The organism is Streptomyces sp. 1114.5 (assembly GCF_003635085.1).
GTDB lineage: Bacteria > Actinomycetota > Actinomycetes > Streptomycetales > Streptomycetaceae > Kitasatospora.
The window spans coordinates 1315704-2230733 of the sequence record NZ_RBXE01000001.1 but is presented as its reverse complement, the minus strand read 5'-3'; the positions used below and the strand labels follow the sequence as shown (position 1 = coordinate 2230733).

Sequence of the window (915030 nt, the reverse complement as noted above, 5' to 3'; positions counted from 1 at the left end):
GTCGATGTGCGCCAGGTACGCCGTCCGCTCGGCGGCGGTCAGGCCCTCGTACGGCTTGTCGTGATCCACGTCGTCCATCCGCCCATTCCAGCGGGGGCGGGGGCGGCCGGCCATCGGTCATTGGGCCTAGGACCCGTCCGGCGACCCGTGTTCGCGTGAAACGCCACCGCCCCGGAGCGGGAAGTCGGACGGGCCGACTTCCCACTCCGGGGCGATACGTGTGCCAGGGGCAGCCGTGATTACTCGACCACGCCGGACTTGGCGATGGTGATCTTGGCCGAGGTGCGGCCGCTCTGCGAGCCGAGCGACTCGATCTTCTTCACCAGGTCCATGCCCTCGACGACCTCGCCGAAGACGACGTGCTTGCCGTCCAGCCAGTCGGTGACGATGGTGGTGATGAAGAACTGCGAGCCGTTGGTGTTGCGGCCGGCGTTGGCCATCGAGAGCAGGCCCGGGCGGTCGTGCTTGAGCTTGAAGTTCTCGTCCGCGAACTTCTCGCCGTAGATGCTCTTGCCGCCGGTGCCGTTGTGGTTGGTGAAGTCACCGCCCTGCAGCATGAAGGCCGGGATGACGCGGTGGAAACCGGAGCCCTCGTAGCCGAAGCCGTTCTGGCCGGTGGCCAGCTCGCGGAAGTTCTGGGCCGTCTTCGGGACGACCTCGTCGAACAGCTTGAAGACGATGCGGCCGGCCGGCTCGTCGTTGATGGTGATGTCGAAGAAAACGTTGGAACTCATGCAGGGATCATGGCACGAGCGGTCGGCTCCCGCGCGGCACCCCCGGCCGGGCGGCGGCACGGGGCGCCGTGTTATCCGGCGTGCTGCGCGCCCAGCGCGGGGTAGTCGGTGTACCCCTCGGCGCCGCCGGTGTACATCAGCCCGTCGCGGACCTGGTTGAGCGGAGCGCCGGTGCGCAGGCGCTCGACCAGGTCGGGATTGGCGAGGAAGCCGCGGCCGAAGGAGATCAGGTCCGCGCCCGCCGCCAGCAGCCGCTCTGCCGCGGCCCGGCCGCCGTCCGCGGGCAGCGGCCCGCCCCAGCCCAGCACCGGGTTGGCGATCACGGCGCCCGGCCAGGATGTGCGGAGCTCCTGGAAGACGGCGTCCTCCGGGTCGGCGAAGACCACGTGCAGGTAGGCGAGGCCGTCCCCGGCGAGCTCGCCGACCAGAGCGCGGTAGATCTCCGCGGTGTCCCCCTCCGCCATGCCCTGCCCGGTGAAGCCGGGCGAGACCCGCAGGCCGACCCGCGCCGGGCCGATCTCCGCCGCCACCGCCCGGACCACCTCGACCACGAAGCGGATCCGGTTCGCCACCGGGCCGCCGTACCCGTCGGTGCGCAGATTGGTGTTCCGGGCGAGGAACTGGTGCAGCAGGTAGCCGTTGGCGCCGTGCACCTCGACCCCGGCGAAACCCGCCTCGACGGCGTTGCGGGCGGCCGCCGCGAAGTCGGCCACGGTCTGCCGGATCTCCTCCGCGGTGAGCTCCCTCGGGACGACGGCCTCCCGGGGCCCGCCCGGGGTGTGGACCGGCTCCGGGAAGGCGACCGGCGAGGGCGCGACCGGCTGCAGGCCGCTGTTCTCCGGGTGGCCGATCCGGCCACCGTGCTGCAGCTGCAGGAACATCCGGCCGCCGGCCGCGGCGACCGCCCCGGTCACGGTGCGCCAGCCGGCCACGTGCTCGGGAGCGTGGACGGCCGGGATGTCGGCGTACGTCCGGCCGACCCGGTTCGGGGTGGCGGCCTCGGCGATGATCAGCCCGGCCCCGGCGCGCTGCGCGTAGTACTCGGCCATGATCGGCCGCGGAACACCGTCGGCGCCGGCCCGGGTGCGGGTCATCGGAGCCATCACCAGGCGGTTGGGAAGGTGGAGCGGGCCGAGTTCGGCGGGCTGGAAGAGGCCGGCGGTCTTGGTGTTCGTCGTCATGCCGGAACCGTAGAAGCTAACATCGATGTCAGGTTCAAGGCCCTTGGGGGCAAAGGCCAAGGCCCTTCGAGGCTCGGATCGGACGGCTCGGATCGGATGACGGGGTGGACGGCATGCGGATCGGCGAACTGGCCCGGCGGACGGGCGTGAGCGAGCGCTCGCTGCGCTACTACGAGCAGCAGGGGCTGCTGGTCGCCCGCCGCACCGCGGGCGGCCACCGGGAGTACCCGGAGATGGCCGTCGACCGGGTCGTGCACATCCAGGAGCTGTTCGCGGCCGGGCTGCACAGCCGCACCATCTACAAGATCCTCCCCTGCATGCGGGACTCCGACGGCGGCCCGAACGAGACCGCGACCCCGCTGCTGGTCGAGGAGCTCACCGCGGAGCGCGAGCGGATCGACCGGATGATCGGCGACCTGCTGCGCTCGCGCGCCGTCCTGGACGAGGTGATCGTGAACGCCTCCGGACAACTGCCGGCGGCGGCACGGCCGTCGTCCAGGGCCGCCTGAGCCCAGGCGGGCCGGGCTCAGGCGGGGCTCAGGCGGCCAGACTCAGGCGGGACCTGGCTCAGGCGGGACCTGGCTCAGGCGGGACCTGGCTCAGCCGGCCGGCTTGCGGGCGAACAGGTAGGCCTGCGGGGTCTTCTCCTCGGCGCCCGGCTCGCGGACGGTACGGGAGGTGACCGGCAGGCCCGCCTCGCGGGCCAACTCCTCGACGTGCTCCGGCCGCAGGCGGCGGAAGTCCAGCGAGACCGGGCGGCCGAAGGGCTGGTCCAGGCGCAGCGGTTCGTCGCCGACCTGGAAGGCGACCAGCAGGTGGCCGCCGGGGGCCAGCACCCGGGCGAACTCGGCGAACACCTCCGGCAGGCGCTCCGCCGGGGTGTGGATGATCGAGTACCAGGCCACCGCACCGGTCAACTCGCCGTCCCGGAAGGGGAGGTCGAAGAGCGAGCCGACACTGAACGGCACCTCCGGGTGGTCCTCCCGGGCCAGCTCGACCATCCGCGGCGAGAGGTCGATCCCGCACACGTCCAGGCCGAGCCGGTGCAGGTGGCCCGTCACCCGGCCCGGGCCGCAGCCGAGTTCGGCCGTCCTGGCGTCCGGACGCTCGGCGCGGACCAGGTCGGCGAAGAGCGCCAGCATCGCCCGGTCCGTCGGCATGCTGTCCATCGCGTCCCGGAAGCGGTCGGTGTACTCGGTGGCGATGGCGTCGTAGAACGCCCTGGTCGTGGTGAGGAAGTCCGGCTCGGTCATGCTCCGGCACCCTACCCGCGGCCCGGGCGCGGCCTACAGGTCCAGCTCCGCGACCGCCTGGTCGCCGCTCAGCTCGCCGGTCGGGCGGAAGCCGAGGCGGGCGTAGAAGCCCGCCGCGCCGTCCGGGCCGGGCACGTAGCTGACCGTGGCGCGGGTGCCGCCGCGGCGGCGGATCTCCGCGCACACCTGCTCCACCGCGAAACGGCCGTAGCCCCCGCGCTGGGCGTCGGCGTCGATCAGCAGGCGCCACAGGCCGGAGCGGGGACGGTCGCCGGGCTGCTCCGGGTTGAAGCGGATGTCGAAGAAGGCCATCACGAAGCCCACCGGCCGTCCGCCGTCCAGGATCAGCCGGGGCCAGGCGGTCTCCCCGTGGGCGTACGCCTCGGCCAGCGACTTCACCACCGGCGCGACCAGGCCCTCCTGCCCGGGGCGCACCCGCAGGGCGAGGGCGGCGTCGATGTTCTCGGGGGTGATGACGGCCAGGCCGAGCGTGGCGGAGGCGGTAGCCGCGGAGGGTGCGGAAGGCGCGGAGGGCACGGTTGACATGGCGGGCAGCCTAGGGAACCGGGCTGCCCGCCGTCGCGCGAATTGTTCGGGAGCGCACCCTGTGTGCCCGGGACGGGCCGCCCGTCACTCCCCGGCCGGGAAGTCGGTGCCGCGGCCGACCTCCGCCCAGGCCTCGGCCTCCTGTCGTGCGGCGTCCAGCTGCCCGAGGACGGCGTCCACGGCGTCGTTGCCGAGGGCGAGCCGCAGCGGGGTCCGCTCGGCGGCCAGGGCTGCCAGGATCGCCGCGGCGGCCTTCGCCGGGTCGCCGGGCTGCTTGCCGTCGGAGTCCGGCAGGCCGGTGCGGACCGGGCCGACCACCGGCTCGTACGCGGCGATCGGGGTGGTGTGGGCGAGCGCTCCGCCGCCCGCGAAGCCGGTCCGGAACGCGCCGGGCTCGACGACCAGCACCTTGATCCCGAACCCGGCGACCTCCTGGGCCAGCGCCTCGGACAGCCCCTCCAGCGCGAACTTGGTGGCCGAGTAGGCGCCCACGCCGGGGAACGAGAAGCGGCCGCCCATGCTGCTCATCTGCACCACCGCGCCCGAACCCTGGGCCCGCATGTGCGGCAGCACCGCGCGGGTGAGCGCGGCCGGGCCGAAGAAGTGCAGGTCCATCAGGTCCCGCAGCTCGCGGTCGGTGTACTCCTCGACGGCGCCGATCAGGCCGCGCCCGGCGTTGTTCACCAGGACGTCGATCCGGCCGAGCCGGGACAGGGCCTCCTCGACGGCGGCGGAGATCTGGTCGTGGTCGGTGACGTCCAGCCGGACCGGGACGACCCGGCCGGGGTGGGCGGCCGCCAGCTCGGCCAGGGTCTCGGGCCGGCGGGCGGCGGCGACCACGGTGTCGCCGGCGGCGATCGCGGCCTCGGCGATGGCCTGGCCGAAGCCGGAGTTGGCGCCGGTGATCAGCCAGACCTTGCCGGTGGTTCCCTCGTTCGCGGTCATCCGCGTTCCTCCGTACTCAGTTGCACCACAGCGAAGTTGACGATCATTTATGCGGCACCACGCGGTCTCCGACCGGGCGGGGCCGGGAAACGCACGGAGCCCCCGGCCGAGGAGGAATCGGCCGGGGGCTCCGGGGAGTCGGAGGCAGGGCGGGTTACGGCAGGTTGCGGGCCATGACGATGCGCTGGACCTGGTTGGTGCCCTCGTAGATCTGCGTGATCTTCGCGTCCCGCATCATCCGCTCCACCGGGTAGTCCCGCGTGTACCCGTAACCACCCAGCAGCTGCACCGCGTCCGTGGTGACCTCCATCGCCACGTCCGACGCGAAACACTTCGCCGCCGCACCGAAGAACGTCAGATCCGCATCCCCGCGCTGCGACTTCGCCGCCGCCACGTACGTCATCTGACGCGCCGCCTCCAGCTTCATCGCCATGTCCGCCAGCATGAACTGGACGCCCTGGAACTCGGCGATCGCCTTCCCGAACTGCCTGCGCTCCTTCACATAACCCTTGGCGTAGTCCAGCGCCCCCTGCGCGATCCCCACCGCCTGCGCGGCGATGGTCACCCGGGTGTGGTCCAGCGTCCGCATCGCCGTCGCGAAACCCGTACCCTCCGCACCGATCATCCGGTCCGCCGGAATCCGCACGTTGTCGAAGTACACCTCACGCGTCGGCGACCCCTTGATCCCCAGCTTCTTCTCCGGCGCACCGAACGACACCCCCTCGTCGCCCTTCTCCACCACGAACGCCGAGATCCCCTTCGACCGCGCCGACGGATCCGTCACCGCCATCACCGTGTAGAACTCCGACACCCCGGCATTGGTGATCCAGCGCTTCACCCCGTTCAGCACCCAGAAGTCACCGTCCCGCACCGCCCGGGTCTTCATCCCCGCCGCATCCGAACCCGCCTCCGGCTCCGACAGGCAGTACGAGAACATCCCCTCACCCCGGGCCAGCGCCCCCAGGTACTTCGCCTTCAGCTCCTCCGAGCCCGACAACTGCACCGGCAGCGACCCCAGCTTGTTCACCGCCGGGATCAACGAGGACGAACCGCACACCCGCGCGACCTCCTCGATCACGATCACCGTCGCCAGCGCATCCGCCCCCGCACCGCCGTACTCCTCCGGCACGTGCACCGCATGCAGGTCATTGCCCCGCAACGCGTCCAACGCCTCCTGCGGGAACCGACCCTGCTCGTCCACCTCCGCCGCGAACGGAGCGATCTTCGCCTCGGCCAGCGAACGCACCGCCTCACGAAGCATCTCGTGCTCCTCGGAGATGCGGAAGAGATCGAAGTCAGCCGCGCTGCCCGCCATGATGCCTGCCTCGTCGTCCAGTGATCGAAGTCCCGTTACCGAAAACCCGGGGTTAACTACCGTTCAGTAGAGATCCTAGGGCTCCGACCTGCGGCTGCCTAGCGTCCCGGGCGTGCGGGCGATCTCTGCCCGCCCGGACGGGGCGGATAGCATCAGGGGCGTCCGCACCGGCCCGGTCGCACCCCAGGCCGGCCGGATCCGCAATCCAGACCGGTCGAGTCCGCCTCCAGGGAGAACCCGTGACCCTCCGCATCTCCGTGATCGGCACCGGCTACCTCGGCGCCACGCATGCCGCCGCGATGGCCGAGTTCGGCTTCGAGGTGCTGGGTCTGGACATCGACCCCGACAAGATCGCCCTGCTCACCGCCGGTCGCGTCCCGATGTACGAGCCGGGGCTGTCCGAGCTGCTGCTCAAGCACGTGGCCGGGCACGAGGGTTCGACCGGGCGACTGCGCTTCACCACCTCCGCCCAGGAGGCCGCCGAATTCGGCGACGTGCACTTCATCTGCGTCAACACCCCGCAGCGCAAGGGCGAGTTCGCCGCCGACATGTCGTACGTCGACACCGCGATCGACGAGCTCGCGCCGCACCTGACCCGGCCCGCCCTGGTGGTCGGCAAGTCGACCGTCCCGGTGGGCTCGGCGAGCCGCCTGGCCGAGCGGCTTACCGCGCTGGCGCCGGTCGGCGAGGGCGCCGAACTCGCCTGGAACCCCGAGTTCCTGCGCGAGGGCTTCGCCGTCCAGGACACCCTGCGGCCGGACCGGATCGTGATCGGCACCCAGAGCGAGCGGGCCGAGCGGCTGCTGCGCGAGGTGTACGCCGAGCCGATCTCCGCCGGGGTGCCGTTCGTGGTCACCGACTTCGCGACCGCCGAGCTGGTCAAGGCGGCCGCCAACTCCTTCCTGGCCACCAAGATCTCCTTCATCAACGCGATGGCCGAGGTCTGCGAGGCAGCCGGCGCGGACGTCACCCAGCTCAGCAAGGCGCTCTCCTACGACGAGCGGATCGGCGGCAAGTTCCTCAACTCCGGCCTCGGCTTCGGCGGCGGCTGCCTGCCCAAGGACATCCGCGCGTTCATGGCCCGGGCCGGCGAGCTCGGCGCCGACCAGGCGCTGACCTTCCTGCGCGAGGTCGACTCGATCAACATGCGCCGCCGCTCCCGGATGGTCGAGCTGGCCCGCGAGCAGTGCGGCGGCGGCTTCCTGGGCCGCCGGGTCGCCGTGCTCGGCGCCGCCTTCAAGCCCAACTCGGACGACATCCGGGACTCCCCCGCCCTCAACGTCGCCGCCCAGATCCAGCTCCAGGGCGCCCAGGTCACCGTCTACGACCCGAAGGCCGTGGACAACGCCCGCAAGATGTTCCCCTCGCTCACCTACGCCGACTCCGCCCTGGAGGCCGCCGAGGGCGCCCACGTCGTCCTGCACCTCACCGAGTGGGCCGAGTTCCGCGAGCTGGACCCGGCCGAGCTCGGCGCCGTGGTCGCCGAGCGCCGCCTCCTCGACGGCCGCAACGTCCTCGACGCCGACGCCTGGCGCGCCGCCGGCTGGACCTACCGCGCCCTCGGCCGACCGAGCTGACCCCTCCCGCTCCGCGCGCCCGCCCCCGACCCCCGGAGGCGGGCGCTTCCGTTTGCCCCGCCCCAAGGAATTTGAACACGTTCAGTCCTCGTGCGAGGATCTGGGCGCCGGCAGTGAAGCCGGTACCGGAGACCGGGGGGTTCTTCATGCACACCGAACGCGCTGACGGGGTCGACAGGACCGACAGGCGGGCCAAGCGGGCCGGATGGGCCACCAGGCTGTCGCTGACACTGCTGGGCGTCGTCCTGATCGCGCCGCTCGCCTGCTTCGGCTTCCTCGCGCTCCTCCTGACCCAGGGCGGCAAGCCCCACGCGGCCACCTGCTCGGAGGCGATGGGGTTCGCGGGCGGCTCGATGCCCGCCGAGGCCACCGAGACCGTCTGCACGGACGACGGCGGCTGGCTGGACCGCGGCTACACCGTGGAGTTCCGGATGCCCCGGGCCGAGCTGGCCACCCGACTGGCCGCCGCCTTCCCGCGGGTCCGACTCGGCACCGACAACGCCACCGGCCTGAGCTTCGCCAACGCCCAGGAGACGGATGCCGCGCGCCCGGGCGGGCAGGCCATGTTCCTCTACCTGGACGCCACCTTCGACGCCGGCGGCACCGCCCGGGTCAGGCTCCGCGCCTTCGACGCCTGAGCCCGGACCGGAATCCCACACCCCCGGGCGTCGTTGGCACCGGCATGACGAGCTACGGCGACGAAGCGACGGTCCGCGAGATCCTCACCGGCACCGGGGACACCTGGGCCGTGGTCGGCCTGTCCACCAACACCTCCCGGGCGGCGTACGGGGTCGCCCGGGTGCTGCAGAAGTACGGCAAGCGGATCGTGCCGGTGCATCCGAAGGCCGAGACGGTCCTCGGCGAGCCCGGGTACCGGACGCTCGCCGAAGTGCCGTTCCCCGTCGACGTGGTGGACGTGTTCGTGAACAGCGCGCTGGCCGGGGAGGTGGCCGACCAGGCGGTGGCCGTCGGGGCGAAGGCGGTCTGGTTCCAGCTGGGGGTGGTGGACGAGGCCGCGTACGCGCGGACCCGTGAGGCCGGGCTGACCATGGTGATGGACAGGTGCCCGGCCATCGAGATCCCGCGGCTGGGCTGAGTCAGTCCGCCTGGCCGTCCAGCTGCGCGATGGTGGCGATGGACGGCCGGCGGCTCGCCCGCAGGCCGGTGGCGACCGACTCGGCGTCGCGCAGGACGCGGACGGCGTTGTGCCAGGTGAGCTTGGCCAGGTCGGCCTCCGACCAGTGCCGGCCCAGGAGTTCGGCGATCAGGTTGGGGTAGCCGGCCACCGAGTCGAGGCCGTCGGGCAGGAAGGCGGTGCCGTCGAAGTCGCCGCCGATGCCGATGTGGTCGATGCCGGCGACCTCGCGCATGTGGTCGAGGTGGTCGGCGACGGTGGCCGGGGTGGCGATCGGGCGCGGGTGCCCGGCCTCGAAGGCGTGCTGGATCTGCATGGCCGCCGGGGTGGTGTCCAGCGGGTGGAAGCCGTGGGCTCGCATGTTCTCGTCAGCAGCCAGGGTCCACTCGATGGCCGCGGGCAGGATGAACTTCGGCACGAAGGTGGCCATCGCCACGCCGCCGTTGGCGGGCAGCTGGGCGAGCACGTCGTCCGGGATGTTGCGCGGGTGGTCGCAGACCGCGCGCGAGGAGGAGTGCGAGAAGACCACGGGCGCCTCGGTGACCCGCAGGGCGTCCCGCATGGTGTCGGCGGAGACGTGCGAGAGGTCGACCAGCATGCCGAGCCGGTTCATCTCCCGGACGACCTCCTCGCCGAACCGGGTGAGCCCGCCGGCCACCGGCTTGTCGGTGGCGGAGTCGGCCCACGGCACGTTGTCGTTGTGGGTGAGCGTCAGGTAGCGCACGCCCAGCTCGTACAGGGCGCGCAGGGTGGCCAGCGAGCAGTCGATGGAGTGGCCGCCCTCGGCGCCCATCAGGGAGGCGATCCGGCCCTCGGCGCGGGCGGCCTCCATGTCGGCGGCGGTGCGGGCCAGGCGCAGCCGGTCGGGGTAGCGCCCGACCAGGGCGTGGACGAAGTCGATCTGCTCCAGCGTGGCGCTCACCGCGTGGTCGCCGGCCAGCGAGGCGGGGACGAAGACGGACCAGAACTGCGCGCCGACCCCGCCCTCCGCGAGGCGGGCGAGGTCGGTGTGCAGGTGGCCGCTCTGGTCGGCGGCGAGGTCGAGCGCGCCGAGGTCGTACCCGGCCTGCTCGCGCATCGCCCACGGGAGGTCGTTGTGGCCGTCCACCACGGGGGCGGTGCGCAGCAGGGCGCGGGCGGCGGCCAGCGGGGTGGCGGAGTCCGTCTGAGAGGTCATACGGGCTGTTCTACCCCACCCCGTCGGCGGGTCTTACTTGCCGAAGCCGAAGGAGCTGGAGCCGGCCACCTTGGCCCGGAGCTTCTTGCCCTTCTCGGTGGCCTGGGTGTTCAGCTCGGCCTGGAAGTCGGCCATCCGCTCGGTGAGTTCGGGATCGAAGGCGGCGAGCATCCGGACCGCGAGCAGGCCCGCGTTGCGGGCGCCGGCCACCGAGACGGTCGCGACCGGCACGCCGGCCGGCATCTGGACGATCGACAGCAGGCTGTCCATGCCGTCCAGGTAGCGCAGCGGCACCGGGACGCCGATGACCGGCAGCGGGGTGACGGAGGCGAGCATGCCCGGCAGGTGGGCGGCGCCGCCGGCGCCGGCGATGATCGCCTTCAGGCCGCGCTTGTGGGCGTTCTCGCCGTACGCGACCATCTCGCGGGGCATCCGGTGGGCGGAGACGACGTCCACCTCGTACGGGATCTCGAACTCGTCGAGGGCCTGGGCGGCGGCCTCCATGACCGGCCAGTCGGAGTCCGAACCCATCACGATGCCGACGACGGGGCTCGTAGCGGTGGAGGTCATTCGGTGATCGTTCCTCGCAGGTAGGCGGCCGCGTGGCGGGCGCGCTCGCGGACGTCTTCGAGGTCGTCCCCGAAGACGTTGACGTGGCCGACCTTGCGGCCGGGCTTCACGTCCTTCCCGTACATGTGGATCCGCAGCCCGGGGTCGCGGGCCATGCAGTGCAGGAAGGCGTGGTACATGTCCGGGTAGTCGCCGCCGAGGACGTTGACCATGACGGTCCACTTGGCGCGCGGCCGGGGGTCGCCGAGCGGGAGGTCGAGGACGGCCCGCAGGTGGTTCTCGAACTGCGAGGTGACCGCGCCGTCCTGGGTCCAGTGGCCGGAGTTGTGCGGGCGCATGGCCAGTTCGTTGACCAGGATGCGGCCGTCCCGGGTCTGGAACAGTTCGACGGCGAGGTGGCCGGTGATGCCGAGTTCGCCGGCGATGCGCAGGGCGAGCTGCTGGGCCTCGTCGGACAGGGCCGGGTCGAGGTCCGGCGCGGGGGCGGTGACCTCGGCGCAGACGCCGTTCTCCTGGACGCTCTCCACCACCGGGTAGGCGACGGCCTGTCCGCTGGGCGAGCGGACCACGTTGGCGGCCAGCTCGCGGACGAAGTCGACCTTCTCCTCGGCGAGGACGGGGACGCCGGCCAGGAAGGGGGCCTGCGCCTCCTGCTCGTTGTCCACGACCCAGACGCCCTTGCCGTCGTAGCCGCCGCGGACGGTCTTGAGGACGACGGGGTAGCCCTCGCCCTCGTCGGCGAAGGCGGTGACGTCGGCCGGGTCGGCGACGATCCGGTGCCGGGGGCAGGGGACGTCGATGGAGTCCAGCTTGGCCCGCATCACGCCCTTGTCCTGGGCGTTGACCAGCGCGTCCGGGCCGGGGCGGACGGCGATGCCGTCGGCCTCCAGGGCGCGCAGGTGCTCGGTGGGGACGTGCTCGTGGTCGAAGGTGATCACGTCGCAGTCGGCGGCGAAGCGGCGCAGGGTGTCGAGGTCGCGGTAGTCACCGAGGACGACGTCGGAGACCACCTGTGCGGCGGAGTCCTGGGGCGTGTCGGCGAGGAGTTTGAACCTGACCCCGAGCGGGATGCCCGCCTGGTGTGCCATGCGGGCCAGCTGCCCGCCACCGATCATGCCGACCACTGGAAAATTCACATTGCCCGGGGAAGTCACCAGGCCAGGATATCCGGGCCGGTGGGGGGTGTTTCCGCCGCAGGTCGGCGCTGTGGAGCGGACGCGCGTAGACCTCGCGTGGACGTCGCGTGGACCCCCCGTGGACCTCGCACGGCCATCAACCCAGGAGTCAAGCGGCTCAGCCGTTCGGTGGAAGCGGGTAGCCTGGACGGCTAGGTCCTGGTCTACGCGGTCTGATCATGTGCGTGCACGCAGGGCTCAAGGGGCGGCCGCGCCGCCGCGTTCAGCCCTTTCGTCCCGCACGCACATGGAGGCAGTCCGGTATGGCGACGACCACAGCTTCGAAACCCTCACTCGCGCAGAAGCTGCGGGGGCTCCAGGGCGAAGTCGTGAAGTTCGGCATCGTCGGCCTGAGCGGCGTGGTGGTCAACTTCGCCGTCTTCTGGGTCTGCATCAACGGCCTGGGCCTGGCCTCGGTGCGCTCGAACATCGCGGCGACGGTGATCGCGATCGCCACCAACTACCTCGGCTACCGCTACTGGCTGTACCGGGACCGCGACGCCGCCTCGCGCAAGCGGGAGATCACGCTCTTCCTCGTCTACAGCGGCATCGGCATGCTGATCGAGACCGGCGTGCTCGGCTTCTCGGTGTACGTGCTGCGCCTGGACTCGCACTACGAGCAGCTGGGCGCCAAGGTGATCGGCCTGGCGGTGGCCACCGTCTTCCGCTTCGTCTCGTACCGCACCTGGGTGTTCAAGGCCGCGCCGGACCCGGTCGAACTGCCCACCCAGCAGGCGACGGGCACCGCCGGCGACCAGGGGCTGACCGCCCAGGCCGAACTGCTGCTGGCCACCGAGCCGGTCCGCTACGCCAAGGCCGACTAGGGCCTGTCCGCTGCGCTTGCCGCCTCCGGTGCCACCGGAGGACAGTGGTTACCGAGGGCGAGCACGGCGCGCGGACGACCATGGCCGAGGGGGGTCCAGGAGGCTCGCCATGACGTTCGTCCAGATCATCGACTGCAAGACCGACAAGCTCGACGACCTCAACAGGCTGATGGACACCTGGGTCGAGGCGACCCGGGGCAAGCGGACGGCCTCCCACGCGGTGGTCGGCACCGACCGTTCCGACACCAAGCACGTGGTGGAGATCGTGGAGTTCCCCTCCTACGAGGAGGCGATGAAGAACTCCGACCTGCCCGAGACCGACCGGATCTTCCGCGAGATGGTGGCGCTCTGCGACGCGCCGCCGACCTTCACCGACCTCGACGTGGTCCGCGACGCCCAGTTCAACAAGGCCACCGCCAGTCGCGTCCTGGACGAGCTGTCCCGCGGGAACCTCGACGTCATCGACGAGTGCATGACCGCGGACTACCGCGACCACGACTACGGCAGCGAGGGCGACGCGACCGGCATCCAGGCGTTCCGGGAGCGCTGCGGCGGCTACGTAGGCGCCTTCGATTTCACCTTCTCCGTCGAGAGCCAGATCGCCGAGGGCGACGAGGTGGCCACCCGGTGGACCTGGCACGCCACCCAGAAGGCCGACTTCATGGGCGTACCGAACACCGGCAAGTCCGTGGTCGGCCGCGGCACGACGACCTTCCGCTTCGAGGACGGGAAGATCTGTGAGGGCTGGTGGCAGTGGGACGTCATGAGCCTGATGCGTCAGCTCGGCGTGCTGCCGAGCTGACCGGCGCCTGACACCCGACCGCTCTCAGTCCTCGTGGCTGCGCCCGAGACCGCGCCCCTCAGTCCTCGTGGCTCCGCCCCAGGAACAGCGCGAACACCGCCGGCTTCAGCGAGAGCAGTTCGAGCCGCCCGCCGTCCGCCTCCGCGAGGTCGCGGGCGACGGCGAGCCCGATGCCGGTGGAGTTGCGGCCGCTGACGGCGCGCTCGAAGACCCGGTTGCCGAGGTCCGCCGGCACGCCGGCGCCCTGGTCCTGCACCTCGACCACGACCGAGGTGCCGGACGGCCGGACCCGCAGGGTGATCGTCCCGGCGCCGTGCATCAGGGAGTTCTCGATCAGGGTGGCCAGCACCTGGGCGACCGTGCCCGGCGTCCCGACCGCGGTGATCCCGTGCAGGCCCTCCAGGGACAGCACCCGGCCCTGCTCGCGCAGCGTCGGGCCCCACTCCTCGACCTGCTGCTTGATCACCTCGTCCAGGTCGAAGGCGACGGCCGTGGGGCTGCGCGGGTCGCGCTGGGTGGTGAGCAGCCGCTGGACGACGTCGGTGAGCCGTTCGACCTGCTGGAGGGCGATGGCCGCCTCCTCCTTGACGGTCTCCGGGTCCTCGGCGACGGCGGTGATCTCTTCCAGCCGCATGGAGAGCGCGGTCAGCGGGGTGCGCAGCTGGTGCGAGGCGTCGGCGGCGAGCCTGCGCTCGGCGGTGAGCATCCGGGCGATCCGTTCGGCGCTGGTGTCCAGCACCTCGGCGACCCGGTCGAGTTCGGGCACCCCGTAGCGGCGGTCGCGCGGGCGCGGGTCGCCGGAGCCGAGCCGCTCGGCGGTCTCGGCGAGGTCGGTGAGCGGCCGGGCGAGCCGCTTGGCCTGCCAGACGGCGAGCGCCACGGCGGCCTGGACGGCCAGCAGGGCGACGACGCCGAGCAGCAGCAGGTTGTTGGCGATCTCGTGGTCGACGTCCTCGCGGGACTGCTCGACGGTGACGGTCTCGCCGCTGTTGCCGCGTTCGACGGCCTTCAGCAGGTGGTTGCCGGCCGGGCGCTCGCCGACCGAGACCACCTGCTGGCCGGGGACCTGCACCTCGACGTAGCTGCCCTCGGTGACCTGGCTCTCGAAGGCCCGCCCCTCGGTGACCGACTCGCCCGCGGCGATCCGGCTCTCGACCAGGGCGAGCACCCGGACGGCGGCCGCGTCCACCCGGTCCTGGGCCGAGTTGACGATGGTCCGCTTCTCGACCAGGGCGAGCGGCACGCAGAACACCACGACCACCACCAGGACGACGCCCAGCAGCGAGTTGATCATCCGGCGTTTCACGCTGCCGCTCCCCGTGGTGTTCCGCTGCTGTGGGCCGAGGGCCCGATCTCCGTAAGGTCCGGTCCCCGTGAGGGGCTGAGGGGCTAGTTCTTCTCGAACCGGAACCCGACGCCGCGCACGGTGGCGATGTAGCGCGGGTTGGCCGCGTCGTCGCCGAGCTTCTTGCGGAGCCAGGAGATGTGCATGTCCAGGGTCTTGGTGGAGGTCCACCAGGTGGTGTCCCAGACCTGCCGCATGATCTCCTCGCGGGTGACCACCCGGCCGGCGTCGCGGACCAGGACGCGCAGCAGCTCGAACTCCTTGGCGGAGAGGGTGAGCTCCTCGTCGCCGAGCCAGGCGCGGTGCGACTCGATGTCGATCTTCACGCCGTGCGCGCCGGTGGTGAGCTGGTCGACGTTGCCGCGCCGGAGCAGGGCCCGGACGCGGGCGAGCAGTTCGGCCAGGCGGAAGGGCTTGGTGACGTAGTCGTCGGCGCCGGCGTCCAGGCCGACCACGGTGTCCACCTCGTCCGCGCGGGCGGTGAGCACCAGGACGGGGCAGCTCTTGCCGTCGGCGCGCAGGCGGCGGCAGACCTCCAGGCCGTCCATCTCGGGCAGGCCGAGGTCGAGGACGACGAGGTCGACCTCCTCGGTGAGGCCGGCGGCCAGTGCGGTCGGACCGTCCTCGCGGACGAGCACCTCATAGCCCTCGCGTCGCAGGGCCCGGGCGAGGGGTTCGGAGATCGCCGGATCATCCTCGGCAAGCAGCACACAGGTCATGTGGTGATGGTAGTCCGCCGGGGTATACCCGTACGCCCTGTGAGGTAGTTCACAGAGCGTGATCGTTATACAAGCATCTCATCGTGCCCAACAGGGCGTTGGCGACCGCCCGTTCGGCGAAGAATCCCCGCTTGGATCTTGAAACCGAAGGGAGACCAAGCCATCTACCATCGATAGCAGGGGAAGATCTGTCGCGAGCTTTACCATTCCCATACCTGATTCGCGGCTTTTGTCAGCCGATAAAGCCAAATACCGCCACGTAGAGTGGTTTCGTCCACGTCTGCCGCCACCCCCCTAGGCGGACGTCTTCAGGCAAGGAACCACTACACATGGCGTCTACGACCCGGGCCGCCGACATCGCGTCGGCTTCCCCCAGCGGCAAGACCTTCCTCGGCCACCCCCGAGGACTCGCCACGCTGTTCATGACCGAGATGTGGGAGCGCTTCTCCTACTACGGCATGCGCGCCCTGCTCATCTACTACCTGGTCTCCGGCGGTGCCGACGCGGCAGCCGGCAGCCAGGGCGGTGGCCTCGCCATGAAGGCGACGATGGCCACGGCCATCTACTCCGTCTACGTGTCCATGGTCTACCTCATGGCCTACCCCGGTGGCTGGTTCGGCGACCGGGTCTGGGGCGCCCGCAAGACCGTCACCGTCGCCGGTTTCGTGATCATGGCGGGCCACCTCGCGCTGGCCGTCCCGGGCCAGGCGGCGTTCTTCGTCGGCCTGCTCCTGGTCGCGGTCGGCTCCGGGCTGCTGAAGGCCAACATCTCCACGATGGTCGGCCACCTGTACAACGGCCCCGAGGACCCGCGCCGCGACGGTGGTTTCACCGTCTTCTACATGAGCATCAACCTCGGCGCCTTCGCCGCCCCGTTCATCATCGGAACGGTCGGCAAGGAGTACAACTGGCACCTGGGCTTCGCCCTGGCCGCGGTCGGCATGGGCCTCGGCCTGACCCAGTTCCTGCTGGGCACCCGCCACCTCAGCCCCAAGAGCAGCAAGGTCCCCAACCCGCTGCTGCCGGCGGAGCGCAAGAGCCTGCTGGTGAAGGTCGGCGCGGTGCTCGTCGTCGCCGCCGCCTTCTACCTGATCGTCGTCGCGGCGGGCATGTACACCCTGAACTGGGCGCTCGTCCCGCTGACCATCGCCGGTCTGCTGATCCCGGTCGCCGTGCTGGTCCGCATCAAGCGTGACAAGGACCTGAACGCGGGCGAGCAGTCCAAGATGACCGCCTACATCTGGTTCTTCGTCGCGGCCGCCGCGTTCTGGATGATCTACGACCAGGGCGGGTCCACCCTGTCCCTGTTCGCGGACAAGAGCACCGCCGACTCCGTTCTCGGCTTCGGCTTCTCGTCCACCTGGTACCAGTCGCTGAACCCGCTGTTCGTGATGGCGCTCGCGCCGGTCTTCGCCTGGCTGTGGCTGTGGCTGGCCCGCCGCAACAAGGAGCCCAACACCATCACGAAGTTCTCGATGGGCCTGCTCCTGATCGGCGCCTCGTTCTTCGTCTTCATCGTCCCGATGAACATGGCGGGCGACGGCACCAAGGTCTCCCCGATGTGGCTGGTCTCGATCTACATGATCCAGACCATCGGCGAGCTGTGCCTCTCCCCGGTCGGCCTCTCGGTCACCACCAAGATGGCACCGCAGAAGTACGCCTCCCAGATGATGGGCGTCTGGTTCCTCGCCGTCACCGCCGGTGACTGCGCCACCAGCCTCCTCTCGCTGGCCGGCGTCAACCTCGACGGCACCGGCATCATCGCGGCCCAGGCCGCACTCGCAGCCCTCGCGGGCTTCGCGGTCTACAGCTACCGCAAGCGCGTCCAGTCGCTCATGGGCGGCGTGCACTGACGCACTGACGACCGGCTCACGACTCCGGGGCCGCCGTGGATTCCTGAGATCCACGGCGGCCCCGGTCGTTTTGTGCCTGCCGTGCCCGGCGTGACGACCGACTCCCTGCCGCGACCCCCCATGACTCCCGACTCCGCTGAGCATCGCTACCGCTGCCCATGACGGATCTGCGCCAGGCACCGGTGGACAGCCGCAAGCCCTCGGCAGTTTCTCCCGCCGAGGGCTTGCGTGCTTCGCGGTGGCACTACCCGCAATCACCCGGTGAGTACGGGGTCCGCGCCGGTGGGCGGTCGAACGCCGGTCAGCTCGGCCGCTCGGTCGGCCAGCAAGGGGGCCAGCTCGCGATACCCCCCTCGGGCAACGGCTTGCAGCATCTCGGCCAGGGCGACCAGTTCCCCGATCCGGCCGGCGGGAGTGTCGAGCACCGATGCGAACTCCGACCGGAGACGGGTCGCCACCGTGGGGACGAGCAGACTGTTGGCGTGGAGCAGACCCGGGTCGTAGCCGACGGGCACCAACCCCCAGCGCTCCCAGTCGAGCAGGGTGAGCGGGGCCGTCACATTGCCCCAGTGCAGATCAGCATGGCCGGTGACCCGCTCGACCTTTCCGGTGCGGGAATACCGAGGAACTGTGGGAAGGCCCGCTCGATCCACCCGGGCCGGACGGTGGTACGGACGCCTTCCGCCTGGCCGAGCCGGCTCAGGGCGCGGCGCAGGCTGCTCCACCATTCGTCCGGTAGGCCGGGGTCGTGGGCGAGGTCGGCCCGATCCGGCGAGATGACCGGGTGGGTCACGTAGTCGGTGACCTCGGCCTGGTAGACGTACTCGCCCTCCGGCCAGTCGATCACGTCGTGCAGCTGTGGTCGGGGGACATCGTCCGGAACCAGGGTGGACGCGCCGACGATGCCCTCGCCCGGCTTCCGCTGCGCGTTGGCCTTGGTCGTGCAGTTGACCCGCAGCCACCGGTTGCCGGCGCGTCGGCCCATCGTCCGGCCCTGGAAACCCCAGGCCGCGGGGCCGGTACAGATCAGCCCCAGGAGCAGGGCCGCGGTGTGGTGGGCGGCCTCCATGCGAGCCTGGGTCGCCTCATCCGCCGGCGAGTTCATCAAGGATGCTCCTCAGACGTTCAGGTGCCAGGGGGACGGCCACGGCCTTGGCCGCATCGTCCCAGTGTTCCGGAGCAGGCGGAGGAGGTTGAGCAGCGTGCTCACCGACGCGCAATCGCCTGAACGCGCAGGAAGTCGGCCCGGCCGACTTCCTGCGCCAGGCAAACCGGGACGCCGAACTCCGCGACATCCGGTTCGAGAAGTGCGACCTCACCGGAGCGCAGTTCGCCAACGTCGCCATTCAGTCCGGTGTCAGCTTCGACAACTGCACGCTGGTCGACGTCGGAGGCGCCGCACACCTCAAGGGCGCCACGGTGCGAGGCCCAGGATCCATGGAGCTGGCCCTGAGCCTCGCCAGGGAGGCCGGCATCGTATTCGAGTCCAACAGCCTCTACCGGGCAGATGGCGAAGTCCTGGTGAATGCACACGTGTGGGGGGTCAATGCCTTCGCAGCACCCGTCTGGCACCTGCGACAAACCGGCGCAGGAACGCTGTTCGACACCTATGCTGCGAGCTTCGACGCGGTATGGAACGCCGCACTACCGGCTGAGGAGAGCTGATCACGTGGCACGGACGGAGTTCTACAACGACCCCAACGCGCCTGAGCCGAACCGGCTGGTCGTGGCAGCCTCCGCAGTGGTGACGGATCCCGAAGGACGCGTCCTGCTCCAGCGACGCACCGACAACGGGCTGTATGCACTGCCGGGTGGAACGATGGATCTCGGCGAATCGCTTCCGGACACGGCCGTACGAGAGGTCCGTGAGGAAACCGGCCTCGACGTCGAAATCACCGGCCTCGTCGGCACGTACACCGACCCCCGGCACGTGATCGCCTACTCGGACGGCGAAGTCCGACAGCAGTTCAACGTCTGCTTCACCGCCCGCATCACGGGTGGCGAACTGCGGATCTCGGACGAGTCCACCGACCTTCGGTTCGTCGCCCCGAGCGACATCGAAGGGCTGCCGATGCACCATACTCAGCGCCTCCGACTTCAGCACTTCCTGGAGCGCAGGGCCATCCCCTATCTCGGCTGACGGAAGACACCCCGCGAGGCCTCGCCCCGGGGGTGAGCGAGGCCTGACGAACACGCGCTCAAGGACCCACCAGACCTTGCCAGCCCGGAACCGTGGGCAACGCCGCTCGGGCGATCAGCGGTTTGATGCCGTGCTTCCACAGCAGACGGAGGGACTTGTCGAAGTCATGACCGCGGTCGGCGTGCGGCGGCCGATGCCGAACTCGGCGAGCGCGTAGGCCGATCACGACGGGTGCCCGAGGACGGCACGCACCGGAACAGAGCGCGGACGACGCCGGCCGGCACAGTTGCAGAAGCAGCGCAAAAGCCATGTTTCGCTAGAACAAGACTAATCGTCTGATTTTAGATGAGTATCTGTACGGATAGAGAGCGGTCGATCACCGAACTAGCCTGACGACGCTGGTCGGTGCGGCTGCCGCGGGTGGGAATGGACTGGGTGCCGACGACATCGTCGCCATCGCGAGTCCCGGGATGACCGTCGACCGTGCCGACCAGCTCCACATCGACCCGAAGCACTTCTGGACCGGCAGGGCGGCGGACGACCCGATCGAATATGCCACGGGACTCACTCTCGGCGACGACCCGATGCTCGACCGGTTCGGAGGGAACAACTTCCTGGTCGATACGTCCGGGCACAGCGGGTACTGGGATGGCGGCGAGAGCCTTGCCAACCAGGGCCGCATCATCGTCGACGTGCCGCCGACCACGGTCCCCAAGGTGCACCCCAACGCATCGTCCGTCCGTGACCACTAGAACCGGGCCGTCCACGGCTTGCCTGTACCGGTAGTCACCCTGTCCCGGCCGCAAGGACTCTCACTGTGCCGCTCTCCCTTCCACGACCCGCCGCTCGCCGTCTCGGCGCCCGACGCCTGGGCGCTGCCGCGATAGCGCTCTGCCTGCCACTGATCCTCGGAGGATGCATGTCCACGCCCGGCCCCAACGATCCTCTCCCCGTCAAGGCTCGCCAGGACGCCCAGGACTGGGCCCAACACATGACCGAGTACATGGCGCAGACAGCTGGAGTCACCCTCGACCCCGGCAGCGTCGAACCGTTCTTCAGTGACTGCGTCGGCAAACACGACGAGGTCCGGGAAGACGGCCGGTACAAGCTGTCGTACGCGGTCTACAGCTCCGCCGCACGCGAACAGCACCCTGAGGCCGTCCGCAAGATCCGCACGATGCTCGAACAGCAGGGCTTCAAGATTGACGGCTACCGGGAGGACATCGACGGCAAGGTGGACACGATTCTCGACGCATCCCAGGCTTCGAGCCGATACCTGGTCACTGTCGAGACGACGAAGGGAGGGCTTCTGGCCTTCAGTGTCAGAACCCCTTGCCTGATGCCTCCCACACCAACAGGGGCTCCTCACTGACTGATCGTTCCGCATGCAGGTCCTCCGTGCACGGCAGAGCGGTACACCCCAAGAAGCCCTCACGTACGAGGTACTTCACCGTTTCGCCCTCCGGTAGCGGGATGTACGTCAGCATCGCAACCGGAAGTGGGGATCGCCGCACAGGTCAGAGATTCCAGTGGCTCGACGTGCCGTCCGGAGCCGTGTAGCCCACGAACTGGTGTCCTTCCGGCCCGGCTTCGACGGTGAACCACTCGCGGCGGGGCCGGTTCTCGTCGAGCCAGCTCCGGTGCGCGGCCTCGACGACGTGCCAGAGGTCGCGGGGACCGCTGAGGGCAACGCTGGACGAACCGTCGGGATGGTCCAGTACGCGGGCGACGGACCCGTCCGCGAGGTCGTGGAGCGTTGGGCCGTGCCGGATGACGGTGGGCGCGAGGTGGATCCCCGCCCAGAAGGAGAATCCGGGATCGTCCAGCTCCCGGGCGCTGATCCCGGTGAGCCGGCCACCCGTCTGCCGTTCCGGAACTTCCGGACGGACGTCCTCCCCCGAGCGCAGCGGCATGAAAGCGGCCGGGCGGTGGAGGAAGCGCCCGGCCGCGCGTCCGTCCGGCAGCTTGGCCAGCCTGGCCACCGCACCGCCGACCGGGGCGACGATGAGGCCGCCGGGGGCGCACTGGTCGAGCCAGGCCTGGGGGAGGCGGCGGACTCCACAGGTGGCGATGATCCGGTCGTACGGTGCACCGCCCGGGTAGCCATCAGCCCCATCAGCCCGGACGACGACGGGCTCGAAGCCGGCCTCGTGCAGCCGGGCGCGGGCGGCGGCCACCAGCTGTTCCGTACGGTCGATCGTGGTGACGTTCGGCGCTCCGGCCAGGTGGCAGAGCAGTGCGGCGTTGTAGCCCGTCCCCGTCCCGATCTCCAGCACCCGGTTCCCCGGCCGGACATCCAGCGCGTCGAGCATGTCGGCCATCAGACTCGGCAGCGTGGACGAGGAGGTCGCCACCCCGTGCCGTTCTTCCGGACCCGCGCCATCCGCGTGTACGCCGTCGACCTCGGTGACGAGCACCTGGTTCGCGTAGACCTCCCGAAGCCACGCTTCGCCCGCCGAGTCCTCGGCCCGCCACGGCCGGTGGAGGCCGCCGTCCTCCCGGTAGAACGCGGGGACGAACGGATGGCGGGGCACGTTCAGGAACGCCTCGACCACCCGCGAGGACAGCACCGCGCTCCCCCGCTCGATCTCCGAGGCCAGCCCGATGCGCGCCCGCAGGAGTTGCGCATCGTCGTAGTGGGCGGTCGTCATGCCCGGTCGGTCCCTTCCAAGTAGTCACAGATGGCGGCGGTGATGGGCAGACCAGTGGCCTGCTCGATGAACCCGTACTGCCCGTTGGGATTCACCTCAAGGAACGTCCAGTCACCCGAAGGCGAGACGACGAAGTCGAACGCGCCGTAGGGGAGCGCGAGTTGGTCGAGCAGGCGGTGGATGCCGTTCGCCACGGCCGACGGCGGCTCGCAGACCCGGTAGCTCAGGCTGTCGTAGTCACTGCGCCAATCAACCCTTGCCGCATCGGAGTCGGCGTGGATCTCGGCCGCGAACAGCTGCCGGCCGACGGCGGTGAGCCGCACCTCGTGGGCCTTGGGCACCCACTCCTGGAACAGATGTGCCGTGGTGGAGATCGACGGATCGCCGATGTCGTCGGCTGCCAACACGCTCGCGTAGACGGCAACCGATCGGCCGCCGAGCGTCCCGCGAATCGGCGTGAAGGGCTTGTACACCACTGGAGTTCCGATGTGAGAAGCGAACTCCCTGGCGGACTCCGGGTCGTTGGTGATCAGCGTCCGGGGGACTCGCAGTCCGGCTTCGACCGCTGCCCGGAGCTGCAGCGGCTTGTACTCCGCGTCGGCCGCGCGGCCGGGTGGTGGCAGCCAGCGGCAGGACAACGCCGACAACAGGCCTCCGAACCCGCGCCGCGCCTCGGCGGCAGCCACATTGCGTGCCTCAACGGACATCGCCTCCGGGAACACCGGTGCGGTCGGACGTCGGTAGTAGACCGCGCGCACGGCCGAGAGGTCGAGCCTGCGCCGTGCCGTGGTCAGCGTCCCGCCCCAGCCGGCCGCCCCGTCGAGGCTGGCCGCCAGAGCCAGCCTCGACGGGAACCACGCCGTGTCCGCCCGGAAGACGGGGGTCCCGCGCCGGTTCAGTTCCTCGATCACGAGATCGGCGGTGGGATCGAACGTCCCCGTGAGCACGAGGACGGAATCGGCGGTCGGCATCTCAGTCGTTGCTGCTTCCGGGGTCGTCCGGCGCGTCCATCTGCCCGGACGGCTGCGTGGGGCCGTACGTCTTGGGCGGGGTGCTGGTCATGTAGACGCCCGGGGGAAGTCCCTCGTAGGTGCAGGTCTGCGTCTCGTCGTCGTAGCCGATGTCAGAGGGCAGGATTCCCCCGGCCCCGGTGACCGGCACCAGGAACCGGAAGGCGAACGGGCTCTCCGGGCCCCGCTCGCCGTCCAGTTCGGCCAGGGCCGTCGCCCCGGCCGCCCCCATCGGCAACCGGGACTCCGCCCGGTCGAAAACCGGGACACCTCGCGGTCGGCTCAGAACGGTGGTGGGCATGTGTACCTCCGTGTTGTCGCGCTCCCGTTTACCGGGCATGCGCCAACATAGGCGCAATCAAGGGGTGCTCGGAGGGAATTTCCTGTTCGCTCAACAATTCACCAAGGTTCCTAGCGCCGCAGGAAGTCGTCCCGGATGTCCTCGACCATGCTCCGCATCTCGCGGCCCGTTACAGCCGCCAGCTCGAACGCCTGGAACTTGGCAGCATACTGATCCACATCCTTCGGCTCGCTCGTCGTGATTTCCGCGTGTGGAATTTCCACGATGACCAAGCGCGAGTCGAACATCACGAACGAGCAGGTCGGAAGATGTGCTTTCGGAGCCCCCTGGGGCACCACTCCGACGATGATGTTGGGCAGTCTTGACATGGTCACGAGCTTGTCCAGCTGTGCGGCCATCATGGAGGGCGGAAGGATCTCCCACCGCAGCACGGACTCGGTGACCAGGAAATGGAATGCCCTGGCCCGGTCGAAAAGGATCTCCTGGCGACGCAATCGGGCGCCGATCATCTTCTCCAGAACTTCGGGGGTGAGTTCGGAGTGCTGTTGCACGGCCCTGATGTACTCCGGAGATTGCAGCAGGCCGGGGATGCAGGACGGTTGGAAGACGCGAAGGAGCCGAGTTCGGGCCTCTATCGCCCTGATCTCCTCCTGGTGCTTGTGCAAGCCGGCACGGCGATAGATTCGCCATGCCGTGGCCTCTGTCGCAATGGTGCGCGCGGCCTCGGCAAGTCGGGCTTTGACCTCCTCGGGGACTTCCAAGGCCGTGAGGATGCGCTCCACATCGATCACGCTGGGCGCGAGCCGCCCGTTCTCGATCTTGCTCAGTTTGCTCGGAGACATGGCAGCACTGCGGGCGACCGCTTTGGCCTCCTTCCCACCGGCCAGCCGCAGTTCCCGCAGTGCTCCACCGAGATCTATGCCTCTCACGCGTTTCCGTACCGCTCCCACCAGTCGGCGAACGGCACCGCGTGCGCAAGGGCGGTGTCGCGGTACTTGAGCCACTTCTCGGCGGTCGGCTCCTGGTCGGCACCGAGGAAGGTGCCACCGTCGCCGTAGCGCATGGTGACGACCTTCGACTCGTCGAAGGCCCAGAAGTCGGGAACGCCTTCGAGCGGGTTGGGCTGCTCGGTGGTGTCGAGGATGAAGAACTCCTCACCGGCGGTCTGGTTCTTGGTGTAGCCCCAGCCAAGTTCGTACCGGAGGTACGGAGTCAGCGGTCGGGCAACGATGTGGACCCGGTACATGCGCTTGCCGCCGCTGGTGCTCGCCTGGACTTCGTCGGCCCAGTCCTGGTTGTAGTCGGCCGGCTGCGGTTCGCCGTCGAGGAACGACCGGAGGTACTCCGGATCCGACGATCCGCTGTAGTCATCCAGCGTTTCGAGCCTGAACGCCTCTCGCCGGAACGTCGAGAACAGGTTCTCGAAGTCTTCACCCGAGATGCTCATTGGGAACCCTCCGAATCAGCGCAGCCGGAATGCGAACCGCGGTCTCCCCGGCGGGAAGCCGGATCGTCGCCAGCGCTGCCGGGTCGGCCACGACGTATCCCTGGATGATGAGGTCTCCCGTGCCGTCAACGGCATACACAGTCGGGCAACTGCCCTTCTCACACTCTCCAGCAAGGCGTGTCAGCTTCATGATTGAGCTCCCTCCCCTACGGCTGGCGTCTCGTTCGATGCTCCCGAAGCCGTGACCGCAGGGTCAAGGCTCGACAGTTGAGAGAACGGGAAACCGCTCGAAGGTCACCGAATCGGGTGATCGAACCTGGCCAGTCACCGGCGCACGCGCACCCGCGAGGCCTCGCCCCGGGGGTGGGCGAGGCCTCCGCGTGGTTCAGCGTTGCTCGTCGCGGTCCTCGGGGCGGGGGATGTTGCGGGTCGCGAGGGCGACGGTGGCGATGGCGAGCAGGGCGGCGAGGATCGCGCCGACGAAGAACCTCACCGGTGCCACTCCTCGTCGTCATCGTCCAGGTCTCGGAGCAGGTGGAGGAGGTTGAGCAGAGTGCTCACCGGCGCGTTCCCGAAGTCGATCAGGAGGCGCCCGTCAATGGTGGTCTCCCCCGGCGAGGCGGACCCCCAGAGGAGCCCGTGCGGCAGGCCGCGCCGGTGCAACTCGCCCAGGAGGGACATGATTTGGGGCTTGGTGTAGTCGCGCATCCGGGGGTCCTCCGGCAGGAAGGGGTCGCGGGTCACGCGACGGAGTCCAGCTCGTACCAGACGCTTTTGCCGCGCTTCAGCGGGTCGACGCCCCAGCGGTGGGTGAGGCCCTGCACGAGCTGGAGGCCCCGGCCGGTCTCGGAGAAGTCGGCGGGGGTCCGCTGCTGGGGCAGGGCGTCGTTCTCGTCGGAGACGGTGACCCGGAGGGTGCAGCCGAGGAGCGAGAACCAGACGACGGGCGCGGTGGTGTTGCCGTGGCGCCAGGCGTTGACGATGAGCTCCATCAGGGCGAGTTCGGCGTTGAAGATGGTCTCGGTGTCCCAGCCGTTGCGGGCGAGGACGTCCCGCAGGGCCTGCCGGGACAGGGTGAGCGAGGGGGTGTTACGGGTGCACACGGGAACCTCCGTGAGGCGGTGGTGTGGGAGAGGTGATGACGGTCGTCACCGTGAACCAGGCCGGGGCGGCGGCTGCTCTTCGGCGCGCGGGCAGCAGGCGCCTACTGCCCTTGAACGCAGGCATTACTGACGATCCGTCGGATCGAGCTGTGAACGACGATAGCCCATCCGGCCTTAGAACTTAGCGAGATGCAAGAAGGTTCCCCCGATGGTGCACTGGCCTCGGTGGCGACCCGACTGCACGGCACGGCAGACTGGCGCCTGTACCCGCAGAGAGGACGCCATGGTCAACCGGATTCCGACCCTTCGTCAGCGCCGACTCGGAGCCGAGCTACGACGGATGCGCGAGCAGGCCGGCTTCGGCGGCAGCCATCTCGCCCGCCTGCTCGGGGTGACGCCCGCCTTGGTAACTCAGATGGAGAACGGGAAGACCGGCATCAGCGTGGAACGGCTGCGCGAGATCGCGGCAGCTTGCATGTGCGCCAACGAGCCCTTGATCGACGCCCTGGCGGACACTGTCATGGGGAACGACAAAGGGGCTTGGTGGGAGGAGTACCGCGGGAGCCTCTCCGAGAACTTCCTAGAGGTTGCCGAAATCGAGAGTCACGCTCGGGCGATATCTCTCTACACGATGGCCTTCATCCCTGGGCTACTCCAGACCGAGGCCTACACATCGGCCATTTTCGGTCGCTCCTACCCACCGCTGCCGCGCCATTCAGTTGAGCTGAGGACAGCATTCCGCATGCAACGCCAGCACATCCTTCGATCCGGCGACTTGCCCTACTCTGCGTACATCCATGAGGCGGCGTTGCGCATGCAGTTCAGCGGGGCCAAGGTTCAAGCCGAACAGCTCGGTGCCCTCATCACAGCCTCTGAGCAACCCAACATCTCGGTTCAAGTCGTCCTGTTCGACGTCGACATGATCCCACTCCCCAACGAGAACTTCACATACCTCGAAGGTCCAGTCCAGGAACTCGACACAGTCCAAGCGGACTCGGGCGTTGGCAACTTCCTCTTCGATGCACCCGCCCACACGGCTCGATTCCGGTCATTGCTTGCCCAGATCGACTCGGCTGCCCTCCCGGTAGACGAGTCACGAGATTTCATTCGATCCATCAAGAAAGACATGGAAAGCAAGTATGTCTAACTCTGTTTGGCAGAAGTCCACTTACTCCGGATCCAACGCCGACTGCGTTGAGATTCGTACTGTCGACGGGCTGGTCGAACTCCGGGAGTCCGACGACGGCGACGTCATCGTCCGCACCACATCCCTCAAGTTCGCCGCGTTCCTCCAGGGCGCAAAGGCGGGCGAGTTCGACGACCTCACCACCACCCCCTGAGCGAACCGTTCCGGCGGCCTCTTGCACCCTGCAAGAGGCCGCCGGTGGCTAGCCTGTCCTTCATGACCAGCTCTGCGTGGCAGAAGTCCAGTTACTCGGGCGCGAACTCCGACTGCGTCGAGGTCCGCGTATCCGACGGGTTGATCGAACTCCGCGAGTCCGACGACGGCGACGTCATCGTCCTCACCACCCGTCTCAACCTCGCCGACTTCCTCCAGGGCGCCAAGGCCGGCGAGTTCGACCATCTCACCACCAGCTAGTGCCGCATCAGGCAACGTTTGCCTCGTTATGGGAGACTGCTCCGTCAACTGGGGTTGATGGACCAACGCGAGATTCCGGTCAGGGACATGGCGAGGGCCGCCGGACTGCCGATGTCCACCATCCACATGCTCCGCCGCGGACACAATCCGAACTTCCTGCAGGCCCGCCTGATCGCCGGGATCCTGGACATGTCCGAAGCGGACGTCAGAGTCATCGCCGGACTCGACGACGGCAATACGCAGTAGCTGCCAGGTGGCGGCGCACAATGCGGCGTTGGCGCTGCGTCAAGCGACGTTCGCCCTGGTGACGACTTCGCGTAGGCGCTCGTCGGCGACGTGCTTGTTCCGCCAGATGATGTACCGGCGGATCATGCTGCCCTGTTCCTTGTGACTGGGATGGTCGGTGCCGTCGAGGGCGAAGTAGCGCAGAGCGGTGAACTGGGCCTCGATCCGGTTGAGCCAGGAACTGTTGGTCGGGGTATAGGCGATCTCGACGTTGTTCACCTCCGCCCAGTTTCCGACCCGTTGGCATCGCTTCGTCGTCAGGTGCGGGGAGTAGTTGTCGCAGACGACCGCGATGCGCACGTCGGCCGGGTGCAGCGAGCGCAGGTAGCGGCAGAACTCCAGGAACTTCGATCGGTTCTTGGTCTTCTTGATGTGGCCGTAGAGCTGGTCCTTGGCGAGGTCGTAGGCGGCGAACAGATGCCGCACCCCGTGCGGTCGGGTGTAGGTGGCGCGGCGGCGGGGCCGGGGATCGCGGTCGGGGTCCCTGCCCTTGCCGCCGCGCTCCGCCCACTGCCGGCCGGCGTGGGGTTGGAGGTTGAGCAGCCCGAACTCGTCGAGGCAGAAGACGACTTCGGGTTCGCCCTCCTCGGGTATGACCTCGCCGTCGGCGATCGCGTAGAGGTGTTCGACCCGGGCCTTCTTGGCGGCGTAGTCGGGATCGCGGGAGGTCTTCCAGGTCTTCACGCGTTGAAAGGAGACGCCCTCCTCGCGGAGCAGGATGCGCAGGCCCTCGTGGCTGATGTCGTCGACCACCCCCTCGGCGACCAGGAAGTCGGCCAGCTTGGCCAGGCTCCAGGTCGAGAACGGCAGGCCGTGCTCGGCCGGCTTGGACTTGGCGATCTTCTTGATCTCCCGGCGCTCCGGGAGGGTGAACGTTCTCGGTCGGCCGCCCCGGTACTTCGGGTAGAGCGAGTCGAAGCCGTCGGCGTTGAAGTTGTGGATCACGTCGCGGACCCGGTCCGCGCTGGTGAACGTGACCTCGGCGATCTTCGCCACGGGCATGCGCTGGGCGGACAGCAGCACCATCTGGGCTCGCCGCCAGGTCACCACCGACCCGGTGCCCCGGCGGACGATCCGCAACAGCCGTCTGCCCTCGTCGTCATCGATCTCACGGACCTGCACACGTTCAGCCACGTGATCATTCTGACCACCCGGTTTCACCGACGCGGTGTGCACCGATGACGCGTACAACCTCTGGCAGGCCCGCACTTCCGCGGATCCCGGCGCGGAACCGGTCCTGCTGGCCGTGTCCGGCTACCCGTACCGCCCCCACGGCCTCGCTCTCGTCCCCGGTGGCACCGTCGAGCCGGAACGCTTAGTTGTTCGCGGTGTCGAGAACGGTCCCGCCGCCCCCGACGAAGCGGTCCAGGATCCGGAACGAGGTCTCCTCGTCGACGATCGTTCCGAAGCCCAAGGTGCCCAGGACCACGGTGCGCCGAGGAGTGGTCGTGGGCGGCGTTCGGCACCCCTGGGCGCGCCTTCCCGTCACCGGGCCCCGCGACGGGCCCCCGCCGAGGTCCAACCGGCCTGGTGCAGAAGGCCGATGCCGTCGAGCAGCACGTCCAGGGCGAACTCGAACTCGAACTGGTCGTCGCAGCCGCCGCCGACCGCCGCACCGTCCTCGCCGTGGGCGGCGGAGGCCGCGATCTCGGCGATGTTCGGGTAGTGGAGGGCCAGACGGGGGTCAGGAACGGCCTGCTCCGGACCCGGGGAGGCGTCGAAGAGCTCCTGAGTGAAGCCCAGGACGCGCCCGCCGAGGGCGTGCATCGCATGGTGGGTGAGGTCGGCGGAGAGTCCGCCCGCCCGGAACAGGCCGATCACCGTCTCCAGGTGGCCGAGCATCGCGGGTGTCGGCGCGGGCAGGGTCTCGATCACGCGCGGCGCCCACGGGTGTCGGCGCAGGGCCCGGCGGGCGGAGAGGACGCGTTCGCGCACGGCGCCCTTCCAGTCGGCACCGGGGGCCGGCGGGTCGATCTCGCCGACCACGGCGTCGACCATGCCGGCGAGCAGCTCCTCCTTGTTGGCGACGTGCTTGTAGAGCGCCATCGGCACCACGCCCAGCTCCTGGGCGAGTTTGCGCATGCTCAGCACGTCGATGCCGCCCGCCTCGCCGTCGGCGAACGCCACGGCGGCGTGCAGCACCCGCGCCCGGTTCAGCGGGGCGCGGTTGGGCGGGGTGCGGTTGGGCGCGGTGCGCGCCCCTTCGCTCTCGCTCATCCTCGGTCTCCTTCCGCGTCTCCCTCGTCGGCTTGACGAGTGTACGGCGTACGCCTACGGTAGCCCCAGGTGTACGCCGTACACCACATGGGGTGGAAGGGGGCTGGTCCTGGTGGACTCGACCGTGGGCAGAGGGACGGACAGAGGGACAGCGGTGGTCACGGGCGTCCTGTTCCTGGTGACCGAACTCGCGGCGATCGCGGGCATGTTGCTGTACCGGCCCGCGCTGGACGGCGCCGCGTACGTGGCCGGTCCCGGCGTGGACGGCCATGTGGCGGCGGGAGCGCTGTGCGAGGTGGTGCTGGTGCTGGCGGTGATCGGCACCGGGGTGGCCCTGTACCCCGTGCTGCGCCGGCACCAGGAGGCGGTGGCGCTCGGCTACGTCTGCGGGCGACTGCTGGAGGCCGCGGTGATCACGGTCGGCATCGTCGGGATGCTCGCCGTCGTGACCCTGCGGCGGGACGCCGGCGCCGAGGCGGCCACCGCCGCCCGCGCCCTGGTCGCCGTCCACGACTGGACGTTCCTGCTCGGTCCGAACGTCGTCCTGGGCGCCAACTCGCTGGCGCTCGCGTTCCTGATGCACCGCTCCCGGCTGGTGCCGCGCCCGATCGCCCTGCTCGGGCTGGTCGGTGGCGCGCTGATTCTCGCCTCGGCGGTGGCGGTGCTGTTCGGTGTCTACCCGCAGGTGTCGACGGCAGGTTCACTGGCCGCCCTCCCGGTCTTCGCCTGGGAGGTCACGCTGGCCGTCCGGCTCCTGGTGAAGGGCTTCACCCCGGCCCGCCCCGACGGTCGCCTCGGCGAGCCGACCACCGCGACCGCTCCGACCACCGCGACCGCTCCGTCCCTCACCGGCGCTCCGTCCCTCACCGGCTGAGCACCGGCGCGCGGGAAGTCGGCCGACCCGACTTCTCGCGCGCTTCCGCGTCTCACCGGGTGGTCGCGCGCTCCCACGGGACCTCACGGTGCAGCAGCGCCCGCTCCAGCGGTTCGCCCGAGCGACGGGCGTAGAGGGTGCGCTCGCGCACCTCGTGGCGGGTGCGGGGCCGGTAGCCCGGGCCGCCGCAGCAGCCCTTGTGGAAGCGGATGCCTGCGTTCAGCAGCAGCGTGAGGGTCCGCCAGGCCGCGGCGTCCCGCCGGGGCGGCGCGGCGAAGGCGGAGCCCGCGTGCAGCAGCGCCCCGGCGCAGCGCGGGCAGCGGCGCACCTCGGTCCCGGTGTCGTACGCCTGCTTGTAGGAGGCCCGGCAGGGCAGGCAGACGTAGGAGGTTCTGGTGTAGCCCATGCGGATCAGCGTACGACGCGACCGCGCCCCCGCTCGACGCGTTTTCCGTCCGTCGCCCCGTCAGGTGGAAGGGGTGGTTGAAGTCGGGGGAGGTCTCGCCGGTGCGGACCGTCCAGCGTTGTGTGCGGCCCAGTCTCACGGACCTGCACGCGTTCGGCCACGTGATCATTCTGACCGCCCGGAGCCGCCATCCGCAGCACCCAGGCGAGTCGTCACGAAAGGGCGAAGGTTGCCTGATGCGGCACTAGTAGAGCTTGGTCAGGTCGGTGCCGTGGTGGCGTGTCCTGGGGAGTAGGTGGCGCGTTGTTGGTGTGTGACACCTGGGGAGATGGCCGAGGTCCGGGAGGACCTGGAGGCGTTCACGGCGGGGTTGTTCGAAGCGTTCACGCGCGCTGACCAGCGGCGTTGGGGGCAGGCGTACGTGCGTGGGCTGCTCCTGGACGGCAAGCGGAAGTCGGTGGAGCCGATGGCCGCGCGGCTCGGGGAGGACGGAAACCGGCAGGCTCTCGCGCACTTCGTCACGACAAGCCCCTGGGATCCGGCACATGTCCGGGCCCGTTTGTCCTGGAGGATGCAGGACGCCATCGATCCGACCGCGCTGATCATCGACGACACGGGGTTCCTCAAGGACGGCGACGCGTCGGCGTGTGTGTCGCGGCAGTACACCGGAACCGCGGGCAAGGTCACCAACTGCCAAGTGGGCGTCTCGCTCCACTTGGCCCGTGACCACGCCTCGGCGCCGGTCAACTGGCGGCTGTTCCTCCCCGCGTCCTGGGACCCCGAATCGACCAAGGCCGACCCGGACAAGGTCGCCCGGCGAGACCGGTGCGGCATCCCCGCAGGCCTGGGCCACGTGGAGAAGTGGCAGCTGGCCCTGGACATGATCGACGAGACCCGGTGCTGGGGTGTCCACGTCCCGCTCGCCATCGCCGACGCCGGATACGGCGACGCCGCGGCCTTCCGCCTCGGCCTCCAGCAACGCGGCCTGCACTACGTGCTGGGGATCTCCACCACGCCGACCGCGCACCCTGCCGAAGCCCGGCCCGTCACGCCCGCCTACAGCGGCACCGGCCGGCCGCCGGTGGCGAAGTACCCGGACAAGGCCCGCAGTGTGAAGGAGCTGGCCATCGCTGCCGGGCCGAAAGCGGCCAGGCCGGTGTCGTGGCGGGAGGGGTCGCGCCCAGGCAAGGCGAAGAGCGGCTTCAAGCGGATGTATTCGCGCTTCGTGGCGCTGCGGATCCGCCCGGCCGGACGCGAGATCCGCGACGCCACCGAGGGCGTGGAGCTGGCCGAGTGCTGGCTGCTGGCCGAATGGCCCGCCAAGGAAGCCGAGCCGGTCCAGTTCTGGCTCTCGAACCTGCCCGCCGACACCCCGCTGACCACTCTGGTGCGAATGGCCAAGCTCCGCTGGCGGATCGAGCACGACTACCGGGAGATGAAACAGGCCCTCGGCCTGGCCCACTTCGAGGGCCGCACGTTCACCGGCTGGCATCACCACGTCACGCTCGTCTCTCTCGCCCACGCGTTCTGCACCCTGCGCAGACTGGCCACCGCCCCAAAAGACGCGGGGCCGGCCTGAGCCTCTACCAAGTCGTCCGCGAGCTCCAGATCCTTCTGGCGACCTGGGCCGGCGCCTGCCCCACCTGCCACCGCGACATACCCACACGAAAACAGACCTGACCAAGCCCTACTAGGGCCTGACAGTGATGTCGGGGAATCCGTCGGGGCAGACCAGCGTGGTGGCGTTCCCGTCGCCGGTGCAGACGATGTCGCTAGGGAGGCTACCGCCGGGCAGCGGCACGCTGCGTCCGGTGGGGAGAGGGCGGGTGGGCAGGTCGTGGCTGCCGGAGGCGATTTCGAAGCCGCTGACGGCGAAAGCCGCGCCGACGCCGGCGAAGAACAGGCCCACCAGCGCCGCCACGGCGAACCCGGTCTTGGCTCCCGACCGGCCCCGATCGGCGGTTACCGCCCGGTGCGGCATGTCGGGCAGGTACCGCACCGGCACGTGGTCGCCCACCACGCGCGGTACGCCGCTGGAGTCTTCGAAGCGGATGTCCCGGCCGTCCGCGGTGCGGAAGCCGATGATCACGTGCCGGACCGCGCGGGTGCGCCGGTCGGAGGAATCCGATCCCGATACCCGTTCCTGTGTCACGTACGTCTCCAGGCAACGTGCCTCCGCCGCGAGTCCGACCGCCAGGATCCGTTCCCGCATCCGGGCCTTGCGCGCTGCGGCGATCGGTAGCGCCAGCCCGCCGCAGATCACCAAGAGCCCGATGAAGCCGAAGACGTACCCGATGACGTTGCCGTCGTCAGACATATCCACCCCCCGTGAACGTGCTGATCGAACCCGTGAACCGCGGTATGGGAGACGGCCGTTGGGCCCCTCCGGTTCCTGCGGACCGGCCAGGCACTGTCCGGCCACGACACGCCTACTCCGTTCGGAGACGAGGTTCCGAACGGTAGAGGTATCTCCTCGGCTCCGGCCCAGGCTCGGGCGCCGGGGAGGCCTTGGCAAGGCGGCATCGAAATGCTGTCGTGGAGGCAGCACGGCTGCTCAGGGCTGGGACAACCGGTCTTCGTAGGCCAGCGAGTTCGGCCCCCAACCGTCCACCTCATTGCCGTTCACGTCCACGGTGGCGTCCATGTATCCCATGGCATAAAGCACCGCCAACGCCACCGCCCGGGCATCGCTCTCGTCGATCTCGTGGACGGAGTAACGCAACGAGTTCTGCACGCGGCCACAGAGGTTGGCGGCGGCGCCGAGAACAGCGAAGCTTGACCTGTGCAGGCCGGAGGCATCGAGGGCACTGCTGCCGCCGCGGGAGATCTCGCACGCGGCGTTGAAGGCTCCGGCGAAATCCGTGGCGGCATACGGGCCGGACTCGCTCATGTACATACGAAGAAAGTGGTTCTTGATGAGCCAGTCCCGCAGGTTGTCCACCTGCAGGACAAGCCGCTCGGCCGCCTCCACCCACCGGGTGGTGGATGCGCCGCGCATGAGCAGCCTTCCGAGTTCGGTCAGGTCCTCGGGGATTCGGTCGGCATCGTCCACCGGAGGCAACCTCTCTGCCAGAGCCTCAGGCCTCGGTGTCGCCGAGGAATGGTCGGATCCTGATGGCCCTGCAGGTACAGGTACAGGCACGGGTACACCGATTGATCACATACGAGTGGCAAGCATGCCACCGGCTGCCTGGTGCCGGCCACCGGTAATGCCTGCGACGGGTGGCTGCAGCAAGCCCTCACAGGCTGATTCGGAGCAAACGTCGCCTGATGCGGCACCAGCGAAGAGCCCCCGCGCCCGCCACCCCGGGGGCGCGGGGGCCGTCTAAAGGTCCTAGACCTCCCGCACGCCTGCCCGCCAGACCGCGGCCGTCAGCGGGACGCCCGGGCGGTACGCCAGGTGCACGTGCGAGGGCGCGTCCAGCAGCAGCAGGTCGGCCCGCGCGCCCACCGCCACGACCCCCACATCCGTGCGCCGCAGGGCGTGGGCGCCACCAGCCGTCGCGGCCCAGACGGCCTCGTCCGGGGTCATGCCCATCTCCCGCACCGCGACGGCAATACAGAACGCCATCGAACTCGTAAAGCTCGACCCCGGGTTGCAGTCCGTCGAGAGCGCGACCACCGCGCCCGCGTCCAACAGCCTGCGCCCGCTCGGGTACTCGGCCCGCGTCGAGAACTCCGCGCCCGGCAGCAGGGTCGCGACCGTCGCCGAGCCCGCCAGCGCCGCCACGTCCTCGTCTGTCAGGTGCGTGCAGTGGTCCGCCGAGGCAGCCCCCAGCTCCACCGCGAGCTGCACGCCCGGCCCGTACGTCAGCTGGTTGGCGTGCACTCGCGGCGTGAGGCCCTTCTCGATCCCCGCCGTCAAAACAGCCCGCGCCTGGTCGCCGTCGAAGGCGCCCTTCTCGCAGAACACGTCCACCCAACGGGCGTGCGGCGCACAGGCGTCCAGCATCTCGCCGGTCACCAGCTCCACGTACCCCGCCGGGTCCTCCGCGTACTCGGGCGCCACCACGTGCGCCCCCAGGTACGTCGTCTCCGGGGTGTACCCAGCCGCGATCCGCAGTGCCCGCGCCTCGTCCTCCACCGTCAGTCCGTAGCCGGACTTGCACTCGATGGTGGTGGTGCCCTGGCGCAGCGCCTCCCGGACGAACCGGGCCAGGTTGGCGTCCAGTTCCGCATCCGAGGCGGCCCGGGTGGCCGCCACCGTCGTCCGGATCCCGCCCGCCGAGTACGCCTGCCCGGACATCCGGGCATTGAACTCGGCGGTGCGGTCACCGGCGAACACCAGGTGAGCATGGGAGTCGACGAAGCCGGGCAGCAGCGCCCGGCCCTCGGCGTCGAAGCGCTCGTCCGCGGCCGGGGCCTGCGCCGCCGGGCCGACCCAGGCGACGGTGTCGCCGTCGACCACCACGGCCGCGTCGGTCAGCAGGCCGAGCGGCCCGGTTCCCTGCCCGGGGTCGTTGGTGACCAGGCTGCCGATGCCCGTGATCACAGTGGTCCTGGTGCTCAAGTCAACGCCTTCCGAAGGGAGTCGGACAACAACATTCAGCAGCCCAGCGCGCCGATGGAGGACCGCAGCGCCCCCGGCACGTCGGCCACCAGCCGGTGCACGCCGTCCCGGACGACGTGCCGCCCGCCGACCACCACGTGCCGCACGTCCGCCGCCGAGGCCGCGAAGACGGCGATCTCGGCGCCGAGCCTGGGCGGCGGCCCCGCCGTACGGACGGAGTCCAGCGCGATCACCGTGAAGTCGGCGAGCGCCCCGGCCTCGATCCGCCCGGCCTCCGGCCAGCCGAGCGAGGCGTGCCCGTCCTCGGTGCCGGCCCGCAGCAGCGCGTTCGCCGTCCAGTGCCCGCGGGTCTGGGTGCGCAGCCGCTCGTCCAGCTCCAGCGCCCGGGCCTCCTCCCACGGGTCGATCACCGCGTGGCTGTCGCTGCCCAGGGTGATCGGGCTGCCCGCCGAGGCGAGCCTGCGGGCCGGGCCGATGCCGTCCGCGAGGTCCCGTTCGGTGGTGGGGCACATGCAGACGGTGGTGGAGGAGTCGGTGAGGAGCTTGACGTCCTCGTCGGTGAGGTGGGTGGCGTGCACGGCCGAGGTGCGCGGGCCGAGCGCGCCGCGGTCGGCGAGCAGCCGGGTGGGGGTGACGCCGTGCGCGGCGAGGCAGGCGTCGTTCTCGGCGGTCTGCTCGGACAGGTGGACGTGCAGCGGCGCCCGGCGCATCGCCGCCCAGTGCGCGACGGTGCCCAACTGCTCGGCGGGGACGGCCCGGACGGAGTGGATGGCGGCACCGATCCGGGCGTGCTCGCGCGGCTTGAGCGCGTCCGCCCGCTCGGCCCAGGCGTCGGCGTCGCCGTCGCTGAAGCGCAGCTGCGGCTTGGTCGGTTCGGCGCCGAAGCCGGAGGACAGGTAGCAGGTGTCCAGCAGGGTGATCCGGATGCCGGCCCGGGCGGCGGCCTCGATCAGCGCCTCACCCATCGCGTTCGAGTCGGCGTAGCGGGCGCCGCCGGGCGCGTGGTGCAGGTAGTGGAACTCGCCGACGGCGGTGATCCCGGCCAGCGCCATCTCGGCGTAGACGGCGGTGGCGAGCTCCAGGTAGCTGTCCGGGTCGAGCGCGCCGGCGAACCGGTACATGGTGTCGCGCCAGGTCCAGAAGGTGCCGGAGCCGACCTGGACGTGCCCGCGCAGCGCCCGGTGGAAGGCGTGCGAGTGGGCGTTCGCCTGACCGGGCACGGCCAGGCCCTCCAGCCGGACGGCCCCGGGCGGACAGGGCCCGCTGTCCGGGGTGACGGCGGCGATCCGCCCGTCCGGGCCGGTGGTGATCAGCACGTCCGGCTCGACCACCGGCCCGTTGGGGTGCGGCAGCCATGCGTACTGCGCCCAGTACGTCACCGAAGCGGTCAATGACACGCCAGGTCCTCCAGTACGTCGGCCAGGGCGGCGACCCCGGCCAGGCAGTCGGCTTCCTCGGCGTGTTCGGCCGGGGAGTGCGAGACGCCGGTGGGGTTGCGCACGAACAGCATGGCGGTCGGGATCGCGGACGCCAGGATCCCGGCGTCGTGTCCCGCGCCGGTGGGCAGCACCGGGGCGTCCAGCAGCTTGGCGAGCCGGTCGCGCAGCGGCCCGTCGAACTCCACCACCGGGGTGTAGGACTCGCGGGTCAGCTCGACCCGGACGCCGTCGCGTTCGCCGCGCTCGGCGGCGGCCTGCTCGATCTCGGCGACCAGCGCGGTGAGGGTGCGCTCGTCGGCGGCCCGGGAGTCCAGCCAGCCGCGCACCAGCGAGGCGATCGCGTTGGTGCCGTTGGGCTCGACGGCGACCTTGCCGAAGGTCGCCAGCGCGCCCGCCTGCCGCGCCTTCTTGCGGGCGGCGAGCACGGTGTTGGCGTACGTCAGCATCGGGTCGCGGCGGTCCTCGATCCGGGTGGTGCCGGCGTGGTTGGCCTCGCCGTGGAAGTCGAACCGCCAGCGGCCGTGCGGCCAGATCGCGCCGGCCACGCCGACCGGCTGCCCCTCGGCGAGGTAGCGGCCCTGCTCGACGTGGAGTTCGACGAAGGCGCCGATCCTGGCCAGCCGGTCGTCGTCCGCGCCGAGCGCGCTCGGGTCGTAGCCCGCCTTCTCCATCGCGTCGGGCAGCCGGACGCCGCCGGCGTCGCGCAGGTCGTACGCGGCCTCGCGGGAGAGCACGCCGGACGTCAGCCGGGAGCCGATGCAGGCCACGCCGAACCGGGCGCCCTCCTCGTCACCGAAGTTGACGATCGCCAGCGGACGGGTGAACTCGGCTCCCCGGGCGCGGAGTTCGTCCAGCGCGGCGAAGGAGGAGACCACCCCGAGCGGTCCGTCGAAGGCGCCGCCGTCCGGGACGGAGTCCAGGTGCGAGCCGGTGACGACGGCCCCGCCGGCCTGCGGGTCGCCCAGCCAGGCCCACTGGTTGCCGTTGCGGTCCAGCTCGTACGCCAGACCGCGGCTGCGGGCCTGCTGCTCGAACCAGGCGCGGCACTCGGCGTCGGCGGAGTTCCAGGCGAAGCGGCGGTAGCCGCCGGAGGAGGCGGAGCGGCCCACGGGGAGCAGCTCCGCCCACATCTCCTCGAAGGAAGGAGCCGTCACAGCTCACCCATCGGGACGCGGACCCCGCGCTCGGCGGCGACCTCGTCGGCACGGTCGTAGCCGGCGTCCACGTGCCGGATGACGCCCATGCCCGGGTCGTTGGTGAGCACCCGGCGGATCTTCTCCCCGGCCAGCGCGGTGCCGTCGGCGACGGTGACCTGGCCGGCGTGGATCGAGCGGCCGATGCCGACGCCGCCGCCGTGGTGGATGGAGACCCAGGAGGCGCCGGAGGCCACGTTGACCATGGCGTTGAGCAGCGGCCAGTCGGCGATCGCGTCCGAGCCGTCGAGCATCGCCTCGGTCTCCCGGTACGGGGAGGCGACGGAGCCGCAGTCCAGGTGGTCGCGGCCGATGACGATCGGCGCGGACAGCTCGCCGGAGGCGACCATGTCGTTGAAGCGCTCGCCGGCCTTGTCGCGCTCGCCGTAGCCGAGCCAGCAGATCCGCGCGGGCAGGCCCTGGAAGTGCACCTTCTCCTGGGCCATCTTGATCCAGCGGTGCAGCGACTCGTTCTCCGGGAACAGGTCGAGGACGGCCTTGTCGGTCTTGTGGATGTCCTGCGGGTCGCCGGACAGCGCGGCCCAGCGGAACGGGCCCTTGCCCTCGCAGAACAGCGGCCGGATGTAGGCGGGGACGAAGCCGGGGAAGGCGAAGGCGCGGTCGTAGCCGGCCAGCTGGGCCTCGCCGCGGATGGAGTTGCCGTAGTCGAAGACCTCGGCGCCGCGGTCCTGGAAGCCGACCATGGCCTCGACGTGCTTGGCCATCGACTCGCGCGAGCGCTGGGTGAACTCGGCGGGCTTGGCGGCCGCGTAGTCCGCCATGTCGTCGAAGTCGACGCCGATCGGCAGGTAGCTGAGCGGGTCGTGGGCGCTGGTCTGGTCGGTGACGATGTCGATCGGCGCGTCCATCGCGAGCAGCTGCGGGAAGAGCTCGGCGGCGTTGCCGAGCAGGCCGATGGAGAGCGGCTGCTTCTTGTCGCGGGCGGCGGTGGCCAGCTCCAGGGCGTGCGAGAGGTTCTTGGCCTCGACGTCCAGGTAGCGGTGCTCGATCCGGCGGGCGATGCGGGACGGGTCGCAGTCGACGCAGATCGCCACGCCGCCGTTCATGGTGACGGCCAGCGGCTGGGCGCCGCCCATCCCGCCGAGGCCGGCGGTGAGGGTGATGGTGCCCTCCAGCGTGCCGTCGAAGCGCTTGTTGGCGACGGCGGCGAAGGTCTCGTAGGTGCCCTGGAGGATGCCCTGGGTGCCGATGTAGATCCAGGAGCCGGCGGTCATCTGGCCGTACATGGTGAGCCCGAGGCTCTCCAGGCGGCGGAACTCCTCCCAGTTGGCCCAGTCGCCGACCAGGTTGGAGTTGGCGATCAGCACGCGCGGCGCCCACTCGTGGGTCTGCATGACGCCGACCGGGCGGCCGGACTGGACCAGCATGGTCTCGTCCTGCTTCAGGCCCTCCAGCGTCTTCACCATGGCGTCGAAGGAGCGCCAGTCCCGCGCGGCCTTGCCGGTGCCGCCGTACACCACCAGCTTCGACGGGTGCTCGGCCACCTCGGGGTCGAGGTTGTTCATCAGCATCCGCAGGGCAGCCTCCTGCTGCCACCCCTGCGCCGTCAGCCCCGTCCCGCGCGCCGCGCGCACCTCGCGCGGCCCGCTCGCCTGCTGCACCATAGTCCCGGCCTCTCTGCGGATGGATTCATTCAAGCTCGGTTCGGTTGAATATAACTAAACAACCGGCTTTCGACCAGACCCCGAAACAATCCGATCAGCCACGGCACCGGCCGACTTGGCGCGCTAGCCTGAACCCGGCGAACACCAGCCACTCGGCCCAGCGCCAAGGAGCGGGGGACACGATGACGGCCATCACCGTGCGGCCCGGCAGACTCCGGGATGTGGCGGAGGAGATCGAGCGGCGCACGGGACTACGCGTCCAGATCATCGGGGGAACCCTGGTGATGCCCCCGACACCCCGCGGCAAGCACGCGGGGACCACCAAGCGCCTGTCCCGCCAGCTCGACGCCGGGCTCCCGACGGGTCTCGGCGCCTACGAGGTCTCGTCGATCGCCATGCCCGACAACGCGGAGGACTACGCGACACCCGACCTCGTCGTTCTGCCGCGCGACTGGGAGGACGACGACGAATGGCTGGCGGACCCGCACGATGTCGAGCTGGCCGTGGAGGTCATTTCGACCTCCGAGCGGATCAGCCTCATCGCCGCCAAGACCAGCTGGTACGCGCTCGCAGGCGTGCCGGTCCTCCTCGCGGTCGACCCCCGCAAGGGCGCCTGGGCACTCCACACCCACCCCCGCGACGGCGAGTACCAGGGCGTCCTGCACGGCAAGTACGGCGAGCCCGTTCCGCTGCCCTCGCCGCTGCCCGCCGAGCTGGACACCTCCGGTCTTCCGCTCTACGCGCCCCGCGGCTGAGTCACGCCGCCGCGTCGCCGCCGTCCCAGTCGATGCCGATCTCGGCGAGCCAGCGGCGGTCGTCGGCGTCGGGGGTGGGTGGGGCCGGCGGGCGGGGGATGTTCTGGACGGGGCCGAGGCCGTAGCGTTCGGCGGCGGCCCGGCCGTCGGGTTCGATGACGCCGACGTGGACGGCGGACTCGTCGCCCGGATCGAGGACGGTCAGTTCGGGGTCGGGCAGCCGCCGCAGGGTGACGCGGCGTCCGCAGGCGGGGCAGGACCATTCGTCGGCACCCGAGGAGAGGCGGGCGACGAACTTCATCTCGTGGATCACGCGCATGGGCGGCACCCCCTGCCGTAGGGGATGCCCGGGTTCGTGTCGACTACTCCCCCGCCGCCGCTCCAAGCTGCGTCTACTCCACGCTGTGCCTGTTCCAGGCTGCGCCTATTCCAGGCTGTGCCTATTCCAAGAAGAGCCCGCGCGCCGCGGCCGACTGCTCGATCGACTCCAACCGGGCCTCCGCGCCGGGGAGTTCGTCGCACATGGTCTGCAGCAGCACCCGGCCGAGCATCATCGGCGCGCACGCGGTGTCGAAGACCAACCCGGTGCCGACGGCGGCCGGCAGCATCAGGTCGGACAGCTTGGCGACCGGCGCGAAGGCGCTGTCGGCGACGGTCAGCACGGTCAGCCCGCACTCGCGGGCCACCGTCAGTGCGTCCATCAGCTCCCGCGGATAGCGCGGCAGCGCGAAGCAGAGCAGAGCGGTCGCGCCCGCCGCCGCGGCCTGTTCCAGCCGGTCGGCGAGCATGCTGCCGCCCTCGTCCAGCAGCCGGATGTCCGGGTGCACCTTGGCGGCGAAGTACGCGAAGCCGCGCGCCTGCGCCGAGGCGGCCCGCAGGCCGAGGACGGGCAGCGGGCGGGAGGCGGCGAGCAGCCGGGCGGCCCGGATGATCGGCTCCGGGTCGGCGAGGAGTTCGGCGAGGTGGCGCAGGTGCTCGATCTCGGCGAGCACGGCCTGCTGGTGTTCGTTGCGCACCGCGTCGTCCGGGGTCTCCGGCGCGGCGGGTTCTCCGCCGCCGAGTTCGCGCAGCTGCTTGCGCAGCGCCGGGTAGCCGTCGTACCCGAGCGCGACGGCGAAGCGGGTGACGGAGGGCTGGCTGACGCCGGCGAGTTCGGCGACCTCCACGCTGGACAGGAACGGCGCCTCGGTGGCGTGCCGCACCAGCGAGTGCGCGATCCGGCGCTGGGTCGGGGTCAGCCGGTGCCCCTCGAACAGCTGGAGCAGCCGGGCGGAGGGTCCGACGCTGCCGGTCTCGTCGAGGGCGGTCATCAGTACCTCCGGATGCGTGCGGTTCGGACGACGACTGTGCAGCAGCGCGCCGCGCCTGGCAAAGACGTCTCGTACGGCGGAACGCTCCATGAGACGTCCCGGATGTCGGACGGTGGGCCCGCCCCCGGGCCGGCGGGGCCCGGCCCGACTCGGGGTAACCCTGATTTCACCCTGAGCCCGCCCGGATTCCCCCCGCGAACGGATGGACCGGGTACCGCGGCCGGGGCCACGCTGTACCCCATGGACACTCGCCAGGACGACCTGCGGCGCGACCTCGACGCCACCCTGCAGGCCCGCAAGGAGCTCGGCAAGGAGTACGAGGACGAGCTGGTCGACTCCTTCATGAAGCGCCTCGACGCCCGTCTGGACGCCCGGGTCGAGCGCTCCGTCGCCCAGCGGCTGGACGGCTACGAGCCGCACCCGTACCGCGAGCGCCACCAACGCCCCCGCCACCACGGGTGGAGCAAGCGCTCCGGCACCGGGCTCGCCGTGGCCTCGATGGTCTTCGGCATCCCGCTGACCGCGATCGCGTCCGGCCCCGGCAACGGCGGCTTCGCCGGCCTGCTGGTCTGCTGGGCGGGCATCGTCGGGGTCAACTTCGCCGCCGCGTTCGGCGAGCGCAGGTCCCGCGAGGACCGCCGGCCGCGGGGCGACTGGGACTGAGCCCGGCCGCCCCGCGCCCGGGGGCGTGCTCCCGGGGCGGCGGGTCAGGCCAGCGGGCCGGTGACCTGCTCGACCGCCCGCACCAGCTCGCCGGTGGCGACCAGCGCCGCGGCCGCCTCCAGGTCCGGGGAGAGGAAGCGGTCGCGGCCGGCGCCGCCGACCCCGGCCTCCCGGGCGGCGGCCAGCGCGGCCGCGGTGGCCGGGGCGATCCGGCCGGACGAGTCGGCCTGCTGGCGGATCTCCAGCGCGCGGGCGGCGGCGGTGAGTTCGACGGCCAGGATCCGGCCGAGGTTCTCGACGGCCTGGCGCAGCTTGCGCGCGGCCGACCAGCCCATCGACACGTGGTCCTCCTGCATGGCGGAGGAGGGGATCGAGTCGACGGAGGCCGGGACGGCCAGCCGCTTGTTCTCGCTGACCAGCGCCGCCTGGGTGTACTGGGCGATCATCAGGCCGGAGTCCACGCCCGGGTCGTCGGCCAGGAAGGCCGGCAGGCCGTGCGAGCGGGCCTTGTCGAGCAGGCGGTCGGTGCGGCGCTCGGAGATCGAGCCGAGGTCGGCGGCGGCGATGGCGAGGAAGTCCAGCACGTAGGCGACCGGGGCGCCGTGGAAGTTGCCGTTGGACTCGACCCGGCCGTCGGGCAGCACCACCGGGTTGTCGACCGAGGCGGCCAGCTCGCGGGAGGCGACCAGCTGGGCGTGGGCCAGGGTGTCCCGGCCGGCGCCGGCGACCTGCGGGGCGCAGCGGATCGAGTAGGCGTCCTGGACCCGCGGCGCGTCGTCCTGGTGGTGGCCGGTGAGGCCGGAGTCCTTGAGGACGGCGAGCATGTTGGCGGCGCTGAGCGCCTGGCCGGGGTGCGGGCGGATCGGGAGGTGCAGCTCGGGGGCGAGCACCTTGTCGGTGCCGAGCAGCGCCTCCAGGGTCATGGCGGCGGTGATGTCGGCGGTGGTGAACAGCCGCTGGAGGTCGGCGATGGCCATCACCAGCATGCCGAGCATGCCGTCGGTGCCGTTGATGAGGGCCAGGCCCTCCTTCTCCAGCAGTTCGACGGGCTCGATCCCCGCGGCTGCGAGCAGTTCGCCGGCGGGCTTCTCGACCCCGTCCGGGCCGGTGGCCGTGCCCTCGCCCATCAGCACCAGCGCGCAGTGCGACAGCGGCGCGAGGTCGCCGGAGCAACCGAGCGAGCCGAACTCGCGGACGACCGGGGTGATGCCCGCGTTGAGCAGGGCGGCGATGGTCTCGGCGACCAGCGGGCGCACGCCGGTACGGCCGGAGGCCAGCGTCTTCATCCGCAGGAACATCAGCGCGCGGACGACCTCGCGCTCGACGGCCGGCCCCATGCCGGCGGCGTGCGAGCGCACCAGGGACCGCTGCAGCTGGGCGCGCAGCTCGGGGCTGATGTGCCGTACGGCGAGCGCGCCGAAGCCGGTCGACACGCCGTAGACGGGGCGCGGCTCGGCCGCGAGGGCGTCGATCCGGGCGCGGGCGACCGCCATCTCGGCCTGCGCGTCGGGACCGATCTCGACCCGGGCGTTGCCCCGGGCAACGGCCAGGACGTCGTCGGCGCTGACGTCGGCCTTGCCGACCAGGACCAGCGGAGCGTCGGGGGCCACAGCACTGTGCATATCCATATACACCATCACATCAGGTGAATGAAGATATGACAACAGGTGTTCGTCATCCGGATTCTCCGCCCTCCGGATCCGCGCCGCACGCCGCAGCCCCCGACCCCCCGGCTACTGGACGAGCTCGGCCTCGATCAGCTCCACCGCCCGCGCGGTGCCGCCCTCGGCCCGGCCCGCGGCGGACAGCTCCCGAAGCCGCTCGGCCACCGCCGGATCGTCGACCAGCTCCAGCAGGGCGGAGCGCAGCGCCTCCGCGGTGACCTGCTCGGTGTCCAGCCGGCGGGCGACGCCGAGGCCCACCAGGGCGTCCGCGTTGGCGAACTGGTCGACGGCCTGCGGCACCGCGATCATCGGCACGGCGTGGCACAGCCCCTCGCTGGAGCCGCCCATGCCCGCATGGGTGACGAAGGCGTCCGCCTGGGCGAGTACCGACAGCTGCGGCACCCACCGGTGCACCTCGACGGTGTCCGGCACCTCGCCGAGTTCGGCCGGGTCGGTGTGCTTGCCGATCTGGAGCACGGTGTGCCAGCCCGCCAGGTTGCCGAAGGCCCGGATGCAGGCCCGGTAGAACGCCGGGTGGTGGGTGAAGGCCGAGCCCAGCGAGACCAGCAGCACCCTCTCGGCACTCTCCGGGCGCTGCCACTGCCCCTGGTGGGCCCGGTCGCCGAAGCAGGGCCCGACGAAGGTGATGCGCCGCTCGTCCACCCGGTCGGCGTTGGGCTGCAGGGCGCGCGGGACGAGGGCGATCGCCCGCTCCGGGCGGTTCTTGAAGGCCTCCACGTCGCGCTGCACCGCGCCGGCCTCGGCCAGCCAGTCGGCGAACCGCCGGTAGTGCTCGGGGCCGCCCGGGCCGTTGCGGATCGCCTCGAAGACCGCGGCCAGGTCCTCCTCGATGCCCTCCCAGCCGACGAAGGTGGAGGACAGCTGCACCACCGGCACGCCCAGCCGCTCGCCGAGCGCCCGCGCGGCGAAGCCCGCGATGTCGTAGAGCACCAGGTCGGGGCGGTCGTCCTCGAAGGCCTCCAGCAGGACGGGCCACATCGCCAGGGTGTCGTCCAGGAACACCTCCTGGATCGCCACCGGGTCCTCCGGCCAGCCGCTCGGGTCGCCGGCGAGCGGCAGCGCGGTCGGGTACGGGACGAAGTCGGCGCCGGTGGACTCCACGATCTCCCGGAAGGAGGGGTCGTTGACGTAGCTGACCCGGTGGCCCCGGGCGACCAGCTCGGCGACCACGGCGAGGCTGGGGTTCACGTGCCCGTGGGCGGGGACGGAGACCATCAGGATGTGGGCGGGGCGGGGCACGGGCACCTCCGAGGTAGCGAATGAGACGAGACGTAGCGTCTCGCAACGTTGAGAAGACAATACGTCTCGTCTCGCTGTTTCGCATAGACTTTTTCCCATGGCCTCCACAAGCGCGTCCAGAACCGCCCCCGACCCCGGCCGCCGCAGCGAGCGCGCCCGCGCCGCCGTCCTCGCCGCCGCCACCGAACTCGTCGCCGACGTCGGCTACGGCAAGCTGACCATCGAGGCGATCGCCGCCCGGGCCGGCGTCGGCAAGCAGACCATCTACCGCTGGTGGCCCTCGAAGGGAGCCGTCGTCTTCGACGCCTTCCTCGCCGTCAGCGAGCACGACGGCGGCCTCGCGCTGCCCGACAGCGGCGACCTCGCCGCCGACCTCCGGGCCGTCCTGCGCCCCACCAGCGACGAACTCACCGACCCGGGCACCGACCGCACCTACCGCGCCATCGTCGCCGAGATCCTCAACGACCCCGCGCTGCACGCCGAGTACCGCACCCGCCTGCTGGACCCCCTGCTGGAGGTCACCCGCGACCGCCTGCGCCGCGCCCGCGAGGCCGGCCAGATCGCCCCCGACGCCGACCTCGACCTGGCCGTCGAACTCGTCTACGGCCCGCTCTACTACCGCTGGCAGTACCGCCTCGGCCCGCTCACCCACACCCACGCCGACCGCCTGGTCGACGCCGCCCTGCGCGCCCTCGCCCCGCCCCCGACCACCGCCGCCCACGAGGCCTGACCCAGTGGGCCCACCCGCCCTACCAACCCCACCTCCCCCACGGGAAAGGCGAGTTCGAGCCCGCTCCCGGCCGATCCCGGCCCCCGGCGGGCACCGCGTGGCTATGCTGGACCGGCGGGAGCCCGGGGGCCGAAGCCGACCGTCCGGGAACCGTCCAGAACGGTCGTCCGGGGGGCCTGTGTCGAACGAAGAAGCAGTCAAAACCGCCTGGCAGATCCATGGTTCGCTGACCGAGGTGACCGGCAGGGTCGATTCCAAGGCCTCCTTCGCGCTCACCATCGAGTCCGCCGCACTCGGCGCGATCGTCGCCCTGTCCGGCACCGGCACCGGCCTCGGCCGCACCTCCGGCGCCCTGCCCGCGACGGCCTTCTGGCTCGGCGTGGCCGTCCTCGCGCTGGCCGCGGTCGCCGCCGTGTCGGTGGTCGTGCCGCGCGGCGGGGGCAAGCAGGAGAGCGACCTGCCGAACTTCGTCTACTACGGCCAGCTCCGGCACTGGACGCCCGACCGGCTCGCCGCCGAACTGGACGGCGCGGACCTGCTCCCCCTGCTCAGCCGGCAGTTGGTGGAGATGAGCCGGATCATCTGGATCAAGGACCGCCGGGTCCGGCAGTCCCTCCTGCTCGCCGTCGCCGGTTGCGGGCTGGTCGCACTGGCCGGGCTGCTGGGATGAGACCGGCCGGACCGGCGTCGGGCGGACGCATCCCGTTCTGGCGCCTGCTGGACGCCCCGGCCCGGGCCGAACTGACCGCCGTCGCCCGCCGGGTGCGCTACCCGGCGGGCGCCGCACTGCTCCAGCAGCACGAGCACTCCGACCACCTGCTGGTGATCGAGCGCGGGTGCGTCAAGGTCCTGGTGGAGTCGGGCGCCGGCTACCGCGCGATCCTCGCCATCCGCGGCGACGGCGACCTGCTCGGCGAACAGGCCGGTCTCGACGGCGGTGCACGGTCGGCCACCCTGCACGCGCTGACCGAGGTCACCGCGCTGCACATCCCGCTCAGCCGCTTCGGCGCCGTCCAGCACGCCAACCCCGCCGTGGCGCAGGCCCTCCAGCAGGTGCTCTCCGGCCGGCTGCGGGACGCCGACCAGCAGCGGGCGGCCACCGGGTCCGCCGTCGTCCGCCCGCGCCTGGCCGCCCTCCTGCTGGAACTCGCCGAACGCTACGGAGACCCGGCACCCACCGGCGAGGTCAGGATCTCCCTGCCGCTGTCCCAGGACGACCTGGCCGGCCTGGTGCTCAGCTCCCGGCGAACCGTCAACCGGCTGCTGGAGGAGTGGCGGGACGCCGGCTGGCTGCGCACCGGGCGCCGGGAGATCGAGCTGCTGCACCCGGCGGAGCTGGAGAAACTGGCCCGCGCCGAAGGCCGGCTGCCGCCTTAGGGCCTGTCCGGCGGATCTTGCCGGGCGCACGACGCCGGATCATCCCGCCTGGACGCACGCCCGAATCGTCCAAGTACACCCAGTACGAGGGCGATTCGGGCGCACGCCCAGACGGGCGCGAAGTGGGGGTACCTCCCGGCCGAAGGCTGGGGGAGCCGCGCGCTGATCCGACAAGATCCGCCGGACAGGCCCTAGGGGTTCACCGTTGCGGCGGCTCACCCGGTCAGATGGCGTCCGGGTCGCAGTGGGCCAGCCCGTAGCGGTCCGCCAGCGGGTTCCAGGCGGCCGCGAAGGCCTTCTTGGCCGCGGTCGCCACCTGGCTCTGGTTGTACCCCTCGTTCCAGTCCGCGGTGTGCGGCGCGTTGCCGTCGCAGCCGGCCACGTCGTCCGCCCACCGCGCGAACGCCCGGTCGGCCGCGGCGGAGGCCGTCCAGGCCGAGGAGAGCTGGGCCGCCAGGTTCGCGCCGCCCGGCAGAGCCGAGGTGTCGACCCCCTGCAGCCGGGCGACCAGGGAGTCCCGGCCGGCCGCCGCCTGGCGGAGCTGGGAGGCCCCGTACCGGACGTCGACGGTGTTCCCGCAGCCGTCCGCGGCCTGGACGGCGGAGGTGACGACCTTGCGCGTGCCGTCGTTGCGGTTCAGCAGCAGGTCGATGGCCTTCGCCTGGTTCACCGGGTCGACCGCGGTCGTCCCGCTGCCGCCGGTCGTCCCGCCACCGGTCGTCCCGCCACCGGTCGTCCCGCCGCTGGTGCCGCCGCTCCCGTACGGGGTCGACCGGTACGTGGAGACGGCGGCCGGCGCGGACCCGCTCGACCCGGAGCCGGTGCCGGAGTCGTCCCCGAGCGCGGACACCCCCTTGACGCCGGCCCAGACGAGCAGGCCCGCGAACACCACCGTCGCCAGCACCCGGCCCGGCCCGGGCGGGGTGGCGGCGGGCGGGGCGGGAGCAGGCGTGCCCGGCGGCCGGGGCGGCGCCGGGTGCTGCGCGCCCGCCGCCAGGGTCGCGCCGATCCATGCCGCCACCTCGTCCGGGTCGGGGGCCGACGGCGTCCGCAGCTCCTCGATCGCCCGCAGCAACGGCCTTTCCCAGTCCGCGAGTTCGGGCCGGCGCGCGGGGTCCGTGCCGATCGCCGCGGCGGCGAGCCGCCCGAGGTCCGCCGAGAGCGCGCCGACCGCCCCGGTGTCCCGGCTGTCCTGCTCCCCGGCGAGCAGCCGGACCACCAGCAGGCCGAACTTGTACGAGTCCCCGCGCCCGGTCGCCAGCGGCTCGCCCTGCGGCAGGCTCCAGTCCGGGGTCTCCCGCTGGTCGAGGGCGTCCCGGCCGTCCACCCGCATCGCGTCGCAGTCGATCAGGAAGCAGCTCGGCTCCGCGCCCAGCCGGAACAGCACGTTCTTCGGCGAGAGGTCGCCCACCACGACGCCCAGCCGGTGCAGGCCGGCGAGCGTCCGGGAGAGGTCGAGCAGCAGCTGGAGCCGCTGTTCGACGGTGATCGAGATCCCGACCCGGCGCAGGTAGCCCTCGTCGTTCAGCAGGAACTGGAAGCCGGCGAGGTTCCGCCCGGCCTGCGGCGAGTCGATGAAGAAACCGTCCGGCACCAGGCGCATCAGGATGCCGCAGCGCCCCCGGTCGTCCAGCACCACGGCCGCCGGCCAGGCCAGCCGCTCGCACAGCCAGAGCCCGGTCTCGGTGGGCAGCCCGGGCACGAACTCCACCATCGCGTCCAGGGCCGGGCCGTCCAGTTCGTCCCGGCAGACGGCGGAGTACTCCTTGTACGCCACCGGCCATTCGCCGTTGATCTTCCGACCGGGCAGCGCCCAGACGGTGCCCTGGCCGCCCTGGCCGCCCTGGCCGAGCTTGTCGCCCTTGGTCAGCTTCTCGACCCGGACCTTCGTCACGGCCGGGCCTCCACGGCGGAGGCGGGCCAGACGACGAGCAGGGTGCGGTCGTCGTCGAAGGTCTCCCGGGAGAAGTCCAGCAGGTGGGCCAGGCCGCGCGGTTCCAGCGAGGGCGCCAGGTGCTCGGCGAACAGCCGGCCGACCGGGCCGGTGCCGTCACCGAGCGGGCCGCCGAAGCCGTCCGTGCCGACCAGCAGCCGGTCCGAGCCGAAGATCGCGGCCGTGTGCACCCTGACCTTCGCGGGCACCCGGGGCAGTGCCACCACCGCCGAGGAGGCCACCGGGCCGGCGCCGTCGTGCTCGGCCGGGATGACCGACATGTAGTGGCCGCCGCCGGACAGCAGCCACGCCCCCGAATCGCCCGCGGAGACCAGGTGGACGTCCAGCCCCAGCCGGGCCGGCACCAGGACGCCCGTCACCAGCGTGGTGGCCATCAGGCGCTCGGCCGCGGCCGCGTCCTCCCGGGCCAGGCCGAGGATCTTCGCCGTCTGCGCGACCAGCTGGTAGGCGGCGTGGTTGAGCACCTTGGCCCAGTCGAGCTCGTCCGGGCGGCAGCCCTCGTCCAGTTGCCTGGTCACCGTGTCCACCGCCGTCCGGCAGGCGAGGGTCGCGCCCAGGTGCGACTGCTCGGCCCCGGAGACGCCGTCCGCGACGGCGAAGACCAGCGTCCCGGAGCCGTGCAGCGCGACCGCGATGTCGTCCTCCCGCGGCCGGCCGTTCCCCCGGTGCGCGTAGCCCCGGACGGAGGCCAGCCGGACCCGTACGTGCTCGCCGGACCATCCGTCGAAGACCGTGTCCGGCCGGTACGAGGAACCGGACGGCGGCCTGGGCTCGAACCGGTCCACCGGGCGGTCCAGTTCGACCGGCGCCCAGACCGAGGAGGGCGGCGCGTACACCGAGTCGCCGACCGGACGGCCGGGCGCCCCCGGCGGGTGCGACGGCGAGTGCGCCGGCGGGTGCGACGGCCGGAGCGGGGCGGGCAGGTAGCCGGCCGGGGAGACGGGAGGCAGTGCGGCCCGGCCGTCGGGGCCGGCCGCGCGGTGCTCGGGGCCCATCCTCACACCACGTCGATCGCCATGCGGAAGCCCTCCGGCTTGTCCACCACCAGCTCCGCGTTCCCCGCGGCGAGCGACATCCCGGAGGCGACGATGCTCGTGGTCAGCGCCGAGCAGAACTTGGTGATCGCCGCGCCGATGTCGGCGCCCGGGATCTGCACGAAGGCGTAGTTCTGGTCGGTGGCGACGTTCAGGATCGTGGACGCGTCGGCGGCACCGATGCCGAAGGCCGCGATGTTCGGTGCCACGACGTCCCGCCGGGACCGGTCGGTCAGCTGCCGGTGCACGCTCGCCCAGTCCTCGTTGCTGTTGGGCTGGCCGTCGCTCAGGAAGAACACCGCGGGCCGGTAGACCGTGTACCCGGCCCGCTTCAGCTCCTGCACGTCCTGCGGGATGCGGGTGAGCAGCGCCGTGAACGCGGCCCGGTAGCTCGTCCCGCCGCCGGTGCTGGTCAGCACCGGCAGCTCGTCCTCCTGCCGCAGGTCGGCCAGGCTCATCCGGACGTCGACGCCGTTGGAGAAGCCGAGGACGGAGAATCTGACCTTCGCCGCCGCCATCGGCTCGGCCAGCAGGGCGCGGTGCAGCGAGGCCAGTCCGGCGTTGAGTTCGCCGAGGACGGGTGTCATCGAGCCGGACTCGTCCGCCACCACGTACATCGGGATGAGGTTGCCACGGTTGTCGGCCATGGTCGGGAGTGCCTTTCGTCGGGTGCTCAGCGTTCGGGTGTGGTTCAGCAGTCGGGTGGGGGGGTGGCTCAGCCGGTGCCGCCGAGCCGGCGCAGGCCGGGCGGGCACTCGATGAACAGGTCGGGTCGGCCGCCGGCCAGGCCCCGGCTCAGGTACAGCACGGAGTCGCGCAGCAGCGAGGCGAACCGCTCGGCGGCGGTGGCCAGGTCGAGGCCGGGCTCGGCGACGAAGGCGAGTTCGGGGTAGCGGGCGATGGCTCGGATCTCCGCCTCGTCGGCCCGGCCGATGCCCACCGCGATGACCGTCGGGTGGCCGGGGTTGGCCACCGGATCGGTCAGCGCCCTGACCGTCTCCCGCCACCGCACGCTCTCCTCGCAGACCCCGCCGAACAGCACGAACAGCACCGGGCGGTGGACCACCCGGTGCTCGGCCTTGAGTCGCGCCAGGTCCTCCGGGACCAGCCTGCGCAGCCGCTCGAACGCCAGGTCGTGCCGGGCGCCGGCCCGCACCCTCAGCTCCGGCATCACGGTCGTCCACTCGACCGCCGACATCGGCAGGTGCGCCGTGGTGTCCCCGGCCGCGCCGAGCACCGAGATCCGCAGCCCGGCGGCCGTCTCCGGCGGGGTCAGCAGGGCCGAGTGCAGGCCGCGCAGCGCGTTGTTGAGGCCGTCGAGGCAGCCCGCGACGGCCGCCGACTCGTCGATCAGGAGGTAGACCGGGAGCACCCCGTTCGCCGTGCCGCTCCCCTGCGCGTCCGCGACCACCGTCCCCACCAGCGCGGACGGCCCACTCGGCCCCGCGAAGCCGCCCGGAGCGCCCGGAGCGCCCGGACCACCCGGACCACCCGAGCCCGCAGAGCCCGCCGGACCGCCCCACCGCACGGGCGGCAGCGCCGTGGCCGCCCCGCCCGCGAGCGTCGCGCCGTGCACCCGGTGCAGCGCCTGCTGCCGGATCACCTCCACGTCGGCCGGCTGGATGAGGTCGTTCGCGACCATGAACTTGAAGACCTCGACCGAGCGTTCGTCGAACTGCTCCTGCCGCCCGACCAGCGACGTCTCCCAGCGGCTGCGCATCTCGATCGCCTCGGCGACCCGGTCCGGGTGCTCCAGCACGAACAGCCGGATCAGCCCGCCGATGTCGAGGTCGCCCTCGCCCAGCAGCCGGCGCCGCTCGGCCTGCAGCTCCAGCTTCACCCGCTGCTCCTGCGTCTCCCGGGCGAGCCGGCCGTCCAGCCTGATCCGGTCCACCACCTGCTCGCCCCGGGCCTCGGCCTCGGCCCGCAGCTGCGCCGATTCGGCCAGCCGCAGCTCCCGGTCCGCCCTGGTCAGGCTGCTGATGTAGGTGCGGGCCGCGTCGTCGGGGCGCAGGTCGACCACGCAGCGGTAGATGGTGATGCCCTCCGACAGCACCATCTCCCGGGCGCAGTCCTGGTTCATCCGGTGCTCGGCCAGGGCCGCCTGGTCGATCGGGTAGCCGCGGGCGATCCCCCGGAGCACGGCGGCGATGTGCCCGTAGACCACGATCAGGGCGTCGGTCACGTTGCGCCGGACCACCTCGACCGGGTCGTGGACCCGGAAGCCCACGTCCACGATGGCGTCGAAGCAGTGGGCCTGGTCCTGGGAGGGCAGCGGCCAGCTCTTCAGGTGCGCGGTGCGCCGGTGGTCGCTGAGGTCCACCTCGTACCTGGTCCGGTACCTACCGAGGAACTGCTGCGACCAGCTCAGCGGTTTGCCCTGGAACCAGGCGAGTTCACCGTCGTAGGAGGCGTACACCGCGGCGGCGCTCGGCTTCAGCGCCTTCACCGGGCCGGACAGCCCCCGTGGCACCGGCTCCTCGCTGATGATCAGCGGCAGGGTGGGGGTCAACTCGAACGCTCCTGTCGGTCCAGTTCGGCCGTGACCGCGGCGGCGGTCCTCGGCAGCGGGGAGATGCTGTGGGCGCCCGCCCAGTCGGCGGCCTGCCGGCGCAGGATGGTGGCGGTCCGCGGATCGCCGTCCGCCAGCGCGCCGACCATCCGCACGAGGACCACCCGCAGCTCCGGGTCGCCCTCGGCCAGCCGGGCCCACAGCTGCAGCACGTACTCGGAGGCGGACCGGTGGACGGCCTCGTTCAGCGCCGCGCGCCACAGTTCGACGAACGGGGCTCGCAGCACCGGCTCCCGGTCCGCCCGTACCAGCAGGGCCGGCCAGTTCGGCAGGACGGCCGGCTCCGGCAGCGTCGCGGTCTCCACCACCAACTGGGCGCCGACGGCGAGGAAGGCCAGCAGGACGGAGGGGCGGGCCCGGTGGTCGGCCAGCGCCGTGCAGAGCCGGCCGAGCACCACGGCGGACAGCCGGTCGTCGTCGGCGAGGATGTCGGTCAGGCTGTCGCCGACCGCGATGGCGACCTGCATGTGGTCGACCACGCAGAGCCGGGCCAGGGCGTCGACCGCGGCCAGCGGCCCGGCGCCGCTGAGGCTCAGCGCGTACACCCGGGCCGCGGTCGCCTGGACCAGCGGGCGGTCGGCGTCGGCGAACCAGCCGGCGGCCAAGGTCCGCACCATGCCGAGCAGTTCGGGGTTCTTCGCGCTCACCGACAGAGCGTGGGCGACGGCGGTGCGGCGACGGCGGTCCGGGCTGGCCGCCCAGGGGTGGAGCACGTGGTCCAGCAGGTACTGGAAGGACCGGTCGGCGAGCACCCCGAGCGCCACCCCGGCGTGCGTGCGGACCTGTTCGGACGGGTCGGCGACCAGCTCGGTGAGCCAGTCCAGCAGCACCTCCTGCAGCGGGTACTCCGCCCAGACGTGCTCGATCAGCCGGCGCGGGTAGCCCGGGTCCTTGTACTCCAGGCCGTCCGCGGGCACCCGCCCGGTGGCGCTGAAGAACCGCACCGGCACCGTCCGGGCGCGCAGTTGGGCCAGCCGCCGCCGGCGCGGTACCCAGTACGGCTCGCGCACCCGCGGCAGGTGGCCGTCCGCCGGGGCCAGGACGGTGTAGTCCTCGGTGTCCAGGCGCCGGTGGAGCGCCCGGGCCGCCGCGGCGACGTCCTCCTGGGGGAGGCCGTTGAGCACCGCCAGGGCGACGGCGTAGCAGCGCAGGAAGGGCTCTTCGAGGTTCTCGGCCCAGATCTCGAAGTCCTCGGCACCGCGCCGGGCCAGCTTCTCCCGGACCACCGCGAGGTCGGGCACGCCGCCGGCCGCGGACTCGGCGGACTCGCCCAGCGCGGAGGCGAGTCCGGCTGCCGCCCGGCAGGCGCCGTCCGCACCGAGGTGCTCGTCCAGGAGTTCCGCCACGCCCTGGCGCCTCAGCAGCAGGGCGGCGGCGGGCTCGCCGAGCAGCCAGTCCAGGTAGCGGCGGACGATCCGGGCGGGCTCCGGCGGGCCGGGCAGGTCGATGACGTGGCCGAGGACCTCGGAGTCGACCAGCCCGCTCTCCTGGCCGACCGTCAGGACCAGCCGGGCCCCCGCGCGGTGCAGGGCGCCGTCCAGTCCCTGGAGGAGCGGGCCGTCCAGGGTGGAGCAGTCCCCCGGCTCGTCGACCAGGAAGCCGACCGGCTCGCCCCGGCCGTCCTGGGCGTCGGCCTCCAGCCGCTCGATGAGCGCTCCGAGGTCGGAGGTGCGGTCCAGGTGGTAGATCCGGTCGACCGAGCGGCCGAGCAGCAGCCGCAACGCGGCCGTGGTCTTGCCGGAGCCGGCCGGGCCGCGCAGGATCGCCAGGCTCCGCTTGCCGAAGTCGGCCCGCACCTCGTCCCAGTCGGCCGGGTCCGCGAAGGCGCTGCGCACCCGTTCCAGGACCAGCGGGGAGACCAGGCGCAGCGGCGCCCGTCCGCCGCCGACCAGGAAGACGTTCTTGTCCCCGGCGACCATGTCGCCGTCGATGCTCGCCAGCGCATGGCGCACGGTGTCGCGGCGCAGCATGCCCTGGGCGAACTGGGTGGCCTCCGCGCTCTCCCGGGCGGCGCCGCTGCGGGCGGAACCGCCCTCCGGCCGTTCGCCGCCGGCGTCGCCGGAGGGCCCGCCGTCGGCACCCTCGCCGGCCGGCGGGCCGTCCACGGGGGCCCCGTCCGGCCCGGCGGCGGGCGGTGCCGCCGGGCCGGAGGGGCCCCCTCCCCCGTCGACCGGCGGAACCCCCGTTACCGCCGGCCCCGTGTCCCCGGGCGTCGTCATCGACGGCCCGGGGAGTTCGGCGCGTGGTGGACGTTCTTGTCACCGGCCACCTGGTCCCCGTGCACCACGCCCGCGTGGAAGACCACTCCGCCGGTCGGCGCCCCGCCGGAACCGGGGGCGGGAGCGGGAGCGGCGGGAGCGGCGGCGGGGCCGGGACCGAGCCCGGTTCCGGGGCCGGAACCCCCGTCCAGCCCGGGCGGAGCCGGGTAGCCGGGCACGGTGATCCAGCCGCGGGCGGGGATGCCGTGCTTGGCCTCGAAGCCCACCGGCAGGTAGGCGGCCGGGTCGACGGTGCGGTACTCGTGCCGGACCACGGCCTGGTAGACCTCGTCGGAGACGATGAACGCCAGGTTGGCCCGGCCCGCCCGGGCCAGCACCTCGCGCAGCGGCGCGGCGTCGACCAGCCGGAAGGTCCAGTTCACCGCGTCGCCCGACCAGCCGTCCGCGTCGCGGCTGACCAGCCCCTGGTGCAGCGCGACCCGGAGGCGCAGGGCATGCGCCTCGTTGAAGATCCGTGCCTTCTCCGCCAGGCAGTCGTCCAGGGCCCGGACGAGCGCCCCGGCCAGCAGCACCGGCGAGACCTGCGGCTGTACCAGGACCAGCACTCCGTCGCCGCGGTCCTCGGTGGCGACGGCCCCGTCCGGCAGACCGGCCTCCGCCAGCGCGTCCCGGAGCACCTCGTACATCGCCTGCCGCAGCGACCGCTGGACGGGGTTCGGCCGCGTGCTGAACCCCTCGATGTCGAGCACCACGATCCAGTGGTGCACGGCCGCCAGTGTCATCCCGGCTCCTCCCGGCTCGGCGTCGACCAGTACCCCATTGGTACGCCACCGGGAGGCACACTTCTGCGCCAAATGGCGCACAGACGGCACTTTCTGACGTCACGCCAGGTGGCAGGTCGCGGGCATCGGCCAGGGTACGAAGGATGCCCGGGCACCGGCTCGGCCTTGTCCGGATCGTTACGCCCCCTGACCGTGCCCGCCCGTACGCACGCCCCCGCGTGCGCCCCGGCGCACAGTGCCTTTCGCCCGCGCCCCCGAAGAGACCTCTCAGACCACCGGCGGCGAGGCCGCGCCCGAGAGGGCGACGGCGACGAGGGCGCGCATGGCGCAGGCGGCCTGGCCGAGGGGCAGGGTGGCGTCGTCGGCGAAGAGTTCGACGAGCCAGCCGCCGGCCGGGTTGTGGCCGCCGGCGGCGACCATGCCGCGGTAGCCGGAGACCACGAGCATGGCCTCCTCCGCCGGGTCGTTGCCGGCCGCCCCGGCCCGGAGGGCGAAGGCGCCGCCGCGGACGGCGCGCCGGGTCATCGGGTAGTGGCGCAGGTCGAAGACGGCGTCGGGGGCCTCGATCTGGGCCCGCTGGGTCTCGGCGCGGGCGCTGCTGGGGCCGCTGGTCATCCGGTAGACGGCGTGCTGGGCGGTGCGCATCAGGTGGGAGCCGGGTGGGACGTAGGAGACCCACCAGCCGACGGCGTCGAGCAGCCGGGCGGAGGTCTCGGCGATGACGACCAGCTTGCCGAGGGTGTCGGCCGGGTGGACGACCCGGGCGGCGGCGGCCCGGTCGAGGGCGGCGAGGACGGCGGTGAGCAGCTGACCCGGGTCGGCGCTGTGGGCGGCGCCGCGGAACCGGCGCCGGTCCCCGGTGCCGATCCGCCCGCCGGTCCGCCGCCCGTCGGCCCGGTGGTGCGGGTCAGCGGCGTCGGCGAGCAGCACGGTGGGGTCCGGCGAGAAGCCGGGGCCGTGGCTGCGACCGGCGACGACGGGGTGGGCGGCCCGGGCGGCCTTGGCGCGGTACTGGGCGGCGTCGGCGAGCCGGAAGAGCCGGTCGGGGGTGGTGACGGGCCCGATCGAGTCCCCGGTGGAGGCGACGCCGCAGGCCACGCCCTCGCCCTCGGACAGCGCGAGGGCCCGGGCGCAGAGCTCTTCGGCGACGGCCACCACCTCGTCGGCCTTCTGCCCCTCCACCAGCAGGCAGAACTCGTCGCCGCCGAGCCGGGCGGCGAGGCTGCCGGGGAGTTTGGCGGCGGCCAGCGAGAGCTGGTGGGCGAACCGTTCCAGCAGCCGGTCGCCCATCTCGTGGCCGAGCTGGTCGTTGACCCGCTTCAGCCCGTTGACGTCGCAGACGACCAGGGAGACGACGGTGTTGTCCCGGTTGTGCGCCTCCAGCGCGCTCTCCAGCCGGGTGTCGACGGCACGCCGGTTGGCGAGGCCGGTGAGCGGGTCGGAGAAGGCGAGCCGGCGCAGGTCGGCGAGGCGTTCGGTCTGGGCGAGCCCGGCCGAGACCTGGGCGGCGAGCAGGGTCGCGTAGTCGGCGTCGGCCTCGGTGAACTCGGGCATCCCGACCGACCTGGCGAGGTAGAGCTCGCCCCAGGCCTGCCCGTGGAGCACGATCGGCGCGACCACGCAGCAGGCCCGCCCGCGCCGGCGCAGCGCGGCGGCGCGTTCCTGGCAGTACGCGCCGGCGGTCGGGTGTGCGTGCCCGGGGTGCGGCGCGCTGTTCTCGGCGGTCTGCAGCCAGGCGCGCGGCAGCCGCCCGGTGGTCCAGCGCTCGTCCAGGTAGGTGACGATCTCGGGGAAGTCGGCGACGGGGTAGGACTCGTCCTCGGGCAGCTCCTCCTCGCCGGGGGCGAGCTCGCCGTGGTTGACCAGGACCCGCAGCCGGCCGGATTCGCGGTCCCAGACGGAGACCGCGGCCATGGTGGCGCCGAGCGCCTCGGTGGCGCGGGCGGCGGCGGCCCGGACGGCTTCCAGCGGGGTGAGCGCGCCGGCCATGTCCTGGGCGAGCTCGACCACGGACTGCAGCCTCAGGTCGGGCAGCGGGTCGCGGTGCCGCGAGCCGCCGCAGTCGCAGCCGCGGTCCGTCATGATCGCCTCACTGCTCACCGGCTCGCCTCGCTCCCTGTGCTCGGTCCTGCCAGACCCCCGTCGGCCGGCCGCACCCGACCGGTCGCTTGCACCAAGACTATGGCGGTTTCGCTCGGTTATGCCCCGTTTGCCCGGACCGGGCTGCTCCAGAACGTACGGGTTTCAACCGTTCGGCACCCGACGACCCGCAAGCACCCACCCGACGTACCCGCCGGACGCACCCGCCAGAAGCACCCAGCGGAACCACCCACTGGTACCTCCCCCAGCGGACGTACCCACCGGAAGCGGGCCTAGTCCGCCTTCAGCCGCCGGGTGAGCAGCCACGGCTCGACCAGCCCGAGCCCCCGCACCGGGCGGCGCCACATCGGCTGGAGGTGGAACCGCGCCCCGGCGTCCGGCCCCGGCATCGGCAGCCCGGAGGCGGGCATCCCGGCGGCGGCCGACAGTGCCTCGGCCAGGCCGGGCCCCTCCGAGTCGGCCGGGGCGACGCTGCCGTTCTGCTCCAGGGCGGCGGCGAACTCGCCGTCGATCAGCACCGCGTCCTTGGGCGCGATCGAGGTGAGCCGGCTGGCCAGGTTGACGGTGGTGCCGAAGACGTCGCCCATCCGCGAGGTGACCGTGCCGAAGGCCATGCCGACCCGCAGCGGCGGGATGGGGTCCTCCTCGGCCAGCGCCTCGATCAGGCCGAGCGCGATCTCGGCGGCGGTCGCCGGGTCCTCGGAGACGTAGAGGATCTCGTCGCCGAGGGTCTTGATCACCCGGCCGCCCTGGCCGACGATCAGGTCCGAGCAGGTGTTCTCGAAGGTCTCGACCAGCTCGCCGAGCTCCTCCTCCTCCAGCCGCCGGGAGAGCCGGGTGAAGCCGACCAGGTCGGCGAAGCCGACGGCCAGCCGCCCGCTGGTGATCTCGTTGTCCTCGGCGGCCTGCACCACCCGGCCGGTGACGGCCGCCAGCTGGCGCCGCCAGACGTACACCAGGAACTGCTCCAGCTCCGGCAGCAGCAGCTCGACCAGCGGGTACGCGACGTCGGCGCGGGTCAGCCCGGGCTCGACGGACTGGGTGAGGTTCTCCAGGAAGGTGTCCATCTGCCAGCCGGCCAGCCGGGCCGTGGTCTGGCCGGTGGAGCGGGCCACCTGGATCGCCATCGACTCGCTGAGCAGGCCGGACTCGACCAGGCCGGCCAGCCGGCGCAGCGCGATCACGTCGCCGTCGGTCAGCGCCCGGGACTGGCCGATGTCGGGGAAGCCCATGGCGCGCCAGAAGCGGGTGGCCAGCTCCATCGGGACGTCGGCGGCGCGCGCGGCCTGGTACGGGGTGTAGCGGCGCGGCGCGTCCAGGATCAGGCGTTCCAGTTCGAGCGCGACCGTGGGGTCGTTGGTACCCGACGTCGCGCCGCTGCTGCCGTCCTCTGCCACCGGTCCGTCCCCGTGCGGTCGCCGCACTCGCCTCGTGTCCTACCTGTCCGGGCCCGCCGCCCGCCACCCGTGCGGGCAGTGGCGCGCCTCACACCGCTGCCAGGTGGAATGTTCGCACGGAATCTCCGGATCCGGGGCATCAGCCCGGGTCAAGGAGAGGTGAAGACTGCCGTTCAGCGGGCTTCGGGGCGTACGTGGACGACGTCGCCCGCGCCGACCGCCCGGCGTGCGCCGTCGGGCGTACGGACCACCAGGCGCCCGTCGCCGTCCACCGCCACCGCCTCGCCGACCAGTTCGGTGTCGCCGGGCAGGTGCACCTTGACCCGGCGGCCGAGCGTGGTGCAGCGGTCCACGTAGGCGCGCAGCAGGTCGCTGGCGTGCGGGTCGCCGGCCGCGGCCGTCCACTCCCGGTACAGCACGGCGAGTTCGCGCAGCAGGGCCCGCAGCAGGGTGCCCCGGTCGGTGGTGGCGGCGCCGGCCAGCGCCAGCGAGGCGGCGGTGGGGACGGGCAGTTCCTGCTCCCGCAGCGAGACGTTGAGGCCGAGGCCGACGACCACCGCGCCGCCGGCCAGCTCGGTGAGGATCCCGCCGATCTTGCGCTCCGCGCCGTCGATCTCCACCTGCAGGTCGTTGGGCCACTTCAGCCCGACCTCGACCTCGGCGACCCGGTCCAGCGTGCTGGCCGCGGCCACCCCGACCAGGATCGGCAGCCAGCCGTAGCGCTCGACCGGCACCTCCTCGGGGCGCAGCAGGAGGGACAGGAACAGCCCGGAGCGGGCCGGGGCCGTCCACTGCCGGTCCAGCCGCCCGCGGGCGGCGCTCTGCGCCTCGGCCACCAGCACCGCTCCCTGGGCGGCGCCGGCCCTGGCGCGGGCGGCGAGGTCGCTGTTGGTGGAGCCGGTCTCGGTGACCACGTCCAGGGAGGTCCAGAGCCCGCCCGGAACGACCAGGTCGTGGCGCAGCGCCTCCTCGTCCAGCGGCGGCCGGTCCAGGTCGGTCCAGGGCGACGGTCCGGTACGGCCGAAGCCGCGCAGGCCACTGCGGCGGGGGGTGTCGGGTGCGTCCATGGGGGCAACCCTAGGGCCCGTCTTCAAACCCCCGTCGTTCGCCCGGAGGGCGAGCGGGGCGGCGTTGGGGTGCGTGCATCGCAAGGCGGAGGAGGGAGCCCAATGCAGCGCATTGGCGACCGACGACAACGCGGCGAGGTGCGTGCCCCGGCGTCGGCCCGCAGGCGGGGGTTTGAAGACGGGCCCTAGGACGTGGGCGCAGGCGTGGGACGTAGGCCGCCCCATCGTCCCCCAGAACGCGCGTCGACACACTGTGTCGATGGCCATAACGCCAGGACATGACGGATGGCCCCGCGTGCTGGCTACGCTACCCAACGGTAGTTCGCAGCGCCGCCCTGCCCTCATGCGCGGGCCCCACCTCCGGCCCGCGCGCACTCGAACAGGTCGCGGCCCATGGATCAGGGAGAGCCACCGGAATGACCGAGGCGCCGTACGACCCCCACACCACCGCCGGCAAGCTCGCCGATCTCCGGCGCAGGCTGGACGAGGCGGTGCACTCCGGCTCGGCCAAGGCCGTGGAGAAGCAGCACGCCAAGGGCAAGTTGACCGCCCGCGAGCGGATCGTGGAGCTGCTGGACGAGGACTCCTTCGTGGAGTTCGACGAGTTCGCCCGGCACCGCTCGACCAACTTCGGCCAGGAGAAGAACCGCCCGTACGGCGACGGCGTGGTGACCGGCTACGGCACCGTCGACGGCCGTCAGGTCGCCGTGTTCGCCCAGGACTTCACCGTCTTCGGCGGCTCCCTGGGCGAGGTCTTCGGCGAGAAGATCGTCAAGGTCATGGACTTCGCGCTGAAGACCGGCTGCCCGGTCATCGGCATCAACGACTCGGGCGGCGCCCGGATCCAGGAGGGCGTGGTCTCGCTCGGCCTGTACGGCGAGATCTTCCGCCGCAACGTGCACGCCTCGGGCGTCATCCCGCAGATCTCGCTGATCATGGGCCCCTGCGCGGGCGGCGCGGTGTACTCCCCCGCGATCACCGACTTCGTGGTGATGGCCGACCAGACCTCGCACATGTTCATCACCGGCCCGGACGTGATCAAGACCGTCACCGGCGAGGACGTCGGCATGGAGGAGCTGGGCGGCGCCCGCACCCACAACACCAAGTCCGGCAACGCCCACTACCTGGCCGCGGACGAGAAGGAGGCGGTGGAGTACGTCAAGAGCCTGCTCTCGTACCTGCCGTCCAACAACCTGAGCGACCCGCCGTCCTACCCCGAGCAGGCCGACCTCGCGGTCACCGACGAGGACCTCGAACTCGACACGATCGTGCCGGACTCGGCGAACCAGCCGTACGACATGCACAAGGTGATCGAGCACATCGTCGACGACGGCGAGTTCCTGGAGACCCAGCCGCTGTACGCCGGCAACATCATCACCGGCTTCGGCCGGGTCGAGGGCCACTCGGTCGGCATCGTCGGCAACCAGCCGATGGACCTGGCCGGCTGTCTGGACATCAACGCCAGCGAGAAGGCGGCGCGCTTCATCCGCACCTGCGACTCCTTCAACATCCCGGTGCTGACCTTCGTGGACGTGCCCGGCTTCCTGCCCGGCACCGAGCAGGAGTGGGACGGCATCATCCGCCGCGGCGCCAAGCTGATCTACGCCTACGCCGAGGCCACCGTGCCGCTGATCACCGTGATCACCCGCAAGGCCTTCGGCGGCGCGTACGACGTCATGGGCTCCAAGCACCTGGGCGCCGACCTCAACCTGGCCTGGCCGACGGCGCAGATCGCCGTCATGGGCGCGCAGGGCGCGGTCAACATCCTGCACCGCCGGGAGATCGCCGAGGCCGAGGCGGCCGGCACCGTCGAGGAGAAGCGGGCCGAGCTGATCGCCTCGTACGAGGACACCCTGCTGAACCCGTACCTGGCGGCCGAGCGCGGCTACGTCGACGCGGTCATCGCGCCCAGCGAGACCCGCCGGCACATCGTCCGGGGCCTGCGGGCGCTGCGCGGCAAGCGCGAGGTGCTGCCGCCGAAGAAGCACGGCAACATCCCCCTGTAGGCCCCTTCCCTGTCGGGAGAGAACCAGCCATGTCCCCGATCCACGTGCTGCACGGGCAGCCGACCCCCGAGGAGCTGGCCACCGTTCTGGCGGTGGTCCAGGCCCGGGCCGCCGCCGCGCACGCCGCCGCCGAGGCGGCGCGTCAGGCCGGCGCCGGCCCGGCCTCCCCCTGGAACGACCGCTCCCGCCTGCTCCGCCCCGCCCTCCACCCGGGCGTAAACGCCTGGCGGACCTCGGGCTGGGCGCGCTGAAACACCCGCCGCGGAGCAGGAAGTCGAACAGATCGACTTCCTGCTCCGCGCTCTTTTCAGGCCCGCTTCCGCGCCCGTTCCCGCCGCCCGGCTTGCCCGAAACCTGAGTACGGATACTCAGGCGCCCGGCCCGGGCACGGCGCACTCTGGACGGGTGCTCTGGTCAGACCCCCGCGACGAGCCCTCGCCCGAGGCCCGTCGGATGCAGGAGCGGATGCAGCGGGCCGGCAAGGTGCTCGCCGCCATCGTGCTGGTGGGCTCCGTCCTGCTGATGATCGCCCGGGCGTTCACCTGAGCCGTTCACCCGAACGGCGGACACCGTCACCCCCTACCCTGGTGGCCATGACCGACCAGCGCACCCTCGTCCTCGCCTCCGCCTCCCCCGCCCGCCTCGGGCTGCTGCGCCAGGCGGGCCTCGACCCGCGCGTGGTGGTCAGCGGCGTCGACGAGGACGCGATCACCGCCGCCACCCCCGCCGAACTCGCGCTGGTGCTGGCCGAGGCCAAGGCGAAGGCCGTCGCCGCCGCCCTGACCGACGGCGAGCTGGTGATCGGCTGCGACTCCGTCCTGGAGCTGGACGGGCAGGCGCTCGGCAAGCCCGCCGACGCCGCCGAGGCGCTGGCCCGCTGGCAGTCGATGCGCGGCCGCGCCGGGGTGCTGCGCACCGGCCACTGCGTGATCGACACGGTGACCGGCCGGCAGGCCTCGGCCACCGCCTCCACCACCGTCCGCTTCGGCACCCCGGACGACGAGGAGATCGCCGCGTACGTGGCCTCCGGCGAACCGCTGCACGTGGCCGGGGCGTTCACCCTGGACGGCCGCTCGGCGCCGTTCGTCGACGGCATCGACGGGGACCCGGGCAACGTCATCGGCCTGTCCCTGCCGCTGCTGCGCCGCCTGCTCGCCGACCTCGGCCTGCGCATCACCGACCTGTGGACCACGTGACCTGTGGACCACGTGACCTGCCACATCCGGCCGTTCGGCCGCTGAGCTGACCGCCGTTCGAACCGGGGAGGGACCGCGGCGATGACCGACAACGTGCTCAACGTGGTGCTGGGCCTGGTGGCCAGTGCCATCAGCGCCGGCCTCGGCTGGCTCGCCCAGGCCCTGCGGCGGCGCCGGAGGGTCGAACAGGTGCGGGAGTTCTTCGGGTTGCCGGCCGGCGGCGAGTGCCTGGTCGTGGTGCCGCGCAGCATCGGCGAGGGCTCGGACGCCGGTACCGTGACCCGCCGGGACGCCTACGCGCTGATGGCGCTGGCCGGGCTGGTGGAAAGCTGCGGGGCCAGGGCGGAGATCGTCGCGCACGACTCGGCGAATCGGGGCATCGGGGCCAGGACCGAGTTCTGCATCGGCGGCCCGGTCAGCAACGAGCGGACCGCCGCCCACCTCGCCTGGGGCCTGCCGGGCGCCCTGGTCACCTCCGGCGCGGACCCGGGCAGCAACGTCATCGTGGTGGGCGACCGCGACTTCACCGCCGACCAGGAGCAGGTGCACGCCCTGCTGGCCCGGATCGCCACCCCGGAGGGGGGCCGTCCGGTGTTCCTCGTCGCCGGCCAGACCGGCACCGCCAACCAGGCGGGCGTGCGCTACCTGGTCGCGCACCACCGCGAACTCGCCCGCGCGCACGGCCGCAACGGCACCTTCGCGGTCGTCCTGCGGGTCGTCAAACCCAAGGCGTACGGGCCGGATCTGGTCGAGGTCGCAGCCGACGTGACGGCCGAGGCGGTGCTGCGGCCCGGCGCCCGCTCCGGCGCCGCTTGAGCGGTCCGCGCGAGAGTGTGGCCCATGCCACCGTCCCGCCACGCCGCCGCCTCGTCACCCGCCGTGGCCCCCACCGTTGCGACCCCACCCGCCGCGACCTGCGGAGTCTTCGTACCGGCCGGTAGCGGGGCGTCCGATCCCATCACCGAGCGTGTGGGATAGTTCACAACCGGGGGCTACTCGCCGGTACTGCCCAGGAATCCATAAACTCAACGAGGTTCAAGAAGGGAGCCACAGTGCGCAAGGTGCTCATCGCCAACCGCGGGGAAATCGCCGTCCGCGTCGCCCGGGCCTGCTCGGACGCCGGTATCGCCAGCGTCGCCGTCTACGCCGAGCCGGACCGGGATGCGCTGCACGTCCGCGCGGCCGACGAGGCTTACGCGCTGGGCGGTGACACCCCCGGTACCAGTTACCTGGACATCGCCAAGGTGCTCAAGGCCGCCGCCGACTCCGGGGCCGACGCCGTCCACCCCGGTTACGGGTTCCTGTCGGAGAACGCCGAGTTCGCCCAGGCCGTCCTGGACGCGGGCCTGATCTGGATCGGCCCGCCGCCGCAGGCCATCCGCGACCTCGGCGACAAGGTGACCGCCCGGCACGTGGCGCAGCGCGCCGGTGCCCCGCTGGTCGCCGGTACCCCGGACCCGGTCTCGGGTGCCGACGAGGTCATCGACTTCGCCCGGGAGCACGGCCTGCCGGTCGCCATCAAGGCGGCCTTCGGCGGTGGCGGCCGCGGCCTCAAGGTCGCCCGCACGCTGGAGGAGATCCCGGAGCTGTACGAGTCCGCGGTGCGCGAGGCGGTCGCCGCCTTCGGTCGCGGCGAGTGCTTCGTCGAGCGGTACCTGGACAACCCGCGGCACGTGGAGACCCAGTGCCTGGCCGACAAGCACGGCAACGTGGTGGTCGTCTCCACCCGTGACTGCTCCCTGCAGCGCCGGCACCAGAAGCTGGTCGAGGAGGCGCCCGCGCCGTTCCTGACCGCCGAGCAGAACGCCGAGCTGTACCGGGCGTCCAAGGCCATCCTCAAGGAGGCCGGCTACGAGGGCGCCGGGACCTGCGAGTTCCTGGTGGCGCAGGACGGCACGATCTCCTTCCTGGAGGTCAACACCCGTCTGCAGGTGGAGCACCCGGTCACCGAGGAGGTCACCGGCCTCGACCTGGTCCGCGAGATGTTCCGGATCGCCGACGGCGAGGAGCTCGGCTACGGCGACCCCGAGGTGCGCGGTCACTCCTTCGAGTTCCGCATCAACGGCGAGGACCCGGGCCGCAACTTCCTGCCCGCGCCCGGCACCGTGACGCTGTTCGCCCCGCCGTCGGGCCCGGGCGTGCGCCTGGACTCCGGCGTGGAGACCGGCTCGGTCATCGGCCCGGCCTGGGACTCGCTGCTGGCGAAGCTGATCGTCACCGGCCGCGACCGCAAGCAGGCCCTGGAGCGGGCCCGCCGCGCGCTGAGCGAGTTCAAGGTGGAGGGCATGGCCACCGCCATCCCGTTCCACCAGGCGGTCGTCACCGACCCGGCGTTCGCGCCCGAGGTGCACGGCAGCGAGGGGCCGTTCACGGTCTACACCCGGTGGATCGAGACCGACTTCGACAACACCATCGCGCCGTTCGCCGGTGCGGCCGGTGACGGCGAGGAGGCCGAGGGCCGGGAGACCGTCGTGGTCGAGGTCGGCGGCAAGCGGATCGAGGTCTCGCTGCCGTCCTCGCTGGGCGCCGGAGCGGCCCCGGCGGCCGGTGCGGGGGTCGCCGCCAAGGCCAAGCGCCGGGTGGGCACCAAGAAGGCCGGTTCGGCCGTCAGCGGTGACACCCTGGCCTCGCCGATGCAGGGCACCATCGTCAAGGTCGCCGTGGAGGAGGGCCAGGTCGTCGCCGAGGGCGAGCTGATCGTGGTCCTGGAGGCGATGAAGATGGAGCAGCCGCTGAACGCCCACAAGGCGGGCACCGTCACCGGTCTCAAGGCCGAGGTCGGCGGGAGCGTCAGCAGCGGCGCCGCGCTCTGCGAGATCAAGGACTGACGTCCTCGGAGCTCCGACCGGTCCGTACGCCCCTCGGGGTGTACGGACCGGTCGCGTTCTACGGGTCTGCGGGCCTGCGAATCGGCTCAGCGGCCGCGCGGCAGGCCCATCTCGGCCAGCCGGACCGGCATCCCGCCGGGGCCGACCGCCCCGCCCGGGCCGCCGTGCGCGCCGGGGCGGCGCTGGCCGGGCAGCGGGGCGCCGCCGGGGGGCGGGGCGGTGCGGCGGGCCATCGGGCCGGGCTGGGTCTGGTGCACCGGGCCGCTGCCGGTGCCGTGCACCGGGGCGTCGCTGCTGGGTGCCGCGCCGAGCGGCGCCAGGTCGATCTGCACCCCGCAGTCGGCGATCGCGTCCAGCTCGCGGGCGGTGGCGTCGTCCGCGGTCGCGTGCTCGTCGGTGACCAGCCGGGTGATGGTCTCGGTGGCGACGGTCGGGAACATGCTGTCCGTGCCGAGCTTGGTGTGGTCGGCGAGGACGATGACCTCGGCGGCCGACTGCACCAGTGCCCGGTCCACGCTCGCGGACAGCATGTTGGCGGTGGAGAGCCCGCGTTCGGCGCTCAGCCCGCTGCCGGAGACGAAGGCCTTGGCGACCCGCAGCCCCTGCAGCGACTGCTCGGCGCCACTGCCCACCAGCGCGTAGTTGGAGCCGCGCAGGGTGCCACCGGTCATCACCACCTCGACCCGGTTGGCGTGGGCCAGCGCCTGGGCGACCAACAGTGAGTTGGTGACGACGGTCAGCCCGGGCACCCTGGCCAGCCGGCGGGCCAGCTCCTGGGTGGTGGTGCCGGCACCGACCACCACCGCGTCCCCCTCCTCCACCAGGCCGGCGGCGAGGTCCGCGATGGCGCTCTTCTCCGCCGCGGCCAGGTGGGTCTTCTGCGGGTAACCGGGTTCGCGGCTGAAGCCGCCGGGGAGCACCGCGCCGCCGTGCCGGCGGTCGAGGAGCCCTTCTGCCTCCAGCGCCCGCACGTCACGACGCACGGTCACTTCGGAGGTCTGGACGACGCGGGCCAACTCCCGGAGCGAGACAGCTCCGTTGGCGCGCACCATTTCGAGGATCAACTGGCGACGTTCTGCTGCAAACACAGAACCGACGGTAACCTGCGTGACCGTCTGCTTTCAGGCGTTTGCAGCTGGTAGCGAGAATTGCTCACGCACGAGCGGCGCGTGACCGTACAATACGCGCCGTCAATAGCCCGGGACTGCGCCCGCCGTACGGGTGAAGGACCGTCATGCGCGAGGGGCGGTCGCCGATCGGCGACCGCCCCTCAACTGTGCGCCGGAGGCTCAGGATTCGCCGTCGGCCCGCTTGCGGATGTGCAGCTGCCGGGCGGCCTCGGCGGTCGAGCCGGAGACCGACGGGTAGACGGTGAAGGCGCTGGCCACCTGTTCGACCGTCAGATTGGCGTCCACCGCGAGCGAGATCGGGTGGATCAGCTCGCTGGCCCGCGGGGCGACGACCACGCCGCCGACCACGATGCCGGTGCCCGGGCGGCAGAACAGCTTCACGAAGCCGTCCCGGATGCCCTGCATCTTCGCCCGCGGGTTGCCGCGCAGCGGGAGCTTGACCACGACGGCGTCCATCTTGCCGCACTCCACGTCGGCCGCGGTGTAGCCGACGGTGGCGATCTCCGGGTCGGTGAAGACGTTGGAGGCAACGGTCTTGAGGTTCAGCGGCTGCACCGCGTCGCCGAGCGCGTGGTACATCGCGATCCGGCCCTGCATGGCCGCCACCGAGGCGAGCATGAAGACGCCGGTGCAGTCGCCCGCCGCGTAGACGCCGGGGGCGGTGGTGCGGGAGACCCGGTCGACCTGGATCTGGCCCCAGTCGTTGAGCTTGATCCCGGCCTCCTCCAGGCCCATCTCGGAGGTGTTGGGGATCGAGCCGACCGCCATCAGGCAGTGCGAGCCCTCGATGACCTTGCCGTCGGCCAGGGTCACCTCGACCCGGTCGCCGATCCGCTTGACGCTCTCGGCGCGCGAGCGGCCCATCACGTTCATGCCGCGGCGGCGGAAGACGTCCTCCAGCACCTCGGCGGCGTCCGGGTCCTCGCCCGGCAGCACGCGGTCGCGGCTGGACACCAGGGTGACCTTGGAGCCGAGCGCCTGGTACGCGCCGGCGAACTCCGCGCCGGTCACACCGGAGCCGACCACGATCAGCTCGCGGGGCAGCTCCTCCAGGTCGTACACCTGGGTCCAGGTGAGGATCCGCTCGCCGTCCGGCTGGGCGTCGGGCAGCTCGCGCGGGTGGGCGCCGGTGGCGATCAGCACGGCGTCGGCGCGCAGCGACTGCACGGTGCCGTCGGGCGCGTCCACCAGGACCTCGCGGGAGCCGTCCACGGCCTGCCCGCCGGTGCCGAGCCGGCCGCGGCCGCGCAGCACGGTGACGCCGGCCCGGGTGACGGACTGGGTGATGTCGTGGGACTGCGCGATCGCCAGGCGCTTCACACGCCGGTTGACCTTGCCCAGGTCCACGCCGACGACCTTGGCGGCCTGCTCGTCCGGGGGCGTGTCGTCCGCGACGATGATGCCGAGCTCTTCGTACGAGCTGTCGAAGGTGGTCATCACCTCCGCGGTCGCGATCAGCGTCTTCGACGGAACGCAGTCCGTGAGCACCGCCGATCCACCCAGACCGTCGCGGTCGACGACGGTCACCTCCGCGCCGAGCTGTGCGGCGACCAGGGCCGCCTCGTAGCCGCCGGGTCCGCCACCGATGATCACGATCCGAGTCACGTTCTCCATTGTCCCGTACGCCGGGAGCGCCGCCACGCCGGGGTCCGAGCTCCTGTGCGAAATCCGTGACCGACCGCGAACTCCGGCCGCCCGCCGCCCGGCTACGCTGGCCCCCATGCCCCTTTACGCCGCGTATGCCACCAACCTCGATGCCCGGCAGATGACCCGCCGAGCCCCGCACTCCCCCCTGCGCGGCACGGGCTGGCTGGACGGCTGGCGGCTCACCTTCGGCGGCGAACAGCTCGGCTGGGAGGGCTCGCTGGCCACCGTCGTCGAGGACGGCAAGGACCAGGTCTTCGTCTCGCTGTACGACGTCTCGCCGATGGACGAGGACGGCCTGGACCGCTGGGAGGGCGTCCAGCTCGGCATCTACCGGAAGATCAAGCTGCGCGCGCAGACCCTGGACGGCGACATCCCGGTCTGGACGTACGTGCTCAACGACTACGAGGGCGGCCTGCCCGCGGCCCGCTACCTCGGCCTGATCGCCGACGCCGCCGAGAGCGCCGGCGCCCCGCACGACTACGTCATGGACCTGCGCCGCCGCCCCTGCTAGGGCCCGTCAGGGCTTCGCGGCCCAGCTGCGCGCGGTCTCGGCCAGCACGCCGGCCACCACCGCGCGCCGGGCCGGCTCGGTGCGCAGCCCGTTGCCGAGCTCGACGTGCAGCCACGGCACCCCGGCCCCGGCTGCGAACCGGCCCTCGACGTTGGTGGTGCCCTCCAGCTGCCCGCACTTCTCCCGCCAGGCCCGGCAGACCGCGAACCCGGCCCGGCCGAGCCCGGCGGCGGTGAGCTCGGCGGCCGGCCCCGCCTGCCCCGCGCCGCCGGAGACCACCGCGTCCTGCCCGGGCAGACTGCCCTCGTCGAAGCCGTGCACCTGGATGCCGGGCAGGCCGCGCCCGGTGAGCGCCTCGACCACGGCGGCGAAGACGGTGTCGGAGCGGTGCGCGACGTCGGAGGAGCCGTCCGCCCCGGCCTTGCGGTGCGCCCCGGCGAGCACCAGCACCCCGCCCGGCGCGGCCCGGAACAGCTCCACGCCGAGCGCCTCGGTGCGGGCGTCCGACACCGGGTGGGGCACCTGCACGGTCCAGTACGGCCGGGCCGAGAGGTCCAGGTAGACCCGGCCCCAGCCGCGGCTCCCGACGGCCGGGGCGTCTGCGGTCTCGGCGATCTCGGCCACCCGGCGGCCGGTCGCGGCCTCGGTGAACTCGGTGAGCCGGTAGCCGACTCGGGCCAGCGCGCGGCCCGCCTGCTCGGCCTGGCCGTCCATGGCGCCGAGCACGCCCTCGGCCACCGCCCGGCGCTGCGCCGCGTCCGGCGCGGTGTACGGGCCGTCCGCCGTGAAGTCGGCGGTGAAGCCGTCCACCCGGGCCGCCAGGTCCACCGGCACCGGCCCCGACGGCGTGCCCCGGGCCACCCGGGGCCGCTCGTCCTGGCCGCGCGCGGCCAGGGTCAGCACCCCCGCCAGCGCGGCCAGCACCAGCAGCACCGCCGCCGGCAGCAGCAGCGAGCGTCGCGAACCCCGAGTCTCCATGGCGGTCGAACCTACCCTGCCCGCCCCGGTGACCATGATCCGCGCCGAGTCGGGAGAAATCGACACCGAAGCGGCACCCGATCGCAACCGACATGTGACAACTTTTGCGAAACCTCTTCGTACGCTGGTCCCGCTTGACCATTTCTTGATCATCGCTTGACCGGGAAGGCCGGCCGCCTCCCGGAGCGGGCGCGCCGAGCCCGGAGGAGAACGAGGCCCCTCGTGAGCACGGCACCCAACCCGCCGCGGCAGCACCGCTACCGCCGCCGGGCCGACATGCCGCTGCTCGGAGGCATCCGCCCACCCATCGCCCTGCTGGTCGTGCTGCTGCTCGCGGTCGCCGCGATCACCGCCCTGGCCGTCGGCGGACTGCGCGTCGACGACACCCCGCAGGCCGTCCGGGAGTCCCACCAGTACGCCGCCGAGGACACCGCCGCCTCGCTGCGCGCCGGGCTCCACGAGAGCGCCACCGACCTGCGCCGGGCCGCCGCCCGCTACGAGGGCGCGCCCGCCGAGCCCGCCGCCGTACTGACCGCGCTCGGCCAGGCGTACCACAAGTGGCGCGGCACGGTCGTGGTCCGCCCCGACACCGGCCGGCTGCTGGCCGCCCGCGGCGAGACCGTCCCGCTGGCCGGGCTGGACCTCAGCAAGGTCACCGACACCGCGCCCGCCCCCGTCCTGGTGCCCTCCACCGCCGGCACCCGGCTGCTCACCTTCGCGCTGGTCGCCACCAAGGCCGACGGCCGCGCCCTGCTGGTCGCCTCCGACAACCTGCGGCTGCCCGGCATCTCCACCCGCAAGGAACAGACCATCCAGGTCCTCGACGCCACCGGCGCCGTCCTGGACACCACCGGCGCCGCGCTCACCGCCGAGGGCGACCGCAGGCTGGTCGACACCGCCCGCGAGCGCGCCGCCCGGCAGCACCCGGCCCCCGGCGAGACGGCCTCCGGCAGCCTGGCCGGCAGCCCCGACGACAAGGGCGTGCGCCGGGTCGCCGGCTGGGCCGCCGTCGCCGCCCCCGGCGGCCACGACCAGGCCGCCCCGCTCGGCCTGACCGTGGTCTCCACCAGCACCGTCGACGGCAGGCCCGGCAGCCTGCGCCACCCGATGCTCGGCCTGGCCGCCGCCGGCGCCCTGGTGGTGCTCGCGCTGCTGCTCGCCTGGTACCTGATCCGCAGCCTGCAACGCCCGCTGCTGGGACTGTTCCTGGAGTCCCGCCGGCTCACCCGCGGCGACCGCCCGGAGCAGCCCGTACGGGGTCCGAAGAGAGGCGAGGCCGGCCGGATCGCCCGCGCCCTGGAGGAGCTGCGGCAGCAACTCCTCGACCCGGCCCGCCCGCCGGCCCCCGCGCCCGCCCGCGGCCGCCGCCCCGGCACCGCGCTGCCGCTCGCAATCTGCGCCGTCCTGGTCCTCGGCTGGTCCGGCCCGCTGCTCTTCCTCGGCGGCAACGACCCGACCGTACGGGTGCCCACCCAGGTCGTCGCCGGCCAGCGCGACCGCACCGACACCGCCGCCGACCGGATCCGCCAGGCGCTCAACGAGGGCTACGCGGACCTGCGTTCGCTCGCCCCCTCGCTCGCCGAGGCCTCCGTCGGCAAGGCCGACGCCCTGCTGCAGGCCACCCTCGCCGAACACGACCGCTACCGCTCGCTCTACGTCCTCGGCGCGAACGGCGAACTCCTCGCCCACGCCGGCGAGGCCCCGCACCGCACCGGCCCGGAGGCGCTCGGCGCGAGCGGGGTGCTGCTGCTCAACAGCTCCGGCAAGGAGCCCCGGATCGCCGCCCGCGCCGCCCTCGCCGCCGCCCCGCCCGACGCCGAGACGGAGGGCGCGCCGGAGCCCAAGGGCCCGGTCCTGGTCGGCGAGTTCAAGACCGGATTCCTCAGCGGGCTGCTGGTCCGCCCGGGCCTCGGCCGGGTCTGGCTGCTCGACGACCGGCAGCGGGTGCTCGCCGCCAACGAGGGCTACAGCTCCTTCGGCGAGCTCCCGGACGGCCGCGCCCGGAAGGTCCTCGCGGACGCCAAGAAGTCCGCCGCCGCCGACGTCCTGCGCGACGGCAACGACCCGACGCTGCTCGCCGCCGCCCCGCTCGGCGGCAACGGCAGCGTGGCCAAGCTCGGCTGGTCCGTGGTCACCGCCCACCCGGTGGCCTGGCTGCACCTCGACCAGAACCGCGCCGACCGGCGCGCCGTGCTGGCCGGCATGCTCGGCCTCACCGCCGCCGCGCTCTGCCTCGGCTGGCTGTTCATCGTCGTCGGCCTCCCGCTGCGCCGGCTCGCCGCGAGCGCCGAGGCGCTGGCCGCCGGGGACCGCCGCACCGTGCTCTACCCCGTCCACCACGACGAGGTCGGTGCCGTCGCCCGCAGCCTGGAGCTGATCCGCCAGGAGCTGGTGCGCGCCGAACTCGCCGAGCGTGCCGTCCGCCGTACCCCCGCCACCGCCCGCTGAGCCCCGCCCGAAGGACCTCCCCGTGCTCTTCCTCTACGTCGTGCTGCTGGTGTGCTGCGCCGTGCTGCTGGTGGCCGGCATCGTCGAGCAGCGCCGGCACTTCACCGCGCTGGAGCAGATCCCGACCCGGGTGCTGGTGAACGGGATCCGCGGCAAGAGCTCGATCACCCGGCTGTGCGCGGGCGCGCTGCGCGGCGGCGGGCTGGTGACGGTCGCCAAGACCACCGGCACCGCGGCCCGCTTCATCCACCCGGACGCCACCGAGGAGCCGGTCTACCGCAAGTTCGGCATCGCCAACGTCGTGGAGCAGATCGGCATCGTCCGCCGCGCCGCCACCTACCGGCCGGACGCCCTGGTGATCGAGTGCATGGCCGTCATGCCCGCGCTCCAGGAGGTCAACCAGACCAAGCTGATCCGCTCCACCATCGGCGTGCTCTGCAACGTCCGCGAGGACCACCTCGCCGAGATGGGCCCGACCCTGGACGACGTCGCCCGCTCGCTGTCCCGCTCGATGCCGGTCGACGGGGTGTGCGTGACCGCCGAGCAGGAGCGCGCGCACATCCTGCGCGCGGAGGCGGCCAAGCGGAACTGCGAACTCGTCGTGGTGGATCCGGAGTCGGTCACCGACGAGGAGCTGCGCGGGTTCAGCTGGTTCACCTTCAAGGAGAACGTGGCGATCGCCCTCGCCGTCGCCGAACTCCTCGGCGTGGAACGGCAGACCGCGCTGCAGGGCATGTGGGCCGCCCCGCCGGACCCGGGCGTGCTCTCGGTCGAGCGCTACCGGACCGCGGACGGCAAGCGGTTGCGCTTCGCCAACGTCTTCGCCGCCAACGACCCCGAGTCCACGCTGATGAACGTCCGCCAGCTGGAGGGCCTGGGCGCGATCCACCGCCCGCTCAACGTGGTCATCAACTGCCGCCCCGACCGGGTCGAACGCAACGGCCAGATGGGCCAGATCGTCCCGAACCTCGACCCGGACACCGTCTTCCTGATCGGCCACCCCACCAGGAGCGCCCGCGACGGCATCCCGGCCGGCTGGTCGGGCCGCGTGGTCGACCTCGGCGGCGACAAGCGCGACCCGGCGCAGCTCACCGCCGACCTGCTGGCCGAACTCGGCCCGGACTCCTCGCTGGTGGCCGTCGGCAACATCCACGGCCAGGGCGAGCTGTTCCTGGAGGAGCTGGCCCGGCTCGACCCGGACGACAGCCCGGACGCGCCGGAGGCACCGGAGTACGCGTACCACGAGCCCGAACCGCTCTACCCGGAGCCGGAGCCGTACCCCGGGCCGTACGCCGAGCCCTACCCGTACGCCGAGCAGTACCGCCACGCCGGGCAGGCCCCCTACGCCGATCCGTACCCGTACCCCCCGCAGGCCCCGTACGCCGAGCCGGTGTACCACCCCGAACCGCTCCCCGACTCCTGGTTCGACCCCGACCACCGCACCGCCGCCCCCTACGGAGACCAGCCGTGATCCCCACCGAGCTCACCCCCGAGATCGCCGCCATCGGCATCGCGCTCGGCCTGGTCTTCTCGCTGGTCTGCTACCTGACCACCAACCTCTCCCCCGGCGGCATGATCACCCCCGGCTGGCTGGCCCTCACCCTGGTCGAGTCGCTGCAGCGGGTGGCCATCGTGATCGGCGTGACGGTGCTGACCTACCTGGCCACCCGGGCGGTCCAGAAGCTGGTGATCCTGTACGGCAAGCGGCTGTTCGCCGCCGTGGTGCTGATCGGCGTGCTGCTGCAGGCCACCGTGATGCTGGTGCTGCAGCGCGAACTGCCCACCCTGTACGCCAACCAGACGCTCGGCTTCATCGTCCCGGGCCTGATCGCCTACCAGCTGGTCCGCCAGCCCCGCGCGGCGACCCTGATGGCCACCAGCACGGTGACGCTCGCCAACTACGTCGTCCTCACCGCCGGCGTCCTGCTCGGCGCCCTGCCCGGCACCTGATCGCCCGGCACCTGATCCGACGGGAACCCCCATGCCATTGACCCGCAAGTCCCTGCTCAGCGGCGGCCTCGCCGTGACCCTGCTGGCCGCCAGCGGCTACCTCACCGTCCAGCTGCGGGACCGCGACCGGCAGCCGGCGGCGGGCAGCAGCGCACCGCTGATCACCACCACCGCCGCCCCCGTCGGCGACGCCGCCACGGCCGCCGCCGCGCCCGCCCAGTACCGCTACGAGCGGCTGGCCGGGCCGGACCGCACGGTGGTCCGGGACGCCCGCGGCGGCGTGGTCGCCACGCTCACCGACAACGCCCGCACCGCCGTGCTGGCCGGCCCCAGCCGCACCTTCGCCGAGCCGGGCACCACCACCGCCACCGTGGTGACCGACAGCTGGGTGCGGCTGATGCCGCAGCCGTGGAAGCCGGGCGCCGAGCAGGAGGCCTGGTTCCGCACCTGGTTCCAGCAGTCGCTCGGCTCCACCGCCGACGACGTCCTCGCGGCGGCCACCCAGTACGTGGGCGGGGCGCCGGCCGAGAAGGACGCCAAGGGCGTGCGCTTCAAGGGCGACGCCTCCTTCGGCCCGCTCAACCCGAACGGCTCGGTCGGCAACGACCTGCGGCTGGAACAGACCGACTTCCTCGACTACCTCGGCGTTCCGTACACGTTCGCCGACAAGGTGACCAAGCAGCCCGACAAGACCCGCTACGGCGCCTTCGACTGTTCGGGCTTCGTCCGGATGGTCTACGGCTACCGCTCCGGCTACCCGCTGCTCTCCAAGGACGCGGCCGGCCCCGGTCTGCCGCGCACCGCCAACGGCCTGGCCCGGCTCGGCCCCGGCGTCCCGGTGATCCCGCTGACCACCGCCGCCGGCTCGGACACCACCCTGCGCCCGGCCTCGATCGACCCGCTGCTCCCCGGTGACCTGGTGTTCTTCGAGATCGACGCCCGTACCGGCGCCCGGCTCGACCACACCGGCATCTACCTGGGCCTGGACACCGACGGCCATCCCCGGTACATCTCCAGCCGGGAGGAGGCGGACGGCCCGACCTTCGGCGACAAGGGCGGCACGGCGCGACTGGACGACAACGGCATGTACGCGAAGGGGCTGCGCAGCGCGAAACGGCTGTGAGCCGGATCCGCAGCTGTCGGAACCGACGAGACCCGTCACCCGGAAAGCGCCATCGAGCTGTGGTTTCGGGTCAACCGGGTAACGATCCGACATGCCGCAGCGGATTTTCTACGCGCGTAGTCGATTCCCGTCTATCCTCGGACCCGTGAACGCTTCTCCTCAGTCGGTCCTCTCCGCCGACCCCTACGCCGCCGCCCAGGCCGCCGCCGAGCGCCTGCGCGAGCTGACCGGTGCCGAGCGCCACGACGTCGCCCTGGTGATGGGCTCCGGCTGGGTGCCGGCTGCCGACGCCCTGGGCGAGACCGTGGCCGAGTTCCCGGTCACCGACCTGCCCGGTTTCCCCGCCCCCGCCGTCGCCGGCCACGCCGGCAAGATCCGGTCGGTGAAGATCGGCGACAAGCGCGCCCTGATCTTCCTCGGCCGCAACCACTACTACGAGGGCCACGGCGTGGCCACCGTGGTCCACGGCGTGCGCACCGCCGCCGCGGCCGGCTGCGGCGTCATCGTGCTGACCAACGGCTGCGGCGGCCTGCGCCAGGGCTGGACCCCGGGTCAGCCGGTCCTGATCAGCGACCACATCAACCTGACCGCGGACTCCCCGATCGTCGGCGCCAACTTCGTCGACCTCACCGACCTGTACTCCAAGCGCCTGCGCGCGCTCTGCCACGAGGTCGACCCGTCCCTGGACGAGGCCGTCTACGTGCAGTTCCGCGGCCCGCACTACGAGACCCCGGCCGAGGTCAACATGGCCCGGGTGATCGGCGGCGAGCTGGTCGGCATGTCCACCACCCTGGAGGCCATCGCCGCCCGCGAGGCCGGCTCCGAGGTGCTCGGCATCTCCCTGGTCACCAACCTGGCCGCCGGCATGACCGGCGAGCCGCTCAACCACGAAGAGGTCCTGGAGGCCGGCAAGGCCTCCGCCGAGCGCATGGGCGAGCTCCTGGCGAAGGTCCTTGAGCGGATCTGACGCCCGGCAGGCGCAGAATTCATGAGTGACGGGGCCCACGGGCGGCGTGATCCGCTGATCACACCTTCCCGTGGGCCCCGTCCGCATGCGCATCCCCCTCTTTGCGGAACCCCCCGGTCTTAGCGGAACCCTCCGGCCGACACACCGACGCACTTCCCGATGGAGCTGGCAGCCATGTCTCAGGCACCCACCACCGACCTCCTCGCCCGGACCCGGGCCTGGCTGGCCGAGGACCCCGACCCGCAGACCCGCGAGGAGCTCAGCGCCCTGCTCGCCCGGGCCGAGGGCCCGGAGGCCGAGTCGGACAGCAAGCTCGCCTGGGCCGAACTCGCCGAGCGCTTCTCCGACCGGCTCCAGTTCGGCACCGCCGGTCTGCGCGGCGAACTCGGCGCCGGTCCGATGCGGATGAACCGCTCCGTGGTGATCCGGGCCGCCGCCGGCCTGGTCGCGTACGTCCGGAAGCAGGGCCTGGGCGACCTGGTCGTCATCGGCTACGACGCCCGGCACAAGTCGTACGACTTCGCCCGCGCCACCGCCGCCGTAGTGGTCGGCGCCGGGCTGCGCGCCGCGCTGCTGCCCCGCCCGCTGCCCACCCCGGTGCTCGCCTTCGCCATCCGCCACCTGGGGGCGGCCGCCGGCGTCACCGTCACCGCCAGCCACAACCCGCCGCAGGACAACGGCTACAAGGTCTACCTGGGCGACGGCTCGCAGATCGTCCCGCCGGCCGACGCCGGGATCGCCGCCGAGATCGACGCGATCGGCTCGCTGAGCGAGATCCCGCTCGCCGAGGACGGCTGGGAGGTGCTGGGCGAGGACGTCATCGAGGCCTACCTGGCCCGCGCCGTCTCCATCGTGGACCCGCACAGCCCGCGCGAACTCGACGTCGTCTACACCCCGATGCACGGCGTCGGCCGCGACACCCTGGTCGCCGCCTTCCGCCGGGCCGGCTTCCCGGCGCCCACCGTGGTCGCCGAGCAGGCCGAGCCCGACCCGGACTTCCCGACCGTCGCCTTCCCCAACCCGGAGGAGCCGGGGGCGATGGACCTCGCCTTCCGCACCGCCGCCTCGGTCGGCCCGGACATCGTGATCGCCAACGACCCGGACGCCGACCGCTGCGCGGTGGCCGTGCCGGACAACGGCAACGCAGCCGGCAGCGGCAACGGCACCTCCGGCTGGCGGATGCTGCGCGGCGACGAGGTCGGCGCGCTGCTCGGCTCGGCCCTGGTCGCGAAGAAGGCCGAGGGCACCTTCGCCACCACCATCGTCTCGGCCACCCTGCTCGGCCGGATCGCCGAGGCGGCGGGCCTGGGCTACGAGGAGACGCTGACCGGCTTCAAGTGGATCTCCCGCGCCGAGGGCCTGCGCTACGGCTACGAGGAGGCGCTGGGCTACTGCGTCGACCCGCAGGGCGTCCGGGACAAGGACGGCATCACCGCCGCCCTGCTGGTCGCCGAGCTCGCCGCGACCCTCAAGAAGTCCGGCCGCACGCTGTCCGACCTGCTCGACGACCTGGCGCTGGAGCACGGCCTGCACGCCACCGACCAGCTCTCGGTCCGGGTCCAGGACCTCTCGCTGATCGCCGACGCCATGCGCCGCCTGCGCGAGCAGCCCCCGACCGTCCTGGCCGGCCTGAGCGTCACCCGCGCCGACGACCTCGCAGCCGGCTCCGCCGAGCTGCCGCCCACCGACGGCCTGCGCTACTACCTGGCCGGCGAGGCCGTCCGCTCGGCCCGCATCGTGGTCCGCCCCTCCGGCACCGAGCCCAAGCTGAAGTGCTACCTGGAGGTCGTCCTCCCGGTCGCCTCCGCCGCCGAGCTCGCCGCGGCCCGCACCCGCGCAGCCGAGCTGCTCGACACCATCAAGCAGGACCTCGCCGCAGCCGCCGGCATCTGATCACCCGCACGCGGGAGGGCCCGCCGGTCCGTGACGTACGTGACCGGCGGGCCCTCCCGCGTTCCGGGTCGGGACTCCCGGGCTCAGACGGCGATGACGGTGACCAGCGCGATCAGGCCGGCCACGGTGGGGGCGATCACCCACCAGCACCAGCGCACCACGACCGGCCCGGCCGCGTCGGGGCGGGCGGCGTTGCGCTCGGCCATCTCCTGCAGCACGGCGGTGACCTGGTCGGACCAGGCGCGGGTCGGGTCGGGCGAGCCCTGGACGACGGGGTTGCTGCGGGTGGGGAGGCCCAGCCCCAGGCCGGTCCGGGAGGCGTGCTCGGTGGTGCCGCGGCTCTGGGCGCGGGTGGCCCGCTTGCGCTGGCGCAGCGACACCGGCACCGCCCACACCTGGTACTTCCCACCGTCGGCGAACAGCTCGACCGAGTACCCGGCGCGCAGCCCCTCCACCGAGGCCCAGGGCGCGACGACGGTCCGCCAGGGGTTGCGCACCACCAGGCGGCTGCGGCTCGCCCGCACCTCGGGGCGCAGGGTGTAGGCGATCACCGGGAACGCGAACACCGGCACCGCGGCGAGCGAGACGTACGGGGTCTTCCCCGTCCCGGTCACCACCGCGTCGCCGATCAGCCAGGCGGCGACGGCCAGCAGCAGCACTCCGGAGATCACACCGGGAACGGAGCGGTACACGCGGTCCGCGTACTCGGGCTCCCCGTCGGGGGCGGCGGGGCCCTGGTGGGGCTTGCCGTCGGAATCGGTCATGGCCTCGATTCTGCCCCATGCTCCACACCCGGAGGTCTCGGTCCGGCCACGAAAGCGGCCACGAAAGGTGGCCGCTCTGGCGGACTACTACGCGCGTAGATATGCTGGTCTGGTGACTATGTCCACTGTTGCAGCCAATGCCCCCGGCGTTGCGGGCAGCGGCCTTCAGGACGTTGCGGCGTCCGAGGCCTCGCTCCGCCGCTTTCTGCACGGCCTGCCCGGCGTCGACCAGGTCGGCCTTGAGGCGCGTGCCGCCACCCTCGGTACCCGCTCGATCAAGACCACGGCGAAGGCCTATGCCATCGACCTGGCGATCTCGATGATCGACCTGACCACGCTGGAGGGCGCGGACACGGTCGGCAAGGTGCGCGCGCTGTGCGCCAAGGGCAGGACCCCCGACCCGACCGACCCGACCACCCCCCGCGTCGCCGCCATCTGTGTCTACCCGGACATGGTCGCCACCGCGAAGGACGCCCTCCGGGGCACCGACATCCAGGTCGCCTCGGTGGCCACCGCCTTCCCGGCCGGCCGCGCCGCCCTCCCGGTCAAGCTCGCCGACACCGCCGACGCGGTGGCCGCGGGCGCGGACGAGATCGACATGGTGATCGACCGCGGCGCCTTCCTCTCCGGCCGCTACCTCGACGTCTTCCAGGAGATCGTCGCCGTCAAGGAGGCGTGCAAGCGCGCCGACGGCAGCTACGCCCACCTCAAGGTCATCTTCGAGACCGGCGAGCTGCAGACCTACGACAACGTCCGCCGGGTCTCCTGGCTGGCGATGCTGGCCGGCGCCGACTTCATCAAGACCTCCACCGGCAAGGTCGCCGTCAACGCCACCCCGCCGGTCACCCTGCTGATGCTGGAAGCCGTCCGCGATTTCCGCGCGGCCACCGGCGTCCAGGTCGGCGTCAAGCCCGCCGGCGGGATCAAGACCACCAAGGACGCCATGAAGTACCTGGTGATGGTCAACGAGACCCTCGGCGACGACTGGCTGACCCCGCACTGGTTCCGCTTCGGCGCCTCCAGCCTGCTCAACGACCTGCTGATGCAGCGCCAGAAGCTGGCCACCGGCCGCTACTCCGGCCCCGACTACGTGACGGTGGACTGATCACCATGGCCAAGAAGAAGAACACCGAGGAGCCCACGGCCAAGCCCGCCGGCGGCCTCTTCGCGTACGCCCCGGCCCCCGAGTCCCCCGCAGCCGCGGGCGACATCGCCACCTCCTACGGCCACTTCATCGGCGGCGAGTTCGTCGACTCCTCCGGCAGCGAGGCCCTGAAGACGGTCAACCCGGCCACCGAGCAGGTGCTCGCCGAGTTCGCCCAGGGCACCGACGAGGACGTCGACCGCGCGGTCGCCGCCGCCCGCAAGGCCTTCACCGACTGGTCGGCGCTGCCCGGCAGCGAGCGCGCCAAGTACCTGTTCCGGATCGCCCGGATCATCCAGGAGCGCAGCCGCGAGCTGGCCGTGCTGGAGTCGATCGACAACGGCAAGCCGATCCGCGAGACCCGCGACGTCGACCTGCCGCTCGTCGCCGCGCACTTCTTCTACTACGCGGGCTGGGCCGACAAGCTCGACTACGCCGGCTACGGCCCGAACCCGAAGCCGCTCGGCGTGGCCGGCCAGGTCATCCCGTGGAACTTCCCGCTGCTGATGCTGGCGTGGAAGATCGCGCCCGCGCTGGCGACCGGCAACACGGTCGTCCTGAAGCCGGCCGAGACCACCCCGCTGACCGCGCTGCGCTTCGCCGAGATCTGCCGCCAGGCCGGGCTGCCGAAGGGCGTCGTCAACATCGTCACCGGTGACGGCCGCACCGGCGCCGCGCTCACCGCGCACCCGGACGTCAACAAGGTCGCCTTCACCGGCTCGACCCCGGTCGGCCGGGCCATCGCCAAGCAGCTGGCCGGCACCCGCAAGAAGCTCTCGCTGGAGCTGGGCGGCAAGGCGGCCAACATCGTCTTCGACGACGCGCCGATCGACCAGGCGGTCGAGGGCATCGTCAACGGCATCTTCTTCAACCAGGGCCACGTCTGCTGCGCGGGTTCGCGCCTGCTGGTCCAGGAGTCGGTCCAGGACGAGCTGCTGGACGCGCTGAAGCGCCGGATGGGCACCCTGCGGGTCGGCGACCCGCTGGACAAGAACACCGACATCGGTGCCATCAACTCGGCCGAGCAGCTGGCCCGGATCACCGCGCTGACCGACGCCGGCGAGGCCGAGGGCGCCGAGCGCTGGTCGCCGGCCTGCGAACTCCCGGGCACCGGCTTCTGGTTCAAGCCGACCCTGTTCACCGGCGTCAGCCAGGCCCACCGGATCGCCCAGGAGGAGATCTTCGGCCCGGTCCTGTCGGTGCTGACCTTCCGCACCCCCGAAGAGGCGGTCGCGAAGGCCAACAACACCCCGTACGGCCTCTCCGCCGGCATCTGGACGGAGAAGGGCTCGCGCATCCTCTGGATGGCGAACAAGCTCAAGGCCGGCGTGGTCTGGGCCAACACCTTCAACAAGTTCGACCCGACCTCGCCGTTCGGCGGCTACAAGGAGTCGGGCTACGGCCGCGAGGGTGGCCGCCACGGTCTGGAGGCCTACCTCGATGTCTGACACGACCTTCGCGCGTCTTGACGTCCTCAAGACCTACAAGCTGTACGTCGGCGGGAAGTTCCCGCGCTCCGAGAGCGGGCGGGTGTACGAGGTGACGGACTCGAACGGCGAGTGGCTCGCCAACGCCCCGCTGGGCACCCGCAAGGACACCCGGGACGCCGTCCTGGCCGCCCGCGCGGCGGTCAAGGGCTGGGCCGGCACCACCGCGTACAACCGCGGCCAGGTGCTGTACCGGGTCGCCGAGATGCTGCAGGGCCGGCGCGAGCAGTTCGCCGCCGAGGTGGCGCTCTCCGAGGGCATCGGCCCGAAGAAGGCCGCCGCGCTGGTGGACGCCGCGATCGACCGCTGGGTCTGGTACGCAGGCTGGACCGACAAGGTCGCCCAGATCGCGGGCGGCGCCAACCCGGTCGCCGGCCCGTACTTCAACCTGTCGAGCCCGGAGCCGACCGGCGTGGTCGGGATCGTCGCCCCGCAGGCCGGGTACGGGCACTCGCTGCTCGGCCTGGTCTCGGTGATCGCCCCGGCGATCGCCACCGGCAACACGGTCGTGGTCGCGGCCGCCGCGGACGCCCCGCTGCCCGCGCTGTCGCTGGGCGAGGTGCTCGCCACCTCGGACGTCCCGGGCGGCGTGGTCAACATCATCTCGGGCCGGACCGCGGACATCGCCCCCACCCTGGCCTCGCACCAGGACGTCAACGCGGTGGACCTCACCGGGGCCATCGCCGCCGAGGGCCCCGGCGCGGCGCAGGCCCTGGAGGCGTCCGCCGCCGATACCCTCAAGCGGGTAGTCCGTCCGGTGCTGGACCCGTTCGCCCAGGACTGGACCAATGCGCCCGGTACGGACCGGCTACTCTCGTTCCTGGAGACCAAGACGGTCTGGCACCCGATGGGTATCTGACCTCCGCTCTCCGGGCACAACTCCACAGACTGGCCGTCCCCAGTGCCCTCACCCCCCCTAGGGCCCGGACGGTCACAGGACGGACCCGCGCCTCTCCCCCCCTGGCGCGGGTCCGTCGGCGTTTTCTTCGGCGTTTTCGTCCGTGTCCTGTGGGCGTCCCGTGGGCGTCCCCCGCGGGGTTCCGTCGACTTTCGTCAGGCCCGCCGCCGACTTTCGGCGCTCCCGACCGCCCCTCCGGCCGCGCCAGAATCGGCGGTACGCAAACGACCGAGGGGGGCACATGGGAGAGTTCTTGGGCGAGTTGGCGACACTGTTCGCGGACGGCGCCTTCCGCCGGTGGCACGTGGCCCGCACCAGGCGCCGGCTGGCCGCCGGCCGACCGGTCCGGGTGCCCTGCTCGGCGCGGTCCGACCGGGCCGGCTGGCAACGCGCCTACGTCAACGGCACGTTGGACATCACGCCCGGAGCCGCCACGGCGGCCTTCGGCGAGCGCGGCGGGGACCGGCTCCAACTGCCCACCGGGGGAAGCTTCCACGAGCCCGAGCCGGACACCTGGTACGACCAGGACTGGGCCGCCACCTGCTACCTGCCGCCCGACGGCGGGGAGCCGGTCCACCTCCAGGTCGACAGCCGGTACCTGCCGCTGGTCCACGTCACCCTCGCCGACCCGAAGTCGCAGCAGAAGGTCTGAACCGACCGGTTTCGGCAACGGGCCGGGATGCGTCAGACTGGTGTCCCGTGAGTGACTCCCCCATGAACCCCGCACCGACCGCGCACGCCCGGGTGATCCTGCTCTCCGGGCCCTCCGGGTCGGGGAAGTCCTCGCTCGCCGAGCGCAGCGGCCTGCCGGTGCTCCAGCTCGACGACTTCTACAAGGACGGGGACGACCCGACCCTGCCACGGCTGCCCGACGGCGCCGTCGACTGGGACTCCCCGCTCGCCTGGCACCGCGACCAGGCCGTCGCCGCCATCCGCACCCTGCACGAACGCGGCCGAACCGACGTCCCGGTGTACTCGATCCCGGACAACGGCCGGATCGGCACCCGCACCCTGGAGCTGGGCGGCGCCCCCGCGTTCATCGCGGAGGGCATCTTCGCGGCCGAGATCACCGGCGAGTGCGCCGAGGAGGGGCTGCTCGGCGACGCCCTGTGCCTGCGCAACGGCGCGCTCACCACGGCCTGGCGGCGGCTGCGCCGGGACGTCCGGGAGGGCCGCAAGTCGCTGCCGGTGCTGGTGCGCCGGGGCCTGCGGCTGATGCGGGCCGAGCGGTCCATCGTCGGGCGGCAGGTCGCGCTCGGCTCGTACGCGTGCGCCGGCCCGGAGGCCGAGCGGCGGATCCACGCCGCAGCCCGGACGACGGAGCTCTCCGCGGCCTGAGGCCGTCCGCCCCTGGAAGCAGGACAAGGCAGCAGAACGACGGGCCCGGTGCGTCTCCCCCGCACCGGGCCCGTCGCCTTCCCGAACGATCCTCGGCTCCCCCACGGGCATGCTCCCCCGAGCCGCTGCCCCCGGACCGTGACCGTCCGCTTCCCGTCCCCCGACGGGAGTCCTCTGTTGCGTCCTACGACCTCGTCGGCTGACCTCGCCGGGCCGACCTGGTCGAACGACCCTGTTACGCGACCAGTTCGCCGAACGCCCGGACGGTGTCGCCCGACTTGTTCAGGTGCTCGTCGTCGCGCAGCCGGCGCAGGGCGCGCCAGATGCTGCTCTTGACCGTGCCGACGCTGATCCCCAGCACGTCGGCGATCTCCGGGTCGGTCTTGCCCTCGTAGTACCGCAGCACCAGCATGGTCCGCTGGTTCTCCGGCAGCTTCGCCAGCGCCTGCCAGAGCACGGTGCGCAGCTCGGTGCCGCCCATCGCGTCGGTGTCGCCGGCCGTCTCCGGCAGCTCCTCGGTCGGGTACTCGTTGACCTTGCGGCGCCGCCAGGCGGAGATGTGCAGGTTGGTCATGGTGCGGCGGAGGTAGCCGCCGACCGCGGCCTTGTCGGTGATCCGGCCCCAGGCCCGGTAGGTGCTGAAGAGCGCGCTCTGCAGCAGGTCCTCGGCCTCGTAGCGGTCACCGGTGAGGTGGTACGCCGTGGCGTACAGGGAGGCGCGGCGCTCGCGCACGTACGCGGTGAACTCCGTGATGTGGTCCTCCGCGGCGGCCGAGTGCTCCCCCTGCGCGCCTCCCTGTCCCGCCTCGGTGGTGCGGGCCGCGGCGGGGTTCAGCCGCAGCAGCGTCGCACCGGCGGCCTCACGACCGGCCGGTTCCCCCGAACCGACCGTCCGCAGACCGTTCCCCCCGGTACCCCGGTTCCCCCCCGGGGTGTCCGTGCCCTCGACGCGGACGGGGAGGATCCCCCGCAGCGTGAGGGTGTTGGCGGAGTCGACCGAACTCCCCAGCCGGCCGACTCCGTACAGCTCCCCCGTCCTGCCGCCGCCGCTCACCCGACGGGCGACAGGGTTTCCACCGGTGCTGTGCGCGCACCCCCGTACGGTCACGGCACCGGAGTTCTCGTCGGTCCTGATCTCGTACCGGGTGCGGTGGGCGGTGGCTGACGAACGCGCGGTGCGGACAGCCGGGTTGGTCCGGGTCTGAAGCATGGCGTTCATCGTGCGCCCCCTGGGTCGGTACGAGCGGTTCCGGTAGCCGCCCTCCAGCCGGCCTTGCGGCCCGCTGTCCTGCGGCGACATGGAAAATCCTGCCCGCCGGTTGTGATGGCGCTGTCCGCCGACTGTCACAGGGGTGTCACAGGCGTGGGCCTTTCGTCCCGGTCCGCCTCCCTCCGTACCGGACGCCGGTGGCGGTCCTTCCGGTTCCCGGACGGTCGGTGAACGGTCCCGGGGGTGATTCGACGCTTCCGGTGGGCCAAAATGGGGCCGTGCCTTTCCTCCTACTGATCGAGGACGACGACGCCATCCGGACCGGCCTCGAACTCGCCCTCACCCGCCAGGGCCACCGCGTGGCCACCGCCGCCTCCGGCGAGGACGGTCTGAGGCTCTTCAAGGAGCAGCGGCCCGACCTGATCGTGCTGGACGTCATGCTGCCCGGGATCGACGGCTTCGAAGTGTGCCGTCGGATCCGCCGCACCGACCAGCTGCCGATCATCCTGCTGACCGCGCGTTCCGACGACATCGACGTGGTGGTGGGCCTGGAGTCCGGCGCGGACGACTACGTCGTCAAACCCGTGCAGCCGCGCGTGCTGGACGCCCGGATCCGGGCGGTGCTGCGGCGCGGCGAGCGGGAGAGCTCGGACTCCTCGGCGTACGGCACCGTGGTGATCGACCGGGCGGCGATGACCGTCACCAAGGACGGGCAGGACCTCCAGCTCACCCCGACCGAGCTGCGGCTGCTGCTGGAACTCAGCCGCCGCCCCGGCCAGGCACTCTCCCGCCAGCAGCTGCTGCGGCTGGTCTGGGAACACGACTACCTCGGCGACTCCCGGCTGGTGGACGCCTGCGTGCAGCGGCTGCGCGCCAAGGTCGAGGACGTGCCGTCCGCGCCGACGCTGATCCGCACCGTCCGCGGGGTGGGCTACCGGCTGGACCCGCCGGCCTGAGGCCGCCCGACCGCCCTTCTCGTCCTCAGGCCTCAGGCCTCCGGCCCCAGACCTCCGAACCCCGCCCCCCGCCCCGCGAACTCCCGTACCACGACAGGCTCCTGTGACTGACCATCAGACGACTGCCCGGCGCTTCCCGGCGGGCTGGTGGCGACGGCTGCGCTCCCTGCGGGTGCGGCTGATCGCGGTGTTCGCGGCGGTCGCGCTGCTCGCCGCGGTCTCGGCCTCCGGCATCGCGTACTGGCTGAACCGCGACGCGGTGCTCAAGCGCGCCCAGAACACCGCGCTGAACGACTTCCGGGTCTCGCTCAGCCGCAACGTCTCCGAGCTGCCGCTGAACGCGAGCTGCCCGGAGCTCGCCGCGCTGGCCTCCAGCGTGGCCAGCTCCGGCCTGAGTTACGACGTGGTGGTGGTCGATCCGGCGCACCCGGAGTGCGCGCCCTCCTCCGACCCCACGCACTTCACGCTGGCCGACGTACCGACCGCGCTGCAGACCACCGTCGCCAAGCCGCGCGAGGTCAGCGAGAGCAACCCGTACCCGTACCACCTGTACTGGCAGCGGCAGAACCTGGAGGGCCGGCCGTTCCTGATCGGCGGCACCAAGGTGGTGCCGAACGGCCCGACGGCGTACATGTTCAAGTCGCTGGAGAACGAGCGGGCCGACCTCAACACGCTGGGCTGGTCGCTGGCCACCGCCACGCTGTTCGCGCTGATCGGCTCGGCCCTGCTCGCCCAGGCCGCCTCGGCCACCGTGCTGCGGCCGGTCAGGCGGCTCGGCGACGCCGCCCGGCGGCTCGGCGAAGGGCACCTGGACACCCGGCTGGAGGTTGACGGCTCGGACGAACTCGCCGACCTGGCGAGGACGTTCAACCGGACCGCGGAGCAGCTGCACGAGCAGGTCGAGGAGCTGAGCGCGCGCGAGGCGCAGAGCCGCCGGTTCGTCGCCGACATGTCGCACGAGCTGCGCACCCCGCTGACCGCGATGACCGCCGTCACCGACATCCTGGAGGACGAGGCCGAGTCGCTGGACCCGATGATCGAACCGGCCGTCCGGCTGGTGGTCAGCGAGACCCGGCGGCTGTCCGACCTGGTGGAGAACCTGATGGAGGTGACCCGCTTCGACGCCGGCACCGCCAAGCTGGTCGCCGACGAGGTGGACATCGCCGACCTGATCATGTCCTGCATCGACGGGCGGGCCTGGTACGACGCGGTCGAACTGGACGCCCCGCGCGGCATCCTGGCCGTGGTCGACCCGCGCCGGCTCGACGTGGTCTTCGCCAACCTGATCGGCAACGCGCTCAAGCACGGCGGCTCGCCGGTGCGGGTGCGGGTCCGGCAGGCCGAGGACTCGGTCGTGGTCGAGGTCTCCGACAGCGGCCCGGGCATCCCGGAGGACGTGCTGCCGCACGTCTTCGACCGCTTCTACAAGGCGGACCGCGGGCGGGCCCGCTCGGAGGGCAGCGGCCTGGGCCTGTCGATCGCGATGGCCAACGCCCAGATACACGGGGGGACGATCACGGCGGCGAACGGGGAGGTCGGCGCGGTGTTCACCCTGACGCTGCCGCTGACCCCGCCGCCTCCGCCGTCCGCGGGCGGGGCCGAGGACGGCCCCGCGCGCGACGCCGCCGAGGACAAGGACGCCACGTGACCGCCCCCGCCACCACCACCCTGCGCCGCGCCGCCGGCGTGCTGTTCCTGCTCGCGCTGGCCTCCGGCTGCGGGATCCGGCCGACCGCCGTACCGGTCGACGCCGGCGCCCCGGCCAGCCGGACCGCCTGCCCGACCACCCCGCACGTCCCGGCCGCGCTGGCCACCCCGCCCGGCCCGGCGCCGTCCATGACCCAGGCCCGCGGCGCGGCCAAGGCGTCCGCGAGCCCGAGTCCGAGCCCGTCGCCCACCGTGGTGGCACCGGGCAGCCCGCCGCCGGACAACGTCTTCGGCGCGGTGCCGACGGCTGCGCCCTGCAAGTAGCCGGGCGGGCGGCCGTCCCGGGCGCGGGGCGGGCGCCGGGGGCGCGTTCGGGAATGTTCACGCTCACGGTGGAACCGCCGTGCCACCGGGTCACGTCCTCCCTCCCGTGCAGCGAGATGGCACCAGGACACGCGACGAGCGTTCCGGCGCGGGGACCGAGAGCAGCCCGGCGGCGGACGTCCACCGTCCCCTCCGGAAGGCCGGACTGGCAGGCCTGGCCTGCCACCTGACGCTGGTGCTCTGGCTCGTGCTGAGACCGCTGCCGGTGGCCTGGGTCTACGACACCAACCTGACGCCGCTGGCCTCGCTCCGCTCCTCCAGCGTCTGGCAGGTGGCCGGCGAGCTCCTGCTGCTGGCCCCGCTCGGCATCCTCCTGCCGCTGGCCGGCGGCCGCCTCCGGGCCCCGTGGCTGCCCTCCTTCCTGCGCACCACCGGAGCCTCCGCGCTGCTGGCGACGGCGCTGGAGTTCCTCTCCTCCTGGACGCCCGGGCACGTCCTCGACGTGGACCACATCCTGTTCGCCGTGATCGGCGTGGCCGCCACCCACCTCGCGCTGGCCCCCGGGCTGCGGCACCTGCTGCGGGAGCGGCGGCCGCGGGCGCCCCGGCTGTCCGCGCCGGCCGCCCCGTCGGTGGCCGCCGTGGCCCCGGTGGCAGCCGTCGCGCCCGCCGGCCGCCCGCGCGCCTAGGGTTCGCCGGACAGGCCTCAGGACGCGGCGCCGCCCGTCGGCCGCCCGCGCGCCTAGGGTTCGCCGGACAGGCCTTAGGACGCGGCGCCGCCCGTCGGCCGGGCCGGCGCCGGCAGTACCCGGCCGCCGACCTCGATCAGCCCGCCCGGGCGCGGTCCGGTCATCAGCTGCGAGCCCCGGCCCTGGGTGACGGTCAGCGTCCGGCCCAGCTCCGCGGTCAGCAGCAGGGCGGCCGCACCGGTCGCCTCGTCCTCGTCGATCCCGTCACCGCGCCCGGGGAAGGCCCGCGCCCGGACGGTGCCGGCCGCCTCGTCCTGCCAGGCCCAGGCGTAGATCCACTCCCCCGGCGGCGGCACCTCCAGTGCCTCCACCTCGGCAGCCGAACCGTACTGGCGCAGCGTCCGCCCGGGAGCCCACTCCGGCCGGGCCTCGATCAGGGTCAGCCCGTCCGCGCGCCGCACGCCCACCGCACCGGCGGCCGTGACCAGCCGGTCCACCCCGAGCAGCCAGGCGGCGCCCACGCACGGGTGGCCGGCGAAGGGCAGGCGCACCGACGGGGTGTAGATGTCGATCGCCCCGCGCTCCGGATCGTCGACGAAGACCGTCTCGCTGAAACCGAGTTCGCGTGCGATCCGCTGCCGGTCCGCGCGCTCCGGCACGGCGGCGCCGTCGCGCACCACCCCGAGCTCGTTCCCGTGCTCCCCCTCGGGCCCGCAAAAGACCCGCAGCACCTCATACCCAGTCATTTCCCACCTCGTCAATTGCCGGTCCGGCAGAGCGCAACGACACCGTGACGTAAAGGCGGCGACGAATGTCGGCCGCCTCCAGTACTGTGCGCTCTCGTCCCCGAACGGTTCCGCCGTTTTCTCTCTTCCCTCCCACAGGAAACCCCCCTTGAACAATCTCGACTTCAGCGCCGAACCGCTGTTCTCCTGGTACGTCGTCCTGCTGGCGCTCAGCGGCGTCCTCATGGTGGTCCTCGGGGCCGTCGCCGGCGGACTGAAGGTCGGCCTGCGGATTCTCAACGTCGTCATCGGCCTCGGTTTCCTGGGGTACGCCTACTACCTCGCGTTCGTCTTCGAGGGCGGCACGTACTACATCTTCTTCAAGGTGTTCATCCTGCCGGTCGCGATGATCGTGTACTCGGTGAAGGCGATCACCGAGCGCAGCAACGCCAAGCAGGCCGCCGCGCAGGCCGCCGCGTTCAACCCCCACGCGCCGCAGGCGCCGTACAACCCCAACGCGCCGTACAACCCCAACGCCCCGCAGGCGCCGCAGGCCCCGTTCAACCCGAACCCCCCGCAGCCGGCCGCGCCCGTCCCGCCGCAGCCGGTGGCGGACAACCCGTACGCGCAGCCGAACCCGTCGCAGCCGCCGCACCAGGCGGGCTGATCGCGCGGCACCCGTCGCACGCACCCCGGAAGGCCCGTCCGTCACCCGCCGTCGAGCGGGGACGGGCGGGCCTTCCGCCGTTCGGGGCCGCCGGCGCGCCCTGCCGGTCGGGGCAGCCCTCAGGGTCACCCTGAGGAGGACCCCGACCTCCGGCTCCGCCTTGGCGGTGACCCGGCGGGGCCCGGAATCACCTGTCGGGCTGAGGATCGCGGGGCGGCGCCGGAGCAGTATGGAAGTACCCCGCCGGACCGGCCGGACCGGGCCGCCGCCGTGCGGAGCAGATCAGGAGTGAACCCATGAGCGCTCGCCTCGCCCGCCCCCGTCACAACCGCGTCATCGCCGGCGTCTGCGCCGGGATCGCCGACCGCTTCGGCCTGACCCCGTGGACCGTCCGCCTGATCTTCCTGCTCTCCTGCCTGCTCCCCGGGCCTCAGTTCCTGCTCTACCTCGCCCTCTGGGTGCTCCTCCCGCAGGAGCCGTGAGAGCGAAACCCGAAACGGCGACGGGCCGCCCACCCCGGGAACACCGGGGTGGGCGGCCCGTCGCCGTGCGGGCGGTCCGGATCAGCCGCCCAGGCCCGGCAGCCCCGGGAGGGCGCCGGTCAGCCCGCCGATGGGGGTCTTGTCGAGGCCCGGGACGGACGGGACGGCGGCGCGCTGCTGGGTGACGCCGGCGAGCGGAGCGGCGGCCGGGGCCTCGGCCGCCGGTGCCTCGGCGGCCTGGCCCGCGGTCGGGGCGAGGGTGCCCAGCGTGCCGGCGACCTTGTCGCCGCCGGGCAGCTTGGCGGCGGTGTCGGCAATCGCCCCGGTCACCGCGGGGTTCGTCACCGCGCCGGTGGGCAGCCCGAGGCCGCCGGGCGCCGGGGCGGCGGCGGAGGCGGTGCCGGCGCCGACCGCCGCGATGGCGATGCCGATCGCCGCGGTGCCGGCGGCCTTGAGAGCCTGCTTCATGGTTCGTCCCCTTGGGTCCTCATCGGTGGCCGGTCTCGCGTACGAGCTGGGCGGACGGGCGACCGCCACCGTGTCTGGTCGGCAATGACTGGCACACCGTAGTGAGCCGGTCGCGTGGGGACCAAGGGCCGTTCACTCACAGGAGTGAGTAGTCGGATGAACGCCAACTTCCGTGCCGAAGCGGGGCGTTCACCCGACCGCCGGAGACGGGCTCAGCCCTCGACTCAGTGGCCGCCGACGCCCGCGCTGAACAGCCACTCCGCCTTCAGCTCGGCGTAGCCCGGCTTGATCACGTCGTTGATCATCGCCAGCCGCTCGTCGAAGGGCAGGAACGCGGACTTCATCGCGTTCACCGTGAACCACTCCAGGTCCCCCAGGGTGTAGCCGAAGGCGTCCACCACGTGCCCGAACTCCTGGCTCATGCTGGTGCCGCTCATCAGCCGGTTGTCGGTGTTCACGGTGACCCGGAACTTCAGCCGGCTGAGCAGCCCGATCGGGTGCTCGGCGTACGAAGTGGCGGCGCCGGTCTGGATGTTGGAGGTCGGGCACATCTCCAGCGGGATGCGCTTGTCGCGCACGTACGCGGCCAGCCGGCCGAGCTCGACCGCGCCGTCCTCGCCCACCGTGATGTCGTCGACGATCCGCACGCCGTGGCCGAGCCGGTCGGCGCCGCAGCACTGCAGGGCCTCCCAGATCGACGGCAGGCCGAAGGCCTCGCCGGCGTGGATGGTGAAGTGGTTGTTCTCGCCCTTGAGGTAGTCGAAGGCGGCCTGGTGGCGGGTGGGGGGGTAGCCGGCCTCGGCGCCCGCGATGTCGAAGCCGACGACGCCCTGGTCGCGGTGGCGGTTGGCCAGCTCCGCGATCTCCTGCGAGCGGGCGGCGTGCCGCATCGCGGTGATCAGGGTGCCGATGCGGATCCGGTGGCCGGCCGCGCGGGCGTTGGCCTCACCGAGGCGGAAGCCCTCCTGGACGGCCTCGACGACCTCGTCCAGGGTCAGGCCGGCCTCCAGGTGCTGCTCGGGGGCGTACCGGACCTCGGCGTACACGACGCCGTCGGCGGCCAGGTCCTCGGCGCAGTCGGCGGCGACCTTGATCAGGGCCTCGCGGGTCTGCATCACGGCGCAGGTGTGCGCGAAGGTCTCCAGGTAGCGGACCAGCGAGCCGGAGTCGGCGGCCTCGCGGAACCACTCGCCGAGCTCCTTGGGGTCGGTGGTGGGAAGGCCCTGGTAGCCGACGGCGGCGGCCAGCTCGACCATGGTCTCCGGGCGCAGCCCGCCGTCCAGGTGGTCGTGCAGGAGGACCTTGGGCGCGCGGCGGATCTGGTCGGCGGTGGGGATGCGCGGGCCGGTGCCCGCAGCGGTGACGGAGATCTGCTTTTCCATTGCGGAAATATAGCCCCTACGCGCGTAGACCCACCACCGGGAACACCACCGGATGGTCCAAAGCACGCCCGGAATTCCACCGACCGGTCCATACGATCCACCAAAGCGACGGCCGCGCCGCCAAGGCGACGGTCGTACCGCCGACGCCTCAGTCGTGCTGGAGCAGCCGCCCGCGCCGGGACAGCACGAAGTCCCGGAACGCCTCCGCCGGCGGGGACAGCGGCCGCCCCGCCGCCCAGGCCAGCCCGATCGCCCGCCGGGTGCGCGGCGCCGTCACCTCCAGCTCCACCACCCCCGGCCGCGGCACCAGCGCCGGCGGCAGCAGCGCCACCCCCAGCCCGGCCGCCACCAGCCCGCGCAGCGTCTCCGCCTCCTCCCCCTCGAATGCCAGCCGGGGCACGAACCCGGCCCGCGCGCAGAAGCCGTCCGTCATCGCGCGCAGCCCGTAGCCCTGCTCCAGGCCGACGAACGGCTCCTCCGCCACCTCCGCCAGCCGGATGCGCCGCCGCCCGGCGAGCCGGTGGTCCGCGGGGACGACCAGCAGCAGCCGCTGCTCGTCCAGCGGGCGGGCGGCGAACGCCGGGTCGTCCGGCAGCGGCGCGACCAGGCAGAGGTCCAGCTCACCCGCCCGCAGCCGCTCCAGCATCGCCGCGCCGTAGTCCTGCACCAGCTGGAAGCGCACGCTCGGGCGCTCGGCGCGGAAGCCGCGCAGCAGCGCCGGCACCGTGTCCGGGCCCATCGTGTGCAGGAAGCCGAAGGCCACCAGCCCCGCCTCCGGGTCCGCCTCCGCCCGGGCCGCCTGCGCGCCGCGCTCGACCTCGGCCAGCGCCCGCTCCACCGAGGCCAGCAGCAGCCGGCCCGCCCTGGTCAGCCGGACCGTCCGACCCTGACGGGCCAGCAGCTCCACCCCCAGCTCCTCCTCCAGCCGGGCCACCGCGCGCGACAGCGTCGGCTGCGGCACCCCGAGCAGCGCGGCCGCCTGGGTCACGTGCTCCAGCCGGGCCACCGCGGCGAACTGCGCCAGCCGGGGCGCCAGCAGCACGGCCGGCTCGTCCGGGCCCAACTCGGCCGCCCGGTACCGCTGTTCCCCACCGTCCACCGACTCGGGACCGGTCAACGCGCCACCACCTCGACTCATACGCCAGTGCATCGATCATCCACGCTTCATGCATTGGACGCATCAACCAGGACGGGCCTACCGTCGACGACATGCAGCCCGCCGATACCAGGGCATCCGTGACCGCCCCGGATGCCCCGACCACCGCCCCCGCCGCCGCCCCCACCGCGGACGACCGCCACCGCCCCGGCCAGCGCGCCTTCCGCCGCGCCAACCTCGCCCTCTTCGCCGCCGGGATCGCGACCTTCGTCTTGCTCTACTCCACCCAGGGCCTGCTGCCGGTCCTCTCGGCCGACCTCGACCTCACCCCTGGCCAAGCCAGCTGGACGGCCTCCGCCGCCACCCTCGGACTCGCCCTCGGCCTGCTCCCCGCCAGCGCCCTGTCCGACCGGTACGGCCGCACCCCGGTGATGACGGCCTCCACCCTCGCCGCCTCCGTCCTCGCCCTCGCCCTGCCCTTCGCGCCCGACCTCACCACCCTCGTCGTGCTGCGCGTCCTCCAGGGCGCCGCCCTCGCCGGGCTCCCCGCCACCGCCATGGCCTACCTCGCCGAGGAGGTCCACCCCAGCGCCCTGGCCTCCGCGATGGGCCTGTACGTGGCCGGCAACAGCATCGGCGGCATGGGCGGGCGACTGCTCTCCGGCTGGACCGCCGCCGGCCTCGGCTGGCGCTGGGGCCTCGCCGCCTCCGCCGCCCTCGCCCTGCTCGCCACGCTCGCGTTCCGGCTGCTGATCCCCGCCGCTCGGCACTTCACCCCGGCCCCGGTGGACGCCCGCGCCCTCGCCCGCACCGTCGGCGGGCACCTGCGCAACCCGCTGCTGCTGCGGCTGTACGCGCTGGGGATGCTGTTCATGGCCGTGTTCGGCGCGGTCTACAACACCGTCGGCTACCGGCTGATCGCCGCGCCGTTCCACCTGCCGGAGTCGGTCGCCGCCTCGATCTTCGTGGTCTACCTGGTCGGCACCGGCACCTCGGCCGCGGCCGGCCGCCTCTCCGTCCGCCTCGGCCGCCGCGGCGCCCTCTACGCCGCCATCGGCGTCACCGCCACCGGCCTGCTGCTCTCCCTCGCCGACTCCCTGGCCTGCGCCCTGCTCGGCCTGGTCCTGATCACCGCCGGCTTCTTCGCCGGCCACGCCACCGCCTCCTCCGCGGTCGGCCGCACCGCCACCGAGGGCCGCGCCCAGGCCTCCGCCCTCTACCTGATCGCCTACTACCTCGGCAACAGCCTGGGCGGCACCCTCGGCGCCGACGCCTACCACGCCACCGGCTGGCCCGGCGCCGCCACCGTCGGCCTCACCGCCATGACCCTCGCCGCCGGCGTGACGCTCTACGCCACCCACCGGGCCCATACCACCCGGCGAGCGATCGCGGACGCTTGACAACCGCCGCCGACACACTCAGGGACATGAGCAGCGATCCTGCTGTGTACGCCCGGCTCCTGGAGATCGCGGATCAGCTGCCGAAGGTGCCGGGGATGGGGAAGATCGAGATCGCCGACGGCCAGATCGTCATGACGATGTCGCCGGCGAAGCGCCACGAACTCGCCGTGTTGCGCATCGCCCGACAGCTCAACGCCCAGCTGCCGACCACTCATCCGGGTCACATCGCTTACCACGGCGCGGACTTGGAGGATGCCGGACTCGGGCAGCTGCGCAACCCGAACCTGATGGTCTTCCTCGAGGCGACCTTGGAGGGTGAGCAGCGAGCGGTTCTCCCGCACGAGGTCCTGCTCGTGGTGGAGATCGTCTCCAACTCCAACCCCGAGAACGACTACCACAACAAGGTCCGCGACTACGCGGCCATGGGCCCCTGGACGATCGACACCGGCGGTCTGCTCACGTACGCCTGATCCGGCGTACGTGAGCAGACCTCACGCGGATCAGGCGATGCGGTCCAGCACGATCGGGTTCGGGGTGAACGCGGTGCCCTCCGGGGAGACGGTGATGCCGCCGGCCAGCGCCTCGATGGCGTAGTCGTAGCGCTCGGGAGTGTCGGTGTGGAGGGTCAGCAGCGGCTGACCGGCCACGACGGTGTCGCCGGGCTTGGCGTGCATCTCGACGCCGGCGCCGGCCTGGACCGGGTCCTCCTTGCGGGCGCGGCCGGCGCCCAGGCGCCAGGCGCAGACGCCGACGGCGTAGGCGTCGAGCTCGGTGAGCACGCCGGAGGCGGGCGCGGGGATGACGTGCTGCTCGCGGGCGACCGGGAGCGGGGCGTCCACGTCGCCGCCCTGGGCGGCGATCATGCGGCGCCAGTGGTCCATCGCGGAGCCGTCGCGCAGCGCGTCGGCCGGGTCCTTGCCGTGCACGCCGGCCGCGGCGAGCATCTCGCGGGCGAGCGCCAGGGTCAGCTCCACGACGTCGGCGGGGCCGCCGCCGGCCAGCACCTCGACGGACTCGCGGACCTCCAGCGCGTTGCCCGCGGTGAGGCCGAGCGGGGTGGACATGTCGGTGAGCAGGGCGACGGTGTTGACACCCGCGGTGGTGCCCAGGCCGACCATGGTGCGGGCGAGTTCGCGGGCGTCGTCCAGGTTCTTCATGAACGCGCCGGAGCCGACCTTGACGTCCAGGACCAGCGCGCCGGTGCCCTCGGCGATCTTCTTGGACATGATCGAGGAGGCGATCAGCGGGATCGCCTCGACGGTGCCGGTGACGTCGCGCAGCGCGTACAGCTTCTTGTCGGCGGGGGCGAGGCCGTCGCCGGCCGCGCAGATGACCGCGCCGGCGTCGCGCAGCACGTCCATCATCTCGTCGTTGGAAAGCAGGGCGCGCCAGCCGGGGATGGACTCCAGCTTGTCCAGGGTGCCGCCGGTGTGGCCGAGGCCGCGGCCGGAGAGCTGCGGGACGGCGGCGCCGCAGGCGGCGACCAGCGGGGCGAGCGGGAGGGTGATCTTGTCGCCGACGCCGCCGGTGGAGTGCTTGTCGCTGGTGGGCAGCGGCAGCGAGGAGAAGTCCATCCGGACGCCGGAGCGGATCATGGCGTCGGTCCAGCGGCTGATCTCGCGCGGCTTCATGCCGTTCAGCAGGATCGCCATGGCCAGCGCGGACATCTGCTCGTCGGCGACCTCGCCACGGGTGTAGGCGTCGATGACCCAGTCGATCTGAGCGTCGCTCAGCTCTCCGCGATCGCGCTTGGTCCTGATGACGGAGATGGCGTCCATGCGTGCTCCAAGAGGGGGTTCAAAGGCATGAAAAGCGAAGAGTGTCGCGAGATGACCGGGTTACGGCCCACTCGCGACACTCTACGCGCGTAACAAACGGCGATGCTAGAGCCGCTCCGGCCCGAATGCATCGGGCAGGACCTCGCTCATCGGCTTCACGCCGGAGGCGAGGTCGACCAGCAGCTCGGGCCCGCCGTGCTCGTACAGCAGCTGGCGGCAGCGCCCGCACGGCATCAGCAGCTCGCCGGCGCCGTCCACGCAGGTGAAGGCGGTCAGCCGCCCCCCGCCGGTGGCGTGCAGCGCGGACACCAGCCCGCACTCGGCGCACAGCCCCAGCCCGTACGAGGCGTTCTCGACGTTGCAGCCGGTGACCACCCGCCCGTCGTCCACCAGTGCGGCCGCGCCGACCGGGAACTTGCTGTACGGGGCGTACGCGTGGCCCATCGCCTCGCGCGCCGCCTCGCGCAGCCGCTCCCAGTCGATCGCGGAGGGCGCGGGGGCGGTCACTTGCCCTGGCCCTTGCGGTAGATCTGGCCGTCCGCCTTGGGCATCCGCAGTCGCTGCGAGGCCAGCGAGAGCACCACCAGGGTGATCACGTACGGCGTGGCGACGATCAGCGGACGCTGCACCTGGTCGGTCAGCGAGTACCAGGCGATCAGACCGCCGGCGATCACGAAGGAGATCACCGTCGCGGTGTACTTGCGCCGGTACAGCTGCCAGAGGGCGAGCAGGATCATCGCGATGCCGACGATCAGGATCAGCACGTGCACCGACTCCGGGTCGCGCAGCTGGAGGCTGTCGGTGAAGCCGAACAGGCCGGCGCCCATGGCGAGGCCGCCGGGCATCCAGTTGCCGAAGATCATCGCGGCGAGGCCGATGAAGCCGCGGCCCAGGGTCTGGCCGTCCTTGTAGAAGTGCGCGGCGACCAGCGAGAGGTACGCACCACCGAGGCCCGCGAAGGCGCCGGAGGCGATGACCGCCAGGTACTTGTACTTGTAGACGTTGACGCCCAGCGACTCGGCCGCGGTCGGGTTCTCACCGCACGAGCGCAGCCGCAGGCCGAACACCGTGCGCCAGAGCGCGAAGTAGCTGACCACGATCAGCGCGGCCGCCAGCAGCACGACCACCGAGATGTTGGTGACCAGACCGCCGAGCACGCCCGCGACGTCCGAGACGAAGAACCAGTGGTGGTTCTCGATGTCCTTCAGGCCCGAGGACAGCCCCGGGATCGTGATGTACGGCAGCGGATCCGCCGGCGGGGACTGGTTCGCCCCGGCACCGGCCGAGATGTAGTCCTTGTAGTAGATCCGGTTGACGTACGCGCAGATGCCCGGGATCAGCAGGTTGATGCCGACACCGGAGACGATGTGGTCGACACCGAAGGTCACGGTGATGATCGCGTGCAGCAGACCGCCGAGCGCCCCGCCGAGCATGCCGGCCAGCAGACCGACCCACGGGTTGACCAGGTAGCCGGCCCAGGCACCGCAGAAGGTGCCGGCGACCATCATGCCTTCGAGGCCGATGTTGACCACACCGGCCCGCTCGGACCAGAGACCGCCCAGACCGGCCATGCCGATCGGCACGGCGGCGCTGAGCGCGGCGGTGATCTGACCGGAGGAGGTCAGCGAGTGGTTGCCGGTGGCCATGCCCACGGCGGAGAACAGGACCAGGGCGCCCGCAATCAGGAGCAGGACCACCGGCCAGGACAGCTTGCGCTTCTTCGCGGGCGCGCCCGGCGCCTTCGGACGGGCAGCAGTGGCCGTACTCACGCGGACACCTCCTTCTTCTCAGTGGCCGCGGCCTGGGCGGCGAGCTCGGCGCCGACCTTCTGCTGCTGGCGCTTCAGGCCGTAGCGGCGCACCAGCTCGTACGCGACGACGACGCAGATGACGATGGTGCCCTGCATGACCGCGACGATCTCGGACGGGAAGCCACCCTGCAGGGGCAGCTGCGCGCCGGTGGCGTCCAGGAAGGCGAACAGCAGGGCCGCGAAGACCATGCCGATCGGGCTGTTGCGGCCGAGCAGGGCGATCGAGATGCCCAGGAAGCCCAGGCCGGGCTGGAAGCTCTGGCCGTAGTAGAAGGAGTTCTGCAGCAGCTCGGGCATGCCGATCAGACCGGCGATCCCACCGGAGACGAACATCGAGATGACGACCATCTTCTTGACGTTCACGCCGGAGGCGGTCGCGGCGGACTCCGAGCGGCCGGTGGCGCGCAGGTCGAAGCCGAAGCGGGTGCGGGTCAGGGTGAACTGGAAGAGCACACCGACCAGGATCGCGATGAAGAGGAAGCCCCAGAGGGTGCCGCCGGCCGTCTCGATGCCGAAGAAGTGGCTCGACTGCGAGATCGGCTCGGTCTGGATCGAGTTGCTGGTGCCGCTGACCTTCGGCGCGAAGACGCCGGGGACGAGCAGCAGACCGACGATCGCGAGCGCGATGGCGTTCAGCATGATGGTCGCGATGACCTCGCTGACGCCGCGGTAGACCTTCAGCAGACCGGCGATGCTCGCGTACAGACCACCGACCAGCATGGCGGTGACCAGCAGCAGCGGGATCTGGATGAACGCCGGCAGGTCGACCTGGGCGCCGATGTAGGCCGCGAACAGCGCCGCGACCTTGTACTGGCCCTCGACGCCGATGTTGAACAGGTTCATCCGGAACCCGAACGCGGCGGCCGCGGCGGCCAGGTAGTAGGTGGTGGACCGGTTGAGGATCGCCACCTGGCCGTCCGACTTCGTGGCGTACGTGATCATCACGTTCCACGCGTCGAACGGGTTCTTGCCCGAGGTCGCCAGCAGGACGGAGCAGATCGCGACCGAGAGCACGACCGCGAGCACCGGCGCCGCCAGTGCGAGCACGATCCGCTCACCGCTGATCCGCTGGGCCAGGCCGGGCTTGGCGGCCTTGGCGGCGGGGTTGGGACTGGTCATGTGGTTACTCCCCCGCCTGCGGGTCGTCGGCGGTGTCGGACGGGTCGGTGCCCTCGGCCTCGGTGCCCTCCACGAGGGTCTCGTGGAACTCCTCGACGGCCTCCGGCTCGGACTCGATGTGGCCGCTGGCGGCACCGGTCATCGCGGTGCCCAGGTCCTCGGCGGTCACGGTGGCCGGGTCGGCGTCGGCGACCAGGCGGCCGCGGTAGATGACCCGGATGGTGTCGGAGAGGCCGATCAGCTCGTCCAGGTCGGCGGAGATCAGCAGGACGGCCAGGCCCTCCCGCTGAGCGCGCCGGATGTGCTCCCAGATCTGGGCCTGCGCGCCGACGTCCACACCACGGGTGGGGTGCGCGGCGATCAGCAGCTTGGGCTGGTGGCTCATCTCGCGGCCGATGATCAGCTTCTGCTGGTTGCCGCCGGAGAGCGAGGCCGCGGTGACCTCGATGCCGGGGGTGCGGACGTCGTACTCCTCGACGATCCGCTGGGTGTCCGTCCGGGCGGAGGACGGGTCGAGCAGCACGCCCTTGGAGTTGGGGGCCTCGGTGACGTGGCCGAGGATCCGGTTCTCCCAGAGCGGGGCCTCCAGCAGCAGGCCGTGCTTGTGACGGTCCTCGGGGATGTAGCCGATGCCGGCCTCGCGGCGGGCCCGGGTCAGGGTGCCGGAGAGGTCCTTGCCGTCCAGGGTGACGGTGCCGCCGTCCAGCGGCAGCATGCCCATGATGGCCTCGACCAGTTCGGCCTGGCCGTTGCCCTCGACGCCCGCGATGCCGAGGATCTCGCCCTTGTGGATGCGCAGCGAGATGTCGTCCAGGACGACGCGCTCGATGCCCTCGGCGTCGGTCTTGGCGATCCGCAGGTCCTTGACGTCGAGCATCTCGGTCGTGGTGACCGTCGACTCGCGGCTCTCCGGGGAGGGCAGCTCGGCGCCGACCATCATCTCGGCGAGCTGGCGGGCGGTGACGGCCTTCGGGTCGGCGTCGCCGACCGTGGTGCCGCGCCGGATGACGCTGATCGCGTCGGCGACCGCCAGCACCTCGTGCAGCTTGTGCGAGATGAAGATGACGGTGACGCCCTCGGACTTGAGCTCGCGCAGGTTGTCGAACAGCGCGTCGACCTCCTGCGGGACCAGTACGGCCGTGGGCTCGTCCAGGATCAGGATCTTGGCGCCGCGGTACAGCACCTTGAGGATCTCGACGCGCTGGCGGTCGGCGACACCGAGGTCCTCGACCAGGGCGTCCGGGCGCACGCCCAGGCCGTACTGGTCGGAGATCTCCTTGATCTTCGCCTTCGCCTTGGCGCCGATGCCGTGGAGGTGCTCGCCGCCGAGGACGACGTTCTCCCACACCGTGAGGTTGTCGGCGAGCATGAAGTGCTGGTGCACCATGCCGATGCCGCGGGCGATGGCGTCGCCGGGGGTGTTGAACTCGCACAGCTCGCCGTTGATCGCGATGGTGCCCTCGTCCGGCTTCTGCATGCCGTAGAGGATCTTCATCAGCGTCGACTTGCCGGCGCCGTTCTCGCCCATCAGGGCGTGCACGGTGCCGGTGCGGACGGTGAGGTTGATGTCGTGGTTGGCCACGACACCGGGGAAGCGCTTGGTGATGCCGCGCAGTTCGACGGCCGTTGTCGCCGTCCCCGCGCTGGGGGTGCCGTCCTTGCGCAGGGGGACGGGGTCGGATGCGGTGATGGCGGTCTCCTGGTGGTCTGGAGGCGCGTCGTTGCGCTCGGAGGGCCAAGGGCGGATACGGGGGGACGGAACGGGGCCCGGGGGTACGCGTTGAGCGCACCCTGCCGGGCCCCTCCCGTGAACTGAGTCGATCATCGCGCTGCCGGGCAGGCGGCAGGCGCTGTCGCGTCCGAGACGCGCGGTCCTTACTGGGCCGGCGCGGTCGGGATGGTGGTGGCGCCGCTCTTGATGGCGTCGCCAGCGGCCTTCAGCTTGTCCTGGATGTCGTCGATCTTGCCACCGGTGGTGGCGAGCGAGACACCGTCGGCCTTCAGGTCGAAGAGCTTGATGCCGGTGAAGGCGTTGCCCTGCTTGACCGACTGGATGTACGCGAAGACCGCGTTGTCGACGTTCTTGACCATCGAGGTCAGGATGCTGTTCTTGTACTTCGCCAGGGCCGGCTGGCTGGCCTGGTCGGAGTCGACACCGATGGCCAGGGCGCCCGACTTGTTGGCGACGGCCTCGATGGCGCCGTTGCCGGAGGAGCCGGCGGCGGAGTAGATGATGTCCGCGCCCTTGTCGAGCTGACCCTGGGCGGCTTCCTTGCCCTTGTCGGGCGAGTTGAAGCCGGTGAAGTCCGGCGGGGTGGTCAGGTAGGTGGTCTCGATCACGATGTTCGGGTCGACGGACTTGGCGCCCGCCTTGTAACCGGCCTCGAACTTCTTGATCAGCTCCGACTGCACACCACCGATGAAGCCGATGTGGTGGGCCTTCGACTTGTTCGCGGCGGCGACACCGGCCAGGTACGAACCCTCCTGCTCGGCGAAGAGCAGCGAGGTGACGTTGGACGGCTGGTCCTTGTCGTTCGAGTCGATGATCGCGAACTTGACGTTCGGGTTGTCCTTGGCGACCTTGTTGACCGCCGGCTGGTAGACGAAGCCGACCGCGATGATGGTCTTGTAGCCGGCGTCGACCAGGTTCTTGAGGCGGGTCTCCTTGTCGGCCTCGGCCTCGCCGGACTTGGCCTCGGCCTCGGTGACGGAGGCACCCAGCTCGGCCTTCGCCTTGTCGAGACCACGGGCGGCGGAGTCGTTGAACGACTGGTCGCCACGGCCGCCGATGTCGTAGGCCATACCGACCTTGAGCGAGCCGTCGCCCGAGCCGGAAGCGGAGGTGTTGTCGGTGCTCTTTGCGCCGCAAGCGGCGAGCGAGGCCATGCCCAGGGAACCCGAGAGCACAACCGCGGCGAGCTTCATTGAACGGCGCAAGGGAGTTTCTCCTTCTGACACGCAACCGTTTGGCGTGATTGGACGCCACCGTAACGCGCGTAGAACACGGTTGGGTTACGGGGTGCCAGAGCATTCGGGTTGTTATCAAACCGTGGTCTGACGCCCTCCCGAGGCCCTTCTCCCCTGCGCGGACGGTGGTCCGGGGTTGGTGCGGCCCAGTTTACGGAACCGCACCGGTACCCTGGATTCCGACGATCCGCCCACGTGTCGGCCGTTTCGACCCGCGGCGGCGCCTCAGCTCCCGTCCGCCTCCAGGGCCAGTGCCGCGAACAGTTCGGCGCCGATGCCGATCGCCCGCTCGTCGACGTCGAAGCGGCCCTGGTGCAGGTCGCGGACGGTGGTGTCGCCGGGGGCGCGGACGCCGAGCCGGGCCAGCGCGCCCGGGGCGTGCTCCAGGTACCAGGAGAAGTCCTCGCCACCGAGGCTCTGCTCGGTCCCCTCGACCACCACCGCGCCCTCGCGCCCGAAGCGCGCGTTCATCACCTCGTCCAGCAGGGCGATCGAGACCGCCTCGTTGACCACCGGCGGCACCCCGCGGTGGTAGTCCAGCGTCCACTTGGCCCGGTAGGTCTCGGCCAGCTTGGCGATCAGCTCGTGCAGCAGGTCCGGGGCCTCGCGCCAGCCGTCCAGCTCCAGGCAGCGGACGGTGCCCTCCAGTTCGGCGTGCTGCGGGATGACGTTGGGCGCGGAGCCGGAGGCGATCCGGCCCCAGACCAGGCTGACGCCCCAGCGCGGGTCCATCCGGCGGGCCAGCGCGCCGGGGAGGTCGGCGGCCATCCGGGCCACCGCGGTCACCAGGTCGGTGGTGAGGTGCGGGCGGGCGGTGTGCCCGCCGGGGCCGTCCAGGTGCAGCACCAGGCGGTCGCAGGCGGAGGTGATCGCACCGGTGCGCAGGGCGATCCGGCCGACCTCCACCTTCGGGTCGCAGTGCACCGCGAAGATCCGGCCGACGCCGTCCATCCCGCCGGCCTTGATCACGTCCAGCGCCCCGCCCGGCATGACCTCCTCGGCCGGCTGGAAGACCAGTCGGACCGGGCGGCGCAGCTCACCGGTGCGGGCGGCCTCGGCCAGCACCAGGCCGGCGCCGAGCACCACCGAGGTGTGCACGTCGTGGCCGCAGGCGTGGGCCCGGCCGGGGACGGTGGAGCGGTACGGCACGTCGGTCTTGGCGTCGTCGATCGGCAGCGCGTCGATGTCGGCGCGGAAGGCCAGGAACTCCTCGCCGGGGCCGGTGCCGGGCGGGACGATGTCGACCAGCAGGCCGGTGCCGCCGGGCAGCACCCGGGGTTCGAGGCCCGCCGCCACCAGCCGGTCGCGCAGCAGCCCGGTGGTGCGGAATTCCTGGCGGCCCAGCTCCGGATGCCGGTGCAGATCACGGCGGAAGGCGATCAGCTCGGGCTCCAGCGCCCTCACCCGGTCGCGCAGTTCGGCGGCGGGACGTGCGGCGGCGAGAGTGGCGCCCGGCTGAGCGGGCTCAGGACGGTTCATCTCCCCAAGGGTAGGCCCGTTGGGAGGATTTGGCCCGACTTCCGGAAAATTAGTCTCCGGATGGGCGCATACCGGCCGGACAGGTGGGTATGACATTTCGTTTCGGCCGCCTTCCCCGGGTTGCTTGCCCTGTGCAACGATCACCCCGGCCGGTGGTCACGGCCGCCATTTCCTTGACGAAGAACCGGCGTTGACGGCCGTTCAACAGCCGTTCGACAGCCGGTCGGCACCCGCTCGGAAGCCGGTCAGCAGTCGCTCAGAAGCGCTCCACCGGAGCGTACGTGCCCCACACCCCGCGCAGCGCGTCGCACACCTCTCCGACGGTCGCCCGGGCGGCCAGCGCCTCCTTCATCGGGTACAGCACGTTCTCCGGCCCCTCGGCGGTGCGGCGCAGCGCGTCCAGCGCCCGGGTGACGGCTCCGGCCGAGCGCCCGGCCCGCAGCCGGGCCAGGCGTTCGGCCTGCTGCCGCTCGATCGCCGGGTCGACCCGCAGCGGCTGGTACGGCTCCTCCGCGTCCAGACGGAAGCGGTTGACGCCGACCACCGTCCGCTCGCCGGAGTCGGTCTCCTGCTGGAGGCGGTAGGCGGTGCGCTCGATCTCGGCCTTCTGGAATCCCTGTTCGATCGCGGCCACCGCGCCGCCCCGGTCCTCGATCCGGTCCATCAGGGCCAGCGCGGCGGCCTCCACCTCGTCGGTGAGCGACTCGATCGCGTAGGAACCGGCGAACGGGTCGACGGTGGCGGTCACGTCGGTCTCGTGGGCGAGCACCTGCTGGGTGCGCAGGGCGAGCCGGGCGGCCTTCTCGGTGGGCAGCGCGATCGCCTCGTCGTAGCTGTTCGTGTGCAGCGACTGGGTGCCGCCGAGCACCGCGGCGAGCGCCTGCACGGTGACCCGGGCCAGGTTCACCTCGGGCTGCTGGGCGGTGAGCTGCACTCCGGCGGTCTGGGTGTGGAAGCGCAGCATCTGCGAGCGCGGATCCTTCGCGCCGAACTCCTCGCGCATGATCCTGGCCCAGATCCGGCGCGCGGCACGGAACTTGGCCACCTCCTCCAGCAGGGTCGTGCGGGCCACGAAGAAGAAGGAGAGCCGGGGCGCGAACTCGTCCACGGCCATTCCGGCGGCGATCGCGGTCCGGACGTAGGCGATGCCGTTGGCCAGGGTGAAGGCGATCTCCTGCACGGGGTCGGCCCCGGCCTCGGCCATGTGGTAGCCGGAGATGGAGATGGTGTTCCAGCGCGGGATCTCGTCCCGGCAGTACCGGAACACGTCCGCGACCAGCCGCAGCGAGGGCTGCGGCGGGAAGATGTAGGTGCCGCGGGCGATGTACTCCTTCAGCACGTCGTTCTGGACCGTGCCGGTGAGCGCGGCGGGCGCCACCCCCTGGGCCTCTCCGACCAGTCGGTAGAGCAGCAGGAGCAGGGCGGCGGGCGCGTTGATGGTCATCGAGGTGGACACCTCGCCGAGCGGGATGCCGTCGAGGAGCACCGCCATGTCCTCGACGCTGTCCACGGCCACGCCGACCTTGCCGACCTCGCCGGCCGCGAGCGGGGCGTCCGAGTCGTAGCCCATCTGGGTGGGCAGGTCGAAGGCGACCGAGAGGCCGGTGCCGCCGCCGGCGATCAGCCGGTGGTAGCGGGCGTTGGACTCGGCGGCGGTGCCGAAACCCGCGTACTGGCGCATCGTCCACGGCCGGCCGGTGTACATCGTCGGGTAGACGCCCCGGGTGTACGGGTACTCGCCGGGCCGGCCCAGCCGGGTCGCCGGGTCCCAGCCGGCCAGCGCCTCGGGGCCGTACAGCGGCTCGATCGGGAAGCCTGATTCGGCAGGACGCGGCATGGTCCCTCCACGGGATCGGCGGGGGCGCGGGTTCGGTGCCTCGCAATCTAGGGCCCGGCCGGGCGACGGGGACGCAGACGCGGTTGAGATGATCGGGTGAACGACCGGATGAGCCCCCAGGGAGTGGCAATGACCGAGCAGAAGGTGGCCGTGGTCACCGGTGCCAGCAGCGGGATCGGCGCGGCGACCGCCCGCCGGCTGGCCGACGAGGGCTTCGAGGTGGTGCTGACCGCCCGCCGCACCGACCGGATCGAGGCGCTGGCCAAGGAGATCGAGGGCCGGGGCGGTGCGGCGCGCGCCGTCACCCTGGACGTCACCGACCGGGCCGCCGTGGACGCCTTCGCGGCCGCGGTCGGCCGGGTGGACGTCCTGGTGAACAACGCGGGCGGCGCGGTCGGCGCCGAGACGGTCGAGCACGGCGACCCGGCCGACTGGCGCGCGATGTACGAGGTGAACGTGCTCGGCGTGCTGCACGTGACGCAGGCGCTGCTGCCGGCCCTGCGGGCCACCGGGGACGGCACGGTGCTGGTGCTCTCCTCCACGGCCGCGCTGGCCGCGTACGAGGGCGGCGGCGGCTACGTGGCCGCCAAGCACGCCGCGCACACCATCGCGGCCACGCTGCGGCTGGAGCTGTGCGGGGAGCCGATCCGGGTGATCGAGATCGCGCCCGGCATGGTGAAGTCCGAGGGCTTCGCGATCACCCGCTTCCGCGGCGACGAGGAGAAGGCCGCCGCGGTGTACGCGGGCGTGGCCGAGCCGCTGACCTCGGAGGACATCGCGGACACGGTGGCCTGGGCGGTCACCCGGCCCTCGCACGTGAACATCGACCTGCTGGTGGTCCGGCCCCGGGCGCAGGCGGCCAACCACAAGGTCCACCGCGGCTGACCCGGCCCGGCGGGCGACCCGGGGGTCAAGATCGAGCACGTCGGGGCCCAGTGGTACACACGTGCGATGAACAGCTTCCGGGCCGCCCGCCCACACGTCCTGCTGACCGCCGTGGCGGCAGGCACCCTCCTCCTCGCCACCGCGTGCAACCACGCCGCCGAGCCCGCCCAGGACCGGGCCGCCGGCACCCCGGCGTCCGCCTCCGCGACCCCCGCCCCCGCCCCGACGCCGACCACCCGGCCCACCGGCGAGGCCGACCCCGCGCTCAAGCCCTTCTACGGCCAGCAGATCACCTGGGCGGCCTGCCCGGCCGACCCGAAGGCCGAAGCGGCCAAGATCGACACATCCGGGCTGCAGTGCGGCACGCTGCACGTCCCGCTCGACTACGCCAACCCCGCCACCGACGCGATCGACCTCGCGCTGATCAGGTACCCGGCCGCCAAGCCGGACCAGCGGGTCGGCTCGCTGATGGTCAACCCGGGCGGCCCGGGCGGCTCCGGCGTCGAGATGGTCGAGTACGGCACCAAGGACTTCGCCGGCGCCCTGCACGACCGCTTCGACGTGATCGGCTTCGACCCCCGCGGCACCGGCGCCAGCTCCCCGGTCGTCTGCTACGACGACAAGCAGCACGACGCCGCCAACCAGACGGACGAGCCGCTCGACCCGGCCGAGCGCAAGGCCGCGCACGTCAAGCAGTCCACCGACCACGCCGCCGCCTGCCAGGCCAGGTCCGGCAAGCTGCTGCCCTTCGTCGGCACCCGCAACACCGCCCGCGACCTGGATGTGCTGCGCGCCGTCACCGGCGACAAGAAGCTCAACTACCTGGGCATCTCCTACGGCACCTACCTCGGCGCGCTGTACGCCGAGGAGTTCCCGAAGAACACCGGCCGGCTGATCCTGGACGGCGCCGTCGACCCCGCCCAGGACACCCTGGACCACGGCGTCGACCAGCAGGTCGGCTTCGAGAAGTCCTTCGAGCGCTTCGCCGCCGACTGCGTGGAGAACCACGCCGACGAGTGCCCGCTCGGCACCGACAAGGACAAGGCCGCCAAGAAGGCCGCCGACTTCCTGGACGGCCTCCACGACAAGCCGCTGACCACCAAGGACGGCCGCAAGCTCACCCGCGACCAGGCCTGGACCGGCGTCATATCGATGCTCTACGGCGACGAGAAGACCTCCTGGAAGTACCTGCGGGCCGGCCTCGGCTGGGCGATGATGCGCGGCAAGGGCGACTACCTGCTGGCCTTCGCCGACGAGTACAACGGCCGCGACGAGAACGGCCACTACAGCCCGATGGACGAGGCCAACGGCGCGATCAGCTGCGCCGACGCCGCCCGCCCGGCGCCGACCCCCGAGCACGCCAAGGCGGCGGTGGACCGGCTGCTCGCCGAGGCCCCGCTGCTGTCCAAGGGCGTCACGTTGGACGACTACAGCGAGCCGGGCTGCGCCTACTGGCCGTTCAAGACCCAGGAGAAGCCGCACACCATCCGGGCCGAGGGCAGCGCGCCGATCCTGGTGGTCGGCACCACCGGCGACCCGGCAACCCCGTACGCCTCGGCCGAGTCGCTGGCCAAGGGCTTCGCCGACGCCACCCTGCTGACCCGGGTCGGCGAGGGCCACGGCGCCTTCGGCAAGGGCAACACCTGCATCGACCGGGCCATGGAGGCCTACCTGGTCGACGGCACGATGCCGGCCCCGGGCACCCGCTGCAGCTGAGCCGACAACCGGGTCAGCAGAAGGCCCGACTATCAGAAAGACGTGGGGAGGGCGCTGACGCGATGGTGTCAACGTCACAACTTGATAGCTCGTCCGGATGAATTCGGCGCGCGCCCTCCCCAACTGATGACGGCTCAACTACCTTGGAGGCGCTGCCGGACCGGCGCCGTGCGCCCCTCCTCAGCCCCCATACTTCAGCTGCTCCACCACCCCACTTCTTCACCGGCACCTTCCCGCCCTCACGAGGAGGACCCGCTGGCCAGCGACATCCCGTCACAGCGGCTCGACGTCAGAACAGAGCCGACCCTCCTCGGGTTGCACCGCTTCAACGAAGCCGACGCCGGCGCCGCCGAGGAGGCCCTGCTGGCCTGCTGCGGCAGCCACCGCTGGGCCCTGCGGCTCGCCGCGCACCGGCCGTACCCCGACATAGAGTCCCTGCTGGCCGCCGCCAGCGAGGCCTCCTACGACCTGCGCCCGGCCGACCTCGCCGAGGCACTGGCGGACGAGAGCTGGATGCCGCAGCCGCTGCTCGGCATGCGGGCCCCCGGCAGCCAGGCCGCGCACACCGCGCTGCGGGCGGCACACGCCGCGTACGAGGCCCGGTTCGGCCACGTCTTCGTGGTCTGCCTGGAGCGCGTCGCCCCGGAGGAGATGCTGGACACCGTGCTCTCCTCCATCCGCACCCGGCTGGCCAACGACCCGGACGAGGAGCGGCTGATCGCGGCGGACGAGCTCCGCCGGATCGCCCTCACGCGGCTGGAGCACCTGGTCGCCACCCACTCGGAGGCCGGGGCGCACTGAACCCGGCACGCGCCGGCCGCCCCGTCCTCCCGCCCCCTTCCACGCCCCTTCTCTACGGCCTCTCCCTACGCTGTCTGCGCGGCCCGGAGCTTGGCCACCTGCTGCCGGACGATCCGCTCGTCCGGCGCGGCGGCCGACGCGGCCGCGCCCCCGAAGGTGGTGAACACCGCGAGCGCCGGACCGACCCGGGCCAGCACCGCGCGCTGGGCGAGCACGGCCGTACCCGATTCATTCGTGAGGGTGAATCCGATCGCCTCGTCCGCTCCCCCGGGCGTGGGCGTGTCCACCCGGTTCAGCCGGTGCCTGGTCCGGATCGGCACCCGCTTCCCCGGCTTCTCGGCCGGCGGCGGCGGGGCCGTCGACGTGAACGAGGCGCACGGGCCGAACAGCCCCTCCAGCTCCGCCCGCACCGCGGCCGCCCGTCCGGCCCGGTAGCCGAGCAGCCCGCCGTACACCCCGCCCGCCGGGTCGGCGGCCCGGGCCACACTCAGGTCGGTCTCCGCGTACGGGCGGCCGGAGGCCGGGGAGGCCGAGGCGGAGGCCGGGCCCGGCGGGGCGACCGGGGCGACCACGTCCAGCAGCGGCTGGCAGGCCGGGAGGTCCGCCCGCTCCCGCCCGGAGCCCGCCCCGGTGTCCCGGTGGCCGGGCGTCACCACCGTCACCGTGTACCCCGGGCCCAGGTCGGCGTCGGCCACCGCGGCCGCCCGCAGCTGCGCCGCGGTCAGCTCCCGGCCGGGCCCCACCGCATCCCCGGAGGGGCCGCCGACCGTGGTGCAGCCGGTCGCGAGCAGCAGAGCGGCCAGACCGGCCAGGGCGGCGGCGGACGGACGGGCAGGGCGAAGTGGCACGGACGCCTCGGCAGGGTGTCGGCGGTCGGGGGCGGCCACCGTAGCGCATCCGATCGATCACCGAGAGTGCCGAAAGTCGGCTTGGTTCCCGCCCTGCTAGGCCAGAAGTGCCTGTTTGATCACACCTGGGGCCCCCGGAGGCGGCACGCGAGAAGGCGTCGATAGGATGCTCGCGGCCGGTGGACCGACCCGGCCGGGCTGACCGACACCGAAGCCGGCCGAGCCCCCAATCGCTTCCGGAGGGTTTTTCCGTGCCGGCTGGAACGCTGTACCGCGGCCGGGAAGGCATGTGGAGCTGGGTGGCTCATCGAGTCACCGGCGTCCTCATCTTCTTCTTCCTGTTCGCCCACGTCCTGGACACCGCCCTGGTGCGAGTGTCCCCGGAGTCCTACGACACCGTCATCCAGACGTACAAGACTCCGCTCGTGAACCTGATGGAGTACGGCCTGGTGGCCGCCATCCTGTTCCACGCCCTGAACGGCCTGCGCGTCGTCGCGGTCGACTTCTGGTCCAAGGGCCCGAAGTACCAGAAGCAGATGCTCTGGACCGTCGTCGGCGTCTGGGTCGTCCTCATGGCCGGCTCCTTCTACGGGATCCTGCAGCACACGCTGATCTCCTGGTTCGGGAAGTGAGCCGAGACATGTCCACGGAAATCTCCGACGCCGTCGTCGTCCCCTCGAAGCAGGCGCACACCGGCAAGGGCCTCGGCACGGGCAACCCCGCCGACGCCTTCGTCATCGAGCCGGCCCGCCAGCGGACCAAGAAGACGCCGCGTCGCACCCGCACCAACTTCGAGATGCTGGCCTGGCTCTTCATGCGCCTGTCCGGTGTCGTCCTGGTCGTGCTGATCCTCGGCCACCTGCTGATCATGCTGATCCTCGACGGGGGCGTCTCCAAGATCGGCTTCGCCTTCGTGGCCGGCCGTTGGGCCTCGCCGTTCTGGCAGGGCTGGGACCTCCTGATGCTCTGGCTCGCCATGCTGCACGGCGCCAACGGCATGCGTCAGGTCATCAACGACTACGCCGAGAAGGACTCGACCCGGCTCTGGCTCAAGGGGCTCATGGGTACCGCCACGGTCTTCACCGTGCTGCTGGGCACCCTGGTGATCTTCACCTTCGACCCCAACATCTGAGCCGCGAGCACCATCGACCATCGGCAGAGGCCAGAGGCGAGTTAACCCCCCATGCAGATTCACCAGTACGACACCGTCATCGTCGGCGCCGGCGGCGCCGGCATGCGTGCGGCCATCGAGTCCACGCAGCGCAGCCGCACCGCGGTCCTGACCAAGCTCTACCCGACCCGGTCCCACACCGGCGCGGCGCAGGGCGGCATGTGCGCCGCCCTCGCCAACGTCGAGGAGGACAACTGGGAGTGGCACACCTTCGACACGGTCAAGGGTGGTGACTACCTGGTCGACCAGGACGCCGCCGAGATCATGTGCAAGGAGGCCATCGACGCGGTCCTCGACCTGGAGAAGATGGGCCTTCCCTTCTCCCGCACCGAGCAGGGCCGGATCGACCAGCGCCGCTTCGGCGGTCACTCCCGCAACCACGGCGAGGCCCCGGTCCGCCGCTCGTGCTACGCGGCCGACCGCACCGGCCACATGATCCTCCAGACGCTGTTCCAGAACTGCGTCAAGCACGGCGTCGAGTTCTTCAACGAGTTCTACGTCCTCGACCTGCTGCTCAACGAGGGCAAGACGGCCGGCGTCGTCGCCTACGAGCTGGCCACCGGCGAGATCCACGTCTTCCAGGCCAAGTCGGTCGTGTTCGCCTCCGGCGGCACCGGCAAGTTCTTCAAGGTCTCCTCCAACGCCCACACCCTCACCGGTGACGGCCAGGCCCTGGTCTACCGCCGCGGCCTGCCGCTGGAGGACATGGAGTTCTTCCAGTTCCACCCGACGGGCATCTGGCGCATGGGCATCCTGCTCACCGAGGGCGCCCGCGGCGAGGGCGGCATCCTGCGCAACAAGGACGGCGAGCGCTTCATGGAGCGCTACGCCCCCGTCATGAAGGACCTCGCGTCCCGTGACGTCTGCTCCCGCGCGATCTACACCGAGATCCGCGAAGGCCGCGGCTGCGGTCCGGACGGCGACCACGTCTACCTGGACCTCACCCACCTGCCGCCGGAGCAGCTGGACGCCAAGCTCCCGGACATCACCGAGTTCGCGCGCACCTACCTCGGCATCGAGCCCTACACGGACCCGATCCCGATCCAGCCCACCGCGCACTACGCCATGGGCGGCATCCCGACCAACGTCGAGGGTGAGGTCCTGCGCAACAACACCGACGTCGTCCCGGGCCTGTACGCGGCCGGCGAGGTCGCCTGCGTGTCCGTGCACGGCGCCAACCGCCTGGGCACCAACTCGCTGCTGGACATCAACGTGTTCGGCAAGCGGGCCGGCATCGCCGCCGCCGACTACGCGCAGACGGTGGAGTTCACCGACCTGCCCGAGAACCCGGCCGAGAAGGTCCAGGCCCTGGTCGACGGCCTGCGCGAGTCCACCGGCACCGAGTCCGTGGCGCAGATCCGCAAGGAGCTGCAGGAGACCATGGACGCCAACGCGATGGTGTACCGCACCGGCGCCACCCTGAAGCAGGCGGTCGAGGACATCGCCGCGCTGCGTGCGCGCTACAAGAACGTCTCCATCCAGGACAAGGGCTTCCGCTACAACACGGACCTCCTGGAGGCCGTCGAGCTGGGCAACCTGCTCGACCTGGCCGAGGTGCTGGCCGTCTCCGCGCTGGCCCGCGAGGAGTCCCGCGGCGGCCACTACCGCGAGGACTTCCCGACCCGTGACGACGTGAAGTTCATGCAGCACACCATGGCGTACCAGGAGGTTGCCGCCGACGGCACCACCTCCATCCGCCTCGACTACAAGCCGGTCGTCACGACCCGCTACCAGCCGATGGAGCGTAAGTACTGATGAGCACTCCGACCGTGGAGAAGCACTCGGCCGCTCTGGACGCGGCCGAGAGCGGTGCCGCCCAGCTGATCACCGTCACCTTCCGGATCCGCCGGTTCAACCCGGAGGAGCACCCGGACCCGGTGTGGGTCGACTACCAGCTGACGATGGACCCGAAGGAGCGCGTGCTGGACGCGCTCAACAAGATCAAGTGGGAGCAGGACGGCACCCTCACCTACCGCCGTTCCTGCGCGCACGGCATCTGCGGCTCCGACGCCATGCGGATCAACGGCCGCAACCGGCTGGCGTGCAAGACCCTGATCAAGGACGTCGACCCGGAGAAGCCGATCACGATCGAGGCCATCAAGGGCCTCACGGTCCTCAAGGACCTGGTCGTGGACATGGACCCGTTCTTCCAGGCGTACAAGGACGTCATGCCGTTCCTCATCACCAAGGGGAACGAGCCGACCCGCGAGCGCCTGCAGTCCGCCGAGGACCGCGAGCGCTTCGACGACACCACCAAGTGCATCCTGTGCGCCGCGTGCACGTCGTCCTGCCCGGTGTTCTGGAACGACGGCCAGTACTTCGGCCCGGCCGCCATCGTCAACGCGCACCGCTTCATCTTCGACTCGCGCGACGAGGGTGCCGAGCAGCGCCTGGAGATCCTCAACGACCGTGAGGGCGTGTGGCGCTGCCGCACCACCTTCAACTGCTCCGAGGCCTGCCCGCGCGGCATCGAGGTCACCAAGGCGATCCAGGAAGTGAAGCGGGCCCTGGTCACCCGCCGCTTCTGATCCCCGCCTGACACCCCGAAGGCCCCCGCCCGATCTCCGGATCGGCGGGGGCCTTCGGCGTGCTCCGGGCCCGGTCAGTCGGCGGCCGGGGTGCGGCGGGTGGCGCGCAGGCCGCGCAGGCCGACGGTGCCGACGACGATGCCGAGGGCGAAGGAGGTGACGGCGAGGAGGAGGTGGACCCAGAAGAAGGCGGTGGGCCGGGAGTGGTCGCCGTCGGTGAAGGCCTGGCCGCCGGAGTCCTTCCAGAGGTTCTTGACGAAGGTCGTCCAGATGATGATCGACCAGACGCCGAAGGCGGTCAGGAACCAGGAGGTGCGGCGGCTGAGCTTCATGAGTGGTCCTCGGCGGGGGTGTGAAGACGGTGTGCACCCCCAGTATGCGCGGGCCGCCGATCGGCGTACGGCGGGCCCCTCCTGCGGAGGACGGGCCCGGAGTGGCGGACGCCGGCGGGCGTGAATGGGTACGGTCTGCTGGTGCCCACACCCCGTCACACGTTCGCACGCATGTGCGCCGCGGTCACCGCGGCGCTCCCGGTCCTGCTCGTCGGCCCGGCCGCGGTCGCGGCCCCGCAGCAGCCGCCCCCGTCGGTCGCGGTCGGCGGCGAGCGGCTGGGGCTCCCCGGGGTCCAGGTCTCCCCGCTGGCGGGCACCCCGCCACTGCCGACCGGCCTCACCGGGCAGTCCTGGATAGTCTCCGACGCCACGTCAGGGGAGGTGCTGGCGGCCTACAACCCGCACCTCAGGCTGCCGCCGGCCAGCACCCTGAAGATCCTCTTCGCGGACACCGTGCTGCCCAAGTTCGACCGCAACGCGGTGCACAAGGTCGCCGACGAGGAGATCCTGGGGATCGGCCCCGGCAGCAGCCTGGTCGGGATCAAGGAGGACCTGGAGTACCGGGTCGAGGACCTGTGGCGCGGGGTCTTCCTGAGCTCGGGCAACGACGCCGTGCACGTCCTGTCGCACATGAACGGCGGCATCCCGCAGACCGTGGCCGAGATGCAGGCGCGCGCCGAGGCGCTGCAGGCGAAGGACACCAAGGTGATCTCCCCGGACGGCTACGACATGGACGGCCAGGTCTCCTCGGCCTACGACCTGTCGCTGTTCGCCCGGGCCGGCCTGCGCAACGCGGACTTCCGGGCGTACTGCGCCACCCGGGACGCGATGTTCCCGGGCGCCGTGGACAAGAACACCGGTCAGCGCGGCTCCTTCGGGATCGCCAACACCGACCGGCTGCTGGGCAAGTACCCCGGCCTGATCGGGGTGAAGAACGGCACCACCACCAACGCCGGCTCGACCTTCGTCGGCGCCGCCGAACGCGACGGCCGCACCCTGCTGGTGACGGTGATGCACCCGGCGAGCTACCAGAAGGTGTACGACGAGACGGCCGAGCTGCTGGACTGGGGCTTCGCCGCGGTCGGCAAGGTGCAGCCGGTCGGGAGGCTGGTGGACGAGGTGCCGGCGGGCGGCGCGCAGCCGACCGGCCAGGCCGGCGGCACCGACGGCGTGCCCGCTCCGCCGCCGCACCCCTCCGCGACCCCGACGCGGGCCGCCGCGGCGCCCGACCCCGCCGGGGACGACGGGCTCGGCCCGGTCGGCTGGGCGGCGGTCGTCCTGGCCGGGGCCGGCGCCGGGTACGGCGCGCTGGTCCTGCGGCGGCGGCGCTCCGCCGGCTGATCCCCGCCCTGACGGGCAGGCCCGGTCTCAGTCCTGGGGCCGGGCCTTCGCCTGCCCGGGGCCTTGCCCGGGGGCGCGCCCGGCGGCCTTCCCGGGGGCCTGTTCGGCGGACTGTCCGGTCTCGGCCTTCGCCTCCGCCCGGTCCGCGGCCTCCAGCAGGGAGCGCCCGTGCGCCCTGGTCCGCTCCCTGGCCGCCACCGGGTCGGCCGTCGCCGTCCAGGCCACGCAGTACATCAGCAGCCGGCAGACGACGTTGATCCAGAGCAGCAGGGCGACCGGCGTGGCGAAGGCGCCGTACAGGCTCCGCCCGGCGACCGAGCCGAGGTAGGAGGCGAGCAGGAGCTTGAGCAGTTCGAAGCCGACCGCGCCGATCAGCGCGCCCTGCAGGAGGTCCCGGCGGCGCTGGCCGGTGATCCCGGGGAACGGCGCCAGCAGGTAGGCGAAGAGCAGCATGTCGCACCCTATGGCGATCAGCACGCCGACGCCGGTCAGCAGGTAGCCGCTGCCGAGGCCGATCGCCTCGGCGATCCGCCCGGCCAGGGTCGTCCCGGCGGCGGAGGCGGCCAGCGAGAACAGCGACACCAGGCCCAGGCCGCCCAGCACCACCACGTCCCAGGCCTTGCGCAGCACCGGGTTGCCCTCCTCGTCTGGCAGCTGCCAGAGGTCCCGGATGGAGGTGCGCATGGTGTCCACCCAGCCCAGGCCGGAGAGCAGCAGCAGCGCCCCGCCGACCAGCCCGACGGTGCCCGCGCCGGCGATCAGGGCCGGCAGGTCGAGCGCGTCCGAGATGCCCGGCAGCTGGTCGGAGATGTGCTTCTGCACCTCCGCCACCTGGGTGTCGTCCAGCGTGGAGACGGCGATCGCCAGACCCACCGTCAACAGCGGGAAGAGCGCGAGGAACCCGAAGAAGGTGACGGCGCCGGCCAGCCGGTTGCCGCGGGCGGCCGAGAAGTACTCGTACACCCGGTAGGGGCGGCTGCGCAGCACCCGGGCCACGAGCGGGCCGACGACGGGGAGGCGGGTCAGGAAGTCCACGCGACCGGTTATACCGGGCCGCCACCCGAATGGCCGTCAGGCGCGGGCCTCAGCGCCGGACGAGTCGACGGGCCTTGGCGAGGGCGCGCACGGCCTGGTACGCGCCGTAGCGGCCGTGGCTGAGCAGTTCGGTGCGCACGCCGTCCACGCCGGCCGGCGGGCGGTAGCCGGCCGGGCGCAGCCGGGCACAGTGCTCGGCTGCGCGGCGGAAGTACTCGCGGCGGTCGCCGGGCGGGACGCGGCCGGGCTTGGACACCACGGTGTTGAGGTGGTGCAGCATCCGGCCGTAGACGACCGGGCGCCACGGGTCGAGGTCGGGGCGGCGGTCGAGGAAGGCGAAGACCAGGTCGTACTGGGCGAAGACGTCGAAGTGCTTGCGGCTGGCGGTGGCCAGGATGTTGCCGCCCTCCTGGCGCTGGCGGTAGTGCACACCGACCCGGTCGAGCAGGGTGATCCGGGCGGCGGCGAGCAGCGCCGGGTACGTCCAGGGGGTGTCCTCGTAGTAGCCGGCCGGGAAGACCAGCTGCTGCCCGGTCACGAAGTCGCGGCGGTAGGCCTTGTTCCAGACGACCTGGAGCAGGTCGAGCAGGTCGGGGCGGGCCGCGAGGTCGAAGACGTCCGGGGAGGCGGCGCCGAAGACGTGCGCGGAGGCGGCGCGGGTGATCCGGCCGTCGGCGTAGGTGCGGGCGTAGTCGTAGACCAGGACGTCCGGGTCGCCGGTGGCGGTGAGCCGCTCGTCGATGCTCTTGAGCAGGCCGGGGGTGAGGGTGTCGTCGCTGTCGAGGAAGACCACGTAGTCGCCGCCGGCGACCTCCAGGCCGGCGTTGCGGGCCCGGCCGAGGCCGACGTTCTCCGGCAGGTGCAGCACCCGGACCCTCGGGTCGGTGGCGGCGGCCGCGTCCAGCATCGCGCCGCAGCCGTCCGGGGAGCGGTCGTCCACCGCGATCAGTTCGAGGTCCGGACCGTCCTGTCCGAGCACCGATTCGAGGCACTCGGCGAGGTAGTCCTGGACCTTGTACACGGGGACGATGACGCTGAAGCGGGGCACGGCCCCAGCGTAGTGGTCCCCGGGGAGGGCCCTGCCCCGGAGGTAGGATCGGGAGGCACGTACGCACCGATCAACGTGCGGTCTGGCCCCACCGGGCTGCCACGCTCCTTCCCGAGAAAGGCCTGCGTAGCCGATGGCTCCCCGCCTCTCCATCGTCGTTCCGATCTACAACGTCGAGCGTTATCTCGTCGAGTGCCTCGACTCGATCGCCGCCCAGACCTTCACGGACTTCGAGTGCGTCATGGTCGACGACGGATCGAAGGACGGCAGCGCGGCGCTCGCCGAGGCGTACGCGGCCAAGGACTCGCGATTCCGGCTGGTCCGGCAGGTGAACAAGGGCCTCGGAGCGGCCCGCAACACCGGCATCCGGCACATCGACCCGGACTCCGAGTTCCTGTGCTTCGTGGACAGCGACGACTCGATGCCGCCGAGTGCGTACGAGCTGATGATCAACACGCTGGAGGAGACCGGCTCGGACTTCTGCACCGGCAACGTGCTGCGCTTCCGGGCCGTGGGCTACTACCAGTCCGGCGGCCACGTGAAGCCGTTCAAGGAGACCAGGCTCAAGACCCACATCACCGAGATCCCGGCGCTGGTCACCGACCGCACCGCGTGGAACAAGGTGTACCGGCGCTCCTTCTTCGACGCCGCGGGCATCCTCTACCCCGAGGGCATCCTGTACGAGGACGCGCCGGTCAGCGTGCCGCACCACTACCTGGCCAAGAGCGTGGACGTACTCTCCGAGCCGATCTACCACTGGCGCGAGCGCGAGGTCGGCGAGATGTCGATCACGCAGATGCGCACCAACCCCAAGGGCCTGATCGACCGGGTCGCCTCGGTCGAGCTGGTCCGCGGCTGGCTGGGCAAGCAGACCGAGCCGCGCTTCGCCCAGTACCTGCGCTCCTACGACGAGAACACCCTCGTCGAGGAGATCCCGATGTTCTTCTGGTCCATCGTGGACGGCGACAAGGAGTACCGGGACGCCTACCTGCAGCACGTCAGCCGGCTGCTCCGGGCGATCGGCCCCGAGCAGGTCCGCAAGCTGCGCGCGCCACTGCGGCTCAAGTACCACCTGACCCTGGCCGGCCGGATGGACGAGCTGATCGAGCAGATCAAGTACGAGGGCGAGAGCGGCGGCGGTGTCCAGGCCCGCGGCCTGCTGCGCGCGTACGCCGACTACCCGTTCCTGCGCGGCGGGCGCAGGAGCGTGCCGGCCGGGGTGCTCAAGCTGGACAACTCGCTGGTCATGCGCAGCCGGCTGTACGAGAGCGGCTGGGTCGGTGGGAAGCTGCGGCTGACCGGGCACGCGTACCCGGAGCAGCTGGGCGCGTCCGGCAAGCACGACATGGTCCGCACCCTGGTGCTGCGCGAGACCAAGGGGCGCCGGGTCATCGCGGTGCCGATGAAGACCACGTACAGCCCCGAGGCCACCGCGAGCTGCAACCACGACCTGTACAGCTGCGACTGGTCCGGCTTCACCGTCTCGGTCGACCCGAAGAAGCTCAGGCACCGCGGCGAGTGGAAGGACGGACACTGGCGCGTCCTGGTGGCCGGCGCGGGCAAGGGCGGGGTGTACAAGGGCCGGATCTCGGCCGGGTGGAGCGACACCGCGCAGGTCATCCCGTCGCACTGGGTCGAGCCGGACGTACGGATCGTGCCGTGGGTCCGGGACAACTTCGTCTACCTGCGGGTGGAGACGGTCAAGGCCCGGGTGACCGGCCTGTCCGCGCACGCCGGCCGGGTGGAGGTCTCCGGCGCGGCCCGCTCCGGCCCGAGCTTCGCCGGTGCCCGGCTGCAGCTCACCCACCTGGAGTCGGACCGGCAGGTGACCGTCCCGCTGGAGCTGGGCGCGCCGGTCGGCTCGCTGCAGCCCTTCACCGCCTCCTTCGCGACCGCCGAGCTGACCGCCGTCCGCGAGGCCTGGGCCGAGCTGGACCCGGTGGCCGGCGAGCGCGTCCGCGACCACTGGGACACCGAGCTGCTGCTGGGCGACGGCAGCACCGTCCCGCTGGCCTGGGACGAGCGCAACGCGCCCGAGCGGCTGCACCTGCCGCTGAACCCGCAGGCCCCGGCGGCCGAGCACCGGGCGCTCTACTCCAAGCCCTCCCCCGGCGGCTACCTCCAGTTCGCCGACCAGGTGCTGCAGCCGCTGGTGGACGAGCTGTCCTCGCGCGGCGCCGACGGCTTCCTGCTCAGCGGCTCGTTCCCGCTGCCCGGCGCGCACCGCTGGGAGCTGGTGGTCCGTCACCACTGGCGCGAGGAGGAGCACGTCTACCCGGTGGAGATCTCGGACGGCCGGTTCCGCACCGCGCTGCCCGCCGTGCCCACCGCCTCCTTCGCCGGCCGGGTGCCGCTCGCCAAGGGCACCTGGAACGTCTTCTTCCGCCGGGTCGGCGGGGCGGCCGACGTGCTGCCCGGCGCCTCCGTGCTGGTCACCCCGGACTGCTTCGAGTCGCTGCCGCTGGAGGTCGAGTCCCGCGGCAAGCGGATCACGCTGGAACGCCGCGACCACGACGGCCTGTCGCTGGAGGCGCACGCGGCGCTGCTGCCCGAGGAGCGGGCCGGCTTCCGCCAGCGCCGGCTGCGCACCGTCGACTACCCGGCCGCCCGCCGGCTGCCGCTGCGCGACACCGTGCTGTACTGCGTCGGCGGTGACGGCGTGTACGCCGACTCGCCGCGGGCCGTCCACGAGGAGCTGGTGCGCCGCGGCCTGCCGCTGGAGCACCTGTGGGTCAACGACGACATGCAGGCCGAGCTGCCGAAGAGCGCGACGGCGATCCGGTTCCGGAGCCCGGAGTGGTTCGAGGCGCTGGCCACCGCCAAGTACGTCGTCACCAGCACCCACCTGCCCGAGTTCTTCGTCCGCCGCCCCGGCCAGGTGGTCGTGCAGACCTGGCACGGCACCCCGCTGAAGCAGGTCGGCTTCGACTTCGAGAAGGTCTGGTTCACCGACTCCAGCTACCTCAAGAGCCTGGCCAAGGAGGTCCCGAACTGGAGCCTGCTGGTGGCCGGCAACAGCTGGTCGGCCCCGGTGCTGCGGCGCGCCTTCGACTTCAAGGGCGAGATCCTGGAGAGCGGTTCGCCCCGCAACGACCTGCTGTTCGCATCCGACCGGGAGAAGACCGCCGAGCAGGTCCGGGAACGGCTCGGGCTGCCCCAGGGCAAGAAGGTGGTGCTCTACGCACCGACCTGGCGCGAGGACCGGCGCCGGCCGCAGGGCGGCTACCAGATCGACCTGCGGATCGACCTGGCGGCGGCCCAGGCCGCGCTCGGCGACGACCAGGTGCTGCTGGTGCGCCGGCACGAGCTGATGTGCGGCCAGATCCCGGGCGCCGGCAACGGCTACATCTGGGACGTCGGCAGCTACCCCGACATGGCGGAGCTGCTGCTGATCGCCGACGTGCTGGTGACCGACTACTCGGCGAGCGTGTTCGACTTCGCGTCGACCGGAAAGCCGATGCTCTTCTTCACCCACGACCTGGAGCACTACCGGGACAACCTGCGCGGATTCAGCCTGAACTTCGAGGCGGAGGCGCCCGGCCCGCTGCTCTCCACCTCCGAGGAGCTGGTCGCCGCGCTCGGCCGGGTGGACGCGGTCGCGACCGAGTACGCGGACAAGGCCGCCGCGTTCCGCGAGGCGTACTGCGACCTGGACGACGGCAAGGCCGCCGCCCGGGTGGTCGACGCGATGCTCCGCAAGGAATAGCCCTCCGCGAGTGACCGCGGCGGCGCCCGACACCGGTGGTGTCGGGCGCCGCCGCATGTCCGGGGGTCGCCGCGTGTCCGGGGACCGCTGGGAACCGGAATGACCCGATCTCGTGAATCATGTACGAACAGGCGTCCGGGAAAAGAACTCCCGAAGGAATTCGAAAAAGCGTGCAGTTGACCCGGGTGGCATTTCCGGATGGGATATGGATTTCCATTCCGAAGGGCCCCTCGCGCAAATGCCTGTGCTCACCCGGTTCGTCCTGCCGCACGCCGCTCCCCGGGTCGCCGCCGGGCGCCCCGCCGGCGACGGGGACGCGGTGTTCGGGCTGCTACGCGCGCACTGGCACGACCGGGGCCTGGAACTCACCGGCTTCGCCCGCCCCGACGACCTGGACACCGGCCGGCCCGGCTCCGCCTGGACCTGGCTGACCCTGCGCCACGGCGGCGGCGAGCCACCGGTGCACCTGCGCTCCACGCCGCGCAGGATGCCCGAGATCACCGACAACAGCGCCCAGCCCGAGTACAACCACGACTGGTCCGGCTTCACCGCCTTGATAGCGCCCGGCCGGCTGCGCCGCGACGGCCGCTGGCTGCTCGGCGACTGGCAGGTCGAGACCACCCTCTTCACCCGCCCCCGCCGCACCCGGGTGCGGCGCCAGTACGGCACCCTCGCCCCGCACTGGTGCGGCTCCGGCGAGTACCCGACGGCCCGCTGGGTGGACCACGACGTCCGGCTCCAGCCGGGCTTCCAGGACGGCCGGCTGCGCCTGCGCCTGGAGCGCCCCGCCGTCCGGATCACCGGGGCCGCCCGCACCGCCGTCGGGCTCGACCTGACCGGCGTCGCCGACTCCTGCCCCGCCGGCACCCTGCTGCGGCTGCGCCACCGGGAGAGCGACGCGGTGATCGAGCAGCCGCTCACCCGCGCCGGCAACACCTTCACCGCCCACCTGCCGTACCGGCCGTTCGTCACCGAAGGACGCGGCACCGGCGAACTGGAGCACTGGGACGCCGAGTTACGGCGCCCCGACGGCGGCACCGAGCAGCTCTGCCTCGACGAGCGCGGCGGCCCGGTGGCCGGCCAGCACCCGCTGCCCGACACCCCGGACCGGGTGCTCTACCTCAAGCACCTCGCCGACGGCCGGCTCCAGGTCTGCGTCCAGCCCGCGGCCGGCCTGGTCGACCGGATCGCCGTACGGCCCGACGGCTTCGAACTGTCCGGCCACTGCCCGGCCCAGGCTCCCGACCGGCTGGAGCTGGTGCTGCGGCACTCCGGCACCGCGAGCGAGGTCCGCACCCCGGTCGAGAGCGCCCCGGACGGCCGGTTCCGGGCCCGGGTGCCCGCCACCCGCACCGGCTCCGACGGCGCCGCGCTGCCGCTGCGCAAGGGCATCTGGCAGGCCGCGCTGGAACCGGCCGACCGCACCGGCTCCGGCCGACCGCTGCTCGCCGCCCCCGCCGCGCTGGCCGCCGTCCCCGCCGCCACCACCGTCGGCGGCAAGACCCTCCTGCTGCAGCGCCGCTGGAACGACACCCTGCTGGTGGACTCCACCCCGGTGCTCACCGCCACCGAACGCAGCGCCTGGACGCAGCACCGCCTGCGCACCGGGGAGTACCCGGCCGCCCGCCGCGAACCGCTGCGCGAGGCGGTGCTGTACGACGTGTTCGGCGGCCGCGGCTACGCCGACTCCCCGCGCGCGGTGCACGTCGAACTCGCGCGCCGCGGCGCACCGCTGGAGCACCTGTGGGTGGTCGACGACGCCCAGGCCGAGGTGCCGGCCGGGGTCACCCCGGTCCGGATCTGGAGCCCGGAGTGGTACCGGGCGCTGGCCACCTGCCGCTACCTGGTCGGCAACACGCACTTCCCCGACTTCCTGGAGCGCCGCCCCGGCCAGGTCGTCGTGCAGACCTGGCACGGCTCGCCGCTCAAGCGGATCGCCCACGACGTCGAGAACCCCTGGCTGGCCGACCACGGCTACCTGGCGGCGCTCGACCGGGAGACCCCGCAGTGGAGCCTGCTGCTCTCCCCCAGCCCGTTCGCCACCCCGATCCTGCGGCGCGCCTTCCGGTACGGGGGCGAGGTGCTGGAGTCCGGCTACCCGCGGGGCGACGTGCTCGCCCGCCCGGACGGGCGGACCGCCGCGGCCGTCCGCCGCCGGCTCGGCATCCCCGACGGCAAGCGGATCGTGCTGTACGCGCCGACCTGGCGCGAGGACCAGCAGCGCGGCGACGGCGACGGCTTCCGGCTCGACCTGCGGCTGGACCTCGACCACGCCCGGCGCCTGCTCGGCGAGGACCACGTGCTGCTCGTCCGCCCGCACGCCCACGTGCGCGAACCGCTGCCGGGCGCCGGCGACGGCTTCCGCTACGACTGCGGGGACTATCCCGACCCGCAGGAGCTGCTGCTCGTCGCGGACGCGCTGGTGACCGACTACTCGTCGATCATGTTCGACTTCGCGATCACCGGCCGCCCGATGTACTTCTTCACCTACGACCTGGAGCACTACCGCGACACCCTGCGCGGCTTCTACTTCGACTTCGAGTCGAACGCCCCCGGCCCGCTGGTGACGACCTCCGCCGAACTGCTCGGCGCGCTGCGCGCACTCGCCGACGGCGGCGCCGCCCTGCCGCCCGGCTACACCGAGCGCTACCGGCGGTTCCGGGCCGAGCACTGCGCCCTGGACGACGGCGGCGCGGCGCGGCGGGTGGTCGACCGGATGCTCGAACTCGGGCTGGCCGCAGAGTAGTTCGAGCCGGGGCGCGGACGGAGGTTCAGGCGGCTCAGCCGAACGAGTAGCCCCGCCACGGCCGCCAGACCTCGTCCGCGTCGAAGCGGGAGAGGCCGAAGCCCGGCACCGAGAAGGCCGCCCGGAAGCCGCGGGCCTGCTCGTACGCCTGGTCCAGCACGTCGTCCGGCAGCCCGTGGGCGACCGTCACGTGCGGGTGGTACGGGAAGGCCAGCTCGCGGGCCAGCGGGCCGGAGCGGACGTCCGCCTCCAGCAGCCGGCACTCCTGCGCACCCTCCTCGACCCGGACGAACACCACCGGCGACACCGGGCGGAAGGTCCCGCTGCCGCGCAGCAGCATCCGGAACGGCCGGTGCGCGGCCGCCACCGCCGCCAGGTGCTCCTCGATCTTCGGCAGCGCCTCGGCCGGCACCTCGGTCGGCGGCAGCAGGGTGACGTGCGTCGGTATCGACCGGGCCAGCGGATCGCCGTGCCCGGCGCGGGCGTCCTGGATCGCCGCGCCGTACGGGTCCGGAACGCTCACGGACACGCCGATGGTGATCAGCTCACCATCGGGCAGGCGTGTGAGGGGAGTCACCGCTTGGCGGCCGGGAGGAAGCCGATCCGGTCGTACACCGTCTCCAGCGTCGCCGACGCCACCTCGCGGGCCTTGTCGGCGCCGATCGCCAGCACCCGGTCCAGCTCGGCCGGGTCGTCCAGGAAGGTGCGGGTGCGCTCCTGGAAGGGGGTGACCCAGTCGGTGAACAGCTCGGCCAGCTCGGTCTTCAGGGCGCCGTACATCTTGCCCTCGAAGTGCTCGACCAGCTGGTCGACCGGCCGGCCGCTGAGCGCGGAGTGGATGCGCAGCAGGTTGGAGACGCCCGGCTTCCCCTCCTCGTCGTAGGAGACGACGGTGTCGGTGTCGGTGACGGCGCTCTTGAACTTCTTGGCGCTGGCCTTCGGGTCGTCCAGCAGGCTCACCAGGCCCTTGGGCGAGGAGGCCGACTTGCTCATCTTGATGCCCGGGTCCTGGAGGTCCTGGATCTTCGCCGTCTCCTTGAGGATGTACGGCTTCGGCACCGTGAAGGTGGGGCTGTAGCGGGTGTTGAAGCGCTCGGCGATGTCGCGGGTGATCTCCACGTGCTGGCGCTGGTCCTCGCCGACCGGGACGGCGTCCGCCTGGTAGAGCAGGATGTCCGCGATCTGCAGGATCGGGTAGGTGAACAGGCCGACCGTGGTGCTCTCGGCGCCGTACCGGGAGGACTTGTCCTTGAACTGGGTCATCCGGGAGGCCTCGCCGAAGCCGGTGAGGCAGTTCATCACCCAGCCGAGCTGCGCGTGCTCGGGCACGTGCGACTGGATGAAGAGCGTGCAGCGGTCCGGGTCCAGGCCGGCGCCGAGCAGCTGGGCGGCGGAGATCCGGGTGTTCTCGCGCAGCGTCGCCGGGTCCTGCGGCACCGTGATCGCGTGCAGGTCGACGACCATGTAGAAGGCGTCGTTGTCCTTCTGCAGGTCGACCCACTGGCGTACCGCGCCCAGGTAGTTGCCGAGGTGGAACGAGCCGGAGGTGGGCTGGATGCCGGAGAGCACCCGGGGACGGTCCTTGACCGGACCAGTGACCGCTGCGTTGACCATGCGGGCCATTGTTCCAGTTCCACCGGTCGCTCAGGAAACGTCTGCCCCTGGAGGTTCCGCCAGTGTGACCGCACTCACCCTCACCCGGGCGATCCGCCGGCCCTCGACCTTGGCCACCGTCAGCAGCACCCCGCCGCCGCCCTCCAGCGGGACACGGACCTGGTCGCCGTCCCGGGGCAGTCGGCCGAGCGAGGCCACCAGGCAGCCGGCCACCGTCTCGTACGGGCCCTCGGGCAGGGTGACGCCGGTCTCCTCCGCGAAGTCGCCGAGGTTGAGCAGGCCGTCCAGCTCCATGCCGCCGCCGGCCAGCCGACGGGTGGGGGCGGACTCCGGCCGGTCGTACTCGTCCCGGATCTCGCCGATCACCTCCTCGACCAGGTCCTCCAGGGTGACGATCCCGGCGGTGCCGCCGTACTCGTCCACCACGATGGCCAGGTGGTGGCCCTCTCGGCGCATCTCCCCCATCGCCTCCAGCACCCGCTTGGTGCCGGGCAGCAGCTTCACCGGGCGGGCCAGGTCGCGCACCTTGGCGGCCTGCTCGCCGCGAGCGCCGTACAGGTCGCGGACGTGGACGAAGCCGACCACCGCGTCGGCGCTGCCCTCGACCACCGGGTAGCGCGAGTGCGGCGAGGTGTCGGCCTGCTGCCGTACGGCGGCCAGCGGGCGCTCGGCGTCCAGGAAGGTCACCTCGGTGCGCGGGACCATCACCTCGCGCAGCTGGCGCTCCCCGGCGGCGAACACATCGGCGATCAACGCCCGTTCGTCGCTGCCGAGTTCGGTGTTGGTGGCGACCAGGCCGCGCAGCTCCTCGGAACTCATCGAGCCACGGCCGGCGGTCGGATCCCCGCCGAGCATGCGGACCATCAGGTTGGTGGAGTGGCCGAGCAGCCAGATCGCCGGGCGCAGCACGACCGACATCACGTCCACCACGGGCGCGGCGATGACGGCGATGGACTCGGCGCGCTGCAGGCCGATCCGCTTGGGCGTCAGCTCGCCGAGCACCAGCGAGACGTAGCTGATCACCAGGGTGAGGCTGACCAGGGCGACCGCGTCGGCCACGCCCTCGGTCAGGCCCGCCCGGACGAACACCGGGGCGACCTTGCCGGCCAGGGTGTCCGCGCCGAAGGCGGCGGACAGGAAGCCCATGCAGGTCACCCCGACCTGGACAGCGGCCAGGAAGCGGTTCGGGTCGGCGGCCAGGTGCGCGGCCCGGGCCGAGCGCCGGGTGCCGCGCGCCTCCAGCGTCCGGATCTGGCCCTCGCGCAGCGAGATCAGCGAGATCTCGGCGACGTTGAACAGGCCGCCCAGCAGGATGAAGACGAGGACGAGCGCGGCGTCCCCGAGGGTTTCGTTCACAGCGGGCCAGTGTAGGGCGGCCGGCGCGCGGGGGCTGGCCCGCAGCCCCGAGCGGGCGAGCCCCGCTCCGAGCCCGGGCACTCGCGAGCGGGCGAGCAACAGCGACGGCCCGCCGCTTCCCCGGGAGGGAGGCGGCGGGCCGTCGGAAAACCGGTGCGGGGGGCTCAGATGAGGCCGAGCTCCTGGACCGCGTCGCGCTCCTCGGTCAGCTCCTTGACCGAGGCGTCGATGCGGGCGCGCGAGAAGTCGGAGATCTCCAGGCCCTGGACGATCTCGAACTTGCCGTCCTTGGTGGTGACCGGGAAGGAGGAGATCAGGCCGGCCGGGACGCCGTAGGAGCCGTCGGAGACGACACCCATGGAGGTCCAGTCGCCCTCGGCGGTGCCGTTGACCCAGGTGTACACGTGGTCGATGGCGGCGTTGGCGGCCGAGGCGGCCGAGGAGGCGCCGCGGGCCTCGATGATGGCGGCGCCGCGCTTGGCGACGGTCGGGATGAAGTCGTTCTCCAGCCAGGCCAGGTCGCTGCCGACGGCCTCGAAGGCCGGCTTGCCGGCGACCTCGGCCTGGAAGATGTCCGGGTACTGGGTCGCGGAGTGGTTGCCCCAGATGGTGACGCGCTTGATGTCGGAGACCAGGGCGCCGGTCTTGGCGGACAGCTGGCCGACGGCGCGGTTGTGGTCCAGGCGGGTCATCGCGGTGAAGCGCTCGGCCGGGACGTCCGGGGCGTTGCGCTGGGCGATCAGGGCGTTGGTGTTGGCCGGGTTGCCGACGACCAGGACCTTGATGTCGTCCGCGGCGTGGTCGTTGATGGCCTTGCCCTGCGGGCCGAAGATGCCGCCGTTGGCCTGCAGCAGGTCGCCGCGCTCCATGCCGGCGGTGCGCGGGCGGGCGCCGACCAGCAGCGCGACGTTGGCGCCGTCGAAGGCCTCGGCCGGCTTGTCGGTGATGGTGATGTCGCGCAGCAGCGGGAAGGCGCAGTCGACGAGCTCCATGGCGGTGCCCTCGGCGGCCTTCAGGCCCTGCGGGATCTCCAGGAGGCGCAGGTTCACCGGCACGTCGGCACCGAGCAGGTGGCCCGAGGCGATGCGGAAGAGCAGCGCGTAGCCGATCTGGCCGGCCGCTCCGGTGATGGTGACGTTGACGGGGGTGCGGGTCATTTCTACCTTCTCCAGCAAATCGCCAGGTGCCCCAGGCACACCGGCGCGCTGGAGCCGAGGATGTTCTCTCGACATCGAGAGACCGGCGTCAGGTTATCGCAAAGGGAAGCGTACGCCGCGGGTTCCGTCCTGGCTGATGCGTCACAGACGCACCGCGGCCCCCGCCCTGGGTCGGGCGGGGGCCGCGGGGAGCCGGTCGGCGGACGGGCCGGTCAGTGCCTGGACCGGCCCATCAGCTGGCCGATGTTGTCGAGCAGCGGGATCTGCAGCCACGGGTTCGGCTGCGCGACCAGGGTCAGCAGCACGATCGAGGCGCCCAGGAAGGTCAGCACGATGACGTCCGTGAACCGGCTGCGCACCGCCAGCATCCCGACCTCGGGCAGCACCAGGCGCAGCACCGCGCCCAGCAGCACGCCGCCGCCGAGGATCAGCAGCCCGTACTTGAAGCCGTCCTTGGAGTCGGCGAGCCAGGTGACCGCGAGGCCGGCGCCGACGACCAGCAGGACCAGCGTTATCGGCCACTGCCGCACCGGCAGGGCGTGGTCGCGTCCGAGGGCCGAGGCCGAGCCCTCGGGCGGCATGGTGCCGGTGGTCTTGACCGGCCTGCGCCGGGACCGCGCCGGTCGCGGTTCAGTCATGCTCGCCGTCCCTGGGGTGTCAGATGCCGGCGCGGCGCTCGGCCGCCTCGACGATGTTGTTGAGCAGCATCGCGCGGGTCATCGGGCCCACGCCGCCGGGGTTGGGGGAGATCCAGCCGGCCACCTCGGCCACGCCGGGGTGGACGTCGCCGACGATCTTGCCCTCGCTGCGGCTGACGCCCACGTCCAGCACCGCCGCGCCCGGCTTGACGTCCTCGGGCTTGACCAGGTGCGGCACGCCGGCGGCGGCCACGATGATGTCGGCCTTGCGCAGGTGGGCGCTGAGGTCCCGGGTGCCGGTGTGGCACAGGGTCACCGTGGCGTTCTCGCTGCGGCGGGTCAGCAGCAGGCCGATGGAGCGGCCGACGGTGATGCCGCGGCCGACCACGACCACCTCGGCGCCGTCGATCTCGACGTCGTGGCGGCGCAGCAGCTCGACGATGCCCAGCGGGGTGCAGGGCAGCGGGCCGTCGATGCCCAGGGCGAGCCGGCCGAGGGAGGTCGGGTGCAGGCCGTCCGCGTCCTTGTCCGGGTCCATCAGCTCCAGGACCGGGTTCTGGTCCAGGCCCTTGGGCAGCGGCAGCTGGACGATGTAGCCGGTGCAGGAGGGGTCGGCGTTGAGCTCGCGGACGACGTTCTCGACGTCCTCCTGGGTGGCGGTGGCGGGCAGCTCGCGCTGGATCGAGGCGATGCCGACCTCGGCGCAGTCCTTGTGCTTCCCGTTCACGTACCAGCGGCTGCCCGGGTCGTCGCCGACCAGGACGGTACCGAGGCCGGGCGTGACGCCCTTCGCCTTGAGGGCCGCCACGCGGGCGGCGAGTTCGGACTTGATCGCGGCGGCGGTGGCCTTGCCATCGAGAATCTGGGCAGTCATGACCCCATTCTCCCGGATCGCGACAGGTCGCCGTACCACGGTCGGCCCGGAGATCGGACGGGTACGGAAGGTCGGGGCGACGTTGCGGTTGCGCCACAGTCTCGGCCCGGCCCGGGAACCGGCTGGACAGGGCGCGGCCGTCCGGATCACGATAAGCGGGCATTCCCGCCGCGATCCGGCCCGGTGACGGGCCGACGGATCCCGCGGCGGGGCGTTCCCGGGGGAAAGAGCCAGTGATCCGACCACAGCAGACCGAGCAGCCCGCGCGCCGTCGCGCCGCCTTCACCGCGCCGCGTCCGTCCCGGTCCGGGCTCGCCCGTCCACCGCACTGCTGAGCCGGCCGCCGGACCGGCCGTACCGCCCGTCACCGCCGCCGGGCTGTCACTGCGCCCGGATACCGTCCCGTTCCGTCGTCGACCCGACTCGCGACCGCAACCGGGGCCTCCGCCGTCCCGTCCCCGCGTCCCCGTAACTGCCCGGAGGCATCCATGAGTTACCCGCCCGACCCGAACAACCCGTACGGCCAGCCGCCGGCCGCCCCCGGCTACGGCTACCCGCAGCAGGCCCCGCCGGCCGCCTACGGTTACCCGCCGGCGGCGCCGGGCTACGGCTACCCGCCGGTGGCCCAGCCGCCGTCCATGCCGGGCCTGGTGATGACCAGCCGGGTGCTGCTGTTCGTCGTGGGCGGTGTGCAGGTCCTGCTCGCGGGCTTCCTGATCATCGTGGCCGCGGGCGCCAAGAAGGTCGCCAACGAGCACAGCACGAGCAGTGACACCGCGATCTTCGGCAACGCCGCGGCCGGCGTCCTGCTGGTCCTCGGGGTCGTGTACCTGCTCGCCGCGGTGCTCTCCATCACGCTCGGCGCGAAGTTCGGCAAGGGCGGTCCGGCGACCCGGATCACCACCATCGTGTACGGCTCGATCGCCCTGCTGCTCGGCCTGCTCGTGCTGGCCGGCGCGGTCACCGGGAGCGCCCAGGCCAACGGTGGTGCCGGGTTCGGCGTGATCGTCGGCGTGCTGTGGATCGCGATCTGCCTCATCTGGATCATCGCGATGAGCACCCGGGACGGCGTGGCCTGGTTCAACCGGCCGCGGTACTGACCGGTCCGTAACGTGACGAGAGCGGCCCGGCTCCCTCCTCGGAGGGGGCCGGGCCGCTCTGTCATGGCGTCATGGCTTCAGCGGGCCCAGTGGGCTCAGCGGGCTCAGTGGGCTCAGCGGGCTCAGTGGAAGAAGTGCCGCGCGCCGGTGAAGTACATGGTCACGCCTGCCTCGGCGGCCGCCGCGACGACCTCCTCGTCCCGGATCGAACCGCCCGGCTGGACGATGGCCCGGACACCGGCCGCGATCAGGATCGCCGGGCCGTCCGCGAACGGGAAGAAGGCGTCCGAGGCCGCGTACGCGCCCTTGGCCCGCTCCCCGGCGCGCTCGACCGCGAGCTTGCAGGAGTCGACCCGGTTGACCTGGCCCATGCCGACGCCGACCGAGGCGCCGTCCTTGGCCAGCAGGATCGCGTTGGACTTGACGGCCCGGCAGGCCCGCCAGGCGAAGGCCAGCTCGGCCAGCTCGGCCGCGGAGAGCGCCTCACCGGTGGCGAGCGTCCAGTTCGCCGGGTCGTCGCCCTCGGCGTGCACCCGGTCCGCGTCCTGCAGCAGCACGCCGCCGGAGATCGGGCGCACCTCCTGGCGGTTGGCCGGAGCCTCGGGGGCGAGCAGCACCCGCAGGTTCTTCTTGCGGGTCAGCACCTCCAGGGCGTCCTCCTCGTAGCCGGGGGCCACGACGACCTCGGTGAAGATCGGGGCGATCTGCTCGGCCAGCGCGACGGTGACCGGGCGGTTGACGGCGATCACGCCGCCGTACGCGGAGACCGGGTCGCACTCGTGCGCCTTGCGGTGCGCCTCGGCGACGTCGGCGCCGGTCGCGATGCCGCACGGGTTGGCGTGCTTGATGATCGCGACGGCCGGCTCGGCGTGGTCGTACGCGGCGCGGCGGGCGGCGTCGGTGTCGACGTAGTTGTTGTACGACATCTCCTTGCCGTGCAGCTGCTGCGCGCCGGCCAGGCCGCCGGTGCCGTCGCTGTACAGCGCGGCGCCCTGGTGCGGGTTCTCGCCGTAGCGCAGCACGTTCTGCCGCTCCCAGGTCGCGCCCAGGAACTCGGGGAAGTCCGCGTCGCTCGGCGCGTAGCCGGCCTCGAACCAGGAGGCGACGGCCACGTCGTAGGCGGCGGTGTGGGCGAACGCGGCACCGGCCAGGCGCTTGCGGGTGGCCAGGTCGAAGCCGCCCTCGCGGACGGCCGTCAGCACGTCGCCGTAGCGGGCCGGGTCGACCACGACGGCCACCGAGGGGTGGTTCTTGGCGGCGGCGCGGACCATGCTCGGGCCGCCGATGTCGATCTGCTCGACGCACTCGTCCGGAGTGGCGCCGGAGGCGACGGTGGCCTTGAACGGGTAGAGGTTCACCACGACCAGGTCGAAGGGCTCGACGCCCAGCTCGGCCAGCTGCGCGCGGTGCGACTCCAGGCGCAGGTCGGCCAGCACACCGGCGTGCACGCGCGGGTGCAGGGTCTTCACCCGCCCGTCCAGGCACTCCGGGAAGCCGGTCAGCTCGGAGACCTCGGTCACCGGGACGCCGGCGGCGGCGATCCGGCCGGCGGTGGAGCCGGTGGAGACGATGGCGACACCGGCGGCGTGCAGGCCCTGGGCCAGCTCCTCCAGACCGGTCTTGTCGTACACGCTGATCAGCGCGCGGCGGATCGGCCGGACGTTCTCGGAGACAGGGGGCGTGGTGGAGGCGGCGCTCATGCCGGAATCCATACCTTTCGGTCCTCGATGCGGTGACCTTCGCGGGCCAGCCGGCCCACGACGTCGACGAGCAGCTTGCGCTCGACAGTCTTGATGCGCTCGTGCAGCGCTTCGCCGCCATCGGCGTGGTCGGCGTCGACGACCTCGACGACGCCCTGCGCGATGATCGGCCCGGTGTCCACGCCGGCGTCGACCAGGTGGACGGTGCAGCCGGTGACCTTCACGCCGTACGCGAGCGCGTCGGTGACGCCGTGGGCACCGGGGAAGGACGGCAGCAGTGCGGGGTGGGTGTTGACGATCCGCCCGGCGAAGGCGGCGATGAACTCGGGGCCGAGGATCTTCATGAAACCGGCCGTGACCACCAGGTCCGGCTCGTACTCGGCGACCGAGGCGGTCAGCGCGCGGTCCCAGGCGGCGCGGTCCGGGTGGTCCTTCACCCGGTGCACGAAGGTCGGCAGGCCCGCCGCCTCGGCACGCTCCAGACCGGCGATCCCGTCCCGGTCGGCGCCCACGGCGAGGATCTCGGCGCCGTACGCCGGGTCCGCAACGGCCTCGATCAGCGCCTGCAGGTTGGTGCCGGAGCCGGAGACCAGCACCACCAGGCGGGCCGGTCCGGGCGTACGGGGCGGGAAGTGCTGGGCGGGGGCGGCGGCCACTGCGCGATTCTCCGTAGGTCGGGCGCCGTCCGCTGGTACGTCCACCGGTGGTGGGGCCACTACGAACGGCAGGTCGAGCGAGGGGGAACACCAGGAGAACCCGCCGCGACGCGGGCCCCGGGAACCTGTGAGCTGCTGACCGTCACCACGATAACGGCTGGTCGGACGGCCTCCGAACCCTCCCGGTGGCGCTACGCGCGTAGTTGAGACGGGGATCTCCTCGGGCCCGCCGCACCGGAGTTGCCACCGGAGCCGGAGTCGCACCCGCAAGCCCACGGGCCCGACCGGGCGCCCGGAACACGTCCCGCCAGGCTCCGGGCAGAGGCCGCCGATGGGCCGACGAACGATGCGGGATCATTGGGGAGCGCGGGAGACCGCGACGACCGAGTCCCGACCGACAAGGATTGGCTGAACCCATGAGCAGCGGCGACGACACCGGCGAGCGCAACCCCTTCGCTCCGCCGCCGGCGGATGCCCCGGACCAGCCGTGGCAGCCGCGCAGCCCCTGGACCGGCGAGGGCCAGGACGGCACCGGCGGCCAGAGCGGCGAGCGCCCGCAGCTGCCGCCGCCGTGGGGTTCCGGCCAGGGCGACGGCCGGCCCGGCCAGCGGCCGCCGGCCCCGCAGCCGCCGCGGCTCGACCCCGCCAACCCGGCCCACCGCCGCGCCCGCAACGCCGCGCTGGCCGGGCCGTTCGCGCTGGTCTGCCTGTTCGCGGGCTTCCACTGGATCGCGCTGCTCGTCGGGGTGCTCGGCATCGTCTGGGGCATCGGCGCGCTGCGCAGCCCCCGGCCCGCCGCGGCCGCCGCCGCGCCCGCCGGCCAGAGCGGCCCGGTCAGCCCGGTCGGTCCGGTCGGTCCGGTGCCCGGGGCCGCGGCGCCGAACCCGCTCACCCCGGCCGCGCTCGCCGGGATCCTGACCGGCGCGATGACCATCGTGGTCGCCACCTCGGTGATCGGCCTCGGGTACTACTACCGCGACTACGTCACCTGCGTGCAGGACTCGCTGACCGCCGTCGGCGCCGAGAACTGCGACCGCTACGCGCCGCAGTGGTACGTGGACTTCACCGGGAACACCGAGTAACCGCCGACCCCTGCCGATCCTCCGTCAGTCCACCGGGTCGCCGGCGTCCGGGCCTCCGTCGGCGCGGACCGGCCGGGACAGCCGCAGCACGAGGGCGTACGTCCCGGCGCGCAGCCGCAGCGCGCTCCGGCGCGCCTGCCACCCGAGCCGGGCGTACGCGCTCTGCCCGTCCGCCGGACCGAGCGTCGGCCGCGTCGGCTGCCCGGCCGGGGCGAGCCCGCGGTGCCGGACCAGCAGCGCGCCCGGCACGGCCACCAGCGCGAACCAGCCCGCCGCCGCCAGGCCCGTCCACCACGGCACCGGCCCCAGCCAGGCCATCCGCCCGCCGGCCAGCGCCCCGCCCGACAACCAGCCCAGCACGGCCGCCCCCGCCCCGAGCGACAGCGCCGCCGCCAGGCCGGCCGCCGCCGTCGCCGCGGGCGACCAGGGCTCCGGCCCGTCCCCGCCCGCTCCCCCGGGTCCGCCGGGCGGGCGCCGCAGGCCCACCGCCGCACGGCCCAGCAGCACCGCCGGCACCACGCCTGCCAGCAGCGGCAGCGCCAGCGCTGCCAGCCGCCACCCGCCCGGTCCGTCGGCCGGCAGCAGGGCGAACAGCGGGAACTCCGGCACCGGGCCGAGCACGGCGCCGCCCGGCGACACCACCGTCCCCGCCCCCACCACGAACCCGGGGCCCAGCGCGTACGCCGCGCCCCACAGCACCGCGTTCGGCAGCAGCACCAACGCCAGCAGCAGCAGCCCCAGCAGTGCGGCCGGCCCGCGCCCGAGCAGCGTCATCCCGCGCCCACCACCGGTCAGCGCGTCGGACACCGCCGACACCACGACCAGCAGCCCGCCCGCCGCGACCAGCCCCGCCCCGGCCGTCAGCGCCGCGGCCCGCACCACCGGCGCAGCGCCGGCCGGCCGGTACGACGGCGGGAGGCGGTCCAGCGGGGAGTCGGCGGCCTCCTCGGAGCCCGCGGGCTTCGCCGAGCGGACTCCGGCGGCCGTCGCCAGGGCCGCCACCAGTGCCACCACCAGCACGTCCAGCAGCACCCGGCTGCGGAACAGCCCGGCGCCCGCGCAGTGCAGTGCCACCACGACGGCCACCGCGCAGTAGCCCGCCCACAGCGCCACCGGGCCGCCCCAGCGCGAACGCAGCCCGCGCCGGGCCGCGACCCCGGCGCCCGCCCGGTGGAGCCGGACCACGGCCAGCGCGCCGAGCAGCAGCGGAGTGACCGTCAGCGGGGCGTCCCCGCCGCCGCGTAGCACCGGTGCACCGTGCCCGAGCAGCCAGAGCACCCCCGCCAACCGGGTGGCGGCGGCCGCACCGTCGTCCGCGTACGGGGTCATCACCCAGAGCCCGAGCACCGGCACCCCGACCACCGCCAGGCCGACCAGCGCCGTCCGTACGCCCGCCAACAGGTCGGCCAGCGCGGGGCGTCCGCCGAATTCCCCCGGCGCCTCCAGGATCGGACGGCCCATCAACTGCGTCATGCGCCTCATGGTGCCAAGGCGACTCGCCATGCTCCGTGAAGCGGCAAACCGCCGCCGTGTCCCAGATTATTGGCTTATGCGCATTTTCAGACCCTGCCCCCAAGCCGCCTGCGCCCCGGCCCGGAGCGTCTGATGGCCACACCGCCCACCGCCGACTCCCCCGCACGCCCTGATCGGGACGCGGCCCAGCTGCTGCAGAAACTGACCCCCCGTGAGGCCCAGACCCTCGCCCACCTCGCCGCCGGGCACGACCTCCCGCGCACGGCTGCCGTCCTCGGCATCACCCCCGCCACCGCCCGCAGCTACCTCAGCCGTGCCATGCGCAAGCTCGGTGTGCCCACCGAGGCCGAGGCCGTCACCCTCGCCGCGGGCACCCTGCCGTACCCGCCGACCGCGACGGTGGTGAACTTCGTCGGCCTCACCCCGGCCTCCCTCGGGCCCGCCGCGGTCGACGGGCGGCCGGCCACCGCCCCCGGCGGCGGGTCCGTCCGGGCGGACGGGGAGCAGCCGGCGCGGCCGCCCCGCCGAGAGCGCGGGGACACGGCGCACACGCCCCCGCCCGGGCACGCAGCGGCCCGGCCGGAGCGCACCGACACCGGCCGGGCGCAGGACAGCGCCGCGGCGGGCTCGGACGAACAGGACGACGCACCGCAGCCCGCCCCGGCCACGGGGAGGCAGCGGCGCCGCTCGGCTGCCGACCGTACGACGCCCCCCGAGGGTGCGGTTCCCCCCGGTGGGGGACGCCCGCAGGCGGGCCATGCGGGCGGGGTGGAGCGTGGCGACGTGGCTGCGGAGCAACGGGCCGCCACCATGGCCGAGGGGTCGCAGCACTCCTCCGGCGGTGGGCGGGCGCAGTCGACGCCCGCGGGCGCGGAGGCGCGTGGCGACACGGCGCCTGCGGCCCCGGATTCCACGACGGACAGCGGGAGGCAGCAGCCCGCGGGGACGGAAGGATACGGCACCATGGCGCAGCTGGCTCCGCCCGCACCAGCCGCACGCGAGCGTCAGGAGTCGGTGCCTCCGGCCCCGGCCGGCCGCCCTGCGGGGAGTTTCGAGGAGCTGTACGAGTCGGCGTACACCCGCCTGGTACAGCAGGTGTTCCTGCTGACCGCCTGCCGACACCGGGCGGTGCACTGCGTGCGGCGGGCCTTCGGGGAGGCCCGGCGGGGCTGGCGGGCGGTGGCCCGGTCGGGGGATCCGGAGGGGTGGGTGCGGGTGCGGGCGTGCGAGTTGGCGCTGTCGCCGTGGCACCGGGGCGGGCCGCGGCGGGCGCACGCCTGGGCCCTGCCGCACCGGCGGATCAGGGTGCGGCCGGCCGACGAGGCGCAGGCCGTACTGCCGGACCACGACCGGCTGACCGACCGGGACCGGGCGCTGCTGAAGGCCCTGCGGCGGTTGTCCCGGCCGCAGCGGCGGGCCCTGGTGCTGCACGACGGGCTGGGGCTGCCGGCGGCGGCGATCGCGGTGGAGGTGGAGTCGACGCGGGCGGCCGCCGAGGGCCGGGTGTGGACGGCCCGGGCGGCGCTGGCACGGTCGGTGCCTGACCTGGTGGGGCCCGATCCGGCGGCGCCGGGCTTCGCGGACGAGCTGAGCCGACTGCTGCACCGGGCGGCGGTGCGCGGGTGCCCGCAGCCGCACCGGTCGCCGGTGCCGGTGCTGCGGGCCCGGCACCGGCTGTGGACGGCGAGCCGGACGGGCGCGGCGGCGCTGCTGACGGCGGCGGTGGGCGGGGCGACGCTGGCGACCCTGGCGGGGGTGCGGCCCGCGGTGGTGTTCGGGCCGCCGGCCCCGCCGGCGCCCTCACTGTGCCTGCGCGCGGCCGAGGGGGAGGAGCCGGCCGTACCGCTGGCGCCGGGCGGTGCGCCGAACGGCATCACCAGCCTGTGGTGCAGCCCGGCGCCGGGTCTGGAGGCGGTGCTGGTGGAGCCGCACGCGCAGGCGGTCGCCCGCTGGGAGCTGCCGCCGGCGGCCCGGGGTGCGGAGGCCCCGCCGCCGCAGGGGCCGACGGTCTGCCGGCTGTGGTCGCCGCTGCCGTGCACGACGGGCCCACGACACTGACGCGGTCAGAACGGACTGACGCGGTCGGAACGGACTGACGCGGTCGGAACGGCGAGCGCCCCCGCCCGGGAAGGGCGGGGGCGCTCGTCACGCGCGGTGCGGGGATCAGGCCTTGGCGGCGATGATCTCGCGGGCCAGGCGGGCGGTCTCGGACGGCGTCTTGCCGACCTTGACACCGGCGGCCTCCAGGGCCTCCTTCTTCGCCTGGGCGGTGCCCGAGGAACCGGAGACGATGGCGCCGGCGTGGCCCATGGTCTTGCCCTCGGGGGCGGTGAAGCCCGCGACGTAGCCGACGACCGGCTTGGTGACGTGCTCGGCGATGTAGGCCGCGGCACGCTCCTCGGCGTCGCCACCGATCTCACCGATCATCACGATGATCTCGGTCTCGTCGTCCTCCTGGAAGGCCTTGAGGGCGTCGATGTGGGTGGTGCCGATGACCGGGTCACCGCCGATGCCCACGGCCGAGGAGAAGCCGATGTCGCGCAGCTCGTACATGAGCTGGTAGGTCAGGGTGCCGGACTTCGAGACCAGACCGATCTTGCCGGCGGTGGTGATGTCGGCCGGGATGATGCCGGCGTTCGACTGTCCGGGGCTGATCAGGCCGGGGCAGTTCGGGCCGATGATCCGGGTCTTGTTGCCCTTCGAACCGGCGTACGCCCAGAAGGCGGCGGTGTCGTGCACCGGGACGCCCTCGGTGATGACGACGGCCAGGCCGATCTCGGCGTCGATGGCCTCGATGACGGCGGCCTTGGTGAAGGCCGGCGGCACGAAGAGGACGGAGACGTCGGCGCCGGTCTTCTCCATCGCCTCGGCGACGGAGCCGAAGACCGGGATCTCGGTGCCGTCGACGTCGACCGTGGTACCGGCCTTGCGCGGGTTGACACCGCCGACGATCTGGGTGCCGGAGGCGAGCATGCGGCGGGTGTGCTTCATGCCCTCGGCGCCGGTCATGCCCTGGACGATGACCTTGCTGTCCTTGGTAAGGAAGATAGCCATGGTGTTAAGTCCCCTTCCTTACTTGTTGGCCAGCTCGGCGGCGCGGTCAGCGGCGCCGTCCATGGTGTCCACGCGCTGGACCAGCGGGTGGTTGGCGTCGTCGAGGATCTTGCGACCCAGCTCCGCGTTGTTGCCGTCCAGGCGGACGACGAGCGGCTTGGTGACGTTCTCGCCCTTGCTCGCCAGGAGCTCCAGGGCCTGCACGATGCCGTTGGCGACCGCGTCGCACGCGGTGATGCCGCCGAAGACGTTGACGAAGACCGACTTGACGTCGGGGTCGCCCAGGATGATCTCCAGGCCGTTCGCCATGACCTCGGCGGAGGCGCCGCCACCGATGTCGAGGAAGTTGGCGGGCTTGACGCCGCCGTGCTTCTCGCCCGCGTAGGCGACCACGTCGAGGGTGCTCATGACGAGACCCGCGCCGTTGCCGATGATGCCGACCTGGCCGTCGAGCTTGACGTAGTTCAGGCCCTTGGCCTTGGCGGCGGCCTCCAGCGGGTTGGCCGCGGCCTTGTCCTCCAGGGCCTCGTGCTCGGGCTGGCGGAACTCGGCGTTCTCGTCCAGGGAGACCTTGCCGTCGAGCGCGATGATCTTGCCGTCACCGGACTTGATCAGCGGGTTGACCTCGACGAGGAGGGCGTCCTCCTTGATGAAGACGGTCCACAGCTTCTGCAGGACCTCGGCGACCTGGTCGGCGACCTCGGCCGGGAACTTCGCCGCGGCGACGATCTCGGCGGCCTTCTCCGGGGTGCAGCCCTCGTTGGCGTCGACCGGGATCTTGGCGAGCGCGTCGGGGTTCTCCTCGGCGACGACCTCGATCTCCACGCCGCCCTCGACGCTGGCCATGGCCAGGAAGGTGCGGTTGGTGCGGTCCAGCAGGAACGAGACGTAGTACTCGTCCTTGATGTCCGCGGTCTGGGCCAGCATCACCTTGTGAACGGTGTGGCCCTTGATGTCCATGCCGAGGATCTGCTCGGCCTTGGCGACGGCGTCCGCCGGGTCGGCGGCGAGCTTGACGCCACCGGCCTTGCCTCGGCCACCCACCTTCACCTGAGCCTTGACGACGGCGCGGCCGCCGAAGCGCTCCGCGATGGCGGCAGCGTCTGCGGCGGTCTCGATGACATCGCCGTCAAGCACGGGCACACCGTGCTTGGCGAAGAGGTCCCTCGCCTGGTACTCGAACAGGTCCACGTGTTTGTCCTTGTTCGTGGTCGCGGATTGTGTCTCTACGAGCGTGCCACGGCAGGATCTTCGCTGCGGGTCGTCGGGGCGGTGCGGGTACGCAGAGGTACTGCCTTGCGGCCCACACAGCCACGGGCGCACACGTCAATCAACACGCGCGTCACGTCCGTCTGGCAGGTTATCCCCGTGGGACGGGCCTGTTCCGCCCGGGGCCTGCCCGTCCGGGGTGAGAACCGTCACAGAATGCCCGTGGCCTCGGGGCGAACGTCCGATCCGCCGATCGGGTGAATTGAGCCTTCCGGGTGAGACCGTCACACCCCCTGCTCCGCCCCCTTGACCAGGTGCTGCGGGATCGGACGTTTCTCGATGGCCGCCGCCATGATCCCGGGGAAGGCGTCCGGGGTGCAGGCGAAGGCCGGCGCGCCCAGGGCGGCCAGGGCGGCGGCGTGCGCGTGGTCGTAGGCGGGCGCACCCTCGTCGGAGAGCGCGAGCAGGGCGATGAACTGGACGCCCGCCGCCTTCATCGCGGCGACCCGCCTGAGCATGCCGTCCCGGATCCCGCCCTCGTACAGGTCGCTGATCAGCACCACGACGGTCTCGGACGGGCGGGTGATCTTCGACTGGCAGTAGGCGAGCGCGCGGTTGATGTCGGTGCCGCCGCCGAGCTGGGTGGCGAACAGGACGTCCACCGGGTCGGTGAGCTGCTCGGTGAGGTCGACCACCGAGGTGTCGAAGACGACCAGCCGGGTGTCCAGGCTGCGCATCGAGGCGAGCACCGCGCCGAAGACCGCCGAGTGCACGACCGAGGGCGCCATCGAACCGGACTGGTCGATGCAGAGGATGACGTCCTTCTTCACGGCCCGCTGGGCGCGGGCGTAGCCGACCAGCCGCTCGGGGACGACCGTGCCGTGCTCGGGCAGGTAGTTCCTCAGGTTGGCCCGGATCGTCCGGTCCCAGTCGATGTCGCGGTGCCGGGGCCGGTTGACCTTGGCGCTGCGGTCGAGGGCGCCGCCGAGGGTGGCCCGGGTCTTGTCGGCGAGCCGGCGCTCCAGGTCGGCGACGACCTTGCCGACCACGGCGCGGGCGGTCTCCCGGGTGGTCTCGGGCAGCGCGTGCTTGAGCGAGAGCAGGGTGCCGACCAGGTGGACGTCCGGTTCGACGGCCTCCAGCATCTCCGGCTCCAGCAGCAGCCGGTCCAGGCCGAGCCGCGCGATCGCGTCCTGCTGCATCAGCTGGACGACCGTGGACGGGAAGTACTCGCGGATGTCGCCCAGCCAGCGGGCCACCTGCGGGGCCGAGCCGCCCAGCCCGGCGTTGCGCCGGCCGCCGCGGGAGGCCCGGGCGCCCTCCTCGGGCGCGCCCCGGTAGAGCGCGGCGAGGGCGCCGTCCATCGCGGCGTCCCGGCCGCGCAGGGTGCAGCCGGTGCCGTCGGCCTCGCCGCCGAGCACCAGGCGCCAGCGGCGCAGCCGTTCGTCGGTCGTGGGCGCTGCCATCTCGTCCTCCTTCAGGGGGTCAGGGAGCAGGGGTCGGTCCGGGGACAGGGGTCCGCCCGGGGAGCAGGGGTCCGCCCAGGGGGGCGGGTGTTGCGGCCGGTTCGGGGTCAGGTGTTGCGGCCGGTGGCCTGTCTGGGGATCGTCGGGCGGACGCCGAGCAGCAGGGCCACCACGGGGACGGCGGCGTCGGCCCGGGCCCGGTCCAGCTCGCCCGCCGGGGCGGGCTCCGCCGGGGGCGCGTCGAGCGGGCCGGCCGCGACCCGGCTGCCGATGCCGGTGCGCACGCCCGCCTCCAGCCCGGCGAAGGTGCGGCGCAGCAGGGGCAGGACGTCGGTGAAAACCTCGCCGCTCACCCCGGTCAGCCACTCGTCGAGCAGGGCCAGCAGTCGGGGGTCGTGCAGCAGCAGGGCGCCGCCGCCGGTGAGGAAGCCCTCGACCCAGCCGGCCGCGTCCGCCGGGGCGTTGGCGACGGACAGGACCAGTCGCAGCCGGCGGCCGGCCTCCTCGGAGTCGAGCCGGCCGTCGTCCAGCAGCAGGCGGACGGCCCGGCCGCGGAGCAGGCCGGGGGCGCCGGTGGCCGGTCCGCCGGACGGCTCGCGCAGGGCCAGCGAGCGCAGGGCGGCGGCCCAGCGCCCGGCCAGACCGGCGTCAGCCGGTGCGGGTTCTGCGGGTTCGGCAGGCGTCGGTTCAGTGGTCCCGGCAGCCGTCCCGGGTTCGGCCGTGCCGGCGGCGGTCAGCAGGCCGATCGCGCCGTGCACCTCGTCCAGGCGGCCGCGCATCGCCGCCGCGCTCTCGGCGTCCAGCCCGACGCAGGCGGGCGGCAGTCCGACGCAGACCCGCTCGGCCAGGCCCGCCGCCGCCTCGGCGAGCGCGCCGTGGTCGGTGCCGCGCACGTCGCCGTAGCGCAGCGCGCGGACCAGCGCGGGCAGCGCGCCGGCCAGGTGCGCGACGTCGGTGTCCAGGGCCGCGCAGTCGGCGAGCACCCGCATCACGGCGGGCAGCGCGTCGGACAGCCCGGCCAGCAGGCAGGTCTCCACCAGGCCGGTCAGCTCGGCGAGTTCGACGGCGGCGCGGGCGGCACCGACCGCCTTGCCGCCGGCCGCCTCCTCGACCGTGGTGCCCCACTGGGCGGCCTCGGCGATCCGCACCGCGAACTCCGGCTGCCAGCACAGCCGCCAGCTCTCCCGGAACGTCCCGGTCGAGTTGACCGAGGAGCGGACCGGCACGCCCCAGTCCACGCCCAGCAGCCGCAGCCGGTGCAGCAGCCGGGAGCGGGCCGCGTCGGTCTCCTTGCGCAGGTCCAGGTCGACGTCCTTCGGTGCGGCCTCGGGCTTGAGGCGCAGCGAGCGCTGCAGCCGGGTGAGGTCGCGCTGCAGCGGCACGGCCGGCGCCGCGTCCGGGACCTCGCCCAGCTCGTCGCCGACCACCAGGCGGTCCCGGACGAGCTCCAGGGCGACGTCGGAACCCTCGCAGAGCACCGCGCGGACGGCGTCCAGGGTCTCGGTCAGCCCGGCGAGCGGGCGGCCGCGCAGGACGGCCAGGGCCTCGGCGAGCCGGACCGCCTCGATGACGTGCGCGGAGGAGACCGGGTGGTCCTCGGCCCGCAGGAGATCGGCCGCCCGGGTGAGCCAGCGCGGCACCGGATCGCCGTCGGTGGTGAACAGGTGGTGGTACCAGCCGGGCGACTGCACGCCCGCGCCGTACCCGGTGGACTGGGCGAGCCGGCGGTGCGTCCACGGCACCCAGGTGATGTCCGTCCGCACCTTCTTCGGCAGCCCGGCGAGCAGCGCCCGGTCGTGCGCGACGGTGGGCATCCGCTCCAGCGCGGGGACGTGGAAGGCCCCGCAGACCACGGCGATCCGGCGGTGCCCGGCGCGGCGGGCGGCGCGGATCTGCTGGCGCATGTACGCCTCGCGCAGCAGGTCCCGGCGGGACTCGGCAAGGCCCTCGGCGCGCAGGGCGCCCATGGCGTCGGCGACGGCGGCGAACGGCGCCAGCGCGTCGGAGCCGGGCGCGCGGTGCTCGACCACGTCCTCCCACCAGCGCTCCGGGTCGTCGTGCCCGGCCGCCTCGGCGAGCAGCGCCAGCGGGTCGGCGGGCGGCGCGTCGGCGTCGTCCGGGCCGGTTGTCCCGTCGGGAGTGTCCCCGCCGGGGACGGCCGCGAAGCCGTGGGCCGCGGGCAGGTCGATGAAGCGGACCGGCAGGTCGTGCTCCACGGCGTGGCGGATCGCCACCCACTCCGGGGAGAACTCCGCGTACGGCCAGAAGGCGGCCTTCGCCGGGTCGTCCACCGCGTGGGCGAGCAGCGCGACCGGCGGCACCAGGTCCTTCTCGGCGGCCAGACGGACGATGCCGTCGGCCTCCGGCGGGCCCTCGACCAGCACCGCGTCCGGCTGCCACTGCGCCAGGGCGGCGGCCACCGCCCTGGCCGACCCGGGGCCGTGGTGGCGGATGCCGAGGAGGGCGACCTCAGCCTCGGTCATGCCGTCACCTCGCGGGCGGCCCGGTAGAAGTCCTTCCAGCCGTCGCGCTCGCGCACCACCCCTTCGACGTACTCGCGCCAGACCGCCTGGTCCGCCACCGGGTCACGGACGACCGCGCCGAGGATGCCGGCCGTGACGTCCCCGGCGCGCAGCACGCCGTCGCCGAAGTGGGTGGCCAGGGCCATGCCGTTGGTCACCACCGAGATCGCCTCGGCCGTGGACAGGGTGCCGCTCGGGGTCTTGACCTTCGTCCGGCCGTCCGTGGTGATCCCGGCCCGCAGCTCGCGGAAGACGGTCACCACCCGCCTGATCTCCTCGGCTCCGCCCGGCAGTTCGGGCAGTTCCAGGGAGCGGCCGAGCTGGCCGACCCGGCGGGTGACGATCTCGACCTCCTCCTCCAGCGAGCCCGGCAGCGGCAGCACCACGGTGTTGAAGCGGCGGCGCAGCGCGCTGGACAGCTCGTTGACGCCGCGGTCGCGGTCGTTGGCGGTGGCGATCACGTTGAAGCCGCGTACGGCCTGCGTCTCGGAGCCCAACTCCGGTACCGGGAGCGTCTTCTCGGACAGGATGGTGATCAGACTGTCCTGCACGTCGGCCGGGATGCGGGTCAGCTCCTCCACCCGGGCGATCTTGCCGTCGGCCATCGCCCGCATCAGCGGCGAGGGCACCAGGGCGTCCCGGCTGGGGCCGTTGGTGAGCAGCTGGGCGTAGTTCCAGCCGTACCGGACGGCCTCCTCGGGCGTTCCGGCGGTGCCCTGCACCAGCATCGTCGAGTCGCCGCTGATCGCGGCCGCCAGGTGCTCGGACACCCAGGTCTTCGCGGTGCCGGGCACCCCGAGCAGCAGCAGCGCACGGTCCGTCGCCAGGGTCGTCACGGCGACCTCGACCACCCGGCGGGGGCCGATGTACTTGGGGGTGATCCGGGTGCCGTCGGCCAGTTCGCCGCCGAGCAGGTACGTCGCCACGGCCCACGGCGAGAGCTTCCAGCGCTCCGGGCGCGGACGGTCGTCCTGCGCGGCCAGCGCGGCCAGTTCACCGGCGAAGGCGTCCTCGGCGTGCTGCCGCAGAACGTCGGTCATGGGGGCTCCTTCGGGTCGGCCGCCGGGGGCACGGGTGCCGTGGCGGCAGGGTGATCGGGGGGAGCCAGGTCGGCGTCCCGGCCTGTGGGAACCACCCTGCACCGAGCCACTGACATCGGCCGCCGGCCGCCGGACGGACAGTCAGCCGATGTCAGTGCCGCCTCCTACGGTCGGTCGCATGGAGGAACGCTGGAGCACCGAACACGTCCTGTCCCTGGCACCTGACGCCTCATCGCAGAAGGCCGCGGGCAAGCTCTCCGCGCCCGCACCGTGGTCCGGCATCGGCACCGACGGCACCGCGGTGTGGGGCGAGTGCGAGGGCAGCGGCCGTACGCCGTACCGCACCGTGGTCGAACTCGCCACGCCCGCCTACCAGTGCAGCTGCCCCAGCCGGAAGTTCCCGTGCAAGCACGCGCTCGGGCTCCTCCTGCTGTGGAGCGGCACGCCGGAGGCCGTCCCGGCCGCCGAACCCGCCGACTGGGCGGCCGACTGGCTCAAGGGCTGCCAGGAGCGCACCGAGAGGCGGAAGACGCTCCCGCCGCCCGATCCGGAGGCCGCCCGCCGCCGGGCCGAGCGGCGCGGCGCCCGGGTCGCGGCCGGCGCCGCCGAACTGCGGCTGCGCCTCGCCGACCGGATCCGGCACGGCCTGGCCGACCAGTCCACTGCCGGCCCCTGGGAGGAGGTCGCCGCCCGGATGGTCGACGCGCAGGCTCCCGGACTGGCCACTCGGGTGAGGGAATTGGATACCACGCCGCAGGAGCGGCTGCTGGAGGAGTACGCGATGCTCCACCTGCTCGCCACCGCCGCCACCCGGGTCGACGAGCTGCCGCCCGAACTGGCCGCGACCGTCCGCACCCGGATCGGCTACACCCAGGACTCCGCCGAGGTGCTGGCCGGCCCGACCGTGCGCGACCGCTGGCTGGTGCTCGGCAGCCGCGACACGGCGGACGACCGGCTCACCACCCGCCGGGTCTGGCTGCGCGGCGCCAAGACCGGCCGCCCGGCCCTGCTGCTCGCCTTCGGCCGCCCCGGCCAGGCCCCCGACATCGCCCTGCCCACCGGCCACCTGCTGGAGGCCGAACTCGCCTACCACCCCGGCGCCCGACCGCTGCGCGCCCAGCTCGGCGACCGCTACGGCGCCCCCGAGGCCGGGCCGGCCGCCCCGCCCGCCGGGCTCACCGTCGCCGAGGCCGTGGCCGCTTACGGCACCGCCGTCGCCGACGACCCGTGGCTGGAGAGCTGGCCCGCCGTCCTCGCCGACGTCGTCCCGGTCCGCACCCCGGACGGCTGGTACCTGACGGACGGCCACCACACCGTGCCGATCCGCACCTCGACCGTCCCGGAGGCGGCGCTGTGGCGGCTGGCCGCCGTCTCCACCGGGCGCCCGCTGACGGTCTTCGGCGAGTACGGCCACCAGGGCTTCGCCCCGGTCACCGCCTGGCCCGAGGGCCACCGGCCGGTCGGCCTCACCACTGCTTAGGAGCACCGAGAATGACGACCACCCAGGATCCGTGGGAGCCCCTGCAGACCAGCGCCCTGCTCGGCACCGAGCGCCGCCCGCTCCCGGCCACCGCCCTGCCGTTCGCCGAGGCCGTGGACCGCACCGACCCGGCCACCGCGCTGCTGGAGCTGGCCGCCCTCGCCACCGTCCGCCGTCGGGCCGGCGCGCTGCCCGTACCGGCCGCCGGACCGCCCGGCCCGGCCGCGCCCGAGGACACCCGCCCGGAGCTGCCCGAGCCGGCCACCCGCCGACTGGCCGTCCTGCTGGCCGGCCGGGCCGGCGGCAGCGGCGGCGGCACCCTGGCCAACCTGGCCGAGCTGCTGCCGCAGTGGCTCGCCACCGCCCGCGCCCGGGGCCTGCGGCCGCCCGCCGCACTGATACCCGGCCTGCTCGACGCGGCCCGCGCCCGCAGCGAACTGCGCAGCGACGCCGTGGCGTTGGCCGGTCCGCTGGGCCGCTGGCTGGCCGAGCAGAACCCCGACTGGCGGTTCGTGCTGCGCACCACCACCCAGGAGGCGGCGCAGCGGCCGGACGCCCCCACCGACCACCACCTGTGGCACGAGGGCCTGTTCGCCGAGCGCGTCACCCACCTCACCCTGCTGCGCCGCAGTGACCCGGCCGCCGGCCTCGAGCTGCTGCGGAGCACCTGGTCCACCGAGCGCGCCGAGGACCGCCTGCTCTTCCTGGACGCCCTCCAGGACGGCCTCTCCCCCGCCGACGAGCCGTTCCTGGAGGCCGCCCTCGGCGACCGCAGCAAGAACGTCCGCGCCACCGCCGCCGAACTGCTCTCCACCCTGCCCGGCTCCGCGCTGGCCCGCCGGATGGCCGAGCGGGCGCAGGCCGCCGTCCGCCTCGCCGAGGCGGGCACACACCTGCTGGTCACCCCGCCGACCGAGTGCGACGCCGCCATGCAGCGCGACGGGATCGCCCCCAAGTCACCCACCGGGCGCGGCGAACGGGCCTGGTGGTTCGGCGAGCTGGTGGCCGCCGCGCCGCTCTCGCTCTGGCCGGAGAGCACCGGGCTGACCCCCGAGGAGCTGCTCTCCCTGCGGGTCGGCGACAGCATCGACGAGACCAGCAGCAGCTGGGCCGACGACCTGCGGGAGGCCTGGGCCCGCGCCGCCGTCCGCCAGCACGACGCCGACTGGGCGCGGGCGCTGCTCGGCCCGGCCCCGGTGCCGCCCACCCGCGGCGCCGGCCGGGCCCGCGCCCCGCGCGCCACCGGCGCCCCGGCCAAGCTGCTGGCCGTCCTCCCGCCCGAGGAACGGGCCGCCTGGACGGCCGCCTTCATCGAGGTGCACGGGCTGGGCGAGGCCTTCCAGCTGCTCGGCGCCTGCACCACCCCGTGGACTCCGCCGCTGTCCACCGCCGTGGTGACGGCGCTGGCCCGGGCCGCCGCCTCCGGCGCGTACCCGTGGAGCCACAGCGGGGTGCTCGGGATGACGGAACGCGCGCTCGCCCCGGAGACGGCCGCCGCGGTGGCGGAGCTGGCCGCCGAGGCCGCCCCGGACTCCGCCTGGGCGGAGACCTTCGGGCGGCTGGCCGGCACCCTGCGCTTCCGGGCCGCGATGCTCGCGGAGCTGGCGGAGCCGACGGGCTGACGGCGCTGCGGATGCCACCGGATGCGGCGGAGCGGGCCGGCCCCCGAGGGACCGGCCCGCTCCGCCGTACCGAAAGTCGGCTCGCCCGAAAGTCAGCTCGCCCGGAGGTTGGCTTCGACCCAGGCGACCACGTCCCGGGTCGGCGTGCCCGGGGTGAAGATGTCCGCGACGCCCATCGCCTTGAGCTCGGCGATGTCCTCGTCCGGGATGATCCCGCCGCAGAAGACCTTGATGTCCTCCGCGTCGCGCTCCTTCAGCAGCTCCAGCACCCGCGCGCAGAGCGTCATGTGGGCACCGGAGAGGATCGACAGTCCGATGCCGTCCGCGTCCTCCTGGATCGCGGTGTCCACGACCTGCTCGGGCGTCTGGTGCAGTCCGGTGTAGATGACCTCCATACCGGCGTCGCGCAGGGCACGCGCAATGACCTTGGCGCCACGGTCGTGACCGTCGAGCCCCGGCTTGGCGACCACCACACGGATCGGCCCCGACACACTCATCACTGCCTCCTGGACGTCGTCGTCCACCACCCGGCCAGGCCTTGTGGGCCACGGGCGCGGTTAACGGTCAATAACCAACCTGAGGGGAGGTTAGCGCCACCCGGCCCGCTTGACCGTTCCGCCTCCCAAGAGGAGGGCAAAGTCACAGCTCCAGGCCTTGCTACCGGCGGGTAGACCTGTCCCTTCCCGCGACCGGCGCACAGACCGCCCGGCCGACCCCTTGACAACCGGCGGTTTTTCCGGGGCGTCCGCCTTGCGGCTACAGTCACGGCAGTTTTCCCCTCGCCCTTCCCCTCGCCCGACGACGCGCCCGAGGCCCACCGAGGAGGCAGCCCCCGATGGCTCCCGAAGCAGCCGCCCGTCCGACCCGCGCGGAGCTGCGCCTCGCCGCCCGTGAGCAGTCCCGCGCCCAGCGCCGCGGCGCCGCCAAGGCCGCCACCCGGACGGCGCTGCTGCGGGTCGCGCTGCCGTCGGTGGCCGCGCTCGGGGTCGCCGCCGCGGCGGCGATCACCGTGCAGGGGGAGGCCGACCAGCAGCGGGCCGAGGCCGCCGGACGGGTGGCGCCGCAGTCCGCCGCCGCCCCGGACGGCACGGCCGCCAGGGCGGCGGCCCAGCAGGTGGCGACGGCCGGCGGCCAGGCCCAGGCCTCGCGCGGCGACGCCCGCCAGCCGCTGGCCGGCGCCCAGCCCACCGATGCCCCGGCCGCGCAGCCCACCGCCGAGCCGACGCCCGAGCCGGTCAAGCCCAAGGTGGTCATGCCGGTCGCCCAGCACGGCCTCGGCGAACTGTTCGGCGAGGCCGGCACCCACTGGGCCAACCGCCACACCGGCATCGACTTCCCGGTGGACGGCGGCACCCAGGTCATGGCCGTCACCGACGGCACGATCCGCACCCAGTGGAACCCGTTCTACGGCTACATGTCGATACTCAAGATGCCCGACGGCACCGAGGCCTGGTACTGCCACCTGCGGGCGTACAAGGTCCGCAAGGGGCCGGTGAAGCAGGGCGACGTGATCGCCTTCGTCGGCAGCAGCGGCAACAGCACCGGGCCGCACCTGCACTTCGAGATCCGGCCCGCCAACGGCAGCGGGCCGGTCGACCCGCTGCCGTGGTTCCTCTCCAACGGCCTGGACCCGCGCTAGGGCAGGCCCTAGGAGCGACCGCAGCTTCCGCGGGTCCGGAGCCGGAACTACAGCTTCTCGACGGGCGCGTAGCGCAGCAGCAGCTGCTTGCGCCCGTCCGCGCCGAAGTCGACGGTGGCCTGCGCCCGGTCGCCCACGCCCGTCACGGCCACCACCGTGCCCAGGCCGAAGCTGTCGTGGGTGACCCGGTCGCCGACCGCGAGCGAGACGGCCTCGCGCTCCACGACCCTGCCGCCGCGCCGCGCGGACTGCCCCCAGCCCGCCTTCGGGGCGGCGGCGGACGACGAGGACCGCGAACTCCCGTCCCCGGAGGAGGACTTGCCCCACGAGGAGCCCGAGGAGTAGCCGCGCTGGACCGGCGCCTGCGCCGCCCCCGTGCGCTTCCACTCCACCAGCGTCTCCGGGATCTCCTCCAGGAACCGCGAGGCCGGGTTGTACGCCGGCTGCCCCCAGGCGCTGCGCAGTACCGAGCGGGTCAGGTACAGCCGCTCGCGGGCCCGGGTGAGCCCGACGTACGCGAGCCGGCGCTCCTCCTCCAGCTCCTTGACCTGGTTGAGCGCCCGCATGTGCGGGAAGATCCCGTCCTCCATGCCGGTCAGGAAGACCACCGGGAACTCCAGGCCCTTGGCGGTGTGCAGGGTCATCATCGTGATGACGCCCTGCCCCTCCTCGTCCTCGTCCGGGATCTGGTCCGAGTCCGCGACCAGCGCGACCCGCTCCAGGAAGTCGGCCAGCGAGCCGACCGGCGGGGTGCCCTCCTCCCCGGCGTCCGGCCGCTCGCCCGGGTCCTGCTCGTATTCGAGGGCGACGGAGGCGAGCTCCTGCAGGTTCTCCACCCGGGTCTCGTCCTGCGGGTCGGTGGAGGCCTGGAGCTCGGCCAGGTAGCCGGTCTCCTCCAGGACGGCCTCCAGCACGGCCGCCGGGCCCGCGCCCGACTCGACCACCTGGCGCAGCCCGGCCATCAGGGTGTTGAACTTCTTCACGGCGTTGGCCGAGCGCGCGGCCATCCCGTACGCCTCGTCCACCCGCACCAGCGCCTGGGCGAAGGAGATCCGCTCCCGCGCGGCCAGCGCGTCGATCATCGCCTCGGCCCGCTCGCCGATGCCGCGCTTGGGCACGTTGAGGATCCGGCGCAGCGGCACGGTGTCCTCCGGGTTGGAGAGCACCCGCAGGTACGCCAGGACGTCCCGGACCTCCTTGCGCTCGTAGAAGCGCACCCCGCCGACCACCTTGTACGGCAGGCCGACCCGGATGAACACCTCCTCGAACACGCGGGACTGGGCGTTCGTCCGGTAGAAGATCGCGACGTCGCCGGGCTTGGCCTCGCCCTTGTCGGTGAGCCGGTCGATCTCGTCGGCGATGAACTGCGCCTCGCCGTGCTCGTCGTCCGCGACGTAGCCGACGACCTTCTCGCCGTGGTCCCCCGCCGTCCAGAGCTTCTTCTCGCGGCGGTTGGCGTTGCGCTCGATGACGGCGTTGGCGGCGCTCAGGATCGTCTGGGTGGAGCGGTAGTTCTGCTCCAGCAGGATCGTGGTCGCGTTCGGGTAGTCCTCCTCGAACTGGAGGATGTTGCGGATCGTCGCGCCGCGGAAGGCGTAGATCGACTGGTCCGCGTCACCGACCACGCACAGCTCGGCCGGCGGCACCTCGGCGAGGTGCGCGGCGGCCGGGTTCACGAAGTCCCCGTCCGCGGTGCGCTTGGGCGCGGCGGCGACGGACCCGCCGCTGAGCTCGCGGACCAGCATGTACTGGGCGTGGTTGGTGTCCTGGTACTCGTCGACCAGGATGTGCCGGAACCGGCGCCGGTAGTGCTCGGCGACGTCGGGGAAGGCCTGCAGCAGGTTCACCGTCGTCATGATGATGTCGTCGAAGTCCAGCGCGTTGGCCTCGCGCAGCCGCCGCTGGTACAGCGCGTACGCCTCGGCGAGCTTCTTCTCCATCGGGTTGGCGGCCTGGTCGGCGAAGGTCTCCTCGTCGATCAGCTCGTTCTTGAGGTTGCTGATCTTCGCCATGAAGGACTTCGGCGGGAACTGCTTCGGGTCCAGGTCGAGGTCCCGGCAGACCAGCGACATCAGCCGCTGCGAGTCGGCGGAGTCGTAGATCGAGAAGCTGGAGGTGAAGCCCAGCTGCTTGGACTCGCGGCGCAGGATCCGCACGCAGGCGCTGTGGAAGGTGGACACCCACATGGCCCGGGCGCGCGGGCCGACCAGCGACTCGACGCGCTCGCGCATCTCGCCGGCCGCCTTGTTGGTGAAGGTGATCGCCAGGATCTCCCCCGGCTGCACCCCGCGGGCGCCCAGCAGGTACGCGATCCGGTGGGTCAGCACCCGGGTCTTGCCCGAGCCGGCGCCGGCCACGATCAGCAGCGGCGAGCCCGCGTGCAGCACCGCCTCGCGCTGCGGGTCGTTCATCCCCTCCAGCAGCTGCGCCGGGTCGATCACCGTCCGGGCGGCGCCGTTGCGGTACCAGGCGTCCCGCTCCGCCTCGGCGGCGCCCCCCGGCTGATCGAAAGCCGCGGTGTGGAACAGCCCCTCCGGAATCGCCTCCTCGTACGCGTCGTACGGGAGGTCGTCCTCGTACGGCGGGGGCTCCTCGTCGACGGCGTGGACGGGCACGGCGGGCTGCTTCGACCCGGCGGCGGGTGCCTCGAAACCGGGGAGCGGGAGGTCGTCAAAGAGGCTACTCATGGCAATGACGAGTCTATGGCCACCCACCGACAACCCCGCCCGGCCCGGAGAACCCGGACCGGGCGGTGCGATACCAGGACACGCCCGGACGCCGCGGGGCTCAGACCAGGCGGCGGGCGGTGGCCCAGCGGGTGAGCTCGTGGCGGTTGCTGAGCTGGAGCTTGCGCAGGACGGCGGAGACGTGGCTCTCGACGGTCTTCACCGAAATGAAGAGCTGCTTGGCGATCTCCTTGTAGGCGTAGCCGCGGGCGATCAGGCGCAGGACCTCGCGCTCGCGCTGGGTGAGGCGGTCCAGGTCCTCGTCGACCGGTGGGGTGTCGGTGGCGGCGAAGGCGTCGAGGACGAAGCCGGCCAGCCGGGGCGAGAAGACCGCGTCGCCGTCGGCGATGCGGAAGACCGCGTTCACCAGGTCGGTGCCGGTGATGGTCTTGGTGACGTAGCCGCGGGCGCCGCCGCGGATGACGCCGATGACGTCCTCGGCGGCGTCCGACACCGACAGCGCCAGGAACTTCACCCCTCCCTGCTCGCCCATCAGCCCGGCCGAGCGGCGCAGCACCTCGACGCCGCCGCCGCCGGGCAGATGGACGTCGAGGAGCACCACGTCCGGCCTGGTCTCGGCGACGACCCGGACCGCCGAGTCGACGTCGTCGGCCTCGCCGACCACGTCGATGCCGGTCACCTCGGTGCGGCCGATCTCGGCCCGTACCCCCGTCCGGAACATCCGGTGGTCGTCCACCAGCACGACCCGCGCAGTACGCTCCGGCGCTGCCTCAGTCATCAGTTCTCTCCATCTCCAGCTCGACCTCGGTACCGCCGCCCGCCGCCGGCCGCACCCGAGCGGTGCCGCCGTTGCGCTTCATCCGGCCGATGATCGACTCCCGTACGCCCATCCGGTCCTCCGGCACCGTGTCCGGGTCGAAGCCGGGCCCGTGGTCGCGGACGAACACCGACACCGTCCTCCCCTCCACCTCGGCGTAGACCTGGACCGGTCCCCCGCCACCGTACTTGGCCGCGTTGACGGTCGCCTCCCTCGCGGCCTGCATCTGTGCCGCGATCTTCTCGTCCATCGGGCAGTCGCCGACGATGACCAGTTCGACCTGGACGCCGTGCCGGTCCTCGACCTCGGCGACGGCGGCGCGCAGGGTCTCCGCCATGGTGTCCGGCGCGGCCTCGGCGGCGGCCTCCGGGCGGTACAGCCAGAGCCGCAGCTCGCGCTCCTGCGAGCGGGCCAGCCGCAGCACCTCCTTGGGGTCCTCGGCCCGGCGCTGGATCAGGGTCAGGGTGTGCAGCACGGAGTCATGGATGTGGGCGGCGATCTCGGCCCGCTCCTGGGCGCGGATGCGGGCGGTGCGCTCGGCGCCCAGGTCCTGCCAGAGCCTCAGTCCGTACGGGCCGAGCAGCACCAGCACCCCGGCGAGCACCGCGAGCGAGGCCTCGACGACCGAGCCGATCGTGGAGCCGCTGCCCTGCATGGCGAGCAGCGCGATGGTGCCGACCACCGCGAGCAGCACACCGGCGCCGACCCGGGTGTAGGCGCCGCGCCGCTTCTCGCCCTCCTCGATGCCGAACCAGCGCTGCCAGCGCGAGTCGTCGGCCTGCCGCCAGACCAGCGCGACGCCGACGCCGATGGCCAGCAGCGGCCAGGTGTACGGCTTGGCGGTCTGCCAGCCGAGCACGTTGAGCAGGGCGATCAGGCCGATCACGACCATGACGAGCGCGGCGAGCTGGCCGAGGCCGCCCTGCCCGCCCTTGGCGGCCGGCACCGCCTCCGTCCCCTCGGCGGGCGCCGTCGTCGGCTCGCCCTGCAGGGTGTGCTGGAGCAGCCGGCGCAGTCGGCCGAGCCAGCCGCCGGCGGGGGCCTTGCTCAGCAGGCCGCCCTGCAGCCCGGGCGCGGCCGGGACGAACACGCCGTTGACGTACATCCACTGGGCGCCGCCGCGCGCCGAGGGCTCGCCGATGCCGATCGGCACCACGAACCAGAACGCGGCGTACAGCAGCGCGCCGATCCCCTGCGCGAAGAACAGCAGGACGAAGGCGAGCCGCACCCACAGCACCGGCAGCCCGAGGTGCACCGCCAGGCCGTGCGCGACGCCGCCGAGCATCCGCCCCTGCGGGCTGCGGTAGAGCCGGCGATAGGGCGGCTTGCCGCCGTCGGGCGCGCCGGGGTCGGCGCCGGCCGACGGCGCGGCGTCGGGGGCGATGGTTCGGGGATCGGTACCGGGGGCTGCCACGCCACCGATGGTTCCACGCGCGCCCCTGCGGGCGCATCAGGGTGTGTCCCTTGCCCGTATCAGGGACAACTCAGGGTACGGGCAGGGGTGCTCCCGGTTGGGCCGGACCGGCACCTGCCGGAAGGATGGTGCCCATGACCGAGGACCAGCGCATCGAGGAGGCCGGGCCCGCCGCCCCGCCGGAGCCGGAACGCCCGCCACTGACCAGGGCCGAGCACCACCGCGTGGTGGCCGGCGTCTGCGGCGGCCTCGGCCGGCACCTGGACATCGACCCGGTGGTCTTCCGGGTGGTCACCGTGGTGCTCTGCCTCTCCGGCGGCCTCGGCCTGTTCCTGTACGGCCTGGCCTGGCTGATCGTCCCGACCGACGACGAGTCCAAGGGCCGCGGCGGGCGCACCGAGCTGCAGCGGGTGCTCACCGGCCGGGTGGACGGCCAGTCGATCGGCGCGGTGCTGCTGACCGTGATCGGCACCGGGGTGTTCTTCTCCTCGATGGGCAACGGCGACCAGATGTTCCCGCTGCTGCTGCTCGCCGCCCTGGTCTTCCTGGCGGTGCGTTACGACCCGGAGCGGCGCCGCGGCCGGGGCCGCGGACGCCGGCACGGCGGCCCGTACGACCGTCACTTCCCCGAGTCCGGGGGCTACGCCTGGCCGCGCCCGGCCCGGGGCGAGGCGGCCGCCGCCGAGCACCCCGCGCAGCCGGCCGCCGGGACGGCCCCCGGCGCGAGCGGCTACCTGTGGGATCCGCGCCACCCCGAGCGCAACCCGTACGGCGCGGGCTCCGCGACCCCCACCCCTCCGCTCGGCACCCCGGTGCCGCCGGTGGGCGGCCCGGCCCAGCCGTGGTGGCAGCGCACCGACCTGCCCGAGGGCGACCCGCTGCGCAAGGAGCGCGCGAAGCGCCGCCCCGAGCCCGCCGCGGTGCGCCGCCCCCGGGAGCGCTCGGCGCTCGGCTTCTTCGGCTTCCTGCTGGCGATCGGCGCGGCCTCCGCGGTCTGGGCCGTGCAGTCCGGCCACCACGGCAACCCCACCGTGGCGGGCGCGACGGTGCTGGCCACCGCCCTGCTGGTGATCGGTCTGACCCTGCTGGTGGGCGCGAAGTTCGGCCGGGCCCGCAGGCTCGTGGTGACCGGCCTGCTGCTCTCGCTGGCGCTGGCCTTCGTCGGCCACTCGCCGGACGCCATGCGGAACGCCGTCGGTGAGCGCGGCTGGACCGTCACCACGGCCGCCGACCTGCACGACCGCTACAACCTCGGCGCCGGCGACATCAAGCTCGACCTGGCTCGGCTCGACCCGGCCGGGGGCACCCTCGCCACCAAGGTCGACCTCGGCGCGGGCGAGATGACCGTCATCGTGCCGGCCGACGTGACGGTGGACCTGACCGCACGGGTCGGCCTCGGCGACATCGACGTCCCCGGCGACCGCAGCAACAGCACCGGCCGCCACACCTATCTGATCGGCCCGGCCGACGGCCAGGCCGCCAAGGGCACGCTCACCCTCGAACTCGGCATCGGGCTCGGCAACATCAAGGTGGTCCAGCAGTGAGGAAGCACCGGCTCGACCTGTTCTCGCTGATCGCGGGCGCACTGTTCACCGTGCTCGCCCTGCTCTACCTCGTCGCGGCGCTCAACGACCAGTCGGTGAACGGACGGATCGTCATCCCGGTCACCTTCATCGTGCTCGGCGCCGGCGGCCTGGCCGGCGCGGTCGCGGCGGTGGCCCGACGCGGCCGCCCGGACCGCGAGGACTACGGCGTCGACGAGGAGTAGCCCCCGGAAACCCCTGGCCTCAGCTCTGCTGCGGGCCCAGGGTCAGCTTGTCCCCGTCCTTGGTGACGGCGTACTTCGGCAGCGGCTTGACCGCCGGCCCGTTGACCACCGCGCCGGTGGCGGCGTCGAACCGGGAGCCGTGGCAGGGGCAGTACAGCTGGCCGTTCTTGGGGGCGTCCACCGCGCAGCCGGAGTGGGTGCACACCGAGGAGAGGCCGCAGTACTGGCCGGCCTTGGGCTGCACGATGTAGACGGCGTCCCCGGTGGCCGGGTCCTTGACCTGGGCCGATCCGCCGACCGGCACGCTCGCGGCGGGCACCGTGGGGGCCTGCGCCGGGGCGGCGGAGACCGGGGCGGCCGACTGCTTGGGCGCGGCCTGCTTGCCCCGGCCGAAGGTACGGGTCAGCGAGCCGGTGAGCAGCCCCGCGCCGCCGATCGCGACGGCCGCGATCCCGCCGTCCACCAGCGCCCGGCGCTTGACCTGGTCCTCGCCGAGCCCGCGCTCGCGGTCCCGCCCGGCCCGGCGGGCGAGGTAGCCGTCCACCGACAGGTACGGGGTGCCGGCCAGCACCAGCGGGATCCAGGCCATCAGGTAGGCGAGGTCGTTGCCGAGGTAGTACGGCGCGACGCTCCAGCTGACGGTGAGCCAGAGGCTGAGGTTGAGGAGGGCGCCGCCGAGCGCGGCGACCCGGCCCCAGAGGCCGAGCAGGGTGCCGAGGCCGACCGCCAGCTCGCCGAAGGCGACGGCGAGCGCGAACAGCGTCGGGTGGTCGAGGGCGGGGCCGAGCAGGAAGGAGATCGGGCTGCCGCCGGCCTTGGCCGCCTGGGCCTGCGAGACGAAGGAGGCCGGGTCGCCGGCCCCGGCCAGGAAGTGCGCGTCCGAGAGCTTGTCGAGGGCGGCGTAGACGAAGGTGACGCCGAGGAAGAGCCGCAGCGGGAGCAGCGCGTACCTGGACGCGATCGACCGTCGCTGCGCCGCGCGTTCGGCCCGGCCGGGCGCTCCCCCGCCGGCCGGCACCGCGTTGCTGGCCTCCGACATCCCGCACACCTTCCCTCTCGGCCTGCCACTTCCTGACAGGTCCGGTCCGCATTCTGCCCGTTCCTGATGTCTTTCGGTGGGAGGTCCCACCCGGCGGTCGGCACACCCGCACCACGAACGCCCGCGCCGCCGCTCCCTCCAGTACGGGAACGACGGCGCGGGCGTTCAGGCTCCGGTCAGGGACCGGCGGGAGTGCCTACTCCCACTCGATGGTGCCCGGCGGCTTGCTGGTGACGTCGACGACGACGCGGTTCACGTCGCGGACCTCGTTGGTGATCCGGGTGGAGATCTTGGCCAGCACGTCGTACGGCAGGCGCGACCAGTCGGCGGTCATGGCGTCCTCGGAGGAGACCGGACGCAGCACGATCGGGTGACCGTAGGTGCGGCCGTCGCCCTGCACGCCCACGCTGCGCACGTCGGCGAGCAGCACGACCGGGCACTGCCAGATCTCGCGGTCCAGGCCGGCCGCGGTCAGCTCCTCGCGGGCGATCGCGTCGGCCTCGCGGAGCAGGTCCAGGCGCTCCTTGGTGACCTCGCCGACGATCCGGATGCCCAGGCCCGGGCCGGGGAACGGCTGGCGCTGGACGATCTCCTCCGGCAGGCCGAGCTCCTGACCGACCATCCGGACCTCGTCCTTGAACAGCTTGCGCAGCGGCTCGACCAGCTGGAACTGCAGGTCCTCGGGCAGGCCGCCGACGTTGTGGTGGGACTTGATGTTGGCGGTGCCGGTGCCGCCGCCCGACTCCACGACGTCCGGGTACAGGGTGCCCTGGACCAGGAAGTCGACCGACTCGCCGTGCTCGCCGGCCTCGGCGATGATCTCGGCCTGGGCCTGCTCGAAGACCCGGATGAACTCGCGGCCGATGATCTTGCGCTTCTCCTCGGGGTCGGTGACCCCCTTCAGCGCGTCCAGGAAGCGGTCGGCGGCGTCGACGACCTTCAGCTGCACGCCGGTGGCGGCCACGAAGTCCTTCTCGACCTGCTCGGTCTCGCCCTTGCGCATCAGGCCGTGGTCGACGTACACGCAGGTCAGCCGGTCGCCGATGGCCTTGTTGACCAGGGCGGCCGCGACCGCGGAGTCCACGCCGCCGGACAGGCCGCAGATCGCGCGCTTGGTGCCGACCTGCTCGCGGATCAGGGCGATCTGCTCCTCGACCACGCTGCCGGTGGTCCAGGTCGGGGCGATGCCGGCGCCGCGGTAGAGGAAGTGCTCCAGGATCTGCTGGCCGTGGTCGGAGTGCAGCACCTCGGGGTGGTACTGGACGCCGTAGAGGCGGGCCTCGTCGTTCTCGAAGGCCGCGACCGGGACCACGTCGGTGGAGGCGGTGACGGTGAAGCCCTCCGGCGCGGCGGAGCAGGCGTCGCCGTGCGACATCCACACCGAGTGCTGCGCGGGGACACCCTCGAACAGGGTGGAGCCGGTACGGGAGACGACCAGGGGGGTACGGCCGTACTCGCGGGCACCGGTGTTGTCCACCGTGCCGCCGAGGGTCTTGGCCATCAGCTGGAAGCCGTAGCACATGCCGAAGACCGGGACACCGGCCTCGAAGATCGCACGGTCGAGCTGCGGCGCGCCCTCTTCGTAGACCGACGACGGGCCGCCGGAGAGGATGATCGCCTTCGGGTTCTTGGCGAGCATCTCGGCGACCGGCATGCTGCTCGGCACGATCTCGCTGTAGACCCGCGCCTCACGCACCCGACGGGCGATGAGCTGGGCGTACTGGGCGCCGAAGTCGACCACCAGGACGGTGTCGTTGTCCGGCGCGGACTGGACGGGAATTGCAGAGGACACAGACGGCCTTCCGGCAGCGGTATCGAGGTGTCGCGCGGAGCCGCCTCCCCGGCGGGGGCTGCGGCAGCGGACGGGTGTGGGGTGTCTGGACACCGATTCTACCGGGCTGTCCGGTTTCACTCGTCTGCACGTCCAAAGGACCGTGACCGGGCGGGGCTGCGGTTCGTTGCTTCTGACGACCGTACGGCCGCGCCGCGTCCGCCAGACGCGCCGCCCGACCCCCGCGGGGCCACCGCCGTACGGCTTGCAGGACCACGCGTGGAGCTACACACCAGTCCACCGGCGCACGTGGCGCCGCCGCCCGGCCCGCCGGGAGCGCGGCTCCGTGGGACCGTGCGCGGGTGCGGCGGCCGGCCAGCAGGGGACAGCGAACCCGGCCGCGACTGGGCCGAGAGGTGGGACGGCCGGACTTCGGGGACGCCCGGGACCGGCCGTCGCACCCCCGGCCCGCGCCGGGGCACACCCCGGGCGCACTCCCCCATCCGTCCCGCGCCGCTACGCGCGTCCCCGTGCGCTGCAACCACGCGAACCACTACACACCGTGATCATGCGCGGCCTGGGTGGCAGCAAATGGCCTGTGCCGAACTGTGCCGAATCGGTTGCAGAGCAAGCCCCTCGTCCAGCACGATGCTCCTTGTAAGCGGTTCTCCCGGCGACCTGACGGCTCACCGAGGAGGCCGCCCGCGATGCTCCGCAGTCGCCGCGCAGGGGAGGCGACAGCGATTTTCACTTCACGCTCCGTGAGCGCGGAACCGGCGCAGACCTACCGCTGTCCGCCGCACCACGGGCCCGCGCGCCCCGCTCCGCCGGCCACCCACGCCGGAGCCGCGAGCGCGCACCCCGAAGCCAACCGACACGACGGCGCTCCTCCCCCGGCGCCGTCACCCCAGCACCGGCGCGGCCCTGACGCCGAGTGCTGAGCGACAAAGGGCCCCGTTCCCCCGCGGGGCCCTTTGCCCTTTCCGGGGCGCGCCCGGATTCCAACGCCCGGCTTTCACGCCCGGCTCTCCGGTGCTTCGCTCAGGGGTGCTCGCGCCACACGCTCGGGTCGACCGGGTCCTCGGCCGGCGCCCGCGGCGTCTCGGCCGGGGCCGCCGTCCCGGCGGCGGGGGCGGGCGGCACCTCCTGCGAGCCGATCACCTCGCTCACCCCGCTCGTGGGGACGGGCGTCACGTCCTGCGGCCCGGCGGCCTGCGGCGGGACGCCGCCCTGGGCCGGGACGCCGCCCTGGGCCGGGACGCCGTACGCCGGAACGCCGGGCGCCGGCGTCGGCCCGTACGGCACCTCCGGCGGCACCGCCGCGTACGGAGCCCCGCCGTAGGGAGCCCCGCCGCTCGGAGCGTCGTACAGCACCTGGCCCGCACCCCCGCCGCGGACGGACGCCAGCAGCGGCGGCACCAGCAGCGCGCCGGCCGCCGCCCAGACCGCGTTGGCCGCCAGGACGCTGAGGAAGGTCAGCCCGACCGAGTTCTCCTGGCTCACCTCCAGGTCGGAGGTCGGGCTCCAGCCCGCCATGGACGAGGTCCGGGTCAGCATCGCCCCGGCCGCCGCCATCAGCAGGGTGAGCACCCCGGCGTACACCGCCGCCAGCCGCAGCCGGTCGGCCGCGTCCAGCTGCCGCCGGTACGCCGTCCAGCCGAGCGCGCCCGCCGCGAACAGCGCCAGCAGACCGGCCCAGCGCCAGTCCGCGCTCACCGTGTCGTGCAGGTCGAAGAAAGAGAGGTCAAGGTCCTCGCCCCGGTTGCGCCAGGACGTCTCGCCGCCGGTCACGCCGTCGTGGGCCCGGAGGGTCGCCCCCGAGCCGAAGCCGAGCAGGTTGAGGCCGAGGTTGGGCAGGAAGGCCAGCGAGATCCCGGTCTCCGAGCCGCTGTCGCCGTTGGCCGCGACCAGGACGAAGCCCACCACCGAGGACAGGCCCACCGTCACCGCCAGCGCCCGGCCCGCGGCCAGCGCGGCCACCGCCCAGCCGCGCACCGACCGGCTGCGCCAGGCGGCCCAGCGCAGTGCGTCGGTGCCGTACACGGCGAAGGCCAGCAGCCCGGCCAGCAGGAGGGTCCAGCCGACGGTCTCCAGCCAGCCGGCGCCCGCGGTGACCGAGGGCCGGGACGGGCCCTGGCCGGTGCCGCCGGTGTAGTCGGGGACGTCGTAGTCGCCGCGCGGCCGCCAGGTGGTGCCGCCGACCGCCCAGAGCACCGTGGTCACCCCCGCGAGGACCACGGCGGTGCGCAGCGCCTCGCCGGCGGCCTGGCCCCGGGTGAGCTGGCCCGCCACCGCCTTGCGCCGGCGCAGCGCGGCCCGCAGGCCGAACCAGAGCGCCAGGCACCACAGGACGGTGACGGTCATCGGCACCGCCCGCAGGACGAGGTCCAGCCGATCGGCGTGGCCCCGGCTCAGCGGGCTCTGGTAGCCGATCTTGAACGGGGCACCGAGCGCACTCAGCACCATCGAGAGCATCCCGCCGAAGCGGTCCCCGAACTCGGGCGACTGGAACCGGTAGTCGTACTGGTAACCGCTCGGGACGGCCGCGATCAGCGCCGCCGCCAGCAGGACGGCGGTCGGCGCGAGCGCCGCCTTGAGCGCCGGGCGCCAGTCCGGCCCGGTGAGCAGGCGCTGGACGGGCGGCTGCTGGTCGTACGGCTTTCCGGCGCCCCAGCTGCCCAGCGCGGGCGGAACGGGCGGGGCGCCCGGCGGCGGGCCGTACCCGGGCGCGACGGGCGGCGCGGCAGACGGCCCGTACCCCGGCGCAGCAGGCGCACCCGCCGGCGGTGGCGGCACCGTACCCGGCGGTGCCGGAGCCGCGACCGGCGGTGGAGGCGGCGCGACCGGCCGCCCGCACGAACCGCAGGTGTCCGCTCCCTCCACCGAAGTCGCGCCGCACGATGCGCAGTCGGCCATGAACCGCTTTCCCCCCGCTCGACGAGTCCCCGAGCTGCCCCAGGGAGCCCGTTTATCCCATCGGATCCGAACGGATGTCAACCGGGAACCCCGGCAAGCGGATTGGCCCGCCGAGAGGGGTTCAGCCGCGCTTCTTCGGGACCTCCGGGACGGGCAGCAGCGGCAGCCGAAGCGCCCCGAACGCGCCCTCCGGCACGGCCGGCCGCACCGGCGCCACCGGGGTGACCCGCCGGTAGGCCTGGTCCTGGGCCGGGCGCGGGTCGGCCTCGCCCTTGTTCGGCCACATCGACATGGCGCGCTCGGCCTGGGCGGTGATGGTGAGCGAGGGGTTGACGCCGAGGTTGGCGGAGACGGCCGCGCCGTCCACCACGCTGATCCCGGGGTACCCGTACAGCCGGTGGTACGGGTCGACCACGCCGGTCTCGGGGGCGTCGCCGATCGGGCAGCCGCCGAGGAAGTGCGCGGTCATCGGGATGTCGAAGATCTCGCCGACGGTGCTGCCCGCGAAGCCGTTGATCTCGTCGGCCAGCGCCTGGGCGCCCTGCTCGGCGGCCGGGATCCAGGTCGGGTTGGGGGCGCCGTGGCCCTGGCTGGAGGTGAGCCGGTCCTTGCCGAGCGGGCCCTTCTTCAGCGAGACGGTGATCGAGTTGTCCAGCGACTGCATCACCAGGCCGATGATCGTCTTCTCGGACCAGCCGCGCTGGTTCATCGAGCGGGCGAAGGTCACCGGGTGCAGCACCGAGTTGCCCAGGTAGCGCAGCCAGCGCGGGCCCCGGCCGTCGCCCTTGACCTGCGCGATCGACAGCGCGCCCATCGCGTTGGAGCCCTTGCCGTAGCGGACCGGCTCGATGTGGGTGTTGGCGTCCGGGTGGATCGAGGAGGTGATCGCGACGCCCTTGGTGAAGTCCGCCTTGCTGCCGTAGCGCCGGTCGGTGGTCTGCGCGCCCACCAAGGCCTCGGAGTTGGTGCGGGTCAGCTCGCCGAGCCGCGCCGAGATCCGGGGCAGGTGCCCGGCGGCGCGCATCCGGTGCAGCAGCGACTGGGTGCCGTAGGTGCCGGCCGCGACCACGACCCGGGCGGCGGTGATGGTCCGCGCGCCCGCCTTCACCCGGTCGGTCTTCGAGCGGGAGTCGGTGCGGCGCACGTCCACCGCAAAGCCACCATGACCATCGGCCCCGCCCCGTTCCCGGATCCGGGCCACCGTGGTCAGCGGGTGGATCTCGGCGCCGCCGCGCTCCGCCAGGTACAGGTAGTTCTCGGTGAGCATGTTCTTGGCGCCGTGCCGGCAGCCGGTCATGCACTCGCCGCACTCCACGCAGGCCTTGCGGGCCGGTCCGGCACCGCCGAAGTACGGGTCGGCGACCTCGTCGCCGGGCGCCGCCTTGGCCGTGCCGTCGGTGTCCTTGCCGTCGCCGAAGAAGACCCCGACCGGCGCCATGTGGAAGGTGTCGCCGACGCCCATCCGCTCGGCGGCCGCCTTGAGGTGGACGTCGGAGGGGGTGACGGTCGGGTTGAGCCGGACCCCGAGCATCCGCTGCGCCTGGTCGTAGAACGGCGCCAACTCCTCCTGCCAGTCGGTGATGTGGCGCCACTGGCGGTCCTCGAAGAACGCCTTCGGCGGCACGTACAGGGTGTTGGCGTAGTTCAGCGAGCCGCCGCCGACCCCGGCACCGGCCAGGATCAGCACGTTGGCCAGCAGGTGGATCCGCTGGATGCCGTACAGCCCGAGCTGCGGCGCCCACAGGTAGTTCGGCAGGTCCCAGGAGTTCCTGGGCAGCTCGTCCCGGTCGAAGCGCCGCCCGGCCTCCAGGACGGCGACCCGGTAGCCCTTCTCGGTCAGCCGCAGCGCCGCCACCGCACCGCCGAAGCCGGAGCCGACCACGACCACGTCGTAGTCGAACTCCGCCGCACCTGCGGACTCCACCATCTGCCACTGCTCCTTCGCCGGGATGAACTTGCCTGTGGGAAGCGCGAGTCCGGGCCCCACACCACCGGGGCCCGGTACCACGTGGGCCCCGGTGCCACCTGGGCACTGGGCCGCCTGGGCCTACCGGAAGCGCAGCGCCTTGAGCGCCCGCAGCCCGCCGGTCATCACCGCGGCGAACTGCTTGTCGTCCAGGCCGAACGAGGGCGCGATCGGCATCAGCCGCTGGGTCGCGATGGTCTGCGCCTCGGTGAAGCGCAGGATGCCCTCGGCGCCGTGCCGCCGGCCCAGCCCGGAGTCGCCCATGCCGCCCATCGGCGAGGCGACCGAGCCGTACGCGGCCGCGTACGCCTCGTTGACGTTGACCGTCCCGGTGCGCAGCCGGGCCGCGACCGACCGGCCGCGCCGCAGGCTCCCGGTCCAGACGCTGGAGTTCAGGCCGTACGGCGTGGAGTTGGCGGCGGCCACCGCCTCGTCGTCGGTGTCGAAGCGGTAGACCGAGACGACCGGGCCGAAGGTCTCCTCGGCGCAGACCGCCATCTCCGGGGTGACGCCGTCGAGGATGGTCGGCTCGAAGAAGAACGGGCCCAGGTCCGGCCGGGCGCGCCCGCCGGCCACCACGGTGGCGCCCGCCTTGACGGCCTCCTCCACGTGCCGGGTGGTGGTCTCCAGCTGGCGGACGGAGACCAGCGAGCCCATGTCCGCGCCGTACGCGAGGCCGCCGCCGAGGCGCAGCGCCCGGGTGCGGGCGGCGAAGCGCTCCAGGAACTCGTCGGCCACCGAGCGGTGCACCAGCAGCCGCTCGATCGAGATGCACAGCTGCCCGGCGGAGGAGAAGCAGGCCCGTACGGCGCCCGCGGCGGCGGCGTCGAGGTCGGCGTCGGAGAGCACCAGCATGGCGTTCTTGCCGCCGAGTTCGAGCGAGGCGCCGACCAGCCGGGCGGCGGCCCGCTGGGCGACGTCACGGCCGGTGCGGGTGGAGCCGGTGAAGGAGACGTAGTCGGCGTGCTCCACCACGGCGGGGCCGATCACCGGGCCGTCGCCGATCACGACCTGCCACAGGTCGGCCGGCAGCCCGGCCTCGACCAGCAGTTCGCGGGCCCACAGGGCGGTCAGCGCGGTCTGCGTGTCGGGCTTGTTGACCACCGCGTTGCCGGCCGCGAAGGCGGGCAGGGCGTCGCCGACGGACAGCTCCAGCGGGTAGTTCCAGGGCGAGATGTGGCCGATCACGCCCTTGGGGCGGCGGGCCTCGACCGCGTGGGTGAGCACCGGCAGCGCGCCGCCGCGTCGCTTGTCCCTGAGGTACGCGTGCGCGGCCCGCCCGTAGTGCCGGGCGGCCATGGCGACGGCCAGCACCTCCTCGAAGGCGTGCAGTCGGGCCTTGCCGGTCTCCGCCTGGATCAGGTCCAGCACCTCGTCCTGCCGCTTGAGCAGCAGGTCGTGGAAGCGCAGCAGGACGGCGGCGCGGCGGCGGACGGGCAGCGCGGCCCAGGCGGCCTGGGCGCGGCGGGCCAGCTGGAAGGCGACCTCGACGTCGGCCGGGGTGGACTGCGGCAGGCCGGCCAGCCGCTCGCCGGTGAGCGGGGCGACGGTGTCCACCAGGTCGGGCTCGCCGGTCGCCGTGACGCCGGCGGTCAGCCGGGCGACCAGGGACGGCGGGACGGCCGCCGTGACGGTCCGGCCTCCGCCGGGGGCCGCCGGATTGCCGGCGCCGGGCTGTTCGGTGGCCACTGCATCTGCTGTGAGGTCCGACATACGGCGCAGCCTAGGCCTTCGGCGCCCGGTCCGGTACCCGTCGGTAACCGGAATCTGCCACAGTCGGTCGAAAGCGGGCACTCTGCTCCTCAGCGGGCCGGCGCCCCGCTCGACCGGTCGGCGCCGGCGCCCCGCTCAACGGGTCGGCGCCGACCACCCGCTCAACGGGTCGGCGTGAAGTAGTGGAGCACGGCGTTGAAGCGCTGCTCCGCCTCGTTCCACTCGTTGCCCTTCTCCGGGCTGGAGGAGTAGATCGCGTAGCTGGTGCCGTCGTCGTCGATGAACTCGGCCTCGATCGCCCGCCGGCGGCCGCCGCCCTGCGCGGCGTAGCTGAACTCCCAGACGGCCGCCTCGTGGCCGTTCACCTGGACGCCGGTCAGCTTGTGCTGCTTGTAGTCCTTCAGCGACTTGGAGACGCTGCTCTCCATCTGCCGCATGTGCTCCAGCGGCTTGACCGACTGCCCGACGGTGACGGCGAACTGCAGGTAGTGCACCTTGCCGTCGGGGCTGTAGAAGATCTGGTTGTCCGGCGCGCTGCTGCGCTGCCAGGCGGGGGTGCCCGAGGGCAGCGGGAAGCGGAAGCCGGCCGGGTCGTCGACCCAGTGGTAGCCGTCGGGCGCCGCGGGGCCGGCGTCGCCGGTGGGCCCCGGCGGGGTCGACTCGGCCGGCCCGGTCGGCGTCGGGTCGTCGGTGCCGCCGCCGACCACCTCCCGGGTGGCGAGGAAGGTCGCCGCGGCCGCCAGCAGGCCGACGGCCACCGCGATGGCGACGATCTTCGCCGTGTTGCGGCGCTTGGCCGGCCCGCGCGCGGGCAGGACGGAGTGCGCGACCGGCGCGACCTGGGCGGTGTGCGCCTGTGCGGCGGCCAGAGCGCCCCCCGCGGTGTCCTGCCCGACCAGGGCGGGCGCGGCCGACTTCGGCTCGGTCGGTCCCTCGGAACCCACCGGGCCCCGGGAACCCATCGAACCCTGGGAACCCGCCGGGCCCTGGGAGCCCTCCGCCCCCTCGGCCGGCTCTGCCCCGGCCCCCGCACGGCGGTCGACCACCGGCACCGACTGGGTGGGCATCCGCACCGGCGCGACCGATTTGAAGCCCATCGTGTGCCCGGCCTGGACCTCGGCGAGCATCCGGGCCGCCTCGTCCGCGGTCGGCCGGTCGGCCGGGTCCTTGGCCATCAGCGCGGCCAGCACCGGCCCCAGCGAGCCGGCCCGGCGCGACTCCGGCAGCGGCTCGTCGACCACCGCGGCCAGCGTGGTGATCGGCGAGTCCCGGCGGAACGGCGACTGGCCCTCGACCGCCGCGTACAGCGTCGCCCCGAGGCCCCACAGGTCGGAGGCCGGGCCGGGCCGCTCGCCCTGGGCGCGCTCCGGCGCCAGGTAGTCCGGCGAGCCGACCAGGTCACCGGGCCGGGTCAGCTCGGTCGAGCCCTCGTACTTCGCGATGCCGAAGTCCAGCAGCACGACCCGCCCGGTGCCGCGCTCCAGCAGCACGTTGGCCGGCTTCACGTCCCGGTGCAGCACGCCCAGCTGGTGGCCGCGGTGCAGCGCGGCCAGCACCTGGCTGCCGACCTCGGCGGCCGCGCGCGGCTGCAGGGTGCCGTCCTGGCTGATCACGTCGGCCAGCGAGCGGCCGTCGACCAGCTCCATCACGATCCACGGCCGGCCGTCCTGCTCCAGCACGTCGTGCACGGTGATCACGCCGGGGTGCTTGATCCGCGCGGCCGCGCTGGCCTCGCGCTTCATCCGGGCGTGCAGGATCTGCAGGTCCTCCTCGGGGAGGTGGTTGACGGTCAGCTCCTTGACCGCGACCTCACGGTCCAGCATCCGGTCCCAGGCCCGCCAGACGGTGCCCATGCCGCCCCGGCCGAGCCGCTCGCCGAGCTCGTACCGCCCGGCCAGCAGCCGCTCCGCGTCGGCCGCCTCCGGCCGGTCCTGCACACCCATCTGCGACCGCTCCCCCACACATTCCGCCTGCCGTCACCGTGACGAAGGACCTGGTGCAGACCACTGTTCGAACAAATCCCACGCACACATTAGGCGTACGTCGGCGCCCCCGGTAATCACGCCCACCCCCCGGACCGGCGGACCCGGATCCGCCCGGGCCGTCAGCCTGCGAACAGCACCACGGCGGCCATTCCCAGCGCGAGCAGCACAAACACGGCCCCCACCAGGAGCGGACCCAGCAATGAGGGAGGTATCCGCGGCGGTTTCGACCCGCCGCCCACGGATTCCCGCCGCCGCGGCACCAGCGGAGCCTCCGGCTTCAGCATCACCGCCCGGGCCACCCGCTCCTCGTCCACCGGCTCCGGCGCACCCGCCAGCAGCTCCGCCAGCTCCCGCCGTACGTCCTCCGCCGTCGGCCTGCGCGCCGGGTCGGGCTGCAGCAGCCGCTCGACCAGCGGCCCCAGCGGCCCGCAGACCGCCGAGTGCTCGCGCCGCCCGTCCCGTACGGCCGTCACCAGCTCCGGCACCCCGCCCTCCGGGTACGGCGAGCGGCCGGTGACCAGCCGGTGCAGCAGCACCCCGAGCGCCCAGCAGTCACCCGCCGGACCGCCGTCCAGCGGCCAGCGCTCCGCGACCGCGCCGACCAGGGTGGCCCGCACCTCGTACCGCCGCCGCCCGCCCGGCCCGCCGAGCTCCTCGGCCAGTGCCTCCTGGGCCACCCCGGCGAGCAGCCCGCCGAGCATCGCCGCGCCGTCCTCGCAGACCAGCACCGACTCGGCGGTCAGGTTGCCGTGGGTGAGCCCGGCCCCGTGCAGCGCCCGCAGCGCACCGGCCAGGTCCGCCGCCAACTCGGCCGCCCGGTACGGCGACAGCGGCCCGCCGACCAGCAGTTCGGCCGCCGTCCCCCCGGCCGGCCGCTCCTCGACCGTCCACAGCAGCTCGTCCTCGACGAAGGCCCCGACCCCGCGCAACAGCCGCGGGTGCCCGGTCGGGGCGGTCGAGCCGACCGCCGCCACCCGCCGCACCAGCCGGTCCGCCTGCGCGGCCGCCGCATCCTCCGGGTCCAGACCGGTGGTCAGCAGCCCGGGCAGCTCCAGGCCGCGCAGCAGAACCGATTCGCCGGTCCGCTCGTCCACCGCGTGCGCGCACAGCGGTTCAGGACGGTCCGTCAGCCGGTACCGCCCGGCCGCCAACTGCCCGGGGCCGCCTCGCATGCCAGTTCCTCTCGCTCACCGAGCAGCCTACTGAGCGGCTCCTTTACGCTCGGTCCCATGGAATGGACCGATCTGATCGACACCGCCTTCAGGGTGGCGGGCAACAACAACAAAGCCAACCAGGCCGAGGCCGTCCGCACCGTGGAGGCGGCCGTCATCGACGGCGAGGAGCCCGTCGCCTCCACCGCCGGGCGCCACCCCGACCACTTCCGCAAGGGGGTGCTCGTCCTGACCACCCATCGGCTGCTCTTCCTGAAGGACGGGAAGCCGCCGGTACCGGTTCCGCTCGCCGCCGTCACCGACGCCACCGTCGCCCGCTCAAAGCTCAACGGAGAGATCCTGACGGTCGTCGCCCTGACCGGCTCGCACCGCTTCGAGGACGTGGTCGAGGCCGACGACTTCGCCGAGCGGATACGGGAGTCCGCCCGCCTCGCCCGCACCGCACCGGCGGCCGCACCCACCGTCACCCTGGCGAAGCCCGCCCCAGGCGGCGAGCAACTCATCGACCAGCTCGAACGGTTGGCCGCCCTGCACACCTCCGGCGCCCTCACCCCAGACGAGTTCACCCGCGCCAAGCAACGCCTGATCGGCTGACTCGGCCCCTACGGCGCCGGCTGGAAACTGGCGAAGACGACGTCCCGGACCGGGGCCTGCGCCGCCCACTGCGCGTCCGGGACGATCCAGTAGATCGAGTAGCCGTACTTGGCCGGAGTCCCGGTCACGAAGCCCCGGTTGAGCGAGTGCATCTTGGGCGTGCCGTTGGTCCACTCCCAGTCGGCCGCGTTCGTCCACTGCCGGTAGGTGATCGCCGAGAGGTTCAGCCGCTGGTAGTTGCTGACCTGGCCGCGCAGGTCGGGCTCGGACTCCTGCCAGTCCGCCACGGCACTCGCACCCGGCGAGGTCGTCCACTCGATCCGCAACTGGCTGCCGTCGGCCGCGTTCTTGAAGATCCGCCGGTTCGACGTGGACTCGCCCGGCTGCAGCCCCTCCGGCAGGAACACCGAGAACCCGCTCGGGTCCTTGTACTCGTGGTACCCCGCCGGCACCGCAGCCCCCGGCGCAGGCTGCACCGGGGCGGGCGCCGGAGCAGCCGGCGTGCTCGCCGGCGGAACGGGAGCCGAAGGTACGGGAGCCGACGGAACGGGCGCCGGCGCACCGGCCTCCGCCCCCGGCGTCCCGGCAGCCGTGGCAGCCGGCGCAGGAGCCGCCGCACTCGGCGTGACCTCGGTAGCCGTCACCGCCGGCGACGTGGCCCCCGCACCGTGCGTCGACCCACCCGCCGGACCGCCACTCCCACTGCCCACGGCCTTGACCACCGCGACCACACCCGCGATCACCAGCAGCACCACGACCACGGTGGCAATGGCCAACCGCCGCCGACCGGTGCGCGGATCGGCCCCGGCGGCCTGCGTCGCACCCAGCGTCCACTCACTGGTCACCGGCCGGATCGGCTCGGGCGCCGGCTCGACGGCCTCGACAGCCGGCTCCTCGTCCCGGGCCCGACTCCCCACCCGGACCGTCCCCAGCAGCCCGCCCACGGCCCGCTTCCGGCCGTCCTCGGCCCGCTCCGGCTCCGCCTTCGCCGCAGGCTCCCCCGCCTCCGTCGAAGCCGCCTCAACCGAAGCTGCCTCCGTCGAAGCCGCCTTCGCCGACGCGGCAGCCACCGGCACCGCATGCTCGGTCGTCGACTCGGCCTTCGACGTGGCCTCCGCGACCACCCGCTTGAGCATCGACCGGGTCTGCGAGGCGTTCAGCCGCTCGGCCGGGTCCTTCGCCAGCAGCCCCTCGATCACCGGCAGCAGCGCCCCGGCGTTCACCGGCGCGGTCAGGTCCTCGGTCATCACCGCGGTCAGCGTGGCCAGTGCCGAGCCCCGGTCGTACGGCGGCCGGCCCTCGACCATCGCGTACAGCGTGCCGCCCAGCGACCACAGGTCGGCCGGCGGCCCGGGCTTCTGCCCGCGGGCCCGCTCGGGGGATATGTACGAGGGGGCGCCGACCAGCATGCCGGTGGAGGTGACCGAGGCGTCGCCCTCGACGCTGGCGATGCCGAAGTCGGTGAGCACCACCCGGCCGTCGTCGCCGATCAGCACATTGGACGGCTTGACGTCCCGGTGCAGGATGCCCAGCGCGTGCGCGGCGCTCAGCACGCCCAGCACGTCGAGCGCGATCTCGGCGGCCCGAGCGGGGGCGAGCGGCCCGTCCTCCCGGATGACGTCGGCCAGCGAGCGGGACTCGACCAGCTCCATCACGATCCACGGCCGGTCGTCCTCGTCGACCACGTCGAAGACGGTGACCGCCGAGTTGTGCCGGATCCGCGCCGTGGCCTTGGCCTCGCGCAGCGTCCGGGTGATCAGCCGGTGCTTCTCCTCCTCCTCGACGCTGGCGTTCATCCGCAGTTCCTTGACCGCGACGGTCCGGCCCAGCATCTCGTCCTCGGCGCGCCAGACGGTGCCCATGCCGCCGCGTCCGAGCACGCCGTTCAGGCGGTAGCGGCCGGCCAGGAGGCGGCCGGTGGAACCCTGCGCCTGGGTCATTCGGAACGTTCCCCCATGTGCTGCCGGCGGTGGTGGTGACGGCGCGTCGGCCCGGCCTCGGTCCCAACGCCCAAGCCTCCATCATCTCCTGTCCCGGGGGTCCTCGACCACCCACCCCCCGTCCCAAGCAGGGACGAACCGGAACGGGAGCGGCGCTCCGTGCCCGATCTGTGATCGAAAACTCGCCAAGATCCACCTAGTCACTGCTACCGTTCAGCAGCTCATCGTCTTTTCCGGGGGGACTCGACGCCCATGACCGCCTCCGCGCCGGGCACTGACGGCCCATCGGCCCGTCCGCAGGCCGCCCAGCACTACTCGGTCGCGCCGCTCCCCCTGTCACCCGAGGGCTACGTCGCCCCCGGCATGCCCGGCGCCCCCCTCACCGGCTACGACCCCGTCGACCCCACCCCCCGGGCCACTCCCCGCCGCCGCACCGCCCTGGCCGTCACCCTCGCCCTGCTCGCCATGCTGCTCAGCGGCCTGGCCTACGGCTACGCACCCCTGCGGGCCGCCGACAGCCTCGGCTGGCTGGCCATCGCCCCCGCCGGCCTGGTCGCCCTCCCCCTGGGCCGCCTCGGTGGCCGGAACCGACTGCTCCCCCCGCTCGGCGCCCTCCTCGCCGCCGGAGCCCTCCTCCTCGGCCAACTGATCGAACACCTCCGCCGGACACCCCCCGACAACACCCTGGCCACCTGGCGCGCCGACCTGCGCCCCCTCGACGCCGCCTTCTACGCCATCGCCCTCATCGGCGGCTTCCTCCTCACCCGCCGCACCGCCAACCGGGGCTGACCCACCCCCACCCCCGGCCGAAGCCCCCGAACAGCCCGAAGGCCCCCGCCGGAACTCCCGGCGGGGGCCTTCGAGACAACAGACTCAGCGGTGATCGAGCGCCGGGTTGACCGTCACCTCGACCCGCTGGAACTCCTTGAGCTCCGTGTACCCCGTGGTGGCCATCGCCCGCCGCAGCGCACCGAAGAGGTTCATGGTCCCGTCCGGAGTGTGCGACGGACCGGTCAGGATCTCCTCGGTGGTCCCGACCGTCCCGAGGTCCACCCGCTTGCCGCGCGGCAGCTCCTCGTGGACGGCCTCCATGCCCCAGTGGATCCCCTTGCCCGGAGCATCGGTCGCACGGGCCAGCGCCGCACCGATCATCACCGCGTCCGCGCCACAGGCGACCGCCTTCGGGATGTCACCGCTGAACCCGACGCCACCGTCCGCGATCACGTGCACGTAGCGGCCACCGGACTCGTCCATGTAGTCACGACGCGCAGCCGCCACATCGGCGACGGCGGTCGCCATCGGCACCTGGATGCCCAGCACGTTCCGGGTGGTGTGGGCGGCACCCCCACCGAAGCCCACCAGCACGCCGGCCGCGCCGGTCCGCATCAGGTGCAGCGCCGCGGTGTACGTGGCGCAGCCGCCGACGATGACCGGAACGTCCAGCTCGTAGATGAACTGCTTGAGGTTGAGCGGCTCGGCCGCGCTGGAGACGTGCTCGGCCGAGACGGTGGTGCCACGGATGACGAAGACGTCGACGCCGGCGTCCACCACGGCCTTGGAGAACTCGGCGGTGCGCTGCGGCGAGAGCGCGGCGGCGGTGACGACACCCGAGTCGCGGACCTCCTGGATCCGCTGCTTGATCAGCTCGGCGCGGATCGGCGCCGCGTAGATCTCCTGCAGCCGGCGGGTCGCGGTGGCCTCGTCGGTGATCGCGGCGATCTCGTCCAGCAGCGGCTGCGGGTCGTCGTAGCGGGTCCACAGGCCTTCCAGGTTCAGCACGCCCAGACCGCCGAGGCGGCCGATGGCGATGGCCTGCTGCGGCGAGACCACGCTGTCCATCGGGGCGGCCAGGAACGGCAGCTCGAAGCGGTAGGCGTCGATCTGCCAGGCGATCGAGACCTCCTTCGGGTCCCGGGTACGGCGGCTGGGGACGACGGCGATGTCGTCGAAGGCGTAAGCCCGGCGGCCGCGCTTGCCTCGCCCGATCTCGATCTCAGTCACTTCGAGCCCTTCTGCTGTGTTGCTCATGCCCGCCGGGTCACCCCGGCAGACCCCAGTATCCCGTACCGCCGCGCCTCCCGCCCCGACGCCCCAGCCGTCCCACGCCTCCCGCCCCACCGCCCCAACCCCCGAACATGCGGAAGGGCCCGCCGCAGCGGGCCCTTCCGTGGTCAGCCGGTCAGCGCGTCACCGCGCCGCCGCCTCAGCGCGCCGAGTAGTTCGGCGCCTCGACGGTCATCTGGATGTCGTGCGGGTGGCTCTCCTTGAGCCCCGCCGAGGTGATCCGGACGAAGCGCCCCTTGCTCTCCATCTCGGCGATGGTGCCGGCCCCGACGTAGCCCATGGTCTGGCGCAGGCCGCCGACCAGCTGGTGCAGCACGGCCGACAGCGGACCGCGGTACTGCACCTGGCCCTCGATGCCCTCCGGGACGAGCTTGTCGTCCGAGGCGACCTCGGCCTGGAAGTAGCGGTCCTTGGAGTACGAGCGGCCCTGCCCGCGGGACTGCATGGCGCCCAGCGACCCCATGCCGCGGTAGGACTTGAACTGCTTGCCGTTGATGAACAGCAGCTCGCCCGGGGACTCCTCGCAGCCGGCCAGCAGCGAGCCGAGCATCACGGTGTCGGCACCGGCGGCCAGCGCCTTGCCGATGTCGCCGGAGTACTGCAGGCCGCCGTCGCCGATGACCGGCACGCCGGCCGCCTGGCAGGCCTGCGCGGCCTCGTAGATGGCGGTGATCTGTGGGACGCCGATGCCGGCGACCACGCGGGTGGTGCAGATGGAGCCGGGGCCGACGCCGACCTTGACGCCGTCCACGCCGGCGTCGATCAGCGCCTGGGCGCCGTCGCGGGTGGCCACGTTGCCGCCGACCACGTCGACGCCGACGGCCGACTTGATCTTCGCGATCCAGGCCAGCGCGTTGTGGCTGTGGCCGTGCGAGGTGTCCACGACGAGGAAGTCCACGCCGGCCTCGACCAGGGCCTGGGCCCGGTCGAACGCCTCCGCGCTGGCGCCGACGGCGGCGCCGACCAGCAGCCGGCCCTCGGCGTCCTTGGCGGCGTTCGGGTACTGCTCGGCCTTGACGAAGTCCTTGACGGTGATCAGGCCCTTGATCCGGCCCTCGTCGTCGACCAGCGGCAGCTTCTCGATCTTGTGGCGGCGCAGCAGCGCCATCGCGTCCACGCCGGAGATGCCGACCTTGCCGGTGATCAGCGGCATCGGGGTCATGATCTCGCGGACCTGGCGGCTGCGGTCCGACTCGAAGGCCATGTCACGGTTGGTGACGATGCCGAGCAGCTTGCCCGCCTCGTCGGCGATCGGCACACCGGAGATGCGGAACTTGGCGCACAGCGCGTCGGCCTCGGCCAGCGTGGTGTCCGGGCCGACGGTGATCGGGTCGGTGACCATGCCGGACTCGGAGCGCTTCACCAGGTCGACCTGGTTGGCCTGGTCCTCGACCGACAGGTTGCGGTGGAGCACGCCGACGCCGCCCTGGCGCGCCATCGCGATCGCCATCCGCGACTCGGTGACCTTGTCCATCGCCGCGGAGAGCAGCGGGATGTTGACGCGGACGTTCCGGGAGACCCGCGAGGAGGTGTCGACCTCGTTCGGCAGCACCTCGGAGGCCCCGGGCAGCAGCAGGACGTCATCGAACGTGAGCCCGAGCATGGCGAACTTCTCGGGTACGCCTGCGGCGTTGTAAGACATTTGGGGGGTACCTTCCGTGGCCGGCCTTATCCGCTCACGCCCTGAGGGTGGGGGCGCATTCATCGCTCACTCGCGCAGACCGCCGAAAGCCGGGTGCAATAGGAGGATCCTCCAAGGGGACCCAGCGCGCACCCGTGAAACTTTGGCAACCCGCCCAGGCGCCGATACCCCATGGTACTGGCACCGCGAATGTGTCCTCGTGTGCCCTTGACAACATCCCCGCCCCGCCGCTCATTCCGCTGGTCGGCGGCCCGCCGCCGAGCCGAGGTCAGGGCGCGGGACGTCTCAGGAGGACTCCTCGGCCAGCGCCCGCAGCCGACTGAGCGCCCGGTGCTGGGCCACCCGCACGGCACCCGGCGACATCCCGAGCACCTCGCCGGTCTCCTCCGCCGACAGCCCGGCCGCCACCCGGAGCAGCACCAGCTCGCGCTGACGAGCCGGCAGGTTGGAGAGCAGTTCCTTCGCCCAGGCCGCGTCGCTGCTCAGCAGCGCCTGCTCCTCCGGGCCGAGCGCCTCGTCCGGCACCTCGGGCAGGTCGTCCTGCGGGACGACCGTCGAGCCGGGCCCGCGCATCGCGGCCCGCTGCAGGTCGGCGATCTTGTGCGCGGCGATGCCGTACACGAAGGCCTCGAACGGCCGCCCCTGGTCCTTGTACCGGGGCAGCGCGCAGAGCACCGCGACGCAGACCTCCTGTGCGACGTCGTCCACGTGGTGCCGGGCGCCACCGGGCAGCCGGGCCAGCTTGGCGCGGCAGTACCGCAGCGCCAGCGGATGGACGTACGCGAGCAGGGCATCGATCGCCGGGCCCTCACCCCGCACCGCGGCCGCCACCAGCTCACCCACCAGGGGCGAGCCGCCCGTGCCGAGCACCGGCGGACGACCGGAACCGAGCACCGGCGGACGGCCCGGGCCCGCCACGGCGCCGTCCGGATCGGCGTACGAAGAATCGGCGTACGACGGATCGTGGCCCGGGCCGGAGGGCTCGGCCTCCACCGGGTCCGCCTGGCCGGCCGCACCGGCGACGTCGTCGCGCATCGGTCCATGGTGCCTGGTCGAGCGGGAAAACGCGGCACCGCGTCCGGAGTTGTGCACCGGAACGTTATGCGCTGCCGCACCGTAGGGCGTGCCGCGCACCACCGGCCCCTCCTGCACCGTGCCGCCTCCCGCCCCGCCGTCGGTGGTCCCGTCCTTCGCGCCGTCCGCCGAGTGTCCTGCGGCTGCGTGATTCGCCGCAGTGCCTGTCCGCTGGTCCCCGAGGTGCTCCACTCCTCCATGGTGCAACCTCGGGACCGTAACGTCACACGCCTGTGCGGCCCCTGCTCCGGGAATCACCCACGGCGCGCCGCATCCTGCGGCGCCGCCGGTGGTCAGCGGACCAGGCCCCAGCGGAAGCCCAGCGCCACCGCGTGCGCGCGGTCCGAGGCTCCGAGCTTCTTGAACAGCCGTCGGGCGTGGGTCTTGACGGTGTCCTCGGAGAGGAACAGCTCGCGCCCGATCTCGGCGTTGCTGCGCCCGTGGCTCATGCCCTCCAGGACCTGGATCTCACGTGCCGTCAGGGTCGGCGCCGCGCCCATGTCGGGGCTGCGCAGCCGGCGCGGGGCGAGCCGCCAGGTCGGGTCGGCGAGGGCCTGGGTGACGGTGGCCCGCAGTTCGGCGCGCGAGGCGTCCTTGTGCAGGTACCCGCGGGCGCCCGCGGCCACCGCGAGCGCGACCCCGTCGAGGTCCTCGGCGACGGTGAGCATGATGATCCGCGCGCCCGGGTCGGCGGACAGCAGCCGCCGGACCGTCTCGACCCCGCCGAGGCCGGGCATCCGGACGTCCATCAGAACGAGATCGGAGCGGTCGGCCACCCAGCGGCGGAGGACCTCCTCCCCGTTCGTCGCGGTGGTGACCCGGTCCACACCGGGTACGGTCGCGACGGCGCGGCGAAGCGCCTCGCGGGCGAGCGGGGAATCGTCGCAAACGAGAACGGAAGTCATGACCGTCGTCCTCCGCAGCTGATCCGCGTCACGTTGAGCCTCCTGGCTGGTACGAACCTCTCCGACACGGCCGATCGGCGACAGACTCCGTGCTGATCGCCCCAACTTGCCCGCGATCGTTCCCGACGTCCGGCGCCCGCTAACCGCCTCCGCACTTCCAACGACCGTCACTCGAATGAGTTACGGCCTTCAGGGCCATCTCCACCACTGTACGTGGCCAACTCATTACCGATCAGCCGCATCGCGGTGCACACGCCGCACTTTTCCGCAGCTCGCGCGCGGTCGGCGTACGACCCGCACATCGATTCGGTGCGTCGCGCGCCCGTCGGCCACCCGATTGCCACGTCCACGCCCGCCGAACCCCTTGCCCACTTTGCCCGTTTTTATAGCTTTCGTATGGTCATTGACTGTTGTGCCAGTGTGTGGGTGACTTGTCCATGGAGTTGCCTTAAGTCATATTTCCAGGTGTCCACACCAGTGCATCGAAGCCCCGCCGTGCCGCTCGGCAGCAGCCCGCCGAACGCCCGGCCGGCGGCCGACAGCCTCTGAAGGGAATGAGCCATGGCAGATTTCTCCCGCCTCCCCGGTCCCAACGCGGACCTCTGGGACTGGCAGCTCTCCGCAGCCTGCCGTGGCGTGGACAGCTCGCTCTTCTTCCACCCCGAGGGCGAGCGCGGGGCCGCGCGCAGTTCGCGCGAGGCCAGCGCCAAGGAGGTCTGCATGCGCTGCCCGGTGATCGCCGAGTGCGCGGCGCACGCGCTGGCGGTCCGCGAGCCGTACGGGGTCTGGGGCGGGATGACCGAGGACGAGCGCGAGGAGATGCTGGGGCGCTCGCGGCACCGGCTGGTGGAGGTCCCACTGACCCCGCCGGCCGTCGCGCAGCACTAGACCCGCCTCCACGGTGCGCCGTGAAGAAACGTTTCTTCGCGGCGCCTCAGCCTGCGCACGGCCGATAGGGGCTCTGCGGGAGTTCCGTCACCCGCCGTCAGCGGGCCGCCGCCGCCCCCGCCAGCCGCTCCAGCATCAGTGCCACGGCCGGCACCTCGGCCAGGTCCGGCAGGGTCAGCGCGACCACCTGGCGCACCGCCGGCGCCCCGGAGGCCGTCCGCACCGGCACCGTCGACACGCCGTCAGGGCGCACCGACTGCAGCGCCAGCCTGGGCAGCACCGCCACCCCAAGCCCGGCCGCCACCAGGCCGACCACCGCGGGGTAGTCGTCCGTCGCGAAGTCGATCCGGGGCTCGAAGCCCGCCCCCGCGCACAGTTCCACCAGGTGTCCCCGGCACTGCGGGCAGCCGGCGATCCACTGCTCCCCCGCCAGCTCGGCCAGCCCCACCGGGCCGCCCCGCCCGGCCAGCGGGTGGGCGGCGGGCAGCAGGCCCACCAGCGGGTCGTCCAGCAGCGGGGTGACCACCAGATCGGACCAGTCGGTGCCGGCGGTCAGCTGCTGGGCCTCCAGGTTGGCCTCGGCCCGCGCCTCGCGCGGCGTTCCGTGGGCGGGGGCCGGGAGGGCGGCGGCACCGTCGGACTGCGGGTAGCGGAAGGCCAGCGCGATCTCGCACTCGCCGCCGCGCAGCATCGCCAGCGACTCCGGCGGCTCCGCCTCGACCAGCGACACGCGCACCCCCGGATGGCCGTCCCGCAGCCGGGCGACCGCGGGCGGCACCAGGGTGGAGCTCGCGGTCGGGAAGGAGACCAGTCGGACCCGGCCGGCCCGCAGCCCGGCGATCGCGGCCACCTCCTCCTCGGCGGCGGAGAGCCCGGCCAGGATCCCGGTGGCATGCTTGAGCAGCACCCGCCCGGCCTCGCTGAGCTGCATCCCCCGGCCCGAACGGACCACCAGCGGGGTGTCCACCGACTTCTCCAGGGCCTTCATCTGCTGGCTGATGGCGGGCTGGGTACACCCCAGCTCACGGGCGGCGGCGGAGAAGGAGCCGGTGCGGGCGACGGCACGCAGGACGCGCAGATGGCGGGCCTCGATCATGCCTCAGTTATAAGGCAATCTTTCGATAATGCAAAATTCTACTGATAATTGAAGCCTGAACGCCCACCCCGGGGCATTCATGAGGCAGCGGACGACTGAACAGCCGGAGGCCCGGCCGCGCCCACGAGGGGTGCGGCCGGGCCTCCGGTCAGTGGTTCGGGCCTCAGTGCGAGTGGCCGTGGCCGCCGTGCGAGTGGCCGTGACCGTTGTCGGCCTCGTCCTCCTTCTTCTCCACCACGAGGGTCTCGGTGGTGAGCAGCAGGGAGGCGATCGAGGCGGCGTTCTCCAGGGCGGAGCGGGTGACCTTGACCGGGTCGATGACGCCGGCCTTCACCAGGTCGCCGTACTCGCCGGTGGCGGCGTTGTAACCCTGGCCGGCCTCCAGCTCGGAGACCTTGGAGGTGATGACGTAGCCCTCCAGGCCGGCGTTCTGGGCGATCCAGCGCAGCGGCTCGTGCAGCGCCTTGCGGACGACCGCGACACCGGTCGCCTCGTCGCCCGACAGGCCCAGGCCGCCGTCCAGCACCTTGGCGGCGTGGACCAGGGAGGCGCCACCGCCGGCGACGATGCCCTCCTCGACCGCGGCGCGGGTCGCCGAGATGGCGTCCTCCAGGCGGTGCTTGCGCTCCTTCAGCTCCACCTCGGTGGCGGCGCCGACCTTGATGACGCAGACGCCGCCGGCCAGCTTGGCCAGGCGCTCCTGCAGCTTCTCGCGGTCCCAGTCGGAGTCGGTCGCGGCGATCTCGCCCTTGATCTGGGCGACGCGGCCGGCCACGGCCTCGGCGTCACCGGCGCCGTCGACGACGGTGGTCTCGTCCTTGGTGATGGTCACGCGGCGGGCGGTGCCCAGCACGTCCAGGCCGACCTGGTCGAGCTTGAGGCCGACCTCCTCGGAGATGACCGTGCCGCCGGTCAGGGTGGCCAGGTCGCCGAGGATCGCCTTGCGGCGGTCGCCGAAGCCCGGGGCCTTGACGGCGACGGCGTTGAAGGTGCCGCGGATCTTGTTCACGACCAGGGTCGACAGCGCCTCGCCGTCGACGTCCTCGGCGATGATCAGCAGCGGCTTGGAGGCACCGCCCTGCAGGATCTTCTCCAGCAGCGGCAGCAGCTCCTGGATGGAGGAGATCTTGCCCTGGTTGATCAGGATGTACGGGTCCTCCAGGACCGCCTCCTGACGCTCCGCGTCGGTGACGAAGTACGGCGACAGGTAGCCCTTGTCGAACTGCATGCCCTCGGTGAAGTCCAGCTCCACGCCGAAGGTGTTCGACTCCTCGACGGTGATGACACCGTCCTTGCCGACCTTGTCGATCGCCTCGGCGATCAGCTCGCCGACCTGGGTGTCCTGCGCGGAGAGGGACGCGACGGCGGCGACGTCGTCCTTGCCCTCGATCTCGCGGGCGACGGACAGCAGGTGCTCGGAGACGGCGGCGACGGCCTTGTCGATGCCCTTCTTCAGGGCGGCCGGGCCGGCGCCGGCGGCGACGTTGCGCAGACCCTCGTTGACCAGGGCCTGGGCCAGCACGGTGGCGGTGGTGGTGCCGTCACCCGCGACGTCGTTGGTCTTGGTGGCGACCTCCTTGACGAGCTGCGCGCCAAGGTTCTCGTACGGGTCGTCCAGCTCGACCTCACGGGCGATGGTGACACCGTCGTTGGTGATGGTCGGGGCGCCGAACTTCTTGTCGATCACGACGTTGCGGCCCTTGGGGCCGATGGTCACCTTGACGGTGTCGGCCAGCTTGTTGACACCGCGCTCCAGCGAGCGGCGGGCGTCCTCGTCGAACTGCAGGATCTTCGCCATGTTCCCTATTCCCTCGGGGATGCGGTCGGCCCACCGGCCGCCGAACTACGTGAACCAACAACCACGCCCCGGGCCCCTGTCACTTGGGACACGGATCCGGGGCGGGTCGGAACGACTTACTTCTCGATGATCGCGAGAACGTCGCGGGCCGAGAGGACCAGGTACTCCTCGCCCTGGTACTTCACCTCGGTGCCGCCGTACTTCGAGTACAGGACGATGTCACCGACGGCGACGTCGAGCGGCAGACGCTGGCCGTCCTCGAAGCGGCCCGGGCCGACGGCCAGGACGACGCCCTCCTGGGGCTTCTCCTTGGCGGTGTCCGGGATAACCAGGCCGGAGGCCGTGGTGGTCTCGGCGTCGAGCGGCTGGACCACGATGCGGTCCTCGAGCGGCTTGATGGCAACCTTGCTGCTGGTGGTCACGTCCGAGCTCCCCTTCGGAGATTACGGGGCTTTCTAACGGGTAGGTGGCGAACCTGCGGGCCTGCCGTCGCGGGGGTCAGACACGCGTCTTCGCGTTAGCACTCCCCCAGTGGGGAGTGCCAAGGACGACCATAGGCCGGTGTTAGCACTCCGTCAACCAGAGTGCCAACGGCGCGCCCGGGGAACCCGGGCTACGGACGAGTAGCCGTACTCATGTGCGGCCCTCCTCGGGCATCCTCCGGCGCCGACCCGACCGGCCGCCCGCCGACACCGCTTCGACTTCCGACCGGTCAGAATGACCTCGTGGACACCGAGAACCTCCAGCCCCTGCTCACCCCCGAGGGCCAGTCCCTGCTCGCCGAACTGCGCGAGTTCGCGCCCGAGGAGGAGCTGGCGCTGGCGACCCGGCTGCGACGGGAGCACCCGGCGGAGCTGGTCTCGGCGGCCTTCGGGCAGGCCCGACTCCGGCAGCGGGCGCGGGCGAAGTTCGGGACGGACGCCGACCTGATGTACTTCACGCCCAACGGGGTCGAGCAGTCCACCCGGCGCAGCGTGGCCGAATGGCGGGCCCGGCGCTTCGCCGAGCTGGGCGTACGGCGGCTGGCGGACCTCTGCTGCGGCATCGGCGGGGACGTGCTGGCGCTGGCCCGGGCCGGGATCCAGGTGCTGGCCGTCGACAAGGACCCGGCGGCCTGCGCCGCCACCGCCGCGAACGCCGCCGCGCTGGGCCTGGCCCACCTGGTCGAGGTGGTCTGCGAGGACGTCGCCGAGGTGGACGTCACCGGCTACGACGCGGTGTTCACCGACCCGGCCCGGCGCACCTCGCGCGGCCGGGTCTTCGACCCGGAGGCGTACGCGCCGCCGCTCTCCTGGGCGATCGAGGCGGGCCGCCGGACCCCGATCGGGGCGCTGAAGGTCGCACCGGGCATCCCGCACGAGGCCGTCCCGGAGGACGCCGAGGCCGAGTGGGTCTCCGACCACGGCGACGTCAAGGAGGCGGTGCTCTGGTTCGGCACCGGGGCCTCCCGCCCGCACCGCGCCACCCTGCTGCCGCAGGGCGCCAGCCTGACCGGCGGCGACCTTCCCGACCCGCCGGCCGGCCCGGTCGGGCGCTACCTGTACGAACCGGACGGCGCGGTGATCCGGGCCCACCTGGTCGCCGAGGTGGCCGAGCAGGTCGGCGGCCGGCTGATCGACCCGAAGATCGCCTACCTGACCGCGGACGAGCTGGTCGCCACCCCGTACGCGCACGCCTTCGAGCTGACCGACGTACTGCCGTTCAACATCAAGAAGCTGAAGGCCCTGCTGCGCGAGCGCGCGGTCGGCACGGTGGTGATCAAGAAGCGCGGGATGGCGATCACCCCGGAGGAGCTGCGCCGTCAGCTGAAGCCCTCCGGGCCGAACACCGTCACGGTGATCCTCAGCCGCACCGACCACGGCCCGCTGATGATGCTGGGGCAGCCGGTCCCGTCCTGAGGCAGTCACGAGGCAGGAAGTTACGAGGCCGGCGCCTGGATGTAGTCCTCCAGCCGGGCCACCGAGAAGCCCTGCTCCTGGATCCGGGCCAGCAGGTCGCCGAACATCTGGGTCATCGTGGCGCCCTTGAGCTCCTTGGGGCCGCGGAAGTGCGCCAGGATGATGTCGCCGGGCTTCAGCTTCTTGTCCGCGGCCTGGTACTGCATGTCGTGGATCTGCATCGACTCGCGCCACAGCACGATCGCGCGCGGACCGCACTGCTGCACCGAGGTGTTGAGCGTCGGGGTGTTGGCGCCGTCGCCGAACGGCGGGCGGAACAGCAGCGGGGCGGTGCCGTACTGCTGGGTGAGCGCGGCCTGGTCGTCGCAGACCTCGGACTTCTGCTTGTCCGCCGGCAGCTTGCTCATCACCGGGTGGTCCACGGTGTGGTTCTGGATGTGGTTGCCCAGCGCCTGGAGCGGCTTGAAGTAGCCGTAGTCGTTCTTGACGATGTCCTTCGTCAGGAACATCGAGATCGGCACCTTGAGATCGGTCAGCATCTCGACGAACTTCGGGTCCTTCTCGGCGCCGTCGTCGATGGTGATGAAGACCACCTTGTCGGACGTCTTCACCTCGCTGAACACCGGTACCGGGCCGGTCCGTTCGAGCTTGATCGGCTTGTCCGCGGGCGGCGCCGGGGCGGGGGCGAGCGGGGTGAGGCTCCACTTCGCCCAGGCCGCCGCGCCGGCGCCCGCCGGGGCGGGGGCACCGGGGATGGCGGCCGCGGCGGTCGGGGCGGCCCCGGCCGGCTGGGGCGCGCTCGGCGCCGTCGTCGTGGCGGCCGGGGCGGCGCTGCCGCCGCCGTTGTCGCCGCACGCGGTGGCGAAGGCCAGCAGCGCCAGCGCCCCGACCGCGTACGTCCTGGTCCTGCTCCGCCCGTTCCTGCTCACCGCACCGCGCTCCCGGTTCCCGTCCAGCCTTCTCTCCGCCATGCACGTTAGCGGCCGGGGCGGCGGTTCCCGATCACCGTCTACTCGACGTGCTCGCTGGTGAAGGACCAGCGGTGCACCGGGCGGCCGAGCAGTTCGGCCGGCGGGTCGGGGAGCGGCACCGGCTCGCCGCTCCACCAGGTGATCAGCAGCACCCTCTCGCCCGGGGCGGAGAACAGTTCGAGGCGTTCCAGCCCGGCCGCGCCGCGCACCGTCGGCAGCGCCGACTCCCTTGCCCAGTCGGCGAGTTCGGCCGCCCGGCCGTCCGCCGCCCGGGCCTCCCACATCGCGGCGACGGTCATCCGGCGCCACCGCCGAGGGCGTCGTACGCCTGGCCGTGGAGGTGGGTGTGGGGCACGTGGACGTCCGTCACCGGCAGCGAGGAGTCGGCGGACAGGTCGAAGGCGGAGGGCGCGCGGTCGCGCCAGACCATCTCGGCGCCCAGGGCCGCGACCATCGCACCGTTGTCGGTGCACAGGCCCGGCCGGGGCACCCGCAGCCGGATGCCGGCCCGGTCGCAGCGCTGCTGGGCCATCTCGCGCAGCCGCGAGTTGGCCGCGACGCCGCCGCCGATCATCAGGTGGTCGACTCCGTTGTCCTTGCACGCCTTGACGGCCTTGCGGGTGAGCACGTCGGTGACCGCCTCCTGGAAGGACGCCGCCACGTCGGCGATCGGCACCTCCTCGCCGGCCCGGCGCTTGGCCTCCACCCAGCGGGCGACGGCGGTCTTCAGGCCGGAGAAGGAGAAGTCGTACTCCGGGTCGTTCTTGCCGGTCAGGCCGCGCGGGAAGGCGATCGCCTTCGGGTCGCCCTCGCGGGCCTTGCGGTCGACCACCGGGCCGCCGGGGAAGCCCAGGCCGAGCACCCGGGCGACCTTGTCGAAGGCCTCGCCGGCCGCGTCGTCGATGGTCGCGCCGAGCGGGCGGACGTCGGTGGTGATGTCCTCGCTGAGCAGCAGCGAGGAGTGCCCGCCGGAGACCAGCAGGGCCATCGTCGGCGAGGGCAGCCGGCCGTGCTCCAGCTGGTCGACGCAGATGTGCGAGGCGAGGTGGTTGACCCCGTACAGCGGCTTGTCCAGCGCCCAGGCGTACGCCTTCGCGGCGCTGACGCCGACCAGCAGCGCGCCGGCCAGGCCGGGGCCGGCGGTGACGGCGATGCCGTCCAGGTCGCTCGCCTTGATCCCGGCGGTCTCCAGGGCGCGCTCGATGGTGGGGACCATCGCCTCCAGGTGCGCGCGGCTGGCGATCTCCGGGACGACGCCGCCGAAGCGGGCGTGGTCGTTGACGCTGGACGCGACCGCGTCGGCCAGCAGCGTGGTGCCGCGCACGATGCCGACGCCGGTCTCGTCGCAGGAGGTCTCGATGCCGAGGACGAGCGGTTCGTCAGCCATGGTGGGTGTCCTCAATGTCCTTCGGGTCAGTGCGGTCAGTGCCGGGGTGGTCGAGGCGCATCACCAGCGCGTCGACGTTGGCGGGCTGGTAGTAGCCGCGCCGGATGCCCACCGGTTCGAAGCCGTGGCGCTCGTACAGCCGCTGGGCGCGCAGGTTGTCCACCCGCACCTCCAGCAGCAGTTCGGCGCAGCCGCGCCGGGCGGACTCCCGGATCAGGTCGGTGAGCAGCGCCGTGCCGAGGCCGCCGCCCTGGTGGCGGTCGTCGACGGCGATGGTCTGGACGTCGCCCTCGCCGGCGACCGCCATCAGTCCGGCGTAGCCGACGATCGCGCCGTCCGCGGCGGTGGCGACGGTGTAGTGGCGGGTGCCGCCGGGGTGGGCCTCGGCCAACTCGGACCAGAACATCCCGGTGGACCAGGCGTCCTCGGGGAAGAGCCGCAGTTCCAGTTCCATCACCGGCGCGATGTCCCACCAGCGCATCGGGCGCAGGGTGGTGCCGTGGTTCACGCCGGGAGCACCGCCTTGTAGCCGGCCGGGACCTGGGCGTCGGGGCGGCGCAGGTACAGCGGGACGTTCGGCAGCAGCTCGCACCCGGCGGCCAGCTCGGCGGCGGCGAAGCCGGCCAGGGCGCCGGCCGACACGTGCTCGGGGCCGTGCGCGCCCGGGAAGGCGTCGGGGTAGAGCAGCGCGCCGGCGCCGACGGAACGCCTCTGCGGGGTCAGCTCGGCCGGGCGGTCCACGCCCGGGCCCTCGGTGCGGCGGCCCTCGGCGTCGTACGAGGCCCAGTAGACCTCCTTGCGGCGCGCGTCGGTGGCGACGGTGAACGGCTGCCCGGCCAGGCCCTCGGCGCGGGCCTGGAAGGCGATCGCGTCCAGGGTGCAGACGCCGTACACCGGCAGCCCGAGGGCGTGCCCGAGCGCGGCGGCGGTCACCAGGCCGACCCGCAGGCCGGTGTACGGGCCCGGGCCGACGCCGACCGCGATCCCGGTCAGCCGGTGCTTGTCCACCCCGGCCGTCCGCAGGACCCCGTCGATCGCGGGCAGCAGCAGTTCGCCGTGGCGCCGGGCGTCGACCTGGTGGGTCTCGGCCAGGACGGCGGTGCCGTCGTGGACGGCGGCGGTAACGGCGGGGGTAGCGGTGTCGAACGCGAGCAGCAGCACGGGTCAAGGTTAGACCGACGTTGGGCCGACCGGCCGATCGGCAGGGCGTACCACCCGGGAACACACATCCGAGGCACTGCGAGCCGGACGGACGGACCTGGCACGATAGGCCGGTACGAAAAGGGACGGCGGCGGGAGCAGCACGTGGCGAAGATGGGTCCTGGAGTTGTGGTCACGGGGCTGACCCTGGGGGCCCTGGCGGTGGTGAGCCTGCTGGCCTTCCAGGCCAACGGCGCCCAGGACCGGGCGGGCGGTGCCAAGCCCACCGTCACCACCACGGCGACCGGCACGGCCACCGCCGCGGCGCCGAGCGCCACGCCGACCCCGGTCGCGCCGCCGCTGCCGGCCACCTCGGGCACCGGCACCCGGGTCGTCTACTCGATCGGCAGCCACTACGTCTGGCTGGTCGACCCGAAGAAGAGCCCGCAGGTCGCGGCCGCGTTCCAGGTCGTCCCGGGCTCGGTCGAGCCCACCCCGGGCAGCTACGCCGTGTACAGCCGCACCCCGACCGGCACCGGCGCGGACGGCCGCCAGATCGAGCACGTGGTGCGCTTCGCCCAGCAGAACGGCGTGGTGTTCGGCTTCGGCGCGGCCGTGGACGGCGCGATGCCGACCGCCGACCCGAAGGCCAAGACCGGCGGCATCCGCAGCGGCCGCGCCGAGGGCCAGCTGCTCTGGGACTTCGCGCCGAAGGACACCAAGGTGGTCGTGGTCGCCTGAGCCACGTCCTGGGGCCCGGGGCTCGGGGCTTCGGCTTTCGGGGCGGCTCAGGCGGCCCGGGGCGTCTCCGTCCCGGGCTCCTCGGCCTGCCCGGGCTTCGGCTCGGGCGGGGTGGACACCGCCTCGGCGGCCGCGCAGGCGGCCAGCAGCGCCCGCATCGGCTCCCCCGCAGCGCGGGGGGCGGACTCTCCGGCCCCGGCGTCGCGAACGGCGCGCTCCGGGGCGGGGGTGGTGCTCGACATGGCGCCTCCCTAGTTAGGCAGACCTAACCGCAGCACCCATCCCACCACGCGCGGCAGCCCGCCCGCAACATCTTGCCGACAGCCTGTCGGGAAGTCGAGACGCCCCGTGGGCCGACAGGCCCTACGCCAGCTCCGCCAGCTCCACGCCCGCCCAGCGCGGGCCGATGCCGGTCAGCAGCACCCGGCGCGGGTCGTGGTCGTCCCCGGCGGCGGTGTCGCCCAGGGCGCGCTCGATCCGGACCTCCAGCCGGTCCTCGGACAGCCGCTCGACCTTGCCCTCGCCCCACTCGACGACGATCACCGACTCCGGCAGCGAGACGTCCAGGTCGAGGTCCTCCATCTCGTCCAGGTCCCCGCCCAGCCGGTACGCGTCCACGTGCACCAGCGACGGGCCGCCGACCAGCGAGGGATGCACCCGGGCGATCACGAAGGTCGGCGAGGTCACCGCCCCGCGGACCTGCAGCCCCTCCCCAGGCCCCGGGTCAGCGTGGTCTTCCCCGCCCCCAGCTCGCCGGAGAGCAGCACCAGGTCCCCCGGCCGCAGCAGAGCGGCCAGCTCCCGGCCGAGCCGGCCCATCCGCTCCGGGGTGGGGACGGTGAGAGTGGCGTGCGAGCCCATGCGCGTGTCTTGCCCTTCGGTCCGTACCGGCGCGCCGACCACCGGCCGCCACCGCTACCGTGCCACATCGCCGCCCCCGGATGCGCCGGGCGGCAACTCCTCGCGAGAACCTGCGAGAACCGGGCGCGCGTCAGGGGGCGTCAGACGGGCTCGGGGGCCGCGTCGGCGGCCTGCTCCCGGGCCAGGTCGAGGACGGCCGCGGGCAGCGGCGCAGCCCCGGCGACCTCGGCGGCCCGGCACAGCAGCCGCGCCAGCTCGCGGTCGACCAGCTCCGGCCGCTCCAGCATCACCAGGTGCCCGGCGCCCTCGGCCAGGACCAGCTCCGCCCCCGGCAGCCGCTCGGCCATCGCCTCGCTGTGCGCCGAAGGCGTCAGCAGGTCCTTCGTCCCGGCCAGCACCAGGGCCGGCAGACCGCGCAGGGCGGCCAGCGCCTCGTACTTCTCGTGCACGCCGAACACCGGGTAGAACTCGGCCACCACGTCGATCGGGGTGCCGTCCAGCAGCTGCTCGGCGAAGCGCACCACACCGGGGTCGACCTCCCGGCTCCCGAAGGAGAACCTGCGGTAGAAGACCGAGGTCACGTCCGAGCCCAGCCGCCTGGTCGCCTCCACCAGGTCCACCTGGCGGCCCAGCAGCTTCACCACCCCGGGCGCGACCTTCTTGAACAGCTTCGCGCCGGCCTTCGGCAGGCCGAGGTTCACGTCGTTCCAGCCGCCCGCGAGCGTGCCGACCAGGGCGACCCCGGCGACCCTCTCCCGGAACAGCTCCGGGTGCTGGTCGGCCAGCGCCATCACCGTCATGCCGCCCATCGAATGGCCCACCAGCACCAGCGGCCCGGTCGGCGCCACGGCGTCGATCACCGCCTTGAGGTCACCGCCCAGCTGGTCGATGCCGGCCGGCTCGCCCGCCAGGTACGAACGGGAGCGCTCGGAACGGCCGTGGCTGCGCTGGTCCCAGAAGACCAGCCGCATGCCCTCGCGCAGCGCGGCCCGCTGGAAGTGCCAGCTGTCCTGGCTGAGGCAGTAGCCGTGGCAGAAAACGACGGTCAACGGCTCGGGGCTGCTACTCGCCCACTCGCCTCCGGGGCGGGTACTGCTGCCGTCCGGCGCATCCCAGCCGGTGCCGTCCAGTTCGACGTACAGCTCCGTGCCGTCCGGTGCGGCCACCGTCCTCGGGAGCCCGCGCAGCGAGCCGTACGGGGCGCCGGCGTCCAGCTCGGCCCGGGCCCGGCGGCGCATCGCCCGGCCGACCGTCAGCCGTTCGATCGCCACCCCGGCGGCCGCCCCGGCCGCCAGCACGCCGACCGAGATTCCGATCACACCCGCCCGGCTCACCCCGGAGGCGGCGCCGGCCGCCTTGGCCACCGCCGCGACCGCGCCGTCCCCGACCGGTGCCTCCGTCATGCCGACGCACCCTCGAAGTGGCTGCCGCCCAGGTAACGGCGGGGCACCCGGGCACCGATCCGGGTGACGATCTCGTACGAGATGGTGCCGCAGGCGCGGGCCCAGTCCTCGGCGGTCGGCTCGCCGCGCTCGCCGTTGCCGAACAGCAGCGCCTCGTCGCCGATCCCGGGGGTGTCGCCGCCCAGGTCCACCACGAACTGGTCCATCGCCACCCGGCCGGCCACCGTGCGCCACTTGCCGCCGATCTGCACCGGGCCGGTGCCGCTGCCGTGCCGGGGGATGCCGTCGCCGTAGCCGACCGGGACCAGGCCCAGCGTGGTCGGGCCAGGCGTCGTGTAGTGGTGGCCGTAGCTGACCCCGTGCCCGCCGGGGACCTCCTTGACCAGCGCCAGCCGCGCGGTCAGCGACATCACCGGGCGCAGCCCGAAGTCGGCCGGCGAGCCCACCTCGGGCACGGGCGACAGCCCGTACGCGGCGAGGCCGGTGCGGACCAGGTCGAAGTGTGACTGGGGCAGCAGCAGGGTGGCCGGCGAGTTCGCCAGGTGCCGCAGTTCGGGGCGCAGCCCGGCGGCCTCGGCCGTGGCCAGGGCGGCGTGGAAGGAGTCCAGCTGGGCCTGGATCGACGGGTGGCCGGGCTCGTCGGCGGCCGCGAAGTGCGACCAGACGCCGACCACCGTGAGCAGGCCCTCGGCCTCGGCGCGGCGGGCGGCGGCGACCAGCTGCGGCCAGTCGTGCGGCTGGCAGCCGTTGCGGCCGAGGCCGGTGTCCACCTTGAGGTGCACGCGTGCCGGGATGCCGGTCTCGCGGACGGCCGGCAGCAGCTCGTCCAGCGCCCACTGCCCGCTGACCGAGATGTCCAGGTCCGCGCGCAGCGCCTCGCGCCACGGCCCGCCGGGTGTCCACAGCCAGCACAGGATGCGGGCCTGCTCCGGGCGGATGCCCCCGGCCCGCAGCGCCAGCGCCTCGTCGGGCGTCGCGCAGCCGAACCAGCCGACCCCGTTGGCGACCGCCTCCCGGGCGCACTCGACCGCCCCGTGGCCATAGGCGTCCGCCTTGACCGCGAGCATCACCGCCGTGCTGCCGACGCGCTCGCGCAGCGCGGCGAGGTTGCCGCGCAGGGCGCCGAGATCGATGGTCGCCTCGGCCCGTACGCCGTCGGTCAGGGGGGCTGTGCCGGTCGTGTTCGCAGTTGTCATCAGGGTCAGTCTCCCAGACGTCCCGGAGTCCTCGCCGAACGGCCCATCGGCGCGGCGGCCGATGCCCGGGCCCCATCGCCCACGCCGACCTGCGACGACCGTTCACCCCCCGCTACAGGGACGCCCGATCGGACTCCCCGGTTCCGCGTGCCAGGGCGTGTCAGACACGCCTTAGGGCCTGTCCGGCGGATCTTGTCGGATCAGCGCGCGGCGTCGGGCGCCCGTCTGGGCGTGCGCCCGAATCGCCCTCGTACTGGGTGTACTTGGACGATTCGGGCGTGCGTCCAGGCGGGATGATCCGGCGTCGTGCGCCCGGCAAGATCCGCCGGACAGGCCCTAGCCCCTCCGCACCGCCCGCCAGACCGCCGGCAGCGCCGCCGCCACCCCCAGCGCCGTCGTCGGCGCGCCCGGGTCGCCCGCCGCCGTGCGGCCCGCCAGCCCGTGCAGGTACGCGGCCACCGACGCGGCGTCCAGCGGCGGCAGACCCGCCGCCAGCAGGGAACCGGCCAGGCCGGCCAGCACGTCGCCGCTGCCGGCGGTGGCCAGCCAGGAGGTGCCGGTGGGGTTGACCCGGACGGCGCCGCCGGGGTCGGCGATCACCGTGGTGGAGCCCTTCAGCAGCACGGTCGCCCGGTAGGCGGCCGCCAGTCGGCGGGCGGTGGCGAGCCGGGTGGCGGCCAGGTCGTCGGCGGCCGGGGGCGCGGTGCCCTCGGCGCCGGCGAGCAGCCGGGCGGCCTCGCCGGTGTGCGGGGTGAGCAGGGTGGGCGCGGTGCGGCCGGCCAGCGCGTCCGGGCCGAGCCGGCCCAGCTCGGTCAGCCCGTCCGCGTCCACCAGTACCGGGACGTCGCCCGCCAGCGCCTCGGTCAGCGCCTGCCGCGCCCCCTCGCCGCCGCCCGGCCCGACCACCCAGGCCTGCACCCGCCCGGCCCCGGCCGGCCCGCCCTCGGTGACCAGCGTCTCCGGGAAGCGCCGCACCACCTCGTCGGCCGCCGTGCCCACGTACCGGACGGCGCCCGCGCCGCCCCGCAGCGCCCCGGCGACGGCCAGCAGCGCCGCCCCCGGGTAGGTCGCCGAGCCGGCCGCCACCCCGACCACGCCGCGCCGGTACTTGTCGCTCTCCGCGCCGGGCAGCGGCAGCAGCGCCGCCGCGTCCGCGTGCTGCAGTGCCGTCACCTCCGCCTCAGGCAGCTCCAGCCCGATCCCGACCAGCTGCACCGCGCCCGCGTACGAGGCGCCCGGGTCGACCAGCAGCCCGGGCTTGTACGTGCCGAAGCAGACCGTGACGTCCGCGCGCAGCGCCTCCCCCGGCACCTCGCCGGTGTCGGCGTCCACCCCGCTGGGCAGGTCCACCGCCACCACCACCCCGCGCCGCTCGGCCCGCGCGTACGGCACGGCCTCGGGCCGCAGCCCGCCCCGCCCGCCGATGCCGACGATCCCGTCCAGCACCAGGTCCGCGCGCGAGAAGTCGGCCAGGCCGACTTCCTGCTCCGCCGTCACCCGCCCGCCGACGGCCCGCAGCGCGGCCAGCCCACCCGGGTGCGCCTTCTCCGGCACCAGCAGCACCGCCGTCACCCGCGCCCCGCGCCGGGCCAGCGCGGCCCCGGCGTACAGCGCGTCACCCCCGTTGTCCCCACTGCCCGCCAGCACCACCACCCGGCTGCCGTACACCCGCCCCAGCAACCGGGCACACGTGGCGGCCAGCCCGGCGGCCGCCCGCTGCATCAACGTGCCCTCCGGCAGCCGCGCCATCAGCACGGCCTCGGCAGCCCGGACGGTTTCCACAGGGTGTGCATGACGCATGGCGGGACTCCTCCGACCGTCGACGTACGGACGACGCTAGCCCGCGTCACCGCCCCGCGGCAGCCGCCCCTGCGGCACACTTTCGAGTGACACCCACGTCGATCCCCCGCCGGTGTCGGTCCGTACGCCTACCGTGTGGCTCGGCACGGACCCACAGGAGGGAGAAGGGCCATGGTCGCCATGCCGGCAGTCGAGCACCCGCTGGGCGAGGACGGTCTCCTCCAGACGTTCCTGGAGCTGGACACCCCGCTGGGAAGCAAGGCCGAGTTCATCGAAGGGGAGATCGTCGTGACACCGCCACCGGACGGCCACCACGAGGGTGCGGTCTCGAAGCTCGCCAAGCAGTTCTTCCGAAACGCCGCGATCGATCTGGACATCGCCGGTGTCAAGGGCCTGATCACTCCCAAGGGACGGTTCATCCCTGATGGCACGGTCGTCCCGGCCGACCACTTCGACCATCTGGATTCCTGGGCCCCCGCGGGAGGCGTCCTACTCGTCTTCGAGGTCACGTCGATCAACCCGCACAAGGACCGCGAGCCCAAGCGCAAGGGCTACGCCGCCGCAGGAATCCCCTGCTACCTGCTGATCGACCGCAGCGACGGCATGGTCACCCTGTTCACCGAACCCGACGGCGAGGACTACATCACCCAGACCAAGGTCGAGTTCGGCAAGACGATCGACCTGCCTGCCCCCTTCTCCTTCACGCTCGACACGGCGCCCCTGCGGTAGGGCACAGCCACCGCAGGGGCGCCGTAGGAGCCGCTACTCGACGGTGACCGACTTCGCCAGGTTGCGCGGCTGGTCGACCTCGTGGCCCTTGGCCGTGGCCAGCTCGCAGGCGAAGACCTGCAGCGGGACGGTGGAGACCAGCGGCTGGAGCAGGGTCGGGGTGACCGGGATGCGGATCAGGTGGTCCGCGTACGGGACGACGGCCTCGTCGCCCTCCTCGGCGATCACGATCGTGCGGGCACCGCGGGCCCGGATCTCCTGGATGTTGGAGACGATCTTGTCGTGCAGGATCGACCGCCCGCGCGGCGAGGGCACGACCACCACGACCGGCAGCCCCTCCTCGATCAGCGCGATCGGGCCGTGCTTGAGCTCGCCCGCCGCGAAGCCCTCGGCGTGCATGTACGCCAGCTCCTTGAGCTTGAGCGCACCCTCCAGGGCCACCGGGAAGCCGACGTGGCGGCCGAGGAAGAGCACCGAGCGGGCGTCGGCCAGCGAGCGGGCCAGCTCGCGCACCGGCTCCATGGTCTCCAGGACCTGCTCGACCTGCTTCGGCGCGTCGCCGAGCTCCTTGATGATCGTGAAGATCTCGTCGCCCCACTTGGTGCCGCGCACCTGGCCCAGGTAGAGGGCGACCAGGTAGCAGGCGACCAGCTGGGTCAGGAACGCCTTGGTGGACGCGACCGCGACCTCGGGACCGGCGTGCGTGTACAGCACGGCGTCCGACTCGCGCGGGATGGTGGAGCCGTTGGTGTTGCAGATCGCCAGCACCTTGGCGCCCTGCTCGCGGGCGTGCCGCAGGGCCATCAGGGTGTCCATGGTCTCGCCGGACTGCGAGATGGCGATGACCAGGGTGCCCGGGCCCATGATCGGGTCGCGGTAGCGGAACTCGGAGGCGACCTCGACCTCGCAGGGGATGCGGGTCCAGTGCTCGATCGCGTACTTGGCGATCATGCCGGCGTGGAAGGCGGTGCCGCAGGCGACGATGACGACCTTGTCGACGGAGCGCAGGTCGGCGTCGGAGATCCGCAGCTCGTCCAGGGTGAGCCGGCCGTCGGTGCCGATCCGGCCGAGCAGGGTGTCGGCGACGGCCTTCGGCTGCTCGGCGATCTCCTTGAGCATGAAGTAGTCGTAGCCGCCCTTCTCGGCGGCGGAGGCGTCCCAGTCGACGTGGTACTCGCGCACGTCGGCCGCGGTGCCGTCGAAGTTGGTGACGGTCACGCCCTCGCGGCGCAGCTCCACGACCTGGTCCTGGCCCAGCTCGATCGCCTCGCGGGTGTGCGCGATGAAGGCGGCGACGTCCGAGGCGAGGAAGTTCTCGCCCTCGCCGCGGCCGACGACCAGCGGAGAGTTGCGGCGGGCACCGACGACGACGTCCGGCGCGTCGGCGTGCACGGCCACCAGGGTGAAGGCACCCTCCAGCTGACGGCAGACCACCCGCATCGCCTCGGCGAGGTCGCCCTGGTAGGCCTCGCCCAGCAGGTGGGCGACGACCTCGGTGTCGGTCTCGGACCGCAGGGTGTGGCCGCGCTCGGCGATCTCGGCGCGCAGCTGGGCGAAGTTCTCGATGATGCCGTTGTGCACCACCGCGACCCGCTGCTCGTCGTCCAGGTGGGGGTGGGCGTTGGCGTCCGTCGGGCCGCCGTGGGTGGCCCAGCGGGTGTGGCCGATGCCGGTGGTGCCGCCGGGCAGAGGGGTCTCGGCGAGCGACTTCTGGAGGTTGGCGAGCTTCCCGGCCCGCTTGTCGGTGGACAGGCTCCACTGCCCGTCGGAGTCCTGGACCTGCACCGCGACACCGGCCGAGTCGTAACCCCGGTACTCCAGGCGCTGCAGGCCTGCAATTACTACGTCGAGGGCGGACTGCGCGCCCACGTATCCAACAATTCCGCACATGCGTGCCAGCATAAGGGCGGTTCTGTGGCCCTTTTCCCGCTCTGCGCGAACGCTGCGTGACCGACACCACAACCACCGTGAACGCCGCGACGGCTCACAATGGAGCATGTGCTGACCGAACTCTGTACGCGGGGCGCCACCGCGCCCGGCCCGTCCCCGTCCCCCTACGTGGACCTCAGCCGGGCCGAATGGAGCGCGCTGCGCGAGCGTACGCCGCTGCCGCTGACCGCGGAGGAGGTGGAGCGCCTGCGCGGCCTCGGCACCGCCCTCGACCTGGACGAGGTCCGCGACGTCTACCTACCGCTGTCGCGACTGCTGAACCTCTACATCCACGCCACCCACGAACTGCGCGGCACGCTCGGCACCTTCCTGGACACCCCGGACACCGAGCGCACCCGCACCCCGTTCATCATCGGCGTGGCCGGCTCCGTGGCCGTCGGCAAGTCCACCACCGCCCGGCTCCTGCAGGCCCTGCTCGCCCGCTGGCCCGAGCACCCCCGGGTGGAACTGGTCACCACCGACGGCTTCCTGCTCCCCAACGCGGAGCTGCGCCGCCGCGGCCTGATGGCCCGCAAGGGGTTCCCCGAGTCGTACGACCGCCGGGCGCTGATGCGTTTCGTCGCGGACGTGAAGGCGGGCAAGGAGCGGGTCAGCGCGCCGGTCTACTCGCACCTGGTGTACGACATCGTGCAGGACGAGCGGCTGACCGTGGAGCGCCCGGACATCCTGATCGTCGAGGGCCTGAACGTGCTCCAGCCGGCCCTGCCCGGCACCGACGGCCGCACCCGCCTCGCCGTCGCCGACTACTTCGACTTCTCGATCTACGTCGACGCCCGGACCGACGACATCGAGCACTGGTACCTGGACCGCTTCCGCAAGCTGCGGCAGACCGCCTTCCAGGACCCGAACTCCTACTTCCGCCGCTTCACCGAGGTGCCCGAGGAGGAGGCGATGGAGTACGGCCGGCAGGTCTGGCGCACCATCAACAAGCCCAACCTGCTGGAGAACGTCCTGCCGACCCGCGGCCGGGCCACCCTGATCCTGCAGAAGGGCGCGGACCACAAGGTCCGCCGGGCGCTGCTGCGCAAGCTCTGAGGCACACCGAAGGCCCCCGCCCGAACTCAAGGTTCCGGCGGGGGCCTTCGGCACGTACGGGCTCAGCCCAGGTGCACGGACCGGCTCAGCCCAGGTGGGTGCGCACGGCCTCGGCCAGCCGCTGCGCGACCGCCTCGGCCTGGGCCGCGTCGGCGGCCTCGACCATCACCCGGACCAGCGGCTCGGTGCCCGACGGGCGCAGCAGCACCCGGCCGGTGGAGCCCAGCTCGGCCTCGGCGCCGGCGACCGCGGCGGCCAGCTCGGTGCTGGTCCTCACCCGGCTCTTGTCGACGCCCTTGACGTTGATCAGCACCTGCGGCAGCCGGGACATCACGGCGGCGAGGTCGGCGAGCGCCTGCTTGGTGGCGGCCAGCCGGGCGCCCAGCATCAGGCCGGTCAGGGTGCCGTCGCCGGTGGTGGCGTGGTCCAGCAGGATGACGTGGCCGGACTGCTCGCCGCCCAGCGCGAAGCCGTGCTCCTTCATGGCTTCCAGCACGTAGCGGTCACCGACGGCGGTCTCGACCAGGTCGATCCCCTCGCGCTCCATCGCCAGCTTGAAGCCGAGGTTGGACATCACGGTGGCCACCGCGGTGTTGCCGCGCAGGGTGCCGGCCTCCTTCATGGCGACCGCGAGGATGGCGATGATCTGGTCGCCGTCCACCTCGTTGCCGTCGGCGTCGGCGGCCAGGCAGCGGTCGGCGTCGCCGTCCAGGGCGATGCCGAAGTCGGCCTTGTGCTCCTTCATCGCGGTGCGCAGCCGGTCCAGGTGGGTGGAGCCGACGCCGTCGTTGATGTTGAGGCCGGTGGGCTCGGCCCCCAGGGTGTGGACGACCTCGGCGCCGGCCCGGGCGAAGGCCTCGGGGGCGACGTAGGCGGCCGCGCCGTGGGCGCCGTCGATGACGACCTTGACGCCGTCCAGGCGGTTGGGCAGCACGCCGATCAGGTGGGCGACGTACTTGTCGAAGCCCTCGGTGTACTCGCGGACGCGACCGACGGCGGCACCGGTCGGACGGTTCCAGTCCTCCTCGCCGAGCGTGTGCTTGCGGTAGTGGGCCTCGATCGCGTCCTCGATCCGGTCGTCCAGCTTGTGGCCGCCGCGGGCGAGGAACTTGATGCCGTTGTCCGGCATGGCGTTGTGGCTGGCGGACAGCATCACGCCGAAGTCGGCGCCGAGCGCGCCGGTGAGGTACGCCACGGCGGGGGTGGGCAGGACGCCGACCCGGAGCACGTCGACACCGGCGCTGGCCAGACCGGCGATGACGGCGGCCTCCAGGAACTCGCCCGAGGCACGCGGGTCACGGCCGACCACCGCGACCGGCCGGTGGCCGTCGAAGGCGCCGGCCTCGCCGAGCACGTGCGCCGCAGCGACCGACAGCCCGAGCGCGAGCTCCGCCGTCAGGCCCTGGTTGGCCACCCCGCGTACGCCGTCCGTACCGAAGAGTCGTCCCACTGTCCCGTCCTCCATCACCACTGCTCGGAACCCACCGATGATCCCGGCCGCCGCACAGTAGCCGGGGAACACGTCGCCCCGGAGTACACGGGGTACTCCGGGGCGACGGTTTCGCGCATCCAGGGGGTGCGCCGCCAGGGCGGACCGCACCCCCGGGGACGCGATTAGCGCTTGCTGTACTGCGGCGCCTTGCGGGCCTTCTTGAGACCGGCCTTCTTGCGCTCGACGGCGCGGGCGTCACGGGTCAGGAAGCCGGCCTTCTTCAGCGCGCCGCGGTTGTTGTCCACGTCGGCCTCGTTCAGGGCACGGGCCACGCCGAGGCGCAGCGCGTAGGCCTGGCCGGAGACGCCGCCACCGGTGATGCGGGCGATGACGTCGTAACGGCCGTCCAGCTCCAGGAGCTTGAAGGGCTCGTTCACGGTCTGCTGGTGCACCTTGTTGGGGAAGTAGCCCTCAAGGGTGCGACCGTTGATCTTCCACACGCCCGTGCCGGGGACGATGCGCACGCGGGCGATCGCCTCCTTGCGACGGCCGAGGCCGGCGCCGGGGACGGCCTCGCCGAAGCGGCCGGCCAGGGACTCGGAGGTGTAGCTCTCCTCGGAGGTGTACTCGCCCTCGACGACGTTCTCGTCGAAGTCGACCTCAAGGGTTTCAGTGGTCTCGGCCACGGTGTTCCTCAGCTCTTTTCAGTGTTGGGGGGCTTGGTGGCCGAATTACTGCGCGACCTGGGTGATCTCGAACGGCACCGGCTGCTGGGCAGCGTGCGGGTGCTGGTCGCCCGAGTAGACCTTCAGCTTCGAGAGCATCTGACGGCCCAGGCTGTTCTTGGGGATCATGCCCTTGATGGCCTTCTCGACGGCCTTCTCCGGGTTGTTCGCCAGCAGGTCGTCGTAGCGCACCGACCGCAGACCGCCCGGGAAGCCCGAGTGGCGGTAGGCCAGCTTCTGGGTCTTCTTGTTACCGGACAGGTGCACCTTGTCGGCGTTGATGATGATGACGAAGTCACCAGTGTCAACGTGCGGCGCGTAGATCGCCTTGTGCTTGCCCCGGAGGAGGTTGGCGGCCTGGGAGGCCAGGCGGCCGAGCACGACGTCGGTCGCGTCGATGACGTGCCACTGACGCTGGACGTCGCCGGGCTTGGGGCTGTACGTACGCACGGTCGTAGCCTTCGCTTTTCAGTGAGTGAGTCCTGACAGGAGCACCCGGACGGAAGAGCAGCCTGATCACCCTTGGACGCAATTCAAGGGGGACCGCTGGTCGTCGACCTGATGTCTCCGGCGTACCGACCTCTCACGTGAGATAGAGCGAGCCAATACGCACATCAAGCGTCCAGGTTACCGGCCCGGCCCGAAGGGGTCAAAAATCGCCGTGGACCCCCCGGGCCGTCACTCAGCGTTCGCGGTCCACCCGGGTGACGTCCCACACCGGCTCCGCCGACTCGTACACCCGGCCGTCGGCACCGAACACCAGGAAGCGGTCGAAGGTCCTGGCGAACCAGCGGTCGTGGGTGACGCACAGCACGGTGCCCTCGAAGGCCTCCAGCCCGGCCTGCAGCGCCTCGGCGCTCTCCAGGTCCAGGTTGTCGGTCGGCTCGTCGAGCAACAGGGCCGTCACACCGGAGAGTTCGAGCTTGAGGATCATCAGCCGGGCCTGCTGCCCGCCGGACAGCGACTCGAACTTCTGCTCCTCCTGGCGGTCCAGCTCGTACCGGCGCAGTGCGCCCATCGCGGCGCCGCGGCTGAGCGCGTGCTCCTCCTCGACGATCGAGCGGACGGTACGGCCGAACAGCTCGGGGTGCGCGTGGGTCTGCCGGAAGTGGCCGGGGACGACCCTGGCGCCGAGCTTCCAGTTCCCGGTGTGCGCCACGGTCTCGTCGCCGGCCAGCAGCCGCAGCAGATGCGACTTTCCGGCGCCGTTGGCGCCCAGCACCGCGACCCGCTCGCCGTAGAAGACCTCCAGGTCGAAGGGCTGCATCAGGCCGGTGAGCTCCAGCTGCTCCAGGGTGAAGGAGCGCACGCCGGTGCGCCCGCCCTTGAGCCGCATGGTGATGTTCTGCTCGCGCGGGGGCTCCTCCGGGCGGCCGGCCTCCTCGAACTTCTTCAGCCGGGTCTGGGCGGCGGCGTAGCGGGTGGCGAGCGCGTGGCTGACGGAGGCGGCCTGGCGCAGCGTGACGACCAGCTTCTTGAGCTTGGCGTGCTCCTCGTCCCAGCGCCGGCCCAGCTCCTCGAAGCGGGCGAAGCGGTCCTTGCGGGCCTCGTGGAAGGAGTCGAAGCCGCCGCCGTGCACCCAGACGCTGCTGCCGGCCGCGCCGGACTCGACCGAGATGATCTTGTCGGCGGTCTTCGAGAGCAGTTCGCGGTCGTGCGAGATGTACAGCACGGTCTTCGAGGTGGCCTTGATGGCCTCCTCCAGCCAGCGCTTCGCCGGGACGTCCAGGTAGTTGTCCGGCTCGTCCAGCAGCAGCACCTCCTCGGGGCCGCGCAGCAGCGCCTCCAGCACGAGCCGCTTCTGCTCGCCGCCGGAGAGCGTGTTCAGGCCGCGCCACTGGGCCTTGTCGAAGGGCATGCCGAGGGCCGCCATGGTGCAGACATCCCAGTCGGTCTCGTAGTCGTAGCCGCCGACGTCGGCCCAGTCGGAGAGCGCCTGGGCGTACGCCATCTGCGTCTTCTCGTCGTCCTGGGCGATCATCGCCAGCTCGGCGGCGTCCACCGCGCGGGCCGCCGTGGCGATCCGCGCGGGGGCGACGGAGACGAGCAGGTCCCGTACGGAGGCGTCGGCGGGCAGCGCGCCCGGCGTCTCCCGCTGGTCCTCGCGGCCGGTGGTGCCGACGAACTGGCGCATCACACCGAGACCGCCGCTGATCGTCACCGAGCCGCCGTGCGGCTGGATGTCCCCCGCGATCATCCGCAGCAGGGTGGTCTTGCCGGCGCCGTTCGCGCCGACCAGGGCGACGGCAGCGCCCTCGCCGACCCGGAAGGACGCGTCGTCGAACAGCACCCGCCCGTCCGGCAGGTAGTACTCAAGGTGCGAAATCTCGACGTGTCCCATGCGGACGATTGTCCCAAGCGGACGCGCCCGGCCAAAACGGATTACCCGACGACCGCCCTGCGCGAGGAAACACGCGGCGGGATGCGCGGCGAAACAGGCGGTGGAACGAGCGGCGCCTACACGCCGGCGACGGGCGGCTGCCCCGGCAGGGTGCGCATCCGCCGCGCCTGGCGGTTGCGCTCGGCCAGCTGGTCGTCCGGCGGGTAGCCGACCTCCTCCAGCGTGAGCCCGTACGGCCGGATCACGTTGACCGCGGAGTTGCGCACTCCGCCGGCCAACACCTCGCCGGGGAACTCCACCGGCCGGTGCCCGTCGCCGACCAGCAGCATCGCGCCGACCAGCGCTCGGACCATGTTGTGGCAGAAGGCGTCGGCCCGGACGGTGGCGACCGCGAGCGAGCCCTCCTGGGCGGCGTAGGAGTCCACCGGGACGCGGTCCCAGTGCAGCTCCAGCAGGGTGCGGATGGTGGTGGCGCCCTCACGCTTCTTGCAGTACGCGGCGAAGTCGTGCTCGCCGAGCAGCAGCTTCGCGGCGGCGTTCATCCGGTCGACGTCCAGCGGGCGGTCGTGCCAGAGCACGTGGCCGCGCAGCAGCGGGTCCACCCCGCCCGGGTGGTCGGCGACCCGGTAGGCGTACCGGCGCCAGATCGCCGAGAAGCGGGCGTCGAACCCGGCCGGCGCCTCGCCGACCCGGTAGATCCGGACGTCCCCGGGCAGCCGGCCGGCCAGTCGGCGCAGCAGCTTCTCCCGGTGCGCCTCCCACAGCTCGGCCGGCAGGTCGACGTGCGCGACCTGTCCGCGGGCGTGCACCCCGGCGTCGGTGCGGCCGGCCACGGTCAGCGGGAACAGCTCCGGACTGCGGGTGACGACCTGCAGCGCGGTCTCGATCTCCTCCTGGACCGTCCGGCGGCCGCCCTTCTGGCGGGCCCAGCCGGAGAACTCGGCGCCCTGGTAGGCGAGGTCGAGCCGGACCCGGACGTACCCGTCGGCCGGGCCGTCCTTCACCGGCGGCTGCTCGGCGCAATCGTTGACCACTGCTTCTCTTCTCCCGGGGGTCCTCGAAGACAAGGAACGGGCCCGCTCCCCCATCGCTGGGAGAGCGGGCCCGCGGAACACCTAGAGGTGTCAGGCCTGCTCGGCGGCCTCGGCCTCGTCGGCCTTGGTCTCGACAGCAGCGGCCTCGTCGGCCTCCTTGACGGCACGCTTGGTGGCGGCCTCGGCCTCGCCGACGGCGGTCTGCGCGACGGTCAGCGCCTCGACCAGCTCGATCACGGCCATCGGGGCGTTGTCGCCACGACGGGGACCGATCTTGGTGATGCGGGTGTAGCCACCCGGGCGGTTCTCGTAGCGCGGCGCGATCTCGGTGAAGAGGGTGTGCAGCACCGACACGTCGGTGATGGTCTTGCGCACCAGGCGACGGTTGTGGATGTCGCCCTTCTTCGCCTTGGTGATCAGCTTCTCCGCCAGCGGGCGCATCCGACGGGCCTTGGCCTCGGTCGTGGTGATGCGGCCGTACTGGAACAGCTCCCGGCACAGACCGGCGAGCAGCAGCGGCTCGTGGTGCGGGCCGCCGCCGAGGCGGGCACCCTTGGTGGGACGCGGCATGGATTACTCCTCGAATCTCCGACTACGGCCGTATCAGGTACCGCAGCGGGCGTACGGGCACTGTGCCCGCACGACTTTCACGACAGCGGAGGCGGTTCCGGAGAACCGCCCCCGCGGTCAAGTCTCTCAGTACTGCTCGGTCTCGGCGTAACCCGCGTCGTCCAGGTCGTCGGCGCCGAAGGCGTCGGCGGCCGCGGTCGGGTCGAACCCGGGCGGGCTGTCCTTGAGGGCCAGGCCCATGCCGGCCAGCTTCGCCTTGACCTCGTCGATCGACTTCGCACCGAAGTTGCGGATGTCGAGCAGGTCGGCCTCGGAGCGGGCGACGAGCTCACCCACGGTGTGGATGCCCTCGCGCTTGAGGCAGTTGTAGGAGCGGACCGTGAGCTCCAGCTCCTCGATCGGCAGCGCCAGGTCGGCGGCCAGGGCGGCGTCCGTCGGGGACGGGCCCATGTCGATGCCCTCGGCGTCGATGTTCAGCTCGCGGGCGAGGCCGAACAGCTCCACCAGGGTCTTGCCGGCCGAGGCCATGGCGTCGCGCGGACGCATGGCGGGCTTGGTCTCGACGTCGACGATCAGCTTGTCGAAGTCGGTCCGCTGCTCGACACGGGTGGCCTCGACCTTGTAGGTGACCTTCAGCACGGGGCTGTAGATCGAGTCGACCGGGATGCGGCCGATCTCCTGGCCGGAGGCCTTGTTCTGGACGGCGGAGACGTAGCCGCGACCGCGCTCGACGGTCAGCTCCATCTCCAGCTTGCCCTTGCCGTTCAGGGTGGCGAGGACCAGCTCGGGGTTGTGCACCTCGACACCCGCCGGCGGGGCGATGTCGGCGGCGGTGACGACACCCGGGCCCTGCTTGCGCAGGTACATCACGACCGGCTCGTCGTGCTCCGAGGAGACGACCAGCTGCTTGATGTTGAGGATGAGGTCGGTCACGTCCTCCTTGACGCCCGGCACGGTGGTGAACTCGTGCAGGACGCCGTCGATGCGGATGCTGGTGACAGCGGCACCCGGGATCGAGGACAGGAGCGTGCGGCGCAGGGAGTTGCCGAGGGTGTAGCCGAAGCCCGGCTCCAGCGGCTCGATCACGAACCGCGAGCGGAACTCGTCGACGACCTCTTCGGTCAGCGAGGGACGCTGAGCGATAAGCATGGGGGTGTTCCTCCAGTTGTCTTCGGCACCCACTATTTGATGCCGACAGGACCAAGCGTACGGGGTCCCGCAAACAGTGACTGAATCAACTGCGCAGGACCCCGTACGTGGTTTAAAGCAGAACCCAGCGTGCCCGAAGGCGCTGCGTCAGACGCGGCGGCGCTTCGGCGGACGGCAGCCGTTGTGCGGGGTGGGGGTGACGTCCTGGATCGAGCCGACCTCCAGGCCGGTGGCCTGGAGCGAACGGATCGCGGTCTCGCGGCCGGAGCCCGGACCCTTCACGAAGACGTCGACCTTGCGCATGCCGTGCTCCTGCGCGCGACGGGCAGCGGCCTCGGCGGCCATCTGTGCGGCGAACGGGGTGGACTTGCGCGAGCCCTTGAAGCCGACGTGGCCGGCGGAGGCCCAGGAGATCACGTTGCCCGAGGGGTCGGTGATCGAAACGATGGTGTTGTTGAACGTGCTCTTGATGTGCGCGTGGCCGTGAGCGACGTTCTTCTTTTCCTTGCGGCGGATCTTCTTCGCGCCGGCAGCCTGACGACCCTTGGGGGGCATAAGTCTGTTCTCCTACTGAGGTGGTCGGTCCGCTGACCCGCGGGCCGGAGGGATGTCCGGTTACGGGACGGACTACTTCTTGCCCGGCTTCTTCTTGCCGGCGATCGCGCGACGCGGGCCCTTGCGGGTACGCGCGTTGGTGTGGGTGCGCTGGCCGCGGACCGGCAGGCCACGGCGGTGACGCAGACCCTCGTAGCAGCCGATCTCGACCTTGCGGCGGATGTCGGCGGCCACCTCACGGCGGAGGTCACCCTCGACCGTGTAGTTGGCGTCGATGTACTGGCTCAGCTTGACCAGGTCTTCCTCGGAGATGTCGCGAACGCGGACATCCGGGTTGACGCCGGTCTCGGCGAGGGTCTGCTGGGCGCGGGTACGGCCGATGCCGTACACGTAGGTGAGGGCGATCTCGATCCGCTTCTCACGGGGGAGATCAACGCCGGCGAGGCGTGCCATTCAAGGCTCCTGTGTTTCTTCAGAGGTCTTGCGTGCTACCTACTCCGACACCTCACGGTGAGGGAGCCCCGGCCTCTGACCGGGGGCGGCAGTCCGTCCGGGACGGATCGGGTAGCCCGCTCATGACGTTTTCGCGTCGCGCGAAGTACTACGAGAAATGCTGGGGAGAGATCAGCCCTGGCGCTGCTTGTGGCGCAGGTTGTCGCAGATCACCATGACCCGGCCGTGACGGCGGATCACCTTGCACTTGTCGCAGATCTTCTTGACGCTCGGCTTGACCTTCATGTTTCAGGTTCTCCGGGTCTAGATCTGACGTTCTTACTTGTAGCGGTAGACGATCCGGCCGCGCGTGAGGTCGTAGGGGCTGAGCTCCACGACAACCCGGTCGTCCGGCAGGATGCGGATGTAGTGCATGCGCATCTTGCCACTGATGTGCGCGAGGACCTTGTGACCGTTCTGCAGCTCGACCTTGAACATCGCGTTCGGAAGAGACTCGATCACGGTGCCCTCGATCTCAATGGCGCCTTGCTTCTTAGCCATGAACTGCGAGATCCACCTTCCGGGACCGGCTACCGTATGCGGAACGCTCGTGCGAACCTGGGTTCACCCCGTCCACAGAGGGAAGAGGGCGTGCTGAAGCACGCTACGAGTGAGCCGACGGTCCATCCTACGCCAGCGCGAGGGATGCGCCAAAACCGGGGTTGGGTCGGGTCGGAACGGGTCAGCGCGGGGACATGACCCGGAGCGGCTCGACGTGCGAGGTGCAGGCCGAGCAGCGGCGCGCCTCCTCCGGGATCTCGGTCAGGCACTCGGGGCAGGGGCGCTTCGGGGCCTTCGGCTTCTTGGGCAGGTACCGCGCGGTGGCCTTGGTCACCGGCAGGACGACGCAGAAGTAGAGCACCGCGGCCGTCATCACGAAGGCGATCAGCACGTTGAGGAACTGCCCGTACGGGAACGTGACACCCGCCACCGTCGCCTTGTACGAGCTGAAGTCGCCGGCCGCGCCGACCACCACGCCGACGAGCGGGGTGAGGAAGGCGGACACGAAGCCCGTCACCACGCCGGTGAAGGCGGCGCCGATCACCACACCGACCGCCATGTCGACGACGTTGCCGCGCATCATGAAGTCGCGGAATCCCTTGAGCACGTGCTGTCTCCTGCTCGCTCGTAAGCCGTTGCGGACCACTGCCAGCCGATAAAAATAGGACAAAAGCCCTGGAGGTCCAAACCTCCAGGGCTTCTGACGCGGCGTCAGGACTACGCGAGCGGGTCCGGAGCTGCGGTGATGCCCAGCTTCGCCAGTTCGGCCTTGCCGCCGTCGAAGGCGGTCAGCACCAGCGGGCCCTGCTCGGTGACGGCCACCGAGTGCTCCCAGTGCGAGGCCCAGGTGCCGTCGTTGGTGACGACCGTCCAGTCGTCCTCCAGCACGGTGGTGTGCGGGGTGCCCAGCGAGACCATCGGCTCGATCGCCAGCACGGTGCCGGGGACGAGCTTCGGCCCCTTGCCGCGGCCGCGCTCCACGTAGTTCAGCACGTGCGGCTCCATGTGCATCGCGGTGCCGATGCCGTGGCCGCCGTAGCCCTCGGTGATGCCCCACTTGCCCTTCGGGGGCAGCGGCTGGCGCCGGATGAAGCCCTCGATCGCCTTGGAGACGTCGACCAGGCGGTTGTTCTTCTTCATCTGGGCGATGCCGGCCCACATCGAGCCCTCGGTCACCCGGCTCAGCATCTCGACCTCGGGGCGGACCTCGCCGACCGCCACGGTGATCGCCGCGTCGCCGTGCCAGCCGTCCAGGATGGCGCCGCAGTCGATCGAGATGATGTCGCCCTCCTGCAGCACCCGGTCGCCCGGGATGCCGTGCACGACCTCGTTGTTCACCGAGGCGCAGATCACACCCGGGAACCACAGGCCGCCGTGGTGGGCGCGGAAGTTCGAGGTGGCGCCGTGCTCGGTGATGACCTTGTCCGCGACGTCGTTGAGCTCCTGGGTGGTCACCCCCGGAGCGACCGCCTCGCGGCAGGCCTTGAGGGCTTCGGCGACGACCAGCCCGGCCGCTCGCATCTTCGCGATCTGCTCGGGGGTCTTGATCTCCACCATCTGGTCACGCCTTCCAAGTCCGGATTACCACTGCCTACCACCGTACGACGCCGAAACGGCCGGGCCACCCGCTGGGCGGGCGACCCGGCCGTACCGTCGTACGTTCGCCGAGAGACTCAGCTGTCCTGCTTCAGCGCCTCGATCGCGCGGGAGGTGACCTCTTCCACCTTGCCGAGGGCCGGGATGGTCACCAGGAGCCCCTGCTCCTTGTAGTAGCCGATGATCGGCTCGGTCTCCGTGTGGTAGACCTCCAGGCGGGTGCGCACCGCGTCCTCGGTGTCGTCCGAGCGCTGGTAGAGCTCTCCGCCGCACTCGTCGCAGACGCCCTCGACCTTCGGCGGGTTGTACGCGACGTGGAACACGTGGCTGCCGTTGTTGCGGCACAGGCGACGGCCCGCGATCCGCTTCACGACCTCGTCCTCGGGGACCTCCAGGTCCAGGACGCCGTCCAGCTTGATGCCCTGCTCGGCGAGGAAGACGTCCAGCGCCTCGGCCTGGCCGAGGTTGCGCGGGAAGCCGTCGAGCAGGAAGCCGTCGGCGGCGTCCTCCTGGAGCATGCGGTCCTTGGCCATCCCGATGGTGACCTCGTCCGGCACCAGCCGGCCCGCGTCCATGTAGCCCTTGGCCTCGAGCCCCAGCGGGGTGCCCTGGCCGATGTTGGCACGGAAGAGGTCGCCGGTGGAGATGTGGGGGATGGACAGGGTCTTGGCGAGCAGGTGCGCCTGTGTACCCTTCCCGGCCCCGGGAGGTCCGACGAGGACGATACGCATCAGCGGAGGAACCCTTCGTAATTGCGCTGCTGGAGCTGGCTCTCGATCTGCTTCACAGTTTCGAGTCCGACGCCGACGACGATGAGGACGCTGGTGCCGCCGAACGGGAAGTTGGTCTGCTGTCCGAAGGCGACCAGGGCGATCATCGGGATCAACGCGATCAGGCCCAGGTAAAGCGAACCCGGCCACGTGATCCGGGTCAGCACGTAGTTCAGGTACTCGGCCGTCGGGCGGCCGGCCCGGATGCCCGGGATGAAGCCACCATACTTCTTCATATTGTCGGCAACTTCTTCGGGGTTGAAGGAGATGGCCACGTAGAAGAAGGCGAAGAAGACGATCAGCAGGAAGTAGGTGGCCATGTAGATCGGGTGGTCACCCTTGACGAAGTTCGTCCGGATCCAGGTGGCCCAGCCCGCCTGGCTGTTGGTCAGCTGGACCACCAGGGCCGGGATGTACAGCAGCGACGAAGCGAAGATGACCGGGATGACACCGGCCTGGTTCACCTTGAGCGGGATGTAGGTCGAGGTGCCGCCGAACGCCCGGCGGCCGATCATCCGCTTCGCGTACTGGACCGGGATCCGGCGCTGGGCCTGCTCCACGAAGATGACCAGCATCACGACGATGACGCCGACCGCGACCACGGAAAGGAACTCGACCCAGCCGCCGCCGATGGTGCCGGAGGTCTTGATCGCCCACATCGAGGACGGGAACTGCGCCGCGATCGAGGTGAAGATCAGCAGCGACATGCCGTTGCCGATGCCGCGGTCGGTGATGAGCTCACCCAGCCACATGATGACCGTCGTGCCGGCGGTCATCGTGAGGACCATGACGGCGATCCGGAACACGCTGGTGTCCGGGACGATCTGGTTGGCCAGCGGGCAGCCGGAGAACAGCGCACCGCTGGAGGCCGTCGCCACGATGCCGGTGCCCTGGAGCACGGCGAGCGCGATGGTCAGGTAACGGGTGTACTGGGTGATCTTGGCCTGGCCGGCCTGCCCCTCCTTCTTCAGCATCTCCAGTCGCGGGATCACGACGGTGAGGAGCTGGAGGATGATGCTCGCCGTGATGTACGGCATGATGCCGAGGGCGAAGATCGTCAGCTGGAGAAGCGCGCCGCCGCTGAACAGGTTGACGAGCCCGAAGAGGCCACTGTTCTTGGTCTCCTTCACGCACTCGTTCACGGCCGTGAAGCTCACGCCCGGCATCGGAATGTGCGAGCCCAGGCGGAACAGCACCATGATGCCCAGCGTGAACAGCAGCTTCTTGCGCAGGTCGGGCGTCTGGAACGCCCGCGCGAACGCACTGAGCACGGTGCCTCCTGCGCCTCCCGCGCGTCGTCGGCGGGAGGGTCGGTCCTGAATGGGGAGTTTGCGGTTCGGGCTCCCGTACAGACGGCACAGGCGAGCCTACGCGCAGCCTACAAGGGAACTCCACGGACTCTAACAGTGCGCAGCCACTCGGAAGAAGCGCGCACCGTCCCTCCCCCACTCACGGGGTACGGGATGCCCGGGTTTGCCACACAAAAGAACGAGGGCCCCGCCGCGGGAAAAGGACGGGAAAAGGCGTGAGCCCCGCACCTCCCGAAGGAGGTGCGGGGCTCACGGCTGAATCAGCGGGCTCAGACGAGCTCGGTGACCGTACCGCCGGCGGCGGTGATCTTCTCGGCGGCGGAGCCGGAGACGGCGTCGACCGTCACCTGCAGCGCGACCGAGATCTCGCCGGTGCCGAGCACCTTGACGAGGGAGTTCTTGCGAACCGCGCCCTTCGCGACCAGGTCCTCGACCGTGACCTCGCCACCCTGCGGGTAGAGCTCGGCCAGCTTGTCGAGGTTGACGACCTGGAACGTGATCTTGAACGGGTTCTTGAAGCCCTTCAGCTTCGGCAGGCGCATGTGGAGCGGCATCTGGCCACCCTCGAAGCGCTGCGGAACCTGGTAGCGGGCCTTGGTGCCCTTGGTACCACGACCGGCGGTCTTACCCTTGGAACCCTCACCACGACCCACACGGATCTTGTCGGTCTTGGCACCCGGGGCGGGACGCAGGTTGTGGATCTTGATCGGGTTGTCGCCCATGATCAGTCCACCTCCTCAACCGTCACCAGGTGACGGACCGTGTGGGCCATCCCGCGGATCTCGGGACGGTCCTCCTTCACCACGACGTCGTGCATGCGCTTGAGACCAAGCGAACGCAGGGTGTCACGGTGGTTCTGCTTGCTGCCGATGTACGACTTGGTCTGCGTGATCTTCAGGCGAGCCATCAGGCGCTCACCCCAGCAGCACGCGCCCGCAGCAGAGCGGCGGGGGCCACGTCCTCCAGCGGCAGACCACGACGGGCGGCGATCTCCTCGGGGCGCACGAGGCCCTTCAGAGCAGCCACGGTGGCGTGCACGATGTTGATCGCGTTGTCCGAGCCGAGCGACTTCGACAGGATGTCGTGAATGCCGGCGCACTCCAGGACGGCGCGCACCGGACCACCGGCGATAACACCGGTACCGGGGGCGGCGGGCTTCAGCAGCACGACGCCGGCGGCCTTCTCACCCTGGATCGGGTGCGGGATGGTGCCCTGGATACGGGGAACCTTGAAGAAGTTCTTCTTGGCCTCCTCAACACCCTTGGCGATGGCGGCCGGAACCTCCTTCGCCTTCCCGTAACCGACACCCACGGTGCCGTCACCGTCGCCCACCACGACCAGCGCGGTGAAGCTGAAACGACGACCACCCTTGACAACCTTGGCGACACGGTTGATCGCGACGACGCGCTCGACGTAAGCGGTCTTCTCGACGGCGGGGGCGTTGCCCCGGTCGTCACGCTTACGGTCGCGCCGCTCGCCACCGCCGGTGCCACCGCCGGCGCCGCTACCGCGGCGCTGGGGTCCAGCCATTGGAATTACCTCTCTCGTTTACGTCCGTCGACAGAGTCGACGAGCGGCTTAGAAGTCGAGCCCGGCCTCGCGAGCCGCGTCCGCCAGGGCGGCGATGCGGCCGGCGTACCGGTTGCCCGCGCGGTCGAAGACGACCGACTCGATGCCGGCGGCCTTGGCGCGCTCGGCGACCAGGCTCCCGACCTTCTTGGCCAGCTCGGTCTTGTCGCCCTCGGCGCCCTTGATGGACACGTCGAGGGTGGACGCCGACGCCAGGGTGTGACCCTTGGCGTCGTCGATGACCTGGGCGACCATGTGACGGTTCGAGCGCGTCACGACGAGGCGCGGACGCACCTCGGTGCCGACGACGCGCTTGCGAACGCGGATCGCGCGGCGCTTGCGAGCGGCGCTCTTGTAGGCGTTGCCCTTGCCGATCTTGACAGAGACGCTCATCGCTTACTTACCACTCTTTCCGACCTTGCGGCGGATGACCTCGCCCGCGTACTTGACGCCCTTGGCCTTGTACGGGTCGGGCTTGCGCAGCTTGCGGATCTTCGCGGCGACCTCGCCGACCTTCTGCTTGTCGATGCCGTCCACGTGGAACTTGGTGGCCGACTCGACGACGAAGGAGATGCCCTCGGGCGCCTCGACGAGGATCGGGTGGCTGTAGCCCAGCTGGAACTCCATGTCGGAGCCCTTCGCCAGAACTCGGTAGCCGACACCGCTGATCTCCAGCGACTTGCGGTAGCCCGCGGTCACGCCGGTGATCATGTTCGCCACCAGCGTGCGGGAAAGACCGTGCAGGGCCTTCGACAGACGCTCGTCGTTGGGGCGGGTGACGAGCAGCGTGCCGTCCTCGCCCTTACCGATCTCGATCGGCGCGGCGACGACGTGGGTGAGGGTGCCCTTCGGGCCCTTCACCGAGACCGCCTGGCCATCGATGGTGACGTCCACGCCAGCGGGGACCTGGATGGGCAGCCGTCCAATGCGCGACATTGCTGTACCTCCGTTTCCCGAATTACCAGACGTAGGCGAGAACTTCTCCGCCTACGCCCTTCTTGGCGGCCTGCTTGTCGGTGAGGAGACCCGAGGACGTGGAGATGATCGCCACGCCCAGGCCGCCGAGCACCTTCGGCAGGTTGGTGGACTTTGCGTAAACGCGCAGACCCGGCTTGCTGATGCGCTTGATGCCGGCGATGGAGCGCTCACGGTTGGGGCCGAACTTCAGCTCGATGGTCAGCTTCTTGCCAACCTCGCCCTCAACGGGCTCCTCAACCTTGTAGGAGGAGATGTACCCCTCCTGCTGCAGGATCTCGGCGACGTGCGCCTTGATCTTGCTAGCCGGCATCGCCACGGAGTCGTGGTACGCCGAGTTCGCGTTACGCAGACGCGTGAGCATGTCTGCGATGGGGTCGGTCATGGTCATGATGGCCTCAGGCCTCTCTCGCCGTGGTTTCTCCGCACCAGGTCCCCCTTCCGCACTCTCGCGAGTTCGTCAGGGGCACAAGCGCAGGGGACCTACGACGTAGTAAGACTGGGTGCGAGCCTTCCAGAAGGACCGCGGGCATCCATGGGGAAGCCGCGGCAGGGGGCCCGACCCCACTACCTTACGGGAAGCCGTACGGCAGGCCCAAAACGGGCCGGTGTGGGATCGGGCACCTCTGCTTCGCTGGGTGCCTAAAGCGCCTGGATTACCAGGAGCTCTTGGTCACGCCCGGCAGCTCGCCGCGGTGCGCCATCTCACGGAGGCAGACACGGCACAGGCCGAACTTGCGGTACACCGAGTGCGGACGGCCGCAGCGCTGGCACCGGGTGTAGGCCCGGACGCCGAACTTCGGCTTGCGCTCGGACTTCGCGATGAGGGACTTCTTCGCCATTGGCTCACGCCTCCTTGAACGGGAAGCCCAGAGCGCGCAGGAGCGCCCGGCCCTCGTCGTCGGTCTGAGCGGTGGTCACGACGGTGATGTCCATACCGCGCTGACGGTCGACCTTGTCCTGGTCGATCTCGTGGAACATAACCTGCTCGGTCAGACCGAAGGTGTAGTTGCCACGGCCGTCGAACTGCTTCGGGGAGAGACCACGGAAGTCACGGATACGCGGCAGGGCCAGCGACACCAGACGGTCCAGGAACTCCCACATGCGGTCACCACGGAGGGTGACGTGGGTGCCGATCGGCTGGCCCTCGCGCAGCTTGAACTGCGCGATGGACTTACGGGCCTTGGTCACGGCCGGCTTCTGACCGGTGATCGCGGTCAGGTCGCGGATCGCGCCCTCGATCAGCTTGCTGTCACGGGCAGCCTCGCCGACACCCATGTTGACCACGACCTTGACCAGGCCGGGGATCAGCATGACGTTCTCGTACGAGAACTGCTCCTGCAGCTGACCCTTGATCTCGGAGCGGTAGCGCTCCTTGAGACGGGGGGTCACCTTCTCAACAGTCGTCTCAGACATCAGATGTCCTCACCGGTTCGCTTGGCAACGCGGATCTTGTTGCCCTCGTCGTCGAAGCGGTAGCCAACGCGGGTGACGACCTTCTTGCCGTCCTTCTCCACGACCAGCTGGACGTTGGAGACGTGCACCGGGGCCTCGACGGTCACGATGCCACCCTGGGTACCCGGACCCGGCTTGGTGTGCTTCTTGACCCGGTTCACACCCTCGACCAGGACCTTGTTCTCAGCCGGCATGGCCTGGATGACCTTGCCCTGCTTGCCCTTGTCCTTGCCGGTGATGACCTGGACCAGGTCACCCTTCTTGATCTTCATGCTGTTCGCCATGGGTTAGAGCACCTCCGGCGCCAGCGAGATGATCTTCATGAACTTCTTGTCGCGCAGCTCGCGGCCCACCGGGCCGAAGATGCGGGTGCCACGGGGGTCACCCTCGGTGTTCTTCAGCACGACAGCGGCGTTCTCGTCGAAACGGATGTACGAGCCATCCGGACGACGACGCTCCTTGACGGTGCGGACGACGACGCACTTGACGACGTCACCCTTCTTCACCGAACCACCGGGGATCGCGTCCTTGACGGTCGCGACGATGACGTCCCCGATACCGGCGTAGCGGCGACCGGAGCCACCGAGAACACGGATGCAAAGGATCTCCTTGGCACCAGTGTTGTCGGCAACACGCAGTCGCGACTCCTGCTGGATCACAGCTTTCTCCTGATCGTCAACGAGAGTCGACGGGCCGGCCGCTGCTCACACCGGCGCCCCCGGGGGACCCGCTGCACATACGGCCGTACCTCATCGGCTTCGTTACTTGGCCTTCTCGAGGATCTCGACGACGCGCCAGCGCTTGGACGCGGACAGCGGGCGGGTCTCCGCGAGGAGGACCCGGTCGCCGATGCCGCAAGCGTTCTGCTCGTCGTGCGCCTTCAGCTTGTTCGTACGGCGGATGACCTTGCCGTACAGAGCGTGCTTGACGCGGTCCTCGACGGCGACGACGACGGTCTTGTCCATCTTGTCGCTGACGACGAGACCCTCGCGGGTCTTGCGGAAACCGCGCGTCTCGTTGGTGTTCTCAGTCATCAGGCGTTCTCCACCGTCTCGATGCCCAGCTCGCGCTCGCGCATCAGGGTGTAGATCCGCGCGATGTCCTTGCGGACGAGCTTGAGCCGTCCGTGGTTGTCGAGCTGCCCGGTCGCCGCCTGGAAGCGGAGGTTGAACAGCTCCTCCTTGGCCTCGCGAAGCTTCGCAACGAGACCCTCGTTGTCCAGCTGGCGAAGCTCAGCAGCCTTGGTAGCGGCCGACATCAGCTCTCACCGTCCTCGCGCCGGACGATCCGGCACTTCATCGGCAGCTTGTGCGCGGCGCGGGTGAGCGCCTCGCGAGCAACCTTCTCGTTCGGGTACGACAGCTCGAACATGACCCGACCCGGGTGCACGTTCGCGATCCACCACTCCGGCGAACCCTTACCGGAACCCATGCGGGTCTCGGCCGGCTTCTTGGTGAGCGGGCGGTCCGGGTAGATGTTGATCCAGACCTTGCCGCCACGGCGGATGTGACGGGTGATCGCGATACGAGCGGACTCGATCTGACGGTTCGTCACGTAGGCCGGGGTCACGGCCTGGATGCCGAACTGGCCGAACGCCAGCTCGGTGCCACCCTTGGAAGCGCCACGGCGCTTCGGGTGGTGCTGCTTGCGGTGCTTGACCCGACGGGGGATCAGCATTTGGGTCAGGCCTCCGTTCCGGTGTTCTCGGCAGCCGGAGCCTCGACGGCCGGGGCCGCGGGGGCCTCGGCAGCGGCGGGACGACGGCCACGGCCACCGCGCTCGCCACCACGGCGCTCGCCACCGCGGGCGGGACGACCACCCTCGGGACGGGCCGGGCGGTTGCCCGAGCGGGCAGCGGCGTTCTCAGCGCGGACCTCGGCGATGTTCTTGACGTCGCCCTTGTAGATCCAGACCTTCACGCCGATGCGGCCGAAGGTCGTCTTGGCCTCGAAGAAGCCGTAGTCGACGTTCGCGCGCAGGGTGTGCAGCGGCACACGGCCCTCGCGGTAGAACTCCGAACGGCTCATCTCGGCGCCGCCGAGACGACCGGAGCACTGGACCTTGATGCCCTTGGCGCCGGACTTCATGGTGCCCTGCATCGACTTGCGCATGGCACGACGGAAGGAGACGCGGGAGGACAGCTGCTCCGCGACGCCCTGAGCCACGAGCTGGGCGTCCAGCTCGGGGTTCTTGACCTCAAGGATGTTCAGCTGGACCTGCTTGCCGGTCAGCTTCTCCAGGTCGCCGCGGATGCGGTCGGCCTCGGTGCCACGGCGACCGATGACGATGCCGGGGCGAGCGGTGTGGATGTCGACGCGGACGCGGTCGCGGGTGCGCTCGATCTCGACCTTGGAGATGCCGGCGCGCTCCATGCCCTTCGTCATCATGCGACGAATGGCAACGTCTTCCTTGACGTAGTCCTTGTACAGCTTGTCGGCGTACCAGCGGGACTTGAAGTCCGTGCTGATGCCGAGGCGGAACCCGTGCGGGTTAACCTTCTGGCCCATTACCGGGTCCCTTCCTTGCTGCTGACGACCACGGTGATGTGGCTGGTCCGCTTGCGGATCCGGTAGGCGCGGCCCTGGGCGCGCGGACGGAACCGCTTCAGGGTCGGGCCCTCGTCAACGTACGCCTCGGAGATGTAGAGGTCGTCCACGTTGGAGTGGTTGTAGTTGTGCGCGGCGTTGGCGATGGCGCTGTCGAGCACCTTGCCGACCGGCACGGTGGCGGCCTGCGGAGCGAAACGCAGGACGGCCTGGGCCTCCGTGGCATTCATGCCACGGATGAGGTCCACCACGCGGCGGGCCTTCATGGGCGTCACGCGGATGTACCGCGCCTGTGCCCTGGCTTCCATGGTTGTCCCCTTAATGGAGTAAGTCATTGAGTCTTATTGGCGCGCAAGCTCAGCCCGTGGCCAGAGGCCACTGATGGGCTCTCTAGCGACGCTTCGACTTCCGGTCTTCCTTCACGTGGCCACGGAAGGTGCGGGTCGGAGCGAACTCGCCGAGCTTGTGGCCGACCATCGACTCGGTGACGAACACCGGGACGTGCTTACGGCCATCGTGAACCGCGATCGTGTGGCCGAGCATGCTCGGGGAGATCACGGAACGACGGGACCAGGTCTTGATGACGTTCTGGGTACCCGCCTCGTTCTGAGCGTCCACCTTCTTGATGAGGTGGCCGTCGATGAAGGGGCCCTTCTTGAGACTGCGCGGCATCTGACCTGCTCCTAGCGCTTCTTGTTGGTCTTGCGGCGGCGCACGATGAGCTTGTCCGACGCCTTGTTCGGGCGACGGGTACGGCCCTCGGGCTTACCCCACGGCGAGACCGGGTGGCGACCACCGGAGGTCTTACCCTCACCACCACCGTGCGGGTGGTCGATCGGGTTCATGGCGACACCACGCACGGTCGGGCGGACGCCCTTCCAGCGCATGCGGCCGGCCTTGCCCCAGTTGATGTTCGACTGCTCGGCGTTGCCGACCTCGCCGACGGTGGCACGGCAGCGCGCGTCAACCAGACGGATCTCACCGGAGGGCATGCGCAGGTGCGCCATCTTGCCCTCACGCGCCAGCAGCTGGATGCCGGAACCGGCCGAGCGGGCCAGCTTGGCACCGCCGCCGGGACGCAGCTCCACCGCGTGGATGGTGGTACCGACCGGGATGTTGCGCAGCGGCAGGTTGTTGCCCGGCTTGATGTCGGCGCCAGCGCCGTTCTCGATCCGGTCACCCTGCGCGATGCCGCGCGGCGCGATGATGTAGCGCTTCTCGCCGTCCGCGTAGTGCAGGAGCGCGATGCGCGCGGTGCGGTTCGGGTCGTACTCGATGTGCGCGACCTTGGCCGGCACGCCGTCCTTGTCGTGACGACGGAAGTCGATCACGCGGTAGGCGCGCTTGTGACCGCCACCCTGGTGGCGAGCGGTGACACGACCGGCGTTGTTGCGGCCGCCCTTGCTGTGCAGCGGGCGAACCAGCGACTTCTCCGGGGTGGACCGCGTGATTTCTACGAAGTCGGCCACGCTGGAGCCACGACGGCCCGGCGTAGTCGGCTTGTACTTGCGGATGCCCATTTGGCTCTCTCGTCCTCGTCCTAATCGACGATCACGATCTCCTTGTTCAGGAGACCGGACCACCGAAGATGTCGATGCGGTTGCCCTCGGCCAGCGTCACGATGGCGCGCTTGGTGTCCTTGCGCTTGCCAAAGCCCGTCTTGGAGCGCTTGCGCTTGCCCTGACGGTTGATCGTGTTGACAGCCTCGACCTTGACCGAGAAGACCGCCTCGACGGCCTGCTTGATCTGGGTCTTGTTGGCGCCCGGCGACACGATGAACGTGTACTTGTTCTCGTCGAGGAGCGAGTAGCTCTTCTCCGAGATGACCGGCTTCACCAGGACGTCACGGGGGTCCGTGAACGTCTTGCTCGTAACGTCGCTCATCAGGCGGCGCTCCCTTCGAGCTCGCCCTCAGCGGCAACGGCCTTGGCGGACGCGGCCGGACCGGCCACGAAACGCTCGAAGGCGGCCTGGGTGAAGACCACATCGTCGGAGACGAGCACGTCGTAGGTGTTCAGCTGACCGGCGTCCAGGATGTGCACGTGCGGCAGGTTGCGAGCGGACTTCAGGCCCAGCTCGTCCTCGCGCTCGACGACCAGGAGGACGTTCTTGCGCTCGGTGATCTTGCCGAACAGGCTCTTGGCGGCCTTGGTCGACGGCGCCTCGGTCGCGGTCACGCCGGTGACGACGTGGATGCGGTTGTGGCGGGCCCGGTCGGTGAGCGCACCGCGCAGGGCGGCGGCGATCATCTTCTTCGGGGTCCGCTGCGAGTAGTCGCGCGGCACGGGACCGTGCACGACGCCACCGCCGGCGAACTGCGGCGCACGGGTCGAGCCCTGACGGGCGCGGCCGGTGCCCTTCTGGCGGTACGGCTTCTTGCCGCCACCGCGGACCTCGCCACGAGTCTTGGTCTTGTGGGTGCCCTGACGGGCCGCAGCGAGCTGCGCCACGACGACCTGGTGCATCAGCGGAACGCTGACCTTCGCGTCGAAGATCTCGGCCGGCAGCTCGATGCTGCCGGTCTTGTCGCCAGCCGGCGACAGGATGTCAATGGTGCTCATTTCCTCACAGCCCCTTCGCCGCGGTGCGGACGAGGACGAGGCCGCCGTTCGGGCCCGGGACGGCGCCCTTGATGAGCAGCAGACCCTTCTCCGCGTCGACCGCGTGCACGGTCAGGTTCTGGGTGGTCACACGCTCGTGGCCCATCCGACCAGCCATGCGCAGGCCCTTGAACACACGGCCCGGGGTGGCGCAGCCACCGATGGAACCGGGCGAGCGGTGCTTGCGCTGGGTGCCGTGACCGGCGCCGAGGCCCTTGAAGTTGTGACGCTTCATGACACCGGCGAAGCCCTTGCCCTTGGAGGTGCCGGTCACGTCGACCTTGACACCCGCCTCGAACAGCTCGGCGGTGATCTCCTGGCCCAGGGTGTACTCGGAGGCGTCCGAGGTACGGAGCTCGACCAGGTGGCGGCGCGGGGTGACACCGGCCTTGGCGAAGTGGCCCGCGAGGGGCTTGTTCACCTTGCGGGGGTCGATCTCGCCGAAGCCGATCTGGACGGCGTCGTAGCCGGCCGGGCTGTCGGCGGTGTGGACCTGGGTCACGACATTGGGCCCAGCCTTGACGACGGTCACCGGAACGACCCGGTTGTTCTCGTCCCAGACCTGGGTCATGCCGAGCTTCTCGCCCAGGATGCCCTTAATCTGCTTAGCCATCTTCGGTGCGCCTCTCAGAGCTTGATCTCGATGTCGACGCCAGCCGGCAGGTCGAGACGCATGAGCGAGTCAACCGTCTTCGGCGTGGGGTCGAGGATGTCGATCAGACGCTTGTGAGTACGCATCTCGAAGTGCTCGCGCGAGTCCTTGTACTTGTGCGGCGAGCGGATGACGCAGTACACGTTCTTCTCAGTGGGCAGCGGCACCGGGCCTGCGACCTGCGCACCAGTACGGATCACCGTCTCGACGATCTTCTTCGCCGAGGAGTCGATGACCTCGTGGTCGTAGGCCTTGAGCCGGATGCGGATCTTCTGTCCCGCCATGGCTACTCAGTAGTCCTTTGTCCTTAGTCACTTCACGACCCCCCTCCGACCCCCGCGCTCGGGCGTGTCGCCCTCGCGCTTGCAAAAAACCGGCGAAATAACTCGTCGGTTTCGAACTTCGGAATGGGGGGAGCCGGGCCGAGGCCCCGCATACGCTTCCCGGAAGATTCCCGTACTTTCGCCCCGCAGCTGCCGTGGCGTAGAACTCACGCTTGACGGCCATCACGGGAACGACGAGTACATGGGACTCGCTTCCGGTCCTCCCGGCGGGAGGCGCGCAGCATCGGCACTCAACCGAGCAACTTGGACATACTGCCACATGGAGCAGCCCGGATGCCAATCGGGGCCGATGAGGTGCTCCTCACCGGCCCCGATGGGGTGATCACGCAGGTCAGTCCTTGCGCCAGAGGACCCAGCCGTGTTCCTTGCTGTACTTCGCGACGTGCCAGCCCGGGCGCGGCGTGGACCAGCTGGCCTCCGGCGCGACGTCCTGGCCGACCGCCAGCAGCATCGCGGTGGCCTGCTCCGGCGGGTTGTTGCCGTTCTTGACGTTGTCGGTCCAGACCCGGCCCCAGTAGACCTCGTAGGCCAGCGCCATCCGGGTGCCCCAGTCGAGGTCCCAGTCCAGGATCACGTTGTCGCCCTTGCGCAGCCCGGCCTCCTTGGCCAGGCCGACGGCCGGGTACTTGCGGAACTTGGCGTGCGGCTCGGCGACGTTGTCGGTGATCGCGACGGTCGCATAGGCGGCGAAGAGCGTCACGCAGCCGACCACGGCGGCCACCACCCGGCGCCCGCCGGCCACCCGCAGCAGCAGGCAGGCGGCCAGCACCGCCAGCGCGCCGAGGGTTGTCCGGCCCATGTGCAGGTTGTCCCAGCTCGACGCCAGGAACATCGCGTCCGGCACGGTCCACGGCAGCGCCCAGTCCTTCAGCGCCTTGCCGGCGTACCCGGTGACGGACACCTGGATGATCGCGATCACCGCCGCGCCGACCAGCGCCGACCAGAGCAGCGACCGTGTCCGGGCCCGGAACAGCGCGGCCAGACCGACGACCAGGAACAGCGGCACCAGCACCGCGCAGTACCGGGCGTACACCCAGTTGTCGACGCGGTCGGTGTCCGCCAGGCCCGCCGCGGAGGCCAGCGCGGTGCCGAACAGCATGGCGAGCATGCAGAAGGCCACCACGCGGTCGGCCACCGTGAACCGGCGGCGGAACACGGCCACCACGCACAGCACGAAGGCGATCGCCCCGAAGCCGTACGTGGAGGTCATGAAGTACCAGAGCTGCCCGAAGGTGCGGGCGATGATCGTGCCGATGAACCTGCTGTCCTCCAGGTTCTCGAAGACCTTGTTGCCGACCGTGCTCGGCGGCACGTCCTTGAACTGGTTCTCGACGAAGCCGGCCAGCAGCTTGGCCCCCAGGACGGACGCCCCGAGCCCGGCGAGCCCGGCCAGCGCGGAGAGCCGCGGCGCCCAGCCGACGGCCAGCACCACCAGCAGGGCCAGCGCGGTCAGCGCCACCACCACGCCGCCGCGGTCGTGGGTGGCCATGGTGTAGCCGGCCGCCAGGCCCATCGCCACCGCGTGCAGCGAGCGGCGGCGCGGCGATCCGGGCGAGAGCCAGCCGTGCATCGTGACCAGCCAGGCCAGCAGGAGCACCGGGAGGACGGTGTCCGACATGACGAACTGGGAGTAGAAGATCACCGGCGGCACCAGCGCCACGGCGGTCGCCGACAGGTACGCGTGCGTGCGGGACAGGCCCAGCCGGCGCGCGGCCACGAAGGCCAGCGGGAAGACCAGCGCGTTGAGCACCGCGTTGATGCCCATGATCAGGTGGTACGCGGTCGCCGGGTTGTCGGCGATCCGCAGCGCCGGCGAGATCAGCAGCGGGTACCCGCCGGGGATGACCACGCCGACGGGCATCTCGGTGGTCGGCCGGCCGGCCAGCACCCTCGCTATCACGAGGTACGAGTCCTCGTCCGCGTGCACCGACGGGAAGTAGTTGTGGATCGACAGCGCCAGCCGGAACGCCGTCTGCCCGAGGTAGCCCAGCAGCAGTGCCGTCGGCCAGAACCACCGGTGGGCGGCGAGCGCCCGCAGCCGGACCAGAGCGGCCGGCGGCCGGGTCGGGTCGGCGGCCGCGGTCCCGCCGTCCTCCCCCGGACTCCGCCCGTCGGGCGCTTGGGCAGAGTCGATCAGCGGCTGCACCGGGACACTTCCCTACTTGAGTGAGTGGACGATCTCGTCATGGCCGTCTTGACGCGGCGTCGCGAGCTCCGGCCCGCCCCCACCGCTCTTCGGATCGCATCGGCAGTCTGCCACGGGCCGTTCGACCGGGGCCAGCACATCCTGCCCGTCACAGACGACAACGACCGGCCCCGGAACGGCGGTTCACCCTGCGGTGCCGCGCCCGGAGCCGGTCGTACGGCTCAGCCCTCGTGCCGCTGCCCGGAGGTCAGCGCGTGCCGGAACAGGGCCTTGGCGCCGTCCCGCTGACCGCGGCGCAGCGCGCCCGGCAGCATGGTCAGCGCGTGCAGCCGGGAGGCGCTGCGGACCCGGGCCGCACGGGCGGCCTTGGGCCAGCCGCGGGCGTCCATCCGCTCCGCCACCGCGTTGAAGTACCGCTCCGCCTCGGTGAACCGGGTACCGGAGAAGGCCTGCACCGAGGACTCGCTCACCGCGTGCCGGCGGTACTGGAAGACGACCGTGGTGTTGTCCACGATCATCTGCTCGCCGCGCTCCAGCAGGTCGACGACCAGGGCCAGGTCCTGGATCACCGAGTAGTCGTCGCGGAAGTTCACCGCGCGCAGTGCCTCGCCCCGCCAGCAGATCGACGGGAAGTAGAGCCAGTTGCCGCGCAGCACGCTCGCCGCGAGCTCCTCGCCGCCCATCAGGCGCCGGCCCTTGACGGTCGGAGCGTAGATCCGCTCCTTCACGTTGTCGGCCAGGCCCGAGACGGGCGCACCGTTGCCGTCGATCACCTCGACGCCCGGCTGCACCATGCCCACGTCCGGGTTGTCGCGCAGGACGGCCCGGACGGTCTCCAGGTAGTGCGGGTGCAGCAGGTCGTCGCAGCCCATGATGACCACGTGGTCGGCCCGGGACAGCTCCACGCACTTCTGGAAGTTCTTGGTGATGCCGAGGTTCTGCGCGTTGCGCTGGTAGTGCACCCGGTCGTCGCCGAGCTCGGCGAACCAGCCCGGGACGTCCGGCTCCTTGCCGTCGTCGAGGACGGTCAGCCGGAAGTCCCGGTCGGTCTGCGCGAGGATGCTGCGGACCGCGGCCTGCATCAGTGCCACGTCGCCGTAGTACGGCAGCATGAACTCGAAGGTCGCCACGGGATCAGGCCTTGCTGCGGTCGACCGGGGCCGAGACCGGCAGGTCCAGGTCGAAGCGCTCCTCGTTCAGCCGGGCGCCCTCGTTGATCGCCACGGTGCGCGCCAGGTCGGTGAGCTTCTTCTCCAGCGAGCGGAAGCGCAGGAAGGTGTTGAGGGTCAGGAAGCCCATCGCCAGCACCATCACGTACAGAACCAGGTCGGTGCCACGGCCGACGCCCAGCTGGTGGGCGAGCCAGGTCACGTCGGTGGGGCGCAGCACCGCGTAGATGTTCACGACCACGAAGACCGAGAACGCGATGCGCTTCCAGGCGCGGGTGTTGGCACGGTCCCAACGCCGGATGAACATGAAGGCGAGAGTGACCGAGCCGAGAATGAGAACCAGCTGGATCCAGAAGAATTTCATCGGCGGCTACGCTCCCGCAGCGAGATGTCGAAGATGATGTTGACGCCGTTGATCAGGGACTGACCCTTGGCGCGTGAGTAGTCGGTGTACAGGATGTCCACCGGGAGCTCGGCGACCCGCAGGTCGGAGCCGGCCAGGAAGCTGACGATCTCCGAGGCGTGCGCCATGCCGTTCATGGTGATCCGCAGTCGGCCGGCGGCCTCGCGGTTGAGCACCCGCAGCCCGTTGTGGGCGTCGGTCAGCTTGAGCTTGCGCGCCGTCGGGCTGACGGTCGCCGCGGTCCGCAGGACGACCCGCTTGATCCACGGCACCTGGCCGTTCTGCTCGATGAAGCGCGAGCCGAGGACCACGTCGGTCTCGCCCTCGCGCAGCAGCGCGACCATCTTCTCGACGTCGGCGGTCTGGTGCTGACCGTCCGCGTCGAAGGTGGCGAAGTACTTGGCACCGGGCTGGGCCAGGGCGTACGCGAGGCCGGTCTGCAGCGCCGCACCCTGTCCGAGGTTGACCGGGTGGCGCACCAGGTGGGCACCCGTGCCCATGATGTGCTTGGCCGAGTCGTCACCGCTGCCGTCATCGACCACCACGATGTTCGGGAACGTCTTTCGCGCCCCCTCCACAACGTCGGCGATCACCTGGCCCTCGTTGTAGGCCGGGATCACCAGCCAAACATCGTCGTACTGGGACACGGAGGCTCCATGAATGGGGTCTGGCCCGCGCTGCTGCGCGGCGATCTGAAGATGGTGGGCGGACACGGTCATTCACCGGCCGTCCGGCTGCTCAACACCGCGGCGTCCTGGTCGCCCGACTGCTGGACGAGGCCTGCGGAAGTCGTCGCCGAACGGGCGAAACTCTGCCTCAGGACCGCCAGCATACCGACGACGGTGGCCACGGAACCGGCCGCGTAGGCCAGGATCACGCGGGTCGACACCTCCCCCGGCAGGAAGGTCACCCCCGCGAGGACCGCGGTGCCGACCGCCCAGCAGAGCAGCTGGAGGTTGTGCCGTTTGAATACCATCAGCGCCTGGCCGAGCACCATCGCGAACATGTACGCCACGGTTCCGGCGGACAACCAGAAGAAGTCGAGGCAGCCGAGGACCGGCTTCGCCCCGAACAGCACCTGGATCAGCCAGGGGCCGAGGGCGACCGCGGGGATGCCGCCGAGCAGCCCCAGCAGGCCGACCACCGCACCGATCCGGCGGAGCATACCGGTGAACGCGGCCCGGTCCCCCACCGCGATGGCCGCGGAGAGGCCGTTGAGCAGCGAGGCCTGCAACGATCCGAAGACGAACAGCGGCACACGGGCCAGCACCAGCGCGTTGAGCAGGGCGGCGATCAGCGCGGACTCGGTGGGCGCGAGCAGCTTGGTGCTCACCACGGCGGCGTTGACCACGACCTGCGAGAGCAGGGTCGAGCAGATCAGCAGCCCCAGGCCGGAGCAGAGCTCCGACCAGCCGACCTGCTCGCCGGGCTTGACCGCCCGCAGCAGCGGCGGCAGCGTGGCGATGGTGGCCAGGATCGGCGCGACGGCCAGGATCAGGCTGAACGCGAGCGCCGAGTGCACCCCGGCCGCGCCGCAGCCGAAGGCCAGGCCGATCCGCAGGCCGCCGTCCAGCCCCAGCTGGGTGCCGTACGCGCCGAAGCGGCCGAGGCCGGCCAGCACGCCGCGGGTGAGGTAGCAGACCGCCATGCCGGTGAAGGCTCCGCCGAGCGCCAGCACCAGCGAGCGGTCGCCGTGGAACATCGCCCGGGCGATCGGGCCGGAGGCGGCGCCGAGGACGAGCAGGGTCGCGCCGAGGATCCCGCCGGTGAGCAGGGTGGCCCGGCGCAGCACCGGTGCGGCGCCGTGACCGAGCGCGGCTCGTGCGGAGACGATCCGGGTGAGTTCCTGCTCGATCGGGAAGAAGACGCCGATGCCGACGGACATCACGATCGTCCACAGCAGGGAGACGTTCGCCATGTCGTCGACCGACAGGCTGTGGCCGGCCACTCCGAGGTGGATGTAGGAGGCGGCGCCCAATACGACGGTGCCGCCGGCCACCGCCAGGGTTCCCGGCGGCAGCGCGGCAGCGACCTTCGTCAACGCTTTCTTCACTGAGGTCTGTCGCTCTCGGTGGTCCGGGCCGTGGCGGCCAGTTCGGCGAAGACGGGCCGGGCCAGGGCCTCGGCCAGCATGGCCCGCCACTCGGGCAGCGGGGCCAGCCCGGCGGCGGCCCAGCGGTCGTGGGCCAGCACGCTGAAGGCGGGGCGGACGGCCGGGCGGACGAACGCCTCCGAGGTGGTGGGGCGGATCCGCTCCGGGTCGAGCCCGCTCAGCGCGTAGGTCTCGCGGGCCAGCCCGCACCAGGTGGTCCGGCCGCTCGCGGTGCCGTGGTAGACCCCGGCCGGAGCCTCGCCGGCGAGCGCGGCGCGGCCGAGCTCGACCAGCCGGCCGGCCAGCGCGTACGACCAGGTCGGCTGACCGTGCTGGTCGTCGACGACGTCCAGGGTGTCCCGCTGGGTGGCCAGCTTGAGCATGGTGGCCACGAAGTTCGGGCCGTGCTCGCCGTACAGCCAGGCGGTGCGCACCACGTAGCCGTGCTCGGGGAGGAGCTCGGCGACGGCCCGCTCCCCCACCAGCTTGCTGCGGCCGTACGCGTTGACCGGCGCGGTCGGGGCGTCCTCCGGGCAGGGCTCGGTGGCGTCGCCCGGGAGGACGTAGTCGGTGGAGACGTGCAGCAGCCGGACGCCGGCCTTGGCGCAGGCCGCGGCCAGGAGGCGCACGCCGGTGCCGTTGACGGCGGTGGCGGCGTCCTCCTCGGTCTCCGCGGCGTCGACGTTCGTCCACGCGGCGCAGTTGACCACGAGGTCGTGGCCCTCGACGGCGGCCTGCACGGCCGCCGCGTCGGTGATGTCCAGGTCGGCCCGGCGCAGCGCGGTGACCTCGGCGGTCGGGTCGGCGGCGAGCACCGCCAGCACGTCCCGCCCGAGCATCCCGGCCGCGCCGGTGACCAGCCAGCGCACCCGGCCGGCGGCGTTCGCGGTCACTTGGCCAGGGCCGCCTTCTGCTTCAGCGGCTCCCACCAGGCGCGGTTCTCGCGGTACCAGGCGATGGTCGCGGCGAGGCCGTCCTCGAAGCGGACCTGCGGCTCGTAGCCGAGCTCCTCGCGGATCTTGCTGATGTCGATCGAGTAGCGCAGGTCGTGGCCCTTGCGGTCCTCGACGTGCTCGACCATGTCCCAGCCCGCGCCGGCGGCCTCCAGCAGCAGGCCGGTCAGCTCCTTGTTGGTGGCCTCGGTGCCGCCGCCGATGTTGTAGACCTCACCCGCGCGGCCGCCGCGCATGACCAGCTCGATGCCCCGGCAGTGGTCCGAGACGTGCAGCCAGTCGCGGACGTTGCCGCCGTCGCCGTACAGCGGAACCTTCTTGCCGTCGATCAGGTTGGTGGTGAAGAGCGGGATGACCTTCTCCGGGAACTGGTAGTGCCCGTAGTTGTTGGAGCAGCGGGTCACCACGACGTCCATGCCGTGCGTGCGGTGGTAGGCCAGCGCCAGCAGGTCGGAGGAGGCCTTGGAGGCGGAGTAGGGGGAGTTCGGCTCCAGCGGCCAGGTCTCGGTCCAGGAGCCCTCGCTGATCGAGCCGTACACCTCGTCGGTGGAGATGTGCACGAAGCGGCCGACACCGTGCTTGCGGGCGGCGTCCAGGAGGACCTGGGTGCCCACGACGTTGGTCAGCACGAACGGGCCCGCACCGGCGATCGACCGGTCCACGTGGGACTCGGCGGCGAAGTGCACGACGACGTCGTGGCCGGGCATGACCTGGTCGACCGCGTCGACGTCGCAGATGTCGCCCTGGACGAAGGTGTAGCCCTGGTGGTTCGCCACCGGGGCCAGGTTCTCCAGGACGCCCGAGTAGGTGAGCTTGTCAAAGACGGTGATCCGGGCGCTCTCGTCCGCTCCGAGGAGCTGACGGACGAACTCCGAACCAATGAATCCGGCGCCGCCGGTCACGAGGATGCGCATAATGCGCGTAGTCTACCGCCGCCCGAGCGGCCTCCTGTCCCGCCCCCACCGGCCCCCACCACCCCCCGAGTTCTCGAATAGGGTGCACCCATGCGTGGAATCCTCCTGGCCGGCGGCACCGGCTCACGGCTGTGGCCCTTGACCCGAGCGGTGTCGAAGCAGCTCCTCCCGGTCTTCGACAAGCCGATGATCTACTACCCCCTCTCGACCCTGGTGATGGCCGGGATAAGCGAAATCCTGATCATCACCACCCCGAACGACCGGGACCAGTTCGAACGGCTGCTGGGTGACGGTTCCCAGCTCGGCCTGAAGCTCCAGTACGCCGTCCAGGAGAAGCCCGAGGGCATCGCCCAGGCCTTCGTGCTCGGCGCGGACTTCATCGGCGACGAGCCGGTGGCCCTCATCCTCGGCGACAACATCTTCCACGGCAGCGGCCTGGGCACCGCCCTGACCGAGCACTCCGACATCAAGGGCGGCCGGGTCTTCGCCTACCCGGTCGCCGACCCGACCGCGTACGGCGTGGTCGAGTTCGACGAGAGCGGCCAGGTCATCTCGATCGAGGAGAAGCCGGCCGAGCCCAAGTCCCGCTACGCCGTCCCCGGCCTGTACTTCTACGACAACCGGGTCGTCGAGATCGCCCGCAACCTGAAGCCGAGCGCCCGCGGCGAGCTGGAGATCACCGCCGTCAACGACGCGTACCTGCGCACCGGCGACCTGCACGTCACGATCCTCGACCGCGGCACCGCCTGGCTGGACACCGGCACCTTCGTCTCGATGGTCCAGGCCTCGGAGTTCGTCCGGGTCATCGAGGAGCGCCAGGGCTTCAAGATCGGCTGCATCGAGGAGGCGGTCTGGCGGGCCGGCCTGATCGACGACGCGCAGCTGCGCGAGCTCGCCGAGCCGCTGCTGAAGAGCGGTTACGGCCAGTACCTGGTGACCCTGCTCGACGAGGCGGCCGGCCGGTGAAGTTCCGTGAACTCTCCATCGAGGGCGCCTTCGAGATCACCCCTCAGGTGCACGGCGACCCGCGGGGCCACTTCACCGAGTGGTACCGCTTCGACCGGCTCGCCGAGGTCGTCGGTCACCCGCTGACGCTGGCTCAGGCCAACCTGTCGCTCTCCGCCAAGGACGTCGTGCGCGGCATCCACTTCGCGGACGTGCCGCCCGGCCAGGCCAAGTACGTCGCCTGCACCCGCGGCGCGGTGCTGGACGTCATCGTCGACCTGCGGGTCGGCTCGCCGACCTTCGGCAAGTGGGAGGGCGTGCGCCTGGACGACACCGAGCGCAAGGCCGTCTACATCCCCGAGGGCCTGGGCCACGGCTTCTGCGCGCTCACCGACGACGCGACGCTGACCTACCTCTGCTCGGCGACGTACAACCCGACCGGCGAGCACGGCGTGCACCCGCTGGACCCGGACCTCGGCATCGAGTGGCCGGCCGAGGCCCCGCAGCTGTCGGCCCGCGACGCGGCCGCGCCCTCGCTCGCGGAGGCGATCGCCAGTGGCCTGCTGCCGGACTACGAGGCCTGCAAGGCCTACACGGAGTCGCTGAAGCAGCAGTGACGGCGACGGTGACGGCAGAGGCCGGAACCACGAAGGGGACGCGTGCCGCGGCACGCGTCCCCTTCGTCGTCACTGCCGCCGTCCGGCCGGCCGTCGTCAGCGCTTCCGGAAGACCCAGACCTTGAGGAGCACGAACCGGGCCACGGTGGCGAGGCCGTTCGCCACGACGAGGCCGGTCACCTCGACCACCCGGGAGGCGTCCGGCACCGCCGCGTCGAGCAGCGCCAGGGCGCCGCTGCTGAGGCCGAGCCCGATCACGAAGGCGACCGCACCCTGGAGCTGGTGGCGCACCGCGCCGTCCGAGCCGGTGATGCCGAAGGTGAAGCGGCGGTTGGCCGCGGTGTTGGCCACCGCACTGACGGCCAGCGCCACCAGGTTGGCCACCTGGGAGGAGGCGACCAGCCGCAGCAGGACGAACAGCGCCAGGTAGAAGAGCGTGCTCAGCACGCCGATGACCAGGAAGGACGGCAGCTGCCGGCGCATCCCGGGCGAGCCGGGGGCCTGCCCGCCGCGCTCGTCGTTCCCGCCGTGCTCACCGTGCTCGTCGCGGTCGGCGGAGAGGATCTCGTTCACTTGCCCGTCCCGTACCGGTCCTGCTCCTCGGCCGAGTCGTAGCCGACGAAGTAGGCCGGCCGCGCCTGGACCGCCGAGTAGATCCGGCCGACGTACTCGCCGAGCAGTCCGACGCAGACCAGCTGGACGGCGCCGAGGAACAGCATGCCTATGAACAGCGAGGACCAGCCCGGCACGGTGGAGCCGACGGCGTACGCGATCGTGGTGTAGAGCGCCAGCGCGATGCAGACCAGGAAGCTGAACAGCCCCAGCCAGGTGGCCAACCGCAGCGGGGCCGCGGAGAAGTTGGTGACGCTGTCCAGCGCGAGCCGGACCATCTTGGACAGCGGGTAGTGGGTGCTGCCGGCGACCCGCTCCTCGCGGACGTAGACCACCTCGCCGCTGGGGAAGCCCAGCCACGGCACCAGCAGCCGGTAGACCGGCTGGTGCTCGGGCATCGCCTTGAGCGCGTCCACCGCGGCCCGGCTGAGCAGCCGGAAGTCGCCGGCCTGGTTGGGCATCCGCTTGCCGACCAGCTTGCGCATCAGCCAGTAGTACGCCCCGGCGCTGTGCCGTTTGAAGGAGGTGTCGGTGCCGCGGTCGCCGCGGACGCCGTAGACGATGTCCAGGCCCTGCTCCCGGGCGAGCGCCAGCATCTCGGGGATCTTCTCCGGCGGGTCCTGCAGGTCGGCGTCGATCGAGACGACGTAGTCGCCGAAGGCCCGGTGGATGCCGGCGGTGAGGGCGGCCTGGTGCCCGGAGTTGCGGGCGAAGCGGACGATGCGGAACTCCGGCCAGTCCTGGCGGATCTTCTGCATCAGCACCGGCGTCGCGTCGGTGCTGCCGTCGTCGACGCCGACCACCTCGTAGGCCACGTCGAGCCCGTCGAGGATCGGCCGCAGCCGTTCGACGGTCAGCGGAAGCGCCTCCTGCTCGTTGTAGATCGGCATCACGACCGACAACAGCGGTGTGGTTGACATGCGGTGGGTCCCACTTTCCGCGACGGCGGGAGCTTGTTGGTGGCCCGACCATAACAGTCGGCGATGAGCGGCCCGTGAAAGGAGGCGCGCCCCCGTGAGTGCCTCATGAAGGAACGCCGAAGGGCCCCGCACACCGAGCGGTGCGCGGGGCCCTTCGGACTCAGCCTGTACGAGGCAGGCAGGTCAGATCGTCAATTACTTGAGGATCTTGGTGACCTGGCCGGCGCCGACGGTGCGGCCACCCTCACGGATGGCGAACTTCAGGCCCTCCTCCATGGCGATCGGCTGGATCAGCGCGACCGTCATGGCGGTGTTGTCGCCCGGCATGACCATCTCGGTGCCCTCGGGGAGGGTCACGACGCCGGTCACGTCCGTGGTACGGAAGTAGAACTGCGGGCGGTAGTTGTTGAAGAACGGGGTGTGGCGGCCACCCTCGTCCTTCGACAGGATGTACGACTGGGCCTCGAAGTCGGTGTGCGGCGTGACCGAACCCGGCTTGATGATGACCTGGCCGCGCTCGACGTCCTCGCGCTTGATGCCACGGAGCAGCAGACCGACGTTCTCACCGGCCTGGCCCTCGTCGAGCAGCTTGCGGAACATCTCGATGCCGGTGACCGTGGTGGTGGTCTTGGTCTCCTTGATGCCGATGATGTCGACAGTCTCGTTGACCTTGAGGATGCCACGCTCGATACGACCGGTGACGACGGTGCCACGACCGGTGATCGTGAAGACGTCCTCGATCGGCATCAGGAACGGCTGGTCCACGGCGCGGGCCGGGGTGGGGATGTTCTCGTCGACGGCGTGCATCAGGCCGACGAGCTTCTCGCCCCACTCCTTGTCGCCCTCCAGGGCCTTCAGGGCGGAGACACGGACGACCGGCAGGTCGTCGCCCGGGAACTCGTACTCGGAGAGCAGCTCACGGACCTCGAGCTCGACGAGCTCCAGGATCTCCTCGTCGTCCACCATGTCGGCCTTGTTCAGGGCGACGACGATGTAGGGGACGCCGACCTGGCGGGCCAGGAGGACGTGCTCCTTGGTCTGCGGCATCGGGCCGTCGGTGGCGGCGACCACCAGGATGGCGCCGTCCATCTGGGCGGCACCGGTGATCATGTTCTTGATGTAGTCAGCGTGACCCGGGCAGTCGACGTGGGCGTAGTGACGCGCCTCGGTCTGGTACTCGACGTGCGCGATCGAGATGGTGATACCGCGCTGACGCTCCTCCGGCGCCTTGTCGATCTGGTCGAACGGCGTGAAGGGGTTCAGGTCCGGGTACGCGTCGTGCAGCACCTTGGTGATGGCCGCGGTCAGCGTGGTCTTGCCGTGGTCGATGTGACCAATGGTGCCGATGTTGACGTGGGGCTTCGTCCGCTCGAACTTCGCCTTCGCCACTGAGTCCTCCTGAGGACAGTTCCTGTACGCCGTGCTGACGTCAGTTGGTCTTGATCGGGCTGGGTCCGTGGTGCCGGAAGCACCTCGCACCGTCCCGCGGGTAGGGGCCGGAGGCCCCGGGAGGATCCGTCCGGATCCTCCCGGGTCGCCTCCTAATAGCCTAAGGGGTCGGAATCATCCCGAATGTCGGGCTGGTTCCGAGGCCGGCAGAGCCGGACCTACTCGCCCTTGGCCTTGGCGATGATCTCCTCAGCCACGGCCTTGGGGACCTCGGCGTACGAGTCGAACTGCATCGAGTAGCTGGCGCGACCAGAGGTCTTGCTGCGCAGGTCACCGACGTAGCCGAACATCTCGGAGAGGGGCACCAGCGCCGTGACGACGCGGGCACCGTGACGCTCGTCCATGGACCGGATCTGGCCACGGCGAGAGTTGATGTCGCCGATCACATCGCCCATGTAGTCCTCGGGCGTGGTGACCTCGACGGCCATCATCGGCTCAAGAAGGACCGGCTTGGCCTTCTTCGCGCCTTCCTTGAAGGCCATCGAGCCGGCGATCTTGAACGCGAGCTCGGAGGAGTCGACGTCGTGCGACGCACCGTCGAGCAGCGTGACGCGGACACCCTGCAGCGGGTAGCCGGCGAGCACACCGAACTCCATGGCCTCCTGGCAACCGGCGTCGACCGAAGGGATGTACTCCTTCGGCACGCGGCCACCGGTGACCTTGTTCACGAACTCGTAGCCCTCGGCCTGCTCAAGCGGCTCGATCGCGATCTGGATCTTCGCGAACTGGCCCGAACCACCGGTCTGCTTCTTGTGCGTGTAGTCGATGCGCTCGACGGCCGAACGGATCGTCTCGCGGTAGGCGACCTGCGGCTTGCCGACGTTGGCCTCGACCTTGAACTCACGCTTCATACGGTCGACCAGCACCTCAAGGTGCAGCTCGCCCATACCCGCGATGATGGTCTGGCCGGTCTCCTCGTCCGTGTTGACCTGGAAGGACGGGTCCTCCTCGGCGAGACGCTGGATGGCGACACCCAGCTTCTCCTGGTCACCCTTGGACTTGGGCTCGATGGCGACGCGGATGACCGGGGCCGGGAAGTCCATGGACTCCAGGATGACCGGGTTCTTCTCGTCGGCCAGCGTCTCACCGGTGGTGGTCTGCTTCAGGCCCATGACGGCGACGATGTCGCCGGCGCCCACCGACTCGATCTCCTCACGCTTGTTCGCGTGCATGCGGTAGATCTTGCCGATGCGCTCCTTCTTGCCCTTCACGGCGTTCAGCACCGAGGTGCCGGACTCCAGGCGACCGGAGTAGATCCGGACGAAGGTGAGCTTGCCCAGGTGAGGGTCGGACATGATCTTGAACGCCAGCGCAGCCAGCGGCTCGTCGTCCGAAGCCTTACGGGAGATCTTCGTCTCCGGGTCGTTCGGCTTGGTGCCCTCGATGGACTCGATGTCCAGCGGCGACGGCAGGTACTTGACGACCGCGTCGAGCAGGGGCTGAACGCCCTTGTTCTTGAAGGCGGTACCGCAGAAGATCGGGGTGAAGTCCGAGTTCAGGGTGCCCTTGCGGATCGCGTCCTGCAGCAGCTCGACCGGGATGTCCTCGCCCTCAAGGGCGAGCTCCATGATCTCGTCGCTGACGTTCGAGACGGTGTCGATCAGCGCCTCGCGGTACTCCTCCGCCTGCTCCTGCAGCTCGGCCGGGATGTCGACGATGTCGTACATCTCGCCCTTGGCGGCCTCGGCCGACCAGACCAGCGCCTTCATGCGGACAAGGTCGACAACGCCCTTGAAGTCCGCCTCGGCACCGATCGGGAGCTGCATGACCAGCGGGGTGGCGCCGAGGCGGTCCACGATGGTCTGCACGCAGAAGAAGAAGTTCGCGCCCGTGCGGTCCAGCTTGTTGATGAAGCAGATGCGCGGGACGCCGTAGCGGTCAGCCTGCCGCCACACGGTCTCGGACTGGGGCTCGACACCGGCAACACCGTCGAACACCGTCACGGCACCGTCGAGGACGCGCAGCGAACGCTCCACCTCGACGGTGAAGTCGACGTGACCCGGGGTGTCGATGATGTTGATGGTGTGGTCGGCGTCGTCGACCGTCCAGTGACAGGTCGTCGCGGCCGACGTGATCGTGATGCCGCGCTCCTGCTCCTGCTCCATCCAGTCCATGGTGGCAGCGCCATCGTGGACCTCACCGATCTTGTACGAGACACCGGTGTAGAACAGGATCCGCTCGGTGGTGGTGGTCTTGCCCGCGTCGATGTGCGCCATGATCCCGATGTTGCGGACCTTGGCGAGGTCAAGGGAGGTTGCAGCCATGGTGGCTCGTTCTCTCTCTGTCTAGTGACGGGGTACGGACTACCAGCGGTAGTGCGCGAAGGCCTTGTTGGACTCGGCCATCTTGTGGGTGTCCTCGCGACGCTTCACGGAAGCGCCCAGGCCGTTGCTGGCGTCGAGGATCTCGTTCATCAGGCGCTCGGTCATGGTCTTCTCGCGACGGGCGCGGGAGTAACCGACCATCCAGCGCAGCGCCAGGGTGCTGGCGCGGCCCGGACGGACCTCGACCGGAACCTGGTAGGTCGCGCCACCGACACGGCGGGACTTGACCTCAAGGGCCGGCTTGACGTTCTCCAGCGCGCGCTTCAGCGTGACGACCGGGTCCGAGCCGGTCTTCTCACGGACGCCCTCAAGGGCGCCGTAGACGATCCGCTCGGCGGTGGAGCGCTTGCCGTGCAGCAGGATCTTGTTGACCAGCTGGGTGACGACCGGGGAGCCGTAAACCGGGTCGATGATGACCGGGCGCTTCGGGGCGGGGCCCTTACGAGGCATTCTTACTTCTCCTTCTTGGCGCCGTAGCGGCTGCGAGCCTGCTTGCGGTTCTTGACACCCTGGGTGTCGAGCGAACCGCGGATGATCTTGTAGCGGACACCAGGAAGGTCCTTCACACGACCACCGCGCACCAGCACGATGGAGTGCTCCTGCAGGTTGTGGCCCTCGCCCGGGATGTAAGCGGTGACCTCGATCCCGCTGGTGAGGCGCACACGGGCGACCTTGCGGAGAGCCGAGTTCGGCTTCTTCGGGGTGGTCGTGTACACACGCGTGCAGACCCCACGGCGCTGCGGGGAACCCTTCAGCGCGGGAGTCTTGTTCTTCTCGACCTTGTCCTGCCGGCCCTTTCGGACCAGCTGCTGGATCGTAGGCACCGTTTCTCCGTTTTCTGTGTGCCAAGGCTTGGTGGAACTAACCTGCGGTGTCTCCCGCACACACGGCCCCGTGGTCGACCCACGCGGTCGGGTGTGTTGGGCTTGTTACGACACGGAATCCCATGGCTGATGTACAGCGACGGCGCTCTACGCGCGGAGCGCCAGGAGGCGCTCCGGCTCGGCGCGGCGACCGGTGTGCATGCACGCACAAGGACCCGGGGACACCCCAGGCACAAGGTCAGAGCGTACCTAGCGCATGGGGCGCGGTCAAAACAAATGCAACGCCGCAGGTCGCGGGGCTTGTGCCGGAAGCGGTACCGGAGCCGACCCGGAACGGGGCCCCACTACCACAACCGCCCACTCCCCGCACGGCGAAACCCTACGCCTCCGCGTGGGCCCCGGCGAGCCGAGTACGGCCCCCCGCGTCCTCGGCCCCGGCCGCCCCGGATGGCTGCGGCCCGGTCCGCTCCCGGTTGTCCGAGACGGCCGCGAACAGCCCGAACGCGAGCGCTGTCAGCGTGTACACGAGCAGCCAGAGCGGCCAGCTGCCGGGCGGCGACCAGTGGGCCGGGCTGATCAGCAGCGGGCCCTCGGTGCCGTCGGCGTTGCGGCGCAGCGCCCACAGGAAGGCGGCGGCGTTGACCAGGCCGAGCGAGAAGCTGGAGATCACCAGCAGTCGGCGCCAGGCGAAGCCGCCCCAGGGCAGCCGCTCGTGGCAGAGCGCGGCGCACATGATCGGCAGTCCGACGGCGAAGGGCAGCAGGTAGCGGCCCTGCCAGATCATGCCGAGCTGGCGCGCCTGCATGGCCTGTGCCGCTATCGGTATCACCACGATGCCGACCATCACGCCGACGATCGCCAGGGTGTCCCGGAAGCGGGCGTAGCACAGCGCGAGCATCGCCAGGGCGAGCACCACGGCGCACCAGACCAGCAGCGTCGCGGCCGGCGGCTGGGCGTCCAGCCAGCCGAAGTAGCCGATCATGTGCTTCATGTAGAGCAGCCCGTTGTCGAAGGTCTTGCGGGCCGCGTTCAGCGGGGTGAGGTCGCTCGGGGTGTTGATGACCGAGTTGTCCGGGTGGCTCGACGACCAGACCAGGGCCGAGCCCGCCGCCGCCACCGCCAGACCGCCCCAGACCCAGGCCACCTTGCGGCGCAGCACCTCGCGCACCGCGCCCTTCTGGCTCAGCAGCAGTCCGAAGAACAGGGCCCCGGCGAACCAGATCAGCCCCAGCGGGCGGATGCTGATCAGCACCAGCGCGCCGATGCCCAGCCGGGCCAGCCGGCGGTTCAGCAGGTACGGGTCCGGGCTCATCAGCATCGGCAGCCCGGCGCTCCAGACCAGGATTCCCGCCGCGATCTCCGGGCCGCTCGGGTTGACCACGCCGAACATGAACAGGGCCATCGGGGTGGCCGCGGTGATCACTCCGAGCAGGGTGAAGGAACGCCGCCGCCACTCCGCCGCCGAGACCACCGCGCTCGCCACCAGGGCGGAGCAGATCAGCGCCGACATCAGGCGCATCAGGTAGAAGGCCGCCTCGCCGTGGACCAGGAGGCTGGGCCAGCCCACCGCGAAGTAGTACGCGGGGTGGTAGCGGCCCGCGGCCGTGGTGACCAGGGCCGTTCCCGGGCGGTCCTTGAGCGTCGGCGCGCAGGACGCGGACCGCTCGGACACGAAGACGTAGCAGGCGTTGACGTCCTTCAGGTCCTGGTAGATGCGCGGGAGGACGACACCGGTCTCGGCGAACTTGCCGTCGATCCCGCCGACCACGTGCGGGACCATGACCTCACGGCCCTCGACCTGGCCGCGGGCGACCGCTGCCGCGCGGATGAGGTGCGCGTGCTCGTCCGGCGAGGCGCCGGTCGGTGTGGAGAGCGACCAGGAAGCGCTCAGTACGAACAGGATCGCGAACGCCACGGCCCACAGTCGCCTCGGCGAGGACGCGAGCCGGTCGGCGAGGGACTTGACTGCGGTGATCATCATCTGGAATGGGGCCTTCGGGTCAGTCCGAGCTCACGGGGCGGGAACTGGCGCTACTTGATCATGCTGATCCATGACTGGTCGCCGTCCTTCGAGCACTGCCCTCCGGGCGCGAACTTCGGGCAGCTGCCGTCGAGGTTGCGAACGGTGTGCGACACCCACGGCAGGATGCGGTACGTGTTCTCCTTCGCCGGCATGTAGCGGTCGGACATCGACGAGGAGACCGTACCGAACAAGAACAGCAAGGCGAACAGCGTACCGATCACGGCGGCCTGCGGTCCGGGAGGGCCCGCAGGTGCGGGGCTTCCCGCGGCCTCGGCGGCCCGCCGGCGTTCCGCGATCCGCAGTGACACCAGGTGGGCCACCAGGGCGCAGAGCAGCAGGCCGCAGTAGAGCATCTGGTTGTTGGTGCGGGTGTAGAGCTGCACGGTCTGGGTCTCGTACATGTGCGAAGCGATGTACATCCGCATCACCCAGGCGCTCGCGAACATGCAGCAGATGGTGACGACCAGTGGCTTGCGGATGCCGAGCCAGAGTGCGGCGCCGAGTGCGACGAACATCACCACGGCGAACAGGTCCATGCCGCCGAACTCGCCGGGCAGCGGCCATTCGGTGACCTTGCCCGGCATGTCCGTGCGCCACATCAGGAAGTACGCCGGGTCGGTGAAGTTGTCGAACCGGAACGTGGCGTCCTTGGTGTCCTGCCCGTCGGTCAGCATCGTCACCAGGTAGCTGCCGCAGACCAGCAGGTAGGCGGCAACGGTGACGCCCAAGTAGGCCAGGCCCTTGCGGCGGTCGGCCTGCCAGGGGAAGTACATCAGCGCCGCGACCAGCACACCCGCCGCGCTCCACAGGAACCAGCCGGAGTAGGTCAGGAACAGCAGCCCCAGCAGCGCGCCGAAGCCTGCCCCCTTCAGCAGCAGCGACCGCCAGGCCGCCGTCCCGCTGCGGCGCAGCTGCACCACCAGCGCCACGAGGACCGGCACCAGGACCACCAGCACGGTCTGGCTGTACGGCTTGTAGGCGTCGATCAGCGCGAAGGCCGGCAGCACGCCGAAGGCGAGTGCGCGGACCGGGCTGAGCAGCATCCGCCAGCAGAGGTAGACCAGCGGGCCGAACGCGGCGGCGCCGAGGATCTGCAGGTCCTTGAAGGCGTACGCGGTGTTGCCGCCGCGGAACCACTCGGCGTAGTAACCCAGGGTGTACAGCGGCGCCGGCGGGTAGACCGGCGAGCCCGAGGGCTGGCCGTTCGCCACCGCGTGGGCCCACTCGACGATGCGCCCGCTGTCGCCGTTGAGGCCGAACATCGGCCAGGGCGTGCCCAGCAGGGCGATCACCGCGCCGGCCGCCACGAAACCGCTGGCGAGGCCGGCCAGTGCGGCCGAGGAGAAGCGCGCCACCAGGCCGAAGTGCCGGCCGGAGCGGACGCGCCACGCGATCACCACCGCGCCGAGCAGCAGCAGGCCGATCACGGCGAACCGCAGCTGCAGGGCGGCGAGCCCGCTGACCTGGGCGATCCGGTTCAGCGGGTCGAGCTGGAAACCGCGGGCCATCACGGGGAGGATCAGCGCGGCCAGGAAGGCGACCAGCGCCTCGCCCGCGAGCAGCACCGGCGAGGAGGACCAGAACCCGCTGCCGGACCGGCGCTCCGAACGCCCGGTCAGCGAACGTCCGCCCGGCGACGGGACGCGGGAGGCCTCCTGGGCACTGACTGTCACTGGAACGGTCCTCGACTCGTGGTTGCTCACCCGGCCCGCCCGGCGCCTCTTCGCCGACGGGTCGCGGAACGTACGGGGTTCAGGTGCGCGTGGCTGCCCCGGGCATCATAGGTGCTTTGCCCGGCGATGGGCGTCCCGGTCCACGGGCCGTGGCCGCCCGCGGACGCTACGCGAGGGCCAGGAGGATCATCAGGGTCCAGAACGCGCTGCCCATGTAGCCGATCACCAGGCCGAGGACGGCCGCCCAGTCGCCGTCCATGTTGTTCCGGCGGATCTGCGAGCGGGCGATGTGGCCGGTGACCACGGCGGGCAGGGAGAGGCCGGTCACACTGCAGACCAGGGAGAGCACGGCCAGCACGTTGGTCGGGCGGGCCTGCGGGTACGGCGGGGTGGGCAGGAAGGTGGCCGGAACGGGCGGGGCGAGCGGCGCCGACATCGGGCCGGCGGGCAGGTCGGCCACCAGCGCGGCCAGCTGGCCGTAGGTCTGCGCCACGGTGACGGCCTCGTGGCGCTGCTCGTACTCCTCGGCGGAGAGCCGGCCCTCGGCGAACGCGGCCTTCAGCACGTCGACCGTGCGGTCGCGGTCCGCGTGGCCCGCCCGCATCGCGGACTGCGGCGTCGGCGCGGGCTGCGGGACCGGCGCGGGCCACCGGGCGGCGGGCCACCGGGCGTCGCCCCGGCCGTGCTTGTGACCGGGACCGGGTTCGCCCCACGGTTGAACGGACATCCGCCACCTCCCGGTGCCGCGGCACCCCCGCGCACGTTCACTGCTCCTCATAGTGCAGGACGAACGACCGCTCCGAGTAGTTGCCGATTCGGCCCGGCAGCCGCCGGGAGGCGGATTCCGGACGGCGCGCCTCACCCGTTCGGCGGACACGCTCAGGGGATCCTCAACTCGGGCGACAGCTCCGTCCGCCGGTGACAGGCTGAGCCCGAGACCTCCGTCCGACCCGAGCAGAGAAGGCCGCGATGCAGCCGTCAGCACCACCGTCCTCCGACCTCCCCGGGCCGGGCACCCCGTCCGCCGTCAGCATCCGAGGACTGTGGAAGCACTTCGGCACCCAGGCCGCCGTGGCCGGGCTGAGCCTGGAGCTGCCCGCCGGCGCCTTCATCGGCCTGGTCGGGCCGAACGGCGCCGGCAAGACCACCACGCTGTCGATGGTCACCGGCCTGCTGCGGCCCGACCAGGGCGCCGTGCTGATCCACGGCACCGACGTGTGGGCCGACCCGGTCACGGTCAAGGCGCGGATCGGCATCCTGCCCGAGGGCCTGCGGATGTTCGAACGGCTCAGCGGGCGCGAGCTGCTGCAGTACACCGGTCGGCTGCGCGGCCTGCCCGGCGCCGAGGTGGACCGCCGGGCCGAGGAACTGCTGGCCGTACTGGACCTCGGCCGGGACGCCGACAAGCTGGTCGCCGACTACTCCACCGGCATGCGCAAGAAGATCGGCCTGGCCGCGGCACTGCTACACAACCCCGACGTGCTCTTCCTCGACGAGCCCTTCGAGGGCGTCGACCCGGTCTCGGCGCAGACCATCCGCGGCGTGCTCAAGCGGTACGCGGCGGCCGGCTCCACCGTCGTCTTCTCCAGCCACGTGATGGAGCTGGTCGAACAGCTCTGCGACTGGGTCGCCGTGATCGACGCCGGCCGGGTGATCGCCCAGGGCCCGCTGGACACCGTGCGCGACGGGCAGAGCCTGCACGAGGCCTTCCTCGGCCTGATCGGCGTCCGCGAGGACGACGGCCGGGCGCTCGGCTGGCTCGGCGGCGGCCAGGCCGGGAGCGGGCAGTGAGCGCGGCCGCCACCCCCGTACCCGACGGGCGGACGGTCGTCCGCGCGCTGGTGGCGCTCAAACTGCGGCTGCTGCGCAACGGGCTGCGGCGCAGCCCCGGCCGTACCGCCGTCTACGTCATCGGCGCCGCCCTCGGCCTGGCCTTCGCGGGCGGCATCGCCTTCGCCATGGCCATGCTGAACGGCCGCTACGCCGGCTCCGGGGACGCCGGCGTGATGCTGCTCGGCGTGCTCTGCCTCGGCTGGGCGGCGCTGCCGCTCTTCCTCTTCTCCAGCGACGAGAGCGCCGACCCGACCCGGCTCACCATGCTGCCGCTGCGGCCGGGACCGCTGCTGCGCGGCTCGCTGCTGGCCGCGCTGATCGGGCCCGGGCCGCTGGTCAGCCTGGTGCTGGTGACCGGCGCCGCGCTGTCCGGCGCCGACGGCGGCGCCTCGGCCGCGGCCGCGCTGGTCGGCGTGCCGCTCGCGGTGCTCTGCCTGGTCACGCTCTCCCGGGCGGTCGCCGCCGGCAACGCCCGGATGCTCTCCAGCCGGCGCGGCAAGGACTTCGCGATCTTCGGCGGGCTGCTCTTCGCCCTGCTCGTCCAGGCCGCCAACATCGGCTCGCAGAGCATTTTCGGGCGGCCCGGCGATCAGCTCGACCTCAGCCCGCTGAAGCCGATCGCCTCCGTGCTGCGCTGGATCCCGCCGGTCGGTGCGGCGGACGCGGCCCGCACCGCCGGCGAGGGCCGGTACGGGCTCGCGCTGCTCCAGCTCGCGGCGGCCGGCGCCCTGCTCGTCCTGCTGCTGCGCTGGTGGCGGAGCAGCCTGCAGGAGCTGATGGTCACCGCCGACTCCTCCACCCTGGAGGTGGCCCGCGGAGTGCAGGACTCCCGCGGCTGGCGCCTCCTGCCCGGGGGGCGGGTCGGCGCCGTGATGCAGCGCCACCTGCGGTACGCCTGGCGCGAGCCGCGGGCCAAGGCCGCGGTGTTCACGAGCATCGGGATGACCCTGGTGATCTGCGTGCTGTCGATGGTCCAGGGCTGGTCGAGCGTCTACCTGCTGGCGATGACCGGGACCTTCCTCGGGCTGCAGATGCTCAACCTGTTCGGCATGGACGGCTCGGCGTTCTGGATGGTCGCCGCCACCCTGCGCACCCTGGCCGACGCCCGGGACGAGCTGCGCGGCCGGGCGTACGCGGTGCTCTCGTACGCCCTCCCGGTGACGCTGGTGCTCGGCCTCGTGCTGGCCGCCGTCACCGGCGACTGGGCCCGCCTGCCGTCCGCGCTCGGCCTCGCGCTGGCGCTGCTCGGCTGCGGGGTGGCGCTCGGCGCGGTGTTCAGCGTGCTGGCGCCGTACACCATGCCCGCCGACAGCAACCCGATGCGCAACGCCGCCCCCGGGCAGGGCGGGCTGATCCTGCTCAACCAGTTCGGCTCGATGGTCGGTGTGGCACTGCTCACCCTGCCGGTGGGCGGCTACCTCGCCTGGGCGCTGCTCTCGGGCGGGCCGAGCTGGCCGGTGCTCCTGATCGGCCCGCTGTACGGCGCGCTGGTCGCCGTCGTCGGGGTGCGGCTGGCGGCCGCCCGGCTGCTGGAGCGCATCCCGGAGATCCTCGCCAAGGCCATCGAGCGCTGAGCCGGACTGCTCCTCCCCGGTTGTACGGTCCCGGGCACCGGCCCGGGCTCCGGCATCATGGGCAGGAGGGATCAGGCCGTCGAGGCGCCGTCGAGGAGAGCAGGGACACACCGTGGGCAAGCGCGCGCAGCAGGGCGGAGACGCCGGACCGCTGCTGGAGCAGGCCGTACGGTCGGTGCTGACGGCCCCGGACGAGGGGCTGGACCTGGCCCTGGACACCGGGGCGTCACTGCTGGCCGCCTCGCCCGGGCAGTGGCCGGCGGTCAGCCGGGCGCTGCTGGTCCACGCGGACACCGCCGTCGGCCGCTGCTGGTCCGCCGGGTGGCGCCCGGCCGACCTGGCGCGGGTGGTGCGGCGCGGACTGAAGCCCGTCCACCTGGCACTCGCGATCGACCTGATCGCCGCCGAGCACCGCCGCCACCCCGCGGCGGCCCTCGACCGGCGCTGGCAGGAGCAGCTGCGCGAGCTGGAGACCGAGACCTGGTGGCCCGGCGACGAGCAGTACCTGGGCGCCTTCGCCCACCGGCACCGGCTGGACCGCTTCGCGCTCGCCACCGCCGTCCTGGAGCTGCTGCGCACCTGGGGACGGCTGCCGCCGATCGCCCCGGTCGGCCCGGCGCCCGGGCGGGCGCCCCGAGCCGAACGGGCCGGCGGCGGGCCGGTGCCCGGCGAGCCGCGGATGCTGGCCCGGATCCGGGCCCTGCTGGCCAAGGCGGAGTCCACCGAGTATCCCGAGGAGGCCGAGGCACTGACCGCCAAGGCCCAGCAGCTGATGGCCCAGCACAGCATCGACGAGGCCCTGCTGGCCGCCGCCGGCACCGACCGCGACGCCCCGGCGGCGCTGCGGATCGGCGTGGACAACCCGTACGAGGGCCCCAAGACGATGCTGCTGGACGCGGTCGCCGCGGCCAACCGGTGCCGGGTGGTCTGGGCGAAGGAGTTCGGCTTCTGCACCGTGGTCGGCTTCGACGGGGACCTGGACGGCGTCGAACTGCTCTACACCTCGCTGCTGGTGCAGGCCACCCACGCGCTCAACAAGGCCGGCTCCGGCCGGGACTCGCGCAGCAAGGCCTTCCGGCAGTCCTTCCTGGTCGCGTACGCGGCGCGGATCCGCGAGCGGCTGACCGCCGCCACCGAGCGGACCACCAGCGCCGCCGCGGCCGGCCGGCACCTGCGCGAGGACGGCACCGAGGAGCAGCTGCTGCCGGACGAGCGGCTGCTGCCCGCGCTCGCCGCCCGCTCGGAGGCGGTGGACGAGGAGGTCGGCCGACTGTTCCCGAAGCTGGTCTCGCAGCGAGTCCGGGTCAGCGACGGCGAGGGCTGGGCGGCGGGCCGCGCCGCCGCGGACCGGGCCGCGCTGCACGGGCGCGCCGGGCAGATCCGCGGCTAGGGCCTGCCCGGCGGATCTTGCCGGGCGCCGAGATCCACCGGACGGGCCCGAAGACTCGACGCGAGGTCCCTGGGCACGAAGGAAGACCTGATAGAACGTACTCCGCCACGAACGAAGGGGGATTCGACGTGACGGAGCCGGCGGCCGAGTCGGGGTACCGGGACCGGGTGCGCGGAGCGCTGCTCGGCGGAGCGATCGGCGATGCGCTGGGCTGGCCGGTGGAGTTCCAGCAGCTCCACCAGATCCAGGACCGGTACGGCCCGCAGGGCGTGAGGGCGCTGCCGGCCGGCCCCGGGCCGGTCGAGGTCACCGACGACACCCAGATGACCCTGTTCACCGCCGAGGGCCTGATCCGCGGCTTCGTCCGCGGCTGGACGGGCGGCGGCGGCTCCGTCCCCGAGGCCGTGCACGGCGCCTACCGGCGCTGGCTGCTGACGCAGTACCAGCCCGCGCCGGACGCCGAACCGCAACCCCACCCGTACGACGGCTGGCTGCTGCGGCAGCCGTTCTTGTACGCGCGGCGGGCACCGGGCAACGCCTGCCTCAGCGGGGTGTCCGAGCACCCGGTCTTCGAGGCGCCGTCCGCGATCGGGCGGCCGGGGCCGATCAACCCGGGCTCCAAGGGCTGCGGCACGGTGATGCGCTCGGCGCCGTTCGGGCTGGCCCGGCTGGGCACCGAGCAGGCCTTCGGACTGGCTGTGCAGTGCGCCCAGCTCACCCACGGGCACCCGACCGGCTACCTCGCGGCGGGCGCCTTCGCGGCGCTGGTCGAACGGCTGGCGAACGGGACGGAGCCGTGGGCGGCGGTCGGCGAGACCGTGGATCAGATCCGCGAGCTGCCCGCGTCCAAGGAGACCGTCCAGGCGCTGGCCCGGGCGGTGCGGCTCGCCCAGGAGGCCGAGCCCTCGGCGGAGACGGTGGAGCGGGTCGGCCTCGGCTGGATCGCCGAGGAGTGCCTGGCCGTCGCGGTGCACTCGCTGCTGGCGGCCACCCTCGACCCCGACCCGGTGCGCACCGCGCTGCTGCTGTCGGTGAACCACTCCGGGGACAGCGACTCCACCGGCGCGGTCTGCGGCAACCTGGTCGGGGCCGCGTACGGCGCCTCGGCGCTGCCCGCCGAGTGGGCCGGGGCCGTCGAGGGGCGGGCCGAGCTGCGGCAGGTCGCGGACGACCTGCTGGTGCTGTTCGGCAGCCGCGACCCGCTGCACCCGGGGCTCGGCGGGCGCTACCCGGCCCGGTAGCTACTTCGCCTGCGGATCGACGACCTGGCCGAGGAACAGCGGCCGCCCGCCCGAGGTGTCCCGGATCAGGAACAGGAACGGCCGGTCGATGTGCAGCTGGGCGGCCTGTTGTGGGGCGGGCGCCGCCGCCACGCCGATCCCGACGCCGCTGCCGGCCGCCGCGACCGTGCCCTCCTCGTCCACCTGGACGGTGGCCTTCTGCACCACCGTGCTGACGGCGAGCGGCTGGTCCTTGGCGATGCCGCTGAGGTCGGCGTTGTCGAAGGCCGAGTGCACGCCGAGCGAGCGCAGCGCGGGGGTGAGCTCGTCGGAGGTGTCGAAGTGGAAGCGCGGCAGCTGCAGGTCGACGGGCTGCTCGGCGAGGGCGCCGAGGATCCGGTCGAGCTCGGGCTGGTCCAGCTCCTTGGTGAAGGCCGCGAAGCCGCCCTGTGCGGGGACGATCAGGTCCATCGCCAAGTTGCCACCCGCGTAGGGGAGTTCGATGGCCTGCCAGGGCTCGCCGAGGATCCCGCCGGAGCCGTCGGCGTACTTGAACTCGCCGGTCCGGCTCATCGTGGAGACGTTCGCGGCGGTGCCGTCGAGCTTGTGGAACGGGCGGTCCTCGGTGTGCGAGGGCTTGAACTCGGAGGCCCACTTCGCCTTGAGGTAGAGCGCGTCGGTGAGGACCAGCCTGGTGTCCGGGTTGATCGCCTTCGGGGCGAAGAGGTCCTTGATCCGCCCCTCGGTGGCCTTCTCCACGGCCGCGTTGACCGCCTTGCGGCTGCCCTCGGGGTCGTTCTTGAAGTCGGTGGTGTGCACTCCGGCGTCGAAGTCGGCGGCGAGGGTGGCCAGGTAGTCGGGCTCCACCGGAAAGCCCTGCTGCGTCCAGACCTGGTCGCTCTGGCGCAGGGTGACCTGGTCACCGTTCTTGGCCTGCTGGTCGGACGCGCCGACGGCGAGGGCGTACTGCTTCGGGTCGAGCTCGGTGTGCAGGGCCTTGGCCAACTCGTCGGCCGTCGCCCCGCGGGCGCCGGGGAGCACCATGGCGAGCACGGTGGCCAGGCCGGTCGGGGAGACCACGAGGTTGCGCCCCGCGTCGTCCGGCTTGGCAGTGAGGGCGTGCAGGAGGTCCAGCCCGAAGGCGGCGGTGGCCTTCGCGGTAGCCGCCACCTGGGCCGGGTCGACCGCGGGCCGACTCGCCGGCGCGGAGGCCCTGACCTCCGCACCGGCGCCGGCACCGGTACTCCCACAACCGCTGAGCAGCGGCGCGGCAAGCACGGCGGCGAGGAGCAGGGCGGCGCGACGACGGTTTCCGGTGCTGCTGTTCGTCATGGCCCTTCGACGCGCCACCCCCGCTCCGGGTTCCCCGGATCAGTCCCAGAGCGCCCCGAGCTCCAGCAGCTCGTCCCGGTGCTCGATCCGCGCGACCCACTCCCCCGGCCAGGCCTCCTCGCCGTGGTGGGCGCCCGCGAAGGCGCCGGTCAGGCAGGCGAGCGAGTCGGAGTCACCGCCGGAGTAGGCCGCCCGACGGACGGCGGCGACCGGGTCGTCCGGCAGCAGCAGGAAGCAGAGCAGGCCGGTGCCGAAGGCCTCCTCGGCGACCCAGCCCTCGCCGGTGGCCAGGCACGGGTCGGCCTCGACGTCGGGTGCGGCGAGCGCTGCCTCCAGCTGGTCGAGGACGGCGAGGCAGTCGTCCCAGCCCCGGGCGATGACGGCCTGCGGCGAGGCGCCGTACCACTGGTCGGCGAGGTCGCCGAGCCAGAACTCGTCGTACCGCTCGCGGCTCGCCAGCGCGTACGCCCGCAGTACGGCGGGCAGCACGGCCGGCGGAACGCCCTCGGCCAGCTTGCGGACGGCGTACGCGGTGAGGTCGCTCGCGGCGAGCGCGGTCGGGTGGCCGTGGGTGAGCGCGGACTGCAGCTGGGCGGCGCCGGCGGCCTGCCGGGCGTCGAGGTCGCGGATCAGCCCGACCGGGGCGACCCGCATGTTGGCGCCGCAGCCCTTGGAGCCGACGTCGCTGGCCTGCTGCCAGCGGACCTGGTCGTGGCTGAGCCGCTCGCAGGAGCGCAGGCAGGTCATGCCGGGGGCGCGGTTGTTCTCCGGGGAGCGCCACCAGTCGACGAACTCCTCGCGGACCGGCCGCTCCAGGCGCAGGGGCGTCAGCGGCCCACGGGCCAGGGCGGTGCGCAGGCCGCGGCCGAGGGCGAGCGTCATCTGGGTGTCGTCGGTCACCAATGCCTTGGCCGGCAGCGGGAGTTGCCGCCAGTCGGGGTGGTCGGCGGCGATCCGGTCGACGTCCTGGAACTCGGTCGGCCGGCCGAGTGCGTCCCCGATCGCCAGCCCCAGTAGTGCGCCCGTCGCCTTGCCCACGGCAGCCCCCCTCTTTCCGTCACACCTCGACCAGCAGCTCCTTGAGCCCGCGGATCACGTAGCCCGGGTTCCACTCGGGCTCGCGGACCAGCCGCAGGCCCGGGGCCCGGCGCAGCAGTGTGCCGTAGGACTCGGTGAGCTCCAGTCTGGCAAGGGGCGCGCCCAGACAGAAGTGGATTCCGGCGCCGAAGGTGATGTGCGGGTTGTCGGTGCGGCCGAGGTCGAGGCGGTCGGGGTCGGCGAAGCGGTCGGGGTCGCGGTTGGCGGAGCCGAAGAGCAGGGCGATCTCGGCGCCGCGCGGGATGGTGACGCCGCGGACCTCGATGTCCTCCAGGACCCACCGCTCGAACATCTGCAGCGGGGTGTCCCAGCGCATCAGTTCCTCGACGGCGGTGGGCAGCACTTCGTCCACCGAGCCGCGCAGCCGGGCGAGTTCGTCGGGGTGGCGGAACAGCGCCCACCAGCCGTTTCCGGTGGTGTTGACGGTCGCCTCGTGGCCGGCGTTGAGCAGCAGCACGCAGGTGGAGACCATCTCCTGCTCGCTGAGCGCGTCCGAGCCCTCCTGGGCCTGGACGAGCGCGCTGATCAGGTCCTCCCCCGGGGTCTCCCGGCGTTCGCGGATCAGGGCGCGCAGGTAGTCGGAGAACTCGGTGCTCGCGGTGACGGCCCGGCGGGCGGCCTCCTCGCTCGGGTTGAGCTCGAACATCCCGGTGATGTCGGCGGACCAGGGCCGCAGCAGGTGCCGGTCGCCCTCGGGGATCCCGAGCATCTCGGCGATCACGGCGACCGGCAGCGGCTCGGCGACGGCGGCGATCAGGTCGCCGCCGCCGGCCGCGAGCAGGCCGTCGACCAGTTCGCCGGCGAGGCGCCGGACGGTCGGGCGCAGGCCCTCGACCATGCGCGGGGTGAAGGCCTTGGAGACGAGCCGGCGGATCCGGGTGTGGTCGGGCGCTTCCAGGTCGAGCAGGCCGTGGTCGTTCAGGGTGTGGAAGGGCTCGTGCGCCGGGTCGGGCTCGGGGCGGCCGAACTCCGCGTGGCTGAACCGGTGGGTGTAGGTGCGGCCGAGCCGCCGGTCGCGCAGCAGCGCGCTGACGTCCTCGTGGCGGGAGACGAGCCACTGGTTCGTCGGCTCGAAGTACGTCACCGGCGCGTGCGTGCGCAGGTCGGCGTACGCGTCGTACGGGTGGGCCACGAACGCCGCCGACCAGGGGTCGAACTTCGCCGTCGTCGTCATCGCTCGATCACTCCAGGCCGTGAGAGGAAGCCGGGACGATCATCGTATGCAGGCGGTACGTCCGTAAAGGGTCCTTACGCCCCTTCCCTGACCAGCCTCCGCACCAGCTCGGGCAGCGCCTGCGAGATCGGCTCCCGGATCACCTCGTCCGCGGCCTCGTCGAAGGGGGTCGGCTCGCCGTTCACGACGACCAGCCGGGCACCGCCCTCCAGGGCGATCTGCGGCAGCGAGGCCACCGGGTAGACCTGCAGACTCGTCCCCACGGCGATGAACAGGTCACAGCCCTTGGCGATGGCGTCGGCCTGCTGCAGCACCACCGGGTCCAGGTGCTCGCCGAACATCACCGTGCACGGCTTGAGGATCCCGCCGCACTCCCGGCAGGCCGGGTCCGGCTCCCCCGCCTCCACCCGCGCCAGCGCCTCCGCCATCGGCCCGACCGCCCGGCAGTCCAGGCACTGCACCTCCCGTGCGGTGCCGTGCAGTTCGAGCACCTTGCGGGCGCTCAGCCCGGCCGCCTGGTGCAGCCCGTCGACGTTCTGGGTGAGCACCCGCAGCGGCAGCCCGGAGCGCTCCAGCTCGACCAGCGCCCGGTGCCCGGCGTTCGGCTCGGCGGCCAGCGCGCCCGTCTCCAGCCGCAGCCGCCAGGACCGCCGCCGCACCTCCGGATCGGCCAGGTACGGCCCGAGGGTGACCAGCCGCTGGGCCGCCGGGTCCTGCTGCCAAAGCCCCTGCGGGCCGCGGTAGTCGGGGATACCGGAGTCGGTCGAGATGCCCGCGCCGGTGAGCACGGCGATCGGGGGGCGCTTCGCGTTCATGCCCCGGACGGTACGGCCGCCGGCCCGCCCTCGGCCACCGAAAATCCGGGTGCGCCGCCCCAACTCGGGCCGCACACTGGGCCGGTCACCCGCCGTACCGCGAAGGAGCCCCGTGCAGGGAGCAGTCAGCGTCTCGCCCGCCCAGATCCCCGAGCTGTTGCTCGGACTGGCCACCGTCCGCCCGGTGTTCCTCTGGGGGGCTCCCGGGATCGGCAAGTCATCCCTGGTCAGGGCGTTCGCCGAATCGCTCGGCCTGGAGTGCGTGAGCCTGGTCGGCACCCAGCTCGCCCCGGAGGACCTGATCGGCGTCCCGCAGCTCACCCCGGAGGGCCGCTCCCGGTTCTGCCCGCCCGAGCAGATCGCCCGCGACGAGCCGTACTGCCTCTTCCTGGACGAGCTCAACGCGGCCTCGCCGGACGTCCAGAAGGCCTTCTACTCGCTGATCCTGGACCGCCGGATCGGCTCGTACGAGCTGCCGCCCGGCTCGATCGTGATCGGCGCCGGGAACCGCGCCACCGACGGCGCACTGGCCCGCCCGATGGCGTCCGCGCTGGTCAACCGCATGGTCCACGTCCACCTGCGAGCCAACGCCGAGGACTGGCTGCGCTGGGCGGCCGGCGCCGGCATCCACCCCTGGGTCCTCGACCACCTCACCGACCGGCCCGATCACCTGTGGTCCGCCCCGCCCAAGACCGAGGAGCCGTTCTCCACCCCGCGCGCCTGGCACATGCTCTCCGACGCGCTGCACTCCTTCGGCCCGACCCTGGACGAAGAGACCCTCAAGGTGGTCGCGCACGGCCTGCTCACCCCCCAGCACGCGATCGCCTTCTGCGGCTACGCGAAGATCGTCCGCAACTCGTACGGCCTGGAGGCGATCCTCAAGGGCGACGCCCGCTGGCCGCACCGGCTGGAGGACCGCGACCTGCTCTACTACCTGGCCGACGCCTTCCGCGGCCGCCTCGTCAAGGAGCTGCCCGCAAGCAAGGAGCACGCCTCCGGGGCGCAGCGGCAGACCGCCTTCCGGGCCAAGTCGCTGCTGGTGCAGCTGGCCGAGATCTCGGTGGAGGTCGCCCAGACGGTGATCGCCGACGGCGCGGACGGCAACCCGGTGCTGCCCTCCTGGTTCCTGATCGAGGCCGCCCGGGACATGCCCCGGCTGGTCGAGGCCCGCCGGTGAAGCCCGCGGCGGCGAAGGCGAAGAAGCCCGACCCGGGCGCCGAGGTGTTCACCCAGGGCCTCGCCCTGCTGCGCCGCAACCCGGCGCTGGCCGCCCTGCCCGCCCAGGTCTGCCGCAGCGAGGACTGCACGGTCGCCCCGCCCGGCGGCTGGGCGGTGGTCGACTCCGACGGCACCGTGCACGTCAACCCGCGCCGCCGGGCCGAGCCCGAGGAGTGGGCCTGGGTGCTCGCGCACTGCCTGCTGCACCTCGGCTTCGGCCACGTCCCGGCCGCCCGCGGCACCCGGGTCCAGCCGGACGAGTGCGCGGCCGCCGCCCGCTGCGCGGTGGTCAACCGCTTCCTCGCCACCTTCCCGGTCGGCCGCGCCCCGGTCGTCCTCCCGCAGGAGTACCCCGGCGGCGACGAGGAGGAGCTGGCCGCCCGCTGGCGCCGCGACGGCCTGCCGTCGGCCGGGACCGCCGGCACGGCCGGGACCGCCGACCGCGACCAGCTGCTGGTCGAGTGGCCCCGCCACGACCGCGTGCCCAAGGACTGGGAGACCGCCTTCGCGGCCGCGCTCACCCGCACCATGTCCGCCGCGATGGACCGGGCCGGCGGCCGGATCGACGAGCAGACCGGCGAGCGGCTGCCCGAACGGCCCTGGACCAGGGCGCTCAACTGGTTCGTCTCCTCGTACCCGCTGCTCGGCGGCATCGCGGCCGCCTTCACCGTGGTCGCCGACGCCGAACTCGCCCGGGCCCACGGCATCGCGGTCGCCGCGGTCAACGCCGAGGTCGGCGAGATCTACGTCAACCCGCTGCGCCGGCACACCGACGAGGAGTGGCGGTTCATCCTCGGCCACGAGATGCTGCACGCCGCCCTGCGGCACGGCGAGCGCCGTGGCGGCCGGGACCCGTTCCTGTTCAACGTCGCCGCCGACTACGTCATCAACGGCTGGCTGCTGGAGATGGGCGTCGGCGACATGCCCGAAGGCCTCCTGCACGACCCGCGGTTGAAGGGCCTGTCGACCGAGGAGGTCTACGACCGGATCGTCGGCGACCAGCGCCGGATCCGCCGCCTCGCCACGATGGCCGGGAAGAACCGTCCGGACATCCTCGGCGAACCGCTGGACCGCGGCCCGCGCGACTACGTGGACCTCGACGACTTCTACCGGCGCGGCCTGCAGCAGGGCTTCGAGCTGCACCAGCGCCAACGCGGCCTGCTCCCGGCCGGGTTGGTCCAGGAGATCCGCGCGCTCGCCCATCCGCCGCTCCCCTGGGACGCACAACTCGCCCGCTGGTTCGACGAGTTCGTGCCGAGCCCGGAGCCGGTGCGCAGCTACTCCCGCCCCGCCCGCCGCCAGTGCGCGACCCCGGACATCCCGCGAGCCGGCCGCTACCGCCCCGAGGAGGAGGTGCCGCGCTGCACCTTCGGGGTCGTCCTGGACACCTCCGGCTCGATGGACCCGACACTGCTCGGCAAGGCGCTCGGCGCGATCGCCTCCTACGCCGCCGCCCGGGACGTCCCGGCCGCCCGGGTGGTGCACTGCGACGCCGCCCCGCACGACGCCGGCTACCTCCCGGTCGAGGAGATCGCCGGGCGGGTCCGGGTGCACGGCCGCGGCGGCACCGTGCTGCAGCCGGGCATCGACCTGCTGGAACGGGCCGAGGACTTCCCGCCCGGGGCACCCGTCCTGGTCATCACCGACGGCGAGTGCGACGTCCTGCGGGTGCGCCGCGAACACGCCTACCTCGTCCCCCGCGGCGCCGGGCTGCCCTTCACCCCGCGCGGCCCGGTCTTCCGCATGACCTGACGGACGCCGCGCCCGCCGTCACGCCGTGCTCGGAGCCGGGCTCAGAGCAGCACCAGCTGCGGTGTCGCGGCGGCCGGCCGGGCCAGCGGGCTCAGCGCCACCAGGAAGCAGGCGGCGGCGAGCGGGATCAGTGCCAGGTCGACAGCCGAGGCGACCGTCCCGAGCAGCACCAGCACCGGGCTCCACCAGCGCAGCGCCCGGGCCGGGCGCACCGCGGCCGCGACCAGCAGCGCCAGCAGCCCGACGTAGAAGAGCAGCGGACCCACCTGGTAGACGGCGGGCAGCACGCCCGGCACGCCCTGCACCCGGTCGAACAGGCGCGACTGCTCGGCCTTGTCCGCCGCCACCAGGCCGACGACCAGGTCGATCCCGATCTGCACCAGGGAGGCCGCGAGCCCCGCGAAGGCCGTTCCCAGCACCGCGCCCGCCGCCACCCGCCCGACCGCCGTGCCGCGCGGGGCGAGCAGCCGGCGCAGGGCGAGGAAGACCGGGGCGAACAGCAGCAGCCCGGCGAACATCGCGGCGTGGCCGGCCGTCCAGCCGAGGCCGGGCTCCCGGGAGCCCGGCACCAGCCGGATCCCGCCGTAGAGGGCCATCAGCGCGGGGGCGCCGACGACGGCGTACGAGGTGACGCGGCTGCTCGGGGTGGCGTTCATCTGCGATCTCCCTGCGTGTCCGTGATCCGGCGATCCGTGATCCCGGATCCGTGGTCCGTGGTCCGTCTGCGACACCGCACAGCCTGTCCGCCGGCCCCCTCGTCGCGGATCGCCCGTACCGGCGAACCGGCCGCCTCCCCCGCAGGGGGGAGCCCGGCTCAGGCCTCCCCCGCCACCACCGCCCCCGCCTCGTACGCGAACACCACCGCGTGCACCCGGTCCCGCAGCCCGAGCTTGCTCAGCACATTGCTGACGTGCGTCTTCACCGTGTGCTCGCTGACCACCAGCTCCGCCGCGATCTCCGCGTTGGACAGCCCGCGCGCGATCAGCCGCAGCGTCTCCTGTTCGCGCAGGGTCAGCTGCTCCAGCAGCCGGGACGGCGGCCGCACCGCCCGCTCCGGCGCACCCGGGCGCCGGGCGGCGAACTCGCTGATCAGCCGCCTGGTCACCGAGGGCGCGAGCAGCGCCTCCCCCGAGGCGACCATCCGCACCCCGTGCGCCAGGTCGTCCCGCCGGACGTCCTTGAGCAGGAAGCCGCTGGCCCCCGCGTACAGCGCGTCGAAGACGTAGTCGTCGATGTCGAAGGTGGTCAGCATGATCACCTTGGTGGCCGGGAACTCCGCGCACACCCGGCGGGCGGCCTCCAGCCCGTCCATCACCGGCATCCGGACGTCCAGCAGCAGCACGTCCGGGCCGTGCGTGCGCACCGCCTCGACCGCCTCGGCGCCGTCACAGGCCTCGGCCACCACCTCGATGTCCGGCTGCGCGTCCAAGATCATCCCGAACCCGGCCCGCACCAGCTCCTGGTCGTCCGCGACGACCACCCGGATCGGCTTCATCCACCCGCCCTCTCCACCACGCCGTCCGCCCCCAACGGCAGCCGGGCACTCACCACGAAACCCTTGCCCTCCGGCCCCGGGCCGGCCTCGGCCCGCCCGCCGCAGGCCGCCGCCCGCTCCCGGATGCCCACCAGCCCGCGCCCGCCGGACCAGCCGACCACCGTACGGCCGAGGGCCGGCGCCACGCCACGGCCGTTGTCCGACACCACGACCTCCAGCTCCCGGCCGCCCCGCCGCACCCGGATCGCAGCCCGGTCGGCCCCCGAGTGCTTGACCGTGTTGGTCAGCGCCTCCTGCACGATCCGGTAGGCCGTCGCCTCCACGTCCGCGGGCACCGCACCCAGCCCGTCGGCGACGTCGAGGTCCACCCGCAGACCGGCCCGGCGCACCCGCTCCGCGACCTCGCCGAGTTCGGCCAGCCGGGGCTGCGGGGCCAGCTGCGGGCCGGTCCCTTCCTCCTTCAACACCCCGAGCACGCGCCGCAGTTGGACCATCGCGTCGCGCCCGGCGTCGGCGATGGTGTCGAAGGCGCGGATCGCCCGGTCCGGATCGTTGCGCACCACTACCGGCCCGGCCTCGGCCTGGATCACCATCAGGGAGACGGCGTGCGCCAGGATGTCGTGCATCTCCCGCGCGATCCGGGCCCGCTCCTGCGCCACCGCGCGGCCCGCCTCGCTGGCCGCCCGCTCCCCGGCCTCCTGGGCCCGCTCCGCCTCCAGCCGGGCCAGCTGCCGCTGGGCGCGCACCAGCGAGCCGAAGACGTAGGAGCCGACCGAGGTGAGCAGGCTGAAGACCGCGCCGTTCGGGGAGTGCGTCCCGACCAGGTTGCCGACGACCGTGAGGGCCAACACTGACCAGCGCACCCGGTCCGAACACCGTTCCGCCACCGTGTAGAGGCCGATCACACCGGCCAGCGGGACCTGGGCGTTCGCCGAGTGCGCCAGCACCGTCAGCGCGATCTCGGCGGCGCTGTACAGCGCCAGCACGGTCAGTGGCGCCCTGCGCCGCCACGGCAGCGGCAGGGCGGTGGCGACCGCCAGCAGGTAGACCCAGGCCGGCCAGTGCGGGTCGTCGTTGTAGACCGCCCAGGCCGCGACGCCCGCGGACGTCAGCGCCAGCAGCGAGTCCAGCAGGTACGGGTTCAGCCCGGCCGCCCGCATCCGCCACTGCGCCGTACGCTCCACCCCGTCGCCTCCCCCGTGACCAGGGGCGCCGCCCCCGCGGAGAAGATCATGCCCTACCGGGAGGACCTCCGGAACGGCCCGGTCAGACACCCCGGACCGTCACTCCGCCGGACCCGGTCGTCGCCGTGATGCTGTGCGGCGCCCCCGGCTGCGAGGGGATCTCGACATCCACCCCGCCGGAGCCGGACCGCGCGTCCACCGTGTACGCCTCCCCGCCCGGCACCTTCACCGCCACCCCGCCGGCCGAGGTCTTCGCCTCCACCTTCGCGGGCGCCGACGCGAAGTCGACCCGCACCCCGCCGCTCTCGGCGCTCAGCCGGACGTTCTGCGAGGTCAGCCCGGTGGCTTCGACCCCGCCGCTCTGCACCGAGGCCTCCACCTCGGCGGCCAGGCCGGCCAGCCGTACCCCGCCGCTCTGCTCGGTGATCCGCACCTTCGTCCCGGCCGGCACCTGCACGGTGTACCCGACGCCGCAGTCGCTGCAGTCGTACGTCAGCCGCAGCACGCCGTCCTTCACCTCGTGGGTGGTGTTCGGCGGGCTGCCCTGGTAGCTCTGCTTCTCGACCACGTGCACCGCGTCACCGCCGCCGTTCACCACGACCCCGCCGCTGAGCCCGTCGACCACCAGCTCCCTGACCGGCTCGGCCACCCCGTATTCGACCGTCCGGTGCTCCCGGTCGTCCCCGATCGGCAGACAGGCCGACATCCCGACCAGCACGCCCGCCGTGATCGCCATCGCGCCCAGCACCCGCTTCATCCCCGGCCCCCTTCGCAAGCCCGTCATCCCGACGTCGAAAGCCTCCCGCGCCGGCCCCCTCCCCCGCCTCCCTCGCCGGAGCGGTTCGCCGGCCTCCCCCGCACGACGGAGTCGGGGGCCGCCCCGGGAACGACCGGCCCCGGGAACGACGAAGGGCCCGGAGGCTGACTGCCTCCGGGCCCTTCGTTGCTACTGAGTAGCGGGGACAGGATTTGAACCTGCGACCTCTGGGTTATGAGCCCAGCGAGCTACCGAGCTGCTCCACCCCGCGTCGGTGAACACGACCTTACGCGACTTCGCCCGGATTACCTAACCGGATTCCCACCGCCCCCGCCCGGGCCTCCGGAAACGCCCCCGCCCGGGCCCCGGAAACGCCGCAGAGCGGCCACCCCGGAAGGGGTGACCGCTCTGCGATCAGTGACGCGCGACTCAGCCGGTGTACGGGCCGTAGTCGTAGTCGTCCAGCGGAACCGCCTGGCCGGAGCCGGCGCCGAAGGGCGACAGGTCGTAGTCGTCGTAGCCGACGGCCGAGTACATCGCGGCCTTGGCCTCCTCGGTCGGCTCGACCCGGATGTTGCGGTAGCGGGGCAGACCCGTACCGGCCGGGATGAGCTTACCGAGGATGACGTTCTCCTTGAGGCCCAGCAGCGGGTCCGACTTGGCGTGGATCGCCGCGTCGGTGAGGACCCGGGTCGTCTCCTGGAAGGAGGCGGCCGACAGCCAGGACTCGGTGGCCAGCGAGGCCTTGGTGATACCCATCAGCTGCGGACGGCCGGAGGCGGGGTGACCGCCCTCGGCGACGACGCGGCGGTTCTCCTGCTCGAAGCGACCGCGCTCGACCAGCTCGCCGGGCAGCAGCTCGGCGTCGCCCGACTCGATGATCGTCACGCGGCGGAGCATCTGCCGGATGATGATCTCGATGTGCTTGTCGTGGATCGACACACCCTGCGAGTTGTAGACCTTCTGGACCTCGGCGACCAGGTGGATCTGGACGGCACGCTGGCCCATGATGCGCAGGACGTCGTGCGGGTTGGTGGCACCCATGGTCAGCTTCTGGCCGACCTCGACCGCCTCGCCCTCGCTGACGAGCAGCTTGACACGCTTCGAGACCGGGTAGGCGATCTCGTCGGTGCCGTCGTCCGGCGTGATGACCAGCTTGCGGGTCTTCTCGGTGTCCTCGATCCGGACGCGGCCCTGCGCCTCCGAGATCGGGGCCACACCCTTGGGGGTGCGGGCCTCGAAGAGCTCGACGACACGCGGCAGACCCTGGGTGATGTCGTCACCGGCCACACCACCGGTGTGGAAGGTACGCATCGTCAGCTGGGTACCGGGCTCACCGATGGACTGGGCGGCGATGATGCCGACCGCCTCACCGATGTCGACCAGCTTGCCGGTGGCCAGCGAGCGCCCGTAGCACATGGCGCAGGTTCCGACGGCCGACTCACAGGTCAGGATCGAGCGGGTCTTGACCTCGCTGATGCCGTGGCGGATCAGCTCGTCGATCAGCACGTCACCGAGGTCGGTGTTCGCGGTGGCCAGCAGCTTGCCGTCGACGGTGATGTCCTCGGCGAGCATGCGGGCGTACACGCTGGTCTCGACGTCGTCGGCCTTGCGCAGCACGCCGTCCGCACCCACGGAGCCGATCGCCAGCTTCAGGCCGCGCTCGGTGCCGCAGTCCTCCTCGCGAATGATGACGTCCTGGGAGACGTCGACCAGACGACGGGTGAGGTAACCGGAGTCGGCGGTACGGAGGGCGGTGTCGGCCAGACCCTTACGGGCACCGTGGGTGGAGATGAAGTACTCCAGCACGGACAGACCCTCACGGAACGACGCCTTGATGGGTCGCGGGATGGTCTCGTTCTTGGCGTTCGACACCAGACCACGCATACCGGCGATCTGGCGCATCTGCATCATGTTTCCGCGAGCGCCCGAGTCGACCATCATGAAGATGGGGTTCGTCTTCGGGAAGTTCACGTTCATGGCCTCGGCGACCTCGTTGGTCGCCTGGGTCCAGATGCCGATGAGCTCCTGCTTGCGCTCGTCGTTGGTGATCAGACCGCGCTCGTACTGACGCTGGACCTTCTCCGCCTTCGCCTCGTAGCCCTCCAGGATCTGGGGCTTGTTCGGCGGGACGACGACGTCGGAGATCGAGACGGTGACACCCGAGCGGGTCGACCAGTGGAAGCCGGCCGCCTTCAGGTTGTCCAGGGTCGCCGCGACGACGACCTTGGGGTAGCGCTCCGCCAGGTCGTTGACGATCGCGGAGAGCTGCTTCTTGCCCACCTCGTAGTCGACGAACGGGTAGTCCTCGGGCAGCAGCTCGTTGAAGAGCGCGCGGCCCAGGGTGGTGGTCAGGCGGAAGGGCTCGCCGTCGAACCAGTTCGACTGGCCGTCCTCGTCCAGCGGCGGGGTCCAGCCGCGCGGCGGGACGGTGCCGGCCGGCAGACGCAGCTCGATCGGGGCCTGGACGTCCAGGTCGCGGGCGTCGAAGGCCATGATCGCCTCGGCGGTCGACGAGAAGGTGCGGCCGGCGCCCTTCACGTTGTCGCGGTCCGAGGTCAGGAAGAACAGACCGAGCACCATGTCCTGGGTCGGCATGGTGACGGGGCGACCGTCGGCCGGCTTCAGGATGTTGTTCGAGGACAGCATCAGGATGCGGGCCTCGGCCTGCGCCTCCGCGGAGAGCGGCAGGTGGACGGCCATCTGGTCACCGTCGAAGTCCGCGTTGAACGCGGTGCAGACGAGCGGGTGGATCTGGATGGCCTTGCCCTCGACCAGCTGCGGCTCGAAGGCCTGGATGCCGAGGCGGTGCAGGGTGGGCGCACGGTTCAGCAGGACGGGGTGCTCGGCGATGACCTCTTCGAGCACGTCCCACACGACCGGGCGGGCACGCTCGACCATGCGCTTGGCCGACTTGATGTTCTGCGCGTGGTTCAGGTCGACCAGGCGCTTCATCACGAACGGCTTGAAGAGCTCCAGCGCCATGGCCTTCGGCAGACCGCACTGGTGCAGCTTGAGCTGCGGGCCGACGACGATGACCGAACGGGCCGAGTAGTCGACTCGCTTGCCGAGCAGGTTCTGACGGAAACGACCCTGCTTGCCCTTGAGCATGTCGCTCAGGGACTTCAGCGGGCGGTTGCCCGGGCCGGTGACCGGACGACCGCGGCGGCCGTTGTCGAACAGCGCGTCGACGGCCTCCTGGAGCATGCGCTTCTCGTTGTTCACGATGATCTCGGGGGCGCCGAGGTCGAGAAGCCGCTTCAGGCGGTTGTTGCGGTTGATGACGCGGCGGTACAGGTCGTTCAGGTCGGAGGTCGCGAAGCGGCCACCGTCCAGCTGCACCATCGGACGCAGGTCCGGCGGGATGACCGGGACGCAGTCCAGCACCATGCCGTTGGGCTTGTTGGTGGTCTGCAGGAACGCGGAGACGACCTTGAGGCGCTTCAGCGCACGGGTCTTCTTCTGGCCCTTGCCGGTGCGGATGATCTCGCGCAGCCGCTCGGACTCCTCGGCCAGGTCGAAGGTCTCCAGGCGGTCCTTGAGGGCCGCCGCGCCCATCGAGCCGGAGAAGTAGGTGCCGAAGCGGTCGCGCAGCTCGCGGTAGAGCAGCTCGTCGCCCTCCAGGTCCTGGACCTTGAGGTTCTTGAAGCGGGCCCACACCTCGTCGAGGCGGTCGAGCTCGCGCTGCGCGCGGTCGCGCAGCTGCTTCATCTCGCGCTCGGCGCCCTCGCGCACCTTGCGGCGCACGTCGGCCTTGGCGCCCTCGGCCTCCAGCTCGGCCAGGTCGGTCTCGGCCTTCTTGGCGCGGGCTTCGAGGTCGGCGTCGCGGCGGTTCTCGATCTGCTGGCGCTCGACGGAGACGTGCGCCTCCAGCGACGGCAGGTCGCGCTGGCGGCGCTCGTCGTCGACCCAGGTGATCATGTAGGCGGCGAAGTAGATGACCTTTTCGAGGTCCTTCGGCGCCAGGTCCAGCAGGTAGCCCAGACGGGACGGGACACCCTTGAAGTACCAGATGTGGGTGACCGGGGCGGCCAGCTCGATGTGGCCCATCCGCTCGCGGCGCACCTTGGCGCGGGTCACCTCGACGCCGCAGCGCTCGCAGATGATGCCCTTGAAGCGGACGCGCTTGTACTTACCGCAGTAGCACTCCCAGTCCCGGGTCGGGCCGAAGATCTTCTCGCAGAAGAGGCCGTCCTTTTCGGGCTTCAGGGTGCGGTAGTTGATGGTCTCCGGCTTCTTGACCTCGCCGTGGGACCACTGGCGGATGTCGTCGGCGGTGGCCAGGCCGATGCGGAGCTCGTCGAAGAAGTTGACGTCAAGCACTGGTCGTCAAGCCCTCTTTCGTAAGTCGAGAGTCGTTCATGTGGTCTGAGGGGGGCCTGGGGGCGGGCCGGCCGCGGTCGTGCGGCCGGCCCGACCTCCGTCAGACCTCTTCGACGCTGCTCGGCTCGCGCCGGGACAGGTCGATGCCGAGCTCCTCGGCGGCGCGGAACACGTCCTCGTCGGAGTCCCGCATCTCGATGGACTGGCCGTCCGAGGACAGCACCTCCACGTTGAGGCAGAGCGACTGCATTTCCTTGATGAGGACCTTGAAGGACTCGGGAATGCCGGGCTCGGGGATGTTCTCGCCCTTGACGATGGCCTCGTAGACCTTCACGCGGCCGAGCACGTCGTCGGACTTGATGGTGAGCAGCTCCTGCAGCGCGTAGGCCGCGCCGTACGCCTCAAGGGCCCACACCTCCATCTCACCGAAGCGCTGACCACCGAACTGCGCCTTACCACCGAGCGGCTGCTGGGTGATCATCGAGTACGGGCCGGTCGAGCGGGCGTGGAGCTTGTCGTCGACCAGGTGGTGCAGCTTGAGGATGTACATGTAGCCGACCGAGATCGGCATCGGGAACGGCTCGCCGGAGCGGCCGTCGAACAGCCGGGCCTTGCCGGTGGAGTTCACCAGGCGCTCACCGTCACGGGTGAGGGTGGTGTTGTCCAGCAGGCCGGTGATCTCGTCCTCGCGGGCGCCGTCGAAGACCGGGGTGGCGAGGTTGGTGCCACCGTCGACCTGGTCGGCGCCGATCGCCTGCAGGCGCTGGGCCCACTCGTCGGCGAGGCCGGAGACGTCCCAGCCCTGCTTGGCGAGCCACCCGAGGTGGATCTCCAGGACCTGTCCCGGGTTCATTCGGGACGGGACACCCAGCGGGTTGAGGATGATGTCGACCGGGGTGCCGTCCTCCAGGAACGGCATGTCCTCGACCGGCAGGATCTTGGAGATGACGCCCTTGTTGCCGTGACGGCCGGCGAGCTTGTCACCGTTGGTGATCTTGCGCTTCTGGGCCACGTAGACGCGGACCAGCTGGTTGACTCCCGGGGGGAGCTCGTCGCCCTCCTCGCGGTCGAACACGCGCACGCCGATGACCTTGCCGGACTCACCGTGCGGGACCTTCAGCGAGGTGTCACGGACCTCACGGGCCTTCTCGCCGAAGATCGCGCGGAGCAGACGCTCCTCGGGGGTCAGCTCGGTCTCACCCTTCGGGGTGACCTTGCCGACCAGGATGTCGCCGGTGACGACGTCGGCGCCGATGCGGATGATGCCGCGCTCGTCGAGGTCGGCGAGGACCTCCTCGGAGACGTTCGGGATGTCCCGGGTGATCTCCTCGGGGCCGAGCTTGGTGTCACGGGCGTCGACCTCGTGCTCCTCGATGTGGATCGAGGAGAGGACGTCGTCCTGCACGAGGCGCTGCGACAGGATGATCGCGTCCTCGTAGTTGTGACCCTCCCACGACATGAACGCCACGAGCAGGTTCTTGCCGAGGGCCATCTCGCCCTCGTCGGTGCACGGGCCGTCAGCCAGCACCTGGCCGGCCTCGACCCGGGCGCCCTCGTCCACGAGCACCTTCTGGTTGAAGGAGGTGCCCTGGTTGGAGCGGGTGAACTTGGCGGCGCGGTACGTGGTGTACGTGCCGTCGTCGTTGGCCACGGTGACGTAGTCGGCCGAGACCTCCTGGACCACACCGGCCTTCTCGGCGGTGATCACGTCGGCGGCGTCGACGGCACAGCGGTACTCCATGCCGGTACCGACCAGCGGGGCCTCGCTCTTCAGCAGCGGCACCGCCTGGCGCATCATGTTCGAGCCCATGAGCGCGCGGTTGGCGTCGTCGTGCTCAAGGAACGGGATCATGGCGGTCGCGACCGACACCATCTGGCGCGGCGAGACGTCCATGTAGTCGATCTCGGTGCCGGGGATGTAGTCGATCTCGCCACCACGGCGGCGGACCAGGACGCGCGGCTCCGCGAAGGTCAGCTCCGCCGTCAGCGGGGCGTTGGCCTGCGCGATGACGTAGCGGTCCTCCTCGTCGGCGGTGAGGTAGTCGACCTGCTCGGTGACGACACCGTCGATGACCTTGCGGTACGGGGTCTCGATGAAACCGAACGCGTTGACCCGGCCGTACGAGGCCAGCGACCCGATCAGACCGATGTTCGGGCCTTCCGGGGTCTCGATCGGACACATGCGGCCGTAGTGCGAGGGGTGCACGTCACGGACCTCGAAGCCGGCGCGCTCACGGGAGAGACCACCGGGGCCGAGGGCGGACAGACGGCGCTTGTGGGTCAGGCCCGACAGCGGGTTCGTCTGGTCCATGAACTGCGACAGCTGGCTGGTGCCGAAGAACTCCTTGATGGAGGCGACGACCGGCCGGATGTTGATCAGGGTCTGCGGCGTGATCGCCTCGACGTCCTGGGTGGTCATGCGCTCGCGCACGACGCGCTCCATGCGGGCGAGACCCGTACGGACCTGGTTCTGGATGAGCTCGCCGACGTTGCGGAGGCGACGGTTGCCGAAGTGGTCGATGTCGTCGACCTCGACCACGATGTCGCGGCCCTCGCCGTCACGCCACTCGGTCTCGCCCGCGTGCAGCTTCACCAGGTACTTGATCGCACCGATGATGTCGGGCTCGGTGAGCACGCCGGAGTCCAGCGACTCGGCGTTGCCCAGCTTGCGGTTGACCTTGTAGCGGCCGACCTTGGCCAGGTCGTAGCGCTTCGGGTTGAAGTACAGGTTCTCCAGAAGCGTCTGCGCGGCCTCGCGCGTCGGCGGCTCGCCCGGACGCAGCTTGCGGTAGATGTCCAGCAGCGCGTCGTCCTGGCCCTGGGTGTGGTCCTTCTCCAGGGTGTTGCGCATCGACTCGTACTCGCCGAACTCTTCGAGAATCATCTCGTTGGTCCAGCCGAGGGCCTTGAGCAGCACGGTGACGGACTGCTTGCGCTTGCGGTCGATGCGGACGCCGACCATGTCGCGCTTGTCGATCTCCATCTCCAGCCAGGCACCACGCGAGGGGATGACCTTGCAGGAGTAGATCTCCTTGTCGGAGACCTTGTCCAGGGTGGAGTCGAAGTACACACCCGGGGAGCGGACCAGCTGCGACACGACGACACGCTCGGTGCCGTTGATCACGAACGTGCCCTTGTGGGTCATGAGCGGGAAGTCGCCCATGAAGACCGTCTGAGACTTGATCTCACCGGTCTCGTTGTTGGTGAACTCGGCCGTGACGAAGAGCGGAGCCGCGTACGTGAAGTCGCGGTCCTTGCACTCGTCAATGGAGTTCTTCGGCGGCTCGAAACGGTGGTCGCGGAAGGTCAGGGACATCGACCCGCTGAAGTCCTCGATCGGCGAGATCTCCTCGAAGATCTCCTCCAGACCGGACTTGGTGGGGACGTCCTGACCGTTCTCCAGCGCCGCCTCGACCCGGGACTTCCAGGCCGCGTTGCCGAGCAGCCAGTCAAAGCTCTCGGTCTGCAGGGCCAGGAGGTTCGGGACCTCAAGGGGCTCCTTGATCTTCGCGAAGGAGACGCGGAGCGGGGCGGTGGATGCGGCGGAATTGTTCGAGGCGTTGCGCGGCGCGGCCAAGAGGGGGGTCCTTCCGAGGGCTCGGAGCTCACTACGCGCGTACCAGCCGGGCCTTCACGGGCTTGGTCCCGCCTCCTCGCCACTGGCCTCTGCCGGGGTCGGAACCCCAGGTCAGAGCCGCTTTGCGGAGGCGATGCCAGACCCCTTCAGGGCAACGCAAACTCCGGGCGACGAGTCACGGAGCAGCTAACAGGCAGCGCAAAGGGACAGTGTAGCCAATGGCCACACTGCTGTCCAGCTCTGATTCGGAGACCGAATCGGAGACTCCTCCCGGTAGCCGGCGAGCGCGGGCGCCCACCGGGTACTGCTCTAACTCACGTGGAGTCATTTCCCGCCGGAGCCACTGGTTATGCATCCAGCGGCGGACCAACCGGGCGGACTCGCGCCTTGAGAATCGCGCGCCGCGCCGGGTTCGTCAAGGGCCCGCCGGCGGCGCGGGCCTCGACCCGTCTATCGGTCCGGCCCCCTCCGGCGTTACAGAAGCCGTGGTGGGGGCCGCCCTGACGATGGTGATCACCATACCTCCCGGCACCGACAGTGCCGAGTGGGTCGTCGGCCACACCGGTGGGCCCCGCGGGCCCGAACTGCGGAAGGGGCCGGTGCCACCAGGGGCCCCGGGAACGCGAAAAAAGGCCGGGCCGACCACCCGCAAGGGTGATCGGCCCGGCCGCACGCCCCCTCAGAGGGGGCGCAAGATCACTTGACGGTGACCTTGGCGCCGGCGGCCTCAAGGGCAGCCTTGGCCTTCTCGGCAACGTCCTTGGCAACCTTCTCCAGGACCTTGGCACCAGCGGTGTCAACGAGGTCCTTGGCCTCCTTCAGGCCGAGGGAGGTCAGGGTGCGCACCTCCTTGATGACCTGGATCTTCTTGTCGCCGGCACCGTCGAGGATGACGTCGAACTCGTCCTGCTCCTCAGCGGCCTCAGCGGCGCCACCGGCGGCACCGGCAACGACGACGGCGGCGGCCGGGGCGGCAGCGGTGACGTCGAACTTCTCCTCGAAGGCCTTCACGAAGGCGGCGAGCTCGATGAGGGTGAGCTCCTCGAACTGCGCGAGCAGCTCGTCCTGGGTCAGCTTCGCCATGATGGCGTCCTTCCACTAATTCGGCAGGTGGTGCCGTATGTACGGGTTGGGCGGGCACGGGCCCGCAGCGAGGCGTGAGCCTGCGGAATTACTCCGCGGCCTCGTCCTCGGCGGCGGGAGCCGGCGTACCGGCACCGCCCTGCTCGACCTTGTCGCGCAGCGCGTCCACAGTGCGGACGAGCTTCGACGGCAGGGCCTGGAAGAGCGCGGCAGCCTGGGACTGCTTGGCCTTCAGGGCACCCGCCAGCTTGGCGAGCAGCACCTCGCGGGACTCGAGGTCCGCGAGCTTCTTGATCTCATCGGCGGACAGCGCCTTACCGTCAAGGACACCGCCCTTGATGATGAGAGCGGGGTTCTCCTTGGCGAAGTCACGCAGAGCCTTCGCCGACTCCACCGGGTCACCGGTGACGAAGGCGACAGCCGTCGGACCAGTGAACAGGTCGTCGAGCTCCGTGATCCCGACCTCATTGGCCGCAATCTTGGTCAGCGTGTTCTTCACCACGGCGTACTCGGCGTTGTCGCCGAGCGAGCGACGCAGGGTCTTGACCTGCTTCACCGAGAGACCGCGGTACTCGGTGAGCAGCGCCGCGGAGGAGCCACGGAACTTGTCCGTGATCTCGGCGACGGCGGCAGCCTTGTCGGGCCTGGCCATAGGCTTACGCCTCCTTCCGTGATGTCGAAGTCAGGCCGACCACGAAAGTCGACCAATTCTGCCGGGGACCGGCTGGACGGAAGGAAAGCTCCTGCGAAAATGCAATGAGCCCCGGTGCGCAGGGGCACGGGGCTCGGAACGACCTCGACGGGCGGCCGCGCGGACGCGGTACCCGGAAGTCGAAGCTCCAGACACACCTGCGCGGGCTGCCTGCGACGAAGCGCAGATCCTTCGGCCACCGACTCCCTGACGGGCGCGGCGACAACCAGCGGTCTTTGGCTTCCGACAGACTAGCCGGAGCCGTTCGCAAGGTGCAAATCGCCCTCGGACGGAGTAACCCGGGAGCACCCCCGGGCCCGCGCCGGCCCGGCTCAGCGGGCCAGCGGGGAGACCGTCCGGACGCCGGTGTCCACGGTGTCCGTCTCGGCCGGCGCCTGCGCCGAGAGCAGTGCCCCGGCGAGGTCCGTGTAGAGCACCGAGTCGTCCGCCCGGCCGCTGTCCCCGGTGCCGGTGCGCTGCAGCCTGACCAGCTGGTCCTTGTCGTTGAGCCAGAGGTCCAGGGTGAGCGAGATCGAGCCGCCGGGCGCGAGCGCGGCCCGCAGCCCGTCCCGCCGGGCCTGCGGCAGCTGGGTCTGGGCGGCCGCGTACCTCTCGGCGGTGGTGGTGACCCGGTAGTGCTCGACGGTCGAGTCCTCGTACTTCTCCTCGCCGACGAAGACCGGGTCCACCCCGTCGGCGCCGGCCGCGGCCAGCGCCTCGACCGGGTTCAGCAGGTCGACCAGCCCCGCGTACGGGACCTCCTTGCGGCCGTCCGGGTCCGGCGGGACGGTGAAGCGCTCCCAGTGCTTGCCGCCCTGCCGGGCGGCGGTGGCGGCGTCGCCGCCCTGGTAGGCGACGGTGTCCACGACGATCAGCTGCTCGGCCTCGGCCAGGGTGGAGCGCTTGATCTGCAGCGCCGTCTTGGGCTGCCAGAACAGCGGGCCGGATCCGGCGTCGGCGCCGAGCCGGTAGCTGACCTTGGCCCGGCGGGCGGTCTGCATGGCCAGTTGGGCGGAGAGCAGCACCCCGTGCGGCGAGCGGTCGGTCGGCTTGGCCGGGCTCGGGGAGGCGCTGCTCGGCGGGGCGCTGCTCGGGGACGGGCTGCCCGAGGCGGCGGCCGAGCCGTCGTCTCCCCCGCCGCAGCCGCTCAGCCCGCTCGCCAGCAGGGCGACGACGGCCACTGCCGCCAACCGCTGCCGTCCTGCCACGCCCGTTCCCTTCCTCGCCCTGCTCCCGGCCACCATGCCACCCCTGCCCGCCCGGCCCGGTGGCGGCCCCCTGGCTGAGTCCTTCGAGCCGGGCGGATCCACCGGGTCGGCCGAGTCGGGCGCCGGTGCGGCGCGATCAGCCGGTGGCGCCCTTGTCGAGCTTCGCCAGCTCGGAGAGCTCCACGGTGTCGGACGGGTCCGGCGCGGTCGTGCTGACCGGGGTGCCGTAGTCCGAGTAGCTGACGGTGGCCGTCATCGCGCCGACCTTGGTGTCCGCCTGCTCGGTCCGCTTGACCACCAGCTTGTCGGCGTCGACCCAGACGTCGATCGTCTCGCTGGTGACGCCGGCCGTGGTCAGGTTGTCCTTGATCTGCGCCAGCTCGTCCTGGGTCAGGCCGGTGCCGGTGGCGCCGGCGATGTCGTCGGCGCTGAGCTCACCGGTGTAGTGCGTGGTGGCCTTGCCGTTGACGGTCTCCTGGCCGACCTCGGTCACCTTGCCGCCGGCGATCAGCGTCCGGACGCCCTGCACCGGGTCGGCGCTCTTGAGCTGGTCGGTCGACCCGCCGGAGGCCTTGGCCATGTCGGTCTTGCTGTAGTGCAGCCAGTGCCGCCCGCCGAAGGCGTCGACCGCGTCGCCGCCCAGGCGCATGTACATCGCGTCCTTGGTGTAGCGGTACGGCGCGGTCTTGCCACCGGTGACCGGCGCCAGCACGCTGCCCAGCGGGGAGTCGGACAGGTCCATGGTGATGTCGCCCTGGAGGCCGTCGGCCCAGGACACCGCGCCCTTGCCCTTCAGGGTGACCTGGCCGACCGTGATCACCTCGGAGATCTTCGCGGACTTCGCGGCGGTGGTCTTCTGGGTGACCTGCTCCAGCAGGACCGCCGGGGTCAGCTTGACCGGCTTGGCGCCGGTGGACGGCGCGTCGGCGGACGGCGTGGTGGAGGTCGGCGCGGAGGACGCCGCGGCCGCGGTGGTCGGCGCGGCCGGGGCGGCGTTCCGGCCGCCGTCGTTGCTGTCGTTGCACGCGGTCGCGGTCAGCGCCAGGGCGGCGAGGACGACAGCGGTGGCGGTCTTGCGGGTTCCAGCCATGATTCCCCCCTTGAGGACCCCCGGGCGCGCGGTGCGCCCGGGGTGGTAGCCGGTCGTGCGGGTGGAGCCCCCCGGGCTCCGTTCGTGACCCGGCCGATCAGCCGATCAGCCGAGCAGCTTGAGGAGGTCGGCCTCGCTGCCGAGGTCGGTGGCGGCGGGCACGGTGATCGCGGCGGCCTTGCCGAGCCCCGAGTACTTGACGGTGACGGCGTCCTTCGCCCCGTTCGTGTCGCCGTACTCCTGGTACTGGACGAGCTCCTGCTTGGCGTTCAGCCAGAAGTCGAAGGTGAGGGTCTTGCCGTCCTCCTCCAGCGTCTTCTGGACGGCCTGGCGCTGGTCCGCCGGGAGCGCCGACATCCCGGCCACCAGGGCGGAGGTGTCCTCGACGGCCCGCAGGTGGGTGGTCTGGGCGCCGTCCAGGCTCTCCTGGCCGACCTTGGAGAGCTTGCCGCTCTGGGCCGCGACGGTGAGCACCACGACCGGGTTCAGCATCTGGCCCGCGGCCCGGAAGCCGTCGCCGGCCTCGTTCCCGGCGGGCAGCTTGACCCAGTGCTTGCCGGCCAGGGCCGCGTCGTCGCCGCCGAGGTAGGCGTCCGGGCCGATCACCCGGATCTTGAGCTTCTTGGCCCCCATGTCGCCGGCGAGGTCCACGGACACCTTGCCCGGGTCCTTCCAGTCGGCGTCGCCGGTGCCGCCGCCCTTGGCGTCGCCGGGGCTGATCATGCTGACCTTGCCGTTCCCGGCCTTCTGCATCACCAGCGCGGACGCGGCCAGGGCCGCCTTCGGGTCACCGGTCAGCGCGGCCGCGATCGGGTCACCGCCCTTGGCGTCGCTGCCCTTGGCGTCGCCGCTCTTGGGGTCGTTGCCGCCCTTGCCGCCGCCGCAGGCGGTGGCCCCGGCGAGCAGGAGGGCCGTCGTCGCGACGACCGAGGCGAGGCGCACAGCGCGCATGGAGGTACCCCCGTGAGATCAGATCCGATCCATGGAAGAGCCGATTTTCAGCTCTTCTCAGGCCTTTCTCAGGCGGACTCTAACGGATCGCCGGAGCCGCCACGCACCGGATATCCCTCTCCTGTCAGCCAGTTGCGGCAGGCGCCGGATCGCCCGTCCCCATGGAGGGGACATCCGTCGTGGTCACGATGGTTCCGGCACTGCCCCGGGCCGTCTCACGCAGTCTCAACAGCCGCTCGCCGGGCCCGACCCAGACGTCGAAGCCGATCGCCGCCACCCCGCGCTGCCGGTACCACTCGACCGTCGCCGAGCGCCGCTGCGGGCTCAACTCCTTGGCGGCGCCGAAGAATTCGTCCACCGGGGCGGAGCCCTGGTAGTGCGCGACGGTCGTTCCGGCCAGTTGCTCGCCGCCCAGCGAGCCCAGCCTGACGGTCTGCGCGATCGCGTAGGCGCGGCTGCCCGGGTCGGTGACCAGCGCGGTCATCCAGCCGCCAGCGTAGCCGTCCGGGGCGGGGCCGGCCTGAGGGTCCAGCGACTCCGCGGTGTAGCGGTCGGCGTGCTTGGCCGCGCCGCCCTGGTAGACCAGGTCGACCGCGCCGTCCTTCAGGGCCAGGTGCCCGGTGCCCGCCTCGTCGGTGAGGGTCAGAGCGCCCTCGTCGGAGGCTCCCCAGACCAGCGTGCCGCTCGCGGTGCGCCGGCCGTCCGGGCCCTCCTGCACCACCTCGATCCGGGCGCCGCCGGTGTCGTCCAGCGCCTGCGCGGCCGTCAGCACCACCTGCTTGGGCGGTACGGGCGCGGGGTTGCCGGGGGTGCGGGTGTCCGGGGCGGCCAGCAGGCTGCAGCCGGTGGCGCCGCCGAGCAGCAGCAGGGCCGCCAACAGGGCGGCGGAGCGGGGGGCGGGCGGCACGACACTCTCCGACGGTCATGGATTCTCCACATGATCTGACCGGCAGAGCGTACGACGCCCCGGGCAACCGTTCCCATCCGCCCGGATCCCGATCCGGCAACGACGACGGGCCCGCACCCCCGGTGAAGGGGGTACGGGCCCGTCGTACGGACTGCTCTAGAGCACGGAGGCTCAGACCGCGGCCGGGTCCTCCTCGACGAGGAGGTTGCGGGTGCGGTTCGGGTCCACCTGGATGCCGGGGCCCATGGTGGTCGAGAACGCGGTCTTCTTGATGTAGCGGCCCTTGGCGGCGGACGGCTTGGCGCGGAGCACCTCGTCCAGCGCGGCGGCGTAGTTCTCGACCAGCTGCTCGTCGGTGAAGGAGGCCTTACCGATGATGAAGTGCAGGTTCGAGTGCTTGTCGACGCGGAACTCGATCTTGCCGCCCTTGATGTCGTTGACAGCCTTGGCGACGTCCGGGGTCACGGTGCCGGTCTTCGGGTTCGGCATCAGACCACGGGGACCGAGCACGCGGCCGAGGCGGCCGACCTTGCCCATGAGGTCCGGGGTGGCGACGACGGCGTCGAAGTCCAGACGGCCCTTGGCGACCTCGTCGATGAGCTCGTCGGAGCCGACGATGTCGGCGCCGGCAGCACGCGCGGCCTCGGCACGGTCGCCGGTCGCGAAGACCAGGACCCGAGCGGTCTTACCGGTGCCGTGCGGGAGGATCACGGTGCTGCGGACCATCTGGTCGGCCTTGCGCGGGTCGACGCCCAGACGCATGGCGACCTCGACGGTGCCGTCGAACTTGGTGGTGCTGGTGGCCTTGGCGAGGCGGACGGCCTCGAGGGGGGCGTAAAGGCGCTCGCGGTCGACCTGGGCGTCCGCGGCCTTCAGAGCCTTGCTGCGCTTCATAGCTGCTCCTGAATGGTGAATGGAGTTGTGGTGTCACGGGCCTGCGCAGGCCCTACCACAGGGACGAAAAGAGCTGGTCAGCCCTCGACGGTGATGCCCATCGACCGGGCGGTGCCGGCGATGATCTTCTCCGCCGCGTCCAGGTCGTTGGCGTTCAGGTCGGGCATCTTGGTGGTGGCGATGTCGCGGACCTGGGCGCTGGTGAGCTTGGCGACCTTGGTCTTGTGCGGCTCGCTGGAGCCCTTCTCGATACCGGCGGCCTTCAGGATGAGGCGCGCGGCCGGCGGCGTCTTCGTGATGAAGGTGAAGGAACGGTCCTCGTAGACCGTGATCTCCACCGGCACGATCATGCCGCGCTGCGACTCGGTCGCAGCGTTGTAGGCCTTGCAGAACTCCATGATGTTGACGCCGTGCTGGCCCAGCGCGGGGCCGACCGGCGGCGCCGGGTTGGCCGCACCGGCGTTGATCTGGAGCTTGATAAGCCCCGTGACCTTCTTCTTCTTGGGAGGCATGTCTCTCCGGGTCCTTCCGAGAGGTGATTGCTGGTGCGTGCGGAACCGGGGCGACACCCGGCCGCCAGCACACACATCGGACCAGGCTAACGCGTCTGCGCCGCTGGACCAAAACGGATTCGGGGCAGGGCGCTCGGCCCCGCCCCGAATCCGAAGACCGTATGACTAGTTCTTCTGGATCTGGTCGAAGGAGAGCTCGACCGGAGTCTCCCGGCCGAAGATCTCGACCAGGCCCTTGACCTTCTTCGAGTCGGGGTTGATCTCGTTGATGGTCGCCTGCAGGGTCGCGAACGGGCCGTCGGTGACGGTGACCGAGTCGCCGACCTCGAAGTCCAGCACCTGGATCTCGCTCGGCTTGACCGGCGAGGGCTTGCCGGCCTCCTTGGCCGCCTGGCGCTCGACGTCCGGGGCGAGCATCTTGACGACCTCGTCCAGCGTCAGCGGGTACGGGTCGTAGGCGTTGCCGACGAAGCCGGTGACACCCGGGGTGTTGCGCACGACGCCCCAGGACTCCGGGGTGAGGTCCATGCGCACCAGGACGTAGCCGGGGAGCTTGTTCTGGCGGATGGTCTTGCGGTCGCCGTTCTTGATCTGGACGACCTCCTCCTGCGGCACCTCGGCCTGGAAGATGTACTCCTCGACGTTCAGCGAGACGGCGCGCTGCTCCAGGTTCTGCTTCACCCGGTTCTCGTAGCCGGCGTAGGTGTGGATCACGTACCACTCGCCCGGCATGAAGCGCAGGTCTTCGCGGAACTTGGCGACCGGGTCGACCTCGACGGCCGGCTCCTCGGCCTCGACCTCGGCCTCGGTCTCCTCGGCGGCGGCCTCGACCTCGCCCTCCTCGGCGGCGGCCTCGACGTCGCCCTCCACGTCCAGCGCGGCCTCCCCGGCGGACTCGCCGGCCTCAGCCTCGTCGTACGCCTCGACCTCGTCCTCGTCGCTGTCCGCGGCGTCCGCGATCTGCTCGGCGGACTCGGCGTCGACAGCCAGCTCGGCCGCGTCCAGCTCGGCGGCGACATCCGCCTCGCGGACGGTCTCGTCGGCGTCGTACAGGGGGGACTCAGACACGGTGGCTGCTTCTTTCCTGGAGATGGTGAAGGTGGCGCGCTCCGGAACCGGCCCCGGCGCGCTGCCGCTGACGCGGGCGCCTGGTTGAGGTCTCGGAGACTTCAACAGTACCGAGTCAACGGTAACGGCGCGTACGACCGCCACCGACAGCTCGACCCGGGCCGAAGGTCGGCCCGGGTCGGGAAGCTGTTTCGAAGGTGGGCGGCTGCGTCAGCCGAAGATCCAGAGGCTCAGCTTGGAGAAGCCGTAGTCCAGACCGGCCACGATGGCCATCATGACCACGACGAACGTGACCACGACCGCGGTGTAGTTGGTCAGCTCGCTCCGGGTCGGCCAGACGACCTTGCGCAGCTCCGCGATGATCTGGCGGTAGAACAGGCCGATCCGGGCGAAGAGGCCCTTCTTGGCCCGCTTGCCGGACTTCTTCTCGCGCTTGCCCGACTTCTTCTCGCCGTCGGCAGGCGTGGTCTCGGCAGCGCCGTCGGCACCCTCAGGGTTGCCGCTCTCAGGCGTTGCGGTGGAGCCCGTGGTCTCCGTCACTCGTCCTCACCTGAATCCGGGTCCTGCCGGTCTTCGCCGCGCACCCGAGGGGGGCACGACCAGAGCCGGCGTAGCGGTGCTGATCGGTGCCATCTCCGCATCAAGCCCGCTCGCTCTGTGGAGCGAACGGGCTGAAAACGGATCTAGCAGCAGGGCAAGAGGGACTCGAACCCCCAACCGCCGGTTTTGGAGACCGGTGCTCTACCAATTGAGCTATTGCCCTACGGTGCCTCGCGGCTCCGGTGGCGACCAACCTACCGCATCTCCCCCCGCTGTCCGTAACAGCGGTGAAAGCTCCGGTCTTTTTCGGCGGGCCGTCGAGCAGCGAGTGTACGTGGTCGAGGGGGGTTTGGTCGAACGTCTTCTCCCGGGAGGCTGCGACGCCCGGGAGATGTGCGGTCCGACGGGGCGTCCGCCGACGGATCGCCAGGGGCCGGGATCCGGACGGAACCGTACGGATACTGGAACCGCGCCGCCCGGTACGTCCGGGTTCTGCGACGATGCAGGCATGAGCGCTTCCACCCCGCAGCCCGACCAGTCCATCCGCCCCGCCGACCGCCGGGTCTCCGCCCGGATCGGCGCGATCGCCGAGTCCGCGACCCTCGCCGTGGACGCCAAGGCCAAGGCCCTCAAGGCGGCCGGCCGACCGGTCATCGGCTTCGGCGCCGGCGAGCCCGACTTCCCGACGCCGGACTACATCGTCGAGGCGGCCGTCGAGGCCTGCCGCGACCCGAAGAACCACCGTTACACCCCGGCGGGTGGCCTGCCCGAGCTGAAGGCCGCGATCGCCGCGAAGACGCTGCGCGACTCCGGCTACCAGGTGGACGCTTCCCAGGTACTGGTCACCAACGGCGGCAAGCAGGCGATCTACGAGGCCTTCGCGGCGATCCTGGACCCGGGCGACGAGGTCATCGTCCCGGCCCCGTACTGGACCACCTACCCGGAGTCGATCCAGCTCGCGGGCGGTGTGCCGGTGGAGGTCGTCGCGGACGAGACCACCGGCTACAAGGTCTCGGTCGAGCAGCTGGAGGCCGCCCGCACCGAGAACACCAAGGTGGTGCTCTTCGTCTCGCCGTCCAACCCGACCGGCGCGGTGTACACCCGGGACGAGGCCGAGGCGATCGGCCGCTGGGCGCTGGAGCACGGCCTCTGGGTGCTCACCGACGAGATCTACGAGCACCTGGTCTACGGCGACGCGACCTTCACCTCGCTCCCGGCCCTGCTGCCCGCGCTGGCCGACAAGTGCATCGTGGTCAACGGCGTCGCCAAGACCTACGCGATGACCGGCTGGCGGGTGGGCTGGGTGATCGGCCCCAAGGACGTCATCAAGGCCGCGACCAACCTGCAGTCGCACGCCACCTCGAACGTCTCCAACGTCGCCCAGCGCGCCGCCCTGGCCGCCGTGGCCGGCGACCTGTCCGCCGTGCACGAGATGCGCACCGCCTTCGACCGCCGCCGCCGGACCATCGTGCGGATGCTCAACGAGATCGACGGCGTCGTCTGCCCCGAGCCCGAGGGCGCCTTCTACGCCTACCCCTCGGTCAAGGGCCTGCTGGGCAAGGAGATCCGCGGTCAGCGCCCGCAGACCTCCGCCGAGCTGGCGAGCCTGATCCTGGACGAGGTCGAGGTCGCCGCCGTCCCCGGTGAGGCCTTCGGCACCCCCGGCTACCTGCGGTTCTCCTACGCGCTCGGCGACGAGGACCTGGTCGAGGGCATCAGCCGGATCCAGAAGCTGCTCGGCGAGGCCCGCGACTGACGCCTGTCGTCAAACCGACATACGGGATTCACCCGGCACACCGCCCTCTTTCACCCCTTCGGGGGATGAAAAGAGGGCGGTTCCCGTTCGGGGGCCGCATACGGCAGTATCGGGAGATGGAACGCCTGTTGAACCCGCGAGACGTCAGGGGCCTCCCGAAGGCCCACCTGCACCTGCACTTCACCGGCTCGATGCGCCCCGCCACCCTGCTGGAGCTGGCCGACAAGCACGGCGTCCGGCTGCCGGAGGCGCTCAGCTCCGGCGAGCCGCCCAAGCTGCGGGCCACCGACGAGCGCGGCTGGTTCCGCTTCCAGCGCCTGTACGACACCGCCCGCTCGGTGCTGCGGGACGAGCAGGACATCCGCCGGCTGGTCCTGGAGACCGCCGAGGACGAGCGGCGGGACGGCTCCCGCTGGCTGGAGATCCAGGTCGACCCGACCTCGTACGCGCCCCGGCTGGGCGGGCTGATCCCCGCCCTGGAGCTGATCCTGGACGCGGTGGAGCACGCCGCCGCAGCCACCGGGGTGGGCATCCGGGTGCTGGTCGCGGCCAACCGGATGAAGTCCCCGATGGACGCCCGGACGCTGGCTCGGCTCGCCGTCCGCTACGCCGACCACGGGGTGGTCGGCTTCGGCCTGTCCAACGACGAACGCCGGGGCCTCGCCCGGGACTTCGACCGGGCCTTCGCGATCGCCCGCAACGGCGGGCTGCTGGCCGCCCCGCACGGCGGCGAGCTGGCCGGCCCGGAGTCCGTCCGGGACTGTCTGGACGACCTGGGCGCCACCCGGATCGGCCACGGCGTACGGGCCGCCGAGGACCCGCGGCTGATGCAGCGGCTGGCGGACCGCCAGGTCACCTGCGAGGTCTGCCCCTCCTCCAACGTCTCGCTCGGGGTCTACGAGCACCCCGAGGAGGTCCCGCTGCGCCGGCTCTTCGACGCCGGGGTGCCGCTGGCACTGGGCGCGGACGACCCGCTGCTGTTCGGCAGCCGGCTGGCCGCCCAGTACGAGCTGGTCCGGGACGTCCTGGGCTTCAGCGACGCCGAACTCGCCGAGCTGGCACGGCAGTCGGTGCGCGGCTCGGTCGCGCCGGAGTCGGTCCGCAAGGAGCTGCTGGCGGACATCGACGCCTGGCTGGCGGACGGCCACGCCGCCCCTGTGGACGCGGCCGACGCGACCGCCGTCACCGCCTAGGGCCTGTCCGGCGGATCTTGTCGGATCAGCGCGCGGCGTCGGGCGCCCGTCTGGGCGTGCGCCCGAATCGCCCTCGTACTGGGTGTACTTGGACGATTCTGGCGTGCGTCCAGGCGGGATGATCCGGCGTCGTGCGCCCGGCAAGATCCGCCGGACAGGCCCTAGGGCCGGTCAGAGCGCGACGCCCACCATCACCGGCTCGTTCACCAGCTCCACCCCGAAGGCCTCGCGGACCCCGTCCCGGATCTCCCGGGCCAGCTCCAGCAGGTCCTCGGCGGTGGCCGAGCCACGGTTGGTGAGCGCCAGGGTGTGCTTGGTGGAGAGCGTCGCCGGGCCGCTGCCGTAGCCCTTGCCGAAGCCGGCCCGGTCGATCAGCCAGGCCGCGGAGGTCTTGGTGCAGCCCTCCGGCGCCGGGTAGGCGGGGGCGTTCTCGGTGCCCGGGCGGGTCCGGAACGACTCGTACTGGGCGGCCGTGAGCACCGGGTTGGTGAAGAAGGAGCCCGCCGACCAGGTGTCGTGGTCCGCCGGGTCCAGCACCATGCCCTTGCCGGCGCGCAGCAGCAGCACCGCGTTCCAGGCCGCGCCGACCGGCACCCGGTCGCCCTGCTCGACGCCCAGCTGCCGGGCCGTCTCGGCGTAGCGGATGGGGGTGGAGAGCCCGCCGTCGTCCTCCAGGCGGAAGCGGACCCGCAGCACCACGTAGCGGTCCGGCTCGGCCTTGAAGCGGCTGTGCCGGTAGGAGAACGCGCACTCGGCGTTCGAAAGGGTGACCACCTCGTCGGCCGTGCGGTCGTAAGCGACCACCTCGGTGATCGACTGCGCGACCTCCTGGCCGTATGCGCCGACGTTCTGCACCGGGGTGGCGCCGGCCGAGCCGGGGATGCCGGCCAGGAACTCGATGCCCGCCAGGTCGTGGTCCAGCACCGTCCGGCGGACCACCTCGGACCAGGTCTCGCCGGCCGCGACCTCCAGCGCGGTGCCGTCCAGGACGAAGCCCTCGGTGGCGATCCGCAGCACGGTGCCGGGGAAGCCGGCGTCGCCGATGACCAGGTTGGAGCCGCCGCCGAGGACCAGCAGCGGCTCGCCGGCCGCGTCGGCCTCGCGGACGGCGGCGACCACCTCGTCGTCGGTGTGGGCGGTCACCAGCCGGCGGGCCGGGCCGCCGAGCCGGAGCGTGGTCAGCGGGGCGAGGGGGGCGTCGTTTTCTACCAGCACGCCCACCAGCGTACGGGGGAAGGTCCCGCCGAAAGGACACGCTTTCCTTTCGGCGGGACCTTCCGCTCCGCACCCGCTCGGACGCTCGGACGCTCGGACGCTCGGACGCTCGGACGCTCGGACCAGGGACCGGACGACTCAGCCGAGCCGGACGACCGCCCGGGACATCCCGAGGACCTTCTGACCGCCGGTGGTGGCCAGCAGGTCGACCTGCACCCTGCGGTCGTCCAGCTTCTTGGCGACCTTGGCGGAGACCTCGACCACCGCACCGACCCCGTCGTTGGGCACCGGCACCGGACGGGTGAAGCGCACGCCGTACTCGACCACCGCGGCCGGGTCGCCGACCCAGTCGGTGACCACCCGGATCGCCTCGGCCATGGTGAACATGCCGTGCGCGATGACGTCCGGCAGGCCGACCTCCAGGGCGAACTTCTCGTTCCAGTGGATCGGGTTGAAGTCGCCGGAGGCGCCCGCGTAGCGCACCAGTGTGTCGCGGGTCACCGGGAAGGACTGCGCCGGCAGCTCGGTGCCGACCTCGACCTCGTCGTAGCTGATCGCCATCGCGCTCACTCCCCTGCCTCGTCGGCGGCCCGGGCCACCAGCGTCATGACCGACGTCACCACGTGCTCGCCGGTCGCGTCCGTCACCTCACCACGCACGGTGAGCACGTCATTGCCCGCCAGCGACTTGATGTTGTCGATGGTCACCGCGACCGACAGCCGGTCGCCGGCCCGCACCGGGCGGGTGTAGGCGAACTTCTGGTCGCCGTGCACCACCCGGCTGAAGTCCAGACCCAGCTCCGGGTCCTGGACGACCTGGCCGGCCGCGCGGTAGGTGATCACGAACGGGAAGGTCGGCGGGGCGATCACGTCCGGGTGGCCCAGCGCCTTCGCCGCCTCCGCGTCGGTGTACGCCGGATTGGCGTCGCCGATCGCGGTCGCGAACTCACGGATCTTCTCCCGGCCGACCTCGTACGGCTCGGTGGGCGGGTAACTACGCCCGATGAAGGAGGGGTCGAGTGCCATGGCAGCTCCTCGGAACGCGGGTGGATACGAAGCGGACGGATACGAAAATGACTCCGGGCCACACCCCTCATGAGGGATGCGGCCCGGAGTCGAAGACCTGATTTCACACAGGCCCGATGCCCTGCGAGAGGGTCAGCGGGTCTCGCGGTGCGCGGTGTGCGAGTTGCAGCGGGGGCAGTGCTTCTTCATCTCAAGACGGTCCGGGTCGTTACGCCGGTTCTTCTTGGTGATGTAGTTCCGCTCCTTGCACTCCACGCAGGCCAGCGTGATCTTCGGGCGGACGTCGGTGGCAGCCACGGGAGTGCCTTCCTTGGACAACGAATAAGAACACAACAAGAGTAGCCGACCGGGAGTGCGATCTCCCGACCGACTACGCGGGGTAGCGGTGACCGGACTTGAACCGGTGACACAGCGATTATGAGCCGCTTGCTCTACCAACTGAGCTACACCGCCACAGTGATCCGCAGCACAGCCGAAGCTGACCACTTCTCACCAGAGCCCCCATGCGGAATCGAACCGCAGACCTTCTCCTTACCATGGAGACGCTCTACCGACTGAGCTATAGGGGCGAACGAGGAAGAGATTACACGTTTCGCGCCCGGAGGTGAAATCCGTATCCCGCGGCGAAGACCGCAGGTGGGCGAGGTGCACGGACGAGCGATCCAAGGCCGGGCGTTCGATCGGCCCGCGAGCCGTAGGGCCGGGGGCGGCAGGACCACGGCCCGACCCGATACGACTATTGCCCGCCTCCCGGCGCCCCGCCCCCGTGCGCCATAGGCTCGACCCTCATTGATCGGGATCGACCGGCCGACCGCACGGGGCCGGCACGAGAAGGAGCCGGCGATGGACAGCGCAGCCGCGGACGGGCCGCACCACGGGCCCGGCTCGGCCGCCAACCCGCTCGGACACGGACCGGTCCTGCTGCTCACCGGCGCCCGGCTGGCCGACGGGCGGGTGGTGGACGTGCGGATCAGCGGCGACCGGATCCAGGCCGTCGGCACCGTGGGCAGCCTCGGCCCGCTGCCCGCCCTGCCCGGCGCCCCCACCGTCACCACCGGCGCCCGGATCGACCTCAGGGGCTACCTGCTGCTCCCGGCCCCCGCCGAGGCGCACGCCCACTACGACAGCGCCTTCTCCGCCGCCCTGCCCGCCCCGCCGCCGGACACCCAGACCGATCTCACCCGCCGGGTCACCGAGGCCGCGCTCACCTCGCTCGGCTACGGCGCCACCGCCCAGCGCACCCACGTCCGGATCGGCGACGTGCACGGGCTGCGCCGGCTGGAGGCGGTGCTCACCGCCCGGCAGGCGCTGAGCGGGCTGGCCGACCTGCAGGCGGTGGCGATGCCCCGGCTGCTCACCGGCCGGGCCGGTGCGGACGGCCGGGCGCAGCTGCGCGAGGCGCTCAAGCTGGGCGCCACGGCGGCCGGCGGCTGCCCGGAGCTGGACCCGGACCCGGCCGGGTACGTCCAGCTGCTGCTGGAGGCCGCCCGGGAGGCGGACTGCCCGGTGGACCTGCACACCACCGCCGGTGACGCCGCCCAACTCGCCCGGCTGGCAGGGGCCTTGGCGCCGCTGCGGCCGCGGGTGACGCTCGGGCCGTGCGGGGCGCTGGCCCGCGGTGCGTCGACGGTGCTGGCGACCAGCGGGGTGCGGGTGGTCTGCCTGCCGCAGAACGGCGGCTGCACCGGCCTGGAGGGCCGGGCGGCGGGCCTGCGGCCGGGCCTGCTGAGGGAGTTGGCGGCGGCGCAGGTGCCGCTGGCGGCGGGCAGCGGGGCACTGCGCGACCCGTCCAACCCGGTCGGCCGGGCGGATCCGCTGGAGTCGGCGTACCTGCTGGCGGCGGGCGGGGAGTTGGGCCCGGAGGCGGCGTACGACGCGGTGGCGAACCAGGCCCGGGCGGCGCTCGGGCTGCCGCCGGTCCGGGTGGACGCCGGGTTCCCGGCGGAGCTGCTGGCGGTGCGCGGGGACAGCCTGACCGGGGCGCTCGCGGGCGGGCACAGCCGGCTGGTGGTGCACAGCGGCCGGGTGGTGAGCCGGACCAGCGCGGTGCGGGAGTTCGCCGACACCGTGGCGCTGGCGCTGCCCCGGCAGTCCGGAAGCACCGAGGACTGACCCAGGGCTGACCGACGTGGCCCGGCAGGGCTCGGCGGGGCTTGGCAGGGCTTGGCAGGCAAAGGGGCGCGCGACGGATGGCCGCGCGCCCCTCCCCCACCTGCTGGCCGTCCGTGGACGGCGGCGCGAGCGGCCCCAGGCTTCCCCCACACGGAGCAGGGCCGCTCGCTTCGGTACCGACGCTACGCCCACGGAGCACCGCCGCCGACCGGCCTTGACGCCCTCCTGTCGGCGAACCGGCCGCTCTTGACGGGCCGTTGACGGGCGGGCCCGGTCAGGGCACGTACCGGTACCCGATGCCCGGCTCGGTGATCAGGTGCCGCGGCCGGGCCGGGTCGCGCTCCAACTTGCGGCGCAGCCCTGCCAGGTAGACCCGCAGGTAGTTGCCGCGCCCCTCCTGGGCGGGCCCCCACACCTCGCGCAGGATCTGCCGGCCGGGCACCAGCCGGCCGGGGTTGGCGAGCAGCAGGGTGAGGATCCGCCACTCGGTCGGGGTGAGCCGCACGGTGCCGTGGGGGCCGTGCACCGTGGTGGCCGCGAGGTCCACGGTGTGCTCGCCGATCACCGGCCGGCCGGGGAGGACACCGCTCGGCGGGCGGCGCAGCACGGCGCGCAGCCGGGCCAGCAGCTCGTCCATCAGGAACGGCTTGGTGAGGTAGTCGTCGGCGCCCGCGTCCAGGGCGCCGATCTTGTCGGCGGCGTCGCTCCGGCCGGAGAGCACGATGATCGGCGCCGCGCTGTGGGTGCGCAGACCGCGCAGCACGTCCATCCCGTCGAGGTCGGGCAGGCCGAGGTCGAGCAGCACGGCGTCCGGGGCGGAGTGCGCGGCCCGGTCCAGCGCCTCGCCACCGCTGGCGGCGGTGCGGACGGCGTACTGCCGGGCGCTGAGGTTGATCCGTAAGGTGCGCAGGAGAGCGGGTTCGTCGTCGACGACCAGGATTTCACTCATGCGGCAGTTCCTCCCGGGGTGCGGCGGGCAGGGTGAGCAGCATCGTGGTGCCGCCGCCGGGGGTGTCCTCGACCTCCAGGCTGCCGCCCATGGCCTCGGCGAGACCGCGGGAGAGGGCGAGGCCCAGGCCGACGCCGGTGGTGTTGTCGGTGTCGCCGAGGCGCTGGAAGGGCAGGAAGACCCGGTCGCGGTCCTCGGGGGCGATGCCCGGGCCGCGGTCGATCACCCGGAGCTCGACCTGCTCGGCGTGGTGGCTGGCGGTGACCAGGACGGGCGCGCCGGGGGCGTTGTGGCGCAGCGCGTTGGTGATCACGTTGGCGAGCACGCGTTCCAGCAGCGGCGGGTCGGCGAGCACCGGCGGGGCGGTGTCGAGGTCCAGCGGCTGGATCGGCGCGTACGGGTCGGTGAGGCTGTCGAGCGCCCTGGGCAGGATCTCGTCCAGGTGGATCTCGGTGACGTGCAGGGTGAGGGCGCCGGCCTGGAGGCGGCTCATGTCGAGCAGGTTGTCGACCAGGCGGGTGAGCTTGACCAGGGACTCGTCGGCGGTGGCGAGGAGTTCGGCCTGGTCCTCGGGCGAGAACTCGACGTCGGGGCTGCGCAGCGAGCCGACCGAGGCGCGGGCGGCCGCCAACGGGGTGCGCAGGTCGTGGCTGACGGCGGCGAGCAGGGCGGTGCGCATCCGGTCGGCGGCCTTGATCGGTTCGACCTCGGCGGCGACCACGGCCAGCCGGTCGCGTTCCAGCGCGGCGCCGACGTGGGCGGCGAAGGCGGTGAGCACCCGCTGGTCGGCGGCGGGCAGCCGGCGGCCGGTGAGCACCAGGAGGGCGTCCGGGCCGACCGGGACCTCGGTGGTCTCCTTCGGCCCGTCGGCCGGGTCCGAGGGGTCGGCCGGGTGCTCGCCCTCACAGTGCGCGAGCACCTCGCCGTCGCCGCGGGAGAGCAGCGCGACGGCCCGCATGCCGAAGGCCGTGCGGGACTTCTCCAGCAGGGCGGGCAGGGCATCGGCGCCGCGCAGCACGCTGCCGGCCAGGGTGGAGAGGGTCTCGGCCTCGGCGGTGGCGCGGGCGGCCCGGGTGGTGAGCCGGCCGGCGTGGTCGACCACGGTGGAGACGGCGAGTGCGATGGCGGTGAAGACCACCAGGGCGACGATGTTGTTGGTCTCGCCGATGGTCAGGCTGTGGACCGGCGGGATGAAGTAGTAGTTCAGCAGCACCGAGGCGATGACCGCGGCCACCAGGGCGGACATCGCGCCGCCGAGCAGGGCGACGATGACCACGCCGAGCTGGAAGATCAGCGCGTCGGTGGTGAGGTTGATCCGGTGGTGGGCCTGGGACAGCAGCGCGGTGAGCACCCAGGGCATGACGAAGCCGGCCGCGTAGCCGAGGACGGTGCGGCGCCTGGAGTGGCGCCGGCCGAGCGAGGGCAGCCGGCCGCGGCCGGTGAACTCGTGGGTGACCATGTGGACGTCGATGTCCTCGGAGCCGTCCACGGTGGTCTGTCCGGTGCCGGGCCCGGTGAGGAAGCGGTTGATCCGGCCGCGGCGGCTGGTGCCGAGCACCAGCTGGGTGGCGTCGTGGGCGCGGGCGAAGGCGAGCAGCGCGGTGGGGACGTCGTCGCCGACCACCACGTGGTAGCTGCCGCCCAGGGTCTCCACCAGCTGCCGCTGCTGGGCGAGCGCGCCGGAGGAGGCGCCGGCCAGGCCGTCGCTGCGGGAGACGTGGACGGCCAGCAGGTCGCCGCCGGCGGTGCGGTCGGCGATCCGGGCGGCGCGGCGGATCAGGGTCTCGCCCTCGGGGCCGCCGGTCAGGGCGACCACGACGCGTTCGCGGGTCTCCCAGACCCGGTCGATGCTGTGGGCCGACCGGTAGTCGCGCAGGCCCTCGTCGACCCGCCCGGCGACCCAGAGCAGGGCGAGTTCCCGAAGTGCCGTCAGGTTGCCGACCCGGAAGTAGTTGGAGAGCGCGGCGTCCACCTTCTCCGCTTTGTAGACGTTGCCGTGGGCCATCCGGCGGCGCAGTGCCTGCGGGGCCATGTCGACGAGTTCGATCTGGTCGGCCCGGCGGACCACCTCGTCCGGGACGGTCTCGCGCTGGGGGATGCCGGTGATCTTCCGGACGACGTCGTTCAGCGACTCCAGGTGCTGGACGTTGACGGTGGTGATGACGTCGATCCCGGCGGCCAGCAGTTCCTCGACGTCCTGCCAGCGCTTGGCGTGCCGGCCGCCGGGGATGTTGGTGTGCGCCAGCTCGTCCACCAGGACGACGGCCGGGCGGCGGGCGAGCGCGGCGTCCAGGTCCATCTCCTCGAACTCGGCGTCCCGGTAGGAGCGGTGGGCCCGCGGCAGGACCTCCAGGCCGGCCAGCATGGCCTCGGTGTGGCGCCGGCCGTGGCACTCGATGAACCCGACCACGACGTCGGACCCGCGTTCCTGTCTGCGCCGGGCCTCGTCCAGCATCCGGTAGGTCTTGCCGACCCCGGGGGCGGAGCCGAGGTACACCCTCAGCCGACCGCGGCGCACGCCGGGGCCGGGGGTGAGGTCGCGGGCCATGGGCACTGCTCTTTCCATCGGGAGGTGGTGCACGTCTGCGGACACGGGGCGGCCGGCCCGGGCGCGGGGATCCTCCCGTGCCCGGGCCGGCCCGGTCACCAGCCTGTCTGAGCCGGTGTCACTTCTGCTCGCTGAGCGCCTTGTTGAGGAGCACGACGTTGACCGCCTCGTTGCCGAGGAAGCCGGCCGATCGGCTCTCGGTGTACCTCTCCACCAGTGCGGCCACCTTCTCCACCGGCAGGTTGCGGGCCTTGGCGACCCGGTCGACCTGCTCCTTGGCGTAGGCCGGGGAGATGTCCGGGTCGAGACCGGAGCCGGAGGCGGTCAGCGCGTCGGCCGGGACGCCCGCCGGGTCGACCCCGTCGAACGCGGCGACGGCGGCACGGCGGTCGTTGACGGCCTTCAGCAGGTCCTCGCTGTTCGGGCCGAGGTTGGAGGCGCTGGACGAGGACGCGTCGTAGCCCGCTCCGGCGGCGGAGGGGCGGGGCTGGAACCACTTCGGGTCCGGCTGCGCCTCCTCCTTCGGGTCGTCCGGGTTGGTCTTGGGCAGGTTGTAGTTCTGACCGAGCAGGCTGGAGCCGATCTCCTTGCCGTCGGACTTCACGATCGAGCCGTTGGCCTTCTCGGTGAAGGCGACCTGGGAGATGCCGGTGACCAGCAGCGGGTAGGCGACTCCCAGGATGACGGTGAGCACGAGGAGCACGCGCAGGGCGGTGAAGTGGGTCCGCACGGTGGCGGGCAGGGGCTTGGACATGGCGGTGGACTCCTCTCTCAGCTGAGGCCGGGGATGAACTGGACGATCAGGTCGATCAGTTTGATGCCGACGAACGGCACCACCAGGCCGCCGAAGCCGTAGATCCCGATGTTGCGGCGCAGCAGCGAACTCGCGTCCGAGGGACGGTACTTCACGCCGCGCAGGGCGAGCGGGATCAGGCCGATGATGACCAGGGCGTTGAAGATGATCGCCGAGGTGATCGCGGACTGGGGGCTGTGCAGGCCCATGATGTTGAGGTGGCTCAGGCCCGGGTAGACCCCGGCGAACATCGCGGGGATGATCGCGAAGTACTTGGCCACGTCGTTGGCGATGGAGAAGGTGGTCAGCGCGCCGCGGGTGATGAGCAGCTGCTTGCCGATCTCCACGATCTCGATCAGCTTGGTGGGGTTGGAGTCCAGGTCGACCATGTTGCCGGCCTCCTTGGCCGCCATGGTCCCGGTGTTCATCGCGACGCCGACGTCGGCCTGGGCGAGCGCGGGGGCGTCGTTGGTGCCGTCGCCGGTCATCGCGACCAGCTTGCCGCCCTCCTGCTCCTTCTTGATCAGGGCCATCTTGTCCTCGGGCGTGGCCTCGGCGAGGAAGTCGTCCACGCCGGCCTCCTCCGCGATCGCCTTGGCGGTCAGCGGGTTGTCACCCGTGATCATGACGGTCTTGATGCCCATCCGGCGCAGCTCGTCGAAGCGCTCCCGCATGCCCTCCTTGACCACGTCCTTGAGGTGGATGACCCCGAGGACGCGGGCGGGCCGGCTGCCGGTCTTCGTGGCCACCACCAGCGGGGTGCCGCCGGCCGCGGAGATGCCGTCGACCAGCGCGGACACCTCGTCGGTGACCTTGCCGCCGTTCTCGGTGACCCAGTTGGACACGGCGGCGGCCGCGCCCTTGCGGACCTGGTGCACCCCGTCGGCCTCGTCGAGGTCGACGCCCGACATGCGGGTCTGGGCGGTGAACGGAACCCAGGTGGCGTGCGTCAACTCGCCCTGGGCGCGGGCCCGCAGACCGTACTCGGTCTTGGCCAGGACCACGATCGAGCGGCCCTCGGGGGTCTCGTCCGCGAGGGAGGAGAGCTGCGCCGCACTGGCCAGCTCGTCCGTGGAGACCCCGCTCACCGAGAGGAACTCGGCGGCCTGGCGGTTGCCCAGGGTGATGGTGCCGGTCTTGTCGAGCAGCAGGGTGTTGACGTCGCCGGCGGCCTCGACGGCCCGGCCGGACATCGCCAGCACGTTGCGCTGCACCAGCCGGTCCATGCCGGCGATGCCGATCGCGGACAGCAGCGCGCCGATGGTGGTCGGGATGAGCGCCACGATCAGGGCGACCAGGACGATCATCGACTGCGGGGCGCCCGCGTAGGTGGCCATCGGCTGGAGCGTGACGACCGCGACCAGGAAGACGATGGTCAGCGAGGCCAGCAGGATGTTGAGCGCGATCTCGTTCGGCGTCTTCTGCCGGGCGGCGCCCTCGACCAGGGCGATCATCCGGTCGATGAACGACTTGCCGGGCTCCGAGGCGATCTTCACCACGATCCGGTCGGACAGCACCTTGGTGCCGCCGGTCACCGCGGAGCGGTCACCGCCGGACTCGCGGATGACCGGCGCGGACTCGCCGGTGATCGCCGACTCGTCCACGGAGGCGACGCCCTCGACGACGTCGCCGTCGCCCGGGATGATCTGCCCGGCCTCGACCACGACGTGGTCGCCGAGTCGGAGCGCGGTGCCGGGCACCTCCTCCTCGTCCTGCGTGGCCGGCCAGTTCGTCAGCCGGCGGGCGACGCTCTCGGTCTTGGTCTTGCGCAGGGTGTCGGCCTGGGCCTTGCCGCGGCCCTCGGCGACGGCCTCCGCCAGGTTGGCGAAGATCGTGGTCAGCCAGAGCCAGACGGTGATGGCCCAGGCGAAGACACTGGGGTCGGCGATCGCGGAGACGGTGGTGACCACCGAGCCCACCTCGACCACGAACATCACCGGGTTCTTGATCATCACCCGGGGGTCGAGCTTCCTCACCGCGTCCGGCAGGGACGCGACGATCAGCTTCGGGTCGAGGAGGCCGCCGGAGACTCTGTGCGGCGCCGCGGGCTCGGCCTGGTCGACCGGCGCGGGAGTGAGCGTGGGAGTGGACATCAGGAGGTGAGACCTTCCGCGAGCGGCCCGAGGGCCAGGGCCGGGAAGTAGGTGAGGCCGACGACGATCAGGATCACGCCCGACAGCAGGCCCACGAACAGCGGCTTGTGGGTGGGCAGGGTGCCCGGGGTCGCCGGGACGGGCTGCTGCTGCGCGAGCGAACCGGCCAAGGCCAGGACGAAGACGATCGGCAGCAGACGGCCGAAGATCATCGCCAGGCCGAGCGCGGTGTCGTACCAGTCGGTGTTGACGGTGATGCCGCCGAAGGCCGAGCCGTTGTTGTTGGCGGCGGAGGTGAAGGCGTACAGCACCTCGGAGAAGCCGTGGGCGCCCGAGTTGAGCATCCCGGCCCGCTCGCCCGGCAGGGCCATCGCCACACCCGTGCCGACCAGCACGATCGTCGGGGTGGTGAGGATGTACAGCGAGGCGAACTTCATCTCCCGGCCGCCGAGCTTCTTGCCCAGGTACTCGGGGGTACGGCCGACCATCAGGCCCGCGACGAACACCGCGACGATCGCCAGCACGAGCATCCCGTACAGGCCGGAGCCGGTGCCGCCGGGCGCGATCTCGCCCAGCATCATGTTGAAGACCGCCAGCCCGCCGCCGAACGGCGTGAACGAGTCGTGGAAGGAGTTCACCGCGCCGGTCGACGTCAGCGTGGTCGAGGCGGCGAACAGACCGGAAGCCGCGATGCCGAACCGCTGCTCCTTGCCCTCCATCGCGGCGCCCGCGGCCTGCAGGGCGCTGCCGGAGTGCTGCGACTCCGCGAAGGTCAGCAGGGCGGTCGAGGCGACCCAGAACAGGCCCATCACGGCGACGATCGCGTAGCCCTGGCGGTTGTCGCCGACCATCCGGCCGAAGGTCCGGGGCAGCGCGAACGGGATCACCAGCAGCAGGAAGATCTCGACCAGGTTGGAGAAGCCGTTCGGGTTCTCCAACGGGTGCGCCGAGTTGGCGTTGAAGAAGCCGCCGCCGTTGGTGCCGAGCAGCTTGATGACCTCCTGGGACGCCACCGGGCCGCCGGGGATCTTCTGCACCTCGCCGCTGAGCGTGGTCACCTCGTGGAAGCCGTGGAAGTTCTGGATCACCCCGGAGGCGGCCAGGACCAGGGCGAACACGATCGAGATCGGCAGCAACAGCCGCAGGTTGATCCGGACCAGATCCACCCAGAAGTTGCCGACCCGGTCGGTCCGGTTGCGGGTGAAGCCCCGGATCAGCGCCGCCACGACGGCGATGCCGACGGCCGCGGAGACGAAGTTCTGCACCGCCAGGCCGGCCATCTGCGCCAGGTGGCCCATCGCCTGCTCGCCCGAGTAGGACTGCCAGTTGGTGTTGGCGACGAACGATATCGCGGTGTTCCAGGCCTGGTGGCCCTCCATCTGCTGGACACCCAGGCTCAGCAGCAGGTGGTTCTGGAGGCGGATCAGGCCGTACAGGAAGAGGACGGAGACCGCCGAGAAGGCCAGCACCGAGCGCAGGTACACCGGCCACCGCTGGTCGGCGTCACCGTCGACGCCGATCACCTTGTAGATGCCGCGCTCGACTCTGAGGTGCTTCGAGGTGGTGAGGAGCTTGGCGATGTAGTCGCCAAGGGGGCGGTAGCACAGGGCCAGCGCGCCGACGAGGGCGAGGGCCTGCAGCCAGCCCGCGAGAGTGGAGCTCATGTCAGAACTTCTCCGGGTAGATCAGCGCGACGACGAGGTAGCCGACGAGGGCGACGGCCACGATGAGGCCTGCGATGTTCTCGGCGCTCATGCGTCCACCTCGCTGCGCTCGCCGGTCGCTTCGCGCAACACGCGCCCCTGGATGGTCCGCTCGCTACGCTCGCTCACAGCTTCTCCACCCCCCGCGCGATCAGGGCGATGACGGCGAACACGGCGACCGTGACACCGACGTAGATGAGATCGGACATGGGCTCCACCAGCGCGGTTCGGAAGATGCCGCGACCTGGCCGGAGGGCTCGCGCGGCGCCGGCGGACGACCGGCAGATGCAGCAAATCAGCGGTCAGTGGCACGTTTCGGAGCCCTGACGCCCTCCATACGGGTGATAGCGCCGCGTTGACGCGACCTTGACGCCGACCGGTCGGGAATGGCCGCCGGGACGGGCGCTCGTACGCCGAACGGCCCCTGGCAGCGCGTGCTGTCAGGGGCCGTTCGGCGGGCTCTCTCCCCTTGCGACGTCACATCCGCAGCCGCAGCCGCAGCCGGCAGACCACCGCGTCGGTGTGCGGCGCAGGGCGCGGTCGATCACGGCGCCGCGCCGGTTCTGCAGCGGTTCTGCAGCGCTTCTGCAGCGCCTGCTGCCACCGGCGGGCGGGCTCCACCTCGGGGATCAGTACGGTCAGCCGGTCGTAGGCGTGCTCCGCGCCGAGCTCGTTGACGAAGGCGGCGATCGGCGGGCCCAGCCTGCGGTGACCGCCCGGGATCTCCACCAGCGGGACGCCCGGCTGCCACAGCTCCCGGTCCCGGCGCAGCGCCTCGGCCGCGGCCGAGGCGTGCACCACGGTCGCGAGCGGCTTCGATGCCCCCTTGACGCGGCCGCCGCGCCACCTGCGGGCCTCCGGCCCGACGACTGTTGGCGGGGGTGGGGTGAGCCGTTGTCCCGGCGGGCGCCGGTTGGGAAGACGATCAGCTCGGTCGAAGGACTCCCACCCCCGGCTCCCCACTCTGCTGCCTGCCACCCGTAATTGCAAGCAATGCGCAATAACTGCCCCTACCGACAGCCCGGGCGGGCGGCGCACCACGGCGGGCGCAGGCAACGAAAAAGCCCCCGATCCGCGTTTCCGCAGATCGGGGGCCGTTTCTCTATCCTGTGGCTGGTGCAGGGTTCGAACCTGCGTAGCTTGCGCGACAGATTTACAGTCTGCTCCCTTTGGCCGCTCGGGCAACCAGCCAGGATTTTTGCCGCCCGGGGTGTTTGCCCCGTTCGACTTGGTAAACCATACCTGATGCCATGGGGTGCTCCGCCACTCGATAGATCACGCGATGATCAAGGAGCGCGGTGCGGTCGGCGCGGGCGGGCGCGGGGTGGTGCTGGATAGGCTGGGGCGGCGGTCGCCCCGTGGGGCGGGCCGTGCCAGTGAAGCCAGAGCATCAAGGAGACCAACACCCATGGCCGACTCCAGTTTCGACATCGTCTCGAAGGTCGAGTGGCAGGAGGTCGACAACGCGATCAACCAGACCTCCCGCGAGATCGCGACGCGCTTCGACTTCAAGGGCGTGGGCGGCGAGATCAGCCGCTCGGGCGAGAAGATCGAGATGAAGGCCAACGGCGAGGAGCGCGTGCGGGCCATCCTCGACGTGCTGCAGACGAAGTTCATCAAGCGCGGCCTGTCGCTGAAGGCGCTGGACGCCGGTGAGCCCCAGCTGTCCGGCAAGGAGTACAAGATCTTCGCCGACATCAAGGAGGGCATCACGACGGAGGACGCGAAGAAGGTCGCGAAGATCATCCGTGACGAGGGCCCGAAGGGCGTCAAGGCGCAGGTCCAGGGCGACGAGCTGCGCGTCAGCTCGAAGAGCCGCGACGACCTCCAGGCCGTGCAGGCCCTGCTCAAGGGCAAGGACCTGGACTTCGCGATCCAGTTCGTGAACTACCGCTAGTCGACCGCGTCGGCCTGCGTCGACGCCACCAGGCGGACGGCGGAACGGCTCCGCTCCCGGGTTCGGGAGCGGAGCCGTTTGCGTGTCGGTGGTGGGGCGGGACGAGGCGGGGCGGGTCAGCCGGTGGCGGGGTGGCGGTGCGGCGCGGTGGTCAGGGCGTGGGCCTGGGCGCGGAGGGTGTCGAGTTGCTGTTGCAGGGTGGCGGTGGTGCCGGGTGACGTGGGCGGGGTCGGGACCGTCACCGGCGGGATCGTCACCGGCGGGACGGTCACCGGCAGGGTCGGGAGCTGGCCGATCAGGCCTTGCAGGGCGCTCAGCAGGGCGGCGATGAGCTGTTGGAGGGCGCCGAGGTCGAGGGCACCGGAGGTCACCGACGAGATCAGGCCGGTGAGCTGCTTGATGATGTCGCCGATCGCGGCGGTCGGATCCGGCACGGCGGGGACGGCAGGGGTGTCGGGGACAGCCGGAATGGCGGCGTCGACCGGGTCCGCCGGGTCGGCGGCCGGGAGGGTCGACGGTGCCCCGCCCAGGAGGGCGGCGAGATCGGCGGGGAGGACAGGGGCTGCGGGAACGCCGGGGACACCGGGGACACCGGGGACGGAGACGGTGGTACGGGAGGCCGCGGCTCCATGGCCGGCGGCGGTGGCGGACGCCGTGGCGACCATGGTCAGCGCAAGCGCCGCGGTCAGCACGACGACCATCCGGGTGGCACGCATGGGGACTGCTTCCTCTCACTGTGGATCAGGCGAGATCGCCTGCTTCACAAGGTCGGGCAGTCGTACGGGCACAGCCACCGCAGGTACGCCGAACGGTGCGGGCAGGCCTTCAGTCGGCGGCGGCCGTCGCCCACTCGCGGGTGCTGCGGTGCCGTCCGAGGCCGACCGCGGCGAACTCGTCCGTCCCGCCGTCGCCGGGGTGCGCGCCGAGCAGGCGCAGGGCGCGGGAGATCGGGGTGCCCTCGGGCGGCGCGGGCTCGAACTCGCCGCTGCCGAGCGGGCCGAGGACGATCCGGCCGTCCACCCAGACGGCGGCGCGCTGGGTGCCGCTGCCGCCGGAGTACTCGGCCTCCACGCAGGCGATCGGGCCGGCCTTCGACCAGGCGGCCAGCCGGAGTTCGAAGCCGTCCGCGTGCCGGCCGAACCCGGCCCCGCCGACGGGTTTGTCGGCGCTGCCGTCGCCCTGGAGAGCGGCGAGGACCGAAGAGGTGACCGGGATCAGTGCCAGCCCCTGCCCCAACGGCACCACCCGGGCCGCCGACACCTCCGCCGCCGCCACCCTCAGCAGCTCCAATGTTCCTATCAGCGCCTGGAGTTCATAGGACATGCCGGACATCGTGTCCCACCGCACCGACAGTCGGCCCGGTATTTATGATTCCGTGCCCGCTCGGAGACCGTAGAGCAGGCTGAGCACCGTCACGAATCGGTCCGGGGCCATGACAGTCCGACGGCAACCCGGCGGCAGCCCGACGGCAGCCCGAATGCGCTCCCCGCTTCCCCGTGGCAGGTCACCCACTCGGGTGCCTGCCGCATGCGGCGGCCCCGGCCCCCGGGTGGACTGGCCGGGTACGGCCCGCCCCGGGGGTCTCCCCCGGCTCCCGCCTCGCCGACCGTCGCCGCCCCCCGTTGACGCCGACCGCCACCGGCCGCGCCGCGCCGGGCCGGGCCGCAGCCGACCGGGCCGTACCGGAGGAGGACAGATGAGTTCCACGGACGCGCCCCCGCCCGGCCGGAGCAGCCCCGACGGCGCCCCGGCAGCAGTTGCCCCGGCAGGAGCCCCGGCCACCCGGGAGCGCACCGGCTCGGTGGCCGGCCGCCTGGCTGCCGCCCCGCGGATGTCCTGGGTGACGCTCGCCCTGATGACGACCAGTTCGGTGGCCAGCCTGCGCTCCGCCCCGACCATGGCGGTCTACGGCCTGGCCTGCGTCTTCCTCTACTCTCGTCCCGGCGGTCGTGTTCCTGCTGCCCACCGCGCTGGTCTCGGCCGAGCTGGCATCCGGCTGGGAGGGCGGCGTCTACCGCTGGGTGTCGGAGGGGCTGTCGAAGCCGCTGGGCTTCCTCGCGGTCTGGTGCCAGTTCGCGATGACGATCTTCTACTACCCGTCCCTGCTGGCGTACGTGGCCTCGACCATCGCGTACGTGGTGAACCCGAGGCTGGCCGGAAACGGCCCGTACACCGCCCTGGTGATCATGGTGCTGTACTGGACCGGGGTCTGGGTCTCCTCGCGCGGGACGAAGGCGGTGGCCGGGCTGTCCTCGATGGGGCTGGTGATCGGCACGCTGGTCCCCGGCACGCTGCTGGTCGTCCTCGGCTTCGTCTTCCTCGGCGAGGGCAACCCCTCCGCCGCCCCGATGGACGCCGCGCACCTCTTCCCGCAGTGGACCGGGCTGGCCAGCCTGGTGCTGATCGTCAACAACTTCCTCAGCTACTCCGGCATGGAGATGAACGCGGTCCACGTCTCCTCGCTGCGCGACCCGGCCCGGGAGTTCCCGCGCTCGATGTTCACCGCCTCCGCGATGGTGCTGGCGATCTTCATCCTGCCCGCGCTGGCGATCAGCTGGGTGGTGCCGTCCAGCGAACTGAGCCTGACGGCCGGGGTGATGCAGGCCTTCGACGCCTTCTTCCAGTACTTCCGCGTCGGCTGGCTCACCCCGGTCATCGCGGTGGCGCTGATCGCGGCCTCGCTCGGCGGCATGCTCACCTGGCTCGCCGGGCCGTCCAAGGGCCTGCTGATGATCTCCCGGCAGGAGGGCTACCTGCCGCCGTTCCTGCAACGGCTCAACAGGGAGGGCGTCCAGCAGAACCTGCTGGTCACCCAGGGCGTGATCACCACCGCCATCGCCCTTCTGTACGCCCTGATCCCGAACGTCTCCAGCGCCTACTGGATCTTCTCGGTGATCACCACACAGGTGTACCTGATCGTCTACCTGCTGATGTTCGCCGCCGCGATCCGGCTGCGCCGCACCCAGCCCGACCACCCGCGCGGCTACCGCGCCCCCGCGCTGGTGCCGATGTGCGTGATCGGGCTGTTCTCCTCGGCCGCCGCGATGGCGATCGGCTTCGTACCGTCCTCGCAGTTCGGCAGCGGCAGCGTCTGGTCGTACATCGGGATCGTCGGCGGCGGCCTGCTGGTCCTCGGGCTGGTGCTCCCGTACTCGTTCCTGCGGCTGCGCAAGCCCGGTTGGCGTTCCCCGGACGCCGCGGCCGAGTTGGCCGCGCAGGAGGCCGCCGAGCTGCACGGCGCCGAGCCGCACGGCACCGAAGGAGGTGCGGCATGACCGCCAACCCGATGGCCTCCCGGCACCGCTGGATCTACCTGGGCTCGATCGCCCTGCTGGTCGCGATGCTGGTCACCGGCCTGCTCTCGTTCACCCAGCTGCACGCCACCGACCTGGCCGACCGGAAGGCCAGGAAGCTTTCCGAGGCGCTGAGTTCGGCCGGATATCCGGTGCCGACGCAGGAGCAGATCGTGCACAACCTCGGCGAGGACGGCGGGGCCGTCTGCGCGGACCCGGCGAACGCGCTGACCCAGGCGCAGTGGAAGTACGGCATGTCCAACGGCGCCGGCGGGCCCGGCCAGCGGCCGGTGCTCTCCGACCGCGAGGTGGTGCGCGGCGAGGCGATCGTGCTCTCGGTGTACTGCCCCGACAAGCTCGCCGCCACCCAGGACCGGATCGACGACCTCGACCTGCGCGACACCGTCCGCAGGTAGCCCACGCCAGGCAGCCCACGCCGGTAGCCCACGGGAGCTCGAATGACCGACGAACTCGCCCTCCGCATATCCGAGTTGATGCCCAGGGCCCAGGCCGACCTGGCCGAGCTGGTGGCCATCCCGTCCGTCGCCGACCCCCGGCAGTACCCGCCGGAGAAGTGCCGGCAGGCCGCCGAGTGGGTCGCCGCCGCCTTCACCGAGGCCGGCCTGCGCGACGTCCACCTGGAGGAGACCCCGGACGGCAGCCACGCCGTGATCGGCCACCGCCCGCCGCCGCCCGGCGCCCCGACCGTGCTGCTCTACAGCCACTACGACGTCCAGCCCCCGCTGGACGACGCCGCCTGGGAGTCCCCGCCGTTCCGGCTCACCGAGCGCGACGGCCGCTGGTACGGGCGCGGCGCCGCCGACTGCAAGGGCAACATCGTCATGCACCTCACCGCGCTGCGCGCGCTCGGGGAGGACATCCCGGTCGGCCTCAAGCTGGTGGTCGAGGGCTCCGAGGAGCAGGGCACCGGCGGCCTGGAGCGGTACCTGCCCCCGCACGCCGGGGAGTTGCACGCGGACGCGCTGCTGGTCTGCGACACCGGCAACGCCGCCGTCGGCGTCCCGACCGCCACCACCTCCCTGCGCGGGGTCGCCAACGCGGTGGTCACCGTCCGGGCACTGAAGGGCGACCTGCACTCCGGCATGTTCGGCGGCGCCGCCCCGGACGCCCTCGCCGCGCTGGTCCGGATGCTCGACGCGCTGCGCGACGCCGACGGCGGCACCCGGATCGACGGCCTGGACTGCGACGGGACGTGGAGCGGCGCCGGCTACGACGAGGCGGCCTTCCGCACCGACGCCGGCGTCCTGGACGGCGTCCGGCTGACCGGCTCCGGCACCGTCGCCGACCGGCTCTGGGCCCGCCCCGCGGTCACCGTCCTCGGCATCGACTGCCCGCCGGTGGTCGGCTCGACCGCCGCCGTCCCGGCCACCGCCCGGGCCCGGGTGAGCCTGCGGGTGCCGCCCGGCACCGACGCCGGCACCGCCCTGGACGCGCTGATCGCCCACCTGGAGGCCGCCGCACCCTGGGGCGTACGGGTGGAGTTCGTCCGGGAGAGCGCCGGCTCGCCGTTCCGGGCCGACACCGGCGGGCCCGGGTACGCCGCGCTCGACCAGGCGATGCAGGAGGTCTACGGCCGGCCGATGTCCTTCCTCGGCCAGGGCGGTTCGATCCCGCTCTGCAACGTCCTCGCCGCCACCTACCCCGACGCGGAGATCATCCTGATGGGCGTCGAGGAGCCGCGCTGCCTGATCCACGCGCCGAACGAGAGCGTCGACCCGGGCGAGATCGCGAACATGGCCCGCGTCGAGGCGCTGTTCCTGCGGAACTTCGCCGACTCGGCCGGGCGCTGAGGGAGTTCGAGGAGCATGGAGGCCCAGCAGAGCCCGTCCGCCCCCAGAGGAGGAACCGCCGTGCCCCGACCCTTCACCGTCGAGGACTACGCCGCCCGGATGGCCCGCGCCACCGCCGAGGCGACCGCCGCCGGGCTGGCCGGCCTGGTCGTCGCCCCCGGGCCCGACCTGGCCTACCTGTGCGGCTACACGCCCACCGCGATCACCGAGCGGCTGACCACCCTCGTCCTCACCGCCGGCCGTCAACCCGCCTTGCTGGTGCCCAAGTTGGAGCGACCGGACGCCGCGAAGGCGGTCGGCGCCGCGGCCGTCCGGCTGCTCGACTGGGCCGACGGCGAGGACCCGTTCGCCACCGCCGGCCCGCTGCTCGACCCGGCAGGGCGGTACGGCGTCTCCGACAACGCCTGGGCGATGCACCTGCTCGGTCTCCAGTCCGCGCTGCCCGGCGCCGCCTTCACCTCGCTCACCGAGAGCCTGCCGATGCTGCGCGCGGTCAAGGACACCGAGGAGCTGGAGCGCCTGGCCGCGGCCGGCGGGGCCGCGGACGCCGCGTACCGCAGGATCCTGGAGGTCGGGTTCGCCGGCCGCCGGGAGAGCGACATCGCCGCCGACCTCGGCGCGCTGCTCATCCAGTACGGGCACAGCCAGGTCGACTTCACCGTGGTCGGCTCCGGCCCCAACGGCGCCGACCCGCACCACGAGGCCGGTGACCGGGTCATCCGAAAGGGTGACACCGTGGTGCTGGACTTCGGCGGCCTCAAGGACGGCTACGGCTCCGACACCACCCGGACGGTGCACGTCGGGCCGGACGTCCCGGCCGAGGTCCGGACGGTCCACGACCTGGTCAGGACCGCCCAGCAGACCGCCTTCGAGGCCGTCCGCCCCGGCGTGAGCTGCCAGGAGATCGACCGGATCGCCCGCCGGGTGATCACCGAGGGCGGCTACGGCGAGTACTTCATCCACCGCACCGGGCACGGGATCGGCACCACCACGCACGAGCCTCCGTACCTGGTCGAGGGCGAGGAGCGGCCGCTGGTGCCGGGCATGTGCTTCTCGATCGAGCCCGGGATCTACCTGCCCGGCCGGTTCGGGGTGCGGATCGAGGACATCGTCACCGTCACCGGTACGGGCGGCCGCCGCTTCAACAACACCCCGCACGAGCTGGGCATCGTGGCATGACCGCCCGGCCGACTCCGATACGGGCCTCCGTCGGGCCCGGGACCGGGCCCGGGGTCGGGCACTGGGCCGGCCGTACCGTCGGCCGGGCCGGCGTCGACCCGACCGCCGTCGACCCGACCGCCGTCGACCGGGCCGGCGTCAACCGGGCCGTCAACCGCGCCGCCGACCGGTTCGGGCGTTCTTACGATCCGGTCATGCTTCACCCAGAGTCCTCCAAGTTTGGGTTGCTATTTTCGGTGCGCATGACCAAGACCCTCTCCCCGGCCGCGCCACCCGCGCGGACCGGGCAACCGCGCCCGGTGCCTCCGCCCCGCCCCCGCGGGACGGGCTGGTCGAGACTCCGGTTCCTGGCCTGGCCGCTCTACCTGACCGGCCTTCTCTGGTTCCTGCGCACCGAGGGCATCCCGGCCGCCAACGACGTGCTGTTCCTCTGGCTGATCGGGGCCCTGCTCACCGCCGCCGTGCACAGCGGGCACGGCCGCCGCGGCTTCCTCCTGGTCCTGCGCGACTGGGTCCCGGTGATGGCCGTGGTGTGGACGTACTCGCTGCTGCGCGGCTACGGCGCGCACACCCCGTGGGCCCCGCACTGGCTGCCACAGCTGCGCTTCGACGAGGCGCTGGGCTTCGGCGAGACCTGGACCGTCCGGCTCCAGCACGCCCTCTACACCCCCGGCTCGCCGCACTGGTACGACTACGCGGCGGTGGGCGTCTACCTCTCGCACTTCTTCGTGGTCTTCCTCCTGCTCGCGGTGCTCTGGCGGCGCGCGCACCACCGGTTCCGGCAACTGCTCGCCTGCTACCTGACGCTCACCTTCGCGGGCTTCGCCACCTACCTGCTCTACCCGGCCGACCCGCCGTGGCTGGTCGCCCAGCAGGGCAACCTGCCGCACCTGTCCCGGGTGGTCTGGGAGGTGATCTCGGCGAGCGGGCTCCCGCAGGCCGACTCGCTGCTGGAGAACGGCAGTCAGTTCGCCAACGACGTCGCCGCGATGCCCTCGCTGCACTCCGCCTACCCGGCGATGCTGCTGTTCCACTTCTGGCCCACCGCCCGGCCCTGGCTGCGGGCGGTGCTGGTCGGCTATCCGCTCGCGATGACCTTCACCCTGGTCTACGGCGCGGAGCACTTCATCATCGACGTCTTCGTCGGCTGGGCGTACGCGGCCGCGGTGGTGTTCGGCCTGCGGTGGCTGCGCAGCCGCCGTACGACGCCGTCGAAGGGCACGGCAGACTTGGCCGGGTGAAGTCGCAGACGCCGAGGGAGCCGAGCACCCGGCCCGCCGCCAAACCCACCGCCAACCCCACCGCCAACCCCACCGCCGAACAGCTGCTGGCCGCCAAGGACACCACCATCCCGGACGTCACCGGGCCCGGGCTGCGGGTGCTGTTCTGCGGCATCAACCCGGGCCTGTGGTCCGGCGCCACCGGGCACCACTTCGCCCGCCCCGGCAACCGCTTCTGGCCCGCCCTGCACCGCTCCGGTTTCACCCCGCGCCAGTACCGGCCGGACGAACAGGGCGAACTGCTCGCGCTCGGCCTGGGCATCACCAACGTCGCCCCGCGCACCACCGCCAAGGCGGACGAGCTGACCGCCGAGGAACTGCGGGAGGGCGGCGCCGCGCTCCGCGAGCGGGTGCTGCGGCTGCGCCCGCGGGTGCTGGCCGTGCTCGGCATCGGCGCCTACCGGACGGCCTTCGGGCAGCGGCGGGCCGCGATCGGGCGCCAGCCGGAGGGCATCGGCTCCACCGAGGTGTGGGTGCTGCCCAACCCCAGCGGGCTCAACGCGCACTACACGCTGGACGCGCTGGCCGAGGAGTTCCGGCGGCTCCGGGAGGCCGTGGAGGGCCGAGCGGGCGCCGGGGGCCGAGCGGGCGCCGGGAGCTGAGCGGGCGCCGGGAGCTGACCGGTCTTCGAGAGCTGAGTAGCCGTCGCGAGCTGAGCGGGCGCCAGCCCCACCGGCAGCGGGACGTCGCGCAGTTCGCGGATCAGCGCCCGGACGGCGGCCGTCCCCGCCAGCTCGGGCGTGGTGACGTACCCGACGAAGCGGCTCGGCGGGCGCGGCCCGAGGTCGGTGACGGCGAGCCCGGCCGGGGCGCCGAGCAGGGCGGTCCGGGGCATGATCGCCATGCCGAGGCCCTGGGCGACCAGCGAGAGGGCCACCGTGTCGTCCTCCACGTTCACGGTCGCGGGCGGGATCCAGTCCTGCCGCTGCCACCAGTCCCGGGTGTACGAGCCGCAGTTCTCGTCCCAGTCGACCAGCGGCAGCTCGCGCGGCGCCCGGTGGCCCTGCGGGTGTGCGAGCGCGTACGACTCCTCGTACAGCCGCACCGCGACCAGCCCGGGCACGGCCGGCGGGCCGCCGGCGTCCAGAGTGGCCAGCCCGAGGTCGGCGCGGCCGTCGGCGACCTCCCCGGCGGTGCCGCGGCCGATCTCCCGGACGATCCGGACGTGCGTGCCGAGCCCGGGGTGGCGCTCGGCGAGCCGGGCCAGGACGGACGGCAGCAGGTGGGCGGCGGCGCTGCGGAAGGCGGCGATCCGCAGGGTGCCGGTCAACGGCCCGTCCGTGCCCGCGCCGCGGACCTCTGGGCCGATCGCGTCCAGCAGCCGTAGGATCCGGCGGGCGTACGCCACGGCGCGGGCGCCGGCCGCGGTGGGGCGTGCGCCGTGGCGCCCGCGCTCGAAGAGCACCGCCCCGAGCTTCCGCTCGCAGGCGCGCACGGCGTGCGAGACGGCGGACTGGGTGGTGTCCAGGCGCGCGGCGGCCGCCGTGAAGCTCTGCTCCTCGTCGACGGCGACCAGGATCCGCAGCTCGTGCGGGGCGAGATCGGTCATGCCCCCGAATCTATCGGCCGGTGGGCCGATCCATCGATCCCGCTCATGGAAAGCGCCGTTCCATCGACGGATGCCCCTGCCCGACCGCTCCCCCGCTTCCTACGGTGGTCACATCCCGCCCGTCCTCACCCGTCCGGAGCACCGATGTCCCGCCCCACCGCCCGCGCCGTCCACCTGGTCTCCCGCCCCGACGGCGCGCCGACCGCCGAGAACTTCGCCTTCGTCGAGGAGAGCATCCCGGCGCTCGCGGCGGGCGAGGCCCTGGTCGAGAACATCTACCAGTCCGTCGACCCGTACATGCGCGAGGAGATGGACGAGGGCGGCTGGGACCTGCACGCCCCGCTGGAGGGCCGCACCGTCGGCCGGGTGGTGGAGTCCCGGACCGACGCCCTGCCCGTCGGGACGGTCATCCTCCACCGCCAGGCCTGGCGCACCCACTCGGTGGTCACCGCCGAAGGCTCCTTCGTGCTGCCCGAGTTCGACGGCGTCCCGCTCAGCGCGCACCTGTCGGTGCTCGGCGGCACCGGCCTGTCCGCCTTCGTCGGTCTGACCCGGGTCGCCCGGCTCCAGCCCGACGAGACGATCTTCATCTCGGCAGCCGCCGGCGGCGTCGGCACCGCCGCCGGACAGCTCGCCCGGCTGCTCGGCGCCGGACGGATCATCGGCAGCACCGGCTCGGCCGCCAAGGCCGCCCACCTCACCGAGAAGCTCGGCTTCGACGCCGCCTTCGACTACCACGACGGCCCGATCGCCGACCGCCTGCGCGAGGCCGCCCCCGAGGGGCTGCACGTCTACCTGGACAACGTGGGCGGCGACCACCTCGCGGCCGCCATCGACACCCTGCGCGACCACGGCCGGATCGCCTGGTGCGGCGCCGTCGCCCAGTACAACAACCCGCAGACCCCGCCGCCCGCGCCGCGCAACCTCTACGACGTGGTCGGCAAGAGCCTGCGGCTGGAGGGCTTCCTGGTCCGCAACCACCTCGACGCCCGGCCGGAACTGTACGACTTCCTCGTCCCGCACCTGCGCTCGGGCGCCGTCGTCCCGGACGAGACGATCGTGGACGGCTTCGACGGTGTGGTGGACGCGTTCCTCGGCATGCTGCGCGGGGCCAACACCGGCAAGATGCTCGTCCGCATCGCCGACTGACGCACCGCCGCCTGACGCACCGCCGCCTGGCGCCACCTCGGGCGGCGCCACCTCGACTGGCGCGGCGCCGGCCGACCCCCTGAGCGGTCGGCGCCGCGTCGGCACACTCCCGCAGCGTCGGCACACTCCGGCAGCACGGCCGGGCTCCTGCACGTCGTCACCGCCGAGCTCACCCGGGCCTCGGACGCCCCCGCGCTGAACGGCCTCCACCCGCTCGCCGTCGAGTCACCGGCGGCGGCCGAGGCAGCCCTCGACGAACTGGCCGCGCCGCTCTGAGCGGTCAGGGCGTCGGCCCTGCACTACAGCGGGGTGACGGCCTTCAGCACCACCAGCAGCGCCACGGCGGCGTTGAGCGCGCACAGCGCCGACGCCGCCGTACCCGCCGCGGCGACCATCGCCGCCAGGCCCGCCGGGGTCTTGGCCGGCGGCCAGTTGCGGGAGGTCGGCACCGGGCCGAGCAGCGCCGCCACCCGGCGCGGCACCGGTCCGGCCGCGGCGGCCGGGGCGGCGAAGGCCGCGAAGCCGGGCGCCGGCACGGCGTGCGAGACCAGGGCCGCCCGGGCCACCGCCCGCGCGGTGATCCGGCGGTCCCCCACGGCCTGCGCCGAGTCCTCGTCCGCCCACCGCTCCGCGCTGTACGCCACCGCGTCCTGCAGCGGCCGCAGGAAGGGGTTGACGCAGGCGGCGAGCTGGGTGGTCAGCAGGTACCGGTGGTGGCGGTGGCGCAGGTGCGCCCGCTCGTGCGCGAGCAGCGCCTCGCGCTCGTCCGCGGCGAGGCCGTCCAGCATCCCGGTGGAGACCACCACCCGCCCGGGCGAGCCGGGCAGCGCGTAGGCGTACGGGCTGCGGTCCGGCAGCACCGCGAGGTCGTCGGACGGCCCGGTACCGGCGGGCAGTCCGGCCAGCGCCCGGCGGGCCCGGGCGCGCACCCGCAGGTGCCGGACGACCGTCCGGGCGCAGGCGAAGCACACCAGCGCCAGCAACCACATCGCGGCCGTGCCGACCGTCTCGTGGTACGGCAGCGCGGCCCGCACCTCCGGGTCGGACCAGCTGTCCGGCAGCGGGTTGCCGGGGATCTGCGCGGTGCCGACGACCCCGATCAGCCCGAGGCAGAGCACGCTGCACACCGCCATCACCGCGCTGATCACGGTCATCAGCCGGGCCGCGCCGCGCGGGTGCAGGTGCTGCTCGGTCAGGCGGGCGATCGGTACCGCGGTGAGCGGCAGGACGAGCGGGAGGAAGACGAAGAAGCCCACGGGTCAGCTCTCACGGTCGGTCGCTGCCGGATCAGCGGACGTCTGCGGCCCGGCGGACGTCTCCGGGCCGGTGGACGCGGCGTCGAGCAGCGCCCGCAGCAGTTCCTCGTCGTGCGGCAGCAGCGCGCTGACGAAACTGGCCAGGACGGCGTCCCGGTCCGCCTCCCCGTCGAGCATCCGGCGCATCCGCAGCGCCGCCAGCCCGGCGGCGTCGGCGGAGGCCTGCCACAGGTAGGAGCGGCCGGAACGGGTCCGGGAGACGGCGTTCTTGGCGTGCAGCCGGGACAGGATGGTCATCACCGTGGTGTACGCCAGGTCGCCGTCCAGGCGCTCCTGGACCCACCCGGCGGAGGCCGGGCCGGGCGCCTGCTGGAGCACCGCCAGCACCTGCGCCTCCAGTTCGCCCTGACCGCGTCGTCGGGCCGGCGCGTCCCCGGTCGCCGGGGCGTGCCTCTCGTCTGCCATGACGGCCCACTCCCTCCGGATGCCGCGCCCGGACCGACGGGCGCGCCTTCATCCTAACGAGCGAGGGGCCGCGCCGAACCGGGCCGCGCAAGGGTTCCGGGCGTACGGCGCGGGCCCGGGGGGCCGTACGGCAGACCGCAGCCGGACGGCCGTACGGCCCGCCTCCGGGCGTACGGCGGCTCAGGTCCGGGCGCGCTGGGTCACCGCGATGCAGACCAGCACCACCACCGCCGTGACCGGCGCAGCCGCCGGCAGGTCCTCGCCGAGCAGCAGCACCGACCAGACCAGCGTCAGCAGCGGCTGCGCCAACTGCAGCTGACTGGCCCTCGGCACCCCGATCCCGGCCATCCCCCGGTACCAGAGCACGAACCCGCCGAACTGCGACACCCCCGCGATGTACAACAGCCCCGCCACCGCCTTCGCGCCGAACCGCACCGGCTCGGTGGACAGCCCGAACGCCGAGGTCAGCGCCATCACCGGCAGCGCTGCCAGCACCGCCCAGGCGATCACCTGGGCGCCCGGCAGGTCCCGGGACAGCCGCCCGCCCTCCGCGTACCCGGCGGCGCAGACCACCAGCCCGACGAACAGGTAGAGGTCGGCGACGGTCGGCCGCCCGTGGCTCTGCAGCAGGGTGAAGACGAGTACGGCCGACGCCCCGGCCAGCGCCGCCGCCCAGAACGCCCGGGACGGCCGACGCCCCGTCCGCACCGCCGAGACCACCGCGGTGGCCAGCGGCAGGACGCCGATGACCACCGCCGAGTGGGCGGTCGAGGAGGTACGCAGGGCGAGCGTGGTCAGCAGCGGGAAGCCGAGCACGCAGCCGGCGGAGACCACCAGCAGGCCGGGCCACTGCCGCCGCGTCGGCATCGGGGCGTCGGAGGCCAGCAGGTAGAGCCCGGCCAGCACCGCGGCCAGGACGCCGCGCAGGCCGGTCGAGGACCACGGGCCGAAGCCGGTCAGGGACCACGCGGTGGCGGGGAAGCTGAGCGAGAAGGAGGCCACCCCGAGGGCGGCGAGAGCGGTACCGGAGGTCCGGTCCTGCTGCGGTGCTACTGCCGCGGGGCGGATAGCGCTATCTTGTGCCGTCATGAACGAGCGTAGCAGTGTGACCGAACTCGCCGACAGTCTGCGGCGGGAGGTCGAGCGCTACCCGGAGGGACGGAAGCTGCCCTCCAGCCGGGCCCTGACGGAGCGCCACCAGGTCAGCCCGGTGACGGTCTCCCGGGCCATCGCGGTGCTCGTGGCCGAGGGCCTGGTGGTCTCCCGGCCGGGCGCGGGGGTGTTCCGGGCGGCAGCCTTCGCCGCGGCCCCGGCCGTCCCCGCCGCACCGGCCGGACGAACCGGCGACCTCTCCTGGCAGGAGATCGCGCTCAGCGCCGACTCCGGCCCGCGCGACCTGCTCGCCGCCCCGGTGTTCGCCACCCTCCGGGTGCCGCCGCCCGACGTGATCGACCTCAACAGCGGGTACCCGCACGCCTCGATGCTGCCCGAGCGCCTGCTCGCCGCCGTCCTCGCCCGGGCCGGCCGACGCCCGGGCGCCTGGAACCGGCCGCCCACCGACGGCCTCACCGAACTGCGCGGCTGGTTCGCCCGCGACATCGGCGGTCACGGCGGACCGATCGGCGCCGGGGACGTCCTGATCACGTCCGGCGGCCAGGGCGGGCTCACCGTCGCCATGCGCGCGCTCGCCGCACCCGGCGCACCCGTCCTGGTCGAGTCGCCGACGTACTCGGGCATCCTGGCCGTCATCCGGGCGGCCGGACTGCGCCCCGTCCCCGTCCCGATCGACGCCGACGGCGTCCGCACCGACCTGCTGGCGGACGCCTTCGCCGCCACCCGGGCCCGGGTCTTCGTCTGCCAGCCGCTGTTCCAGAACCCCACCGGCGCCGTACTCTCCCCCGCCCGACGGGCCGACGTGCTGCGGATCGCCCGGGCGGCCGGGGCCTTCGTGGTCGAGGACGACTTCGCCCGGCTGCTGGTACACGCCGACTCCCCCGCGCTGCCCCGACCGCTCGCCGCCGAGGACCAGGACGGCGTCGTGGTGCACCTGCGCTCGCTCACCAAGGCCGCCTCCCCCAACCTGCGGGTCGGCGCCCTCACCGCCCGCGGCCCGGCCCTCGCCCGGCTGCGGGCCACCCAGGTCGTGGACAGCTTCTTCGTACCCCGCCCGCTCCAGGAGGCGACGCTGGAACTCGTCGCCGACCCGGCCTGGGCCCGCCACCTGCGCACCCTCGGCGCCGAACTGCGCGACCGCCGCACCGCCGCCGTCGCCGCCCTGCACCGCGAGCTGCCCGGCTTCCTCACCACCCACCGCCCCGGCGGCTACCACCTGTGGCTGACCCTCCCGGACGGCACCGACGACGGCGCCCTCACCGCCGACGCCCTGCGCGCCGGCGTCCAGGTCACCCCCGGCCGCCCGTACCACGCCGCCGAACCCCCGGCCCCGCACCTGCGCCTCAGCTACGCCGCCGCCGAGAACCCCGCCCAACTCGTCGACGGCATCCACCGCCTCCGCACGGCGTACGAGAAATCGGCCCCCTGACCCCGACGGACACCCCACCACCGGCCACGCCGCCCCGGGCAGCGGCCCCTACCGCCCGCGCCCCGCCATCCCCTCCAGCCGGGCGATCCGCTCCGCCATCGGCGGGTGGGTGGAGAACAGCCTCGCCCCGGCCTCGCCCGGCCGGAAAGGGCTGGCGATCATCATGTGGCTCGCCGTCTGGAGCTGGGGCTCGGGCGGGAGGGGGAGTTGCCGGGTGCCGGCGTCGAGCTTGCGCAGGGCGCTGGCGAGGGCGAGCGGGTCGCCGGTGATCCGGGCGCCGTCGGCGTCGGCCTGGTACTCGCGGGAGCGGCTGACCGCCATCTGGATCAGCCCGGCCGCGAGCGGTCCGAGGATCATGATGGCGAGCATCCCGAACAGCCCCGGGCCGTCCTCGTCGTCGTCCCGCCCGAACGGGATCAGCCAGGCGAAGTTCACCAGGAACATCACCACCGAGGCGAGCGCCCCGGCGACCGAGGAGATCAGGATGTCCCGGTTGTAGACGTGGCTCAGCTCGTGCCCGAGCACGCCCCGCAGTTCGCGTTCGTCCAGGATCCGCAGGATGCCCTCCGTGCAGCAGACCGCCGCGTTGCGCGGGTTGCGGCCGGTGGCGAAGGCGTTCGGGGCCGGGGTCGGGGAGATGTAGAGGCGGGGCATCGGCTGCCGGGCCGAGGTGGAGAGCTCGCGCACGATCCGGTACAGCTGGGGCGCCTCGAACTCGCTGACCGGCCGGGCCCGCATGGCCCGCAGCGCGAGCTTGTCACTGTTCCAGTAGGCGTAGGCGTTGGTCCCGAGGGCGATCAGCAGGGCGATCACGAGGCCGGTGCGGCCGAAGAAGCTGCCGATCACCAGGATCAGCGCCGAGAGGCCCCCGAGCAGGACGGCGGTCCTCAGTCCGTTGTGCCGGCGGTGCACGTCAGGCCCTCCTGTGGTGCGGTGGGGAAGCCCTTTCTGCCTCGTCCCTCTTGCCCGCTCAACGGGCGGGGCCAGGGACCTTGTTCCCTTGTGACCGACGTGACACCACCGCGCCACGCCATCGCGACCCGCCACCGCGACACCGCGACACCGCACTGTCCGCCGCGCCGCTCCCGCCCGGGCGGCGCCGGCTCAGAACAGTGAGCCGCCCGCGACCTGGAGGACCAGCTGGGGTGCTACCGAGAGGACGATCGCGGCGGAGGCGGTGAGCCCCAGCGTCGCGGTCAGGCTGACCGGCAGGCGGCGCTCGTCCGGCGCCTGCGCACCGTCGCCCACGGGGGCGAACAGCCGCGCCGTCCACAGCAGGTAGTAGTACAGAGCGACGACCACATTGGCGGCCATCACCACGGCCAGCCAGCCCAGCCCGGCGTCGACGGCCGCGCGGAACACCACGACCTTGCCGAACAGGCCGATCACGCCCGGCGGCAGCCCGGCCAGGCAGAGCAGGAAGAAGGCGAGGGCCAGCGCCGTCCAGCGGCGGCGGGCGAACAGGCCGCGGAAGTCGTCCACGCTGGTCCCGGCCCGCCGGCCGACCGCCGCGACCACCCCGAAGGCGCCGAGGTTCACCACGCCGTAGATCAGCGCGTACGCGGCGGTGGCGCCGAGCGGGTCGGCCCCGGTGGGCGCGTAGCCGGCCGCGGCGAGCGGCACCAGCAGGTACCCGGCCTGACCGACCGAGGACCAGGCGAGCAGCCGCACCGCGCTGTACCGGGTGTCGAAGCGCTGCCGCAGCGCGCCGACGTTGCCGACGGTCATGGTGACGGCGGCCAGCACCGCGAGCACCAGCCCCCAGGTGTGGGCGTACGGGCGGAAGGCGATGGTGATGGCGAGCGCGAGCCCGGAGAGGCCGGCCGCCTTTCCGACCACCGAGAGGTAGCCGGCGACGGGCAGCGGGGCGCCGGTGTAGGTGTCGGGCACCCAGAAGTGGAACGGGACGGCGGCGACCTTGAACGCGAAGCCGACCAGGGTCAGCACCGCCCCCGCCTCGGCGAGCGGCTTGAGCTGCCCGGGGGCGTGCTCCAGGCCCTGGGCGACGGCGGCCAGGTGCAGGCTGCCGCTCGCGGCGTAGACGAAGCCGATGCCGAGCAGCATCACGGCGGTGGCGGTGACGGAGGAGACGAAGAACTTGAGCGCGGCCTCGGCGCCCCGGCCGTCCCGGCGCAGCGCGACCAGGGCGAAGGCGGGCAACGAGGCGACCTCCAGGGCGATCACCATGGTGGCGAGGTCGCGGGAGGCGGGCAGCAGGGCGGCGCCGGTGGCGCTGGAGAGCAGCAGGAACCAGTACTCGCCGCGCGGCAGGTCGTCGTCCTCGACGGCGTGGGCCGAGAGCAGGGCGGCGATCAGCGCGCCGCCGAGGGCGAGCAGCTGGAAGACCAGGGCGAAGTGGTCGGCGACGTAGGAGCAGCCGCCGTTGTCAGACCCCCCTGCTACGTTCTGCACGCAGAAGGTCGCTCGGGGTGACCCACCGGTGAGGGGGAGGAGTGCGATGAGGGCGAGGGCGAGTCCGGCCGCGGTGAGGCGGCCGAGCCACTTCTTGTGCCGCTCTGGCAGGAACAGGTCCGTGACCAGCACGGCGAGGGCGGCCACGGCGGCGATCAGCGGGGGCGCGATCGCCACCCAGTCCACGGACTGGATCAGGCTGCCCGGGTTGGCTACGGCGAGGGAGGTCACAGTGTGCTGCCCCGTGGAGTGAGGTCCGAGTGCGGCGGTCTGGGCTGCGAGCACGGTCAGCCACCTCCGAGGAGGTGCTTGACGGCCGGGTTCGAGAGGCCGAGCAGCAGCGCGGGCCAGAGGCCGGCGAGCAGGGTGAGCGCGGCCAGCGGCATCCAGCTGACGGCCTCGTACGGGCGCAGGTCGGCCACCTCGGCCACCGGCGCGGGCTGCTCGGGATCGCCCATGCAGACGCGCTTGACCACGATCAGCAGGTACGCGGCGGTGAGGAGGGTGCCGAGGCCGGCCAGGACCATGTAGGTGACGAAGGCGGGGCGGGACAGCCCCTCGGCGGGGTCGAACGCGCCGAACATGGCGAGCAGCTCGCCCCAGAAGCCGGCCAGGCCAGGCAGACCGAGGCTGGCGACGGCGGCGAAGGCGAGCAGTGCGCCGAGCCGTGGTGCCCGCCCGTACAGGGCTGCGCCGGTGGCGCCGGAGAGGGTGTCGAGGTCCGCCGTGCCGTAGCGGTCCTTGACGGCACCGACGACGAAGAACAGCAGGCCGGTGATCAGGCCGTGGGCGATGTTCGCGAACAGCGCGCCGTTGACGCCCACCGGGGTGAGGGAGGCGATGCCCAGCAGCACGAAGCCCATGTGGCCGACGGAGGAGTACGCGATCAGGCGCTTGAGGTCGCCCTTGGATCCGGAACCGGAGGCCGCGGAGCGCTTCGAAAGAAGGGTGGTGGTGGGGGACGGGAGGGCGAGCGCCAGACAGGCCAGCGAGCCGTAGACGATGCCGACGGCCGCGAAGGCGCCCAGGTAGGGGGCGAGCGTGGTGGTGCCGCCCGGCACGATCGGGAGGAGGACGCGGACGAGACCGTACGTACCCATCTTCAGCAGCACGCCGGCGAGCAGCACCGAGCCCACCGTCGGGGCGGCGGTGTGCGCGTCGGGGAGCCAGCTGTGCAGCGGCCAGGCGGGGGCCTTGACCGCGAGGCCGACCAGGATCGCCAGTGCGGCGATCACCTGGGTGGTGTGGCTCAGCCCGCTGCCGTGCGCGGCGGCCAGGGCCTGCATGTCGAAGGTGCCGGCCTTGCTGCCGATCAGCAGGAAGCCGAGCAGCATGACGGCCGAACCGAGCAGCGTGTAGAGGATGAACCGGTTGGCGGCCGGGGCCTTGGCGCCGCTCCCCCAGCGGGCGATCAGGAAGTACATCGGGATCAGCACGATCTCGAAGGCCAGGAAGAAGAGCAGGAGGTCCAGCACCGCGAAGGTGGCGAGCATGCCGACTTCGAGGAGGAGGAACAGCCCGACGAAGGCCTGAGCGGAGGGACGGGGCTCATCAGGGGCTCCGCCCCGGGCGTCCCCGTTCGGCAGCCGCTTCTCCGAGTAGAGCGCACAGAGGAAGGTGAGCAGTGCGGTCAGCACGATCAGCGGCAGTGAGACGCCGTCCACGCCGAGGTGGAAGCGCACGTGCAGGGCCGGGATCCAGGACACGTCGGTGGTGGCCTGCATCCGGGCGGGTTCGTCGTGGTCGAAGCCGGCCGCGAGGACGACGGTGAGCAGGAGCACAGCGCCGGTGACGACGGTGTTCAGGCGCAGCGCCCGCCGGTCGGCGACGGCCCGGTCCGCCCCGAACACCGGGGCCAGGGTGAGCGCGGCGCCGAGCAGCGGCAGTACCAGGAGGGCGATGAGGACTGCGTTCATCGGAGGCTCCCGGCGACAGTAGGCGAAACGGAGGTGGAGGACGGCACCGCTACACCGCCACCAGGACGGCCAGCAGGACGACGGCGGCGAGCAGCGCGCTGAGGTAGGTCTGCGCGTTGCCGGTCTGGGCGAGCCGGACGGCCCGGCCGAGCAGGTTGGCGCCGATCCCGCTGCCCTGCACGTAGCCCTCGACGACCTCGCGGTCGAGGAAGCGGACCAGTCGGGCGGCGGCGGCCACCGGGCGGACGAACAGCAGGTGGTACAGCCGGTCGACGCCGAAGCCGTGCCGGGCGGGGCCGAACAGCGGGCCGAGCAGGGTGCGGCCGGGGTCGGCGACGATCACCTCGGCGGCCGGCGCCCCGGCCTGCTCGGGCACCCGGCCGGCGACGGCCGGGGCGGGCCGGCCGGTGCCCAGCCGGGCGGTCGCCGAGCGCCAGGCGCCGTACGCGGCGAGCACGCCGACCACGGCGAGCCCGGTGCCGGTGACGGCGGTGACCGCGGAGGGCCGCAGAGTGCCGCCGTCCAGCAGCGCGGGCAGCCAGTCCGAGCGCAGGCCGGCGATGCCGAAGGCCATGGTCGGCACGGCCAGCACCCAGAGCGGCCAGCGCATCGCGGGCGGTTCGGCGGTGGCCGGGTCGGCCTCGTCCGCCTCGGGCGAGTACGGCGCGTCCGCCTCGTGGTCGGCCGCGACGGCCGCGGTCGTTGCTGCGGTCGTTGCTGCGGTCGTTGCCGTCGCCGTGGCGCGGTCGGCGTCGGGCAGCACCTGCGGTGCGGCCGCGGCGGCACCGGCCGGGCTGTGGAAGGCGACGAGGTAGAGCCTGGTCGCGTACGCGGCGGTGAGCAGCGCGGTGAGCCCGGCGGAGATCAGCACGATCCACCCGGCGGCTTCCGGCACCGCCGAGGCCGGGCCGAGGCCGTTGGTGAGCGCCTCGCCGTTGGCGGCGTGCTCGGCGGCGGTCAGCACCGCCTCCTTGCTGAAGAAGCCGGAGAACGGCGGCAGCCCGACCAGGGCGACGAGCGCGATGCCCATCGTCCAGTAGGCGTCCGGAACGCGCTTGCGCAGCCCGGGGATCCGGGACATCGCGGAGATCGAGTTGGTGTGCGCGGCGTGGATCACCACGCCGGCGGCCAGGAACAGCAGCGCCTTGAACGCGCCGTGGCTGACCAGGTGGAACACGGCGGCCTCGCGGTCCCCGGCGGCCAGCGCGCCGGCCATGTAGCCGAGCTGGCCGACGGTGGAGTAGGCGAGCACCCGCTTGAGGTCGTCCTGGGCGAGCGCGCACAGCGCCGAGCCGATCATCGTCACGGCGGCCATCACCGCCAGCACGACCAGCGCCGCGCCCGACAGCAGGAAGACCGGCAGCAGCCGGGCGACGAGGTAGATGCCGGCCGCGACCATGGTGGCGGCGTGGATCAGCGCGGAGACCGGGGTCGGGCCGGCCATCGCGTCCGGGAGCCAGGTGTGCAGCGGGAACTGTGCGCTCTTCCCGGCGACCCCGGCGAGCAGCAGCAGCGCGATCAGCGTCGGGTGGCCGAGCCTGCCCTCACCCGCGGCGGCCAGTACGTCCGGGATCCGGAAGCTGCCGGCGTCCGCGCCGAGCAGGAAGATCCCGAACAGGAACGGCACGTCGCCGAGCTTGGTGACCAGGAAGGCCTTGAGCGAGGCCGACCGGGCGTCGGCGGTCTCCCAGTGGTGGCCGATCAGGAAGTATGAGCACAGGCCCATGACCTCCCAGCCGACCAGCAGCACGATCAGGTCACCCGAGTAGACCACCAGGAACATCGCCGCGGTGAACAGCGAGACCAGGGCCGCGTACGAGGGGTAGCGCGGGTCGTGCTTCAGGTACGCGGTCGAGTAGACCTGGACGCAGGTGGCGACCAGGCCGACCAGCACGGAGATCAGCGAGCTGAAGCCGTCCAGGTGGAGGGCGAGCGCGATGTCCGGGCCGCCGGTCGGGGTGAGCCGGGTGGCCGCGTCGAGCGCCTGGCCGGTGCCGAGCTGGAGGGCGACCACCAGGGCGAGCACCGCCGAGACGGCGACCGGGACGATGGCCAGCGGCCGGGCCAGGCCGGGCGCCTTCCTGCCGACGGCCAGGGTCGCGGCGGCGCCGAGCGCGGGCAGCGCGGGGACGAGTACGGGCAGGGCGAGGTTCATGCGGCGGCCTGGCCCTTCAGCGCCTCGGCTCCGTTCGGCGCCTCCTCGGTGGCGAACGGCTCGGCCGGGTCGCCGAGCGCGGTGGCCCGGTCGATGTCCGCGGTGCCCCGGGCCCGGAACAGCAGCAGGACGATGGCGAGCCCCAGCCCGATCTCGGCGGCGGCGACGGTGATGGTGAACAGGGTGAGCGCCTGCCCGGCGTGCAGCGAGTCGCGCAGCCAGGCGTCGAAGGCGACCAGGTTGAGGTTGACGGCGTTGAGCATCAGCTCGACCGACATCAGCACCAGGACGGCGTTGCGCCGGGCGAGCACGCCGTACACGCCGACGGCGAACAGCAGCGCGGCGAGGACGACGGGGTAGACGAGATGCATCAGCTCTCCTCCGACGCGGCGGGCGCAGCAGGTGCGGCCGAAGCAACAGACGCAGCAGACGCTGCAGCAGGTGCCTCGGCCCGGGGCGCGGTCGCGGCCACCGTCCCGTTCGACCCGACCGGCCGCCCGACGCGCAGCTTGCCGGCCCGGGGCGCCGGCACCCGGCGCTTCGAGCCGCGCGACAGCACGATCGCGCCGACCAGCGCCGCCAGCAGCAGGACGGACAGCGCCTCGAAGGGCAGCACCCAGTTCCGGAACAGGCTCGCCCCGGTGACGGCGGCGGAGCCGCCGCCCGCGCCGAGGTCGATCCAGGAGGTCCGGAAGGCGTCGACCACCAGCGTGACCAGCGTCCCGGCCGAGGCCAGCGCCACGGCCAGGGCCACCCAGCGGTTCTTGGAGTCGGCGTCCGGCGAGCGCCCGATCGGCGCCTTGGTGAGCATCAGCCCGAACAGCACCAGGACGACCACCGAGCCGAGGTAGATCAGCACCTGCACCCAGGCGATGAACTCGGCCGTGAGCAGCAGGAACTCCACCGCCAGCCCGCCGAGCGCGACGACCAGCCAGAGCGCGGCGTGCACCAGCTGCTTGGTGGTCACGGCGACCACGGCCGAGCCGAGCACGGCGATGCCGACCAGCAGGAAGACGATCTCCTGCCCGGTCGGGGACAGGAACGAACGGGCGGCCGGCTCCAACGAGCCGGTCGCCGCGAGAAGCGTGGCGGCCGTACTCATGCGTCGTCACCCTTCCCTTCCGAAACCTCCGCCGCCGCAGCGGCAGCAGCAGCAGCCAGCTTGTCCGCCGCCTTGCGCGCGGTGGCGATCTCCTTGGGCTCCTCGGCCGCCGGGTCCAGGGCCGGCGGCGCGGGAACGGTCCACATCCACTCGCGGAGCTTCTCCCGCTCGTGGGTCAGCTCGTGGATGTCCGTCTCGGCGTACTCGAACTCCGGGGACCAGAACAGTGCGTCGAAGGGGCAGACCTCGATGCAGATACCGCAGTACATGCAGAGCGAGAAGTCGATGGCGAACCGGTCCAGCACGTTGCGGGTGCGGGCCCGGGCGTTCGGCTCGGCGGCCGGCAGCGTCTCCTTGTGGGAGTCGATGTAGATGCACCAGTCGGGGCACTCGCGCGCGCAGAGCATGCACACCGTGCAGTTCTCCTCCAGCAGCGCGATGACGCCGCGCGAACGCGGCGGCAGCACCGGCTGCACGTCGGGGTACTGCGCGGTGACGCTCTTCTTCGTCATCGTCCGCAGAGTCACGGCCAGCCCCTTGGCGAGGCCGACACCGGGAAAACTCATGAGATCGCCACCTTGATGATGCCGGTGAGGGCCAGCTGGACCAGGGCGAGCGGGATCAGCACCGTCCACGCGAAGCGCATCAGCTGGTCCTCGCGCAGCCGCGGGTAGGTGACCCGCAGCCAGATGACCACGAAGGCCAGCGCGAAGGTCTTGAGGATCATCCAGAGCCAGCCGAGCTGGTCCGGCATCGGCCCGTGCCAGCCGCCCAGGAAGAGCACCGCGGTCAGCGCGGACACCACGAGGATTCCCACGTACTCGGACAGCAGGAAGAGCGCGAACCGCAGGCCGGTGTACTCGGTGTACGCGCCGAAGATGATCTCCGAGTCGGCGACCGGCATGTCGAACGGCGGGCGCTGCAGCTCGGCCAGACCGGCCGTGAAGAAGACGAACGCACCGATGATCTGCCACGGCAGCCAGTACCACTCCCAGGCGTCCACGATCCCGGGCAGCGAGAGGGTGCCGGCGGCCATCGCCACCGAGGCCGCCGCCAGCACCATCGGCAGCTCGTACGACATCAGCTGCGCGGCCGTCCGCAGACCGCCGAGCAGCGAGAACTTGTTCGCCGAGGCCCAGCCGGCCATCAGCTTGCCGATCACGCCGACGCCCATCACGGCCAGCACGAAGAACAACCCGGCGTCGATCGCCTGGCCGACGAAGCCGTCCGGCCCGACCGGGATCGCCAGCAGCACGAACAGGTACGGCAGCAGCGAGACGGCCGGTGCCAGCTGGAAGATCCGGCGGTCCGCCCCGGCCGGGACGATGTCCTCCTTCTGCGCGAACTTCACACCGTCCGCGACGAGCTGCGCCCAGCCGTGGAAGCCACCCGCGTACATCGGGCCGAGCCGGCCCTGCATGTGCGCCATCACCTTGTGCTCGGTCTGGCCGATGACCAGCGGGAAGACCAGGAAGACGACGAGGGTGGCGACGCAGCGCAGCAGCGTGTCGAGCAGGTTCACGTGCCGTCTCCGTCCCGGTCGGCCGGGTCGGCCGCCGTCTCGTCCTGCTGCCCCGGCGCAGCCTGCTCGTCCGCGTCCTTCTCGCCCGCGTCCGGCTTGCCCGCGTCCGGCTCGCCCGAGGGCTTCTCCTCGTGGGCCGGCACCGGGTTGTGCCAGGGCGCGTCGGAGGAGGAGGGCCGCGCGGGGGCCGGGCGCCCGGGCGTCGCCTCGTCAGCGGCCTGGCTGACCGACCCGTCGGAGACGGATCGCGTCCGCCGCGGCCGGTCCGCCCGCACCGGCGGCGCCTCCTCAGCCGAAGCCGAAGCCGAAGCCGAAGCGGGGACGGCAGGAGCACCGGCAGGAGCAGCAGCGGCAGGAGCCTCCTGGCTCGCCGAGCCCTCCGACACCGAGCGCGTCCGCCGCGGCCGGTCGGCCCGGACGGGCGCACCCTCGGCAGCGGCAGCAGCACCGCCGGCAGCGGCAGCACCCGCCGCCCGAGGCGTGCGCGCCGCCGCACCCGCCGCCCGCGCACCGCGCGCGGGCCGCTCGGCGACCGGCGGCAGGGTGCCCTTGAGCGGCCCCCACTCGTTCGGGTCCGGCACGCCGGCCGGCTGCATCTTGCGCCGGGCCGGCCCGCCCCCGTGGTCCGACTCGCCCGGCTCCTTGGCGCCCGGCCAGTCCTTGGCGACCCGGGCCGCGAGCACGAACTCCTTGCGCAGCGGGTGCCCCTCGAAGCCGTCCGGCAGCAGCAGGGTGACCAGGTGGGGGTGCCCGGGGAAGTCGATGCCGAACATCTCGTGCGTCTCGCGCTCGTGCCAGGCGGCACCGGCGTAGACGGCGACGGCGCTCGGCAGGACCGCCCCGTCGCGCGGCAGCCTGGTGCGCAGCGCGAGGTGCCGCACGCCCGGCGCCTGGACGGCGGCCAGGTGCGCGACCACGGAGAAGCCCTCGGCGAGCTCGTCGACGGCGCTCAGCCAGTCGAAGAAGCCGAGGCCCAGGGCGTCCCGGGCGTTGGTGAGCGCCTCGACCCAGTGCTCGGCCGGCACGTCGACGGTGATCAGCCCGTACGCCTCGGCGCCGGTCGCCCACTCCCCGACCGACGCCGCGTACTCCTCTGCCGTGGTCACGACACCGCTCCCTCGTTCGAAGGCCCGGCGACCAGCGGACGCCGCAGCGCCGCGGCGGGCGCCGCCGGGGCGGTGTAGCGGCCGGGCAGCGACTCCTCGGCGATCTTCTCCTGCAGCTTGAGGATGCCCTGGAGCAGCGCTTCGGGCCGGGGCGGGCAGCCGGGCACGTAGACGTCGACCGGGATGATCTGGTCCACGCCCTTGGTGACCGAGTACGAGTCCCAGTAGGGCCCGCCGGAGTTGGAGCAGGCGCCGAAGGAGATCACGTACTTCGGCTCGGGCATCTGCTCGTAGAGGCGCTTGACGGCGGGCGCCATCTTGTCGGTGACCGTCCCGGAGACGATCATCAGGTCCGCCTGCCGGGGCCCCGGCGCGAACGGGATGACGCCCATCCGGATGAAGTCGTGCTTGGCCATGGACGCGGCGATGAACTCGATCGCGCAGCAGGCCAGGCCGAAGTTGAAGCACCAGAGGCTGTAGCGGCGGCCCCAGTTGAGCACCACCTTGACCGGGTCCGGCGCGAGCCGGGCCAGCGGGCCGATGCCGCGGCGCTCGACGGCGCCCGGGCGGGCCGGGTCCGGCAGGCCGAGCGGGACGGGGCCGCCCTGCGCGCCGTGGGAGTGCGGGTGGGAGTGCGTCACGTCCATTCCAGAACGCCCTTCTTCCAGGCGTAGAGCAGCCCGACCGCGAGGAAGCCGATGAAGAGGAACATCTCGATCAGCGTTCCGGCGCCGTACCCGGCGGTGGCGAAGACCGTCGCCCACGGGAACAGGTAGATCGCGTCGACCGCGAAGATCACGTACAGGAAGGCGTACACGTAGTAGCGGATCTGGGTGTGCGCCCAGTCCTCGCCCACCGGGTCCACACCGCACTCGTAGGCGAGGAGTTTCTCGGGCGAGTACACCACCGGCCGCAGCAGACGGTTGGCGGTGAACGCCACGGTGACGAAGAGCACCCCGACGACGGCCAGCAGGCCCATCGCGGCGTACGCGTCGAAGTAGCCGCTGCCGGCCGCCGGGCCGGCCACGACGGCAGCCGCGTGCTGCCCCTCCATGCCTTCGCCTCCACCTCGGCCGTGAATCCGCCCCTCAAGGCAGTTCTACGACGTTTCTTCGCACGGTCATAGCCACGATCACAACCACGGCCAATGCGTGAGTCTAAGGGGACGGCCGAACTCCGCCCGAACCCTGCCCGCTCCGCAAGACGCCCCGTGGACACCGCGTGGACACCCCGGTGAACACCCGGCGACCGGGACGGCGGCCGGGCCGGGGTGGGGATAACCCCCGGCCTGGAAGATGTATCACCCCCATGGCCCCCACCGCCCCCGGTTCGGGAAGCTTGGTCCAGTCACACGATCAAGAGGGACGGTAGATCCGGATGAAGCCGCTGCACCGCCGCGCCGTGGACGCCATCAAGGAGCAGGACGCCCGGATGGAGCGCCCGCCGCTGTACGGCGCCCGGATGTGGCGCCAGGCCGGGCGGCTGCTGCTGAACCTGCCGCTGGGCATCGCGGGCTTCGTCCTGGCGGTCGTGACGCTCTCGGTCGGCCTGGGGCTGTCGGTGACCGTGGTCGGCCTGCCGCTGCTGGCCGGCGGGCTGGCCGCCCAGCGCTCCCTGGGCGCGCTGGGCCGGCGCCGGGCCCGGGCGGTGTACGGCTCCGGGATCCGCGAGCCGCAGCCGGTGCAGCCGCGCCGCCCGGGCGTGGTCGGCTTCACCATCGCCCACCTCACGGACCTGCTGAACTGGCGCACCGCGCTCTACAACGTGCTGATGCTGCCCTGGGGCATCCTCAGCTTCACCGTCACCCTGGTCGCGGTCGTGGTGATGTGGCCGGTGCTGCCCTGGGTGATCCGCGGCCTGGCGGCGATCGACCGGATCCTGATCGAGTCGCTGCTCTTCCCCGGGGGCGATCTCGCCGAGCGGGTGCGCGAGCTGGAGGACGACCGCGGCACCGTCGTCGACACCGCCGCCGCCGACCTGCGCCGGATCGAGCGCGACCTGCACGACGGCGCCCAGGCCCGGCTGGTCGCGCTGGCGATGGACCTCGGCATGGCCAAGGAGCGGCTGCGCGAGGTGGAGACCGAGGAGGACATGGCGGCCGCCGCGAAGATGGTCGACAACGCGCACGGCGAGGTGAAGCTGGCCCTGCAGGAGCTGCGCGACCTGGCCCGCGGCATCCACCCGGCGGTGCTCACCGACCGCGGCCTGGACGCCGCGCTCTCCGCGGTGTCCGCCCGCTGCACCGTCCCCGGCGGGGTCAAGGTGAAGGTCGACCTGGCGGGCCCCGACGGCGAGCCGCAGCGCCCGGACTCGGCGGTCGAGGGCATCGCGTACTTCACCGTCAGCGAGCTGCTGACCAACGTCTCCAAGCACGCGGGCGCCCGCACCGCCTCGGTCGACGTCTGGCGCTCGGACGACCAGCTGATGGTGCTGGTCCAGGACGACGGCCGGGGCGGCGCGGCCCCCTACCCGGGCAGCGGCCTGGCCGGGCTGGCCGAGCGGATCCGCGCGGTGGACGGGGTCTTCCTGGTGGACAGCCCGGAGGGCGGCCCCACCACCGTCACCGTCGAACTGCCCTGGCGCACCCACACCGCCCGCCGCTGACCCGCCGAGGCCGACATCGAGGACACACCGAGGACGACAAGAAGCGCCGGGCCCCCGTCGAGGCAGTGACGGGGGCCCGGCGCCGATCCGGTGCGGCAGCCGGCCCGCGGAACCCTTGCGCGGCGTGCGGCCCGGCCCGCCGCACCGGGGCCAGGGGTCCTACGGCTAGGAGGTGGTCTCCAGCGTGCCGAGGGTGACGTCGGCGGTCATGGAGTTGCCGTCCCTGAGGTAGGTGACGGTGACCTTGCTGCCCGGGGTGAGCGAGGCGAGCGCGGTGGTGAGCGCGTTCAGCGAGTCGACCGGGGTGTCGCCGATCCTGGTGATGACGTCCCCGGGCTGCAGCCCCGCCGCGGCGGCCGCGCCGGACGGGCTGACCGCCACGATGACCGCTCCGGCCGGCTGGAACTGCTGGTTGAAGCTGGTCCGGGCGGTGATGCCGAGCGCGGCCCGGCCGGAGTTGGTGACCTTGCCCTGCTTGATCAGCTGGTCGGCGATGTTGGTGATGGTGCTCGCCGGGATGGCGAAGCCGATGCCGGGGGCGGCGGCGCCGTTGGCCTGCGGCTCGGTCGCGGCGAGCGTGTTGATGCCGATCACCTGGCTGTCCAGGTTGACCAGCGCGCCGCCGCTGTTGCCCGGGTTGATCGCGGCCGAGGTCTGCACCATGTTGCCGATGGTGGCGCCGGGCGAGCCGGGGCCCTGGGGTTCGGAGACGGTCCGGCCGATGGCCGACACGATGCCCTGGGTGACGCTGCTGGAGAGTCCGAGCGGGCTGCCCATGGCGAGGGTGATCTGGCCGAGCTCGACCTTGGAGGAGTCGCCGAAGGTCGCGGGCTTGAGGCCACCGGGCGGGCTGCTCAGCCGGATCACCGCGAGGTCGGAGTCGGGGTAGCTGCCGACCAGGGTGGCGTCCAGCGCCTTGGTGCTGTTGGCGAGGGTCACGGTGAAGGTGTTCGCGGTTCCGACCACGTGGGCGTTGGTGACGATGTCGCCCTTGTCGTCGTAGACGATCCCGGAGCCGAGGCTGTCGCCGGTGGTGATCTGCACCACCGAGGGCAGCACGTCGGCGATCACCTTCTGGTAGGCGTCCTGCAGCTGGTTGGCGCCCTGCGTCGGGGCCGAGGAGGCCTGCTTGGCGCCGGCCGAGGGCGAGGAAACGGAGGAGGCCGAGGAGGACGAGCCGCTGCTGCAGCCGGCGAGGGTCAGTGCGGTAGCCACCGCGACCGCGACCGCCGCCGGCCACCGCCCCCCGGGCACCGCCTTGGGCCCGGTCGGACGGGGCCCGGCCGGCAGGGGGCGGTTGTGTTCCTTCTTGCGGCTCACCTGGCTGCCTCCGATTCGTCACCACGCCGAGGAGCGCGGGCATGAGGACACGGAAATCTTTGTCAGCATTTCACCGATTTATCCGATTCGCTGGCCGGACTCGCCCGAAAAATCGACCGGAACACGGCCGGAAAGTCGACCGGATCCGAACGCCTAGGATCAGCGCATGACTTGGTTGATCACCGGCGGTGCCGGATACATCGGCGGACACGTCGTCCGCCAGCTGCTCGACGCCGGTGAGCGCGTCGTCGTCCTGGACGACCTCAGCACCGGCGACGCCACCCGCCTGCCGTCCGACGTCGTCCTGGTCGAGGGCTCCACCCTGGACCGCAGCGTCCTGGACGCCGCGATCCGCGAGCACGGCGTCCAGGGCGTCCTGCACTTCGCCGCCAAGAAGCAGGTCGGCGAGTCGGTCGAGCAGCCCTTCCTGTACTACCGCGAGAACGTGATCGGCCTGCAGACCGTCCTGGAGGCGGCCGCCGAAGGCGGGGTCAAGCGCTTCCTGTTCTCCTCCTCCGCCGCCGTCTACGGCATGCCGGACGTCGACCTGGTCACCGAGTCGACCCCCTGCGACCCGATGAGCCCGTACGGCGAGACCAAGCTGGCCGGCGAGTGGCTGGTCGCCGCGGCCGGCAAGGCGTACGGCATGTCCACCGTGGCCCTGCGCTACTTCAACGTGGCCGGTGCCGCCTCCCCCGAGCTCTCCGACGCCGGCGTGTTCAACCTGATCCCGATGGTGTTCGAGCGGCTGACCGCGGGCCAGGCCCCGCGGATCTTCGGCGGCGACTACCCGACGCCGGACGGCACCTGCGTGCGCGACTTCATCCACGTCTCCGACATCGCCTCGGCGCACGTGGCGGCCGCCAAGCGACTGGCCGCCGACCCGGCCGGGGAGACCACGCTGGTGCTCAACATCGGCCGCGGCGAGGGCGTCAGCGTCAAGGAGATGCTGGAGGTGATCGGCAAGGTGACCGGCTACGACACCACCGCCGAGGTGACGCCCCGCCGCCCCGGTGACCCCGCCCGGGTGGTGGCCTCCGCCGACCTGATCCACCGCGAGCTGGACTGGACCGCGCGCCACGGCGTGGAGGAGATGGTGGCCTCCGCGTGGGAGGGCTGGTGCAGCCGCCACCCCGAGGCCCGCAAGGCCTGAGCTCCTGAGCCGGGCCCGAGCCCGCTCCTGAGCCGTCCGCCACGGCGGCGGGGCGCCCGCCCCGCCGCCGTACCGGTTCAAGGCACCGGCTCAGCGCACCGGCTCAGCGCACCGGGACGGCCGTGCCGTAGAAGGCGTCCAGCGCGTAGACGCAGCGGTCCTTGGAGCCGACGAAGACCCGCCCGCCGACCGCCACCGGTGAACCGGTGAGCTCGCCCTTGGTGCCGAGCTCCCAGCGCAGCTGACCGCTCGCCAGGTCCAGGGTGTGCAGCGAGTGGTCCCGGCTGCCCAGGTGCACCAGGCCGTCGGCCACCGCCGGGGAGCCGACGATCTCGCCGCGGGCGGTGTAGCGCCAGCGCTCCCGGCCGGTCGCCGCCTCGAAGGCGTACAGCACCTCGCCGCTGCCGACCAGCACCATGCCGTCCCCGACCACCACCGGCTCGGCGCCCTGGCGGCTGCCGGTGACCCCGCGCCAGCGGTCCAGGCCGGTGGCCGCGTCCAGCGCGTAGACGGTGCCCAGGTAGTCGGCCACGTAGACCGCGTCGGCGTCCAGGGCCGGCGGGGTGAACAGCACCACCGGGGCCTCGAAGCGCCAGCGCTCGGCCCCGCTGGCCGCGTCCAGCGCGTACACCCGGGTGCCGGCCGTCACGTACAGCACGCCGCCGCGCTCGACCGGGTGCGAGGGCACGTCCTCGCCGACCGGGAACGACCAGCGCAAACCGGCGCCGCGCGGGTCGATGCAGCGCAGTCGCCCGGCGCCGTAGTAGTAGGCGGCGCCGCCCACCAGGACAGGGCCGGACTGCGGGTTCTCGTAGTCCTGCTGGGCGTCGTCGGCCCGCCACAGCTCGGCGCCGTTGGCGGCCGAGCGCAGCTGGACGCCGCCGCCCCTGATGCCGCAGCAGAGCACGCCGTCGGCGGCGGAGAGCGAGTAGACCCAGCCCTCCAGCGAGGTGCGCCAGCGCTCGGTGCCGTCCGCGGCGTCCACGGTGTACAGGTGCGGGCCGTCGGCGGCGTGCACCCGGCCGGCGTCCACCGCGAGCGCCCAGGCGACGTCCCGGGTCTTGTAGCGGCGCTCGCCGGAGCCGATGTCCAGCGCGTGCACCTCGAAGCTGGAGACGAAGAGCGTGCCGTCAGCGACCAGCGGGGTGCCCCAGACGTCGTTGGACATCCGGAACCGCCAGGGGCGCCAGCGGGCGGCCGGGGCCGGCACGGGCGGCGGGGTGGGGACCGTCCGGCGGACCCAGTCGGTCGCGGCCGGAGCGGTGTTCGGGCCGGGCTGCTCGTGCTCGGCGCGCGGCCCCGGGCCTATCCGCACCGAGGCGCCGGACAGCTGCACCTCGACGTCGCCGCTGCCGGCGGGCGCGCGGTGCCGGTTCGGGGCGGCGATCTTCGCGGTCGGGATCTCGGCGTCGGAGGCGTGGCCCGGCTGCGGCGCGCTGTGCACCGGCCCGGCCGGCGACTGCGCGTGCCGCCCGCCCGGGTTGGTGCGCGGGTCGGCCGGCCCGTGGGACTGCTGCGGGTGCGGCGGGGGCGCGTGCGGGTGCGGGTGGGACTGCGGCGGCTCGGACGGGCCGTGCGCGGCCCGGGGCGGCGGCGCGGTCTGCCGGCGGCCGCGCTTGCGCTCGATCAGCTCCAGCGCGTTGGCGGGGAGCCAGTCGCTGGCCTCGCCGGAGGCGTCGTCCCGGGAGAAGAGGTGCGGGGCCAGCTCGGCCTGGATCTGCGCCGGGGTGGGCCTGCGCTCGGGCGCCTGCTGCATGCAGGCCCGGACCAGGTCCATCAGCTCCGGCGGCATGCCGGTCAGGTCCGGCTCCTCGCGCAGCAGCTGGAACACCGTCTCGACCGGGTTGGAGCCCCGGTACGGCGGGTGGCCGGTGGCGCAGAAGACCATCAGCGAGCCGAGCGAGAAGACGTCGCTGGCGCCCCGGACGGTCCGGCTGTCCCGGGCCTGCTCGGGGGACATGTAAGCGGGGGTGCCGACCGCGACGTTGGTCATGGTGAGCCGGGTGCTGGAGACCCCGGCCGCGATGCCGAAGTCGATCACCTTCGGCCCGTCCTCGACCACCAGGACGTTGGAGGGCTTGAGGTCGCGGTGGATCAGTCCGGCCGCGTGGATGGACTCCAGGGCCTCCGCGATGCCGGCGACCAGCCAGCGGGTGGCCTCCACCGGCAGCGGGCCGCAGTCCTCGACCAGGTCCTCCAGCGAGGGGGCCGGGATGTACGCGGTGGCCAGCCAGGGCACCCGGGCGTCCGCGTCGGCGTCCACCACGGCCGCCGTGTAGAAGCCGCCGACCGTCTTGGCGGCCGCGATCTCCCGGGCGAAGCGGACGCGGAACAGGTCGTCCTCGGCCAGCTCCGCCCGGACGGTCTTGATGGCCACCCGTCGGCCGGCCGCGGAGCGCGCCAGGTAGACCAGCCCCATCCCACCCGCGCCGAGCCGCCCCAGCACCTCGAAGGGCCCGATCCGCCTCGGATCGTGCGCCGTCAGCTGGTCCACTCCGCTGCCACCTCCCCGTTGTCCGCACCCGCCGCGTGGTGCCGGACCCGATTCTCCAATGCCGCCCGGTGCATCTCCAACCTCCCCCGCTCGGAGGGCCCGCCGACCCGAGCGGACGACCCGCCGGGCGGGCCCCTGGTCAGCGCGGACGGAACGGCCGGATTCTGACGTCCGCTCCGGCCGCGGCTTGCGCCGGACCCGCCGGACCGTCCACTTCCGGACGGTTCGCCACCGACCCAAGTTCGTCACGCTCTGTCACGCGACCATCCCTCAGCGGACTCGCCGTCACGCTGCGAGATCGAAAGCACACGGGGGGGCTTCAACAGGCCCTTCAGAGCCCGGTGAATATCCGTCCGAAGCGGTTCATGCCGCTATACCAACCCCCCGTGCGGAGTAATAGTCGCATCACCGAATCGCGCCAAGATCTTGCCACGGTAAGCTGACGGCATGACAGGACAAGTTCGCACCGTCGACGGTCGCGTCGCCGGGCGACGCGGACAGGAGACGCGGCAGAAGCTGCTCGACTGCCTCCGCGAGATGCTCAGCACGTCGCCCTATCGGGACGTCAAGGTCATCGACGTCGCCCGTATGGCGGGTACCTCCCCCGCGACCTTCTACCAGTACTTCCCGGATGTCGAGGGCGCAGTCCTCGAAATCGCCGAGGAAATGGCCAAGGACGCCGACACCCTCAAAGAGCTGGTGGCCGGAAAGTCCTGGGCAGGGAAGTCCGGACCGACCACTTCGGAAGAACTGGTCGACGGATTCCTCGCCTTCTGGCGCAAGAACGACGCCATTCTCCGAGTGGTCACGCTCGGTGCCGCCGAAGGGGACAAGCGGTTCTTCAAGATCCGCATGACGGTCCTCAACGCGGTCGCCAAGCCGCTCGCGGAGGCCGTCAAGGAACTCCAGGCGAAGGGTCAGGCCGACAAGTCGCTCGACCCCAACGCCGTGGCCGGGGCCCTGGTCTCGCTGCTCGCATCGGCGGCCGAGCACCAGAAGGCCTTCACCTCCTGGGGCGTCAAGGTCAAGGACCTCAAGCCCAACCTCGCTCCCTTGGTGTACCTGGGCGTCACCGGCAAGAAGCCGCCCAAGTAGACCCACCGCCGACCAACCATCCGCTCCGCGCGCAGCCCCGGCCTCCTGTCCGGGGAACGACGGACGGCGGCCGTGTCCTCGGGGGAGGTCCGCCGACGTACCGCAAGCGCGCCAGACATGCCGGTGGGCGGGCACCCCTTACACGGGGTGCCCGCCCACCGGCATTTTGCTGCTACTCGCCCGCTCGCCTCCGGGGCGGGACCGTGTGGAGTTACGGGCAGCGGACGACCTGGCCCGCGTAGGCGAGGCCGCCGCCGAAGCCGAAGAGCAGGACCGGGTCGCCGGGCGAGAGCTCGCCGCGCTCGACCAGCTTGGAGAAGGCCAGCGGGATGGAGGCGGCCGAGGTGTTGCCGGAGTCGACCACGTCCCGGGCCACCACCGCGTCACCGAGGCCCAGCTTCTTGGCGATCGCGTCGATGATCCGCAGGTTGGCCTGGTGCGGGACGAAGCCCTTCAGCTCGGACGGGTCGATCCCGGCCCGCTCGCAGGCCTGCCGGGCGAGCGGGGCGAGCTGGGTGGTGGCCCAGCGGAACACCGACTGGCCCTGCTGACTGATCACCGGATCCCAGCCGGTGATCACCACGGCGTCGCCCTTCTCCGGCTCGGAGCCCCAGACCACCGGCCCGATGCCGGGCTCGGCGCCGTCCTCCTGGGCCTCGACCACCGCGGCGCCCGCACCGTCGCCGAAGATCACGCAGGTGGAGCGGTCGGTCCAGTCCAGCGTGTCGGACATCCGCTCGGCGCCGATCACCAGCGCGCGGCGGGCCGCGCCGGCCCGGATCGCGTGGTCGGCGGTGGCCAGGGCGTACGAGAAGCCGGAGCAGACCGTGTTGATGTCGTACGCGGCGGGGGTGCGCACCCCCAGCCGGGCGGCCACGGCCGCGGCGGTGTTGGGGCTGCGCTCGATCGCGGTGCAGGTGGCGACCACCACGAGGTCGATCTCCTCCGCCGTGCGGCCGCTGTTGGCGAGCGCCTTCTGCGCGGCCTCGGTGGCGAGGTCGACCAGGCTCTCGCCCTCGGCGATGTGCCGGGTACGGATGCCCACCCGGGTGCGGATCCACTCGTCGTCGGTGTCGACGAGCGCCGCCAGGTCGTCGTTGGTGAGGACCTTGGGGGGCTGGTAGTGGCCGAGTGCCACAATGCGAGAACCGCTCATGGTGCCATGGAACCGGGTTACCCGCTGGTCAGCGGGGCACGACCGGCGACAGGATCCGGCCCCGCGATCTGTAGGAGATCCACAAGGGGCCGTGCGGCGCCCGGGCCGTCGGGCTTCCGCCGGGGTCAGGTGGCCAGCGTCGGCGCGTCGCCCATCACGATGACGGGGTGGGCGGCCGGGTCCAGGGTGCGGATCAGCTGGGCCATCTTGTCCTCGGGGATCGACACGCAGCCGTGGGTGGGGCCGTCGTGGTCCACGTGGAGCCAGATGCCGCCGCCCTTCCTGGCGCCCATCGGGCGGCGGGTGTCGAGCGGGGAGTTGCCGGCCACCCGGTTGTAGTTGATCGCGACCACGTAGTCGAAGGAGCCGGCCAGCTGGTCGCCGAAGAAGCCGGTGCCGGAGACGACGAAGCTCGGGTCCTTGTCGTACGGGAGCTTGCTGCCCGGGTCGTCCTTGCGGCCGCCCGCGTCGGTGAGGCTGTAGACGCCGATCGGGCTGCGCAGGTCGCCTTCGTTGTGGTCGGCGGTCCAGCCGTTCTTGCCGTTGTGGCCCTGCCAGGTCTCGCCGGCCAGCCAGCGGCCCTCGGGGGTGCGGGTCCAGAGGACGACGGTGTTCTTGTCGGTGTTCCGGTCGGCGCCGGAGGCGACCACGACCTGGGTGGTCTCGGCGGGGATCTTCGCGGTGAAGGTGGCGCCGAGGCCGGGTATCGCGGCCACCGAGAGGTCCGCGCGGGCCTCGCCGCGGGCGGCGGCCGCGGGCGCGGACTGGCGGTCGGCGGCGGCCTGGGCGGCGGCGGGGGCGGGCTGGTCGGGCTTGTTGACGCCCTCCGGGCCGGGGCCGTCGGCGGCGGTGAGGCCGGGCTTGGCGTCGTTCTGGCCGACGGCGTACCAGCCGGCGGTGGCGGCGACCAGCAGCGCGGTGCCGGCCATCACCGCCTTGCCGTGACGTTTCTGCTTCGCCTTGCGGCGCCGGCCGCGGGCGGCGGCCCTGGATCCCGCCACGGGGGCGGCGGCCGCCACGGGCACGACGGGGGCGAGCGGCTCGGGCACGTAGACCGGCTCGGGCTCGTAGGCCGGTTCCGGCTCGTACACCGGCTCGGACTGCTGGTAGACCGGCTCGGACTGCCCGTAGGCCGGCTCCGGCTCGTACACCGACTCCTGGTGGAACTGCTCCGGCTCCGCCCCGTACGGCTGGAACGGCTGGTCGTACGCCTCGACGTACCCGTCAGGGCTCTGCTGGTGCGACTGGTACGACTGGTACCCGCCCTGGCCGTACTCCTGCGGGGCGGGCTGCCCGTACGCCTCGTAGGAGGGGTGCGGCTGCTCGTACGACTGCTCATACGGCTGCTGCGGCACCCCGTACACCGGCTCCTGCATCGGCTGGTACGGCGGGTACTCGGTGGCGCGATGAGAACCGGACATGCTGTCGATCCTGCCAAACGCCGTACCCGTTGGTAAACCCGGGGCGGGTGCGGAGGCCGTGAAGACGCCGCCGCCCGGGCCGGCAGGCGGCCCGGGCGGCGGGGAAGGTCCGCAGGTCGGACGGGGTGTCAGAGGCGCATCGCCTGCGGGGCCTCGCGGCGCATCGGGTCCGGGCCCTCGTACTCGCGGATGACCTCGTAGCGGGTGTTGCGCTCGACCGGGCGGAAGCCGGCGTCGCGGATCAGGCCGAGCAGGTCGTCACGGCCGAGCTTGTTCGGGGTGCCGAAGTTGTCCGCGTCGTGGGTGATCTTGTACTCGACCACCGAGCCGTCCATGTCGTCCGCGCCGTGGCTGAGCGCCAGCTGGGCAGTGGTGACGCCGTGCATCACCCAGAAGACCTTGACGTGCGGCACGTTGTCGAAGAGCAGCCGGGAGACCGCGAAGGTCTTCAGCGCCTCGGCGCCGGTGGCCATCTCGGTGCGGGCCATCAGCTTGTTGCGTACGACGCCGTCCTTGGAGTCGTGGAAGTCGTGCTGGTAGCGCAGCGGGATGAAGACCTGGAATCCGCCGGTCTCGTCCTGCAGCTCGCGCAGCCGCAGCACGTGGTCCACCCGGTGGCGGGGCTCCTCGATGTGGCCGTACAGCATGGTGGCCGGCGTCTTGAGGCCCTTGGCGTGCGCGAGGCGGTGGATCCGCGACCAGTCCTCCCAGTGGGTGTCGTGGTCGACGATGTGCTGGCGGACCTCCCAGTCGAAGATCTCCGCGCCGCCGCCGGTCAGCGACTCCAGGCCGGCGTCGATCAGCTCGTCCAGGATCTCGTCGGCGGACAGGCCGCTGATCTTCTCGAACCAGTGGATCTCGGTGGCGGTGAAGGCCTTCAGCGAGACGTTCGGCAGCGCCGCCTTCAGCTCCCGCAGCGAGCGCGGGTAGTAGCGCCACGGCAGGGTCGGGTGCAGGCCGTTGACGATGTGCAGCTCGGTGAGGGACTCGACCTCCATCGCCTTGGCGAGCCGGACGGCCTCCTCGATGCGCATCGTGTAGGCGTCCTTCTCGCCCGGCTTGCGCTGGAACGAGCAGTACGCGCAGGAGGCGCTGCACACGTTGGTCATGTTGAGGTGGCGGTTGACGTTGAAGTGGACGACGTCACCGTTCTTGCGCGTCCGCACGTGGTGGGCCAGCCCGCCCAGCCAGGCCAGGTCGTCGCTCTCGTAGAGCGCGATCCCGTCCTCGCGGGTCAGCCGCTCACCCGCGTAGACCTTCGCCTCCAGCTCGCGCTTGAGCCCTGCGTCCATGCGGTGCCCCGCCTCCTCCGACTTCGATTCCTTGCCGGAACGAGCGTACGCCTACGCCGACAGGAGCTCCGCGAGCAGGGCGGGCTCGATGTTGCCGCCGCTGACCACGGCCGCCACCGCCTGGCCGCCGGTCTCGGCGGCGCGGTGGAAGTACGCGGCCGGGGCGACCGCGCCCGAGGGCTCGGCTACCAGCCGGCCGCGGCGGGCCAGCAGAGCGACGGTGGCGCGGATCTCGTCCTCGGTGACGGTGACGATGTCGTCCACGTAGGCGGTGATGTGCTCGTAGGGCAGCGCGCCGACGGACGGGGTGCGCAGGCCGTCCGCGATCGTCCGGTAGGTGTCGGCGACCGGCCACTCCACCCGGCGACCGGAGCGCAGGCTCGCCTGCGCGTCGGCGGCCAGCTCGGGCTCCACGCCGATCACCCGGATGCCCGGGCGGGTCAGCTTGAGCGCGGCCGCCGTCCCGCCGATCAGGCCGCCACCGCTGACCGGTACCAGGACGGTGTCCAGCTCGGCCGGGGCGTCCTCGGCGATCTCCAGGCCGACCGTGCCCTGGCCCGCGATGACGAACGGGTCGTCGTACGGGGGCACCCAGACGTAGCCGTGCTTCTCCGCCAGCTCGCCCGGCAGGGTGTCCCGCTCCGCGGGGGACACCAGTACCACCTCGGCGCCGAAGCCCCGGGTGGCGTCCACCTTCACCGCAGGCGAGGTGTCCGGCATCACGATCACGGCCTTGATGCCGAGGATCCGGGCCGCGTACGCCACCGCCTGCGCGTGGTTGCCGCTCGACTGGGCGACCACGCCGCGGGCCCGCTCGGCCTCGCCGAGCGCGGCCAGCCGGTTGAAGGCGCCGCGGGTCTTGAAGGCCCCGGTCGGCTGGAGGTTCTCGGGCTTGAGCCAGAGCCGCCGCTCCCCCTCGGCCGCCCAGGGGGCGGGAACCAGCGGGGTGCGCACGGCGACCCCCGCGATCCGCTGCCGAGCAGCGCGCAGCTCCTCCAGACCGACCAGTGCCATGCGTCACTCTCCTACAGGAGGAAGTTCACTCACCCGGTTCTCCCACTTCGTGGAGAGTACGACGGTGGTGCGGGTCCGGGCCACGCCTTTCGTGCCCGAGATCCGCTTCACCACCGACTCCAGGCCGGCCACGTCGGCCACCCGGACCTTGAGCATGTAGGAGTCGTCACCCGCGATGAACCAGCAGTCCTCGACCTCGTTGAGGTCCTTCAGCCGGAACGCGACGTCCTCGTGGTCCGCGGCGTCCGTGAGCTGGAGGCCGATCAGGGCCGTGACGCCGAAGCCGAGCGAGGCCGGGTTGACCGTCGCCCGGTAGCCGGTGATCACCCCGGCCTGTTCCAGGCGGTTGATCCGGTCCGTGACGCTCGGGCCGGAGAGTCCGACCAGCCGGCCCAGCTCGGCGTAGGACGCACGGCCGTTCTCCCGGAGCGCCTGGATGAGCTGTCTGTCCACCGTGTCCATATACCGTCCGCGTCCTTCCGAACCTCTCCAGACCCACAGATCATTATCCGGATTCAAAGGCGCCGTGCGCCGAAAGACCCGGATATCGCAGAGAAGATACTCTCCCGCCCTCGGTCTCCTTACTCCCCCTCAGCAGTTGCGGTGCCACCGGTGTCGCTCCGGCGGGCCGCAGCCCCCAACTCCCCTTCCCAGCGCAGGTACAGGGAATGCGGCACGCCGACGGCGTCCAGCACCCTTCCGGCCACGAAATCCACGAGTTCGCGCACGGTGGAGCCGCCGGCGTAGAAACCGGGCGAGGCGGGGAGCACGACGGCGCCCTGCGCGTCGAGTTCCACCAAGTGCTTCAACGTCACCCCGTTGAGTGGTGTCTCGCGCACGCAGACGACGAGCGGACGGCGCTCCTTGAGGGTGACGCTGGCGACCCGCTGCAACAGGTCCTTGCTCAGCCCGAGCGCGATCCCGGCCACCGCGCCGGTGGTCGCGGGCACCACCAGCATGCCCTTGGCGGGGTACGAGCCGCTGGACGGGCCGGCCGCGAAGTCCCCGGCGGGCCAGTAGCGGACGTCCTCCAGGCCGCTCTCGTCGACGGCCAGCCAGGCGGCCAGGTCGGTGCGCCAGTGGGCGTCCCGGAAGGAGATGCCGGTCTCGTCCAGGATGGTGAGCCGGGCGGCCCGGCTCACGACGAGGTCCACCGCCTCCCCGGCGGCCAGCAGACCCCGGATCACCGAGGCCGCGTACGGCGTCCCCGACGCTCCCGAGACCCCGACCACCCACGGCTGACGCTTCGCAGTTCCCATGGGGCATTTCTATCCGGCTTCCCCCGGCAGGGCCGCATCCGCGGTCCCCCTGGAAGGATGGGGGCATGGCAGCGACCCTCGTCGACCTCACCCATCAGGTGACCACCGCGATGCCGGTCTACCCCGGCGATCCGGCCGTCCTGCTGGAGCCCGCGCTCACCACCGCCACCGCCGGGGTGAACGTGCTGGCCCTGCACCTCGGCTCGCAGTCCGGGACGCACGTGGACGCGCCTTACCACGTGGACGTGACCTGGCCGACCCTGGACGGGCTGCCGCTGGAGCGGTTCACCGGCCCGGCCGTCCTCGCCGACCTGCGCGGGCTGGAGCCCCGGACGGCCGTCACCCCCGAGCAGTTGGCGCCCGCGCTGGAGCGGGCCGCGGACTCCGGCGAGGGCACCGTGCTGCTGCTGGCCACCGGCTGGGCCCGGCACTGGGGCACCGACACCTACCTCGCCCACCCCAGCCTGACCCCGGAGGCCGCGGAGGCGATCGTCGCCGCCGGGGTGCGCACCGTCGGGGTGGACGCGCTGAGCGTGGATCCGACCCCCGACCCGGGCCCGGGCGACCCGGCGGTGGCCGCGCTGCTCGCCGATCTCGCCGACGAGCACGACGCACCCGGAGGAGGGCCCGCCGAGGAGCCGTCGCTCGCCGCGCACCGGGTGCTGCTGGGGGCGCCCGGCGGCGGGGTGATCGCCGAGAACCTGACCGACCTGCGGGCACTGCTGGAGGCGCAGCAGGCCGGCCGCCCGGTGGAGGTCTCGCTGTTCCCGCTGCGGCTGGTCGCGGCGGACGGCGCCCCGGTACGGGCGGTGGCCCGGCTGGGCTGACCCCGCGCCGGCCGAGGCGCCCGTCCACCCGCCGGATCGCCCCCGCCCGTACGGGACTTGGTCTAGACCATCCCCCGGTGGCGCCACTAGGCTGTCCGGCCATGGCAGAGATCATCGGAGTGATCGAGCGACTCTGGCGCTACCCCGTGAAATCCACCGGCGGCGAGCGGCTCGACTCCGTCGAGGTGGACGAGCGCGGCCTCGCCGGCGACCGCCTCTACGCCGTCCGCGACGCGGCCGGGAAGCTCGGCTCCGGCAAGAACACCCGCCGCTTCCGGCGGATGGACGGCCTGCTCCGCCTCTCCGCCCGGCTCGGCCACCGGATCGACGGCCCCGAACTGTTCGACCCGCTCGGCCGCCCGGTCGACCGGCCGACCGCCTTCCTGCGCGCCTACCTCCAGCGCGAGGACGTCGAACTCGCCCGCGAGGACGCCGTTTCGCACTTCGACCGGCTGCCGGTCAGCGTGCTCACCACCGCCACCCTGGACTGGATCCGCGAGGCCGTCCCGTTCGCCGCCGTCGACGAACGCCGCTTCCGCCCCAACGTCGTGCTGCGCACCCCGCCCGGCACCCCGCCCTTCGTCGAGGACGACTGGTTCGGCCGCCAGGCCCGCGGCGAGGCCCCCGGCAGCGCCCGGCTCGCCTTCGTCACCTCCAGCGAGCGCTGCACGATGACCGGTGCCCCGCAGCCCGGACTGCCGCACGCACCCGAGATCCTCAAGGCCGTCGTGCACGCCCACGACGGCCGCCTCGACGCCCTCGCCGAGGTCGCCGCCCCGGGCCGCCTGCGCGTCGGCGACCGCATCGTGCTCGACTGACAACTCGCCAACTCCTCTACCGGGACCCGCCGATCGGGCCGCAAGAGGTGTCCGGTCAGCGCCGGCTGGGGCCCCTTCCTCGACTACCTCGACGGCCGCGCCTTCAGCTACGCCTTCCTCGACTACCGCGGCTACGGCCGGCGCAAGGACGTCACCGGCGACTACACGCTCGCCGAGATCGCCACCGACGCCCTCGCCCTCGCCGACCAACTCGGCTGGGAGCGCTTCTCGGTGGTCGGCCACTCGATGGGCGGCAAGGCGGCCCAGCAGGTCCTCGCCGAGGCGCCGCTGCGGGTGCGCAAGCTGATCGGCCTGGCCCCGGTGCCGGCCGGCGCCTACCCGCTGGACGAGGCCGGCGAGGCGCTGTTCCACGGCGCCTCAGAGGACCGGGAGAAGCGCCTGGCGATCCTCGACCTGGTCACCGGGCAGCGGGCCGGCCGGGTCTGGCTCGACCGCATGGTCGACCAGTCGCTGCAGCTCTCCACCCGCGAGGCCTTCGCCGGCTACGTCCGCGACTGGACCACCGCCGACCTGGAACGCCGGATCAGCGGAAACCCCGTCCCGGTCAAGGTGATCGTCGGCGAACACGACCTCGCCCTCACCGCCGACGTCATGCGCGCCACCTTCCTCACCCACTACCCCAACGCCGTGCTGGAGGAGCTCAGCGGCACCGGCCACTACCCGATGTACGAGACCCCGGTCGCCCTGGCCGCGTCCCTGGAGGCCTTCCTCCACAACTGACGCGAAGCAGGACCCGGACTCCCGCCGGTCCGACGACCGCGAGTGAGCTCGGACGAACAGCGGCCTCGTGGGAATCAGATTCCGAGCCCACGAAGGAGCAGGTCCACCAGCGCGAAGAAGAACAGCGAAATGCCGACGAAGCTGTTCGTCTGGAAGAACGCGCGGTTGAGCTTCGACAGGTCGTTCGGCTTCACGATGGTGTGCTCGTACACGAACGCGCCCGCGACGACCGCGAGGCCGATCCAGAACGCCACACCGGCGTCGGTGAGCACCGCGAACCAGCCCAGCAGAAGCGTCGTGAGGACGTGGCACACCCGCGCGCCCCGGATCGCCGCCGGCACGCCGAAGCGGGCCGGCGGCGAGCCGACACCGTTCTCGCGGTCGGACTCGACGTCCTGGCAGGCGTAGATGAGGTCGAAGCCGCCGATCCAGATGCCGACCGCGCCGCCGAGGACGGCGGCGTCCCAGGACCAGGTGCCGGTCACCGCGAGCCAGGCGCCGACCGGGCCCATCGCCTGGGCCAGGCCGAGGATCGCCTGCGGGAAGTCGGTGAACCGCTTGCCGTACGGGTAGACGACCATCGGCACGACGGCCACCGGCGCGAGCGCCAGGCAGAGCGGGTTGAGCAGCGCGGCCGCGCCGAGGAAGACCACCAGGGCGACGGCGGAGCCGACGTACGCGGTCTTCAACGAGACGGCGCCGGTGACGAGTTCGCGCGAGGCGGTGCGCGGGTTGCGGGCGTCGATCTCGCGGTCGATGATCCGGTTCGCCGCCATGGCGAAGGTGCGCAGGCCGACCATGCACACCGTGACGATGAACAACTCGCCCCAGTGCACCCGCTTGTCGGCGAGGAACATGGCCGTCAGCGCGGCGATGTACGCGAAGGGCAGGGCGAAGACCGAGTGCTCGATCATCACCAGGCGCAGGAAGGCCTTCGTGCGCCCGGGGGTCTCAACTGCGGCCGTGCTCATCACAGTCCGTATTCCTTCCAGCGCCGGGAGACCAGCGCAGCCGTCGCCGGGTCGGAGGACACCATCTCCGGCCAGCCGCCGTCCCGGGTGTAGCCCTCCTCGGGGAGTTTCCGGGTGGCGTCGATGCCGGCCTTGCCTCCCCAGAACTGCTGGTACGAGGCGTGGTCCAGGTGGTCCACCGGGCCCTCGACCACGGTGAGGTCCCGGCTGTAGTCGACGTTGCCGAAGGCCCGCCAGGCGACTTCCTGGTAGTCGTGCACGTCGCAGTCGGCGTCCACCACGATGATCAGCTTGGTGAGCGACATCATGTGGGCACCCCAGATGGCGTGCATCGTCTTCTGGGCGTGCTTGGGGTACTTCTTGTCGATCGAGACGATCACGCAGTTGTGGAAGCCGCCGGCCTCGGGCAGGTCGTAGTCGACGATGTCCGGGATGATGATCTTCAGCAGCGGCAGGAAGAAGCGCTCGGTGAACTTGCCCAGCGGGCCGTCCTCCGTCGGCGGGCGGCCGACCACGATGGACTGCAGGATCGGACGGCGGCGCATCGTCACGCAGTCGATCGTCAGCGCCGGGAAGGGCTCCTGCGGGGTGTAGAAGCCGGTGTGGTCGCCGAACGGGCCCTCGGGCAGCATCTCGCCGGGCTCCAGCCAGCCCTCCAGGACCACCTCGGCGTCGGCCGGGACCTGCAGCGGCACGGTCTTGCAGTCGACCATCCGCACCCGCTCCCCGGCGACGAAGCCGGCGAAGAGGTACTCGTCGATGTCCCCGGGCAGCGGCGCGGTGGCCGCGTAGGTGACGGCCGGCGGGCAGCCGAAGGCGATCGCGACCGGGAGGCGTTCGCCGCGCTTGGCCGCCACCGCGTAGTGGTTGCGGCTGTCCTTGTGGATCTGCCAGTGCATGCCGATGGTGCGGCGGTCGTGCCGCTGGAGCCGGTAGAGACCCAGGTTGCGGATGCCGGTGTCCGGGTCCTTGGTGTGGGTGAGGCCCAGGTTGAAGAAGGAGCCGCCGTCCAGCGGCCAGGTGAAGAGGGCGGGCAGCTCGTCCAGGTTGACGTCCTCGCCGGTGAGCACGACCTCCTGGACCGGCGCGTCGCCGGACTTCACGTGCCTGGGCGGGACGTGCGCCATCGAGGCGAGCTTGCCGAAGGCGTCGCGGAAACCGGTGAAGCCCTGCGGCAGTTCGGGCTTGAGCAGGCCGGCGATCTTCTCGGCGATGTCGTCCGGGCCCTTGAGGCCGAGCGCCTTGGCCAGGCGCCGCTCGGTGCCGAAGACGTTCATCGCGAGCGGCATCGACGAGCCCTTGACGTTCTCGAAGAGCAGCGCGGGGCCCTTGGCCTTCTGCACCCGGTCGACGATCTCGCCGATCTCCAGGTGGGGGTCGACCTCCGCCTTGATGCGCTTGAGGTCGCCTTCACGGTCGAGGGCCCGGAGAAACGAGCGGAGATCGTCGTATGCCATGCCTGTCAGTATCCGCCACCCGATAGCCTGGCTTGCGTCAAGGGCCCCGGGAAGGCGCCCGCCACCGCCGCCCGTTGGGGGGAGATCGCAGCCATGTTGCGGATTCTGCTGACCGTCGTCCTTCCGCTCGCGCTCTGGGTCTGGGCGTTCGTCGACTGCCTGACCACCCCCGAGGACGAGGTGCGGCACCTGCCGAAGGTGGTCTGGGTGCTGATCGTGCTGCTCTTCCCGCCGCTGGGCCCGATCGCCTGGCTGATCGCGGGCAAGCAGCGCGGCTTCCTGCGGACCGCCGCCGATGGGCACCCGGGGCAGCCGGCCGCCGACGGCCGCGCGGGCCGAACCGGCCACCCGTCCGCGCGCGGCGGGCGCCCGCTCGCGCCGGACGACGACCCTGAATTCCTCGCCTCGTTGAAGAAGGGCAACAACGAGCACGAGGACATGCTCAAGCAGTGGGAGGCCGATCTGCGCCGCCGGGAGCAGGAGCTGCGGGACCGGGACGAGCCCGAGGACGGCAGGAAGAGCTGATCACGACGGTTCGCGCCCTCCCTCCAACAGCCCACCCGGGCGGCCCCGGGTGGGCTGCGGCGTTTTTGGCGCTTCCCTACGACTGAACGCCCGCTCACCCACATGGCCTCGACCGGGACCCTTGACCCGGGCGGGACGAAGGCGGCCCCCGGGACGACCGGCCCGTACGGCCGCGGGATGGCCCTGACCTGCGCTTTTCTTCACACGCAGATCATCTGACTGTCACCTTTGCGACAACCCCCCGTATTCGAACGAACACGGAGCGCTCCCGCTCCGGTGCGCCCTCTTCTGTGCAGCCCTGACAGCTAAACGAACCCGACCTTGTACGGAATCGACGCCGAAACCAGCGCACGGCCCCTCGTACAGTCATAAGTGAAGAAAGTGATTCGCGGCCGGGGGCACAGCAGACGTTGGCTGTCGGACAGTTCCCTCACCCTTGGAGTGGTTCGAGATGACGGTTGTGCATGAGGCGCCGGTCGACGGCGAGGTCCCCGAGGTCCCGGCCGACGCCCGCGGGCGGGTCGCCGAGCTGCACGAGCTGCGCGAGCAGGTCCTCCGCGGCCCCAGCGACAAGGCGACCGAGGCCCAGCACGCCAAGGGCAAGCTGACCGCCCGCGAGCGCATCGAGCTGCTGCTGGACGAGGGCTCCTTCCGCGAGGTCGAGCCGCTGCGCCGGCACCGCGCCCAGGGCTTCGGCCTGGAGGCCAAGAAGCCGCACACCGACGGCGTCGTCGTCGGCTGGGGCACCGTCCACGGCCGCACCGTCTTCACCTACGCGCACGACTTCCGGATCTTCGGCGGCGCCCTGGGCGAGGCCCACGCGCAGAAGATCCACAAGATCATGGACATGGCCATCGCGGCCGGTGCGCCGCTGGTCTCGCTGAACGACGGCGCCGGCGCCCGCATCCAGGAGGGCGTCACCGCCCTCGCCGGCTACGGCGGCATCTTCCAGCGCAACACCAAGGCCTCCGGCGTCATCCCGCAGATCTCGGTGATGCTCGGCCCGTGCGCCGGCGGCGCCGCGTACTCCCCCGCGCTGACCGACTTCGTCTTCATGGTCCGCGAGACCTCGCAGATGTTCATCACCGGCCCGGACGTGGTCCAGGCCGTGACCGGCGAGAAGATCACCCAGAACGGCCTCGGCGGCGCCGACGTGCACGCCGGCGTCTCCGGTGTCGCCCACTTCATCTACGACGACGAGCAGTCCTGCATCGAGGAGGTCCGCTACCTCCTGTCGCTGCTGCCGCAGAACAACCGCGAGATGCCGCCGTCCGTCGTCACCGAGGACCCGGTCGAGCGCCGCAACGACAGCCTGCTGGACCTGGTGCCCGCCGACGGCAACCGCCCGTACGACATGCGCAAGGTGATCGAGGAGATCGTCGACCACGGCGAGTACCTGGAGGTCCACGAGCGCTGGGCCACCAACGTGCTCTGCGTGCTCGCCCGCGTCGACGGCCACGTCACCGGCATCATCGCCAACCAGCCGCAGTCGCTGGCCGGCGTGCTGGACATCAACGCCAGCGAGAAGGCCGCGCGCTTCGTCCAGATGTGCGATGCCTTCAACATCCCGCTGCTCACCCTGCTGGACGTCCCCGGCTTCCTGCCCGGCGTCGACCAGGAGCACGGCGGCATCATCCGCCACGGCGCCAAGCTGCTGTACGCGTACTGCAACGCCACCGTGCCGCGCATCTCGCTGATCCTGCGCAAGGCCTACGGCGGCGCCTACATCGTGATGGACTCCCGCTCCATCGGCGCCGACCTGTCCTACGCCTGGCCGACCAACGAGATCGCCGTGATGGGTGCCGAGGGCGCCGCCAACGTCATCTTCCGGCGCGAGATCAACGCCGCCGAGGACCCGGACGCGATGCGCGCCCAGAAGATCAAGGAATACAAGAACGAGCTGATGCACCCGTACTACGCGGCCGAGCGCGGCCTCGTGGACGACGTCATCGACCCGGCCGAGACCCGCCAGGTGATCGCTTCCGCCCTGGCCATGCTCCGCACGAAGCACGCCGACCTGCCCAGCCGCAAGCACGGCAACCCGCCGATGTAGCAGCGCGGTCCACCGCAGCACGCCGCACCGGCCACCACCTCACACCACAGCCACCGGGGGAGAAACCAGGACATGACCGCTTCCGCCGAACCCCTCGTCCGCATCGTCCGCGGCAGCCTCAGCGACGAGGAACTCGCCGCCCTGACCGCCGTCCTGATGGCGCGCGCCGCCGCCGCGCAGCAGGCCGCCGCCACCGCCCCGGTCGAGCCGATCGCCACCTGGCACCGCCTGGAGCGCCGCCCGGCCTACTTCTCGCCGGTCAGCTGGCAGCAGGCCGCCTGAGACACGCTCTGACGCACCGCGGCGTCCGTCGACGGCCGGTCACCCCGCCCGGGTGACCGGCCGTCGGGCGTACCCGGCCCCGGGCGGCTCGGTAGGATGCCTACTGGACGGTATGCCTCCGCCGCCCCGTCGGCCCCCATAGGATCGGCCGCTGCCGAGGTACCAGAACTTCCCAGGGAGGCTGCGATGGCCAGGCAGGCCCGCGCGCTGGCGACCCGCCAGACGGTGCTGCTCGCGGCGGCCGAGGTCTTCGACGAGCGCGGCTACGCCGCCGCCACGATGTCCGAGATCCTGGACCGCGCCGGCGTCACCAAGGGCGCGCTGTACTTCCACTTCCGCTCCAAGGAGGAGCTGGCGCTCGCCGTCATCGAGGGGCAGGGCGCCTGGATCGCCGGCTGGGAGCCGGCCTCGGACAGCTCGGTACAGAACCTGATCGACCTCGGGTACGCCTTCGCCCGCGCGCTGCAGTCCGATCCGCTGGTGCGCGGCAGCATCCGGCTGACGATCGAACACGGCAGCTTCACCCAGCCGCAGATCGCGGCCTACCAGGGCTGGATGGACCTGGTCCGGGCGCTGCTGGAGCAGGCCCGGGACGCCGGGGACCTCCACCCGGGCATCGACCTGGTCGCCGCCTCCGGGGTGATCACCGGGGCCGTCACCGGGATCCAGCTGAGCTCCCAAGTGCTGGCCGACCGGCAGGACCTGATCCAGCGGATGGCCGACCTGTGGACGCTGCTGCTGCCCGGCCTGGTCCAGCCGCACGCGCTCGCCCGGCTGAGCGTGGCCGAGCGCACCCCCTCCTGAGGCCCGCACCCGTGGCGTTCCGACGTACGGCGGGGTCGTTCAGAGCCGGTAGCCGGCCCGGCGGTCCGCGGCCACCAGGGCCGGCAGCGCGGCCGTCCAGACCCGCCGCACCGCCTCCGGCCGGGGCCGGTCGCCCTCCTCGCCCGCCAGCAGCACCTGCCCCGCCGCCACCGAGGTGAGCAGCTCGGCGGCGGCCCGCCGGTCCACCCCGGGGTGCAGCTCGCCGGCCTCGGCCGCGCGGTCCAGCAGCCGCTGGACGACGGCGGTGAGGCTGCGCCAGGTGGCGTCGGGCCCGGGCGGGGCGCCCGGGGTGTCCTCCCGGCTCGGCCCCCGGCGGCCGAGCCGGACGCCGGCCCGCACCACCACGTCCTCGCGCAGCATCCGGGCCAGCTCGTGCGAGAGGTCGATCAGTCCCTGGAGGGCCGGGCCGTCGGCGCGCAGGGCGCGCAGCGCGGCCGAGCCGATCTCCCGTCCGGCGGCGCGGCGCACGCCGTCGGCGAGGGCCTGCTTGGACACGAAGTGGAAGTAGAGGGCGCCCTTGCTGACCCCGGCCCGCCGGCTGATGTCGACCAGGCTGGCGGCTTCGAAGCCCACCCGTGCGAAGGTCTCCGCCGCGGCGAGCAGCACGGCCTGCCGGGTCCGCCCAGCCCGTTCCTGCTTGACCACTGGCCCCCCTCCGGACCGAACCGGATTCCACCCGGGCGTGATCCCCGCCCCGCCCGGCTGCTGTCGGCGCGCGCCCCCGGCCAGGAGCGGCGCTCGCATGCGGACGGCACCGGCCGAAACCGCATGGTTGGTATCTAATCTAGCGCCTGTTTCGTCCCCGCCGTCCAGCGGGGACGGTCCCCCGCCCAAGGTCTGCGGCTGCCCTGCGGGGCATCGCCGCAGCCCACAACGGGGTAGCGTGATCGCGCGGGCCGTGCGGCCGGGGCACCCCAGTCGCAGGACAGAAACCGGGTGGTATGTATGTTTTGCTCGGGCGTCCATGGCGGCCGCTCGACCGACACCCTGGGAGCGGGGGCCAGTCATGCCATCGATCGTAGAGCCGGACCCGCACGGCCCGTACGCCCACCCCGGCCCCGGGCCGGGCACCGGCACCGGCACCGGCACCGGCTACGACTTCCACGACCGGACCGTCTCCCGGCACCTGGTGCACCGCGCCTCGGTCTCCGAGGTCTTCCTCACCGGCTGGCAGGCCACCGGCCCGTACGACTTCCTGCTCGGCGCCCAGTGGCCCCGGCTGCACGGCTTCTACCGGCTTCCCGGCGACCGCTACCACGACCCGGTGCTGATGGCCGAGACCGTCCGGCAGGCCGGGCTGCTGATCGGCCACGCCGGGTTCGGGGTGCCGCGCGGCCACCACTTCGTCATGGAGGACCTCTCCTACGCGCTCGCCGGCCCCGGCCTGCCCGGCCTGGCCGTCGGCACGGAACCGGCCTCGCTGATGCTCGCCGTCGGCTGCGAGGACGTCCGGATGCGGCACGGCCGGCTGGTCTCGCTGCGGGTGCACGCCGACATCACCCGGGACGGCCGGCCGATCGGCCGCGGCTCGGGCCAGCTGCGGGTGCTCTCCCCCGCCTCGTACGACCGGCTGCGCGGGGCCGGCCGGCACACCGTCACCCCGCTGCTCCCGCCCGCCCCCACCGCGCCCGAGCTCGTCGGCCGGGCGCAGCCCGCGGACGTGGTGCTCAGCCCGACCCTGCGGCCGGACACCTGGGTGCTGCGCGCCGACGCCGCGCACCCGGTGCTGTTCGACCACGCGCTGGACCACGTGCCCGGGATGCTGGTGCTGGAGGCCGCCAGGCAAGCCGCCCAGCGGCTGCGCCACCCCGAGCCGGTCGTCCCGGTCGAGCTGGTCACCGCCTTCGACCACTACATAGAGCTGGACCGCCCCTGCTTCGTCCGGGCCGTCCCCGAACCGGCCGCGGACGGCCGCCGGCTGCCCGTCCGGGTCCAGCTGCTCCAGGACGGGCGGACGGCGGCCGAGTGCCGGCTGCTCACCGAACCGCTGGGCGGCCCGGTGGACGGGCCCGCCGAGGGCCCCGCGGTACCGGCCCGGCGGGACGCCCTCGACGGCCGCCCCGCCGCGCCGGGCCTCGCCGGCAGCCGGCTGCCGCTGGCGAGCTGAGGCGTTCCGACAGGTGCCCCGTCAGGCGGCCACCAGCGCCGAGGCGGGCCGCCGCCCGGCGTGCATCACGCTGAGGTTGGCCGCCAGCCTGACCGGGTCCTGGGCGAGCCAGAGCCGCAGCGCGGCCCCCAGGGCGGCGCTGGCCGACTCGATCCGGACGTCGGTGATCTGCGCGATCCGGGCCGCGCCGGGCACCAGCAGGTCGGCCAGCGGGTTCGGCAGCCAGACCGTCAGGGCGCACGGCGCGGGCATCGCGAGCGCCCCCAGCAGTCGGTAGGCGTCCCCCGGCGCGCTGAGCGTGGGAATGATGTCCAGCAGAGCGTCGGCCACCACCTCGGAGACGTCGCTCCGGTGTCCCTGGGCGAGCCGGCGGAGCAGCATGCGCTCGGCGGCGGTGATTCGGACGGTCAGCATGACCTCGTCGCACTCCATTGCGCGATTTCCTCCTCGTTCCTCCCCGTACCGGCACGGACGGCCGGCACGAACTACCCCTGTCGCACCGCGGCCCGGCTACCTCTCGCGGAAAGCCGGGCCGGTGGGTGTTTGCGCCCCGGTCAGATCCCCGCGTACGAGTGCTTGCCGGTGACGAAGATGTTCACGCCGTAGTAGTTGAAGAGCCAGCAGGCGAAGGCCGCCAGCGCCAGGTAGGCGGCCTTGCGGCCCTTCCAGCCGGCCGTCGCGCGGGCGTGCAGGTAGCAGGCGTAGGCGACCCAGGTGATGAACGACCAGGTCTCCTTCGGGTCCCACTCCCAGTACTTGCCCCAGGCGGCCTCGGCCCAGATCGAGCCCGCGATGATGGTGAAGGTCCAGAGCGGGAAGACCAGGGCGTTGATCCGGTAGGACAGCTTGTCGAAGGTGGCCGTGGCGGGCAGCCGACGCCAGATCGAGGCCGAGGTGCCCAGCGGGCCGGTGGTCAGGCCGGCCGCCATCCGCTTGTCGAAGGAGTCCTTGCCCAGGTACAGCAGCGTGGCGATGAACGCCGCGTAGAAGGAGCCGCCGCAGAAGATCGCGGTGGAGACGTGGATCGCCAGCCAGTACGAGTGCAGTGCCGGGACGAGCTGCTCGGAGTCGGTGTACAGCACCTGGGTGGCGATGCCGAGGGTCAGCAGCACCGCGAGGACGACCGGCAGGCCGAGCCAGCGGACGTTCTTCCGCGCGGCCAGCAGGACCAGGTACGCCGCCGTCATGGCGAAGGCGAAGGCGCAGGAGAACTCGTACATGTTGCCCCACGGCCAGCGGGACACCGACAGGCCGCGGGCGACGATGCCGCCGCCGTGCAGCAGCGCCGCCAGGACGGTGAGCGACACGGCGATCCGGCCGGCCAGGTCGGCCTTCTCGCTGGTGCCGGCCGCGCCCGGGCCGTCCTCCTCCTCGGCGCCGCGCCCGCTGGTGACCACCGTCGCGCCCTCGCCCGCGATCGCGGTGCGGGTGAGCGTGGTGGTGCCGCCGCCGGCGCCCGCCACGGTGACGGTGACCGTCTTCCCGGTCTTCTTCCCGGCCGTGGCGACGGTCTCGGCCAGGCTGCCGGACTGCTCCTTCGAGCGGACGGCGACGGCGCCCTTGCTGCCGAAGGTCCACTCGATCATGTGGGCGAACATGGCGAGCGTGTAGACCGCCATCGCCGAATAGATCAGCTTGTTGGAGAGGTCGGCCAGCTGTGGGTCGACCGCCGAGGCGAGGTGCACCGTCTACTCCTTGGAGTTCTGGTCGGCAGGGACTGCGGGGTCCGAGGCCTCGGCCTCGGGGTCGTCGGGTACGGCGTCGGGCGCGGCGGCGTCCGCGGAGGCGGAGGCGGAGGCGTCCGCATCCGCGTCGTCCGCGTCCTCCTCGTCCTCGGAGGCGGGGGCGTCGTCCTGGAGGTCCACCGCGAGTTCGGCCAGCTCCTCGGCGATCTTCGCCGACTCGCTGCGGGCCAGGCCCGCCAGCTCCACCTGGGTGCCGCCGCCGGGCAGGGCGACCGCCCGCACCCAGATCCGGCGGCGCTGGATGAACAGCGAGCCGATCAGGCCGAGGATCGCCAGGACGGCGCCGGTCAGGGCGATCGCGTTGCCGGGGCGGTGCGAGACGTTGAAGCTGGCCCACTGCTTGTAGCCCTCGAAGGTGACGGAGCCGTAGCCGTCGGGGAGGTTCCAGCCCTGACCGGGCTTGAGCCGGGCCTTGGCCGGCTGGCCGTCCTGGGTCAGCTGGGTGAGCTTGCGGGTGTTGAGCTGGTAGACGTTCTGCGGCAGGCCGGAGTCGGTGCCGAGGTCGCCCGAGAAGGCGTTCAGCACCAGCTCGGGGGCGGCGTCGCCGGGGAACAGCGAGACCGGGCCGGTGCCCTCGAAGCTCAGCGGCGCGGTCGGCAGGAAGAAGCCGGAGAAGCCCATCTGGGTCTTGTTGCCGTCCGGGCCCGGACCGTAGTCGGAGACCTTCACGACGCCGGTGGAGGTCAGGTTGCCGTCCTGCGGCAGGAAGGGGACGGCGCCCTGGTAGACGACGTCGCCCTTGCCGTTGCGGACGGTGACGACCGGGGCGTAGCCGTGGCCGATCAGGAAGACCTTGCTGCCGCCGATCTCCAGCGGGTGGTTGACCTCGATCGTCGACTTCTTCAGCTTCGACGCGTCGCTGCCCGCGTAGTACTCGACGTTCGCGGTGAACTGCCGGGCGGCGCCGATCTGGTCGCCGTTGGTCTGGAACTTCGAGGTGAAGCCGTCCAGCTTCAGGTAGAACGGGTCGAGGTCCTGGCTGCCGTAGAACCGGGTGCCGTTGAAGTCGTCGAGCTGGGTGATGGTGTTCGAGTAGCCCTCGCCCTCGACCATCAGTTTGCCGCCGGTGCCCGACGCCAGGCTGGCCCAGGCGAACCCGCCGAGCAGGGCGAACAGCGACAGGTGGAAGAGCAGGTTGCCGACCTCGCGCAGGTAGCCCTTCTCGGCGGCCACCGCGCCGCCGGACAGGTCGGCGCGGAAGCCGCGCTTGCGCAGCAGCCGGTGCGCGGCGGCGTTCACCACCGCGGGGTCCGCCCCGGTGCGCCAGGCCGCGTGGACCGGCATCCGGGTCAGGTTGCGCGGCGCGGCCGGCGGCTGGGCGCGCAGCACGCCGACGAACTGCCAGGTGCGCGGGACGATGCAGCCGGCCAGCGAGACGAACAGCAGGATGTAGATCGCGGAGAACCAGATCGAGCTGTAGACGTCGAACAGCTGGAGCTTCTCGTAGATCGGCGCGACCGTGGTGTGCTGCGCCTTCCAGGCCTCGACCTTCAGCTGGCCCTGGCCGTTCTGGTACTGCGGGATCAGCGAGCCGGGGATGGCGGCCAGCGAGAGCAGGAAGAGCAGGATCAGGGCGACCCGCATGGAGGTCAGCTGGCGCCACATCCAGCGCGCCCAGCCGAACGCCCCGATGCCGGTCGGGCCGTCGGACTCGACCGGTGCGGTGCTGAGCCGCTCGGCGGCGCTGTCGTCCGGCGCCGGCGGCTGCTCGGTCTCGGTCGTGGTGTTGCTCACGGTCAGATTCCGATCCGGAAGTCGGCGGTCCAGGACTGCAGCTGGCTCATCATGGAGTCCCAGACCCCGGTGACGAGCAGCAGACCGACCGCGACGAGCATGCCGCCGCCGATCCGCATCACGAGCGGGTAGTGCTGCTTGACCCACCCGAAGGCGCCCAGCGCCCGGCGGAAGGCCACCGCGGCCAGGATGAACGGTACGCCGAGGCCCAGGCAGTAGAAGGTCGTCAGCAGCGCGCCGCGCTGGGCGTCGGCCTGGTTGAGCGCCAGGTTCTGCACGGCGGTCAGGGTGGGTCCCATGCAGGGCGTCCAGCCGACGCCGAAGACCACCCCGAGCATCGGGGCGCCCAGCAGGCCGACGGCCGGGCGGCGGTGCGAGCGGACCTCGCGCATGCTCAGCCCGGGCACCAGGCCCATGAAGGCCAGGCCCATCAGGACGGTGAGCGAGCCCAGCACGAGGTTGATGGTCCGCTTGTAGTCCTGCAGCTCCTGGCCGAAGTAGCCGAACAGGGCGCCGGTGGAGACGAACACCGCGGTGAAGCCGAGGATGAACAGCACCACGCCGAGCAGCATCCGGCCGCGCCGGGTGCCGCGGGCGTCCGCGAGGTCGGCGGCGGAGAACCCGGTCACGTACGAGAGGTAGCCGGGGACCAGCGGCAGCACGCAGGGCGAGAAGAACGACGCCAGCCCCGCCAGCAGCGCGACCGGGGCGGCGACCAGCAGGGCGCCGCTCTGCACGGTCGAGGTGGTGTCGGCCAGGTGGAGCGCGGCCGGCTGCAGGGGCGGCAGGCTCACTGCTTCTGCTCCGCGACCACCGGCTGCAGGATCGACTCCAGCGCGTCCTCGGTGGTGCCGCCGACGGCGCGGGCCGCCAGCTTGCCGTCGCGGTCGACGATCAGCGTGGTCGGGATGGACTGCGGGTTGAGGCTGCCCTTGGGGAACTTGAGCAGCTGGGTGCCGGCCGGGTCGAAGATGCTGGGGTAGGTGACGCCCTGCTCCTGCTCGAATCGGACGGCGTTGCCCTTCTCGGTGTCCCGGGTGTTGATGCCGAGGAACTGGACGCCCTGGTCCTTGTACTTCTCCGAGACGGCCTGCAGGCTCTTCGCCTCGGCCCGGCACGGCCCGCACCAGGAGCCCCAGACGTTCAGCACCACGACCTTGCCCCGGTAGTCGGAGAGCTTGGCCGGGGCGCCCTCCAGGGTCTCCCCGGTGATGTCCGGGGCGTCCCCGCGCCGGCCGGCGTCCGCCTTCGACAGGTTGGTGCCCTTGACCGTGACGAAGCCGACCTGGCCCTCGCCGCTGCCCGACGAGCCCGCGGAGGAGCATCCGGCGAGGGCGAGCGCAGCGGCGGCGGCGGTGGCGGCAGCGGCTGCGGCGACACGGGGACGGGGGCGCGTCATGGCAGACATGTGAAAAGTTTCGCATGGAGTTCCGGGCAGGTTCGGGGGGGTCCTGCCTTGCGCGTCGCACCGCCTCTGACCTGCGACGAAATCGGGTCACCCGGCGCCCGCCGGGTGACCCGAAGTCATACTTACCTACCGCTTATGCGCCGTACGCGCGGGCGTGTGACGCCGCTCGCACGCCCCGTTCGAGGGGCTAGGCGCCGAAGCTCTTGCCCACCGGCTTGTCGCCCTTGCGGCCCTTGCCCACCAGGTGCGCGGGCAGCAGGTCGCGGGCCGGCTCGCGGTAGCCGACCGAGACGATCCGGTCGCCCTCGAAGGTGAAGCTGGTCAGCGAGGCCAGCGAGCACTGCCGGTTGCGCGGGTCGTGCCAGAGCCGGCGGCGCTCGACGAAGGAACGGACGATCCAGATCGGCAGCTGGTGGCTGACGCAGACCGCCTCGTGCCCGCGCGCGGCGTCCCGGGCGGCGCCCAGCGCGCCCATCATCCGCACCACCTGGTCGAGGTAGGGCTCGCCCCACGAGGGCTTGAACGGGTTGGTGAGGTACTTCCAGTACCCCGGGTTGCGCAGCGAGCCGTCGCCGACGCCGAAGGTCTTGCCCTCGAAGATGTTCTCCGCCTCGATCAGCCGCGCGTCCGCCGCGACGTCCAGGCCGTGCGCCTTGGCGATCGGCTCGGCGGTCTCCTGGGCCCGCTCCAGCGGCGAGGCCACCACGTGGGTGATGTCCCGGTCGGCCAGGTCCTCGGCCACCCGGTCGGCCATCTGCCGGCCCAGCTCGGACAGCCGGTAGCCCGGCAGGCGCCCGTACAGGATGCCCTCCGGGTTGTGCACCTCACCGTGCCGCATCAGGTGGACGACGGTGATCTCTTTGGCGGTCACTTCTCTACTGCTCCTGGGCTCGGATTGGACTAGGCCGTGGCGGCGGCAGCGGCGCGCGCGGCGGCCGGGAGGGCGGCGGCGATCCGCTCGATCGCCCGCTCGTCGTGGGACGCCGAGACGAACCAGGACTCGAAGGCGGACGGAGGCAGGTAGACGCCCTCGGCCAGCATCGCGTGGAAGAAGGCGGTGAAACGGTACGCCTCCTGGGTCTTCGCCTCGTCGTAGTTCGTGACGGCGGCCTCGGTGAAGAACACCGAGAACATGTTCCCGGCGGTCTGCAGCCGGTGCACCACGCCCTCCTTGGTCAGCGCCTCGGAGACCAGGCCGGACACCTCGGCGGCGACCTTGTCCACCGTCGCGTACACCTCGTCGGTGCAGCCGCGCAGCTGGGCCAGGCCGGCCGCGGTGGCGATCGGGTTCCCGGACAGGGTGCCGGCCTGGTAGACCGGGCCGGCCGGGGCCAGGTACGCCATCACGTCGGCGCGGCCGCCGAAGGCCGCGGCCGGGAAGCCGCCGCCCATGACCTTGCCGAAGGTCAGCAGGTCCGGCGCCCAGCCCTCGTTCGCCGCCTCCAGGCCGTACCAGCCGGCCTTGGAGACGCGGAAGCCGGTCATCACCTCGTCGGAGATGAACAGCGCGCCGTTCTCCCGGCAGAGCCGGGCCAGGCCGCCGTTGAAGCCGGGCAGCGGCGGGACGACGCCCATGTTGCCGGGCGAGGCCTCGGTGATCACGCAGGCGATCTCGCCCGGGTGAGCCGCGAAGGCCCGCTCGACGGCGGCCAGGTCGTTGTACGGCAGCACAATGGTGTCGCCGGCCTGGGCGCCGGTGACGCCGGGGGTGTCCGGCAGGCCGAAGGTGGCCACGCCGGAACCGGCGGCGGCCAGCAGGGCGTCCACGTGACCGTGGTAGCAGCCGGCGAACTTCACCACCTTCGCGCGGCCGGTGAAGCCGCGGGCCAGCCGGATCGCGGACATGGTGGCCTCGGTGCCGGAGGAGACCAGGCGGACCTGCTCGACCGGGGCGACCCGGGCGACGATCTCCTCGGCCAGTTCGACCTCGCCCTGGCCGGGCGTACCGAAGGAGGTGCCGCGGGTGACGGCCTGCTGGACGGCGTCGATCACCGCGGGGTGCGCGTGGCCGAGGATCATCGGACCCCACGAGCACACCAGGTCGACGTACTCGCGGCCGTCGGCGTCGGTGAGGTAGGGGCCGGTGCCGGACACCATGAAGCGCGGCGTGCCGCCGACCGCGCGGAAGGCGCGCACCGGCGAGTTGACGCCGCCGGGCGTCACCACGGAGGCGCGATCGAACAGCGACTGGGACTGGGGGGCTTCGTAGGGGTAGCTCACGTGAGACATGGTCTCAAATCGTGTCCTTGCGCTCTGCATGTCGGACCCGATCATCTGGAACGATGATCCGGGCACTGTTGTCTGTACGGTTGTCCCTACAGCGGGGCCGCTGACGGCTCCGCGGGGCGGGCACGTCAGACTGTGCACACAGAGTGCGCGATCGCTCCGGTTGTGTGCAGGGGTGTGGAGAGGACTGCCGCGTACCGCGAGTGGGTACGGCGGCGCATGACGGGTAAGGAGCACGTCCGGAGGGACGCCGGACGTGCGGGGGTCTGTCGATTCCGGCGAATTCCGGTGAGGATGGTCCGAGTGTCCGAGGCGCAGGACGGCTACGACGAGGCCGCGGGGGGCTCCCGCAGGCCCGCCGAGGCCGCACGCGGGGGTACGGGAGCGGGTACGGGTCGTGGTCGTCGCGGCGGTGAGAGGCGGGGTGAGGGACGCGTGGGGGTGACCTACAAGTACTTCGGGGCCCCGGACCGTGCGACCGCCGCGAGAGTCCCCACCGCGCTCGGCCCCGGCGGGCTCGGCCTGGACGCCGGCGAGCTCGGCTCGCTGGGGCGGCTCGGCGACCTGATGGAGACCAGCGGCTCCCCCACCGGCCACCTCTCCACCAAGATCAAACCGGAGACCATGAGCGCCATGGTCCTCACCGGCATCCAGGGCGTCCCGCTGCACCAGGTGCCGCCGCTGGAGCTCGTCGTGCTGCACCCGGACTACGCCGTGGTCCAGCTCCCGCACAACGTCGTCGAACCGCTCCGCAAGGCCGACGAGACCGAGCTCGGCGCCGCCGCCTTCATCTGGTCCACCGTGCCGGACCGGCGCGGGCCGCGGGACGCCTTCGTGATCTACAGCATGCTGCACGAGTGGCAGGACTTCGCCAACCGGCTGCACGACGCCGGGCACCAGCTGTACTGCCTGGTGTGGCCGTAGCCGTAGACGCAGCCGTAGCCGCAGCCCCAATGCTTCACCCCGACTCCGCCGAACGCGGGCCGGGGCGAGGCGGGTTGACGCTTCGTCAACTCCTGGCGGGCGATCGCAGCACCGCGGCGGCGAGCAGCAGGGCCACCGCCAACAGGCCCGCGGCCACCGCGAAGGCGAGCCGGAAGCCGGCCGTGAGCGCCTCGGCGGCGGGGTGCCCGGCCGCGGTCAGCGCCGCGGTGCGGCCGCCCGCGAGCGTGGTGAGGACGGCGACCCCGAGTGCCCCGCCGACCTGCTGGGTGGTGTTGAACAGGCCCGAGGCGGTGCCCGCGTCCTGCGGTCCGGCGCCCGACATGCCGAGGACGGCGAGCGTGGACAGCACCAGGCCGCCACCGGAGACGAGCAGCATCGTCGGCAGCAGGTGGACGACGTAGTCGGCGTCGGTCGGCAGCCGGACCAGCAGGCCGAGCGCGGCGAGCAGCAGGGCCAGGCCCGCCAGCAGGACGGCGCGCTCGCCGAACCTTGCGCTCAGCCGGGCGGAGAGCAGCAGCGAGACCGCGCCGATCGCCACGGCTGCCGGCAGCATCGCCAGGCCGGTGGCGGCCGCGCCGTAGCGGAGGACCTGCTGCATGTAGAGCGCGACGATGATCTGGAAGCCGAACATCCCGGAGATGGTCAGGATCTGCACCAGGTTGGCGCCGGAGACGTTGCGTGAGCGGAACATCCGCAGCGGGAGCAGGGGTTGGGCCGCCCGGGCCTGGCGGAGCAGGAAGCAGGCCAGCAGGGCGAGCGAGAGCGCGCCGAGGCCGAGGGTGCGGGCGGAGGCCCAACCGTGCCCGGCGGCGCCGACGATGGTGTAGATGCCGAGCATCAGGGCGGCGGTGATCAGCGCGGCGCCGAGGGCGTCGGCGCCGGCCCGCAGACCGGGGCCGCGGTCGGCCTCCAGCACCCGGACGGCGAGCAGGGCGGCGGTGAGGCCGAGCGGCAGGTTGATCAGGAAGATCCAGTGCCAGTCGAGGGCCTCGGTGAGCACCCCGCCGAGGACCTGGCCGATCGAGGCGCCGGCCGCGCCGACGAAGCTGAACGCGCCGATGGCGCGGCCGCGTTCGCGCGGCTCGGGGAAGAGCGTGACGATCATGCCGAGGCTGACCGAGGAGGCCATCGCGCCGCCGATGCCCTGCAGGAAGCGGGCGGCGATCAGCATTCCCTGCCCGGTGGCGAGGGCGCAGAGCAGGGAGGCCGCGGTGAAGAGGGCGAGCCCGGCGACGAACACCCGCTTGCGGCCGATCAGGTCGCCGAGCCGGCCGGCGAGCAGGAGCAGGCCGCCGAAGGCGATCAGGTAGGCGTTGACCGTCCAGGTCAGGTCGGCGGGCGAGAAGTGCAGGTCGTCCTGGATGGCGGGCAGTGCGACGGTGACGATCGAGCCGTCCAGGATGATCATCAGCATGCCCGCGCAGAGCACCGCGAGGGCGAGGGTGCGGGAGCGGGCGGGGGCCGCGGGAGCCGTGGGCGGCGCGGCGGGGGCGTGCGTGGTCATGGCGGTTCTCCCGGTTCGTTGGGTACCGGGTAGGAACGCTATCAGATTGTTTTGTTCGGGACTATCTATCTCGGGAGCAGCCCGGATGAGGGGTTGCAGCGCCTCGGGAGGTGCCTCACCCGCGGGACCGCCGGGCCCGGCGTACGGTCCGCTCGCTCTCCACCGGCTCCGCGAGGTGGTCCTCCACCAGGTGGGTCAGGGCCGAGACGAAGACCTCGCGCTCGGGCTGCGGCAGCGAATCCAGCAGCTCGCGGTGCACCCGGTCGGCGATCGCGGTGCCCTGCACCACGGCCCGCTCGCCCGCCTCGGTGACCGAGATGATCCGGGCCCGGCGGTCGGTCGCGGACGGGCGGCGCTCCGCCAGGCCCGCCTTCTCCAGCTCGTCGACGGTGACCACCATGGTGGTCTTGTCCAGGTCCGACAGCTCGGCCAGCTGGATCTGGGTGCGCTCGGCCTCCTGCGCGTGGAACAGCACGCAGTACGCGCGGGGGGTGATCCCGAGCTCGGTGAAGGCGGCCGCCATCCGGGTCGCCAGCACGTGGCTCGCGTGGTCCAGCAGGCCGGAGATGTCGCGGATCTGGCGCACGGGCGGGGTCGTCGTCATACGCCCGAGGTTAGCAACGGCCCGTCTGCTGCCGGATGATCCCGTTGCCAACCAAAGCCGGGTCTACGGGATGCCCAACTCGAACAGCGCATAGCCCGCGTACCAGCCCGCCGCGATCGCGGGCATCGCGAACAGCCCGACCAGCGAGGAGGTCCGCACCCGGCGCAGCGCGAACGCCAGGCCGATGCAGAGCGGGAAGGCCGGCAGCAGGTAGCGCGAGATGTTGCCGAAGATCTGGTTGCTGCTGAGCGCGGTGATGATGGTCAGCGCGGTGTAGACCCACAGCACCAGCGGCGGCCGGGCGCGCCAGAGCAGCACCAGCAGGCCGGGCAGGGCGATCAGCAGGGCGATGGCGATCAGGTCCGGGACGGGGTTGGACTGCCAGAAGTCCCAGTGGCCGGTGATCACGTCCATGATCGTGCGCAGGGTGGAGGCACCGCCGTCGAAGTAGCGGTTCCAGGCTCCGCGCTGGAGCTTGAAGTAGCCGCCCCAGTCGCCCATCTTCCAGCCGACCCAGGCGACGTAGCCGACCAGCCCCCAGGGAGTGATCAGCATCGCGGTCAGCGGGCGGGCCACGCCGTCGGTGCGGCGCACCAGCGCGACCAGCGCGGCGATCGAGACGGCGGCGATCAGCGCGGCGGCCGTCGGCCGGTTGAGGCCCGCCACCAGCGCCAGCAGGCCGGCCGCGACCCAGCGGCGGGTCATCACGCAGTAGCAGGCCCAGGCGGACAGCGCGACGAACAGCGAGTCCGAGTAGACCGCCCACTCCACGCCGGAGCCCGGGAACAGGCCCCAGATCACCGCGGCCGTCACCCCCGCCCGGAAGCCGCCCAGCCGCTCGGCGATCGCGAAGATCCCGGCCGCCGCGACCAGCGAGGCGAGCACCGAGACCACGATCCCGGACCCGTACGAGCCGAGCCCGGTGACCGCGCCGACCAGCCGCATCAGCCACGGGTAGAGCGGGAAGAAGGCGGCCGAGTTCTCGTAATAGGTGGCGAGCGGGAAGCCGTGCAGCGGGATCAGCTGCGGGTTGTAGCCGTTCTCGGCGATCCGCTGGTACCAGACGCCGTCCCAGGTGCTCAGCACGTCCCAGGGGTTGGCGCCGCCGCCGCGGCCCGGCTGCTTCTTCAGGTAGTCGCCGGTGTGCGAGAGCAGCAGCAGGAAGACGGTCAGGCCGGTGGCCTTGACCACCGCGTAGGCGCCCAGCGCGGGCGCGAAGCGGTCCACCAGCGCCCCGAACCGCCCGGGCGCCCGGCCCGCCCGCTCCTCGGACGGCGCGCTCGGCAGCGCGGCGGACGCCCCGGGCTCGGTGCTGGACGACTCGGTGCTCGATGCCGTGCTCATGTGCTGTCGGTACTCCCCCGCCCCGCTCCTGGTCCGCGCGGCTCCGGCGCAACGATGTCCCCGAGAGCCTACGGCACGCCTCGCCGGGCCCGGCGCACCCGTGGCTCCCTTGCCGGAAACCGATCCGCCGCCGCCCTGGCGGGGCGGCGGCGGATCACGTCCATGTCCTCGTCAGCCCTTGACGTAGACGATGCCGAGCTTGGTGAGTTGCCAGAGTTGGGTGGGGGCGCCGGTGTCCTGGGCGAGTTCGATGTAGGGGTTGCCCTTGGCGTCGAGGGTGGGGGCGGCGGCGAGGACCTTGGAGGGGTCGGCGGAGTCGGCGACCTCGTAGCGGCCGTCGCCGGTCGGCTTGAACACCCAGTGCTGGTTGCCGCCGCCGTTGCAGCCCCACTGTTGGATCCGGGTGCCGGGGGCGGTGGAGGCGGCGTTGGCGTCCAGGCACATGGCGCGGTTGCCGCTGAAGTCGAGCTCGTAGCTGCCGCCGGCCTTGGCCTCCAGCACGAAGGACTGGTTGAGGCTGCCGGTGGCCGGGTAGCTGATCGCGGGCCGGCCGTCGGTGGAGTCGCCGTAGGTGCCGCCGCCGGTGAGGTCGAGGACGTTGCCGGTGGCCGCGTTGGTGAGCTGGTACCAGGCGCCGTCCTCGGGGACGTCCGCGAAGGGCTGCCCGGGGGTCAGCGGCTGGATCGAGGTGGTGTTCTGCTGGTTGAGCGTGCAGTACGCCTGGGCGAGGTCGGGCCGGGCGTAGAACTGGCCGAGGCAGACGCCCTCGCCGCGGTAGCCGGCCACCCGCAGGTGGTACGACTGGCGGACCATGTTCATGCACAGCCCGGGGATGCCGATCTGCGAGTCGCAGCCGTTGCGCACCCACTCGGAGAGGTTGATGACGTCCCCGTTGCTGTACTCGTACGGGGAGCTCGTCCACTCCGCGCAGACCTCGTGGCCGAAGGAGACCCGCCGCTGGTCCAGGTACCGGACGCCGGGCACCTGCTCGGCTGCCCCGCGCAGCGCGTCACTGAGGGTCGGCACCACCCAGTTGTGCCCCCAGGCGAGGTCCTCGGGGAAGGCCGGACAGCCGTCGGCGACCTTACCGAGGTAGTCGTTGCGCCGGATGTCCGGGGTGATCGGGTTGAAGTACGACTGGTAGACCAGCTGGTACGAGGAGTCGGCGTAGCCGGCCCTGCGCATGGTCTGCCGGATGTTCTGCAGCGCCGCGACGACCTTGGGCTGGACGCCCTTGGCCCGCCGGCGGATCTCGTCGCTGCCGATGGTGTCGCGGCAGCCCTGGTCCTTGGGGACCGGGAAGTACTGCGCCAGGCAGTGCATCATGATCCCGCTGAAGTCGAAGTCGTCGTTGGCACCGATCGTGACGACGACCATTTTGACGTCGTACTTGGCGGCCGTGTCGGCGAGTTTGACGTCCTGTTTGGGCTCGCCGAAGTCGCCGAAGCCCGGGCCGGTGATCTTCGCCAGTTCCGGGTCGCTGACCAGGTCGCCGGTCTGGGCGCCGGAGCAGGCGAGGTCGATCGGGGTGACCCCCGGGATGTCGGTGACGAAGATCTCCGACTTGGGGTGCCGGTGGCAGTAGTTGGTGGGGCTGTCGGTCTCCGGGAAGTAGCCGTCGTTGGTGTCGGTGCCGGCGCCCTCCCCGGAGATGGCGCTGTCGCCGAGGGCGACGACCGCGGCCGGACGGGCACCGACCGGGGCCGGGGCCGGGGCGGAATCGGCGAGGGCGGCGGGGGCGCCGGCCAGGCCGAGGGTGGCGACGAGGGTGCCGGTGGCGAGCAGTGCGGCGTACCGGGAGCGGCCCGCCGGCCTCCCATGGCGCCGTGCCGCCGACAGTCGTGACCTGATCACACGCGACTCCTTGCGGGGGTGGGGGACCGCCCTGGCGGGGGCGCCGAGCGGCGCGGTGCAGGAGAGGAGCTGAAAAGGTGAGCAGGTCTCGCATTCTAGGTACTGACAAGTAACGCAACAAGGCTTGTGACAGCGCCGGGAACTGACGGTGCACCAACCACCCGGGCAGGCGAAGAGCCGCCGCCCCGCGCCCCAGGAGGGAAGCGCGGAGCGGCGGCTCTCACCGGCCGAACCGGGTACGGACTCAGCCCGCGTTGACGCAGTGGTTGCCGAACGCCGGGTTCAGCAGTCCGACGACGTCGACGGAGTTGCCGCAGAGGTTGACCGGAATGTGCACCGGGATCTGGATCTGGTTGCCCGAGATGACACCGGGGGAACCGGCCGCGACGCCCTCGGCGCCGGAGCTGGCCATCGCGGTGCCGGCGCCGGCGGCCACGATGCCCACCACGGCCGCGCCGACAGCGGCGGTCTTCTTGATGCTCATGCGAGCCTCCTGACTGTTCAACAGAGATGCACGGGGAGTGCGACATCAAGAACGAGACCTCCCCGAACCGGTTGCGACGGTGAGCGCACTGTCACCCGTCTGGCGCAACAGCGCCCGAGCCGGGCAGCCGCGACCGGCATTCGGGTGATCAGGAAGCCGGACCGTTTCCCCGCGCGCGGTGCCTCGTTCTCCCTCACGGAACCCGGTCCACCGGCCCCCACAACACGAATCGAGTACCGCTCATGCGCAAGCTCGCCCACGACGTCGTCGGCAACGCGGCCACCGGCGGCTCGGGTCTCGTGGCGGGCCTCCCGAACGCGGCGTCCGGCAATCCCTGCCGGAACGTCTGACCGGGAATTCCACCTGGTCGCGCCTTTGTCCGAAACTCTCCCGGCCGTGCGGAAGGGATTTCGAGAGGCGCTGCAACACGGCGGCTGCGTCCACGCCCGAGCCATGGGCGGAACACGCCGGTGTGCGCCGTCCGAGTGACAATCACGGCAATCCCAGAAGACCTGGGGCGAGTATTCCCGCTCGCCTGGCTCCCGACAATTCCCTTCCGTCGGGCGGAAATCGGAGGAAAGACATCATGCGCAACATCAAGAAGGCCGCCGCCCTGTCGCTGGCCGCCACCGGCCTGGTGCTCGGTGCCGCCGGCGGCGCGTTCGCCAGCGCGGGCGCCGAGGGCGTGGCCGCCGGCTCCCCGGGCGTGCTCTCCGGCAACCAGATCCAGATCCCGGTGCACATTCCGGTCAACGTCTGCGGCAACACCATCGGGCTCATCACGATCCTGAACCCGGCGTTCGGCAACAGCTGCGCCAACATCGGCTGAAGCGGCGGTCGCCGCACCGGCGACAGCTGACTCACCGAGCACGTGCCGCGCACCACAGTGCCGGAGCGCGGCACGCTCCACCCGTGTGTGATCGAGGAGATCAACCCCCATGCAGAACGTGAAGAAGGCCGCCGTCCTCTCCGCCGCCGCTGCCGGCCTGGTGCTGGGCGCGGCAGGCTCCGCCGCCGCGAGCGCGGGCGCCGAGGGCGTCGCCGCCGGCTCCCCCGGCGTCATCTCCGGCAACCAGATCCAGGTGCCGATCCACATCCCGATCAACCTGTGCGGCAACACCGTCAACGTGATCGGCGCGCTGAACCCGGCCTTCGGCAACAGCTGCGCCAACGTCGAGCTGCCCCCGCCGCCGGCGGACAACTGCTGATCCCCGATCGGCACGTGATCCGGCCGTACTGCCCCCCGACCAGCCGGCCGGGGGGCAGTTCGGCATCCCCGGACGGCCGTCCGGGACCTCCGATCCACCGAAGGGTGATCCGCATGGTTTCGAAGCAGAGCGGGGCCGGTCTGGCCGCCGCCGTCGGTGCCGTGGTGCTGCTCGGCGCCGGTTCGGCGCAGGCCGCCACCGCCCCGGCCGGCCAGGCCCCGGCCGGGCCGGCCACGCTGGCCAGGACCGACGTCGGCCAGGCGCTGAACGGGACGACCTCCGGCCTCGGCTACGGCATCGCGCCGCTCAAGGGCCTGCGTCTGGACCCGTGGGCGAACTCCTCGGCCGACGTGCTCAACAACGGCGCGACCGTCCAGCCGGACCAGGGCCTGGCCCCGATCGGCACCGGCACGCTGACCGGTCCGCTGAGCGCGGGCGGCGGCGTCAAGGACCTCCCGCTGGTCGGCGGGCTGACCGGCGTCCTGCCGGGCTGAGCCCCGGCCGGGCCGAGGGTCCGGACGCGCCGGAGCCCGGCACCCCGCCCGTACGGCGGGTGCCGGGCTCCGGTGTGCTGCCGCCCGGGGCGGAGCCGGATCAGAGCCGGGTGAGGTCGGTCAGCCCGGTCTGCCGCAGCACACCGGTGGCCGTGGCGGTGGTGGCCGCCGGGTCGGCCAGGCCGGTCTGCTGGACCACGCCGGTGGCCGTCGCCGCGGTGGTCGTGGTCAGGTCGTCCACCTCGTCGGTGACCGAGAGCCGGTGCTCCTCGCTGCCGAGGCTCGCATTGGCCCCGGGGACGACCTGCACGGCGCCGGTGAGCAGCCGCGGGTCGACCTCGTCCACCCGGAGCCGGCCACCGGCGAGCTGGCCCGCGCCGTCCTGGGCGAGCGAGAGCGGCTTGCCGAGGGTGAGGCCGGGGGTGTCGGCGCGCAGCGGCGCGGCCGGGGCGTCCAGCAGCACCTGCCCGAGGTCGGCGCCCTGGTCGACCAGCGGGAGCGGCAGCTCGGCCTTGGCGCTCGGGCCGACCTTGCCGGTGCTCAGCTGGGGGACGATCCGCTCCGGGACCAGCTCGGTGCTGGTGCTGGTGGTCCGGCCGGGCACCGGCGGCATCAGCAGCGAGGCCGGGATGCCGGCCGAGACGTGGCTGCCCAGCGGAGTGAGCGGTACGTCCGCGGGGACCTGCTGGGTGGCCAGCGCGTCCTCCAGGGCCCCGACCTGTTCGGGGCCGACCGGGGCGGCGGAGGCCGCGCCCTGGGAGGCGAGCATGCCCGCACCGACCGCCAGCAGCATCGCGCCGGCCCGCTTGGAGAACTTCATGCTTTTCACCGTTCTGCTGTCCGTACAGGGGATCACTGAGGAAGGGCTGCGCGGGCGCAGCCGGAAAGCAATCTGCCTCAACGAGTGAGCAGGAGGACGGATTGCGGCGGTTAACCGGATCGGCCTAATAATCCGACCGGAAACCCCCCTTCGTCGTGTCTCCCGGACTCTTTTCAAAAATCCCCGTAACCTTCCGTGCCGTCATTCTTTGATCTGGACGTCAGTGACTGCAGACCGGGTCTGAGCGTTCTACGCGTTGTACGCACGGAATCCAAGAGCATTTCAGAGAGGGATCTCCCCATGATCCAGAAGTCCTTCGCCGCTGCCGGCCTGGCCGTCGCCGCGCTGGCCGCCGCAGCCGCGCCCGCCTCGGCCATCGGTGACGCGGACGGCGCCGCAGCCTCCATCGAGGGCAACGGCGGCACCAACTTCACCGGAACGGTCGGGAACAACAGCCCGAACTTCCACTTCCTGGACAACGCGAACGTCTGCCTCCCCGAGATCCACAACATCGCCGTCGGCGTGCTCGGGGTGGCCGTCCCGGTCGAGGTCCCGATCGCCAACAGCGGTGGCAAGCAGTACTGCACCCAGGGCCAGGGCACCCAGAGCCACGGCGACGCGGGCGTGTCCCACCTGATCGGCTGACGCTCCGTTCAGCTCCCTGCACCACCCCCCGATCCACCCACGAATCGCTCCCCCGATTCACCCCCGAGAGGAAAACCGGAAATGATCAAGAAGTCCCTCGCCGCCGCCGGCCTGGCCGCCGCCGCCATCGCGATGTCCGCTGGCTCGGCCTCCGCCATCGTCGACTCGGACGGCGCCGCCACCTCCGTCCAGGGCAACGGCGGCACCAACCAGACCGGCACCCACGGCAACGGCAGCCCGAACTTCCACACCCTGGACAACGCGAACATCTGCCTGCCGGAGGTCCACAACATCGCCGTCGCCGTGATCGGCGTCGCGGTTCCGGTCGAGGTTCCGGTCCTGAACAGCACCCCGAAGCAGATCTGCAACGTCGGCCAGAACACCCAGTCCTCGGGCGACGCGGGCGTCTCGCACCTGATCGGCTGATCAAGGGGCATGGCACGGACGGAGGGCCCGGGGAGGAAGGTCTCCCCGGGCCCTCCGGGCTTGGCGGACGAAGTGTCCGGACGGCCGCCGCAGCGCGGACCGGCCGGGTGACCGTTCGTCCGGCCGGCGCGCGGGGCGCCCGGCCGGGCGAACGGATGTGAACACGTGTCAGAGCGTCCGAGCGGGCGCTCCCAGAGAGAGGGCAGATCCATGAAGAGCATGCTGGCCAAGGCCGCGCTGACCGCCACCGCCGCACTGGCACTCGCGGGCGCCGCCACCCCGGCCTTCGCCCACGCCGGCCTGGTCGGCGGCGGCTCGTTCGCCGCCACCGCGAACCAGCCGTTCCTGGCGGCCGAGGGCTTCGGCATCGCCCACACCACGGACACCGCCGCGGGCGGCTTCGGTGCCGTCGCCGCCACCTCCACCGACATCGTCGGCGGCGGCGAGGGCTTCGCCCACATCAAGGGCTGGATGTAGCAAACGGGAAGGCCGGGCCGCTCCCCGCGAGGGGAACGGCCCGGCCTTCTGCGTTGCGGCGCCTGCTACTTGAGCAACCGGGCCGCTTCCACGGCCCAGTAGGTGAGGATCTGCTCGGCACCGGCCCGGCGGATGGAGGTGAGCGTCTCCAGGATGGTGCGCTCGCGCTCGATCCAGCCGTTGGCGGCGGCGGCCTCCACCATCGCGTACTCGCCGGAGATCTGGTAGGCGGACACCGGCACCGGGGAGACGTCGGCGACCTGCCGCAGCACGTCCAGGTACAGCATGGCGGGCTTCACCATCACCATGTCCGCGCCCTCGGCGAGGTCCAACTCCAGCTCGCGCAGCGCCTCGCGGGCGTTGGCCGGGTCCTGCTGGTAGCTCTTGCGGTCGCCCTTGAGCGAGGAGTTGACGGCCTCGCGGAACGGGCCGTACAGCGCGGAGGCGTACTTGGCGGTGTAGGCGAGGATACTGACGTCCTGGTGACCGGCCTCGTCCAACGCCCGGCGGATGACCGCGATCTGACCGTCCATCATCCCCGACGGGCCGACCACGTGGACGCCGGCCTCGGCCTGGACCACGGCCATCTCGGCGTAGCGCTCCAGGGTCGCGTCGTTGTCCACGCTGCCGTCCTCGGCCAGCACGCCGCAGTGGCCGTGGTCGGTGAACTCGTCCAGGCAGAGGTCCGACATGACCACCAGCTGGTCGCCGACCTCGGCGACCACGTCGCGGATGGCCTGCTGCAGGATCCCGTCCGGGTTGGTCCCCTCGGAGCCGACGGCGTCCTTCACCTCGGGCAGGCCGAACAGCATGATGCCGCCCACGCCGGCCTCGGCGGCCTCCACCGCGGCCTTCCGCAGGGTGTCCCGGGTGTGCTGGACCACGCCGGGCATCGAGGTGATCGGCTTCGGCGCGGTGATGCCCTCGCTGACGAAGGCGGGCAGGATCAGCTCCGCCGGGTGCAGCCGGGTCTCGGCGACCAGCCGGCGCATCGCCGGGCTCTGCCGCAGTCGGCGCGGGCGTACGTACGGGAATTCAGCGGACACGGCTTCTCTCTCCGAACGGTCGTACAGTGCCGGGGGCGACGAACTGCCGCCCCCGGCACCCTGGTTGAGGGTCAGCGGGCCTTGCGGCGCGAGCCCGGGCGGCGCTCGCTCGGCCGGTAGACCGGCTCGCCCGCCGCCGTCGCGGTGTCGCGGCGCTTGGCCCCGAAGTCTGCCAGCGCCTGGGCCAGCGCGGCCGCCGACGGCGCCGGGGCCATCACGTCGACCCGCAGGCCGTGCTCCTCGGCGGTCTTGGCGGTCGCCGGACCGATGCAGGCGATGACCGTGACGTTGTGCGGCTTGCCCGCGATGCCGACCAGGTTCCGGACGGTCGAGGACGAGGTGAACAGCACCGCGTCGAATCCGCCGCCCTTGATCGCCTCGCGGGTCTCGGCCGGCGGCGGCGAGGCGCGCACCGTCCGGTACGCCGTCACGTCGTCGACCTCCCAGCCGAGCTCGACCAGGCCGGCCACCAGGGTCTCGGTGGCGATGTCGGCGCGCGGCAGCAGCACCCGGTCGATCGGGTCGAAGACCGGGTCGTACGGCGGCCAGTCCTCCAGCAGACCGGCGGCGGACTGCTCGCCGGAGGGCACCAGGTCCGGCTTCACACCGAAGTCCACCAGGGCCTGCGCGGTGGTCTCGCCGACCGCCGCGACCTTGATCCCGGCGAACGCGCGGGCGTCCAGGCCGTACTCCTCGAACTTCTCCCGGACCGCGCGCACCGCGTTCACCGAGGTGAAGGCGATCCACTCGTAGCGGCCGGTGACCAGGCCCTTGATGGCCCGCTCCATCTGCTGCGGGGTGCGCGGCGGCTCGACCGCGATGGTCGGCACCTCCTGCGGCACCGCGCCGTACGAGCGCAGCTGCTCGGACAGGCCGGTGGCCTGCTCCTTGGTGCGCGGCACGAGGACGTTCCAGCCGAACAGCGGCTTGGTCTCGAACCAGGAGTGCGAGGCCCGGTGGGCGACCTGCTCGCCCACCACGGCTATCACCGAGGTGGCCGGGTCGACCGGGGCGGAGACCGGCGAGGGCAGCACCCGGGCGGCCTTCAGGTCGGCCGCGATGCCGGCCAGGGTGGAGGTGAAGGTCCGCTGGCGGGTGGTGGTGCCGGAGAGCGTCGCGCTCAGCGCCGACTCCGGCTTGCGGCCGTTGGAGACCAGCGCGCCCGCGGTGGCCGGCAGCTGGCCCAGGGTGGTGCGGACCACCAGGGTGGTCTCCGCGCCGCCCAGGTCCACCGGACCGCCGGACAGCAGCTGGGCGCCGTCCACGAAGCGCACGTCGGTGCCGGCCCCGGCCCGCAGCGGGACGCCCGCGTACGCCGGGACGCCGACCGACTGGGCGACGCCGGGGATCACCTCGAAGGGGATCCCGTCGCCCGCGCAGCTGAGCATCTCCTCGGCGGCGCAGCCGTCCAGGCCAGGGTCGCCATCGACGGTGCGGACCACGTGCTTGCCGGAGCGGACGGCCTCGGCGACCAGCTTGGCGAGGTCGAAGTCGGCGCCCTCGGCGGCCGGGGTGTGCACCTGCACGGCGGCCGGACAGTGGCTGCGCACGGCGGCCGCGGTCAGCGGGTCGGCGACCAGGACGTCGGCGGTCGACAGCACCTCGACCGCGCGCAGCGTCAGCAGGCCCGGATCCCCGGGGCCCGCGCCCAGGAAGGTGCACCGTCCGGTGGCGGGCTGTCCCGCCGGGAACAGGTCGTCGGTGGCGGCGGTGGGGCTCATCGGGCTCGCTCCCCCATCAGGGCGTCCGCGCCCGCGCCGAGCAGCCGGTCAGCCAGCGCGCGGCCGAGGGCCGCCGCCTGCTGCTCGGCGGTCTCGTCGAGGACGATCGGACCATTGGCGGACATCTTCAGCAGGGCGGAGCCGTCGGGGTTGCCGACCACGCCGTCCAGCCGCAGTTCGTTCTCCCGGCCCCAGGTGGCCAGTGCGGCCACCGGCGCCGAGCAGCCGGCCTCCAGGGTGGCCAGCAGCGCGCGCTCGGCGGCCACGGCGACCCGGGTGGGGGCGTGGTCCAGGGCCGAGAGCGCGACGGTCAGATCCGCGTTCGCGGTGGTGCACTCGATCGCGAGCGCACCCTGGCCGGGGGCCGGGATCATCAGCTCGGGGTCGAGGTGCTGGGAGATCTCGGCGCCGCGGCCGAGCCGGTTGAGGCCGGCCGTGGCCAGCACCACCGCATCCAGCTCGCCCGCGGTCACGTAGCCGATCCGGGTGTCCACGTTGCCGCGGATCGCGACGGTCTCCAGCTGGGCACCGCGGGCGGTGGCCCAGGCGTTCAGCTGGGCCATCCGGCGGGGGGAGCCGGTGCCGATCCGGGCCGTACGGCCGGCGCCGGCGAGCTTCTCCACCAGCTCGTCCAGGGCCAGGCCCTCGGCCGCGACCAGGGCGTCCCTGGTGTCCTCGCGCTCGGGGACGGCGGCCAGCACCAGGCCCGCGGGGGCGGCGGTGGGCAGGTCCTTGAGCGAGTGCACGGCGAAGTCGATCCGGCCCTCCAGCAGCGCGTCGCGCAGCGCGGAGACGAACACCCCGGTGCCGCCGATCTGCGCCAGCGCCTCGCGGGAGGTGTCGCCGTAGGTGGTGATCTCGACCAGCTCGACGGGGCGCCCGGTGAGCCTGGTCACCTCGCGGGCCACCATGCCCGACTGGGCCATGGCGAGGGCGCTGCGCCGGGTGCCGAGCCGCAGGGCCGCGGTGGCCGGAGGCTGCTCCGTGATCGGTTGACCATTCATGAGGTGATCGTCCCGGTGGTACTCGTGGGATGGCTGACGGTTCATCTGCTGCCCCCGGCGGAGGGCTGGGGCGTGCCGCCGACGGGCGTGCCCGACACGGCGTGCACGGCCGCCGGGTCGAGGTCGAACAGCTCGCGCAGGGCCTCCGCGTAGGAGGCTCCGCCGGGCTCGGCGGCCAGCTGCTTCACCCGGACGGTCGGGGCGTGCAGCAGCTTGTCGACGACGCGGCGGACGGTCTGGGTGATCTCGGCGCGGGAGCGCTCGTCCAGGTCGGGCAGCCGGGAGTCCAGCCGGCCCAGCTCGGCGGCGACCACGTCGGAGGCCATCGCGCGCAGCGCGACCACGGTCGGCGCGATCCGGGCGGCCCGCTGGGCGGCGCCGAAGGCGCTCACCTCGTCGGCGACGATCCGGGTGACCTGGTCGACGTCGCCGGCGCCGGGGGTGGCGGCGTGCGCGTGCGACAGGCTCTCCAGGTCGACCAGCAGGGCGCCGGGCAGCTCGTGCACGGCGTGGTCGACGTCGCGCGGCATCGCCAGGTCGAGCAGGGCGAGCGGCTGCGCGGCCGTCCGGGAGGCGACGGCGGTGGCCACGTCCTCGGCCCGGATCACCACGCCGGCCGCGCCGGTGCAGGAGATCACCAGGTCGACGTCGGCCAGCACCTCCGGCACCTTGGCGAGGTCCACGGTGCGGGCCACGTCCGGGCCGAGGATCTCGACCAGGCGCTCGGCGCGGGCCGGCGTCCGGTTGGCGATCAGCAGGTCGGTCACGCCGGAGCGGACCAGGGTGGCGGCGGCCAGCGAGCTCATCGAGCCGGCGCCGACCACCAGCGCGCGCTTGCCGGCGATCTCGCCCGCGCCCGCGGCGACCTGCTCCAGGCCGAAGGTGACCAGCGACTGGCCGGCCTTGTCGATGCCGGTCTCGCTGTGCGCCCGCTTGCCGACCCGCAGCGCCTGCTGGAACAGCTCGTTCAGGCCGCGCCCGGCGGTGTGCTCCTCCTGGGCCTTGGCCAGCGCGTCGCGCAGCTGGCCGAGGATCTGGCCCTCGCCGACCACCATCGAGTCCAGCCCGCAGGCCACCGAGAAGAGGTGGTGGACAGCGCGGTCCTCGTAGTGGACGTACAGGTGGGAGGTCAGCTCCTCCAGGTCCACCCCGCTGTGGTGGGCCAGCAGCAGCGACAGCTCGGCGACGCCGGCGTGGAACTTGTCCACGTCCGCGTACAGCTCGATCCGGTTGCAGGTGTTCAGCAGCGCGGCCTCGGCGACGGTGGCGGTGGCCGCCGCGTCGTGCAGCAGCCGGGTCGGCACGTCACCGGTCAGGGCGGCGCGTTCCAGCACCCCGACCGGGGCCGTGCGATGGCTCAGCCCTACGACGAGAAGGCTCATGCCCGCCCCCCACAGCTCTCGGTGTTCATGCGGGCATCACCGCGGAGAGGTCCCCGTCGCCGCCCTTGGCGCTCTTTCCCTTGGCCTGCTCGGCCGGGTCCTTGGCCGCCGACTCGGCGGTGCCGCGGGCCTTGCCGGTGCCGCCGGCCGCGCGGCGCAGCTTGGCCGCGGCGGCCCGGACCGGGCCGGGGGCGCGGTCGAGCACCGACTCGGAGCGGTCGTCCGGCTCCTCACCGGCCTTGCGTTGCTCGTGGAAGGCGAGGATCTGCAGCTCGATGGAGAGGTCCACCTTGCGCACGTCCACGCCGTCCGGGACGGTCAGCACGGTCGGGGCGAAGTTCAGGATGCTGGTGACGCCCGACTCGACCAGCCGGTCGCACACCTGCTGGGCGGCGCCGGGCGGGGTGGTGATCACACCGATCGAGACGTGCTGGCTCTCGACGATCGACTCCAGCTCGTCCATGTGGCGCACCGGGAGCCCGGCCGCGCTGGTGCCCACCACGTTCGGGTCGGCGTCCAGCAGGGCGGCCACCCGGAAGCCGCGGGAGGCGAAGCCGCCGTAGTTGGCGAGGGCGTGGCCGAGGTTCCCGATGCCGACGATGACGACCGGCCAGTCCTGGGTCAGACCGAGCTCGCGGGAGATCTGGTAGACGAGGTACTCGACGTCGTAGCCGACGCCGCGGGTGCCGTAGGAGCCGAGGTAGGAGAAGTCCTTGCGGAGCTTGGCCGAGTTCACGCCGGCCGCGGCGGCCAGCTCCTCGGAGGAGACGGTCGGCACCGAGCGCTCGGAGAGCGCGGTGAGGGCCCGCAGGTAGAGGGGCAGGCGCGCGACGGTCGCCTCCGGGATTCCCCGGGCACGCGAGGGTCGGCGCGCGGCGCCCTGGTCGGGCGTCTGCGAACTGCTCTGTGGTGATCGGCCGATTGCCACGGTGCTCCTGTGGGTGAAGCTGGGCTTTGGCAGCCAGGCTATGCGTTTGTGAACGTGTGCACAAAGATGGTGTCCGATTTGTCCCCGCACAGTGATGCGCATCACGCCGTCGAACCCATAGCACCGGCCCGCGTCAGCACGACCTCCGGGGCCTGCGAACCGGGCAGCCACGGGCCGTACGGCGCCTCCCGGCGCAGCAGCGGGACGGCCCCGCCGGACGGGCGGGAACGGGCCCGGCCCAGCCGCGGCCAGGGCACCCGGGCCGCCTCCCGCAGCGGCCCGGCCCAGTCGTCCGGCGGGCAGGACGGGGCGCCCAGACAGTGCCGCAGCAGCTCCGCCGTCACCCGGGCGTCGCCCAGCGCGGTGTGCGCCGGGTACCACCCCAGGCCGGCCGCCTCCACGCAGGCCGCCAGGCCGTACCCCGGCAGCTCCGGCAGATGGGCGCGGGCCAGCCCCATCGTGCACAGCACCGGGACGGGCGGCAGCGGCACCCCGATCCGGGCGAACTCGCGGTCCAGGAAGGCGTGGTCACAGCTGACGTGGTGACCGACCAGCACCCGGCCGGCCAGCAGCTCCAGCAGCCGCGGGGCGATCTCCCGGAAACGCGGGGCGCCCTCGACGTCGCACTGGCGTATCCGGTGCACATGGGTCGGGCCGACCGGGCCCAGCGGATCCAGCAGGGTGGCGAACTCCCCCTCGGGGCACAGCCGCTCGTCGAGCAGCACCACCGCGACCTCCACTACCCGGTGCCGCCACGGGCTGCGGCCGGTCGCCTCCACGTCCACCACGGCGAAACCTCCGGCCCCGTGCGGGACTCCGGGCGTCCCGGGGATCGGGGCGGGAAGCATGGCGGCACTCCTCGTGTGCTCAGCCCCCCACGGGCGCAAACGCGTTCGATCGTAAGCCGACCAACCCGCCCCGCCTCACGCCGGAACGGGATGGGTTTGGCAACGATTCGGCGAAGCGCCCCCGCCGATCGGCGGGGGCGCAGGCGCTCGTGCGGACGGCCGATCAGCCGCCGAGGGCGGTGCGCAGACGGCGCTCGTCGACCCGCCAGAAGTCGTGCTGACGGCCGTCGATCAGGGTCACCGGGATCTGCTCCCAGTAGCGCCGGTACAGCTCCTCGTCCTGGGTGATGTCCTTCTCCTCGAAGGACGCCCCCAGCTCGCCCGCCACCCGGACGATCACCTCCCGGGCCTCGTCGCACAGGTGGCAGCCGGGCTTGCCGACCAGGGTCACGGTCCGGCCCGCGGGATCGGGGCTCTTGCGTCGCAGCAGTGGGCTCACCAAGCCATTTTGCGCCATCGCCCACCGGCCCCGGGCCCGGCTCGGGCGAGCGGGGCGGTGGGCCGGCTCGGGCGAGCGGGGCGGTGGGCCGGCTGTTCACCTTCCGGGCACGGCTTCGTCACGGCCGCTCCGCGTGCGGCTGGCTATGCTCGATGGCATGGCCGTGCTCCGAAGGCTCACCCAGGCGAAGCGCTCCACCAGCGAGCGGAGCGCCCTGGCGGGCGAAGCCGCGGCCGAGGCCGCCGAGGCCGCGCTGCGCGCCGAGCCCGAGCCCGCCGCCGAGGCGACCGCGCCGGCCGCGGCCAAGCCCGGGAAAGCGCCGAAGGCCCCGGCCGGGAACCACACCCCGGAGCCGGGCGACGCCCGCGCCGCCGCCTTCTTCGACTGCGACAACACCATCCTGCGCGGCGCCGCGATCTTCTACCTCGGCGTCGGCCTCTTCCGCCGCGGCTTCCTCACCCGCCGCGACATCGCCCGCTTCGCCTGGCAGCAGGCCTGGTTCCGGCTGCACGGCGCCGAGGACCCGGACCACATCTCGGACGCCCAGCAGTCCGCCCTCGGCATCGTGGCCGGCAAGCGCACCGCCGACCTGGAGGCGATCTGCGAGGAGGTCTTCGAGGAGGTCGTCGCCGACAAGATCTGGCCCGGCACCCGCGCCCTGGTCCAGATGCACCTGGACGCCGGCCAGCGGGTCTGGCTGGTCACCGCCGCCCCGCTGGAGGTGGCCCGGATCATCGCCCGGGGGCTCGGCATGACCGGCGCGCTGGGCACCGTCGCCGAGGCCCGGGACGGCCACTACACCGGCCGGCTGGTCGGCGACCTGCTGCACGGCCCGGCCAAGGCCGCCGCCGTCCGGGCGCTGGCCCGGCGCGAGCGCCTGGACCTCGACCGCTGCGCCGCGTACAGCGACTCCGCCAACGACATCCCGATGCTCTCCCTGGTCGGCCACCCGTACGTGGTGAACCCGGACGGCGCGCTGCGCCGCCACGCCCGGGCCCAGGGGTGGCGGGTGCGGGACTTCCGGACGGGCCGCAAGGCAGCCCGGGTCGGCCTGCCGGCGGCGGCCGCGCTCGGGGCGGCCGCCGGAGCGACGGCGGTCGCGGTGGCGCTGCACCGGCGTCGCCGCCGCGCCTGAGCCCCTTCGCCGCAGACCCCTTCGGAGCCGTCGTCGGGACCGCCGACGGGGCCCGCGGGGCCTTCCCGACGGGCTCGCCCGGGCGGGTGACCGGGCGTCAACCAGGGCCCTGACCTGGCCGCTCTTACGGGCGAACTCCCCTTCGTCGTGCGGCAGTCCGGGGCTCTCGCTCGAACTTGCCAGCCGGTGACCGGTTCTGATCGTTCGCCAGCCGGGGAAAGTCAGGGGTTGCCGGGCCCCAAGACTGGGAAACCGCCCGCCAGACCGCCGAATTGGTCACCCTGGGCACCTGTTCGATCACGTTGAGCCGGATGAAGGATGCCAGCTCCGGTCAGTGTCAGCCGAATATGCACAACAAATGGATCCCAAACGACCACTTCGGCCACACGGTGTAGCTGTCATTGCACAAAGCGTTATTCTCTCCTGGATGCACGTCCCCACGCGTCCCGCTCGAACGGACGCTTCGGGGAGTGCTCTCCGCGCAGGCGGAGGTGATCCGTCCACAGTTCTGCCTCTGGGAGTCCCGTGTACCCACCCGTCCGGAACGACGCGCCTGCACCCTCCCGCCCGTCGTCCGCGCCCCTGCGCCCCCGCACCGGCCACCGCGGCCGACCGACCGCCGAGCGGCAGATCTCCACCGGCCTGGACCTGCTGCGCAGCCTGCTCCGCAGCCAGCTCGCCGCCTCGCCCCAACTCGCGCCCGCCGGCGGATCGTTCGGCCACCCGCACGGCGCCGGCCTGGCGCTGCGCACCACCGCCGCCGGCTCGGCCGGCACCGGCTCGCGCAGCCGCACCGGCACCACCGGCGTCGGCCGCGGCCGCTCCCGGACGGCGGCCGGCCCCGGCTACGAGACCGAGCACAACCCGATCATGGAGCTGGTGGAGCGGGCCCAGGCCGGCGAGAGCGAGGCCTTCGGGCGGCTCTACGACCACTACGCGGACACCGTCTACCGCTACATCTACTACCGGGTCGGCAGCCGGGCCACCGCCGAGGACCTCACCAGCGAGACCTTCCTGCGCGCGCTGCGCCGGATCGGCACCTTCACCTGGCAGGGCCGCGACTTCGGTGCCTGGCTGGTCACCATCGCCCGCAACCTGGTCGCCGACCACTTCAAGTCCAGCCGCTTCCGGCTGGAGGTCACCACCGGCGAGATGCTCGACTCCAACGAGTGCGAGCGCAGCCCGGAGGAGTCGGTGCTGGAGTCGCTCTCCAACGCCGCCCTGCTGGACGCGGTCCGGCGGCTCAACCCGCAGCAGCAGGAGTGCGTCACCCTGCGCTTCCTGCAAGGGCTCTCGGTGGCCGAGACGGCGCGGATCATGGGCAAGAACGAGGGCGCCATCAAGACCCTCCAGTACCGCGCCGTGCGCACCCTGGCCCGGCTGCTCCCGCCCGACGCGCGGTGAGCCGGCCGTGACCGAAGGGGAGATACCCGCCGGGCGGCCCGGTCGGACGTCACCGTCCGCATCCGACCGACACGTCAGGGTGAACGGTCGGTCCGATGATCAGCCGTGCGTAACCGACCGCCCCCACCGATCGTTGGCCAACGTGCAAGCCCCCACCAGGCATACGGTCAAGTCGAATTGTGACCTATCACCCGATGGAGTGGCTTTGGCCCGCCGGGGCAACCGTCCGGCAGGCCGGGGTGTCGACAACGACGAAGGGAGGTGTGGCCCGTGACGGCAAACGTGCTGGAGCACCGGCGGGCGAAGGCCTTCGCCGAGGCGCTGGAGGCCCACCAGGCGGAGCAACGCCCTGCGGCCAACGCGGAATCGGCCAACACCGGTGACACCAAGGCCGGTTCGGCCGCGATGGCCGAACTGGTCGGCCTGACCGACACACTGGGGGCGCTGCCCGGGCCGGAGCTGGACCGTGAGGTCCGAACGGTCCAACGCGCCCAGCTGATGGCCGCCTTCGAGCAGGCCTTCGCCGGCGGGCCGGGCGCCGCGGTGCCCCGCCAACGCCGCCACCGGGCGATCCGGACGGCGCCACGCGGCCGCTGGAGCCGCCGGTTCGCGATCGGCGGGCTCGTCGCCGGGCTCGCCGTCGGCAGCCTGGCCGGCGCTGCCGCCGCGAGTTCCAACGCCCTCCCCGGGGACACGCTGTACGGGCTCAAGCGCGGCCTCGAAGGGCTCCGTCTCGACTTCGCGGGCTCCGACTCCGAGCGCGGTGAACTGCTGCTCGACAACGCCGCCACCCGGCTCGACGAGGCCAAGGTCCTGGTCGGCCGCACCGGCCCGGCCGGCGGGCTCAGCCCGGACACGGTCGAGCAGGTCCGCCACGCCCTGGACGACATGCACGCCGACGCCCTCAGGGGCCGCGAGCTGCTGCGCTCGGTCTACCGCAGCAACGGCTCGCTGGACCCGATGCGCGCGCTGGCCGGCTTCGCCCACGACGAGGACGGCCGCTGGACCGAGCTGCAGGGCAGGCTGCCCGTCCAACTGACCCGGCAGGCCAGCCTGGTGAACCAGCTCTTCGACGACATAAGCGAGGACGTCGCGCCCCTGCGGCTGGCCCAGTCCCCCGCCAAGAGCGGTGGCACGGGCGGCCCCGGAGCGGGCGACGGCTCGGCCGACCCGACCGGCGGCTCCTCCGCCGGTGCCCCGGCGAACGGCACCGGCGCCGCTCCGGGCGACCAGGTCTCCGGCGGAGCGACCGGCGGCAGCCGCCCCGGCGGCGGCGTGGCCCCGGCCAACCCCGGCGCCGGCGCGACGGGCGGCAGCGGCAAGGGCGGCGGCCTGCCGAGCACCCTGCCCACCAGCGCCCCGGACGCCGTCAACGGGCTGGTCGGCGACCTCACCAGCGGGCTCACCGGTGCCAAGCCCGCGCCGAGCGCCGACGCGGCCCCGTCGCAGGCGCCCCAGCCGTCCGGCACGCCCGGCGTCCCGGACGCGGCCCATCAGCAGGGTGTCGAGGTTCCCCCGCTGGTCCCGGGCCTGCTGCCCGGGCTGCGGATCCTCGGCGGCTGACGTCAGGACTGCGGGGGCCCGGCGGAGTGCGATATCCGCCGGGCCCCCGCTGCGTGGCCGGCCGTTCCGGAAGCCGGCCGTTCCGGAGGAGCCGGGTCGGCAGGAGCGCAGGGCCGGGGGCCAGGGGTCAGAAGAAGACCGAGCGCCGCTGCACCAGCAGCTGGTAGAGCGAGTGCTGGATGGTCTCGCGCACCTCGTCGGCCAGGTCGAAGACCAGCATCGGATCGTCCGCCGCCTCCGCCGGGTACCCGTCGGTGGCGATCGGCTCGCCGAAGCGGATCGTCCACTTGGTCGGCAGCGGCAGCACCCCGAGCGGCCCCAGCCAGGGGAAGGTCGGGGTGATCGGCACGTACGGCAGGCCCAACAGCCGGGCCAGCGTCTTCACGTTGCCGACCATCGGGTAGGTCTCCTCCGCCCCGACGATCGAGCAGGGCACGATCGGCACCTTCGCCCGCAGCGCCGAGGCCACGAAGCCGCCGCGGCCGAAGCGCTGGAGCTTGTAGCGCTCGGAGAACGGCTTGCCGATGCCCTTGAAGCCCTCCGGCCAGACCCCGACCACCTCGCCGCGCTCCAGCAGCGCCTGCGCGTCCTCGTTGCAGGCCAGCGTGTGGCCGGCCTTGCGGGCCAGCTCGTTGATGCCGGGCAGTACGAAGACCAGGTCGGCGGCGAGCATCCGCAGGTGGCGCCGGTTCGGGTGGTGGTCGTGGATGACCACCTGGGTCATCAGCGCGTCCAGCGGGATCGTCCCGGAGTGGTTGGCGACGATCAGCACGCCGCCCTCGGCCGGGATGTTCTCCACGCCCTGGACGTCGATCCGGAAGTACTTCTCGGCCAGCGGGCGCAGCAGCGAGAGCAGCACCTCCTCGGTGAGCTCCCGGTCGAAGCCGAACTCGTCCACCTCGTAGTCGCCGGTGACCCGGCGGCGCAGGAAGGCCAGCCGCTCGGCCGCGCGGCCCTCCCAGCCCTTGCCGAGCAGCCGGGTGGCGGCCGGGCCGAGCGGCCCGGACAGTGCCCCGCCGACCGCTCCGGCCAGCCGGTCGGCCAGCCCGGGACTCTCGGGGGAGCTGTAGCTGGGGGCGGACTCGATCGGGATGACCTTGGCCTCGCCCAGTGCGTTCTCGGCTGCGGCACTCATCGCGGGTTCAGCTCCTCGGTCGGCGGGGGCGGTTCGGTACGGCGCCCGGTGCGGCGGGGTCCGCCCCTTCCGGGCCGAGCAGGGCGCTCAGCCGGTCGGTGACGGCGGCCAGCCGCTCGGGCGGCAACAGGCCCGGCCCCTGGGCGGCGGCGAAGTCGGCGAAGGCCTGCGGGGTGGTGAACGCCGGGCGGTAGCCGAAGGTCTCGCGCAGCCGGGTGGTGTCCACCACCCGGCCGTGGGTGAGCAGTCGCAGCTGCTCCGGGGAGACATCGACCAGCCGGGTCTGCCGGGCCAGCACGGCCATCCAACTGACGGCGGGCAGCAGCAGCGGCAGGGTGGGCCGGCCGAGCCGGCGGGCGCACTGGGAGAGCAGCAGGACGCCCTCCCCCGCCACATTGAAGGTCCCGGTGTTGACGGTGCCCGGCTCGGGCTCGACGGCGGCCCGGCAGAGCACGGCGACGGCGTCGTCCTCGTGCACGAACTGCAGCCGCGGGTCGTAGCCGAGGACGGTCGGCAGCACCGGCAGCGCGAAGTACTCGCTGAGCGGGGTGTCCGCGTTCGGGCCGACGATGTTGGCGAAGCGCAGCACCGTCACGGCGACGTCCGGACGGCGCCGGGCGAAGCCGCGGACGTAGCCCTCGACCTCGGCGGCGTCCTTGGCGAAGCCCCCGCCGGGCGGGTCCTTCGGCTGGATCCGCTCGCTGAACACGGCCGGGTCGCGGGGCGCGGATCCGTACACGCCGGTGGTGGACTTCACCACCAGCCGGCGCACCCCGGGGGCCTTCTGGCAGGCGCCGAGCAGCTGCATGGTGCCGATGACGTTGGACTCCTTCACCGCGGAGCGGTTGGTGGAGCCCAGGCCGGTGGCGCTGACGCTGAGGTGCACGACGGTGTCCACCCGGTGCTCGGCGAGCACCCGGGAGAGTGCCGGGCGGCGCAGGTCGAGCTGGTGGAAGCGGTACGGGGCGGCCGGGCCCGCGAACTCCCCTGCGGACTCCTCGGCCGGCAGCCGGGGCGGCTGCACGTCCACGCCGACGACCAGGTCCACGCCGGGGAGGCGGCGGACCTCGGCGGCGAAGCGGGCACCGAGATGGCGTGCCACGCCGGTGACGAGCACGACCACGCCCACGGTGCTGCACCCCATTCCCTCGACCCGAGCGGACTGCGTGCACCGTACCGCGCCGCCGCGCCGGGCCGTGAAACGACACCGCCCGCCCCGGGCCGCAGGGGCCGGGACGGGCGGTGAAAGCGCTGGGCGCGCGGGGCGCGGCCGGGGGCGCTTACTTCTTGTTGCGACGCTGAACGCGAGTGCGCTTGAGAAGCTTGCGGTGCTTCTTCTTGGCCATACGCTTGCGACGCTTCTTGATGACAGAGCCCACGGAACAACCCTCGCTCACTGAGACTCTCGTCCGTGAGAGACGGAGTCCATACGACTGACGTGAGGGCCTAGCCTACCGTCCGCCGGGCCGGGGCCGTAATCGTGCTCCCCGTTGCCGGGAAACTCGCGGGAAATCCGGGGCGAACGGGGCCGGTCCGCGGCTGCGGGCCGGGCCCCGCCGACCCGGGGCCTACGCGCTCTCAAGCCGCACGTACGACTCCTTGAGGTACTCGTGCACCGCCTGCTGGGGCACCCGGAAGGACCGTCCGACCCGGATGGCCGGCAGCTCTCCGCTGTGCACCAGGCGGTACACCGTCATCTTGGACACCCGCATGACCGCGGCGACCTCCGCCACGGTCAGGAAGACGACTTCCTGCAGGGGACGCTCCACGGAACTCATGACCATCACCCGACCCTTACCCGTGTGCAAGGCACCGGCTTCCCCTCCGGTGACTCCACCGGCACACGTGTATCCCCAGAGTAGTTATGGGTGGTACCAGTGGGAAGAGGGGAAGTGCAGTCCTCGTACGGTGAGAGATAGGCCTGTTGCAGTACGTAGCCGCTCGGCGGATCGGACGGGTCGCCGTACGCACCGCCCGGCGGGCCCGTGCTGCGGGCGGCGGGTTCAGGCCAGCAGGCCGTGGTGGGGAAAGACCGCGCGGCGGGCGGCGAGGATGGCCTGATCGAGCCGGTCGGCCGGATCGTAACCCGCGTCGAAGTCGCGCCAGGCCGGGCGGGCGCCGTCGGTCATCCGCAGCGGGGCCGGGCGGCGGGTGCGGCGGTAGACCTCGGCGCGCCAGGGCTCGGGGGTCTCGGTGGCCGGGTCGACGGGCCGGCCGGCGGCGGTGGCGACCAGGTGGGTCCAGCTGCGCGGGACGACGTCCACCACGGCGTAGCCGCCCCCGCCGGTGGCCACCCAGCGGCCGTCGGCGTGACGGTGGGCCAGGTCGTGCAGCTCCTCGGCGATCAGCCGCTGGGCGTCGACGGTGACGGCGAGGTGGGCGAGCGGGTCCTCCAGGTGGGTGTCCGCGCCGTGCTGGGTGACCAGGACCTGTGGCCGGAAGGCGTCCAGCAGTTCGGGCACCAGGGCGTGGAAGGCGCGCAGCCAGCCGGCGTCGCCGGTGCCGGCCGGCAGCGGCAGGTTGGCGGCGGATCCGGGGGCGTCCGGGCCGCCGGTCTCGGTGGGCCAGCCGGTCTGCGGGAAGAGCGTGGCGGGGTGTTCGTGCAGCGAGACCGTGAGCACCCGCGGGTCGTTCCAGAAGGCCTCCTGGACGCCGTCGCCGTGATGGACGTCCACGTCGACGTAGGCGACCCGTTCGGCGCCGAGTTCGAGCAGCCGGGCGACGGCCAGCGCCGGGTCGTTGTAGACGCAGAAGCCGGAGGCCTTGGCGGGCATCGCGTGGTGCAGTCCGCCGGCGAAGTTGACGGCGTGCGGGGTCTCGCCGCGCCAGACGGCCTCGGCGGCGGCCACGGACTGGCCGGCGATCAGCGCGGAGGCCGAATGGATCGCGGGGAAGGACCAGTTGTCTTCGGTGCCGAGCCCGTGCCGGGGGTCGGACAGCTCGGGGTGGGCGGCGGCGTGCCTGACCGCCTCGACGTACTCCCCGGTGTGCACCAGCCGGAGGGTGGAGTCGCCGGCGGGCGGCGCGGAGCGGACGGTCACCCCGGGGCCGGCGTTCAGGCCGAGGGCCTCGACCAGGCGCATGGTGAGGGCCAGCCGGGTCGGGTCCATCGGGTGGCCGGGGCCGAAGTCGTAGGCGGTGACGGCCTCGTCCCAGAAGAGGTGCAGGCCGCAGGGGGTGTCACGCTCGGCTTCGGGCATGGCCTCCACCGTAGCGGGTGGCGGTGGGGCGGTCGGCACCGAGGCGGTGCAGACAAAATCTTCACGGCTCCCTATCCTCTCCGCCATGAAGCCATTCAGCGTGCAACGCCTCGGGGTAATTCTCGCTGCATTACTGGGACTTGGCACGGTCTTTGCCGCCCAGCCGGCCTCCGCCGCGGTCAGTGGCACCACCTTCGCCGTCAACAGGTCGACGGCGGCACCCGGTGACCAACTGACCCTGACGCTGACCCTCGCCAACACCGAGAGCAGCGACATCTACTTCGCCTACGAGTTCATCCAGCCGATCTGGCCGGCCAACCAGCAGGCCGGCGCCTTCAACGTGCTCAGCTGCGCCGGCGACTCCACCGACTGCTCGGTGAACGGCAACAACGCCGCCTTCCACTTCACTGCGCCGATCGCCCCCGGAGCCAGCCGTACCGTCACGCTGACCGTCCAGGTCACCGCGACCCCGACCTGGGGCGCCGGACCGTACACGCTGAACTGGGCGCCGTACGTCTACTACGAGTTCGGCCAGGTGGGCGGGCAGTCCACCACCAAGGACCAGCTGTGGGCCAACGGCCTGCCCGAGCTGCAGACCGTGATCAGCTGACCCCCGTCCCGCCGACCGCTCCAGCCGCCCGCCCCCGCCGTCACGCGACGGCGGGGGCAGGCGCGGGCGCCGGGGCGAAGCGGTCGGCCAGCGGCAGGACGGCGAGCACCAGCAGCATCGGAGCCAGCAGCGCCCAGCGGTACGAGCTCGCGTCGGCGATCGCCCCGACCAGCGGCGAACCCACCAGGAAACCCACGTAGTTGAAGAGGTTGAGCCGGGCCACCGCGGCATCCGAGTCGGCCGGGAAGAGCCGGCCGCCGGCCGCGAACACCTGCGGGATGATCGCGCAGATGCCGAAGCCCAGCACGGTGAACCCGGCGATGCCCGCCCAGGCAGCGGGCGCGACGGCCGCCACCCCGAAGCCGAACGCGGCCAGCGCCGCACCGGAGCGGACCACCGGGACGGCGCCGAAGCGCTGCACCGCGCGGTCCCCCAGGGCGCGGCCGAGCAGCATCGCCACCATGTAGCCGAGGTAGGACAGCTTGGCCAGGTCCTCCCGGCTGCCCAGGCCGTCGGTGAGGTACTTGACGCTGTAGTTGGAGACCGAGGCGTCGGCGATGTAGGCGAAGGCCATCGCCAGGCAGAGCGGCAGCAGCGGCCGCCAGGGGATGGACCGGGCGGCGGCCTCGGCGGCCTCCCGGACGGCGTCGCCGAGCTCGGCGGGCCCGGCGAATCGCGTGCCGGTGAGCACCGCGAGCGGGGCGATCACCGCGGCGGCCGTACCGAACAGCACCGGCAGCCCGAGGTCGTAGTGCGAACCGAGGCCGGCGAGGGCCGCGCCGAGGATGCCGCCGAGGCTGAACGCGGCATGGAAGCCGATCATGATCGAGCGGCCGTAGCGGTGCTGCAGGCCCACCCCGAGCATGTTCATACTGGCGTCCAGCGCACCCACCAGCAGGCCGAACGCACCCAGCGCCAGGGCGAGTTGCCACAGGGCGCTGCCCAGCCCGGCGGCCGCGAGGCTGAGGCAGACGGCGGGCTGGACCACCCGCAGCACGGCCCGCGCGCCGGTGCGCTTCACCAGCTGCTCGGAGGTGATCGAACCGACCCCGGCCAGGATCGGCACCGCGGCCAGGAAGACCGGCAACAGCCCGTCGCTCAGCCCGTACCGGCGCTGGATCTCCGGGATGCAGGTGACCAGCAGCGCGAAGGTGGTGCCCTGGAGCAGGAAGCTGACGGCCAGTGCGGCCCGCCCGACCCGCAGGCCGGGCGCCGGCGGGAACGGGACGGGCTGCACGGGCGGCGCGGCACTCATACGGACCTCCACACGGGCCGCCACACGGGGCCCTCCACGACGAGCCACCCGGCGGCCTCGCTACCGGCCGGTAGGACGATGTTGGCGAGAGCGTAGGCGGTGCGCCGCGTTTGCGGGAGGGGTCGTGCAGGGACTTCCCCGCCGGCCGGTCCTGCTGCCGAGTCCCCTGTCGGAGGCGCCGCGGACTACTTCCCGCCGGAGGCCAACTCCCGGGAGCGGTCCCGGGCCGCCTCCAGGGCGCCCAGCAGCGCGGCCCGCACCCCGTGGTTCTCCAGCTCGCGGATGGCCGCGATGGTGGTGCCCGCCGGGGAGGTGACCGCCTCGCGCAGCTTCACCGGGTGCTCGCCGGAATCCCGCAGCATCACCGAGGCGCCGATCGCGGACTGCACGATCAGGTCGTGCGCCACCTGCCGGGGCAGGCCGAGCAGGATGCCGGCGTCCGTCATCGCCTCGACCAGGAAGTAGAAGTACGCCGGGCCCGAGCCGGACAGCGCCGTGGCCGCGTCCTGCTGGGACTCGGGCAGCCGCAACGCCTTGCCGACCGAGCTGAAGATCTGCTCCGCCCGCGCCAGGTGCTCCTCGGAGGCGTGCGAGCCGGCCGAGATGACGCTCATCCCCTCGTCCACCAGGACCGGCGTGTTGGGCATCACCCGGACCACCGGGGTGCCGGCCGCCAGCCGCTCCTCGAACCAGGCGGTGGGGATGCCTGCCGCGGCCGAGATCACCAGCCGGTCCGCAGCGATGTGCGGGGCCAGCTCCTCCAGCAGGGTGCCCATGTCCTGCGGCTTGACCGCGAGGATCAGGGTGTCGGCGAGCTTGGCGGCCTCGGCGTTGGAGACGGCCACCACGCCGTACCGGCCGGCGAGTTCGACCGCGCGCTCGGGGCGGCGGGCGGTCACCAGGACGTCCGCCGGATCCTTGCCGGCCCGCAGCAGACCGGAGAGCAGGGCCTCGCCGATCTTGCCGGTGCCCAGGAAGGCGATCTTCTGTCCGTGTGCTGCGCTGCTGCCCATGGTCCGCTCCTTGCCTCGGTACTTCGGCCATCCTCGCACCGCACGCAGGCACCCGGCGGGACCGTCCGGTCCGTGGTCGCGGGGCCGGACGACCGCAGTGCGAGGACGGACCCTAGGGGTGAGAACCAGGGGGTTCCCCTATGGCCCCCGGGCCGGAGCGGGCGCACCGTGGAGGCATGGCACACGACGAAATGTCCCGACGTGAGAACCGGCAACTCGCCGTCGCCTCGGCGACCGTGGGCCCGTGGCGGACCGCCGCGGGAGTCGGTGCGGTGGTGGGGGCGACAGCCCTGGGGATCGAGGCGATCTCCGGCAGCTGGTCGCTGAGCATGCTGGCCGGACCGGCCGGCTGGGCCCTGTTCTTCTTCTTCCTGGTCGGCACCGTCGGCGGCCGACTGCGCCGCGACACCGCCGACCGGCGGCTGCGCCGCTGGGCGAACGACCACCCGTGGCAGTCCGCCCTCCCGGCGACCGGCGCGCTCCTGGGACTGAACACCCTGGTGCAGCTGTTCCTCGGCGACGCCGGCCTGTTCGGCGCCTTCTTCCTCTCCTTGCTCCCGGCCGGCCTCCTGCTGGCGATCGCCGGGGTGGTGGGGTCGGTCAAGCAGGCCCGCGGCAGGTCCTGAAAGAGCAGGTCACAGGGCCGGAACAGCGGCTCCCAGGACGTGAACAGCGGCGCGGTTCCGGACGAAACGGGGTGAAGCACCCCCCGGCGGACACGAGTTCACCACCCGGTGCGCCCCCGATCGACGTGCCGTCGCACCCCGTCGTCATACTGGCGCGATGCCGATAGCCGAAGATCCGGAACCGCGCCCCGCCAGGGGCGACGAGCCGGGCGGATCCGACCCGTCCGGGACGGGCGAGAAGGACCCGTTCGCCGACCTCGTCCTGGACGAGGAGTTCGTCCGCAACGCCAGCGTCAAGGAACAGGCCGGGCGCACCCGCATGCTGAGCGCCCGGTGGAAGCACACCCCGCCGGTCGACCCGGGCGGCCGCCGCTCGGTCAACGACGGCCCCGCGCCCAAGCGCCGGTTCGGCCGCAAGCCGAAGCCGCAGCCGCTCGATCCCTGGGGCAACCCGCGCCCGCGTCGCCGCCGGTTCGCATGGCGCACGCCGCTCTACGTCGCCCTGACCGTCGCCGTGCTGCTCGCGGCGCTGAACACCGGCGCGCTGCGCACCTGGTACGCCGACCACCTCGGCGGCCCCTCCGCGGCCCACACGCCGGTGCCCACCGTCGCCCCCGAGACCGCCAAGCCGACCACCGCCCCGCCCAAGGTCGACGAGCAGCAGCCGACCGTCGACCACCCCTGGGCCGGCTCCCCCGCCGAGGGCTGGCCGAACGGCGCCGACGCCTTCGTCCTCCCCGAGGCCCAGGCCACCGGCGTCTTCTCCGCCGAGCAGGTCGCCGCCCAGCTGAAGTCCGTCAAGGACTACCTGATCGCCGCCAACCTCGACCCGAAGGTCATCGGGGGCGGCCGGCCGGACGCCGCCCTGGCCCTGCTGGAGCGGCAGGACCAGGACGGTGCGAAGACGGCGCTGGACCACCCGACCAAGGAGAACGACCCGACCAGCTGGTTCAGCCGCTTCGACCCGCGCGACGCGATCCCGGTGGGCGACACGGTCAAGGTCCAAGGCCGGATGACCTACGAGGGCGACGGCGACAAGGGCGTCCTGATCCACACCGACTTCAGCTTCGTGTACGCGCTGCGCCCCGGCCCGGACGCCGCCAAGCGGGCCGTGTCGCCCCAGCCGACGCCGGGCGCCCCGCAGCCGACGAAGTCGGCCCCGGCGCAGGGCGGCGGCACCGCCAGGCCGGTGGGTCTGCTGACGCCCTCGGACGACGTGGCCGGGGACACCTGGACCACCCGCACGATCGTGCGCCGGGTGGACACCTTCCGCTTCTACGACCCGGCCCGCTACCAGGTCCAGCCGAAGAAGATCGTCTACGACAAGAGCCAGACCGACCCCGCCAACTCGGCGTGCGACGTCTACGACGGCTACTTCCACCCGCAGTTCGACCAGTTCGCGGCGCTGCAGCAGGACACCCCCGGCTCCCGGCCGACCGGCCCGGCGATCGACCCGTACGACCGCAGCAAGGACATCCAGCAGACCGAGGAGTGCGGCACGATCAGCCGCAACTGACCGGCCCGTTGCGGCTCGTTGCAGCTCGTTGCGGCTCGTTGCTGCCGATCGGTCGGCCCCGGCTTGTCAGCGCTTGCGCTTGGGCCGGCTCGGCGCCTTGGCGTCGGGCCGGCCGCTGCGGCTCGACTGGCGCTTCTCGTACTGGGCGACCGCCCGCTCGTACGCGGCCCGGTGGACCGCCTCGCCGGGGGCCTCGACCAGGCTGCGGGCGAAGTAGGCGAGCAGGGAGCCGGCGCCGCCGATCAGCCAGACCGCGCCGAGCGACTTGTCCTCGGCCATCCAGCCGGTCAGCTGGTCCTTGCCCTCGGTGAGCACCTTCCAGGTGCGCCGGACGGACATCATCGAGCAGACCGCGATGGCGGCGGTCAGCAGCCCGTTGAGGAAGGTGCCCTGGTCGGAGAGGGCGATGCCCTCGACGCCGAAGCGGAGCACCAGCACCACGGCGGCGGTCGCGACCAGGGCGCCGGCCGACACGGCGACCCGGCGCAGCCAGTAGCCGCCGTCCCGGTTCAGCCAGCTGGTGCCGAACCAGCGGATCGGCTCCGGCTCTGGAGCACCGGCCGGCCTGGGGGCGCCGTCGGGCTTGAGGGCGGGGGTGGGGGGCTGCTCGCTCACGCCGTCGATTATCACCCGGCCGCCGCAGCTGCCGGAGGGGCCGTCCCGTGTGCCGGGACGGCCCCTCCGTCGTTCATCGGCGTCGCCGCCCGGCCTCGGCCGGGCGCGGGACGCCGCTCAGCCGAGCTTGGTCACGTCGCGGACGGCGCCCTTGTCGGCGGAGGTGGCCATCGCGGCGTAGGCCCGCAGCGCCTGGCTGACCTGGCGGTCGCGGTTCTTCGGGCGGTAGCCGCCCGAGGCCTCCAGGGCGCGCCGACGCTCGGCGAGGACCTCGTCCGGGACCTCCAGGGAGATCGTCCGGCCGGGGATGTCGATGGCGATGATGTCGCCGTCCTCGACCAGCGCGATGGTGCCGCCGGAGGCCGCCTCCGGGGAGGCGTGGCCGATGGACAGGCCCGAGGTGCCGCCGGAGAAGCGGCCGTCGGTGACCAGTGCGCAGGCCTTGCCGAGGCCCCGACCCTTGAGGAAGGAGGTCGGGTAGAGCATCTCCTGCATGCCCGGGCCGCCCTTGGGGCCCTCGTAGCGGATGACGACGACGTCGCCCTCCTTGACCCGCTTGGCCAGGATCGCCTCGACGGCGTCCTCCTGGGACTCCACCACGACGGCCGGGCCGCTGAACGTCCAGATCGACTCGTCCACGCCGGCGGTCTTCACGATGCAGCCGTCCTCGGCGAGGTTGCCGTACAGCACGGCCAGGCCGCCCTCGACGGAGTAGGCGTGCTCGACGCTGCGGATGCAGCCCCGGGCGCCGTCGGTGTCCAGCGACTCCCAGCGCTCGGACTGCGAGAAGGCCTCGGCGGAGCGGACGCAGCCGGGGGCGGCGTGCCACAGCTCGACGGCCTCGGCGGAGGGCGAGCCGCCGCGCACGTCCCAGGTCTTGAGCCACTCGGCGAGCGAGTCGGCGTGCACGGTGTGGACGTCCTCGTTGAGCAGCCCGGCGCGGTACAGCTCGCCGAGGATGGCCGGGATGCCGCCGGCCCGGTGGACGTCCTCCATGTAGTACGAGCCGTTGGGCGCGACCTTGGACAGGCAGGGCACCTTGCGGGAGATCGCGTCGATGGCCCGCTGGTCGAAGTCCAGCTCCGCCTCCTGGGCGGCGGCGAGCAGGTGCAGGATGGTGTTGGTCGAGCCGCCCATGGCGATGTCCAGGGCCATCGCGTTCTCGAAGGCGGCGCGGGTGGCGATCGCCCGGGGCAGCACGGAGGCGTCGTCCTGGCCGTAGTGGCGGTTCGTGATCTCGACGACGGTCCGTCCGGCCTTCTCGTACAGCGCCCGGCGGGCGGTGTGGGTGGCGAGCACCGAGCCGTTGCCGGGCAGGGAGAGGCCGATCGCCTCGGTGAGGCAGTTCATCGAGTTGGCGGTGAACATGCCGGAGCACGAGCCGCAGGTGGGGCAGGCGTTCTCCTCGATGATCGCGATGTCCTCGTCGGAGACGTTCTCGTTGACGGCCTGGGAGATCGCGTCGACCAGGTCCAGCTTGCGCACGGTGCCGTCGACCAGGGTGGCCTTGCCGGCCTCCATCGGGCCGCCGGAGACGAAGACGGTCGGGATGTTCAGGCGCAGCGCGGCCATCAGCATGCCCGGGGTGATCTTGTCGCAGTTGGAGATGCAGATCAGGGCGTCGGCGCAGTGCGCGTTGACCATGTACTCGACCGAGTCGGCGATCAGGTCGCGCGAGGGCAGCGAGTAGAGCATGCCGCCGTGGCCCATCGCGATGCCGTCGTCCACCGCGATGGTGTTGAACTCGCGCGGGATGCCGCCCGCCTGCTTGATCGCCTCGGAGACGATCCGGCCCACCGGCTGGAGGTGGGTGTGGCCGGGGACGAACTCGGTGAAGGAGTTGGCGACCGCGATGATCGGCTTGCCGAAGTCCTCGCGGGCTACGCCGGCGGCCCGGAGAAGCGCCCGGGCGCCTGCCATGTTGCGACCGTGGGTGACCGTACGGGACCTCAGCTCGGGCACTGTGCTCCACTCCTTCGGGGCTCTCGCGGGCGCCCCGCTGGTGGGAGGGTGCGGGGGCCGCTGTGGCTACGAGCCTACGCCCGCCGTCCAGGCGGCGGACCGGCCGTCCGCGATGCGGTCAGGCGGGCGGGCCCTCCGAGGCTGTGGGGGTCAGCCGGGCTTGACGGCCACGGTGAGGTCCAGGGTGAAGGGCTCGACCACGACGCCGTCCGGGAACTCGGCGAGCAGGGCGTCCCGTTCACCGGCCAGGATCGGGGCGCGCTCCTCGGGGGTGAGCGAGGCCATGAAGGAGCGGGAGGTGAGGTCGGTGAGCACGTGCTCAACGCCGGCCCGGCGCTCCCAGCGCAGCCGGGCGCGCCCGACCGCCAGCCCGGCCGGGGCGAAGTGGCCGGTGTGCTCGGTGATCCGGCCGTACCCGTGGTAGCGGTCGGGCAGCGCCGCGGTCAGCCGCTCGACCCGGGCCCGGACCCACGGCACGGTCTCGTCGTGCACGTTCCACCAGGTGGCGAGCGCGCCGCCCGGCCGCAGCACCCGGATCGCCTCCGGGACGGAGTGCTCGGGGCGGGTCCAGTGGAAGGCCTGGGCGTAGCCGATCAGGTCGGCGGAGCCGTCGTGGAAGGGCAGGTCGTCGCCGTTGCCGCGGACCAGCGGGAGCGACGGGGAGGCGGCCAGGAACTGGGCGGCCATCCCGGCGTACGGCTCGACGGCGATCACGTCCGCGCCGCGGGCGGCCAGCAGCCGGGTCGCGATGCCGGTGCCGGCGCCGACGTCCAGGACCCGGGCCCCCTTGAGACCGCGGCCCCAGAGCCGCTCCAGCTCGTCGAACAGCTCGTTCGGGTAGCTCGGGCGGGCACGGTCGTACTCGGCGGCCACCGCGCCGAAGCTCTGGGCCAGTTCACGGAAGTTGCCGAGCTCGCTGAAAAGCCGGTCGTTCGTCACCGCTCCCCCTCCGTACGGAAGTTCGCGCCCCCGTGGGCCAGGCGGCCCCGGTGGGTCGGGCGCCCCGGTGGGCCAGCGCTCAGCGTACGCGCGAGGCGGTGGCGAGGTGCAAGCGGGTGAAGGCCAGGGCCTCGGCCAGATCGGCCTCGCGTTCGGCGGGGGACGCGGACCGGCGGGTGTTGACCTCCAGCACCACGTGGCCGTCGAAACCGGTGCGGGCGAGGTGTTCCAGCAGCTCGGCACAGGGCTGCTTGCCGCGGCCCGGGATCAGGTGCTCGTCCTTGCCGGAGCCGCTGCCGTCGGCCAGGTGGACGTGGGCGAGCCGGTCCCCCATCCGCTCGACCATGGCGAAGGTGTCGATCCGGGACGTCGCGACGTGCGACAGGTCGATGGTGAAGTGCCGGTACTCCTCGTCCGTGACGTCCCAGCCGGGCGAGTACGCCAGCACCTCGCGGTCGCGGTAGCGCCACGGGTACATGTTCTCGACGGCGAAGCGGACGTCGGTCTCGCCCGCCATCCGGTTGATGCCCGCCACGAAGTCCCGGGCGTACTGGCGCTGCCAGCGGAACGGCGGGTGGACGACGACGGCGCTCGCGCCGAGCTTCTCGGCCGCCGCCCGGGCCCGGACCAGCTTGGTCCACGGGTCGGTGGTCCACACCCGCTGGGTGATCAGCAGACACGGCGCGTGCACGGCCAGGATCGGCATCCGGTGGGCGTCGGAGAGCCGGCGCAGGGCGTCGACGTCCTGGCTGACCGGGTCGTTCCAGACCATCACCTCCACCCCGTCGTAGCCGAGCTTGGCGGCCAGCTCGAAGGCGACCGCGGTGCTCGCGGGGTACACGGAGGCGGTCGACAGGACCACCTTGGTGTCGGGGATGTGCAGGGTCGGGTGCGGGGGCAGCACCAGGCGATCGGTGGTGCGCAGCAGCGGCGGGCGAGCGGCCTCCCGGCGGGCGGCCTTGACCGAGCGGACCGACTGGACGGCGGCCTTGGCGGCGCCGGCGGCCCGGGCGGTGCGGGTCTCCTTCGGCGCGGCGGGCGCGGCCTTGGCGGCGGCCCGGCGGGGGGCGGGGCGCTTGGTCGCGGCTGGTTCCGTCGCGGGGTTCGACGCCGGGTTCGTGGTGGGGGTGCTCTGCTTCGCGGTGGACTTCGCGGTGTGCTGCGTGGGGGTCTGCTTCGTGGGGGTCTGCTTCGTGGTGGGCTTCGTGGGGGTCTGCTTCGCGGTGGGCTTCGTGGGACTGGTCTGCTTCGCGGTGGCCTTCTTCGCCGAGGCCTTCTTCGCCGAGGCCTTCTTCGCGGTGCGCTGGGCCGCCTGGACGGCCTTGGCGGCCTTGGCGGCCTGCGCGCCGGTGGCGCCCTTGACCGCCTTGCCGAGGCGGCGGCGCGGACTGTCCGACCGCGGCTGCCCGTCCCCGGGAGCGCGGCCCTCCCGCGTTCCGTCCTCGCCCGCTGGTTGCACCACGGGAGACAGCGTAAGCGGAGCGCGGGCCGAACGGGACGCCGTCCTGACGCCGTCCTGACACCGCCCCGGCCTCGCCCGGCACCGCCCCGGCGCCGCCTCGGCCTCGTCCTACGGGGTGAGGGCCGGTCGGCGCCGGTCCGCGGGGCTGTCCATGGCGTCCAGGCGGCGCAGGATGATGCCCTCGCGCAGCGCCCACGGGCAGACGTCCAACTCGTCCAGGCCGAACAGGTCCATCGCGGCGTCGGCGACCAGCGCGCCGGCCAGCAGCTGCTTGGCGCGGCCCTCGGAGACGCCGGGGATCTGCGCGCGCTCGGCGACGGTCATCGTGGACAGCCGCGGCAGCCAGGCGGCCAGCCCGCTGCGGGTGAGCCGACGGTCGGCGTACGGGCCGGCGTCGGCGGGGGCGGCGCCGGTCATCCGGGCCAGCTGCTTGAAGGTCTTGGAGGTGGCGACCGCGTGCTGCGGCGGCCCGAGCCGGGAGATCTCGCCGACCACGGTGGCCATCTCGGCCCGGATGTGGCGTCTCAGCTCGCGCAGCCCGTCCGGGTCGGCGACGTCCCCGGGCAGCCAGCGCGCGGTCAGCCGCCCGGCGCCCAGCGGCAGCGAACAGGCGACGTCCGGCTGCTCGTCCAGGCCGCAGGCGATCTCCAGCGAGCCGCCGCCGATGTCCAGGTTGAGCAGCCGGCCCGAGGACCAGCCGAACCAGCGGCGGACGGCGAGGAAGGTGAGCCGCGCCTCGTCCTGCCCGGACAGCACCCGCAGCTCGACGCCCGTCTCGGCGGCCACCCGGCGCAGCACCTCCTCGCCGTTGGCGGCCTCGCGCACGGCGGAGGTGGCGAACGGCAGGATGTCGACGACGCCCTTGTCCTCGGCGACCCGCAGCGAGGAGGCGATGTGGCCGACCAGTCGCTCGACGCCGGGCCCGCTTATCGCGCCGTCCTCGTCCAGCAGCTCGGCCAGGCGCAGTTCGGCCTTGTGCGAGTACGCGGGCAGCGGGGCAGCGCCCGGATGGGCGTCCACCACGAGGAAGTGGACCGTGTTGGAACCTACGTCGAGCACACCGAGTCGCATAACTCTCCACGCTACGCGATCCGGGTAGGGGCGAGGCGGGTCGGGACGGTATTCGCGCTGGTCCGGCCACCCGCCGCAGGTCGTGCCGCCAGTGGCCGCGCGGGGGCGCCCCGGCGCTCCGTCAGGCAGTCAGCGTCCGCCCGACGGCAGGCCTGACCCGGGGGCCGGTGATCAGACCGTCGGCGTCCCGGGTGGTCTGCACGTCGGTCTCCAGCCAGTCGGTGCCCTGGTCAAGGGCGGCCGCGAAGGAGGGCCACGGTGTTCTCCGGGGCGTTGCGCGGCGTGGGACGGTGGTCGATCACCACCGGCGCCTCCGGGGCGTGCGCGGTGTCCGGGGCGTTCGCGGTGTCCGGGGCGTTCGCGGTGTCCGGGGCGTTCGCGGTGTCCGGGGCGTGCGATGGACCCGACAGCCCCTCGACGGCCTCAGGTTCCCCGGTGTTCCGTCACAGCAGGCCGTCCCACAGCTGCTCCACGATGACGGCCCACCAGTTCTCGGGGTCGGCGAAGACCGTTCCGTCCACCTCCGCCAGAGCCCGCTGCAAGGTGTCCACGGCCTCGCCCGCGGCCACCGGGCCGAGCCCGCGCAGGGTCGGCCACCAGCCGGCGAAGACCTCCAGGCAGCGGACGAAGGCCCGCAGGCCCGCGTTGCAGTGGCGGGCGGTCGCGTAGTCCGGGTCCACCGCCCGGACCGTGCCCTCCACGGTGTCGAGCGCCATCAGCGCCCAACCGTCCGTCCCCAGCAGCAACAGACCGGCGAGCGCCTGACGCTCGCGCTCGGCCGCCCGGGTGCCGCGGCCGAGTGCGGCCAGGTGCGCGGCCAGCGGCGGCAGCACGGCGTCGGGGCGGCTGCCGTCCGCGATCGCCCCGGGGCCGGGGTGGTGCAGTGCGAAGAACCCGGGCACGGCCGTCGGCACGCCCACCGTCAGCAGCAACGCGGCGTCCTCCCCGGGCAGTTCGGCCTGGGCGACGTCCACCGGATCGAAGCGCTGCACGCCCGCCGGGCCGAACCGCTCCACGAGCCGCGCGGCGAGCACCGCGTCGGGTTCGTACGGGCCGCTCCGCGCCGGGCGGGGGAAGGGCACGCGGTTGCGGACCGGCCCGTCGGGCGGTGCGGGCAGGGCCCGTACGGCGGTGGCGCGATGGTCGAAGCGCGGACCGTAGGGAAGGCCGAAGTCGATCCGGGCGTAAGGCAGTTCGGCCGCCAGGGCGTGGGCCCAGTAGCCGCCGGGCAGAGCGCTCATGCGCAGGTCGGTCCGGACGGCCAGCACGTCCTCGGCCGCGACGCCCTGCTCACGCAGCCACCACCAGCCGCGCAACGCCGGGTGCGGCAGACCCGCCGCCGAGCGCAGCGCCAGCGACCGCTGCTCGCCCGCACCGTCCCGGTACGTCAGCTCGGCCCTGGCGCCCCGACCGGTCGCCGCGGGAACGGTCGGGTCGTAGCCGCCGACACCGACGAAGTCCCGGTACAGGCCTACCACTTCGTCCACCGGCGCGGAGGGCCACACGGTGAACCGCCCGTTCTCCCGGTCCACCACGGCACAGGCCGCACCCACGTCCTCGGGCGCCCGCCGCTCCCCCGTCCGCGGATCCACCTCCACGGGCGGGGGCTCCGCCCACACGACCCAGCCGAGCTCGAACTCGTGCGCGACCACCCGCCGCACCGCCGCACCGGCCCCCTGCGGCAAATCCCCGTTGATCCACCGGTGCCCTGCCTCCACCGCCTGCGCCCGCGAGATCACCCGACCACCCCATTCCCCGTCCACAACCCCCGAGACCCACCCCCCACCCGCGCCGCGACCCTACGCCCCCGCTAGGCGCACCCCCCGCCCACCCCCACGCAGCGAAATATGACGGTTGGTCTACATCACCATTCACCGGAACAGGAAGTCGGCCTCATCGACTTCCTGTTCCGCGCCGCCAGGCCCCCAAGGGCCGGCCGAATATGTAGACCGGTCTACCTATCCATCAGCGCCACCCGATCCCTCCGAGCACAGAAAGTCGGCCGGGCCGACTTTTCGCGCAGGACCCCTTCACGGCCGGCCACGGAGGAAAATATGTCGCTCGGTCTACATATTCGCCGGTTACCTCAACCGAACCACGCGCAAGAAGTCGGCCAGGCCGACTTTTCGTGCCCGCTCTCACTCAGGCACCCGAAGGAATATGACGCTCGGTCTACATATTTCCCCTAAGCCTCCGACCCTCCATGAGCTGCACAGGAAGTCGGCCCGGCCGACTTCTCGTGCACACCCCCCAACCGAATATGACGGTCGGTCTACATAATTCACTGGGCGCCCAGCCGGACCACGCACAGGAAGTCAGCGGGGCCGACTTTTCGCGTGCGGCTCTCGCCTTGGCGCGGGAACGAATATGACGCTCGGTCTACATATTTCTCCCCAGGCCCCACCGCCTCCGGCCGCTGCGTAGGAAGTCGGCCCAGTCGACTTCCTACGCAGCGGTCCCGCCCCCAGGGGTTCAGGCGGTGGGGGCGAGGTCGAGGGGGCGACCTTCGGGGGTGAGGGCGATGGCCCAGAGGCCGTGGGTGGCGGGGTGGAGGGGGGTGGGGCTCCGGCGGGCGAGTTGGTGGTCGAGGTAGGTGACGGTGTCCTGGTGGTTGACGGCGTTCCAGGCGTGGGGGCGGCCGAAGCTGTCGCGGGTGAGGAGGACGGCCTGGGCGCCGTGGCCGGCCCGGCGCAGGTCGTCGGCGAGGCGGTCGAAGGCCTGGCCGCCGTCGCCCAGGTCGCGGAAGGGGGCGCCGAGTTCGCGTTCGGCGCGGTCGCGGCCGCCGCGTTCTCCGGCGTCGCCCTCGGTCGGGATGCGCGGGGCCGCGCAGGTGGGGCGGCCGGCGTAGCACTCGACGGCGGACAGGGCGATCTCCAGGCTGTTGTTGGCCCGCCCCGGTTCGCGGTGGCCGCCGTCGTTGACGGCCTCCGTCCAGCCGCCGACCGCGGGGTCCGGGTACCGGGCGGGCAGACCGTCCTCGTCGCGGGGTGCGCGGCGTTCGAGTTCGGCCTGGTGCTGCGGGTCGACCGGGGCGAGCCCACCCGGCAGGCCGTACGGGCGGCTGTCGGTGATGCTGCGCAGTCGGGCGGCCGGGTCGTCCGGGTGGCCGCCGCGCCGGGCGCGCAGGGCGAGTTGGAGGGCCATCGCGTGCGCGGTCGCGACCGGGACGGCGCCCCAGGCGAGGGTGGGGTCGGCGACGGTCGGGGCGGTGTCCCGGCGTCGGGCGTCCCCGGGGTGCGGCTCGGGTCGGCCGATCACCGGTGTGGTGCCGACGATCGGCGGTGCGGCCGGTGCCGGCGGTACGGCCTGGGCGGACGGCGGGCCGGTGACGGGCTGCGGCGCGGCAGCGACCGGGGTGCGGGGTACGGCCGTCCCGGGCCTGGGTTCGACGCCGGGCTGCGACCCACCGCCGACGACACCACCGCCCACGGTGCCGCCGCCCACGGTGCCGCCGGGCGCGCCCGCCCCGACACCGCTGCCGAACGGCGCCGCACCGTGCGCGGCCCCACCGCCCACGACGCCCCCTACGCCCCCAACACCCCCGCCCGCGAGCGGGCCGGGTCCGACGGCGCCGACGGTGCCGACCGTGCCGCCCGCCGGGTACCCGCCCCCGTACACCGGCGTCCCGAACTGCCCGCCCACGCCGACCGGCCGGACCACCGGCACATCCGGCCCGGGCCCATACGAGGAGCCGTTGGACGAGGAGCCGTTGGACCAGGAGCCGTTGGACCAGGAGCCGGCGGCAGGGCCGGATGACACGGACGGCGCGGCGGGTGCAGGCGCGGTCACCGAGTCCGTCCGTAGGGTCACCGGCGTACCGCCCCGGCCGCCACCCCCGCCGTGCGCCGGGGCCGGGGCCGGGGCCGCAGGCGCCTGGAGCGGGTAGTCCCCGTCCGACCAGCCCGCCGACCCACCGCCCTGGCGAACCGGCGCGGCGACGGACCGCGCGGACGCCCCGTCGTCCCGCGACGGCGGTGTCCAGTCGCCACCGGCCGCCGCCCGGTGTTGCCCCTGCCAGCCCCCGGTCGCGTACGAGGACCCCGAGGGCACCGCGCCGACGGTGTCCGCCCCACCCGCAACCCCGCCCACGACCGAACCCGGGTCCGCCACGACGGCCGAGGCCACGGTCAGCCCGCCGGGCCCCGTCGGGTCCTGCTTCCCCGGGGCGCCCTCGGCACCGGCCGCTCGCCCGCCGGCCGGCCCGTCACCCGCCGGCAGCCCGGCGAGCGGCAGTCCGCGGAGATCCCTGCCGTCCGACCCGGTGAGCACCGGCTGCCCGTGCTCGTCCAGCCGGACGGCGAGGTCGGCCACCCCCACGACCGGTTTGCCGTCCGGCCCCGGCACGACCAGCAGTCCGGACGCGTCGGCCACCTGGCTGCCGTCGGCACGGAGGATGACCGGCCGGCCGTCCTGGCCGAGGACGGGCTGCCCGTGCTCGTCGAGCTTGACGGTGAGCCCGGGCACGCCGACCAGCGGCTTGCCGTCCTTCCCCGTGAGCAGCACCAGCCCGGCGCCGTCCGCGCCGAGCACACCCGGTTCGCGGAGGGCGGCGGGCAGTCCGGCGGCGGTCGGGTCGAAGGCGCCGGTGCGGTACGAGGCGGTGGTGATGCCCGTCCCCGGCGCGGTGCCGAGCCGGAGCAGGGCGACGGCGGCCGGCTCCTTGAGCGCGGTGGCGAGGGCGTCCTTCATGCTGCGGCCGAGTTCGGCGAGCAGCCCGCCGATCTTCAGCGCGGCGGCCTCGACGGCGACGGCCGCCACGCCTTCGGCGACCTGCGCGGTGGCGGCGTTCTTCACCTCGGCCGCGAGGCCGCCGACGGCCTTCTCCAGCCCACCGACCACCCCACTCGGCCCCGAACCGGCTCCCGAGCCCGAACCCGCACCCGCTCCCGACCCGGCTCCCGAGCCCGCACCCGAACCCGAGCCACCGTCCTCCGCCGCCACCCGGTCGGCGACCTTGCCCGCCGCCTCCTTGGCCTTGGCGGCCTGCTCCTCGGCCTGCCGGAGGTCGGCGGCAAGCTGCTGCAGCGTCGCGACGATCTCGGCCTTGCAGGTGTCCACGGCCCGCGCGGCCGTGTCGAAGGCCCCGGCGACCAGCCCGACCGCGGTGTGCGTGTCGTCCAGGTGCCCCTTGCCGCCCCCGCTGAAGGCCTGCCAGTACGCACCGAAGGCCTCGACCGCGTGCCCCGAGTTGTCGGCGGTGACGCGGTGGACGGATTCGCCGCAGCGGCGGGTGAGGCGGTCGGCCTCCGTGCCGAACTCGCGCCAGACCCCGGCGGCCTTGCGCAGGCCCTCCTCGTCGGCCTGCGGCCACTGGTGGCCGGTCCTGGCCAGCACCGGGACCAGTTCCTCGGGCAGTTTCCGGGACACGCGCCTTCCCCCTTCGAGCCGGGTCCGTCAGACCGACATGTCCTTGGGGACGACGGTCGCCGCCCCCGGGGTTGCCCCCGGCCCCGGCCCCGGCCCCGGCCCCGGCCCCGATTCAGGCCCAGCCCCGGCCCCGAACCCGGTCGCCGCCGAGCTGTCCGCGTCCGTCGTGCGCTCGGCCATCGCGTGCAGCCCGGCCCCGACCTTCCCGACCCGCCCGGCCAACCCCCGCAGCCCGCCGACGAGTTCGCCGTACGCCGGACCGTACGCGGCGGCGAAGCCACTGCCCGGCTGGTCCGCGCCCCAGGGGGCGCCGAGCGCGGTGAGATCCCGCTCCAGGGTGGTGACGGCCTTCGCCAGCTCGCCCCCGAGCTTCTCGAACTCCCGCCCCTCGCCGTGCAGTTCCCACGGCTTGAGGACGAACGTCCCACCCGCGCGGTCGGACGCCCCGGTGCTGCCGCCTGCCATCCCCGTACCTCCCGTAGCGGACCGGCCGCCATCCTAGGCACGCTCCGGGGCCCGCCCGCAGCGCCCGACGGACCTCTTCACCCCGCCTTCACCCGCACCGAGCCCGACACCGAGCGCCGCACCGTACCCGACGCCGAGCCCGAGCCCGAGGCCGACGCCGACGCCGACGCCGACGAGCCCGAGGCCGACGCCGAGCCCGAGGCCGAGGCCGAGACCGATCTCCACGTCGAGCACCACCCGCAGCACCACACGCACCCCCCGCCACACACCACAGCCCCGCCATCACCCCCGCGAAAGCTCTACCCTTGCCGGGTGGCACCAGCTGAAACGTCCAAGAAGAAGGCCAAGGCGAAGCCCGAGGCCTCCCCCGCCCCCGTCGACCTCGCGATGCCGACCCTGCGCCGCGAGATCCCGCGCGACGAGGTCCCGCTCGACTTCCCGCGCGCCTGGGTCGAGTTCGCCGACCCCGCCGACGAGGAGCAGGTCTTCCGCTGCGACCTCACCTGGCTGACCTCCCGCTGGTCCTGCGTCTTCGGCCAGGGCTGCCACGGCATCCGTGAGGGCCGGGGCGAGTCGGACGGCTGCTGCACGCTGGGCGCGCACTACTCGGACGAGGACGACGAGAAGCGCGTCGTGGGGCACGCGGCGCGGCTGACGCCCGAGCTGTGGGAGAACTTCGCGGAGGGCACCGACGCCAAGGGCCGGATCATCTCCGACGTCGCCACCTCCGGCGAAGGCACCTCCGGAAACGGCACCCCCGGCAAGGCCGCTCCCGCCCGCGGCATCACCATGCTGGACGAGGACGGCGACCGCCAGACCCGCCGGGTCAACGGCGCCTGCATCTTCGTGAACAGCCCCGGCTTCGCCGGCGGCGCCGGCTGCGCCCTGCACGCGCTCGCCCTCAAGGAGGGCCGCGAGCCCCTGGAGACCAAGCCGGACGTCTGCTGGCAGCTGCCGATCCGCCGTACCTACGACTGGATCGACCGCCCGGACGACACCCGCTACCTGCAGGTCTCGATCGGCGAGTACGACCGCCGCGGCTGGGGCCCGGGCGGCCACGACCTGCACTGGTGGTGCACCGGCGCCCCGGCGGCCCACCAGGGCGCCGAGCCGGTGTACGTCAGCTACCGCCCCGAGCTCACCGAGCTGATGGGCAAGGCGGCGTACGACGTACTGGCCCGGGTCTGCGAGGAGCGGATCGCCACCAAGGGCGACCGCAAGGTGGCCCCGCACCCGGCCGACCCCGTCAAGAAGGCCGACCCCGCCAAGAAGACGAACCCGGCCGACAAGACGAGCCCGGCCGACAAGACGAGCCCGGCCGACAAGACGGACCCGGCCAAGAAGCCCAAGGCCCACAAGAAGAACTGAGTGGTCCCGACCTCCCCCCGGACTGCCGCCCTCCCCGGAGCCCCGCCCTACTTGTCGATGTCCCCCACCACGAAGAACATCGACCCCAGGATCGCCACCATGTCCGCGACCAGCGTCCCCGGCAGCAGCTCGGTCAGCGCCTGCACGTTGTTGTAGGACGCCGAGCGCAGCTTGAGCCGCCAGGGCGTCTTGTCGCCGCGCGAGACCAGGTAGTACCCGTTGATCCCGAGCGGGTTCTCGGTCCAGGCGTAGGTGCTGCCCTCGGGTGCCTTGAGCACCTTGGGCAGCCGCTGGTTGACGGGCCCGGGCGGCAGGGTGGCGAGCTTGTCGAGGCAGGCGTCGGCGAGGTCGAGCGAGTTGGCCGTCTGCTCCAGCAGGCATTCGAAGCGGGCGAGGCAGTCGCCCTCCTCGCGGGTGACGACGGTGAGGACCTGCCGCAGTTCGTCGGAGCCGTACGCGAGGTAGGGCTCGTCGCGGCGCAGGTCGAGGTCGAGGCCGCTGGCCCGGGCGATGGGGCCGCTGACGCCGTACGCCTCGGCCTGGGCGCGGGTGAGGACGCCGACGCCGGCGGTGCGGGCGCGGAAGATCTCGTTGCCGAGGACGAGGTCCTCGAAGACGGGCAGTTGCCCGCGGACGGTGGCGACGGCGGTGCGGACCCGGCCGAGCCAGCCGGCCGGCAGGTCCTCCTTGAGGCCGCCGACCCGGTTGAACATGTAGTGCATCCGGCCGCCGGAGGCTTCCTCCAGGACGTGCTGGAGGTCTTCGCGGCCGTTGAAGGCGTGGAAGACCGGGGTGATGCCGCCGAGTTCGAGCGGGTACGAGCCGAGGAACATCAGGTGGTTGAGCACCCGGTTGAGTTCGGCGAGCAGGGTGCGGATCCACACGGCCCGCTCGGGGACCTCCATGCCGAGCATGCGCTCGACGGCGAGGACGACGCCGAGTTCGTTGGAGAAGGCGGAGAGCCAGTCGTGCCGGTTGGCCAGCATGATGATCTGCCGGTAGTCACGGGCCTCGAACAGCTTCTCCGCGCCCCGGTGCATGTAGCCGATCACCGGCTCGGCGGTGATGATGCGCTCGCCGTCGAGCAGCAGGCGAAGCCGCAGTACACCGTGGGTGGCCGGGTGCTGCGGGCCGATGTTGAGCACCATGTCGGTGGTGCCCGCCTCGCCGGTGAAGTTCTCGGCCCCTGCCCCGATGCCGACCGTGGTCTCCCTCATGACCCCAGAGTCTGCCATCCCGGCAGCCGTTCCAGGCTGTCCGGTACCGGCATGCGGACGCTCTGCACGAGCCAGCCGAAGCCGCCCAGCCCGCTCGGGTCGGTCAGTTCGGCGGCCTCGCCGGCGCCGCTCAGCGCCCGCAGGTAGCCCGCCGGGTCGGAGGAGGCGAGGGTGAGCGGCGGTCGCCCGCCGGTCACGCCGAGCGCGCGCAGCGCCTCCCGCTGGGTCGTCCACAGGCTGTGGAGACCGGGGACGGCGGCGGAGTCCAGCGCGACGTGCGCGGTGACGTCGCAGGTGCCGTCCGGCACCGGGGGGACTTCACGGCCGTCCCGGAAGCCGGTGTACGTGCCGAAGGGGGGCCGGCGGCCGGCGGTGTGCCCGTAGTCGACGGCGACGGCCAGGCCGCGTTCCAGCCCGGCGACGGCCCGGGCCCAGGCGGCGTCCCGGGGGCCGCCGAACTCGACCGCTTCCCCGGGCTCCGCGACCGGCCACCAGCGTTCGGCCCAGGCCGCGTCGGCCGCCGAGACCGGTCCACCGAGGCGCTGCCGGCCGGTCGCGGTGTCCACCTCGACGTAGCGCAGCACCCCGTCCTCGTCGACCTCGCCGGCGTCCAGCGGCACGTTGTCCAGCCATTCGTTGGCGAACAGCAGCCCGGTCAGGCCGCGCGGCAGTTCGTCCGTCCACAGGACTGTGGACGGCAGTGCGGCCGGCCGGTCGGCGATCTCCACGCCGTACGGGCGCAGCCGCGCCAGCACCCGGTCGGGCAGCTCGGCGAGGACGCCGGTGAGCAGTTCCCCCCGCCCGGCCCCGACGTCGACCAGGGCCAGCTCCTCCGGGCGACCGAGGGATTCGTCAACCTCCAGCAGCAGCCGGGCCACCGCACGGGCGAACCCGGGGGAGGCGTGCACGGAGGTGCGGAAGTGGCCGGCGGGGCCCTCCGGGCGGCGGTAGAAGCCCCGGTCGGGGTCGTACAGGGCCTGTTCCATGGCGGGCGCCCACCGCATCCAAGTCATGGGGCCCGACGCTACCGGGCGGCGGGCACCGGAAACGGCGGACCCTCCCCCCGGAACCGGCCGACCCCCTCGGAGCCGGTCGGCCCTCTCCTCGGAACGAGCCGACCCTCCCCATCGGGGCCGGGGCTTCTCCGACCTACGGAGTAGAACGGATCGCCCTACCGGCGGACCTGGACACGCGGAGCGACTGCCTACGCTGGACACGTGCATCGACTCAACGCCTGGCTCCGCCGTCACCCCATGGTGGTCGACGCCGCCTGGGCGGCGATGGTGCTGTTCCTCGGCCTGCTGCCGAACCAGAGCTTCCCCGACGACGACTGGCAGTTCAACGCGGGCGTCCTGGTCGCGCTGCTGCTGCCCGCGCTGATGGTCTTCCGGCGCCGCCACCCCGACGTCACCGTGGCCGCCGCCGTCGGCCTGGGCGTCAGCCAGGTGCTCGCCGACATCGAACCGGCCGGCTCCTCGATCGCCTACCTGGTGTTCGCCTACACCGGCGCCGCCTTCGGCCAGAAGTGGACCTCCCGGCTGGCGCTGACCGCCGGGCTGGCCGCCGGGCCGCTGGTGTTCTGGCAGCTGCACCCGATGAAGACGGTCCGCGAGAGCGGCGACCACTACGTCTCCCGCGGGTACGGCATCGGCGAGGCGGCGGCGCTCATGCTGCTGATGAGCACGCCGTTCATCCTCTGCTGGGCCTGGGGCCGGCTGACCAGGGTGCGCCGCGCCTACCTGACCGAGCTGGAGGACCGCGCGGCCCGGCTGGAGCGCGAGCGGGACGCCCAGGCGAAGGTCGCGGTCGCCGCCGAGCGGGCCCGGATCGCCCGCGAACTGCACGACGTGGTCGCGCACAACGTCTCGGTGATGATCGTCCAGGCCGACGGCGCCGCGTACGTGCTCGACAACTCCCCGCAGCAGGCGAAGGAGGCGCTCGGCACGATCGCCTCCACCGGCCGCCAGGCGCTGGTCGAGATGCGCCGCCTGCTCGGTGTGCTGCGCACCTCCGACACCACCGTCGAGGAGTACGTGCCGCAGCCGGGCGTCGAGGAGCTGCCGGAGCTGCTGGAGCAGGTCCGCACGGCGGGGCTGCAGGTGGACTACGCGACCTCCGGGCACCCGCGCGAGCTGCCGCGCGGCGTCGAGCTGACCGTCTACCGGATCGTCCAGGAGGCGCTCACCAACGTCCGCAAGCACGGCGGCCCGGACGTGCACGCCCGGGTCGCGGTCGACTTCGGCGAGCGCGAGCTGGCCGTCCTGGTGGAGGACGACGGGCGGGGCAGCACCGACGAGCAGCTGGCCGCCGGCGGCACGGACGGCCTGGGCCACGGCCTGATCGGCATGCGCGAGCGGGTCGGCATGGTCAGCGGACGCCTGGACGTGGGCCCCCGCCCCGGCGGCGGCTTCCGGATCCGCGCCGTCCTGCCGCTCAAGGCCGCACACTGACCCTCCGCGCACTTCCGCCCCCTTAGGAGCCACCTTGACCATCCGCGTGATGCTCGTCGACGACCAGGAACTGCTGCGCACCGGCTTCCGGATGATCCTGCAGTCACAGGGCGACATCGAGATCGCCGCCGAGGCGGGCGACGGCGCGCAGGCCCTGGAGCGGCTGCGGCACACCGAGGTGGACGTGATCCTGATGGACGTCCGGATGCCGCGCCTGGACGGCGTGCAGGCGACGCGGCGGATCTGCCTGGCCGAGGACGGCAGCCCGCTGCCGGGCGCCCCGCACGTGCTCATCCTCACCACCTTCGACCTGGACGAGTACGCCTTCGCCGCGCTCAAGGCCGGTGCCAGCGGCTTCCTGCTCAAGGACGTCCCGCCGACCGAGCTGGTGGCCGCGATCCGCGCGGTGCACGGCGGGGACGCGGTGGTCGCCCCGACCACCACCCGCCGGATGATCGACCGCTTCGCCGAGGTGCTGCCCACCCCGCAGAGCGCGCCCGGTTCGAACGTCCTCGACCCGCTGACCGAGCGCGAGCGGGAGGTGTTCCTGCTGGTCGCCCAGGGCCTGTCGAACGGCGAGATCGCGGCCCGGCTGGTGCTCTCCGAAGCGACCGTGAAGACCCACGTCGGCCGGATCCTGGCCAAGCTCAGCCTGCGCGACCGGGTCCAGGCCGTGGTGCTGGCGTACGAGGCCGGGCTGATCCGGGCCGGGGCGACCGACTGACGTCTCCCGGCCGGGGCCACGGACCCTCTCCGGGCCGGGGCGACCGACTGACGCGCCCGTACACTGGGGCGGTACGTCCGGTACCCGCAGGTGGACTGGAACGGATGATCAGGGACAAAGGTTGAGTCCTTCCGATTTCGCGGACTTCGGCGACCTCGCCCCGCTCGCCGACGGCCTCGGCGACCCCGGCGATCCCGGCAACCGCCCGGCCCGGCTCGCCGTCGGCGTGGTGGGCACCGGCCGGGTCGGCCCCGCGCTGGGCGCCGCGCTGCAGCTCGCCGGGCACACCGTGGTCGCCGCCTCCGGGGTGTCCGCCGTCTCCCGCCGCCGCGCCGAGGCGCTGCTGCCGGGGGTGCGGATCGTCACCCCGCCGCAGGTGCTGGCCGCCGCCGACCTGGTCCTGCTGACCGTCCCCGACGACGCGCTGGCCGACCTGGTGGCCGGGCTGGCCGCCACCGGCGCCGTCCGGCCCGGGCAGCTGGTCGTGCACACCTCCGGCGCCCACGGCGTCGCCGTGCTGGAGCCCGCCACCCGGGCCGGGGCGCTGCCGCTGGCCCTGCACCCGGCGATGACCTTCACCGGCACCTCGGTGGACCTGGCCCGGCTGGCCGGCTGCCCGTTCGGCGTGACCGCCCCCGAGGAGCTGCGGCCGGTCGCCGAGGCGCTGGTGGTGGAGATGGGCGGCGAGCCCGAGTGGGTGCCCGAGGAGGTCCGCCCGCTCTACCACACCGCCCTCGCGCACGGTGCGAACCACCTGGTCACCCTGGTCGCCCAGGCGATGGAGCTGCTGCGCACGGCCGGCGTCGCCGAGCCCGGGCGGCTGCTCGGCCCGCTGCTGGGCGCGGCCCTGGACAACACCCTGCGCTCCGGCGACGCGGCCCTGACCGGCCCGGTCGCCCGGGGCGACGCGGGCACCGTACGGCGCCACCTGGCGCAGCTCAGTACGGTGTCCCCCGACATCCCGGCGGCCTACCGCGCGATGTCCCGCGCCACCGCGCAGCGGGCGCTGGCCAACGGGACGATCGACGAAGCGTCGGCGGCGGCGCTGCTGGACGTACTGAACGAGGAGAATCACTGATGGCACGCGGCAAGCAGCCGAGCAAGCCCCAGCGGACGCCGAAGGTCCACCGGGCCGTCGTCACCCGAACCGTGGACGACTTCGAGGCCGCGTTCTGGCCGGACGAGCAGCCGGTGGACAACGCCGTCGTGATGACCATGGGCGCGCTGCACGAGGGCCACGCCGCGCTGATCCGGGCCGCCCGCAAGCAGGTCGGCCGGGAGGGCCGGGTCGCGGTGACGGTCTTCGTCAACCCGCTGCAGTTCGGCGCCGGCGAGGACTTGGAGCGCTACCCGCGCAGCCTCGACGAGGACGTGAAGCTGGCCGAGGAGAACGGCGCCGACGTGGTCTTCGCGCCGTCCGTCGAGGAGGTGTACCCGAACGGCGAGCCGCAGGTGCGCCTGGCGGCCGGCCCGATGGGCGAGCGCTTCGAGGGCGCCACCCGCCCGGGGCACTTCGACGGCGTGCTGACCGTGGTCGCCAAGCTGCTGCACATCACCGACCCGGACTTCGCCTTCTTCGGCGAGAAGGACGCCCAGCAGCTGGCGGTCATCCAGCGGATGGTCGCCGACCTGGACTTCGACGTCGAGATCGTCGGCGTGCCGACCGTGCGCGAGGAGGACGGCCTGGCGCTGTCCTCGCGCAACCGCTACCTCTCGGAGGAGGAGCGCACCCGGGCCCTCGTCCTGTCCAAGGCCCTGTTCGCCGGCCGCGACGCCGCCGCGCAGGGCCCGAAGGCGGTGCGCGAGGCCGCCTCGGCCGTCCTGGACGGCGCCGAGGGTGTCACCCTGGACTACCTCGCCCTGATCGACCCGCACGACTTCACCGAGGCGGCGGACGACTTCCAGGGCGAGGCGGTGCTGGCCGTCGCCGCGAAGGTGGGCTCGACCCGCCTGATCGACAACGTCCGCATCATCGTTCGCTGAAAGTCCGCCGAAGGTTCGCCGAACCGGTAGCCAGACCCCCTTCAGGCATGCACTCACAGGAGGCGTGACCCGCAATGCTCCGCACCATGCTCAAGTCCAAGATCCACCGGGCCACCGTGACCCAGGCCGACCTGCACTACGTCGGTTCCGTCACGGTGGACGAGGACCTGCTCGACGCCGCCGACCTGCTCCCCGGCGAGCTGGTCCACATCGTCGACATCAACAACGGCGCCCGGCTGGAGACGTACACCATCGCCGGCCCGCGCGGCACCGGCGTGATCGGCATCAACGGAGCCGCCGCCCGTCTGGTCCACCCGGGCGACCTGGTCATACTCATCGCCTACGGGCAGATGGACACGGCCGAGGCCAAGGGCTACGAGCCGAAGGTCGTCTTCGTGGACGAGCGGAACCGGATCACCGGCCTGGGCGGCGACCCGGCCGACGCCCCGGAGGGCACCGGACTGCTCCGCGGTGACGTGGGGGCACCTCCCGGCCGCCAGGCCGGGGGCGCGTACGGTGGCGACGGCGCGGCCACCCCGGCCACGCGCTGAAGGAGCCACTGAGCCATGTCCGTCACCCATCGCCTCACCGCGCCGGCCCCCGGCTGGACCGCCACCACCGACGTGGTCGTGGTCGGTTCCGGGGTCGCCGGCCTCACCGTCGCGCTCAACGTCCGCAAGGCCGGCCTGCGGGCCATGGTGGTCACCAAGGCGATGCTGGACGAGGGCTCGACCCGCTGGGCCCAGGGCGGCGTCGCGGCCGCCCTGGGTGAGGGGGACACCCCCGAGCAGCACCTGGACGACACCCTGGTGGCCGGCGCCGGCGTCTGCGACGAGGAGGCCGTCCGCACCCTGGTCACCGAGGGCCCGGACGCCGTCCGCCGGCTGATCGCCACCGGCGCCCTGTTCGACCGGGGCGAGGACGGCGAGATCCTGCTGACCCGCGAGGGCGGCCACCACCGCCGCCGGATCGTCCACGCGGGCGGGGACGCGACCGGCGCCGAGATCTCGCGCGCCCTGGTCGCCGCCGTCCGCACCGACCCGGACATCGAGCTGATCGAGCACGCGCTCGTCCTCGACCTGCTGACCGACGCGGCGGGCCACGCCGCCGGCCTGACCCTGCACGTGATGGGCGAGGGCCAGCGCGACGGCGTCGGCGCCGTCCGGGCCCGCGCGGTGGTGCTCGCCACCGGCGGCATGGGCCAGGTCTTCTCCGCCACCACCAACCCGGCGGTCTCCACCGGCGACGGCGTGGCCCTGGCCCTGCGGGCCGGCGCCGCCGTCGCCGACCTGGAGTTCGTCCAGTTCCACCCCACCGTGCTCTGGCTGGGCCCGGAGGCCGAGGGCCAGCAGCCGCTGGTGTCCGAGGCGGTCCGCGGCGAGGGCGCCCACCTGGTCGACGCGGACGGCGTGCGCTTCATGGTCGGGCAGCACGAGCTGGCCGAACTGGCCCCGCGCGACATCGTCGCCAAGGCCATCACCCGGCGCATGCAGGAACAGGGCGCCGAGCACATGTACCTGGACGGGCGGCACTTCGGCGCCGAGATGTGGGAGCACCGCTTCCCGACCATCCTCGCCTTCTGCCGCGCCCACGGCATCGACCCGGTCACCGAGCCGATCCCGATCGCCCCGGCCGCGCACTTCGCCTCCGGCGGTGTCCGCACCGACCGGCACGGGCGCACCAGCGTCCCCGGCCTGTACGCCTGCGGCGAGGTCGCCTGCACCGGCGTGCACGGCGCCAACCGGCTGGCCTCCAACTCGCTGCTGGAGGGTTTGGTCTTCGCCGAGCGGATCGCCGCCGACCTGGCGCAGCTGCACGCGGCCGGCGAGCTGCCCGAGCGCCCGGTGGACGTCGCCGCGGCGCGGGCCGCACGGCCGGTGCCGCTGCCGCCCTCCGAGGCTCGGGCCGAGATCCAGCGGCTGATGTCGCGCGGCGCGGGCATCCTGCGCTCGGCCGCCTCGATGGCCGACACCGCGGCCGGGCTGGCCCTGATCGCCGAGCAGGCGTTCGCGCACGTCGCCGAGGAGAAGCCGGCCGACCCCCGGGTGGAGACCTGGGAGGCCGCCAACCTGCTGCTGGTCGCCTCCGCGCTGGTCGCGGCCGCCGCGCAGCGCGAGGAGACCCGCGGCTGCCACTGGCGCGAGGACTTCCCCGAGCGGGACGACGCCCACTGGCGGCGCCACCTGATCACCACCCTCGCCGCCTCCGGCGACCCCGTCAGCACTCCCGAGGAGCAGTAGAACCATGACGCACTCCCACGACGAACTCCCCCTGGCCGACCAGGGCGGCTGCGGCGACGGCTGCGCCTGCGGGGACGGCGAGGGCTACGAGACCGGCCTGGACCCGCAGCTGGCCGAGCTGCTGGAGCAGGCCGGGCTGGACCCGGTCGAGGTCGAGGACATCGCCACCCTGGCGCTGGCCGAGGACCTGGCGGGCGGCGAGGACGTCACCTCGGTGGCCACCGTGCCCGCCGACGCCGTCGCCACCGCCGACTTCACCGCCCGTCAGGCCGGCGTGGTGGCCGGTCTGCGGGTCGCCGAGGCGGTCGTCTCGCTGATCTGCGAGGAGGAGTTCGAGGTCGAGCGGCACGTCGAGGACGGCGACCGGGTGGAGGCCGGCCAGGTGCTGCTCTCGGTCCGCTCCCGCACCCGTGACCTGCTGACGGCCGAGCGCAGCGCGCTCAACCTGCTCTGCCACCTGTCCGGCATCGCCACCGCGACCCGCGCCTGGGCGGACGCCCTGGAGGGCACCGGCGCGGTGGTCCGGGACACCCGCAAGACCACCCCGGGCCTGCGCGCGCTGGAGAAGTTCGCGGTGCGCTGCGGCGGCGGCGCCAACCACCGGATGGCGCTGTCCGACGCCGCCCTGGTGAAGGACAACCACGTGGTCGCGGCCGGCGGCGTGGCCGAGGCCTTCCGGGCCGTCCGGGCCGCGTACCCGGAGCTGCCGGTCGAGGTCGAGGTGGACTCCGTGGAGCAGATCGCGCCGGTCCTGGAGGCCGGGGCGGACCTGATCCTGCTGGACAACTTCACCGTCGACCAGCTGAAGGAGGCCGTCGCGCTGGTGGACGGCCGGGCGAAGCTGGAGGCCTCCGGCGGACTGACCCTGGCCGACGCGCGCGAGGTCGCCCAGACTGGTGTCGACTACCTGGCCGTGGGCGCGCTCACCCACTCCTCGCCGATCCTGGACATCGGCCTGGACCTGCGCGCCTGAGCCGTCAGGGCAAGACGCAGACTCGTCCCGACTCGCAGAAAGCGCCCCATGCTCCTCACCATCGACGTCGGCAACACCCAGACCACACTCGGCCTGTTCGACGGCGAGGACGTGGTGGAACACTGGCGGATCTCCACCGATCCGCGCCGCACGGCCGATGAACTGGCGGTGCTGCTGCAGGGGTTGATGGGCAGCCACACCGCGGTCCGGGAGGCCGCGGTGGAGGGCCTGGCGATCTGCTCGTCCGTTCCCGCCGTGCTCCACGAACTCCGCGAGGTGACCCGCCGCTACTACGGCGACGTCCCCGCGGTGATCGTGGAGCCCGGCGTGAAGACCGGGGTGCACGTCCTGATGGACAACCCCAAGGAGGTCGGCGCCGACCGGATCGTCAACGCGCTGGCCGCCAACCACCTCTACGGCGGCCCGTGCATCGTGGTCGACTTCGGCACCGCGACCACCTTCGACGCGGTCAACGCCCGCGGCGACTACGTCGGCGGCGCGATCGCCCCCGGCATCGAGATCTCCGTCGAGGCGCTCGGCGTCCGCGGCGCCCAGCTGCGCAAGATCGAGCTGGCCCGCCCGCGCAACGTGATCGGCAAGAACACCGTGGAGGGCATGCAGTCCGGCATCCTCTACGGCTTCGCCGGCCAGGTCGACGGCCTGGTCGACCGGATGGCCCGGGAGCTCGCCAAGGACCCGGACGACGTCCAGGTGATCGCCACCGGCGGCCTCGCCCCCCTGGTCCTCGGCGAGGCCACCACGATCGACGTCCACGAGCCCTGGCTGACCCTGATCGGCTTGCGCCTGGTGTGGGAGCGCAACCGCCCGAGCTGACCCGCTCCCCCGTCGGGCCGACCGTGGGTGGTTCGGCGCGAGGTTACCGACAAATCGGATATTCCTCACGTAGTGTCAGCCCATGCCTACGCCACACGGATCGCGCGGCGGCATGGCCTTCAGCGCCGACGAAGTCCGCGTGCTGCGCCGAGCCCTCGCCCAAGCCCTGCACCCCGCCGTCCCCGTCCACCTCCAGGCGCCCGACCGGACGGCACGCGCCGGGCCGGGCGCCGAACTGTGGGCGGAGGACGTCCAGGACGCCCTGCGCCTCACCGAGGCGATCGACGAGGCCGTCCAGGAGGGCGGCCGGCTGCGCGCCTTCCTCCTCGCCGACCTCGGGCGCTACCGCTCCGCCCTGCCGGGCAGCGCCCCCGGCTACCTGGCTCGGCTGGAGGAGGCGGTGACCGACGGGTACCTGCCCGGGCCCGAGGACCTCACCGCTCTGCGCGGGCTGACCCGCCAGCCCTGCGGGCACGGCGAACGGGCCCGCCGGTCCCGGCTGGCCGGGCGCTGCCACGCGCTGGCCGAGGCCGCCGTCCGCGAACGCCTCGCCCTCACCTCCGGCCAGCCGCGCCACCTGGTGGCCGTGCCGAGCCCCGCCGCACCCCCGAGCAGTCACCCCACCCACGTAGGAGGACGGACCACCATGAGCAGCACCGACTCCCGCCCGGAGCAGCCCGCCGAGCCCGCCGCCGCGAAGACCCCGCCCCGCCCGCACCGGATGCCCACCCCCGCCGAGCTCTTCGGCCGCCGCCCCAAGCCCCCGGCCCGGCCCGCCCCGCCGGTCGAGGAGGAGATCGAACTCCGCACGGGCACCGACTGAGCCACCGGCCACGGAGGGGGGACCGCACCCGCGGTCCCCCCTCTGTCCATGTGTCGACAATCCCGTGATTCCACCGCTGATCGCTCATCACATCTTCATAACCTTCCGGCCGATCCGCAGGTCATTCGGTCCGGACCTGTCGGAATTGCCACCGGATCGACCCGAATGACCGCCCGTAATTGCGCCCGTAATCTTCGGCGTTACGACTTTCGATTCGGGGGGATCCCATGCACTCGACCCGTACGCGCCGGACGCTCGGCGCGGGTGCGGCCACCGTCGTGGCCGCCCTGGCCGTCGGCACGGCCACCCTGCCGGCGCACGCCGCCGACCACCAGCTGAAGATCTTCGTGGCCGGCTCCTACCAGCTGTCGAGCACGCCCGCCCCACAGCCCCAGTGGGGCGAGAACGTCTTCCTGAACGTCGGCCGAACCGGCACCGGGCCCGTCGACAACGTCAAGCTCACCCTCGACGTCTCCGGCCTCGACGGCGTGGCCTCGCTCAGCACCAAGGGCCGCTGCACCACCGCGGGCAAGATCATCACCTGCGACGTCGGCCGGCTGGACTACGAGAAGATCAACATCACCGACAACCTGTGGCTGAGCGCCCTGCCCGGCGTCAAGCCCGGCGCGAGCGGGACGGTCCACGCCACCCTCAGCGCCCCCGGGGCCCAGACCGGCACCGCGGACTTCCGGGTGGACGTCGGCGCGGCCACCTTCCGCACCAAGGCCCCCTCGCGGAACGAGGGCGTCAAGGTCGGCGGCAAGCTGCCCGCGACGCTGGAGTTCGCCAACCACGGCGACCTCCCCGCCAAGCGCGCGATCGTCAACGTCAACCTGACGCCCGGCCTCAAGGTCGACACCTGGCCCTCCAACTGCGAGTACGCCTACGACAAGGGCACCGCGTGGGGCAAGGACGCGCCGATGCCCCTCACGCACGCCATCTGCACGATCGACGGCGAGATCGCCCCCGGCCAGGCCGTCAAGCTCGACGGCCTCGACATCACCGTCGGCTCGGAGGCCTTCTACGACGTCGCCGGCTACACGGTGTTCCCCACCGAGGACGCCTACGCCAACGACGGCGCTGACCTGCGCAAGCGGCTCTCCTTCCAGCACGGCACCGGCAAGCCCGCCACCCTGGTGGACACCGCCGGCACCGGCATCCCGGCCGGCCTGGACGTGAACGGCTACAACACCGAGCAGGAGGTCGTGTCCGACAACGGCGCCGACTTCGAGGCCACCAGCAGCTGGGCTCCCGACGCGTCCGGCACGACCGGCACCTTCACCGTCGGGATGGGCAACAAGGGACCGGCCTCGATCTACGACCGCAGCGGCGGCGAGGGCGCCCCCGACGTCACCGTGCAGTTCCCCGAGGGCGTCACCGTCACCGGCCTCCCCGACACGTGCAAGGCGGACGACTACGTCCTCGGCCAGAAGTCCGACAAGCCGCTGAACAAGTTCGCCTGCGACGGCATCGGCAGCAGCTTCATGCCCAGCGGCGCCACCGTCGCCCACAAGCTGACCCTGAAGCTGCCCGAGGGCACCGGGGAGCTGACCGCGACGGTCTCGCTGCAGAACGAGCAGAGCAGCTTCGAGCCGGGCCACCCCAGCGCCGTCATGCCGTGGGACCACAACCCGGCCAACGACCTGGTCACGGTCTCCCTGCGGGGCGGCGCGTCCGGCACCGGCGGCACGCCGGCGCCCACGCCGACCGGCACCCCGACCGAGACCCCGACCGGCACGCCCACCACCCCGGCGCCCACGATGACGCCCACCGTCGCGCCGGCCGGGCTGCACGACTCCGCGTCGCCCGCGCCCGTCGTTGCCTACACCGGCAGCGGTGGTTCCACCACCGTCCAGGCGGCCGGCGGCAGCCTGGCCAGCACCGGCTCCTCCGCCGTCCTGCCGATGGCCGCGACGGGCGCCGCGGCCGTGGTGCTCGGCGCGGCCGGCCTGATCACCGCGCGCCGGCTCCGGGCCCGCCGCGACGGCTGACGCTCCGGGTCGCGACACGGAGGGGGGACCGCACGCCCGCGGTCCCCCCTTCGCGGTCATCCCGTCCCTGCGCGGTCGCCCCGTCCCTGCGCGGTCATCCCGTCGCGGAGCACCGTGTGTGGCTGGCTACCCTTGTGGGGTGAGCGATCAGAGCCTTCTTCCCGCGACCGACGACCTTCCCGAGCAGATGCGCGTCCGGCGCGAGAAGCTCGACCGGCTCCGGGCGGCCGGTGTCGACCCGTACCCGGTCGGATTCCCCCGGACCACCACCATCGCCGACCTGCGCGCCAAGCACCCGGACCTGGAGCCGGACACCGCGACCGGCGAGCGGGCCGGCGTCACCGGCCGGGTGATCCTCTCCCGCACCGGCGGCAAGCTCTGCTTCGCCACCCTGCGCGACGGCACCGGCGACCTGCAGGTGATGTTCTCCCTGGACAAGCTGGGCCCGGAGCGGCTGGCCGCCTGGAAGTCCGACATCGACCTCGGCGACCAGGTCGGCGTCGAGGGCGAGGTGATCACCTCCAAGCGCGGCGAGCTGTCGGTGATGGTGGACCGCTGGGAGCTCACCGCCAAGTGCCTGCGCCCGCTGCCGGACAAGCACAAGGGCCTGACCGACCCGGAGGCCCGGGTCCGCCAGCGCTACGTGGACCTGATCGTCAACCCCGAGGCCCGCGAGATCCTGCACCTGCGCAGCAGGGTCGTCCGCTCGATCCGCCGCACCTACGAGGACCGCGGCTACATCGAGGTCGAGACCCCGATGCTGCAGCCGGTGCACGGCGGCGCCAACGCGCGTCCGTTCAAGACGCACATCAACGCGTACGACATCGACCTCTACATGCGCATCGCCCCCGAGCTGTACCTCAAGCGGCTGGTGGTCGGCGGCGCCGAGAAGGTCTTCGAGATCAACCGCAACTTCCGCAACGAGGGCGCGGACTCGACCCACAACCCCGAGTTCACCTCGCTGGAGTCGTACGAGGCCTACGGGGACTACAACACCCAGGCCGAGCTGATCCGCGAGACGATCGTCAACGCGGCCCGGGACGCGCTGGGCACCACGGTGATCAAGGGCGTGGACGCGCACGGCGTCGAGCACGAGATCGACCTGGCCGAGCCGTGGGAGGAGGTCAGCGTCTACCCGGGCATCTCCGCCCGCCTGGGCGTCGAGGTCACCCCGGAGACCGGCGTCGAGGAGCTGCGCAAGCTCGCCTTCGACCACGACATCCCGTTCGAGAAGTCCTGGGGCCACGGCCAGATCGTGCTGGAGATGGTCGAGCGCCTGCTGGAGGAGAACGCCGTCCGGCCGACCTTCATCAAGGACTACCCGACCGAGGTCTCCCCGCTGACCCGCGAGCACCGCTCGATCCCGGGCGTGGCCGAGAAGTGGGACCTGGTGATCTTCGGCACCGAGATCGGCACCGCCTACTCCGAGCTGGTCGACCCGGTCGAGCAGCGCGCCCGCCTCACCGCCCAGTCCCTGCTGGCGGCCGGCGGCGACGTCGAGGCGATGCAGGTGGACGAGGACTTCCTGCGCGCCCTGGAGTACGCGATGCCCCCGACCGGTGGCCTCGGCCTCGGCGTGGACCGCCTGATCATGCTGCTGACCGGCAAGAACATCCGGGAGACGGTCCTCTTCCCGCTGGTGAAGCCGGAGCCGAAGGCCTCCGCCGCGACGGCGGAGAAGACCGAGGAGGAGTGACCTGATGGACTACGTCAGCGCGATCGTCCCGCCGCTGGTCATGGCGATCGGGTTCGGGTTCCTGGTGCGGGCCATCGTCCGCAGCCAGGGCGGGAACCAGAAGGCCAAGGAAGACTTCGACTGACCGGTCGTCCCGGGCGCGCCGCCATTCCCGATTCCCGGGGGTGGCGGCGCGCCGGTTTGGCGCACTTCACAAGATTTGCCCCATTCACTCCCTATCCTGGCCGCACTATGGTCCGGCAACTCGGCGAACTTGAGAACGCCATCATGACCCGGGTGTGGCAGTGGAACCGCCCGGTGACCGTTCGCGAGGTTCTCCTGGATCTGCAGTCGGAACGCGAAATCGCGTACACCACGGTGATGACCGTCCTGGACAAGCTCCACAGAAAGGGCTGGCTGCGCCGCGAGCGGGCCGGCCGGGCCTATCGATATGAACCGGTCTCCTCGCGTGAGGCGTACACGGCGGCTCTGATGAACGACGCCTGGGCCACCAGTGACAATCCGGCGGCGGCCCTGGTCCACTTCTTCGGCCTGATGTCGCCCGAGCAGCGCGACGCACTCCGGGACGCCTTGCGGGTGGCCGCTCTGTTCCCGCCCGATCCGCCGGGGGCGGATTCCGCCGCGGAAGGACCGGATACCGGGGAGACCGGGGCGGGGCCGGCACGATAACGTCCCGGCATGGAGGTCACCATCCGCCGCGCACGGACCACGGACGTGCGGGCAGTACGCAGGCTCATCGACGCCTACTCGCGCGAGGGCATTCTGCTGGACAAGCCCACAGTCACACTGTTCGAATCCGTCCAGGAGTTCTGGGTCGCGGAACGCGACGACAACGGCGCGGTGGTGGCCTGCGGCGCCCTGCACGTGATGTGGGAGGACCTCGCCGAGGTCCGGACGCTCGCGGTGGATCCGATCTGCCGCGGCCACGGGATCGGCCACCTGCTGTTGGAGAAGCTGGTGCAGACGGCGCGCTGGCTCGGCGTCCGTCGGATTTTCTGCTTGACGTTCGAGGTCCCGTTCTTCGCGAAACACGGTTTCGTCGAGATCGGGGAGCTCCAGGAAACCGATGATGGTACGACAGACCCGGCGGCGATCGCTACGGATGTCTATGAAGAACTTCTCCGCTCGTACGATGAAGGCGTCGCCGAGTTCCTTGACCTGGAGCGCGTGAAGCCCAACACGCTGGGCAACTCACGCATGCTGCTGCACCTCTGAGCGGCTCCGCCGGGGTCAAGGGTTTGTGTTTTCCGGAGAAAGGCGCTTTCCTTTCCTTAGGCAATGGGTCGTTTAGCGGAAAGGGAAGCCCGTGGCACAGAGGGTGCAGGTCATTCTTGAAGACGATCTCGACGGCGGTTCGGCGGACGAGACGGTGACGTTCGCGCTCGACGGCGTTGCCTACGAGATCGACCTGAAGAGCGCCAACGCGGACAAGCTCCGCGGCCTGCTGGCGCCGTACGTGGAGAAGGGTCGCAAGCAGAGCGGCCGGCTCGCCGGCCCCCGCCGCCCGGGCCGCGGCTCGGCCCAGCGCCCCTCCGGCAGCGCTCCGGACACCGCGAAGGTCCGCGCGTGGGCCAAGGAGCAGGGCATGGAGGTCAACGACCGCGGCCGCGTGCCGAGCACGGTCCGCGAGGCCTACGACAAGGCCAACGCGTCCTGATCCCGGCGCCGCCGGCACACCGGAGCGGAAGCGGGGCCCCGGCGGCCGTGCACGGCGCCGACGACACACGCGCGGGGCGCGGAGGAGTCTCCTCCGCGCCCCGCGGCGCGCGTCCGCCCGGCCGCGGCACCACCGGGACCGCTACCGGCACCGGCACCGGCACCGGGGAATGTCCGGGGCACGGGCTCCGGCGGCGGAACAATCACGAGCTGTGCAACGCTGTAAGGGCGAAGCGGTAACGCGGACACCCGGGACGGTGCACCGAACCACCCCGGCCGCCGTTGAACCACCGTCACCGCGGCCCGACTTCTCGCCAGGCGAACACCGCCACCGCGGAAACTGCGCGAGAACCGCCCCGATACCGGGTATGAATGCAGGTGGACGGGTTCTTCGACCCGTCCAGGGGCAGTATGTGCGACCGGCCGCAGAGGATCCGGCTGCGTCCCGGCGGCGCTTGTTCGCCGATGGCGTAGCGGATTCCGGTGCATCGGGCCCACCTGTGGGAACACCGATTCCCAGCACCAGGTTGGGATTGGTGTCGGCTGGTCGCGCAGCATCTCGCTCCCGTACCGGGGAGTGAATCCGTGGGCCGCGCCGCTGAGCGGGACTAGCATGCGGAAGGACAGGGCGGGGACGGACCCCGAACTGCCCGACCGCTCTGAGGAGCGATAAACGATGTTCGAGAGGTTCACCGACCGCGCGCGGCGGGTTGTCGTCCTGGCTCAGGAAGAAGCCCGGATGCTCAACCACAACTACATCGGCACCGAGCACATCCTCCTGGGTCTGATCCACGAGGGCGAGGGCGTCGCCGCCAAGGCCCTGGAGAGCCTCGGGATTTCTCTTGAGGCCGTTCGCCAGCAGGTCGAGGAGATCATCGGCCAGGGCCAGCAGGCCCCGTCCGGTCACATTCCCTTCACGCCCCGGGCGAAGAAGGTCCTGGAGCTGTCGCTCCGGGAGGCCCTGCAGCTCGGCCACAACTACATCGGCACCGAGCACATCCTGCTCGGTCTGATCCGCGAGGGCGAGGGCGTCGCCGCCCAGGTCCTGGTCAAGCTGGGTGCCGACCTCAACCGGGTGCGCCAGCAGGTCATCCAGCTGCTCTCCGGCTACCAGACCGGCGGCGGCAAGGAGTCGGCCACGGCTGGCGGGCCCGCCGAGGGCACCCCGTCGACCTCGCTGGTCCTCGACCAGTTCGGCCGCAACCTGACGCAGGCCGCCCGCGAGGCCAAGCTCGACCCGGTCATCGGGCGCGAGAAGGAGATCGAGCGGGTCATGCAGGTGCTGTCCCGCCGCACCAAGAACAACCCGGTGCTGATCGGTGAGCCCGGCGTCGGCAAGACCGCCGTGGTCGAGGGCCTGGCGCAGGCGATCGTCAAGGGCGAGGTCCCGGAGACGCTCAAGGACAAGCAGCTCTACACGCTGGACCTGGGCGCCCTGGTGGCCGGCTCGCGCTACCGCGGTGACTTCGAGGAGCGCCTGAAGAAGGTGCTCAAGGAGATCCGCACCCGCGGCGACATCATCCTGTTCATCGACGAGCTGCACACCCTGGTCGGCGCGGGCGCCGCCGAGGGCGCCATCGACGCCGCCAGCATCCTCAAGCCGATGCTGGCCCGCGGCGAGCTGCAGACCATCGGTGCCACCACCCTGGACGAGTACCGCAAGCACCTGGAGAAGGACGCCGCGCTGGAGCGCCGCTTCCAGCCGATCCAGGTCGCGGAGCCCTCGCTGCCGCACACCATCGAGATCCTCAAGGGTCTGCGCGACCGCTACGAGGCCCACCACCGGGTCTCCATCACGGACGCCGCCCTGGTCGCCGCCGCCACCCTGGCCGACCGGTACATCTCGGACCGCTTCCTGCCGGACAAGGCGATCGACCTGATCGACGAGGCCGGTTCCCGGATGCGCATCCGCCGGATGACCGCGCCGCCGGACCTGCGCGAGTTCGACGAGAAGATCGCCGACGTGCGCCGCGAGAAGGAGAGCGCGATCGACGCGCAGGACTTCGAGAAGGCCGCGTCCCTGCGCGACGACGAGAAGCAGCTCCTGCAGGCCAAGGCCAAGCGCGAGAAGGAGTGGAAGGCCGGCGACATGGACGTCGTCGCGGAGGTCAACGAGGAGCTCATCGCCGAGGTCCTGGCCACCGCCACCGGCATCCCGGTCTTCAAGCTGACCGAGGAGGAGACCTCCCGCCTGCTGCGCATGGAGGACGAGCTGCACAAGCGCGTCATCGGCCAGAAGGACGCCATCAAGGCGCTCTCCCAGGCCATCCGGCGCACCCGTGCGGGCCTCAAGGACCCGAAGCGCCCCGGTGGTTCGTTCATCTTCGCCGGCCCGTCCGGTGTCGGTAAGACCGAACTGTCCAAGACGCTGGCGGAGTTCCTCTTCGGCGACGAGGACGCGCTGATCGCGCTCGACATGTCCGAGTTCTCCGAGAAGCACACCGTCTCCCGGCTGTTCGGCTCCCCGCCCGGCTACGTGGGCTACGAGGAGGGCGGCCAGCTGACCGAGAAGGTCCGCCGCAAGCCGTTCTCGGTCGTCCTCTTCGACGAGGTCGAGAAGGCCCACCCGGACATCTTCAACTCGCTGCTGCAGATCCTGGAGGACGGTCGTCTGACCGACTCCCAGGGCCGCGTGGTCGACTTCAAGAACACCGTCATCATCATGACGACCAACCTCGGCACCCGGGACATCTCCAAGGGCTTCAACCTGGGCTTCGCGGCCACGGGTGACACCCAGACCGGGTACGAGCGGATGAAGGCGAAGGTCGGCGAGGAGCTCAAGCAGCACTTCCGCCCCGAGTTCCTGAACCGCGTCGACGACATCGTGGTGTTCCACCAGCTGTCCGAGGACGACATCATCCAGATCGTCGACCTGATGATCGCCAAGGTGGACGAGCGGCTCAAGGACAAGGACATGGGCCTGGAGCTCAGCGTCGAGGCCAAGAAGCTGCTGGCCAAGCGCGGCTACGACCCGATCCTGGGTGCCCGTCCGCTGCGCCGCACCATCCAGCGCGAGATCGAGGACCACCTCTCCGAGAAGATCCTCTTCGGCGAGCTGCGGGCCGGCCACATCGTCGTCGTCGACGTCGAGGGCGAGGGCAAGGACGCCAAGTTCACCTTCCGCGGCGAGGAGAAGTCGGCCGTCGCGGACACCCCGGCGGCGGTCGCCTCGTCCGGTCCTGACCTGACGAAGTAGCCCAACTTTTAACAGACAACTTCACAGCAACGGAGCCCCCGGCGTTCGCGCCGGGGGCTCCGTGCGTTCCGGCCCGCGGGCGGCGGTACCGGTACGAACCGGGAAGGGCTGCTCCCGCGCTGGTTGGTGCGGGTGCGCTCCTTTTCTCAGTGAGGTTTAACGAAGATACGGTTGACAGATGGTCAGCTGATGGGAAGTCGCGGAGCATAGCGCCGTGGCCATGTCATGGTCAAGATCTATCTTTTTTATGCACGCTTGTATCCAATGACGTCCACCTGTCTTTCATTTTGGTTTGCCGGGCTTTGGCTGAGAGCTGGCCCCGGTCGGGGAGGACGTCACAACGTTGAAGAACACCAGGAGAACCGCTGCAGCCGCCACTGCCGCAGCGGTCATAGTCACGCTCGGCGCGGGCCTGTTCCCGGGCACCGCCGTCGCGGCCGGCTCGGCCCCCGTGCCGATTGACCCGGCTGACGCCGTTCAGGCCGTCAACACCGAGCACAACATCCCCGGCCCGCTGACGGCGAAGGTGGAGGCCGAGCAGAAGGCCGCCACCGAGAAGCTGCTCGACGGGACCGCCGAGGTCGAGGAGCACAACGGCTCGACCAGCGTGAAGCTCGGCAAGGACAAGTACGTCGAGCTCAAGCGCGAGCGCACCGACAAGATCTTCACGATCCTCGTCGACTTCGGCGACCAGGTGGACAACACCACCAAGACGCCGGACGGCAAGGTCAAGTACGGCGGTGAGGCCGGTCCGAAGCACAACGAGATCGAGCAGCCGGACCGCGCGACCAACAACTCGACCGCCTGGCAGGCCGACTACAACCAGCAGCACTACCAGGACCTGTACTTCGCCAAGGACAAGCCCTCGCTGAAGACCTACTACGAGAAGCAGTCCTCGGGCCGCTACTCGGTCGACGGTGTGGTCCAGGACTGGGTGCGCGTGCCGTGGAACGAGGCCCGCTACGGCTCCGACTACTGCGGCTCCAACGTCTGCGCCAGCGCGCAGGACCTGATCCGCGACGCCGTGGACATCTGGTACAAGGACCAGCTGGCCAAGGGTCAGACCGACGCCCAGATCAAGGCGACCCTGGCCCAGTACGACCAGTGGGACCGTTACGGCTCGCACCACGACGGGAACTTCAACCAGCCCGACGGGTACATCGACCACTTCCAGATCGTGCACGCCGGTGAGGACAAGTCGGCCGGTGGCGGCAAGCAGGGCACCAAGGCCCTGTGGGCGCACCGCTCGTACGTCTACGGCAACCTCACCGGCACCGCCGGCCCCGAGGGCAACAAGCTGGGCGGCGTCCAGGTCGGCAACTCCGGTCTCTGGATCGGCGACTACACCATGCAGCCGGAGAACGGCGGCCTCGGCGTCTTCGCCCACGAGTACGGCCACGACCTCGGTCTGCCGGACCTCTACGACACCGCCGGCAAGGGCATCGACAACTCGGTCGGCTTCTGGTCCATCATGTCCTCCGGCTCCTGGCTCGGTGAGGGCAAGGACAGCATCGGCGACATGCCGGACGACTTCGACGCCTGGAGCAAGTTCAAGCTCGGGTGGCTGAACGCCGACCACGCCAAGGCCGGCACCGAGTCGACGCACCACATCGGCCCGGCGGAGTACAACTCCAAGCTCCCGCAGGCGCTGATCGTCGACCTGCCGAAGAAGAGCATCACCACCGACATCAACAAGCCGTTCGGCGGCAGCAGCGAGTGGTGGAGCGGCAGCGCCGACAACCTCAACGTCACGCTGACCCGTGACGTCGACCTGACCGGCAAGGCCAAGGCCAGCATCAACGCCAAGGCGTGGGTCGAGCTGGAGCCGGACTTCGACTACGCCTTCGGCGAGGTCTCCACCGACGGCGGCAAGACCTGGACCGTCGTGGACGGCACCTGGAACGGCGCCGCGCTGCCCAAGGAGAACGGCCGCCCGGCCCTCAGCGGCCTGACCGCCGCCTGGGGCGACCTGTCGTTCAACCTGGACGCCTACGCCGGCCAGAAGATCCAGTTCCGCTACCACAACACCACCGACGGCGGCCTGCACTACCGCGGCCTCGCGATCGACAACGTCTCGGTCGTCGCCGACGGCGCCACCGTGGTCAGCGACGACGCCGAGAACGGCGACAACGGCTGGGTGGCCGACGGCTTCAAGCGCTTCGGCGGCTCGTACACCAAGGACTACGCGCAGCACTACATCGCGGAGAACCGGCAGTACGTGTCCTTCGACCAGACGCTGAAGACCGGCCCGTACAACTTCGGCTTCGGCACCGCCAAGCCGAACTGGGTCGAGCACTACGCCTACCAGCCCGGTCTGCTGATCTGGTACTGGGACGAGTCCCAGACCGACAACAACGTCAGCGCCCACCCGGGCCAGGGCCTGATCCTTCCGATCGACTCGCACCCGACCCCGATCAAGTGGTCGGACGGCACCCTGATGCGTCCGCGCATGCAGGGCTTCGACTCGACCTTCGGCTCGCGCCGCGTCGGCCCGCTGACGCTGCACAAGAACGGTGTCGAGACGGTCGTCCCGAAGGCCAAGGGCGTCGACGAGTTCAACGACCTCAAGTCCTGGTGGACGAAGGACAACCAGTACGCGGGTGTCGACGTCCCGAAGACCGGCACCAGCATCGAGATCGAGAACGAGTCCTCGAACTACCTGGAGACCTGGATCCGGGTCCGCCCGGTCGACAACTGATCGCACCGGCAGTAGCGATCGGCCTGTGACCAGGCAGCTCTGAACGACTCCACGTCCGGCCCGTCCCCGCACCGCGCGGGGGCGGGCCGGACGCTTTTGCGCCGCTCCCGCCGAGGCCGGAGCAGACCGGCAAACCCCGGCGGCGGGTGGTGCTGGTCACAGGCCGGCGGCGCGGTACGACCGATGGTAGTAGCGGGGTCGGGGGGCGGGCGAGCCGGCCGGGCGCGGGCGGGGCGATCGGATTTCATGATCATTGCTCCGTCGGCTTGAATCTCCGGCGCCCCGCCGACTACACGCCGTAGTACGTCACCGCGTTTGGGACTCCGCCCGGTGACCGTTACACCTGAGTGGTCCCCCGCTCAGCACGCGCCCGAACCGGGCCCTTCGTGCTGCCCTCGTACGACCCGTGAGGTACGGCCACCGATGTCCGACGTCCCGCACCCGGGGCCGGCCCTGCGCCGGCTCGCCGCCCGCACGGCGGCCCGGGCGGCAGCCTGGCAGCCCCGGCTCGGCCACGCCGTCCGCGCCCATGCCGCGCCGCTGCGCGCGCTCGCCGCACCCCGGCACACCACGCTGCCGGGCAGCCGCCAGCGCTCCGAGCACGACCACGCACTGGTCTCGGCCGGGGCGGCCGTCGCGCTGCTCGCCGGCGTCCTGCTGGCGGCCACGCCCGGCAGCGCCTCGGCGCAGACCGTCCTGCCCACCACGCCGGGCAGCTCGGCCTTCACCGCGCCGCGGGCGGAGGTGCCCGACCCGGGGCTGGTCCAGGTCGCCGGGCCCAGCCCGTACAAGCTGCCCGAGGACGGCGAGTCGGCCCAGCAGTTCGTGGCGGTGGCGGCCAACCTGCTGCCGCTCGAAGCACCCGCCCCGGCCCCGGAGCCCGAGCCCGGGCCGGCCGCCGAGCCGGCGCCCGAAGCGGAGCCGGCGCCCGCACCCGAGTGGTCGGCGCCGGTGCCGGACGCGCCGACCAGCAACCCGTACGGGGTGGCCAACCGCAGCTACGCGGCCGGGTACCACACTGGGGTGGACTTCGCGATCTCCCGGGGCACGCCGCTGCTGGCGGTCGGCAACGCGACCGTGGTCTCGGCCGGTTGGGACGGCGCGTACGGCAAGGAGGTCGTGCTGCGGCTCGCGGACGGGCACTTCGCGCAGTACGCGCACCTGTCCTCGCTGACGGTCTCGGCGGGCCAGCAGGTCGCGGCCGGCCAGCGGATCGGGCTGTCCGGGAGCACCGGCAACTCGACCGGGCCGCACCTGCACTTCGAGATCCGCACCAGCAACCGCTACGGCGCGATGGTCGACCCGATCGCGTACCTCGCCGGGCACGGCGTCACGGACTTCTGAACGGCCCTCACGGCCGGGCGGGGGCCGGCGCGGGGGGCGCGGGCGGTGCCGGGTGGGTGATCCGGCCGCCGACCTCCAGTGCGACCGTCCGGGCGGCCTCCAGCGCCTCGTCCAGGTCGGCCACCGGCGGCTTCTCGCCCCACACGTTCTCGGGCCGGTCGCAGTCCTTGGCGTCCTGCTGGAGCAGGAACATCGACGAGTGGATGGTGAACAGCGTCATCGCGGCGCGCAGCCGGTCCTGGAAGCTCGCCTGCGGCCCGTGCACCAGCTGCATCATGGTGATGATCCGCTCCCGGAAGGCGAGCCCCGCCGGGGACTCGCGCAGGGCGGGCTGGTTCTCGTGGAAGAAGCGCAGCAGCGGGGCCCGCTCGGCCATCCCGTCCGCGAAGCGGCGGATCAGCTCGTCGCGCATCTCCGGGCTCCAGGCCTGCGTGCGGCCCCACGCGATGGTCTCGTCGATCGGCGCGGCCATCCGCTCGACGATGCCCAGGACGATGTCGTCCTTGGTCTTGAAGTGGTAGTACAGCGCGGCCTTGGTCACGCCCAGGCGGTCGGCGATCTCGCGCAGTGAGGTCTGCTCGTAGCCCTGCTCGGAGAAGAGCTCCAGCGACACCTCGATGATGCGAGCCCGGGTGTCGCTGCGGGGGCTGTGCGGAGTGCCCATGGCCTGCCTCATGACTGCGTCGGTGACTGCTGCGGACTCCCGGTGGTGTCCGCCCGGGCAACATTCTCCCTGCCCACGGGGCCGCTCGGAAAACTGGCTTGACGACCGGCTAGTGGACAACTTACCGTGCCGACGATCGATAAACTAGCCGGGCGACAAGTAAGTGAGCCGCCGCACGGCCCGACGCTCCATCCGAACCACCCCTCCGGGAGACCCCACCTCATGTCACAGCCCAAGACCACCGGCCCGGTACCGGAGGAGAAGACGGCCGAGGAGGAGCAGCCGCGGTCGCCCCGCGAGATCCGCCTCGTGATGATCGGCCTGGTCGTCACCATGCTGCTGGCCATGCTCGACAACCTGATCGTCGGCACCGCGATGCCGACCATCGTCGGCGACCTCGGCGGCGCCGAGCACCGGTCCTGGGTGGTCACCGCCTACACCCTGACCACCGCCGCCTCGACCCCGATCTGGGGCAAGCTCGGCGACCTGTACGGCCGCAAGGGCAGCTTCCTCACCTCGATCGTGATCTTCCTGGTGGGATCGGCGCTCTCCGGCCTGTCGCAGAACATGACGGAGCTGATCGGCTTCCGCGCCGTGCAGGGCCTGGGCGCCGGAGGTCTGATGGTCGGCGTCATGTCGATCATGGGCGCACTGGTCCCGCCGCGTGACCGCGGCAAGTACCAGGGAATGTTCGCCGCCGTGATGGCCCTCGCCACCGTCGGCGGCCCGCTGGTCGGCGGCTTCATCACCGACCACCTCAGCTGGCACTGGACCTTCTACATCAACCTGCCGCTCGGCGTGGTCGCGCTCGCCGTCGTCATCGTCACCCTGAAGCTGCCGAAGGTCCGCAGCACCGCCAAGATCGACTACCTGGGCGCGATCCTGCTCACCACCGGCATCACCTCGCTCGTGCTGATGACCACCTGGGGCGGGCAGCAGTACGCCTGGGGCTCCAAGGAGATCCTCGGCCTGGCCGCGCTCGCCGCCGCCTCGCTGATCGCCTTCTGCTACGTGGAGCAGCGGGTCGAGGAGCCGATGCTCCCGCTCAGCCTGTTCAAGAACCTGAACTTCACCCTGGTCTCGATCATCGGCTTCATCGTCGGCTTCGTGATGTTCGGCTCGACCTTCTTCCTGCCGTTCTACCAGCAGATCGTCCAGGGTGCTTCGGCGACCAACTCCGGCCTGCTGCTGATGCCGTTGATGTTCGGCATGCTGGTCGTCTCGCTGGTGGTCGGCCAGGCCGTCACCAAGACCGGCAAGTACCGGATCTTCCCGATCATCGGCACCCTCGTGATGGCCGGCGGCCTGATCCTGCTCTCCACGATGGGCACCGAGACCAGCAGCTTCACCTCGGCCTGCTGGATGGTCGTGCTCGGCGCCGGCATGGGCTTCCTGATGCAGATCACCATGCTGGTCGCGCAGAACAGCGTCGAGCTCAAGGACATGGGCGTGGCCAGCTCCACCGCCACCCTGTTCCGCACCATCGGCGGCTCCTTCGGTGTCGCGCTGTTCGGCGCGCTGTTCAACAACCGGGTGACCGACACCATGAAGGAGAAGCTCGGCGAGCAGGCCACCGCGGGCGGCGTGAAGGACCCGGGCGAGATGAGCCCGGCCGATCTGCGCAAGCTGCCCGAGAGCATCCAGGACGCCTTCCACCACGCGGTGTCCAACGGCATCGACACCGTCTTCCTGTGGGGCGCCGGGGTCGCCGTGATCGCCATCGCCGCCGCGCTGTTCCTGCGCGAGGTGCCGCTGCGCGGGACGGGCAAGGGCGAGAAGCCGACCGAGTCCTCGCTGGAGGCGGCGGCCGTCTGACAGTCCGCCCGTACGACCGCAGCGCCCCCGGGAGGTTCGTCCTCCCGGGGGCGCTCGGCCTTACTGCGGCAGCCGGTAGACGCCCTGCTCGACCGGCTCGACCAGGCCGTCCGCCACCAGGCCGTCCAGGGCCCGGGCCCGCTGCACCGCGTCCGGCCAGACCGCGTCCAGCCGGGCCTGCGGCACCGTGCCGTGCGCCTCGCGCAGCACCGCGAGCAGCTTGCCGCGCACCTGGCGGTCCGTTCCCTCGTAGGACTGGCCGCGCCGGGCCGGGCCCTCGTACGGCGGGCGGCCGGCCCGCTGCCAGGCGCAGCCGGCGAACAGCGGGCACTCCCCGCACTCCGGGCCGCGCGCGGTGCAGACCAGCGCGCCCAGCTCCATCACGCCGACCGCCCAGGTGGCGGCCGTCTCGGCGTCGTCGGGGAGCAGGGCGGTGGCGGTGCGGCGCTCGGCGGCGGTAGTGGCCTGCGCCGGGTATTCGACGCCGGTCACCGCGCGGGCGAACACCCGGCGGACGTTGGTGTCCAGCACCACGTGGCGCTGGCGGAAGGCGAAGGACGCGACGGCCGCGGCGGTGTACTCCCCCACCCCGGGCAGCGAGAGCAGGGTGGCGTGGTCGTCCGGGACCTCGCCGCCGTGCTCCTCGGTGATCGCCACGGCGGCCGCGTGCAACCGCAGGGCGCGGCGCGGGTAGCCCAGCCGGCCCCACATCCGGACCGCCTCGCCGGGCGCCTCGGCGGCGAGGTCGGCCGGGGTCGGCCAGCGGGTCAGCCAGGCCTCCCAGGCGGGCAGCACCCGCTTGACGGGGGTCTGCTGGAGCATGAACTCGCTCACCATGACGGCCCAGGGCGTCGCGTCGGGGCCCCGCCAGGGCAGGTCGCGCTTGCTCGCCTCGTACCAGTCCAGGACGGTCGAGTGGAACAGCGGCAGGGGCAGCGGCAGCCGGGCGTCGTCGGTGGGAGCGGCGGCAGTGGTGGCGGTGGCGGTGATGGCAGTCATGGCCCTTCGATCCTCCCACGCCCTCCGACCCGGCCGAAGGGGAGTCGAAGGGGAGTCGAAGGGGAGGAGATTCCTCCGGATCCTTCGGGGCCTCCCCGGAAATCGACCTCCCGGGGCTCCCTCGAACGGATCAAATGGCGGATCATGTGAAGGAAGGGGCGACTGTGCGGTGTTGGTGAGTCAATCGCCACACACAGTCTCGTAGAGTTTGGTCGTGCCCTCTCTGCGTCAACCCGTGGGACCGCTGCCGGCCTCGATCTACTGGCGTCGGCGCGTCGTCGTGCTCGCCGCCGTCGCGGCGGTCGTCGCCCTGATCGCCTGGCTGATGACCGATCAGGGCGGTGACGGCGGCTCACCGAGCAAGGCCGCCCAGGCTGTTCCCACCCAGCCACAGACCCCGGCCGAGGCCATCACGCCCGGCGCCTCGCCGAGCGGCCCCGCGGCGCGCCCCGGTGGCGGCACCGGCGGCGGGAGCAACCCCGGCGGCGGTCCGGTGGCCGGCAGTGGCGGCACCGAGGTCAACCTCAGCGGCGGCACCGGCGCCAACCCCGCTCCCGCGGGCGGCGGCTCGGCGGCGGGCGCCGGGGCCGGCGGCGCCGGCGGCGCGGCGGGCAGCACCGGCGGCTCGGGCTCCGGCGGGCCTGGCGGCGCGGGCGGTACCGGCGGGTCGGGCGGCGGCGCTCCGGCGTTCAACACGCCCGAGATCATGGCGCTTCCGGTCTGCGCCTCCTCGCAGGTCGCCCTGGAGCTGGCCGGCACCCAGAACTCGTACCAGCCCAAGGACAAGCCGAAGCTGGCCCTGACGGTCAAGAACTCCTCCGGCGCCAACTGCCGGGTGGACTTCGGCCGGGTCGCCTCCGCGATCACCGTGAGCGCCAGCAACGGCGACCGGGTCTGGTCCTCCGGCGACTGCCCGGCCGACAAGGGCAGCATCTGGGTGCAGCTGGCGGCCAACGGCAACCAGACCGAGACCTTCACCTGGGACCGCAGCCGCAGCAAGCCGCAGTGCGCCACCGCCGACCAGGCGCCGCCGGCCAACGGCACCTACGTGGTGCTCGCCGAGCTCACCGGGCTCTCCGGGGACAAGGTCTCGGCGCGGACCTCGATCCGACTGGACAGCTGAGGGCCGGTCAGACATTGGGAGCCTCCGATCGCCGCACGGCGGTCGGAGGCTCCGGTGTTTCCGCAGGACGGCCCCGGGGCGGAACGCGGGACGGCCCCCGGGAAGTGACTCCCCGGGGGCCGTCCGTACGTCTGCCGTCCGCAGTCTGCGGTCCGCGCAGCTGCCGTCCGGTCAGACGTAGCGCTCCAGGATGGACGATTCGGCAAGGCGGGACAGGCCCTCGCGGACCGAGCGGGCGCGGGTCTCGCCGACGCCCTCGACGGTCTGCAGGTCGTCGATGCTCGCGGCGAGCAGCTTCTGCAGGCCGCCGAAGTGCTCGACCAGGCGCTCTATCACCGTGTTGGGCAGGCGCGGGATCTTCGCCAGCAGGCGGTAGCCGCGCGGCGAGACGGCGGAGTCCAGGGACTCCGGCGTGCCCGAGTAGCCGAGCGCCTTGGCGACGGTCTGCAGGTCCAGCAGCTCGGCGTGGGTGAGCGCCTCCAGGTCGGCCAGCACCTCGGTGACCGTCCGGCCCTTCTTGGCGGCCCGCTCCGGGAAGTAGTCCCGGGCGACCAGTTCGCGCTCCGGCTCCACGCCCGCGATCAGCTCGTCCAGCTGCAGCGAGAGCAGGCGGCCGTCGATGCCGAGCTCCAGCACGTAGCCGGCGATCTCGGTGGCGATCAGCCGGACCATCTCCAGGCGCTGGGCCACGGCGGTGACGTCCCGGACCGTCACCAGGTCCTCGATCTCCAGCGCGGAGAGCGTGCCCGCCACCTCGTCCAGGCGCAGCTTGTAGCGCTCCAGGGTGGCCAGCGCCTGGTTGGCGCGGGACAGCACGGTGGTGGAGTCCTCCAGCACCCGGCGGGTGCCGTTGACGTACATCGCGATCAGCCGCATCGAGTGCGAGACCGCGACCACCGGGTAGCCGGTCTGCCGGTTGACCCGCTCGGCAGTGCGGTGGCGGGTGCCGGTCTCGTCGGTGGGGATGGTCGAGTCCGGCATCAGGTGCACGCCGGCCCGGACGATCTTGGTGATGTCCTTGTCGAGCACCACCGCGCCGTCGAGCTTGCACAGCTCGCGCAGCCGGGTGGCGGTGAACTCGACGTCCAGGACGAAGCCGCCGGTACAAAGGGACTCGACGGTCTTGTCGAAGCCCAGCACGATCAGGCCGCCGGTGTTGGCCCGCAGGACCCGCTCCAGGCCGTCACGCAACGCCGTGCCGGGGGCGATGGCGGTGAGGGAGGCCCGCAGCAGGGCCTCCTCACGGGAGGCCTTGTCCGCCCCCCGGTCGCTGGCTGCCACGTGACTCCTCCGGTCGACCCGTGCCGCGCGCCTCGCGCCGTGCGCCGGTCCGCGGTCTGTTGCTCTGTCGCTCAGTACCGCTCGGTACTGCCTATTGGCCTATGAGACTGGGGAAAGTCTAACTGCGTGTGGCCGCGACAGGGCTTGGGTCAGCGCAGTTCGTCGGAGTCGAGCGGCTCCCAGCCGTCCATCAGCTCCTCCGGGTAGGCGGCGACCCGGGCGGAGCGGGGGGCCGGCGGCGCCGACGGAGCCTCACCACGGAGCCCGGTACGAGCATCGCCGCGGGCCTCCGGGCGGGCCTCGCCGCGCGGCTTGGCGGCGGCCCGGCGACGGCCCGGGATCGCCCGCAGCGCCTCACCGATGTCGGCCACCTCGACCACCTTCATGCCCGGCGGCACCTTGCCCGGGTCCGGCGGGACCAGGGCATGGGTGAAGCCCAGCCGGTGCGCCTCGGCCAGCCGCCGCTGCACACCCGTCACCCGCCGTACCTCGCCCGCGAGACCGACCTCGCCGATCGCCACCAGGTTGCTGGGCAGCGGGGTGTCGGTGGAGGAGCTGGCCACCGCGAGCGCGACCGCGAGGTCGGCGGACGGCTCGCTCAGCTTCACCCCGCCGACCGTCGCGGTGTAGATGTCCTGCTTGCCGAGCTTCACCCCGCCGTGCCGCTCGACCACGGCCAGGATCATCGCGATCCGCGGCGACTCCAGGCCCGAGGTGGTGCGGCGCGGCGAGGGGATCTGCGAATCCACCATCAGCGCCTGCACCTCGGCGACCAGCGGGCGCTTGCCCTCCAGGGTGACGGTGAGGCAGGTGCCGGGGACGGGCTTGTCACGCCTGGTCAGGAAGAGGCCGGATGGGTCGGCCAGGCCGACGATGCCCTCGTCGTGCAGCTCGAAGCAGCCCACCTCGTCGGTGGCGCCGTAGCGGTTCTTGACCCCGCGGATGAGGCGCAGCCGGGCGTGCCGGTCCCCCTCGAAGCTGAGCACCACGTCCACCAGGTGCTCCAGCAGGCGCGGACCCGCGATCTGGCCGTCCTTGGTGACGTGGCCGACCAGCAGGGTGGCCATGCCGCGCTCCTTGGACGCCCGGATCAGCGCGCCCGCCACCTCGCGGACCTGAGCCGGGCCGCCGGGGGCGCCGTCCAGCTCGGCGGAGGCGATGGTCTGCACCGAGTCCAGGATCAGCAGGCCGGGGTTGACCGCCTCGATGTGGCCGAGCACGGCGCCGAGGTCCTGTTCGGCGGCGAGGTAGAGGTGCTCGGAGAGCGCGTTGATCCGGTCGGCGCGCAGCCGGACCTGGCCGGCCGACTCCTCGCCGGTGACGTAGAGCGTGCGGTGCCGGTCGGTGGCCGCCTTGGCCGCGACGTCCAGCAGCAGGGTCGACTTGCCGACGCCGGGCTCGCCGGCCAGCAGCACCACCGCGCCGGGGACCAGCCCGCCGCCGAGCACCCGGTCCAGCTCCGGCACGCCCGTGGAGCGGGCCGTCGCGACCTGGCCGTCCACCTGGCCGATCGGACGGGCGGGCGCGCTGACCGGGCCGGCCGCCGTCGTCCGGATCGGCACCGCGCCGTACTCCTCGACCGTCCCCCAGGCGTTGCACTCCGGGCAGCGGCCGACCCACTTGGGCAGCTGGTTGCCGCACTCGGTGCAGCGGTACGCCGGGCGCGGCTTGGCGGTGGTCTTGGAACGCGGAGGCATGCGGCCCACGGTAGCGCCTGGGTCCGACAACGGCGGTCCGCCACTGGGCTCGCCGGGCATCCACACAGATGGGCGATGTTGTTACCCGAAAGAAGTACATACGCGGTGAATGACGGGGCCGGGCCGTCCGGGGTCTCTACCGTCGGTCGGGTGACAACGCGAACTGCGCGAACTGTGGGGCAGGTCGGGCCTGCGAGGCCGGCCGGGGCCGGCGGGCCTGGTGGGCCCGGTGGGCGGGGCGGGCCCGGTGGGCTGCAGGCCGCTGCTGTGCTCGCGGCGTACGAGCGGCAGGTGGACGGGCTGTTCACCTACTGCCTCTCGGTGCTGTGCGAGCACGACGCCGCCGCCGACGCCCTGCGCGAGGTCCGTGAACTGGCACAACGGCACGGCGGCCGGCTGGCCGAGCCGGGGCTGGTACGGGCCTGGCTGTTCTCGCTGGCCCGGTACTGCTGCCTGCGGCGGCTCGCGGACGGGGACACGGCCGGCAGCGGGACGCGTGGCGTCGCCGGGGACGCCGCCGGGCCGGGCGAGGCCGAGGCGGCCCGGCGGCGGCGCGAGCTGGCCTCGCTCGCCTGGCCGGAGGCGGCCGGCACCGACCCCGAGCAGCGCGAGGCGCTGGAGCTGTCCGTCCGGCACCGGCTGACCCCACTGGAGGTGGCGGCGGTGCTGGGCCTGCCGTTCGACCGGACCCGGGAGCTGCTGGCGGGCGCCGAGGCGGAGGTGGCCAGGACCAGGGCGGCGCTGCTGGTGCTCGGCGTCGGCAGCTGCCCGGAGCTGGACCGGCTCGGGGGTGCCGGAGCGGAGTCCTGGCGGGACTGGGTGCTCGGCCCGGCGCTGCGGCGGGAGCTGGTGCAGCACGTGGTGGACTGCCCGACCTGCCGGGGGACCGCGGAGCGGGTGGCCGGCGAGGCGGCGGAGGGGGCGGCAGGGCTGTCGGGGCTGCCGCTGCTGACGGCTCCGGGGCCGGCCTCGGGGTCGGCTGCCGGACCGGCGTCGGGTCCGACGGCGTCGGGTCCGACGGCGGGTGGTCCGGGCCTGGCCGCGGTGGGTGGGCCGGTCGGGGCGGCGCCGGGGTTGCGGTTCGACCAGGGCGGCTTCCCCCGGCACCGGGCGCCGGACGCAGGGCGTGGGCTGGCGGTCCGTCGGCGGGTGGTGACCACCGGGGTGCTCGCGGCCGTCCTGGCGGCGCCGGTGATCGCGCTCTGGGCCGGGCACCGGAGCGGCGGGTCGGGGTCGGCGGCCTCGGTGTCGGCGGTGCGGGTGGACGAGGCCGGTCAGGAGGTCGGGCAGCGGCCGCCGTGGACGGCGCGCGGGGGCGCGACGGGGCACGGGGCACCGGGGGTTCCGGGGCTGGAGCTGGCGGGGGCGGGCGGGGCCGGATTCGGTGGTGCAGAAACGTTGCTTCCCGGCTATCCCGGCTATCCGGGGTACCCGCGGCTGACCTTCCAGGGCGCGGTGGTCCCCGTCCCGGCCCACGGCGCAACCCCGCTCGGCAGCCCCACCCTGGTCGCCGCCCCGGTCCCCGCGGCCGAACAGGCCTCCGCCCCTGGCCCGGCAGGAACGGCCCCGGCCGGGCTGCTCACCGTCGAGGCCGGCGAGTACGGCAGCCGTACGGTCCTCACCCTCACCAACTCCGGCACCACGGACATCCACTGGCGCGCGGTGACGGACGCCGGCTGGCTCCGGCTCAGCCGCGACTCCGGGACGCTCGCCCCCGGGCAGCGGATCACCGTGATCGTCACCGTGGACGAGGACCTGGCACCGGCGACGCAGTGGACCGCCCGGATCGCCCTGCCCCCGTCCCAGGCGGTGGTCACCCTGGAGGGCGGGCCCCAGAACCGCGGCGGCTCGGGCTCGGGCTCCCCCTCGGCGGAGCCGACGCCGGCGGGGTCCGCCTCACCGACGGCCGCCCCTTCACCCACGGCCACCGGCGTGCCGTCCCCGTCGGGCACGCCTTCCCCCTCGGGCCCGGCGTCCCCGTCGGGCACGCCGACGACGGGCGGCACGCCCTCCGGTTCGCCCTCCCACTCGGGCGCGCCGACCGCGGCCCCGACGGCCAGTGCCTCCCCGCATCCGACGGGGACGGCCTCGGGCTCGCCGTCGGCGCGGTAGGGCGTGTCCGACACGCCCTGAGCACGCGGCCCGACGCGCGAGGTGCCGGGGCGCAGAGCCGTCAGGTGCGGTGGATCGGGGGGACCTGGTAGGTGCCGTCGAGGACCGGCGGCTTGGGCTGGTAGAGGCGGATGATCGGGCGGAACTCGCCGGGTGGGGTGGGGAGCCAGTTGGCGGCGGCGGTCGGGTCCTCGGGCTGGTCGTGCTGGAGGGTCAGGGTGAGGGAGCCGTCGTCGCCGTGGACCAGGCCGGGGGTGCGGTCGCCGATCGAGTAGCGGTCGATCGGGTTCTCCACCAGGTAGTAGTCCGGGACGGAGTACATCGTGACCGACCAGAACGCCTCGGCCGGGGGCGGCTGGTCGAAGCGCAGGGTGTAGTTGTGGACGCCGGTGAGGGGGCGGCCGTCGGAGTCGTCGTAGGTCACCGCGTACGAGGCCTCGTAGGCGTGGTTGCCCCAGAGGCCGGCCCGGGCGGCGGCGGCCCGGCTGAGGTAGGCGGCGCGGCGGTCGGGGATGCGCCACTCGGGGTCGTCCAGGGTGCCGGGGCCCAGGTGGTCGGTGTTGTAGTCGAAGAGGTGGAGCGCGGAGCGCCACTCGCCGGGCGGGTGGTCCTCGGGCGGGCGGGTGGCGTCCTCGACCCGTTCGCGGCCGGCGGCCAGGCCCTTGGCCAGGGAGAGCGTCCACTCGGGGACGGCCGCGCGGTACGGCGAGGCGCCGTCGTCCAGCAGGCCGAGCGGGGCGAAGCGGCGCTGGTACTCGATGTCCGCGGTGGCCGGCGGGAAGGCCTGCATCCACACCCGCAGGCGTTCGAAGAAGGCCAGCCGCTCGGGGACGTCCGGGTCGGGCTCGGGCAGTCCGGCGACCAGGCCGCCCGGCTCCAGCGGCTCCAGGACGAGGGCGGACTGCAGGGCCCGGACCCGGGGCAGGTCGTCCGGGCCGGTGCAGGCGAAGCGGCCGACCACGGTGCCGACGGTGGTCGGCAGCTCGATCACCCGGGTCGGGTCCGGCGCGGTGCCGTGCCAGCCGGGCGGGACGACCAGCCAGGTCTGCGCGCCGGTGCCGGTGGCGCGGCGGCCGAGGTAGGCGACGTTGTCCGTCCAGGCGTCGATGAACTGCAGCACGTAGTAGGAGCCGGCGGTGTCCGGGACGTGCAGCACCTGCGGGCCCTCGGAGAGGTCGAGTTGGGCGATCGAGTAGATCGTGTCGTTGTTGACCGAGACGAAGTGGTCCTCCGGGCCGGCCAGCCGGGCGGCGTGGCTGAACTGGTTGAACGGCGCCGACGGCAGGGTGCCCAGGCCGCCCCGGGTGAAGCGATCGACCATGGTGAGGCCGGCGACCATCGGGTAGCCGTAGACGTACGCGTCGGCGGCCAGGGCCTCCAGCTCGGGCTGGTTCATCGGGGGTCCTTCGTACGGTCGGGGCGGGTCGGGCCGTCGGGTCGGGCGAGGGGGAAAGGGAGGGCGGGCGGGACGGTCAGCGCGGGTCGAGCGGCGGGAGGTGCCAGCGGCCGTCGAGGACGGACCGGTCGGGGCCGTAGAGCCGGAGCACCACGGTGAACGGGCCGTCCGGGGCGGGCAGCCAGTTCGCGGAGTGCTCGGCGTTCGCGGGCCGTTTGTGCCGGACGTGCAGGGTGAGTCCGCCGTCCGGGTCGCGGACCAGGTCGGGGGTGTGGTCGCCGATCGAGTAGCGGTCCAGGGGGTTGTCGACCAGCCGGTGCCCGGGGAGCGCGTAGAGGGTGACGGACCAGGAGAAGCGGGCCGGCGGCAGTCCGTCCGGTGCGAAGCGGATGACGTGGTCGCGGTCGCCGGCGTGGGGTGGGCGGTGGCCGGCGCTGTCCGCCTCCCAACGGCCGTACCAGACCTCCTCGGCGGGCAGTCCGTGCAGGTCGAGCGCGGCGCCGACGGCCTGGCGGAGGAAGTCCGCGCCGATCTGCGCGCGGGTGCCGAACAGCGTGTTCCGGTCGCGGAGTTCGGCGGTGGCGCGGTCCAGCAGGGTGCGGCCGTCGGCGATCCCGCGGGCGATCTCGGTGCGCACCTCCAACGGGAGGGCGGCGGGCTCGAACTCGCCGCGGCCGTCGATGCCGAGGTCGGTGAGGCGGCCGCGCAGGTCGTGCTCGGCGGGCGGCAGCGGGACGGGGCCGTCCGGCGGGAAGAAGCCGAGCAGGAAGTCGAGGAAGGCCAGGAACTCGATGCCGTCCGGGACTTCCTCGCGCCAGACCGGCCAGACCGGTTCGGGGGCGGGCTCGGGCGCGGGCGTGCCGGTGTGGGCGTGCAGCGGGCGCAGTCGGTACTGCTCCTGGACGGCGGCGAGTTCGGCGACCGCGGCGGCGGTGTTCCCGGTGAGCCGGGTGCGGCCGAGGATGCCGACCAGCCGGGTGGCGGTGCGGATCACGCTGCGGATGCCGGGCGGGGGCTCGCCCTGCCAGTCGGGGCCGGCCACCAGGTGGTCGCCGGCCTCCGCACCGGTGGTCCGGGAGCCGATGAACCCGGCGCACACGGTGTCGAGATCGTGGACGGGGAGGACGTGGTAGCGGTCCTCGGCGGGCACCGAGACCACCCAGGGCTCGGTGCGCAGATCGAGCCAGGCGCGGGAGTACGGGGTGTCCCCGGCGTCGGTGTCGGCGGCGGGGGTGCCGGGGTCGGTGGCGGAGGCGGGGGTGCCGGGGTCGGTGGCGGAGGCGGAGGCTTCGGCGGGAGTGTCGGCGGGGGTGGGCGGTTGCGGGTGGTGGCGGAAGACGCCGAAGCCGCCGACGTACGAGGGGTCCGCGTCGTCCAGGGCCTGGGCGTAGACGGTCCGGTAGGTGCGCAGGAGCGGCTGGGCGCGGATCCAGGCCTCGGCGGCGGTCGCGCGGACGGTGGCCGGATCCACGAGTGCCGGGTTGACCATGCTGTCGCTCTCCCTGCCGAATCGGATCGAATCGGTACAGATCGGATGCTAAGGGGGGCGGGATGGGGTGGCATGTCGGATCGGGCGGGGATCTGCTGAGCGCTAATCCGGGCGTTCGGGTGGGACCACGAGGGGAGGGTGTCCGGTATGAAGATCCTTCTGCTCGGGGGTTCGTCCTTTCTCGGACGGGCCTACGCCGCCGAGGCCCTCGCCCGGGGCCACCAGGTGACCACCTTCAACCGCGGCCGCAGCGCCGGCGACCTGCCCGGTGTCGAAGCCGTCCGGGGCGACCGCGACAGCGCCGGGGACCTCGCCCGGCTGGTCGACGGCCGCCGCTGGGACGCCGTGGTCGACACCTCCGCCCAGCAGCCCGCCCAGGCCGCGCTCGCCGCCGGGCTGCTGCGCGAGCGGGCCGGCCACTACACCGTCGTCTCCTCGGTGCACGCCTTCGCCGACTGGCCCGCCCGGGTGATCGACGAGGACTCCCCGCGACACCCCTGCCCGGCCGACACCCCGCCCGGGCAGCCGCCCTCCACCGCCCTCAAGGCCGGCTGCGAGCGCGCCGTCCTGACAGGCTTCGGCGCCGAGCGCTCGCTGGTCCTCAACAGCGGACTGCTCATCGGACCGCACGAGAACGGCGGCCGGCTGCCCTGGTGGCTGGAACGGATGGCACGCGGCGGGCGGGTGCTCGCCCCCGGGGATCCTCAGCGGACCATGCAGGTCATCGACGTCCGGGACTTCGCCGCCTTCGGACTCGACCTGCTGACGGCCGGGACGGCGGGCCGGTTCATCACCACGGCACCGCCCGGGCGACTGAGCTTCGGCGAGTGGCTGGAGACCTGTCGGGCGGTCGCGGGCACCGCGGACACCGAGTTGGTCTGGGTCGCGGACGGGCCGTTGCTCGCCGAGGGGCCGGACCGGGTCGATCCGTGGAGCGAACTGCCGCTCTGGGCACCGGATCTGCCCGAGATGGCGGGCACCTGGCTGGCCGACACCGGCCGGGCGGAGGCAGCCGGGCTGCACTGCCGGCCGTTCACCGAGACCGCGCGGGACACCTGGGAGTGGCTGCGGACGCGCGGACCGGCCGAGGACACCGACGCCGAGGGGCGGAAGGGACGGCCGGGGGCACCGGTGCGACAGGGCATCGAACCCGGGAAGGAGCAGCGACTGTTGGCCGCCTTCGGGTGAGCGGGGCGGCCCGGCGGGGGCGGGGTGTTCGGCGGGGAAGGCGGGACCGGTGAGACCCGTGGGGAAAGGCTTCGGAGTGGGAAGTCGGACGGGCCGACTTCCCACTCCGGAGCCGCGCGTTCAGTGCGTGCGGCGGGTGACCAGCTCGGCGAGGGCCAGCAGTTCGTCGGCCGCGGCGGGCTCCGGTACGGCGGCGGCGAGTTGCGCCATCGCCGCGGCCATCCGCTCGCAGGACTCGCCCTGCGCCCAGCCGCGGCCCCCGGCGGCCTCGACGGCGGCCGCGCACCGGGCCAACTCCTCGGGGCTCAGCGGGCGTTCGAGCGCGTACAGCTCGGCCAGCCGCCTGCCGTCGACGGTGCCCGAGCCGAGCGCCGCAACCACCGGCAGCGACTTCTTCCGGGCGACCAGGTCCGCGCCCACCGGCTTGCCGGTCACCGCAGGATCCCCCCAGATGCCGATCAGGTCGTCGATCAGCTGGAACGCCAGGCCGATCTCCCGCCCGAAACCGTCCATCGCCTGCGCGGCCTCCTCGGACGCACCCCCGTACAGGGCACCCATCGCGCAGGCGGCGCCGAGCAGGGCACCGGTCTTGGCCTCCGCCATCGCCAGGCACTCGGGCAGCGAGACGTCGTTGCGCTGCTCGAAGGCGCAGTCGATCTGCTGGCCCTCGCAGAGCTCGACCACGCAGTCGGCGAGCCGGCGGATCGAGCCGTGGGCGGCCGGGTGGCTGTCCTCGGCGAGCAGGCGCAGCGCGAGGGAGTGCATGGCGTCCCCGGCCAGGATGGCCTCGGTGGTGCCGAACACCCGCCAGGCGGTGGGCCGGTGGCGGCGGGTGTCGTCCCGGTCGATGACGTCGTCGTGGAGCAGCGTGAAGTTGTGCACCAGCTCGACGGCGGCGGCCGCGGCGGCGGCCTCGCTCGGCGTCCCGCCCAGGGCCTGGGCGGCGGCGAGGACCAGGGCCGGCCGGATCGCCTTGCCGGCGGGGGCCGCGGCCGGGGTGCCGTCCGCCTCCCACCAGCCGAAGTGGTAGCCGGCGACCTTGCGCATCGTGCCGGGCAGCGAGTCGACGGCGGTCCGCATGACCGGGTCGACCAGCGCGCGGGCGCGGGCGAGGATGTCCGCCGCCTCGTGCCCCTCCTTGTGGTCCCGCTCCAGCGTGGGACTCGTCATGGGTCTCTCCCCCTTGTTGACGCCTGTCGTGGGTTGGCCCGGCATGGCGGGCCGGGGTTGCGCTGTGGGTGTCGGGCGCGGGGCCGGATGCGTGGGACGTGCCGGGCGCATCGGGACGTGCGGGCGCGTCGGGACGTGCCCGGACGCGCCGTCCGGCCGGGGCGTGGGCGGTACCCCCGGCCGGACGGCGCGGATCTGCGGCGGCCCCGGCGGCCGTCAGCGCTGCGCGATGTCCACGTTCTCCAGGACGCCGACCGCGTCCGGCACCAGGATCGCGGCGGAGTAGTAGGCGCTCACCAGGTAGGAAATGATGGCCTTGTCGTCGATTCCCATGAAACGCACCGAAAGGCTCGGCTGGTATTCATCCGGAATTCCGGTCTGGTGCAGGCCGATGACGCCCTGGTTGTCCTCGCCGATTCGCATCGCGAGGATCGAGGTGGTGTTCCCGACGACCGGGATCTTGTTGCACGGAAAGACCGGCACGCCGCGCCAGGCCGTGACCTGCTTGCCGTCGACCTCGACCGTGCCCGGGTAGATGCCGCGCTTGTTGAGCTCCCGGCCGAAGGCGGCGATGGCCTTGGGGTGGGCCAGGAACATCCGGGTGCTGCGGCGGCGGCTGAGCAGCTCGTCCATGTCGTCCGGGGTGGGCGGGCCGGAGTGGGTCTGGATCCGCTGGTCGTACGCGGCGTTCTCCAGCAGGCCGAACTCGGGGTTGTTGATGAGCTCGTGCTCCTGGCGCTCGCGCAGGGCCTCGATGGTCAGCCGGAGCTGGTGCTCGGTCTGGTTCATCGGCTGGTTGTAGAGGTCGGCGACGCGGGAGTGGACCTTGAGGATGGTCTGCGCGACGCTCAGCTCGTACTCGCGGGGCTTGAGCTCGTAGTCCACGAAGGTGCCGGGCAGCTCGTACTCGCCCTGGTGGCCGGCCGAGAGGTCGATCGCGGCCTCGCCGTGCTTGTTCTGCGCCTGCTGGAAGCCGTTCAGGTACTCCATGACCTGCAGCTGCAGCGCCTCGGAGCGGTCGTGCAGCTCCTGGAAGGAGGGCCAGGCCAGCGACATCACGGTGCCGGAGGTCGCGGCGCGGACGGTGTACGGCCAGGTGCCGTCGTCCTGCTGGAGCGCCTCGTCGCCGAGGTGGTCGCCGTCGGCGAGGGTGCCGACCACCGTCTCCTCGCCGTACTTGCCGGTGCCCACGCGGTCGAGCTTGCCGTGCGCGATCAGGAGGACCTCGCTGATCGGCGTGCCGGCCTGGACCAGGACCTCCCCGGCGGCGAACTCCCGCTGGGTGAAGCGGGAGGCCAGCTCCTCCAGCACGGCCTCGTCCTGGAAGCCGCGCAGCACCGGCACCTCGGCGAGCGTCGGCGGGACGATCCGCACCTCGGCGCCCGTCTTGACGAAACTCACCCGGCCGCGGCCGACCGAGTAGCGCAGGCGGCGGTTGACCCGGTAGGTGCCGGCGTGCACCTGCACCCAGGGCAGCTTCCTGAGCAGCCAGCGGGGGCTGATGCCCTGCATCTGCGGCGCGGACTTGGTGGTCGTGGCGAGGTTCCGCGCGCCCGCCGTGCTCAGACTCTGCTGTCGGATCTCCTCCTGCGCGCCCGGAGCAGGAATACCGGCATTGGTTTCGGTCGACATGATGGGGAGCCCTTCGCATGCCTGATGAAGTGTCGCGTTGCACATTCGTCTTGCAGCTTCATGGTGGGCCCATTCGACGGGCTCCGCAATCACTCGTTCGAGTGGTTCAGAATAACCGAACAAATAGTACGAATAGATCACCTGATCGATATTCGATCGACTGTTTTCGACTATTTATTCGAACGACTCGGAATCCCGCCGCCCATCTTCCCCCACCAGGGCCGCCGTCCGCGCCACCGCCCACGCCACCCGACGCCGCCCCCGCGCCAACTCCCGCCCTACAGCGGCCCGTTCCAGTCGAGCGTCGGCTCCAGGACGCCCTCCAGGGTGAGCAGCCAGCGCTTCACCTCGATCCCGACCCGCCCGCCGCCGAAGCCGCCGATCCCGTCCGCCGCCACCACCCGGTGACAGGGCACCAGCAGGGCGACGGGGTTGGCGGCCATCATCTGCCCGACCGTCCGGGCGGCCAGGCCGGGCTCCTCGACGCCCTCGAACACCCCGCTGCGGGCGGCCAGTTCGCCGTACGTGATGGTCCGGCCGTACGGCACCTCGCGCCAGAGCGTCTGCAGGACGGTGCGGTGCGGCCCGGAACTCAGGCTCCAGTCGATCGGCAGGCCCAACTCGCGGGTGCGGCCCGCCAGATAGGCGCCAAGACGCTCGGTGACGGCGGCGGCCTTGGACGCGTCGGTGCACGGGGGCACCTCGCCCTCGCGCCCGCCGTACCCGGCCGCCGCCACGCCGAGCGGGGTCACCGCGATGTGCATCGGACCGCTGGGCAGCGGCGTGGGCACGGTCAGCCAGGACATCGACCAGGACTGCGGCACGCTCGGGCCCCCACCCTCCGCCGGACCGGCCGCCGGCCACCCCGGCATCCGGAGGGCATCCCCGCCCCGCGCGCCATCGTACGGCCGGCGGGAGCCGGGGCGGGCGGCTCCGGGGTCGGGGTCGCGGGCGGCTCCGGGGTCGGGTCGGGGGTGGCCGGCGGTGTGGGGGGGCTTCGGTCAGAGCCGCCCCTTCAGCCGGGTGGCGAGCCCCTGGGCCCAGTGCACCAGGTCGGCGCGGTCCGGGGTGCGGCCCTCGCAGAGCAGCGCGAGCTGCGCGTCGTTGATCCGGTTCGGCCCCGGGATCTCCAGCAGGTACGCCAGTTCGGCCAGGACGATGGCGAGCCGGTCGGCGTCCGTGTGGTCCAGGGTGACCGCGGACTCGTGGTGGCTGATGGTGAGCGAACCGGGCATTGGTCGACCTCCTCCGGAACCCCCGCCCCTCCACCGTACGACCGGGTCGGCCGCCCCGCCCGCCGCGGAGGCCTGCGTGCGCGGGTGGGGCAGCCGGTTGCGCTCCGGGGCCGGCCGGGCGCGGTGCGCGGTCGATCGCACCGGCGGGCCGGGGGTGCGCCCCGAAGCCGTCCGAGGGGTGTCGGTCAGCTGTCCGGACCTCCCTCCCAGCGGCGGTGCCGTACCGCCGGTACGGCCAACACTACGACTCCGACCGCCAGTTGCCAGGGTGATCCGAACATATGTAGCGTGTCCACGCCAAATCGGTCGGCGAGCCGCCCGGCCGTGGGGAGTTCAGCCCTCGCCGTCCTCCGGCGCCGGCACCGCGCGGCGGCCCTGCGGGAGCAACCGGTCGAGAGCTTCCGCCAGTTCGGGCAGCGTCGGGCGCTCCTCCGGGGCGAGGCGCAGGCAGGCGTCGATGGCGGCGGCGAGCGAGCGGGGGAGGCGGCGGCTGCGGGACACCGGCGGGGCCGGAGCGATCGGAGGAGCCGGGCTCACCGGCTCGTCGCCGGAGGGAACGTCACCGAAGGGAAGTTCGCCGGTGGCCGCCTCGTAGAGGGTGATGCCGATGCCCCAGACGTCGGTGGCCGACGTGAGGAGGCCGCCGGAGGCCTGTTCCGGGGCGAGGTAGCCGTCGGTGCCGATGCCGGGGGTGCCCGGGCCCGGGGGGCGGGCGATGCTGAGGTCGAGCACCTTGGCGTGGCGGCAGTCGATCACGATATTGGAGGGCTTGAGGTCGAGGTGGAGCAGGCCCTGCCCGTGCAGGTAGTGCGTCGCCGAGCAGACGTGCAGTCCGAGCAGGGCCAGGTCGGTGGCGGCCGGGCGGCGCGGCCCGGTGTCGAGCAGGTGGGCGAGGGTCTCGCCGGTGAGGGTCTCCTGCACCGCGTACGGCTGCGGGCGTTCGCCGGTGCCGTAGCCGCGGACCAGGTGGGGATGGGTGAACTCGGTCAGCCAGCGGCCCTCGCGGAGCAGGCGTTCGCGCAGTCGGCGTTCGCGGCGGCGGTCGGGCCGGACCACCTTGACCACGCAGCGGCAGTCCCGTTCTTCGCTCCAGCAGTCGTAGACGTCCAGCCAGCCGGTGCGGCACAGGTGGGTCAGGACCGGGTAGCCGGGGGCGATGGACTCCCCGGCGGAGAACGGCGGCCGGGGACTCGTCGGGCCGCCTCGCGGAGCACGCCCCATCAGGCCACCTCCCGGAGCGGCGACCGGTGCAGCCGGTCGAGCCGGGCGTAGCCGTCGTCGCGGGCCAGCAGTTCCCGGTGGGTGCCGCGGGCGACGACGCGGCCTTCGTGGAGCAGCACGATCCGGTCCGCGTTCCGTACGGTGAGCAGGTTGTGCGAGATGATGATCGTCGTACGGCCGCTCATCAGCCGCCCCAGCGGCTCCAGGATCCGCTGCCCGGACTCCACGTCCAGCCCCGTGGTCGGCTCGTCCAGCAGCAGCACGGGCGCGTCCCGGACCATCGCGCGGGCGATCGCGATCCGCTGCCGCTGCCCGCCGGACAGCAGGCCGCCGTGCCGGCCGACCAGCGTGTCGTAGCCCTCCGGGAGCCGGCTGACGAACTCGTGCGCGTCGGCGGCCTTGGCGGCGGCGAGGATCTGCGCGTCGCTCGCGCCCGGCCGCCCGTAGGCGATGTTCTCCCGGACGGTGCCGTGGATCACCAGGGTGTCCTGCAGCAGCACCGCGATGTGTTCGCGCAGGTCGGCCAGGGCCAGTTCGCGCAGGTCGATGCCGTCCAGCCGGACGGCCCCGCGCTCCGGGTCGTAGAAGCGCAGCAGCAGCCTGGCGACCGTCGACTTGCCCGCCCCGCTCTCCCCCACCAGGGCGACCGTCTCGCCGGGCTCGGCCCGGAAGGACACGTCGAACAGCGCCACCCGGGTCGTGTCCGGGTAGCGGAACCACACCCCGTCGAAGGCCACCGCGCCGTGCGTCCGGCCAGGGCGCAGCGGGACCGGCGGATCGGCCACCTGCGGCCGCTGGTCGAGCAGTTCGATGATCCGCTCGGCGGAGGCCGAGGCGGAGTAGAAGCCGTTGCTGAGCCGCGAGATCCCCCGGATCGGGCCGTACAGCCGGCTCAACAGGGCGACGAAGACGAGGAGTTCGCCGAGGGTCAGCCGGTTGTGGACCAACTCCCAGGCGCCCAGGCCGAGCACGATCAGCGCGCCGACCAGCTCCAGCAGCTCCACGATCGGCGCGAACAGCGCCCGCAGCCGGGTCGCCGCCATGGTCGCCCGGAACCGTGCCAGGCTCTCCCGACGGAAGCGTTCCTGCTCCCAGCCCTGCCGGTTGTACGCCTGCACCAGCGCGATGTTGCCCAGCGTCTCCTCGGCGAGCGCGCTCACCGAACCGGTGCGCCGCCGCCGCTCCCGCGACGCCGCCTTCACCAGCGTCGAGAAGCGCCGCGCCGTGAGCCAGAACACCGGCGCCACCACCAGGGCCACCGCGGCGAGGTCCCAGCGCAGGTAGAACAGCACCCCCAGGAAGACGGCCAGCTCGGCGACGTACGCGACCGCGTCCAGGACGCCCGAGAGGAGGAAGGTCTCGACCGCCTCCACGTCCGACGTCAGCCGCGACAGGACGTCGCCGAGCCGCCGCCGCTCGAAGAAGCCCAGGGAGAGCCCCTGCAGATGACGGAACACGTCCGTGCGCAGGGCGAGCAGGAAGCGCTCGCTGACCCAGGCCGAGGTCGTCTCATCGGCGAAGCGCAGGCCCCCTGCCATCAGCGTCAGCCCGGCGTAGCCGAGCGCGACCGGCAGGAACAGCCCGAGGTTGCGCGGCACCAGCACGTCGTCGACGACGACCTTGAACAGCCAGATCGCGGCCGCGTCGACCACCGGCCCGAGCAGAACGAACCCCAGCAGCAGGACCAGCCAGCGCCGACCCCCGCGGGTGTAGGGCCAGAACCGCCCGAACACCCGCCGCAGCGGGACGGCCGGGGCCGGCTCGACGACCTGATCCACGCGGCCGTCGCCGTCACTCCCGTCGACGGCCATCAGCCGCCGCAGCGACCACACGGTACGAGTCCAGACCCCGGAACCTGGCCGGGCCAGTGACGGCCCGGCCCGGACAGGACGGCGACGCCGTCAGTGCCGCGAGTTGCTTCCACGGCGGCGACGACGGCGGTCGTTCGTCTTCGAATGACTGGTCTTCGTGCCGGAACCGGCCCGCTTGCGCGGGTGCCGCATCGCCGGCAGCAGGTTGGCGAGGATGCTCATCACTACCACCTCTCTGTTGGTTCGGTCTTTCCCCCACCCATGGGTACGCAGCGGGCGGCGGGGGTGCTCACCGGGTGGGGGAGGTGTTACGGGCGGCGGGTTGTTACGGGCGGCCGGTCGTTACACAGCCGATGGGCGGCCGTGACACGACCGGCCGAGGGCCGCGACACGGCTCTCCTACCGTCACTGTCGACGCCCCGGGCCGTACGGCCGGAGGGCGTCCGCGACGAGGACGTCCGCGTTCGGCGCCGACGACGGACGTCAGCGACCACGCCGCGTTCCGTGTCCCGCGACCTGCGTCCGGCGACCCGCGTCCTGCGGAGTCCCGCACGACGCGGTCCGCGACGCCGCCCGGCGTGACGCGATCCGAACACATGAAGACCGACCTGGATACCGATCCGAATGGAGAACACCATGAGCAGGAGCCGTACCGACCGCTCCCCCGCCCGCCGCGTCCTGGCGGCCTGCGCCCTGACCGGGGCCGCGCTACTGGCCGCCGTCACCGGCGGACAGGCGTGGGCCGACGGCGCTCCGAAGCCCGTCGCGACCGCCCCGGGAGCCGCTGCCTCCCCGGCCGCGGGCACCGCGGGGGTCGCCACTCCGACGGCCACCCCGAAGGCCCGGGAGGCCGCCCCCGTGTCCCCGGTGGCCACCGCCACACCGTCTCCGCTGGCGCCCAAGGGTGCCCAGCCGCAGGTCCGCGAGGTGCCGAAGGGCGCCGCGCAGGCCGGTGACGGCTCCGGTGCCGCCGACGGCTCCGGCCTGATGCTCGCGGGCGGCGGCGCCGTCGCGGCCGTCGGCGCCGGGGCGCTGGGCTTCGCCGTCCTGCGCCGCCGCTCCGGTGCGCGCGGCTGACACCGGTCCCGAGTCCGCCGGGCACCCCGGCGCCGTTCCCCCGCACCCGGCCAGTCCGGGGAACGGCGCCGGGGCCGCCCCGACGGCGGGGACCGGAAGCCGCGGCAGCACCCGCGCCGAACGGGCCCGCGGGGGCGGGGGCGGTCGCGGGCACGGAGGCGGTCGCGGAGGCGGTCGCGGGCACGGAGGCGGTCGCGGACGGCGCCGCGCCGCCAAGCCCGGCCCGAGCGTCCTGCGCCGTACGGCCTTCGGCACGGCGGGCCTGCTCTGCCTGGTGCTCGGCACCTCGCTGGCACTGTCCGGCCGGGAGGCCCCGGTGGTGCGGATCGAGTCCTCGGGGCACGGCACCGGCGCGGACACCCCGCCGTCTGCGCCCACGACCGGCGCCAGCGGTACTACCGGAAGCACCGGAAGCACCGGAACTGCTGGTACCACTGGAACCACCCCCGCCACCGCCCCGAAGCCGTACGCCCCCTCCCCGCCGACCCGCCTGCTCGTCCCCGCCGCCGGGGTGGACGCCCCGGTGACCGGCCTCGGCCTGAACGCAGACGGGACGGTCCAGGTGCCGCCGGCCGACCGGGGCGAGGAGGTCGGCTGGTACCGCAACGGCCCCGCCCCGGGCGAGACCGGGCCCGCCGTCCTCATCGGGCACCTCGACACCGTGCACGGCCCGGCCGTCTTCCGGCAGCTGCCGAAGCTGCAGCCCGGTGCGCTGATCCAGGTGCGGCGCGCGGACGGCAGCACCGTGGACTTCAAGGTCCGCACCCTGCTCCAGGCCGCCAAGAACGACTTCCCCACCGAGCAGGTCTACGGCGACACGCCCGCGCCCGCGCTGCGGCTGATCACCTGCGGCGGGCGGATCGGCTCGGACGGCCACTGGACGGACAACATCATCGTCCTGGCGGACCTGGCCTGAGCCGGCCTCAAGCCCGCCCCGGGAACCACCACCAGCCGCCCGGGCGACCTACCAGCAGGACGGCCACGGGACGATCCACCGGGCGCCACCAGCACCGGTACCGGCAGCAACACCGGTACCGACACCGGTACCGACACCGGCACAGGCACCGACACCGGCACCGCCACAGGCACCGCAGACCAGGAGGACGAGCACCGACCGTGGCAGCACCACCCGCACCCCGTCGCCGGCCCGGCGCCGTCCCCGTGGCGGCCCTGGCCGGCCTGGTCGTCCTCCTCGCCCTCGCCGCCCTGGCCTTCGGCCGGGCCACCCCCGGCGGCCTGCGGGACCACGGCCCGGCCCATCCCGTCACGCCGCCGCCCGTCCCCCGGCCGCTCTGGCCGGACCTGGCCCCCTCGCCGTCGCCCACCCCGCCCGGCTCCGGCTCCGCCGGCGCCACCCAGGCGCCGCCGGAGCCCGTCCCGGACCTGACCGTCCCCGGGCGCGACCTGACCGCGGTCGACGTCCGCGCCCTCCTCACCAAGGACCCGGCGCTGACCCCGGAGGAGCGCAGGACGCTCGGCACCTCCACCGGGTCCGACGCCCGCGCCCCCGAGATCCGCGCCCCGGAGTTCCGCGACCTCACCGGGGACGGCCGACCCGAGCTGATCACCACCGTCACCACCCCGGGGCCGGTGTTCCTGCACGTCTACACGCTCGTCGAGGACCGCGTCGTGCCCATCCTGTCGGTGCAGGTCCAACGGACCTTCAACGCCGCGACCATCGGCTCCGACCTGGTGCTGTACGAGTCGACCGGCGTCTACGTCCGGACCACCAGCCACTACCGCTGGGACGGGGTCCGGCTCGTCCTGCTGGAGCGGAAGGACGAGGGTTTGGGTGTCCTGCCGCCCACCGGCCCCACCGGCCCGGACTCCCTCCAGACGCCCACCGCCACCCCCAAGCCCGCGGCCACGCCGTCCGGCCCCGACGTCGTCGGCCCGCGACCGGCCCCCGGGGGAGCCGTCCCGTCCCCGCGCGCACCCGAGCCGACCAGCCGGCCCTCCGCCCCCACCGTGACCCCGGAGCCGAAGCGATGACCCCCGCACCGCACCCCGCCGCCACCCCCGCCCACCCGCACATCCTGCTGGTCGAGGACGACGAGGTGATCCGCGAGGCCACCCGGATGGCCCTGGAACGCTACGGCTTCCCGGTCAGCACGGCCGCCGACGGGCTGGAGGGGCTGGAGGCCTTCCACGCCGTACGGCCCGACCTGCTCCTGCTGGACGTGATGCTGCCGCTGCTCGACGGGGTCGGCCTGTGCCGCCGGATCCGCGAGGAGAGCCAGCTGCCGATCCTGATGATGTCGGCGCGCACCGACCCGGTGGACGTGGTCTCCGGGCTGGAGGCGGGCGCGGACGACTACGTCGTCAAGCCCTTCGAGAGCGCCGTACTGGTCGCCCGGATCCGTACCGTGCTGCGCCGCATCCCCGTCGCGCCCGCGACCGTCACCCCCGAGCCCCCGCCCGCCGACGCCGCCGAGCCCGTGCCGTCCGGCTCGGAGACCCCGTCGATCCAGTCGGCCCCGGCGACCCCGCCGATCCCCCCGTCCTCCCCCACCCTCCGCAGCTTCGACGGCCTGCAGGTCGACACCGAGAGCATGGAGGTCCGGGTGGACGGCCGCCTCGTCCCGCTCACCCCCACCGAACTGCGGCTGCTGCTGGAGTTCACCGCTGCGCCCGGCATCGTGCTGGAACGTTCCACCCTGCTCGAACGGGTCTGGGACTACGAGTGGGGCGCCGACACCCGGGTCGTGGACGTCCACGTGCAGCGGCTGCGCGCCAAGATCGGCTCCGGCCGGATCGAGACCGTCCGCGGTTTCGGCTACAAGCTGCGGCGCCCGGCATGACCCTGCGCCGCCAGATCGCCACCGCCGTCGCAGCCATCTCCGTCCTGGTCGCGGTGGCCGTCGGCCTGCTGGTCCACCAGGCGATGATCCGTCAGCACGTCGACCAGGCCCGTGCCACGGCTCTCTCCGCCCTGGACTCCTCCCTGGCCGGCTACGCCCGCGGTGACGATCCGACCGGCCGGGGCGCCACCCTGGACGACCCGGCCCTGCCCGAGCAGCTGCGCGCCCTCGCCTCCGGCGGCCGGCAGGGCTCGCTGCTCGCGACCGACGGCAGGGGCGAGTCCCTGTGGGCGGCCGGCCCGGTGGAGCACGGGGTGCTCTCCGTCCGGGTGGACTTCGCCCAGGACCGGCAGGCCATCGCCGACCTCGACCGGATCATCCTGCTCACCGTCGTCGCCGCGGTCTTCACCACCGTGCTGGCCGGCGTGCTCGTCGCCGACCGGATCAGCCGCCGCCTGCGCACCGCGGCCGTCGCCGCCCGGGACATCGCCGCCGGCGGGACGGACACCCGGATCGGCGAGCTCGTCGACGGCAAGGACGAGGTCGCCGACCTCGCCGCCGCCGTCGACCAGATGTCCCGCACCCTGCACCGCCGGCTGGCCGACGAACAGCGCTTCACCGCGGACGTCGCCCACGAACTGCGCACCCCGCTGACCGGCCTGGTCACCGCCGCCGAGCTCCTGCCGCCCGGCCGCCCCACCGAACTCGTCCGCAACCGGGTCCAGGCCCTGCGCGGCCTGGTCGAGGACCTGTTGGAGGTCTCCCGCCTGGACGCGGACGCCGAGGCCCCCGACCTCTCCGCCATCCCGCTGGAACGCGCCGTACGCCGGACCGTCTCCCTCACCGGACTGGACGTCACCGTCGAGGTCGCCGCCGACCTCCGGGTCCGCACCGACCTGCGCCGGCTGGACCGCATCCTCGGCAACCTGCTCCTCAACGCCCACCGCCACGGCGCCGCCCCGGTCCACCTCCACGTCGACGGCCGCCGCATCACCGTCCGCGACCACGGCCCCGGCTACCCCGACGACCTCCTCCGGCACGGCCCCCAGCGCTTCCGCACCAACGCCCCCGAACGCGGCCGCGGCCACGGCCTCGGCCTCACCATCGCCACCGGCCACGCCCGCGTCATCGGCGCCACCCTCACCTTCACCAACCACCCCACCGGCGGCGCCACCGCCACCCTCACCCTCCCCCCGGACTGATCCCCGACCCGTCCCCGACCCGTCCCCGGCGTTCCCGCCGATCGGTGCGTGGGCATGCTCACCACGCCGGGGAGGGCATGCCGGAGGGGGGCTCATGACGGAACTGGTGGTCAAGCCTTGGCAGGTGCCGGGGAAGGAACGGCTGTACGTCAACAAGGCCGGTGTCCGCGGGGATTCGGTGGCCTGGCTGGACTGCAGGACGGGCGTCGTGACGGTCGACGTCCCGGAGTTCGAGGCGCCGGCGCTGGCCAGGGTCGAGGCGTGGTGCCGGACCTCCGGCCGTCACGTCCCACCCCGCACCGTCCGGCGGCGAGGGGCGGGCCGGGGAGCCAGCCGGGGAGAGCAGCACCGGCCCGTCCCGCCGAGGATCCCGTTCCTCCCCCCGCTGTGCGCGGAGGACGACCTCGCGCGGAACCGGCCCGGCGCCGGGCTGGAGAGCCTGGTGCGCGAGGGCGAGGAACGGTACGGGCGGCTCGTCCGCCTCGCTGCCCGGCTCTCCCGTCAACGCCTCGGCGATTCGAGCACGCTCCGCGGCCTGGAGGGCGAGCGCTTCGTCGGGGCCCGGCTGGAGCCGCTGAGGGCCGCCGGCTGGAAGGTCCTGCACGGGGTGCCGCTGCCGTCCGGGTCCGACATCGACCACCTGGTGATCGGCCCGCCGGGCGTCTTCACGGTCAACTCCAAGCACCACCCGGGCGCCACCGTCTGGGTCGGCGACAAGGTCGTGAAGGTCAACCGCAACGGCTACCCGTACGTGGAGAACTCCGAGTTCGAGGCGAGCCGCACCGCCCGGCTGCTCACCGAGTGGTGCGGCTTCGAGGTGCCGGTCCACCCCGTCATCGCCGTCGTCGGCGCCCGGCGGATCACCCTCGGCGCCACCCCGCCGGTGACGGTCGTCGACGCCGAACGGATCGCCGACGTCCTGCCCACCCACCCGCCGGCGCTCCCCCCGAACCGGGTGGACCAGGTCTTCACCGTCGCCCGCCACCGCTACGTCTGGGCCCAGTCGGACCGCCGCAACCGCAAGCCCCGCTGACCCACCCCGCCCCCCGACACGTCCCAACCCGGCCCAACTCGGCCCCCCCGACAACGCCGAAGGGCCGACCCGCCCGGCATCACCCCGGCGAATCGGCCCTCCGTCCACTGAGCCCCCTGTCGGGTTCGAACCGACGACCCCCGCTCTACAAGAGCGACGGTCCGGCACCCTGCGTGACCTGCGGCTCTCCTGGCCCGCCGGTTCCCTGTCATCGCACCGCTGGCACCCGCAACTGACCGCCACGTACCGCCCGTTCTGGCACGCCTGTGGCATGCGACAGCTCAGTCGAGAAGGATCTCTTCGGGCCTACGGTTGAACACTTCGAGTGAGCGACTGCGCAACAGAGCGTCGACGCATGCCATGAGGTCGCCGCCGTGATCCTTGCCCGCTATTTCGTAGAGTTCCTTGATCAGATCCTGCCCATTGATCAGCACCACTGGGTACTGGTCTTCGACCATCTCCAACTGCGCCGGCTCCGAGTAGGAACCGGTAGTGACGTACACACCGATCCACCCGCGCCTGAGCCTGGCCACAACGCGGGCGATCTGCTCAGCTGACACCAGGCTGTCCGGCTTGATGCACTTCGCCTGTCCCAAAACGACCAATTTGGTACCGGCCAGACCACTGCCGAGATCCAACCGACCAACGATTCAACGACCGAGGTCAAGCTCTCTCAGCGGAGGCTGAGCTTGGGAATCTCGCCATCCGCCGTGGCTAACACGCACTCTGACGTGCAGTCATCAACCATCCGGGCCTCGTTTGAGCCTGGTCGGCAGGACCGCCAACTCCCGCTGTTGACCGCTCGCGCCCGCCTCTTGGGGCACGGTCGGGGCACGGCGATAGACTGCGAATGCCCTGCGTCGGTCGATGCCCACACCCCTAAGCGTCGGCCCGTTGTGGAGGGGGCCAGCCGTGTTCGAGCCGGGCCAGGGCGGGGTGAAGCTACATGCGATGCCGGCCGGCCTGCGGCCATGACTCGGGCTCAAGGGCGCGCACAGCGCGCCAGCGCGCGGCCCTGCGCCTGCGGCCGCAGAAGTGACCCCGGAAGACCTCCGTGCCCGAGCCGTGCGGCAACTCTCGGGCGCAGGTAAGCGGCGGATCGAGCTGGCCTCTGAACTCGCAGACCTGGACTCCACGCTCCGGCCGCTGGTCCTGGAAGCCGTCACAGCCGGCGTGCCTTACCGACGTATCGAGGAACTCACAGGCATCTCGCGTGCCAGCGTCACTCGCTGGACCCGGCAGACGATGTCGGACTGAACGAACACCGGGGCCGCGCCCAGTGCGAACGGACGCGGCCTGGCCGATTCGAAGGAGCTGCATCCATGTCGAACCGAACCGGACCCATCATGTCCTCGGCTGTCCCCGACGCCCTGCCGGTGGACGACTGGGTTTGGGTGGTGGCCAATAGCCTGGTCTGCATGTGCGACGACCACAGGTGCGGACCTGTTCCGGATGAGATCCGGGCGAACCTTGAGTTCGATGAGGTGGTCTGCCCAGTCCACTCCTCCCGCTCACAGCGCTCCTTCGGCTCCACGCAGCTGCCACCGCTTCGCACCGAGACGTTTTACGCGCGCCACGCAGCCGGACCTCTCAGCCGCATCTGGCACGCATGTGGCACGCGCCGGGGTTAGCAATGCTTCGACCAACCCAACGACAAAGGGCCAGCCCGGCCGGGATCGCCCCGGTGAGCTGGCCCTTCTGGCGCTTCCGCCGCTGAGCCCCCTGTCGGGTTCGAACCGACGACCCCCGCTTTACAAGAGCGGTGCTCTGGCCAGCTGAGCTAAGGAGGCACGGTGGCCGTCCGCGACGGATCACGGCGGCACCGGGGGCAGTCTACCGGGCCTGGGTGGTGGGGTGGTGGGATATCCGGGGGTTGGTGGGGTGGGTGGGCGTGATGGAACCGATGCCGAAATCGGGTCGGCGGGGGGCTGACAAGCGGCGGATGCGCAGGTAGCGTCGCCGGGAGTCGGGCTGTGCAGTGGTTCAGACCACTGACGGGCTGGCGGAGCAGAACAGACACCCTTTACTCGGATCGTCCGGCACGTTCCTGCCGGTGAAGGAGAGCACCAACCATGGCTTCTGTCACGTACGACCAGGCGACGCGCATCTACCCCGGGGCCACCAAGCCCTCGGTGGACGCCCTGGACCTGGAGATCGCGGACGGCGAGTTCCTCGTGCTGGTCGGCCCCTCGGGCTGCGGCAAGTCGACCAGCCTGCGCATGCTGGCGGGTCTGGAGGACGTCAACACCGGCGCGATCCGGATCGGTGACCGGGACGTCACCCACCTGCCGCCGAAGGACCGGGACATCGCGATGGTGTTCCAGAACTACGCGCTGTACCCGCACATGACCGTCGCCGAGAACATGGGCTTCGCGCTCAAGATCGCCGGCGTGAACAAGGCGGAGATCCGCACCAAGGTCGAGGAGGCGGCGAAGATCCTCGACCTCACCGAGTACCTGGACCGCAAGCCGAAGGCGCTCTCCGGCGGTCAGCGCCAGCGCGTCGCGATGGGCCGCGCGATCGTCCGGCAGCCGCAGGTCTTCCTGATGGACGAGCCGCTGTCGAACCTGGACGCCAAGCTCCGCGTCTCGACCCGCACCCAGATCGCCGGCCTGCAGCGCCGCCTGGGCATCACCACGGTGTACGTCACCCACGACCAGACCGAGGCGCTCACCATGGGCGACCGGGTCGCGGTGCTCAAGGACGGTCTGCTGCAGCAGGTCGACACCCCGCGCAACATGTACGACAAGCCCGCCAACCTCTTCGTGGCCGGCTTCATCGGCTCGCCCGCGATGAACCTGATCGAGGTGCCGCTGGTGGACGGCGGGGTGAAGTTCGGCGGCTCGGTCGTCAACATCTCGCGCGAGGATCTGGCCGGCGCCGGCACCGACAAGTCGGTGACCGTCGGTGTGCGCCCCGAGCACTTCCAGATCGTCCCGTCCGGCGGCATCGAGGGCGTCGCGGTGACCGTGAACGTGGTCGAGGAGCTCGGCTCGGACGGCTTCGTGTACGGCACCACGCAGATCGGCGGCGAGGACCGCGACCTGGTCGTCCGCGTGCCCGGCCGTCAGATCCCGGCCCGCGGCGAGACGATCCACGTCGTGCCGATCGCCGACGAGACCCACGTGTTCTCCTCCAGCACCGGTGCCCGCCTGAGCAGCTGACGGCTGACGGCTGACGGCCGGCGCGGCAGTCCGCACGACTGCGGACGGCCGCGGACGGCCGCGGACGACCCACGACGGAGCCCGTCGGACCCCTCCGGGTCCGACGGGCTCCGTCCGTACACCCCGACGTCAACACGGTGCAGGGACGAACCCGGACACCGCGTCACTCGATGGTGTAACGGAGGGCGATCCAGCCCGCACCCACCGCTACTCTCCTGAGGGTGAAGCAGCTTGTGCGCCGTATCGGCCAGACCTTCGCCCTGACCCTGCCGGTCGTCCTGGTGACCACCGGCACCCTCGCCGTGACCCGGGTCCCGTGGGCCCCACCGACCGGGCTCGACCAGCAGGTCGTGGCAGCGTCCAGCGGCGACGGCGCCGGGATCGGACGCTCCAACCCCGCGGCCAAGGCCCCGGACGGTCTCGCCCCGCAGGAGTCGCTGCGGGTGGCCCTGCTGGACGAGCTGCGCGCGAAGAACCCGTCCGCCGCGCTGGACCTGCTGGAGCGCTCGATGCGCGAGCAGCCCTCGCTGACGCCGTACTGCACCTCGCTGGCCAGCGAGTTGGGCAAGGCGGCGGTGCGCAAGTACCAGGGCGACGTCCAGCGGGCCCGCTCCTTCGCCCGCCCGGTCTGCGACGGGTCGTTCGCCGCGGGCGTGGTGGGCTGACGCCCCCCGCGTAGCCGGGGTCGGCGTCCTATTGTTCAGGCATGACCGCTGACTCCGGCCCCACCGCCGACCCCGCGTCCCCCAACTCCCCGCAGCCCCAAGCGCCGCAGGCGTCCCAGGCGCCGCAGGCACCGCACCCGCCCCGGCCGAGTTCGACGCCCGTCATCACCCAGGCCGTCATCCTGGCCGGCGGCCAGGGCTCCCGGCTGCGCCCCTACACGGACGACCGCCCGAAGCCGCTGGTGGAGATCCCCGGGACGGGCACGCCGATCCTCGGCCACCAGCTGGCCTGGCTCGCCTCCGAGGGCGTCACCGACGTCGTGATCTCCTGCGGGCACCTCGCCGACGTGCTGGAGGAGTGGCTGGACAGGGCGGATCTGCCGCTGCGGGTGCGCACGGTGGTCGAGGCGGAGCCGCTGGGGCGCGGCGGCGGGCTCAAGTACGCGGCGAAGGCGTTGCCCCGCCCGGACGAGCCCTGGTACGCGACCAACGGCGACATCTGGACCCGCTTCAGTCTGCGCGACATGGCCGCCTTCCACCACGAGCGGGACGCCGTCGCGACGCTCGCGCTGGCCCGGCCGCGGATCCCGTGGGGCGCCGTGGAGACCGACCAGTTCGGCAACGTGCTGGACTTCATCGAGGCGCCGCCCTCGCCCTTCCTGATCAACGCCGGCCTGTACGTGTTCAGCCCGGAGTTCGCCGAGCTGCTGCCGGACGTGGGCGACCACGAGCGCACCACCTTCCCCCAACTCGCCCGCGGCAAGCGGCTGGCGGGCTACCAGCTGCCGCAGGGCGTGTACTGGCGGGCGATCGACACCGCCAAGGACCTCACCGAGGCGGCCAAGGAGCTCGCGGCCTTCACGGGCCGCGCCCCGCAGTAGCGCCCGCGAACGCGCCCGCGGAACACCGACTGAACCGGCGACCGGACCGCCGACGTACCGGCCCGCCGGCACGCCGATCGGCCGGGTGCTCCCCCACGGAGCACCCGGCCGATCGACGTCTCCGGCCCCCTCAGGTCGCGGTGGGCGCCCCCGGGTGGGCGGCCCGGCCACCGCCGGACAGGTCGGCCAGCGGCGCGCTGCCCAGCACCCCGCCGAGCAGCCCCGAGCCGCTGCTCGGGCTGGGCTTGGGGGCCGAGCCCGAGCCGCCGGGGCCGGGGGTGCTGCGCGGCGCGGGCGCGGAGCCGCCGGCGCCGCCGGCCGGGGCGGGCGGGGCCGGGGAGGTGCCCGCGCCGGCGTCCGGCTTGCCGGAGTGCGCCTTGCCGCTGGGCGTCGGGGTGGCGGACTTGGCCGCCGGGGCGGTGGTGGGTGCGGTGCTCGGCGTCGGGGTGGCCGGGCGCGGGGTGGCGGGCGAGGGCGTGGTGGACGAGCCCTTGCCCCCGGGGGCGCCGGACGGGCCGCCGGCCGGCCACACCGGGGTGCCGTAGTCGGTGGCCGGACGGTTCGGTGCCTGGTGGGCCCGGGCGCCGCTGCGGACGGCGGCGCCGAGCATCGAGCCGAGCAGCAGGGTCAGGCCGACGACGACCGTGGTGACCACCGTGCCGCGCCGCAGCACCCGGCGACGCAGCGCTCCGGGGGCGTCCGCGCCGATCCGGCGCCAGGCCTCCAGGTTGAGCCGGCCGTCCAGTGAGGCGAACGGCGCCCCGGCGATCAGGAGCGGGCTCCAGGCCGCGAGGAAGATCAGGTCGGGGGTGTCGTAGACCGGGACGGCCCGCCAGCTGACGGTGAACAGCAGCGCGGCGGAGAGCAGCATCGCCGCGCCGGCGGCGAGCCGCTGCCAGAGGCCCAGGATGGTGAGCACGCCGACGACGATTTCGGTGAAGGAGACCGCCAGGCCGGCGCCGACCGGGTGGGCCATGGCGAAGGCCAGCAGCGGCTCGGCGACCTTCCAGGGGTGCAGCGAGGAGAGCCAGCGCATCATCGAGCCGCGTTCGCCGCCGTCGAAGTACACCGGGTCGCAGAGCTTGCTGAACCCGGCGTAGACGGAGAGCGAGCCCAGGACGGCGCGCAGCGGCAGCAGGACGAGGCCGAGGTCGACCCGGCGGCCGGGGTACCAGGGCTGCCTGCCGTCGGCGTCGGTGGCGGAGACCTCGGGCAGTTCGCCGCTCGGGGTCCAGCCGTGCGGCTCGCCGACCGGGCCGACGCCCGCGTCGGTGGCGGTGCCGCTGCCCGCGCGGGGCTGGCGCGGGACGGTCCGGGCGCCGGCGAGGGACGGCAGCACCTGGGTGTCCGCCTCGACCAGGCCGATGCCGCCCGCCGGGGTGCCGCCCCGCTGGACGGCCTCCAGCAGCCGGGTGGCCGCGAGGTCCCCGGGGGGCGCCTGCCCGGTCCAGGTGACGGCGGTGACCCGGCCCTTGCGGCGCGGTCCACCACCGGCGCCGCCGGCCCCGGCCCCGGCCAGCGCGGGGACGGCGGAGGCAGGCACGACGACCTGCGGGGTGACCAGCGGACGGCGGATCAGGCCCTGGTTGGCGTACGGGTCGCCGAACGCGGCGCCGGTGGACATCAGTCCGGCCGGTGCCTCGATCAGCGGCGCCACCGGGGAGCCGAGCCGGAGCCGGAAGCTCGCCTGAGTGCTGCTGAGCCGCGCGGGGTCCGACTCCACCTTCACGGTGTCGAGGCCGGGGCCCGCGTCTATCCCGGTGCTGCCGCCGCCGAACAGGGGGCGCCGAGGTGTTCTGGTGTCCACGCCCGTCTAACCGGGTGACGGCCGCTTAGGACACTCTCCCGGGTGGATGTCCGGCGCACACTTGAAGTGATCATGAAAAAAGCGATCGGGCCCGATCGGGCCCGATCGCTTTCACCCGGATTGCGGAGAATTCGGAAGAACACCTCCGCCCGGCACCCGGGATGTGCTCAGCGCTTGGCGCGCAGCCGGGCGGCCTCGTACAGGACGATGCCCGCCGCGACACCGGCGTTCAGCGACTCGGTCAGACCGGACATCGGGATCCGCACCCGCATGTCGCAGGTCTCCGAGACCAGCCGGGACAGGCCCTTGCCCTCGCTGCCCGCGACGATCACGACCGGGCCGGTCAGCAGCTCCAGGTCGCCCAGCTCGGCCTCGCCGTCGGCGGCCAGGCCGACCACCATCAGGCCGGCCTTCTGGTAGGCCTCCAGGGTGCGGGTGAGGTTGGTGGCCCGGGCGACGGGCAGCCGGGCCGCGGCGCCGGAGGAGGTCTTCCAGGCGCCGGCGGTCATGCCGGCCGCGCGGCGCTCGGGGATGACCACGCCGTGCGCGCCGAAGGCGGCGGCGGAGCGGACCACGGCGCCCAGGTTGCGCGAGTCGGTGACCCCGTCCAGCGCGATGATCAGCGCGTCCTGGCCGGCGTCGGCGGCGTCCGCCAGCAGGTCGTCGGGGTGCGCGTACTCGTACGGCGGCACCTGGAGCACAAGCCCCTGGTGGTTGAGGCCACCGGTCATCTGGTCCAGCTGCGGGCGCGGGGCCTCCATCAGCGGGATGCCGCGGTCGTTGGCGGCCTGGAAGGCATCGCGCACGCGGTCGTCGGTGTCGATGAACTGCTGGACGTACAGCGCGGTGGCCGGGACGTCGCCCTGCAGGGCCTCGACCACCGAGTTGCGGCCGAAGACGAGCTCGGCGCTGCCCGCGCCGCCGCGGCCGCCCCGACCACCGCCGCCGGCCCGGCGCATGCCGGCCCGGGCCTTGGCGTCCCGCTCGCGCTTGAGCGCGGCGTTGGCGGCCCGCTGCTTCGGGTGGCCCTTGCGCTCCTCGCCGCGAGGGGTCGGGCCCTTGCCCTGGAGCGCCTTCCGGCTGTGGCCGCCGGTACCGACTGACGCGCCCTTCTTCGATCCGGGGTTGCGGCGGTTCCTGCGCTGGCTGTTGCCGGCCATGGCTGTACTTCCTGTCTGTCCGGCATGCCCCGGCCGCCCCGCTCTCTCCGGCGGCGGCCGACGGCATGCGCTACGTCATGCGGGAGGGCCGCACCGGTCCGGTACGGCCCACCCATCACCCCGATCGTCGGATGGGGTTACTGGCTGTTGATCGTCCAGCGCGGGCCGGACGGGGTGTCCTCGATCGCCAGCCCGGCCAGGCCGAGCTGGTCGCGGATGGCATCCGCAGTGGCGAAGTCCTTGCGCTCGCGCGCCGCCTGCCGCTGGTCCAGGACCAGGCGGACCAGCGAATCGACCACACCGTGGAGGTCCTCGCCACGCTCCGTCCCGGCCCAGTGCGGGTCGAGCGGGTCGAGGCCCAGCACTCCGAGCATCGCACGGACCTCGGCCAGTCGCGCCACCACGCTCTCCTTGTCGTCCGCGTTCAGGGCGCTGTTGCCCTGGCGGACGGCGGTGTGCACGACGGCCAGCGCCTGCGGGACGCCGAAGTCGTCGTCCATCGCCTCGGCGAAGGCCGGCGGCACCTCGGGCGCCGCGTCGACCATGCCGCAGCGCTCGACGGCGCGCTGGACGAAGCCCTCGATCCGGCCGAAACCGGCCTCGGCCTCGCGCAGCGACTCCTCGCTGTACTCGATCATCGACCGGTAGTGCGGGGAGCCCAGGTAGTAGCGGAGCACGATCGGCCGCCACCGCTGGACCATCTCGGAGACCAGCACCGAGTTACCGAGCGACTTGCTCATCTTCTCGCCGGCCATGGTGACCCACGCGTTGTGCGCCCAGAAGTTGGCGAAGTCGTCGCCGTACGCCTTGGACTGGGCGATCTCGTTCTCGTGGTGCGGGAAGATCAGGTCGAGCCCGCCGCCGTGGATGTCGAAGGCCGTGCCCAGGTACTTGTGGGCCATCGCCGAGCACTCCAGGTGCCAGCCCGGGCGGCCGCGGCCCCACGGGGTGTCCCAGCTCGGCTCGCCCGGCTTGGCGGCCTTCCACATCGCGAAGTCGCGCTGGTCGCGCTTGCCGGTCTCGCCCTCGCCCTCGGGCTGGCGCAGGTCGGCCAGCTTCTGGTTGGAGAGCGCGAGGTAGTCGGGGTACGACTTCACGTCGAAGTAGACGTTGCCGTCGACCGCGTAGGCGTGGCCCTTCTCGATCAGGCCCCGCATCATCTCGATCATCTCGGGGATGTGCCCGGTGGCCCGCGGCTCGACGGTCGGCGGCAGGCAGCCGAGCGCGGCGTAACCGTCGTTGAAGGCGCGCTCGTTCTCGTAGGCGATCTGCCACCACGGGGTGCCGAGCTCGCGCTCCTTGGCGATCACCTTGTCGTCGATGTCGGTGACGTTCCGGGCGAAGGTCACCTGGTAGCCGCGGTAGGCGAACCACCGCTGCATGATGTCGAAGTTGAGGCCGGACCGGATGTGCCCGATGTGTGGCGCCGACTGGACGGTAGCGCCGCACAGGTAGATCGAGACACAACCCGGTACAAGCGGGACGAAGTCGCGTACCTGGCGGGTGCTGGTGTCGTACAGACGAATGCTCACAGCGTCAAGCGTAGTGGGCGGCGGGGGGTGCCCCGCCACATTCCCCGGGACGACGCCGGTGCGGCCCCGGGGAACGCCGGTTCGCGGGCGGGGAGATCAGATGCTGCCGACCACCTTGCGCGGGCTGAGTCGCACGACCACCCGGACGTCGTCCGGACCGTCCCAGGTGTACTTGTCCTCGCCGCGGTACTTGCCGGCCAGCTCGTCGATCAGCTCCCGGCCGCCCTCGGTGGTGAGCGTCACTTCGCCGCGCGCCTCGAAGTACTCGTACGGGCTGTCGGCCGGGTTGACCAGGATCGACACCCGCGGGTCCCGGACCAGGTTGAGGTGCTTGCGGCGGCCCTCGACGGTGGAGAACAGGATGTCGTCGCCGTCCCGCTTGACCCAGACCACCGAGGACTGGGGGCTGCCGTCGGGCTGGATCGTGGAGACCACGGCAAAGCTCTTGCCGTCGATCAACGCCTTGGCACGGTCGGAGAGTTGGGCACTCATGGGAAATCCTCATCTCGTCGTCGGTGCGGACCGCGGAGGCCGGCTGCCCACCCGTGGCCCGCCCCGAACCCTATCGACTCGACTTCCGGCAGGCCCGGTTGAACACCCGTCAGGTGCGGATAATTCCGGCGCGCCGAGGCTGCCCGCTCAACGCCGGTCGTACACCAGGGCGGTGGCGATCGCGGCCAGACCCTCGGCCCGGCCGGTCAGGCCCAGCCCGTCGGTGGTGGTGCCGGAGACGGAGACCGGGGCGCCGACCGCCTCCGACAGCGCGGCCTGCGCCTCGGCGCGGCGCTTGCCGATCTTCGGCCGGACACCGATCACCTGGACCGCGACGTTGCCGATCTCGAAGCCCGCCGCGCGGACCAGCCGGGCCGCCTCGCCGAGCAGCTTCACCCCGGAGGCACCGGCCCACTCCGGGCGGTCGGTGCCGAAGTGGGCGCCCAGGTCGCCGATCCCGGCGGCCGAGAACAGCGCGTCACAGGCGGCGTGCGCGGCGACGTCGGCGTCCGAGTGCCCGGACAGCCCGACCTCGGCGTCCGGCCACTCCAGCCCGGCCACCCACAGCGGGCGGCCGGCCTCGAAGGCGTGCACGTCGGTGCCGATCCCGACGCGGGGGATCAACGGGTCAGTAGGCATCGGCGGCCCTCCGGCGGGCGAGTACGGCCTCGGCGAGCACGAGGTCCAGCGGGCGGGTCACCTTGAACGCCTCCTCGTGGCCGGGCACCACGACGACCCGGCCGCCGTAGCGCTCGACCAGGCCGGCGTCGTCGGTGACCGGCGGCGCGTCGGCGGCGCCGGCGCTCTCCTCGGCCAGCGCCTTGGCGTGCACCTCGACCAGGGTGGCGCGGTCGAAGCCCTGCGGGGTCTGCACCGCGCGCAGGGTGGAGCGCTCGGGCGTGTCCAGCACCGGCTCGGGGTGGCCCGGGTTCGGCTCGACCCGCTTCACGGTGTCGGCCAGCGGCACCGCGGGCACCACCGCAGGCGCCCCGGCCCGGACGGCAGCCGCGACGGCGTCCACCACCTCGACCGGGACCAGCGGACGGGCCGCGTCGTGCACCAGGACGATCTCCACGCCCTCCGGGATCGCGGCCAGGCCCAGCCGGACCGACTCCTGGCGGGTCGCGCCGCCGGCCACCACTCGGATGTCCTTGTCGTCCAGCCCGTGGCTGTCCAGCAGGGCGACCACCTCGGCCACCCCGTCGGCGGGCGCGGCGACCACGACCAGGCCGACCGCCCGGCTGCGGGCCAGCGCCCGGACGGCGTGCACCAGGAGCGGCACACCGCCCAGTTCCCGCAGGGCCTTCGGGGCTCCCGGCCCCAGCCGCTCGCCCCGTCCGGCGGCGGGCACCACTGCTGCTGCGACTGCTGCTGACGCGTTCAGGTTTCACTCCTTCGGCGAAGTGGGTATGGCCATGGCGTGCCCGGCGGGCGCACCGGGCCCCTTCCGAAGAACCACGGTCCGCTGCCTGCCGCACAGCTCCGCAGCATCCGCACTCCGCACCATGGGCGAGAAGTGCGGTGCACGCGGCGCAGAAACGGTCTTGCAAGCCTGGACCGGCTCAGGGCGGGGGCGTCGTCCGGACACGCCTCAGCGCCCGGAGTGCCACTGCACCACCCTCGGACGGTTCGTCCGAGCAGTGGCGCGCCGGCACCGGGCGCTGTGAGCGTTGGGCGAAAGCCCGACTGCACTGTGGTGGCGCGTGCGCTACGAGGCGAGGACCTCGTCGAGCAGCGTCTCCGCCTTGTCCTCGTTGGTGTTCTCCGCCAGCGCGAGCTCGCTGACGAGGATCTGGCGCGCCTTCGCGAGCATCCGCTTCTCGCCGGCCGAGAGGCCGCGCTCGCGCTCGCGACGCCAGAGGTCGCGCACGACCTCGGCGACCTTGATAACGTCGCCCGAGGCGAGCTTCTCCAGGTTCGCCTTGTAGCGACGGGACCAGTTGGTCGGCTCTTCCGTGTACGGTGCGCGCAGCACCTCGAAGACCCGGTCCAGACCCTCCTGGCCGACTACATCGCGCACGCCGACGAACTCCGCGTTCTCGGCGGGCACGCGGAGCGTCAGGTCTCCCTGCTGCACCTTGAGCACCAGGTAGGTCTTGTCCACACCTTTGATCTGGCGAGTTTCGATGGCCTCGATCAGCGCGGCCCCGTGATGGGGGTAGACCACCGTGTCGCCAACCTTGAACGTCATGTGACAGGACCCCTTCCGTGGCTTTCCAGAATAACACGCTTCTCGGCGCACCCGAAGGGCGTTTTCGCAGGTCAGGGCCGGTCTCGGGGCTTGACAAGGACCCCCATGACGTGCTGCGACCGGTGTTCGAGAGGGGCTTCCCGCAGGTCGGAGGCGGTTCCGGGGTTCGGCGAAACCCTTGCGCAACACCCCGGCAACCATGATTGGATCTTGAGCTTTCACCCTTTTTCGGGTCGCGGCCGAATCGTTATTCGATCTTGGTCGAAGCTTGTCCGGGCTGTGACCGGGACATGCCGGACGTACGGCCGGACGGCCCCCGGCGGCCCTCAGGAGTGCGACACGGGGACCACCCCGTGAGGAGCGCATAAACGAGGTCGATAATCTGAGACCTGACCTACCGACACGTGACCTAGGGAGAAGCCGCCGCCGTGAGCCGCAGCCTTCGACGCGGCAGCATCGCCGCCATCGCCGCCATCGCCATCGCCTCGCTGTCGTCCTGCGCGGCCGGCAACACTCCGGACACCCTGCAGATCAAGCCCGACAACGCTGCGGCGACGCTCGGGACGAACCTGCGGCTGAACAACATCGTGGTCGTCACCGGAGAGAGCGCCACGGGCGACTACACCGGCCCCGCCAACGTGGTCGTCAACATCTCGAACACTGCGACCACCCCGGCCGAGCTGCAGTCCATCGCCATCGGCTCCAGCCCCGCGACCTTCACCGACGCCGCGGGCGGCCCGCTGTCCGGCATCGTCATCCCGGCCGGCGGCGCCGTGGCGATCGGCGGCCCTGGCAACCCCTCCGCCAGCGTCTCCTCCGCCAGCGTCCACGTCGGCGGCTTCGCCCCCACGACCTTCACCTTCAAGGACGGCCAGAAGGTCGACGCCCAGGCCGGCGTGAGCCCGGACGCGGGCGAGGCCGGCCGCGGCCTCTACAAGGGCTTCGGGCCGACCCCCTCGGCGAGCGCCACGCCCGGCAAGACCGCCTCCCCCAGTGCGGGCGCCCCGACGCCCGGCGCCACCACCGCGCCGGCCACCCCGGGCGCCCCGACCACCGGTGCCGCCGTCCCGGCCGGCGCCACCACCCCGGCCGTCCCGGCCGCGCACTGACACCCCGCTCCCGGTGGGCCCGCCACGGCCCGCCGGGAGCGACGCGAAGGCCCCCGACCGGCGACTGCCGGCGGGGGCCTTCCGCGTGCGGTGGGGCCGGGCGCCCGCACGGGCCACGGCCCGGGCTCCGGCCCCGCACCGCTCCGGGGCGGTTTACGGCTCGAACTTGTAGCCCAGGCCGCGGACGGTGACCAGGTAGCGCGGCGCGCCCGGGTCGGGCTCGATCTTGGCCCGCAGGCGCTTCACGTGGACGTCCAGGGTCTTGGTGTCGCCGACGTAGTCCGCGCCCCAGACCCGGTCGATCAGCTGCATGCGGGTCAGCACCCGGCCCGCGTTGCGCAGCAGCATCTCCAGCAGGTCGAACTCCTTGAGCGGCAGGTCGACCTTGGCGCCGTCCACGGTGACCACGTGCCGGTCCACGTCCATCCGGACCGGGCCCGCCTCCAGGGCACCCGGGCCGCCGCCGTTCTCGCCCGCGCCGCCGTCCTCGCCGCGGCGGCGCAGCACCGCGCGGATCCGGGCGACCAGCTCGCGGGTGGAGTACGGCTTGGTGACGTAGTCGTCAGCGCCTATCTCCAGACCGACGACCTTGTCGATCTCGCTGTCCTTGGCGGTCACCATGATCACCGGGACGTTGGAGCGCACCCGGAGCTGGCGGCAGACCTCGGTGCCGGGCAGGCCCGGCAGCATCAGGTCGAGCAGGACGAGGTCGGCACCGTTGCGTTCGAACTGCTCCAGGGCGTCGGGGCCGGTGGCGGCGACGGCCACCTCGAAGCCCTCCTTGCGGAGCATGTACGAGAGGGCGTCGCTGAACGACTCCTCGTCCTCGACCACCAGTACTCGGGTCACGATCAGGCCTCCGGGGCAAGCTGGGGGGTTGTGGCTGACAGGTGTTGTTCCCGCTCCCCGGCGGGGAGCGAACGGTCCGTACGGTCTCTGCGGTCCGTACGGTCCACGTGGTCCGTGGTGAGGGTCCGGGGTGCCGCGGCGGGGGTGTCCTGGCCGTCGGCGGAGTCGTCGGCTTCGGCGGAGTCGTCGGGTTCGTCGGGTTCGTCGGCTTCGTCGGCTTCGTCGGCTTCGTCGGCGGCGGGCGCCTGTCCGGCGGGCAGGCGGATGGTGAAGGTCGAGCCCTGGCCCTCGACGCTCCACACCGAGACGGTGCCGCCGTGCGAGGCGGCGACGTGCTTGACGATGGAGAGGCCGAGGCCGGTGCCGCCGGTCTGCCGGGAGCGGGCCGGGTCGACGCGGTAGAAGCGCTCGAAGACCCGCTCGCGGTCCTTCTCGGAGATGCCGATGCCCTGGTCGGTGACCGAGATCTCGATGAGTTCGCCGTCCGCCTCCCCGAGCGCCGCGGCGCTGGAGATCCGCCGGGTGGCGATCGCCACCCGGGTGCGGGGCGGGCTGTAGTTGACGGCGTTCTCGACCAGGTTGCCGAGCGCGGCGGCCAGCTGGCCGCGGTTGCCGTGCAGGTAGAGGCCGGCGATGCCGCCGGCCGCGATCAGGATCTGCTTGGCGGCCGCCTGCTGGCGGCAGCGGTCGATCGCCTCGGCGATCAGCTCGTCCACCGCGACCGGCTCCGGGTCGGCCATCAGCCGGTCGTCCTGGACCCGGGAGAGGTCGATGATCTCCTGGACCAGGCTGGCCAGCCTGGTCGCCTCGACCTGCATCCGGCCGGCGAAGCGCTGCACCGCCTCCGGGTCGTCGGACGCGTCGGCGACCGCCTCGGAGAGCAGCGACAGGGCGCCGACCGGGGTCTTGAGCTCGTGGCTGACGTTGGCCACGAAGTCCCGGCGGACGGCCTCCACCCGGCGCCGGTCGGTCTGGTCCTCGACCAGCACCAGCACCAGCCGGGAGCCCAGCGGGGCGACCCGGACGGAGACCGCGAGCGGCTCGGCCGCGCGGGCCGCGCCCGCTCGGGGCACCTCCAGCTCGACCTGGCGGATCTCGCCGTCCCGGCGGGTGGCCCGGGCCAGCGCCAGCATCGGGTCCACGGCGACCGCGCCGCCGCGCACCAGGCCCATCGCGTAGGCCGCCGAGCTGGCCTTGACCACCTCGTCGCCCTCGCCCAGCACGATCGCGCAGGAGCGCAGCACCGAGAGCACGGTGTCGACCCCCGGCGGCAGCGGGGGCTCGGGGGTGCCGGTGCCCAGTGCCTGGTGCCGGCCCTGGTTCCTGCCGCCGGTTGCGCCGTACTTGCCGCGGGCCTGCTCGCGCTCGCTCCAGCGGAAGGCGATGGAGGCGGTGAGGCCGACGCCGAGCCCGGCAATGGCGCAGGCAGCGGCGGCGGCCACGTTCACGTCCATGTGGCCAGCGTAAGCGCACGGCCTGGCCACTCCCCAAGGGGTGGATCAAGGCATCCACCACGCGTTGCCGAGAATTCACCTCCACGTACCCGCCGATTCACCGCACCGGCCGAACGTCGTCGCCCGGGCGGCGGAAAGTTGGCCGGGCAGCCCGTGTGGGAGAGATCGGTGTGCCGAACGGCGGCCACCGGCTCGGGTGTGCGCGTACGATGCGCGCCACCAGCAGCGGTCACCCGGACGCCGGAACGACGGTCCTACGGGATGACCGGTCGGCACCGCCACCGACACAGCTTCTGAGGAGAGAACATGCGCGACGCGTACCACGAGGAACTCGATGCGATCGGCGACAGCCTGGTCGAGATGGCCCGGCTGGTCGGCTCTGCCCTCGGCCGCGCCACCACCGCCCTCCTCGACGCGGACCTGGCGCTGGCGGAAAGCGTGATCTCCGCCGACGCGCGGATCAACGACCTGCACCACGAGCTGGAGAACCGGGCCATCGACCTGCTGGCCCGCCAGCAGCCGGTCGCCACCGACCTGCGCATCGTGGTCACCTCGCTGCGGATGAGCGCCGACCTGGAGCGCTGCGGCGACCTCGCCCGGCACGTCGCCAAGGTCGCGCGGATGCGCTACCCCGACACGGCGGTGCCGCGCGACCTGCACTCCACCGTCCTGGAGATGGGCCAGCTCGCCCAGCGCCTGGTGGCCAAGGCCGGCCTGGTGATCGCCACCAAGGACGTCGACAAGGCCCTGGAGATGGAGCAGGACGACGACGCCATCGACAGCCTGCACCGCGAGCTGCTGTCGCACCTGATCGACGAGCGCTGGCACCACGGCATCGAGACCGCCGTCGACCTCACCCTGGTCGGCCGCTACTACGAGCGCTTCGCGGACCACGCGGTGTCGGTCGCCAAGCGCGTGGTGTACCTGGTGACGGGCGAGCACGTGGCCGAGTTCGTGGCCGCCACCGAGGCCGCCGAGGCCGTGGAGGCCGGTTCCGCGGAGTGAGCTCCGCTCCGACGGCCGCTCCCCCCGAGGGGTGAGTAAACCTGTGGCGAGGGTGGTGCGGGCGCACGGTTCTCCGTACGTCCCACCACTGCACGCCCGTTGACGCTCCCTCCGTTCGGCGTTTCACTCGAACTATCGGGCGCCGGAGTGTGCCCGCTTCACGGAGGGAACCGCTCGATGAAGGCCAACCCGACCCGCCCGGCACCGGCCCGCGAGACCGTCGAGCCACCCGCCCCCAGGCTGCTGCCCGTCCTCGCGGCCGGCTGCGGCTGCGGCCCGGGCTGCGGCTGCGGCTGCCAGTCCGGTGCGCCCTGCCAGTGCGGCGGCGCGGACGGCGGCTGCTGCGGCGGCCACTGAGGCGTGCGGCCCGCACCGGTTTCGGGTGCGGGCCGTTCCCGCGGTCAGAACCTGACGTCGGTGCAGGAGTAGAAGGCGTTCCCGGTGTCGGCGATCTCCCAGACCGCGACGACCACCTGGTGGCCGGTGCGCCCGGTCGGGATGGTCGCGGTGTGGCTGAGCGTGCTCGGCACCTGCTTCCCGCCGTACGGCACGGTCAGGAAGGGCGTCAGGTCCAGGTCGGCCCGGGTGACCGGCCGGCTCGCGTCGTAGCCGGGCTTGGTCAGGTAGTACTTGAAATTCGTGGTCGCGTGCCGGGCGGTGAACTTCCAGGTGAAGGTGAACGGCCGGCCGGCCGTCACCGCCGTGGTCGGCCAGCTGCCGCCGTGCGGGTCGTCGAGTTCGGCGAAGCGGGCGTTGCCGCCGGCGCAGATGGTGCCGTCGGCCGGGCCGGCGGACGGGAAGCCCTTCGGGCCCTCGACGCTCTGCGGCTCCCACTGGATCTCGCCGCAGTCCCAGGCGACCGCGTCCGCGGCGCAGAGCGCGGCCCGGCTGGGCGGGGTCGAGATGTAGCCGTGCGAGGACGCCGGGAAGGCGAGCGCGAGCGGGACGGCCAGCGCGGCGACGGCCGCCCCGACGATGTGACGTGTGCGCATGGTGCTCCTCCGTGGGGGTGGATGGAGAGTGCGCCGGGGCGCAGACGCGCGCGCGTGGGGGTGCGGCGGCCCGAACGGGGGGATTCCTGGCATGCCTGCGCCAGTCCGGTGCCCTCACGGTAGGAGCCGCCACCCCGCCCGTCAATGGTCTGCACCACTTCCACCCTTGTCCAACTCCCGGGAGGGGAAGGCGGGTTGGACGAAGAAGGCCCCGCTCCCGGCGAACCGGGTGGCGGGGCCCACAGGCCTTCGGGCTACTTCTCGGGTTACTTCTTGCCCTGGTTCTTGACCGCCTCGATGGCCGCGGCGGCGGCGTCCGGGTCGAGGTAGCGGCCGCCCTTGGTGAGGGGCTTGAAGTCGGCGTCGAGCTCGTAGACCAGCGGGATGCCGGTCGGGATGTTCAGGCCGGCGATGGCCTCGTCGGAGATGCCGTCGAGGTGCTTGACCAGCGCGCGCAGGCTGTTGCCGTGGGCGGTGACCAGGACGGTCCGGCCGGCGGCGAGGTCCGGGACGATGGCGTCGTACCAGTACGGGAGCATCCGGTCGACGACGTCCTTGAGGCACTCGGTGCGCGGACGCAGCTCGCTCGGGATCTCGGCGTAGCGCGGGTCCGCGGCCTGCGAGTACTCGGAGTCGTCGGCCAGCACCGGCGGCGGGGTGTCGTACGAGCGGCGCCACAGCTGGAACTGCTCCTCGCCGAACTCGGCCAGGGTCTGGGCCTTGTCCTTGCCCTGCAGCGCGCCGTAGTGCCGCTCGTTCAGGCGCCAGCTGCGGCTGACCGGGATCCAGTGGCGGTCGGCCTTGTCCAGGGCGATCTGCGAGGTACGGATGGCGCGACGCAGCAGCGAGGTGTGCAGGACGTCGGGGAGCAGACCCTCGGCGGCCAGGAGCTCGCCACCGCGGGCGGCCTCCTTCTCGCCCTTCTCGTTGAGGTCGACGTCGACCCAACCGGTGAACAGGTTCTTCTGGTTCCACTCGCTCTCGCCGTGACGGAGCAGGATGAGTCGGTACGTCGTGTCAGCCATGGCCCCCAGCTTAGTGGAGGGCCCGAAAACCCCTGGTGGGGACCGTCGACCGGTGGGTAATGTGTGCGCCGCGCACCTGCCACTTACGTGCGTCGGCTGGCCGGGCCCGCCCGCGCCGCTCAGCGGACGCCTGCCCTCGGGAGCCTCCACCATGCTCGTCACCCCCCGGTTCCGAAGAATGATCCAGGAGACGGCGGGCGGGCTGCCGCGTCAGTTCTGGTGGCTCTGGGTCTCGACCCTGGTCAACCGGCTGGGTGCCTTCGTGGTCACCTTCCTGGCGCTCTACCTCACCAGCACCCGGGGGTACTCGGCGTCCTACGCGGGCCTGGTCGCCGCGCTGTTCGGCCTCGGCTCGACGGCCTCCGCGATCGTCGCCGGGGTGCTGACCGACCGGATCGGGCGGCGCCCGACCCTGCTCGCCGCGCAGCTCGGCACCGCGCTGTTCACCGCCGTGCTCGGCTTCACGGACGGCCGGGTGGCGATCGCGGTGGTGGCCTTCCTGGTGGGCTTCTGCAACAACGCCACCCGGCCGGCCATCTCGGCGATCATCGCGGACATCGTCCCGGCCGCCGACCGGGTCCGTGCCTACTCGCTGAACTTCTGGGCGATCAACCTGGGCTTCGGCCTCTCCTCGGCGGTCGCCGGCCTGATCGCCACCCACGGGTACCTCACGCTCTTCCTGCTGGACGCGCTCTCCACGGTGCTCTGCGCCGTGGTGATCTTCGTCAGGATCCCGGAGACCAAGCCCGACGCCCCGGTGGAGAAGGCCGACGAACCGACGATCGGCCTCGGCACGGTGTTCCGGGACAGCCGCTTCATGGCCGTGGTCGGGCTCACCCTGCTGCTCGCCCTGGTGATCCAGCAGAGCTCCACCACCCTCGCGGTGGACATGGGCCGCCAGGGGGTCACGTCCGTCGAGTACGGCCTGGTCATCGGCCTGAACGGGCTGCTGATCGTGCTGCTGCAGATCCCGCTCACCCGGTGGGTCGAGAACCGCAGCCGGTCGGCCATGCTGGCGGCGGCCGCGCTGTTGATCGGCTGGGGGTTCGGGATGACGGCCCTCGCCGGGTCCTCCGCGTGGTTCTACGCCCTCACCGTGACGATCTGGACGATCGGGGAGATCTTCTACACGCCGACCCTCATGGGGCTGATCGCCGAGCTGTCGCCGACGCATGCCCGCGGGCGCTACCAGGGCGTCTACTCGCTCTCCTGGTCGCTGGCCTCGTTCCTCGGCCCGGCCGCGGGCGGCGTGCTGCTGGAGCGGGCGGGCGGCGGGGTGCTGTGGGGCGCCTGCGCCGTCTGCGGGATGGTGGCCGCGGCCGGGTACACCCTGCTGGGGAAGCGGACCGGTGCCGCGGCGGGGGACGGACCCCTGGTGGCCGTTGGGGTGACGGCGCCCGCGGCGGAGGCCGAGAAGGCTCCGGCGGACGCCTGAGCCCGGCCGGTCAGTCGGCGGTCGGAGCGCCTTCGGGCGCCGGGGAGCCGTCGGCGGTCGGGGCGGCCAGGTGGGCGAAGGCGGCCAGGTTGCGGGTGGACTCCCCGCGCTTGGTCCGCCACTCCCACTCGCGCCGGATCGCCGAGGCGAAACCCAGCTCCAGCAGGGTGTTGAACGGCTCGTCCGCGTTCTCCAGCACCGTCCCGAGCAGCCGGTCCACGACCTCCGGGGTGAGCGCCTCCAGCGGCAGCCGGCCGGCCAGGTAGACGTCGCCGAGCGCGTCGATCGCGTACGCGACGCCGTACAGCCGGGTGTTGCGCTCCAGCAGCCAGCGGTAGACGCCCTCGTGGTTCTCGTCCGGGCGGCGGATCACGAAGGCGTTCACCGACAGGGTGTGGTCGCCGACCCGCAGGGCGCAGGTGGTGCTCAGCTTCCGGGTGCCCGGGAGCGTCGCCACCAGCGTGTACGGGTCGGTGGCGGCCGGCTCCCAGCCCACCCCCGCGTCGTCCAGGGCGGTGCGCAGGAGGGTCAGGGCCTCGTCCTTGGTGCGGATTGCCATGGGGGTGACGTTACTCGGCGGTACCCGCACCGCGCGCGGGGGCCGGGAACCGGCGACGAGGGGCCGGGCGCTCAGGTCAGCCGGCGCCGGGTGACGGCGAGCCGGCCGGCCGGGCGGGCCAGGCTGCCGGCGTACACCTCGGCGGTGGTCGCCGCGGCACTGTCCCAGCCGAAGCCGGCCGCGTGCCGGGAGGCCGCCGCGCCGCGCCGGGCCACCAGCTCCGGGTCGGTCACGTACGGCTCCAGCGCGTGCGACCAGTCCAGCGGGTCGTGGCCGCGCACCAGGGTGCCGGTCTCGCCGTCGCGCACCGCGACCGGCAGGCCGCCGACCGAGGCCGCCACCACCGGGGTGCCGCAGGCCTGCGCCTCCAGCGCGACCAGGCCGAAGGACTCGCTGTACGAGGGCATCACCAGGGCCGTCGCCGCGCGGTACCACTCCGCCAGCCGCTCCTGGTCGACCGGCGGGTGGAAGCGCACCACGTCGCAGATGCCGAGCTGGGCCGCGAGCTTGTGCAGGCTCTCCGGACGGGCCAGCCCGGTGCCGGACGGCCCGCCGACCACCGGCACCACCAGGCGTTCGCGCAGCTCGGGGCGGCGGGCCAGCAGCTCGGCGACCGCCCGCAGCAGCACGTCCGGGGCCTTGAGCGGCTGGATCCGGCCGGCGAAGAGCAGCACGGCGGCGTCCTGCGGCAGGCCCAGCCGGGCCCGGGCGGCGGACCGCGCCTGCGGGCCGCCGGGACGGAAGACGTCCAGGTTGACCCCGGGGTGGACGACGGCCAGCTGGTCCGGCCGGGCGGCGTAGTGCAGCGCCAGCTCGGCGGCCTCCTCGGTGGTGTTGGCGATCAGCCGGTCGGCCGCCTCCACCACCTGGGTCTCGCCGATCACCCGGGCCGCGGGCTCGGGCGTGTCGCCCTCGGCCAGCGCGGCGTTCTTGACCTTCGCCATGGTGTGCATGGTGTGCACCAGCGGCACTCCCCAGCGCTGCGCGGCGAGCCAGCCGACCTGCCCGGAGAGCCAGTAGTGCGAGTGCACCAGGTCGTAGTGGCCGGGGCGGTGGCCCGCCTCGGTGCGCAGCACCCCGTGGGTGAAGGCGCACAGCTGGGCCGGCAGGTCCTCCTTGATCAGGCCCTCGTACGGCCCGGCGGTGACGTGGCGGACCAGCACCCCGGGGGCCAGCTCGACGGTCGGCGCGTCGTCCGAGCAGATCGCCCGGGTGAAGACCTCGACCTCGATGTTGAGCTCGGCCAGGCGCTTGGCCAGCTCGACGATGTAGACGTTCATCCCGCCGGCGTCCCCGGTGCCGGGCTGGTGCAGCGGCGAGGTGTGCACGCTCATCATGGCTATCCGGCGCGGGCGGCGGCGGCCCGGGACGAGCGACTGGAGCCGGCCGCGCGCGGGCACGGCCGGCTGGGCACGGCGTACCGAACGGACGGGATGCTGGATCACCTGGCTGAAGCCTCCTCTGTGCGGCCCGTCTGCGGTCCGCGTGGGGCCGCCCGTTGTCCGGTGTGCGCTGCCCCGTCCGGGCACACATCACCACCAGGATGCCAACCACGCGGGCGTCGTGGCGCATTCCCGGTCCGCCCCACGAACCGGGCGGGTGGGCGTCGCCCCTGGTCAGCGCGGTGCCGCCGAGGGCCCGACTACCCTTCTGGGCATGGCTGCCTCCTTCGACCCCGCCACCGCCGTGCCCGCCCGCGGGCGGACCGGACGCCCGGTGGGGACCGTCACCCGGGGCACCACCAACACCAACCGGCTGCGCCGGATGGACCGCTGGATCGCCCACACCCTGGGCCGCGCGCTGCGCTCCGCCGCGCGCCCGCCGGTCGCGGTGGACCTCGGCTACGGCGCCGCGCCCTGGACGGCCGTCGAACTGGCCGGGCGGCTGCGCGCGGTGCGGCCGGACGTGCGGGTGGTCGGGATCGAGATCGAGCCGGAGCGGGTCGCGGCCGCGCTGCCGTACGCCGAGCCGCCGCTGCTCACCTTCCGGCGCGGCGGCTTCGAGGTGCCGCTGGACGGCGGTGCGCCGGCCCAGCTGATCCGGGCGGCCAACGTGCTGCGGCAGTACGAGGAGTCGGCGGTGGCCGGGGTCTGGGAGCGGCTGTGTGCCCGGCTCGCCCCGGACGGGCTGCTGGTCGAGGGCACCTGTGACGAGGTCGGGCGGCGGCACGTCTGGGTCGCGCTCGGCCCGGAGGGGCCCCGGACGGTGACCTTCGCGGCCCGGCTGGGCGGCCTCGACCGGCCCTCCGACCTGGCCGAACGGCTGCCGAAGGCGCTGATCCACCACAACGTGCCGGGCCGCCCGGTGCACGCCTTCCTGACCGACTTCGACCGGGCCTGGGCGGCGGCCGCGCCGTACGGGGCGTTCGGGGCGCGGCAGCGCTGGGTGGCCTCCTGCACGGCGCTGGCGGGCAGCTGGCCGCTGGTGGACGCCCGCGGGCGGTGGCGGCAGGGCGAGGTCACGCTGCCCTGGTCGGCGTTGGCGCCGTAGCCGCCGTACAGAAGTGCGGGAGGGGGGCGTGTGAGGGTGCGGGCGGACGGTGTTCGCGGGAGCTGGTGAGCGAACCGATGCATTCACTCGAACGAGTTATCGAATATCTCTGGCGTGTTGACGCCCCGCCGCGCCACGATGGACCCGGCCGGGCGGCGACACCACAGGCCGCCCGGCAGCACCGCCGGCCTTGCTGTCAGCCGTCCAGCCCGAGCAGGTCCCGCCGGGCCTGGTCAAACACCTCGTACATCTCCGACCCGAACAGCACGAACCGCACCTCCGCCAGCTCCGCGCCCGCCTCCGCGTCACCGCCGTCCAGCACCTGCGCGACGGTGGTCAGCGCGATCCGGGCCGCATCCGCCGGCGGCCAGCCGTAGATCCCGGCCGACACGGCCGGGAAGGCCACCGTGCGCGCGCCCAGCTCGACGGCGGCGCGCAGCGACTCGCGATAGCAGGAGGCCAGCAGCTCCGCCCGCTCCTCGTACTCCTCCGCCCGGTACACCGGCCCGACGGTGTGCACCACCCACCGGGCCGGCAGCCGTCCGGCTGTCGTCGCCACCGCGCGCCCGGTGGGCAGCCCCTTGCCCCAGTGCGAGGCGCGCAGCCGGCGGCAGTCCGCCAGGATCTGCGGCCCGCCCTTGCGGTGGATCGCACCGTCCACCCCGCCACCACCCAGGAGGGAGGAGTTGGCGGCGTTCACCACCGCGTCCACCTGCTGTTCCGTGATGTCACCCTCGACCAGGGTGATCCGCGTCCGCACCGCCTGCCCCCTTCTCCGCCCCGCGCGGCAGCCGCCGGGACGGGCATCCGAACCGTCGTCCGAGTCGTATCACCACACCGCCACCGGCGTGGCAATAACCACAACGGCGCCGGTCGGCCAGAGAAATCCCCGGAGATCACGTTATGGTCGCGAGAAGTTCCCCGACGCACGGTGCCAGGAGGGCACTGCGGACGGACGTCGACCGTTACGCAGTCGGGGAAAGGGAGGAACCACCGATGCCCGCAACGGGAGACGGGCGGGCACCTGGTGCCGCGGACCTGCCGGGCGCCCATGGCGGCGCCCCCGTCGGTCATGCCCGCACCCGCCCGGCCAGCACCGGCCCCACGACGGCGACTCCCCCGATACCCCACCCCCGTTCGCAGCCCGTCCGGGGCGCCCGCGCGGCCCACGCCGCCCACCCGTCCCACGTCTCCGAGGTCATGCCGGGCCCCGGCCAGGACGGCCCCGCCGACAGCGGCGCACCGCTGCGGCTGCTGGTCATCGAGGACGACATCTCGGACGCCCAGCTGATCAAGGCGGCGGTGGCCGACAGCGGCACCTCGATCGAGATCCACTGGGCCCGCGGCCTCGACCAGGCCACCGCCCTGCTGGCCCCGCCCGCCCACTCGGCCCGGCGCGGACGCAGCCGCGGCCAGGAGTTCGGCTGCGTGCTGCTCGACCTCACCGCGCTCGCCGACCTGCCGCACCCCTCCGACTCCTCCGACGGGCTCGAAGGCCTGCACGAACTGCTCCGGCGCGCCCCGCACATCCCCGTCGTGGTGCTCACCGACGCCGCCGGGGCCGAACTCGGCGCGGCCGCCGTCGCCGCCGGCGCCCAGGACTTCCTGATCAAGCACGAGACGGACGGCCCGCTGCTGGCCCGCGCCCTGCGCTACGCCGTCGAACGCAAACGCGCCGACGAGTCCCAGCGCCGCCTCGTCGAGGCCGAGCTGCGCGGCCAGGAGAACGCCCGCCTCCAGCGCCACCTGCTGCCCACCCCGCTGCTGGACGGCGCCGGGCTCTCCTTCACCCGGCGCTACCGCCCCGGCCGCCGCCGCGCCCTGCTCGGCGGCGACTTCTACGACGCCGTGCGCACCGACGACGGCACCGTCCACGTCGTGATCGGCGACGTCTGCGGCCACGGCCCGGACGAGGCCGCGCTCGGCGTCGCGCTCCGGATAGCGTGGCGCACCCTGGTCTTCGCCGGCCTCACCGGCGAGGCCCTGCTCACCACCCTCCAGCACGTGCTGGAGCACGAGCGGCGCAGCGACGAGATCTTCGCGACGCTCTGCATGCTCGTCATCGAGCCCGGCGGCACGGACGGCAAGCTCGAATCGCTCGGCTCCGGCGAGCGGGCCCGGCTCTACCTCGCCGGACACCCGGCGCCGCTGCTGCTCGGCCGCGACCACCAGCCGGTCTCGCTGCCCTCCGACCTCGCCGGACCCGCACTCGGCCTGCTGCCGTGCCACGACGGCCAGGCCGCCTGGCCCGCCCACGAGGTCGAACTCCGGCCCGGCTGGCGGCTGTTGCTCTACACCGACGGGCTGATCGAGGGTCGGGTCGGGGCCGGCTCCCGGCGCCTGGGCCAGGACGGGCTCGCCGACCTGATCGGCGACCACCAGTCCGCCGGGCTGACCCGGGGGCGGCTGGTCGACAGCGCCATCGCCGAGGTCGAGGAGCTCAACGGCGGGGCGCTGACCGACGACGTCGCGGTGCTGCTGCTGGAGCGCAACCCGGTGCAGCTGATCCTGGGCTGACCGGCGGGCGGGGTGTGTTCGGACCCCGGAGAGCTTGCGGACATGCGGCGGCCCGGGCGGGTGAACTCCCCGCCCGGGCCGCCGCGTTGTCCGCCGCTCCGGCTACCAGGGCCCGTACGGACCGGTGTTGCTCCGGCCGCCGCGGCCGCCGCCCCCGGTCAGCGCCCGGATCGCGGGGCGCACGTCCACCACGTAGACGATCGAAGCGACCAGGCCGGCCAGGGTGCCGATGCCGGTGAAGAAGTTCACCCCGAACAGGAAGTCCCAGCCGAAGGAGATCGCGAGGATCGCGACCCAGAACCCCTTGGTCTTCTTGTCCGCCGCCCGGTAGGCGTCCTCGCGGCGGGTCGCCGCGTCGACCAGGGCGAAGAACTTGTAGGCGAGGATGGCGATCGTCGCCCACCAGACCGGATTCAGGTACTGGAAGGCCAGAATCTGGAGCGTTCCGCCCATCGCGATCTCCTCTGTCTCTCAAACTCCGGCGCTTCGATCCCCGCCCATCCTGGCACGAGGACCGTGCGCGCCGGGGTCAACGTCCCGCGGTCACCGAATGTGCCCCCGCAGGGGCCCGCTCACTCCGAGTCGGCGGAAGCGGCCTTCGGCTTCCGGGCCCGGGCGGGCTTCTTCGGCGCCGGCTCCGCCGCGGTGGGCTCCTCGGGGAGCTCGGCCGGTCCGGCGGCCTCGGCGGGCGCGCCCGGGCGGGCCTTGTCCACCACGACCTTGCCGCGCTCGGCCAGCTCGTCGTAGGTCTCCTTGGCCTTCACCGCCAGCTCGACCGCCCGGCCGACCTGCTGCAGGGCGAAGCCCTGGGCCCGCTCCTGCAGGGCCTTGAGGTCGGTGGGCAGGGCGGTGACCGCCTCGCTGACCTTGGCCGGCGCTTCGGCCAGCAGCGACTGCGCCTCCTGGAGCTTCGCGGTGGCCTTCTCCTGTGCGCCCTTGCGGTCCGCGGCCAGCGCCTCGACCTTGCCCGGCACCTCGCGCAGCTTCTCGTACGCGAGGTCCCCGGCGCCGGCGAGGGCGTACAGCGGGGTGGGGTCGCTGAGGGTCTTCTTGATGTCGTCCGTGATCGGCATGGTTACCGGTCCTCCCGGTGGGGGTTCTGAGTGGCTGAGGCGTCGGTCGTCGCACCCGGGGCCGGGGCGGCGTTCTCCTTGAGGAAGGCGTCGTAGACCGCGAGCAGCGCCTGCTTCTGCCGCTCGTTGATCAGCGGATCGGCCAGGATCGCGGCCCGCAGTTCCAGGCCCTCGCCCCGCCGCTCCTCCAGGATCCCGGCCTGGACGTACAGCGTCTCCGCCGAGATCCGCAGCGCCTTGGCGATCTGCTGCAGGATCTCCGCGCTCGGCTTGCGCAGCCCGCGCTCGATCTGGCTGAGGTACGGGTTGGACACGCCGGCGGCCTCCGCCAGCTGCCGCAGCGAGTACTGGGCGTTGCGACGCTGCTCCCGGATGTACTCGCCCAGCGAGCCGACATTGAGTGAGGCCATGCGGACAGCCTGCAACACCGCGCTTGCAAATGCAAGCAGGACGCTAGCGGGAGCAAATGCGGCGCGGCTGGGCGAGGGTGGGGCGGGCCGGTGGGGCGGGGGCGGTCAGCGGAGGTGGGCGAGGAGCAGGTCGGTGAGCCGTTCGGGGGTGCGCAGCGGGAGGTAGTGGTCGGCGTCCGGGACGAGGTGGCCGTGGGCGCCGGGGATGTCGGCGGCGAGCCGGTGGGCGATCGCGGCGATCTCCGGATGGTCCCGGTCGCCGTGGACGACCAGGGTGGGGGCGGTGACCTCGCCGAGGCGGGGTTCGGCGGGCCTGGCGGGGGCGCCCGCGAGGAAGTGCTCGCTGACCAGGCGGCGGGCCGCGTTCTCCGCGACCATCGTCGCGATCAGCTCGCCGCCCGGCGCGGTACGGCCCATGGACGCCCAGACGGACAGCTCCAGCTCGGCCAGGGCCGCCGCGTCGCCCTGCCGGCGGGCCTGCGCGTAGGCGGCGGTCTCCGGGGACGGCGGCCAGTCGTGGCCGCTGACCGAGGCGCCGACCAGCCCGAGGTAGTCGACCCGGCCCGGGTGGGCGAGGGCGAAGTCCAGGGCGGTCTCCCCGCCCATGCTCAGGCCGACCAGCGCGGCGCTCGGCAGGCCGAAGTGGTCCAGCACCGCGCGCAGGTCCTCGACGTCGTCGAACGGCTGCTCCGGGTCGGTGGACCGGCCCAGGCCCCGGACGTCGTAGCGGATCACGTCGTGGTGGCGGGAGAGCGCCGGGACGACGGCGTCCCACAGCCGGGAGTCCATGCCGGAGCCGTGCAGCAGCACCACCGGGCGGCCGGCGCCGGAGCGCTCCGCCCACAGCCGGCCCCCACCGGGGGCGGGGACCTGGACCTGGGACGCGGGGTGACCGGTGTCGGGGCTCATCCGGCGATCCTCTCAGGGCGCCGGCGGGGGGATCCAGGGCAGGCCCGAAGGCGGGCTCTACGGAAGGCGGATGGGCATCAGGACGGAGAAGGTGCCGGCGCGGCCGGGGGTGCGGATGGCCAATGGGGCGATGGGACCGCCGAGTTCGAGCAGGAGCTGGCCGGGCTGGTCGGACCGGTCGGGGCGGCCGGCGTCGAGGGCGTCGAGCAGGAAGTCCCGGTTGACGGCCAGTCGGAAGTCCTCGGGGGCCGGGTCGGCGGCGACGGTCAGTCGGCCGTCCTCGGTGAGGGTGAGGACGGTGACCTCGCAGTCGGTGCCGTGCGGGCCGGAGGGCAGGGTGCGGGTGGCGCCGGTCTCGACGGCGGCGCGGAGGTCGGCGGCGGCGAGGGTGATCCGGTGCTGTGGTTCGAGCCTGGTGAGGGCCCGGTGGTCGGGGTAGTCGAAGTCCAGTGCGGCACCTTCGATCCGGTGGTCGCCGATCTCGCAGCGGAACAGGCCGCCGCCGAGGGTGAGCCTGGCCTCGGCCGGACCCGCGCCGAGCAGGGCGCGGACGGCGTCCACCAGGGGGGTGGGGACGATGACGCCGCAGGCCGGCGCGGCGGGGGTCGCCGGCTCGGAGGCGGGCGCCTCGGAGGCGGGGACCTCGGCGAGGGCCATCCGGTAGCGGTCGGTGGCGACCAGGCGCAGCACCGCGCCGTCCGGCTCGAACAGCACTCCGGCGAGGGAGGGCAGCTCCGGGTCGCCGCAGACCGCGAAGCGGACCGCGTCCAGGGCGGCGGCCAGCTCCTCGGTGGGGACGGTGCGGCGCACGTCGGCGGGGGTGGTGGACATCGGTTGCTCCCTCTGGTCGATCAGCGCGTGGATCAGGGAGAGCTCACGACGGGCGTCGGCGAGGCCGTCCTCCAGCCGGTGCAGGTGCGCGTCGAGCACCCGGCGGGCCTCGCCGCTGCCGGGCGCGGCGCCGAGCACGGCGCGGATGCCGGCCAGCGGCAGGCCGACCCGGCGCAGCCGGGCCAGCAGTCGGGCGTCGGCGAGCTGGTCGGGGCGGTACCAGCGGTAGCCGGTCTGCGGGTCGACCCAGGCGGGGGCGAGCACCTCGGCGCCGTCGTAGTAGCGCAGGGTGCCGACGCCGAGGCCGCTGGCGCGGGCCAGCTCGCCGATGCTGTGCAGCTCGCTCTCCATGCCGGTGACTCTGCGGGCTCGACCTGGTCGAGGGTCAAGCCCGGTCGGCACCGCCGCCGGGGCCGGCGGGGTCGGCGGGGGTGCTGGGGTCGGCGGGGGCGGTGAGGTGGGTGAGCTTCTGCGGGTTGCGGATGGCGCGGATCGCGGAGATCAGGAGCGTGCCGTTCGGGCCCTCCACGAAGTCGAGCACCGAGACGGAGTCGACCGCGCCGTCCACGGTGACCAGCACGCCGGGCTCGCCGTTGACCAGAACCGGGTGGGCGGCGGCGGCGCCCTCGCCCCGCCGGCGGAGCACGCCGAGGATGAAGCGGGCCACGTTCACGGCGCCGGTGACCGGGCGCCGTGCGGCGCTGATCACTCCGCCGCCGTCGCTCCAGGTGGTGACGGACGGGGCGAGCAGTTCGAGCATCCGGTTGAGGTCGCCGCCGACGCAGGCCGCCAGGAACTCGTCGGTGGCCCGGCGGCGCAGCTCGGGCGGGGCGTCGTAGCGGGGGCGGCGGGCGCGCACGTGCGCCCTGGCCCGGCTGCCGACCTGGCGGCAGGCGGCCTCGGTGCGGCCCAGGGCCTCGGCGATCTCCTGGTAGGAGAAGCCGAAGGCCTCCTTGAGGACGAACACCGCCCGCTCCAGCGGGGACAGGCTCTCCAGCACCACCAGCAGCGCGAGCGAGACGGTCTCGGCGCGCTCGACGCCCTCGGTCGCGTCCGGCTCGGCGACCAGCGGCTCGGGCAGCCACGGGCCGACGTAGGACTCGCGGCGGACGGCGGCCGAGTCAAGCCGGTTGAGGGCGAGGTTGGTGACCGTACGGGCCAGGAAGCCGCCGGGGCTGGCGACCGGGCCGGCGACCCCGCTCCAGCGCAGCCAGGTGTCCTGGACCAGGTCCTCGGCGTCGGCGACGCTGCCGAGCATCCGGTAGGCGATGCCGAAGACCATCCGCCGGTGCTGCTCGAAGTCGGCCAGCCGGGTCGCGGTCGGCTCGGTGTCGGCCGCCCGGTCGGCGATCGGACGGCCGGCGATCGGACGGCCGTCGGCCGGCCGGTCAGTGATCGGCCGGTCGCCGGTGGCCCGGGTGTCGTGGGTGTCGGTCACCCTCGGACGCTACCCCACGGCCGTGGCGCCCCCTCAGCTGCGGAAGGCCTCGTACGCGGGGGCGAGGAGGGTGGCCAGATCGCGGCCGTGGACGGTGATGCCGGAGCGGCCGAGGCGGCGCAACGAGGGTTCGTCCGGCTCGGGCGGCTCGCCTGCCGGCGGGGCGGGGCGCAGGCTGAAGTCGCCGCGCCAGTAGGCGGCGACGTTGACCATGGGGGTCGGCTGCTCGGTCACGCGTCCTCCTCCGCAACGGCGTCCTCCCGGGTGAGGGCGACCAGTTCGCGCAGCGCCCCCAGCGGGAGGTCGGTGAGCCAGTGCTCGCCCTCCCCCACCACCGTCTCGGCCAAGGAGCGCTTGGCGGCGAGGAGTTCGTCGATGCGCTCCTCGACGGTGCCGACGCAGACCAGTCGGCGGACCTGAACGTCCCTGCGCTGGCCGATCCGGAAGGCGCGGTCGGTGGCCTGCTCCTCGACCGCGGGGTTCCACCAGCGGTCCAGGTGGATCACCTGGTTGGCGGCGGTCAGGTTGAGGCCGGTGCCGCCGGCCCGCAGCGAGAGCAGGAACACTCTTGGGCCGTCCGGGCTTTGGAAGCGCTCGACCAGCTCCTCGCGGCGCGCCCGGGACAGGCCGCCGTGCAGGTAGAGCACGTCCTCGCCGAGCCGGCGCTCCAGGTACGGGCGGAGCATCGTGCCGAACTCGGCGTACTGGGTGAAGACCAGCGTGCGATCCCCCTCGGCCAGCGCCTCCTCCAGCAGCTCGGCCAGCCGGGCGACCTTGCCCGAGCGCTCCCCCAACGCCGAGCCGTCGTGCAGCAGTTGGGCCGGGTGGTTGCAGACCTGCTTGAGCTTGCCGATCGCGGCCAGCACCGTGCCGCGCCGCTCCACCCCCTTGATCCCCTCGACCCGCCGCAGCAGGTCGGCGACCACCGCCTGGTAGAGGCCGGCCTGTTCGGCGGTGAGGTTGCACCAGACGGTCATCTCCTGCTTGGCGGGCAGCTCGGCGGCCACCACCGGGTCGGACTTGAGCCGGCGCAGCACGAACGGCGCGGTGCGGCGCCGGAGTTCGGCGGTGCGCTCGGGGCTGCGGTGCAGTTCGACCGGGATGGCGTAGCGCTCCTTGAAGCGTTCGGCCGGGCCGAGCAGGCCGGGGTTGGCGAAGTCCAGGACGGCGTGCAGTTCGGAGAGCCGGTTCTCCACCGGGGTGCCGGTCAGCGCGATCCGGTGGCGGGTGACGGGCAGGGCGCGGATCGCCCGGGACTGTGCGGTGCCGGTGTTCTTGATGTGCTGGGCCTCGTCGGCGACCACCCGGCGCCAGCGGATCGTGCGCAGGGCGGCGAGGTCGCGCTGGACCAGCCCGTAGGTGGTGATGACCAGGTCCGCTCCCCGTACGGCTTCGGCGAGTCGATCGGCGCCGAGGCGGCCGGAGCCGTGGTGGACGTAGCGCCGCAGGGCGGGGGCGAAGCGCTCGGCCTCGCGCTGCCAGTTGCCGACCAGGGACATCGGGCAGACCAGGAGGGTCGGGCCGGGGGCGCCCTCGGCGGTATCGGCCTGCGCGGTCCTCCCGGCGGCCTCGGCCTGTTCGGCGGCCAGTAGGGCGAGGGTCTGGACGGTCTTGCCGAGGCCCATGTCGTCGGCCAGGACGGCGCCGAGGCCGAGCCCGGACATCGTCCGCAGCCAGGCCAGCCCGCGCTCCTGGTACGGGCGCAGCACGGCCCGGAAGTCCGGGGGCAGCACCGGGGCGGGGGCGGCGTCGGCGCGCCCGGCGAGCAGGTCGCCGAGGGGGCCGTCCGCGCGGACCGAGGTGACGGGCAGCCCGGCGACCGTGGCCTGCGGGTCGAGGGCGAGCCGCAGCAGGTCGGCGGCGGCCAGGACGCCGTCGCGCCGGTCGGCGAGGAAGGCGAGCGCGGCGGCGATCTGCGCCGGGTCGGCCTCCAGCCAGGCACCCCGGACCCGGACCAACCCCTGCTTGGCGGCGGCCAGTTCGGCCAGCTCCTGTTCGGTGAGCGGTGCGCCGTCCGGGCCGAGCGCGGCCTGCCAGCGGAAGGCGACCACGGCGTCCCGGTCCACCTGGCTGGTGGTCGCGAGCGAGCCGGGCGCGGGCGGGGTGGTGGCGCGCAGGGCGAGCCCGAGCCGGGGGCGGCGGCGCCACCAGGCGGGCAGCAGCACGCCGAAGCCGTCCTCGGCGAGGGCGGGTGCGGCGGTGCGCAGGAAGTCCAGCGCGCCCGCCCGGTCGAGCGGCAGGGCGGACGGGCGGGAGCGGTGGCGCAGCCCGTCCAGGTCGGGCCAGCGGTGGGCGGCCCGGGCGAGTTCGGCGACCAGGACGGCGACGGGGTCGGCGACGGGGTCGGCGGCCGGGCCGACGGCGGGATCGCCCGCCTTGCGGGCGAGGGCGGCGTACCCGGCGCCGCCCTCGTGCAGCTCGGCGGCGCGGATCAGCAGGGACGGCTCGTCCACGGCCTGGAGCAGGAACTCCAGCTGCCAGGCGTCGTCGGAGGGGCGGCCCTCGGGGTCGTCGGGATCGGGGCCGAGCGGCTCGACCAGGCGGAAGCAGAGCCGCAGCGCTGGGTCGGCGGGCTCGGCGGCGGCGTACCAGGCGGCGACCCGGCGGCGCAGCTCGGCGAACTCGGCGAACTCGGCGAACTCTGCGGAGCCGTCGGAGCCGTCGGAGCCGTCGGAGCCGGAGTCGGCGGGCGGGAGGCCGTCGAGCGCCCCGTCGGGGGTGGCCAGGGCGTGCAGCCACCGCTCGGTGACGGTCTCGCCCGGCTCCGGGAAGGGGGAGCGCCGGTCGGCGAGGGCGGCGCGGGCCTCGGCGTCCACCAGCGCCTCCAGCGCGCTGTCCAGCAGTGCCTCCCCGGTGCCGGCGCCGTGCGGCCACTCGCCGAGCAGGACGGGCGGGCAGCCCGCGGCCAGGGCGGCGGCCTCGCGGCGGCCGGCCGGCGTCGGGTCGGGCCGCCAGCGGGCCTGCGGGCGGGCGTCGGCCAGGACCGGCACCGGAAGCACCCGGCCGCGCCCGACGGTCCGCCAGGCGAGGTCGTGCACCCCGGTGAGCCAGCGCAGCGAGGGGCCGTGGACGACCTCGACCCGCCCGGTGCCGGGCAGGTCGGTGCCGGTGACGGCCCACTGCGGGTCGAAGACCTCGCCGAGCAGTTGGGCGGCGGCCCCGGCGTCGAAGAGCAGCGCCGGCACCCGCCAGGGGGCGAGCACGGCGCCGCCGCGCGGCGGGGTGACCGGCAGGTCGGGCGAGGGCGCGGGGGCGGCGCCGACGGTGGGCAGCAGCAGGGTGGCCCAGCGCTCAGGTGCCTGCCCGGCGAGCCAGCCGAGGCCGGGGCCGATGCCGCCGAGCACCGCGGCCAGCTCTGCGGCCGGGCAGGCGTAGGGGTGGGCGCGCGGGGCGGGGCGGTCGGGCTGCGGCCCGGCGGCGCCGGGGTGGGCGCGGGCGTCCTCGGCCCAGAGCGCCAGCTGCCCGTCCGCCCGCCAGAGCGCGTGCAGGACGAACATCGGGGGCCTTCCGGGCGGGTGACGACGGTCCTTCGCAGCCTAGCCGGGGGGTCTGACAGCGGCCGTCGGGCCGAGCGGGCCGGGCTGCGGGGCCCAGCCTGCCCCGGCCATCGGACCAAGCTGCCCCTGCCGTCGGGCCCGGCCGGCGAGGCAATCGGGCGAATGCGGAAGAAACGCCCGAAGTTCGTGGTTGAAATTTGAACGACAGCGTCGTACGCTGGAGCCCAGAAGTTGAAGCCTAAACAAATGGCTTTGGACCCGAGGAGGAGCCATGGGCCTGTTCAACCGCACCAAGACCACCACCGAGACCGCCACCGCCGTCGCCGTCCAGACCCCGGCCGGCCCGGACCTGTCGCACCTGACCGGCGACTGGACGATCGACGCCATGCACAGCGAGATCGGCTTCTCGGTCCGCCACGCGATGGTGACGAACGTCAAGGGCCGCTTCACCGAGTACGACGGCAAGCTGCACCTGGACGGCACCACGCCGCACAACTCCTCGGCCGAGCTGGTGATCAAGGTCGCGAGCATCGACACCAACCAGGCCCAGCGCGACGAGCACCTGCGCACCGGCGACTTCTTCGCCGCGGACAGCTACCCGGAGATCCGCTTCCGCAGCACCTCCACCGAGCAGCTCGGCGACGACACCTACCGGATGACCGGCGAGCTCACCATCAAGGACACCACCCGCCCGGTCGTCCTGGACCTGGAGTACACCGGCAGCGCCACCGACGCCTACGGCGCCGAGCGGGTCGGCTTCGAGGGCAGCACGGTCGTCGACCGCACCGCCTTCGGCCTGACCTACAACGCGTCGCTGGAGACCGGCGGCGTGCTGATCGGCGAGAAGGTCAAGCTCAGCTTCGACATCTCCGCCGTCAAGGCCGCCTGACCCGCCAGCCCGCCGGGCGGGCCCGGCCCGCCCCCACGAGCACCGCCCCTGCCCATCCCCCCCGGGGCAGGGGCGGTTTCGTTCAACCCGCTCCCGCTACGCCGGCACTCCCGCTACACCGCCGTGCCCGCCGGGCAACACACCCGTCGGGAGCAGCGCCGCATCGGCCTCCGGCAGCCAACTGCCCGGCGGGCGGCGCAGCCAGCCCTCGGCCGCGCCCAGCACACCCGCCGCGTCGGCCAGCGCGCGCAGCCCCGGGTGCCGTTCGCCGGGCCGGTGCACCAGGCTGACCAGGCTCAGCGGCACCGGCTCCACCAGCGGCAGGTTCACCGTGCCCGGAATCCTCGGCCCGCCGACCGTGGTCAGCATCGGGTCGCCGTGCCGGGCGAGGTAGCGGGCCGTCTCGTCCACGCCCACCGGCGGGACGTACGGGTCCGCCGCCGTCAGGCCGTGCTCGCGCAGCAGCCGGGCACCGAGGTCGGCCCACTCGGTGGTGGCCGGGTTGCCCGCGCAGATGTCGACGGGGTGCCCGACGAGTTCGGCCAGGCGCAGCGCCGGGCGGCCGGCCAGCGGGTGGGTGTCCGCCATCATCACCGACATCTGCTCCAACCGCACCGGCAGCTGGACGAGTTGGCCACGTACAGGCGCGGGCAGCCCGGCGAAGCGGCCGAAGGAGGCGTCCAGCCGGTGGGCCAGCAGTTCGACGGCGGCCGCGGCCAGACCGCCGTGGAAGCGGGCCAGCAGCTCGCCCTCCGGCCAGGCCGCGCGGGCCCGTTCGAGCACCCGGTCGGCGGTGAGGTCCGGGCCGGTGACGTCGCTGTTGAGGTCGAGCAGCAGCGGCCGGGAGGCCGCGCCGGCCGCGGCCTCGGCAAGGATCTCGTCGTGCAGGGCGAGGAGTCGGCGGACCCGGGGCAGCAGCCGCTGCCCGGCCGGGGTGAGGCCGACACTGCGGGTGGTGCGGGTGAACAGCGCCTCGCCGAGCAGCCCCTCCAAGGCCCGGACGTCCCGGCTGAGCGCCTGCTGGGCGATGTGCAGCCGTTCGGCGGCCCGGCCGAAGTGCAGGGTCTCGGCGGTCGCGACGAAGCCGCGGAGCAGGCGGGGGTGCAGGTCACGGGGCATGGGCGGCAGATTAACAACGCGGATCGACAACGCGGATCGACAACGCAATTGACAACAGCGTGTTGTGAATGCGGCGGAACAGGTGTTGGACGGTGCCCGGCGGGGCGGCGAGGCTGTGGGACATCCCCCTTCTTCCTGCGTTCAGGAGCCCGATGCCCGCGCCTGCCCTCCTCGCCTCCTACCGTCGGCTGTTCGCGGCCCCCGGCGCCGCCGCCTTCACCCTGGCCGGGCTGCTCGGCCGGCTCGCGATGCCGATGACGGGCGTCTCGCTGGTGGTGCTGCTCTCCGAGCGGCGCGGCTCGTACGGGCTCGCCGGGACGGTCTCGGCGGCCGGGCTGGTCACCGGCGCGATCGGGATGCCGCTGATCGGCCGGCTGGTGGACCGCTACGGGCAGGCCCGGGTGACGGTGCCGGCCGCGCTGTACAACGCCGTCCCGCTCGCCGCACTGCTGCTCTGCGTCCGCTTCGGCGCCCCGGACTGGACGCTGTACCTCTGCAACGCGGCCTGCGCCGCCGCGCCCAACCTCGGCGGCATGGCCCGCTCCCGTTGGGCGCACCTGTACCGGGACGACCCGGCCGCCCGGCACCTGGCCAACTCCTTCGAGCAGGCGCTGGACGAACTCTGCTTCATGACCGGGCCGGTGCTCGCCATGCTGCTCTGCACCACGCTCGCCCCGGAGGCCGGGCTGGTCACCGCCGGCACGCTCGGCACCACCGGCGCCCTGCTGTTCGCCGCGCAGCGGTGCACCGAACCGCCGTTGCCGCCCGTTCCTTCCGCCTCCCCGTCCCCGGCACCGGGGCGGACCTCCGGGCGTCCGCACGGTTCCCCGCTGCGGGTGCCCGGGCTGCGGGTGCTGGTGCTGACCTTCCTCGCGACCGGCATGGTCTTCGGCGCGACCGAGATCACCACCGTGGCGTACGCCGACGCGCTCGGGCACAAGGCGGCGGCAGGTGTGCTGCTGGGCCTGGTCGCGGCCGGATCCTGCGTGGCGGGGCTGCTGTTCGGGCTGCTGACGCCGCGCCGGACACCGGGCGCGCGCTTCCTCGCCGGGGTCTCGGCGATGGCCGCGGTGCTGCTGCTGCCGCTCGCCGCCGGGCTGGGCGGGGCCGGGCTCGTCCTGCTCGGGATGGCCCTGTTCGCGGCCGGCACGGCCACCGCGCCGACCATGGTGACCGGGATGACGCTGGTCCAGGAGCTGCTGCCGCAGCGGCAGTTCAACGAGGGCATGGCGATGGCGGTGTCCGGCATCGTGGTCGGCATCTCGACCGGCGCGGCGCTCGCCGGGACGGTCGCCGAGCACGCCGCCCCCGGCACCGGGTACGCCCTGCCGGCCTCGGCCGCCGCGCTCGCGCTGCTGATCGCGCTGGCCGGACGGCGGCACCTGCGGACGCGGAGGCGATCCACAGCCGGGGAATCCGCGCCGGAGACGGCGGGCGAAAATCCCGAGCGCGTTGTCAGTGCCTCCGTCTAACTTCGAGTCATGGCGGAAATCACCTACGTCCGAGGCGATGCCACCACGCCCCAGGGCAAGGGCGTGAAGGTGATCGCGCACGTCTGCAACGACCTCGGCGGCTGGGGCAAGGGCTTCGTGCTCGCGCTCTCCAGACGCTGGCCCGAGCCCGAAGCCGCATACAAATGCTGGCACCGGGAGCGGGCGAAGAACGACTTCGGCCTCGGCGGCCTGCAGTTGGTGCAGGTCGAGCCGTACGTCTGGGTGGCCAATCTGGTCGGCCAGCGCGGCATCCGGACAGGGCGCTCCACGGGGGTGCCGGTGCGGTACGAGGCGATCGACACCGGGCTGGCCGCGCTGGGCAGCCGCGCGCTGGAACTCGGCGCCTCCGTCCACATGCCGCGGATCGGCTGCGGACTGGCGGGCGGGCGCTGGGAGAAGGTCGAGCCGCTGGTCACCGCCCGGCTGGCGGCGCGCGGTGTGCCGGTGACCGTCTACGACTTCGACTGACCTCCTTCGACCCCACTCCGGCCGGTGACTCCGGTCCGGCCGACGACCCTGGTCCGGTCCACGACCCCGGTCCGGTCCACGACCCCGATCCGGCCTACTGCTCCGTGCGCCCCGGCCAGGCGTACACGTACTCGGGCAGCACGAACCCGCCCGGGAAGACACCCTCCTGCGCGCGGACCCGTACCGCGCCCTCGCGCTCGTAGAAGGCGATCGCGCGGGTGTTGTCGCGCAGTACCTCCAGGAACAGCTCGGCTCCGGGATGCCGCTCGGCGACGTGGGCCCGGGCCGCGGCCAGCAGGTCCCGGCCGATGCCGCCGCCGGTCAGGCCGGGACGTACGTGCAGGTTGTCGACCAGGACCCGGCCGTCCGGCTGCGGGACGAGGTAGACGAACCCGACCGTTTCTCCGGCCCGTTCGGCGATCAGCAGCCGGGGCGTGTTCTCCGGCTCGCCGTAGTCGGCGTCCAGCCGCAGTTTCCACAGCTCGCGCCGCTGGGCGACCATCCCGTCGCCCAGCGCCTCCTCCGGGACGATCCCGCGGTAGGTGGTGCGCCAGCTGTGGGCGTGCAGTTCGGCGATGGACTCGGCGTCCTGCACCTCGCCGGGCCGAATGACGGTCTGCCCTGAACTGATCATGTGACAAGCCTCCCACAGAAATGGAGTTGAACATGTTCAACCGAAGCGCCTACAGTTTCACCAAGTTTTTGAACGTGTTCGAATCACGGGGGACGGCGTTCGTGGCACCGGATGCGGAGGGGGCATCCGGTGCCATGAACACCGACAACACCGACACCGGCTGGAACCTCGTCTCCGGCTAGGCTCGTCCCCGTGGACGACCTGGCAGCGACGAACCGAACGGACGACGAGAACGGTACGGCCGAGGATTCGGCCGTACCCGGCGCCGGGGCCGTACCCGGCACGGAAGGCGGGCCCGGCACCGAGGCCGTGGCCGGCGCCGAAGGCGGGCCCCTGCCCGGCGGCCGGGCTCGGCCGAAGACCGACAAGAGCGAGGCGACCCGGGCGCTGATCCTGGAGACGGCCATGCGGCTGTTCCAGGAGCGGGGCTACGAGAAGACCACCATGCGCGCGATCGCCACCGAGGCGGGCGTCTCGGTGGGCAACGCCTACTACTACTTCTCGGCCAAGGAATTCCTGATCCAGGGGTTCTACGACCGGATGACCTACGACCACGCGGCCGACGCCAGGCGGCGCATGGCGCACACCCGGGACTTCTCCGAGCGGTTGAGGATCGCGCTGGACTCCTGGCTGGACACGGCCGCGCCGTACCACGAGTTCTCCGCGCAGTTCTTCCGCACCGCGGCCGACCCGACCAGCTCGCTCAGCCCGTTCTCCAACGAGTCCCACCCGGCCCGGGCGACGGCCGTCGAGCTGTTCCGCGAGGTCCTGCAGGGCTCGGAGCTGGCGCCGAAGCTGGACGCCGAACTGGTCGAGCTGCTGCCCGACGTGCTCTGGCTGTACCTGATGATCGTGGTGCTCTACTGGGTCTTCGACCGCACCCCGGACACCGAGCGGACCAGGGAGTTCGTCCGGCGCTCGACGCCGCTGACGGCCCGGGTGATCAACCTGTCGCGCTACCGGGTGTTCCGCCCGATCGTGCGCGACGCCAAGGGCCTGATCCAGGACTTCATCCTGCCCACCATAGGCAAGACGGCCGTCAAGTAGCGCCCACCGCAAGCGAATCGAAGACGAGTCGACGGCGAACCGGCAACGAATCGGAGACTCGGAGACGAGGAAGGGCCGGTCCTCCGCCACGGAGGGCCGGCCCTTCCCACATCCTGCCGATCCGGCCGGCTCAGAACATGTCCGGGTTCCAGGGCCGCAGCGGGGTGCGCAGCAGCAGGTCCGCGGCGGCGGCCGCGCCCGGGCGCAGTTCGGTGAGCAGCCCGGCGGCGGCCAGCCGAGGGGCGCTCTCCCCGCCGAGGTAGAGCGAGCCCAACTCCGGGGCCCCGAGGACGAGGTCGGCCTCGTCGGTGGTGCGGGTGCAGGTCCCGGTGCCGTCCGGGGCGGCCTCGATCGCCCAACGGCCGGACGCGAAGCCGAGCTTGTCCTCGACCTCCAGCACCACCCGGCCGGGGGCGCCGTACGTCCGGGCGCCGAACGCCGCCTCGACGTCCAGCACGCGCAGCCACATGAAGTCGGCGTTCTCGTCCTGCGGGGTGGCCGCGCGAGGGTTCTGGAGCAGCAGCGGCAGCGGGTCGTCCGAGGAGGCGTTGGCCACGACGATCCTGGCCACCCAGTCGACGGACATCAGGAAGCGCCACAGCTCGACCTTGGTGGGCAGGTCGAGGGCGATGAACTCCTCGACGGTGAGCGTGCAGTCGGGGTAGGCGCCGTCCCACTTGTCGTCGACCCGGTAGGCCACCAGACCGGTGACCGCGCCGTCGGCGTCCCGGTGGACGGCCGCGAACGGCTCCGTGAAGTCGAAGCCGGGCACCCGCACCTCGCCGGTGTTGCGCTGCCACCACAACTCGTCGCGGTCGATCGCGCCCGGCTGGGTACGTCGCCAGCGCTCGTGCAGGGCGGGCCCCAGCTCGCGCGCCTCGGCCATGGTCACGAAGTCGATCCGGCCGCCGGGGACGCCCGGCAGTCCCTCGCGCAGGCCCCGGGTCCGGCGCAGGTCGACGCGCCAGCCGGCGCCCCGGGTGGCCGGGCCGAAGCCGAACCGGCCGTAGATGTTGTACTCGGCGGCGATCAGGATGGCGACCGCCGTACCGCGCCCGGCGGCGGCCGTGAGGTCCCGGCGCATCATCGTGCTGAGCAGGCCGCGGCGGCGGTGGGTGGAGCTGACCGTGACGTGGGTGACGGCGTCGGCGGTGATGACGGCCCCGCCGGGGACGGTCAGTTCGGCGTCGTAGCTGCGGAAGGTGGCGATCGGGCGGTCGTCGTCGCGGTCGAAGCCGGCCAGCATCCGGCCCGGCTCCCACTGCCGGCGGCGCACCTCCGCCGCGCTGTCCACGTGCGGGCGCAGGAAGCCGACGGTCAGCGCGCGGTCCCAGGCCGGCACCTCGTCCTCGGAAACCGCCCGCACCCGGAGCCCGTTCACGGTGTCGACGGCCGCGTGGTCTGTGCTGTTGCCCATGGGGCCACCGTACGGCGGGGCCCCCGGAGCAGCACCCGATCAATTCCGTGCCCGACTCATTCCGCACCCGATCCGGTGTGCTTCCCCGGCAGCACGACCCAGTGGTTGGTGCGCAGGATGCGGCCGGCGAAGTCCAGGTCCCGCTCGCCGAGCAGCCGGAAGCCGAGCGCCCGACAGATGCCGTTGGAAGGGCCGTTGGTGGCGCCCGGGTTGGCGTGCACCTCGCCCCAGCGGCCGTCCGCGGCGGCGGCGTCCAGCACCCGGCGGACGGCCGTCTTGGCCAGGCCGCGCCCCTGGTACTCGGGCAGCACCATCCAGCCGATCTCGGAGTACGCCGCGCCGTCCTCCTCCTGCGGCCAGAGCATGACCGCGCCAGCGACCTCGCCGTCCTCGGCGCCGTCCGGGACGATCATCTTGGCCCAGCAGCGGTCCGCCGCCACCTCGACCACGTCCTTGCGCAGCCGGGCCTCCACCTGCTCCCGGGACAGCGGGCCGCCCAACTCGGCCATCATCACCGGGTCGCAGCGCATCCGGACGTACGCCTCGACGTCCTCCGACCGAACATCCCTCAGCATCATGGCGCCTCCTCGTGACGACCCGGACAAGAACGACCCTGACAAGCCCGAACGGCCCGAACGGCCACGCTAACGCCGACCACCGACAGTGGCTCAGGGCCGGGCGTAGAAGTCCGGGGTGCCCATGATCCAGAGGCTGGCCTGCTTGATCGGCATGCCCACGCGGGGGGCCTCGATCATCTGGTCGTCGCCGATGTAGAGGCCGACGTGGTGGATGTCCGCGGCGCGGCCGGTGTCCGTCCAGAAGACCAGGTCGCCCGGGCGCAGTTGGCGGTAGCCGATCGGGGTGCTCTGGGCGTACTGGTCGGCGGCGAAGTGGTTGAGCTGTCGGCCGGCCTGGCGCCAGGCCATCATGGTCAGCCCCGAGCAGTCGTAGCCGCCCGGGCCCTCGCCGCCCCAGACGTACGGCAGGCCGATCTTGGACTTGGCGAAGGCCACGGCGGCGGCCGCGTCCTCGGCGGACCACGGACGGGCGGGGGGCGCGGCAGCGGCGGCCTTAGCGGCTTCGGCGGCCTCGGCCTCCCGGGCGGCCTGTTCGGCGGCGGCGCGGGCGGCGGCCTCGGCCTCGCGGGCGGCGATCGCCTCCAGTGCGTCGCGGCGCCGGCGTTCCAGTTCGACGGTGGTGTGCCGGGCGGCGGCCAGTTCGGCGAGCAGGTGTTCGCGGCGCCGGGCGGCGGCGGCCACCTCGCTCTGCTGGGCGGCCAGCCGCTGTTCGGCCCTCGCCCGGGCCGCGCCGACCTCGGCGGCGGCCTTCTCGGCTGCCTCGGTGGCGGTGCGGGCGGCGGCAGAGGCGGTGCGAGCGGTGGCGGCCGTGGAGGTGGCGGCGTCCAGGATCTGCCGGGTGCGTTCGCTGACCTGGCCGACGGCGGTGGCGCGGTCGCGGGCTTCGCGCGGGCCGTGGGCGCCGAGCAGGGCGTTGAGCGCGGACAGTTCGGCGCCCACGCCCTGGCGGTAGGTCTCGGCGGCGAGCCGGGCCGCGTCCTCGGCGGCGGCCGAGCGCTCGCCCTCGGCGGTGGCGGCGCGGCGCGCGGCGGCGTCCTCGTCGGCGCGGGCCCGGGCGAGGGTGAGCTGGGCGCCGTTGTAGGCCTCGACGGCCTGTTCGGCGCCGCGCCCGGCGCGGTCCAGTTCGGTGCGGGCGGCGGTGAGCGCGGTCTCCAGGGCGGCGGCCGAGGAGGCCTTGCCCTCGGCCTCGGCGCGGGCGCGGGCGATCTCCTCGGTGCTCGGGTACGGCTCCTCCCCCGCGGCGGGGCCGGTCGTCGGTCCGCCGGCGGCCGACCCGCCGGCGGCAGGTTCGCCCGTGGCAGGTTCACCCGGAGCCGGGGCGGACGGCGCGGCCTGGGCCGCGGGAAGCAGCCCGAACAGGGCGGTGAACGACAACAGGAGGGTCGGCAGGAACCTGCGCGCCACGGGACATCCCATCTGACGGGTCCGGAGGGGACGGCGGCGGACGGCGCGCGGCGCACGGGCGGGCAGCGGCCGGGCGGCTCGGGAATCCGACGATTCGTCCCATCACATGACAGAACGGTCACATGACGCCCATGTTCTCAATTCCGCCGGCCCTCACACCTCGAAAAGCGCTCCGCCGGTCGAGTGACCATCAGATGATCCGACCCTGGCTCAACTCCCGCCGGGCGCACAGGGTGGACGAACTACCGGTGGATCCGGGGGGTGTGCGTCCGCAGCCGGGGGTGCCGCTCGGGGCGGCGCTCCAGCCCGGTCGGGGTCACGGCGTAGGTGCGGCTGCGCCCGGCCCGGACCGTACGGCGGCGCTGCTGCGCCCGGTGGAAGCGGCCCGGACCGGCTGCCACGGCCCCGTACGACGGCCCCTCCCCGGCCGGGGCGTGCGGCGTCGCCCCGGCGGCGGCCACCGAGCGGCGGTCGGCCAGCCGGGCCCGGCGGCGGGCCAGCGCCCGGGCGGCGTGCGCGTCGAGGTGGGCGCTGGCCCGGGCGGCCATCCGCTCGGCCACCCGGTGGGCGGCGGGGTGGTTGGCCGGCACCTTGTCGGGGGCACCGGCGATCAGGTCGAACAGCCAGGTGCGGGCCCGGTCCGCACGCCGGTGCAGCAGGCGCTCGCGCCGCAGCGCACGCGCCCGGCGGCGGGGGCGCGTGGTGTACCGCCAGCGCGCCCAGGGGCTGCTCGGACGGGCCAACCGGATCGCGCCGATCCAGGACAGGCCGGGGACCATGATCCCGAGCAGGCCGGTCCACACCTTGCCCTTGAGCAGGGTGATCACCGAGGCCAGCGCGTTCACCGAGATCACCGTGATCACGCCCCAGCGGGTCTCCTCCCCGGGCACCACGCCCAGCGGCACGTACCCGATCAGCAGCAGGGCGGTGAACAGGATCCCGAAGATCACCGCGTCCACCGACTTGCGGCCCTGCTCGCTCCAGTACACGTCGTCCAGGTGCAGGATCAGCGCGAACTCGTCCAGCACCAGGCCGCAGCCGATGCCGAAGGCCAGCCCGAACCAGTCCATCCACGGCTGACCGCCGTAGGTGGCGAACACCCCGATGCCGCCGAGCAGCAGGAAGCCCAGGCCGAACACCATGTGGTGGATGTGCAGCCCGCCGGGCGTCACGTTGCCGGGCCACCAGCGCACCTGGGCGCGGATCATCCGGACGCTGAAGCGGATGAAGACGAAGGAGGTGATGAAGCCGACCAGCAGCAGGAACAGCGGTTGCTTGTGCGCGTTGACGATGTGCTCGCGGTAGCTGTCCAGCAGTGTGGTCATGGGTCTTACCTTCGTTCCTGGTCCTGCGTCGGGCCTGCCGCGACATGGCCGGGAGCCCTGGGGTTTCCAAGGGCCTCCCGCACCGCTCAACGCGCGGTCAGAACCCTCGGGTGCGCTTGGCCGCCCGGCGCGGCACCGCCGGGTAGAGCGAGGGGAGCTCGGCGCCGACCGGCAGCTTCAGGAACAGCCGGGCGATCTCCCCACCGAGGTTCACCCCGACCGCCAACGCCATGGCGATCGCCGCCGCCCGGAAGACCGACACCAGGCCGGCGCTGGAGTGCCCCTGGGCGAAGGCGAGCATCCCGAGGTAGAGCGCCGAACCCGGCATCAGCGGGCCGATCGCGGCGGTCACGTACGGCAGTGCCGAGTCGTTGCGGTAGCGGGCCATCAGCTGGCCGAAGAGGCCGACCAGGCCGGCCGCCACGCCGGTGGCCGCGATCGGGTTGACGCCCGCGTTGTGGACCAGCGCGCCGTAGCTGGCCCAGCCGATGCCGCTGTTGACCGTGACCAGGGCGAGCGTGCGGCGGTCGGTCTGCAGCAGCGTCGCGAAGGCCAGGGTCAGCAGCATCGCGGCGACCATCTGGACCGGCGGGTAGCTGATCCCCACCAGGCTCTCGTCCGGCTTCAGCTTCGCCTCGAAGCCGACGCCCAGGTAGAGGATCACCATCACGCCTATCACGATGCCCGCGACCAGGTAGATCACTTCCAGCAGCCGGGCCGCGGCGGTGATGTAGAAGCCGGTCAGGCCGTCCTGCACGGCCGCGACCAGGGCGCGCCCGGGCAACAGGGCGAACAGACCGCCGGTGATCACGACCGAGCCGCGCAGGCCCCAGTCGTTGAAGGAGAGGATGATCCCGGAGGCCGCGGCCGGCATCGCGGCCGCCACGAACTGGTAGAACTCCGGCAGCCGGCGCTTGGCCAGCGCGGAGGCCAGCCGGTCGCCCAGCACGGCCGCCACGAAGGCGCTGCCGAAGACCAGCCAGGCCTTGTCGTCGGCCCGCCCGCCGACCAGGAAGGTCGCCGCGCCGGCCAGCAGACCGGTGGTCAGGGCGAGGAACCAGGCCGGGTACGGGTGCCGGTTGCGGCGGATCAGGGCGAGCCGGCGGTAGGCGTCGTTGACCGACACCCGCTCCGCGGTGATGTCCGCGACCAGCACGTACACCGCGTTCAGCCGGGTGTAGTCGGAGGTGCGCCGGCGCACCACGCGGTCGGCGGTGACCGGCGGCTCGACCAGCGAGGGCTGGTGCGAGATGCCGATGAGGGTGAAGGTGACCTGCGGCTCGCAGCGGTCCAGCCGGTAGGCGTGCGCGATGCCGAGCATCGCCGCCTCGACGTCCTCGGCGGCCTCGCCGCTGGCCAGCAGCAGCTCGCCGATGCGCAGGGTCAGGTCGAGGATGCGGGGCACGTTGCGGGTGGCGCCCGCGGAGGGGTGCAGCTCGCGGGCGGTCCGCTCGAAGGAGGGGCGCTCGGACATCGGGGTGCGCAGCAGCGTGCGCATCCGGTCCGGCCAGGGCGCCTCGCCGGGAGCGCCGGCGGTCAGCTCCGGGATCGGGATGCCGGTCGGCGGGGTGTAGCCGGCCGCCCGCCACTCCTCGGGGGTGAGGGTGTCCTCGGCGACCGAGCGGCGCCGGGCCGGGCGGGCGTCCTCGGGAGCCGCCGCAGCCGCACCCGGCAGGCGCGTCTCGACGGTCAGCTCGGGGTGCGGCTCGACGGGGTGCGGCTCGACGGCCGGCTCGGGGTGCGGCTCGTGCTCGGGTGCCAGCAGGCCCCTGGTCTCCGGGACGGGCGGGGCGAGCGGGACCACGATGGTGGGCTCGACGGGCGGGGCCGGGTGGCCGAGCAGGCCCTCGGTGGGCGGGGCGTCGGCGGGGTGCACCGGCTTCGGGGGTGTCCGCCGCGGCTGCCCCGCCGCCCGGCCTCCCCTCGCCCGCTTGCCCGCACCCGGTCGGCCCCGCTTAGGCACTTCCGCTCCTTGCCGCCCCTGGTGGCCGCCGGCCACCGCTCGATCTCGGGTACACCTTGCCTGATCGAACAGCCGGACGCACATGTACGGGACGTCCAGGTACGCGACGGCGCGCAGCCTGGGTGGCGGGGCGGTGGCGGGCGACTACCCGGCGCGGTGGCGGGCGGCTACCCGGCGCGGTGGCCGGCGGCCCGGGCCGAGCCGGACCGGCGGGCCCGCAGCAGCTCCACCGCCACCGGGACCACCGAGACCAGCACGATGCCGACCAGGATGGCCTCGATGTTGTCCCGGACGAACGGGATCTGCCCCAGGAAGTAGCCGAGCACGGTGACCCCGCCACCCCACAGCACGCCGCCGACCACGTTGAAGACCACGAAGCTGCGGTAGTTCATCCTGCTCACCCCGGCGACGATCGGGGTGAAGGTGCGCACGATCGGCACGAAGCGGGCCAGCACGATCGCCTTGGGCCCGTGCCGTTCGAAGAAGGCCGCGGCCTTCTCGACGTTCTCCTGCTTGAAGACCCGGGAGTCGGGACGGCGGAAGAGGCCCGGCCCGACCTTGCGGCCGAAGAGGTAGCCGACCTGGTCCCCCGCCACCGCGGCGGCCACGATCAGCGCGCAGACCAGCCAGAGCGGCTGGTGCAGGTAGGTGCCGCCGGCCACCAGCAGGCCGGTGGTGAACAGCAGCGAGTCGCCGGGCAGGAAGAAGCCGATCAGCAGGCCGGACTCGGCGAAGACGACGGCCAGGATGCCGAACAGGCCGAAGGTGGAGATCAGGGTGGTCGGATCGAGCCAGGACGGGCCGAGGGCGAGGCTGGTCACGGTGCGGGCACTCCCGGGGGTCGAGTCTTGGCAATGAAAGGGTAAAGCATTGTCAAAGACTCGGTCGGGGGCCGGATGGTTCCCGGACGCGCACGGCCCCGGCGGGCCCCGGGAGGGGCGGCCCGCCGGGGCCGGTGGTCGTGCGGAGCCGGTCAGGAGCCGGTCAGGAGCCGGTCAGGAGTTGGCCGCGAGCCGGTCAGCAGCCGGTCAGAGCCCGTAGCGCTCGACGATCTCCTCGTGCCGGGTGAGGTCCGCACCGGCCGCCTCGGCCAGGGCCGGCCAGGCGAGCGGGTGCTGCCAAGCGCCGGTCAGCCGGTGCAGCAGGGCGTCGGCCTCGGCCGCCGAGGCGGTCGGCGGCACCCCGAGGGCCGCGTAGATCCCGGGCAGCGTCTCGTCCTCGTCGGCCGGGTCGGTGACCCGGTACTGCTCCCCGCTGTAGGCCCAGACCGCGAACCCGGCCTTCTGCAGCTCCTCGCGCAGAGTGCCCCAGGCCTCGTCGCCGGGCCAGCAGCCGTCGATCCAGTAGGTGGTGTACCCGGCCGGGTCGAGCAGGGTGAGCATCTCGAACACCGGGCGCCAGCGCACCCGCTCGGCCTCGGGGGCCTCGTCCCCCGGCGGCTGCTCCAGCAGCGCCGGGGCGAAGACCACCACGTCGCCGTGGTTGAGCGTCAGGCCGTCGCCGAGCACCGGCAGGATGCGGGCGGTGGCCGGGCCGGTCCGCAGGGCGGGCAGGTCGGCCGTGGCGCCGTTGGTACGGGCGGCGCGGACGGTGATCAGCTGCCACTCCTCGTCCACCGGGCCCTCGGGCTCGTCGAACTCGATGCCGAGCAGCGCGCCGGCCGAACGGACCGCGGCCCAGTCCCGGTTGGCGCTGGCGGCGGTGATCAGGTGCCAGAGGTCGGGCTCCTGGACCCTGCGGTGGTCGTCCTCCGACGAGTCCGAGGAGTCCGAGGGATCCGAGGGATCCGAGGAGTCCACCGACGTGCCATCCGCATCCTCCGAGGAGTCCGCGGCGGGCAGCGCGCGTTCCAGCAGCTCCTGGTAGAGCCGCTGGGCGGTGGCGTGGTCGCCCAGCTCGGTGGCGGCGCGGGCGGCGAGGCGGCGGGTGTTGAGCACCTCGTCGTCCAGCGCCAGGATCGCCTGGCACTGCTCCAGCACCTCGGCCCAGCGGCCCTCGGCGGCGGCCCAGCGGGCGCGTATCCAGTGCGCCTCGGCCGGCGCGCCGACGGCCGTCCGGTCGGCGAGGCGGCGCACGCCCTCGGCGTCCCGGGCCTGGATCAGCATCTCGCCGAGCGTGCCGGTCAGCTCGCCGTTCTCCGGGTCGGCCTCCAGCCGCTGCCAGAGCAGGTCGGCGGCGGCCCGGGCGTGGCCGAGGCCGCCCAGCACGGTGGCCAGCAGCACGGCGAGCTCGGTGGCGCCGGCCTGCTCACCCCGGTACCGGTCCAGGGCGACGGAGAGCAGGTCGGCGCCGGTCTCGAAGGGCACCCCGGCCTCGGCCAGGTGTGCCGTCAGCTCGCCCGGCGGGACGGGCAGCTCGGGCTGCGGCAGTGCCTCGGCGGCCGCGCGCAGGGCCGCGACCTCCTGTGACACGCCGTCGGTGCGACGCAGTCGGGTGAGCTTACGCTCCCCCGTCGCGGCGAGCGTGAGCGCCACCGTGCGGGCGCCGCGGGCGAGCGCGAGCCGACCCGCCGCCAGCAGCAGGTCCACGCACGGGCGGTGCGCGCCCACGCCGTCCAGGTAGCCGACCCAGCCGGCCAGGACGGCGCCCAGCTCGGCGTCGTTCTCCCAGGCACCGGCCGCGACCAGCAGCTCGACCGTCTGCGTCCAGGTGGGCCGCAGGTCGGCGTGGTGCTCGGCCTCGGAGCGGGACGGGAGCAGGGCCAGCGCCTCCTCCGTCCGCCCGAGCGCGGCGAGCGCGCGGGCCCGCAGCAGGGCGCCCCAGCGCTGGTCGCGCTCGTCCAGCTGGTGACCCTGGGCCTGTTCGGCCCGCTCGGCCGTCTCCAGCAGCTCCAGCACCTCCTCGTGCCGGCCCAGCAGGTGCAGGGTGCCGGCCCGGGCCTGCTGGAAGCGGAGCGAGACCCGCTGGCCCGCCGTCCGCATCCGGTTGGCAGCCGTGTCCAGGTGGTCGAGCGCCTCGGCCGGGCGGCCGTCGTCCTCCAGGGCGTCGGAGTACTCGCGGGAGAGGCAGTCGTAGCAGGCGCGGCCCGGGTCGATCCGGTCGAGCGTCTCGCCGACCACCTCCAGCCGCTCGGTCACGTACCCGGGCCCGTCGACCCGGGCGTGACAGATCGCGAAGTCCTGCACCACGCAGACGGACTGCGGGCAGCCGGCCGTCTCCTCGCGGTGCGCGAAGTCCAGCAGGTCGACCACCTCGGACATCACCGCCTCGCCCTGCTGGCGCTTGTTCAGCAGGTTCTGCATCCGCCAGTGCCGCAGGTAGACCTCGACCCAGGGCAGGCCGAGCGAGCGCGCGGCGGCGACCGCCTCCGGGTAGAGCGCGTCCAGCTGCTCGTTGTGCCCCTCGGTGGCGTGCTCGGGCAGCTCGATGATGGCGTCGGCCAGCCGGTGGTGGCCGGACTCGACCAGCTGCCGGTGCGCGTCGCGCACCCAGCCCCAGATGTCGGTGGTCATGCTCGGTACTCCCCGTGCGTCGTGCTGATGAGTTGTCTATCGCGGACCACTGACAATCCGTCCGTCACGCCTCGTCCGCGAGGGCGCCGGGGCTGTCCGGGACGTCCGGCAGGCCGGCCGGCACGGCGGCGGTCAGCGCGGAGACCGCGGTGCCGACACCGGACAGCGCGGCGGTGAGGTCGCCCTCGACGGGGCCGGAGGAGGCCGCCGCCATGATCACCTTGAGCGAGCGGAGCAGCCCGGCCGCGGTGGCGCTGCCGGTGTGCCCGGTGCGGTAGGCGGTGAGCAGGTCCTGGACGGCCGGGCAGGCCAGGTTGAGGTAGAGCCGGGCCTTGACCTCGCCGTCGGTGCGGGCGGTGAAGGCGCGGGCCAGCCGCAGTGCGGCGGAGGGGATCCGGGCGTCCGCCTGGTCGTCCTCGATCCGGGCCTTCAGCTCGGCCTCGCGGTCCGGGACCAGCACCAGCGGCAGGCCGGGCGGGTCGAAGCGGGCCGGGACGAGCTGTTCGCCCGGGTCGGCCAGGGCTCCGGCCAGCCAGGCCGACTCCTGCTCCGGCAGCGGGCGCTCCGGGTCGCGGAACAGCTCGCGGTTGCCCTGCTCGCTGCCCAGCTCGACCAGCCGGCAGCCACGCAGCTGGGCGTAGCGGCGCAGGAAGGGCAGGACGGCGTAGCGGTCGCCGCGGGCGATCGGCACCCGCATCGCCCGGTACAGCATCTCCTCGAAGCCACCGCCGCTGCCGAGCGCGACGTGCACCGCTCCTCCTCCGGCGGCGCGCAGGGCCCCGGCGGTGAGGTCGCCCTGCGAGGTGGGCACCGGGACGTCGTCGGCGAGCAGGGTGAACAGCCGCTCGTCGCAGAGCGCGGCGCCGAGCAGGTCCTGGCCGTGCCGGGTGAGGATGCGGCGCCAGGCGGCGGGCCGCAGCCGGGCCGTCTCGTACAGGCCGTCCACGATGGCGTCGGTGAGGGCCTTCTGCAGGGCGCGGTAGTGCTCGTCGCGCTGCAGGTCCTCGCGGCTGGCGGTGGGGGTGAGCCGGCTGGACTCGACCACGCCGCCGATGAAGCCGGCCCAGCCGGGCAGCAGGTCGCGGGCGTCCTCGGCGAGCAGCATGCCGCGCAGGTAGACGGCGAGGTCGCGGTTGTCGCTGCTGCCGTAGGTGCCGCCGTCCTGGACCCAGAGCAGGCCGATCGCGTCGGTGACGCCGTCGACCGGCCGGACGGGGAAGGCGGTGAGCGGTTCGAAGCGGCGGCCGAAGGCGGCGGCGAAGCGCATCCGGGCGGCGTGCTGGTCGCCCTCCACGTGCCGGCGCCAGGGCACTTCGACGGAGTTGACCGGCTGCTCGTCCTCGCCGACGTAGACCGGGATGGGCAGCAGGACGCAGTACCGGGCGAGGACGTCGCGCAGGACGGACTCGTCGGCGAGGTGGGCGTGTTCGGCCTTGAGCGCCAGCTCGACCACGGTGCCGGGGCGGGGCCGGGCGGGCACCGGGTCGACCCGGTACTGCTCGCCGCCGCGGCTGCGGTAGCGGTGGCCGAGCTGCGGCTCGCGGTGCGAGGTGGTGGTGACGGTGACCTCGTCGGAGATCGAGAAGGCGGAGAGGAAGCCCAGCCCGAAGGCGCCGATCAGCTCCTGGTTGCCGGTGAGTTCGCGCAGCATGCGGGTGTAGCCGGTGCCGACGGTGGCGAGGTAGGAGTGGATCTCGGGCTCGGTGAGGCCGGCTCCGGTGTCCTCGATGGCGACGGTCCGGCGGGCGGCGTCGGCGCGCACCCGGATCTGCGGGCGGTGGTCGCCGTCCGGGTCCTCCAGGAGCCGGCGGGTGTGCGAGTCGTGCGCGTTCTGGACCAGTTCGCGCAGCGCGACCAGCGGGGTGGAGTAGAGGTGGGTGGCGAGGACGTTCACCAGGCCGCCGAGATCGACCTCGGTCGTCCGAAGGTCCTCGGCGGGGGTGGGATCGGGCTGGACGGGCTGGACACCTTCAGACATGGGTCCTCAGTGTGCCAGTGCGACAATCCGTCGACCATTTCTTTCTTCCCGTGCCCTCAGGGCGGAATGACGATATGACGGAATACGGTCAATTCGGAATTGACCGGACCTCCACCATCGAAGGAACTGCCACCCATTCGGTGGAGTTCGTCCACACCGCTGGTGAATGCTGGACGGGCGACGTCAGGCAACGGCGCTGCGGAGCGGCCACTCCGGATCGCGCCACCATTCGCACTTCCAGTCAGGGAGACCAGCGTGTCCCGTATTCGCGCAGCCGCCGCCGTCACCGCCCTCGGGGCGTTCCTCCTCGTCGGTGTCGGTGCCGCCACCGCGCACGCCGACAACGGCGCCGGCGCGATCGACCACTCCAACGGCAGCGTCGTGAGCAACGTCGGCTCGGGCAACGTCATCGGCAACGTCCACGGCAACGTGGTCAACACCCAGCAGACGGCCACCGGTTCGGGTGCGAGCAACCAGAACAACGGCCTCGCCGTGACCGGCAACGGCGGGAACGTCGGCGCCCTGCAGGGCAACGGCAACTCCGACACCCAGGTGTACTACCCGCACGTCCTGTCCTAGGCCGTTACGTCTGCCAGGCCGTACGGCCGCGCCTGGTGGGGCCGGGCGCCCGCCCCGACGTCCTGTCGTCGGAGGCGGGCACCCGGCCCCACCGTTTCTCCGGCCGGCTTCCTCGGCCGGGTTCCTCAGGAGAGCCCCAGGACGGCCCGGCCGAGGCGCAGCAGGCACTCCCCCAGGTCCGGCCGGGCGCTGTGCGGACGGTTCCGCACCCCGTCGTTGACCAGCGCGAACAGCGCGTGCACCCGGATCCGGGCGGCCGCCGCGTCGCACTCCGGACGCACCTGCCGCAGCAGGCCGACCCAGGTGCGCAGGAAGTCCCGCCGGAAGTCCAGGGCGGCCCGGCGGTCGGGCGGGGCCAGCCGCTCCGTCTCACTGAGCATCGCGCCCAGGTAGTCGCCATTGCGCAGCGCGAAGCCGACGTACGCACCCAGGCCTGCCGCCAGCGCCGCCTCCGGGCCGTCGGCGGCCGCGATGGCACCGTCCACCTCGTGCCACAGGCGCTCGCGGCTGCGCACCAGCGAGGCGGCGAGCAGCTGCGCCTTGCTGTCGAAGTGCCGGTACACGCTCGGACCGGATATCCCGACGGCGGCGCCGAGTCGGTCGGTGCTGACGTTGTCGAAGCCGCGCTGGTGGAACAGCCGGACGGCCGCCGCCAGCAGTTCCTCCCGGCGTGCCTGCGGCCTGGCCTCCGGCGCGGCGGCGGGCGCGGGCGCGGGCGCGGTGACGGACGCGGGCGCGGACGCGGTGACGGGCGCGGGCGCGGGGGCAGGGGCCGGGTGGCCGGCGGCCGGACCGGAGAGCGGCACGGCGAGGACGGCCGCGACCAGCTCGCGCAGCAGCGCCTCGGCCCGGCGGGGCTGCGGCGCGGCCGACTGGTAGGACAGCCCGGCGCAGGCCGAGAGCGCCGACCAGCAGAGCAACTCGGCGTCTGCGGCGGTGAGTTCGTGGCGTTCGGCGCGCAGCGCGGTGGCCATCAGGGTGACGTCCGCACGCAGTTCGCGGCGCAGGGCCGCCCGTCGGGCCGGCGGCAGCAGCCGGGCGTCGCGCTGCACCAGGGTGCCGAGCGGGCGGTGCCCGACCGCGACGGCGGCCAGCGCGGCGCCGATCTCCCCGGTGGTGCGGGCCGTACGCAGTCCTTCGGCGAGCGCGTCCAGCCCCAACCGGACGACGTGGTCGAGCAGTTCGGGCTTGCCGCGGAAGTGCCGGTAGAGCGCCGGAGCGGTGATGCCGACCCCGGCGGCCACCTCGGACATCGACACCTGGTGGTAGCCGCTGCGGTGGAAGAGCTCGGCGGCGACCGCGAGGATCTGGGCACGCCGCCCGGGCGGCCGTCGGACCACCATCGCGCGCCTCCCCGCCGTCTTCCCGGGCCCGGCTCCCGGACACTCGCCGAACGCTCCCGGAAATCCCCGGGCACCCCCGGACGCCTCCGGGCACTCCCGGAAGGCTAGCAAGGATTCACTTACCGCCCCTTCCGACCTTGCTCCGCAAGCCTGCCGACGCTGGACAGCCGAAGCTACCCGGGATTAACTTGTCGGGCCACCACCTGGCCCGTTCCGCCCCGCCGACCGCTCCGGCCGGCACCGTCGAAGGGAGCGCCGCCGTGCGCCGCACCGTGTTCAACGAGGACCACGAGGCCTTCCGGGAGACCATCCGGGACTTCATCGCCAACGAGGTCGTCCCGGTCTACGAGAGCTGGGAGGCCGAAGGCCACCCGCCCCGCGACTTCTACCGGCAGCTCGGCGAACTCGGCATCTACGGCATCGAGGTGCCGGAGGAGTACGGCGGCGCGGGCGAGAGCGGTTTCAAGTACCAGGCGGTGGTCGCCGAGGAGACCGCCCGGGCCGGCGTGAGCTTCGGCTCCTCCGGCGTGCACACCGGGCTGGTGCTGCCGTACCTGCTGGAGTACGCGAACGAGGAGCAGAAGCAGCGCTGGCTGCCCGGCTTCGTGTCCGGCGACATCATGACCGCGATCGCGATGACCGAGCCGGGCGCCGGCTCCGACCTCGCCGGCATCACCACCACCGCGCGGCTCTCCGAGGACGGCACCCACTACGTCCTGAACGGCGCCAAGACCTTCATCACCGGCGGCGTCCTGGCCGACCTCGTCCTGGTGGTCTGCCGCACCGCGCCGTACGACCCGGAGAACCGCCGGGCCGGCCTGTCCATCCTCTGCGTGGACACCACCTCCGAGGGCTACACCGTCGGCCGCAAGCTGCAGAAGATCGGCCTGCGCACCTCGGACACGGCCGAGTTGGCGTTCAGCGACGTCAAGGTGCCGGTGGAGAACCTGCTCGGTGAGGAGGGGCGGGCGTTCGCCTACCTGACCCACAACCTGGTGCAGGAGCGGCTGGCCATCGCCGTCGGCGCCTACGCGGCGGCCGCGGCCGCGGTGCGGTTCGCGGTGCAGTACGTCAAGGAGCGCAAGGTGTTCGGCAAGGCGGTGGCCGAGTTCCAGAACACCAAGTTCACCCTGGCCGACTGCGAGTCCCAGGTGATGGCGCAGCAGTCGATGGTGGACCGCGCGCTGGAGCTGTACCAGAGCGGCGAGCTGACCGTCGCCGACGCGGCCGCGGCGAAGCTGTTCTGCACCGAGTCGGCGTCCGTCGTGATCGACAAGTGCCTCCAGCTGCACGGCGGTTACGGGTACATCCTGGAGTACCCGATCGCCCGGCTCTACACCGACAACCGGGTGTTCCGGATCTACGGCGGCACCAGCGAGGTCATGCGCAGCATCGTCGCCAAGTCGCTCGGGCTGTAGGGCGGCAGGGCTGTAGGGCGGCAGGGCTGCAGGGCTGCAGGGCTGCGGTCGAACCGGACTGCAGCCCCCCGGGCTCCCGCGCTTGGGCTCCTGGGCTCCCGCGCTCCCGGGGCTCAGTTGGGCGAGCTGTGCTGGGCGCGCCAGGCGTCCCAGCCGGCCGAGGAGGCCACCTTCGCGTCGTGCAGGGCTCGCTGGGCGAGCGCGGTCGGCGGGGTCTCCAGGTTGCGCACCCAGCTGCGGCCGGCCGTGAACAGCGCGGTGCACACCATCGCCGCGCCGGCCGCGCCGAGCAGCGAACCGACGCCGGTGAGCAGCACGCCGCCGGCCAGCAGCGAGCGGTTGACCTGAAGCCCGTTGAACATCTGGTTGGTCGCCATGCCTCCACGATGCAGGCAGTCGGCGGAGCCTGCACCTCGGGCCGCTCGATCGGCCCGGGCCGGGCCGCTCCGGGTGCGGGAGGCCGGGGCGTCCGCGACCCTGGGCACACGACCGCACACGACCGCACACGACCGCACACGACCGCACACGACCGCACACGACCCTGCGCGACGCGCACGACACGTACGACGCACACGACCCTGGGCCCCCGGAGCGAGGAGGCGGCGCGATGCCCGATCTCGAACAGCTCGCCGTGGACCAGGCCGCCCTCGCGGCCGAGAGCCCGCACGGGCGCAGCGCCCATCTGGTGCTGCACGACGGCGTCCTGCGGCAGACCGTGATCGCGCTGACCGCCGGGACCGCCCTGGACGAGCACAACCCGCCCGCCGCCGGGAGCGTCCAGGTGCTGCGCGGCCGGGTCTCGCTGACCATCGCCGGCCGGCAGCTGGAGCTGCCCGTCGGCCGCCTTGAGCCCGTCCCGCAGGAGCGGCACGGGCTGCTGGCGCACGTGGACTCGGTGGTGCTGCTGACCGCCGTCACGACCTGACGGCACCCGCCCGGAGAGCTCAGCCGCGGTTGAGCACGCTGTCGCTGACCAGCCGCAGCCCGCGCAGGAAGTCCATCCCGCTGGGCGCGAGTTCGGGTGCGGCCAGCCACTGGGCGGCGTAACCGGCCAGCAGGGTCTGGTAGAAGGCGCCGCGGACGAGCTCCTCCTCGGTGTCGGGCACCTCGGTCAGCCCCTGGAACAGCGCGGCGAGGCCGAGCCGGCCCTCCTTCTGCGCCCCCGCGAAGGCCTCCGCCAGTTCGGGAGCGTGCGCGGCCTGGGCGAGCGCCTCGAACTGGGCGGCCCAGAGCCCGCGGTGCTCGACGAAGACGTCCCGCAGGCCGTTCCAGACGGCCGCGAAGCGCACCTCCGGATCCTCCGACACCTGGGTGGCGCCGTACACGACCGCGCCCAGCGCCTCCCCCATCTCGCCGATCGCCTCGATCATCGCCGCGTTGAGCAGCGCGTCCTTCGAGCCGAAGTGGTAGCCGATCGCGGCCAGGCTGACACCGGAGGCGGTGGCGATGTCGCGGGCGGTGGTGCGCCCGTAGCCCTTCTCGTACAGGCAGCGCTTGGCGCCGGCCATCAGGTCTTCGCGGTTTCCCATGCCCCGATCCTACGGAAGTGCTGCACAGATGTCTTGCACGAATGTCTCGCACGGACGTCTTGCTCCAGCGTCTTGCACGCTCGATTTACACATACGTACTAGACAAGCGTCTGACACGCCCGTACCGTCTTCCCCATGACCGCAACCACCGGCCGCGCAGGCCGTCGCGAATGGATCGGCCTGGCCGTCCTCCTGCTCCCGACCCTCGTCCTCGCCATGGACATGGGTGTGCTCTTCTTCGCCGTCCCGTACATCTCCACCACGCTGGCGCCCAGCGGCACCCAGCAGCTGTGGATCATGGACATGTACTCGTTCCTGCTGGCCGGGCTGCTCATCACGATGGGCGCGCTGGGCGACCGGATCGGCCGCCGCCGGTTGCTGATGATCGGCGCCACCGGCTTCATCGGCGCCTCGCTGCTGGCCGCCTGGTCGCACGACGCGAACCAGCTGATCGCGGCCCGGGCCCTGCTCGGCACCGCCGGGGCCACCGTGATGCCCTCGACCCTCGCGCTGATCCGCACCATGTTCCACGACCCCAAGCAGCGGCAAGCCGCCCTCGGCGCCTGGGGCGGCGTCCTCACCGCCGGGGCCACCCTCGGCCCGGTCGCCGGCGGCCTCCTGCTCGACCGCTTCTGGTGGGGCTCGGCCTTCCTGCCCGCCGTCCCGGTGATGGCCCTGGTGCTGCTGACCGCGCCCGCCCTGCTCCCCGAGTACCGCTCCACCGCCCGCACCGGCCGCTTCGACCTGCTCGGCGCCGCGCTCTCACTGGCCGCGATCCTGCCGCTCGTCTACGGGATCAAGACCCTGGCCGTCGACGGCTGGAGCCCGCAGCCCGCCCTCGCCCTCCTCGCCGGCCTGCTGCTCGCCGCCGCCTTCGTGTGGCGTCAGCGCACCGCCGCCGCCCCGCTGCTCGACCTGAGCCTGTTCCGGATCCGCACCTTCAGCGGCGCGATCAGCGTCAACACCATCGCGATGTTCGCGATGATGGGCTTCTCCCTCTTCACCTCGCAGTACCTGCAGCTGGTCAAGGGCATGAGCCCGCTGACCGCCTCGCTCTGGTCGCTGGTGCCCAGCGTGGGCGTCGGCGCGGCCGTCGGGACCAGCTCGGCGCTGGCCGGCAAGGTCCGCCCGGCGGTGCTGATGGGCGGCGGGTTCCTGATCGGCGCGGCCGGCTTCGCGATGATGACCCAGGTCGGCCCGCACTCCCCGCTGGCGCTCATCCTCACCGCAGCGGGCGTGCTGGCCGCCGGGACCGTCGGCACCATGACGATGACCGCCGAGATGGTCGTCTCCGCCGCCCCCGTCGAGCAGGCCGGCGCCGCCTCCGCCACCTCGGAGACCGCCGTCGAGCTCGGCAGCTCGCTCGGCATCGCCCTGCTCGGCGCGGCCGGCGCCGCGGTCTACCGCCACCAGCTGGACGGTGCCCTCCCGGCCGGCCTCCAGGGCGAGGCCGCCCGGACGGCCCAGGACACGCTCGGCGGTGCGGTCACCGTCGCCGCCCACCTGCCCGGCCGGCTCGGCACCGACCTGCTGGAGACCGCCAGCACCGCCTTCACCGACGGCCTGCACGTCGCCGCCGTGGTCGGCATGGTCTTTGCCCTCGGCGCCGCGCTCCTGGCCTACCGCCTGATGCGCCACCTCCCGGCCGCCGCACCGGACGAGACCCGGGCCGAGAACGAGGCCGCGCCCGAGGCCGTCACCGTCTGACCCGCCCGGCCGCACCGGACCGGTCCACGCGAGTCATCGAGAGCCCCCGCCCACCCCGGGCGGGGGCTCTGTGCCGTGTTCAGGCCCGATCAGTGGTGGCGCGTGCGGATCATGGCAAGCACCTCCGCCGTGCCGACGGAGGCGCGATCGCCGGGGCCGTTCCGCCCTCGCTCCTCGGCCCGCCGTGCCAGGGTGGGCGGCATGACTGCCGATCATGCGCGGGTGCGGGGGAGTTACGACGCGGTGGCTGAGGAGTACCTGGGGCGGATCGGGGGTGAGCTGGCCTTCAAGGTGGTGGACCGGGCGCTGCTGGGCGTCGTCCTGGAGGAGGCGGCCGGCGGGGTGGTGGCGGACCTCGGGTGCGGGCCCGGGCACGTGGCGGGGTGGCTGGCCGGGCGCGGGGCCGAGGTGGTGGGGATCGACCTCTCCCCGCGGATGATCGAGCTGGCCCGGCGGGAGCAGCCGCGGGCCGCGTTCCGCACCGGCGACCTGCTGGCGCTGCCCGCCGCCGACGGGGAGTTCGCGGCCGCCGTCGCCCTGTACTCGGTGATCCACCTGGAGCCGGCCGAGCTGGCGCCCGCGTTCGCCGAGGTGCTGCGGGTGCTGCGGCCCGGCGGGGTGCTGCTGGTCTCCTTCCACCTGGGCACCGAGGTGCGGCGGATGGAGGAGTGGTGGGGGCACACCGTCGACGTGGACTTCCACTTCCTGCAGACCGAGGCCGTCGCCGCCCTGCTGGCCGGGGCCGGGTTCACCGTCGAGGTGCGGCTGGAACGGGAGGGCCTGCCCGAGGAGGCCCCCACCCGGCGCGGCTACCTGCTGGCGCGGCGCCCGGCGTGAGCGTCCGCCCGGTGTGAGCGGCCGCCCGGTGTGAGCGGCCGCGCTGCCGTCCACCCGGGGGTGGACGGCAGCGCATCCACCCCCGGGCGCATGCACCGGCGGGCCGCCCGGAGGACCGTGGAGACGTCCCTCCGACCGCCGGGAGCCGCCGCATGTCCCTGCCCACCCTCCTCTCCCTCCTCGGCGTCCTGTGCTGGGCCGCCTACGAGCTGCTGCTGCGCCGCCGCGAGGACGCCGCCGCCGGCAGCTGGCGCGCGGACCGCCGCGACCGCGGCTCGACCCGGCTGCTGCTCGGCTGCTACCTGGCCTCGGTGCTGGTCGTGGTGCTGGCCGACCGCGCCTCGATCGGCGAACTGCCCGACCGGGCACGCTGGTTCGGGGTCGCGCTGGTGGCCGCCGGGCTGGCGCTGCGGGCCTGGGGCATGCGCACCCTGGGCGCGTACTACACCCGGACCCTGCGCACCGTGGACGCCCAGCGCGTCGTCCGCAGCGGCCCGTACCGGCTGATCCGCCACCCCGGCTACGCCGGCAGCCTGCTGGTCTGGATCGGCTACGCGCTCGGCACCGGCAGCTGGGCGGCCGCCCTGGTGGTCGCGGCGCTGCTGCTCACCGCGTACGGCTGGCGGATCGCCGCCGAGGAGCGGCTGCTGCTGGACTCGCTGGGGAGCGAGTACGCGCAGTACCGCCTGGTGTCGAAGCGGCTGGTGCCGTTCGTCTACTGATCGGACCGGGGCGGGCCGCCGGTGGACCGCGCGGCTCGCCCGCCGACCGCCTGCCGCCCGACCTGGCCCGCCACCGCCTTCGGGCGTGCGCTCCACTCCGTGGCGGCACCTGGTTTTTGGCCAGCGTTTCCCGGCCGGTGTATCCGTTCGCCGTGAGGGCCAGGCATACTGGCCAGCACGGGCGCTAGCCCGCCATGACTCTAGACAAGAAGGGACCGGTGGCCAGGGATGCTGCGGAACGGTCTTGAGCCCTGGCACATCTTCGTGGTGCTGGCGGTCGTCATCCTGCTGTTCGGTTCGAAGAAGCTGCCCGAGATGGCGCGCGGCCTCGGCAAGTCGATGCGCATCCTGAAGGCCGAGACCAAGGCCATGCGCGAGGACGAGACCCCGGCGGACGCCGGCACCGCGCAGAGCACCGAGCGCCCGGCCGTCACGCCGACCAACGTGACCAAGGCCACCGAGACCACCGAGACCAAGCGGCCCGAGACCACCTGAGTTCTCCCCGTTCTTCGGAAAGCCCCTGGTGATCCCACCGGGGGCTTTCCGCTGTCCGCGCGCGGCGACGGCATCCCTCGGGAGGCGCAGATCGCTGCGCGCGGGGGGTCACCTTCAGCCCCAGGCACGTGGCGAAGGCCCCGGCGGCTCCGCTGCCACCGTCGGACTGCCCGCGCCATTCCCGCCCACCCCGCCCGCGCCGGACGACATGAGGCCTGGCGGCTCCACCGAGCTGCCGCCCCCGCCGCCACCACCGCCGCTACCGGGCTGGGCGCCGGTGGGGGGCCTGGCGGGCCGGGGGGCGGATCGGCGCGGTGCTCGGCGGGCGGCTCGGCGAGCCGGACTCGCCTGATCGGTCTACGCGGGCGCGCGTCCCGGGCGGTGTCGATGGAGGCTGGGCGGGATGTCCGAGAGCTCTCCCCCGCCGCCGCCCGCCGACCTGCGGGCCTGGGCCTGGCTGCTGGTCGCGTTCACGCTGCTGATGGTCGGGTACTTCACGCTGCCGCTGGAGTGGTTCGGGGACCGGCGTCCGCTGGTGAGCTGGTTGGGCTTCGCGGGGGCCCTGGCGGCGCTGAGCTGGCTGATGGTCGTCAAGATCGTCGGGGTGCTGCGGGGGACGGCCAAGCGGCCGGTGGCCTGGCTGGTGTTCCTGATCGCCCTGGCGATGAACATCTTCTCGGCGTCGTACTTCGTGCTGGGTTCGCACAAGGCGGAGTTCGCGGGGCTGGAGACCCGGCTGGACGCGCTGTACTTCACGGTCGTGACGATGGCGACGGTCGGGTACGGGGACATCACACCGTCGGGGCAGGCAGCACGGCTCGTGGTGATGCTGCAGATCGGGTACAACTTCGTGTTCCTGGCGGCGGCCGCCGGGACGGCTTCGCGGGCGGTCCGCAGCACTGTGGAGCAGAGGTTCCGGGGAAGGGACTGACCGGCACGGCGGGCCTGTGCACGCGACCCGCCGCGCGTACCGGGTCAGTCAGGCTTCCTCGTCGGGCGGCGGGGCCGCGCGGAGGGCGGTGACGACGCCCAGGGCGACGGTCGCCAGGGCGAGGGAGAGGAGGATGGCGAAGGCCGCCGCGATCAGGAACCTCACCAGGTCTCGCGCTCGGCGTCGAGGAGGAGGGTGAGGAGATTGAGGAGGGTGGACGCCGGGGCCGTGTTGAAGCGGACGAGGACGCGGCCGTCGAGGGTCCGGTCGGTGCCGGCGGAGGGCCAGATCAGACCGAACTTGCGGCCCCGCTCGTCGACTTCGGCGAGGAGGGTGCGGATGTGGGCGTCGGTGTAGTGCCTGATCCGGGGGTCGGTCGGCAGCATCGGGTGGCGGGGGACGGACATCAGGCGGCGTCCTTCTCGCACTCGAACCAGACGGACTTGCCGCGCTCCTGGGGGTCGACGCCCCAGCGGCGGGTCAGGCCGGCGACGAGCTGCAGGCCACGGCCGGACTCGGCGAGGAGGGAGAGCGGCCCCTGGTCGGGGAGGAGGGGGCTCTCGTCGGAGACGGAGACGCGGAGGACGGCGTTGAGGAAGAGGATCTGGACGATCGGCGCGGGCGTGCGGCCGTGCCGCCAGGCGTTCACCAGGAGCTCGCAGAGGGCGAGTTCGGCGTCGAAGGTGGCGGAGGGCGGCCACCCGGCGCGGATCATCGCGTCGCGGAGGGACTGGCGGGTGAGGGTGAGGGAGGGCGTGTTGAGGTGACGCATGGGAGATCTCCCGGGCGTGTGTGGTGGTGGTGGTGAACCGGCGGATACGTCGCCGTGAACCAGGCCAGGCACATGGGCATGGCTGCTCTGCGGTGCGACGGATAGGCGTTACTGACGATCCGTCGGATCGATGTGACATCGACCATAGCGCACACGGTCTTCAGATGAAGACCACTGTGAAAAGCTTCCCTCTAACGTGGGGCACACTGGTCCTACTGCCCGCAGAGAGGACGCCATGGCCCTTCGACCGAACCCGACCCTGCGCCAACGTCGATTGGGCACCGAGCTGCGAAGGATCCGGGAGCAGGCCGGCATCGGCGGCAGCGAGCTGGCACGCGAACTCGGCATCCACGCAACGCAGGTCACACAGATGGAGAGCGGCAGGAGCGGGATCAGCGTCGAGCGCCTGCGGACCATCGCCACCGTGTGCATGTGCACCAATCAGCCACTGATCGATGCGATGGCTGCCATAGCCACAGAGCGCGGAAAGGGCTGGTGGGAGGAGTACCGCAACACTCTGACTACCGACTTCCTTGAGGTCGCAGAGCTTGAGGGGCATGCAGAGAAAATCTCCTTCTGCAACACCGTCTACTTGCCAGGTCTGCTCCAGACCAGGTCCTACGCCTCTGCGATGTTCGCCCGACTCGTACCTCCCCTACCTCCACAGGAAATCGAGACCAGGACAGTCTTCCGCCTCAGGCGCCGGGAAGTCCTCGAAGCAACTCCCGCCCGTGCCTTCATCCACGAGGCTGCGCTCCGTATGCAGTTCGGCGGACCCGCGGTGCTCTTGGAACAACTCGCCGCACTGCTGAATGACTCGGAGCGACCGGGGCTCTCGATTCGCGTGGTGCCGTTCGCCGTTGACACCTTCCCGGGCGCCGGCGAGAACCTGACCTACGTCGAGGGACCGGCCCCGGAACTGGACACGGTCCAGATGGACATCTCCCCGGGCACACTGTTCTTCGACTCCCCGGCCAACCTGGCCAAGTACCGGACGATCTTCTCCAGCTTGGACGCCAGCGCCCTCTCCGAGGAACAATCGCGCGACTTCATCCGATCCATCATGAAGGAGATGTAACTCAGCTATGTCTAGCTCGGAGTGGCAGAAGTCCAGCTACAGCGCCTCGGGAAACGAGTGCGTCGAAATCCGAACCGTCGAGGGCCTGATCGAACTCCGCGAGTCCGACGAGGGCCACCTCATCCTCCGCACCGCCCCCACCGCCTTCGCCACCCTCCTCCACGCCCTCAAGGCCGGCGAGTTCGACCACCACGCCTAGCCGTACCGGCCCCTCGCGCGACAGAGCGTGAGGGGCCGAAGCACCCATCCCCCGGAGGCCAAGATGCCCAGCTCCACATGGCAGAAGTCCAGTTACTCGGGCTCAAGCAATGCATGCGTGGAGATCCGCATCACTGACGGGCTGATCGAACTCCGCGAGTCCGACGAGGGCCACCTCATCCTCCGCACCGCCCCCGCCACCTTCACCGCCCTCCTCCACGCCCTCAAGGCCGGCGAGTTCGACCACCACGCCTGATTGACCCACCACCGCACAGGAAGTCGGCCCGTCCGACTTCCTGTGCGGGTGGGCCGCGCGCAACGATCCTCGCCAAGGCTCGTTGACCAGGCCATGAAGAACGTCATCGTGCGACGACGGCTACGCGTCCCCGTCCTCGTCACCATCTCTGCCCTGACGCTGGGGGTTGTGGGCGGAACGGGCACCGCGCAGGCGAGCCCGGCGAATCGCTCCTGCCCGGCAGGCGAGATCTTCGCCACCAACAACACCGCGATCATCACCGACCCGGCCGACCCCCGGCTCAACACCCGCCTCACCCGCTTCGACCACGAGGTGCGCGGGATCATCCGCGCCAACGGCGCGCGGCCCGGCGCCTCGAAGCTGCTCGACGGCGTCTTCTGGTCCAGCGATCTCAAGCGCGCGACCTACGAACGCTCGCGCGAGTTCGATGTCAACAGGGTCAGCCGGGACGGCCTGCACCACATCGCCGGCGTGATTGCCAAGCAGTACCACCAGGAAGCAGTCCTGACCTTCCGCTGCCTCCCCCGCACCTCGCCGGAAGCCGACGCGGTCGAGATCCAGGCCCCGGGCGTCTCCGCGACCAAGCTCCACGACGCGCTGCTCGCCGACCCCGAAGCCCGGGACGAACTCGGCGGCGGCTCGGTCTCCCTCGACGGAAAGCTCACCCTGATCGCCCCGCTCGCCGACCTGCCCCTGGCCCAGAAGTTCACCCAGTCCCTCGGCGTCGACTGGAACACCGCCGACGTCCGCTACGGCGACGAAGAGTTCGTGAGCTGAACCAACCCCGCACCGCCCTTCGCCCCGCCGAGCCCTCGCTCGGCGGGGCGAACTGGCAAGACCCGCCGAAGCAGACCACTCGACCTTGATCTTTAGTCCGATACAGGAATTCCTCCCACCTCTCGTGGACAGCCGACGATCAGCTCCCTAGCGTCATCTCCAAGTAGCCCGACAGGGCTGCACTCCTAGGGGGTTGAGATGGACACCAGGTCGGGTCTCACACGTTTGACCAACACGGGCAACGGCAGCGGCTCGGGGGAGTGCAATCAGAACGACTGTCCCAACGTCTACCGCACCGAGCGGGGGACGTTCGTGATCCAGGGGGCCACATCCGGCGCCTTCACGCCGCCCCGCGGCGAAGGGCTGGTGGAGATCCCCGAGAGTGTGCTTCGGGAGGCTGTCCGTGCGCTTGGATGGTGAGGTCTGGCAGGCCAGGTTCCGTGACTTCGAGACGGAAGCGTGGCGACTGGAGACGCTGCCGGTCTACAACGTCTCGCAGGAGGAAGAGGAGCTGCGAGCGTTTCGCGCCGGCGAGCGGATCGACCCGCGCACGCACACCAACTCCTACACGGAAGACCTCCGACGAGTGCGGCGGGAGGGGAAGTCCAAGGGGCGCGTGCACATCGTCACGCGGCCGCTCTCCGAGTACCTTCGCTATGAGTTCATGTACTACCTGCCCCACGTGTGGGCCGGCGAGGACGTGAGAATCATGGACGTCACGGATCGGCCCAATCCCCTGGCTGGTGTGACCGACTACTGGATGTTCGACAAGAAGGAGGTAGTGCTGATGAACTACCTCCCTGATGGCACGCAGATCGACCGCACCGTGTTCGAGGGCGATATCAGCCACTTCATCGAATACCAGCGGATCGCCATCGCCGAATCGGTGCCTTTCGAGGAGTACGTGAAGGGCATTGACATTTGATCCGCAGTCGCTGGGTCAATCCAATTCAGACCTGGCGGCAGTACTTCAAGAGCTTCGCAAGCGAGCTGGACTCTCCGGAGTCCAGCTCGCTCGGCGTGTCAACATGTCACAGTCCAAGATCTCCAAGATCGAGACCGGCAAGGTCACCCCGTCGCTCGTCGACGTCGAACTGATTCTCCGAGTACTGCGGACACCCTCGGAGCTTGTGGCGCACGTGACCGCTCTCGCTCGCATCGCGAACACGGAGTGGCAGGACGCCAGGGCCCTGCGCCGGAAGGGGCTGGACAAGAAGCAGATCGAGCTGGCGAGTCTTGAACGCAACTCAACGACGTTCAGGTACTTCCTGCCGACCATGATCACCGGCCTGCTTGCGACACCTGACTACATCAGGGCCAGCCTCGCCCCGTTCCCCGGCGACCACACGAAGGCCATCGCCAAGAAGCTGGAGCGGCAGGCCGTTCTCTACGACTCCGCCAAGCGCTTCACCTTCATCCTGACTGAGCAGGCGTGCCTCTGGCCGCTTGTGCGGGAGCAGGCCATGGCCATGCAGTTAGACCGGCTGGCCTCCGTCTCACTCTTACCGAACGTTCGGCTTGGAGTCATCCCGATGGCCGGCCATATGCCATGGGCGCCATTGAACGTCTTCACGGTTTACGATGCCGCTCTGGCCACCGTGGAAGTCTCCACAGGAGCGCTGGTTTTTCGCGACCCACGCGATATCCAGGAATACCTGCACGAGTTTCGAACCTTTGAAGGGTATTCACTCTGGGGCGATGAAGCCCGCGCAAAGCTGGGCGCGTGGGCAAACCGCTTTCGGAGCATATCGCGCGATCTCTAGTCGATATCAGGAATACCATTGAGCGGCCGCTCGGAAATCCCCTAATCTTCCCCTGAACGAAGGCAGGTCCATGAAGAAGATCGTCGCGAAGCTCTGGCGGATCATCCGTGGTCCGATGCAGTGGCGCGTTCTGTGGCTGTGGCACTCGAAGTTCATGGTCGGCGTGACGGGCATCGTCCGCGACCAGGACGGGCGGGTGCTGCTGCTGAAGCACCGCATGTGGCCCGAGGGCCGCCAGTGGGGTCTGCCCACCGGCTATGCGAACGCGGGCGAGAGCTTCGAAGACACGATCGTGCGTGAGGTCCGGGAGGAGACCGGACTCACGGTCAAGGTGTGCGAGTTGGCGCACCTGAAGAGCGGCTACAAGCTTCGCGTCGAGGTCGCCTACGAGGCCCTGTACGTCAGCGGGCGGATCGAGGCGGCCTCGTTCGAAATCCTGGAGGCTCGATGGTTCTCACCGGACGATCTCCCCGAGGGAGTACAGGACTCGCACCGGCAGCTGATCGCTCGTCGGCGGCCCTGACCCTCGGTCACTCGCTCACCCCCTCCTGCCTGGGCCCGAACGAGCACCTGGCCGGCGACGTCAGCGAGCAGGCCGAGCTGGCCCATCTGCTGGCCGCACGGCGGGCAACGGCGGCGCTCGACCGGGCTCACCCGCACATCACGTTCCCCCTCCTGCACTGGGTGCTCGACACGTGGTCCGACGAGTCGGCCCGGGAGGTCTTCCGGCAAGGTGCTGGCCTCCTGGCGGACCGCTACCGGGAGTTGGGGCTGAGCCGGCTGCTGCCGATCGACCGGGTGTGGGTCGGGGTGCGGTCGACCCGGCCCGACTCCTTCGGTGGCTTCCACCACCCGAACCAGGGCTACCGGCACGTGCAACTGGCGTCGGTGATCACCCGCTACGGGCGGTTGGACGACCCCCGCTTGGCATCACCGGAACTGGTGGCGCTCGATCTGCTGCGGTCCTACGCCCACGACTGCCTGCACTGGGGCTCGTTCCGGGAGTACCGGCTGATGACAGGCGAGCCGATCCGCAGCCGCTACGGGATCAACTGGCGTGACCCGCACGGCCGGTCGTACTCGGCACCGGACAGGGCCGATGCCGTTTCGACCCGGAACCTCGGCATCGTGATGGAGGGAGCCACCGATCGGGAGGCCCGGATGATCGCCACTGCGGTAGCCGACCGTCTCGGGCTTGCCGAGCACATCGCACCGCCCGATCGTCTGGCCTTTCGCGACACCACGGGCCGCCTGGAGCCGGGCGACTTCGACCACGCGGAGCCTGGCATCGCCTCCCGTTTCCACCTGGCGATGGCCGGATACGAGCACGGCGTCGGAGCGCGGTACGCGCGCTTCCTCACCGAGTTCGGCGGGGCCGACTCGCATGCGCTGCACGAGCTCATCCTCGCCGCGATGATCTGCGGCGACCTGCGCCCCCTGACGACCTGGCTCGACCAGCGCCACGGACCCGAAACCTTCCGCCGCACCTTCCGCTCACCCGCCTACGCTGGGCCTGATCCGTTCGCGTAGGGCCACCTTCGCGCGGTTCCCTGCATAGGAAGTCGGCCGGGCCGACTTCCTGCTCCCGCATCGATGCGGGAGCGCTCGGGGGAACGACGGCAAACCGGGCGCGCCGTGCCCCTGCGGTTCGGCCGAGCGGCGTCAGGCGTCGATCGGGCGCAGCAGCGCGTAGTACGCGAACGGCGGACCGTACAGCCGGGCGACCCGCAGCCCGGCTCCCTCCGCCAGGCCGATCAGCGCGGACGGCCGGATCTGGTGCCGGTCGAAGAACTCGCCGACCACCAGCCGTCCGAACGGCTTCAGCACCCGGCGCAGCTCGGCCAGCGTACGTGCCGGATCCGGGATCTCGCCCAGCGCCGTCACCAGGTAGGCCGCGTCGAACGAGGCATCTGCAAAAGGAAGTTCATGTGCGTCAACGCAGTTCGGCACGATGTTGTCGACGCCCTGCTCCTTGGCTCGGCGGCCCACGTGGTCGAGCATCTCCTGCTGGATGTCCACGATGTCCAGCCGGCCGTTCGGGCCCAGCTGCGGTGCGACGTGCAGCGACTGCAGGCCGGTTCCGGGGCCGATCTCCAGGATCCTCTGGCCCTCCCGGGCCTGCAGCACGTGGTCCAGACGCTTCAGAGTCAGGAACGGCAGCGGCAGGTCGAGCAGCCAGCGCTGAGAGTACGGGTACGGCGCGGAGTCGGTGAACCACCAGGTGGCGACGGCGGCAGCAGCGCCCGCGCCGATCAATGCCCGCGAATTCCTCATAATTCCTCCCTAAAAGTTCGATTGGGCCATCGATGCGTTTCTGATTACTCATCAGTTGTGTTTGCATGCAATCTGCTGGCGGCAGGCCGGGACTTCCCGGAACGGACCGGACCAGACCGGACCGGACCGCACCGCAAGCGCCGATCACGTCGCGAGCTCTTCCGCTCAGCGGGCCGGCCGAGGGAAGGTCCGGGTCGCGAGAACCGCGCAGGCCACCGCCAGCGGCAGCTCGGCGAAGACCGCCATCAGCACCGCCAGCTTGAAGTCCGAACCCGGGGCAGCCGTCATGGTGTCGAACCAGGCGTCGACCAGCAGCAGGGCCGAGGTCGCGGCGGAGGTCAGGCAGGACCGGCTGTCGCCGCGCCTGAGGAGCAGTCCGGTGGAGAGCAGGCCGAGCGCCTCGGAGCTGTCCAGACCCGTCCACGTCCAGGCCCAGTGCGAGGCCTGAGCGGTGGCCGGTAGCTCGGTGTGCAGGAGGACCAGCCAGGGAATCATCGCCAGCCCGAGCACGGTGAGGACCGTGGCCGCCCGACGACGCAGCAGGGGGAACGTCGAAGCGGCCGCGGCCTTCGGAAGGATCCGCGGGGCACCGGAGTCCGAACCGGCGTCCACGCGGACGAGACGGTGCGAATGAACGCCGGTCAGCTGAGTGCTCGCCATGACACCTGACTCCCTCCCGTGCCCGCCCCGCGGGCACGACATCAGCATGTCGTTCACGCGCACCCGAGGCAGTAGCGCTCCTATCCGACTTGATGGTGGTGCTACTTACACCTTCCGGGCCGGCGGGAGCAGCCGGTCAGGCCCGGGACGCTCCGAGGAACCGCAGGACGGCCAGGACGCGGCGGTGGTCCGCGTCGACCACGGGTAGGTCGAACTTGGCGAAGATGTTGTTGATGTGCTTGGCCACGGCGCTCTCGCTGACCACCAGCGCCTGCGCGATGCCGGCATTGGAGCGCCCCTCGGCCATCAGGCCGAGCACCTCCCGTTCGCGGGGGGTCAGCCGCGCGAGCGGGTCGCTGTCGCGGCGCAGCAGCAGCTGGGCGACGACCTGCGGGTCCAGGGCCGTGCCCCCGTCCGCCACCCGCCGCACCGCCGCCACGAAATCGGCGACGTCCGCCACCCGCTGCTTGAGCAGGTAGCCCACACCGCTGGTGTTCGCGGCCAGCAGGTCAGCCGCGTAACGCTCCTCCACGTACTGCGACAGCAGCACCACCGCCGTCCCCGGCCAGCGCCGGCGGATCTCCATCGCCGCCCGCACCCCCTCGTCGGTGAAGCCGGGCGGCATCCGGACGTCGATCAGGGCGAGTTCGGGCCGGTGCTCCGCCACCGCCGCCAACAGCCCTTCCGCATCGTCGGCTTCCGCGGCGACCTGGAACCCGCCCATCTCCAGCACCTTGATCAGGCCGACCCGCAACAGCACCGAGTCCTCGGCGATCACCGCGCGCACGGCAGCTCCGCGGTAATGGTGGTGGGTCCCCCAACGGGGCTGTTGACGTGGAAGGCCCCGTCGAGGGAGCCGACCCGCTTGGCCAGCCCGGCCAGCCCCGTGCCGGCGGCGGCGTCGGCGCCGCCCAGCCCGTCGTCGGTGACGCGCACTCGCAGCACCTCGCCGACCCGACGGACGATGACCTCCGCACGCATCGCGTTGGCGTGTTTCGTCGCATTGGTCAGCGCCTCCGAGACCACGAAGTACGCGACCGACTCCACGCTGGGCGCCACCCGTTCCTCCAGATCGACCCGCAGCCGCACCGGCAGGGGCGTGCGGGCAGCCAGCCCGGACAACGCCGCGTCCAGACCTCGGTCTTCGAGCACCGCCGGGTGCAGCCCTCGCACCAGGTCATTGAGTTCGGTGATCGCCTCCTTCGCCTCCAGGTGCGCTCTCGCGATCACCTCGCGGGCGCCCGGCAGGTCCGGGCGGGTGGCGACGGCCAGACCCAGGTTGACCGCGAGGGACACCAACCGCTGCTGGGTGCCGTCGTGCAGGTCGCGCTCGATCCGGCGGCGCTCCGCGTCGACGGCCTCGATCAAGTCGGTCCGGCTCACGGCCAGCTGATCGACCCGCTCCTGGAGCCGCTGCGCCCGGCTGGGCCCGAGCAGGCCCAATGCCAGCCGTGCCTCGGCGCGGGCTACTGCCCGCGCGGCCCAGGGCAGGGCGCACAGGAGGAGGAGTCCAGCTGCTGTGTAGGCCGGCAGCTGCGTCAGGTAGCCGAACCAGTCCTGGCGGATTCCGGTCGGCAGCGCCCACGCCCAGGCGCAGGCGATGACGCCCGCCAGACCCGCCGCTGCCACCGCGAGCACCAGCAGCTCCAGCAGCGCGAGCAGCGGGCCCAGCAGGAGGTGGTAACCGATCTTGCGCCAAGGCCGCGTCGCCGCGAGCCACCGGGCGGTCGCGGCCCACGTCCACTGTTCCGGCGCGGTGGGGGTGAGTCGCGGGACGTCCACACCGATGAGCACCCGGCAGCGAGCCCGCTGAACGGCCGTCAGCATCGGCGTGACGAGCAGGACCAGGGCGGCCGAGACGGAAACCGTAAGGAGCCAGTCCCCCGTCCTGGCGGTGGTCGCCGCCGCCCAGGCCCACACGGGCACCAGCGCCAGGTGCGGCAGCACACCAGCGGCAAGAAAGCCGGTGTCCCGCTGCGCCCGGAGCACCGTGCGTCTCAGTCCAGCTGGAATCGTCATGGCACGACGCTAGGGCACCTCAGAAGGACGGTGCCATGAAACCTGCACCCGATCGCATGGTGAACCTGGTACCAGCTGGAGATCTTCCCTGCGCAGGAAGTCGGCCGGGCCGACTTCCTGCGCTGTCGGCTGTCAGCCGTGGCTGGTGTCGATGACGCAGAAGCGGTTGCCGTCGGGGTCGGCGAGGACGACGAAGTCGGGGTCCTCGGGGTAGAGGTCCCAGTCCACCCGCTCGGCGCCGAGGGCGAGCAGGCGCTCGACCTCGGCGGCCTGGTCGGCGGCGTCGCCGGCGTAGAGGTCGAGGTGGACGCGGGGGCGCTCCTGGACGGGGGACTCGCTGAGGCCGAGGGCGATTTGGACGCCGCCGGCCGGGCCGTCGGCGGGGACGAGGACCGTCCAGTCGTCCTCGACCAGGCCGCCGCGCGGGACGTAGTCGAGGGCGGCCGTCCAGAAGGCGACGGCGCGGGACATGTCGGAGACACCGAGGACGAGGGAGCCGATCGTGAGCATGCCGCCATTGTGGCGGAGGCACGGTGTCCGGATGGTGGAACACGAGCGGGCCCCGGGGGCTGTCACCTTCCGACCTGACCGGAACAGGCCAAGCCGTACGTATGCGCAGGTCATCGGGGGTCGACCGGCTCCCCCGTCGGCTGGCCCGAAGGTGCCACGCGTTTCGTGCCACCCGGGAATCACTGCGTTCCTTCCGACGTGCGTGCGAATCTTGTCGCCGCTGAGGCCGCGGACGAGTGCGGCCCGAATCCCCCCACGTCGATGCGAAGGACTTCCCCATGCCCACGTCCGTGCCCGTGAACCCCGCCTCCTCCGCCGCCCCGGTGGGCGACGGCTTCTCCTGGGGCTGACCGGCCACCGGCCCCCCACGCCCCGGGACTTCCGGTTCACCTCGTCGGCGTCCTGCTGACCGCCACGGCACGCGTGTCGGCGGACGCCTGGCCGACCGTCGGGGCCGCCCTCTCGGCCCTCGACAGCGTGACGTCCGCCCGCGACGGCGTCGAGCACGCCCACGTCCACATCACCGACCGGGGCATCCGCCTGACGCTCTACCTGGCCGACTGCGACCGGGTCGACGCCGTCGGCCGCGCCGTCGCCATCGCCCACCGGGTCGTCGATGCCCCGCTGGCGCTCTGCGGCTTCGCCGTCGCGGACTTCAAGGTGCTCGACCGGCCCTCCGCCGGCCCGCGGCCCATCGCTCCCTGACAGTCACCGCCACGCCCAACGGCCCTCTCCCCCACCGCCGTTGCCTTCCTCCGGGGCCGCTTCCTCCTGCCGTCGCCCGCCTGACCTTGGAGACTCATGCGCATCACATCCGTCGGCCACGCCGGCCTGCTCGTGGAGACCGGTGCCGGGCGCATCCTGTGCGACCCGTGGTTCAACCCGGCCTTCTTCGCCTCGTGGTTCCCGTTCCCCGACAACGAGGCGATGGACACCGCCCAGCTGCACACCGCCGAGTACCTGTACGTCTCCCACCTGCACCACGACCACTTCGACGCCGAGTGGCTGCGCACCCGGATGTCCAAGGACACCGTCGTGCTGCTCCCCGACTACCCGGTCCGCGACCTGCGCACGGCCATGGAGGACCTGGGGTTCCGCCACTTCGTCCAGACCCGCGACCTCGAACCGACCGAACTCCACAGCGGCGTCCGGGTCATGGTCAACGCGCTCACCTCGCCGACCGACGGCCCGATCGGCGACTCCGCGCTGCTCGTCGACGACAACGGGACGCGCATCCTCAACCAGAACGACGCCCGCCCGGTGGACGAGCCCCGGATCCGCGAATTCGGCCCGCTCGCCGGGCACTTCCTCCAGTACTCGGGCGCGATCTGGTACCCGATGGTCTACGACTTCCCCGCCCGGATGAAGCAGACCGTCGGCCGCCGCAAGCGCCGCAACGGCATGACCCGCGCGCTCAACTACATCGAGCAGTACGGTGCCGAGCACGTCTTCCCGTTCGCCGGGCCGCCCTGCTTCCTGGACGAGGAGCTGTTCCACCTCAACGACCTGGACGGGGACGCCTCCAACATCTTCCCCGACCAGTGGGTCTTCCTGGACTTCCTGCGCGAGCACGGCGTGACCAACACCCACCTGCTGCTGCCCGGCACGGTGGCCGATCTCGGGCCGGACCGCAGCTGCCGGATCGAACAGGTCGAGGAGCGGGAGGTCGCCCGGATCCGGGACGACCGGACCGGCTACCTGCGCGCGTACCAGGCCCGCCGCGCCGACCGGATCCGCGCCGAGAAGGCGGCCTGGCCGACCACCCGCACCGACCTGCTGGCCGCCCTCCAGGAGTGGGTGGAGCCGCTGTTGCAGCACGCCGACCGCACCTGCGCGGGCATCAACGGGCGGGTCCTGGTCGAGGTGATGGACGCCCCGGACAGGACGTCGGACGGTACGGACGCCCCCGCCCCCGCCCCCGCCGAGCAGATCCTCTTCGACTTCCTGGACCGCCGGGTACGCCGCTGGGCGGGCGAGGAGTGCCGCTACCGCTTCACCCTGCCCCGGCCGCTGGTGGAGCGGCTGGTCGCCGCGCGCTGCCCCGACTGGGCCAACGAGCTGTTCCTCTCCTGCCGCTTCAAGGCCGCCCGCAAGGGCCCCTTCAACGAGTTCGTGACCACCTTCTTCGCCTCTCTCTCGACCGAGCGGATGTCCTACGTCGAGGGCTACTACGCGGAGTCGGAGCAGACCGAGGAGCGGGCCGGGGCCGGCGACTACGTCGTCCAGCGGCTCTGCCCGCACCTCAAGGCGGACCTGGTCCGGTTCGGATCCCACCGGGACGGCGTCCTCACCTGCCGGCTGCACGACTGGGAGTTCGACATGTCCACCGGGCGCTGCCTGACCAGTGACGACCGGAAGATCATCAGTGCGGCGCGGGTGGGCCCGGCCGGCAGTGACCCGGACCTGCCCGAGATCCCCGCCGCGGAGATCCCCGAAGCCGAGATCCCCGCCGCGGAGATCCCCGAAGCCGAGATCCCCGCCGCCGAGATCCCCGCAGCCTGAGCCCGAACAGGACCGTTCATGAGTGTTCCAACCAGCCCTCCCGCCGACCTTCCCGCCGCCCTTCCCCTGGTGTCCGTGGTCATCCCGCTCTACAACGACGCCCGCACCCTGCCCGCCTGCCTGGAGGCGGTGGCCGCCCAGACCTACCCCAACGTCGAGATCGTCGTGGTCGACGACGCCAGCACCGACGACTCCGCCCGGATCGCCGAACGGTACCCGTGCCGGCTGATCCGCCAGGAGACGAACTCCGGCCCGGCCGAGACCCGCAACCGCGGTGCCCGGGAGGCCCGCGGCGAGATCGTCTTCTTCCTGGACGCCGACGTCGGCCTGTCGCCGACCTCGGTCGCCTCCGCGGTCGAGCAGCTGGCCGCCGATCCGCAGGTCGGGTCGGTCTGCGGCATCACGGACAAGCACCCGCTGCTGCCCACCACCAGGGTCGGCGACTACCGGATCCTCCAGTCGTACTACTGGCGGATCAGCTCCGAGGGCACCGTCACCCCCTGGTTCTCCGCCCTGGCGGCGATCCGCCGGGCGCTGTTCCTGGAGTCCGGCGGGCTGAACCCGGCCCTGCGCCAGACCGAGGAGATCGACTTCGGCGTGCGGCTGTCCGCCACCCACCGGATCGAGCTCAGCTCGCAGGTCGTCGGCCGGCACAACGACGAGGAGCAACTGTCCGGCCTGGTCCGCAAGTTGTTCCGCCGGGCCCGGCTGCGCGTGCCGCTCTACGTGGACCACCGGGGCTTCATGCGCGGCTTCGAGACCCGCTCCCGCGCCGTCGCCGCGCTCGCCGCGGCCGGCGCGGTGGCCTCGCTGCCGCTGGCCCTGCTCTCCCCCCGCGCCCTCCCGGCCACCGCCGCCCTGGCGGCCGGCGCGGTGCTCGCCGACCGCGGCTTCCACGCCTTCCTGGTCCGCGAACGCGGCGTCGGGACGGCCGTCGCGTACACCGCCCTGCACTTCGCGGCCGGCGCCGCAGTGACCGCGGGCGCGGCGGTCGGGGCCGGGCAGTGGCTGCTCAGCCCGGAGTTCCGGTCGCTCTACCGGCGGCAGGCAGCAGCAGCCGCCTCCACCGACGCGGCAACCACCGACGCACCGGCGGGCCGGCCGTGACCACCAACCCCCAGGGCACCGGCACCCGCCCCCAGCAGCTCCTGCTCACCGGCGCCGCCGGCTTCCTCGGCAGCGCCCTGGTCCGCCGCCTCGGCAGCTCGCCCGACCACCGGATCATCGCCCTCGACCGCCGCCCGCTGCCCCCCGAACTCGCCGCCCTGCCCTCCGTGGAGACCGTGCTCGGGGACGTCCGGGACCGCACGCTGGTCGGCCGGCTGACCGCCGGGGCGGACGTGGTCGTGCACGGCGCCGCCGCGCTGCCGAGCCACCCGGCGGCGGAGATCCGCTCGGTGGACGTCGACGGCACCCGCACCGTCCTGGAGGCCGCCCGGAAGGCCGGCACCGACCGGGTCCTGCACATCTCCTCCACCGCGGTGTACGGGCTGCCGGAGCGGACCCCGACCCCGGAGTCCCACCCGCTCGTCCCGGTCGACCCGTACAACGCGGCGAAGATCGAGGCCGAACGGCTCTGCGCCGAGCACCGCCGCCGGGGGATGTGCGTCCCCGTGCTGCGGCCGAAGACCTTCATCGGCCCGGGCCGGCTGGGCGTGTTCGCGATGCTCTTCGACTGGGCGCTCGACGGCCGGGGCTTCCCCGTCCTCGGCGGCGGCCACACGCTCAACCAGATGCTGGACGTCGAGGACCTGTGCGACCTGGTGACGGCGATGCTGACCATGCCGGGCGAGCGGATCAACCGGGAGTTCAACGTCGGCGCGGCCGAGTACGGCTCGTTCCGCGAGGACTGCCAGGTCGTCCTGGACCTCGCCGGGCACGGCAAGCGGGTCGTGCCGCTGCCGCTCGGCCCCGCCAAGGCCGCTCTGCGCACCCTGGCGGCGCTGCGGCTCTCCCCGGTGTACGGACGGCTCGTCCAGAAGCTCACCCGGGACTCCTGCGTCGACATCACCGCGGCCCGCGAGGTGCTCGGGTTCCACCCGCGCCACTCCAACGCCACCGCCATCGAGCGCAGCTTCACCTGGTACCGCGCGAACCGGTCCGCCGTGGGCGGCACCACCGGCCGGACGCACTCCGACCGCTGGCGCGAGGGTGCCCTGCGCACGGTCAAGGTCCTCTTCTGACCGTGCACGCCCGGCTGCCGACGGCTTCTGACGATCGTTCACGGCTGCCGACGGCTTCTGACCGCGAAGGTCCCACTGCGAAGGGAACGGAAGTGAGTACTGCGAGCGAGTACCGGGAGGGCGTCGCCGACCCGCCGGTCCATCCTCCCGACGGGTCCACCGGCCCGCCGCCGACCGAACTCCCGACCGGGCTCCCGCCCGAGCTCCCGGAGGAACCCGAGGCCGCGCGCGGCTCGCTGGTGCGCGGGCTGGTCCGGCTCGTCCGGCCGCACCAGTGGTCGAAGAACGCGGTCGTCCTGGTGCTGCCCCTGCTGGAGTCCGGGACGGCGCCGTGGCGGGCGATCGGCAGCGCGCTGCCCGTCCTCGTGCTCTTCGTGCTGGCCTCCTCGGCCACCTACGTCGTCAACGACCTCGCCGACCGGGAACGGGACCGCCGCCACCCGGTCAAACGCCACCGCCCGATCGCCTCCGGGGCCGTCCCCGTCCCGGCCGCGATCGTGCTCGGCGCCGCCCTCTACCTCGCCCTGCTGGCGGGCTCGGCGCTCGTCGGGGGCGCGGCGATCCCGGTGCTCGCCTACGCGGTGACCAACATCTGCTACAGCTTCGTCCTCAAGCACGTCTCGGTGGTCGACGTCTTCGTCATCGCCGCCGGCTTCGTGCTGCGGGTCTGCGCCGGCGCCATGGCGGCCTCGGTCACGACCTCCTCGTGGTTCCTGCTCTGCGTCTTCTCGGTCTGCATCCTGCTGGGCTTCGGCAAGCGCCGGCACGAGCTGACCTCGGTCCAGAACGGGCCCTCGGAGCTGCACCGGCCGGCCCTGCGCGCCTACTCGGTGCCGTTCCTCAACAGCATGGTCACCTTCGCGGCATCGGTGACGGTGCTCGCCTACGTGTCCTTCCTGCAGAGCGACGCCGCGGCCGGCAGCATGCGCCAGCTGCGCATCCTGCTCTCCACCCCGCTGGCGGTCTTCGCCATCGCCCGCTACCTGCAGATCCTGCTGGTCAGCGAGGAGGGCGGCGAGCCGACCAGGACCCTCTTCACGGACCGGACGATGCTCGCGGTGGGCGGGCTCTGGCTGACCGGCTTCGCCGTCCTGCTGGCGGTGCAGTCGTGGTGACCCTCCGCCGGTTTCCGCAGCCGAAGCGCTCCTGGTTCCTCGCCGACCGGGCCGCCACCTGGCCGGTCCGGCTGCTGGCCGGGGCCGGCGCCCTCTGGCTGCTGTTCTGCCTGCTCCAGGAGGCGCTGGCCGGGCGGGTCTGGTTCTGGGTGGTGCCGGGAGCCGCGCCGCCGCCGGTGCTGCTCGGCGTCCCGGTGCTGCTGCTGGCGGCGGCCCTCGCCGTCCGGCTGCGCCGCAGCCGCAGCCGGGTCCGCTGGCCGGCGCTGATGGGCGTGCTCTCGCTCGCCGTCGGGCTGGACCAGTCCGGGCTGACCCTGGCCGCGGCGACGGCCGACCGCACGGTGCCGCCCGGCGCGATCCACGTCGTCGCGCAGAACACCGAGTACTGGGGTTCCGACGTGGACCCGGACCGCTTCTACGCCTACCTCAAGGCGCAGCACGCCGACGTCTACCTGCTCCAGGAGTACCTGCACTGGGACGAGTCGGCCGGCGCGGACGGCGCCCGGGAGGTGGCCGACACCGCCCGGCTGAAGCGGGAGTTCCCGGGCTACCAGGTCGTCACCCGGGGCGAGTTGGTGACCCTCTCCCGGTTCCCGGTGGTGGCGCAGCCGCCGGTCGGCCCGGACCGTGCGCTGCGGGCGGCCGGGGACGAGGACTGGGCGCACGTCTTCGCCGGGGCCAAGGTGCTGCGCACCGACCTCGCGGTGGGCGGCTCGGTGGTCTCCTTCTACAACGTCCACATGCTGGTGCCGGTCGCGTACGGGATGCCCCTGCAGGACTTCCCGGCGGACGTGCACCGCCGGCAGCGGGACCGCCGGGCGCAGTTCGACGGCCTGACCGAGGACGTCCGGGCCAACGCCAACCCGCTGTTCATCGCCGGGGACTTCAACACCAACGCCGGCATGGGCGACCTCAACGGGCTGCGCGGCCTCACCCAGGACGCGGCGGACGCGGGCGACACGGTCCTGCCGATGTCCTGGGACGCCGGCAGCCGGCACGACTGGTGGCGCTTCGACTGGGCGTTCACCGCGCACGGCGCCCGGACCCACCGCTACGCGCTGAGCAGCCCCGAGGGAACATCCGACCATCTCCGCCAGGACGCCTGGATCTCCGGGCCCGCTTCGGGAGGCACGCATGGCTGACACAGACGGGACCGACGCACGACCCACGGTGTCGGTGATCATCCCCAACTACAACTACGAGAAGACGATCGCCGCGGTCGTCGAGTCCGTCCTGGCCCAGACCCACCCCGTGCACGAGGTGGTCGTGGTCGACGACGGCAGCTCGGACCGCTCCCCGGAGATCGTCCGGGGGTACCCGGACGTCCGGCTCGTCACCCAGGCCAACGGCGGGGTGTCCGTGGCCCGCAACCGGGGCGCGAAGGAGACCACCGGGGAGATCCTGTTCTTCCTGGACTCCGACATCGCGCTGGAGCCGGACGCGATCGCCAACGCCGTGGCGCTGCTCCGGGAGCAGCCCGACCTCGGCTGCGTGCACGGGGTGGTCGGCAAGCGGGCGCTGTTCGACGACGGGCCGGTGGAGCGCTACCGCGTCCTGCACGAGCACTGGTGGCGCCGGCGCGCCACCGGCCGGGTCAGCACCGTCTTCTTCGCCATGTGCGCGATCCGGCGCGAGGTCTGGGAGGAGGTCGGGCCGCTGGACGAGACGCTGCGCGAGGCGGAGGACGTGGAGTACAGCGAGCGGCTGGCGGAGAGGTACCCGATCCTGCTGACCGAGACCGTCGCCGGCCGGCACGACGACGAGCACCGGCTGGGCGCGATGCTCACCGAGCAGTACCGGCGCTCGCAGCTGCTGGTGGCCTTCGCGGCCGCCCACCGCTTCCGTCCGGGAGCGCTCAAGGCGAACCGGATGCCGGGCGTCCTGGCCACCGCCGTCACCTGGGGCTCGCTGCCACTGCTGCTGCTCTCGCGCAAGGCGGCCGTCGGCCCGGCGCTGGGCCTGGCCTGGTTCGCGGTGGCGGACCCGGGGCTGGCCCGGTTCGTGATCAGGGACCGGGGGCTGCGGTACTACCCGGCGTTCGTCGGCTACCACTTCCTGCTGCACAGCGCGCTGGTGGCGGGGGTCGCGCGGGGAGCGGTGCGGGCGCTCACCGACCGGAACTTCCGGCGACCGCGGCACGGGGCGTCATGACGGCTGCACCGGGGGCGGACGGTACGGAGGTGCCACCGGGTGTGCCCCAGGCGGCCCCACCGCGGCCCGCCCGGCCCGCCCGGCGTCGCCTGCTGACCGCCGTGCTCCTGCTGGCCGGCCTCGCGGGCCTGTTCGCGGTGGCCCGCAACGACGCCTGGAGCCTGCTGGCGACCATGGCCGACGGCCGCTCGCTGGCGCTGCTGGCGGTGGCCGTACTGGCGAACGTCGGCGGGCTGCTGCTCGGCCTGCTGTCCTGGCGGGCCGTCCTGGACGATCTCGGGCCGCCCGTCGGGCTGTTCGGCAGCGCCCGGATCTTCTTCTGCGGGCTGCTCGGCAAGTTCCTGCCGACCCCGGTCTTCGGGCTGCTCGCGCACATCCAGCTGGGCGCCGAGTACGGGGCCACGGCCGGGCGGATGGTCACCACCTACGTGGTCAGCCTGGGGATCACCCTGCTGACCGCCTGCCTGGCGGCGCTCGGCATCGCGCCCGCCGTGCTCGGCGGCAACACCTGGTGGCTCGCCCTGCCGGTGCTGGTGCTGCTCTGCTTCGTGGTCCGCCCCGGGCTGATCGGTGCGTCGGTGGAGTACGGTGCGCGGCTGTTCCGCCGCCCGCCGCCGACGGCCCGGGTCTCGGCCCGGGCGGTGCGGGTCTCGCTGGTCCTGGCGCTGCTGTCCTGGTTCTCGGCCGGGCTGCACCTGTGGCTGATCGTGCTGGCCCTGGACGGGCCGGCCGCCCGTTCGCTGCCGGCCTGTGTCGGGGGCTTCGCGCTCGCCACCGTCGCCGGGACCATGACGATCGTCCTGCCGGACGGCCTGGGGGCCCGGGAGATGGTGCTGGTGCTGTCGCTGTCCACGGTCGTCCCGGTCTCCACCGCGGGCGCCGCGGCGATCCTCTCCCGGCTGGTCTGCACGGTGGCCGAACTGGGCACCGCCGGGGTAATGATTCTGCTGACCCGGTCGCGGCGGGCCCGGCCCGCGGGCGCGGCCGGCTCCACCACCACCGATCCCCTGGGAGGGAAGACCGATGCACTACCGCAGCCTCGGCGTTGACGGACCGTCGGCGAGCGCGCTCTGTCTCGGCGCGATGACCTTCGGCACCACCGTCGACGAGGAGACCGCGACGGCGATCCTGGACCGGTTCACCGAGGCCGGCGGGACGTTCGTCGACACCTCGAACAACTACGCCTTCTGGGCGGACGGTGCGGACGGCTTCGAGAGCGAGGAACTCCTCGGGCGCTGGATCGCCCGCCGCGGCAACCGCGAGGAGCTGGTGCTCGCCACCAAGCTCGGCGCCCGCCCGGTGCCCGGACTCCCCTTCCCCGAGCACATGGAGGGCCTGTCCGCCCGCGCCGTGCGCGAGGCGGCTGAGGGCAGCCTGCGCCGGCTCGGCACCGACCGCCTGGACCTGTACTACGCGCACGTGACCGACCCGGCCACCCCGGTCGAGGAGACCATGGGCGCCTTCGCCGCCCTGGTGGCCGACGGCAAGGCCACCGCCCTCGGCTGCTCCAACCACAGCGCCGCCGAACTGGACGAGGCCAACCGCCTTGCCGCCGAGCGAGGTTGGCCCGGCTACCGGTGCATCCAGCAGCGCCACAGCTACCTGCGGCCGCGGCCCGGCGCGGACTTCGGCATCCAGAAGCACGCCGACGAGGCACTGCTGTCGCACCTCGCGCAGCGGCCGGAGCTGACGCTGCTCGCCTACTCGCCGCTGCTCGGCGGCTCGTACTGCCGCCCGGACCGGCCGCTGCGCGAGGGGTACGCGTGGCCGGAGGCGAAGGCCCGGCTGGCCGTGCTGGCGGAGGTGGCCGAGGAGACCGGCGCCACCGTCAACCAGGTCGTGCTGGCCTGGCTGCTCGGGCACCCCGTCCCGACCGTCCCGGTGGTCGGGGCCAGTTCGGTGGCCCAGCTGGAGGAGAGCCTGGGGGCGCTGGACCTCGTGCTCGACGAGGAGCAGCGCCGACGGCTGGACGACGCGGCCTGACGAACCGCCCGACGAGCCGCCTGACGAGCGGCCGGCCGTCGGGGCCTGTCGTGCGGGACAGGCCCCGGCCCACCGCGCACCCACCTACCGGGGCCGGCTCACAGCCACCCCTCCTTCGCCGCCCGGACGCCCGCCTCGAAGCGGCTGCGCGCGCCCAGCCGGGTCATCAGCTGGGAGGCCATCCGGCGCACCGTACGAAGCGAGAGGCCGAGGCGCCGCGAGGCCACCTCGTCCGTGCAGCCGATGCCCAGCAGGAGCAGCAACTCCCGTTCCTGGGGCGTCAGATCGTTCTCGTCCCGGCGCGGGTCCTCGCCGAACGGCGTGCCCGCCGCCCAGAACTGCTCGAACAGCAGGGCCAGCGCGCTCACCACGCCCGGGGTCCTGACCTCCAGGGCGCCCGCCCGGGCGTCCGCCGGGTCGATCGGGACCAGCGCGGTCTCCCGGTCCACCACGACCAGCAGCAGCGGCAGGACGGGCACCGTCCGGGCCTCGCCGCCGAGCCGGGTGAACCAGCGGACGTACTCCAGCGTCGCCTGGTCGTTGCGGAAGCTCTCCTGGTAGATGCTCCTGATCCGCACGCCGCGCTCCAGCGCCTGCCGGTCCAGCGGCTCGCTGGCGTCCATGGTGTCCGGCAGCTGGGCGCCGCCCGGGACCAGGGACAGGCACTCCCGCTCGGCGGTCGAGGCCAGGTCCTCCAGCCGCTTGCGGACCATGTCCAGGCCGTCCAGCCGGTGGATGATCTCGTGCCGCGAGGCCCGGTTGGCGTTGAACCGGGCGCTCAGCGCGGTCACCGCCTGCTCGGCGGACTCGATCTGCCGCTGGCGCCGGCTGAGGTCCGCGGTGGCGCGGGAGAGCAGGAAGCCGAAGCCGACGTCCGGGTTGAACGGCACGACGTCCCGGCAACTGTCCTCCAGGTGTACCAGGTCGAGCTCGGCCAACCGGTTCAGTGCGGCCCGTACCCGCTCCTCGCTCCACCCCAGCCGCTCGGCCATGTCGCCGACCCGGAATCCCGGTTCGTCGACGAGCAGCCGGTACACGGCCTCGGCCTCCGGTTCGATGCCCAGAACTTCCAGCACAGCAATTCCCCCGTGTGATCACCGTCCGGTTCTCCATGGGAGGCTAGGCCAGGCTGCCAGGTAGGTCTATACCAATTCTCATGCCGGGCCCTCGGACCCGGCGGCTCCGACGGCCCCGGCTCCGTCAACAGGGTTGCCCACAGCCTGTGGACAACCCCGTCCCGTCAGTCGTCCTGGTTGTCCGCCGTCGCGTGGAGGGTGGTGAACAGGGCCGAGAGCCGGGCGTTCCAGTTGGCGTTGGTCAGCGGGTCGATGGAGTGCTTCTTCGCCAGGTCGCGGATCACCTTCTGGGCGCCCTTCAGGTCCTGCGCGGCCTCGTCCGGGTTGCCCTCGTTGAGGCGGGCGGCGCTGGTGTCGAGGATCCTCAGCAGCTCCGCCTGCTTGTCGCGGTCCTTGGCGACCTGGGCCTGGGCCACCGCCTGCCGGAAGGACTGCAGCTGCAGCGCGGCCGGCTGGTTGCGCGGGACGGCCTGGGTGGGCGCCGCCGGCCCGGACGGGGTGGCCGAGGTGGCGGCAGCGGTGGGCGTCGGGGCGTTGGCGGAGGTCGCGCCCGGGGTGGCGGGCGCGCCGGCGGCGGGCTTGACGGGCTTGGCGGCGGCGTTGCCGGCCGGCTCGTCGAAGGCGGTGAGCGCCAGGGCGGTGACCCCGGCCAGCCCGGCCACCCCCAGCGCGCCGAGCACCAGGGGCTTGCGGCGGCTGCCCCGGGCCGGGGCAGGGACGGGCACGAACCCGGGCGCGGAGGTCGGCGCGAACCCGGACCCCGGCGCGGCGGGCACCGGCGCCATCACCGAGGTGGCGGCCGGGGGCTGCGGCGGGAGCAGCGTGGTGTGCTGCTGGTTCGGCGGCACGGCTCCGGGCTGCGCGGCGGACCCCGACGGTTGGACGGCGCCGGGCTGCGGAACCGGCGGCAGCAGCTGGGTGGCGGCCGCGGTGGCGAGCAGTTCGGCCGTCGGGTCGCCGACCACCAGCCCCGGGACGGTGGCGAGCAGTTCGGCCCGCGCGGCGGTGGCATCCGCCGGGCGGTCGGCCGGGTTCTTGGCGAGCAGCCGCAGCACCGCCGCGTCCAGGGCGGGCGGCAGGCCCGGGCGCCGCGCGGACGGCGGCAGGGGCTGCTCGCTGACGTGCTTGAAGGCGATCGCCACCGGCGTCTCGGCGGTGAACGGGGTCGCGCCGGTGAGCATCTCGGTCAGCACGCAGCCGACCGCGTACAGGTCGGTCCGGCCGTCCAGCTCCGAGGCGGTGGCCTGCTCGGGCGAGAGGTAGGCGGCCGTGCCGAGCACGCTCGCGGCCTGGGTCAGGTTGCTGGAGGAGCCGGCCCTGGCGATGCCGAAGTCGACGACCTTCACCCCGCCGTCGTCGGTGATCATGATGTTCCCGGGCTTGATGTCCCGGTGCACCAGCCCGGCCGCGTGCGCGACCGCCAGCGCCTCGCAGACCGCCGTCGCGACGCCCACGGCGCGCTCCACCGGCAGGGTCCGCTGCTCGGCCAGCAGGGCGGCCAGCGAACGGCCGTTGACCAGCTCCATCACGATGAACGGGGTGCCCTCGTCCACGCCCGAGTCGAAGACCATCACGATCCGCGGGTGCACCAGCATCGCCGCGTGCTGCGCCTCGCGGCTGAACCGCTCGGCGAAGCGCGGATCGTCGGCCAGACCCCCGTTGAGGACCTTCACGGCGACCTGACGGCCCAGCACCCGGTCCACCCCGCGCCAGACGGTGGCCATGCCGCCGACGCCGAGTATCCCGACGAGTTCGTAACGCCCGTTCAGCGCCCGTCCGATCACCTGGAGCTCCCCTCACGTGCCCTGCCCGGGGTTCCGGGCCGCCTCGTGCACCCGTGCACGATAGCCGTCGACGCCAACGGGCTCCGGCGGAGTTCCCGGCATCGCCGCGGGCTGCCCGCCGGCCGGCACCCGCAGGCTGCCGTAGCGCTGCATCCGCTGCCAGCGCAGCCGGGAGCCGGCCAGCGCGGTGAACACCGACTGGATCACCACCAGGTACATCAGCTGCCGGTACACGAACTGCTGCAGCGGCAGGCTCCACAGCGGCCCCGGCCGTTCCCTGTCCAGCCGGAACGCGTACGCCCCCATCAGCACCTGGACCAGCAGGAACGCCGCCCACAGGCCGACGATCCGGACCGGGTCGAGGAAGGCCAGCCCGTACAGCGCGAACACGTCCACGACCGGGGCGAGCAGCGGCAGCAGCACCTGGAACACCAGCAGGTAGAGCAGGCCGCGCCGGCCCAGCTTGCCCGCCTGCCCGCGCTGGGCGAGCGCCCCGCGGTGCTTCCACATCGCCTGCAGCGTGCCGTAGCACCAGCGGTAGCGCTGCCGCCACAGGGCGCTCAGCGAGGCGGGCGCCTCCGTCCAGGCCCTGGCCCGCTCCTCGTACACGACCCGCCAGCCGTCCCGGCACAGCGCCATGGTGAGGTCGGTGTCCTCGGCCAGGGTCTCCTCGCCGACGCCGCCGACGGCCAGCAGCGCGGAGCGGCGGAAGGCGCCGACCGCGCCGGGCACGGTGGGCATGCACTCGGCCAGGTCGAACAGCCGGCGGTCCAGGTTGAAGCCGACCACGTACTCGATGTGCTGCCAACGGCCCAGCAGACCACCGCGGTTGACCACCTTGGCGTTGCCGGATACGGCGCCGACGGCGGGGTCGGCGAAGGGCTGCACCAGCATCCGGACGGCGTCCGGTTCGAAGACGGTGTCACCGTCGACCATCACCAGCAGTTCGGCCCGGGCGGCCGCGATGCCGGTGTTCAGCGCGGCCGGCTTGCCCGCGTTCTCCTGCCGGATCACCCGGACGTACGGCAGGTCCAGCGACTCCACCAGGTCGGCGGTGCCGTCCGTGGAGCCGTCGTCGACCACGATCACCTCGACCGGGTGGTCGGAGGCCAGCAGCGAGCGGACCGCCGCCTCGATCCCGGCGGACTCGTTGTACGCCGGGACGATCACGCTGACCGGCTCGGTGACCGGCGGGCCCCAGCCGCGGCGGCGCAGCCGCTTGTGCCGGCGGGCCGCGTACAGCACCACGACCGCGCGCAGCACGCTGACCGCGCCCGCCGCCCAGAGCAGCCAGCCCAGCACCGCGAGCACCAGGTCGCCGCCGCGCAGCAGCCAGACCAGGGCCAGGCCCTGCCAGTGGTCGCCGGCCCCGGCCGGGTGGACCGGATTCGGCAGGCCGACGGCCTCGCTGACGGTCGTGAAGCGCAAGCCCCGGCCCTTCAGGGCGGTCAGCACGCCGTCCAGGGCGGCGACGGTCTGCGAACGGTCGCCGCCCGCGTCGTGCATCAGCAGGATCTGCCCCTGGTCGCCGGGCCCGGCGGTGGCCGCCTTGACGATCTCGGGCACGCCCGGGCGGCGCCAGTCCTCGCTGTCCCGGGTGGTGAGCACCGTCAGGTAGCCCTCCCGCCCGGCCTGCCGGACGGCGGACCAGCCCGGGTCGTCCACGGCCTCGGGGGTGGACGAGTACGGCGGCCGCAGCAGCGAACTGGTCACGTCGGCGGTGCCGGCCAGGGCCAGCTGGGCCTCGCGCAGCTCCAGGGTGCGGCGCCAGGCGGGCGCGGCGCCGAGGTCGGTGTGGGTGAAGGTGTGGATGCCGATCTGGTGGCCCTCGGCCACGATCCGGCGGACCAGCTCGGGGTGGGCGGCCGCCTGGGTGCCGACCACGAAGAAGGTGGCGTGGACGCCGGCCCGGTGCAGCACGTCGAGGACCTGCGGGGTCCAGCGCGGGTCCGGGCCGTCGTCGAAGGTGAGCGCGATGGTGCCGGGCGCGGGCGCGGCCGTCCGGGGCTGCCCGCCCGCGCTGTCGATCACCGGGCCGCCGGTGCGGATCGCCTCCGGCACGGTGGCGGCGGAGGCCGGGGCGGCGGACTGGTCGGGACGGTCGTCGTACAGGTGCTGGGTGTAGCCCTGGAACAGCAGGGTGGCGGCCAGGGTGAGCAGCAGGGCGGTCAGCAGGAGCCAGTGTGTGCGCAACGGGCCCTGGCGGACCACGCCGCGCCGGCCCCGGCGGCTGTTCCGGACGGGCGGGGCGGCTCTTCGGCGGCGGGCGGTGCTCATGGGGGGGTGGCTTTCCGGGAGGCGGGCGAGAGGCGGCAGGGCACGGCGGAGGGACCCGGCGCGATCGGGTCGGCGGGTGCGTGACGGGCCCAGGGCGTCCGGCGGGGTCAGGGGGTCGGGGCGGGCTTGTTCGGCTTGTTGCCGGAGTTGCCCGGCGGCACGGTCGGGCGCCCGTGGCCGGGGGTCGGGGCGGCGGTGGGACCCGCGGCGCCGTTGCCGTTGCCGCCCGGGGACGGCGCGGACGCGGTGGGCTCGGGGGTCGGGGTGACGTTCACGGGGACGGGCGGAGCCGCCGTCCGGCCAGGGGCCGCCGAGGTGGCGGGGTGGGAGGCGGCCGTCGTCGGCTGGGCCCGGGCGGGCTGGACCGAGTCCGGGCGTTCCGTGCCCAGGTCCGAGGGTGTCGGCGCGGCCGGGGAGGGGGCCTGCGCGGGCGCGCCGGCCGCCGGGGCCTGCGGCAGCGGCAGGAACGGCGCGCTGACGGTGGGCCCGCCGAGCACGGTGCTCACCAGCAGGCAGAGGTAGCCGGCGGCGGGGACGGCGAGCAGCAGGCCGAGGTGGCGCACCCGCCGCTGGCGGCGGCCGGAAGAGTCCACGAACACGGGGGCGGCGGTGCTCCCGGCCGCTTCGGCGTGCTCCACGGGCACCTCAGCGGGTGCCAGGAGGCCGGGTGCGTCCACGGAGGTCTCGGGGTCCACGTACACCGGGAGGACGGCGGTCGCGGCCGTCGCGGCCGGCACCGCGTTCTCGGCCGGCGCGGCGGCCTCCGGGGCGCGGGGGCGGCCCACGGCCGCCATGTACGCCGGGACGAGGGCGGGCGCGGCGGCCTCCGGGGAAGGGGAGGCGGCCGGGGAACCGGGCAGCGGTTCCCCGACCGCCGGCTCGTGGTCGTGCAGATCGACGGTCACGATCGGGTCCACGTCCGTTCTGGTCGCACGGGGTGTGCGGCCCGCCCTGACTGCGGGCGGGCGGGCCGCACGGTTCCGGGCCCACCGGGCCGGCGGCGCGTCCGGGGTGACGCCTTGCCGGTCCGGCCGGGGCCGGCCGGGTGGACGGCGGGCACGGGGGAGCCGACCGGCCACCCGGAGTTTCGGGTGGTACTGCTTCCTGCTGTCCTGCTCCTGTCGTTCCTGCGTCCTGACAGGTCCTGCGGGTGGTCCGGTCCGGATGAGCGGCGAGCCCGGGGGGAGTCGCTCGCCGCCCATCCGGAGATCAGGGGGTTACCTCTCGGCGGCGGAACCGTCGGGATGGTCGGGCTTGCTCGGCCGTACGGCCGGCGGGGTGGGCACGGCCGGCACGGACGGGACCGTCACCCCGGGCTTGCCGGGCTTGGCGCCGCCGTTCGCGTTGCCGTCCCCGCCGCCCTTGGTGTCGTTCCCGGTGCCCTTGCCGTTGCCGGAGCCACTGCCGGAGCTGTTGCCGGAGCCGCTGCCCTGGGTGCTGCCGTCGGCCCGGCCGGGATCGTGCGACGGCGCGCCGGCGCCCGGACGGCTGTCGCCGCCCTGGGCGGCGAGCCCGTCGACGCAGTACCGCTCCACCTTGTCGGCGCCGCCCGCCGCGTCGACCAGCGGTCCGAACTGCGACTCGGCGGCCAGCTGGCCGGGGTGCTCGCCCTTGCCTTCCCGGTCGGTGAAACCGTGGCAGAGGGCGGCCAGTGCGGGCGCGAGCGGCTGACCGCCGTGCCCGTCCGCCGAGGGGGTGCCCTGCGTCGGGGACGCGGACGGTCCGACCGGCTGCGCACCGGCCCCGGACGGCTTGACGGAACCGTCCGGTGCGGCGCCTCCGGCCCGGAAGCCCGCGGTGGCACCGGGGCCCGAGGAACTGCCGAGGGCGCCGCCGGCCGAGAGCGTGTGCTCCGGCTCGGTGGAGCCGCCCACCGACAGGTTCCCCGTCCCGGCGGCGACCGCGACCCCGCACAGCGCCGTGGCCCCGAGCACGGCGGCAGCGGCCTTCGTGCTGAAGGCCCTGGCGAGGGCGGTGGTGGCCATCGGTCGTCTCCGGACGGGGTTGACATCGACTACGGGATCGGGCGTGAGACTCGCCTCCCGGAACGCGGCCAGGGCGGCCTCCTCCCCGGCCAGTTCCCCGGCCGTCGCGGGAGCGGCGGCCGCGGCCAGCACCCGGGCGAGCTGCCCGGGACCGTCCGGTCCGGTGAGCGAGGCGTCCTGCCCGGCCGACGTGCCGCCCACGGCACCGCCGAGCAGCTGCTCGGCAGTGTCACGGTCGATCCGACGGGATCGGTTGGTGCTCATCTCATGTCCTTCAGCGTCGCGGCCCGGCGTCCTGTCACACCTTGCGGAGAATTTTTTTTCGCGGACTTCCCCACGGGGTCCGCCGGGTCCGTCGCGGGGTCTCCGTCACCCGTCGCGGGGTTCCCCGCCGTGTCCGGGCCCGGCGCCCCGGCCCGGCGCGCGGCGGGGATCCCGACCGCGCCCGGCTGCTCCAGCAGCTTGGCCAGCCGCTTCAGCCCCCGGTGGGCGGCCATCCGGACGCTGCCCGCCCGTTTGCCGAGAACCCGGGCGGCGCTCTCCGCGTCCAGCTCCATGACCACCCGCAGCAGTACCGCCTCCGCCTGGTCGGGCGGCAGCCGGGAGATGAACGCCAGCGCGTCGGCGGTGCCGACCGCGGTCAGCGCCGCACCCGCGGTGTCGTCCCCGGCGGCCAGTTCGGCCAGGTACTCGAAGGGCAGGTCGGCCACCGGACGGCGACGGCGGGCCCGCAGGTGGTCGAGCGCCCGGTGGCGGGCGATCGTGGCGGCCCAGCCGCGGAAGCCGTCCCCGTCGCCGGAGAATCCGCGCAGGTCTCGGGCGATCTGCAGCCAGGTCTCGGAGGCGATGTCCTCGGCGTCCTGCATGTCCTCCGGCCGGCCGCCGACCAGCACCCGCAGGTAGCGCAGCAGCCCCGGCTGGACGGTCCGGAACAGCAGCCGGAACGCCTCCTCGTCCCCGCCCTGCGCGGCGCGGACCGCTTCGGCCAGGTCGGGGGGTGTGGGGGCCGGGCCCGGCGGCGGATCGGAGGGGGGTACTGGTCCGGGCCGTCCGACGGAACTGCCGGTGCCCGCTCCTGGGCGTTCTGCACTCTGCACCCGCCACATGATGCGCCATGCGGGGGCCCGGGTCGGCGCCCCCGGCAGCCGGTCGTACCCGTACGCGCCGCGCGCGCCGGGGCGCGAGCTGTCACCGCTCCCTCCGGAGCGCTGAAAGAAACCGCAGGTCAGAGACGGTATCACGGCGCGCACCATGACAGCTGTCACACGGATCCCGCAACGGACGGCACTGCTCCGGCGCAGGGCCGGCCGGAAAAACTGGAGGCACGACGCGGGCAGGAGCCCGCGGCCACCAGCCGGGGAGGAACCCACCGTGAGCCAGACCGTCAGCGCCGCCGCCGTCACCGCCACCGCCGTCGCTCCCGTCACCGCTCCCGCGAAGGCCGCCGGCGCCGCCGCCCACGCCAAGTCCCCCAACCCGCTGGCCTCCGGTCTGCGCCCGCTGGCCCTGGACGTGGCCGCCCCGCTGGTCGGCTACTACCTGCTGCACTCGGCCTTCGGCCTGAGCGAGTTCGCCGCGCTGGCCTGGAGCAGCGCCTTCCCGGCCGGCCGGACCGTCCTCGGCCTGCTGCGCGAGCGCACGCTCAACCTGTGGGCCGCGCTGATGCTGACCGTCAACCTGGCGGGCCTGGCGCTGACCTTCGTCACCGGCGACGCCCGGCTGATGATCGCCAAGGACGGCGGGCTGAGCGGCACCGTCGCGATCGCGATCCTGGCCTCCGCACTGATCGGCCGTCCGGTGATGAGCCCGATGCTGATGCCCTTCGTCACCAAGGGCAAGCGGGACCGCGCCGCCGCCTGGCAGCGGCTGGCCGAGGGCCGAGCGTCGGGCTCGCGGGCCTTCCGCCGCCACGAGCGGATGTTCTCGGCGATCTGGGGCACCGCGCTGCTGACCGAGTGCGCGGCTCGGGTGGTCGGCGCCTTCACCCTGCCGGTCGCGACGATGGCCTGGCTGTCCACGGTCTTCCTGGTCGGCGCGATCGTGGCCGGTTCGATGCTCGGCCGGATCGCCGTCGAGCCGATGGAGAAGCTGGTCGGCGCCGAGGCCGAGGGCCCGACCGCCGCCTGAACACCGGTGGTCCACGGGTCGAACGGCCAGGAACCATCCCGATGCCCCGGGAGTCCTTACATAACGAGGGGGTAACGGGACTCCCTGCGAGGAAACGGGGAGCCCCATGAACCGGACGACGGACACGCTGACCGCCACCGAGGACCGCACGCTCGTCTGGGACGGCTGTCTCAACGTCCGCGACCTGGGCGGACTGCCCACCGCCTCCGGCCGCCCCACCGCCCGCGGCGCGATAGTCCGGGCGGACAACCTGGACCGCCTCACCGCCGAGGGCTGGGACGCCCTCCTCGACCACGGCGTCCGCACCGTGGTCGACCTGCGCAACGCCGAGGAGTACAAGCCGCTCCTCCCGCTCCCCGAGGGCGTCGACCTGATCCGCGTCCCGCTGGACGAACTCGCCGGCCCCGCCTGGTGGGAGGCCCACGGCCACCTGGACGGCACCCCCCTCGCGCTCCGCCCGTACCTGGACCACTGCCCGCACGCCGCCGCCGCGCTGATCGCCGCGATCGCCGGCGCCCGCCCCGGCGCAGTGGTGGTGCACTGCGGCGCCGGCCGCGACCGCACCGGCCTGGCCGCCCTGCTGCTGCTCGCCCTGGCCGGGGCCGACCGCGCCACGATCGCCGAGGACTACCTGCTGAGCGGCCCCAACGTCCGCCCGCTGTACGGGATGCTCGGCCTGCCGGACCCGTACCGCCGGATCGACGCGGTGCTCGCCGAGGCCGGGACCACCGCCGAGGCCGCCCTGGCCGCCGCGCTCGACGGGCTCGACCCGGTCGGCTACCTGCTCGGGGCCGGCGTGACGCCCGCCGTGATCACCGCCGTCCGGGACCGGCTGCTGACCGCCGCGTAGGACGGACCGGGCGCAGGAGCCCTCGAAGATCCACCGTCAACCGATGGTTGACGCCCCCCGGGGCGACAACCTACGGTTGACGCATGGAGAATCCCGTTGTTCCCAACAGCACTCCGCTGCGCCTCGACGACCTGATCGCGGCCATCAAGAAGGTCCACGCCGACGCGCTGGACCAGCTCTCCGACGCGGTCATCGCCGCCGACCACCTCGGCGACCTCGCCGACCACCTCATCGGCCACTTCGTCGACCAGGCCCGCCGCTCCGGCGCCTCCTGGACCGACATCGGCCGCAGCATGGGCGTCAGCAAGCAGGCCGCCCAGAAACGCTTCGTCCCCAAGGACCCGGGCACCCCGAACGACCTCGACCCCAGCCAGGGCTTCAGCCGGTTCACGCCCCGGGCCCGCAAGGTCGTGGTGGCCTCGCAGGAGGAGGCCCGCAAGGCGGGCAACGCCGAGATCAGCGCCCAACACATCCTGCTCGGCCTGCTCGCCGAGCCGGAGGGCATCGCGGTCAAGGCGCTCGCCGCCCAGGGCGTCACCCCGCACGCCGTCCGGACGGCGACCACCGCCGTCCTGCCGGCCGCCGTGGAGCAGACGCTGCCCGCGATGATCCCGTACGACGGGCTGGGCAAGAAGGTGCTGGAGCTGTCCTTCCGCGAGGCGCTCAAGCTCGGGCACAACTACGTCGGCACCGAACACATCCTGCTCGCCCTGCTGGAGCAGGAGCACGGCGAGGGCGTGCTCGCCGGGCTGAAGGTCGACAAGGCCGAGGCGGAGACCTTCATCTCGGAGGCCATCGCCGCCATCATCGCCGCCCGGAACACGGAGTCCGACCCGCAGCAGTGAAACCAGGCCGCCGTGCCCGGGGCGGAACTCCCGCCCGGGGCACGGCAGTCGGCCGCCGGACAGGCCCTAGAAGCCCGACACGTGGGTGGTGACGATCCGGACCCGGCCGTCCTCCGCCGCCTCCAGCGCCGCCCGCAGCCGAGCCGAACGGGCCGGGCCCAGCAGCTCCAGCGCCTCCTCGACGGGGGCCCAGCGGTAGTCGTCCAGCTCGCCGGCCGGGACGGTCACGGGGGTGCCGTCCGGGACGGTGCCGAAGTCGAACATGAAGTGCTCGGCCGGGTGGTCGAGTTCGCCCGACGGGTGGGTCCAGGAGATCGCCAGCAGCGCGCCGGCCGTGCCGACGAGACCGGTCTCCTCCGTCAACTCCCGTGCGGCGCACTCCACCGGGCCCTCGCCGAGGTCGATCGTGCCGCCCGGGAACTGCCAGTGCTCGCGGTACCCGGCCTTCACGATCAGCACCCGGCCGGACTCGTCCCGCAGCAGGCAGCCCGACGCCGCGTAGATCCTCGGCAGCGACGCCAACCATTCCTCGCGGGACTTCAAGGGCTCAGCCGTCACTGCGGTCCTCCTGGAGCAGGGTGGGGTTCGGTGGCCCCACTCTGCCACCGCCGGCCCGGACTCGGCGCGGGCCACCGGCGGCCCGGCTCACCGTGCCCCGTACACCTGCCCGGAGCCGAAGGCGGTGGTCACCGTCTTCCACAGGGTGGGGAACTCCTCGCCGGAGATGCCGGTCGGGTTGAGCCCGACGACCAGGGTGCGGGACAGGTCGCGGGTGGCGAAGACGGCGCTGCTGTAGCCCGGCCGGGCACCGGTCTTGCCCCACACCTCGGTGCCGTTCGGCAGCACGGAGCGCAGCAGGCCGCCGGCGCTGAAGCAGGCGTGGCCGGTGGTCGGGCCGATGTCGCAGCTCCTGTTGTGGTCGTTCGGCAGGTCCGGGACGGCGAACACCTCGGCCTGCTGGGCGGGCGGCAGCAGCCGGCCGCGGAACAGGGCGTCGAAGAAGCGCTCCAGGTCGGCGGCGGAGGAGATCATGCCGCCCTCGGCCCACGGGTACGGGCTCTGCTCGGTGACGTCCACCCGGCCGGTGCTGCCGTCGGCGGCGCGGACGTCCACGTAGCCGTGCGCGTGCGGGCCGCGGATGGTCAGGTCGTCGGCGGCCGGGACGTAGGTGGCGTGCAGGCCGAGCGGGCCCGTGATCCGCCGGCGCACCTGGTCGGCGAAGGTGTCGCCGGTGACCTTCTCGATCACCATGGCGGCGACGAAGTAGTTGTTGCCGTTGTACTGCTGCGCGGTGCCGGGCGCGAAGCCCATCGGCTGGGTGAGCATGTCGGCGACGACCTGCTCGGGGCTGAAGTACTGCGCCTTGTGCGCGGCGAACCACGCGGTGCTGCCGTCCCCCGAGGTCATCCCGCCGCCGCCGGGCAGGCCGCTGGTGTGGTCCAGCAACTCCCGTACGGTGACCGGCGGGTAGCCGGCCGGCAGCAGCCCGGGCAGGTACTGCTGGACGGTGCCGTCCAGCTCGACCCTGCCCTCGGCGACGAGCTGGAGCATCACGGTCGCGGTGAAGACCTTGGAAATGCTGCCGATCCGGAACCGGCCGTTCGCCGGGACGTCCTCGCCGGAGGTGCCGCGCCAGCGCGCGCCCGGGCCGTCCACCCGGACCAGTGCGCCGGTGATGTCGGCGGGCAGGGTGTCGATGGTCTTCGCCAGCGCCGCCCGGTCCAGCGGGCCGGGCCGGGTGGTGGCGGCGGGGCTGCCCGTGGTGGCGGCGGTTCCGGTGCCGGCCTGCGGCGCACCGGCGGCCAGGGCCGGGGCCGCGCCGCCGACCGCGACGGCGGCGAGCAGCGCGCCGGCTGCCGCGAGCGTGGACCAACGACGGCTGCGCGTAAGGGTGTTCATGCGGCTTCTCTCCAACGGCGGTACTGACGGGAGAGAGTCTTCGGGAGTACGGTCCACCGCGGCATCCGGGAAGCCCCCGTAGGGGCCCGGAGATCGACCCCGAGCAACCCCGAGAACACCCGTGACCACACGTCAGGGGCGGGCACCCGCAGTTCGGTGCCCGCCCCCGGGGAGACGGCGCGGTGGACGGCCGCCCGACGACAGCCGATCCACCCGGTGGGGCCGCTCAGTGGGCGGAGTGCTTCTCCGCTCCGCGGTGCCGGTGCCCCTTGAGCTCGGCGTGCTGGGACGGTGCGGCGTGCAGCGCGGTGGTCGGCGCGTCGCGCCCGCCGTGCCGGAACGCCTCGCCCGCGCCGTACCCGGCCGCGGCGGAGGACGCCGTCGCGAAGCGCAGCTTCGGCCCGACCCGGGTCGGCGGGCTCGCCATGCCCCGGCGTTCCAGCAGCTCCTGGGTGCCCTGGCGGAGCTGGGCGGTACTGCCCGGTGTTCGCTTGGTCATCGTCGGCCTCCCTTCGGCGGCCGTCCGCCGACGGATGTCGGCCGGAAGGGCCGCACGGGCGTCATGTCCGGATTTTACCGGGATTGCGCCCCCGTGCCACAGCGCGGAGACCGGCTCCGGGGCCGCCGGACAGGCCCTGGCGGCTGCCGCTCAGCCCATGACCTCGTGGACGAAGCACCAGCGCCAGTCCTCCCCCGGCTCGTACGAGCGGATCACCGGGTGGGAGGTGTTGTGGAAGTGCGCGGTGGCGTGCCGCTGCGGCGAGAAGTCGCAGCAGCCGATGTGGCCGCAGTCCAGGCAGATCCGCAGGTGCACCCAGTCCCGGCGGCCCTGCGCCAGGCAGTCGGCGCAGCCGTCGGGAGGCGGAAGGGGCTCGATGTCCTGAGGGGCCAGAGCGAGGTCTTCGCAGGCACTCATGTCTGAAAGGCTATGCCGCCGCTGCCCCGCTCGCCCGCTCAGACCGCGCGGCGCCGCTCACGGCGCCTCCGGGGCTCCCGAGGCTTCCGCAGCCGCCTCGGGGGCCGCCCCCGGAGCCGTCCAACTCCCCAGCAGCGCCAGCTTCTGGGCCGTGGGCGAGCCCACCGGGGCGGTGTAGACGACCAGCAGCTGGTCCGGCGAGCCGTTGACGGCCAGGGTCTCGTAGCCGAGGTCGAGGTCGCCGACCAGCGGGTGCCGGACCTGCTTGGCCCCGTGGGTCTTCTCCCGCACCAGGTGGTCCGCCCAGAGCCGGCCGAACTCCTCGCTGCGCAGTGACAGTTCGCCCACCAGGGCGCCCAGCTCCGGATCTTCCGGGTGCAGCCCGGCGTCCCGGCGCAGATAGGAGACGGTCTCCGCGGCGACCGCGTCCCACTGCCGGTAGAACTCCCGGGCCGCCGGGTCCAGGAAGGCGTGCCGGGCCTGGTTGGGCAGGCCCTCCGGGCCGGCCGCGCGGCGCGCGGAGAAACCGTTCACCGCGTCGCCCAGCGCGTTCCAGGCCAGGACGTCCATCCGGCGGCCCAGCACGAAGGCCGGCACCCCGGTCATCAGGTCCAGCAGCAGCCGCGTCCCCGGGCGGACCGGCTGCCCGCCCCGGCCCCGGCCCCGCCCCTGCGCCCGGGCACCGGCGGCCGGCTCCTTCGGCGGACGGACCAGCGACCGCAGGTGCGCCGCCTCCACCTCGTCCAGCCGCAGCACCCGGGCCACCGCCGTCAGCACCGCGTCCGAGGCGCTGCCGCCCCGGCCCTGCTCCAGCCGGACGTAGTAGTCCACGCTGACGCCCGCGAGCTGCGCCACCTCCTCCCGGCGCAGGCCCTGCACCCGGCGGCGCCCGTGCGAGGGCAGGCCCACCTCCTCCGGCAGGATCCGGGCCCGACGCGAACGGAGGAAGTCCCCCAGGGTGTTCTCCATGCCCGGCAGGTTAACCGCGGGCCGGCCGTCCCAGGGTGGTACTGCCGTTCCCAGGAAACGCCGTCCCAGGATCGTCGTTCCCGGGAACGGCACAGCCCTGGGTCGGCGGTCGCGGACCGCGCACAGTGGTCGACGTCAGCCCGACCGGTCCGAATCGTCCGACCCGTCCCGTCCGTCCCGAGCCGGAACCCTGGAACCTGGAGCCCCCGATGAGCTACCCCGACCTCGCCACCCGCACCGCCGTCGTCACCGGAGCCGCCAGCGGCATGGGCGCCGCCACCGCCCGCGCCCTCGCCGCCCACGGCGCCCGGGTCGCCCTGCTCGCCCGCCGCACCGACCGGCTGGACGCCCTCGCCGCCGAGATCGCCGCCACCGGCGGGCAGGCACTGCCCGTCACCGCCGACATCACCGACCAGGCCTCCGTGGACGCCGCCGCGAAGACCGTCCACGACGCCTACGGCCGGGTCGACCTGGTGGTCAACAACGCCGGGGTGATGCTGCCCAACCCGCTCGCCGACGGCCGGATCGACGAGTGGACCCGCATGGTCGACACTAACCTCACCGGCGCACTGCGGATCGTGCGCGCCTTCACCGCCGACCTCACCTCGGCCGCCGCCGACGGCCGCACCGCCGACCTGGTCAACGTCTCCTCCATCGCCTCGCACGTCGTCTTCCCCGACTACGCCGTGTACGGCGCCACCAAGGCCGCGCTCACCCAGCTCTCCGCCGCCCTGCGCAGCGAACTGGGCCCGCGCGACGTCCGGGTCAGCGCGATCGAGCCCGGCCTGACCGACACCGAACTCGGCGAGCACATCGACAACCCGGTGCTGCGCGACCAGCTCGGCGGCATGTTCACCGCCATCCCGGCCCTCGGCGCCGAGGACGTCGCCGACCTGGTCGCGTACACCGTCAGCCGCCCCCGGCACGTCAACCTGCGCCACCTCGTCGTCCTCCCGACCCGCCAGGCGTAGGGCCTGTCCTCAAGCGCCCGACCCCCTGCCCGCGGGGTGGCATGGGAGCATGCCACCCGTGGCGATCGTGACGGGGAGAACGAGCGGCGACACCGACGGTGGCGACACCGGCGGTGTGCCCGCGCAGCGGGTGGGCGACGCGGGGGTGCCGGACAGCAGGGCAGCGGGCAGTGGCGGGCCGGGCGACACCGCCGGGATGCCGCCCCAGGCCCGGACCCAGACCCAGGCCCGGACCCAGGCACCGGCCGGGCCCGGCCGGTTCCGGGCACGCCCGGTGCCCGCCGCCGGCCGGCTCCGGCAGCCCGTCGCCCTGATCCGGCTGCTCGGCGGCCTGTTCACCATCGCCCTCACCCTCCTGCTCGCCGACTACGCCCGGGCCACCACCAGCGGCATCGCCGCCGACGTCGCCGAGGCCGCCGCCCTGGTGCCGCGGCCGCTGGCGAGCCTCGCCGGAGGCCTCACCACCGCCGCCGTCCTGCTGCTGCCGGTCGCCCTCGCCGTGCGCCGCCTGCTCGGCCCCGACCGGCGACGCGCCCTCCAACAGGTCTCCGACGGGCTGCTCGCCGCCGTCCTCGCGTACGGGGCCACCCTCGGCGTCGACCTGTGGGCCGACAACCTCGCCCCCGGCTCGCTGCTCACCGCGCTCACCCAGCCCGTACCGGGCGACGTCCTCGGGCACACCGAGCCCGTCTACGGCTACCTCGCCCCCGTCCTCGCCTTCATGACCGCCTCCGGCAGCCGCGAACGCCGGCTGCCCTGGGCCGTCCTCGCGCTCTACGGCCTCGCCGGACTGGCCGGCGGCTTCGCCACCCCCACCGCACTGCTGCTCGGCCTGCTGCTCGGCTGGACCGGCGCCCACGGCACCCTGTACGCGGTCGGCACCCCCGACCCCTGCCCCCGACCCGGCGAGATCCTGCGCGCCCTGCGCGACAGCGGCCTGCGCCCCGTCGAGGCGCAGGCCGCCGGGCCCGAGCGCTACCGGGTCCGGCAGGCCGACGACCTCCCCGACCTGGACGTCCAACTGCTCGACCGGCAGGCCGTCACCGCCGCCGCCGTCCAGCGCGCCTGGCGCCGGCTGCGCCTGCGCACCGCTCCCGACCCCCGCGTCCTGCGCTCCCCGCGCACCGGGCTGGAACACGAGGCCCTGGTCACGTACGCGGCCCTGGCCGCCGGCGTCCGCACCCGCCGGATCGCCGCCACCGCCGGCGTCGGCCACGACACCGCCCTCATCGCGTACGAGCAGCTGGCCGGCCGCACCCTCGACCGGCTCGCCGACGAGGAGGTCACCGACGAACTGCTCACCGACGCGTGGCGCCAGCTCGCCCTCCTCCAGCGCCGCGAGATCGCCCACCGGGCCCTCGTCCCCTCCTCCCTGCTGATCGACGACTCGGGCGCGGTGCACCTGGTCGACTTCGCCGACGGCGACATCGCCGCCACCGAACTCGTCCTGCGCTGCGACATCGCCCAACTCCTCACCACCCTCGCCCTGCGCACCGGCGCCGCCCGCTCCGTCCGCACCGCCACCGCCGTCCTCGGCCCCGACCCCATCGGCGCCGCCCTCCCCCTCCTCCAACCCATCGCCCTCACCCACACCACCCGCCGCGCCCTCAGACTCCACGCCGAACCCGGCCGCACCACCCCCGACGCCCCCTCCCCCGGCGGGCTGCTGGAGGAGATCCGGGCCGAGGTGCTGCGGGCGCGGCCGCAGGTGGTGGGGCGGCCGGTGCGGCTGGAGCGGCTGCGGCCGCGGACCCTGCTGGCCGTCGTGGGCGGGGTGGTGGCCGGGTGGCTGCTGATCCCGCAGTTGTTCGCGGCGGAGGACAATCCGGTCTCCGCCCTGGCGGACGCCGATCCGTGGTGGCTGCTGCTGGCGCTGGCCACCGCGGCGGCGAGCCACGTAGCGGCGGCGATGGGCTTCGTCGGCTTCGTGCCGGAGCGGTTGGACTTCCGCAACGCGGTGCTGGCGCAGGTGGCCGGATCGTTCGTGAAGCTGGTGTCGCCGGGCGGGGTCGGCGGGGTCGCGCTGAACACCCGCCTGTTGCAGCGGGCCGGGATCCCGACGGCGCAGGCGCTGTCCAGCGTCGGGGTCGGGACGATGATCGGTCTGGTGCTGCACCTGTTGCAGCTGGGGGCGTTCGTCTACCTGCTGGACATGCAGCCGGGTGGTTCCGAGCTGGACGCGCTGCCCGCCGTGGTGGGCGGGCTGGCGGGGGCGGCGGCGCTGCTGGCGGTGGTGTGGTCGGTCCCGGTGGCCCGGCGGTGGCTGGCGGCCCGGCTGCGGCCGTTGACGACCGAGGTGCTGCCGCGGCTGCTGGACCTGCTGCGCAGTCCGACCCGGCTGGCGGTGGGGGTGACGGGGCAGTTGCTGGTGTCGCTCTGCCTGATCGCCTGCCTGTACTGCTGTGCCCGGGCGATCGGCCGGGAGCCGTCCTTCGCCTCGGTCGCGGTGGTGTTCCTGGTGGGCAACGCGGCGGGCAGTGCGGCGCCGACCCCGGGCGGGGCCGGTGCGGTGGACGGGGCGCTGATCACGCTGCTGCAGCAGACCGCGTCGATGGAGAAGGGCGGTGCGCTGGCGGCGGTGGCGCTGTTCCGCCTGCTGACGCTGATCCTGCCGGTGCTGCCGGGCTGGGCGGCGCTGACCTGGCTGCAACGCCGTCGAGCGCTGTAGGCAGCGGCACCGCGTCCCCGCGTCCCCGCGGCCCGGGCTACTGCTCCCGGTACTCGTCCTCGTCCAGCTGGACCACGCGGGTCTGCTCGGCGACGTCCGCGACGTCGGTGGCCGGGTCGGCGCCGAGGGCGCGGCGCTCGGCGACCTCGTCGTACTCGTCGTACTCGTCGGCCTCGGGCGTTTCCTCGCCGGGCTCGACGGTCTCGACGACCTCGTCGATCAGGTATTCCTCGTGATCCTGCGGCATGGCATCCGTCCTCACTGTTCGGAGGCTCCCACGGGCCCGGGTGGCGGTACTGCTGGCGGTACTGGCAGTATCCGCCGCCCGGCGTCCGGGCGCGACGTGCCGGGGCCGCCCCGGCGTGTTGCCCGGCCCCACCAAGACCCCCGGCAGCGCCCGACCCGGAACGCCGCGCAGGCCACCGGGGGTACGATCGGTGCCGAACAAGGGGCTTGCCCACACCCACCCGGTGGCCCCGCGGCCCGTCCGCACGACGGCCCACGACGAACGACGACCCTTACGAACGACGGGGATTCCATGTCCGGCTCGCACTACTTCAGCGGTGCACCCGAGGTCGCCAGCGAGCGTCGGCCGATCACGGTCTCCCTGCCGGACGTCACGTTGGAACTGACCACCGACACCGGGGTGTTCTCCCGCGGCCGGCTCGACCCGGGCACCCGGATCCTGCTGGAGCACGCCCCGCAGCCGCGGGTGCGCGGGCCGATCCTGGACGTCGGCTGCGGCTACGGCCCGATCGCGCTCACCTGGGCGACCCGACGCAAGCGCCTGCCGGTCTGGGCGGTGGACGTCAACGAGCGCGCCCTGGAGCTGGTCCGGCTGAACGCGCAGGCACTGGGGCTGGGCAACGTCCAGGCGGCGCTGCCCGACGACGTCCCCGAGGACCTCCGGTTCGCGACGATCTACTCCAACCCGCCGATCCGGATCGGCAAGGCGGCGCTGCGCCGTCTGCTGACGCACTGGCTCGGCCGGCTGACCCCGGACGGTTCGGCGTTCCTCGTGGTGCAGAAGCACCTGGGCTCGGACTCGCTGCAGAAGTGGCTGAACGACCAGGGCTACCCGACGACCCGGGTCACGTCGGTCAACGGGTTCCGGATTCTGGAAGCACGGCCCCGTCCCGAGGCGGGCGAGGGCTCGGAGAATGGACGAGGTACGACGTCGTGAAGCAGCTGCGCGGGACCGAACTGAAGCGTCTGCACCGCTCGTGGCGGCGCAGCAACGAGTTCCGGCTCGCGATGATCCTGGAGAACCTGCAGTCGCCGTTCAACGTCGGCTCGGTGGTCCGGACCGGTGCGGCGATGGGCGCCGAGAAGCTGTACCTGACCGGGGACACCCCGTCGGTGCGCTCCTCCGGCGCGCAGAAGGCCGCGATGGGCACCGACAAGTACCTGAAGGTGGAGCACTTCCCGACCGTCGCCGAGGCGGTGGCGGCGGCCAAGGCCGACGGCTTCAAGGTGGTCGGCCTGGAGCTGGCGGACGAGGCGGTGCCGATGTTCGCCGCCGACCTGACCCCGGCGGTGGCCTTCGTGCTCGGCCACGAGGACCGCGGGATCACGCCCGAGGCGCTGGCGCTCTGCGACCAGGTGGTGTTCGTGCCGCAGTTGGGCCGGGTCGGCTCGCTGAACGTGTCGGCGGCCGCGACGGTGGCCTGCTACGAGGCGCGCCGCCAGGGGTACGCGATCAGCGGCACCCCGGACGGTGCCCTCGCCGACGGCGACTTCGGGGCCGACGAGGACTGACCCGGGTCGGTGCCCGTCGCCGGGAGGGGTGTGCCGAAAGGCCCACCCCTCCCGGCATTTTCGCGCCTGCATATCTGCCGAACGGCAGATGTGGGAACGGCTTCCGCCCGGAAGCATGCGGTGCGTGACCGAACTCCGGATCCTCGACCTGACCAAGGAGTACCGCGGCGGCAGGCGCGCGGTGGACTCCTTCTCGCTGACGCTGCGGCCCGGCGTGCTCGGCCTGCTCGGTGCCAACGGCGCCGGCAAGTCGAGCCTGATGCGCATCCTGGCCACGGTGACCAGGCCCACCTCGGGGCGGGTGCTCTGGGAGGGCGAGGACGTCGCCCGCCGCCCCGGGCCGCTGCGCCGCGCCGTGGGGTACCTGCCACAGGACTTCGGCGTCTACCCGCAGCTCACGGCCCGTGAGTTCCTCGCCTACCTGGCCGCCGCCAAGGGGATGCGGCGGCGCGCCGCACGGGCCCGGATCGAGGAACTGCTCGACCTGGTCAACCTCTCGGGGGCGGGCGGGCAGCGGCTCGGTGCGATGTCCGGCGGGATGCGCCAGCGGGTCGGCATCGCCCAGGCGCTGCTCAACGACCCGGCGCTGCTGATCGTGGACGAGCCGACGGTCGGGCTGGATCCGGAGGAGCGGCTGCGCTTCGGCAGTCTGCTGAGCGGGCTCGGCGCGGACCGGATCGTCGTGCTGTCCACGCACATCGTCCCGGACGTCGCGGCCACCGCCGACCGGATCGCCGTCATGGGCGGCGGGCGGCTGCTGCACCACGGCAGCCCGGAGGAGTTGCTGCGCACGGCCGAGGGCGCGGTCTGGGAGCTGACCGTCGAGGCGGGGCAACTCGCCCTGCTGCGGTCGCGGTTCCTGCTCGGCGGCACCACCCGCACACCGCAGGGCGTCCGGGTGCGGGTGCTGTCCGGGCAGCGGCCGGCGCCGGAGGCACAGCCCGTCGCACCACGGCTGGACGACGCGTACCTGCTGCTCACCGCCCCCGCCACGGCCGAGCGGGTGGCGGCATGGTGACGCGCATCGGGGCGCTCGCCCTGGCCGACTTCCGGGAGCGCCGGCGGCGGCCCGGCTACCTGGTCGTGCTGCTGGGCACGCTCGCCCTCGGGCTGCTGGCCGCGCCGGTCGGCGACTCCCGCTGGCAGGTGTTCCAGGTGACCGACCTGCACGGCCGCTACACCAGCGGGTACGTGGGGACGGTGACGGCGCTCGGCGGCGCGGTCTGGCTCTCGCTGGCGGGCTTCGGCATCGCGCGCGGGGCGATCGCCCGGGACGAGCAGGGCGGCGTCGGCCAGCTGCTCGCCGCCACGCCGCTCGGCCGGACGGCCTACCTGGCGGGCAAGTTCGTCAGCAACCTGCTGCTGTTCGGCTCGATGCTGCTCGCGCTGGCCGGGACGGCGCTCGCGGTGCAGCTGGTCAAGGGCGACTCGGGCCGGGTGGACGTGGTGCGGCTGCTGCTGCCGTACGTCCTGATCACGCTGCCGCTGCTGGCGGCGGTGGCCGGCTGCGCGGTGCTCTTCGACACCGTGCCCGGGTTGCGCGGCGGGGCGGGCGCGATGGTCTGGTTCGCGGTCTGGCTGGTGCTGGGCGCGCAGACGGGCGGCGGGCTCGACCTGCTGGGCATGCGGCGGATCACGGCGTCGATCCGGGAGACGCTCGCGGCGGGCGGACACCCGGTGGACGGCGTGGAGTTCGGGGTCGGGCTGACGGCGGACGACCGGGTGCTCGGCACCTTCGACTGGCCGGGCCTGGGGCCGGGCGAGGCGGGCGGGCCGGCCGCGACGGGGCTGCTGTCGGCCGCGGCGGCGGTCGGGATCGCGACGCTCGGGGCGCTCTGGTTCCGGCGCTTCGACGGGGCGGAGCACCGCCCGGGCGTGACGGGGGTACGCCCGGGCGGACGGGCCCGCGGGGCCGGGCGGACGGAGCCCGGCGCGACGACGCCGGAGGCCGGGGCGGCCGTACCTGCCGGGCTTACCGGACCTGCCGGCTTCGACCTGGACCGGGCCCGGCTGACCCCGGCCCACCGGGGCGGCACGGTGCTCGCCGCGCTCACCGGTGAGCTGCGGATCCTGCTCCAGGGGCAGCGGTGGTGGTGGGCCGGGGCCGCCGTGTTCGCGGCGTCGGCGCTGAGCGTCGCACCGGACGGGCCGAGCCACGCGGTGCTGCCGTTCGCGATGCTCTGGCCGGTGCTGCTCTGGTCCCGGATGGGCCACCGAACCGGCGGCGGAAGCGTCGACGAACTGCTCGGCGCCTGCCCCTCCCCGCTGCGCCGGGGGCTGGCGGCCCTGCTCGCCGGGGTGATCCCGGCGCTGGCGGTGGTGGCCGGGTCGGTGGTCCGGCTGGTCGGCGCCGGGGAGCCCCGGGCGGCGGCGGGCGCCCTGGCCGGGGCGCTGCTGATCCCCGCCCTGGCCATGCTCTGCGGCACCGTCACGCGCGGTCCCCGACTGTTCCAGACCGTCTACCCGTTGCTCTGGTACGGGATGATCAACCACGTCGGCGGGCTGGACTTCCTAGGGGTCACCGGGGGCCGCGCCCCGGCTCCGGCGGCGGTCGCCGGCCTCGCCGCCGCCCTGGCCGTGGCCGCCCTCACCGTGGACGCGATACGCCACGCCACCCGCTGAGCCGCCCGGGTGCCGGGCCGCGGGGCCGGGGGGCCGGGGCCCGCCGGTGGCGCCAATCCGCCACGCTCCGGCGGGCTGGCAGGGCTGATGACCTGCTAGGAAATGGATCATCATGAATGACAACGATGTAGTACGCCTGGAACAGGTCACCCGTTCCTACGGATCCGGCCCGAACACCGTCACCGCCCTGGACTCGGTCACCGTCGGGTTCGCCCGCGGCAGCTTCACCGCAGTGATGGGCCCCTCCGGCTCCGGCAAGAGCACCCTGCTCCAGTGCGCCGCCGGGCTCGACCTCCCCGACTCCGGCAGCGTCGTCGTCGACGGCGTCGACCTCGGCGGCCTCGACGAGACCGCCCTGACCCGACTGCGCCGCGAGCGCCTGGGCTTCGTGTTCCAGGCCTTCAACCTGCTGGGCGCCCTGACCGCCGAGCAGAACGTCGGCCTGCCCCTGCGGCTGGCCGGCCGCAGACCCGACCCGGCCCGGGTCCGGGCCGCGCTGGCCCAAGTGGGCCTGGGCGAGCGGACCGGCCACCTGCCCTCGCAGATGTCCGGCGGCCAGCAGCAGCGGGTGGCGATCGCCCGGGCGCTGATCTCCGCCCCCCGGGTGCTCTTCGCGGACGAGCCCACCGGCGCCCTGGACAGCTCCAGCAGCCGCGAGGTGCTGACCCTGCTGCGCTCCCTGGTGGACGAGCAGGGCCAGAGCACCATCATGGTCACCCACGACCCGGTGGCCGCCTCCTACGCCGACACCGTCCTCTTCCTCGCCGACGGCCGGGTGGTCGACCGACTGGTCGAGCCCGACCCGCAGACCGTCGCCGGCCGGATGGCCGCACTGGAGGACGCCCGCGCGGGAGCCACCGCCCGTACGGCGCAGAGCACCCGCACAGCGCAGAGCACCCGCTCCGCGGAAGCCGCCCGCACGGACGGCGGCTCCCGATGAACGGCTTCCGGCTCCTGCTGCCGATCGCCGCCGTCTCGATGCGGCGGCGGTGGCCGGCCTTCGTCGGCTCCTTCGTCGCGCTCGCCCTCGGCGTCGCGGTGATGTCCGCCGCCGGCCTGCTGCTGAACACCACCATGGGCGAGGACTCGCTGCCCGGCGCGCCCTCGCTGCACAAGCTGGTGGGCTTCATGGCCGCGATGGCCGGCTTCGTCTCGGTGTTCGTGGTCTCCTCGACCTTCGCCTTCGCCGTCGCCCAGCGCCGCCAGGAGACGGCGATGCTGCGCGCCGTCGGCGCGACCCCGCGGCAGGTGCGCGCGCTGGTCCTCGGCGAGGCCCTGGTGGTGGCGCTGGCCGCCGCGGTCTCGGGCTGCGCGATCGGCCTGCTGGTCGCCCCGGCGATCGCCGCCTGGCTGGTCGACCAGGGCGCCGCGCCGAGCGGCTTCCACGCCGAGCCCGCCCCGCTGCCACTGCTGTTCGCCGCCTCGGGCGGCCTGGTGGTCGCCCTGCTCGGCGCCTACGCGGCCTCCCGCCGAGCGGGCCGGGTGCGGCCGGTGGAGGCGCTCAACGAGGTCGCCGTCGACAAGAAGGTGATGCCGGTCGCCCGTTGGGTGGCCGCGGTCCTCTTCCTCGGCGTCTTCGGCTACACCCTGTGGACCTTCATCGCGATGCCCGCGTCGATGCTGGCCGACCCGCAGTCCCGCGACCCGGAGACCACCCCGCAGTGGGCCCTGCTCTTCGACGTGATGGCGGTGCTCGCCATCGTGCTGATCGCCCCGGTGCTGGTGCCGCCGCTGGTGCGGCTGTTCACCGTGCTCGTCCCGCTGCTGCCCGGCGCCGCCGGGCTGATCGCCCGGCAGAACGCCCTCGCCGCGATCCGCCGCACCGTCTCCACGGCCACCCCGGTGTTCCTGGTGATCGGCCTGGCCGGCTCGGTGGTCGGCGGCACGGTGGCCTTCGCCGACGCGATGGCCGCCCAGGGCCGCGCCGCCCTCAAGGCCGGGTACGTGATCGAGCCCTCCGACGGCCGCGGCGTGCCCGCCGAGGCCCTGCGCGCCCTGGCCGCCCTGCCCGACGCCCGGCTGACCACCGCGACGACCGTACGGTTCGACGGCCTGGCCACCCCGGACCAGCAGCCCGCCCCCGGCCGCCCGAACGACCTGCCGATCCCGGAGGACGGCCTGGCCGTCGACGGCGACCTGCGGACGGCCTGGAACCTCAGCACCGAGGCCGGCTCCCTGGAAGACCTGCACGGCCGGACGGTCGCGGTCTCCGACGACATGGCGCGGGTCTTCGGCTGGCACGTCGGCGACACCCTGAACGCCCGGCTCGCGGACGGCACCCAGGTGCAACTGCGGCTGGTCGCCCGGGTCCGCCACCTGCTGCCGCACCTGCCGGAGATCGTCGTCCCGCGCGAGGCCGTTCCCGGCCCGAGCACCGCCACCGGCCCGAGCGCCGTGTCGGTCGCCTACCTGGGCACCGGGGCGAGCCCCGAGCAGGTCACGGCCGCGCTGGGCGCCAGCGCGGCCCGGGCCACCACCGGCGCGCAGTGGATCGGGGCGCACAACGACCGGACCACGAAGAACGGCTGGATCGCGATGCTGGCGATCCTCGGCCCGGCCCTGCTCTACGCGCTGATCGCGATCGTCAACACGATGATGATGTCCACCGGGGACCGGCTGCGGGACTTCGCCACCATGCGCCTGACCGGCGGCACCCGCCGCCAGGTCCTGCGGGTGGTCGCGGTCGAGACCCTGCTGGTGGTCGCCACCGCGGCGGCCCTCGGCCTGGTCGTCACCCTGCTGACCCAGTACGCGACCGTCCTGCTGATCGGGAACCGCATCCTCGACCCGGCGCAGTCCGCCGCCTTCGACCTGCCCTGGGGAGCGCTGGCCGGAGCCACCGCGGTCTGCCTGGTCCTCTCCATGGTCTCCAGCCTGGTCCCGGCCCGGCTGGCGCTGCGGATCCGCCCGCTCGACCTCGCGAGCGGCCGGCAGTAACGGCCCTGCGGCAGCGGCCCGAGCAGCTGCCGCACCGGCAACCGGCAGTGGCCGACCGGCCCGTCCGTCCTACCCGGCCTGCGCCCCCTGAGCGGGCGGCGCACCGGACAGGTCGGACGGGCCGAGCTGGTGCAGCATCAGGTCGGTGGCCTTGCGGTTCATCGTGCGCTGCGAGACGCCGAGCGCCCGGGCGATCACCGGGCCCACCCGCTCCTTCCCCAAGTCCGGTGGTGCAGAAGGCTCAGAGCCAGCCGCGCCGGCCGGCCTGCAGGCCGGCCGCGAACCGGCTGCGGGCATCGAGCCGCTCCATCAGATCGGCCATCATCCGGCGCACCGTGCGAAGCGAGAGCCCGAGCCGGGTGCTGGCGGCGGCGTCGGTGAGGCCGTCGGCGAGCAGGCGGAGCAGCTCCTGTTCCTGCGGGATCAGGCCGCGCTCGTCGCGCTCCGGGCAGACGCCGAACAAGGTGGCACTCTCCCAGACGTACTCGAAGAGCGAGACCAGGGCGGCCACCACACCGGCTCCGGTGAGCTGGACGGCGCCCTTGCGGGTGTTCTGTGGGTCGACCGGCACCAAGGCCACCCGGCGGTCGATGACGAGCATCCGTACGGGCAGGGCCGGCGCGGTGCGCACCTGGCCGCCGAGGTCGGTCAGCCAGCCCGCGTATTCGGCGGTGACCGAGTCGTTCCGGACGCTGTCGAGGTACACGGTACGCATCATGACGCCGCGTGAGATCACGGCCTGGTCCAGGGGCCGGCTCGCCTCCAGGCTGGCCGCCGACTGCGCGCCGCCGGGGTTGAGGGTGAGGCACTCGAAGGTCGCCTGGGCCGCCAGGTCCTCGATCCGGGCCTGGATGGCGTCGATGCCGATCAACTGCTCGGCCGGCTGCCTACTGCCGTCGGTGAAGAGGCTGCTGTACTCGTCCAGCACCGCGTTGGCGGCCATTCTGCACCGCTCGAACTCGTGCTGTCTTCGGTGGAGCGCGTCCTCTTCCCGGCGGAGCAGGGACTGCAGGCCGATCACCGGGTTCACCGGGGCCACTTCCCCCTGGGTCGACGAGTCGATCAGCAGCTTGAGGGAGGACAGTCGATCCAGGGCCGCCCGGAGCTCCTCCTCCGACATCTCCAGCTGGTGCGCCAGCTGCGCCACGCCCCAGCGGTGGTTGGTCAACATGACCCGGTAGACGGCCTCGGTGCGTTCATCGAGACCCAACATCTCCAACATGGTCTACCAGTCCCCCGTTCATGATCTGACCTGGCACATCATGCCGCGTTCCGGCCCCGGAGAGCTACACCTCGCCCCCCTCGGGGCCGTTTGGCACTGAGTTGCCAGTCAGCATTTGGTGCCAGGCTCACCCCCTTCCGTCCGGGGACGACGGTTGGCCAGACTGAGATCACCGCACTCCGGCGCCACGTAGTGATCCGGCGCCGATGAAAAGCAAACTCCGTCCAAAGTCAGTGTGAATCACATGGGGGAATTCATGTCTGCTTCCGCACGCCTCGTCAAGGTATCCGTCCTCTGTCTTCTGCTTTCCGTCGCCGCCCCGGCCGCGGTCGGGGCGGTCGACCTCCGGCTGCACAGCAGCGCGTCCGCCGAAACCCTGAACCTGGGCGGCGTGATGTCCACGGACAACCTGAATTGGGACATCGCCCCCGCCATCACGTCCAACCTCAACTGGGACTGAGGCCCGGCGGTGCAGATGACCACGGTAACGCTCCGGCCGCTGCGCGAAGGGTCCCAGGAGGAGCTCGACGGGCCCCTGCTGGCCGCCTGGCTCCGGGCGGTTGCCGCCGGCAGTGGCGGCATGGAGCACGTCAGCATCCAGTGCGAGCCGGGGCGCACCGAACTCGTCTTCTTCCACGCGGTGGAGAGTTCCGCCGAAGCCGCGGACGCCGGCCGGGCCCTCGGTCGACGGGCCCTCGACGAGGCTCGCCGGATCGGCGCCTGGACCGTCGCCACGCCCCTCCCGGAGCAGTCCGACAGGTGGCTCGGATGACCACTCGGTCCGTTGTCGAACATGTTCTGCGCACAACCGGTGAAATCCCCGTGGAGGAACTCGATGACCCTCGAAGACTCGCGGACGCCTACAACCTGCTGATCGGCCAACCCGGGCTCGGCCTGGAGGATTTCGCGGAAAGGCTCGGATGCCCGCCCGAGGCGGCACGGGCCATTCTCAGCCGGCTCGGCGACCTCGGCCTGTTGTCTCGCTACGGCGCCGGAAACGACGCCCTGGTCGCCCTCGGCCCGCTCACCGCAATGCGGCAACTGCTCGTACGGGAACGGGATATTCTGCGCCAACGGCAGGAATTCCTGGAGGAGTCGGTCAGCACCTACTCCACCATCCTGTCCGCTTACGGAACCGGACCGGCCACCGCGGACGCCCAGGAGCGCACCGAGCTGCTTCCGGACGCGTCCGCCGTGTTCGCGCGGTTGTTGGAACTGACCGCGGCCGCCCGGAGCGAGGTGCTCACCTTCGACTCCGCGCCGGCCCCCTCGGGAGCCGCGCCCGCGGTCGGCCGCGCCCTCGGCCTCGACCCGCTCGACCCTGGGACACGGGTGCGGACGGTGTACCCGGAGGCGGTCCTCTTCGACGAGGATTGGCTGGGCCGTGCCCGGGCCGCCGCCGGGGCCGGGGCGGAGGTCCGACTGGTGCCGGACCTCCCGTTGAGCATGACCCTTGTCGACGGGCACACCGCCGTGCTGACGCACGACCCGTCCGGCACGGGCGGCGGTCTGATCGTCCGACAGCCCGCCGTGCTGCTGGCGCTGACCTCTCTGTTCGAGACGCGCTGGCAGCAGGGCCGGCGGCTGGAGTCGACCCGGCGGGAGGACGGCCGGACCCCGGCGGAGCTGGCGGTCCTGCGCGCACTCGCGACCGGCGCCAAGGACGACGCGGTTGCCCGTCAACTGGGCACCTCGGTACGGACGGTGCGCCGGATCGTGCACGCGCTGATGGAACAGGCGGGCACCGGCTCGCGGTTCGAGTTCGGCGCCTACGCCGCCAGCCGCGGCTGGGTGTGATCCCGGTCCAGCACCCGGGCGAGATCCTGCCGGACGGCGCCGAGCACGTCGTCGGGTTCGTCCTTGAGGTAGAAGTGGCCGCCGGGCAGCACCCGCATGGTGAACTCGCCCGTGGTCTCCCCGCTCCAGGCCAGCAGTTCGGGTGCGCTCACCTCGGGGTCGTCGGCGCCCATGTACGCGGCGATCGGGCAGCGCAGCCGGGGCCCGGCCAGCGGCCGGTAGGTCTCGTTCAACTCGAAGTCGGCGCGCAGGGTCGGCAGCATCAGGTTCAGCAGCTGCGGCTCGCCGAGCACTTCGGGCGGCGTGCCGCCCAACCCGGCCATGGCGGCCAGGAATTCGGCGTCCGGGAGGGTGGAGAAGAGCCGCCGGTCGGTGGGCAGCCGAGGGGCCCGTCTCCCGGAGACCACCAACAGCTCCGGGCCGCGGCCCGGGCCGGCCGAGAACCGGCGGGCCACCTCGTAGGCCAGGAGCGAACCGAGGCTGTGCCCGAAGAAGGCGTACGGTCGGTCCAGGAAGGGCTCCAGCGCCTCGCAGAGCGGATCCAGCAGCTGTTCGACCCGGCGGAACGGCAGCTCCCGCACCCGCGACTCCCGCCCCGGCAGGACCACCGGGCGGACCTCGACTCCGGGCGGCGCCGCCGCGCGCCACGGCCGGTAGGCGGAGGCGCCGCCGCCCGCGTGCGCGAAGCAGAACAGCCGGACGGCCGCCCCCTCACCCGCCGCCCCGGCACCGCCGGGCAGCCAGGCCGACGCGACTGCTGAGTTCATCCCCGTGTTCTCCGTTCTCACCCGCGGTCCGGCGCCCCGAACACCACGCTGGTGCTGAAGCCGCCGAAACCGAAGCCGTTGGACATCGCATGGCCGATCGACGCGCTCTGCGCCCGCTCTCCCACCAGCCGGACGCCGGCGTCGAGCGGCCGGGCCAGGTTGGCGTTGGGGTGGACGAAACCGTCCCGCATCTGCAGCAGGCTCGCCACCGCCTCGACCACGCCGGCCGCGCACAGGCAGTGGCCGACCAGGCCCTTGGTGGAGTTGACCCACGGCTGCCCGGGACCCGACCCGAAGACGGTGCGCAGCGCCGTCAGCTCCACCTCGTCGCCCAGCGCCGAGCCGGTGCCGTGCGCGTTGACGTAGTCGATCCGGTCCGGAGTGAGCCCGGCGTGCCGGATCGCCCGGGCCATCACCTCGGCCTCGCCGTCCAGGCTGGGGTCGGCGAGGCCGTTCCCGTCCAACCGCAGCGCGTAGCCCGCCAGCCGGGCCCAGACCTCGGCCGCGCGGGCGCGCGCCGAGGCGGCCGACTCCAGGACCAGACAGGCCGCGCCCTGGCCCGGCACGAAGCCCTCCCGGTCGGCGTCGAACGGCCGGCTGGAGGCCTGCGGGGGCCTGCCCCGCGTCCCGGCCATCGCGCCGAGGTTGTAGAACGCCTGGCGTTCCATGTCGGACAGGTCCGTGAGCGCCCCCACCACCAGGCAGAGGTCCACCGCGCCGGTCTCGACCAGCCGGGCCGCGTTGATGATCGCGACGTTGCCGCTGGCCGACGCCCCGCCGACGGTGTACCCCTCGCCGGTGATGCCGAGCAGCTGGCTGACCGTGCCCACGTGGTCCGTGTCCATGAACTGGAGCGGGTAGCGGGCCGGCAGGTGGACCGGGCTGGTGGTGTAGCGCGGCCGCACCTCCTCGGCGTAGCGGCCGCCCAGGTTGTGGCCGGCCACGACCAGCCCGATCCGGTCGCCGGGCACCGCGGCCCCGGGCAGACCGGCCCGGCCCCACGCCTCCAGCGCCACCGTCACCGACGCCTGGACCGACAACGGCGAGCGGCCGGCGATCCGCAGCGCCGAGCGGCGCAGCGGCTGGTCGGCGTCGGCCACGACCGTCCGCAGGTCGAAGCCGGCCAGGTCGGCGCTGAGCCGCGGGCGCAGCTCGGAGTGGGCGCCGTCGACCGCGCGCGCCCCGATGCCGGACGCACCGGCGCGCAGCGCCCGGGCGAACGCCTCGGTGTCCGGGGCCGTGGCGCAGAGCACCCCGGCCCCGGTGACGACGACATCGGTCACCGGACGTGCTCGCGCAGCAGACGGGCCAGCGAGCCGATGTCGTGGACGTCCTGGAACTCGATCACGGACAGGCTGATGCCCAGCTCGTCCATGGTCATCGTGACCACGTCGATCCGGTCGATGCTGTTGGCGCCGAGATCGGTCAGCGAGACGTCCTCGGTGACCAGCCGGGGGTCGAGCTCCGGCAGCACCTCCGTGACGCTGCGCCGGATCGCGGTCAGCACCCTGTCGTCGGTCATGGTGTCTCCGTTCTGGTCATGGGTGGCCCGGTGTACGGGAATTCGATGGACGGGGGCCCGGTGGACGGGGGCTCGGTGGCCGCGGACCCGGTAGCCGGGCGCGTGCACCGCGGCGCTCACGGCCGCGCTCCCTGCCACGCGTAGCCGCGGTGGTAGTCCTTGGTCCGGGTGTGCACCAGCAGGGGCCGATCGGTCGGCAGGTAGTCGGCCCAGCGGTCGAGGTCGATCTCCCGGTCGGCGACCGGTACGAGGGCGCGCAGGTTCTCCGGCAGCAGTCGGGCGTACTCGTCGAAGTCGAGCTCCCGTCGCCGGGCCAGCGCACCGCCGATGTCCATCGCCCGGACGGCCGCCGCCGAGCCATCGCCGACCACCCCGCTGAAGAACTCGGCCGAGCAGCCGGAGCCGTAGGAGTACAGGCCGACCCGGGCGGAGCCGGTGAGCGGCGCGGTGGAGAGCAGGCTCGCCAGGGCCAGGTAGACCGAGCCCGAGCACAGGTTGCCGACCAGCGCGGGGTAGGTCAGGGACGGGCGCACCCGGCGGCCGAAGTCCGCGTCCGCCTCCGCGGCCGAGGCGCCCGACTCCCGCATCAGCTTGCGGTGCCCGGCGCGGACCAGACCGCTGAACGGCGTGTGCATCGCGAGCTGGTCGAAGGTCGAGCGGAAGTCGGCGCCCTCGACCCGGCTGCGGTAGTCGGCGAAGCTCCCGCTCAGGCAGTCCAGGTAGGCGAACAGCGAGCGGTCGACGTCGGCGATGTCGAACTCGGGGGTGGGCCGGGCGGAGTCCAGCGTCTCGTAGCTGTAGAGCCCGAAGGCGCCGAGGTCCAGCTCCAGCACGGTCGGCCGGTCGCCGAGGAGGACGGCGGCCGCGCCGTGGCCGGTGGCCGGCTCCGCGTAGCCGGCCCGCTCGTCGACCAGCGCCACGTCGGTGGCGATGATCAGCGCCTTGGCGCCCGGTGAAGCGGCCGAGGCCAGATAGCCGGCGGCCAGCTGGACGGCTCCGGTCGCCGCGTAGCAGGCCTGTTTGACCTCCAGGAGACGGCAGTTGCGGCTCAGCCCGAGGTACTCGTGGACGTAGGAGGCCACCGACTTGCTGAGGTCCAGGCCGGACTCGGTCGAGGTGATCAGCACCTCGATCGCGTCCCGGTCGGCCGGGTCGAGCGCGTCGATGATCGGCTTGGCCGCGTTGACCGCGTTGGTCACCGGATCCTCGAACGGCAGGCCGATCGAGCGGTTGTGCATGGCCAGGTTGTCCAGCCGTTCGATGTCCAGCCCGCGGCCCTCGAACAGGGTGGCCACCGGGATCTGCGCGATACCGGTGTAGACGTTGAGTGCCTCGATTCCCACGGCCATGTCAGCGCCCCCCGGCCCGGACGAGGAAGTCGATCAGCGCGTCGATGTCGCGCAGGTCGCTGAAGCTCGACATCGGCTCGTCCACGCGGAGTCGGTCCATCAGGCCGAGGATGATCTCGACCCGGTCCACCGAGTCGGCCCCGAGCTGCTTCAGGTGCTTGTCACCGGTGATCTCCTCCGGGCTCAGGCCCGGAAGGATCTGGCCGACCACCTCGCGGACGAGGGCGGCCGTACGAGCCCGGTTGTCGGTCGTTGTGGTCATTCGGAGGTCCCCGTTTCGAGTTGGAGCGAGCAGACGGCCAGGAGCCGGCCGGTGCCCTTGTCACGCAGCACCACGTCGAAGGCCTCGGAGTCGGCGTCGCCGCCCCGCAGCCACTGGCGCACGGTGAGGATGAGCGGGCTGCCCGCGTCGGCGTTGCCCAGGTAGCAGAGCTGCTGGTCGACCACCACGCGGTCGAGGAAAGAGCGGTCGTCCCGGCCCAGTCCGCGCCAGGCCAGCAGCAGTGCCCGGTCGACGATCGAGAAGTAGGACGCGAAGTAGAGCAGGCCGGCGCCGTTGAGGTCGCGGGACGGGTCCACCTCGTAGTCGACCGTCAGCTCGGCGCCGGGTCGGTCCCCGTGGTGGTCGAGGAAGGTCAGCTGCTGCCGGGCCCGGACGTAGGCGTGCCGGGGGGAGTACTCCTCCGGCACGACCGGCAGGTGCCGGTACCGGAAGTCGGGCGGCGACGAGCGGGCCAGGCCCTCGTTGGAACCCTCGGCCGTACGGGAGACCCAGCGGTTGAAGTTCTCCACGTAGAGCGAGTCCGGGTCGGCGAAGGCGTAGAACCCCTCGGGCTCGATCGGCTCCGCCGCCGCCTCGGGCGAGCGGGAGATCCGGTGCAGGGTGAGCACCGACTCGCTACCGAAGCCGAACACCCTTGAGGCCACGTGGAGTTCGTCGCCGAAGGCGGGGCTGCGCAGGTGGAAGCGGCGGCTGCCGCGGACCCGGTAGTAGTAGAAGGACAGGTAGGCCGGGGTGCCCGCGGCGGAGCGGGCCCGCAGCACGTCGGTGCCGCAGGCCTCCCCGACCGCGTCCCAGGTCCAGTCACCGACCTGGCCGGCGAACAGCGAGTTGTGCCCGCACATGCCGGGGCGGATGAGTTCGGTGCGCACGGTCGTCGTCATCGCGCGTCCCCCGTGGCGCCGTGGGCGGCCAGGAACGGCAGCAGCAGCTCGTGCACCCGCCGGGGGTGGGTCAGGCACGGGAAGTGGCCGGCGTCCGCCAGCTCGGCGTACGTGACGTCCGGGATGGCCCCGTGCAGCAGGTGGGTGGCCTTCATCGGGATGACGGTGTCGTGCCGCCCCCAGATCACCAGCGTCGGAACGGCGATCTCCGGCAGCCGGGCGAACAGCGTCGGCTGGGCGGCGAACACGTCCAGGTAGCTCAGGCCGATCTGCGGGTCCATGCTCTCGCAGCGCAGCAGCAACCGCTCCAGCTCGGCCCGGCCCTCCTGGAGCTCCCCGCCGCCCGCCTCGATCCGGTCGAAGTCCTCGGCCGCCACGATCGACAGCCGGTTCACCTCGCCGCGGCGGTTGCCGACCTTGTACGAGCTGCCCACCAGAGTGAGCGAGGCGGTGTCCTGCGGGTGGCGCAGCGCGAAGCTCTGGGCCACCAGGCCGCCGAACGAGGAACCCAGGACGTGGACCGGGCCGGTGATCCCGAGCCGGTCGAGCACCGTCCGGTAGAGCGCGGCCAGACCGTCCAGGGTCAGGTCGGCGCTCACCGTGGTGGCCCCGACGCCGGGGTGGTGCACGGTGATCATCCGGTACCGGTCCGCCAGTTGGGCGAACTGACGGGCGAACACCCCGGCCCCGATGTTGAACGGGGTCATCAGCAGCAGGACCGGACCGCTCCCGGCGGTGAACACCTCGACCCGGCCCTCCGGCAGGTCGAGCAGCAGCCGCTCCACGCCCGGGGCGTGCTCGGCCAGCACCGCCGTGTTCTCGTCCACGGCCAGATGGCCCTCACGCATCGCGTCCTCGATGTCGGACGGCAGCTCGGCGCTCGGGTGGTAGCGGCGCGGGGCGGCCGCCGACCGGGCACCGCCGACCGGCAGGAGGTCCGGCACCGGACCGGCCGCCCGCCAGAGCGCGGCGAGGCGATCGGCCGCGGCGCCGGCGTGCTCCACGCCGAAGCCGACCGGGACGGCGAGCCGGATCAGGCGGTCGCCCGCCAGGTGCGGCGCGCCGCGCAGGCCGGTGCCGTGGTAGATCCAGGCCAGGCAGGACTCGACCGGCAGGTCCAGGCCGGCGAAGGCCGGCATCCGGGCCACGTCGAGCAGCACGCAGTGGGCACCGGCGGGAGCGGCGACCGGCAGGCCGGCCTCTTCGAGGCCGCCGTGCAGCGCCCGCACCGCGGCCATCCGCTCCTCGACCAGTGCGGCGACCTCGTCCCGGTCGGCCAGCGCCCGGGCCAGCAGGCGCCGGGTGGCGAGGCCGACCTCGGCGCCGCGCAGGGCGGTGTGCTCGGTCAGCCGGTCGACCAGACCGGGGTGCCGGGCGGCGACCAGGCCGCCGGAGGTGACCCCGAAGTCCTTGGAGAGGCTGAAGGTCACGGCGTCCGCCGCGACGAGCAGTTCCTCGACGGCCTTCCAGAGGTCCACGCCGCGCCAGCCGTCCTCGTGGGCGACGACGAAGGCGGCGTTCTCCACGATCCGGGTCGCGTCGAGCACCAGCGGCACCCCGTGGGCCCGGGTCACGTCCCGCACTGCACGCAGGTTGGCGACCGACACCGGCTGACCGCCGGAGGCGTTGCCGCTCAGCTCGACCGCGACGAAGCTCACCGGGGTGCGGGAGTCGGCGAGCCGGGCGCGCAGGGCGGCCAGGTCGAGGTCGCCGGCGAAGCCGGAGCCGCCGCCGGCGGCGGCCGTGGGGAGCTCGGCCGGGCCGAAGCCGGCGTCGGCCAGGCTCAGCATCCAGGTGAAGAACAGCCCGTTGTGGAGGACCGTGCCGCGCGGGCCGGGCCAGGCGCGGCAGAGCAGTGCCTCGGCCGCGCGCCCCGAGGCGGTGGGCACCGCGTGCGGGAAGGGCAGCCAGCCGGGCAGCTCGAAGTCGGCCGGCTCGCGGTCCCGTTCGACGAGGTCCTGGATCGCGCGGGTGCGGGCGGTGACCACCGGGCCGTCGACCTCGGCCCAGGAGTCGGTGACGAGGTCGAACTCGACGTCGGCGGGGCGCAGGGCGAGCGGGTTGTACCCGGCCTCGGCGAGCCGGGCGGCGCGCTCGGCCCGCCCCGGGACGGGGACGGCCGCGGAGACGGGCACGGGCGCCGGTCGGACGGCGGCAGGCTGACGGGGCGCCGGGGCCGGGGCGACCGGGACGACGGGCGCCGCCTGGGCGGCGGCCGGGAGGGCCTGGGCGGCGCCGTCGACGGCCATGTCCGGAACGTCGGCGTCGATGTCCGGGTTGGCGATCATCAGGATCACCTCCGACACCGGCGTCGGGTCCTGGTCCGCCGGCTGGCAGAGGTAGATCGGCCGGTTGACCGGGCGGAACTTGTTCTTGAACTGGAAGTTGCCCTCGCCGAAGACGCCGACCGAGCGCAGCTCGGCCATGCCCTGCTCGACCTCGGGCGAGGCGTTGGGCGAGTCGCCCAGCTTGATGCCGAAGCTGGCGCCGAAGCTGAACAGCTCGGAGCCCTCGTCACGGAGCTGACGCAGGATCTCGATGATCGCGTACTCCAGGCCGCCCCGGGGCGCCTCGGCCGGATAGAACTCCAGGTCCAGCAGGTAGCCGGGCTCGGACGGGATCCTGGTGACGATCACCGCGCTGGCCAGCTCGGAGTTGACCCGGGTGAGGAACATCCGGTGCCGCTCGGCCAGCCGGCCCTCCAGCAGCTCCTGACGGACGACGGCCACGTACGGGTTGACCATCTGCTTCTGGTCGCCCCAGCGGTCGATCATCCCGGCGATCTCGCGGTCGACGGCCCGGTCCGAGCCGACCCGGTACTCCTCGGTGGTGACCCGACCGGCCCGCTCGAACCGGGCGACCAGGTTGCGCAGCCGGCTCATCCGGCCCCCCGCGAGGCTGAACCCGGCAAGGTCCTCCAGCCGCTGCACCGCACCGAACGGCGTGGCGGTCAGCGGTCGGCCGCCGGCCTCCGCGAGCGGGATCATCGACAGGAAGTTCGGCCGCAGGCCGTGCCGGGCGCCGTAGGTCAGCCACTCGGCGGCCAGCGGTGCGAAGTCCTCCTCCGTGCCCGCGTAGCTCCAGGCGAAGAGGTGGTCGTCCCGCCGGGAGAAGTTGAAGTAGGCGCGGCCGGTCGAGCCGATGAAGGCCAGTGGCGCGATGTCGCGACCGGCCAGACCGCCCTCCTTGGCGTGCGCGCGGTCGATCTCGGCCAGCCGCGCGGCGATCTCCGGGAACTCGGCGAGACGGCGCTTGCGCACGATCAGCGGCCGCTCACCGGCCCCGACGGCAGCCGGGGCAGCAGCCGGGGCGGTGGCCCGGAACGTGGCCGCGGCGTCGGAGAGGACGACCGGACCCCCCTCCGCCGCCTCCGGCCCGGCGGCCAGCGCGGCGGCGAGCAGTCGCACGGTCGGCTCGGCGCCGAAGGCGTCGACCAGGTGACCGGCGAGCGCGTCCACCGTGGGGTGATCGAAGAGCAGCGTCTTGCGCAGGGCGCCGAACCCGCGCTCCAGCACGCTGACCGTGCGCAGCATGTCGAACGAGGTCAGGCCGTTGGCGGTGAAGTCGATCCGCCGGTCGACGGCGCGGTCGGTGATCCGCTCGATCAGGCGCGCCGTCAGGTCGGCGGCCGAGTCGCCGGTCGCGACGGCGGGCGCGGCGACGGGGGCGGCGACGGGCGCGGCGACGGGGGTGACGGCCACCGCGACCGGGGCAGCCACCGCGACCGGCTCGACAGCCGGGACAGCGGCCGGAAGCGGGACAGCGGCCGGAAGCGGGACCACGGCGGCGGACGTCGGGGCGAGGCCCGCAATGTGGGCGGCCAGCCGTTCGACGCTGTCGTGGTCGTAGAGCTCGGCGGCCTGCAGTTCCAGGCCGAAGGTCGCGTTCAGCCGGCGGGCGAGGTCCATCCGGAAGATCGAGTCCAGGCCGAGGTCGGTGAACGCCTGCCCGGAGCCGACCTCGGCCGGCTCCAGCCCGAGGATGTCGGCCACCTGCGTGGTGATCTCGGCCGACGCCTCGCCCGGCGTGACGGTCACCGCGGTGACCGGCGACGGGGCGGCCGGGACCAGGGCGCCCGTCTCGCGCGGGGCGGGCGGCTCCGGGGTCACCGGTGCGGCCGGGGCCGGCGCGGCCGGGGTGGGCGGGACCGACGCGCCGACCGGGGTCAGGCTGATCTTGGCGGCCTTGCGGCGCCTGGTGCCGGTCTCCCGCTCGCGCGGCTGCCGGGTGTCCTGGAGCACGTCTTCTTCCTTCCTGGATTGTGGCTTGCCGGGGTGGTCGGTCCGTCCGTCGAACCAGTGGGCGCGGCGGGTGAGCGGGGCGCCGGGCAGCGGCGTACGGCCCGGCTCGCGGCCGAGCCAGCGCCTGGTCCACGCGACCTCCGCGCCCTCGACCCAGTGCGCGGCGAGCTCGTCGAGCGTCAGGTTCGGCGTCACGGGCGGGAGACCGGCCGCGGCCAGTCCGCGGTACCCGGCGGGTTCACCGGCGGCCACCCGGCGCAGGACGGCCACCGCCTCGGCCACCGACTCGGCGGTCAGGGCCAGCCGGTGCGGGTAAGGCGTCCGGCCGACCTGGAGGGTGTAGGCGACCCGGGCCAGGTCGGGTTCCGGAGCGTCGGCCAGGGTGTCGGCCAGCCGTCCGGCGTACTCGTGCAGGGCCTCGTCGCTGCGGGCGGAGAGCACCAGCAGCTGCCGCCCGGTCGAGCGGACCGCCTGGCGCGGGTGCGAGGCCAGCACGACGTGGGCGTTGGTGCCCCCGAAGCCGAAGGAACTGACCCCGGCCGTCCGCGGTCCGGACCAGGGGCGGGCCGCGTCGTTGACGAAGAACGGGGTTCCGTCCAGTCGCAGGTACGGGTTGGGCTCGTCGAAGTGAATGCTCGGCGGCAGCACCTCGTGCCGCAGGGCGAGCAGCATCTTGAGCATCCCGGCGATCCCGGCGGCGGCCTCAAGGTGGCCGATGTTGGTCTTCACCGATCCGAGCGCCACCCGGGGGTCGGACGGTACGGGCCGGCCGGCGTCGGCGTACAGCGCGGCGAACGCCTTCTTCAGGCCCTCGGCCTCGACCGGATCGCCGAGCCGGGTGCCGGTGCCGTGCAGCTCGACGGCGCCGACCTCGGCCGGGTCCACACCCGCGTCCCGGTAGGCGCGCAGCAGCACCTGGGCCTGGGCCTCCGGGTTGGGTGCGGTCAGCGACGTGGACCGGCCGCCGTGGTTGACCGCGCTGCCCCGGATGACGGCGTAGACGTGGTCGCCGTCGGCCTCGGCGGCCGCGAGCGGCTTGAGCACCAGCGCACCGACGCCCTCGCCGCGGACGTAGCCGTCGGCCTTCCGGTCGAAGGTCCGGCAGGCGCCGTCCGGGCTGAGCATGCCCGACTGCTGGAAGGCGGTGAACAGGCCGGGGCTCAGCAGGACGTTGACCCCGCCGACCAGGGCGAGCGAGCAGTCGCCCGCCCGGATCGCCTGCACGGCCCGGTGGACCGCCACCAGCGAACTGGAGCAGGCGGTGTCCACCGCCTCGCTCGGCCCCCGCAGGTCCAGCACGTGCGAGACCCGGTTGGCCAGGATCGAGTGGGCGACGCCGCTGGCCGTGTGGGCCTGCACGGGCGTGCCGCTCAGCCGGAGCAGGTCGGCGTAGTCGGTGGTGGAGACGCCGACGAACAGACCGGTGTCGGTGCCCGCGAGGGAGTCCGGGCGGTGGCCGCTGTCCTCGACCGCCTGCCAGACGGCCTGGAGGAAGAGCCGCTGCTGCGGGTCCATCAGCGCAGCCTCGGCCGGCGAGATCCGGAACAGCTCGGCGTCGAACTCGCCGACGCCCTCGATGAAGCCGCCGCGCAGGGCAGCGGTGTCGGGGTGGGCGTGCAGTTCCCGCCGGTCGGCCGGGGCCGGGCCGACCAGGTCCTCGCCGGCCGCCAGGCGCCGCCAGAAACCGGCGAGGTCGCGGGCGCCGGGCAGGGTGCCGGCGATCCCGACGACGGCGACGGCGTCCTCGGCGGTCGTCGAAGGGCCCGCTGCCGTCGACGCCGCCGCCGCGGCGGTCGGTGCGGCCTGCTCGGCCACCGGCGCCACGGCCAGGACGGCCCCGTGCTCGCGCAGCAGGTACCGGGCGAACGCCTCCAGGCTGGCGCACTCGAACAGCACGGTGGGCAGCAGATCGAGGTCGTACTCCAGGTTGACCTGGTTGATCAGCTCGGTGAGCGAGATCGAGTCGAACCCGCTGTCCATCAGGTCCTCGTCGAGGTCGACCTCCGCCTCCTCGACGAGCAGGAAGCCCGAGGCCATCCGCCGCAGCCGGTCCCGCACGTCGGGCCGGACGGGTCCGCCGGCGGTGACCGCACGGTCGGCCGCGGGCTCCTCCGCCGAGGGCCGGTCGAGCAGCTGCTCGACCACGGTGAGGGACGGCGGCACGGACGGGCCGCCGGTGAGCACGCGCTCCAGGACGTCCAGCCCGGCCGCGGTCCGCATCGGCACCATCTGCCAGCGACGGGCGAACAGGGTGCGGGTGGCGTCGTCGACGGTCATCCCGCCGTCCGCCCAGAGCGGCCAGCCGATCGAGACCGAGCGGCCAGGGCGCTCACCGCGCTCCCGGCGCTCCTCGCGCTCGGCGGCGAAGGCGTCCAGGAAGGCGTTGGCGGCGGCGTAGTCGGCCTGACCCGGGTTCCCCGTCCCGCCGACCACCGAGGAGAACAGCACGAAGAAGTCCAGCGGCTGGTCCGCCGTGGCCACGTCGAGCAGCCGGGTGCCGGTCACCTTGGGGGCCAGCACCTCGGCCGTCTCGGCGCGGGTCTTGCGGACGGCCAGCGCGTCCCGGGTCACCCCGGCCGTGTGCACGACGCCGTGCACGGGCGCGGCCGCCGCGACCAGTCGCTCGACGTCGGCTGCCCGGGTCACGTCGGCCCGGTGGAACTCGACGGTGCTGCCGGCGGCGTTCAGCGCGGCGATCCGCGCCGCCGCCTGCGGGCCGGGCTCCGTCCGGCCGGCCAGCACCAGCCGGACCGGCCCCCGGGCCGCCAGGAACTCGGCGACGTGCAGCCCGAGGGCACCGGCGCCGCCGGTGACCAGGTAGCCGCCGCCGGGCCGGACCACGGCCGCCCCGCCCTCCGGCAGGGCGAACTCGACGGTTTCCCGGACCTCGCGCCGACCGTCCCGGTGGCGGACCTCCGGGTCGGCGCAGGCCAGCTCGTCCAGCAGGAGCACGGCCCGCAGCCGGGCGTCCGTGCCGGGCTCGAACTCCACCCGGGAGCCGGTGAAGCCGCTGTGCTCCAGGCCGATCGTGCGCAGCGCGCCGGTGACGGCGACCTGCTCGGGGTCGGGCGAGGCGTGGGTGTGGACCATCCGCAGCACCGCGCCGGGCCGGTCCCGGAGCAGGGCGGCCGCCAGTTCGACGGCGTCGGCGACGTCACCGGTGTGCACCACCGCGTCGGGCAGCACGGAGGGGGTCTCGCCGGGCCGGATCGCCACCGACCGGACGCCCTCGGCGCCGGCCGCGCGGCCGATCGCCGCGGCCAGCCCGGCCTCCTCGGTCACCACCAGCAGCAGCTTCGGCCGGACGCCGACGGGCTCGGCCGGGCGGTCCTGCCAGACCGGGCGGCGCTGGACCACCCGGGTGCGCGGCTCGGACGGGGTCGCCGCCGGGGCGGAGGGGGCCGCCGTGACGGCCGCCGTGCCCTCCGGCAGCCAGTACCGGCGGCGCTCGAACGGGTAACCGGGCAGGGCGGCCCGGCGTGGGCGCGGGTGCGGCCAGCGGGCCTCCCAGTCGACGGCCGCGCCGCGCACCCAGCCGGCCGCGGGCTCGTCCGGGTCGACCGCGATCGCGCCGCCGCCCGCGGTGCCGAGCCGGACGCCGTCCGGCACGGTGCCCGCCGCCACCGCGGCCAGCCGGGCGGCCAGCTCGGCGACACCGGTGGCCGTGACGGCCAGGCGCTCGGGGAACTCCCGGCGGCCGACCTGGCTGGTGAAGCAGAGCGCGGCGAGGTCCACGGCCGCCCCCGGACCGGTCAGGTGGTCCGCCACCAGGCCGGCGTAGCGGAGCAGCTGCTCGCGGGTCCGGGCGGAGAGGACGAAAAGCTGCTCGTCGGCCTGCCGGACGGGGCCCTGCGGCACCACGTGCCCGCGCGGGTCCCGGTACTCCTCCACCACCAGGTGGACGTTGGCACCGCCGGCGCCGAACGAGCTGACCCCGGCCCGGAGCGGGGCGGAGTCGACACCCTCCCACTGCTCCAGCGCGGTCGGCAGAGCGAACCGCTCCGGGTCGAGCGCGATCTTGGGGTTGACGGTCTCCAGGTTGGCGCAGGGCGCGATCCGCCGGTGCCTGAGCTGGAGCAGCACCTTGGTGAGCCCGGCGATGCCCGCCGCGCCCTCCAGGTGGCCGATGTTGGCCTTCACCGAGCCGATCCGGCACGGCACGCCGCCCGCGGCGACCGGCCCGAGCGCCCGGCCCAGCCCGGCGACCTCGATCGGGTCGCCCAGCTCGGTGCCGGTGCCGTGGGCCTCGACGTAGCCGATGGTGGCCGGGTCCACGCCCGCCCGGCGGACCGCCTCGGCGATCAGCGCCGCCTGCGCGTTCGGGTTCGGCACGGTGTACCCGCCGGTCTTGCCGCCGGCGTTGGCGAGGCCGGACTTGATGACACCCCAGATCTCGTCGCCGTCCGCGACGGCCTCGCGCAGCGGCTTCAGCAGCACCGCCCCCACGCCCTCCCCGGGCACGAAGCCGTCGGCCGCGGCGTCGAAGACCTTGCAGCGCTCGTCGGCGGAGAGCATGTTCATCGCGCTCAGCGACACGTGGTGGGCCGGGTGCAGGATCAGGTTGACCCCGCCGGCGATCGCGGTGCGGCACTCGCCGCGCCGGATGCTCTCGCAGGCCAGGTGGACGGCGAGCAGCGAGGACGAACAGGCCGAGTCCACGGCGAAGCTGGGCCCGTGCAGGTCCAGGAAGTAGGAGACCCGGTTGGCGATGGACCAGTACGCGGAGTGCGCGCCGGAAAGCCGGCCCTCGGCCCACCCGGTGGCGGCGAGCTGGCCGTACGAGCCGTACATGGTGCCGACGAAGACGCCGGTGTCGCGCTCGCGGGTGGTCTCGCCGAGTCGGCCGGTCCGCTCCAGCAGATTCCAGGCCGCCTCCAGGAAAAGCCGCTCCTGCGGATCGATGGCGGCGGCGTCGCGCGGGAGGATGCCGAAGAAGCCGGGGTCGAAGAGGTCGATGCCGTCCAGGAAGCCGCCCCAACGGCTGTAGGTGCGCTGCGGCCGCCCCTTCTCGGGGTCGAAGTGGGTGCGCCAGTCCCAGCGGTCGGCCGGCACCTCGGTGATACCGCTGCGGCCGTCGGCGAGCAGCTCCCAGAAGGCGTCCACGTCGGGCGCGCCGGGGTAGCGGCCGACCAAGCCGATCACCGCGATGTCCTGGTCGTCGACGGCCGCGGGGGTTACGGGCGGGGCGGTTACGGCCACGGCGGTGACGGGCGCGGCAGTGACGGGCGCGGCGGTGACGGGCGCCGCGGTGACCGGCTGCGCGGTGACCGGCTGCGCGGGCTGGGTCAGGGCGGCCAGCTGCTCCGGGAAGGTCTCGCCGAAGTGGTCCGCCAGGTCGGCGATGGTCAGGTACTCGAAGAGCAGCGTCGCCGGCAGGGTGCCGAGGTCGCGCTCGAAGCGGCCCAGGATGTCCAGGCTCACCAGCGAGTCCACGCCGTAGTTCTCGAAGGTCACCCGGTCGTCCAGGTCGGCCTCGGCGAAGCGAAGCACCTCGGCGAAGACGCCGCGGACGTAGTCGCGGACGGCGGGGCGGGTGGCCGGGGCGGCCGGGGCGGCGGCGGGGGCGGCGGACGACTCCGCCGCCCGCGCGACGAAGAGGCACTGCTCCAGCTCCTCCGGGGCGGTGTCCGCGAAACCGCGGACCCGCACCGGCCCGTAGCCGGCGTCGGCCAGCATCCGCTGCCAGCCGGCCGGGCCGATCAGCGGGGCGTTGGGCAGTCGCAGCCCGGCGTCCTCGTACCGCCACCAGCCCGGGGTGAGCCCGAAGGTGAGGGTGAGGAAGTTCGCCGCCCTGGTCACCTCGTTGACCAGCAGCAGGCCGCCGGGGCGCAGCAGGTCGCGGGTGTGGCCGAGGGTGCGGTCCATCCGGGCGGTGGCGTGCAGCACGTTGGTGGCGAGCAGCACGTCGAAGCCGTGCCGCTCGAAGCCCTGCCCGGTCGGGTCCTTCTCGATGTCCAGGGCCTCGAAGCGGACGAACGGGTAGCGGGCGCCGAAGGCGTCCTCGCCGCGGCGCAGGAACGCGGTGGAGATGTCGGTGTAGCGGTAGTCGACCGGCAGACCGGTGCGGGCGCAGGCCTCCAGGACGAAGGCGCTGCTGGAGCCGGTGCCGGCCCCGATCTCGGCGATCCGCACCGTCCGGCCGGTCTCCCGGTGGACGTCGGTCACCGCGCGGGCGACCTCCTCGGCGAGCAGCGCGTGGTAGTGGTCGGCCGAGGCCTGGCCGCGGTACACCCGCTCGACCAGGTCGGCGGAGCCGCCGGGGAACAGCACCTCCGTGGCGCTGCGCGTGCCGTCGAGCACCTGCGGCAGCGCCTCGACGCAGCGGTCGAGCAGTTCGACGTGCGGGGCGAGGTCCGGGTAGCGGGCGGTGAGCCCGCCGTCCGGCTCCGGGGCACCGGGGACGGACGCGACCGCGCCGTCGGCCGTCCGTCGGAGGCGACCGTCCGCGACCAGGAGGTCGAGCACCGCGTCGAGCAGCCGGCGCTGGCCGGGGCGGACACCCAGTCGGGTGGCCAGCTCGGCGGGGTGGCCGTCCAGGGTGCCGAGCTGCCGGCGCAGGCGGCGCTCCAGCAGGGCGGGGGCCAGCCGGTCCAGGGCCGCGAACGCCGCGCGGGCCCGGGTGACCGGGTCGGCCTGCTGGGCCTGTTCTGCACCGGCGGCACCGGCGGCACCGGCGGGACCGGCGGGCCGGGCGCCCGCGGCCGGGTGGCTGTCCGCGCCGAGCCGGGCCAGCCCGGCCCCGTCCGCGCGGACCACGACGGCCTGCGGCACTCCGTGCGCGAGCAGGGCGTCCAGGGCCGCCATGCCCTCGGCGGGCGCGATCGAGCCGACGCCGAAGGAGGCCAGCCGCTCGGCGTAGCGGTCGTCCGCCACCACACCGACGCTGCCCCAGTAGCCCCAGTTGACGACCGTCACCGGGAACCGGCAGCGCCGGCGCAGCTCGGCGGCGTAGGCGTCCTCGAAGGTGGAGGCCGCGGCGTAACCGCCCTGGCCGGCCGACTCGGTGAAGGAGACGGCGGAGGAGAAGAAGCTCAGGAAGTCCAGCCGCTCGGTGGCCAGCGCCTCGCCGAAGGCGACCGCCCCGGCCACCTTGGGCGCCAGCACCTCGGCCAGGTCGGTCTCGTCCATCCGGGCGAGGGTGCGGTCACGCAGCACCAGGGCGGCGTGGAAGGCGCCGTGCAGGGCGCCGAACTCGCGGCGGGTCTCCCGCACCGCGGCCCGCAGCGCCGCCGGGTCGGCCGCGTCGGCCTGCAGGTACCGGGCTCGGCCGCCGAGCCGCTCGACGTCGGCGATCAGCTCGGCCACCCGCTCGTCGGCCGGGCGCCGGCCCACGACGGCGATGTTGGCACCGACCGTGCGGGCGAGGTGCCGGGCGAGGACCTGGCCGATGCCGCCGGCGCCGCCGACGACCAGGTAGGTGCCGCCGGCGCGGTAGGGGTGGGCGGCCTCCGCCAGTTCGGCCGGGCAGATCGTGCGGGTCAGCCTCCGGTCGCCGCGCAGGGCGACCAGCCGGTCGGTGCCCGGCTCCCGGCGCAGCGCCGCAGCCAGCTCGGCGGCGGGGGTCGGGCGGGTGCCGACGTCGACGCAGCCGACGGTCCAGCCCGGGTACTCGGCGGCGACCGAGTTGGCCAGGCCGATCAGCCCGGCGGCGTGCGGGCGGACCGGGCCGCCGTCGGCGTCGACCGCGCCGGCCAGCACCACCTTGAGGGCGACCGGGCGACCGGCTGCGATCAGGGTCTGCACGGTGCGCAGCAGCTCGGCCGGGGCCGAGTCGCGGTCGGGGGCGCCGCCGCGGGTGTCGGTGGCGAGGACGTAGACCAGGTCGGGGGTGTCGCCGGGCACCAGGGTCTCGGCCGAGGCGACCGCGTCCCCGGCCGCCCGGTGCTCCGCGACCAGCGCGGCGGCCAGCTCGGCGGAGCCCGCCCGGTGCAGCACCCGGACGGTGGCGCCCGGGCGGTGGCCGTCGCCGGCGGCGGGCAGTGGCGCGTCCCGCCAGACCGGCAGGTGGATCAGCCCACCGGCCGCGGGCTCGGCGGCCGCGCTCGGGGCCGGTCGCTGCGCGGGGCGGGCGCCGGCCGCGGCGCGCAGCGCCAGGCCGGTGAACCGGACCGCGACCCGGCCGGCCCGGTCGGCGAGCCGGACGGTGATCCCGCCGTTCTCGCGCCGGACGTGGGTGTACCCCGTGGCCGGGACCGGCCCGTACACGGCGAGCTCGGCCAGGGCGAACGGCAGCTGCGGCCCGGTCCCGCCGTCGGCGGCGGCGAGCAGCGCCACGGCCTGCAGAGCGGCGTCCAGCGGCACGGGGTGCAGCGGGCGGTCGGCCAGCTCACCGGCCCGGTCGGCCGGCACGGTCAGCCGGGCGAGCACGTCGTCGGCGCCGTAGTGGACCTCGTCGAGGGCCCGGAAGGACGGCCCGTAGGCGATGCCGGCCGCCGCGAAGTCCGCGTACAGGTCGGCGGCGGGGCGCCGGGACGGGCAGCGGGCGGTGATCGCGTCCAGGTCGAGCAGTTCGGGCTCGTCGATGGGGCCGGCGGCCAGCCGGCCGCGGGCGCACACCGTGCCGTCCGGATCGGCGGCCAGGGTGAAGCGATCACCGTCCAGGGTCAGCCGGGGGCTGCACGGTCCGGTCACTGCGAACGGCCGCAGCCACTGGACCCCGCTGATCCGGAGCGGGCCCGAGCGTCCGGCCGCGGCGGCGGCCAGTTCGAACGCGGCGACTCCGGGGAGCAGCGGCGTGCCGCCGATCACGTGGTCGGCGACGACCCAGTCGGACCGGTCCAGGGCGGCCGCGCCGACCGGGGCGGCGGGGGAAGCCGGGGAAGCCGGGGCGGCGGGGGAAGCCGGGGCCGAGACGGGGGCCGGGGTGACCCAGTACGGCCGGTTGTCGAAGCGGTGGCGGGCCGCGCCGCGGACCGGGCCGGCCCCGGCGGCACGACGCGGCGGCTCCCCCACGATGAGGTGCGCGTTGGTCCCGCTGAACCCGAAGCTGCTGACCGCGCCGAGGAGTTCACCGGACGGGCCGGCCCGCCACGGCTCCAGCGCGGTGACCGGGCGCAGCCGGCTCCGCCCGAAGTCGATCTCCGGGTTCGGGTCCGAGAAGTTGATCGACGGCGGCAGCTGACGGTGCTTCAGTGCGAGCAGGACCTTGATCAGCCCGGCGACGCCCGCCGACATGGTGGTGTGGCCGATGTTGCCCTTCACCGATCCCAGACCGCAGGAGCCCACCGCCCCGGCGCCCCGGCCCAGCACCTGGTCGAGGGCCTTGACCTCGATCGGGTCGCCGAGCGGCGTGCCGGTCCCGTGCGCCTCGACGTAGGTCACGTCCTCCGGGCGGACGCCCGCCTGGCGCTGGACCCGCTCGATCAGGTCGGCCTGGCTGGCCGCACTCGGCGCGGTGATGCCGTTGGTACGGCCGTCGCCGTTGATCCCGCCGGCCCGGATCACCCCGTGGATCGGGTCGCCGTCGGCCAGCGCCCGGTCCAGGCGCTTGAGCACGACCGCCCCGACGCCCTCGCCCAGCACGATCCCGTCGGCCGAGGCGTCGAACGGGGCGCTGCGCCCGGTCGGCGACAGCATCCCGGTCTTGCTGGTGAGCACGTGCATCCGCGGGGTCAGCATCAGCGCGACACCGCCGGCGACGGCACCGTCGCACTCGCCCGAGCGGATGCTCTCGCAGGCCAGGTGGACGGCGACCAGCGAGGAGGAACAGGCCGTGTCGATCGCCAGCGTCGGGCCGGTCAGGTCGAGGTGGTAAGCGATCCGGGCGGCCAGGACGGACCCGGAGTTGCCGAGGAAGGCGTGCGCCGTCTCGTCCAGGCCCTCCGCCCGCAGCAGGTCGAGGTACTCACCGGTGGCGCAGCCGACGAAGACGCCCCAGCGGCGCTTCTCCGCCCCGTCCGCGTAGCCGGCGTCGGCCAGGCCCTCCCAGGCGGTCTGCAGGAAGAGGCGCTGCTGCGGGTCCATCGACTCCGCCTCCAGCGGAGACATCCGGAAGAACTGCGGGTCGAACCCGTCGATGTCGTCGAGCAGCGCGGCCCACTTGCTGTAGGTGCGGCCGACGGCCCGGCGGTCGGGGTCGTAGAACCGGCCGGTGTCCCAGCGCTCGGCGGGCACCTCGCGGATGCTGCCGCGACCGGCGGCGAGGTTGGCCCAGAAGGCGTCGAGGTCCGGCGCGTCCGGGAAGCGGCCGGCCATGCCGATCACCGCGATGTCCCCGGCCCGCGGGTCCTCGGCCGGCGCCGGCTGCGCGGGGGCGGCCGGAGCGGGGGCGGCGGTCGGGACGACCGGGGGAAGGCTGACGTGCGCGGGCGCGGCCGGGGTCGGTACGACGGGGGCGGGTGCGACGGGCGCGAGCGTGACGGGCGCCGGGTCGGCCGGGGGCCCGACCACGGCGGACAGCGGACTCAGCACCACCTCGCCGGGAGCAGCCGGGGGTGCGGCCGGCGGCTCCGGCCGGACAACCGGCTCCGGCTGGGCGACCGGCTCCGGCTGGGCGGCCGGCTCGGCGGTGGCGGACGCGAGCAGGCTGACGTCCCGCTCGATCACCTCGCGGACGTACGCCACCAGCCTGGGCAGGGTGGGGTGGTCGTAGACCGCGACCGAGTCGATGTCCAGGTCGAACGCCTTGTTCAGCGCCCGGACCAGCTCCACCGCACCGATCGAGTCGAGGCCCATGTCGCTGAAGCTGAGCGCCTCGTCGATCTCGCCGCGGGTCAGGTAGAGGCTCTCGCAGAGGACGTCCTGCACCACCTCGGTGATGCGGGAGGTGTCCGGTCCGACGACGGGAGCCGTCGGCGCGACTGCCACGACGGGGGCCGGAGCGCTCACCGGGGCCGGGGCCGGCACGACGGCCGGCGTCGGCGTCGGGGTCGGCACCGGGGCCGGCGTCGGCGCGGCCGCGACCGTCCCGGCGCGGTAGCCGTCCACCTTGGCGAAGTGCGCGCGGATCCGGCCCACCGACTCCGTGCCGAACACCCGGTCGTGCATGGCCGACTCCCGCTCGATCACCGGGGCGAGCCGGGCGAGCGCCCGGTCCGCGAGGTCCTGCTTGAGGACGCGGACGGCCTCGACCGGCTTCTCCGCGATCGACCGGGCCAGCCCGAGCGCGGTGGCGAGCACGTCCGCGCGGTCCGCGAAGCAGACGTTCGCGCCCCGGCGCTCCAGCTCCTCACCGCGGAAGGCCTTGCCCGTGTACATCAGTTCGGCGGCCAGCACGCGGCCGAGCCGTTCGTCGAGGATGTGTGTGGCGCCCATCCCCGGGGTGAAGCCGTACTTCAGGAAGTTGGCGCTGTAGACGCTCTCCCGGGCCATCACCACGAGGTCCGCGTACAGGCCGAAGGCCAGGCCGCCGCCGGAGGCGTGCCCGCGCAGCGCGCCGACCACCGGGCGGCTGCAGCGCAGCAGGCCCTCGTAGACGAAGGGGACGTCGGTGAACCGGCTGCCGCCGCCGGCCAGCGTCTCCAGGCCCTGCGGGGTCGCCCCCATGCTGAACACCGTCTCGGTGCCGGTCAGGACGACCGCGCGCACCGTGTCGTCGCGCTCGATGCGGTCGAAGGCCTCCTGGAGGCCACGCATCATGGCGTCGGTGAACATGTTGGTGCCGCCCTGGTCGCGCATCTCCAGCAGCGCGATGCCCGGTTCGAGCAGCCGGAACCGAACCTCCTCGCCGCCGGCCTCGACCGGCTCGGGAAGCAGCTCGGCCGGGTCGGGGAGCGCCACGGGCGCGGTCGGCACGGGCACCGACGCCGTCGGGACGGCCGCCGGCACTGCGGGGGCCGCGACCGGCGCCGGCTCCCCGGCACGGTTGCCGCCCTTCCAGCGGCCGACCCAGACGGCCTCCTCCTGGAACGGGTAGCCGGGCATCGGGCGGCGCCGCACCGAGGTGTCGCCGGCCCGGCAGGCCGCCCAGTCGACGTCGCCGCCGGCGGCCCAGTACCGCGCCACCTCGTCGAGTCGGCCGGCCCGGAACGCGGCGACCGCGTCCAGGGCGGCCGGCGCTCCGGGGCTCCCCCAGTGGCCCGCGCCGCCGGCCGGCCCGCCGTCGGCGTAGCGCCGCAGTTCCGCCCGCAGCACCGCCGGGTCGGAGGCGACCACCGCCAGCCGGTGGGCCATCGCGGCCCGGCCGGTCTGCGAGGTGTGGGCGAGGTCGGCGAGCAGGTACGGGTCGCCGGCACCGGCCAGCTCGGCGATGGTGGACTCCGGCGCGGGCCGGGTGCCCAGGGCCTCGCCCAGCTCCGCGAGGGAGAGGGCGTCGAAGCCGAGGTCGGCCAGCGAGTCGTCGGCGCCGATCGCCTCGGCCGGGATGCCGAGCAGCGCGGCGGCCTGTTCGGCCACGGCCTCGACCGACCGGCCGGCTCCGGCCAGGAAGTCCAGCTGGCGCAGGGCGTACTCGCGCAGTTCGGCCGGGGTCCGCGCGGACAGCACGAAAAGGTGCTCGGCGGCCGGAGGGGTCGGACGCTGCACGGGCTGGATCTCCTCTTCGACCAGGACGTGGGCATTGGCCCCGCCGGCGCCGAAGGCGCTGACGCCGGCCCGGCGCGGGGTGGACCCGGCCGGCCAGGGGCTCCGCTCCTGCTGGACCCGGAACGGCGAGCCGTCGAACTCGATGTGGGGGTTGGTGCGGGCCGAGTGCAGCGACGGCACCAGCTGGCCGTGCCTCAGCTGCAGCAGGACCTTGGTGAGGCCGGCGATGCCCGCCGCGCTCTCCAGGTGGCCGATGTTGGACTTGACCGACCCGAGCGCCACGGAGCCCGGCTCCAGGCCGGCGCCGGCGAAGGCCTTGCGCAGCCCCTCGACCTCGATCGGGTCGCCCAGCGACGTCCCGGTGCCGTGTGCCTCGATGCAGCCGAGGGTGGCCGGGTCCCAGCCCGCGCGCTCCAGGGCGGAGCGGATCAGCTCGCCCTGGGCGGTCGGGCTCGGCACGGTGAACCCGCTGGTCTGCCCGGTGTGGTTGAGGACGGTCGCCCGGATGACGCCGTGGATGTGGTCGCCGTCGGCGCGCGCCCGGTCGAGCGGCTTGAGCAGCACCGCGCCCACGCCCTCGCCGGGGACGTAGCCGTCGCCGTCCTCGCCGAAGCTGCGGCAGCGGCCGTCGCTGGAGAGGAACTGTCCCTGGGCGAGCTGAAGGTACTTCTGCGGATGGACGGACAGGTTCACGCCGCCGGCGAGGGCCAGTTCGCACTCGCCGCGACGGATGCTCTCGCAGGCCAGGTGGAGGGCGGTCAGCGAGGACGAACAGGCGGTGTCCACCGCCATGCTGGGGCCGTGCAGGTCGAGGGCGTAGGAGACCCGGTTCGCGACCGAGGCGTGCATCGCGGTCGGCGCGACGCCGCCGTCCTGGTCGGCGAACAGCTGGTAGTGGTTCCACATCACCCCGACGAACACGCCGGTGTTGCGCGTGGCGGCGCTCCTCGGCGCGTAGCCGGCGTCCTCGAAGGCGTGCCAGCCCGTGGCCAGGAAAAGGCGCTCCTGCGGGTCCATCCGCTCGGCGTCCCGGCGGGAGATCCCGAAGAACGCCGGGTGGAAGCGGTCCACCCCGTCCAGGAAGCCTCCCCAGCGGCCGTAGGTGCGGCCCTCGGCGTTGCGGTCGGGGTCGAAGTAGGCGGAGTGGTCCCAGCGGTCGGCCGGGACCTCGGTGACGCTGTCGACGCCCTCGGCCAGGTTGCGCCAGAAGCCGTCGAGGTCGGTGGCGCCCGGGTAGCGCCCGGCGACGCCGATGATGGCGATCGCGGTGCCCTCGTCAACGGGGTCGGCGGCCGGGACGACGGCCGGGACGACGGCCGGTGCAGCCGCCCGGGCGGTTGCCGGTGCGGCGACGGCGCTCCGGGGCTCGGACGCGGCGGGCAGCAGCTGCGGGACACGGGCCGGGTCGCCGTGCAGGACGGCGAAGGAGGCCGGGCCCCCGGCGGTGGCGCGGACGAGGACGTCCAGGCCGGCGGCGGTGGGCAGCGGCGTCATCCCGGTGCGGGTGGCGGACTGGCGCAGCGACGCCTCGGAGACCCGCATGCCGCCGGACTCCCACAGCGGCCACGCCACCGCGAGGGTGCGGCCCGGCCGCTCGACGGACCGGCGTTCGGCGAAGTGCAGCTGGAACGCGTTGGCGTACGCGTAGTCGGCCTGGCCGGCGTTGGGCAGCACGCCGGAGAGCGAGGAGAAGAGCACGAAGAGGCGCAGGTCGTCGTCGGCGGTCGCGGCGTCGAGGTGACGGGTGCCGTCGATCTTGGCGGCCCAGACCTCAGCCAGGTCGGCCGGGTCCTTCCGGAAGAAGAGACCGTCGCGGACGGTGCCGGCGCAGTGCAGCACGCCGTCGATCCGGCCGAACGCCGACCGGGCGGCGGCCGCGGCGGCCGCGGCGCCCTCGGCCCGCGAGACGTCCGCCCGCAGGTAGCGGACGTCGCCGCCGCGCTCCCGCCAGGCGGCCATCCGCTCCTCCAGGGCCCGGTCGGCCGGTCGGCGGCCGACGAGCAGCAATCGGGCCGCGTGGTTCTCGACCAGGTGGTCGGCCACCAGGGCGGCCAGGCCGCCCGCCCCGCCGGTGACCAGGTAGGCGCCACCGTCGGTGAAGCCGGTGCCCTCCGGGCCGGAGGCCGCCTCGCCCCAGCGGCGCACCTGCCGCAGGCCGGAGCGGTAGCGCACCCAGTGCTCGCCGTCCGTGGCCGACTCGGCCAGCAGGACCTCGGCGGACGGGGCGTCGGACTCCACCAGGCGGCAGCGCAGGATCGGCGCCTCGGCCGAGATGGTGGCCGCCAACGCGGCCAGCGCGGCATGCTCCGGGGCGACGGGGGCGTCGGCGGCCACCAGCAGGGCGACCGGCTCGGTGGGCCGGGCGTCGACCAGGGCGGCAGCCAGGGCCCAGAGCTCGGTGGCGGCGGCGGTGCCGGCCGACGGGCACAGCACGTGGGCGGCCGGGTGGACCCGGTCGGCGGTGAGCGCGGCGAGCAGGCGGCCGAGCTGCGCGCGGTCGGCGGGGTCGACCCGGAACGCGTCCGGGCCCAGCCGGGCGAAGCCCTCGCCGCGGGTGACGGCGACGATCCGCCGGCCGGTGGCGCGCAGCGCGGCGACCAGCGGCTCGGACCCGCCGAAGACGATCAGGTCACCGGCGACGGCGACGGCGCCCGGGTCGGCCGGCAGCGGTGCGGCGGTCCAGCACTCGGTGCGGCGGACGGCCACGCCCGCGGGGGCGGCGGCGGGACCGGCGGCGGTCCGGGGGGCGGTCCGGGGGGCGGGACCGGCCTCGGGGCGGGCGGCGGTCAGCGCCTGCGGGTGGGTGTCGGCCAGGTGCCGGGCCAGGCTGGAGACCGAGCCGAACTCGAAGAGCAGGGTGGGGTACAGCGTCGTCCCGACCAGCTCCTCCAGCTGCTCGCCCATCCGCAGCAGGGTCACCGAGTCCAGCCCGAGGTCGTAGAAGCCCACGTCGGTGGGCACCTCGGCGGCCGGCCGGTCCAGCGCCGCACCCACCAGCGCGCGCAGCCGGTCGGTGGCCACGGTGAGCGGGTCCTGCGGGGCCGTGGCCGGCGCGGGCGCCTCGACGGCGGGAACGGGCACGGGAACGACGGCGGCGGGGACGGGAACGGCGGGGGCGTCGTCCGCCACCTCGTCCAGCAGCCGGGTGATCAGTTCGGGATGGCGGATCCGCTTGCAGGACATGTCCCGGAACTCCGCCAGCAGGTTCCCCCGCCCGTCGAGCAGGGTGTAGTCGTTGCGGACGAGGTCGCCCGAGACCGAGGGACGCTCCGGGCGCGGCACGTGCACCAGGAAGCTCTCGCCGACCGGCTCGGGGGCGCGGAACCAGCCGATGTGGAACGGGATGAACGGCTCCTCGCCGACCTCCTCGTTCTGACCGAACGCCAGCAGGGTGGAGGCGTCCGCCTTCCCGGGGTGCAGATGGAACCCGTCCTCGTGCTCCCGGCCGGACGGGTCGAGCCGCAGCTCGGCGAGCAGCCACGGCTCACCGTGGTGCAGCCGGCCGAGGCAGCTCATCGGGCCGCCGTGCCGGATCCCCTCACGGCGGGTGCGGGAGTACAGCACGTCCATGTCGGCGGTGCGGACCGCGCCCGCCCGCAGCGCCTCGACGTCCAGCGGCGCGGGCACCGGCTCGTCGGTGGTGACCAGCTCGCCCCGGGCGTTCTCGCGCCAGGGCGCGCAGGGCTCGCCGTCGCGCAGCCAGCGGCTGTCGACCCGGACCCGGCGCTCCGGCCCGCCCGCGGCGACGGTGACCCGCAGCTCGCGCTCGTACCCCTCGCGGGTGACGACCGGCTCCGAGAACAGGACGTCCCGCAGCGCCAGTCGGCGGTGGTCGAGGCCCTGCGCGATCAGGACCCGGAAGACCAGGTCCAGGAAGGTGACGCCGGGCATCACCGAGACACCGTGGACCCGGTGGTTGGTCATGATGAAGTCGTCGTGCGTCAGCCGGATCCGACAGTCGATCTCGTGCTCGGTCATGCCGTAGTCCCCCTCGTGCGGATGCTGCGGGCGGGTGGGTTTCACGCCTCAGGCGTCGAGGGAGTCCCACTCAGGAAGTCGGTCAGAAGCCGGCGAAGGCGCGGCCCCGCGCCGAAGACGGAGATGTGGTCCCCGTGCGGCTCCACGTGCAGGCGGGAGTCCGGCAGCCCGGCGGCCACCCGGTGCGACCCGTCCGGGTGCGCGGTGTGGTCGTCCTCGCTGGTGACCACCAGCACCGGCGGGCGGATCCCGGCCAGCGCCGGCGTGCAGTCCTCGGTCATCGTCGGGAGGGTCAGCACGCTGTAGCGGTAGAAGAGTTCGTCGGTCGAGTACGGGTACACGACCAGGTCGGCCACGTCCGCCGGGACACCGGCCCGGGCGGTCTCGGCCAGCGCGCCGTTGATCATCGCGGCGTCCTCGCGGCCCTGGGCGGCCATCCCGAGCAGCGCCCGAAGGTTCTCCTGGTGATCCGTCACCGGGCCCGGGGTGCCGGAGAAGTCGCCGTGCCAGAGGCTGAGGGAGTCGAAGCGCCGGGGCTGCGCCTCGGCCGCGCGGACGGCGACCACGGCACCACCGCACAGGCCCATCACATGGGCCCGCTCGATCCCGTAGTGGTCCATCACGGCCAGCAGGTCGGCGGCCTGCGCGGCGACGTCGTGCCCGAGGGCGTCGAAGCCGGCCTGATCGGCCGGGGTGCCGAACATGCCCCTGGTCTCCCAGGTGACCACCCGGTGGTCCGGTGCCAGCGCGCGGATCCAGGCCTCGGTCAGGCCCACCGGCATCCCGCACGCCGAGGCGATCACCACGGCGGGGTGGTCCGGGTCCCCGGCGGCGTAGCCGCGCAGCGTCGTCCCGGGAACGGCGATCTCGTCCATCACTGCGAACATCGTCAGTAGTCCTCATGTGCCCCGGTGCCACGCGGACCCGGAGAGGTCGCGCGCAGCACCGGTGCGGGCCGGGTCAGCGGGTGGTGAACTTGTGACCGGTGGTGGTCTCGGTCGCCATGACGTTGTGGTCGTAGGCGTTCTCGCCGGAGACCAGGACGGAGCCGAAGCGCTCCAGGCTCACCTGGCCGCCGTACTCGATGACGTGGGTGGTGTCCGGGTAGACCTTCACCGAGGTCGGCACGTAGCGGTTGGCGAAGCCGAGGCGCATCTCGTCGGTCTTGCCGTTGTGCGGCAGCGACGCGTGCATCAGCGTCGACCAGAACATGATCGCCTCACCGGGGCGCATGACCATCGGCACGGCCCGGGACTCGTCCGGGACGAAGTCCTCGTCGATCTGCAGCTCGCGGTAGTCGTAGCCGAAGAAACCGCGCTTGATGCCGCCCTTGTCCTCCACGTTGATGCGGTGGGGGTCGTAGTGCATCTTCTTGGTCTCGTCGTACATCATCGCCTCGTGCGTGCCCGGCATGAACTGCAGGCAGCCGGTGTCCTCGTTGGCCTCGGTGAAGGCGGTCCAGACCGTCAGCGTGCCGCCGAAGTGCACCGACTCCTCGCCGGTCCAGACGATCTGCGGGGTGCCCGAGGCGTTGGCGAAGGTGTCGGCCTGGTGCCAGTCGGTGCCCTCGTCCCCCGGGTACTTCGGGAAGAACTCGGTGCGCCAGCAGAGCACGTCCGGGCCGAGCACGCTGGCGACCTTGTCGACGATCTTCGCGTGGGAGACGTGGTCGGCCAGGAAGTCGTTGTCCAGGTGCCGGTCGTAGTTGGAGATGTTGGTGTTGCCGGACTGCGCGGCCTCCTCCTGGTAGACCGCGTTGGTGCGGTCCATCAGGGCGAGACGCTGGGTGCGCCAGATCTCGCGCATCTCCTCGATCTCGTAGACCTTGAACGGGCCGAAGAAACCGTCGCGCTGGAACTGCGCCAGCTGCTCCGGCGTGAGCGCGAACTCGCGCGCCGTGGCCTGCTGCTCCGTCATCGGGACTCCCTTAGCTCTCTGCGGCCGTGACGGCCGGTACGGCGGCGGCAGCGGCGCACGCCGCCAGGTTGCGCGGCGTCGCGACGCCGCCCAGGGCGGTGGCGGACACCCTGACGCCGAGGTCCTGGTTGATCCGGGCGAGCACCCGGACGAAGGACAGCGAGGTGCCGCCGTGGTCGAACAGGTCGTCGTCGGGGCTCAGCTCGGGCCGGCCGAGCACGTCGCGGACGATCGCCAGAACCGTCTCTTCCTGCGTGGCTTCCATGGCTGCGAACGTAAACAGCCCAGGCGAGGGCGTCTGTTCACTGTTGAGCAGACGGCCTGAGGCACCGTCGGCGACCGTGGACCAGCCACGGCGAACCCGTCGCCGAGATGGCGACCTCCCCGGGGGAGCACAATGGCTGGAAACGTGTACCGCGAGACGACAGAGGCGCTGCTGCTGCCCCGGATCATCCGGTTGGGCGGCAATCTGTACGGCGCGGCCTTCACCCTGATGAAACTGGTGCCGGCCCGGCACATCCTGCTCAAGGCCGAGGAGTCCGGCCTGCTGGGGCCCGAGACGTCGATCGTGGAGACCACGTCCGGGACCTTCGGCCTCGCGCTCGCGATGCAGGCCTCGCTGATGCGGCGCCGGCTCACCCTGGTCAGCGACCCGGCGATCGACGCCAACCTGCACCGCCGGCTGACCGATCTGGGTGCCCGGATCGAGATCTGCGCCGAGCCCGCCGAGGTCGGCGGCTACCAGGAGGCCAGGCTCCGGCGGCTCGCCGAGGTCCGCGCGGAGCAGCCCGACAGCTTCTGCCCCGAGCAGTACAGCAACCCCGACAACCCCGCCTCGTACGCCCTGGTCGCCGAACACCTGGAACGCGCGCTGGGCGAGGTCGACTGCCTGGTCGGCCCGGTCGGGTCCGGCGGCTCGATGTGCGGCACCGTCCGGGGGCTGCGCTCCGGCCGGCCCGGGGTGCGCGCGATCGGCGTCGACACCCCCAACAGCGTGCTGTTCGGCCACCCCGACGACAGCCGGGTGCTGCGCGGGCTGGGCAACAGCCTGATGCCGGCCAACCTGGACCACCGGGACTTCGACGAGGTGCACTGGTGCACCGCCGGCGAGGCGTTCGCCGCCACCCGTCGACTGCACGGCCGGCACGCCCTGTTCCAGGGCCCGACCAGCGGCGCCGCCTACCTGGTCGCCCGCTGGTGGGCGGACCAGAACCCGGACGCCAAGGTCGTGGTCATGCTGCCGGACGAGGGCTACCGCTACCAGGAGACCGTCTACGACGACGCCTGGCTGGCCTCGCAGGGCCACACCGCGCCGCCCCCGTCGGCCCCGGTCGAGGTGGACGACCCGACCCGGCCGACCCACCGGTGGAGCCGGTACGCCTGGAACCGCCGCTCCCTCGCCGAGGTCGTCGGCGGGGCCCGCACCCTGGCGGCGGTCCGATGAGCCGCCTCACCGCCACCGTCGGCGCCCGCATCCAGTCCATCGTCTACGGCTCCCCGAGCCCGGCCGAGATCACCGACGAGCTCCGGCTCACCAGCGACATCGACCTCGCCCACCTGGTGATGCTGGTGGAGTGCGGGCTGGTCACGGCCGCCGACGGCGCCGCGCTGGCCCGGCGGATCGAGCTGCTGCGGGCCGACGGCTTCCGGCCGCTGCACGACGTGCCCACCCCCCGCGGCCTCTACCTGGCCTACGAGCAGCAGTTGATCGCCGACCTCGGCGCCGGGATCGGCGGACGCCTGCACACCGCGCGCTCCCGCAACGACCTCAAGGCCACCGCCACCGCGCTGCGGCTGCGGACCCGACTGACCGACCTGGTCTGCGAACTGACCCGGTTGCAGGCCGTCCTGCTCAGCCGCGGCCGGGCCCACCGGCACACGGTGATGCCGATCCACACGCACTACCAGGCGGCGCTGCCGATCACCTACGGCTACTACCTGGTCGGCGTGGCCATCGCCCTGGGCCGGGACATCGCCGCGCTGCGCCGGGCCGTCGACGCGCTGGACCGCTGCCCGATGGGCGCGGGCGCCGTCGCCGGCACCGACCTGCCGATCGACCCGGCCGTCACCGCCGACCTGCTCGGCTTCGACGGCCCCGCCCGGCACGCGGTGGACGCGGTCGCCAGCCGGGACGGCGCACTCGCGGCGCTGGCCGCCGCAGCCGGAGCGGGCCTGACCATCAGCCGGCTCGGCACGGACCTCCAGCTGTGGAGCAGCGCCGAGTTCGGCTTCGTCGCCTTCCCCGACCGGCTGGTCGGCGGCAGCTCGGCGATGCCGCAGAAGCGCAACGCGTTCCTGCTGGAGCACGTCAAGGCCAAGGCCGGCACCGCGATCGGCGCCTGGACCACCGCCGCGACGATGATGCGGTCCACCCCGTTCACCAACTCGATCGAGGTCGGCTCCGAGGCGGTGGCCGCGGTCTGGCCCGGCCTCGACGCGGTGCTGGACGCGACGGTGCTGGCCCGTGCGCTCGCGGGCGGCGCCCGCCCGGTGCCGGAGCGGATGCTCGCCCGGGCCGAGGACGGCTTCGTCGGGGCGACCGCGCTGGCCAACCGGCTGGTCCGTCAGGACGTGCCGTTCCGGACCGCGCACCAGCTGGTCGGCGGAGCCGTCCGGCACGCCGTCGACCGCGGCGCGACCCGGCTGACCGCCGAGGACCTGCCCGCGGAGCTGGCCGGCGCGGAGACCTCGCTGCCGGCGCTGGTCGCCGAGCAGCGGGCCGGCGGCGGCCCCGGGGACTTCGACGGCGTCTTCGCCGCCGGGTACCGGGACCTGACCGACCACGACGCCTGGTGCCACACCGTCAGAAACCGGTGGGCCGCAGCGCAGCAGCGGCTCGCCGACGCCGTCGCACGGATCGTCCGACACGGAGAGCGGGGAGACCGCGCATGACCTGGTTCGTCCTGGTGGAGAGCAACACGACCGGCTCCGGGCGGCAGTTCTGCGCGGCCGCCCGGGAACTCGGCCTGCGGCCGGTGGTGCTGACCCGCCACCCCGAGCGCTACCCGTACCTGGCGACGGACGCGGTGGACCACCTGCCGGTGGACACCGCCGACCAGGAGGCGGTGTCCGAGGCCTGCCGGGCGCTGGCCGGGGACGGCGGCCTCGCCGGCGTCACCTCCAGCTCCGAGTACTTCATCGCCACCGCGGCCGCCGCGGCCGCCCGGCTCGGCCTGCCGGCCGCCGATCCGCAGGCGCTGACCCGCTGCCGGCACAAGGACCTGCAGCGCGCCGCGCTCGCCGCCGCCGGGGTCCCGGTGCCCGCCCACCGGGCGGTCGGCGGGCTCGCCGAGGCGCTGGCCGCCGCCGACGAGCTCGGCTACCCGGTGGTGGTCAAGCCCACCACCGGCTCGGGCTCGGTCGGCGTCCGGCTCTGCGCCGGCCCCGAGGACCTGGCCGCGCACGCGGCGCCGCTGCTCGACTCGCCGGTCAACGAACGCGGCCAGGCGACGCCCGGGCTGGTGCTGGTGGAGGAGTACGTCACCGGCCGCGAGTTCTCCGTCGAGACCTTCGACCACGAGGTGGTGGGCGTGGTGGGCAAGCACCTCGGCCCGCCGCCGCACTTCGTCGAGACCGGGCACGACTTCCCCGCGCCGGCCGCACCGGCCGAGCTGGAGCGGCTGGCCGACACCACCACCCGGGCGGTGCGGGCGCTCGGCCTCGGCTGGGGGGCCGCCCACACCGAGCTGCGGCTGGGCCCGCGCGGGCCGGTGGTGATCGAGGTGAACCCACGGCTGGCCGGCGGGATGATCCCGTCCCTGGTCCGGCTGGCGACCGGCGTCGACCTGGTCGCCGCCGTGGTCGCCCGGGCCGCCGGGACCGGGCCGTCCCTCACGCCCGACCGGGCCGGCCACGCCTCGATCCGGTTCGCACTGGCCCACCGGGCGGGCACGGTCAGGGCCGTCGACGGCGCCGAGCGGGCCGCGGCGCTGCCCGGCGTGGAGCTCGCCGAGACCACCGTGGCGCCGGGAACGGAGTTCGAGCCCACCCACTCCTTCCGCGACCGGTTCGGCTACGCCGTCGCGACCGGACCCGACGCCGCCACCGCCGCCGACCGCGCCACGCGGGCCGCGGCCCTCCTGTCCATCGAGACCTCGTGAACAACCCGGGAGACCAGATGACCGACACGCCCCCGCCGGCCGGCACCACCCTGCCGCGCTGGACGATCGCCGGCCAGGCACCCGAGGCCGGCTTCGACCGGCACCGGGTGAGCCTGCCGCCGGAGCTCGTCGGCGCGCTCTGCGGCCGCGCCGACGAGCTCGGCGTCGAGCTGGCCGCGGTCCTGTTCGCCGCGCACCTCAAGGTGCTCGCCGCGCTCACCTCCGAGCGCGAGCTGGTGACCGGCCGCCGCACCAACACCGGGACCGCCGCGCACGCCGCCACCGTCGCCGACGGCTCCTGGGCCGAGCTGGTCGCCGAGGCGGCCCGCGCCGCCACCGCCCCGCTCGACCCGGTGGCCGAGACCGTGCTCGACCTCCGCACCGGCGAGGCCCGGCCGCCGGAGCCGGACACCGTGCTCGCCGTGCACTACGACGCCGATCTGACCATGACCCTGACCTACCGCAGGGACGCGATCACCGCCGACCACGCCGAACGGATCGGCGGCTACGTGCTCACCGCCCTCGGCTCGCTGGCCGCCGACCCGCAGGCCGCCCACCACGAGCGCACCCTGCTCTCCGACGAGGAGATCGCCTTCCAGCTCGGCGCCTTCCGCGGGCCCGACCGTCCGCTGCCCGACCGGCTGTTCGTCGAACTCTTCGAGGAGCAGGTGGCGCTGCGCCCGGACGACCCGGCCGCCTCGCACGGCGAGCAGCGCTGGACGTACCGGGAGCTCAACGAGCGGGCCAACCGGATCGCCCACGCGCTGCTGGAGCGCGGCCTCGGCGACGAGGACGTGGTGGCCGTGGTGATGGACCGCAACCTGCACTGGCTGGCCGCCACCCTGGCCGTGCTCAAGGCCGGCGGGGTGTACCTGCCGGTCCGTCCGGACTTCCCGGCCGGGCGGGTCGCCAACCAGCTGGAGCGCAGCGACTGCCGGTTCGCGGTGACCGAAGCCGGCAGCGAGGAGCTGCTGCACGCCGCCGTCACCGAGGCCGGCCGGGAGTGCCGGACGGTACTGGCGGCCGAGGCCGCCGCGGCCACCGACTCGGCCGGGGCTGGGAACCCCGGCCGCGCGATCGCCCCCGGTCAACTCGCCTACATCTACTTCACCTCGGGCTCGACCGGAGCCCCCAAGGGCGCGATGTGCGAGCACGAGGGCATGCTCAACCACCTGTACGCCAAGCTCGACGACATGGAGCTGACGGCCGGCGAGGTGGTCACCCAGATCGCCTCGCAGTGCTTCGACATCTCGCTCTGGCAGCTGCTCGCCCCGCTGCTGGCCGGCGGCTCCACCACGATCGTCGACACCGAACTGCAACTGGACGTCGAACGCTTCATCGGGCTGCTCGCCGACGGCGGCATCCAGGTGATCCAGATCGTCCCGGCCTACCTCGACGTGATGCTCTCCAACCTGGAGAAGCACCCCCGCGCGCTGGGCGACCTCCGTTCGGTCTCGGTGACCGGCGAGGCGCTCAAGGTCAGCCTGGTCAAGCGCTGGTTCGCGCTCTACCCGGACATCCGGCTGGTCAACGCGTACGGGGCGACCGAGGTGTCGGACGACACCATGCACGCGGTGCTCGACCGGGTGCCCGAGCGCGACCTCGCCGTGGTCAACGTCGGCCGGTCCCTGCGCAACGTCGACACCTACATCCTGGACGAGCAGCTGCGGGCGGTGCCGCTCGGCGCCCCCGGGGAGATCGCCTTCTCCGGCGTCTGCGTGGGCCGCGGCTACATCAACGACCCCGACCGCACCGCCCAGGCCTTCACCACCGACCCGTTCAAGCCCGGCGTCCGGCTCTACCGCACCGGCGACTACGGCCGCTGGCTGCCCGAGGGCACCATCGAGTTCCTCGGCCGGCGGGACGAGCAGGTGAAGGTGCGCGGTTTCCGGATCGAGATCGGCGAGATCGAGAACCGCCTGCTGCAGATGCCCGGCGTCGCCGAGACCGCCGTGGTCATCGCCGGGGCCGGGGACGCCACCAAGAACCTGGTCGCCTTCCACACCGGTTCGGACCAGCTCCAGTCCGCCGACCTGCGGGACTTCCTCGCCGCGGCGCTGCCCGACTACATGGTGCCGTCCCACTTCCACCGGCTGGAATCCCTGCCGCTCACCGAGAACGGCAAGACCGACAAGAAGCTGCTCACCGCCCGGGCCGAGGAGCTCGGCCAGGACGTCGCGGGCTACGTGCCCCCGGCCACGGAGACCGAGCGCCGGCTCGCCACCGCCTGGGCCGAGGTGCTCAACGTGCTGGTCGGCCGGATCGGCCGGGACGACGACTTCTTCCGGCTCGGCGGCACCTCGCTGGCCGCCGTCCGGCTGGTGGTCAAGCTCGACCGGCTGATCTCGCTGCGCGACCTCGTCGCCCGGCCGGTGCTGCGCGACCTCGCCGCGGCGATCGACGCGGCCGCGCCGGACACCGCCGACGACCTGCTCCAGCAGTTGTCCGCGCCGACCGCCGACACCCGGGCCACCCTGGTCTGCTTCCCCTACGCCGGCGGGAACGCCGTCAACTTCCAGCAGCTGGCCCGAGAGCTGGCGCCCCTCGGGATCGCGGTGTCCGCCGTCGAGCTGCCCGGGCACGACCTCAGCCGCCCGGACGAGCCGCTGGCCGGTGTCGCCGAGATCGCCCGCCGGGTGCAGCGCGGCCTGCCCGACGGCCCGGTGCTGCTCTGGGGCCACTGTGCCGGCGCCGCGTACGCGGTCGAGCTGGCCCGGCTGCTGGAGGCCGCCGGACGGCCGGCCGAGCGGGTGTTCCTCGCCGCGCTGCTGCTGGATGACCCGGCCGAACTGCGCCGGGAGAGCGCCGAGGTGAGCGCCCTCGGGGACGCCGAGCTCATCGCCCGGCTCCAGGACGACAGCGCCTACGTCGAGCTGGACCTGATGAAGTCGGAGCGGGCCGGCCTGGTCGGCCGGGCCTACCGGCATGACGTCCGCTCGACCAACGACTACCTGATCGCCCTCCAGGACGGCTCCGCGCCGGTCCGGCTCGGCACGCCGGTCGAGGTGGTGGCGGCCGCCGACGACCCGACCACCCGCGAGCCCGGGCAGCGCTACAAGCTCTGGGAGCAGGCCGTCGACACGCTCACCCTGCACCTGCTGGACGAGGGCGGCCACTACTTCGCCAGGACCCGGGCGGCGGAGGTGGCGGCCCTGGTCTCCGCCCTCCGCCCGCAGGCGTGATGCCGGTGAGCGCCGGCCCGATCGCCGTCCCCACCGACGGCGCCCCGACCCAGCCGTACCGGGGCGCCGTCGGCGTCAGCACCTGCTTCGGCACCTTCGGTGAACTGCTCCAGGGCGTGCTGCCCGAGCCCGACGCCGACTTCCTGGTCACCCTGCCGGTGGCCCGCTGGACGATGGCCAGCTTCCGGGTCGACCCCGGGACGACCGCCGTCGAGGTCCACCCCCCGCACAAGGGGAAGGCCCGGCGGATCGCGGAGATGGTCCTGGAATCCGTACCGGGCCGGCCCGGCGGCGTCCTCACCGTCGACAGCAACCTGCCCGAGGGCAAGGGCATGGCCAGCTCCTCGGCCGACCTGGTGGCCGCCGCGCGGGCGGTCGCCAACGCCGTCGGCCTGGACCTGCCGCCGGAACGGCTGGAGGACCTGCTGCGCCGGATCGAGCCGACCGACGGCGTGCTGTACCCGGCGGTGGTCGCCTTCGACCACCGCCGGGTCCGACTGCGCGCGCGGCTCGGCTCGCTGCCCACCATGACCATCGTCGGCCTGGACGAGGGCGGGACCGTGGACACCGTGGCGTTCAACCGGATCGCCAAGCCGTTCACCCCGGCTGACCGGCGCGAGTACGCCCGGCTCCTCGACCGGCTCTCCGGCGCGGTCGCCCGGGGCGACCTGGCCGAGGCCGGCGCGGTCGCCACCCGCAGCGCCGAGATGAACCAGGCGCTGTGGCCCAAGCGCACGCTCCCGGACGTGCTGCGGGTCTGCGCGGACGTGGGCGCGCTCGGCGTGGTGGCGGCGCACAGCGGCACCATGCTCGGGGTGCTGCTGGACGCCGCCGATCCCGACTACGTGGAGAAGGTCGCCGCCACGGTGCGGGCCTGCTCCCTGATCAGTCCGGACGTCTCGCTGTACCGCTCGCTCAGTTTCGACTGACCGCCACGGGATCCGCCAGGGCGACGGCGATCCGCCGCTCGCCCTGGTACGGGTCCCGGCTGTGCGCCATGCGCAGGTTGTCGACGACCAGCAGGTCGCCGTCCTGCCACGGCTCGCGCACCGTGTGCGCCTCGTAGACCTCGTTGATCAGGTCGACGGTGGCCCGGTCCAGCGGGGTGCCGTCCCCGCAGCGGGTGTTGAACGGCAGGCCGTCCGGGCCGCACTCGAAGAGCAGGTACTCCCGCACCACCGGGTCCATCGTCCACTCGTTGAGGAACGCGATCTGGTTGAACCAGACCCGCTCGCCGGTGCCCGGGTGCCGCAGTACGGCCGGCCGGACCCTCCGGGTCCGCAGCCGGCCGTCCGCGTCCCAGGCGAACTCGACGCCGTTCTCCTCGCAGTACCGCTCGACCTCGGCCCGGTCGGTGGTGGCGAAGGCCTCCTGCCACGTCACCCCGACCGGGCCGCCGTGCGTGCGCCGCAGCTCCCAGCCGTGCCGCTCGAACCGCTCGACCAGCTCGGCCGGGAGGTCGCGCAGCACCGCCGCGCCGTCGGCCAGCGCCACCGCGCCGCCCGCGGCCGGCGCCGTCAGGCAGCCGAACACCTGGCGCGACGGCGCCCGCAGGGCGTAGCTGAGCTCGTGGTGCATGCACATCGGCTGGTCGGACGGCCACTCCGTCGAGCTGTAGAGGCCGGGCAGGTGGGCGGTCCGCGGGGCGAACGGCTCCCGCTCGTCCATCTGTTCGTCGGTCAGCGCCCGCACCGCCTCCTGGACGGCGGCCGCGTCGGGCAGGCTCAGGCCGCGCAGCAGCACCGCGCCGTGCTCGGCGACCAGCGCGTCGACCGCCGGGCGGTGCCCGGCCAGCGCCCCGACCGGGCCGTCCAGCCGGGCCACCGGCGGCCGGCCGGCCGCCACCGTCACATCGAACACGGTCATGGGTCAGACCTCCAGGTTGGAACGGAAACTGAGGTTCAGCACCGAGCTGCCCGCCGGTGCGGCCGGCTTCCGGCCGTCCGGCCGGTCCCACCAGAGGCGCCGGCGGCGGAAGACCGGGGCCGGCAGCGCCGCCCGGACCTCCGGGACCGGGCGGTCCTCCGGGGCGGCGGAGGCGATCACGTGCGCGTTGGTGCCGCCGAGGCCGAAGGCGCTGACGCCGGCGATCCGCCGCCCGGGCCAGGCGCGAAGCCCGGTGTTGGGGACGAACGGCGAGGCCGCGAAGTCGAACCGCGGATTGGGGGTCTCGCAGAACAGCGTCGGCGGGATCTCGGCGTTGCGCAGCGCCAGCAGCACCTTGATCAGCCCGGCGATGCCGGCCGCGCTCAACAGGTGCCCCAGGTTGGACTTGACGCTGCCGATCGCGCAGAAGCCCGTCCGGTCGGTGTGCTCGCGGAACACCCCGGTGAGCGCCCGGAGTTCGATCGGGTCGCCGATCATCGTCCCGGTGCCGTGCGCCTCCAGCATGCCGACGTCCTGCGCGCCGACCCCGGCCAGGGCCAGCGCCCGGCGGACCACGTCGGCCTGGGCGACCGGGTTGGGCGTGGTCAGGCCCATGGTGTGCCCGTCGTTGCCGACCGCCACCGCGTCGATGACGGCGTGGACGCGGTCCCCGTCCGCCAGGGCCCGGTCGAGCGGCTTGAGCAGCAGCAGACCGCAGCCCTCCCCCGGGACGAATCCGTCGGCGTCCCGGTCGAAGGTGGCGCAGCGGCCGCGGGGCGACAGCGCCCGCGCCACGCTGAACTCCAGGTACGGCTCCTCGTCCAGCAGCACCTCGACGCCGCCGGCCAGCGCCACCCGCGACTCGCCGGACAGCAGGCTCTGGACTGCCAGCTGCACGCTGACCAGGGCCGAGGAGCAGGCGCTGTCGACGACCAGGGACGGGCCGCGGAAGTCGTACTGGTGCGAGACCCGGGCGGCGATGAAGTTCTGGTCGCCGCCGAGACCGGTCGCCGAGCCCTCCAGGCCGATCCGGCGCCGGTAGCCGGACATCCGGGCACCCATGAAGACGCCGACGTCGGTGCCTCGCAGTTCGGTGTCGGAGTACCCGGCGTCCCGCAGGCAGCCGGCTGTCGCCTCCAGGGTGAGCCGGATCGCCGGGTCGAGGTTGCGGGCCTCGGCCTCGGTCATGCCGAAGAAGTCCGGGTCGAACTCCTCCAGGGCGTCGACGAACCCGCCCCACTTGCTGATGCTGTGTCCGGGCGTGCGCTCCGGCCGGTACAGCCGGTCGGCGTCCCAGCGGCCCGGCGGCACCTCGGTCACGGCGAACCCACCGGACCGCAGCAGCCGCCAGAACGCGTCCAGGTCGGGAGCCCCCGGGAACCGGCAGGCCATGCCGATGACGGCGATCCGGCCGTCGGAGCGGTCCGCGGGGCCGGAGGCGGTGCGATCGGCCGGGCGGTCGGCCGGGCGGTCGGCGGGGGCCGGTGCCTCCTGGTCCACCCGCACGGGCGGCTCGGGCGCGTGGCCGGTCGCCGCCAAGTGGGCGGCGAGCTGCTGCAGGGTCGGGTACTCCAGCAGGGCGGTCGGCTCCAGCGGGTGGCCCCAGCGGGACTCGATCGCGGTGACCAGCTCGGCGAGCAGCACCGACTCCACCCCGAGGTCGCCGAAGGGGACGTCGTGCTCCAGCTGGTCCGCCGGAATGGCGAGCGCCTCGGCGAACAGGGCGACCAGCCAGGCCGGCGGCTCCACCGGAGCGGTCCAGGGCGCCGCGACGGCGGGCACGGACGGGGTGGCCGCGGACCGAGGCCGGTTGGCCCGCAGGACGGCGTCGGCGTCGAAGACTCCCTCCTCCGCCACCGGGCAGGGCAGCAGGACGGCGGCCGGCGGAAGGTCGAGCACCCGGTCGAGCAGGCGCAGGCCGGCCGCGTCGGTCAGGGCGTCCAGTCCGATGCCGACCGCCGCGTCCGGGCGGTCGGTGCCGCCGCCGGTCTCCGCCCAGACGGGCCAGTTGACCGCCCGCACCCCCGGTCGACCGGCCGCCGTCAGTCGGCGGGCCACGAGGTCCAGGTAGGCGTTGGCCGCGGCGTAGTCGCTGACCCCGGAGGCGAGCGCGGGGGCCGCCGCGCTGACCGAGGAGAAGAGCAGCACGAAGTCGAGGGGGTCGGCCCCGGTCAGCTCCAGCAGGGTGTCGAGACCGTCCCCCTTGGGCTCCAGCACCCGGCGCAGGTCCGCCGGGTCCTTGCGGACGAACGGCGCCGGACCGGTGGTGGAACGGCCCGCGCAGTGCACCAGGCCGCCGATCGGCCCGAGCGCGGTCCTGACCTCGGAGAGGAACCCGTCCAGCGCCGCGCCGTCGCTCAGCGGACCGGTGTGGGTCATCACCCGGGCTCCGAGGCGCTCCAGCTCCTGGATGTTGGCCACGGCCTCGGCCTCGGGGCCGGTCAGGCCGCCGGCCTGCCACCGGTGCCGGGGCGGCAGGGGCCGCATCCCGAGCACGGCGAGCCGGCGCGCACCGCGCGCGGCCAGGTGTCGGGCCGTCAGTGCGCCCAGCCCCCTGGTCCCGCCGGTGACCAGGTAGACCCGGTCCGGGTCGGGCCGCCAGTCGGCGCGGCCGTCGGACACCGGCACCAGCGTGGGCCGGTGGCGCAGGCCGGCGCGCAGGCAGAGCTCGCCGTACGGGCCGGTGTCGCCCCAGGCGGCACGCAGCTCGGCGGGGTCGTCGGGGCGGTCGGTGTCCAGCACGGTGGACCGCACCCACGGGTACTCGGCGCCGAGCGACCGGAGGAAGCCGGCCAGCCGGGCACCGGACCGCGCCGGCGCGACGCCGGGAAGGCCGGACAGCCCACTGGTCACCTGGAGGATCCGCACCCCGCCGGCGGGGCGGGCGGCCAGCACCTGCTGGACGATCGCCAACCGGGCCAGCCAGGGCCCCGAGTCGTGCTCGTCGCCGGGCTCCGCGGAGGGTGCGCAGAGGTCCAGCAGGCCGGTGACCGGCGTGCGGTCCAGCACCGCGCGCACGGCCCGCAGCGCACTGGGAACGTCCGTGAAGTCCACGCCCTGGCGCAGCGTCACCAGCTCGGCCGGGGCGAGGGCCGCCGCGATCGCGGGACGCTCCTCGGTGGTCAGACAGAGCACCGTTCCCGACGGCGTGTCACCCGGGCCGGCGAACGGCTCGGGCTGCCACTCGCGGGCCAGCAGCGGGATGTCGGAGCCGGACCGCGGAGCTGCCACCGGCGGTTCCGACGGACGGTCGGACACGCCGGCCGGGGCGTCCACGGGGGCGCCGGCGGTCGCGCCGTCGGCGACCGGGTCCCCGTCGGCCCAGCAGTGGACCGCGGCGAAGGGGTAGCCGGGCAGGTCGACGATCCGGCGCGGGGCCGGGTGCAGCTCGGTCCAGTCCACCGTGCCGCCGTCGGCCCAGTGCCGCGCCAGCCCGTCGAGCGGGGTGCCCGGCGCGGGCCGTTCCCCGGAGACGGAACCGGCCCGGCCGCGGACCACCGCGGAGGCGTCGCCCGCGCGGAACCGGCCCAACCGGTCCGCGAGTTCGTCGAGGTCGCGGACCACCAGCGCCAGGCGTTCCCGCAGCGGTTCCCGGCCGACCTGCGCCGTGTACGCCAGCTCGGCGAGCGAGGCGTCACCGTCCCGCAGGACGGTCAGCCAGCCGGCCGCGAGCTCGCGCAGCTGCTCCTCGGTCCGGGCCGACAGCACCACCAGCTGCGCACCGTCGTCGTCCGTGCGGTCCGCGCCGGACTCGTCCGGCCGGTAGGCCTCCACCACCACGTGCGCATTGGTGCCGCCCGCGCCGAAGGAGCTGATCCCGGCCCGGCGCGGCAGCCCGCTCGGCCACGGGGCGGCTTCGCGCTGCACCCGGAACGGGCTGCGGGCCCAGTCGATGTGGGGGTTGAGCTGCTCGGCGTGCAGCGAGGGCGCCAGGGTGTCGTGCCGGAACTGCAGCAGCACCTTGGTCAGCCCGGCGAGGCCGGCCGCCGCCTCCAGGTGTCCGATGCCGGACTTGACCGAGCCGATGGCCCGGCTGCCCGGGGCGAGCCCGGCCGGGGCGAAGGCGCGCTCCAGCCCGTCGAGCTCGATCGGATCGCCCAGCGAGGTGCCGGTGCCGTGCGCCTCCAGGTAGCCGACGTCGGCCGGGCCGACGCCCGCGTCCCGCAGCGCCGAGGCCACCAGCTCGCCCTGCGCCACCGGGTTGGGCACCGTGTACCCGTTGGTCTTGCCGTCGTGGTTCACCGCCGTGCCGAGGATGACGCCGTGGATCCGGTCGCCGTCCGCGACGGCCCGGGCGAGCGGCTTGAGCAGCACCGCGCCGACGCCCTCGCCGGGCACGAAGCCGTCGCCATCGGCGCCGAAACTGCGGCAGCGGTGGTCGGAGGAGGCCATCCCCAGGGTGCGCAGGGTCGCGAACTTGTTGGGGTGCAGCGAGAGGTTGACCCCGCCGACCAGCGCGGCTTCGCACTCGCCGCGGCGCATCGCGGCCACCGCGAGGTGGATCGCGGTCAGCGAGGACGAGCACATGGTGTCGACGGTCAGGCTCGGCCCGTTGAGGTCGAGCAGGTAGGAGAGGCGGTTGGCGATGCCGGCGATCGCCGAGCCGACGGGCCTGGTCCGGCCCAGCCCGAAGAACGGGTACTCGTTGTACATCGAGCCGACGAACACCCCAACCCGGCCGCCGTGCCGCTCGCGCAGGCGGGTGCGGCTGTAGCCGGCGTCCTCCAGCGCGTGCCAGCCGACCTGGAGGAAGAGCCGCTCCTGAGGGTCCATCGCCGCCGCGTCGCGCGGGGTGATCCCGAAGAACAGCGGATCGAACCCGGCGACGTCGTCGAGGAAGCCGCCGATCATGTCCTGCTGCCCGGCACCGTCGGTGCGGCGCCCCGGCGGCAGCTCGGTGATCAGGTCGTCGCCGGCCACCAGGTGCTGCCAGAACGCTTCCAGGTCGGCGGACTGCGGGTAGCGGCCGGCCAGGCCGATCACCGCGATCCGCCCGTCGGCCGGGTCGGGTGCGCCCTGCCCTCCCTGGGCGAGCCCGTCCAGGGCGCGTCCGGCCGGCGGGAGTTCGGCCGGCGGGAGTTCGGCCAGGGCCCGGGCGACGGAGCCGAGGTCACGGTGGGCGAAGAACAGGGTGCTCGGCACCTCCCGCCCGAGGTCGGCCGAGAGGCGGGCGACGAGCTGCACGACCTGCTGGGACGAGAGTCCGTAGGACTCCAGCGGTTCGCGCAGGTCGAGCCGGTCGACGGGGACGCCGGAGACCTCCGCGTAGACGGCCTTCAGGTGTCCGGTGAGGTCCGCGGTCGGCTCCCCGGTGGCGGCGCGCTCCCCGGCCGACGGTTCGGCCGCCGGCTGCTCCGGCACCCAACCGGCCGGGCGGTACCGCTCCGGCTCGAAGGGCAGGCTGGGCAGCGGCACCCGGCGAGCGCCGCTCGGACGACGGGCGGACCAGTCGACCGCGGCGCCGGCCTGCCAGGCCGCCAGCTCGGCGTCGGCGGGGACCGGGTTCTCGCCGCGCGCGACCGCGGCCAACCCGGCGCGCAGACCGGTCAGGTCGGCCGCCTCGATCACCGCCCGGCAGCGCAGGTGGTTCCGCCCGTCCTGCAGGGTGAGCGCGACGTCGCCGAGGGCGGGGGCCCGGCCGGAGCCGAGCCGGCGGTCCAGCTCGCCGGCCAACTGCGCGAGCCGGTCCGCGTTCTGCGCCGACAGCGGGAAGGCGAGCCGCGCTTCGCGTCCGGTCCCCGGTCCGGCCTCGGCCGGCCGGACCGCCCGGACCACGACGTGCCCGTACGAGCCGGTGGCACCGACGGCGTTCACCAGCGCCCGGAACGGCCCGGGGCCGGTCCAGAACGCCAGGTGGTCGGCCGGGCGCAGGCCGTCCGGCCAGGGCGCCACCGCGCCGGTGCGCCCGGAGACCACCGTCGGGGCGATCTGCCCGTGCCGGAACTGCAGCAGCACCTTGACCAGTTGGGAGAGCCCGGCCGCCGCCTCCAGGTGGCCGATGTTCGGCTTGACGGTACCGACCGTCACCCGGTGGCCGTCGAAGACCAGGCCCAGTGCCTCCACCTCGGCGGCGTCGGCGAGCACGGCGCCGGCCGCCGCGCACTCGACGTAGCCGATGTCCTCGGGGCCCAGGCCGCCGTCGGCCAGCACCGCCCCGATCGAGCGGGCGAGCTGCCCGGCCTGCGGTGTGCCGAACCGGCCGGCCCCGCCGACGTGACCCACCCGGGTGGCCTCGACCACCGCGAGCGCGGTGTCGCCGTCGGCCTCGGCGGCCGGGGCGGTCCGCAGCAGCACGGCGGCGACCCCCTCGCCCGGCGACCAGCCGGGCGCGGCGTCGTCGAACGCGCCGTCCGGCAGCTGCTCGGCCAGCAGACCGAGGTCCGTGAGCAGCCGCAGGTGGTACGGGTGGCCGAGCAGGTTGGCCGCCGCGACCACCGCCGAGTCGCACTCGCCGCGGCGCAGGCTCTCGGCCGCCAGGTGCAGGGCGGTGAGCGAGGACGAGCAGGAGGTGTCGACGGCCAGGCTCGGGCCCTCGAAGCCGAAGAAGTGCGAGATCCGGTTGGCGGCCTCCGAGGCGGTCGCCGAGATCGTGGCCGGCTTCCCGGCCCGGGCGAGGTCGGCCCCGACGTGCTGGTGGTCCTGCCACATGGCGCCGCAGAACACCCCGACCCGGCCGCCGCGGTTCAGCGAGGCGGCGGTGTGGCCGGCGTTGTCCAGGCACTCCCAGACGCTGTGCAGCAGCAGCCTCAGCTGCGGGTCGAGGGCGGCGGCCTCGGCCGGGGCGACCTTGAACAGCAGGCTGTCGAAGGAGTCGGTGTCGGCGAGGTAGCCGCCGAGCGGCGCGCGCAGGGGCAGCTGCTCGCGCCGCTGCGCCGGCACCTCGACCAGCGAGCGGGTGCCGCGGCTGAGGTTGCGCCAGTAGGCGTCGAGGTCGTCGGCCCCGGGGAACCGGCCGGCCGCGCCCACGATCAGCACCTCCGGCCGGTCGGCCGGCTGCGGCTCGGGGCGCGGGCCGGACTCGGACTCGGGCTCGGGCCGCGCGGAGAGCACGGAGCCGGCCGGTCGCCGGCCGGCTTCCCGCTCGGCCGTGGTGAACAGCGGGTGGCTGCCGTCGGCCGCCGGGGCGGGCGGCTCCGCGAGCGGGCCGCCGAGGAAGGCGTGCAGGTAGCGGTGGTGCTCCCGCAGGCCGAGGTCGGCCCGCAGGCCGTCGAGGGCGAGGGTGCCGACCGGGCAGAGGGCCGCCCCCGTCCACGGCTGGCCGAGCATCAGCAGCTGGCCCAGGTAGCCGGCCTCCAGGAGCTCGAACCGTTCGGCGTCGGCGCCGTACAGCGGCTCGACGGCCTGGTCCGCGCCGAAGAGGTACAGCTCGAACCCGGCCGCGTCGAACACCGGCCGGTTGTAGACGAAGTGCATTCCGCGGTCGATCGCCGGACGCGGGTTGACCAGGTGCAGCGCGTGCTCGACGGGGTGGTAGTAGTACAGGCCCGCGGGGACGCTCTCCACGCCGCCGGGGCGGACGTGCAGGTAGACCTGGACGGCGTAGCTGTCCCCGGCCGAGGGGTAGAGCCGCCGGCGGCGGCCGCCCCGCTCGGTTTCCCGGAGCAGACCGAGCAGCCGGCCCAGGCTCCGGTACGGGAGCGGTCCGGGCCCGAAGGTGCGCCGGCTGGCCCGCCAGTCCAGGTGCTCACCGGCGACGGCCTCGTCGTCCAGCGCGATCACGGGGGCGTCGGCCGAGGGACGGCGCAGGTCCCAGCGGGCCTGCTTGAACGCCTCGCGCTCCGCCGGCGAGAAGAAGTCGACCGGCCCCGGGCCGTCGGCGGGCGCGGCTTCGGGCGCGGCTTCGGGCGCGGCTTCGGGCGCGGCTTCGGGGGCCCGTACGGGCTCGGGGGCGGCGGCGGAAGCGGGGGCGGGCGCGGCGGCGGGGGCCGTCGCCGGCTCCTCGGCCGCGTCCCCGGTGTGTCCGACCACGGCCCGGGCGATCCCGGCCACCGTCGGGTCGGTGAGCAGGGCGGAGACCGGCACGCGCCGGCCGAACCGCTGCTGGAGCACGCCGGAGACCTGGACCATGGTGAACGAGGTCGCGCCCTGGTCCCAGATGTCCTCCTCGACCTCGACCGAGGAGAGGCCCAGCAGTTCGGCGAAGATCTCGGCCAGCACCGTCACCAGCTCGCCCACGGACTGCCCGCCGGATTCGGGGACGGCCTCGGGCAGCGCTCCGGGGCAGGCATCGGAAACGGCATCGGGAACGGCGTCGGGAACGGCCCCGGCGGCCGGCTCCGGACGGCTCGGCGCCAGCACGTGGCGGCTGCCCGGCTCGACCGGCCACGGCAGCGCCGCCCGGTCCAGCTTGCCGTTGGAGGTCGCCGGGAAGGTGTCCACGAAGGCGACCACGTTGGGAACCATGTAGTCCGGCAGGGCCTGCGCCGCGTGCCGGCGCAGCTCGCCCACGGCCGGCGGCTCGTCACCGGCGGCCAGCACGTAGGCGACCAGCTTGCGGTCGCCGGAGCCGTCCTCCCGGGCCAGCGCCACCACGTCCTTGACCCCGGGGTGGGCACGCAACCGGTGTTCCACCTCGGAGAGTTCGACCCGGAAGCCGCGGATCTTCACCTGGCTGTCGGCCCGGCCCTGGAAGGAGATCACCCCGTCCGGGAAGAAACTGGCGCGGTCGCCGGTGTGGTACATCCGCGCCCCCGGCCGGGCGTCGAACGGGTCGTCGACGAAGCGCTGCCGGGTCAGCTCCGGCTGCCGGTAGTAACCGGCGCTGAGGCATTCCCCGCCGATGTAGAGGTCCCCCTCGACGCCGACCGGGCAGGGCCGCAGTCGCTCGTCCAGGACGTAGTAGCGGGCGTTGGAGATCGGCCGGCCGTACGGGATGGACCGCCAGGCCGGGTCGACGGTGCCGACCTCGAACCAGTTGGACCAGACGGTGGCCTCGGTGGCCCCGCCCAGGCTGACGATCCGCGCCTGCGGGAAGAGCCGGCGGACCTCGTCGGGCAGCGGGAGCGGGGTGTAGTCGCCGCTCAGGTAGACCAGCCGCAGGGTGTCCGTCCCCTGCTCGCCCAGCCGGCCCGCGAACAGCGGGGAGAGCTGATTGAGCGTGGTGGGCGCGGAGTTCCAGAAGGTGATCGGCTCGCGCAGCAGCACGTCGAGCAGCAGGTGCGGGTCGCGCTGCTCCGCCTCGTTCGCCACGTAGACCGAGGCGCCGTACCCGAGCAGGCCGAGCAGGTCGAAGACGGACAGGTCGAAGCCGAGCGAGGTGACGCACAGGCCGACGTCGGAGGGCCCGAAGCCGTGCGTGCGCCGGCACCAGTCCAGCAGGTTGAGCAGCGGGCGGTGGGTGACCTCGACGCCCTTCGGGCGGCCGGTGCTGCCGGAGGTGAAGATGACGTAGGCGGTGTCGTCGACGGTGCCCACGGGCTGCGGGTCGTGCTCGGGCCCGCCCGGGGCGTCGACCGGCACCCGGCGCAGCTCCTCGGGCAGCTCCCAGCCGGTCCGCGGGCCGGTGCCGGTCACCAGCAGGTCGATCCCGGCGTCGGCCAGGATCCCGCCGGCCCGCGCGGCGGGCAGCGACGGCTCCAGGGGGACGTAGAACCCGCCGGCCTTGAGCACGCCGAAGACGGCGGCGACCATCTCCGGGCCCCGGGGCACGCTGATGCCGACCCCGGTGCCCGGGCGGACGCCCTGCTCGCGCAGCGCCCAGGCGAGCCGGTTGGCCCACCGGTTGAGTTCGCCGTAGGAGAGGGAGCCGCCGGACCACCGGACGGCGACCGCCTCCGGACGCAGGGCCGCCTGCTCCTCGAAGAGCAGCTGGACCTGCCGGTCGGCGGGGAAGTCCCGGTCGGTGGCGTTCCACTGCTCCGGCCCCTCGGGCCGCGCGGCGACGGGCGCCGGCCCGTCCTCCCCGGCCAGGCCGTCGAGCAGCTCGCGGTAGCGCTCGAACATCGACTCCAGCTGCCCCGCCGGGAACTGCGAGACCGTGGCGTCCCAGTAGAAGCGCAGCTCGTCGCCCTCGTCGATGGCGATGCAGTCCAGCGCCACGTCCGGGGTGCAGGTCAGCCAGGGGCCGAGCCGGACACCCTGCGGCAGCTGCTGGCCGGAGAGGTCGAGCAGCCCGGTGTAGACGACCGGCAGCTCGAACGCGCCGTTGCGCCGCTCCCGCATCACCCGGCGGCGCAGCTCGGCGAGGCCGCTCTCACCGTCCGCCTCGCGGTCCCCGGCGATCACCCGGGCGAACTCGGCCGCCTGCTCCCACACGCCCAGGGCCGCGTCCTCGCGGGTGACCCAGCTCAGCGCGGTGTACTCGCCGGGACGGTACTGCGCCGACCGCTCCGTCCAGCGCACCACCGGCACGCTGAACGGGGTCGGGTACTGCTCGGCCAGCGCCGTCGTGTACGCGGCCGCCAGCAGGTCGTCCGGGCTGAGCCCGGCCTGCTCGGCGCGGGCGCGGACGGTCCGCCAGCCGGTGAGCCGGCCCTCGAACCGGCGCCGGGACCGCTCGCCGCCGGCGTCCCGCACGCGCGGGCCGGGGTGCAGCGCGGCCACCCGGCTGCGCCAGTGCTCGACCCGCGCCGGGCGCTCGGCGCTCCTGCGCTGGGCGGCCCGCTCGACCAGGTACGCGTCGTGGCCGGCGGAGGGCACGAGGTCGGCCTCCGGGTCGGCGTAGAGCCGGAACAGCTCCCGGACCAGGAAGTGGATGCTGCGGCCGTCGAGGATGGTGAGGTCGGTCGTCAGGTGGACGGTGGCCGCCCCGTCGTCCGCCGCGAGGGTGACCCGCAGGTCGGACTGCGGCCCGCGGCCCAGCGGGAACGCCCGGCCGACCATCCGCTCCTGCAGCTCGGTCAGGTACGCCGCCGGGTCCTCGACCCGGGCCAGGTCCAGGACCGGGATCCGGCGCTCGGTCGGGACGTGCGGGCAGACGGCCAGTCGGCCGTCCTGGGTGACCACGGTCCGCAACACGTCGTAGGCACCGACGAGGCGCAGCCAGGCGCCCTCCAGCCGGTCGAGGTCCAGCGCGTCGACCTCGAAGGTGTGGTGGACCTGGCAGCCGTCCCAGGGGCCCGGCCGGTCGACCGCGCGGGGGACGAAGTAGGCCTGCTGGAGCTCGTTCATGGCGCGCTGGACCGTCGGCCGGTCGTCCAGTGCGTGCAGGGAGTTGACGAAGACGGCGAACAGGTCGTCCAGTTCGCCGGGGCGGAACCGGTCGGCGACGGCGTCCCACCGGATGTGCAGAGCACCGTCCTGTTCCCACATCTGGTGGTCCAGGGCGACGCCGGTGGTCTGGCTGAGGGCGTACCGCACCGAACCGGCGAAGCCGTCCGCGCCCGCCCGGCCGGTGCCGAGCAGGCTGGTGAAGACGACCGGCAGGCTCGGGGCCGGACCGCCTCCGCCCTTGGCGCGCAGTGCCCGCAGCGCGGAGACGCCGGACACGGCGGCGTGGTCCAGGCCCTCCCAAAGCCGCTCGTGGACCGCGCCGACGGCGTCGCGCAGCGACCGGTCGAGGGTGTCCGGCAGGGGCAGGACCAGGCTCGACGTGAAGGGGCCGACCAGGTCGTCCGCCTCGGCGGGCAGCCGGGAGCGGTGGCTGCTGGTGAGGATCAGGGAGAGCGGGCGGGAGTCCCGCTGCCAGCCGAAGGCCTCGGCGAACAGGGTCAGCACCAGGGCGGTGGGCGACGCCTCCCACTGCGCCGCCAGCCGGCCGAGCGCCGCCCAGTGGTCGGCGTCCAGCCGGGCGGCGAGCGCGGTGCGGTGCGGCCGTTCCCCGGCCGGGGCGGCCAGGTCCGGGCCGTCCGGCAACCCGGCCAGGCGCTCGGTCCAGTGGTCGAGGTGGGCGCGGTACTCCGGGGTGCGCTGCTGGGCGGCGAGGTCCAGGACGCAGTCGCGGACGGTCAGGTCCGGCCGGGCGAGCCGGTGGTCCCGGTCCCGGTAGCAGCGCCACCAGTCGTCGAGGACCACGCCGAGGCCGTGGCCGTCGATGAGCAGCGCGTCGATGCTCAGGTGGACGACGGCCCGTCCGTCCGGCTCGTGGGAGACCTCGACGGTGTGCATCGGCCATTCCCCGGGCTCGTAGCGCCGGTGCGAGAGCCGCTCGCGGGCCCCGGCCGCCGAGCCGGGACCGCCGACGGCCAGCGGCGGCAGGTCGGCGTGCTCGCGGACCTGCTGGCGGCCGTCGGCGGTGATCACGGCGCGGAGCATGTCGTGGTGCGCGACGACCGCGCGCCAGGCCGCCTCCAGCGCCTCGACGTCGAGGTCCTCGACCTCGAACTCGCGGTACACGTGGCAGCCGATCGGGTCGCCGCCGAGCTGCGGGTCCTTGGCGACCACGTAGGCCTGCTGGAGGTCGGTCAGCGGGAACGGCGCGAACCGGTCGGCGGAGTCCGCCGACCGGTCGGGCCCGGCCGGGGCCCCGTCGCCCGGCGCGCCGTCGGCGGCGATCCGGGCCAGCAGCTCCGCCGGGGACGGGCACTGGCGCAGCCAGGAGACCGGCACGTCCACCCCGAACTCCTTGCGGAGCTGGAACCAGAGCCGGGTGAGGGCCAGCGACTCCAGGCCCTGCTCGCGCAGCGGCAGGTCGAGCGTGACCTCCTGGTCGGGCATCATCCCGCCGAGGATCCGCAGCAGGCGCTCGGCCGGTTCGTCTTCCCGCACGTCATTCTCCCGGGGTGTGCTGGGCCAGGGTGCGCAGCGAGCCGTCCAGCAGCTCGGCGGCACCGGTCATCAGGGTCTCGGCGATGGCGTCGACATGGCGCTCCCGCCATGCCTGCAGCGGGGTTCCGGCGACCGCGCGGTTGAACGCGCCCATCGCCGGCCCGCAGTGGATCTGGTAGTTGACCTGCTCGCCCGGTACGCCGCCGAGGGCGGCCCGGGTGGAGTGCACGAAGTACCAGCGGAACACCTGGGCCATCCGGGCCTTGGGGCTCCGTTCGGCCCGGGCCAGGTCGTCGGGCCGGTGCTCGCGCAGGTAGGCCTCGGTCTCCGCCCAGACCTCGGCGAAGGAGCGGCGGAAGTACCGGTCCTCGATGGTCCGGCGGGTCGGCTCGTCGATCTCGTCCAGGCCCTCGTACCGGCGGTAGACCTGGTGGAGCTTGTTGGCCCGGGCCGGGAAGAGCGTGCTCTTGCGCACCACCTGGACGCGGGCGCCCAGCTCGAACATGTCGCCGGCCGGCGCGTAGGCGGTGTCCTGCACGTCGATGGTGGCCAACAGCTCCTTCACCGCCTCGGAGGTGCCGGCCTCCGGGGAGCACTGGTTGACCGAGCCGGTCAGCACGAAGTCGGCACCGAGCACGAAGGAGGCGGCGACCGACTCGGGGGCGCCGATCCCGCCGGCCGCACCGACCCGGACCGGCCGGCGGTAGCCGTGCTCGGCGGTCAGCGTGTCGCGCAGCCGGAGCATGGCCGGCAGCAGCACGTACGGACTGCCGGCGTCGGTGTGCCCGCCGGAGTCGGCCTCGACGCAGACCTCGCCGGCCACCGGCAGGGCGGTGGCCGCCTCCGCCTCGGCGGGAGTGAGGGCGCCCTCGGCGACCAGCCGGTCCAGCAGTCGGGCGGGCGGCGGGCTCATGAAGGCGGTGGCCACCTCGGGCCGGGACACCTTGGCCAGCACGTGCCGGACCGCCACCGGGGTGCCGTCCGGCGTCCGGTGGGCACCGGCGAACCGGTAGCGCACCAGCGCGGGCGTGACGCCGGTGAAGGCCGCGGCCTCGACGTGGCGGACGTCGTGGCGCAGGTACAGCTCGACCAGCTCCCGCTCGGCGGCCGGGCGGTCCGGGTCGGCCAGCAGGTTCATCCCGAACCGGCCGTCGGGGCCGAGCCGTTCGCGGATCGCCAGGATCGCGGCCGCCACCTCGTCCCGGGTCAGGCCGCCGGTGCCGAAGAAACCCATCAGCCCGGCCCGGCCCATCCGGACGACCAGGTCGACGGAGGCCACGCCCTTGAACATCGCCCCCGCCAGGTAGGCGTAGCGCAGGCCGTAGTCGGCGCGGAAGCCGGCCGAGCCGAGCTGCTCGGGGCGGATCCCGGCCGGACCGGACACGGCGGCGGGCGCCGAGACCGGCGCCGCGGGCGTGACCGGGGCGGGCGCCGAGACCGGCGCCGCGGGCGTCACCGGGGCGGGCGCCGGCGCCGGCCGGCGGCGGGCGGCCTTCCACAGGTCGGTCAGCACCCGGCCCGGGCCGACCTCGACCAGCTCGGTCACCCCCCGGTCGAGCAGGTGGCTCATGCTCTCCCACCAGCGCACCGGGGCGGCCACCTGACGGGCCAGCAGCTCCTTCACCGCGCCTGCCCCGTAGGGCAGCGCGGTGACGTTGGCGATCACCGGGATCCGCGGGTCGGCGATCGGGATCCCGGCCAGGAAGGCGCCGAACTCCTCCGCCGCCCCGCCCATGTACCGGGAGTGGAACGGCGCGCTGACCTGCAGCGGGACGCACCGGCCCGACCCGGCCGCCCGGACCGCCTCGGCGGCCCGGCGCAGCGAGTCCAGCGGACCGGCCAGCACCACCTGCTCGGCCGAGTTCCGGTTGGCCAGGTCGACGTCGTCGATCCCGGCACCCGCCAACAACTCGGCGAGCCGGTCGGGCTCGACACCGACGACGGCGGTCATGCCGCCGCCGCCGGCCCGGCCCATCAGCTCGCCGCGCCGCTGCACCAACCGCACGCCGGTGGCGAAGTCGAAGCACCCGGCGGCGAAGAGCGCGTCGTACTCGCCCAGGCTGTGGCCGGCCAGGTAGTCCGGGGCCGGGTGCTCCTCCCGCATCGCCAGCCAGCTCAGCGCGTTGACCACGAACAGCGCGGGCTGCACCGACCGGGTGTCCTTCAGCCCGGGTTCGGCGCCCTCCAGGCACACCTCCCGGAGCCGGTACCCGAGGATCTCGTCGGCCTGGCGCAGCAGTTCGGGATAGCGGTCGAGCACCTCCGCACCCATCCCGATCCGCTGCGCCCCCTGCCCGGGAAACACCCACACCGTGGTCATCACGTCACCCCCTGATCAGCCGTACGGCCCTGCGACTCGTGGAACCGACGGGCCCTACTGGCCCTGTCGGGTGGCGTAGAGGCCCCAGTGGTGCGGGGTGAGCGCGGTCTCCCGCGCGCTGCCGTCCACGAAGGTGCCCGGACGGCCCTCGGCGGCCAGCGCCTGCCGCAGGCGCCCGTACACGGTGAGGTCCTGGAGGCCGACCAGCCAGTGGACCTGGTCGCCGTCGCCGAACGCCTCGTCGAACAGCGTCACCGAGGCCTGCCCGGCGAACTCCTTGTTCACCGAGGTGGTGATCTCCTCGGCCAGCTCCCGGCCCTCGGCCCGGAAGCCGTGCCCGATCCGCGTCGAACGGAGCAGCACGATGCCGGAGTTGGCCGAGTTGAGCGGCTGCTCCGACTGACCGGCCCAGGGCAGCAGCACGTTGGACCGGACGCTGCCGTCGACGAACAGCCGGTCCCAGGCGCCGCCGCCGGTGTCCTCCTGGACGCGCTCCTTGGCGATGGACTCGCGGTACGCGCGGTCCTGGTCGCCCATCTCGACCAGGTCGTAGTAGGTGTCCAGGGAGCGGAGGTGGATCAGGAAGTGGATCCGGTCCTCGTAGCCGAAGGACTCCTCGTAGACGAAGGCGGTGGCGTTCCCGGCCTGCCGGGCGTTGACGTGCTTGGCCACCTCGCGGGCGAACATCCGGCCCTCGTTGCGGAATTCGGACTTCAGCTGGCCCACCTTCTGGACCACCACGCCGGCGTTGCCGGTGTGCAGCAGCTGCTCGGCGGGGATCTCGCACTGGTGCGCCGCGGGCGGGACGATCTGGGCCCGCCGCTCGTCGGTCATCGGTGCCATCGGGGTTCCTTCCGGTTGGGTTTCTGCTCCGGCGCAGCGGCGGTCCGGCCCCTGCGCGGCGGGTTTCGGTGCAGCGGGATTCGGTGCAGCGGGATTCAGTGCAGCGGGGTGAGCGCGACGTCGGACATGGTGCCGTCGAGGAACAGGCCGGCCCAGGTGCCGCCGCCCTTCTCGGCCGGGATCCAGTCGCGGAAGTAGATGTCGCGCACCTCCTCGTCCCTGACGTGCAGTTCGAGCAGGCGCATGTAGGTGTTGATGTCCTTGAGGTGGATCAGCCAGTGCAGCTGGTCGGCCTGGCCGAAGGCCTCCTCGTAGACGAAGACCGTGCACTCGCCGGGCAGGTTCTTGTTGATCGACTCGGCGACCACGCGGCCGAACTGGCGGGCCTCGGAGCGGTACTCGGAGGCCATCTGGCCGGTCCGGTGCATCACGATCCCGGCGTTGCCCGAGTGCAGGATCCGGTCCAGCGGGAGGCTGCTCTGCTCACGGGCCGGCGGCAGGGAGACCGGGCCGGCGTTGCGGTAGACGGTGCTCTGCTTCTCCAGCTCGCCGTCGACCTTGGTGCCGTACATGCCCCAGAACTGCGGCATCAGGACGGTCTCCTGGACGCTGCCCTCGACGAAGAGGCGGTTCCACTCCTCGGCGCCGTGCTCCGGCTTGGCCTCGTCCCACATCCGGAGCAGGTCCTCGTAGCAGGCCAGCGAGTCCAGGTGGATCAGGAAGTGGATGCGGTCCTTGGTGCCGAAGGTCTCCTCGAAGACCTGGGCGCCCAGCACCCCGGCGTGCTCGGTGCTCAGCCGCTCGACGGAGGCGCGCGCGAACGCCAGCGCCTCGGCGCGGTGGCCGGCCCGCACCTGGGCGACGCGTTCCACGACCACCCGGGCGTTGACGGTGTGCAGCTGCTCCTCGGGGGGCAGCGAGGTCTGGTTCTGGGCCTGCGGCACGCTCTGAGCGGTCATCTGGCGCGGCGTCCTTCCGGGGTCGGTCCTGACAGTCGTCAGGCCGGAACGCTAACCACGGCCCGGGAATGAAGCTGCTCAGTTTGGAGCAGACCGCTCGGCCGCCCGTCGCCGACGCTGGCCGCTACATAGCGGAAGGTGGGAGCGATGCGAATTCTGCTGCTCGGAGCCGAGGGACTGCTCGGCACCACGGTGCGGACCACCGCCGAGGCGGATCCCCGAGTGACCGAACTGGTGGCGCTCGGCCGCAAGGACGTCGACATCACCAGCCAGGAGCAGGTGAGCCGGATCGTCCGGGAGGTGCGGCCGGACGCCTGCGTCAACACGGCCGCGCTGATGCCCGCCGACCTGTGCGACCGGACGCCCGAGCAGGCGTACGCCGTCAACGTGCTCGGCGCGCGGTGGGTCAGCCAGGCGTGCTCGGCGGTCGGCGCGGTACCGGTGTACATCAGCACCGACTTCGTCTTCGACGGGCAGGGCGACCGCGCCTACCGTCCGGACGATCTGCCGCGGCCGGTGCAGACCTACGGCATCACCAAGCTGGCCGGCGAACACGAGACCCGGCTCGGTAGCGAGCGCCATCTGATAACCCGCACCGCCTGCCTGTTCGGCCCTCCGCCGACCAGCGGGACGGCCCGGGCCTCGTTCGTCGACCGGGTGGCCGAGGTCGCCCGGGCCGGCGGCGACCTCAAGGTCGTCGACAACGTCGTGATGTCCCCGACCTACACGGTGGACCTCGCGACCACGATCCTCGACCTGCTGCACCACCGGGCCGACAGCGGCGTCTACCACGTGACCAACGAAGGCAGCACCTCGTGGTACCGGCTCTGCGTGGCCGCCCTGGAGCGGCTGGGCATCGACGCCCCGGTCACCCCGGTGGAGGAGCAGTTCTTCACCTCGGCACCGCGCCCGCACCACACCCCGCTGACCGGTGGACTGCCCGCGTTCGTCCGGCGGATCCGGCGCCCGTGGCAGGACGCACTCGACGAGTACTTGGGAGCACGCGATGAGCGATGACCGCGACCGCTACCTGGATCTGATGAAGCGGATCCTGACCAATGTGATCTACCAGGACCCGCCGACCGAGGTGTTCTGGCTCGACGGCAAGGGCTACAACGCCGAGCGCCGCGAGAACGGCGTGGACTGGCCGACGGTCGCCCACACCATGGTCGGCCGCAAGCGGCTGGACAACCTGCAGGACTGCGTGGAACGGGTGATCGCCGACGGCGTCCCGGGCGACCTGATCGAGACCGGGGTGTGGCGCGGCGGCGTCACCATCTTCATGCGCGCCCTGCTGGCCGCGTACGACGAGAAGGACCGGACGGTCTGGGTCGCGGACTCCTTCGAGGGCATCCCCGACTCCACCACCGGGGACGAGCGGGACCGGAAGATCGCCCTGGACCGCTTCAACGACGTGCTGGCCGTCTCCCAGGCGGAGGTCGAGGAGAACTTCCGCCGCTACGGCCTGCTCGACGACCAGGTGCGCTTCCTGCCGGGCTGGTTCGAGACCACCCTGCCGGCGGCGCCGATCGACCGGCTGGCCGTGCTGCGGCTGGACGGCGACCTCTACGGGTCGACGATGGACGCCCTGGTCAACCTCTATCCCAAGCTGTCCGTCGGCGGCTACGTGATCGTCGACGACTACGTCATCTCGGCGTGCCGCGAGGCGATCCACGACTACCGTGAGGCGCACGGCATCACCGACGAGATGATCCCGATCGACGACAGCAGCGTCTACTGGCGACGGACGTCCTGACCTGAAAGGCCACACCATGACCACCCACGCAAAGGGCACGCTCGACGTCACCGACTGGGTCGAGTCGCTGATCGCGGAGACCGACGGCCAGGCCAAGCAGGCCACCGCCCACTCGCAGGCCGCGTTCAGCGGCGACCTGGAGGGCAACGGCCGCTCCGACTGGCTGCTCACCTACCCGGCCGACGGCCCCGCGCACTTCGTCGGCACGCAGCGCTTCGAGGGCAAGGTGGCCGGCCGGGCCGGCTCCTTCGTGCTGCACGTCCGTGGCACCTTCGACGGCGCCGGCGCCCACGTCACCTGGGACGTCGTCCCGGGCTCGGGCTCCGGCGAGCTGGCCGGCCTGACCGGCTCGGGCGGCTACGAGAACGCGGACTACACCCTGGACTTCTCCCTCGCCTGACCGCATGCCGGAGGGGGCCGACGCGGAATGCGTCGGCCCCCTCCGGCGTTCGGCGCCCCGGTCAGTCGGCCCGGAGCAGGACCGGCAGGGCGGCCAGTCCGCGCATCACCCGGGTGGGCCGCCACTGCAGCTCCTCCGGGGCGCAGGCCAGGCGCGGCCGCGGGAAGCGGCGCAGCAGCTCGCCGAAGGCGATCTCCCCGGTCATCCGGGCCAGCGGGACGCCCAGGCAGCGGTGGATGCCGTGCCCGTAGGCGAGGTGCGGGTTCGGGTGGCGGGTGATGTCCAGCCGGTCGGGGTCGGTGAAGCGGCGCTCGTCCCGGTCGGCCGAGTTCATGATGACGGAGACGATCCCGCCCTGCGGGATGACGGTGTCCCCCAGCTCGATCGGCTCGCGGGCGATCCGCAGGGTCGACAGCGCCACCGAGCCGTCGTAGCGCAGGAACTCGTCGATCGCGGTCGGCAGCAGACCGAGGTCCGCGGTCAGCAGCTCCAGCTGGTCCGGGTGGTTCAGCAGGGCGAGCACGCCGTTGGCGAGCATGCTGACGGTCGGCTCCTGACCGGTGTTCAGGAGGAAGATCAGCAGCGCGATCGTCTCCTGCTCGGTCAGCGGGTCGCCGGCCTCGCGCGCCAGCAGCAGCGAGGTGAGCACGTCCGGCTCGCCGGCCGGAGCGGCGCCGACGGCGTCGCGCAGCTCGGCCACCCGGCGGCCGATCAGCTCGGCGAAGAACCGCCGCATGTGGGTGTAGGCCTCGGCCCGGCTCATCACCGCCCCCGCGGCACCGGGCCGGGTGAGGCCGGCCGACGCCCAGACCCGGTACTCGTCGAAGTCGTCGACCGGCACGCCGAGGATCTCGCCCATGGTGCGGACCGCGAGCGGCAGCGCGTAGTCGGCGATCAGGTCGACCGGCTCGCCCGGGTCGAGCCCGTCGAGCAGCGCGGCGGCGGTCCGCTCGATGCGCGGGCGCAGCGCGGCGGCCCGGCCGGGGCTGAAGCTGCGCTGGATCATGCCGCGCAGCCGGGTGTGGTCCGGCGGGTCGGAGTTGAGCAGGTGGAACATGTACTGGTCGGTCTCGGCGTCGCCGGTGACGTACCCGGCGGCGAGCAGCTCGTCCCAGGCGGCGCGCGGGTCCTTGGTCAGGCGCGGGTCGGCCAGCATCTGCCGGCCGTGCTCGTAGCCGGTGACGGTCCAGCGGCAGAGCCCGGTCGGCTCCTGGACGAGGTGGACCCCGCCGGCGGCCCGCAGGGCGGCGTAGCGGGGGTACGGGTCCGGGTCGGAGCCGTCCGGGAGCGGTACGGGTGCGGGGCGTTCGGTCACCGGTTCTCCCACGGCATCTGCTGGTGGCTGGCGAAGTTGGCGATCCGGTGCTGGACCACCGGGGAGGACATCAGCCGGGCGAACTCGGTGACGGCGGTCCGCTCCAGTTCCTCGGCGGGCAGCCACATCCGCTCGAAGTACCGCTTGCCGTCGGCGATGACGCGGTCGTCGAGCTTGCCGAGTCGGGCCGCGAGGCGGCGCAGGGTCGGCTCCGGGTCCGCCAGCAGCTCGTCCACCAGGTTCACCTGGGCCGCCCGGGCCGCGGTGACCGGCAGCGTGCTCATGGTCATCGAGTAGGCCGGCTGGAACCCGGCACGGCGGACCAGGAAGGGCATCACGCAGCAGGGCAGCAGGCCCCAGAGCGCCTCCGGCAGGGCGAAGGTGCTGCGCTCGGTGGCGTAGACGAAGTCGCTGGCGGCCACGATGCCGACACCGCCGCCGGTGACCCGGCCGTCCACCACCGAGACGATGATCCGGGGGCTGGTGGTGAACCGCTTGAGCAGCCCGTAGAACACCTCGCCGCCGCGCACCGCCAGTTCGTCGCCGGCCCGGTTGCTGCCGGCGGCCGCGGTGAAGTCCATGCCGGAGCAGAACACCGGGCCGACCCCCTCCAGCACCACCATCCGCAGTGCCGGGTCGGCCTCGGCCCGGTCGAGCACGGCGTGCAGCTCCTCCATCAGCACGCCGTTGATGCTGTTCCCGTACTCGGGGCGGTTGATCACCACGCGGAGCATCTCGCGCCGGCGGGTGACCACCAGGGTGCGGTACCCCGGCTCGGTGGCCGCGGTCAGGTCGGGTGTCCCATCCATGTCGCTCTCAGCTCCAGCGATACCGGCGGTGGAAGTCCACCACCTCGTCGAGTACCAGCAGCCCCCGCCCGGCGAAGTGGCTGTCGTAGACGGCGGCGTAGGGCGAGACGTCGTACGTGTGGTCGCGCACCCCGCACATCCGGTCCAGGCTCAGGTCGCTGATCAGCTCGTACTCGGGCATGCTCAGCGCGTACCGGTCGGCGATCGCGGCGGCGATGCCGCGCTCGGCGAGCCGCTGCCCGCCCTGCGGGGTGACCACGCCGCTGTAGAACTCCGAGGCGCAGCCCGAGCCGTACGAGAACATCCCGAGCCGCCTGGGCGCGCTGGTGTCCACGTTGTCGATCAGCGAGCAGAGCGCCAGGTACAGCGCGGCCGAGTAGACGTTGCCGACCTGCGTGGCGTACCGCAGGCACGGCTCGACCCGGGCCGCGAAGTCCGCGTCGACCTCGGCGGCGGGGGCCGGGCTCTCGGCCCGGCGCAGCCGCCGGTAGGCGCCGGTGACCATGCCGGCGAAGGGGGTGTGGAAGACCAGGTGGTCGAAGGTGGTCATCAGGTCGGCCGACGGCACGCGCTCCCGGTACGCCCGGTAGCTGTGCACCAGGCACTCCATGTAGGCCATCAGCGAGAGGTCGGAGTTCCCCGCCTCCAGGTCCGGGCGGGGCCGGAGGGTGTCCATCACCTCGAAGCTGTGGAAGCCGTTGGCGCCCGGGTCGAGGGCCAGGACCTGCGGGTCGTGGCCGACCAGCATGGCCACCGAGCCGGCGCCCTGGGAGGGCTCCCAGTAGGTGTCGCGGGCGGCGACGCTCGACGCGTCGGCCGCGATCACCAGCGCCTTGGCCCCGGGGACGGGACTGGCGCCGATGATCCCGGCCGCGCTCTGCAGCGCCGCCGTCCCGCCGTAGCACGCGTGCTTGACCTCGTACGAGCGGCAGCGCTTGCCGAGGCCGAGGTAGTGCTGCACGTAGGTGCTGATCGGCTTGCCGAAGTCCAGGCCGGACTCGGTGCCCACGATGACCAGCTCGATGCGGTCCCGCTCCTGCGGCGTCAGCGCGTCCACGAGCGGCTTGGCCGCGTTCACCGCGTTGGTGACCGGGTCCTCGCACGGCAGGTTGACGGACTTGCGCTCCATCAGGAGGTTGCCCATGCGGCGGTCGTCCAGGCCGCGGGCCTCGAAGAGCTGCTGAACGCCGAGCGAGGCCCGCCCGACGTAGGCGTTGATCGCCTCGATGCCCACGGCCATCGCGCTCAGCCCGCCGTCGGGGCGTACGGGACCAGGACGGTGTCCTGGATGCTGCCCGGGACGAACAGGTCGCCCCAGCCACCACCGCCGTGCTCGTCCGGCACGCGCTTCTTGCCGTGCAGCTCCTGGTAGCCGGCGTCGGCGGCGAGCGCGTCGATCTTCTCGTAGGCGTCCAGCGAGCGCAGGTGGATCAGCCAGTGCAGGGTGTCCTGGCGGCCGAAGATCTCCTCGTACAGGAAGGAGGTGACCTCGCCGGGCAGCGCCGTGTTGACGTACTCCGACCACTCGACGCCGTAGTAGCGGGCCTGGTCGCGCAGCGAGTAGCGGGCCTTGGCGGTGCGCAGCACGATCGCGCCCGCGGTGGCGGTGGTCAGCTGCTGGTCGACCGGCTGGCTGGTCTGGTACTTGGCCGGGTCGGTGAACATCTCGGCCGGGTCGATCTCGCCCTCCGGCGGGTGGCCCACGCCGTGCTGCGGGCAGAGGATGCGCTCGGAGAAGGTGCCGGGCATGAACATCCGCTCCCAGTTGCCGCCGCCCTTGGCGGGCAGCCGGTCCAGGGTGGAGATGTCCTGGTACTCGCGGTCGTGGTCGACCATCTTCAGCAGGCGCTGGTAGTCGTGCGGCGACTTCAGGTGGACGAACCAGTGCATCCTGTCCTTGGTGCCCAGCACCTCCTTGAAGAGGTAGGTGCCCATCACGTCGCCCTGGGCGTTGTTCAGGTAGTTGACCAGGTCGATCGAGAACTTGCCGCCCTCCTCGGCGAATCCGTACTCAAGCTGACCGGTGCGGTGCACGGTGAAACCGGAGTTCGCCGAGTGCAGGGCCGGCGCCTTCGGCTGGAGCGTCTCTTCCGTCATGAGTCCACCTCTGTTTCGTCTTCGGGTGTCGAGGCCCACCGGACCAGCCGGTCGGCGGTGTCAGCGGGGCTGGGCAGGGTGGCCAGCTCGGCGCGTACCTGCTGTGCGGCGGTGCGCAGGCCGTCGTCGCCGACGAGGCGGGCGAAGTCGCCCGCGAGGTCGCTGCCGTCCTCGCCGGACAGTCCGCAGCCGCGCCGCCGGACGGCCTCGGCGTTGATGAACTGGTCGGCGATGTGCGGGATCACCAGCTGCGGGAGCCCGGCGTCCAGGGCGGTCATCGTGGTGGACGAGCCGCCGTGGTGCACGATCGCCGAGCAGGAACGCAGCAGCGCGCCCAGCGGGACGTAGCCGCAGCCGCGCACGTTGGGCGGCAGCGGGCCCAGCTCGGCCAGCTGCCGTTCGTCGGCGGTGAGCACGAAGTCCGCGTCGGTCCGCGCGGCGGCCGCGACGACCTGACCGAAGCCGTCCGAGCCCAGTTCGGGCAGGACGGTGCCGAGGGTCACCGCGATGCGCGGTCGTTCCTGCTCGGCGAAGAGCCAGTCACCGGCCGAACCGCCGCCGTTGAACGGCACGTAGCGCATCGGCAGGCCGTACGCGGGGCCGACCGCCATGCTCGGCGGGCAGACGTCCAGCGCCGTGTGCCGGGCCGGCCGGCCGACGCCGTACCGCTCGTACTCGGCGGCCAGCGCCGCGGCCACGGCGTCGACGGCCTCGGGGCCGCGGGCGAAGCCGATCGGGTGCTCCACCGCCGGCACCCCGAGCAGGGCGGCCACCAGCGGGCCGCCGCCCTGCATGGTCTCGTACACGACCAGGTCCGGCTGCCAACGGGTGGCGACCTCGACCAGGCCGTCCAGCGTGGCGGCGGAGATCTGGCCGAAGATCCGGCTCGCGAAGGCCCAGCCGTTGCCGTCCGCCACGTGCCGGGCCAGGCGGGCGGCGTCGATGTGACGGGCGGCCAGCTCGGCCGGGCTGATCCCCAGGCTCCGGGCCTCCTCGGCGGTCCGGGCCCGCATCCGGTCGCGCAGCTCGGCCATCCGCTCGCGCGAGGCGATCTCGGCGACGGTGACGCCCGCGCCGACGATGGCCGGCAGGTCACCGGGGAGGCGGCCCGCCGTGGCGAACAGCACCTCGTGCCCGGCGGCGCGCAGCGCCCAGGTCAGCGGGACGGTGGCGAAGGTGTGGCCGGCGCCCGGCGAGGCCGTGACGAGAACGCGCACGGACTACGCCCACCAGTCCCGGACGCCGCCCTCGTCGCAGCCGAACTGGCGCCAGATCATGTCGTCCTTGACGACGTACGAGCCGACCGCGACGATCTCCTCGCCCTTGATGCGCAGCACCGTGCGGGTCATGATCTGGTCGTCGCTGTGGACGTACTCCAGGACCTCGACGAACTCCGGGTTCAGCTCGTCGTACTTGTCCAGCAGGTCGCTGATGGCCTCGCGGCCCTCCAGCACGCCCTGGAAGCGGAGCGACTTGACCTCGGGGTGGTAGCAGGTCATCAGCAGATCGCGGTCGTTGGCCATCATGGCCTGGATCTGGCGGCGGAAGACGGGGTGGAGGGCGGCAAAGGGGTCGGACACGCTGGTCTCCTGGCGGTGGTGGGTCGGTTCGGCGGGTCCGCCGATGCGGCCAGTCTCCGGAGCCGTCCACCGCCCGTCTGCTCAATTGGGAGCAGCTGCGACGGACCCCACCGCCCATGCTCGCGACATGACCACAGAATCCGATTCCGGCGTCGCCCCGACGCTCGACAACGCGGCCATCGAGCAGCTGATCCTGGCCGCCGACGGCCGGGACGAGAACATCCACGAGGTCGTCGAGAAGCTCGGCGTCCCCGAGGTCTGCGCCGTGCTCGCCGACGAGATCGCCTTCCGCGCCGACGTCCCGATCATGGACCTCTTCGACACCGAGCTCGACCTCCAGCTCGACGTCGTCCACGGCGACCTCCGGGTCAGCCACGTCCTGACCGCCGTGCACGGCGAGCCGGTCCGGCTGCGCCCCGGCACCGGCGAGTACGCCGCGATGGTCATCGAGTACGACCTGACCGACCTGGTCCGCGACCTGTTCGGCCCGGCCCGCGAGCACCGCACCGGCCGCCGCCGCACGGTGCCGCAGTTCGAGAAGGCCGCCGCCCGCCGCTCCGACCTGAGGATCCTCGCGGTCACCCGCTCCGCCACCCAGGCGATCACGGCCGTGCTGTCGGGCATCGACAAGCCGGGCGACCTCGGGAACCTGGCCGCGCGCTACTACTCGGACAAGTGGGGTGGGATGCACTGGTTCACCTCGCACTACGAGAACCACTTCAAGGACCTGCGGGACAAGCCCGTCCGGGTGCTGGAGATCGGCGTCGGCGGCTACATGACCACCACCTTCGGCGGCGGCTCGCTGCGGATGTGGCGGCGCTACTTCACCCGCGGCCTGGTCTACGGCCTGGACATCTTCGACAAGACGGTGGCCGACCAGCCCCGGGTCAAGACGCTCATCGGCAGCCAGAACGACCCGGAGTACCTGAACCGGATGGCCGCCGAGTACGGCCCGTTCGACGTGATCGTCGACGACGGCAGCCACGTCAACGAGCACGTGCTGACCTCGTTCCGCACCCTGCTGCCGCACCTCAACCCGGGCGGCGTCTACGTGATCGAGGACACCTGGACCGCGTACGCCCCCGGCTACGGCGGCGTGGAGGGCAAGGCCGCCGGCCAGGGCACCTCGATCGGCCTGGTCAAGGAGCTCGTCGACGCGATCCACCACGAGGAGCACACCGGCCCCGACGCCGGGGGCGAGCCCTCCTTCCAGGAGGCCAACGTGGTCGGCCTGCACGTCTACCACAACCTCGCGGTGATCCAGAAGGGCATCAACGCCGAAGGCGCCGTGCCGTCCTGGTGCCCGCGCACCCCGCCGGCGGCCTGAGATGGCGCAGGCCCCCTTCACCCTGGTCGACCCGGAGGACGGCCCCGGGTACGTGCCCAGCTACGCCCAGGCCGTGCTGGTGCCGACCACCTCGAAGCTGCTCTTCATCAGCGGTCAGGCGCCGCAGACCGCCGACGGCTTCGTACCCGAGTCCTTCGAGGACCAGTGCCGGCTGGCCTGGAGCAACCTCGTCTCCGTCCTCGCCGCCGCCGACATGACGGTCGAGAACCTCGTCCGGGTCACCATCACGCTCTCCGACCTGAGCCACCGCGAGGCCAACTCCCGGATCCGCAGGGAGTTCCTGGGCGATCACCGGCCGGCCCTGGTCGGCATCGTCGCCGACATCTGGGTGGACTCCTGGTTCCTGGAGATCGAGGCCGTCGCGGCCGCCTGACCCGACCCGCACCCCACCGAATCCCACGAAGAATCACGAACGGGACCGCCCATGACCAAACCCGAGGCGTTCAACGTCCTCCGTACCACCGACAGCGGCGAACTGATCGTCGTCGCCGACTACGCGGCGAACGGCCGTCCGGCCGCCAACTTCCACGACCTGGCCAAGCTGCTCCGGACCGAGCACACCATCTGGGAGACCGCTCCCGTCCCGTGGGGGCAGGAGAGCGGGCTCACCGGTCAGGACCAGGCCGAGCGCTGGCTGCGCGGCATCCGCGACAGCGGCCTCAAGGTCCGTGCCCTGATGGGCTTCTGCGGCGGCGGCATCTACGCCTCCGTGATGGCCGACCGGATCGCCGAGTGGCAGGGCGAGCACCCGGAGCTGCTGCTCTTCGACCCCGGCTTCGCCGAGCGGCGGATGCTCACCGAGCACATCGAGAGCTTCTACCGCCGACTGGCGAAGGCGTTCACCGAGGACCAGCTCGCCGACGCCAAGGAGCGGCTGGCCGAGGCGGACGCCGGCGCGTCGAACGCGCTGGAGCTGGCCGGCCGGCTCACCCCGCTGTGCCAGGAGGTGCTGAAGTCCGCCATCGTCCGCGCCGGTTGGAGCGAGCAGGCGGCCGGCAACACCGCCGACCTGGTCAACGGCTACCTGCACTGGCTGGGCGCGGCCGTCGACCTGGACCCGCGGCCGGGCTGGGCGCGGGCGAGCGTGCTCAACTCCTCCAACCCGGACATCGGCCTGCACATCATCCCCGAGCCGGAGCGCTCGGAGATGTTCGGCGAGGCGCACTTCTTCGACGTGGTCCACGCCGACCTGCTGAAGACCCCCGAGGTGGCCCGCACGGCGGACGAGCTGCTGGCCCGGCCCGTCGTCACGGCCGGATCTGCTCAGAAATGAGCAGACCCACGCGATCCGGAGTGGACAGCATGCCCGTGCCCGGAGTGGCGCGTCGACGGACGGACGGCACGGCGACCGGCGAGGACCGGGGCTCGCGGCTGCGCGCCTCGGTGCGGCCGTTCGCCGAGCTGATGACCCGTCCGGAGATGGTCGCCGCGGTCTTCGCGATCTGGCCGCAGCCGATCCCGCCGCTCCTCCCCCTGTATCAGACCAACAGCGAAGAGGCAGACCATGAGTAAGCGCGTCACCGGCTCCTTCACCTTCTCCACCTGGGAGGGCGAGGACGTCGTCCAGTGGGACGAGGCCCAGATGCAGCGCAACAAGGGCGCCAAGATCTTCACCGGTGACATCACCGGGACCAGCCGGCTGGAGTGCGTCATGCTCGGCTCCGAGGGCGGCGCCGCCGTCTACGTGGGCGCCGAGCGCCTGGAGCTGGAGTTCGACGGCCTCAAGGGCAGCTTCTTCCTCACCCACCGCTCGATGGCCTACGACGGCAAGTACGACAAGACGCTGGTCATCGTGCCCGGTTCGGGCACCGGCGACCTGGTCGGCATCACCGGCAAGGCCGAGATCCTGCCCGGCCACGACTTCGTCCTGGAGTACGACCTTGAGTCCTGAGACTCCGACCGTGCTCACCACGCCCGACCTGCTCCGGCACCGCGCCGGCGTGCAGCCCGACGGCGTCGCCTTCATCGTCGACGGCGGCGGCGAACTCACCTACCGCGACTGGGACGAGCGCTCCGACGCCGTCGCCAACCAGCTGGTCGCCGACGGCGTCGGCCGCGGCGACCGGGTCGGCCTGCTGTTCGGCGGCCTGGAGTGGACCGACTACGCCGTCGGGTACTTCGGCGTGCTCAAGGCCGGCGCCACCGCCGTCCACCTGAACGCCGACATGCCCGCCTGCGAGCTGAGCCGGCGGCTGACCCTCACCTCGGTGTCCGGGCTGCTGCACGCCGACGGCCGCGCCCTGCCCGCCGGGTTCTCCGGCTGGTCGGCCGCGGTCTCCGGGCTCGACGGCGGACCGGGACCGGTCAAGGCCGAGGTCGAGCCCGAGGACATCGCGGACATCGTCTTCACCTCCGGCACCACCGGTGCCGCGAAGGCGTACACCGTGCCGCACGGCAACGCCACCTTCGGCCGCACCATCGGCGCGATGAGCGCGTTCGGCGACTCGGCGTACATGCTGACGATGCTGCAGATCGCCACCAGCAGCAGCGCCACCGCCCTGAACATCTCGACGATCTCCCAGGTCGTCACCGTTCTCGGCCCGCTGCGCGACGCGGACCGGCTGGGGCAGCTCATCGAGCAGTACCGCACCGGCATCGTCGCCATCACGCCGTACTTCGCCGACCGGCTGGTCGCGCTGCGGCTCGCCGAGAAGTACGACCTGTCGTCGATCACCATGTTCGCCTGCGGCTCCTCACCCCTGGCCCCGGCCCGGGCGAAGAAGCTGCTGGAACTCGTGCCCGGCGCCGCGATCACCAGTGCGTGCTCGCAGTCCGAAGCCAACCCGGCGATCTGCATCAACACCTTCGACCCCGAGCGGCCGATGTCGGTCGGCCGGCCCACGCCGGTCACCGAGCTGCGGATCGTGGACGAGTCGGGCGAGGAGCTGCCCGCCGGGCAGCTCGGCGAGATCTGGCTGCGGCACCCCGCACCCAAGCGGCTCTACCTGGGCCTGGCCGAGGTGAACGCGCGGATCGAGGCGGACGGCTGGTACCGCACCGGCGACCTGGGCCGGCTGGACGAGGAGGGCTTCCTGCACTTCTTCGACCGCCGGGTGGACGCCGTGCGCACCGCGGACGGACTGGTCTCGACTCCGGCCGTCGAGGCGGCCCTGTACGAGCACCCCGCGGTGTTCGAGGCCGCCGCCTTCGGCGTCCCGGCGCCGGGGTCGCCCGACGGCGAGGTCCAACACGTGGCGGTCGCCGTCGTGCTGGACCCGGACGCCGGCGACGTCGACCTGGACGCGCACCTGGCCGGACTGCTCGAACCCGGCCAACGGCCGGTCCGCACCGTCGTCCTGGAGAAGTTGCCCCGCAACTCGCAGAACAAGGTGCTCAAGCGCGATCTCCGCGAGCTGTACTCCTGACCGCTCGACACGAGGGGGCTCCACCGGGAGCCCCCTCGTGTCGTGTCGGCACCGGCCCCTTCCCACTCCCCCCGAGGAGAGAGACCCCATGACAGAAGCGAACCCGACCCCCGCGGGGGCCGAGGAGCTCGACCCGCGCCGGTGGCTCGCCCTGGTCGTGCTGCTGACCGCGAGCCTGATCGACGTCATCGACGTCACCATCGTCAACATCGCCATGCCGGACATCCGGACCGACACCGGCGCCTCGTACGCCGCGCTGCAGTGGATCAGCGCCGGCTACGCGCTGGCCTTCGCGGTCGGCCTGATCACCGGCGGCCGGCTCGGCGACATCTACGGCCGCAAGCGGATGGTCCTGACCGGCATCGGCGTCTTCACGCTGGCCTCCGCGCTGTGCGCCGCCGCTGCCAACCCGGAGATGCTGATCGGCGCGCGCGTCCTGCAGGGCGCCGGCGCCGCGCTGATGGTCCCCCAGGTGCTCTCGATCATCCACGTCACCTTCCCCGACCACGAGCGCGGCAAGGTCTTCGGGATGTTCGGCGGCGTGATCGGCATGGGCGCCGTGATCGGCCCGATCGTCGGCGCGCTCCTGGTCGAGTCCGACCTGGGCGGTCTCGGCTGGCGCAGCATCTTCCTGCTGAACCTGCCGCTGGGCCTGGCCGGCCTGGTGCTCGGCCGGATGCACATCGCCGAGTCCCGCGCCCCCCAGGCGCTGCGCCTCGACCCGGTGGGCATCGCGCTGGCCAGCGTCGGCCTGCTGATGCTGTTCCTGCCGCTGACCGTCGAGCAGGCCCGCGGCACCTGGGCCCCGGTGCTGCTGATCGGCAGCCTGGTGGTGTTCGGGGTCTTCCTCCGGTACGAGCAGCTGAAGAGCCGCCGGGACAACTCCCCCGTGGTGGAGCTGTCGCTGTTCAAGGTGCGCAGCTTCGCGGCCGGCATCGGCGTGCAGCTGAGCGTCAGCGCGGCCTGCGGCGTCTTCCTGCTGGCATGGACCCTCTACCTGCAGTTCGGGCTCGGCTGGAGCCCGCTGAAGACCGGTCTGACCAGTGTGCCCAACGCGGTCGCGACCTCGGTCGCGGCGGGCGTGGCCATGCAGAAGCTGATGGCGTACGGGCGCAAGGTGCTGCAGGCGGGTGCCCTGGTGATGGCGTCGGGCGCGCTGCTCTACGGCTGGGAGGCGGTCCACTACGGCGCCGGCATCCAGCCGTGGCAGATGATCCTGCCGCTGGCCGTGATGGGCACGGGCATGGGCCTGATCATCGCCCCGCTCACCGGGTCGGTGCTCTCCCAGGTGCCGTTCCAGCACGCCGGTTCGGCCTCGGGCCTGATCAACACGGCCAACCAGCTGGGCATCGCGCTCGGCGTCGGCCTCGCCTCGGTGCCGTTCCTCGGCGTCGTCGGCGACGTCACCCCGGTGGCGGGCCGGCAGAACTCGCCCGAGGTCTTCGGCCAGGGCTTCTCGGACTCACTGTGGTGGGTGGCCGGTGGCCTGCTGATCGCCTTCCTGCTGATGCTGCTGCTGCCGGGCACCGCCCCGCAGCCGGGGGCGATGCCCGCCCCGGCCGAGCCCGCCGAGCAGGGCGAGCCGACCGCGCAGGGCGAGCCGGCCGCGGTCTGACCGGTACGCGAACGGAGGAGGGGCCCCGGCGTCCGGGGCCCCTCCTCCGTCGTTCCCGTCCCCGGGTAGGCCCTGGGGCCTACCCGGCCGCGACGGCGCCGCGGGCCGGGACCAGCGTCGGCGCCGCCTCGACCAGCGATCTGGTCCACTCGTCCTGCGGGTCGGTCAGCACGGTGGCGACCGGGCCCTCCTCGCGGACCAGGCCGTCGACCAGGACCAGCACCCGATCGGCGACCCGGGCGAGCACGCCCAGGTCGTGGGTGATGAACACGACCGCCAGGCCGAGCCGGGCCCGCAGCCCGTTGAGCAGGTCCAGCACCCCGGCCTGGACCCTGACGTCCAGGCTGGCCGTCACCTCGTCGCAGATCAGCACGTCGGGCCGGGCCGCCAGGGCGCGGGCGATCGCCACCCGCTGCCGCTGCCCGCCGGAGAGCTGGTGCGGGTAGCGGTCGGCCAACGCGGGGTCGAGGTCCACCAGGGCGAGCAGGCGGTCCGCCTCCGCGGCGGCGGCCTCCCGCCCCAGCCCGTGCAGCCGCCGCAGCGGCCGCACGAGGGCGGAGGCGACGGTGCGGCGCGGGTTGAGCGAGAGCGTCGCGTCCTGGGCGATCAGCTGGACCCGCCGCCGTTGGTCGACGCTGCGGGCGCGCAGCCCGGCGGGCAGCGGCTCGCCGTGCAGCTCGACCGTGCCGCGGTCGGGGCGGTGGTGACCGCTGACGCAGCGCGCCAGGGTCGTCTTGCCGGCGCCGGAGAGCCCGAGCAGTGCCACGCACTCGCCGGCCGCCACCTCGAAGGACACACCGGGCGAGCGGTCGGTGCTCGGCCTGCGCCCGTATCCGGCGCGCAGTCCGTCCACCCGGAGCACGGGCGGCCGGTCGCGGCCGGCGTCCGGCGGTGCGGCCGGCGGTGCGTCCGCGTCGAGGAGCTGGGAGACCACCGGTGCGGCGCTCAGCAGTTCGGCCGTGTACGGCGCGGCGGGCGCGCTGAAGGCCCGGGCCAGCGGGGCGTCCTCCACGACCGCGCCGTCGCGCATCACGACCAGCCGGTCGGCCATCCGGGCCACCGCGGTCAGGTCGTGGGTGATGAAGAGCAACGTCAGCTCCTGGGCGGTGACCAGCTCGTCGATCTGGTCGAGCACCCGGCGCTGGGTGAGCATGTCGAGCCCGGTGGTCGGCTCGTCCAGGACGAGCACCCGCGGGTCCGGAGCCAGTGCCCTGGCCAGCGCCAGCCGCTGCTGCTGGCCGCCGGAGAGCTGGTGCGGGAAGCGCCGCTGGAACGCCCGGTCGGTGGGCAGGCCCACCCGCTCCAGGTGCCCGGCGACGTCCCGGCCGGCGGCCGGGTCGGCGAGTTCGGCGATCTGCTCGCCGACCCGGAGGGTCGGGGTCAGGTGCGCGGGCGGGTCCTGCGGCAGGTAGGAGACGACCCGGCGGCGGACGGAGCGCAGCGCGGCCGGGTCGAGGTCCAGCACGTCGTGGCCGGCCAGCCGGACCCGCCCGCCGGCCCGGCGCAGGCCGGGGCGGACCGAGCCGAGCACGGCGTGCGCCAGGGTGGTCTTCCCGGAGCCCGACTCGCCGACGATGCCGACGCGCTCGCCGGCGGCGACGCTCAGGGAGAGGCCGTCCAGGACGACCCGGCCGTCGGGGGCGCGCAGGTCCAGACCGGATATCTCGATCATGACGGGATCCTCGCGGTCAGCCGGTCGAGGACCAGGTTGGCCGACACGGTCAGACAGCTCAGCGCCAGCGCGGGCACCACGACCCCCCACGGTGACAGCCCCACTCCCTCGATGTTCTCGCTGATCATTGATCCCCAGTTGGCGTCGCCCGGCCCGAAACCGAGGAAGCCGGCCGAGGCGGTGATGAAGATGGCGATCGCGAAGCGGCTGCCGGCGTCGGCCAGGATCGGCCGGGCGATGTTCGGCAGGACCTCGCGCACCATCACGGTGATCGGTCCGTCCCCCAGGGCCACCGCCTGCTCCACGTAGCCGCTGCGGACCACCGTCAGGGTGGCCGTCCGGGCCATCCGGGAGACGAACGGCACGCCGGTGACCAGCACGGCCACGACCAGCGTCGGCCCGGAGTAGCCCCAGCCGTGCAGCAGGATCAGCAGCAGCAGGATCGGCGGGACGACCAGGAAGAGGCTGCTCAGCCGCGACAGCACCGCGTCGAGCGGGCCGCCGAGGTAGCCGGAGACCAGGCCGACCGCGGTGCCGAGCACCAGGGTGAGCAGCGTGCCCAGCAGCGGCAGCAGGACCAGGTCCCGGCCGCCGCAGAGGAACCGGACCCAGACGTCCCGGCCGGAGCCGTCCGCGCCGAGCGGCAGGGCGTCCCCGCGCAGCGCGTACGGGACCGCCACCACCCGGCCCGGGTCGTGGTCGGCGAGCAACGGGCCGAACAGCGCGACCAGCAGCACCACGGCGACCGGGGCCAGCAGCAGCGCCCGCAGCATCCGGCGCGTCATGAGGCGCTCCGCAAGCGGGGCGTGGCCAGTACGGCCAGCGCGTCGGCCAGCAGCAGGCAAACCACGGTCACCCCGGCGAGCAGCAGGCCGACCCCCTCCAGCACCGGCGTGTCGTGGTGGCGGACGGCGCCCACCATGGTCTCCGACAGCCCCGGGTAGTTGAAGACCCGCTCGACCACAGCGGTGCCGCCGAACAGCGCGGCGACCAGCCAGGCGAAGGTCTGGGCGCAGGGCGCCACGGTGGCGGGCAGCAGGTGGCGCCAGAGCACCCGGCGCTCCGGCAGCCCGGCCAGCCGCGCCGCCTCGACGTACGGGGCCGCATTGGCGTCCACCACCGCGGCCCGGACGATCCGGCTGGCCCACGCCGCCGCGAAGAACGAGAGCGAGAGCACCGGCAGCACCAGGATCTCCGGCCGGTCCAGCGGGGTGCCGCCGAACGGCACCAACGAGACCGCGGGGAGGAGGCCCAGGCCGGTGCCGAGGCCCAGCACGAGCAGCACCGCGATGACGAACTGCGGCACCGACACCACGGCCACGGCCGCACCGGAGAGCACCCGGTCGAGCCGGCCGCCGGGGCGCAGGCCGCAGGCCAGGCCGAGCGCGGTCGCCGCCACCAGGGTGACCACCACGGTGATCCCGACCAGCAGCGCGGTGTCCAGGAAGGGTTCGGTCACCACCTCCAGGACCGGCTTGCGGTCGTACAGGCTGTGGCCGAGGTCGCCGCGCACGGCCCGGCCGATCCAGGACAGGAACTGCGTCGGCAGCGGCCGGTCGAGACCGTACTCGGCGCGCACCCGGGCCACCTCGTCCGGCGTCGCGCTGGCTCCGAGCGAGGAGCTGGCCGCGTCGCCCGGCAGCACCGCGGAGCCCGCGAACAGGATGACCGAGGCGCCGAGGAGAGTCCCCAGCGCCCCGGTCAGCTGTCGGACCGCGGCCGGTATCGGCCGCCGCATCAGGCCGCCGTGGCCGTGGTGAAGACCGGCAGGCCGCCGATCCGGGTGACGCCGGAGAGCTTCAGCCGCGAGGCGTCCATCTGCTCCTGGAAGCCCCAGACGACGTCGCCGCCGTTGTCGTAGAAGTCGCGCTCGATCTGGGTGAAGGCGTTCGCGCGCTGGTTGTCGTCGACGATCAGCTGCGCGTCGGCGAGCTTCTTCCAGTGGTCGGGGCCGGCGCCGGTGACGTTGAAGAACGCCACCTGGGTGGTGGTCGCCGCCAGGTGCAGGGCCGCCGGACGGTTGGCGTAGTAGAACGCCTGGAACGGGTTCTTGGTCAGGTTCGGCATGTCGGCGTAGTACGAGTCGGCCGGCACGGTCTGCAGCTTGAGCGTCACGCCCGCGTCGGCGAGCTGCTGCTGGAACAGCTTGGAGGCCTCCAGCATGCCGGGGACGATGTCGCCGGTGCGCAGCGTCAGTTCGGTGACGCCGGCCTCCTGGAACAGCTTCTTGGCCTCGGCCACGTCACGGCCGCGGGTCGGCAGGTCGGTGGCGTAGCCGGGCAGGCCCAGGCCGACCACGTCGTTGCCGACGGTGCCGCTGCCCAGCAGCGCGGTGTCCGTCAGCTGCTTGCGGTCGACGGCCAGTCGCACCGCCTTGCGGACGTTCGGGTTGTCGAAGGGGGCGATGGTCTGGTTCATCGAGAAGGACAGCGCGCTGGCGCCGGCCACCCCGCCCTTGGTGATGGTGATCGCGCTGTTGGCCTTCTCGGCGGCGGCGCCGACCGGGCTGATGCCCACGGCGTAGTCGACCTGGCCGCTCTTCACTGCGTTCAGCCGGGTCGCCGCGTCGGCGATCTTGATCAGTTCGAGGTTCTTCACCTGCGGCTTGGAGCCCCAGTAGTCCTCGTTGGCCACCAGCTTGACGTTCTGTCCGTCCACGCCGGCCAGCTTGTACGGGCCGGAGCCGATGCCCTTGGAGAAGTCGGTGGTGCCGTCCGGGAAGACCGGCGAGTACGTGACCAGGACGCCCTCGCGGAAGTCGCCGCGCGGGCGCTTGAGCGGGACCGTCACGGTCTGCTCGTCGACCGCCTTGATGCCGGCCAGGTCGACGTCGGCGTAGACGGAGGCCCGGCTGCTCGGCGCGGTGCCGACGGTCCGCAGGCTGTACGCGACGTCGTTGGCGGTCACCGGCCGGCCGTCGTGGAACTTGACGCCCTTGCGCAGGGTGATCGTCCACAGCGTGCCGTCCTGGTTCGGCTGCACCGACTCGGCCAGGACGTTGGTGTACTTGTCGCCGTTGAGCACCATCAGGCTGTCGTACAGGTGGTACATGACCATGGTGCTCAGGCCGTTGCCGATCGAGCGCGGGTCCAGACCGGCCGAGGTGGTCGGGTCGGTGACCGCGATCTTCAGGCTCTCCACCGGCTTCGCCGCCGCGACGGCGGCGGGGCCGGCGGCCTCCGGCTTCCCGCAGGCGGTGAGCAGACCGCCACCGGCCGTCACGGCAAGGGCCACGGCCCCGACCTTCTTCAGGAACGCGCGGCGTACCAACGCCGGCATGGTGGCAGACATCTCTTCGTCCCCCTCGGGATACGACTGTGGATCGATGCCCAGGAGAGTCACACCGCCGCCGCGAAAGGGCTGCTCAATACTGAACAGACCGACCGGACCGGCCACCGCGATGGTGGCGGTGCCAACCGGTGCGGCCAGCCGCCGCACCGGACGCCACGTGTCCCAGGAAAGGCCGGTTCATGGTCGTCGCGGAAATCATCAAGGACATCCTCGTCACGGACGTGTTCGTGGAGGTGCCGGTCGAGCAGATGAAGGAGGACGACAGCCTGCGGGACGTCTACGGCCTCGACTCGCTCGGCTTCGTGGAGCTGCGCGCGCAGTGCGAGAACCGCTTCGGCGTGACCATCTCCGCCGACGAGTTCACCCCCGACCAGTTCGGCACCATCGCCGACGTCGCCGCCCTGGTGGAGCGCCTCCAGAGCGCCCCGGCCGCGCGGTAACGCCGTGGCCGCCGAGGTCCGCCCCGACGACGTCTGCGTCACCGGTCTGGCCTGGACGACCCCGCTCGGCGACACGCCCGACGGCGTGTGGCGGCGCCTGCTGGCGGGCGAGCACGGGTTGCGGGAGACGCCGTCGCCCTACCCGGTGCGCAACGTCCTGGCCGCCACGGTGCCCGGGCTCGACCTCGCGGCACCGGCGACCGAACGCCAACTCGCCCTGACCGTCCAGACGCTGACGTCGGGCCTGGCCTCGGCCGGGCTCGACCCGGCCGACCCGGGCGTCCGCATCGTGCTCGGCACGAGCTACGGCCCGCTGCTGGACGAGCCGGCGGCCGTCGCCGACGACTGGGCGGTGGCCGCCGCCCGCCGGATCGGGCACCCGCACCGGCCGGTCACGGTCAGCACCGCCTGCTCCGCCGGGTCCGACGCGATCCTGCTCGCCGCCGAACTGATCCGCGCCGGACACGCCGACGCCGTGGTGGCCGGCGGCGTGGACGTGCTGACCCTCGGCAAGCGGCTCGGCCACACCGCCCTCGGCACCATGAGCCCCGACCTGCTGCGTGCCTTCGACCGGGAACACTCCGGCATGCTGCTCGGCGAGGGCGCGGCCGTCCTGGTGCTGGAGCGGGCCGAGGCCGCACACCGGCGCGGCGCACCCGTCCGGGCCGTGCTGCGCGGCGCCGGCTCCGCCAACGACGCCTCCGGCCTGACCGCCCCCGACCCGACCGGCGACAGCATCGTGCTCGCCGTGCGGCGCGCCCTCGCCACGGCCGGCCGCACCACGCGGGACGTCACCGTCCTCAACGCCCACGCCACCGGGACACCGGTCAACGACGCGGTGGAGATCACCAGTCTGCGCCGGCTCTTCGCCGGGACGGACGGCCCGCCGGTCGTGTTCGCGACCAAGGGAGCGCTCGGCCACAGCCTGGGCGCCACCGGCGCGATCGAGGCCGTGTCGGTCCTGCTCGCACTGCGCGACCGGCTCGTCCCCCCGGTGTACGGGCTGCGGGACCCGCTGCCGGACTTCCCGCTGCCGCTGGCCGTCGACGGCCCGCGCGCGGTGGCCCCGGGGCTCGGGGCCAGCCTGACCATCGGCTTCGGCGGGTTCAACACCTGCCTGCTCTTCGAGGGAGTGGACGCGTGAGGCCCGGAGCACCGCCCGCGCTCGCCGTCGCGGCACTCGGGGTGGCCCGTGCGGCCAACCCCGCCGAGTACGCGCGCAACGCGCCGTCCTTCTTCGCCGACCCGGTCGCCTGGCTGGTCGCCGCCGCCGTGGAACGGGCCCTGGAGGCGTCCCCGGACGACCTCACCGCGCAGCCCGACCACGTCGGTGTGGTGGCCCTGAGCGGCGACTGCTCGGCCATCACCATGGCGGCGGTGGCCGCCTCGGCGAGCCGCGGCATGGTCTCCCCGCTGCGGTTCGCCGGCTCCAACCCCGGAGTGCTGGCCGGCCTGCCGTGCATCCGCTGGAAGTTCCGGGGCCCGACCCTGACGCTGTCCATGCCGCCGGAGCACGGCCTGCCGGCGGCGGCCGTCGCCGCCTCCGCCTGGCTGCGCGGCGGCCAGGCGCGCCACGTCCTGATCGCCACCCACCTGGTCGAGGACGGGGTGCACGTGGCGCGGTGCGCCGTCACCCGGGCCACCGGGCCGGGCGGAGACGGCCGGCAGGAGCTCGACCTGCTCCTCGGCGACCGCCCCGCGGCCGCCCGACCCGCGTGAGGTCCGCGTGAGCCGGACCCGCGCAGCCGAACCTCGTACGAGCAACGGAGTGACCGCAGTGAGCCTGGACCTCATCGACCTGCCCTTCGGGTGGGACGACGTCAACGCCTTCCTCGACCGCGCCGTGGACCTGAACCGGACCGGCACCGGAGCCGGCTTCGCGGACGTCACCGCCGACGTGGCGGGCCTGGGCCTGGCGCCCGGCACCCCGGTCGTCATCGCCCTGCCCAACGGCCGGCCCCTCCTGGAGCACTGGTTCGCGGTGCTGCTGACCGGCGGCGTCCCGCTGACGGTGTCACCCGCCACCTCCTCGGCCCGGATCGCGGAGCTGTCCGCCCGCACCGGAGCCGGCGCCGTGATCGCGCTGCGGCCCGACCCGGCCCGCTACGGCGCGGCGGACAGCCTGCCCGTCGGCGACGCCCGGGCCGTGCTGCTGCCGACCGACGGCCCCCGACACCCGGCCGGCTCGGTGCTGATGCTCACCTCCGGCACCTCCGGGCTGTTCAGCGCCTGTCTGCACCGGGCGGACTCGCTGGTCCGCAACGCACGCCGGCACGCCGAGGCGGTGGGCCTGCGGCCGGACGACACCGTCTTCGTCAACCTGCCGCTGTTCTACTCCTACGCGATCGTCGCCCAAGCCCTCGCAGCCCTCCTGGTCGGCGCCCGACTGGTCATCTCCGGGCCCCCGTTCTCGCCGGCCACCTACCCGGGCCTCCTCGCCGAGCACGGGATCACCTCGTCCTCCGTCACCCCGACCATCGCGCGGCTGCTCCTGCGCCGCGGCGAGAAGCTGCCGTCCGGCCTGCGGATGCTCACGGTCGGCGGCGACCAGCTGCCCGCCGAGCAGGTCGCCGGTCTGCTCCGGGCCGTCCCGGACACCGAGCTGTACGTGACCTACGGGCTCACCGAGGCCGGGCCCCGGGTTGCCACCCTGGCCGCGCACCGGGAGCCGGAGCACCGATTCGGCTCGGTCGGCCTGCCGCTGCCCGGCGTCGGCGTCGAGCTGCGCGACGTCCGGGACGGTGTGGGCGAGCTGCTCGTCCGCACCGACACCGCGCTCGTCGCCAAGCTCGGCGGGAACGGCGACCGCGCGCTGGCCACACCCGGATTGGTCGCCACCGGCGACCGCTTCCGGATCGACGAGGACGGCTACCTGTACTTCGACGGCCGCCTCTCGGACTTCCTCGTCGTCAAGGGCGAGAAGGTCTCGCTCTCCGCAGTGCGCCGGCTCGCACTGGCCCAGCCGGGCGTGGTCGGCTGCACCACCCGGGTCGGCACCGAACCGGACGGTTCCCCGCACTACGAGCTGGACATCCGACTCGACGAGGACGCCGCCGGGCAGGCCGAGCGGATCAGACGGTCGGTGCTGTCCTTCCTGCTGCCGGGAGAGCGGCCGCGGACCGTCTCGATCGGCGCGGCGGACCCGGCGGCCCTGCAGAAGTGATCCGCCCGCCCGGAACGCACCGCGGCCCGCCCGGAACGCACCGCGGCCCGCCCGGAAGACTCCGGGCGGGCCGCGGTGCGTTCGGTGGCCACGGGGCGTGCGCCACGGGCCCGGGGCCTGTCTAGGGCCGCTCGGCCAGCGTCAGCCGGATCGGCTGGGTGATCCGGTAGTGCCCGTCCGCCGTCCGGTACGGCTCCAGGAACTCCCCGGCCGCCGCCCGCACCCGGTCGTGCTGCTCCACCGGGATCCGATCCCAGGTGGCCCGCTGCCCGTGCGATCTGGACCACTGCTGCCAGTGGTCCAGGTCGCGGAGGAGCACGTCGAGCTCGAAGGTCGTGGTCCTCGCCGCGGTGAAGCCCGCCGAGGTGACCAGCCGCTCGACGCCCTCGTCGCTGTCGAAGGGGCTCGCCGCCGAGAACGCCCGCGGCGGCAGGAACGGCCGGAACACCCCGTCCAGCCAGCCCGAGGAGTGGTCGGAGAACGTCGACAGGCCCAACCGGCCGCCGGGCACCAGGAGTTCGCGCCAGGCCCGGAGTGCGCGGCCGGGCGCCGGAAGGAAGAAGACCACGAAGGACGCGACCGCCACGTCGTAGCCCCCGGTGGGCAGCTCCGGCGCGCCGGCGTCCATCACGGCCACGTCGACGTTGCCGAGCCCGCGCGCGGCCGCGTCCTGCCGGGTCGCCGCGACCATTCCGGACGACAGGTCGATCCCGGTCGCCCGTCCCTGCGGCCCCACCGCGTCGGCCAGCGCGAAGAGCGCCGCACCGCGGCCGCAGCCCAGGTCCAGCGCCCGCTCCCCCGGCCTCGCCCCGGTCTCCCGGACCAGCCGCTCGGCGATCGGCGTGAACCAGGGCACGCCGACGTTGTCGTACTCCTCGACCACGCGGTCGAAGACCGCCGCGACCTGCGCACTGCGTTGCGCTACCGACATGACACTCAAGGGGTACCCCTATCGTCGTGGCCGCCCGTCGAGCGTACTGCGGACGTGTAGCGGCTCCAGCTGAATGATCACCCGTTGCATCGGCGCGACGGCCCGGTAGGGCTCGCCCCGGTATCGGTACGACAACCGGTCCAGGTGTGCCCCGGCTCCCTCGGTCCGGGTGGCGACCAGCGCCGTCTCGACGTGCACCACCCGGTACATGTCCTGCGGGTCCATCAGCAGCAACGTGGCCTGCCGATCCCGTTCGACCTGGGCCAGCCAGTGCGCTCCGCGCCAGCTGTTGAACCAGAAGTACCCGTCGTGGAACTCGAACCAGGCCGGGTTCATCTTGACCGACCCGCTCTGTCGGCGGGTGCCCACGATGATCGGGAGCGGCTCCGCGAGAAAGGCCAGCGTCGCCTCGCTGATCAGCACCGTCGTTCCTTTCGCAGGCGGCCGAGAAGGGGCGGGTCCATCGTCCCGGCGGCGCGGCGGGCGGTCTGTGCACAATTGAGCGGCGGATCCCGGGATCTTCTGATGTCGTCCGGGGTGTCGTCGGGGCGCCCGTCCGGGTGGGCCCCGTACCGGGTGGAAGGGGAGTGCACTCGTGCCTCGTTACGCGGTCCTGCTCAAGGGGATCAACGTCGGTGGCAAGAAGAAGATCTCGATGGCCGAGCTGCGGGAGCTGCTGACCCGGCTGGGCTTCACCGAGGTCGCCACCTACCTGGCGAGCGGCAACGCCCTGGTGGCCGCCGAGGACGGCCCCGAGCAGGTCGCCGAGCGGATCGAGGCCGGCATCCGGGACACCTTCGGGATGACCGTGCGCTGCCTGGTCCGGACCGGCGAGGAGCTGCGGGCCGTGATCGACGGGCACCCGCTGGCCGACGTGGCGGACAACGGGTCGCGGATGTTCGCCCTCTTCCTCTCCGACGACCTCTCCCCCGAGGTCCTGGCCGAGCACGACCCGCGCTCGCTCGCCCCCGACGAGGTCCGGCTCGGCGACCGGGTGATCTACCACTGGTGCCCGGACGGCGCGCTGGAAGCACCCAACGTCCCGGCCTTCGTGGAGAAGCACCACAAGGTCACGGTCACCGGACGCAACTGGAACACCGTCACCAAACTGGCCGCTCTGCTCTCCTGACGCCACGGCCAGGGCCTGTCCTGGCAGCGTCGCCGGAACGCCACGGAGGGCCGTGGGGGTTGCCGTGCCCCCCACGGCCCTCCGGCTGCGTTCAGGCTTCGGACGGCGTCTCCCGAGCCGCGGGCGCCAGCTCCAGCTCCGCCTCCCGGAGCCGCTCGTCCGCATTCTGCTCGATCCGGGCCATCGCCCGCCGGAGCACCGGCGGCGCCATCATCGAGGTGAAGACCGCGATCAGCACCACGACCGTGTAGGTCGCAGTGGTCAGGACCCCGAGTTTCAGGCCGATCGAGGCCACCACGATCTCCACCGCCCCCCGGGCATTGAGACCGGCGCCGATCGCCAGCCCCTCCCAGCGGGTGAGCCCGCTGGTCCGCGCGCCCAGGTACGCCCCGGCGAACTTGCCGACCACCGCCAGCACCAGCAGCGCCACGCCGGTCAGCAACACGGACGGGTCGAGCAGAGCGCCCAGGTCGATCCGCAGCCCCGCGTTGGCCAGGAAGAGCGGCGCGAAGACCGACACCGTCACCGTCCGCAGCGGCGCGAGCAGCCGGTGTTCGACCACCGAGGAGAGCAGCACGCCGGCCACGAAGGCGCCGAACACCGCCTCCAGGTTCAGCAGTTGGGTGGCGCTCGCGCAGAACAGGATGACCACCGTCGCAACGACCGCGGTCGGACCGGGCTGGCCCGCCCCGCCCGCCCGGCGGATCGCCCACCGCACCAGCGGCCGGCCGAGCACCAGGGCCACCAGCAGGAAGCCCGCCAGCGTCGCCACCGCCAGACCGATGTGCAGCACCCCCAGCGAGCCCGCCGCCATGGTCGCCACCAGCGACAGCAGCATCCAGCCGATCGCGTCGTCCACCGCCGCACTGGCCAGGGTGAGCTGGCCGACGTCCCGGTGGAGCAGGTTCATGTCGGCGAACGTCTTGGCGATCACCGGGATGGCGCTGACGCTCAGCGCCACCCCGAGGAACAGCGCGAAGACCAGCCCGTGCCCGGACTCCCCGATCAGCGCGGCGGGCACCACGTACCCGGCCGACACCCCCAGGGCGAGTGGGAGCAGCAGGCCGGCCAGCCCGATCTTCGCCACCACGGTGCGCCGCCGCCGGAGCATCCGCAGGTCCAGGTGCGCCCCGGCCACCCCGACCAGCAGCAGCACCGACAGCTGGGCCACCGCGTCGAGCAGGTGAGCCTGATCGGCGCGGGCCGGGAACAGCCAGTCGGCCGCGCCCGAGGCGATCCGGCCGAAGACGGAGGGCCCGAGCAGCACGCCGGCGGCCAGCTCGCCGACGACCGGGGCCAGGCCGATCCGGTTCGCCAACCGCCCCAGGCAGAAGGCGACGAGGAGCAGCACACCGAGCTGGAGCAGGAAGACCAGCACCTGGTGCGAGGTCAGTTGCGGGGCCGTACGCACGGCCGCGAGGTGCGCGGTGGCCGTCTGCACGGCCGCGACCGTGCTCTGTGCGAGGGTCATCTCAGGCCGCCAACGGCGGGGAGAAGGACATGGCGAGGTCGCCGTCCGCCATGAAGCGCTGCACCCGGGGCTCGTGGACGGTCAGGAAGCAGTCCCGGGCGCGCCCCACCAGCCCGGCGTCCCGGAAGCGCTTCAGGAACAGCCCGACCCGCGAGCGCGTCGTGCCGACCATCGCGGCCAGCTCCTCCTGGGTGATCTTCTCCTCGATCAGCAGCAGCTGCGCCTCGCGCCGGCCGAGCTTGCGCCCCAGGTGCAGCAGCGTCGCCGCCAACCGGTACTCGCTGTCCTCGGTGACCAGCCCCATGATCGACTGCTGCTGTTCGAACAGCCGCCGGGCCATGTACCGCACGAACTCCTCGCGCAGCCCCGCGTCCGCCAGCGCGGCGAGCACCTTGGCCGCGGAGATCCGGCGCAGCACCGTCGGGGTCATGGCGGTGGCGGTCTCGAAGCGGCCGTCCGCGACCAGGCAGAGCTCGCCGAAGACGTCGCCGACGGTGTAGATGTCCAGCAGGCACTCCTTGCCGTCCCTGGACGGCACGGTCGCCTTGACCTGGCCTTTCTCGACCAGGTAGATGCTGCTGTCCCGGTCGAGCGAGCCGTAGACGACGTCGCGGCGCGCGACCTCGATGGTGGAGGCGCTGAGCGCCCTGCAGCGGATGAGCTGGGCCAGGGTGGTGCCGAGGCCGTCCGGAGGCAGCTGGACGATCACCGACAACACTCCTCGGCCACGCGTGCGGAAGCCTGGGCTCCCCGATGATGGCGTCTGTATCTCACAGACCCGTCCCCCTTCTCAGAAGTCGTCACCAGTCCAGACGCGCTGGCCGATGTACTGCAGATGCCTCAGCTCGGCACTGACCTGCCAACCGATTCGGCGCGCGAAATCGCTGGCGTCACCGGCGGTCCGGGCCGCCAGAAAGGCGACGACGAACATGGCCTGCGCAATTCGACGGACCCGCAGGTGTTCCAACCGCGTCCGGCCTCCACAGCCGTTGCGCAGCACGCTCGCCTCGACCGTCTCGGTCGACGGCGGCACTCCGACCCGATCGACAGTGAAACTCAACTCCACTGCGAACACAGCCGGTTACTCGCCTATCGGCGCCACGATGAGCGCCCCGGGTGCAGCCGAAACAGGCACGGTGATCCTCTGGTCCGAAACGATGACGAGCTGACGGAAGAATCCTGCCGGTCGATTTCCACGCCGCAGGCGAAATCGGGGTGGGAGAAACTGCCATGGCCTCCACTGTCATCCGATCGACCACGGAACTCCCGCTCCCTGCCCCACCCGCGGCACCCTCCCCACCGCCCCGGCCGCCACCGAGGACACCGTGAAACCCGCCCCCGCCGGCGGAAGCCCGAAGCCGAGGCGCACGCCCAGGAACGCCAAAAGGCCCAGGTCACGAGTTACGTGACCTGGGCCTCCACTGAGCCGCCTGCGGGATTCGAACCCGCGACCTACGCATTACGAGTGCGTTGCTCTGGCCAACTGAGCTAAGGCGGCACCGTTGCCGTCTGTGGCGGCAACGCGGGCCAGTCTACACAGATTCGCGGGTGATCCGTACCCGGATGCCCCGGGGGCGGGGGTCAGGCGGAGGAGACGGCGAGCTTGGCCGCGAAGCCGGCGAAGAGGACGGCTACGCCGCTGGTGAGGGTGGCGGAGAGGCGCTTGCGGCGGCGGAAGGCGGTGGCGAGGGTGGTGCCGGCGAAGATCAGCAGGGAGAGGTAGAGCAGGCTGAAGGTCTGCAGGATGCCGCCGAGGAGGGCGAAGGAGAGGACGGGCTGCCCGTAGGAGGGGTCGACGAACTGGGTGAAGAAGGAGAGCAGGAAGAGGATGGCCTTCGGGTTGAGGAGGCTGACGACCAGGGCGCGGCGGAAGGGGTTCTCAGTGGTCTCGGGGGCCGGTTCGGCGGTGGGGTCGGCCTCGGCCCGGCGTTCGAGCCAGAGCTGTCGGGCGGCGCGGAGCATGCCGTAGCCGATCCAGAGCAGGTAGGCGGCGCCGCCGAACTTGACCACGGCGAAGACGGCCGGGTTGGCCTTCAGCAGGGAGGCCGCGCCGAGCGAGGTGAGGCTGATCAGGGTGAGGTCGCCGACGAAGACGCCGGCCGCGGCTCGGTAGCCGGTCCGGATGCCCTTGCGGGCTGCGACGGACAGCACGTACAGGGAGTTGGGGCCGGGCAGCAGGATGATCACGAGGGCGCCGAGGACGTACGTCGCCAGGTCGTTGACTCCGAGCACGATGAGCTCCGGCGCAGGGAAGGTGGCAGGGGGCCGCTCATCGTAACGTCGTACTGGTTATCGATTGAAGCCGTAACCACCTACCGGACGTCCGGAACGCCCGTCCCTACCGGTCGCAGCGCTTGCCCTGCTCAGGGGCCTCCCCGGTCAGCAGGAAGCGGTTCACCGCGCCGTCCACGCAGCCGCTGTGCCGCCCGTACGCGGTGTGGCCGTCGCCGTCGAAGGTGAGCAGCCGGCCGGACTCCAGCTGCCCGGCCAGGGACTGCGCCCAGGCGTACGGGGTGGCCGGGTCGCGGGTGGTGCCGACGACGACGATCGGAGCGGCCCCGGCGGCCCGGACGGTGTGCGCCGCGCCGGTGGCCCGGACCGGCCAGTAGGCGCAGGTCAGCGCCATCCAGGCCATGTCCCGCCCGAAGTGCGGGGAGATCCGCTCGAAGTCCGGCACCGCCCGCTGGACGTCCTCCGGCCCGCCGAACGGTGCGGGCAGGTCGAGGCAGTTCACCGCGGTGTTGGCGAACATCAGGTTGGGGTACGAGCCGTCCGCCTCGCGCCCGTAGTAGGCGTCGGAGAGCTTCAGCAGGCCGGTGCCGTCGCCGGCCCTGGCGTCGGCGAGGGCGGTGCGCAGCCTGGGCCAGAGGAAGTCGGCGTACATGGCCTGGATGACGCCGGTGGTCGCCTGGGACTCGGTGAGCCGGCGGCCGCCGTCGGTGGTCGGCAGTGCCTCGGTGCCGACCGCCGCGAACAGGGCGGTGAGCTGCTCGCCGACCTGCTGCTCGGTGCGGCCGAACGGGCAGTCCTCGCGCTTGGCGCAGTCCTTGGCGAAGGCCGCCCAGGCGGTCTCGAAACCGCCGGCCTGGGTGCGGTTGCCGGTGACCGAGTCGAGCGCCGGGTCCATCGCGCCGTCCAGCACCAGCCGGCCCGTCCGGCTCGGGAAGAGCCCGGCATAGGTGGCGCCGAGGAAGGTGCCGTAGGACTTGCCGACGAAGTTCAGCTTCCCGTCGCCGAGCAGGGCGCGCAGCACGTCCATGTCGCGGGCGGCCTCCACGGTGCTGAGGTGGCCGAGCGCCGCCCCGGCCTGCTTCCGGCAGCCCTCGGCGAACTCCTTGTCGGCGGCGACCAGCGCGTCGATCCCGCGCTGGTCGCCGGGGGTCAGGTCGACGGCGGTGAAGGCGTCCATCCGGTCACCGCTCAGGCAGGTGACGGGGCTGCTGCGGCCCACCCCGCGCGGATCGAGGCCGACCAGGTCGTACCGGGCGCGCACCCCGCGGTCGTACGTCCGGGCGGCGGCCTCCAGGTACTCGACCGCCGAGCCGCCGGGCCCGCCCGGGTTCAGCAGCAGGGAGCCGAGCCGCGGGTCCGAGGCCCCGCCGGCGGCCCCCGACGGCTCGGCCGCAGCCCGGACGGCCGCCAGCGTGAGGTCGCCGTCCCCGGGGTGGTCGTAGTCCATCGGCACCCGGAAGGTCGTGCACTCGAACCCGCCGTCGCACGGCTGCCAGGTCGGCTGCTGCGCGTAGTACGGCGCGAGCGCGGCGGGCACGGCGGCCGGCAGCGGCTCCAGCGGCGTGGCCCCGGCCGCGACGGCCGCCGGCGCCGAGGCCGCATCCGAGCCGGCCGAGCCACCCGAAGCCGCCCCCGGCTCCCCGGACGGACCTGAGCTGCACCCGCCCGCCAGCAACCCGACGACGAGCGCCGCGGCCACCGCCCGTGCCCGTACCCGCCCGATCGCCCTCATGCGGTTCCTTCCCAGCCTTGGTGTGCAGTCGGAAAATGCGGCTGCCCGGTACCCGCTCCGGGGTACCGGGCGCAGCGTAGTGCCCGCTCGGACGGCGCTCAGGACGCCTTGGCCGCTCAGGACGCCTTGGCCAGTGCCTCGGCCAGGAACTGCGCCGCCTGCCGGACCAGCCGCAGTCGCTCCCGGTCGGGCGTGTAGTCCTGCACGTTGTCGGAGATCCGCACGTCGGCCTTGGCCGCCGGGCCCGGTCCGGCCTTCAGCGAGGCCTGGAGCTTGCGGGCCGCGTCCAGCCCGGCGGCGTCGGCCTTGGCGGCGGCCAGCAGCAGCTTGGCCGCGCTGCCGGCCGGGGCCTCGGCGCCGGTCTGGGTGAGCGCGGCGGCGTCGTACCGGCCGGAGACCGCCGCGGCCGCGCCGTAGAGGTCGGGGCGGGCCAGCCCGGCGGCGGCCGCGCACGGCGCGCCGCCCTCGACGCCGAGCGTGCCCCAGGAGGCCGGGCCGGGCGGCAGGGTCCGGAAGGAGGCCGCGACGGTGGCGCGCAGGGCCGCGTCGTCGGCGACGGCGGCCGGGGCGGCGGCGACCAGCTCGCAGGGGTGCGCGGTGCCGTTCGGCGCCTCGGGGGCGACCAGGATGAACGGCCTGGTCTTGCCGGACTGCAGGGCCGAACCGATGCCCTCGAAGACGTCCGGGACCTCGGCGTCGGCGGTCTTGCGCGGCGCGGCCGCGTGCATCACGACGACCGGGAAGCGCGCGCTCGGCTCCTTGGCGTACTGCGGCGGCAGCCAGACCCGGACGTTGCGCGGCCGGCCGTCGGGGCCGAGGACCGCGGACTGGAGCAGTTCGCCGCCGCCCGGGTGGCCGACGCTGTCGAAGCGGCTGACCGCGGCGGGCGCCGTGGTGGCGGCGGCAGCCGCGGCACCTGGAGCAGCGGCCTCGGGGGCCACCGGCGGCGCGGCCTGCTGCCGGGCCGCGACCCCGGCCCCCGCCGCCTCCCTCGAACCCGCGCCCGCACCCGTCCCCCCACCCGCCGCGTCCACGACGGGCTGCGCCCGGTCCGCCTCCTGGTCTCCGCGGCCCAGCCCGCCGAAGGCGCCGAGCGCGGTGAGCAGCGTCAACGCGGTGACGCACACCCCGCAGACCATCGCCCCGGCCGCCCGCACCAGCATCGGCCAGCGGTCCCCGGCCAGCTCGTAGGTCTCGGCGACGCGAAGGTCTCGCCAGCGTTGGAGGGCGCCGCGGGCCAGCCAGATCCCGCCCAGTGCGGCGGCCAACAGGGGGATGACGAGGAGCGGACGGACCATGCGACGCACCACCACGGACGGAGGGCCGGCGCCGGACCGGACCGGCGCGTACGGGGGACGACCGGCCCGGCACCGGGCGCAGTCGGCCCCCAGCGTGCACAACGGGCGGACGGTCACACGCAGGTGTGCCCGGCGCGTATCGCCCGTTCACTCGAAGGTGGGACAGCGCACCGGCTCCGGGAGGCGTACGGCCGTCCGCCGCAGGAGCGGCCCGGGCCCCGACGCCGCAAAGCCCGCAACCGGCGACCGGCAACCCGCAACAAACGCAAGAGGCCGCTAGCCCGCGCGCAACGCCACCGTCATCGCCTCGACCGCGAGCAGCGGGTCCACGTTGCGGTCCAGCGCCACCCGGCAGGCCAGCACCGCCTCGATCCGGCGCAGCGTGCCCTCCGCCGGGCCCGTCTGGGCGACCCGGTTCAGCGCCTGCCGCTGGTCCTCGTTGGCGAGCGCGCCGGTGGAGCCGAGCTGGATCGCGAGCACGTCCCGGTAGAAGCCGAGCAGGTCGAGCAGGGCGACGCCGAGGGTCTCCCGGCGGGTGCGGGTGGCCCGGCTCTTCTGCCGCTTCTCCAGCTCCTTGACCGCGCCGGCCATGCCGCGTGGCGCCTTGCCGCCCTCGGACGCGCCGTAGGCGGCCTTGAGGTCGTCGGTCTCCTTGGCGTCCTGCGTCTCGGCGAGCGCCTCGGCGTCGGCCTTGGCGGTGTCGACCAAGCGCTGGGCGGCGGCCAGGCAGCCGCCGATGTCGCCGACCTCCAGCGGGATCCGCAGCACCTCCGCCCGGCGGGTACGGGCCTGCTCGTCGACGGCGAGCCGGCGCGAACGTTCGATGTCGCCCTGCCCCGCGAGCGCCGCCAGCCGGGCGGTCTCCGGGTCGACGCCGTCGCGGCGGACCAGCGTGTCGGCGACCGCCTCGGCGGCCGGGGTGCGCAGCACCAGCAGGCGGCAGCGCGAACGGATGGTCGGCAGCACGTCCTGGACGGAGGGGGCGCAGAGCAGCCAGACGGTGCGCGGGGAGGGTTCCTCCACGCCCTTGAGCAGGGCGTTCGCGGCGGCCTCGGTGAGCCGGTGGGCGGCGTCGACCAGGATCACCGACCAGCGGCCGCCGGTCGGGTAGCTGGAGGCGCGCAACACCAGGTCGCGCATGTCGCCGACGCCGATGGACAGGCCGTCCGTCCGCACGTACTTCACGTCGGCGTGGCTGCCGGCCAGCACGGTGTGGCAGCCGTCGCAGAAGCCGCAGCCGGGCGTGCCGCCGAGCGCGAGGTCGGGCCTGGTGCACTGGAGGGCAGCCGCGAAGGCGCGCGCGGCGGTGACCTGACCGGCACCGGGCGGGCCGGTGAAGAGCCAGGCGTGCGTCATCAGGGAGGCGTTCGCGCCCTCGCGCAGGGCGGCCCCGCGTCCGGCCTCGACCGTCGCCCCGGCCGCCCGGGCGGCGGCGGTCAGCTGCTCGACCACCCGCTCCTGGCCCACCAGGTCGTCCCAGACGGCCACTGCTGCTCCCAAGCTCCGTACGGCAGCGCCGACGGCGCCTCTTCCCCGCCGTCGAGCATACGTCTCCGCTCCGACAGCCATTGCGCCGTCCGGGTCACGCCAACCGGGACGACGCCCGATTCACGACGCCCGATTCACCACAGCCGGTACGACAACCAGGACGTCGGCCGATACGACGACGGCGCCGCCGGGGGCTTGCCCCGACGGCGCCGTGCCCAGGTGTCCGGTCAGCCCCGGCGGCCCCAGCGGCGGCCCTTGCCCTTGCCGTCGCCGCCCTTGCCGTCGCCGCCCTTGCCGTCGCCGCCCTTGCCGTCGCCGCGCTTGCCGTCGCCCTCGGCCTGGTCGTACCCGTCGGGCCGGCCGGCCGCGCCCTGCGGGCCGCCCTGCTCCGGGCCGCCGCGATCCCAGCGCTCCCACTCGTCGCGCGAACCGAGCAGCGTGTCGGTGAGGCTCGGCAGGTCGTCCATCGGAGTCTCCTCGGCCCACTCCGGCCGAGTCCGCTCGCCGGCCGACTGGTCCCGACCCTCGGCCGGCTCCGACTCCGCCTGCGGCTGAACGTGGGACTGCGCCTGCGGCCGCGACGGCACCGGCGGCACCTGCGGCGCCCGCGGGTCCGCACCGGGCTCGCCACCGACCACCGGCAGCTCACGCGTGCTGTCCACCGGCTCCGCCCGCCACGGGCCCGACGGGCCCGACGGCGCCCCGGCGCCCCCGCCCGGGACTCCGGGCCGACCCGGCTCGACCCGCGGCAGCACGGCAGTCCGGTCCGCCTCCGCCGGGATCGTCGGCAGTACGGCCGTCTCGTCCACCGCCGAGGCCGGCACCACCGGCAGCTTGGCGGTCGCGTCGGCCGCCTCACCCGCAGCAACCCGGGCCGCCTTCGAAGCCTCCGCGGCCTCCGCCGCCCGGACGGCCGCCTGCCGGTCCCGCAGTGACAGCTCGCGCGTCGCCTCGTCACCGAGTCCGTCCGCCGCGCCGGCCGGGGTCTCCCGAACCGCCCGCAGCTCCGTGGTCATGGCGTCCCCGGCCGCAGCCCCCGGAGCCCCCGCAGTCCCCGCAGTCCCATGAGCTCCCGCAGCCCGGCCGTCCGCCAGACCCTCGGCCCGCACCGCCGCCGTCTCGGCCGCCGCAGCCGCGGCCGCCAGCGCGGCGGCCTGCGCCAGCCGGGCCTCCTCGGCCCGCTGCAGCGCCTCCTCCGCCCGGCGGCGCTGCTCCTCGCGGGCGAGCTCCCGCTGCCGCTGCAGCTCCGCCTGGGCGGCCGCCTCGGCGGCGAGCCGTCGGCGCTCGGCGGCCTCGGCCGCCAGCCTGGCCTCCTCCTCGGCCCGGCGACGTGCCTCCTCCTCGGCGCGGAGCCTGGCCTGCTCCTCCGCCCGGCGGCGCGCCTCTTCCTCGGCCTTGCGCCGGGCCTCGGCGGCGGCCCGCTCGGCCTCCTCCGCGGCCAGTCGCTCCTTCTCCGCCTGCTCGGCGCGCAGCTGCTCCAGCAGCTCCTGCCGCTTGCGCTCGGCGGCCTCCGCCTCGGCCTTCTTGCGGGCCTCCTCGGCGGCGCGGCGCTCGGCGGCCTCGCGGGCCAGGCGCTCCTGCTCGGCGCGGGAGGCCTTCTCCTGGTCGGAGAGCGGCAGCTCGCGGTCGAGCCGGTGGCGGATGGCGGTGGTGACGAAGCCGGGGGCCTGGCTGCCGTCGACGACCAGGTAGCGCGCCGGGTCGGCGGCCGCGAGGGCGAGGAAGCCGGCCCGGACCCGCTGGTGGAACTCGGTGGGCTCGGACTCCAGCCGGTCCAGCGCCTCGGTGAAGCGCTCCCGGGCCCTGGTCGGGTCGACGTCCAGGACGACGGTCAGGTCGGGCAGCAGTCCGCCGGTGGCCCAGCGGGAGATCCGGGCGACCTCGGTCGCGGCCAGGTCGCGCCCGGCGCCCTGGTAGGCGATCGAGGAGTCCATGTACCGGTCGGTGATCACCACGGCGCCGCGGGCGAGGGCCGGCCGGATGACGTTCTCGACGTGCTCGGCGCGGTCGGCGGCGTAGATCAGCGCCTCGGCGCGGTGCGACAGGCCGGTGTTGCCGACGTCCAGGACGAGGCCGCGCAGCCGCTGGCCGACCGGGCTGCCGCCGGGCTCGCGGGTGAGCACGACCTCGTGCCCCTTGCCGCGGATCCACTCGGCGAGCGCCTGGGCCTGGGTGGACTTGCCGGCGCCGTCGCCGCCCTCCAGGGCGATGAAGAAACCGGTTCCCGCGCCCCGGTGCGGCACCGGTCCGGCGGCGCCGCGCACCGCGTCCACCAGGTCCCGGCCGAAGGGCACGGTGCCGCGCCGGTCATCGGTGCGCAGCAGCACGACGGCGGCGAGGACGAGCGTGAGCAGCCCCGCGGTGGCGACGGCCAGGGCCGCGCCGCCGTGGATGAAGGTGAAGGAGCCGGGCTCGACGGTGCCGTACTCGACGTCCCCGTAGGCGGCGGCGATCAGCGGGACGACGACCAGGGCGGCGGCGACCACGGCCCGCAGCACCGCGACCAGGTGCTCGGTGACCTTCGGCAGCCGGGCCTCCTCGACCTCCTGGGCGAGCAGGGTGCGGCCGGCCGAGACGACGATCCCGGCGGCCAGGCCGGCCAGCACGGTGAGCAGCAGGACCAGGACGAAGTCCAGCACCAGCCCGGCCAGGATCAGTGCGACGCCCTGGGTCAGCAGCGCCAGCGCGAGCAGCCGGCGGCGGGAGAGCGCGGGCAGCGTGGCCCGCGTGAGCCGGGCGCCGAGGGCGGGCGCCGCGGTGGCGGCGAGCACCAGCAGGCCGTAGCCGATCGGTCCGGCCCGGTGCTCGGCGGCGGTGAGCAGCGCCAGTGCGGCGACACCCGCCATCGAGGCGAAGCCGGCCGCGACGGCGAAGGTGAAGTACGGGGCGCTGCCGGTGCGGCCCTTGCCCAGCGCGGGGCCGGGGGCCGCGTCGGTCGGGGCGCGCAGGCCCTGCAGCGGGGAGACCGGGGCGACGGTCACCGGGCCGCCGGGCAGCTGCTGGAGGTAGTCGCGGGCCGCCGAGGCGGCGAACAGCCCGGCCGCGCCGAGCGCCGCGAAGGTGAGCTGGTGGGCGCGGAGCCAGTCCGCGCCGGCCGCCGCACCGATGTTGTTGAGCAGGGTGAAGCCGACCAGGCCGACGGCGGCCAGCGGCACGGTGACCCAGCCGGTGAAGCGGTCGATGCCCCGGACGGTCTCCAGGTTCGCGGCGGCGGGCCGCTGCTCGGCGGCCGGGGCGTACGGATCGGCCGCCGGCAGCAGGCCGGGGACGGCCGCGGCCTTGGCGATGCCCCAGACCTGCTCGGCGGCACCGGTGACGAAGACGGTGGCGAGCAGGACGTAGGTGGCGGCGCCGGAAGGCTTCGGGCCGGAGCCCAGCCAGACGGTCCACCAGGGCGCGAGGCCGATCAGCAGGGCGCGCAGCGCGTCGGCGCCGAAGAGCGTCCAGCGGCGGTCGAGCTTGCCCGCGACCAACCGGTGCACCGGGCCGAGCAGCGCGACGCCGACCAGGCCGGTGGCCGCCACCCGGACGGCGAGGACCGCGGCGAGGGCGAAGGCGAGGCTGCGCGGCAGGTCGCCGAACCGGCCGCCCACGGCCGCGGCGATCACGGTCAGCGCGAGCAGCACCAGCAGGCCGAGCCGGTCGGCGGTACCGCCGATCAGCTGGGTCGTCCACAGCCGCCGGTAGCCACGCGTCCGCAGCAGTGCCCGCGCCCGGTCCACCGGCGTACCGGCGGGCGCGACCTCGGGCAGGTCGGGCGTTGCGGCGCCGGCGGCCGGGGCGGCGCTGGGGGTGGGCTGCTCCTCGCTCGTCATACGGTCAGCGTAGCGGTCGGGGCCTGCCCGGCTTGTGGCGAACGGGCTTCCGGATCCCGCTCATCACCGGGTTGTGACGTTCCCCGCACACATCCCCGCGCTTCTCCCCTTCCGGCCCCACCCCTCCCCCACCCCCTCCCCCGACAACCCGCGGGCCCGCGCCCCCGGATGGGGGCACGGGCCCGGTGCCGCTGTCGGGAGGTCCGGTTCCGGTCAGCCCTCGTCGGTGGCCGCGGTCTTGCTCGCGGCGGTCTTCTTGGCCGCCGTCTTCTTCGCCGCCGCCGTCTTGGTGGTGGTGGTCTTCTTGGCGGCCGTCTTCTTCGCCGCGGTCTTGGTGGCCGCGGTCTTGGTGGCCGTCGCCTTCTTGGCCGCCGTCTTCTTCGCCGGGGCCTTCTTCGCCGCCTTCTTCACCGGCCCGCGCGCCCGCTTCTCGGCGAGCAGCTCGTAACCGCGCTCCGGCGTGATGGTCTCGACGTCGTCGTCCTTGCGGAGCGTGGCGTTGGTCTCGCCGTCGGTCACGTACGGGCCGAAGCGGCCGTCCTTGACCACCACCGGGCGCTCGCTGACCGGGTCGTTGCCCAGCTCCTTGAGCGGCGGGGCGGCGGCGGCCCGGCCGCGCTGCTTGGGCTGGGCGTAGATCGCCAGCGCCTCGTCGAGGGTGATCGTGAAGAGCTGGTCCTCGCTGGTGAGCGAGCGGGAGTCGGTGCCGCGCTTGAGGTAAGGGCCGTAGCGGCCGTTCTGCGCGGTGATCTCGGCGCCCTCGGCGTCGGTGCCGACGACGCGCGGCAGCGAGAGCAGCCGCAGCGCGTCCTCCAGCGTGACGGTGTCCAGCGACATCGTCTTGAACAGCGAGGCGGTGCGCGCCTTGACCGCGTTCTTGCCGGTCTTGGGCGTGCCCTCGGGCAGGATCTCGGTCACGTACGGGCCGTAGCGGCCGTCCTTGGCGACGAGCATGTTGCCGCTGACCGGGTCGGGGCCGAGCTCGAAGTCGCCGCTGGGCTTGGCCAGCAGCTCCTCGGCCAGCTCGACGGTCAGCTCGTCCGGCGGCAGCTCGTCGGGGATGTCGGCGCGCTGGCCGGGCTCGCCCTCGACGGTGGAGGCGCGCTCGACGTACGGGCCGTAGCGGCCGACCCGCAGGGTGATGTCGTCGCTGATCCGGAACGAGCTGATCTCCCGGGCGTCGATCGCGCCGAGGTCGGTGACCAGCTCCTTCAGACCGCCCAGGTGGTCGCCGTCGCCATTGCCGGCCTCGGCGGCGCCGCCCGCGGCGTGGCCCTCGCCCTCGCCGAAGTAGAAGCGCTTCAGCCACGGCACGGACTGCGCCTCACCGGCGGCGATCCGGTCGAGGTCGTCCTCCATCTTCGCGGTGAAGTCGTAGTCGACCAGCCGGCCGAAGTGCTTCTCCAGCAGGTTGACCACGGCGAAGGAGAGGAAGGACGGGACGAGCGCCGTCCCCTTCTTGAACACGTACCGGCGCTGGATGATCGTGTCGATGATCGACGCGTAGGTGGAGGGGCGGCCGATCTCCCGGTCCTCCAGCTCCTTGACCAGCGAGGCCTCGGTGTAGCGGGCCGGCGGCTTGGTGGCGTGGCCCTCCGGGGTGATCCGCTCGGCGCCCAGCGGGTCGCCCTGGGCGACCTGCGGCAGCCGGCGCTCGCGGTCGTCGAGCTCGGCGTTCGGGTCGTCCGCGCCCTCCACGTAGGCCTTGAGGAAGCCGTGGAAGGTGATGATCTTGCCGGAGGCGGAGAACTCGACGTCCCGGCCGTCCGCGGAGGTGCCGCCGACCCGGACGGTGACGGACTGGCCGACCGCGTCCTTCATCTGGGAGGCGACGGTGCGCATCCAGATCAGCTCGTACAGCTTGAAGTCGTCGCCGCTCAGGCCGGTCTCGGCGGGGGTGCGGAAGCGGTCGCCGGAGGGGCGGACGGCCTCGTGCGCCTCCTGCGCGTTCTTGACCTTGCTGGCGTAGGTGCGCGGGGCGTCCGGCAGGTAGTCGGCGCCGTACAGCTGGGTGACCTGCGCGCGGGCGGCGGAGATCGCGGTGTCCGACAGCGTGGTGGAGTCGGTGCGCATATAGGTGATGAAGCCGTTCTCGTACAGCTTCTGGGCCACCTGCATGGTCCGCTTGGCGCCGAAGCCCAGCTTGCGGCTGGCCTCCTGCTGCAGCGTGGTGGTGCGGAACGGCGCGTACGGCGAGCGGCGGTAGGGCTTGGACTCGACGCTGCGGACGCTGAACGCGGTCTGCGCCAGGGCGGCGGCCAGCTGCCGGGCGGCCTGCTCGTCCAGGTGCAGGGTGTTGACGCTGCCGGCCTTCAGCTGCCCGTTCGAGCCGAAGTCGCGGCCGCTGGCGATCCGCTTGCCGTCGACGCTGGCGAGGCGGGCGCCGAAGGTCTCCGGGTTGGCCGCGTCCGCGGGGGTGCGGCCGGTGCCGAAGGTGCCGACCAGGTCCCAGTACGAGGCGGTGCGGAAGGCCATCCGCTCGCGCTCCCGCTCGACCACCAGGCGGGTCGCGACGGACTGCACGCGGCCCGCCGACAGCTTCGGCATGACCTTCTTCCACAGCACCGGCGAGACCTCGAAGCCGTAGAGGCGGTCGAGGATGCGGCGGGTCTCCTGGGCGTCGACCAGGCGCTGGTTGAGCTCGCGCGGGTTGGCCACGGCCTCCTGGATCGCCGTCTTGGTGATCTCGTGGAACACCATCCGGTGCACCGGCACCTTGGGCTTGAGCACCTGCTGCAGGTGCCAGGCGATGGCCTCGCCCTCGCGGTCCTCATCGGTGGCGAGGAAGAGCTCGTCGGACTCCGCGAGCAGCGACTTCAACTTGCTGACCTGGGACTTCTTGTCCGCGTTGACCACGTAGATGGGCGCGAAGTCGTGGTCGACGTCCACCCCGAGGCGGCGCACCTCGCCGGTGTACTTGTCCGGCACCTCGGCCGCGGTGCTGGGGAGGTCGCGGATGTGCCCGACGCTCGCCTCGACGATGTAGCCGGGGCCCAGGTAGCCCTTGATCGTCTTCGCCTTGGCCGGCGACTCGACAATGACGAGTCGCTGTCCGTGCGCGGTCTCGCTGCTCGGGGACACCTTCGCTCTTCTCTCCCGGTCCTTATGTGGCTGGCCGACGCCGGGAGCACGGGCTGCGCTCCGCCCGACCCCTCCCACCGTCCGGGGGCCGCCGCTTCACGACACCCCCACACAGCGGAGTGTGACCGTACCCCGGCCACCCTTGTCAAACGGACGGATCCTGCGTTTCCACGTGCCGGGCTCACCGACGCCACTCGAACGGTAACCCGATGACGGAGGTTCCCGCCCCGTGGAGGGCGGCCTTCGGCAGGTTCCGGAGGATGGAATGACGGATTTCAAGATCTGTCAACGCAAAATCGACGCCCGGGGCCGCGGGGCCTCCAGGGCGGCCGGGAACGATCGGGAGCCCGGGACGCCGAGATCCCTGGACTCCGAGAGCCCGGAACGCCGGGAGCCCGTACGCTCAGCCGCCGACCGCGGCCAGCAGCACGGCGCCCGCCGCCAGGAACGCCACCCCCAGCGCGCTCCACAGCAGATCGGTGGCGGCCGCCCGGCCGACCTCCCCGGCCGCCAGCACCACGCGACTCGGACGCTCCGGGTCGTAGCAGATCCGCACCGAGGATCCGGGGGCGAAGCGGTCCGGGCGGCGCAGCGGGGTGTGCCCGCGCGGCCGGGTGCGCACGAGCCCCGCGATCCGGCACCCGCCGGAGCTGCCGGACCCGCCGGAGCCGCCGACCGAGGGCGGCACGGAGAAGGAGAGCAGCGGTGCACTGTCCAGTCGGCCGTGCACGTCGTCCTCGGCGACCACCGTGGCCACCGCCGCGACGCCCCGGCGGCGCACCCGATGGCGAAGGCGCACTTCGGCGGCGCACCAGAGCAGCAGTACGCCACCGAAGAGGGCGAGCACCAGCCCGCCCACCGTCGCCGTCGTCGTGTCCACCCCTGGCCCCCGGCTCCCCAGCTCTGTCCACAGCCTGTGGACAGAGCCTCACAGTGGACGGCCAACGGGGGGAAGCCGCCCGGCGGCCACCGGACGAACCAGGGGGCACGGGAGGGTGAACCGGGCCGGCCTCAGCGGACCGGCCTGGCCGCCCCGGCCTCAGCGGACCGGGTCGATGAACCCCTGCTCGGTCAGCAGCCGCAGCGACTCCGGCACCCGGTCCCGCAGCACCACCCGGTCCTCGCCGAGCAGCTGCGCGATGGCGTCCACGATCTCGCCCGCCGACAGCGTCCCGTCGCAGACCCCGACGAAGCCCGCGCCCACCGTGTCCACCTTGGTGGCCCGCCGCATGCCGCGGTTGTGACGCAGGATCACGTGCTCCGGGTCCTCCGCCCCCGGCGCGCCGACCTGCTCCTGGACCACCTCGTCGGCCAGCACGTAGCGGGCCGCGAGCAGGGCGGCGTCGTCGTGCGAGCGGAGGAAGTCCTGCCGGTCGAACCAGGCCTCGATGTGCGGGCCGAGCGGCTGCTCCACCGGGTGCGGCCACTCCTCGACCCGGACGGTCGGGCGCTCGGCGCCGCTCGCCCGCAGGGTGATCCACCCCATGCCGATGCCCTCGACCCGGCCCGCCTCGAAGGCGTCCAGCCACTCGCCGTACCGGGCCTGGTAGTCACCGCCCGGACCGCGGTGGTCGCCGCCGTCGCGCAGCCACAACTCGGCGTACTGGGCCACGTCCTGGACCTCGCGCTGGACGACCCAGGCGTCCAGCCCGGTCCCCGCGACCCAGCCTGCCAGCCGCTCGTGCCAGTCCTCGCCCTTGACGTGCTGCCAGTTGGCGAGCAGCTGGCAGTAGCCGCCGGGCTCCAGGTGGTCGGCGGCCGAGCGGACCAGGCTGCGGCACAGGTCGTCGCCGGCCATGCCGCCGTCGCGGTAGGTGAACCGGCCACCGGGCGAGATGACGAACGGCGGGTTGGAGACGATCAGGTCGAACTTCCGCTCCCCGACCGGCTCGAAGAGGCTCCCGGCGGACATCTCGGTGTTGTCGAACCCGGACAGCGCCAGGGTCAGCTCGGTGAAGCGCAGGGCGCGCGGGTTCAGGTCGGTGGCGGTGACGGTGCCGGAGTGCCGGGCCGCGTGCAGCGCCTGCACACCGGAGCCCGAGCCGAGGTCCAGCGCGGACCGGACGGGGCGGCGCACGGTGATGTTGGCGAGCGTGGTGGAGGCACCGCCGACGCCCAGCACCAGGTCCTTGCGGGCCACCCCGTGCGCGGTCTCACCGGAGCCGATACCGCCCGCGCCACCCACCGCGCAGCCCAGGTCGGAGACCACCCAGGCATCCGAACTCGGCAGCCCGGCAACCTCGTTGGCGTACGGCCGGACGTCGACGGTGGCGCGCACCAGGTCCCCGTCCGGGCGCAGCCAGCCGTCCGCCAGGCAGTCCTCCACCGGCAGCGCGGCGGCGGCCGCCTGGTACGGCACCGGCTGCTGGAGCAGGAACAGCCGCACCAGCGTCTCCAGCGGACTGCCGCCGCGGGTCGCACGCAGCGCCGGGACCGCCTCGCTGCGGGCCAGGGCCGAGTAGCCGGCGGGCCCGAGCAGGTCGAGGCACCCGTCGGCGGTGAACGAGGCGGCGAGCAGCGCCTCGCGCAGTTTGGCGAGGCGGGTCGGGTCGAGAACGGGGCTACTGATCACCCCGCCATTGTCCCCCGCGGCCCACCCGTCGGCCGCCCCGCCCTCGCCGTCCCCAGCGGAAGCCCGCCCGGCCCCACACGCCCCCGGCGCACCTCCCCGCGCCCCTGCCGCACCCGGTCTGCTCCCGGTCTTGCACCGGCCGCACGGGCTGCGACACGCAGCAGCCGGCGCCGCCCCTGCGAGCGGCACCGGCTGTCCGTTCCCTGCGGTCAGCTCGCGCTGGGGGCAGGGGTGGTGGGGGCAGGGGTGGTGGGGGCAGCCGGGGTGGTGGGGGCAGCCGGGGTGGTGGCGGCGGGAGCCCCGGGCGCGGGAGTGCTGCCGGGAGCACCCGCCGTGTCGGTCGCGCCGGGGGCCGGGGTCGGGGGCGGGGTCGCCCCTGCAGGCGCCGGGGTACCGCTCGCCCCGCCCGTCGAGGCGGAGGCCGGAGCAGAGGTCGCGGAAGGCTTGCAGCCCCCCTGCTTGGCCATCGCGGCGCCGAGGTCGCCGCGCTGCAGCTTGGCCTGCGCCTGGGTGGAGAGCGAGGCCAGCTGCTGCACCTGGTCGGCGACGCTGCGCAGCCCGTCGGCGAACTTCGCCTGGTCGTTGTTGGGCAGCGCGTCCAGCTTCTTCTGGACCTCCTGGTACCCGTCGGCCGCCTTCTTCAGCTCGTCGACGGTGTCCTTCTGCAGCGCCGCACCGTCCTGGACCTTGGGGGCGCCGGCCGAGTCGATGGCGGCCGCGATGTCCTGGTTGGTCTTGGCCAGCCGGCCGATGTCCGCGGACAGCCGCTTCTGCAGGTCGGCCGGGGCCTCACCGGTCTTCACCTGGCCGGTGTCGGCGAGCGCGGCCTGCGCCTGGGCGATCGGGTCCTTGGCCGAGCCGCAGACGTTCGACGCCCAGGACTCCAGCTGCTTGCTGTTGTCGTCGCCGCCACAGCCGACGGCGCCGAACGCGAGCAGCACGCCGAGGGCGGGTACGGCCAACAGTCGCTTGTTCACCGGGAGAAGCCTTTCGGTTTCGGTCGTCTTCGGTCGTCGAACCTACACGGCCGATGTCCGCTCCCCGGTTCCCGGTTCCCGCCGGTGATCTCCGCCGGGCATCTCCACCCGGCATCTCCGTCCGGCCCTTCGACCGGCCCCTTCGACCGGCCGCCCGCCCCCGGCCGCGGCTCAGGCCCGCTCGACCCGGATCGGGTCGCCCGGCCGTACGGTGCGCAGCACCCCGGCGTCCCCGTCCAGGGCGCCGAGGACGTTGCAGGGGCTGGCCAGCCGGCACTCACCGGCCCGCGAGACCGGGGTCGGCCCGTACGGCAGCGCGAGGCTGTCCCCGTCGGTCCAGAAGGCGACCGTGCCGGGCTCCACGACCTGTCGGGCACCGTCCTCGCGCGGCACACTCAGGGGCGTACCGAAGTAGACCTCCTCGCCCCAGGTGCTCGCCGACGAGTCGATCGGCAGCTCGGCCCAGAGCGCTTCAGTGGTGGGGGTGGCCGCCAGCGTGGCGGTCGCCTGCCCGGCCGGCCACAGGATGCGTATCCGCATGGACTTCCTCTTCCGCGACGAGGTCCGATCAGCGATCGGACCCGGTCGTGCCGGAAGCAGGGAACCGCCGGGGTCCGCCTGGTGTCAACGCGCGCCCAAGGGCTGGACGCCGTGGGCGCGCCGAAACCCGGTCCCCGGAACCCCGAAGAACCGGGCCGCGCGTGGAAGCGAACGCTCAGACCGCCACGGAGGCGACCGAAACCGGCCAGCTCATCCGGATCACGCCACCGTCCGTGCCGTTGGTGACCTCCAGGTCCTCGACCAGACCGGTGATCACGGCGAGGCCCAGGGTGTCCTCGTCCGGGTCGCCGCCCTCGGCGGCCCCGGAGGACGGGACGGTGGCGGGGCCGGCCTCGTCCTCGACCTCGATGAAGAAACGCTTCTCCTGGTCGGTCAGCGCGACCCTCACCGTGCCGCCGATGCCGCCACGCTGGTGCAGGCCGACCGCTCGGGAGCACGCCTCACCGACCGCGAGCCGTACCTCGTCGAGCACCGACTCGTCGACCCCGGCCCGTCTGGCGACGGCCGCGGCGACCAACCGGGCCGTCCGCACGTGCTCGGGAAGCGCGCTGAATCGAAGTTCGACGGTTGCCATCTCTCCCCCTCGGGGTGCTCCGACCGGGGCCGGAGGTTCGGCCCATGCGGGCCGGACGGGACCGGCCCAGAGGCGGCCGGGACCCACCGGGCCGCGCGGGCCCGGCCGGCCCGGACGCGAAGAACGGGCGGGCCGGCCACGAGGGCCGGCCCGGCCGCGTCAGTCGGTCGCGTTGACCGCGTCGTCCACCGAGGTGTGGATCGGGAAGACCTTGGTCAGTCCGGTGATGCGGAAGATCTTCAGGATGCGCTCCTGGTTGCAGACGAGGCGCAGCGAGCCCTCGTGGGCGCGCACCCGCTTCAGACCGCCCACCAGCACACCCAGGCCGGTCGAGTCGAGGAAGTCGACGCCTTCCATGTCGACGACGAGGTGGTACTTGCCGTCGTTGACGAGCTCGACCAGCTGCTCCCGCAGCTTCGGGGCGGTGTACACATCGATCTCGCCGCCAACCTCGACGACCGTGCGATCGCCGACTGAACGGGTCGACAGGGACAGGTCCACGGAACCTCCAGCACCTTGCCTTGCTACGTCATGTGCGATCCTCGGCCGGACGGCCGCCACCGCATGGTCGCGAGCCCGGGCGCGCCCAGCCACGCGTGGCGAGCCTCAGCGCTGCGACCCACGGCCGTACGGCCGTCACGGCCACATTCAACCACCTGCGACCATGCCCGCACGATGGCTTACGACGATTCTCCGTCACGCCGGTGACACACTGGGTCCTCATGCCGCCCCGACACAGCCCGCCCGAGGCACTGCTCACGACCCTGGCCACCGGCCGGGGGCGGTCCGACCGGCTCACCCATACGGAGCACCTTCCCGCCCGACCTGCGCGTTATGCGCCGTGGCCCGAGTCGATCCGCCCGGAGATCGTGGCCTCGGCGCTCGCCGTCGGGGTGGAGCAGCCCTGGGCGCACCAGGCGGAAGCGATGAACCTGGCCAAAAGCGGTCAGACTGTGGTGATCGCCACAGGCACCGCCTCGGGCAAGTCGCTGGGTTACCTGGCCCCGGTGCTCAGCGACCTGCTGGACGGCACCGAGGCCCGCAACGGCCGCGGCGCCACCGCGCTCTACCTGGCACCGACCAAGGCGCTCGCCGCCGACCAGCGCCGCCGGGCCGCCGAACTCGCCCCGCCGAGGGTCCGGGCCGCCCTGTACGACGGCGACACCCCGCCCGAGGAGCGCGAGTGGGTCCGCCAGTACGCCTCCTACGTGCTCACCAACCCGGACATGCTGCACCGGGGCATCCTGCCCGGCCATGCCCGCTGGGCCTCCTTCCTCAAGGCACTGCGCTACGTGGTCGTCGACGAGTGCCACAGCTACCGGGGCGTGTTCGGCTCGCACGTCGCCCAGGTGCTGCGCCGACTGCGCCGCATCTGCGCCCGTTACGGTTCGTCACCCGCCTTCCTGCTGGCCTCCGCCACCACCGCCGACCCGGCCGCCACCGCCCGGCGTCTCACCGGCCTGCCCGCCGTGGCCGTCACCGAGGACGCCTCGCCGCGCGGGCCGATGGTCTTCGGCCTCTGGGAGCCCCCGCTGACCGAGAACGTCGGCGAGCACGGCGCACCCGTCCGCCGCACCGCCACCGCCGAGGCGGCCCACCTGCTCACCGACCTCGTCGAGCGGGAGACCCGCACCGTGGTGTTCGTCCGCTCCCGGCGGGCAGCCGAACTCGTCGCCCTGCAGACCCAGGACCAGCTCCCCCGGCCGCTCGCCGACCGGGTGGCCGCCTACCGCGGCGGCTACCTGGCCGACGAACGCCGGGCCCTGGAACGCGCCCTGCACACCGGCCGACTGCTCGGCCTCGCCTCCACCTCCGCTCTCGAACTCGGCGTCGACATCTCCGGCCTCGACGCCGTCCTGATGGCCGGCTACCCCGGCACCCGGGCCTCGCTCTGGCAACAGGCGGGCCGGGCGGGCCGCGAGGCCCAGGGCGCGCTGGCCGTCCTGATCGCCCGGGACGACCCGCTGGACACCTATCTGGTGCACCACCCGGAAGCGCTGTTCGCGGCGCCCGTCGAGGCCACCGTGCTCGACCCCGACAACCCGCACGTGCTCGCCCCGCACCTGTGCGCGGCCGCCGCCGAACTCCCGCTCACCGACGCCGACCTGGACCTGTTCGGGCCCTCCGCCGCACCGCTGCTGCCCGTCCTGGAACGGCGCGGCCTGCTGCGCCGGCGCAGCGACGGATCCTGGTACTGGACCCGCCGGGAGCGCGCGGCCGACGCTGTGGACCTGCGCGGCAGCGGCGGCAGCCCGGTGCAGATCGTCGAGGCCGACACCGGTCGACTGCTCGGCACGGTGGACGCCGCCGCCTCGCACACCGCTGTCCACACCGGGGCCGTCCACCTCCACCAGGGCCGCACCTACCTGGTCCGGGAGCTCGACCTGGAGAACTCCGTCGCCCTGGTGGAACCGGCCGACCCGCCGTACACCACGGCCGCCCGCGACATCACCTCCGTCTCCGTCCTCGGCACCGACACCACCGTGGAATGGGGCGAGGGCCGGCTCAGCTTCGGTTCGGTGGAGGTGGTCAACCAGGTGGTCGGCTACCTCCGGAAGCGGATCTCCACCGGGGAGATCATGGGCGAGACCAAGCTGGACCTGCCGCCCCGGACGCTGCGCACCCGTGCGGTCTGGTGGACCGTCACCGAGGACCAACTGTTCGACGCGGACATCCCGCTCGACCAGCTCCCCGGCGCCGCACACGCCGCCGAGCACGCCTCGATCGGCCTGCTGCCGCTGTTCGCCACCTGCGACCGGTGGGACATCGGCGGTGTCTCCGTCCCGCTGCACCCGGACACCGGGCTGCCGACCGTGTTCGTCTACGACGGCCACCCGGGCGGGGCCGGCTTCGCCGAACGCGGCTTCCAGCGGGCGGTCGAGTGGCTGACGGCCACCCGCTCGGCGATCGCCTCCTGCGAGTGCGAGCGCGGCTGCCCGTCCTGCGTCCAATCGCCCAAGTGCGGCAACGGAAACGACCCGCTGGACAAGGCGGCCGCCGTCCGGATCCTCGACGTCCTGCTGGCCGGGGCGCCCGGCGCCTCGGTGGAGGAGGCCGGGGCGGCCGAGCCCCCGGCCGGCGGAGCGCAGACCGGCGACGTGCCACGCGATTCATGAGGCCGCCGCCGCACTGCTCGGGGCGCCGCTCGGGGCACTGCTCGGAGCCCCGCCGAGGCCGTCCTCGGCGGCGGTGACCGGAGCCCGGACCGGTCCGGCCCGGGCCCTCGCCCGCGCCGGGCCGACCGACAGCCGCGCCGGGAGCCCGCCGACCCTCACCTCGGCCACCACTTCGACGGCGTCCGCCGACTGGTCCACCGCGCAGGACACCAGGCTCGCGCCCTGGGCGGCGGCGATCCCGGCAGCCCGGGCGCAGCCGCCGTCCTCGTCCAGCAGCAGCCGGTCCGCCGCAGCCAGCGCCGCGAGGTCGGCCGCCGACTCGGCCCGGTGCCGGGCCGCGACCACCGAGCCGACCGCGATCGTCCCGGCGAACACCGCCGTGCCCAGCACCGCCAGGGCGAGCAGCCAGACCGTCGCCGAGCCGGTGTCCGGCCCCCGACCGCCCGCCGCGGCCGCCCGCGCACGGGCCGTACGGACCGCACAGGCCCGGGCCACCCACTGCGCGGCCGTCCTCGGCCCGGTCAGGTCGGCCATCCGCCACCGCCTCCTTCCGTGACTCCCACCAGCACGTCCTCCCGGGCCGCCACGGCCCCTGCGCCGACCCGCACCGTCAGCAGCCGGCCGACCCTTCCCGGCCCCGCGCAGGGCGCGTCCACGTCCACCCGCACGGTGTCGGCCGCCGGCACCACCCGGACCCGGGCGCCCGCCGGGGCCGCCGCGCGGGCGAGTTCGGCGGCGTCCGCCTCCCCGCGGGCGGCGGCCCTGGCCCCGATCCGGGCCGCGTCCACGCAGCGGATCTGCGCGGCCGCCGCGAGCACGCCCCAGATCAGCATCCCCGCGAGCAGCACGAGTGCCGGCAGGACCACCGCCGTCTCCGCGGTGACGAAGCCCCCGTCGCCCCGCCGGCCAGGCCGCCACGGCGACGCCCGGCCGACCCCACGCACCGCCCGATCACATGGCATGGAGTGCCCGTTGGAGCGTCTCGGTCAGCGCTCCCGTGATGGCGTCGCTGGTCACCACCTTGTAGAGCACGGCCGCGAGGGCGCACGCGCCCAAGGTCCCGATGGCGTACTCGGCCGTGGTCATCCCGGCGTCCGACCGGCCCCGGCCCCGGGCCAGCCCGCTCAACCGGAGGGCCGCCCAGCGGCTCCTCCGCCGCCACGCCCCCAGCAGCCGCCGGAGCGGGCGCCCGGCACCGGGCCTGATCGCGATCACTGCGGTCATGGATCTCTCCTGTCTCTCGATCGTCTCGATGTCCGTGTCTCGATGTCCGTGTCTTGCATCCCGGCGCCTCGGCGCCCGGTCACATCGCCCGCGCGAAGCCGCTGGTGAGGCCGACCACGACCGGCACCACGCCGATCAGTACGAAGGCCGGGAGGAAGCAGAGCCCCAGCGGCGCGGTGGCGAGTACGGCGGCTCTGCGGACCCTGGCGTGGGCCGCGCGGGCGGCCGCCGCGCGCTGCTCCTGGGCCAGCCCGATCAGCAGCCCGGCGGCGGGGGCTCCGCCGACGCTCGTCCGAATCAGGCAGCGCCCCAGTGGTGCGAGCGCCGGATGTCGCTCGCCCAGCCGGGTCCAGCAGAGCTCCGGCGGTGCGCCGAGCGCCAGTTCGGCCCCGATCGCCACCAGCCGGGGCCCCATCGGCGCGTCCACACTGCGGCCCACCTCCGACACCGCCTCGGAGGGCAGCGCCGCCGACCCGAGGCAGGCCGCCAACAGCTCGGCACTCAGCGGGAGTTGCCTGACGAGCAGCTCCTCCTCCCGGGCCGCCCGACGGTCCTGTGGTGTCTGCGCCCTCGCCAGCCGGCGATGGGCCCCCACAGCCACCATCGCCCCGACGACCAACCCGGTGCCGCCACCGACCAGCAGGGCCGTCGCGAGCCCGGCGCCGGCGGCCAGGGCCGCCTGCCGCCGACGGCCGACGCCCGGCGACACAGGCCCCACCCGCTTCTGCTGCTCCGCTCGCCCACGGGCCCCGGCGAACGCCCGCCGTCGCCTCGCCCGGCCGCGCGCCAGCTCCGACACCCGCACCGCCACGGCCGCCAGGACCGGAACCACGGCCGCCACCCCGAGGAGCCCCTGCATCACCGTGCCACCGCCCTCGCCGCGAGCACCCTGGCCCGCAGCCGCACCCGCGAGAGCCCACAGCCCGCCTCCGCGGCCCGCAGCGGGGCCACCGCGCCGTCGCGCGCCCGACGGCGCGCGGGGACAACGCCGCGCCGCGCATGCCCCGACGCCGCCCCGCCGGTGGGGGCTTGAAGACGGGCCCGAGGATCCTCCAGCGCACCCCGGGCGGCCGACCGCACGATGCGCGCCGTCCAGAGCACTCCCAGCCCCTCCAGGGCAGCCCCAGCCGCGAGGCAGCCCAGCCCGACGGGCGTGTGCAGCAGGACGTCCAGCGGGCGGGCCCCGAGCGCGGCGCCGAGGAGCAGCCCGGCGGCCGGCAGCGCGGCGAGGACGGCGATCGTCGCCCGCGGCCCGGCCAGCTCGCCGGCGATCTCCTCCGCCAAGGCCCGCTCCCCGCGCAGCGCCTCGGCGACCCGGTCCAGCGCGGCGGCGAGCCCCGCCCCGCTGTCGGCGGCGACCCGCCAGCAGGCCGCGATGGCTGCCGCCCCGCTCCCGCCCGGCAGTTCGGCCAGCAGGTGGAACGCGGCCGACACGTCCCCGCCGTAGCGGCCCGCCGCGAGCCGTGCCACCGGCTCCTCACCGAGCCTGCGCAGCCCGTCCCGGTCGGCGGCCAGCCTCGCCGTGACCAGGTGCAGCGCCTGCTCCGGCGTCGCCCCGCTGCGCAACTCCCCGGCCAGCCCGGCGCAGAGCTCCACGACAGCGGCAGCCCGCCGCCCGGCCTCCGCGGCCCTGCGCCGCCGCAGCCGCCACCTGCGCAGCGGCGGGACGGCCAGCGCCGCAGCCAGTACCGGCACCGGCGAGGTGGTGGCCTGCCCGGCCACCAACCCCACCGGCAGGAGTAGCAGTTCGGGCACCAAGGCCTCCGGCAGCCGGCCCCGCCGCCGGCCCCACCTCACCGACTCCGGCTCCGGCTCGGGGCCGGGGCCGGGCCCCCGCAGAGGCGGCCCACCGCCCGCGAGCACCAGTCTGGAGCGCCATCCTCCCGGCAGCCGCTCCTGCACCGCACGCCACCCGGCGACGGCCACCAGGCAGAGCGCCAGCGCCCAACAGAACGCGATCTGATCCTGCATCACGCCATCGACCTCCGTCACCATCCGTCGTTGCCATCCGTCATCGGCCCTTCCGCCGCCAGGTGCCGAGCAGCGCCACGGCGCCCGTGGCAAAGCCGCAGAGCAGCAGGACGAAGGCGAGCTCCACCGCCCGCACCCCCGGTCCCACCGGCCCGGCCGCCGGCGCCGCAGCCACCGCCGCCATCGCGGCCACCGTCGTCACCGTCGTCACGACGCCCCCGCCCCGAGCGCCACACCACGTGCCGCCAACAGCCCGACCAGCCGCGCCCAGCCCGCCCCGCGCACCAGGCCGCCCTTCGGCGGGAAGGCCACCGAGGGCGTGGTAACCGCCAGCCCGTCGCGGTCCCCGGCCAGCGTGTGGATCTCCGCCACCCGGCGCCGCCCCGAGCCCGGATCCCGGACCAGGTGCACCACCACGTCGAGCGCGGCCCGCAGTTGGCTGTGCAGGGCCGGCCGGTCGAGCCCCGCGAGCGACCCCAGGGCCTCCAGCCGGACCGGCACGTCCGCCGCAGTGTTGGCGTGGACAGTGCCGCAGCCGCCCTCGTGCCCGGTGTTCAACGCCGCCAGCAGGTCCGACACTTCGGCCCCGCGGACCTCCCCGATCACCAGCCGGTCCGGGCGCATCCGCAGCGCCTGGCGGACGAGGTCCCGAAGGGTGAACTCGCCCAGGCCCTCTTGGTTGGGCGGGCGGCTCTGCAGCCGCACCACGTGTGGATGGGCCGGCCGCAGCTCCGCGGAGTCCTCGGCGACCACGATCCGTTCGTCCGACCCGACCAGGCCGAGCAGCGCCGCGAGCAAGGTGGTCTTGCCCGAGCCCGTCCCGCCGGAGACCAGCAGCGACAGCCGCGCCCGCACGATGCCGGCCAGCAGCTCGGCGCCCTCCGGCGGCAGCGCCCCGCCCGCCACCAACTCGTCGAGCGTGAACGGCTTGGGCCGCCAGACCCGCAGCGAGATGTGCGTGCAACCCGCCGCGATCGGCGGCAGCACGGCGTGCAGCCGGGTGCCGTCCGGCAGTCGGGCGTCCACCCAGGGGCGGGCGTCGTCCAACCGCCGCCCGGCCGCGGTGGCCAGCCGGTGGGCCAGCCGCCGCACCTCCTCGGCGTCGGCGAACCGGACTCCGGCGGCCCGGTGCAGGCCGCCGCCACGGTCGACCCACACCTCCTCCGGACCGTTCACCAGGACGTCCGTGACGTCGGGCGCCGCCAGCAGCCGGTCCAGCGGGCCCGCACCCACCAGTTCGGCGCGCAACGAGCGCACGGTGTCCAGGACCTCGTCCCCGCCGAGCGGCGGGCGGTTGGCCCGCAGCGCCGCCGCGACCGAGCCCGCCGTCGGGGCCGCCCCCGACTCGGCCAGCCGCAACCGCACCGCGTCCACCAGGGCCGCCGACCGCTGTTCGCGGGCCGTCCGGCCGTACGGGCAGGGCCCGTGCCCGGCCTCCGGCGGGCCTCCCGGCGGCGGCACGCTCCTGAGCAGCCGGTGCTCCCGCGCACCGCCGCCCGCACCGGGCTCGCCGCTCCGAAGGACTGTTCTGCGCAGACGGACCATCAGTACACACCTCCTCCGACCGCCGGCACCGGCGGCAGCACCTCGTTCAGGAAGGTCGCGCTGAAGCGCGCGAGCGGGCCGCTCTCCCGGAGCCCGGGCGGGACGCCCTTCTCGACGTCCTGGGCCAGGCCCGGTTCCGGTTCCAGCTCCCCCACCAGCGGCAGCCGCAGCCCCCGGGCGATCCGATGGGCCGGGAGCCCGCCGGTCCGCACCGACCGCACCACGGCCCGGACGTCCCCGAGCCTCATCCGGGCTGCTGCCGCGACCCGGTCCGCGGCGGCCACCGCGCGCAGCTCGGCGGGCACCACCAGCAGCGCCAGGTCGGACTGCTCCAGCGCCTGCCCGGCAGCCGCGTCCAGGTGGCGGGGCACGTCGACCACCACCAGCCCGCCACGACGCCTGGAGGCAGCCAGCACGCTGCGCATGGCCTCCGGCGGCACCGTCAGGGTGTCGCCGCGGTCCCAGGAGAGGCAGGACAGCGCGGAGAGCCTTCCGAGCGCCGGCAGCGCCCTGGCCAGCTCCGCCCCGCTCACCCGCCCGCGCGAGCCGGCCAGATCGGGCCAGCGCAGCCCCCGAGCCGTCTCCCCGCCGAGCAGGACGTCGAGGCCGCCGCCCAGCGGATCGCCGTCGATGAGCATGGTCCGCCGGCCCGCCCGCGCGGCCGTGACCGCCAGGGCGCAGGCCAGCGTCGACGCCCCGGCCCCGCCCCGGCCGCCGAGCACCGCGACCGTGACCGCCGGGGGGCCGTCGCCCTCGGCCGCGTCGGCGATCCGGTCGAGCAGCCAGGCCTCCGCGTCGGGCAGGAACAGCACGTGTTCGGCGCCGAGTTGGACGGCCCTGACCCACACGCCCGGGTCGTCCAGATCCAGCCCGAGCAGCAGCACTCCGCCGCGTCGGCCCAGGCCGGAGCAGTGGGCGGCCCGGTCGTCCCCGACCAGGACCAGCGAGGCCGCCTCCCAGAGCTCCCGCGTCGGCGGCGCGCCGCGGACCAGCCTCGGCTCGGTGCCCGCCGCCGCGCAGAGCCGCAGCAGGTGCTCCGCCAGCCCCTCGTCCTCGGTGACGACGAGCGGCCCACAGGCCCCGGCGCCCTCGGCGGTGGCGTGGTCGGCGATCGGTGTCGACATGGTGTCTCCCCTCCGCGCCGCCGGCCACCAGGGCGGCCGGCGGCGCACGTCGGACGGTTCCGACGGACGGCCGCCCGGCAGACCTCCGAAGAAGGGGATGAGGTCATGCCCGGCGACCGCCGCCGACCATCACGGTGGGGGGAGATCCCGATTCCGTCATCCACGTTCCGATTGCCTGTGGATAACTCGGGGGTTGTGGACGAAAACGTTCACCCGGGCGGGGGGCTAATCGGCAAAGAATTGACGAAAGGGGGGCGCGGAGATGAACCGGCGACCCACCGCGCCACGTACGCCCGATCCCCCGACGGGCGCCCGACCGCCTTCCGGCCGCGTCCCGCACCCCGGTGGAACGGCCGCGCACCGCCGATCGGAACCAGCCGTTCGCTCCGCGACAACCCTGAGCAAACGGCAACGCAGAGTGACGAAAGGGGGTGGACGGGCCGGGCGGTCGACACCCCCTGTACACCGCGGGCGGTTCTCGCGCGCCGATCGCCGCGATGGGCCTTCAAGCCCTGAAAATGGCCCCGGACGTGCGACGACCCCCGCCGGGGGGAGAGCGGGGGTCGTCTATCCACAGCCCGACTCGGGGGGGAGGAGCCGGACCGGGTTAGCACGGTCGCGAACGATCCGTGACTTCCATGGTGTACCCGAGCGGCCAGAAACACAAACCCGCACGCCCGCGAGTACGCCGAATGGCGGGGTGTTTTCCGGCTCCCTCTATCCTCGGTTCCCGTGGACACCACCGAGAACGCCGACGACCACGCCGACGAGTCCCCGGGCGACACCACCGGGCCCGAAGAGCTCCGCGCGGAGGTCCGCCCCCGGTCGGGCGGGTTGCGCACGGCGGCCTTCTTCGACCTCGACAAGACCATCATCGCGAAGTCGAGCGCACTGGCCTTCAGCCGCCCGTTCTACCAGGGCGGCCTGATCAACCGTCGGGCCGTACTGCGCAGTGCGTACGCCCAGTTCGTCTTCCTGGTCGGCGGCGCGGACCACGACCAGATGGAGAAGATGCGCGAGTACCTCTCCTCGCTCACCCGCGGCTGGAACGTCCAGCAGGTCCGCGAGATCGTCGCCGAGACCCTGCACAACCTGATCGACCCGATCATCTACGACGAGGCCGCCTCGTTGATCGAGCAGCACCACGCGGCCGGCCGGGACGTGGTGATCGTCAGCAGCTCCGGCTCCGAGGTGGTCGAGCCGATCGGCGCGCTGCTCGGTGCGGACCACGTGATCGCCACCCGGCTCAAGGTGGAGGACGGTTGCTACACCGGCGAGATCGAGTACTACGCCTACGCCGAGAACAAGGCAGCCGCCATCCGGGAGTTGGCCGAGGTCGAGGGCTACGACCTGGCCGCCTCCTACGCCTACAGCGACTCCTCCACCGACCTGCCGCTGCTGGAGGCGGTCGGCCACCCGTCGGCGGTCAACCCGGACCGCGCGCTGCGGAAGGAGGCGCAGGCCCGGGAGTGGCCGGTGCTGGTCTTCGACAAGCCGGTGGAACTCCGGCGGCGGCTGCCCGAGTTCTCCGCTCCGAGCGGCTCGGTGCTGACCGCGGTGGCGGTGGGGACGGCCCTCGCGACCGCAGGGGTGATCTGGTACCTCGCCCGCCGGCGGCGCCCCACCGCCTGAGGCCCCGCCCCACCCTGCACCGGCCCCGTTCTGGACAAAACGGGCAAACGGCACAGACTTCTCGTTTCGGGTTCCCCTTTCGCCCGAAACGCGATACAAATGAAGCACGGCCCGCGAGACCCGGTCAGGACCGAAGAGGTCAAACCGACAACGCAGTTCAGGCCCCACGGACCGCACGTACAGATATCCGAGCACCCACATGCAGCCGACCCGCTGTCGGGCCGCCGGACCAGACGAACGGGCAGGATCCCCGTCTGATCGGCACTTCCGGTGCATGCATGGTCACCCGGTATCCGTACCAGCGGCGGCACCCGGCAGTATCAGGTGCCGCCGCATCTCTGCATGAAGGGCCCCTTCGCGGGGGCCCTTCCGCATGTTCGGCCCGTTCGCTCAGGCCATGCCGCGCTGCATCGCCTCGCAGACCGCCGTGCTCTCCCGCACGCCGAGCCGCAGCGCCCGGCCGCAGTGCGCGATCCAGGCCGCCATCCCCTCGGGGGTGCCCGCCAGGTAGCCCGCGAGGGCCCGGCGGTAGGTGTCGGTGCCGAGCTCCGCCAGGCCGACCTCGGCCGGGCAGATGGCCTTCGGGTCGAGCCCCTCGGCGATCAGCACGATCCGCTGGGCGGCCCGCGCGATCACCCCGTTGTACGCGCCGAACGGCCGCAGCGCGAGCAGTTCGCCGTGCACCACCGATGCCACCACGAGGGCCGGCGTGCCCACGCCCTGGCCCTCCGCGCGCGCCACCAGCAGCCGGGAGAGCTGGTCGAGCCGGGCGGCGACCTCCTCCGCCCCCGGGGCGGGCGGCAGTACGGGCGGCGGCCCGTCCACGGCGTCGACCTCGACGCTCTCCACCGGCGCCAGCTCCAGGGGGAACAGCTCCTCGGCGCCCTCCCCGGCCCGGCGCGGCCGTCCGGCGGCCGGATCCCCGTCGCCGACCGCGAGCAGGTGCAGCCGGGCCAGCACCTGGAGCGGCGAGTGCCGCCAGATGCTGAGCAGCTGGCCGGCCTCGGCGGCGACCCGCAGGCCCGCGCCGACGGTGCGGGCCTCGGCGTCCGCGCCGAAGTCGGTGCGGCGGCGGACCTCCTCCAACGGCCAGTCGGCCCCGGCCAGGGCCGCGGAGGCGCGGGCACCGCGCAGCGCGGACTCGGAGGTGACCTCGGCCGCGCGGCGGCGCATCACCCGGTGGCCGTAGAGCCGGTCGACGGCCTTGCGCACCTCGGCGACCGCGTCGGGCACCCCGGGGAGCTGGGCCAGCGGGGCGAGGGGATCTGTTCCAGTGCTCACCTACCCGAGAGTAATGAACGGGCCGCCCCTCCCGGAACAGCAACCCCGCATCACCCATTAGAGGCAATCCTCACTTCCCTCCCCCGGCGAAGCCCAAACCGCGGCTAGCATGGCCACTATCGGAGACGATAACTATTTCCAACTAGGGTCCGCCCCGTCGCGCGGCCCCTGGGCAGGCGGCCCGGAGCCAGGGCCCTGAGCGAGAGCCGGAGTCCCCAGATGAAGATCGCCTTCGTCGGCAAGGGCGGCAGCGGGAAGACCACGCTGTCCGCACTGTTCATCCGCCACCTGGCCGCCGTCGGTCGTCCGGTCATCGCCGTGGACGCCGACATCAACCAACACCTCGGCCCCGCCCTCGGGCTGACGGACGCCCAGGCCGCCGAGCTGCCCTCGCTCGGCGAACACCTGCCGGAGATCAAGGAGTACCTGCGCGGCGCGAACCCGCTGATCCGCTCGGCCGAGGAGATGATCAAGACCACGCCGCCGGGCCGGGGTTCGCGGCTGCTGCGGATCGTCGAGGAGAACCCGGTCTACGCCGCCTGTGCCCGCCCGATCGCGCTGGACGAGGGGTCCGTCCGGCTGCTGGCGACCGGCGCGTTCGCCGAGGAGGACCTGGGGGTGGCCTGCTACCACTCCAAGGTCGGCGCGGTGGAGCTGCTGCTCAACCACCTGCTGGACGGCCCGGACGAGTACCTGGTCACCGACATGACGGCGGGCTCGGACTCCTTCGCCTCCGGCCTGTTCACCCGCTTCGACCTGACCTTCCTGGTGGCCGAGCCGACCCGCAAGGGCGTCTCCGTCTACCGCCAGTACCGGGACTACGCCCGCGACTTCGGCGTGCAGCTGCGGGTGATCGGCAACAAGGTGCAGGGCCCGGACGACCTGGCCTTCCTGCGCCGCGAAGTCGGCGACGACCTGCTCACCACCTTCGGCCAGTCGGACTGGGTGCGCCGGCTGGAGCAGGGCGCCGAGCCGCCGCTGAGGGCCCTGGAGCCGGCCAACCGCGCGGTACTGGAGGAGCTGCGGGCCGAGGCCGGGGCGGCGTACGGGCGACGGGACGCGCGGCGCTACACCGAGCAGGCCGCGCTCTTCCACCGCCGCAACGCCGAGAGTTGGGCCAACGCCAAGGTCGGCATCGACCTGGCGACCCAGGTGGACGAGGACTTCGTGCTGGGCGAGTTCGCGGCGGACGGCGAGCGGCCGACCCCGGCGGGCGCCCGCGCCTGACCTCCGCCCCGCGCCCACCTCCACTTCCGTCTCCGCGCCCGAACGGGCCGCGGCTTCCCGACACTTCGGGGCGGCCGCGGCCCGTTCGTCGTGTCCCGGCCCGCTCGCGACGACCGGCCCGTTCGACCGCCTCCACCACCGCCACCAGCAGATTCCCGCCGGTTCGAACACCACCCGTTGGGGTGAATCAGGGGGTTTTCCGCTTCCCTCCCGCCACCACGCCGTGCAAAGCTTTCATTACCCTCGGTTTACCGAGTCTTGGGGTCCGCCCCTGATGGTCAGCGCAGGCCGGTGACACCCGCACTCCCCCGCCGCGCCACGCCATCCCGCCACACCGTCGCGACCCACGACAGCCGATCCGCCCGGAGCCCCACCCCGGACTCACCGCCGGACCTGACTGCGTTCGTTCCCCCGGACAGACGGGAAGACAATGACCCTCGACATCTCCAGTGCACCCATCGCCTCCGACACCACCGACCACGCACCACCGGGCCCCGGCGCCCGGACGCGCTGGGCGCAGGACCTCTCCGCCTCGCTCGTGGTGTTCCTGATCGCCGTGCCGTTCTCCCTCGGCATCGCGCTGGCCACCGGCGCCCCGCTCACCGCCGGCCTGGCCGCCGCGGCCGTGGGCGGCATCGTGGTCGGACTGTCCGGCGGCACCATGCTCATGGTCAGCGGCCCGTCGGCGGCGCTGACCGTCATCACCGCCGGGCTGATCGCCCAGTACGGCTGGCAGGCCACCTGCGCCGTCACCCTCGCCGCCGGGCTGCTCCAACTCCTGCTCGGGGTGCGCCGGGTGGCCCGGACGGCGCTCGCCGTCTCGCCCGCGATCGTGCACGGCATGCTGGCCGGGGTCGGGCTCACCATCGCCATCGCGCAGCTGCACGTCGTGCTGGGCGGTTCGCCGCAGAGCTCCGCGATCGCCAACCTCCTGGCGCTGCCAGGGCAGTTGGCCGGTCCGCACCCGAGCGCGCTGCTGATCGGCGCGGTGACCGTGGCCGTCCTGCTCGGCTGGCCCAGGCTCGGCCGACTCCCCGGCCGGGCAGGCGAGTTGGGCGCCCGCTTGGGCAAGGTGCCGGGCCCGCTGGCCGCCGTCGCCCTGGCCACCGCCCTGGCGCTCACCCTGGGCCTGCAGCTCGCCCACATCGAACTGCCCGCCTGGCAGCCGCACGCGTTCGTGCCCGCCCTGCCGCACGGCCCGGTGCTCGGCGTGATCGCCGCCGTCCTCACCGTCACCGCCGTCGCCAGCGTGGAATCGCTGCTGTCCGCCGTCGCCATCGACCGGATGTCGCGGCGCACCGGCGACCTCGACCGCGAGCTGCGCGGCCAGGGCCTCGCCAACCTGGTGAGCGGCCTGGTCGGCGGGCTGCCGATCGCCGGCGGCGCCGTGCGCAGCACCGCCAACGTGCAGGCCGGCGCGCAGACCCGGTGGTCCTCGGTGCTGCACGGCGTCTGGGTGCTGGCCGCCGCGCTGGCGCTGACCGGCGGCCTGCGCCGGATTCCGCTGGCCGCGCTCGCCGCGCTGGTGATGGTGGTCGGGCTGCAGATGGTGAGCTTCGCGCACATCCGCAACGTGCACCGGCACCGGGAGTTCCCGGTCTACCTGACCACCGTGGTCGCCGTGGTGGCCGCCGGGGTGCTCTGGGGCGTCGCGATCGGCGCCGGCACCGCGGTCCTGCTCGCGCTCTACCGGCTGACCCGCGCCCATGTGGACGTCGAGGCCGGGACGGACGGGTCGGTCACCGTCCGGACCCACGGCCCGCTCACCTTCACCGCCGTGCCCCGGCTCAGCCGGGCGCTGGCCGGCATCCCGGCGGGGGCCGGGGTCACCGTGGTCCACGACGGCTCCTTCCTGGACCACGCCGCGTACGAGACGCTGCACACCTGGCGGGCGAGCCACCAGGACGCGGGCGGCCGGGTCTCGATGGTGACCAGGCGCCAGGACGACGAGGTGCTCGACCCCGACGGCACGGTGCGCGCGGGCAGTTCGCCGGGCCCCCACCGCTGCCGGGCCTGGACGCCCTGGGTCGGCCACCACTGCATCGACCAGCAGGAGGACCCGCACGACCGGCTGCTGGACGGCGTCCGCGGGTTCCAGCTGCACACCGCGCCGCTGATCAGGCCCGAACTCGCCCGGCTGGCACGGGAGGGGCAGACGCCCTCGCAGCTCTTCCTGACCTGCGCGGACTCGCGGATGGTGACCAGCATGATCACCAGCAGCGGTCCGGGCGACCTCTTCACCGTCCGAAACGTGGGCAACCTGGTGCCGGCCCCCTTCGAACCCGGCGCCGCCGACGACTCGGTGGCCGCCGCCGTGCAGTACGCGGTCGAGGTGCTGGAGGTTCGCTCGATCACGGTGTGCGGGCACTCCGGCTGCGGCGCGATGAAGGCCCTGCTGGACGGCGTGCACGAGCGCCCCGGGCCACCCACCCCGCTGGCCCGCTGGCTGCGCAACGGCCGCGGCTCGCTGGACCGGCTCCGGCGGGTGCCCGCCGAGTTCGCCGACCGGCCGGCGGTGGATCCGGTGGAGCAGCTCTGCATCACCAACGTGCTCCAGCAGTTGGACCAGCTGATGGCGAACCCGGCAGTGGAGCGCAGGGTCGAGGAGGGCACTCTGCGGCTGGTCGGGATGTACTTCGACTTCGCCACCGCCCAGGCCTACGTCCTGGACCGCGCCACCGGGACGTTCAGTCCGGTGGAGGCCCGACCTGACGGCGCATCGGCCGCCCCGGCGGTCGGCGCATCGGTCGGCGCATCGGTCGGCGCTGGGACCGGCGTATCGGCCGAACGGGTGAGAAAGGACGGCCGGGTTCCGGCCGGCGACGGCAAGGAGGACCCGCTCCTGGCCGCGTGAGAGCCGGGCCCGTGTCCCCGCCGGGCGGGCCGGGGCACGGGCCCACCTGCCACCGTACGGTCCTCCGCCTCCGCGCGGCGGACCGTACGCAACCGTACGACCATCGGTCAAAGGTCTACACCAATTCTCCGGCGCCTCTTGTCAAGTGGCCCGTTCGCCTGGTGAGCTTGTGCGCTGGGACACACGGGACGGTCGCCACGCACGCGACCACCCGAGATCATGACTCGATGAGGAGTGCGCGTTGAGCAACGAGAGCCTGGCCAACCTGCTGAGGGAGGAGCGTCGCTTCGCCCCGCCGGCAGAGCTCGCCGCAGCCGCCAACGTCACCGCGGCCGCGTACGCGCAGGCCTCCGAGGACCGCCTGGGCTTCTGGGCCGAGCAGGCCCGCCGACTCAGCTGGGCCGTCGAGCCGACCGAGACGCTCGACTGGTCCAACCCGCCCTTCGCCAAGTGGTTCGCCGACGGCAAGCTCAACGTGGCGTACAACTGCGTCGACCGCCACGTCGAGGCCGGCCTCGGCGACCGCGTCGCCATCCACTTCGAGGGCGAGCCCGGCGACAGCCGCTCGATCACCTACGCCCAGCTCAAGGACGAGGTCTCGCAGGCCGCCAACGCGCTGCTGGAGCTCGGAGTCCGCAAGGGCGACCGGGTGGCGGTCTACCTGCCGATGATCGCCGAGGCGGTCGTCGCGATCCTCGCCTGTGCCCGGATCGGCGCCACCCACTCGGTGGTCTTCGGCGGCTTCTCCGCCGACGCTGTCGCCTCCCGCATCCAGGACGCCCAGGCCAAGCTGGTCATCACCGCCGACGGCGGCTACCGCCGCGGCAAGGCCTCCGCGCTCAAGCCGGCCATCGACGAGGCGCTCACCAAGGTCGACGGCGTCGAGCACGTCCTGGTGATCCGCCGCACCGAGCAGGAGATCGCCTGGACCGAGGGCCGCGACGTCTGGTGGCACGAGATCACCGCGCGCCAGTCCACCCAGCACACCCCCGAGGCGCACGAGGCCGAGCACCCGCTGTTCATCCTCTACACCTCGGGCACCACCGGTAAGCCCAAGGGCATCCTGCACACCTCGGGGGGCTACCTCACCCAGGCCAGCTACACCCACCACGCCGTCTTCGACCTCAAGCCGGAGACCGACGTCTACTGGTGCACCGCCGACATCGGCTGGGTCACCGGCCACTCGTACATCGTCTACGGCCCGCTCTCCAACGGCGCCACCCAGGTCATCTACGAGGGCACCCCGGACACCCCGCACCAGGGCCGGTTCTGGGAGATCGTCCAGAAGTACGGCGTGACCATCCTCTACACCGCGCCGACCGCGATCCGCACCTTCATGAAGTGGGGCGACGACATCCCCGCGAAGTTCGACCTGTCCTCGCTGCGAGTGCTGGGCAGCGTGGGCGAGCCGATCAACCCGGAGGCATGGGTCTGGTACCGCGAGCACATCGGGGCCGGCAAGGCACCGATCGTGGACACCTGGTGGCAGACCGAGACCGGCGCCATCATGATCAGCCCGCTGCCGGGCGTCACCGAGACCAAGCCGGGCTCGGCCCAGCGCGCCCTGCCGGGCATCGCAGCCACCGTGGTCGACGACGAGGCCAACGAGGTCCCGAACGGCTCCGGCGGCTACCTGGTGCTCACCGAGCCGTGGCCGTCCATGCTCCGCACCATCTGGGGCGACGACCAGCGCTACATCGACACCTACTGGTCGCGCTTTGCGGGCCGCTACTTCGCCGGTGACGGCGCCAAGAAGGACGAGGACGGCGACATCTGGCTGCTCGGCCGGGTGGACGACGTCATGCTCGTCTCGGGCCACAACATCTCCACCACCGAGGTCGAGTCGGCCCTGGTCGGCCACCCGTCCGTGGCCGAGTCCGCGGTGGTCGGCGCCACCGACGCCACCACCGGGCAGGCCATCGTCGCCTTCGTGATCCTGCGCGGCGGCGCCACCGAGAGCCCCGAGCTGGTCGAGGAGCTGCGGGCGCACGTCGGCCGCACGCTCGGCCCGATCGCCAAGCCGAAGCAGATCAAGGTGGTCGGCGAGCTGCCGAAGACCCGCTCCGGCAAGATCATGCGCCGACTGCTGCGCGACATCGCCGAGGGCCGCGAGGTGGGGGACACCACCACCCTGGCCGACAGCTCCGTGATGAGCCAGATCCAGGCCCAGCTGCCGCCCACCGCCAGCAACGGCTGAGCAGGCTGAACCGGCGGCCGTGCCCCGGGCGGTGACCACCGTCCGGGGCACGGCCGTCGCGCTTTCCGGCACCGGCGGACGGGGCCGTGCGCGGCCCGCGAGGGCGGACCGGGCGCGCAGGGGCGAAGAGGGCGAAGAAGCGGGCGGCAGGCCGTTCGGGGGGCGGGCGGCTGCTCCTCCGGAGTGCAGAACCGGCCCGCAGGGCTTAAGTCCTTTAACAGGACGATCCGGATGCCATCTGAACGTCCCGGTAGACTGCAAAGGACGCATCAAGATCCTCCCGCAGGAATCCGGGCGTCACAGGGCGCGCCGGGAAGTCTGGTCGGCAACTGCACCACCCGTGCATCCGTTGCCGCTCTCAGCCCCCCGAGGAGGTCCCTCGTGACCGACCAGCCGCCCGTCCAGGAGCCGACGACCCGCCGCCGGCAGTTCCTCGGCCGGCTGTCACTGCCCGAGCGGACCTTCATCACCGACGCCCTGCGCACCGAGACGGTCGGCGGCGTCCTGCTGCTGGCCGCCGCCGTGATCGCGCTGATCTGGGCCAACGTCTGGCCGCACGCCTACCAGAGCATGCTCGACTACACCGTCGGCCCCTCCGCCCCGCTGCACCTCGACCTGTCCCTCGCCTCCTGGGCCAAGGACGGGCTGCTGACGATCTTCTTCTTCGTCGCCGGGATCGAGCTCAAGCGCGAGTTCGTGGCCGGCGAGCTGCGCACACCGAGCGCCGCTCTGCTGCCCGTCGTCGCCGCCGTCTGCGGCGTCGCGCTGCCCGCGATCCTGTTCGCCCTGGTGAACTCCGGCAGCGGCGGGCACCCCGGCGGCTGGGCGATCCCGACCGCCACCGACATCGCCTTCGCACTCGGCGTGCTCGCCGTGGTCGGCAGCCACCTGCCCTCCGCGCTGCGCGCCTTCCTGCTGACCCTGGCCGTCGTCGACGACCTGATCGCGATCCTGATCATCGCGGTCTTCTACAGCTCCGGCATCAAGTTCTGGGCGCTCGGGCTGGCCTTCGCCGGGCTGGTGCTGTTCTGGTTCCTGCACCGGCGCGGGGTGCACGGCTGGTACCTGTTCGTGCCGCTGGCCGTGGTGACCTGGGCACTGATGCACGAGAGCGGCATCCACGCCACGGTGGCCGGCGTCGCTATGGGCCTGATGCTGCGCTGCCACCGGGAGGGCGACGAGCAGCACTCCCCCGGCGAGCACATCGAGCACCTGGCCCGTCCGCTCTCGGCCGGACTGGCCGTCCCGGTCTTCGCGCTGTTCTCGGCCGGGGTGGCCGTCTCCGGCCCCGCGCTGCGCGAGGTGTTCACCCAGGCCACCCCGATCGGCATCGTGGTCGGCCTGCTCGTCGGCAAGTCCGTGGGCATATTCGGCGGTACCTGGCTGACCGCCCGGTTCACCAGGGCCGAGCTGAACCCTCGGCTCAAGTGGGCCGACCTGGTGGCCGTCTCGGTGCTCGCGGGCATCGGCTTCACCGTCTCGCTGCTGATCAGCGAGCTGGCCTTCCCGGACGACCCGGCACTCGCCGAACGCGCCAAGACCGCCGTCCTGGTCGGCTCACTGCTCTGCGCGACGATCGCCACCGTGCTGCTGAAGCTGCGCAACCGGCACTACCGCGCGCTGTGCGAGGAGGAGGACCGGGACCTGGACGGGGACGGGATCCCCGACGTCTACCAGCAGGACGACCCGGCCTGGCGGGCCCGGGTCTCCGGCGCCGCGCGACCGCTGCCCGACGGGGCCGCCGGGGAGGTCGGGGACGCCGGGAGCCCCGGCGGCCGCGGCCGTACCGGGCCGGGACGCTGACGGCCCCTCCGGCCGGACCCGCGCCAAGAGCCGGCTTCGTGCCCGGAGACGGCCGCGCGCCAGGACCCCGAGGAGGGCTCCCCGGCCCCGGGCGACCCCCGACCCCCTTCCGGGAGCCTCCGGAGGCCGTCCGTGGCCGGGACACGTCCCTCCGGCGGGGCCCCGGAGTGGTGTCCGACTGACCGGTAGGGGCATGATTCTGAGCTGTCGACAATCCACTGACGCCTCCGGACCCCCCACCGGCCCCGGAACCGCACACCGCGGCGGCGTCACGCCGCACAGCCGCAGAGGAGAACCGCTGATGCCCGCAGGAGCCGCAGACCCGTCCAGCAACGGCCGGGCGCCCTACGAGGGCGAGCGTTCGGTGGGGCAGCTGTTCGCGGCGGCCACCGCCGACCTGTCCGCGCTGGTCCACGACGAGATCGCGCTCGCCAAGGCCGAGATCCGGGCGGACGTCAAGCGCGGCGTGTCCGGCGGTGTCTCGCTGGCGGTCGCCGGTGTGGTGGCGCTCTTCTCCATCCCGATGCTGAGCGCCGCGGCGGCCTTCGGCATCCACGCGCTGGGCCTGTCGCTGGGCTGGTCCTTCCTGATCGTGGCCGGTGCCTACCTGGTGCTCGCGGTGCTGCTCGGGCTGCTGGCGTTCCGCTCGTTCAAGAAGATCGAGAAGCCCGTCCGCACCATCGAGGGCGCCCAGAAGACCGCCGACGTGCTGAAGAACGCCCGGCCCCGCCCGGCCACCAAGGAGGAGATCGACCGGGCCCTGGGCCGCATCCCGTAACCGGCCGGCGGCCCGGGCCGGGCGAGCGCCCGGACCCGCCGACAGTGAGTGCCGGGCACGTGTCCGGCGCACGGATGTGACACGCTCTCGGTATGCCGCTTGACCAGAAGCCCGTGCCCGCGCAGCCGTCCGCCGTTTCCGGCCCCGCCTCCGGCCCCGACGCCGAAGCGCCCGACGCGGCGGCCACGGGGGCCGCTGCGGCCGCGGAGCCGTGGAGCATCCGGCAGGCCGGCCCGTGGACGCACCGCGACCTGGCGGCCAACGGCGCCCGCTTCCACATCGCGGAGCTGGGCTCGGGTCCGCTGGTGCTGCTGGTGCACGGCTGGCCGGAGTACTGGTGGGCCTGGCGCCACCAGCTGACCGCGCTCGCCGAGGCCGGATACCGGGCGGTGGCACTGGACCTGCGGGGCATCGGCGGCAGCGACCGCACCCCGCGCGGCTACGACCCGGGCAACCTCGCGCTGGACATCACCGGGGTGATCCGCTCGCTCGGGGAGCGCCGGGCGCACCTGGTCGGGCACGCCTCGGGCGGCACCCTGGCCTGGGTGGCGGCGGTGATGCGCCCGTCCGTGATCCAGAGCCTGACGGTGGTCTCCGCCGCGCACCCGCGGGACCTGCGCCGGGCGCTGCTGACCGACCGGCACCAGTTCGCCGCCTTCGAGCACGTGCTGGGCTTCCAGCGCCCGTGGATACCGGAACGCCGTCTGGTGGCCGACGACGCCGAACTGGTCGGCCGCTACCTGACCTCCTGGACCGGCCCGAACGGCCTGGACGAGGCCGCGGTGCACGCGTACCGGCAGGCGATCCAGATCCCCAGCACGGCGCACTGCTCGATCGAGCCTTACCGCTGGCTGCTGCGGTCGCTGGCCCGGCCGGACGGCATCCAGTTCGCCCGGCGGATGAAGAAGCCGATCACCGCGCCGACCCTGCACGTCCAGGGCGCGGCGGACCCGGTGCTGCTGTCGCGCACCGCGCTCGGCGGCGGCGAGTACGTGGCGGCGCCGTACCGCTGGCGGCTGATGCCGGAGGTCGGGCACTTCCCGCACGAGGAGGCGCCGGAGGAGTTCACGGCCGAGCTGCTGGACTGGGTCGGCCTTCACAAGGAGTGACGCGGGGCGGGCCGGCGGCGGAACGGAACGACGGGTCCGCGGACCCAACTCCCTTGATGTTGCGTTCATATGACAAACGCATAGGCCAAGTTCGGGGAGACCGGGCGGTTACTCCCACCGGCCCAGGGGCATCCATACCGGTATGAGTTGGATGCCCGATCGCGGCGTCGCCCCGCGCGGCCGACGCCGGAACAGCCCGCAGCGCTCCGTCCACCGCCCCGACCGGGCGGACGACCTCGGCTTCGACGGCCTCGACCCCCGGCAGCGCGCGGAACGGCGACAGCTCGGCATCCCGCACATCCTCGGCCGGCGCGCCCGCTGGGTGGGCGCACGACTGCGGCGCGAGACCTGAGGCCCCGCGCCGCGGTCGTCGGACGGTGAAGGTCGGACGGTGAAGGTCAGTTGGTGATCGGCGACAGTGCGGTGAACCAGAGCAGCACGAAGGTCGCCACCGACATGATCGGCACCAGCACCTTGGTCTCCACGCTGTTGCCGCTGCGCTTGATCAGCACGATCTCGTAGCGCTCCTTGTGCGGCCAGAGCAGCGGCGCGCCCTTCTTCGTCAGGCAGTCGCCCAGCAGGTGCGCCAGCGTGCCCAGCCCCACCGCGTACGGCAGCCAGCCCGGCGCGTTGGGCATCCAGGTGTTCATCCCGAAGGTGCCGAGCGCGGCCAGGCCCATGACGGTGATCCACGCCTCCGGTCCGTTGCTCGGCGGGCAGAGCCGCAGCGCGCGGATGGCGAGTGCCAGCAGGACGAAGGTCAGCGCCAGCGTGAAGTTGCGGCCCAGGAAGGTGACGCCCGCCCAGGTGCCGCCGCCCATCAGGGCGACGAACAGCAGCGAGTGGGTGGCGTGCCGGTGGCCTCCGGAGGCCCAGGCCACGAAGCGGCAGAGCAGCTTGGAGACCGGGCCCAGGAAGTTGGCGATCGAGCCGTCGTGGTGGTCGAGGTCCGGCAGCAGCGCCGCGCCCGCGCACAGCACCGTGCCCATCAGGATGTCCGCCGGCTGCAGCGTGGTGTGCAGCAGCAGCGGGGGCAGGAAGGGGGCCGACGCCGCGTACAGCATCGCCCCGCTCACCGCGTGCGAATGACCCATCATCGGACTGCCACGACCTCCCCGTGAAGCCCACTCCGGGACGGCGCCCGGTTGAGCCGAACGGGTGAGCGCGGCCGAGGCTACCAGGGCCGGCTGACGGCACGACGGATATCGGACAGAGCGTTTCCGGCCGAGGTGTCGGCGGGCGGAGGCGGGGCGGTCCCGGCCGAGGTGTCGGCGAGCGGGGACGGGGCGGTTCCGGTCAGAGCGCGCAACCCTGGGTGTCCACCCGGGCGGTCGCGGCGCCGCCCTGCTGGACGTCCTCGCGCACCTCGGCCGCGGTCAGCACGTACCCGGTGTCGGCGCTGTCCAGCGACTTGGCGAACACCACGCCGTACACCTGGCCGTCCGGGGTGAGCAGCGGGCCGCCGCTGTTGCCCTGGCGGACCACCGAGCGCACCGAGTAGACGTCGCGCATCACCTGGCCGCGATGGTAGATGTCCGGGCCGTTGGCCTGGATCCGACCGCGGATGCGGGCCGGCTGGACGTTGAAGGCGCCGTTCTCCGGGAAGCCGGCCACGATCGCGCTGTCGTTGGTCTTCGCCTCGCCCGCGAAGGTCAGCGCGGGCGCGTTCAGCTTGGGCACGTCCAGGACGGCGATGTCGCGCTGCCAGTCGTAGCGGACCACCGTGGCGTCGTACAGCTGGCCGACGCCGCCGATCTGCACGGTCGGCTCGTTGACCCCGCCGACCACGTGGGCGTTGGTCATCACCCGGTGCGGGGCGAAGACGAAGCCGCTGCCCTCCAGGGTCTTGCCGCAGGAGGTCGCCGTGCCGACCACCTTGACCAGGCTCTGCCGGGCCCGCGCCACCGCCGGGCTGGCGGCCAGCGCCGGGTCCGGGGTGTCGACCTGGGTGATCGGCTCGTGCTCGAAGGGGTTGAAGACCTGCGGGAAGCCGTTGCGGGCGAGCACCTTGGAGAAGTCCGAGAACCAGTTCGGGGCGTCGGAGGGCAGCGCGTTCTGCACCCCGCCCAGGATCGCCGAGGAACGGACCTGCTTGGAGACCGTCGGCAGCGAGGCCCCGGCCAGCGCCGAGCCGATCAGCCAGGCCACCAGCAGCATCGAGACCACGTTCACCACCGCGCCGCCCGAGGCGTCCAGTACCCGGGCCGGGCGACGGTCGATGTGGCCGCGCAGCTTCCAGCCGAAGTGCGCGGTGATCGCCTGGCCGACCGCGGCCAGGACGATCACCACCACCACGGCCACCACCGAGGCCGTCGTACCGGGGCTGAGGTGGTCGAGCAGCAGCGGCAGCAGCTCGACGGCCAGCAGCCCGCCGCCGAGGAAGCCGACCAGCGACAGGACCCCGACCACGAAGCCCTGCCGGTAGCCCGACACGGCGAATCCCACGGCGGCGAGGATCAGCAGGACATCCAGGACGTTCACTCCGACACCCTCCCACGGCCCGCTAGCCGGATGCGCCGACGGCCGTTCACACGGTGCCGGCGTCGCCGCCCGGCAGCACCCGGGAGTGTTCGAGGTCGCCCTGGACGAGGGCGAGCGCCTCGTCCGAGAGGTCGACGATCCGGGACGGATCCCAGGGCACCTCCAGGCCGCTGTGGTGCAGCACCCGGTCGATCACCCCGGCGGTGAAACCCCAGACCAGCCGTCCGGCGACCGCGAAGGCCGGGCCGACGTGGCCGGACGGATGGCGCAGCCGCACCCGGTTCGCCGGGTCGGCCAGATCGGCGATCGGCACCCGGAACACCGCGCCGGTCTCGCCCGCGTCCACCGGGCGCACCGGCGACTCCTCGCGCCACCAGCCGAGCACCGGGGTCACCACGAAGCGGCTGACCGGGATGTACAGCCGGGGCAGCGCCGCGAACACCTGCACCCCGGCCGGGTCCAGGCCGGTCTCCTCCCAGGCCTCGCGCAGCGCCGCCGCGATCGGGCCCGGGCCGTCCGGGTCGCCGTCCTCCGGATCCAGCGCGCCGCCCGGGAAGGACGGCTGGCCGGCGTGCGAACGCAGCGAACGGGCCCGCTCGATCAGCAGCAGGTCCGGGCCCTCCGGGCCCTCGCCGAACAGCATCAGCACCGCCGCCGCGCGGCCGCCGTCGGGCGGCGGCAGGAAGCGGCTCAGCTGCTCCGGCAGCACCCGCTCGGCCGCCACCCGGACCGGCTCCAGCCAGGTCGGCAGGTCGTCCCGCTCGATGACCCGCTCGCTCATGCGCCCACCGCCAGGTCCGCGACCTGCCCGTGGTGGGCGGCGGCGTCGGCACGGGCGGCCGCCTCGCCGGGGAAGTCGGCCGGCGGCTTCAGCCGCTGGCCGGGCTGTCCGCCCATTTCGTACTTGAGCAGCTTGCGGGCCTGCTCCGGGTCGGTCACGCCCTCGCCGTAGGCGGGGCAGAGCGGCGCGATCGGGCAGGCGCCGCAGGCGGGCTTCTGGGAGTGGCAGATCCGGCGGCCGTGGAAGACCACGCGGTGCGAGAGCATCGTCCACTCCGACTTCGGGAAGATCTCGGCGACGGCCGCCTCGACCTTCACCGGGTCCTCCTCGGCCGTCCAGCCGAACCGCCGGGCCAGTCGCCCGAAGTGGGTGTCGACCGTGATGCCGGGGACGCCGAAGGCGTTGCCCAGGACGACGTTGGCGGTCTTGCGGCCGACGCCGGGCAGGGTCACCAGGTCGGCCAGACGGCCCGGGACCTCGCCGCCGAACTCGTCGCGCAGCGCGACCGAGAGGCCGATCAGCGCCTTCGCCTTGTTCCGGAAGAAGCCGGTCGGGCGGATGATCTCCTCCAGCTCCTCCGGGTTCGCCGCCGCCATGTCCTCCGGCGTCGGGTACGCGGCGAACAGCGCCGGGGTGGTCTGGTTCACCCGCAGGTCGGTGGTCTGCGCCGACAGCACGGTGGCCACCAGCAGTTGGAAGGGGTTCTCGAAGTCCAGCTCCGGGTGCGCGTACGGGTACAGCTCCGCCAACTCGCGGTTGATCCTCCGGGCCCGACGCACCATCGCCAGGTGCGACTCGGGCTTCCTCGGCCGCACGGCGGGCCTGCTCGCCGGCTTCTCCGCTGCCGCCTTCTTCGCCGCCGGCTTCTCCGCTGCCGCCTTCTTCGCCGCCGCCTTCGTCACCGCCGGCTCGGCCTTCGGCGCCGCCGCTTTCCGGACCTTGCTCTCTGCCATGCACGAAGGCTACGCCGACGGGCGGGCGGCTCGGGAGTGATCACGTACGGAAAGTGGTTCTGGCCAGGGCGTGTTGTCCCATGGCGGGGCGGCGAAGCAGTCGACCGACGCCCTCGGCCGGGGCGACCGACCTCAAGGTCACTAGTCTTCCGACGAGCCGACGAACCGACGAACGAATGGCGAGGACGCATGGACACGGAATTCAAGGACATTCCCACCACCACCCTGGCCGATGTCCTGGGCCGCGACCGGGTCATGGACATCGGCATGCGCCCGCTCTGGGCCGGGATGCCCCGGGTGGCCGGACCGGCCTTCACCGTGCAGTGCCCGCCCGGCGACAACCTGATGCTGCACGCGGCGATCCACCGGGCCGAGCCCGGATCGGTGATCGTGGTCGAGTCCGGCGACCTCGACTACGCGCTGGCCGGCGGCAACGTGTGTGCCGTGGCGCAGCGCCGGGGCGTGGCGGCCTTCGTGGCCGACGGCCTGATCCGCGACCTCGGCGAGGTGCGGGAGCTGGGCTTCCCGGTCGTCGCCCGCGGGGTGATCCCGATCCCCGGGGCGAAGGACGCGCTGGGCACGCACGGCGCCGAGGTGCGCTGCGGCGGTGTGCGGGTCGCGCCCGGCGACGTCGTGGTGGCCGACGAGGAGGGCGTGGTGGTGGTGCCCGCCGCCGACCGGGAGCGGGTCCTGGCGGCGGCCCGGGCGAAGCTGGCCAAGGAGGCCGGCGAGACCCTGGACGACTGGGAGGCCGCGCACCGCGCCCGGATCGACCGGGCCCTCGCCGAGCTGGGCTTCCAGGACTGACCGGCGCGCCGCTGCGCCCCGGGACCGGCCCCGGCCCCACCTCCGACCGGCCCTCGGCCGGCGTCGCGGCCGCGTGGATCAGCCCCGGTACAGCCCGTTCAGCTCCCCGAAGCCGAGCGCCCCGTCGAGCTCCGTCAGCGTCCCGGCGCCCAGGAGTTCGGCGGCGGCGCGGCGGGCGGCGGTGTACGCGAGCTGGGCGAGGCCGGTGCCGAGGCTGATCCGCCGCACCCCCGTGGCGGCGAGCTCGGCCACGGTCGGCCCACCCGGGACGGCCATCGCGTTCACCGGCAGCGCCGAGCGCTTGCACAGCTCGGTGAGGGCGTCGAGGTCCAGCAGCCCGGGGACGAACAGGCCGTCGGCGCCCGCCTCGGCATAGGCCTCGGCCCGCTCCAGCACGTCGTCGAGCCCGCCCAGCCCGAACAGGAAGACGTCGGTGCGGGCGTTGACCACCAGCTCCGCCAGTCCGGCCCCGGCCGCCGCCGTACGGGCCGCGCGCAGCCGCTCGGCCTGCTCGGCGACCGGGAAGAGCGGGCCGCCGACGGCCGTCGAGTCCTCCAGGTTGACGCCGGCCGCGCCCACCCCGACCAGGGCCGTCACGGTCGCAGCCACGTCGGCGGGCAGCGGCCCGTACCCGCCCTCGGCGTCGACGGTGACCGGCAGGTCCACCGCCGCGACGATCCGCCGGGCCGCCTCGACCGCCGCCGCCCGGTCGAGCCGCTGGCCGTCGCCGTGCCCGAGCGACCAGGAGACGCCGCCGCTGGTGGTGGCGACTGCCTGCGCGCCGGCCGAGGCGATCACCGCGGCGCTGCCCGCGTCCCAGGCGTTGGGCAGCAGGAGCACACCGTCCGCGATCAGCTCGCGCAGCCGCAGCGCCCGCGCGCGGGACTCGGTGGTGGTGGGCATGGAGGCACCGGCTTTCGTACGGGATCGGTGGGGACGCAGGCATCCTGCGCCCGGCGCCGCCGCCCCTGCCAGTGATTAAGCTGGGGCTGAATCTTCCGCGGAGGGGGCCCGGATGCGTACCGAACTGCACTTCTCTGCCCAGGACTTGGCGCTGACCCGGTTCGCCGTCTCGCCGATGCAGGAGGTGGTGACCAGCCTGCGCGCCCTCGCCCACTCCCCCGTGCCGGCACTGCACCGCCGCTGGGCCGGGCGGGTCCGCGAGCGGTCGGCCGCCGCCGGGCCGGCGCTGGAACGGCTGGCCGCGCTGGTGCCGCCCACCGGCCACCTGCCGGACTTCCTCAACCCCGCCCCGACCGGCTTCTCCCCCACCCTCGCCGAGGAGCTGACCGCGATCACCGCCACCGGCGCCGGGCAGGTCCGGGTCGACCTCGACATCCTCGCCGCCGAGGCCGGCGGCCGGCTGCCGGCCCTCCTGGCGCCGCTGTACCGCGATCCGGCGGCGCAGCTGCCCCGGCTGGCCGCGGACATCGAGGCGTACTGGGAGCTGGCGCTCGCCCCGTACTGGGCCCGGATCCGCGCGCTGCTCGCGGCGGACGTCTTCCACCGCTCCCGGCAGGCCGCCGAGCACGGCACCGCGCGGATGCTGGGCGAGCTGCACGAGACGGTCCGCTGGGACGGCAGCGCGCTGCGGCTGGAGCAGCGGCACTGCGGGGTGACCCGGCTGAGCGCCGGGGCCGGGCTGCTGCTCCTGCCCTCGGCCTTCGCCTGGCCGCGGGTGCTCACCCGGGTCCTGCCGCCGGACCCGCCGCAGCTGATCTATCCGGCCCGCGGCACGGCCACCCTGTGGGAACGCCCGGCGGACACCACGGACCGGGCGGACGCACTGGCCGGCGTCCTCGGCCGCTCCCGCGCCCGGCTGCTGGCCGAACTGGACTCCCCGGGCTCGACCACCGAGCTGGCCCGCCGCACCGGGCTCTCCCCGGCCGGGGTCTCCCAGCACCTCACCGCCCTGCGCGCGGCGGGCCTGACCAGCGCCCACCGCGCCGGCCACGCCGTCCTCCACGCCCGTACGGCGGTGGGCGATTCCCTGTTCGGCCAGGGCGGACGGGCGTTCGAGTAGGACGCTCCCGGGCACCTCCGCGAGGCGTCCCGGACGATGACCTTCCGGTACGAATGGCCCCGCACGGCACACCTCGGCACACCCCCTCCTCATATGATCGGAGCGACATGCGCCATGCTTGGTGACGCAGAACACTGAACGGAACTTGCGCCGGACGGCCCACCAGCCGGACGGCCGAGAAGGAGGAAGCACGTGGACGACGTTCTGCGGCGCGCCGCACTCTTCGCGGCACTCGACGACGAACAGGCCGGCGAGCTGCGCGCTTCCATGACCGAGGTCACCCTCGCCCGTGGGGAGTCACTGTTCCACGAGGGCGACCCGGGCGACCGGCTCTACGTCGTCGCGGAGGGCAAGGTCAAGCTGCACCGCGCCTCGCCTGACGGCCGCGAGAACATGCTGGCCGTCCTCGGCCCCAGCGAGATGATCGGCGAGCTGTCGCTGTTCGACCCCGGCCCGCGCACCGCCACGGCCAGCGCGCTGACCGAGGTCAAGCTGCTCGGCCTGGGCCACGGCGACCTGCAGCCCTGGCTGCACGCCCGCCCCGAGGTCTCCATCGCGCTGCTGCGGGCCATCGCCCGGCGGCTGCGCCGGACCAACGACGTGATGTCCGACCTGGTCTTCTCCGACGTGCCCGGCCGTGTCGCCAAGGCCCTGCTGGACCTCTCCCGGCGCTTCGGCGTGCAGTCCGACGAGGGCATCCACGTCGCCCACGACCTCACCCAGGAGGAGCTGGCCCAGCTGGTCGGCGCCTCCCGCGAGACGGTCAACAAGGCGCTCGCCGACTTCGCCGGCCGCGGCTGGCTGAAGCTGGAGGCGCGCGCGGTGGTCCTGCTGGACGTCGAGCGGCTGTCGCGCCGCTCGCGCTGACGCTGCGAGCGCACCGAGCGCACCAAGCGCTCCGAGCACCGCGAAGGGCCCGTCCGGACGGACGGGCCCTTCGGCGTTCGCGAGTCGTTCGCGGGTGGTGCGCAGGGCGGGCGCGGGCGGGCCGCCGGGCCCCGGCAGGCGCGGGGGTCAGTCGAGGCCCGGGATCAGCCCGTGCTCCTCCAGGTAGTCCAGCTGGGCCCGCACGGACAGCTCGGCGGCCGGCCAGAGCGCCCGGTCCACGTCGGCGTAGACCCGCGCGACCACCTCGGGGGCCGTCCGGCAGCCCGTCTCGACCGCGGTCTCCACCTGGGCGAGCCGGTTGGCCCGGTGGGCCAGGTAGTAGTCGACGGCGCCGAGCGCGTCCGCCAGCACCGGGCCGTGGCCGGGCAGCACGGTCCGTACGCCGTGCTGGGCGGCCATCGTGTGCAGCCGGCGCAGCGAGTCCAGGTAGTCGCCCAGCCGGCCGTCGGGGTGCGCGACCATCGTCGTGCCGCGGCCGAGCACGGTGTCGCCGGTGAGGATCGCGCCGTCCTCCGGCAGGTGGAAGGTCAGCGAGTCCGAGGTGTGGCCAGGGGTGGCCACCACCCGCAGGTCCAGGCCGCCGACGTCCAGCCGCTGGCCGCCAACCAGGCCCTCGGAGCCCAGTCGGTGCGCCGGGTCCAGGGCCCGCACCTCGGTGCGGGTCAGCTCGGCGAACCGGGCCGCGCCCTCGGAGTGGTCGGCGTGGCCGTGGGTGAGCAGGGTCAGCGCGATCCGCTTGCCCCGCTCCTCCGCGAAGTCGATCACCCGGCGCAGGTGGCCCTCGTGCAGCGGGCCCGGATCGATCACCACGGCGAGGTCCGAGCCGGGCTCGGAGAGCAGCCAGGTGTTGGTGCCGTCCAGCGTCATGGGCGACGGATTCGGCGCCAGCACGCACAGCGCCCGAGGAGTGGCCTCGCCGCCGACGACGACGGCGGGGTCACCCGGCAGAAGGCCGCTCATGCGCCCACCTCGCTGCGCTCGGCAGCCGCTTCGCGCAACGCGCACCTCACGATGATTCGCTCGCTCCGCTCGCTCATGCGCCCACCTCGCTGCGCTCGGCAGCCGCTTCGCGCAACGCGCACCTCACGATGATTCGCTCGCTCATGTGCAGACCTCGGTGGTTCGCTCGATCACCGGCTGCTCTCTCCATCTCGGTGCAGGGCCCGCAGCGGCAGCGCCCGGACGAGGGCGCGCTGTGCCACCTCGACGAACGGGACCGGGCTGTCGCAGGCCGGGGTACGGGGGATCAGGCGTCGGGCGGGCATCTCGGGTGCCGTCCGGCGAGCCACGTCGTTGTGGGTCATCGGGCGTCGGTCCTTTCTCTGCGCGATGTGCGGTGATCCGCGGTGATCTACGGCGATCTGCGGTTCTGCGGTGGTGCGGGCGGATGGTTCAGGAGTCCTCGGGGAACTCCCCGTCGATGGTCAGCTCGTCGTACCCGGGCCAGCGGACCGTCATGCGGTCCCCCCGGACCTCGGCCCGGCCCAGGACCGGCGTCAGTGGGCGGTCGGCGGCCGCGGCCAGCGCCTCGGCGGCGGTCCGGACCTGCGACAGCTCGCGCAGCACCGTGACGGTCGGCGGCAGCATGCCGAACCGGCCCTCCTGGTACCCGCGGACCGCCTCGGCCGGGCTCAGCCAGGCGACCCGGTCGGCCTCGCCGACCTCCAGGGCGGCGCGCTGGCCGGAGGGCAGGGCGGCCACGAAGAACCAGGTGTCGTACCGGCGCTCCTCGAACTCCGGGGTCACCCAGCGGGCCCAGCCGCCCAGCAGGTCGCTGCGCAGCACCAGGCCGTGGTCGCGCAGGAACTCGGCGAAGGACAACTCGTGCGCCTCCAGCGCGGCCCGCTCGGCGGACCAGTCGCGGGGCGCGGCGACGCTGTCCGCGTCCGGGCCGGCGAGCAGCACGCCGGCCTCCTCGAAGGTCTCGCGGACGGCCGCGCAGACCACCGCCCGGGCCGTCCGGGCGTCCACCCCGAGCCGGCGCGCCCACTCCTCGGGCGACGGCCCGGCCCAGCCCGGCTCGACCTCGGCGTCCCGCGGGTCCACGCCGCCGCCCGGGTAGGCGTACATGCCGGCCGCGAAGGCCATCGAGGTGCGTCGGCGCAGCAGGTAGGCCTCCGGCCCGGCGGCGGCGTCGCGCAGCAGCACGACGGTCGCGGCGGGCCTGGGCACCGGCGGGGTCAGCACGCCGGAGTCGACCGCCCGGATCCGGGCGGGCCAACCGGGCGGCATCGGGAGCGTCGTGGCTCGATGGTCCATGCCCGGATGCTAAGCGCACGGAGGCGGGGTTGGACAGGCCCAACCCCGCCTCGACGATCACACTCAGCCGGTCGTGACCCGCACCTGCAGCTCGACCTCGACCGGGGCGTCCAGCGGCAGCACCGCGACGCCGACGGCGCTGCGGGCGTGCACGCCCGCGACACCCAGCACCTTGCCCAGCAGCTCGCTGGCGCCGTTGACGACGGCCGGCTGACCGGTGAAGTCGGGGGCGGAGGCGACGAAGCCGACGACCTTGACGACCCGCTCGATCCGGTCCAGGTCTCCGATCACCGACTTCACGGCGGCCAGGGCGTTCAGCGCGCAGATCTGCGCGAGCTCCTTGGCCTCCTCCGGGGACACCTCGGCGCCGACCTTGCCGGTGCTGACCAGCTTGCCCTCGACCACCGGGAGCTGACCGGAGGTGAACACGAACTCACCGGACCGCACGGCCGGCACGTACGCGGCGACCGGGGCGGCCACCTCGGGCAGGGTCAGGCCCAGCTCGGCGAGCTTCGCCTCCACGGCGCTCATGCGTTCTTCTCCCGCTTGAAGTAGGCCACCAGCTGCTCCGGGTTCGGGCCGGGCACGACCTGGACGAGCTCCCAGCCGTCCTCGCCGAAGTTGTCCAGGATCTGCTTGGTGGCGTGCACCAGCAGGGGCGCCGTCATGTATTCCCACTTGGTCATGGCCAGACTCTAGACGAGCCGCCGAGGCGATCGGCTCCCCCGGGCGGGCGGCGTGTGAGGTGGGGCACAAAGAGGGCATGATCAGGCCTGGCAACCCAGGTGCTCCGGGCATCCGGTGCGGTCCCTGGTTACCCTCGCGAGAGGGCACCCTGGTGAGGGGCACCCTCGGCAGGAGGGGACGCCCGTAGGACGGAGACGGACGGAGACGGAGCGTGGCACGCACCCCCGGCCAGGCGGACCGGCGCGACCCCGACTGGGAGGGCGTCCGGCTGCACGTGGTCAGCGGCAAGGGCGGCACCGGGAAGACCACGCTGGCCGCGGCGCTGGCCCTGGCGCTCGCCGCGGACGGCGGGCGGGTGCTGCTGATCGAGGTCGAGGGGCGGCAGGGCATCGCCGAGCTCTTCGGGATCGCCGCCCTCCCGTACGAGGAACGCCGGATCGCCTCGGCCTCCCGCGCCCAGCTGGGGCTCCCCGCCGGGGAGGCCGGCGCCGGCGAGGTGTTCGCGCTGGCGATCGACACCGAGCAGGCGCTGCTGGAGTACCTGGAGATGTTCTACAAGCTCGGCCGGGCCGGCAAGGCGCTGCAGAAGGTCGGCTTCGTGGACTTCGCCACCACCGTCGCGCCCGGCGTCCGGGACGTCCTGCTCACCGGCAAGGCCTGCGAGGCGACCCGGCGCAAGGACCCGGACGGCCGGCGGCGCTACGACGCGGTGGTGATGGACGCACCGCCGACCGGACGACTGACCCGGTTCCTGAACGTCAACGCCGAGGTCGCCGGGCTGGCCAGGATCGGCCCGATACACACCCAGGCGCAGGCCGTGATGCGGGTGCTGAAGTCCCCGGAGACCGCGGTGCACCTGGTCACCCTGCTGGAGGAGATGCCGGTGCAGGAGACGGTCGACGGCATCGGGGAGCTGCGCGAGGCCAGGCTCCCGGTGGGCGGGGTGATCGTCAACATGGTCCGGCCCCCGCTGCTGGACGCGGCGGCGGTGGCCGCGGTGGACGGCGACCACCGCGAGGACGTCGCCCTGGCGCTCGGGGAGGCCGGGCTCGGCGGCCGCTCGCGCAAGCCGGAGACGGTCCGGGCGGCGGTGGAGCCGCTGCTCGACCCGCTGCTGGAGCAGGCCAGGGAACACGCCGAGCGGGTCGAGCTGGAGCGCGCGCAGCGCACCGACCTGCAGCAGCTGCGCATCCCGACGTACGAACTTCCGCTGCTGGGTGAGGGCGTGGACCTCGGCGCGCTGTACCGGCTGGCGGGCGAACTGAAGCGGCAGGGGGCGGCATGAGCACCGGCGGCACGGGCACCGGCGGGGTGCGGAGCACCGGGAAGCGGCTCGCGGTGGACGAGCTGATCGACGACCCGAAGACCAGGATCGTCGTCTGCTGCGGCTCGGGCGGCGTCGGCAAGACGACCACCGCCGCGGCGATCGGCCTGCGGGCCGCCGAACGCGGCCGCAAGGTCGTCGTGCTGACCATCGATCCGGCCCGCCGGCTCGCCCAGTCGATGGGCCTGACCGAGCTGGACAACACCCCCCGGGTGGTCAAGGGGGTGACCGGCGAGGGGGAGCTCCAGGCCATGATGCTGGACATGAAGCGGACCTTCGACGAGGTCGTGCTGGCCCACGCCGAGCCCGAACGGGCCAGGGCGATCATGGAGAACCCCTTCTACCAGTCCCTGTCGGCCGGCTTCGCGGGCACGCAGGAGTACATGGCGATGGAGAAGCTGGGGCAGCTGCGCGCCGCCGAGGAGTGGGACCTGATCGTCGTGGACACCCCGCCGTCCCGCTCGGCACTGGACTTCCTGGACGCCCCCAACCGGCTCGGGTCCTTCCTGGACGGCCGGGTGATCCGGATCCTGACCGCCCCGGCCAAGGTCGGCGGGCGCAGCGCGATGCGGTTCCTGAACGCCGGGATGGGCCTGCTCACCGGCACCCTGGGCAAGATCTTCGGCGCCCAGCTGCTCACCGACGTGCAGACCTTCGTCAGCGCGATGGACTCGATGTTCGGCGGCTTCCGCGAGCGCGCCGACCGCACGTACCAGCTGCTCAAGGCGCCGGGCACGGCGTTCCTGGTGGTGGCCGCGCCGGAGCGGGACGCGCTGCGCGAGGCGGCGTACTTCGTCGACCGACTGGCCGCGGACCGGATGCCGCTGGCCGGGCTGGTGCTCAACCGGGTGCACGGCACGGGCGCCCCGCAGCTCACCGCGGAGCGGGCGCTGGCGGCGGCCGAGGCCCTGGAGGAGAACGGCTCGGAGCACTCCTCGCCGGAGGCGGAGCTGCTCGCGGCCGGGCTGCTGAGGCTGCACGCCGAGCGGATGCAGATCATGGGGCGGGAGCGCCGCACCCGCGACCGCTTCGTCTCGGTCTACCCGGACGTGCCGATCGTGGAGGTCCCGGCGCTGCCGGGCGACGTGCACGACCTGGAGGGGCTGCGGGCCATCGGGGACCGGCTCAGCGGGGCGTCGTAGCGCGGTGCTGCACCGGGCGGCGCCGCTCCTGGCCGACCAGGGCTCGGCCTGCGGCGCTGCGGCCGGGGCTCGGCGCGGTGGCGGTGCCGGGCCGGGCTCAGCCCGCCTGGGCGTAGTCCGTCAGTATCACGCCGGTCGCGAGGGACTCCTCGTACTCGGTGCGGGCCGTCTCCAGCAGCCTCCGCCACGACATGACCGTCGGGCGGCGGCGCAGCAGCGCCCGGCGCTCGCGCTCCGTCATCCCGCCCCAGACCCCGAACTCCACCCGGTTGTCCAGGGCGTCCGCGAGGCACTCCGTCCGCACGGGGCAGCCGCTGCAGACCGCCTTCGCGCGGTTCTGTGCCGCCCCCTGGACGAACAGTTCGTCCGGATCACTCGTGCGGCAGGCGGCCTGCGCACTCCAGTCGTCAACCCAGCCCATCCCGGCGCCGTCCTCTCCCGTATTCGAGGCTCCCCCACGGCGGCAACGGCATATTCACCGTTGCCAGTTGAGGACGTTACGGAAGAACGACAGCTTGCAACAGCCCCTTCAGGCTCAATCTCGAATGACCCAATCGGACTATGGGTATCGGTCAGCTCACTCGTTGGAGTGATCGCAGGTCGCACGACTTGCCGACTGTGGCGGCCGTACTCTCGCCACAGGTGTCATCACTCAGCGCAACGGTTCACACGGGTACAGCAGGCCACAGCTGCCTCAAAACCCGGCCATCCCTGGGCAATTCGGGCAAGTCTCTCCACCCACAAGAGTGAATGATGTTGACGCAGCGAAGCTGTCGCAAGCTTGTGACAAGCCTAGGCGAACACCTGCCCCGATGTGCGGGATTCCGGGACGTAGGGTTCTCCTCATGGCACCGAAGCGCCCCCAGGCACCCCAGCCCCCAGGCAACACCGGAGCTCCGCGCGGCAGGACCGGCGGATCACCGTTGGACCACGTCGGCAACGGCGTGAAGTTCCTGGGCGTCAGCGTGCTCTCCGGAGTCCTGCTGGCCGGCCTCGCCCTGCCCGCCGTGGGCGCCATCGGGCTGACCGCCAAGGACACGGCGGAGAGCTTCGACAACATCCCCGACGACTTCAAGACGCCGCCGCTCACCCAGGCCACCCAGATCTTCGACGCCAAGGGCGGCCTGATCGCCAAGGTCTACGAGCGCGACCGCACCGTTCTCACCGCCGACCAGATGTCGCCGTTCATGCGGCAGGCCCAGGTGGACATCGAGGACGCCCGCTTCTACGAGCACGGCGCCGTCGACCTCAAGGGCATCCTCCGCGCGGTCAGCAAGAACGCCGAGAGCGGCACCACCTCGCAGGGCGCCTCGACGCTGACCCAGCAGTACGTGAAGAACGTCAACGTGGAGAAGGCCGGCGACGACCAGGCGGCCGTCCTGGAGGCCCAGCGCAAGACCCTGGGCCGCAAGATCCAGGAGCTCAAGGTCGCCATCAAGCTGGAGGAGGACCTGAGCAAGGACCAGATCCTCACCAACTACCTCAACATCACCTTCTACGGCCACCAGGCCTACGGGGTCGAGGCCGCCTCCCAGCGCTACTTCAGCAAGAGCAACAAGGACCTGACCATCGCCGAGTCCGCCACCCTGGCCGGCCTGGTGCAGAACCCGTCGCAGTACGACCCGGTGCGCTACCCCGAGAACACGGTCAAGCGCCGCAACGTCGTGATCGACAAGATGCTCGAAAACAAGCACATCACCGCCGACCAGGCCAAGGAGGCCAAGGCCGCCCCGCTGGGCCTGAAGTACAAGGACCCGCAGAACGGCTGCATCACCGCCCAGGCCGGCATGGGCTTCTTCTGCGACTACGTCCGCCACGTGATCAAGCAGGACCCGGCCTTCGGCAAGAGCGCCGAGGAGCGCAAGAAGCTCTGGGACACCGGCGGCCTGAACATCTACACCACCCTGGACCCGGACAAGCAGGCCGCGGCCCAGAACGCGGTGACCAAGCTGGTGTACGTCACCGACCCGGTGTCGGCCGCCGCGACCATGATGGAGCCGGGCACCGGCAAGATCCTCGCGATGGCCCAGACCCGCCCGTACGGCCTGGACACCAACAAGAACCAGACCGTCGTCAACCTCAACGTCGACGCGGCGATGGGCGGCGGCAACGGCTTCCAGCCCGGATCGACCTTCAAGCCGATCGTGGCCGCCGCCGCCCTGGAGTCCGGGATCCCGCCGACCCAGCAGTACAAGTCGGAGAACCGCATCGAGTGGCCGACGGTGAAGACCTGCGAGGGCACCTGGAAGAACATGGAGAAGGGCAAGGCCCGGACCGTGCCCAACGAGTCCGAGAACGAGAAGGGCCCGTACGACCTCAAGACGGCGATGGCCATGTCGGTCAACACCTACTTCGTCGAGATGGAGGCCGACATGGGCCTCTGCCCGGTGAAGCAGATGGCCAACAAGCTCGGCATCACCGCCAAGGCGAGCGGCAAGCCGCTCGAAGAGGTCCCCTCGATGGGTCTCGGCGTGCAGGAGATGTCCCCGCTGACCATGGCGAACGTCTACGCGACCTTCGCCGCGCGCGGCAAGTACTGCACCCCGATCGCCATCAACAAGATCACCACGGTGGACGGCAAGGACGTGCCGGTCCCGCAGTCGGCGTGCAGCCAGGCCTTCTCCGAGCAGACCGCCGACGCACTGAACACCGTGCTGAGCGGTGTGACCGAGAAGGGCACCGGTAAGGACCTCGGTCTGGAGGACGGCCGCCCGATCGCCGGCAAGACCGGTACCTCGGACGAGAAGCGCGCCGCCTGGTTCAGCGGCTACACCCCGCAGCTGGCCACCTCGGTCTGGCTCGGCGGCCCGGCCGGCGGTGTGCCGATGAAGAACATCAAGATCGGCCCGACGCCCTTCACCGAGGTCTTCGGCGCCACCGGCCCCGGCCCGATCTGGCGCATGGCGATGAACCAGGCCCTGAAGGGCGCCCCGGTGCAGCAGCTGCCCACGGCGAGCATCCCGGACATGCCCAAGCCCGACCCCAACCCGGCCACCCCGCCGGCCGACCCGAACGCCCAGCCCCAGCAGCCGGCCGGCAACCCGCCGCCGCCGGTCGCGAACCCCGGCGGTGGCAACAATGCCGGCGGGATGATCGGCGGCGGGTTCACCTTCCCGCCGGGCGTCATCGGCGGCGGCAACGGGAACAACGGCGGGAAGCACGGCGGCGGCAACGGCTGACCGCCCGCCCGGGCCCTCGGGTCTACCGGGCCCTCGGAACAGAGCGAAGGGGCGTCCTCCGGTTCGGAGGACGCCCCTTCGGCTTCTTGCTGCGTGACGGCCAGTCAGCCATGGGTGGCCCCCGCCCCCGCAGGGCCTCCGGGGGCGCCCGGGCCGCCCGGGCCGCCCGGGGTCAGGACAGCGCGGCCTTCACGGCGGCGGCGACCCGGCCGCCCTCGGCCAGCCCCTCCACCTGGGGCTTCACCAGCTTCATCACGGCGCCCATCGCCTGCGGACCGGTCGCCCCGGTCTCCGCCACGGCGGCGGCCACGATTCCGGCCAGCTCCTCGTCGGACAGCTGCTTGGGGAGGTAGGCCGCGAGCAGCTCGCCCTCCGCCCGCTCCCGGGCCGCCTGGTCGGTGCGGCCGGCACCGTCGAAGGCCTCGGCGGCCTCCCGGCGCTTCTTCGCCTCGCGGCCGATCACCTTCAGCACCTCGGCGTCGGACAGCTCGCGCTTCTGCTTGCCCGCCACCTCCTCGCTGGTGACGGCGGCCAGCGTGAGCCGCACGGTGGACGCGCGCAGCTCGTCCCGGTCCCTGATCGCAGCCGTGAGGTCTTCCTGCAGCTGCTCCTTGAGCGTTGTCATTTCCTCTTCTTATCCTTCGGCTGTAGGAGTCTCAACCAGGTTTCCACCGGGCATCCACTGCGGTTTGCACAGGTGACCGAGTATGCCCCGTCAGGGGCGGCCGACCGGCGCGTGACGACGCGCCCGCCAACGGGCGCTGCCCGCGGGCGACCCGGTCACCGTAACCCGTATACCCGGTTACACCTATCCTGCTCCCATGACCGACGGAGACCATCGGAACGCCACCCCGCCAGGGCTGCTCCTCACCACCCCCACGGGCACCAGCTTCCACTTCGACCCCGGCGCCCTCTGCCTCGAACTGCTCACCACCGGCGGCCCCGGCCCGTACGCCCGCTACGAGGTCCTGCACCGGCCCGCCGACCTCACCGCCTGGCTCCCGCAGTCCCGGCTGCGACTGCCCGCCGACACCATCCGGGTGACCGCCGAAGAACTGGCCGCCGCCCGCACCCTGCGCGACGCGCTCTGGCGCCTCGCCGCCGCCCGCGCCCACGGCGAAACCGGCGCCGCCGAGGACTACGCCACCCTCAACCAGGCCGCCGAGCACCCCCCGCTCGTCCCCCGGATCGCCCCGGACGGCACCGCCGCCGCCCCGGCGCCCGCCGACGGCTCCCAGCTGGTCTCCACCCTCGCCCGGGACGCCATCGCCCTGCTCACCGGCCCGTACGCGGACCGGATCCGCGAGTGCGGCGCGCACAACTGCCAACTGGTCTTCGTCGACACCTCCCGGCCCGGCCGGCGGCGCTGGTGCTCGATGGAACGCTGCGGCAACCGCCACAAGGTCCGCGCCCTGCGCGCCCGCCGCGAAACCGAGGAACCCCCGCACCCCCTCCAGCCCTCCCCCGCCCCTTCCTCCGGGCGTTCACCGGCTGATCCACCGTCTGAGAGCATGGGCTGATGCGACCGCTGTACTCCGTTCCCCTCGGCATCGCCGCCGCCGGCGCCGCCTGCCTCGCCTACTCCGCCGGGTACGAGGTCCGGGCCTTCCGCCTCCGCCGGGTCGAGGTCCCCGTCCTCCCGCACGGCGCCCGGCCCCTCCGGATCCTGCAGGTGTCCGACATCCACATGGTGAGCGGGCAGGGCAAGAAGCAGCGCTGGCTGAAGAGCCTGGCCGGCCTGCGCCCCGACCTCGTGGTCAACACCGGCGACAACCTCTCCGACCCGCTCGGCGTCCCGGCCGCCCTCGACGCGCTCGGACCGCTCATGGAGTTCCCGGGCGTCTACGTCTTCGGCTCCAACGACTACTACGGCCCGGCCCGCAAGAACCCGGCCCGCTACCTCCAGGCCATGCGCAGCGGCGTCCACGGCATGAACAACCCGGACGGCTCCGCCCGCCGCGGCATCACCGGCGCCGTCCACAACCCCTGGGAGAAGCTCCGCGACGGCTTCGACGCGGCCGGCTGGCTCAACCTCACCAACACCCGCGGCCGCCTCACCCTGAACGGCCTCGACCTGGAGTTCACCGGCCTCGACGACCCGCACATCCGCCGCGACCGCTACAGCGAGGTCGCCGGCGGCCCCTCCCCCGACGCCGACCTCTCCCTCGCCGTCGTCCACGCGCCCTACCTGCGCGTCCTCGACGCCTTCACCGCCGACCGCTACCCGCTGATCCTCGCCGGCCACACCCACGGCGGCCAGCTCTGCATCCCCTTCTACGGCGCCCTGGTCACCAACTGCGACATCGACACCCGCCGGGTCAAGGGCCTCTCCACCCACACCGCCGGCGGCCACCGCTCCCACCTCCACGTCTCCGCCGGCTGCGGCACCAACCGCTACACCCCCGTCCGCTTCGCCTGCCCCCCCGAAGCCACCCTCCTCACCCTCACCCCGGCCCCCCGCTGACCCCCACCGGACGCCCGCCCGAAACCGGATTTCGTGTCTCGGCGAGCGTCCGGTAGAGTTCTACTCGTTGCGACGGAGACAGAGCAACAAACCGCAGGACCGGGGTGTGGCGCAGCTTGGTAGCGCGCTTCGTTCGGGACGAAGAGGCCGTGGGTTCAAATCCCGCCACCCCGACCCAGTGCAGAGGGCCCATCGGAGAGATCCGATGGGCCCTCTGACGTTGTGTGCCCCGCCGCCCCGGCGCCTCATCACCCGGCCGTCGTGCCGTCAGCCCCGCGGGCCCGCTGCCCGGGCCTCATCGACCGCGGGTCCGCCACCCCACCACCGGTGCCCCGCCGGGTGCGTCTCGCGACGGCACGCGGTCTCAGAGGACGGTGGTGAGTTCGGTGCGGGAGGTGATGTTGAGCTTCGGGTAGGCCTTGTAGAGGTGGTGGGCGACGGTTCGGGGGCTGAGGAAGAGCTGGGCGGCGATGTCTCGGTTGGTGAGGCCCTGGGCGGCGAGGCGGGCGATCTGGAGTTCCTGGGGGGTGAGGGGGGACTGCGGGGCGGTGCCGGTGGGGGTGGGGGCCGGGGTGCCGGTGGCGGAGAGCTCGGTGCGGGCGCGGGCGGCCCAGGGGTGGGCGGCGAGGCGGTCGAAGGTTTCCAGGGCGGCGCGCAGGTGGGGGCGGGCGTCGGTGCGGCGGCGGGTGCGGCGCAGCCATTCGCCGTAGAGGAGGGTGGTGCGGGCCTGTTCGAACGGGCGGTGGGCCGTTTCGTGCAGGTCGAGGGCGGCGCGGTAGGCGGGTTCGGCGAGTTCGTCGGGGCCGAGCAGGGCCTGGCAGCGCAGCCGGAGGGCTTCGGCCCACGGGCGGTCGGCGGCGGCCGTCCAGCGGGCGAAGCGCTCGTACGGTTCGGCGGCGCGGTCGGGGGTGCCGAGGCGGACGGCGGCCTCGACCAGGTCGGGGACGGCCCGGGTGGCGCTGACGTGGTGCCGGTGCGGGCCGGTGGTGAGGGTGTGGAGGCGGTCGGCGGCGTCGCCGGCGCGGCCGTGGCCGAGGTCGAGCAGGGCGAGCGACCACTGGACCCAGGGGAGGCCGGCCGCGGGGGCGGCGGTCTGCGGGCCGGTGGTGGCGAGGGCAGTGGCGGCGAGTTCGGTGCACTGCTCGCTGCGGCCGTCCAGCGCGGCCAGGTGGGCGAGCAGCGCGGCGAGTTGGCTGACCCATTGGTGCTGGCCGGTGTCCCGGGCGAGGGTGAGGGCTTCGGTGGCGGTGACTTCGGCGTCGCGGTGGCGGCCGTGGAAGAGTTCGGCTTCGGCGAGGAAGAACTGCAGCGTCGGCATCACCCCGAGGGTGCCCTTGGCGCGGGCTTCGGCGACCAGTTCGGCGCCGAGTTCGGCGGTCTCCTCGTCGCGGCCGAGGATCAGGGCGGCTCCGCACAGTTGGACCAGGTCGACGGGGCTCTCGGCGCCGGCCCGGCGGGCGGCTTCGGCGGTCTCCCGGGCGGTGGGCAGCGGCTCCGCGGGCCGGCCGAGGGCCGGGAGGACGGCGGCGGGCAGGTGGCGGGCGAGCGGGGCGAGCGGGTGACCGTCGGCGAGCGGGAGGGCGGCGAGGCGGTCGAGGACGGCGACGACCGGTTCCTCGCCCGCGTACCAGGCGGTGTGGAAGGCCTGGAACAGCATCCGGGCGGCGTACACCGGGTCGATGCCGGTGCCGGCCGCGTCGAGCAGCAGCCGGTAGGCGGTCGGGTGGGAGCCGCGCCAGAAGTGCGCGGTGGCCCGGACCTGGTCGAGCAGGGCGTGCGCCAGGGTGTCCTCGGTACGGGCGGCGGCCTCGTCGGCGAGCGCTTCGGCCCGTACCAACTCGCCTTCCTCGGTGGCCGCTTCGGCGGCCAGGACGAGCCGGCGGGTGGCGGTGTCGCGGTCCGGGGTGAGCCGGGCGGCGCGCTCGTACGCGGCGGCGCCACCGCGGCCGCCCCCGCGTTCGGCCCGGACGGCGGCGCGCTCCAGCGCGTCGGCGAGGTCGGCGTCGGGGGCGGTGGCGGCCAGGGCGAGGTGCCAGGTGCGGCGGTCGCCGTCGGGCAGGGCGTCGGCGACGGCCCGGTGGACGGCCGACTTCTGGTGGTGCGGCGCGCGTTGGACGATCGCCGAGCGCAGCAGCGGGTGCCGGAAGGCGATCCGGCGATCGCCGGTGACCGTCACCAGCCCCGACTCCTCGGCGGGAGCGAGGTGTTCGGCGGTGACGCCGAGCGCGGCCGCGGCGGGCAGGACGACGTCGAGTTCGCCGCTCTCCTCGGCGGCGGCGACGAGGAGCAGGGTCTGGGTCGCCGCGGGCAGGCCGGTGACCTGGCCGTGGAAGGCGATCAGCAGTCGGCTGGTGAGCGGGAGGCCGCCCGGCGCGGGGGCCTGCGGCCCTGCGGCGACCGGGAGTTCGGTGAGCGCCAGCGGGTTGCCGGCGGCCTCGGCGAGCAGCCGGTCGCGGACGGCGGCGGGCAGCTCGGTGCCGGCCCGCCGGGTCAGCAGCCGGGTGGCGTCGGCCTGGTCCAGGGCGGTCACTTCCAGCTCGGGGAGGCCGAGCCGGCGCTCCACCGAAGCGCCGACGCCCCCGGCGCCGGCACCGGCATGGCTGCGGGCGGCGAGCAGCAGCGCCACCCCCTCGGCCTGGAGCCGACGGGCGGCGAGCAGCAGCGCGTCCAGTGAGGCCCGGTCCAGCCACTGCACATCGTCCAGGACGCACAACAGCGGCTGCTCGGTGGCGAGTTCGGCGAGCAGGCCGAGCGTGGCGAGCCCGACCAGCAGCCGGTCGGCCGGCCCGCTGCTCCCGGCCCCGCCGTCGGCCGACCCGCCCCCGGCGCCACCCTCGGCCAGCCCGAACGCCGCCTCCAGGGCCCGCCGTTGCGGACCCGGCAGGGCGTCCAGCCGGTCCAGGCCGGGCGCGAGCAGCAGGCTCAGCCCGGCGTACGGCAGCTCGGCCTCGTACTCGACGCCCGCCGCCCGGACCACCCGGAACGCCTCCCCCGCCCGCGCGACCGCGTCGTCCAGCAACGCGGTCTTGCCGATCCCGGCCTCGCCGCGGAGCAGCAGGACACCGCTGCGCCCCGCCCGCGCCGCGTCCAACAGCCCGGCCACGGCGGCCTGTTCGCCTTCCCTCCCGTACAGCATGGCCCCGACCCTACCCAGCCGAGCCTCCGGCAGCTCCGCCGGGACCTACGTACTCCCATGCCCATACGTGACGGATTCGCCGCTGCCCGCCCGTCCCTACCTTGGTGAGCACCGGACCGAACGACCGGCCGACCACCCACCGGACCACGGGAGATGACGATGACCGAGATCACCACCGCCGCCCTCCAGCAGCTCGCCGAGCGCTACCTCGCGGTGTGGAACGAGACCGACCCGGCGGCCCGCCGCAAGCTGATCGACGAGGTGTGGTCCGAGGACGGCCGCTACACCGACCCGCTGGCGGCGGTCGCCGGCCGGGACGCGATCGACGCGTTGATCGGTGCGGCCCAGGCGCAGTTCCCGGGGCTGGAGTTCACCCTCGGGCCGGTGGACGCGCACCACGACATCGCCCGCTTCACCTGGAACCTCGGCCCGGCCGGCGCGGAGCCGGTGGTGATCGGCTTCGACGTGCTGACGGCCACCCCGGACGGCCGGATCGGCGCGGTGTACGGCTTCCTCGACCGCGTGCCGGGCGCCTGAGGCCCACGGCCGCAGGAAACCAGCGCCAACCCGAGGGGCGAGCCCTCCCCGGCCCGCCCCTCCCCGGCAGGCCCGCCCCTCCCCGGCAGGCCCGCCCCTCCCCGGCAGGCCCGTCCATCCCCGACAGGCCCGTCCATCCCCGACAGGCATGCCCATCCCCGACAGGCATGCCCTGACCCCCGTGAGGAGAGCCCGAGATGACCACCTCCCTGCGTACTCGGCGACCCGCCCCCAGCCCGCCCCCACCCGCCCCGCCGCAGGCCCCCAAAGGGCTGCTGCCGGTCGTCCTGACCGCCACCTTCATGACGACCCTCGACATCTTCGTCGTCAACGTCGCCCTCCCCTCCCTCCAGGCCGACCTCGGCGCCGGCCCCGCCGTCGTCCAGTGGGTGATGGCCGGGTTCAGCCTGGCCCTCGCGGCCGGCCTGGTGACCGCCGGCCGCCTCGGCGACCGGTACGGCCGCCGCCGGATGTTCGGACTCGGCCTGGCCCTCTTCACCCTCGCCTCGGCCGGCTGCGGCCTCGCCCCGACCGCCGGCACGCTGGTCGGTGCCCGGGTGCTGCAGGGCCTGGCGGCGGCGCTGATGGGCCCGCAGGTGCTGACGATCCTGCGGACCGCGTTCGCCGGCGCGGAGCAGACGCGGGCCTTCGCCCGGTACGGGCTGACCATGGGCGTCGGCGGGGTGTTCGGCCAGCTGATCGGCGGCTTGCTGATCCGCGCGGACCTGTTCGGCCTCGGCTGGCGCAGCTGCTTCCTGATCAACCTGCCGATCGGCCTGGCCGCCCTCGTCATGGTCCGCCGCTGCCTGCCGGAGTCCCGCGCCCCGCAGCGGCCCGGCCTGGACCCGATCGGCGTGGTGCTGGCGACCGCCTCGCTGACCGCCCTGCTGCTGCCGCTGATCCAGGGCCCGCAGCTGGGCTGGCCGGTGTGGACCCACCTCTGCCTGGGCGCCTCGGTCGCCCTGCTCGCCGCCTTCGCCGTGCACCAGCACCACGCGACGACCACCGCCCACACCCTCACGGCCTCCACCCCGCTGGTCGACACCCGCCTCTTCCACAGCCGCGCCTTCAGCGCCGGCGTGCTCGCCCAACTCGCCTTCTGGCTCGGCCAGGGCTCCTTCTTCCTGGTGCTCGCCCTGCACCTGCAGTTCGGCCGCGGGCTGGACGCGCTCGGCGCCGGTCTGGTCTTCACCGCGATCGGCGTCGGCTACCTGATCACCTCCAACGCCACCCACCGGGTCACCGCCCGCCTGGGCGACCGCGGCACGATCACGGTCGGCGGCCTGTTGATGGCCGCCGGGCTGGCCCTGCTCGCCCTCTCCGCGTACGCCGCCTCCGGCGCCCACAGCGCCGCGGACGGCAGTGTCTGGTGGCTGGCGCCCGGCCTGTTCGTGGACGGCCTCGGCATGGGCCTGGTGATCGCCCCGGTCACGTCCGTCGTCCTGGAGGGCGTCGACCCGGGCCTGACCGGCTCCGCCGCCGGGGTGGTGGCGACCGTGCAGCAGGTCGGCGGGGCGCTCGGCATCGCGCTGATCGGCCTGGTCTACTACGGCGCCGACGACGCGACCGCCGCCTTCGGCCACAGCGTCCTGGCCCTGGCGGCGCTGGAACTGCTGTTGGTGGCCCTGGTCCGACTGCTGCCGCGCAGGGGCTGACCCCTCACTGACCCCTCACTGACCCCTCGCTGACCCCTCGCTGACCCGTCGTTGACCAGCCACTGACGCGCCGCTGACCAGACCCTGACCAGACCCTGACCGGCCGCTGACCGGCCGCTGACCAGACACCGACCTGCCACTGACCCCCCGCGCCCCCTCCGGGAACACCCCCGCCCCGTTCCATTCCCTCCCCCCGATCGGGTTGGATGGTCGGATGAGCGAGGAGAAGAGCGCCGTACCGGCGTGGGAGCAGCGGTTCAGGGCGGCCAGGGTGTCGCTGCCCGACTGGGCGGAGGACGCCCCCGACCGGGCGCTGTACGTGTCCAACGCGACCGGCACCTACGAGGTCTACGCCTGGGACCGCGCCACCGGCACCCACCGCCGGGTCACCGACCGCCCGAACGGCACCACCGACGCCGAGCTGTCCCCCGACGGCGCCTGGATCTGGTGGTTCGACGACAACGACGGCGACGAGTTCGGCGTCTGGCGCCGCCAGCCGTTCGAGGGCGGCCCGGACGAGGAGGCCGTGCCCGGCCTCGCCCCCTCCTACTCGGCCGGCCTGGCCCTCGGCCGGGACGGCTCCGTGGTCGTCGGCCGCTCCACCGACGAGGACGGCACCACCCTCCACCTGCGCCGCCCCGGCGCCACCGAGCCGGTCGAGATCTACCGGCACGCGGAGTACGGCGGCATCGGCGACCTGAGCCACGACGGCACGCTGCTCGCGATCGACCACACCGAGCACGGCGACGCGATGCACTCCGCGATCCGGGTCGTCCGCATCAAGGCCGACAGCACCGCGGACAGCACCGATGACACCGGCCCGACCACCGTGGAGACCGTCGCCGAACTGGACGAGGTCACCGGCCGGGACGAGCCGCGCGGCGTCGCCTGCCTCGGCTTCGCCCCGGTCGAGGGCGACACCCGGCTGCTGGTCGCCCACCAGCGCACCGGCCGCTGGGAGCCGATGATCTGGGACGTCGCCACCGGCGCCGAGACCGCGCTGCCGCTGCGCGACGAGCAGGGCCGCGAACTGCCCGGCGACGTCTCCGCGCAGTGGCGCCCCGGCGCCGAGGAACTGCTGGTGGAGCACGAGTACGAGGCGCGCAGCGAGCTGTTCTCCTACGCGCTCTCGGACGGCCGGCTCACCCGCCTGGACACCCCGCGCGGCACCGTCGGCGGCGCCACCGCCCGTCCGGACGGCACCGTCGAGTACCTGTGGTCCTCGGCGGCCGAGCCGTCCGCCGTCCGCTCCACCGCGGGGACGGTCGTGCTGCGGGCGCCCGGCGCGGTGCCGCCCGCATCGGTCCCGGTCGAGGACGTCTGGGTGGACGGGCCGGGCGGGCGGGTGCACGCCCTCGTGCAGCGGCCCGCCGGCACCAAACCGGAGGACGGCCCGGTCCCGACCGTCTTCGAGATCCACGGCGGCCCGACCCACCACGACAGCGACTCCTTCGCCGCCGGCCCGGCCGCCTGGCTGGACCACGGCTTCGCGGTGGTCCGGGTCAACTACCGCGGTTCGACCGGCTACGGCCAGGCCTGGACCGACGCCCTGCACGAGCGGGTCGGCCTGATCGAGCTGGAGGACATCGCGGCGGTCCGGGAGTGGGCGGTGGCCAGCGGCCTCGCCGACCCGCGCCGGCTGGTGCTCACCGGCGGAAGCTGGGGCGGTTACCTGACCCTGCTGGGCCTCGGCGTCCAGCCCGACGCTTGGGCGCTCGGCGTCGCCGCCGTACCGGTCGCGGACTACCCCACCGCGTACGCCGACGAGATGGAGGCGCTCAAGTCGCTGGACCGCACGCTCTTCGGCGGCACCCCGGAGGAGGTCCCGGAGCGCTTCGCCGCCTCCTCGCCGCTGACCTACGTCGAGCAGGTGCGGGTGCCGGTGTACATCAGCGCCGGGGTCAACGACCCGCGCTGCCCGATCCGGCAGATCGAGAACTACGTCGAGCGCCTGGAGCAGCTCGGCAAGCCGCACGAGGTGTACCGGTACGACGCCGGGCACGGGTCGCTGGTGGTGGAGGAGCGGATCAAGCAGCTGCGCCTGGAGATCGACTTCGTCCGACGGCACCTGGACGCGGCTGCGGGCATGTGGTCGGCGGACAACGCCACCGTGCGCAACGAAGGCGGGGAGTCCGCGTGAGACGGGTGCTGATACTCGCGGGGGCGGTGGTGGCCGGGGCCCTGGTGCTCACCGGCTGCTCCGGATCGCACAGCGACAACGCCTCCTGCCCGCCCCCGGTCGGCCCGCCGGCGCCGACTCCCCCGGCCGCCCAGCCGACCGTTCCCACCGTGCCCGGAACGCCCACCACCCCGGCCGCCCCCGGCGTCCCCGGCACCCCCGGCATCCCCGCCACGCCGCTCGCCACCGCGCCCCGGACGAGCACCGGCGGGGCAGGGGTCTCCGTCGTGCCGGCGGCGTACGAGCCGGGCGACGGGGCGGGGGACGGCACGATCCTCGCCAAGGGCTCGAAGGGATCGAGCGGCTCGTCGGGCTCCAAGGGATCATCCGGCTCGTCCGGTTCAAGCGGCTCCTCGGGTTCCTCGGGTTCGTCGGGCTCGAAGGGCTCCGGCTCCAAGGGCTCGAAGACCGGCCGCACCGTGCACCACCACATCGACCACTACGACTCGGACACCAGCACCGGCGGCGGCCACAGCCACTGCGCCGGCAACCCGACGTCGGTGCCCCTCGGCTCGACCACACCGGCCCAGCCGCCGTCCCAGCCGCCCGTCCCCCAGCCGGCCCAGCCACCGGTCGCGACACCGACCCCGCCGCCGCTGCCCGCACCGCAGAAGCCGACGGCCGTCCCCGCCGCCCCCGGCGCACCGGCCGTCCCGGGCGCACCGGCCGTCCCGACCAAGCGCTGAGCGGCCGGTCCGCCGGTCACCGCTCCACCGGTCAGTCCAGGACCGGGTCCAGTCCCAGGGCCCGGTCCTGCTCCGCCTCCGCCTCACGGCGCAGCAGGCGGTACCACATGAAGACGACGAAGCCCCCGAAGACGAACCACTCCAGCGTGTAGCCCAGGTTCTGGAACGCCCGCAGGGTGAGCCCGTCGCCGCCCTGCGGCTGCACCGTCGGCACCGGGGTCAGCCCGGCGGGCGCCTCGTCGGCGGCCACCCAGCCGTCGTACCAGCCGTCGTACTCCAGGACGTTCAGCAGCGAGGCCCGGTTGATCATGCCGAGCTGCCCGGCCGGCAGGCCGCCGGCCACCGCACCGTTGGCGCCCACGGCCTCGTTGGCCTGCAGCCGCCCGGTCACCGTCACCTGCCCGCCCGGCGCCGCAGCAGCCCCAGCCCCCACCTCCGGCGCCCCGGCCGTCCAGCCGCGCACCACGGCGACGGCGTGCCCGTCGGCGGTGCGCAGCGGGGTGAGCACGTAGTACCCCTGCTTGCCGTCCAACACCCGGTTCGGCACGAGGAGTTGGTGTTCGGTGTCGTAGCTGCCGATGACCGTGACCGGCTTGCCGACGGTCTCCGTGGTCACCTGCGGAGTCGTCGGGTTGAGCAGCGCGTCGATAGGGCGGGGATCACCCGAAGCAGTGATCGCGTTCTTGGTCTCCTGGTGCGTGGACACCCGGTCCTCGAAGCGGCCGAGCTGCCAGGAGCCCAGCCACACGCACACCGCCACGGCCGCCACGGCCAAAGCGGTGCCGCCCAGCCAGCGCGGAGTCAGGAGGAACCGGTACACACCCCCCACGGTAACCACTCCTCACACCCGGCCCGCCCCCAGGGGCAGGTGCCGGACGCCCTTCACGCCGCCGATGGCGCCCCTCACCCGCCGCCGAGCGCGTCCCTCACCCCGCCGAGGGCGTGCCCGACGGCCGGGGGGCCGCTCCGCCGACTGCCTGGACGCCACCCCGGTAGAGGGTGCCGCTGCAGGTCAGCGGCAGGGTCGCGGTGGCGGCGGCGGGGCTGCCGGGGGCGGGGTATGGGCGATGGTGGCGGTGGGCGGCTGGCCGGTGGGGTTGGTGGTCGTAGTGGCGGTGGGGCTGGGGGCTCCGGTGGGGCCCGCCGAGGGGGACGAGCTGGCCTGCGGGTTGTTGCTGGGGGCGCCGCTGGCGCCGGAGGCCCGCGCGCCCGAGGCGGCCGAGGCGGCGGGGGCCTGGGAGTTCGCGGACACCTGGTTGGTGCCGGTGGGCCCGGTGGTGGCGCCGCCGGAGCCGGCGCAGCCCTGGTCGGGGATCCAGACGAACGACACCCGGTACCCGGTGTGGGGCGCGAGCACCGGCGGCTCGGCGTCCATCGCGGTCAGGCCGCCGGCCGGGTCGCCGGGGCTGTGGTCGGCGGTGCGGATGCGGCTGCGGTCGGCGCCGGTGACGCCGGTGACGGCCACCGCGCCGGGGCCGCCGACGCGGCAGCTGTGCCCGGAGACGTTGTAGACGGTGAACGAGCCGTTGATCCGCCCGGCGGCGTCGGGCGTGCCGACCTGTGCGGTGCCCTCGCCGAGGTCGGTCCGGGTGCAGAGCGGCACGATGCCGCCATCGCCGACGCCGGAGGTCCCGGTGGGCGTGGTGGTGCCGTCGGCGCGCGTGGCCTCGGCACCGGGGGTGTGCGAGGTGGCGGCCGTACCGGTCGTCGGTGGGGCGTCACCGGCGCCGGTCGTTCCGCCGTGCGAGGCCGTACCGGTGCCGCTGTGTCCGGCGGCGGTGCCGCTGGGGGCGGTGGCGGCCGGGCTCTTGGCGTCGGCCGAGCCGGGCCCGCCGGAGAGCCCGAGGTGCTCCCCCTCGTGGATCACCGGCAGGAGGATCGCGACGGCGAGGGCGAGGGCGGCGGCACCGGTCCAGGCGCCCCGCCGGGCGGCCCGCCGCCGGGGCACGGCCTGCCGGATCCGGGGCAGTCCACCGGCCGCGGGTTGGATCCCGCCGACGGCGTGGTGCATCAGCTCCCGCACCGCCCGTTCCTCGGACGACAGCCCGGACAGGCCCGAGAGCTCCGACGACAAGTCTCCTGTCGAGCCGTTCGAACCCCCCGACCCCCCGAACCGCCCGGACCACTCACCGGCCGCCGGCCGCCGCCCGCCGCCTCAGCCATGTCCGGCCTCCATCTGGGCGCGCAGTGCGGCGAGTCCGCGCGAGCCGTAGGCCTTCACCGAGCCGAGCGAGATGCCGAGGGTGTCGGCGACCTGCGCCTCCGTCATGTCCACGAAGTAACGCAGCACCAGAACCTCCCGCTGACGGCGTTGCAGACCACGCAGCGCGGCCTTCAACTGGTCGCGCTCCAGGGCATCGTAGGCACCTTCTTCTGCACTGGCCATGTCAGGCATGGGCTTCGGCAGCAGTCGCAGCCCGAGGATCCGGCGTCGCAGCGTGGAGCGGGACAGGTTGACGACCGTCTGCCGCAGGTAGGCGAGGGTCTTCTCGGGCTCGCGCACCCGGCGCCGGGCGGCGTGCACCCGGATGAACGCCTCCTGGACGACGTCCTCGCAGGTGGAGAGGTCGTCGAGGAGCAGCGCGGCGAGCCGCAGCAGCGAGCGGTAGTGCGCCTGGTAGGTCTCGGTGAGCAGGTCCTCGCTGGTACCCGCGTCGGTACCGGCACCGGAGTCCGCCGCACCCCGTGCGGCTGCCGTCATCTGGTCGTCTTCCGGCCTACTCGAAGGCCACGGGGCGTGCGACGGGAAGGACACCACAGCCCTCGCCGGGATGCCCGCCCTTGCCCCCACCATCACGTTCGCCACGCCCGTTGGACACTCGATCCCCTGTCATGGTTGCCCGGCCCGGGGGCCATTCTTCCGCATCGGCGGAAGAGGCCTCCAGGGGATTCCCCCGGGATTCCGGACAGATTGTGTCGAGGAGCGGACACAGGTATGGACACAGGTGTGGACACAAGCGGGCACATCGGAAGCCCCGCCGGGGTCCTCCCGGTGCATGACGGGCCCTACTCCACCGTCAGCTGACCGGCCGCCACCGACTCCGCGATCTGCAGCAGGTTGAGCGCCGCTCCCTTGCGCAGGTTGTCCCCGCACAGGAACAGGTCCAGCGCCTCCGGCTCGTCCAGGGCCCGGCGCACCCGCCCGACCCAGACCGGGTCCGTACCGACCACGTCGTTCGGCGTGGGGAACTCGCCGGCGGCCGGGTCGTCGTAGAGGACCACGCCGGGCGCGTCCCGCAGGATGTCCTGCGCGTGCTCCTGGGTGACCTCGCGTTCGAAGCGCGCGTGCACGGCCAGCGCGTGGGTGCGGACGACCGGGATGTGGACGCAGGTCGCGGAGACCTTCAGGCCGGGCAGGCCGAGGATCTTGCGGGACTCGTCGCGGATGGCCATCTCCTCGGCGGCCCAGCCGCCCTCGCGCAGTCCTCCGGTCCAGGGCACCGCGTTGAGCGCGAGCGGGGCGGCGAACGGCCCCTGATCCGCGATCACCGCGCGCAGGTCGCCGGCCTGCCGGCCGACCTCGGTGCCCGCCACCAGGGCGGTCTGCGCGCGCAGCGCCGCCTCGCCGGCGCGGCCCTCGCCGCCGGCGGCCTGGTAGGAGGCGACGACGAGCTGTTCCAGCCCGTACTCGGCGTGCAGCGCGCCGACCGCCGCGATCATCGCGAGGGTGGTGCTGGCCGGGCTGGCGACGATGCCGCGCGGACGGATCCGCAGCGCGGCCGCGTTGACCTCCGGGACGACCAGCGGCACGTCCCCGGCGGTGCGGAAGGCGGCCGAGTCGTCGACCACCACGACGCCCTTGGCCGCCGCGATCGGCGCCCACTGGGCGGAGACCTCGTCGGGGACGGCGAACACGGCGACGTCGGTCCCCGCGAAGGCCTCCTCGGTCAGCGGGACGACCTCGACGGTCTCCCCGCGCACGACCGCCTTGCGGCCGGTCGAGCGCGGAGAGGCGACGAGTCGGATCTCGCCCCAGACGTCCTGGCGGAGGGAGAGCAGAGCGAGCAGCACCTCGCCGACGGCGCCGGTGGCGCCGACGACGGCGAGGTTCGGCCGCCGGGTCATCGCCCGGCGACCCGAGCGGCCCCGGCTGCCCGGTTGCCCGGAGTGAGCCGGTCCCGCTCCCGGGTCACCGCCCGGGTCATCGCCCGGTGCCCCCGTAGACGACGGCCTCGTCCGACTCGCTGTCCAGCCCGAAGGCGCTGTGCACGGCGCGGACGGCCTCCGGCACGTCCTCGGCGCGGGTGACGACCGAGATGCGGATCTCCGAGGTGGAGATCAGCTCGATGTTGACGCCCGCGGCGGACAGCGCCTCGAAGAAGGTCGCGGTGACGCCCGGGTTGGAGCGCATGCCGGCGCCGACCAGCGAGATCTTGCCGATCGCGTCGTCGTAGCGCAGCGACTCGTAGCCGATGCCCTCCTTGACCCGGCCGAGCGCGTCGATGGCCTTCTGGCCCTCGGTCTTCGGCAGCGTGAAGGAGATGTCGGTCAGGCCCGTCGACGCGGCGGAGACGTTCTGCACCACCATGTCGATGTTGACCTCGGCGTCCGCGATGGCGCGGAAGATGCGGGCCGCCTCGCCCGGCTTGTCGGGCACGCCGACGACGGTGACCTTGGCCTCGGAGGTGTCGTGGGCGACTCCGGAGATGATGGCCTGCTCCATCTCGCCCCCTTCGGGCTTGTTCGGGTTGTCGTTGCTGACGATCGTCCCGGGGAGACCCGAGAAGGACGAGCGTACGTGAATCGGGATGTTGTAGCGCCGGGCGTACTCCACACAGCGGTCGAGCAGCACCTTGGAACCCGAGGACGCCAGCTCCAGCATGTCCTCGTAGGCGATCCAGTCGATCTTGCGGGCCTTCTTCACCACGCGCGGGTCGGCGGTGAACACGCCGTCCACGTCGGTGTAGATCTCGCAGACCTCGGCGTCGAGCGCGGCGGCGAGGGCGACGGCGGTGGTGTCCGAGCCGCCCCGGCCCAGCGTGGTGATGTCCTTGCTGGTCTGGGACACGCCCTGGAAGCCGGCCACGATCGCGATGTTGCCCTCGTCCAGGGCGGTGCGGATGCGGCCCGGCGTCACGTCGATGATGCGCGCCTTGTTGTGGACGGAGTCGGTGATGACGCCGGCCTGGCTGCCCGTGAAGGACTGGGCCTCGTGGCCCAGGGATTTGATCGCCATGGCCAGCAGTGCCATGGAGATGCGCTCTCCAGCGGTCAGCAGCATGTCGAACTCACGACCGGCAGGCAGTGGTGACACCTGCTCGGCGAGTTCGATGAGCTCGTCCGTCGTGTCGCCCATCGCGGACACCACGACGACGACCTCATGGCCGGCCTTCTTGGCGTCAACGATTCGGCGGGCTACGCGCTTGATGCCCTCGGCATCCGCAACGGATGAGCCGCCGTACTTCTGCACGACAAGGCCCACGTGCGCTCCTCGACTCGTGTCGTTTCCGGGGGCGCCACGCCCCCGTTCCCCCCGGGGGACGGGGGTGTGCGGTCCGCGCCAGTCTACCGAGCAGGGGTGCCCTGACCGGCGCTTTCCATATGATGAGACGCCCGTTTCAGCAGGTGATCGGCGGGACGGGCGGCCCGACCGGCAGGTCTGCGGGCGATTCGGTACGGCCCCGGAGAATCGGCGGATCCGGTGGCGGTGATCCGACCGGATTTCCTTTCCGGACGAACCGGTGAGGCATTCGTCACAGCCTGGTGGACCCACCGAACCGCGGGAAAGCGGTGCTACCGCCCCAGCCCCAGCTCGGCCGCCATCAGGTCGCCGGCCTGCTTCTCCAGCTGCTCGTCGGTGAGCCCGTCGTCGTCGGTGTCCGCGCCGTCCGGCACCGCCCCGATCGGGCTGTCCAGCCGGACGTGGGCGATCAGCGACTGCAGCGCCCGCAGCACCGCCGTGCAGGTGGTGCCCCAGTTGGAGAGGTACGAGAACTGCCACCACCACAGCGCCTCGCTGACCCGGCCCTCGCGGTAGTGCGTCAGCCCGTGCTGGAGCTCGCTGACCACGCCGGCCAGGTCGTCCGAGATCCGGAAGGCGTTGGGCTTCTCCGGCGGGCCGTACGGGTCGAAGACCTCGTGGTAGACGTCGATCGGCGCGAGCAGCTCGGCCAGCCGCTCACGCAGCTGCTCGCCGTCCGGCTCGGGGCCGGCGTCGGGCTCGAAGCGGTCCTCCGGGACGACGTCCTCGATGGCACCCAGCCGGCCGCCGGCCAGCAGCAGCTGCGAGACCTCCAGGAGCAGCAGCGAGACCGCGCTGCCCGGTTCGTCGCCCTTGGCGACCTCGGTGACGGCGAGCACGAAGCTCTCCACCGAGTCGGCGATCTGCACGGCGAAGTCGTCCGGCTCCGAGCCGTGCCCGTGGGTGTGCTGCTGGTTGATCGTCCGGTCAGACATCGAGCAGTCGTCTCCCTTCGAAGGCGCGGCCGAGGGTGACCTCGTCCGCGTACTCCAGATCCCCGCCGACGGGCAGGCCGCTCGCCAGACGGGTCACCTTCAGGCCCATCGGCTTGCAGAGCCGGGCCAGGTAGGTGGCGGTCGCCTCCCCCTCCAGATTGGGGTCGGTGGCCAGGATCAGCTCGGTGACCGTGCCGTCCGCGAGACGTGCGAGCAGCTCACGGATGCGCAGGTCGTCCGGGCCGACGCCCTCGATGGGGCTGATCGCGCCGCCCAGCACGTGGTAACGGCCGCGGAACTCACGGGTGCGCTCGATGGCGACGACGTCCTTGGGCTCCTCGACCACGCAGATGACGGCGAGGTCGCGGCGCGGGTCCAGACAGACCCGGCACTGCTCCGCCTCGGCGACGTTGCCGCAGACCACGCAGAAGCGGACCTTGTCCTTGACCTCCAGCAGCGCGTGCGCGAGCCGGCGCACGTCGACCGGATCGGACTGCAGCACGTGGAAGGCGATCCGCTGGGCGCTCTTGGGCCCGACGCCGGGCAGCCTGCCCAGTTCGTCGATCAGGTCCTGAACCACGCCCTCGTACAACGTCGCGCCTTCCTTCGGATGGTCGGAGGTACTCCGGTGCCATCATCCAACGAATCGGGCGTCGGACACAGCGCCCGACGCCCGACCCCCACATAAATCACACGGGTCCGTCGTCCGGAACCACGGACCCCGGACCCGCGGAGCGGTGTCCGCTCAGGTCTCTCGGGTCTCTCGGGTCTCTCGGGTCTCTCGGGTCTCTCGGGTCAGAACGGCAGGCCGGGGATGCCGCCGCCGCCCAGGCCCTGGGTCAGCGGGCCCATGCGCTCGGCCTGCATCTTCTGCGCGCTCTGGTTCGCGTCCCGGACCGCCGCCAGGACCAGGTCGGCCAGGGTCTCGGTGTCCTCCGGGTCGACCGCGGCCGGGGCGATGGTCAGCGCCACCAGTTCACCGGCGCCGGTCACGGTCGCCTCGACCAGACCGCCGCCCGCCGAACCGGACACCTTCGTCTCGGCCAGCTCCTGCTGGGCCTTCGCGAGATCCTGCTGCATCTTCTGCGCCTGCTTCAGCAGCTGCTGCATGTTGGGCTGGCCACCACCGGGGAACACGGCTCTCTCCTTGCTGTCATGCGCTGTCGTCGCGGTGAGTCCTTCGTCACCGCCGAGCCTACGTGCTGCGTCCCGCTCAGGTGCCCCGGTGGTGGATCTCCTCCAGCACCGTCGCACCCAGCTCGCGGATGATCAGCTCCTGACCGGAGAACGCCTCCTCGTTGAGGTCCGGGTCGTCCTCCTCCGGGACGTCGTCCTCGGGCGCCACCGACTGCACCGGACGGGCCGGCGGAGCCGCGACCGGTGGCGCGGCAGGCACCGGCGCGGACTGTACGGGCGGGGCCTGCACCGGCGACGGCACCACCGAAGGCGCGGGCGCCGGCACGGGCGCGGCCGCCGGAGCGGCAGCCGGACGGGCCGGGGCTCCCCAGCCGCCACCGGCCGGACCGCCACCGCCCTGGGCACCACCGGACGGCCCACCGCCCGGGGCGGCCCCGACGCCGCCGGACGGGTCGACGATGCACTCGATGCGCCAGTCCACGCCCAGTGCGTCGGACAGCGCGGCGCGCAGCACGTCGTCGCTGTTGCTGCCGACGAAGCTGTCCCGGGCGCCGGCGTTGATGAACGAGACCTGCAGCACGCTGCCGTCGAACCCGGCCACCTGGCCGTTCTGGCTGAGCAGGATCCAGGTGAAGCGGCGGCGGTTCTTCACCGCCTCCAGGATCTGCGGCCACAGCTGCCGGACCTGCGCGGCACCCTGCTGCGCGGCCGCCGACGGCTGCCCGCCGGGAACCGCCGCTACCGGGGCCACCGGGGCGGGCGCGGGGGCCGCCGGCTGCTGCTGCGGGGCTGCAGGCGCCGCAGGTGCGGGGGCCGCGGGGGCCACCGGAGCCGCCGGGGCTGGGGCACTCCCGGCGGGCGGGAAGCTACGCGGGATCGGCCAGGCACCCGGCGCAGGCCCGGCGGGTGCGGCAGCCGGCGCCGCCTGCACCGGCGCCGCCACCACGGGCGCGGGCTGCACGGGCGCCGCAGCCGGGGCCTCCGCCACGGGCGCGGCCACCGGCACCGCAGCCGGAGCCCCCGTCGGCGCTGCCCCCATCTGTGCCCCCATCGGCGCGGCGAACCCGCCGGCTGTCGCGCGCCGCTCCAGCTTGTCCAGCCGGGCCTGCAGCGACAGCTCGTCGCTGTACGCACCGGGCAGCATCACCCGGGCGCAGATCAGCTCCAGCTGCAGCCGGGGCGCCGCATTGCCGCGCATCTCGGTCAGCCCGGTGTTGACGATGTCCGCGGCCCGGCTCAGCTCGGCCGCGCCGAACGCGTCCGCCTGGGCCTGCATCACCGCGACCCGGTCCGCCGGGGCGTCGATCAGCCCCTTCTCCCCGGCGTCCGGCACGGTGGCCAGGATCACCAGGTCGCGCAGCCGCTCCAGCAGGTCGGTGACGAAGCGGCGCGGGTCGTGCCCGCCCTCGACCACCCGGTCGATCACCTGGAACACCGTCGCCCCGTCCTGCGCGGCGAAGGCGTCCACCACCTCGTCCAGCAGCGCGGAGTCGGTGTACCCGAGCAGCGCCGTCGCCATCTGGTACGTGACGCCGCCCTCGCCGGCCCCGGCCAGCAGCTGGTCCATGACCGACATCGAGTCACGCACCGAGCCCGCCCCGGCCCGGACGACCAGCGGGAACACCGTGTCCTCGACCTGGATGCCCTCCCGGCCGCAGACCTCCGCCAGGTAGTCGCGCAGCGTGCCGGGCGGGACCAGCCGGAACGGGTAGTGGTGCGTCCGGGACCGGATCGTCCCGATCACCTTCTCCGGCTCGGTGGTCGCGAAGATGAACTTGAGGTGCTCCGGCGGCTCCTCGACCACCTTGAGCAGCGCGTTGAAGCCCGCCGAGGTCACCATGTGTGCCTCGTCCAGGATGAAGATCTTGTACCGGCTGTGCACCGGGGCGAAGAAGGCCCGCTCGCGCAGCTCGCGCGCGTCGTCCACACCACCGTGCGAGGCGGCGTCGATCTCGATCACGTCGATCGACCCGGGCCCGCCGGTCGCGAGGTCACGGCAGGACTGGCACTCCCCGCACGGCGTCGGCGTCGGCCCCTGCTCGCAGTTCAGACAGCGGGCCAGGATGCGCGCGCTCGTCGTCTTGCCACAGCCGCGTGGGCCGCTGAACAGGTACGCGTGGTTGACCCTGTTGTTGCGCAGGGCCTGCTGGAGCGGAGCGGTCACGTGCTCCTGCCCGATGACCTCCGCGAAGGTCTCGGGGCGGTAGCGGCGGTACAGGGCTAGGGACACACCCCCGACGATATCGGGACGGACCGACAAACGCGTCGTCCCGCACTCCCCGCCCCCGCCCCACCCGGCCCCGGGAACGCAAAGACCCCCCGTGCACCCGCCAGAGCCCTCCTACCCTTGCTGCCTTCCGGCCCTGGGGGGGTTCAGAGAGATGACGCCACACGAGGGGCTGCCCCCCACACTACCGGATCCCGGCCCCGACGATCCACAGGCCACCCCCACCCTCCAACCTGCGGGATAGGTGGTCGCGACCACCCCGAAACATGTACTAAGCTCTCCCACGGAGGATTCGCCTAGAGGCCTAGGGCGCACGCTTGGAAAGCGTGTTGGGAGCAATCCCTCACGAGTTCGAATCTCGTATCCTCCGCCTCCGCCCGCCAGGGCAGACGAGGGCCCCGACCGCTCAGCGGTCGGGGCCCTCGTCGTTGCGTGGTCTCAGTTGGGTGAGAAGGTCCGTGGGGCGGCCGGGCCGCCCGCGTCCACTGCCTCGTCGCCGTCAGCGTGAACGCCGAGGGCCGACGCGAGGTCCTGGGTCCACGGGTGTGCCGGATCGACGATCCCGCCGCTGCGAGACGCCCGCCCGAAGTTGCCGGGCATCGGATCGACCACCGCGACCGTGCCGGTCTCGGTCGAACCGGGAGTAGCCTGGACATCACCGAAGGCACTTCGCATGCCGGTACCGGATATTGGCGGCGTCTCCGGCGAACGGCGATGCCGGACCCGGCCCCTCGGCCGGGCCCGGGGACAGGTGCTTGATCATGACCACGGCCCTCGATCGTGCGACGACGCCCCCCACCACGGATTACACGGCACGGCTCTCCCTCACACCCAGCGGCGTGCGGCAGGGCCGACTGGACGGATCCTGGTGGCCGCGCTCGCGCGATCTTCTTCTCGAACTCCCTGCCCTGGCCGCCGAGATCGACGAGCGATGGGGCCGGATCACCCGGATCACCGTGAACCCCGCGCAGTGGCCCGTCATCCCCCGGCGGATACCGGTCACCGGGCACACCGTCCACGCGGGCTGGTTCACCGTCGAACAGGACCCGCACGTGATGATGGTCTGTTCCTATGCCCCCCGCCGGCTGAACCTGTTGGTCGTCCCGCCCCAGACGGATGCCGTCGAGGCCGCCCGGCTGATGGCCGAGGCCGCCGATCCCGCGAACACGAGGACCGCGAGCGAACTGCTCACTGCGGAACCGAGCGCCGCGGCGACCGGCACGGGCACCCGCTCCGACTTCCTGCCGTCGACCGTCACCCCCTCCACCGGGCTCGGCGAGGCGGAGCGGCGAGCCGACCTCGCCCGGAGCCGGGCCGCCTCCTGGCCGGCATCCGTGTAGGCAGCAGGCATGACGTCCACCCGGGCCGGGTGGACGTCACTCGCGTGACCACTCGGTCTCGGCCTCCGGCTCGCCGTCGACACCGGTCCCTTCCCAGAGTCGGACCCTGACCGCCCTGGGGCCCGGTGCGGGCCGGGAGAGGGTGCGGACGAACACGTCCCTGAGGTGGTTGGCCGCCCGCTGCGGCGGACCGTCGTACTCCAGCGGATTCGGCATCGTCGTGTCGCCCTGCCGGGACCAGTGGCCGTCGTCGTCCTGGGTCTCCAGAATCCACCGGTAGCGCCGCATCGTGGCCTCCTGTGACAACGCTCCTGCCCCGACCACGACCGTACGAGACGGGCGGACGGAGGGCGACCCGGGGATGTCGGCCGGCGGCTCCGGCGCCACGACGGGTCCAGGAGTGGAGGAGGTGGCCGATCTTCGAGGTAGACGACATCCGGGAAGGGTCGTGGCGGACGGCGCGCGGGGTGGCCGGGCTGCAACGACCATTGACGATCCTGGACTCGGGTATCCCAAAACCGGAATCCGGGAGCATACTTGTGCCATGCGGGAAGACGGGCAGGGGCCTCGGACGAGGTGGACGTTCCTGACGCATCACGCGCGTGTACTCGTGGCGATCTCGCGTGACGCGGAAATCCGCCTGCGGGATCTGGCGACGACGTGCGGAGTGACCGAGAGGGCCGTACAGGCGATCGTCACCGATCTGGAGGACGCCGGCTTCCTCACCCGTACACGGCACGGACGTCGCAATCACTACCACGTCGTCGGCGGCACGTACTTCCGCCATCCCGCCGAGGCCCACCACGAGATCGCAGGCCTGCTGGCACTGTTCGGCGGCCCCGGTCTCCGCCCCGGCCCCAGCCCCGGCCCCCACCAGACGCTTCCTACCGGTGATCATCATGGTGAGCATCCGTGAGACCGCGCCCGACCGCCTCCAGCACCTCACACCGCAGCTGCGAACAACCACCACGGTGGTTGATGGAGCGGCAGTGATCGTCCGCCTCGACGGCGCGGTGGACCTGGAGGACCGCCACCCCTTGCAGCAAGCCCTCGCACGGGTGGTGCAGAGCCGCCCGCCCCGGCTGATCGTCGACCTGACCGGCCTGGCCTTCTGCCACTCGGTATGCCTCAACGCCCTCCTCACCGCCCGCCGGCGTGCGAGGGCCGTCGGCGTGGAGATGGTGCTCGCCGCCCCGCCGCCTCAGACCAGACGAGTACTGGAGATCACCGGCGCCGACGAAGTCTTCACCATTTGCTCGGACGTCCGCAGCGCCCTGGCGGACACCTGCCCACCGCACAGTCCCTGACCGGACCCGTCCTGACCCGCGGCGAACCGCTGATCACCACCGACCTGGCCACCGACGAAGGCATCCGCGCCACCGTCTTCGACCTCCAGCACCCCGGCCCGGGCCCGGAGGGTCCTGACCTGTGGTGCTCGGGGTCGGTGCCCGGCCGGCACAGGGGGACACCGACGGCTCAGCGCCATTCGATCGCGAACAGGGTGGCATCGTCGCTCGTGCGCCCGCCCCGCTCCTCCTTGAGGACGTGGGAGAGCATGCGAACCGTGGTCCGGAGTCCGGAGTCGGAACGCTCGACCCGGTTGACCCAGTCGATGAGCTGACGCTCACCGAACTGACCCCCGCCGGGCGCGCGTTCCTCGACCAGGCCGTCGGTGAAGCACAGCAGCCGGTCCCCGTGCCGCAGGAGCCGGTCACTGATCACGGGCTGCTCGCCGCCGAAGCCGACCGGCAGGGTGGTAGCACTCTCCAACCGCTCGACGACGCGACGGCCGCGGATCAGCAATGGCGCCGGATGACCGGCGTTGACCCACTGCAGGTGGCCGGAGACGGTGTCCAGGCGCATCATCTGCGCGGTGACGAAGTGGTCCGGCCCGAACTGTTCGGCGATGGCCCGGTCCATGAAGGCGTAGATCTCCGCCAGTCCGATGTCGGCGCGCCGCGCGTGCCGGTACGCGCCGATGGCCACGGTCGCCATGGTGGCGGCATCCAGTCCGTGACCCATGGCATCGATGGTCGCCACGTGCAGGAGGTCGTCGTTGAGCGCGTAGTCGAAGCTGTCCCCGGCCACGTGGTAGGCCGGTTCGAGGATGCCCGCCACGGCGACCAGGGGGGCCGTCATCGAGAGCGGCGGCAGGAGCGACCACTGGATCTCCGCGGCCAAGCTCATCGGCTGGAGGCGCCGGGCCTGGAAGATCCGGTCGGTGTAGGCGTTCTTCGTGACCAGCAGATCGGCGACCAGGGCGCAGAAGACGCGCAGCAGCCGGCGGTCCTCCTCGTCGACGGCGTCCAGAGTCAGGGCAAGCACACCCAGCTCGTCACCGCCGTCCGGCAGGGGCAGGTACACCCGCACGCCGTCCTCCTGCGGTTCCTCGACGGGAACACCGTGCAGGAACGCCTCACCCGCGGGAGAGGCGTCGATCGGCACCGGCCCTCCGACCACCAGCCCCCGCCCGTGCAGGGGTGCCAGGACCAGCTGTCCGTAGTCCTGCAGCAGGAGGACCGGGTCGCGACCGCCGAACCGGCGCACCGCGTCGGCGACCAGTGGAGCGATCATCCGGGGCGGCAGTTCCTGGGTCCGGTCCAGCAACGGGCCCCACAGCAGGTCTTCGCCGGTACCGTGCGTCCGGCCGGGATCCGGTGGGGCGGACGGCTGGTCACCGCTCATCCTCGTTCACCGCCGTCTTCCGTCGTCGGGTCGGGTGCCGCTGTTGCCGAGCCGAACGCCCCGCGTCCGTGACACCGAGGCAACTCCTTCCATTACGCCCCGCTGCCGGGCGATGCGCGCTCCAGCGGGTCGACGGTGTGCCGAGGGTGTGCGGAGCACGGCGCGGTTCCACCGTGGCTCGGGCTTCGTGGCATCCGGCCCCGGCCGTTCACCGTACGGAGCCGACGCGGCCGGGCGAATCCGCCGCAGGTCCGGAAGCCCACGGTGCCGCGAGTCCGGGCCGCTCACCCGTCTTCCTCGGCTCCTGCCGCGTGAGCCTCGCCCGACCGGGTAGCCGTCATGGTGCGACGAGACTTCGTCATCCGGGCATGGCCCGAACCGATGGGAAGCGACCACATGTCCGCAGCCGTCCACCACCATCGACACCTGACGTTCGCCGCGGGTAGCGGAGCCTCCCCGGTGCGCGAAGGGCGGGCGTTCACCCGCCAGGCCCTCGCCGATTGGCGCCTGGCTCCCTCCACCACCGGCGACGACGCCCAACTGGTCGCATCAGAGCTGCTCACCAACGCCGTCCGGTACACGGCAGGTCCCCTCGCCATGGACCTGGACGATGACGGCTCACGTCTGCGCATCACCGTCACGGATCCGCGCGCCGACATCACCCCACCCGATCCCGGCGGTCACCGGCCTGCCCGGATCGGCGGCCACGGACTGTTCATCGTCGACCGCCTGGCCCTGCAGTGGGGCGCCTTCCCCGAAGGCCGCGGCAAGACCGTCTGGGCGGACCTCCTCCTGCCGGGTCGGCCGACCGACCCGGGCGCGGTGAGACCACGGTCGTCATGACGACGGCAGGACGGGACGGACACGACGGTTCAAGCGGAAGGAGCGGCGAGCAGGGCGGCAGCGCGGCCTGCCGTGAGGACACCGAGGAGATAGCCGTCCGCGTCCACGACGGGCCAGACGGCCAGATGCTTGATCCGCATCGCAACCGCGGCCAGGCGCAGGCTCATGCTCGGCCACGTGAACGGGCCCCGTTGATGCGCCGTGGAGCTGATCGCGGTCCGCTCGGTGGACCAGGAACGGCTCAGGAACGGATGGAGCCCGGCCCGGGTGACCAGCCCTTCGCACCGGCCGTCGTAGCCGCGCACCACCAGGTAGTCGACGTGGGCGCTCAGGAAGATGTCGTTGGCCTGGTCGACGGTGCTGTCGTCGGCTATCTGGTAGTCCCACGAATCCATGGCATCGGCAACAGTGAGGCTGCGGCCGGGGCGTGCCGAGTGCGGGGAGGAAATGGTCACGGCGCTCACCGTTACCCGATCTCCGGCTGCCTGCCGACGGCCGGGACAGTGTTCACCCAGAACGAAGCCGGAAGGGGTACCGGGATGCGGAAAGCCCTGGACACTGTGAAGCCTACTCCTGCGTTACCGTCAGACGAGGGCGCCCGCGGAGTACCGTGGGTGGCAACCGAGGACATTCCGCACACCGGCATTCGCGCTCGTGTCGCCCTGGGTCATGACGGGTCCCTCGTGGACCGGACGGGCGGCTCCTGATGATGCCGATCCCCCTTCCCACTCCTTCCTCGTCCGGGTCGTGGTCGGTGCCCGGGGCACCGCTCCTGCCACGCCTGGTACTGGAGCAGACGATGGCGCGGGAGGGAATCTTCGACGGGGCCTGGTGGCCCCGCTCCGGGCACGTCCTGGACGAGCTGCCGGACCTGATCACCGCGCTCGGTGCCCACCTGGGCCGCATCGTCAGGGTGGGCCTCGACTCCGCGGCCTGGGACGAAGTACCTCGGTCGGTCGTGGTCAACGGCTGCACCGTCAAGATCAACTGGTTCGCCGCGAGCGACGCGACGATCAGCATCACCCGGGGCTTCCAAGATCACTTCCTCCTGCTGGTGGTACCGCCCCGCACCAGCAGGCGGACCGCGGCCTCGGCGATGACGGCGGCCTCGGCAACCGGCAACCACACCCCGGCCGCCGAACTCCTGCTCGGGTGAGCGGTCCGTGACCGCTCACCACCGTGCCAGGTCCGGGCCGGACCGCGCCGGGTCCGGCCCGGAACCGGACCGGGAGCAGCCTGGACGTACTGGAGGCACCTCGCATGCCGGCACCGGCCACTCGCGTCGTTTCCGGCGAACGGCAATCCCGGACGTGGCACCGCTCAGGTCCGGAGACAGGTCCGTGATCATGACCGTGATCGGCGGCGCGCCCGTTACCGGTCCCGCCGGGCCCGAGCCCGTACTGCGGTTGTACCTGGCACCGTCCGGACCGCGAGCCGGACGGCTGGACGGGGCATGGTGGCCCCGGTCGCAGGACCTTCCTTTCGAACTCCCCGCCCTGGCCGCCGAACTGCACAAGCGGTGGGGCCACGTCGCCAGAATCACCGTGAACCCCGCCCAGTGGTTGCCTCTCCCCCGACGGATCCCGGTCGCGGGCCGCACCGTCCACGTGACCCACACCGTCCACGCGAACGGGTCCACCGCCGTGCAGGACCAGCACACGATCTCGGTCCGCTCACACCTTCCCCGCCGGCTGACCCTGCTGGTCGTCCCACCCCGGACGGGAGCCGTCGCCGCCGCCCGGCTCATGGCCGCGGCCGCCGATCCCGCGAACACCAGGACGGCGAGCGAACTGCTCGCCGACGAGCCGTCCGCGAAGGTGCCCGACCGGCGAGGGATCGTCTGGCCGGTACGCGACCCCTCGGTCCCGGCCTGGGGCTCCGCCCGGTGGGGCGGGCCGTCGTCCTCGCCCGGGCGCTCGGCCTTCGGGCCCGCGGCCGACCAGCGGTGACGCCGACCAGCGGTGACGCCGCCGCCCGATCCTTCGCTCTTGTGCTCCCGATGGATCGCCGTCAGTACGCCGTCAGTACTCGGAGCCGCTTCGCAGGTAGGTGCCCGCGACCTGGAGCCACGCTCCGGGGCTGAAGCACGCCTCGACCCGGTGCGGGGTGTCCTCGAAGACCCGCAGGACACGAAGCGCCCCGCTGGGGTGCAGGTCGTACTCGAAGGTGACGCCGTCCGCGCCGTCCTCGTACTGCAGGTCCAGCGGCCCACCCGACGGCTCCGCCGGCGCCCGGGCCTCGGGCGAGAGTTTCACGTAGACGGACATCCTGCCGACCCTGCCTCTCCTGTCCTTCCGAGCGGCCCGACCTGCGATGCCGGGCCTCTCAGACCGCTTCGACCGGTGGCTCGGAGCCGGCGCCGGTCGAGACGAGGATCTGCCGTGCCGAGCCGGTTCCACCGGCCTCGACCGCACGTGCCATCGCGGCCAGGGCCGCCTCCTGAGCCGCCTGCGGGGGAACCACGAGCAGACTGAAGTGATCGCGGTCTCCCCGTGTGACGATCACCGTGTCGTCGCCGACCGGGTACCGGTCGATGTGCACCGACCGCCCGTCGATGACCAGCCTGGGCGGCACCTCGTCCCAGGCGTCCGCGTCCAGCCCCACGCTCACCACGGGGCCCAGGTGTTCGGTCAACGCCCTGACCAGACCGGGCAACTCGGCGCCGACATCCCGTGAACGAGGCCACCAGGCGCCGTCCAGCGGGCCCTCCCTCGACCGCGTGGTCGCCAGGCGCAGCAGGAGCGTTCCAGGCTTCGCGGCCTGCCGCAGCCGCTCCGGAAGAAGACCGTGGTGCGGGGGACCGGATTCATCCGACATGGCACGCCACCCATCCGCGGACGCACGTCCCGTCCGCCACCGCAGAAGCGGTCCTCCGTCGCTGCCGGTCGAGCCGCTCCGACATTCCCACGGTACTCCGCACCCTCGGCCCCGGACCGGTCCGTCCACCGTGGCCCGGGCACCCGCGACGGGGGAAGGTCCACGCGCCCACGGGTGATCCGGATGAGACGTCATCCCCACCGCGCGGGAGAGGCCTGATGCGGCCGGTTCTGGTTGCGGTTCTGGTTGCGGTTCTGGTTGCGTTCTCCTCCGTCCGCCGGCGTTCAGAGCCCAGTCGGCGGATCACTCCACCGCAGGTCGGAACCCCTACGGCCGCCCCCGGACAGCCGGAAAGCGTGTGGGGAGCGATCCCTCACGAGTTCGAATCTCGTACCCTCCGCCTTCGCCCGCCAGGGCAGACGAGGGCCCCGACCGTACGACGGTCGGGGCCCTCGTCGTTGCGTGGTCACGGTTCGGGGCCGGACTCACCAGCCGTGCAAGGCGTCGACGTCGTCTCGCACCGCCCGGCACGGTCACCCGCCGTCAGTCGGACCGGGTCCAGGTCGACATCTGGTCCCGGAAGGTCGGGCAGCTGACGATGTCCGTCTTGCCGCACTGGAGGGCGTGGGTCAGGAGCTGGCGGGCGTGGTCGAGATCGACCATGCGCTGCTCGATCTCGGCGATCTTGGTGCGGATCATCGCCTGCCGGCGCGGCTGGTCCTGCTGGAACTCCCTGACCTCGGCCAGGGTCAGCCCGGCTTGCTGGAACTTGCGCAGCAGCACGATCCGGTCCGCGGCCTGCGGCGGATAGCGCCGCTGCCCGCTCTGGCGTTCGGGGGCCGGCAGCAGACCGTGGCGTTCCCAGTACCGGATGGCTGACGCGGGAACGTCGGTGATCTCGGCGAGCTGACCGATCGTCATGAGCATGCTCTGCACCTCGTCTCGTCGTGCCGGCCGGCGCTTGACTTGAACCTTAGTTCAAGTCGCAGAGTGGCCGGCACGTGCAGCGGCGGCGAACCGGCCGCCGCCGACGGAGCATCGGAGACGAAGAGATGACAGACACACCTGAAGTGAAGAGCCGGGCCCACCAACTCGTCGACGCCGCCCGGCAGCTCTTCGTGGCGGGAGTGATGTCGCACTCCGGGCACGCCAACCTGAGCGTCCGGCTCGACGCCGACCGCTTCCTGCTGACCCCGGGGTTCGTCCGCGACCTGGAGCCGCACCAGTTGGCGACCGTCGGCCTCGACGGGCAGGTCCTGGCAGGAGAACTGCGCTCCGTCAGCGCCGAGATCATCACCATGCACAGCGCCGTCTACCGCGCTCGCCCGCACGTGGGCGCGATCATCCATACCCACTCACCCGCCGCGACCGCCTTCGCGGTGGCCCACCGGCCGCTGCCGTGCCGCACCGAACCGATGCTGCGCTTCGGACAGCCCGAAGAGGTGCCGGTGGTGCCGTGGGGGCCGCGCGGGTCGGACGTGTCGGTCCGGGGCATCGCGGACGTCCTGGAGCGGCGCCCGACGACGGCCGCGGTCCTCCTGGCCAACCACGGGCTCCTGGTGTTCGGCCCGGACGCGGCGGCTGCCGGCCACCTCGTGGTGGCGATCGAGGAGAGCGCCGAGGCCGAGATCGCCGCGGCGGCGATCGGCGGGGCCGTGGACTTCCCCGAGGGCGCCCTGGAGGCCGTCCGGGCCTCGATCGCGCGGGTGGCGTCATGACCGACCACACCGTCGCCGACCACGCCGTCGCTGACCACCGCGTCGCCGACCACGCCGTCACCGACCGCACCTTCGCCGAGCGCGCCGAAGCCCTTCGGGACCGCTACCGCACGACCCTCGGAGCCGTCCCGGGCCCGGTGGAGGACCGCCTACGGGTGGCCCAGGCCTACGGGCGGCTCGCCACGGAGGAGGCGTTCACGGCTCTGCGCCACCTCGTGCTGGCCGACAGCCCACTCGGCGGGCGGGTGCAACAGCTGGTCCACTTCGGGCAGTTGCTGGCCCTCGGCCGGGCGGAACCGGCCCGGATCCACGCCCGGGGAGCACGCCACGCGGGCGCCGGAATCGCCGACCTCATCGGAGTCGCCGAAACCGCGCTCATCACCTCGGGCACACCGGCCTACGCACTCGGCATCGAGATCATCGTCGAACTCCTCCAGGACGACGACAAGTCCGGCTGACCACCGATAGCGTCTGCTCCGGGCACGTGAGGCGGGGGCGGCCCGGTCGGGGGCGGCCGGGTCGGGCGTCGAGGGGAGCGTGGGGATGGAGCCGCTGGCGGCGGACGATCCGCGGCAGGTGGGCGAGTACCGCTTGCTGCAGCAGCTCGGGGCGGGCGGGATGGGCCGGGTCTACCTCGGCCGGACCACGGGCGGGCGGACCGTCGCCGTCAAGGTGGTCCGGCGCGACCTGGCCGGGGATCCCGAGTTCCGGGCCCGGTTCCGTCAGGAGGTGGCGGCCGCCCGGCGGGTCGGCGGCACCTGGACGCCACCGGTCCTGGACGCGGACACCGAGGGCGGGCACCCCTGGGTGGCGACCGGCTACGTCGCCGGGCCCGCGCTCACCACCGCCGTACGGGAGTTCGGGCCGTTGCCCGAGCCGGCCGTCCGGACCCTCGGCGTCGGCCTCGCCGAGGCGCTCGCCCATGTGCACGGCCTCGGGCTGGTGCACCGGGACGTCAAACCGTCGAACGTGCTGCTGACCCTGGACGGGCCGCGGCTGATCGACTTCGGCATCGCCCGCGCACTGGACTCCACCACCGCGCTCACCCAGTCCGGCCAGGTGTTCGGCTCGCCGGGCTTCATGTCGCCGGAGCAGGCGAACGGGCTGCCCGCCGGGCCGGCCGGCGACGTCTTCGCGCTCGGCGCGGTGCTCGCGTACGCGGCGACGGGCACGCCGCCGTTCGGCGCCGGGGTGAGCGCGCCCGTCCTGCTCTACCGGGTGCTGCACGAGGAGCCGGACCTCTCCGGGCTGACCGGCCCGCTGAACGACCTCGTCCGTGACTGCCTGGCCAAGGACCCGTCCGCCCGCCCGACGCCCGCACGGCTGCGGGAACGGCTGGACCAGGGCGGCGCGGCCGCCGCCCGGCTGGGGCACGGGGACTGGCTGCCGGCGGCGCTGGCGGCGGCGGTCGGGCGCAGTGCCGTCCAGCTGCTGGACCTGGAGGCGGAACGGGAGGGGGAACGGGAGGCCGGGGCTCCGGCACAGTTCGGTCCGCCGGTCGCGGTCCCGGTGCCGCTCCGGACTGCGCTCCCGGTGCCGGGACCGTTGCCGTCGGTGCCGGGCCACCGGCCGTACCCACCGCGGCCACGCCGCCGGCGGGGCTACGGCGCGCTGGCGGCCGTCCTGGTCGGCGCGCTGCTGCTGGCCGGCGGGGACCTGCTGATCGAGCGGTTCCGGGATGACGACCGGCAGGCCGCCGCGTCGGACCCCGGGCGGACGCCCCCGGCCGAGGACGGGACGACGCCCACGGAGCCGCCGTCGAAGCGCCCCGAGCCGACCGGTGACGCCACCGATCCGGCCGACGACGGCCCCACGCCCGGCGCGTCCCCGACCGGCGGCGCGTCCCCGACCGCCACGGGGCCGGGCGTCATCCCGGCGAAGTTCCTCGGCACGTGGGTCGGCGAGCGCAAGGCCACCGACGGAGCCGTCACCACCGTCACCCTGACCATCGTCCAGTCGGCGCCGAGCGAGGAGAAGAGCAGGATCCGCGCCGAGACGCCGAGCACCGGCATCTGGTGCGAAGGCGCGTGGACGCTCTCCGAGGCCGACGAGCGCCAGGTCTCCTACGTGTCCCGGGTGACCGGCTCCTCGGCCGGCGAGGAGTGCATCGCCGACCGGTCGATCTACCGCCTGATCGCCATGCAGCCGGACGGCACCCTCCGCTACAGCATGGACCTGCTCGAACCGGACCGGTACATGGTGCTGCGGAAGAAGGCGTGAGGCCCGGGCGGGCCGGAACCGCGCACCCCGCCCGCCCGTCATCCCCACAAGGGCAACACACTCACCCCTTGTGCTCTTCACCATCGAGGTCCGAGGAGACCCATGGCCGACACCGTCCACTCACTGGTCGCCCGCGTTCACGAACTGCTGGTGGCACAACTGATCCATGGTGGCGCCGCGGTGGTGCCGGGCATCCACGACGTCATCGCGCGCGCCACGGCGCTCGGCCCCGACGGCACCTGGCTCGCCGCCGCGGGCCACTCGACCCTCGCCGGCCTGGCTCTCGCCCACGGCCGGCCGGAGGAGGTGATCCACCACCTCGACGCCGCCGTGACGGCCGGCTACAACGACTGCGTGGCACTCCACATGCCCGCCCTGCAACCGCTGCACCACGACCCCCGCTTCCGCGCCCTCTACCAGCGGATGCGCATCACCCCGGCGGATCTCGACGAACTCCTCTGGCTGCACCAGGAGATGCAGACCATGGTGCGGGAGGCCCAGAACGCGACCGTCGACAACATCGGCCGCCTCGACACCGGGGTGTCCCTGCTCCCGCGGGCTCCCCTGCCCACCCGCGAACCGCACACCTCGGGCGTCCTCATCACCCGCATCGACCTCTCCGCGGCCCAGACCGCGCTCCAACAGGCCGCCGTGAAGGGCGAGTTCCAGCGCAGCGCCGGCAACACCAGCCTCAGCCTCATCGACGACACCTGGGACCAGCCCCGCGCCATGCGCGACGCCTGGCACGCCGACGACCTGGACATCCGACGGCAACAGGCCGCCGAGGCCCGCGCCTTCGTCGAACGCCCCGGCGCCGGCAGCATGCTCGTCCCCTGCCCGCCCCTGGGCTCCATCCGCTACCCGGCCTGAGGCCCGGCCGGACGGTCCCGACCCTTGCCGCTGTGCAGGGAGCGAGGGCCGAGCCGCGGGCGCGTCAGGACTGGAGGACCTGAGCGAGTTCGGCGGTGCACATCATGTAGCCGTCGGGGGTGGCGAGTCGGGCGAGGTAGTGGGTGAGGTCGGCGCCGAGCGAGAAGACGCGGACGGGGGTGCCGGCGGCGCGGGCCGCCTCGACCACGCGGTGGACGCCGTCGAGGACGGCGGGGTGGCGGGTCTGGTAGGAGTCGGCGACGAGGTGGTTGCCCCGGTCGGCGGCCAGGTAGAACTGGACCAGGTCCTTGACCCCGACGAAGAGTTCGCTGGCGCCGGCGGCGCAGATCTGCGGGGTGGCGTGGACGGCGGCGGGGGTCTCGATGAAGGCGGAGAGCGAGACGTCGGACGGGAGTTCCAGGTGGGAGCGGAGTTGGGCGTACTCGTCGGCGTCGTTGAGGAACGGGACGGAGAGGTGGATCCGCTGCGCCTGGTCGCCGAGCCTGCTGCGCAGTTCGCCGAGCATGATGTGCAGGGCGTCCCGGTAGGCGGCCGAGCCGAGCAGCCAGCGGGCGCCGTGCAGGCCCAGCTCGGGGTTGGGTTCGACGGCGACGGGGGCCTGTTCGGTGACGCTGGCGGCGTGGTCGGAGCGCAGGTCGAGTAGGCGCAGGACGAGACGCTGGCCGGGGAGGAGCTCCTCGACGAAGGCGCAGAGGCGTTCGGCGATGGCCCGCCCGTAGCGGGCGGTCTCCTCGGGCCCGCCGTCGAGGGCGTCGAGCGGGCTGAGGCCGGCAGCGAGGCAGAGGAACTCCTCGCGGATGAAGAACGAGTCGACGCACATCGCGTTCGGCCCGCAGGAGTTGACGGTCCGGATGTCCTGGAAGTCGGCGATCACCGCGCAGGCGGCGCCGAGGTCCTGGACGGTGGGGGTGACGGGGCCGGGCGGGGGGACCGGCCCGGCGGCCGGGTCGGGGCCGAGCAGGATCGACCCGTTCTCCAGGTCGAGGGTGACCTCGCCGTCCAGGGCGGCGAGGTCGGCCTCGTCGACCAGGAGCACCGGGATGCCGCGGCCGCGGCAGAGGGACTGCATGTGGCCGGTCTGTCCGCCTTCGCCGCAGACCACGGCACTGGCGGCGACGATGGCGTCGTACAGGCCGGCCTCCAGGTTGGGGGCGATCAGGATGGATCCCGCCTGCGGGTGTCGGGTGCGGTTGCAGGTGGCGCGCAGGGTGGTCCGGTTGCCACCGGTGAGCAGGGAGCCTTGGATCCGTCGCCCGTTCAACTAGCCCTCCAGGTGCTCGTCGGCCCGGTCGGCCCGGTCGGCCTATTCGACTCCGGCCTTCTCGGCGTCCTCGATGTCCTCGATGTCCTCGGTGTCGTCGGTGTCCGCGATCTCCAGATGGCGCCGTAGTTGACGAGGCGTCATGGAGACGTCGGTGAGTCTCCGGACCGCGGACCGGCTGACCGCCACCTGCAGGCGGCGACGGCCGTCGGTGCCGTCCGGGGCGGTGAGGGAGCCGATCAGGGCGTCCAGGCGGGCGTCGAGCTGCTGCCGTCCGACGCGGGTGCGGGTGGCCATTCTCCTCACCTCCAGTTTCACAGCGTGCGCGAAGGAGGGATCGGCTGCTTCCTCGAACGTGCCGTCGGGGGTGCGGGATTCGGCCAAGTCGCGGGACGCCCTTGCGGCGGGGACGACCGGAGGTCGGTCGGAGGCGGACGCCGCCCCGCTTTCGGGCAGCTCCAGCTGCTCGATGACGTGGGCGGCGACCGCGATGGAGTGGTTCTTGATCGCGGCGAGGTTGAAGGCGAAGGCGCCCGTACGGCCGTTGCGGACGATCTCGTCGCCCTCGCGCAGCGGGCCGACGGCGGTGAGCGGGCCGGCGGGCGCGCCGGAGCGGGTGAGCAGGACGCCGCGGTGGTCGACGTCCAGGCCGCGGCCGGTGCGCTCGTGCGGGGTGACGAGGCCGCGGCGCAGCAGGTTGCGCCACAGTTCCCCGTCGACCCGCAGGTAGTCGCTCTCCCGGCCGAAGTTGGAGACCACCAGGTCGGCTTCGACGGCCAGCTTCCCGTCGGCGGTGGCGACGGTGACCTCCAGCCGGCCCGACACGGCGGGGGCGACCGCCTGGACCGCTCCGACCAGCAGGCTGACCGGGCCCGGGTCCATGGAACGCTCGATGACGTCGATGGTGTACTGCACGGCGCCGACCCGTAAGGCGGCGATCGCGGTGCCGAACTCGTCCAGCAGGGCGCGCAGTTCAGGCGACGGGATGAGGTCGAGGGCGGCCGGCAGGTGCGGCTCCCAGGCCTTGGCGACCCGCTCGGCGACCACCTCCGGGGCGATGTCCGGGTACTCGCGGGCCACGATCGCGCAGGCCGCCTCCCACTCGGCCCGGACCCGCCCGAGGAACTCCTCGCGGTCCCGGTACGGCTCCAGCAGCGCGCTGGGGCAGGGCAGGTGCAGGACGCCGTGCTCATGGGTGTCGGGGTAGGCGCGGAACATCGTCCCGGTGCGGGAGACCAGCCGGATGCCGCCGGTGTGGCCCTGGCGCAGCAGCAGGCCGGCCGAGTCGTAGGCGCTGAGCACCGAGCCGACGATCACCACCTCGGCCTCGGGCGGCAGCGCCGCCAACCGCCCTACGCCGTCCGCGGAGTAGGGGTGGCGGAGGAAGCGCGGGTGTTCCAGCACCTCGGTGGCGAAGGGCAGGTCCTTCAGCTCCAGGCCGGTGGCGAGGACCACGTGCGCGGCGGGCACCACGTACTCGGCGCCGGTCGACTCCGTCCCGGTCGACTGCGGCCCGGTCGGACGGACCGTCAGCTCGACGCCGAGGCCGTCGGCCGTCGGTACGAGGTCGACGGCCTCGCCGTCGACCTCGCGGAGCAGGACGCCCGGGTAGGCCTCGCGGGCGGCCTCGGCGAGCCGCTGCTCCAGGTAGTCCTGGAATATCCGCCGGGGTGCCGGGCCGGGTTCGGTGAACTCGTACTCGGCCCACTGCGCGGGCCAACCGCCGCGGTCCGCCTCGCGGTTGGCCCAGTGGACGAAGTCGAGGACGTCCTCGCGGAACGCCGACATCCGCCCGGCCTGGATGTTGAACACGTGGTCCCAGGGGTTGCCGTTCCGGTGGTAGGCGACCCCGGCGGAGCGGTAGTCGGTGCGCCGCTCCAGGAGGACGATCTCGACCGGTCGGCGGGCGAAGTGGAGCATCCTGATCGCGGTGGCGGTACCGGCCAGGCCGGCCCCCACCACAACGACCCTGGGACAGCTGACTGTTCGACTCATGCTGAAGCCTTCCGCTCGCGGGATCGGAACCGGGAACCCGGGGCCCGCGGATCAGGCTAGGGGCGCGCGTGTCGGCACAGGCGCCCTTCCTCCGGGTTGTGACAGAAGGGGCCACGGTGACGGACGGTTCGGCGGCGCGGACCCGTACGGCCGTCGGCATCCGCACACCGGCGGGGCTGCGGGTGCGGACGTCCGAAGCAGGGTGGGGACGGCGTCTTCCTCAGCGGCGTCCGGCTGATCCTGGACGGGATCGAAGCCTCCTGGTCCGCGCGCACCGCCGACCTTCCGGACTGATCTCGCCTCCCCCCTCCCCCCGGACTAGCGCTCGTTCAGCGCCTGCACCTCCGCGTACCCGGGCGCCGGCCCCACCGGCTCGCCCGCCGCGACGGCCGCCGCCGTGGCCACCGCCGCCGCCAGCGCCGAGCGGTACAGCAGCGAACCGAGGCTGACCCGGGCCACCCCGAGCCCGGCCAGCTCGGCCAGGCCAGGGCCGGTCGGCGTCAGGAGGATGTTGAGCGGGAGGCCGACCGCGCCGACCAGCCGGGCGATCACCGCCGGCTCGGCCAGCCAGGGAACGAACACGCCGTCCGCGCCCGCCTCCCGGTACGCGGCCAGGCGTCGAAGCGTCTCCGGCTCGGGGTCGTCCTGCCCGGACCGGTAGGTGTCGGTACGGGCGTTCACGAACAGCTCCGGCACGGCCGCCTTCACCGCCGCGACCTTCGCCGCGTGGACCGCGACCGGCGTCAGCGTGCCGTCCGCCCGAGCGTCCTCCAGGTTGATGCCGACCGCTCCGGCCTGCGCCAACTCGACGGCCAGCGCGGCGACTTCGTCCGGGTCATCACTGAAGCCGGACTCCGCGTCGACGGTGAGCAGGAAGTCCCCGCCACCGAGCCGGCGCGCCAGCCGTACGGTCTCCGCACGGGTGGCGGCGGCACCGTCGGGCAACCCGGCGGCAGCCGCCACGCCCAGGCTGGTGGTGCCGATCGCGAGGTGGCCGGCGGCGGCGAGGGAGGCGGCCGAGGCGTGGTCCCAGGCGTTGGGGAGCAGCAGCGGGCGGCCGGGGCGGTGGTGCAGGGCGGCGAAGGGGGTCATGGCAGGGCCTCCTGGGCGTGGACGGTCGAGGGTTGCGGGGTCTTACGGCCTACGGGGGTTCCTACGGCCTGCGGGGTTCACCTGTGGGGTCATGCGCTTCCCTCGGCCTCGGGCTCCACCGACCCCACCGGCCGCAGGTCCCCCACGGAGTCCGCGTAATACCCGGACTCGGAGACGTGGCGGACGATCCGCCGGAAGCTCCAGCCCGTGCCCGGCGAGTCGCCCAGGTACGCGTACGGCAGGGCGGCCACCCGGCGGGCCCAGATCCCGGCCAGCCGGGTGAGGCGGCTGCGCGCCTCGTCGAGGTCGGCGGCGGTGAACGGGGCGAGGTCGGCCGGGGTGGTGACGTTGGAGGCGTGCCAGTGGTCGGGTTCGGTCGGTTCGCCGGCCAGCCGGGCCTCCAATTCCGCCAGATGGTCGAGGAGATGGTCGGCGACACGGCGAACAGCCTTGTGCGGCGTGTAAGTTCGCCCGTCGGCGTTGACGACCGGGCGGCCGTCCCAGTTGGTCCAGGTGGCGGCCAGAGCAAGTACATGCGCGACCATCTCCGGTACCAGCAAGGCGAGTTCGGCCTTGTCGACGTCGGCGCCGCGCCCGGTCGGCGCGTCGGAGTCAGCGGGATCCCGGTCCGCCGCTTCAAGGTCCGCAGGATCGGAGGCCCCGAACAGGATGCCCTCCGCGATGGCCAGGGCATGCGAGCGGCCCGGGCAGAGCCGCGGCGGCGCGCCGAAGGTGAGCGCCACACCGTCCGGCGCTTCCGCCTGCGCGGCCGCGAGGTCCAGCACCACGTGCGTCCCGGCCGGTACGGCGACCCCGCCGACCTCGGTCGCCCGGGCCGCGAGGCGGCGCATCACCCGCAACGGCGGGTCCTCCCGCAGCACGGCGGCCAGTCCGCCCCCGTTCCGGCGGGCCACGTCGACCAGTGCGGCGGTGGCGTCGCAGGCCTGGACGAGCAGGCCGATCCGGTTGGCGGCCGCCTCCCCGTCCGGCTCCCCGACCGGCTCCTCGTCCGGTTCCCCGTCCGCCTCCCCGTCCGGGCCTCCCATGGCGGGCAGCAGCCGAGCCACCGCCGCGTCCGCCTCCGGGTCCTCCCGCGCGCCCGACCTGCCCACCCCCTCCGACGCGTCCGCGAAGTACGCCCGGGCGACCGTCGCGACGTCCCGCGCCACGGCCTCCGGGTCGGCCAGGCCGAGCGCCGCGGCGAGCACCCGGACCGCCCGCAGCCGTACGTCGGGGTCGAAGCCGCCCGCCGCGGCCACCCGAAGCGCGGCCGGGTCCAACCGTTCCAGGTCGGCCAGGACCAGCGCCCGGCGCCGGGCGTGCGGCTCGCCCGCGGAGAACCGGGCGACGGAGGCCCGCAACCAGGCCACTCCGGCGGCCGCGCCCGCTGCCACCGGCGCCGCCGGCAGCGGGACCAGCGCCGGGTCGGCCAGGGCCGCCGTGACGTCGTCGTAGTGGGAGAAAGTCAGGGTTGCGGAGCCGGAGGCAACCGTCGGTTCGTTCATGCCGCCATCGTGGTCCCGGATCGTTTCGGCCCCCACCGAACTGTGCCGGGGCGACGATGGAGCCATGCCTCCGCAACCCGGCCCCACCCGCCGCCCAACTCGCCCCACCCCGGCTGCCCGCCACGGCGGCAGTCCGCTCGCCGCCCTCGCCGCCCTGCTCGCCGACCCCACCCGAGCCGCGTTCTGCGACGCACTGCTCGACGGCCGCGCCTGGACGGCCGGTGAGCTGGCCCGGCACGCGCGCGTGGCACCGTCCACGGCCAGCGAGCACCTGTCCCGGCTGATCGCGGGCGGGCTGCTCGCCGAGGAACGACAGGGCCGGCACCGGTACGTCCGGCTGGCCACGCCCGCGGTGGCCACACTGCTGGAAGACCTCACCGCCTTCGCCGAGTCCGGCAACAGCGGCAACGGCGGTCCCAGCGGCAACAGCAGCGGCAGCAGCGGCACCCGCCCGCCCCGCAGCCTGGGCGAGGCCGGTCGGCTGAGCGCCGAGGCCCGCGCCCGCACCTGCTACGACCACCTCGCCGGCCGCCTCGGCGTGGCCGTCGCCGACGCGCTGCTCGCCCGCGGCCTGGTCACCGACGACACCGGGCTCACCGACACCGCCCTCACCGACACCGCCCTCGCCGTCACCGAACGCGGCCACGCCTGGCTGGCCGCCCAAGCGATCGAGCTGCCACCGCGCGCGGTCCACCGCGGCGGTCGCCCCCTGGTGCGCATCTGCCTGGACTGGACGGAACGCCGCAACCACCTCGGCGGCGCACTGGGCGCGGCACTCTGCCGAGCGGCCCTGGACCGCGCCTGGGTGGAGCGGATCGGCTCCGGCCGCGCCCTACGGGTGACCGCGGACGGCGGCCGGGCGCTGCACGAACTCCTCGGCGTGGACGTCCCCTGACGCCACGGCCCGCGCTCCCCCCTCAGCCCATCGACTCAGCCCATCGACTTCGCCCCGTCCAGCGACTCCCGGATGATGTCCGCGTGCCCGGCGTGCTGCGAGGTCTCGGCGATCAGGTGCAGCACCACCCGCCGGGCCGACCAGGCCGTACCCGGCGGGAACCACGGCGCCGGCGGCAGCGGGTGGGCGAGGTCGAGGTCGGGCAGGGTCCGGATCAGTTCGTCCGTGTGGCGCGCCACCCGCTCGAACTCGGCGAGCAGTCCGGCCAGCGTCTCGCCGTCCGCCATCCGGAACTGGGCCGCCCAGGCGTCGGGATCACCCGGGTTGCTGTCCCCGGCCCGCATCGCCTCCGCGCCGCCGGTCATGAACCGCGCCCAGCGCGCCTCCACCGCCGCCACGTGCTTGATCAGTCCGCCCAGGCACAGCTCGCTGGCCGTGGTGCGCTCGGCCGCCTGCGCGTCGGTGAGGTCGCGCACGGTGCGCCGCAGCAGGCCGCGGTGCTTGTCCAGCGTCTCGACCAGGTCCTCGCGCTCGCCCATCAGCCGCTCCTCATCAGTCGCACCCCGTCACACCCGTCCTCCCCGGCGAGCGGCCCCCGCCAAACGGATCCAGCACCCGGCCCCCGTCACACGTCCACCGTCTTCGGCTGCTCGCCGACCGTCCGCCCCAGGTCGATCAGCCCGAACGCCGCGCCCTGCGGGTCGCCGACCGCCGCGAACCGGCCGAACGGGCTGTCCATCGGCCCGAAGTACACCTTGCCGCCGCGCGCCGTCAGCCGCTCGATCGCGGCGTCGGTGTCGTCCACGGCGAAGTAGACGCTGATGTACGAGGGCGCCTCCGGCGGCAGGAAGTCGCCCTCCGCGCCCATCCGGCCCAGCACCGGCCGGTCGCCGATCTGGAACATCCGGTAGTCGAACTCCTCGGAGTCCATCTTCCTCACGCCGTACGGGAAGACCGCCGGGAAGAAGGCGTCGGCCTTGGCCGGCTCCCGGGTGACCAGTTCCGCCCAGCTGTACGCGCCGGGCTCGCCCTGCTTCTCGAAGCCGGTGTGGCGCCCGGCCTGCCAGACGCCGAACACCACGCCGCCCGGGTCCTTGGCGATCACCATCGTGCCGAAGTCGCCGACCTGCATCGGCCCCATGACCACCTCGCCGCCGTTGGCGCGGATCCGCGCGGCGGTGGCGCCGGCATCGGGCGAGGCGAGGTACAGGCACCAGGCGGACTGCACCTCGTCGCCGGGCATCGGCGGGACGACCGCGGCGACCGCCTTGCCGTCCGAGTACGCCTGCGTGTAGTTGCCGAACTCCGACGAGCTCTCGCCGAAGGTCCAGCCCAGCACGTCACCGTAGAAGGCCTTCGCGCCCTCCACGTCGGTGAACATCGCGTCGGCCCAACAGGGTGTGCCCTCAGGTAGCGCAGCCATCTCTCAGCCCTCGTCCGTGGCGAAGTGCGCGCGCCGGGAGGCGCACGCGCGGCCCCCGACTCGCCAGCCTAGCCACGACGCGGCGCACCCGCGCGGGGATGCCGCCCGGGTGCGCCGCGTACTCCTGCCGGGCGCCGGCCACTCAGTGCGTCGGCACCGCCCCACTCACCGGCGGCCGCAGCGAAGCCGTCCCCAGACCGGTCGGACCGAACGGAACCGCCGGACCCCGCGCAGTTGCCGGGCCCGTCGGACCCGCCGCAGGAACTCCCTGCGCCCCCGCCCGCCGGGCCGCCACCGCCGCCGCGAGGTCCCGCTCCACGCCGAAGTTCCGCCGCAGGTCCTCCTCGCCGTACCGGCGGCAGCCCTCGTGCCAGCTCAGGATGCCCGCGAGCCAGTTCTCCAGCTCCTTCACGTACCCGCCGAGCAGCTCCCGAGCCGCCGAATCCAGCCCGAAGTCCTCGTACATGACCGGGAGTTCCTTCGCCGCGACGTGCTGGAACTGGCCCAGCCGCGAGTGCATCAGGTCGTCGACGATCCGGACGGCCGCCGGGTAGTCGCAGCCGAAGAAGTTCTGCACCACCAGGACGACGTTGTGCAGCTCGCCCTCGTACTCGACCTCCTTCTGGTACGAGAAGAGGTCGTTCATCATGGTCGCGTAGTCCGCGGCGGAGTTCTCCAGGGCGCGCATCGAGCCGTGCCGGTACACGTCCTCGGGGACGGTCTGCCCGTGGCCGAGGCGGCAGAGGCCCGCGGTGAGGTCGGAGCCGAAGGTGACGCGGCGCATTTCGAGGTAGTCCACCGGGTCCGGGATCCGGTGCTGGATCCGGTTGGCCAGCTCCCAGACCCAGCTCGCCATCATGGACTCCACCGACGTCCGGAACCGGGCCCTGGCCTCGACGGTCATCGGGCCGGCGGTGCGCTCCCAGAGGTCGGCGAGCCCGCGTTCCAGCGCGTTGGCGGGCTCCGGCGCGGGGCTGCCGTCCACCGGCATGAACAGCGACAGCCGCTCGTTGGCGTGCTTGGCGCCGGCCAGGTCGCGGGTACGGCCGAAAGCCGCCGGGTAGTAGTCGTCGGCCCAGGTGCCCCACGCCAACCAGGCGCTGTCGAGGTCGAGTTGGTCGGCGGTGGCGTCCGGGTGGAGGCCGGCGGCGCAGAGCGCGAGGTCGTAGTCACGCATCGACTCGGCGTCCCAGATGCCGGAGCCGGGCAGGGCCGGGTCCGCCTCCAGCAGGCCCATCCGCCCGGCCCACTCGACCACCCGCTCCCGGGCGCCGTCCAGGTGCGGGCTGAGCGTGAGCTTGAACGGCAGCCGGAACTCGGGCAGTCGGGACGGTCCGACGGCCTGGAACGGCACGTGCGCGTGCGAGCGCACCCGCCGCTCGGTCGGGCCGGCCCCGCGCTTCGCCGCCTTCCCCTCCGCCGCCGCAGCCGCCGCGCCGGCCGTCGCCCCACTGCGCAGGATGTCCAGCGCCGAGGTCCCGATCCCCCCGATCGCATACTGGTCCCACCAGTTGCCGGCACCCGGCAACCCCGGCAGCCCGGTCAGACCCGCCGCCCCCACCTGCTCTCCGCCCGACCCGGGCGCCACCGCACCGCCCGAACCGGCCGCCGCCCCACCGCCATTCATGTACCGGCTGGACCGCATGTGCCACTCGTGCCCGCCGGCCTGCCAGTCCTGCAGCCCCTTGACGTACGCCATGACCCTCGCCCGGTCCTCCGGGCCGATCCCGGTCTCCGCGAACAGCACCGGCAGCTCGGTGAACACGGTGTTCTCGAACTGCTGGAGCCGCGAGGTGAGCAGGTCGTTGACCGCGTCGGCGGCCTCCTGGGTGCTGCACTCCAGGAAGCGCTCCAGCACCAGGATGCCGTTGCTCAACTCCCCCTCGTCCTCGACCTCCCGCTGGTACGAGAAGATGTCGTTGCGCAGGTGCACGCCGTCGGAGAAGGCGTCCATCAGCACCCGCAACGCGCGCGTGCCGGACACCTCCTTCGGCACCTCGGCGCCCGCCGCGTACTCGACCAGCTGGGCGGACCACGGCGCACCGCCGACCTTGCGGCGCATCTCGATGTACTCGACCGGGTTGGCGACCCGGCCGGCGTCGATGTTGGCGAGCTCCCAGAGCGACTCGTTCAGCAGGTTGCGGGTGCTCTCGGCGAACCGGAGCCGCCAGTCCTCGCCCATCGCCGGCACGGTGCGCCGCCACAGGTCGGCCAGGCCCGCCTCGACCGGGTTCTCCGGCTCGGGCGTCGGGGTGGCCGGGTCGGCCGGCATGAACAGCGGCAGCCGGTCGAGGTGCGCCTTGCCCGCCTCGCGGTCGTTGGTGCGCTTGTACATGTCGAGGAAGTGGTCGTCGAAGAAGAAGACCCAGACGTACCAGTCGGTCACCAGCGACAGCGCCTCGGCGGAGGCGTCGGGGTGGGTGTAGGCGCAGAGCAGGCCGTAGTCGTGCGCCTCCAGATCGGCCTGGTCCCAGATCCCGGAGCCTTCCAGCATGCCCATCTCCCGGGCCCAGCCGGTGCTATGGGCCCGCGCCTCCTCCAGATGCGGATTGAGGCGCGCCGGGTGCGGCATGTAGAAGGACGGCAGTTCGAACGGCTGGGTCACGGCGGGCGAGCCTTTCTGGACGCGTCGATTGGACCAAGAATGACCCGCCCCCCGCCCGCCACACCGGCACAACCGAAACAGTCATATGAGATGACCCACCAACCCCACCAAAACCACCCACCCAGCCGAGCGCACCTCACTCCCCACCCGCCCCTCCCTCATCACGCGCGCCACCCAGAGCACCAACGCCGCAGGGGCGGGCCGCGATCGGTCCGCCCCTGCGGGGTGGTCGGTGTGCGCCGGCGGTCAGGCTGCCGGGCCGAGGGCCGCGAGGCCGCGAGGCCGCGACCGGGCGAGGCAGACGAGCGGGAAGCGGGTGTGCTGCGGCCCGCGACGGATGCGACAGCCGCGGGCGGAATGCGGGCAAAAAATATTCCGCACTGCCCCCTCCGAATCCCCAACAACCGCTCCGCCAACGAACAAAGCAGGCACGGCAAGGCCCGGAACACCAAGAGTTCCCCCGGTACGGGCGTGTTGACCGCCTCCGCCCAGGTCGCGTCCTCCAGACTGGGCGCCGACCCGACGTCAACTCCGAGGAGGGCAAGCCCATGAACGTCACCGTTCGGCTCGCACAGCAGCCCGAGGCCGACGAACTGCTCGGACGGAGTGCACTCGCCGCGCTCGTCGGCATGCTGCTCGACCAACAGGTGCCGATGGAGTGGGCGTTCACCGGCCCGCTGACCATCGCGCAGCGCCTCGGCCGGGACGACCTGGACGCCCACGAGATCGCCACCTACAACCCGGAGGAGTTCGTCGCGCTCCTGTCCGCCAAACCCGCCGTCCACCGCTACCCCGCCGCGATGGCCAAACGGGTCCAGCAGCTCTGCCAGTTCCTCGTCGCGCAGTACGACGGCGACGCCGCCGCGCTGTGGAAGAACGTGCGCACCGGCAAGGAACTGCTGAGCCGCCTCAACGCCCTGCCCGGCTTCGGCAAGCAGAAGTCGCAGATCTTCCTCGCCCTGCTCGGCAAGCAGTACGGCGTACGGCCCGAGGGCTGGCGCGAGGCGGCCGGCGCGTATGGCGAGGAGGGCGCGCACCGCTCGGTCGCCGACATCACCGGCCCCGAATCCCTCATCCTGGTACGGGAGTTCAAGCAGGAGATGAAGCGCGTTGCGAAGGAGGCCAAGGCGGCCGCCAAGCCGCGCACCGTCGGCCGGGCGACGACCACCCCCGCCGCGACCGGCGCACGCTGAAACGGTTGCCCCCACCCGCGGAGCCCAGCGCACCCGCGCCGAGGACGGCGGCGGCTACCGGCCGGCCCCCGCGCGCCGGTAGGCGTACTGCCCGCGGATCCGCCGGACGAAGTACCGCCCACGGCTCGGCGCCGCCAGCAACTCCCGGTGCACCCGGGCGGGTACGTCCGCGTAGACGTACACCCCACCGCCGGTGAACTCCAGCTCCAACCGCCGCGCCACCGGGTCGTAGCCGACCGAGCGCAGCACCGAGGAGTCCACCGCCGTACGGTCCACCGCCCCAGTGTGCGACGGCGGCCCCGGCCGCGCACGGCGACCGGGGCCCACACAGAGCGCGCGACGTCAGACCAGGGCGCTCTCCCGCGCCACCGCGGCACCCTCGACGGCGGAACCCTCCGCCACCGCACCGTCCGAGCCGCCCGCACCGACCGCCCCGCGCCGCTTGGGCAGCGCGAGCATCAGCAGGAACACCGCCACCAGCACCCCCACCACCCACCACAGCGCGTGCACGAAGGCCCCGCCGAACGCCGTCCCGACCGCCTCCGGCGCGACCACGTCGTCCATCGCCCCGAAGAAGGCCACCGACACCAGCCCGAGCCCGAGCGCGTTCCCGACCTGCTGAACGGTGTTGATCAGCCCGGACGCCGAACCCGCGTGCTCACGCGGCACCTCCGCCAGCACCGCGTCCGTGATCGGCGCGACGATCAGCCCCATGCCGAGGCCCATCACCACCAGCGGCAGCGCCATCTGCCAAGGCGTGATCGCCGTCCCGTACCGGTCCGCCTCCCAGATGTAGGTGAGCACGCCGGCCGCCATCACCAGGGCGCCCGCCTGCAGCACCTTCCGCCCGAACCGCGGCACCAGCTTCTGCACCGACAGCCCCGCCGCCATGGAGACCGCGATCGAGAACGGAATGCCGGTCGCACCGGCCTTGAGCGGGCTCCAGCCCAGGCCGATCTGCATGTAGAGGGTCCAGACCAGGAAGAAGATGCCGAGCGCGACGCCGAAGGCCAGCTGCACGCAGATCCCGGCCGCGAAGGACTTCACCCGGAACAGCGCCAGTTCCACCAGCGGCGAGCCGTCCCGCCGCGTCTTGACCTTCTCGTACACGACGAAGAGCGCGAACACCGGCAGGCTGCCGGCCATCGACAGGTACCCCCAGAGCGGCCAGCCGGCCTCGCGTCCGTGCGTCAGCGGGTAGATCAGCATCAGCAGGCCGAGGCTGGCGAGGGCCACGCCGACCAGGTCGAGCTTCAGCGCGTGGTCGGCCTTGGATTCGTCGATGAAGCGGCGTCCGAGCAGCAGGCCGGCGATGCCGACCGGCAGGTTGATCAGGAAGATCGGCCGCCAGGCCAGGCCGAACAGGTCCCACTCGGTGAGCAGCGCCCCGATCATCGGACCGGAGACGGCGCCCAGCCCGACCACCGCGCCGAACATGCCGAACACCTTGCCCCGCTCCTCCGCCGGGAAGGTCGCGTGGATGATCGACAGCACCTGCGGCACCATCAGCGCCGCCGTCCCGCCCTGCAGCAGCCGCGTCGCGACCAGCATCTCCGGGCCGGAGGCCAGCCCGCAGAGCGCGGAGGCCGCCGTGAAGCCGCCGATCCCGATCAGGAACAGCCGCTTGCGGCCGTAGATGTCGCCCAGCCGCCCGCCGGTGATCAGGCCGATCGCGAAGGCCAGGGCGTAGCCGCCGGTGACCCACTGCACGGCGCTGAAGGAGGCGCCGGTGTCCGCCTGGATGCTGGGGATGGCGATGTTGACGATGGTGACGTCCACCAGGTCCATGAAGGAGGCCACCATCACGATCGCCAGCGCGATCCACCTCCGCCGGTCGGCTGTCGCCGCGCCCATTCCGTACTCCTCGCTCGTGCCCACCTTGTCCACGAGCCCGACGGTACGGGCCATCTAGGTCAGAAGCTGTCCCAGTTCGTCCGGCATGCTGGACGGCATGACCGACACCCCGGCACGGCTGCTGAACCTGCTGTCCCTGCTGCAGACCCCGCGCGAGTGGCCCGGCAGCGAACTCGCCGAACGGCTCGGCGTCAGCCCCCGCACCATCCGGCGCGACATCGACCGACTGCGCGACCTCGGCTACCCGGTGCAGGCCACCATGGGCGTGGTCGGCGGCTACCGCCTGGTCGCGGGCACCGCGATGCCGCCGCTGCTGCTGGACGACGAGGAGGCGGTGGCCATCGCGGTCGGGCTGCGGGCCGCGGCCGGGCACGCGGTGGTCGGCATCGAGGAGGCCTCGGTACGGGCGCTCGGCAAACTGCTCCAGGTGCTGCCGAGCCGGCTGCGGCACCGGGTCGGGACGCTCAACACCGCCACCGTGCCGCTGCTCACCGGGGACGGCCCGACCGTCGACCCTGAAGAGCTCACCCTGCTCGCGGGCGCCGTCACCAACCACGAACGCCTGCGCTTCGCCTACCGCGCCCGCGACGGCGCCGAGACCCGGCGCAACGTCGAGCCCGAACGCCTGGTCTCCACCGGACGCCGCTGGTACCTGATCGGCTACGACCTGGACCGCGAGGACTGGCGGCTCTTCCGGGTCGACCGGCTGAGCGAACCCTTCGCCACCGGAGCCCGCTTCACCCCGCGCCCGCTCCCCGCCGAGGACGCCGCCGGGTTCGTCGCGAGCAGACTGCGCCGCCGGTCGCAGGTCCACACCATGGTGGCCACCGTCCACCGCTCCGCCGCCGAGGTCGACGGCCGGATGCCCTGGACCAGGGACTTCGAGATCGAGCCGATCGACGACCACCGCTGCCGCCTGCGCTCCCGGGCGGACTCCCTGAAGTGGCTGGCGGCCGGACTGCTCATGCTGGACTGCGAGTTCGAGGTGCACGAGCCCCCGGAGCTGCGCGCACACCTGCGCACCCTCGCCGAACGCGCCGCCCGGGCAGCCGAACGGTCGGGCTGAGCCCCTGCCTGCGCAGCCGAACGGGCCCCCGCCCGAGCGGCCGGGAGCCCTACGCCTCGACCCGGTACCACCCGTTGCCGGACCGGAACCAGAGCACGCCGTCCCGGCCGTACGCGCGCTCCCGGTCCAGCTCCCCGGGCACGTCCACCCGCTGCCGGCCGACCTCCCGCCAGCCCTTGCGGCTCTCCCGTTCGCACCGGATCAGCTCGCCGTCGGGCCGCAGGAACACGGCCCGGTTCCCGGCGATCGCGAAGCCCACCGGCTGCCGGGCCGGCAGCCGCATGGCCGTCGGCTTCCCGGCGGTGAGGTCGATCCCGGTGAGGTGGCTGTTGTCCCCGTACCAGGCCAGCCAGGTCCGCCGCCCCTCGGTGGCGGCGGCCAGGCCCTCCAGCGGGTCGTCGGGCAGTTCCCCGACCGACGGCCGCCAGACCGTCCGCCCGGCGGAGTCCAGCCCGACCAGGCCGAACCGGCCGATCGGGTTGTCGCCGTAGTTGCCCTCGTCCCCGAAGGCCAGCCAGATCCGGCCGTCCCGGTCGGTGATCAACGCCCGGACGTCGTCGCCGAGTTGCAGCTCCCGGCCGGGTCGACCGTCGGGCCCGAACACCAGGCCGTTGCGCTCCCAGCCGTCCGCCGGCTCCTCGGCCCGGCGGCCGGCCAGCAGCACCCGGCCGCCCGGCAGCAGCGCCAGCAGGTCCGGCGAGACGCCGACCCCTTCGAGCGGCACCCGCCGCTCGCCCTGCGGGTCGTGCACCAGCACCTCGCCGTCGAAGGGCAGCACGGCGTACGGCCACGATCCGGCCGGAGCCGCGCACCGCTCCGGTACCACCAGGACGGCCAACTCCCCCTCCGGTCCGACCGTCCAGGTCAGGGCCCGGCTCCCGGCCCGCCACTCCTCCTCGGGCAGCCGCCAGACCTCGACCGGCGAACCAGGAAGGCCGGAACGGCCGGGAAGACCGGATCGGCCGGGACGACCAGGTGCCGACACGTCAGACCCCGTACTCCGCGGTCAGCAGCGCCCGACCGAGGGTGTGGAAGGTGAGGTGGAAGCCCACCTGCGCCGGCGGGGTGTCGGCGCTGACGTCCAGCTTCTCCACGTCCAGGGCGTGCACGGCGAAGACGTAGCGGTGCGGGGCACCGGGCGGCGGGGCGGCACCGTCGTAGCGGTTGCCCGGGAAGTCGTTGCGCCCGTGGAAGGAGGCCGCGCCCGGCAGGTCCTCGTCCGAGGATCCGGCGCCGCGCGGCAGTTCGGCGGTGTCGGCGGGGAGGTTCAGGGCGAGCCAGTGCCACCAGCCGGAGCCGGTGGGCGCGTCCGGGTCGTAGCAGGTGACGGCGATTCCGCGGGTGCCCTCCGGCAGGCCCGACCAGGACAGCTGCGGCGAGAGGTTGCCGCCGGCGTGGATGAACTCCCGGGCCAGCGTGCCGCCTTCGGTGATGTCCTGACTGGTCAGCTCGAAGGACGGCACCGGCGGCAGGAACTCGTACGGCAGCGGCGGGCGAACGGTCATGGGGTGGCCACCTCTCACGTCTCACGGTCGGAATGACACGGGTCACTGTAATGGGGTGCACGCCCGATCCGGCGGCCCCTACAGTCGAGGTCATGGCCTCGAACGACCGCAGCCGGGCGACGACCCCGCTCGACCCCGCCCAGATGATCGCCGACGCCCGCCGGGCGCTGTTCACCATGGTCGGGGTGCTGGCCGTGGTCTGGCTGATCCAACTGGTGAACTGGATGGACGACTACGACCTCGGCCGGCGCTTCGGCGTCGTCGCCCAGGATCCGAGCCGGCTGCCGAACATCGTCACCGCGCCCTTCCTGCACTGGAACTGGGCCCACCTGGAGGCCAACTCCGGCCCGCTGTTCGTCTTCGGCTTCCTGGCGGCCTACCGCGGGGTGAAGAAGTTCCTCGGCCTCACCCTGCTGGTGGCGCTGACCAGCGAGCTGACCGCCTGGGTCTTCGACCCGCCGAACACGGTCGGCGCCGGGGCCAGCGGCGTGGTGTTCGGCTACTTCGGCTACGTGGTGCTGCGCGGGGTCTTCGACCGCAACCTGGTGGACACCCTGATCGGCGTCGTCCTCGGCGCCTCCTTCGCCTACATGGTCACCAGCGCCCTGCCCGGCGTCGCCCCGGGCATCAGCTGGGCCGCCCACCTCGGCGGTCTGGTCGGCGGCCTGGCCGGCGCCTGGATCTTCCGCAACCGGACCCCGCGCACTCCACGCGCCAAGACCGCCAAGACCGCCACGGCCGCGGCGGCCCCCGGACCCACCACCACCGCCGCCACCGCCCCGGACAGCCCCAACGCCGCCCTGCTCAAGGAGCTCGACGACCTCGGCCTCTGAGCACGCCTCGCCCGCCCGGACCGTCAGGTATAGACCATTCCCACCCCTGCGGCTAGCGTGAACAGCGCACCTGCCCCCAGCCCCGGAGCCGCACCGTGGAGTCGTCCGTCCTCGCCTTCGCCACCGACCTGCTCGACGAGGGCGCCGACACCTTCTTCGGCAACCTCACCGACCGCGCCGGAGTCGGCGGCGTCACCCTCGCCGCGGTCTACCACGAGGCCCGCGACGTCTTCCCGCACAACCCCCGCCGGGTGATCCGCCACCTGGAGCCGGGCGCGGCGTACTTCCGCCCCGACCCGGGCGCCTGGCAGGGCCGCCGCCTGGTGCCCACGCCGTCCACCGCCCTCGGCGACCGCGACCCCTTCGCCGAGGCCACCGAGGAGGCCCGCCGCCGCGGCCTGAAGCTGCACGCCTGGACGGTCTTCTGCCACAACGACCGGCTCGGCTTCGTCCACCCGGACTGCGCCCCGGCCAACGCCTTCGGCGACCGCCACCTCACCGAGCTCTGCCCGGCGAACCCGGAGGTCCGCGAGTACGCGCTGACCCTGGTCGCCGAGCTGGCTCGGTACGGCGTGGACGCGATCCGCGCCGAGTCGCTGCACTTCCACGGGCTGCGCCACGGCCACCACCACGAGCGCTACTTCGAGGAGCTCGGCCCGATCACCGAGGCCCTGCTCGGCGTCTGCTTCTGCCCGCACTGCCGCGCCGCCGCCACCCGCGCCGGCGTCCCGGCCGAGGAGGCGGCCGAGGCGGTCCGCGCCGAGCTGCGCCGCCGGCTGGCCGACGAGTCCGCCGCCGCCGAGCCCGCCGACCTGAGCGCCCTCGCCGACGGCGCCTTCGCCGCGTACGTGGACGCCTCCGCCGCCACCGTCACCTCGCTGGCCGCCGAGCTGTCCGAGCAGGCCCGCCGCCACGGCATGCGGCTGACCTTCATGGACGGCGAGGGCCCCGGCAAGGGCTGGCTCGCCGGCATCGACCTGCCAGCCCTCGCCAAGGCCACCGACCGGATCGAGACGCTCGGCTACGCCAGGACGCCGGAGGCCGTCCGGGAGAAGATCGCCGCCTTCGCTCTCCACGGCGTCCGCCCGCAGGACCTGGCGGTGATCCTGCGCCCGATGTCGGCCGACTGCGACGGCCCGCAGAACCTCGCCGCCAAGATCGCCACCCTGCGCGAACTCGGCGTCCCCGAGGTCGAGTTCTACCACTACGGCCTGATGCGCCTGTCCTCCATGGACCGGATCGGCACCGCCCTCGCCGGCTGATCCCCAGGGCGGCGCCCGGTCACCGCCGCCGCTTGGACGTCCCGAACAGGCTGCGCGAGATCTCCTGCCCGAGCTGCCGCCCGGCCGAGCGCGCGAAGGACTTCACCGTCGGATTGCCCAGCAGCGATCCGAGCAGCCCGCCCACGCCCTCCTTCTGGCGCGGAGCCTCACGCGTCTCGGGTACGGACTGCTCGGGCTCCGCCGGCGTCGCCTCCGGCCGGGGCGCCCGCGCGGCGAGCTTCTCGTACGCCGACTCGCGGTCGATCGCGTCCCGGTAGCGCGCCGTCAGCGGCGAGGCGTCCACGGCCGCCCGCAGCTCCCCGTCCCCGACCGGCCCCATCAGCGACTGCGGCGCCCGCAGCCTGGTCGCCGCGACGGGCGTCGGCGCGCCCTTCTCGGACAGGACGGTCACCACCGCCTCCCCGGTGCCGAGCGAGGTCAGCACGGCGCTGAGGTCGTACGAGGAGCGCGGGAAGGTGGAGACGGTGGCCTTGAGCGCCTTGGCGTCGTCCGGGGTGAAGGCCCGCAGCGCGTGCTGCACCCGGTTGCCCAACTGCGCCAGCACGTCGGACGGGACGTCCCGCGGGGTCTGGGTCACGAAGAAGATGCCGACACCCTTGGACCGGATCAGCCGCACGGTCTGGGTGATCGCCTCCAGGAAGGCCTTGGAAGCGCCCTTGAACAGCAGGTGCGCCTCGTCGAAGAAGAACACCAGCTTGGGCTTGTCGGGGTCGCCGACCTCGGGCAGCTCCTGGTAGAGGTCGGCGAGCAGCCACATCAGGAAGGTGGAGAACAGCCGCGGCCGGTCCTGGACGGCGGGCAGCTCCAGCACCGAGACCACGCCCCGGCCGTCCGGGGTGGTCCGCAGCAGTTCGGCGGTGTCGAACTCGGGCTCGCCGAAGAACGCCCCGGCGCCCTCGTTCTCCAGCACGGTGAGCGCCCGCAGGATGACCCCGGCGGTGGCCGCCGAGAGGCCGCCGATGGTCCGCAGCTCCTCCTTGCCCTCGGGCGAGGCGAGGAAGGCGATCACCGCGGTGAGGTCCTTGAGGTCGTAGAGCTCCAGGCCCTTGCTGTCGGCATAGTGGAATACCAGGCTGAGCGAGGACTCCTGGGTCTCGTTCAGGTCGAGCACCTTGGCCAGCAGCAGCGGCCCGAAGCTGGTGACGGTGGCCCGGATCGGGATGCCCGCGCCCTGCCCGCCGAGCGCGTAGAACTCGGCGGGGCAGCCCTGCGGCGCCCACTGCTGCCCCACCTCGGCGGCCCGGGCGCCGGTGCGCTCGCTCGGCACGCCGGGCGCGGCGACGCCGGAGACGTCCCCCTTGATGTCGGCCAGGAACACGGGCACGCCCTGCCCGGAGAGCTGTTCGGCGATCAGCTGGAGGGTCTTGGTCTTGCCGGTGCCGGTGGCCCCGGCGACCAGGCCGTGCCGGTTGAGCACGCCCAGCGGGATGCGCACCGGGGCGTCCGGGTACGCGGTGCCGTCGAGCAGCACCGCGCCGAGGTCGAGGGCGGGCCCGGTGAAGGCGTACCCGTCGGCGATCTCCCGGACGGCCGCAGGGGTGGGGGCGGAGGACATCGGTGCACACTCCCGGACGGATCAGAGCGCTTCGGAACTCTTCAGCACGCTTCGGAACGCTTCGGAACACTTCGACATCGGAACCGGAGCCCGCTCGGCACCGGCCGATGTTCGCGACATTTCCCATCAAACAGCCGCATTCGGCCACCCGCAGTTCACACCGGCACGCGTGGCGGCGCCGCGGCTGCTGCGCCATCCGCCGCCCAAACGGTAGGCTTTCCGTGTGATCTTCAAGCGCATCGGCAATGGGCGGCCGTACCCGGATCACGGCCGGACGAGCACCCGACAGTGGGCTGACGTCGCCCCGCGTCCGGTGCGGCTCGACCAGCTGGTGACCACCAAGGGCCAACTCGACCTCGAAACCCTGCTGGCCGAGGACTCGACCTTCTACGGGGACCTCTTCGCCCACGTGGTGAAGTGGCACGGCGACCTCTACCTGGAGGACGGCCTGCACCGGGCCGTCCGGGCCGCGCTGCAGCAGCGCCAGGTGCTGCACGCCCGCGTCCTCGAAATGGAGTGACGGGCCGCCACCCCAGGGCCCGTCGGACCCGCCCCAGGTTTCCGGACCGCCCCCTCGCCCCCGGGCGGAGGGCGGTCCACTCGTACCCCGGTACCCCCGTTCGGGTACCGGGGTACTCCAGATGATGATCGTTTAGTACCTTCGCAGCCGTACGGCACTACGCTGCTGACTACGGCCGCGACCAGGGGATCCGCCTGCACCGGGGATCCCGCACCCGGCCGACCCGTCATCCCGACCCCGCCCCGGTACGAGGGGGAGACAAACCATGAGCATGTTGACTCCCCAAGGCCTCAAGGGGAAGCAGTACCGCATCACCGGCAACTCCTACCCGCGCCTGGGCCGGCCCCCGAAGCGGAGCCGCAAGGTGATCGCCGCGCTCGCCGGTCTGCTCGCCCTGGCCCTGGTCGCCCTCGGCGGCGTGCAGCTGTACGACATCTTCACGGGCCGGAACAAGAACGCCTCCGCCCAGGCCTGCGCGGCCCCGTCCGGCAAGCCGCTGGCCGCCCCGACCGGCGGCGCCACCCCGGGCGCCCCGGCCGCCCCGGCCGCCTCCGGCGCACCCGCCGCCGCCCAGGGCGACCCGCACGCCATCCCGCAGCCCGCCACGATCACCGTGAACGTCTACAACGCCACCACCAAGGCCGGCCTGGCCGGGCGGACCGCCGAGGAGCTGAAGAAGCGCGGCTTCACCATCGGCAAGGTCGGCAACGCCCCGGCCGAACTGGACAAGAAGGTGCCCGGCACCGCCCAGGTGATCGCCGGCCCGGCGGGCGCCGGGGCCGGCACCCTGGTCGGCTCGCAGATCGCCGGGGCCGCCGTCACCGCCGACGCCCGCACCGACGCCAGCGTGGACTTCGTGATCGGCGACAGCTACAACGCCCTGCTGGACGAGACCCAGGCGGCCGCCGCCCTCGCCCTGGCCACCAAGCCCTCCCCCACCCCGACCGCCCCCGGCAGCTGCTGACACCCGGTAGCGACGACGGAACCAACGACGAAGGACCCTCCGGCACCGTGCCGGAGGGTCCTTCGTCGTTGACTGCCGAGGCTCAGCCCGCGGTCCCGTACAGCCGGTCGCCGGCGTCGCCGAGGCCGGGGACGATGTAGCCGTTCTCGTTGAGCCGCTCGTCCAGGGCGGCGGTGACCACGGTGACCGGCAGGCCCGCCAGCTCCCGGTGCATCACCTCGACGCCCTCGGGGGCGGCCAGCAGCACCACGGCGGTGACGTCGGTGGCACCGCGCTCGATCAGCATCCTGATCGCGGCGACCAGCGTGCCGCCGGTGGCCAGCATCGGGTCGAGCACGTAGACCTGGCGGCCGGAGAGGTCGTCCGGCATCCGGGTGGCGTACGTGGAGGCCTCCAGGGTCTCCTCGTTGCGCACCATCCCGAGGAAGCCGACCTCGGCGGTCGGCAGCAGGCGGGTCATCCCGTCCAGCATGCCGAGCCCGGCCCGCAGGATCGGCACCACCAGCGGGCGCGGGTAGCTGAGCCGGGTACCGAGCGTGACCGCCACGGGCGTGGTGATCTCCACCTCGTCGGTGCGGACGTCCCGGGTGGCCTCGTAGGCGAGGAGGGTCACCAGCTCGTCGGTCAGGCGACGGAAGGTCGGCGAGTCGGTGCGCTCGTCGCGCAGGGTGGAGAGCTTGTGGGCGACCAGGGGGTGGTCGACGACGTGGAGACGCATGTACCGAGGTTAGCCCGGGTCTGGACGGGTGTACGACACGCCGTGCCCGACCTGCGCCCCGGACCGGGTGACGCCACCGTGACACGCCGTGACACACCATGAATGTCCGGACGGAAGCGCCTCCTGTGGTATCAACCGGACGGTTCTGGGAATGTCACGTCTTATGACGAGCAACCCGAAGGCCGGGGGCGGCTCGGCGGACGAGCCCGTCGGCGGAGCGGGCCCTCCGCCCGACCACCCGGAGACCGAGGCGGAGCGCCGCAAGCGGCGGGCCGTCTTCCTGCGCGAGCTCACCGAGGCCCGCGAGCTGCGGGAGCGGGTCCAGCCCCGGCGGACCAAGGAGCGGCGGATGCGCGAGGCGATGCGGATGCGGACCTTCCGGATCTGAAACGGCATCCGGTCGGGGCCCGAAAACGGCCCCGACGGGCGTTCGGAGCAAATTTCGACCGGCTTCGGACGGCCCGGACACGGGCACGCCCCCGACCTCCCGGTCCTTCCGACACGACCTGCAAAGACGCGCTGCCGAACACCCCCCGCGAGCGCGGCCTTTCTGTCACGATTCCGATGGGACGGTCCGAACAGCGGACCGCCTCTGGCGCGGGGGCGGCCAGTTTTCCGCATTGCCCGAGCGCGCCGACAGCCGAGACCGATGATCTTGGGAGTGTCCCTGGTGGCGTACTTCGCTGCAGTGCTTGCTCGCACCGAGGACGGGTGGGATGTGAGCGAGACGGAGCTCGACGACGTCGAAACCCTGGCCGATCTGGCCGACCTGGCCCGCGACTCCACCCAGGACGACGACAGCGTCCTGATCTTCATCGAACAGGAGGACGCCTGGTTCGCCATCGTCCGCGTGGACGGTGAGGACGACCCGCGCATCTTCGTGTCGGACGGTGCCGCGGCCGCCCGCAGCTCCTACGGCTCCGTCCTCACCGACGAGCTGGTCGACCAGGCCGGCGAGAGCGAGTTCGGCGACCTGGACCACCTGCTGGAGGACAGCGAGGAGGCCGAGGAGCAGGACGAGGAGGACGCCGACGGCCACGGCGGCGTCCCGGTCGGCCCGCTCGGCGATTCCCACCTGCTCACCGAGTTCGGCCTGGCCTCCGACGCCCTGCTCGCCCTCAGCGGCGAGGGCGCGGTGCCGGGCGACGCCCTGGAGGAGATCGCCGAGGCCCTGGGCTGCGGCGAGGTCCTGGAGGCCGTCCGGTAGCGGGCGGATGCCCGACACTGGATGCCATGCAGTCCGCATCCACCACGCAGCCCGTCCTGTACGTCCCGCCGCTGCCCGCCCCCGTCCGCCCCGACCCGGTCCGCGACCGCTGGTCGGCGCCGATGCGCCTCGCCATGGCCGAGGCCGCCCTGGCGCCGGCCACCGGGGACGTCCCGGTCGGAGCGCTGGTCCTGGGCCCCGACGGCGAGGTGATCGGACGCGGCCACAACGAGCGCGAGGCGGTCGGCGACCCGACCGCGCACGCCGAGGTGGTCGCGATCCGGCAGGCCGCCGAGAATTTGAGAGGTGCCGCGCGCAGCGCGTCGGCCAAGGGTGGCGGTGGGCGACGGGAGGGCGAGTGGCGGCTCTCCGGCTGCACGCTGGTCGTCACGCTGGAGCCCTGCACGATGTGCGCCGGCGCCATCGTGCTCTCCCGGATCGACCGGGTGGTCTACGGCGCCCTCGACGAGAAGGCCGGCGCGGCCGGCTCGCTCTTCGACGTGATGCGCGACCGCCGGCTCAACCACCGTCCCGAGGTGATCTGGGGCGTCCTCGCCGAGGAGTGCGGCGAACAGCTGCGGGCCTTCTTCGACACCCACCGCTGATCTCCTCACGGACGGTCACCCCGATACGGATTTCGTTCCCGCGCCACCCGTCCGGTAGAGTTCCCCTCGGTAGCGTGTCCGAGCGGCCAAAGGAGCACGCCTCGAAAGCGTGTGTGGGGGCAACTCCACCGTGGGTTCGAATCCCACCGCTACCGCCAGCAAGCCCGTGGGCCCGTCCGATCCGGACGGGCCCTCGGCGTTTTCCCGCACACCCTCGAACGCGGAACGGCTCCGTACCCCGGGCCGATGACCACCGACGCCCGGTCCGTACGGAGCCTGGAGGGGGGAGCGGCTCGGGGGGACTGACCGCTCCCCCGGCGGAGGTCCCACAACCGGCACCGCGTCGGGGGGAAGCCGCGGTGGCCGGTCCCACAGCGGGGAGCTCCGGATCCACGCACCGGGGATTCCTGCCAGATCCCTCGGTACGTCATCCATCCTGCCGCCCGGCCCGCGGCCGGGCACCCGGAGAAAGGCCCCACTCGCGGGGACCTTCGTCCCGGCGGCCGAACGCGTCGCACACTTGATAGCCCGTCCGGGTGGATAAGCTGCCCCCTGCAGGCCGCTCGGGGTCCGGACGACGGCGGCCCACCGCTGGGAGGAAGGTCACCCGATGGCGCAGGCGAAGAAGATCGGCGCAGTCCTCCTGCTCATCTTCGTGCTCTACTCGATCATCACCTCACCGGCCCGGTCCGCCCAGCTCGTCCAACTGGGGTTCGAGGGCATCTCGAACGCGGCCAGGGCAGTCGGCACCTTCATGACCGGGCTGATCAAGTAGTCCGGCTCAGGCCGGTCCGGCGGCCGGCTCGAACAGTCCCGCCCCGGCCCGCGGGCCCCGCCCGGGTGGTGGACGGCCGTTCGGCCGGCCCGGCGCACCGGCTACGGTGGGCAGGACCCTCTACCCCCGTCCGCGAGGAGCGGCAATCGTGATCCGGCACCTGGTCCTGTTCAAGCTCAACGATGGCGTCGGCAAGGACGACGAGCGCGCCCTCGCCGGCGCCAAGGCGTTCGCCGAGCTCGGCGCGGTGATCCCCGAACTGCGCGAGTGGGAGTGCGGCTGGAACACCACCGAGCGCGACATCGCGTACGACTATGCGATCAACAGCCTGGTCGAGGACCGCGACGCGCTCCAGGCCTACCTGACCCACCCGGCCCACCAGGCCGCCGCCGGCCAGTGGCGCGAGTTCGCGACCTGGGTGATCGCCGACATCGAGGTCTGATCCCCCTCCCGTCCCGGCTCCTTCGCCCGGACGGACCGCGGCGCCCCCTCCGACCTCCGGACGGGGCGCCTCGTTCTGCCCCGGAACGACCCTTGCGGCGCCTCGCCGGAGCACCGGGCGAAGGTTGAACGGCCCACCAACACACCTCCACCGGGTGCTTGCCCGACCTGCGCCCACCTTGTGATGCTATGACCGGTTTTGCCGGACATGGCGAGGTGATCGACCAGCCGCGACCCCCGATCCGCAGGGCCCGCCGTTGACGACTTTGGGAGGGGTGACGTGTCCGTGGACGAAGTGCTTGCGGCGATCATCAGCCCGGCCGGCGAGCTCCGCCCGGACGGGCTGCGCGGCCCCGGCGGCAGGCCCGTCGTGGACGTCCGGACGCTGACCCGGGTGCTGTTCGAGCGGCTCGCCGAGCTGCCCCCGGACGCCCCCGAGCGCGAACGGGTCCGGGCTGCCCTGATCGAGGTGAACATCCCGCTGGTCCGCTACGCGGCCACCCGCTTCCGCAGCCGCAGCGAGCCGATGGAGGACGTCGTCCAGGTCGGCACCATCGGCCTGATCAACGCGATCGACCGCTTCGACCCCACCCGCGGCGTCCAGTTCCCCACCTACGCGCTGCCGACCATCCTGGGCGAGATCAAGCGCTACTTCCGCGACAACGTCCGCACCATGCACGTCCCCCGACGGCTCCAGGAGCTCTGGGTCCAGGTGAGCGGCGCGATGGAGGAGCTGACGGTGCTGCACGGACGGGCGCCCAAGGTGCCGGAGATCGCCGCCAGCCTGCGGATCCCCGAGGAGGACGTCCGGGCCTGCCTGGACGCCGGGCGGGCCTACAACGCGGCGTCCCTGGAGGCCGCGCAGGAGCACGAGGGCGGACTCGCCCTGCTCGACCGGCTCGGCTACGAGGACTCCGCGCTGGCCGAGGTCGAGCACCGCGACATGGTCCGCCACCTGCTGGTCCAACTCCCCGAACGGGAGCGGCGGATCGTGATGCTGCGGTTCTTCGCCAACCTCACCCAGTCCCAGATCAGCACCGAGCTGGGGATGTCCCAGATGCACGTCTCGCGGCTGCTCTCACGAATCCTCAGCAGGCTTCGGACCGGCAACTCCTGGGAAGAGTGAGATTGCAGCGCGTTACCCCCACGTGACATCTTGCGACGTTCGGGTTTGCCGTGGACCGTGTTCCGGTATGGAGGGGGAGGGCCCCGCCGGGAACCTCCGCGCGACGGCCCCCGTTCAACCGTCAGTCACGAGGGGGTGGGCGCATGTCCGGAGAGCTGGGCGTTGCGGAGATCCACGCTGGTCAGGCCACCGGTACGGCCGTCGCCGACGGCCTGGTCCCGCGACCGCGAGTCGAGCCGGTCGAACCGGTCGAACCGCCCGGCACCGGGGCGGCACCCGGGACTCCACCTGCCGCCGGGCTGGACACCCGGACGCTCTCCCGCTCGCTGTTCCTGCGGCTCGCCGTGCTGGAGCCCGGCAGCGCGGAGCACACCTACGTCCGCGACACCCTGATCGAGCTCAACCTGCCGCTGGTCCGGTACGCCTCGGCGCGCTTCCGCAGCCGCAACGAGCCGATGGAGGACATCGTCCAGGTCGGCACCATCGGCCTGATCAAGGCGATCGACCGCTTCGACCCGGAGCGCGGGGTGGAGTTTCCCACCTTCGCGATGCCCACCGTGGTCGGCGAGATCAAGCGCTTCTTCCGGGACACCAGCTGGTCGGTCCGGGTGCCGCGGCGGCTCCAGGAGCTGCGGCTGGCGCTCACCAAGGCCGGCGACGAGCTGTCCCAGCGGCTGGACCGCTCCCCCACCGTCCCCGAGCTGGCCGTCTGCCTGGGGGTCAGCGAGGAGGACGTGGTCGAGGGCCTCGCGGTGGGCAACGCCTACACCGCCAGCTCGCTGGACTCCGGTTCCGGCGAGGAGGACAGCGACGGGCCGCTGGCCGACCGGCTCGGCTACGAGGACCTCGCGCTGGAGGGCGTCGAGTACCGGGAGTCGCTGAAGCCGCTGCTGGCCAAGCTGCCACCACGCGAGCGCCGGATCATCATGCTGCGCTTCTTCGGCAACCTCACCCAGTCCCAGATCGGCGAGGAGATCGGCATCTCCCAGATGCACGTCTCCCGGCTGCTCACCCGCACGCTCACCCAGCTCCGCGAGGGGCTGATCAGCGAGGGCTGAGCCACCACCTTCGGCCGGGCTTGCGCCAACTCCCGCTTCAGTCCAGCAGGTTGGCGCGAAGCCCGGCCAGCACGTCCTCGTCCAGCCCGAGCCCGTCCCGCCAGAAGGCGCCGAAGTCGCCCCAGCCGGCCTCGACTTCCGCGAAGGCCGCGTCCAGGTAGCCGCCGTCGGCGTGGAAGACCGGCAGCAGCAGCTCGGGCTCGCTCATCAGGCCGCGGGTGCGGAAGTCGTCCAACACCCGTGCCACGACCGGGGCGGAGCGGGCGTTGGTGAGCAGGTAGTCGGCGAGGACGGTCTCCCGCTCGACCCCGAGGGCGGTCAGCAGCAGCGCGGCCGCCCAACCGGTGCGGTCCTTGCCGGCCGAGCAGTGGAAGAGCAGCGGCGGCCCGTCCGGGGCGGCCAGCAGGCGCAGCAGGGCCGCGTAACGTCCGCGCGCCACCGGATCGGTGACGAACCAGCGGTAGAGGCCGGTCATCATGGCGGCCGCCCGGCCGTCGCCGAGCAGCGCGCGCTGGCGCTGCGGACTCGGGTCCGCCAGGGCGTCCCTGACCATCAGGGCGATGTCGAAGTCCGTCGCCAGCAGCGGCATGTGGTGCAGGGCCACGCCGCCGGGGAGGCGGTCGAGGCCGATCTCGCGGACCTCGTCCATGCTGCGCAGGTCCACCACCCGGCGCAGGCCGAGGGCGCCCAGCGGGCCCAGGTCCTCGGCCGTGACATGGTTCAGGCCATCGCTGCGCAGGGCCACCCCGTGCCTCAGCGCGCGCCCGTCGACCGCCCGGTAGCCGCCCAGGTCGCGGGCGTTCACCGCGCCGCGCAGACCGAGACTGCGCCCTACCAGCGCCGTTCCGCCCGGCTCCGGGACGGCTTTCCGTGCACCACCGATTCTGTCGGACTCGGCCTGCTGATCGACCATGCGGGGCCTCCATTGCATATTCGGACTGTCACATGGCACAGCGGTGCCCGATATTGCATGAACCTGCCCAATGGACCGGCGAGATGTGCGAGAGTGTCATGCGCAACGACGCCAGTGTAGGTGTCCCGCCCGCCCTACAGAGCCACACCGTCGGTAACCGCGCGTAGCACTCAGCTTCCGGTTTTTCATTTTCAATTCATTATTTGCATCGCCGGTCCAGTTCCGGTCACAATCAGCGCCTTCATGGCATCGCCATGAACGTTGGTAACAGGTTCGCTGCACTCTCGCCCTTTTGGTCCCCCGCACTGCCGACCCTCGACCAGGATGGGCGCCGGGCAGCCTGCTGCCCGCGAACAGATACACGGGCAGGTGAGCGCCGAGCAGCGCGGCGCCTGCACCAAGGGGAGGATCACCATGGGTCGAGCGACCCGAAGAGTCGCCGCATGTGCGGCGGCAGTTCTGCTGGCCGGCGGCCTGCAGACCACCCTGGCCTACGGCGACACCACGCCGCCCAGGATCGACCTCACCATCCTGGTCATCGACGACGGAGGCCCCTCGGTCGCGGCCATCACCGCCGAACTGAAGAGCCAGGGCACGCCGTACAAGGTCATCAGCCTCAATGACCCCAACCGTCCCGTCATCAACTCGGCTTTCCTGAGCGACACGGTGAACGGCCAGCCCCGGGGGAAGTTCCAGGGCATCGTGCTACCCAACGAAAACCCCTTCCCCAACAGCGCCGCCGAGATGACGGCCATCGCGAGCTACGAAGCGGCTTTCAACGTCCGCCAGATCGACGCGTACACGTGGGCCAGTCCCGCGGTGGGGCTGAACTACGCGCAGAATCCCGGTTTCGTCGGCACTCTGGACGGATTCCAGGGGGCCACCACCGCCGCCGGAACTTCGGGTTCGTTCGGGTACCTCAAGGGCAGCGTCCCGTTCGAGGACAACGACCCGAACGTCAGCGAGAGCTACGGCTACCTGGCCACGCCGCTCGCCAACCTGCCGGCCGGCGCCTCCTTCGTGCCGCTGGTGGACGCGCCGATACCCAGCACGACCAGCCGCGGGTCGCTGGTCGGTGAGTACACCCACGACGGCCGCAAGGAGCTGGTCGTCACCTTCGTCTACAACCAGTACCAGCAGCAGTACCGGCTGCTGGCCCGCGGCATGGTCGACTGGATCACCCAGGGCGTCCACCTCGGCTACGACCGCAACTACTTCGCGGCGCACGTGGACGACGTCTTCCTGGCCGACGACCGCTGGGACACCGTGCTGAAGTGCACCCCCGGTGACGTCACCTGCCCGCCCGGCACCCCGGACACGGCCAACCCGATCCGGATGACCCAGGCCGACGCGCAGTACCTCAAGCAGTGGCAGACCGCCAACAACTTCACCCTGGACATGGTGTTCAACGGTGGCGGCAGCGAGGACTGGAAGGCCGACCACACGGCGACCGTGGACCCCACGGCGAACCAGATGATCGCCGACCAGACCAGCTACCGCTGGGTCAACCACACCTACACCCACCCGTACCTGGGCTGCGTCCAGGACGTCACGGTGGTGCCCTGGAAGTGCACCAAGGACGCCTCGGGCAACACGGTCTGGACCGACCAGAACACCATCTCCAGCCAGATCAAGAACAACTTCGACTGGGCCACCGCGCACGGCCTGAAGGTCGACCCGCAGGTCCTGGTCACCGGGGAGCACTCCGGCCTGCTGACCGCCCCGCAGGAGACCAGCGACAACCCGTACCTGGCCCCGGCGCTGGCCGCCAACGGCATCAAGTTCACCGGCAGCGACGCCTCCCGCGAGCCCGCCCAGCGCGCCGTCGGCTCCTCCACGCTGACCGTCCCGCGGTACCCGATGAACGTCTTCTACAACGCCGGCACGGCGAAGGAGGAGACCGACGAGTACAACTGGATCTACACCAGCAAGGCCAACGGCGGCAGCGGCGTCTGCGAGAACAACGCCAACTCGACCTGCCTGCCCGCGCCGCTGGACGTCAACACCGGGTACCAGTCGTACATCGTGCCGCTGGAGGCCCGGATCGACCTCGGCCACGTGCTGAGCAACGACCCGCGGCCGCACTTCATCCACCAGTCGAACCTGTCCGAGGACAAGATCCTCTACCCGGTGCTGGAGAAGATCCTCGGCACCTACCGGTCGCTGCACGCCGACAACGCCCCGATCGTGAACCTCGGCGAGCGGGAGATCGGCCAGGAGTTCCAGAAGCGCGCGGCCTGGAACGCGGCCCTCGCCGCCGGCCAGGTCACCGCCTACCGGGTCGGCAACACCGTCACGGTCAACGCGCCGTCCGGTGTTCAGGTCCAGGCCACCATGCCGACCGGAACTTCTCAGAAGCTGGTCATCGGATCGACCGCCTTCGGTTCGTCCTACGCCGGTACGCTCTCCGGCTGGGTGTCCCCGGGCTCCCTGCAGAGCAGCGTCACCCTGACCCTGCCGTCCGCGCCGGCCGCCCCGGCCGCCGTCGCACCGAGCACCGCGGCCAAGTCCGTCCCGGCCCCGGCGCCGGCGGACAAGAAGGTCGTGCCGCAGGGCGTCGCCACCCCGGTCCCGGCGGGCCCGAGCGACACCACCCGCAAGCCCGCCCCGAGCCTGGTCCCTGGCAGTGGAACCCCGGTGCCCGGCAAGGGCGTCGCCGCTGACACCATCGCCCAGGGCGGCAAGGCCACGGCGAAGAACGGCAAGGCCTCTGGGGGGACGGCCACGCCGGGCAGCACCACCGGACGCTCCGGCAACCGGTAACCCGCACCACCCGCCGGCGGGGTCGGACCGGGCTACCGGCCCGGCCCCGCCACGGCTCCCGTTTCCGGCCACCCAGTCCGGACAACCGACGCAAGAACAGGAGGGGGGACAGGAGATGCGCGTCACCCTGCTCACCGAGGGGACGTATCCGCACCAGCACGGCGGCGTGAGTGTCTGGTGCGACCAGCTCGTTCAAGGCATGCCCGATGTCGACTTCGACGTCATCGCCGTCACCGGAACCGGCCACGAAGCACTGGCCTGGGAACTGCCCGCGAACGTACGGTCCGTCACGACCGCTCCGCTGTGGGGCCCGGCCTCCGAGGCCAGGCCGCCCCGCGGCAAGGAGATGCGGCGCTTCCTCAACGCGTACGAGCGCTTCCTGCACTCCATCCTCGACCCGGTCTACACCACGCACTTCGGGACCGAGCTGTACGGCTTCGCCGACCTCGCCCGGCGCGGACTGCTGAGCCCGGCGCTGCGCAGCGAGCGCGCGCTGCGGACCCTCCAGCACGTGTGGACCCGCGACTACCTGCCCACCGCCGCCTCCCGGCCCACCCTGCACGACGCCCTGAACGCGACCGACCTGCTGGAGCACGCCCTGCGGCCGCTCTCGGTCGAACCGCCGAAGGACGGCGTCGCCCACGCGGCCAGCGGCGGCCTCGCCACCCTGCCCGGCCTGATCGCCGCCCAGCAGTACGGCGTACCGTTCCTGCTGACCGAGCACGGCATCTACCTGCGCGAGCGCTACCTCGGCTACCGCACCGGCCCGTACCGCTGGCCGGTCAAGGCACTGCTGCTCGGCTTCTACCGGATGCTCGCCGAGGAGAGCTACCGGCAGGCCGCCCTGGTCACCCCCGGCAACCGGTACAACCGGCGCTGGGAGGAGCGCGGCGGCACGCCGTCCACGCACATCCGCACCGTCTACAACGGGGTGGACCCGGCGGCCTTCCCGCCGGCCGGCCCCGAGCCCGAGACGCCGACCCTCAGCTGGGCCGGCCGGGTCGACCCGATCAAGGACCTGGAGACGCTGATCCGGGCCTTCGCCATCGTGCGAGGCGAGATCCCCGAGGCGCGGCTGCGGCTCTTCGGGGGCACCCCCAAGGGCGGCGAGGCCTACCGGGACGGCTGCATAGCCCTGGCCGCCGAGCTCGGCATAGCCGACTCGGTGGCCTTCGAGGGCCGCGTTGCCGACATCACCGACGCGTACGCGGCGGGCAACGTGGTCATGCTCTCCAGCATCAGCGAGGGCTTCCCGTTCACCCTGATCGAGGCGATGTCCTGCGGCCGCGCGACCGTCTCGACCGACGTCGGCGGCGTCCGCGAGGCCGTCGGCGACACCGGCCTGGTCGTCCCGCCGCGCGAGCCCGAGCCGATGGCGGCCGCCGCGATCGAGCTGCTGCGCGACGCCGAACGGCGCGCCCGGCTCGGCGAACAGGCCCGGCTGCGGGTCATCGAGCAGTTCACGCTCCGCCAGAACATCGACGGCTTCCGCGGCATCTACACCGAGCTCCTGGGCACCGCCCGCTGGATGCCCGGCGGCATGGTGGCCGTCACCGACCAGGTCCCCAGCCCCGACTGGAACCAGCCACTGGCCGCCCGACCCGAGCCGAGCGAGGTGGGGGCGTGAACGAGCGAAGCGAGAGAACCATCGACAGGTGCGCGTCCCGCGAAGCGGTCGCCGAGCGCAGCGAGGTGGGGGGCGTGAACGAGCGAAGCGAGAGAACCATCGACAGGTGCGCGTCCCGCGAAGCGGCCGCCGAGCGCAGCGAGGTGGGGGCATGAGCGGCCCCCTGCGATTGGTTCCCGACGAGGGCGGCGCCGAGCGGACGATGCAGCTGCGCACGCTGCCGCTCAAGCTCCGCCGGACCGCCCCGCCGGAGCCCGAGCCCGGCCCCGAGGAGCAGCTCGACCTCTCCGCCGACCCGCTGGACGAACTCGCCGAGCGCCTGCACGACGTCTGTGCCGACGCCGTCCACCCGTACGAGATCGCGGCCTTCCTGGAGTCCGACGGCCTCTCGGACGAGCAGGCCGCCCTGCTGTACGGCCGCCCCGACGCGTTCACCGTCGCCGAGGAGCTGTTCGAGAAGGTCGAGCGCCGCTACCCCGGCCAGAGCTCCGAGTTCGCCAACCCCTGGCGGGCCGACCCCTGGCGCTGCGTCGTGCGCGGCCTGGTGTTCGCCCTGCCCGGGCTCGGCTACCTGCTCGGCGCCAACCTGTTCGCGACCGCCCGGATGCGCTTCGGCCTGCCCTCGGGCATGCTCGCGCTGTCGATCGCCACGTTGGTCAGCTGGGGCTTCAACCAGGCGCTGGCGCACCGCTCGTACCGTTGGCTGGGCCGGCTGCGCCGCCGGGAGGCCGCGGTCTGCCTAGCTGTCGGCGCACCGCTCGGCGCGCTGATCGCGGCCGCCGCCGCGTACGTGGTGGGCGGACCGCTCGGGGCGCTGTGCTTCGCCGCCGGGCAGTCCTGCTACCTGGGCGCGGCCACCGTGCTGCTGGTGCTCGGGCGGGAGAAGTTCCTGCTGGTGGCGCTGGCACCGGCCTCGGTCGGTGCGGGCGTGGTGCTGGCGGTGGACGTCCCGGAGACGGTCCGTACGGTCGTGCTGCTCGCCTCGCTGCTGCTGGCGGTCGGGCTGGCCGTCCGGGAGCTGGTGGTCTGCGTCCGCGGGGGCGAACGCGAGTCCGTGGAGCTCAGGCTGCCGTTGCGCCAGGAGGTGCCGCACCTGCTGTTCGGCCTGGCCTGCGGCGCGCTCACGCTGATCGCCGGCCTGGGCGAGACCATCCACCAGGCGGTGCAGGCCGCCTCGCACACCGTGCACGGCGCGGCCGCGGCCCTGCCGCATCACCACCACGTGCGCGAGGTGAAGACCACCCCGACCGGCCCGGCCATGATCGCGCTGACGCTCAGTCTCGGCCTCGCCGAGTGGCTGCTCTTCCGCTACCGGGCGATGGCGGTGGCCGCGCTGCGCACCAGCCACACCAGCGGCCAGTTCACCCGCCGCACCGGCGGGGTCCTGCTCGGCTGCCTGTTCATCTACCTCACGACCGTGGCCGCGCTGGACGCCGCCGCGACAGTGCTGTGGCCCGGCGCCCCCGCGCTCGGTGTGCCGCAGCTCGGCGCGATGCTGCTCCTGGGCGGCTCGCTCTGGCTGGCGCTGCTGCTGAACGCCTTCGGGTTCAGCTGGAGCACCGCCCTCATCTGTCTGGCCGCCGCGGGTGCCGAGAGCGCCGGGCTGCTGACCGGTGCGGATCCGATCGTCCTGCAGCTGATCGGCTGCGGGGCGGCGGCCGTCCTCCTCACCGCCATCGCCGGGCCCGCGCTCGGCCGCACCACCCAGCACCGCTGAGCCGGGGCCGAACCGGCTCCACCGGACACACCCACCAGGCCGCCGGCCGACCACCACAGAGCATCCGGCCGACCCGGCCGATCGAGAAAGAAAGCGAACCCGCATGAGCAGCGTCGCGGTTACCGGAGCCGAAGGCTTCATCGGCTCCCACCTCGTCGAAACCCTGGTCGCCGACGGGCACCACGTCCGCGCGATGGTCCAGTACAACTCCTTCTCCTCCTTCGGGTGGCTGGAGACCCTGTCCCAGGAGGTGCTGGACTCGGTCGAGATCGTCCTCGGCGACGTCCGGGACCCGGGCTCGGTCAACGGCCTGGTCAAGGGCACCGAGGCGGTGTACCACCTGGCCGCCCTGATCGCGATCCCGTACTCCTACCGCGCGCCCCACTCGTACGTGGACACCAACGTCACCGGCACCCTGAACGTGCTGGAGGCGGTGCGTCACCTGGAGATCCCCCGCCTGGTGCACACCTCCACCAGCGAGACCTACGGCACCGCGCAGACCGTGCCGATCACCGAGGACCACCCGATCAACACCCAGTCCCCGTACGCCGCCTCCAAGGCCGGCGGGGACCGGCTGGCCGACAGCTACCACGCCAGCTTCGAGACCCCGGTCGTCACCCTGCGCCCGTTCAACACCTTCGGCCCGCGCCAGTCGATGCGCGCCGTCATCCCGACCGTGATCGCCCAGGTCGCGGCCGGCCAGACCGAGATCACCCTCGGCGACCTGCGCCCGACCCGCGACTTCATGTTCGTCAAGGACACCGCCAACGCCTTCCGCACGGTGGGCACCGCGCCCGCCGAGTCGGTGGTCGGCCGGACCTTCAACGCCGGCACCGGCGGCGAGATCTCGGTCGGCGACCTGGTCACCCTGGTCGGCAAGCTGATGGGCGTCGACCTGGTGGTGAAGGAGGACGAGCAGCGCATCCGTCCGACCAACTCCGAGGTCATGCGCCTGGTCGCGGACGCGACCCGGCTGCGCGAGGCCACCGGCTGGGCCCCGCGGTTCAGCCTGGAGCAGGGCCTGGAGGAGACCATCGAGTTCTTCCGCGACCCGGCCAACCTGGCCCGCTACAAGACCGACATCTACAACGTCTGACCCGCCTCAGCACCATGCTCGTCCTGGTAACCAAGGTTCGTGGCCTGCACATCCTTTCCGTGGGGGAAAAACCATGCATGCAGTGATCCTGGCCGGCGGCAAGGGCGTCCGTCTCCGCCCCTACACCACCGCGCTTCCCAAGCCGCTCGTTCCGATCGGCGACCAGCACGCGATCCTGGAGATCGTGATGCGCCAGCTCGCCGCCGCGGGCTTCCAGTCCGTCACCCTGGCCATCGGCCACCTCGGGCACATCATCCGCGCCTACGTCGGCAACGGCTCCCAGTGGGGCCTGCGGGTGGGCTACGCCGTCGAGGACAGCCCGCTCGGCACCATGGGCCCCCTGCTCACGATGCAGGACCGCCTGCCCGAGCACTTCCTGGTGATGAACGGCGACATTCTCACCGACCTGGACTTCGCCGGGGTGCTCAAGCACCACGAGGCGTCCGGCGCACCGCTGACCATCGCCACCTACGCCCGCCAGGTCAAGATCGACTTCGGCGTGCTGACCAGCGAGTCCGGCAGCATCACCGGCTTCCAGGAGAAGCCCAGCATCGACTACCGCGTCTCGATGGGCGTGTACGGCGTCTCGCGCTCGGCGCTCGCCAAGTACACCCCCGGCCTGCCGCTGGGCTTCGACGAGCTGGTGCTGGACCTGCTGGCGGCCAAGACCCCGCCGTCCGCGTACGAGTTCGACGGCTACTGGCTCGACATCGGCCGCCCCGACGACTACGACCGGGCCAACACCGAGTTCTCGACCATCCGCCCGATCCTGATGCCCTTCGAGTCGGCCGGCCTCACCCCGGACGTCGCGGAGCTGCCGCTCGCGGCCGCCCGCGCCGCCGCGGACGACACGACCGACGAGCCCGCCGCCGCGGGCGCCGAGAGCGACGGACGGGCCGCGTGAGAATCCTGCTCCTCGGCGGCGACGGCTTCCTGGGCCGTCACGCCACCGCCGTCCTGCGGTCGCTGCCCGGTGCCACCGTGCTGACCGCGGGCCGGCGGCCCTCCCAAGACCTGCGGCTGGACCTGGCCACCGCCCAGGCCGGCCCGCTCGGCGAGGAACTGGCCGCGCTGGCGCCCGACGTGGTGGTCAACTTCGCCGGCGCGGTGGCCGGCAGCGCGGTCAAGCTCGCCGAGGTGAACGCCCGCGGCCCGGCGGTGCTCTGCGAGGCGCTGCAGCTCGGCACCCCCAAGGCCCGCCTGGTGCACATCGGTTCGGCCGGCGAGTACGGCGTCTGCGAAGCGGGCGGCTCGCTGTCCGAGGACGCCGACGCCCGCCCGGTCGGCGTGTACGGCGCGACCAAGCTGGCCGGCTCCCTCGCGGTGGCCGGCTCGCCGCTGGACGCGGTGGTGCTGCGGGTGTTCAACCCGGTCGGCCCCGGCGCCCCGGCGGGCTCGCTGCCCGGCCGGCTGGCCGCCGAGCTGCGCCGGGTGGCGCCCGAGGGCACGGACGGCGTCGTCACGGTCGGGGACCTCTCCGCCTACCGCGACTTCGTCGACGCCCGCGACATCGCCGAGGCGGTCGGCCTGGCGGTCGCCGCCGAGCGGCCGCTCCCCCGGGTGCTCAACCTCGCCTCCGGGCAGGCCAGGCAGGTCCGGGCGATCGCCGACGGCCTGGTCGCCGCGGCCGGCTTCGCCGGTCGGATCGACGAGAGCGGGGCGGGCTCCGAACGGTCGGCCGCGGTCTCCTGGCAGCAGGCCGACGTCTCGGCCGCCGCCCGGGAGCTCGGCTGGCGCCCGCGGACGGACCTCGCCGACACCCTGCGCGACCTGTGGCTCAGCACCGCCGAGCCCACGCCGACCCCGGTGGTCGCATGACCGCCGGGCACCCCGACGGCCGCCTGCTGGTGCCGCTGTACGTCCACCCCGCGGTGGACCCGGCGGCCTGGCGGGCGGTCGCCGCCGCCGACCCCGACCGGATCGCCGCCGTGGTGCTCAACCTCGCCGACGGTCCGGGCGAGGTCCCGGACGGCGTCTTCGCCGAGGCCGCCGACGAACTCCGTGCGGCGGGGCTGCCGTTGGTCGGCTACACCGACACCGACTACGGCCGCAGGCCGCACGCGGCCGTGGTCGCCGACATCCTGACGTACCGTCAGCGGCACGGCATCACCGGTGTCTACCTCGACCAAGTCTCCACCCAGCCAGGGGCGTTGGCGCACTACCGACGGCTGGCCACGGCAGCCCGCGCGGCCGGCTGCGGCACCGTGATCTTCGGTCACGGCGAGCACCCGGACCCGGGCTACGCCGAGGTCGGCCTGGCCGACCTGCTGGTCACCTTCGAGGGCGACTGGGACACCTACCGAGCGATGACGCAACCGCTGTGGACGGGGCGGCACGCGGCCTCCCGCTTCTGCCACCTGGTCTACGACGTCCCCGCCGAGTACGCCCGGGACGCCACCGCACTGATCGCCGCCCGCCGGGCCGGCGTGGGCTGCGCCGTCCCCGGCGCCGGGGAGAACCCCTGGCGCACCCTGCCGCACGGCCTGACCGCCGCTGAACTCACCTGACCCGATCCGGAGTTCGACTACCGTGAACCGCCGCACCCGGCTGCTGCCGACCGCCCTGGCCCTCGCCACCGCCACCGCCCTGCTGGCCACCTCGTGCAGCAGCTCCGGATCGGAGGACGACGACAACTCAGCGGACGGCTCCCCGAGCACCCCGCCCGCGGCCACCGCCCCGGGCACGCCCGGCATCACGACTCCGGGCACCCCCGACGGCAGCACCCCCGCCACCCCCGGCTCGCCCAGCGCCCCCGCCACGAGCACGGGCCCCGGCACGCCGAACGGCACCACGCCCCCGGGCACGCCCGGCACCGCCGCCCCGCAGCCGTCCGGCGCCCGCTGGCAGCCCACCCCGGGCCTGGCCTGGCAGTGGCAGCTCGGCGGCGGCCCGGTGGACCAGTCGGTGGACGTGCCGGTCTACGACATCGACGGCTTCGAGAACGACGCCTCGGTGGTGGCCGCGCTGCACGCCAAGGGCCGCAAGGTGATCTGCTACATCAACGCCGGCTCCTGGGAGAACTTCCGCCCCGACTCCACGGCCTTCGCCAAGGCCCTGCAGGGCTCGGACACCGGCTGGAAGGGCGAGAAGTGGTTCGACATCCGCAAGCTCGACCAGCTGAAGCCGCTGATGGCCGCCCGCTTCGACATGTGCAGGAGCAAGGGCTTCGACGCCATCGAGCCGGACACCATCGAGGCCTACAACCAGAACAGCGGCTTCCCGCTGAGCCCCGACGACCAGCTCAGGTACAACCGCATGCTGGCCCAGCTCGCGCACGAACGCGGCCTGGCCATCGGCCTGAAGAACGACCTGGACCAGATCCCCGCGCTGCTGCCGGACTTCGACTTCGCGGTCAACGAGGAGTGCTCGCAGTTCGACGAGTGCGACCGCGTCGCGCCCTTCGTCAAGGCGGGCAAGGCGGTCTTCCACGTCGAGTACAAGCTCGACACGGACCAGTTCTGCGCCAAGGCCAAGTCCCTGGGCTTCAGTTCGATGCAGAAGAAGCTCGACCTCAACGCCTGGCGCAAGCCCTGCTGAGGCCGCTTCCGCTACCTACCGTCGCGCGGGTGACCCGGACGAGGGTCACCCGCGCGCGGGTCACTTGACCGCCAGCCAGACGACGGCGCCCAGCACGACCAGTGCGACGACCGCGACCAGCGCGATCACACCGGTACGGTTGCCGCCGCCGCTGCGGCCGTAGGTGGAAACGTTGCCCGGCTCCTGGCGAGCCGGAGTCTCGTCGACGAACGCCCGGAACATCTGGGTGCTGCCGGCGGGGTCGTAGTCGTTGTCAGCCATGGCACGGACTCTAACGAATCGGCCCACCTCAGGCACAGCCCGGACCCCCGTCCCGGCCGGCCCACCACCCCGTCGTGCGACGGCGGTACGACGGGCTCGTGAAGACCGTGCGGCGAACGGAATGCCCCGCCGCGGAATCCGGTTGACTGCCACCATGACCGGAATCCACAGCCGGGTGAGCCTCGGCACCTCCGACCTGTCCGTCTTCCCGCTCGCCCTCGGCGGCAACGTCTTCGGCTGGACGGCCGACGAGGAGCAGTCCTTCGCCGTCCTGGACGCCTACGCCGCGGCCGGCGGCAACTTCGTCGACACCGCCGACGTCTACTCGGCCTGGGCTCCGGGCAACACCGGCGGCGAGTCCGAGACCGTCCTCGGCAACTGGCTGCGCAGCCGCGGCAACCGCGAGGACGTCGTGATCGCCACCAAGGTCGGCATGCACCCCGAGGCCAGCGGCCTGGGCGCCGCCAACATCAAGGCCTCGGCCGAGGCCTCGCTGCGCCGCCTGGGCGTCGATCGGATCGACCTCTACTACACCCACCGGGACGACGACACCCCGGTCGAGGAGTTCGTCACCGCGCTGGACGAGCTGGTCCGCGAGGGCAAGGTCCGTGCGGTCGCCGCCTCCAACATCGGCGCCGACCGGCTGTCCGAGGCGCTGGCCTTCGCCGAGCGCGAGGGCCTGGCGAAGTACGTCGCCGTCCAGCCGCACTACAACCTGGTCTCGCGCGACACCTTCGAGGGCCCGCTGGCCGACGTGGTCGCCGAGCACGGCCTGGCCACCGTCCCGTACTACGCGCTCGCCTCCGGCTTCCTGACCGGCAAGTACCGCCCGGGTGGCCCGGGTGTCGACAGCGCCCGCGCCGAGGGCGCCGCCCGCTACCTGGCCGAGCCGCGCGGTCCCAAGGTGCTGGAGGCGCTGGACGTGGTCGCCGCCGAGCACGGGGTCGAGCTCGCCGGCGTCGCCCTGGCCTGGCTCGCCGCCCGCCCGACGGTCGCCGCCCCGATCGCCAGCGCCCGCACCGTCGAGCAGCTTCCGCCGCTGCTGGCCGGCGCCACGCTGAAGCTCACCCCGGAGCAGACCGCCCTCCTGGACGCCGCCTCCGCCGCCTGAGCACCTCGCCGCGCGCGACCGGGCCCCCGACAGCGGTGTGCTGTCGGGGGCCCAGTGCGTCACCTGCGGCCGACCGGCCCTACGGCCGCCCGAAGTGGGTCGGGTAGTAGCCCGAGTCGAGGGTCGAGATCCGGACGGTCCTGCCCGGCCGCGGCGCCTCCACGAAGGTGTTGCCGCCCAGGTATATCCCCACGTGGTGGATCCCCGAGGCCCGGCCGCTGTCCGACCAGAACACCAGGTCACCGCGGCGCAGCTGCCCCGCGCTGATCGGCGTGGTCGCCGCGTACTGGTCGTCGGCCACCCGCGGCAGGCTTATCCCCGCCCGCCGGTAGGCCTGCTGGACCAGCCCCGAACAGTCGTAGCCGGACGGGCCGTCGCCGCCCCAGACGTACGGCTTGCCCAACTGGGCGAGCGCGAAGTCGACGGCCTCCTCCTTGCTCCCGGCGTCCGGCACGGTGTCCGAGGACGGACGGCCCGCGGGCTGGGCGGGAGCGGGGTCCTCGGCCGAACCGCCCCCGGACTGCCCGGTGCGGTTCAGGTAGATGTCGTAGTGGCTGGTCCAGCGCCACTCGCCGCTGCCGTTCTTGAACCAGTACTTCGAGCCGTCCCACCCCTGGCGCAGCCCGGAGGAGGAGGCCGAACCGTTGGAGACGGCCGTCGAACCCGAGCCGGCGGCCCCGCCGGATCTGCCGGACCGGCCGGTGCGGGCCGTGTAGACGTCGTAGTGGCTGGTCCAACGCCACTCGCCGGCAGCGTTCTTGAACCAGTACCTCGACCCGTCCCAGCCCTGCTTCCCGGCCGCGGCGTGCGCGGATCCGGCCCCGGCCGTCAGACCGACCACGCCGGCGCCCGCCAGCACGGTGGTGGCCAGGCAGGTGCTCCGTACGGCGCGGTGCATTCGGCTGCTGCCGGCTCCCGTCGCAGCGCGGGCGGTGCGCGGCCGGGCGGCGCAGTTCGGGCAGCCGCAGCCGGTGATCGCAGGGATGCTGCCCAGGCGCTCCTCGAAGCCGATCAGACCGGGATCCTCGTCGAGTCCGATGCCCGGTTCGGCGTACGCGCCGGTGGCTATCCTCATGCGGGTCGTCCTTCCTTCCGCCCGGCACGCGCGGCCGGGGGCGGTACCGAAGCGGCCAATCCGGCCGGGGCGACGAAGGCGACCAGCAGCTGCTCCATCAGTGCGCTGCGGGCGGCCTCGTCCAGCTCGTGGGCGGTCGCCCGCTCCAGGCGGCGGACGGCGAGCGCCGCCGCCTCCACCGCGTCGTCCACCAGCACCGTCCGCAGGCCGGCGTCCAGGTCGGCCAACCGGCGGCGGCGCATCGACTCGGCGACCTCCGGCGCGTAGTCCAGCGCCAGCGGCTGCACCGAGTAGACCTCCAGGCCCGCCGGAGCGGCCTCGGCCGCCAGCGCCCTGGTCATCTCGTCGGCGAACCACTGCCCGTCGCGCAGCGCCGGCCCCGGCGCCGCGTTGCTGTCGCAGGGCAGCGTGGACGCCGTCCGGGTGAGCACCGCCTGGACCTGCTCGCGCAGGTAGCCCTCGTGGTCCTCGATCGCCAGCAGCGCCCGCGCGGTGTCCTTGACCCGCCAGACGACCAGCAGCCGGACCACGATCGGCGTACCGGTGCGGTCGACCACCTTGACCGGCTCGCTGCGCCAGTGCCGCAGCCGCACGTCCACCCGGCGGCGGCGCAGCAGCGGGTTGACCCAGACCAGGCCGGTCCGGCGGACGGTCCCCCGGTAGCGGCCCCAGCGGGAGAGCACCCGGGTCTCGCCGCCCGCGTTGGCCAGGAGCCCGGCGAGCGCGAGCACCACCAGCAGGCCGGATGCGCTGACCCCGGCGATCGCCCGGGCGTCCACCTCCGCCCGCCCGCTCGCCCGTGCGCCGGCCCCGCGCAGGTCGGGCAGCACCTCCCAGTGCGGGACGACGCCGGTGCGCAGCAGCACGAACAGCGCCCCGGCCAGGCCGAGCAGCAGCACCAGCAGGGCGAGCCAGCCCGGCAGCGTGGTGGCCGCGTGTTCGCGCAGCGCCTGGTCGGCCCGCGGGGGCCGCCGCGAGGTGGCGGCGGTGGATGCCCCGGTCCGGACGGGATCCAGCAGCTCGACGGTCTCCGGGGCGGCGGCCTCCAAGGGGTCGCGCAGGTCCACCGGGCCGACGGACGAGGGGCCGGGGAGGACGGCGAGCGAGGTGGTCGCCGGCCCGCTGTCGGCCGGGGCTGCCTTGACCGCCCTGATCGCCGAAGCCCCGGCCAGCGGGCCCGCACCAGAGGCGAAACGTTCCGGCACGGCCGGTGGGAACGCCTTGGACAGGTTCTCGGGTCGCTGCGAAGAATCGCGGGTGACGTCCATGCACGGATCCTCTGGGGTTGGTGTGTCGCGCAACGGGCGGCCCGGATCTGACGGGCAGTGCCATGGTCAGGCTAAGTTCATACGTCATCAAATGCGACATTTGAGCCGAGGTGTGTCGACATTTGCTGACGAATCGTCCAAGCTGACCCGACGCGCAGGCACATGAACGGGTGAGCGGAACAATCGGCGCAGGTCAGCGCCGTCGAGCGCCGGGCCCACGGGCGAACACCCGGCGGGTGATCAGCCCGATCCCGGCGAGCACGAGCAGGACCCCGGCGAGTCCACCGCGCCAGCCGGCCTCCTCGGACCGCCCGGCCCCACTCTGCGCAGCGTCCTCCGGCGGCGCGGCCAGCGGCCGGGCCTCTCCCTCGTCGGCCTCGCCGGCCTCGTCGGCTCCGACGGCTTCGGCCCCTCGGGGCCTGGTGACGGTGGGGGTCGGAGTCGACGTCGGAGTCGGCATCGGCGTCAGGGAGAACGTCGCGATGGTCGAGGCCGTCGGAGCGGCAGAGGGAACGACGGACACCGAAGCGGCCGTCGACGGAGCCTCCACCGCCGCCGCGACGGACGGACTCGGCCTCGAACTCGGGCTCGGGCTCGGGCTCGGGCTCGAACTCGGGCTCGGCGAGACCGACGGCGAGGGTGACGGCACGGCAGCCACGTGACTCTCGGTCACCGATGGAGCAGTCACCGGCGGAACGACCACCGGCAGGACTCCCGGCGGGACCGGCACCGTCACCTGCGCCGAAGGCATCGCCACGACGGACGGACTCGGGCTCGGGCTCGGGCTCGGCGAAACCGCGGCCGAGGCGAAGGCGGAGACGGAGACGGAGGCCGAAGCCACCGCGGTCGGCGTCACCGACGGCGAAGCCGACGGGCTGGCAGCCACCGGGCCGGCCGTAGCCGATACCGATGCAGATGCCGACGGGCTCGGCACCACCGACGGCACCACCGGCGTCGGCACCGCCGCTGCGGCGGCGCCCCGTACCGGCACCGGGTCCGCCGAGGTCCCGTTCCCGGCCGGGTCCGTGGCCGTGACGGTCAGCCACTGCTCCCCGTCCGCGAGGTCCCGGTTGGCGGTGCAGGTCCAGCTGCCGTCGATCGCCGTCGTCGCGCCGCACAGCACCGTCCGCTGGTTCGGGTCCGCACCGACCCTGGCCGTGACCAGGACGTTCGAGCCCGGCTCCGCCCGCCCGGCGAGCTTCGGCCGGCTGACGCGCACGGTTTCCCCCGAGGCCGGCGCGGTGAGCACCGGCCGGTCCGGCGGGACGGTGTCGACCACGAGCGTGACCGGCTGCCCTGGCGTGCGGTTCCCCGCCGCGTCGACCGCGACCGGGGTGAGCTGGTGCTTCCCGTCCGTCAGGTTCTCGACCGGGAGGCAGGACCACCGGCCGTCCGCGTGCACCGTCGTGCTGCACAGTTCGCCCGCGGTGGAGCGGTCGGCGACCGAGACCGTGCTGTCCACGTCACCGGTGCCGGTGAGCTGCAGCCCGGGGTCGTTGGTGTAGGCGGGAAGGGAGAGGGCGGGCGCGGCCGGCGGCGCGGTCTTCACGGTGACCTTGACCACCTCGCCGCGCAGCACCACGCCGCCGCTGGTGGTCTCCACCGGGGTGAGGCCGTGCGGGCCTGCCGCGAGCGCCGTGGCGGGCCGGCAGGACCAGGTGCCGCCGCGGGCGACCTTGGCCTTGCAGAGCGCGGCGTTGTCCTCGCGGATCTCCACGGTGGCGCCGGCCACCGCGCCCTCGCCGCTGATCTCAGGGCGGCCGTCGGCGAGGACGGTGCCGTCGACGGGCTCGGCGATCTCCGGTCGGGCGGCGCCAACGGTCAGCTTGATCCGCTGGTCGGAGACCTGACCGGAGTCGGCGAAGCCGCCGGAGGGGACGAGCTGGCTGGTGTCGCGCCCGATCCGCAGCCGGGCCCAGGTCTCGCCGGAGGCCGCGCCCGGCGGGACGGTCCACTCCAGGGTGGCGGTGTCGGCGCCGGGCGGGACCTCGGTCTGCACCCGCCCGGCGGCGTCGAACCTGCCGGTGTGCGCGAAGTCGATCCAGCCCGCCAGGGTGGCGGGCTGGTCGCCGACCGCGACGGGGACGGTGACCCGGTAGTAGCGGCCGATCGCGGCGTCGACGGGGAAGCCGATGGACGGGTCGGCGCCCTGGTACTCGCTGCGGCCGGGCTGGAGCTTGGGCGGCGGCGGGTCGGCGAAGGGGCTGCGCAGGGAGGCGCCGTGGTCGAGCCGGATCATCGGCTCGTCCTCCGCCGCGGTGGCGGGGCCGTTCGGGCCGCGCCGCGAGGGGGTGGTGGCGGCGGCGCCGAGGAAGAGGTCGGAGATCACGTGCGAGGCGTTGCCGTAGGCCTGTGGCGCTGTTCCCAGGGCCTCGTCGACGCTGACGGTGTAGGCCTGGCGCAGGACGGGCGGGGCGGTGGTGCTGCCGGCCCGGACGGTGGAGCGCTGCTCGATCCGGAAGACCGCGGTACGAAAGGTCCCGTCGAGTTCCAGGGAGCCCTCGGCGGCGGAGCCGGGCGCGGCGTCGGAGGTGCCGTCCGGGCCTGCGGGGGCGAGGGTGCTGCCGTCGACCGTCCAGCCGGGCCAGCCGGTGCGCTTGACCAGGGTGGGGGCGGCGGGCGTGCCGCCGATGAGGGTCAGCCGGGTCGCGGTGCTGGTGGCCCCGGATTTCCCGGTGGCGGTCGCGGCGAGGCCGCTGAGGTGCAATCGGGGATTGCGGACCGGCCGGGAGAAATTCAGCCGGATTGTCCCCAGGGTGTGCCAGGAACCGTCCGCCTGAGGATGGTCCGGGGTGATTCCGAAGGTCTGGGCCGGAGCCCCGGGGCGCATTCCGTCGGTATAGAGGCCGGTGGAATGCCCCCCTCCGGGGTGGTCCGCCAATTCGCCCGGGGTGGCGGTGACGCCCACCCCGGGGGAGGCCTCGACATCGAATCGGACGGAAAGCCCGGAGGGCAGCAGCGCCCGCTGGTCGCCCGACCAGGTACCGGGGGACTGCTGGGCCGCCGAGAGCGGGACGTTCCAACCGGTCAGCAGCCCGACCGTGAGGACCGCCAGGGTGGCAGCGGTGCGGTGGAACTGTCGGCTCATCCGGCTCTCCTTCGCGGTCGGCTGCCGAATGGGGCGGGCAGTCCGGGCACAAGATCCGACAAGAAGGAATCACGACGCCGGAACGGCGATCCTGCGACACCTGCGCTTTCGGCCGTGTCCCACCCGTTCGGCGGTCATCCGGGCGGCAGGGCGGGATGTACCCGAAACGGCCGCCTTTCATCCGTTGGGCGACAACGGGTCGATCCGCACGGATACCGGAACGGGAAATCCCGGCCGATCCGGGGGATTCCGGCGGACGGCATCTGACCACTCATCGGGAAGCCCTGTTCGAACGACCCGCCGCGAGCGGCCGGGATGTCCGCTCCCGGGTGATCGCTCCCGGGTGGTCGCTCCGGGGTCGTCACGGAGCCGGGAACGGCAGAAGCCCCCGGCCGACGGCCGGGGGCTTCTCGCTGGTGCGCTCAGCAGGATTCGAACCTGCAACCTCTTGATCCGTAGTCAAGTGCTCTATCCGTTGAGCTATGAGCGCAAGGAACGGGCGAACCCGATCTTGCGGAGTTTGGTGCGCTCAGCAGGATTCGAACCTGCAACCTCTTGATCCGTAGTCAAGTGCTCTATCCGTTGAGCTATGAGCGCTCGCCCCGTGAACGTTGCCCCGGGGCGTTGCGTGGACAACATTACATGACCTGCGACGTGGGGCGAAATCGATTGCCCCGGGCCCCGCCCCCGGGTCCGCCCAGGGCGGGCGGCCGGCCCGGCCCGACCTGCCGCCGACCGGCTCCGCCCGGCCTCCGGGAACGCGAAGAGCCCCCGCCGACGAGATCGTCGACGGGGGCTCCCGACTGGCGGAGGCTGAGGGATTTGAACCCTCGATCAGGAATAACCCCGAAACCGCATTAGCAGTGCGGCGCCATAGACCGGACTAGGCGAAGCCTCCCCACATGGACCAAGCCCGCGCGAGCGGACCCGTTCCGTGTGTCAGTGATGATGCCACAACCGTGGGGCTCGGCACCAACCACCGCCCACGTTACTAGGCGGGTCGACCCCGCCGCAAAGAAGAATGAGATACTGCCGTCTCCGGAGGAGCTGCCCCGAGCCGAGGAGACCTGTCGACGTGAGCAGCAGGCCGATCCGAGGCGCTGCTCGCCTCGCCGCCATACTCGACGCCCTGCCCGACGCGTTGTTGCTGGTGAACAGCAACGGCACCGTCGTGGACGCCAACAGCGCGGCGGTCCAGGCGCTGCAGGCGCCGGGCACCTCACTGGTCGGCATGGGCGTGCTGGGCCTGCTCCCCGAGTTCGACCCCAGCCGGATCCCGGGCTCGATGCGGCCGGCCACCCGGGACGGAGACGCCCTCGACCGTCCGGTCCGGATGACCGCCCACCGCACCGACGGCACCACCTTCCCGGTCGAGGTCTCCGGCAACGACTTCGCCGACGACGGCAGCGAGGGCCGCGGCTACGCACTCTCCCCGCTCGTCCCGTACGACCCGTACCGCGAGGGCTCGCGCTCGCCGTCCTCCTCCGACCTGCTCCTGCTGCTGGTCCGCGACCTGTCCGGCCGGCTCGGCGTCGAGGCCGAGCTGCGCCGCCAGCACAAGCAGACCGAGATGATCCTGCGCGCCGCCGCCGAGGGCGTGCTCGGGGTCGACCTCGAAGGCCGCTGCGTGCTGGTCAACCCGGCCGCCGCGCACATCCTGGAGTACCGGGCGAGCGAGCTGGGCGGGCGCGAGCTGCACCCGCTGATCCAGCATTCCCGGCCCGACGGCACCCCGCTGGCGCTGGAGGAGTCCGCGCTGCTGGACACCCTGACCTCCGGGCGCAAGCACCGGGTGCGCGGCACCGTGCTGTGGCGCAAGGACGGCCGGCCGGTCACCGTCGACCTCACCACCGCCCCGGTCCGGGACGGCGACCAGCTGGTCGGAGCGGTGATGACCTTCACCGACCGCAGCCGCGAACTCGCCCTGGTCGCCCGCAACGAGCACCTCACCGCCGTCCTGGAGAGCGAGCTGGGCGGCGCGCTGAACGCGCTGAACCAGCGGCTGGACGCGCTCGCCGCGGACCCCGCCGGGCAGCTCTGGCCGGAGGCCAACTGGACGCTGCGCCGGCTCGCCGCCGAGTGCCGCCGCTTCGGGAAGCTGATCGACGGGGTCCTGGACCACCAGCGGTGCGAGGCGGGCGAGAGCGGCGCGGCCGAGGCCAAGGACGGCAAGGACGCCAAGGACCGCAAGGACGACACCGACGGCAAGGGCGGCACCGACGGCGGGGATGGCAAGGGGCGCCGGAAGTCCGCGCCGCGGGTGCCGGTCTCGCTGGACGCGGTGGTGCGCCGGGCCGTCGAGGAGGCCGGCGAGCTGGTCGGCCCGGGCCGGGTGCGCTTCTCGGTGCACGCCGCCGCGGTCGAGGTGATCGCCGACGAGCGGCGGCTCGCCCAGGCGCTGGCCCACCTGGTCGCCGACGTCAGCGGCACCGGCTACGCACTGGACGCCCCCATCGCCCCCTCTCCCGGCCTGGCCGTGCCCGGGCTGAACGGCGGCTCGGTGCCCGCGCTGCCGCCCGCCGCGGAGCTGCCGACCGTCGTCCTGGCCGCCGCCCAGCGCGGCGAGGTCGCCCGGGTCGAGATCCGCGGCCCCGGTGTCGGCGGCAGCCCCGTCCACCTGCCGATAGCCCGCGCGGTGGTCGAGCGGCACGGCGGCGTGCTCCAGCCGCACGAGCTGCCCGGCAAGGCCGGCACCACGTACGTGGTCGAGCTGCCGCTGGACCCGGCCGCCGCGAAGGCCGCCGCCGAGCGCGCGTCCGCCGAGGGCCGCTCCGACCGGCCCAAGGAGACTGACAGCGCCGTCCTGCCCGAGCTCCCGGGCATCCCCCAGCTGCCCAGCAGCGACGGGCCCGCCGAGCCGGCCCCGGCCGCCCAGCCCGCTCAGGCCACTCCGGTCGCCCCGACGGGCGAGCAGCCGGACCGGGCTCCGGCCGAGGAGCCGCCCGCCGCCGAGCGGCGCGGTCGCCGTGGCCGGCCGGCCGCCGAGACCCCGGCGCCCGGCACCCCCGACACCCTTGCCGACCAGTGGCCGAACGCCCCGGCCCGGGTCGAACGGGCCGTCCCCGAGCAGTGGAACGGCACCGGCAACGATCCCGCGTACGGCCGTCAGGGCATGGCCGGCCCGAACGGCGTGCAGAGCGACCCGTGGGGCAAGGACGACGGCCGCTCCGGCCCCGCCTACGCCGTGCCCGTCGAGGGCGAGCGGGCCCAGCAGAACCGGACCGGCGGGCGCGAGCCGCTCGCGCTCGGTCCGGCCCCGACGTCCGCCCCCGCCGCGCTGGCCGGCGCCGAGGGCACCCCGGCGGGCGGCACCCCGGCGGGCGGCACCCCGACCGCCGAGGCCGCCCCGGAGGAGGCTCCCGGCGAGCCCAAGCCCCGTCGACGCCGCGCCCTGCCCTCCGCCGAGGACTCCTCCGGCGGCTTCGCCCTGCCCGGGATGCCCGAGGCCCCGGTCTACCCCGGCCTGGAGCACGCCCTGCCGGTCGGCCCCGCGCCCGCGCCGCCCGAACCGGCCGCCACACCGACCGGGCGCCGCCGCCGGCTGGCCGTCCCGCCGGGGCCCGGCCCGGACGCGCCGGTGGGCACCGCCGCTCCGTCCGGCCAGGAGCCGGGCACGCCCGGCACCGCGCCGGCGCCCGCCCGGCCCGCACTGCCCGCCGCCGAGGAACCGTCGGGCCCGCGCCCGGTCGGCACCGGCCTGGGCGAACTCGCCCCGCCGCGCCCGCTCGGCACCGCCCCGGTGCCCGCCGGCGCGCCGCAGCCGCCCGTCCCGGCCGAGGCCCGGACCGCGCCGCGCCCGATGGCGGAGCTCGCGGCTGCCGAGGAGCGGCCCGCCGGCGCCCCGCCCTTCCCCGAGCAGGCGTCGGCCACCGGTGGCGAGCTGGCCAACACCCGTCGGCTGCTGGTCTGGCCGGAGCCCGACCCGGCCACCAAGCAGGCCCTCCAAGCCCGCGGCTACCTACCGGTGATCGTCAGCTCCCGCGAGGAGGTGGACGCCCAGGTCTCCGGCTTCCCCGCCGCCCTCTTCGTCGACCCGCTGACCGGCCCGATCACCCGCACCGCGCTGCAGTCGCTGCGCACCGCGGCGCTCAACCGCCGCGTCCCGGTGCTGGTCACCGCCGGCCTCGGCCAGGCCACCCGGGACGCCGCGTACGGCGCCGACCCGGCCGTCCTGCTGCGCGCCCTCGCGCCGCGCGACGGCGAGCACCACGCCCCGCGCGTCCTGCTGGTCGAGGGCGACCCGGACATCGCCGCCGCCATGATCAGCAGCCTGGAGCGGCGCGGCATGCACGTCGAGCACGCGGTGGACGAGAACGACGCCGTGGCCCGGGCCAGCAGCGTGCAGCCCAACCTGGTGGTGATGGACCTGCTGCAGATCCGCCGCCGCCGGGTCGGCCTGCTGGACTGGCTGCGCGCCAACGACCGGCTGCACCGCACCCCGCTGGTGGTCTACACCTCGGTGGACCTCGACCCGCGCGAGCTGCCCCGGCTGCGCACCGGTGAGACGGTGCTGTTCCTGGCCGAGCGCTCGACCAGCGAGGACGTCCAGGGCCGGATCGTGGACCTGCTCGGGCGGATCGGCGCGATGGGCGAGGCGGGCGTGGCCGCCGCGGGCTGAGCCCCCGCACACGTCGAAGGGCCGGTCGCCCCCGTTTCCGTACGGGGGCGACCGGCCGCTTCCGTCCCTGCGGCTACTCCTTGCCGAGCACCGTGACGTCCAGCTCGTCCGCCGCGTAGCTGGCCCGGATCACCTTCTTGTCGAACTTGCCGACCGAGGTCTTCGGCACCGACTCCACGATCGACCAGCGCTCCGGCAGCTGCCAGGAGGCGATCCGCCCGGCCAGGAAGGCCCGCAGCTCCTTCAGCCCGACGGTCGCGCCCGGGCGCAGCACCACGGTGGCCAGCGGGCGCTCTCCCCACTTCTCGTCCGGTACGGCGACCACGGCGGCCTCGGCCACCTGGGGGTGGGCCATCAGCTCGTTCTCCAGCTCGACCGAGGAGATCCACTCGCCGCCGGACTTGATGACGTCCTTGGCCCGGTCGGTGAGGGTCAGGTAGCCGTCCGCGGTGATGGTGCCGACGTCGCCGGTGCGCAGCCAGCCGTCCTCGGAGAACTTGTCGTCCGGGCGGAGCGGGTCCTGCCTGGCCCCGCCGTAGTACGCGCCGGCGATCCACGGGCCGCGCACCTCCAACTCGCCCGCCGAGACGCCGTCGTGCGGCATCTTCTCGCCGCCCGGGCCGATCAGCCGGGCCTCGACGGAGGCCGGGAAGATGCCCTGGGTGACCCGGTACGGCCACTCCTCCTCCGGGGTCAGGCCGCCGGGCGGCTGGGCGAAGGAGCCGAGCGGGGAGGTCTCGGTCATGCCCCAGGCGTGGATGACCCGGATGCCGTGGCGCTCCTCGAAGCCCTGCATCAGCGACGGCGGACAGGCGCTGCCGCCGATGACCACCATGCGCAGGCTGGAGGTGTCGTAGTCGCCCGCGTCGAGCTCGTCCAGCAGGCCGCTCCAGATGGTGGGGACGGCGGCGCTGACGGTCGGGCGGACGGCGGCGATCATCTCGGCCATCGGCTTGGGCTGGAGGAAACGATCCGGCATCAGCAGGTTGGCGCCGGACATGAAGGCGGCGTGCGGGATGCCCCAGGCGTTCACGTGGAACATCGGGACCACCGGCAGCGCGGTGTCGCGCGGGGTGAAGGCGAAGTTGTCGCCGGTGTTGACCTGCAGGCAGTGCAGGTAGACCGAGCGGTGGCTGTAGAGCACGCCCTTCGGGTCGCCGGTGGTGCCGGAGGTGTAGCAGAGCACGGCGGCCTCGCGCTCGTCGATGTCGCTGCGCCACGGGAACGTGGTCGGCCGGCCCGCGATCAGCTCCTCGTAGTCGTGCACGCCGCCCGCGAAGCCCGCCAGCAGCGAGCGGTCGCCGGGGCCGCTCACCACGATGTGCTTGAGCGTGGGCGCCAGGTCCGCCAGGACGGCGGCGAGCAGCGGGAGGACCGTGCCGTTGACGATGATCACGCGGTCGGCGGCGTGGTTGACGATGAACGACAGCTGCTGCGCCGGGAGCCGCAGGTTGAGCGTGTGCAGCACGGCCCCCATCGCGGGGACGGCGAGGTACGCCTCCAGGTGTTCCGAGTTGTTCCACATCAACGTGCCAATAACACTCGACTCGGTGCAGCCGAGTTCATCGCGGAGCGCGTGAGCGAGCTGTGCAGCGCGGGCGCCGACCTCGGCATAGGTCCGGACGGTGGGCCCGGTGCCGTCCCAGGTGGTGACGGTCGAGCGGGCGTGGATCGTGGACCCGTGCTCCAGGATTCGGGCGACGGTGAGCGGGACGTCCTGCATCGTGCTGAACACGGGTCCTCCTTGACCTGGCGGGCACTGGCGGCTGCGCCTGCGGCACCTACCGGGCGGTAATGTGCGCGGACTTGCCCGATTTTGCCGTCTCGCGCCACCCGCTGTCAGCATCCCGACACCGTTGCACGGATCACGGCCCGGCCGTGGCCGGGGCGATCCCGGCCTACCGGACCGTCAGGCCTGCTCGTGGCGGCAGAGGCGGAGGGAGTTGGCGGGGTCCGGGGTGTAGGCCGGGTCGAGGGTCCAGCCCTGTTCGGCGGCGATGCGCAGGGCCTGGTGGGCGCCGGCGCCGCGGTACGTGGCGCGGTTCACCCGGATGCGGCGCAGCCGGGTGCCGCCGGGGCCGGTGGGCGGCCCGTTGCTGCCGTCCTTGCGGGCGGTGTCGCGCGCGAGGATCCGGCGGATGTGGCGGTCCCAGGCCGCCGGGCTGTCGGTGAACTCGGCCCGGAAGGCGCGCGGGCCGACCGTCCAGCGGGCACCCCAGCGCTCCCAGTAGTCCGGCTCCGGGCGGCTCACCCAGAAGGTGAGCAGGCCGTACACCGGGACGTAGAGGATCTGGAGGAGGAAGACGAAGGGCAGCAGCAGCGCCGGGCGGGTCGGCTGCGGGCCCCACGGGGTACCGGCGGCGGCGGGCGGGTCCTGCGGGGACGGGGCGTTCAGGCCGGCCGGGGCGGGGAAGCGGCGGACCAGCCGGACCTGCTCCGCGTCCGTGCCGGACAACGACCCCTGCCAGCCGTGCCGTTCGGCGAGCCGGACCACGCCGTCCGCGCCGAGGCCCCGGTAGAGGCGCACGGCGAGCCCGACCGACACCTCCCGGCCGAGGTCGGCCTGCACCTCGCCGCCGCCGGCCGCGTGCGCGGCCTCGGCGGCCTCGATGCGGCGCCGGAGGATCGGAGTGAGGTAGCGCTCCCAGTCCTCCGGGCGGCCGGTGAGCTCGGCCCGCAGGCGGCGCGGCGGGAGGAAGGTGCGGTTGACCTTCAGCCAGCCGTCGGAGCTGGGGCCACTGCCGCTGTAGTCCGCGAGGAGCAGGACGGCGAAGAGGAGCACCAGGCCGAGGATCCAGAGCGGGGCGTAGATCCACTGGAGGAGGAACTGGAGCAGCACGGCGAGGCGGCCGCGGCGCGGGGCCGGGCCGGGGAAGGCGGCTCCGGGTGCGGGCGGCGCAGGTTGTGCGAGCGGCGCGGCCTGTGCGGACGGTGGGGCGAACTGGGCTTCCGGGTAAGGCGGTTGGGCGGCGTACGGCTGCGGCGCGGCGTATGGCTGCGGTGCGGCGTACGGGTGCGGCGGCGCGACCGGTTGTGCGTACGGGTTCTGCGGCACGGGCTGTGCGTACGGGTTCTGCGGCGGCGGTGCGCCGTACCCGTAGCCGTACCCGCCCCCCTGGCCGCCGGCTCCGCCGTACCCCTGGCCGTCCGACATGGCGCCCCGCCCCCCGTCTGCTCGATCGGGGGTCACCCTACCGGCGGGGCCGTCAGTCGGCGGTCGGGCCGTCCGTCTGGTTGCGGTCGACGGTGAGGGTGGCGCCGCCGTAGCTCTCCGCGACGTTGCCCTGGTGCTGGTGGACGCGCTGGTGGAGGTTCCAGAGGTCGGGGTCGAGGCCGCCGGAGCCGGCGGTGTCGGCGCGGTCGTCCCAGCGGGCGTACCAGAGCGCATCGGGCAGCGGGGAGCTGCCGGCCCGGGCGGCGGCGGCCAGGTCGGCGATGCCGGAGTCGAGGCTGGAGTAGACGCCGGAGCGGTAGCCGGCGGAGTGCAGGGCCTGGGTCCAGCCGAGGGCGAAGTCGACGACGGCCTGGCCGCAGGCCGGATCGTGCAGCGGGTAGGCCTCGATGTCCAGGTAGACCGGGCTGCCCGGGGCGAAGCCGAGCGAGCGCAGCGCGCGGGCGGCCTCGTCGGCCTCGTCCCGGCCCTGCTGCACGGCCTTCGCCGGGTCGATCCGCTTGGGCTTGCGGCTCGGATCGGCGCACGGCGCCTGCAGTCCGACGTGCACCGGCAGGAACCGCCAGCCCATCGCACGCGCGTGGTGCACCCACTCGGCGGTGAGCCGGGGCTGGCCGCAGCCGCGCTGGGAGCCGCTGGTGTAGATGCCGACCGCCCCGTACGGGGAGGTGCCGCGCCAGGCCCGCAGGGTGTCGAGCGGCGGCGCCGTGCAGACGTCGAAGGCGGGGCCGCTCCAGCTCTCGCGCACCCGGGGCGGGACGGCCCGGTCGGGGAGGGTGACGGCCCGGATGCGGGGGACGGCGACGGGGGCGGCGGCTCCGGCGCTCACGCCCGTCCCGTCGGTGGCCAGCAGGAGCACGAGGGAGGCGGCCAGGAGGGAGGCGGGACGGAGGTAGCGCATCCGGCCTTGTTACTGACGGACCATCGGATGAATCCGGCAGCCACGCCGCGAGGCCTTCCGGAGGCCACCCCTTCGGGCGCACCCGTCCGCATCCGTCCCGATATTGGTAACGAGCTTGCCCGTTCAGCACTCCTTACGGCAAACTCGCCACTATGCCCACCTCCCATACCAGCGAAACCCCCGCCGCCTCGTCGTCGGCCGCCGCCGTCGCCGAGGCCCTTGCCATGCCGCCCGCCCCCAAGGGCGAGCCTGCCGGCGAGCGGGGCAGCTGGCGACGAGGCGGGGCCTCCTCCGGCTCCGGGGCACCACCCGAGGTCCAGCCCGGCCGCTCCACCGGCCGGTTCGGCAAGGTCCTGCGGCGCCCGGAGAGGATCCCGGCGCCGCTTCTCTGTCTGACCGCGATGTTCCTGGTGCAGACCGGCATCGCGCTGTCCAAGCCGCTCTTCGGCCCGCTCGGGGTCAGCGGCACGACCTTCCTGCGGCTCGGCTTCGCCGCCGTCATCCTGCTCGCCGCCACCCGCCCGAAGCTGCGCGACAAGCGCCCGCGCGACCTCGCCGCGGCGGCGCTGCTCGGCATGGCCTCGGCCGGGATGACCTTCCTGTTCGCCGGGGCGATCGACCGGCTGCCGATGGGCACCGCCGCGACCATCGAGTTCCTGGGCCCGCTCGCGGTCGCCCTGGTCTTCGCCCGGCGCGCCAGCCACCTGCTCTGGGCGCTGCTCGCGGCCGCCGGCGTGATGCTGCTGACGCTGCTCGGCGAGGGGGACGGCGGCGGCTCGCTCGACCCGGTCGGCCTGCTCTTCGCCTTCGGGGCGGCCGCCTGCTACGCGCTGTACATCCTGTTCACCGACAAGGTCGGCGCGACCTTCCAGGGGTTCCAGGGCCTGGCGGTGTCGATGACGGTCGGCGCGCTGACGATGGCTCCGTTCGGGCTCGGCCAGGCCTGGGACGGGCTGACCGCGCCCGACGCCTCGACGCTGGTGCTGCTCGCCTCGGTGGCCGGGGTGTCACTGCTGCTGCCGGTGATCCCGTACGCGCTGGAGATGACCGCGCTGCGCCGGATGCCGCAGCGGGTGTTCAGCGTGCTGGTCAGCCTGGAGCCGGCGGTCAGCGCGCTGGTCGGCCTGGTGGTGCTGGGCCAGCTGCTGGGCGTGCCGCAGCTGGCCGGGATCGGGTGCGTGGTGGCGGCCAGCGTGGGTGCCACGCTGACCGGGCGCCGGTAGGCGCGGCGCCTCCGTCGGGGGGTCGGCGCGCGCCGGGGCGTCGGGGCGTCGGGGCTTTACGGCCGAGGACGCCCCGATGCACTACGGCCAGAGCAGGGTGCGCGACCACTCCGGGGAGCTGACCGGGCCGGTGCGGGTGTAGCGCAGCCGGACGTGCCGGCGCTGGGCGTCGCCCTGCCAGAACTCCACCTCGTGCGCCCACAGGGTGTAGACCGCGTGCCCGGGCGCGACCGCGTCCGGGTGCGCCTCCAGGCGGCGACGAGCGACCGCCACCGCCTCGTCGTACTCGGCCGGCGAGGACAGCGGCTCGCTCTGCCGCCCGACCAGCGCGCCGACCCGGGCGGCGGGCGTACGGGTGGCGAACTCGGCGGCGGCGACCACGTCGGCAGCCCGCTCGACGGTGCCGCGCACCCGCACCTGGCGGCCCAGCTGCGGCCAGTAGACGCTCAGCGCCGCGGCCGGGTGGCCGGCGAGCTGACGGCCCTTGGGGCTGTCGGCGGCGGCGGAGAAGTTCCAGCCGGTGCCGGCCGCGTCGACGTCACGCAGCACCAGCACCCGGGCGTCCGGCATGCCGTCCGAGTCGACGGTGGAGAGGGTGAACGCCTGCGGGTCCAGCACCCCGGCGTCCAGCGCGGTGGCGAGCCAGTCCACGAACAGCGGGCCGGGCGCGGCGGGCGCGGCCGTGTGGTCGAAGGACGGCAGCGGGCGGGCCATCGGCGGGCGGCCGAGCAGCAGCTCGGGGACGGACCTGGGCTCGGGCCGGCGCTCACCGGCCGGCTCGACCGTCGGCTCCGGGCGCGACTGCGCCTGCGCCGCGGGATCGGGCTCCGGTGCAGGCCTGGCCTCGTCCGGACCGGTCAGGCCCTCCTCCTCCGCCGCCATCGCGCACCCTTCCTTCCGATTGCCGCGGTCGCCACCCCGGCCGGGCCGGCCCTTCCGGGCCCGGGAACGTGGTGCGCTGTCGGAGCGCAACCGTACCGCCGTGAGCCGACGGCTCCGGGCGCGGGCCCTCGGGTCGGCGGATCGCGGCCGGTCGGCGGGGACGGGTGGACGGCGGGCGGAGCGGCGCCGGACGCACTCGTGGGCGGTGCCGATGGCGGCACCGCCCACGAAGCCGGTTTCGCGGCGACCCTTTCCGCTGGCCGGTCGATGCGCTGTTCCTCCGTGATGCGCGGATCCCTCTGGTTGTTCCGGTTGTTCCGGTTGTTTCCTGCTGCTCCGTTCGTTCCGGCCCGTTCCGGGCCCGACCGCCGATGCTCGGCCCGCCCGTGGACAGCCACCTCCGGCGCCCCCGCCTTCCGTGGTGCCCGGTGCGGTCATGCGATCACGCGGTCACTCGGCTCCGCGGCCACACAGCCGCTCGGCCGCTCGGCATGGTCAGGAGAAGATCGGGGCGAAGATGACGTTGACGTTCTTGTTGCCCTGGCCGGCCAGGATGGCGCCCGCGTTGTCCTTCGCCGCGAGGGTGTTGCTCTGGTTCGAGGCGCCGGAGCCGGTGGCCGTCTGCTGGTTCGAGACGTAGTTGCCGTCGACCCCGCCGAACACGTTGCCGGTGCCGGTGTTGGACACCACGCCGGCGTTGGAACCGCCCGCGGCGCCCGCGCCGTTGTCGGCGACGGCAGCACCGGCGCCTGCCAGCAGCAGACCGGCCGCGAGCGGCCCGGCGACCAGGAGTCCGGCCACCCGATGGGAGTGGATGCGAGCCATGAATGCCTCCAAGAAGGTGTTGATCGCATTGATCGAGCATGGTGTGCAAGGTTCGCCGGCCAGACGAACACCTGCGGGCTGCGACGCCGGACGTCAGACTTCCGCAACAAATCGACAAAGCACTAGCCGACGGAGCCGTTTTCGCCCTTTAGCGTGATATCCACCGGGGCCGGGAATAACAGCGACGCAAAGGGAAACTCGCCGACGCACCCTTGCTGACCTGGGATTTTCACTCGAACGGCGGCACCTCGACGGGCCTCCGGAAACGGTGCTTCGACGCCGGACGAACCACCTGTCGCACCACCCCGGCGCAGACGAACCGCGAACGCGCCCCCTGAAAAGTTCGGTCACCCTTCCATGTCGACTTTCCAGCCATCTCCCGACCATCAGAAAGTCACATCGATACGGCGGGCGGACGGGCGCGGAGAAACCGCCGATGTGACCTGTCGAAAATCAGACCATCTTGCCCGGGTTGAGGAGGCCCAGCGGATCGAAGACCGCCTTCAGCTGCCGCTGCAGTTCCAGCGCCACCGGGCCCAACTCGCGGGCCAGCCACTCCCGCTTGAGAAGCCCCACCCCGTGCTCCCCGGTGATCGTGCCGCCCAGCTCCAGCCCGAGCGCCATGATCTCGTCGAAGGAGCGCTGGGCACGAACGGCCTGCTCCTCGTCCCCCGCATCGAAGATCACGATCGGGTGGGTGTTGCCGTCCCCGGCATGGCTGACCACCCCGATGGTCAGCCCGTGCCGCTCGGCGATCACCGCGACGCCGTTCAGCATCTCGGCCAGCCGGGAGCGCGGCACCGCCACGTCGTCGATCATCGTGGTGCCCAGCCGGTCCATCGCCGGCAGCGCCATCCGCCGCGCGGCCAACAGCAGGTCGGACTCCGCCTGGTCCTCGGCCGGAACCACCTCGGTCGCCCCGGCCTCCCGGCACAGGCGCGCGACCTGCGCCAGCTCGGCCACCCGGTCCGGCCCGTCGAAGGCCACCAGCAGCAGCGCCTGGGTCGACTCCGGCAGCCCCATCTGCCCCATCTCGTTGACGGCCCGCACCGAGACCGCGTCCATCAGCTCCATCAACGACGGGGTCAGGCCGCGCGCCATCACCTCGCAGACCGCCGCACCCGCCGCGTCCGCGCTCGGGAACTCCGCCGCCAGCGCCAACTGCGGGGCGGGCGCGGGCCGCAGCGCCAGAACCGCCCGCACCACCACGCCGAGCGTCCCCTCCGAGCCGACGAACAACCGGGTCAGGTCGTACCCGGCCACGCCCTTGGCCGTCCTGCGGCCGGTGGACAGCAGCCGCCCGTCCGCCAGCACCACGTCCAGGCCGAGCACGTACTCGCTGGTGACGCCGTACTTCACGCAGCAGAGGCCGCCCGCGCCGGTGCCGATGTTGCCGCCGATCGTGCAGGACTCCCAGCTGGACGGGTCCGGCGGGTACGCCAAACCCAACTCCTCGGCGGCGTGCGAGAGTTCGGCGTTCACCACACCCGGCTCGACGACCGCGATCCGGTTCACCGGGTCGATCTCCAGGATCCGGTTCAGCTTCAGCAGCGACAGCACGATGCAGCCGTCCACCGCGTTCGCCGCACCCGACAGCCCCGTCCGGGCGCCCTGCGGCACCACCGGCACGCGCAGCTCGGTCGCGGTGCGCATCACGTGCTGCACCTGCTCGACCGTCTCCGGGAACACCACCACGGCGGGCACGCCGGCCGCACAGAAACCCGCCATGTCGCGGCTGTACGCGGCGGTCACCTCGGGATCCGCCACCACCGCCCCGGCCGGGAGGCCCTGCGCCAGTCGGTCCGTCAGATCACTCATCGCCGCCTCCGCTCACCGCCCGACCGCCTCCACCTCCGCACTCTGCCCGGACGGCAGGTGCCGGGCAAGTGGGCCTCGGGAGGGGCGAGGGACGGATGGGAAACGGAGGACGGGAACCGGGCGGAACGGGGGACGGGTGGGACGGGAGACCGGTGGGGAAGCGGACGGCAGGTGCCACACCGCAGCCGGGTCAGGCGCGGCGGAGGGCGGGGGTGGCCAGGGCGGTGAGGCCTGCGGCAGCGGTGGCGAGGGCGCAGAGGAGGGTGGGGAGTGCGGCTCCCGCCGTGTCGGCGAGCAGGCCCAGCAGGGCGTTCGAGAGCACCAGCGCCACGCTCTGCACCAGCGTCAGCAGCGCCTGCACGCGGGAGAGGTGGGTGTGCGGCGCCCCCGTCAGCACCAGCGGTCCGAGGTGGCAGGCGAAGAGCCCCGAGCCGACGCCCGCCACCGCGCTGCCGGCCACCGCCGGCACCGGCTCCGCGGCCAGGGCCAGCAGCGCGATCCCAGCCGACGCCGTACAGAGCCCGGCCGCCGCCCCGACGCCCGCCCGGGGCAGCGTGCCCCGCCAGGCGACCAGGCCGGCCACCGCGAGCACCCCGGCCGCCTGCCCGCCGCTCACCAGTCCGGCCGGACCCGCAGCCCAGCCGTGCGCCCGGGCGAGCAGCGGGCCGAGGAGCGACACCACCGGCAGCAGCGCCCCGGCGGCCGCGCCGGTGAGCAGTAGCGCGGCCCGCAGCAGCGGGTCGGCCAGGGCCAGCCGGACCCCGGACGCCGCCTCGTGCAGCAGGCCGCGCGAGGCGGCGGGGCTCTGTCCGGCGGCGGCAGAGGATGCCGCCGGGGGCCGGACCCGCAGCAGGACCAGCAGGACGACCCCGAAGCTCACCGCGTCGGCCACCGCTGCACCGGGCAGCCCGGCCACGGCGACCAGCAGACCGCCCAGCGGCGCCCCGAGCAGGACGGCGCCCTGCCCGCCGGCCTGGCGCAGCGCGAGCGCCCGGGGCAGGCCGGCGACGGGCACCAGGCGGCGCGGCAGCGATCCGCTCGCCGGGAGGTAGAAGGCGTCGACGGTGCCGATCACGGCGGCCGCCGCGACCAGCAGCCACAGCGGCGTCCCCACCCGGCCCGCCAGGAGCGCCAGGGCGAGCGTCGCCACCACCATCACCGCGTCCCCGGCGAGCATCACCCGGCGGGCGCCGAACCGGTCCGCGACCACACCGCCCAGCAGGACCAGGGCCGTTCGCGGCACGGTGACCGCCGTCAGGACGAGGCCGGCCGCCCCGCCGCCGTGCGCGGAAGCGGCCCAGCCGAGGGCGAAGTACAGCGCGGCGTCGCCGAGCAGCCCGGCCTGGGCGCCGGCCAGCCAGAGCAGGTACGGACCGGGGAGCGCGGCGCGCGGCGGGGGCGGGGTGCGGACGGCAGTGGTCATGCCGGGCGACGCTAGGACCCTCGACCTGGTCGAGGGCAAGCGCGCGCCCGGGGCTCGAACGAGCGGCCTACCGGCGGACCACCGGCTCCTGGAGCTCCACCACCCACCGTGCGGGGTCGTCCGGGCACTCCAGGTAGAGCTCGCGGGCGTAGCCGGCCGAACGGTAGCCGTTCTCCTCGATGAAGCGGGCCAGGGCCTGGAAGCTGCCCACCGAGTCGTCCATCGAGCCGCGGTGCACGACGGAGGCGGCCTGCTCGATCGGCGGCAGGTCGAGCAGTTCGACGTCGGCCCGGCCGGGCCGCACCGAGCGGGCGATCGGGACGGCGACCAGGATCCGCACCGAGCCGTCGCCCTCCGGCGAGTCCTCGTAGCGGGCGACGGACGGACCGGTCTCCGCGATCCCCGCCGCGGCCAGCCGGCGGCACAGTTCGGTGAACAGCGGGCCGATCACCGGCCCGATCTCCTCGGGCTCGTAACTCGCTGCCACACCGGTCAGTTGGGCCACCCGGACGGACGGCACGGGCTTCACCACGACTTCGTGCTGGGACATCGTCCCCTCGCTCTCGATCGTCCGGAGCCTCGCCTCCACCCGGGCCAGCCGCTGCTCGTCCGCTGCGATCGCCTCGGCGAGTTGGGCCCGTCGCAGCCGCAGCATCCCGCGCAGGGCGGCCGCGTCGACCTCCTCGTCGAGGACGGCCCGCACCTGCTGCAGCGTGAAGCCGAGCTCCTTGAGCGCGATCACCCGGTTGAGCCGGGCGAGTTGGCCCGCCTCGTACGAGCGGTACCCGCTGACCGGGTCCACCCGGGCGGGCCGCAGCAGGCCGATCGCGTCGTAGTGGCGCAGCATCCGCACCGACACCCGGCCGTGGCTGGCGAAGTCTCCGATGTTCAACATGGTGCTTCCACTCCACGGCCTCCCACGGTGTCAGGGTCAACCCCCCTCGCCCCGGATCGCCGAACCGCCCCGGCCCCGGCCCCGCGGAAACACCGAGGGCGGGTGCCGAGGGATCTCGGCACCCGCCCTGAGCAGGTGGTTCTCCTACCAGCGGAGAGCGTGGGATTCGAACCCACGGTGACGGGTCACGCCACGACAGTTTTCAAGAACAACTCGGCCATTGCGCCCGCATCGCGTCTGATCAGGGACGCAATCCTATCGCCCGGGGCCTATCAGCACTCGTGGCCCACAGCTGGCCCACACGCCTCCGGCTCCGGCCTCACCCCAGGCTTGAGGCCAACGGCGGCCGCGATCTCTTTCGCCGTCCAGGACCCGGCCGCGCCGGGCCGGGTGCTCAGGTACTTAGCCGCGTCCTCGGTGGTCCACCCGTGGGCCTCACGCAACCCGGACACGAAGTTGCGGAGATAGGCGGCCGATGGGCGGGTCACCTCGGCATCGACGCGCCGCCATGGCGCGGTGAAAGTCAGCACGGGGTGGCCGTCGATCTGCCCCGGGCATACCAGTGTCTCGTAGCGTCCGGGGCCAAGCCGGACGCTTCCCAACTTGAGGGCCTGCGACAGGTCAAGGTCGCGCCCCGGCAGCTCATGCATCTCCTGCGCTGCGATGTCGGAGAACTGCTCTCTGGAGACCAGGTAGGCCCGCGCGGGCATCTCTCCATCGTCTGTCTGGTCGTAGAAGCCCATGCCACCGGTCCAGACCTTCGACTCCAGGGCGAAGTACAGCTGTCCTGGCAGCATCACGGGCACCGTCGCCTGAGGCGGGCGCGTATCGCGGCACCCCGGGTAAGCACGCGCACCGCCCGGTGGGCACCCGCCAGCGATGTAGTACATGAGCCGGTCGAGATGCATGTTCGAGCCGTACGCGGCGTACCAGACAAGCTCAGAGTCTGGCTCGTGGCCGTCCAGGGGTTCCGGGCGGCGTACAGCGCTCAGGGTGGTCATGTCGTCCTTAGTCCGCCGAGACGTCGTAGCGGATAACGTGCCTGTCGCCGGGAAGCGTCGTGATCATCACCCGGAGTGGCCTGTCGTCCTTGTCGTAGCCGGTGCGGCGGTGGACCGCGACCGGGGTTGCCGCGGGGAGAACGAGACGCTCACTCTCCTCCCGGGTGGGCATCCTGACGGTGATTTCGTCGCTGTACCGCACCTGGACCAGGCCAGCGCTGGCGAGCACACCTCCAGGGGCCGACACGTCCTCCGGCAGCATCAGCGGCGTGTTCCGGACCAGTTCCTCCGGGAAGTACGAGTCGGCCAGCGCGTACGGCTCGTGATCCACGTAGCGGATCCGCTCACGCACGACAGTCAGGGCCGTCGTGGGGTCGAGCTGGAGTTGACGCGCTACTTCCTCCGGGGGGCGCCTGATCGATACGCGGATCTCCTGGCGCGGCTCCTGGCCATTACCAGCTATCTGGCTGGCCCACTGGTCGCCGGCAGTGTGGTTCACCTCGTGAACGGACCGGGACTCCATGGTGGTCCAATTCCAAACGGCCTGCTTGTAGCGCTCCCGGACGAAGCTTCCTCGCCCCTGTGCCGACACCAGGAGGCCTTCGTCCGTCAGGCGCCCGAGCGCGAGGCGCACGGTGTTGCGGCTGACGCCGTAGGCCATGGTCAGTTCTTCCTCCGTGGGGAGCTTCTGACCGGGCTCCAACTGGCCCCGCTCGATCTGAAGCCGCAGGTCATCGGCGATGGCGTGGTAGCGCGGCGTCTGTTTGGCCATGTCTGATCTTCCTGCCTTGGTCGACTTGTTCCAACAAGGTACCCCGAAGCGCTTGACGACGCGAGCACCCATGCTCCAAGCTCTTGCCCAGAGCTTGTTGGAACAAGTCAGCCAACAAGACCGGGTGAGGCTACATGCCTGGTTGGCCCTTCTTTGGGCTGCTCCGAACTGCGTGAATGCGTCCATGAATGGCCGGCTACCGCCGAGTCCAGGGCGAAGCGGCCTCACGGGGCCATGGTTCCCGGCGCCTTTTCAGTCCGGAGGGCAGTGATCGAAAGATCCGCGTCTGCCTAAAGCGGGAGCACGCTCCCGAAAGACGCAACTCAGCTCAAGAACGAGTGTCTTTGGTCCCCGATCCGCCTGTGGCGGGTCGGGGGTCATGGCTGCTCGTGAGAGACGAGTGGCTGGGCCCTGAGAATCGGGGCTGCCGCGCTTTCCTTGGCCGGGCGCGCGGCAGCCCCTGGGGCTCACCTCCCAACTGGAAGAGGTGTACCCGTGAGTTCGATTGTTGCAGGTCAACGGGCCGGTTCGGCCCTGGAGTTCGTTGAGCTGGCGCTTGGCGTCGACAACGACCCGTTCGGGGCGTTGTTCGGCGGCGTGGCCGGCGAGAGCGCGACCGCGTACCAGGCCCGTACCGATGTCGCCCGTGAGGTGCTGGCGGAGCTGTGGGAGACGGACCCGGAGTCGGCCGAGATCGCGGCCGCGCTGCTGCGGTCCGCCCCGGTCCCGCTGCGCCGCCCCCGCGCCGTCGGCCGCCGGCCGCGTTCGGGGAAGGCGGCGTGATGGGGATCCTGCGCAAGGCCGCCGACCGCGTGGCGCTGGCGATGCCCGCCAACCGCAACATCACCACCGTCGTCGCGCTGGCCTCCTCGGCCGCGCACGATGCCGACCTGACCACGACCGCCGCCGCCGTCTCCGGACTCGGCGTCGCCGCGATCGTCGGCGCCAAGCTCTACGGCCAGGTCGAACCGCCGGAGGGCGGATACGCCGGTTTCACCACCGACGGCGAGCGGCCGAAGCGGAGGTGGCTGGGGTGAGCCGGACCGGGAAGTTCTGGCTGGTCACCGGCCTGCTGGCGGTGGCCGCGATGGCGTTCCGGGTCTCCTGGAACGCGTTGAAGGACGTCGCGGCGGCGATCGGGGCCGACCCGACCGCCGCCACCGTCTACCCGCTGGTCGTGGACGGGCTGATGGCGCTGGCGCTGGTCGTCGCACTGGCGTTGACCGGCGCCGACCGCAAGTTCGCGCTGCGGGTCCTGGCCGGGTACACGGCGGCGTCGCTGGTGCTCAACTACGTGCACGGCATGGTGCCGACTCTGCACGGCGGCGGGCGAACCCGACTGGCCGGGTGGGCGCCCGCGCACTGGGCCCTGGTCCTGCTCGCGTCGTCGCTGCCGGTCGGGTCGATCTACTTCGGGTCGGACCTGGTGGCGAAGGTTCTGCACGCCACCCCCAAAGCCGACAAAACAGACCAGACCATGACGAATCAGTCGGGGTCTGACCTGCCCGAACCCGGCACCGCCGAATCGGCCGAGTCGGTATGGGAGTCTCCCGACCCCGCGCCCGTCTCGGCCCCGACCGAGCCGATGGCCGAGCCGACCAAGCCCCCGGCCGGACAGACGCTCGCCGAGCCGACCCGCACGCCGACCGCCCCGGCGCCGACCCGGCCCCGTCGGGCCACCGGCGCCGTCCCGAAGTCGGCCCGGAGCGCCCGACCCAAGCGCACGTCGGACGAGTTGCTCGCCGAGGCGCGGTCGGCCACCGCCGACTGGTCGGCCGCCGAGCTGACCGCCGACCGGATCCGCGAAGCGGTCCGCACCTCCTCCGCCAACGCCCGCGGCCTGCGCGACACCCTCACCGCCGAACGCGCCACCACGGCCGCCGCCGAGGCGGAGCGACCCGCGCTGCACGCCGTGCCCGACCCCACCCCGGCCGCCACCGACGGCCCGGCGGACGAGACCACCGAGACCACCAACTCCCGCGAGGAGCAGGCATCGTGACCACCATCACCGACAGCCGCGGTATCGCCGGCGCCCAGATCAACGCGGCCGGCGCGCTGATGTCCCTCCTGACCGCCCACGCCACCCTGCCCACCCCGGCGATCCAGCTGGAACACCTGAAGGTCCCCGGCACGCACGACTACGCGTGGGGGCTGGACGTCGCCCTGCACCGCGGCCTCGACCACTTCGAGCAGTGGCGCCAGGCCCTCGGCATCGACCCGGCCGCCGTCGACTACGAGGTCACCACGTCCGGCACCCTCGGCTGGCTCACCGTCACCACCGTCCACGGCGGCGTCCCGCTGAAGCTGATCGGCTACCTCACCCCCCTCCCCGCGCCCGAGCACAACGACTCCAGCAAGGAGGTCACCCGGTGACCGCCCTGACCGACCAGGCCGACGCCGCCCACGCGCTGCTGATGCTGCTGCTCACGCACGAGCACGCGCCCCAGCCCGAGTTCGAGCTGTTCGAGTACATGACCGACAGCGGTGACCGGGGCTGGGGCGTGACCCTGGTCGTCCGCAACTCGCTCACCCGCTTCGAGCAGTGGCGCGCCGCCCTCGGCATCCACCCGGACGCCACCATCTACAGCGCCTGCAGCCACGGCGCGTGCCTGGTCGCCGTCGGAAAGGTCCACGACGTGCCGGTGAAGCTGTTCGCCGTCACCGACACCCCCGGGCAGTAGCAACCGTGACCCGGCCCCGCTTCTGGGACCCGCAGGGCCGCCGGTCCGGGGGCATCCCCACCTACCCGTGGAAGATGGCCCCGGCCGGCCTGCTCACCCGCCGACAGCTCCGCGCCCGCGGCCTTCGCCCGGGCGGTCAGCAGGTCGCCGCGCAGATCATGTGGCGCTCCCGCCGCTCCACCACGGGCGTGCGGGTCGCCTACCTCTACCGCCTCACCCTCGCCGCGCCCGTCCGCCCCATGACCGAGGGCCGATGGCGAGCGCTGGCCGCCGCGAACACCGCCCGCCGCACCTGCCCGACCTGCGGCACGGACGCCGGCTACGTCCTGCCCGCGCACCTGGGCACCTGCCTGCCCTGCGCCGACGGCGTCCCCCTGGCGGCCTGAACCTCGTGACCTGCTCCGCTGATCCTCAGTAAGGAGATCTCTGTCATGTCCGTGACCGAAATCCAGGTGGTCAGCTTCGGCTACCTGCACGGCGCCCCGCCCGCGGCGACGTTGACTCTCGACCTGCGCCGCCACTTCCGCGACCCCCACGTCGACCCCGCTCTGCGGGAGCTGACCGCGCACGACCGGCCGGTGCGCCTGGCGGTGCTCGGCACCCCGGGCATCCGGGAGCTGATCACCGGTGCTGCGCTGCTGGCGGACTCCTTCGACGCCGGGCCGTCCCAGGCGCCGCTGACCATCGCGGTCGGCTGCGCGGGCGGTCGGCACCGCGCCGCCACCGTCGCCATGACCCTCGCCACGCGCCTGTCCAAGACCGGCACCCGCGTCCGCCTCACCCACCGCGACCTGGCCAAGCCGGTCGTCGAACGCTGACGGAGCCCAACATGACCACCATTCGCGCTGCCCGCTTCGCCGCCGCCTACGCCCTGTTCCGGGCCGCCGGTGACGTGGCGGACCACTGGATCCAGACCGACCACCAGGCCGCCACCAAGGGCCACCACGACCACACCGACGGGCAGTCCAGCGCGGCCGGCCGCCGCGCCTGCGCCGCCCACGTCGCCACCTACACCGCCACCCAGGGCGCCGCCCTCATCGGCGGGTCCCGGCTGCTCGGCGTCCGTCTGCGGCCCGGCCCGGTCGCGGCCGCCCTTGCCCTCAGCGCGGTGACGCACTACGTCGCCGACCGGCAGGGCGGCCACTGGCGCGACGACCAGCCGCGCGGCGTCGTCCGGCTCGCCCTCGTCAGCCGCGGCTGGCTCCAGCGCGACCCCCAGTCCGGCTACCTGCTCGACCAGGCGTGGCACCACGCCTTCGAGACCGTCGCCGCTCTGGTCGCCTCGGCCTGACGCTGGCCGATTGCCCGTCCTCGCCCGGCCCTTGTGGTCGGGCGAGGGTGGGGAGTCGGGACAGCCCCGGCCCACCAGGAGGCCTGCGATGACCGTGAACGCCACGCCGGGCAACGGCGCGAGCAGCACCAAGAACACCCGCAACGGCTTCGGCTCCGGGGCGACGTTCGCCCCGGGGATCAGCATCAACGTCAACAAGAACACCACCACCGGCGGCGCCGGCGGGACGGGTGCCCCGCAGATGGGCGCCGCCGCGAACCCCGGCACCGGCGTGGACCGCACCTCCGCCCTGGCCCTGCCGGAGCCCGCGTTCTACTCCGCCGCCGATGTCCGCTCCTACTGCGAGGCCCTGCGGGCGTTCGGCTCCTACGCCGCGATCGAGGTGGAGGTGGCGGCCGAGATCCTCAAGGCCGCGCTGGAGCAGGCCCCGGGCGCCCCGGGCGACCACGTCTTCCAGAAGAAGATGCGGGCCCGCGCCGTGGCCAAGAAGCTCTCCAAGGCCGCCGACGCCCTGACCGACGCGGCGAAGGACGCCGCCGCCGCGTGGGCCGCCTTCCAGCGCGAGTACGCCGACGTCATGACCCCCCGCCCCGCCCCGCAGCAGCACCGTCCGTTCCAGTTCTGAGAGGAGAACCACCGTGCCGAAGAAGGACAGCGCCGACCCGGAGGTGCAGCACCGGGAGAACCTGGAAGGCGCCAGCACCGGCAAGGGCATCGCCGCGTGGATCGCCCACCGCGCCAAGCCCTACACCCCGCCGTGGATCCTGACCGGCGCCGTCGGGATCGCCGGGTCCGCCGCCTCCCTGGAATGGCAGGGGTCGGCGGCGGCCGGCGTCGGGCTCACCCTCGGGTCCGTCGCACTCACGGGAATGACGTGGTGGGCCGGCCGGACGACCAGCCCGCAGCGGCGCCTGCACTCGGCCGTCACGGTCGCCGCAGCCTCCGCGTGGGTCACCGGGGCCGCACTCGCCGGTCCGGCGGCCGGGCCGCTGCCGGACGCCTTCCTGATGGGCGGCCCGGTCGTGGCGCTGTCCTGGAACATCCGCCAGGTGATGCGCCGCAACCCCGACGCCGTCCAGGCCGCCGACAACGCGGACGCCTCCCTGTTGGAGAAGGTCAAGCTCGCCGGGGCCAAGATCCGCAAGGCGGAGGTGGAGCCGAACCGGGTCACCGCCGAACTCGTGCTCCCCGCAGGCGAGTTGACCAACGACGACGTGTCGAGGGCGCTGTCGAACCTCGCCTCCGGCCTCGACGTCGCCCCCACCGCCGTCCGCTACCTGCCCGACCCCGACTCCGCCCGCCGCGGCGACCTAGTCGTCGTCCCCCGGGACATGCTCGCGGACGTGGTCGAGTGGGAGATGCCGACCAACATCGGCGGCTCGATCGCCGACCCGCTGGTCATCGGCCGCTACGACGACGGGTCCCCGCTACAGCTGTGGCTGCCCGGCGACCCGCAGGCCGGCCGTAACAGCACGCACCTGGGAATCTTCGGCATCTCCGGCTCCGGCAAGGGCGACGGCGCGCTCGACATCCTCACCGAGATCATGGGCCGCCGCGACGTCATCATCTGGCTGTCCGACCCCAAGGCCTTCCAGGACTTCGGCCCGCTGCGGCCCGGCCTGGACTGGGCCGTGGAGGGCGGCGCCGAGACCGAGACCATGGTCACCGCCCTCCAGGCCGTCATCCCCGCCCGCACCCGCTGGCTCGGCGCCCACGGCTACCGCCAGTGGGTGCCCGCAGCCGCCGAACGGCAGAGCGACCCGGCGCACTCCTGCCAGAAGGGCACCGCGTGCGGCTGCGAGGGCATGCCGTTCCTCGTCGCCTGGTACGAGGAAGCCGCGAACACCCTGCGGTTCATGGGCGAGGACGCGTTCACCGGCGCCGCCCAGGAAGCCCGCTCCGCCGGGATCGCCCTGGTCATCAGCCTCCAGCGCCCCAGCCACGACCAAATCAGCACCAGCACCCGCGCGTCGCTCCCGTCGGCCCTGGTGTTCGGCCTGGACGCCCGGGACGAGAGCATGGCCCTGCCCGCCCCGGTCCTGGACGCCGGCGCCCACCCCGGCGCCTGGGGCAACAGGAGGCCCGGCTACTGCTACCTCGTCACCCCCGGCGTCGAAGAGGCCCGCTACTCCAGCCCGGGCCGCACGTGGCGCTTCACCGGCCAGGCCGCCCGCGTCATGGAGCAGTTGGCCGCATGGGCCGTGCGCAACGGCGCCAAAGTCGACCCCATCACCGCCAAGGCCGCCGCAAGCGTCGCCGGCAAGGCCTACACCGAGCGCCACAACCACGGCGCCACCGACGAGGACGGGGACAGCGTGTACGCGAACGCGGACAGCGCCGACGACGATGGCGGTGCCGAGCGGCGGGTGGACCCGGAGGACGAGGGTCTGGACCCGCAGGCCGAACTCCCCCCGGTCTCCCCGGCCCTGGCCGACGTCGCCTTCGGGCCCGAGTCGAGCGCCCCGGACTTCACCCCCGAGGAGGCCCGCGCCGCGATGGACGCCATCATCTCCGAGTTCGAAAAGACCGGGACGATGGTGATCGGCCCCAAGGACGTCATGGAGCACGCCGCCCGGTTCGGCCGCACCCGCCCGTGGGTCTCCGGAGAGTTCCGCCGCCTGATCGAGGACGGCCGCCTGGTGCCCACCGCGAAGGGTGGCCGCTACCGGATCGTCCCGTCCCCGGCCATGGTCTGACACCCCCTGACACCTGACACCCCCTGACACCCATTCCCCTAGGCAGACGCGGGTGTCAGGGGCCCCTGACAGCGGCCCTGACACCCCCCTGACGCCCGCTGACGCCCCTCCCCTGACACCCCGCGCCCAGCACCCACCACACCCGGAAGGGAGGCACTGCCATGCCCCCGCACACTATCCGCCCGCTCGCCGCCATCCACCTGCGTGAGGCCCTCCAGGCCGCCGCCGACCACCAGCCCGCCACCGCCCTCGCGGCCCTCATGCACATCGACAACGACTCCTGGACCGCCATCGAACACCGGCTCAGCCTGCTCGGCACCGACCTGATCGACGTCCTCACCCACGCCACCACGGGAGGCCCCCAGTGAGCACCACCAGCGATCTCATCGCCACCGCCGTCCTCATCGGACCCGGCGCGCTCCTCAGCATCCCCGTCCTGGCCTCCCAGCGTGGCACCCACGCCGACAGCACCGTCATCCGGCGGGCCCTCGCCGCGTCCGCGGCCGAACGCGCCGCCCGCACCACCGCCACCACCGACCCGGCCCCGCCCGACGGCGGCGAAGGCGCCCCCGCCCCGGCCGACACCGCCCCGGCGGCCCGGCTCGCCGCCGTGATCGCACTCCCCGAGGAGCGGATGCGGCGTGCGGCCTGACATCACCGCGATCACCCAGGCGGTCGACCTGTTCGCCGGGGTCGGCGGGCTCGACCTACCCGCCCGCGGCTTGGGCATCGACGTGACCGGGATCGAGAAGAGCCCCGACGCGTGCGCCACCCGCCGCTCCGCCGGGCTGACCACGATCGAGGGCGACGTGCGCGACCACGGCCCCGCCGACTTCCCGGACGCCCGCCTGCTGCTCGGCGGGCCGCCCTGCCAGCCGTTCAGCGCGGCCGGCAGCGGCGCCGGACGCCGGGCCCTGGGCGACATCGTGGCCCTCGCCCACCGGCTGTCCGAACGCACGCCCGTGGCCCGTCACGGCCACAACGGCGTGGACGACCTGATCCGGCTGGTCCTGGAACCGCTCCGGTGGGCGTTGGACGCCCTGGACGCCGGGCGGCCGTTCGAGGCGATCGTCTTGGAGCAGGTCCCGACGGTCCTGCCCGTCTGGAACACCTACGCCGCGATCCTGCGGGCCGAGGGCTACAGCGCCGTGGCGGGCACGGTGCGAGCCGAGCAGTACGGCGTCCCGCAGACCCGCAAGCGCGCCGTCCTCATCGCCCGCCGCACCGGAACGGCCGCCCTCCCGGCGCCCACCCACCGGCCCTACGCCAAGGGCACACCCCGCACGGCCGGTGACCCGCGCCTGCTGCCGTGGACATCGATGGGCGACGCCCTCCCCGGACGCGGACCGTTCACGGTCGTCTCCAACTACGGCACCGGCGGCGACCCCAAGGCCCGAGGACGGCGCACCAGCGGCGAGCCGTCCGCCACCGTCACCGGCAAAGTCTCCCGCACCCGGGTCCTGGCCGACGACGGCACCGAGAGCCGCTTCACCTGGGCCGAAGCGGGCGCCCTGCAGTCCTTCCCCGCCGACCACCCGTGGTCCGGCCGCGACATCGGCCAGCAGATCGGCAACGCCGTCCCGCCCTTGCTCGCCCACCACCTCATCACCGCCGCCATCGACGGCGCCGACGAGGCCTGACTTCGCCCGGAGCGGCCGGCACATCCCGGCCAAGGAACCCCGGCCGCTCCGGCTCCCCCGCCCTATCGAGACGAGGAGAACCCCCAGCATGACCCACCCGACCCACATCCGGGGAGAGCACCTGCCCACCGCGCTCTCCCTGGCACCGCGAGGCGTGCCCGTGCTGCCGCTGCGAGCCGGGAAGGTGCCGTTCGGCAACTGCCCGGCCTGCGTCGGCAACGCGTGCGGCGGCCGGCCGAACATGAAGACCCCCGGCGCCTGCGTCTGCCCGGCGCCCTGCCACGGCTGGGCCGCCGCCACCACCGACCCCGACATCCTCACCTCGCCCGCGTGGGCGCGGGCGTGGCGGGAGGCGGCGGCGGTGGCCTACCACCCCGGCGGCGCGGGCCTGACGATCGTCGATCTCGACAACGAGCAGGCCATCACGTGGGCGCACGCCAACCTGCCCGTCACCCGGACGGTCGCCACCACCCGGGGCGAGCACTGGCTCTACCAGGGCGCCATGACCTCCGCCAACCGCGTCAGGCCCGGCGTCGACATCAAGTCCACCATGGCCTACGCCCGGTGGCTCGGCCCCGGCACCGGCCCGCTCACCGCCCTGCCGGACGCCGTCCGCGACCTGGTCCTGAAGAAGTCCGCGGCTGTCCGGACCGCGCCCGTCACGGTGCCCGGTCCGCCCCGGGGCGGCACGTGCCCCCACCGCACCCCGACGTACCTGGCCCGTGGCATCGCCATGGCTGAGCAGCGCATCACCGAGGCGGCCGGCGCCGTGCACAACACGGTGTTCGCGACGTTCCTCGCGGTGCTGTCCACGCACGGCCGGTGCGGGTGCCTGACCGAGGCGCATACCGCGCGGCTGTTCGCGGCGGCGCAGGCCAAGGGCGAATCCGCGCGGCACTGCGCCGACGCCTGGGCCAACGCTGTCCACAGGCTGGGGATGTAGCCGTGGCCGAGGACGAGAAGACCCCGGCCCGCGAGATCATCGCCGACTACGCCAGCCGGCACTTCCGGTACTTCCGCACCGCCGACGGCACCGTCTACGCCCAGAAGGTGGGCCACCCGGTGGCCCGGCCGATCCGTTCCCAGGGCACGACGGGCAGCCACCGCCAGGAACTCATGGTCGGCCTCTACCGGGATGGGGTCGGCGTGTTCAACGGAACCGCTCTGAAGGAGGCTCTGGACTTGATCGAAGCACTCGCGCTGTCCGAGGACGTGCAGCCCGTCCACATCCGGGTGGCCCCCGGATTCGACGGGGCCACCTGGCTCGACCTGGGCCGCGCGGACGGCCTGTCCGTGCGCATCCACCCCACCGGCTGGGACATCCTCACCCCGGACCCGCGTGAGGTGTGCTGGCGCCGTACGCAGCTCACCGGCGAACTGCCGCTGCCAGCCAAGGACACCGACGGCAAGGGCATCGACCTGCTCTTGCGGCTGACGAACTTCGCCAACGCCCAGACCGAATGCCTGGCCCTCGCCTGGCTCATCGGCTGCCTCTCGCCGGGCGTGCCCGTGCCCGCCCCGTTCCTCACCGGCCCGCAGGGCGCGGGCAAGTCCACCGGCGGCCGGATGCTCGTGAGGATCATCGAGGGCATGAGCGGTGACCTGCGCCGGGCCCCGAAGGACGAGGAGAACCTGATCGCCGCCGTCGCGGCCGGATGGGTCACCGCCCTGGACAACCTCTCCCACATGGGCCCGGACCTCTCGGACGCCATGTGCTGCATCGTGACCGGCGCCGAGTCCGTCAAGCGCGCCCTGTTCACCGACGGGGACGTCCACCGCTCCGCCTACCGCCGGCCCCTGCTCCTGACCGGCATCGACGTCGGCGTCATCCGCCCCGACCTCGCCGAACGCCTCCTGCCCCTGCGCCTGGAACGGCCGAGCGTGAGGCGCACCGAGGCGGAGCTGTGGGCGGAGTACGCGGAGGTGCTGCCCGCCGTCCTCGGGTCGCTGCTCGACCTCACGGTCAAGGTCCGTGCGGCCGAGGCGGAGACCCCCACCGACCTGAGGATGGCGGACTTCGCCCACCTGTGCGCGCAGCTCGACGCCGCGACCGGGTTCGGGGCGCTGGCCGCCTACCGGGCCAGCCTGGACGACCTGAACGACGACGTGATCGAGGGCGATCTCCTCGCGCAGACCGTCCTCCAGCACGCCGAGACCATCGAGCCCGGCGGCGCGCAGCGCATGACCTCCACGGAATGGCTGCACCGCCTCGGCCGCCTCTACGCCGGCGACGACCTGCGCCCGCTGCCCAAGGGCTGGCCGACGACCGGGAAAGTCCTCTCCGACCGGCTCAAGCGCCTCCAGCCGACGCTCGCGGCCCGGGGTGTCCTCATCGACACCGGCCGTACGAAGGAGGGCCGCTACCTCGAAATGGCCCGCCCGGCCGTCCCGCCCCCGCACGAACAGCCCCGGCTGGTCTGACCCGCACCTCACCGCACACAAGCAAGAAGAGCACCGGCGCCCGGGTGCTCTTCTTGCTGTTCGGCGAAGCCGCCCAAAGGTCGCGCCGCGAAGCGGCTCCTTCTTCACGCTCTGAGGGCACTGAACTACAGCAAACAGCCCCTCTTTTGTCCTAAGAGGGAAGACGCTGCGTCACCTGCGTCACCGGGCCTGGAAAACGGCACCTGACCTGCGCCGAAGGCGGTGACGCAGACGACGGCCGCTGCGTCATCCTTCGTCACCTGCGTCACCTGATGACGCAGCCCATGACGCAGCGGTGACGCAGCCCCCGGCCGCTGCGTCACCCAAAGCCGCAGGTCAGAGGCCTGAATGACGCTAATGACGCGGTGACGCAGAAATCCGTACCTAGGACAACACGCGCCGAGAGAATCCCCGTCTCGGTCTTCATCACCACCCGCGCCACCCCCACCTGTTAAACCCGGGAGGAGAACCGGCATGCCCGTCAAGGACCCGAAGCTCAAGCTCGCCGCCGTCCTCGAAGAAATCGAGATGTCCCGCTCGGCGTACTACCGGATGGTCGCCCTGGGGAAGGGGCCCAAGACCATGAAGCTCCCGAACGGCCAGATTCGCGTCCGGAGGTCGGACCTCGACGCCTGGTGGGCCGCGCAGGAACAGAGCGCCGCCGCCTGATCCGCCCCGCCAACCCGCCCAGGGCCCCGGCCAACGCCGGGGCCCTGCCAGTTTGGAGAACACATGCTGACGTACGACGTGAAGCTGTACACCATCCGCCAGCGCCCCGGCCGGCGGTTGCCCTTCGAGCTGCGGTGGAAGGTCGGCTCGAAGCCGCACTCGAAGAGCTACGCCACGAAGACACTCGCCACGGGACGGCTCGCCGAACTGCGGACCGCGATGAAGAACGGCGAGGAGTTCGACCAGGAGAGCGGTCTGCCGGTGTCCGAGCTGCGGAAGCAGACTGAGGGCACCTGGTTCGACCACGCGACCGCATACGCACAGATGAAGTGGGCGCGTTCGTCGGCGAAGAGCCGCGCGACCCGCGCCGACGCGCTCGCGACCATCACCCCCGCACTGGTGACGGACCGCCGGGAAGCGCCGGACGGAAAGCTGCTGCGACGAGCCCTGAGCTGCTGGGCGTTCAACTTCTCGGAGCACCAGCCGGATCAGCCCGAAGATGTCACGGAGGCGCTGGCCTGGCTGGCGCGGAAGTCCGTCAAGATCAGCCAGTTGGAGGACTCCGACACCGTCCGGCTCGCCCTGGAAGCCCTGTCCCGGCTCCTAAACGGCGGCGTTGCGGCAGACAACACGATCACCCGCAAGCGGATGGTGTTCAACAACGCTCTCCAGTACGCCGTGGAGCGCCGAAAGCTCCCCACGAACCCCTTGCAGTTCGTCGACTGGAGTCCCCCGGAGACTGACGACGAGATCGACTTCCGGTGGGTGCCCGGCCCTGCACAGGGCCGGGCACTACTCGAAGCCGCGGGCCAGGTCTCGGGCCGGGGCAGGCACCTTCGTGCGTTCTACGGTTGCATCCTCTACGCGGCGACCCGCCCGTCGGAAGCGCTGGACATCCTGGAGTCTGACTGCACCCTGCCGGAAGCGGGCTGGGGTGAGATCGTGCTCGACGGAAGCGCGCCCGGGGTCGGGTCACGGTGGACCGACGACGGGTCGACCCACGACGAGCGTGGTCTCAAGCGGCGGGCCAGGAAGGCCACCCGTCCGGTACCGATTCCGCCGGTGCTCGTTCGCCTGCTGCGGGAACACATTGCTGAGTTCGGAGTCGCGCCGGACGGCCGCCTGTTCCGGGCGTCCGGCGGCGGACGCCTGCTCAGCAACGAGTGGTCGGCCGTCTGGAAGGAGACCCGAAAGCTGGCGCTCACACCTCAGGAGTCCGCGTCGCCGCTGGCCAACGTGGTGTACCTGTGCCGCGCAACCGCCGTCTCCGGCTGGCTGGTCGCCGGCGTCGACCCCATGGAAGTCGCACGGCGCGCCGGCCACAGCGTGGCTGTCCTGCTCCGCTTCTACGCCAAGATCATCGCCGGACGAGAGGACCACGCGAACGCCCTGATTCAGCGATTCCTCGACGGCCACGACCTGACCACGTAGGTCGTCGGTCCGTTCCACGGGCGTTCCATGCTGGCCCACGGCTGGCCCACACACCCTGACCGAAGTCGGCACACAGGTGGGACAGCCCGGGACGGAATCGAAAAGGGCGGGTATCGGCAGCTTGCCGATACCCGCCCTGAGCTGGGTGTTCCTCACCAGCGGAGAGCGTGGGATTCGAACCCACGGTGACGGGTCACGCCACGACAGTTTTCAAGACTGTTCCCTTAGGCCGCTCGGGCAGCTCTCCAGGCGGAGGTCAGCCTAACGGGTCCGGCGGGGTTCGGTGCACACGGTTTCGCGCCGGTACGGGTCAGTGGGCGGGGGTCACTGGTCGCCGTCGCGCTGGCCGAGGACGACCTTGGTGTTGAAGGTCTGGCCGTTGCGGGTGTACTCGACGTCGACGGTCTCGCCGGGCTTGTGCGTCCAGATCCGGCTGACCAGGGCGGGGCCGTTCTCGATCGGCGCGCCGCCGAGCTTGGTGATGACGTCGCCCGGCTTGAGGCCGGCCTTGTCGGCCGCGCCGCCGGGGGTGACGGCGGGCTGGCCCTGGATGTCCTTGGTCTGGATCTGCGCGCCGTCGCCCTTGTAGTCGTCGTTGCGCAGCACGTCGAGCTTGGCGTAGACCGGCTTGCCGGTCTTGATCAGGGTGTCCGCGACCCACTTGGCCTGGTTGATCGGGATGGCGAAGCCGAGGCCGATGCTGCCGGCCCGGCCGTTGGCGGAGGCGTTGGACTGGATCGCCGAGTTGATGCCGATGACGGCGCCGCCGGAGTCGAGCAGCGGGCCGCCGGAGTTGCCGGGGTTGATCGAGGCGTCGGTCTGCAGGGCGTTCATGTAGGAGGCCTGCGAGCCGGTCTCGTCGCCGGAGGCGACCGGGCGGTCCTTGGCGCTGATGATGCCGCTGGTGACGGTGGACTCCAGGCCGTACGGCGCACCGATCGCGACGGTGGCGTCGCCGACGTTGACCTTGTCGGAGTCGGCCAGCGGCAGCGGGGCCAGCTTGCTCTTCGGCGGGTTGTCGATCTTGACCACGGCGACGTCGTAGCCCTCGGCGTGGCCCAGCACCGAGGCCGGGTAGGAGGTGCCGTCGGCGAACTTGACGGTCAGTTTGCCGCCGTTGAGGGTCGGCGCGACCACGTGGTTGTTGGTGAGGATGTGGCCCTCGGTGTCGAAGACGAAGCCGGTGCCGGTGCCCGACTCGCCGTTGCCCTGCGCCTTGATGGTGACGACGCTGGGCAGCGCCTTCTGCGCGATGGCGGCGATCGAGCCGGGGGCGGGCTCGTTCTTCTGGGTGTCGCTGGCCTGGACGGTGGTGCTGCGGTGGTCGTCCGCGGAGCTGCTGCTGCCGTTGCGGTCGGCGACGGCCACGCCGAGCGCGCCGCCCGCCAGGCCGGCGACCAGGGCGACGGCCGCGATCAGGGCGACCAGGCCGCCGCGCTTCTTCCGCGGGCCGCCGCCGGTCGGGCCACCGGGGTACTCGGCCGGGTAGCCGAGCGGACCGCCCGGGCCGCCGGGGAAGCCCGCGCCGCCGGAGGTGGCGTCGTGGCTCGGGCCCCAGCCGCCGAGCGGCTGGCCGGCGCCGAAGGGGTGGTGGCCGTGCGCGGCCGGGGCGGCCGGGGCGGCACCGTACGCGTCGTGGGCGCCGGCGGCGGGGACACCGTGGGTCGGGGTGGCGTACGGGTTGCCGGCCGGCGGCAGCGCCGGGGCCGCGGGCGCGGCGGCCGGGGCGGCCGGGGCGGCCGGAGCCGCGGGAGGCAGGACCGGCGGCGGGGCGTCGAGGTAGCCGGTGGCCGGGTCGACGGCGGGCGCCTCGGCGACCGGCGCGGCGGCCGGGGCCTCCGGCGCGGGGACCTTGGTGAGCGCGACGGTGGGCTGGTGCCCGCCCTCGGCCTGAACGCTCCCGGCCTGAACGCCCTCGGTCGCCGGAGCCTCGGCGGGCGCCGCCTCGGGCTCGGGGATCCGGCTGAACGCCATGGTCGGCTTGTGCCCGCCGTCGGCCGGGGCCGCGTCGGCCTCCGCGGCCGGAGCGGCCTCGACGGGTGCCGCCTCGACGGTGCCGGCCTCCGGCTCGGGGACCCGCCGGAAGGCCATGGTCGGCTTGTGCCCTCCCTGAGCGGGGCCCTCGGTAGCGGTCTCGGCCGCTCCCTGGCCGGCGGGCTGCTCCCCCTGCGGCCCGGTGGGCCCAACCTCGCGCTCGGTGCTCACGGACGACCTCCATAGCTGACAGAACCAAGGACCATAGTTTTTCGCACCGTCGATTCGATTGCCGTAAGGACCCCTCTGAAGAACTCATAAGAATCCTTAGCCGGCGCCGACGACAGCCCGTCGAAAGCCGACGAGCGCCGACGAGCGCCGGCGGCCGAGGGCTCCCCTCCCCCGCCGGGCGTCCCGCGATGCGGACCGCACTCCGGCCTGGCCTTGGAGTTCGCCCCCGTGCCGGTTAGCCTGTCGCTCCAAACTGACACGCGGGAGCTTGGACCGACCAGGCTGAGAGTGCGCATGTCGAAGGTACGCCACGCGAGCGGGGCGGTCCTTCGAGGGGGCGCTGACCGCCGGAACCTGTCCGGGTAATGCCGGCGTAGGGAGTATCGGCCATGCCGCCTGCTTCGCCATCCTCTTCTTCGGGCGCGTCCGCGTCCAAGGATTTCCCCGAGTCCTCCGCGGCCGCCGCGACGGCCGTCCTGGACCGGCACGAGCGCGTCGAGGCGCCGCTGGTGCTGGACACCGAGCCGCCGCGCACCCTGCGCTTCCGGGACCACTTCGCGCTCTGGATGAACCTGGGCGTCAGCCTGATCGGCTTCTCCACCGCCGCGACCGTGCTCGGCGCGCCCGGCAGCGAGCTGTCGCTGGCCGCCGCGGTGACCGCGATCGCGGTCGGTACGGCGGTCGGCACCGCGATGCTCGGCGTGGCCGCGCTGATCGGCGCCCGGACCGGCGCCCCCGCGATGGCCAACCTGCGCGGGCTGTTCGGCACCCGGCTGTCGTACCTGCCGACGGTGCTGAACATCGTGCAGTGCATCGGCTGGGGCGTGTTCGAGCTGCTGACGATCTCGGCGGGCGCGCAGACCGTCGCCCACACCACCGGCTACCGCTGGCTGTTCGTGCTGCTCGCGGGCGCCCTGACCACCGCGCTGACGATCTGGCCGCTGGGCTCGATCGCGGTGCTGCGCCGCTTCGTGGCCGGGGCGGTCGCCGTCGCGATGGTGTACTTCACCGTCCAGCTGGGCCGCCAGGGCGTGCCGGACCCGGGCGCCGGCAACTGGCACGGCTTCCTCGGCGCGACCGACGCGATGATCGCGGTGTCGGTCTCCTTCGTCCCGCTGGCCGCCGACTACACCCGGCACTCGCGCACCGGGCGCTCGGCGTTCTGGGGCAGCTTCTCCGGCTACACGATCGCCCAGGTCTGGTGCTACGCGCTCGGTCTGATGGCGCTGCTGCAGTCCGACGGCGACCCGAACAAGATCTTCGACTCCTTCCTCGGCGTCTGGGCCGGCTGGCTGTTCCTGCTGGTCCTGGTGCTGCGCGAGACGGACCAGTCCTTCGCCAACGTGTACTCGACCGCGATGTCGGTGCAGAACCTGCTGCCGAAGGTGGACCGCCGGCTGCTGAGCGGCGGGATCGGCGCGCTGATCACCGTGCTGGCGCTGCAGATCGACCAGTTCACCGACACCTACTACAACTTCCTCGGCCTGATCGGCTCGGTGTTCGTGCCGCTGCTGGCGGTGCTGGCGGTGGACTTCTTCCTCGGTGCCGGGCGGCACGGCTGGAACCTCTCCGCCGACGCGCCGTCGCGCTGGACGATGCTGCTGCCGTGGGCGCTGGGCTTCGCGGTCTACCAGTTCATCGCCCCGACCAAGGTGGCCGGCTGGTGGACGGACTTCTGGACCTCCGCCCAGGAGGCGCTGCACTTCACCCCGCAGGAGTGGACCTCCGCCTCGCTGTTCGCCTTCCTGGTGCCCGCCCTGGCCACCTGGGCGCTCACCCCGCTGGCCCGCCGCACCGCCCGCTGAGGCGGGCCGGACGCCCGACAGTGCGCAGACGGCCCCGCAGGTTGGGGCCGTCTTCTCCTCCGCGTCACCTCCGCCGCCTATCGTTGGCGCTGTGACCAGCCCAGACCTGTCCTCGACGGCGGCGCGCACCGCGCCGCCCGTCCAGGTGATCGCCCACCGCGGTTCCTCCCACGCCCTGCCCGAACACACCCTCGCGGCCTACCGCCGCGCGCTCGACGAGGGCGCGGACGCCGTGGAGTGCGACGTCCGGGTGACGGCCGACGGCCACCTGGTGTGCGTGCACGACCGGCGGATCGGCCGGGTCTCCAACGGCCGGGGCACCGTCTCGGCAATGACGCTCGCCGAGCTGGAGGCGTACGACTTCGGTGGCTGGAAGACCGGCCGCCCCAGCACCGACCCGGAGCTGCGCGGCGTGCTGCGGCTGGACCGGCTGCTGGAGCTGGTGGTGGACTGCGGCCGCCCGGTGGACCTCGCGATCGAGACCAAGCACCCGGTGCGCTTCCGCGGCCGGGTGGAGGCCGAGCTGCTGCGGATGCTGGAGCGGTACAAGATCGGCGCGGCCCGGGAGGGCGACCGCCCGTCCGCCCGGATCATGAGCTTCTCCTCGGTCGCGCTGAACCGGGTGGCCGCCGCCGCGCCGGACTACCGGCGGGTGTTCCTGTTCGAGCGGACGCTGCCGCTGCTCGGCCGGCTGCGCGAGGGCTCGCCGCTGCCGGGCGGGGCGCGGATCGCCGGGCCGGGCATCGAGCTGGTGCGGGCCCGCCCGCAGCTGGTGACCAGGCTGCGCGAGCTGGGGCACCAGGTGCACGTGTGGACGGTGGACGAACCGGCCGACGTCGAACTCTGCCTGGAACTCGGGGTGTCCGCGATCATCACCAACCGGCCCGCCGAGGTGCTGGCGCAGCTCGGCCGGTGATCCGCCGACGCACCGACAGCGGTCCCCGTCCGCGGCTGATCACGACCGATCACGACTGATCACTCTGGTCGGCAGCCAAACCTTCGCCGCACGATATTGCCGGAATTCCGGCCCCCGGGCGACAGAGGGTGAGCACGGAATGACCTCCGGTCGACCCTCGGTCGCGACCTTCGAAATGGGCCCGCGGGATCGTCCGGTGCTCGTTTCCGACGCATTACCAAGGGGCATCTCTCCCTCGGCATACGCTGAAGGAGGTCCGGGGGTGGCGTTGATGGTGGCGCGCGAAGTGCCGGCTTCATCGACCATGGCAGTGCCGCACGGCCCAGCGAGTGTCGGGGTCGCACGGCGCCGACTGCGTCGAGATCTGGGTGACCGACAGATACCGGAACCGGTCATCGATGATGCCGTACTGATCCTTTCCGAGCTGTTGAGCAACGCGTGCCGGTACGCCCGCCCGCTCGGCCCGCTGCCGGCGCTCGGCCGCAGCGCCCGGGCCGAGGTGCTCGGCCAGGTGCTGGTCGGGGTCCCGTCCGGGGCGCACCCCGTGCCGGAGGGTCGGGAGCACGGTGACTGCGACGGCCCGGCGCAGCCGGACGGCGGTGTACTGGTCCGCTGGCAGATGCACGCCGACGGCGTGCTCACCCTGGAGGTCACCGACGGCGGCGCGGCCACCCGACCGCTGCCCGCCGGTCCCTCGCTGACCTCCCGCGGCGGCCGCGGACTGAACATCGTCGACGAACTGGCCAGCGACTGGGGCGTGCGCGACGCGCCCGGCGAGGTCACGGTGTGGGCGGCACTGCCCGCCCGCGCCCGGCACGCCCGGCGCGGCGGCGACGCCCGCAGCGCGTAGCGGGCTCAGGAACGTCAGTAGGCTTCCCGGGACAGAGGACCACCGTTCCCGGGAGAGCCGCACCATGGGCAAGAAGGCCGCCAAGAAGGCGCCGCAGCGTCAGTCCACCACCGCCGTCACGGGCGAGATCCCCGTGGTCGGGGCACGCGAGGACTGCCCCTGCGGCTCGGGCCGCCGGTACAAGGCCTGCCACGGCCGGGAGGCCTCGCACGCGGTGCAGGAGCTGGTGCACCGCCCGTTCGAGGGCCTGCCGGGCGAGGCCGACTGGGTCGCGCTGCGCGAGCTGGTGCCCGCCGCCACGGTGCCGCTGACGCTGGCCGCCGGCGTGGCCGAGGGCGCCACCGGCGACGTCCCGTCGGTGACCCTGGCCACCGTGCTGCCGCTGGCCTGGCCGGCCCTGCGCCGCCAGGACGGCTCGATCCTGCTCGGCCTGCAGACCCAGTCCGCCTCCGGCGACCTCAGCCGCGACCTCGCGGACGCCCTGGAGCTGGCCCTGGCCACCGAGCCGGGCAACCCGGTGCCGGCCCGCCGGACCGTCCCGGGCGGGCGCCGCCTGCAGGACCTGCTGGACACCACGGCCGAGTTCACGCCCGCCGTGCACACCGGCTTCGAGTTCTGGCTGGAGGACGCCGAGACCGCCACCGGCGAGGTCGCCGCCTCCCTGGAGCGCGCCAACGCCTCGGCCATCCCGACCGAGAAGCTGGCCGGCCTGGACGCCGCCTACTGGTGCGGCACCCCGGACAAGAACCACCTGCGCTGGGTCATGACCGTGCCCGAGGAGCAGCTGCTGGACGCGCTGGCCCGGCTGAACGCCGCCGGCGAGGCCTCGCTCGGCCCGGACACCCGCCTGGTCGGCTCGTTCCGCGCGCACGGCCTGACCGTGCCGGTCTGGGACCTGCCGCTCGCGATGACCGCCGCCGACTGCGAGAAGCCGGCCGCCGAGTTCCACCAGCGGCTGGTCGCCACGCTCGCCGACGCGACCCCGCTCACCGCCGAGGAGCGGCGCGCCCGCGCCAACCTGGTGAACCGTCAGGTCACTTTGAACTAAAGGGCGCAGGATCGGCGTGATACGCGTCACATTGTCGCGGTGAACGCGCAATTTCCGGGCGTGGAGGGCGTCTTGGAAATTGGCGCGGGCGCAGATCCTTGTTACTGTCTAAAGAGTCCGGCCGCTGGTGCATCCCCCGTCGCCAGCGGCCGGATCTTTTGTTTTTCCGGCGGGCCGCGCGGATCACCGCGGATCAGGCGCCCGGATCACCGCGACTCGAGCCGCTACCGACCGCCCGGATCACTGCGGATCAGTACGCCGAGCGCCCGCTGTCCAGCCGGACCGTCGCCTCCACCAACTCGCCCAGCAGCGGCCCGACCTGCGGCAGCCAGACCCCACCGCCCTCGCCCGGCCGCGGCGCCAGCACCCAGCGCACCCTCCCGGCCGGCCCGCCGGGCGGCAGCGCCAGGAAGCCGCCCGGCCCGTGGTAGCGCAACGAGCCCGGCACCCAAGGCAGTTGGGCGAGCATCTCGCCGAGCACGTCCAGCGAGTACGGGGCCACCAGCAGCGCGTAGCGGCCCGGCATCGCCAGCACCGGGCCGAGCGGCATCCGCAGCGCGCTCAGGTAGGCCAGCGCCCGGGCCCCGGCCGCCGCGGGCAGGCTGACCGCCGAGACGGTGGTGCCGGTGGCGGCCAGCACCGGCGCGTCCGGGCTCTGCCGCTCCCACCACCAGCGCACCATCCGGGCGTCCGTGGTGGCGGCGAGCAGCGAGGGGTCGTGCGGGTGCGCGGCGGGGACGGTGCAGTCCAGGTCGCCGCAGGAGCAGCGCCCGCCGTCCAGCACCGCGCCCGGCACCACGGGCCAGCGGTGGTCGACGGCGGCCGCCAGGGCCGCTTCGAGCCGGGCGGCACGCTCCTCCGACCGGTCCTTCGGGTTCTCACGCATGGCGCTCGTTCCTTTCCCTGACCGCTCGGTTCGCTCCGCCTCGGTTCGCTCCGCCCGCAGGCATCCGTCGGGACGTCCCGTACGGGGCCCGCCGCGGCACGGCCCCGGGCGGCGCGGAGCGGGGCGGGCGAAATGGCGGACGGCGCGGCTACGACGTGGATCACGACATGAGAGGGGCCGCGCACTGGAACAGCCCTTGGAACGAGAATCCCGTATGCGACCGGATGGACGCCGCCCGGGCGCGCTTGGTTCCACCGTACGAGTGAGAGAGTTCCGGCTGACCCGGCTCACGGGCGGCACGGGCATAGCATCCGGACGGCCGCCCGGTCCGTTCCCTCGGTTCTGCCCGCTCGCGGCTCCCTCCATGCCTCCCGGCCCGAGCGGCGCGCACACGAACCACGCACGCCCCCCGACCGGGTCGCGATGGCTGTGGAACCGGCCCCCGCGTCCTCCCGGATCTGGACATGCCCCGAATGGCCTGTGTAGAAGTGGTGGCATTGCTGTCGATCAATGACGAGTAGTAGCGAATCGAGGCGAAACACGCCCTTTGGCCGTGCTCGCTCCACATTTGGCCGCATCTGGGGGTTTCGCATGGCACGTAGCACCGCGTCAGGAGTGGCGGCATGACCGAGTCCCACCCGTCGACGGCCCTCCCGACGACGACCACCGCCGAGCCTGGCGAACCGGGCTGCGCAGGCGGGCTCACCGTCCTCGACCCGCCGCCGGGCCTCCCCGGCCCCACCGACGCGCCGCAGGGCCCGGCGGCGGACCGCACGGCCCCGTCCGCCGCGGTGCAGGACCGTTTGGCCGGACGCCTGTCCGATATCACCAGCCTGCACGAGCACACCGAGCAGCTCGCCCGGGTCCGCGGCCTCGCCGCCACCCTGGACACCGTGCTCGCCTCCGGCGCCGCCCTGCTCGGCGCCCGCCGCGGCGTCCTGGTCACCAGGCTGCCCGGCGGCGGCCCCGGCCAGCCGATCGGCCTCCACCTCGACCGCTCCAGCCTCGGCGCCCTGGAGACCGTCCCGACCGAACAGAGCCTGCTCGCCCGGCTGCTGCGCGAGCAGGACCGGCCCGAGCAGCTGCACTCCCCCGACCTCGCCACCGACCCCGCCACCGGCGCCCGGCTGCGCGAACTCGCCGTCCACCTCGGCCTCGGCGGCGCCTACGGCCTGCCGCTCGCCACCGCCGAGGACGGCCCGCTCGCCGCCGTCCTCTGGTTCTGGGACGAGCCCGCCGAACCGACCCAGGCGCAGCGCGAACTCGCCCGCCACTACTGCGAGATCGCCGCCCCGCTGCTCGCCAAGCAGCTGGAGGCCGACCGCATCCTGCGCACCACCGAGGCGCTGCGCCGCGGTCTGCTTCCCGACCGGCTCCCCCGCACCGACGGCCTGCGGCTGGCCGCCCGGCTCGTCCCGGCCGGGCTCGATCGCTCCTGCGGCAGCGACTGGTACGACGCGATCCCGCTGCCGGACGGTACCGTCGGCCTGACCGTCGGCTCGGTCTCCGGCGACGGGCCCGGCGCCGGCCCCGGCTCCGCCCCCGGCGCGGCCGCCGCAATGGGCCGGGTACGGGCCGCGCTGCGGGCGTACGCGGTGCTGGAGGGCGAGGACCCGGTCTCCGTCCTGGGGGACCTGGAGCTGCTGCTCAAGACCACCGAGCCGACCCGCAGCGCCACCGCCGTCTACGCCTGGGTCGAGCCCGAGGACCGCCGGATCACCCTGGCCGGCGCCGGGCACTGCCCGCCGATCCTGGTCGGCCGGCACGGCGCCGAGTTCGTCGAGACCTCGCTCTCCGCCCCGCTCGGCATGCTGGCCTGCTGGGAGGCGCCCGGCGTGGAGCTCACCGTCGAACGCGGCGACACCCTGCTGCTCTACACCGAGGGACTGGCCCGCCGCTGCGGCCCGACCCTGCACGCCGGGCAGGCCAACCTGCGCCGGGCCGCTGCCGACGCCCCGCGCGACGTGCGGATCGACCCGGACCGGCTCTGCGCCCACCTGCTGGCCGTCTGCCCCACCCCGGAGGCCGCGGCGACGGCCACCGACGACCTGATGCTGCTCGGCGCCCGCTTCGAGTGACGGCGCCGGGCCCATGGGGGTCCCCCCGGCCGGAGGCCGGGGGAGGGTGCACCGGGCCCGAACAGGCGAGCGGCCGGGCGTCCGTACCATGGACGCACGGCCGCCCGCGCGTGTCGCGATCCGACACTCCCCCCAGGGGCGGCGGTACCACCCCCAAGGAGGCGTTGCAGTGACCGAGGACCGCACCCCCGCGCTGGCCGAGAACCCCGAAGCCGAGGGCGGCGAGGAGCCGCAGGAGTTCAAGGGCCGCAAGAACGGGCTCTACGGCGAGATCTCCGACGAGCTGGCCGCCTCGATGAAGTCCGGCTGGGCCGACACCGAGCTGCACGGCCTCGCGCCCGTCGCCCAGGCCCCGTACGCCGCCGAGCGCCGCGCCAAGCTGTCCGCCGCCTACCCGGGTGAGCGCCTGGTGGTCCCGGCCGGCAACCTGCGGGTGCGGTCCAACGACACCGACTACGCCTTCCGCGCCGCCAGCGAGTACGTGCACCTCACCGGCGACCAGACCGAGGACGCCGTGCTGGTCGGCGAGCCGACCGGCGGGGCGGGCCACGAGTTCGTCCTCTACCTGCTGCCCCGCTCCGACCGCGAGAACGGCGAGTTCTGGCTGGACGGCCACGGTGAGCTCTGGGTCGGCCGCCGGTACAGCCTGGCCGAGCAGGAGCAGCTGCTGGGCCTGCCCGCGCGCGACGTCCGCAAGGCCGCCGAGGAGCTGGCCGCGAAGGCCGCCGACTCCGCCGTGCCGACCCGGATCGTCCGCGGCTACGACGCCGGCCTGGAGGCCGCGCTCGCCGACGCCCTGGACGCCGACCGGGACGCCGAGCTCAAGGAGTTCCTGAGCGGCCTGCGGCTGGTCAAGGACGAGTGGGAGATCGGCGAGCTGCGCGCCGCCTGCGACGCCACCGTCAAGGGCTTCACCGACGTGGTCCGCGAGCTGGGCCAGGCCGTCGCCACCTCGGAGCGCTGGATCGAGGGCACCTTCTGGCGCCGCGCCCGGGTCGAGGGCAACGACGTCGGCTACGGCACCATCGCCGCCGCCGGCCCGCACGCCACCACCCTGCACTGGGTCCGCAACGACGGCGACGTGCGCCCCGGCGAGCTGCTGCTGCTGGACGCGGGCGTGGAGACCCACACCCTCTACACCGCCGACGTCACCCGCAGCCTGCCGATCAACGGCCGCTTCACCGACCTGCAGCGCAAGATCTACGACGCGGTCTACGACGCCCAGGAGGCCGGCATCGCCGCGGTGAAGCCGGGCGCCCGCTTCCGCGACTTCCACGACGCCTCGCAGCGGGTGCTCGCCGAGCGGCTGCTCGCCTGGGGCCTGCTGGACGCCACGGTGTACGACGTCGAGAAGGTCCTGGAGCTGGGCCTGCAGCGCCGCTGGACCCTGCACGGCACCGGCCACATGCTCGGCCTGGACGTCCACGACTGCGCCCACTCGCGCCGCGAGGAGCACGTCGACGCGCTGCTGGTGCCCGGCATGGTCCTCACCGTCGAGCCCGGCCTGTACTTCCAGCAGGACGACCTGACCGTGCCGGAGGAGTACCGCGGCATCGGCGTCCGGATCGAGGACGACATCCTGGTCACCGCCGACGGCAACGAGAACCTGTCGGCCGGGCTTCCCCGCCGCTCGGCGGACGTCGAGGCCTGGATGGCCTCGCTCGCCTGAGCCTGAGCGCTTGCGCGGCTGAGCGCTCGCGCGACCGAGCGCTCGCGCGACCGAGCGCTTGCGCGACCGAGCCCGAGCGCCTGGGCACCCAAGAGGGCCCGGCCTCCCGAGCAGTGGGAGGCCGGGCCCTCGGTCATGGAGGCGCAGTCATGGAGCCGCCGAACGGTTACCGCCCGCCCAGGGGGGCGAAGGGGTTCCAGCGGGCGGCCTGGTGGCCGTTGGACCGGGCGCCCACCAGGACCTCCACGTCGCCGTGGACCGGGGCCTTCTTCAGCGCGATCCGGAAGGCGTACTCGACCGAGTCGCCCCACCGGTTGACCTCCAGCCCGGTCGGGGCGACCGCGGTCAGGCCCTCGCAGTCCTGCTTCAGCTCGACCGGCTTCCAGGCGCCGCCGACCATGGCCTCCACGGTGACGTCGTCCGCGGCCAGCTCGTCGGCGGCCGAGACGGACACCACGGGGTGCAGGTCCGCGGTGCCCTCCGGGGCGGAGACGACGAAGCCGAACGCGGTGGGGCTCGTCCCGACCTTGACGCTGCCCGCGGACACGCCGGTCACCTCCGGGCCGTGGTGGTCGACGACCGTGGCGTTCACCACGGCCTTCGCCATGCCGCGGTAGTCCGTGGAGCCCGGCACGGGGGCGTCCGCCTCGATCCCGATCCGGCCCGGACGGTTGGCCGGGGACAGCCGCATCCGGTACTCGATGGTCCGGCTCTCGCCGGCGGCGAGCGTGAAGGCCCCGTCGTTGCGGTTGGTCACGTAGTCCATCCCGGTGCCCTGGCTGAGGCTGTCCAGCTTCTTCCAGCCCGAGGCGTCCTTGCGCTCCAGGGTGCCGTCCGCCATCGCGACCACCCGGCTGCAGGGCGCGCCCTCGTACTGCTGGGTCGCCACCACCGGGGCCACGCTGCGGGTGCCGGTGGCGTCGTTGTTCTTCCAGGTGACGGAGAAGGACACCAGGTCGTTCAGCTCGATCTGCCGGCCCTCGTCCAGGCCGGTGAAGGTGATGCCGATGCCGCTGCTGTTCCCGTTGCCGGTGGACGGGGCGGGCGCGGCGCCGGCCTTCGGGGCGGCGCCGGCCTTCGGGGCGACAGCGGCCTTGGCGGCAGTGGGCTTGGCGGCCGGCTTGGTCCCGGCCGTCACGGCGGCCGCGGCCTCGGGGGTCTCGGCGGGCGCCGGCGTGGCGGTGGGGGCGGCGGGGTCGGTGGTCGGCGCAGCCGGGAGGGCGGGGACGGCACCGGCGCCGGGCGTCACCGAGACGGCGGCCGGGGTGGAGACGGGGGCGGAGGCGGCGGCCGGGGCGCCGTTGTCCGCCGGCCCGCAGGCCGTGACACCGACGGCGGCGATGACGGCCAGCGGAACGATCTTCGCAATACGGGCAATAACGGACGCGCTCATGGGACAGTCCCCCCAAGGACATGGTGATGGTGATGATCGGATGAACGGGCGCCTCGTCGCGCGCCCCGAGGAGCCGGCCCGAGCCCCGGCTCCGCCGGCTCGCTCTCCCCGCCTCTCACCCTGATAGACGTCCATCCCGCCCGGGGGTTGCAGCCGGGTTCGACACTATTTTTCGCGCGTTCCCGCCGGAACGCCGAAAGGCGCCGTGGCCAGGGGAAACCCCTCGTCACGGCGCCTCAAGGACGGCCCGCTGCGGGCTACTTCGCGGTCACCCGAACCGGCACGGTGTGCTGGCCGACGGTGACGGCCGGCCCGTCGGCCGGGATCGACAGCGCCTCCGCCGTCACGGGCATCACTCCGGCACCGTCCTCCTTGGTCAGCTTCATCCGGTACTTCAGCGTCACGCTCTGCCCGGGGGCCAGTGCGAAGCTCCCGCCGGTGCCGGGCTTGCCCGCGCCCGGCCGGTTGAGGTCCACCGGAGTCCAGACCCCACCGTCCTGGCGCTCCAGCGTCCCGTGCACGGTCGGCTGGCTGCCCCCGTACGATTCGGCGACCACGTGCGGGGTCACCTGGGCGTAGGCGGTCTTGCCGGTGTTCTTGAAGGTGACCGAGAACGTCGTCGGGCTGCCGTCGTCGGGAATCTGCTGGCCCGTGACCAGGCCGTCCACGGTGATACCGATGTCCGTCCCGCTCGCCGTCGCCGAGGCCGGCGGCTGGTGGCCGCTGACGTCCAGGGTGTCGAGGATCGAGACCAGCGCGGGCTGGTAGTCGCTCTTCAACCCGTTCGCCACCACGAACACCTGGTCCGAACTCAGCCCCCACAGCTGGGCCGTGAAGGTGTCACCGGGCTGGCAGGTCACCTGCCACTGCGTCTTGTCGATCGTCTTCCCGGCCACGATGTCCCTGGTCCGCACGGGGGTGCCGATCGAGGAGTAGCCGTTGGCGGGGACGTAGGGGCGGCCCCAGACCGGGCAGTTCGGCTGGTGGCCCCAGCCGCTCTCCGAGCCCAGGTCGGCCATCGTGGGCCAGGCGCCGCCGTCCAGTTCGTCCGGGCTGTTGTACGCCACGACCAGGACGCCGTACGGCTCGCACTGCGCCGACGTCCAGCCCGGCTGCGGGTCCGTCGGCGCGCCGGGGCTCAGGACGCAGACCCGGCTCGCCGAGAGCTGCACGGCCTTCCAGCCCGCGGGGACCTTGAACTTGACGCCCCGCAGGTTGTACGAGCTCGCCGGGCCGACGGGCAGGGTGTTGGTGGCCGACGGGCCGGAGGACAGGGTGCCGTTGGCCGGCCGGACGTCGGTCTCGGGCTCGCCCGTCGGCGTGCCGGTGTCGGTGGCGGTGGCCGTCGGGCTGGGGGAGGTGGTCGGCTCCGCGGTCGGGCTGGGGGAGGTCGTCACGGTGGCGGCCGGCGGCGGCACCTGGTCGTGGGCGACCGGCTCGCCGTGGAAGGTGAGCACGCCGAGCGCCATCGCGGCGGCCAGGCCGAGCGGCACGGTGACGGCGTACACCGGGCGCAGTCGGCGGATCCGGCTCTTCGGGGGCGCGGCCGGGCGCAGGCTGTCCGCCGTCACCAGGGAGGCGCGGGCACCCATCGCCTCGCGGAGCAGCCGTTCGGTCGGAGTCTCGGCCGGCCCGTCGCCGTCGCCGCCGATCCGGCGGGGGAGCTTGTCGGTCATCGAACCTTCTCCAGGTGCTTTTCCAAGGCGTCCAGGGCGCGACTGGCCGTGGACTTCACGGCACCCCGGGACAGCCCCAGGGTCTCGGCTATCTGCGCCTCCGACATGTCGGACCAGTAGCGCAGCACCAGCACCTCACGCTGGCGGGGGGTCAACTCCTGCAGGGCGACGAGCACCCGCCGGTGTTCGTCGTTGAGCACCGCGTGGTCCTCGGCGGACGGGGCGTCGGCCTCGTGCGGCGGCACGTACTCGCGGGCGGTCTTGCGGCGGCGCAGCATCGACCGGGCGCCGTTGACCACGGAGGTCCGCAGGTAGCCGAGAGCGTTGTCGAGGTCGTCCAGGTCCTCGCCGTACCGCTGGTAGAGCTGGGTGAACGCGTCCTGGACGACGTCCTCGGCCAGGTCCTGGTGGTCGACCAGCAGGACCGCCATCCGGACCAGGCCCAGCCGGTGGGCGTGGTACAGGTCGGTCAGGGTGGGCCGGTCCTCAGCCGGCTTGCGGCCGCCGCGCAGCAGCCGGAAGCCGGAACGGCGCTGCTTCGCCTGCTGCTCGGTGACGGGGCCGGCGAGTGGCTCGCCGACCTCCTGCGCGCCGAACAGCAGGGCGATCGCGCCGCGGACGGAGAATCCCCGCCTCCCAGCCGGTGCGACGGTCGGCCCGATGGCCATGGACATGTGCGCTTCCGCTTTCCCCCGGGACGGTGACGGCGTTCGCCGGACCGTCAGGACACCTGATCAAGATCGTGATCGGAGGGATCCTCCCAGCTGCACCCGGCCCGGCTCCCTCCGCCCCCGTACCCATGGACGTGTGACGGGAGTGGAGGTTGCAGGTGGGGTCGAAGAAATTTCCGAGCAGGCCGGGGCGGCTACACTCACCGGCATTCCGCCACCCGTGAGCAGGGGGTTCGCATGACCGAGCAGACCGGCACCCGGCCTCGGCCGGTGGACGTCGCCATCGGCCGGCGGCCCGAGCCCGTGCACGACGTCGCGGTGTACGCCTTCGACGGCATGGCCTCGTTCGAACTCGGCGTGGTGGTCGAGGTGTTCGGGCTGGCGCGGCCCGAGCTGACCGGGCTGCTGGCGGCCCCCTGGTACGGCCTCAAGGTGTGCGCCGACCGCCCCGGGACGGCGCTGGACACCGTCGGCGGCTTCGCGCTGACCGCCCGGCACGGGCTGGACGAGCTGGCGGCGGCCGACACCGTGGTGGTGCCCGGCGTGCCGAACGCGTTCGGCGGCGACGTCTCCCCCGGGCTGGTCGCGGCACTGCGTACGGCGCACGAGCGCGGCGCCCGGATCGTGTCGATCTGCTCGGGCGCCTTCGCGCTGGCCGCCGCCGGGCTGCTGGACGGCCGGGAGGCGACCACCCACTGGCGGTACGCCGACCTGCTCCAGCAGCGCCACCCGGCGGTGCGGGTCAACCCGGACGTGCTGTACGTGGACAACGGGTCCGTGCTGACCAGCGCGGGCAGCGCCGCCGGGATCGACCTGTGCCTGCACCTCGTGCGGCGCGACCACGGCGCCAGGGTGGCCAACAACGTGGCCCGCCGCTTCGTGGTGGCGCCGCACCGGGACGGCGGGCAGGCCCAGTTCATCGAGGCGGCGGTCCGCCCGGTCGAGGAGGAGGACGACGGGATCGGGCGCAGCATGCAGTGGGCGCTGGACCACCTGTCGTCCCCGCTGACCGTCCCCGTGCTGGCCCGCGCCGCCCGGATGTCCGACCGCTCCTACCTGCGGCACTTCACCGCCCGCAACGGGACCAGCCCGATGCGCTGGGTCGTCACCCAGCGCATCGCGGCCAGCCTGCCGTTGCTGGAGTCCCCGGACGGGACGGTGGAGGAGATCGCCGCGGCGGTCGGCTTCGAGAGCTCGGCGACCTTCCGACACCACTTCGGCCGGGTGATGCGCACCTCGCCGACCGCGTACCGGCGCTCCTTCGGGCGCGGGGTGGCGTGAGCCTTCCTCAGGCCTCAAGCCTCGGGTCTCAGGCCTCAGGCCTCGGGTTTCAGGCCTCGGGTCTCAGGCCTCGGGTCTCAGGCCTGCTCGCGCCGGTCCGCGTTGGCGACGATGGCGTCGTGCAGCCACTGCGCCAGGCCCGGGGCGATGGCCTCGTACGTGTCCGTCCAGCGCTGGTCCGAGACGTACAGGCAGGCCAGGCCGCGGTGGATGGTGAAGGTGCAGTCGTAGAAGTTCCGGCAGATGTGCTGCCGGTGCTCCTCGGCGAGGTCCGTGGCCACCGGGCCGTCGGCGGGCTCGCCGGCGGTGACCGCCTCGGCCAGGCGGGCGTTGAGCTCGGTCATCTCGACCTGGATCCGCTGCCAGTCGGCCTTGGTGTAGCCGCCGGTGCGGTGCTGGGACTCGGCCCAGGCGGCGGTGTCGCCCCAGCGCTGCTCGGCCTCCTGCTCCCACTCCTCGCGGTAGCCCTCGCCGAAGATCTCGAACTTCTCCTCCGGCGTCAGCTGAATGCCCATTCTCCGTGCCTCCATGGCGTGTTCAACGGCTGCGGCGAGCTCCTGGAGGTGGCTGATCCGGTCGGTCAGCAGCCGGTGCTGCCGCCGGAGGTGTTCGGTCGGGCTGACCGAGTCGTCGTCCAGGATCGCCGCGATCTCCTCCAGGGGGAATCCGAGTTCTCGGTAGAAGAGGATCTGCTGCAGCCGGTCGAGGTCGGCGTCCACGTACCGGCGGTAGCCGGACCGGGTACGGCCGGCGGGGGACAACAGGCCGATCTCGTCGTAGTGGTGCAGGGTGCGGACGGTCACCTTGGCGGTCTTGGCCACGGCGCCGACCGAGTAGCCCTCACTGGTCATCGGGGTTCCTCCCTGGTGCTGACCACCAGCCTCGGCTCTCACGTCGCGTGAGGGTCAAGTCGTCAGGAGCGGTCGGGGCGCCGTCCGGGCGACGCGCTCGGCTCCCGGTTGCCGTCAGGACCCGGCGCCGACCAGCACCCGCTCGCGCCGCCGGGCCGACCGGCGCCCGCCGTCGCCCTGCCCGGTGGCCCGCGGTCGGCGGGGCTGCTGGGTGGGCCAGAACAGCACGTACGCGGCGGAGACCACCACGAAGGCGAGCCGGGCGAAGCCGCGGGCCGCGTCCGACGGCAGCAACAGCGTGCCGCCGTACAGCGCGGCCAGCGCGATCCAGCTCCACCACGGCACGAGCCGCTTCTGCCCGACCGCGTCCCAGAGCAGGGTGCCGAGCAGGATCGAGGCCGTGTAGTAGGTGTAGACGCTCGGGTCGAGCAGGATCCGGGCGTCCGCGCCGAGCAGCACCACGGCCGGCCAGCGGCCGCGCCACACCGCGATGCTGCCGAGGCCGATGCCGAGCGCGAACTGGGTCGGCCGGTCCCACCAGGGGGTGGCGGGGTCGGTCACTCCGAACCAGCGCAGCGCGGAGGCGGGCTGGTTGGGGATGGTGAACTTGGCGGCCGCCATGGTGTCCAGGTTGCCCAGGTAGAACGGCAGCCAGGCGACCGCCACCAGGAGGGCGAACCAGAGCGCGGTGCGCAGCCAGGCGGGCCGGGGCAGCGCCAGGATCAGCGGGGCGAAGGCGACCGCCCAGGGCTTGGAGTCCACCGCCAGCGCCAGGAAGACCGCGACCTGGATCGGCTTGCCGCGGGCCAGGGCGTGCGCGGCCAGGGTGGTGAAGAACAGCGCGAGGACGTCGTCCAGGTGCGCGAAGCGGACCGACACCTCGACCCACATCGGGATGAAGGCCAGTCCGGCGATCAGCAGGCGCTGCTGGAGCCGGCGGTGGTTGGTGCCGGTGCCCAGGTAGTAGAGGGCCGCGGTGCGGCCGACCACGACCAGCATCACCAGGCCGAGCGCGGCGCTCGCCGCCTCGGCGACCAGCTGGCCGGTGTGCGGCGAGAACGGGGCGGTGAGCCGGGCCGCAGCCAGGCTGACCGGGCCGATCTGCAGCTCGGGGTGGCGGGCGTAGAGCGAGAGGCCGCCGTCGGGCTGACCGCTGAAGAGCAGCTGCTCGCCCTGGCGCAGGTAGTGCCAGGAGAAGCCGCCGCTCGGTTCGACCAGGAAGAACCAGAGCACCGTCCAGGCGACCAGCAGGACGTGGTGTCGGCGGAACGGCAGTCCCGCGATGCGCCCGGTTGCCGCCTCGTAGTCGGTGGTGGCCCGTGCCGTGCGTGCTACCCGCACCTGTCCTCTCCCCGCCGTTCCGCCCCCTCCGGCCGGACATCCTATGTGACGGAGGAGTACCGTCCGTGCCGCCCGCCGGTCCGTCCGGTGGACGGGTGCGGGCGGCACGGGGTACTCGACGAGTCGCCCCCTGGGGCCCTGGGGGCCCCTCTGGGGGTCAGCCCTGCTGGCCGGCCTTGCGGCGGCGCAGCACCACGAGGGTGCCGACACCGGCGACCAGGACGGCACCGCCGGTGGCCGCGATCGCGGTGGTGTGATCGCCGCCACCGGTGGTCGCGAGCGACTTGTCCGCGGCGGCCGCGGAGGTCTTGGCCTTGCTGACACCGCCCGGGGTGATCGCCGGCGGGGTGACGGTCGGGTTCTGCACCGGGAAGTCGATCGGCTGCGGGGCATCGCTGCTGCTGTCGCCGGACGGGACCGGGGCGGTCGGCGCACCGGAGTCGGACGGCGAGGCGGACGGCGACGCGGTGCCGGTGGCCGGGGTGGTCGGCGCGGTGGTGGGCGTGGTCGGCGCGGTGGTGGGCGTCGACGTGGCCGTCGCGGTCGCCGTCGGGGAGGCGGTCGGCGATGCGCTGGAGGTCGCCGTGTGGGTCGGCGTCGGGGTCGGCTTGCCGGTCTTGGTCGGGGTGGCGGTCGGGCTGGGGTTGCCGCCGCCTGCCTTGATGGTGAAGCCGGCGCCCTTGATCCCGTCGCAGCTGAAGTGGCCGTTGTCGTGGTCGTCGTTGGCGTCGGCCGAGAAGACCACCGGCACCACACCGGCCTTGCCCAGCGGGGCGTCCTTGGTGAAGGAGGCGCGGACCTTGATGTCCAGGGTCTTGCCCTGGGCGACGTAGAGCAGCGCGTCATCGGCGGCGTTGCCGCCGTCGGTGACACCGCCGAGGAACATCAGCACGGCGCTGTCGTCACCGTCGCCGCCGCCGGGGGCGACGACGGCGGTCTTCCAGGTGCCGCCACCGGGGAGCCCGGCCGGCAGCTGGTACTCCAGCTTGAGGTCCTTCGCGGCGAGCGAGCCCGCCTTGTTCTTGAACTTCAGCATCGGGTAGGCGACGAAGTCGGTCTTCGTCGAGTTGTCGATCCGGTAGGTGAACTCGCGGGCGTCGCCACCGGCGAAGAAGGTGCCGGGCACACCGCGCACCGAGAGGTCGAGGGCCTGGTGGCCCGCCTTCTCGGCCGGGGCGGCGGCGGTCGGGGAGCCGGTGGTGCCGACGGCCATGGCGCCCTGGGCGCCGGCCAGCACGAGCGAGGACGCGAGCGCGGCGGCACCGGCGAGGGCAAGACTGCGACGTATGGACAAGGGAGACCTCACGGACGTTTCCGGGCGAGGCCCGGGCGCGAGGGGTGGCCGTGGACGCCGCGTCCCCCCGCGAAGCTGAAAGTGCGACGGAGAGTACCGAACGACGCGGTCGCTCCGGAAGGCGGGTGCCGCACTGTGACAGAGGCTTGGAGGAGGGGCGCCCGGTTCGTCCAACTCCGTCCTTTCGCAAGGCTTTTGTGCTTTGCCAAATGATGACCGGAGGGTGACGGGTACACGCCGGGAGGACCGTACCGCACGCCCGGCCGCGCCGACAGCTGTCGGGCTGCGGGCGCGGCCGTGGCGGCGGGTGTCAGGCTGCGCGCGGGCGCGGCCGGGCCGGCGGGTGTCAGCCCGCGCGCGGGCGCGGCCGTGGCGGCGGGTGTCAGGCTGCGCGCGGACGCGGCCGGGCCGGCGGGTGTCAGCCCGCGAAGAAGGACTTGGCCGCGACCAGCGCCCGCTCGTCGCGCAGCACGTCCCCCGGGCGGGTGCCGTTGCCGAGCAGCGCGCCGCCCCAGCGCATGTCCATGTACTCGGCGGTCAGCCGGAGCGTGCCGATCAGCGGGTCGGCCTTCTCGCCGCCGCCGGCGAGGGCGGTGACGCCCCAGATGGTGCCGCCGCGCATCCCGGCCCGGAAGTCCACCCCGGGCACCCGGAACCAGGCGGACCAGTAGTCCAGGTAGAGCTTGGCGGTGGTCGGCAGCGAGTACCAGTAGAGCGGTGCCACGAAGACCAGGTCGGTGGCCGCCAGCGTGGCGTCCAAGAGGGTCCGCTCGTGGCCGACCGGCTCGGGGTAGCGGCCGTCACCGGTGTGCCGCAGGTCCTGGAACGGCGGCAGCGGGTGCTCGCTCAGCCGCAGCCAGCGCTGCTCCGCCCCGACGGGCAGGCTGGACTCGGCGGCCAGCCGGGCCAGGCGAGCGGAGTTGCCGTCGACGCGGGCGCTGGCGTCGAGGAACAGGAAGCGCCGCGGCGCCTCGCTCCGGGACTGCGAGTCGGGCTGCGAATCGGGCTGCAGGTCGACGCGCTGGTCGGACGGCTGCTCGGCGGGCTGCGCGGACGGCTGCTCAGGCATCGGGACTCCCCCGGTCAGGTGCTGCGGACGGAGGTGCGAGCAGCCGCCGCGCGCCGGTTATTCCACGCGCGCGCCCCGGGTGACCGTCAGACGGCCGTCATCAGACGGCCGTCATTCGGGCAGCCCGGCCCGGCGGCGGGCGACGCCCGCGACCGCCGCCCAGTCCTTGTCCCCGTCGCCGTGGGCCAGCGCGTCCAGGAAGGCGTCCCGCAGGATGCTGCCGAACGGCAGCGGGACGTGCCGCGCGGCCCCCGCGTCCAGCGCGAGGCCGACGTCCTTGAGTCCGAGCGGCAGCCGGAACCCGGCCGGCTCGTAGCGCCGTTCGGCCACCATCGCGCCGTAGCCGGAGTAGACCGGCCCGGGGAAGAGCGTGCCGGTGAGCATCTCGATCAGGTCGGTCGGCCGGACACCGTTGGCGTCGGCCAGGCTGCACGCCTCCGCCATCGACTCGATCGCGCAGGCCAGCAGGAAGTTGGTGCTGATCTTGGCGGTGTTGGCCTGCCGCGGGCTCTCGCCGAAGTGCCAGGTGCGCTGGCCCATCGCGGCGAACAGCGGCTCGGCCCGGGCCAGCAGGTCCGCCTGCCCCGCGGCCAGGATGTTCAGCCGGCCCTCCGCGGCGACCGGCGGACGGCCGAGGACGGGCGCGGCGACGTAGCCGATGCCGTGCTCGGCGTGCAGCGCCTCGGCCCGTTCGGCGAGGGCGAGCGAGACGGTGGCCATGTTGACGTGCAGGGTCGCCGTGGCGTCGGCCAGCAGGGCGGGGTCGAGCAGCAGCCGTTCGACGGCGTCGTCGTTCGCGAGCATGGAGACCACCGTGTCGGCGGCGAAGACCTCGTCGAGCGAGCCGGCCGCCTCCGCCCCCTCGGCCACCATCTCGGCCACCGGCTCGGGCGAGCGGTTCCAGACCCGTACGGTGTGACCGGCCCGCAGCAGGCTCCCGGCCATGCCCCGGCCCATCGCGCCCAGCCCCACGAAACCGACCGTCGTTCCGGCCATCGGTGCACTCCCGTCGTCGCCGTCGATCACTGCGGCCGACTGTACGTCAGAACGCGAACGGCCCGGCCCTGCAGGTGCGCGGGGAGCCGGGGGTGCCCGGGCCGGGCCGGATGATCGGGCTGCTCAGACTGCTCAGGCGCAGGCGTGGGCCGGCAACCGGGTGCGGTGCACGGCCGCTCCGCGCTCCAGCTCGGCGACCACCCGGCTGCGCAGCAGCTCGTACTGGGCCTGCAGCCGGCCCGGGCGGGCCGGGCGGGCGACCGGGCGGCCGGGGCCGACCAGCTCGTCGGGCCCGAACTGCTCGCGGGTGAGGTCGATCTCGAAGCCCGTCGCGAAGCGGTTCCACCAGTGGAGGTCCGTCCGGACGCCGTCGACGTGCACCTCGCCCATCATCAGCTCGCCGCCGAGGAGGTCGTGCACCACCATCGCCGTGACCCCGCACTGGCCGCGGGCGGGATTGTCGGGATGCCAGTGGGCCAGGTCCTCGGGCGCACAGGTGTCGACGCCCCAGGAGGAGCGGATCGCACGTTCGATGTCGTTGAGGGTCCACGCCGTCATACCGGGAAGCCTGCCACGCGGCACTGACAGCGGCACCGGCTTTTCGAAGGGTCACCCCGTGTTCTGCGGCGACCCTCCCTGCGTTCACCCGAATGAGTCAACGGCCCGGCCGGCCGGCCGTCCCGGGGCACGGGACGGACCGACCGGTCGGGTACGGCTCACTCGGCCGGGTCCGGCTGACCCGGCCCGGCTACGGCTCACTTGGCCAGGGCGGCGACACCGGCCTGCGCGAACTGCTCGTCCAGGTCCCCACTGGGCGCGCCCGCGACACCGACGGCCGCGACCGGAGCGCCCTTGGACTGCACCGGGGCGCCGCCGGCCAGGAACAGCGTGCCCGGGATGTCCTTGAGGTTCGGGGCCTGGGCCAGGCGCTTGGCCAGCTCCGAGGTCGGCGCGTTCCAGGAGACCGCGGTGAAGGCCTTGCGCTCGGCCGACACCGGGGCCTGCGGGCCGGAACCGTCGCCCTTGAGCAGCACCCGGGTGACACCGTCCCGGTCGACGACCGCGACCGAGACGTGCTGGCCGGCCTTGTTCGCCGCGTCCAGGGCGGCCTGGGCGGCGCGGGTGGCGGCGTCGATGGTCAGGCCGGTGCTTTCGGCGAGGTTCTTGTTCTGGGTGTCGACCTTCACGGCGGCCGGGGCGGCCGGAGTCTCGGAGGTCTCGGCACTCGCCGAGACCGCTCCCACGGTGGCGGCGGCGAGCGCCGCGGCGGCGACGGTGCCGGTCAGCACCCGGGTGCGCACGGAGGTCTTCTTCATGGTCCAGCTCCTCGACGGTCTACGGGGTCGGTGCGGGGTGGTGCGGGGGATCGGGGCCGCCGGGTCAAAAGGGGGTCGCCCGGCGGCATGCTTCGATCCTCCGGCCGGGGGCGGCGCTGCCACATCGACGGTCCGGCGCGAGCGTCCGGGCACAACGGGGGACGGCGGCGTCAACCGATCGGCTGATGCGACACCGGGACGGACGGGTCACCATCGAGGGATCGGCGCAGGTCAGTGCGGACGCCCGCCCGCGCACCGCCCGTCCGAGCAGGAGCCACCCGTGCCACAGCCCCGCCCCGCCGGCCCTGCCGTCGGCCCCGGACCCGGCCGCGACGCCGGGGATCCGGACGCGGGCCGGCTGGCGCTGCTGCTGGACTCCGCCTTCGTGGTGCTGCTCGCGGCCGCGCTCAACCGCTACCTCACCCATCACTCCGGCAGCTCCCAGGCCCCCTGGGTGATCGGGCTGAGCGCCGCCCTGGCCGTCGCCCAGCCCGCCGGCTCCTGGCTCGACCACCACCGGCCGACCCCGACGGGCCGACGCCGACGGTGGCCGCTGGCGCTGGTGGTCGTGCTCTGGGTGGTGCTGGTGCTGCTCGCGCCGAGCTTCGCCTGGTGCGCCGTCCCGCTGGTCTATACCGCGCTGCGGGCGCTGCCCGCGAAGGCGGCGATCCCGCTGGTGGGCGCCCTGACCGTGCTGGTGGTGATCGCCGAGGTCCGGCTGCCCGGTGGGGTGGACGCCACTCTCGTGCTGCTGCCTCCCGCGGTGGCCGCGCTCGCCACCGGCGTCTTCCTCTTCATGGCCCGGCAGGCCGCCCGGCAGCGCGCGCTGATCACCGACCTGGTCCGCACCCGGCGCGAACTCGCCGCCACCGAGCGGCGGGAGGGCACCCTGGCCGAGCGCGAACGGCTGGCGATGGAGATCCACGACACCCTGGCGCAGGGCCTGTCCAGTCAGCAGATGCTGCTGCAGGCCGCCGAGCGCACCTGGGACGCCGACCCGACGACCGCCCGCAGCCACGTCCGTACGGCCGCCGAGGTGGCCGCCCGGAACCTGGCCGAGGCCCGCCGCTTCGTCCACGACCTCGCGCCGGCCGAGCTGGCCGACGGCCGGGCACTCGACCGGGCGCTGGCGTCGCTGGCCGGGCGGGAGTCCGCCGAGAGCGGGCTGCCGGTCCGCTTCCACCTGGACGGCACGCCCGTACCGCTGCCGGCCGCGGCGCAGTCCGCGCTGCTGCGGATCGCCCAGGGCGCGCTGGCCAACGTCCGCGAGCACGCCGGGGCCTCGGCCGCGGCGATCACGCTGTCCTTCCTGGGCGACCAGGTCGTCCTGGACATCGCCGACGACGGGCAGGGCTTCGCCCCGGACGCAGCCGGCCCCGGGGGCGTCCGCGGCCACGGACTGCCCGCGATGCGCGCCCGGCTGCGGCAGCTGGGTGGCACGCTGACCGTGGAGAGCACCCCCGGCGAGGGCACCGTCGTCTCCGCCGCGATCCCCCTGGAGCACCGATGAACACCGCCGCCTCCCCCGTCCGGCTGCTGGTCTGCGATGACCACGCGGTGGTCCGGGCCGGACTGCTGGCCCTGCTCGCCAGCGCGGGCGACATCGAGGTGGTCGGCGAGGCCAGCACCGGGGAGGAGGCCGTCGCCCTGGCCGCCCGGCTGGCGCCGCAGGTCGTGCTGATGGACCTCCAGCTCGGCGACGGCATCGACGGCGTGGAGGCCACTCGGCGGATCACCGCCGCCCCGGGCGGGCCGTACGTCCTGGTGCTCACCACGTACGACACGGACGCCGACATCACCCGGGCGATCGCCGCGGGCGCCACCGGCTACCTGCTGAAGGCCGAACGGCCGGAGGAGCTGTTCGCCGCCGTCCACGCGGCCGCGCAGGGCCGGACGGTGCTCTCACCGCCGGTCGCCTCCCGGGTGATGGCGCAGATGCGGACGCCCGCGCCGCAGCTCACCGAGCGCGAGCTGGACATCCTCGAACAGCTGGGGCAGGGGCTGGGCAACCGGGAGATCGCGCGGGCGCTGTTCATCAGCGAGGCGACGGTGAAGACGCATCTCGGGCGGATCTACGACAAGTTGGGCGTGGACACCCGGGCGGGCGCGGTGGCGGTGGCCAAGGAGCGCCGGCTGCTGCGCTGAGCCGGGGTGGTCCCGCCCGGCACGGGCCGTTCCTCTGCTGCACTGGGCGCTCGCGCGGTGTCACTGTGTGCTGCCATGATGCTGGGAATGTCGGATTCCGGGCCGGTCCGCTACCGGGCGCCCACCCCGGCCCGGCGTGCGCGGCCCGGCTGCCGGACGCCCTGACGGGCCCACAACTGCCTGGTCCGACGCCTTTCACGGCCGTACCGGACGGTCGTCACAATGTGGATTTTTCGTGGATTTCACTATTGACAAACCAACCACGCGGTTTGTTAGCGTGAGATCAACGACGTCCCCGCGGGTGGGGGCTCGCCGGGGCCTGGTGCGGACCGCTCTCGCCGGAGGGTGTTTGCCAGGGGGGAACGGCTGAGCTTGGCGGGGTGTCGGGGGGAGCGGCAGCGCCGAAGCCGCTCGTGGAGGTGGCGTGGAGCGTGTCCGGGGGGGCTCGCTCCACGCCTCCCCCGGTCCCCTCCCTCTTCACTGCTGTGCCGTTACGCCAGCGCGCTCCAGTACGGGCAGCACACGTACGGCAGCGGCGCCGAGCCGTGACCACCGTCCCCCGACAGCACCGGAACGTGCTCCGAGCGGGCCACTCCGGGCGAACTCACGGTCAGCCCCGCCTCGCCCAACTCGCCGAACCGGAGCGCCAGTCGGTAGCCGTCCGGAGTGGTCGCGGCGACTCCGTGGCGGTCCCAGTCGGTGTCCAGCGAGGTGATCGTCCAGCCGCGCCGCCGCCAGTGCCGCTCCACCACGCCCACCAGCAGCGCCCGTCGGGGCAGCGAGACGACGGTGAGGATGTCCCGCCCCCGGGTGACGTACCAGAGCACGTCCGACCCGTACCGCGCCGACCCGAGCCCCGGCCGGGGCAGCCGCGCACCCGCCCGGGGAGCGGCCTCCTGCCAGGCCGGCGTCGGGTCGACGGCGTCCAGGGTGTCCTGGAGCAGGGTCTCGCAGCGCTCGGCGGCGTCGAGTTGATCGACCGTCACCCCCGGACCCGAACCCGAAGCCGGCCCCGAACACGGCCCGGACTCCGCCCTCGCCTCCGCGCCCGCCTCCGCCTTCGCGCCCGGCTCCGACCACCTGGCCGCCGCGGCCGACGCACGACCGGGGCGACCACCCGGGCATCCGGCGTTCAGTTCGGCACCACCTGACTGCACAGGGCCCTCCGTACTCCTCCCGGCATTCAACCCGGGCGGGGATTCCGTCACTCCTGGGACGGCGAACGGGTACGGACAGTTCCGCCCCCACCACTCCCACGCCACTCCTTCACCACCCAATTGCACTGCACGGTGCAGTTGAATCACTGACCTGCACGGTGTAGTTTACTTCTCGTGCCCCGGAGCACCACCGCACCCGGGCCTGCCACCACCACGAGAGGACCCCGTCATGCCCACCATCACCGTCGGCGCCGCCCGCATCCCCTACCGCGTCGTCGGCAACGGCCCCGACACCCTCGTCCTGGTCCACGGCACCGGCCCCGGCTCCGGCATGTGGGACGGGCTGCTGGACGCCTTCACCGATCGCTACACCGTGCTGCTGCCCGACCTCTCCGGCAGCGAGGCCGCCGAGGACGACGGCGCCCCGCTCACCCTGGAAACCCTCGCCGCCCAGGTCAACGCCGTGATCGAGGACGCCGGCCGCGGCCCCGCCGACATCCTCGGCTTCTCGCTCGGCGCCGTCGTCGCCACCGCAGCCGCCGCCCTGCGCCCCGACCAGGTCCGCCGACTGATCGCCGCCGCCGGCTGGATCAGCGCCGAGCAGGACGAGTACCTGCGCCTCTCCATGGCAACCTGGCTCTCGCTCGCCGACCGCCCCGACGCCTTCGGCGGCTACGCCACCCTCACCGCCTTCAGCCGCGGCTTCCTCAACCGGATCGGCCGTGCGGCCGTCGAGGCCAACACCGCCTACATGCAGCCAACTCCCGGCACCCTGCGGCACATCGCCCTCGACCTCAGCCTGGACCTGACCCCGCTGCTCCCCCGTGTCCAGGCCCCGACCCTGGTGATCGGCTGCGCCCAGGACGCCACCGTCCCGGTGGAGAACACCCGCCGCCTGCACGCCGCACTCCCGGGCAGCGCCTACGCCGAGTTCGACACCGGCCACATCGTGCTCGCCGAGGAGACCCAGGCGTTCACCAAGACCGTCCGGGACTTCCTCGCCGCCGCCTGACGCCCGACTGCCGAGCCCGGGACGGCCGCGAGCGGATCACCGACGGCTCGCGGACGGCTCGCAGACGGCTCGCGAGTGGAGCGAGCGTGGAGCACACCGATGGCCCGGTAACAAGTCCCTGCTCAAAAAGGCCGATTACCGCGCCTGGCGACCTCAATCAAATTGACTGAACGTCAACTACGGAGGTGAGACTGCCATGTCAGTGAACTTGGCAAGGAGCAGACATGCGCATACTCTTCGCCGGCCCCGCCGCGGCCGGCCACCTCTTCCCGATGGTCCCGACCGCCCAGGCGCTGCGCGCCGTCGGGCACGAGGTCCTGTTCGCCAGCGGGCAGCCGCTCGACCAGCTCCGGAGCGCCGGCTTCCCCGTCGTCGAGATCGGCGACGGCCGGAGCCTGCGGGAGATCTTCGCGGAGCACCTCGGCGGCGAGATCGAGTACGTCAACCGGGACAAGACGCAGGAAGAGATCTTCGACATGGCGGCCGGGCTCTTCGCTCACGCCTCCCGCCCCGACGTCGACGGCCTGCTGGCGGCCGCCACCGGCTGGGGCGCCGACCTGATCGTCCACGACTCCTTCCACGCCGCTCCCCCGGTGGTGGCGGCCCTGCTCAAGATCCCGTCGGTGGTCCACAACTTCGGGGTCACGCCCGGCCTGGACATGGCCAAGCTGATCGCCTCCCACTTCACCGACGTCTACGAGCAGCACGGCCTGACCGGACCGGCCGGCGCCACCGCGCTCAACCTCGGCCCGCTCGGCGGCGACCCGGACGGCCTGCCGATGCGCTACATCCCGTACAACGGCGGCGGCATCGTCCCGACCGAGTTCCTCCACCCGGCCGACCGCCCGCGGATCGTCGTCACCCTGGGCACCGTCCTCGCCGAGATCGACGGTGTCCGCGCGGTCGTCCGGCTGGTCGAGTCGGCGGCCGAGGTCGACGCCGACTTCCTGCTCGCCGTCGGCGGCGCCGACCTGACCCCGCTCGGCACGTTGCCCGCCAACGTCCGCGGCCTGCCGTGGGTCCCGCTCAACGAACTGCTCAGCCGCGCCGACGCGTTGGTCCACCACGGCGGCTCCGGCACCATGCTGACCGCCCTCCAGGCCGGACTGCCCCAGCTGCTCCTCCCGCAGGGCGCGGACCACTTCATCAACGCCGACGCCCTCACCGCCACCGGCGCCGCCCTGCGCTCCGCCTCCGAGGACGTCGACACCGCCCTGCTCGACCGCCTCATCACCGACCCCGACCTGCGCGCCGCCGCCCACCGCCTGCGGTCCGACAACGCCGCCCTCCCCACCCCCACCGCCGTCGTCCCCACCCTCGAAGCCCTCACCACCGCTTCCTGACCCCGCTCCCGGGCCAGGGTCGCTCCGGCCCCGGCCCGGGGCGCCGCAGGCGTTCGAAGCCCCGGAACGACCCGGGAAACACGAAAGCCGCAGGTCGCTGACCTGCGGCTTTCGGTATGGAGCGGGCGACGAGAATCGAACTCGCGCTCTAAGCTTGGGAATCTTTGGGCCTTCGGGCCGCAAAGGGCCCCTGACCTGCACTGATAACAACTGATAACAACAGTACTGGCCCTTCTGAGGCTCGTCGCAGACCGCTGCTGTCTGCCGTTCTCCACCTGTTCTGGCACAGCGCTGGCACAGCCAGAGCCGTGCCAGCGTTGCGTACTGTGTCCTGGTCCTGACTTGACCACACCTTGCACGGTCCTGAAGCCCGCCGAACCCCTGCAGCTCCACATGCGATCCCCAACTGGAGCGAGGGTGAGTTCCCAGTTTCCGCCCACACGAGGGGCACACTCGAGCATTCTGTAACTGTGCGACACACAGAGTGACCGTAGAGAGGCTGACCAAGCAGGGAGTGGGCAGATCATGGCGCACGCCGAAGCGGAGACCACCCGCAGGAAATTGGCTCAGGTCCGGGCACGCATCAAGGCCATGCCAGACGATCAAAGAGTCCTTGCGGAACGGTATGGCCATGATCAGCAAGCCGCCTTGACACTGCTACCAGCTTTGGACAGCGTGACCCGCAGCGGGCGGCCAGGTCGAGGCGTTGCAGCAGCGGGGTCTGGGTCCAGTCCTCGTACTGGGCGCGGACGGGGATGCCGGCGGCCCGGCACTTCTCGTGCAGCGTCTTCGGGTCGGGCACGCGGACGTTGATCGTCAGCGGGGTGCCGTACCAGCCGCGGACGGAGAGTTCGCCGATCTCCGGCCAGGCGATGGGCGCGTCGTACTCCTCCAGGGCCTGGCGAAGGGTGGCCAGGTGCTGTTCGGCGGCTCGCATCCGGTCGGGCAGCGAGCGGAGTTGCTGGCGGGCAATGACGGCGGAGAGGGCGGGCATCCGGTACTTGTAGGCGGCCCCGATGTCGGCGAGCGGCTTCAGTTCGGGGAGGGCGAGTTCGTCGGCGAGGCGGGCGGGGTGGTGGCCGAGGGTGAGGGCGCGCTCGTAGATCCTCCCGGTCGGAGGTGGTGAGGACGCCTCCTTCGCCGCCGGAGACGGACTTGGATTCCTGGAGGCTGAAGCACCCGGCGGCGCCCCAGGAGCCGACGGCCCCCAGGGCGGGCTGTCCGGCTGACCATTTCCAGCAGCGGTCTCCCTTCCTTGCCGTTCCGGGCGGCGCCTCGCGCTGCGGGCGCTGCCCGGGCGCCGCTCTCGCACAGACACGGTCCGAGGGTTCTCCAGCGAGGGCACTGGTCCTCCTCTACCTGTCGCCTGCACGGAAATGCATGGCTGGCTCGTGTCCGTCGCGGCGTACGTTCTTCGGAGTCAGCAGCGCGAAGGCGACGGTGACCTGAGCAGGCTCAACCTCGAGATCGAGCGCTTCCCCCCGCTCAACCACCGGATACAGCAGCACGATCCCCCGATCGCCGTCGGACAGTAGCTCCCGAGCCACTCGACGATGTCCTGGATCGCTGATCGCACCGAAAGCACCTGGGCGCCTTCGGCTGCGGCGGAAGACTGACAGAAGCGGCGCCCCAGGCAGGGTGCTTGTCACGGGGTTCGCCGAGGCGAGCTGAGGAGCGATGACCAGCCATTCACTTAGCTTGGCGGTGGTACTGCGCAGGCTCTTCAAATAGGCGAGATCACGAGCAAAGGAATCGGGCTGCTCCCACTGCAGACCTCCGAGCACATCGAGCAACTGAGCGTGAGAGATGACCGCAGTGCGCGCCGAAAAGGCAGCAGCCCGCTTCCCACCGCTAGCCGGCAGGGAGAACTTCACACTCGCGCCGTGCAACGCCGCCAACACCGGCCGCCAGAGCTCACTGTTGCGCTGATTTTGGGCATTCCCGGTCGGATAGGCGGTCGGCTCGATCCACTGGTCGACCGCGTGGACCGGGACCGGCCGAGCGTGGAACATCTTGCTCGCACTGGTCGGCTTCAGTTCCGGCATGTACTGCGCGACCAGCGGCGGGATCTGCGCAGGCGTGATGGCCGGCTGACCGTCCACCGGCTGCGCGTATTCGGTGAGCTGAGCGCGGAACGCCTCCTCATCGCGCAGGGCCGCCTCGAACGCCTCGTAGAGGTCGAGGGATCTCGCTCCGAACAGGCTGCGATCAAAGCTCATTCCTGAGCCCACTCCACGGTCGATGTAGAGGCGCACCAAGTCTTCGTATCCGGTGCGGAAGCCGAACCATCGGCCCATCTGCATCAGCGAGTCAGCCTGGCGGGTGCTGCGACGGAAGTAGGTGATCGTCAGCCCCTCGACGGTGAAACCGCGGGAGAGTTTGGCACCTCCCACCAAAATCTTCCACACCGGACGGTGGTCGAAGTCGACAGCACCGCGCTCGATGTCCGCGTCGCCGTTGACCACGACCACCGGACCGCCATCCGCCCCGATCCGGGCACGCGCCGTAGCGAGATGAGGGATCAGATCGTCGAAGCTCGCGGGATTGACGAACCCACCGTGACGGTCCGCAGAAACCGGAGCGAAGTCGGAATCGAACAGATTGCGCAGCCGAGCGAGACTCCCGTCGGGATCCGCACCATCGGCCTCCCAAAGCTGTGTGATCTTGTGCGCCAGCTCGTGATGCGCGGCGATCCGTACGGACTCGTGAACCAGCATGGTGTGGTGTCGATAACGGATACCGCTTGGGTCGTTTGCTTCGCGGTAGAGCTTGACGGCCGCCGCGAGCAGGAAGGAGCCCATCGCCCGCCCGAGCTCGACAACATCCTCGGCACCGGTCACACCGATGGAACGGACGTGCGCAAGTTCGTTGGAGTTGGAGACCGTTCGCTCGTCCTGGGGGATGTGCAAGTCAAGGTCGTGAAACTCTCGGGCTCCCATATAGCCCACCGGACGTGGAAGGGCAATGACGAAGTCCCGCGGAAACAGGTCCTCCTCATCGGTCGGATTGATCAGGACGTTGGCGAACGGCGTGGCGGTGTAGGCCACATACTGCGCACGTGGCAGGGCCTCCAGCAGCCCTGTGATGAGAGCATTGATCGCCGAGCGGGTGGCGTTGCCACGCTTGGTCGCGGGATACGCAGTGTTGACGGATCCGTAGTCGGACTCGTCGTCCACGATGAGCACCGGGATCTCACCCAGCTGACGTCCGAGCCGCCGCAGGTCCGCCACCACCTTGGCCAGCACCGCCTTGTTCTTCTTCACCACCATCAGCCGCACCGCACTGCGGTGGAGGTTTCGGGGATGGTAGAGCGGGAGGGTCGGTTCCGCCTTCTCAAACTCGAGCGCAGCGATGCCCTGGCGCAGGGACCGATAGTCGCTGCGCCGCGTGGTGAGGCGAACGATATCGAACGCCCCGAGTCGGGAGGGCCGATCACCGTGCGAGATGAACTCGCCCTGTTGCCAAGCGGGATCGTCGACGTAGTCCGAGTCCTCCTCCGGACCGTCTCGCAGAATGTTCTCCCGCCCCACGAGTTCCATGTCGAGGCGTCGTTGCGTCTGCTCACGCAGAATGTCGTAGGAGCCGCTGAGCAGGATAACCAGCCGGTATCCACGATCGATGGCCTTGGCGATGACGGCGGCCATGTTGCTGGTCTTCCCGGATTGGACGTAACCGACCACCAGCCCCTTGGTCTGATAGGCAACCGGGTCCGTGGGATCAGCAAGGCGGTCGGCGACAGCCTCGGCCGCGTCGTCGATACCAGCCACGGTCTCCACCGGCCATGCCTTGAACACTCCCAAATAGCGTGCGCAGGCCGGCCAGTACCAGGGACCGATGGACTGGTAGGCCGGTGCGGACCAGGGGCGGAGCGCTTCCCCGATGATGATCGGACCGTCGGCGAACGGGATGGGAATCAGCTCAGTGAACCCCCGACGAGTATCCGGTTCCAGACCCAGCGCCTCATAGGCCGCGATCCGTCGTCCTGCCGTCCGAGGCAGGGTCTCGGTCCACCAGGGATGCATGGCGTTATCCCAGGCGGTGATGAGGTCCCGCCAGGAGTCAGTCAACGTGCTGGCGCGACCTGCTGTGGTCAGGTGACTGCACATCACGTGCTGCTCGAAAACTGGGATAGTCGGCTGGCCCTCGGCTACGAACGCGAGCACCTCGGCCAGCGGCCTCGGGCCGGTACTGGCCAGGATGCCGATCGCCTGCTCGTAAAGCTTGACCGTGGCCTCGTCGGTGGGCTCGGAGACGGTGCGCGGCAGCGGAACGAGCTCGTCCAGCGCCTCCCGTGGGCGCTGCTCGAGACCCAACCGGTCGTACGTGTGACGGCGGCGCTCCGGAGTTCCAGGTCTGGCGCGTGTCCATGCCAGAGACGGTGCGGTGTCGGCACGACCCAAGGTCTTGCGCCAGGTCGCCAGGACGCCGTTCGACACGCACGCGGCGGCGCCTCGGTCACCGGCTTGGCGCGCAGTCGAAAAGCCTTCGAGCTCGGCCAGCAGGACGTCATCATGCTCGGACAGCAGCAGGCCACGCCCATTGTCTAGTGCCCAACTCAGTACTTTTACTTGCGTTTTGAGCCTCTGGTTGACCCTGCGCGCCCGATCCAGATCGGCCGATGTCTCCTTGCTCCTACGGTCTGCGGCCTGGGCCCGCTCCTCCTTGACACGGACCTGCGCGACAAGCGTCCGCATCTGGTGTTCTGGGGCTTCCCGCTCCTCCTGCGCCTTCTCGTACAGGCGCTCCACGTTCTCCGCGTCGTGCGCGGAGAACTGCTTCTTCTGCGCACGCTCTATGAGGTATTTGATGAACTCCCGGGTTGGGAAGCGGTCACCGCTGAGGTAGCGGCTGACCGTTGAGTAGTCCCAGGGGGTCGAACGGGCGAAGTTCCTGATAGACATGCCGATCACACGGAACGCGGCCCGTAGGGCCACCACGAGGTCAAGGGCAACGGGCGACAGATCGGCGCGAGGCTTCTTCAGCATGTTGCCTGCCCGGTTGTCTGGAACCACTCCGCTGTCCTACCTGCTGCTGCTGACATTCCGGCGCGTGAAGCCACCCGAGACAACAACGTCGAGAGCCACCACGGTCGCAGTGGCGTTGCCCGGGCGGCTTCGAACCCCAGCCTCGAAACTACCTGGTCGTTGCTCTGTCCCGGACTGTTGCGCGGGATTCCGCAACACGAATACGTGTTGCCCGCGATCTGGCAACCCGTTGCGCCGGGCGCAACACCGCTTGGGTGTCGGATCGTCAGAGCCTGACCGCTCGACTGACACAAGAGGTGGACGATGCAAGCGCTCGCGACGACTAGGAAGACTGCGACACTGGCCCGGACGTGGACGGCCTTCGCCGGACGGCTGCGTCGACTCACCAGCCGCGCCTGGGCCGGTTTCGGCCGGCACATGCTCCGAGGCGCTGCCTCGGCACTCGGCGCCGCTGTCATGAGCTGGCTCATCTGGTGGCTTCAGAAGATCTGAAGCAGTCCCTTGGATCCCGGTGGAGGCCCCATCGACGCACCGCCACCGGGACCCAGCAGTTCTTCGGCCTGCCTGGGCTACCTCACGCTGACATCGTCATCGGCTGGCAACATGCTCTTGTGCTGATCACCGGACACGAGAACGCCCCCCTGATCTCGGGCGAGGAACTGCTCGCCCTGCCCGGGTTCTGGGCCGCGTACCTACTGTGGCTCGCGGAAGGCGAGGACTTCGAGCCCGAGCCCGCCCTGTTCGGCGCCGACGGCGCGGACTTGGACGCTGCCTACGAGCGGCTCTCCGACCCGGCCGCCTGGCCCGTCATCCGGCTGCCCATACAACACGGCCACACCATCCTGATCGTCCACCGCAACTTCACCGAGGACGAAGGGATCGATTACTACGTGGCCCACCCCGACTGGGACCGGCCGCGCTCGCTGGCCAGCATCGAGGGCCACTTCAGCGGCCCCGGGCTCGCCTGGTCCGAGCTGGTCCACGTCGCCCGGCGCCCCGGTGACGGGCCGGGGATCACTGACCCGGACGCCCGCCTGCTCCTCCTGCTGCCCATCCTCGGCGACGTTGACCTGTCGGCCGACGCCACCGCGACCGTCGCCCGCATCCTTGCCGCCATCGGCACTCCGCCCGAGGCCGCGGCCACTCTCGCCGACGCCCTGCTCGACCACCCCTTCTGGGACGGCGAGACGTGGTTCTTCGAAGGGAGCTCTCCTCTCAGCGGCGCCAGCACCGCCACCCACCTCAGCCGCGTGCTGCTCTGCGGCGGCTCCTACAGCCCCCGCGGCGTCCGCTTCGGCCTCTCCCCCGACCAGGACGCACGCCTCGCCGAAGCCCTCGGCACCGCCGGCTGAGGACGGCTCCTGGCGCCCCCATCGAGCACACCTCGCCTGGGGGCGGCTGCGTTCTGGCACGGGTCTGGCACGGCGAGGCCGAATTGGTCCAGACAATACGAAAGGCCCAGGTCGCTGACCTGGGCCTTTACTGCTGGAGCGGGCGACGAGAATCGAACTCGCGCTCTAAGCTTGGGAAGCTCATGTTCTACCATTAAACTACGCCCGCCTGATGAGCCGTCAGAGACCGCTCGATCCAGTGCCACTGTACCCCATTCGGGACTGTGGTTGCACAAGGGGTCCGAGGGTGCGGCGGAGCGGGGTGGAGGCGGGTCCGGGGCGTACTGTGTGGGCCGCGTGCGAGTGCTCCGGCGGGTGGGGCCGGGCGGCGAGCCATGGTGAGGAATGTCCGGAACATCCCCTAATGTGACGCTGTCCCGGGGCCAGGCCGCCGGGGCGTCTGAGTACGGGTGAGTACTGGGTTAGGGATGGGAAGGGGATCGATGGAGCAGCGCGCCGTCGTTCGTTGTGCCGAGGGGCACCTGTTCAGCACCACCACGTTCCCGATGCAGAACCTCGGTCCCGGCCGCCTCGGGCCCGGACGGTTGATCCGCTGTCCGCAGTGCGGACGGCTCCGGAGCTCGGTGCTGGCCGACGTGCGGGAGCTGTCGGAGCCGCAACTGGCGCAGGCGATGCGGCTGGAGGCCGCGGAGTTCCTGGCCTGACGGTCGGCGGACGGTCGACCGGCGGTCGGCGGACGGGCAGGTGGGCCCCGGGCGGATTCGTCCGGGGCCCTTTCTTGCACGTAACCTCGAAGCGTGCTGCTCTCTGACAAGGACATCCGGACCGAAATCGACCTGGGCCGGGTCTCCATCGACCCGTTCGACCCGGCGATGATCCAGCCGTCGAGTATCGACGTGCGCCTCGACCGCTTCTTCCGCGTGTTCGAGAACCACAAGTACCCGCACATCGACCCCTCCGAGGAGCAGCCGGACCTGACCCGGCTGGTCGAGCCGGACGGGGACGAGGCGTTCATCCTGCACCCCGGCGAGTTCGTGCTGGCCTCGACGTACGAGGTCATCACGCTGCCCGAGGACGTGGCCTCCCGGCTGGAGGGCAAGTCGAGCCTGGGCCGGCTGGGCCTGCTCACCCACTCCACCGCGGGCTTCATCGACCCCGGGTTCAGCGGCCACGTGACGCTGGAGCTGTCGAACGTGGCGACGCTGCCGATCAAGCTCTACCCGGGCATGAAGATCGGGCAGCTCTGCCTGTTCCGGCTCTCCTCGCCGTCGGAGCACCCGTACGGCTCGGAGCGCTACGGTTCGCGCTACCAGGGCCAGCGCGGCCCGACGCCGTCCCGCTCGTACCTGAACTTCCACCGCACCGAGATCTGAGACCCTCTGGGCACCGAGGTCCGAGAACCGAGGTCCGGGACGGAAAGCCGACGGCCGGACGGGCCGGCGGCACGCGGAGCGCACGCAGACGGGCGGCCACCCCTCACCGCGAGGGGTGGCCGCCCGCGGCGTTTCTCAGGCCCGCTTGGGGCTGGTGACGGCGACCAGCTCGGTGCCGTCCTCGGACAGCCGCAGCTCGGTGCGGAGTTCGGCCAGCTCGCCGAGGTGGTGCAGGTGGGTGCCGCCGCAGAAGATCTGCGCGCCGCCCTCGGGCAGCTCGCAGTGCCACTGCCGGCGGGCGGTGAGCTCGGGGCCGGGCACCTCGATGCGGACCGGGGCGTCGGCGGCGACCCAGGCGGCGAGCCGGGCGTTGACGGCCTCGGTGAGGGCCGGCAGCGCGTCGGCCAGGGCCGGGAACTCCTCGGTGGCGTCCACCGTGAAGCCCTTCTTCTTCAGCGACTTGCCGAGCCGGTAGGTGTCGGTGCTGGCGTCGGTGTCCATCACCGAACTGGCCATGGCGAGGCTGTCGAAGTCCGGGTTGCCGAAGGCGTCCGAGCGGCCCGGGTCCTTGCGCCAGCGCGGGGCGAGCGCGGCGTTGAGGGCGAGGGCGAGCAGGTGGCAGCCGCTGTGCGAGGCGCTGAGGGCGCCCCGGCGGTCGGCGTCGACGGCGAGCGCGGCGGTGCGGCCGACGATGTCGCCGGGGTCGGTGCCCAGGACGTGCAGGACCAGCCAGGACCACTCCTCGTCGCCGCGCCGCACCGGGATGTCGGCGCCGACCAGCAGGGCGTCGCCCTCCGGGCCGACGGCGCCGGTCAGGCAGTCGACCACGGCCAGCTCGGTGCCGTCCACGGTGAGGGTGCCGTGGTCGGCCGGCTGGTCGGGCCAGGTGTGGTCGAGCGGGTGGAACGGGGTCGCCTCGGTGACGACGGCGTAGCGGCCGTCGGCCAGCTGGTGCACCGCGAGCACCGGGGACTCGCCGGTCACCGCCCCGGCCGGGAAGCTGACGTGGGTGGTGGGGAGGGTCATGCCTGGCTCCGGTGCACTCGGGTCGAAGAGGGTCGGCGGGCCGCGGCGCTCGGCTGCGGCCCGCCCCCATTCTGCCCTTCGCCCGTCAGCCCAGGGTCGGCAGCTTGATCAGCACCAGCAGCGCGAGCAGTTGCAGCGCCGAGGCGGCGGCGGCCTTGCCCCAGGGCAGGTCGTGCAGCCGCCGGACCATGGCGGTCAGCAGGAAGGCGCAGAGCATCCAGGTCGCCCAGCCGACGACCTGGACGACCGCGCTGCCGGAGGGCAGCACCAGGTCGAGCAGCAGCCGGGGCGCGTCGGTCAGCCAGCCGATCAGCGCGGCCAGGCCGACGGTGGACTTCCACGGGCCGTCGCCGCCCAGCTGGCGGGCCAGCGCGTAGGTGACCCCGCCGAAGATCGCGCCGGCCACGGTGAAGCCGACGGCGGCGGCGAGGATGCCGGTCAGCGCCACGGTGAAGGTCGAGTTGACGATGTCGTCGTGGGTCAGCCCGATGCCGAGCACCGCGAGCGCGCCGTACAGCAGCGAGACGGTGAGGGCGGGCAGCCAGACCTGGTGGTCGCGGGTGCGGTCGAACATCGCGGTCGGGGTGCGGAAGAGGCCGACAAACAGCTCGCGCCAGTGCGGGCGGGGGCCGGCCACGTGCGGGGCGGACCGGCCGCCGGCGCGGTAGACGGCGACATTGTCCTGGCCGTACGGCTGCTCCTGGCCGTAAGCCTGGTCGTGACCGTACGGGGGCTCCTGGCCGTAAGCCTGGTCGTAGCCGTAGGCCTGGTCCTGGCTGTACGGCGGCTGCTGCTGCCCGTAGCCCTCGTCGTAGGGGCCGTAGGAGCCGTAGGCGCCGCCCGGGTACGGGTCGCCGGCCGGGAAGGCCCTGGTGTTGCCGGGGTGGTCCGCCCCGTACGGGTCGTACTCGGGTCCGGTCCCGGGTCCTGCCGGGTGCGGGGCCGTGAAGTACTCCGGCCCGTCCGCCTGTCCGTGCCCCCCGGGCGCCCCCGCCGGTGGCGGAGGGGCCGACCACCCGCCGTGCGGGCGGTCGGCGCCCTGACCGCTGTCGTATCGATTACCAGCCACGGTCCGAAGGTACCCGTCCGGCCCAGTCCCCGTCGGCCCCGGACCAAGCCGGGGCCGGTTTGCAGCGAGGCTGAGACGAACGGGGCCGAAAGCCGCCCGGTGGCCGGGCGGGAGCCGCGGTCAGCGCTGGGCGCTGACCGACCGCCCGTGCACCGCTGCCGCCGCGCTGGTGCCGGCCGGGCAGCCGCCAGGGCCGGCCGAGGTGCGGACGGCGCCGACCGGCAGCAGGGTGCCGCAGGCGATCCGGATGCCGTTCGGCAGCTCGTTGTCCGACTCGACGATCGCGCCGTCGCCGATCACGGCGCCGTCCAGCGCCGAGCGGTCGCCGATGGTCGCGTAGGCGCCCACGATCGAGTCCTTGACCAGGGTGTCCGGGCCGATCACCGCGCCCGGCAGGATCACGCTGCCCTCGACGATCGCGCCGGCCTCGACCACCGCATCCTCGGCGACCACGGTGCCGCCGCTGAGCACCGCGCCCGGGTGGACGGTGGCGCCGGGCAGCAGCAGGGCGTCGCCGGTCGGCCCGGGGACGGCCGGGGAGTCGACCTTGCCGAGCACCAGGTCGGCCGAGCCGCGGACGAAGGCGGCCGGGGTGCCGAGGTCCAGCCAGTACGAGGTGTCCACGACGCCGCGCAGCAGCGCGCCGGTGGCCAGCAGCTCGGGGAAGGTCTCGCGTTCGACGGAGACCTCCCGGCCGGCCGGGATGCGGTCGATCACGGACCGGGTGAAGACGTAGCAGCCGGCGTTGATCTGGTCGGTGACGATCTGCTCCGGGGTCTCCGGCTTCTCCAGGAACTCCAGCACCCGCCCGTTCCCGTCGGTCGGGACGAGGCCGAAGGCGCGCGGGTCCTCGACCCGGGTGAGGTGCAGGGTGACGTCGGCCCCGGCGGCCACGTGGCCGTCGCGCAGGGCGGCGATGTCGACGCCGGAGAGGATGTCGCCGTTGAAGACCAGGACCGGCTCGTCCGGGCCGCAGGTCAGACCGGAGGCGGCGTTGCGGATGGCCCCGCCGGTGCCCAGCGGCTCGCGCTCGGTCAGGTAGACCAGTTCGATGCCGTACGGGGTGCCGTCCTGGAAGTGGTCCTCGAACACCTCGGCCAGGTACGAGGTGGCCAGCACGACGCGGGTGACGCCGGCGGCGGCCGCGCGGGCCAGCTGGTGCGCGATGAACGGGACGCCTGCCACCGGCAGCATGGGCTTGGGGGTGTGGGTGGTCAGCGGACGCAGTCGCGTGCCCTTACCACCGACCAGCATGATCGCCTCGGTCATGGTCTGCGCTGTTCCCCTTGTGGTCTCTGCGGCCCGGCCCGGCGGGCCGATACCTCCGTCGGTGGTCTGGACCCGGCCGGCCGGTCGGGTCGGTTCCCGGCCGGCCCTGCGACCGGTACGGGTGGACCATGGCACGAGGCCGGTCCGGCGCCTACTGTATTTCCTTCTGACCGAATACCCGTCCGGCACCTGTGCGATTGGCGTCACCCGCCGCCCGCCGGCCGTCCCGCCGGAGATCGGCTCCGACGCCGAAAGCCCGGCCCGGCAGGCGCGTTGACGGCGTCCACCGGGCCGGGCGGTTGTAGCAGAACTGTCGAACAGCAGGATCTCGAACAGTGGGCCTTCGGGCGGCGGCGGACCGCTACGCGTCCACCGTCTCCGTCCGCTCCTCGGCCTCGGCCGGCGGGGTCGCCTTCACCGAGTCGAGCAGCAGCTGGGCGACGTCGACCACCTTCAGGTGCTCCTTGGCCGCGCCCTCGTTCTTCTTCCCGTTGACCGAGTCGGAGAGCATCACCAGGCAGAACGGGCAGGCGGTGGAGACGATGTCGGGGTTGAGCGACAGCGCCTCGTCCACGCGCTCGGTGTTGATCCGCTTGCCGATGCGCTCCTCCATCCACATCCGGGCACCACCGGCGCCGCAGCAGAAGCCGCGCTCCTTGTGGCGGTGCATCTCCTGCTGGCGCAGGCCGGGGACCTTGTCCATGATCTCGCGCGGCGGCGTGTAGACCTTGTTGTGGCGGCCCAGGTAGCAGGGGTCGTGGTAGGTGATCAGGCCCTCGACCGGGTTGACCGGCAGCAGCTTGCCCTCGTCGATCAGGTGCTGCAGCAGCTGGGTGTGGTGGATGACCTCGAAGTGGCCGCCCAGCTGCGGGTACTCGTTGGCGATGGTGTTGAAGCAGTGCGGGCAGGTGGCCACGATCCGCTTGGTCGGGGCGTCCTCCAGCGCGGCGTTCAGGGTCTCGACGTTCTGCGCGCCGAGCATCTGGAACAGGAACTCGTTGCCCAGGCGGCGCGGGGAGTCACCGGTGCAGGTCTCCTCCTTGCCGAGGATCGCGAACTTCACGCCCGCGGTGTGCAGCAGCTCGGCGAAGGCCTTGGTGGTCTTCTTGGCGCGGTCCTCCAGGGCGCCGGCGCAGCCGACCCAGTAGAGGTACTCGACCTCGGCGGGGTCGATGTCCTCGCCGATCACCGGCACCTCGATGCCGGTCTCCTTCTTGAGCTCCTTGACCCAGTCCAGGCGGGCCTTGGTGGCCATGCCCCACGGGTTGCCCTTGTTCTCCAGGTTCTTGAGCATCGTCCCGGCCTCGGTCGGGAAGTTGCTCTCGATCATCACCTGGTAGCGGCGCATGTCGACGATGTGGTCGATGTGCTCGATGTCCACCGGGCACTGCTCGACGCAGGCGCCGCAGGTGGTGCAGGACCACAGCACGTCCGGGTCGATGACGCCGTTCTCCTCGGCGGTGCCGACCAGCGGGCGCTCGGCCTCGGCCAGGGCGGCCGCCGGGACGTCCTTGAGCTGCTCGGAGGTGGCCTGCTCGGTGCCCTCCATGTCCTTGCCGCCACCGGCCAGCAGGTACGGCGCCTTGCCGTAGGCGTGCTCGCGCAGGCTCATGATCAGCAGCTTCGGCGAGAGCGGCTTGCCGGTGTTCCAGGCGGGGCACTGCGACTGGCAGCGGCCGCACTCGGTGCAGGTGGAGAAGTCGAGGATGCCCTTCCAGGAGAAGTGCTCGACCTGGGAGACGCCGAAGACGGCGTCCTCGGCCGGGTCCTCGAAGTCGATCGGCTGGCCCTTGCTGGTCATCGGACGGAGCGCACCGAGCGCGGTGCCGCCGTCCTCCTCGCGCTTGAAGTAGATGTTGAAGAAGCCGAGGAAGCGGTGCCAGGCCACGCCCATCGAGGGGTTGAGGCCGATGGTGGTCGCCCACGCGAACGAGATGCAGATCTTCAGCATCGCGAACAGGTAGACCAGGTTCTCCAGGGTGCCGTGCGACAGGCCGCTGAGCGCGGAGACGATCGGGTACGAGACCAGGTGCTCCGGGCCGTACGAGTCGACGCCGGCCAGGGCGCCCTCCAGCGCGCGGAGCATCAGGATGCAGAGACCGATGCCGAGGATCGTGTACTCGACGTAGAAGGCCTGCCAGGCGATCGAGCCGGCGAACCGGGACTTGCGGCCCGACCTGGACGGCAGGCTCATCAGCCGGATCACCATCAGGGTCGCGATGCCCAGCGTGGTCAGGGTGCCGACGAGCTCGACGAAGAGCTGCCAGACCATCCAGTGGCCGATGATCGGCAGTTCCCACTCGGCGTCGAAGAGCTGGCCCATCGCGTTGACGATGGTCAGCACCAGGCTGAAGAAGCCGACGGCGACGAACCAGTGGGCGATGCCGACGATCCCCCAGCGGTTCATCCTGGTGTGGCCGACGAATTCGACGGCGAGGGTCTTCACCCGCTGGGCGGGCTTGCCGAATCGGGTGGAGTCCGGCGCGCCGGTCAGCACCACCTTGAAGATGTGCCACGCCGCACGAAGGGCGAGCGCGGTGCCGATCACGAAGGTGACCAGCGAGATGACGATCGCTGCTAGCTGCATCGGCTCTCCGTCTCCTGCGGCTTCCTGTTGGGCTGTGTTCTGGAATCTGAAGGAAGTGTACTCGTCGGTAACTTGCCGGGCCGACGGCCCGGACATTACCGGTCGTCCACACGTCACCAGAAGATTCCCAGGCTATGGCGGCAGTCACGTAACGCCACCCTCACCGCACGGCGCCACAAGGCCCGGAACGTCGCACGGCTCAGCAAAGTTGAGCGGTACCCGCTCATGGCTGTTGACGCTGTCCGCCGGGTCATGCATCCTTGAGCCTGTAAAGCTCAACTCTTCCGTGGAGGTATCTACGATGGCACGCGCGGTCGGCATCGACCTCGGTACGACGAACTCGGTCGTCAGCGTTCTGGAGGGTGGCGAGCCCACCGTCATCACGAACGCCGAGGGCGCGCGGACCACGCCGTCCGTCGTCGCTTTCGCGAAGAACGGCGAGGTCCTGGTCGGCGAGGTGGCCAAGCGCCAGGCGGTCACCAACGTCGACCGCACCATCCGCTCGGTCAAGCGCCACATGGGCACCGGGTGGAAGATCAACCTGGACGGCAAGGACTTCAACCCGCAGCAGATCAGCGCCTTCATCCTGCAGAAGCTGAAGCGGGACGCCGAGGCCTACCTGGGCGAGACCGTCACCGACGCCGTCATCACCGTCCCGGCGTACTTCTCCGACTCCGAGCGCCAGGCCACCAAGGAGGCCGGTGAGATCGCGGGCCTCAACGTCCTGCGCATCGTCAACGAGCCGACCGCGGCCGCCCTCGCGTACGGCCTCGACAAGGACGACCAGACCATCCTGGTCTTCGACCTCGGCGGCGGCACCTTCGACGTCTCCCTGCTGGAGATCGGCGACGGGGTCGTCGAGGTGAAGGCCACCAACGGTGACAACCACCTCGGCGGCGACGACTGGGACCAGAAGATCGTCGACCACCTGGTCAAGACCTTCCAGGGCGGCCACGGCGTCGACCTGTCCAAGGACAAGATGGCCCTGCAGCGTCTGCGCGAGGCCGCCGAGAAGGCCAAGATCGAGCTGTCCTCGTCCTCCGAGACCTCGATCAACCTGCCCTACATCACGGCCTCCGCCGAGGGTCCGCTGCACCTGGACGAGAAGCTCACCCGCGCCCAGTTCCAGCAGCTCACCTCCGACCTGCTGGAGCGCTGCAAGATCCCGTTCCACAACGTGATCAAGGACGCCGGCATCTCGCTCTCCGAGATCGACCACGTCGTCCTCGTCGGCGGCTCGACCCGCATGCCGGCCGTCGCCGAGCTGGTCCGCGAGCTGACCGGCGGCAAGGACGCCAACAAGGGCGTCAACCCGGACGAGGTCGTCGCCATCGGCGCCTCGCTCCAGGCCGGTGTCCTCAAGGGCGAGGTCAAGGACGTCCTGCTGCTCGACGTCACCCCGCTGTCCCTCGGCATCGAGACCAAGGGCGGCATCATGACCAAGCTGATCGAGCGCAACACCACGATCCCCACCAAGCGCTCCGAGATCTTCACCACGGCCGAGGACAACCAGCCGTCCGTGCAGATCCAGGTCTACCAGGGCGAGCGCGAGATCGCGGCGTACAACAAGAAGCTCGGCATGTTCGAGCTGACCGGCCTGCCGCCGGCGCCGCGCGGCCTGCCGCAGATCGAGGTCACCTTCGACATCGACGCCAACGGCATCATGCACGTGGCCGCGAAGGACCTCGGCACCGGCAAGGAGCAGAAGATGACCGTCACCGGCGGCTCCTCGCTGCCGAAGGACGAGGTCGACCGCATGCGCCGCGAGGCCGAGCAGTACGCCGAGGACGACCACAAGCGCCGCGAGGCCGTCGAGACCCGCAACTCCGCCGAGCAGCTCGTCTACTCGACCGAGAAGTTCATCGCCGACAACTCCGACAAGCTCCCGGCCGACGTCAAGACCGAGGTCGAGACCGCCATCGGCGAGCTCAAGGAGGCCCTGAAGGGCGAGGACATCGCGAAGATCCGCGAGGCCTCGGAGAAGGTCTCCACCACCGCGCAGAAGCTCGGCCAGGCGCTCTACGCCAACGCCGACGCCCCCGCCGGTGCCGCCGCCGGCGACTCCGCCCAGGCCAAGGCCGAGGACGACGTCGTCGACGCCGAGATCGTGGACGACGAGAAGCCCAAGGGCGGTGCGGCATGACGGACAAGCCGCAGGGCGGCAAGCCCGGCGACGACTCCGCCGCCGAAGAGGCCGTGATCAAGGCCGCCGAGGAGGCCGCGGCGGCCGGTGCCGCCGAGGGCTCCACGGACGAACTCGCCACCGCCAAGCGCGAGCTGGCCGAGCGCACGGCCGACCTCCAGCGCCTGCAGGCCGAGTACCAGAACTACCGCAAGCGGGTCGAGCGCGACCGGCTGACCGTCCGCGAGATCGCGGTCTCCAACATCCTGGAGTCCCTGATCCCCGTCCTGGACGACATCGGCCGCGCCCGCGAGCACGGCGAGGTGACGGGCGGCTTCAAGTCCGTCGCCGAGTCCCTGGAGACGGTCGTCGCCAAGCTGGGCCTGCAGCAGTTCGGCAAGGAGGGCGAGCCCTTCGACCCGACCATGCACGAGGCGCTGATGCACAGCTACTCCTCGGACGTCACCGAGGACACCTGCGTGCAGATCCTCCAGCCCGGCTACCGGATCGGCGAGCGGATCATCCGCCCGGCGATGGTCGCCGTCGCGGAGCCCCAGCCGGGCACCCAGACGACCGCCGCCCCGGACGCCGACACCAAGTCCGGCGACGCGGACAAGTCCGACGGTGGCTCGGACAACTGACAGCCAGTGACAGCTGACAACCAGTGCGCTGCGGAGTCGTACGCCGGCCAACACGGCGGCCGGCTCCGCAGCGCGCTGTCAACGGCCTTGCTTTCCCCTGCTGTTGACAGCACAGTGACGATGGAACTCGGGAGGTGGCGGGAGCCATGAGCGGCAAGGACTTTGTCGAGAAGGACTACTACAAGGTCCTCGGCGTGCCCAAGGACGCCACCGCCACCGAGATCAAGAAGACCTACCGCAAGCTGGCCCGCGAGTTCCACCCCGACGCCAACACGGGTGACGCCAAGGCCGAGGAGCGGTTCAAGGACATCTCCGAGGCGTACGACGTCCTCTCCGACGAGAAGCGCCGCAAGGAGTACGACGAGGCCCGCAGCCTCTTCGCCAACGGCGGCTTCCGGGCCGGCGGCGGCCCCGGCGGCCCCGGCAGCTACAGCTTCGACTTCGGCGACCTCTTCAGCGGCAGCCAGGGCGGCGGCAGCGGCGGGATCGGCGACGTCTTCGGCGGCCTCTTCAACCGCGGCGGCAGCCGGCAGGCCCAGCCCCGGCGCGGCGCCGACGTCGAGACCGAGGTGACGCTCTCCTTCGAGGAGGCCGTCGACGGCGCGACCGTCCCGCTGCGGATGACCAGCCAGGCCCCCTGCCGCACCTGCAACGGCACCGGCGCCAAGTCCGGCACCACCCCGCGGGTCTGCCCGACCTGCGTCGGCGCCGGCACCGTCAGCCGCGGCCAGGGCGCCTTCGCCCTCTCCGAGCCCTGCAAGGACTGCCGCGGCCGGGGCATGATCGTCGACGACCCGTGCACCGACTGCCACGGCAGCGGCCGCGCCAGCTCCGCCCGCACCATGCAGGTCCGCATCCCGGCCGGCGTCCAGGCCGACCAGCGCATCCGCCTCAAGGGCAAGGGCGCCCAGGGCGAGCGCGGCGGCCAGCCCGGCGACCTCTACGTCACCGTGCACGTGGACCCGCACCCCGTCTTCGGCCGCAAGGGCGACAACCTCACCGTCACCGTCCCGGTCACCTTCCCCGAGGCTGCGCTCGGCGCCACCATCGAGGTGCCCACGCTCAACGGCCCCGCCGTGAAGCTCAAGCTGCCCCCGGGCAGCGCCAACGGCCTCACCATGCGCGCCCGCGGCAAGGGCGCCACCCGCAAGGACGGCACCCGCGGCGACCTCCTCGTCACCGTCGAGGTCGTGGTCCCCCAGCACGTCAGCGGCGACGCGCTGGACGCCCTGGAGCAGTACCGCGAGGCCACCGCCTCCGACGATCCGCGAGCAGCCCTCTTCCGGGCGGCGAAGGGAGCGTGACGACCAGATGTCCCCGATGAATCCGACCAACCCCGACGGCTCGATCGGCCCCGGCCTCGGCGAAGGCCTGCCCGGTGCCGGCGCCCGCCGGCCCCGCCGGGCCGCCGCCCCGCCGACGTACGTCCTCACCGAGGACACCCCGGTGTACGTCATCTCCGTGGCCGCCGAACTGTCCGGCCTGCACCCGCAGACCCTCCGCCAGTACGACCGCCTCGGCCTCGTCTGCCCCGACCGCACCGCCGGCCGCGGACGCCGCTACTCCGCGCGCGACATCCAGCAGCTGCGCGAGGTCCAGCGGCTCTCCCAGGACGAGGGCATCAACCTGGCGGGCATCAAGCGGATCATCGAGCTGGAGAACCAGGTCACCGCCCTCCAGTCCCGCGTCACCGAACTGGTCGACTCCCTCGAAGGCGCCGCCGCCGCCCTCCAGCAGCGCGAGGCTGCCGTCCACGCCTCCTACCGCCGCGACCTGGTCCCGTACCAGCCCCCCACCCCCCAGTCCAGCGCCCTCGTCGTCTGGCGTCCCAAGCGCTGACCACCCCGCACGGCCACCTGCCGCCGGCCCCCTCCTGTCCGGGGGGTGCCGGCGGCTTGTGGATATGTGAGAGGGTGCTTGCCCGAAGCTCGACGCTGTCGGCGACGGACGGGTGAGCAACGAGCAATCCGGGGTGCCGGGACAGCTGACAATGGTGGTCACTAGTTGCTCAGTGGATGACAGGGAGCCGAAATGAGCGGGCGAGAACAGCCAGTTCTCATGACTGGCGGATCACGAATACTGTCGCCGGAAGCCCGGGAGCTCTATCTCAAAATCATCCACAGCGGCAGCACGAAAGATGATTACGAATCAAACAAGAATAATTCCCTGCGCGAACTCATCGATCTCGGCCTCCTGATCCGGGACAGCGACGATCCGGATTTGCTCATCGCCGCGGACCCGGCTCAGCTGTCCTTCACCCTGAGCTCATCCTGGCAGCGACAGGCCCTGGATCTGCTGTCACGTTCCGTGGCACTCCCCGCCGACCTGAGCGAACTGGCCGAGGCGTTCCACAGCTCGGACCAGGAAGGCGGCCCCATCGAATACGTCCGAGGCAAGGCGCACATCAATCAGCGCGTTCAGCAGTTCTCGGCCGCCGGAATCACCGAGGGCCTGGCCATGCAACCCGGAGGGCCTCGACCTCCCGAGCTACTGGCCTCCGGAATCGAACGCGATCTGAAGATCCTGCAGCAGGGCGCCTCGATGCGAAGCATCTACAACGCGAGCACGCGCTACCACCAGCCCACCCGTGAATACGTTTCCAGACTGACCAGGGAGGGCTACCAGTTCCGTACCCTGGACGAGCCCTACGCCCGCCTCATCATCCTCAACAGGCGGCTGGCAGTGATTCCGGTGGGCGGCGACGAGATGGCCGCCTTCATCCACGATCCCGGCGTCATCAACTTCCTCATCGAGGAGGTCTTCGAGCGGAACTGGACCCGGGCGCTGGAATTCGACGGCAATGCCGCCATCCCGCAGGAAGTCATTCCGAGGCTGCGGCAAACCATCATCGACCTACTGCTCGCCGGCACCAATCACCGCGTCATCGCCCGCCGGCTGGGGATCAGCGAGCGGACTCTGGCACGCCACATCGCCGAGATGAGGGAGGAGTACAACGTCGACTCCCTGTTCCAGCTTGGCTACATGCTGGGCCGCGCATCACAGCAGAGACCAGAATAGGGCATTCCGGCAAATACCAGCCAACCGGAGGTCAACCAGAAGTATAGGGTCCGCCCGGTCGAACTCGACTACCGTCAGCCCCAGTTGATGTCGTCGACAACCGCTTGGACCGCCGAAATGGCGCGACCGTCTCCCGCTTCCCCGTCCAGCTGCAGTCGAGCACCACCCGCTATGACACAGGCGCCGACCAAGGCCGCGGCCGCGATGGCTACCGAAAATGCAACCTTACGCACAAGCCTGGACATACGGGACAACTGTCCTCTCCTTTCCGAAAGCTCAGCGAGCGACGCTAATAGCACTGGCGTCCACATGATGCCCCACGGAGAGTTGCGGTGTCACCTGCCCGGTACCACGAGGTCCGTCATCTCCCTGCCAGGCATCCAGATGACAGGGGCAAAACCTGGACGCGGCCGAGCCCACTGATAGACGATCAGTTCGCCCCCGATAGTCCAGCACCAGCGGGCAATTCTGTTGCTGTACTGTCAAAGTTTGTTCCACATCAGGGCACCGGACCACTTGAAGCAGCAGCCACTCTCAACGCCAACCGGCGCCACTTCCCAACCCGGTCGGCCTTTCCCCGGAGTCGACATGACCGAGCCCTACCTGCGTCACCACGACAGCCAGGCCCCTGAGGGTCGGCGTGCACGCGTGTTCCTGGCCGCGCCGCTGATGCGGCTGACCGGGCCGGCCGACAGCGTGGTGACGCTCGCCAGCCGGACGCGGCTGACGACGCTCCGCACCACCCTGCTCCGCAGCGGTGCCGCCGTGTACAGCGCGCACCACAGCGATGCCTGGACCATCTCCGGCCGGGCGCCGGAGCCCCGCGTCCCCTCCGACTTCCGCGCCCTGCAGTCCGCGGACCTGGTCTTCGCCTACGTGGGAGCGCCGCTCTCGGCCGGTGTGAGCCTGGAACTGGGTTGGGCGTCCGCGCTGCGGAAGCCGATCGTCCTCCTCGTCGACGAGGCCATCACCCACAACCCGCTGATCGCCACCATCGAGCAGGTCGCCCCCGTCCTGCCGCTGGTCTTCGACGACACCTGGTCGCAGGAGGCCCTCAACCACACGGTGGAGACCGCCCTCGACTGGGCCGGCATGGCGCTCTCCCTGCGCGAGGGCTTCTGGACCGCCCCCGGCGAGCAGTTCAACGTCCCCCGGCAGCAGCCCCCGGTCCCCGGCTACTGGCCGACCGGCGCCGCCACCGGCTGAGCAGCGCTCACCCACCGGACTCCCCCGTCCGGGCCCCCGTATCTGCCGGCCCTGTCGGAACAGCGTCTCCGCGTCGTACAGCTCACGCAGCCGGGCGATGTGACCGGCGACCGTCCGCTCGCTCAGCCCCGTCCGGCCGGCGATCGCCCGCTGCGTGAGCCCCCGGGCGGCGGTGAGCAGGGTGGACGGGGCGGAAGGCTCATCGGTCATCGCGGGCTCATCGGTCATCGCGGGCGCCTCTCATCAGCCAGCCGAGCTGGAAGAGGGTCTGAGCGCCGTAGCGGTCGCGGAGGCGGGAGATGTGGGCGGCGACGGTGCGTTCGCTGAGGCCCAGGCGGGTGGCGACGGCGCGTTGGGTGAGGCCGCGGGCGAGGAGGCGGCCGACCCGGTCGGGGATGGTGCGGGTGGTGCCCTGGCCGAGGGCGGTGGCGGCTGCGGCGGTGTCGGCGCGGGCCCAGTCGCGTTCGAAGGTGCCGACCAGGAAGGCGATGGTGGCCGGGTCGCTGATGAAGGCGGCGGTGCTGTTGTCCTCGCTGGCGGAGATCACGGCGACGGTGCGGTCGAAGACGATCAGCCGTTGGAAGGGCTCGTCGAGGACGCGGATGAGGGAGCCGTGCCGGGTGACCTCCTCGGCGTAGGCGAGGGCGGGCGGGTCGGCGAGGGCGACCGGCTGGTAGATGGTGCGCAGGGAGCAGCCGCGCTGGAGGAGTTGGACGTCCTGGAGGAGGGCGACCTGCAGGGTGTCGGCGGGGCGGTGGCCGGGTTGGGCGGTGAGGACCTCGGAGCGGCAGTCGGAGACCAGTTGGGAGATCCGCTGGCGGATGTGGACGTGTCCTTCGACGTGGACGGCGCCGCCGGCCCGGCCCGAGGGGCGGGGCATCGCGTCGTAGGCGCGGGTGAGGCCGTCGAGGGTGCCGGGGAGGCTCTCGGCGCGGACCAGCAGCCGGGTGGCCTCACTGCGGAGTTCGGCGCCGAGGCGGTCGCTGACCGAGCGGGGGCTGACGGCGGTGTAGCAGTGGTCCACCGCATTGACCATCAGCAGGCCGATGTCGATGAGCTGTCGGAGCGCGGCCTGGTCGGTGTCGGTGACTCCGCCGCAGGGGATGCGGCCGCCCTCGGCGATGATCGCCAGGTACAGCTGCCGGGCGGCTTCGTCGGGCTGCTCGCCCACGGGCCCGGTGTGGTGCGGTTCGACCGCCGGTTCCGCCGTCACGTCGCTCGCACTCCCCCTGCCGGATTGCGGATCGGCGGTCACGGTACCTGGTGGGACGGCGGGCCCCGGGCCCGGGTGCCGTCGCACACCGGGACGTCCGCGGGCCCGCCGTCCTTACGCCAATGCCACGGCGCTTCCGTCGAGGCGGAGCAGCAACGCCTCGACGGATCCGGTTCCGGGTGCCATCACCACACATGGTCCCGGCCGGCGCTCTTCCCCCCCGTTCCACAGCTGCACGTCGGTGCTCCTGCAGTCACGTTCGAAGAGCAAGTCGCCTCCATCGGGCCGCGGTTGCCCGGACGACTTGGCGTGACTCCACCCTCACAGCGTGACGGCCGGTGAACAAGTGCCGCCCGAGTGCATGTTCGCGCAAATGCAGATACCTGCAGGGCGGCGCGGGGGCACGGGTCGGGGCGGTGGGCCGCATTCCGGTAAAGGCCGAGGCCAGCGGGGGGTGCGGGGGCGGACCGGCGGTTCCGCCGATCGGCCGGGGGCGGTGATCGTGCCTGTGCGCGTTCCTGCAACGGGGGCGGCGCCTGAGCTGCATGTCTACGCGCGGTGACAATCGGGCCGCCTCAGCGCGCCAGCAGCCGCCCGCGTGCCAGCCCGGCCGCGGTCCCGCCCGCCGCGAGCACCCAGGCGAGCGCCAGCAGCAGGAACAGCCCCGCGGCCAGCCCGGTGAAGCCCCCGAAGCCGGTGTGCCGGGCAAGCGCGGAGGTGCCGGTGACGCAGGTGCCGATCGGGAAGGTGTACGCCCACCAGGTCATCGCGAACGGCATCCCGGCCCGCCGGGCACGCAGGTTGGCGGCGAGGGCGACGGCCAGCCAGAGCATCGCGACGCCGATCACCGCGACGCCGTACAGCTCGGCGAGGTCGCGCATGGCCGGGGCGAGCGCGGGCAGCACCGGGCGGGCGGCGTCGGCGAGCTGGTGGACGGCGGTCACGGACTGGCCGAGCGGGCCGAGCACCAGGAACAGCGAGGGGGTGAGCACCAGGGTGGGCAGCTTGCTGTGCAGCAGCCCGGTGAACACCACCGGCAGCAGCACCAGGGTGGCCAGCAGCCCGACCCCGAACAGCCCGCAGCAGGCGTACAGCATGGCCTGCTGCGGTGCCCCGGCCGGCAGGTGCGGGACCAGCGCCGGACCGCAGGCGGAGGCGACCAGCGGGGCGACCACCGGCAGCAGCCAGGTCGGGTTGGCCTCCAGGGCGGAGACCGGGTGCCGGGTGATCATCAGGTAGGGGATGCCGCCGGCGACGGCCAGCGCGTACAGCGTGCCCACGCCCCACAGCACCGCGTCCAGGGCGACCGCCGGGCCGGTGCCGATGACCCGGGAGCCGAGCAGCAGGGTGCCGAGGCCGACCGCGAGCAGCGCCATCGGCGGGCAGCCGTAGAAGACGGCGGTGGCCGGGTTGTCCAGCAGCTGGGCGCGGGCCGCCTCGCGGTGCCGGGTGAGGTGGACCAGCCGGGCCGGGACCAGCACCAGCAGAGCGGCCAGGCCGAGCGCCCACAGCACCTCGCCGAAGCCGATCAGCCCGGGCAGCCGTACCGGCAGGACGGCGGCGCCGTTGCCCAGGATCGCGGTGCCCATCACGGCGGCGTACCAGTTGGGGCCGAGCTGGGAGAGGTCGTACCGCGAGCGGCGAATGGCGGGGCGGGCGAGGGGGCGGATATCGGCCAAGGTGGACATGCTCCCCACCATCGGTCCGAAGGCCGGGCGCCGGTAGCGCCGAAGATCCTATGGCGGCATAGCCTGGAGCTATGACCCTCTCCCCACACGTCCCCGAGCTCGGCGCCCTGGAACTGCTGCTCGCGGTGGCCCGACTGGGCAGCGTCGGACGGGCGGCCGCCGAGCTGGGCGTCAGCCAGCCGACCGCCAGCGCCCGGATCAAGGGCATGGAGCGGCAGATCGGCGTCCCGCTGCTGGACCGCTCGCCCCGGGGCAGCAAGCCGACCGAGGCGGGGCGGCTGGTGGTCGAGTGGGCCCGGCAGGTGGTGGAGGCGGCGCAGGCACTGGACGCCGGGATCGACGCGCTGCGCGAGCGCCGGGACGCCAAGCTGCGGGTGGTGGCCAGCCTGACCGTCGCCGAGTACCTGATGCCGGGCTGGCTGCTGGGGCTGGCCGAGGCCAGTCCGGGCACGGCGGTGACGCTGCGGACGGCGAACTCGGCGGAGGTCGCCGGGCACGTCCTGGCCGGGCACGCCGACCTCGGCTTCGTCGAGGGCCCGGCCACCCCGCCCGGACTGGCCGGCGCGGTGGTGGCGGCGGACCGGCTGGTCGTCGTGGTGGCGCCCGGCCACCCGTGGGCGCGCCGCCGCACTCCACTGACCGGCGCCGAGCTGGCGGCCACCCCGCTCGTGCTGCGCGAGCCCGGCTCGGGCACCCGGGAGGTGCTGGAGGCGGCGCTGCGGCCGTACGGCGGCGCGACGCAGCCCCGGCTGGAACTGGCCTCGTCCACGGCGCTGAAGGCGGCCGCGATGACCGGCGCGGGGCCGGTCTGCCTGAGCGAGCTGGCGGTGGTGGAGGAGCTGGCGACCCGGCGGCTGGTCGAGGTGCCGCTGGCGGAGGGGCTGGACCTGCGGCGGCCGCTGCGGGCGGTGTGGCCGACCGGGCAGCGGCCGGGCGGCCCGGCCCGGGAGCTGCTGGGGCTGACCCGGCGGAGCTCCCCCAGGCGCTCGACCGGGAATTGACCCTCCCGGAAAAGCTTGAGGTGGAAAGTTGAGCGCAATAGACTCAACTTAGTGCATGCTGTAGGTAGCAGCAGAACGACGACCAGGGAGGACTCCCCAGCAGTGGACGCCAGCAAGTTCACCACCAAGACGCAGGACGCCCTGTCCGCCGCGATCCGGCAGGCGGGCGCGGCCGGCAACCCGGACGTCAAGCCGGTGCACATCCTGATCGCCCTGCTGGAGCAGCCCGAGGGCATCGCCCGGCCCCTGCTGGAGGCGGTCGGGGCCGACGTCGCCCGGCTCGACACCGAGGCGCGCCGCCAGGCGGCCGCCCTGCCCAGTGCGATGGGCTCGACGGTCGCCGCGCCGCAGCTCGCCCGGGACACCCTGGCGGTGCTCACCGAGGCCGGCCGGCGCGCCGACGACCTGGACGACCAGTACGTCTCCACCGAGCACCTGATGGTCGGCCTGGCCGCCGAGGGCGGGCCGGTCGCCGAGCTGCTGGTGCAGCAGGGCGCGACGCCGAAGGCCCTGCTCGCCGCGTTCAAGGACGTCCGCGGCACCGGGCGGGTCACCTCGCCGGATCCGGAGGGCACCTACAAGGCGCTGGAGAAGTTCGGCACCGACCTCACCCAGGCCGCCCGCGACGGCAAGCTCGACCCGGTGATCGGCCGGGACCAGGAGATCCGCCGGGTGGTCCAGGTGCTCTCCCGCCGGACCAAGAACAACCCGGTGCTGATCGGCGAGCCGGGCGTCGGCAAGACCGCCGTGGTCGAGGGCCTGGCCCAGCGGATCGTGGCCGGCGACGTGCCGGAGTCGCTGCGCGGCAAGCGGCTGGTCGCGCTGGACCTCGGTGCGATGGTCGCGGGCGCCAAGTTCCGCGGCGAGTTCGAGGAGCGGCTGAAGGCCGTCCTCAACGACATCAAGGCCTCCGACGGCCGGGTCGTCACCTTCATCGACGAGCTGCACACCGTGGTCGGCGCGGGCGCCGGCGGCGACTCCGCGATGGACGCGGGCAACATGCTCAAGCCGATGCTGGCCCGTGGCGAGTTGCGGATGGTCGGCGCCACCACGCTGGACGAGTACCGCGAGCGGATCGAGAAGGACCCGGCCCTGGAGCGGCGCTTCCAGCAGGTGCTGGTCGGCGAGCCCAGCGTGGAGGACTCGATCGCCATCCTGCGCGGCCTCAAGGGCCGGTACGAGGCGCACCACAAGGTGCAGATCTCGGACGCCGCCCTGGTCGCCGCCGCCACCCTGTCCAACCGCTACATCACCTCGCGCTTCCTGCCCGACAAGGCGATCGACCTGGTCGACGAGGCGGCCTCCCGGCTGCGGATGGAGATCGACTCCTCCCCGGTCGAGATCGACGAACTCCAGCGCTCCGTCGACCGGTTGCGGATGGAGGAGCTGGCCCTGGAGAAGGAGTCCGACCCGGCCTCGGTCGACCGGCTGGCCCGGCTGCGGCGCGATCTCGCCGACAAGAACGAGCAGTTGAGCGTGCTCACGGCGCGCTGGGAGCAGGAGAAGAAGAGCCTCAACCGGGTCGGCGAGCTGAAGGAGCGACTGGACGACCTGCACGGTGTGCTCGAACGCGCCCAGCGCGACGGGGACTTCGAGCGGGCGTCCAAGCTGATGTACGCCGAGATCCCGGCCGCCGAGGCGGAGCTCGCCGAGGCCCAGGAGCGCGCCGCGACTGCGGACACCGAGGCCGGGTCCGCCTCCGCCTCGATGGTCAAGGAGGAGGTCGGCCCGGACGACGTGGCCGACGTGGTCGCCTCCTGGACGGGCATCCCGGCCGGCCGGCTGCTGGAGGGCGAGAGCGCGAAACTCCTGCGCATGGAGGAGGAGTTGGGCCGACGCCTGATCGGCCAGCAGGAGGCCGTGCAGGCCGTCTCGGACGCGGTGCGCCGCACCCGCTCCGGCATCGCCGACCCGGACCGCCCGACCGGCTCCTTCCTCTTCCTCGGCCCGACGGGCGTCGGCAAGACCGAACTCGCCAAGGCCCTGGCCGACTTCCTCTTCGACGACGAGCGGGCGATGGTCCGGATCGACATGAGCGAGTACGGCGAGAAGCACTCCGTCTCCCGCCTGGTCGGCGCCCCGCCCGGGTACGTCGGCTACGAGGAGGGCGGCCAGCTCACCGAGGCGGTCCGCCGCCGCCCGTACAGCGTGGTCCTGCTGGACGAGGTGGAGAAGGCGCATCCGGAAGTCTTCGACGTCCTGCTCCAGGTGCTGGACGACGGCCGGCTCACCGACGGCCAGGGCCGCACGGTGGACTTCCGCAACGCGATCCTGATCCTCACCTCCAACCTGGGCAGTCAGTTCCTGGTCGACCCGACCACCCCGGAGGCGGAGAAGCGCGAGCTGGTGCTGGCCGCCGTCCGGGCCGCGTTCAAGCCGGAGTTCCTGAACCGGCTGGACGACATCGTGGTCTTCGAGCCGCTGGGCACCGCCGAGCTGAGCCGGATCGTCGACCTGCAGGTGGCCCGCCTGGGCGAGCGGCTGAACGAGCGGCGGCTCACCCTGGACGTCTCCGAGGCGGCGCGCGACTGGCTGGCGCTCGCCGGCTACGACCCGGCGTACGGCGCCCGTCCGCTGCGCCGGCTGGTGCAGTCCGCGATCGGCGACCAGCTGGCCCGGGCGATCCTGTCCGGCGCGGTGCACGACGGGGACACCGTCCTGGTCGAGCGGGACGAGGAGGGCGACGGGCTCACCGTGCGCGGCCGGGGGCCGCTGGAGAAGTAGCCCGCCGCGGGCCGGGAGCGCGGCAGACACCCGCGTTCCCGGCCCGCACCGCGTCACTCGCCCACGGTCACGTCACTCGGCGGTGCCCCGCCGCAGCCGGTGCCGCGTGCGGTCCCGCCGGCTGCGCGCCAGCCGGTGCAGCTCGGCGCTCTGGGGCTCCGGCAGGTTCCAGGTCTGGGTCAGCAGGCGCAGTGTGGAGACCCTCGGGCAGGACACGCCCCGCTCCAGGTCCCGGATCGAGCGCACGCTCAGCCCCGTCGCGTCACCCAGCTGCTCCTGCGTCATCCCCCGTTCGAGCCGGATGCTCCGCAGCAGCGCCCCGAGCGTCGCGCCCTCCCCCGTCACCGTTCCGTCCACTCCCGTTCCCCCCTCGACTCGGCACAGCTCAACTTGCCCGCTTAGTACGGGCTTTGTGCGAAATGAGTTCCGTCGCACGCTAACCGCATCCGGCCCGTACGGCAGGCGAACCCGCGCGCCGGGCGCGTGACGTGGCTCACGCGCGCCCCTCCGGAACGCCCGCGTCGCTCCTCGGGCACCCTCCGTGACCACCGCCCGCCCGACCACCCGCCACGGTCGCCCGCCGGACCGTCCCCGACCCGCCCCCGGCACCCCGCTGACCACGCCCGGACAGCGCCCGGACGACGCCCTGGCGAAGATCGATGCACTCCCGGGTGCCCCTGTGAGCGAGGCCCCGGATGAGGCAGGATGGGAGGTGGAAAGGGCGGCCTCTCATTGCCGGCCACCACGTGCACTGAGGAATGAGGACCCCCATGAGCATCGACCCGTCGTCCATCCCCTCCTTCGGCGTACCCCAGGGCGGCCAGCCCGGCGGCCAGGGTGGCCGACCGGCCGGCCCGCCGCCGATCATCGTCCCGGACCAGGGCCTGGTCACCCAGCTGCTCGACCAGATGCAGCTCAAGCACGTCGTGGACGAGGAGGGCGACCTCACCGCCCCTTGGGAGGGCTTCCGCGTCTACTACATGTTCCGCGGCGAGCAGAAGGAGCTCTTCGCGGTGCGCGCCTTCTACGACCGCGCGTACCCGCTGGAGAAGAAGGGCGAGATCCTCGACCTGATCGACGAGTGGAACCGCGAGACCCTTTGGCCCAAGGTCTACACCCACACCCACGAGGACGGCGTGGTCCGCCTGATCGGCGAGGCCCAGATGATCGTCGGCGCCGGCGTCAACCTGGACTACTTCGTGACCACCACCGCCAACTGGACCCAGGCCGCGGTCGGCTTCGAGCAGTGGATGGTCGAGCGCCTGGGCCTGCAGGACGAGATCGAGGGCGAGGACGGCGAGAGCACCGAGGGCACCGACGAGGCCTGATCCGGCCCCGGAACCCCCCGGAGCCTCCCGGCACCGTCCGGCACCTCCCGGAACGGCCCGCCACCCCGCACCCGCGGGTGGCGGGCCGTTCTTGTCCCCGGCCACCGGCTGTCCCAGGATGGGCGCGACGACGACGCGTGAGGAGCCGCAATGGGTACGAGGCCGCTGTTGAACCGCCGACTGGCCGGGATGGGCACGACGATCTTCGCCGAGATGTCCGCCCTGGCCACGGCCACCGGATCGATCAACCTCGGCCAGGGCTTTCCGGACACCGACGGACCCGAGGAAGTCCGCGAGGCCGCCGTACGGGCGCTGCGCGAGGGCCGCGGCAACCAGTACCCGCCCGGCCCCGGCATCCCGGAGCTGCGCACCGCGATCGCCGAGCACCAGCAGCGCTTCCACGGCCTGAGCTACGACCCGGACGCCGAGGTCCTGGTCACCGCCGGCGCCACCGAGGCGATCGCCGCCACCCTGTTGGCCCTGCTGGAACCCGGGGACGAGGTCATCGCCCTGGAGCCCTTCTACGACTCCTACGCCGCCTGCATCGCGATGGCCGGCGCCACCCGCGTCCCGCTCACCCTCCGGGCCCCGGCCTTCCTTCCCGTCCTCGACGAGCTGCGTGCGCTGATCACCCCGCGCACCCGCCTCCTGCTGCTCAACACCCCGCACAACCCGACCGGCACCGTCCTCACCGCCGAGGAGCTGGCCGCCGTCGCCGCCCTCGCCGTCGAGCACGACCTGCTGGTGGTCACCGACGAGGTCTACGAGCACCTGGTCTTCGGCACCACCCACCACCCGATCGCCGCCCTGCCCGGCATGCGCGAGCGGACCGTCACCATCTCCTCGGCCGGCAAGACCTTCTCCTTCACCGGCTGGAAGGTCGGCTGGGTCACCGCGACCCCGGCCCTGGTCTCGGCCGTCCGCACCGCGAAGCAGTACCTCACCTACGTCAGCGCCGGCCCCTTCCAGTACGCCGTCGCCGAGGCGCTGCGGCTGCCCGACGCCTACTTCGACGGTTTCCGCGCGGACCTTCACCGCAAGCGCGACCTGCTGGTCGACGGCCTCACCGCAGCCGGATTCCGGGCCTTCACCCCCCAGGGCACCTACTTCGTCACCACCGACATCACCCCGCTCGGCGAGAAGGACGGCATCGAGTTCTGCCGCGCCCTGCCGGAGCGCTGCGGCGTCGTCGCCATCCCGAACGCGGTGTTCTACGACGACCCGGACGCCGGCCGTAGCCTGGTCCGCTTCACTTTCTGCAAAAGGGACGACGTCCTCCAGGATGCCGTGGACCGGTTGCAGCGCCTTTGAGGGGCCGCGCGCCCCCCTTCACGCCCTTCGAACGGCAGCATGAACCGCCCGACACGTGTTCTGACGGATCATCAACTCACCAGGCCCGCTTGCCGGTTTGCTGCTCCCGAGGCAGGACGGACGGCCCGTCCGGCACTCCCCGACTGCCCTCCGCACCCCGTGTGCGGAGGGCGGCGGCGCGTGATGCGCACAGAGGGCGCACGACCGGCGCGCACGGCGCGCGACCCGGTGGTAGGGGCGCGCGCTGTGCAGAGTCGCACACCGGGTCGATCAGACCCGGGAAGCAGGTGTGCTCGAAACGGTGAATGCTTGACAAAGATGGGTAAATCACCGGCGGACCCGGCGCATTCGTGCTTCTCTGCTGCTGAATCTCCAGCCGGAATCCTTCCTTCCACGGTCGGCCGCGCCCAGGGCCGCACAGCCACGAACAGCCTCGCCATCGCCTAGGCCTACTCGATGCTGCTCGGCGGGCGCGCACGGAGCTGAAACGCGGAGCCGAGCATGCTCACCACACTGCAGACCTCCTACACGGACACCCGCGCCGGTGACCTCGCCTGGTGCCTCGGCGGCGACCCCCTGCCCGCTCTCGCGGTCCGCGACCTGAGACTCGACGGAGGCGGCCGTCCGGACACGCCCGGCACCCTCCAGCTGCGGCTGCTGGGCGCCTCGCACCAGGTGGTGATCGACGCCGGCCCCGGCCGGTGCCTGGAGACCGTCGCCTGCCTGCCCGGTCGCCGCACCCCGCTGCCGGCCCGGGTGGCCAAACAGGTCGGCGGCTGGGAGTACGAGTTCGCCGCCCGGATCGAGGCGCTGCCGCCGCACGACTTCGCGGCCCGCGCCCAGGAACTGCTGGCCCTGGTCGAAGGGCACCCGCGGGGCCTCGCCGGAGTCTTCCCGGGCGACCCGAGCGCCTTCACCGCGCTGGTCACCCAGGGCGGGCAGGACCGGCTGCTCTGGCGGACCTGGCACGCCTACCCCCAGGAGGGGCAGCTGGTGTGCACCCGCTCCTCGCTCGTGGCGTCGGGGGCATGACCCCCGACGGCCCGGGCGAAACCACCGATCCGTCCATACGCTGCCAAGCATCGGCCGGAGAATCGCACGCAGGAACGGTTCGTCAACCCGACGTCGCACGCTGTCCGTCGGATGGGCGCAGCCATCCCTCCCGCACGTCCCCTAGCGTTTGTTCGTGATCAACCATCCGGCCGGTCCGCCCGCACGCCCGCGAGTGGACCTCGACGACGGCACCCCACCCAGGCCCGGGCACGGCCTCACCCCACTGCCCGCCCGCCGTCGCTCCCGGCTGCGCTCCCGCCCCCGGCTCGCCCGCCTGACCGTCCTGCTGGCCGCGTTCGTCTGCGCGGCCTGCGGACTGGTCTACGAGCTCGAACTCGTCGCGCTCGGCGATTACCTGCTCGGGGACGCCGTCACCCAGACCTCCGTCGTGCTCTCCGTCATGGTGTTCGCGATGGGCCTCGGCTCACTGCTCGCCAAGCGCCTCACCCGCCGACCCGCCACCGCCTTCGCCCTGGTCGAATGCGCACTCGCGCTCACCGGTGGACTCTCCGTCCTCGCCCTCTACTCCTGCTGGGCCTGGCTCGGCCGCTGCCAGCCCGCGATGGTCGGCCTCACCTGCCTGATCGGCATCCTCATCGGCGCCGAGATCCCCCTGCTGATGACCCTCATCCAGCGGATCCGGCGCGAGGACGCCGGACGCGCCGCGGCCGACCTCTTCGCCGCCGACTACGTGGGCGCACTGATCGGCGGCCTCGCCTTCCCGTTCCTGCTCCTGCCCGCGCTCGGCCCCGGCGACGGCGCGCTCCTCACCGGCGCCGTCAACGCCGTCGCCGGCGCCGCCGTGGTGCTCTGGCTCTTCCGGGAGGAGCCCGCCCCGCGGATACGACGGCTGCTCTGGGGCGGCTGCCTGCTCGTCCTCGCCGTGCTCGCCGCGGCCGCGGCCGGCTCCGACGCGGTCGAACGCGCCGCCCGGCACGCCCTCTACGGCGACCAGGTCCGCTACGCCACCCGCAGCCGGCACCAGGAGATCGTGCTCACCGGCCCCGCCGAGGGCCCGCTCCGGCTCTACCTGGACGGACGGCTCGCGGTCTGCGGGCCCGACGAGTACCGGGGCAGCGAGGGACTGGTCCACCCGGCCATGGCCGACGGCCCCGACGCCCGCGTCCTGCTCCTCGGCGGCGGCGACGGCCTCGCCCTGCGGGAGGTACTGCGGCACCGGGGCGTGCGTTCCGTCCGGCTGGTCGACGCCGACGCCGCCCTCCCGCGCCTCGCCCGCACCGACCCCGGCCTCGCCGCCCTCGGCGGCCACTCCCTCGACGACCCCCGGGTACGCACCACCGCCGCCGATCCGCTGGCCTGGCTGCGCGACGCGAACGCGGGCGGCAGCACGGGTGTCTCCGACGGTGGCGACGGGCCGTACGACGTGGTGCTCGCCGACCTCCCGGCACCGGCCGACGGCGGGCCGGTCACGTTCCACTCCCAGGAGTTCTACGGGCTCGCCGCCCGGCTGCTCTCCCCCGGCGGGCGGATCGCCGTCCGGGCCGGGAGCGACCCGGACGAGACGGGTGGGCCGGGTGGGCCGGGTGACCTGGACGGCCTCTGGCAGATCGAGTCCGGCCTGCGGACGGCGGGGCTGCAGACCACCCCGTACGCCGTCCCCGGCAGCGCCACCGGCTCCTGCCGCCCCGGCCCGCCGGACACCGCCCAGAACTTCCTCCTCGCCGCCGCCACCAGCCCGCCGCTCACCCTCGCCCCCGACGCTCCGGCCCCCCGCGCCCTCACCCCCGACACCCTCCGCGCCTCCGCCGCCCGCCTGACCGCCCTTCGCCCCACCCGGCCCCCGGCCGCCCTCACCCTCCTCGGGCCGCGCTGAGCGCCGGAGGAACGCGGAAGCTGGTGGAGGCCGTCACCGGGTGCGAGTGGGGGACCGCCCGGGGGACCCGGGTGGGGTGGGCCCCCGGAAAGAGGAGACGGGGTCCGAAGAGAGGCCCTTGAGCAGCCGGGCTCAGCTCACGGCGGTGGCGGGGTGGCCGGGGCGGGAAAGTCGGGTGGTGGTGGGTAGGGACCGGGCGGGATCGGATCGGTAGGCTCCGTGCCATGGAGCATGAGGTTGTCGTCCCGATGTCCGCCGAGCTGGTGCGGCAGGCCTTGCAGGATCCGGCGCTGCTGGCGCGGAGTGTGCCGGGGCTGAGCACCGAGCCGGCCGCGGTCGGGGCCGGGCCCGCCGAGGAGATCGGCGGCCGACTGAAGCTGCGGATCGGCGGCTCCACGATCACGTACAAGGGCGTGCTGTCGCTGATCGAGGGCCGGGAGGGCGTGCTGACCGTGCTGGCCGAGGGCGAGGAGGCCCGGGGCAGCGGCGAGGCGACCGCCACCGTCCGGGTCAGCGTCGCGGACGGCACCGAGGACGGCACCGCCGTCATCCGCTTCACCGGCGACCTGAGTGCGACCGGCCGGCTGACCGAGTTCGACGGAGAGACCCTCGCCGCCACCGGCCGCCGTCTGCTGGACCGGTTCGCCGCCGCCCTGGCCGCCCCCGAGGGCGAGCCGGAGCAGGACGAGGACACCGAGACCGAGACCGACACCGAGACCGAGTCGGACGCCGCCGCGGAGAGCGGCACGGACGCCGGGGTGATCTTCATCGAGGACCGCCAGGACCAGCCCGGCGACGACCTGGACGACGACCTCTCCGACCTGATCGCCTTCTCCGACGCCGACGCCGAACGCTTCGGCCTGCCCACCGGCTCCGCCGCCGACGACGAGGACGAGGACGGGGACGTAGACGGGGACGCGGCCGAGAACGACGCAGCCGCGAAGGCCGACGACCCGGAGGGCGTCGCCGAGGAGCTCCCCACCGAGTCCTTCTTCACCTACGAGGAGGAGCCGGTGCTCACCGGCCCGGTGCGCCGCAGCATCGTCGGCCGGTCCGCCGAGGAGGTGGACCACGCCCCGCCGCGCGGCCCGTACGCCCCGGCGCTGCCGGCCCGAAGCGCGCGGGCCCGGGCGGCGTCCCGCTGGGGCGGCGAGGCGGGCGGGATCGTGGTGCCGGGCACCGGCGGCCGCAGCGCGGTGCCGTGGGTGATCGGTGGCTCGGTGGCCCTGCTGGGCGGGGCCGTCGTCCTGGTCAGGGCCCTGCGCCGCCGTTAGGGTCCGGGCGCCGTGAGCGGGCGCAGGCCCTAGACTGAACGCTCATGAGCAACGACCGCGACGCCCTGCTGGCACAGATCAAGGACAAGGCCGTCGTGCACGGCAAGGTCACCCTCTCCTCCGGCAAGGAGGCCGACTACTACGTCGACCTGCGCCGGATCACCCTGGACGGCGAGGCCGCCCCGCTGGTGGGCCGGGTGATGCTGGACGCCACCTCGCACCTGGAGTACGACGCCGTCGGCGGTCTGACCCTGGGCGCCGACCCGGTGGCCGCCTCGATGCTGCACGCCGCCGCCGCGCGTGGACAGAAGCTGGACGCCTTCGTGGTCCGCAAGGCCGGCAAGGCGCACGGCCTGCAGCGCCGGATCGAGGGTCCGGAGGTGAAGGGCCGCCGGGTGCTGGCCGTCGAGGACACCTCCACCACCGGCGGTTCGGTGCTGACCGCCGTCGAGGCGCTGCGCGAGGCGGGCGCCGACGTGGTCGGCGTCGCGGTGATCGTGGAGCGCGGCGGCGCGGCCGCCGTGCAGGAGCAGGGCCTGGAATACGTGACCGCGTACACCCTGGACGACCTGGGCCTCTGACCGCACGGACGACGGCGCCGAGAGAACGAACGCCGAGAACGAACGCCGAAGGGCCGGGTCCGTTTCACGTGAAACACGTGGCACGGACCCGGCCCTTCGGCGTCGGCAGGGCTCAGCCCCGCCGGTGCCGGCCGCTTCCGGTCTGCGCCGGCGCCTCCTCGACGCTCCCGGCGCCGCCCGCCTTCTTCTTCTTGCGCTCGCGCATGACCTCGATCAGGATCGGCGAGATCGACAGCAGCACGATCAGCAGCGCCGCCGGGATCAGGTACTTGTCGATCACCGGGGCGAGCGCCTCGCCGAAGAAGTAGCCGATCAGCAGCATGGACTCGGTCCAGAGCACGCCGCCGACGACGTTCCACACGAAGAAGGTCCGGGCGGGCATCTCCAGGGTGCCGGCCACCGGGTTCAGGAAGGTGCGGACGACCGGCATGAAGCGGGCCAGCACCACGGCCTTGCCGGAGCCGAACTTGTTGAAGTACTCCTCCGCCTTCACCACGAAGTCGCGACGGAAGATCTTCGAGTCGGGCTTGTCGAACATCTTCGGTCCGACCTTGGCACCGATCAGGTGCCCCAACTGGGCACCGGCGATCGCCGCGACCGGGCAGCCGACGAGCAGGACCGCGATCGGCAGCCTGGCACCGTCGCCGAGCACCGACGAGGCGGCGTTCGAGGCGGCGACGCCCGCGATGATCAGCAGCGAGTCGCCCGGGAAGAAGAAGCCGACCAGCAGGCCGGTCTCCGCGAAGATGATCGCGATCAGCCCGATGGCGCCGAGGGACGAGATCAGGGATTTGGCGTCGAGCAGGTTGACGGCCAGCTGGTTGTAGTCCACGGGCGCAGGATAGCGGGCGTACCTTGCGGACGGGCGTGCGTGCCTGGCCGGCGGACGTGCTCGCCTCGCGGGCGTGCCGGTGCGGGCGGGCGGGCGCACCGGGTCGACGGGCCCTGGCCGGAACCCGTCGGCGGCGGCCGACGGGCCGCAGCGTACGGCGTTCCGACAGGCGGGCTCCTGCTGACCCGCGGGCACGAGTCTGGGAAGATGACACCGGCGTCCGGTCCGCGGCGGCCCACCACCCTCATGGCCGTCCGCGCAGGTCGCCTCGAACCTTGGTGCCGGAGAGCCACACCGCAACGCCGCGCGTCGGCGGGCCGGCCCGGAGTCGTCACGAAGGCGTACACAGCGTCGGACAGCACCGTCCGTACGCCGCAACCCGACAGGAGCGGATCGCATGCCCATCGCAACTCCCGAGGTCTACAACGAGATGCTGGACCGGGCCAAGGCGGGCAAGTTCGCCTACCCGGCCATCAACGTCACCTCGTCGCAGACCCTGCACGCCGCGCTGCGTGGTTTCGCCGAGGCCGAGAGCGACGGCATCATCCAGATCTCGACCGGTGGCGCGGAGTTCCTGGGCGGCCAGCACAACAAGGACATGGTGACCGGCGCGGTCGCGCTCGCCGAGTTCGCCCACATCGTCGCCGCCAAGTACGACGTGACCGTCGCGCTGCACACCGACCACTGCCCGAAGGACAAGCTGGACGGCTACGTCCGCCCGCTGCTGGCGGTCTCCGCCGAGCGCGTGGCCAAGGGCCAGAACCCGCTCTTCCAGTCGCACATGTGGGACGGCTCCGCCGAGACCCTGTCGGACAACCTGGCCATCGCCCAGGAGCTGCTGGCCCAGGCCGCCGCCGCCCGGATCATCCTTGAGGTCGAGATCACCCCGACCGGCGGCGAGGAGGACGGCGTCACCCACGAGATCAACGACGAGCTGTACACCACCGTCAACGACGCCGTGCGCACCGCCGAGGCGCTGGGCCTGGGCGAGAAGGGCCGCTACCTGCTGGCCGCCTCGTTCGGCAACGTGCACGGCGTGTACAAGCCGGGCAACGTCGTGCTGAAGCCGGAGCTGCTGCGCGAGCTGCAGGACGCGATCGGCAAGCAGTACGGCAAGACCGACCCGTTCGACTTCGTCTTCCACGGCGGCTCGGGCTCGACCGCCGAGGAGATCGCCACCGCGCTGGAGAACGGCGTCGTGAAGATGAACCTGGACACCGACACCCAGTACGCCTTCACCCGCCCGGTCGCCGGCCACATGTTCGCCAACTACGACGGCGTGCTGAAGGTCGACGGCGAGGTCGGCAAGAAGAACACCTACGACCCGCGCACCTGGGGCAAGCTCGCCGAGGCCGGCATGGCCGCCCGCGTGGTCGAGGCCGCCGAGCAGCTGCGTTCCGCGGGCAAGCGCCTGAAGTGAAGCCGGTGAGGCCGGTGACCGCCTGACCCGAGCGCGGTCGGCACGGAACACGGGTGCCCCCGGCGGACTTCCGCCGGGGGCACCCGTGCTTCGGGGTTGCTACTGCTTGAGCTCCGCGTACGCCTCCGCGCTGCTGTCCTTCAGGAACTGCCAGCAGCGCTCCTCCTCCGCGGTCTCCTTGATCGCGCCGGCCGCCCGGGCGAGCGCCGCCAGGCAGCGCAGGAAGCCGCGGTTGCCGCGGTGCTCCCACGGCACCGGGCCGTGGCCCTTCCACCCGTTGCGGCGCAGCGCGTCCAGGCCGCGGTGGTAGCCGGTGCGGGCGTAGGCGTACGACTCGACGTAGCGGCCGGCCGCGTAGGCGTCGTCGGCGAGCATGGCCCAGGCCAGGCAGAAGGTCGGGAACTCGGCCGCCACCTGGGTCGGTGAGGCCGACTCCTCCGCCAGCATCCGGTAGGGCCGCTCCTCCTCGGGCAGGAGCGTCGGGTCGGGACCGTCGAGAAGGTTCCTGTGAATCGCCATGCCTTGCAGTCTGCCACCCGAGACGCAGGGGTCAACCGTCGCACCGGCCCACCGGGCGCGTGGACATTCACCCGTTCGCCATGCCAGGGTGACGATCGTGCCAGCAGTCCGACCCGCCGGTAGGCGAGCCGCCCCGCACCGCAACGGGGGCCGCAGACGCCGCAAGCCGCGTCGGAGAGTCGGAGTTGGCATGCTCACGGCACTTGTGGTGGCCGTCCTGGTGCTGGGCGTCACGGCGGTCGTGCTCAACCGCCCCGAGGACGCCCCGGCCGCCGCCCCGACCACCCAAGCGCGGGTCCTCCCGCCCGCCGAGGGCAGCCCGACCACGGCACCTCCGCCGGCCCCGGTCGCCCCTCCACCGCCCACGCCGCCCCCGGCCCCGGCCGGCCCGGATCCCGGCCCCGGCAAGGGCGCGGGCACCTTCACCATCGCCCCGGCCAGCGCCAAGGCCGTCGGCCGCGGCACCGTGCGCCGCTACCGGGTCGAGGTCGAGGACGGCATCGGCATCGACGCCCCCACCGCCGCCGCGCAGATCCACGGCATCCTCGGCGACCCGCGCGGCTGGACCAACGACCGCAAGAACGGCTTCCAGCTGGTCGCGACCGGCTCGTACGACTTCACCGTGAAGATCGCCTCGCCCGCCACCGTGGACCGGATCTGCGGCGCCTCCGGCCTGGACACCCACGGCGAGGTCAACTGCAACGTCGGCAACCAGGTGCTCGTCAACTCCAAGCGCTGGAACACCGGTTCACCACAGTTCAGCGGCCCGATCGAGGAGTACCGGGCGCTGATCGTCAACCACGAGGTCGGCCACCGGATCGGCCACGGGCACGAGACCTGCCCGGGCGAGGGCAAGCCCGCGCCCGCGATGATGCAGCAGATCTACGGCCTCAAGGGCTGCACGCCCAACGCCTGGCCGTACACGGCGGAGGGCACCTACCTCAGCGGGCCCTCCGTCCCGTAGCCCTCCTAGCAGGCCCTAGCGGAGCACCGGCAGGTACGCCCGCAGGTCGCTGCGCTCCCCCGAGGCGGAGACCGCGGCCGTCTCCACCGCCGCCGCCCACTCGGCCCGGCCGGTGGCCAGCCGGATCCAGGTCAGCGCATCGGTCTCCACCACGTTGGGCGGGGTGCCCCGGGTGTGCTTCGGGCCCGGCACCGCCTGGACGACCGCGTACGGCGGGATCCGCAGCTCGACCGCGCCGCCGGGCACCTGCCCCGCGAGGGCGTCGGCCAGCATCCGGGAGACCGCGGCGAGGGCCTGGCGGTCGTGCGGGAAGGCGTCCAGGCCCAGCGCCTCGGCCAGGTCCTCGGCGTGCACCACGGTCTCGACCAGCCGGGTCACCAGGTAGTCGGCCAGGAGCATCGGATGGCCGCTCAGGAAGGTCACCCGCCGCTCCGGCTCCACCGAGGCCAGCTTGTCGAGCACGATCTGCACGGCGTCGAGCGACCGGTCGAACTCGGCGGCCACCTCCTCGGCCGGGCCGGCGAACCCGCTCGCCACGTGCTCCGTGGTCGCGGTGTCGACGAACTCGGCCATCGTCCCGGCCAGCGCCGCGTACTCGGCCAGCGGAAGCACGGGCCCGGCCACCTCCGGTGCGTCCAGCACGGCGAGCAACTGGCTCAGCGCCAGGCTCAGGTGGGTCACCAGCTCCCGCACCCGCCAGGAGCCGAGCCGGGTCGGCCGGTCCAGATCGGAATCCGTGAGCCGGTGCACGACATCGCGCACCGCCTCGCTCTGCGCCGTCAACGCGGCGCTCACCTTGTGCGGCTGATACGTACGGGACTTGGCAGGCATGGGCGTCAACATACGCCCAGGGGCGGGCAGTTCACCAGAGAACCGCCCGCCCCACTGTCAGTCGCGCGCTCGCCTCCGAGAATGCTCGGCGCGGGGAGCCGCCCGTCAGTCGCCCGTCAGGCCAGCAGGGCCTCGATGACGCCGGTGTGGGCGTCCTTCAGCTCGGCCAGCGAGACGCTGAACTGGCCCTGGACGTCCAGGGATTCGCCGTCCACGACACCGATCCGGGTGGCCGGCAGGCCGCGCGCGGTGCACATGTCGTTGAACCGGAGCTCCTCGCTGCGCGGCACCGCCACGACGGCGCGGCCGGCCGACTCCGAGAACAGCAGGACGAACGGGTCCATGCCCTCGGGCACGATGATCCGCGCGCCGTGACCGCCCTTGAGGCAGCTCTCCACGAGCGCCTGGCCGAGGCCACCGTCGGAGAGGTCGTGCGCGGCGTCGATCATGCCGTCGCGCGAGGCGGCGATCAGGATCTCGCCGAGCAGCCGCTCGCGCTCCAGGTCGACCTTGGGCGGCAGACCGCCGAGGTGGTCGTGGACCGCCTGCGACCAGGCCGAGCCGCCGAGCTCGTCCGCCGTGTCGCCGAGCAGGTAGAGCAGCTGCCCCTCCTCGGCGAAGGCGACCGGGGTGCGCCGGGTGACGTCGTCGATGACGCCGAGCACCGCGACCACCGGGGTCGGGTGGATGGCGACCTCGCCGGTCTGGTTGTAGAGCGAGACGTTGCCGCCGGTGACCGGGGTGCCGAGCACCAGGCAGGCGTCGGCCAGGCCGCGGGTGGCCTCGGCGAACTGCCACATCACGTCCGGGTCCTCGGGGGAGCCGAAGTTGAGGCAGTCGGAGACGGCGAGCGGCTTGGCGCCGCCGGCCGCGACGTTGCGGTACGCCTCGGCCAGGGCCAGCTGGGCGCCGGTGTACGGGTCCAGCTTGGCGAAGCGGCCGTTGCCGTCGGTGGCGACCGAGACGCCGAGGTTGGTCTCGTCGTCGATCCGGATCATGCCCGAGTCCTCGCCGGAGGCGAGCACGGTGTTGCCCAGCACGTAGCGGTCGTACTGGTCGGTGATCCAGGACTTGGAGGCCTGGTTCGGGTGGCTCGCGACCTTCAGCAGGTCGGCCTTGAGGCCCTCGCCGGTGGTCGGGCGGGCCAGCCGCTCGGCGGTGGGGGCGTCGGCCTGCAGCGCGTCCTGCCAGCTCGGGCGGGCGTACGGGCGCTGGTAGGTCGGGCCCTCGTGGGCGACGGTGCGCGGCGGGACGTCCACCACGAGCTCGCCGTGCCAGAAGATCTCCAGGCGCTCGCCGTCGGTCACCTCACCGATGACGTTGGCGATGACGTCCCACTTCTCGCAGATCTCCAGGAAGCGGTCGACCTTGTCGGGCTCCACGATGGCGCACATGCGCTCCTGCGACTCGCTCATGAGGATCTCCTCCGGCGAGAGCGTGTGGTCGCGCAGGTGCACGGTGTCGAGCTCGATCCGCATGCCGCCGGAGCCGGCCGAGGCCAGCTCGCTGGTGGCGCAGGACAGGCCGGCGCCGCCGAGGTCCTGGATGCCCTTGACGAGCTTCTCGCGGAAGATCTCCAGGGTGCACTCGATCAGGAGCTTCTCCTGGAACGGGTCGCCGACCTGGACCGCCGGGCGCTTGGCCGGCTTGGTGTCGTCGAAGGTCTCGGAGGCGAGCACCGAGACGCCGCCGATGCCGTCGCCGCCGGTGCGGGCGCCGTACAGGATGACCTTGTTGCCGGCGCCGGAGGCCTGCGCGAGGTGGATGTCCTCGTGCTTCATGACGCCCACGCACAGCGCGTTGACCAGCGGGTTGCCCTGGTAGCAGGAGTCGAAGACGACCTCGCCGCCGATGTTCGGCAGGCCCAGGCAGTTGCCGTAGCCGCCGATGCCCGCGACGATCCCGGGCAGCACGCGCCGGGTGTCCGGGTGGTCGGCCGCACCGAAGCGCAGCGGGTCCATCACGGCGACCGGGCGGGCGCCCATCGCCAGGATGTCGCGCACGATGCCGCCGATGCCGGTGGCCGCGCCCTGGTAGGGCTCGATGTACGACGGGTGGTTGTGCGACTCGACCTTGAAGGTGACGGCGTAGCCCTGGCCGACGTCGACCACACCGGCGTTCTCGCCGATGCCGACGAGCATCGCGTCCGAGTCGGGCTTCTTCTCGCCGAACTGCTTCAGGTGGACCTTGCTGCTCTTGTACGAACAGTGCTCCGACCACATGACCGAGTACATCGCGAGTTCGGCGCCGGTGGGGCGGCGGCCGAGGATCTCGCGGATGCGCGCGTACTCGTCCTCCTTGAGGCCGAGTTCGGCCCAGGGCTGGGCGGCGTCCGGGGTCTGCTCGGCGTTCTTGACGGTGTCGAGGCTCATCAGGCGTTCACCAGCTGCTTCAGGACGGAAGTGAAGAAGCCCAGGCCCTCGGTGGTCGGGCCGGTGAGCGACTCCACGGCGTGCTCCGGGTGCGGCATCAGGCCGACGACATTGCCGGCGGCGTTGGTGATGCCGGCGATGTCGCGGTACGAACCGTTCGGGTTGACGTCGAGGTAACGGGCGACCACCCGGCCCTCCGCCTCCAGCTCGTCCAGGACGTGCTCGTCCGCGACGAAGCGGCCCTCGCCGTTCTTCAGCGGCACGACGATTTCCTGGCCCGCCGAGTAATCGCGGGTCCAGGCGGTGCCGGCGTTCTCGATCCGCAGCTTCTGGTCGCGGCAGATGAAGTGCAGCGAGTCGTTGCGGGTGAGCGCACCGGGCAGCAGGTGGGATTCGCAGAGCACCTGGAAGCCGTTGCAGATACCGAGGACGGGCATTCCGAGCTTCGCCTGCTCGATGACGGTCTCCATCACCGGCGAGAAGCGCGAGATCGCACCGCAGCGCAGATAGTCGCCGTAACTGAATCCGCCCGGCAGGACGACGGCGTCGACCTGGTGGAGATCCTTGTCACGGTGCCAGAGGGCGACCGGCTCGGCGCCGGCGAGACGGACCGCCCGCTGGGCGTCGCGGTCGTCGAGGGAGCCGGGGAAAGTGACGACGCCGACGCGGGTGGTCACTTGCCCTCCTCCTCGACCCGGACGGTGAAGTCCTCGATCACGGTGTTGGCGAGAAAGGTCTCGGCGGCTTCGCGGATACGGGCGAGCGCCGCGTCGTCGACCGGGCCCTCCACATCCAGCTCGAAACGCTTGCCCTGGCGGACGTCGGCGATCCCGGTGAATCCGAGACGGGGCAGTGCACGCTGCACCGCCTGTCCCTGGGGGTCGAGGATCTCCGGCTTGAGCATGACGTCGACTACGACGCGTGCCACTGGCACTCCCGGTGGTGTCTTCGGTGAGGCGGGGGAACTCCAGACTACCGGTGGTTTCGGGCTGCATTGCTGGCCGGGGATAGCGACGCGCGTAGACTCAGGACCCTTACGCCGCAAGGGATCCGGCCCCCTCGCCCCCGCCGCGGCCGTCCGGTTTCCACGGATTCGGCGTCCGGAACGGCTGCCCCCGAAGAACACCCGAATACGGCACTTGGGGACAGATCCGCCCGTCCCGCACACCGGTATCCGGCGGCCCCACGAAGAGACGTGAATATACGGAAAAGAATGCGGGACTCTTCGATTTCGACCCCCTTCGGGTGCAGAATAGGGCCACCTGTCGCGGCAAGTGCTGCGTATCAGGCGGGCCATCGGGCCTGCCCGTATGCGCTTGCGCGAGTTGGTGCACAGCAGGCCCCGGACGTACCCCGCGGACCGGCGGCCGAATTGCCCGAGAGGATTGACACCCATGGCTCAGCGTGTAGTTGTCACGCTCTCCGACGACCTGGACGGCGGCGCCGCCGCGGAAACCGTCCACTTCGGCGTCGACGGGAAGTCGTACGAGATCGACCTGTCCGTGGACAACGCGGAAAAGCTGCGGGAGGCCCTCGCCCCGTTCGTCGCGGCCGGCCGTCGCCAGAGCCGCACCGGAAAGTCCTTCCGCCGCACCGCCCTCACCCCGGACCCGGCCGCCGTCCGCGCCTGGGCCCTGTCCCGCGGCATGGAACTGCCGGCCCGCGGCCGCATCCCCAAGCACGTGTACGAGGCGTTCGCCGAGGCGAACTGACCCTCGACCCCCGGGAGCACCCGCTCCCCGGTCGCCCTGCCCGCCCGAACGAAAGGGTGGGGCGACCACCCCGAACGATGCTGTAGAGTATTCCTCGTCGCCGCAACGGAGAGATCCGAAGAGGCGGCCGGTGCCCCACCAGGCACCGTGCGGACGTGGCTCAGTTGGTAGAGCATCACCTTGCCAAGGTGAGGGTCGCGAGTTCGAATCTCGTCGTCCGCTCGCAGTGCGCGAGCACAGCACAACTCAATAGTTTGACCTGCGGACGTGGCTCAGTTGGTAGAGCATCACCTTGCCAAGGTGAGGGTCGCGAGTTCGAATCTCGTCGTCCGCTCCGAAACGAAGGGCTCCCTCGATCGAGGGGGCCCTTCGGCATTCCCGCCCGGGGCCTCCGAATTCGGCCGGAGCCCGGCAGCCATGACATTTGTCATCGCCGACCCGTGGATCCCCACCGCGAGGTCATGACGGCGCGCACTGCCCGCGCGGCCGGGGCGGCGAAAGGCTTGGGGCATGGAAACGAGCCGGCCCTCCCGCCCCAGCGACACCGTGATCGAGGTCACCGACCTGCACCGCCACTACGGCAGCGGTGCTACCGGCTACCACGCCGTGCGCGGCGTCGACCTGACCGTCGGCCGCGGTGAGCTGTTCGCCCTGCTCGGCACCAACGGGGCCGGCAAGACCTCCACCATGGAACTCATCGAGGGCCTGGCCGCCCCCGACGGCGGCACCGTCCGGGTGTTCGGCCACGACCCCCACCGGGAGCGCGACGCCGTCCGCCCGCGGATCGGCATCATGCTCCAGGAGGGCGGGTTCCCCGGTGAGCTCACCGCCGCCGAGACCGGCCGCGCCTGGGCCGGGCTGACCAGCGGCGCCCGCCCGGTCGAGGAGGCCCTGGAGCTGGTCGGCCTCACCCACCGCCGCAACGTACGGGTCAAGCAGCTCTCCGGCGGCGAACGGCGCCGGCTCGACCTCGCGGTGGCCCTGCTCGGCCGTCCCGAGGTGCTGTTCCTGGACGAGCCCAGCACCGGCCTCGACCCCGAGGCCCGCGCAGCCGTCTGGCGGCTGGTCCGCGAACTGCGCGCCCAGGGCACCACCGTCCTCCTCACCACGCACTACCTGGAGGAGGCCGAGGAACTGGCCGACCGGCTGGCCGTCATGCACGGCGGCCAGGTCGTCACCAGCGGCACCGTCGCCGAGGTGATCGCCGGACGGCCGTCCCGGATCAGCTTCGAGCTGCCCGCCTTCGCCGGGACCCCGCTCCCGCTGCTGCCCCGGGCCGAGGTCACCGCCGACGGCCGCAAGGTCACCGTGCAGACCACCGCGCTCCAGCAGACCCTCCACGAACTGCTCGACTGGGCCCACCGGCACGAGGTCGCGCTCGGCGCCCTGGACGCCCGCAGCGCCTCGCTGGAGGAGGCCTTCCTCGCCATCGCCTCCGAGGCCGCCCACCAGGCGCCGCCGGCGGAAACCCCGCCCTCGCCCACCACCCGCCCCGCCCGCCGCCGCCTGATCGGATCCGCCCGATGACCACCGCCGCCCCCGGCACCGCCGCCCCCGCCGCCGGCCCGCAGAGCAGCACCGGCCGCCGGCTGCTCGCCCTCGGCCGCGCCGAGACCACCCTGCTGCTGCGCAACCGCACGGCGCTGTTCACCGCCCTGCTGCTGCCGCTGTTCCTGGTCGCCAGCCTGCACGGCACGCTCGCCAAGCAGGCCGAGGACAACCCCGGGCTGGACGTCGACTCGCTGCTGGTCTACGGCTCGGTCGGGATGATGCTGGCCTTCGTCGTCTACTACAACCTGACCGCCGCCTACGTCGCCCGGCGCGGCGAGCTGGTCCTCAAGCGGCTGCGCACCGGCGAGGCCCGGGACATCGAGATCCTGCTGGGCACGGCCGTCCCCTCGCTCACGCTCGGCCTGCTGATGGCGGCCCTGATCGGGATCGGCGGCAGCGTCGGACTTCACCTGTCCGTGCCGGTCAACCCGGTGCTGATGCTCCTCGGCCTGGTGCTGATCCTGGCCACCATGATCGCCCTGGCCGCGCTGTCCAGCGCCTTCACCAAGACCGTGGAGAGCGCCGGCATCACCACCCTGCCGGTCATGCTGGTCCTCCAGCTCGGCTCCGGCCTGTTCATCCCGCTGGAGGTCATGCCCGACCGGCTGGCCGACGTCTGCCGCCTGCTGCCGACCACCCCGGCCTTCCAGCTGATCCGCATCGGCTGGTTCGGCACCGACGGCTCGGCCGCCGCGACCGGCTTCGCCGGCAGCTGGGGCACCGCCGCCCCGCACGTCGTCACCGCTGCGATCTGGCTGGGCCTGGCGGTGTGGGGCGCGGTGCGCTACTTCCGCTGGGAGCCCCGTCGTTGAGCAGCTGTCCGTAATCCGAAGGAACGCCCCCCGTTCGACCTCTGATATGAAGGCAGCAGCGGATCATGGTCGAAAGCATGATCGTGGTCGAACTGGGGGCGGAACAGATGGAAATGCGGTCACCGCTGCGGAGCTGGAAGCGCCTCAGCAAACCCCGGCGCACCGAGTTCTACCTGCGCTGGTCGCTCTACCTGATGGCACTGTTCCAGCTGCCGGGCGTCCTGGTCGCGGCCGGGAGCGCCGCCAAGGACGCCGACGAGCACACCATCTCCGCGATCCGGGTCTCCCTGCTCGTCGGACTCGCCTCGACCCTGGTGCTGCTGCGGGCCTACCGCACCGCCCTCGACCGGTACCTGAAGCGGCCCGTCGGCCGCACCCGGTGGATCGCGACCGCCGCCGGCCTCACGGTGGCGGGCTCCTGGGCGGTCCTGCTGCTCGGGCCGTCCGCCGGCGGGGCGGAGAACCCGGCCGGACCGCCCTTCACCCTGGTGGTCGTCGGTTACCTGCTGGTCTTCTCCTTCGGCCCGGCCTGCGTGGGCCTGACCCCCGGCCGAGCCGCCCTCACCGGGCTGGGCATGCTGCTGGCGGTCGGCGCCGCCGCCCTGGCAGCCGGGCTCGACCTCGCCATGGCCTGCGGCTTCCTGATCGCCGTGGCGGTCAGCATGGCCTTCGTCGGGGGGAGCTGCCGCAGCTTCGCCTGGCTGGTCTCGGTGATCTGGGAGCTCGACGGCGCCCGCGAGGCGCAGTCCCGGCTGGCCGTCGCCGAGGAACGGCTGCGCTTCTCCCGCGACCTGCACGACGTGATGGGCCGCAACCTCACCACCATCGCGCTGAAGAGCGAACTCGCCGTACAGCTCGCCCGCCGCGGGCGCCCGGAGGCCGCCGAGCAGATGGCCGAGGTGCAGCGGATCGCCCAGGAGTCGCAGCGCGAGGTCCGGGACGTCATCCGCGGCTACCGCACCGCCGACCTGCACGCCGAGGCGATCGGTGCCCGGGCGGTGCTGCGCTCCGCCGACGTCGTCTGCGAGATCGACCTCGGCGAGCGCGTCGACGAACTGCCGCCGCCGGTGCAGTCGGTGTTCGGCTGGGTGATCCGCGAGGCCACCACCAACGTGCTGCGGCACAGCGAGGCCGGCCGCTGCCTGATCCGGCTGCGGCAGGAGGGCGGACGGGCGGTGCTGGAGCTGGAGAATGACGGGGTGCCCGCCGTACCGCTCCCCTCCCAGGGCAGCGGCACCGGGCTGCGCGGCCTGCGCGAACGGCTCGCCGCCCACGACGGGGAGCTGACCGTCCCGGCCGCCGAGGCGGGCACCTTCCGGATGCTCGCCACCGTCCCGCTGCACCCCGGAGAGGCCCCGCGATGACCGAGACCGCGCCCGTCCGCGTCCTGCTCGCCGACGACGAGCACCTGATCCGGGGCGCGCTGGCCGCGCTGCTCTCGCTGGAGGACGACATCGAGGTGGTCGCCCAGGCCGGTTCCGGGCCGGAGGCGCTGGCGATGGCGCAGTCGCACCGGCCGGACGTCGCGGTGCTGGACCTGCAGATGCCCGGAAAGGACGGCATCGAGGTGGCCGCCGGGCTGCGGCTGCTGCTGCCGGACTGCCGCTGCATGATCGTCACCGGCCACGGCCGCCCCGGCTACCTGAAGCGGGCGCTGGAGGTCGGGGTGCGCGGCTTCCTGCCCAAGACCGTCTCGGCGGCGGACCTGGCCGGCATCATCCGCACCGTACGGTCCGGCGGCCGGTACGTGGACCCGGAGCTGGCGGCGGACGCGATCAGCGCCGGGGAGACCCCGCTGACCCCGCGCGAGACGGACGTCCTGGAGCTGGCCGCCGACGGCACCTCGATCGCCGAGATCGCCGAGCGGGCCTCGCTCTCCCAGGGCACCGTCCGCAACTACCTGTCCTCGGCGGCCACCAAGCTGGGCGCGGAGAACCGGCACGCGGCGGTGCGGATCGCCCGCGAGCACGGCTGGATCTGAGCCCTGCCCGCGGGCGACGCGGGATCACTGCCAGGTGGTGCCGGTCAGCAGCTCGTAGACCTCGATGTACTTGGCCCGGGTCTGCTCGACCAGCTCGGCGGGCAGCTCCGGCGGCGGCTGCTCGCTGTAGCGGTCCCAGCCGGAGGCCGGGGAGACCAGCCAGTCGCGGATCAGCTGCTTGTCGAAGGACGGCTGCGAGCGGCCCGGCTGCCACTGGTCGGCCGGCCAGTAGCGGGAGGAGTCCGGGGTGAGCACCTCGTCGCCGATCACCAGCTCGCCGTCCAGCAGGCCGAACTCGAACTTGGTGTCGGCCAGGATGATGCCGCGCTCGCGGGCGATGTCCCGGGCGCGGGCGTACACGTCCAGCGTGGTGCGGCGCAGCCGGGCGGCCGGCTCGGCGCCGATCCGGCGGGCGGTCTCCTCGTACGAGACGTTCTCGTCGTGCTCGCCGACCTCGGCCTTGAGGGCCGGGGTGTAGATCGGGGCGGGCAGCTCGGAGCTGTTCTCCAGGCCCTCGGGCAGGGCGATGCCGCAGACCGTGCGGCTCTCCTGGTACTCGGCCAGGCCGGAGCCGGCCAGGTAGCCGCGGGCGACCGCCTCGACCGGGATCATGTCCAGGCTCTTGCAGATCAGCGTGCGGCCCTTCCAGTCGGCGGGGGCGCCGGCCGGGACCTCGGTGGAGATCACGTGGTTGGGGACGATGTCGGCGATCCGCTCGAACCACCACAGCGACAGCTGGGTGAGGACCCGGCCCTTGTCGGGGATCTCGTTCGGCAGCACCCAGTCGTGGGCGGACATCCGGTCGCTGGCCACCATGACCAGCTCGCCCGACTCGTTGCGGTAGAGGTCGCGCACCTTGCCGGTGTGCAGGTGGACCAGGCCGGGTACCTGGACCGGCTCGGGCTTGGTGACAAATCCGCTCAAGGTGTTCAGTCCTCAGGGGTCGTTCGCGGGCGTGGGGCACGGCGAAAGGGGAGGTCACTGCCCCCGCAGTCTTTCACGACCCGCGAACCCTAGTTCTTGCAGAGCCGGTCGAGGAGGTTGGCGGTGGCCCGCTGGATCCGTTCGTCGGTCAGGCCGGGGCGGCCCAGTGCGGGCGACCAGGCGAAGGTGCCGGCCGCGAAGACGTACGCGCCGCTGGGCGCCCGGTACAGCGAGGTCTCCTGGTAGCGGGTGCGCCCGGCCAGGTCCCGGTACGGCGAGTGCGCCAGCAGCACCCGCTCGGTGTGCTCGGGCAGCGCGACCTTGGGGTAGTAGCGGTCGGCCTCGCCGGCGACCAGGCCGGGCAGCTCGTCGCCCTCCTGCAGGCCGGTGCCGTCCCAGAGCCAGTGCGCGGTGTGCCGCGCGACCAGCGGGACGGGCGCGGCGACCCGGCCCGAGTACTGCACGCCGAGCAGGTGCTGCTCGGGCTCGCCGGCGTCCCGCCACAGCGCGCTGGCCGCGCCGGCCGCGCCCGCGGCCGGGCTGCCGGGGCCCACCTTCTGCCGCTTGCGGCAGTTGAGCAGCCGGTTGGGCTCGCCGGAGGCGGCGGCGGTCAGCTCGACCCGCCAGTACATGGTGTTGGCGGAGAGGAACACCAGCGAGGTGCCGCCGTCCCTGGCCCGCTCGGCGGCCCGGCGCATCGGCTCGGACCAGTACTCGTCGTGGCCGGGGAAGACCAGAGCCCGGTGCCGGGACGGATCGACCAGGCCGGCGTGCAGGTCGGTGGCGGTGGCGTAGGAGAGGTCGTAGCCGTAGCGCTCGGCCCAGCGGATGAAGTCGTACGCGTGGCCGACGTGCAGCGGCAGCCCGGCGGTGGCGTGCGGGCGGTCGAAGGAGACGGTGACGGCCGCCTCCGGTTCGCCGACCAGGCCGCCCCGGCCGTCCCAGGCGTGGTAGAGGCTGGCGCCGGTGCGGCCGTCCTCGGGGAACAGGTTGTACGCCTGCCAGGTCACGTCCGGGAGCACCAGGAGCAGCTCGGCGGTGTGCCCCTGGTCGTCGAAGTCCCGGACGGTGAACGGGATGTGGCTGCGGTGCAGCATGTCCACGGTGGTCAGCACGGCGACGTACGCGCCGGGCTTCCAGTGCACCGGGACCTGCAGCCGCCAGGAGTGCCACCAGTGGTGGCAGGAGACCGTCCGGTCGACCACCAACGGGGCGGGCTGGGCGAGGCCGGCGATGCTCGGGCTGGACGTCATCTTGTGGGCGCCGTCGCCGCCGTAGTGGCCGATCCGGTAGACGTCCACGGTGAACTCGCGGGGCGGGTTGACGGTGACCCGGAAGTCCACCGAGCCGCCGGGGCGGACCACTCCGGCCGAGGCGAAGCCCTTGATCTGCTGGTCCACGTCGTTGGAGCTCTGCGGGGTGCCGACCGGCGGCTTGGGGCGGGCACCGGCGGTCAGCGGCTGCTGGCCGGGCGCGTCCACCGAGACGTACCAGGGGACGGCGCCCTCCGCGCCGGCCAGGTACTGGTCCGGGCTGCGCAGCCAGGGCAGCGGGCCCTGGCCGAAGGGGTCGGAGACGCTGTAGGCGTGCGTTCCGGACTCCCAGCGGCGGTTGAGTTCGGTGCCCACGCGCCCCTCCAGGTGCACTTCCGTGACTCCTCGCCCGCCTCCCGAGGCCCGGTTGGCACGTGCCCCCCGGATGTGCGTGCGGTCCAATACACCACAGAGTGCTGGTGCTCCGTCACCCTCCGGTGGCAATTGGTGCGGGGAATCTGGCGTGCCTCCCGGGGACGGCCTCCGGCCTGCGACGACGACCGGCGGGCGAATCGTCCGGGGGCGCGTACGCCGGTGTCGAGCGCCGTCCCGCCGGTCACAGGCGGACGGGTTTCTCCAGACGGACGTCGGCGGCGTCCAGCCAGGCGCGCAGCGGGCCGTCCTGGCCCTGCTCGACGGCCTGGGCCACCGGGCCGGCCAGGTCGGTGCGGCGGACCCCGCCGAGCAGCAGCACCGGGCCGTCCAGCCAGTCCAGGCCGGGGGCGCCGCCGGCACTGTCCACGGCCGCGCAGCAGACCATCGCGGTGACGTGGTCGACCAGCAGGTCGCGGCCGGTGCGGTCGGGTTCGAGCAGCGGGGCCGGGGCGGTGGTGCGGGCCAGCTGGGCGGCGAGGGTGGCGGCCAGCTGCTCGCCGTCGCCCTCGGCGAGCCGGACCAGCAGCCGGGTGAGGGTCGGGGAGCCGGGGCGGGACTGCGGGGCGAGCCGGTCCAGGGCGGACTGCAGGGTGGCGGCGCCCGCCCGCCAGCCGGCGTCCACCACCTCGGCCGGGTAGTCGGCCCACTCCAGCTCGTGCCAGGAGCCGGCCGCCGGGCGGCCGAAGAACAGCTCGGCGGCGAGCCGGGAGACCGCCCGGTCGACGGTGCCGGGCTCCTCCAGCAGGTCGCAGGCGGGGCGGTCGCCGAGCCGGGTGCCGTAGCCGTCGGCCAGCCGGTCACGGCGGGACAGCTCGGTGAGCGCGGCGACCACGCCGGCGTTGAGGTGGACGGGGTGGCGGCCGAGCCGCCAGGCGGGCAGCGCGACCCGGGTGAGCAGCCGGTCCCAGCCCGCGTAGGCGAGGCCGACTTGCTCCTGGGCGGCGATCCGCAGACCGTAGTCGACCGTCCTGGCCTGCTCGGAGGCCCAGCCCGCGACGGAGCGCTCCAGCTCGGCGGAGTGGCCGCGGCAGGCGCCGAGCAGCCGGCGGGTGATCCGGCGGCTGACCCGGTCGGCGAGGCCGGCCGGACCGCGCCGGGGCGGCCGGGGCGGGGCTGCCAGGGTGCCGCCGCCGAGGCCGGGGGCCGCGCCCGCGCCGGAGTCCAGACAGGCGTCCAGGCTGCGCAGGAAGCGGCGGGCGGCGGCGATCTCCGGGTCGGCGGAGGCCGCGGTGCCGGCCACCACGGGGGCGAGCAGGGCCCGCAGCTCGCCGGACCGCATCCACCAGAGGAAGGGCGAGCCGATCACCAGTACCGGAGCCGGCGGCTCGGAGTGCGGCTGCAGCCGGCCCGGCCGGCGCGTCGGCGGGACGTCCTCCAGCCAGCTGTCGCAGTCCGGGGTGAGGGCGACGGCGGAGGGTGCGGGGACGTCCAGGCGGTCGGCCAGTTCGTCGATCAGCCGGTACAGCTCGGGGGCCTCGGCGCGGTCCAGCGGGACGGCCGGGGTCCTGGGCGGCTCGGCCCGCCGCAGGGCGCGGGCGGTCACTCCGGCGATCAGCACGGTCAGCGCGGCGACCGCGCAGACCGCCCAGCGGGCGGCGTCCCAGCCGGCGGCGTCGGCGGCGCCGGGCGCGCCGATCCGGCCGGTGAACCGGCCTGCGAGCAGGACCACCGCCACGGCGGCGGGCAGGACGGCGGCGGCCAGCGCGCGGCCCCGGACCCGCAGGACCGCCTGGGCATGAGCGCGTGCGGTGTCGACAGCGGCCATACGGTGCGGCACCCCCTTCGGAGCCCTCGGGCGCCCGGAAACGGGCCCTGAGCCGACTCGAAACGATCAGTTCCGACCGGGAAGCGGAGGCGTCCGAACCCGGTAGTGCATGCTGCGTGGCGCTACTGACATTTTCGACGCCCCGGTCCGGGTGGTCGTTCCGGATCGCCCCGGTTTCCACTCGTCCCGGTGACGCCGCCCGGATTCCGGACGCCCGCGACCGGTCCGGTGCGAAGCACCCGGGCGACCACCCGGCCGGACGCCGTCCAGCATCCCCCCGCGGAGGCGCCGCTACCCGGCGGCGACCCCGGCGCGCGGGCCCCGCGCGCTGCGATCCAGCGCACCATAAGGCCGGGCGGCCGGTTGCGTCAGCCGGATGCGGGTGCTGTCACCCGATGGGCTGGAATACGACGGCCGAACGGTTCGCCCGTCCCCGGAGCCACTCCAGCCCCGAAACGCCGCGGGCGCTGCGTCCATGGGGGTTGGTTCCCACGGTCCGCAGCGCCCTCCGAGCGGCCTCGGTACGGCCTAACTTCCCTACGCGGTGGCCGCCTTCAGCGCGATGTCGGTGCGGTGCTGACCGCCCTTGAGGCTGATCCGGTCCACAGCGGCGTACGCACGCTCGCGCGCCTCGGCCAGGTCGGCGCCGGTCGCGGTGACCGACAGCACGCGGCCGCCGGCGCTCAGCACCTCGCCGTCCGCGCCGGCCTTCGTCCCGGCGTGCAGCACGAACGCGGTGCCGTCCGCCTCGGCCTCGGCCAGTCCCTCGATCGGGTCACCGGTGCGCGGCGCGGCCGGGTAGCCCTCGGAGGCGACGACCACGGTGACGGCCGCGCCCTCGTCCCACCGCAGCGGCTCCAGCTGGCCCAGGGTGCCGGTGGCGGCGGCCAGCAGCACGCCGGCCAGCGGGGTGCGCAGCCGAGCCAGCACGACCTGGGTCTCCGGGTCGCCGAAGCGGGCGTTGAACTCGATCACCCGGGTGCCGCGCGAGGTGAGCGCGAGGCCCGCGTAGAGCAGGCCGGAGAACTCGGTGCCGCGGCGGCGCAGCTCGTCCACGGTCGGCTGCAGAACGGTCTCCTGGACCTCCTCGACCAGCCCGGCGGGCGCCCAGGGCAGCGGCGAGTAGGCACCCATGCCGCCGGTGTTGGGGCCCTCGTCGCCGTCCAGCGCGCGCTTGAAGTCCTGCGCGGGCTGCAGCGGGACGACCGTGGTGCCGTCGGTGATCGCGAACAGCGAGACCTCGGGGCCGTCCAGGTACTCCTCGATGACCACGCGCTCGCAGGAGGCGGCGTGGGCCAGCGCGGCCTCGCGGTCGGAGGTGACCACGACGCCCTTGCCGGCGGCCAGCCCGTCGTCCTTGACCACGTACGGGGCGCCGAAGGCGTCCAGCGCCTCGGCGGCCTCGGCGGCGGTGGTGCAGACGTAGGAGCGGGCGGTGGGGACGCCGGCCCCGGCCATCACGTCCTTGGCGAAGGCCTTGGAGCCCTCCAGCCGTGCGGCGGCCGCGGAGGGGCCGAACACCGGGATGCCGGCCGCGCGCACGGCGTCGGCGACGCCGGCCACCAGCGGGGCCTCCGGGCCGACCACCACCAGGGCGGCGTCGAGGCGCCGGGCCAGCGCGGTGACCTGCGCACCGTCCAGCTGGTCGACCGGGTGGACCGTCGCCACCTGTGCGATCCCGGCATTGCCCGGGGCACAGTGCAGCTCGGTCACGGCGGGATCTTGGGACAGAGAGCGGCACAGGGCGTGTTCGCGGGCGCCGCCGCCGATGACGAGGACCTTCACGCCTGGCAGCGTAGTCGGTGGCCGGTTCGGGCCGCCCTCCGGTCCCGTCTGATCCTCCAGGAGAACAGCTCCGTACGCCGACGATGCCGGAGGATCCTCCAAGCCCGGAGGGGTCCGGTGGACGCTGGGTGCCCGAGTCACGACCACGGGTCACCGGGCCCTCGCTCGGACGAGTGAAATCCCGCCGACCCCCGCAACCCGCTCACCTCGGGTTCCAGGGGCCCGAACCCGTAACGATCAACCGGGAAGCTCCCCCATGGTCAGCCATTTGGCGGTAAGAAGTGCTGTTGGACAACCACCGGCAGACGTCACGTCAGTCGATGCGCCGCCAGAACCAGCCGCCCGCCCGCCACAGGGAGCCCCACAGGTGAGCCAGCCGGAAATGCAGCCCGAGGAGAGTGCCTGGGGCAAGGAGATCGGCGAGGAGGACCCGCCGGCCACCGCCGTCGTCCGGCGGGCCGCCACCCACCGCCGGAACGATCTGAGCACCCGCCAGTTCCCGCTCGGGGACTGGGGCGAGCCCGCCGAGCGACTGGAGGAGCTCTACCGCTGGTCCGAGGAGCGGGCGGTCGAAGCCATCGAGTGGTACCGCCGGGACCGGGTCTGGAAGCGCCGCTGGGCGCGCCTGCTGCGGTTCGGCACGGCCGGCTTCGCGGTCGCCGGGGTGACCGCCCCGCTGGTCGACCTGGCCGGCAGCTTCGCGCACGGCACCGGCTGGGGCTACGTCGGCCTGGCCCTCGCCGCCGCCTGCCACGGCGCCGACCGGGCCTTCGGCCTGACCTCCGGCTGGATGCGGGACGTCTCCACCGGCCAGGCGCTGCAACGCCGGCTGGAGGCCTTCCAGTTCGACTGGGCGTCGGAGTGCGTGCGCGAGGTGCTCGGCCCGACCGAGGGCACCGCGGGCGAGGCCGCCGAGCGCTGCCTGGGCGTGCTGCGCCGGTTCTGCGAGGACATCTCGGACATGGTCCGCACCGAGACCGCGGAGTGGATGCTGGAGTTCCGCGCCTCGATGACCCAGCTGCCCACCCAGGCCCCCGGCAGCTGGGGCGGGCGCTCCGAACCGGGGGTGGGCGCCCAGGTGCGGGTGCTGCCGCCGCCGGGCACCCGGCCCACGATGCCGCGCCAGCGGCCGCCGGAGGGGCCGCTGCGGTAGGGCGCCGCGGTGGGGACCGTCCTGGCTCAGGCGAAGACGATCATCGACCCCTGGGTGACGCTCCTGGCGGCCGCCGCGTACAGGCCCGACCAGGCGTGCCGCTCGCGGGCGAAGGGGTGCACGTCGTCGATCGGCGGCCCGAACGGCTGCTCCAGCCCGGTCGGGCCGAGCGGCCGGGTCGGGTCCGGGGGGTTGAGCGGGTCGATGCCCAGGGCCGGTGCCACCGCCTGGAGTTCGCGCAGCAGCCCGTGGCTGGAGCCGAGCGGGCCGCCGGAGGCGAGCAGCGCGTCGTCCACCAGCGGCACCTGGAACTCGACCGGCACGTACGCCCCGGCGTGGTCGAAGTGCCAGACCAGGTGCGACTGTTCGGCGCTGCTCTCGAACATCTCCAGCAACTGCTCGTAGTCGCCGCCGAGCGCGTCGACCGGGGTGATGTCCAGGCCGGTGAGGCCCAACAGGTAGGCGCGGCGCAGGAAGTGCAGCGAGTCGTAGTCGAAGGCGGCTATCGGCTCGACCGCCCCGCTGATGCCCGGGACGTACTCGTAGACCGGCACCTGGGGCAGCCCGTGTGAGGTCAACACCGCGTTGTAGAGCGCGAGGTCGTCCCGGAAGGGGTTGTCGGGACTGTGGCTCAGCACGTCCACCAGCGGGACGAGCCAGAGGTCGCAGGCCATGGCCGGCAGTTCCTCTCCGGGCGGCGGGGATCGCCCGCCGGGGGGCGGGGCGACGACAGGGGGCGGGGGGTCGGTACCCGGACGGCCCTTTCGCGGGCGCCCGGTTCGACGCCCGCCACCCTACCGGCCCGGGGCGGCGTGCGGGTCGGGCCGTCCCCGCGGAGCCTCGGGGGCGGGTTCGGGCAGCCGGCGGCCGAACCGGCCGTACGACAGCGAGCGGGGCTGCGGCACCAGGCCGAGGCCCAGCCCCAGCTCACGACCCAGCTCACGGCCGACCTCGTCGCCCCGCCGGGCCCGCCCGGCACCGGTCGCACCGGGCACGGGCTCCGGCCCGGACGAGGTCTCGGGCTCCGACGTGGCTGACGTCGCGGGCCCGGGCGAAGGCTCCGGGGCGGGTTCGGCGGCCGGCGGCTGTTGCGCCCCGGTCGCCTCCGCCGTCCCGGTCGCCTCGGCCGTCCCGGCCATTCCGGGCGTCCCGGTCGTCTCGGTGAGCAGGCCCAGGACCGTCACCGACTCCAGCGGCTGCCCGGCCAGCCCCGCCAACAGCCGGGCCGTGTACAGGTTGTACTCGCAGATGATCCGGTGCGCGCCGGCCAGGTCGTGCGCCTCGATCGCCCCGACCAGGTCCAGGTGGCGGTCCCAGCAGACCCCGGCCAGGGTGGACACCTCCCGCAGGTAGGGGGCGGCGAACATCCAGGACTGCACCCGCAGCCAGTCCAGGTAGTCGGCGATCCGGCGGTTGCCGAGCAGCCCGGCGACCTCCTGCCAGAAGCGGCGGTCGCAGCCCACCATCACGTCCAGGTTCCCGGCCCGGGCGGCCCGGACCGCCGCGTCGGCCCGGCGGTGCAGCGAGGGCAGCCGGCTGAGGTCGGGCAGCGCCCGGCGGGTGGTGAACTGGCGGTGGAAGCTGTCCGTGAGCAGCACCCGGGACTCGAAGATCTCCAGGAAGTCGTCCCAGCACAGCTCGGGCACGGTGAAGCCGCGGTGGTGCTCGGTCCGCAGCAGGCCCTGGGCGCCGAGGTCGACCAGCGCCTCCCGGGCCGGGGTCGCGGAGACGCCGTACAGCTCGGCGATCTCCTTGACGGTGAAGTTGCGGCCGGCTTCGAGTCGGCCGGCCATCATCTCCTCGCGCAGCGCGCCGGCGATCTGCTCGCGCAGGCTGTTGCGGTGGATGACGGGGCGCGGGGTGGGGCCTGCACCGTCGCCAGGCATGGGCGCGACCTCCTCGGGCGGGCCGACCGGGCCGGTCCTCACGGACCGGCGGGAACACGACGAGTGCTCATCTTCTCAAACCCGTGCGCGCCAGGTACGAACCAACCCTCCGTGGTCGATGCACCCAGGGCTTGTCCCTAGCGCTGGACCGGTGCCGGAATCCCCAGCAGGCGGTCCCGCAGCACCGGGAATTCCTCGCGTGCCCTGGCCACCTCGGCCGGGTCGAACTCGACCGTCAGCACCTCCTCCGTCATCCCCGCCTCGGCCAGCACCCTGCCCCACGGGTCCACCACGACGCTGTGCCCGGCCTGCTCCACCCCGGCGTGCGTCCCGGCGGTGTTGCAGGCCAGCACGAACGCCTGCTCCTCCACCGCCCGCGCCCGGGCCAGCAGCGTCCAGTGCTCCCGCCGCCTGGCCGGCCAGGCCGCCGGGACCACCAGCAGCTGCGCGCCGGCGTCCAGCAGCGCCCGGAACAGCTCCGGGAAGCGCAGGTCGTAGCAGGTGGCCAGGCCCAGCGTGGCGAAGTCGGTCGGCGCGGTGACGATCTCCTGGCCGGCGCCCATCACCACCGCCTCACCGCTGTCGAAGCCGAAGCGGTGGATCTTGCGGTAGGTGTGCACCAGCTCGCCGTCCGGGGCGAACAGCATCGACGTGTTGTAGATCGGCCCGTCCGGATCCCGCTCGACGATCGACCCCGCGTGCAGCCAGACCCCGGCGGCCCGGGCGGCGGCCGCCATCGCGTCCGAGGTGGGCCCGTCCAGCGTCTCCGCGCCGTCCGACCAGAGGTCGTACGCGAAACCGCCGAGCGGCCACAGCTCCGGCAGCACCACCAGGTCGGCGCCCTGCTGCGCCCGTACCAACGCCGCCGCCCTGGCCCGCCGTTCGGCGGGCGGCTCGGCGTCGGAAACCGCGAGTTGGATCAATGAAGCGCGCACAGTACCACCGTCCACGGCAAGAGTCCTACGATCGTCACCCGAAAGCGCTGCCCAGCTGTCTCCCGGCAGCGTAACGTGCGGTTAGCGTGCGCGCCCGGAAGCCGGACCATCCCGGCCGGCCGTGACGGCAGGGCGCGAACGGGCAAGGAAGCTGACGGAGGGCCGGAGAATTCCCGTGACGGACAACCAGACCGTGCAGGCTTACACCGAGGCGTGGACCCAGAGCATCGAGTCCATATCGGAGCTGGTCGCCCCCCTCCCCGAGGACTCCTGGAACCGGGCCACCGAGTGCCCCGGCTGGTCCGTCCGGGACGTCGTCTCGCACGTCATCGCCGTCGAGTCCGAACTGCTCGGCGACCCCCGCCCGATCCACTCGCTGCCGCGTGACCTGCGCCACGTGGCCAGCGAGTTCGCCCGCTACGTCGAACTGCCCGTCGACAAGCGCCGCTGCCACACCGCGCTGGAGATGACCAGCGAGCTGGAGTACACGATCATCCGCCGCTCCCGCGCGCTGCGGAACGCCAAGCAGACGCCCGAGGAGCCGGTGCGCTGGCCGGGCGGTCCGCTCGCCAGGGACGTCCCGTACCACCAGCTGCTGCGGATGCGGGCCTTCGACGTCTGGGCGCACGAGCAGGACCTGCGTCGCGCCCTGGGCATCCCCGGCAACCTCGACGCCCCGGCCGCCCTGATCGCCCGGGACCTGCTGCTGGAGCTGCTGCCCAAGGCCGTCGCCAACAAGGCCGGCGCCCCGGCCGGGACGACCCTGGTGCTGGACGTCACCGGGCCGGTCGAGTTCCTGCGCACCGTCCGGGTCGACGCCACCGGCCACGGCACCGTGGACGAGTCGATCAGCCTGGCCCCCGACGTCCAGCTCACCATGGACTGGGAGACGTACCTCCGGCTCGCCTGCGGCCGCGGCCGTCCCGGCCCGGTGACCGCCGAGGGCGACCAGGAACTGGCCGAACGGGTGCTCGCCAACTTCGCCGTCACCATCTGACGTCCCCGGGCGCGCACCACCCGGCGTGCACGAACGAGTGCGCGCCGGGTCGGCACCACTCGTGCACCCATGCGTCAACCCAGCACCAGTCACCTCACCTGTTCGGCCTCGTTGTTCCGGGCAGTCCTGCCATCACCCGGAAGAGGAGGAGGACGTCCCTATGGACGACGAAGAGAAATCGATGGTGCTGGTCCGGTCGAGCTTCCCGGTCACGGGTCAGCCGATCAGGGTCGTGATGATCGACGGGGTGCCGTGGTTCGCGATCAAGGACGTGTGCGCCGTACTCGACCGGGGCAGCCCGGGTTGGGCCGGCAGGATGGTCGGCCCGGACGACAAGCGGACCATCGATATGCGCTCGGTATGGGTGAGTTCAACTCACCCATACGACGTTTCCGCAGGTGGGAATGGATCCGTCCGTGGAAATCCGTTGCTGAGCCTCGTCAGTGAGGCAGGGCTCTACCTCCTCGTCATGAGGTCGAGGAAACCCAATGCCCGGCCCTTCCAGGACTGGGTGGCGCGCGACCTCCTCCCCTCCATCCGCCGCGGCGACACCGACGTCCCCACCCAGCAGCGGCGGATGGCGGAGACCCTGGCCGAGGCGATCGGGCAGCAGGTGCAGATCGTCGCGGAGATCGACCACGAGGACTGGCCCGGCCTGACCGTCCACTCGGATGGGACGGTCCACTGCCGGCACGGGGAAATGATCCTCCACCTGCCGAGCCGGGAGGAGGACAGCGGACCACCGTTCGGCCCGTACTTCGCCTGCCCGAGCGACGAGCGGGTCGGCATCCGGGGCAGCCGGGTCGTCCCGGGCTGCCCGAAGCTGAAGCTGGTGGACCTGATGCGCCTGCGCCGCGAAGCGCAGCACGCCCCCAGTACCGAGCCCATTCCGGAGCACGGACCGATGTACGCGGAACTGCACGGCGCCCGGCTCGTCGGGACACCGTTGCAGATGGCCGCCTTCATGCGGGAGTACGGCCGCTGATGCCACCGCCAACCCTCACTTGACGTGAGGGTTGCGGCATTTCCACAGGCCGGAACCCTACGGCGCCGCCGCCGCAACCTTCCGCCGCAGCCGCAGGATCATCGCCGTCCCCACTGCCAGCGGAACGTACTGCCAGCAGAAGGCCCAGCGGAAGGCGTCGGCCGAGTAAGCGCCCGCGCCGGCCGGGGAGAGGGCGTCGAGCAGGACGCCGATGCCGAAGAGCGTGATCATCGTGCCGATGAAGCCGCCCATGTTGACGATGCCGGAGGCGGTGCCGAGGCGTTCCGCCGGGTTGCGGGAGCGGGCGTAGTCCAGGCCGACCAGGGAGGCCGGGCCGTTGCTGCCCATGACCAGGATGATCCCGACGAGCAGCCACATCGGCGGGTGCCCGCCGGGCCAGGCCAGCACCAGGGCCCAGCCGAGCGCGGTGGTCCCGATGGTGGTGAGCACGATCGGCATCCGGGCGCGGGCCGAGGCGGAGAGCAGTCGCCCGAAGAGGAAGCCGAAGGTCATGTTGCTGAGCACCAGCAGGGTCAGCAGCCCGCCGGCTCCGGCGCGGGACATGCCCTGCGCCTCGACGAGGTAGGGCAGTCCCCAGAGCAGGCCGAAGGCGTTGCCGGGGAACTGGGTGGTGAAGTGCACCCAGAGGCCGAGCCGGGTACCCGGTTCCCGCCAGCAGGCGAGCACCTGCCGCCCGACCTTCGGCCGGGCCACGGCCGCAGCCGCAGCCGCAGCCGCCACCTGATCCACCGGCCGTACGGCAGCCGCCGGCGCCTCCTTCAGGAAGAGGGCGACCAGCGCGAACACCGCGACGCCCAGCACCGCGATCGCGGTGAAGGTGGGCGTCCAGCCCTCGCTGTGCAACGCCTCGGCGAGCACCACGGTGGTGATCAGGTTGCCGCCCATGCCGGCCAGGCCGGTCAGCTGCGCCACGAACGGGTTCTTCGCGGCCGGGAACCAGCGGGCGGCGATCCGCAGCACGCTGATGAAGGTCATCGCGTCGCCGCAGCCGAGCACCGCCCGGGAGCCCAGTGCGGGGGCGAAGGAGGAGCTGAACGCGAAGGCCAGCTGGCCGGTGCTGAGCAGCACGATACCGATCAGCAGCACCCGGCGCGGCCCGAAGCGGTCCACCAGCAGGCCGACCGGGATCTGCATGGCCGCGTAGACCAGCACCTGGAGGATGGAGAAGGTGGAGAGCGCCGAGGCGCCGATGCCGAAGCGGTCCGCGGCGTCCAGGCCGGCCACCCCGAGGCTGGTGCGGTGGATGACGGCCAGGATGTAGACGCTGGCGCCGATGGCCCAGGCCAGCCAGGCCGCGCGGCCACCGGGCGGCGACGGGAGGGCCGGAACGGGCTCGGCAGTGGTGCGGGGAGCGGGGACGGACAGGGGCAGGACTGAACGGGCGGGCTCCACGGGCATAGTGCGACCCAGACTAGTCATCCCATGATCGGATGGTCTGGGCGGGGCTCGGTCGCCCGGAGCCCGTGACGGTCTCCCCGGGCCGCAGCCGGTCAGCGTCCAGCCGCAACCGACCTCCCCCGGCCTCAGCCGGTCAGCGTCCAGGACACCGACCGGGTCATGTAGCGGTCCCGGAAGCCCTCGTCCCGTACCCAGTCGGTGGTGTCCCGGACGGTCGCCGTCACGGTGGCCGTCCGGCCGGCGGGGAGGTCCAGCTGCGCGGTGTCCAGCCAGGAGCCGTCGGCGGACTGCGGCGTGACCGGGACGCCGTTCACCTTCCACTCCACCTTCAGCTGCCGCGGACCGGTCAGCGGCAGCGGGCGGACATCGAGCCGGGGCCGCCCGGTGACCTCACCGGGCGACGGCAGCGGGGGGTCGGTCGGGCGGACCTTGCGGTACAGCTCCTCGACGATCGCCTCGCGCGAGGGCAGGTTGTACGCGCTGCCCAGGGTGCGCATCACGGAGTCGGGCGTGGGCCGGTAGAGGCCGTTGGCGCTGCGGTACGCCCCGACCTTGCCGGCGCCGTCCGGGGACTCGGCGCCCAGCCAACGCCACCACTTGGTCTGCTTCTTGCGCATGTCGTCGGCGTTGAGGGTGGAGAGGTTCGGGTAGTCGGCGTCGTCCGGGGCGCTGTCGTACTCGTCGCCGAGGTCCCCGACGGTGTGCCCGATCTCGTGCTGGATGATCCGCCCGGCGTCGGGGCTGCCGCCGGCCAGGGTGGTCACCCCGGTGCCGCCGGCGCCGCCGTACTCCGTGGAGTTGGCCAGCGCGATCAGGTACTGCGGCCCGGCGCCGTCCCCCGCGTAGCGGGCGGTGGCGGCCTCGTCGGCGCAGAGCAGCCGGGCGGTGCCCTCGCACCAGAAGTGCATGCCGAGCGGGGTGGCCGGGTTGCGGCCGCGGCTCTCGGTCTCGGCTATCCCGGAGGACGGGGAGACGACCTCGACCCGCCTTATGTTGAAGAAGCCCTGGTAGGTGCGGAAGGGCTCGATGTCCATCAGTGCGTGCCAGGCCTTGTCGGCCTGCTGCCGGAACAGGTCCTGTTCGCCGGCCGTGTAGCCGTCGCCGAGCAGGACCAGGGTGATCCGGTTGGCCGGGTCGCCGGTGCGGCGTATGTCGACGGTGGGGGCGGCGACGGGTATCCGCTGGTCGGCGCGGAGGGCGGTGTGCGGCGGCACCGCCCGGTCGGCCGGGGCCCCGGGGCCGATCACACCGAACGGCGAGGGGCCGACCAGCTCCAGGGCGGCGGGGAGTACGGCGGTGGACACCAGCACGAGCGCGGCCAGACTCCGAACGAGACGGCCAGGGTTGCCAGGTGGCATTCGGGTGCGTCCTCGGGGCTCCGGTCACCCGGCGTCGCCCGGGTGGTGGAGCGGAGACGTACCCGGACCGGCGTGTCGCCCCCACCGGCGTCCGCAAATGTCACCGACCTGGCCGAACGATCCGCATCCTCCCAGCCATACGAGCCACCCGGACCATGCGGATCATCCATGCCATACCAATGACTACTCCAATGGCTACTCCTCCTCAGCTCCTCCGGAAGTCCAGCAGCAGATGGGTGCCCAGCCCGAAGAGCAGCCCCCAGAAGGCCGAGCCGATCCCGAACAGGCTCATCCCCGAGGCGCTGGCCAGGAAGGTCACCACTGCCGCGTCCCGCCCGCGCTCCGCCGCGACCGCCGCCGCCAGGCTGCCCTGCAACGAGGCGAGCAGCGCGACCCCGGCGATCACCGCGATCAGTTCCTTCGGCAGTCCGGTGAACAGGCTCACCAGCACCCCGCCGAAGCTGCCCACCAGCACGTAGAGCACCCCGGAGGACATCCCCGCGACGTACCGGCGGCGCGGGTCCGGATGGGCCTCCGGGCCCGAGCAGATCGCCGCCGTGATCGCCGCCAGGTTCACCCCGGGCGAGCCGAACGGTGCCAGCAGCATCGACACCGCGCCGGTCGAGCCGATCAGCAGCCGGTCGTCCGCCCGGTAGCCGAAGGCCCGCATCACCCCGAGGCCCGGCGCGTTCTGCGAGGCCAGCGTGACGATCGTGAGCGGCAGCGCCAGCCCCACCAGGGCGGCCCAGGAGAATGACGGCACCGTCAGCACCGGGACGGTCGGCCCGCCCGAGCCGAGGTGCAGCGGCAGTCCGACGGTGAGCGCCGCCAGCACCCCGCCGACCGCCAGCGCGACCGGCACGGCGTACCGCGGGGCGAACCGCTTGGCCAGCAGGAAGGCCGCGAAGCTGCCGACCACCAGCACCGGCGCGCTGTGCACGGCGCCGAAGATCCCGGCGCCGAAGGAGAACAGGATGCCCGCCAGCATCGCGTTCACGATCCCCACCGGCACCGCCGCGATCAGCCGGCCGAACCAGCCGGTCACCCCGAACAGGGCCACCACCGCCGCGCTCACCAGGAACGCGCCGATGGCGTCCCGGTACGGGTAGTCACCCAGGCTGGTCACCAGCAGCGCGGCTCCCGGGGTGGACCAGGCGGTGATCACCGGTGTCCGGGTCCACCAGCTCAGCGCGAAGCCGCTCACCCCGCTGCCGATCGCCACCGCCCAGATCCAGGACGCCGTGTGCGCCGCGTCCAGCCGTCCGGCGGCCGCCGCCGCGAGCACCACCACCAGCGGCCCCGAGAAGGACACCGCGACGCACACCAGCCCCGCCAGCAGCGCCGGCCCCGACACGTCCCGCCGCAACGACCGGCGTTCCCCGCTCCCGACCGGCGCCGTCTCCGGTCGGACTGTCAGCTCATCCGTCATTCCGGCAGTATCCCGAAGCCCGCCGGAAGACTCCCGAAAAAACTTTTGAACTCACCTGCAACCCCCGCGGGGGATGCGCGTCCATACAGATGAAGGCACGGAGAGCGAGACCGGCAGAGCCGGGGGGCGCTTCCGCTCACGAGGAGCGGAGCCGGTCGTCTTCACCAACACACCGTCAGTCACATGACCTTGGGGAGTCACGTCATGCGTACGTCCGTTATCACCCGTTTTGCGAAGAACGACCGCGCCTTCTCCGCCCGCCGCCGCATCGCCACCCTCGCCGCCGCCACCGTCCTCGCCGGCGGCCTCCAGCTCCTCGCCACCGACACCGCCTGGGCCTGCGGCGCCCCGGACGACGCCCCCGTCACCGCTCCGGCGAAGCCCTCCGCCGCCGACGAGCAGGACCAGTCCGTCGAACTGCACGGCCAGGGCGCCACCAGCACGTTCCTCGCCGCCCCCGGCGCGATCACCGCCGGCGGCCCCAAGGTGGAGTTCGACGTCCAGTTCTTCAACGGGACCGGCGCCGACTACCACCGGATCTTCCCGGGCATCTCGTTCTTCAACACGAAGGGGGCCACCCCGAAGCCCTCGCAGGTCACCGCCGAGGTGATGGCGAACGGCACGTGGACGCGCGTGACGCTGCACAACGGCTGCGACCCGGCGATCGGCGGCGCCGTCCCGTCCGCCGGCGGGCCCCTCGCCGACGGTCACGCCGTCCGCTACCGCTTCCGGGTCGGGCTCTCCGCCGACGTGGCCAAGGGCATCGACGGGCTCCAGGTCACCGTCACGCCGAGCGAGGGCCGGGGCGTGAGCACCGACGTCAAGGTCGTGCACCCGGCGTCGCCCGCCAAGCCGACCACCACGGCCAAGCCCGCACCCTCCAAGGACACCGAGCCGGCCGCCGACCGGACCAAGGACGCCGCCCCGGCCCCCGAGGCTCCCAAGCCGTCGACCCCGACCGCCGCACCGACCACCGCCGCGCCGGCCACCACCGCGCCCGCCGGCACCCCCGAGCTGGCCCACACCGGCGCCTCCTCCCGCAACACCTTCCTCGCCGTCTCCTCCGCCGCCCTGCTCGCCCTCGGGGCCGGCGTCCTGATCGCCGTCCGTCGCCTCCGCCCCCGGCGGTAGGGCCGGCACACGAAGGAGGGGCCCTCCCCCGCACGGCGAGTGCGGTGGAGGGCCCCTTCTTCCGTCTCAGGCCGGACGAGCCGGACGACGGGACGTCAGCCCCAGGTGATCAGGCGCTTCGGCTGCTCCAGCAGGGCGGCCACGTCGGCCAGCACCTTGGAGCCCAACTCCCCGTCCACCAGGCGGTGGTCGAAGGAGAGCGCCAGCGTGGTGACCTGGCGCGGGACGACCTTGCCCTTGTGCACCCACGGCAGTTCCCGGACCGCGCCGAAGGCCAGGATGGCGGCCTCACCCGGGTTGAGGATCGGGGTGCCGGTGTCGACGCCGAAGACGCCGACGTTGGTGATGGTGACCGTCCCGCCCTGCATGTCGGCCGGGGAGGTCTTGCCCTGGCGGGCGGTCTCGACCAGCTCGCCGAGCGAAGTGGCCAGCCCCGCCAGGGTCTTGGACCCGGCGTCCTTGATGTTCGGGACGATCAGGCCGCGCGGGGTGGCCGCGGCGATGCCGAGGTTCACCTGGCCCTTGATGACGATCTCCTGGGCCGCCTCGTCCCACTGCGCGTTGATCTCGGGGTGCCGCTTGATCGCGGTGAGCAGCGCCTTGGCGACGATCAGCAGCGGGCTGACCCGGACGTCCCGGCCCAGCTCGCCGCTCTCCTTGAGCCGGCGGACGAACTTCATCGTGCGGGTCACGTCGACCTGGACGAACTCGGTGACGTGCGGGGCGGTGAAGGCCGAGGCCACCATCGCCTGCGCGGTCGCCTTGCGGACGCCCTTGACCGGCACCCGGACGTCGCCCGCGGTGGGCACGGGCACCGGCGCCACGACCGCCTCGCCCGCGACCGCCTCGACCGCGACAGCCTGGGCCGCCGGGGCTGCCGCAGCCGGGGCCACCGGAGCGGCCTGGGCGGCGGCGTACGCGTGCACGTCCTCGCGGGTGATCACGCCGTCGCGGCCGGTCGGCGTCACCGCGCGCAGGTCGACGCCGAGGTCCTTGGCCAGCTTGCGCACCGGAGGCTTCGCCAACGGCCTTTCCCCGGAGGGAACTTCAGCGACCGGAGCGACCGGCGCAGCAGGAACAGCCGGGGCGACCGGAGCAGGTGCAGCCGGAGCCGGCGCCGTCGCGGCGACCTTGGTGGTGGTCGTCCGTCGCGCCCGGCGCTGGGTGCCGCCGGTGCGCGGGCCGTACCCGACCAGCACCTCGCGGCGCTCCGGCACGACCTCCTCCTCCGCGACGGCGACCGCAGCCGCAGCCGCAGCAACCGGCGCCGGAGCAGCAGCCGAAGCGGCCGGAGCCGCAGCCCCCGCCTCCCCGGCGACCGCAACGGAGATGATCACGGTGCCGACGTCGACCGTCGCGCCCTCGGGGAAGAACAGCTGCTCGACCACCCCGTTGAACGGGATGGGCAGCTCCACGGCGGCCTTGGCGGTCTCCACCTCGCAGACGACCTGCCCGTCGGTGACGGTGTCACCGGGCTTGACGTACCAGCTGAGGATCTCGGCCTCGGTGAGGCCCTCGCCCACATCGGGCATCTTGAACTCGCGGAGCGAGCGAACTTCGGTGGTCATCTTCGCTCCCCGGAATCAGTACGCGAGCGCGCGGTCGACGGCGTCGAGCACGCGGTCCAGGTCGGGGAGGAAGGCCTCCTCGACGCGGGACGGCGGGTACGGCGCGTAGTAGCCGCCGACCCGGAGGACGGGTGCCTCCAAGTGGTAGAAGCACTTCTCCGTGAGCCGGGCGGCCAGTTCGGCGCCCATGCCCAGGAAGACCGGTGCCTCGTGCACCACGACGGCGCGGCCGGTGCGCTTGACCGACTCCTCCAGGGTGGTGAAGTCCACCGGGGAGAGCGAGCGCAGGTCGACGACCTCCAGCCGGCGGCCGTCCTCCTCGGCGGCCGCGGCGGCCTCAAGGCAGACCTTGACCATCGGGCCGTACGCGATCAGCGTCGCGTCGGTGCCGGGCCGGACGATCCGGGCGTCGTGCAGGCCCAGGTCGGCGGCGTCGCCGACCTCGCCCTTGTCCCAGTAACGGCGCTTGGGCTCCAGGAAGATGACCGGGTCGTCCGACTCGATCGCCTGCCGCAGCATCCAGTGCGCGTCGTGCGCGCTGGACGGAGTGACCACGCGCAGACCGGCGGTGTGCGCGAAGTACGCCTCGTGCGACTCGCTGTGGTGCTCGACGGCGCCGATGCCGCCCGCGTACGGGATGCGGATGGTGACGGGCATCTTGACGTGGCCGAGGGCGCGGGCGTGCATCTTCGCCAGCTGGGAGACGATCTGGTCGAAGGCCGGGTAGACGAAGCCGTCGAACTGGATCTCCACCACCGGGCGGTAGCCGCGCAGCGCCAGGCCGATCGCGGTGCCGACGATGCCGGACTCGGCCAGTGGGGAGTCGATCACCCGGCCCTCGCCGAAGTCCTTCTGCAGGCCGTCGGTGATCCGGAAGACGCCACCGAGCTTGCCGATGTCCTCGCCCATGAGGAGGGTCTTCGGGTCGTTCTCCAGCGACTTGCGCAGCGCCCCGTTCAGCGCCTTGGCGATGCTCAGCTGACCGGCCATCAGTGGTTCTCCCCCGCCTCGAAGGAGGCCGCGTACTCGACGTACTCGGCCCGTTCCTCATCGACCAACGCGTGCGGCTCGCTGTACACGTGGTCGAAGATCAGCGTCGGGTCCGGGTCCGGCATGCTGCGCACGCCCTCGCGCACCCGCAGCCCCAGCTTCTCGCTCTCGGCGTCGACGGCGGCGAAGAACTCCTCGTCGGCCAGGCCCTCCTTCTCCAGGTGGGCGCGGAGCCGGGAGATCGGGTCCTTGGCCTTCCAGGCCTCGGTCTCCTCGTTGTGCCGGTAGCGGGTGGGGTCGTCGGAGGTGGTGTGGGCGCCCATCCGGTAGGTGAACGCCTCGATCAGCACCGGGCCGTTGCCGCTGCGGGCGTGGTCGAGCGCCCAGCGGGTGACCGCCAGGCAGGCCAGCACGTCGTTGCCGTCGACCCGCACGCCGGGGAAGCCGAAGCCGGAGGCGCGGCGGTACAGCGGGATCTTGGTCTGGGTGGTGGTGGGCTCGGAGATCGCCCACTGGTTGTTCTGGCAGAAGAACACGACCGGCGCGTTGTAGACCGAGGCGAAGGTGAAGGCCTCGTTGACGTCGCCCTGGCTGGAGGCGCCGTCGCCGAAGTACGCGATGACCGCGTCGTCGGCGCCGTCCTTGCTGATGCCCATCGCGTATCCGGTGGCGTGCAGGGTCTGCGCGCCGATCACGATGGTGTACAGGTGGAAGTTCTTCTCGTTCGGGTCCCAGCCGCCGTGGTTCACGCCGCGGAACATGCCGAGCAGGTTCAGCGGGTCGACGTCGCGGCACCAGGCCACGCCGTGCTCGCGGTAGGTCGGGAAGGCGTAGTCGCCGGTGCGCATGGCGCGGCCGGAGCCGACCTGGGCGGCCTCCTGGCCGAGCAGCGAGGCCCACAGGCCCAGCTCGCCCTGGCGCTGCAGCGCGGTGGCCTCGCCGTCGAACCGGCGCACCAGCACCAGGTCGCGGTAGAGGGAGCGCAGCTCCTCCGGAGTGGTGGTGAGGGGGTAGTCCGGGTGCTCGACCCGCTCGCCTTCCGGCGTGAGCAGTTGGACGAGCTCCGGCTGGGCGTCCGTACCCGCGGCGCGGAGGGTGTCAGGGACAGCGGGGGCCGCCTTCTTGCGAGCCCTCGCCGTGCTTTTGACGGTCACGTTCACTCCTCGGTCTGTCCGGCCGCCCGGGGTCGCCGGTGACCGGTCCGGTCACCGCCTCGCGGGGCGCGCGTGGGTGTGCGCACCTACTGCGGGGCAGGTGGTGATCCTGTTCCGACGGCGTCCCTCACGAGAACGTTACCCAGCGTCCGCCCTCGGCGCGCTTGCGCTAGGACGTCCTACTTGTTCAGGGCCTACAACCCCGAGGGTGCCGCGTTCGGGTCGTCGTCGGAAGGGTGGGGGTGACGGACGGCGTGACGCAGCTCTCAATTCGAGCGCCTTCAGGACACCAGCGCACGTTATCCGGGCGGACGCCCGTACGTAAGGGGGTTCCCGGTATCGGTTTGGGCTGGGCCTGGCCGGATCACGTCTTTACGGCGATGCGAGCGATAGGTCTTTCCTACGGTGTTATGGGAGGCTTTGGTCGTGACTGATAACGGACGAATCAGGGTATTCCTGCTCGATGATCACGAGGTCGTCCGGAGGGGCGTGCACGACCTGCTGTCGGTCGAGGACGACATCGACGTGGTCGGCGAGGCCGGTACCGCCGCCGAGGCGCTCACCCGGATCCCGGCGGTCCACCCCGACGTCGCGGTCCTCGACGTCCGGCTGCCGGACGGCAACGGGGTCGAGGTCTGCCGCGAGATCCGCTCCCGGCTGCCGGAGATCAAGTGCCTGATGCTGACCTCGTTCTCGGACGACGAGGCGCTGTTCGACTCGATCATGGCGGGCGCCTCCGGCTACGCCCTGAAGGCGATCCGCGGCACCGACCTGATCACCGCCGTCCGCGACGTCGCGGCCGGTCGCTCGCTGCTCGACCCGGTCGCCACCAGCCGGGTGCTCGCCAGGCTGCGCGACGGCGGCGAGAAGGAGGACGAACGGCTGGCCCAACTCACCAAGCAGGAGCGGCGGATCCTCGATCTGATCGGCGAGGGGATGACCAATCGTCAGATCGGCAACGAGTTGCACCTGGCCGAGAAGACGGTGAAGAACTACGTCTCCAGTCTGCTCGCCAAGATGGGCATGGAGCGACGCACCCAAGCGGCCGCCTACGTGGCGCGGCACCAGGCCGACCACCAGTACTGATCCGAAGACTGCACAGACCTGACGGTTTGTCAAGGGACCCCGCCAGTTGGCCATAACCTCTGGCTGTGACTTTCAGCCAGACCCTCGCCTGCGCCCCGGCCCGCCCCGATCTCTCCGCACCGCCGATGGGGACCCTCAGCCCGCCCGTCCCGCACCACGCGCTCGCCGAGGTCCTGGCCCGCTACCCGGTGGGGCGCCTGCTGACCGCCGAACCGGTCGCCGAAGGCCTGCTGAACCGGGGGTACCGGGTCACCACCGAGGCCGGCCCGTACTTCCTGAAGTGCTACGTCGACACCGCCACCGCCAGCCGTCCGAAGATCCTCGCCCACCACCGCGCGATGGCCGCGCTGAACACCCTCGGACTGCCCGTCGTACCACCGCTGACCTGCGCCGAAAGGTCGAACACGGTGGCCGCCGCGAGCGGCCGGATGTTCGCCCTCTTCCCCTGGGTCGACGGCCGGCACCGGCACGGCACCGAGCTCGACCTCTCGCAGTGCGACGCCCTCGGCGCGCTGCTCGGCCGGCTGCACGGCGCACTCGACGACATCTGCGCCCCCTTCGAACAGCCCGCCGGCTACCGCAGCGCCGACCCCGCCGACAGCGCCGGCCTCGCCCGCGACCTGCGGCGCAGCGCCCGCGAGCACCGCCCGTACGGCGAACTCGACGCGCTCGTCGAGCGACGGCTCACGGAACGGCTGGAACTGCTCGCCGACCACGCCCACCGCCGCCCCGCCCCGCAGGCCGCCCCGCCCACCGGCTGGACCCACGGCGACTTCCACGGCCTCAACCTGCTGTACGGCGAGGGCCCGCAGGACGGCCGGCTCACCGCCGTCCTGGACTGGGACAAGCTCGGCCCGCAGCCGCGCGCCGAGGAGGCCGTCCGCGCCGCCACGCTGCTCTTCAACGACCGGGACTCCGGCGCCCTCGACCTGGTCCGGGTGCGCCACTACTCGCAGGCCTACCGGGCCTCCGGCGCCGCCACCGCCGAGCACCTGGCCGCCGCCGCCCACCGGGTCTGGTGGGAGCGGCTGAACGACTTCTGGATGCTGCAGTGGCGCTACCAGCGGGGCGACCACCGGGCCGACCCGCTCTACCCCGCCTCGGCGGGCCAGTTGGCGTGGTGGTGCCAGGAGTACGAGCAGGTCCTGGACGCCTTCGCCAACTGACCACCGCATCGACGCACCGCGCCGCCGGCCGGTCGCGGGCCCGGCCGGCCGCGGCAGGCCGCCCGCGTCAGGGGACCTGCGGCGTCCCCGTCGGCTTCGGGTCCGGCTTCGGCGGCGGGTTGGTGGGCGTGCCGCCGCCGCTGCCCGAGGTCGGCGACGTCCCGGAGGTCGGCCCGCCGGTCGAGGTCGCCGAGGACGAGGCCGTCGCCGAGTGGCTGGCGCTCGCAGTCGGCGTCGGGGTCGGCGTGTGCTTGCCCGAACTCGCCGACGGCGACATGTTGTTGCCGCTGTTCCCGCTGTTGTTCCCGCTGTTGCCGGTGTCGGTCGGCTGCTGCGGCTTCCGGCTGCCGGAGACGGACGCCGGCGGGGTGGGCAGGCCGCTCTGCGAGGGTGTCGTCGTCTCCGTCGTGCTGACCACCGGGGCGGGCGTCGGGGGCACCACGTGGTCGTTGTTCCCGCCGCCGCCGCTCAACGCGAACCCGATCCCGGCACCGGCCGCGACCAGCACCGCTATCCCGCCGGCCACCCAGGCCCACGGCCCGCGCCGCCGGCCGTGGTCCTCCCCGTCGCCGCCGTCGTCCTCGCCGCCGCCGTACGGTCCGCCGGGCGGCGGGTAGGGCGTGTAGGGGGTGCTCGGGCCGCCCGTCGAGTAGGGCAGCACGGAGGTCTGGTCGCTCGCGCCGACGGCCCCGAAGGCGGCCGTGGCGGCCGCCTGGTCCGGCCGGAGCACCTGGGTGGCCCCGGTGTCGCCCGGGGCGCCGGCCGCGCCGACCCAGCCGGCCCCGCCCGCGCCGTGCATCTCGCGCAGCGCGTGCTGCACGTGGGCGCGGAACTCGTCGGCGTCCTGGAAGCGGTCGTCCGGGTTCTTGGCGAGCGAGCGCAGCACCAGCGGGTCGAGGCCGGCCGGCACCCGGCTGTTGGTCTGCGAGGGCGGCACCGGCATGTCCTGGACGTGCTGGTAGACCACCGAGAGCGGGGTGTCGCCGGTGAACGGCGGGCGCAGCGTGAGCAGTTCGTAGAGCATGCAGCCGGCCGCGTACAGGTCCGAGCGGTGGTCGACCGGCTTGCCGAGCGCCTGCTCGGGCGAGAGGTACTGCGGGGTGCCCATGACCATGCCGGTCTGGGTCATCGTGGTGGCTCCGCCGGTCAGCGCGCGGGCGATGCCGAAGTCCATCACCTTGACCGCGCCGGCGTTCGTGATGATCACGTTGGCGGGCTTGATGTCGCGGTGGACGATGCCGTTGCGGTGGCTGTAGGCGAGCGCCTCCAGCACCCCGGCGATGATGATCAGCGCCTGGTCGACCGGCGGCGCCTCCTCGTCCGCCAGCAGCTCGCGGACGGTCCGGCCCTCGACCAGCTCCATCACGATGTACGGCGTGGACTCGTCCCCGACGTACTCCTCGCCGGTGTCGTACACCGAGACGATCGAGTGGTGGTTGAGGGCCGCGACGGCGTGTGCCTCGCGGGTGAACCGCAGCCGGGCGATGTCGTCCTGGGCGAGCTCGCCGCGCAGCAGCTTGACCGCGACGGTGCGGCCCAGCCGCACGTCCTCGGCCGCGAACACCTCGGCCATGCCGCCGCGGCCGAGCCGGTGGGTCAGCCGGTAGCGGCCGTCCCCGACGGTGCCCAGCGGCGCGGCGGTGCCGCGGCCGGGGGTGTGCGGGCCACCGGCCCCGGTGAACGGCGGCGCACCCGCGTCATCGTCCGGCTGCTGCGTCTGTGCCATCGCTCCTCGCCCCGGGCGTTCGCTCGGATCGCGGTGCCCTGTCGCTTACGTATCCCCGAACGCTACCGCTTCCCGGCGCGACCGTGGCACCCGCGAACCGGCCGGAGGACGTCAGACCAGGCCGTTCCGGTCGGCCGGGAGGTCGAGTACGCGCACGTCGGCGGGGCGCTCGCCGCCGGCGTGACTGAACTTGCCGTTGGTCTTCTTGTCCGCGTTGTTGACCACGATCGCGATGATGATGCCGGCCAGCACGAGCACGCCGATGATGATCCCGACCACGACCACCGCGGTCGAGCAGCCGCCGCCGCTGGGCGCCTTCGGCTGCTGGTACGGCGGCATCGGCTGCGGCATCGGCTGCTGCTGCGGGAAGGGGTGCGGGGTGTGCGGGGCCGGCGGCGGCGTACGGTACGCGGGCGGCGGGGTCTGGTACTGCGGCTGCGGCTGCCCGCCCTGCTGGAGGTACTGCGGCTGCGGGGTCGGCGGCGGCGTACGGTACGCGGGCGGCGGGGTCTGGTACTGCGGCTGCGGCTGCCCGCCCTGCTGGGGGTACTGCGGCTGCAGCGTCTGCGGGGCCTGCGGGGCGGCGTGCACCGAGCGCGGGCCCTCGTTGATCACCAGCGGGGTGCTGGCCTGGAGCTTGTGCCCGCTGCCGCCGCCCTTGGCGGCCTCGATCAGCCGCTCCGCCTCGTCCCGCATCGCCGCCGCGCTCTGGAAGCGGTGCGCCGGGTCCTTGCGCAGCGCCTGGGCGACGAAGGCGTCCACCTCGGGGGTGATCGAGCGGTTGACGGTGGAGGGCGCCGGCGGCTCCTCCTGGACGTGCTTGTAGGCGATCGAGAACGCCGAGTCGCCGTCGAAGACGAGCTGCCCGGTGAGCATCTCGAAGAGCATCACGCCGACCGAGTAGAGGTCGGAGCGGGCGTCGACCGGCTTGCCGAGCGCCTGCTCGGGCGAGAGGTACTGCGGGGTGCCGACCACCATGCCGGTCTGCGTCATCGAGGTGACGCCGGATTCCAGCGCCCGGGCGATGCCGAAGTCCATGACCTTGACATTGCCCTTGCGGTCGAACATGACGTTGCCGGGCTTGATGTCGCGGTGCACCAGGCCCATGTCGTGCGAGGCCTCCAGCGCGTTCAGCACGCCGACGGTGACCCGCAGGGCCGCCTCGGTCGGCATCGCGCCGTACTGGCCGATCGCCTCGTTGATCGCCTCGCGCAGGCCCTGGCCGTCGATCAGCTGCATGACGATGTACGGCGTGCTGGAGCCGTCCGGGGCGATGTCCTCGCCGCTGTCGTACACCGTGACGATGTTCGGGTGCTCCAGCCGGGCCACCGCCTGGGCCTCGCGGCGGAACCGCTCCTTGAACGAGTCGTCCCGGCCCAGCTCGCTGTGCATGCTCTTCAGCGCGACCTGCCGGTCCAGCACGCTGTCGTAGGCGAGGTGCACGGAGGCCATGCCGCCCTCGCCCAGCAGCCGCTGCAGCACATAGCGGCCGTTGCCCAGGGAGAAGCCCTCGACCGCCGCGTTGCCGTGCTCGCTCATGGTCCTCTGCTCCCCCTCGGCGCGGCCGTGCTGCCGCCGCCGTGACGTTCGGTCTCGTCCGTGCGTGGTGGGCCCGGCCCGCGGGCCTGGCGGACCCCTGTCGCGGCGGCTCGACCGGCCTGCGACAGGGGTCAGGGTATCGGCTCGCGCCGACGGTGATCGGCCCAGGGCCGATCCTGGCCCCGGGCCGCCGGCACCGGATCGCGGCGGCGCGGCCCGGGGCGGATCGTCGTGGTACGTCCGGTCGGGCGGCCGCCCGTCCCCGCCGCCCGGTGTGGCTACAGGTACGGGCCGGAGCGGATTCCGCGGCCCTGGCCGGGCTCGTCCTCGTCCTGGTCGCCGCCGTGCAGACCGGGCGGCAGCGCCCGCCGCATCTGCTCCAGCTGGGCCCGCGCCGCCATCTGCTGGGCGAACAGCGCGGTCTGGATGCCGTGGAACAGGCCCTCCAGCCAGCCCACCAGCTGGGCCTGGGCGATCCGCAGCTCGGCCTCGGTCGGAATGGTGTCCTCGGTGAACGGCAGCGAGAGCCGCTCCAGTTCGGCGACCAGTTCCGGCGCCAGGCCGAGTTCGAGTTCCTTGATCGAGCTCGCGTGGATGTCCTTCAGCCGCACCCGGCTCGCCTCGTCGAGGGGCGCCGCCCGGACCTCCTCCAGCAGCTGCTTGATCATGCTGCCGATGCGCATGACCTTGGCGGGCTGCTCGACCATCTCGGTCACCGGGAGCTCACGCGGCGCATCGGCCTCGTCGTCCTCTTCACCCATCGGACCGGCGAAGCCCTGGCCCACGGGCAGCCCGTCCGGTCCGACGATCAGCACCTTCTGGCCGTCGTGCGACTGCCCGCCGGCGGCCTGGTACGGCTCCTGCGACGAGCGCTCGTTCATCGGATTCGTCATGAACAACATTCTCTCTCACTGGGGTTGGTCGGGCGGAACCCCCGTTCGTCCCGCCGGCCTGCGCCACCCGTGACGAAGGTACGCCTCCAGGCGCGGCGCGGGAATCCGTACGGGTACTCAGATCCCGCGCCCCGCCGAGCGACCGCCGCCACCGGAACCCGCACGGTCCCTCGCCGGTACGGCCCCACGACCCGCACCGGGCCTCCACTTCTCTGCCGTGCCCGGCCCTGCCGTCCCGGCTCAGCCCTTCCGCAGCCGCAGGCCCACCAGGCCCAGGCCGCAGCCGATCAGCCCCAGGCCGACGCCCAGCGGCAGCTGGGTCGTGGAGGCGTCCTGCCAGCGGGCCGGGAAGACCAGGGGCGCGGCGCCCGCCGCGACGCTGGCCGGTGCACCGGCGACGGCGTCTCCGGGGGCCGCCGGGTCCGGGGCGGACGGGTCGACCTGCGGCCGGTCGGCCTCGACGCTCTGGTCGGCGGCCTGCTCGGGCGCCTGGTCGACGGTCCGGTCGGGAACCTGGTCCGGGGCCTGTTCCACGGCGGCGTCGGGGCGCTCCGGCAGCGAGGCCGGGCGGTGCCGGTGCGCCGGCGGGAAGCCGCCGTCCACGTACGGGCGGGGCACCGGGCGCTGCGGCGGCGCGGCCGCGGGCGGGTGCGCCGCCGTGGAGGCCGCGGCCGCCGGCTCCGCACCCGCCTCGGCACTCGGAGCGACGGACGCCTCCGTCTCCGTCCCGACCGAGGAGGAGGGCGACGGCGACGGGAACCAGGACGACGCGGCCGAGGACGGGACCGCCCACGGGGAGGGCTGGGGCGACACCCCGGCCGAGGGCCCCGGCAGTGCCACCGCCGCCGTGGCGGCGGCCAGCGGGAGCGTGAGTCCCAGCACGGCCGCCGCGATCAGCCGCCGGGCACGGCCCCCGGACGGGAGGCATCGGGTACGACGGCGTTGCGGCGCCGCGGGCAGCGGTCCGAGAAGTGCGTGCGGTGATGCAGCCACGGTCGGAGTCCTTCCGACGGCCGGCCGCGCCCGGGGGCGGGGTCGGCGGCGGGACAGCTCCGGACCAGCCTCGCACGATCCGACAATCCAGGCATTTCGGACACTCGCCTCACCGGCCGCGACCACGGCCTGTCCGGCCTCAGGCCCGCAGCACGACCTTCCCGACCTGCTCCCCGGCCTCCAGCACCCGGTGTCCCTCACCCGCGTCCGTCAGCGGCAGCACCCGGTCCACCACCGGCTTCACCACCCCCGACTCGACCAGCGGCCACACGTGCTCCCGCACCGCCGCCACGATCGCCGCCTTCTCGGCGAGCGGCCGCCCGCGCAGATTGGTGGCGATCACCGCGGCGCGCTTGCGCAGCAGCGCGTTGAGGTCGAGCTCGCCCTTCACCCCGCCCTGCAGCCCGATGATCACCAGCCGCCCGTTGACCGCCAGCGCGTCCACGTTCCGCTGCAGGTACTTGGCCCCCATGATGTCCAGGATCACGTCCGCCCCGGCCCCGCCGGTGGCCTCCCCGATCGCCTCGACGAAGTCCTGCTTCCGGTAGTCGATCGCGATGTCCGCGCCCAGCTCGGTGCACCGGGCGAGCTTCTCGGCGCTGCCCGCGGTGACCGCGACCCGCGCCCCGACCGCCTTGGCCAGCTGGATCGCCATGGTCCCGATGCCGCTCGCGCCGCCGTGCAGCAGGACGGTCTCGCCGGGCCGCAGGTGCGCGGTGAGGAAGACGTTGGACCACACCGTGCAGGCGACCTCCGGCAGCGCCGCGGCCTGCTCGACGGACAGCCCCGCGGGCACCGGCAGCAGCTGCCCGGTCGGTACCGCGACCCGCTGCGCGTAGCCGCCGCCGGCCAGCAGGGCGCACACCTCGTCGCCGACCGCCCAGCCGGACACGCCCGGCCCGAGGGCGACGATCCGCCCGGCGCACTCCAGCCCCGGGTACGGCGAGGAGCCGAGCGGCGGGTTGTAGAAGCCCTGCCGCTGGAGCAGGTCGGCACGGTTGACGGCGGTGGCCGCCACCTCGACCAGGACCTCGCCCTCGCCGGGCACCGGATCGGGAACCTCGGCCCAGACCAGGGCCTCGGGGCCGCCGGGTACGGGAATCGTCATCGCATACATGGCTCCGAACCTACTGCCCGTCAGGGCCGTGCGAGGGGCAGGGCCCGCATCAGCCGGTCGACTTGATGACGATCACCCGGTCGGTGAGCTGCAGCACGGCGGCCTCCGGCTCGGCGTAGTTGATCACCCGTCGGCCCCGGACCACGGCGACCACCAGGTCCTCGCACTCGCGCGGACCGTGCCCGGCCTCGGCCCGGGTGACCGGGCGCTCCACCACGTCCAGCCCGGTGCCGTACGTCAGCAGGTTCTCCATCACCGCCCCGGCGTGCGGGCTGAGCATCGACAGCCCGAGCAGCCGCCCGGCCGAACTGGAGCTGGTGACCACGACGTCGGCGCCGCTCTGCCGCAGCAGCGGCGCGTTCTCGTCCTCCCGCACGGCGGCGACCACGGTGGCGCCCTTGTTCAACTGGCGTGCCGTCAGCGTGATCAGGACGGCGGTGTCGTCGCGTTCCGGCGCGACCACCACCCGGGCCGCCGTGGGCAGGGCGGCCCGCATCAGCGTGTCGGTGCGGGTGGCGTCGCCGACCACCCCGACCAGGCCGTGCTGCGCGGCCTGGTCGACCACCTTGCGCTGCGGGTCGACGACGACGATCTCCTCCTTCTTCACCCCCTGGCCGAGCAGGGTGTCGATGGCACTGCGGCCCTTCGTCCCGTACCCGATGACGACGGTGTGCTCGCGCACGGTGGACCTCCAGCGGTTCAACCGCCATTGCAGGCGAGTCCGTTCGGTGAGCACCTCCAGGGTGGTACCGACCAGGATGATCAGGAACACCACGCGCAGCGGGGTGATCAGGAAGATGTTGCCGAGCCGGGCACTGTCGCTGAACGGGGTGATGTCCCCGTACCCGGTGGTGGAGAGCGTCACGGTGGCGTAGTACGCCGCGTCCAGGAAGCTGAGCCCGCCCCCGGCGTTGTCGTTGTAGCCGTCCCGGTCGACGTAGACGATCAGCGTGGTGGCGACCAGGACGGCGAGCGCCAGCAGCAGCCGCGAGCCGACCTGCCGCACCGCGGGCTCGGCCCGGCGGGCCGGCAGCACGATCCCGGCGTCCGCCCACGGCTCGGTCCCCGGCGCCGAGGCACGCCGCAGCCGGCCGCGCTCGGTCACGGCACCTCCAGCAGCTCGACCGTCTCCCCCGGCGCTACCCCGCCGGGCGGGACCACGGCCAGCGCCTCGGCCCGGGCGAGTCCGCGCAGCATCGCCGGCCCGTCGAAGGCGAGCGGCACGACGCCCGCGGCCGTCCGCCGGACGGGCTGCAGCCGGGTGTCCGACGGGTGCCCGGGCAGCGCCGCCGCGGCGGGCGCGAGAGCGGGGGCGCCGACGGCCCGTCCGCTGCGGGCGTGCAGCAGCGGAAGGGCGAGCGTGACCGTCCCGGCGACGGCGGCGAGCGGGTTGCCCGGCAGGCCGACCAGGTGGCGCCCGCCGGGGAGTTCGGCCAGCAGCATCGGGTGCCCGGGCCGGACGGCGACACCGTCCACCACCAGCCGGGCACCGGCCTCGGCGAGCGCCCGGTGCAGGAAGTCGACCGGCCCGGCGGCCGTTCCGCCGGTGGTGACCACGACGTCCGCGGTGGAGTGCCGCAGCGCGTCCCGGAGCAGCCCGAAGTCGTCGCGTACGTACCGCACTTCGGCCACCTCGGCGCCGGCAGCCTGCAGCCAGGGCGGCAGCAGCGGCCCCAGCGCGTCCCGCACCAGGCCCGGCCCGGGGATCCCGGCGGCCAGCAACTCATCTCCCAGGACGAGCAGTTGGACGACCGGGCGACGGTGTACCAGCAGCCGGTCGTGGCCGCAGGCGGCGGCCAGGCCGAGCACGGCCGGCCCGACCGGCACGCCGGCCGGCAGCAACTCCTCGCCCCGGCGGCACTCCTGGCCGCGCGGACGGACGTCCTGGCCGGTGGTCAACGGGCACGGTCCGCGGTCGTGCAGCAGCGTGCCGTCCGCCCGCCCGTGCTCGCGGCGCAGCACGGCGGTGGCACCGGGCGGCAGTTGGGCACCGGTGGCGATCTCCACCGCGGTGCCGTCGGCCAGCGGCGCCGGCTCGGCCGGCCCGGCCAGCAGCCGCCCGGTGACCCGCCACGGGCCGGGCCCGGCGACCGCCCAGCCGTCCATCGCGGAGGTGTCGAAGGCGGGCAGGTCGATCAGCGCACCCAGCGGCTCGGCGAGGGTGTGGCCCAGGGCCTCGGCCGGCGCCAGCGCGACCGCGGGCAGCGGGCGCAGCCCGGCCCGGCGGGCGGCCTCCCGGGCCCGGGGCCAGCTCAGCACGCCGGGGCCGGTGGTCGGGGCGGCCACGGTGGTCTGCCCGACCGCGCTCACCGCTCGCCCGGCCGCTGCTGCGCGTCCGCAGCGGCCGGGCCTCCGGCGCCCCACCTTTCGGCCAGCGCCTCGGTCCGGCGGGCGGCCTCGGCGACGGCCTGGGCGCCGCCGCCCTGCTGGGCGGCCGCGTAGCCGATCAGGAAGGCGGTCAGCGGCGCGGCCGGCCGGGCCACCCCGTGCGCGACCACCCGGGCCGTGTCGAGCAGACCTCGGACGTCCACGTCCAGGTCGATGCCCAGGTCGGCCTTGACCTCGGCGATCCAGTCATCCAGCGTGCGCTCCATGCGCCCATGCTGCCTGATCGGCGGTTACCCGGAGGTGTTCACCCCGTGTGCGGGGCGCGTCGTTTCGCTCACAGACCCGCGAGGGATGCGGTGAGGGTCAGCCCCGGTCGCGCTCCCTGGCCTGCTCCAGGTCCTCCCAGGTGTCGCAGTCGTACGCGACGTTGTCGGTGTCGGCGACCAGCAGCCGGGGCAGCCCGCCGACCAGCCGGCGCAGCGGCTGCCCCGCCGGGTCGCCGAGGGCGGCCAGGGCGGCGCGCAGCGGCGCGGTGCGGTAGGCGGCGGCGAGCGGCTGGTCGCGCCCGCCGGCGTCGACCAGCACGGCGGCGTCCACGGCCGGCCCGGCCTCGTCCAGGGCGGCGGCCAACCGTTCCACCGTCCGCCGGTCCAGGAACGGCAGGTCGGCCGCGAGCAGCAGCACGGTGTCCGCGGTGACCAGGTCGAGCCCGGCGGCGACGGCGGCCACCGGCCCGCCGCCGGGCGGCTGCTCCCTGGTCCAGTGGACGCCGGTGCGCCCGGTCGGCCGGGCCGGTCCGACCACGACGGTGGTGCGGGCGCCCGCGCAGGCGGCGAGCACCCGGTCGAGCAGGGTGGTCTCGCCGACGGTCAGCCCGGGCTTGTCGGCCCCGCCGAGGCGCCGCGCGGCCCCGCCCGCCGGGACGATCACGTCGTACGGCGTCATGCGGCCAGTATCGGCCCTGCCGGGGCGGACCCGGGCCGGTCCCGACGTCCCTCAGTCGGCCGGGTCGTCCTCGACGATCTCCGCGTCCACGATCTCCGCGTCGTCGGTCTCGTGCTGCACCGCCGCGCGGGCGGTGTTGGCCTCCGCGCCGAGGTCGAGGATGGCCGGCAGGGTCAGCTCCCCGTACCGCTCGTTCATCGCGGTGGCCAGGGCTTCCGGGTCGTCCGGGTGCACGGCCAGCAGCCGGTCGAAGTCCCGGAGGTACTCCTCGGTGAAAGCCAGCACCCGGGCGGCGTCGTCGCCCTGGCCGGGGGCCCGGTGACCGGCGATCACCCGGTCCACGCCGAGATCGGCGATCCGGCCGAGGTTGTGCCCCCAGGTGGTGCGCTGGGCCGGGGTGGTGTCGGCGGTCCAGACGTGGGTGCCGTTGTAGGCGAAGTCCCCGGCGATCACGGTCCGGATGCTCGGCACGTGGACGACGGTGGAGTTCCCGCAGTCGCCCTGGCCGAGCAGCAGGACGGGGATCACCTGGCGGTCCAGCATGAGCGGCTGCGGCAGCAGCGGGGCGGGGACCAGCGGGTGGTCGGGGATGTCGTCGCCGTACACCGGCTTCCACTGGGCGACCTTGGCGGCGGCGGTGCGCAGGATGCCCTCGACCACCGCCGGGGCGGCCAGCAGCTGCGCGTCGGGGAAGAGCTTCAGCACCTCCTCGGCGCCGAAGTAGTGGTCCGGGTGCTGATGGGTGACCACGATGGCGAGCAGCCGGCGGCCCTTGCCCGCGACCCACTCGGCGAGTTCCCGCCCGGCGCTGCGGGTCAGCTGGGCGTCCACCAGGATCGCGGTCCGCTCGCCGAGGATCAGCGTGGAGGTGGCGAAGAAGGCCGACTCGGGCCCGGTGAAGACGGCGACCTCCAGCGGCCGGGCCTGGTGCTCGGCGCCCGGTCGCTCGGCGTCCGGGGGCGCGGCGGGTGAGGCGTCCGCACGCTCCGCACCGGCGCTGTCCTCGGGCGGGGACGACGTCACGGGCTTGCTCCCTCTGCTCGGCGGTCGGATTTCCTGCGCCCTACAGCATGGGAGTACCGGTGCCCGAATCGACGGAAGGCGCGCCCGGCGGGCACGCCTTCCGGCTCACGTCACACCGCGGCCCGACGGCCGGCGGTCAGCGCTTCGCGCCGCGCAGCCGGGCCAGCCGGTCGGCCAGACCCCAGGAGGTCACCCGCCACAGCGCCTCGACCACGATGTTGCGGCTCATCTTGGAGGCGCCCAGCTCGCGCTCGACGAAGGTGATCGGCACCTCGGCGACCTTGAACCCGGCCTTCACGGTGCGCCAGGCGAGGTCGACCTGGAAGCAGTACCCGGCGGAGGCGACCTCGTCCATGCCCAGGCCCAGCAGGGTCTCCTTGCGGAACGCGCGGTAGCCGCCGGTGACGTCCCTGATCGGCACGCCCAGCATCAGCCGGGAGTAGGTCGAGCCGCCGCGGGAGAGCAGCAGCCGCGACTTCGGCCAGTTCACGACCCGGCCGCCGGGTACCCAGCGCGAGCCCAGGACCAGGTCGGCGCCGCGCAGCGCGCCGAGCAGCCGGTCCAGCTCCTCGGGCTGGTGCGAGCCGTCCGCGTCCATCTCGACCAGGACGTCGTAGCCGTTGTCGATGCCCCAGCGGAAGCCCGCGAGGTAGGCCGCGCCCAGGCCTTCCTTGCCCTTGCGGTGCATGACGTGCACGTTCGGGTCCTCGGCGGCCAGCTTGTCGGCCAGCTCGCCGGTGCCGTCGGGGCTGTTGTCGTCGGCGACCAGCACGTGGGCCTCGGGCACCGCGGCGCGGACCCGGCCGACGATCCGCTCGACGTTCTCCGCCTCGTTGTAGGTCGGGATGATCACGAGGACCCTGCCGAGATCAGCAAAACTCTGCTGGTTCACGGTCACGTACAAACCTCTCGGCCGATGGCGGGGAATCTCAGAACACCGTCGCCCGCACTCCGGAACGCGGCTCCACCGGCAGCCCTCCGACGGGGTGACCACGGTGGAGAACTGCGCACAGGGCGGACACTTCTGCGTCCTGGCATTCTACTACCGCGCCCGGGACCCGCCGGTCCGCCCATGGCACTCCCACCGGATGCCCACCGTTTCCCCGTAGGTGACGCCGTTCGGCTAGGGTCGATGCCCTTGCCTGTGCCCGGACCGCCAGCACCGCCGGGCCCGCCCCCGGCGATCCGGCACACCCGCCCCGTCAGCGAAGGAGTAGGACCGCGCGCATGGACAGGCTCCTCAACACCGTCCGCCCGTACGCCTGGGGGTCGCTCACGGCCCTGCCCGAGCTGCTCGGGCAGCAGCCGACCGGTGAACCGCAGGCCGAGCTGTGGATGGGCGCCCACCCGGGCGACCCGTCCCGCGCCGACCGCGGGGACGGCCCGCGCCGACTGGACGACCTGATCGCGGCCGACCCGGAGGGCGAACTGGGCGCGGCCTCGGTGGCCAGGTTCGGCCCGACCCTGCCGTTCCTCTTCAAGGTCCTCGCCGCGGGCATCCCGCTGTCGATCCAGGCCCACCCCACGCTCGACCAGGCCCGCGCCGGCTTCGCCGCCGAGAACGCCCTCGGCATCCCCGTGGACGCCCCCGAGCGCAGCTACCGGGACGCCAACCACAAGCCCGAAATGGTCTGCGCGCTGGGCGAGTTCGAGGGCCTGTGCGGCTTCCGCCGGCCCGCGGAGGCGGCCGCCCTGCTGGCCGGGCTCGCGGTGCCCGGGCTCGACCCGCTGATCGCCCTGCTGGCCGTCGAGGACGAGTCGGAGGCGCTGCGCGGCGCCCTGGCCGCGGCCCTCGCCCTGGACGGGGACACCGTCCGGCACACCGTCGAGGCGCTGGCCGGCGCCCTCCCGGAGAGTGACTACGCCCCGTACGCCCGGATCGCCAAGGACTTCCCGGACGACCGCGGCGTGATCGCCGGCATGCTGCTCAACCACGTCCGGCTGCGGGCCGGCGAGGCGCTCTACCTGGGCGCCGGGGTGCCGCACGCCTACCTGTCCGGCGTCTGCGTCGAGCTGCAGGCCAACTCCGACAACGTGCTGCGGGCCGGCCTCACCCCGAAGCACATAGACCTGCCGGAGCTGCTGAAGGTCGTGGTCTTCGAGGCCGGTGCCCCCGAGCCGGTGGCCCCCGTCGGGGTCGAGGACACTCCGGGCGAGGAGCTCTACCCCGTCCCGATCGACGAGTTCCGGCTGTCCCGCTTCGCGCTGGACGGCGTGGAGCGCGAGATCGACGGCCGTACCCCGCAGATCCTGCTCTGCACGGAGGGCGCCGCCCGGCTGACCGCCGCCGACGGCACCGTCCTGGACCTCGCCCGCGGCCAGTCCGCCTTCCTCCCCGCCACCGGCGCCCCGACCCGCCTCTCGGGCAGCGGCACCACGCTCTTCCGCGCCACCGTCACCGTCTGACCGGCGGTCAACCTCCCCTGGTCCGGCCGTAATTCGGTTGACCCCTCCCCCGGTTCGCCGCTGCACTGTGGCGGGCGCCGCGGGTCCGTGGTGCCGTGATCCAGGGGAGGCTGCGGCAGCAATGGAAATCCGTCCCACGACCGACCAGGACCTCGGCGTCTTCGTCGACACCCTGCACACCGCGTTCGGGTTCGTCCCGGAGACCCCGAACGAGGACGGCGGCGGGGTCTGGTGGGCGGCGACCGAGATGGACCGCAGCCTGCTCGCCGTCACTGCGGACGGACGGCCCGTCGGCACCGCCACCTCGCACGCCTTCGAGCTCACCCTGCCCGGCGAGGCCGTCGTCCCGGTCGCCGGGGTGAGCAACGTCGGCGTGCTGCCCTCGCACCGGCGCCAGGGCGCGCTCACCGCGATGAAGCGGCACCAGCTCACCGACCTGCGGGCCCGCGGCGAGTTCCTCTCCGTCCTGCTGGCCTCCGAGGCCACGATCTACGGCAGGTTCGGCTACGGACCGGCGACCTACACCCAGCGGCTGACGGTCCAGCGCCACCGGGCGGCCTTCGACCGGCCCCGGGCGCACGGAGCGGACGACGCCGGGGCGGCCGGCTCGGTCGAGGTACTGAAGCGGGCCGACTGCGGCGAGGTCCTGGAGCAGGTCTACGACCGCTACCGCCGTGCCCAGCCCGGTGCGCTCTCCCGGCCGCACCGCTGGTGGGCCCTGGGCGCGGGCCAGCCGCCGGTCGCCCGGGCCCCGCGCTACATCGCGGTCCACCGGGACCCGGACGGCGCTGCGGACGGCTACGCCTGCTACTCGCGCGACGGCGACACCCTGACGGTGGACGAGATCATCGCCGTCGACGATACGGTCCACACCGCCCTGGCCCGGTTCGCGCTCGGCCACGACCTGGTCACCCAGGTCGTCTTCAAGCACGTCCCGCCCGAGCACCCGCTGCGCTGGCAGCTCGCGGACTTCGGCGCCGGATCCCTGAGCGACCACCGTGACTGGCTCTGGGTGCGGCTGCTGGACGTCCCGCGCGCACTGACCGCGCGCGGCTGGCTCACCGACGGCGAGCTGGTCCTGGACGTCGACGACCCGTTCCTCGGCGAGCACGGCCGCCACCTGCTGACCGTCCGGGACGGCAAGGCCGACTGCGTCCCGACGGACCGGGAGCCCGACCTCTCCCTGGACGTGCGCGACCTGGGCACGGTCTACCTCGGCGGCACCGCCCCGAGCACCCTCGTGCGGGCCGGCCACATCCGGGCCCACCGCCCCGACGCGGCCGCCCGCGCCGACGCCCTCTTCCGCGCCGAACGCCCCCCGCACTGCCTGCACTGGTTCTGACGGGGCCCGCCCGACCTGCGGAAACGCTGGTCCGGGTCAGTCCCGGGTCATGTCGACGAAGCGCGAGTAGTGGCCCTGGAAGGCCACCGTGATGGTCGCGGTGGGACCGTTACGGTGCTTGGCGACGATCAGGTCGGCCTCGCCCGCCCGCGGGGACTCCTTCTCGTAGGCGTCCTCGCGGTGCAGCAGGATGACCATGTCGGCGTCCTGCTCGATCGAGCCGGACTCGCGCAGGTCGGAGACCATCGGCCGCTTGTCGGTGCGCTGCTCGGGGCCACGGTTCAGCTGGGAGAGCGCGATGACGGGGACTTCCAGCTCCTTGGCCAGCAGCTTGAGGTTTCGGGACATGTCCGAGACCTCCTGCTGGCGGTTCTCGGCCCGGCGGGAGCCGCCGGACTGCATCAGCTGGAGGTAGTCGATGACGATCAGCTTGATGTCGTTGCGCTGCTTGAGCCGGCGGCACTTGGCGCGGATCTCCATCATCGACAGGTTGGGCGAGTCGTCGATGAACAGCGGTGCCTCGCTGACGTCCGGCATCCGGCGGGCGACCCTGGTCCAGTCGTCGTCCGTCATGCTGCCGGAGCGCATGTGGTGCAGCGCCACCCGGGCCTCGGCGGACAGCAGGCGCATGGCGATCTCGTTGCGCCCCATTTCGAGCGAGAAGATCACGCTCGGCAGCTTGTGGTGGATCGAGCAGGCCCGGGCGAAGTCCAGCGCGAGCGTGGACTTGCCCATCGCGGGACGGGCCGCGATGACGATCATCTGGCCGGGGTGCAGCCCGTTGGTGAGCTGGTCGAAGTCGGCGAAGCCGGTCGGCACGCCGGACATCTGGCCGTTGCGGGAGCCGATCGACTCGATCTCGTCGAGGGCGCCCTCCATGATGTCGGCGAGCGGGGCGTAGTCCTCGTTGGTGCGCTGCTCGGTGACCGCGTAGATCTCGGCCTGGGCGGCGTTGACGATCTCGTCCACGTCGCCCTCGGCCGCGTAGCCCATCCCGGCGATCCGGGTGCCGGCCTCGACGAGGCGGCGCAGCACCGCGCGCTCGTGGACGATCTGGGCGTAGTACTCGGCGTTGGCCGCGGTCGGGACGGAGTTGACCAGGGTGTGCAGGTACGGGGCGCCGCCGACCCGCTGCAGTTCGCCGCGCTTGGTCAGCTCGCCGGCCACGGTGATCGGGTCGGCCGGCTCGCCGCGGGCGTAGAGGTCGAGGATCGCGCCGTGGATCAGCTCGTGCGCGGGCCGGTAGTAGTCGGCGGGCTTGAGCACCTCGACCACGTCGGCGATGGCGTCCTTGGAGAGCAGCATGCCGCCGAGGACGGACTGCTCGGCGGCGAGGTCCTGCGGGGGGACGCGCTCGAAGCCGTCCGCGCCGCCCTCGCCGTCGCCCTCGCCACGGCGCTGCCAGCCGCCGTCCCGCTGGCCGCCCTCACGACCGGAGCCGTTGCGGCCGCCCTTGCCGCCCTGGAAGCCGCCCTTCTGGAAGCCGTCGCGGTTGCCGTCGCGGTTTCCGCCCTGGCCGCCCCCCTGACCGCCCTGGCCGCCGCGGCCACGGGGGACCGGGAGCCGGTCGCCGGGGCCGTCCGGGAAGGGTGCGTCGTCGAAGGCGCCGGCCGGGAAGGGATCCTCGGCGGTCTGCCAGTCCTCCTCCGGCGGCGGGGCGTCGTGGTCGTCGTACTGGGGGCCGGTCACGCGTGTTCCCCGATCAGCGAGTGGTGCGAGTTGGAGCGGGCCTTGCCGGTGGCTGGGTGGAGCGGATCCGCTCCTCTTTGTACGCCACGGCTCCGACAAATCGGACGCCGGGGGCGGTGGGAGTGTCGGGCGGAGAGCCCACGCTAAAGCGCCGGACACCCTTGCGCCAAGGCGGTTATCCACAGGGGGTGTGGATGACCGCCCGTGTCCTGTGGAGAACTGCCGCAAAGCTGTGGACGCCCCTGTGGACGTCCCTGTGGATAACCCGACGATCGCTCCACCGTCAACCTGCTGACCTGGGATTACCTCTTCCGAGGCCTGTGCATGAGAAATTCTTCACACGCCTCCGAACGGCTGTGGGCGCAGAGCGGACGAACGACACCGCTCAGGATTTCGAGTAATGGTCTCAGCCCTCTTACATCCATTACCTGTGGATGAGTAGCCTGGACCCCATGACCGCCCCGTCCCCGACCCCCGTCCCCGCCGGACGCCGCCACGACCGGGAGATCCTCGCCCTGGCCGTCCCGGCGTTCGGCGCCCTGGTCGCCGAGCCGCTCTTCCTGATGGCCGACTCGGCGATCGTCGGCCACCTCGGCACCCCGCAGCTGGCCGGGGTCGGCGTCG

At 73.0% G+C, this 915030-nt stretch carries 817 protein-coding genes, 18 tRNA genes, 1 other RNA gene, 9 pseudogenes and 1 riboswitch (2 of these 846 running past the window's edge); of the genes and pseudogenes, 342 read left to right on the top strand and 503 right to left on the bottom strand.

Annotated elements, in window-relative coordinates; translation table 11 throughout:
- The 3 genes from BX285_RS09870 to BX285_RS09860 all read right to left on the bottom strand — a co-directional run.
- On the bottom strand, window positions 1-78 hold the beginning of the coding sequence (locus BX285_RS09870; protein WP_121174927.1) for an arylamine N-acetyltransferase. Its footprint begins 744 nt before the window's first position; the window shows 78 of its 822 coding nt (coding positions 1-78); it begins with the start codon at window positions 76-78; the stop codon falls past the left edge of the window.
- Between the two features lie 161 nt (window positions 79-239).
- The gene (locus BX285_RS09865; protein WP_097237640.1) at window positions 240-734 is read right to left on the bottom strand and encodes a peptidylprolyl isomerase; all 495 of its coding nucleotides are present in this window, start codon (window positions 732-734) and stop codon (window positions 240-242) included.
- A gap of 71 nt (window positions 735-805) precedes the next feature.
- Window positions 806-1915, bottom strand: coding sequence for an alkene reductase (locus BX285_RS09860; protein ID WP_121174926.1), 1110 nt, complete (start codon window positions 1913-1915; stop codon window positions 806-808).
- Between the two features lie 113 nt (window positions 1916-2028).
- Here BX285_RS09860 and BX285_RS09855 point away from each other — a divergent pair, with 113 nt between their 5' ends.
- On the top strand, window positions 2029-2424 hold the full coding sequence (locus BX285_RS09855; RefSeq protein WP_097240202.1) for a MerR family transcriptional regulator: 396 nt from the start codon (window positions 2029-2031) through the stop codon (window positions 2422-2424).
- Window positions 2425-2514: 90 nt separating this feature from the next.
- Here BX285_RS09855 and BX285_RS09850 read toward each other — a convergent pair whose 3' ends face one another.
- The 4 genes from BX285_RS09850 to BX285_RS09835 form a co-directional block, all read right to left on the bottom strand.
- Complete coding sequence (locus tag BX285_RS09850) at window positions 2515-3168, bottom strand: class I SAM-dependent methyltransferase (protein WP_097237638.1); 654 nt, start codon at window positions 3166-3168, stop codon at window positions 2515-2517.
- Between the two features lie 33 nt (window positions 3169-3201).
- Entirely contained in the window at window positions 3202-3714 is a 513-nt protein-coding gene (locus BX285_RS09845) for a GNAT family N-acetyltransferase (RefSeq protein ID WP_121174925.1), read from the bottom strand.
- Between the two features lie 84 nt (window positions 3715-3798).
- Entirely contained in the window at window positions 3799-4659 is an 861-nt protein-coding gene (locus tag BX285_RS09840) for an oxidoreductase (protein WP_121174924.1), read from the bottom strand.
- 154 nt (window positions 4660-4813) lie between these two features.
- The gene (locus tag BX285_RS09835) at window positions 4814-5974 is read right to left on the bottom strand and encodes an acyl-CoA dehydrogenase family protein (protein WP_097237635.1); all 1161 of its coding nucleotides are present in this window, start codon (window positions 5972-5974) and stop codon (window positions 4814-4816) included.
- A gap of 239 nt (window positions 5975-6213) precedes the next feature.
- Here BX285_RS09835 and BX285_RS09830 point away from each other — a divergent pair, with 239 nt between their 5' ends.
- The 3 genes from BX285_RS09830 (at window position 6214) to BX285_RS09820 (ending at window position 8647) form a co-directional block, all read left to right on the top strand.
- The gene (locus BX285_RS09830) at window positions 6214-7551 is read left to right on the top strand and encodes a UDP-glucose/GDP-mannose dehydrogenase family protein (RefSeq protein WP_097237634.1); all 1338 of its coding nucleotides are present in this window, start codon (window positions 6214-6216) and stop codon (window positions 7549-7551) included.
- Window positions 7552-7697: 146 nt separating this feature from the next.
- Window positions 7698-8189, top strand: a complete 492-nt coding sequence (locus BX285_RS09825; protein ID WP_147465136.1) for a hypothetical protein — start codon at window positions 7698-7700, stop codon at window positions 8187-8189.
- A 44-nt stretch (window positions 8190-8233) separates the two neighbouring features.
- Entirely contained in the window at window positions 8234-8647 is a 414-nt protein-coding gene (locus BX285_RS09820) for a CoA-binding protein (protein ID WP_121174922.1), read from the top strand.
- Window position 8648: 1 nt separating this feature from the next.
- Here BX285_RS09820 and BX285_RS09815 read toward each other — a convergent pair whose 3' ends face one another.
- The 3 genes from BX285_RS09815 to BX285_RS09805 are packed head-to-tail and all read right to left on the bottom strand — an operon-like array spanning window position 8649 to window position 11569.
- A complete protein-coding gene (locus tag BX285_RS09815) occupies window positions 8649-9863 on the bottom strand; it encodes a dipeptidase (RefSeq protein ID WP_121174921.1) in 1215 nt (404 codons plus the stop codon).
- A 33-nt stretch (window positions 9864-9896) separates the two neighbouring features.
- Window positions 9897-10433, bottom strand: coding sequence for a 5-(carboxyamino)imidazole ribonucleotide mutase (gene purE, locus BX285_RS09810; RefSeq protein WP_030058571.1), 537 nt, complete (start codon window positions 10431-10433; stop codon window positions 9897-9899).
- Entirely contained in the window at window positions 10430-11569 is a 1140-nt protein-coding gene (locus BX285_RS09805) for a 5-(carboxyamino)imidazole ribonucleotide synthase (protein ID WP_097237630.1), read from the bottom strand. Before BX285_RS09805 ends, purE begins: the two co-directional genes overlap by 4 nt.
- A 302-nt stretch (window positions 11570-11871) precedes the next feature.
- Between BX285_RS09805 and BX285_RS09800 the strand changes: the two genes are divergently transcribed.
- Both BX285_RS09800 and BX285_RS09795 read left to right on the top strand, forming a co-directional pair.
- Window positions 11872-12432, top strand: coding sequence for a GtrA family protein (locus tag BX285_RS09800; protein WP_183107040.1), 561 nt, complete (start codon window positions 11872-11874; stop codon window positions 12430-12432).
- A gap of 109 nt (window positions 12433-12541) precedes the next feature.
- Window positions 12542-13234 (top strand): ester cyclase, encoded by a 693-nt coding sequence (locus tag BX285_RS09795; RefSeq protein WP_097237628.1) that lies wholly within the window; start codon window positions 12542-12544, stop codon window positions 13232-13234.
- A 58-nt stretch (window positions 13235-13292) separates the two neighbouring features.
- Here the strand turns inward: BX285_RS09795 and BX285_RS09790 are convergent, their stop codons facing one another.
- Both BX285_RS09790 and BX285_RS09785 read right to left on the bottom strand, forming a co-directional pair.
- On the bottom strand, window positions 13293-14540 hold the full coding sequence (locus tag BX285_RS09790; protein ID WP_097237627.1) for an ATP-binding protein: 1248 nt from the start codon (window positions 14538-14540) through the stop codon (window positions 13293-13295).
- Window positions 14541-14623: 83 nt separating this feature from the next.
- Window positions 14624-15298 (bottom strand): response regulator transcription factor, encoded by a 675-nt coding sequence (locus tag BX285_RS09785; RefSeq protein ID WP_030058577.1) that lies wholly within the window; start codon window positions 15296-15298, stop codon window positions 14624-14626.
- A gap of 329 nt (window positions 15299-15627) precedes the next feature.
- Between BX285_RS09785 and BX285_RS09780 the strand changes: the two genes are divergently transcribed.
- Window positions 15628-17151 carry a peptide MFS transporter gene (locus tag BX285_RS09780; RefSeq protein ID WP_097237626.1) on the top strand — a complete coding sequence of 508 codons (1524 nt, stop codon included), beginning with the start codon at window positions 15628-15630 and terminating at the stop codon, window positions 17149-17151.
- A 254-nt stretch (window positions 17152-17405) separates the two neighbouring features.
- Here the strand turns inward: BX285_RS09780 and BX285_RS38250 are convergent, their stop codons facing one another.
- From BX285_RS38250 to BX285_RS09770, 3 genes are all read right to left on the bottom strand, one after another.
- Window positions 17406-17711 carry a hypothetical protein gene (locus tag BX285_RS38250; protein ID WP_259470477.1) on the bottom strand — a complete coding sequence of 102 codons (306 nt, stop codon included), beginning with the start codon at window positions 17709-17711 and terminating at the stop codon, window positions 17406-17408.
- Window positions 17708-18256, bottom strand: a complete 549-nt coding sequence (locus BX285_RS38245) for a hypothetical protein (RefSeq protein WP_259470476.1) — start codon at window positions 18254-18256, stop codon at window positions 17708-17710. Before BX285_RS38245 ends, BX285_RS38250 begins: the two co-directional genes overlap by 4 nt.
- 101 nt (window positions 18257-18357) lie before the next feature.
- A complete protein-coding gene (locus BX285_RS09770) occupies window positions 18358-18555 on the bottom strand; it encodes a hypothetical protein (RefSeq protein ID WP_097237624.1) in 198 nt (65 codons plus the stop codon).
- Between the two features lie 84 nt (window positions 18556-18639).
- Here BX285_RS09770 and BX285_RS09765 point away from each other — a divergent pair.
- Together BX285_RS09765 and BX285_RS09760 are read left to right on the top strand one after the other, a co-directional pair.
- Window positions 18640-18816: pseudogene (locus BX285_RS09765) on the top strand (XRE family transcriptional regulator); the annotation flags it as partial.
- A gap of 4 nt (window positions 18817-18820) precedes the next feature.
- The gene (locus tag BX285_RS09760; protein ID WP_097237622.1) at window positions 18821-19291 is read left to right on the top strand and encodes an NUDIX domain-containing protein; all 471 of its coding nucleotides are present in this window, start codon (window positions 18821-18823) and stop codon (window positions 19289-19291) included.
- Between the two features lie 48 nt (window positions 19292-19339).
- Here the strand turns inward: BX285_RS09760 and BX285_RS38240 are convergent.
- Window positions 19340-19478 (bottom strand): annotated as a pseudogene (locus BX285_RS38240) (IS5/IS1182 family transposase); the annotation flags it as partial.
- 202 nt (window positions 19479-19680) lie between these two features.
- Here BX285_RS38240 and BX285_RS09755 point away from each other — a divergent pair.
- Both BX285_RS09755 and BX285_RS09750 read left to right on the top strand, forming a co-directional pair.
- Complete coding sequence (locus tag BX285_RS09755; RefSeq protein ID WP_121174919.1) at window positions 19681-20043, top strand: alpha/beta hydrolase; 363 nt, start codon at window positions 19681-19683, stop codon at window positions 20041-20043.
- A 167-nt stretch (window positions 20044-20210) separates the two neighbouring features.
- On the top strand, window positions 20211-20663 hold the full coding sequence (locus BX285_RS09750) for a hypothetical protein (RefSeq protein WP_121174918.1): 453 nt from the start codon (window positions 20211-20213) through the stop codon (window positions 20661-20663).
- Between the two features lie 145 nt (window positions 20664-20808).
- Here the strand turns inward: BX285_RS09750 and BX285_RS09745 are convergent, their stop codons facing one another.
- The 8 genes from BX285_RS09745 to BX285_RS09710 form a co-directional block, all read right to left on the bottom strand.
- Complete coding sequence (locus BX285_RS09745; protein WP_121174917.1) at window positions 20809-21942, bottom strand: methyltransferase domain-containing protein; 1134 nt, start codon at window positions 21940-21942, stop codon at window positions 20809-20811.
- A complete protein-coding gene (gene tgmB / locus BX285_RS09740; RefSeq protein ID WP_121174916.1) occupies window positions 21939-22913 on the bottom strand; it encodes an ATP-grasp ribosomal peptide maturase in 975 nt (324 codons plus the stop codon). Before tgmB ends, BX285_RS09745 begins: the two co-directional genes overlap by 4 nt.
- A 1-nt stretch (window position 22914) precedes the next feature.
- Window positions 22915-23253: a hypothetical protein gene (locus BX285_RS09735; RefSeq protein ID WP_259470475.1), complete on the bottom strand. Its 339-nt coding sequence runs from the start codon at window positions 23251-23253 to the stop codon at window positions 22915-22917.
- A 110-nt stretch (window positions 23254-23363) separates the two neighbouring features.
- Window positions 23364-24182 carry a helix-turn-helix transcriptional regulator gene (locus tag BX285_RS09730; protein WP_259470474.1) on the bottom strand — a complete coding sequence of 273 codons (819 nt, stop codon included), beginning with the start codon at window positions 24180-24182 and terminating at the stop codon, window positions 23364-23366.
- Window positions 24179-24700, bottom strand: coding sequence for a DUF6879 family protein (locus BX285_RS09725; RefSeq protein WP_121174914.1), 522 nt, complete (start codon window positions 24698-24700; stop codon window positions 24179-24181). The genes BX285_RS09730 and BX285_RS09725 overlap by 4 nt, the downstream gene beginning before the upstream one ends.
- Window positions 24684-24890: a hypothetical protein gene (locus BX285_RS09720; RefSeq protein WP_121174913.1), complete on the bottom strand. Its 207-nt coding sequence runs from the start codon at window positions 24888-24890 to the stop codon at window positions 24684-24686. The genes BX285_RS09725 and BX285_RS09720 overlap by 17 nt, the downstream gene beginning before the upstream one ends.
- Window positions 24891-25189: 299 nt before the next feature.
- Window positions 25190-25444 carry a hypothetical protein gene (locus tag BX285_RS09715; RefSeq protein WP_121174912.1) on the bottom strand — a complete coding sequence of 85 codons (255 nt, stop codon included), beginning with the start codon at window positions 25442-25444 and terminating at the stop codon, window positions 25190-25192.
- Complete coding sequence (locus BX285_RS09710; protein WP_121174911.1) at window positions 25441-25803, bottom strand: ATP-binding protein; 363 nt, start codon at window positions 25801-25803, stop codon at window positions 25441-25443. Before BX285_RS09710 ends, BX285_RS09715 begins: the two co-directional genes overlap by 4 nt.
- Window positions 25804-26011: 208 nt before the next feature.
- Between BX285_RS09710 and BX285_RS09705 the strand changes: the two genes are divergently transcribed.
- The 4 genes from BX285_RS09705 (at window position 26012) to BX285_RS09690 (ending at window position 27649) form a co-directional block, all read left to right on the top strand.
- Complete coding sequence (locus BX285_RS09705; protein ID WP_121174910.1) at window positions 26012-26950, top strand: helix-turn-helix transcriptional regulator; 939 nt, start codon at window positions 26012-26014, stop codon at window positions 26948-26950.
- The gene (locus BX285_RS09700; protein ID WP_121174909.1) at window positions 26943-27143 is read left to right on the top strand and encodes a DUF397 domain-containing protein; all 201 of its coding nucleotides are present in this window, start codon (window positions 26943-26945) and stop codon (window positions 27141-27143) included. The genes BX285_RS09705 and BX285_RS09700 overlap by 8 nt, the downstream gene beginning before the upstream one ends.
- Window positions 27144-27205: 62 nt before the next feature.
- A complete protein-coding gene (locus BX285_RS09695) occupies window positions 27206-27403 on the top strand; it encodes a DUF397 domain-containing protein (RefSeq protein ID WP_121177373.1) in 198 nt (65 codons plus the stop codon).
- A 57-nt stretch (window positions 27404-27460) separates the two neighbouring features.
- Window positions 27461-27649, top strand: coding sequence for a hypothetical protein (locus tag BX285_RS09690; RefSeq protein WP_259470472.1), 189 nt, complete (start codon window positions 27461-27463; stop codon window positions 27647-27649).
- 39 nt (window positions 27650-27688) lie between these two features.
- On the opposite strand, the gene BX285_RS09685 is transcribed toward BX285_RS09690, so the two are convergent.
- Both BX285_RS09685 and BX285_RS09675 read right to left on the bottom strand, forming a co-directional pair.
- Window positions 27689-28822 (bottom strand): IS630 family transposase, encoded by a 1134-nt coding sequence (locus tag BX285_RS09685; protein WP_121174908.1) that lies wholly within the window; start codon window positions 28820-28822, stop codon window positions 27689-27691.
- A gap of 351 nt (window positions 28823-29173) precedes the next feature.
- Window positions 29174-29905: a TetR/AcrR family transcriptional regulator gene (locus tag BX285_RS09675; RefSeq protein WP_121174907.1), complete on the bottom strand. Its 732-nt coding sequence runs from the start codon at window positions 29903-29905 to the stop codon at window positions 29174-29176.
- A 154-nt stretch (window positions 29906-30059) separates the two neighbouring features.
- Between BX285_RS09675 and BX285_RS09670 the strand changes: the two genes are divergently transcribed.
- Window positions 30060-30779: a DUF4386 domain-containing protein gene (locus BX285_RS09670; RefSeq protein ID WP_183107202.1), complete on the top strand. Its 720-nt coding sequence runs from the start codon at window positions 30060-30062 to the stop codon at window positions 30777-30779.
- 52 nt (window positions 30780-30831) lie between these two features.
- Here BX285_RS09670 and BX285_RS09665 read toward each other — a convergent pair whose 3' ends face one another.
- Entirely contained in the window at window positions 30832-31185 is a 354-nt protein-coding gene (locus BX285_RS09665; RefSeq protein WP_121174906.1) for a deoxyxylulose-5-phosphate synthase, read from the bottom strand.
- Between the two features lie 328 nt (window positions 31186-31513).
- On the opposite strand from BX285_RS09665, the gene BX285_RS09660 reads away from it, so the two are divergent.
- Window positions 31514-32764, top strand: a complete 1251-nt coding sequence (locus tag BX285_RS09660; protein WP_183107038.1) for an IS701 family transposase — start codon at window positions 31514-31516, stop codon at window positions 32762-32764.
- A gap of 111 nt (window positions 32765-32875) precedes the next feature.
- Here the strand turns inward: BX285_RS09660 and BX285_RS09655 are convergent, their stop codons facing one another.
- From BX285_RS09655 to hutU, 6 genes are all read right to left on the bottom strand, one after another.
- Entirely contained in the window at window positions 32876-33502 is a 627-nt protein-coding gene (locus tag BX285_RS09655) for a DUF3592 domain-containing protein (RefSeq protein ID WP_121174904.1), read from the bottom strand.
- 237 nt (window positions 33503-33739) lie between these two features.
- Window positions 33740-34237: a hypothetical protein gene (locus BX285_RS09650; RefSeq protein ID WP_121174903.1), complete on the bottom strand. Its 498-nt coding sequence runs from the start codon at window positions 34235-34237 to the stop codon at window positions 33740-33742.
- A 282-nt stretch (window positions 34238-34519) separates the two neighbouring features.
- Window positions 34520-35695: an imidazolonepropionase gene (hutI, locus tag BX285_RS09645; RefSeq protein ID WP_097237612.1), complete on the bottom strand. Its 1176-nt coding sequence runs from the start codon at window positions 35693-35695 to the stop codon at window positions 34520-34522.
- Window positions 35696-35730: 35 nt separating this feature from the next.
- The gene (locus tag BX285_RS09640; RefSeq protein ID WP_259470471.1) at window positions 35731-37092 is read right to left on the bottom strand and encodes a formimidoylglutamate deiminase; all 1362 of its coding nucleotides are present in this window, start codon (window positions 37090-37092) and stop codon (window positions 35731-35733) included.
- Window positions 37083-38264 (bottom strand): allantoate amidohydrolase, encoded by a 1182-nt coding sequence (locus tag BX285_RS09635; protein WP_121174901.1) that lies wholly within the window; start codon window positions 38262-38264, stop codon window positions 37083-37085. Before BX285_RS09635 ends, BX285_RS09640 begins: the two co-directional genes overlap by 10 nt.
- Before the next feature lie 20 nt (window positions 38265-38284).
- Window positions 38285-39952 (bottom strand): urocanate hydratase, encoded by a 1668-nt coding sequence (gene hutU / locus BX285_RS09630; RefSeq protein WP_121174900.1) that lies wholly within the window; start codon window positions 39950-39952, stop codon window positions 38285-38287.
- Window positions 39953-40134: 182 nt separating this feature from the next.
- Here hutU and BX285_RS09625 point away from each other — a divergent pair, with 182 nt between their 5' ends.
- Window positions 40135-40707, top strand: coding sequence for a Uma2 family endonuclease (locus BX285_RS09625; protein ID WP_097237608.1), 573 nt, complete (start codon window positions 40135-40137; stop codon window positions 40705-40707).
- Between the two features lies 1 nt (window position 40708).
- Here the strand turns inward: BX285_RS09625 and BX285_RS09620 are convergent, their stop codons facing one another.
- Together BX285_RS09620 and BX285_RS09615 are read right to left on the bottom strand one after the other, a co-directional pair.
- Window positions 40709-41026 carry a hypothetical protein gene (locus BX285_RS09620; protein WP_097237607.1) on the bottom strand — a complete coding sequence of 106 codons (318 nt, stop codon included), beginning with the start codon at window positions 41024-41026 and terminating at the stop codon, window positions 40709-40711.
- 121 nt (window positions 41027-41147) lie between these two features.
- Complete coding sequence (locus tag BX285_RS09615) at window positions 41148-42017, bottom strand: MurR/RpiR family transcriptional regulator (RefSeq protein WP_097237606.1); 870 nt, start codon at window positions 42015-42017, stop codon at window positions 41148-41150.
- Between the two features lie 240 nt (window positions 42018-42257).
- Here BX285_RS09615 and BX285_RS09610 point away from each other — a divergent pair, with 240 nt between their 5' ends.
- Complete coding sequence (locus BX285_RS09610; RefSeq protein ID WP_121174899.1) at window positions 42258-42680, top strand: hypothetical protein; 423 nt, start codon at window positions 42258-42260, stop codon at window positions 42678-42680.
- 44 nt (window positions 42681-42724) lie between these two features.
- On the opposite strand, the gene hutH is transcribed toward BX285_RS09610, so the two are convergent.
- Together hutH and BX285_RS09600 are read right to left on the bottom strand one after the other, a co-directional pair.
- Complete coding sequence (gene hutH, locus BX285_RS09605) at window positions 42725-44308, bottom strand: histidine ammonia-lyase (RefSeq protein WP_373560505.1); 1584 nt, start codon at window positions 44306-44308, stop codon at window positions 42725-42727.
- 105 nt (window positions 44309-44413) lie between these two features.
- Window positions 44414-45580: a macrolide family glycosyltransferase gene (locus tag BX285_RS09600; RefSeq protein ID WP_220783943.1), complete on the bottom strand. Its 1167-nt coding sequence runs from the start codon at window positions 45578-45580 to the stop codon at window positions 44414-44416.
- Between the two features lie 121 nt (window positions 45581-45701).
- Here BX285_RS09600 and BX285_RS09595 point away from each other — a divergent pair, with 121 nt between their 5' ends.
- From BX285_RS09595 to BX285_RS09585, 3 genes are all read left to right on the top strand, one after another.
- Window positions 45702-46334 (top strand): TetR/AcrR family transcriptional regulator, encoded by a 633-nt coding sequence (locus tag BX285_RS09595; RefSeq protein ID WP_121174897.1) that lies wholly within the window; start codon window positions 45702-45704, stop codon window positions 46332-46334.
- 235 nt (window positions 46335-46569) lie between these two features.
- A complete protein-coding gene (locus tag BX285_RS37215; protein WP_179852855.1) occupies window positions 46570-47004 on the top strand; it encodes a Pycsar system effector family protein in 435 nt (144 codons plus the stop codon).
- A complete protein-coding gene (locus BX285_RS09585; protein WP_257032672.1) occupies window positions 47001-47711 on the top strand; it encodes a Crp/Fnr family transcriptional regulator in 711 nt (236 codons plus the stop codon). The genes BX285_RS37215 and BX285_RS09585 overlap by 4 nt, the downstream gene beginning before the upstream one ends.
- A 223-nt stretch (window positions 47712-47934) precedes the next feature.
- Here BX285_RS09585 and BX285_RS09580 read toward each other — a convergent pair whose 3' ends face one another.
- From BX285_RS09580 to BX285_RS09540, 9 genes and pseudogenes are all read right to left on the bottom strand, one after another.
- On the bottom strand, window positions 47935-49605 hold the full coding sequence (locus tag BX285_RS09580; protein ID WP_121174896.1) for a hypothetical protein: 1671 nt from the start codon (window positions 49603-49605) through the stop codon (window positions 47935-47937).
- Window positions 49602-50660, bottom strand: a complete 1059-nt coding sequence (locus BX285_RS09575) for a protein phosphatase 2C domain-containing protein (protein ID WP_097237599.1) — start codon at window positions 50658-50660, stop codon at window positions 49602-49604. Before BX285_RS09575 ends, BX285_RS09580 begins: the two co-directional genes overlap by 4 nt.
- Window positions 50661-50662: 2 nt before the next feature.
- Entirely contained in the window at window positions 50663-51346 is a 684-nt protein-coding gene (locus BX285_RS09570; RefSeq protein ID WP_121174895.1) for a hypothetical protein, read from the bottom strand.
- Between the two features lie 68 nt (window positions 51347-51414).
- Window positions 51415-53211 (bottom strand): hypothetical protein, encoded by a 1797-nt coding sequence (locus BX285_RS09565; RefSeq protein ID WP_121174894.1) that lies wholly within the window; start codon window positions 53209-53211, stop codon window positions 51415-51417.
- Window positions 53208-55376 (bottom strand): hypothetical protein, encoded by a 2169-nt coding sequence (locus BX285_RS09560; RefSeq protein WP_121174893.1) that lies wholly within the window; start codon window positions 55374-55376, stop codon window positions 53208-53210. The genes BX285_RS09565 and BX285_RS09560 overlap by 4 nt, the downstream gene beginning before the upstream one ends.
- Before the next feature lie 110 nt (window positions 55377-55486).
- Window positions 55487-56272: a hypothetical protein gene (locus BX285_RS09555; RefSeq protein WP_121174892.1), complete on the bottom strand. Its 786-nt coding sequence runs from the start codon at window positions 56270-56272 to the stop codon at window positions 55487-55489.
- Window positions 56273-57109: 837 nt separating this feature from the next.
- Window positions 57110-58261, bottom strand: a pseudogene (locus tag BX285_RS38235) (diguanylate cyclase domain-containing protein); the annotation flags it as partial.
- Between the two features lie 383 nt (window positions 58262-58644).
- Complete coding sequence (locus BX285_RS09545; protein ID WP_097237594.1) at window positions 58645-59769, bottom strand: adenylate/guanylate cyclase domain-containing protein; 1125 nt, start codon at window positions 59767-59769, stop codon at window positions 58645-58647.
- 173 nt (window positions 59770-59942) lie between these two features.
- Entirely contained in the window at window positions 59943-60836 is an 894-nt protein-coding gene (locus tag BX285_RS09540) for a biotin--[acetyl-CoA-carboxylase] ligase (protein WP_121174891.1), read from the bottom strand.
- 416 nt (window positions 60837-61252) lie between these two features.
- Here BX285_RS09540 and BX285_RS09535 point away from each other — a divergent pair, with 416 nt between their 5' ends.
- The 6 genes from BX285_RS09535 to BX285_RS09515 all read left to right on the top strand — a co-directional run bounded on the left by BX285_RS09535 (window position 61253) and on the right by BX285_RS09515 (window position 66866).
- Window positions 61253-62842, top strand: coding sequence for an acyl-CoA carboxylase subunit beta (locus tag BX285_RS09535; protein WP_121174890.1), 1590 nt, complete (start codon window positions 61253-61255; stop codon window positions 62840-62842).
- Between the two features lie 29 nt (window positions 62843-62871).
- Window positions 62872-63093 (top strand): acyl-CoA carboxylase subunit epsilon, encoded by a 222-nt coding sequence (locus tag BX285_RS09530; protein ID WP_097237591.1) that lies wholly within the window; start codon window positions 62872-62874, stop codon window positions 63091-63093.
- Between the two features lie 154 nt (window positions 63094-63247).
- The gene (mmpB, locus tag BX285_RS37210; protein ID WP_179852854.1) at window positions 63248-63388 is read left to right on the top strand and encodes a morphogenic membrane protein MmpB; all 141 of its coding nucleotides are present in this window, start codon (window positions 63248-63250) and stop codon (window positions 63386-63388) included.
- Between the two features lie 47 nt (window positions 63389-63435).
- Window positions 63436-64038, top strand: a complete 603-nt coding sequence (locus BX285_RS09525) for a nucleoside triphosphate pyrophosphatase (RefSeq protein ID WP_097237590.1) — start codon at window positions 63436-63438, stop codon at window positions 64036-64038.
- Between the two features lie 81 nt (window positions 64039-64119).
- Window positions 64120-64854, top strand: a complete 735-nt coding sequence (locus BX285_RS09520) for a hypothetical protein (protein WP_121174889.1) — start codon at window positions 64120-64122, stop codon at window positions 64852-64854.
- A gap of 236 nt (window positions 64855-65090) precedes the next feature.
- Complete coding sequence (locus tag BX285_RS09515) at window positions 65091-66866, top strand: biotin carboxylase N-terminal domain-containing protein (RefSeq protein ID WP_121174888.1); 1776 nt, start codon at window positions 65091-65093, stop codon at window positions 66864-66866.
- A gap of 86 nt (window positions 66867-66952) precedes the next feature.
- Here BX285_RS09515 and BX285_RS09510 read toward each other — a convergent pair whose 3' ends face one another.
- Window positions 66953-67918 carry a DeoR/GlpR family DNA-binding transcription regulator gene (locus tag BX285_RS09510; protein WP_398900929.1) on the bottom strand — a complete coding sequence of 322 codons (966 nt, stop codon included), beginning with the start codon at window positions 67916-67918 and terminating at the stop codon, window positions 66953-66955.
- Window positions 67919-68155: 237 nt separating this feature from the next.
- Window positions 68156-69610 carry an NAD(P)H-quinone dehydrogenase gene (locus BX285_RS09505; protein ID WP_097237587.1) on the bottom strand — a complete coding sequence of 485 codons (1455 nt, stop codon included), beginning with the start codon at window positions 69608-69610 and terminating at the stop codon, window positions 68156-68158.
- A gap of 106 nt (window positions 69611-69716) precedes the next feature.
- On the opposite strand from BX285_RS09505, the gene BX285_RS09500 reads away from it, so the two are divergent.
- Window positions 69717-70154 carry a gamma-glutamylcyclotransferase gene (locus tag BX285_RS09500; protein ID WP_097237586.1) on the top strand — a complete coding sequence of 146 codons (438 nt, stop codon included), beginning with the start codon at window positions 69717-69719 and terminating at the stop codon, window positions 70152-70154.
- Between the two features lie 6 nt (window positions 70155-70160).
- Here BX285_RS09500 and BX285_RS09495 read toward each other — a convergent pair whose 3' ends face one another.
- Window positions 70161-71132, bottom strand: coding sequence for a hypothetical protein (locus tag BX285_RS09495; RefSeq protein WP_121174886.1), 972 nt, complete (start codon window positions 71130-71132; stop codon window positions 70161-70163).
- A 28-nt stretch (window positions 71133-71160) separates the two neighbouring features.
- Here BX285_RS09495 and BX285_RS38230 point away from each other — a divergent pair, with 28 nt between their 5' ends.
- From BX285_RS38230 to BX285_RS09465, 7 genes are all read left to right on the top strand, one after another.
- Window positions 71161-71292, top strand: a complete 132-nt coding sequence (locus BX285_RS38230; protein WP_257032662.1) for a hypothetical protein — start codon at window positions 71161-71163, stop codon at window positions 71290-71292.
- Between the two features lie 62 nt (window positions 71293-71354).
- Entirely contained in the window at window positions 71355-73580 is a 2226-nt protein-coding gene (locus BX285_RS09490) for a cache domain-containing protein (protein WP_259470470.1), read from the top strand.
- Window positions 73581-73602: 22 nt separating this feature from the next.
- Window positions 73603-75051 (top strand): poly-gamma-glutamate synthase PgsB, encoded by a 1449-nt coding sequence (pgsB, locus tag BX285_RS09485; RefSeq protein WP_097240194.1) that lies wholly within the window; start codon window positions 73603-73605, stop codon window positions 75049-75051.
- Entirely contained in the window at window positions 75048-75530 is a 483-nt protein-coding gene (locus BX285_RS09480; protein WP_097237584.1) for a poly-gamma-glutamate biosynthesis protein PgsC/CapC, read from the top strand. Before pgsB ends, BX285_RS09480 begins: the two co-directional genes overlap by 4 nt.
- A gap of 31 nt (window positions 75531-75561) precedes the next feature.
- Entirely contained in the window at window positions 75562-76653 is a 1092-nt protein-coding gene (locus BX285_RS09475) for a C40 family peptidase (protein WP_097237583.1), read from the top strand.
- A 145-nt stretch (window positions 76654-76798) separates the two neighbouring features.
- Window positions 76799-77620: a purine-nucleoside phosphorylase gene (locus BX285_RS09470; protein ID WP_097237582.1), complete on the top strand. Its 822-nt coding sequence runs from the start codon at window positions 76799-76801 to the stop codon at window positions 77618-77620.
- Between the two features lie 174 nt (window positions 77621-77794).
- Window positions 77795-79513 (top strand): phospho-sugar mutase, encoded by a 1719-nt coding sequence (locus BX285_RS09465; protein ID WP_121174885.1) that lies wholly within the window; start codon window positions 77795-77797, stop codon window positions 79511-79513.
- Between the two features lie 83 nt (window positions 79514-79596).
- On the opposite strand, the gene BX285_RS09460 is transcribed toward BX285_RS09465, so the two are convergent.
- On the bottom strand, window positions 79597-80277 hold the full coding sequence (locus tag BX285_RS09460) for a PH domain-containing protein (RefSeq protein ID WP_121174884.1): 681 nt from the start codon (window positions 80275-80277) through the stop codon (window positions 79597-79599).
- Between the two features lie 118 nt (window positions 80278-80395).
- Here BX285_RS09460 and deoC point away from each other — a divergent pair, with 118 nt between their 5' ends.
- From deoC to BX285_RS09435, 5 genes are all read left to right on the top strand, one after another.
- On the top strand, window positions 80396-81382 hold the full coding sequence (deoC, locus tag BX285_RS09455; RefSeq protein ID WP_097237579.1) for a deoxyribose-phosphate aldolase: 987 nt from the start codon (window positions 80396-80398) through the stop codon (window positions 81380-81382).
- Window positions 81383-81387: 5 nt separating this feature from the next.
- Window positions 81388-82869 carry an aldehyde dehydrogenase family protein gene (locus tag BX285_RS09450; protein ID WP_121174883.1) on the top strand — a complete coding sequence of 494 codons (1482 nt, stop codon included), beginning with the start codon at window positions 81388-81390 and terminating at the stop codon, window positions 82867-82869.
- Window positions 82862-83767 (top strand): aldehyde dehydrogenase family protein, encoded by a 906-nt coding sequence (locus tag BX285_RS09445; protein WP_121174882.1) that lies wholly within the window; start codon window positions 82862-82864, stop codon window positions 83765-83767. Before BX285_RS09450 ends, BX285_RS09445 begins: the two co-directional genes overlap by 8 nt.
- 280 nt (window positions 83768-84047) lie before the next feature.
- Window positions 84048-84458, top strand: coding sequence for a hypothetical protein (locus BX285_RS09440; protein WP_121174881.1), 411 nt, complete (start codon window positions 84048-84050; stop codon window positions 84456-84458).
- Window positions 84459-84505: 47 nt separating this feature from the next.
- Window positions 84506-85144: an ATP-binding protein gene (locus BX285_RS09435; RefSeq protein ID WP_097237575.1), complete on the top strand. Its 639-nt coding sequence runs from the start codon at window positions 84506-84508 to the stop codon at window positions 85142-85144.
- 235 nt (window positions 85145-85379) lie between these two features.
- Here BX285_RS09435 and BX285_RS09430 read toward each other — a convergent pair whose 3' ends face one another.
- The gene (locus BX285_RS09430) at window positions 85380-86354 is read right to left on the bottom strand and encodes a SigE family RNA polymerase sigma factor (RefSeq protein WP_373560504.1); all 975 of its coding nucleotides are present in this window, start codon (window positions 86352-86354) and stop codon (window positions 85380-85382) included.
- 278 nt (window positions 86355-86632) lie between these two features.
- Between BX285_RS09430 and BX285_RS09425 the strand changes: the two genes are divergently transcribed.
- From BX285_RS09425 to BX285_RS09410, 4 genes are all read left to right on the top strand, one after another.
- Entirely contained in the window at window positions 86633-87310 is a 678-nt protein-coding gene (locus BX285_RS09425; RefSeq protein ID WP_063349065.1) for a response regulator transcription factor, read from the top strand.
- A gap of 103 nt (window positions 87311-87413) precedes the next feature.
- The gene (locus BX285_RS09420; RefSeq protein WP_121174880.1) at window positions 87414-88958 is read left to right on the top strand and encodes a HAMP domain-containing sensor histidine kinase; all 1545 of its coding nucleotides are present in this window, start codon (window positions 87414-87416) and stop codon (window positions 88956-88958) included.
- Complete coding sequence (locus tag BX285_RS09415; RefSeq protein ID WP_097237573.1) at window positions 88955-89281, top strand: hypothetical protein; 327 nt, start codon at window positions 88955-88957, stop codon at window positions 89279-89281. Before BX285_RS09420 ends, BX285_RS09415 begins: the two co-directional genes overlap by 4 nt.
- A gap of 106 nt (window positions 89282-89387) precedes the next feature.
- Complete coding sequence (locus tag BX285_RS09410) at window positions 89388-89969, top strand: VanZ family protein (protein WP_179852853.1); 582 nt, start codon at window positions 89388-89390, stop codon at window positions 89967-89969.
- Window positions 89970-90043: 74 nt separating this feature from the next.
- Here the strand turns inward: BX285_RS09410 and BX285_RS09405 are convergent, their stop codons facing one another.
- Window positions 90044-90715: a PhzF family phenazine biosynthesis protein gene (locus BX285_RS09405; protein WP_121174879.1), complete on the bottom strand. Its 672-nt coding sequence runs from the start codon at window positions 90713-90715 to the stop codon at window positions 90044-90046.
- 148 nt (window positions 90716-90863) lie between these two features.
- Between BX285_RS09405 and BX285_RS09400 the strand changes: the two genes are divergently transcribed.
- Entirely contained in the window at window positions 90864-91361 is a 498-nt protein-coding gene (locus BX285_RS09400) for a hypothetical protein (protein WP_121174878.1), read from the top strand.
- 296 nt (window positions 91362-91657) lie between these two features.
- Window positions 91658-91843 (top strand): PspC domain-containing protein, encoded by a 186-nt coding sequence (locus tag BX285_RS09395; RefSeq protein WP_030241583.1) that lies wholly within the window; start codon window positions 91658-91660, stop codon window positions 91841-91843.
- 81 nt (window positions 91844-91924) lie between these two features.
- On the opposite strand, the gene BX285_RS09390 is transcribed toward BX285_RS09395, so the two are convergent.
- The 3 genes from BX285_RS09390 to BX285_RS09380 form a co-directional block, all read right to left on the bottom strand.
- A complete protein-coding gene (locus BX285_RS09390; protein ID WP_097237569.1) occupies window positions 91925-92311 on the bottom strand; it encodes an ATP-binding protein in 387 nt (128 codons plus the stop codon).
- Between the two features lie 224 nt (window positions 92312-92535).
- The gene (locus tag BX285_RS09385) at window positions 92536-93693 is read right to left on the bottom strand and encodes an adenosine deaminase (protein WP_097237568.1); all 1158 of its coding nucleotides are present in this window, start codon (window positions 93691-93693) and stop codon (window positions 92536-92538) included.
- 148 nt (window positions 93694-93841) lie between these two features.
- Window positions 93842-94792, bottom strand: coding sequence for a LysR family transcriptional regulator (locus BX285_RS09380; protein ID WP_373560565.1), 951 nt, complete (start codon window positions 94790-94792; stop codon window positions 93842-93844).
- A 110-nt stretch (window positions 94793-94902) separates the two neighbouring features.
- On the opposite strand from BX285_RS09380, the gene BX285_RS09375 reads away from it, so the two are divergent.
- Window positions 94903-96189 carry an MFS transporter gene (locus tag BX285_RS09375; protein ID WP_097237566.1) on the top strand — a complete coding sequence of 429 codons (1287 nt, stop codon included), beginning with the start codon at window positions 94903-94905 and terminating at the stop codon, window positions 96187-96189.
- A 26-nt stretch (window positions 96190-96215) separates the two neighbouring features.
- Entirely contained in the window at window positions 96216-96659 is a 444-nt protein-coding gene (locus tag BX285_RS09370) for a Uma2 family endonuclease (RefSeq protein ID WP_097237565.1), read from the top strand.
- A 30-nt stretch (window positions 96660-96689) separates the two neighbouring features.
- Here the strand turns inward: BX285_RS09370 and BX285_RS09365 are convergent, their stop codons facing one another.
- From BX285_RS09365 to BX285_RS09330, 8 genes are all read right to left on the bottom strand, one after another.
- On the bottom strand, window positions 96690-97967 hold the full coding sequence (locus tag BX285_RS09365; RefSeq protein ID WP_097237564.1) for a thymidine phosphorylase: 1278 nt from the start codon (window positions 97965-97967) through the stop codon (window positions 96690-96692).
- 105 nt (window positions 97968-98072) lie between these two features.
- Complete coding sequence (locus tag BX285_RS09360) at window positions 98073-98474, bottom strand: cytidine deaminase (protein WP_097237563.1); 402 nt, start codon at window positions 98472-98474, stop codon at window positions 98073-98075.
- Window positions 98471-99736: an ABC transporter permease gene (locus tag BX285_RS09355; RefSeq protein WP_097237562.1), complete on the bottom strand. Its 1266-nt coding sequence runs from the start codon at window positions 99734-99736 to the stop codon at window positions 98471-98473. The genes BX285_RS09360 and BX285_RS09355 overlap by 4 nt, the downstream gene beginning before the upstream one ends.
- The gene (locus BX285_RS09350; RefSeq protein WP_097237561.1) at window positions 99733-100896 is read right to left on the bottom strand and encodes an ABC transporter permease; all 1164 of its coding nucleotides are present in this window, start codon (window positions 100894-100896) and stop codon (window positions 99733-99735) included. Before BX285_RS09350 ends, BX285_RS09355 begins: the two co-directional genes overlap by 4 nt.
- Window positions 100897-100900: 4 nt before the next feature.
- A complete protein-coding gene (locus tag BX285_RS09345) occupies window positions 100901-102478 on the bottom strand; it encodes an ABC transporter ATP-binding protein (RefSeq protein WP_373560503.1) in 1578 nt (525 codons plus the stop codon).
- Window positions 102479-102771: 293 nt separating this feature from the next.
- Entirely contained in the window at window positions 102772-103833 is a 1062-nt protein-coding gene (locus BX285_RS09340; RefSeq protein ID WP_097237560.1) for a BMP family protein, read from the bottom strand.
- 255 nt (window positions 103834-104088) lie between these two features.
- Window positions 104089-105342 carry an amidohydrolase gene (locus BX285_RS09335; RefSeq protein ID WP_097237559.1) on the bottom strand — a complete coding sequence of 418 codons (1254 nt, stop codon included), beginning with the start codon at window positions 105340-105342 and terminating at the stop codon, window positions 104089-104091.
- A gap of 256 nt (window positions 105343-105598) precedes the next feature.
- A complete protein-coding gene (locus BX285_RS09330; protein ID WP_121174877.1) occupies window positions 105599-107179 on the bottom strand; it encodes a methylmalonyl-CoA mutase in 1581 nt (526 codons plus the stop codon).
- 129 nt (window positions 107180-107308) lie between these two features.
- On the opposite strand from BX285_RS09330, the gene BX285_RS09325 reads away from it, so the two are divergent.
- The 3 genes from BX285_RS09325 to BX285_RS09315 all read left to right on the top strand — a co-directional run bounded on the left by BX285_RS09325 (window position 107309) and on the right by BX285_RS09315 (window position 110581).
- Window positions 107309-108064 carry an SDR family oxidoreductase gene (locus BX285_RS09325; protein WP_097237557.1) on the top strand — a complete coding sequence of 252 codons (756 nt, stop codon included), beginning with the start codon at window positions 107309-107311 and terminating at the stop codon, window positions 108062-108064.
- Window positions 108065-108130: 66 nt separating this feature from the next.
- A complete protein-coding gene (locus BX285_RS09320) occupies window positions 108131-109780 on the top strand; it encodes an alpha/beta hydrolase (RefSeq protein WP_097237556.1) in 1650 nt (549 codons plus the stop codon).
- A gap of 315 nt (window positions 109781-110095) precedes the next feature.
- Window positions 110096-110581 carry a 2-oxo-4-hydroxy-4-carboxy-5-ureidoimidazoline decarboxylase gene (locus BX285_RS09315; protein ID WP_097237555.1) on the top strand — a complete coding sequence of 162 codons (486 nt, stop codon included), beginning with the start codon at window positions 110096-110098 and terminating at the stop codon, window positions 110579-110581.
- Between the two features lie 65 nt (window positions 110582-110646).
- Here BX285_RS09315 and BX285_RS09310 read toward each other — a convergent pair whose 3' ends face one another.
- Window positions 110647-111429 (bottom strand): hypothetical protein, encoded by a 783-nt coding sequence (locus BX285_RS09310; RefSeq protein WP_143685785.1) that lies wholly within the window; start codon window positions 111427-111429, stop codon window positions 110647-110649.
- A gap of 251 nt (window positions 111430-111680) precedes the next feature.
- Between BX285_RS09310 and sdhC the strand changes: the two genes are divergently transcribed.
- The 4 genes from sdhC to BX285_RS09290 are packed head-to-tail and all read left to right on the top strand — an operon-like array spanning window position 111681 to window position 115128.
- On the top strand, window positions 111681-112061 hold the full coding sequence (gene sdhC, locus BX285_RS09305; protein WP_033332398.1) for a succinate dehydrogenase, cytochrome b556 subunit: 381 nt from the start codon (window positions 111681-111683) through the stop codon (window positions 112059-112061).
- A gap of 8 nt (window positions 112062-112069) precedes the next feature.
- The gene (gene sdhD, locus BX285_RS09300; RefSeq protein ID WP_097237553.1) at window positions 112070-112561 is read left to right on the top strand and encodes a succinate dehydrogenase, hydrophobic membrane anchor protein; all 492 of its coding nucleotides are present in this window, start codon (window positions 112070-112072) and stop codon (window positions 112559-112561) included.
- Window positions 112562-112612: 51 nt separating this feature from the next.
- Entirely contained in the window at window positions 112613-114355 is a 1743-nt protein-coding gene (gene sdhA / locus BX285_RS09295) for a succinate dehydrogenase flavoprotein subunit (RefSeq protein ID WP_097237552.1), read from the top strand.
- Window positions 114355-115128: a succinate dehydrogenase iron-sulfur subunit gene (locus tag BX285_RS09290; protein WP_097237551.1), complete on the top strand. Its 774-nt coding sequence runs from the start codon at window positions 114355-114357 to the stop codon at window positions 115126-115128. Before sdhA ends, BX285_RS09290 begins: the two co-directional genes overlap by 1 nt.
- Window positions 115129-115202: 74 nt before the next feature.
- Here the strand turns inward: BX285_RS09290 and BX285_RS09285 are convergent, their stop codons facing one another.
- The gene (locus BX285_RS09285) at window positions 115203-115460 is read right to left on the bottom strand and encodes an SCO4848 family membrane protein (RefSeq protein WP_121174876.1); all 258 of its coding nucleotides are present in this window, start codon (window positions 115458-115460) and stop codon (window positions 115203-115205) included.
- 141 nt (window positions 115461-115601) lie between these two features.
- On the opposite strand from BX285_RS09285, the gene BX285_RS09280 reads away from it, so the two are divergent.
- Window positions 115602-116801 (top strand): D-alanyl-D-alanine carboxypeptidase family protein, encoded by a 1200-nt coding sequence (locus BX285_RS09280; RefSeq protein ID WP_398899930.1) that lies wholly within the window; start codon window positions 115602-115604, stop codon window positions 116799-116801.
- A 27-nt stretch (window positions 116802-116828) separates the two neighbouring features.
- Here the strand turns inward: BX285_RS09280 and BX285_RS09275 are convergent, their stop codons facing one another.
- Both BX285_RS09275 and BX285_RS09270 read right to left on the bottom strand, forming a co-directional pair.
- Window positions 116829-117836: a YihY/virulence factor BrkB family protein gene (locus BX285_RS09275; RefSeq protein ID WP_121174874.1), complete on the bottom strand. Its 1008-nt coding sequence runs from the start codon at window positions 117834-117836 to the stop codon at window positions 116829-116831.
- Between the two features lie 49 nt (window positions 117837-117885).
- On the bottom strand, window positions 117886-118884 hold the full coding sequence (locus tag BX285_RS09270; RefSeq protein WP_097237547.1) for a glycosyltransferase family 2 protein: 999 nt from the start codon (window positions 118882-118884) through the stop codon (window positions 117886-117888).
- A 133-nt stretch (window positions 118885-119017) separates the two neighbouring features.
- Here BX285_RS09270 and BX285_RS09265 point away from each other — a divergent pair, with 133 nt between their 5' ends.
- Entirely contained in the window at window positions 119018-122590 is a 3573-nt protein-coding gene (locus tag BX285_RS09265; protein WP_121174873.1) for a bifunctional glycosyltransferase family 2 protein/CDP-glycerol:glycerophosphate glycerophosphotransferase, read from the top strand.
- 238 nt (window positions 122591-122828) lie between these two features.
- On the top strand, window positions 122829-125336 hold the full coding sequence (locus tag BX285_RS09260) for a CDP-glycerol glycerophosphotransferase family protein (protein WP_183107036.1): 2508 nt from the start codon (window positions 122829-122831) through the stop codon (window positions 125334-125336).
- A gap of 34 nt (window positions 125337-125370) precedes the next feature.
- Here the strand turns inward: BX285_RS09260 and BX285_RS09255 are convergent, their stop codons facing one another.
- The 6 genes from BX285_RS09255 to BX285_RS09230 form a co-directional block, all read right to left on the bottom strand.
- Window positions 125371-125859 carry a 2'-5' RNA ligase family protein gene (locus BX285_RS09255; RefSeq protein WP_257032640.1) on the bottom strand — a complete coding sequence of 163 codons (489 nt, stop codon included), beginning with the start codon at window positions 125857-125859 and terminating at the stop codon, window positions 125371-125373.
- Window positions 125860-125909: 50 nt separating this feature from the next.
- Complete coding sequence (gene trpS / locus BX285_RS09250) at window positions 125910-126950, bottom strand: tryptophan--tRNA ligase (RefSeq protein WP_097240190.1); 1041 nt, start codon at window positions 126948-126950, stop codon at window positions 125910-125912.
- A gap of 30 nt (window positions 126951-126980) precedes the next feature.
- Window positions 126981-128306: a hemolysin family protein gene (locus tag BX285_RS09245; protein WP_097237544.1), complete on the bottom strand. Its 1326-nt coding sequence runs from the start codon at window positions 128304-128306 to the stop codon at window positions 126981-126983.
- 164 nt (window positions 128307-128470) lie between these two features.
- Window positions 128471-129463, bottom strand: a complete 993-nt coding sequence (locus BX285_RS09240) for a malate dehydrogenase (protein WP_097237543.1) — start codon at window positions 129461-129463, stop codon at window positions 128471-128473.
- A 212-nt stretch (window positions 129464-129675) separates the two neighbouring features.
- The gene (locus BX285_RS09235) at window positions 129676-130101 is read right to left on the bottom strand and encodes a DUF3017 domain-containing protein (RefSeq protein ID WP_097237542.1); all 426 of its coding nucleotides are present in this window, start codon (window positions 130099-130101) and stop codon (window positions 129676-129678) included.
- Window positions 130102-130120: 19 nt separating this feature from the next.
- Complete coding sequence (locus tag BX285_RS09230) at window positions 130121-130975, bottom strand: bifunctional methylenetetrahydrofolate dehydrogenase/methenyltetrahydrofolate cyclohydrolase (protein WP_097237541.1); 855 nt, start codon at window positions 130973-130975, stop codon at window positions 130121-130123.
- A 488-nt stretch (window positions 130976-131463) separates the two neighbouring features.
- On the opposite strand from BX285_RS09230, the gene BX285_RS09225 reads away from it, so the two are divergent.
- On the top strand, window positions 131464-132075 hold the full coding sequence (locus BX285_RS09225) for a hypothetical protein (protein ID WP_097237540.1): 612 nt from the start codon (window positions 131464-131466) through the stop codon (window positions 132073-132075).
- Window positions 132076-132197: 122 nt separating this feature from the next.
- Here the strand turns inward: BX285_RS09225 and purH are convergent, their stop codons facing one another.
- On the bottom strand, window positions 132198-133775 hold the full coding sequence (gene purH / locus BX285_RS09220; RefSeq protein ID WP_121174871.1) for a bifunctional phosphoribosylaminoimidazolecarboxamide formyltransferase/IMP cyclohydrolase: 1578 nt from the start codon (window positions 133773-133775) through the stop codon (window positions 132198-132200).
- On the bottom strand, window positions 133772-134431 hold the full coding sequence (gene purN / locus BX285_RS09215; protein WP_097237538.1) for a phosphoribosylglycinamide formyltransferase: 660 nt from the start codon (window positions 134429-134431) through the stop codon (window positions 133772-133774). The genes purH and purN overlap by 4 nt, the downstream gene beginning before the upstream one ends.
- 416 nt (window positions 134432-134847) lie before the next feature.
- Between purN and BX285_RS09210 the strand changes: the two genes are divergently transcribed.
- A complete protein-coding gene (locus BX285_RS09210) occupies window positions 134848-135513 on the top strand; it encodes a hypothetical protein (protein ID WP_121174870.1) in 666 nt (221 codons plus the stop codon).
- A 24-nt stretch (window positions 135514-135537) separates the two neighbouring features.
- Here BX285_RS09210 and BX285_RS09205 read toward each other — a convergent pair whose 3' ends face one another.
- Window positions 135538-136986: a DUF6350 family protein gene (locus tag BX285_RS09205; protein WP_121174869.1), complete on the bottom strand. Its 1449-nt coding sequence runs from the start codon at window positions 136984-136986 to the stop codon at window positions 135538-135540.
- Between the two features lie 132 nt (window positions 136987-137118).
- Here BX285_RS09205 and BX285_RS09200 point away from each other — a divergent pair, with 132 nt between their 5' ends.
- A complete protein-coding gene (locus BX285_RS09200; protein WP_121174868.1) occupies window positions 137119-139044 on the top strand; it encodes a sigma factor-like helix-turn-helix DNA-binding protein in 1926 nt (641 codons plus the stop codon).
- Window positions 139045-139149: 105 nt separating this feature from the next.
- Here BX285_RS09200 and sucD read toward each other — a convergent pair whose 3' ends face one another.
- The 5 genes from sucD to BX285_RS09175 form a co-directional block, all read right to left on the bottom strand.
- On the bottom strand, window positions 139150-140040 hold the full coding sequence (gene sucD, locus BX285_RS09195) for a succinate--CoA ligase subunit alpha (protein WP_097237535.1): 891 nt from the start codon (window positions 140038-140040) through the stop codon (window positions 139150-139152).
- A gap of 18 nt (window positions 140041-140058) precedes the next feature.
- The gene (sucC, locus tag BX285_RS09190; RefSeq protein ID WP_097237534.1) at window positions 140059-141231 is read right to left on the bottom strand and encodes an ADP-forming succinate--CoA ligase subunit beta; all 1173 of its coding nucleotides are present in this window, start codon (window positions 141229-141231) and stop codon (window positions 140059-140061) included.
- Window positions 141232-141533: 302 nt separating this feature from the next.
- Entirely contained in the window at window positions 141534-142715 is a 1182-nt protein-coding gene (locus BX285_RS09185) for a VWA domain-containing protein (protein WP_121174867.1), read from the bottom strand.
- A 107-nt stretch (window positions 142716-142822) separates the two neighbouring features.
- Entirely contained in the window at window positions 142823-145198 is a 2376-nt protein-coding gene (locus tag BX285_RS09180; protein ID WP_121174866.1) for a DUF5682 family protein, read from the bottom strand.
- A complete protein-coding gene (locus BX285_RS09175) occupies window positions 145195-146277 on the bottom strand; it encodes an AAA family ATPase (protein ID WP_097237531.1) in 1083 nt (360 codons plus the stop codon). Before BX285_RS09175 ends, BX285_RS09180 begins: the two co-directional genes overlap by 4 nt.
- A 178-nt stretch (window positions 146278-146455) precedes the next feature.
- Here BX285_RS09175 and BX285_RS09170 point away from each other — a divergent pair, with 178 nt between their 5' ends.
- Both BX285_RS09170 and BX285_RS09165 read left to right on the top strand, forming a co-directional pair.
- Window positions 146456-147757: an SWIM zinc finger family protein gene (locus BX285_RS09170; protein ID WP_121174865.1), complete on the top strand. Its 1302-nt coding sequence runs from the start codon at window positions 146456-146458 to the stop codon at window positions 147755-147757.
- A gap of 11 nt (window positions 147758-147768) precedes the next feature.
- On the top strand, window positions 147769-149379 hold the full coding sequence (locus tag BX285_RS09165; protein WP_097237529.1) for a DUF5691 domain-containing protein: 1611 nt from the start codon (window positions 147769-147771) through the stop codon (window positions 149377-149379).
- Window positions 149380-149471: 92 nt separating this feature from the next.
- Here the strand turns inward: BX285_RS09165 and BX285_RS09160 are convergent, their stop codons facing one another.
- Window positions 149472-149876, bottom strand: a complete 405-nt coding sequence (locus tag BX285_RS09160) for a cobalamin B12-binding domain-containing protein (RefSeq protein ID WP_030059180.1) — start codon at window positions 149874-149876, stop codon at window positions 149472-149474.
- Window positions 149877-150214: 338 nt separating this feature from the next.
- Here BX285_RS09160 and BX285_RS39165 point away from each other — a divergent pair, with 338 nt between their 5' ends.
- Window positions 150215-151018 (top strand): M23 family metallopeptidase, encoded by an 804-nt coding sequence (locus BX285_RS39165; RefSeq protein ID WP_121174864.1) that lies wholly within the window; start codon window positions 150215-150217, stop codon window positions 151016-151018.
- Window positions 151019-151065: 47 nt separating this feature from the next.
- Here the strand turns inward: BX285_RS39165 and pcrA are convergent, their stop codons facing one another.
- From pcrA to BX285_RS09140, 3 genes are all read right to left on the bottom strand, one after another.
- The gene (gene pcrA, locus BX285_RS09150; protein ID WP_259470469.1) at window positions 151066-153705 is read right to left on the bottom strand and encodes a DNA helicase PcrA; all 2640 of its coding nucleotides are present in this window, start codon (window positions 153703-153705) and stop codon (window positions 151066-151068) included.
- A 100-nt stretch (window positions 153706-153805) separates the two neighbouring features.
- Entirely contained in the window at window positions 153806-154483 is a 678-nt protein-coding gene (locus tag BX285_RS09145) for a response regulator transcription factor (protein WP_097237526.1), read from the bottom strand.
- Window positions 154476-155936, bottom strand: coding sequence for an ATP-binding protein (locus tag BX285_RS09140; RefSeq protein WP_398899919.1), 1461 nt, complete (start codon window positions 155934-155936; stop codon window positions 154476-154478). Before BX285_RS09140 ends, BX285_RS09145 begins: the two co-directional genes overlap by 8 nt.
- 134 nt (window positions 155937-156070) lie before the next feature.
- On the opposite strand from BX285_RS09140, the gene BX285_RS09135 reads away from it, so the two are divergent.
- The gene (locus tag BX285_RS09135; RefSeq protein ID WP_183107035.1) at window positions 156071-157480 is read left to right on the top strand and encodes a PspC domain-containing protein; all 1410 of its coding nucleotides are present in this window, start codon (window positions 156071-156073) and stop codon (window positions 157478-157480) included.
- Window positions 157477-157704, top strand: a complete 228-nt coding sequence (locus BX285_RS09130; protein ID WP_097237524.1) for a hypothetical protein — start codon at window positions 157477-157479, stop codon at window positions 157702-157704. The genes BX285_RS09135 and BX285_RS09130 overlap by 4 nt, the downstream gene beginning before the upstream one ends.
- A gap of 19 nt (window positions 157705-157723) precedes the next feature.
- Here the strand turns inward: BX285_RS09130 and BX285_RS39160 are convergent, their stop codons facing one another.
- From BX285_RS39160 to BX285_RS09095, 7 genes are all read right to left on the bottom strand, one after another.
- Window positions 157724-158743, bottom strand: coding sequence for a Rieske 2Fe-2S domain-containing protein (locus BX285_RS39160; RefSeq protein WP_183107034.1), 1020 nt, complete (start codon window positions 158741-158743; stop codon window positions 157724-157726).
- Window positions 158744-158939: 196 nt separating this feature from the next.
- Window positions 158940-160535 (bottom strand): glutamine-hydrolyzing GMP synthase, encoded by a 1596-nt coding sequence (guaA, locus tag BX285_RS09120; RefSeq protein ID WP_097237523.1) that lies wholly within the window; start codon window positions 160533-160535, stop codon window positions 158940-158942.
- A 1020-nt stretch (window positions 160536-161555) separates the two neighbouring features.
- A complete protein-coding gene (locus BX285_RS09115) occupies window positions 161556-163310 on the bottom strand; it encodes a hypothetical protein (protein WP_121174861.1) in 1755 nt (584 codons plus the stop codon).
- A gap of 241 nt (window positions 163311-163551) precedes the next feature.
- Complete coding sequence (locus tag BX285_RS09110) at window positions 163552-165357, bottom strand: GMC oxidoreductase (protein WP_121174860.1); 1806 nt, start codon at window positions 165355-165357, stop codon at window positions 163552-163554.
- A 120-nt stretch (window positions 165358-165477) separates the two neighbouring features.
- On the bottom strand, window positions 165478-167109 hold the full coding sequence (locus BX285_RS09105) for a succinic semialdehyde dehydrogenase (protein WP_097237520.1): 1632 nt from the start codon (window positions 167107-167109) through the stop codon (window positions 165478-165480).
- Window positions 167110-167270: 161 nt separating this feature from the next.
- Window positions 167271-169052: a protein kinase domain-containing protein gene (locus BX285_RS39155; RefSeq protein ID WP_310794193.1), complete on the bottom strand. Its 1782-nt coding sequence runs from the start codon at window positions 169050-169052 to the stop codon at window positions 167271-167273.
- Between the two features lie 161 nt (window positions 169053-169213).
- The gene (locus tag BX285_RS09095; RefSeq protein ID WP_121174859.1) at window positions 169214-170266 is read right to left on the bottom strand and encodes a protein kinase domain-containing protein; all 1053 of its coding nucleotides are present in this window, start codon (window positions 170264-170266) and stop codon (window positions 169214-169216) included.
- A gap of 57 nt (window positions 170267-170323) precedes the next feature.
- On the opposite strand from BX285_RS09095, the gene BX285_RS09090 reads away from it, so the two are divergent.
- Complete coding sequence (locus BX285_RS09090; protein WP_121174858.1) at window positions 170324-170860, top strand: SHOCT domain-containing protein; 537 nt, start codon at window positions 170324-170326, stop codon at window positions 170858-170860.
- An 8-nt stretch (window positions 170861-170868) separates the two neighbouring features.
- Here BX285_RS09090 and BX285_RS09085 read toward each other — a convergent pair whose 3' ends face one another.
- Complete coding sequence (locus BX285_RS09085) at window positions 170869-172800, bottom strand: serine/threonine-protein kinase (RefSeq protein ID WP_121174857.1); 1932 nt, start codon at window positions 172798-172800, stop codon at window positions 170869-170871.
- A gap of 252 nt (window positions 172801-173052) precedes the next feature.
- Between BX285_RS09085 and BX285_RS09080 the strand changes: the two genes are divergently transcribed.
- Window positions 173053-173589 (top strand): hypothetical protein, encoded by a 537-nt coding sequence (locus tag BX285_RS09080; RefSeq protein ID WP_121174856.1) that lies wholly within the window; start codon window positions 173053-173055, stop codon window positions 173587-173589.
- 84 nt (window positions 173590-173673) lie between these two features.
- Here the strand turns inward: BX285_RS09080 and BX285_RS09075 are convergent, their stop codons facing one another.
- The 4 genes from BX285_RS09075 to BX285_RS09060 form a co-directional block, all read right to left on the bottom strand.
- Window positions 173674-174801 carry a GuaB3 family IMP dehydrogenase-related protein gene (locus BX285_RS09075; RefSeq protein WP_097237515.1) on the bottom strand — a complete coding sequence of 376 codons (1128 nt, stop codon included), beginning with the start codon at window positions 174799-174801 and terminating at the stop codon, window positions 173674-173676.
- Between the two features lie 202 nt (window positions 174802-175003).
- Window positions 175004-176506 carry an IMP dehydrogenase gene (guaB, locus tag BX285_RS09070; protein WP_097237514.1) on the bottom strand — a complete coding sequence of 501 codons (1503 nt, stop codon included), beginning with the start codon at window positions 176504-176506 and terminating at the stop codon, window positions 175004-175006.
- Window positions 176507-176791: 285 nt separating this feature from the next.
- On the bottom strand, window positions 176792-177376 hold the full coding sequence (shbA, locus tag BX285_RS09065) for an RNA polymerase sigma factor ShbA (protein ID WP_030055869.1): 585 nt from the start codon (window positions 177374-177376) through the stop codon (window positions 176792-176794).
- Between the two features lie 497 nt (window positions 177377-177873).
- Entirely contained in the window at window positions 177874-178485 is a 612-nt protein-coding gene (locus tag BX285_RS09060; protein ID WP_014136228.1) for a response regulator transcription factor, read from the bottom strand.
- Between the two features lie 561 nt (window positions 178486-179046).
- Between BX285_RS09060 and BX285_RS09055 the strand changes: the two genes are divergently transcribed.
- Window positions 179047-179373 (top strand): WhiB family transcriptional regulator, encoded by a 327-nt coding sequence (locus BX285_RS09055; RefSeq protein WP_030055868.1) that lies wholly within the window; start codon window positions 179047-179049, stop codon window positions 179371-179373.
- A 97-nt stretch (window positions 179374-179470) separates the two neighbouring features.
- Here BX285_RS09055 and BX285_RS09050 read toward each other — a convergent pair whose 3' ends face one another.
- From BX285_RS09050 to groES, 3 genes are all read right to left on the bottom strand, one after another.
- Window positions 179471-180469 (bottom strand): LysR family transcriptional regulator, encoded by a 999-nt coding sequence (locus tag BX285_RS09050; RefSeq protein ID WP_097237513.1) that lies wholly within the window; start codon window positions 180467-180469, stop codon window positions 179471-179473.
- A gap of 163 nt (window positions 180470-180632) precedes the next feature.
- Complete coding sequence (gene groL / locus BX285_RS09045) at window positions 180633-182267, bottom strand: chaperonin GroEL (RefSeq protein ID WP_097237512.1); 1635 nt, start codon at window positions 182265-182267, stop codon at window positions 180633-180635.
- Between the two features lie 116 nt (window positions 182268-182383).
- Complete coding sequence (groES, locus tag BX285_RS09040; RefSeq protein ID WP_014136232.1) at window positions 182384-182689, bottom strand: co-chaperone GroES; 306 nt, start codon at window positions 182687-182689, stop codon at window positions 182384-182386.
- 213 nt (window positions 182690-182902) lie between these two features.
- Between groES and BX285_RS09035 the strand changes: the two genes are divergently transcribed.
- Window positions 182903-184165 carry a class I SAM-dependent methyltransferase gene (locus BX285_RS09035; RefSeq protein WP_121174855.1) on the top strand — a complete coding sequence of 421 codons (1263 nt, stop codon included), beginning with the start codon at window positions 182903-182905 and terminating at the stop codon, window positions 184163-184165.
- A 20-nt stretch (window positions 184166-184185) separates the two neighbouring features.
- Here the strand turns inward: BX285_RS09035 and BX285_RS39150 are convergent, their stop codons facing one another.
- From BX285_RS39150 to tsaB, 5 genes are read right to left on the bottom strand one after another with little or no spacing between them, the layout of a single operon-like run.
- Complete coding sequence (locus BX285_RS39150; protein WP_121174854.1) at window positions 184186-185136, bottom strand: polysaccharide deacetylase family protein; 951 nt, start codon at window positions 185134-185136, stop codon at window positions 184186-184188.
- A gap of 38 nt (window positions 185137-185174) precedes the next feature.
- Window positions 185175-185435, bottom strand: a complete 261-nt coding sequence (locus BX285_RS09025) for a hypothetical protein (protein ID WP_121174853.1) — start codon at window positions 185433-185435, stop codon at window positions 185175-185177.
- Window positions 185432-186523 carry a tRNA (adenosine(37)-N6)-threonylcarbamoyltransferase complex transferase subunit TsaD gene (tsaD, locus tag BX285_RS09020; protein WP_097237508.1) on the bottom strand — a complete coding sequence of 364 codons (1092 nt, stop codon included), beginning with the start codon at window positions 186521-186523 and terminating at the stop codon, window positions 185432-185434. The genes BX285_RS09025 and tsaD overlap by 4 nt, the downstream gene beginning before the upstream one ends.
- Entirely contained in the window at window positions 186516-187004 is a 489-nt protein-coding gene (gene rimI / locus BX285_RS09015) for a ribosomal protein S18-alanine N-acetyltransferase (RefSeq protein ID WP_097240186.1), read from the bottom strand. The genes tsaD and rimI overlap by 8 nt, the downstream gene beginning before the upstream one ends.
- Before the next feature lie 23 nt (window positions 187005-187027).
- A complete protein-coding gene (gene tsaB / locus BX285_RS09010; protein WP_121174852.1) occupies window positions 187028-187684 on the bottom strand; it encodes a tRNA (adenosine(37)-N6)-threonylcarbamoyltransferase complex dimerization subunit type 1 TsaB in 657 nt (218 codons plus the stop codon).
- A gap of 153 nt (window positions 187685-187837) precedes the next feature.
- Between tsaB and BX285_RS09005 the strand changes: the two genes are divergently transcribed.
- Window positions 187838-188404, top strand: coding sequence for a hypothetical protein (locus BX285_RS09005; protein WP_121177367.1), 567 nt, complete (start codon window positions 187838-187840; stop codon window positions 188402-188404).
- 47 nt (window positions 188405-188451) lie between these two features.
- Here BX285_RS09005 and BX285_RS09000 read toward each other — a convergent pair whose 3' ends face one another.
- The 5 genes and pseudogenes from BX285_RS09000 to BX285_RS08980 form a co-directional block, all read right to left on the bottom strand.
- Complete coding sequence (locus BX285_RS09000) at window positions 188452-188646, bottom strand: hypothetical protein (RefSeq protein ID WP_097237506.1); 195 nt, start codon at window positions 188644-188646, stop codon at window positions 188452-188454.
- Window positions 188647-188767: 121 nt separating this feature from the next.
- A pseudogene (gene tsaE, locus BX285_RS08995) lies at window positions 188768-189264 on the bottom strand (tRNA (adenosine(37)-N6)-threonylcarbamoyltransferase complex ATPase subunit type 1 TsaE).
- A gap of 140 nt (window positions 189265-189404) precedes the next feature.
- Window positions 189405-190667, bottom strand: coding sequence for an alpha/beta fold hydrolase (locus BX285_RS08990; RefSeq protein WP_121174851.1), 1263 nt, complete (start codon window positions 190665-190667; stop codon window positions 189405-189407).
- Complete coding sequence (gene alr / locus BX285_RS08985) at window positions 190664-191863, bottom strand: alanine racemase (RefSeq protein ID WP_121174850.1); 1200 nt, start codon at window positions 191861-191863, stop codon at window positions 190664-190666. The genes BX285_RS08990 and alr overlap by 4 nt, the downstream gene beginning before the upstream one ends.
- A gap of 336 nt (window positions 191864-192199) precedes the next feature.
- Window positions 192200-193663 (bottom strand): NAD(P)H-hydrate dehydratase, encoded by a 1464-nt coding sequence (locus tag BX285_RS08980; protein WP_183107033.1) that lies wholly within the window; start codon window positions 193661-193663, stop codon window positions 192200-192202.
- Between the two features lie 171 nt (window positions 193664-193834).
- Between BX285_RS08980 and BX285_RS08975 the strand changes: the two genes are divergently transcribed.
- Window positions 193835-194392: a Uma2 family endonuclease gene (locus BX285_RS08975; protein ID WP_306458873.1), complete on the top strand. Its 558-nt coding sequence runs from the start codon at window positions 193835-193837 to the stop codon at window positions 194390-194392.
- A 33-nt stretch (window positions 194393-194425) separates the two neighbouring features.
- On the opposite strand, the gene glmS is transcribed toward BX285_RS08975, so the two are convergent.
- The gene (gene glmS, locus BX285_RS08970) at window positions 194426-196282 is read right to left on the bottom strand and encodes a glutamine--fructose-6-phosphate transaminase (isomerizing) (protein WP_097240181.1); all 1857 of its coding nucleotides are present in this window, start codon (window positions 196280-196282) and stop codon (window positions 194426-194428) included.
- Window positions 196283-196381: 99 nt separating this feature from the next.
- Between glmS and coaA the strand changes: the two genes are divergently transcribed.
- On the top strand, window positions 196382-197377 hold the full coding sequence (gene coaA / locus BX285_RS08965; protein WP_097237501.1) for a type I pantothenate kinase: 996 nt from the start codon (window positions 196382-196384) through the stop codon (window positions 197375-197377).
- A gap of 85 nt (window positions 197378-197462) precedes the next feature.
- On the opposite strand, the gene glmM is transcribed toward coaA, so the two are convergent.
- The 43 genes from glmM to rfbB all read right to left on the bottom strand — a co-directional run bounded on the left by glmM (window position 197463) and on the right by rfbB (window position 227670).
- On the bottom strand, window positions 197463-198827 hold the full coding sequence (glmM, locus tag BX285_RS08960; protein ID WP_121174848.1) for a phosphoglucosamine mutase: 1365 nt from the start codon (window positions 198825-198827) through the stop codon (window positions 197463-197465).
- Between the two features lie 164 nt (window positions 198828-198991).
- Complete coding sequence (rpsI, locus tag BX285_RS08955; protein ID WP_097237499.1) at window positions 198992-199495, bottom strand: 30S ribosomal protein S9; 504 nt, start codon at window positions 199493-199495, stop codon at window positions 198992-198994.
- Window positions 199496-199540: 45 nt separating this feature from the next.
- Window positions 199541-199984, bottom strand: a complete 444-nt coding sequence (gene rplM / locus BX285_RS08950; RefSeq protein ID WP_030055846.1) for a 50S ribosomal protein L13 — start codon at window positions 199982-199984, stop codon at window positions 199541-199543.
- Window positions 199985-200216: 232 nt separating this feature from the next.
- Complete coding sequence (locus BX285_RS08945) at window positions 200217-201875, bottom strand: ABC-F family ATP-binding cassette domain-containing protein (protein ID WP_121174847.1); 1659 nt, start codon at window positions 201873-201875, stop codon at window positions 200217-200219.
- Between the two features lie 116 nt (window positions 201876-201991).
- Window positions 201992-202909: a tRNA pseudouridine(38-40) synthase TruA gene (gene truA, locus BX285_RS08940; RefSeq protein WP_257032626.1), complete on the bottom strand. Its 918-nt coding sequence runs from the start codon at window positions 202907-202909 to the stop codon at window positions 201992-201994.
- 90 nt (window positions 202910-202999) lie between these two features.
- Window positions 203000-203479 (bottom strand): 50S ribosomal protein L17, encoded by a 480-nt coding sequence (gene rplQ / locus BX285_RS08935; protein WP_097237496.1) that lies wholly within the window; start codon window positions 203477-203479, stop codon window positions 203000-203002.
- 126 nt (window positions 203480-203605) lie between these two features.
- Window positions 203606-204628, bottom strand: a complete 1023-nt coding sequence (locus tag BX285_RS08930) for a DNA-directed RNA polymerase subunit alpha (RefSeq protein WP_030055844.1) — start codon at window positions 204626-204628, stop codon at window positions 203606-203608.
- 147 nt (window positions 204629-204775) lie between these two features.
- Complete coding sequence (rpsK, locus tag BX285_RS08925; protein WP_014136257.1) at window positions 204776-205183, bottom strand: 30S ribosomal protein S11; 408 nt, start codon at window positions 205181-205183, stop codon at window positions 204776-204778.
- A 72-nt stretch (window positions 205184-205255) separates the two neighbouring features.
- Window positions 205256-205636 carry a 30S ribosomal protein S13 gene (gene rpsM, locus BX285_RS08920; RefSeq protein ID WP_097237495.1) on the bottom strand — a complete coding sequence of 127 codons (381 nt, stop codon included), beginning with the start codon at window positions 205634-205636 and terminating at the stop codon, window positions 205256-205258.
- Between the two features lie 171 nt (window positions 205637-205807).
- Window positions 205808-205921 (bottom strand): 50S ribosomal protein L36, encoded by a 114-nt coding sequence (gene rpmJ, locus BX285_RS08915; protein ID WP_003956441.1) that lies wholly within the window; start codon window positions 205919-205921, stop codon window positions 205808-205810.
- A gap of 33 nt (window positions 205922-205954) precedes the next feature.
- On the bottom strand, window positions 205955-206176 hold the full coding sequence (gene infA / locus BX285_RS08910) for a translation initiation factor IF-1 (protein ID WP_003956442.1): 222 nt from the start codon (window positions 206174-206176) through the stop codon (window positions 205955-205957).
- A gap of 181 nt (window positions 206177-206357) precedes the next feature.
- The gene (mscL, locus tag BX285_RS08905) at window positions 206358-206783 is read right to left on the bottom strand and encodes a large conductance mechanosensitive channel protein MscL (RefSeq protein ID WP_097237494.1); all 426 of its coding nucleotides are present in this window, start codon (window positions 206781-206783) and stop codon (window positions 206358-206360) included.
- Between the two features lie 110 nt (window positions 206784-206893).
- Window positions 206894-207733: a type I methionyl aminopeptidase gene (map, locus tag BX285_RS08900; protein WP_097237493.1), complete on the bottom strand. Its 840-nt coding sequence runs from the start codon at window positions 207731-207733 to the stop codon at window positions 206894-206896.
- 116 nt (window positions 207734-207849) lie between these two features.
- Window positions 207850-208503 (bottom strand): adenylate kinase, encoded by a 654-nt coding sequence (locus tag BX285_RS08895; RefSeq protein WP_097237492.1) that lies wholly within the window; start codon window positions 208501-208503, stop codon window positions 207850-207852.
- The gene (gene secY / locus BX285_RS08890; RefSeq protein WP_030055837.1) at window positions 208503-209813 is read right to left on the bottom strand and encodes a preprotein translocase subunit SecY; all 1311 of its coding nucleotides are present in this window, start codon (window positions 209811-209813) and stop codon (window positions 208503-208505) included. The genes BX285_RS08895 and secY overlap by 1 nt, the downstream gene beginning before the upstream one ends.
- A 308-nt stretch (window positions 209814-210121) precedes the next feature.
- Window positions 210122-210574 carry a 50S ribosomal protein L15 gene (gene rplO, locus BX285_RS08885; RefSeq protein WP_255752515.1) on the bottom strand — a complete coding sequence of 151 codons (453 nt, stop codon included), beginning with the start codon at window positions 210572-210574 and terminating at the stop codon, window positions 210122-210124.
- A 2-nt stretch (window positions 210575-210576) separates the two neighbouring features.
- Window positions 210577-210759: a 50S ribosomal protein L30 gene (rpmD, locus tag BX285_RS08880; RefSeq protein WP_030055835.1), complete on the bottom strand. Its 183-nt coding sequence runs from the start codon at window positions 210757-210759 to the stop codon at window positions 210577-210579.
- On the bottom strand, window positions 210759-211382 hold the full coding sequence (rpsE, locus tag BX285_RS08875; protein ID WP_030055834.1) for a 30S ribosomal protein S5: 624 nt from the start codon (window positions 211380-211382) through the stop codon (window positions 210759-210761). The genes rpmD and rpsE overlap by 1 nt, the downstream gene beginning before the upstream one ends.
- A 48-nt stretch (window positions 211383-211430) precedes the next feature.
- A complete protein-coding gene (rplR, locus tag BX285_RS08870; protein ID WP_030280785.1) occupies window positions 211431-211814 on the bottom strand; it encodes a 50S ribosomal protein L18 in 384 nt (127 codons plus the stop codon).
- Between the two features lie 3 nt (window positions 211815-211817).
- Window positions 211818-212357: a 50S ribosomal protein L6 gene (rplF, locus tag BX285_RS08865; protein WP_097237490.1), complete on the bottom strand. Its 540-nt coding sequence runs from the start codon at window positions 212355-212357 to the stop codon at window positions 211818-211820.
- A 22-nt stretch (window positions 212358-212379) separates the two neighbouring features.
- On the bottom strand, window positions 212380-212787 hold the full coding sequence (rpsH, locus tag BX285_RS08860) for a 30S ribosomal protein S8 (RefSeq protein WP_030055831.1): 408 nt from the start codon (window positions 212785-212787) through the stop codon (window positions 212380-212382).
- A 265-nt stretch (window positions 212788-213052) separates the two neighbouring features.
- Window positions 213053-213238 carry a type Z 30S ribosomal protein S14 gene (locus BX285_RS08850; protein ID WP_030055830.1) on the bottom strand — a complete coding sequence of 62 codons (186 nt, stop codon included), beginning with the start codon at window positions 213236-213238 and terminating at the stop codon, window positions 213053-213055.
- A 4-nt stretch (window positions 213239-213242) separates the two neighbouring features.
- Window positions 213243-213812, bottom strand: a complete 570-nt coding sequence (gene rplE, locus BX285_RS08845) for a 50S ribosomal protein L5 (RefSeq protein ID WP_097237489.1) — start codon at window positions 213810-213812, stop codon at window positions 213243-213245.
- Window positions 213812-214123 carry a 50S ribosomal protein L24 gene (gene rplX, locus BX285_RS08840; protein WP_030232484.1) on the bottom strand — a complete coding sequence of 104 codons (312 nt, stop codon included), beginning with the start codon at window positions 214121-214123 and terminating at the stop codon, window positions 213812-213814. The genes rplE and rplX overlap by 1 nt, the downstream gene beginning before the upstream one ends.
- A 15-nt stretch (window positions 214124-214138) precedes the next feature.
- Window positions 214139-214510, bottom strand: coding sequence for a 50S ribosomal protein L14 (rplN, locus tag BX285_RS08835; RefSeq protein ID WP_030232481.1), 372 nt, complete (start codon window positions 214508-214510; stop codon window positions 214139-214141).
- 102 nt (window positions 214511-214612) lie between these two features.
- Window positions 214613-214885 (bottom strand): 30S ribosomal protein S17, encoded by a 273-nt coding sequence (gene rpsQ, locus BX285_RS08830; protein WP_097237488.1) that lies wholly within the window; start codon window positions 214883-214885, stop codon window positions 214613-214615.
- On the bottom strand, window positions 214885-215109 hold the full coding sequence (gene rpmC / locus BX285_RS08825; RefSeq protein WP_030263491.1) for a 50S ribosomal protein L29: 225 nt from the start codon (window positions 215107-215109) through the stop codon (window positions 214885-214887). The genes rpsQ and rpmC overlap by 1 nt, the downstream gene beginning before the upstream one ends.
- Window positions 215109-215528, bottom strand: coding sequence for a 50S ribosomal protein L16 (gene rplP, locus BX285_RS08820; RefSeq protein ID WP_030300385.1), 420 nt, complete (start codon window positions 215526-215528; stop codon window positions 215109-215111). The genes rpmC and rplP overlap by 1 nt, the downstream gene beginning before the upstream one ends.
- Before the next feature lie 5 nt (window positions 215529-215533).
- Window positions 215534-216358, bottom strand: coding sequence for a 30S ribosomal protein S3 (rpsC, locus tag BX285_RS08815; protein ID WP_097237487.1), 825 nt, complete (start codon window positions 216356-216358; stop codon window positions 215534-215536).
- Window positions 216358-216705, bottom strand: a complete 348-nt coding sequence (rplV, locus tag BX285_RS08810) for a 50S ribosomal protein L22 (protein WP_030280773.1) — start codon at window positions 216703-216705, stop codon at window positions 216358-216360. The genes rpsC and rplV overlap by 1 nt, the downstream gene beginning before the upstream one ends.
- Window positions 216706-216787: 82 nt before the next feature.
- Window positions 216788-217069, bottom strand: a complete 282-nt coding sequence (rpsS, locus tag BX285_RS08805; RefSeq protein WP_030280772.1) for a 30S ribosomal protein S19 — start codon at window positions 217067-217069, stop codon at window positions 216788-216790.
- Window positions 217070-217080: 11 nt separating this feature from the next.
- On the bottom strand, window positions 217081-217917 hold the full coding sequence (gene rplB / locus BX285_RS08800) for a 50S ribosomal protein L2 (protein WP_030232466.1): 837 nt from the start codon (window positions 217915-217917) through the stop codon (window positions 217081-217083).
- A 46-nt stretch (window positions 217918-217963) separates the two neighbouring features.
- Complete coding sequence (rplW, locus tag BX285_RS08795) at window positions 217964-218281, bottom strand: 50S ribosomal protein L23 (protein ID WP_030280768.1); 318 nt, start codon at window positions 218279-218281, stop codon at window positions 217964-217966.
- Complete coding sequence (gene rplD, locus BX285_RS08790) at window positions 218281-218958, bottom strand: 50S ribosomal protein L4 (protein ID WP_097237486.1); 678 nt, start codon at window positions 218956-218958, stop codon at window positions 218281-218283. Before rplD ends, rplW begins: the two co-directional genes overlap by 1 nt.
- Window positions 218959-218962: 4 nt before the next feature.
- The gene (gene rplC, locus BX285_RS08785; protein WP_031063055.1) at window positions 218963-219610 is read right to left on the bottom strand and encodes a 50S ribosomal protein L3; all 648 of its coding nucleotides are present in this window, start codon (window positions 219608-219610) and stop codon (window positions 218963-218965) included.
- Window positions 219611-219624: 14 nt separating this feature from the next.
- Entirely contained in the window at window positions 219625-219933 is a 309-nt protein-coding gene (rpsJ, locus tag BX285_RS08780; protein ID WP_012785157.1) for a 30S ribosomal protein S10, read from the bottom strand.
- A 391-nt stretch (window positions 219934-220324) separates the two neighbouring features.
- Window positions 220325-222139 carry a phospholipid carrier-dependent glycosyltransferase gene (locus BX285_RS08775; protein ID WP_097237485.1) on the bottom strand — a complete coding sequence of 605 codons (1815 nt, stop codon included), beginning with the start codon at window positions 222137-222139 and terminating at the stop codon, window positions 220325-220327.
- Between the two features lie 221 nt (window positions 222140-222360).
- On the bottom strand, window positions 222361-223269 hold the full coding sequence (locus BX285_RS08770; protein ID WP_218893103.1) for a glycosyltransferase family 2 protein: 909 nt from the start codon (window positions 223267-223269) through the stop codon (window positions 222361-222363).
- Window positions 223270-223273: 4 nt separating this feature from the next.
- Entirely contained in the window at window positions 223274-223672 is a 399-nt protein-coding gene (locus tag BX285_RS08765) for a DUF2304 domain-containing protein (protein ID WP_030232447.1), read from the bottom strand.
- The gene (locus tag BX285_RS08760) at window positions 223669-224358 is read right to left on the bottom strand and encodes a glycosyltransferase family 2 protein (RefSeq protein WP_218893102.1); all 690 of its coding nucleotides are present in this window, start codon (window positions 224356-224358) and stop codon (window positions 223669-223671) included. Before BX285_RS08760 ends, BX285_RS08765 begins: the two co-directional genes overlap by 4 nt.
- Window positions 224359-224426: 68 nt before the next feature.
- Entirely contained in the window at window positions 224427-225752 is a 1326-nt protein-coding gene (locus BX285_RS08755; RefSeq protein WP_179852849.1) for a lipopolysaccharide biosynthesis protein, read from the bottom strand.
- 8 nt (window positions 225753-225760) lie between these two features.
- The gene (gene rfbD, locus BX285_RS08750) at window positions 225761-226696 is read right to left on the bottom strand and encodes a dTDP-4-dehydrorhamnose reductase (RefSeq protein WP_259470467.1); all 936 of its coding nucleotides are present in this window, start codon (window positions 226694-226696) and stop codon (window positions 225761-225763) included.
- Entirely contained in the window at window positions 226693-227670 is a 978-nt protein-coding gene (gene rfbB, locus BX285_RS08745) for a dTDP-glucose 4,6-dehydratase (protein WP_097237483.1), read from the bottom strand. The genes rfbD (BX285_RS08750) and rfbB overlap by 4 nt, the downstream gene beginning before the upstream one ends.
- Before the next feature lie 90 nt (window positions 227671-227760).
- Between rfbB and rfbA the strand changes: the two genes are divergently transcribed.
- A complete protein-coding gene (gene rfbA, locus BX285_RS08740) occupies window positions 227761-228636 on the top strand; it encodes a glucose-1-phosphate thymidylyltransferase RfbA (protein ID WP_097237482.1) in 876 nt (291 codons plus the stop codon).
- Window positions 228633-229232 carry a dTDP-4-dehydrorhamnose 3,5-epimerase gene (rfbC, locus tag BX285_RS08735; RefSeq protein ID WP_097237481.1) on the top strand — a complete coding sequence of 200 codons (600 nt, stop codon included), beginning with the start codon at window positions 228633-228635 and terminating at the stop codon, window positions 229230-229232. The genes rfbA and rfbC overlap by 4 nt, the downstream gene beginning before the upstream one ends.
- Before the next feature lie 96 nt (window positions 229233-229328).
- On the opposite strand, the gene BX285_RS08730 is transcribed toward rfbC, so the two are convergent.
- The 9 genes from BX285_RS08730 to BX285_RS08690 all read right to left on the bottom strand — a co-directional run bounded on the left by BX285_RS08730 (window position 229329) and on the right by BX285_RS08690 (window position 239784).
- Window positions 229329-229805, bottom strand: a complete 477-nt coding sequence (locus BX285_RS08730; RefSeq protein ID WP_259470466.1) for a GtrA family protein — start codon at window positions 229803-229805, stop codon at window positions 229329-229331.
- Entirely contained in the window at window positions 229802-230764 is a 963-nt protein-coding gene (locus BX285_RS08725; protein ID WP_121174846.1) for a glycosyltransferase family 2 protein, read from the bottom strand. The genes BX285_RS08730 and BX285_RS08725 overlap by 4 nt, the downstream gene beginning before the upstream one ends.
- 195 nt (window positions 230765-230959) lie before the next feature.
- Window positions 230960-232153 (bottom strand): elongation factor Tu, encoded by a 1194-nt coding sequence (gene tuf / locus BX285_RS08720; protein WP_097237479.1) that lies wholly within the window; start codon window positions 232151-232153, stop codon window positions 230960-230962.
- Between the two features lie 218 nt (window positions 232154-232371).
- A complete protein-coding gene (gene fusA, locus BX285_RS08715) occupies window positions 232372-234477 on the bottom strand; it encodes an elongation factor G (protein WP_097237478.1) in 2106 nt (701 codons plus the stop codon).
- Between the two features lie 39 nt (window positions 234478-234516).
- Complete coding sequence (gene rpsG / locus BX285_RS08710; protein WP_030055803.1) at window positions 234517-234987, bottom strand: 30S ribosomal protein S7; 471 nt, start codon at window positions 234985-234987, stop codon at window positions 234517-234519.
- Window positions 234988-234989: 2 nt separating this feature from the next.
- Complete coding sequence (rpsL, locus tag BX285_RS08705) at window positions 234990-235361, bottom strand: 30S ribosomal protein S12 (protein ID WP_014144289.1); 372 nt, start codon at window positions 235359-235361, stop codon at window positions 234990-234992.
- Window positions 235362-235740: 379 nt separating this feature from the next.
- Window positions 235741-237342 (bottom strand): DUF2142 domain-containing protein, encoded by a 1602-nt coding sequence (locus tag BX285_RS08700; protein WP_097237477.1) that lies wholly within the window; start codon window positions 237340-237342, stop codon window positions 235741-235743.
- A gap of 50 nt (window positions 237343-237392) precedes the next feature.
- Window positions 237393-239057, bottom strand: a complete 1665-nt coding sequence (locus tag BX285_RS08695) for a hypothetical protein (RefSeq protein ID WP_097237476.1) — start codon at window positions 239055-239057, stop codon at window positions 237393-237395.
- Window positions 239058-239223: 166 nt separating this feature from the next.
- Window positions 239224-239784 carry a DUF1707 and DUF4190 domain-containing protein gene (locus tag BX285_RS08690; protein WP_306458872.1) on the bottom strand — a complete coding sequence of 187 codons (561 nt, stop codon included), beginning with the start codon at window positions 239782-239784 and terminating at the stop codon, window positions 239224-239226.
- 242 nt (window positions 239785-240026) lie between these two features.
- Between BX285_RS08690 and BX285_RS08685 the strand changes: the two genes are divergently transcribed.
- The 4 genes from BX285_RS08685 (at window position 240027) to BX285_RS08670 (ending at window position 245095) form a co-directional block, all read left to right on the top strand.
- A complete protein-coding gene (locus tag BX285_RS08685; protein ID WP_097237475.1) occupies window positions 240027-240848 on the top strand; it encodes an ABC transporter ATP-binding protein in 822 nt (273 codons plus the stop codon).
- On the top strand, window positions 240845-242464 hold the full coding sequence (locus BX285_RS08680; protein ID WP_121174845.1) for a transporter: 1620 nt from the start codon (window positions 240845-240847) through the stop codon (window positions 242462-242464). The genes BX285_RS08685 and BX285_RS08680 overlap by 4 nt, the downstream gene beginning before the upstream one ends.
- A gap of 112 nt (window positions 242465-242576) precedes the next feature.
- Entirely contained in the window at window positions 242577-243854 is a 1278-nt protein-coding gene (locus BX285_RS08675) for a DUF2786 domain-containing protein (protein WP_097237473.1), read from the top strand.
- A 128-nt stretch (window positions 243855-243982) separates the two neighbouring features.
- The gene (locus BX285_RS08670) at window positions 243983-245095 is read left to right on the top strand and encodes an ADP-ribosylglycohydrolase family protein (RefSeq protein ID WP_259470465.1); all 1113 of its coding nucleotides are present in this window, start codon (window positions 243983-243985) and stop codon (window positions 245093-245095) included.
- Here the strand turns inward: BX285_RS08670 and BX285_RS08665 are convergent, their stop codons facing one another.
- The 4 genes from BX285_RS08665 to BX285_RS08650 form a co-directional block, all read right to left on the bottom strand.
- Window positions 245096-246406 (bottom strand): serpin family protein, encoded by a 1311-nt coding sequence (locus BX285_RS08665; protein ID WP_121174844.1) that lies wholly within the window; start codon window positions 246404-246406, stop codon window positions 245096-245098.
- A 39-nt stretch (window positions 246407-246445) separates the two neighbouring features.
- Window positions 246446-247444: an ADP-ribosylglycohydrolase family protein gene (locus BX285_RS08660; RefSeq protein ID WP_097237471.1), complete on the bottom strand. Its 999-nt coding sequence runs from the start codon at window positions 247442-247444 to the stop codon at window positions 246446-246448.
- Window positions 247445-247463: 19 nt separating this feature from the next.
- Window positions 247464-248678 carry a cytochrome P450 gene (locus BX285_RS08655; RefSeq protein ID WP_121174843.1) on the bottom strand — a complete coding sequence of 405 codons (1215 nt, stop codon included), beginning with the start codon at window positions 248676-248678 and terminating at the stop codon, window positions 247464-247466.
- Between the two features lie 74 nt (window positions 248679-248752).
- A complete protein-coding gene (locus BX285_RS08650; RefSeq protein WP_121174842.1) occupies window positions 248753-249493 on the bottom strand; it encodes a Sir2 family NAD-dependent protein deacetylase in 741 nt (246 codons plus the stop codon).
- Between the two features lie 112 nt (window positions 249494-249605).
- On the opposite strand from BX285_RS08650, the gene BX285_RS08645 reads away from it, so the two are divergent.
- Together BX285_RS08645 and BX285_RS08640 are read left to right on the top strand one after the other, a co-directional pair.
- Window positions 249606-250670 carry an ATP-binding protein gene (locus tag BX285_RS08645; protein ID WP_097237469.1) on the top strand — a complete coding sequence of 355 codons (1065 nt, stop codon included), beginning with the start codon at window positions 249606-249608 and terminating at the stop codon, window positions 250668-250670.
- Entirely contained in the window at window positions 250667-252463 is a 1797-nt protein-coding gene (locus BX285_RS08640; RefSeq protein WP_121174841.1) for a DUF2201 family putative metallopeptidase, read from the top strand. The genes BX285_RS08645 and BX285_RS08640 overlap by 4 nt, the downstream gene beginning before the upstream one ends.
- Window positions 252464-252504: 41 nt before the next feature.
- Here BX285_RS08640 and BX285_RS08635 read toward each other — a convergent pair whose 3' ends face one another.
- The 18 genes from BX285_RS08635 to BX285_RS08550 form a co-directional block, all read right to left on the bottom strand.
- The gene (locus tag BX285_RS08635) at window positions 252505-253119 is read right to left on the bottom strand and encodes a hypothetical protein (RefSeq protein ID WP_097237467.1); all 615 of its coding nucleotides are present in this window, start codon (window positions 253117-253119) and stop codon (window positions 252505-252507) included.
- Window positions 253120-253277: 158 nt separating this feature from the next.
- Window positions 253278-253958: a response regulator transcription factor gene (locus tag BX285_RS08630; protein ID WP_097237466.1), complete on the bottom strand. Its 681-nt coding sequence runs from the start codon at window positions 253956-253958 to the stop codon at window positions 253278-253280.
- Window positions 253955-255142, bottom strand: coding sequence for a sensor histidine kinase (locus BX285_RS08625; RefSeq protein WP_259470464.1), 1188 nt, complete (start codon window positions 255140-255142; stop codon window positions 253955-253957). Before BX285_RS08625 ends, BX285_RS08630 begins: the two co-directional genes overlap by 4 nt.
- Before the next feature lie 82 nt (window positions 255143-255224).
- Complete coding sequence (locus BX285_RS08620; protein WP_183107032.1) at window positions 255225-255899, bottom strand: DUF4097 family beta strand repeat-containing protein; 675 nt, start codon at window positions 255897-255899, stop codon at window positions 255225-255227.
- A gap of 197 nt (window positions 255900-256096) precedes the next feature.
- Window positions 256097-256170 (bottom strand) — tRNA-Met (locus tag BX285_RS08615).
- A 158-nt stretch (window positions 256171-256328) separates the two neighbouring features.
- The gene (locus BX285_RS08610) at window positions 256329-260222 is read right to left on the bottom strand and encodes a DNA-directed RNA polymerase subunit beta' (protein WP_097237463.1); all 3894 of its coding nucleotides are present in this window, start codon (window positions 260220-260222) and stop codon (window positions 256329-256331) included.
- 100 nt (window positions 260223-260322) lie between these two features.
- Window positions 260323-263799 carry a DNA-directed RNA polymerase subunit beta gene (gene rpoB, locus BX285_RS08605; protein WP_097237462.1) on the bottom strand — a complete coding sequence of 1159 codons (3477 nt, stop codon included), beginning with the start codon at window positions 263797-263799 and terminating at the stop codon, window positions 260323-260325.
- Window positions 263800-264495: 696 nt separating this feature from the next.
- Window positions 264496-264882, bottom strand: coding sequence for a 50S ribosomal protein L7/L12 (gene rplL / locus BX285_RS08600; protein WP_097237461.1), 387 nt, complete (start codon window positions 264880-264882; stop codon window positions 264496-264498).
- An 88-nt stretch (window positions 264883-264970) separates the two neighbouring features.
- Window positions 264971-265534, bottom strand: coding sequence for a 50S ribosomal protein L10 (gene rplJ / locus BX285_RS08595; RefSeq protein WP_030055779.1), 564 nt, complete (start codon window positions 265532-265534; stop codon window positions 264971-264973).
- Between the two features lie 371 nt (window positions 265535-265905).
- Window positions 265906-266781 carry a hypothetical protein gene (locus tag BX285_RS08590; RefSeq protein WP_147465135.1) on the bottom strand — a complete coding sequence of 292 codons (876 nt, stop codon included), beginning with the start codon at window positions 266779-266781 and terminating at the stop codon, window positions 265906-265908.
- A 136-nt stretch (window positions 266782-266917) separates the two neighbouring features.
- On the bottom strand, window positions 266918-267871 hold the full coding sequence (locus BX285_RS08585; protein ID WP_121174837.1) for a hypothetical protein: 954 nt from the start codon (window positions 267869-267871) through the stop codon (window positions 266918-266920).
- A gap of 105 nt (window positions 267872-267976) precedes the next feature.
- On the bottom strand, window positions 267977-268822 hold the full coding sequence (locus BX285_RS08580) for a hypothetical protein (RefSeq protein WP_147465134.1): 846 nt from the start codon (window positions 268820-268822) through the stop codon (window positions 267977-267979).
- A gap of 124 nt (window positions 268823-268946) precedes the next feature.
- Window positions 268947-269729 carry a hypothetical protein gene (locus tag BX285_RS08575; RefSeq protein ID WP_121174835.1) on the bottom strand — a complete coding sequence of 261 codons (783 nt, stop codon included), beginning with the start codon at window positions 269727-269729 and terminating at the stop codon, window positions 268947-268949.
- 171 nt (window positions 269730-269900) lie between these two features.
- Entirely contained in the window at window positions 269901-270623 is a 723-nt protein-coding gene (gene rplA, locus BX285_RS08570; protein WP_045693072.1) for a 50S ribosomal protein L1, read from the bottom strand.
- 77 nt (window positions 270624-270700) lie between these two features.
- Window positions 270701-271135 carry a 50S ribosomal protein L11 gene (rplK, locus tag BX285_RS08565; RefSeq protein WP_030232334.1) on the bottom strand — a complete coding sequence of 145 codons (435 nt, stop codon included), beginning with the start codon at window positions 271133-271135 and terminating at the stop codon, window positions 270701-270703.
- 165 nt (window positions 271136-271300) lie between these two features.
- Window positions 271301-272203: a transcription termination/antitermination protein NusG gene (nusG, locus tag BX285_RS08560; RefSeq protein WP_183107031.1), complete on the bottom strand. Its 903-nt coding sequence runs from the start codon at window positions 272201-272203 to the stop codon at window positions 271301-271303.
- Window positions 272204-272413: 210 nt separating this feature from the next.
- Window positions 272414-272743, bottom strand: coding sequence for a preprotein translocase subunit SecE (gene secE / locus BX285_RS08555; RefSeq protein WP_097237456.1), 330 nt, complete (start codon window positions 272741-272743; stop codon window positions 272414-272416).
- Between the two features lie 150 nt (window positions 272744-272893).
- Window positions 272894-272966, bottom strand: a tRNA-Trp gene (locus BX285_RS08550).
- Window positions 272967-273251: 285 nt separating this feature from the next.
- Here BX285_RS08550 and BX285_RS08545 point away from each other — a divergent pair.
- Window positions 273252-274499, top strand: a complete 1248-nt coding sequence (locus BX285_RS08545; protein WP_179852846.1) for a pyridoxal phosphate-dependent aminotransferase — start codon at window positions 273252-273254, stop codon at window positions 274497-274499.
- Between the two features lie 116 nt (window positions 274500-274615).
- Entirely contained in the window at window positions 274616-275692 is a 1077-nt protein-coding gene (locus BX285_RS08540; RefSeq protein WP_097237454.1) for an adenosine deaminase, read from the top strand.
- 171 nt (window positions 275693-275863) lie between these two features.
- Here BX285_RS08540 and BX285_RS08535 read toward each other — a convergent pair whose 3' ends face one another.
- From BX285_RS08535 to BX285_RS08510, 6 genes are all read right to left on the bottom strand, one after another.
- Entirely contained in the window at window positions 275864-276907 is a 1044-nt protein-coding gene (locus BX285_RS08535) for a UDP-N-acetylmuramate dehydrogenase (RefSeq protein ID WP_097240171.1), read from the bottom strand.
- 138 nt (window positions 276908-277045) lie between these two features.
- Window positions 277046-277468, bottom strand: a complete 423-nt coding sequence (locus BX285_RS08530) for a MaoC family dehydratase (RefSeq protein WP_097237453.1) — start codon at window positions 277466-277468, stop codon at window positions 277046-277048.
- 5 nt (window positions 277469-277473) lie between these two features.
- A complete protein-coding gene (locus BX285_RS08525; RefSeq protein ID WP_097237452.1) occupies window positions 277474-277932 on the bottom strand; it encodes a MaoC family dehydratase N-terminal domain-containing protein in 459 nt (152 codons plus the stop codon).
- Window positions 277933-278064: 132 nt separating this feature from the next.
- Window positions 278065-278229, bottom strand: coding sequence for a 50S ribosomal protein L33 (rpmG, locus tag BX285_RS08520; RefSeq protein WP_006604855.1), 165 nt, complete (start codon window positions 278227-278229; stop codon window positions 278065-278067).
- Window positions 278230-278312: 83 nt separating this feature from the next.
- Window positions 278313-278385 (bottom strand) — tRNA-Met (locus tag BX285_RS08515).
- Window positions 278386-278428: 43 nt separating this feature from the next.
- Window positions 278429-278501, bottom strand: a tRNA-Thr gene (locus tag BX285_RS08510).
- Between the two features lie 274 nt (window positions 278502-278775).
- Between BX285_RS08510 and BX285_RS08505 the strand changes: the two genes are divergently transcribed.
- Complete coding sequence (locus BX285_RS08505) at window positions 278776-280044, top strand: hydrolase (RefSeq protein WP_097240170.1); 1269 nt, start codon at window positions 278776-278778, stop codon at window positions 280042-280044.
- A gap of 274 nt (window positions 280045-280318) precedes the next feature.
- On the opposite strand, the gene BX285_RS08500 is transcribed toward BX285_RS08505, so the two are convergent.
- From BX285_RS08500 to BX285_RS08465, 8 genes are all read right to left on the bottom strand, one after another.
- Window positions 280319-280993, bottom strand: a complete 675-nt coding sequence (locus BX285_RS08500; protein ID WP_097237451.1) for a response regulator — start codon at window positions 280991-280993, stop codon at window positions 280319-280321.
- Window positions 280986-283541, bottom strand: coding sequence for a sensor histidine kinase KdpD (locus BX285_RS08495; protein WP_121174834.1), 2556 nt, complete (start codon window positions 283539-283541; stop codon window positions 280986-280988). Before BX285_RS08495 ends, BX285_RS08500 begins: the two co-directional genes overlap by 8 nt.
- 118 nt (window positions 283542-283659) lie before the next feature.
- On the bottom strand, window positions 283660-284295 hold the full coding sequence (gene kdpC, locus BX285_RS08490) for a potassium-transporting ATPase subunit KdpC (protein ID WP_121174833.1): 636 nt from the start codon (window positions 284293-284295) through the stop codon (window positions 283660-283662).
- Window positions 284296-284312: 17 nt separating this feature from the next.
- Window positions 284313-286427 carry a potassium-transporting ATPase subunit KdpB gene (gene kdpB / locus BX285_RS08485; RefSeq protein ID WP_097237448.1) on the bottom strand — a complete coding sequence of 705 codons (2115 nt, stop codon included), beginning with the start codon at window positions 286425-286427 and terminating at the stop codon, window positions 284313-284315.
- Window positions 286427-288091, bottom strand: coding sequence for a potassium-transporting ATPase subunit KdpA (gene kdpA / locus BX285_RS08480; RefSeq protein ID WP_121174832.1), 1665 nt, complete (start codon window positions 288089-288091; stop codon window positions 286427-286429). Before kdpA ends, kdpB begins: the two co-directional genes overlap by 1 nt.
- Window position 288092: 1 nt before the next feature.
- Entirely contained in the window at window positions 288093-288182 is a 90-nt protein-coding gene (kdpF, locus tag BX285_RS08475; RefSeq protein ID WP_097237446.1) for a K(+)-transporting ATPase subunit F, read from the bottom strand.
- A 425-nt stretch (window positions 288183-288607) separates the two neighbouring features.
- Window positions 288608-288931 (bottom strand): hypothetical protein, encoded by a 324-nt coding sequence (locus tag BX285_RS08470; RefSeq protein ID WP_121174831.1) that lies wholly within the window; start codon window positions 288929-288931, stop codon window positions 288608-288610.
- A 309-nt stretch (window positions 288932-289240) separates the two neighbouring features.
- A tRNA-Tyr gene (locus tag BX285_RS08465) sits at window positions 289241-289321 on the bottom strand.
- A gap of 217 nt (window positions 289322-289538) precedes the next feature.
- On the opposite strand from BX285_RS08465, the gene BX285_RS08460 reads away from it, so the two are divergent.
- A complete protein-coding gene (locus BX285_RS08460) occupies window positions 289539-290027 on the top strand; it encodes a YajQ family cyclic di-GMP-binding protein (protein WP_097237444.1) in 489 nt (162 codons plus the stop codon).
- Between the two features lie 116 nt (window positions 290028-290143).
- Here the strand turns inward: BX285_RS08460 and BX285_RS08455 are convergent, their stop codons facing one another.
- On the bottom strand, window positions 290144-290743 hold the full coding sequence (locus BX285_RS08455) for a hypothetical protein (RefSeq protein WP_121174830.1): 600 nt from the start codon (window positions 290741-290743) through the stop codon (window positions 290144-290146).
- 109 nt (window positions 290744-290852) lie between these two features.
- Window positions 290853-291350 carry a hypothetical protein gene (locus BX285_RS08450; RefSeq protein WP_121174829.1) on the bottom strand — a complete coding sequence of 166 codons (498 nt, stop codon included), beginning with the start codon at window positions 291348-291350 and terminating at the stop codon, window positions 290853-290855.
- A 508-nt stretch (window positions 291351-291858) separates the two neighbouring features.
- On the opposite strand from BX285_RS08450, the pseudogene BX285_RS08445 reads away from it, so the two are divergent.
- The 6 genes and pseudogenes from BX285_RS08445 (at window position 291859) to mug (ending at window position 298192) form a co-directional block, all read left to right on the top strand.
- A pseudogene (locus BX285_RS08445) lies at window positions 291859-293302 on the top strand (APC family permease).
- A complete protein-coding gene (locus BX285_RS08440; protein ID WP_259470463.1) occupies window positions 293299-293736 on the top strand; it encodes a hypothetical protein in 438 nt (145 codons plus the stop codon). The pseudogene BX285_RS08445 and the gene BX285_RS08440 overlap by 4 nt, the downstream one beginning before the upstream one ends.
- Window positions 293737-293778: 42 nt before the next feature.
- Window positions 293779-295131, top strand: coding sequence for a dipeptidase (locus tag BX285_RS08435; protein ID WP_097237441.1), 1353 nt, complete (start codon window positions 293779-293781; stop codon window positions 295129-295131).
- 15 nt (window positions 295132-295146) lie between these two features.
- Window positions 295147-296310 (top strand): aminopeptidase P family protein, encoded by a 1164-nt coding sequence (locus BX285_RS08430; protein WP_097237440.1) that lies wholly within the window; start codon window positions 295147-295149, stop codon window positions 296308-296310.
- A gap of 242 nt (window positions 296311-296552) precedes the next feature.
- Window positions 296553-297551: a phosphatase PAP2 family protein gene (locus BX285_RS08425; RefSeq protein ID WP_179852844.1), complete on the top strand. Its 999-nt coding sequence runs from the start codon at window positions 296553-296555 to the stop codon at window positions 297549-297551.
- A gap of 83 nt (window positions 297552-297634) precedes the next feature.
- On the top strand, window positions 297635-298192 hold the full coding sequence (mug, locus tag BX285_RS08420; protein ID WP_259470689.1) for a G/U mismatch-specific DNA glycosylase: 558 nt from the start codon (window positions 297635-297637) through the stop codon (window positions 298190-298192).
- On the opposite strand, the gene BX285_RS08415 is transcribed toward mug, so the two are convergent.
- Window positions 298096-299139 (bottom strand): LysR family transcriptional regulator, encoded by a 1044-nt coding sequence (locus tag BX285_RS08415; protein ID WP_121174826.1) that lies wholly within the window; start codon window positions 299137-299139, stop codon window positions 298096-298098. The genes mug and BX285_RS08415 overlap by 97 nt on opposite strands.
- Before the next feature lie 144 nt (window positions 299140-299283).
- On the opposite strand from BX285_RS08415, the gene BX285_RS08410 reads away from it, so the two are divergent.
- Window positions 299284-300288 carry an NADP-dependent oxidoreductase gene (locus BX285_RS08410; protein ID WP_097237436.1) on the top strand — a complete coding sequence of 335 codons (1005 nt, stop codon included), beginning with the start codon at window positions 299284-299286 and terminating at the stop codon, window positions 300286-300288.
- A gap of 299 nt (window positions 300289-300587) precedes the next feature.
- Here the strand turns inward: BX285_RS08410 and BX285_RS08405 are convergent, their stop codons facing one another.
- The 3 genes from BX285_RS08405 to BX285_RS08395 all read right to left on the bottom strand — a co-directional run bounded on the left by BX285_RS08405 (window position 300588) and on the right by BX285_RS08395 (window position 303098).
- Complete coding sequence (locus BX285_RS08405) at window positions 300588-301544, bottom strand: M48 family metalloprotease (RefSeq protein ID WP_097237435.1); 957 nt, start codon at window positions 301542-301544, stop codon at window positions 300588-300590.
- Between the two features lie 3 nt (window positions 301545-301547).
- Window positions 301548-302009 carry a BlaI/MecI/CopY family transcriptional regulator gene (locus BX285_RS08400; RefSeq protein WP_121174825.1) on the bottom strand — a complete coding sequence of 154 codons (462 nt, stop codon included), beginning with the start codon at window positions 302007-302009 and terminating at the stop codon, window positions 301548-301550.
- Between the two features lie 180 nt (window positions 302010-302189).
- Complete coding sequence (locus tag BX285_RS08395) at window positions 302190-303098, bottom strand: DMT family transporter (protein ID WP_121174824.1); 909 nt, start codon at window positions 303096-303098, stop codon at window positions 302190-302192.
- Here BX285_RS08395 and BX285_RS08390 point away from each other — a divergent pair.
- A complete protein-coding gene (locus BX285_RS08390) occupies window positions 303097-304551 on the top strand; it encodes a PLP-dependent aminotransferase family protein (RefSeq protein ID WP_121174823.1) in 1455 nt (484 codons plus the stop codon). The two genes, BX285_RS08395 and BX285_RS08390, sit on opposite strands and share 2 nt — an antisense overlap.
- A gap of 48 nt (window positions 304552-304599) precedes the next feature.
- Here the strand turns inward: BX285_RS08390 and htpX are convergent, their stop codons facing one another.
- From htpX to BX285_RS08335, 11 genes are all read right to left on the bottom strand, one after another.
- Entirely contained in the window at window positions 304600-305463 is an 864-nt protein-coding gene (gene htpX / locus BX285_RS08385; protein WP_097237431.1) for a zinc metalloprotease HtpX, read from the bottom strand.
- Between the two features lie 192 nt (window positions 305464-305655).
- The gene (locus BX285_RS08380; protein WP_121177354.1) at window positions 305656-307194 is read right to left on the bottom strand and encodes an NADH-quinone oxidoreductase subunit N; all 1539 of its coding nucleotides are present in this window, start codon (window positions 307192-307194) and stop codon (window positions 305656-305658) included.
- A 56-nt stretch (window positions 307195-307250) separates the two neighbouring features.
- The gene (locus BX285_RS08375; protein WP_121174822.1) at window positions 307251-308879 is read right to left on the bottom strand and encodes a NuoM family protein; all 1629 of its coding nucleotides are present in this window, start codon (window positions 308877-308879) and stop codon (window positions 307251-307253) included.
- 49 nt (window positions 308880-308928) lie between these two features.
- Window positions 308929-311034 carry an NADH-quinone oxidoreductase subunit L gene (locus BX285_RS08370; RefSeq protein WP_121174821.1) on the bottom strand — a complete coding sequence of 702 codons (2106 nt, stop codon included), beginning with the start codon at window positions 311032-311034 and terminating at the stop codon, window positions 308929-308931.
- Window positions 311031-311405 carry an NADH-quinone oxidoreductase subunit NuoK gene (nuoK, locus tag BX285_RS08365; protein WP_121174820.1) on the bottom strand — a complete coding sequence of 125 codons (375 nt, stop codon included), beginning with the start codon at window positions 311403-311405 and terminating at the stop codon, window positions 311031-311033. Before nuoK ends, BX285_RS08370 begins: the two co-directional genes overlap by 4 nt.
- Complete coding sequence (locus BX285_RS08360) at window positions 311405-312136, bottom strand: NADH-quinone oxidoreductase subunit J (RefSeq protein ID WP_121174819.1); 732 nt, start codon at window positions 312134-312136, stop codon at window positions 311405-311407. The genes nuoK and BX285_RS08360 overlap by 1 nt, the downstream gene beginning before the upstream one ends.
- Entirely contained in the window at window positions 312133-312702 is a 570-nt protein-coding gene (locus BX285_RS08355) for an NADH-quinone oxidoreductase subunit I (protein WP_121174818.1), read from the bottom strand. Before BX285_RS08355 ends, BX285_RS08360 begins: the two co-directional genes overlap by 4 nt.
- The gene (gene nuoH, locus BX285_RS08350; protein ID WP_097240165.1) at window positions 312699-313652 is read right to left on the bottom strand and encodes an NADH-quinone oxidoreductase subunit NuoH; all 954 of its coding nucleotides are present in this window, start codon (window positions 313650-313652) and stop codon (window positions 312699-312701) included. Before nuoH ends, BX285_RS08355 begins: the two co-directional genes overlap by 4 nt.
- Window positions 313653-313654: 2 nt before the next feature.
- Window positions 313655-314764, bottom strand: a complete 1110-nt coding sequence (locus BX285_RS08345) for an NADH-quinone oxidoreductase subunit C (RefSeq protein ID WP_121174817.1) — start codon at window positions 314762-314764, stop codon at window positions 313655-313657.
- Complete coding sequence (locus BX285_RS08340) at window positions 314761-315411, bottom strand: NADH-quinone oxidoreductase subunit B (RefSeq protein WP_097237424.1); 651 nt, start codon at window positions 315409-315411, stop codon at window positions 314761-314763. The genes BX285_RS08345 and BX285_RS08340 overlap by 4 nt, the downstream gene beginning before the upstream one ends.
- A complete protein-coding gene (locus tag BX285_RS08335; protein ID WP_097237423.1) occupies window positions 315402-315818 on the bottom strand; it encodes an NADH-quinone oxidoreductase subunit A in 417 nt (138 codons plus the stop codon). Before BX285_RS08335 ends, BX285_RS08340 begins: the two co-directional genes overlap by 10 nt.
- A gap of 377 nt (window positions 315819-316195) precedes the next feature.
- On the opposite strand from BX285_RS08335, the gene BX285_RS08330 reads away from it, so the two are divergent.
- Window positions 316196-317368, top strand: coding sequence for a sensor histidine kinase (locus BX285_RS08330; RefSeq protein WP_257033087.1), 1173 nt, complete (start codon window positions 316196-316198; stop codon window positions 317366-317368).
- Window positions 317369-317533: 165 nt separating this feature from the next.
- Here the strand turns inward: BX285_RS08330 and BX285_RS08325 are convergent, their stop codons facing one another.
- The gene (locus BX285_RS08325) at window positions 317534-318622 is read right to left on the bottom strand and encodes a trypsin-like peptidase domain-containing protein (RefSeq protein ID WP_121177351.1); all 1089 of its coding nucleotides are present in this window, start codon (window positions 318620-318622) and stop codon (window positions 317534-317536) included.
- 232 nt (window positions 318623-318854) lie between these two features.
- Between BX285_RS08325 and galE the strand changes: the two genes are divergently transcribed.
- Entirely contained in the window at window positions 318855-319841 is a 987-nt protein-coding gene (gene galE / locus BX285_RS08320) for a UDP-glucose 4-epimerase GalE (RefSeq protein ID WP_097237421.1), read from the top strand.
- A 103-nt stretch (window positions 319842-319944) separates the two neighbouring features.
- Here galE and BX285_RS08315 read toward each other — a convergent pair whose 3' ends face one another.
- Entirely contained in the window at window positions 319945-322335 is a 2391-nt protein-coding gene (locus BX285_RS08315) for a PQQ-binding-like beta-propeller repeat protein (RefSeq protein ID WP_121174816.1), read from the bottom strand.
- 447 nt (window positions 322336-322782) lie between these two features.
- Here BX285_RS08315 and BX285_RS08310 point away from each other — a divergent pair, with 447 nt between their 5' ends.
- Complete coding sequence (locus BX285_RS08310; RefSeq protein WP_030055725.1) at window positions 322783-323430, top strand: TetR family transcriptional regulator; 648 nt, start codon at window positions 322783-322785, stop codon at window positions 323428-323430.
- Window positions 323431-323641: 211 nt separating this feature from the next.
- Here the strand turns inward: BX285_RS08310 and BX285_RS08305 are convergent, their stop codons facing one another.
- The 6 genes from BX285_RS08305 to BX285_RS08280 all read right to left on the bottom strand — a co-directional run bounded on the left by BX285_RS08305 (window position 323642) and on the right by BX285_RS08280 (window position 329572).
- Complete coding sequence (locus BX285_RS08305; RefSeq protein WP_097237419.1) at window positions 323642-324586, bottom strand: beta-ketoacyl-ACP synthase III; 945 nt, start codon at window positions 324584-324586, stop codon at window positions 323642-323644.
- A gap of 125 nt (window positions 324587-324711) precedes the next feature.
- Entirely contained in the window at window positions 324712-326007 is a 1296-nt protein-coding gene (locus BX285_RS39145; protein WP_310794189.1) for a L,D-transpeptidase family protein, read from the bottom strand.
- Window positions 326008-326135: 128 nt separating this feature from the next.
- Complete coding sequence (gene mqnE / locus BX285_RS08295) at window positions 326136-327299, bottom strand: aminofutalosine synthase MqnE (RefSeq protein WP_097237418.1); 1164 nt, start codon at window positions 327297-327299, stop codon at window positions 326136-326138.
- A 51-nt stretch (window positions 327300-327350) separates the two neighbouring features.
- Window positions 327351-328313, bottom strand: coding sequence for a threonine/serine dehydratase (locus tag BX285_RS08290; protein WP_097237417.1), 963 nt, complete (start codon window positions 328311-328313; stop codon window positions 327351-327353).
- A gap of 3 nt (window positions 328314-328316) precedes the next feature.
- A complete protein-coding gene (locus BX285_RS08285) occupies window positions 328317-328775 on the bottom strand; it encodes an Lrp/AsnC family transcriptional regulator (protein WP_030055719.1) in 459 nt (152 codons plus the stop codon).
- 119 nt (window positions 328776-328894) lie between these two features.
- Window positions 328895-329572: a UbiX family flavin prenyltransferase gene (locus BX285_RS08280; protein WP_121174815.1), complete on the bottom strand. Its 678-nt coding sequence runs from the start codon at window positions 329570-329572 to the stop codon at window positions 328895-328897.
- A 65-nt stretch (window positions 329573-329637) separates the two neighbouring features.
- On the opposite strand from BX285_RS08280, the gene BX285_RS08275 reads away from it, so the two are divergent.
- The 3 genes and pseudogenes from BX285_RS08275 to BX285_RS08265 form a co-directional block, all read left to right on the top strand.
- The gene (locus tag BX285_RS08275; protein ID WP_121174814.1) at window positions 329638-330399 is read left to right on the top strand and encodes a cyclase family protein; all 762 of its coding nucleotides are present in this window, start codon (window positions 329638-329640) and stop codon (window positions 330397-330399) included.
- Window positions 330400-330500: 101 nt separating this feature from the next.
- On the top strand, window positions 330501-331217 hold the full coding sequence (locus tag BX285_RS08270) for an MOSC domain-containing protein (RefSeq protein WP_097237414.1): 717 nt from the start codon (window positions 330501-330503) through the stop codon (window positions 331215-331217).
- A gap of 75 nt (window positions 331218-331292) precedes the next feature.
- Window positions 331293-331958: pseudogene (locus tag BX285_RS08265) on the top strand (alpha/beta fold hydrolase); the annotation flags it as partial.
- 74 nt (window positions 331959-332032) lie between these two features.
- Here the strand turns inward: BX285_RS08265 and mqnP are convergent.
- Window positions 332033-332929 carry a menaquinone biosynthesis prenyltransferase MqnP gene (mqnP, locus tag BX285_RS08260; RefSeq protein ID WP_097237412.1) on the bottom strand — a complete coding sequence of 299 codons (897 nt, stop codon included), beginning with the start codon at window positions 332927-332929 and terminating at the stop codon, window positions 332033-332035.
- Window positions 332929-334386, bottom strand: a complete 1458-nt coding sequence (locus BX285_RS08255) for a menaquinone biosynthesis decarboxylase (RefSeq protein WP_097237411.1) — start codon at window positions 334384-334386, stop codon at window positions 332929-332931. Before BX285_RS08255 ends, mqnP begins: the two co-directional genes overlap by 1 nt.
- A 93-nt stretch (window positions 334387-334479) precedes the next feature.
- Here BX285_RS08255 and BX285_RS08250 point away from each other — a divergent pair, with 93 nt between their 5' ends.
- From BX285_RS08250 to BX285_RS08235, 4 genes are all read left to right on the top strand, one after another.
- Window positions 334480-334911 carry a PLD nuclease N-terminal domain-containing protein gene (locus BX285_RS08250; protein ID WP_097237410.1) on the top strand — a complete coding sequence of 144 codons (432 nt, stop codon included), beginning with the start codon at window positions 334480-334482 and terminating at the stop codon, window positions 334909-334911.
- 451 nt (window positions 334912-335362) lie between these two features.
- Window positions 335363-336964, top strand: coding sequence for an acyl-CoA carboxylase subunit beta (locus tag BX285_RS08245; protein ID WP_097237409.1), 1602 nt, complete (start codon window positions 335363-335365; stop codon window positions 336962-336964).
- A 72-nt stretch (window positions 336965-337036) separates the two neighbouring features.
- Window positions 337037-337246 carry an acyl-CoA carboxylase subunit epsilon gene (locus BX285_RS08240; RefSeq protein ID WP_097237408.1) on the top strand — a complete coding sequence of 70 codons (210 nt, stop codon included), beginning with the start codon at window positions 337037-337039 and terminating at the stop codon, window positions 337244-337246.
- A gap of 186 nt (window positions 337247-337432) precedes the next feature.
- Window positions 337433-338050 carry a ScbR family autoregulator-binding transcription factor gene (locus tag BX285_RS08235; RefSeq protein WP_179852843.1) on the top strand — a complete coding sequence of 206 codons (618 nt, stop codon included), beginning with the start codon at window positions 337433-337435 and terminating at the stop codon, window positions 338048-338050.
- A gap of 39 nt (window positions 338051-338089) precedes the next feature.
- On the opposite strand, the gene BX285_RS38195 is transcribed toward BX285_RS08235, so the two are convergent.
- Window positions 338090-338716, bottom strand: a complete 627-nt coding sequence (locus tag BX285_RS38195; protein ID WP_097237406.1) for a ScbR family autoregulator-binding transcription factor — start codon at window positions 338714-338716, stop codon at window positions 338090-338092.
- A 361-nt stretch (window positions 338717-339077) separates the two neighbouring features.
- Between BX285_RS38195 and BX285_RS08225 the strand changes: the two genes are divergently transcribed.
- Window positions 339078-340178 carry a ScbA/BarX family gamma-butyrolactone biosynthesis protein gene (locus BX285_RS08225; RefSeq protein ID WP_183107030.1) on the top strand — a complete coding sequence of 367 codons (1101 nt, stop codon included), beginning with the start codon at window positions 339078-339080 and terminating at the stop codon, window positions 340176-340178.
- Between the two features lie 21 nt (window positions 340179-340199).
- On the opposite strand, the gene BX285_RS08220 is transcribed toward BX285_RS08225, so the two are convergent.
- The 7 genes from BX285_RS08220 to hemL all read right to left on the bottom strand — a co-directional run bounded on the left by BX285_RS08220 (window position 340200) and on the right by hemL (window position 347294).
- Window positions 340200-340610, bottom strand: coding sequence for a hypothetical protein (locus BX285_RS08220; RefSeq protein ID WP_097237405.1), 411 nt, complete (start codon window positions 340608-340610; stop codon window positions 340200-340202).
- A gap of 122 nt (window positions 340611-340732) precedes the next feature.
- Window positions 340733-341863 carry a c-type cytochrome biogenesis protein CcsB gene (ccsB, locus tag BX285_RS08215; protein WP_097237404.1) on the bottom strand — a complete coding sequence of 377 codons (1131 nt, stop codon included), beginning with the start codon at window positions 341861-341863 and terminating at the stop codon, window positions 340733-340735.
- 3 nt (window positions 341864-341866) lie between these two features.
- Window positions 341867-343657 (bottom strand): cytochrome c biogenesis protein ResB, encoded by a 1791-nt coding sequence (locus BX285_RS08210; protein WP_259470462.1) that lies wholly within the window; start codon window positions 343655-343657, stop codon window positions 341867-341869.
- A 2-nt stretch (window positions 343658-343659) separates the two neighbouring features.
- A complete protein-coding gene (locus BX285_RS08205; RefSeq protein WP_373560563.1) occupies window positions 343660-344436 on the bottom strand; it encodes a cytochrome c biogenesis CcdA family protein in 777 nt (258 codons plus the stop codon).
- An 11-nt stretch (window positions 344437-344447) separates the two neighbouring features.
- On the bottom strand, window positions 344448-345065 hold the full coding sequence (locus BX285_RS08200) for a TlpA disulfide reductase family protein (protein WP_121174812.1): 618 nt from the start codon (window positions 345063-345065) through the stop codon (window positions 344448-344450).
- A gap of 187 nt (window positions 345066-345252) precedes the next feature.
- A complete protein-coding gene (locus BX285_RS08195; RefSeq protein WP_097240161.1) occupies window positions 345253-345903 on the bottom strand; it encodes a histidine phosphatase family protein in 651 nt (216 codons plus the stop codon).
- 62 nt (window positions 345904-345965) lie between these two features.
- Window positions 345966-347294: a glutamate-1-semialdehyde 2,1-aminomutase gene (gene hemL / locus BX285_RS08190; protein WP_121174811.1), complete on the bottom strand. Its 1329-nt coding sequence runs from the start codon at window positions 347292-347294 to the stop codon at window positions 345966-345968.
- Window positions 347295-347732: 438 nt separating this feature from the next.
- On the opposite strand from hemL, the gene BX285_RS08185 reads away from it, so the two are divergent.
- Complete coding sequence (locus tag BX285_RS08185; RefSeq protein WP_121174810.1) at window positions 347733-348215, top strand: hypothetical protein; 483 nt, start codon at window positions 347733-347735, stop codon at window positions 348213-348215.
- A gap of 85 nt (window positions 348216-348300) precedes the next feature.
- On the opposite strand, the gene BX285_RS08180 is transcribed toward BX285_RS08185, so the two are convergent.
- From BX285_RS08180 to BX285_RS08160, 5 genes are all read right to left on the bottom strand, one after another.
- A complete protein-coding gene (locus BX285_RS08180) occupies window positions 348301-349740 on the bottom strand; it encodes an MFS transporter (protein ID WP_121174809.1) in 1440 nt (479 codons plus the stop codon).
- Window positions 349741-349855: 115 nt separating this feature from the next.
- Window positions 349856-350344 carry a MarR family winged helix-turn-helix transcriptional regulator gene (locus BX285_RS08175; RefSeq protein WP_097237398.1) on the bottom strand — a complete coding sequence of 163 codons (489 nt, stop codon included), beginning with the start codon at window positions 350342-350344 and terminating at the stop codon, window positions 349856-349858.
- Window positions 350345-350407: 63 nt separating this feature from the next.
- Window positions 350408-351688, bottom strand: a complete 1281-nt coding sequence (locus tag BX285_RS08170) for a glycosyltransferase family 39 protein (protein ID WP_097237397.1) — start codon at window positions 351686-351688, stop codon at window positions 350408-350410.
- A 171-nt stretch (window positions 351689-351859) separates the two neighbouring features.
- Window positions 351860-353542, bottom strand: a complete 1683-nt coding sequence (locus BX285_RS08165; protein WP_259470461.1) for an RICIN domain-containing protein — start codon at window positions 353540-353542, stop codon at window positions 351860-351862.
- A 244-nt stretch (window positions 353543-353786) separates the two neighbouring features.
- Entirely contained in the window at window positions 353787-354026 is a 240-nt protein-coding gene (locus tag BX285_RS08160; protein ID WP_097237396.1) for a chaplin, read from the bottom strand.
- A gap of 586 nt (window positions 354027-354612) precedes the next feature.
- Between BX285_RS08160 and BX285_RS08155 the strand changes: the two genes are divergently transcribed.
- From BX285_RS08155 to BX285_RS08145, 3 genes are all read left to right on the top strand, one after another.
- Complete coding sequence (locus tag BX285_RS08155; protein ID WP_097237395.1) at window positions 354613-354855, top strand: chaplin; 243 nt, start codon at window positions 354613-354615, stop codon at window positions 354853-354855.
- A 109-nt stretch (window positions 354856-354964) separates the two neighbouring features.
- Window positions 354965-355234, top strand: a complete 270-nt coding sequence (locus tag BX285_RS08150) for a chaplin (protein ID WP_097237394.1) — start codon at window positions 354965-354967, stop codon at window positions 355232-355234.
- Window positions 355235-355347: 113 nt separating this feature from the next.
- Window positions 355348-355728, top strand: a complete 381-nt coding sequence (locus tag BX285_RS08145; protein ID WP_097237393.1) for a hypothetical protein — start codon at window positions 355348-355350, stop codon at window positions 355726-355728.
- 100 nt (window positions 355729-355828) lie between these two features.
- Here BX285_RS08145 and BX285_RS37200 read toward each other — a convergent pair whose 3' ends face one another.
- Window positions 355829-356548 carry a hypothetical protein gene (locus BX285_RS37200; RefSeq protein ID WP_183107028.1) on the bottom strand — a complete coding sequence of 240 codons (720 nt, stop codon included), beginning with the start codon at window positions 356546-356548 and terminating at the stop codon, window positions 355829-355831.
- Window positions 356549-356848: 300 nt separating this feature from the next.
- Between BX285_RS37200 and BX285_RS08135 the strand changes: the two genes are divergently transcribed.
- From BX285_RS08135 to BX285_RS37195, 3 genes are all read left to right on the top strand, one after another.
- Window positions 356849-357193, top strand: a complete 345-nt coding sequence (locus BX285_RS08135; RefSeq protein ID WP_030232098.1) for a hypothetical protein — start codon at window positions 356849-356851, stop codon at window positions 357191-357193.
- Window positions 357194-357274: 81 nt separating this feature from the next.
- Window positions 357275-357619, top strand: coding sequence for a rodlet layer protein (locus tag BX285_RS08130; protein WP_121174808.1), 345 nt, complete (start codon window positions 357275-357277; stop codon window positions 357617-357619).
- Between the two features lie 210 nt (window positions 357620-357829).
- A complete protein-coding gene (locus BX285_RS37195) occupies window positions 357830-358096 on the top strand; it encodes a hypothetical protein (RefSeq protein ID WP_143685779.1) in 267 nt (88 codons plus the stop codon).
- A 65-nt stretch (window positions 358097-358161) separates the two neighbouring features.
- On the opposite strand, the gene hemB is transcribed toward BX285_RS37195, so the two are convergent.
- The 7 genes from hemB to BX285_RS08090 all read right to left on the bottom strand — a co-directional run bounded on the left by hemB (window position 358162) and on the right by BX285_RS08090 (window position 365482).
- Window positions 358162-359142, bottom strand: coding sequence for a porphobilinogen synthase (hemB, locus tag BX285_RS08120; protein WP_121174807.1), 981 nt, complete (start codon window positions 359140-359142; stop codon window positions 358162-358164).
- Between the two features lie 71 nt (window positions 359143-359213).
- A complete protein-coding gene (locus BX285_RS08115; RefSeq protein WP_097237389.1) occupies window positions 359214-360863 on the bottom strand; it encodes a bifunctional uroporphyrinogen-III C-methyltransferase/uroporphyrinogen-III synthase in 1650 nt (549 codons plus the stop codon).
- Window positions 360860-361867, bottom strand: coding sequence for a hydroxymethylbilane synthase (hemC, locus tag BX285_RS08110; RefSeq protein WP_097237388.1), 1008 nt, complete (start codon window positions 361865-361867; stop codon window positions 360860-360862). The genes BX285_RS08115 and hemC overlap by 4 nt, the downstream gene beginning before the upstream one ends.
- 41 nt (window positions 361868-361908) lie before the next feature.
- On the bottom strand, window positions 361909-363249 hold the full coding sequence (locus BX285_RS08105) for a glutamyl-tRNA reductase (protein WP_121174806.1): 1341 nt from the start codon (window positions 363247-363249) through the stop codon (window positions 361909-361911).
- Window positions 363250-363274: 25 nt separating this feature from the next.
- Entirely contained in the window at window positions 363275-364177 is a 903-nt protein-coding gene (locus BX285_RS08100) for a redox-sensing transcriptional repressor Rex (RefSeq protein WP_257032551.1), read from the bottom strand.
- A 101-nt stretch (window positions 364178-364278) separates the two neighbouring features.
- Window positions 364279-365025 (bottom strand): 3'-5' exonuclease, encoded by a 747-nt coding sequence (locus tag BX285_RS08095; protein ID WP_121174805.1) that lies wholly within the window; start codon window positions 365023-365025, stop codon window positions 364279-364281.
- 163 nt (window positions 365026-365188) lie between these two features.
- Window positions 365189-365482 carry a glutaredoxin family protein gene (locus BX285_RS08090; protein WP_097237384.1) on the bottom strand — a complete coding sequence of 98 codons (294 nt, stop codon included), beginning with the start codon at window positions 365480-365482 and terminating at the stop codon, window positions 365189-365191.
- A gap of 139 nt (window positions 365483-365621) precedes the next feature.
- Here BX285_RS08090 and BX285_RS08085 point away from each other — a divergent pair, with 139 nt between their 5' ends.
- From BX285_RS08085 to BX285_RS08075, 3 genes are all read left to right on the top strand, one after another.
- Window positions 365622-366599 (top strand): HAD family phosphatase, encoded by a 978-nt coding sequence (locus BX285_RS08085; protein WP_097237383.1) that lies wholly within the window; start codon window positions 365622-365624, stop codon window positions 366597-366599.
- 582 nt (window positions 366600-367181) lie between these two features.
- Window positions 367182-368003, top strand: a complete 822-nt coding sequence (locus BX285_RS08080) for an ECF subfamily RNA polymerase sigma factor, BldN family (protein ID WP_097240159.1) — start codon at window positions 367182-367184, stop codon at window positions 368001-368003.
- Between the two features lie 270 nt (window positions 368004-368273).
- Window positions 368274-369566 carry a DUF5667 domain-containing protein gene (locus BX285_RS08075; RefSeq protein WP_147465129.1) on the top strand — a complete coding sequence of 431 codons (1293 nt, stop codon included), beginning with the start codon at window positions 368274-368276 and terminating at the stop codon, window positions 369564-369566.
- 127 nt (window positions 369567-369693) lie between these two features.
- On the opposite strand, the gene BX285_RS08070 is transcribed toward BX285_RS08075, so the two are convergent.
- The 5 genes from BX285_RS08070 to BX285_RS08050 form a co-directional block, all read right to left on the bottom strand.
- On the bottom strand, window positions 369694-370701 hold the full coding sequence (locus tag BX285_RS08070; protein WP_121174803.1) for a lysophospholipid acyltransferase family protein: 1008 nt from the start codon (window positions 370699-370701) through the stop codon (window positions 369694-369696).
- A 7-nt stretch (window positions 370702-370708) separates the two neighbouring features.
- A complete protein-coding gene (locus tag BX285_RS08065; protein WP_097240158.1) occupies window positions 370709-371830 on the bottom strand; it encodes an NAD-dependent epimerase/dehydratase family protein in 1122 nt (373 codons plus the stop codon).
- Between the two features lie 151 nt (window positions 371831-371981).
- Window positions 371982-372080, bottom strand: a complete 99-nt coding sequence (locus tag BX285_RS08060; protein ID WP_003948845.1) for a 30S ribosomal protein bS22 — start codon at window positions 372078-372080, stop codon at window positions 371982-371984.
- 189 nt (window positions 372081-372269) lie between these two features.
- Complete coding sequence (locus BX285_RS08055; RefSeq protein ID WP_045699258.1) at window positions 372270-372479, bottom strand: helix-turn-helix domain-containing protein; 210 nt, start codon at window positions 372477-372479, stop codon at window positions 372270-372272.
- A gap of 225 nt (window positions 372480-372704) precedes the next feature.
- On the bottom strand, window positions 372705-373901 hold the full coding sequence (locus BX285_RS08050; protein WP_097237380.1) for an acetoin utilization protein AcuC: 1197 nt from the start codon (window positions 373899-373901) through the stop codon (window positions 372705-372707).
- 85 nt (window positions 373902-373986) lie between these two features.
- On the opposite strand from BX285_RS08050, the gene BX285_RS08045 reads away from it, so the two are divergent.
- Window positions 373987-374511, top strand: coding sequence for a hypothetical protein (locus tag BX285_RS08045; RefSeq protein ID WP_147465128.1), 525 nt, complete (start codon window positions 373987-373989; stop codon window positions 374509-374511).
- Window positions 374512-374551: 40 nt separating this feature from the next.
- Here the strand turns inward: BX285_RS08045 and BX285_RS08040 are convergent, their stop codons facing one another.
- Together BX285_RS08040 and proC are read right to left on the bottom strand one after the other, a co-directional pair.
- Window positions 374552-375766, bottom strand: a complete 1215-nt coding sequence (locus BX285_RS08040) for an MFS transporter (RefSeq protein WP_121174801.1) — start codon at window positions 375764-375766, stop codon at window positions 374552-374554.
- A gap of 185 nt (window positions 375767-375951) precedes the next feature.
- A complete protein-coding gene (proC, locus tag BX285_RS08035) occupies window positions 375952-376779 on the bottom strand; it encodes a pyrroline-5-carboxylate reductase (protein WP_097237377.1) in 828 nt (275 codons plus the stop codon).
- A gap of 176 nt (window positions 376780-376955) precedes the next feature.
- Between proC and BX285_RS08030 the strand changes: the two genes are divergently transcribed.
- Together BX285_RS08030 and BX285_RS08025 are read left to right on the top strand one after the other, a co-directional pair.
- A complete protein-coding gene (locus BX285_RS08030) occupies window positions 376956-377405 on the top strand; it encodes a hypothetical protein (RefSeq protein WP_147465127.1) in 450 nt (149 codons plus the stop codon).
- 157 nt (window positions 377406-377562) lie between these two features.
- A complete protein-coding gene (locus BX285_RS08025; protein WP_097237375.1) occupies window positions 377563-378921 on the top strand; it encodes a hypothetical protein in 1359 nt (452 codons plus the stop codon).
- A gap of 66 nt (window positions 378922-378987) precedes the next feature.
- Here BX285_RS08025 and BX285_RS08020 read toward each other — a convergent pair whose 3' ends face one another.
- From BX285_RS08020 to BX285_RS37190, 9 genes are all read right to left on the bottom strand, one after another.
- Window positions 378988-379536 (bottom strand): hypothetical protein, encoded by a 549-nt coding sequence (locus BX285_RS08020; RefSeq protein WP_097237374.1) that lies wholly within the window; start codon window positions 379534-379536, stop codon window positions 378988-378990.
- Between the two features lie 117 nt (window positions 379537-379653).
- A complete protein-coding gene (gene ilvD, locus BX285_RS08015) occupies window positions 379654-381498 on the bottom strand; it encodes a dihydroxy-acid dehydratase (protein WP_097237373.1) in 1845 nt (614 codons plus the stop codon).
- Window positions 381499-381648: 150 nt separating this feature from the next.
- The gene (locus BX285_RS08010) at window positions 381649-382437 is read right to left on the bottom strand and encodes a class I SAM-dependent methyltransferase (protein WP_097237372.1); all 789 of its coding nucleotides are present in this window, start codon (window positions 382435-382437) and stop codon (window positions 381649-381651) included.
- A gap of 79 nt (window positions 382438-382516) precedes the next feature.
- Window positions 382517-383320, bottom strand: coding sequence for a sugar phosphate isomerase/epimerase (locus tag BX285_RS08005; protein ID WP_097240156.1), 804 nt, complete (start codon window positions 383318-383320; stop codon window positions 382517-382519).
- 687 nt (window positions 383321-384007) lie between these two features.
- Window positions 384008-384970 (bottom strand): Ppx/GppA phosphatase family protein, encoded by a 963-nt coding sequence (locus tag BX285_RS08000; protein ID WP_097237371.1) that lies wholly within the window; start codon window positions 384968-384970, stop codon window positions 384008-384010.
- 443 nt (window positions 384971-385413) lie between these two features.
- Window positions 385414-386709: an SUKH-4 family immunity protein gene (locus BX285_RS07995; protein ID WP_147465126.1), complete on the bottom strand. Its 1296-nt coding sequence runs from the start codon at window positions 386707-386709 to the stop codon at window positions 385414-385416.
- Between the two features lie 733 nt (window positions 386710-387442).
- Window positions 387443-390337, bottom strand: a complete 2895-nt coding sequence (locus tag BX285_RS07990; protein ID WP_121174798.1) for a toxin glutamine deamidase domain-containing protein — start codon at window positions 390335-390337, stop codon at window positions 387443-387445.
- 27 nt (window positions 390338-390364) lie between these two features.
- Window positions 390365-390802: a hypothetical protein gene (locus BX285_RS37860; protein WP_220783969.1), complete on the bottom strand. Its 438-nt coding sequence runs from the start codon at window positions 390800-390802 to the stop codon at window positions 390365-390367.
- 33 nt (window positions 390803-390835) lie between these two features.
- Window positions 390836-391057, bottom strand: a complete 222-nt coding sequence (locus BX285_RS37190) for a hypothetical protein (RefSeq protein ID WP_183107027.1) — start codon at window positions 391055-391057, stop codon at window positions 390836-390838.
- A gap of 132 nt (window positions 391058-391189) precedes the next feature.
- On the opposite strand from BX285_RS37190, the gene BX285_RS07975 reads away from it, so the two are divergent.
- On the top strand, window positions 391190-392170 hold the full coding sequence (locus tag BX285_RS07975; RefSeq protein WP_259470686.1) for a hypothetical protein: 981 nt from the start codon (window positions 391190-391192) through the stop codon (window positions 392168-392170).
- Between the two features lie 47 nt (window positions 392171-392217).
- Here BX285_RS07975 and BX285_RS07970 read toward each other — a convergent pair whose 3' ends face one another.
- Together BX285_RS07970 and BX285_RS07965 are read right to left on the bottom strand one after the other, a co-directional pair.
- Complete coding sequence (locus BX285_RS07970; RefSeq protein ID WP_097237367.1) at window positions 392218-393387, bottom strand: NADH-quinone oxidoreductase subunit D; 1170 nt, start codon at window positions 393385-393387, stop codon at window positions 392218-392220.
- The gene (locus BX285_RS07965; protein WP_097237366.1) at window positions 393384-394400 is read right to left on the bottom strand and encodes an SAM-dependent methyltransferase; all 1017 of its coding nucleotides are present in this window, start codon (window positions 394398-394400) and stop codon (window positions 393384-393386) included. Before BX285_RS07965 ends, BX285_RS07970 begins: the two co-directional genes overlap by 4 nt.
- Before the next feature lie 240 nt (window positions 394401-394640).
- On the opposite strand from BX285_RS07965, the gene BX285_RS07960 reads away from it, so the two are divergent.
- The 17 genes from BX285_RS07960 to BX285_RS07880 all read left to right on the top strand — a co-directional run bounded on the left by BX285_RS07960 (window position 394641) and on the right by BX285_RS07880 (window position 415995).
- Entirely contained in the window at window positions 394641-395837 is a 1197-nt protein-coding gene (locus BX285_RS07960) for a sensor histidine kinase (protein WP_373560562.1), read from the top strand.
- A gap of 34 nt (window positions 395838-395871) precedes the next feature.
- A complete protein-coding gene (locus BX285_RS07955; protein WP_121174796.1) occupies window positions 395872-396561 on the top strand; it encodes a response regulator transcription factor in 690 nt (229 codons plus the stop codon).
- A 121-nt stretch (window positions 396562-396682) separates the two neighbouring features.
- Window positions 396683-397639, top strand: coding sequence for a Rossmann-like and DUF2520 domain-containing protein (locus tag BX285_RS07950; protein WP_097237363.1), 957 nt, complete (start codon window positions 396683-396685; stop codon window positions 397637-397639).
- Window positions 397639-398544, top strand: a complete 906-nt coding sequence (gene panC, locus BX285_RS07945) for a pantoate--beta-alanine ligase (RefSeq protein ID WP_121174795.1) — start codon at window positions 397639-397641, stop codon at window positions 398542-398544. The genes BX285_RS07950 and panC overlap by 1 nt, the downstream gene beginning before the upstream one ends.
- 74 nt (window positions 398545-398618) lie before the next feature.
- On the top strand, window positions 398619-399095 hold the full coding sequence (gene panD / locus BX285_RS07940) for an aspartate 1-decarboxylase (protein ID WP_257032549.1): 477 nt from the start codon (window positions 398619-398621) through the stop codon (window positions 399093-399095).
- Between the two features lie 15 nt (window positions 399096-399110).
- Complete coding sequence (locus tag BX285_RS07935; protein ID WP_097237361.1) at window positions 399111-400784, top strand: L-aspartate oxidase; 1674 nt, start codon at window positions 399111-399113, stop codon at window positions 400782-400784.
- 4 nt (window positions 400785-400788) lie between these two features.
- A complete protein-coding gene (gene nadC, locus BX285_RS07930) occupies window positions 400789-401757 on the top strand; it encodes a carboxylating nicotinate-nucleotide diphosphorylase (protein ID WP_097237360.1) in 969 nt (322 codons plus the stop codon).
- 48 nt (window positions 401758-401805) lie between these two features.
- A complete protein-coding gene (locus BX285_RS07925) occupies window positions 401806-402591 on the top strand; it encodes a type III pantothenate kinase (RefSeq protein WP_097237359.1) in 786 nt (261 codons plus the stop codon).
- 82 nt (window positions 402592-402673) lie between these two features.
- Window positions 402674-403414, top strand: coding sequence for a hypothetical protein (locus BX285_RS07920; RefSeq protein WP_097237358.1), 741 nt, complete (start codon window positions 402674-402676; stop codon window positions 403412-403414).
- Between the two features lie 227 nt (window positions 403415-403641).
- Window positions 403642-405405, top strand: a complete 1764-nt coding sequence (locus tag BX285_RS07915) for a hypothetical protein (protein ID WP_121174794.1) — start codon at window positions 403642-403644, stop codon at window positions 405403-405405.
- Between the two features lie 139 nt (window positions 405406-405544).
- Window positions 405545-407101, top strand: coding sequence for a bifunctional lysylphosphatidylglycerol synthetase/lysine--tRNA ligase LysX (gene lysX, locus BX285_RS07910; RefSeq protein WP_097237356.1), 1557 nt, complete (start codon window positions 405545-405547; stop codon window positions 407099-407101).
- Window positions 407102-407332: 231 nt separating this feature from the next.
- Entirely contained in the window at window positions 407333-407770 is a 438-nt protein-coding gene (locus BX285_RS07905) for a BlaI/MecI/CopY family transcriptional regulator (protein ID WP_097237355.1), read from the top strand.
- Window positions 407771-407779: 9 nt separating this feature from the next.
- Entirely contained in the window at window positions 407780-408316 is a 537-nt protein-coding gene (locus BX285_RS07900) for an amino-acid N-acetyltransferase (RefSeq protein ID WP_097237354.1), read from the top strand.
- 91 nt (window positions 408317-408407) lie between these two features.
- Window positions 408408-408758, top strand: a complete 351-nt coding sequence (locus tag BX285_RS07895; protein ID WP_097237353.1) for an Lsr2 family protein — start codon at window positions 408408-408410, stop codon at window positions 408756-408758.
- Window positions 408759-409433: 675 nt separating this feature from the next.
- Window positions 409434-411953 (top strand): ATP-dependent Clp protease ATP-binding subunit, encoded by a 2520-nt coding sequence (locus tag BX285_RS07890; protein WP_097237352.1) that lies wholly within the window; start codon window positions 409434-409436, stop codon window positions 411951-411953.
- 343 nt (window positions 411954-412296) lie between these two features.
- Window positions 412297-414651, top strand: coding sequence for an immune inhibitor A domain-containing protein (locus tag BX285_RS07885; protein ID WP_121174793.1), 2355 nt, complete (start codon window positions 412297-412299; stop codon window positions 414649-414651).
- A gap of 423 nt (window positions 414652-415074) precedes the next feature.
- On the top strand, window positions 415075-415995 hold the full coding sequence (locus tag BX285_RS07880; protein ID WP_183107026.1) for a M23 family metallopeptidase: 921 nt from the start codon (window positions 415075-415077) through the stop codon (window positions 415993-415995).
- A 7-nt stretch (window positions 415996-416002) separates the two neighbouring features.
- Here the strand turns inward: BX285_RS07880 and BX285_RS07875 are convergent, their stop codons facing one another.
- Window positions 416003-416659, bottom strand: coding sequence for a TetR/AcrR family transcriptional regulator (locus BX285_RS07875; protein ID WP_179852837.1), 657 nt, complete (start codon window positions 416657-416659; stop codon window positions 416003-416005).
- A gap of 222 nt (window positions 416660-416881) precedes the next feature.
- Between BX285_RS07875 and BX285_RS07870 the strand changes: the two genes are divergently transcribed.
- The gene (locus BX285_RS07870; RefSeq protein WP_121174792.1) at window positions 416882-418474 is read left to right on the top strand and encodes an MDR family MFS transporter; all 1593 of its coding nucleotides are present in this window, start codon (window positions 416882-416884) and stop codon (window positions 418472-418474) included.
- Window positions 418475-418534: 60 nt separating this feature from the next.
- On the opposite strand, the gene BX285_RS07865 is transcribed toward BX285_RS07870, so the two are convergent.
- Window positions 418535-419473 (bottom strand): A/G-specific adenine glycosylase, encoded by a 939-nt coding sequence (locus BX285_RS07865; protein ID WP_097237348.1) that lies wholly within the window; start codon window positions 419471-419473, stop codon window positions 418535-418537.
- A gap of 214 nt (window positions 419474-419687) precedes the next feature.
- Between BX285_RS07865 and BX285_RS37855 the strand changes: the two genes are divergently transcribed.
- A complete protein-coding gene (locus BX285_RS37855) occupies window positions 419688-420596 on the top strand; it encodes a hypothetical protein (protein ID WP_143685774.1) in 909 nt (302 codons plus the stop codon).
- Between the two features lie 171 nt (window positions 420597-420767).
- Here BX285_RS37855 and disA read toward each other — a convergent pair whose 3' ends face one another.
- Both disA and radA read right to left on the bottom strand, forming a co-directional pair.
- The gene (gene disA / locus BX285_RS07855; RefSeq protein ID WP_030056163.1) at window positions 420768-421826 is read right to left on the bottom strand and encodes a DNA integrity scanning diadenylate cyclase DisA; all 1059 of its coding nucleotides are present in this window, start codon (window positions 421824-421826) and stop codon (window positions 420768-420770) included.
- Between the two features lie 200 nt (window positions 421827-422026).
- The gene (radA, locus tag BX285_RS07850) at window positions 422027-423574 is read right to left on the bottom strand and encodes a DNA repair protein RadA (RefSeq protein WP_121174791.1); all 1548 of its coding nucleotides are present in this window, start codon (window positions 423572-423574) and stop codon (window positions 422027-422029) included.
- 267 nt (window positions 423575-423841) lie between these two features.
- Here radA and BX285_RS07845 point away from each other — a divergent pair, with 267 nt between their 5' ends.
- Entirely contained in the window at window positions 423842-425686 is a 1845-nt protein-coding gene (locus BX285_RS07845) for a BACON domain-containing protein (RefSeq protein ID WP_121174790.1), read from the top strand.
- Between the two features lie 61 nt (window positions 425687-425747).
- Here the strand turns inward: BX285_RS07845 and BX285_RS07840 are convergent, their stop codons facing one another.
- Together BX285_RS07840 and BX285_RS07835 are read right to left on the bottom strand one after the other, a co-directional pair.
- Window positions 425748-427082: a DUF1254 domain-containing protein gene (locus BX285_RS07840; RefSeq protein ID WP_097237344.1), complete on the bottom strand. Its 1335-nt coding sequence runs from the start codon at window positions 427080-427082 to the stop codon at window positions 425748-425750.
- 76 nt (window positions 427083-427158) lie between these two features.
- On the bottom strand, window positions 427159-428571 hold the full coding sequence (locus BX285_RS07835) for a DUF1254 domain-containing protein (protein WP_121174789.1): 1413 nt from the start codon (window positions 428569-428571) through the stop codon (window positions 427159-427161).
- A gap of 147 nt (window positions 428572-428718) precedes the next feature.
- Between BX285_RS07835 and BX285_RS07830 the strand changes: the two genes are divergently transcribed.
- A complete protein-coding gene (locus BX285_RS07830; RefSeq protein WP_121174788.1) occupies window positions 428719-429759 on the top strand; it encodes an NAD-dependent epimerase/dehydratase family protein in 1041 nt (346 codons plus the stop codon).
- A 120-nt stretch (window positions 429760-429879) separates the two neighbouring features.
- Here the strand turns inward: BX285_RS07830 and BX285_RS07825 are convergent, their stop codons facing one another.
- From BX285_RS07825 to BX285_RS38185, 7 genes are all read right to left on the bottom strand, one after another.
- Window positions 429880-430929: a family 2 encapsulin nanocompartment cargo protein polyprenyl transferase gene (locus BX285_RS07825; protein WP_097237341.1), complete on the bottom strand. Its 1050-nt coding sequence runs from the start codon at window positions 430927-430929 to the stop codon at window positions 429880-429882.
- 216 nt (window positions 430930-431145) lie between these two features.
- Entirely contained in the window at window positions 431146-432561 is a 1416-nt protein-coding gene (locus BX285_RS07820) for a family 2B encapsulin nanocompartment shell protein (RefSeq protein ID WP_121174787.1), read from the bottom strand.
- A 278-nt stretch (window positions 432562-432839) separates the two neighbouring features.
- On the bottom strand, window positions 432840-433385 hold the full coding sequence (locus BX285_RS07815) for a methylated-DNA--[protein]-cysteine S-methyltransferase (RefSeq protein WP_257032548.1): 546 nt from the start codon (window positions 433383-433385) through the stop codon (window positions 432840-432842).
- 177 nt (window positions 433386-433562) lie between these two features.
- Complete coding sequence (locus BX285_RS07810; protein WP_097237338.1) at window positions 433563-433796, bottom strand: hypothetical protein; 234 nt, start codon at window positions 433794-433796, stop codon at window positions 433563-433565.
- Window positions 433797-434129: 333 nt separating this feature from the next.
- A complete protein-coding gene (locus BX285_RS07805; protein ID WP_121174786.1) occupies window positions 434130-435017 on the bottom strand; it encodes a serine/threonine-protein kinase in 888 nt (295 codons plus the stop codon).
- Complete coding sequence (locus tag BX285_RS07800; RefSeq protein ID WP_257032547.1) at window positions 435017-436849, bottom strand: ABC transporter ATP-binding protein; 1833 nt, start codon at window positions 436847-436849, stop codon at window positions 435017-435019. The genes BX285_RS07805 and BX285_RS07800 overlap by 1 nt, the downstream gene beginning before the upstream one ends.
- Window positions 436850-436918: 69 nt before the next feature.
- Window positions 436919-437050 carry a hypothetical protein gene (locus BX285_RS38185; protein ID WP_257032546.1) on the bottom strand — a complete coding sequence of 44 codons (132 nt, stop codon included), beginning with the start codon at window positions 437048-437050 and terminating at the stop codon, window positions 436919-436921.
- A 414-nt stretch (window positions 437051-437464) separates the two neighbouring features.
- Here BX285_RS38185 and BX285_RS07795 point away from each other — a divergent pair, with 414 nt between their 5' ends.
- From BX285_RS07795 to BX285_RS07770, 6 genes are all read left to right on the top strand, one after another.
- A complete protein-coding gene (locus BX285_RS07795) occupies window positions 437465-437905 on the top strand; it encodes a Tat pathway signal sequence domain protein (RefSeq protein ID WP_143685773.1) in 441 nt (146 codons plus the stop codon).
- Between the two features lie 274 nt (window positions 437906-438179).
- Window positions 438180-438821, top strand: a complete 642-nt coding sequence (locus BX285_RS07790; RefSeq protein WP_259470460.1) for a class F sortase — start codon at window positions 438180-438182, stop codon at window positions 438819-438821.
- 200 nt (window positions 438822-439021) lie between these two features.
- On the top strand, window positions 439022-439897 hold the full coding sequence (locus BX285_RS07785; protein WP_147465125.1) for a hypothetical protein: 876 nt from the start codon (window positions 439022-439024) through the stop codon (window positions 439895-439897).
- Window positions 439894-440706 (top strand): response regulator transcription factor, encoded by an 813-nt coding sequence (locus tag BX285_RS07780; protein ID WP_121174784.1) that lies wholly within the window; start codon window positions 439894-439896, stop codon window positions 440704-440706. Before BX285_RS07785 ends, BX285_RS07780 begins: the two co-directional genes overlap by 4 nt.
- Window positions 440703-441908 carry a HAMP domain-containing sensor histidine kinase gene (locus tag BX285_RS07775; protein ID WP_121174783.1) on the top strand — a complete coding sequence of 402 codons (1206 nt, stop codon included), beginning with the start codon at window positions 440703-440705 and terminating at the stop codon, window positions 441906-441908. The genes BX285_RS07780 and BX285_RS07775 overlap by 4 nt, the downstream gene beginning before the upstream one ends.
- A 94-nt stretch (window positions 441909-442002) precedes the next feature.
- Entirely contained in the window at window positions 442003-442941 is a 939-nt protein-coding gene (locus BX285_RS07770; protein ID WP_121174782.1) for a nuclease-related domain-containing protein, read from the top strand.
- Between the two features lie 110 nt (window positions 442942-443051).
- Here the strand turns inward: BX285_RS07770 and BX285_RS37175 are convergent.
- The 3 genes from BX285_RS37175 to BX285_RS07760 form a co-directional block, all read right to left on the bottom strand.
- Window positions 443052-443126: transfer RNA gene (locus BX285_RS37175), tRNA-Thr, on the bottom strand.
- Window positions 443127-443222: 96 nt separating this feature from the next.
- Window positions 443223-443579, bottom strand: coding sequence for a restriction endonuclease (locus tag BX285_RS07765; protein WP_259470459.1), 357 nt, complete (start codon window positions 443577-443579; stop codon window positions 443223-443225).
- 1078 nt (window positions 443580-444657) lie between these two features.
- Window positions 444658-444731: transfer RNA gene (locus BX285_RS07760), tRNA-Thr, on the bottom strand.
- 282 nt (window positions 444732-445013) lie between these two features.
- On the opposite strand from BX285_RS07760, the gene BX285_RS07755 reads away from it, so the two are divergent.
- The 3 genes from BX285_RS07755 (at window position 445014) to BX285_RS07745 (ending at window position 447651) form a co-directional block, all read left to right on the top strand.
- Window positions 445014-446105: an ABC transporter ATP-binding protein gene (locus BX285_RS07755; protein ID WP_097237332.1), complete on the top strand. Its 1092-nt coding sequence runs from the start codon at window positions 445014-445016 to the stop codon at window positions 446103-446105.
- A 221-nt stretch (window positions 446106-446326) separates the two neighbouring features.
- Entirely contained in the window at window positions 446327-446770 is a 444-nt protein-coding gene (locus BX285_RS07750; protein WP_097237331.1) for a hypothetical protein, read from the top strand.
- Between the two features lie 41 nt (window positions 446771-446811).
- Entirely contained in the window at window positions 446812-447651 is an 840-nt protein-coding gene (locus BX285_RS07745) for a nucleotidyltransferase family protein (protein ID WP_121174780.1), read from the top strand.
- Between the two features lie 130 nt (window positions 447652-447781).
- On the opposite strand, the gene BX285_RS07740 is transcribed toward BX285_RS07745, so the two are convergent.
- The 7 genes from BX285_RS07740 to BX285_RS07710 form a co-directional block, all read right to left on the bottom strand.
- Window positions 447782-449458 (bottom strand): DoxX family membrane protein, encoded by a 1677-nt coding sequence (locus BX285_RS07740; RefSeq protein WP_183107024.1) that lies wholly within the window; start codon window positions 449456-449458, stop codon window positions 447782-447784.
- A 167-nt stretch (window positions 449459-449625) separates the two neighbouring features.
- Complete coding sequence (gene rlmB / locus BX285_RS07735) at window positions 449626-450618, bottom strand: 23S rRNA (guanosine(2251)-2'-O)-methyltransferase RlmB (protein WP_097237329.1); 993 nt, start codon at window positions 450616-450618, stop codon at window positions 449626-449628.
- 137 nt (window positions 450619-450755) lie between these two features.
- On the bottom strand, window positions 450756-452150 hold the full coding sequence (gene cysS / locus BX285_RS07730; protein WP_097237328.1) for a cysteine--tRNA ligase: 1395 nt from the start codon (window positions 452148-452150) through the stop codon (window positions 450756-450758).
- Window positions 452151-452246: 96 nt separating this feature from the next.
- A complete protein-coding gene (locus BX285_RS07725) occupies window positions 452247-452642 on the bottom strand; it encodes a PPOX class F420-dependent oxidoreductase (protein WP_097237327.1) in 396 nt (131 codons plus the stop codon).
- A gap of 147 nt (window positions 452643-452789) precedes the next feature.
- Window positions 452790-453281 (bottom strand): 2-C-methyl-D-erythritol 2,4-cyclodiphosphate synthase, encoded by a 492-nt coding sequence (ispF, locus tag BX285_RS07720; RefSeq protein WP_121174779.1) that lies wholly within the window; start codon window positions 453279-453281, stop codon window positions 452790-452792.
- Window positions 453271-454026, bottom strand: coding sequence for a 2-C-methyl-D-erythritol 4-phosphate cytidylyltransferase (ispD, locus tag BX285_RS07715; RefSeq protein ID WP_259470684.1), 756 nt, complete (start codon window positions 454024-454026; stop codon window positions 453271-453273). The genes ispF and ispD overlap by 11 nt, the downstream gene beginning before the upstream one ends.
- Before the next feature lie 324 nt (window positions 454027-454350).
- Entirely contained in the window at window positions 454351-454833 is a 483-nt protein-coding gene (locus BX285_RS07710; protein ID WP_014136563.1) for a CarD family transcriptional regulator, read from the bottom strand.
- A gap of 428 nt (window positions 454834-455261) precedes the next feature.
- Here BX285_RS07710 and BX285_RS07700 point away from each other — a divergent pair, with 428 nt between their 5' ends.
- Entirely contained in the window at window positions 455262-455942 is a 681-nt protein-coding gene (locus tag BX285_RS07700; protein WP_121174777.1) for a DUF461 domain-containing protein, read from the top strand.
- 153 nt (window positions 455943-456095) lie between these two features.
- Here the strand turns inward: BX285_RS07700 and BX285_RS07695 are convergent, their stop codons facing one another.
- Both BX285_RS07695 and BX285_RS07690 read right to left on the bottom strand, forming a co-directional pair.
- Window positions 456096-456791 (bottom strand): response regulator transcription factor, encoded by a 696-nt coding sequence (locus BX285_RS07695; RefSeq protein ID WP_030061050.1) that lies wholly within the window; start codon window positions 456789-456791, stop codon window positions 456096-456098.
- Between the two features lie 2 nt (window positions 456792-456793).
- A complete protein-coding gene (locus BX285_RS07690; RefSeq protein ID WP_121174776.1) occupies window positions 456794-458245 on the bottom strand; it encodes a cell wall metabolism sensor histidine kinase WalK in 1452 nt (483 codons plus the stop codon).
- Between the two features lie 306 nt (window positions 458246-458551).
- Here BX285_RS07690 and phoU point away from each other — a divergent pair, with 306 nt between their 5' ends.
- Window positions 458552-459250 carry a phosphate signaling complex protein PhoU gene (gene phoU, locus BX285_RS07685; RefSeq protein ID WP_121174775.1) on the top strand — a complete coding sequence of 233 codons (699 nt, stop codon included), beginning with the start codon at window positions 458552-458554 and terminating at the stop codon, window positions 459248-459250.
- Between the two features lie 177 nt (window positions 459251-459427).
- Complete coding sequence (locus tag BX285_RS07680; RefSeq protein ID WP_097237321.1) at window positions 459428-459607, top strand: hypothetical protein; 180 nt, start codon at window positions 459428-459430, stop codon at window positions 459605-459607.
- 44 nt (window positions 459608-459651) lie between these two features.
- Here BX285_RS07680 and BX285_RS07675 read toward each other — a convergent pair whose 3' ends face one another.
- A complete protein-coding gene (locus BX285_RS07675; protein ID WP_121174774.1) occupies window positions 459652-460242 on the bottom strand; it encodes a lytic polysaccharide monooxygenase in 591 nt (196 codons plus the stop codon).
- 266 nt (window positions 460243-460508) lie between these two features.
- On the bottom strand, window positions 460509-461267 hold the full coding sequence (locus BX285_RS07670; protein ID WP_097237319.1) for a phosphoglyceromutase: 759 nt from the start codon (window positions 461265-461267) through the stop codon (window positions 460509-460511).
- Between the two features lie 151 nt (window positions 461268-461418).
- Here BX285_RS07670 and BX285_RS07665 point away from each other — a divergent pair, with 151 nt between their 5' ends.
- Window positions 461419-462702: an MFS transporter gene (locus tag BX285_RS07665; RefSeq protein ID WP_121174773.1), complete on the top strand. Its 1284-nt coding sequence runs from the start codon at window positions 461419-461421 to the stop codon at window positions 462700-462702.
- A 10-nt stretch (window positions 462703-462712) separates the two neighbouring features.
- Here the strand turns inward: BX285_RS07665 and BX285_RS07660 are convergent, their stop codons facing one another.
- Entirely contained in the window at window positions 462713-463261 is a 549-nt protein-coding gene (locus BX285_RS07660; protein WP_097237317.1) for a YbjN domain-containing protein, read from the bottom strand.
- A gap of 71 nt (window positions 463262-463332) precedes the next feature.
- Window positions 463333-464703: a D-inositol-3-phosphate glycosyltransferase gene (gene mshA / locus BX285_RS07655; RefSeq protein WP_398900920.1), complete on the bottom strand. Its 1371-nt coding sequence runs from the start codon at window positions 464701-464703 to the stop codon at window positions 463333-463335.
- A 214-nt stretch (window positions 464704-464917) separates the two neighbouring features.
- Here mshA and BX285_RS07650 point away from each other — a divergent pair, with 214 nt between their 5' ends.
- The gene (locus BX285_RS07650; RefSeq protein WP_121174771.1) at window positions 464918-465751 is read left to right on the top strand and encodes a class I SAM-dependent methyltransferase; all 834 of its coding nucleotides are present in this window, start codon (window positions 464918-464920) and stop codon (window positions 465749-465751) included.
- A 196-nt stretch (window positions 465752-465947) separates the two neighbouring features.
- On the opposite strand, the gene BX285_RS07645 is transcribed toward BX285_RS07650, so the two are convergent.
- Window positions 465948-466511, bottom strand: coding sequence for an O-acetyl-ADP-ribose deacetylase (locus BX285_RS07645; RefSeq protein WP_183107023.1), 564 nt, complete (start codon window positions 466509-466511; stop codon window positions 465948-465950).
- 236 nt (window positions 466512-466747) lie between these two features.
- On the opposite strand from BX285_RS07645, the gene BX285_RS07640 reads away from it, so the two are divergent.
- The gene (locus tag BX285_RS07640; RefSeq protein WP_097237314.1) at window positions 466748-468268 is read left to right on the top strand and encodes a PP2C family protein-serine/threonine phosphatase; all 1521 of its coding nucleotides are present in this window, start codon (window positions 466748-466750) and stop codon (window positions 468266-468268) included.
- Window positions 468269-468370: 102 nt separating this feature from the next.
- On the opposite strand, the gene BX285_RS07635 is transcribed toward BX285_RS07640, so the two are convergent.
- The 8 genes from BX285_RS07635 to BX285_RS07600 form a co-directional block, all read right to left on the bottom strand.
- The gene (locus tag BX285_RS07635) at window positions 468371-468721 is read right to left on the bottom strand and encodes a DUF2516 family protein (protein ID WP_121174770.1); all 351 of its coding nucleotides are present in this window, start codon (window positions 468719-468721) and stop codon (window positions 468371-468373) included.
- Window positions 468722-468840: 119 nt separating this feature from the next.
- A complete protein-coding gene (locus tag BX285_RS07630) occupies window positions 468841-469341 on the bottom strand; it encodes a hypothetical protein (RefSeq protein WP_097237312.1) in 501 nt (166 codons plus the stop codon).
- A 2-nt stretch (window positions 469342-469343) separates the two neighbouring features.
- Window positions 469344-469751, bottom strand: a complete 408-nt coding sequence (locus BX285_RS07625) for a helix-turn-helix domain-containing protein (protein ID WP_097237311.1) — start codon at window positions 469749-469751, stop codon at window positions 469344-469346.
- A gap of 105 nt (window positions 469752-469856) precedes the next feature.
- On the bottom strand, window positions 469857-470660 hold the full coding sequence (locus tag BX285_RS07620) for an alpha/beta fold hydrolase (RefSeq protein WP_121174769.1): 804 nt from the start codon (window positions 470658-470660) through the stop codon (window positions 469857-469859).
- Window positions 470661-470717: 57 nt separating this feature from the next.
- Window positions 470718-471842 (bottom strand): MerR family transcriptional regulator, encoded by a 1125-nt coding sequence (locus BX285_RS07615; RefSeq protein ID WP_121174768.1) that lies wholly within the window; start codon window positions 471840-471842, stop codon window positions 470718-470720.
- A 34-nt stretch (window positions 471843-471876) separates the two neighbouring features.
- A complete protein-coding gene (gene sigJ, locus BX285_RS07610) occupies window positions 471877-472773 on the bottom strand; it encodes an RNA polymerase sigma factor SigJ (RefSeq protein WP_220783942.1) in 897 nt (298 codons plus the stop codon).
- 189 nt (window positions 472774-472962) lie between these two features.
- On the bottom strand, window positions 472963-473163 hold the full coding sequence (locus tag BX285_RS07605) for a hypothetical protein (protein ID WP_097237308.1): 201 nt from the start codon (window positions 473161-473163) through the stop codon (window positions 472963-472965).
- On the bottom strand, window positions 473160-476426 hold the full coding sequence (locus BX285_RS07600; RefSeq protein WP_121174767.1) for a DEAD/DEAH box helicase: 3267 nt from the start codon (window positions 476424-476426) through the stop codon (window positions 473160-473162). Before BX285_RS07600 ends, BX285_RS07605 begins: the two co-directional genes overlap by 4 nt.
- 271 nt (window positions 476427-476697) lie before the next feature.
- Here BX285_RS07600 and BX285_RS07595 point away from each other — a divergent pair, with 271 nt between their 5' ends.
- Window positions 476698-477315 (top strand): YceI family protein, encoded by a 618-nt coding sequence (locus BX285_RS07595; protein ID WP_097237306.1) that lies wholly within the window; start codon window positions 476698-476700, stop codon window positions 477313-477315.
- 96 nt (window positions 477316-477411) lie between these two features.
- Here the strand turns inward: BX285_RS07595 and BX285_RS07590 are convergent, their stop codons facing one another.
- Window positions 477412-478434 carry a LysR family transcriptional regulator gene (locus BX285_RS07590; RefSeq protein WP_121174766.1) on the bottom strand — a complete coding sequence of 341 codons (1023 nt, stop codon included), beginning with the start codon at window positions 478432-478434 and terminating at the stop codon, window positions 477412-477414.
- A 152-nt stretch (window positions 478435-478586) separates the two neighbouring features.
- Here BX285_RS07590 and BX285_RS07585 point away from each other — a divergent pair, with 152 nt between their 5' ends.
- On the top strand, window positions 478587-479906 hold the full coding sequence (locus BX285_RS07585) for an MFS transporter (protein ID WP_121174765.1): 1320 nt from the start codon (window positions 478587-478589) through the stop codon (window positions 479904-479906).
- Between the two features lie 9 nt (window positions 479907-479915).
- The gene (locus BX285_RS07580; RefSeq protein WP_121174764.1) at window positions 479916-480395 is read left to right on the top strand and encodes a macro domain-containing protein; all 480 of its coding nucleotides are present in this window, start codon (window positions 479916-479918) and stop codon (window positions 480393-480395) included.
- Between the two features lie 94 nt (window positions 480396-480489).
- Here BX285_RS07580 and BX285_RS07575 read toward each other — a convergent pair whose 3' ends face one another.
- Complete coding sequence (locus tag BX285_RS07575) at window positions 480490-481029, bottom strand: GNAT family N-acetyltransferase (protein WP_097237302.1); 540 nt, start codon at window positions 481027-481029, stop codon at window positions 480490-480492.
- A 32-nt stretch (window positions 481030-481061) separates the two neighbouring features.
- On the opposite strand from BX285_RS07575, the gene BX285_RS37170 reads away from it, so the two are divergent.
- Window positions 481062-481211 (top strand): hypothetical protein, encoded by a 150-nt coding sequence (locus BX285_RS37170; protein ID WP_179852834.1) that lies wholly within the window; start codon window positions 481062-481064, stop codon window positions 481209-481211.
- Between the two features lie 10 nt (window positions 481212-481221).
- Complete coding sequence (locus BX285_RS07570; RefSeq protein WP_259470458.1) at window positions 481222-482076, top strand: TetR/AcrR family transcriptional regulator; 855 nt, start codon at window positions 481222-481224, stop codon at window positions 482074-482076.
- A gap of 130 nt (window positions 482077-482206) precedes the next feature.
- On the opposite strand, the gene BX285_RS07565 is transcribed toward BX285_RS07570, so the two are convergent.
- The 8 genes from BX285_RS07565 to BX285_RS07530 all read right to left on the bottom strand — a co-directional run bounded on the left by BX285_RS07565 (window position 482207) and on the right by BX285_RS07530 (window position 494193).
- Complete coding sequence (locus tag BX285_RS07565; protein ID WP_121174763.1) at window positions 482207-483493, bottom strand: GNAT family N-acetyltransferase; 1287 nt, start codon at window positions 483491-483493, stop codon at window positions 482207-482209.
- Window positions 483494-483549: 56 nt separating this feature from the next.
- A complete protein-coding gene (locus BX285_RS07560; RefSeq protein ID WP_121174762.1) occupies window positions 483550-484071 on the bottom strand; it encodes a GNAT family N-acetyltransferase in 522 nt (173 codons plus the stop codon).
- 90 nt (window positions 484072-484161) lie between these two features.
- Window positions 484162-485475, bottom strand: a complete 1314-nt coding sequence (locus tag BX285_RS07555; protein ID WP_121174761.1) for a C40 family peptidase — start codon at window positions 485473-485475, stop codon at window positions 484162-484164.
- A gap of 242 nt (window positions 485476-485717) precedes the next feature.
- Window positions 485718-486800 (bottom strand): hypothetical protein, encoded by a 1083-nt coding sequence (locus BX285_RS07550; RefSeq protein ID WP_220783904.1) that lies wholly within the window; start codon window positions 486798-486800, stop codon window positions 485718-485720.
- Window positions 486801-486897: 97 nt separating this feature from the next.
- Complete coding sequence (locus BX285_RS07545) at window positions 486898-488847, bottom strand: threonine/serine exporter family protein (protein WP_097237298.1); 1950 nt, start codon at window positions 488845-488847, stop codon at window positions 486898-486900.
- A gap of 83 nt (window positions 488848-488930) precedes the next feature.
- Window positions 488931-489584, bottom strand: coding sequence for a DedA family protein (locus BX285_RS07540; RefSeq protein ID WP_097237297.1), 654 nt, complete (start codon window positions 489582-489584; stop codon window positions 488931-488933).
- 207 nt (window positions 489585-489791) lie between these two features.
- Complete coding sequence (locus BX285_RS07535; protein WP_121174760.1) at window positions 489792-492215, bottom strand: hypothetical protein; 2424 nt, start codon at window positions 492213-492215, stop codon at window positions 489792-489794.
- Between the two features lie 64 nt (window positions 492216-492279).
- On the bottom strand, window positions 492280-494193 hold the full coding sequence (locus BX285_RS07530; protein WP_097237295.1) for an ATP-binding protein: 1914 nt from the start codon (window positions 494191-494193) through the stop codon (window positions 492280-492282).
- 255 nt (window positions 494194-494448) lie between these two features.
- Between BX285_RS07530 and BX285_RS07525 the strand changes: the two genes are divergently transcribed.
- Window positions 494449-494772 carry a hypothetical protein gene (locus BX285_RS07525; RefSeq protein ID WP_097237294.1) on the top strand — a complete coding sequence of 108 codons (324 nt, stop codon included), beginning with the start codon at window positions 494449-494451 and terminating at the stop codon, window positions 494770-494772.
- A 125-nt stretch (window positions 494773-494897) separates the two neighbouring features.
- Here BX285_RS07525 and BX285_RS07520 read toward each other — a convergent pair whose 3' ends face one another.
- The gene (locus BX285_RS07520) at window positions 494898-496115 is read right to left on the bottom strand and encodes a TetR/AcrR family transcriptional regulator (protein WP_121174759.1); all 1218 of its coding nucleotides are present in this window, start codon (window positions 496113-496115) and stop codon (window positions 494898-494900) included.
- Window positions 496116-496375: 260 nt separating this feature from the next.
- On the opposite strand from BX285_RS07520, the gene BX285_RS07515 reads away from it, so the two are divergent.
- The gene (locus BX285_RS07515) at window positions 496376-497533 is read left to right on the top strand and encodes an acyl-CoA dehydrogenase family protein (RefSeq protein WP_097240146.1); all 1158 of its coding nucleotides are present in this window, start codon (window positions 496376-496378) and stop codon (window positions 497531-497533) included.
- Window positions 497534-497646: 113 nt separating this feature from the next.
- Here the strand turns inward: BX285_RS07515 and BX285_RS07510 are convergent, their stop codons facing one another.
- Window positions 497647-497910 carry a hypothetical protein gene (locus tag BX285_RS07510; protein WP_097237292.1) on the bottom strand — a complete coding sequence of 88 codons (264 nt, stop codon included), beginning with the start codon at window positions 497908-497910 and terminating at the stop codon, window positions 497647-497649.
- A gap of 230 nt (window positions 497911-498140) precedes the next feature.
- Between BX285_RS07510 and BX285_RS07505 the strand changes: the two genes are divergently transcribed.
- Complete coding sequence (locus BX285_RS07505; protein ID WP_097237291.1) at window positions 498141-498458, top strand: cupin; 318 nt, start codon at window positions 498141-498143, stop codon at window positions 498456-498458.
- A gap of 19 nt (window positions 498459-498477) precedes the next feature.
- On the opposite strand, the gene BX285_RS07500 is transcribed toward BX285_RS07505, so the two are convergent.
- A complete protein-coding gene (locus tag BX285_RS07500; protein WP_097237290.1) occupies window positions 498478-499062 on the bottom strand; it encodes a TetR/AcrR family transcriptional regulator in 585 nt (194 codons plus the stop codon).
- A 135-nt stretch (window positions 499063-499197) separates the two neighbouring features.
- On the opposite strand from BX285_RS07500, the gene BX285_RS07495 reads away from it, so the two are divergent.
- The 5 genes from BX285_RS07495 (at window position 499198) to BX285_RS07475 (ending at window position 503754) form a co-directional block, all read left to right on the top strand.
- Window positions 499198-500769, top strand: a complete 1572-nt coding sequence (locus BX285_RS07495; RefSeq protein ID WP_121174758.1) for an MFS transporter — start codon at window positions 499198-499200, stop codon at window positions 500767-500769.
- 201 nt (window positions 500770-500970) lie between these two features.
- On the top strand, window positions 500971-501606 hold the full coding sequence (locus BX285_RS07490; RefSeq protein ID WP_097237288.1) for a class I SAM-dependent methyltransferase: 636 nt from the start codon (window positions 500971-500973) through the stop codon (window positions 501604-501606).
- A gap of 152 nt (window positions 501607-501758) precedes the next feature.
- Window positions 501759-502328, top strand: a complete 570-nt coding sequence (locus tag BX285_RS07485; protein ID WP_121174757.1) for an isoprenylcysteine carboxylmethyltransferase family protein — start codon at window positions 501759-501761, stop codon at window positions 502326-502328.
- 228 nt (window positions 502329-502556) lie between these two features.
- Complete coding sequence (gene tatA, locus BX285_RS07480) at window positions 502557-502823, top strand: Sec-independent protein translocase subunit TatA (protein WP_097237286.1); 267 nt, start codon at window positions 502557-502559, stop codon at window positions 502821-502823.
- Window positions 502824-503226: 403 nt separating this feature from the next.
- Complete coding sequence (locus BX285_RS07475) at window positions 503227-503754, top strand: potassium channel family protein (RefSeq protein WP_121174756.1); 528 nt, start codon at window positions 503227-503229, stop codon at window positions 503752-503754.
- 161 nt (window positions 503755-503915) lie between these two features.
- Here BX285_RS07475 and BX285_RS07470 read toward each other — a convergent pair whose 3' ends face one another.
- Window positions 503916-504161, bottom strand: a complete 246-nt coding sequence (locus BX285_RS07470; protein ID WP_097237284.1) for a hypothetical protein — start codon at window positions 504159-504161, stop codon at window positions 503916-503918.
- Window positions 504161-504526 carry an ATP-binding protein gene (locus BX285_RS07465; RefSeq protein WP_121174755.1) on the bottom strand — a complete coding sequence of 122 codons (366 nt, stop codon included), beginning with the start codon at window positions 504524-504526 and terminating at the stop codon, window positions 504161-504163. The genes BX285_RS07470 and BX285_RS07465 overlap by 1 nt, the downstream gene beginning before the upstream one ends.
- A 274-nt stretch (window positions 504527-504800) precedes the next feature.
- Here BX285_RS07465 and BX285_RS07460 point away from each other — a divergent pair, with 274 nt between their 5' ends.
- The 9 genes from BX285_RS07460 to BX285_RS07420 all read left to right on the top strand — a co-directional run bounded on the left by BX285_RS07460 (window position 504801) and on the right by BX285_RS07420 (window position 510128).
- Window positions 504801-505604 (top strand): helix-turn-helix transcriptional regulator, encoded by an 804-nt coding sequence (locus tag BX285_RS07460; protein ID WP_183107022.1) that lies wholly within the window; start codon window positions 504801-504803, stop codon window positions 505602-505604.
- Window positions 505605-505611: 7 nt separating this feature from the next.
- Window positions 505612-505803: a DUF397 domain-containing protein gene (locus BX285_RS07455; protein ID WP_121174753.1), complete on the top strand. Its 192-nt coding sequence runs from the start codon at window positions 505612-505614 to the stop codon at window positions 505801-505803.
- 63 nt (window positions 505804-505866) lie between these two features.
- Complete coding sequence (locus tag BX285_RS07450) at window positions 505867-506058, top strand: DUF397 domain-containing protein (RefSeq protein WP_121174752.1); 192 nt, start codon at window positions 505867-505869, stop codon at window positions 506056-506058.
- 93 nt (window positions 506059-506151) lie between these two features.
- Window positions 506152-506835, top strand: coding sequence for a hypothetical protein (locus BX285_RS07445; protein ID WP_183107021.1), 684 nt, complete (start codon window positions 506152-506154; stop codon window positions 506833-506835).
- A 198-nt stretch (window positions 506836-507033) separates the two neighbouring features.
- Window positions 507034-507255: a hypothetical protein gene (locus tag BX285_RS38180; RefSeq protein ID WP_097237279.1), complete on the top strand. Its 222-nt coding sequence runs from the start codon at window positions 507034-507036 to the stop codon at window positions 507253-507255.
- Entirely contained in the window at window positions 507239-507760 is a 522-nt protein-coding gene (locus BX285_RS07435; RefSeq protein WP_097237278.1) for a DUF6879 family protein, read from the top strand. Before BX285_RS38180 ends, BX285_RS07435 begins: the two co-directional genes overlap by 17 nt.
- Window positions 507750-508598 (top strand): Scr1 family TA system antitoxin-like transcriptional regulator, encoded by an 849-nt coding sequence (locus tag BX285_RS07430; protein ID WP_121174751.1) that lies wholly within the window; start codon window positions 507750-507752, stop codon window positions 508596-508598. Before BX285_RS07435 ends, BX285_RS07430 begins: the two co-directional genes overlap by 11 nt.
- Window positions 508599-508668: 70 nt before the next feature.
- Window positions 508669-509121, top strand: a complete 453-nt coding sequence (locus tag BX285_RS07425; RefSeq protein ID WP_097237276.1) for an NUDIX domain-containing protein — start codon at window positions 508669-508671, stop codon at window positions 509119-509121.
- Window positions 509046-510128, top strand: a complete 1083-nt coding sequence (locus tag BX285_RS07420; protein ID WP_259470457.1) for a hypothetical protein — start codon at window positions 509046-509048, stop codon at window positions 510126-510128. The genes BX285_RS07425 and BX285_RS07420 overlap by 76 nt, the downstream gene beginning before the upstream one ends.
- A gap of 132 nt (window positions 510129-510260) precedes the next feature.
- Here the strand turns inward: BX285_RS07420 and BX285_RS07415 are convergent, their stop codons facing one another.
- From BX285_RS07415 to BX285_RS07395, 5 genes are all read right to left on the bottom strand, one after another.
- Entirely contained in the window at window positions 510261-510872 is a 612-nt protein-coding gene (locus BX285_RS07415; protein ID WP_121174750.1) for a class I SAM-dependent methyltransferase, read from the bottom strand.
- Window positions 510873-511037: 165 nt separating this feature from the next.
- A complete protein-coding gene (locus tag BX285_RS07410) occupies window positions 511038-511532 on the bottom strand; it encodes a hypothetical protein (protein WP_259470456.1) in 495 nt (164 codons plus the stop codon).
- A 136-nt stretch (window positions 511533-511668) separates the two neighbouring features.
- Window positions 511669-512319, bottom strand: coding sequence for a response regulator transcription factor (locus tag BX285_RS07405; protein ID WP_097237273.1), 651 nt, complete (start codon window positions 512317-512319; stop codon window positions 511669-511671).
- Window positions 512307-513551, bottom strand: coding sequence for a sensor histidine kinase (locus tag BX285_RS07400; RefSeq protein ID WP_121174749.1), 1245 nt, complete (start codon window positions 513549-513551; stop codon window positions 512307-512309). Before BX285_RS07400 ends, BX285_RS07405 begins: the two co-directional genes overlap by 13 nt.
- Window positions 513552-513683: 132 nt before the next feature.
- Window positions 513684-514061 carry a VOC family protein gene (locus BX285_RS07395; protein ID WP_121174748.1) on the bottom strand — a complete coding sequence of 126 codons (378 nt, stop codon included), beginning with the start codon at window positions 514059-514061 and terminating at the stop codon, window positions 513684-513686.
- 423 nt (window positions 514062-514484) lie between these two features.
- Between BX285_RS07395 and BX285_RS07390 the strand changes: the two genes are divergently transcribed.
- The 9 genes from BX285_RS07390 (at window position 514485) to BX285_RS07350 (ending at window position 523995) form a co-directional block, all read left to right on the top strand.
- Window positions 514485-514766 carry a hypothetical protein gene (locus BX285_RS07390; protein ID WP_097237270.1) on the top strand — a complete coding sequence of 94 codons (282 nt, stop codon included), beginning with the start codon at window positions 514485-514487 and terminating at the stop codon, window positions 514764-514766.
- Between the two features lie 96 nt (window positions 514767-514862).
- Window positions 514863-516563, top strand: coding sequence for a Rieske 2Fe-2S domain-containing protein (locus tag BX285_RS07385; protein ID WP_121174747.1), 1701 nt, complete (start codon window positions 514863-514865; stop codon window positions 516561-516563).
- Between the two features lie 18 nt (window positions 516564-516581).
- Window positions 516582-517670: a glycosyltransferase family A protein gene (locus tag BX285_RS07380; protein WP_121174746.1), complete on the top strand. Its 1089-nt coding sequence runs from the start codon at window positions 516582-516584 to the stop codon at window positions 517668-517670.
- Window positions 517667-518746: an NAD(P)-dependent oxidoreductase gene (locus BX285_RS07375; protein ID WP_218893100.1), complete on the top strand. Its 1080-nt coding sequence runs from the start codon at window positions 517667-517669 to the stop codon at window positions 518744-518746. The genes BX285_RS07380 and BX285_RS07375 overlap by 4 nt, the downstream gene beginning before the upstream one ends.
- Window positions 518747-518838: 92 nt before the next feature.
- On the top strand, window positions 518839-519861 hold the full coding sequence (locus BX285_RS07370; protein WP_179852830.1) for a UbiA prenyltransferase family protein: 1023 nt from the start codon (window positions 518839-518841) through the stop codon (window positions 519859-519861).
- Window positions 519855-521003, top strand: a complete 1149-nt coding sequence (locus tag BX285_RS07365) for an endonuclease/exonuclease/phosphatase family protein (RefSeq protein ID WP_097237266.1) — start codon at window positions 519855-519857, stop codon at window positions 521001-521003. The genes BX285_RS07370 and BX285_RS07365 overlap by 7 nt, the downstream gene beginning before the upstream one ends.
- Window positions 520996-522012 carry a glycosyltransferase family 2 protein gene (locus BX285_RS07360; protein WP_121174744.1) on the top strand — a complete coding sequence of 339 codons (1017 nt, stop codon included), beginning with the start codon at window positions 520996-520998 and terminating at the stop codon, window positions 522010-522012. The genes BX285_RS07365 and BX285_RS07360 overlap by 8 nt, the downstream gene beginning before the upstream one ends.
- A gap of 41 nt (window positions 522013-522053) precedes the next feature.
- Window positions 522054-523061, top strand: a complete 1008-nt coding sequence (locus BX285_RS07355; protein ID WP_183107020.1) for a lysylphosphatidylglycerol synthase domain-containing protein — start codon at window positions 522054-522056, stop codon at window positions 523059-523061.
- Window positions 523036-523995, top strand: a complete 960-nt coding sequence (locus tag BX285_RS07350; protein WP_121174742.1) for an aldo/keto reductase — start codon at window positions 523036-523038, stop codon at window positions 523993-523995. Before BX285_RS07355 ends, BX285_RS07350 begins: the two co-directional genes overlap by 26 nt.
- A gap of 98 nt (window positions 523996-524093) precedes the next feature.
- Here the strand turns inward: BX285_RS07350 and BX285_RS07345 are convergent, their stop codons facing one another.
- The 6 genes from BX285_RS07345 to BX285_RS07320 form a co-directional block, all read right to left on the bottom strand.
- Window positions 524094-525071 carry a LuxR C-terminal-related transcriptional regulator gene (locus BX285_RS07345; RefSeq protein WP_097237262.1) on the bottom strand — a complete coding sequence of 326 codons (978 nt, stop codon included), beginning with the start codon at window positions 525069-525071 and terminating at the stop codon, window positions 524094-524096.
- Window positions 525072-525235: 164 nt separating this feature from the next.
- Complete coding sequence (locus BX285_RS07340) at window positions 525236-526855, bottom strand: protein kinase domain-containing protein (RefSeq protein ID WP_121174741.1); 1620 nt, start codon at window positions 526853-526855, stop codon at window positions 525236-525238.
- Between the two features lie 12 nt (window positions 526856-526867).
- A complete protein-coding gene (locus BX285_RS07335; RefSeq protein ID WP_121174740.1) occupies window positions 526868-529132 on the bottom strand; it encodes a bifunctional polysaccharide deacetylase/glycosyltransferase family 2 protein in 2265 nt (754 codons plus the stop codon).
- 107 nt (window positions 529133-529239) lie between these two features.
- Window positions 529240-530037: a hypothetical protein gene (locus tag BX285_RS07330; RefSeq protein WP_147465124.1), complete on the bottom strand. Its 798-nt coding sequence runs from the start codon at window positions 530035-530037 to the stop codon at window positions 529240-529242.
- 312 nt (window positions 530038-530349) lie between these two features.
- On the bottom strand, window positions 530350-531381 hold the full coding sequence (locus BX285_RS07325) for a hypothetical protein (protein ID WP_097237258.1): 1032 nt from the start codon (window positions 531379-531381) through the stop codon (window positions 530350-530352).
- Window positions 531378-532223, bottom strand: coding sequence for an RNA polymerase sigma factor (locus BX285_RS07320; protein ID WP_097237257.1), 846 nt, complete (start codon window positions 532221-532223; stop codon window positions 531378-531380). Before BX285_RS07320 ends, BX285_RS07325 begins: the two co-directional genes overlap by 4 nt.
- A 265-nt stretch (window positions 532224-532488) precedes the next feature.
- Between BX285_RS07320 and BX285_RS07315 the strand changes: the two genes are divergently transcribed.
- From BX285_RS07315 to BX285_RS07305, 3 genes are all read left to right on the top strand, one after another.
- Entirely contained in the window at window positions 532489-533244 is a 756-nt protein-coding gene (locus tag BX285_RS07315; RefSeq protein WP_259470455.1) for a VC0807 family protein, read from the top strand.
- A 106-nt stretch (window positions 533245-533350) separates the two neighbouring features.
- A complete protein-coding gene (locus BX285_RS07310; protein ID WP_121174738.1) occupies window positions 533351-534094 on the top strand; it encodes a tyrosine-protein phosphatase in 744 nt (247 codons plus the stop codon).
- 83 nt (window positions 534095-534177) lie between these two features.
- The gene (locus BX285_RS07305; RefSeq protein ID WP_097237256.1) at window positions 534178-534939 is read left to right on the top strand and encodes a Clp protease N-terminal domain-containing protein; all 762 of its coding nucleotides are present in this window, start codon (window positions 534178-534180) and stop codon (window positions 534937-534939) included.
- 66 nt (window positions 534940-535005) lie between these two features.
- Here BX285_RS07305 and BX285_RS07300 read toward each other — a convergent pair whose 3' ends face one another.
- The 5 genes from BX285_RS07300 to BX285_RS07280 form a co-directional block, all read right to left on the bottom strand.
- A complete protein-coding gene (locus BX285_RS07300; protein ID WP_097237255.1) occupies window positions 535006-535497 on the bottom strand; it encodes an NUDIX hydrolase in 492 nt (163 codons plus the stop codon).
- Between the two features lie 87 nt (window positions 535498-535584).
- Window positions 535585-536838 (bottom strand): serine hydrolase, encoded by a 1254-nt coding sequence (locus BX285_RS07295; protein ID WP_121174736.1) that lies wholly within the window; start codon window positions 536836-536838, stop codon window positions 535585-535587.
- A gap of 226 nt (window positions 536839-537064) precedes the next feature.
- Window positions 537065-537337 carry a hypothetical protein gene (locus BX285_RS07290; protein ID WP_097237253.1) on the bottom strand — a complete coding sequence of 91 codons (273 nt, stop codon included), beginning with the start codon at window positions 537335-537337 and terminating at the stop codon, window positions 537065-537067.
- A 150-nt stretch (window positions 537338-537487) separates the two neighbouring features.
- Window positions 537488-537754 carry a UBP-type zinc finger domain-containing protein gene (locus tag BX285_RS07285; protein ID WP_097237252.1) on the bottom strand — a complete coding sequence of 89 codons (267 nt, stop codon included), beginning with the start codon at window positions 537752-537754 and terminating at the stop codon, window positions 537488-537490.
- A 57-nt stretch (window positions 537755-537811) separates the two neighbouring features.
- Window positions 537812-538723 (bottom strand): helix-turn-helix transcriptional regulator, encoded by a 912-nt coding sequence (locus tag BX285_RS07280; protein WP_097237251.1) that lies wholly within the window; start codon window positions 538721-538723, stop codon window positions 537812-537814.
- 209 nt (window positions 538724-538932) lie between these two features.
- Here BX285_RS07280 and BX285_RS07275 point away from each other — a divergent pair, with 209 nt between their 5' ends.
- Entirely contained in the window at window positions 538933-539694 is a 762-nt protein-coding gene (locus BX285_RS07275; protein WP_097240141.1) for an SDR family oxidoreductase, read from the top strand.
- A gap of 58 nt (window positions 539695-539752) precedes the next feature.
- The gene (locus BX285_RS07270) at window positions 539753-542362 is read left to right on the top strand and encodes a lysylphosphatidylglycerol synthase transmembrane domain-containing protein (protein WP_121174735.1); all 2610 of its coding nucleotides are present in this window, start codon (window positions 539753-539755) and stop codon (window positions 542360-542362) included.
- A 37-nt stretch (window positions 542363-542399) separates the two neighbouring features.
- Here BX285_RS07270 and BX285_RS07265 read toward each other — a convergent pair whose 3' ends face one another.
- Window positions 542400-542609 (bottom strand): hypothetical protein, encoded by a 210-nt coding sequence (locus tag BX285_RS07265; protein ID WP_097237249.1) that lies wholly within the window; start codon window positions 542607-542609, stop codon window positions 542400-542402.
- Window positions 542610-542900: 291 nt separating this feature from the next.
- On the opposite strand from BX285_RS07265, the gene BX285_RS07260 reads away from it, so the two are divergent.
- The 6 genes from BX285_RS07260 (at window position 542901) to BX285_RS07235 (ending at window position 549679) form a co-directional block, all read left to right on the top strand.
- Window positions 542901-543545, top strand: coding sequence for a class I SAM-dependent methyltransferase (locus tag BX285_RS07260; protein WP_097237248.1), 645 nt, complete (start codon window positions 542901-542903; stop codon window positions 543543-543545).
- On the top strand, window positions 543542-544120 hold the full coding sequence (locus tag BX285_RS07255; RefSeq protein WP_097237247.1) for a TrmH family RNA methyltransferase: 579 nt from the start codon (window positions 543542-543544) through the stop codon (window positions 544118-544120). Before BX285_RS07260 ends, BX285_RS07255 begins: the two co-directional genes overlap by 4 nt.
- A 115-nt stretch (window positions 544121-544235) precedes the next feature.
- Window positions 544236-545138, top strand: a complete 903-nt coding sequence (locus BX285_RS07250; protein ID WP_121174734.1) for an ABC transporter ATP-binding protein — start codon at window positions 544236-544238, stop codon at window positions 545136-545138.
- Entirely contained in the window at window positions 545132-546742 is a 1611-nt protein-coding gene (locus BX285_RS07245; protein WP_121174733.1) for an ABC transporter permease subunit, read from the top strand. The genes BX285_RS07250 and BX285_RS07245 overlap by 7 nt, the downstream gene beginning before the upstream one ends.
- A gap of 112 nt (window positions 546743-546854) precedes the next feature.
- A complete protein-coding gene (locus tag BX285_RS07240; RefSeq protein WP_121174732.1) occupies window positions 546855-547682 on the top strand; it encodes an ABC transporter ATP-binding protein in 828 nt (275 codons plus the stop codon).
- Window positions 547679-549679, top strand: a complete 2001-nt coding sequence (locus tag BX285_RS07235; protein WP_121174731.1) for an FtsX-like permease family protein — start codon at window positions 547679-547681, stop codon at window positions 549677-549679. The genes BX285_RS07240 and BX285_RS07235 overlap by 4 nt, the downstream gene beginning before the upstream one ends.
- Window positions 549680-549748: 69 nt before the next feature.
- Here BX285_RS07235 and BX285_RS37165 read toward each other — a convergent pair whose 3' ends face one another.
- Entirely contained in the window at window positions 549749-549886 is a 138-nt protein-coding gene (locus BX285_RS37165) for a hypothetical protein (RefSeq protein WP_183107019.1), read from the bottom strand.
- Between the two features lie 34 nt (window positions 549887-549920).
- On the bottom strand, window positions 549921-550892 hold the full coding sequence (locus tag BX285_RS07230) for a helix-turn-helix transcriptional regulator (RefSeq protein WP_310794187.1): 972 nt from the start codon (window positions 550890-550892) through the stop codon (window positions 549921-549923).
- Between the two features lie 265 nt (window positions 550893-551157).
- Here BX285_RS07230 and BX285_RS07225 point away from each other — a divergent pair, with 265 nt between their 5' ends.
- The 3 genes from BX285_RS07225 to BX285_RS07215 are packed head-to-tail and all read left to right on the top strand — an operon-like array spanning window position 551158 to window position 552698.
- Window positions 551158-551361: a hypothetical protein gene (locus tag BX285_RS07225; protein WP_143685769.1), complete on the top strand. Its 204-nt coding sequence runs from the start codon at window positions 551158-551160 to the stop codon at window positions 551359-551361.
- 15 nt (window positions 551362-551376) lie between these two features.
- The gene (locus BX285_RS07220) at window positions 551377-551673 is read left to right on the top strand and encodes a hypothetical protein (RefSeq protein ID WP_143685768.1); all 297 of its coding nucleotides are present in this window, start codon (window positions 551377-551379) and stop codon (window positions 551671-551673) included.
- Window positions 551674-551723: 50 nt separating this feature from the next.
- The gene (locus tag BX285_RS07215; protein ID WP_097237239.1) at window positions 551724-552698 is read left to right on the top strand and encodes a LuxR family transcriptional regulator; all 975 of its coding nucleotides are present in this window, start codon (window positions 551724-551726) and stop codon (window positions 552696-552698) included.
- Here BX285_RS07215 and BX285_RS07210 read toward each other — a convergent pair.
- The 10 genes from BX285_RS07210 to BX285_RS07165 form a co-directional block, all read right to left on the bottom strand.
- A complete protein-coding gene (locus tag BX285_RS07210) occupies window positions 552671-553465 on the bottom strand; it encodes a thioesterase II family protein (RefSeq protein WP_121174729.1) in 795 nt (264 codons plus the stop codon). The two genes, BX285_RS07215 and BX285_RS07210, sit on opposite strands and share 28 nt — an antisense overlap.
- Before the next feature lie 17 nt (window positions 553466-553482).
- Complete coding sequence (locus BX285_RS07205; RefSeq protein ID WP_121174728.1) at window positions 553483-554748, bottom strand: beta-ketoacyl synthase N-terminal-like domain-containing protein; 1266 nt, start codon at window positions 554746-554748, stop codon at window positions 553483-553485.
- The gene (locus tag BX285_RS07200) at window positions 554745-554987 is read right to left on the bottom strand and encodes a phosphopantetheine-binding protein (RefSeq protein ID WP_097240140.1); all 243 of its coding nucleotides are present in this window, start codon (window positions 554985-554987) and stop codon (window positions 554745-554747) included. The genes BX285_RS07205 and BX285_RS07200 overlap by 4 nt, the downstream gene beginning before the upstream one ends.
- A 116-nt stretch (window positions 554988-555103) precedes the next feature.
- Complete coding sequence (locus BX285_RS07195; RefSeq protein WP_097237235.1) at window positions 555104-556336, bottom strand: hydroxymethylglutaryl-CoA synthase family protein; 1233 nt, start codon at window positions 556334-556336, stop codon at window positions 555104-555106.
- 1 nt (window position 556337) lies between these two features.
- Window positions 556338-556598, bottom strand: a complete 261-nt coding sequence (locus BX285_RS07190) for an acyl carrier protein (RefSeq protein WP_097237234.1) — start codon at window positions 556596-556598, stop codon at window positions 556338-556340.
- Window positions 556595-557500, bottom strand: a complete 906-nt coding sequence (locus BX285_RS07185; RefSeq protein WP_121174727.1) for an LnmK family bifunctional acyltransferase/decarboxylase — start codon at window positions 557498-557500, stop codon at window positions 556595-556597. The genes BX285_RS07190 and BX285_RS07185 overlap by 4 nt, the downstream gene beginning before the upstream one ends.
- Complete coding sequence (locus BX285_RS07180; RefSeq protein ID WP_121174726.1) at window positions 557497-578181, bottom strand: SDR family NAD(P)-dependent oxidoreductase; 20685 nt, start codon at window positions 578179-578181, stop codon at window positions 557497-557499. The genes BX285_RS07185 and BX285_RS07180 overlap by 4 nt, the downstream gene beginning before the upstream one ends.
- A gap of 41 nt (window positions 578182-578222) precedes the next feature.
- Complete coding sequence (locus tag BX285_RS07175; RefSeq protein WP_097237230.1) at window positions 578223-579068, bottom strand: alpha/beta fold hydrolase; 846 nt, start codon at window positions 579066-579068, stop codon at window positions 578223-578225.
- A gap of 73 nt (window positions 579069-579141) precedes the next feature.
- On the bottom strand, window positions 579142-580098 hold the full coding sequence (locus BX285_RS07170) for a chlorinating enzyme (protein WP_097237228.1): 957 nt from the start codon (window positions 580096-580098) through the stop codon (window positions 579142-579144).
- A 10-nt stretch (window positions 580099-580108) separates the two neighbouring features.
- Window positions 580109-580363 carry an acyl carrier protein gene (locus BX285_RS07165; RefSeq protein ID WP_097237226.1) on the bottom strand — a complete coding sequence of 85 codons (255 nt, stop codon included), beginning with the start codon at window positions 580361-580363 and terminating at the stop codon, window positions 580109-580111.
- Between the two features lie 132 nt (window positions 580364-580495).
- Between BX285_RS07165 and BX285_RS07160 the strand changes: the two genes are divergently transcribed.
- The 5 genes from BX285_RS07160 to BX285_RS07140 are packed head-to-tail and all read left to right on the top strand — an operon-like array spanning window position 580496 to window position 588309.
- A complete protein-coding gene (locus BX285_RS07160) occupies window positions 580496-581542 on the top strand; it encodes a pyridoxal-phosphate dependent enzyme (RefSeq protein WP_121174725.1) in 1047 nt (348 codons plus the stop codon).
- The gene (locus tag BX285_RS07155) at window positions 581539-582990 is read left to right on the top strand and encodes an argininosuccinate lyase (protein ID WP_121174724.1); all 1452 of its coding nucleotides are present in this window, start codon (window positions 581539-581541) and stop codon (window positions 582988-582990) included. The genes BX285_RS07160 and BX285_RS07155 overlap by 4 nt, the downstream gene beginning before the upstream one ends.
- Entirely contained in the window at window positions 582987-584198 is a 1212-nt protein-coding gene (locus BX285_RS07150; RefSeq protein WP_121174723.1) for an ATP-grasp domain-containing protein, read from the top strand. Before BX285_RS07155 ends, BX285_RS07150 begins: the two co-directional genes overlap by 4 nt.
- 17 nt (window positions 584199-584215) lie before the next feature.
- Complete coding sequence (locus BX285_RS07145; protein ID WP_121177320.1) at window positions 584216-587380, top strand: amino acid adenylation domain-containing protein; 3165 nt, start codon at window positions 584216-584218, stop codon at window positions 587378-587380.
- A 5-nt stretch (window positions 587381-587385) separates the two neighbouring features.
- Entirely contained in the window at window positions 587386-588309 is a 924-nt protein-coding gene (locus tag BX285_RS07140) for a kinase (protein ID WP_257032535.1), read from the top strand.
- On the opposite strand, the gene BX285_RS07135 is transcribed toward BX285_RS07140, so the two are convergent.
- The 5 genes from BX285_RS07135 to BX285_RS07115 form a co-directional block, all read right to left on the bottom strand.
- Complete coding sequence (locus BX285_RS07135) at window positions 588296-589246, bottom strand: TauD/TfdA family dioxygenase (RefSeq protein ID WP_097237222.1); 951 nt, start codon at window positions 589244-589246, stop codon at window positions 588296-588298. The two genes, BX285_RS07140 and BX285_RS07135, sit on opposite strands and share 14 nt — an antisense overlap.
- 3 nt (window positions 589247-589249) lie before the next feature.
- Window positions 589250-601891, bottom strand: coding sequence for a non-ribosomal peptide synthetase (locus BX285_RS07130; protein WP_121174722.1), 12642 nt, complete (start codon window positions 601889-601891; stop codon window positions 589250-589252).
- A 1-nt stretch (window position 601892) separates the two neighbouring features.
- Window positions 601893-604211: an ACP S-malonyltransferase gene (gene fabD / locus BX285_RS07125; RefSeq protein WP_121177316.1), complete on the bottom strand. Its 2319-nt coding sequence runs from the start codon at window positions 604209-604211 to the stop codon at window positions 601893-601895.
- 54 nt (window positions 604212-604265) lie between these two features.
- Entirely contained in the window at window positions 604266-605054 is a 789-nt protein-coding gene (locus tag BX285_RS07120; RefSeq protein ID WP_097237219.1) for a DUF6039 family protein, read from the bottom strand.
- Window positions 605055-605149: 95 nt separating this feature from the next.
- Window positions 605150-606013: a DUF6039 family protein gene (locus BX285_RS07115; RefSeq protein ID WP_097237218.1), complete on the bottom strand. Its 864-nt coding sequence runs from the start codon at window positions 606011-606013 to the stop codon at window positions 605150-605152.
- A 147-nt stretch (window positions 606014-606160) separates the two neighbouring features.
- Here BX285_RS07115 and rfbD (BX285_RS07110) point away from each other — a divergent pair, with 147 nt between their 5' ends.
- The 3 genes from rfbD (BX285_RS07110) to BX285_RS07100 are packed head-to-tail and all read left to right on the top strand — an operon-like array spanning window position 606161 to window position 608169.
- The gene (rfbD, locus tag BX285_RS07110; RefSeq protein WP_097237217.1) at window positions 606161-607030 is read left to right on the top strand and encodes a dTDP-4-dehydrorhamnose reductase; all 870 of its coding nucleotides are present in this window, start codon (window positions 606161-606163) and stop codon (window positions 607028-607030) included.
- Window positions 607020-607769, top strand: a complete 750-nt coding sequence (locus BX285_RS07105) for a TylF/MycF family methyltransferase (protein ID WP_097237216.1) — start codon at window positions 607020-607022, stop codon at window positions 607767-607769. The genes rfbD (BX285_RS07110) and BX285_RS07105 overlap by 11 nt, the downstream gene beginning before the upstream one ends.
- A gap of 16 nt (window positions 607770-607785) precedes the next feature.
- Window positions 607786-608169, top strand: a complete 384-nt coding sequence (locus tag BX285_RS07100) for a DUF3224 domain-containing protein (protein WP_121174721.1) — start codon at window positions 607786-607788, stop codon at window positions 608167-608169.
- A 61-nt stretch (window positions 608170-608230) separates the two neighbouring features.
- Here BX285_RS07100 and BX285_RS07095 read toward each other — a convergent pair whose 3' ends face one another.
- The 6 genes from BX285_RS07095 to BX285_RS07070 are packed head-to-tail and all read right to left on the bottom strand — an operon-like array spanning window position 608231 to window position 613970.
- Window positions 608231-609484, bottom strand: coding sequence for a cytochrome P450 (locus tag BX285_RS07095; protein WP_097237214.1), 1254 nt, complete (start codon window positions 609482-609484; stop codon window positions 608231-608233).
- A complete protein-coding gene (locus tag BX285_RS07090; protein WP_097237212.1) occupies window positions 609481-610293 on the bottom strand; it encodes an enoyl-CoA hydratase-related protein in 813 nt (270 codons plus the stop codon). Before BX285_RS07090 ends, BX285_RS07095 begins: the two co-directional genes overlap by 4 nt.
- 7 nt (window positions 610294-610300) lie before the next feature.
- Complete coding sequence (locus BX285_RS39140) at window positions 610301-611533, bottom strand: hydroxymethylglutaryl-CoA synthase family protein (RefSeq protein WP_179852828.1); 1233 nt, start codon at window positions 611531-611533, stop codon at window positions 610301-610303.
- Window positions 611534-611538: 5 nt separating this feature from the next.
- Window positions 611539-612390 (bottom strand): DUF6039 family protein, encoded by an 852-nt coding sequence (locus BX285_RS07080; RefSeq protein WP_097237211.1) that lies wholly within the window; start codon window positions 612388-612390, stop codon window positions 611539-611541.
- Window positions 612387-613607 (bottom strand): nucleotide disphospho-sugar-binding domain-containing protein, encoded by a 1221-nt coding sequence (locus tag BX285_RS07075; protein WP_097237210.1) that lies wholly within the window; start codon window positions 613605-613607, stop codon window positions 612387-612389. Before BX285_RS07075 ends, BX285_RS07080 begins: the two co-directional genes overlap by 4 nt.
- 3 nt (window positions 613608-613610) lie before the next feature.
- Window positions 613611-613970, bottom strand: coding sequence for a nuclear transport factor 2 family protein (locus BX285_RS07070; protein ID WP_097237209.1), 360 nt, complete (start codon window positions 613968-613970; stop codon window positions 613611-613613).
- Between the two features lie 127 nt (window positions 613971-614097).
- Here BX285_RS07070 and BX285_RS07065 point away from each other — a divergent pair, with 127 nt between their 5' ends.
- From BX285_RS07065 to BX285_RS07035, 7 genes are all read left to right on the top strand, one after another.
- On the top strand, window positions 614098-615297 hold the full coding sequence (locus tag BX285_RS07065) for a class I SAM-dependent methyltransferase (protein WP_097237207.1): 1200 nt from the start codon (window positions 614098-614100) through the stop codon (window positions 615295-615297).
- A gap of 1 nt (window position 615298) precedes the next feature.
- Window positions 615299-615691, top strand: a complete 393-nt coding sequence (locus BX285_RS07060; protein WP_097237206.1) for a RidA family protein — start codon at window positions 615299-615301, stop codon at window positions 615689-615691.
- 51 nt (window positions 615692-615742) lie between these two features.
- Window positions 615743-616591, top strand: a complete 849-nt coding sequence (locus BX285_RS07055) for a hypothetical protein (RefSeq protein WP_097237205.1) — start codon at window positions 615743-615745, stop codon at window positions 616589-616591.
- Window positions 616592-616620: 29 nt separating this feature from the next.
- Window positions 616621-616830, top strand: coding sequence for a hypothetical protein (locus BX285_RS07050; RefSeq protein ID WP_097237203.1), 210 nt, complete (start codon window positions 616621-616623; stop codon window positions 616828-616830).
- Window positions 616823-617209 carry a DUF3224 domain-containing protein gene (locus BX285_RS07045; RefSeq protein ID WP_097237202.1) on the top strand — a complete coding sequence of 129 codons (387 nt, stop codon included), beginning with the start codon at window positions 616823-616825 and terminating at the stop codon, window positions 617207-617209. The genes BX285_RS07050 and BX285_RS07045 overlap by 8 nt, the downstream gene beginning before the upstream one ends.
- Entirely contained in the window at window positions 617199-618683 is a 1485-nt protein-coding gene (locus BX285_RS07040; protein ID WP_097237200.1) for a class I adenylate-forming enzyme family protein, read from the top strand. The genes BX285_RS07045 and BX285_RS07040 overlap by 11 nt, the downstream gene beginning before the upstream one ends.
- A gap of 88 nt (window positions 618684-618771) precedes the next feature.
- On the top strand, window positions 618772-620298 hold the full coding sequence (locus BX285_RS07035) for an MFS transporter (protein WP_097237199.1): 1527 nt from the start codon (window positions 618772-618774) through the stop codon (window positions 620296-620298).
- 79 nt (window positions 620299-620377) lie between these two features.
- Here the strand turns inward: BX285_RS07035 and BX285_RS07030 are convergent, their stop codons facing one another.
- From BX285_RS07030 to BX285_RS07015, 4 genes are read right to left on the bottom strand one after another with little or no spacing between them, the layout of a single operon-like run.
- Window positions 620378-621970 carry an ABC transporter ATP-binding protein gene (locus BX285_RS07030; RefSeq protein ID WP_097237198.1) on the bottom strand — a complete coding sequence of 531 codons (1593 nt, stop codon included), beginning with the start codon at window positions 621968-621970 and terminating at the stop codon, window positions 620378-620380.
- On the bottom strand, window positions 621967-622755 hold the full coding sequence (locus BX285_RS07025; protein ID WP_097237197.1) for an ABC transporter permease: 789 nt from the start codon (window positions 622753-622755) through the stop codon (window positions 621967-621969). The genes BX285_RS07030 and BX285_RS07025 overlap by 4 nt, the downstream gene beginning before the upstream one ends.
- Window positions 622752-623708 carry an ABC transporter permease gene (locus BX285_RS07020; protein WP_097237196.1) on the bottom strand — a complete coding sequence of 319 codons (957 nt, stop codon included), beginning with the start codon at window positions 623706-623708 and terminating at the stop codon, window positions 622752-622754. Before BX285_RS07020 ends, BX285_RS07025 begins: the two co-directional genes overlap by 4 nt.
- A complete protein-coding gene (locus BX285_RS07015) occupies window positions 623708-625261 on the bottom strand; it encodes an ABC transporter substrate-binding protein (protein WP_121174720.1) in 1554 nt (517 codons plus the stop codon). The genes BX285_RS07020 and BX285_RS07015 overlap by 1 nt, the downstream gene beginning before the upstream one ends.
- 179 nt (window positions 625262-625440) lie before the next feature.
- On the opposite strand from BX285_RS07015, the gene BX285_RS07010 reads away from it, so the two are divergent.
- Genes BX285_RS07010 through BX285_RS06995 form a run of 4 tightly spaced genes read left to right on the top strand, consistent with a single transcriptional unit; the run spans window position 625441 to window position 628864 of the window.
- Window positions 625441-625701 carry an acyl carrier protein gene (locus tag BX285_RS07010; RefSeq protein WP_097237194.1) on the top strand — a complete coding sequence of 87 codons (261 nt, stop codon included), beginning with the start codon at window positions 625441-625443 and terminating at the stop codon, window positions 625699-625701.
- Between the two features lie 4 nt (window positions 625702-625705).
- A complete protein-coding gene (locus tag BX285_RS07005) occupies window positions 625706-626845 on the top strand; it encodes a beta-ketoacyl-[acyl-carrier-protein] synthase family protein (RefSeq protein WP_121174719.1) in 1140 nt (379 codons plus the stop codon).
- The gene (locus BX285_RS07000) at window positions 626842-627420 is read left to right on the top strand and encodes a hypothetical protein (RefSeq protein ID WP_121174718.1); all 579 of its coding nucleotides are present in this window, start codon (window positions 626842-626844) and stop codon (window positions 627418-627420) included. The genes BX285_RS07005 and BX285_RS07000 overlap by 4 nt, the downstream gene beginning before the upstream one ends.
- A gap of 49 nt (window positions 627421-627469) precedes the next feature.
- Complete coding sequence (locus tag BX285_RS06995; RefSeq protein ID WP_220783903.1) at window positions 627470-628864, top strand: class I adenylate-forming enzyme family protein; 1395 nt, start codon at window positions 627470-627472, stop codon at window positions 628862-628864.
- A gap of 121 nt (window positions 628865-628985) precedes the next feature.
- Here BX285_RS06995 and BX285_RS06990 read toward each other — a convergent pair whose 3' ends face one another.
- Together BX285_RS06990 and BX285_RS06985 are read right to left on the bottom strand one after the other, a co-directional pair.
- Window positions 628986-629795, bottom strand: a complete 810-nt coding sequence (locus BX285_RS06990) for a class I SAM-dependent methyltransferase (RefSeq protein ID WP_121174716.1) — start codon at window positions 629793-629795, stop codon at window positions 628986-628988.
- An 18-nt stretch (window positions 629796-629813) separates the two neighbouring features.
- A complete protein-coding gene (locus BX285_RS06985) occupies window positions 629814-630218 on the bottom strand; it encodes a pyridoxamine 5'-phosphate oxidase family protein (RefSeq protein WP_183107018.1) in 405 nt (134 codons plus the stop codon).
- A gap of 172 nt (window positions 630219-630390) precedes the next feature.
- Between BX285_RS06985 and BX285_RS06980 the strand changes: the two genes are divergently transcribed.
- Entirely contained in the window at window positions 630391-630924 is a 534-nt protein-coding gene (locus BX285_RS06980) for a DUF1697 domain-containing protein (protein ID WP_097237187.1), read from the top strand.
- A gap of 91 nt (window positions 630925-631015) precedes the next feature.
- Here BX285_RS06980 and BX285_RS06975 read toward each other — a convergent pair whose 3' ends face one another.
- From BX285_RS06975 to bldG, 16 genes are all read right to left on the bottom strand, one after another.
- Entirely contained in the window at window positions 631016-632395 is a 1380-nt protein-coding gene (locus tag BX285_RS06975) for a cation:proton antiporter (RefSeq protein ID WP_121174714.1), read from the bottom strand.
- Window position 632396: 1 nt separating this feature from the next.
- Window positions 632397-633104 (bottom strand): Crp/Fnr family transcriptional regulator, encoded by a 708-nt coding sequence (locus BX285_RS06970; RefSeq protein WP_218893097.1) that lies wholly within the window; start codon window positions 633102-633104, stop codon window positions 632397-632399.
- Between the two features lie 81 nt (window positions 633105-633185).
- Window positions 633186-633470: a hypothetical protein gene (locus BX285_RS06965; protein ID WP_097237185.1), complete on the bottom strand. Its 285-nt coding sequence runs from the start codon at window positions 633468-633470 to the stop codon at window positions 633186-633188.
- A 349-nt stretch (window positions 633471-633819) separates the two neighbouring features.
- Window positions 633820-633893, bottom strand: a tRNA-Thr gene (locus BX285_RS06960).
- A gap of 83 nt (window positions 633894-633976) precedes the next feature.
- Window positions 633977-634627: a leucine efflux protein LeuE gene (gene leuE / locus BX285_RS06955; protein ID WP_097237175.1), complete on the bottom strand. Its 651-nt coding sequence runs from the start codon at window positions 634625-634627 to the stop codon at window positions 633977-633979.
- 106 nt (window positions 634628-634733) lie between these two features.
- On the bottom strand, window positions 634734-636359 hold the full coding sequence (locus BX285_RS06950; RefSeq protein ID WP_121177313.1) for an alpha/beta hydrolase: 1626 nt from the start codon (window positions 636357-636359) through the stop codon (window positions 634734-634736).
- Between the two features lie 116 nt (window positions 636360-636475).
- Complete coding sequence (locus BX285_RS36785) at window positions 636476-637657, bottom strand: hypothetical protein (protein ID WP_147465123.1); 1182 nt, start codon at window positions 637655-637657, stop codon at window positions 636476-636478.
- Window positions 637658-637933: 276 nt separating this feature from the next.
- Window positions 637934-639145, bottom strand: a complete 1212-nt coding sequence (locus BX285_RS06935; protein ID WP_121174711.1) for a DNA polymerase III subunit delta' — start codon at window positions 639143-639145, stop codon at window positions 637934-637936.
- 227 nt (window positions 639146-639372) lie between these two features.
- Window positions 639373-642960 carry a dTMP kinase gene (gene tmk, locus BX285_RS06930; protein WP_121174710.1) on the bottom strand — a complete coding sequence of 1196 codons (3588 nt, stop codon included), beginning with the start codon at window positions 642958-642960 and terminating at the stop codon, window positions 639373-639375.
- 213 nt (window positions 642961-643173) lie between these two features.
- Complete coding sequence (gene topA, locus BX285_RS06925) at window positions 643174-646041, bottom strand: type I DNA topoisomerase (RefSeq protein WP_121174709.1); 2868 nt, start codon at window positions 646039-646041, stop codon at window positions 643174-643176.
- 403 nt (window positions 646042-646444) lie between these two features.
- On the bottom strand, window positions 646445-646921 hold the full coding sequence (locus BX285_RS06920) for a DUF3592 domain-containing protein (protein ID WP_121174708.1): 477 nt from the start codon (window positions 646919-646921) through the stop codon (window positions 646445-646447).
- A 159-nt stretch (window positions 646922-647080) separates the two neighbouring features.
- A complete protein-coding gene (locus BX285_RS06915; protein ID WP_097237168.1) occupies window positions 647081-648613 on the bottom strand; it encodes a methyltransferase in 1533 nt (510 codons plus the stop codon).
- A 209-nt stretch (window positions 648614-648822) separates the two neighbouring features.
- Window positions 648823-649590, bottom strand: a complete 768-nt coding sequence (locus BX285_RS06910; RefSeq protein WP_121174707.1) for a small secreted protein — start codon at window positions 649588-649590, stop codon at window positions 648823-648825.
- A gap of 171 nt (window positions 649591-649761) precedes the next feature.
- Window positions 649762-650130, bottom strand: coding sequence for a cyclophilin-like fold protein (locus BX285_RS06905; RefSeq protein ID WP_097237166.1), 369 nt, complete (start codon window positions 650128-650130; stop codon window positions 649762-649764).
- A gap of 175 nt (window positions 650131-650305) precedes the next feature.
- Window positions 650306-650725 (bottom strand): ATP-binding protein, encoded by a 420-nt coding sequence (locus tag BX285_RS06900; RefSeq protein WP_097237165.1) that lies wholly within the window; start codon window positions 650723-650725, stop codon window positions 650306-650308.
- A 159-nt stretch (window positions 650726-650884) separates the two neighbouring features.
- Window positions 650885-651226 carry an anti-sigma factor antagonist BldG gene (gene bldG, locus BX285_RS06895; RefSeq protein ID WP_049659132.1) on the bottom strand — a complete coding sequence of 114 codons (342 nt, stop codon included), beginning with the start codon at window positions 651224-651226 and terminating at the stop codon, window positions 650885-650887.
- 221 nt (window positions 651227-651447) lie between these two features.
- On the opposite strand from bldG, the gene BX285_RS06890 reads away from it, so the two are divergent.
- The gene (locus BX285_RS06890; RefSeq protein WP_121174706.1) at window positions 651448-653841 is read left to right on the top strand and encodes a DEAD/DEAH box helicase; all 2394 of its coding nucleotides are present in this window, start codon (window positions 651448-651450) and stop codon (window positions 653839-653841) included.
- Here BX285_RS06890 and BX285_RS06885 read toward each other — a convergent pair.
- The 8 genes from BX285_RS06885 to ssd all read right to left on the bottom strand — a co-directional run bounded on the left by BX285_RS06885 (window position 653836) and on the right by ssd (window position 659705).
- Window positions 653836-654375 (bottom strand): Rv3654c family TadE-like protein, encoded by a 540-nt coding sequence (locus tag BX285_RS06885; protein ID WP_121174705.1) that lies wholly within the window; start codon window positions 654373-654375, stop codon window positions 653836-653838. The two genes, BX285_RS06890 and BX285_RS06885, sit on opposite strands and share 6 nt — an antisense overlap.
- Complete coding sequence (locus BX285_RS06880; RefSeq protein ID WP_121174704.1) at window positions 654363-654803, bottom strand: TadE family type IV pilus minor pilin; 441 nt, start codon at window positions 654801-654803, stop codon at window positions 654363-654365. Before BX285_RS06880 ends, BX285_RS06885 begins: the two co-directional genes overlap by 13 nt.
- Window positions 654793-655065: a DUF4244 domain-containing protein gene (locus tag BX285_RS06875; RefSeq protein WP_121174703.1), complete on the bottom strand. Its 273-nt coding sequence runs from the start codon at window positions 655063-655065 to the stop codon at window positions 654793-654795. Before BX285_RS06875 ends, BX285_RS06880 begins: the two co-directional genes overlap by 11 nt.
- 79 nt (window positions 655066-655144) lie before the next feature.
- Window positions 655145-655924, bottom strand: a complete 780-nt coding sequence (locus BX285_RS06870; protein WP_121174702.1) for a type II secretion system F family protein — start codon at window positions 655922-655924, stop codon at window positions 655145-655147.
- Window positions 655924-657036, bottom strand: coding sequence for a type II secretion system F family protein (locus BX285_RS06865; protein ID WP_183107017.1), 1113 nt, complete (start codon window positions 657034-657036; stop codon window positions 655924-655926). Before BX285_RS06865 ends, BX285_RS06870 begins: the two co-directional genes overlap by 1 nt.
- 40 nt (window positions 657037-657076) lie before the next feature.
- Window positions 657077-657247 carry a hypothetical protein gene (locus BX285_RS37160; protein WP_183107016.1) on the bottom strand — a complete coding sequence of 57 codons (171 nt, stop codon included), beginning with the start codon at window positions 657245-657247 and terminating at the stop codon, window positions 657077-657079.
- Entirely contained in the window at window positions 657244-658581 is a 1338-nt protein-coding gene (locus BX285_RS06860; RefSeq protein ID WP_097237159.1) for a TadA family conjugal transfer-associated ATPase, read from the bottom strand. The genes BX285_RS37160 and BX285_RS06860 overlap by 4 nt, the downstream gene beginning before the upstream one ends.
- Window positions 658581-659705, bottom strand: coding sequence for a septum site-determining protein Ssd (gene ssd / locus BX285_RS06855; RefSeq protein WP_097237158.1), 1125 nt, complete (start codon window positions 659703-659705; stop codon window positions 658581-658583). Before ssd ends, BX285_RS06860 begins: the two co-directional genes overlap by 1 nt.
- Window positions 659706-660539: 834 nt before the next feature.
- On the opposite strand from ssd, the gene BX285_RS06850 reads away from it, so the two are divergent.
- Window positions 660540-661337: an HAD family phosphatase gene (locus BX285_RS06850; RefSeq protein ID WP_097240133.1), complete on the top strand. Its 798-nt coding sequence runs from the start codon at window positions 660540-660542 to the stop codon at window positions 661335-661337.
- 390 nt (window positions 661338-661727) lie between these two features.
- Here the strand turns inward: BX285_RS06850 and BX285_RS06845 are convergent, their stop codons facing one another.
- On the bottom strand, window positions 661728-662618 hold the full coding sequence (locus tag BX285_RS06845) for an oxidoreductase (protein ID WP_121174700.1): 891 nt from the start codon (window positions 662616-662618) through the stop codon (window positions 661728-661730).
- 219 nt (window positions 662619-662837) lie between these two features.
- Here BX285_RS06845 and BX285_RS06840 point away from each other — a divergent pair, with 219 nt between their 5' ends.
- From BX285_RS06840 to BX285_RS06810, 7 genes are all read left to right on the top strand, one after another.
- Complete coding sequence (locus tag BX285_RS06840) at window positions 662838-663845, top strand: ATP-binding protein (protein WP_121174699.1); 1008 nt, start codon at window positions 662838-662840, stop codon at window positions 663843-663845.
- A gap of 430 nt (window positions 663846-664275) precedes the next feature.
- Window positions 664276-666699, top strand: a complete 2424-nt coding sequence (locus BX285_RS06835) for a SulP family inorganic anion transporter (protein WP_121174698.1) — start codon at window positions 664276-664278, stop codon at window positions 666697-666699.
- A 241-nt stretch (window positions 666700-666940) separates the two neighbouring features.
- Window positions 666941-668896 carry an acetate--CoA ligase gene (gene acs, locus BX285_RS06830; RefSeq protein ID WP_121174697.1) on the top strand — a complete coding sequence of 652 codons (1956 nt, stop codon included), beginning with the start codon at window positions 666941-666943 and terminating at the stop codon, window positions 668894-668896.
- Window positions 668897-669277: 381 nt separating this feature from the next.
- Window positions 669278-670699, top strand: a complete 1422-nt coding sequence (gene nhaA, locus BX285_RS06825) for a Na+/H+ antiporter NhaA (RefSeq protein WP_121174696.1) — start codon at window positions 669278-669280, stop codon at window positions 670697-670699.
- Between the two features lie 301 nt (window positions 670700-671000).
- A complete protein-coding gene (locus tag BX285_RS06820; RefSeq protein WP_097237152.1) occupies window positions 671001-671477 on the top strand; it encodes a phage holin family protein in 477 nt (158 codons plus the stop codon).
- A 92-nt stretch (window positions 671478-671569) separates the two neighbouring features.
- On the top strand, window positions 671570-672586 hold the full coding sequence (locus BX285_RS06815; RefSeq protein WP_121174695.1) for an alpha/beta fold hydrolase: 1017 nt from the start codon (window positions 671570-671572) through the stop codon (window positions 672584-672586).
- A 142-nt stretch (window positions 672587-672728) separates the two neighbouring features.
- Window positions 672729-672938, top strand: a complete 210-nt coding sequence (locus tag BX285_RS06810; protein ID WP_143685766.1) for a hypothetical protein — start codon at window positions 672729-672731, stop codon at window positions 672936-672938.
- Window positions 672939-672984: 46 nt separating this feature from the next.
- Here BX285_RS06810 and BX285_RS06805 read toward each other — a convergent pair whose 3' ends face one another.
- The 4 genes from BX285_RS06805 to nth all read right to left on the bottom strand — a co-directional run bounded on the left by BX285_RS06805 (window position 672985) and on the right by nth (window position 676801).
- The gene (locus BX285_RS06805; RefSeq protein WP_179852823.1) at window positions 672985-673683 is read right to left on the bottom strand and encodes a metal-dependent hydrolase; all 699 of its coding nucleotides are present in this window, start codon (window positions 673681-673683) and stop codon (window positions 672985-672987) included.
- A gap of 199 nt (window positions 673684-673882) precedes the next feature.
- A complete protein-coding gene (locus tag BX285_RS06800) occupies window positions 673883-675067 on the bottom strand; it encodes a MarP family serine protease (RefSeq protein WP_097237149.1) in 1185 nt (394 codons plus the stop codon).
- Between the two features lie 46 nt (window positions 675068-675113).
- The gene (locus BX285_RS06795; RefSeq protein ID WP_097237148.1) at window positions 675114-675848 is read right to left on the bottom strand and encodes a CoA pyrophosphatase; all 735 of its coding nucleotides are present in this window, start codon (window positions 675846-675848) and stop codon (window positions 675114-675116) included.
- The gene (gene nth / locus BX285_RS06790) at window positions 675845-676801 is read right to left on the bottom strand and encodes an endonuclease III (RefSeq protein WP_121174694.1); all 957 of its coding nucleotides are present in this window, start codon (window positions 676799-676801) and stop codon (window positions 675845-675847) included. Before nth ends, BX285_RS06795 begins: the two co-directional genes overlap by 4 nt.
- Window positions 676802-676990: 189 nt before the next feature.
- Here nth and BX285_RS06785 point away from each other — a divergent pair, with 189 nt between their 5' ends.
- Window positions 676991-677608, top strand: a complete 618-nt coding sequence (locus BX285_RS06785; RefSeq protein ID WP_097237146.1) for an RraA family protein — start codon at window positions 676991-676993, stop codon at window positions 677606-677608.
- A 78-nt stretch (window positions 677609-677686) separates the two neighbouring features.
- Here BX285_RS06785 and BX285_RS06780 read toward each other — a convergent pair whose 3' ends face one another.
- Window positions 677687-678511: an isocitrate lyase/phosphoenolpyruvate mutase family protein gene (locus BX285_RS06780; RefSeq protein WP_121174693.1), complete on the bottom strand. Its 825-nt coding sequence runs from the start codon at window positions 678509-678511 to the stop codon at window positions 677687-677689.
- 112 nt (window positions 678512-678623) lie between these two features.
- Here BX285_RS06780 and BX285_RS06775 point away from each other — a divergent pair, with 112 nt between their 5' ends.
- Complete coding sequence (locus BX285_RS06775) at window positions 678624-679631, top strand: helix-turn-helix transcriptional regulator (protein ID WP_121174692.1); 1008 nt, start codon at window positions 678624-678626, stop codon at window positions 679629-679631.
- Window positions 679632-679823: 192 nt separating this feature from the next.
- Window positions 679824-680498, top strand: a complete 675-nt coding sequence (locus BX285_RS06770; RefSeq protein WP_030060009.1) for a Crp/Fnr family transcriptional regulator — start codon at window positions 679824-679826, stop codon at window positions 680496-680498.
- A gap of 147 nt (window positions 680499-680645) precedes the next feature.
- Here BX285_RS06770 and BX285_RS06765 read toward each other — a convergent pair whose 3' ends face one another.
- The 5 genes from BX285_RS06765 to BX285_RS06750 all read right to left on the bottom strand — a co-directional run bounded on the left by BX285_RS06765 (window position 680646) and on the right by BX285_RS06750 (window position 683464).
- Window positions 680646-681479 carry an MBL fold metallo-hydrolase gene (locus BX285_RS06765; RefSeq protein WP_097237143.1) on the bottom strand — a complete coding sequence of 278 codons (834 nt, stop codon included), beginning with the start codon at window positions 681477-681479 and terminating at the stop codon, window positions 680646-680648.
- Window positions 681480-681649: 170 nt separating this feature from the next.
- On the bottom strand, window positions 681650-681823 hold the full coding sequence (locus tag BX285_RS37155) for a hypothetical protein (protein ID WP_179852821.1): 174 nt from the start codon (window positions 681821-681823) through the stop codon (window positions 681650-681652).
- 88 nt (window positions 681824-681911) lie between these two features.
- Window positions 681912-682778: an NUDIX hydrolase gene (locus tag BX285_RS06760; protein WP_121174691.1), complete on the bottom strand. Its 867-nt coding sequence runs from the start codon at window positions 682776-682778 to the stop codon at window positions 681912-681914.
- A 63-nt stretch (window positions 682779-682841) separates the two neighbouring features.
- Complete coding sequence (locus tag BX285_RS06755) at window positions 682842-683309, bottom strand: RidA family protein (protein WP_097237141.1); 468 nt, start codon at window positions 683307-683309, stop codon at window positions 682842-682844.
- Window positions 683306-683464: a DUF4177 domain-containing protein gene (locus BX285_RS06750; RefSeq protein ID WP_094743074.1), complete on the bottom strand. Its 159-nt coding sequence runs from the start codon at window positions 683462-683464 to the stop codon at window positions 683306-683308. The genes BX285_RS06755 and BX285_RS06750 overlap by 4 nt, the downstream gene beginning before the upstream one ends.
- Window positions 683465-683676: 212 nt before the next feature.
- Here BX285_RS06750 and BX285_RS06745 point away from each other — a divergent pair, with 212 nt between their 5' ends.
- The gene (locus tag BX285_RS06745; RefSeq protein ID WP_097237140.1) at window positions 683677-684750 is read left to right on the top strand and encodes an ArsA-related P-loop ATPase; all 1074 of its coding nucleotides are present in this window, start codon (window positions 683677-683679) and stop codon (window positions 684748-684750) included.
- Window positions 684747-685931, top strand: coding sequence for an ArsA family ATPase (locus BX285_RS06740; protein WP_097237139.1), 1185 nt, complete (start codon window positions 684747-684749; stop codon window positions 685929-685931). Before BX285_RS06745 ends, BX285_RS06740 begins: the two co-directional genes overlap by 4 nt.
- A gap of 97 nt (window positions 685932-686028) precedes the next feature.
- On the opposite strand, the gene BX285_RS06735 is transcribed toward BX285_RS06740, so the two are convergent.
- On the bottom strand, window positions 686029-686352 hold the full coding sequence (locus BX285_RS06735) for a WhiB family transcriptional regulator (protein ID WP_033333275.1): 324 nt from the start codon (window positions 686350-686352) through the stop codon (window positions 686029-686031).
- A 502-nt stretch (window positions 686353-686854) separates the two neighbouring features.
- Between BX285_RS06735 and BX285_RS06730 the strand changes: the two genes are divergently transcribed.
- Entirely contained in the window at window positions 686855-689110 is a 2256-nt protein-coding gene (locus BX285_RS06730; protein WP_259470454.1) for a transglycosylase domain-containing protein, read from the top strand.
- A 172-nt stretch (window positions 689111-689282) separates the two neighbouring features.
- Here BX285_RS06730 and BX285_RS06725 read toward each other — a convergent pair whose 3' ends face one another.
- Window positions 689283-689735: a GatB/YqeY domain-containing protein gene (locus tag BX285_RS06725; RefSeq protein ID WP_097237137.1), complete on the bottom strand. Its 453-nt coding sequence runs from the start codon at window positions 689733-689735 to the stop codon at window positions 689283-689285.
- Between the two features lie 196 nt (window positions 689736-689931).
- On the opposite strand from BX285_RS06725, the gene BX285_RS06720 reads away from it, so the two are divergent.
- From BX285_RS06720 to BX285_RS06710, 3 genes are all read left to right on the top strand, one after another.
- Entirely contained in the window at window positions 689932-690630 is a 699-nt protein-coding gene (locus tag BX285_RS06720; RefSeq protein ID WP_121174690.1) for an ABATE domain-containing protein, read from the top strand.
- The gene (locus BX285_RS06715) at window positions 690630-691574 is read left to right on the top strand and encodes a metallophosphoesterase (protein WP_121174689.1); all 945 of its coding nucleotides are present in this window, start codon (window positions 690630-690632) and stop codon (window positions 691572-691574) included. The genes BX285_RS06720 and BX285_RS06715 overlap by 1 nt, the downstream gene beginning before the upstream one ends.
- 100 nt (window positions 691575-691674) lie before the next feature.
- A tRNA-Pro gene (locus tag BX285_RS06710) sits at window positions 691675-691748 on the top strand.
- Between the two features lie 190 nt (window positions 691749-691938).
- Here the strand turns inward: BX285_RS06710 and BX285_RS06705 are convergent.
- Window positions 691939-694710, bottom strand: coding sequence for an AAA family ATPase (locus tag BX285_RS06705; protein ID WP_121174688.1), 2772 nt, complete (start codon window positions 694708-694710; stop codon window positions 691939-691941).
- A 159-nt stretch (window positions 694711-694869) separates the two neighbouring features.
- On the opposite strand from BX285_RS06705, the gene BX285_RS06700 reads away from it, so the two are divergent.
- The 4 genes from BX285_RS06700 (at window position 694870) to BX285_RS06685 (ending at window position 699767) form a co-directional block, all read left to right on the top strand.
- On the top strand, window positions 694870-695247 hold the full coding sequence (locus BX285_RS06700) for a nuclear transport factor 2 family protein (protein WP_121174687.1): 378 nt from the start codon (window positions 694870-694872) through the stop codon (window positions 695245-695247).
- Window positions 695248-695444: 197 nt separating this feature from the next.
- Window positions 695445-696902, top strand: coding sequence for an MFS transporter (locus BX285_RS06695; RefSeq protein WP_121174686.1), 1458 nt, complete (start codon window positions 695445-695447; stop codon window positions 696900-696902).
- A 214-nt stretch (window positions 696903-697116) separates the two neighbouring features.
- Window positions 697117-699042 carry a prolyl oligopeptidase family serine peptidase gene (locus BX285_RS06690; protein ID WP_121174685.1) on the top strand — a complete coding sequence of 642 codons (1926 nt, stop codon included), beginning with the start codon at window positions 697117-697119 and terminating at the stop codon, window positions 699040-699042.
- Window positions 699039-699767, top strand: a complete 729-nt coding sequence (locus BX285_RS06685) for a hypothetical protein (RefSeq protein ID WP_147465122.1) — start codon at window positions 699039-699041, stop codon at window positions 699765-699767. Before BX285_RS06690 ends, BX285_RS06685 begins: the two co-directional genes overlap by 4 nt.
- Window positions 699768-699798: 31 nt before the next feature.
- Here BX285_RS06685 and BX285_RS06680 read toward each other — a convergent pair whose 3' ends face one another.
- The 10 genes from BX285_RS06680 to ffs all read right to left on the bottom strand — a co-directional run bounded on the left by BX285_RS06680 (window position 699799) and on the right by ffs (window position 709701).
- Window positions 699799-700587 (bottom strand): SURF1 family protein, encoded by a 789-nt coding sequence (locus tag BX285_RS06680; protein ID WP_097237125.1) that lies wholly within the window; start codon window positions 700585-700587, stop codon window positions 699799-699801.
- Window positions 700588-700779: 192 nt separating this feature from the next.
- Window positions 700780-701841, bottom strand: a complete 1062-nt coding sequence (locus BX285_RS37150; RefSeq protein WP_183107015.1) for a hypothetical protein — start codon at window positions 701839-701841, stop codon at window positions 700780-700782.
- An 81-nt stretch (window positions 701842-701922) separates the two neighbouring features.
- Window positions 701923-702468: a SigE family RNA polymerase sigma factor gene (locus BX285_RS06675; RefSeq protein ID WP_257032533.1), complete on the bottom strand. Its 546-nt coding sequence runs from the start codon at window positions 702466-702468 to the stop codon at window positions 701923-701925.
- Between the two features lie 305 nt (window positions 702469-702773).
- Window positions 702774-703832: an aspartate-semialdehyde dehydrogenase gene (locus tag BX285_RS06670; RefSeq protein WP_097237123.1), complete on the bottom strand. Its 1059-nt coding sequence runs from the start codon at window positions 703830-703832 to the stop codon at window positions 702774-702776.
- Window positions 703833-703908: 76 nt separating this feature from the next.
- Window positions 703909-705189, bottom strand: coding sequence for an aspartate kinase (locus BX285_RS06665; protein WP_097237122.1), 1281 nt, complete (start codon window positions 705187-705189; stop codon window positions 703909-703911).
- A gap of 311 nt (window positions 705190-705500) precedes the next feature.
- Complete coding sequence (locus tag BX285_RS06660) at window positions 705501-706163, bottom strand: DUF5063 domain-containing protein (RefSeq protein ID WP_121174683.1); 663 nt, start codon at window positions 706161-706163, stop codon at window positions 705501-705503.
- On the bottom strand, window positions 706156-706755 hold the full coding sequence (gene recR / locus BX285_RS06655; protein ID WP_097237120.1) for a recombination mediator RecR: 600 nt from the start codon (window positions 706753-706755) through the stop codon (window positions 706156-706158). Before recR ends, BX285_RS06660 begins: the two co-directional genes overlap by 8 nt.
- A 203-nt stretch (window positions 706756-706958) precedes the next feature.
- Window positions 706959-707300 (bottom strand): YbaB/EbfC family nucleoid-associated protein, encoded by a 342-nt coding sequence (locus BX285_RS06650; protein WP_097237119.1) that lies wholly within the window; start codon window positions 707298-707300, stop codon window positions 706959-706961.
- Between the two features lie 76 nt (window positions 707301-707376).
- Window positions 707377-709530 carry a DNA polymerase III subunit gamma and tau gene (locus tag BX285_RS06645; RefSeq protein WP_121174682.1) on the bottom strand — a complete coding sequence of 718 codons (2154 nt, stop codon included), beginning with the start codon at window positions 709528-709530 and terminating at the stop codon, window positions 707377-707379.
- 80 nt (window positions 709531-709610) lie between these two features.
- Window positions 709611-709701, bottom strand: an RNA gene (gene ffs / locus BX285_RS06640) — signal recognition particle sRNA small type.
- 111 nt (window positions 709702-709812) lie between these two features.
- Between ffs and BX285_RS06635 the strand changes: the two genes are divergently transcribed.
- Window positions 709813-709897 (top strand) — tRNA-Ser (locus BX285_RS06635).
- Window positions 709898-710288: 391 nt separating this feature from the next.
- Window positions 710289-710867 carry a DUF5994 family protein gene (locus tag BX285_RS06625; RefSeq protein ID WP_147465121.1) on the top strand — a complete coding sequence of 193 codons (579 nt, stop codon included), beginning with the start codon at window positions 710289-710291 and terminating at the stop codon, window positions 710865-710867.
- 36 nt (window positions 710868-710903) lie between these two features.
- Here BX285_RS06625 and BX285_RS06620 read toward each other — a convergent pair whose 3' ends face one another.
- On the bottom strand, window positions 710904-711155 hold the full coding sequence (locus BX285_RS06620) for a hypothetical protein (RefSeq protein WP_121174680.1): 252 nt from the start codon (window positions 711153-711155) through the stop codon (window positions 710904-710906).
- Between the two features lie 256 nt (window positions 711156-711411).
- Between BX285_RS06620 and BX285_RS06615 the strand changes: the two genes are divergently transcribed.
- Complete coding sequence (locus tag BX285_RS06615) at window positions 711412-711783, top strand: helix-turn-helix domain-containing protein (RefSeq protein ID WP_097237076.1); 372 nt, start codon at window positions 711412-711414, stop codon at window positions 711781-711783.
- Window positions 711767-712174, top strand: coding sequence for an STAS domain-containing protein (locus BX285_RS06610; protein WP_097237075.1), 408 nt, complete (start codon window positions 711767-711769; stop codon window positions 712172-712174). The genes BX285_RS06615 and BX285_RS06610 overlap by 17 nt, the downstream gene beginning before the upstream one ends.
- Window positions 712175-712343: 169 nt before the next feature.
- Here the strand turns inward: BX285_RS06610 and BX285_RS06605 are convergent, their stop codons facing one another.
- Window positions 712344-713552, bottom strand: a complete 1209-nt coding sequence (locus BX285_RS06605; RefSeq protein ID WP_121174679.1) for a PP2C family protein-serine/threonine phosphatase — start codon at window positions 713550-713552, stop codon at window positions 712344-712346.
- Window positions 713553-713948: 396 nt separating this feature from the next.
- On the opposite strand from BX285_RS06605, the gene BX285_RS06600 reads away from it, so the two are divergent.
- Window positions 713949-714395, top strand: a complete 447-nt coding sequence (locus BX285_RS06600) for an ATP-binding protein (RefSeq protein ID WP_183107014.1) — start codon at window positions 713949-713951, stop codon at window positions 714393-714395.
- A 29-nt stretch (window positions 714396-714424) separates the two neighbouring features.
- Here the strand turns inward: BX285_RS06600 and BX285_RS06595 are convergent, their stop codons facing one another.
- Window positions 714425-714850 (bottom strand): CBS domain-containing protein, encoded by a 426-nt coding sequence (locus tag BX285_RS06595; RefSeq protein WP_143685758.1) that lies wholly within the window; start codon window positions 714848-714850, stop codon window positions 714425-714427.
- A 251-nt stretch (window positions 714851-715101) separates the two neighbouring features.
- Here BX285_RS06595 and BX285_RS06590 point away from each other — a divergent pair, with 251 nt between their 5' ends.
- Both BX285_RS06590 and BX285_RS06585 read left to right on the top strand, forming a co-directional pair.
- Entirely contained in the window at window positions 715102-715551 is a 450-nt protein-coding gene (locus BX285_RS06590; protein ID WP_306458866.1) for a DUF5994 family protein, read from the top strand.
- A gap of 190 nt (window positions 715552-715741) precedes the next feature.
- Entirely contained in the window at window positions 715742-716344 is a 603-nt protein-coding gene (locus tag BX285_RS06585) for a DUF5994 family protein (RefSeq protein WP_143685757.1), read from the top strand.
- A 72-nt stretch (window positions 716345-716416) separates the two neighbouring features.
- On the opposite strand, the gene BX285_RS06580 is transcribed toward BX285_RS06585, so the two are convergent.
- From BX285_RS06580 to BX285_RS06570, 3 genes are all read right to left on the bottom strand, one after another.
- The gene (locus BX285_RS06580; RefSeq protein ID WP_097237069.1) at window positions 716417-716662 is read right to left on the bottom strand and encodes a hypothetical protein; all 246 of its coding nucleotides are present in this window, start codon (window positions 716660-716662) and stop codon (window positions 716417-716419) included.
- A 58-nt stretch (window positions 716663-716720) separates the two neighbouring features.
- A complete protein-coding gene (locus BX285_RS06575; RefSeq protein ID WP_097237068.1) occupies window positions 716721-717212 on the bottom strand; it encodes a DUF5994 family protein in 492 nt (163 codons plus the stop codon).
- 543 nt (window positions 717213-717755) lie between these two features.
- Entirely contained in the window at window positions 717756-718139 is a 384-nt protein-coding gene (locus BX285_RS06570; protein WP_259470453.1) for a MerR family transcriptional regulator, read from the bottom strand.
- Window positions 718140-718264: 125 nt separating this feature from the next.
- On the opposite strand from BX285_RS06570, the gene BX285_RS06565 reads away from it, so the two are divergent.
- The 4 genes from BX285_RS06565 to BX285_RS06550 all read left to right on the top strand — a co-directional run bounded on the left by BX285_RS06565 (window position 718265) and on the right by BX285_RS06550 (window position 722020).
- The gene (locus BX285_RS06565) at window positions 718265-718930 is read left to right on the top strand and encodes a class II aldolase/adducin family protein (protein ID WP_121174676.1); all 666 of its coding nucleotides are present in this window, start codon (window positions 718265-718267) and stop codon (window positions 718928-718930) included.
- Entirely contained in the window at window positions 718927-719388 is a 462-nt protein-coding gene (locus BX285_RS06560; protein ID WP_121174675.1) for a carboxymuconolactone decarboxylase family protein, read from the top strand. Before BX285_RS06565 ends, BX285_RS06560 begins: the two co-directional genes overlap by 4 nt.
- Before the next feature lie 85 nt (window positions 719389-719473).
- A complete protein-coding gene (locus BX285_RS06555; protein WP_121174674.1) occupies window positions 719474-721150 on the top strand; it encodes a serine/threonine-protein kinase in 1677 nt (558 codons plus the stop codon).
- A gap of 102 nt (window positions 721151-721252) precedes the next feature.
- Window positions 721253-722020: a hypothetical protein gene (locus BX285_RS06550; protein WP_121174673.1), complete on the top strand. Its 768-nt coding sequence runs from the start codon at window positions 721253-721255 to the stop codon at window positions 722018-722020.
- Between the two features lie 64 nt (window positions 722021-722084).
- Here BX285_RS06550 and BX285_RS06545 read toward each other — a convergent pair whose 3' ends face one another.
- The 4 genes from BX285_RS06545 to BX285_RS39135 all read right to left on the bottom strand — a co-directional run bounded on the left by BX285_RS06545 (window position 722085) and on the right by BX285_RS39135 (window position 727894).
- On the bottom strand, window positions 722085-723302 hold the full coding sequence (locus BX285_RS06545; RefSeq protein WP_097237062.1) for a putative PEP-binding protein: 1218 nt from the start codon (window positions 723300-723302) through the stop codon (window positions 722085-722087).
- Between the two features lie 42 nt (window positions 723303-723344).
- The gene (locus BX285_RS06540; protein ID WP_121174672.1) at window positions 723345-725297 is read right to left on the bottom strand and encodes an FAD/NAD(P)-binding protein; all 1953 of its coding nucleotides are present in this window, start codon (window positions 725295-725297) and stop codon (window positions 723345-723347) included.
- A gap of 318 nt (window positions 725298-725615) precedes the next feature.
- Complete coding sequence (locus BX285_RS06535) at window positions 725616-726389, bottom strand: isocitrate lyase/phosphoenolpyruvate mutase family protein (protein ID WP_121174671.1); 774 nt, start codon at window positions 726387-726389, stop codon at window positions 725616-725618.
- 89 nt (window positions 726390-726478) lie between these two features.
- The gene (locus BX285_RS39135) at window positions 726479-727894 is read right to left on the bottom strand and encodes a hypothetical protein (RefSeq protein ID WP_310794185.1); all 1416 of its coding nucleotides are present in this window, start codon (window positions 727892-727894) and stop codon (window positions 726479-726481) included.
- Window positions 727895-727958: 64 nt separating this feature from the next.
- Between BX285_RS39135 and BX285_RS06520 the strand changes: the two genes are divergently transcribed.
- On the top strand, window positions 727959-728789 hold the full coding sequence (locus tag BX285_RS06520) for a helix-turn-helix transcriptional regulator (protein WP_121174670.1): 831 nt from the start codon (window positions 727959-727961) through the stop codon (window positions 728787-728789).
- Window positions 728790-728824: 35 nt separating this feature from the next.
- Here the strand turns inward: BX285_RS06520 and BX285_RS06515 are convergent, their stop codons facing one another.
- The 3 genes from BX285_RS06515 to BX285_RS37850 all read right to left on the bottom strand — a co-directional run bounded on the left by BX285_RS06515 (window position 728825) and on the right by BX285_RS37850 (window position 732817).
- Entirely contained in the window at window positions 728825-729328 is a 504-nt protein-coding gene (locus BX285_RS06515) for a DinB family protein (protein WP_097237058.1), read from the bottom strand.
- 86 nt (window positions 729329-729414) lie between these two features.
- Window positions 729415-730212 carry a VOC family protein gene (locus BX285_RS06510; RefSeq protein WP_121174669.1) on the bottom strand — a complete coding sequence of 266 codons (798 nt, stop codon included), beginning with the start codon at window positions 730210-730212 and terminating at the stop codon, window positions 729415-729417.
- A gap of 142 nt (window positions 730213-730354) precedes the next feature.
- Window positions 730355-732817 (bottom strand): terpene synthase family protein, encoded by a 2463-nt coding sequence (locus BX285_RS37850; protein WP_220783902.1) that lies wholly within the window; start codon window positions 732815-732817, stop codon window positions 730355-730357.
- Between the two features lie 548 nt (window positions 732818-733365).
- Between BX285_RS37850 and BX285_RS06495 the strand changes: the two genes are divergently transcribed.
- Window positions 733366-734010 carry an HhH-GPD-type base excision DNA repair protein gene (locus tag BX285_RS06495; RefSeq protein ID WP_097237055.1) on the top strand — a complete coding sequence of 215 codons (645 nt, stop codon included), beginning with the start codon at window positions 733366-733368 and terminating at the stop codon, window positions 734008-734010.
- Between the two features lie 54 nt (window positions 734011-734064).
- On the opposite strand, the gene BX285_RS06490 is transcribed toward BX285_RS06495, so the two are convergent.
- Window positions 734065-734286 carry a KTSC domain-containing protein gene (locus BX285_RS06490; RefSeq protein WP_121174668.1) on the bottom strand — a complete coding sequence of 74 codons (222 nt, stop codon included), beginning with the start codon at window positions 734284-734286 and terminating at the stop codon, window positions 734065-734067.
- 66 nt (window positions 734287-734352) lie between these two features.
- The gene (locus BX285_RS06485; RefSeq protein WP_097240125.1) at window positions 734353-735864 is read right to left on the bottom strand and encodes an MFS transporter; all 1512 of its coding nucleotides are present in this window, start codon (window positions 735862-735864) and stop codon (window positions 734353-734355) included.
- 97 nt (window positions 735865-735961) lie between these two features.
- Here BX285_RS06485 and BX285_RS06480 point away from each other — a divergent pair, with 97 nt between their 5' ends.
- Entirely contained in the window at window positions 735962-736930 is a 969-nt protein-coding gene (locus BX285_RS06480) for a YafY family protein (RefSeq protein WP_179852815.1), read from the top strand.
- 49 nt (window positions 736931-736979) lie between these two features.
- Here the strand turns inward: BX285_RS06480 and BX285_RS06475 are convergent, their stop codons facing one another.
- Window positions 736980-737915: a hypothetical protein gene (locus BX285_RS06475; protein ID WP_143685756.1), complete on the bottom strand. Its 936-nt coding sequence runs from the start codon at window positions 737913-737915 to the stop codon at window positions 736980-736982.
- 1 nt (window position 737916) lies between these two features.
- Window positions 737917-738435 (bottom strand): YbhB/YbcL family Raf kinase inhibitor-like protein, encoded by a 519-nt coding sequence (locus tag BX285_RS06470; protein ID WP_097237051.1) that lies wholly within the window; start codon window positions 738433-738435, stop codon window positions 737917-737919.
- Window positions 738436-738527: 92 nt separating this feature from the next.
- Here BX285_RS06470 and BX285_RS06465 point away from each other — a divergent pair, with 92 nt between their 5' ends.
- Together BX285_RS06465 and BX285_RS06460 are read left to right on the top strand one after the other, a co-directional pair.
- A complete protein-coding gene (locus BX285_RS06465; protein WP_121174667.1) occupies window positions 738528-739268 on the top strand; it encodes a rhomboid family intramembrane serine protease in 741 nt (246 codons plus the stop codon).
- A gap of 95 nt (window positions 739269-739363) precedes the next feature.
- Window positions 739364-740530, top strand: a complete 1167-nt coding sequence (locus BX285_RS06460; protein WP_121174666.1) for a hypothetical protein — start codon at window positions 739364-739366, stop codon at window positions 740528-740530.
- Between the two features lie 19 nt (window positions 740531-740549).
- On the opposite strand, the gene BX285_RS06455 is transcribed toward BX285_RS06460, so the two are convergent.
- Window positions 740550-742106 (bottom strand): helicase HerA-like domain-containing protein, encoded by a 1557-nt coding sequence (locus tag BX285_RS06455; RefSeq protein ID WP_121174665.1) that lies wholly within the window; start codon window positions 742104-742106, stop codon window positions 740550-740552.
- Window positions 742107-742329: 223 nt separating this feature from the next.
- Here BX285_RS06455 and BX285_RS06450 point away from each other — a divergent pair, with 223 nt between their 5' ends.
- Window positions 742330-742626 carry a type II toxin-antitoxin system VapB family antitoxin gene (locus BX285_RS06450; protein ID WP_030061387.1) on the top strand — a complete coding sequence of 99 codons (297 nt, stop codon included), beginning with the start codon at window positions 742330-742332 and terminating at the stop codon, window positions 742624-742626.
- A gap of 265 nt (window positions 742627-742891) precedes the next feature.
- The gene (locus BX285_RS06445; RefSeq protein WP_121174664.1) at window positions 742892-743590 is read left to right on the top strand and encodes a LytR C-terminal domain-containing protein; all 699 of its coding nucleotides are present in this window, start codon (window positions 742892-742894) and stop codon (window positions 743588-743590) included.
- Between the two features lie 82 nt (window positions 743591-743672).
- Here BX285_RS06445 and upp read toward each other — a convergent pair whose 3' ends face one another.
- Window positions 743673-744308, bottom strand: a complete 636-nt coding sequence (gene upp / locus BX285_RS06440) for a uracil phosphoribosyltransferase (protein WP_097237046.1) — start codon at window positions 744306-744308, stop codon at window positions 743673-743675.
- Between the two features lie 163 nt (window positions 744309-744471).
- Between upp and BX285_RS06435 the strand changes: the two genes are divergently transcribed.
- The 8 genes from BX285_RS06435 (at window position 744472) to BX285_RS06405 (ending at window position 749520) form a co-directional block, all read left to right on the top strand.
- Window positions 744472-744696 carry a hypothetical protein gene (locus BX285_RS06435; RefSeq protein ID WP_051830369.1) on the top strand — a complete coding sequence of 75 codons (225 nt, stop codon included), beginning with the start codon at window positions 744472-744474 and terminating at the stop codon, window positions 744694-744696.
- A 261-nt stretch (window positions 744697-744957) separates the two neighbouring features.
- The gene (locus BX285_RS06430; protein ID WP_097237045.1) at window positions 744958-745515 is read left to right on the top strand and encodes a tRNA adenosine deaminase-associated protein; all 558 of its coding nucleotides are present in this window, start codon (window positions 744958-744960) and stop codon (window positions 745513-745515) included.
- Between the two features lie 26 nt (window positions 745516-745541).
- Window positions 745542-746120, top strand: a complete 579-nt coding sequence (locus BX285_RS06425; protein WP_257032523.1) for a nucleoside deaminase — start codon at window positions 745542-745544, stop codon at window positions 746118-746120.
- A gap of 68 nt (window positions 746121-746188) precedes the next feature.
- Window positions 746189-746278: transfer RNA gene (locus BX285_RS06420), tRNA-Ser, on the top strand.
- A 452-nt stretch (window positions 746279-746730) separates the two neighbouring features.
- The gene (locus BX285_RS37145) at window positions 746731-746895 is read left to right on the top strand and encodes a hypothetical protein (RefSeq protein WP_179852814.1); all 165 of its coding nucleotides are present in this window, start codon (window positions 746731-746733) and stop codon (window positions 746893-746895) included.
- A gap of 148 nt (window positions 746896-747043) precedes the next feature.
- On the top strand, window positions 747044-747337 hold the full coding sequence (locus BX285_RS06415; RefSeq protein ID WP_097237044.1) for a Dabb family protein: 294 nt from the start codon (window positions 747044-747046) through the stop codon (window positions 747335-747337).
- Window positions 747338-747679: 342 nt separating this feature from the next.
- Window positions 747680-748462, top strand: coding sequence for an RNA polymerase sigma factor SigF (locus BX285_RS06410; protein ID WP_257033077.1), 783 nt, complete (start codon window positions 747680-747682; stop codon window positions 748460-748462).
- A 143-nt stretch (window positions 748463-748605) separates the two neighbouring features.
- The gene (locus BX285_RS06405; RefSeq protein WP_121174663.1) at window positions 748606-749520 is read left to right on the top strand and encodes an RNA polymerase sigma factor SigF; all 915 of its coding nucleotides are present in this window, start codon (window positions 748606-748608) and stop codon (window positions 749518-749520) included.
- Window positions 749521-749557: 37 nt separating this feature from the next.
- On the opposite strand, the gene BX285_RS06400 is transcribed toward BX285_RS06405, so the two are convergent.
- Window positions 749558-750433: a tyrosine-protein phosphatase gene (locus BX285_RS06400; protein ID WP_179852813.1), complete on the bottom strand. Its 876-nt coding sequence runs from the start codon at window positions 750431-750433 to the stop codon at window positions 749558-749560.
- Window positions 750434-750847: 414 nt separating this feature from the next.
- Between BX285_RS06400 and BX285_RS06395 the strand changes: the two genes are divergently transcribed.
- The 8 genes and pseudogenes from BX285_RS06395 (at window position 750848) to BX285_RS06360 (ending at window position 761173) form a co-directional block, all read left to right on the top strand.
- A complete protein-coding gene (locus BX285_RS06395; protein ID WP_257033076.1) occupies window positions 750848-753196 on the top strand; it encodes a hypothetical protein in 2349 nt (782 codons plus the stop codon).
- A gap of 115 nt (window positions 753197-753311) precedes the next feature.
- On the top strand, window positions 753312-754823 hold the full coding sequence (gene pelF, locus BX285_RS06390) for a GT4 family glycosyltransferase PelF (protein WP_097237041.1): 1512 nt from the start codon (window positions 753312-753314) through the stop codon (window positions 754821-754823).
- Between the two features lie 151 nt (window positions 754824-754974).
- On the top strand, window positions 754975-756540 hold the full coding sequence (locus BX285_RS06385; protein WP_147465120.1) for a hypothetical protein: 1566 nt from the start codon (window positions 754975-754977) through the stop codon (window positions 756538-756540).
- Window positions 756541-756643: 103 nt separating this feature from the next.
- Window positions 756644-757636 carry an SDR family NAD(P)-dependent oxidoreductase gene (locus tag BX285_RS06380; RefSeq protein WP_097237039.1) on the top strand — a complete coding sequence of 331 codons (993 nt, stop codon included), beginning with the start codon at window positions 756644-756646 and terminating at the stop codon, window positions 757634-757636.
- 73 nt (window positions 757637-757709) lie between these two features.
- A pseudogene (locus tag BX285_RS06375) lies at window positions 757710-758411 on the top strand (NDP-sugar synthase); the annotation flags it as partial.
- A 125-nt stretch (window positions 758412-758536) separates the two neighbouring features.
- Window positions 758537-759454 (top strand): NAD(P)-dependent oxidoreductase, encoded by a 918-nt coding sequence (locus BX285_RS06370; RefSeq protein ID WP_121174661.1) that lies wholly within the window; start codon window positions 758537-758539, stop codon window positions 759452-759454.
- Window positions 759451-760143 carry a spherulation-specific family 4 protein gene (locus tag BX285_RS06365; protein WP_097237036.1) on the top strand — a complete coding sequence of 231 codons (693 nt, stop codon included), beginning with the start codon at window positions 759451-759453 and terminating at the stop codon, window positions 760141-760143. The genes BX285_RS06370 and BX285_RS06365 overlap by 4 nt, the downstream gene beginning before the upstream one ends.
- Before the next feature lie 22 nt (window positions 760144-760165).
- The gene (locus tag BX285_RS06360) at window positions 760166-761173 is read left to right on the top strand and encodes an endo alpha-1,4 polygalactosaminidase (protein ID WP_259470452.1); all 1008 of its coding nucleotides are present in this window, start codon (window positions 760166-760168) and stop codon (window positions 761171-761173) included.
- 60 nt (window positions 761174-761233) lie between these two features.
- On the opposite strand, the gene BX285_RS06355 is transcribed toward BX285_RS06360, so the two are convergent.
- Window positions 761234-761434: a hypothetical protein gene (locus BX285_RS06355; RefSeq protein WP_097237035.1), complete on the bottom strand. Its 201-nt coding sequence runs from the start codon at window positions 761432-761434 to the stop codon at window positions 761234-761236.
- 163 nt (window positions 761435-761597) lie between these two features.
- On the opposite strand from BX285_RS06355, the gene BX285_RS06350 reads away from it, so the two are divergent.
- Window positions 761598-762545: an aldo/keto reductase gene (locus tag BX285_RS06350; RefSeq protein ID WP_398900913.1), complete on the top strand. Its 948-nt coding sequence runs from the start codon at window positions 761598-761600 to the stop codon at window positions 762543-762545.
- A gap of 79 nt (window positions 762546-762624) precedes the next feature.
- On the opposite strand, the gene BX285_RS06345 is transcribed toward BX285_RS06350, so the two are convergent.
- The 6 genes from BX285_RS06345 to BX285_RS06320 all read right to left on the bottom strand — a co-directional run bounded on the left by BX285_RS06345 (window position 762625) and on the right by BX285_RS06320 (window position 768874).
- Window positions 762625-763620: a C40 family peptidase gene (locus tag BX285_RS06345; protein ID WP_121174659.1), complete on the bottom strand. Its 996-nt coding sequence runs from the start codon at window positions 763618-763620 to the stop codon at window positions 762625-762627.
- On the bottom strand, window positions 763617-764888 hold the full coding sequence (locus tag BX285_RS06340; protein WP_121174658.1) for an SPFH domain-containing protein: 1272 nt from the start codon (window positions 764886-764888) through the stop codon (window positions 763617-763619). The genes BX285_RS06345 and BX285_RS06340 overlap by 4 nt, the downstream gene beginning before the upstream one ends.
- Window positions 764889-765081: 193 nt before the next feature.
- The gene (locus BX285_RS06335) at window positions 765082-767976 is read right to left on the bottom strand and encodes an Ig-like domain-containing protein (protein WP_121174657.1); all 2895 of its coding nucleotides are present in this window, start codon (window positions 767974-767976) and stop codon (window positions 765082-765084) included.
- 414 nt (window positions 767977-768390) lie between these two features.
- Window positions 768391-768466 (bottom strand) — tRNA-Arg (locus BX285_RS06330).
- 31 nt (window positions 768467-768497) lie between these two features.
- A tRNA-Arg gene (locus tag BX285_RS06325) sits at window positions 768498-768573 on the bottom strand.
- Between the two features lie 207 nt (window positions 768574-768780).
- A tRNA-Ser gene (locus tag BX285_RS06320) sits at window positions 768781-768874 on the bottom strand.
- Between the two features lie 177 nt (window positions 768875-769051).
- Between BX285_RS06320 and BX285_RS06315 the strand changes: the two genes are divergently transcribed.
- Window positions 769052-772594, top strand: a complete 3543-nt coding sequence (locus BX285_RS06315; RefSeq protein WP_121174656.1) for a PAS domain-containing protein — start codon at window positions 769052-769054, stop codon at window positions 772592-772594.
- 73 nt (window positions 772595-772667) lie between these two features.
- On the opposite strand, the gene BX285_RS06310 is transcribed toward BX285_RS06315, so the two are convergent.
- From BX285_RS06310 to BX285_RS06300, 3 genes are all read right to left on the bottom strand, one after another.
- Window positions 772668-774329: a long-chain fatty acid--CoA ligase gene (locus BX285_RS06310; protein WP_121174655.1), complete on the bottom strand. Its 1662-nt coding sequence runs from the start codon at window positions 774327-774329 to the stop codon at window positions 772668-772670.
- Window positions 774330-774503: 174 nt separating this feature from the next.
- The gene (locus BX285_RS06305) at window positions 774504-775748 is read right to left on the bottom strand and encodes a hypothetical protein (RefSeq protein WP_121174654.1); all 1245 of its coding nucleotides are present in this window, start codon (window positions 775746-775748) and stop codon (window positions 774504-774506) included.
- Between the two features lie 52 nt (window positions 775749-775800).
- Window positions 775801-776667: a DUF1906 domain-containing protein gene (locus BX285_RS06300; RefSeq protein ID WP_121174653.1), complete on the bottom strand. Its 867-nt coding sequence runs from the start codon at window positions 776665-776667 to the stop codon at window positions 775801-775803.
- A gap of 152 nt (window positions 776668-776819) precedes the next feature.
- Between BX285_RS06300 and BX285_RS06295 the strand changes: the two genes are divergently transcribed.
- Window positions 776820-777890 carry a DMT family transporter gene (locus BX285_RS06295; RefSeq protein WP_259470451.1) on the top strand — a complete coding sequence of 357 codons (1071 nt, stop codon included), beginning with the start codon at window positions 776820-776822 and terminating at the stop codon, window positions 777888-777890.
- 81 nt (window positions 777891-777971) lie between these two features.
- Here the strand turns inward: BX285_RS06295 and BX285_RS06290 are convergent, their stop codons facing one another.
- From BX285_RS06290 to BX285_RS06260, 7 genes are all read right to left on the bottom strand, one after another.
- Window positions 777972-778772, bottom strand: coding sequence for a pyridoxal 5'-phosphate synthase (locus tag BX285_RS06290; RefSeq protein ID WP_257032521.1), 801 nt, complete (start codon window positions 778770-778772; stop codon window positions 777972-777974).
- Between the two features lie 495 nt (window positions 778773-779267).
- The gene (locus tag BX285_RS06285) at window positions 779268-779597 is read right to left on the bottom strand and encodes a hypothetical protein (protein WP_121174651.1); all 330 of its coding nucleotides are present in this window, start codon (window positions 779595-779597) and stop codon (window positions 779268-779270) included.
- Window positions 779598-780050: 453 nt separating this feature from the next.
- Complete coding sequence (locus tag BX285_RS06280; RefSeq protein ID WP_121174650.1) at window positions 780051-781415, bottom strand: FAD-binding oxidoreductase; 1365 nt, start codon at window positions 781413-781415, stop codon at window positions 780051-780053.
- A gap of 190 nt (window positions 781416-781605) precedes the next feature.
- Entirely contained in the window at window positions 781606-782838 is a 1233-nt protein-coding gene (locus BX285_RS06275) for an MFS transporter (protein ID WP_121174649.1), read from the bottom strand.
- A 67-nt stretch (window positions 782839-782905) separates the two neighbouring features.
- Window positions 782906-783733: a MerR family transcriptional regulator gene (locus BX285_RS06270; RefSeq protein ID WP_121174648.1), complete on the bottom strand. Its 828-nt coding sequence runs from the start codon at window positions 783731-783733 to the stop codon at window positions 782906-782908.
- Window positions 783734-784005: 272 nt separating this feature from the next.
- A complete protein-coding gene (locus BX285_RS06265; RefSeq protein ID WP_259470450.1) occupies window positions 784006-784734 on the bottom strand; it encodes a histone deacetylase in 729 nt (242 codons plus the stop codon).
- 7 nt (window positions 784735-784741) lie between these two features.
- Entirely contained in the window at window positions 784742-785506 is a 765-nt protein-coding gene (locus tag BX285_RS06260) for a GntR family transcriptional regulator (protein WP_183107013.1), read from the bottom strand.
- Window positions 785507-786001: 495 nt separating this feature from the next.
- On the opposite strand from BX285_RS06260, the gene BX285_RS06255 reads away from it, so the two are divergent.
- The 17 genes from BX285_RS06255 (at window position 786002) to BX285_RS06175 (ending at window position 798335) form a co-directional block, all read left to right on the top strand.
- Complete coding sequence (locus BX285_RS06255) at window positions 786002-786289, top strand: hypothetical protein (RefSeq protein WP_121174646.1); 288 nt, start codon at window positions 786002-786004, stop codon at window positions 786287-786289.
- Window positions 786286-786543 (top strand): hypothetical protein, encoded by a 258-nt coding sequence (locus BX285_RS06250; RefSeq protein WP_147465119.1) that lies wholly within the window; start codon window positions 786286-786288, stop codon window positions 786541-786543. The genes BX285_RS06255 and BX285_RS06250 overlap by 4 nt, the downstream gene beginning before the upstream one ends.
- Complete coding sequence (locus BX285_RS06245; protein WP_121174644.1) at window positions 786540-787505, top strand: DUF2637 domain-containing protein; 966 nt, start codon at window positions 786540-786542, stop codon at window positions 787503-787505. The genes BX285_RS06250 and BX285_RS06245 overlap by 4 nt, the downstream gene beginning before the upstream one ends.
- Window positions 787502-787879, top strand: coding sequence for a hypothetical protein (locus tag BX285_RS06240; protein WP_121174643.1), 378 nt, complete (start codon window positions 787502-787504; stop codon window positions 787877-787879). Before BX285_RS06245 ends, BX285_RS06240 begins: the two co-directional genes overlap by 4 nt.
- Window positions 787876-788187, top strand: coding sequence for a hypothetical protein (locus tag BX285_RS06235; protein WP_121174642.1), 312 nt, complete (start codon window positions 787876-787878; stop codon window positions 788185-788187). Before BX285_RS06240 ends, BX285_RS06235 begins: the two co-directional genes overlap by 4 nt.
- Before the next feature lie 5 nt (window positions 788188-788192).
- Window positions 788193-788573 carry an RRQRL motif-containing zinc-binding protein gene (locus BX285_RS06230; protein WP_121174641.1) on the top strand — a complete coding sequence of 127 codons (381 nt, stop codon included), beginning with the start codon at window positions 788193-788195 and terminating at the stop codon, window positions 788571-788573.
- A gap of 45 nt (window positions 788574-788618) precedes the next feature.
- On the top strand, window positions 788619-789005 hold the full coding sequence (locus BX285_RS06225; RefSeq protein WP_121174640.1) for an RNase adapter RapZ: 387 nt from the start codon (window positions 788619-788621) through the stop codon (window positions 789003-789005).
- Window positions 789006-789016: 11 nt separating this feature from the next.
- A complete protein-coding gene (locus BX285_RS06220; RefSeq protein WP_121174639.1) occupies window positions 789017-789478 on the top strand; it encodes a hypothetical protein in 462 nt (153 codons plus the stop codon).
- An 88-nt stretch (window positions 789479-789566) separates the two neighbouring features.
- Window positions 789567-790103, top strand: coding sequence for a plasmid transfer protein TraA (gene traA, locus BX285_RS06215; RefSeq protein ID WP_121174638.1), 537 nt, complete (start codon window positions 789567-789569; stop codon window positions 790101-790103).
- 13 nt (window positions 790104-790116) lie between these two features.
- Entirely contained in the window at window positions 790117-792174 is a 2058-nt protein-coding gene (gene traB, locus BX285_RS06210; RefSeq protein WP_259470449.1) for a plasmid transfer protein TraB, read from the top strand.
- A 161-nt stretch (window positions 792175-792335) separates the two neighbouring features.
- Window positions 792336-792542 carry a hypothetical protein gene (locus BX285_RS06205; protein ID WP_121174637.1) on the top strand — a complete coding sequence of 69 codons (207 nt, stop codon included), beginning with the start codon at window positions 792336-792338 and terminating at the stop codon, window positions 792540-792542.
- A complete protein-coding gene (locus BX285_RS06200) occupies window positions 792539-792826 on the top strand; it encodes a hypothetical protein (RefSeq protein WP_121174636.1) in 288 nt (95 codons plus the stop codon). Before BX285_RS06205 ends, BX285_RS06200 begins: the two co-directional genes overlap by 4 nt.
- A complete protein-coding gene (locus BX285_RS06195; RefSeq protein WP_220783901.1) occupies window positions 792816-793814 on the top strand; it encodes a DNA cytosine methyltransferase in 999 nt (332 codons plus the stop codon). The genes BX285_RS06200 and BX285_RS06195 overlap by 11 nt, the downstream gene beginning before the upstream one ends.
- Before the next feature lie 88 nt (window positions 793815-793902).
- Complete coding sequence (locus BX285_RS06190; RefSeq protein ID WP_121174635.1) at window positions 793903-794757, top strand: bifunctional DNA primase/polymerase; 855 nt, start codon at window positions 793903-793905, stop codon at window positions 794755-794757.
- Between the two features lie 2 nt (window positions 794758-794759).
- Complete coding sequence (locus BX285_RS06185) at window positions 794760-796235, top strand: ATP-binding protein (RefSeq protein WP_121174634.1); 1476 nt, start codon at window positions 794760-794762, stop codon at window positions 796233-796235.
- A 474-nt stretch (window positions 796236-796709) separates the two neighbouring features.
- Window positions 796710-796904, top strand: a complete 195-nt coding sequence (locus BX285_RS06180) for an AlpA family transcriptional regulator (RefSeq protein WP_121174633.1) — start codon at window positions 796710-796712, stop codon at window positions 796902-796904.
- A 63-nt stretch (window positions 796905-796967) separates the two neighbouring features.
- Window positions 796968-798335: a site-specific integrase gene (locus BX285_RS06175; protein WP_121174632.1), complete on the top strand. Its 1368-nt coding sequence runs from the start codon at window positions 796968-796970 to the stop codon at window positions 798333-798335.
- A 159-nt stretch (window positions 798336-798494) separates the two neighbouring features.
- On the opposite strand, the gene BX285_RS06170 is transcribed toward BX285_RS06175, so the two are convergent.
- A tRNA-Ser gene (locus BX285_RS06170) sits at window positions 798495-798582 on the bottom strand.
- A 77-nt stretch (window positions 798583-798659) separates the two neighbouring features.
- Window positions 798660-800540: a S1C family serine protease gene (locus BX285_RS06165; RefSeq protein WP_259470448.1), complete on the bottom strand. Its 1881-nt coding sequence runs from the start codon at window positions 800538-800540 to the stop codon at window positions 798660-798662.
- 250 nt (window positions 800541-800790) lie between these two features.
- A riboswitch (TPP riboswitch) is annotated at window positions 800791-800937 on the top strand.
- Between BX285_RS06165 and BX285_RS06160 the strand changes: the two genes are divergently transcribed.
- The 4 genes from BX285_RS06160 to BX285_RS06135 all read left to right on the top strand — a co-directional run bounded on the left by BX285_RS06160 (window position 800930) and on the right by BX285_RS06135 (window position 805159).
- Window positions 800930-802345: a cytosine permease gene (locus BX285_RS06160; RefSeq protein WP_097237022.1), complete on the top strand. Its 1416-nt coding sequence runs from the start codon at window positions 800930-800932 to the stop codon at window positions 802343-802345. (Overlaps the previous riboswitch by 8 nt.)
- Before the next feature lie 91 nt (window positions 802346-802436).
- Window positions 802437-803261: a glycerophosphodiester phosphodiesterase family protein gene (locus BX285_RS06155; protein ID WP_121174631.1), complete on the top strand. Its 825-nt coding sequence runs from the start codon at window positions 802437-802439 to the stop codon at window positions 803259-803261.
- 271 nt (window positions 803262-803532) lie between these two features.
- Window positions 803533-804111 (top strand): ATP-binding protein, encoded by a 579-nt coding sequence (locus BX285_RS37845; protein ID WP_220783937.1) that lies wholly within the window; start codon window positions 803533-803535, stop codon window positions 804109-804111.
- A gap of 64 nt (window positions 804112-804175) precedes the next feature.
- Window positions 804176-805159, top strand: coding sequence for a DUF5926 family protein (locus BX285_RS06135; protein WP_097237019.1), 984 nt, complete (start codon window positions 804176-804178; stop codon window positions 805157-805159).
- Window positions 805160-805409: 250 nt separating this feature from the next.
- Here the strand turns inward: BX285_RS06135 and BX285_RS06130 are convergent, their stop codons facing one another.
- Window positions 805410-806045, bottom strand: coding sequence for a bifunctional DNA primase/polymerase (locus tag BX285_RS06130; protein ID WP_097237018.1), 636 nt, complete (start codon window positions 806043-806045; stop codon window positions 805410-805412).
- Between the two features lie 623 nt (window positions 806046-806668).
- On the opposite strand from BX285_RS06130, the gene BX285_RS06125 reads away from it, so the two are divergent.
- Window positions 806669-808123, top strand: a complete 1455-nt coding sequence (locus BX285_RS06125; RefSeq protein ID WP_097237017.1) for a PP2C family protein-serine/threonine phosphatase — start codon at window positions 806669-806671, stop codon at window positions 808121-808123.
- Between the two features lie 169 nt (window positions 808124-808292).
- Complete coding sequence (locus BX285_RS06120; RefSeq protein ID WP_259470446.1) at window positions 808293-809792, top strand: aminopeptidase P family protein; 1500 nt, start codon at window positions 808293-808295, stop codon at window positions 809790-809792.
- A gap of 166 nt (window positions 809793-809958) precedes the next feature.
- Here the strand turns inward: BX285_RS06120 and BX285_RS06115 are convergent, their stop codons facing one another.
- The 3 genes from BX285_RS06115 to BX285_RS06100 all read right to left on the bottom strand — a co-directional run bounded on the left by BX285_RS06115 (window position 809959) and on the right by BX285_RS06100 (window position 813535).
- Window positions 809959-811185 carry a hypothetical protein gene (locus BX285_RS06115; protein ID WP_183107012.1) on the bottom strand — a complete coding sequence of 409 codons (1227 nt, stop codon included), beginning with the start codon at window positions 811183-811185 and terminating at the stop codon, window positions 809959-809961.
- Between the two features lie 257 nt (window positions 811186-811442).
- Complete coding sequence (locus BX285_RS06105; protein WP_121174628.1) at window positions 811443-812861, bottom strand: hypothetical protein; 1419 nt, start codon at window positions 812859-812861, stop codon at window positions 811443-811445.
- A complete protein-coding gene (locus BX285_RS06100) occupies window positions 812858-813535 on the bottom strand; it encodes an RNA polymerase sigma factor (protein WP_259470445.1) in 678 nt (225 codons plus the stop codon). The genes BX285_RS06105 and BX285_RS06100 overlap by 4 nt, the downstream gene beginning before the upstream one ends.
- Before the next feature lie 234 nt (window positions 813536-813769).
- Here BX285_RS06100 and BX285_RS06095 point away from each other — a divergent pair, with 234 nt between their 5' ends.
- The gene (locus tag BX285_RS06095; protein WP_097237014.1) at window positions 813770-814813 is read left to right on the top strand and encodes a helix-turn-helix domain-containing protein; all 1044 of its coding nucleotides are present in this window, start codon (window positions 813770-813772) and stop codon (window positions 814811-814813) included.
- 77 nt (window positions 814814-814890) lie between these two features.
- On the opposite strand, the gene BX285_RS06090 is transcribed toward BX285_RS06095, so the two are convergent.
- The 7 genes from BX285_RS06090 to BX285_RS06060 all read right to left on the bottom strand — a co-directional run bounded on the left by BX285_RS06090 (window position 814891) and on the right by BX285_RS06060 (window position 821680).
- Window positions 814891-815664, bottom strand: a complete 774-nt coding sequence (locus tag BX285_RS06090; RefSeq protein WP_121174627.1) for a MerR family transcriptional regulator — start codon at window positions 815662-815664, stop codon at window positions 814891-814893.
- Between the two features lie 114 nt (window positions 815665-815778).
- Entirely contained in the window at window positions 815779-817005 is a 1227-nt protein-coding gene (locus tag BX285_RS06085) for a hypothetical protein (RefSeq protein WP_398899720.1), read from the bottom strand.
- Between the two features lie 157 nt (window positions 817006-817162).
- Window positions 817163-818299 (bottom strand): LPXTG cell wall anchor domain-containing protein, encoded by a 1137-nt coding sequence (locus BX285_RS06080; RefSeq protein WP_147465118.1) that lies wholly within the window; start codon window positions 818297-818299, stop codon window positions 817163-817165.
- A 418-nt stretch (window positions 818300-818717) separates the two neighbouring features.
- Window positions 818718-819368, bottom strand: coding sequence for a flavodoxin family protein (locus tag BX285_RS06075; protein ID WP_121174625.1), 651 nt, complete (start codon window positions 819366-819368; stop codon window positions 818718-818720).
- A gap of 111 nt (window positions 819369-819479) precedes the next feature.
- Window positions 819480-820364 (bottom strand): NAD(P)-dependent oxidoreductase, encoded by an 885-nt coding sequence (locus tag BX285_RS06070; protein ID WP_097237010.1) that lies wholly within the window; start codon window positions 820362-820364, stop codon window positions 819480-819482.
- Window positions 820365-820496: 132 nt separating this feature from the next.
- Entirely contained in the window at window positions 820497-820922 is a 426-nt protein-coding gene (locus BX285_RS06065; RefSeq protein ID WP_051830258.1) for a hypothetical protein, read from the bottom strand.
- 197 nt (window positions 820923-821119) lie between these two features.
- Complete coding sequence (locus tag BX285_RS06060) at window positions 821120-821680, bottom strand: heme-binding protein (RefSeq protein WP_097237009.1); 561 nt, start codon at window positions 821678-821680, stop codon at window positions 821120-821122.
- On the opposite strand from BX285_RS06060, the gene BX285_RS06055 reads away from it, so the two are divergent.
- On the top strand, window positions 821679-823190 hold the full coding sequence (locus BX285_RS06055) for a sensor histidine kinase (protein ID WP_121174624.1): 1512 nt from the start codon (window positions 821679-821681) through the stop codon (window positions 823188-823190). The genes BX285_RS06060 and BX285_RS06055 overlap by 2 nt on opposite strands.
- Entirely contained in the window at window positions 823187-823825 is a 639-nt protein-coding gene (locus BX285_RS06050) for a response regulator transcription factor (protein ID WP_097237008.1), read from the top strand. Before BX285_RS06055 ends, BX285_RS06050 begins: the two co-directional genes overlap by 4 nt.
- A gap of 491 nt (window positions 823826-824316) precedes the next feature.
- On the opposite strand, the gene BX285_RS06045 is transcribed toward BX285_RS06050, so the two are convergent.
- Entirely contained in the window at window positions 824317-824811 is a 495-nt protein-coding gene (locus BX285_RS06045) for a hypothetical protein (RefSeq protein ID WP_121174623.1), read from the bottom strand.
- Between the two features lie 400 nt (window positions 824812-825211).
- Here BX285_RS06045 and BX285_RS06040 point away from each other — a divergent pair, with 400 nt between their 5' ends.
- Both BX285_RS06040 and BX285_RS06035 read left to right on the top strand, forming a co-directional pair.
- Window positions 825212-825994 (top strand): alpha/beta fold hydrolase, encoded by a 783-nt coding sequence (locus tag BX285_RS06040; protein ID WP_121174622.1) that lies wholly within the window; start codon window positions 825212-825214, stop codon window positions 825992-825994.
- A gap of 224 nt (window positions 825995-826218) precedes the next feature.
- On the top strand, window positions 826219-827337 hold the full coding sequence (locus tag BX285_RS06035; protein ID WP_121174621.1) for a nucleotide disphospho-sugar-binding domain-containing protein: 1119 nt from the start codon (window positions 826219-826221) through the stop codon (window positions 827335-827337).
- 583 nt (window positions 827338-827920) lie between these two features.
- Here the strand turns inward: BX285_RS06035 and BX285_RS38160 are convergent.
- Together BX285_RS38160 and BX285_RS06020 are read right to left on the bottom strand one after the other, a co-directional pair.
- Window positions 827921-828649, bottom strand: a complete 729-nt coding sequence (locus BX285_RS38160; RefSeq protein ID WP_259470679.1) for a DegT/DnrJ/EryC1/StrS family aminotransferase — start codon at window positions 828647-828649, stop codon at window positions 827921-827923.
- A gap of 43 nt (window positions 828650-828692) precedes the next feature.
- Window positions 828693-832322, bottom strand: a complete 3630-nt coding sequence (locus BX285_RS06020) for a Z1 domain-containing protein (protein WP_121174619.1) — start codon at window positions 832320-832322, stop codon at window positions 828693-828695.
- A gap of 611 nt (window positions 832323-832933) precedes the next feature.
- Between BX285_RS06020 and BX285_RS06015 the strand changes: the two genes are divergently transcribed.
- On the top strand, window positions 832934-833674 hold the full coding sequence (locus BX285_RS06015) for a hypothetical protein (RefSeq protein ID WP_259470443.1): 741 nt from the start codon (window positions 832934-832936) through the stop codon (window positions 833672-833674).
- A gap of 134 nt (window positions 833675-833808) precedes the next feature.
- Here the strand turns inward: BX285_RS06015 and BX285_RS06010 are convergent.
- Window positions 833809-833882: transfer RNA gene (locus tag BX285_RS06010), tRNA-Gly, on the bottom strand.
- Between the two features lie 274 nt (window positions 833883-834156).
- Here BX285_RS06010 and BX285_RS06005 point away from each other — a divergent pair.
- Window positions 834157-834378: a hypothetical protein gene (locus tag BX285_RS06005; protein WP_030056617.1), complete on the top strand. Its 222-nt coding sequence runs from the start codon at window positions 834157-834159 to the stop codon at window positions 834376-834378.
- 93 nt (window positions 834379-834471) lie between these two features.
- Window positions 834472-835047 carry a dCTP deaminase gene (dcd, locus tag BX285_RS06000; protein WP_030056616.1) on the top strand — a complete coding sequence of 192 codons (576 nt, stop codon included), beginning with the start codon at window positions 834472-834474 and terminating at the stop codon, window positions 835045-835047.
- A gap of 135 nt (window positions 835048-835182) precedes the next feature.
- Here the strand turns inward: dcd and BX285_RS05995 are convergent, their stop codons facing one another.
- The 4 genes and pseudogenes from BX285_RS05995 to BX285_RS05980 form a co-directional block, all read right to left on the bottom strand.
- Complete coding sequence (locus BX285_RS05995; protein ID WP_097237004.1) at window positions 835183-836073, bottom strand: metal-dependent hydrolase; 891 nt, start codon at window positions 836071-836073, stop codon at window positions 835183-835185.
- Between the two features lie 85 nt (window positions 836074-836158).
- Window positions 836159-837142: a Yip1 family protein gene (locus tag BX285_RS05990; protein WP_121174618.1), complete on the bottom strand. Its 984-nt coding sequence runs from the start codon at window positions 837140-837142 to the stop codon at window positions 836159-836161.
- A 195-nt stretch (window positions 837143-837337) separates the two neighbouring features.
- Window positions 837338-838411 (bottom strand): annotated as a pseudogene (locus BX285_RS05985) (sugar phosphate nucleotidyltransferase); the annotation flags it as partial.
- A 361-nt stretch (window positions 838412-838772) separates the two neighbouring features.
- Complete coding sequence (locus BX285_RS05980; protein WP_097237001.1) at window positions 838773-840998, bottom strand: (Fe-S)-binding protein; 2226 nt, start codon at window positions 840996-840998, stop codon at window positions 838773-838775.
- Window positions 840999-841299: 301 nt separating this feature from the next.
- Between BX285_RS05980 and dnaK the strand changes: the two genes are divergently transcribed.
- The 6 genes from dnaK (at window position 841300) to BX285_RS05950 (ending at window position 847985) form a co-directional block, all read left to right on the top strand.
- On the top strand, window positions 841300-843141 hold the full coding sequence (gene dnaK, locus BX285_RS05975; RefSeq protein ID WP_030056611.1) for a molecular chaperone DnaK: 1842 nt from the start codon (window positions 841300-841302) through the stop codon (window positions 843139-843141).
- Window positions 843138-843761: a nucleotide exchange factor GrpE gene (grpE, locus tag BX285_RS05970; RefSeq protein WP_097237000.1), complete on the top strand. Its 624-nt coding sequence runs from the start codon at window positions 843138-843140 to the stop codon at window positions 843759-843761. The genes dnaK and grpE overlap by 4 nt, the downstream gene beginning before the upstream one ends.
- Window positions 843762-843907: 146 nt before the next feature.
- Window positions 843908-845065 carry a molecular chaperone DnaJ gene (dnaJ, locus tag BX285_RS05965; protein WP_097236999.1) on the top strand — a complete coding sequence of 386 codons (1158 nt, stop codon included), beginning with the start codon at window positions 843908-843910 and terminating at the stop codon, window positions 845063-845065.
- 7 nt (window positions 845066-845072) lie between these two features.
- Window positions 845073-845600 (top strand): heat shock protein transcriptional repressor HspR, encoded by a 528-nt coding sequence (locus tag BX285_RS05960; protein ID WP_183107011.1) that lies wholly within the window; start codon window positions 845073-845075, stop codon window positions 845598-845600.
- Window positions 845601-845792: 192 nt separating this feature from the next.
- Window positions 845793-846779 (top strand): helix-turn-helix domain-containing protein, encoded by a 987-nt coding sequence (locus tag BX285_RS05955; RefSeq protein WP_107474896.1) that lies wholly within the window; start codon window positions 845793-845795, stop codon window positions 846777-846779.
- Between the two features lie 588 nt (window positions 846780-847367).
- Window positions 847368-847985, top strand: a complete 618-nt coding sequence (locus BX285_RS05950) for a hypothetical protein (RefSeq protein ID WP_051709310.1) — start codon at window positions 847368-847370, stop codon at window positions 847983-847985.
- 217 nt (window positions 847986-848202) lie between these two features.
- On the opposite strand, the gene BX285_RS05945 is transcribed toward BX285_RS05950, so the two are convergent.
- Window positions 848203-849198 carry a LuxR C-terminal-related transcriptional regulator gene (locus tag BX285_RS05945; RefSeq protein ID WP_257032515.1) on the bottom strand — a complete coding sequence of 332 codons (996 nt, stop codon included), beginning with the start codon at window positions 849196-849198 and terminating at the stop codon, window positions 848203-848205.
- Between the two features lie 575 nt (window positions 849199-849773).
- Entirely contained in the window at window positions 849774-850886 is a 1113-nt protein-coding gene (locus BX285_RS05940; RefSeq protein ID WP_121177290.1) for a TDT family transporter, read from the bottom strand.
- 71 nt (window positions 850887-850957) lie between these two features.
- Here BX285_RS05940 and BX285_RS05935 point away from each other — a divergent pair, with 71 nt between their 5' ends.
- Window positions 850958-851887: a LysR family transcriptional regulator gene (locus tag BX285_RS05935; RefSeq protein ID WP_097236996.1), complete on the top strand. Its 930-nt coding sequence runs from the start codon at window positions 850958-850960 to the stop codon at window positions 851885-851887.
- A gap of 102 nt (window positions 851888-851989) precedes the next feature.
- Window positions 851990-854611, top strand: a complete 2622-nt coding sequence (gene clpB, locus BX285_RS05930; RefSeq protein ID WP_121174617.1) for an ATP-dependent chaperone ClpB — start codon at window positions 851990-851992, stop codon at window positions 854609-854611.
- A 72-nt stretch (window positions 854612-854683) separates the two neighbouring features.
- Here the strand turns inward: clpB and BX285_RS05925 are convergent, their stop codons facing one another.
- Complete coding sequence (locus BX285_RS05925) at window positions 854684-854968, bottom strand: helix-turn-helix domain-containing protein (protein WP_097236994.1); 285 nt, start codon at window positions 854966-854968, stop codon at window positions 854684-854686.
- Between the two features lie 413 nt (window positions 854969-855381).
- Here BX285_RS05925 and BX285_RS05920 point away from each other — a divergent pair, with 413 nt between their 5' ends.
- The 6 genes from BX285_RS05920 (at window position 855382) to pyrE (ending at window position 861992) form a co-directional block, all read left to right on the top strand.
- Window positions 855382-855939, top strand: coding sequence for a YbjN domain-containing protein (locus BX285_RS05920; protein ID WP_097236993.1), 558 nt, complete (start codon window positions 855382-855384; stop codon window positions 855937-855939).
- A gap of 150 nt (window positions 855940-856089) precedes the next feature.
- A complete protein-coding gene (locus BX285_RS05915; protein ID WP_121174616.1) occupies window positions 856090-857250 on the top strand; it encodes a pyridoxal phosphate-dependent aminotransferase in 1161 nt (386 codons plus the stop codon).
- A 501-nt stretch (window positions 857251-857751) separates the two neighbouring features.
- Window positions 857752-858282, top strand: coding sequence for a DUF2617 family protein (locus BX285_RS05910; RefSeq protein WP_097236991.1), 531 nt, complete (start codon window positions 857752-857754; stop codon window positions 858280-858282).
- Between the two features lie 154 nt (window positions 858283-858436).
- Window positions 858437-860137 (top strand): polyamine aminopropyltransferase, encoded by a 1701-nt coding sequence (locus BX285_RS05905; protein ID WP_310794182.1) that lies wholly within the window; start codon window positions 858437-858439, stop codon window positions 860135-860137.
- A 224-nt stretch (window positions 860138-860361) separates the two neighbouring features.
- A complete protein-coding gene (locus BX285_RS05900; protein ID WP_147465117.1) occupies window positions 860362-861411 on the top strand; it encodes a hypothetical protein in 1050 nt (349 codons plus the stop codon).
- A 44-nt stretch (window positions 861412-861455) separates the two neighbouring features.
- Window positions 861456-861992 carry an orotate phosphoribosyltransferase gene (gene pyrE, locus BX285_RS05895; protein WP_097236989.1) on the top strand — a complete coding sequence of 179 codons (537 nt, stop codon included), beginning with the start codon at window positions 861456-861458 and terminating at the stop codon, window positions 861990-861992.
- A 112-nt stretch (window positions 861993-862104) separates the two neighbouring features.
- Here pyrE and BX285_RS05890 read toward each other — a convergent pair whose 3' ends face one another.
- A complete protein-coding gene (locus tag BX285_RS05890) occupies window positions 862105-862824 on the bottom strand; it encodes a DedA family protein (protein WP_097236988.1) in 720 nt (239 codons plus the stop codon).
- 397 nt (window positions 862825-863221) lie between these two features.
- Between BX285_RS05890 and fbaA the strand changes: the two genes are divergently transcribed.
- A complete protein-coding gene (gene fbaA / locus BX285_RS05885; RefSeq protein ID WP_097236987.1) occupies window positions 863222-864244 on the top strand; it encodes a class II fructose-bisphosphate aldolase in 1023 nt (340 codons plus the stop codon).
- Window positions 864245-864343: 99 nt separating this feature from the next.
- Here the strand turns inward: fbaA and BX285_RS05880 are convergent, their stop codons facing one another.
- Window positions 864344-864763, bottom strand: a complete 420-nt coding sequence (locus tag BX285_RS05880) for a DUF3151 domain-containing protein (protein ID WP_097236986.1) — start codon at window positions 864761-864763, stop codon at window positions 864344-864346.
- A gap of 190 nt (window positions 864764-864953) precedes the next feature.
- On the opposite strand from BX285_RS05880, the gene BX285_RS05875 reads away from it, so the two are divergent.
- Window positions 864954-865727: a DUF3152 domain-containing protein gene (locus BX285_RS05875; protein WP_097236985.1), complete on the top strand. Its 774-nt coding sequence runs from the start codon at window positions 864954-864956 to the stop codon at window positions 865725-865727.
- A gap of 15 nt (window positions 865728-865742) precedes the next feature.
- Here BX285_RS05875 and BX285_RS05870 read toward each other — a convergent pair whose 3' ends face one another.
- From BX285_RS05870 to purS, 4 genes are all read right to left on the bottom strand, one after another.
- Window positions 865743-866558 carry a maleylpyruvate isomerase family mycothiol-dependent enzyme gene (locus tag BX285_RS05870; RefSeq protein ID WP_097236984.1) on the bottom strand — a complete coding sequence of 272 codons (816 nt, stop codon included), beginning with the start codon at window positions 866556-866558 and terminating at the stop codon, window positions 865743-865745.
- 116 nt (window positions 866559-866674) lie between these two features.
- Window positions 866675-868930, bottom strand: a complete 2256-nt coding sequence (purL, locus tag BX285_RS05865; protein WP_121174614.1) for a phosphoribosylformylglycinamidine synthase subunit PurL — start codon at window positions 868928-868930, stop codon at window positions 866675-866677.
- Complete coding sequence (gene purQ, locus BX285_RS05860; protein ID WP_097236982.1) at window positions 868930-869607, bottom strand: phosphoribosylformylglycinamidine synthase subunit PurQ; 678 nt, start codon at window positions 869605-869607, stop codon at window positions 868930-868932. The genes purL and purQ overlap by 1 nt, the downstream gene beginning before the upstream one ends.
- Complete coding sequence (gene purS, locus BX285_RS05855) at window positions 869604-869858, bottom strand: phosphoribosylformylglycinamidine synthase subunit PurS (protein ID WP_049654013.1); 255 nt, start codon at window positions 869856-869858, stop codon at window positions 869604-869606. Before purS ends, purQ begins: the two co-directional genes overlap by 4 nt.
- A 466-nt stretch (window positions 869859-870324) precedes the next feature.
- Here purS and BX285_RS05850 point away from each other — a divergent pair, with 466 nt between their 5' ends.
- The 7 genes from BX285_RS05850 to BX285_RS05820 all read left to right on the top strand — a co-directional run bounded on the left by BX285_RS05850 (window position 870325) and on the right by BX285_RS05820 (window position 874986).
- On the top strand, window positions 870325-870642 hold the full coding sequence (locus tag BX285_RS05850) for an Lsr2 family protein (protein ID WP_030056585.1): 318 nt from the start codon (window positions 870325-870327) through the stop codon (window positions 870640-870642).
- A 149-nt stretch (window positions 870643-870791) separates the two neighbouring features.
- Window positions 870792-870864 (top strand) — tRNA-Gly (locus tag BX285_RS05845).
- Between the two features lie 39 nt (window positions 870865-870903).
- Window positions 870904-870976, top strand: a tRNA-Gly gene (locus BX285_RS05840).
- Window positions 870977-871152: 176 nt separating this feature from the next.
- Window positions 871153-872169, top strand: coding sequence for an ABC transporter ATP-binding protein (locus BX285_RS05835; protein WP_097236981.1), 1017 nt, complete (start codon window positions 871153-871155; stop codon window positions 872167-872169).
- Window positions 872166-873005: an ABC transporter permease gene (locus BX285_RS05830; protein ID WP_121174613.1), complete on the top strand. Its 840-nt coding sequence runs from the start codon at window positions 872166-872168 to the stop codon at window positions 873003-873005. Before BX285_RS05835 ends, BX285_RS05830 begins: the two co-directional genes overlap by 4 nt.
- A 65-nt stretch (window positions 873006-873070) precedes the next feature.
- Window positions 873071-874369, top strand: a complete 1299-nt coding sequence (locus BX285_RS05825) for a sensor histidine kinase (protein WP_259470442.1) — start codon at window positions 873071-873073, stop codon at window positions 874367-874369.
- Window positions 874366-874986, top strand: coding sequence for a response regulator transcription factor (locus tag BX285_RS05820; protein ID WP_121174612.1), 621 nt, complete (start codon window positions 874366-874368; stop codon window positions 874984-874986). Before BX285_RS05825 ends, BX285_RS05820 begins: the two co-directional genes overlap by 4 nt.
- A 24-nt stretch (window positions 874987-875010) precedes the next feature.
- Here BX285_RS05820 and BX285_RS05815 read toward each other — a convergent pair whose 3' ends face one another.
- The 4 genes from BX285_RS05815 to purD all read right to left on the bottom strand — a co-directional run bounded on the left by BX285_RS05815 (window position 875011) and on the right by purD (window position 881148).
- Window positions 875011-875910, bottom strand: a complete 900-nt coding sequence (locus BX285_RS05815; RefSeq protein WP_097236978.1) for a phosphoribosylaminoimidazolesuccinocarboxamide synthase — start codon at window positions 875908-875910, stop codon at window positions 875011-875013.
- 89 nt (window positions 875911-875999) lie between these two features.
- The gene (locus tag BX285_RS05810; RefSeq protein ID WP_097240114.1) at window positions 876000-877538 is read right to left on the bottom strand and encodes a N,N-dimethylformamidase beta subunit family domain-containing protein; all 1539 of its coding nucleotides are present in this window, start codon (window positions 877536-877538) and stop codon (window positions 876000-876002) included.
- Window positions 877539-877779: 241 nt separating this feature from the next.
- Complete coding sequence (locus tag BX285_RS05805) at window positions 877780-879363, bottom strand: hypothetical protein (protein ID WP_097236977.1); 1584 nt, start codon at window positions 879361-879363, stop codon at window positions 877780-877782.
- 537 nt (window positions 879364-879900) lie between these two features.
- Window positions 879901-881148, bottom strand: coding sequence for a phosphoribosylamine--glycine ligase (gene purD, locus BX285_RS05800; protein ID WP_097236976.1), 1248 nt, complete (start codon window positions 881146-881148; stop codon window positions 879901-879903).
- Between the two features lie 367 nt (window positions 881149-881515).
- On the opposite strand from purD, the gene BX285_RS05795 reads away from it, so the two are divergent.
- Window positions 881516-882301 (top strand): SLATT domain-containing protein, encoded by a 786-nt coding sequence (locus tag BX285_RS05795; protein ID WP_257032511.1) that lies wholly within the window; start codon window positions 881516-881518, stop codon window positions 882299-882301.
- 26 nt (window positions 882302-882327) lie between these two features.
- Here BX285_RS05795 and BX285_RS05790 read toward each other — a convergent pair whose 3' ends face one another.
- The 3 genes from BX285_RS05790 to BX285_RS05780 form a co-directional block, all read right to left on the bottom strand.
- On the bottom strand, window positions 882328-882975 hold the full coding sequence (locus BX285_RS05790; protein ID WP_097236974.1) for a hypothetical protein: 648 nt from the start codon (window positions 882973-882975) through the stop codon (window positions 882328-882330).
- A 120-nt stretch (window positions 882976-883095) separates the two neighbouring features.
- Window positions 883096-884187 carry a GntR family transcriptional regulator gene (locus BX285_RS39130; protein ID WP_179852808.1) on the bottom strand — a complete coding sequence of 364 codons (1092 nt, stop codon included), beginning with the start codon at window positions 884185-884187 and terminating at the stop codon, window positions 883096-883098.
- 137 nt (window positions 884188-884324) lie between these two features.
- Entirely contained in the window at window positions 884325-885122 is a 798-nt protein-coding gene (locus BX285_RS05780; RefSeq protein WP_097236973.1) for a carbon-nitrogen family hydrolase, read from the bottom strand.
- A gap of 175 nt (window positions 885123-885297) precedes the next feature.
- On the opposite strand from BX285_RS05780, the gene BX285_RS05775 reads away from it, so the two are divergent.
- Together BX285_RS05775 and BX285_RS05770 are read left to right on the top strand one after the other, a co-directional pair.
- Window positions 885298-886119 carry a maleylpyruvate isomerase family mycothiol-dependent enzyme gene (locus BX285_RS05775; RefSeq protein ID WP_097236972.1) on the top strand — a complete coding sequence of 274 codons (822 nt, stop codon included), beginning with the start codon at window positions 885298-885300 and terminating at the stop codon, window positions 886117-886119.
- A gap of 160 nt (window positions 886120-886279) precedes the next feature.
- The gene (locus BX285_RS05770) at window positions 886280-887104 is read left to right on the top strand and encodes a Bro-N domain-containing protein (RefSeq protein ID WP_121174611.1); all 825 of its coding nucleotides are present in this window, start codon (window positions 886280-886282) and stop codon (window positions 887102-887104) included.
- A gap of 57 nt (window positions 887105-887161) precedes the next feature.
- Here BX285_RS05770 and BX285_RS05765 read toward each other — a convergent pair whose 3' ends face one another.
- The 3 genes from BX285_RS05765 to BX285_RS05755 all read right to left on the bottom strand — a co-directional run bounded on the left by BX285_RS05765 (window position 887162) and on the right by BX285_RS05755 (window position 891310).
- A complete protein-coding gene (locus tag BX285_RS05765; protein ID WP_121174610.1) occupies window positions 887162-888523 on the bottom strand; it encodes a nitrate/nitrite transporter in 1362 nt (453 codons plus the stop codon).
- Between the two features lie 125 nt (window positions 888524-888648).
- Window positions 888649-889827 (bottom strand): M64 family metallopeptidase, encoded by a 1179-nt coding sequence (locus BX285_RS05760; RefSeq protein WP_179852807.1) that lies wholly within the window; start codon window positions 889825-889827, stop codon window positions 888649-888651.
- Window positions 889828-890086: 259 nt separating this feature from the next.
- Window positions 890087-891310: a benzoate/H(+) symporter BenE family transporter gene (locus BX285_RS05755; RefSeq protein ID WP_097236968.1), complete on the bottom strand. Its 1224-nt coding sequence runs from the start codon at window positions 891308-891310 to the stop codon at window positions 890087-890089.
- 204 nt (window positions 891311-891514) lie between these two features.
- Here BX285_RS05755 and BX285_RS05750 point away from each other — a divergent pair, with 204 nt between their 5' ends.
- Window positions 891515-892441 carry a hypothetical protein gene (locus tag BX285_RS05750; RefSeq protein WP_121174609.1) on the top strand — a complete coding sequence of 309 codons (927 nt, stop codon included), beginning with the start codon at window positions 891515-891517 and terminating at the stop codon, window positions 892439-892441.
- Between the two features lie 95 nt (window positions 892442-892536).
- Here the strand turns inward: BX285_RS05750 and BX285_RS05745 are convergent, their stop codons facing one another.
- Genes BX285_RS05745 through pdhA form a run of 3 tightly spaced genes read right to left on the bottom strand, consistent with a single transcriptional unit; the run spans window position 892537 to window position 896153 of the window.
- Window positions 892537-894009, bottom strand: coding sequence for a dihydrolipoamide acetyltransferase family protein (locus tag BX285_RS05745; protein WP_121174608.1), 1473 nt, complete (start codon window positions 894007-894009; stop codon window positions 892537-892539).
- 15 nt (window positions 894010-894024) lie between these two features.
- A complete protein-coding gene (locus BX285_RS05740; protein ID WP_373560498.1) occupies window positions 894025-894999 on the bottom strand; it encodes an alpha-ketoacid dehydrogenase subunit beta in 975 nt (324 codons plus the stop codon).
- The gene (gene pdhA, locus BX285_RS05735; RefSeq protein ID WP_373560497.1) at window positions 894999-896153 is read right to left on the bottom strand and encodes a pyruvate dehydrogenase (acetyl-transferring) E1 component subunit alpha; all 1155 of its coding nucleotides are present in this window, start codon (window positions 896151-896153) and stop codon (window positions 894999-895001) included. Before pdhA ends, BX285_RS05740 begins: the two co-directional genes overlap by 1 nt.
- Before the next feature lie 426 nt (window positions 896154-896579).
- On the opposite strand from pdhA, the gene BX285_RS05730 reads away from it, so the two are divergent.
- Together BX285_RS05730 and BX285_RS05725 are read left to right on the top strand one after the other, a co-directional pair.
- On the top strand, window positions 896580-897239 hold the full coding sequence (locus BX285_RS05730) for a response regulator transcription factor (protein WP_097236963.1): 660 nt from the start codon (window positions 896580-896582) through the stop codon (window positions 897237-897239).
- Between the two features lie 65 nt (window positions 897240-897304).
- A complete protein-coding gene (locus tag BX285_RS05725; protein ID WP_257032510.1) occupies window positions 897305-898405 on the top strand; it encodes a phosphotransferase enzyme family protein in 1101 nt (366 codons plus the stop codon).
- Window positions 898406-898472: 67 nt separating this feature from the next.
- Here BX285_RS05725 and BX285_RS05720 read toward each other — a convergent pair whose 3' ends face one another.
- The 10 genes and pseudogenes from BX285_RS05720 to BX285_RS05675 all read right to left on the bottom strand — a co-directional run bounded on the left by BX285_RS05720 (window position 898473) and on the right by BX285_RS05675 (window position 909867).
- Window positions 898473-900131 (bottom strand): protein kinase domain-containing protein, encoded by a 1659-nt coding sequence (locus BX285_RS05720; protein WP_097236961.1) that lies wholly within the window; start codon window positions 900129-900131, stop codon window positions 898473-898475.
- A 111-nt stretch (window positions 900132-900242) separates the two neighbouring features.
- Window positions 900243-901670 (bottom strand): protein kinase domain-containing protein, encoded by a 1428-nt coding sequence (locus BX285_RS05715; RefSeq protein ID WP_121174607.1) that lies wholly within the window; start codon window positions 901668-901670, stop codon window positions 900243-900245.
- 278 nt (window positions 901671-901948) lie between these two features.
- Complete coding sequence (locus BX285_RS05710; RefSeq protein WP_097240113.1) at window positions 901949-902563, bottom strand: bacterial proteasome activator family protein; 615 nt, start codon at window positions 902561-902563, stop codon at window positions 901949-901951.
- A gap of 240 nt (window positions 902564-902803) precedes the next feature.
- Window positions 902804-903445, bottom strand: coding sequence for a hypothetical protein (locus BX285_RS05705; protein ID WP_121174606.1), 642 nt, complete (start codon window positions 903443-903445; stop codon window positions 902804-902806).
- Between the two features lie 250 nt (window positions 903446-903695).
- Window positions 903696-904673: an NAD(P)H-quinone oxidoreductase gene (locus BX285_RS05700; protein ID WP_097236958.1), complete on the bottom strand. Its 978-nt coding sequence runs from the start codon at window positions 904671-904673 to the stop codon at window positions 903696-903698.
- 49 nt (window positions 904674-904722) lie between these two features.
- On the bottom strand, window positions 904723-905760 hold the full coding sequence (locus BX285_RS05695; RefSeq protein ID WP_121177285.1) for a potassium channel family protein: 1038 nt from the start codon (window positions 905758-905760) through the stop codon (window positions 904723-904725).
- Between the two features lie 14 nt (window positions 905761-905774).
- Window positions 905775-906983 (bottom strand): molybdopterin molybdotransferase MoeA, encoded by a 1209-nt coding sequence (locus BX285_RS05690; protein WP_259470441.1) that lies wholly within the window; start codon window positions 906981-906983, stop codon window positions 905775-905777.
- Window positions 906980-907946: pseudogene (locus tag BX285_RS05685) on the bottom strand (NTP transferase domain-containing protein). Before BX285_RS05685 ends, BX285_RS05690 begins: the two are co-directional and overlap by 4 nt.
- A gap of 51 nt (window positions 907947-907997) precedes the next feature.
- Complete coding sequence (locus BX285_RS05680) at window positions 907998-908969, bottom strand: MBL fold metallo-hydrolase (RefSeq protein ID WP_183107010.1); 972 nt, start codon at window positions 908967-908969, stop codon at window positions 907998-908000.
- Window positions 908970-909105: 136 nt separating this feature from the next.
- On the bottom strand, window positions 909106-909867 hold the full coding sequence (locus BX285_RS05675; protein WP_121177279.1) for a polyprenol monophosphomannose synthase: 762 nt from the start codon (window positions 909865-909867) through the stop codon (window positions 909106-909108).
- Between the two features lie 329 nt (window positions 909868-910196).
- Here BX285_RS05675 and manA point away from each other — a divergent pair, with 329 nt between their 5' ends.
- Both manA and BX285_RS05665 read left to right on the top strand, forming a co-directional pair.
- The gene (manA, locus tag BX285_RS05670) at window positions 910197-911375 is read left to right on the top strand and encodes a mannose-6-phosphate isomerase, class I (protein WP_121174604.1); all 1179 of its coding nucleotides are present in this window, start codon (window positions 910197-910199) and stop codon (window positions 911373-911375) included.
- 121 nt (window positions 911376-911496) lie between these two features.
- A complete protein-coding gene (locus tag BX285_RS05665) occupies window positions 911497-912717 on the top strand; it encodes a GNAT family N-acetyltransferase (RefSeq protein WP_121174603.1) in 1221 nt (406 codons plus the stop codon).
- A 36-nt stretch (window positions 912718-912753) separates the two neighbouring features.
- Here BX285_RS05665 and dnaB read toward each other — a convergent pair whose 3' ends face one another.
- Window positions 912754-914406 (bottom strand): replicative DNA helicase, encoded by a 1653-nt coding sequence (gene dnaB / locus BX285_RS05660; protein WP_218893092.1) that lies wholly within the window; start codon window positions 914404-914406, stop codon window positions 912754-912756.
- A 452-nt stretch (window positions 914407-914858) separates the two neighbouring features.
- Between dnaB and BX285_RS05655 the strand changes: the two genes are divergently transcribed.
- Window positions 914859-915030: the 5' end (the start) of an MATE family efflux transporter gene (locus tag BX285_RS05655; RefSeq protein ID WP_097236954.1), read on the top strand. Its footprint extends 1169 nt past the window's final position; the window shows 172 of its 1341 coding nt (coding positions 1-172); it begins with the start codon at window positions 914859-914861; its stop codon lies beyond the right edge, outside the window.

Excerpts from the sequence above, each read along its gene's own strand:
- BX285_RS09865 (WP_097237640.1), bottom strand. The coding sequence starts at position 734 with ATGAGTTCCAACGTTTTCTTCGACATCACCATCAACGACGAGCCGGCC.
- BX285_RS09860 (WP_121174926.1), bottom strand. The coding sequence starts at position 1,915 with ATGACGACGAACACCAAGACCGCCGGCCTCTTCCAGCCCGCCGAACTC.
- BX285_RS09855 (WP_097240202.1), top strand. The coding sequence starts at position 2,029 with ATGCGGATCGGCGAACTGGCCCGGCGGACGGGCGTGAGCGAGCGCTCG.
- BX285_RS09850 (WP_097237638.1), bottom strand. The coding sequence starts at position 3,168 with ATGACCGAGCCGGACTTCCTCACCACGACCAGGGCGTTCTACGACGCC.
- BX285_RS09845 (WP_121174925.1), bottom strand. The coding sequence starts at position 3,714 with ATGTCAACCGTGCCCTCCGCGCCTTCCGCACCCTCCGCGGCTACCGCC.
- BX285_RS09840 (WP_121174924.1), bottom strand. The coding sequence starts at position 4,659 with ATGACCGCGAACGAGGGAACCACCGGCAAGGTCTGGCTGATCACCGGC.
- BX285_RS09835 (WP_097237635.1), bottom strand. The coding sequence starts at position 5,974 with ATGGCGGGCAGCGCGGCTGACTTCGATCTCTTCCGCATCTCCGAGGAG.
- BX285_RS09825 (WP_147465136.1), top strand. The coding sequence starts at position 7,698 with ATGCACACCGAACGCGCTGACGGGGTCGACAGGACCGACAGGCGGGCC.
- BX285_RS09820 (WP_121174922.1), top strand. The coding sequence starts at position 8,234 with ATGACGAGCTACGGCGACGAAGCGACGGTCCGCGAGATCCTCACCGGC.
- BX285_RS09815 (WP_121174921.1), bottom strand. The coding sequence starts at position 9,863 with ATGACCTCTCAGACGGACTCCGCCACCCCGCTGGCCGCCGCCCGCGCC.
- purE (WP_030058571.1), bottom strand. The coding sequence starts at position 10,433 with ATGACCTCCACCGCTACGAGCCCCGTCGTCGGCATCGTGATGGGTTCG.
- BX285_RS09800 (WP_183107040.1), top strand. The coding sequence starts at position 11,872 with ATGGCGACGACCACAGCTTCGAAACCCTCACTCGCGCAGAAGCTGCGG.
- BX285_RS09795 (WP_097237628.1), top strand. The coding sequence starts at position 12,542 with ATGACGTTCGTCCAGATCATCGACTGCAAGACCGACAAGCTCGACGAC.
- BX285_RS09785 (WP_030058577.1), bottom strand. The coding sequence starts at position 15,298 with ATGACCTGTGTGCTGCTTGCCGAGGATGATCCGGCGATCTCCGAACCC.
- BX285_RS09780 (WP_097237626.1), top strand. The coding sequence starts at position 15,628 with ATGGCGTCTACGACCCGGGCCGCCGACATCGCGTCGGCTTCCCCCAGC.
- BX285_RS38245 (WP_259470476.1), bottom strand. The coding sequence starts at position 18,256 with ATGAACTCGCCGGCGGATGAGGCGACCCAGGCTCGCATGGAGGCCGCC.
- BX285_RS09750 (WP_121174918.1), top strand. The coding sequence starts at position 20,211 with ATGTCCACGCCCGGCCCCAACGATCCTCTCCCCGTCAAGGCTCGCCAG.
- BX285_RS09745 (WP_121174917.1), bottom strand. The coding sequence starts at position 21,942 with ATGACGACCGCCCACTACGACGATGCGCAACTCCTGCGGGCGCGCATC.
- tgmB (WP_121174916.1), bottom strand. The coding sequence starts at position 22,913 with ATGCCGACCGCCGATTCCGTCCTCGTGCTCACGGGGACGTTCGATCCC.
- BX285_RS09735 (WP_259470475.1), bottom strand. The coding sequence starts at position 23,253 with ATGCCCACCACCGTTCTGAGCCGACCGCGAGGTGTCCCGGTTTTCGAC.
- BX285_RS09725 (WP_121174914.1), bottom strand. The coding sequence starts at position 24,700 with ATGAGCATCTCGGGTGAAGACTTCGAGAACCTGTTCTCGACGTTCCGG.
- BX285_RS09720 (WP_121174913.1), bottom strand. The coding sequence starts at position 24,890 with ATGAAGCTGACACGCCTTGCTGGAGAGTGTGAGAAGGGCAGTTGCCCG.
- BX285_RS09705 (WP_121174910.1), top strand. The coding sequence starts at position 26,012 with ATGGTGCACTGGCCTCGGTGGCGACCCGACTGCACGGCACGGCAGACT.
- BX285_RS09700 (WP_121174909.1), top strand. The coding sequence starts at position 26,943 with ATGTCTAACTCTGTTTGGCAGAAGTCCACTTACTCCGGATCCAACGCC.
- BX285_RS09695 (WP_121177373.1), top strand. The coding sequence starts at position 27,206 with ATGACCAGCTCTGCGTGGCAGAAGTCCAGTTACTCGGGCGCGAACTCC.
- BX285_RS09690 (WP_259470472.1), top strand. The coding sequence starts at position 27,461 with ATGGACCAACGCGAGATTCCGGTCAGGGACATGGCGAGGGCCGCCGGA.
- BX285_RS09675 (WP_121174907.1), bottom strand. The coding sequence starts at position 29,905 with ATGAGCGAGAGCGAAGGGGCGCGCACCGCGCCCAACCGCACCCCGCCC.
- BX285_RS09665 (WP_121174906.1), bottom strand. The coding sequence starts at position 31,185 with ATGGGCTACACCAGAACCTCCTACGTCTGCCTGCCCTGCCGGGCCTCC.
- BX285_RS09660 (WP_183107038.1), top strand. The coding sequence starts at position 31,514 with ATGGCCGAGGTCCGGGAGGACCTGGAGGCGTTCACGGCGGGGTTGTTC.
- BX285_RS09655 (WP_121174904.1), bottom strand. The coding sequence starts at position 33,502 with ATGTCTGACGACGGCAACGTCATCGGGTACGTCTTCGGCTTCATCGGG.
- BX285_RS09635 (WP_121174901.1), bottom strand. The coding sequence starts at position 38,264 with ATGTGGGCGGAGCTGCTCCCCGTGGGCCGCTCCGCCTCCTCCGGCGGC.
- hutU (WP_121174900.1), bottom strand. The coding sequence starts at position 39,952 with ATGGTGCAGCAGGCGAGCGGGCCGCGCGAGGTGCGCGCGGCGCGCGGG.
- BX285_RS09625 (WP_097237608.1), top strand. The coding sequence starts at position 40,135 with ATGACGGCCATCACCGTGCGGCCCGGCAGACTCCGGGATGTGGCGGAG.
- BX285_RS09620 (WP_097237607.1), bottom strand. The coding sequence starts at position 41,026 with ATGCGCGTGATCCACGAGATGAAGTTCGTCGCCCGCCTCTCCTCGGGT.
- BX285_RS09615 (WP_097237606.1), bottom strand. The coding sequence starts at position 42,017 with ATGACCGCCCTCGACGAGACCGGCAGCGTCGGACCCTCCGCCCGGCTG.
- BX285_RS09610 (WP_121174899.1), top strand. The coding sequence starts at position 42,258 with ATGGACACTCGCCAGGACGACCTGCGGCGCGACCTCGACGCCACCCTG.
- hutH (WP_373560505.1), bottom strand. The coding sequence starts at position 44,308 with ATGGATATGCACAGTGCTGTGGCCCCCGACGCTCCGCTGGTCCTGGTC.
- BX285_RS09600 (WP_220783943.1), bottom strand. The coding sequence starts at position 45,580 with ATGGTCTCCGTCCCCGCCCACGGGCACGTGAACCCCAGCCTCGCCGTG.
- BX285_RS09595 (WP_121174897.1), top strand. The coding sequence starts at position 45,702 with ATGGCCTCCACAAGCGCGTCCAGAACCGCCCCCGACCCCGGCCGCCGC.
- BX285_RS09585 (WP_257032672.1), top strand. The coding sequence starts at position 47,001 with ATGAGACCGGCCGGACCGGCGTCGGGCGGACGCATCCCGTTCTGGCGC.
- BX285_RS09575 (WP_097237599.1), bottom strand. The coding sequence starts at position 50,660 with ATGGGCCCCGAGCACCGCGCGGCCGGCCCCGACGGCCGGGCCGCACTG.
- BX285_RS09570 (WP_121174895.1), bottom strand. The coding sequence starts at position 51,346 with ATGGCCGACAACCGTGGCAACCTCATCCCGATGTACGTGGTGGCGGAC.
- BX285_RS09555 (WP_121174892.1), bottom strand. The coding sequence starts at position 56,272 with ATGACACTGGCGGCCGTGCACCACTGGATCGTGGTGCTCGACATCGAG.
- BX285_RS09540 (WP_121174891.1), bottom strand. The coding sequence starts at position 60,836 with ATGGACGCACCCGACACCCCCCGCCGCAGTGGCCTGCGCGGCTTCGGC.
- BX285_RS09535 (WP_121174890.1), top strand. The coding sequence starts at position 61,253 with ATGACCGAGGCGCCGTACGACCCCCACACCACCGCCGGCAAGCTCGCC.
- BX285_RS09530 (WP_097237591.1), top strand. The coding sequence starts at position 62,872 with ATGTCCCCGATCCACGTGCTGCACGGGCAGCCGACCCCCGAGGAGCTG.
- BX285_RS09525 (WP_097237590.1), top strand. The coding sequence starts at position 63,436 with ATGACCGACCAGCGCACCCTCGTCCTCGCCTCCGCCTCCCCCGCCCGC.
- BX285_RS09520 (WP_121174889.1), top strand. The coding sequence starts at position 64,120 with ATGACCGACAACGTGCTCAACGTGGTGCTGGGCCTGGTGGCCAGTGCC.
- BX285_RS09510 (WP_398900929.1), bottom strand. The coding sequence starts at position 67,918 with ATGGTGCGCGCCAACGGAGCTGTCTCGCTCCGGGAGTTGGCCCGCGTC.
- BX285_RS09505 (WP_097237587.1), bottom strand. The coding sequence starts at position 69,610 with ATGGAGAACGTGACTCGGATCGTGATCATCGGTGGCGGACCCGGCGGC.
- BX285_RS09500 (WP_097237586.1), top strand. The coding sequence starts at position 69,717 with ATGCCCCTTTACGCCGCGTATGCCACCAACCTCGATGCCCGGCAGATG.
- BX285_RS09495 (WP_121174886.1), bottom strand. The coding sequence starts at position 71,132 with ATGGAGACTCGGGGTTCGCGACGCTCGCTGCTGCTGCCGGCGGCGGTG.
- BX285_RS09475 (WP_097237583.1), top strand. The coding sequence starts at position 75,562 with ATGCCATTGACCCGCAAGTCCCTGCTCAGCGGCGGCCTCGCCGTGACC.
- BX285_RS09465 (WP_121174885.1), top strand. The coding sequence starts at position 77,795 with ATGTCTCAGGCACCCACCACCGACCTCCTCGCCCGGACCCGGGCCTGG.
- BX285_RS09460 (WP_121174884.1), bottom strand. The coding sequence starts at position 80,277 with ATGACCGATTCCGACGGCAAGCCCCACCAGGGCCCCGCCGCCCCCGAC.
- deoC (WP_097237579.1), top strand. The coding sequence starts at position 80,396 with ATGTCCACTGTTGCAGCCAATGCCCCCGGCGTTGCGGGCAGCGGCCTT.
- BX285_RS09450 (WP_121174883.1), top strand. The coding sequence starts at position 81,388 with ATGGCCAAGAAGAAGAACACCGAGGAGCCCACGGCCAAGCCCGCCGGC.
- BX285_RS09445 (WP_121174882.1), top strand. The coding sequence starts at position 82,862 with ATGTCTGACACGACCTTCGCGCGTCTTGACGTCCTCAAGACCTACAAG.
- BX285_RS09440 (WP_121174881.1), top strand. The coding sequence starts at position 84,048 with ATGGGAGAGTTCTTGGGCGAGTTGGCGACACTGTTCGCGGACGGCGCC.
- BX285_RS09430 (WP_373560504.1), bottom strand. The coding sequence starts at position 86,354 with ATGCTTCAGACCCGGACCAACCCGGCTGTCCGCACCGCGCGTTCGTCA.
- BX285_RS09405 (WP_121174879.1), bottom strand. The coding sequence starts at position 90,715 with ATGACTGGGTATGAGGTGCTGCGGGTCTTTTGCGGGCCCGAGGGGGAG.
- BX285_RS09395 (WP_030241583.1), top strand. The coding sequence starts at position 91,658 with ATGAGCGCTCGCCTCGCCCGCCCCCGTCACAACCGCGTCATCGCCGGC.
- BX285_RS09390 (WP_097237569.1), bottom strand. The coding sequence starts at position 92,311 with ATGAAGCAGGCTCTCAAGGCCGCCGGCACCGCGGCGATCGGCATCGCC.
- BX285_RS09385 (WP_097237568.1), bottom strand. The coding sequence starts at position 93,693 with ATGGAAAAGCAGATCTCCGTCACCGCTGCGGGCACCGGCCCGCGCATC.
- BX285_RS09375 (WP_097237566.1), top strand. The coding sequence starts at position 94,903 with ATGCAGCCCGCCGATACCAGGGCATCCGTGACCGCCCCGGATGCCCCG.
- BX285_RS09370 (WP_097237565.1), top strand. The coding sequence starts at position 96,216 with ATGAGCAGCGATCCTGCTGTGTACGCCCGGCTCCTGGAGATCGCGGAT.
- BX285_RS09365 (WP_097237564.1), bottom strand. The coding sequence starts at position 97,967 with ATGGACGCCATCTCCGTCATCAGGACCAAGCGCGATCGCGGAGAGCTG.
- BX285_RS09350 (WP_097237561.1), bottom strand. The coding sequence starts at position 100,896 with ATGACCAGTCCCAACCCCGCCGCCAAGGCCGCCAAGCCCGGCCTGGCC.
- BX285_RS09335 (WP_097237559.1), bottom strand. The coding sequence starts at position 105,342 with ATGAACCGTCCTGAGCCCGCTCAGCCGGGCGCCACTCTCGCCGCCGCA.
- BX285_RS09330 (WP_121174877.1), bottom strand. The coding sequence starts at position 107,179 with ATGCCGCGTCCTGCCGAATCAGGCTTCCCGATCGAGCCGCTGTACGGC.
- BX285_RS09325 (WP_097237557.1), top strand. The coding sequence starts at position 107,309 with ATGACCGAGCAGAAGGTGGCCGTGGTCACCGGTGCCAGCAGCGGGATC.
- BX285_RS09320 (WP_097237556.1), top strand. The coding sequence starts at position 108,131 with ATGAACAGCTTCCGGGCCGCCCGCCCACACGTCCTGCTGACCGCCGTG.
- sdhD (WP_097237553.1), top strand. The coding sequence starts at position 112,070 with ATGTCCACGGAAATCTCCGACGCCGTCGTCGTCCCCTCGAAGCAGGCG.
- sdhA (WP_097237552.1), top strand. The coding sequence starts at position 112,613 with ATGCAGATTCACCAGTACGACACCGTCATCGTCGGCGCCGGCGGCGCC.
- BX285_RS09290 (WP_097237551.1), top strand. The coding sequence starts at position 114,355 with ATGAGCACTCCGACCGTGGAGAAGCACTCGGCCGCTCTGGACGCGGCC.
- BX285_RS09285 (WP_121174876.1), bottom strand. The coding sequence starts at position 115,460 with ATGAAGCTCAGCCGCCGCACCTCCTGGTTCCTGACCGCCTTCGGCGTC.
- BX285_RS09265 (WP_121174873.1), top strand. The coding sequence starts at position 119,018 with ATGGCTCCCCGCCTCTCCATCGTCGTTCCGATCTACAACGTCGAGCGT.
- BX285_RS09260 (WP_183107036.1), top strand. The coding sequence starts at position 122,829 with ATGCCTGTGCTCACCCGGTTCGTCCTGCCGCACGCCGCTCCCCGGGTC.
- trpS (WP_097240190.1), bottom strand. The coding sequence starts at position 126,950 with ATGGTCAACGCAGCGGTCACTGGTCCGGTCAAGGACCGTCCCCGGGTG.
- BX285_RS09240 (WP_097237543.1), bottom strand. The coding sequence starts at position 129,463 with ATGACCCGCACCCCCGTCAACGTCACCATCACCGGAGCGGCCGGCCAG.
- BX285_RS09235 (WP_097237542.1), bottom strand. The coding sequence starts at position 130,101 with ATGACTGAACCGCGACCGGCGCGGTCCCGGCGCAGGCCGGTCAAGACC.
- BX285_RS09230 (WP_097237541.1), bottom strand. The coding sequence starts at position 130,975 with ATGACTGCCCAGATTCTCGATGGCAAGGCCACCGCCGCCGCGATCAAG.
- BX285_RS09225 (WP_097237540.1), top strand. The coding sequence starts at position 131,464 with ATGAGTTACCCGCCCGACCCGAACAACCCGTACGGCCAGCCGCCGGCC.
- purH (WP_121174871.1), bottom strand. The coding sequence starts at position 133,775 with ATGAGCGCCGCCTCCACCACGCCCCCTGTCTCCGAGAACGTCCGGCCG.
- BX285_RS09210 (WP_121174870.1), top strand. The coding sequence starts at position 134,848 with ATGAGCAGCGGCGACGACACCGGCGAGCGCAACCCCTTCGCTCCGCCG.
- BX285_RS09205 (WP_121174869.1), bottom strand. The coding sequence starts at position 136,986 with ATGACGCAGTTGATGGGCCGTCCGATCCTGGAGGCGCCGGGGGAATTC.
- BX285_RS09200 (WP_121174868.1), top strand. The coding sequence starts at position 137,119 with ATGGCCACACCGCCCACCGCCGACTCCCCCGCACGCCCTGATCGGGAC.
- sucD (WP_097237535.1), bottom strand. The coding sequence starts at position 140,040 with ATGGCTATCTTCCTTACCAAGGACAGCAAGGTCATCGTCCAGGGCATG.
- BX285_RS09185 (WP_121174867.1), bottom strand. The coding sequence starts at position 142,715 with ATGGCAGCGCCCACGACCGACGAACGGCTGCGCCGCTGGCGCCTGGTG.
- BX285_RS09180 (WP_121174866.1), bottom strand. The coding sequence starts at position 145,198 with ATGACCGAGGCTGAGGTCGCCCTCCTCGGCATCCGCCACCACGGCCCC.
- BX285_RS09175 (WP_097237531.1), bottom strand. The coding sequence starts at position 146,277 with ATGACCGACGTTCTGCGGCAGCACGCCGAGGACGCCTTCGCCGGTGAA.
- BX285_RS09170 (WP_121174865.1), top strand. The coding sequence starts at position 146,456 with ATGGAGGAACGCTGGAGCACCGAACACGTCCTGTCCCTGGCACCTGAC.
- BX285_RS09165 (WP_097237529.1), top strand. The coding sequence starts at position 147,769 with ATGACGACCACCCAGGATCCGTGGGAGCCCCTGCAGACCAGCGCCCTG.
- BX285_RS09160 (WP_030059180.1), bottom strand. The coding sequence starts at position 149,876 with ATGAGTGTGTCGGGGCCGATCCGTGTGGTGGTCGCCAAGCCGGGGCTC.
- BX285_RS39165 (WP_121174864.1), top strand. The coding sequence starts at position 150,215 with ATGGCTCCCGAAGCAGCCGCCCGTCCGACCCGCGCGGAGCTGCGCCTC.
- pcrA (WP_259470469.1), bottom strand. The coding sequence starts at position 153,705 with ATGAGTAGCCTCTTTGACGACCTCCCGCTCCCCGGTTTCGAGGCACCC.
- BX285_RS09145 (WP_097237526.1), bottom strand. The coding sequence starts at position 154,483 with ATGACTGAGGCAGCGCCGGAGCGTACTGCGCGGGTCGTGCTGGTGGAC.
- BX285_RS09135 (WP_183107035.1), top strand. The coding sequence starts at position 156,071 with ATGACCGAGGACCAGCGCATCGAGGAGGCCGGGCCCGCCGCCCCGCCG.
- BX285_RS39160 (WP_183107034.1), bottom strand. The coding sequence starts at position 158,743 with ATGTCGGAGGCCAGCAACGCGGTGCCGGCCGGCGGGGGAGCGCCCGGC.
- BX285_RS09110 (WP_121174860.1), bottom strand. The coding sequence starts at position 165,357 with ATGGTGGAGTCCGCAGGTGCGGCGGAGTTCGACTACGACGTGGTCGTG.
- BX285_RS09105 (WP_097237520.1), bottom strand. The coding sequence starts at position 167,109 with ATGTCGGACCTCACAGCAGATGCAGTGGCCACCGAACAGCCCGGCGCC.
- BX285_RS39155 (WP_310794193.1), bottom strand. The coding sequence starts at position 169,052 with ATGGGTGTGCAGGACCGGCCGGAGGCGGCCGACGCGGAGCGGCTGCTG.
- BX285_RS09095 (WP_121174859.1), bottom strand. The coding sequence starts at position 170,266 with ATGCGAGGCGGCCCCGGGCAGTTGGCGGCCGGGCGGTACCGGCTGACG.
- BX285_RS09090 (WP_121174858.1), top strand. The coding sequence starts at position 170,324 with ATGGAATGGACCGATCTGATCGACACCGCCTTCAGGGTGGCGGGCAAC.
- BX285_RS09085 (WP_121174857.1), bottom strand. The coding sequence starts at position 172,800 with ATGACCCAGGCGCAGGGTTCCACCGGCCGCCTCCTGGCCGGCCGCTAC.
- BX285_RS09080 (WP_121174856.1), top strand. The coding sequence starts at position 173,053 with ATGACCGCCTCCGCGCCGGGCACTGACGGCCCATCGGCCCGTCCGCAG.
- guaB (WP_097237514.1), bottom strand. The coding sequence starts at position 176,506 with ATGTCTTACAACGCCGCAGGCGTACCCGAGAAGTTCGCCATGCTCGGG.
- BX285_RS09060 (WP_014136228.1), bottom strand. The coding sequence starts at position 178,485 with ATGACTTCCGTTCTCGTTTGCGACGATTCCCCGCTCGCCCGCGAGGCG.
- BX285_RS09055 (WP_030055868.1), top strand. The coding sequence starts at position 179,047 with ATGGCAGATTTCTCCCGCCTCCCCGGTCCCAACGCGGACCTCTGGGAC.
- BX285_RS09050 (WP_097237513.1), bottom strand. The coding sequence starts at position 180,469 with ATGATCGAGGCCCGCCATCTGCGCGTCCTGCGTGCCGTCGCCCGCACC.
- groL (WP_097237512.1), bottom strand. The coding sequence starts at position 182,267 with ATGGCGAAGATCCTGCAGTTCGACGAGGACGCCCGCCGCTCGCTGGAG.
- BX285_RS09035 (WP_121174855.1), top strand. The coding sequence starts at position 182,903 with ATGTGCGGCCCTCCTCGGGCATCCTCCGGCGCCGACCCGACCGGCCGC.
- BX285_RS39150 (WP_121174854.1), bottom strand. The coding sequence starts at position 185,136 with ATGGCGGAGAGAAGGCTGGACGGGAACCGGGAGCGCGGTGCGGTGAGC.
- BX285_RS09025 (WP_121174853.1), bottom strand. The coding sequence starts at position 185,435 with ATGACCGTCGCCGCGATGTGGGAGGCCCGGGCGGCGGACGGCCGGGCG.
- tsaD (WP_097237508.1), bottom strand. The coding sequence starts at position 186,523 with ATGGCTGACGAACCGCTCGTCCTCGGCATCGAGACCTCCTGCGACGAG.
- rimI (WP_097240186.1), bottom strand. The coding sequence starts at position 187,004 with ATGCGCTGGTGGGACATCGCGCCGGTGATGGAACTGGAACTGCGGCTC.
- BX285_RS09005 (WP_121177367.1), top strand. The coding sequence starts at position 187,838 with ATGGGTCCTGGAGTTGTGGTCACGGGGCTGACCCTGGGGGCCCTGGCG.
- BX285_RS09000 (WP_097237506.1), bottom strand. The coding sequence starts at position 188,646 with ATGTCGAGCACCACCCCCGCCCCGGAGCGCGCCGTTCGCGACGCCGGG.
- BX285_RS08990 (WP_121174851.1), bottom strand. The coding sequence starts at position 190,667 with ATGACGGAGGCACCGGTCGGGGACGGCGCGGTCGCGGCGGTGGCCAAG.
- alr (WP_121174850.1), bottom strand. The coding sequence starts at position 191,863 with ATGACAACTGCGAACACGACCGGCACAGCCCCCCTGACCGACGGCGTA.
- BX285_RS08980 (WP_183107033.1), bottom strand. The coding sequence starts at position 193,663 with ATGCGTCATGCACACCCTGTGGAAACCGTCCGGGCTGCCGAGGCCGTG.
- BX285_RS08975 (WP_306458873.1), top strand. The coding sequence starts at position 193,835 with ATGGTCGCCATGCCGGCAGTCGAGCACCCGCTGGGCGAGGACGGTCTC.
- glmS (WP_097240181.1), bottom strand. The coding sequence starts at position 196,282 with ATGTGCGGAATTGTTGGATACGTGGGCGCGCAGTCCGCCCTCGACGTA.
- coaA (WP_097237501.1), top strand. The coding sequence starts at position 196,382 with ATGGAGCATGTGCTGACCGAACTCTGTACGCGGGGCGCCACCGCGCCC.
- BX285_RS08945 (WP_121174847.1), bottom strand. The coding sequence starts at position 201,875 with ATGGGACACGTCGAGATTTCGCACCTTGAGTACTACCTGCCGGACGGG.
- rplQ (WP_097237496.1), bottom strand. The coding sequence starts at position 203,479 with ATGCCGCGTCCCACCAAGGGTGCCCGCCTCGGCGGCGGCCCGCACCAC.
- BX285_RS08930 (WP_030055844.1), bottom strand. The coding sequence starts at position 204,628 with ATGCTTATCGCTCAGCGTCCCTCGCTGACCGAAGAGGTCGTCGACGAG.
- rpsK (WP_014136257.1), bottom strand. The coding sequence starts at position 205,183 with ATGCCCCCCAAGGGTCGTCAGGCTGCCGGCGCGAAGAAGATCCGCCGC.
- rpsM (WP_097237495.1), bottom strand. The coding sequence starts at position 205,636 with ATGGCACGCCTCGCCGGCGTTGATCTCCCCCGTGAGAAGCGGATCGAG.
- rpmJ (WP_003956441.1), bottom strand. The coding sequence starts at position 205,921 with ATGAAGGTCAAGCCGAGCGTCAAGAAGATCTGCGACAAGTGCAAGGTG.
- infA (WP_003956442.1), bottom strand. The coding sequence starts at position 206,176 with ATGGCTAAGAAGCAAGGCGCCATTGAGATCGAGGGCACCGTGATCGAG.
- map (WP_097237493.1), bottom strand. The coding sequence starts at position 207,733 with ATGGTGGAGATCAAGACCCCCGAGCAGATCGCGAAGATGCGAGCGGCC.
- BX285_RS08895 (WP_097237492.1), bottom strand. The coding sequence starts at position 208,503 with ATGCGTATCGTCCTCGTCGGACCTCCCGGGGCCGGGAAGGGTACACAG.
- rplO (WP_255752515.1), bottom strand. The coding sequence starts at position 210,574 with ATGGGCGACAACCCGATCAAGATCCACAACCTGCGTCCCGCCCCGGGT.
- rpmD (WP_030055835.1), bottom strand. The coding sequence starts at position 210,759 with ATGGCTCGCCTGAAGATCACGCAGACCAAGTCGTACATCGGCAGCAAG.
- rpsE (WP_030055834.1), bottom strand. The coding sequence starts at position 211,382 with ATGGCTGGACCCCAGCGCCGCGGTAGCGGCGCCGGCGGTGGCACCGGC.
- rplR (WP_030280785.1), bottom strand. The coding sequence starts at position 211,814 with ATGAGCGTCTCTGTCAAGATCGGCAAGGGCAACGCCTACAAGAGCGCC.
- rplF (WP_097237490.1), bottom strand. The coding sequence starts at position 212,357 with ATGTCGCGCATTGGACGGCTGCCCATCCAGGTCCCCGCTGGCGTGGAC.
- rpsH (WP_030055831.1), bottom strand. The coding sequence starts at position 212,787 with ATGACCATGACCGACCCCATCGCAGACATGCTCACGCGTCTGCGTAAC.
- BX285_RS08850 (WP_030055830.1), bottom strand. The coding sequence starts at position 213,238 with ATGGCGAAGAAGTCCCTCATCGCGAAGTCCGAGCGCAAGCCGAAGTTC.
- rplE (WP_097237489.1), bottom strand. The coding sequence starts at position 213,812 with ATGTCTGAGACGACTGTTGAGAAGGTGACCCCCCGTCTCAAGGAGCGC.
- rplX (WP_030232484.1), bottom strand. The coding sequence starts at position 214,123 with ATGAAGATCAAGAAGGGTGACCTGGTCCAGGTCATCACCGGCAAGGAC.
- rpsQ (WP_097237488.1), bottom strand. The coding sequence starts at position 214,885 with ATGACTGAGAACACCAACGAGACGCGCGGTTTCCGCAAGACCCGCGAG.
- rpmC (WP_030263491.1), bottom strand. The coding sequence starts at position 215,109 with ATGTCGGCCGCTACCAAGGCTGCTGAGCTTCGCCAGCTGGACAACGAG.
- rplP (WP_030300385.1), bottom strand. The coding sequence starts at position 215,528 with ATGCTGATCCCCCGTCGGGTCAAGCACCGCAAGCAGCACCACCCGAAG.
- rpsC (WP_097237487.1), bottom strand. The coding sequence starts at position 216,358 with ATGGGCCAGAAGGTTAACCCGCACGGGTTCCGCCTCGGCATCAGCACG.
- rplV (WP_030280773.1), bottom strand. The coding sequence starts at position 216,705 with ATGGAAGCCAGGGCACAGGCGCGGTACATCCGCGTGACGCCCATGAAG.
- rpsS (WP_030280772.1), bottom strand. The coding sequence starts at position 217,069 with ATGCCGCGCAGTCTCAAGAAGGGCCCCTTCATCGACGGCCACCTCATC.
- rplB (WP_030232466.1), bottom strand. The coding sequence starts at position 217,917 with ATGGGCATCCGCAAGTACAAGCCGACTACGCCGGGCCGTCGTGGCTCC.
- rplW (WP_030280768.1), bottom strand. The coding sequence starts at position 218,281 with ATGAGCGACGTTACGAGCAAGACGTTCACGGACCCCCGTGACGTCCTG.
- rplD (WP_097237486.1), bottom strand. The coding sequence starts at position 218,958 with ATGAGCACCATTGACATCCTGTCGCCGGCTGGCGACAAGACCGGCAGC.
- rplC (WP_031063055.1), bottom strand. The coding sequence starts at position 219,610 with ATGGCTAAGCAGATTAAGGGCATCCTGGGCGAGAAGCTCGGCATGACC.
- rpsJ (WP_012785157.1), bottom strand. The coding sequence starts at position 219,933 with ATGGCGGGACAGAAGATCCGCATCCGGCTCAAGGCCTACGACCACGAG.
- BX285_RS08765 (WP_030232447.1), bottom strand. The coding sequence starts at position 223,672 with ATGAAATTCTTCTGGATCCAGCTGGTTCTCATTCTCGGCTCGGTCACT.
- rfbB (WP_097237483.1), bottom strand. The coding sequence starts at position 227,670 with ATGCGCATCCTCGTGACCGGCGGCGCCGGATTCATTGGTTCGGAGTTC.
- rfbA (WP_097237482.1), top strand. The coding sequence starts at position 227,761 with ATGCGTGGAATCCTCCTGGCCGGCGGCACCGGCTCACGGCTGTGGCCC.
- BX285_RS08725 (WP_121174846.1), bottom strand. The coding sequence starts at position 230,764 with ATGTCAACCACACCGCTGTTGTCGGTCGTGATGCCGATCTACAACGAG.
- fusA (WP_097237478.1), bottom strand. The coding sequence starts at position 234,477 with ATGGCTGCAACCTCCCTTGACCTCGCCAAGGTCCGCAACATCGGGATC.
- rpsG (WP_030055803.1), bottom strand. The coding sequence starts at position 234,987 with ATGCCTCGTAAGGGCCCCGCCCCGAAGCGCCCGGTCATCATCGACCCG.
- BX285_RS08700 (WP_097237477.1), bottom strand. The coding sequence starts at position 237,342 with ATGATGATCACCGCAGTCAAGTCCCTCGCCGACCGGCTCGCGTCCTCG.
- BX285_RS08690 (WP_306458872.1), bottom strand. The coding sequence starts at position 239,784 with ATGTCCGTTCAACCGTGGGGCGAACCCGGTCCCGGTCACAAGCACGGC.
- BX285_RS08685 (WP_097237475.1), top strand. The coding sequence starts at position 240,027 with ATGCAGCCGTCAGCACCACCGTCCTCCGACCTCCCCGGGCCGGGCACC.
- BX285_RS08665 (WP_121174844.1), bottom strand. The coding sequence starts at position 246,406 with ATGACGAACAGCAGCACCGGAAACCGTCGTCGCGCCGCCCTGCTCCTC.
- BX285_RS08655 (WP_121174843.1), bottom strand. The coding sequence starts at position 248,678 with ATGACGACGACGGCGAAGTTCGACCCCTGGTCGGCGGCGTTCGTGGCC.
- BX285_RS08650 (WP_121174842.1), bottom strand. The coding sequence starts at position 249,493 with ATGAACGCGAAGCGCCCCCCGATCGCCGTGCTCACCGGCGCGGGCATC.
- BX285_RS08635 (WP_097237467.1), bottom strand. The coding sequence starts at position 253,119 with ATGAACGCCACCCCGAGCAGCCGCGTCACCTCGTACGCCGTCGTCGGC.
- BX285_RS08630 (WP_097237466.1), bottom strand. The coding sequence starts at position 253,958 with ATGAAGCCGATCCGGGTGGTCGTCGCGGACGACCAGGAGCTGGTGCGG.
- BX285_RS08620 (WP_183107032.1), bottom strand. The coding sequence starts at position 255,899 with ATGAAGCGGGTGCTGGGCGCGATGGCGATCACGGCGGGCGTGCTGGTC.
- rplL (WP_097237461.1), bottom strand. The coding sequence starts at position 264,882 with ATGGCGAAGCTGACCCAGGACGAGCTGCTCGCGCAGTTCGAGGAGCTC.
- rplJ (WP_030055779.1), bottom strand. The coding sequence starts at position 265,534 with ATGGCCAGGCCCGACAAGGCTGCCGCCGTCGCCGAGATCACGGACAAG.
- BX285_RS08585 (WP_121174837.1), bottom strand. The coding sequence starts at position 267,871 with ATGGCTGGAACCCGCAAGACCGCCACCGCTGTCGTCCTCGCCGCCCTG.
- BX285_RS08580 (WP_147465134.1), bottom strand. The coding sequence starts at position 268,822 with ATGCGCGCTGTGCGCCTCGCCTCGGTCGTCGCGACGACGGCCCTCCTG.
- rplA (WP_045693072.1), bottom strand. The coding sequence starts at position 270,623 with ATGAAGCGCAGCAAGGCTCTGAAGGCCGCGGACGCCCAGGTCGACCGC.
- rplK (WP_030232334.1), bottom strand. The coding sequence starts at position 271,135 with ATGCCTCCCAAGAAGAAGAAGGTCACGGGGCTTATCAAGCTCCAGATC.
- BX285_RS08545 (WP_179852846.1), top strand. The coding sequence starts at position 273,252 with ATGAGCGCTTCCACCCCGCAGCCCGACCAGTCCATCCGCCCCGCCGAC.
- BX285_RS08540 (WP_097237454.1), top strand. The coding sequence starts at position 274,616 with ATGGAACGCCTGTTGAACCCGCGAGACGTCAGGGGCCTCCCGAAGGCC.
- BX285_RS08530 (WP_097237453.1), bottom strand. The coding sequence starts at position 277,468 with ATGGCGATCAGCTACGACGAGGTCGAGGTCGGCACCGAGCTGCCGGCG.
- BX285_RS08525 (WP_097237452.1), bottom strand. The coding sequence starts at position 277,932 with ATGGCACTCGACCCCTCCTTCATCGGGCGTAGTTACCCGCCCACCGAG.
- BX285_RS08505 (WP_097240170.1), top strand. The coding sequence starts at position 278,776 with ATGGACAGCGCAGCCGCGGACGGGCCGCACCACGGGCCCGGCTCGGCC.
- BX285_RS08500 (WP_097237451.1), bottom strand. The coding sequence starts at position 280,993 with ATGAGTGAAATCCTGGTCGTCGACGACGAACCCGCTCTCCTGCGCACC.
- BX285_RS08495 (WP_121174834.1), bottom strand. The coding sequence starts at position 283,541 with ATGGCCCGCGACCTCACCCCCGGCCCCGGCGTGCGCCGCGGTCGGCTG.
- kdpC (WP_121174833.1), bottom strand. The coding sequence starts at position 284,295 with ATGTCCAAGCCCCTGCCCGCCACCGTGCGGACCCACTTCACCGCCCTG.
- kdpB (WP_097237448.1), bottom strand. The coding sequence starts at position 286,427 with ATGTCCACTCCCACGCTCACTCCCGCGCCGGTCGACCAGGCCGAGCCC.
- kdpA (WP_121174832.1), bottom strand. The coding sequence starts at position 288,091 with ATGAGCTCCACTCTCGCGGGCTGGCTGCAGGCCCTCGCCCTCGTCGGC.
- kdpF (WP_097237446.1), bottom strand. The coding sequence starts at position 288,182 with ATGAGCGCCGAGAACATCGCAGGCCTCATCGTGGCCGTCGCCCTCGTC.
- BX285_RS08460 (WP_097237444.1), top strand. The coding sequence starts at position 289,539 with ATGGCCGACTCCAGTTTCGACATCGTCTCGAAGGTCGAGTGGCAGGAG.
- BX285_RS08455 (WP_121174830.1), bottom strand. The coding sequence starts at position 290,743 with ATGCGTGCCACCCGGATGGTCGTCGTGCTGACCGCGGCGCTTGCGCTG.
- BX285_RS08450 (WP_121174829.1), bottom strand. The coding sequence starts at position 291,350 with ATGTCCTATGAACTCCAGGCGCTGATAGGAACATTGGAGCTGCTGAGG.
- BX285_RS08440 (WP_259470463.1), top strand. The coding sequence starts at position 293,299 with ATGACCGCCAACCCGATGGCCTCCCGGCACCGCTGGATCTACCTGGGC.
- BX285_RS08435 (WP_097237441.1), top strand. The coding sequence starts at position 293,779 with ATGACCGACGAACTCGCCCTCCGCATATCCGAGTTGATGCCCAGGGCC.
- BX285_RS08430 (WP_097237440.1), top strand. The coding sequence starts at position 295,147 with ATGGAGGCCCAGCAGAGCCCGTCCGCCCCCAGAGGAGGAACCGCCGTG.
- BX285_RS08425 (WP_179852844.1), top strand. The coding sequence starts at position 296,553 with ATGACCAAGACCCTCTCCCCGGCCGCGCCACCCGCGCGGACCGGGCAA.
- BX285_RS08415 (WP_121174826.1), bottom strand. The coding sequence starts at position 299,139 with ATGACCGATCTCGCCCCGCACGAGCTGCGGATCCTGGTCGCCGTCGAC.
- BX285_RS08410 (WP_097237436.1), top strand. The coding sequence starts at position 299,284 with ATGTCCCGCCCCACCGCCCGCGCCGTCCACCTGGTCTCCCGCCCCGAC.
- BX285_RS08400 (WP_121174825.1), bottom strand. The coding sequence starts at position 302,009 with ATGGCAGACGAGAGGCACGCCCCGGCGACCGGGGACGCGCCGGCCCGA.
- BX285_RS08390 (WP_121174823.1), top strand. The coding sequence starts at position 303,097 with ATGAACGAGCGTAGCAGTGTGACCGAACTCGCCGACAGTCTGCGGCGG.
- BX285_RS08395 (WP_121174824.1), bottom strand. The coding sequence starts at position 303,098 with ATGACGGCACAAGATAGCGCTATCCGCCCCGCGGCAGTAGCACCGCAG.
- BX285_RS08375 (WP_121174822.1), bottom strand. The coding sequence starts at position 308,879 with ATGAACGCAGTCCTCATCGCCCTCCTGGTACTGCCGCTGCTCGGCGCC.
- BX285_RS08370 (WP_121174821.1), bottom strand. The coding sequence starts at position 311,034 with ATGAACCTCGCCCTGCCCGTACTCGTCCCCGCGCTGCCCGCGCTCGGC.
- nuoK (WP_121174820.1), bottom strand. The coding sequence starts at position 311,405 with ATGCATCTCGTCTACCCCGTCGTCCTCGCCGCGCTGCTGTTCGCCGTC.
- BX285_RS08360 (WP_121174819.1), bottom strand. The coding sequence starts at position 312,136 with ATGAGTACGGCCGCCACGCTTCTCGCGGCGACCGGCTCGTTGGAGCCG.
- BX285_RS08355 (WP_121174818.1), bottom strand. The coding sequence starts at position 312,702 with ATGAGTTTTCCCGGTGTCGGCCTCGCCAAGGGGCTGGCCGTGACTCTG.
- BX285_RS08340 (WP_097237424.1), bottom strand. The coding sequence starts at position 315,411 with ATGGACGTGACGCACTCCCACCCGCACTCCCACGGCGCGCAGGGCGGC.
- BX285_RS08335 (WP_097237423.1), bottom strand. The coding sequence starts at position 315,818 with ATGGAGGGGCAGCACGCGGCTGCCGTCGTGGCCGGCCCGGCGGCCGGC.
- BX285_RS08330 (WP_257033087.1), top strand. The coding sequence starts at position 316,196 with ATGGAGCGCCCGCCGCTGTACGGCGCCCGGATGTGGCGCCAGGCCGGG.
- galE (WP_097237421.1), top strand. The coding sequence starts at position 318,855 with ATGACTTGGTTGATCACCGGCGGTGCCGGATACATCGGCGGACACGTC.
- BX285_RS08310 (WP_030055725.1), top strand. The coding sequence starts at position 322,783 with ATGACAGGACAAGTTCGCACCGTCGACGGTCGCGTCGCCGGGCGACGC.
- BX285_RS08305 (WP_097237419.1), bottom strand. The coding sequence starts at position 324,586 with ATGAGCGGTTCTCGCATTGTGGCACTCGGCCACTACCAGCCCCCCAAG.
- BX285_RS39145 (WP_310794189.1), bottom strand. The coding sequence starts at position 326,007 with ATGTCCGGTTCTCATCGCGCCACCGAGTACCCGCCGTACCAGCCGATG.
- mqnE (WP_097237418.1), bottom strand. The coding sequence starts at position 327,299 with ATGGACGCAGGGCTCAAGCGCGAGCTGGAGGCGAAGGTCTACGCGGGT.
- BX285_RS08290 (WP_097237417.1), bottom strand. The coding sequence starts at position 328,313 with ATGGCACTGGTCGGTCTGGAGGAGCTGCGCGCTGCTCGGCAGCGGATC.
- BX285_RS08285 (WP_030055719.1), bottom strand. The coding sequence starts at position 328,775 with ATGGACACGGTGGACAGACAGCTCATCCAGGCGCTCCGGGAGAACGGC.
- BX285_RS08280 (WP_121174815.1), bottom strand. The coding sequence starts at position 329,572 with ATGGGAACTGCGAAGCGTCAGCCGTGGGTGGTCGGGGTCTCGGGAGCG.
- BX285_RS08275 (WP_121174814.1), top strand. The coding sequence starts at position 329,638 with ATGGCAGCGACCCTCGTCGACCTCACCCATCAGGTGACCACCGCGATG.
- BX285_RS08270 (WP_097237414.1), top strand. The coding sequence starts at position 330,501 with ATGGCAGAGATCATCGGAGTGATCGAGCGACTCTGGCGCTACCCCGTG.
- mqnP (WP_097237412.1), bottom strand. The coding sequence starts at position 332,929 with ATGAGCACGGCCGCAGTTGAGACCCCCGGGCGCACGAAGGCCTTCCTG.
- BX285_RS08255 (WP_097237411.1), bottom strand. The coding sequence starts at position 334,386 with ATGGCATACGACGATCTCCGCTCGTTTCTCCGGGCCCTCGACCGTGAA.
- BX285_RS08250 (WP_097237410.1), top strand. The coding sequence starts at position 334,480 with ATGTTGCGGATTCTGCTGACCGTCGTCCTTCCGCTCGCGCTCTGGGTC.
- BX285_RS08245 (WP_097237409.1), top strand. The coding sequence starts at position 335,363 with ATGACGGTTGTGCATGAGGCGCCGGTCGACGGCGAGGTCCCCGAGGTC.
- BX285_RS08240 (WP_097237408.1), top strand. The coding sequence starts at position 337,037 with ATGACCGCTTCCGCCGAACCCCTCGTCCGCATCGTCCGCGGCAGCCTC.
- BX285_RS08235 (WP_179852843.1), top strand. The coding sequence starts at position 337,433 with ATGGCCAGGCAGGCCCGCGCGCTGGCGACCCGCCAGACGGTGCTGCTC.
- BX285_RS08225 (WP_183107030.1), top strand. The coding sequence starts at position 339,078 with ATGCCATCGATCGTAGAGCCGGACCCGCACGGCCCGTACGCCCACCCC.
- BX285_RS08220 (WP_097237405.1), bottom strand. The coding sequence starts at position 340,610 with ATGGAGTGCGACGAGGTCATGCTGACCGTCCGAATCACCGCCGCCGAG.
- BX285_RS08200 (WP_121174812.1), bottom strand. The coding sequence starts at position 345,065 with ATGTCTGCCATGACGCGCCCCCGTCCCCGTGTCGCCGCAGCCGCTGCC.
- BX285_RS08195 (WP_097240161.1), bottom strand. The coding sequence starts at position 345,903 with ATGCGGCACGGTGAGGTGCACAACCCGGAGGGCATCCTGTACGGGCGC.
- hemL (WP_121174811.1), bottom strand. The coding sequence starts at position 347,294 with ATGTCTCACGTGAGCTACCCCTACGAAGCCCCCCAGTCCCAGTCGCTG.
- BX285_RS08180 (WP_121174809.1), bottom strand. The coding sequence starts at position 349,740 with ATGACCACGCACGCCCCCGCCGCGCCGCCCACGGCTCCCGCGGCCCCC.
- BX285_RS08175 (WP_097237398.1), bottom strand. The coding sequence starts at position 350,344 with ATGACGACGACCCCGCCCGTGCGCCAGATCCGCGACATCTCCGGCCTG.
- BX285_RS08170 (WP_097237397.1), bottom strand. The coding sequence starts at position 351,688 with ATGAGCACGGCATCGAGCACCGAGTCGTCCAGCACCGAGCCCGGGGCG.
- BX285_RS08160 (WP_097237396.1), bottom strand. The coding sequence starts at position 354,026 with ATGAGCATCAAGAAGACCGCCGCTGTCGGCGCGGCCGTGGTGGGCATC.
- BX285_RS08155 (WP_097237395.1), top strand. The coding sequence starts at position 354,613 with ATGCGCAACATCAAGAAGGCCGCCGCCCTGTCGCTGGCCGCCACCGGC.
- BX285_RS08150 (WP_097237394.1), top strand. The coding sequence starts at position 354,965 with ATGCAGAACGTGAAGAAGGCCGCCGTCCTCTCCGCCGCCGCTGCCGGC.
- BX285_RS08145 (WP_097237393.1), top strand. The coding sequence starts at position 355,348 with ATGGTTTCGAAGCAGAGCGGGGCCGGTCTGGCCGCCGCCGTCGGTGCC.
- BX285_RS37200 (WP_183107028.1), bottom strand. The coding sequence starts at position 356,548 with ATGAAGTTCTCCAAGCGGGCCGGCGCGATGCTGCTGGCGGTCGGTGCG.
- BX285_RS08135 (WP_030232098.1), top strand. The coding sequence starts at position 356,849 with ATGATCCAGAAGTCCTTCGCCGCTGCCGGCCTGGCCGTCGCCGCGCTG.
- BX285_RS08130 (WP_121174808.1), top strand. The coding sequence starts at position 357,275 with ATGATCAAGAAGTCCCTCGCCGCCGCCGGCCTGGCCGCCGCCGCCATC.
- BX285_RS37195 (WP_143685779.1), top strand. The coding sequence starts at position 357,830 with ATGAAGAGCATGCTGGCCAAGGCCGCGCTGACCGCCACCGCCGCACTG.
- BX285_RS08115 (WP_097237389.1), bottom strand. The coding sequence starts at position 360,863 with ATGAGCCCCACCGCCGCCACCGACGACCTGTTCCCGGCGGGACAGCCC.
- hemC (WP_097237388.1), bottom strand. The coding sequence starts at position 361,867 with ATGAATGGTCAACCGATCACGGAGCAGCCTCCGGCCACCGCGGCCCTG.
- BX285_RS08105 (WP_121174806.1), bottom strand. The coding sequence starts at position 363,249 with ATGAGCCTTCTCGTCGTAGGGCTGAGCCATCGCACGGCCCCGGTCGGG.
- BX285_RS08095 (WP_121174805.1), bottom strand. The coding sequence starts at position 365,025 with ATGCTTCCCGCCCCGATCCCCGGGACGCCCGGAGTCCCGCACGGGGCC.
- BX285_RS08090 (WP_097237384.1), bottom strand. The coding sequence starts at position 365,482 with ATGGCGCAAAATGGCTTGGTGAGCCCACTGCTGCGACGCAAGAGCCCC.
- BX285_RS08085 (WP_097237383.1), top strand. The coding sequence starts at position 365,622 with ATGGCCGTGCTCCGAAGGCTCACCCAGGCGAAGCGCTCCACCAGCGAG.
- BX285_RS08070 (WP_121174803.1), bottom strand. The coding sequence starts at position 370,701 with ATGAGTGCCGCAGCCGAGAACGCACTGGGCGAGGCCAAGGTCATCCCG.
- BX285_RS08055 (WP_045699258.1), bottom strand. The coding sequence starts at position 372,479 with ATGAGTTCCGTGGAGCGTCCCCTGCAGGAAGTCGTCTTCCTGACCGTG.
- BX285_RS08050 (WP_097237380.1), bottom strand. The coding sequence starts at position 373,901 with ATGCCCGAAGCCGAGCGTGACACCCCCTGCGGCCTGCACCTCTTCTGG.
- BX285_RS08045 (WP_147465128.1), top strand. The coding sequence starts at position 373,987 with ATGAAGCCATTCAGCGTGCAACGCCTCGGGGTAATTCTCGCTGCATTA.
- BX285_RS08040 (WP_121174801.1), bottom strand. The coding sequence starts at position 375,766 with ATGAGTGCCGCGCCGCCCGTGCAGCCCGTCCCGTTCCCGCCGGCGCCC.
- proC (WP_097237377.1), bottom strand. The coding sequence starts at position 376,779 with ATGGGCAGCAGCGCAGCACACGGACAGAAGATCGCCTTCCTGGGCACC.
- BX285_RS08030 (WP_147465127.1), top strand. The coding sequence starts at position 376,956 with ATGGCACACGACGAAATGTCCCGACGTGAGAACCGGCAACTCGCCGTC.
- BX285_RS08025 (WP_097237375.1), top strand. The coding sequence starts at position 377,563 with ATGCCGATAGCCGAAGATCCGGAACCGCGCCCCGCCAGGGGCGACGAG.
- BX285_RS08000 (WP_097237371.1), bottom strand. The coding sequence starts at position 384,970 with ATGCGACTCGGTGTGCTCGACGTAGGTTCCAACACGGTCCACTTCCTC.
- BX285_RS37860 (WP_220783969.1), bottom strand. The coding sequence starts at position 390,802 with ATGGCAGGCGGCAGCACCGGGGCGTCCGACCGCGCGGGTGGGACGTTC.
- BX285_RS07975 (WP_259470686.1), top strand. The coding sequence starts at position 391,190 with ATGCCGACCCTGCGCCGCGAGATCCCGCGCGACGAGGTCCCGCTCGAC.
- BX285_RS07970 (WP_097237367.1), bottom strand. The coding sequence starts at position 393,387 with ATGAGGGAGACCACGGTCGGCATCGGGGCAGGGGCCGAGAACTTCACC.
- BX285_RS07965 (WP_097237366.1), bottom strand. The coding sequence starts at position 394,400 with ATGACTTGGATGCGGTGGGCGCCCGCCATGGAACAGGCCCTGTACGAC.
- BX285_RS07960 (WP_373560562.1), top strand. The coding sequence starts at position 394,641 with ATGGTGGTCGACGCCGCCTGGGCGGCGATGGTGCTGTTCCTCGGCCTG.
- panC (WP_121174795.1), top strand. The coding sequence starts at position 397,639 with ATGGCACGCGGCAAGCAGCCGAGCAAGCCCCAGCGGACGCCGAAGGTC.
- panD (WP_257032549.1), top strand. The coding sequence starts at position 398,619 with ATGCTCCGCACCATGCTCAAGTCCAAGATCCACCGGGCCACCGTGACC.
- BX285_RS07935 (WP_097237361.1), top strand. The coding sequence starts at position 399,111 with ATGTCCGTCACCCATCGCCTCACCGCGCCGGCCCCCGGCTGGACCGCC.
- nadC (WP_097237360.1), top strand. The coding sequence starts at position 400,789 with ATGACGCACTCCCACGACGAACTCCCCCTGGCCGACCAGGGCGGCTGC.
- BX285_RS07925 (WP_097237359.1), top strand. The coding sequence starts at position 401,806 with ATGCTCCTCACCATCGACGTCGGCAACACCCAGACCACACTCGGCCTG.
- BX285_RS07920 (WP_097237358.1), top strand. The coding sequence starts at position 402,674 with ATGCCTACGCCACACGGATCGCGCGGCGGCATGGCCTTCAGCGCCGAC.
- BX285_RS07915 (WP_121174794.1), top strand. The coding sequence starts at position 403,642 with ATGCACTCGACCCGTACGCGCCGGACGCTCGGCGCGGGTGCGGCCACC.
- BX285_RS07905 (WP_097237355.1), top strand. The coding sequence starts at position 407,333 with ATGGTCCGGCAACTCGGCGAACTTGAGAACGCCATCATGACCCGGGTG.
- BX285_RS07900 (WP_097237354.1), top strand. The coding sequence starts at position 407,780 with ATGGAGGTCACCATCCGCCGCGCACGGACCACGGACGTGCGGGCAGTA.
- BX285_RS07890 (WP_097237352.1), top strand. The coding sequence starts at position 409,434 with ATGTTCGAGAGGTTCACCGACCGCGCGCGGCGGGTTGTCGTCCTGGCT.
- BX285_RS07880 (WP_183107026.1), top strand. The coding sequence starts at position 415,075 with ATGTCCGACGTCCCGCACCCGGGGCCGGCCCTGCGCCGGCTCGCCGCC.
- BX285_RS07875 (WP_179852837.1), bottom strand. The coding sequence starts at position 416,659 with ATGGGCACTCCGCACAGCCCCCGCAGCGACACCCGGGCTCGCATCATC.
- BX285_RS07870 (WP_121174792.1), top strand. The coding sequence starts at position 416,882 with ATGTCACAGCCCAAGACCACCGGCCCGGTACCGGAGGAGAAGACGGCC.
- BX285_RS07865 (WP_097237348.1), bottom strand. The coding sequence starts at position 419,473 with ATGACTGCCATCACCGCCACCGCCACCACTGCCGCCGCTCCCACCGAC.
- radA (WP_121174791.1), bottom strand. The coding sequence starts at position 423,574 with ATGCCTCCGCGTTCCAAGACCACCGCCAAGCCGCGCCCGGCGTACCGC.
- BX285_RS07840 (WP_097237344.1), bottom strand. The coding sequence starts at position 427,082 with ATGAACCAGCCCGAGCTGGAGGCCCTGGCCGCCGACGCGTACGTCTAC.
- BX285_RS07835 (WP_121174789.1), bottom strand. The coding sequence starts at position 428,571 with ATGGTCAACCCGGCACTCGTGGATCCGGCCACCGTCCGCGCGACCGCC.
- BX285_RS07830 (WP_121174788.1), top strand. The coding sequence starts at position 428,719 with ATGAAGATCCTTCTGCTCGGGGGTTCGTCCTTTCTCGGACGGGCCTAC.
- BX285_RS07825 (WP_097237341.1), bottom strand. The coding sequence starts at position 430,929 with ATGACGAGTCCCACGCTGGAGCGGGACCACAAGGAGGGGCACGAGGCG.
- BX285_RS07820 (WP_121174787.1), bottom strand. The coding sequence starts at position 432,561 with ATGTCGACCGAAACCAATGCCGGTATTCCTGCTCCGGGCGCGCAGGAG.
- BX285_RS07810 (WP_097237338.1), bottom strand. The coding sequence starts at position 433,796 with ATGCCCGGTTCGCTCACCATCAGCCACCACGAGTCCGCGGTCACCCTG.
- BX285_RS07805 (WP_121174786.1), bottom strand. The coding sequence starts at position 435,017 with ATGGGGCGTGCTCCGCGAGGCGGCCCGACGAGTCCCCGGCCGCCGTTC.
- BX285_RS38185 (WP_257032546.1), bottom strand. The coding sequence starts at position 437,050 with ATGAGCATCCTCGCCAACCTGCTGCCGGCGATGCGGCACCCGCGCAAG.
- BX285_RS07795 (WP_143685773.1), top strand. The coding sequence starts at position 437,465 with ATGAGCAGGAGCCGTACCGACCGCTCCCCCGCCCGCCGCGTCCTGGCG.
- BX285_RS07780 (WP_121174784.1), top strand. The coding sequence starts at position 439,894 with ATGACCCCCGCACCGCACCCCGCCGCCACCCCCGCCCACCCGCACATC.
- BX285_RS07775 (WP_121174783.1), top strand. The coding sequence starts at position 440,703 with ATGACCCTGCGCCGCCAGATCGCCACCGCCGTCGCAGCCATCTCCGTC.
- BX285_RS07770 (WP_121174782.1), top strand. The coding sequence starts at position 442,003 with ATGACGGAACTGGTGGTCAAGCCTTGGCAGGTGCCGGGGAAGGAACGG.
- BX285_RS07755 (WP_097237332.1), top strand. The coding sequence starts at position 445,014 with ATGGCTTCTGTCACGTACGACCAGGCGACGCGCATCTACCCCGGGGCC.
- BX285_RS07745 (WP_121174780.1), top strand. The coding sequence starts at position 446,812 with ATGACCGCTGACTCCGGCCCCACCGCCGACCCCGCGTCCCCCAACTCC.
- rlmB (WP_097237329.1), bottom strand. The coding sequence starts at position 450,618 with ATGGCCGGCAACAGCCAGCGCAGGAACCGCCGCAACCCCGGATCGAAG.
- BX285_RS07725 (WP_097237327.1), bottom strand. The coding sequence starts at position 452,642 with ATGAGTGCCCAACTCTCCGACCGTGCCAAGGCGTTGATCGACGGCAAG.
- ispF (WP_121174779.1), bottom strand. The coding sequence starts at position 453,281 with ATGCCTACTGACCCGTTGATCCCCCGCGTCGGGATCGGCACCGACGTG.
- BX285_RS07710 (WP_014136563.1), bottom strand. The coding sequence starts at position 454,833 with ATGACGTTCAAGGTTGGCGACACGGTGGTCTACCCCCATCACGGGGCC.
- BX285_RS07690 (WP_121174776.1), bottom strand. The coding sequence starts at position 458,245 with ATGGACGTGAACGTGGCCGCCGCCGCTGCCTGCGCCATTGCCGGGCTC.
- phoU (WP_121174775.1), top strand. The coding sequence starts at position 458,552 with ATGCGCGACGCGTACCACGAGGAACTCGATGCGATCGGCGACAGCCTG.
- BX285_RS07680 (WP_097237321.1), top strand. The coding sequence starts at position 459,428 with ATGAAGGCCAACCCGACCCGCCCGGCACCGGCCCGCGAGACCGTCGAG.
- BX285_RS07675 (WP_121174774.1), bottom strand. The coding sequence starts at position 460,242 with ATGCGCACACGTCACATCGTCGGGGCGGCCGTCGCCGCGCTGGCCGTC.
- BX285_RS07670 (WP_097237319.1), bottom strand. The coding sequence starts at position 461,267 with ATGGCTGACACGACGTACCGACTCATCCTGCTCCGTCACGGCGAGAGC.
- BX285_RS07665 (WP_121174773.1), top strand. The coding sequence starts at position 461,419 with ATGCTCGTCACCCCCCGGTTCCGAAGAATGATCCAGGAGACGGCGGGC.
- BX285_RS07660 (WP_097237317.1), bottom strand. The coding sequence starts at position 463,261 with ATGGCAATCCGCACCAAGGACGAGGCCCTGACCCTCCTGCGCACCGCC.
- BX285_RS07650 (WP_121174771.1), top strand. The coding sequence starts at position 464,918 with ATGGCTGCCTCCTTCGACCCCGCCACCGCCGTGCCCGCCCGCGGGCGG.
- BX285_RS07640 (WP_097237314.1), top strand. The coding sequence starts at position 466,748 with ATGCCCGCAACGGGAGACGGGCGGGCACCTGGTGCCGCGGACCTGCCG.
- BX285_RS07635 (WP_121174770.1), bottom strand. The coding sequence starts at position 468,721 with ATGGGCGGAACGCTCCAGATTCTGGCCTTCCAGTACCTGAATCCGGTC.
- BX285_RS07630 (WP_097237312.1), bottom strand. The coding sequence starts at position 469,341 with ATGCCGATCACGGACGACATCAAGAAGACCCTCAGCGACCCCACCCCG.
- BX285_RS07625 (WP_097237311.1), bottom strand. The coding sequence starts at position 469,751 with ATGGCCTCACTCAATGTCGGCTCGCTGGGCGAGTACATCCGGGAGCAG.
- BX285_RS07620 (WP_121174769.1), bottom strand. The coding sequence starts at position 470,660 with ATGAGCCCCGACACCGGTCACCCCGCGTCCCAGGTCCAGGTCCCCGCC.
- BX285_RS07615 (WP_121174768.1), bottom strand. The coding sequence starts at position 471,842 with ATGGAGAGCGAGCTGCACAGCATCGGCGAGCTGGCCCGCGCCAGCGGC.
- sigJ (WP_220783942.1), bottom strand. The coding sequence starts at position 472,773 with ATGGTCTTCGGCATCGCCTACCGGATGCTCGGCAGCGTCGCCGACGCC.
- BX285_RS07600 (WP_121174767.1), bottom strand. The coding sequence starts at position 476,426 with ATGTTCGTCCTGCACGCGCTCTGGCGGGCGGACGGGCAGCTGGCGCTC.
- BX285_RS07595 (WP_097237306.1), top strand. The coding sequence starts at position 476,698 with ATGGGCCTGTTCAACCGCACCAAGACCACCACCGAGACCGCCACCGCC.
- BX285_RS07590 (WP_121174766.1), bottom strand. The coding sequence starts at position 478,434 with ATGCCCCGTGACCTGCACCCCCGCCTGCTCCGCGGCTTCGTCGCGACC.
- BX285_RS07585 (WP_121174765.1), top strand. The coding sequence starts at position 478,587 with ATGCCCGCGCCTGCCCTCCTCGCCTCCTACCGTCGGCTGTTCGCGGCC.
- BX285_RS07580 (WP_121174764.1), top strand. The coding sequence starts at position 479,916 with ATGGCGGAAATCACCTACGTCCGAGGCGATGCCACCACGCCCCAGGGC.
- BX285_RS07575 (WP_097237302.1), bottom strand. The coding sequence starts at position 481,029 with ATGATCAGTTCAGGGCAGACCGTCATTCGGCCCGGCGAGGTGCAGGAC.
- BX285_RS37170 (WP_179852834.1), top strand. The coding sequence starts at position 481,062 with ATGTTCAACCGAAGCGCCTACAGTTTCACCAAGTTTTTGAACGTGTTC.
- BX285_RS07565 (WP_121174763.1), bottom strand. The coding sequence starts at position 483,493 with ATGGGCAACAGCACAGACCACGCGGCCGTCGACACCGTGAACGGGCTC.
- BX285_RS07560 (WP_121174762.1), bottom strand. The coding sequence starts at position 484,071 with ATGATGCTGAGGGATGTTCGGTCGGAGGACGTCGAGGCGTACGTCCGG.
- BX285_RS07550 (WP_220783904.1), bottom strand. The coding sequence starts at position 486,800 with ATGACCACACTGCTGGACAGCTACCGCGAGCACATCGTCAACGCGCAC.
- BX285_RS07545 (WP_097237298.1), bottom strand. The coding sequence starts at position 488,847 with ATGTGCGTCCGGCTGTTCGATCAGGCAAGGTGTACCCGAGATCGAGCG.
- BX285_RS07535 (WP_121174760.1), bottom strand. The coding sequence starts at position 492,215 with ATGACCACCGACATCTGGGGCTGGGTGCGCGACGCGCACCGGCAGCTG.
- BX285_RS07530 (WP_097237295.1), bottom strand. The coding sequence starts at position 494,193 with ATGTCTGAAGGTGTCCAGCCCGTCCAGCCCGATCCCACCCCCGCCGAG.
- BX285_RS07520 (WP_121174759.1), bottom strand. The coding sequence starts at position 496,115 with ATGGTGGTCCGACGGCCGCCCGGGCGGCGTGCCCAGATCCTCGCGGTC.
- BX285_RS07510 (WP_097237292.1), bottom strand. The coding sequence starts at position 497,910 with ATGGCGACCAACCAGATGTTCAACGGGCTTCAGGTCAACCGCTCGCTG.
- BX285_RS07505 (WP_097237291.1), top strand. The coding sequence starts at position 498,141 with ATGCCCGATCTCGAACAGCTCGCCGTGGACCAGGCCGCCCTCGCGGCC.
- BX285_RS07500 (WP_097237290.1), bottom strand. The coding sequence starts at position 499,062 with ATGGGAAACCGCGAAGACCTGATGGCCGGCGCCAAGCGCTGCCTGTAC.
- BX285_RS07495 (WP_121174758.1), top strand. The coding sequence starts at position 499,198 with ATGACCGCAACCACCGGCCGCGCAGGCCGTCGCGAATGGATCGGCCTG.
- BX285_RS07490 (WP_097237288.1), top strand. The coding sequence starts at position 500,971 with ATGACTGCCGATCATGCGCGGGTGCGGGGGAGTTACGACGCGGTGGCT.
- BX285_RS07485 (WP_121174757.1), top strand. The coding sequence starts at position 501,759 with ATGTCCCTGCCCACCCTCCTCTCCCTCCTCGGCGTCCTGTGCTGGGCC.
- tatA (WP_097237286.1), top strand. The coding sequence starts at position 502,557 with ATGCTGCGGAACGGTCTTGAGCCCTGGCACATCTTCGTGGTGCTGGCG.
- BX285_RS07475 (WP_121174756.1), top strand. The coding sequence starts at position 503,227 with ATGTCCGAGAGCTCTCCCCCGCCGCCGCCCGCCGACCTGCGGGCCTGG.
- BX285_RS07470 (WP_097237284.1), bottom strand. The coding sequence starts at position 504,161 with ATGTCCGTCCCCCGCCACCCGATGCTGCCGACCGACCCCCGGATCAGG.
- BX285_RS07465 (WP_121174755.1), bottom strand. The coding sequence starts at position 504,526 with ATGCGTCACCTCAACACGCCCTCCCTCACCCTCACCCGCCAGTCCCTC.
- BX285_RS07455 (WP_121174753.1), top strand. The coding sequence starts at position 505,612 with ATGTCTAGCTCGGAGTGGCAGAAGTCCAGCTACAGCGCCTCGGGAAAC.
- BX285_RS07450 (WP_121174752.1), top strand. The coding sequence starts at position 505,867 with ATGCCCAGCTCCACATGGCAGAAGTCCAGTTACTCGGGCTCAAGCAAT.
- BX285_RS07445 (WP_183107021.1), top strand. The coding sequence starts at position 506,152 with ATGAAGAACGTCATCGTGCGACGACGGCTACGCGTCCCCGTCCTCGTC.
- BX285_RS38180 (WP_097237279.1), top strand. The coding sequence starts at position 507,034 with ATGGACACCAGGTCGGGTCTCACACGTTTGACCAACACGGGCAACGGC.
- BX285_RS07425 (WP_097237276.1), top strand. The coding sequence starts at position 508,669 with ATGAAGAAGATCGTCGCGAAGCTCTGGCGGATCATCCGTGGTCCGATG.
- BX285_RS07420 (WP_259470457.1), top strand. The coding sequence starts at position 509,046 with ATGGTTCTCACCGGACGATCTCCCCGAGGGAGTACAGGACTCGCACCG.
- BX285_RS07415 (WP_121174750.1), bottom strand. The coding sequence starts at position 510,872 with ATGAGGAATTCGCGGGCATTGATCGGCGCGGGCGCTGCTGCCGCCGTC.
- BX285_RS07410 (WP_259470456.1), bottom strand. The coding sequence starts at position 511,532 with ATGGCGAGCACTCAGCTGACCGGCGTTCATTCGCACCGTCTCGTCCGC.
- BX285_RS07400 (WP_121174749.1), bottom strand. The coding sequence starts at position 513,551 with ATGACGATTCCAGCTGGACTGAGACGCACGGTGCTCCGGGCGCAGCGG.
- BX285_RS07395 (WP_121174748.1), bottom strand. The coding sequence starts at position 514,061 with ATGCTCACGATCGGCTCCCTCGTCCTCGGTGTCTCCGACATGTCCCGC.
- BX285_RS07385 (WP_121174747.1), top strand. The coding sequence starts at position 514,863 with ATGCGCATCACATCCGTCGGCCACGCCGGCCTGCTCGTGGAGACCGGT.
- BX285_RS07380 (WP_121174746.1), top strand. The coding sequence starts at position 516,582 with ATGAGTGTTCCAACCAGCCCTCCCGCCGACCTTCCCGCCGCCCTTCCC.
- BX285_RS07360 (WP_121174744.1), top strand. The coding sequence starts at position 520,996 with ATGGCTGACACAGACGGGACCGACGCACGACCCACGGTGTCGGTGATC.
- BX285_RS07350 (WP_121174742.1), top strand. The coding sequence starts at position 523,036 with ATGCACTACCGCAGCCTCGGCGTTGACGGACCGTCGGCGAGCGCGCTC.
- BX285_RS07335 (WP_121174740.1), bottom strand. The coding sequence starts at position 529,132 with ATGAGCACCGCCCGCCGCCGAAGAGCCGCCCCGCCCGTCCGGAACAGC.
- BX285_RS07325 (WP_097237258.1), bottom strand. The coding sequence starts at position 531,381 with ATGAGCACCAACCGATCCCGTCGGATCGACCGTGACACTGCCGAGCAG.
- BX285_RS07320 (WP_097237257.1), bottom strand. The coding sequence starts at position 532,223 with ATGTGGCGGGTGCAGAGTGCAGAACGCCCAGGAGCGGGCACCGGCAGT.
- BX285_RS07310 (WP_121174738.1), top strand. The coding sequence starts at position 533,351 with ATGAACCGGACGACGGACACGCTGACCGCCACCGAGGACCGCACGCTC.
- BX285_RS07305 (WP_097237256.1), top strand. The coding sequence starts at position 534,178 with ATGGAGAATCCCGTTGTTCCCAACAGCACTCCGCTGCGCCTCGACGAC.
- BX285_RS07295 (WP_121174736.1), bottom strand. The coding sequence starts at position 536,838 with ATGAACACCCTTACGCGCAGCCGTCGTTGGTCCACGCTCGCGGCAGCC.
- BX285_RS07290 (WP_097237253.1), bottom strand. The coding sequence starts at position 537,337 with ATGACCAAGCGAACACCGGGCAGTACCGCCCAGCTCCGCCAGGGCACC.
- BX285_RS07285 (WP_097237252.1), bottom strand. The coding sequence starts at position 537,754 with ATGAGTGCCTGCGAAGACCTCGCTCTGGCCCCTCAGGACATCGAGCCC.
- BX285_RS07280 (WP_097237251.1), bottom strand. The coding sequence starts at position 538,723 with ATGGAGAACACCCTGGGGGACTTCCTCCGTTCGCGTCGGGCCCGGATC.
- BX285_RS07275 (WP_097240141.1), top strand. The coding sequence starts at position 538,933 with ATGAGCTACCCCGACCTCGCCACCCGCACCGCCGTCGTCACCGGAGCC.
- BX285_RS07265 (WP_097237249.1), bottom strand. The coding sequence starts at position 542,609 with ATGCCGCAGGATCACGAGGAATACCTGATCGACGAGGTCGTCGAGACC.
- BX285_RS07260 (WP_097237248.1), top strand. The coding sequence starts at position 542,901 with ATGTCCGGCTCGCACTACTTCAGCGGTGCACCCGAGGTCGCCAGCGAG.
- BX285_RS07250 (WP_121174734.1), top strand. The coding sequence starts at position 544,236 with ATGCGGTGCGTGACCGAACTCCGGATCCTCGACCTGACCAAGGAGTAC.
- BX285_RS07245 (WP_121174733.1), top strand. The coding sequence starts at position 545,132 with ATGGTGACGCGCATCGGGGCGCTCGCCCTGGCCGACTTCCGGGAGCGC.
- BX285_RS07240 (WP_121174732.1), top strand. The coding sequence starts at position 546,855 with ATGAATGACAACGATGTAGTACGCCTGGAACAGGTCACCCGTTCCTAC.
- BX285_RS07235 (WP_121174731.1), top strand. The coding sequence starts at position 547,679 with ATGAACGGCTTCCGGCTCCTGCTGCCGATCGCCGCCGTCTCGATGCGG.
- BX285_RS07230 (WP_310794187.1), bottom strand. The coding sequence starts at position 550,892 with ATGTTGGGTCTCGATGAACGCACCGAGGCCGTCTACCGGGTCATGTTG.
- BX285_RS07225 (WP_143685769.1), top strand. The coding sequence starts at position 551,158 with ATGTCTGCTTCCGCACGCCTCGTCAAGGTATCCGTCCTCTGTCTTCTG.
- BX285_RS07220 (WP_143685768.1), top strand. The coding sequence starts at position 551,377 with ATGACCACGGTAACGCTCCGGCCGCTGCGCGAAGGGTCCCAGGAGGAG.
- BX285_RS07210 (WP_121174729.1), bottom strand. The coding sequence starts at position 553,465 with ATGAACTCAGCAGTCGCGTCGGCCTGGCTGCCCGGCGGTGCCGGGGCG.
- BX285_RS07200 (WP_097240140.1), bottom strand. The coding sequence starts at position 554,987 with ATGACCGACGACAGGGTGCTGACCGCGATCCGGCGCAGCGTCACGGAG.
- BX285_RS07195 (WP_097237235.1), bottom strand. The coding sequence starts at position 556,336 with ATGGCCGTGGGAATCGAGGCACTCAACGTCTACACCGGTATCGCGCAG.
- BX285_RS07190 (WP_097237234.1), bottom strand. The coding sequence starts at position 556,598 with ATGACCACAACGACCGACAACCGGGCTCGTACGGCCGCCCTCGTCCGC.
- BX285_RS07185 (WP_121174727.1), bottom strand. The coding sequence starts at position 557,500 with ATGACGACGACCGTGCGCACCGAACTCATCCGCCCCGGCATGTGCGGG.
- BX285_RS07180 (WP_121174726.1), bottom strand. The coding sequence starts at position 578,181 with ATGACCGAGCACGAGATCGACTGTCGGATCCGGCTGACGCACGACGAC.
- BX285_RS07175 (WP_097237230.1), bottom strand. The coding sequence starts at position 579,068 with ATGTTCGCAGTGATGGACGAGATCGCCGTTCCCGGGACGACGCTGCGC.
- BX285_RS07170 (WP_097237228.1), bottom strand. The coding sequence starts at position 580,098 with ATGACGGAGCAGCAGGCCACGGCGCGCGAGTTCGCGCTCACGCCGGAG.
- BX285_RS07165 (WP_097237226.1), bottom strand. The coding sequence starts at position 580,363 with ATGGAAGCCACGCAGGAAGAGACGGTTCTGGCGATCGTCCGCGACGTG.
- BX285_RS07160 (WP_121174725.1), top strand. The coding sequence starts at position 580,496 with ATGGCTGGAAACGTGTACCGCGAGACGACAGAGGCGCTGCTGCTGCCC.
- BX285_RS07155 (WP_121174724.1), top strand. The coding sequence starts at position 581,539 with ATGAGCCGCCTCACCGCCACCGTCGGCGCCCGCATCCAGTCCATCGTC.
- BX285_RS07150 (WP_121174723.1), top strand. The coding sequence starts at position 582,987 with ATGACCTGGTTCGTCCTGGTGGAGAGCAACACGACCGGCTCCGGGCGG.
- BX285_RS07145 (WP_121177320.1), top strand. The coding sequence starts at position 584,216 with ATGACCGACACGCCCCCGCCGGCCGGCACCACCCTGCCGCGCTGGACG.
- BX285_RS07135 (WP_097237222.1), bottom strand. The coding sequence starts at position 589,246 with ATGACCGTGTTCGATGTGACGGTGGCGGCCGGCCGGCCGCCGGTGGCC.
- fabD (WP_121177316.1), bottom strand. The coding sequence starts at position 604,211 with ATGACCACGGTGTGGGTGTTTCCCGGGCAGGGGGCGCAGCGGATCGGG.
- BX285_RS07120 (WP_097237219.1), bottom strand. The coding sequence starts at position 605,054 with ATGGCACCGATGACCGACGAGCGGCGGGCCCAGATCGTCCCGCCCGCG.
- BX285_RS07115 (WP_097237218.1), bottom strand. The coding sequence starts at position 606,013 with ATGACCGCTCAGAGCGTGCCGCAGGCCCAGAACCAGACCTCGCTGCCC.
- rfbD (WP_097237217.1), top strand. The coding sequence starts at position 606,161 with ATGCGAATTCTGCTGCTCGGAGCCGAGGGACTGCTCGGCACCACGGTG.
- BX285_RS07105 (WP_097237216.1), top strand. The coding sequence starts at position 607,020 with ATGAGCGATGACCGCGACCGCTACCTGGATCTGATGAAGCGGATCCTG.
- BX285_RS07100 (WP_121174721.1), top strand. The coding sequence starts at position 607,786 with ATGACCACCCACGCAAAGGGCACGCTCGACGTCACCGACTGGGTCGAG.
- BX285_RS07090 (WP_097237212.1), bottom strand. The coding sequence starts at position 610,293 with ATGGATGGGACACCCGACCTGACCGCGGCCACCGAGCCGGGGTACCGC.
- BX285_RS39140 (WP_179852828.1), bottom strand. The coding sequence starts at position 611,533 with ATGGCCGTGGGCATCGAGGCGATCAACGCCTACGTCGGGCGGGCCTCG.
- BX285_RS07080 (WP_097237211.1), bottom strand. The coding sequence starts at position 612,390 with ATGACGGAAGAGACGCTCCAGCCGAAGGCGCCGGCCCTGCACTCGGCG.
- BX285_RS07065 (WP_097237207.1), top strand. The coding sequence starts at position 614,098 with ATGACCACAGAATCCGATTCCGGCGTCGCCCCGACGCTCGACAACGCG.
- BX285_RS07060 (WP_097237206.1), top strand. The coding sequence starts at position 615,299 with ATGGCGCAGGCCCCCTTCACCCTGGTCGACCCGGAGGACGGCCCCGGG.
- BX285_RS07055 (WP_097237205.1), top strand. The coding sequence starts at position 615,743 with ATGACCAAACCCGAGGCGTTCAACGTCCTCCGTACCACCGACAGCGGC.
- BX285_RS07050 (WP_097237203.1), top strand. The coding sequence starts at position 616,621 with ATGCCCGTGCCCGGAGTGGCGCGTCGACGGACGGACGGCACGGCGACC.
- BX285_RS07045 (WP_097237202.1), top strand. The coding sequence starts at position 616,823 with ATGAGTAAGCGCGTCACCGGCTCCTTCACCTTCTCCACCTGGGAGGGC.
- BX285_RS07035 (WP_097237199.1), top strand. The coding sequence starts at position 618,772 with ATGACAGAAGCGAACCCGACCCCCGCGGGGGCCGAGGAGCTCGACCCG.
- BX285_RS07030 (WP_097237198.1), bottom strand. The coding sequence starts at position 621,970 with ATGATCGAGATATCCGGTCTGGACCTGCGCGCCCCCGACGGCCGGGTC.
- BX285_RS07025 (WP_097237197.1), bottom strand. The coding sequence starts at position 622,755 with ATGACGCGCCGGATGCTGCGGGCGCTGCTGCTGGCCCCGGTCGCCGTG.
- BX285_RS07020 (WP_097237196.1), bottom strand. The coding sequence starts at position 623,708 with ATGCGGCGGCCGATACCGGCCGCGGTCCGACAGCTGACCGGGGCGCTG.
- BX285_RS07015 (WP_121174720.1), bottom strand. The coding sequence starts at position 625,261 with ATGTCTGCCACCATGCCGGCGTTGGTACGCCGCGCGTTCCTGAAGAAG.
- BX285_RS07010 (WP_097237194.1), top strand. The coding sequence starts at position 625,441 with ATGGTCGTCGCGGAAATCATCAAGGACATCCTCGTCACGGACGTGTTC.
- BX285_RS06990 (WP_121174716.1), bottom strand. The coding sequence starts at position 629,795 with ATGTCGGTAGCGCAACGCAGTGCGCAGGTCGCGGCGGTCTTCGACCGC.
- BX285_RS06975 (WP_121174714.1), bottom strand. The coding sequence starts at position 632,395 with ATGACCCTCGCACAGAGCACGGTCGCGGCCGTGCAGACGGCCACCGCG.
- BX285_RS06950 (WP_121177313.1), bottom strand. The coding sequence starts at position 636,359 with ATGAGGGCGATCGGGCGGGTACGGGCACGGGCGGTGGCCGCGGCGCTC.
- BX285_RS36785 (WP_147465123.1), bottom strand. The coding sequence starts at position 637,657 with ATGGTCCGTCCGCTCCTCGTCATCCCCCTGTTGGCCGCCGCACTGGGC.
- tmk (WP_121174710.1), bottom strand. The coding sequence starts at position 642,960 with ATGACGAGCGAGGAGCAGCCCACCCCCAGCGCCGCCCCGGCCGCCGGC.
- BX285_RS06905 (WP_097237166.1), bottom strand. The coding sequence starts at position 650,130 with ATGCGGATACGCATCCTGTGGCCGGCCGGGCAGGCGACCGCCACGCTG.
- BX285_RS06900 (WP_097237165.1), bottom strand. The coding sequence starts at position 650,725 with ATGGCAACCGTCGAACTTCGATTCAGCGCGCTTCCCGAGCACGTGCGG.
- BX285_RS06890 (WP_121174706.1), top strand. The coding sequence starts at position 651,448 with ATGCCGCCCCGACACAGCCCGCCCGAGGCACTGCTCACGACCCTGGCC.
- BX285_RS06885 (WP_121174705.1), bottom strand. The coding sequence starts at position 654,375 with ATGGCCGACCTGACCGGGCCGAGGACGGCCGCGCAGTGGGTGGCCCGG.
- BX285_RS06880 (WP_121174704.1), bottom strand. The coding sequence starts at position 654,803 with ATGCCATGTGATCGGGCGGTGCGTGGGGTCGGCCGGGCGTCGCCGTGG.
- BX285_RS06875 (WP_121174703.1), bottom strand. The coding sequence starts at position 655,065 with ATGACCGCAGTGATCGCGATCAGGCCCGGTGCCGGGCGCCCGCTCCGG.
- BX285_RS06870 (WP_121174702.1), bottom strand. The coding sequence starts at position 655,924 with ATGCAGGGGCTCCTCGGGGTGGCGGCCGTGGTTCCGGTCCTGGCGGCC.
- BX285_RS06865 (WP_183107017.1), bottom strand. The coding sequence starts at position 657,036 with ATGCAGGATCAGATCGCGTTCTGTTGGGCGCTGGCGCTCTGCCTGGTG.
- BX285_RS06860 (WP_097237159.1), bottom strand. The coding sequence starts at position 658,581 with ATGGTCCGTCTGCGCAGAACAGTCCTTCGGAGCGGCGAGCCCGGTGCG.
- ssd (WP_097237158.1), bottom strand. The coding sequence starts at position 659,705 with ATGTCGACACCGATCGCCGACCACGCCACCGCCGAGGGCGCCGGGGCC.
- BX285_RS06840 (WP_121174699.1), top strand. The coding sequence starts at position 662,838 with ATGAAGATCGCCTTCGTCGGCAAGGGCGGCAGCGGGAAGACCACGCTG.
- BX285_RS06835 (WP_121174698.1), top strand. The coding sequence starts at position 664,276 with ATGACCCTCGACATCTCCAGTGCACCCATCGCCTCCGACACCACCGAC.
- BX285_RS06820 (WP_097237152.1), top strand. The coding sequence starts at position 671,001 with ATGCCCGCAGGAGCCGCAGACCCGTCCAGCAACGGCCGGGCGCCCTAC.
- BX285_RS06815 (WP_121174695.1), top strand. The coding sequence starts at position 671,570 with ATGCCGCTTGACCAGAAGCCCGTGCCCGCGCAGCCGTCCGCCGTTTCC.
- BX285_RS06810 (WP_143685766.1), top strand. The coding sequence starts at position 672,729 with ATGAGTTGGATGCCCGATCGCGGCGTCGCCCCGCGCGGCCGACGCCGG.
- BX285_RS06805 (WP_179852823.1), bottom strand. The coding sequence starts at position 673,683 with ATGATGGGTCATTCGCACGCGGTGAGCGGGGCGATGCTGTACGCGGCG.
- BX285_RS06795 (WP_097237148.1), bottom strand. The coding sequence starts at position 675,848 with ATGAGCGAGCGGGTCATCGAGCGGGACGACCTGCCGACCTGGCTGGAG.
- nth (WP_121174694.1), bottom strand. The coding sequence starts at position 676,801 with ATGGCAGAGAGCAAGGTCCGGAAAGCGGCGGCGCCGAAGGCCGAGCCG.
- BX285_RS06785 (WP_097237146.1), top strand. The coding sequence starts at position 676,991 with ATGGACACGGAATTCAAGGACATTCCCACCACCACCCTGGCCGATGTC.
- BX285_RS06780 (WP_121174693.1), bottom strand. The coding sequence starts at position 678,511 with ATGCCCACCACCACCGAGTCCCGCGCGCGGGCGCTGCGGCTGCGCGAG.
- BX285_RS06775 (WP_121174692.1), top strand. The coding sequence starts at position 678,624 with ATGCGTACCGAACTGCACTTCTCTGCCCAGGACTTGGCGCTGACCCGG.
- BX285_RS06765 (WP_097237143.1), bottom strand. The coding sequence starts at position 681,479 with ATGAGCGGCCTTCTGCCGGGTGACCCCGCCGTCGTCGTCGGCGGCGAG.
- BX285_RS37155 (WP_179852821.1), bottom strand. The coding sequence starts at position 681,823 with ATGACCCACAACGACGTGGCTCGCCGGACGGCACCCGAGATGCCCGCC.
- BX285_RS06760 (WP_121174691.1), bottom strand. The coding sequence starts at position 682,778 with ATGGACCATCGAGCCACGACGCTCCCGATGCCGCCCGGTTGGCCCGCC.
- BX285_RS06755 (WP_097237141.1), bottom strand. The coding sequence starts at position 683,309 with ATGAGCGCCGTGGAGGCGAAGCTCGCCGAGCTGGGCCTGACCCTGCCC.
- BX285_RS06750 (WP_094743074.1), bottom strand. The coding sequence starts at position 683,464 with ATGACCAAGTGGGAATACATGACGGCGCCCCTGCTGGTGCACGCCACC.
- BX285_RS06740 (WP_097237139.1), top strand. The coding sequence starts at position 684,747 with ATGAGCACCGGCGGCACGGGCACCGGCGGGGTGCGGAGCACCGGGAAG.
- BX285_RS06735 (WP_033333275.1), bottom strand. The coding sequence starts at position 686,352 with ATGGGCTGGGTTGACGACTGGAGTGCGCAGGCCGCCTGCCGCACGAGT.
- BX285_RS06725 (WP_097237137.1), bottom strand. The coding sequence starts at position 689,735 with ATGACAACGCTCAAGGAGCAGCTGCAGGAAGACCTCACGGCTGCGATC.
- BX285_RS06720 (WP_121174690.1), top strand. The coding sequence starts at position 689,932 with ATGACCGACGGAGACCATCGGAACGCCACCCCGCCAGGGCTGCTCCTC.
- BX285_RS06715 (WP_121174689.1), top strand. The coding sequence starts at position 690,630 with ATGCGACCGCTGTACTCCGTTCCCCTCGGCATCGCCGCCGCCGGCGCC.
- BX285_RS06705 (WP_121174688.1), bottom strand. The coding sequence starts at position 694,710 with ATGCTGTACGGGAGGGAAGGCGAACAGGCCGCCGTGGCCGGGCTGTTG.
- BX285_RS06700 (WP_121174687.1), top strand. The coding sequence starts at position 694,870 with ATGACCGAGATCACCACCGCCGCCCTCCAGCAGCTCGCCGAGCGCTAC.
- BX285_RS06695 (WP_121174686.1), top strand. The coding sequence starts at position 695,445 with ATGACCACCTCCCTGCGTACTCGGCGACCCGCCCCCAGCCCGCCCCCA.
- BX285_RS06690 (WP_121174685.1), top strand. The coding sequence starts at position 697,117 with ATGAGCGAGGAGAAGAGCGCCGTACCGGCGTGGGAGCAGCGGTTCAGG.
- BX285_RS06675 (WP_257032533.1), bottom strand. The coding sequence starts at position 702,468 with ATGACGGCAGCCGCACGGGGTGCGGCGGACTCCGGTGCCGGTACCGAC.
- BX285_RS06670 (WP_097237123.1), bottom strand. The coding sequence starts at position 703,832 with ATGACCCGGCGGCCGAACCTCGCCGTCGTCGGCGCCACCGGCGCCGTC.
- BX285_RS06660 (WP_121174683.1), bottom strand. The coding sequence starts at position 706,163 with ATGTCTGACCGGACGATCAACCAGCAGCACACCCACGGGCACGGCTCG.
- BX285_RS06625 (WP_147465121.1), top strand. The coding sequence starts at position 710,289 with ATGACCACGGCCCTCGATCGTGCGACGACGCCCCCCACCACGGATTAC.
- BX285_RS06620 (WP_121174680.1), bottom strand. The coding sequence starts at position 711,155 with ATGCGGCGCTACCGGTGGATTCTGGAGACCCAGGACGACGACGGCCAC.
- BX285_RS06615 (WP_097237076.1), top strand. The coding sequence starts at position 711,412 with ATGCGGGAAGACGGGCAGGGGCCTCGGACGAGGTGGACGTTCCTGACG.
- BX285_RS06610 (WP_097237075.1), top strand. The coding sequence starts at position 711,767 with ATGGTGAGCATCCGTGAGACCGCGCCCGACCGCCTCCAGCACCTCACA.
- BX285_RS06605 (WP_121174679.1), bottom strand. The coding sequence starts at position 713,552 with ATGAGCGGTGACCAGCCGTCCGCCCCACCGGATCCCGGCCGGACGCAC.
- BX285_RS06600 (WP_183107014.1), top strand. The coding sequence starts at position 713,949 with ATGTCCGCAGCCGTCCACCACCATCGACACCTGACGTTCGCCGCGGGT.
- BX285_RS06590 (WP_306458866.1), top strand. The coding sequence starts at position 715,102 with ATGATGCCGATCCCCCTTCCCACTCCTTCCTCGTCCGGGTCGTGGTCG.
- BX285_RS06585 (WP_143685757.1), top strand. The coding sequence starts at position 715,742 with ATGACCGTGATCGGCGGCGCGCCCGTTACCGGTCCCGCCGGGCCCGAG.
- BX285_RS06580 (WP_097237069.1), bottom strand. The coding sequence starts at position 716,662 with ATGTCCGTCTACGTGAAACTCTCGCCCGAGGCCCGGGCGCCGGCGGAG.
- BX285_RS06575 (WP_097237068.1), bottom strand. The coding sequence starts at position 717,212 with ATGTCGGATGAATCCGGTCCCCCGCACCACGGTCTTCTTCCGGAGCGG.
- BX285_RS06570 (WP_259470453.1), bottom strand. The coding sequence starts at position 718,139 with ATGCTCATGACGATCGGTCAGCTCGCCGAGATCACCGACGTTCCCGCG.
- BX285_RS06565 (WP_121174676.1), top strand. The coding sequence starts at position 718,265 with ATGACAGACACACCTGAAGTGAAGAGCCGGGCCCACCAACTCGTCGAC.
- BX285_RS06560 (WP_121174675.1), top strand. The coding sequence starts at position 718,927 with ATGACCGACCACACCGTCGCCGACCACGCCGTCGCTGACCACCGCGTC.
- BX285_RS06555 (WP_121174674.1), top strand. The coding sequence starts at position 719,474 with ATGGAGCCGCTGGCGGCGGACGATCCGCGGCAGGTGGGCGAGTACCGC.
- BX285_RS06550 (WP_121174673.1), top strand. The coding sequence starts at position 721,253 with ATGGCCGACACCGTCCACTCACTGGTCGCCCGCGTTCACGAACTGCTG.
- BX285_RS06540 (WP_121174672.1), bottom strand. The coding sequence starts at position 725,297 with ATGAGTCGAACAGTCAGCTGTCCCAGGGTCGTTGTGGTGGGGGCCGGC.
- BX285_RS06535 (WP_121174671.1), bottom strand. The coding sequence starts at position 726,389 with ATGACCCCCTTCGCCGCCCTGCACCACCGCCCCGGCCGCCCGCTGCTG.
- BX285_RS39135 (WP_310794185.1), bottom strand. The coding sequence starts at position 727,894 with ATGAACGAACCGACGGTTGCCTCCGGCTCCGCAACCCTGACTTTCTCC.
- BX285_RS06520 (WP_121174670.1), top strand. The coding sequence starts at position 727,959 with ATGCCTCCGCAACCCGGCCCCACCCGCCGCCCAACTCGCCCCACCCCG.
- BX285_RS06515 (WP_097237058.1), bottom strand. The coding sequence starts at position 729,328 with ATGGGCGAGCGCGAGGACCTGGTCGAGACGCTGGACAAGCACCGCGGC.
- BX285_RS06510 (WP_121174669.1), bottom strand. The coding sequence starts at position 730,212 with ATGGCTGCGCTACCTGAGGGCACACCCTGTTGGGCCGACGCGATGTTC.
- BX285_RS06495 (WP_097237055.1), top strand. The coding sequence starts at position 733,366 with ATGAACGTCACCGTTCGGCTCGCACAGCAGCCCGAGGCCGACGAACTG.
- BX285_RS06485 (WP_097240125.1), bottom strand. The coding sequence starts at position 735,864 with ATGGGCGCGGCGACAGCCGACCGGCGGAGGTGGATCGCGCTGGCGATC.
- BX285_RS06480 (WP_179852815.1), top strand. The coding sequence starts at position 735,962 with ATGACCGACACCCCGGCACGGCTGCTGAACCTGCTGTCCCTGCTGCAG.
- BX285_RS06470 (WP_097237051.1), bottom strand. The coding sequence starts at position 738,435 with ATGACCGTTCGCCCGCCGCTGCCGTACGAGTTCCTGCCGCCGGTGCCG.
- BX285_RS06465 (WP_121174667.1), top strand. The coding sequence starts at position 738,528 with ATGGCCTCGAACGACCGCAGCCGGGCGACGACCCCGCTCGACCCCGCC.
- BX285_RS06455 (WP_121174665.1), bottom strand. The coding sequence starts at position 742,106 with ATGTCCTCCGCCCCCACCCCTGCGGCCGTCCGGGAGATCGCCGACGGG.
- BX285_RS06445 (WP_121174664.1), top strand. The coding sequence starts at position 742,892 with ATGAGCATGTTGACTCCCCAAGGCCTCAAGGGGAAGCAGTACCGCATC.
- upp (WP_097237046.1), bottom strand. The coding sequence starts at position 744,308 with ATGCGTCTCCACGTCGTCGACCACCCCCTGGTCGCCCACAAGCTCTCC.
- BX285_RS06435 (WP_051830369.1), top strand. The coding sequence starts at position 744,472 with ATGACGAGCAACCCGAAGGCCGGGGGCGGCTCGGCGGACGAGCCCGTC.
- BX285_RS06430 (WP_097237045.1), top strand. The coding sequence starts at position 744,958 with ATGATCTTGGGAGTGTCCCTGGTGGCGTACTTCGCTGCAGTGCTTGCT.
- BX285_RS06425 (WP_257032523.1), top strand. The coding sequence starts at position 745,542 with ATGCAGTCCGCATCCACCACGCAGCCCGTCCTGTACGTCCCGCCGCTG.
- BX285_RS37145 (WP_179852814.1), top strand. The coding sequence starts at position 746,731 with ATGGCGCAGGCGAAGAAGATCGGCGCAGTCCTCCTGCTCATCTTCGTG.
- BX285_RS06405 (WP_121174663.1), top strand. The coding sequence starts at position 748,606 with ATGTCCGGAGAGCTGGGCGTTGCGGAGATCCACGCTGGTCAGGCCACC.
- BX285_RS06400 (WP_179852813.1), bottom strand. The coding sequence starts at position 750,433 with ATGGTCGATCAGCAGGCCGAGTCCGACAGAATCGGTGGTGCACGGAAA.
- BX285_RS06395 (WP_257033076.1), top strand. The coding sequence starts at position 750,848 with ATGGGTCGAGCGACCCGAAGAGTCGCCGCATGTGCGGCGGCAGTTCTG.
- pelF (WP_097237041.1), top strand. The coding sequence starts at position 753,312 with ATGCGCGTCACCCTGCTCACCGAGGGGACGTATCCGCACCAGCACGGC.
- BX285_RS06385 (WP_147465120.1), top strand. The coding sequence starts at position 754,975 with ATGAGCGGCCCCCTGCGATTGGTTCCCGACGAGGGCGGCGCCGAGCGG.
- BX285_RS06380 (WP_097237039.1), top strand. The coding sequence starts at position 756,644 with ATGAGCAGCGTCGCGGTTACCGGAGCCGAAGGCTTCATCGGCTCCCAC.
- BX285_RS06365 (WP_097237036.1), top strand. The coding sequence starts at position 759,451 with ATGACCGCCGGGCACCCCGACGGCCGCCTGCTGGTGCCGCTGTACGTC.
- BX285_RS06355 (WP_097237035.1), bottom strand. The coding sequence starts at position 761,434 with ATGGCTGACAACGACTACGACCCCGCCGGCAGCACCCAGATGTTCCGG.
- BX285_RS06345 (WP_121174659.1), bottom strand. The coding sequence starts at position 763,620 with ATGAGGATAGCCACCGGCGCGTACGCCGAACCGGGCATCGGACTCGAC.
- BX285_RS06340 (WP_121174658.1), bottom strand. The coding sequence starts at position 764,888 with ATGGACGTCACCCGCGATTCTTCGCAGCGACCCGAGAACCTGTCCAAG.
- BX285_RS06335 (WP_121174657.1), bottom strand. The coding sequence starts at position 767,976 with ATGAGCCGACAGTTCCACCGCACCGCTGCCACCCTGGCGGTCCTCACG.
- BX285_RS06305 (WP_121174654.1), bottom strand. The coding sequence starts at position 775,748 with ATGTCGGACGGCCAGGGGTACGGCGGAGCCGGCGGCCAGGGGGGCGGG.
- BX285_RS06300 (WP_121174653.1), bottom strand. The coding sequence starts at position 776,667 with ATGCGCTACCTCCGTCCCGCCTCCCTCCTGGCCGCCTCCCTCGTGCTC.
- BX285_RS06295 (WP_259470451.1), top strand. The coding sequence starts at position 776,820 with ATGCCCACCTCCCATACCAGCGAAACCCCCGCCGCCTCGTCGTCGGCC.
- BX285_RS06290 (WP_257032521.1), bottom strand. The coding sequence starts at position 778,772 with ATGGCGGCGGAGGAGGAGGGCCTGACCGGTCCGGACGAGGCCAGGCCT.
- BX285_RS06285 (WP_121174651.1), bottom strand. The coding sequence starts at position 779,597 with ATGGCTCGCATCCACTCCCATCGGGTGGCCGGACTCCTGGTCGCCGGG.
- BX285_RS06280 (WP_121174650.1), bottom strand. The coding sequence starts at position 781,415 with ATGAGTGATCTGACGGACCGACTGGCGCAGGGCCTCCCGGCCGGGGCG.
- BX285_RS06275 (WP_121174649.1), bottom strand. The coding sequence starts at position 782,838 with ATGACCACTGCCGTCCGCACCCCGCCCCCGCCGCGCGCCGCGCTCCCC.
- BX285_RS06270 (WP_121174648.1), bottom strand. The coding sequence starts at position 783,733 with ATGTTGAACATCGGAGACTTCGCCAGCCACGGCCGGGTGTCGGTGCGG.
- BX285_RS06265 (WP_259470450.1), bottom strand. The coding sequence starts at position 784,734 with ATGACCACCCTGAGCGCTGTACGCCGCCCGGAACCCCTGGACGGCCAC.
- BX285_RS06260 (WP_183107013.1), bottom strand. The coding sequence starts at position 785,506 with ATGGCCAAACAGACGCCGCGCTACCACGCCATCGCCGATGACCTGCGG.
- BX285_RS06225 (WP_121174640.1), top strand. The coding sequence starts at position 788,619 with ATGTCCGTGACCGAAATCCAGGTGGTCAGCTTCGGCTACCTGCACGGC.
- BX285_RS06220 (WP_121174639.1), top strand. The coding sequence starts at position 789,017 with ATGACCACCATTCGCGCTGCCCGCTTCGCCGCCGCCTACGCCCTGTTC.
- traA (WP_121174638.1), top strand. The coding sequence starts at position 789,567 with ATGACCGTGAACGCCACGCCGGGCAACGGCGCGAGCAGCACCAAGAAC.
- BX285_RS06205 (WP_121174637.1), top strand. The coding sequence starts at position 792,336 with ATGCCCCCGCACACTATCCGCCCGCTCGCCGCCATCCACCTGCGTGAG.
- BX285_RS06190 (WP_121174635.1), top strand. The coding sequence starts at position 793,903 with ATGACCCACCCGACCCACATCCGGGGAGAGCACCTGCCCACCGCGCTC.
- BX285_RS06180 (WP_121174633.1), top strand. The coding sequence starts at position 796,710 with ATGCCCGTCAAGGACCCGAAGCTCAAGCTCGCCGCCGTCCTCGAAGAA.
- BX285_RS06175 (WP_121174632.1), top strand. The coding sequence starts at position 796,968 with ATGCTGACGTACGACGTGAAGCTGTACACCATCCGCCAGCGCCCCGGC.
- BX285_RS06160 (WP_097237022.1), top strand. The coding sequence starts at position 800,930 with ATGCCGCCTGCTTCGCCATCCTCTTCTTCGGGCGCGTCCGCGTCCAAG.
- BX285_RS37845 (WP_220783937.1), top strand. The coding sequence starts at position 803,533 with ATGGTGGCGCGCGAAGTGCCGGCTTCATCGACCATGGCAGTGCCGCAC.
- BX285_RS06135 (WP_097237019.1), top strand. The coding sequence starts at position 804,176 with ATGGGCAAGAAGGCCGCCAAGAAGGCGCCGCAGCGTCAGTCCACCACC.
- BX285_RS06130 (WP_097237018.1), bottom strand. The coding sequence starts at position 806,045 with ATGCGTGAGAACCCGAAGGACCGGTCGGAGGAGCGTGCCGCCCGGCTC.
- BX285_RS06125 (WP_097237017.1), top strand. The coding sequence starts at position 806,669 with ATGACCGAGTCCCACCCGTCGACGGCCCTCCCGACGACGACCACCGCC.
- BX285_RS06115 (WP_183107012.1), bottom strand. The coding sequence starts at position 811,185 with ATGAGCGCGTCCGTTATTGCCCGTATTGCGAAGATCGTTCCGCTGGCC.
- BX285_RS06105 (WP_121174628.1), bottom strand. The coding sequence starts at position 812,861 with ATGACCGACAAGCTCCCCCGCCGGATCGGCGGCGACGGCGACGGGCCG.
- BX285_RS06100 (WP_259470445.1), bottom strand. The coding sequence starts at position 813,535 with ATGTCCATGGCCATCGGGCCGACCGTCGCACCGGCTGGGAGGCGGGGA.
- BX285_RS06095 (WP_097237014.1), top strand. The coding sequence starts at position 813,770 with ATGACCGAGCAGACCGGCACCCGGCCTCGGCCGGTGGACGTCGCCATC.
- BX285_RS06090 (WP_121174627.1), bottom strand. The coding sequence starts at position 815,664 with ATGACCAGTGAGGGCTACTCGGTCGGCGCCGTGGCCAAGACCGCCAAG.
- BX285_RS06075 (WP_121174625.1), bottom strand. The coding sequence starts at position 819,368 with ATGCCTGAGCAGCCGTCCGCGCAGCCCGCCGAGCAGCCGTCCGACCAG.
- BX285_RS06070 (WP_097237010.1), bottom strand. The coding sequence starts at position 820,364 with ATGGCCGGAACGACGGTCGGTTTCGTGGGGCTGGGCGCGATGGGCCGG.
- BX285_RS06065 (WP_051830258.1), bottom strand. The coding sequence starts at position 820,922 with ATGACGGCGTGGACCCTCAACGACATCGAACGTGCGATCCGCTCCTCC.
- BX285_RS06055 (WP_121174624.1), top strand. The coding sequence starts at position 821,679 with ATGGTCCAGCTCCTCGACGGTCTACGGGGTCGGTGCGGGGTGGTGCGG.
- BX285_RS06060 (WP_097237009.1), bottom strand. The coding sequence starts at position 821,680 with ATGAAGAAGACCTCCGTGCGCACCCGGGTGCTGACCGGCACCGTCGCC.
- BX285_RS06050 (WP_097237008.1), top strand. The coding sequence starts at position 823,187 with ATGAACACCGCCGCCTCCCCCGTCCGGCTGCTGGTCTGCGATGACCAC.
- BX285_RS06040 (WP_121174622.1), top strand. The coding sequence starts at position 825,212 with ATGCCCACCATCACCGTCGGCGCCGCCCGCATCCCCTACCGCGTCGTC.
- BX285_RS06035 (WP_121174621.1), top strand. The coding sequence starts at position 826,219 with ATGCGCATACTCTTCGCCGGCCCCGCCGCGGCCGGCCACCTCTTCCCG.
- BX285_RS06020 (WP_121174619.1), bottom strand. The coding sequence starts at position 832,322 with ATGCTGAAGAAGCCTCGCGCCGATCTGTCGCCCGTTGCCCTTGACCTC.
- BX285_RS06005 (WP_030056617.1), top strand. The coding sequence starts at position 834,157 with ATGGAGCAGCGCGCCGTCGTTCGTTGTGCCGAGGGGCACCTGTTCAGC.
- BX285_RS05995 (WP_097237004.1), bottom strand. The coding sequence starts at position 836,073 with ATGACCCTCCCCACCACCCACGTCAGCTTCCCGGCCGGGGCGGTGACC.
- BX285_RS05980 (WP_097237001.1), bottom strand. The coding sequence starts at position 840,998 with ATGCAGCTAGCAGCGATCGTCATCTCGCTGGTCACCTTCGTGATCGGC.
- dnaK (WP_030056611.1), top strand. The coding sequence starts at position 841,300 with ATGGCACGCGCGGTCGGCATCGACCTCGGTACGACGAACTCGGTCGTC.
- grpE (WP_097237000.1), top strand. The coding sequence starts at position 843,138 with ATGACGGACAAGCCGCAGGGCGGCAAGCCCGGCGACGACTCCGCCGCC.
- dnaJ (WP_097236999.1), top strand. The coding sequence starts at position 843,908 with ATGAGCGGCAAGGACTTTGTCGAGAAGGACTACTACAAGGTCCTCGGC.
- BX285_RS05960 (WP_183107011.1), top strand. The coding sequence starts at position 845,073 with ATGTCCCCGATGAATCCGACCAACCCCGACGGCTCGATCGGCCCCGGC.
- BX285_RS05955 (WP_107474896.1), top strand. The coding sequence starts at position 845,793 with ATGAGCGGGCGAGAACAGCCAGTTCTCATGACTGGCGGATCACGAATA.
- BX285_RS05950 (WP_051709310.1), top strand. The coding sequence starts at position 847,368 with ATGACCGAGCCCTACCTGCGTCACCACGACAGCCAGGCCCCTGAGGGT.
- BX285_RS05940 (WP_121177290.1), bottom strand. The coding sequence starts at position 850,886 with ATGTCCACCTTGGCCGATATCCGCCCCCTCGCCCGCCCCGCCATTCGC.
- BX285_RS05935 (WP_097236996.1), top strand. The coding sequence starts at position 850,958 with ATGACCCTCTCCCCACACGTCCCCGAGCTCGGCGCCCTGGAACTGCTG.
- BX285_RS05920 (WP_097236993.1), top strand. The coding sequence starts at position 855,382 with ATGAGCATCGACCCGTCGTCCATCCCCTCCTTCGGCGTACCCCAGGGC.
- BX285_RS05915 (WP_121174616.1), top strand. The coding sequence starts at position 856,090 with ATGGGTACGAGGCCGCTGTTGAACCGCCGACTGGCCGGGATGGGCACG.
- BX285_RS05910 (WP_097236991.1), top strand. The coding sequence starts at position 857,752 with ATGCTCACCACACTGCAGACCTCCTACACGGACACCCGCGCCGGTGAC.
- BX285_RS05900 (WP_147465117.1), top strand. The coding sequence starts at position 860,362 with ATGGAGCATGAGGTTGTCGTCCCGATGTCCGCCGAGCTGGTGCGGCAG.
- pyrE (WP_097236989.1), top strand. The coding sequence starts at position 861,456 with ATGAGCAACGACCGCGACGCCCTGCTGGCACAGATCAAGGACAAGGCC.
- fbaA (WP_097236987.1), top strand. The coding sequence starts at position 863,222 with ATGCCCATCGCAACTCCCGAGGTCTACAACGAGATGCTGGACCGGGCC.
- BX285_RS05880 (WP_097236986.1), bottom strand. The coding sequence starts at position 864,763 with ATGGCGATTCACAGGAACCTTCTCGACGGTCCCGACCCGACGCTCCTG.
- BX285_RS05875 (WP_097236985.1), top strand. The coding sequence starts at position 864,954 with ATGCTCACGGCACTTGTGGTGGCCGTCCTGGTGCTGGGCGTCACGGCG.
- BX285_RS05870 (WP_097236984.1), bottom strand. The coding sequence starts at position 866,558 with ATGCCTGCCAAGTCCCGTACGTATCAGCCGCACAAGGTGAGCGCCGCG.
- purL (WP_121174614.1), bottom strand. The coding sequence starts at position 868,930 with ATGAGCCTCGACACCGTCAAGAACGCCGAGCAGACCCCGGACGCCGCC.
- BX285_RS05850 (WP_030056585.1), top strand. The coding sequence starts at position 870,325 with ATGGCTCAGCGTGTAGTTGTCACGCTCTCCGACGACCTGGACGGCGGC.
- BX285_RS05835 (WP_097236981.1), top strand. The coding sequence starts at position 871,153 with ATGGAAACGAGCCGGCCCTCCCGCCCCAGCGACACCGTGATCGAGGTC.
- BX285_RS05830 (WP_121174613.1), top strand. The coding sequence starts at position 872,166 with ATGACCACCGCCGCCCCCGGCACCGCCGCCCCCGCCGCCGGCCCGCAG.
- BX285_RS05825 (WP_259470442.1), top strand. The coding sequence starts at position 873,071 with ATGGTCGAAAGCATGATCGTGGTCGAACTGGGGGCGGAACAGATGGAA.
- BX285_RS05820 (WP_121174612.1), top strand. The coding sequence starts at position 874,366 with ATGACCGAGACCGCGCCCGTCCGCGTCCTGCTCGCCGACGACGAGCAC.
- BX285_RS05805 (WP_097236977.1), bottom strand. The coding sequence starts at position 879,363 with ATGGCCGCTGTCGACACCGCACGCGCTCATGCCCAGGCGGTCCTGCGG.
- BX285_RS05790 (WP_097236974.1), bottom strand. The coding sequence starts at position 882,975 with ATGGCCTGCGACCTCTGGCTCGTCCCGCTGGTGGACGTGCTGAGCCAC.
- BX285_RS39130 (WP_179852808.1), bottom strand. The coding sequence starts at position 884,187 with ATGCCTGGCGACGGTGCAGGCCCCACCCCGCGCCCCGTCATCCACCGC.
- BX285_RS05770 (WP_121174611.1), top strand. The coding sequence starts at position 886,280 with ATGGACGACGAAGAGAAATCGATGGTGCTGGTCCGGTCGAGCTTCCCG.
- BX285_RS05765 (WP_121174610.1), bottom strand. The coding sequence starts at position 888,523 with ATGCCCGTGGAGCCCGCCCGTTCAGTCCTGCCCCTGTCCGTCCCCGCT.
- BX285_RS05755 (WP_097236968.1), bottom strand. The coding sequence starts at position 891,310 with ATGACGGATGAGCTGACAGTCCGACCGGAGACGGCGCCGGTCGGGAGC.
- BX285_RS05750 (WP_121174609.1), top strand. The coding sequence starts at position 891,515 with ATGCGTACGTCCGTTATCACCCGTTTTGCGAAGAACGACCGCGCCTTC.
- BX285_RS05745 (WP_121174608.1), bottom strand. The coding sequence starts at position 894,009 with ATGACCACCGAAGTTCGCTCGCTCCGCGAGTTCAAGATGCCCGATGTG.
- BX285_RS05740 (WP_373560498.1), bottom strand. The coding sequence starts at position 894,999 with ATGGCCGGTCAGCTGAGCATCGCCAAGGCGCTGAACGGGGCGCTGCGC.
- BX285_RS05720 (WP_097236961.1), bottom strand. The coding sequence starts at position 900,131 with ATGGCACAGACGCAGCAGCCGGACGATGACGCGGGTGCGCCGCCGTTC.
- BX285_RS05715 (WP_121174607.1), bottom strand. The coding sequence starts at position 901,670 with ATGAGCGAGCACGGCAACGCGGCGGTCGAGGGCTTCTCCCTGGGCAAC.
- BX285_RS05710 (WP_097240113.1), bottom strand. The coding sequence starts at position 902,563 with ATGACGAATCCGATGAACGAGCGCTCGTCGCAGGAGCCGTACCAGGCC.
- BX285_RS05700 (WP_097236958.1), bottom strand. The coding sequence starts at position 904,673 with ATGTATGCGATGACGATTCCCGTACCCGGCGGCCCCGAGGCCCTGGTC.
- manA (WP_121174604.1), top strand. The coding sequence starts at position 910,197 with ATGGACAGGCTCCTCAACACCGTCCGCCCGTACGCCTGGGGGTCGCTC.
- BX285_RS05665 (WP_121174603.1), top strand. The coding sequence starts at position 911,497 with ATGGAAATCCGTCCCACGACCGACCAGGACCTCGGCGTCTTCGTCGAC.